Annotated in this window: 736 protein-coding genes, 11 tRNA genes, 1 rRNA gene and 4 pseudogenes; 305 read left to right on the top strand and 447 right to left on the bottom strand. The window is 50.4% G+C overall.

From position 1 onward, the window contains the following. Positions 1 to 290 (top strand): caspase family protein (locus EHT25_RS30160; RefSeq protein ID WP_148095913.1); only part of this gene is annotated, 290 nt, incomplete at its 5' end. 726 nt (positions 291 to 1,016) lie between these two features. On the opposite strand, the gene EHT25_RS30155 is transcribed toward EHT25_RS30160, so the two are convergent. The 4 genes from EHT25_RS30155 to EHT25_RS30140 form a co-directional block, all read right to left on the bottom strand. Beyond that, positions 1,017 to 1,760 carry a DUF3800 domain-containing protein gene (locus EHT25_RS30155; RefSeq protein WP_185731536.1) on the bottom strand — a complete coding sequence of 248 codons (744 nt, stop codon included), beginning with the start codon at positions 1,758 to 1,760 and terminating at the stop codon, positions 1,017 to 1,019. Positions 1,761 to 2,331: 571 nt separating this feature from the next. Next, positions 2,332 to 6,663: a BACON domain-containing protein gene (locus EHT25_RS30150; RefSeq protein WP_185731535.1), complete on the bottom strand. Its 4,332-nt coding sequence runs from the start codon at positions 6,661 to 6,663 to the stop codon at positions 2,332 to 2,334. Positions 6,664 to 7,741: 1,078 nt separating this feature from the next. Continuing rightward, positions 7,742 to 8,515, bottom strand: a complete 774-nt coding sequence (locus tag EHT25_RS30145) for a hypothetical protein (RefSeq protein WP_124879132.1) — start codon at positions 8,513 to 8,515, stop codon at positions 7,742 to 7,744. 581 nt (positions 8,516 to 9,096) lie between these two features. Next, positions 9,097 to 9,357 carry a hypothetical protein gene (locus tag EHT25_RS30140; RefSeq protein ID WP_124879131.1) on the bottom strand — a complete coding sequence of 87 codons (261 nt, stop codon included), beginning with the start codon at positions 9,355 to 9,357 and terminating at the stop codon, positions 9,097 to 9,099. A 276-nt stretch (positions 9,358 to 9,633) separates the two neighbouring features. Here EHT25_RS30140 and EHT25_RS30135 point away from each other — a divergent pair. The 7 genes from EHT25_RS30135 to EHT25_RS30100 all read left to right on the top strand — a co-directional run bounded on the left by EHT25_RS30135 (position 9,634) and on the right by EHT25_RS30100 (position 12,081). Next, positions 9,634 to 9,706, top strand: a tRNA-Pro gene (locus tag EHT25_RS30135). A gap of 5 nt (positions 9,707 to 9,711) precedes the next feature. After that, a tRNA-Tyr gene (locus tag EHT25_RS30130) sits at positions 9,712 to 9,791 on the top strand. 41 nt (positions 9,792 to 9,832) lie between these two features. After that, positions 9,833 to 9,903, top strand: a tRNA-Cys gene (locus tag EHT25_RS30125). A gap of 10 nt (positions 9,904 to 9,913) precedes the next feature. Further along, positions 9,914 to 9,988, top strand: a tRNA-Trp gene (locus EHT25_RS30120). Positions 9,989 to 10,172: 184 nt separating this feature from the next. After that, complete coding sequence (locus EHT25_RS30110) at positions 10,173 to 10,367, top strand: DNA/RNA non-specific endonuclease (protein WP_229311845.1); 195 nt, start codon at positions 10,173 to 10,175, stop codon at positions 10,365 to 10,367. Positions 10,368 to 10,664: 297 nt separating this feature from the next. Next, the gene (locus tag EHT25_RS30105; RefSeq protein ID WP_124879130.1) at positions 10,665 to 10,982 is read left to right on the top strand and encodes a hypothetical protein; all 318 of its coding nucleotides are present in this window, start codon (positions 10,665 to 10,667) and stop codon (positions 10,980 to 10,982) included. Positions 10,983 to 10,986: 4 nt separating this feature from the next. Then, positions 10,987 to 12,081 (top strand): ImmA/IrrE family metallo-endopeptidase, encoded by a 1,095-nt coding sequence (locus tag EHT25_RS30100; protein ID WP_124879129.1) that lies wholly within the window; start codon positions 10,987 to 10,989, stop codon positions 12,079 to 12,081. 53 nt (positions 12,082 to 12,134) lie between these two features. Here EHT25_RS30100 and EHT25_RS30095 read toward each other — a convergent pair whose 3' ends face one another. The 7 genes from EHT25_RS30095 to EHT25_RS30065 all read right to left on the bottom strand — a co-directional run bounded on the left by EHT25_RS30095 (position 12,135) and on the right by EHT25_RS30065 (position 17,107). After that, positions 12,135 to 13,070, bottom strand: a complete 936-nt coding sequence (locus tag EHT25_RS30095) for an alpha-glutamyl/putrescinyl thymine pyrophosphorylase clade 3 protein (protein WP_124879128.1) — start codon at positions 13,068 to 13,070, stop codon at positions 12,135 to 12,137. Positions 13,071 to 13,094: 24 nt separating this feature from the next. After that, complete coding sequence (locus EHT25_RS30090) at positions 13,095 to 14,072, bottom strand: thymidylate synthase (RefSeq protein WP_124879127.1); 978 nt, start codon at positions 14,070 to 14,072, stop codon at positions 13,095 to 13,097. An 8-nt stretch (positions 14,073 to 14,080) separates the two neighbouring features. Continuing rightward, a complete protein-coding gene (locus EHT25_RS30085; protein ID WP_124879126.1) occupies positions 14,081 to 14,482 on the bottom strand; it encodes a (deoxy)nucleoside triphosphate pyrophosphohydrolase in 402 nt (133 codons plus the stop codon). A gap of 278 nt (positions 14,483 to 14,760) precedes the next feature. Further along, positions 14,761 to 14,834: transfer RNA gene (locus tag EHT25_RS30080), tRNA-Asn, on the bottom strand. A gap of 98 nt (positions 14,835 to 14,932) precedes the next feature. Further along, positions 14,933 to 15,232 carry a hypothetical protein gene (locus EHT25_RS30075; RefSeq protein WP_124879125.1) on the bottom strand — a complete coding sequence of 100 codons (300 nt, stop codon included), beginning with the start codon at positions 15,230 to 15,232 and terminating at the stop codon, positions 14,933 to 14,935. Between the two features lie 34 nt (positions 15,233 to 15,266). Beyond that, positions 15,267 to 15,887 carry a 16S rRNA (guanine(527)-N(7))-methyltransferase RsmG gene (gene rsmG, locus EHT25_RS30070; protein WP_124879124.1) on the bottom strand — a complete coding sequence of 207 codons (621 nt, stop codon included), beginning with the start codon at positions 15,885 to 15,887 and terminating at the stop codon, positions 15,267 to 15,269. 65 nt (positions 15,888 to 15,952) lie between these two features. Beyond that, positions 15,953 to 17,107, bottom strand: coding sequence for a glycosyltransferase (locus EHT25_RS30065; protein WP_124879123.1), 1,155 nt, complete (start codon positions 17,105 to 17,107; stop codon positions 15,953 to 15,955). Positions 17,108 to 17,306: 199 nt separating this feature from the next. Here EHT25_RS30065 and tgt point away from each other — a divergent pair, with 199 nt between their 5' ends. The 4 genes from tgt to EHT25_RS30045 all read left to right on the top strand — a co-directional run bounded on the left by tgt (position 17,307) and on the right by EHT25_RS30045 (position 22,526). After that, on the top strand, positions 17,307 to 18,437 hold the full coding sequence (tgt, locus tag EHT25_RS30060; protein WP_124879122.1) for a tRNA guanosine(34) transglycosylase Tgt: 1,131 nt from the start codon (positions 17,307 to 17,309) through the stop codon (positions 18,435 to 18,437). A 232-nt stretch (positions 18,438 to 18,669) separates the two neighbouring features. Then, the gene (locus tag EHT25_RS30055; protein ID WP_185731534.1) at positions 18,670 to 20,130 is read left to right on the top strand and encodes an OmpA family protein; all 1,461 of its coding nucleotides are present in this window, start codon (positions 18,670 to 18,672) and stop codon (positions 20,128 to 20,130) included. Positions 20,131 to 20,437: 307 nt separating this feature from the next. Next, the gene (locus EHT25_RS30050) at positions 20,438 to 21,742 is read left to right on the top strand and encodes a nucleotide sugar dehydrogenase (RefSeq protein ID WP_221622347.1); all 1,305 of its coding nucleotides are present in this window, start codon (positions 20,438 to 20,440) and stop codon (positions 21,740 to 21,742) included. 154 nt (positions 21,743 to 21,896) lie between these two features. Next, positions 21,897 to 22,526, top strand: coding sequence for a response regulator (locus tag EHT25_RS30045; protein ID WP_124879121.1), 630 nt, complete (start codon positions 21,897 to 21,899; stop codon positions 22,524 to 22,526). A gap of 89 nt (positions 22,527 to 22,615) precedes the next feature. On the opposite strand, the gene EHT25_RS30040 is transcribed toward EHT25_RS30045, so the two are convergent. Continuing rightward, entirely contained in the window at positions 22,616 to 23,140 is a 525-nt protein-coding gene (locus EHT25_RS30040) for a thioredoxin family protein (RefSeq protein WP_229311844.1), read from the bottom strand. Positions 23,141 to 23,372: 232 nt separating this feature from the next. Between EHT25_RS30040 and yihA the strand changes: the two genes are divergently transcribed. Together yihA and EHT25_RS30030 are read left to right on the top strand one after the other, a co-directional pair. Beyond that, the gene (gene yihA / locus EHT25_RS30035; protein WP_124879120.1) at positions 23,373 to 23,993 is read left to right on the top strand and encodes a ribosome biogenesis GTP-binding protein YihA/YsxC; all 621 of its coding nucleotides are present in this window, start codon (positions 23,373 to 23,375) and stop codon (positions 23,991 to 23,993) included. An 85-nt stretch (positions 23,994 to 24,078) separates the two neighbouring features. Then, on the top strand, positions 24,079 to 24,567 hold the full coding sequence (locus tag EHT25_RS30030; protein WP_124879119.1) for a DUF5606 family protein: 489 nt from the start codon (positions 24,079 to 24,081) through the stop codon (positions 24,565 to 24,567). Between the two features lie 134 nt (positions 24,568 to 24,701). Here EHT25_RS30030 and EHT25_RS30025 read toward each other — a convergent pair whose 3' ends face one another. The 4 genes from EHT25_RS30025 to hemA all read right to left on the bottom strand — a co-directional run bounded on the left by EHT25_RS30025 (position 24,702) and on the right by hemA (position 28,907). Next, positions 24,702 to 25,847, bottom strand: coding sequence for a TIGR03364 family FAD-dependent oxidoreductase (locus EHT25_RS30025; protein WP_185731533.1), 1,146 nt, complete (start codon positions 25,845 to 25,847; stop codon positions 24,702 to 24,704). Positions 25,848 to 25,865: 18 nt separating this feature from the next. After that, a complete protein-coding gene (locus tag EHT25_RS30020; RefSeq protein WP_124879117.1) occupies positions 25,866 to 26,621 on the bottom strand; it encodes an HAD family hydrolase in 756 nt (251 codons plus the stop codon). Positions 26,622 to 26,807: 186 nt separating this feature from the next. Further along, complete coding sequence (locus EHT25_RS30015; protein ID WP_124879116.1) at positions 26,808 to 27,425, bottom strand: DUF4230 domain-containing protein; 618 nt, start codon at positions 27,423 to 27,425, stop codon at positions 26,808 to 26,810. Between the two features lie 168 nt (positions 27,426 to 27,593). Next, positions 27,594 to 28,907, bottom strand: coding sequence for a glutamyl-tRNA reductase (gene hemA / locus EHT25_RS30010; RefSeq protein WP_124879115.1), 1,314 nt, complete (start codon positions 28,905 to 28,907; stop codon positions 27,594 to 27,596). A gap of 324 nt (positions 28,908 to 29,231) precedes the next feature. Here hemA and EHT25_RS30005 point away from each other — a divergent pair, with 324 nt between their 5' ends. After that, a complete protein-coding gene (locus tag EHT25_RS30005; protein ID WP_124879114.1) occupies positions 29,232 to 30,470 on the top strand; it encodes a sensor histidine kinase in 1,239 nt (412 codons plus the stop codon). 30 nt (positions 30,471 to 30,500) lie between these two features. Here EHT25_RS30005 and EHT25_RS30000 read toward each other — a convergent pair whose 3' ends face one another. Beyond that, positions 30,501 to 31,025, bottom strand: a complete 525-nt coding sequence (locus EHT25_RS30000) for a hypothetical protein (protein ID WP_124879113.1) — start codon at positions 31,023 to 31,025, stop codon at positions 30,501 to 30,503. Positions 31,026 to 31,099: 74 nt separating this feature from the next. On the opposite strand from EHT25_RS30000, the gene EHT25_RS29995 reads away from it, so the two are divergent. Beyond that, entirely contained in the window at positions 31,100 to 32,191 is a 1,092-nt protein-coding gene (locus EHT25_RS29995; protein ID WP_229311843.1) for a LuxE/PaaK family acyltransferase, read from the top strand. Here the strand turns inward: EHT25_RS29995 and EHT25_RS29990 are convergent. Further along, on the bottom strand, positions 32,188 to 33,339 hold the full coding sequence (locus EHT25_RS29990; protein ID WP_124879111.1) for a sigma-54-dependent transcriptional regulator: 1,152 nt from the start codon (positions 33,337 to 33,339) through the stop codon (positions 32,188 to 32,190). The two genes, EHT25_RS29995 and EHT25_RS29990, sit on opposite strands and share 4 nt — an antisense overlap. A 398-nt stretch (positions 33,340 to 33,737) precedes the next feature. Between EHT25_RS29990 and EHT25_RS29985 the strand changes: the two genes are divergently transcribed. Both EHT25_RS29985 and EHT25_RS29980 read left to right on the top strand, forming a co-directional pair. Further along, positions 33,738 to 36,917 (top strand): SusC/RagA family TonB-linked outer membrane protein, encoded by a 3,180-nt coding sequence (locus EHT25_RS29985; RefSeq protein WP_124879110.1) that lies wholly within the window; start codon positions 33,738 to 33,740, stop codon positions 36,915 to 36,917. 138 nt (positions 36,918 to 37,055) lie between these two features. Beyond that, positions 37,056 to 38,588: a SusD/RagB family nutrient-binding outer membrane lipoprotein gene (locus EHT25_RS29980; RefSeq protein WP_124879109.1), complete on the top strand. Its 1,533-nt coding sequence runs from the start codon at positions 37,056 to 37,058 to the stop codon at positions 38,586 to 38,588. A 58-nt stretch (positions 38,589 to 38,646) separates the two neighbouring features. On the opposite strand, the gene EHT25_RS29975 is transcribed toward EHT25_RS29980, so the two are convergent. Together EHT25_RS29975 and EHT25_RS29970 are read right to left on the bottom strand one after the other, a co-directional pair. Then, positions 38,647 to 39,645 carry a pyruvate dehydrogenase complex E1 component subunit beta gene (locus EHT25_RS29975; protein WP_262707861.1) on the bottom strand — a complete coding sequence of 333 codons (999 nt, stop codon included), beginning with the start codon at positions 39,643 to 39,645 and terminating at the stop codon, positions 38,647 to 38,649. A gap of 58 nt (positions 39,646 to 39,703) precedes the next feature. Then, positions 39,704 to 41,101, bottom strand: coding sequence for a cytochrome P450 (locus EHT25_RS29970; RefSeq protein WP_124879107.1), 1,398 nt, complete (start codon positions 41,099 to 41,101; stop codon positions 39,704 to 39,706). 201 nt (positions 41,102 to 41,302) lie between these two features. Between EHT25_RS29970 and purH the strand changes: the two genes are divergently transcribed. The 4 genes from purH to EHT25_RS29950 all read left to right on the top strand — a co-directional run bounded on the left by purH (position 41,303) and on the right by EHT25_RS29950 (position 44,472). Beyond that, positions 41,303 to 42,817 (top strand): bifunctional phosphoribosylaminoimidazolecarboxamide formyltransferase/IMP cyclohydrolase, encoded by a 1,515-nt coding sequence (gene purH, locus EHT25_RS29965; RefSeq protein ID WP_124879106.1) that lies wholly within the window; start codon positions 41,303 to 41,305, stop codon positions 42,815 to 42,817. A 1-nt stretch (position 42,818) separates the two neighbouring features. Further along, positions 42,819 to 43,553 (top strand): lysophospholipid acyltransferase family protein, encoded by a 735-nt coding sequence (locus EHT25_RS29960; RefSeq protein ID WP_124879105.1) that lies wholly within the window; start codon positions 42,819 to 42,821, stop codon positions 43,551 to 43,553. 3 nt (positions 43,554 to 43,556) lie between these two features. Further along, the gene (gene gatC / locus EHT25_RS29955; protein ID WP_124879104.1) at positions 43,557 to 43,844 is read left to right on the top strand and encodes an Asp-tRNA(Asn)/Glu-tRNA(Gln) amidotransferase subunit GatC; all 288 of its coding nucleotides are present in this window, start codon (positions 43,557 to 43,559) and stop codon (positions 43,842 to 43,844) included. Between the two features lie 100 nt (positions 43,845 to 43,944). Further along, positions 43,945 to 44,472, top strand: a complete 528-nt coding sequence (locus EHT25_RS29950; protein ID WP_124879103.1) for an SRPBCC family protein — start codon at positions 43,945 to 43,947, stop codon at positions 44,470 to 44,472. A gap of 24 nt (positions 44,473 to 44,496) precedes the next feature. Here the strand turns inward: EHT25_RS29950 and folK are convergent, their stop codons facing one another. The 3 genes from folK to EHT25_RS29935 form a co-directional block, all read right to left on the bottom strand. After that, entirely contained in the window at positions 44,497 to 44,982 is a 486-nt protein-coding gene (folK, locus tag EHT25_RS29945; RefSeq protein WP_124879102.1) for a 2-amino-4-hydroxy-6-hydroxymethyldihydropteridine diphosphokinase, read from the bottom strand. A 9-nt stretch (positions 44,983 to 44,991) separates the two neighbouring features. Continuing rightward, positions 44,992 to 46,038 carry an AAA family ATPase gene (locus EHT25_RS29940; protein ID WP_124879101.1) on the bottom strand — a complete coding sequence of 349 codons (1,047 nt, stop codon included), beginning with the start codon at positions 46,036 to 46,038 and terminating at the stop codon, positions 44,992 to 44,994. A gap of 93 nt (positions 46,039 to 46,131) precedes the next feature. Then, entirely contained in the window at positions 46,132 to 48,003 is a 1,872-nt protein-coding gene (locus EHT25_RS29935; protein WP_124879100.1) for a vWA domain-containing protein, read from the bottom strand. A gap of 111 nt (positions 48,004 to 48,114) precedes the next feature. Between EHT25_RS29935 and EHT25_RS29930 the strand changes: the two genes are divergently transcribed. The 4 genes from EHT25_RS29930 to EHT25_RS29915 all read left to right on the top strand — a co-directional run bounded on the left by EHT25_RS29930 (position 48,115) and on the right by EHT25_RS29915 (position 52,461). After that, positions 48,115 to 48,693, top strand: a complete 579-nt coding sequence (locus tag EHT25_RS29930) for an RNA polymerase sigma factor (protein ID WP_124879099.1) — start codon at positions 48,115 to 48,117, stop codon at positions 48,691 to 48,693. Then, positions 48,686 to 49,936 (top strand): energy transducer TonB, encoded by a 1,251-nt coding sequence (locus EHT25_RS29925; RefSeq protein WP_124879098.1) that lies wholly within the window; start codon positions 48,686 to 48,688, stop codon positions 49,934 to 49,936. The genes EHT25_RS29930 and EHT25_RS29925 overlap by 8 nt, the downstream gene beginning before the upstream one ends. 21 nt (positions 49,937 to 49,957) lie before the next feature. Beyond that, positions 49,958 to 51,553 carry a MutS-related protein gene (locus EHT25_RS29920; RefSeq protein WP_124879097.1) on the top strand — a complete coding sequence of 532 codons (1,596 nt, stop codon included), beginning with the start codon at positions 49,958 to 49,960 and terminating at the stop codon, positions 51,551 to 51,553. A gap of 266 nt (positions 51,554 to 51,819) precedes the next feature. Continuing rightward, positions 51,820 to 52,461 (top strand): porin family protein, encoded by a 642-nt coding sequence (locus EHT25_RS29915; protein ID WP_229311842.1) that lies wholly within the window; start codon positions 51,820 to 51,822, stop codon positions 52,459 to 52,461. A gap of 79 nt (positions 52,462 to 52,540) precedes the next feature. On the opposite strand, the gene EHT25_RS29910 is transcribed toward EHT25_RS29915, so the two are convergent. The 7 genes from EHT25_RS29910 to EHT25_RS29880 form a co-directional block, all read right to left on the bottom strand. Continuing rightward, positions 52,541 to 54,037: a M28 family peptidase gene (locus EHT25_RS29910; protein WP_124879096.1), complete on the bottom strand. Its 1,497-nt coding sequence runs from the start codon at positions 54,035 to 54,037 to the stop codon at positions 52,541 to 52,543. A 20-nt stretch (positions 54,038 to 54,057) separates the two neighbouring features. Further along, a complete protein-coding gene (locus EHT25_RS29905) occupies positions 54,058 to 56,220 on the bottom strand; it encodes a 3-hydroxyacyl-CoA dehydrogenase NAD-binding domain-containing protein (protein ID WP_124879095.1) in 2,163 nt (720 codons plus the stop codon). Between the two features lie 9 nt (positions 56,221 to 56,229). Beyond that, the gene (locus EHT25_RS29900; RefSeq protein WP_124879094.1) at positions 56,230 to 57,438 is read right to left on the bottom strand and encodes an acetyl-CoA C-acetyltransferase; all 1,209 of its coding nucleotides are present in this window, start codon (positions 57,436 to 57,438) and stop codon (positions 56,230 to 56,232) included. A 151-nt stretch (positions 57,439 to 57,589) separates the two neighbouring features. Beyond that, positions 57,590 to 59,536 (bottom strand): polysaccharide biosynthesis protein, encoded by a 1,947-nt coding sequence (locus tag EHT25_RS29895; protein WP_124879093.1) that lies wholly within the window; start codon positions 59,534 to 59,536, stop codon positions 57,590 to 57,592. A 120-nt stretch (positions 59,537 to 59,656) separates the two neighbouring features. Beyond that, positions 59,657 to 60,574, bottom strand: a complete 918-nt coding sequence (locus EHT25_RS29890) for a TIGR01777 family oxidoreductase (RefSeq protein ID WP_124879092.1) — start codon at positions 60,572 to 60,574, stop codon at positions 59,657 to 59,659. A gap of 57 nt (positions 60,575 to 60,631) precedes the next feature. After that, positions 60,632 to 62,791: a protein-disulfide reductase DsbD family protein gene (locus EHT25_RS29885; protein WP_124879091.1), complete on the bottom strand. Its 2,160-nt coding sequence runs from the start codon at positions 62,789 to 62,791 to the stop codon at positions 60,632 to 60,634. Between the two features lie 223 nt (positions 62,792 to 63,014). Then, positions 63,015 to 63,851, bottom strand: a complete 837-nt coding sequence (locus EHT25_RS29880) for a phytanoyl-CoA dioxygenase family protein (RefSeq protein WP_124879090.1) — start codon at positions 63,849 to 63,851, stop codon at positions 63,015 to 63,017. Between the two features lie 198 nt (positions 63,852 to 64,049). Between EHT25_RS29880 and EHT25_RS29875 the strand changes: the two genes are divergently transcribed. From EHT25_RS29875 to tatC, 3 genes are all read left to right on the top strand, one after another. Next, positions 64,050 to 64,865: a helix-turn-helix domain-containing protein gene (locus tag EHT25_RS29875; RefSeq protein ID WP_229311841.1), complete on the top strand. Its 816-nt coding sequence runs from the start codon at positions 64,050 to 64,052 to the stop codon at positions 64,863 to 64,865. Between the two features lie 164 nt (positions 64,866 to 65,029). After that, positions 65,030 to 66,322 carry a serine hydroxymethyltransferase gene (glyA, locus tag EHT25_RS29870; RefSeq protein WP_124879088.1) on the top strand — a complete coding sequence of 431 codons (1,293 nt, stop codon included), beginning with the start codon at positions 65,030 to 65,032 and terminating at the stop codon, positions 66,320 to 66,322. Positions 66,323 to 66,415: 93 nt separating this feature from the next. Further along, complete coding sequence (gene tatC, locus EHT25_RS29865) at positions 66,416 to 67,291, top strand: twin-arginine translocase subunit TatC (protein ID WP_124879087.1); 876 nt, start codon at positions 66,416 to 66,418, stop codon at positions 67,289 to 67,291. A 91-nt stretch (positions 67,292 to 67,382) separates the two neighbouring features. On the opposite strand, the gene EHT25_RS29860 is transcribed toward tatC, so the two are convergent. Both EHT25_RS29860 and EHT25_RS29855 read right to left on the bottom strand, forming a co-directional pair. After that, positions 67,383 to 67,907 carry a hypothetical protein gene (locus tag EHT25_RS29860; RefSeq protein ID WP_124879086.1) on the bottom strand — a complete coding sequence of 175 codons (525 nt, stop codon included), beginning with the start codon at positions 67,905 to 67,907 and terminating at the stop codon, positions 67,383 to 67,385. A 316-nt stretch (positions 67,908 to 68,223) separates the two neighbouring features. Further along, the gene (locus EHT25_RS29855; protein ID WP_124879085.1) at positions 68,224 to 69,720 is read right to left on the bottom strand and encodes a capsule assembly Wzi family protein; all 1,497 of its coding nucleotides are present in this window, start codon (positions 69,718 to 69,720) and stop codon (positions 68,224 to 68,226) included. 66 nt (positions 69,721 to 69,786) lie between these two features. Between EHT25_RS29855 and EHT25_RS29850 the strand changes: the two genes are divergently transcribed. The 4 genes from EHT25_RS29850 (at position 69,787) to EHT25_RS29835 (ending at position 77,283) form a co-directional block, all read left to right on the top strand. Next, positions 69,787 to 70,515 (top strand): peroxiredoxin family protein, encoded by a 729-nt coding sequence (locus EHT25_RS29850; RefSeq protein WP_124879084.1) that lies wholly within the window; start codon positions 69,787 to 69,789, stop codon positions 70,513 to 70,515. Between the two features lie 468 nt (positions 70,516 to 70,983). After that, a complete protein-coding gene (locus tag EHT25_RS29845; protein WP_124879083.1) occupies positions 70,984 to 74,829 on the top strand; it encodes a putative Ig domain-containing protein in 3,846 nt (1,281 codons plus the stop codon). 154 nt (positions 74,830 to 74,983) lie between these two features. Then, positions 74,984 to 76,168, top strand: coding sequence for a DUF418 domain-containing protein (locus tag EHT25_RS29840; RefSeq protein ID WP_221622346.1), 1,185 nt, complete (start codon positions 74,984 to 74,986; stop codon positions 76,166 to 76,168). Next, positions 76,165 to 77,283: a hypothetical protein gene (locus tag EHT25_RS29835; RefSeq protein ID WP_124879081.1), complete on the top strand. Its 1,119-nt coding sequence runs from the start codon at positions 76,165 to 76,167 to the stop codon at positions 77,281 to 77,283. Before EHT25_RS29840 ends, EHT25_RS29835 begins: the two co-directional genes overlap by 4 nt. Here EHT25_RS29835 and EHT25_RS29830 read toward each other — a convergent pair. Continuing rightward, positions 77,276 to 78,127: a pirin family protein gene (locus tag EHT25_RS29830; protein WP_124879080.1), complete on the bottom strand. Its 852-nt coding sequence runs from the start codon at positions 78,125 to 78,127 to the stop codon at positions 77,276 to 77,278. The genes EHT25_RS29835 and EHT25_RS29830 overlap by 8 nt on opposite strands. Positions 78,128 to 78,196: 69 nt before the next feature. Here EHT25_RS29830 and EHT25_RS29825 point away from each other — a divergent pair, with 69 nt between their 5' ends. Continuing rightward, entirely contained in the window at positions 78,197 to 80,110 is a 1,914-nt protein-coding gene (locus EHT25_RS29825) for an LTA synthase family protein (RefSeq protein ID WP_124879079.1), read from the top strand. Between the two features lie 3 nt (positions 80,111 to 80,113). Here the strand turns inward: EHT25_RS29825 and EHT25_RS29820 are convergent, their stop codons facing one another. Further along, complete coding sequence (locus EHT25_RS29820) at positions 80,114 to 82,144, bottom strand: glycosyl hydrolase (RefSeq protein WP_124879078.1); 2,031 nt, start codon at positions 82,142 to 82,144, stop codon at positions 80,114 to 80,116. A gap of 152 nt (positions 82,145 to 82,296) precedes the next feature. Between EHT25_RS29820 and EHT25_RS29815 the strand changes: the two genes are divergently transcribed. From EHT25_RS29815 to EHT25_RS29790, 6 genes are all read left to right on the top strand, one after another. Further along, entirely contained in the window at positions 82,297 to 83,247 is a 951-nt protein-coding gene (locus tag EHT25_RS29815; protein ID WP_124879077.1) for a sugar phosphate isomerase/epimerase family protein, read from the top strand. Between the two features lie 316 nt (positions 83,248 to 83,563). Continuing rightward, the gene (locus EHT25_RS29810; RefSeq protein ID WP_124879076.1) at positions 83,564 to 84,232 is read left to right on the top strand and encodes an RNA polymerase sigma factor; all 669 of its coding nucleotides are present in this window, start codon (positions 83,564 to 83,566) and stop codon (positions 84,230 to 84,232) included. 325 nt (positions 84,233 to 84,557) lie between these two features. Continuing rightward, positions 84,558 to 85,625, top strand: coding sequence for a FecR domain-containing protein (locus EHT25_RS29805; protein WP_124879075.1), 1,068 nt, complete (start codon positions 84,558 to 84,560; stop codon positions 85,623 to 85,625). A gap of 12 nt (positions 85,626 to 85,637) precedes the next feature. Then, positions 85,638 to 89,123: a SusC/RagA family TonB-linked outer membrane protein gene (locus EHT25_RS29800; protein WP_124879074.1), complete on the top strand. Its 3,486-nt coding sequence runs from the start codon at positions 85,638 to 85,640 to the stop codon at positions 89,121 to 89,123. 37 nt (positions 89,124 to 89,160) lie between these two features. Next, positions 89,161 to 90,633, top strand: coding sequence for a RagB/SusD family nutrient uptake outer membrane protein (locus tag EHT25_RS29795; RefSeq protein ID WP_124879073.1), 1,473 nt, complete (start codon positions 89,161 to 89,163; stop codon positions 90,631 to 90,633). Positions 90,634 to 90,744: 111 nt separating this feature from the next. Next, a complete protein-coding gene (locus EHT25_RS29790; RefSeq protein WP_124879072.1) occupies positions 90,745 to 94,287 on the top strand; it encodes a VCBS repeat-containing protein in 3,543 nt (1,180 codons plus the stop codon). Here the strand turns inward: EHT25_RS29790 and EHT25_RS29785 are convergent. The 7 genes from EHT25_RS29785 to EHT25_RS29755 form a co-directional block, all read right to left on the bottom strand. Beyond that, a complete protein-coding gene (locus EHT25_RS29785; RefSeq protein ID WP_124879071.1) occupies positions 94,274 to 95,152 on the bottom strand; it encodes an alpha/beta hydrolase in 879 nt (292 codons plus the stop codon). The two genes, EHT25_RS29790 and EHT25_RS29785, sit on opposite strands and share 14 nt — an antisense overlap. Before the next feature lie 212 nt (positions 95,153 to 95,364). Continuing rightward, entirely contained in the window at positions 95,365 to 96,885 is a 1,521-nt protein-coding gene (locus tag EHT25_RS29780) for an outer membrane protein assembly factor BamB family protein (protein WP_124879070.1), read from the bottom strand. Between the two features lie 66 nt (positions 96,886 to 96,951). After that, complete coding sequence (gene murI, locus EHT25_RS29775) at positions 96,952 to 97,806, bottom strand: glutamate racemase (RefSeq protein WP_229311840.1); 855 nt, start codon at positions 97,804 to 97,806, stop codon at positions 96,952 to 96,954. Next, positions 97,790 to 98,095, bottom strand: coding sequence for a DUF1330 domain-containing protein (locus EHT25_RS29770; protein WP_124879069.1), 306 nt, complete (start codon positions 98,093 to 98,095; stop codon positions 97,790 to 97,792). Before EHT25_RS29770 ends, murI begins: the two co-directional genes overlap by 17 nt. A gap of 45 nt (positions 98,096 to 98,140) precedes the next feature. After that, on the bottom strand, positions 98,141 to 99,190 hold the full coding sequence (locus EHT25_RS29765) for an MlaD family protein (RefSeq protein ID WP_124879068.1): 1,050 nt from the start codon (positions 99,188 to 99,190) through the stop codon (positions 98,141 to 98,143). Positions 99,191 to 99,245: 55 nt separating this feature from the next. Beyond that, positions 99,246 to 100,022: an ABC transporter ATP-binding protein gene (locus tag EHT25_RS29760; protein ID WP_124879067.1), complete on the bottom strand. Its 777-nt coding sequence runs from the start codon at positions 100,020 to 100,022 to the stop codon at positions 99,246 to 99,248. A 3-nt stretch (positions 100,023 to 100,025) separates the two neighbouring features. Continuing rightward, positions 100,026 to 100,841 carry an MlaE family ABC transporter permease gene (locus tag EHT25_RS29755; protein WP_124879066.1) on the bottom strand — a complete coding sequence of 272 codons (816 nt, stop codon included), beginning with the start codon at positions 100,839 to 100,841 and terminating at the stop codon, positions 100,026 to 100,028. Between the two features lie 212 nt (positions 100,842 to 101,053). On the opposite strand from EHT25_RS29755, the gene EHT25_RS29750 reads away from it, so the two are divergent. Next, positions 101,054 to 102,403: a neutral/alkaline non-lysosomal ceramidase N-terminal domain-containing protein gene (locus EHT25_RS29750; protein WP_124879065.1), complete on the top strand. Its 1,350-nt coding sequence runs from the start codon at positions 101,054 to 101,056 to the stop codon at positions 102,401 to 102,403. 1 nt (position 102,404) lies between these two features. On the opposite strand, the gene EHT25_RS29745 is transcribed toward EHT25_RS29750, so the two are convergent. From EHT25_RS29745 to EHT25_RS29735, 3 genes are all read right to left on the bottom strand, one after another. Then, positions 102,405 to 103,517 (bottom strand): MBL fold metallo-hydrolase, encoded by a 1,113-nt coding sequence (locus tag EHT25_RS29745; RefSeq protein WP_185731532.1) that lies wholly within the window; start codon positions 103,515 to 103,517, stop codon positions 102,405 to 102,407. 151 nt (positions 103,518 to 103,668) lie between these two features. After that, positions 103,669 to 104,691 carry a PDDEXK nuclease domain-containing protein gene (locus tag EHT25_RS29740; protein ID WP_229311839.1) on the bottom strand — a complete coding sequence of 341 codons (1,023 nt, stop codon included), beginning with the start codon at positions 104,689 to 104,691 and terminating at the stop codon, positions 103,669 to 103,671. Between the two features lie 76 nt (positions 104,692 to 104,767). Continuing rightward, positions 104,768 to 105,298, bottom strand: coding sequence for a DUF6265 family protein (locus EHT25_RS29735; RefSeq protein WP_221622345.1), 531 nt, complete (start codon positions 105,296 to 105,298; stop codon positions 104,768 to 104,770). 188 nt (positions 105,299 to 105,486) lie between these two features. Between EHT25_RS29735 and EHT25_RS29730 the strand changes: the two genes are divergently transcribed. Beyond that, complete coding sequence (locus EHT25_RS29730) at positions 105,487 to 105,909, top strand: VOC family protein (RefSeq protein ID WP_124879063.1); 423 nt, start codon at positions 105,487 to 105,489, stop codon at positions 105,907 to 105,909. 40 nt (positions 105,910 to 105,949) lie between these two features. Next, complete coding sequence (locus EHT25_RS29725; protein ID WP_185731531.1) at positions 105,950 to 108,247, top strand: glycosyl hydrolase family 95 catalytic domain-containing protein; 2,298 nt, start codon at positions 105,950 to 105,952, stop codon at positions 108,245 to 108,247. Positions 108,248 to 108,253: 6 nt separating this feature from the next. Here the strand turns inward: EHT25_RS29725 and EHT25_RS29720 are convergent, their stop codons facing one another. Further along, positions 108,254 to 108,562 carry a hypothetical protein gene (locus EHT25_RS29720; protein WP_124879062.1) on the bottom strand — a complete coding sequence of 103 codons (309 nt, stop codon included), beginning with the start codon at positions 108,560 to 108,562 and terminating at the stop codon, positions 108,254 to 108,256. Between the two features lie 116 nt (positions 108,563 to 108,678). On the opposite strand from EHT25_RS29720, the gene EHT25_RS29715 reads away from it, so the two are divergent. Next, complete coding sequence (locus EHT25_RS29715) at positions 108,679 to 109,710, top strand: aldo/keto reductase (RefSeq protein WP_124879061.1); 1,032 nt, start codon at positions 108,679 to 108,681, stop codon at positions 109,708 to 109,710. 67 nt (positions 109,711 to 109,777) lie between these two features. Here EHT25_RS29715 and EHT25_RS29710 read toward each other — a convergent pair whose 3' ends face one another. After that, the gene (locus EHT25_RS29710; RefSeq protein ID WP_229311838.1) at positions 109,778 to 110,152 is read right to left on the bottom strand and encodes a T9SS type A sorting domain-containing protein; all 375 of its coding nucleotides are present in this window, start codon (positions 110,150 to 110,152) and stop codon (positions 109,778 to 109,780) included. A gap of 296 nt (positions 110,153 to 110,448) precedes the next feature. On the opposite strand from EHT25_RS29710, the gene EHT25_RS29705 reads away from it, so the two are divergent. Then, on the top strand, positions 110,449 to 111,072 hold the full coding sequence (locus EHT25_RS29705; RefSeq protein ID WP_124879060.1) for a hypothetical protein: 624 nt from the start codon (positions 110,449 to 110,451) through the stop codon (positions 111,070 to 111,072). Between the two features lie 190 nt (positions 111,073 to 111,262). Here the strand turns inward: EHT25_RS29705 and EHT25_RS29700 are convergent, their stop codons facing one another. Beyond that, positions 111,263 to 111,952: a porin family protein gene (locus tag EHT25_RS29700; RefSeq protein WP_124879059.1), complete on the bottom strand. Its 690-nt coding sequence runs from the start codon at positions 111,950 to 111,952 to the stop codon at positions 111,263 to 111,265. A 235-nt stretch (positions 111,953 to 112,187) separates the two neighbouring features. Between EHT25_RS29700 and EHT25_RS29695 the strand changes: the two genes are divergently transcribed. Beyond that, on the top strand, positions 112,188 to 112,997 hold the full coding sequence (locus tag EHT25_RS29695; protein WP_124879058.1) for a lysophospholipid acyltransferase family protein: 810 nt from the start codon (positions 112,188 to 112,190) through the stop codon (positions 112,995 to 112,997). A gap of 6 nt (positions 112,998 to 113,003) precedes the next feature. Here the strand turns inward: EHT25_RS29695 and EHT25_RS29690 are convergent, their stop codons facing one another. The 4 genes from EHT25_RS29690 to EHT25_RS29675 all read right to left on the bottom strand — a co-directional run bounded on the left by EHT25_RS29690 (position 113,004) and on the right by EHT25_RS29675 (position 116,806). Further along, positions 113,004 to 114,419, bottom strand: a complete 1,416-nt coding sequence (locus tag EHT25_RS29690) for an inorganic phosphate transporter (RefSeq protein WP_124879057.1) — start codon at positions 114,417 to 114,419, stop codon at positions 113,004 to 113,006. 197 nt (positions 114,420 to 114,616) lie between these two features. Next, complete coding sequence (rlmN, locus tag EHT25_RS29685) at positions 114,617 to 115,672, bottom strand: dual-specificity RNA methyltransferase RlmN (RefSeq protein WP_124879056.1); 1,056 nt, start codon at positions 115,670 to 115,672, stop codon at positions 114,617 to 114,619. Continuing rightward, positions 115,669 to 116,253: a CvpA family protein gene (locus EHT25_RS29680; protein ID WP_185731530.1), complete on the bottom strand. Its 585-nt coding sequence runs from the start codon at positions 116,251 to 116,253 to the stop codon at positions 115,669 to 115,671. The genes rlmN and EHT25_RS29680 overlap by 4 nt, the downstream gene beginning before the upstream one ends. A 100-nt stretch (positions 116,254 to 116,353) precedes the next feature. Further along, a complete protein-coding gene (locus tag EHT25_RS29675; protein WP_124879055.1) occupies positions 116,354 to 116,806 on the bottom strand; it encodes a GatB/YqeY domain-containing protein in 453 nt (150 codons plus the stop codon). 160 nt (positions 116,807 to 116,966) lie between these two features. Between EHT25_RS29675 and EHT25_RS29670 the strand changes: the two genes are divergently transcribed. Both EHT25_RS29670 and EHT25_RS29665 read left to right on the top strand, forming a co-directional pair. Then, on the top strand, positions 116,967 to 117,680 hold the full coding sequence (locus tag EHT25_RS29670) for a pyridoxine 5'-phosphate synthase (RefSeq protein WP_124879054.1): 714 nt from the start codon (positions 116,967 to 116,969) through the stop codon (positions 117,678 to 117,680). A gap of 80 nt (positions 117,681 to 117,760) precedes the next feature. Then, positions 117,761 to 118,147 (top strand): RidA family protein, encoded by a 387-nt coding sequence (locus EHT25_RS29665; RefSeq protein ID WP_185731529.1) that lies wholly within the window; start codon positions 117,761 to 117,763, stop codon positions 118,145 to 118,147. A gap of 27 nt (positions 118,148 to 118,174) precedes the next feature. Here the strand turns inward: EHT25_RS29665 and EHT25_RS29660 are convergent, their stop codons facing one another. Both EHT25_RS29660 and EHT25_RS29655 read right to left on the bottom strand, forming a co-directional pair. Further along, entirely contained in the window at positions 118,175 to 119,617 is a 1,443-nt protein-coding gene (locus EHT25_RS29660; protein ID WP_124879053.1) for a Gfo/Idh/MocA family protein, read from the bottom strand. A gap of 49 nt (positions 119,618 to 119,666) precedes the next feature. Next, the gene (locus EHT25_RS29655; RefSeq protein ID WP_124879052.1) at positions 119,667 to 119,963 is read right to left on the bottom strand and encodes an SCP2 sterol-binding domain-containing protein; all 297 of its coding nucleotides are present in this window, start codon (positions 119,961 to 119,963) and stop codon (positions 119,667 to 119,669) included. A 435-nt stretch (positions 119,964 to 120,398) separates the two neighbouring features. Between EHT25_RS29655 and EHT25_RS29650 the strand changes: the two genes are divergently transcribed. Together EHT25_RS29650 and EHT25_RS29645 are read left to right on the top strand one after the other, a co-directional pair. Next, on the top strand, positions 120,399 to 120,941 hold the full coding sequence (locus tag EHT25_RS29650; protein ID WP_124879051.1) for an RNA polymerase sigma-70 factor: 543 nt from the start codon (positions 120,399 to 120,401) through the stop codon (positions 120,939 to 120,941). Positions 120,942 to 121,032: 91 nt separating this feature from the next. Further along, positions 121,033 to 121,812: a FecR family protein gene (locus EHT25_RS29645; protein WP_124879050.1), complete on the top strand. Its 780-nt coding sequence runs from the start codon at positions 121,033 to 121,035 to the stop codon at positions 121,810 to 121,812. 70 nt (positions 121,813 to 121,882) lie between these two features. Here the strand turns inward: EHT25_RS29645 and EHT25_RS29640 are convergent, their stop codons facing one another. From EHT25_RS29640 to EHT25_RS29615, 6 genes are all read right to left on the bottom strand, one after another. Next, a complete protein-coding gene (locus EHT25_RS29640; protein ID WP_124879049.1) occupies positions 121,883 to 122,308 on the bottom strand; it encodes a T9SS type A sorting domain-containing protein in 426 nt (141 codons plus the stop codon). Positions 122,309 to 122,581: 273 nt separating this feature from the next. After that, entirely contained in the window at positions 122,582 to 123,814 is a 1,233-nt protein-coding gene (locus EHT25_RS29635; RefSeq protein WP_124879048.1) for an MFS transporter, read from the bottom strand. An 83-nt stretch (positions 123,815 to 123,897) separates the two neighbouring features. Beyond that, positions 123,898 to 125,163 (bottom strand): MFS transporter, encoded by a 1,266-nt coding sequence (locus tag EHT25_RS29630; RefSeq protein ID WP_124879047.1) that lies wholly within the window; start codon positions 125,161 to 125,163, stop codon positions 123,898 to 123,900. A 93-nt stretch (positions 125,164 to 125,256) separates the two neighbouring features. Further along, entirely contained in the window at positions 125,257 to 126,144 is an 888-nt protein-coding gene (locus EHT25_RS29625) for a hypothetical protein (RefSeq protein ID WP_124879046.1), read from the bottom strand. A gap of 68 nt (positions 126,145 to 126,212) precedes the next feature. After that, positions 126,213 to 128,129: a M1 family metallopeptidase gene (locus EHT25_RS29620; protein ID WP_124879045.1), complete on the bottom strand. Its 1,917-nt coding sequence runs from the start codon at positions 128,127 to 128,129 to the stop codon at positions 126,213 to 126,215. 64 nt (positions 128,130 to 128,193) lie between these two features. Further along, complete coding sequence (locus tag EHT25_RS29615) at positions 128,194 to 128,730, bottom strand: DUF2911 domain-containing protein (protein WP_124879044.1); 537 nt, start codon at positions 128,728 to 128,730, stop codon at positions 128,194 to 128,196. A gap of 170 nt (positions 128,731 to 128,900) precedes the next feature. Between EHT25_RS29615 and EHT25_RS29610 the strand changes: the two genes are divergently transcribed. The 6 genes from EHT25_RS29610 (at position 128,901) to EHT25_RS29585 (ending at position 137,203) form a co-directional block, all read left to right on the top strand. Then, positions 128,901 to 130,085 carry a DUF4350 domain-containing protein gene (locus tag EHT25_RS29610; RefSeq protein WP_124879043.1) on the top strand — a complete coding sequence of 395 codons (1,185 nt, stop codon included), beginning with the start codon at positions 128,901 to 128,903 and terminating at the stop codon, positions 130,083 to 130,085. A 15-nt stretch (positions 130,086 to 130,100) separates the two neighbouring features. Next, positions 130,101 to 131,075 carry an AAA family ATPase gene (locus EHT25_RS29605; protein WP_124879042.1) on the top strand — a complete coding sequence of 325 codons (975 nt, stop codon included), beginning with the start codon at positions 130,101 to 130,103 and terminating at the stop codon, positions 131,073 to 131,075. Continuing rightward, a complete protein-coding gene (locus EHT25_RS29600) occupies positions 131,072 to 132,412 on the top strand; it encodes a DUF58 domain-containing protein (protein WP_124879041.1) in 1,341 nt (446 codons plus the stop codon). Before EHT25_RS29605 ends, EHT25_RS29600 begins: the two co-directional genes overlap by 4 nt. A gap of 5 nt (positions 132,413 to 132,417) precedes the next feature. Beyond that, positions 132,418 to 133,878: a M20 family peptidase gene (locus EHT25_RS29595; RefSeq protein ID WP_124879040.1), complete on the top strand. Its 1,461-nt coding sequence runs from the start codon at positions 132,418 to 132,420 to the stop codon at positions 133,876 to 133,878. 132 nt (positions 133,879 to 134,010) lie between these two features. After that, on the top strand, positions 134,011 to 136,824 hold the full coding sequence (locus EHT25_RS29590) for a T9SS type A sorting domain-containing protein (RefSeq protein ID WP_124879039.1): 2,814 nt from the start codon (positions 134,011 to 134,013) through the stop codon (positions 136,822 to 136,824). 49 nt (positions 136,825 to 136,873) lie between these two features. Next, positions 136,874 to 137,203 carry a DMT family transporter gene (locus tag EHT25_RS29585; protein ID WP_124879038.1) on the top strand — a complete coding sequence of 110 codons (330 nt, stop codon included), beginning with the start codon at positions 136,874 to 136,876 and terminating at the stop codon, positions 137,201 to 137,203. Between the two features lie 23 nt (positions 137,204 to 137,226). Here EHT25_RS29585 and EHT25_RS29580 read toward each other — a convergent pair whose 3' ends face one another. Next, a complete protein-coding gene (locus EHT25_RS29580) occupies positions 137,227 to 137,733 on the bottom strand; it encodes a VOC family protein (RefSeq protein ID WP_124879037.1) in 507 nt (168 codons plus the stop codon). A 155-nt stretch (positions 137,734 to 137,888) separates the two neighbouring features. Here EHT25_RS29580 and EHT25_RS29575 point away from each other — a divergent pair, with 155 nt between their 5' ends. Together EHT25_RS29575 and EHT25_RS29570 are read left to right on the top strand one after the other, a co-directional pair. Then, positions 137,889 to 138,683 carry a hypothetical protein gene (locus tag EHT25_RS29575; RefSeq protein WP_124879036.1) on the top strand — a complete coding sequence of 265 codons (795 nt, stop codon included), beginning with the start codon at positions 137,889 to 137,891 and terminating at the stop codon, positions 138,681 to 138,683. A 232-nt stretch (positions 138,684 to 138,915) separates the two neighbouring features. Then, positions 138,916 to 139,740: a class I SAM-dependent methyltransferase gene (locus EHT25_RS29570; protein WP_124879035.1), complete on the top strand. Its 825-nt coding sequence runs from the start codon at positions 138,916 to 138,918 to the stop codon at positions 139,738 to 139,740. 119 nt (positions 139,741 to 139,859) lie between these two features. Here the strand turns inward: EHT25_RS29570 and EHT25_RS29565 are convergent, their stop codons facing one another. Next, complete coding sequence (locus EHT25_RS29565; RefSeq protein ID WP_124879034.1) at positions 139,860 to 141,464, bottom strand: serine hydrolase domain-containing protein; 1,605 nt, start codon at positions 141,462 to 141,464, stop codon at positions 139,860 to 139,862. Positions 141,465 to 141,564: 100 nt separating this feature from the next. Here EHT25_RS29565 and EHT25_RS29560 point away from each other — a divergent pair, with 100 nt between their 5' ends. Then, positions 141,565 to 142,842, top strand: coding sequence for a PQQ-dependent sugar dehydrogenase (locus EHT25_RS29560; protein WP_124879033.1), 1,278 nt, complete (start codon positions 141,565 to 141,567; stop codon positions 142,840 to 142,842). A 95-nt stretch (positions 142,843 to 142,937) separates the two neighbouring features. Here the strand turns inward: EHT25_RS29560 and EHT25_RS29555 are convergent, their stop codons facing one another. Further along, a complete protein-coding gene (locus EHT25_RS29555; protein ID WP_124879032.1) occupies positions 142,938 to 143,948 on the bottom strand; it encodes an LLM class flavin-dependent oxidoreductase in 1,011 nt (336 codons plus the stop codon). 183 nt (positions 143,949 to 144,131) lie between these two features. Between EHT25_RS29555 and EHT25_RS29550 the strand changes: the two genes are divergently transcribed. After that, complete coding sequence (locus EHT25_RS29550; RefSeq protein ID WP_124879031.1) at positions 144,132 to 145,235, top strand: alpha/beta hydrolase; 1,104 nt, start codon at positions 144,132 to 144,134, stop codon at positions 145,233 to 145,235. A 32-nt stretch (positions 145,236 to 145,267) separates the two neighbouring features. On the opposite strand, the gene EHT25_RS29545 is transcribed toward EHT25_RS29550, so the two are convergent. The 7 genes from EHT25_RS29545 to EHT25_RS29515 all read right to left on the bottom strand — a co-directional run bounded on the left by EHT25_RS29545 (position 145,268) and on the right by EHT25_RS29515 (position 155,883). After that, complete coding sequence (locus EHT25_RS29545) at positions 145,268 to 146,272, bottom strand: FAD:protein FMN transferase (RefSeq protein WP_229311837.1); 1,005 nt, start codon at positions 146,270 to 146,272, stop codon at positions 145,268 to 145,270. Between the two features lie 12 nt (positions 146,273 to 146,284). Continuing rightward, on the bottom strand, positions 146,285 to 147,400 hold the full coding sequence (locus tag EHT25_RS29540; RefSeq protein WP_124879030.1) for a hypothetical protein: 1,116 nt from the start codon (positions 147,398 to 147,400) through the stop codon (positions 146,285 to 146,287). Positions 147,401 to 147,447: 47 nt separating this feature from the next. Next, complete coding sequence (locus EHT25_RS29535) at positions 147,448 to 148,830, bottom strand: FAD-dependent oxidoreductase (protein ID WP_124879029.1); 1,383 nt, start codon at positions 148,828 to 148,830, stop codon at positions 147,448 to 147,450. A 170-nt stretch (positions 148,831 to 149,000) separates the two neighbouring features. Next, positions 149,001 to 150,434: a RagB/SusD family nutrient uptake outer membrane protein gene (locus tag EHT25_RS29530; protein WP_124879028.1), complete on the bottom strand. Its 1,434-nt coding sequence runs from the start codon at positions 150,432 to 150,434 to the stop codon at positions 149,001 to 149,003. Between the two features lie 89 nt (positions 150,435 to 150,523). Continuing rightward, the gene (locus EHT25_RS29525; protein WP_229311836.1) at positions 150,524 to 153,874 is read right to left on the bottom strand and encodes a TonB-dependent receptor; all 3,351 of its coding nucleotides are present in this window, start codon (positions 153,872 to 153,874) and stop codon (positions 150,524 to 150,526) included. A gap of 299 nt (positions 153,875 to 154,173) precedes the next feature. Continuing rightward, positions 154,174 to 155,199 carry a FecR family protein gene (locus tag EHT25_RS29520; RefSeq protein ID WP_124879027.1) on the bottom strand — a complete coding sequence of 342 codons (1,026 nt, stop codon included), beginning with the start codon at positions 155,197 to 155,199 and terminating at the stop codon, positions 154,174 to 154,176. Positions 155,200 to 155,307: 108 nt separating this feature from the next. Further along, on the bottom strand, positions 155,308 to 155,883 hold the full coding sequence (locus tag EHT25_RS29515) for an RNA polymerase sigma factor (RefSeq protein WP_124879026.1): 576 nt from the start codon (positions 155,881 to 155,883) through the stop codon (positions 155,308 to 155,310). Positions 155,884 to 156,009: 126 nt separating this feature from the next. Between EHT25_RS29515 and EHT25_RS32835 the strand changes: the two genes are divergently transcribed. After that, positions 156,010 to 156,159, top strand: a complete 150-nt coding sequence (locus tag EHT25_RS32835; protein ID WP_185731528.1) for a hypothetical protein — start codon at positions 156,010 to 156,012, stop codon at positions 156,157 to 156,159. Here the strand turns inward: EHT25_RS32835 and EHT25_RS29510 are convergent. Continuing rightward, a complete protein-coding gene (locus EHT25_RS29510) occupies positions 156,143 to 156,745 on the bottom strand; it encodes a Fic/DOC family protein (RefSeq protein ID WP_124879025.1) in 603 nt (200 codons plus the stop codon). The two genes, EHT25_RS32835 and EHT25_RS29510, sit on opposite strands and share 17 nt — an antisense overlap. A 200-nt stretch (positions 156,746 to 156,945) precedes the next feature. Between EHT25_RS29510 and EHT25_RS29505 the strand changes: the two genes are divergently transcribed. From EHT25_RS29505 to EHT25_RS29495, 3 genes are read left to right on the top strand one after another with little or no spacing between them, the layout of a single operon-like run. Then, positions 156,946 to 157,317, top strand: coding sequence for a BlaI/MecI/CopY family transcriptional regulator (locus tag EHT25_RS29505; protein ID WP_124879024.1), 372 nt, complete (start codon positions 156,946 to 156,948; stop codon positions 157,315 to 157,317). Then, positions 157,314 to 159,311 (top strand): M56 family metallopeptidase, encoded by a 1,998-nt coding sequence (locus tag EHT25_RS29500; RefSeq protein ID WP_124879023.1) that lies wholly within the window; start codon positions 157,314 to 157,316, stop codon positions 159,309 to 159,311. Before EHT25_RS29505 ends, EHT25_RS29500 begins: the two co-directional genes overlap by 4 nt. Before the next feature lie 7 nt (positions 159,312 to 159,318). After that, positions 159,319 to 160,248 carry a TonB family protein gene (locus EHT25_RS29495; protein WP_124879022.1) on the top strand — a complete coding sequence of 310 codons (930 nt, stop codon included), beginning with the start codon at positions 159,319 to 159,321 and terminating at the stop codon, positions 160,246 to 160,248. A gap of 76 nt (positions 160,249 to 160,324) precedes the next feature. Here the strand turns inward: EHT25_RS29495 and EHT25_RS29490 are convergent, their stop codons facing one another. The 6 genes from EHT25_RS29490 to EHT25_RS29465 form a co-directional block, all read right to left on the bottom strand. Beyond that, positions 160,325 to 160,744 carry a hypothetical protein gene (locus EHT25_RS29490; protein ID WP_124879021.1) on the bottom strand — a complete coding sequence of 140 codons (420 nt, stop codon included), beginning with the start codon at positions 160,742 to 160,744 and terminating at the stop codon, positions 160,325 to 160,327. Positions 160,745 to 160,893: 149 nt separating this feature from the next. Beyond that, positions 160,894 to 161,406 carry a phosphoglycerate mutase family protein gene (locus EHT25_RS29485; RefSeq protein WP_229311834.1) on the bottom strand — a complete coding sequence of 171 codons (513 nt, stop codon included), beginning with the start codon at positions 161,404 to 161,406 and terminating at the stop codon, positions 160,894 to 160,896. Between the two features lie 18 nt (positions 161,407 to 161,424). Then, on the bottom strand, positions 161,425 to 162,624 hold the full coding sequence (locus tag EHT25_RS29480; RefSeq protein ID WP_185731526.1) for a M20 metallopeptidase family protein: 1,200 nt from the start codon (positions 162,622 to 162,624) through the stop codon (positions 161,425 to 161,427). A gap of 90 nt (positions 162,625 to 162,714) precedes the next feature. Continuing rightward, a complete protein-coding gene (locus EHT25_RS29475; RefSeq protein ID WP_124879019.1) occupies positions 162,715 to 163,410 on the bottom strand; it encodes an RDD family protein in 696 nt (231 codons plus the stop codon). A 58-nt stretch (positions 163,411 to 163,468) separates the two neighbouring features. Further along, complete coding sequence (locus tag EHT25_RS29470; protein WP_124879018.1) at positions 163,469 to 164,653, bottom strand: glycosyltransferase; 1,185 nt, start codon at positions 164,651 to 164,653, stop codon at positions 163,469 to 163,471. Further along, on the bottom strand, positions 164,654 to 165,757 hold the full coding sequence (locus EHT25_RS29465) for a glycosyltransferase family 4 protein (RefSeq protein ID WP_124879017.1): 1,104 nt from the start codon (positions 165,755 to 165,757) through the stop codon (positions 164,654 to 164,656). A gap of 174 nt (positions 165,758 to 165,931) precedes the next feature. On the opposite strand from EHT25_RS29465, the gene EHT25_RS29460 reads away from it, so the two are divergent. The 3 genes from EHT25_RS29460 to EHT25_RS29450 all read left to right on the top strand — a co-directional run bounded on the left by EHT25_RS29460 (position 165,932) and on the right by EHT25_RS29450 (position 168,600). Further along, positions 165,932 to 166,903, top strand: coding sequence for a stage II sporulation protein M (locus EHT25_RS29460; RefSeq protein WP_124879016.1), 972 nt, complete (start codon positions 165,932 to 165,934; stop codon positions 166,901 to 166,903). Positions 166,904 to 167,000: 97 nt separating this feature from the next. Then, positions 167,001 to 167,882 (top strand): hypothetical protein, encoded by an 882-nt coding sequence (locus EHT25_RS29455; protein WP_124879015.1) that lies wholly within the window; start codon positions 167,001 to 167,003, stop codon positions 167,880 to 167,882. Beyond that, positions 167,866 to 168,600, top strand: coding sequence for a DUF4129 domain-containing protein (locus tag EHT25_RS29450; RefSeq protein WP_124879014.1), 735 nt, complete (start codon positions 167,866 to 167,868; stop codon positions 168,598 to 168,600). Before EHT25_RS29455 ends, EHT25_RS29450 begins: the two co-directional genes overlap by 17 nt. 8 nt (positions 168,601 to 168,608) lie before the next feature. Here EHT25_RS29450 and EHT25_RS29445 read toward each other — a convergent pair whose 3' ends face one another. Continuing rightward, the gene (locus EHT25_RS29445) at positions 168,609 to 169,397 is read right to left on the bottom strand and encodes an SDR family oxidoreductase (protein WP_124879013.1); all 789 of its coding nucleotides are present in this window, start codon (positions 169,395 to 169,397) and stop codon (positions 168,609 to 168,611) included. 254 nt (positions 169,398 to 169,651) lie between these two features. Between EHT25_RS29445 and EHT25_RS29440 the strand changes: the two genes are divergently transcribed. From EHT25_RS29440 to EHT25_RS29430, 3 genes are all read left to right on the top strand, one after another. Next, on the top strand, positions 169,652 to 170,233 hold the full coding sequence (locus tag EHT25_RS29440) for a LemA family protein (protein ID WP_124879012.1): 582 nt from the start codon (positions 169,652 to 169,654) through the stop codon (positions 170,231 to 170,233). Between the two features lie 83 nt (positions 170,234 to 170,316). After that, positions 170,317 to 170,751, top strand: coding sequence for a TPM domain-containing protein (locus tag EHT25_RS29435; RefSeq protein ID WP_185731525.1), 435 nt, complete (start codon positions 170,317 to 170,319; stop codon positions 170,749 to 170,751). Then, a complete protein-coding gene (locus EHT25_RS29430) occupies positions 170,752 to 171,564 on the top strand; it encodes a TPM domain-containing protein (RefSeq protein ID WP_124879011.1) in 813 nt (270 codons plus the stop codon). An 11-nt stretch (positions 171,565 to 171,575) separates the two neighbouring features. On the opposite strand, the gene EHT25_RS29425 is transcribed toward EHT25_RS29430, so the two are convergent. The 9 genes from EHT25_RS29425 to eno form a co-directional block, all read right to left on the bottom strand. Beyond that, positions 171,576 to 171,980, bottom strand: coding sequence for a type II toxin-antitoxin system VapC family toxin (locus EHT25_RS29425; protein WP_124879010.1), 405 nt, complete (start codon positions 171,978 to 171,980; stop codon positions 171,576 to 171,578). A gap of 6 nt (positions 171,981 to 171,986) precedes the next feature. Then, a complete protein-coding gene (locus EHT25_RS29420; RefSeq protein WP_124879009.1) occupies positions 171,987 to 172,223 on the bottom strand; it encodes a hypothetical protein in 237 nt (78 codons plus the stop codon). Positions 172,224 to 172,236: 13 nt separating this feature from the next. Next, positions 172,237 to 172,815, bottom strand: coding sequence for a hypothetical protein (locus tag EHT25_RS29415; RefSeq protein WP_124879008.1), 579 nt, complete (start codon positions 172,813 to 172,815; stop codon positions 172,237 to 172,239). 194 nt (positions 172,816 to 173,009) lie between these two features. Further along, positions 173,010 to 174,545, bottom strand: coding sequence for a 2,3-bisphosphoglycerate-independent phosphoglycerate mutase (gene gpmI / locus EHT25_RS29410; protein WP_124879007.1), 1,536 nt, complete (start codon positions 174,543 to 174,545; stop codon positions 173,010 to 173,012). 158 nt (positions 174,546 to 174,703) lie between these two features. Further along, positions 174,704 to 178,039, bottom strand: coding sequence for a UTP--glucose-1-phosphate uridylyltransferase (locus tag EHT25_RS29405; protein ID WP_124879006.1), 3,336 nt, complete (start codon positions 178,037 to 178,039; stop codon positions 174,704 to 174,706). 3 nt (positions 178,040 to 178,042) lie between these two features. Further along, entirely contained in the window at positions 178,043 to 178,990 is a 948-nt protein-coding gene (locus EHT25_RS29400) for a UTP--glucose-1-phosphate uridylyltransferase (RefSeq protein ID WP_124879005.1), read from the bottom strand. Between the two features lie 184 nt (positions 178,991 to 179,174). Next, positions 179,175 to 179,702: a low molecular weight protein-tyrosine-phosphatase gene (locus tag EHT25_RS29395; RefSeq protein ID WP_124879004.1), complete on the bottom strand. Its 528-nt coding sequence runs from the start codon at positions 179,700 to 179,702 to the stop codon at positions 179,175 to 179,177. 29 nt (positions 179,703 to 179,731) lie between these two features. Next, a complete protein-coding gene (locus EHT25_RS29390) occupies positions 179,732 to 180,043 on the bottom strand; it encodes an FtsB family cell division protein (protein WP_124879003.1) in 312 nt (103 codons plus the stop codon). A gap of 52 nt (positions 180,044 to 180,095) precedes the next feature. Continuing rightward, positions 180,096 to 181,373, bottom strand: coding sequence for a phosphopyruvate hydratase (gene eno / locus EHT25_RS29385; protein WP_124879002.1), 1,278 nt, complete (start codon positions 181,371 to 181,373; stop codon positions 180,096 to 180,098). A gap of 380 nt (positions 181,374 to 181,753) precedes the next feature. Here eno and EHT25_RS29380 point away from each other — a divergent pair, with 380 nt between their 5' ends. Together EHT25_RS29380 and EHT25_RS29375 are read left to right on the top strand one after the other, a co-directional pair. Next, positions 181,754 to 184,549 (top strand): ATP-binding protein, encoded by a 2,796-nt coding sequence (locus tag EHT25_RS29380; protein ID WP_185731524.1) that lies wholly within the window; start codon positions 181,754 to 181,756, stop codon positions 184,547 to 184,549. A gap of 116 nt (positions 184,550 to 184,665) precedes the next feature. Next, positions 184,666 to 184,890 (top strand): hypothetical protein, encoded by a 225-nt coding sequence (locus EHT25_RS29375; RefSeq protein WP_124879000.1) that lies wholly within the window; start codon positions 184,666 to 184,668, stop codon positions 184,888 to 184,890. Here EHT25_RS29375 and EHT25_RS29370 read toward each other — a convergent pair. The 36 genes from EHT25_RS29370 to EHT25_RS33330 all read right to left on the bottom strand — a co-directional run bounded on the left by EHT25_RS29370 (position 184,887) and on the right by EHT25_RS33330 (position 213,656). Further along, positions 184,887 to 186,083, bottom strand: coding sequence for an acetyltransferase domain-containing protein (locus tag EHT25_RS29370; protein ID WP_124878999.1), 1,197 nt, complete (start codon positions 186,081 to 186,083; stop codon positions 184,887 to 184,889). The two genes, EHT25_RS29375 and EHT25_RS29370, sit on opposite strands and share 4 nt — an antisense overlap. Before the next feature lie 106 nt (positions 186,084 to 186,189). After that, a complete protein-coding gene (gene carA, locus EHT25_RS29365; protein ID WP_124878998.1) occupies positions 186,190 to 187,305 on the bottom strand; it encodes a glutamine-hydrolyzing carbamoyl-phosphate synthase small subunit in 1,116 nt (371 codons plus the stop codon). Positions 187,306 to 187,399: 94 nt separating this feature from the next. Next, on the bottom strand, positions 187,400 to 188,185 hold the full coding sequence (rplQ, locus tag EHT25_RS29360; protein WP_124878997.1) for a 50S ribosomal protein L17: 786 nt from the start codon (positions 188,183 to 188,185) through the stop codon (positions 187,400 to 187,402). Between the two features lie 9 nt (positions 188,186 to 188,194). After that, positions 188,195 to 189,184, bottom strand: a complete 990-nt coding sequence (locus EHT25_RS29355) for a DNA-directed RNA polymerase subunit alpha (RefSeq protein WP_124878996.1) — start codon at positions 189,182 to 189,184, stop codon at positions 188,195 to 188,197. A 96-nt stretch (positions 189,185 to 189,280) separates the two neighbouring features. Then, on the bottom strand, positions 189,281 to 189,886 hold the full coding sequence (gene rpsD / locus EHT25_RS29350; protein ID WP_124878995.1) for a 30S ribosomal protein S4: 606 nt from the start codon (positions 189,884 to 189,886) through the stop codon (positions 189,281 to 189,283). Between the two features lie 110 nt (positions 189,887 to 189,996). Continuing rightward, positions 189,997 to 190,392: a 30S ribosomal protein S11 gene (rpsK, locus tag EHT25_RS29345; RefSeq protein ID WP_114406367.1), complete on the bottom strand. Its 396-nt coding sequence runs from the start codon at positions 190,390 to 190,392 to the stop codon at positions 189,997 to 189,999. A 92-nt stretch (positions 190,393 to 190,484) separates the two neighbouring features. Continuing rightward, positions 190,485 to 190,862 (bottom strand): 30S ribosomal protein S13, encoded by a 378-nt coding sequence (gene rpsM / locus EHT25_RS29340; RefSeq protein ID WP_124878994.1) that lies wholly within the window; start codon positions 190,860 to 190,862, stop codon positions 190,485 to 190,487. Between the two features lie 9 nt (positions 190,863 to 190,871). Beyond that, positions 190,872 to 190,988, bottom strand: a complete 117-nt coding sequence (gene rpmJ / locus EHT25_RS29335) for a 50S ribosomal protein L36 (RefSeq protein WP_038119933.1) — start codon at positions 190,986 to 190,988, stop codon at positions 190,872 to 190,874. Between the two features lie 101 nt (positions 190,989 to 191,089). Next, entirely contained in the window at positions 191,090 to 191,308 is a 219-nt protein-coding gene (infA, locus tag EHT25_RS29330; RefSeq protein WP_114406369.1) for a translation initiation factor IF-1, read from the bottom strand. Between the two features lie 3 nt (positions 191,309 to 191,311). Next, positions 191,312 to 192,124 carry a type I methionyl aminopeptidase gene (gene map, locus EHT25_RS29325; protein WP_124878993.1) on the bottom strand — a complete coding sequence of 271 codons (813 nt, stop codon included), beginning with the start codon at positions 192,122 to 192,124 and terminating at the stop codon, positions 191,312 to 191,314. Between the two features lie 4 nt (positions 192,125 to 192,128). Next, on the bottom strand, positions 192,129 to 193,442 hold the full coding sequence (gene secY, locus EHT25_RS29320; protein ID WP_124878992.1) for a preprotein translocase subunit SecY: 1,314 nt from the start codon (positions 193,440 to 193,442) through the stop codon (positions 192,129 to 192,131). An 85-nt stretch (positions 193,443 to 193,527) separates the two neighbouring features. Next, positions 193,528 to 193,974 (bottom strand): 50S ribosomal protein L15, encoded by a 447-nt coding sequence (gene rplO / locus EHT25_RS29315; protein ID WP_124878991.1) that lies wholly within the window; start codon positions 193,972 to 193,974, stop codon positions 193,528 to 193,530. 4 nt (positions 193,975 to 193,978) lie between these two features. Beyond that, positions 193,979 to 194,158, bottom strand: a complete 180-nt coding sequence (gene rpmD, locus EHT25_RS29310; RefSeq protein ID WP_124878990.1) for a 50S ribosomal protein L30 — start codon at positions 194,156 to 194,158, stop codon at positions 193,979 to 193,981. Positions 194,159 to 194,181: 23 nt separating this feature from the next. After that, positions 194,182 to 194,697, bottom strand: coding sequence for a 30S ribosomal protein S5 (gene rpsE, locus EHT25_RS29305; RefSeq protein WP_124878989.1), 516 nt, complete (start codon positions 194,695 to 194,697; stop codon positions 194,182 to 194,184). Positions 194,698 to 194,705: 8 nt separating this feature from the next. Then, entirely contained in the window at positions 194,706 to 195,062 is a 357-nt protein-coding gene (rplR, locus tag EHT25_RS29300; RefSeq protein WP_124878988.1) for a 50S ribosomal protein L18, read from the bottom strand. Positions 195,063 to 195,093: 31 nt separating this feature from the next. Then, positions 195,094 to 195,651 carry a 50S ribosomal protein L6 gene (gene rplF, locus EHT25_RS29295; protein WP_124878987.1) on the bottom strand — a complete coding sequence of 186 codons (558 nt, stop codon included), beginning with the start codon at positions 195,649 to 195,651 and terminating at the stop codon, positions 195,094 to 195,096. A 9-nt stretch (positions 195,652 to 195,660) separates the two neighbouring features. Then, positions 195,661 to 196,059, bottom strand: a complete 399-nt coding sequence (gene rpsH / locus EHT25_RS29290) for a 30S ribosomal protein S8 (protein WP_124878986.1) — start codon at positions 196,057 to 196,059, stop codon at positions 195,661 to 195,663. 104 nt (positions 196,060 to 196,163) lie between these two features. After that, entirely contained in the window at positions 196,164 to 196,433 is a 270-nt protein-coding gene (gene rpsN, locus EHT25_RS29285) for a 30S ribosomal protein S14 (RefSeq protein WP_124878985.1), read from the bottom strand. A 20-nt stretch (positions 196,434 to 196,453) separates the two neighbouring features. Further along, positions 196,454 to 197,008 (bottom strand): 50S ribosomal protein L5, encoded by a 555-nt coding sequence (gene rplE, locus EHT25_RS29280; RefSeq protein WP_124878984.1) that lies wholly within the window; start codon positions 197,006 to 197,008, stop codon positions 196,454 to 196,456. Positions 197,009 to 197,046: 38 nt separating this feature from the next. Continuing rightward, complete coding sequence (gene rplX, locus EHT25_RS29275; protein ID WP_124878983.1) at positions 197,047 to 197,382, bottom strand: 50S ribosomal protein L24; 336 nt, start codon at positions 197,380 to 197,382, stop codon at positions 197,047 to 197,049. Between the two features lie 2 nt (positions 197,383 to 197,384). Beyond that, positions 197,385 to 197,753, bottom strand: a complete 369-nt coding sequence (rplN, locus tag EHT25_RS29270) for a 50S ribosomal protein L14 (protein WP_111626186.1) — start codon at positions 197,751 to 197,753, stop codon at positions 197,385 to 197,387. Positions 197,754 to 197,755: 2 nt separating this feature from the next. After that, positions 197,756 to 198,019 (bottom strand): 30S ribosomal protein S17, encoded by a 264-nt coding sequence (gene rpsQ, locus EHT25_RS29265; protein WP_038119974.1) that lies wholly within the window; start codon positions 198,017 to 198,019, stop codon positions 197,756 to 197,758. A gap of 17 nt (positions 198,020 to 198,036) precedes the next feature. Next, positions 198,037 to 198,231 carry a 50S ribosomal protein L29 gene (gene rpmC / locus EHT25_RS29260; protein WP_124878982.1) on the bottom strand — a complete coding sequence of 65 codons (195 nt, stop codon included), beginning with the start codon at positions 198,229 to 198,231 and terminating at the stop codon, positions 198,037 to 198,039. A gap of 75 nt (positions 198,232 to 198,306) precedes the next feature. Next, positions 198,307 to 198,735: a 50S ribosomal protein L16 gene (rplP, locus tag EHT25_RS29255; RefSeq protein WP_124878981.1), complete on the bottom strand. Its 429-nt coding sequence runs from the start codon at positions 198,733 to 198,735 to the stop codon at positions 198,307 to 198,309. Positions 198,736 to 198,784: 49 nt separating this feature from the next. Then, complete coding sequence (gene rpsC / locus EHT25_RS29250; RefSeq protein ID WP_124878980.1) at positions 198,785 to 199,675, bottom strand: 30S ribosomal protein S3; 891 nt, start codon at positions 199,673 to 199,675, stop codon at positions 198,785 to 198,787. A 12-nt stretch (positions 199,676 to 199,687) separates the two neighbouring features. Further along, positions 199,688 to 200,077, bottom strand: a complete 390-nt coding sequence (gene rplV, locus EHT25_RS29245) for a 50S ribosomal protein L22 (RefSeq protein ID WP_124878979.1) — start codon at positions 200,075 to 200,077, stop codon at positions 199,688 to 199,690. Between the two features lie 75 nt (positions 200,078 to 200,152). Further along, the gene (rpsS, locus tag EHT25_RS29240; RefSeq protein ID WP_124878978.1) at positions 200,153 to 200,431 is read right to left on the bottom strand and encodes a 30S ribosomal protein S19; all 279 of its coding nucleotides are present in this window, start codon (positions 200,429 to 200,431) and stop codon (positions 200,153 to 200,155) included. 7 nt (positions 200,432 to 200,438) lie between these two features. Further along, positions 200,439 to 201,263: a 50S ribosomal protein L2 gene (rplB, locus tag EHT25_RS29235; protein ID WP_124878977.1), complete on the bottom strand. Its 825-nt coding sequence runs from the start codon at positions 201,261 to 201,263 to the stop codon at positions 200,439 to 200,441. 38 nt (positions 201,264 to 201,301) lie between these two features. Then, positions 201,302 to 201,595 (bottom strand): 50S ribosomal protein L23, encoded by a 294-nt coding sequence (rplW, locus tag EHT25_RS29230; RefSeq protein WP_124878976.1) that lies wholly within the window; start codon positions 201,593 to 201,595, stop codon positions 201,302 to 201,304. 6 nt (positions 201,596 to 201,601) lie between these two features. After that, positions 201,602 to 202,228, bottom strand: a complete 627-nt coding sequence (rplD, locus tag EHT25_RS29225; RefSeq protein WP_124878975.1) for a 50S ribosomal protein L4 — start codon at positions 202,226 to 202,228, stop codon at positions 201,602 to 201,604. Between the two features lie 3 nt (positions 202,229 to 202,231). Beyond that, positions 202,232 to 202,852, bottom strand: coding sequence for a 50S ribosomal protein L3 (rplC, locus tag EHT25_RS29220; RefSeq protein ID WP_124878974.1), 621 nt, complete (start codon positions 202,850 to 202,852; stop codon positions 202,232 to 202,234). Positions 202,853 to 203,191: 339 nt separating this feature from the next. Continuing rightward, positions 203,192 to 203,497 carry a 30S ribosomal protein S10 gene (gene rpsJ, locus EHT25_RS29215; protein ID WP_111626176.1) on the bottom strand — a complete coding sequence of 102 codons (306 nt, stop codon included), beginning with the start codon at positions 203,495 to 203,497 and terminating at the stop codon, positions 203,192 to 203,194. Between the two features lie 177 nt (positions 203,498 to 203,674). Further along, entirely contained in the window at positions 203,675 to 205,777 is a 2,103-nt protein-coding gene (fusA, locus tag EHT25_RS29210; RefSeq protein WP_124878973.1) for an elongation factor G, read from the bottom strand. A gap of 183 nt (positions 205,778 to 205,960) precedes the next feature. After that, the gene (gene tamL / locus EHT25_RS29205) at positions 205,961 to 208,291 is read right to left on the bottom strand and encodes a translocation and assembly module lipoprotein TamL (protein WP_124878972.1); all 2,331 of its coding nucleotides are present in this window, start codon (positions 208,289 to 208,291) and stop codon (positions 205,961 to 205,963) included. Continuing rightward, complete coding sequence (locus EHT25_RS29200) at positions 208,288 to 213,312, bottom strand: translocation/assembly module TamB domain-containing protein (protein WP_229311832.1); 5,025 nt, start codon at positions 213,310 to 213,312, stop codon at positions 208,288 to 208,290. Before EHT25_RS29200 ends, tamL begins: the two co-directional genes overlap by 4 nt. 218 nt (positions 213,313 to 213,530) lie before the next feature. Beyond that, positions 213,531 to 213,656, bottom strand: coding sequence for a hypothetical protein (locus EHT25_RS33330; protein ID WP_262707858.1), 126 nt, complete (start codon positions 213,654 to 213,656; stop codon positions 213,531 to 213,533). A gap of 277 nt (positions 213,657 to 213,933) precedes the next feature. Here EHT25_RS33330 and EHT25_RS29195 point away from each other — a divergent pair, with 277 nt between their 5' ends. The 10 genes from EHT25_RS29195 to EHT25_RS29155 all read left to right on the top strand — a co-directional run bounded on the left by EHT25_RS29195 (position 213,934) and on the right by EHT25_RS29155 (position 228,838). Next, positions 213,934 to 214,548: an RNA polymerase sigma factor gene (locus tag EHT25_RS29195; protein ID WP_124878971.1), complete on the top strand. Its 615-nt coding sequence runs from the start codon at positions 213,934 to 213,936 to the stop codon at positions 214,546 to 214,548. A 92-nt stretch (positions 214,549 to 214,640) separates the two neighbouring features. Then, a complete protein-coding gene (locus EHT25_RS29190) occupies positions 214,641 to 215,765 on the top strand; it encodes a FecR family protein (protein ID WP_124878970.1) in 1,125 nt (374 codons plus the stop codon). A gap of 226 nt (positions 215,766 to 215,991) precedes the next feature. Beyond that, a complete protein-coding gene (locus EHT25_RS29185; protein WP_124878969.1) occupies positions 215,992 to 219,432 on the top strand; it encodes a TonB-dependent receptor in 3,441 nt (1,146 codons plus the stop codon). A gap of 21 nt (positions 219,433 to 219,453) precedes the next feature. Beyond that, positions 219,454 to 221,187, top strand: a complete 1,734-nt coding sequence (locus EHT25_RS29180) for a RagB/SusD family nutrient uptake outer membrane protein (protein ID WP_124878968.1) — start codon at positions 219,454 to 219,456, stop codon at positions 221,185 to 221,187. 63 nt (positions 221,188 to 221,250) lie between these two features. Continuing rightward, a complete protein-coding gene (locus EHT25_RS29175) occupies positions 221,251 to 222,237 on the top strand; it encodes a hypothetical protein (protein WP_124878967.1) in 987 nt (328 codons plus the stop codon). A 35-nt stretch (positions 222,238 to 222,272) separates the two neighbouring features. Next, positions 222,273 to 224,465 carry an outer membrane protein assembly factor BamB family protein gene (locus tag EHT25_RS29170; RefSeq protein WP_124878966.1) on the top strand — a complete coding sequence of 731 codons (2,193 nt, stop codon included), beginning with the start codon at positions 222,273 to 222,275 and terminating at the stop codon, positions 224,463 to 224,465. 396 nt (positions 224,466 to 224,861) lie between these two features. Continuing rightward, positions 224,862 to 226,238 carry an enolase C-terminal domain-like protein gene (locus EHT25_RS29165; RefSeq protein ID WP_124878965.1) on the top strand — a complete coding sequence of 459 codons (1,377 nt, stop codon included), beginning with the start codon at positions 224,862 to 224,864 and terminating at the stop codon, positions 226,236 to 226,238. A gap of 72 nt (positions 226,239 to 226,310) precedes the next feature. Beyond that, on the top strand, positions 226,311 to 228,218 hold the full coding sequence (locus EHT25_RS29160) for an SGNH/GDSL hydrolase family protein (protein ID WP_229311831.1): 1,908 nt from the start codon (positions 226,311 to 226,313) through the stop codon (positions 228,216 to 228,218). Beyond that, on the top strand, positions 228,218 to 228,367 hold the full coding sequence (locus tag EHT25_RS32830; protein ID WP_185731523.1) for a DUF5989 family protein: 150 nt from the start codon (positions 228,218 to 228,220) through the stop codon (positions 228,365 to 228,367). The genes EHT25_RS29160 and EHT25_RS32830 overlap by 1 nt, the downstream gene beginning before the upstream one ends. 24 nt (positions 228,368 to 228,391) lie before the next feature. Then, positions 228,392 to 228,838: a GNAT family N-acetyltransferase gene (locus EHT25_RS29155; protein WP_124878964.1), complete on the top strand. Its 447-nt coding sequence runs from the start codon at positions 228,392 to 228,394 to the stop codon at positions 228,836 to 228,838. Between the two features lie 16 nt (positions 228,839 to 228,854). Here the strand turns inward: EHT25_RS29155 and EHT25_RS29150 are convergent, their stop codons facing one another. From EHT25_RS29150 to EHT25_RS29120, 7 genes and pseudogenes are all read right to left on the bottom strand, one after another. After that, positions 228,855 to 230,558, bottom strand: coding sequence for a DUF3863 domain-containing protein (locus tag EHT25_RS29150; protein WP_185731522.1), 1,704 nt, complete (start codon positions 230,556 to 230,558; stop codon positions 228,855 to 228,857). Positions 230,559 to 230,897: 339 nt separating this feature from the next. Then, a pseudogene (locus tag EHT25_RS29145) lies at positions 230,898 to 231,035 on the bottom strand (fibronectin type III-like domain-contianing protein); the annotation flags it as partial. Between the two features lie 47 nt (positions 231,036 to 231,082). After that, complete coding sequence (locus tag EHT25_RS29140) at positions 231,083 to 232,687, bottom strand: glucoamylase family protein (protein ID WP_124878962.1); 1,605 nt, start codon at positions 232,685 to 232,687, stop codon at positions 231,083 to 231,085. A gap of 32 nt (positions 232,688 to 232,719) precedes the next feature. Beyond that, complete coding sequence (locus tag EHT25_RS29135; protein WP_124878961.1) at positions 232,720 to 234,378, bottom strand: glucoamylase family protein; 1,659 nt, start codon at positions 234,376 to 234,378, stop codon at positions 232,720 to 232,722. Positions 234,379 to 234,444: 66 nt separating this feature from the next. Further along, positions 234,445 to 235,332: a LamG domain-containing protein gene (locus tag EHT25_RS29130; RefSeq protein WP_124878960.1), complete on the bottom strand. Its 888-nt coding sequence runs from the start codon at positions 235,330 to 235,332 to the stop codon at positions 234,445 to 234,447. Between the two features lie 59 nt (positions 235,333 to 235,391). Continuing rightward, entirely contained in the window at positions 235,392 to 236,927 is a 1,536-nt protein-coding gene (locus EHT25_RS29125; protein ID WP_124878959.1) for a RagB/SusD family nutrient uptake outer membrane protein, read from the bottom strand. A gap of 34 nt (positions 236,928 to 236,961) precedes the next feature. Next, on the bottom strand, positions 236,962 to 240,027 hold the full coding sequence (locus EHT25_RS29120) for a SusC/RagA family TonB-linked outer membrane protein (RefSeq protein WP_124878958.1): 3,066 nt from the start codon (positions 240,025 to 240,027) through the stop codon (positions 236,962 to 236,964). A 356-nt stretch (positions 240,028 to 240,383) separates the two neighbouring features. Here EHT25_RS29120 and EHT25_RS29115 point away from each other — a divergent pair, with 356 nt between their 5' ends. Next, entirely contained in the window at positions 240,384 to 243,164 is a 2,781-nt protein-coding gene (locus EHT25_RS29115; RefSeq protein WP_124878957.1) for a triple tyrosine motif-containing protein, read from the top strand. 51 nt (positions 243,165 to 243,215) lie between these two features. On the opposite strand, the gene rpsG is transcribed toward EHT25_RS29115, so the two are convergent. The 43 genes from rpsG to EHT25_RS28900 all read right to left on the bottom strand — a co-directional run bounded on the left by rpsG (position 243,216) and on the right by EHT25_RS28900 (position 285,952). Next, positions 243,216 to 243,683, bottom strand: coding sequence for a 30S ribosomal protein S7 (rpsG, locus tag EHT25_RS29110; protein ID WP_114406408.1), 468 nt, complete (start codon positions 243,681 to 243,683; stop codon positions 243,216 to 243,218). 75 nt (positions 243,684 to 243,758) lie between these two features. Next, positions 243,759 to 244,181: a 30S ribosomal protein S12 gene (gene rpsL, locus EHT25_RS29105; RefSeq protein WP_114406409.1), complete on the bottom strand. Its 423-nt coding sequence runs from the start codon at positions 244,179 to 244,181 to the stop codon at positions 243,759 to 243,761. 121 nt (positions 244,182 to 244,302) lie between these two features. After that, positions 244,303 to 244,623, bottom strand: a complete 321-nt coding sequence (locus tag EHT25_RS29100) for a DUF3467 domain-containing protein (RefSeq protein WP_124878956.1) — start codon at positions 244,621 to 244,623, stop codon at positions 244,303 to 244,305. Positions 244,624 to 244,859: 236 nt separating this feature from the next. Beyond that, a complete protein-coding gene (rpoC, locus tag EHT25_RS29095; RefSeq protein WP_124878955.1) occupies positions 244,860 to 249,188 on the bottom strand; it encodes a DNA-directed RNA polymerase subunit beta' in 4,329 nt (1,442 codons plus the stop codon). Positions 249,189 to 249,514: 326 nt separating this feature from the next. Then, positions 249,515 to 253,378, bottom strand: a complete 3,864-nt coding sequence (rpoB, locus tag EHT25_RS29090) for a DNA-directed RNA polymerase subunit beta (RefSeq protein ID WP_124878954.1) — start codon at positions 253,376 to 253,378, stop codon at positions 249,515 to 249,517. Between the two features lie 200 nt (positions 253,379 to 253,578). After that, on the bottom strand, positions 253,579 to 253,959 hold the full coding sequence (gene rplL / locus EHT25_RS29085) for a 50S ribosomal protein L7/L12 (RefSeq protein ID WP_114406413.1): 381 nt from the start codon (positions 253,957 to 253,959) through the stop codon (positions 253,579 to 253,581). Positions 253,960 to 254,042: 83 nt separating this feature from the next. Beyond that, positions 254,043 to 254,579, bottom strand: coding sequence for a 50S ribosomal protein L10 (rplJ, locus tag EHT25_RS29080; RefSeq protein ID WP_124878953.1), 537 nt, complete (start codon positions 254,577 to 254,579; stop codon positions 254,043 to 254,045). 1 nt (position 254,580) lies between these two features. Next, the gene (rplA, locus tag EHT25_RS29075; RefSeq protein WP_124878952.1) at positions 254,581 to 255,279 is read right to left on the bottom strand and encodes a 50S ribosomal protein L1; all 699 of its coding nucleotides are present in this window, start codon (positions 255,277 to 255,279) and stop codon (positions 254,581 to 254,583) included. A 27-nt stretch (positions 255,280 to 255,306) separates the two neighbouring features. Next, positions 255,307 to 255,750, bottom strand: a complete 444-nt coding sequence (rplK, locus tag EHT25_RS29070) for a 50S ribosomal protein L11 (RefSeq protein ID WP_124878951.1) — start codon at positions 255,748 to 255,750, stop codon at positions 255,307 to 255,309. Between the two features lie 88 nt (positions 255,751 to 255,838). Further along, a complete protein-coding gene (gene nusG, locus EHT25_RS29065) occupies positions 255,839 to 256,396 on the bottom strand; it encodes a transcription termination/antitermination protein NusG (RefSeq protein ID WP_124878950.1) in 558 nt (185 codons plus the stop codon). A 78-nt stretch (positions 256,397 to 256,474) separates the two neighbouring features. Continuing rightward, positions 256,475 to 256,666 (bottom strand): preprotein translocase subunit SecE, encoded by a 192-nt coding sequence (secE, locus tag EHT25_RS29060; protein WP_124878949.1) that lies wholly within the window; start codon positions 256,664 to 256,666, stop codon positions 256,475 to 256,477. A gap of 12 nt (positions 256,667 to 256,678) precedes the next feature. After that, positions 256,679 to 256,752: transfer RNA gene (locus EHT25_RS29055), tRNA-Trp, on the bottom strand. A 175-nt stretch (positions 256,753 to 256,927) separates the two neighbouring features. Then, positions 256,928 to 258,115 (bottom strand): elongation factor Tu, encoded by a 1,188-nt coding sequence (tuf, locus tag EHT25_RS29050; RefSeq protein WP_124878948.1) that lies wholly within the window; start codon positions 258,113 to 258,115, stop codon positions 256,928 to 256,930. A 60-nt stretch (positions 258,116 to 258,175) separates the two neighbouring features. Then, positions 258,176 to 258,247, bottom strand: a tRNA-Thr gene (locus EHT25_RS29045). 84 nt (positions 258,248 to 258,331) lie between these two features. Further along, positions 258,332 to 258,407: transfer RNA gene (locus EHT25_RS29040), tRNA-Gly, on the bottom strand. A 74-nt stretch (positions 258,408 to 258,481) separates the two neighbouring features. After that, positions 258,482 to 258,564 (bottom strand) — tRNA-Tyr (locus tag EHT25_RS29035). A gap of 187 nt (positions 258,565 to 258,751) precedes the next feature. Continuing rightward, a complete protein-coding gene (locus EHT25_RS29030) occupies positions 258,752 to 259,774 on the bottom strand; it encodes an outer membrane beta-barrel protein (protein WP_124878947.1) in 1,023 nt (340 codons plus the stop codon). Positions 259,775 to 259,781: 7 nt separating this feature from the next. Further along, complete coding sequence (locus EHT25_RS29025) at positions 259,782 to 260,627, bottom strand: hypothetical protein (protein ID WP_124878946.1); 846 nt, start codon at positions 260,625 to 260,627, stop codon at positions 259,782 to 259,784. Then, a complete protein-coding gene (locus EHT25_RS29020) occupies positions 260,608 to 261,195 on the bottom strand; it encodes an RNA polymerase sigma factor (protein WP_124878945.1) in 588 nt (195 codons plus the stop codon). Before EHT25_RS29020 ends, EHT25_RS29025 begins: the two co-directional genes overlap by 20 nt. A gap of 116 nt (positions 261,196 to 261,311) precedes the next feature. Beyond that, positions 261,312 to 261,593 carry a DUF983 domain-containing protein gene (locus EHT25_RS29015; protein ID WP_229311830.1) on the bottom strand — a complete coding sequence of 94 codons (282 nt, stop codon included), beginning with the start codon at positions 261,591 to 261,593 and terminating at the stop codon, positions 261,312 to 261,314. 52 nt (positions 261,594 to 261,645) lie between these two features. Next, positions 261,646 to 261,930 (bottom strand): CAMCR motif-containing small membrane protein, encoded by a 285-nt coding sequence (locus EHT25_RS29010; RefSeq protein WP_124878943.1) that lies wholly within the window; start codon positions 261,928 to 261,930, stop codon positions 261,646 to 261,648. 13 nt (positions 261,931 to 261,943) lie between these two features. Further along, a complete protein-coding gene (locus tag EHT25_RS29005) occupies positions 261,944 to 262,486 on the bottom strand; it encodes a DUF420 domain-containing protein (protein WP_124878942.1) in 543 nt (180 codons plus the stop codon). 7 nt (positions 262,487 to 262,493) lie between these two features. Then, a complete protein-coding gene (locus EHT25_RS29000; protein WP_124878941.1) occupies positions 262,494 to 263,180 on the bottom strand; it encodes an SCO family protein in 687 nt (228 codons plus the stop codon). 1 nt (position 263,181) lies between these two features. Continuing rightward, entirely contained in the window at positions 263,182 to 263,511 is a 330-nt protein-coding gene (locus EHT25_RS28995) for a cytochrome C oxidase subunit IV family protein (protein ID WP_124878940.1), read from the bottom strand. 20 nt (positions 263,512 to 263,531) lie between these two features. Beyond that, on the bottom strand, positions 263,532 to 264,308 hold the full coding sequence (locus EHT25_RS28990; RefSeq protein WP_124878939.1) for a cytochrome c oxidase subunit 3: 777 nt from the start codon (positions 264,306 to 264,308) through the stop codon (positions 263,532 to 263,534). Positions 264,309 to 264,325: 17 nt separating this feature from the next. Beyond that, positions 264,326 to 264,859 carry a cytochrome c oxidase subunit 3 gene (locus EHT25_RS28985; RefSeq protein ID WP_374756174.1) on the bottom strand — a complete coding sequence of 178 codons (534 nt, stop codon included), beginning with the start codon at positions 264,857 to 264,859 and terminating at the stop codon, positions 264,326 to 264,328. A gap of 63 nt (positions 264,860 to 264,922) precedes the next feature. Continuing rightward, positions 264,923 to 265,810 carry a heme o synthase gene (cyoE, locus tag EHT25_RS28980; protein ID WP_124878937.1) on the bottom strand — a complete coding sequence of 296 codons (888 nt, stop codon included), beginning with the start codon at positions 265,808 to 265,810 and terminating at the stop codon, positions 264,923 to 264,925. Positions 265,811 to 265,817: 7 nt separating this feature from the next. Next, positions 265,818 to 266,834 carry a COX15/CtaA family protein gene (locus EHT25_RS28975; protein WP_124878936.1) on the bottom strand — a complete coding sequence of 339 codons (1,017 nt, stop codon included), beginning with the start codon at positions 266,832 to 266,834 and terminating at the stop codon, positions 265,818 to 265,820. Next, on the bottom strand, positions 266,809 to 268,659 hold the full coding sequence (locus tag EHT25_RS28970) for a cytochrome c oxidase subunit I (protein ID WP_124878935.1): 1,851 nt from the start codon (positions 268,657 to 268,659) through the stop codon (positions 266,809 to 266,811). Before EHT25_RS28970 ends, EHT25_RS28975 begins: the two co-directional genes overlap by 26 nt. A gap of 41 nt (positions 268,660 to 268,700) precedes the next feature. Beyond that, positions 268,701 to 269,828, bottom strand: coding sequence for a cytochrome c oxidase subunit II (gene coxB / locus EHT25_RS28965; RefSeq protein ID WP_124878934.1), 1,128 nt, complete (start codon positions 269,826 to 269,828; stop codon positions 268,701 to 268,703). Between the two features lie 40 nt (positions 269,829 to 269,868). Next, the gene (locus tag EHT25_RS28960; RefSeq protein WP_124878933.1) at positions 269,869 to 271,221 is read right to left on the bottom strand and encodes a quinol:cytochrome C oxidoreductase; all 1,353 of its coding nucleotides are present in this window, start codon (positions 271,219 to 271,221) and stop codon (positions 269,869 to 269,871) included. 43 nt (positions 271,222 to 271,264) lie between these two features. Continuing rightward, positions 271,265 to 271,876, bottom strand: a complete 612-nt coding sequence (locus tag EHT25_RS28955) for a c-type cytochrome (protein WP_124878932.1) — start codon at positions 271,874 to 271,876, stop codon at positions 271,265 to 271,267. A 15-nt stretch (positions 271,877 to 271,891) separates the two neighbouring features. Next, a complete protein-coding gene (locus EHT25_RS28950) occupies positions 271,892 to 272,425 on the bottom strand; it encodes a DUF3341 domain-containing protein (protein WP_124878931.1) in 534 nt (177 codons plus the stop codon). Positions 272,426 to 272,481: 56 nt separating this feature from the next. Then, positions 272,482 to 273,909 carry an NrfD/PsrC family molybdoenzyme membrane anchor subunit gene (gene nrfD, locus EHT25_RS28945; RefSeq protein ID WP_124878930.1) on the bottom strand — a complete coding sequence of 476 codons (1,428 nt, stop codon included), beginning with the start codon at positions 273,907 to 273,909 and terminating at the stop codon, positions 272,482 to 272,484. Positions 273,910 to 273,966: 57 nt separating this feature from the next. After that, positions 273,967 to 277,077 (bottom strand): TAT-variant-translocated molybdopterin oxidoreductase, encoded by a 3,111-nt coding sequence (locus EHT25_RS28940; protein ID WP_124878929.1) that lies wholly within the window; start codon positions 277,075 to 277,077, stop codon positions 273,967 to 273,969. Between the two features lie 45 nt (positions 277,078 to 277,122). Further along, positions 277,123 to 278,304 carry a cytochrome c3 family protein gene (locus EHT25_RS28935; RefSeq protein ID WP_229311829.1) on the bottom strand — a complete coding sequence of 394 codons (1,182 nt, stop codon included), beginning with the start codon at positions 278,302 to 278,304 and terminating at the stop codon, positions 277,123 to 277,125. 322 nt (positions 278,305 to 278,626) lie between these two features. Then, positions 278,627 to 278,697, bottom strand: a tRNA-Cys gene (locus EHT25_RS28930). A gap of 152 nt (positions 278,698 to 278,849) precedes the next feature. After that, the gene (gene rpsA / locus EHT25_RS28925) at positions 278,850 to 280,637 is read right to left on the bottom strand and encodes a 30S ribosomal protein S1 (RefSeq protein ID WP_124878927.1); all 1,788 of its coding nucleotides are present in this window, start codon (positions 280,635 to 280,637) and stop codon (positions 278,850 to 278,852) included. A gap of 183 nt (positions 280,638 to 280,820) precedes the next feature. After that, positions 280,821 to 281,333, bottom strand: a complete 513-nt coding sequence (locus EHT25_RS28920; protein WP_124878926.1) for an HNH endonuclease — start codon at positions 281,331 to 281,333, stop codon at positions 280,821 to 280,823. 131 nt (positions 281,334 to 281,464) lie between these two features. Then, a complete protein-coding gene (gene smpB / locus EHT25_RS28915) occupies positions 281,465 to 281,926 on the bottom strand; it encodes an SsrA-binding protein SmpB (RefSeq protein WP_124878925.1) in 462 nt (153 codons plus the stop codon). Between the two features lie 550 nt (positions 281,927 to 282,476). Further along, positions 282,477 to 283,073: an OmpH/Skp family outer membrane protein gene (locus EHT25_RS28910; RefSeq protein WP_124878924.1), complete on the bottom strand. Its 597-nt coding sequence runs from the start codon at positions 283,071 to 283,073 to the stop codon at positions 282,477 to 282,479. A 90-nt stretch (positions 283,074 to 283,163) separates the two neighbouring features. Beyond that, positions 283,164 to 283,511, bottom strand: a complete 348-nt coding sequence (locus EHT25_RS28905; RefSeq protein ID WP_124878923.1) for a hypothetical protein — start codon at positions 283,509 to 283,511, stop codon at positions 283,164 to 283,166. 5 nt (positions 283,512 to 283,516) lie between these two features. Next, on the bottom strand, positions 283,517 to 285,952 hold the full coding sequence (locus EHT25_RS28900) for a penicillin acylase family protein (RefSeq protein WP_124878922.1): 2,436 nt from the start codon (positions 285,950 to 285,952) through the stop codon (positions 283,517 to 283,519). A 194-nt stretch (positions 285,953 to 286,146) separates the two neighbouring features. On the opposite strand from EHT25_RS28900, the gene EHT25_RS28895 reads away from it, so the two are divergent. The 3 genes from EHT25_RS28895 to EHT25_RS28885 all read left to right on the top strand — a co-directional run bounded on the left by EHT25_RS28895 (position 286,147) and on the right by EHT25_RS28885 (position 289,977). Then, positions 286,147 to 287,673, top strand: coding sequence for a GH3 auxin-responsive promoter family protein (locus EHT25_RS28895; protein WP_124878921.1), 1,527 nt, complete (start codon positions 286,147 to 286,149; stop codon positions 287,671 to 287,673). Between the two features lie 70 nt (positions 287,674 to 287,743). Then, the gene (locus EHT25_RS28890; RefSeq protein ID WP_124878920.1) at positions 287,744 to 288,985 is read left to right on the top strand and encodes a 4-hydroxy-3-methylbut-2-enyl diphosphate reductase; all 1,242 of its coding nucleotides are present in this window, start codon (positions 287,744 to 287,746) and stop codon (positions 288,983 to 288,985) included. A 149-nt stretch (positions 288,986 to 289,134) separates the two neighbouring features. Next, complete coding sequence (locus tag EHT25_RS28885) at positions 289,135 to 289,977, top strand: sugar phosphate isomerase/epimerase family protein (protein ID WP_124878919.1); 843 nt, start codon at positions 289,135 to 289,137, stop codon at positions 289,975 to 289,977. Positions 289,978 to 290,059: 82 nt separating this feature from the next. On the opposite strand, the gene EHT25_RS28880 is transcribed toward EHT25_RS28885, so the two are convergent. Then, a complete protein-coding gene (locus EHT25_RS28880; RefSeq protein WP_229311828.1) occupies positions 290,060 to 291,535 on the bottom strand; it encodes a glycoside hydrolase family 10-like protein in 1,476 nt (491 codons plus the stop codon). Positions 291,536 to 292,016: 481 nt separating this feature from the next. Here EHT25_RS28880 and EHT25_RS28875 point away from each other — a divergent pair, with 481 nt between their 5' ends. Further along, complete coding sequence (locus EHT25_RS28875) at positions 292,017 to 292,487, top strand: Lrp/AsnC family transcriptional regulator (RefSeq protein ID WP_124878917.1); 471 nt, start codon at positions 292,017 to 292,019, stop codon at positions 292,485 to 292,487. A gap of 93 nt (positions 292,488 to 292,580) precedes the next feature. Here the strand turns inward: EHT25_RS28875 and EHT25_RS28870 are convergent, their stop codons facing one another. Continuing rightward, positions 292,581 to 293,801 carry a tetratricopeptide repeat protein gene (locus tag EHT25_RS28870; RefSeq protein WP_124878916.1) on the bottom strand — a complete coding sequence of 407 codons (1,221 nt, stop codon included), beginning with the start codon at positions 293,799 to 293,801 and terminating at the stop codon, positions 292,581 to 292,583. 123 nt (positions 293,802 to 293,924) lie between these two features. Between EHT25_RS28870 and hpt the strand changes: the two genes are divergently transcribed. Beyond that, a complete protein-coding gene (hpt, locus tag EHT25_RS28865) occupies positions 293,925 to 294,452 on the top strand; it encodes a hypoxanthine phosphoribosyltransferase (protein ID WP_124878915.1) in 528 nt (175 codons plus the stop codon). Here the strand turns inward: hpt and EHT25_RS28860 are convergent. Beyond that, positions 294,449 to 295,684, bottom strand: coding sequence for an NADH-quinone oxidoreductase subunit D (locus EHT25_RS28860; RefSeq protein WP_124878914.1), 1,236 nt, complete (start codon positions 295,682 to 295,684; stop codon positions 294,449 to 294,451). The genes hpt and EHT25_RS28860 overlap by 4 nt on opposite strands. A 226-nt stretch (positions 295,685 to 295,910) precedes the next feature. On the opposite strand from EHT25_RS28860, the gene rpmG reads away from it, so the two are divergent. From rpmG to EHT25_RS28825, 7 genes are all read left to right on the top strand, one after another. Further along, positions 295,911 to 296,093, top strand: a complete 183-nt coding sequence (gene rpmG / locus EHT25_RS28855; protein ID WP_038121932.1) for a 50S ribosomal protein L33 — start codon at positions 295,911 to 295,913, stop codon at positions 296,091 to 296,093. A 33-nt stretch (positions 296,094 to 296,126) separates the two neighbouring features. Beyond that, on the top strand, positions 296,127 to 296,282 hold the full coding sequence (locus tag EHT25_RS28850) for a DUF4295 domain-containing protein (RefSeq protein WP_111626371.1): 156 nt from the start codon (positions 296,127 to 296,129) through the stop codon (positions 296,280 to 296,282). A 136-nt stretch (positions 296,283 to 296,418) separates the two neighbouring features. Continuing rightward, entirely contained in the window at positions 296,419 to 297,378 is a 960-nt protein-coding gene (gene ftsY / locus EHT25_RS28845) for a signal recognition particle-docking protein FtsY (RefSeq protein ID WP_124878913.1), read from the top strand. 163 nt (positions 297,379 to 297,541) lie between these two features. Next, positions 297,542 to 298,015, top strand: coding sequence for a hypothetical protein (locus tag EHT25_RS28840; protein WP_124878912.1), 474 nt, complete (start codon positions 297,542 to 297,544; stop codon positions 298,013 to 298,015). A 6-nt stretch (positions 298,016 to 298,021) separates the two neighbouring features. Continuing rightward, entirely contained in the window at positions 298,022 to 298,663 is a 642-nt protein-coding gene (locus tag EHT25_RS28835; RefSeq protein WP_124878911.1) for a PH domain-containing protein, read from the top strand. Between the two features lie 165 nt (positions 298,664 to 298,828). Then, positions 298,829 to 300,145, top strand: coding sequence for a 30S ribosomal protein S12 methylthiotransferase RimO (rimO, locus tag EHT25_RS28830; protein WP_124878910.1), 1,317 nt, complete (start codon positions 298,829 to 298,831; stop codon positions 300,143 to 300,145). A 60-nt stretch (positions 300,146 to 300,205) separates the two neighbouring features. Continuing rightward, complete coding sequence (locus tag EHT25_RS28825; protein WP_124878909.1) at positions 300,206 to 302,158, top strand: sensor histidine kinase; 1,953 nt, start codon at positions 300,206 to 300,208, stop codon at positions 302,156 to 302,158. 104 nt (positions 302,159 to 302,262) lie between these two features. Here EHT25_RS28825 and EHT25_RS28820 read toward each other — a convergent pair whose 3' ends face one another. Both EHT25_RS28820 and EHT25_RS28815 read right to left on the bottom strand, forming a co-directional pair. Next, on the bottom strand, positions 302,263 to 303,201 hold the full coding sequence (locus tag EHT25_RS28820) for a sugar phosphate isomerase/epimerase family protein (RefSeq protein ID WP_124878908.1): 939 nt from the start codon (positions 303,199 to 303,201) through the stop codon (positions 302,263 to 302,265). Between the two features lie 5 nt (positions 303,202 to 303,206). Further along, positions 303,207 to 304,496, bottom strand: coding sequence for a Gfo/Idh/MocA family protein (locus EHT25_RS28815; RefSeq protein ID WP_229311827.1), 1,290 nt, complete (start codon positions 304,494 to 304,496; stop codon positions 303,207 to 303,209). A gap of 227 nt (positions 304,497 to 304,723) precedes the next feature. On the opposite strand from EHT25_RS28815, the gene EHT25_RS28810 reads away from it, so the two are divergent. After that, positions 304,724 to 305,149 carry a hypothetical protein gene (locus EHT25_RS28810; protein WP_124878907.1) on the top strand — a complete coding sequence of 142 codons (426 nt, stop codon included), beginning with the start codon at positions 304,724 to 304,726 and terminating at the stop codon, positions 305,147 to 305,149. Between the two features lie 148 nt (positions 305,150 to 305,297). Here EHT25_RS28810 and EHT25_RS28805 read toward each other — a convergent pair whose 3' ends face one another. After that, positions 305,298 to 306,401, bottom strand: a complete 1,104-nt coding sequence (locus EHT25_RS28805; RefSeq protein WP_124878906.1) for a chorismate mutase — start codon at positions 306,399 to 306,401, stop codon at positions 305,298 to 305,300. A 245-nt stretch (positions 306,402 to 306,646) separates the two neighbouring features. Here EHT25_RS28805 and EHT25_RS28800 point away from each other — a divergent pair, with 245 nt between their 5' ends. Then, on the top strand, positions 306,647 to 307,858 hold the full coding sequence (locus EHT25_RS28800) for a proline dehydrogenase family protein (protein WP_229311826.1): 1,212 nt from the start codon (positions 306,647 to 306,649) through the stop codon (positions 307,856 to 307,858). A gap of 92 nt (positions 307,859 to 307,950) precedes the next feature. Beyond that, positions 307,951 to 308,709 carry a lipoprotein signal peptidase gene (locus EHT25_RS28795; RefSeq protein ID WP_124878904.1) on the top strand — a complete coding sequence of 253 codons (759 nt, stop codon included), beginning with the start codon at positions 307,951 to 307,953 and terminating at the stop codon, positions 308,707 to 308,709. Between the two features lie 31 nt (positions 308,710 to 308,740). Here EHT25_RS28795 and EHT25_RS28790 read toward each other — a convergent pair whose 3' ends face one another. The 5 genes from EHT25_RS28790 to uppS all read right to left on the bottom strand — a co-directional run bounded on the left by EHT25_RS28790 (position 308,741) and on the right by uppS (position 315,407). After that, complete coding sequence (locus tag EHT25_RS28790; RefSeq protein ID WP_310588787.1) at positions 308,741 to 310,180, bottom strand: hypothetical protein; 1,440 nt, start codon at positions 310,178 to 310,180, stop codon at positions 308,741 to 308,743. Positions 310,181 to 310,602: 422 nt separating this feature from the next. Then, the gene (locus EHT25_RS28785) at positions 310,603 to 311,250 is read right to left on the bottom strand and encodes an OmpH/Skp family outer membrane protein (RefSeq protein WP_124878902.1); all 648 of its coding nucleotides are present in this window, start codon (positions 311,248 to 311,250) and stop codon (positions 310,603 to 310,605) included. Positions 311,251 to 311,259: 9 nt separating this feature from the next. Continuing rightward, entirely contained in the window at positions 311,260 to 311,901 is a 642-nt protein-coding gene (locus EHT25_RS28780) for an OmpH/Skp family outer membrane protein (RefSeq protein ID WP_124878901.1), read from the bottom strand. Positions 311,902 to 312,017: 116 nt separating this feature from the next. Beyond that, positions 312,018 to 314,663: an outer membrane protein assembly factor BamA gene (gene bamA, locus EHT25_RS28775; protein WP_229311825.1), complete on the bottom strand. Its 2,646-nt coding sequence runs from the start codon at positions 314,661 to 314,663 to the stop codon at positions 312,018 to 312,020. Between the two features lie 3 nt (positions 314,664 to 314,666). Continuing rightward, a complete protein-coding gene (uppS, locus tag EHT25_RS28770) occupies positions 314,667 to 315,407 on the bottom strand; it encodes an undecaprenyl pyrophosphate synthase (RefSeq protein WP_124878900.1) in 741 nt (246 codons plus the stop codon). Between the two features lie 751 nt (positions 315,408 to 316,158). Here uppS and EHT25_RS28765 point away from each other — a divergent pair. Further along, positions 316,159 to 320,493, top strand: a complete 4,335-nt coding sequence (locus EHT25_RS28765) for a hybrid sensor histidine kinase/response regulator transcription factor (RefSeq protein WP_185731520.1) — start codon at positions 316,159 to 316,161, stop codon at positions 320,491 to 320,493. On the opposite strand, the gene EHT25_RS28760 is transcribed toward EHT25_RS28765, so the two are convergent. The 6 genes from EHT25_RS28760 to EHT25_RS33070 form a co-directional block, all read right to left on the bottom strand. After that, complete coding sequence (locus EHT25_RS28760; RefSeq protein WP_124878898.1) at positions 320,488 to 321,255, bottom strand: LytR/AlgR family response regulator transcription factor; 768 nt, start codon at positions 321,253 to 321,255, stop codon at positions 320,488 to 320,490. The genes EHT25_RS28765 and EHT25_RS28760 overlap by 6 nt on opposite strands. Positions 321,256 to 321,258: 3 nt before the next feature. Further along, on the bottom strand, positions 321,259 to 321,525 hold the full coding sequence (locus EHT25_RS28755) for a hypothetical protein (protein ID WP_221622344.1): 267 nt from the start codon (positions 321,523 to 321,525) through the stop codon (positions 321,259 to 321,261). Beyond that, complete coding sequence (locus EHT25_RS28750) at positions 321,522 to 322,688, bottom strand: sensor histidine kinase (RefSeq protein WP_124878897.1); 1,167 nt, start codon at positions 322,686 to 322,688, stop codon at positions 321,522 to 321,524. Before EHT25_RS28750 ends, EHT25_RS28755 begins: the two co-directional genes overlap by 4 nt. A 24-nt stretch (positions 322,689 to 322,712) precedes the next feature. Continuing rightward, positions 322,713 to 323,357, bottom strand: coding sequence for a hypothetical protein (locus EHT25_RS28745; protein WP_124878896.1), 645 nt, complete (start codon positions 323,355 to 323,357; stop codon positions 322,713 to 322,715). 159 nt (positions 323,358 to 323,516) lie between these two features. Beyond that, complete coding sequence (locus tag EHT25_RS28740; RefSeq protein WP_124878895.1) at positions 323,517 to 325,679, bottom strand: TonB-dependent receptor; 2,163 nt, start codon at positions 325,677 to 325,679, stop codon at positions 323,517 to 323,519. Continuing rightward, entirely contained in the window at positions 325,603 to 325,809 is a 207-nt protein-coding gene (locus EHT25_RS33070) for a hypothetical protein (RefSeq protein ID WP_221622343.1), read from the bottom strand. Before EHT25_RS33070 ends, EHT25_RS28740 begins: the two co-directional genes overlap by 77 nt. A 514-nt stretch (positions 325,810 to 326,323) precedes the next feature. Here EHT25_RS33070 and EHT25_RS28735 point away from each other — a divergent pair. Together EHT25_RS28735 and EHT25_RS28730 are read left to right on the top strand one after the other, a co-directional pair. Then, on the top strand, positions 326,324 to 329,725 hold the full coding sequence (locus EHT25_RS28735) for a SusC/RagA family TonB-linked outer membrane protein (protein ID WP_229311824.1): 3,402 nt from the start codon (positions 326,324 to 326,326) through the stop codon (positions 329,723 to 329,725). Between the two features lie 18 nt (positions 329,726 to 329,743). Beyond that, positions 329,744 to 331,306 (top strand): SusD/RagB family nutrient-binding outer membrane lipoprotein, encoded by a 1,563-nt coding sequence (locus EHT25_RS28730; protein ID WP_124878893.1) that lies wholly within the window; start codon positions 329,744 to 329,746, stop codon positions 331,304 to 331,306. A gap of 104 nt (positions 331,307 to 331,410) precedes the next feature. On the opposite strand, the gene EHT25_RS28725 is transcribed toward EHT25_RS28730, so the two are convergent. The 5 genes from EHT25_RS28725 to EHT25_RS28705 form a co-directional block, all read right to left on the bottom strand. Then, complete coding sequence (locus EHT25_RS28725) at positions 331,411 to 333,183, bottom strand: RagB/SusD family nutrient uptake outer membrane protein (RefSeq protein ID WP_124878892.1); 1,773 nt, start codon at positions 333,181 to 333,183, stop codon at positions 331,411 to 331,413. A gap of 16 nt (positions 333,184 to 333,199) precedes the next feature. Continuing rightward, positions 333,200 to 336,808 carry a TonB-dependent receptor gene (locus tag EHT25_RS28720; RefSeq protein WP_124878891.1) on the bottom strand — a complete coding sequence of 1,203 codons (3,609 nt, stop codon included), beginning with the start codon at positions 336,806 to 336,808 and terminating at the stop codon, positions 333,200 to 333,202. 191 nt (positions 336,809 to 336,999) lie between these two features. Next, the gene (locus EHT25_RS28715) at positions 337,000 to 338,073 is read right to left on the bottom strand and encodes a FecR family protein (protein WP_124878890.1); all 1,074 of its coding nucleotides are present in this window, start codon (positions 338,071 to 338,073) and stop codon (positions 337,000 to 337,002) included. Positions 338,074 to 338,150: 77 nt separating this feature from the next. Continuing rightward, positions 338,151 to 338,771, bottom strand: coding sequence for an RNA polymerase sigma factor (locus EHT25_RS28710; protein WP_185731519.1), 621 nt, complete (start codon positions 338,769 to 338,771; stop codon positions 338,151 to 338,153). 381 nt (positions 338,772 to 339,152) lie between these two features. Further along, the gene (locus tag EHT25_RS28705; RefSeq protein ID WP_124878888.1) at positions 339,153 to 339,755 is read right to left on the bottom strand and encodes a 3-keto-disaccharide hydrolase; all 603 of its coding nucleotides are present in this window, start codon (positions 339,753 to 339,755) and stop codon (positions 339,153 to 339,155) included. A gap of 185 nt (positions 339,756 to 339,940) precedes the next feature. Between EHT25_RS28705 and EHT25_RS28700 the strand changes: the two genes are divergently transcribed. From EHT25_RS28700 to EHT25_RS28690, 3 genes are all read left to right on the top strand, one after another. Then, on the top strand, positions 339,941 to 340,924 hold the full coding sequence (locus tag EHT25_RS28700) for a fasciclin domain-containing protein (RefSeq protein WP_124878887.1): 984 nt from the start codon (positions 339,941 to 339,943) through the stop codon (positions 340,922 to 340,924). A 12-nt stretch (positions 340,925 to 340,936) separates the two neighbouring features. Further along, a complete protein-coding gene (locus tag EHT25_RS28695) occupies positions 340,937 to 341,995 on the top strand; it encodes an MBL fold metallo-hydrolase (RefSeq protein ID WP_124878886.1) in 1,059 nt (352 codons plus the stop codon). Between the two features lie 70 nt (positions 341,996 to 342,065). Then, complete coding sequence (locus EHT25_RS28690; protein WP_124878885.1) at positions 342,066 to 342,995, top strand: FKBP-type peptidyl-prolyl cis-trans isomerase; 930 nt, start codon at positions 342,066 to 342,068, stop codon at positions 342,993 to 342,995. An 80-nt stretch (positions 342,996 to 343,075) separates the two neighbouring features. On the opposite strand, the gene EHT25_RS28685 is transcribed toward EHT25_RS28690, so the two are convergent. Beyond that, a complete protein-coding gene (locus EHT25_RS28685) occupies positions 343,076 to 343,879 on the bottom strand; it encodes a class I SAM-dependent methyltransferase (protein ID WP_124878884.1) in 804 nt (267 codons plus the stop codon). Between the two features lie 120 nt (positions 343,880 to 343,999). Here EHT25_RS28685 and EHT25_RS28680 point away from each other — a divergent pair, with 120 nt between their 5' ends. Next, positions 344,000 to 344,479, top strand: a complete 480-nt coding sequence (locus EHT25_RS28680) for a Cif family virulence factor (RefSeq protein ID WP_124878883.1) — start codon at positions 344,000 to 344,002, stop codon at positions 344,477 to 344,479. 74 nt (positions 344,480 to 344,553) lie between these two features. Beyond that, positions 344,554 to 344,880, top strand: a complete 327-nt coding sequence (gene trxA / locus EHT25_RS28675) for a thioredoxin (RefSeq protein ID WP_124878882.1) — start codon at positions 344,554 to 344,556, stop codon at positions 344,878 to 344,880. Between the two features lie 26 nt (positions 344,881 to 344,906). Here trxA and EHT25_RS28670 read toward each other — a convergent pair whose 3' ends face one another. The 6 genes from EHT25_RS28670 to rsmH all read right to left on the bottom strand — a co-directional run bounded on the left by EHT25_RS28670 (position 344,907) and on the right by rsmH (position 352,248). Further along, positions 344,907 to 345,764, bottom strand: coding sequence for a DMT family transporter (locus EHT25_RS28670; protein ID WP_185731517.1), 858 nt, complete (start codon positions 345,762 to 345,764; stop codon positions 344,907 to 344,909). A gap of 104 nt (positions 345,765 to 345,868) precedes the next feature. After that, positions 345,869 to 347,086, bottom strand: coding sequence for a phospho-N-acetylmuramoyl-pentapeptide-transferase (gene mraY / locus EHT25_RS28665; protein WP_124878880.1), 1,218 nt, complete (start codon positions 347,084 to 347,086; stop codon positions 345,869 to 345,871). Between the two features lie 154 nt (positions 347,087 to 347,240). Then, the gene (locus EHT25_RS28660) at positions 347,241 to 348,695 is read right to left on the bottom strand and encodes a UDP-N-acetylmuramoyl-L-alanyl-D-glutamate--2,6-diaminopimelate ligase (RefSeq protein ID WP_124878879.1); all 1,455 of its coding nucleotides are present in this window, start codon (positions 348,693 to 348,695) and stop codon (positions 347,241 to 347,243) included. 30 nt (positions 348,696 to 348,725) lie between these two features. Continuing rightward, entirely contained in the window at positions 348,726 to 350,900 is a 2,175-nt protein-coding gene (locus tag EHT25_RS28655; protein WP_124878878.1) for a PASTA domain-containing penicillin-binding protein, read from the bottom strand. Then, positions 350,897 to 351,298 carry an FtsL-like putative cell division protein gene (locus tag EHT25_RS28650; RefSeq protein WP_124878877.1) on the bottom strand — a complete coding sequence of 134 codons (402 nt, stop codon included), beginning with the start codon at positions 351,296 to 351,298 and terminating at the stop codon, positions 350,897 to 350,899. Before EHT25_RS28650 ends, EHT25_RS28655 begins: the two co-directional genes overlap by 4 nt. 23 nt (positions 351,299 to 351,321) lie before the next feature. Then, positions 351,322 to 352,248, bottom strand: coding sequence for a 16S rRNA (cytosine(1402)-N(4))-methyltransferase RsmH (gene rsmH / locus EHT25_RS28645; protein ID WP_124878876.1), 927 nt, complete (start codon positions 352,246 to 352,248; stop codon positions 351,322 to 351,324). A 200-nt stretch (positions 352,249 to 352,448) separates the two neighbouring features. On the opposite strand from rsmH, the gene EHT25_RS28640 reads away from it, so the two are divergent. The 7 genes from EHT25_RS28640 (at position 352,449) to EHT25_RS28605 (ending at position 362,540) form a co-directional block, all read left to right on the top strand. Beyond that, positions 352,449 to 353,678: a peroxiredoxin family protein gene (locus EHT25_RS28640; protein WP_124878875.1), complete on the top strand. Its 1,230-nt coding sequence runs from the start codon at positions 352,449 to 352,451 to the stop codon at positions 353,676 to 353,678. A 118-nt stretch (positions 353,679 to 353,796) separates the two neighbouring features. After that, positions 353,797 to 355,083 (top strand): MFS transporter, encoded by a 1,287-nt coding sequence (locus EHT25_RS28635; RefSeq protein WP_229311823.1) that lies wholly within the window; start codon positions 353,797 to 353,799, stop codon positions 355,081 to 355,083. A gap of 346 nt (positions 355,084 to 355,429) precedes the next feature. Continuing rightward, the gene (locus EHT25_RS28630) at positions 355,430 to 356,074 is read left to right on the top strand and encodes a redoxin domain-containing protein (protein WP_124878874.1); all 645 of its coding nucleotides are present in this window, start codon (positions 355,430 to 355,432) and stop codon (positions 356,072 to 356,074) included. 177 nt (positions 356,075 to 356,251) lie between these two features. Further along, complete coding sequence (locus EHT25_RS28625; RefSeq protein ID WP_124878873.1) at positions 356,252 to 358,525, top strand: ATP-dependent helicase; 2,274 nt, start codon at positions 356,252 to 356,254, stop codon at positions 358,523 to 358,525. Between the two features lie 115 nt (positions 358,526 to 358,640). Further along, positions 358,641 to 359,795 carry an acyltransferase family protein gene (locus EHT25_RS28620; protein WP_124878872.1) on the top strand — a complete coding sequence of 385 codons (1,155 nt, stop codon included), beginning with the start codon at positions 358,641 to 358,643 and terminating at the stop codon, positions 359,793 to 359,795. Positions 359,796 to 359,892: 97 nt separating this feature from the next. Further along, entirely contained in the window at positions 359,893 to 360,318 is a 426-nt protein-coding gene (gene ybeY / locus EHT25_RS28615; protein WP_124878871.1) for an rRNA maturation RNase YbeY, read from the top strand. A gap of 746 nt (positions 360,319 to 361,064) precedes the next feature. After that, positions 361,065 to 362,540 carry a DUF4301 family protein gene (locus EHT25_RS28605; RefSeq protein ID WP_124878870.1) on the top strand — a complete coding sequence of 492 codons (1,476 nt, stop codon included), beginning with the start codon at positions 361,065 to 361,067 and terminating at the stop codon, positions 362,538 to 362,540. A 116-nt stretch (positions 362,541 to 362,656) separates the two neighbouring features. Here the strand turns inward: EHT25_RS28605 and EHT25_RS28600 are convergent, their stop codons facing one another. The 3 genes from EHT25_RS28600 to EHT25_RS28590 all read right to left on the bottom strand — a co-directional run bounded on the left by EHT25_RS28600 (position 362,657) and on the right by EHT25_RS28590 (position 367,529). After that, complete coding sequence (locus EHT25_RS28600; protein ID WP_124878869.1) at positions 362,657 to 363,121, bottom strand: RrF2 family transcriptional regulator; 465 nt, start codon at positions 363,119 to 363,121, stop codon at positions 362,657 to 362,659. Between the two features lie 197 nt (positions 363,122 to 363,318). Further along, positions 363,319 to 364,668, bottom strand: a complete 1,350-nt coding sequence (locus tag EHT25_RS28595) for a beta-helix domain-containing protein (protein ID WP_221622342.1) — start codon at positions 364,666 to 364,668, stop codon at positions 363,319 to 363,321. 53 nt (positions 364,669 to 364,721) lie between these two features. Next, a complete protein-coding gene (locus EHT25_RS28590; RefSeq protein WP_124878868.1) occupies positions 364,722 to 367,529 on the bottom strand; it encodes a TonB-dependent receptor in 2,808 nt (935 codons plus the stop codon). 585 nt (positions 367,530 to 368,114) lie between these two features. Between EHT25_RS28590 and EHT25_RS33065 the strand changes: the two genes are divergently transcribed. From EHT25_RS33065 to EHT25_RS28505, 17 genes are all read left to right on the top strand, one after another. Further along, positions 368,115 to 368,513, top strand: a complete 399-nt coding sequence (locus EHT25_RS33065) for a hypothetical protein (protein WP_124878867.1) — start codon at positions 368,115 to 368,117, stop codon at positions 368,511 to 368,513. A gap of 229 nt (positions 368,514 to 368,742) precedes the next feature. Continuing rightward, positions 368,743 to 369,450 carry a DUF2071 domain-containing protein gene (locus EHT25_RS28580; RefSeq protein ID WP_124878866.1) on the top strand — a complete coding sequence of 236 codons (708 nt, stop codon included), beginning with the start codon at positions 368,743 to 368,745 and terminating at the stop codon, positions 369,448 to 369,450. Positions 369,451 to 369,788: 338 nt separating this feature from the next. Next, positions 369,789 to 370,580 carry an SDR family oxidoreductase gene (locus EHT25_RS28575; protein WP_124878865.1) on the top strand — a complete coding sequence of 264 codons (792 nt, stop codon included), beginning with the start codon at positions 369,789 to 369,791 and terminating at the stop codon, positions 370,578 to 370,580. A gap of 131 nt (positions 370,581 to 370,711) precedes the next feature. Beyond that, positions 370,712 to 371,056 (top strand): hypothetical protein, encoded by a 345-nt coding sequence (locus EHT25_RS28570; protein ID WP_124878864.1) that lies wholly within the window; start codon positions 370,712 to 370,714, stop codon positions 371,054 to 371,056. Between the two features lie 50 nt (positions 371,057 to 371,106). Continuing rightward, positions 371,107 to 372,015: a helix-turn-helix domain-containing protein gene (locus EHT25_RS28565; protein WP_124878863.1), complete on the top strand. Its 909-nt coding sequence runs from the start codon at positions 371,107 to 371,109 to the stop codon at positions 372,013 to 372,015. 291 nt (positions 372,016 to 372,306) lie between these two features. Beyond that, positions 372,307 to 372,672: a hypothetical protein gene (locus tag EHT25_RS28560; RefSeq protein ID WP_124878862.1), complete on the top strand. Its 366-nt coding sequence runs from the start codon at positions 372,307 to 372,309 to the stop codon at positions 372,670 to 372,672. Between the two features lie 422 nt (positions 372,673 to 373,094). Continuing rightward, positions 373,095 to 373,676, top strand: a complete 582-nt coding sequence (locus EHT25_RS28555; protein WP_124878861.1) for a Crp/Fnr family transcriptional regulator — start codon at positions 373,095 to 373,097, stop codon at positions 373,674 to 373,676. An 83-nt stretch (positions 373,677 to 373,759) separates the two neighbouring features. After that, positions 373,760 to 374,377 (top strand): hypothetical protein, encoded by a 618-nt coding sequence (locus tag EHT25_RS28550; RefSeq protein WP_124878860.1) that lies wholly within the window; start codon positions 373,760 to 373,762, stop codon positions 374,375 to 374,377. A gap of 175 nt (positions 374,378 to 374,552) precedes the next feature. Continuing rightward, complete coding sequence (locus EHT25_RS28545) at positions 374,553 to 374,924, top strand: DUF6567 family protein (RefSeq protein WP_124878859.1); 372 nt, start codon at positions 374,553 to 374,555, stop codon at positions 374,922 to 374,924. Between the two features lie 79 nt (positions 374,925 to 375,003). Further along, positions 375,004 to 375,630, top strand: a complete 627-nt coding sequence (locus EHT25_RS28540) for a hypothetical protein (RefSeq protein WP_124878858.1) — start codon at positions 375,004 to 375,006, stop codon at positions 375,628 to 375,630. A 10-nt stretch (positions 375,631 to 375,640) separates the two neighbouring features. Next, a complete protein-coding gene (locus EHT25_RS28535) occupies positions 375,641 to 376,072 on the top strand; it encodes a DUF6326 family protein (protein ID WP_124878857.1) in 432 nt (143 codons plus the stop codon). A gap of 321 nt (positions 376,073 to 376,393) precedes the next feature. Then, positions 376,394 to 376,732 carry an ArsR/SmtB family transcription factor gene (locus tag EHT25_RS28530; RefSeq protein WP_124879159.1) on the top strand — a complete coding sequence of 113 codons (339 nt, stop codon included), beginning with the start codon at positions 376,394 to 376,396 and terminating at the stop codon, positions 376,730 to 376,732. Then, entirely contained in the window at positions 376,710 to 377,222 is a 513-nt protein-coding gene (locus EHT25_RS28525; RefSeq protein WP_124878856.1) for an SRPBCC family protein, read from the top strand. Before EHT25_RS28530 ends, EHT25_RS28525 begins: the two co-directional genes overlap by 23 nt. 1,042 nt (positions 377,223 to 378,264) lie before the next feature. Then, positions 378,265 to 378,858, top strand: a complete 594-nt coding sequence (locus EHT25_RS28520; protein WP_124878855.1) for a dihydrofolate reductase family protein — start codon at positions 378,265 to 378,267, stop codon at positions 378,856 to 378,858. 112 nt (positions 378,859 to 378,970) lie between these two features. Then, positions 378,971 to 379,339 (top strand): DUF2200 domain-containing protein, encoded by a 369-nt coding sequence (locus EHT25_RS28515; RefSeq protein WP_124878854.1) that lies wholly within the window; start codon positions 378,971 to 378,973, stop codon positions 379,337 to 379,339. Between the two features lie 63 nt (positions 379,340 to 379,402). Further along, complete coding sequence (locus EHT25_RS28510; RefSeq protein WP_124878853.1) at positions 379,403 to 379,969, top strand: dihydrofolate reductase family protein; 567 nt, start codon at positions 379,403 to 379,405, stop codon at positions 379,967 to 379,969. A 70-nt stretch (positions 379,970 to 380,039) separates the two neighbouring features. Next, on the top strand, positions 380,040 to 380,597 hold the full coding sequence (locus tag EHT25_RS28505; RefSeq protein WP_124879158.1) for a dihydrofolate reductase family protein: 558 nt from the start codon (positions 380,040 to 380,042) through the stop codon (positions 380,595 to 380,597). Positions 380,598 to 381,159: 562 nt separating this feature from the next. Here the strand turns inward: EHT25_RS28505 and EHT25_RS28500 are convergent. Beyond that, positions 381,160 to 381,606 (bottom strand): PaaI family thioesterase, encoded by a 447-nt coding sequence (locus tag EHT25_RS28500; RefSeq protein WP_124878852.1) that lies wholly within the window; start codon positions 381,604 to 381,606, stop codon positions 381,160 to 381,162. A gap of 140 nt (positions 381,607 to 381,746) precedes the next feature. On the opposite strand from EHT25_RS28500, the gene EHT25_RS28495 reads away from it, so the two are divergent. Beyond that, positions 381,747 to 382,523, top strand: a complete 777-nt coding sequence (locus EHT25_RS28495) for a phosphosulfolactate synthase (protein WP_124878851.1) — start codon at positions 381,747 to 381,749, stop codon at positions 382,521 to 382,523. A 17-nt stretch (positions 382,524 to 382,540) separates the two neighbouring features. Next, on the top strand, positions 382,541 to 383,191 hold the full coding sequence (locus tag EHT25_RS28490) for a DedA family protein (RefSeq protein ID WP_124878850.1): 651 nt from the start codon (positions 382,541 to 382,543) through the stop codon (positions 383,189 to 383,191). Positions 383,192 to 383,301: 110 nt separating this feature from the next. Here the strand turns inward: EHT25_RS28490 and EHT25_RS28485 are convergent, their stop codons facing one another. Next, positions 383,302 to 383,985 carry an outer membrane beta-barrel protein gene (locus tag EHT25_RS28485; RefSeq protein WP_124878849.1) on the bottom strand — a complete coding sequence of 228 codons (684 nt, stop codon included), beginning with the start codon at positions 383,983 to 383,985 and terminating at the stop codon, positions 383,302 to 383,304. 174 nt (positions 383,986 to 384,159) lie between these two features. Here EHT25_RS28485 and EHT25_RS28480 point away from each other — a divergent pair, with 174 nt between their 5' ends. Next, on the top strand, positions 384,160 to 384,741 hold the full coding sequence (locus EHT25_RS28480) for a peptidylprolyl isomerase (RefSeq protein WP_124878848.1): 582 nt from the start codon (positions 384,160 to 384,162) through the stop codon (positions 384,739 to 384,741). A 209-nt stretch (positions 384,742 to 384,950) separates the two neighbouring features. Here EHT25_RS28480 and EHT25_RS28475 read toward each other — a convergent pair whose 3' ends face one another. From EHT25_RS28475 to EHT25_RS28450, 6 genes are all read right to left on the bottom strand, one after another. After that, on the bottom strand, positions 384,951 to 385,145 hold the full coding sequence (locus EHT25_RS28475; protein ID WP_124878847.1) for a cold-shock protein: 195 nt from the start codon (positions 385,143 to 385,145) through the stop codon (positions 384,951 to 384,953). Between the two features lie 160 nt (positions 385,146 to 385,305). Then, entirely contained in the window at positions 385,306 to 386,574 is a 1,269-nt protein-coding gene (preA, locus tag EHT25_RS28470) for an NAD-dependent dihydropyrimidine dehydrogenase subunit PreA (protein WP_124878846.1), read from the bottom strand. Between the two features lie 127 nt (positions 386,575 to 386,701). Continuing rightward, the gene (locus EHT25_RS28465; RefSeq protein WP_124878845.1) at positions 386,702 to 388,039 is read right to left on the bottom strand and encodes an NAD(P)-dependent oxidoreductase; all 1,338 of its coding nucleotides are present in this window, start codon (positions 388,037 to 388,039) and stop codon (positions 386,702 to 386,704) included. Positions 388,040 to 388,135: 96 nt separating this feature from the next. Beyond that, positions 388,136 to 389,002, bottom strand: a complete 867-nt coding sequence (locus EHT25_RS28460; protein ID WP_185731516.1) for a nitrilase-related carbon-nitrogen hydrolase — start codon at positions 389,000 to 389,002, stop codon at positions 388,136 to 388,138. An 11-nt stretch (positions 389,003 to 389,013) separates the two neighbouring features. Then, a complete protein-coding gene (gene hydA, locus EHT25_RS28455) occupies positions 389,014 to 390,396 on the bottom strand; it encodes a dihydropyrimidinase (protein WP_124878844.1) in 1,383 nt (460 codons plus the stop codon). Next, positions 390,380 to 391,888, bottom strand: a complete 1,509-nt coding sequence (locus tag EHT25_RS28450) for an NCS1 family nucleobase:cation symporter-1 (protein ID WP_124878843.1) — start codon at positions 391,886 to 391,888, stop codon at positions 390,380 to 390,382. Before EHT25_RS28450 ends, hydA begins: the two co-directional genes overlap by 17 nt. A 228-nt stretch (positions 391,889 to 392,116) precedes the next feature. Between EHT25_RS28450 and EHT25_RS28445 the strand changes: the two genes are divergently transcribed. Next, on the top strand, positions 392,117 to 392,707 hold the full coding sequence (locus EHT25_RS28445) for an RNA polymerase sigma factor (RefSeq protein ID WP_124878842.1): 591 nt from the start codon (positions 392,117 to 392,119) through the stop codon (positions 392,705 to 392,707). Between the two features lie 34 nt (positions 392,708 to 392,741). Here the strand turns inward: EHT25_RS28445 and EHT25_RS28440 are convergent, their stop codons facing one another. After that, positions 392,742 to 393,512 (bottom strand): metallophosphoesterase family protein, encoded by a 771-nt coding sequence (locus tag EHT25_RS28440; RefSeq protein ID WP_124878841.1) that lies wholly within the window; start codon positions 393,510 to 393,512, stop codon positions 392,742 to 392,744. A 210-nt stretch (positions 393,513 to 393,722) separates the two neighbouring features. On the opposite strand from EHT25_RS28440, the gene EHT25_RS28435 reads away from it, so the two are divergent. The 17 genes from EHT25_RS28435 (at position 393,723) to EHT25_RS28355 (ending at position 419,852) form a co-directional block, all read left to right on the top strand. Then, a complete protein-coding gene (locus tag EHT25_RS28435; RefSeq protein ID WP_124878840.1) occupies positions 393,723 to 394,730 on the top strand; it encodes a FecR family protein in 1,008 nt (335 codons plus the stop codon). Positions 394,731 to 394,781: 51 nt separating this feature from the next. Further along, positions 394,782 to 398,225 (top strand): SusC/RagA family TonB-linked outer membrane protein, encoded by a 3,444-nt coding sequence (locus EHT25_RS28430; protein WP_229311822.1) that lies wholly within the window; start codon positions 394,782 to 394,784, stop codon positions 398,223 to 398,225. 70 nt (positions 398,226 to 398,295) lie between these two features. Beyond that, positions 398,296 to 399,813 (top strand): RagB/SusD family nutrient uptake outer membrane protein, encoded by a 1,518-nt coding sequence (locus tag EHT25_RS28425; RefSeq protein WP_124878839.1) that lies wholly within the window; start codon positions 398,296 to 398,298, stop codon positions 399,811 to 399,813. 138 nt (positions 399,814 to 399,951) lie between these two features. Further along, a complete protein-coding gene (locus EHT25_RS28420) occupies positions 399,952 to 400,992 on the top strand; it encodes an alpha/beta hydrolase family protein (RefSeq protein ID WP_124878838.1) in 1,041 nt (346 codons plus the stop codon). Positions 400,993 to 401,179: 187 nt separating this feature from the next. After that, positions 401,180 to 401,818, top strand: coding sequence for a GntR family transcriptional regulator (locus tag EHT25_RS28415; protein ID WP_124878837.1), 639 nt, complete (start codon positions 401,180 to 401,182; stop codon positions 401,816 to 401,818). 577 nt (positions 401,819 to 402,395) lie between these two features. Then, a complete protein-coding gene (locus EHT25_RS28410) occupies positions 402,396 to 405,569 on the top strand; it encodes a SusC/RagA family TonB-linked outer membrane protein (RefSeq protein ID WP_124878836.1) in 3,174 nt (1,057 codons plus the stop codon). A gap of 26 nt (positions 405,570 to 405,595) precedes the next feature. Further along, positions 405,596 to 407,374, top strand: a complete 1,779-nt coding sequence (locus EHT25_RS28405; protein WP_124878835.1) for a RagB/SusD family nutrient uptake outer membrane protein — start codon at positions 405,596 to 405,598, stop codon at positions 407,372 to 407,374. Between the two features lie 24 nt (positions 407,375 to 407,398). Then, on the top strand, positions 407,399 to 408,685 hold the full coding sequence (locus EHT25_RS28400) for a Gfo/Idh/MocA family protein (protein WP_124878834.1): 1,287 nt from the start codon (positions 407,399 to 407,401) through the stop codon (positions 408,683 to 408,685). 48 nt (positions 408,686 to 408,733) lie between these two features. Then, positions 408,734 to 409,960: a Gfo/Idh/MocA family protein gene (locus EHT25_RS28395; RefSeq protein ID WP_124878833.1), complete on the top strand. Its 1,227-nt coding sequence runs from the start codon at positions 408,734 to 408,736 to the stop codon at positions 409,958 to 409,960. 159 nt (positions 409,961 to 410,119) lie between these two features. After that, positions 410,120 to 411,472 (top strand): aspartate aminotransferase family protein, encoded by a 1,353-nt coding sequence (locus EHT25_RS28390; protein ID WP_124878832.1) that lies wholly within the window; start codon positions 410,120 to 410,122, stop codon positions 411,470 to 411,472. A gap of 17 nt (positions 411,473 to 411,489) precedes the next feature. Continuing rightward, the gene (gene dgoD, locus EHT25_RS28385) at positions 411,490 to 412,668 is read left to right on the top strand and encodes a galactonate dehydratase (RefSeq protein ID WP_124878831.1); all 1,179 of its coding nucleotides are present in this window, start codon (positions 411,490 to 411,492) and stop codon (positions 412,666 to 412,668) included. 40 nt (positions 412,669 to 412,708) lie between these two features. Beyond that, positions 412,709 to 413,476 (top strand): SDR family NAD(P)-dependent oxidoreductase, encoded by a 768-nt coding sequence (locus EHT25_RS28380; RefSeq protein WP_124878830.1) that lies wholly within the window; start codon positions 412,709 to 412,711, stop codon positions 413,474 to 413,476. Positions 413,477 to 413,487: 11 nt separating this feature from the next. Further along, complete coding sequence (locus EHT25_RS28375; RefSeq protein ID WP_124878829.1) at positions 413,488 to 414,315, top strand: phytanoyl-CoA dioxygenase family protein; 828 nt, start codon at positions 413,488 to 413,490, stop codon at positions 414,313 to 414,315. 24 nt (positions 414,316 to 414,339) lie between these two features. Next, complete coding sequence (locus EHT25_RS28370) at positions 414,340 to 415,716, top strand: sugar porter family MFS transporter (protein ID WP_124878828.1); 1,377 nt, start codon at positions 414,340 to 414,342, stop codon at positions 415,714 to 415,716. A 210-nt stretch (positions 415,717 to 415,926) separates the two neighbouring features. Then, positions 415,927 to 417,327, top strand: coding sequence for a neutral/alkaline non-lysosomal ceramidase N-terminal domain-containing protein (locus EHT25_RS28365; RefSeq protein WP_124878827.1), 1,401 nt, complete (start codon positions 415,927 to 415,929; stop codon positions 417,325 to 417,327). Then, positions 417,308 to 418,873 carry an SLC5 family protein gene (locus EHT25_RS28360; RefSeq protein WP_124878826.1) on the top strand — a complete coding sequence of 522 codons (1,566 nt, stop codon included), beginning with the start codon at positions 417,308 to 417,310 and terminating at the stop codon, positions 418,871 to 418,873. The genes EHT25_RS28365 and EHT25_RS28360 overlap by 20 nt, the downstream gene beginning before the upstream one ends. Positions 418,874 to 418,973: 100 nt before the next feature. Next, positions 418,974 to 419,852, top strand: coding sequence for an SMP-30/gluconolactonase/LRE family protein (locus EHT25_RS28355; protein WP_124878825.1), 879 nt, complete (start codon positions 418,974 to 418,976; stop codon positions 419,850 to 419,852). Between the two features lie 68 nt (positions 419,853 to 419,920). Here the strand turns inward: EHT25_RS28355 and EHT25_RS28350 are convergent, their stop codons facing one another. Together EHT25_RS28350 and EHT25_RS28345 are read right to left on the bottom strand one after the other, a co-directional pair. Then, positions 419,921 to 420,577: an NAD(P)-dependent oxidoreductase gene (locus EHT25_RS28350; protein WP_185731515.1), complete on the bottom strand. Its 657-nt coding sequence runs from the start codon at positions 420,575 to 420,577 to the stop codon at positions 419,921 to 419,923. 85 nt (positions 420,578 to 420,662) lie between these two features. Beyond that, on the bottom strand, positions 420,663 to 420,905 hold the full coding sequence (locus tag EHT25_RS28345; RefSeq protein WP_124878823.1) for a type B 50S ribosomal protein L31: 243 nt from the start codon (positions 420,903 to 420,905) through the stop codon (positions 420,663 to 420,665). 484 nt (positions 420,906 to 421,389) lie between these two features. Between EHT25_RS28345 and EHT25_RS28340 the strand changes: the two genes are divergently transcribed. Further along, on the top strand, positions 421,390 to 423,849 hold the full coding sequence (locus EHT25_RS28340; RefSeq protein ID WP_124878822.1) for a ribonucleoside-diphosphate reductase subunit alpha: 2,460 nt from the start codon (positions 421,390 to 421,392) through the stop codon (positions 423,847 to 423,849). Between the two features lie 510 nt (positions 423,850 to 424,359). Beyond that, positions 424,360 to 424,596, top strand: a complete 237-nt coding sequence (locus EHT25_RS32825) for a hypothetical protein (RefSeq protein ID WP_124878821.1) — start codon at positions 424,360 to 424,362, stop codon at positions 424,594 to 424,596. 32 nt (positions 424,597 to 424,628) lie between these two features. Here the strand turns inward: EHT25_RS32825 and EHT25_RS28330 are convergent, their stop codons facing one another. The 4 genes from EHT25_RS28330 to EHT25_RS28315 form a co-directional block, all read right to left on the bottom strand. Then, a complete protein-coding gene (locus EHT25_RS28330) occupies positions 424,629 to 424,844 on the bottom strand; it encodes a DUF4926 domain-containing protein (protein ID WP_124878820.1) in 216 nt (71 codons plus the stop codon). A gap of 11 nt (positions 424,845 to 424,855) precedes the next feature. Then, positions 424,856 to 425,191: a DUF6883 domain-containing protein gene (locus EHT25_RS28325; protein WP_124878819.1), complete on the bottom strand. Its 336-nt coding sequence runs from the start codon at positions 425,189 to 425,191 to the stop codon at positions 424,856 to 424,858. A gap of 160 nt (positions 425,192 to 425,351) precedes the next feature. After that, positions 425,352 to 425,678: a nucleotidyltransferase domain-containing protein gene (locus EHT25_RS28320; RefSeq protein WP_124878818.1), complete on the bottom strand. Its 327-nt coding sequence runs from the start codon at positions 425,676 to 425,678 to the stop codon at positions 425,352 to 425,354. A 79-nt stretch (positions 425,679 to 425,757) separates the two neighbouring features. Next, the gene (locus EHT25_RS28315; protein WP_124878817.1) at positions 425,758 to 426,837 is read right to left on the bottom strand and encodes a hypothetical protein; all 1,080 of its coding nucleotides are present in this window, start codon (positions 426,835 to 426,837) and stop codon (positions 425,758 to 425,760) included. 787 nt (positions 426,838 to 427,624) lie between these two features. Here EHT25_RS28315 and EHT25_RS28310 point away from each other — a divergent pair. The 6 genes from EHT25_RS28310 to EHT25_RS28285 all read left to right on the top strand — a co-directional run bounded on the left by EHT25_RS28310 (position 427,625) and on the right by EHT25_RS28285 (position 438,199). Continuing rightward, entirely contained in the window at positions 427,625 to 430,615 is a 2,991-nt protein-coding gene (locus tag EHT25_RS28310; RefSeq protein ID WP_124878816.1) for a SusC/RagA family TonB-linked outer membrane protein, read from the top strand. A gap of 14 nt (positions 430,616 to 430,629) precedes the next feature. Next, positions 430,630 to 432,105: a RagB/SusD family nutrient uptake outer membrane protein gene (locus EHT25_RS28305; protein ID WP_124878815.1), complete on the top strand. Its 1,476-nt coding sequence runs from the start codon at positions 430,630 to 430,632 to the stop codon at positions 432,103 to 432,105. A gap of 180 nt (positions 432,106 to 432,285) precedes the next feature. Beyond that, complete coding sequence (gene nuoL, locus EHT25_RS28300) at positions 432,286 to 434,190, top strand: NADH-quinone oxidoreductase subunit L (RefSeq protein WP_124878814.1); 1,905 nt, start codon at positions 432,286 to 432,288, stop codon at positions 434,188 to 434,190. 36 nt (positions 434,191 to 434,226) lie between these two features. Next, positions 434,227 to 435,888 carry a complex I subunit 4 family protein gene (locus EHT25_RS28295; protein ID WP_124878813.1) on the top strand — a complete coding sequence of 554 codons (1,662 nt, stop codon included), beginning with the start codon at positions 434,227 to 434,229 and terminating at the stop codon, positions 435,886 to 435,888. A gap of 169 nt (positions 435,889 to 436,057) precedes the next feature. Continuing rightward, entirely contained in the window at positions 436,058 to 436,963 is a 906-nt protein-coding gene (locus tag EHT25_RS28290) for a prohibitin family protein (RefSeq protein WP_124878812.1), read from the top strand. Between the two features lie 81 nt (positions 436,964 to 437,044). Next, a complete protein-coding gene (locus EHT25_RS28285) occupies positions 437,045 to 438,199 on the top strand; it encodes an acyltransferase family protein (protein WP_124878811.1) in 1,155 nt (384 codons plus the stop codon). 111 nt (positions 438,200 to 438,310) lie between these two features. Here EHT25_RS28285 and EHT25_RS28280 read toward each other — a convergent pair whose 3' ends face one another. From EHT25_RS28280 to EHT25_RS28265, 4 genes are read right to left on the bottom strand one after another with little or no spacing between them, the layout of a single operon-like run. Continuing rightward, a complete protein-coding gene (locus tag EHT25_RS28280; protein ID WP_124878810.1) occupies positions 438,311 to 439,240 on the bottom strand; it encodes an alpha/beta hydrolase in 930 nt (309 codons plus the stop codon). Between the two features lie 45 nt (positions 439,241 to 439,285). Continuing rightward, positions 439,286 to 439,915: a uridine kinase family protein gene (locus EHT25_RS28275; protein ID WP_124878809.1), complete on the bottom strand. Its 630-nt coding sequence runs from the start codon at positions 439,913 to 439,915 to the stop codon at positions 439,286 to 439,288. 29 nt (positions 439,916 to 439,944) lie between these two features. After that, positions 439,945 to 442,257, bottom strand: coding sequence for a type IX secretion system anionic LPS delivery protein PorZ (porZ, locus tag EHT25_RS28270; RefSeq protein WP_124878808.1), 2,313 nt, complete (start codon positions 442,255 to 442,257; stop codon positions 439,945 to 439,947). A 6-nt stretch (positions 442,258 to 442,263) separates the two neighbouring features. Beyond that, a complete protein-coding gene (locus tag EHT25_RS28265; protein ID WP_124878807.1) occupies positions 442,264 to 442,893 on the bottom strand; it encodes a thymidine kinase in 630 nt (209 codons plus the stop codon). A 208-nt stretch (positions 442,894 to 443,101) separates the two neighbouring features. On the opposite strand from EHT25_RS28265, the gene EHT25_RS28260 reads away from it, so the two are divergent. Beyond that, the gene (locus EHT25_RS28260) at positions 443,102 to 444,304 is read left to right on the top strand and encodes a DUF8457 domain-containing protein (RefSeq protein WP_124878806.1); all 1,203 of its coding nucleotides are present in this window, start codon (positions 443,102 to 443,104) and stop codon (positions 444,302 to 444,304) included. Here the strand turns inward: EHT25_RS28260 and EHT25_RS28255 are convergent, their stop codons facing one another. Next, positions 444,305 to 445,159, bottom strand: a complete 855-nt coding sequence (locus EHT25_RS28255; RefSeq protein ID WP_124878805.1) for a TraB/GumN family protein — start codon at positions 445,157 to 445,159, stop codon at positions 444,305 to 444,307. 18 nt (positions 445,160 to 445,177) lie between these two features. Beyond that, positions 445,178 to 445,603 carry an ABA4-like family protein gene (locus EHT25_RS28250; RefSeq protein WP_124878804.1) on the bottom strand — a complete coding sequence of 142 codons (426 nt, stop codon included), beginning with the start codon at positions 445,601 to 445,603 and terminating at the stop codon, positions 445,178 to 445,180. 215 nt (positions 445,604 to 445,818) lie between these two features. Between EHT25_RS28250 and EHT25_RS28245 the strand changes: the two genes are divergently transcribed. Both EHT25_RS28245 and EHT25_RS28240 read left to right on the top strand, forming a co-directional pair. Further along, positions 445,819 to 448,866: a SusC/RagA family TonB-linked outer membrane protein gene (locus EHT25_RS28245; protein WP_124878803.1), complete on the top strand. Its 3,048-nt coding sequence runs from the start codon at positions 445,819 to 445,821 to the stop codon at positions 448,864 to 448,866. Between the two features lie 61 nt (positions 448,867 to 448,927). After that, positions 448,928 to 450,229, top strand: a complete 1,302-nt coding sequence (locus tag EHT25_RS28240; protein WP_124878802.1) for a RagB/SusD family nutrient uptake outer membrane protein — start codon at positions 448,928 to 448,930, stop codon at positions 450,227 to 450,229. Between the two features lie 64 nt (positions 450,230 to 450,293). On the opposite strand, the gene EHT25_RS28235 is transcribed toward EHT25_RS28240, so the two are convergent. From EHT25_RS28235 to EHT25_RS28205, 7 genes are all read right to left on the bottom strand, one after another. Further along, positions 450,294 to 451,058 carry a hypothetical protein gene (locus tag EHT25_RS28235; protein ID WP_124878801.1) on the bottom strand — a complete coding sequence of 255 codons (765 nt, stop codon included), beginning with the start codon at positions 451,056 to 451,058 and terminating at the stop codon, positions 450,294 to 450,296. Between the two features lie 9 nt (positions 451,059 to 451,067). Then, a complete protein-coding gene (locus EHT25_RS28230; RefSeq protein ID WP_124878799.1) occupies positions 451,068 to 452,237 on the bottom strand; it encodes an outer membrane beta-barrel protein in 1,170 nt (389 codons plus the stop codon). 6 nt (positions 452,238 to 452,243) lie between these two features. Continuing rightward, entirely contained in the window at positions 452,244 to 453,533 is a 1,290-nt protein-coding gene (locus EHT25_RS28225; protein ID WP_124878797.1) for a hypothetical protein, read from the bottom strand. Between the two features lie 9 nt (positions 453,534 to 453,542). Then, positions 453,543 to 454,445 (bottom strand): DUF4097 family beta strand repeat-containing protein, encoded by a 903-nt coding sequence (locus tag EHT25_RS28220; protein WP_124878795.1) that lies wholly within the window; start codon positions 454,443 to 454,445, stop codon positions 453,543 to 453,545. Further along, positions 454,442 to 455,041: a hypothetical protein gene (locus tag EHT25_RS28215; RefSeq protein WP_124878793.1), complete on the bottom strand. Its 600-nt coding sequence runs from the start codon at positions 455,039 to 455,041 to the stop codon at positions 454,442 to 454,444. Before EHT25_RS28215 ends, EHT25_RS28220 begins: the two co-directional genes overlap by 4 nt. A gap of 8 nt (positions 455,042 to 455,049) precedes the next feature. Beyond that, positions 455,050 to 455,613 carry an RNA polymerase sigma factor gene (locus EHT25_RS28210; RefSeq protein ID WP_229311821.1) on the bottom strand — a complete coding sequence of 188 codons (564 nt, stop codon included), beginning with the start codon at positions 455,611 to 455,613 and terminating at the stop codon, positions 455,050 to 455,052. 99 nt (positions 455,614 to 455,712) lie between these two features. After that, complete coding sequence (locus EHT25_RS28205) at positions 455,713 to 456,516, bottom strand: SMP-30/gluconolactonase/LRE family protein (protein WP_124878791.1); 804 nt, start codon at positions 456,514 to 456,516, stop codon at positions 455,713 to 455,715. A gap of 122 nt (positions 456,517 to 456,638) precedes the next feature. Between EHT25_RS28205 and EHT25_RS28200 the strand changes: the two genes are divergently transcribed. Then, positions 456,639 to 457,097, top strand: coding sequence for a hypothetical protein (locus tag EHT25_RS28200; protein WP_124878789.1), 459 nt, complete (start codon positions 456,639 to 456,641; stop codon positions 457,095 to 457,097). Here EHT25_RS28200 and EHT25_RS28195 read toward each other — a convergent pair. The 8 genes from EHT25_RS28195 to EHT25_RS28160 form a co-directional block, all read right to left on the bottom strand. Further along, positions 457,092 to 458,300 (bottom strand): exo-alpha-sialidase, encoded by a 1,209-nt coding sequence (locus EHT25_RS28195; RefSeq protein WP_229311820.1) that lies wholly within the window; start codon positions 458,298 to 458,300, stop codon positions 457,092 to 457,094. The two genes, EHT25_RS28200 and EHT25_RS28195, sit on opposite strands and share 6 nt — an antisense overlap. A 28-nt stretch (positions 458,301 to 458,328) precedes the next feature. Then, entirely contained in the window at positions 458,329 to 459,969 is a 1,641-nt protein-coding gene (locus tag EHT25_RS28190) for an FAD-dependent oxidoreductase (RefSeq protein WP_124878787.1), read from the bottom strand. A 220-nt stretch (positions 459,970 to 460,189) separates the two neighbouring features. Next, positions 460,190 to 461,668 (bottom strand): RagB/SusD family nutrient uptake outer membrane protein, encoded by a 1,479-nt coding sequence (locus EHT25_RS28185; protein WP_124878785.1) that lies wholly within the window; start codon positions 461,666 to 461,668, stop codon positions 460,190 to 460,192. A gap of 11 nt (positions 461,669 to 461,679) precedes the next feature. Beyond that, on the bottom strand, positions 461,680 to 465,036 hold the full coding sequence (locus tag EHT25_RS28180; protein ID WP_124878783.1) for a TonB-dependent receptor: 3,357 nt from the start codon (positions 465,034 to 465,036) through the stop codon (positions 461,680 to 461,682). Between the two features lie 326 nt (positions 465,037 to 465,362). Then, on the bottom strand, positions 465,363 to 466,505 hold the full coding sequence (locus EHT25_RS28175; RefSeq protein ID WP_124878781.1) for a FecR family protein: 1,143 nt from the start codon (positions 466,503 to 466,505) through the stop codon (positions 465,363 to 465,365). 185 nt (positions 466,506 to 466,690) lie between these two features. Next, positions 466,691 to 467,293, bottom strand: coding sequence for an RNA polymerase sigma factor (locus EHT25_RS28170; protein WP_185731514.1), 603 nt, complete (start codon positions 467,291 to 467,293; stop codon positions 466,691 to 466,693). Positions 467,294 to 467,457: 164 nt separating this feature from the next. Next, the gene (locus tag EHT25_RS28165; RefSeq protein ID WP_124878777.1) at positions 467,458 to 468,093 is read right to left on the bottom strand and encodes a hypothetical protein; all 636 of its coding nucleotides are present in this window, start codon (positions 468,091 to 468,093) and stop codon (positions 467,458 to 467,460) included. A gap of 74 nt (positions 468,094 to 468,167) precedes the next feature. Further along, positions 468,168 to 468,797, bottom strand: coding sequence for an MgtC/SapB family protein (locus EHT25_RS28160; RefSeq protein WP_124878775.1), 630 nt, complete (start codon positions 468,795 to 468,797; stop codon positions 468,168 to 468,170). Between the two features lie 127 nt (positions 468,798 to 468,924). On the opposite strand from EHT25_RS28160, the gene uvrA reads away from it, so the two are divergent. The 3 genes from uvrA (at position 468,925) to EHT25_RS28145 (ending at position 473,214) form a co-directional block, all read left to right on the top strand. Continuing rightward, complete coding sequence (gene uvrA, locus EHT25_RS28155) at positions 468,925 to 471,927, top strand: excinuclease ABC subunit UvrA (protein WP_124878773.1); 3,003 nt, start codon at positions 468,925 to 468,927, stop codon at positions 471,925 to 471,927. Between the two features lie 185 nt (positions 471,928 to 472,112). Then, positions 472,113 to 472,307 carry a hypothetical protein gene (locus EHT25_RS33060; RefSeq protein WP_124878771.1) on the top strand — a complete coding sequence of 65 codons (195 nt, stop codon included), beginning with the start codon at positions 472,113 to 472,115 and terminating at the stop codon, positions 472,305 to 472,307. Positions 472,308 to 472,482: 175 nt separating this feature from the next. Beyond that, positions 472,483 to 473,214, top strand: a complete 732-nt coding sequence (locus EHT25_RS28145) for a YoaK family protein (RefSeq protein WP_124878769.1) — start codon at positions 472,483 to 472,485, stop codon at positions 473,212 to 473,214. A gap of 193 nt (positions 473,215 to 473,407) precedes the next feature. Here the strand turns inward: EHT25_RS28145 and EHT25_RS28140 are convergent, their stop codons facing one another. Both EHT25_RS28140 and EHT25_RS28135 read right to left on the bottom strand, forming a co-directional pair. Further along, positions 473,408 to 473,776 carry a DUF5991 domain-containing protein gene (locus EHT25_RS28140; protein ID WP_124878767.1) on the bottom strand — a complete coding sequence of 123 codons (369 nt, stop codon included), beginning with the start codon at positions 473,774 to 473,776 and terminating at the stop codon, positions 473,408 to 473,410. A 57-nt stretch (positions 473,777 to 473,833) separates the two neighbouring features. Continuing rightward, positions 473,834 to 474,103, bottom strand: coding sequence for a hypothetical protein (locus EHT25_RS28135; protein WP_124878765.1), 270 nt, complete (start codon positions 474,101 to 474,103; stop codon positions 473,834 to 473,836). A 240-nt stretch (positions 474,104 to 474,343) separates the two neighbouring features. Between EHT25_RS28135 and EHT25_RS28130 the strand changes: the two genes are divergently transcribed. The 4 genes from EHT25_RS28130 (at position 474,344) to EHT25_RS28115 (ending at position 477,718) form a co-directional block, all read left to right on the top strand. Beyond that, entirely contained in the window at positions 474,344 to 474,790 is a 447-nt protein-coding gene (locus EHT25_RS28130) for a hypothetical protein (protein WP_124878763.1), read from the top strand. Positions 474,791 to 474,993: 203 nt separating this feature from the next. Further along, positions 474,994 to 475,602, top strand: a complete 609-nt coding sequence (locus EHT25_RS28125; protein WP_124878761.1) for a CbrC family protein — start codon at positions 474,994 to 474,996, stop codon at positions 475,600 to 475,602. A gap of 4 nt (positions 475,603 to 475,606) precedes the next feature. Continuing rightward, on the top strand, positions 475,607 to 477,193 hold the full coding sequence (locus EHT25_RS28120) for an N-acyl-D-amino-acid deacylase family protein (RefSeq protein ID WP_124878759.1): 1,587 nt from the start codon (positions 475,607 to 475,609) through the stop codon (positions 477,191 to 477,193). A gap of 39 nt (positions 477,194 to 477,232) precedes the next feature. Beyond that, positions 477,233 to 477,718 carry a hypothetical protein gene (locus EHT25_RS28115; protein WP_124878757.1) on the top strand — a complete coding sequence of 162 codons (486 nt, stop codon included), beginning with the start codon at positions 477,233 to 477,235 and terminating at the stop codon, positions 477,716 to 477,718. 61 nt (positions 477,719 to 477,779) lie between these two features. Here the strand turns inward: EHT25_RS28115 and EHT25_RS28110 are convergent, their stop codons facing one another. The 4 genes from EHT25_RS28110 to EHT25_RS28095 form a co-directional block, all read right to left on the bottom strand. After that, entirely contained in the window at positions 477,780 to 479,180 is a 1,401-nt protein-coding gene (locus EHT25_RS28110) for a sulfatase (protein WP_124878755.1), read from the bottom strand. A gap of 3 nt (positions 479,181 to 479,183) precedes the next feature. Beyond that, on the bottom strand, positions 479,184 to 480,578 hold the full coding sequence (locus tag EHT25_RS28105; protein WP_124878753.1) for a sulfatase family protein: 1,395 nt from the start codon (positions 480,576 to 480,578) through the stop codon (positions 479,184 to 479,186). A gap of 90 nt (positions 480,579 to 480,668) precedes the next feature. Then, a complete protein-coding gene (locus EHT25_RS28100; RefSeq protein WP_229311819.1) occupies positions 480,669 to 482,531 on the bottom strand; it encodes a sulfatase-like hydrolase/transferase in 1,863 nt (620 codons plus the stop codon). Between the two features lie 25 nt (positions 482,532 to 482,556). Beyond that, positions 482,557 to 482,913, bottom strand: a complete 357-nt coding sequence (locus EHT25_RS28095) for a sulfatase/phosphatase domain-containing protein (protein ID WP_124878751.1) — start codon at positions 482,911 to 482,913, stop codon at positions 482,557 to 482,559. A 47-nt stretch (positions 482,914 to 482,960) separates the two neighbouring features. On the opposite strand from EHT25_RS28095, the gene EHT25_RS28090 reads away from it, so the two are divergent. The 5 genes from EHT25_RS28090 (at position 482,961) to nadD (ending at position 486,034) form a co-directional block, all read left to right on the top strand. Next, the gene (locus EHT25_RS28090; RefSeq protein WP_124878749.1) at positions 482,961 to 483,341 is read left to right on the top strand and encodes a LytS family sensor histidine kinase; all 381 of its coding nucleotides are present in this window, start codon (positions 482,961 to 482,963) and stop codon (positions 483,339 to 483,341) included. Positions 483,342 to 483,826: 485 nt separating this feature from the next. Beyond that, on the top strand, positions 483,827 to 484,441 hold the full coding sequence (locus tag EHT25_RS28085) for a sigma-70 family RNA polymerase sigma factor (protein ID WP_114404520.1): 615 nt from the start codon (positions 483,827 to 483,829) through the stop codon (positions 484,439 to 484,441). A 120-nt stretch (positions 484,442 to 484,561) separates the two neighbouring features. Then, positions 484,562 to 484,825, top strand: coding sequence for a hypothetical protein (locus EHT25_RS28080; protein ID WP_124878747.1), 264 nt, complete (start codon positions 484,562 to 484,564; stop codon positions 484,823 to 484,825). A gap of 6 nt (positions 484,826 to 484,831) precedes the next feature. Next, positions 484,832 to 485,431, top strand: coding sequence for a guanylate kinase (gmk, locus tag EHT25_RS28075; protein WP_124878746.1), 600 nt, complete (start codon positions 484,832 to 484,834; stop codon positions 485,429 to 485,431). Between the two features lie 30 nt (positions 485,432 to 485,461). Beyond that, positions 485,462 to 486,034 (top strand): nicotinate (nicotinamide) nucleotide adenylyltransferase, encoded by a 573-nt coding sequence (gene nadD / locus EHT25_RS28070; protein ID WP_124878744.1) that lies wholly within the window; start codon positions 485,462 to 485,464, stop codon positions 486,032 to 486,034. A 20-nt stretch (positions 486,035 to 486,054) separates the two neighbouring features. On the opposite strand, the gene EHT25_RS28065 is transcribed toward nadD, so the two are convergent. Continuing rightward, entirely contained in the window at positions 486,055 to 486,903 is an 849-nt protein-coding gene (locus EHT25_RS28065) for an alpha/beta hydrolase family protein (protein WP_124878742.1), read from the bottom strand. Between the two features lie 328 nt (positions 486,904 to 487,231). Here EHT25_RS28065 and EHT25_RS28060 point away from each other — a divergent pair, with 328 nt between their 5' ends. After that, entirely contained in the window at positions 487,232 to 488,827 is a 1,596-nt protein-coding gene (locus tag EHT25_RS28060; protein WP_124878740.1) for a M28 family peptidase, read from the top strand. A 186-nt stretch (positions 488,828 to 489,013) separates the two neighbouring features. On the opposite strand, the gene EHT25_RS28055 is transcribed toward EHT25_RS28060, so the two are convergent. After that, positions 489,014 to 490,639: an amidohydrolase family protein gene (locus tag EHT25_RS28055; RefSeq protein ID WP_124878738.1), complete on the bottom strand. Its 1,626-nt coding sequence runs from the start codon at positions 490,637 to 490,639 to the stop codon at positions 489,014 to 489,016. Between the two features lie 247 nt (positions 490,640 to 490,886). On the opposite strand from EHT25_RS28055, the gene EHT25_RS28050 reads away from it, so the two are divergent. Further along, the gene (locus EHT25_RS28050; RefSeq protein WP_124878736.1) at positions 490,887 to 491,663 is read left to right on the top strand and encodes a hypothetical protein; all 777 of its coding nucleotides are present in this window, start codon (positions 490,887 to 490,889) and stop codon (positions 491,661 to 491,663) included. Positions 491,664 to 491,665: 2 nt separating this feature from the next. Here the strand turns inward: EHT25_RS28050 and EHT25_RS28045 are convergent, their stop codons facing one another. The 5 genes from EHT25_RS28045 to EHT25_RS28025 are packed head-to-tail and all read right to left on the bottom strand — an operon-like array spanning position 491,666 to position 498,688. Beyond that, positions 491,666 to 492,256: a chemotaxis protein CheB gene (locus tag EHT25_RS28045; protein WP_124878734.1), complete on the bottom strand. Its 591-nt coding sequence runs from the start codon at positions 492,254 to 492,256 to the stop codon at positions 491,666 to 491,668. Beyond that, positions 492,238 to 493,047 (bottom strand): CheR family methyltransferase, encoded by an 810-nt coding sequence (locus EHT25_RS28040; RefSeq protein ID WP_124878732.1) that lies wholly within the window; start codon positions 493,045 to 493,047, stop codon positions 492,238 to 492,240. Before EHT25_RS28040 ends, EHT25_RS28045 begins: the two co-directional genes overlap by 19 nt. A gap of 10 nt (positions 493,048 to 493,057) precedes the next feature. Then, positions 493,058 to 493,423 carry a response regulator gene (locus EHT25_RS28035; protein WP_124878730.1) on the bottom strand — a complete coding sequence of 122 codons (366 nt, stop codon included), beginning with the start codon at positions 493,421 to 493,423 and terminating at the stop codon, positions 493,058 to 493,060. Positions 493,424 to 493,480: 57 nt separating this feature from the next. Then, the gene (locus EHT25_RS28030; RefSeq protein WP_124878728.1) at positions 493,481 to 497,086 is read right to left on the bottom strand and encodes a response regulator; all 3,606 of its coding nucleotides are present in this window, start codon (positions 497,084 to 497,086) and stop codon (positions 493,481 to 493,483) included. Between the two features lie 27 nt (positions 497,087 to 497,113). Then, positions 497,114 to 498,688 carry a hybrid sensor histidine kinase/response regulator gene (locus tag EHT25_RS28025; protein WP_124878726.1) on the bottom strand — a complete coding sequence of 525 codons (1,575 nt, stop codon included), beginning with the start codon at positions 498,686 to 498,688 and terminating at the stop codon, positions 497,114 to 497,116. Positions 498,689 to 498,941: 253 nt separating this feature from the next. Here EHT25_RS28025 and EHT25_RS28020 point away from each other — a divergent pair, with 253 nt between their 5' ends. Next, a complete protein-coding gene (locus EHT25_RS28020; protein ID WP_124878725.1) occupies positions 498,942 to 500,228 on the top strand; it encodes an amidohydrolase family protein in 1,287 nt (428 codons plus the stop codon). A gap of 33 nt (positions 500,229 to 500,261) precedes the next feature. On the opposite strand, the pseudogene EHT25_RS28015 reads toward EHT25_RS28020, so the two are convergent. The 3 genes and pseudogenes from EHT25_RS28015 to EHT25_RS28005 form a co-directional block, all read right to left on the bottom strand. Next, a pseudogene (locus tag EHT25_RS28015) lies at positions 500,262 to 500,611 on the bottom strand (DUF5618 family protein). 71 nt (positions 500,612 to 500,682) lie between these two features. Beyond that, a complete protein-coding gene (locus EHT25_RS28010) occupies positions 500,683 to 501,342 on the bottom strand; it encodes a phosphatidylserine decarboxylase family protein (RefSeq protein WP_124878723.1) in 660 nt (219 codons plus the stop codon). 181 nt (positions 501,343 to 501,523) lie between these two features. Further along, positions 501,524 to 502,798, bottom strand: coding sequence for a Glu/Leu/Phe/Val family dehydrogenase (locus EHT25_RS28005; RefSeq protein ID WP_185731513.1), 1,275 nt, complete (start codon positions 502,796 to 502,798; stop codon positions 501,524 to 501,526). A gap of 334 nt (positions 502,799 to 503,132) precedes the next feature. Between EHT25_RS28005 and EHT25_RS28000 the strand changes: the two genes are divergently transcribed. From EHT25_RS28000 to EHT25_RS27985, 4 genes are all read left to right on the top strand, one after another. Then, positions 503,133 to 503,516 (top strand): TraR/DksA family transcriptional regulator, encoded by a 384-nt coding sequence (locus EHT25_RS28000; protein ID WP_124878721.1) that lies wholly within the window; start codon positions 503,133 to 503,135, stop codon positions 503,514 to 503,516. 211 nt (positions 503,517 to 503,727) lie between these two features. Further along, the gene (locus EHT25_RS27995) at positions 503,728 to 504,153 is read left to right on the top strand and encodes a phage holin family protein (RefSeq protein WP_124878719.1); all 426 of its coding nucleotides are present in this window, start codon (positions 503,728 to 503,730) and stop codon (positions 504,151 to 504,153) included. A gap of 89 nt (positions 504,154 to 504,242) precedes the next feature. Further along, a complete protein-coding gene (locus tag EHT25_RS27990; protein ID WP_124878717.1) occupies positions 504,243 to 504,689 on the top strand; it encodes a hypothetical protein in 447 nt (148 codons plus the stop codon). Further along, positions 504,652 to 505,440, top strand: a complete 789-nt coding sequence (locus EHT25_RS27985) for a phosphoglycerol geranylgeranyltransferase (protein ID WP_124878715.1) — start codon at positions 504,652 to 504,654, stop codon at positions 505,438 to 505,440. The genes EHT25_RS27990 and EHT25_RS27985 overlap by 38 nt, the downstream gene beginning before the upstream one ends. Positions 505,441 to 505,516: 76 nt before the next feature. On the opposite strand, the gene EHT25_RS27980 is transcribed toward EHT25_RS27985, so the two are convergent. The 6 genes from EHT25_RS27980 to EHT25_RS27955 all read right to left on the bottom strand — a co-directional run bounded on the left by EHT25_RS27980 (position 505,517) and on the right by EHT25_RS27955 (position 512,121). Next, the gene (locus EHT25_RS27980) at positions 505,517 to 506,443 is read right to left on the bottom strand and encodes an AraC family transcriptional regulator (protein ID WP_124878713.1); all 927 of its coding nucleotides are present in this window, start codon (positions 506,441 to 506,443) and stop codon (positions 505,517 to 505,519) included. Between the two features lie 171 nt (positions 506,444 to 506,614). Continuing rightward, complete coding sequence (locus EHT25_RS27975) at positions 506,615 to 507,754, bottom strand: acyl-CoA dehydrogenase (protein WP_185731538.1); 1,140 nt, start codon at positions 507,752 to 507,754, stop codon at positions 506,615 to 506,617. Between the two features lie 201 nt (positions 507,755 to 507,955). Continuing rightward, a complete protein-coding gene (locus tag EHT25_RS27970; protein ID WP_124878709.1) occupies positions 507,956 to 508,930 on the bottom strand; it encodes an NADPH:quinone oxidoreductase family protein in 975 nt (324 codons plus the stop codon). 3 nt (positions 508,931 to 508,933) lie between these two features. Then, positions 508,934 to 510,010: a phosphotransferase family protein gene (locus EHT25_RS27965; protein ID WP_124878707.1), complete on the bottom strand. Its 1,077-nt coding sequence runs from the start codon at positions 510,008 to 510,010 to the stop codon at positions 508,934 to 508,936. After that, positions 510,003 to 511,223 (bottom strand): acyl-CoA dehydrogenase family protein, encoded by a 1,221-nt coding sequence (locus EHT25_RS27960; RefSeq protein ID WP_124878705.1) that lies wholly within the window; start codon positions 511,221 to 511,223, stop codon positions 510,003 to 510,005. Before EHT25_RS27960 ends, EHT25_RS27965 begins: the two co-directional genes overlap by 8 nt. Before the next feature lie 4 nt (positions 511,224 to 511,227). Next, entirely contained in the window at positions 511,228 to 512,121 is an 894-nt protein-coding gene (locus tag EHT25_RS27955; RefSeq protein ID WP_124878703.1) for an EamA family transporter, read from the bottom strand. A 121-nt stretch (positions 512,122 to 512,242) separates the two neighbouring features. On the opposite strand from EHT25_RS27955, the gene EHT25_RS27950 reads away from it, so the two are divergent. Next, positions 512,243 to 513,181, top strand: coding sequence for a polysaccharide deacetylase family protein (locus EHT25_RS27950; protein ID WP_124878701.1), 939 nt, complete (start codon positions 512,243 to 512,245; stop codon positions 513,179 to 513,181). Positions 513,182 to 513,211: 30 nt separating this feature from the next. On the opposite strand, the gene EHT25_RS27945 is transcribed toward EHT25_RS27950, so the two are convergent. Next, positions 513,212 to 513,970, bottom strand: a complete 759-nt coding sequence (locus tag EHT25_RS27945) for an SDR family NAD(P)-dependent oxidoreductase (RefSeq protein ID WP_124878699.1) — start codon at positions 513,968 to 513,970, stop codon at positions 513,212 to 513,214. Positions 513,971 to 514,096: 126 nt separating this feature from the next. Here EHT25_RS27945 and EHT25_RS27940 point away from each other — a divergent pair, with 126 nt between their 5' ends. Both EHT25_RS27940 and EHT25_RS27935 read left to right on the top strand, forming a co-directional pair. Then, the gene (locus EHT25_RS27940; RefSeq protein WP_124878697.1) at positions 514,097 to 515,035 is read left to right on the top strand and encodes a CPBP family intramembrane glutamic endopeptidase; all 939 of its coding nucleotides are present in this window, start codon (positions 514,097 to 514,099) and stop codon (positions 515,033 to 515,035) included. 121 nt (positions 515,036 to 515,156) lie between these two features. Then, positions 515,157 to 516,047, top strand: a complete 891-nt coding sequence (locus tag EHT25_RS27935) for an alpha/beta fold hydrolase (RefSeq protein WP_124878695.1) — start codon at positions 515,157 to 515,159, stop codon at positions 516,045 to 516,047. A 7-nt stretch (positions 516,048 to 516,054) separates the two neighbouring features. On the opposite strand, the gene EHT25_RS27930 is transcribed toward EHT25_RS27935, so the two are convergent. Continuing rightward, positions 516,055 to 517,704, bottom strand: coding sequence for an ArnT family glycosyltransferase (locus tag EHT25_RS27930; RefSeq protein WP_124878693.1), 1,650 nt, complete (start codon positions 517,702 to 517,704; stop codon positions 516,055 to 516,057). A gap of 91 nt (positions 517,705 to 517,795) precedes the next feature. On the opposite strand from EHT25_RS27930, the gene mog reads away from it, so the two are divergent. Beyond that, on the top strand, positions 517,796 to 518,332 hold the full coding sequence (mog, locus tag EHT25_RS27925; protein WP_124878691.1) for a molybdopterin adenylyltransferase: 537 nt from the start codon (positions 517,796 to 517,798) through the stop codon (positions 518,330 to 518,332). A 1-nt stretch (position 518,333) separates the two neighbouring features. On the opposite strand, the gene EHT25_RS27920 is transcribed toward mog, so the two are convergent. Together EHT25_RS27920 and EHT25_RS27915 are read right to left on the bottom strand one after the other, a co-directional pair. After that, on the bottom strand, positions 518,334 to 519,620 hold the full coding sequence (locus EHT25_RS27920) for an anthranilate phosphoribosyltransferase (RefSeq protein ID WP_124878689.1): 1,287 nt from the start codon (positions 519,618 to 519,620) through the stop codon (positions 518,334 to 518,336). Between the two features lie 295 nt (positions 519,621 to 519,915). Further along, positions 519,916 to 520,491 carry a phosphatase PAP2 family protein gene (locus EHT25_RS27915; RefSeq protein ID WP_229311818.1) on the bottom strand — a complete coding sequence of 192 codons (576 nt, stop codon included), beginning with the start codon at positions 520,489 to 520,491 and terminating at the stop codon, positions 519,916 to 519,918. Between the two features lie 166 nt (positions 520,492 to 520,657). Here EHT25_RS27915 and EHT25_RS27910 point away from each other — a divergent pair, with 166 nt between their 5' ends. The 8 genes from EHT25_RS27910 to accC all read left to right on the top strand — a co-directional run bounded on the left by EHT25_RS27910 (position 520,658) and on the right by accC (position 527,954). Continuing rightward, positions 520,658 to 522,205, top strand: a complete 1,548-nt coding sequence (locus tag EHT25_RS27910) for an ArnT family glycosyltransferase (RefSeq protein WP_124878686.1) — start codon at positions 520,658 to 520,660, stop codon at positions 522,203 to 522,205. Between the two features lie 65 nt (positions 522,206 to 522,270). Continuing rightward, a complete protein-coding gene (locus EHT25_RS27905; RefSeq protein WP_124878684.1) occupies positions 522,271 to 522,816 on the top strand; it encodes a YceD family protein in 546 nt (181 codons plus the stop codon). A gap of 78 nt (positions 522,817 to 522,894) precedes the next feature. Further along, positions 522,895 to 523,089 carry a 50S ribosomal protein L32 gene (rpmF, locus tag EHT25_RS27900; RefSeq protein WP_038121838.1) on the top strand — a complete coding sequence of 65 codons (195 nt, stop codon included), beginning with the start codon at positions 522,895 to 522,897 and terminating at the stop codon, positions 523,087 to 523,089. A gap of 183 nt (positions 523,090 to 523,272) precedes the next feature. Further along, the gene (gene plsX, locus EHT25_RS27895) at positions 523,273 to 524,211 is read left to right on the top strand and encodes a phosphate acyltransferase PlsX (protein WP_124878682.1); all 939 of its coding nucleotides are present in this window, start codon (positions 523,273 to 523,275) and stop codon (positions 524,209 to 524,211) included. Positions 524,212 to 524,325: 114 nt separating this feature from the next. Then, a complete protein-coding gene (locus EHT25_RS27890) occupies positions 524,326 to 525,312 on the top strand; it encodes a beta-ketoacyl-ACP synthase III (protein WP_124878680.1) in 987 nt (328 codons plus the stop codon). Positions 525,313 to 525,423: 111 nt separating this feature from the next. Next, positions 525,424 to 525,987: an elongation factor P gene (gene efp / locus EHT25_RS27885; protein ID WP_124878678.1), complete on the top strand. Its 564-nt coding sequence runs from the start codon at positions 525,424 to 525,426 to the stop codon at positions 525,985 to 525,987. Positions 525,988 to 526,062: 75 nt separating this feature from the next. Beyond that, the gene (accB, locus tag EHT25_RS27880; RefSeq protein ID WP_124878676.1) at positions 526,063 to 526,533 is read left to right on the top strand and encodes an acetyl-CoA carboxylase biotin carboxyl carrier protein; all 471 of its coding nucleotides are present in this window, start codon (positions 526,063 to 526,065) and stop codon (positions 526,531 to 526,533) included. A 77-nt stretch (positions 526,534 to 526,610) separates the two neighbouring features. Then, positions 526,611 to 527,954: an acetyl-CoA carboxylase biotin carboxylase subunit gene (accC, locus tag EHT25_RS27875; RefSeq protein ID WP_124878674.1), complete on the top strand. Its 1,344-nt coding sequence runs from the start codon at positions 526,611 to 526,613 to the stop codon at positions 527,952 to 527,954. Positions 527,955 to 528,119: 165 nt separating this feature from the next. Here accC and EHT25_RS27870 read toward each other — a convergent pair whose 3' ends face one another. Then, positions 528,120 to 529,829, bottom strand: coding sequence for a tetratricopeptide repeat protein (locus tag EHT25_RS27870; RefSeq protein WP_124878672.1), 1,710 nt, complete (start codon positions 529,827 to 529,829; stop codon positions 528,120 to 528,122). 283 nt (positions 529,830 to 530,112) lie between these two features. On the opposite strand from EHT25_RS27870, the gene EHT25_RS27865 reads away from it, so the two are divergent. Continuing rightward, positions 530,113 to 531,513, top strand: a complete 1,401-nt coding sequence (locus EHT25_RS27865) for a chloride channel protein (RefSeq protein ID WP_124878670.1) — start codon at positions 530,113 to 530,115, stop codon at positions 531,511 to 531,513. Positions 531,514 to 531,524: 11 nt separating this feature from the next. Here EHT25_RS27865 and EHT25_RS27860 read toward each other — a convergent pair whose 3' ends face one another. Continuing rightward, positions 531,525 to 532,775 (bottom strand): cation:proton antiporter, encoded by a 1,251-nt coding sequence (locus tag EHT25_RS27860; protein ID WP_124878668.1) that lies wholly within the window; start codon positions 532,773 to 532,775, stop codon positions 531,525 to 531,527. Between the two features lie 85 nt (positions 532,776 to 532,860). Between EHT25_RS27860 and EHT25_RS27855 the strand changes: the two genes are divergently transcribed. The 3 genes from EHT25_RS27855 (at position 532,861) to EHT25_RS27845 (ending at position 536,400) form a co-directional block, all read left to right on the top strand. Continuing rightward, positions 532,861 to 534,255, top strand: coding sequence for a TIGR00341 family protein (locus tag EHT25_RS27855; protein WP_124878666.1), 1,395 nt, complete (start codon positions 532,861 to 532,863; stop codon positions 534,253 to 534,255). A 266-nt stretch (positions 534,256 to 534,521) separates the two neighbouring features. Continuing rightward, the gene (gene xylA / locus EHT25_RS27850) at positions 534,522 to 535,862 is read left to right on the top strand and encodes a xylose isomerase (protein ID WP_124878664.1); all 1,341 of its coding nucleotides are present in this window, start codon (positions 534,522 to 534,524) and stop codon (positions 535,860 to 535,862) included. A 79-nt stretch (positions 535,863 to 535,941) separates the two neighbouring features. Further along, positions 535,942 to 536,400, top strand: a complete 459-nt coding sequence (locus EHT25_RS27845) for a nuclear transport factor 2 family protein (RefSeq protein WP_124878662.1) — start codon at positions 535,942 to 535,944, stop codon at positions 536,398 to 536,400. A gap of 18 nt (positions 536,401 to 536,418) precedes the next feature. Here the strand turns inward: EHT25_RS27845 and EHT25_RS27840 are convergent, their stop codons facing one another. Both EHT25_RS27840 and EHT25_RS27835 read right to left on the bottom strand, forming a co-directional pair. Beyond that, the gene (locus EHT25_RS27840; RefSeq protein WP_124878661.1) at positions 536,419 to 536,796 is read right to left on the bottom strand and encodes a DUF5618 family protein; all 378 of its coding nucleotides are present in this window, start codon (positions 536,794 to 536,796) and stop codon (positions 536,419 to 536,421) included. A gap of 73 nt (positions 536,797 to 536,869) precedes the next feature. Further along, positions 536,870 to 537,688 (bottom strand): enoyl-CoA hydratase-related protein, encoded by an 819-nt coding sequence (locus EHT25_RS27835; RefSeq protein WP_124878659.1) that lies wholly within the window; start codon positions 537,686 to 537,688, stop codon positions 536,870 to 536,872. Between the two features lie 122 nt (positions 537,689 to 537,810). Here EHT25_RS27835 and EHT25_RS27830 point away from each other — a divergent pair, with 122 nt between their 5' ends. Further along, the gene (locus EHT25_RS27830; protein WP_124878657.1) at positions 537,811 to 538,923 is read left to right on the top strand and encodes a T9SS type A sorting domain-containing protein; all 1,113 of its coding nucleotides are present in this window, start codon (positions 537,811 to 537,813) and stop codon (positions 538,921 to 538,923) included. A 6-nt stretch (positions 538,924 to 538,929) separates the two neighbouring features. Here EHT25_RS27830 and EHT25_RS27825 read toward each other — a convergent pair whose 3' ends face one another. From EHT25_RS27825 to EHT25_RS27805, 5 genes are all read right to left on the bottom strand, one after another. Then, the gene (locus tag EHT25_RS27825; protein WP_124878655.1) at positions 538,930 to 539,907 is read right to left on the bottom strand and encodes a radical SAM protein; all 978 of its coding nucleotides are present in this window, start codon (positions 539,905 to 539,907) and stop codon (positions 538,930 to 538,932) included. A gap of 4 nt (positions 539,908 to 539,911) precedes the next feature. After that, complete coding sequence (locus EHT25_RS27820; protein ID WP_124878653.1) at positions 539,912 to 540,169, bottom strand: DUF2442 domain-containing protein; 258 nt, start codon at positions 540,167 to 540,169, stop codon at positions 539,912 to 539,914. A 7-nt stretch (positions 540,170 to 540,176) separates the two neighbouring features. After that, on the bottom strand, positions 540,177 to 540,407 hold the full coding sequence (locus EHT25_RS33535; protein ID WP_124878651.1) for a DUF4160 domain-containing protein: 231 nt from the start codon (positions 540,405 to 540,407) through the stop codon (positions 540,177 to 540,179). An 8-nt stretch (positions 540,408 to 540,415) separates the two neighbouring features. Then, on the bottom strand, positions 540,416 to 541,258 hold the full coding sequence (accD, locus tag EHT25_RS27810) for an acetyl-CoA carboxylase, carboxyltransferase subunit beta (RefSeq protein WP_124878649.1): 843 nt from the start codon (positions 541,256 to 541,258) through the stop codon (positions 540,416 to 540,418). Between the two features lie 88 nt (positions 541,259 to 541,346). Then, positions 541,347 to 542,045, bottom strand: coding sequence for a DNA alkylation repair protein (locus tag EHT25_RS27805; RefSeq protein ID WP_124878647.1), 699 nt, complete (start codon positions 542,043 to 542,045; stop codon positions 541,347 to 541,349). 77 nt (positions 542,046 to 542,122) lie between these two features. On the opposite strand from EHT25_RS27805, the gene EHT25_RS27800 reads away from it, so the two are divergent. Then, positions 542,123 to 542,683, top strand: coding sequence for an NADPH-dependent FMN reductase (locus EHT25_RS27800; protein ID WP_124878645.1), 561 nt, complete (start codon positions 542,123 to 542,125; stop codon positions 542,681 to 542,683). Positions 542,684 to 542,766: 83 nt separating this feature from the next. On the opposite strand, the gene ftsZ is transcribed toward EHT25_RS27800, so the two are convergent. The 11 genes from ftsZ to EHT25_RS27745 form a co-directional block, all read right to left on the bottom strand. Continuing rightward, the gene (ftsZ, locus tag EHT25_RS27795) at positions 542,767 to 544,191 is read right to left on the bottom strand and encodes a cell division protein FtsZ (protein ID WP_124878643.1); all 1,425 of its coding nucleotides are present in this window, start codon (positions 544,189 to 544,191) and stop codon (positions 542,767 to 542,769) included. A gap of 85 nt (positions 544,192 to 544,276) precedes the next feature. Further along, on the bottom strand, positions 544,277 to 545,686 hold the full coding sequence (gene ftsA / locus EHT25_RS27790; RefSeq protein WP_124878641.1) for a cell division protein FtsA: 1,410 nt from the start codon (positions 545,684 to 545,686) through the stop codon (positions 544,277 to 544,279). Next, positions 545,683 to 546,459 carry a cell division protein FtsQ/DivIB gene (locus EHT25_RS27785; RefSeq protein WP_124878640.1) on the bottom strand — a complete coding sequence of 259 codons (777 nt, stop codon included), beginning with the start codon at positions 546,457 to 546,459 and terminating at the stop codon, positions 545,683 to 545,685. Before EHT25_RS27785 ends, ftsA begins: the two co-directional genes overlap by 4 nt. Positions 546,460 to 546,491: 32 nt before the next feature. Continuing rightward, positions 546,492 to 547,874, bottom strand: coding sequence for a UDP-N-acetylmuramate--L-alanine ligase (gene murC, locus EHT25_RS27780; protein WP_124878638.1), 1,383 nt, complete (start codon positions 547,872 to 547,874; stop codon positions 546,492 to 546,494). Between the two features lie 130 nt (positions 547,875 to 548,004). Then, positions 548,005 to 549,102 (bottom strand): undecaprenyldiphospho-muramoylpentapeptide beta-N-acetylglucosaminyltransferase, encoded by a 1,098-nt coding sequence (gene murG / locus EHT25_RS27775; RefSeq protein ID WP_124878636.1) that lies wholly within the window; start codon positions 549,100 to 549,102, stop codon positions 548,005 to 548,007. A gap of 15 nt (positions 549,103 to 549,117) precedes the next feature. Then, complete coding sequence (locus EHT25_RS27770; RefSeq protein ID WP_154174574.1) at positions 549,118 to 550,260, bottom strand: FtsW/RodA/SpoVE family cell cycle protein; 1,143 nt, start codon at positions 550,258 to 550,260, stop codon at positions 549,118 to 549,120. 82 nt (positions 550,261 to 550,342) lie between these two features. Beyond that, positions 550,343 to 551,704 (bottom strand): UDP-N-acetylmuramoyl-L-alanine--D-glutamate ligase, encoded by a 1,362-nt coding sequence (gene murD / locus EHT25_RS27765; RefSeq protein WP_124878634.1) that lies wholly within the window; start codon positions 551,702 to 551,704, stop codon positions 550,343 to 550,345. Between the two features lie 129 nt (positions 551,705 to 551,833). After that, complete coding sequence (gene mscL / locus EHT25_RS27760; protein ID WP_124878632.1) at positions 551,834 to 552,163, bottom strand: large-conductance mechanosensitive channel protein MscL; 330 nt, start codon at positions 552,161 to 552,163, stop codon at positions 551,834 to 551,836. 113 nt (positions 552,164 to 552,276) lie between these two features. Beyond that, complete coding sequence (locus tag EHT25_RS27755; protein ID WP_124878630.1) at positions 552,277 to 553,059, bottom strand: transglutaminase family protein; 783 nt, start codon at positions 553,057 to 553,059, stop codon at positions 552,277 to 552,279. Positions 553,060 to 553,234: 175 nt separating this feature from the next. Next, the gene (locus EHT25_RS27750; protein WP_124878628.1) at positions 553,235 to 553,798 is read right to left on the bottom strand and encodes a thioredoxin family protein; all 564 of its coding nucleotides are present in this window, start codon (positions 553,796 to 553,798) and stop codon (positions 553,235 to 553,237) included. A 179-nt stretch (positions 553,799 to 553,977) separates the two neighbouring features. Continuing rightward, positions 553,978 to 555,255, bottom strand: a complete 1,278-nt coding sequence (locus EHT25_RS27745) for a DNA polymerase Y family protein (protein WP_124878627.1) — start codon at positions 555,253 to 555,255, stop codon at positions 553,978 to 553,980. Between the two features lie 118 nt (positions 555,256 to 555,373). Between EHT25_RS27745 and EHT25_RS27740 the strand changes: the two genes are divergently transcribed. Next, a complete protein-coding gene (locus EHT25_RS27740; protein ID WP_124878625.1) occupies positions 555,374 to 556,090 on the top strand; it encodes a LexA family transcriptional regulator in 717 nt (238 codons plus the stop codon). 88 nt (positions 556,091 to 556,178) lie between these two features. Here EHT25_RS27740 and katG read toward each other — a convergent pair whose 3' ends face one another. Further along, positions 556,179 to 558,455, bottom strand: a complete 2,277-nt coding sequence (katG, locus tag EHT25_RS27735; RefSeq protein ID WP_124878623.1) for a catalase/peroxidase HPI — start codon at positions 558,453 to 558,455, stop codon at positions 556,179 to 556,181. 248 nt (positions 558,456 to 558,703) lie between these two features. Here katG and EHT25_RS27730 point away from each other — a divergent pair, with 248 nt between their 5' ends. The 20 genes and pseudogenes from EHT25_RS27730 to EHT25_RS27630 all read left to right on the top strand — a co-directional run bounded on the left by EHT25_RS27730 (position 558,704) and on the right by EHT25_RS27630 (position 581,543). Continuing rightward, on the top strand, positions 558,704 to 559,282 hold the full coding sequence (locus EHT25_RS27730) for a Crp/Fnr family transcriptional regulator (protein WP_124878621.1): 579 nt from the start codon (positions 558,704 to 558,706) through the stop codon (positions 559,280 to 559,282). A gap of 85 nt (positions 559,283 to 559,367) precedes the next feature. After that, positions 559,368 to 561,512, top strand: a complete 2,145-nt coding sequence (locus EHT25_RS27725; protein WP_124878619.1) for a DAPG hydrolase family protein — start codon at positions 559,368 to 559,370, stop codon at positions 561,510 to 561,512. Between the two features lie 163 nt (positions 561,513 to 561,675). After that, a complete protein-coding gene (locus EHT25_RS27720; RefSeq protein ID WP_124878618.1) occupies positions 561,676 to 562,548 on the top strand; it encodes a nucleotidyltransferase domain-containing protein in 873 nt (290 codons plus the stop codon). A 31-nt stretch (positions 562,549 to 562,579) separates the two neighbouring features. Then, entirely contained in the window at positions 562,580 to 563,212 is a 633-nt protein-coding gene (locus EHT25_RS27715) for an ankyrin repeat domain-containing protein (protein WP_124878617.1), read from the top strand. Between the two features lie 36 nt (positions 563,213 to 563,248). Beyond that, a complete protein-coding gene (locus EHT25_RS27710; RefSeq protein WP_124878616.1) occupies positions 563,249 to 563,629 on the top strand; it encodes a hypothetical protein in 381 nt (126 codons plus the stop codon). A gap of 54 nt (positions 563,630 to 563,683) precedes the next feature. Continuing rightward, positions 563,684 to 566,920, top strand: coding sequence for a histidine kinase dimerization/phosphoacceptor domain -containing protein (locus tag EHT25_RS27705; RefSeq protein WP_124878615.1), 3,237 nt, complete (start codon positions 563,684 to 563,686; stop codon positions 566,918 to 566,920). A gap of 5 nt (positions 566,921 to 566,925) precedes the next feature. Then, positions 566,926 to 567,663 (top strand): LytR/AlgR family response regulator transcription factor, encoded by a 738-nt coding sequence (locus EHT25_RS27700; protein ID WP_124878614.1) that lies wholly within the window; start codon positions 566,926 to 566,928, stop codon positions 567,661 to 567,663. Positions 567,664 to 567,799: 136 nt separating this feature from the next. Continuing rightward, a pseudogene (locus EHT25_RS33270) lies at positions 567,800 to 568,156 on the top strand (four helix bundle protein). Between the two features lie 172 nt (positions 568,157 to 568,328). Then, positions 568,329 to 568,541 carry a hypothetical protein gene (locus EHT25_RS27685; protein WP_124878612.1) on the top strand — a complete coding sequence of 71 codons (213 nt, stop codon included), beginning with the start codon at positions 568,329 to 568,331 and terminating at the stop codon, positions 568,539 to 568,541. Positions 568,542 to 568,590: 49 nt separating this feature from the next. After that, positions 568,591 to 569,253, top strand: a complete 663-nt coding sequence (locus EHT25_RS27680; protein ID WP_124878611.1) for a peroxiredoxin — start codon at positions 568,591 to 568,593, stop codon at positions 569,251 to 569,253. Between the two features lie 92 nt (positions 569,254 to 569,345). Continuing rightward, positions 569,346 to 569,570 (top strand): hypothetical protein, encoded by a 225-nt coding sequence (locus EHT25_RS27675; RefSeq protein ID WP_124878610.1) that lies wholly within the window; start codon positions 569,346 to 569,348, stop codon positions 569,568 to 569,570. Positions 569,571 to 569,580: 10 nt separating this feature from the next. Continuing rightward, positions 569,581 to 570,714, top strand: coding sequence for an NAD(P)/FAD-dependent oxidoreductase (locus EHT25_RS27670; RefSeq protein ID WP_124878609.1), 1,134 nt, complete (start codon positions 569,581 to 569,583; stop codon positions 570,712 to 570,714). A gap of 44 nt (positions 570,715 to 570,758) precedes the next feature. Then, a complete protein-coding gene (locus EHT25_RS27665; RefSeq protein WP_124878608.1) occupies positions 570,759 to 571,028 on the top strand; it encodes a hypothetical protein in 270 nt (89 codons plus the stop codon). Between the two features lie 259 nt (positions 571,029 to 571,287). Continuing rightward, positions 571,288 to 576,285 carry a putative Ig domain-containing protein gene (locus EHT25_RS27660; protein WP_185731511.1) on the top strand — a complete coding sequence of 1,666 codons (4,998 nt, stop codon included), beginning with the start codon at positions 571,288 to 571,290 and terminating at the stop codon, positions 576,283 to 576,285. 287 nt (positions 576,286 to 576,572) lie between these two features. Continuing rightward, positions 576,573 to 578,165, top strand: a complete 1,593-nt coding sequence (abc-f, locus tag EHT25_RS27655; protein WP_124878606.1) for a ribosomal protection-like ABC-F family protein — start codon at positions 576,573 to 576,575, stop codon at positions 578,163 to 578,165. A 302-nt stretch (positions 578,166 to 578,467) separates the two neighbouring features. Then, entirely contained in the window at positions 578,468 to 578,794 is a 327-nt protein-coding gene (locus tag EHT25_RS27650; protein ID WP_124878605.1) for an ArsR/SmtB family transcription factor, read from the top strand. After that, a complete protein-coding gene (locus EHT25_RS27645) occupies positions 578,784 to 579,278 on the top strand; it encodes an SRPBCC family protein (protein ID WP_124878604.1) in 495 nt (164 codons plus the stop codon). Before EHT25_RS27650 ends, EHT25_RS27645 begins: the two co-directional genes overlap by 11 nt. A gap of 145 nt (positions 579,279 to 579,423) precedes the next feature. Next, positions 579,424 to 580,272 (top strand): alpha/beta hydrolase, encoded by an 849-nt coding sequence (locus tag EHT25_RS27640; RefSeq protein WP_124878603.1) that lies wholly within the window; start codon positions 579,424 to 579,426, stop codon positions 580,270 to 580,272. An 84-nt stretch (positions 580,273 to 580,356) separates the two neighbouring features. Next, positions 580,357 to 580,866 (top strand): RNA polymerase sigma factor, encoded by a 510-nt coding sequence (locus tag EHT25_RS27635; RefSeq protein ID WP_124878602.1) that lies wholly within the window; start codon positions 580,357 to 580,359, stop codon positions 580,864 to 580,866. 5 nt (positions 580,867 to 580,871) lie between these two features. Further along, positions 580,872 to 581,543, top strand: a complete 672-nt coding sequence (locus tag EHT25_RS27630; protein WP_124878601.1) for a hypothetical protein — start codon at positions 580,872 to 580,874, stop codon at positions 581,541 to 581,543. Between the two features lie 3 nt (positions 581,544 to 581,546). Here EHT25_RS27630 and EHT25_RS27625 read toward each other — a convergent pair whose 3' ends face one another. Next, positions 581,547 to 582,968 (bottom strand): M14 family metallopeptidase, encoded by a 1,422-nt coding sequence (locus EHT25_RS27625; protein ID WP_124878600.1) that lies wholly within the window; start codon positions 582,966 to 582,968, stop codon positions 581,547 to 581,549. Between the two features lie 89 nt (positions 582,969 to 583,057). Next, positions 583,058 to 583,435, bottom strand: a complete 378-nt coding sequence (gene crcB / locus EHT25_RS27620) for a fluoride efflux transporter CrcB (protein WP_229311817.1) — start codon at positions 583,433 to 583,435, stop codon at positions 583,058 to 583,060. Positions 583,436 to 583,495: 60 nt separating this feature from the next. Between crcB and EHT25_RS27615 the strand changes: the two genes are divergently transcribed. Further along, a complete protein-coding gene (locus EHT25_RS27615; RefSeq protein WP_124878599.1) occupies positions 583,496 to 584,824 on the top strand; it encodes an APC family permease in 1,329 nt (442 codons plus the stop codon). Between the two features lie 57 nt (positions 584,825 to 584,881). On the opposite strand, the gene EHT25_RS27610 is transcribed toward EHT25_RS27615, so the two are convergent. Beyond that, on the bottom strand, positions 584,882 to 585,523 hold the full coding sequence (locus EHT25_RS27610) for a response regulator (RefSeq protein ID WP_124878598.1): 642 nt from the start codon (positions 585,521 to 585,523) through the stop codon (positions 584,882 to 584,884). A gap of 4 nt (positions 585,524 to 585,527) precedes the next feature. Next, positions 585,528 to 588,644 (bottom strand): sensor histidine kinase, encoded by a 3,117-nt coding sequence (locus tag EHT25_RS27605; protein ID WP_124878597.1) that lies wholly within the window; start codon positions 588,642 to 588,644, stop codon positions 585,528 to 585,530. Positions 588,645 to 588,809: 165 nt separating this feature from the next. Here EHT25_RS27605 and EHT25_RS27600 point away from each other — a divergent pair, with 165 nt between their 5' ends. Both EHT25_RS27600 and EHT25_RS27595 read left to right on the top strand, forming a co-directional pair. Continuing rightward, positions 588,810 to 589,187, top strand: coding sequence for a hypothetical protein (locus EHT25_RS27600; protein WP_124878596.1), 378 nt, complete (start codon positions 588,810 to 588,812; stop codon positions 589,185 to 589,187). Between the two features lie 123 nt (positions 589,188 to 589,310). Beyond that, positions 589,311 to 590,186 carry a hypothetical protein gene (locus tag EHT25_RS27595; RefSeq protein ID WP_124878595.1) on the top strand — a complete coding sequence of 292 codons (876 nt, stop codon included), beginning with the start codon at positions 589,311 to 589,313 and terminating at the stop codon, positions 590,184 to 590,186. A 17-nt stretch (positions 590,187 to 590,203) separates the two neighbouring features. On the opposite strand, the gene EHT25_RS27590 is transcribed toward EHT25_RS27595, so the two are convergent. Beyond that, the gene (locus EHT25_RS27590; RefSeq protein ID WP_124878594.1) at positions 590,204 to 590,797 is read right to left on the bottom strand and encodes a cupin domain-containing protein; all 594 of its coding nucleotides are present in this window, start codon (positions 590,795 to 590,797) and stop codon (positions 590,204 to 590,206) included. A 107-nt stretch (positions 590,798 to 590,904) separates the two neighbouring features. Between EHT25_RS27590 and EHT25_RS27585 the strand changes: the two genes are divergently transcribed. Beyond that, positions 590,905 to 591,963 carry a class I SAM-dependent methyltransferase gene (locus tag EHT25_RS27585; RefSeq protein ID WP_124878593.1) on the top strand — a complete coding sequence of 353 codons (1,059 nt, stop codon included), beginning with the start codon at positions 590,905 to 590,907 and terminating at the stop codon, positions 591,961 to 591,963. 31 nt (positions 591,964 to 591,994) lie between these two features. Here the strand turns inward: EHT25_RS27585 and EHT25_RS27580 are convergent, their stop codons facing one another. The 3 genes from EHT25_RS27580 to EHT25_RS27570 all read right to left on the bottom strand — a co-directional run bounded on the left by EHT25_RS27580 (position 591,995) and on the right by EHT25_RS27570 (position 597,187). After that, positions 591,995 to 594,847, bottom strand: a complete 2,853-nt coding sequence (locus EHT25_RS27580; protein WP_124878592.1) for an AsmA family protein — start codon at positions 594,845 to 594,847, stop codon at positions 591,995 to 591,997. A 72-nt stretch (positions 594,848 to 594,919) separates the two neighbouring features. Further along, the gene (gene lpcA, locus EHT25_RS27575; protein WP_124878591.1) at positions 594,920 to 595,498 is read right to left on the bottom strand and encodes a D-sedoheptulose 7-phosphate isomerase; all 579 of its coding nucleotides are present in this window, start codon (positions 595,496 to 595,498) and stop codon (positions 594,920 to 594,922) included. A gap of 81 nt (positions 595,499 to 595,579) precedes the next feature. Continuing rightward, the gene (locus EHT25_RS27570; protein ID WP_229311816.1) at positions 595,580 to 597,187 is read right to left on the bottom strand and encodes a hypothetical protein; all 1,608 of its coding nucleotides are present in this window, start codon (positions 597,185 to 597,187) and stop codon (positions 595,580 to 595,582) included. Positions 597,188 to 597,500: 313 nt separating this feature from the next. Here EHT25_RS27570 and upp point away from each other — a divergent pair, with 313 nt between their 5' ends. Next, complete coding sequence (gene upp, locus EHT25_RS27565) at positions 597,501 to 598,145, top strand: uracil phosphoribosyltransferase (RefSeq protein ID WP_124878589.1); 645 nt, start codon at positions 597,501 to 597,503, stop codon at positions 598,143 to 598,145. Here the strand turns inward: upp and EHT25_RS27560 are convergent, their stop codons facing one another. The 16 genes from EHT25_RS27560 to ilvD all read right to left on the bottom strand — a co-directional run bounded on the left by EHT25_RS27560 (position 598,146) and on the right by ilvD (position 617,325). After that, positions 598,146 to 602,939, bottom strand: a complete 4,794-nt coding sequence (locus EHT25_RS27560) for a hypothetical protein (protein ID WP_124878588.1) — start codon at positions 602,937 to 602,939, stop codon at positions 598,146 to 598,148. A 79-nt stretch (positions 602,940 to 603,018) separates the two neighbouring features. Next, a complete protein-coding gene (prmA, locus tag EHT25_RS27555) occupies positions 603,019 to 603,861 on the bottom strand; it encodes a 50S ribosomal protein L11 methyltransferase (RefSeq protein WP_124878587.1) in 843 nt (280 codons plus the stop codon). 65 nt (positions 603,862 to 603,926) lie between these two features. After that, positions 603,927 to 605,066: a 2-isopropylmalate synthase gene (locus EHT25_RS27550; protein ID WP_124878586.1), complete on the bottom strand. Its 1,140-nt coding sequence runs from the start codon at positions 605,064 to 605,066 to the stop codon at positions 603,927 to 603,929. 40 nt (positions 605,067 to 605,106) lie between these two features. Continuing rightward, positions 605,107 to 606,177, bottom strand: coding sequence for a 3-isopropylmalate dehydrogenase (gene leuB, locus EHT25_RS27545; protein ID WP_124878585.1), 1,071 nt, complete (start codon positions 606,175 to 606,177; stop codon positions 605,107 to 605,109). A gap of 86 nt (positions 606,178 to 606,263) precedes the next feature. Then, positions 606,264 to 606,863, bottom strand: a complete 600-nt coding sequence (leuD, locus tag EHT25_RS27540) for a 3-isopropylmalate dehydratase small subunit (RefSeq protein WP_124878584.1) — start codon at positions 606,861 to 606,863, stop codon at positions 606,264 to 606,266. Then, complete coding sequence (locus tag EHT25_RS27535) at positions 606,860 to 607,222, bottom strand: DUF5615 family PIN-like protein (protein ID WP_124878583.1); 363 nt, start codon at positions 607,220 to 607,222, stop codon at positions 606,860 to 606,862. The genes leuD and EHT25_RS27535 overlap by 4 nt, the downstream gene beginning before the upstream one ends. After that, positions 607,222 to 607,467, bottom strand: a complete 246-nt coding sequence (locus EHT25_RS27530) for a DUF433 domain-containing protein (protein WP_124878582.1) — start codon at positions 607,465 to 607,467, stop codon at positions 607,222 to 607,224. Before EHT25_RS27530 ends, EHT25_RS27535 begins: the two co-directional genes overlap by 1 nt. Before the next feature lie 12 nt (positions 607,468 to 607,479). After that, a complete protein-coding gene (gene leuC, locus EHT25_RS27525; protein ID WP_124878581.1) occupies positions 607,480 to 608,883 on the bottom strand; it encodes a 3-isopropylmalate dehydratase large subunit in 1,404 nt (467 codons plus the stop codon). Next, positions 608,880 to 609,230, bottom strand: coding sequence for a HepT-like ribonuclease domain-containing protein (locus EHT25_RS27520; RefSeq protein ID WP_124878580.1), 351 nt, complete (start codon positions 609,228 to 609,230; stop codon positions 608,880 to 608,882). The genes leuC and EHT25_RS27520 overlap by 4 nt, the downstream gene beginning before the upstream one ends. Beyond that, positions 609,211 to 609,528, bottom strand: a complete 318-nt coding sequence (locus EHT25_RS27515; protein WP_124878579.1) for a nucleotidyltransferase family protein — start codon at positions 609,526 to 609,528, stop codon at positions 609,211 to 609,213. Before EHT25_RS27515 ends, EHT25_RS27520 begins: the two co-directional genes overlap by 20 nt. Positions 609,529 to 609,540: 12 nt before the next feature. Beyond that, positions 609,541 to 610,809 (bottom strand): threonine ammonia-lyase IlvA, encoded by a 1,269-nt coding sequence (gene ilvA / locus EHT25_RS27510; protein ID WP_124878578.1) that lies wholly within the window; start codon positions 610,807 to 610,809, stop codon positions 609,541 to 609,543. Positions 610,810 to 610,926: 117 nt separating this feature from the next. Beyond that, positions 610,927 to 611,970 carry a ketol-acid reductoisomerase gene (ilvC, locus tag EHT25_RS27505; protein ID WP_124878577.1) on the bottom strand — a complete coding sequence of 348 codons (1,044 nt, stop codon included), beginning with the start codon at positions 611,968 to 611,970 and terminating at the stop codon, positions 610,927 to 610,929. 38 nt (positions 611,971 to 612,008) lie between these two features. Then, the gene (locus EHT25_RS27500; RefSeq protein ID WP_124878576.1) at positions 612,009 to 613,148 is read right to left on the bottom strand and encodes a hypothetical protein; all 1,140 of its coding nucleotides are present in this window, start codon (positions 613,146 to 613,148) and stop codon (positions 612,009 to 612,011) included. 34 nt (positions 613,149 to 613,182) lie between these two features. Next, positions 613,183 to 613,716, bottom strand: a complete 534-nt coding sequence (gene ilvN, locus EHT25_RS27495) for an acetolactate synthase small subunit (protein ID WP_124878575.1) — start codon at positions 613,714 to 613,716, stop codon at positions 613,183 to 613,185. A gap of 95 nt (positions 613,717 to 613,811) precedes the next feature. Beyond that, positions 613,812 to 615,563, bottom strand: coding sequence for a biosynthetic-type acetolactate synthase large subunit (ilvB, locus tag EHT25_RS27490; protein ID WP_124878574.1), 1,752 nt, complete (start codon positions 615,561 to 615,563; stop codon positions 613,812 to 613,814). 52 nt (positions 615,564 to 615,615) lie between these two features. After that, the gene (ilvD, locus tag EHT25_RS27485) at positions 615,616 to 617,325 is read right to left on the bottom strand and encodes a dihydroxy-acid dehydratase (protein WP_124878573.1); all 1,710 of its coding nucleotides are present in this window, start codon (positions 617,323 to 617,325) and stop codon (positions 615,616 to 615,618) included. A 165-nt stretch (positions 617,326 to 617,490) separates the two neighbouring features. On the opposite strand from ilvD, the gene murQ reads away from it, so the two are divergent. From murQ to bioA, 7 genes are all read left to right on the top strand, one after another. Beyond that, positions 617,491 to 618,294, top strand: a complete 804-nt coding sequence (gene murQ, locus EHT25_RS27480) for an N-acetylmuramic acid 6-phosphate etherase (protein WP_124878572.1) — start codon at positions 617,491 to 617,493, stop codon at positions 618,292 to 618,294. A 5-nt stretch (positions 618,295 to 618,299) separates the two neighbouring features. Then, positions 618,300 to 619,319, top strand: a complete 1,020-nt coding sequence (locus tag EHT25_RS27475; protein WP_124878571.1) for a zinc-binding dehydrogenase — start codon at positions 618,300 to 618,302, stop codon at positions 619,317 to 619,319. Positions 619,320 to 619,334: 15 nt separating this feature from the next. Beyond that, positions 619,335 to 620,726 carry a Gfo/Idh/MocA family protein gene (locus EHT25_RS27470; protein WP_124878570.1) on the top strand — a complete coding sequence of 464 codons (1,392 nt, stop codon included), beginning with the start codon at positions 619,335 to 619,337 and terminating at the stop codon, positions 620,724 to 620,726. A 12-nt stretch (positions 620,727 to 620,738) separates the two neighbouring features. Then, positions 620,739 to 621,494 (top strand): glucosamine-6-phosphate deaminase, encoded by a 756-nt coding sequence (locus tag EHT25_RS27465; protein ID WP_124878569.1) that lies wholly within the window; start codon positions 620,739 to 620,741, stop codon positions 621,492 to 621,494. A gap of 272 nt (positions 621,495 to 621,766) precedes the next feature. Continuing rightward, a complete protein-coding gene (locus EHT25_RS27460) occupies positions 621,767 to 622,870 on the top strand; it encodes an aminotransferase class I/II-fold pyridoxal phosphate-dependent enzyme (protein ID WP_310588784.1) in 1,104 nt (367 codons plus the stop codon). Between the two features lie 122 nt (positions 622,871 to 622,992). After that, positions 622,993 to 623,625: a dethiobiotin synthase gene (gene bioD, locus EHT25_RS27455; protein ID WP_124878567.1), complete on the top strand. Its 633-nt coding sequence runs from the start codon at positions 622,993 to 622,995 to the stop codon at positions 623,623 to 623,625. After that, entirely contained in the window at positions 623,615 to 624,934 is a 1,320-nt protein-coding gene (gene bioA / locus EHT25_RS27450) for an adenosylmethionine--8-amino-7-oxononanoate transaminase (protein ID WP_124878566.1), read from the top strand. The genes bioD and bioA overlap by 11 nt, the downstream gene beginning before the upstream one ends. A gap of 8 nt (positions 624,935 to 624,942) precedes the next feature. On the opposite strand, the gene EHT25_RS27445 is transcribed toward bioA, so the two are convergent. Beyond that, positions 624,943 to 625,668, bottom strand: a complete 726-nt coding sequence (locus tag EHT25_RS27445; RefSeq protein ID WP_124878565.1) for an MIP/aquaporin family protein — start codon at positions 625,666 to 625,668, stop codon at positions 624,943 to 624,945. 154 nt (positions 625,669 to 625,822) lie between these two features. Between EHT25_RS27445 and purB the strand changes: the two genes are divergently transcribed. After that, on the top strand, positions 625,823 to 627,163 hold the full coding sequence (purB, locus tag EHT25_RS27440) for an adenylosuccinate lyase (RefSeq protein WP_124878564.1): 1,341 nt from the start codon (positions 625,823 to 625,825) through the stop codon (positions 627,161 to 627,163). Positions 627,164 to 627,239: 76 nt separating this feature from the next. Here purB and proC read toward each other — a convergent pair whose 3' ends face one another. The 3 genes from proC to gatB all read right to left on the bottom strand — a co-directional run bounded on the left by proC (position 627,240) and on the right by gatB (position 630,811). Beyond that, positions 627,240 to 628,043: a pyrroline-5-carboxylate reductase gene (gene proC / locus EHT25_RS27435; protein ID WP_124878563.1), complete on the bottom strand. Its 804-nt coding sequence runs from the start codon at positions 628,041 to 628,043 to the stop codon at positions 627,240 to 627,242. Positions 628,044 to 628,150: 107 nt separating this feature from the next. Then, the gene (locus tag EHT25_RS27430; RefSeq protein WP_185731510.1) at positions 628,151 to 629,239 is read right to left on the bottom strand and encodes a TlpA disulfide reductase family protein; all 1,089 of its coding nucleotides are present in this window, start codon (positions 629,237 to 629,239) and stop codon (positions 628,151 to 628,153) included. A gap of 72 nt (positions 629,240 to 629,311) precedes the next feature. Next, entirely contained in the window at positions 629,312 to 630,811 is a 1,500-nt protein-coding gene (gatB, locus tag EHT25_RS27425; RefSeq protein WP_124878561.1) for an Asp-tRNA(Asn)/Glu-tRNA(Gln) amidotransferase subunit GatB, read from the bottom strand. Positions 630,812 to 631,193: 382 nt separating this feature from the next. On the opposite strand from gatB, the gene EHT25_RS27420 reads away from it, so the two are divergent. Further along, the gene (locus EHT25_RS27420; RefSeq protein WP_124878560.1) at positions 631,194 to 631,616 is read left to right on the top strand and encodes a hypothetical protein; all 423 of its coding nucleotides are present in this window, start codon (positions 631,194 to 631,196) and stop codon (positions 631,614 to 631,616) included. Positions 631,617 to 631,668: 52 nt separating this feature from the next. On the opposite strand, the gene EHT25_RS27415 is transcribed toward EHT25_RS27420, so the two are convergent. The 3 genes from EHT25_RS27415 to EHT25_RS27405 all read right to left on the bottom strand — a co-directional run bounded on the left by EHT25_RS27415 (position 631,669) and on the right by EHT25_RS27405 (position 634,823). After that, entirely contained in the window at positions 631,669 to 632,505 is an 837-nt protein-coding gene (locus EHT25_RS27415; protein ID WP_124878559.1) for a phytoene/squalene synthase family protein, read from the bottom strand. A gap of 78 nt (positions 632,506 to 632,583) precedes the next feature. Next, positions 632,584 to 634,056 (bottom strand): bifunctional phytoene desaturase/3,4-desaturase, encoded by a 1,473-nt coding sequence (gene crtID / locus EHT25_RS27410; RefSeq protein WP_124878558.1) that lies wholly within the window; start codon positions 634,054 to 634,056, stop codon positions 632,584 to 632,586. A 254-nt stretch (positions 634,057 to 634,310) separates the two neighbouring features. Then, the gene (locus tag EHT25_RS27405) at positions 634,311 to 634,823 is read right to left on the bottom strand and encodes an RNA polymerase sigma factor (protein WP_124878557.1); all 513 of its coding nucleotides are present in this window, start codon (positions 634,821 to 634,823) and stop codon (positions 634,311 to 634,313) included. Positions 634,824 to 635,336: 513 nt separating this feature from the next. On the opposite strand from EHT25_RS27405, the gene EHT25_RS27400 reads away from it, so the two are divergent. Further along, positions 635,337 to 637,568 (top strand): TonB-dependent receptor, encoded by a 2,232-nt coding sequence (locus tag EHT25_RS27400; RefSeq protein ID WP_229311815.1) that lies wholly within the window; start codon positions 635,337 to 635,339, stop codon positions 637,566 to 637,568. Between the two features lie 85 nt (positions 637,569 to 637,653). Here the strand turns inward: EHT25_RS27400 and gcvP are convergent, their stop codons facing one another. Then, positions 637,654 to 640,542, bottom strand: coding sequence for an aminomethyl-transferring glycine dehydrogenase (gene gcvP / locus EHT25_RS27395; protein WP_124878556.1), 2,889 nt, complete (start codon positions 640,540 to 640,542; stop codon positions 637,654 to 637,656). 240 nt (positions 640,543 to 640,782) lie between these two features. Here gcvP and EHT25_RS27390 point away from each other — a divergent pair, with 240 nt between their 5' ends. Beyond that, entirely contained in the window at positions 640,783 to 641,520 is a 738-nt protein-coding gene (locus EHT25_RS27390; RefSeq protein WP_124878555.1) for a hypothetical protein, read from the top strand. A 2-nt stretch (positions 641,521 to 641,522) separates the two neighbouring features. Here the strand turns inward: EHT25_RS27390 and EHT25_RS27385 are convergent, their stop codons facing one another. Beyond that, on the bottom strand, positions 641,523 to 642,737 hold the full coding sequence (locus tag EHT25_RS27385) for a glycosyltransferase family 9 protein (protein WP_124878554.1): 1,215 nt from the start codon (positions 642,735 to 642,737) through the stop codon (positions 641,523 to 641,525). 115 nt (positions 642,738 to 642,852) lie between these two features. On the opposite strand from EHT25_RS27385, the gene EHT25_RS27380 reads away from it, so the two are divergent. Beyond that, positions 642,853 to 644,658, top strand: a complete 1,806-nt coding sequence (locus EHT25_RS27380; protein ID WP_124878553.1) for a hypothetical protein — start codon at positions 642,853 to 642,855, stop codon at positions 644,656 to 644,658. Here EHT25_RS27380 and EHT25_RS27375 read toward each other — a convergent pair. The 4 genes from EHT25_RS27375 to EHT25_RS27360 are packed head-to-tail and all read right to left on the bottom strand — an operon-like array spanning position 644,635 to position 648,963. Beyond that, on the bottom strand, positions 644,635 to 645,744 hold the full coding sequence (locus EHT25_RS27375; protein ID WP_229311814.1) for a glycosyltransferase family 2 protein: 1,110 nt from the start codon (positions 645,742 to 645,744) through the stop codon (positions 644,635 to 644,637). The genes EHT25_RS27380 and EHT25_RS27375 overlap by 24 nt on opposite strands. Then, a complete protein-coding gene (locus EHT25_RS27370; protein ID WP_124878552.1) occupies positions 645,741 to 646,145 on the bottom strand; it encodes a DUF2304 domain-containing protein in 405 nt (134 codons plus the stop codon). The genes EHT25_RS27375 and EHT25_RS27370 overlap by 4 nt, the downstream gene beginning before the upstream one ends. Continuing rightward, positions 646,126 to 646,872, bottom strand: coding sequence for a glycosyltransferase family 2 protein (locus tag EHT25_RS27365; protein WP_124878551.1), 747 nt, complete (start codon positions 646,870 to 646,872; stop codon positions 646,126 to 646,128). Before EHT25_RS27365 ends, EHT25_RS27370 begins: the two co-directional genes overlap by 20 nt. Positions 646,873 to 646,875: 3 nt before the next feature. Beyond that, the gene (locus EHT25_RS27360; protein ID WP_229311813.1) at positions 646,876 to 648,963 is read right to left on the bottom strand and encodes a DUF7657 domain-containing protein; all 2,088 of its coding nucleotides are present in this window, start codon (positions 648,961 to 648,963) and stop codon (positions 646,876 to 646,878) included. A 148-nt stretch (positions 648,964 to 649,111) separates the two neighbouring features. Here EHT25_RS27360 and EHT25_RS27355 point away from each other — a divergent pair, with 148 nt between their 5' ends. Continuing rightward, on the top strand, positions 649,112 to 650,104 hold the full coding sequence (locus tag EHT25_RS27355) for a lysylphosphatidylglycerol synthase transmembrane domain-containing protein (protein ID WP_124878550.1): 993 nt from the start codon (positions 649,112 to 649,114) through the stop codon (positions 650,102 to 650,104). 46 nt (positions 650,105 to 650,150) lie between these two features. On the opposite strand, the gene EHT25_RS33530 is transcribed toward EHT25_RS27355, so the two are convergent. The 4 genes from EHT25_RS33530 to EHT25_RS27335 all read right to left on the bottom strand — a co-directional run bounded on the left by EHT25_RS33530 (position 650,151) and on the right by EHT25_RS27335 (position 653,487). Next, complete coding sequence (locus EHT25_RS33530; RefSeq protein ID WP_374756175.1) at positions 650,151 to 650,252, bottom strand: MBL fold metallo-hydrolase; 102 nt, start codon at positions 650,250 to 650,252, stop codon at positions 650,151 to 650,153. A gap of 172 nt (positions 650,253 to 650,424) precedes the next feature. Beyond that, complete coding sequence (locus EHT25_RS27345; RefSeq protein ID WP_124878549.1) at positions 650,425 to 650,988, bottom strand: Crp/Fnr family transcriptional regulator; 564 nt, start codon at positions 650,986 to 650,988, stop codon at positions 650,425 to 650,427. Between the two features lie 11 nt (positions 650,989 to 650,999). Beyond that, a complete protein-coding gene (locus EHT25_RS27340) occupies positions 651,000 to 651,398 on the bottom strand; it encodes a TfoX/Sxy family protein (protein ID WP_124878548.1) in 399 nt (132 codons plus the stop codon). A gap of 430 nt (positions 651,399 to 651,828) precedes the next feature. Next, positions 651,829 to 653,487 carry a carboxylesterase/lipase family protein gene (locus tag EHT25_RS27335; RefSeq protein WP_124878547.1) on the bottom strand — a complete coding sequence of 553 codons (1,659 nt, stop codon included), beginning with the start codon at positions 653,485 to 653,487 and terminating at the stop codon, positions 651,829 to 651,831. 152 nt (positions 653,488 to 653,639) lie between these two features. Here EHT25_RS27335 and EHT25_RS27330 point away from each other — a divergent pair, with 152 nt between their 5' ends. Beyond that, positions 653,640 to 654,548 (top strand): LysR family transcriptional regulator, encoded by a 909-nt coding sequence (locus EHT25_RS27330; RefSeq protein ID WP_124878546.1) that lies wholly within the window; start codon positions 653,640 to 653,642, stop codon positions 654,546 to 654,548. Positions 654,549 to 654,736: 188 nt separating this feature from the next. Further along, a complete protein-coding gene (locus EHT25_RS27325; RefSeq protein ID WP_124878545.1) occupies positions 654,737 to 655,054 on the top strand; it encodes a putative quinol monooxygenase in 318 nt (105 codons plus the stop codon). Positions 655,055 to 655,091: 37 nt separating this feature from the next. Here the strand turns inward: EHT25_RS27325 and EHT25_RS27320 are convergent, their stop codons facing one another. From EHT25_RS27320 to cysS, 3 genes are read right to left on the bottom strand one after another with little or no spacing between them, the layout of a single operon-like run. Then, positions 655,092 to 655,562: a hypothetical protein gene (locus EHT25_RS27320; RefSeq protein WP_310588783.1), complete on the bottom strand. Its 471-nt coding sequence runs from the start codon at positions 655,560 to 655,562 to the stop codon at positions 655,092 to 655,094. Next, a complete protein-coding gene (locus EHT25_RS27315) occupies positions 655,552 to 656,550 on the bottom strand; it encodes a M28 family peptidase (RefSeq protein WP_124878544.1) in 999 nt (332 codons plus the stop codon). The genes EHT25_RS27320 and EHT25_RS27315 overlap by 11 nt, the downstream gene beginning before the upstream one ends. Before the next feature lie 18 nt (positions 656,551 to 656,568). Then, positions 656,569 to 658,068: a cysteine--tRNA ligase gene (gene cysS / locus EHT25_RS27310; protein ID WP_124878543.1), complete on the bottom strand. Its 1,500-nt coding sequence runs from the start codon at positions 658,066 to 658,068 to the stop codon at positions 656,569 to 656,571. A 215-nt stretch (positions 658,069 to 658,283) separates the two neighbouring features. Here cysS and EHT25_RS27305 point away from each other — a divergent pair, with 215 nt between their 5' ends. Together EHT25_RS27305 and EHT25_RS27300 are read left to right on the top strand one after the other, a co-directional pair. Continuing rightward, a complete protein-coding gene (locus tag EHT25_RS27305; protein WP_124878542.1) occupies positions 658,284 to 659,201 on the top strand; it encodes a PfkB family carbohydrate kinase in 918 nt (305 codons plus the stop codon). A 150-nt stretch (positions 659,202 to 659,351) separates the two neighbouring features. Continuing rightward, complete coding sequence (locus EHT25_RS27300; protein WP_124878541.1) at positions 659,352 to 660,263, top strand: metallophosphoesterase; 912 nt, start codon at positions 659,352 to 659,354, stop codon at positions 660,261 to 660,263. Positions 660,264 to 660,274: 11 nt separating this feature from the next. On the opposite strand, the gene EHT25_RS27295 is transcribed toward EHT25_RS27300, so the two are convergent. The 17 genes from EHT25_RS27295 to EHT25_RS27215 all read right to left on the bottom strand — a co-directional run bounded on the left by EHT25_RS27295 (position 660,275) and on the right by EHT25_RS27215 (position 679,218). Continuing rightward, on the bottom strand, positions 660,275 to 661,558 hold the full coding sequence (locus EHT25_RS27295) for a M16 family metallopeptidase (protein ID WP_124878540.1): 1,284 nt from the start codon (positions 661,556 to 661,558) through the stop codon (positions 660,275 to 660,277). Positions 661,559 to 661,634: 76 nt separating this feature from the next. Further along, positions 661,635 to 662,888: a type IX secretion system outer membrane channel protein PorV gene (gene porV / locus EHT25_RS27290; protein WP_124878539.1), complete on the bottom strand. Its 1,254-nt coding sequence runs from the start codon at positions 662,886 to 662,888 to the stop codon at positions 661,635 to 661,637. A 116-nt stretch (positions 662,889 to 663,004) separates the two neighbouring features. Next, positions 663,005 to 666,433 carry a type IX secretion system sortase PorU gene (gene porU / locus EHT25_RS27285; RefSeq protein ID WP_124878538.1) on the bottom strand — a complete coding sequence of 1,143 codons (3,429 nt, stop codon included), beginning with the start codon at positions 666,431 to 666,433 and terminating at the stop codon, positions 663,005 to 663,007. Next, a complete protein-coding gene (locus EHT25_RS27280) occupies positions 666,408 to 667,010 on the bottom strand; it encodes a SprT-like domain-containing protein (RefSeq protein ID WP_124878537.1) in 603 nt (200 codons plus the stop codon). Before EHT25_RS27280 ends, porU begins: the two co-directional genes overlap by 26 nt. 76 nt (positions 667,011 to 667,086) lie before the next feature. Further along, the gene (locus EHT25_RS27275) at positions 667,087 to 667,278 is read right to left on the bottom strand and encodes a hypothetical protein (RefSeq protein ID WP_124878536.1); all 192 of its coding nucleotides are present in this window, start codon (positions 667,276 to 667,278) and stop codon (positions 667,087 to 667,089) included. A 126-nt stretch (positions 667,279 to 667,404) separates the two neighbouring features. Then, complete coding sequence (locus tag EHT25_RS27270) at positions 667,405 to 667,887, bottom strand: GtrA family protein (protein ID WP_124878535.1); 483 nt, start codon at positions 667,885 to 667,887, stop codon at positions 667,405 to 667,407. Positions 667,888 to 667,998: 111 nt separating this feature from the next. Further along, positions 667,999 to 669,390 carry an NADH-quinone oxidoreductase subunit N gene (locus tag EHT25_RS27265; protein ID WP_124878534.1) on the bottom strand — a complete coding sequence of 464 codons (1,392 nt, stop codon included), beginning with the start codon at positions 669,388 to 669,390 and terminating at the stop codon, positions 667,999 to 668,001. A gap of 82 nt (positions 669,391 to 669,472) precedes the next feature. After that, positions 669,473 to 670,927: a complex I subunit 4 family protein gene (locus EHT25_RS27260; RefSeq protein WP_124878533.1), complete on the bottom strand. Its 1,455-nt coding sequence runs from the start codon at positions 670,925 to 670,927 to the stop codon at positions 669,473 to 669,475. Positions 670,928 to 670,971: 44 nt separating this feature from the next. After that, the gene (gene nuoL / locus EHT25_RS27255) at positions 670,972 to 672,909 is read right to left on the bottom strand and encodes an NADH-quinone oxidoreductase subunit L (RefSeq protein WP_124878532.1); all 1,938 of its coding nucleotides are present in this window, start codon (positions 672,907 to 672,909) and stop codon (positions 670,972 to 670,974) included. A 107-nt stretch (positions 672,910 to 673,016) separates the two neighbouring features. Further along, a complete protein-coding gene (gene nuoK / locus EHT25_RS27250; protein ID WP_124878531.1) occupies positions 673,017 to 673,364 on the bottom strand; it encodes an NADH-quinone oxidoreductase subunit NuoK in 348 nt (115 codons plus the stop codon). Between the two features lie 155 nt (positions 673,365 to 673,519). Further along, the gene (locus EHT25_RS27245; protein ID WP_124878530.1) at positions 673,520 to 674,329 is read right to left on the bottom strand and encodes a 3'-5' exonuclease; all 810 of its coding nucleotides are present in this window, start codon (positions 674,327 to 674,329) and stop codon (positions 673,520 to 673,522) included. Between the two features lie 100 nt (positions 674,330 to 674,429). Continuing rightward, positions 674,430 to 675,929, bottom strand: a complete 1,500-nt coding sequence (glpK, locus tag EHT25_RS27240) for a glycerol kinase GlpK (protein ID WP_124878529.1) — start codon at positions 675,927 to 675,929, stop codon at positions 674,430 to 674,432. Between the two features lie 160 nt (positions 675,930 to 676,089). Next, entirely contained in the window at positions 676,090 to 676,440 is a 351-nt protein-coding gene (locus tag EHT25_RS27235) for a DUF5615 family PIN-like protein (RefSeq protein ID WP_124878528.1), read from the bottom strand. Further along, entirely contained in the window at positions 676,437 to 676,670 is a 234-nt protein-coding gene (locus tag EHT25_RS27230; protein WP_124878527.1) for a DUF433 domain-containing protein, read from the bottom strand. Before EHT25_RS27230 ends, EHT25_RS27235 begins: the two co-directional genes overlap by 4 nt. 96 nt (positions 676,671 to 676,766) lie before the next feature. After that, a complete protein-coding gene (locus EHT25_RS27225; RefSeq protein ID WP_124878526.1) occupies positions 676,767 to 677,273 on the bottom strand; it encodes a hypothetical protein in 507 nt (168 codons plus the stop codon). A gap of 15 nt (positions 677,274 to 677,288) precedes the next feature. After that, entirely contained in the window at positions 677,289 to 678,128 is an 840-nt protein-coding gene (gene mreC, locus EHT25_RS27220; RefSeq protein WP_124878525.1) for a rod shape-determining protein MreC, read from the bottom strand. Between the two features lie 64 nt (positions 678,129 to 678,192). Then, the gene (locus EHT25_RS27215) at positions 678,193 to 679,218 is read right to left on the bottom strand and encodes a rod shape-determining protein (RefSeq protein WP_038120003.1); all 1,026 of its coding nucleotides are present in this window, start codon (positions 679,216 to 679,218) and stop codon (positions 678,193 to 678,195) included. A gap of 215 nt (positions 679,219 to 679,433) precedes the next feature. Between EHT25_RS27215 and EHT25_RS27210 the strand changes: the two genes are divergently transcribed. The 7 genes from EHT25_RS27210 to lon all read left to right on the top strand — a co-directional run bounded on the left by EHT25_RS27210 (position 679,434) and on the right by lon (position 687,753). Further along, entirely contained in the window at positions 679,434 to 680,936 is a 1,503-nt protein-coding gene (locus EHT25_RS27210) for a GH3 auxin-responsive promoter family protein (RefSeq protein ID WP_124878524.1), read from the top strand. A 3-nt stretch (positions 680,937 to 680,939) separates the two neighbouring features. Then, on the top strand, positions 680,940 to 681,302 hold the full coding sequence (locus tag EHT25_RS27205) for a nucleotidyltransferase domain-containing protein (RefSeq protein WP_124878523.1): 363 nt from the start codon (positions 680,940 to 680,942) through the stop codon (positions 681,300 to 681,302). Next, positions 681,299 to 681,694 carry a HEPN domain-containing protein gene (locus EHT25_RS27200; RefSeq protein WP_124878522.1) on the top strand — a complete coding sequence of 132 codons (396 nt, stop codon included), beginning with the start codon at positions 681,299 to 681,301 and terminating at the stop codon, positions 681,692 to 681,694. The genes EHT25_RS27205 and EHT25_RS27200 overlap by 4 nt, the downstream gene beginning before the upstream one ends. Then, positions 681,687 to 682,856, top strand: coding sequence for a 1-deoxy-D-xylulose-5-phosphate reductoisomerase (locus tag EHT25_RS27195; RefSeq protein WP_124878521.1), 1,170 nt, complete (start codon positions 681,687 to 681,689; stop codon positions 682,854 to 682,856). Before EHT25_RS27200 ends, EHT25_RS27195 begins: the two co-directional genes overlap by 8 nt. A gap of 219 nt (positions 682,857 to 683,075) precedes the next feature. Beyond that, a complete protein-coding gene (rseP, locus tag EHT25_RS27190; protein WP_229311812.1) occupies positions 683,076 to 684,431 on the top strand; it encodes an RIP metalloprotease RseP in 1,356 nt (451 codons plus the stop codon). Then, entirely contained in the window at positions 684,406 to 685,038 is a 633-nt protein-coding gene (locus EHT25_RS27185; protein WP_310588782.1) for a DUF6702 family protein, read from the top strand. The genes rseP and EHT25_RS27185 overlap by 26 nt, the downstream gene beginning before the upstream one ends. 195 nt (positions 685,039 to 685,233) lie before the next feature. Continuing rightward, on the top strand, positions 685,234 to 687,753 hold the full coding sequence (lon, locus tag EHT25_RS27180; RefSeq protein ID WP_124878519.1) for an endopeptidase La: 2,520 nt from the start codon (positions 685,234 to 685,236) through the stop codon (positions 687,751 to 687,753). Between the two features lie 71 nt (positions 687,754 to 687,824). Here the strand turns inward: lon and EHT25_RS27175 are convergent, their stop codons facing one another. From EHT25_RS27175 to EHT25_RS27160, 4 genes are all read right to left on the bottom strand, one after another. Then, a complete protein-coding gene (locus EHT25_RS27175; protein WP_124878518.1) occupies positions 687,825 to 689,372 on the bottom strand; it encodes a SusD/RagB family nutrient-binding outer membrane lipoprotein in 1,548 nt (515 codons plus the stop codon). A 22-nt stretch (positions 689,373 to 689,394) separates the two neighbouring features. Further along, complete coding sequence (locus tag EHT25_RS27170; protein ID WP_124878517.1) at positions 689,395 to 692,631, bottom strand: SusC/RagA family TonB-linked outer membrane protein; 3,237 nt, start codon at positions 692,629 to 692,631, stop codon at positions 689,395 to 689,397. 628 nt (positions 692,632 to 693,259) lie between these two features. Then, on the bottom strand, positions 693,260 to 694,711 hold the full coding sequence (locus EHT25_RS27165; RefSeq protein ID WP_124878516.1) for a SusD/RagB family nutrient-binding outer membrane lipoprotein: 1,452 nt from the start codon (positions 694,709 to 694,711) through the stop codon (positions 693,260 to 693,262). Between the two features lie 22 nt (positions 694,712 to 694,733). Further along, a complete protein-coding gene (locus EHT25_RS27160) occupies positions 694,734 to 697,943 on the bottom strand; it encodes a SusC/RagA family TonB-linked outer membrane protein (RefSeq protein ID WP_124878515.1) in 3,210 nt (1,069 codons plus the stop codon). 268 nt (positions 697,944 to 698,211) lie between these two features. Between EHT25_RS27160 and EHT25_RS27155 the strand changes: the two genes are divergently transcribed. Beyond that, positions 698,212 to 699,585: an RsmB/NOP family class I SAM-dependent RNA methyltransferase gene (locus tag EHT25_RS27155; RefSeq protein WP_229311811.1), complete on the top strand. Its 1,374-nt coding sequence runs from the start codon at positions 698,212 to 698,214 to the stop codon at positions 699,583 to 699,585. Between the two features lie 110 nt (positions 699,586 to 699,695). Further along, a complete protein-coding gene (locus EHT25_RS27150; protein ID WP_124878514.1) occupies positions 699,696 to 700,526 on the top strand; it encodes an enoyl-ACP reductase FabI in 831 nt (276 codons plus the stop codon). Positions 700,527 to 700,610: 84 nt separating this feature from the next. Here EHT25_RS27150 and EHT25_RS27145 read toward each other — a convergent pair whose 3' ends face one another. The 3 genes from EHT25_RS27145 to EHT25_RS27135 form a co-directional block, all read right to left on the bottom strand. Then, the gene (locus EHT25_RS27145; RefSeq protein ID WP_124878513.1) at positions 700,611 to 703,691 is read right to left on the bottom strand and encodes an AAA family ATPase; all 3,081 of its coding nucleotides are present in this window, start codon (positions 703,689 to 703,691) and stop codon (positions 700,611 to 700,613) included. Then, the gene (locus EHT25_RS27140) at positions 703,663 to 704,925 is read right to left on the bottom strand and encodes an exonuclease SbcCD subunit D C-terminal domain-containing protein (protein ID WP_124878512.1); all 1,263 of its coding nucleotides are present in this window, start codon (positions 704,923 to 704,925) and stop codon (positions 703,663 to 703,665) included. The genes EHT25_RS27145 and EHT25_RS27140 overlap by 29 nt, the downstream gene beginning before the upstream one ends. 77 nt (positions 704,926 to 705,002) lie before the next feature. Then, the gene (locus tag EHT25_RS27135) at positions 705,003 to 705,788 is read right to left on the bottom strand and encodes a UDP-2,3-diacylglucosamine diphosphatase (RefSeq protein WP_124878511.1); all 786 of its coding nucleotides are present in this window, start codon (positions 705,786 to 705,788) and stop codon (positions 705,003 to 705,005) included. A 114-nt stretch (positions 705,789 to 705,902) separates the two neighbouring features. On the opposite strand from EHT25_RS27135, the gene EHT25_RS27130 reads away from it, so the two are divergent. Continuing rightward, the gene (locus tag EHT25_RS27130; RefSeq protein ID WP_124878510.1) at positions 705,903 to 706,538 is read left to right on the top strand and encodes an acetyltransferase; all 636 of its coding nucleotides are present in this window, start codon (positions 705,903 to 705,905) and stop codon (positions 706,536 to 706,538) included. Between the two features lie 118 nt (positions 706,539 to 706,656). On the opposite strand, the gene fcl is transcribed toward EHT25_RS27130, so the two are convergent. Then, the gene (gene fcl / locus EHT25_RS27125; RefSeq protein ID WP_124878509.1) at positions 706,657 to 707,598 is read right to left on the bottom strand and encodes a GDP-L-fucose synthase; all 942 of its coding nucleotides are present in this window, start codon (positions 707,596 to 707,598) and stop codon (positions 706,657 to 706,659) included. A 114-nt stretch (positions 707,599 to 707,712) separates the two neighbouring features. On the opposite strand from fcl, the gene EHT25_RS27120 reads away from it, so the two are divergent. Next, positions 707,713 to 708,654: a toxin-antitoxin system YwqK family antitoxin gene (locus tag EHT25_RS27120; RefSeq protein WP_229311810.1), complete on the top strand. Its 942-nt coding sequence runs from the start codon at positions 707,713 to 707,715 to the stop codon at positions 708,652 to 708,654. Here EHT25_RS27120 and EHT25_RS27115 read toward each other — a convergent pair whose 3' ends face one another. The 5 genes from EHT25_RS27115 to EHT25_RS27095 form a co-directional block, all read right to left on the bottom strand. Further along, on the bottom strand, positions 708,655 to 709,266 hold the full coding sequence (locus EHT25_RS27115; RefSeq protein WP_124878508.1) for an SGNH/GDSL hydrolase family protein: 612 nt from the start codon (positions 709,264 to 709,266) through the stop codon (positions 708,655 to 708,657). Between the two features lie 79 nt (positions 709,267 to 709,345). Continuing rightward, entirely contained in the window at positions 709,346 to 710,320 is a 975-nt protein-coding gene (locus EHT25_RS27110) for a hypothetical protein (RefSeq protein WP_124878507.1), read from the bottom strand. A 31-nt stretch (positions 710,321 to 710,351) separates the two neighbouring features. Then, on the bottom strand, positions 710,352 to 711,473 hold the full coding sequence (locus EHT25_RS27105) for a hypothetical protein (RefSeq protein WP_124878506.1): 1,122 nt from the start codon (positions 711,471 to 711,473) through the stop codon (positions 710,352 to 710,354). 21 nt (positions 711,474 to 711,494) lie between these two features. Next, positions 711,495 to 713,204, bottom strand: a complete 1,710-nt coding sequence (locus EHT25_RS27100; protein ID WP_124878505.1) for a M56 family metallopeptidase — start codon at positions 713,202 to 713,204, stop codon at positions 711,495 to 711,497. 2 nt (positions 713,205 to 713,206) lie between these two features. Beyond that, on the bottom strand, positions 713,207 to 713,569 hold the full coding sequence (locus EHT25_RS27095; protein WP_124878504.1) for a BlaI/MecI/CopY family transcriptional regulator: 363 nt from the start codon (positions 713,567 to 713,569) through the stop codon (positions 713,207 to 713,209). Between the two features lie 197 nt (positions 713,570 to 713,766). On the opposite strand from EHT25_RS27095, the gene EHT25_RS27090 reads away from it, so the two are divergent. Continuing rightward, a complete protein-coding gene (locus EHT25_RS27090) occupies positions 713,767 to 714,240 on the top strand; it encodes a gliding motility lipoprotein GldH (protein WP_124878503.1) in 474 nt (157 codons plus the stop codon). Between the two features lies 1 nt (position 714,241). Beyond that, positions 714,242 to 714,871: an LON peptidase substrate-binding domain-containing protein gene (locus EHT25_RS27085; protein ID WP_124878502.1), complete on the top strand. Its 630-nt coding sequence runs from the start codon at positions 714,242 to 714,244 to the stop codon at positions 714,869 to 714,871. Position 714,872: 1 nt separating this feature from the next. On the opposite strand, the gene EHT25_RS27080 is transcribed toward EHT25_RS27085, so the two are convergent. The 3 genes from EHT25_RS27080 to EHT25_RS27075 all read right to left on the bottom strand — a co-directional run bounded on the left by EHT25_RS27080 (position 714,873) and on the right by EHT25_RS27075 (position 716,819). Next, positions 714,873 to 715,421 carry a hypothetical protein gene (locus EHT25_RS27080; RefSeq protein ID WP_124878501.1) on the bottom strand — a complete coding sequence of 183 codons (549 nt, stop codon included), beginning with the start codon at positions 715,419 to 715,421 and terminating at the stop codon, positions 714,873 to 714,875. Beyond that, entirely contained in the window at positions 715,418 to 715,591 is a 174-nt protein-coding gene (locus EHT25_RS32535) for a hypothetical protein (protein ID WP_221622341.1), read from the bottom strand. The genes EHT25_RS27080 and EHT25_RS32535 overlap by 4 nt, the downstream gene beginning before the upstream one ends. A 91-nt stretch (positions 715,592 to 715,682) precedes the next feature. Continuing rightward, a complete protein-coding gene (locus EHT25_RS27075) occupies positions 715,683 to 716,819 on the bottom strand; it encodes an AI-2E family transporter (RefSeq protein WP_124878500.1) in 1,137 nt (378 codons plus the stop codon). Between the two features lie 67 nt (positions 716,820 to 716,886). On the opposite strand from EHT25_RS27075, the gene EHT25_RS27070 reads away from it, so the two are divergent. The 4 genes from EHT25_RS27070 (at position 716,887) to EHT25_RS27055 (ending at position 720,451) form a co-directional block, all read left to right on the top strand. Further along, on the top strand, positions 716,887 to 717,732 hold the full coding sequence (locus EHT25_RS27070) for an SdiA-regulated domain-containing protein (RefSeq protein WP_185731509.1): 846 nt from the start codon (positions 716,887 to 716,889) through the stop codon (positions 717,730 to 717,732). Positions 717,733 to 717,890: 158 nt separating this feature from the next. Next, a complete protein-coding gene (locus EHT25_RS27065; RefSeq protein WP_124878498.1) occupies positions 717,891 to 718,493 on the top strand; it encodes a hypothetical protein in 603 nt (200 codons plus the stop codon). Positions 718,494 to 718,695: 202 nt separating this feature from the next. Then, positions 718,696 to 719,400 carry a response regulator transcription factor gene (locus EHT25_RS27060; RefSeq protein ID WP_124878497.1) on the top strand — a complete coding sequence of 235 codons (705 nt, stop codon included), beginning with the start codon at positions 718,696 to 718,698 and terminating at the stop codon, positions 719,398 to 719,400. Between the two features lie 16 nt (positions 719,401 to 719,416). Then, positions 719,417 to 720,451, top strand: a complete 1,035-nt coding sequence (locus EHT25_RS27055) for a sensor histidine kinase (RefSeq protein WP_124878496.1) — start codon at positions 719,417 to 719,419, stop codon at positions 720,449 to 720,451. A gap of 3 nt (positions 720,452 to 720,454) precedes the next feature. Here the strand turns inward: EHT25_RS27055 and EHT25_RS27050 are convergent, their stop codons facing one another. Further along, positions 720,455 to 721,006 carry a DNA-3-methyladenine glycosylase I gene (locus EHT25_RS27050; protein WP_124878495.1) on the bottom strand — a complete coding sequence of 184 codons (552 nt, stop codon included), beginning with the start codon at positions 721,004 to 721,006 and terminating at the stop codon, positions 720,455 to 720,457. A gap of 192 nt (positions 721,007 to 721,198) precedes the next feature. On the opposite strand from EHT25_RS27050, the gene EHT25_RS27045 reads away from it, so the two are divergent. Then, positions 721,199 to 721,918: an RluA family pseudouridine synthase gene (locus tag EHT25_RS27045; protein ID WP_124878494.1), complete on the top strand. Its 720-nt coding sequence runs from the start codon at positions 721,199 to 721,201 to the stop codon at positions 721,916 to 721,918. Positions 721,919 to 721,978: 60 nt separating this feature from the next. Then, positions 721,979 to 722,278 carry a Dabb family protein gene (locus EHT25_RS27040; protein WP_124878493.1) on the top strand — a complete coding sequence of 100 codons (300 nt, stop codon included), beginning with the start codon at positions 721,979 to 721,981 and terminating at the stop codon, positions 722,276 to 722,278. A 52-nt stretch (positions 722,279 to 722,330) separates the two neighbouring features. Here EHT25_RS27040 and EHT25_RS27035 read toward each other — a convergent pair whose 3' ends face one another. The 3 genes from EHT25_RS27035 to recQ form a co-directional block, all read right to left on the bottom strand. Further along, entirely contained in the window at positions 722,331 to 723,548 is a 1,218-nt protein-coding gene (locus EHT25_RS27035) for a PSP1 domain-containing protein (RefSeq protein ID WP_124878492.1), read from the bottom strand. Positions 723,549 to 723,659: 111 nt separating this feature from the next. Beyond that, positions 723,660 to 724,949 carry a phosphoribosylamine--glycine ligase gene (gene purD, locus EHT25_RS27030; protein WP_124878491.1) on the bottom strand — a complete coding sequence of 430 codons (1,290 nt, stop codon included), beginning with the start codon at positions 724,947 to 724,949 and terminating at the stop codon, positions 723,660 to 723,662. Between the two features lie 105 nt (positions 724,950 to 725,054). Continuing rightward, a complete protein-coding gene (gene recQ, locus EHT25_RS27025) occupies positions 725,055 to 727,265 on the bottom strand; it encodes a DNA helicase RecQ (protein ID WP_124878490.1) in 2,211 nt (736 codons plus the stop codon). An 87-nt stretch (positions 727,266 to 727,352) separates the two neighbouring features. Between recQ and EHT25_RS27020 the strand changes: the two genes are divergently transcribed. After that, complete coding sequence (locus EHT25_RS27020) at positions 727,353 to 728,330, top strand: KpsF/GutQ family sugar-phosphate isomerase (RefSeq protein WP_124878489.1); 978 nt, start codon at positions 727,353 to 727,355, stop codon at positions 728,328 to 728,330. A 111-nt stretch (positions 728,331 to 728,441) separates the two neighbouring features. On the opposite strand, the gene EHT25_RS27015 is transcribed toward EHT25_RS27020, so the two are convergent. Further along, positions 728,442 to 728,915: a DUF4293 domain-containing protein gene (locus tag EHT25_RS27015; RefSeq protein WP_124878488.1), complete on the bottom strand. Its 474-nt coding sequence runs from the start codon at positions 728,913 to 728,915 to the stop codon at positions 728,442 to 728,444. Between the two features lie 30 nt (positions 728,916 to 728,945). Between EHT25_RS27015 and mnmC2 the strand changes: the two genes are divergently transcribed. Further along, positions 728,946 to 729,623 (top strand): tRNA (5-methylaminomethyl-2-thiouridine)(34)-methyltransferase MnmC2, encoded by a 678-nt coding sequence (gene mnmC2 / locus EHT25_RS27010; RefSeq protein WP_124878487.1) that lies wholly within the window; start codon positions 728,946 to 728,948, stop codon positions 729,621 to 729,623. Positions 729,624 to 729,652: 29 nt separating this feature from the next. On the opposite strand, the gene msrC is transcribed toward mnmC2, so the two are convergent. The 5 genes from msrC to EHT25_RS26985 form a co-directional block, all read right to left on the bottom strand. Then, entirely contained in the window at positions 729,653 to 730,138 is a 486-nt protein-coding gene (gene msrC, locus EHT25_RS27005) for a free L-methionine (R)-S-oxide reductase MsrC (protein ID WP_124878486.1), read from the bottom strand. A gap of 6 nt (positions 730,139 to 730,144) precedes the next feature. Then, positions 730,145 to 730,642: a hypothetical protein gene (locus EHT25_RS27000; RefSeq protein ID WP_124878485.1), complete on the bottom strand. Its 498-nt coding sequence runs from the start codon at positions 730,640 to 730,642 to the stop codon at positions 730,145 to 730,147. 69 nt (positions 730,643 to 730,711) lie between these two features. Further along, positions 730,712 to 731,512, bottom strand: coding sequence for a (Fe-S)-binding protein (locus tag EHT25_RS26995; RefSeq protein ID WP_124878484.1), 801 nt, complete (start codon positions 731,510 to 731,512; stop codon positions 730,712 to 730,714). Positions 731,513 to 731,515: 3 nt separating this feature from the next. Next, on the bottom strand, positions 731,516 to 732,796 hold the full coding sequence (locus EHT25_RS26990) for a hypothetical protein (protein WP_185731508.1): 1,281 nt from the start codon (positions 732,794 to 732,796) through the stop codon (positions 731,516 to 731,518). Positions 732,797 to 732,929: 133 nt separating this feature from the next. Then, positions 732,930 to 734,270, bottom strand: coding sequence for a 4Fe-4S dicluster domain-containing protein (locus tag EHT25_RS26985; RefSeq protein WP_124878483.1), 1,341 nt, complete (start codon positions 734,268 to 734,270; stop codon positions 732,930 to 732,932). 65 nt (positions 734,271 to 734,335) lie between these two features. On the opposite strand from EHT25_RS26985, the gene EHT25_RS26980 reads away from it, so the two are divergent. From EHT25_RS26980 to EHT25_RS26960, 5 genes are all read left to right on the top strand, one after another. After that, positions 734,336 to 734,408, top strand: a tRNA-Phe gene (locus EHT25_RS26980). Positions 734,409 to 735,036: 628 nt separating this feature from the next. Then, the gene (locus EHT25_RS26975; protein WP_124878482.1) at positions 735,037 to 736,548 is read left to right on the top strand and encodes a type IV secretory system conjugative DNA transfer family protein; all 1,512 of its coding nucleotides are present in this window, start codon (positions 735,037 to 735,039) and stop codon (positions 736,546 to 736,548) included. Between the two features lie 25 nt (positions 736,549 to 736,573). Further along, entirely contained in the window at positions 736,574 to 737,362 is a 789-nt protein-coding gene (locus EHT25_RS26970) for a hypothetical protein (RefSeq protein WP_124878481.1), read from the top strand. 162 nt (positions 737,363 to 737,524) lie between these two features. Beyond that, positions 737,525 to 740,275: a MobF family relaxase gene (gene mobF, locus EHT25_RS26965; RefSeq protein WP_229311809.1), complete on the top strand. Its 2,751-nt coding sequence runs from the start codon at positions 737,525 to 737,527 to the stop codon at positions 740,273 to 740,275. Next, positions 740,259 to 740,651: a hypothetical protein gene (locus EHT25_RS26960; RefSeq protein ID WP_124878480.1), complete on the top strand. Its 393-nt coding sequence runs from the start codon at positions 740,259 to 740,261 to the stop codon at positions 740,649 to 740,651. The genes mobF and EHT25_RS26960 overlap by 17 nt, the downstream gene beginning before the upstream one ends. Positions 740,652 to 740,706: 55 nt before the next feature. Here the strand turns inward: EHT25_RS26960 and EHT25_RS26955 are convergent, their stop codons facing one another. From EHT25_RS26955 to EHT25_RS26925, 6 genes are all read right to left on the bottom strand, one after another. Next, a complete protein-coding gene (locus tag EHT25_RS26955) occupies positions 740,707 to 740,940 on the bottom strand; it encodes a hypothetical protein (protein ID WP_124878479.1) in 234 nt (77 codons plus the stop codon). A gap of 276 nt (positions 740,941 to 741,216) precedes the next feature. Continuing rightward, positions 741,217 to 742,170: an ArdC family protein gene (locus tag EHT25_RS26950; RefSeq protein WP_124878478.1), complete on the bottom strand. Its 954-nt coding sequence runs from the start codon at positions 742,168 to 742,170 to the stop codon at positions 741,217 to 741,219. A gap of 190 nt (positions 742,171 to 742,360) precedes the next feature. Beyond that, entirely contained in the window at positions 742,361 to 742,861 is a 501-nt protein-coding gene (locus tag EHT25_RS26945; protein ID WP_229311808.1) for a JAB domain-containing protein, read from the bottom strand. Beyond that, positions 742,843 to 743,751: a DUF8464 domain-containing protein gene (locus tag EHT25_RS26940; RefSeq protein WP_124878477.1), complete on the bottom strand. Its 909-nt coding sequence runs from the start codon at positions 743,749 to 743,751 to the stop codon at positions 742,843 to 742,845. Before EHT25_RS26940 ends, EHT25_RS26945 begins: the two co-directional genes overlap by 19 nt. Before the next feature lie 607 nt (positions 743,752 to 744,358). Further along, complete coding sequence (locus EHT25_RS26930; RefSeq protein WP_124878475.1) at positions 744,359 to 746,170, bottom strand: sensor histidine kinase; 1,812 nt, start codon at positions 746,168 to 746,170, stop codon at positions 744,359 to 744,361. Between the two features lie 44 nt (positions 746,171 to 746,214). Then, complete coding sequence (locus EHT25_RS26925) at positions 746,215 to 746,976, bottom strand: response regulator (RefSeq protein WP_124878474.1); 762 nt, start codon at positions 746,974 to 746,976, stop codon at positions 746,215 to 746,217. 226 nt (positions 746,977 to 747,202) lie between these two features. On the opposite strand from EHT25_RS26925, the gene EHT25_RS26920 reads away from it, so the two are divergent. Together EHT25_RS26920 and EHT25_RS26915 are read left to right on the top strand one after the other, a co-directional pair. After that, entirely contained in the window at positions 747,203 to 748,123 is a 921-nt protein-coding gene (locus EHT25_RS26920) for a hypothetical protein (RefSeq protein WP_221622340.1), read from the top strand. Between the two features lie 47 nt (positions 748,124 to 748,170). Continuing rightward, a complete protein-coding gene (locus EHT25_RS26915) occupies positions 748,171 to 748,713 on the top strand; it encodes an NADPH-dependent FMN reductase (protein WP_124878473.1) in 543 nt (180 codons plus the stop codon). Positions 748,714 to 748,849: 136 nt separating this feature from the next. Here the strand turns inward: EHT25_RS26915 and EHT25_RS26910 are convergent, their stop codons facing one another. Then, on the bottom strand, positions 748,850 to 749,404 hold the full coding sequence (locus tag EHT25_RS26910; protein WP_124878472.1) for a GNAT family N-acetyltransferase: 555 nt from the start codon (positions 749,402 to 749,404) through the stop codon (positions 748,850 to 748,852). A 421-nt stretch (positions 749,405 to 749,825) separates the two neighbouring features. On the opposite strand from EHT25_RS26910, the gene EHT25_RS26905 reads away from it, so the two are divergent. Continuing rightward, the gene (locus tag EHT25_RS26905; RefSeq protein ID WP_124878470.1) at positions 749,826 to 750,803 is read left to right on the top strand and encodes an IS481 family transposase; all 978 of its coding nucleotides are present in this window, start codon (positions 749,826 to 749,828) and stop codon (positions 750,801 to 750,803) included. A 126-nt stretch (positions 750,804 to 750,929) separates the two neighbouring features. On the opposite strand, the gene EHT25_RS26900 is transcribed toward EHT25_RS26905, so the two are convergent. Further along, a complete protein-coding gene (locus EHT25_RS26900) occupies positions 750,930 to 752,108 on the bottom strand; it encodes a tyrosine-type recombinase/integrase (RefSeq protein WP_229311806.1) in 1,179 nt (392 codons plus the stop codon). Positions 752,109 to 752,676: 568 nt separating this feature from the next. Here EHT25_RS26900 and EHT25_RS26895 point away from each other — a divergent pair. After that, positions 752,677 to 752,880 (top strand): transposase, encoded by a 204-nt coding sequence (locus EHT25_RS26895; RefSeq protein WP_124878466.1) that lies wholly within the window; start codon positions 752,677 to 752,679, stop codon positions 752,878 to 752,880. Positions 752,881 to 753,328: 448 nt separating this feature from the next. Here EHT25_RS26895 and EHT25_RS26890 read toward each other — a convergent pair whose 3' ends face one another. The 8 genes from EHT25_RS26890 to EHT25_RS33260 all read right to left on the bottom strand — a co-directional run bounded on the left by EHT25_RS26890 (position 753,329) and on the right by EHT25_RS33260 (position 763,430). After that, positions 753,329 to 754,414 (bottom strand): HNH endonuclease, encoded by a 1,086-nt coding sequence (locus tag EHT25_RS26890; RefSeq protein ID WP_124878464.1) that lies wholly within the window; start codon positions 754,412 to 754,414, stop codon positions 753,329 to 753,331. After that, the gene (locus EHT25_RS26885; RefSeq protein ID WP_124878462.1) at positions 754,414 to 756,045 is read right to left on the bottom strand and encodes a restriction system-associated AAA family ATPase; all 1,632 of its coding nucleotides are present in this window, start codon (positions 756,043 to 756,045) and stop codon (positions 754,414 to 754,416) included. Before EHT25_RS26885 ends, EHT25_RS26890 begins: the two co-directional genes overlap by 1 nt. Then, entirely contained in the window at positions 756,026 to 757,795 is a 1,770-nt protein-coding gene (locus tag EHT25_RS26880) for a restriction endonuclease subunit S (protein ID WP_124878460.1), read from the bottom strand. Before EHT25_RS26880 ends, EHT25_RS26885 begins: the two co-directional genes overlap by 20 nt. Next, positions 757,795 to 759,363, bottom strand: coding sequence for a type I restriction-modification system subunit M (locus tag EHT25_RS26875; protein ID WP_124878458.1), 1,569 nt, complete (start codon positions 759,361 to 759,363; stop codon positions 757,795 to 757,797). Before EHT25_RS26875 ends, EHT25_RS26880 begins: the two co-directional genes overlap by 1 nt. Positions 759,364 to 759,372: 9 nt before the next feature. Beyond that, on the bottom strand, positions 759,373 to 762,162 hold the full coding sequence (locus tag EHT25_RS26870) for a type I restriction endonuclease subunit R (protein ID WP_124878456.1): 2,790 nt from the start codon (positions 762,160 to 762,162) through the stop codon (positions 759,373 to 759,375). An 11-nt stretch (positions 762,163 to 762,173) separates the two neighbouring features. Continuing rightward, the gene (locus EHT25_RS26865; RefSeq protein WP_124878454.1) at positions 762,174 to 762,473 is read right to left on the bottom strand and encodes a helix-turn-helix domain-containing protein; all 300 of its coding nucleotides are present in this window, start codon (positions 762,471 to 762,473) and stop codon (positions 762,174 to 762,176) included. A gap of 180 nt (positions 762,474 to 762,653) precedes the next feature. Further along, entirely contained in the window at positions 762,654 to 763,145 is a 492-nt protein-coding gene (locus tag EHT25_RS33265; RefSeq protein ID WP_262707860.1) for a transposase, read from the bottom strand. A 147-nt stretch (positions 763,146 to 763,292) separates the two neighbouring features. Continuing rightward, the gene (locus tag EHT25_RS33260) at positions 763,293 to 763,430 is read right to left on the bottom strand and encodes a transposase (protein WP_229311804.1); all 138 of its coding nucleotides are present in this window, start codon (positions 763,428 to 763,430) and stop codon (positions 763,293 to 763,295) included. A gap of 77 nt (positions 763,431 to 763,507) precedes the next feature. Here EHT25_RS33260 and EHT25_RS26855 point away from each other — a divergent pair. Beyond that, positions 763,508 to 763,774: pseudogene (locus tag EHT25_RS26855) on the top strand (integrase core domain-containing protein); the annotation flags it as partial. Positions 763,775 to 763,977: 203 nt separating this feature from the next. Here EHT25_RS26855 and EHT25_RS26850 read toward each other — a convergent pair. The 6 genes from EHT25_RS26850 to EHT25_RS26825 form a co-directional block, all read right to left on the bottom strand. Further along, positions 763,978 to 765,441 (bottom strand): putative PEP-binding protein, encoded by a 1,464-nt coding sequence (locus tag EHT25_RS26850; RefSeq protein WP_124878452.1) that lies wholly within the window; start codon positions 765,439 to 765,441, stop codon positions 763,978 to 763,980. Positions 765,442 to 765,458: 17 nt separating this feature from the next. Further along, positions 765,459 to 766,733 carry a TIR domain-containing protein gene (locus EHT25_RS26845; RefSeq protein WP_124878450.1) on the bottom strand — a complete coding sequence of 425 codons (1,275 nt, stop codon included), beginning with the start codon at positions 766,731 to 766,733 and terminating at the stop codon, positions 765,459 to 765,461. 147 nt (positions 766,734 to 766,880) lie between these two features. Beyond that, on the bottom strand, positions 766,881 to 767,534 hold the full coding sequence (locus EHT25_RS26840; protein ID WP_124878448.1) for an Nmad2 family putative nucleotide modification protein: 654 nt from the start codon (positions 767,532 to 767,534) through the stop codon (positions 766,881 to 766,883). A 6-nt stretch (positions 767,535 to 767,540) separates the two neighbouring features. Next, entirely contained in the window at positions 767,541 to 768,038 is a 498-nt protein-coding gene (locus tag EHT25_RS26835; protein WP_124878446.1) for a TIR domain-containing protein, read from the bottom strand. Next, entirely contained in the window at positions 768,002 to 769,015 is a 1,014-nt protein-coding gene (locus EHT25_RS26830; protein WP_124878445.1) for a nucleotide kinase domain-containing protein, read from the bottom strand. The genes EHT25_RS26835 and EHT25_RS26830 overlap by 37 nt, the downstream gene beginning before the upstream one ends. Before the next feature lie 43 nt (positions 769,016 to 769,058). After that, complete coding sequence (locus EHT25_RS26825; RefSeq protein WP_124878443.1) at positions 769,059 to 769,946, bottom strand: nucleoside triphosphate pyrophosphohydrolase family protein; 888 nt, start codon at positions 769,944 to 769,946, stop codon at positions 769,059 to 769,061. A 352-nt stretch (positions 769,947 to 770,298) separates the two neighbouring features. Here EHT25_RS26825 and EHT25_RS26820 point away from each other — a divergent pair, with 352 nt between their 5' ends. Then, a complete protein-coding gene (locus EHT25_RS26820; RefSeq protein ID WP_124878441.1) occupies positions 770,299 to 770,799 on the top strand; it encodes a TIR domain-containing protein in 501 nt (166 codons plus the stop codon). Between the two features lie 30 nt (positions 770,800 to 770,829). On the opposite strand, the gene EHT25_RS26815 is transcribed toward EHT25_RS26820, so the two are convergent. From EHT25_RS26815 to EHT25_RS26790, 6 genes are all read right to left on the bottom strand, one after another. Beyond that, positions 770,830 to 772,272, bottom strand: a complete 1,443-nt coding sequence (locus EHT25_RS26815) for an SIR2 family protein (RefSeq protein ID WP_124878440.1) — start codon at positions 772,270 to 772,272, stop codon at positions 770,830 to 770,832. Between the two features lie 243 nt (positions 772,273 to 772,515). Then, entirely contained in the window at positions 772,516 to 773,496 is a 981-nt protein-coding gene (locus tag EHT25_RS26810; protein WP_124878438.1) for a nucleotidyl transferase AbiEii/AbiGii toxin family protein, read from the bottom strand. Beyond that, positions 773,493 to 774,221: a DUF6088 family protein gene (locus EHT25_RS26805; protein ID WP_124878436.1), complete on the bottom strand. Its 729-nt coding sequence runs from the start codon at positions 774,219 to 774,221 to the stop codon at positions 773,493 to 773,495. The genes EHT25_RS26810 and EHT25_RS26805 overlap by 4 nt, the downstream gene beginning before the upstream one ends. Positions 774,222 to 774,376: 155 nt before the next feature. Continuing rightward, positions 774,377 to 774,877 (bottom strand): hypothetical protein, encoded by a 501-nt coding sequence (locus tag EHT25_RS26800; protein ID WP_229311803.1) that lies wholly within the window; start codon positions 774,875 to 774,877, stop codon positions 774,377 to 774,379. Between the two features lie 36 nt (positions 774,878 to 774,913). Then, positions 774,914 to 776,248: a radical SAM/SPASM domain-containing protein gene (locus tag EHT25_RS26795; protein WP_124878434.1), complete on the bottom strand. Its 1,335-nt coding sequence runs from the start codon at positions 776,246 to 776,248 to the stop codon at positions 774,914 to 774,916. Then, positions 776,226 to 776,456 (bottom strand): hypothetical protein, encoded by a 231-nt coding sequence (locus tag EHT25_RS26790; protein ID WP_124878432.1) that lies wholly within the window; start codon positions 776,454 to 776,456, stop codon positions 776,226 to 776,228. The genes EHT25_RS26795 and EHT25_RS26790 overlap by 23 nt, the downstream gene beginning before the upstream one ends. A 128-nt stretch (positions 776,457 to 776,584) precedes the next feature. On the opposite strand from EHT25_RS26790, the gene EHT25_RS26785 reads away from it, so the two are divergent. Next, positions 776,585 to 776,992 (top strand): helix-turn-helix domain-containing protein, encoded by a 408-nt coding sequence (locus EHT25_RS26785; protein WP_124878430.1) that lies wholly within the window; start codon positions 776,585 to 776,587, stop codon positions 776,990 to 776,992. A 37-nt stretch (positions 776,993 to 777,029) separates the two neighbouring features. Here EHT25_RS26785 and EHT25_RS26780 read toward each other — a convergent pair whose 3' ends face one another. Further along, complete coding sequence (locus EHT25_RS26780) at positions 777,030 to 777,677, bottom strand: hypothetical protein (RefSeq protein ID WP_124878429.1); 648 nt, start codon at positions 777,675 to 777,677, stop codon at positions 777,030 to 777,032. Positions 777,678 to 777,778: 101 nt separating this feature from the next. Here EHT25_RS26780 and EHT25_RS26775 point away from each other — a divergent pair, with 101 nt between their 5' ends. Next, positions 777,779 to 778,411, top strand: a complete 633-nt coding sequence (locus tag EHT25_RS26775; RefSeq protein ID WP_124878427.1) for a hypothetical protein — start codon at positions 777,779 to 777,781, stop codon at positions 778,409 to 778,411. A gap of 5 nt (positions 778,412 to 778,416) precedes the next feature. On the opposite strand, the gene EHT25_RS26770 is transcribed toward EHT25_RS26775, so the two are convergent. The 7 genes from EHT25_RS26770 to EHT25_RS26740 form a co-directional block, all read right to left on the bottom strand. Beyond that, positions 778,417 to 778,698, bottom strand: coding sequence for a hypothetical protein (locus EHT25_RS26770; protein ID WP_124878425.1), 282 nt, complete (start codon positions 778,696 to 778,698; stop codon positions 778,417 to 778,419). A 2-nt stretch (positions 778,699 to 778,700) separates the two neighbouring features. After that, positions 778,701 to 778,970, bottom strand: a complete 270-nt coding sequence (locus tag EHT25_RS26765) for a helix-turn-helix domain-containing protein (protein ID WP_124878423.1) — start codon at positions 778,968 to 778,970, stop codon at positions 778,701 to 778,703. 56 nt (positions 778,971 to 779,026) lie between these two features. Further along, positions 779,027 to 780,256, bottom strand: coding sequence for a site-specific integrase (locus EHT25_RS26760; RefSeq protein WP_124878414.1), 1,230 nt, complete (start codon positions 780,254 to 780,256; stop codon positions 779,027 to 779,029). A gap of 472 nt (positions 780,257 to 780,728) precedes the next feature. Then, positions 780,729 to 782,093 carry an aldehyde dehydrogenase family protein gene (locus EHT25_RS26755; protein ID WP_124878412.1) on the bottom strand — a complete coding sequence of 455 codons (1,365 nt, stop codon included), beginning with the start codon at positions 782,091 to 782,093 and terminating at the stop codon, positions 780,729 to 780,731. Positions 782,094 to 782,132: 39 nt separating this feature from the next. After that, positions 782,133 to 782,843 (bottom strand): gamma-glutamyl-gamma-aminobutyrate hydrolase family protein, encoded by a 711-nt coding sequence (locus EHT25_RS26750; protein ID WP_124878410.1) that lies wholly within the window; start codon positions 782,841 to 782,843, stop codon positions 782,133 to 782,135. Positions 782,844 to 782,903: 60 nt separating this feature from the next. Further along, positions 782,904 to 784,055, bottom strand: coding sequence for an iron-containing alcohol dehydrogenase (locus tag EHT25_RS26745; protein WP_229311802.1), 1,152 nt, complete (start codon positions 784,053 to 784,055; stop codon positions 782,904 to 782,906). Positions 784,056 to 784,144: 89 nt separating this feature from the next. After that, positions 784,145 to 785,497, bottom strand: a complete 1,353-nt coding sequence (locus EHT25_RS26740) for a glutamine synthetase family protein (protein ID WP_124878408.1) — start codon at positions 785,495 to 785,497, stop codon at positions 784,145 to 784,147. 277 nt (positions 785,498 to 785,774) lie between these two features. On the opposite strand from EHT25_RS26740, the gene EHT25_RS26735 reads away from it, so the two are divergent. Together EHT25_RS26735 and EHT25_RS26730 are read left to right on the top strand one after the other, a co-directional pair. Continuing rightward, positions 785,775 to 786,281: a DinB family protein gene (locus EHT25_RS26735; RefSeq protein ID WP_124878406.1), complete on the top strand. Its 507-nt coding sequence runs from the start codon at positions 785,775 to 785,777 to the stop codon at positions 786,279 to 786,281. A gap of 138 nt (positions 786,282 to 786,419) precedes the next feature. Then, positions 786,420 to 787,136 (top strand): hypothetical protein, encoded by a 717-nt coding sequence (locus tag EHT25_RS26730; RefSeq protein ID WP_124878405.1) that lies wholly within the window; start codon positions 786,420 to 786,422, stop codon positions 787,134 to 787,136. Between the two features lie 54 nt (positions 787,137 to 787,190). Here EHT25_RS26730 and EHT25_RS26725 read toward each other — a convergent pair whose 3' ends face one another. Continuing rightward, entirely contained in the window at positions 787,191 to 788,234 is a 1,044-nt protein-coding gene (locus EHT25_RS26725; protein ID WP_124878403.1) for an NAD(P)-dependent alcohol dehydrogenase, read from the bottom strand. Positions 788,235 to 788,881: 647 nt separating this feature from the next. Here EHT25_RS26725 and EHT25_RS26720 point away from each other — a divergent pair. Continuing rightward, positions 788,882 to 789,298, top strand: a complete 417-nt coding sequence (locus EHT25_RS26720) for a helix-turn-helix domain-containing protein (protein ID WP_124878401.1) — start codon at positions 788,882 to 788,884, stop codon at positions 789,296 to 789,298. A 99-nt stretch (positions 789,299 to 789,397) separates the two neighbouring features. Here EHT25_RS26720 and EHT25_RS26715 read toward each other — a convergent pair whose 3' ends face one another. From EHT25_RS26715 to EHT25_RS26690, 6 genes are all read right to left on the bottom strand, one after another. After that, a complete protein-coding gene (locus EHT25_RS26715) occupies positions 789,398 to 791,014 on the bottom strand; it encodes a M28 family metallopeptidase (RefSeq protein ID WP_124878400.1) in 1,617 nt (538 codons plus the stop codon). A 119-nt stretch (positions 791,015 to 791,133) separates the two neighbouring features. Then, a complete protein-coding gene (locus EHT25_RS26710; protein WP_124878398.1) occupies positions 791,134 to 793,839 on the bottom strand; it encodes a TonB-dependent receptor in 2,706 nt (901 codons plus the stop codon). A gap of 237 nt (positions 793,840 to 794,076) precedes the next feature. Continuing rightward, complete coding sequence (locus EHT25_RS26705; protein ID WP_124878396.1) at positions 794,077 to 795,069, bottom strand: aspartate-semialdehyde dehydrogenase; 993 nt, start codon at positions 795,067 to 795,069, stop codon at positions 794,077 to 794,079. Positions 795,070 to 795,182: 113 nt separating this feature from the next. Next, positions 795,183 to 795,827, bottom strand: a complete 645-nt coding sequence (locus tag EHT25_RS26700; protein ID WP_124878394.1) for a hypothetical protein — start codon at positions 795,825 to 795,827, stop codon at positions 795,183 to 795,185. Between the two features lie 263 nt (positions 795,828 to 796,090). After that, positions 796,091 to 797,725, bottom strand: a complete 1,635-nt coding sequence (locus EHT25_RS26695) for a sodium:solute symporter family transporter (RefSeq protein WP_124878392.1) — start codon at positions 797,723 to 797,725, stop codon at positions 796,091 to 796,093. Between the two features lie 152 nt (positions 797,726 to 797,877). Continuing rightward, complete coding sequence (locus tag EHT25_RS26690; RefSeq protein WP_124878390.1) at positions 797,878 to 799,353, bottom strand: TonB-dependent receptor; 1,476 nt, start codon at positions 799,351 to 799,353, stop codon at positions 797,878 to 797,880. 89 nt (positions 799,354 to 799,442) lie between these two features. Between EHT25_RS26690 and EHT25_RS26685 the strand changes: the two genes are divergently transcribed. Beyond that, a complete protein-coding gene (locus EHT25_RS26685) occupies positions 799,443 to 799,838 on the top strand; it encodes a gamma-glutamylcyclotransferase family protein (protein WP_124878388.1) in 396 nt (131 codons plus the stop codon). 71 nt (positions 799,839 to 799,909) lie between these two features. Here the strand turns inward: EHT25_RS26685 and EHT25_RS26680 are convergent, their stop codons facing one another. Continuing rightward, a complete protein-coding gene (locus EHT25_RS26680; protein WP_124878386.1) occupies positions 799,910 to 801,352 on the bottom strand; it encodes a S41 family peptidase in 1,443 nt (480 codons plus the stop codon). A gap of 481 nt (positions 801,353 to 801,833) precedes the next feature. Beyond that, entirely contained in the window at positions 801,834 to 802,496 is a 663-nt protein-coding gene (locus EHT25_RS26675; protein ID WP_124878384.1) for a hypothetical protein, read from the bottom strand. Positions 802,497 to 802,672: 176 nt separating this feature from the next. Here EHT25_RS26675 and EHT25_RS26670 point away from each other — a divergent pair, with 176 nt between their 5' ends. The 5 genes from EHT25_RS26670 (at position 802,673) to EHT25_RS26650 (ending at position 808,565) form a co-directional block, all read left to right on the top strand. Next, the gene (locus EHT25_RS26670; protein WP_124878383.1) at positions 802,673 to 803,710 is read left to right on the top strand and encodes a beta propeller repeat protein; all 1,038 of its coding nucleotides are present in this window, start codon (positions 802,673 to 802,675) and stop codon (positions 803,708 to 803,710) included. 132 nt (positions 803,711 to 803,842) lie between these two features. Continuing rightward, complete coding sequence (locus tag EHT25_RS26665; protein WP_124878381.1) at positions 803,843 to 804,319, top strand: MarR family winged helix-turn-helix transcriptional regulator; 477 nt, start codon at positions 803,843 to 803,845, stop codon at positions 804,317 to 804,319. A 128-nt stretch (positions 804,320 to 804,447) separates the two neighbouring features. Next, the gene (locus tag EHT25_RS26660) at positions 804,448 to 806,901 is read left to right on the top strand and encodes a 3-hydroxyacyl-CoA dehydrogenase/enoyl-CoA hydratase family protein (RefSeq protein WP_124878379.1); all 2,454 of its coding nucleotides are present in this window, start codon (positions 804,448 to 804,450) and stop codon (positions 806,899 to 806,901) included. A 65-nt stretch (positions 806,902 to 806,966) separates the two neighbouring features. After that, complete coding sequence (locus tag EHT25_RS26655) at positions 806,967 to 807,338, top strand: four helix bundle protein (RefSeq protein ID WP_124878377.1); 372 nt, start codon at positions 806,967 to 806,969, stop codon at positions 807,336 to 807,338. Positions 807,339 to 807,389: 51 nt separating this feature from the next. Further along, complete coding sequence (locus EHT25_RS26650; protein WP_124878375.1) at positions 807,390 to 808,565, top strand: acetyl-CoA C-acyltransferase; 1,176 nt, start codon at positions 807,390 to 807,392, stop codon at positions 808,563 to 808,565. A 49-nt stretch (positions 808,566 to 808,614) separates the two neighbouring features. Here EHT25_RS26650 and EHT25_RS26645 read toward each other — a convergent pair whose 3' ends face one another. Beyond that, positions 808,615 to 810,729 (bottom strand): LysM peptidoglycan-binding domain-containing protein, encoded by a 2,115-nt coding sequence (locus tag EHT25_RS26645; RefSeq protein WP_124878373.1) that lies wholly within the window; start codon positions 810,727 to 810,729, stop codon positions 808,615 to 808,617. Positions 810,730 to 810,985: 256 nt separating this feature from the next. On the opposite strand from EHT25_RS26645, the gene EHT25_RS26640 reads away from it, so the two are divergent. The 4 genes from EHT25_RS26640 to EHT25_RS26625 all read left to right on the top strand — a co-directional run bounded on the left by EHT25_RS26640 (position 810,986) and on the right by EHT25_RS26625 (position 821,159). Further along, positions 810,986 to 812,785: an acyl-CoA dehydrogenase FadE gene (locus EHT25_RS26640; RefSeq protein WP_124878371.1), complete on the top strand. Its 1,800-nt coding sequence runs from the start codon at positions 810,986 to 810,988 to the stop codon at positions 812,783 to 812,785. Positions 812,786 to 813,188: 403 nt separating this feature from the next. Beyond that, positions 813,189 to 818,648, top strand: a complete 5,460-nt coding sequence (locus EHT25_RS26635) for an alpha-2-macroglobulin family protein (RefSeq protein WP_124878369.1) — start codon at positions 813,189 to 813,191, stop codon at positions 818,646 to 818,648. A gap of 212 nt (positions 818,649 to 818,860) precedes the next feature. Beyond that, complete coding sequence (locus tag EHT25_RS26630) at positions 818,861 to 819,061, top strand: hypothetical protein (protein WP_124878367.1); 201 nt, start codon at positions 818,861 to 818,863, stop codon at positions 819,059 to 819,061. Between the two features lie 136 nt (positions 819,062 to 819,197). Further along, positions 819,198 to 821,159 (top strand): glycoside hydrolase family 9 protein, encoded by a 1,962-nt coding sequence (locus tag EHT25_RS26625; protein ID WP_124878366.1) that lies wholly within the window; start codon positions 819,198 to 819,200, stop codon positions 821,157 to 821,159. 11 nt (positions 821,160 to 821,170) lie between these two features. Here EHT25_RS26625 and EHT25_RS26620 read toward each other — a convergent pair whose 3' ends face one another. Further along, positions 821,171 to 821,467 carry a hypothetical protein gene (locus tag EHT25_RS26620; RefSeq protein ID WP_124878364.1) on the bottom strand — a complete coding sequence of 99 codons (297 nt, stop codon included), beginning with the start codon at positions 821,465 to 821,467 and terminating at the stop codon, positions 821,171 to 821,173. 71 nt (positions 821,468 to 821,538) lie between these two features. On the opposite strand from EHT25_RS26620, the gene EHT25_RS26615 reads away from it, so the two are divergent. From EHT25_RS26615 to EHT25_RS26605, 3 genes are all read left to right on the top strand, one after another. Continuing rightward, entirely contained in the window at positions 821,539 to 822,366 is an 828-nt protein-coding gene (locus tag EHT25_RS26615; protein WP_124878362.1) for a polysaccharide deacetylase family protein, read from the top strand. A 248-nt stretch (positions 822,367 to 822,614) separates the two neighbouring features. Then, positions 822,615 to 825,443, top strand: a complete 2,829-nt coding sequence (locus tag EHT25_RS26610; RefSeq protein ID WP_124878360.1) for an outer membrane beta-barrel family protein — start codon at positions 822,615 to 822,617, stop codon at positions 825,441 to 825,443. A 22-nt stretch (positions 825,444 to 825,465) separates the two neighbouring features. Then, positions 825,466 to 826,212 (top strand): GLPGLI family protein, encoded by a 747-nt coding sequence (locus tag EHT25_RS26605; protein ID WP_124878358.1) that lies wholly within the window; start codon positions 825,466 to 825,468, stop codon positions 826,210 to 826,212. Between the two features lie 75 nt (positions 826,213 to 826,287). On the opposite strand, the gene EHT25_RS26600 is transcribed toward EHT25_RS26605, so the two are convergent. After that, positions 826,288 to 828,000, bottom strand: coding sequence for a GMC oxidoreductase (locus tag EHT25_RS26600; RefSeq protein ID WP_124878356.1), 1,713 nt, complete (start codon positions 827,998 to 828,000; stop codon positions 826,288 to 826,290). Between the two features lie 197 nt (positions 828,001 to 828,197). Here EHT25_RS26600 and EHT25_RS26595 point away from each other — a divergent pair, with 197 nt between their 5' ends. Further along, positions 828,198 to 828,815 carry a DinB family protein gene (locus EHT25_RS26595; protein WP_124878354.1) on the top strand — a complete coding sequence of 206 codons (618 nt, stop codon included), beginning with the start codon at positions 828,198 to 828,200 and terminating at the stop codon, positions 828,813 to 828,815. A 117-nt stretch (positions 828,816 to 828,932) separates the two neighbouring features. On the opposite strand, the gene EHT25_RS26590 is transcribed toward EHT25_RS26595, so the two are convergent. The 10 genes from EHT25_RS26590 to EHT25_RS26545 all read right to left on the bottom strand — a co-directional run bounded on the left by EHT25_RS26590 (position 828,933) and on the right by EHT25_RS26545 (position 837,675). Continuing rightward, positions 828,933 to 830,486, bottom strand: a complete 1,554-nt coding sequence (locus EHT25_RS26590) for an OmpA family protein (protein WP_229311846.1) — start codon at positions 830,484 to 830,486, stop codon at positions 828,933 to 828,935. A gap of 441 nt (positions 830,487 to 830,927) precedes the next feature. Continuing rightward, positions 830,928 to 831,482, bottom strand: a complete 555-nt coding sequence (locus EHT25_RS26585) for an LOG family protein (protein ID WP_124878350.1) — start codon at positions 831,480 to 831,482, stop codon at positions 830,928 to 830,930. A 51-nt stretch (positions 831,483 to 831,533) separates the two neighbouring features. After that, positions 831,534 to 832,313, bottom strand: a complete 780-nt coding sequence (locus EHT25_RS26580) for a hypothetical protein (RefSeq protein WP_124878348.1) — start codon at positions 832,311 to 832,313, stop codon at positions 831,534 to 831,536. A gap of 209 nt (positions 832,314 to 832,522) precedes the next feature. Next, positions 832,523 to 832,858: a phage holin family protein gene (locus EHT25_RS26575; RefSeq protein WP_124878346.1), complete on the bottom strand. Its 336-nt coding sequence runs from the start codon at positions 832,856 to 832,858 to the stop codon at positions 832,523 to 832,525. 97 nt (positions 832,859 to 832,955) lie between these two features. Beyond that, on the bottom strand, positions 832,956 to 833,561 hold the full coding sequence (gene hisIE / locus EHT25_RS26570) for a bifunctional phosphoribosyl-AMP cyclohydrolase/phosphoribosyl-ATP diphosphatase HisIE (RefSeq protein ID WP_124878344.1): 606 nt from the start codon (positions 833,559 to 833,561) through the stop codon (positions 832,956 to 832,958). Between the two features lie 2 nt (positions 833,562 to 833,563). Continuing rightward, positions 833,564 to 834,325 carry an imidazole glycerol phosphate synthase subunit HisF gene (gene hisF, locus EHT25_RS26565; RefSeq protein ID WP_124878342.1) on the bottom strand — a complete coding sequence of 254 codons (762 nt, stop codon included), beginning with the start codon at positions 834,323 to 834,325 and terminating at the stop codon, positions 833,564 to 833,566. Positions 834,326 to 834,432: 107 nt separating this feature from the next. After that, a complete protein-coding gene (gene hisA, locus EHT25_RS26560; protein WP_124878341.1) occupies positions 834,433 to 835,152 on the bottom strand; it encodes a 1-(5-phosphoribosyl)-5-[(5-phosphoribosylamino)methylideneamino]imidazole-4-carboxamide isomerase in 720 nt (239 codons plus the stop codon). A 68-nt stretch (positions 835,153 to 835,220) separates the two neighbouring features. Next, complete coding sequence (gene hisH, locus EHT25_RS26555) at positions 835,221 to 835,808, bottom strand: imidazole glycerol phosphate synthase subunit HisH (protein WP_124878339.1); 588 nt, start codon at positions 835,806 to 835,808, stop codon at positions 835,221 to 835,223. Positions 835,809 to 835,925: 117 nt separating this feature from the next. Next, positions 835,926 to 836,498, bottom strand: a complete 573-nt coding sequence (locus tag EHT25_RS26550) for a transposase (RefSeq protein ID WP_124878337.1) — start codon at positions 836,496 to 836,498, stop codon at positions 835,926 to 835,928. 250 nt (positions 836,499 to 836,748) lie between these two features. Next, positions 836,749 to 837,675, bottom strand: coding sequence for a DUF72 domain-containing protein (locus EHT25_RS26545; protein ID WP_124878335.1), 927 nt, complete (start codon positions 837,673 to 837,675; stop codon positions 836,749 to 836,751). A 190-nt stretch (positions 837,676 to 837,865) separates the two neighbouring features. Here EHT25_RS26545 and EHT25_RS26540 point away from each other — a divergent pair, with 190 nt between their 5' ends. Then, entirely contained in the window at positions 837,866 to 840,541 is a 2,676-nt protein-coding gene (locus tag EHT25_RS26540) for a valine--tRNA ligase (protein ID WP_124878334.1), read from the top strand. Between the two features lie 78 nt (positions 840,542 to 840,619). Here EHT25_RS26540 and EHT25_RS26535 read toward each other — a convergent pair whose 3' ends face one another. After that, positions 840,620 to 841,753, bottom strand: a complete 1,134-nt coding sequence (locus EHT25_RS26535) for an OmpA family protein (protein ID WP_124878332.1) — start codon at positions 841,751 to 841,753, stop codon at positions 840,620 to 840,622. A gap of 179 nt (positions 841,754 to 841,932) precedes the next feature. On the opposite strand from EHT25_RS26535, the gene EHT25_RS26530 reads away from it, so the two are divergent. Further along, on the top strand, positions 841,933 to 842,454 hold the full coding sequence (locus tag EHT25_RS26530; protein WP_124878330.1) for a D-glycero-alpha-D-manno-heptose-1,7-bisphosphate 7-phosphatase: 522 nt from the start codon (positions 841,933 to 841,935) through the stop codon (positions 842,452 to 842,454). Positions 842,455 to 842,456: 2 nt separating this feature from the next. On the opposite strand, the gene EHT25_RS33325 is transcribed toward EHT25_RS26530, so the two are convergent. Continuing rightward, positions 842,457 to 842,588 (bottom strand): hypothetical protein, encoded by a 132-nt coding sequence (locus EHT25_RS33325; protein WP_262707856.1) that lies wholly within the window; start codon positions 842,586 to 842,588, stop codon positions 842,457 to 842,459. A gap of 67 nt (positions 842,589 to 842,655) precedes the next feature. Next, complete coding sequence (locus EHT25_RS26525) at positions 842,656 to 844,146, bottom strand: type III PLP-dependent enzyme domain-containing protein (protein WP_124878328.1); 1,491 nt, start codon at positions 844,144 to 844,146, stop codon at positions 842,656 to 842,658. 330 nt (positions 844,147 to 844,476) lie between these two features. Here EHT25_RS26525 and EHT25_RS26520 point away from each other — a divergent pair, with 330 nt between their 5' ends. Continuing rightward, positions 844,477 to 845,832, top strand: a complete 1,356-nt coding sequence (locus tag EHT25_RS26520; protein ID WP_124878326.1) for a UDP-N-acetylmuramate--L-alanine ligase — start codon at positions 844,477 to 844,479, stop codon at positions 845,830 to 845,832. Positions 845,833 to 845,927: 95 nt separating this feature from the next. Here EHT25_RS26520 and EHT25_RS26515 read toward each other — a convergent pair whose 3' ends face one another. Then, the gene (locus EHT25_RS26515) at positions 845,928 to 848,861 is read right to left on the bottom strand and encodes a PVC-type heme-binding CxxCH protein (RefSeq protein WP_124878325.1); all 2,934 of its coding nucleotides are present in this window, start codon (positions 848,859 to 848,861) and stop codon (positions 845,928 to 845,930) included. Between the two features lie 111 nt (positions 848,862 to 848,972). Beyond that, positions 848,973 to 849,851: a sugar phosphate isomerase/epimerase family protein gene (locus EHT25_RS26510; RefSeq protein ID WP_124878323.1), complete on the bottom strand. Its 879-nt coding sequence runs from the start codon at positions 849,849 to 849,851 to the stop codon at positions 848,973 to 848,975. Positions 849,852 to 849,988: 137 nt separating this feature from the next. On the opposite strand from EHT25_RS26510, the gene EHT25_RS26505 reads away from it, so the two are divergent. The 8 genes from EHT25_RS26505 to EHT25_RS26470 all read left to right on the top strand — a co-directional run bounded on the left by EHT25_RS26505 (position 849,989) and on the right by EHT25_RS26470 (position 857,722). Continuing rightward, positions 849,989 to 850,534 (top strand): RNA polymerase sigma factor, encoded by a 546-nt coding sequence (locus EHT25_RS26505; RefSeq protein ID WP_124878321.1) that lies wholly within the window; start codon positions 849,989 to 849,991, stop codon positions 850,532 to 850,534. Then, positions 850,531 to 852,342: a tetratricopeptide repeat protein gene (locus tag EHT25_RS26500; RefSeq protein WP_124878319.1), complete on the top strand. Its 1,812-nt coding sequence runs from the start codon at positions 850,531 to 850,533 to the stop codon at positions 852,340 to 852,342. Before EHT25_RS26505 ends, EHT25_RS26500 begins: the two co-directional genes overlap by 4 nt. Before the next feature lie 154 nt (positions 852,343 to 852,496). Next, positions 852,497 to 853,744 carry a serpin family protein gene (locus EHT25_RS26495; RefSeq protein WP_124878317.1) on the top strand — a complete coding sequence of 416 codons (1,248 nt, stop codon included), beginning with the start codon at positions 852,497 to 852,499 and terminating at the stop codon, positions 853,742 to 853,744. Beyond that, on the top strand, positions 853,741 to 854,199 hold the full coding sequence (locus tag EHT25_RS26490; RefSeq protein WP_124878315.1) for an META domain-containing protein: 459 nt from the start codon (positions 853,741 to 853,743) through the stop codon (positions 854,197 to 854,199). Before EHT25_RS26495 ends, EHT25_RS26490 begins: the two co-directional genes overlap by 4 nt. Before the next feature lie 67 nt (positions 854,200 to 854,266). Beyond that, entirely contained in the window at positions 854,267 to 854,695 is a 429-nt protein-coding gene (locus tag EHT25_RS26485; protein WP_124878313.1) for a hypothetical protein, read from the top strand. Between the two features lie 128 nt (positions 854,696 to 854,823). Next, positions 854,824 to 856,128 (top strand): LVIVD repeat-containing protein, encoded by a 1,305-nt coding sequence (locus EHT25_RS26480; RefSeq protein WP_124878311.1) that lies wholly within the window; start codon positions 854,824 to 854,826, stop codon positions 856,126 to 856,128. 13 nt (positions 856,129 to 856,141) lie between these two features. Then, complete coding sequence (locus EHT25_RS26475; protein WP_124878309.1) at positions 856,142 to 856,732, top strand: hypothetical protein; 591 nt, start codon at positions 856,142 to 856,144, stop codon at positions 856,730 to 856,732. Positions 856,733 to 856,750: 18 nt separating this feature from the next. Continuing rightward, positions 856,751 to 857,722 carry a hypothetical protein gene (locus EHT25_RS26470; protein WP_124878308.1) on the top strand — a complete coding sequence of 324 codons (972 nt, stop codon included), beginning with the start codon at positions 856,751 to 856,753 and terminating at the stop codon, positions 857,720 to 857,722. A 107-nt stretch (positions 857,723 to 857,829) separates the two neighbouring features. Here the strand turns inward: EHT25_RS26470 and typA are convergent, their stop codons facing one another. From typA to rrf, 10 genes are all read right to left on the bottom strand, one after another. Beyond that, entirely contained in the window at positions 857,830 to 859,644 is a 1,815-nt protein-coding gene (gene typA, locus EHT25_RS26465; RefSeq protein WP_124878306.1) for a translational GTPase TypA, read from the bottom strand. Between the two features lie 216 nt (positions 859,645 to 859,860). Then, positions 859,861 to 860,070, bottom strand: coding sequence for a hypothetical protein (locus EHT25_RS26460; protein WP_124878304.1), 210 nt, complete (start codon positions 860,068 to 860,070; stop codon positions 859,861 to 859,863). 130 nt (positions 860,071 to 860,200) lie between these two features. Further along, positions 860,201 to 860,482, bottom strand: a complete 282-nt coding sequence (locus EHT25_RS26455; protein ID WP_124878302.1) for a hypothetical protein — start codon at positions 860,480 to 860,482, stop codon at positions 860,201 to 860,203. A gap of 111 nt (positions 860,483 to 860,593) precedes the next feature. Further along, positions 860,594 to 861,439: a dienelactone hydrolase family protein gene (locus EHT25_RS26450; RefSeq protein ID WP_124878300.1), complete on the bottom strand. Its 846-nt coding sequence runs from the start codon at positions 861,437 to 861,439 to the stop codon at positions 860,594 to 860,596. Positions 861,440 to 861,573: 134 nt separating this feature from the next. Then, positions 861,574 to 862,851, bottom strand: a complete 1,278-nt coding sequence (locus EHT25_RS26445) for a metallophosphoesterase (protein WP_124878298.1) — start codon at positions 862,849 to 862,851, stop codon at positions 861,574 to 861,576. A 64-nt stretch (positions 862,852 to 862,915) separates the two neighbouring features. After that, positions 862,916 to 866,341 (bottom strand): efflux RND transporter permease subunit, encoded by a 3,426-nt coding sequence (locus EHT25_RS26440; protein ID WP_124878296.1) that lies wholly within the window; start codon positions 866,339 to 866,341, stop codon positions 862,916 to 862,918. 7 nt (positions 866,342 to 866,348) lie between these two features. Further along, positions 866,349 to 867,482, bottom strand: a complete 1,134-nt coding sequence (locus EHT25_RS26435) for an efflux RND transporter periplasmic adaptor subunit (protein ID WP_124878294.1) — start codon at positions 867,480 to 867,482, stop codon at positions 866,349 to 866,351. 54 nt (positions 867,483 to 867,536) lie between these two features. Further along, complete coding sequence (locus tag EHT25_RS26430; protein WP_124878292.1) at positions 867,537 to 868,856, bottom strand: TolC family protein; 1,320 nt, start codon at positions 868,854 to 868,856, stop codon at positions 867,537 to 867,539. Between the two features lie 46 nt (positions 868,857 to 868,902). Next, positions 868,903 to 869,535 (bottom strand): TetR/AcrR family transcriptional regulator, encoded by a 633-nt coding sequence (locus EHT25_RS26425; protein ID WP_124878290.1) that lies wholly within the window; start codon positions 869,533 to 869,535, stop codon positions 868,903 to 868,905. 361 nt (positions 869,536 to 869,896) lie between these two features. Continuing rightward, a 5S ribosomal RNA gene (gene rrf, locus EHT25_RS26420) occupies positions 869,897 to 870,008 on the bottom strand. Positions 870,009 to 870,016: the final 8 nt, after the last annotated feature.

The raw sequence follows: 870,016 nt of genomic DNA, 5'->3' as shown, positions 1-870,016 counted from the left end.
GGCCGGGTAGTCGACGTGATCTTGGCGATCGGGGATTCAAGACGATTACGAATATAGCTGGTCTGGGTAACATGTATCTGGCAATGGCCACAGGCTGGAACAATGTGGCCAAGAACGGTACGGGTCGTAATGGAGTTTATACCGACGCTCTGCTCCGGTACCTAAAGCCTGGTGAAACGCTGGAAACTGTTTTTCAGCGGGCATCCGTATTGGTGAAGCAGCATACTCAATATGCCCAGAATCCGCAATTGCTCACCGAATATGCGACCGATAATAAGATGACCTTTTAGTGTACGTCGTCAAATGAAAGTGGACAAAATGGGTAAGAAAGGGAAGAGTCCGTCGATGGCTGCCCTTATTTTTGGAGCACAGTTCAGTGTGACCTTCTGCTGAAATTCCGTCTAAGCAGTATGAAAACACTGCTACTCTATTCTGCCCTGTCTCTCGCCAGGCCCGACACCATTCCCCCAGTGGACACCGCCCAGGATTACGCTCCAGCACCGGTTAAGCCGCAGAAAGGACAATTTATCCCTACAACGCGGTTTGGTCGCCGGTATCGACGGGTGGTCCTGGGATTCGTTGGCGTGGTCGGTGTGATGACAACAGTGGTGGGAATTAGGAGCCTGTGAGGTGGTTAAGAAAAAGCCCGCCGATAAAGCTTGAAACCAAACTAATTGACAGGATCAGTCACTGGCCTGCCCTGTGTGAAGTGTGCGAGGTCGATCCTTTCAAGCCGGCCGGATTCGATTGGGAGTTGAAGGTTATGGTTCGCGATTTCTTCCTGGTAGTTAAGCGCTGGGAGTGGGACTCGGCCAGTTGGATGTATGATGAGATTATAAAAGAAAGAAGCTGTATACCAGAAGGAAAGAATATGTACTTGGCATTCAATTAGTTATTTTTAATCTATATATTTTGGATATATTAATATTCGTACTAATATTTGTGCGACCTTTTTAGGCTTGGACCGGGGGATCCCGATCGGCAGAGAGTCAGCTTAATAGCTGACTTTTTGTTTTTTATGGGAATATTTTTAATCCATAACCCTGCATTTTCCCCTCATTATCTTGATAAAACTTCTTTTTCATTAAATCAAAATTTACGCTGGGGTCGAAACTATTTATGACATACCTGGCGATTGGATAGGCTAACATATCTGCAAACTGCAAGCCATTTATATTAAAACTTTTCTTGAGGAATGCATAATTAAAGCCGTAGTTGTTAATCCGATAAGCAGATACGTAGCCTGTACCGTGAATTTTTAGGTATTCAATATGCCGCATTATATCAAGATCATTTGAGTTTCCGCGACTTTCAGCTACTATTTTAACTTGTGGAACATCCATTCGGCGCTCGTCAAGTGAAAACACTGTTCTCTCAATGATAAAAGAAAGTGCCTTTTGATAAACCCCCGTAAAGGGGTTATGATATCTATCTTTGTAGGCCTCTTTACGGATTGCGGTGGAAATAATCCGGTAGTTACATTCGGACACTATACTGTTAAATCCTTCAATAAAACGCATCATTACCTCTCTATCCTTAAACAACGAGAAATCATTCTCTCGCTTTCGGATTTCCTTTGAATGAAAAACAATCCCCTTGTTGCCCCAGATCTGAATCTTCAACTCATTTATTCTCGCTCTTAATACCCTATAGTTTCCACCAGAAATTAGTATACCACACAATACAAGCACTGGAAAGTCCGGATTTATCTTAGTTAAACCGTGATCCCCGCTTTCATCAAGGAATAAGTAATAATCCATCTTATAACAATACGTCCCTTCCTCCAACCTACGCAATCCCCGCAGCTTTCGCAAATGTAACTTCCTGAATGGCAGTAGATCATAATAAGACATTCCTATTCAAATAGAAGCCGGGATCGTATACCATTTTACCTCCTCCGCTTTCGGCCATTCCTTGTCTGCGCCGTTGGGGAAAGTGCAATCGTCAGCCAGTGGATCAGATCCCGCTGACGGGACTTCCCATTGGCATCAATCACCAGCCAGCCTTTCATTATTTCCCATTGAACAGGTGCTGGATTATGTCCGAAAACAGCCACCGTTTATAAAAAAACGACCCGGTTCCAATATATTGGAACCGGGTGTTATTAAAGGGTAGAATGCTCACCCTAAATTAAGCCAATTAAGGCTAAATGCGAACATTGTTTCTTTGCTCTGCTTATCTAACTTCCATACCGAAAATTGATGGATCGCTTCAATATACGGTTAAAAGAGTCAATACCTAATCAATAGCAGTGTGGTTTGAAAACGTTAGATATCGGATTAGGTACTGACTCCTTCACTTAAATTAACCGAATGTTATGCATCTTGCTCCTTAGTTGTACTCGGTCAAGCTTTGAAAATTAATCCGAACGTCCTGATTTAAATAATTAAAGGAGCCTGTTTTCATTTGGCTTTCCAGATTATATCCTTCAACCAACATCGGTCGAACGCCGGTGGTCAGGACATTGGATGAACAGTTGCCGTCATAACAGAATGAATAAGGAGCTGTGGCTCGGTTTGTTTTTTGTAAGTACGCCTGAGCAACCGCTCTTCCTCCGCCTACAGCTTCCCAGGAATTACCATCCAAAAACGTAATACTGGCATTTCCCCCGGAATACCGCTGAAATTGATAAATATTATCCACAACATCACTTAAAGGTCGACCCTCGATATTCGTTCCATTCCAGTGGCCGGAACCATAGTCCAATTCAGTGATCACGAACGAATAGCCTAAATTTTGCTGGCAAATCTGCCGGAGAGCGGTCGCATGATAACTTAGATTGTCCCAAGCTGCTCCATTCAGTTTAACGACGATCTTACCCGTGGCTCCCATGCTAATCTGGAGTGCTTTCAATCGTTGAAGGAGATAAGCAATGTCACAGGTGCCTGTTGCCATTGCCTGCCCGCCGAATATTTGACCAATGTCCAATACCATGTGAATGCCAGGGCATTGGGTCCACCAGGCCTTGGCCATCAGACACATCATATCGGCAACGGACTTCATCCGGTAGGCAAGTATTTCTCTGCCTTTCGGAGTATCGTTGAACGAATTGAGTAAAGGCATATAGGTACTGTAGCTAATCTGCACTTCGCTCCAATTTTGGTAATTTGTACCCCACCGCCCATTCAATGTTTGTAACTTTTGCGCATCGTTACTTCCCGACAGTTTCCCTTTTAACCAGGTCCGCAAGCCTTCATGAGCCACTTCATGATAATCGCCAAAAATACTCTCTGCTCCTCCTCTTAGGTCATAGCCAATTTCGTGCGTACGGCGCATGCCTAACGTGGCATAGGTGAGGACACCCGATTCATGGAAACTTTTAATTTCGGTAATAGCATCGTAAAAGTCCCAGTACATCCGGACGGCCGGGTTACTAAAATCATTTAGATTGGTCAAGGCAGCAGTAGCATACTCCATATGCATCACGGGGCCATCCTGGTTGGTCAAATCGCCCGTAGGTTGAGCATATTGACTTTCAGTAGTCGTCAAAAAGCCGGTCGTTTTGGACTGTTCCCGGTAGGGAACTAACATCAACCCCAACTTGAGGTTATTTTGCTGACAATACGTGAGCTGGTTGCGGATCTGGTTGGTCCAATAGGGATTAATGTGGCCGCGTTGCCAGACACTGCCCCCATTCTGACCGGCAGGATCAGGTTTCATTTTCGTCCAGGTAGCCCAGCCATGACCACCCATAGTACGTCCATTTAAGGCCGTTGCGCCATTTCGTAGCTGGACCATCCAGGGTAAAATGGGTACACGGCGATCTTCATTCGTATATTGATAATCAACGACCCCAAATTGTTTATTGTCATCGGAATAGAAACTGCCGCTACTATTCTGTAGCGGATTTTCCATATCAAATGCCATTTCGGGTATCGCCAGCCGAAGGTCACTGATCACCGATGAGGTACAGGAGCTAACCGTCAATGAAACCACGGCTGTCGTTGTACTGCAACCACTTTTACTCATCGTAACGGTGTAGCTATAAAAACCGTTGGTGCTGGGAGCCGCCAGTGCCACCGTTTGCCCGTTTTGGTTCAAACCATTCCCGTTCCAGGTATAGCTTACGCCACTGCAATCGGTTCCACTACAGCCGGCACTCAAACTAACGGAGGTGCCGCAGTTTGGGGTAGGATTGCTCACCGATGCGGTCGGTGTTTGGGGACAGTTGCCATTTCCACCACTTCCACTCAGGCAAATTTTATCAAAGCAAATGTAACCGCCATCAGCTCCGCTACTTAAACCAATCACGTGATTGCCGGCCGTCAACACGACATTACTCACCGTTTTATCCAGATAGGTGCTGGTCTGAGGATACGTTACGGACTGAGCGATGCCATCGATGAGCAAATTACTCGTCACCGCTTTTTCTGATGATTTATAATGAATCAGCATCGTGTAAGTGCCACCCGTAGCGACGGTAATCGTTTGATTACGGATTTCGGACTGGTTACCCGAGCATACCTCTGTAAAAGGCGTACATTGCGTACTTCCACCGCTGGCCGGAGATTGAGAAACGGTAATGGTTTGGGTAATTCCACCCCCGGTTACAGTAATGGACCCACTGCGGGTATTACTCGTGGTATTGGCGGTGATATTGATCATAAAGCTCCCGTTATTGCTCCCGGAGGATGCATTTAAGCTGAGCCAATCCAGATTCTCACTGGCCGTCCAGGCTACGTTGGAAGTGATGGTGATGGTGGGCGTACTCGAAGCGGATGACGCACTGACCGTTGTCGGGCTTACTACCAGGTTGTTGGTCGTACCTCCTCCCGCACAATTCGTTAGCTCCAGGCCAACATAGCCACCACTGCTCGTATTGGACTCGAAATGGGTGTTGACATTGCCATCAAAGGCTTTGTCAAAATTGTTTCCTGCCCCTTCCGAAGAGGTTGAACCAAAGGTTGTTCCCGTGAATTTGGTGGTACCTGAATAGAATTCCAACTCGCCCACATTTCCGTAACTGGCATTGGGGGCTAAATAACGAATCGCTTTGTACGCACCCGTCTGCCCCGTGAGGGTGAATTCATTCCAACCCGTCGCTTCAGTAGGAATGGTTAGTACGGTGGTCCAGGGGCCGTCTTTACCCACGGTGGATACCTGAACCTGACCTCCGATGGTGCGACCGCTGCAGCAGCTCGCCCGGGGATGAATTCGGATCAGGGTGAGACTACAGCCCGTGGTACTGGCCTGGGCTTGCGAAACATTGATCGTCTGCGTAATACCTCCCCCGGAAACCGTTACCGATCCACTCCGGACGCTAGTGGTCGTGTTTGCGGTGATATTGATCGTAAAGCTCCCGTTATTGCTCCCGGAAGAAGAACTGACACTCAGCCAATCCAAACTCTCACTGACCGTCCAGGCCACGTTGGCAGTAACGCTGATGGTAGGTGTACTGGCAGGAGCGGAGGCATTTATTGAAAGGGGACTTACGACCAGATTGTTGGTCGTGCCCCCACCCGAACAACTGATCAACTCCAGACCCACATACCCTCCGGTGGGATTCAGCGCGTCGTAATAGGTACTCGTATTGCCATCAAAGGCTTTGTCCGCACTTACGGACTGATTCCCCTGATGGGGGCCACCTGCGTCGGCAAATACCGTTCCCGTCAGCTTGGTGGTACTTGCATAAAATTCCAGTTCAGCCACATTGCAGTTGGCCGCGGTTGGCGATACATACCGGATGGCTTTATAATTTCCCGTGCCCCCACTCACCGGAAATTCCCGCCAACTGGTGGTCTCCCCACTGGGAATAGTTAAAATCGTCGTCCAGGGCCCGTCTTTGCCAACGGTTGATACCTGAATCTGTGCACCCACCGTGCGCCCTACACAAGCCGGGCAATCGGTACGGGGATAGACCCGAACCATCGTTAGATTGCAGCCACTAGTTTGGCTATCTTCCAGACATAGCTTGTCCTGGCGGAAGGTCCCCCCGCCCGTAGTAATGCGGATCGTATTCGAGCCGGAATTCAGCGAAGCGGTGAAGGTTTTGGTTTGAAAGACATTCCAGCTGCCGGTGCTGGTCAGCGCCAGATCCGGCTGGACGACCCCATTGATGGTGATTTTCGCGGTAGGTGTTTCGGAGGTTGCATAACTGAAGGTCAAGGTAGCGGTGCCGCTACTGGCGGCTGTCAGCGTGTAATCGACGAACTCGGATGAATTACCCGAACTAACGAACTGACCACCCGAAGCAGCAGGCTCATTCGAAGCGGCAGAAGGCTTCGCAGCCTCCGATTCCTGGCAAATCGTACTCATCGCCCGGGCTGATGAGTGGTGAGCGATCTGGTCGTAGGAAAGCACCGAAAACGTTACCTGTGCTTTCTCAACGAAAAGACTGTGTTGATCGGCTGACCCATTACCTCGTAATAATCGAAAATCATTGATGGAGCCGATTTTGGTAAAATAGCCTTTTAACGTGTATTGAACCGTCGGATTAGCCCGGGTAAGCTCTTGTCCGACCAGATCAGTGTAAGTCCCTCCAGTCGTTACAAATCCATCAGGAATAAGCAATTTGAGCCGGAACGAATTAGAACCTTCGAAGGTAAAAAGCAGGGAAGGTGAAATAGACAGCAAATGGGCTTTAATTGTAATTTCGATTTCCTCACCCAGTACAACTTCCTTTTTTGAGCTGCTAATCTGGAATCGAACGGGGTCGTTATCCACCCACTTAGGCTTTGATACTGTGCTAATAAGCGGGGTAGGTTTGCCATTGCCTGGTAGACCATAGTAACTGGCCAAATTTATGGGAGGAGGTAATTTGGGGGTAGGCTTTTTGGGCAAGTCGGCCTGCAAGGAGTTTGAAAATGAAGTCAACCCGATTAGACTCGCAAGAAGCCATTTCTTGACCGGATTTTTTTTGACTACCGTTGGTAACGTTGTTTTCATAAGATGATGTGATTAAGGAAAGATGGTAAAAGTCAGTAAAATTTGATTTTTTAAATTTTACATATGAATAATGTATGAAATGGATAAATATTGAAAATACTATTTATGTTAAGATTGTCATTAGACTTTAGAGCCAACTCCTTATTAAAGTCTGTCGACTAAAATTAGAATAGTGAAAACTGGCGTCGGCAATAGTATACCGCAACACGGCGGGTAATTAGTGATAAGATGTTGATCGAGAGATCGATAATTTTAATAAGGCGACTTTAGGAAGATTTGACTTTCCACTAAAACGACTCAGATAATTATCGAACAATTACTTTAGCCTCAAGGTCATGGCTGTCCTAATCACGCAGTCAATATTTTCTCAAAATGGGAGTTGTTGCCTTGCTATAGTTGATTTAAGGCCTTCTTTTTATTGTGTTTTTCTAGTATTAACTATAAATAATTATGAAAGGGATTTAAGGATTATGCTTAGAGAATACAGAGTTATGGAGAACATATGTGATCATTCGTCCGCAATTATAAGACAAAATCCGCCATTTGTGCAACTAATTGTCAGAAATTATTTTCCCATTTTGTTATATTTAATATTGATAAAATTATATTATTAATATCAAATATAGTCAGATTGAATTAGGGGCATGATTGTTTAAATACCTTAATCAGTTAACATCGGATAGAAACGGTTAGGGCATTGCTGAAAGTGTAGAATTGTAGATAGGAATAATGGGTTACCCTCTGCCATTTTCCCAAGAGTACAAATAGAAAGGGGAGCGTCATGCATCCGCATTTTAATCGCAAGGTTGAATTTGAAAACAGATTACCCGCACCTAGCCCTCAACCTAATATCCCATCATCGACAGGTAATGGTATAGTCGTAAACTACGTAATAGCCATTCGATAATTTCTGGTATTTGCGGGTTAGTCCTTTGGATTCATCGAAGAGATACGAGTACGAATAGGAGCCTGTCATGTTGGTACCATCGGTTGTGGTGACTTTAACCAGCAGGTTTTTACTGACTTTGCCACTATACGGATGCGAATTGGGTAAATTCGGTTTCGTGAGATCATATTCGTAAAGACTCACATAGGTGCGTGCAACAGGAAGCGTCGTCTTCCTTTCTTCCCGGACAATATTGCCATTTTCAATTGTGTAGGTGATCGTGTCGTTGCCTTCTACTTTTTCGATCAGAAACCCTTCTGCATCGTATTTTAGTCCATCCCAAAGCAGCAGCCCTTGTTTATTCAGAGGTAAAGGATGTACTCCATTATCCATCCCCAGGTGGGTAGAGGTAATGATTACCTGGTCGGCGGTGTATTCAAACTTTTCCTTACCGCCGTTGCCACCGTAGTTGTAGGTGGCCCAACTACTTTCAATGATCCGGTTTTGCTCATCAAATTTGTAAACATCGGTGGCCGTTTTTCCAATCTTTATGGTCTGGCCATCCAGCATCACCGTTTCGTCCCGACTATACGCATCCGGTCCGGAAGTTTTGCTATCTACCGTAAGCATCAGGACCTGGCAGGCGGGTTTTTGGATAGATGGCTGATGGTCTTGCCGGATACAACCATCGAGTAATATAAACAAACTGGTGCAGGCTGCAATTGAGCGTAGAATGGATTTCATAACTATGAAATAGATGTTAAAAATACCGACTAAAACTAGACTGAGAACTGGGCATTCTCAACTGACATCATGCGAATTGATGAAAAATGGGTTTGAATTGTCGAAATTAATAGAAGAAAAAGGTAGCTCTATTAGATGATGGGAGGAAAACACTATACTTCTTTCGCCAAGATCCTGCCGTTGGATCTTGGGAACTTTCAATCAATTAAAGACCAACCTGGTTTGATCAATCGTTACAGGAAGAAACCCGCTATAAAAATATCACCCGTAAGAGCTGGCCATGGATGAAACCGGAAATAAGTGTCTGCCCCAGCTTCAGCGGTGGATCGATTTGACCATCGCAACCCGGTTCCTGGATGAATGGCTTAAAAGCATCAGCTCGGATGAGGTGTAATGCCTGCTTTCGGGCATAGGACTAGTTGGCCGAGAGGTAAACGCCGTCTTTCAGGCTCATCCCATAAACGTAGTAGATCGCCCAGTTACTACCAGATATGGGTGCCGTCATTGGTAAGAAATCGATACAGTAATTCATAAGGAGAGAGATGGTAGTGGGAGCGGAAGTTACCACTTTTGCCGATAAGTCATATATACGGCTGATCAATGATTATTCGAATTGCCTCCTTAACTGGTATGACATCCACACAGTTGGCAGGAATGACACCCGATAAAATCCAGTCCTCGACAACCTGGGGAGTAATTTGATATTTCTCGGCATATCTTTTTATGGTAAGCCACTGCCACTGATCCAGTCCGTGTGATTTCTGAAACAAACGCTTGCGTTCCTCATATAGCTTTTGATCTTCAGATACTTTTCCTATCTCAGTGTTTTTGCCTTCATCCATAGCAGAAGCCCGTTTCTGGATTAATACCCTCACTGCGAAGATAATCACCCGGTGGCATAATGGGTAGCTAGTTTCTGCGACAGAAACGACTTCGAATTTGGAGTATTTGAAAAAGTCCGTACATTTACTGCATGAACAAGCGCAATCAATATCAACCCTGTCAACCACAAAGCCAATACTGGCCTGGTAGGGGTATGACTATTGAATAAGGTTCAAAGACTTTTCCATAGGAAGCCCCTGCTGAAATCAATCGGTAGGGGCTTTTTCTTTTAACTCAGGGTAGTAGCGCAGTCGGTAGCGCGCGGCATTTGGGATGCTAAGGTCGTCGGTTCGAGCCCGGCTCACCCTACACATAGGAGTATCGTATAGCGGCAATTACGGCGGACTGTAAATCCGCTGCTTCGGCTTCACAGGTTCGAGTCCTGTTACTCCTACAATGAGTTCCGTCCAGTGTGAGTGGACGGAATTAAATAATGGTCCGTTGGCCAAGTGGTAAGGCGCAGCTCTGCAAAAGCTATACCCTCGGTTCGAATCCGGGACGGACCTCAAGTAACATACATCTGTCGTCCAGTGGCTAGGATAGCGGTCTCCAAAACCGTTGACGGGCGTTCGAATCGCTCCAGGTGTGCCAGTACCGTCCATTCACAGTGGACGGAATTACTGTCCTGTAGCTCAATTGGTAGAGCGTCTGATTTTGGTTCAGAAGGTTTCAGGTTCGATTCCTGACATAATAACAATTATCAGCATTACAAATTTCAATAATATACAGAGAGGCCAACAGCATCGCGGGCGGTAAAGTAACCGTTCCGGTGGCTATGTGGAAGGTGATCGTTGTGCTACCGGTAGGAAGTGACGACATCAGCCGGATCACCGCGCAGACGCGGGTTATTGCGGTCTGGATTTCCAATACCAACACGGCCGGTGAGCAGCCTTGGAGTAGCTACCGGGTCAGCGTTGATGAGATCGAAAGCAAAACCGGTTTTGATCTGCAATGTTCCGGATGCGGTTGAGCGGGTGATTGTAGGGCAGGCTGATAAGTTGGAAGAAAACGGCATGTACCTGTATCTGAATTGGTAAGATATGTCGTAGGTGGTATAGGAAAACCCGAGCCTGGTTTAGAAGAGAGTTTGATATGCTATAAAACCTATTACTAAATACTTTGTTGTAAAATTAGCTAACATCAAAGCTTTGATTGCGTAAACAATTAAAAATTCAAAAAGTATAGGGGTTTTATTGTCTGAGAAAATAATTATCTTATTATTGTTCAATAATTTATTTACGTGTTTATCTTTTATTAACCTTTTTCGGTGGAGTTAGCATTCGGCGATAGAGATATACGACAAATTTGCGAAGACGAAGATACGGCAATTGAAAAATACGGTACTTTTGTCGCCGAGGCATTGCAGAACCGTTTGGCTGATTTATGGGCTGCGACATCGCCCAAGGACCTAATTGTCGGCGAACCAACATTACTGCCCGATTCTACTTTTAAGGTCAACTTGAATAACGTTTACCGTCTCATTTTCTCAGCAAATGATAGGAAAATAAAGAACGATTCGCAGGGGGATTTAGATTGGTTGTCTGTCAGTCGCATCAAGATATTGAGAATCGAACGCTGGATTTAAAATCATGAGCTCATTCCAACCAAATTGGGTTTCTAAACCCGGAAATACAATTTTAGATATTCTTAAAGAAAGAAATATCACCACAGAATCTTTTGTGGAACAAATGCGCCAACCCGCCGACTGCATTCATCGGCTGATTTATGGAGAGGCCGCTATTACCAGTACAACGGCTTCTCAACTGACAAAAGTCTTGGGAGCTTCAGAGCAATTTTGGTTAAACAGGCAACTGCAGTACCAAGAATCACTTGTAGCTGTCAATAAACTTGATGAAGAAAAATGGTTGAAAGCCATCCCCTTCAAAGAGATGGTGAATTTAGGTTGGATAAAAGATACATCCAATAAATTGGAAGCTTGTTTAAAGTTTTTTGGAATCCAAACCATTGATGATTGGATAAGGGAATATAAATTAGGTATAGCAGGATCGGTTTCTTTCAGAACCTCTCCAACATTTAAATCCCAACTCGGTCCTCTTACATGTTGGTTGAGACAAGGTGAAATTATTGGAAACGCTATAGATTGCAAACTTTGGGATTCTAGTTCCTTCAGGGCTTCTTTAAGCCAGATCCGCCAACTGACAAAAGAAAAAAATCCTAGGAGATTTATTCCAAAACTAATTTCACTTTGTGCTGATTCCGGAGTCGCCGTAGCAATTGTTCGAGCCCCCCAAGGCTGTAAAGCTAGTGGCGCAACTAAATTCCTTTCTAATGGTAGGGCTCTATTGATGCTGAGTTTTAGGTACCTTTCTGATGATCAGTTTTGGTTTACTTTTTTTCATGAAGCAGGACATTTATTATTGCATGAGGGTAAGGGTATTTTCGTTGAAGGGCTAGAATCTGAAGCCGGGGTTTCGGAAATCAATGTTCAGGAACGAGAATCTGAAGCCAACGATTTTGCTGTTGAGACTCTTATACCGCCACATCTACGTGGTCGTCTGAGTAAGCTAAAAGGGAATAAACGCGATATTATATCTTTTGCAATAGAGGCTGGAATATCATCTGGTATTGTAGTGGGCCAGATGCAGCATTACGGGTACATAAGTAGAAGTTATCTAAATGTGTTCAAAAGAAGGTACAATTGGGAGGATATTTTATCAGTTTGAAGCCAGCCTGTCAGATCGTACTATATGCTCTTTGTGATTGATCTGACAGGATGCTACCCTTTAAAATGGATGTATTGACCAGGACTTTTTTGCCAGTTACAGAGTGAGTCTTCTAATACTTGCCATCCAAAATACAAATTGAGAAACTCATTCAATTCTCCTAGATTCGTTTCAAGTTCATTTGCTGTAATGCTGGCATTTGTATTACCTCCAAATAATAAACGTGCCCCTCTTCGAGGGCCTGTAGCTTCACTTAGGTACGCGGAGCCGGGCTCTATTCTTTCAAGTTCCATTTTACCGACCATAGTTAGATAATCAAATTTGGCAGTTCTGCCAAATCTAAGAACATTATTCATTGACCTATAGAGGTAATTAAAGAGTATTTTAGGATCATCTCCAGCGATGTTTTTTGCCACCTGCATCATCTGGGAGTGCGTTTGAAACTGATCGATCCAATTGATATAGCTACGGAGAATGGCGGCAGTTCCCCAAGGGTGATCAGCTTTTAAATTCTCATATTTTCGATGGTTACCGAAACGCCCCGTTTGCTGTAATTTCAGTTGGTTTTGTGAAAGCCATAGCCTAAAAGCCTCTGGATCAGAACGGGTTGTTTCCCAATTCCATACTTGTCCCGATTCTAAACCACCATATACATTTCGAATCAATGACCAATTATTTATAAAGTGTTTTCCAAAATGTACAAAAAGAAAAATGAGCCAAAATGCTTCATCAATATTTCCGTTCGCTTTATGCCAAATAGAGGCTTTTAAGGGATTGAAAGTAGGTTCAGATGGGTCGGTAACGATTGGGGAAAAAGTAAAATCCCTGATCGTAGTTACGTATCTAATTCGACGCGTACTATCAATAATCTGCTCAACTAAGCAGTCCAAATTCTTAGAATCAGAAATACCAGGCAGAGGTATGTGAAAACTAAAATCAATCAACTTTTGTGTAACCTCGGAAGCCAAAGCTAAATCACCCTTCCTCATAATTTTTGAGATTTTCTTTGTAGGCTATTTTTTCCTTTTTGTAATATAAGTTTTATATACATCGGCAGATAGACTTTTCTTAATAGCGTTTAATTGGTTTATATTATCCTCTTTTAACTTGTTTTTTTTAAAAATTGAATAAGCCTGAAGTAAGCGAGCGAAATCAGCCCAATATGGGGTGAGTCTCTCTTGCAAAGGAATATCTATAGGCCGCCCATTACGTAAGTCATACTCAATGTCTAATAGTATTTGAATTGCCTCCCATGGTTGCCCGACAGGCATTTCAGGCATTGGGAATGTAGTAGGTTGAAATCCAGCATTTATATATTCCTCAGCTTTATTTTTGTCCTTTTCATATAAATGCAAACTTCCTACTGCATGATGGTATTCCCCTATTTCTATATTTAACGATCGAGCCATGATTTCTTGAATCATGGTAAAAGCAAATATATCATGAGGAAGACCCCTGTATGCATCATTGGAGCGCATTGAAGTAAACATGTGTAGCCTGTCTTCACGAATGAAGAACTGGAGTGTACATGTGCACGGTATCTCCTTATGAGTCTCGGCCAGATCTTCCGCATCAAAAAGTTGAATGACGGCCTTGCGTGATGTAGCTTTCTTTGTCAAAAGATTTATGACATTTTCTATCTGATTGAGTTTACCTCTGAAATTAAATATACGTGGCCCGTAGCCTCCGTATACTGTTTTCATATCATCCGATTCGTTTTCGTATGCTTTAATATAATAGGTAATAAATTCAAGCTCATTCTTTTTAGATAAGTACCATAATAATTCGCCCAATGCGCTGAAGACTGTACCTTTAGCTTCATCTCTACTCAATCTGTACCTAGGGTTTTGAAGATGAAGCATAACACCTAGCATTTCACTGGTAGGCCCCAGTTTACTGGAACGAGAGGAAATTAGATTACACGGCCTATTGATTAGTTCTGTAAGAACCTTATGCATCAAATCATCCAGTGTAGGCTCGGAAATAAACATACGATTTCTTAGTTGATATCCTTATAACCGAATTTTTGCATCAACTTATAAACCAGGGGAATATCAGCTTCAGCAAAATCATATTTTAGTAAATCTTGTATCTCGACCCATTCAATTTTATCATGATCTGAAAGGCAAATCTCTCCTGAGATGTAAGCGGAGTTGTATGCTTGCAGCTTTATAGAAACAGAAGAATAATGATGAATATTCAAGTCGAAGAAATCTTCTGTTCTTGTCTGTATACTTAATTCTTCTTTTAACTCTCTCTCTAGTGCAATCTCGGCCGACTCCCCTAGTTCAATCTTCCCTCCAGGAAATTCCCATTTCCCAGCTAAATGCTTTTGTTTACCTCGTCTGGCAAGTAAAATCCGCCCGTCCTTCCAAATAATACCTGCTACAACGTCAATCATCAGAGATTTGCTTTAACTGAATACGTGTAGGGTTTCGTAATAGTGTTACAAGATATTAAATATTTTCATTGATTAAAGGTAGATCATTTATCAATGAATCTTAATGCAGCAGTGCGCTTGTGTAACACCCCTCAGTTTAAACGGTGCAGTTAACAACTACTTTTTTCCACGCCCCCAAATTTCCCGATTGAGCCCTGATCCAGCAAAAGTGTAAACCATTGTGTAAACCAAAACAAAAAGAGGTTACAACTTCCGTCGTAACCTCTTGATATTCAAAGCTCCCGAAGCTGGGCTCGAACCAGCGACCCTCTGATTAACAGTCAGATGCTCTAACCGACTGAGCTATTCGGGAGTGACAACCCGTTGTAGCGGGTTATTGTGGGTGCAAAAGTAATCGTCCGATCGAACTCTTGCAAACATTTTCTTCAAAATCCATCAAAAATCGTCCCGTTACACCGTGGGAGAACCCAGCGTAGGGACCCGTTCCAGAATTAACTGCTTGATCTGGCGGGCGTCACCCCGCGTAAAATTTTTGATGATAATTTCAGGACGCGCGCGGGGAATGATGCGAATCGTAGAGAAAAATAGCCCATTATCAATCTCTACGCCGGAAATATCGCCGTAAAAGACGAAACTGTCCGTGCCGCCGATTAATTTGTTGACGCGGAACGTCACCCCTTTCTCGTTGAATTCGACAACGTCGCGGTTGATTGGGTCCTTGAAACCGCTGGATTTGAAAACCTCTGCCATAACATTTACGTCGGGAGCTTCCCAACTTTAAAACTTATTTTGGAATATGAATGACCTTCTTGGTTTCGAAAAACGGTTCGTCAAAATAAGCGGATAAATCATAAATCCGGTATTTATCCTGAATTTCAGCCAGTTCTTCGCTTACATCTCCCCCTTTCAGATACAAAACCCCGTTCCGAAGTTTATTGTTGCCGGTTTTCAGAATCTTGTAGCGCACCCAGCCCAGAAAAGGTTGAAGGCGCGTAACCGCCCGGCTGACTACAAAATCATACGTTGTGTTCAGGTGCTCCACGCGGGCCTGCTCCGCTTTGACGTTGGTTAGCTCCAATGCCGCGCTGATTTCGGCAACAACCTTGATTTTTTTACCAATGCTGTCGACCAGGTGGAAATCAGCCTGCGGAAACAGAATGGCCAGCGGAATTCCCGGAAAACCGCCCCCCGTACCTACATCCAGAATTTCCGTACCTGGTACAAACTGGATGATTTTAGCAATACCAAGCGAATGCAAAACGTGTTTCTCGTACAGTGAATCAATGTCCTGCCGCGAAATAACGTTGATTTGGGCGTTCCAGTGGCGATACAATTCCTCCAAAGCCGCAAACTGCTCCAGTTGCCGCTTCGTCAAGCCCGGAAAATATTTTTTAATCAGATCCACTAGTTAAAATGATGAATGATGAGCGATGAATGATGGAAGCGTCGTCCAATTCATCGTTCTATTTCCTATTTCCACGTCATCCGACGGTTTTTGCTACGTGGTTTCAGGGTAATCACCCCCATGATGGCATAATAAACTCCCATCACCAGATCCAGCGCCGGAATCGTTATCCAGTTGACCGTATGCCCCAACCGGTGACTAATTCGTCCAACAATCACCCAGAAGGCGAGCAGCCGAAACAGAAATAAACCGGTAACCGCCAGCAAAAACTGACCGTCAGGCTGGTTCATCAAAACCGGTAATCCGGCGTTTATCAACCGAATCGTGGTAATCAGAACGACTACCGGGCCCGTTAGCCAGGTCAGGACATGCGACATCGACAAAAGCCCCAGCCAGATTTTGTTGCGGGTTTTGTAATATTTCCCCACCGACAAATGGCGTCGCTTCTGGTGCCACCATTCCGCAAACGTTTCTTTGGGCTTTGAATACGTAAAGGTAGCCGGATGCGCACTAATTGCAACGTTTCGGGCCGTGGCAACTTCGTTGATAAACAAATCGTCGTCGCCCCCCAAAACGCGAATGTGCGAATAAAATCCTTTGTTGTCCAGAAACAGTTTCCGACGATACATCAGATTTCGCCCAACCCCCATATACGGACGTCCGGCCAGCGCCATTGAAAAATACTGAACTGCCGTGAATAGGGTTTCGTAGCGAATCAATCGGTTGATCCAGCCGTGATCGCGTCGCCGTTCGTACGGGCCAAAACCCAGCACGATTTGCTTTTGGGAATCGGCCAGGTGGGCCACCATACCCGCCAGCCAGCATTCGCCGACCGGCTGACAGTCGGCGTCGGTCAATAAGATAATGTCATGGGTCGCATTTCGGATACCGGTCGTCAATGCATATTTTTTGGGCGTAACGTGGTCGTGTTCCCGATCAATCCGAATAAACCGGACGTGTTCAAACTGCTCGACGGCTTGTTCCAGAAACGCCCGGCTTCCGTCACTCGACCGGTCGTCCATGATTAGGATTTCAAAAGTCGGATAAACCTGTTCGTTGAGCAGGGGGAGCAGTGTTTGCAGATTTCCCAGTTCGTTCCAGGCACAAACAATGATACTGACCGGGGGATGATGAGCAGCGGATGACGTGGATAACAGCGGTTTCTGAGAATCGGCACACTCCGGCGACCAGTCTCCGATCGGATCGGCATAAAACGCCATTCTTGAAAAAATACCCAGAATATAAAAAAGTTGTATGCCAGTAAACAAAAAGCACACAATCAATACGATAGATACCACGAAATGAGGAAGATGATAAAGCGACAGCCTGAATTAAAATGCGTGGCAAATATACATATTTTGATTTTCGCCGTTGGACTTTCCACCTTTGCAGAATTATAATGTAAACAGAAAAAAAGAAATGCAGTTTACCATCCAATCAGCCGATTCCCAATCCAAGGCACGTACGGGATTGATCACAACCGACCACGGTTTGATTGAAACGCCCATATTTATGCCGGTTGGAACGGCCGGAACGGTGAAGGCGGTCCATCAGCGCGAATTGGTGTCGGATGTAAAAGCGGAAATTATTCTGGGAAATACGTACCACCTCTATTTACGACCCGGACTCGACGTGCTGGAAAAAGCGGGCGGTTTGCACCGGTTTAATGGCTGGGAACGCCCCATTCTGACCGATAGTGGCGGTTATCAGGTTTATTCCTTATCAAATACCCGGAAAATTAAGGAAGAAGGCGTCACGTTTAAATCCCACATTGACGGCTCCAAACATGTCTTTACGCCGGAAGGCGTCATGGACATCCAGCGCATCATCGGTGCCGACATCATCATGGCGTTCGATGAATGCACCCCGTATCCGTGTGAGTACGGGTACGCCCGCGCTTCCATGGAAATGACGCACCGCTGGCTAACCCGCTGCATCGACCGGTTTGACGCAACCGAAGGGAAATATGGCTATCAGCAAACCTTATTTCCTATCGTTCAGGGCAGTACGTACAAAGACCTCCGGCAGCAATCGGCCGAATTTGTGGCCCGGCAAGAGCGGGATGGAAACGCCATCGGCGGCCTGGCGGTGGGCGAACCGGCGGAAGAAATGTACGGGATGATCGACCATGTAAATGCCATTCTTCCGTCTGATAAACCCCGCTATCTGATGGGTGTCGGCACGCCCGAAAACATACTGGAAGCCATTGCGCTGGGCATCGATATGTTCGATTGCGTGATGCCTACCCGCAACGCGCGGCACGGTCTGCTGTTTACTTCGCAGGGAATCATCAATATTAAAAACGAAAAGTGGAAAGAAGACTTCAGTCCCATCGATGAAGAACTGGGCGGATACGTTGGCCTATGTTACTCAAAAGCTTATCTAAGACACTTAATTAGGTCCGAAGAAATTTTAGGCGCACAAATTGCAAGTCTTCAAAACCTTACTTTCTATTTGTGGTTAGTGAAAGAAGCCCGGCGGCAGATCAATGCCGGAAATTTTAGTAGCTGGAAGCGTATAATGACAAAAAAACTGATGCAACGTCTTTGATGGTAGTCAAATCCTGTTTTTCTTGTGTCGGGAAAACGAATAAGCCCGGAATGAACAAAGTAGACGCTAACTTGTTTGTAAACTACCATAGTCTTGTTTGTAAACTAACCGAAAATCTATAGTTTTGCGGCAAAGCGTTGAAAGTTGCATAAAACGACCGGCTAAGCTAACCGACACAAGTTGTTTCACCACATCAATGGTTTATTAACTGTCAAACAATAACCTGATAAGTATGAAAAAAGTATCCCTGTTCGTAAGGGCAATGGGACTGGCTCTTCTGGCAGCGACAGGTGCCAGTGCCCAGTATAACCCGAAAGCCTCGTATGAAGGTCCCGCCAAACTGAACACCTGGTCAGTTTCTGTCATGGGCGGACCCACTCAATTCTTTGGAGACTTGAGGGAATATGACTTCTACCCGGTTTCGAAAACCAGTTCCGACAGCTACAGCGAACGTAAGTCGGGCTTTTTTGGAGTCGCCGTCGGAAAGCAGTTGTCTCACCTGTTCGGCCTTCAGTTAGATGGACAAGTTGGTAATCTGGTCGGTATGAAACGCCGGTTGTATTACTCTTATTTTCGTTCAAACTACATCCAAACTGATTTGACGGGAAGTGTCAACCTGAAAAGTCTGCTGTTTGGGATCAATAAAATGAAGCGCTGGAAGATTGATGCCTACACCGGTTTGGGTGTGGTGTTTTTCAAATCGACCGCGTATGAGTTAGGAACCGGCCGCGTTCGTCGCTGGACTAAAACAAACAATGGCGACGGTATTCTGCGTGACGCTAAATACGAAAAAGACTGGGCGATTCCCGTCGGTCTGGCCGTTAATTACGAACTTAGCTCCCGCTTCGACCTGGGTCTGGACTTCCGTATGACGAATGTCAATACCGATCGTCTGGACGCTACCATTGGTGGAAACAGCTCAAGTTATTTCGATGGCTACGGTACGCGTGGTCAATTCGATAACTCGTTCGAGCGGAAAGGTGAGTCGAACCTCGACAAACTGGGTTATGTAGCCGTGGCCGTTACCTATAAACTGGGTAAAAACGCCATCAAGGTTCAGAAAGTGAACGGCAAATACGAATACGATACGACCAAAGGAACGTATCACCTCCGTTGGACCGATCCGAAAAACCTGATCAAACCGCCAGTCATCCTGACGCTGGAGCAAATCGACTCTGTTGCAAAAGCCAACCGTCCCAAAGACATCGATCCACGCCTGCTGATGGATACGGATAACGATGGGGTTTCTGATTACTTCGACCGTCAGCCCAACACGCCAGCGGGTAGCATTGTTTCCGGTGCGGGTGAAGCCATCGACTTCGATAAATACGTGAGTGCGGCTCTGCCGGGTATTGCCTGTGCCGAAATCCTGACCAACGTAGCATTCGATACCGACAAGAACATCATCAAGCCGGAATATTACGACATGCTGAATAAGGTTGTTGAGCTGCTGAACAAAACGCAGTGCCGTCTGCAACTGTCGGGCCATGCCGACCGTCGTGCTTCGGATCGCTACAACATTGCACTGTCGCGTCGTCGGGTGGAAGCCGTTAAGAACTACCTGGTTAAACAAGGTCTGAATGATCCGAACCGGATTATTATCGACTACTTCGGTTCCTTCAAGCCCATCGGCGACAACTCGCGCGCTGGTCTGACGAAAAACCGTCGGGTTGAATTGAAACTGGTTCCGTAATAAATAGCATTTTAATAAAAAGCCCCGGAGGTGTAACCTACCGGGGTTTTTTGCGTCTAAAGAGTACTGTTTCGCATAGCGACCATCCCAATGACCGATTTATCAGTCGTTTGGGACCCCATTCCGGCTTTCCATTCCAGGAGCAGTCGAACGATCACTACCCCAGATTGGGCTAAAAAACGACGATGGTATTGCTTTACGAAATGGTTGGATTTGTAATTGGTAGTTTATATTTGTGACCAAAGGTTTCGGCGAATCGTGCGACTTCGCCGAACGAAACCGCTGGAAAGCTACCCATTGATTTTTAATGCGTCAGACTGTGTACGAAGAATTAATTCAAAAAAAGGGACAGATCGCCGTCATTGGTCTGGGATACGTTGGATTACCCATTGCCCTCGAATTTGCCCGCCAGTTCAAAGTGATCGGTTTCGATATTAATGCGGAACGGGTAGCGATGATGCGCCGGGGTGAAGATCCGTCGCACGAAATGGCACCGGAGGAATTTGACGGGCGGGACATCACGTTTACCGACGATCTGGAAGTGCTGCGGGAAGCCACTTTCTTTGTGGTTGCCGTTCCAACACCGGTCGACGATTACAAGGTGCCAGACCTGAAACCGCTGCAACGGGCTTCCGAAACTGTCGGGAAAGTATTGAAAAAAGGGGATTATGTGGTGTATGAATCGACGGTTTATCCCGGTTGTACGGAGGAAGATTGCCTGCCGATTCTGGAACAGCTCTCCGGTTTGAAACTGGGTGATGATTTCAAAATTGGCTACTCGCCCGAACGCATCAATCCCGGTGATAAGGAACGGACGTTGACCACAATTCTGAAAATCGTTTCCGGCAGCGATGCCGACGCACTGGACGAAATTGCTGCGGTTTATGGGAGTATTATCCGGGCTGGAATCTATAAAGCGCCAACGATCAAAGTGGCCGAAGCCGCCAAAGTCATTGAAAATACGCAGCGCGACCTCAATATCTCGCTGATGAATGAGTTGTCGATCATTTTTGACAAAATGGACATTGATACGCAGGAGGTGATCAAAGCCGCCGGCACAAAATGGAATTTTTTAAAGTTTACCCCGGGGCTGGTCGGCGGTCACTGCATCGGCGTTGATCCGTATTACCTGCTGTACAAGGCCCGGCAGTTGGGCTACGACCCCCAGGTGATCCACAGCGGTCGGCGGATCAACGACGGAATGCCCGCTTACATTGCGACGAAACTGGTGCAAATGCTGATCAAAAAGGGGAAAGCTCCCCAGCAGACGAAGGTGCTGGTAATGGGCATTACGTTCAAGGAGAATGTATCCGACATCCGGAATTCGAAGGTGGCTGATCTGGTGCGGGAGTTGATGAAGTACTCGGTCAATGTGCACATCGTTGACATGCATGCTTCACCGAACGAAGTGGCCCACGAATACAACCTGACCCTGATGGACACGCCATCGAGCCAATACGACGCCGTGGTGCTGGCGGTTGGCCACGATGAGTACCGAAAACTGGATATTTCGTACTTCCGTTCCATCATGAATGCAGACCCGGTTTTGCTGGATTTGAAAGGATTGTACGCCAAAGACCATACGGAAGGCATCGCGTACTGGCGGATGTAAAAAGAGTTAATTTCCTGAAACCGTTTTTTTAGGATCGCTGTTCGAATCTCTTCGAATACGATTGATTACCGTTGTTTGGGCATTAAAAGCATACAAATATTGCTTGTACACAATAATTTAGACACAAAAAGCAATCGATTAAACCAGAGTAACTATGCATAAGGTTTTATTAGTGGACGATCATTCCATTGTACGTTCGGGTATCCGGTTGCTATTGAAGGACTACTACGGGGCGGTTTCGGTGGATGAGGCTAGAAATGGCAATGCAGCTTTTAGTCTGATCATGAATAACCGTTATGATTTAGTAATTATGGACATCAACATGCCTCAGACCGATACCTTCAGTCTGCTCCAAAACATCCAAACCGTTGTACCCGACCTGCCAATTATGATTTTCACAATCATGACCGAATATGCATTTGCCAAACGGTATTTGCAACTGGGTGTGAAGGGCTACGTCAGTAAACAGGCTGAAGACCCGGAAATCCTGAAAGCAGTGAATACGATCCTCTGCGGAAAACGCTTCATCTGCGATGAATTGAAGGATCAAATGGCCGAAGACAATCACTTCAACAAGGAACTGGATCCATTTGGCTTGTTGTCGAACCGGGAAATGGAAATCGCTTACCACCTGGTAAAAGGCAAATCCGTCAGCCACATTGCCGACGCCTTAAACATTCATACCTCGACCGTCGGCACCCATAAAGCCCGGATTTTTGATAAACTGAAAGTAGATAATCTATTTGTAATGAGGGAGCTGGCGAGTCACTACCGACTGATTTAAGCGGTTTTTGTTGAACAAAAACCGCCTGCCAAAACAAAAGCCGCAAACGGAATCCGCTGCGGCTCATTCTACGGGTAATCCGTTTTATCTTAAAGGGCTGTTCCGCCTTTTACATCTTTACCAATGGCCAGCAGTTGCTCCGGCGATTGATACCCAAGGACTTTCTTGACCACCTTGCCATCGCCATCAATGAACAACAACGTCGGATAACCTTCCAGCGGGTATTGCAGCGCTAGCTCGGGCCCCTCGCCTTTTTCCATGTCTATTTTCACATTAATGAACTCTTTATTAAAGAAATCACCAACGGCTTGCTGCGTAAACACGTTTTTTTGCAACATCTTGCAGGGCCCGCACCAGCTCGTGTAAGCATCCAGAAAAACGAGTTTGTTTTCTGCTTTGGCTTTATCCAGTTGGGCCTTCCAGGCAGCCTCCGAAAATTGGATGCCCGGTTCGGCCGGAGTGGCGCTGGCTTCCGGCTTTGCTTCAGCCGAAGCGGTTTTTTCTGCTTCTGCGGCCACCGGTTTTTCTCCTTCGGATTGAGTGGTAGTGGTATTGCAGCCGTTAAAAACCAGCGCCAGCACCACCATCAATGACATTAAACTTGTATTCTTCATAATACGGGATACAGTTCGTTTGAATAAAACCACAACAACGAATCAATTCAAAAATGTTTCCTGACACCGTCCGGTTTTTCGAATAAAAGACGGTATAGTAGTACAATTTTAAGCAAAAATATCGATTTATAAGCGGTTATTGCGTTCTCATTTCAGCATAGAATAGTACTCTTCTCAATTCTTTACGAACTTTGCGTCCGGAACAGGGTTTTTAGCCCTCTCCGGAACAACTATGGAAGTAAAACAAGCTGAGTTTGTGATGAGCAACTCCGATCCGAGGCTTTGCCCAAAGCCGGACAAACCGGAATACGCGTTCATCGGTCGCTCAAACGTCGGAAAGTCGTCGCTGATCAACATGCTAACCACCCGGCACAAACTGGCGAAAACCTCGCAAACGCCGGGCAAAACCCAGTTGATCAACCATTTTCTCATCAATACCGACTGGTATCTGGTCGATTTACCGGGTTACGGTTTTGCGAAGGCGCCCCAGCGCGAGCGTGAAAAATGGGAAGTCATGATCGACTCGTACCTCTCGGAACGCCCGAATCTGATCTGCACCTTCGTGCTGGTCGATGGCCGGATTGAGCCGCAGCGCATCGACCTGGAGTTTATGGAACGGATGGGCGAACGCGGTCTGCCATTTGTGATCATCTTCACGAAAACCGAAAAAAGCAGTTCGAACGCTATTCATCAGATGGTGAAAAAATACGGGCAAACGCTGCAAAAAACCTGGTCTGAACTGCCGCCAATGTTTGTTTCATCGGCCGTCAATAGCCGGGGAAAAGACGAAATTCTGGCCTATATCGACCAACTGAATAAGGAGTTTTACGAGGAGATGAAGGCAAAAAAGTAAGATTAGCCTTATCTTTGCCGTTCAGTTTTTAGAAAATTTTGGCAATAACCCAATCAAATAGACCGTTACCCATTAAACAAGCAGCATGGAAGCGCTGAAAGAAATTGCAAATATTGCCGGAAAAAGCGGCCTGTACCGAATCATGAAACCCAGCCGTACTGGCGTGATTGTGGAGTCGCTCGACGAGCGGAAAGAAAAATCAATGATTGGGCCCACGGCGCGCGTATCGGTCTTGAAAGACATTTCGATTTATACGGACGATGACGAGCAGTCAAAACCGCTCGCCGATGTGTTTCTGGCCATCTACGAAAAATACGAAGACAATCTGCCCATAGCTCCCAAATCGGCTTCAAACGCCGAATTGGCCGATTTCATTGCTGAAGTGGTGCCGGAATACGACCGCGATCGGGTTCACATGTCGGATGTGAAGAAAATGATCGGCTGGTATAGCATCCTGCGGAAAAACCTGCCAGAAGCTTTTGAGAAAAAACCGGTCGAAGCCGCCGAAACAACCGAAACGATACAGGAAGAGGCCCCCTCCGCAACTGCCGAAACGGAGGAGAAAGCCGCCTAACGATTTTCATTTTCAGTAATCGAAAAAGCAGGAAATGGCCCTTGGCTTCCTGCTTTTTTTTGTTTCCGTAGACAAGAGCAATGAGACGATAGACAAGAGATTTTTCACACAGCCAGGTCTCTTGTCTTACTTCTCTACTCTACCAAAAAACTCATTTTTTCTTCCGAAAAACCGGCGCTGGAAGTCATGCCTTTGCCGCCGATGCCGGTAATAATATGGATGTTCTCCAGATCGGCTTCAAAAATTTCCTGCGGAGTCTGGGCGTAAAAACCGGCCCACGTACGTTGAATACGATAAACAGGGAAGGTGACAATCCGGCTGGCTTCCTGAATCATTAGCTGATTGATGTACTCGTTGATGTCGAAACCCAGGTCATCGGTTTGGGCCGCCGTGGCATATTCGTGCGAATCGCCGAGGATAATGGACCCGTCGGGGGCCTGTTTGAACAGGATGTGAATACCCCATTTTTTGAGCTCCGCCAGGTGTTCGGGCGTTTGAAGGTTCGCAAACGACGGACAATCCGCAAACGACTCGTACCGCCGGATGGTCAGGCCTGTCAGGATATTTCCCGGCAGCGCCACTTCCGGCAACGGAATCGTCTGCATCATCTGCAATTTACTGACCACCAAACCGCTCTGGGCAAAAAGCTCGGGATACAGCAACCGAAATTCACTGCCGTTACAGATCAGCACTTTATGCGCCTGAAACCGCTCGCCATTCGCCAGCCAGACCGTTGCCCCGCTCGAAGTCGATTCGCAACCAATCACTGCCGTGTTGTTACGGTACGTTACGTTTGGAAATTTAGTGGTGACATACGTAATCAGCCGGTGAATCATTAGCGCCGGTTCAACGCTCACTTCTTCGGGAAACACCAGCGCACCCTGCACATAATCAGGTTGCAAAACCGGGTACTTCGCCAGCGTTTGGGCTTTTGACCACAATTCGCAGGGGTAATCGTCGGCGCGTCGCTGGTCGTACAGCTCATTCGCCAGTTGCCATTCGTCGGCATCCGACGCAATGTAAACCGAGCCATTTTGCCGAACCGTAATATCGTATTCCTGCTGAATTTCCCGGTATAGTTCCAGACTGCGACGCCCGTAGTGATACCAGCGTCCGCTCAAACCGGACGGCACCACCTGCCCGAAATTCCGAACGGTGGCACCAACGGGCCGGTTGTCTTTTTCAAGAATCAGAACGCGCTTTCCGGCGCGGGCTGCGTGGAGGGCGTGAAACGTTCCCAGAGCGCCCGAACCGATGATGATGAAATCGAAAGAAGCCAAAAGAATGCGGTTTTTTGATTACAAACTAAGCCCGCTCGCCGTGGACTGAAAAGATAAGGTAGACAACACCGCCGGCAGATCAGTGAGCGATTCCAGCAATTGATCGCTGGGATAGGCTTCCAACTGGCTGCGGGTATGCGTTCCGTTGACCAGGCCGAGATTCAATCCTACACTGGCTGCCTGTCCCGACAACAAATCCGAAGGCGTATCACCAATATTCACCACCCGTTTCGGATCGGAACAATTCAATAACCGCATGGCTTTTTGGATCATCAACGGCTGCGGACGACCGTGTTCCACCTCATCGCTCGCAATCGATGCCTGAATAATCGTTTGATCATTTCCGACATAATTTTCGTCCAAACCGGCTAGCCAGCCTAATTTTTCCAGAATAATGTCGGTGACAACGCGGTAAAAACCGGTCGTCAGCGCAATTTTGATCCCGTTTTCCTTCAAAAACGCAAAGGTTTCCAAACAGCCCTCCGTCGGAACTACGGCTTGGGTCCGGTAGTGATTTTCCAGAATTTCGGTAAATAGCTGATAGGAAGTATCCACCTTCGTTTTCAAAGCCGAGTCCGTTGGATTGCCGAGCTGTTCGGTCCACAAGGTTTCAAAAACAAACCGCTTCGACAGGCCCTGCATGGCCAGAATCCGCTCGTCGCTGACCACCAGATCAGTTTGGGCAGCGGCTTGCGCAAAACAGTGTTCTACTTCGTGCTGGTCGCGAACAGTCGTACCAGCCATATCAAATACCACAAGTTGAAAGGAGGCCATTTTTTGCAAAATCGGATAGAATACGAATCGCCAAACATACAAAAGACCCGCCTATAAACCGTTATCGGTTTATTAAATTCCTGTAATCCTTGGGGTTATCCGGGCTGTTGTATTGACTGAACTGAAAAACCGCCGGTTGTCGGGCGTTCAGTTGAAAAACGAGTTTGACGATAATTGATTGACGGGCTAACGAAGTGGTGGCAATGTGGCCTTCATGCGCGTAGTCAGAAAGACCCGTTTGCCCGAAATTCGCTCCAGCATCGGTTTAAGAATCTTATCGGCGTTCTGGCGGGTTTGTTCCAAAATCCCGCTGTTCAGCGCCGACTGCCGGATTTGCGTTTCGGCCCGGCGGTAGGCTTCATTGACCAGGTGGCCTTCTTCCAGAAACGCATATTCCGTATTGAAAACCCGCGAGCGGTCGTGGTTAATTTTGTAGGAGCAGATTTCCGGATCGGGCAAATGCACGATCAGGCTGTCGCCCTGCGTTGTAATATCTTCGGCTTTTATTTTCGTCAGATCGAGGCAGCCAATGGCTTCGCCTTCCACAATCAGCACGGCTTTCGGATTGGGCAACCACTCCCGAACAAACTGATGTTCAACAATATCCTTGAAACGGTATTGAACCAACTCAAGCTTTCCTAGTTCAGTTACTTCCTGTAAAACAACGGTTTGGGTTGTCGCTTCTGTTTTTGTCAATCCACTGAACAGCGACCAGCCGCGCAGTTGTTCCCACAAAACGATTAAACCGATGACCAGCAGAACGATAAGAAACAGGCGGAGAATGGAATTGATCAGGCGGGTCATAAGTAGATTGGTTTACTATGTACCCACGGACTTTAGTCCGTGTTTTTTACTCTACAGTTAGAGTTTAACAACATAAAACACGGACTAAAGTCCGTGGGTACGTACCTGTAAACGAAAAATCCCAAACCAATTGCTTAGTCTGGGACTCTGTGAACTATTCATCATAGGTTAGTGAAAATTCTGGGATGCGTCGGTCGGCTGTTTTTCCAGATCGAACAAATCCGTTAAGACATCAATCAGCGTATCGGCTTCACCGCGTTTGCAGGCTGCCTTAAGTTGCAAAACCGGTGCTTTCATAATTTTCTGCATGATGCTGCGCGTGATTTTTTCCACTTTTTCGGATTCTTCGGCAGTCATATTTTTCAAATGGCGGGCAATTTCTTCTTTCCGAATCTGCTCCAGCGCATTTTTAAATTTATTAATCGTGGGCGACACGATCATCTCCCGCGACCAGTCGTTGAAATCGTCGATGGACTGATCGATGATTGCTTCCACCTGCGGAATCGACGCCATCCGGCGGCTCAGTGCTTCGTCGGCGCGCGTCCGGATGTGGTCGATGTTATACAGCAGCACGCCCGGAACCTGCTCGACGTTGGTGTCAACGCTCCGGGGAACCGATAAATCAAAGAAATACTTGAACGTCAGGGAGTTTAAGCCCGACAGTAAGTCGGCCGTAATGAGTGGTTTCTCCACCAGTACCGACGAAATAATGACATCGGCTTTCGCAATTTCCTCCGTCAGATTGGCAAAATCAGCGACCCGGAACGCGTGTTTTTCCGCCAGCGCATCGGCTTTCGAGCGGGTGCGGTTACAAAGTGTAATCCGGTTTAGCTTACGGGCAGCCAGGTTTTCGCAGATATCCGCGCCAATTTCCCCCAAACCAATTACCAAAACCGACGGACTGGATGAACCCGCTGCCGCCATGTAGGGGCAACCACTGGAGCCAACCAGTTCTTCGATCAACTCAACGGCGGCATACGAAACCGAAGCGGCTCCGTCACGGAAACTGGTTTCCTGAGCAACCCGTTTGTTGGTAAAGAAAATGGTGTGCATCAGGCGGTGCAGAAATGGCCCCGCCATATCGAGGTCAGCCGACCATTGATAAGCCTGTTTTACCTGATTCGGAATCTGCATGTCGCCCACCACCTGGGAGTGCAAACCGGTGCATACTTCGAATAAATGCCGAACCGAATCGGCCTGCGTATCAAAAAAGTGAAAATAAGGAAGATAATCTTCCGTGGAAGTAATTCCTTTTTCGGCGAGCAACAAACGGGCAATTTCCCGGTTCAGATTCTGTGGAGACGAATAATAAACCTCCGTGCGGTTGCAGGTAGAAATAACCAGCGATTCCGAAGCTCCGAAAAACTCCCGGAGTTTGATCAGCAATTGCCTGGACTCGTCTTCGTTTAATGCAATTAGCTCGCGAACCGCCAGTGGAGCGGTTTTGTGGGAAAGGCTAATTGATTTAAAGAACTCGTGCATTGTTACTATTCAAAATATGCCCAAAATTACGATACAATTCTCTTACAGAAAACACTGTTGACGCAGATTCAGTTTACTACGTACTTATTTAGAACCGCTATAAACTATTGCAAAGTTCTCTTCTTAATATCCTATTTACAATATTATTCCGTTGAGACGGGAAATTAGGACATTGAATTGCCGAAATCGAGCGTTATGACGTAAATTAGATGCTAAGTTACCACAGTAAACGGTCGTAACCTGATGATGATTCTCAGCTCCTAACCTGATTATTTTCAGTCGATACGCGAAAAACCGTCGTTGGGTTGCTTCAAACCGGAGTCTATGCTAAAATCACTGGATATATATGGTCAGCGGAATACGCTGAAGATTGTCGTTGCGCTGAATCTGTTGCTGGTCGGAACGGCTTCGTTGCTGTATACTAATCGGCTGGTGGAAAAGCTGGAAGCGCGCGAAGAAAGCAGTGTAAAATTGTACGCAAAGGCCTTGTTTAATGTCTATGAAGTCAATGTCAACGACGACATGACCTTCATGACGGACGAAATTATTTTCGCCAACAAAAAGCATAATGTTCCGGCGATTGTTCTGGATCAGAACAACAAAATAGTCTTCAGTAATATTGAATTTCCGAAGGGCACGCCCGATGACGAAATCAAGCGGGCAGAAGAACTGGAACTGGCCGAAATGAAAAAAGAACACCAACCGATTGTGGTTGAGAAAGATGGCAAAATTCAGGGTTATGTTTATTACCACAATTCATCCATTCTGCTGCAGTTGCGATTTTTCCCTTACGTTCAATTGGCGGTGATGTTTACCCTCGGTTTTCTGGCCTATCTGGCGTTCAGTTCGGCGCGTCGGGCGGAGCAAAACCGGGTCTGGGTGGGGCTGGCGAAAGAAACCGCACACCAGTTGGGAACGCCCCTGTCGTCGTTGATGGCCTGGGTGGAGTATTTCCGCACCGATCCGGCCATCGATCAGTCCATTGCCGACGAAATTGAGAAAGACGTAAACCGCCTGGAGACCATTGCCACGCGGTTTTCGAGCATCGGTTCTATCCCAACCCTGAAGAATGAAGACTTGGCCGAAACCGTTCACCATTTCGTTTCCTACCTGGAAAAGCGAATTTCGACCAAAGTCAGCATGCAGTTTGAAAGTCTCATACCGGACGGGAAACAAGTGATGATCAACAAATTGCTGTTTGAATGGGTGATTGAGAATATCTGTAAAAATGCAGTCGATGCGATGAAAGGAGTGGGAAAATTAACCATCCGCATCCTGCCGCTTCCGCGCAATGAAATCGCAATCGACATCACCGATACGGGCAAAGGCATTGGCAAAGCAAATCTCCAGCAGGTGTTTAATCCCGGCTACAGTACGAAAAAACGGGGTTGGGGCCTGGGCCTGACGCTGGCAAAGCGGATTATTGAAGAATACCACAACGGCCGACTCTTTGTCAAAAGCTCTGAAGTGGGTAAGGGAACCACGTTCCGGATTTTGCTGCGGGACAGCGTTGTCAGTGAAGAACCGGTTTTGGAAGGCAATAAAACGGCAAAAAGTGCCTGATCGGCTCCAACCAGGCACTTTTTACGACGATTAGTTCAGCGGTATTGAAATGGTATCGGTTTCGACCACATTGCTAACATTCAATTTACGGTCGCGGATCCGAACCGCGAATTTAACCGGAACCAATTTGGTATTGCGTGAACGCAGAAAGCTCTGGGAAAAATCCAGCGTTCCCTCCAGCGGACTATTCTTGTTGTCAGGTTTCAGACGCGGAAAGAAGAGTTTATTTAAAACCACCAAATCCACAAATTCGAATTTACCATTGACAAATTTGTAAGTCTTCAACTCATAATTCCCCCATTGGCGATAATTTGCCGAGTCTTTCGTTCGTTCTTCGACCGATAAACCCAGATCGCCGTCGCCGTCCTGAAACCGCACCGAAATGACGACCGAGTCCTTCGGAATCTGGGAAAAATCGTCAAAAGCCGGATAAGACGTAACCGTGGGCGAACTGATGGCGGGCGTATTGTTAAAATCGGGCGGTTCGATACACCCAATGACGAGGGCCGCAATCCCGAAAAAAAACAAACCCTGCTGAATAAATCGCGTAGACATTGTGTTAACAGACTATCGTTACTAAGTATTTACAAGGCTTACGTTCATTAATAAGCCCATTTCCTGAATCAGATTTGTCGCCTTCAACTAGTCGTAATGACCTCCGGAACCAAATTCTCCGGCTTCAGTCAGCAAACCGCTCCACGTTCGATTCGGTGGCACTGGACGTTTTCCGGTATCAGGCGAATTTCAATCCGCTTTACCGTACCTACCTGCAACATCGGAAGGTTGAGCCGGAAAAGATACGAACCATCGATCAAATTCCGTTTCTCCCGATCGGTTTTTTCAAACAACATCCGGTTTTGACGCATTCGGAAGAAATGAAAGAACCGCTTACCGACAAGCTGTTAACGTTTGAAAGCAGCGGGACCACCGGGGCCGTCACCAGTCGCCATTATGTTCCGGATCCGGCCTGGTACGACACCGTCAGTCAGCAGATTTTTGAGCAGGTTTATGGCCCGCTCAACCGCTTCCACATTCTGGCGCTCTTACCGTCTTACCTTGAACGAAATAACTCGTCGTTGGTGTATATGGTTCAGCGGTTTATTGAAAAATCAGACTCCGATTCATCTGGTTTTTTTCTGCGCAATACGGACGATCTGACGGCTACGCTGCAACAACTGGCCGCCAGTCCGGAACCGAACCGCAAGGTGTTACTCATCGGCGTGACGTTTGGGCTGCTCGACTGGGCCGAATCCGACACCGACTTTTCATTTCTGAAACAGATCCCGGAATTGATCATCATGGAAACCGGCGGTATGAAAGGCCGGCGGCAGGAGTTACTGCGCGAAGAAGTTCACGATTTGTTGAAAAACCGGTTAGGCGTTGCGGCCATTCATTCCGAATACGGCATGACTGAACTGCTTTCGCAGGCTTATTCGACCGGTGCCGGAATTTTCCGGGCCCCTCCTACCCTGCGCATTCTGCTCCGTGACGTGAACGATCCGTTTTGTATTTATCCGTTTCCCGACCAAACCGCAGCTTCCGGTCGGCGGGTGCGGTTAACGGGTGGAATCAACGTGATCGACCTCGCTAATCTGGATTCCTGTAGTTTCATTGAAACACAGGATTTGGGGCAATACGAAAAAGGAACGCCCGATGCGTTTCGGGTCATCGGGCGGTTTGATAATTCCGATATTCGGGGTTGTAATCTGATGGTGCTTTAAGCGTACATTTCGACATCATTCCGATTGATTTCGTCACCACAGAGAATAACCAGCCGCTCAACCACATTCCGAAGTTCCCGGACATTTCCGGTCCAGGGCAACAACTGAAGGTACGCCATCGCATCCGGTGTAATTTCTTTGGACTGTGCCCCGTATTCTTCCGCGATGTCGTGCAGGAACTTCTCGGCCAGCAGCGGAATATCTTCGCGCCGGTCGGCCAGTGGTGGCACATGGATCCGGATCACACTCAGCCGGTGGAATAAATCCTCCCGAAAATTACCGTCCTGAATCTCTTTTCGCAGATCTTTATTGGTTGCGGCAATAACCCGCACGTTTATTTTTATTTCCTTGTCACCGCCCACGCGGGTAATTTTACTTTCCTGCAACGCCCGCAGTACTTTGGCCTGGGCCGACAAACTCATGTCGCCGATTTCGTCCAGAAAAAGCGTGCCGCCGTCGGCCTGTTCAAATTTGCCGGAACGTTTGGCGGAGGCTCCGGTAAAGGCGCCTTTTTCGTGACCGAACAACTCACTTTCAATCAATTCGCTCGGAATAGCGGCACAGTTCACTTCGATCAGCGAATTCTGGGCACGGCTTCCTTTTTCGTGGATCTGCTTGGCGACCATCTCTTTTCCGGAACCATTGGCACCCGTGATCAGCACCCGGGCTTCGGTGGGTGCGACCCGGTCGATGGTGTCTTTTACGCGACGGATCGCATCGGAATCACCCACGATTTCGTTGAGTTTATAAATCCGCCGTTTCAGGGTCTTGGTTTCCATGACCAGCTTGGCCTTGTCGATGGCGTTGCGCACCGTGACCAGCAGGCGGTTCAGATCGGGCGGTTTTATGATGAAATCAAACGCCCCCCGTTTGGTGGCTTCCACGGCATTTTCAATATTGCCGTAGGCCGAAATCATGATAAACTGGGTACCTTTCCCTAACTCGGCTGCTTTTAAAAGCAACTCAAGACCGTCCATCTTGGGCATTTTAATGTCACAAAGCGCCACATCATAACTGTTCTGTTTGACCAGTTCCAGTCCCTCCTCTCCATCCTTGGCTTCATCGACTTCGTAGCCTTCGTATTCCAGAATATCGCGAAGTGCATCCCGTATACTTTTTTCATCGTCAATGATGATTAATCTCGCCATAAAGCAGTGTTACTTAAATAATAACCTGGGTAACTTGTCCGAAAAATAACCGATACAAACCTGAATTTATGTGGAAAGTAATAGAAAGACACTTCAATAAGCAAGGGTACGTCTATTTTTTTACATGAATTAATCTATGATGTATTGAAACGAATAAATGGTCCGGCAACGGTTCCATTCGCATGGAATTAACAGGTGGCTATATTGCATTTAACCGATTATTAAAATCATAAAAAAAATATTCCGATAAAATATATCTAAAAATTGCCTTGTTATATCCTAAAAATTGCTGCATATTAGAAAAGTCTATGATCCGGAAGCAATTCCGGGTATATTCTATATAATCTTGCTCTTTTACCATTTTACTCTTTTACCATCTTTATTAATCCATTTCCTCTATGCAGTATTCTACTTTCCTACGTAGTTTCCTGGCCGTGTGGTTTGTCGCCTTTTTGGTTCCAGGGGCTCAGGCACAAGACCGAAAGGTTACCGGAACCGTTCTTTCCGGTAAAGACCAAATACCCATTGCTGGTGCCTCCGTCCTGATCAAAAACACCACGTTGGGAACCAACACCGATGCGAATGGTAAATTTAGCATCAACGCTCCGGCTAATGCCACCCTGGTTTTTAGCTCCATCGGTTTTCAGGGTCGGGAGGTCCCGATTGGCAACCAAACCGTCCTGAACGTCACGCTCGACGAAGGCTCTCAAAGCCTGAATGAAGTAGTTGTAACCGCACTTGGAATTAAGAAAGAAGCGAAACGGCTGGGTTATGCCACGGCCAACGTCAGCTCCGAGCAAATCACAACCAACCGAACCGTCAATTTTGTAAATGCCTTGCAGGGTAAAATTGCCGGGGTAAACATCACAAGTCTGGGTACGGGAGCCGCCGGAACGAGTAAAATCCGGATTCGCGGGCAATCCTCCTTTTCCGGACAGAACAACCCGCTGATCGTGGTCAATGGCGTCCCGATCGACAACACCAACTTTGGTCAGAACAACGGAAATACCGGCAGCGATGGTGCTATTGCCAACCGGGGTTCCAACTATTCCGACGGTGGTGACGGCCTGTCGTCCATTAATCCGGACGACATTGAAGGCATGACGGTTTTAAAAGGGGGAACGGCAGCCGCGCTTTACGGCTCACGGGCCAAAGACGGCGTCATCATGATTACGACCAAGACCAAGGGCAGCGGCCAGGGCATTGGCGTGGTCTACAACACCAACTTCACGACCGATTCACCGTTGGATTTTACGGATTATCAGTACGAATACGGTCAGGGCGAATACGGCGTTCGGCCCACGGCTCCCAACCCAACGTCGGGCGTGTGGAGTTTTGGTGAGAAGTTCCAGCCGGGCATGACACAGGTCCTTTTCGGCGGTGTAACGGTTCCGTACCAGGCCGTTCGCAACCGGATCAAAGGGTTTTACCGCACCGGCTCGACCTGGACCAACTCCGTTTCGATGTCGTCGGGAAGCGATAAAGGCGGTTTTAACCTGTCGGTTTCCAACACGGATAACAAAGGCATTACGCCCAATAACAGCTTCAACCGGAAAACCATCAACCTCGGTTTTAGCTACAATCTTTCGTCCAAGCTGACGGTAACGGGAACCCTCAATTACTCCAACGAATTCAACAAAAACCCGCCCCAGATTGCGCAGCAGGACAACAGTACGCCAACGGTTATCTACACCCTGGCGAACTCCATGCCGCTCGATGTGCTGGAAGCCAACCAGATCAATCCGGCCACCGGCAACGAGTTTTTGTGGTCACGGTTCCAAAACCGGACGAATCCGTACTTCGTCATGTCACAGAAATTTGAAAATATCCGGCGCGACCGGCTGTTTGGCAACCTGACCGCCCGCTACAATTTTACGGATTGGCTGTACCTCCAGGGCCGGGTTGGGCAGGATTTCTGGGCGCGTGATCAGGATTACAACTTCCCGACGGGTCAGGCGTCGCTGGCAGCGGCTCCGGCCGGTTTTGTCAACGGGAACTACGTGCAGGAAGCCCGCCGTTTCCGCGAGCTCAACACCGATTTCCTGATTGGAGCAAACCGGACGTTTGGTAAATTTGGTATCGATGTAACCGTCGGGGGAAATCAGCTGTATCGCCGGAGCGACCTGAACAGCGTCCTGGTGACGGACTTCATCGTGCGCGGGCTTTACATTCCGCAAAATGGCCGCGTGAAAGATCCGACCTACGGATTGAGCGAACGGAAAGTGAACTCGCTCTACGGAGCCGCCGAATTTTCGTACAACAATTTTCTGTTCCTGAACGTGACGGCCCGCAATGACTGGTTCTCGACCCTGGCACCAGGCAACCGCAGCGTGGTTTATCCGTCCATTACGGGTAGCTTCGTTTTCTCACAAGCCTTCGAAAATCTTCCCAACTGGCTGAATTTTGGTAAACTGCGTGGCGCCTACGCCGAAGTGGGGAGCGATGGCGACGTAGCGCCCTATTCCAACAACCTGTTCTACAGTGTCGGTGCCAACCTGTTCCCGAACCCCGCGGGTCTGGGTCAGCCGGTGGGTAACATCACGTCGAATACCGTTCCCAGTGCGACGCTGAAACCCAGCCGGACGGCGGAAGCCGAAGTAGGTCTGGAATTGAAGATGTTCAATAACCGGGTGGGTCTGGATCTGGCATTCTACAACAAAATAACCAGCGACCAGATTGTGGCCGCCCAGTCGTCTGACGCTTCCGGTTACACAAACACGCTGATTAACAGCGGCCAAAGCCGAAACCGGGGTTTTGAAGCGTTGCTCAATGTGTCCCCTTTCCGCACGAAAGACTTCTCTTGGGACATTACCCTGAATGGCTCATATAACCAGACCAAGCTGCTCCGGCTTCTGACTGATGTAGCGGGCGAACAGATTGTGGTTGGGAACGGGATTTACGTTGGTGACCTCCGTCATGTGGTTGGCCAGCCGCTGGCCCAATTGTATACCTTCGGGTACGTCAGGGATGCACAGGGTCGGATGGTTCATGGGGGTGATGGACTACCGGTCCGGACACCAGCCCCCGTAGCTTTCGGCTCCGCATTGCCGAAATACATGGGCGGTATTACCAATTCGTTCACCTACAAAGGCATCAATGTATCGTTCCTGATCGACTTTAAACTGGGTGGCAAGATGATTTCGGGTACGAACCTCAACGCATTCCGCCACGGCTTGCAGAAAGAAACGCTGGTGGGCCGGGGTGAAGCCGACAACAAAATGGTGGGCGTGGGTGTGAATGAAAAAGGCGAAGTCAACACGGTCCGGGCTTTTGTGCAGGATTACTACTCGGTGGGACGTTCCAAGAGTCTGGGGGAACAGGTCGTTTACGATGCCGGTTTCTGGAAACTGCGTCAGATCTCGATTGGCTACGATTTTACGAAAATGCTCCCGGGCAATCTGTTTATCAAAGGCATTCGGCTGAACGCAGTGGCAAACAACGTCGCTATTCTTAAAAAATGGGTACCCAACATCGATCCTGAACAATTCGGATTTAGCTCCGACAACCTGGTTGGTCTGGAATCGACGGGTTTACCCACGACCCGTAGTATTGGTTTTAACCTCAATGTCCGATTCTAAAAACCGTATTCGGTTTACGGTTTTCAGTTCACAGTTTTCGGGTGGCTGACGCATTACATTCATTGTTAATTGTTCATTTGCAATGCGTCAGCCGCCGAAAACCGAATACCGAAAACCGAATACCATAAACTGAAATTCATGAAAAAGATTCTTTTTTATATACCATTCATTGCCTTGCTGGTCGGTGTCAGCAGTTGCGAAAAAGGGTTCGACGAGATTAACATCAACCCCACGGCAGCGACCTCGCTCAATCCGCTTTTTACGTTCAATAACGCGATGATCAATACCACCTTCCCCGGTTCGACGATGGTATTCGAGCATCCGATTGTGCAGCAGGTATTTTCGCCGAACTCCGGGGTACTGGCGGGCGGAAACTTTAACGTCGACAACCGGGGGCCCACCGGCCCCAACACGGGAATCTGGCAACGGTATTACCGGGATGCCATCCGGTACCTGGTCGATGTGGTGGCCAAGACGAAAGACGATCCCAACCGCACCAACCTGTACCACATGGCCCGGATCTGGAAAGCCTATGCGTTCATGGTGCTGACCGACACCTACGGCGACATTCCGTATAAAGAAGCGGGGCAGGGTTTTCTGTCCGCCAATGTGACGCCCAAATACGACACCCAGCAGAGCATTTACGATGACATCATCAAGGAATTGACGGAAGCATCGGCGGCTCTGGATGCCAACAAACCGACCGAAGCCGGAGATATCATCTATGGCGGTAACATCGCGAAATGGAAGAAATTTGGCTACTCTATTTTGTTACGGGCCGGTATGCGGCTGACCAAAGTAAATCCGACCCTGGCGCAGGCTACGGTGGTGAAAGCCATCGCGGGTGGGGTGATTACCACGAATGCCGACAATGGAATGGTTCGCAACAACGCCAATTTCCAGAACCCGGTCGGAACGATGCTGAACTCGACGGAAGCGGCCAACTTATACCTCACCCGGTATTTTGTGAACTATCTCGCGACGAATGCCGATCCCCGGCTGGCGTCGATCGCGGTCCGGTATGTGGGAGCCAAAAGCGGGGCCGAGCAAACGGCCGCCAAAGCCAACCGCGATCCGGCCGTTCAGATCGGAATGCCGATGGGCTTCGACAACGGCACCATTCCGGCGCAGGCCATTGCCGATAAACTGGCAAGCTTCTACGATTATTCCCAACTGGACCGGACGCGTCTGGCGAAACTGGATGCGCCAACGTTTATGGTGACGGCCGCTCAGACCAATCTGCTGCTGGCCGAAGCGGTACAACGGGGCTGGACGACGGGTAGCGCGGCTGACTATTACGCAGCGGGCGTAACGGCCCACATGCAGCAATTGGGCGATGTCGACGCTGCGTCGGCAGTTCCGGCGGCCGCGATCACGGCCTATCTGCAGAAAAACCCTTATGTGGCGGCAAATGGACTGGAAATGATCAATACGCAGTACTGGGTAGCGTCGTTGCTGAATGGGCCGGAGGTTTTCGCCAATTTCCGGCGGAGCGGTTTTCCGAAACTGACGCCGAATCCGTATCCCGGCAAAGAAATCAAGGGGAATTTTATCAACCGGATTACTTACCCGGATTCCGAGCTATCGGTCAATAAAGCCAACCAGGCGGAAGCACTCAGCCGACAAGGCCCTGACAATCAGGACACCCGTGTCTGGTGGGATAAACAGTAAATTCCATAAAAAAACCGGGAGGAAGCTCCCGGTTTTTTTATGTCACAGTAAGCTGAACTTATTTTTTGTACATCACCGTATCCACAGCCTGCAACGTCCGTTTAACATTCGGCAGAATGACTTCGATCAGCGTTGGCGCGTAGGGCAGCGGCAAATCCAGGCTGTTGACCCGAATGACCGGGGCATCGAGGTAATCGAACGCGTTGCGCTGAATGTTGTACGTCAGTTCCGACGAAATAGCCGCCAGCGGCCAGGCTTCTTCAACCACCACACAGCGATTGGTTTTCTTAACGGAATTGATGATCGTTGCATAATCGATCGGGCGAACCGAACGCAGGTCGATCACCTCCGCCGAAATACCTTTCTGAGCCAGTTCATCGGCGGCTTGCAAAGCCACTTTCATGAATTTACCAAACGATACAATCGTTACATCGTTGCCTTCGCGCTTGATGTCGGCTTTGCCAATCGGAATCAAATATTCTTCTTCCGGAACCTGGCCTTTGTCGCCGTACATCAATTCCGATTCCATAAAAATAACCGGGTCGTTGTCCCGAATCGCCGATTTCAGCAAGCCTTTGGCATCGTACGGATTCGATGGAACGACGACTTTCAAACCGGACGTATTGGCAAACCAGTTTTCGAAGTTTTGCGAATGTTGCGAAGACAACATCCCGGCGTTTCCCGTCGGTCCCCGGAACACGATCGGGTTGGAATATTGCCCGCCCGACATCGACATGATTTTGGCCGAACCATTGATAATCTGGTCAATGGCAACCAGCGAAAAGTTAAACGTCATGAATTCGACGATGGGCCGCAAACCGTTCATGGCCGCACCCACGCCAATACCGCCAAAACCCAATTCGGCAATGGGCGTATCGATCACCCGCTCCGGGCCAAACTCGTCGAGCATGCCCTGACTGACTTTGTACGCTCCATTGTATTCAGCCACTTCTTCGCCCATCAGAAAGACCTTCTCATCCCGGCGCATTTCTTCAACCATGGCTTCGCGTAGGGCTTCGCGGAATTGTATTTCTCTCATCGTGTGTGAGTTAGTTATTGTCTGCTTATAAAAACGGTCAAAAATAGGGAAAACAGGCTAAAAGTACAATTCGATCTCACGACACGGGCGATCCGGCCTTATGGCGTGCCCGAACCCGCAACCGCAAACCACCTTTTGGCCGCAGTGTAATGCCCGGTTCTGCTTCCACCTTTTTTGAGTCAGCGGGCAGAAAATCAAATTCCCGGATCAGCAACGTCAGCACAATCTGCATTTCCATCATCGCAAAATTATTTCCGATACACAGCCTCGGCCCGCCCCCAAACGGCAGATAGGCGTAGGTCGGCCGGTTTTTAACCCGCTCAGGCAGAAAATGTTCGGGCTCGAACGTCTCCGGTTTTTCCCAGTAACGCGGGTCGCGGTGCAGCAAATACGGACAAATCAACATGCCATCGGCTTTGGGAACCTCAACGCGGTAGTCGCCAAACTGGTCGGAATGCAGCGGCTGGCGACCAAAAATCCACGCGGGTGGATACAGCCGCATCGTCTCCTGAATCACCTGGGTCGCATACGTCAGTTCGCGCAAGGTCTCCATCGTCGGCAGATCGGTCGGGCCCAGCACCATGTTTATTTCTTCCCTGAGCTTTTCGGTAACATCCGGATGATTGGCCAGCAGGTAAAACGCCCACGACAGTGCGTTGGCGGTGGTTTCGTGGCCCGCCATAAAAATGGTCGTTACTTCGTCGCGCAGTTGCTGATTGGTCATCTGCTCACCGGTTTCGTCGTCGCGGGTTTCCATCAGCATGCCCAGCAAATCGTCGTGCCGGGTTTCGGGCGGTTCGCGCCGGCGGTTTTCGATAATTTCGTATATAATCGCTTCCGTTTTCCGAACTGCCCGGCGGTAGCGGATCGTGCGGGGCGTGGGCCAGTTTCGCGTCGCCGGAAAAAAATTAAAAATCTCCTTGTAAGCGGTTTGAATGATGGTCGTAATGGCCTCCGAAACGTTTTCCAGGTGGTTTTTTACGTCCGAACTGAACAACGAGCGCGTCACAATGGCCAGCGCCAGTTGCATCATTTCTTCCGAAATCAGGAGCGGTTTGCTTAGATCCCGGTTTTTCCAGCTGGCCATTAACCCGGCGGTTTCGCGGTTCATGCCATCTACCAGCAGTGCCAGCCGTTGTTTATGAAAAGCCGGTTGGGCCAGCCGCCGTTGGCGTCGCCAGAAATCGCCCTCGCTGTTGAGCAATCCGTTGCCCAGAAACATCTTCAATACATCGTAAGCCGCGCTTTTGACGTAATTCTTGTTGTTTTCCTGGAGAATGTATCTGGCATCTTCGGGCGTCAATGTCAGCGTGATCAACCGGCCCACGGCGTCGAACTGCACCAGCCGGTCGTACTTTTGCTGCAAACCGGTCAGAAACGCCAGCGGATCGCGGGCGAAATCGAGCGTGCTGCCGAGAAACGGAAGTCCTTTCAGTTTCGGAATGGGTTTCGTGGGTTTTTCGTCCGTAACCATACCTCGTTTTTGGAAAGAATTTTATAAAGTTACAAACTGATTCCCAATCAAAACTCTCCGTTCCGAACCTTTCGGTTATCTTTGCGGCTTAATCCTCCGCTGAACTCCTTTTTCTCCGCTTAGCTCCGCGAAACAGTTTGAAAGCTATTTCGCGGAGCTAAGCGGAGAAAAAGGAGTTCAGCGGAGAAAATCTTGCTTTTCATGTCGAAGACCATTCAATCTGCGCTTATTTCAGTTTATTACAAAGACGGGCTGGAGCCGCTGGTTCGTCTCCTGCACCAGAACGGTGTTTTGTTGTATTCAACGGGCGGAACCCAGACGTTTATCGAGCAATTAGGCATCCCGGTGACGGCCGTGGAAGACATTACCGGTTATCCTTCCATTTTTGGCGGGCGGGTTAAAACGCTCCATCCCGTGGTGTTTGGCGGTATTCTCTACCGCCGGAATCTGGCCGAAGACGTGGCCCAGGCCAGCCGCCACGACATCAACCCGATCGACCTGGTGGTGGTTGATTTATATCCGTTTGAAGAAACCGTAGCCTCGGGTGCGTCGGACGAAGACATTATCGAGAAAATTGACATTGGCGGTATTTCGCTGATTCGGGCGGCAGCCAAGAATTACGAAGACGTGCTGATCGTTTCGTCGCGCGGCCAATACGCCGATGTAGTGGATTTGCTGACGGAAAAGGAAGGCGCTACGGACCTGGAAGACCGTCGCCGGTTTGCCAAGGAAGCCTTTGCCATGACGTCGTCTTATGACACGGCCATTCATAACTATTTTGCGGGCTCGACGGCGACCGATGACTTCCGTAAGCTTCCGGCCCAATCGCTGCGGTACGGCGAAAATCCGCACCAGAAAGCGACGTTCTACGGTGATCTGAACGCCCTGTTCGATCAGTTAAACGGCAAGGAATTATCCTACAATAATTTGGTCGATGTCGACGCCTGCGTCAGCCTGATCGACGAATTTACCGACACGACGTTCGCCATCATCAAACACACGAATGCCTGCGGAGTTGCCACGGCCCCGACCGCGAAGGAAGCGTACCTGAACGCGCTGGCCTGCGACCCGGTTTCGGCGTTCGGCGGGGTGATCATCACCAACGCAACGGTTGATCTGGCGACGGCGGAGGAGTTGAATAAACTGTTCATGGAAATCCTGATTGCACCGGCTTTTGAGGAGGATGCGCTGAGCTTACTCAGCTCCAAGAAAAACCGGATCCTGCTGAAACGCAAACCGGTCGAATTCAGTCCGAAAATGTTCAAGACACTGCTCAACGGCGTTTTGGAACAGGATAAAGACAGCCAGGTTGAAACCGTCGATCAGTTCAAAACCGTAACGGAAAAAGCGCCAACGGAAAACGAGCTAAAAGCACTGGAATTTGCGCTCAAGATCTGTAAACACACCAAATCGAACACGATTGTGCTGGCCAACGATGGCCAATTGCTGGCGAGCGGTGTCGGACAAACCAGCCGCGTCGATGCGCTCAAGCAGGCCATCGAAAAAGCGCATACGTTCGGCTTCGAGCTGAAAGGTGCGGTGATGGCGTCAGATGCGTTCTTCCCGTTTTCCGACTGCGTGGAAATCGCGGGCGAAGCGGGCATTTCGGCGGTCGTCCAACCCGGCGGTTCGATCCGCGACAAAGATAGTATCGACGCGTGTAATCAGCGCGGCATGGCCATGGTGACCACGGGCGTCCGGCATTTCAAACATTAAGATGTTATACACAATCTGGTGCGGTTTCTGGTTTCTGGCACTTTTCATTGTGCTGTTTCCATTGATGTTCATTTTTCTACAGCGGGAAGAATGGAAACCCTACGCGCACAAAGTCAACTACGTTTGGGGGCGGTTATTTTTCTGGGTCATCGGGATGCCGATTCACGTCGATTACCGGTTTCGCCCCGATCCAAAGCAGACCTATGTGTTTTGCGCCAACCACTTTTCGTACCTGGATATTGCCGTAATGGGCGTCATTATCCGGAACTACTACGCTTTTGTGGGCAAAAGTGAGGTGAAACGCGCTCCACTGTTCGGGTATATGTTTGCCAAACTGCACATTCAGGTGGACCGGAGCCAGGCCAACAGCCGGGCCTATTCGCTGTCGAAAGGAATCCGGACGCTGAAAGGCGGACGGAGCATCATGATTTTCCCGGAGGGCGGCATCAAGGCCAAAGAACCGCCCAAAATGTTTCACCCGTTTAAGGATGGCGCTTTTACGATGGCGGTTCAGCAGCAGGTGCCGATTGTGCCGATTTCACTGCTGAATAATTATCAGATTTTTCCGGACAAGAAAAAACTTCGGATGTACTATCGTCCCATTCGGGCGGTGGTGCATCCGCCCATCGAAACGAAAGGATTGACCCAGGCCGACATCGAACGGTTGAAAGAAGAAACGTACCGCATCATTGACGAGTCGCTGATGAACCAGCCGACCCGTGTTGCCATGAACTAGCCTATGAAAGTCGATCACGAAACCCTGCATAAAATTGCGCACCTCGCCCGGCTCGAAGTCCGGCCCGACGAAGAGCAACCGCTGATTGAGAGCCTGAACGACGTGCTGACGTGGATGGAGCAACTCAACGAAATCGACACGTCCGGCGTGGAACCGCTGACGCATATTTCGGCGGAACTCAACGCCCTGCGCGAAGACGTTGTCGGGCATCAGCTCCCGCGCGATCAGGCGCTGGAAAACGCTCCCGAGAAAACCGATGCGTATTTTCAGGTACCCAAAGTCATCGAGTAAATCTGCAAAACTGTTGCCGAAAATTTAAGTCGGAGATTGTCTTTTCCTACGGACTAATGCTTACATTAGGTACCGAATCTCACCTCTCTTTTTGGCAATTATGAAAATCCTCAAAATCATCGGTATCGTCCTGGTGGCGCTGATACTGATCGTCTTAGGCCTTGGCCTCGTCATGTCCAAAGAGTACGCCGTCGAACGTTCGGTGGTCATCAACAAGCCCCGCAGCGAGGTCTTCACGCTGGTCAGCACGCTCCGCAATCAGGAAAAATGGTCGCCCTGGCTCGACTACGATCCGCAGGCCAAGGTGACGTATGCCGGTACCGACGGCGCGGTGGGTTCGACGTATGCCTGGGACGGTAATGACGACATTGGCAAGGGCGAACAGGAAATCAAAGAGATTCAGCCGGGCGAACTGGTGCACAACGAAGTTCGTTTTGAAAAACCGTTTGCGTCGGTCGGGCAGGTTTATTTTACGCTGGCGGACGAAGGCAACGCAACGAAAGTTACCTGGAAAATGACGGGCGAGCAGGTTTATCCGATGAATGTGATGTCGCCAATGATGGACGGCATGCTCGGCAAAGAGTTCGACAAAGGGCTGAACAAGCTGAAGGCGCTGGCCGAAAAATAAGCTGGGCAGCCCGGCCAAACCCGCCTAAGGAACCCATTTTCTGACGTCGCTCTTGTCCGGGCATTCGGCTAATAATTGCCGGTTGGTTTTGTGAAAAACCGGATGCTCGAATGCCGGCGCAATCTCTGACAGCGGCACCAGCGTAAACCGCCGTTCGTGGAGAAATGGATGCGGCACCGTCAGTTTTTCGCTGTTCAACACGGTTTCGTCGACGTAAAGCAGGTCGATGTCGATCACGCGGCTGCCCCACTTTTCGCGCCGAACGCGACCCAGGCGGTTTTCAATGGCCTGGGTTTTTTCCAGCATTTCTTCCGCCGGAAAAACACTCAGTACTTTCAGCACCTGATTCAGAAAAGCCGGTTGCTCCGTTACCCCCCAGGCTGCGGTTTCGTAGAGCGACGATTGCAGTAAAACCGGTCCCAGATCGATCTGAATCGCTTCGAGCGCGCGTTGCAGCGTAGCCGCCCGATCGCCCAGATTGGCCCCGAGCAAGAAATAAACCGTGTGCATCGTTAGGGGCTAGAAACCAATCGTACGGTTTTCTTTTTTGGCAAAATGAACCTCTTCTTCCAGGTGGTAAATGTCGGCCAGCGTCATCGGCTTGTCGGTACGGAATTCGAGTTGGCGTTCGTTGAGCAGACGGTTGGCTTTTTCGGCGGCCAGTTCGCCAAACTCGTAGCGGGCAATGAGCCGCCCTTTTCGGAGCAACGCCGGATCGAGTCGTTTGATATCCGTATTAAATGTGCAGAGGATCTGAATGGCCAGACAATCGGCCAGCAACCCATCGGTCAGGTTCAGCAGATTCGAAACGGCCGCGTTCCGAACATCGGTTTCGCGGTCCATCAAGACCTGTTCGGCTTCCTCAATGACCAGAATCGAGTTGCGCTGTTCGAGCAGAAACGGAATAAAACCGGGCTGCGTCATGACTTCCACCAACTGGGGCGGCAACACCAGCACCTGCTTGGAAAGCTGCGTGGTCAGGTGGCGAATGAGGTTGGTTTTGCCCGTTCCCGGTTTTCCGTGCAGAATGATCAGCCCTTTTTCGCCGTTGGTATTCAGGCGGTCAATTAATTTGTCATAGACCGGCAGCAGATCGTCGTTGTAGTGTTTTTCCAGTTCGAGCGGCAGCAACTTCAACTGGGTTTCTTCCACCACCAGCTCGTTATACTGCTGCGTAATGAGCCCAACCTTACCCATCGAACTGTCGGGATCGGGAATTTTGTAGGCATTGAGTCCCGTCAAAACCCGGTCAAGGACATCGCGGCTGGAATACCCTCCCACGACCGAATATGCCTTCATGGCGGGCAGGTAATGCAGCCGGAACAGAATTCCCTCCGGATGCGACCAGAACGAGTGTTCTTCCTGTTTGGTAAACAATTCCGTGCGTTCGTGAACCTTGACAAATTGTTGCTGAATCAGGAAATCAGGTAACGTTAATTCAAACTGGCTACGGCAGATAAGTTGATTCGGGAAGACGCCAAACTGTTGAACGAAGTAATAAACGTTGGGAAAATCGTCGTCGTCGGGCGAAAATTTAAAGAGGTCGGCTGGCAGTTTCCAAGACATTTCGTAAAAATCGTTGAATGCCCGCAAACGAACAAAAAAACCGGCACGATTGTCGAAAATTGTGCCGGTTTTGTAAGCGAATGCGGTTTATTCCTACTCCTCTTTTTTGGCTACCGCCGAGCCATTCGACAGGGAATCAGCCAGTTTTACGAGCCGGACAAACTCACCACGGTAGCCTTCCGGATCGCGGCCCAGTGCCTGCTTCGCCAGGGTGACAATTTGTTTGTAGCTCGCACTGCCTTTAAATTCCGAGTCGCGGAGCAACAGGCCGAATTCGGCCACCGAAGCCGAAAACCGGAAGTCGGCGGAGGTGTTGTCCCACTTTTGCGACTGGTCATTCACCACGTGCTTCATCAACTGACTGGTTTCGCTATCCGGTTTTTTGTAGCGGATTTTCAACGTCAGCAACTCACTTTCGTTACCAGTCGGAATGGCCTGCCGCTGGTATTTCAACGAATCAACTTTTTGCAAATACTTGCTTTCCACACCCGCCGGAATGATTTCGTACAAGGCCGTCACCGTATGTCCTGAGCCCATCTCACCGGCATCTTTCTTGTCGTCGTGGAAATCTTCGTTGTTTAGCATCCGGTTTTCGTAGCCAATCAGCCGGTAGCCTTTCACCCGCGCCGGATTGAATTCCAGTTGCAGTTTCACATCTTTCGCGACCGTGAACAGCGTTCCGCCAAATTCTTTTCCGAACACCTTCTGCGCTTCCTGCAAGTTGTCAATATAGGCGTAATTGCCGTTTCCTTTGTCCGATAAGGTTTCAAGTTTGTTGTCTTTGTAATTGCCCATCCCAAAACCAAGTACGCTCAGGAAAACGCCCGATTTGCGTTTTTCCTCCACCAGCCGCTGCATGTCACCATCGCTCGAAGCGCCCACGTTGAAATCGCCGTCGGTCGCCAGAATGACGCGGTTGTTGCCGTCTTTGCGGAAGTTTTCCTGCGCGACTTTATAGGCCAGCAGAATGCCTTCGCCCCCCGCCGTCGAACCGCCCGCCGACAGTTGACTGATCGCATCCTTGATTTTTTGCGGCTCATTGCCCGGCGTCGAAGGCAGCACCAAACCGGCAGCACCGGCGTAAACTACAATCGCCACGCGGTCCTGCGGGCGGAGCTGATCGACCAGCAAACCCAGAGCGGTTTTGACCAACGGTAATTTATTGTCGGCGTCCATCGAGCCCGATACATCGATCAGAAAAACCAGGTTTGAAGCGGGCAGGTTGCCCGTCGGAATGCTTTTGGCCTGCAAACCAATGCGGAGCAGTTGCAAACCCGGATTCCAGGGCGATTCGGATAACTCGGTTTTCACGGCAACGGGATCGTTTCCGGTTGGCTGCGGATCGTCGTACTCAAAATAATTCACCATTTCCTCAATCCGAACGGCATCTTTGGGGGGCAGATTTCCGCCGTTCAAAAACCGCCGGATGTTGCCGTAAGCCGCCCGGTCCACATCGACCGAAAACGTCGTAACCGGCTGGTGTTGTGCATTTTTAAAACCGTTTTCTTCCACTTTGGTATAGTCTTCGGTATTCGGGCGGGGTACCGACATCCGTTGAAAGGTAGGCACCGCTGCGGCTCTCCGGCCCGGATACATGGCCCCAACTGTGCCCGACAGGCTCCGCTTCGACTGCGTTCCATAGCCGACTACAATGGTTTCTTCCAGCGCCCGGACATCGGCGTTGAGTTTAACATCGACCACAGTTTGGGTGGTCACTTTTACTTCGGCTTTCAGAAAACCGATCGAGTTGAAAATGAGCGTTTGCGGTCCGTCGGGAATGGCAATGGTGTAACGGCCGTCGGCGTTTGTAGTGGTGTTGGCCAGAGCGCCTTTAAATCCAACGGAAACGCCCGGCAGCGGCAGGTTGGAAACGGCGTCGGTAACGCGGCCCGTAATGGTGCGGTTGGTCCGAATCGTCGATACGAATAAGAGTCCGAGAATCAGAATTGAAAAAATGGTACGCATGGCTGTATGGAATGAAGGAGTCTTTTTTCTCCTATTGATGCAGCCTCGTTTCGAATTCCATACGGCACCGAAACTTTTTTTTGTAAGTTGCGGGGAAGCTGTTTCAACTGTATGTTTTTTAAGCGATTCCGTAAACCCAAACCCGTTACCGACGCCGAGTATATCGCGGACTATAAGGCTACGGGCGATCTGGAGTTGCTCGGCGCGTTGTATGAGCGGTATATGGATCTGGTCTATGCGGTTTGTTACAAGTATTTGCGCGATGAGGAAGAAAGCAAAGACGCGGTGATGCAGTTATTCGAACAACTGATTACGGATGTGCGTAAATACGAAATTCAGCATTTTAAGAGCTGGCTGCATTCGACCGCCCGCAATTATTGCCTGATGCAGTTGCGGCAACGAAAAACCGTTGCGGGCAAAGTGGGTGACGAAGCCGAAGTAATTGAAATGCCGCTGACGGTCTGGCCGGAAACCGACGGGCTGGATCTGGAAACAAAGCTGAGCCAGCTGGACGATTGCCTGAAAACGCTATCGGAGGAACAACGCACCAGCATTTCGCTGTTTTACCTGAACCAGAAAACCTACGCCGACATTGTCGAACTGACGGGCTACGATCTTAAACACGTCAAAAGCCTGCTGCAAAACGGCCGACGGAATCTGAAAATCTGCATGGAAAAAACCCGTGACTGAACCGAATCAACATAACGACCACCTGACCGCCGAGGACCTGCGCAACTACCGCGACAAGGCACTTTCCGCTGCCGAACAGCACCGGGTGGAACGTCTGTTGCTGGAAAATCCGCTGTATGCCGAGGCACTGGAAGGTCTGGAAGCCAGCGGGCAGAACCCCGCCGAGCTAAATCGGATTTCGGGTGAATTGCACGAGCGGTTGCAAAACCGGGTTGCCGATAAAAAAGTGAAGCGCTTGCCCATCTGGATACCCGCAGCCGCAGCTTCGGTCGTGCTGGTGTTAAGCATCGGTTTGTATGTAAAGATGCAGGAACGATCGGAACAACCGGAGCGTATGGTCAGTGCGCCCGCGCCCCAGATTTCGGCGCAAAAAGATGCGGTTTTAGCCGAAAAACCGGTCGAAAACCCGATTGTTGAGGAAGCGCTTCCGGCCCAACCGGCGAAACCCCAACCTCCGCTCTTAGCCCGAAGCGCCGAGCCTGTTTTGCCCAACAACAAACCCGTCCCGGCCAGAGACAGCCTGATTATACCCAAAGATAATCTGCTGGCGGTTTCACCCGCCCCGGCTCCGGCTGCATCCCATCCGCAGTCTTTTGAAGTTCCAGGGGATAGAATGCGTTCCGTAAAAATCGTCGATCAACCGGTGCGCGGACGGGTTTTTGACGAAGAAAAACGCCCCCTGCCGGGTGTTTTGGTACGAGCCAAAAATACTGATCAGCAAGTTGTCACGGATTCATCAGGTCGTTTCCGGCTAAACCGGGTTCGAAAAACCGATACGTTGCAACTCGTTTCCATTGGATACCTCCAACAGGAAATTCTGGCTGGTCATTCCCGTACTGATTCAATCCAATTAAAACCCGATACGCAGGCATTATCCGAAGTTGTTGTCGTGGGGTATGGCGCTCAGGCGAAGAAATACGCAGCGGGCAGTCGGACCCGAATGGCTCCGGCAAAAACCGCCCTGACTTCGGCGCCCTCGGCTCCCGCGAACTTTAAATCGTATCTGGATGAAAACCGCCGGATGCCGCCCGAAGCGAAAGAAAAAGGCATTTCCGGCACCGTCCGCGTCCGGTTTCTGGTGGCGCCCGATGGTTCAGTCAGTCAGTTTTCCATTATCAAATCGCTGGGATATGGCTGCGACGAGGAAGCTATCCGGCTGATTCGCGAAGGCCCGCGCTGGAAACCGCTCATTCGCAATGGCCAGCCCGTTGCGCAGTTTGCCGAACAGGATATGGTGTTTTAAGGTGCGTGAAAATCAAATCGAATGTTTCAATCCACAGATAAACTAAAGGCCGCGCTGAAAGCGAGTTACGGCAAACCCAAATCAGAGTCTTTCGATTTTTCCCGGATTGAGCAATTCTTCGCAAACCGCACCCCCAAAAGCAGCGATCATAGTATTTCCGACAAAACCTGCCAGGATCTGGATTTCGACGAAGTATTTATGTTCGTCGACCGGACGGTTTCCAGAGTAGGTCAGCAGTATTTATACGCCCGGCTGCGAACCATTGATTTTAACGAAGCCAAAACCCGGTTTCTGGAAAAAATAACCACCGTTTTTTCGAACGATTCCAGTCTCCGGGAAGAGATCGGCGTGTCCCTTTCCGGTCTTTCGCACCCGAATGCCTATTATATACCTTCCCTGTTTTTAAAACCGCATCTGGAACCGCCCCACTGGTTTTGGGCCGTGAAGCTCCTCCCCATTCTAAGCCTGTTTTTCCTCGTACTGCTTCCCTTTTATCCGCCCGCTTTTCTGTGGCTGTTTGGAATTTTGATCATCAATTACAGTATTCATTACTGGAACAAGAATAATCTGTTCCAATACATTGCCTCTTTTCCCCAACTGCTTCGCTTAAACCAGGTTGCGCAGGAACTGCTCAAACACGAACCGCTCAAGCCGGAAACCGACGACCTGAATCAGTCCGTCCGGATTCTGGATGAAGTGAGTTCGTCTATGTCTTTTTTCAAACTGGAATCCAAACTGCAGAGTGAAGTGGGCATGTTGCTGGAAGTCATCACGGAGCTTTTCAAGGCGTTATTTTTAATCGAACCCTTAATCCTTTTTCACGTCCTGAAAAAGCTGGATTCCAAACGGACGGATATAGACCGGGTTTTTCAATACGTTGGCCTGATCGATACCGCCCTTTCAATCAGTTCGTTGCGGGCAGGTTTGGTCTATTCCTGCCAGCCCCAATTCAGCAAAGGCCAAAAGACACTGATCGTTCGCGATGTTTACCATCCGCTCATTCCCAATCCCGTCTCCAACTCCATGACGCTGGCCGATAAATCGGTTTTGCTAACCGGCTCCAATATGTCGGGCAAAACCACCTTTATTCGCACCATCGGAATCAACGTCATCCTGGCCCAAAGCCTGAACACTTGTCTGGCAACCGAATTTACCATGCCTTTCCTGCGCGTTTTTTCGACGATTCGGGTGACGGATGATTTGCTGAACGAGAAAAGTTATTACCTCGAAGAAGTCCAGTTAATCAAAGCCCTGATTGACGAATCCCGGTCGGAAATCCAAACCCTTTTTTTACTGGATGAGCTTTTCAAAGGCACCAATACCGTGGAGCGGATTTCGGCCGGAAAAGCCGTGCTGACGTTCCTGAACAAAGGCCCGCACCTTGTTTTTGTATCCACGCACGATGTCGAACTGACCGGTTATTTGAAAGACACGTTTGATTTATATCATTTTACCGAAATTGTAGAGGATGATCAGATCGTGTTCGATTACAAACTCAAAGAAGGTGATCTTCAAACCCGAAACGCCATTCGCATTCTGGAATTGAACGGATATCCGCCGGAAGTGATCCGGGAAGCCAACCGATTATCCGAACAATTAACCAGAGCGAAAAGCTAAAAAATCAGCGCATTTCATCTGAATTAGCGATCCCCCCCTTTTATTATCGAGAAGGAAAATAGGATTTTGAAAGCCTGGACTCCGTTCGACTCTCCGATACACCGCGAATGTATTTCCGATTGTGCGGGCGTTTTAAAGCTTCGTGGTTTTGGTGAAACCGTTATCTTTGCGCCTTTTAGCGCATTAAAAAACATTTAACGACAAGCGCAGTTGTATCTAGTGCTAATCAACCCCACTATACGCAAATGGCTCAACTAAATTGCACAATGAAAAGAGGATTATTATTTGGTATGTTTTTTCTGCTGACCAGTGCCTCCACCCTGCTGGCGCAGCAACGCTGGAGTGCCGGCCCACGGCTTGGCGTCAATGTCTCGAGTCTGTACGGCAGTAATGATAATTATTATAATGCAAAGGTCGGTTTAGTGGCGGGCGGTTTTGTCAGTTACAGTTCGATCAACCACTTCGGTATTTCAGCGGACGTTCTGTATTCGCAACGGGGCGCCAAATACGATAATCCCGGCGATCGGAGCAGCCACGTTCAGCACCTGAATTACCTGGAAATCCCGGTCGTGGCCCGTTACTACCTGAATTTGAGCGGAAATTTCCGTCCCAATTTCTTCATCGGACCTTCTTTAGGAGTTTTGATGGGTGCCAAACGAACCAAATCCATCAACCAGGGTACGGCTTATCCTGATTCGGATACAAAAGACGAGTTCGAAACCGTCGATTTAGGTGGAACGGCCGGTTTTCAGGCCAATTTCAAAGTTAAAAGCCGCCAGCGGTTTCTGATCGATGCCCGGTATACACTCGGTCTGACCAACGTTAGCAAAAATGCAACCCCCTGGTTCGGGAATTCAACCTTTAGCTTCACCCTAGGCTATAGCTTCGGCGTAGGCCGGAATTATTAAACAAACGTATCGATGGACTTTAGTCCGTAGCATACTTTCCAAATTCGGATGCTGCTACGGACTAAAGCTCATCGATACGTTAATTTCCGTACAGCGCTTTCGCGGCAGCTTCGTATTTGTCACCGGCGATCCACTGCGGACGCGTCGGTTTATTGGCAATCAGTCGGGCCGTATACGCATAAGCCTGACAGAATTTGAGCAGATAGCCGTAATCGATTGTATCCGGATTATCAGCTGCCTGGTGATAATATTTGAATAAATCCGCATCAAACTTCTTAAAACCGGCCGAATACGTGGGCGCCGGAATTCCCTTGATCGCAAAATTGACATTATCGGAGCGATCGAACAGGTTTTGTTCGGGAGCCGGTTCGGCAAAAACACCCAGCCCAAACGCTTTGCTGCCGGTTTCGATTTCGGTTTTGGCACCCGTACGCTCCAATCCCATCACCGAAACGATGGTGGTATCGCTGTACCCCGCCCCATCGCTGTTCAGGTTAAAAACTGTTTGTTTCAGCGGTACCAGCGGATGTTCGGCGTAATACCGACTGCCCAGCAAACCGAGTTCTTCACCCGTCAAGGCCAGAATCAATACCGACCGCTTCGGCCGTTGGGCCTGTAATGCTTTGGCCGACGCCAGCAACGCCACCGTTCCGAAGGCATTGTCGCGCGCGCCGTTGAAGATGCTGTCTTCCGACGTATACGGCTGGCCGCCCTGTTTGCCAACACCTACATGATCGAAATGGGCCGACAATAAAACGTACTCATTTTTCAATTTCGGATCGGTTCCTTCCACCACAGCCGCCACATTAACCGCATCGACAATCCGCTGCGACCGGCCCGAAGTCTGGATCGAAACCGTCTGGCTGGCGTCTTTCAGCTTGGCCAACTGGTTTTTCCCATTATCGACCCAAAGGTGCAGCAGCGTCGGCAGTTCCGTGGAAGCCGCCAGCGACAGTTGTTCGCCCTGAAAAGCGCGGGTCACCACAGGCCACGGATAGGTTCCGCTCGTGTAGAGCTCAAGTAACCCCACCGCTCCTTTTTCAGCGGCCAATTTTCGTTTCTGCTCCGATGCCGCCAGCAAGCCCCGGTTGGTCGTGGCCTCCGGCGAACCTACCTGCGCTACGACAAGTTTCCCCCGAACATCGCGCCCATTGTACCCATCGGCGGCTTCGGTCAGTCCATAACCCACGTAAACGGTTTCGGCAGTCAGGTGAGTTTCTTTGCCGCTAACGACCACGAACTCCTTCCCAGCCTGTAGCGAATCAGCCCCAATTTTCAGTCGGGCATACATAACCGATTTCGTTTGCAGGAAAGGCACTTTCTGGTAATAATCGGTTTGACCAGCTACCGGTTTCAGACCCAGCGCCCGGAATTGCTCGGCAATGTACCGGGCCGCCACCAGATTACCGGGTTCGCCCGTCCGCCGACCCTGAAGTTCGTCGGACGCCAGAAACCGCATGGGTGCTTCGACTTCCGTCCGGGTTAGTTTTGATTCAGGAAGTTTGGCAACGGGCTGTGCAGAGGCAACTGCCGACAGTAAAAAACCGCTTAACAAAAAGCCGTAAGATTTCTGCATGGTTATGAAGTGTAAGATTGTCAGTTTGTTTGTTTAAAATAGCTCACGCCCTGCTTGGCCATTTCGCGCAGCCGGGGGGTTGGGCGAAAACGTTCGCCGTAGGCGTCGGCCAGCCGGTCAGCTTCCTGCACGAAGTTCGCGATTCCTACATAATCCACGAACGACAAGGCTCCGCCCGTGTAGGCCGGAAATCCCCAGGCCAGAATGGAACCGATGTCGGCATCGAGTTGGGTTTGAATCACGCCCTCTTCAAAACAACGCACGGTTTCGAGCACCTGCCGGTAAAAAAGCCGCTTTTTAATTTCGTCAACCGAAGGCTGGGTTTCGGCCAGCGGGAAAAGTTCGGCCAAACCGGGCCAGAGAAATTTCTTTCCGTCTGGCGGATATTCGTAAAAACCGGCTTTTGATTTTTTGCCCAACCGGCCCAGTTCAACAAATTTTCCACCGATTTGATACGCCGTATCGTCTTCGCTCAAAACGCCGTCTTTAATACTCTGACCCGAAATTTTATGAATCAGATCCAGCGACACTTCGTCGGTAACCGCCAGCGGTCCCACTGGCATTCCGGCTGCTTTTCCGGCGTTTTCGATCAGCACCGGATTTATGCCCTCTTTCAACAATTCCATGCTTTCCGCCGTGTACATCGTAAAGACCCGCGACGTGTAAAAACCGCGTGAATCGTTGACGACAATCGGCGTCTTTCGAATCTTTTTAACGAAATCCAGCGCAAAAGCCAGTGCGTAGGCCGACGTTTGTTTTCCCCGAATCACTTCGACCAGCTGCATCTTATCGACCGGTGAAAAGAAGTGCAAACCGATGAAATTCGCCGGTTTTGCCGATGCCAGGGCCAGTCCACTAATCGGCAATGTGGACGTATTTGATGCAAAAATTCCCTGTTCCGCGAGCATTGGTTCAGCTTCCTGGGTCACCTGCGCTTTCAATGCCCGGTTTTCAAAAACCGCTTCGATGATCAGGTCGCAACCCCGCAGATCTTCGGCGTCGGCGGTGGGCTTGATCAGGTTGAGAGCGGCTTCGGCTTTTTCCTGCGTTGCCTTCCCGCGCTCGATGGCTTTTTTGAAAACCGTCCGCGAATAATCTTTGCCTTTTTCGGCCGCTTCAAGCGATACGTCTTTTAAAACCACGTCGATTCCAACGCTGGCGGCTGCGTACGCGATGCCCGAGCCCATCATGCCCGCTCCCAGAATGCCCACTTTTTTGACATCCGTTGCCGGAATATCTTTGGGGCGACGAATGCCTTTATTAGCCTCGTTCAGGCCCAGAAACATCGTCTGAATCAGCCCTTTCGCCACTTTCGACCTCGCGACCTGCACAAAATACCGCGCTTCGATCACCAGCGCCCGGTCGATATTGACCTGTAACCCTTCATAAACACAGGACATGATCGCCAGCGGAGCCGGGTAATTCCCGTGCGTTTTTTCCATCAGCATCGCCGTTCCGGCACTGAAAACCCGGGCACCGGTCGTACTTTGCACCCCACCGCCCGGTACCTTGAAATTCTCTTTTCCGACGATTTGGCCCGTTTTCCGATCGCGCTCGTCCCACGGTTGCAGCGGTTCGGGATGGGCGTCAATCCAGGCGAATGCTTTTTCCATCAGTTCCTCCCGCGAAACCGCCAGTTCATCAACCAGGCCCAGGGCCAGCGCTTCTGCCGGGCTCACGCGCTTACCCTCGAGCAACAACGGCAAAGCCGCTTCCATCCCGAGCATCCGGGGCAACCGCTGGGTTCCGCCCCCGCCGGGTAGTAAACCCAGCGTTACTTCGGGCAAGCCGATGATTGCTTTCGGATGATCGAGCGCGATGCGGTGGTGACAGGCCAGACAGGCTTCGTAGCCTCCGCCCAAAGCCGTGCCGTTGATGGCAGCCACCGCCGGTTTTCCGGACGTTTCAATGGCGCGAAAAATCCGATTCAGCTCCGCCGAAATTTTCAGCATTTCGGCCGGGTCTTTTTCGTTGTTGCGGAGAATCATTTTCAAATCCGCACCCGCAATAAATTCGTTTTTTTCCGATGTAACAATAATTCCCTTGACGTCCACATCGTCGTAAGCCCGTTGCAGCGCAGCCGCAAACGCCGGAGTCGAATCGTCGTTCATGACGTTCATCGGACTGCTGGTCATGTTCCAGCTCAGAATGGCGACGTGGCGGTTTATGGTGTAATTAATCATGTGAATGATTTAGTTAATACGTTCAAAAACCGTTGCAACACCCATTCCTCCGCCCACGCAGAGCGTCGCCAGGCCAACCTGTTTATCGGTTCGTTCCAATTCGTCCAGCAATGTTGCCGAAATCATGGCGCCCGTCGCACCCAGCGGATGGCCCAGCGCAATCGCTCCTCCGTTGACATTCAGCCGACTACGATCAACGCCCAATTGATCCATAAAAAACAGCGGAACGGCGGCAAAGGCTTCGTTCACTTCGAACAGATCAATATCGCTGAGTTGCATGCCCGCTTTTTTCAACACCTTTTGCGTCGCCGGAACAACGCCGGTGAGCATAATGGTTGGTTCGGTGCCGACGACGGCAAAAGCTTTAATGACGGCGCGGGGTTTCAGACCGGTTTTTTCACCAAACTCTTTCGAACCAATCAACACGCCAGCGGCTCCATCGACAATCTGGGAGGAATTTCCGGCGTGGTGAATGTGGTTAATCTGGGCCTGATCGGCATATTTCAGCAACGCCAGTGCGTCAAAACCCATTTGGCCGATGGCTTCGAACGCCGGTTTCAATTTCGATAAACTTTCGGCGGTGGTATCCGGTCGAACACCTTCGTCCCGATCAAGCAACGTGACGCCCAGTTCATCTTTGATGGGAATGAGTGTTCGGGCAAAGCGGTTTTCCTGCTGCGAAACCGTCGCCCGGCGGTAGGATTCGGCGGCAAAAGCGTCGGCGTCGGCCCGACTAAAACCGTATTTGGTCGCAATTAAATCGGCCGAAATTCCCTGTGGAACAATGTGATGGCGGGCTACAATCTGCGGACTCATGAACAGGGCACCACCGTCCGAACCAATGGGTATGCGCGACATCGATTCTACCCCGCCGGCCACCACGGCCCCAAACTGCCCCGACATAACGTAAGCAGCCGCCATATTGATGGCTTCCAGTCCGGATGAGCAAAACCGGTTGAGTTGCACTCCGGCGACGGTTTCGGCATAACCGGCTTCGAGAACGGCGGTGCGGGCAATGTCGGCGCCCTGTTCACCAATGGGCGTTACGCAACCCATGATTACATCGTCGAGGAGAGCCGTATCGAGTTGATTCCGTTTTTTGAGTTCACGCAGAACGCTGGTCAGCAGTTGAATCGGCTGCACGTCGTGAAGAGAGCCGTCGCTTTTACCCCGGCCACGGGGTGTTCGGACAGCGTCATAAATGAATGCCTGGGCCATACGGGTTTGCTAATTTTACCGACAACTGTATGCGAACATACGGTCATTGAAAAACAAACTTACCGGTATGGCAAATAGGCCGCAAGTGGTTGGTCCAAAATCGAACGGCTGAATGAATTATTTTCCCGAATTGAGATGGCGGTTACGGAAATTACACGTCAACCGTTTCGGTTACCGAACGATCCAGCGAGGTGAAGATCGAATTTTTACTGATGTACTCGGGCAATACCAGTTTCATAATCTGCACGAGTTTGCTCGCATCGCCTTCCACCAGCCGATAGCGTAATTCCTCAAACACGGCTCTTATTTCATTTATTTCCGGCGAATTAACGCGGGCAATCATAATTTTAGGATGGTGCGTCGGCAACGTTTGTTCGTCGTCATTCAATAATTCTTCGAACAATTTCTCGCCCGGTCGCAAACCGGTATACACCATCTGAATTTCCTTTCCGACCGTATAACCGGACAGGTGAACCATTTTTTTGGCCAATTCGGCAATGCGTACCGGTTCGCCCATATCGAAGACGAACACTTCACCGCCTTTGCCCATGGTTCCGGCTTCCAAAACCAGCTGACAGGCTTCCGGGATGGTCATGAAGTAGCGAATAATGTCGGGATGGGTCACCGTTACCGGGCCGCCAGCCTGGATTTGCTGCCGAAAAACCGTCACCACGGAGCCATTTGATCCCAACACATTCCCGAACCGGGTGGCAATAAACCGGGTTTGGCGCGGGTTTCCGCCCTGATTGTTGAGACTCTGCACGTACATTTCAGCCAGCCGTTTGGTAGCGCCCATCACATTGGTCGGATTAACGGCCTTGTCGGTTGAAATCATGACAAATTTCCGGATCCCGAATTTAACTGATAAATCCGCCACAATCTGCGTGCCGAGCACATTGACCCGAACAGCCTCGTAGGGGTGTTCTTCCATCAGCGGAACGTGTTTGTAAGCAGCCGCATGGAAGACGAAATCCGGTTTTACATCCCGAAAAATATGATGCATCCGAACTTCATCGGCGACGTCGGCAATTTTCAGAACCAGCTTCGTGTAATCCAACGCGGTTGCATATTCCCGTCGCAGATTGAATTCCAGATCAAACAACGCCGACTCGGCCTGATCGAGCAGCACGATCACCTGGGGCCGGTGACGGATCACCTGCCGAACCAACTCACTGCCAATGGAACCGGCAGCTCCCGTAACGAGTATTACCTGGTGAAACAGTTGCGCCCCGATAACCGGATTGGTCACCTGAATGGGCGCCCGGCCCAGCAAATCTTCGATCCGAATGTCCCGAATTTGGGACGGTTTTAAGCCGCCGTCGATCCACTGCCCGATGGTTGGAACGGTTTTGACGGTGACATGGTGATGCAGAAAAAACTCGGTTATTTCATTTTTCTGACGCGAGTCGATCGTACCCATCGCCAGAATTACCTGTGGAAGAATGCTCTGATTCCGGATGTAGCGTTCATAAGCCTCCTGCCGCGAAATCACGTTTATGCCCTGAATGACCTTCTGAATCTTATACGGATTGTCGTCAATAAAGGCCAGAATAGCGTAACGCTGCCCCGAATCCTTTACCAGTACCTTACGGGTTAACAGACCGGTTTCGCCCGCGCCGTAGATCAAAACCGGTTGACGGGTTCCTCCGTTTCCGGCGCGTAGTGTCCAGTAGAAGGCTTTGGCCATAAACCGGCTCACCGATAAAATGACCAGACAACAGAAATAATCGATCAGTAAAATGGAAACCGGTATATAAAAATGAACGTCACCTGACAATTGCCAGATGATGAGTGAGCCCACGGCGGTTACAGTTCCGCTCATTGTAATGGCGTATACCAGCAACATGACATCTTCCAGACTCGTATGCCGGATGATTCCCTGATAGGAGCGAAATAACAGGAAAAACAGAAAGCGAACACTGACCGCGACGGTCAGACAGTATAAAAAGTCCGCTCCGTTAAAACCATTGATCTCGAAATTAAACCGTAAAAGGTAGGCAACTGAAAACGATATAATGCAATTGATCACATCAATACTCAGTACGAGATAACCAGACACGAACCGTGTCGCGCTCGTTTTTAGTAGTCTTTCAATCATCTGATTACAGGTAAATTACGGTTGTCTTTCACGCTGGATTGACGAAAATAATACATTTATTGCTTATACAAGCAACTTATTTAATTCGTGAAATTTATCGCGCTGTTGAGTAATAAAGTACTAATTCAGTAAGTCCCGCAGTGCGGCTATCAAATCCGGGAACAGGTATTCAAAGCCGGTTTCTTCCCGTATCCGTTTATTTAACACGTAGTTACCGCCCAATACCACAATCGCCATTTCGCCAAAAAGCAACCGAATGGCAAAGGCCGGAACACGTGGTAAAAAATGCGGTTTGTCGAGCAGTTCTATTATAAGACGTGTGAATGTCTCATTAGTCACAGGTTTGTCCGCAACTGCGTTATAAATCCCCTGCCAATGGTCGTCGATGACTGCCTGAAGGTACATCCGGCACAGGTCGTCGATGTGAATCCAGGACATGTATTGCTGCCCCGAACCCAGCGGAGCGCCCGCACCCAACCGAACCGGCTGCACGAGTTTAGGCAAGGCTCCGCCCTCCATGGTCAGCACAATGCCGGTACGGAGTTTGACCGTCCGAATGCCTAATCCGGCGATTTCATCCACGGATCGTTCCCAGGCCCGAACCACCTGCGCCAGAAAATCACTGCCACCTTCGCTGGATTCCGTCAGCGGACGATCGCCGGTATCGCCCCCGTAATACCCAATAGCAGAAGAAGATACGAATGATTTTACGTGGTGTTTTCCGGAACGCAGGGCGCTGGCCAGTAAGTGAGTCGATTGCGTCCGGCTTTCAATGATTTGCTGTTTGCGCGCGTCGGTCCAGCGTTCATCGGCAATACCGGTTCCGGCCAGATGAATGATGTGGTCGGCTGTCAGAATGGCCTGCGGATCGATATGCCCTTTTTCAACGTCCCACTGATAAACCGTGACGTTGGGATTGTCTTTTTTAGCCGCTGAACGGCTGAGAAGCGACACGCGAAATCCCTGTTCAAGGAGCCGTTGGGTCAACCGGCGGCCAATGGTGCCGGTGCCGCCGGTAATCAGAATCGTTTTTGCCATGACGGATGAGGGTATTCATGGAGTAACGAAGCGTTTCAGAAAATTGTTACCCGGTTTTTATTTCATCACCGACCGCTCGGACCGATTAGATGCTGACAAACCGGCTGTTCTGGCTGCCGACAGCGAATACATTTTTTTGCCTTCGTCCAGAAAACCGGCGAATTTCGTCACGTCAAGGTCGTAATTTTTGGGCTGAATCAGCAACTTTCCAGTGTGATCGACCAGGCAATAATGGGGCTGGGCGTTGTTGTTGTAACGGACAATCTGCAAATCCGCATTCTGCGCGCCGATCGTCTTTTTCTGCTTTTTATCGTACGTCGAAGTATACCAGTCGGATTCCGGCAGTTCGGTTTTGTCATCGACGTACAGCGCCAGCATGACGTAATCGTTTTGCAACCGGCGCAAAACCGGCTCTTCGGACCAGACCCGGGCTTCCATTTCCCGGCAATTCACACAGCCATGGCCGGTGAAATCGATAAAAACCGGTTTATTCACTTTGGCCGCGTAGGCCAACGCCTGCTTATAATCAAAAAAGCCCTGAAGACCGTGCGGCAACCGGAACAATTCGCTGTATTTCGGCTTTTCACCCAACGTATTTTCTTCCGTTGCCGAAACGCTGGTTCCGCGAAAACCGAAGTCCTGCGTGGTTTCGGGAGGCAGATAACCGGCCAGGGCTTTCAGGGGTGCTCCCCACAAACCGGGGATCATGTAAACGACAAAGGCGAAGGTGACAATCGCCAGCAGCAAACGCGGCACGCTGACGGTTTTGGTTTCGCTGTCGTGCGGCAGCCGGACTTTCCCGAGCAGATAAAAGCCGATCAACGCAAAAATGACGATCCAGAACGCCAGATACACTTCGCGGTCGAGCAGGTTCCAATGGTAAACCTGATCGGCAATGCTCAGGAATTTCAGCGCCAGCGCCAATTCCAGAAAACCGAGAACCACTTTTACCGCATTCAGCCAGCCACCCGATTTGGGCAAACTTTTGAGCCACTGCGGAAAAGCGGCAAACAGCGTGAACGGAATGGCAAAAGCCGCCGAAAAAGCCGCCATACCGACAATCGGTTTCAACACCTCGCCCCCCGCCGATGCGACCAGCAGGCTCCCAACAATCGGCCCCGTGCAGGAAAATGACACCAGCACCAGCGTGAATGCCATAAACAGAATACCCGCCACCCCGCCTTTTTCGGCTTTGGCATCCATCGAATTCACCAGCGAATTGGGCAGCACGATCTCGAATAAACCGAGAAATGATAAGCCAAAAATGAAGAAAATAGCGAAAAACAGAACGTTGGGCAGCCAGTGTGTACTGACAAAATTGGCGAAAGCCGGGCCGTTAATCCGCGAAACCACCGTTCCAACCAGCACGTAAATGCCGATGATCGACAGGCCGTACAAAACCGCCTTCCACAAGCCGTGATCCTGCTTGGTGAAGTAGCTGACCGTCATCGGGATGATCGGGAAAACGCAGGGCGTCAGCAACGCCAGCAGGCCCGACAGAAAAGCCGCAATCATAAAACCAAGCAGCGATTCGGGCTTTTGGGGCTGATCATTTTCGAGTTGTGACGGAACAACCGGTGCCGCTGATGCAACGGTTTCGGAGTCGGTTTTTACGGCTTCAGTCGAAGGCGCAACGGCCACTTTCGAAACCGTATCTTTCGTCGCGGAAACTGACGTGGGTTCGCCGGTTGCGACGGCTTCCGAGGTTGGAGCAACTGTTGTTGGAACGGCTGCAACGCCAGCGGTTTTTATCGAAACGTTAAACTCCTGTTCGGTGGGTGGCAGGCAGGTCGTGCCGGAGCAGGTCTGGTATTCGATGGAGCCTTCGATCACCGGATTCGGTTTCAGGATTTTAACCTTCTGAACCAGCGCGGCTTTGTTTTCAAAAAACCGCACTTTGCCGTTCCATACTTCTTCAAATTCTTCTTTCGGGGAAAGTGAGATAAACGCACCGACTTTCTCAAAACTGCCGTTTTCCTTCAATTTCAGCGTGGTTGGAATCGGACCCAAATCCGGATCCAGATCCGAAGAGTAGACGTGCCAGCTTTTGTCGATCGTGGCATTCATCCGAATCTCCACCACATCACCCACTTTGGCTTCGGCTTTCGAGGTGGTAAATGTCCAGTGCGTTGGGTCCGGCTGAATTTGCGCCGAAGCGGTCGTCAGCGTTACAAGAAAAACCGCTAGAAAAGAGAAAAAAATGCCAACTTGTTTCATATCAATGGCTTACTAAATTGCCCAACCCTACAACACGAATTCTGCAAAAATATCTCCAATCCACCTACAAATCATGCAAGAACCAAAAAAAACACCCTGCCGGAGTTCCAGCGGGGTGTTCTGCACAACCAACCTATATTTAATTTACTTAATTAGATAAGAGAATTGAGACAAGAGAATAAAGACAAAATTTTTCTGGTCTTTACTCTCTTGTCTATCCTCTTTACTCTCTTACAAACAAAAGCGGATTCAGCGAGCTTTCGGGTTTGCTCCCGATGGGGTAACTTTCCAGCCACGTCGTCCAGTCAGCTTCCTGATAAGAGTTTAAGGGTTTAGTAATTGTCTGATCCTGATCCATGTAAATCATCGTCATCACTTTGCGCGGGGTGCCGGAGGTGTTCGGTCCGGCGCGGTGGAACGTCCATCCGGCGTGGTAACTTACCTCACCCAGTTCAAAAGGCGTGTCGTTGATGTTAAAATTCAGCTTGGTCAATTCGTCGGCCAATAACCGCTCGCTTTCGTCGCTGATTTCGATATTACGCCCAATTTCCACGCCCTGACTCTGTTCGGCAAACGCCAGCGGTCCCATTTCCATCGGTGTGTCCTGCAGCGGAATCCAGACGGTAACGGTTTTGGGCGATGACAACGGCCAGTAAAACTGGTCGGCGTGCCAGGGCGTAAAACCGCCCGATGGTTCTTTGTAAAGCGCCTGGTCGTGGTAAAGTCGAACGCCATCGACGCCCATCAGATCAGCCGCGATTTTGGCCAGGCGACGCGAAAAAACGAACTCTCTGGCGGTTTTGTCTTCCCGCCAGAGGTTCATGATCTGGAGAAAGGCCCGCTCATACGTCGTCCGTTCCTCCATCGATTTGGTCAGCGTGTTCAGCTTCAAAACCAGTCCGGTAATGATGTCCCCGTAATAGTGGAGCACTTCCGGGCTGAGCACGTCTTTTAACTTCACGTAACCGTTCTCCCGATAAAAGGCAATCGCTTCCGGGCTGACGGCATACTCCTCATCCAACTGTTTCAGCAAAGAAGGGTTATCGACGGTTACTTGCATAAAATTTAACGGGTTTAGGAATAATTAGTGTTACAAAATTGGTTCAATATTATCTTGTAAAAATTTCATTATTATGCCAATAAGTGTATAATTTTGACTTTTTGTTCCCCTAATTACTCCTTGAGAGTAAAAATACTGCATGTTGTGAAAGCATTATTTGAAAAAATTGAACTTGGAGATCACAATTCTCTAAGAGTGATGCACGTAGAGTTACCGTTTTTCGACGCCCCCTGGCATTTTCATCCCGAATACGAATTGACGTATATTGTCAGCAGTCATGGCAAACGGTTTGTCGGCGATCATGTCGAACCTTTCGACGCGGGGGACCTGGTGCTTTTGGGGCCGGGATTGCCGCACTTCTGGCGCAACGACGACGACTATTACCAGCCGGGTTCGGAGCTGAAAGCCGAAGCCATCGTCGTGCAGTTTGCGCAGTCATTAGGCGACACCTTACTACCTCAACTCCCTGAAACACAACCACTCATGGCCTTGCTAAACCGCGCCCGTTACGGTTTGCATTTCGGGTGCGACAAAGTGGAGGGCGTCAAAGCCGCCGTTGAAGGTCTGCTACACTGCGATGGCCTGGTGCGGCTGCTCCGGCTGCTCTACCTGCTTCAGCAACTGGCCGACGACCCAAATGCGGTCATGCTGGCTAGCGATAACTACGAACTGAAAGCCAGCGAAGCCGAAACCGAGCGGATGAAACGGGTGCTGGATTTTATGCTTGCTCATTTCCGGGAAGAAATCCGGGTCGACGACATGGCGTCGGTGGCCGGGATGGCTCCGGCGGCTTTTTGCCGGTATTTCCGGAAAAGAACCCGCAAATCGTTTATCGAATACCTGAACGAGCTGAGAATCAGCCACGCCCGGAAATTGCTGATGCAGTCGGATCTGAGCATCAGCCAGGTGGGGCTGGAATGCGGTTTCAATAATATTTCGCATTTTCACCGCCAATTTAAACTGCACAACGGCACCACACCGCTGAAATACCAGTCGCTTCAACATAATAAGTAGAAGACAACCAGAATGCTATTTTTCTCCGTACTTTTGTACTACGTACCTACGGATTAAAGTCCGTATTGCTATCAAAATTAAAGAGATACGGACTTTAGTCCGTAGGTACGTAAACTGTTATCCTATTACGAAAATAACCAATCGCTTCGGCAACCCGTTTATTTATGTCGACTACAGCCACCTCCATTACCCGTGACACACAGGTATTTGAGCTTATCGCCAAAGAACAACACCGTCAGGAATCCGGTCTGGAACTGATCGCTTCCGAAAACTTCGTTTCCAAGCAGGTACTGGAAGCGGCCGGAACCGTATTGACGAACAAATACGCCGAAGGGCTCCCCGGCAAACGGTATTATGGCGGCTGCGAAATCGTTGACGAAATCGAACAGATTGCCATCGACCGCGTAAAAGAATTGTTCGGCGCTTCGTGGGCCAACGTGCAACCCCATTCGGGCGCGCAGGCCAACACGGCGGTTTTTGTAGCCTGCCTGAAACCGGGTGATACGATTCTGGGTTTCGACCTGTCGCACGGCGGTCACCTGACGCACGGTTCGGCGGTAAATATTTCCGGAAAATATTTTCGGCCGACTTTTTACGGCGTCGAGAAAGAAACCGGGGTGATCAATTACGACAAAGTAGAAGAAACCGCCCAGCGCGAACGTCCGAAACTGCTGATTTGCGGTGCTTCGGCCTACAGCCGCGACTGGGATTACGCCCGGTTACGTGCCATTGCTGATTCGGTAGGTGCCCTACTGCTGGCCGATATTTCGCACCCGGCGGGTCTGATTGCCAAAGGATTACTAAATGATCCGATGGATCATTGCCACATTGTGACCACGACAACGCACAAAACGCTGCGCGGTCCCCGGGGTGGTATGATCATGCTGCGGAATGATTTTGAAAACCCCTTTGGCATCAAAACGCCAAAAGGCGAGCTGCGGCTGATGTCGTCACTGCTGGATTCGGGCGTATTCCCGGGTACGCAGGGCGGTCCGCTGGAACATATTATTGCGGCCAAAGCCGTTGCATTCGGCGAAGCTTTGTCCGACGATTTCGGGGATTACGCCAACCAGATTCAGCGCAACGCGCAGGCGATGGCGGCCGCTTTTGTTTCGAAAGGTTACCAGATCATTTCGGGCGGCACCGACAACCACCTGATGCTGATCGACTTGCGCTCAAAAGGTCTGTCGGGTAAACTGGCCGAAAACACGCTGATCAAAGCCGATATCACGATCAACAAAAATATGGTTCCGTTCGACGACAAATCGCCGATGGTGACTTCCGGGATGCGGGTTGGTACGGCGGCCGTTACCACGCGCGGCATGAAAGAATCCGATATGGAACAAATCGTCGTATATATCGACGAGGTTCTGATGAATCACGATAACGAAGCTAAACTCCAGGCAGTGAAAGAAGAGATCAACTCCTGGATGAAAGCATTTCCACTTTATAGTTAATTTTGAATGATAGAATGAGTGAATAGCTTCGCAGGAAGCAAAGAACTGGCGAAGCTATTCACTCATTCTATCATTCACTCATTAAAAAGTTAAATGAAGCCCATAGACCAGGAATTTGATAGCGAGAACGAGGTGGAGGAAGGTGAAATGACCTTTCTTGAGCATTTAGAGGAGCTTCGGTGGCACATTGTCCGGGCCATTGGCTCGATTGCCATCTTTGCGGTACTCGCCTTTATTTTTATCCGGGAAATTTACGATTCCGTTATTCTGGCGCCTTCCAAAACGGATTTCTGGACCTACCGCATGATGTGCATCCTGTCGAAAAAAACCGGTTTTGCCGATTTGTGCATCGAAAAACTGAATTTCACTCTGCAGAGCCGCGAGATGGCCGGTCAGTTCACAACGGCCCTGACGTCCTCGCTGATGGTCGGTTTACTGTTTGCATTTCCGTATGCCTTCTGGGAACTCTGGCGGTTTATTATGCCGGGGCTGAAACTCTCCGAGCGCCGGGCCGCACGGGGAGCGGTTTTTTACGTCACCACGCTCTTCATGCTGGGCGTCCTGTTCGGCTATTACATCGTTTCGCCACTGGCGATCAACTTCCTGGCAAATTACCAACTCGATCCGAGCATTGTGAACGAGTTCGATATTACGTCGTACATCTCGACGCTGGCCACGCTGACGCTCGGTTGCGCCCTGACGTTCCAGATGCCGATTGTGGCGTTTGTGTTGTCGAAAGTCGGTATTCTAACGCCCAAGTTCATGCGGGAATACCGCCGTCATGCGCTGGTCGTTATTCTGGTGGTTGCTGCGATTATCACGCCTTCGCCGGATGTGTACAGCCAGATTCTGGTCGCCATTCCACTGGTTTTGCTCTACGAAGTCAGTATCTGGGTTTCGGGCTACGTTCAGCGGCTGCGGCTGAAAGAAGAACAGGCGTTGATGAAAACCGACGGTTACGAAGATTAAACGTACCCACGGACTTTAGTCCGTAAGATCTAGCCTATAAGGGCTACTATAAATCATCCAAGATTTCACGGACTAAAGTCCGTGGGTACGATTAAAACTTACCGGTTATTCCCATCCGGAGGATGGCAATGCCCCAGCCCAGTTCGGCAAACCCGCCGATTTTCTGGCTGAAATGGTAAAAACCGCCCATATGCACGCCCGGAAAAAAACCGCGGGCGTGGAGCTTTGAATATGGATTCTGGTCCAGCCGTTCCCGGCGAATGACCGTGCGGGTTCCCACCGACAGCCCCGCATACGGGTCAAATTTATTACTTCCGATTCCCAGCGCACTGGCCAGATGATAGGAACCCCGGACGCCGTAGTTGACAAACTGCGCCTTCCAGCGGTGGTCGCCAAACTTGGTGCCAGTCAGGGCATAATCAAAATAACCCCCAGCGCTGATTTTATCGGTAAATCCCAGTTCAAAAGAAGCTCCGTTGCACAATCCGCCCACCGAATACGATTGCACTCCCAACCCCATGTTGAGCATAACAGTAATTTTTCGATCGATCTGCGAAAAACCGGGGGCTACGGCAAGGATGACAAATAGGGCAGAACAGTATATTGTTTTCTTCACAATATCTTGATTGTTACTCGCTTATTGTTGTTTACTGTTCGAAAGGGAGGTTGTTACGCCCGTCCTTCGCGACGATACAAAAGTGGTAACCAATTCAGGGGAATCCAATCGGTAAAACACTCAACTGGGAAAACCATAAACTGAAACGTGCAAAAAGGTGCTTAAGTGGTAAACACCCGTTCCATTCTGGTAAGCAATCCTACAACGGAAAATCCGGGATTAAATTTTGTTGGGAGACAAAAGAGGTCAGACAAGAGAAAAAAGATTTTAACCGGATGAGTTTCATTTCTCCTGTCTCACGTCTATTCTCTCTTGTCTATTTCTGCCAGATCGTTTTGCTCAATCCGATCAAACCGCCTGCCGCATTGTCGTAGAGTTGACCTGCATCGACAGACAGAGCGGCTGTCAGGTAGGACCCGCCGAGCCAGCGGAGCGGAAATCCGACCTGCACCCAGGTCGACAGTTGTTTGGGCGTTCCTGCCAGAAAAACTTCCGGAATACCGTAGTTCCGGCTGTAAGATACTTTGACCCGTAGGTCCATTTGCTTCGCCACCGTTGCCCGCAGGGCGGCATGAAAAACCTGAACCCGGTTATTGACGATGGCCCAATCGCTGGAGTTTTGGTAGGCGGCCTGAATATCCTGTCGACGGGTCAGAAACGGCGTGCCGATGACCCGGTCCTGATACGTCCAGCCTTCGCGGTATTGCGAATTGTTGAAGTAATTATCGGCCCCTTTCCAGGGTTTGTTGGTTTGGTACAAAGTGGGACCGCTCTGGCTCAACGTAGTCAGAAATTCCAGCAAAACTTCATGCAATTGAAAACCGGCAGCACCCGGACGATTGTTCCGCAATCGGATACCGCTCAGGCCATCGGGAAGATTTTTGAAAAACATCCCCGTCACATCATCAAAAGCGTGCTGGTGATAAAGAAAGACATTGACGGCCGGAAACCGCAGTTCCCCCCCGAAGTCGATGCTACCGAGGTGATTTCCGTATAAATTGACGTAATCGAACGACGTCAGACGATCATTGTTCAGGCCGTTGGTCCGGATGGCAAACAACACATTTGGGAAATCGGCCAGGCGACCGGGCAGTTTGCCATTTACCGCAAATTTGGGATCGATGTAATCGGATTGGCCGCCCCACTGCACATTGTGGTTGATTCCGGCGTAGAACCGAAGCGTCGCGGTCGGCTTTCCAATCCGGAAAAGCAGCGATTTCTGGTGCAGAAACGAATGCCGCAAATACCAGGTTTTGGCGTACCAGCCGTGCGCGATAAAACCGTTGATCGACAGCCAGCCCCGGCGTCCGAGCGGCACAAATCCCCGCGTCCCAAACTGGACTTTTGGAATGGGCAGTGCGTTGCCCGACCAGGCATATGAGCCCGACGAAAGCGTTGAATCCACCAGACCGATTACCTCGCGCCGACGTCCCGCAACCAGTTCAATCCCGCGATGCATCACTTTTACGTAGCCTTCCGGCAGCAGCAACTGGCTCGACTTTCCGGCGTTCCCAACCGCTTCGGCCTGGTATTGCAACGTCCAGGCACGCTGGGGCCGGGTGCGATAACGCCCCGTGGTCGTATCGCTGATCAGCACCGTTCCGGCCAGCCCAACCCGGAGCGTTCCGAACGGAGCCGATAACGGTATACTACCATACTGGTTGGCCCGGAGCCAGAAAGGCGTCCGGTCGGTGGAAGAAGCCAAAGCACCCACTTCTGCGTATAACCGGCTTTGATGCCGGGCGGGCGATTGGGCAAAAACCGCGGGCGAGGAAAGAAAACCGGTCAGAATAATCAGGTAGAGTTGCTTCATAGAGGCACAATTGCTCCGCGTTCGACGAATTTTTAGTAGTATTATTCCAGATTAAATATAACGGTTATGCGCTACCCTTTTTTGTTTATTTTATCAATTTGCATCTATCACGCATCCCTTGCCCAGCCCATTACCATAGAGCAGACCGGGATCAGGCAGGAAATGCGTATAAATGAGAACACCGTAATCTTTGATAAAGCCACTGGGAAACGGATTTCCGATCAGCAATACCGCCGGTTAACAAAGGACGATCCATTTGGGTATCACCTGGAGCGGGTTTACGACGAATATGGGCAGACCAGCGCGTACAAAATCCGCCCCGCAACGCCCGAGGAGCGGGAAACGCACTCTTTCCGGCCCACTGCGGAAGGAAGACCTAAAGTTGGCGAAACCATTCCGCTCTTTGTCATGAAAGGATTGGATGGCAAAGTCTACCGGTCAACCGATTTACAGGGGCGCGTTGTGGTACTTAGTTTCTGGATTAGTCTGAAAAAACCGTTCTGGGGCGTCAATCAGGCCAAATCCTATGCCGATATTCTGAAACCCTATCAGTCAGACACCGGCCCCGTGTCGTTAGGCATTTTCGCGGAATCGAAGGAGAGTTTGGACGAATTTATGGCCCGGGAATCCCTTCCTTTTATCCCGATCCCTGATTCGTACGGTTTTAATGGCAAATTTCACGTTACCAATATGCCCGCATTTATCGTCATTGACCGGACCGGAAAAGTTGCCGCCTACATGGATGGCCCTGATTATGAAGAATTAAAAAACGTCTTACAAAAAATCAGTAAATAAGAATATCGTTGAGTAAACCGGACTGTACTCGCAACTGCTTGAAAAACAAAACCCCGGCAAACACCGGGGCATGTAATTCTAACCTTTTTATCTATACTTGAAAGTACGCAAGATGTCGAAAAAGTGTTGCAGTTAGTTATTCTAAGGCAACTACTTTACTCTCCTGAGCTAATGCCCTGCTTCCCATACGTATTCCGAAGCCTCAAACGGGTCAGAACGGCGATTGAGTTCAACCGATTCCATTTCCTTTCCGGTCGATACGCGACCGGTTTTTAACGCTCTTTTCTTTTTGGGATGCAAAAGCCCGATCAGGAATGCATCAAAAAAGCCCGGAATCTTCCCGGAAACCGCTATTGACCGACGAATGTAACGTCAGTTATAGCATTGGAAACGTCGCTTATAGCCTCCTTAATTGCCTTGACCAACCTTTGCAGCTGAATCTATCCATTTTTTAATTCCAATTCAGCAATGCAAACACGTGTATGTTTTTATGGCAGACCCAACTTCCTCCGATGGATGGGTTTATGCGGATTCATCCTGCTCCTGGCGGGTAGTCTGGCCGATGTTCAGGCACAACAGACCCGATATGTGAAAACCAACGGCTCGGGTGATGGCACAGCCAACTGGGCCAATGCCTCGAATGATTTACAGGCCGTTATCAATGCTTCGTCGTCAGGCGACCAGATTTGGGTCGCGGCTGGCACGTATAAACCCACAACCGGTACCGACCGTACAATTGCGTACGCTATGAAAGAGGGCGTAGCTATCTATGGCGGTTTTAAGGGAACCGAAACCCAGTTTAGTGACCGTCCAACGATCAATTTAACAACACCTTCATCAACGACCTTAAGTGGTGACATTGGCCAGGCAGGTAATTCGGACGACAATTCGTACCATATTATCTATAACAACAACAACGGTTTGTCAGCCGCTGCTGTATTGGACGGATTTGTTATGAAAGGGGGGAAAACGGAAGAAAACATTTTCAGCGCTAGTGGTACAGCCCTCCACAATTTTTACAGTAGCCCCACCATCCGCAATTGTACGTTCACCAATAACCAGGCAGCATCAACAGATGGTGGAGCGGTGCTAAACAGCTCTTCAAATTCTACGTTCACGAATTGCAATTTTGTTGGCAACATGGCGGTACGCGGGGGAGCTTTAGCAATCAATTTTGGAAATATTACACTCACGAACTGTAGTTTTAGCCATAATTCGGCTTCTCAATCCGGGGCAGCGCTGGAAGTCATCATTGGCGGCACGCTTACGGTGATCAATTGCAGCTTTAGCGGAAACTCAGCAACCAATACTGCGGGCGTCCTTTACAATGAATCAACGGCTATTTTTAAAAATTGCATTCTCTGGGGCAACTCTCCGAATGACCTTTATGCGCCATCCTATAATTCCCCAACGACAACAGTCACCAATTCGATCATTGCGCAGAGTGGTTACGCCGGGCAGAATGGAAATAGCAGCCAGGACCCGCTCTTTGTCGATGCAACGAATGACAATTTGCGTTTACTGCCCTGTTCTCCGGCTCTTAATGTAGGTGATAATGCCGCCAACACGACGCCCAAGGATCTGGACGATAATACCCGCATCTATGGAAGTACGATTGATTTGGGTGCTTTTGAAGTACAACGTCAGCCGATCATTCCTACCGTCATTACCACACAGCCGGCCACTAGTTCAGCCGTTTGTGCAGGAAGTAACCTGATCGTTTCCGTGGTCGCTTCAGGCCCTAATCTAGTATATACCTGGAAGAAAAACGGTCAGGTTATTGGTACCAATAGCCCCAATTTACAATTATCGAATGTCAGTGCGGCAGATGCGAGCACCTATACAGTAGATGTGACCGGCGATTGCAACACGGTTACCTCCCGAGTATTCACGTTAGCTGTTAATACCAACCCAGAAAGCAGCTTATCTAAAAATGGCGACATCAGTTGTAGCAACCCCTTAGTCACGTTAACGGCTCCTGCTAGTAATGGCGCAACATACCATTTTAGTAATGGCGCTACTCAGATCAGCAGCGGCAACACCGCCACCGTTTCCGAGGCCGGAACCTACTCAGTGGTCGTTACCAACCCTAGCGGCTGTACCGCTAGCGCTTCAATCGAGGTGACGAGTGACAAAACCGCCCCTTCGTCGGTCAGCCTCACCGCCAGCGGAGCCATCAGCTGCACCAACCCCACCGTAACGCTGACGGCCAGCCCGGCCACCGGCGTCACGTATGCCTTCAGCACCGGGACGACACCGGGTACCAGCGAAAATACCGCTGCGGTTTCGCAAGCCGGAACCTATTCGGTGGTCGTCACTTCGCCCAACGGCTGTACGGCGGTAGCCAGTGTGGAAGTAACCGGAAATAAAACCCCGCCGACAGCGGGTATTACCCCCACAGCCACGGCACTAAATTGTACGCTTCCTTCGGCCACGCTAACCGCCAAGGGCGGAGGCACTTACCAGTGGAGCACCGGGGCCAACACAACGGAAATCACCGTTTCCGAGGCCGGAACCTACTCAGTGGTCGTTACCAACCCTAGCGGCTGTACCGCTAGCGCTTCAATCGAGGTGACGAGTGACAAAACCGCCCCTTCGTCGGTCAGCCTCACCGCCAGCGGAGCCATCAGCTGCACCAACCCCACCGTAACGCTGACGGCCAGCCCGGCCACCGGCGTCACGTATGCCTTCAGCACCGGGACGACACCGGGTACCAGCGAAAATACCGCTGCGGTTTCGCAAGCCGGAACCTATTCGGTGGTCGTCACTTCGCCCAACGGCTGTACGGCGGTAGCCAATGTAGAAGTAACCGGAAATAAAACCCCGCCCGCTGCCCCAACGCTGGCTTTAACCGCCGGCACGACCCTGCCCATTCTGCAAAATACCCCGGCCGTTAGCCTGACCATCAGCGGTTGTGCGAGCGGTTTGCTGACCTGGTCGGGGTCGAATCAGACCCAGGGCACGTCCAGCGAAATTTCGATCCCGACTTCCGCCACCGGCACGCTGATTTATTCAGCCACCTGCACCAGCGGAGTCTGTACCAGCGCACCCGGCCAGCTCAGTGTCGTTATTGAGGCTTCGTTAGTCAGCGGTTCGTTTGACGGTTTTATCAACGGAGCCGACTGCAGCAGTTTCCGCGGCTGGGCCTGGGATCGGAACAAGGGCAATACTGCTGTATCAGTCGATATTCTCGATGGTTCCCGCGTTATCCAGACGCTGCTGGCCGACCAGTTTCGTCAGGACCTAGCCGATGCGGGGAAAGGCAATGGCAAACATGGTTTTCGGTTCACCATTCCTGACCAGCTCAAAGACGGCAACCCCCATTTGCTTTCCGCCCGTGTAGCCGGCAGTAATTTCATCCTGAAAGATTCGCCCAAAGCCCTCATTTGCCAGGGCAACCCAACGCCTTCTGCCAACAAACCGCCCCAGCCGCCCACGCCGACGGTGCTGATCGCTCCGCTGGTGGCGCAGGTAGGGGTGCCGTTTTCGGGTACACTGGTCGCCTTTACCGATCCCGAGAATGGCAGTTTGACCTACACCCTGACTAATTTGCCCGATGGCCTGAGCTTGAATTCGGCGACTCGTGTCATTAGCGGAACACCCACGGTTGCCAACACGTTTGTGCTGATTTATGCGGCCACCGACGAAGAGGGCGCCACCAACAGTGTGAGCTTCAACCTGACCGTCAATCCGGCGGCTACAACCAGCGTAACCGGCAATTTCGAAGGCTACCTGGATAAACTCGATTGTGGAGGCATCCGGGGCTGGGTCTGGGATCGCAGCAAACCCAATACGCCCTTTACCGTCGAGTTTTACACCGAAACCAGTCCGGGGCAGGTAACGGTTTTGGGCAGTACGCTGGCCAATATCTACCGTTCCGACCTGAAAGACGCGGGGAAAGGGAACGGTGCGCATGCCTATAACTTTACTGCCCCGGCCAGTCTGGCCAACGGAACACTGGTGAATGCCCGCGTGCTGGGCAGCAATTACGTCCTGAAAGGATCGCCCAAAGCGTATCAGTGCGCCAACGCCCGACTGGCGGCCGAAACCGCCCCCGAGCTGGAGGTAGTTATTTTCGGGAATCCGGTGCGAACCGATGCGGTGCAGTTTGCGATTCAGGGAGCTGCGAATCAAGCGGTTCGCCTGCTGCTAACCAATCTGCAAGGACATATCGTTCAGGAAAAACAGATTCCGGCCGGCGAAGCAAACGCATCCCATCAGCTTTCGCTGGGTGGTGAGCCAGCCGGGGTGTTACTGCTGCGGGTCAGCACACCCGGGCGGTTTAAAACCGTCAAAATCATCAAAGCCAACTAAACCAGCGGTTGCCGTCTGTCGCATCTTCGTGTGCGACAGACGGCAACTTTTATGCGCTTCAACGCAAACAATGAACCAACAAACGCCCTTAAACGACCGACGTTTCCACTTTATTGACATCATCCGAGGTATCGCTCTGTTGGGAATTCTGATCATGAATAGTCAGACATACTCCCTGTTTGCTTTTCTTCGTCCGGAGCAGGTGTACGAACGGCATTTAGGTCAGCCGGATGCCTACGTTCCCACCCAGTTTTTTGTCCACCTTTTCTTCCGGGGGCAATTTTATACCCTTTACAGTTTCCTGTTTGGCCTGAGTTTTTACCTGATGTGGTCAAAAAACAACCAGGCTGGGCTCGATGCCAACCGGATTTTCAGACGCCGATTATGGCTTCTGCTGCTGATGGGCCTTATTCATGCCTTCATTTTCTGGTTTGGGGATATTCTGCACAAATACGCACTCCTCGGGTTTACTCTCTTGTACTTCAATACCAAATCGGTGGCAACCGTTCTGAACTGGATGGTTGCGCTCCTGCTGCTCGGTATTGGTAGCCAAGTGGTCACTATTGTCCTTTTTCCAGACACGCCGGAGTCACTCGCCCGGAGTCAACAGTCGTTCGAACTGGTCGTGACGCAAGTGGTATCTACCTGGCAATACGGCTCGGTTTGGGACGTCATCCGTCTTCAGAAACTCGGTGTCATGCTGTTACACATCGCGGCCATCCGGAATGGACTGGTGAATTATCTCCACTATGAACTACTGTTTCTGCTGGGTCTGGTGACGGGAAAATTGCAGCTTTTCCGTCGGATCAACGCCATCAAAATTCAGCTCCTGAAACTCGTTTTCTGGATTTTCCCCTTCGCTTTATTGCTAAAAGGTCTTTCCTGTCTGCCGCTTTTTGACATCCACCTGCTGCCAGCGACCCAATTGCCCTGTGAAAAACTGATCTTTTCGCTTGCCGAATTTATGGGCACTCCGCTGCTGACCATCGTTTATCTTATTGAGCTATCCTTGTTTCTTCAACAAAAACCGCCCCGCTTTTTCCGCTGGATTGGGAATGCCGGCCGCCTGGGCTTAACCAACTACCTGATGCAAACCCTCCTTTGCATGGCCTTTTTTTACGGCTACGCATTCGGATTTTCGGGCCACCTGACGCTTCTGCAATCGTTTTTTGCCGTAATTTGCCTCTATATCTTTCAGGTTTGGTACAGCACGCAGTGGTTAAAATACCACCGATCGGGTCCACTCGAAACCGTGTGGCGAAATTGGGCGTATAAAAACGAAGTGATTCGCCCCTCAGCGTCCGTCCCCAAACCAGAATCATCAAAAGCGATTCAATGAGAAACCATTACGCCTTGGTCAGCCTGGTGCTGCTATCCCTTTCGCTGACCGAATGTAAAACCGGTCGGAACCTAACCGGAAAAAACGCTTCGGTATTGACGGCTTCGGTTGAAACTGAAAACCGGCTTTCCTGCTGCGATTTCGGCACGAAAATGCCCGATGGCAACCCGGTCTGGTGCGAAGCCTCGGCGGTTTTGTTCGACAACGGCACGGTTTTCGTCGCCAACGACAAGGACATGCCCGCCGGATTGAGCCCGGTTTTTACGAAGCCCTGGAAAACCTTGGCCGACACCACCGTCCGGCCCACGCCCCTGCTCGCGGAAACCTTTCGGACCACGCGCAAATACGAAGATTTTGCCACCAACGGCGACTATGTTTTCCTGACCACGGCGTTCGACCGCGTCAAACCAGGTTCGACGGACTGGGATAGTTACAACACCATTTTATACTGGAAAAAGGGCCAGGAAGCCAATCCTCAGGTGCTGGCTCCGCAGCCGGGCGCGAAAAATTCCGTGGCGCTCCGCGAACAACTCGGCAAAGTCTTATCGCAAAACCGCCCGGCCTACCCCAACGGAATGCCGTATTTCAAGGTGGAAGGACTGGCCGTCATGGATTCGCTGCTGCTGTTCGGGATTCGGGAAGAAGGCGAAAAATACGATAAATTCGACTACCGGGTTCGGATTGTAAGCGTGCCGTTTTTCGTGGAAAAAACCGCTACTGGCGAGCGGCTGGCGTTGCGCGACAACTGGCGCGTAGTGGCCGATTTTGACCCGGCCACCGTTCCCGATCTGCCCAAACCGCTGGCGTTGTCGAGCATCGAATACGACCGAACCCGCAAGCTGTTCTGGCTCCTGACCTCCATCGAAGTCAATGGCCAACTGGACGCCTATCTCTGGACGGCCACGCCCGATGCCGTTCTGAACAACCGACCGTTTAGTGTCGTGCGCGACGCGGCTGGCCAGCCGGTTCATTTCAACCACAAAGCCGAAGACCTGACGTTCATCGACGCCAATCATTTGCTGGTCATTCACGACGACGACCGCACCGCCACGAAAGTGGGGCCCCAAACCCGCCAGCCCCATCAGGCGGCTTATACCGTTTTGAAAATCAACTGAGGTGTCCCATCCGCCCGCTTTGGTAATCGGAAATGGCCTGCCGGATTTCCTGTTCGGTATTCATCACAAACGGGCCGTGCGACACCACCGGTTCGTTAATCGGCTGGGCCGAACCCAGCAAAATGCGCGATTCGTCGGTGGCACGAACGTCGATTTCGTCACCGTCATTTTCAAAAATGACCAGCGAACGGCCACTGATTTTCTGACCGTTAACGACAATTGCGCCATTTAACAGATAAAACAGAACAGTACGCGAAGCCTCGATCCGGCGCGTAAACGAACCGCCCGCCAACAGCGAAACGTTTGCCAGCTCCACATCGTAAACCGGCTGAACCGGCCCGGCAACACCATTCCAGACGCCGGACGTAACGGCCACCGTTCCTTTTCCGTCCGCCAGCGTCACCGCCGGAATGTCATTTTTCTGCAAACCGACGTAATGCGGTTTTACCATCTTCAGCCGCCCCGGTAAATTGGTCCAGAGCTGAATAAGCTCGACCATGCCACCGGTCTCTTTAAATGCCTCCGACGAACTTTCCGAATGCACCAGTCCGCTGCCGGTGGTCATCCACTGAATGCCTCCGGTTTCGATGGTACTGGCAAAACCGCTGCTGTCGCGGTGCTGCACGTCGCCCTGGTAAATAAACGTCACGGTTTCGAAACCCCGGTGCGGGTGTGGCCCAAAGGGTAAACCGCTGTTGCGGGCCGGAAACCGGGTCGGGCCGTGGTGGTGCAGCAGCAAAAAAGGGTCGAGTTGGTCGACGCCATTGGCGGGCAACGGCTGGTGCATCGTCAGCGGCCCCAATTGCTGGCCCTGCGGCTTGATAACTGTCTGAATCGTTCGCATGCTGTAAAATTATCAGTATCCATCTACTTTTGCTACATTTGCCGATTATTGCGACACCTCTATAAATTCATGAAAAAATGCTATAGCCTGTGGCTTCAACGGCTCGGGCTGCTGTGGCTTGCCTACACGGTTTGCCGATTCTTCTTCTGGTATTTTAATCGTGACACCTTTCAACAGGCTTCATTTCAGGAAATTGGCCGGTCGTTTCTCCTGGGCATCCGTTTCGACTGGTCGATCATCGCCCTCAGCAACATTCTCTTCACGCTCCTTTCCCTCCTGCCGCTCCGGTGGGTGGCCACAACGACCTGGCAACGCGTGCTGAAAACGGTGTATCTGGCGGTCAACCTGCCGCTGTTGCTGTTGAATCTCATCGATGCTGAATATTACCCGTTTACCGGCCGCCGGACGATCATCAGCCTCCTCGACCTGGGGGGCGACATCACCGATCAACTGCCTTCGCTGGTTGTCCATTTCTGGTATTTGCTCCTGATTTTTGCGGGAATAACGTACGTTCTGGTCCGGTTTTATCCCAACCGAAAACCCGTCGAAACCTCGAGTCGCGTGGCTTGGTGGCCGGGCTGGGCCGGGTTGGCGTTCGCGCTGGCGCTGAGTATTCTCCTCTTTCGGGGCGGTTTCCAGGAAAAACCGTTGCGTGCCAATCAGGCTTTCCGACAGAATGACGCGGGTTTGGGCAATCTCACATTGAATTCGTCCTTCACTTTTCTGACCTCCATCGACGCGGTCGGCACCGAACGGCTGGCGTTTTTTACCGATCAGAAAACCGCCTGGTCGCTCATCTGTCATCCGTCACCAACTCCGCTCCACTTGCCCGTTCAGCCCCCGCAGAATGTCGTTGTGATTATCCTGGAAAGTTTTGCGAAAGAGTACATGGGCTACGGGAATCCGTACCGGGGTTACACGCCTTTTCTGGATTCGCTGGCGCGGCAAAGCGTTTTTTTTACCAACGGTTTTGCCAACGGCCGGGAGTCGATCATGGCGGTTCCGGCCGTCACGGCGTCCATTCCGCAGCTCATGGACGAACCCTTTATTACCTCAACCTACCAGTCGAACCGGTTTTCGGGACTCGGCACGCTGCTGCATCGGCACGGTTTTCAAACCCACTTTTTCCACGCAGCCCGCAACGGCTCGATGGGCTTCGAAGGATTTTCACAACAGGCCGGTTTTCAAAACTATTACGGCCTGAACGAATACCCGGATTCGCTCCGCGAACGGGATTTTGACGGCAACTGGGGCATTTTCGACGAGCCGTATCTGCAATATGTTTCCGGGCAGCTGAGCCAGTCGAAACAGCCGTTCGGCGCGGTCCTTTTTACGCTCAGTTCGCACATGCCCTACACGATTCCGGCGCAATACAAAAACCGCTTTCCGAAAGGCAAGGTGGAAGTTCACGAAAGCATTGGTTACGCAGATTATGCGCTGCGGGAATTTTTCAAAACCGCCCAAAAACAGCCGTGGTTCCGGCAAACCTTGTTTGTCATTACTGCCGATCATACGCAGGAAACCACCGAACCGGGTTATGCCAATCCGCTGGGGGCCTATCGCGTCCCAATCCTGCTTTTCCACGCTGATCCTCAGGTTGTTCAGGCGCTTAAACAGCAAACGGACACCGACCGGATTTGTCAGCATACGGACCTGATGCCCACGGTTTTGCATTACCTCAACCTGAACGAAAACCCGGTATTGCCGTTCGGGCAATCGGTTTTCGATACCGAACCCGGCCAGGCCGTTCAGTATGCCGCCGGGCGGTTTCGGCTGGTCGAAAAAGACGTTTACCTGGAAATGCCGCTCGACGGAACCGGCGTTCTTTACGACTCCCGAACCGATCAGCCGATCCGGAATGAAGTCCGTCGGCACCAATTGCAGCAACGCTTGCAAGCCACGCTGCAAGCCTATCGGAATGGCCTGATCGACAACCGGTTTCTGGACCCCAACGCCGGTGAAAAACCGCTCGCAGTCCGGTGATCGTCACGGCATTTTATTGACTTTCAGGAAAGCTGGTCGCTCCGAAACCGCCACCCGAACGGTTCCCGCCGTGGGCGACAGTTTTTGGGAAACGCCGTGTTTCTGCCCGTTCCGGAGCGTTACCAGCGTCGCCGTCGTGGGTGAACCTTCCAGTTTTAGTGAATAATCCGGCACTTCTGTTCCGTCCGACGTAGGGCACCAGAACGCATAAATTCCCTCGTTCGTCGTCGGATTTTTGAATTTAAAAACCGTCACTTTTTCGTTCCCGGTCGCGGTTTCGCCATAAAATACAAAGCCCGAAAGCTGTTCCCGCAGCGTATGAACGTAATACCACGACGGTTTGACGGTCGGGTCACCGGTCGCACCAATCAACCCGCTGTTGTCGAACTGGGTGGTGCCGGTTGTTCGCACATCGCGCAGCATAAACATCGCGACACGGTCCATTCCGCCCGCAAAACACGCCAGAAACGCCCGCACCAGCCATTGTCCCTGAATTTCCGGCGTCGGCGCGGCCTGTTTTGTCACCGGGTTGGTGTCCCAGCCAAACTCGGTCATCCAGACTTCTTTTTCGGGCGCGTAGCGGTTTCTGAAATCCGTTACGCGCTGCATCACACCCCGCAAATTGTCCTGTTCGGGGCTCACGCCTTTGGTCATCACGGCCTGCCCGCCCCCAGCGTTGCAATAGTGGTGAACCGTCAGCACGTCGAAAACGAATTTGTGGTCTTTCCGGTTGTGTTCAAACCAGAACTGCATGGCCCGCAGATACTCCACACTCGGAATGGCAATACCGCTCATGACCAGTTTGGCGGTCGGATCGGCATTTTTGATGCCCTTGTTTTTGCCCATCGTCGATTCGTGCCCGTCGTAATCCGCGCTCGATAGGGCCGCGTATTCATATGGACTAAAATAATCGCTGCGCCCGCCCCACCAGCCGTCGGGCTCGTTCCAGTTTTCGTAATAATCCAGATACCCCAAACCGGACTTTCGGGGCTGGTTGGGCGCCAGTTTCAGCTGATCGTCAGATACTTTCGTATGACCGTAGCGGGCGGCAAACTGGAACATCAGATCGGCATGAGCCGCGTACGACGCCGGATTGGTGGGGTCGGCACCCGGTTTTGCCACAGGCTTGTGTCGCGAGTGTTTGTCGGGCGCGCCGTTCAGCCACGGAACCGTGCCCTGAATGCAGGGAAAAACCGTAATGCCGGCGGCTTTCATTTTCTGATAATAGACATCAAAATCGACCCCCGTTTTCAGATTCGGATTCCAGTCGGGAATTACCCCGGCGGCTTTTTTGACCGTATCACTTTTCAATGTACTCGGATTCCACTGCGTGGCGTTGTTCGGATAACCGGGATAACCGCGCGTAAAACCGCCTTCGTGGTAATGCCAGCTGTGGTATTCGCGCACAAAATCAGCCACTTCGACCTTGTCCATCGGATCACCACAATGCGAATTGATACCGATGGTATTTTTCAAAACCGGGCCAATTCGCGCCGGGGCGGCTGCCTTTGAGGCTGTCGGAGCAGGGCCAACCGGATAACCGTAAATCACAATTTCGCGCATGTCGGCGTCGGTTTCCTTCGAAATCTGCAAATACCGTGTCCGATTATTCGCCACCGAATGAACATTCCAGACGTTGCTGTTGGTCAGCGGATCGGTCAGCAAAGGTGTCCAGCGAAAGGGAATGCCGTAGTTGATCCGGCAATTTCCGACCATGCCATCGCCGTCGTACAGGTAGATTTTGGTAATGACGTAGTCCCGGCCCAGATCGATCACCGCGTTGGCGGGCAAATACCACGACAATTCGCCTTCGGCCACGTTCACCGACCAGTTTGTGGTGCATTTTTCGACCGGAATTCGGTCTTTCGGCCCTTGTTCATCCGCCAGAAAACCGGCATTTCCTTTAGCACCTTCGTTAATGATCATTTCCGCCGACAAGCTTATTTTCTGACTTTTATCGGGCGGAAAATGGGCGGTTGTCCGAAACGCACCAAACAGAAAAAGCAGCAGGGAACTCAGGCGGTATGGTTTCATAAAAATGGGGAAAAGTTCGCGGTTATCTGCAAGACAGCGTACCTGCGCTATTCATACTCACTTTTTCTTTTCGCGCCAAAAATCCGGTTTTATCCGAGTATAATTTTCCCCTTGCGCCCCTTACGGCTTCCAATACCTTACCCGATCCCGCTATGGCTGCCAACTACTCCCGCCGATCGTTCATCCAGAAAACCGCATTGGTCACCGGTGCACTCTCGCTGCTCCAGCCCGACCGGCTGCAAAGTCAACCGACGCAGGAACTTGCGATTCCCAAAATGCACCTGTTTTCGAAGCATTTGCAGTTTCTGAATTACACCGATCTGGCCGAAAAGGCCGCCGAACTCGGATTCGATGGCGTCGATCTGACCGTTCGACCGAATGGCCACGTGCGGCCCGAGCGCGTCGAAACCGATTTGCCCAAAGCCGTTGAAGCCTTGAAAAAAGTCGGTTTTTCGCCCTCGCTGATGACCACCGCCGTCGAAGATGCGGCCAATCCGGTGGACCACCGGGTGTTGGAAACGGCGGCCCAGCTCGGCATCCGGCACTACCGCATGAACTGGTACTGGTACCCCGCCGACCGCAGTTTGCCCGAATCGCTGCGGCAGTATCAACAGAAAGTAAAGGGCCTCAGCGAGTTGAACCAAAAGCTAAACCTTACGGGCGGGTATCAGAATCATTCGGGGAGTCTGGTGGGCGCGTCGGCCTGGGAGGTCTGGGAAATGCTGAAAACCGCCGATCCGGAGACGATGGGCGTTCAATACGACATCCGGCACGCGACGGTCGAGGGCGGTTTATCGTGGCAAAACGGCCTGCGGTTGCTGCAATCGCATATCAAAACGCTGGTGTTTCAGGACTTTGCGTGGGAAAACCGCGCGGGGAAATGGGTGGTGAAAAACGTGCCGATCGGCGAAGGCATGTCCGACTACAAAAATTATTTTCAGCTGTTGAAACAGTATAAAATTCAGGTTTCGGCGTCATTTCATTCGGAGCATACGCCGGGTGGAGACGGCGCGACCAAACTGCCGCTCAGCGATCAGAAGGTGGCTTTTGAATCCCTGAAAAAGGAGTTGAAAAGGGTCAAAGAACTGTGGCAACAGGCCTAATCAGCTCCCGAAAAACCGCCTGTTATCTATTCTAGTCATCTGGCTTGAATAACCAAATAGTACAATATTTCGGGAGTTCCTTCTAAGCTGGTTTTTGATTTTACCTGAGATAATAAATGTATTTTTTACATCTATTCAAAAAAATCGGATACGGTCTGGAAACCACGAAAGCAGTTTTTATCTTTTTTTTTGGAAAAAATAGAAATTTCTTTATCTCTTTGTAAACCAATTGCGTTTTTCAGCGATCCAACCGGGCAAGCATTTCCTACAATAGTACAATTCAGCAAAGTAATTTCAAGGTATTGATTTTAGCGTAATGGAAACCCCTAGTGAACATACGGCGGAAAATGCGGTTTGGAGAAATTTCCGAAATGGAGACTCCAACGCCCTGGCGCATATTTTCAGGGAGCATTACGACAGCCTGTATTACTACGGAATGAAGCTCGTCCGGGATGAAGATTTGGTGCAGGATTGCATCCAGAATGTGTTTCTGAAACTCTGGACCCGGCGCGAACAATTGGGTGAAATCCGGTTTGTCCGAGCCTATTTGCTTAAAGCGCTGCAACGGCACATCAGCGACGAAGCCGTGTCGGCCAATAAAAAGAAGAGCATTCAGGCCGATTACCTCTATGAATTTGACATCACATTTTCACACGAAGATTTCCTGATTGCCGCCCAGATTTCCAAAGAACAGGGCGAAGCACTGGCGCATTGCCTGAACCAGCTCTCCAAACGGCAGCGGGAAGCGCTTTTTCTGAAGTTTTACGAAGGGCTCGATTACGAAAAAATTGCGGATGTGATGGCGCTCAACGTCCAGTCGGTCCGGAATCTGATTCATCAGAGTCTAAAAAGTCTGAAAGAACACAAAACCGCCCTGGTTCCGCCCTCATCGACCGCGCTCCGCCCGGTGCTCGACAGCGCCTATTTCGACGGCAAATACGCCAGCCCGCTCGCGTTGCTGATTGTCTATTTCTTTGCTTCCTGATTTTCAATCAATTATTTCCCAGGGATTTATCAGCCCACGGTTTTAACCGTGGAAAACGGAAAATCTGGCTCCCATCCAGAAACCGTTTAAACGGTTTTTATTGGCGGAAAATTGCCGTCTGATGGTCCCACGGTTCAAACCGTGGGCTGATAAAATGCTTTCGAAATGGCTCCATTTATTTCCTAAAAACCGGTGTAAAACTGCCGGACAATTTGCCCAAAAATATTTTGAGTATATAACTGCAAACCCGCTGTCCTATTAGCAAAAGAGGACGAAACCCGGTTTGTCATTCTTCATCTTTTCGCTCGTTCTAAGCGCTTTCGTTATGCATCCATCCCATTACATACACTACACCAGCGAGGATTTTGCCACCGATGAATCATTTCAGGCCTTCGTGTCCGGCACGAATGCCGAAGCGGTTCAGTTTTGGGAGCATTTCATCCGGGAACATCCCGAAAAACAACGCGAAATCGACGAAGCAAGGGCGCTGATTTCGCTGCTTACTCCGCAAAAACCGGTTGTTTCGGAGGAGCAGAAAAACCGGGAGCTGGAACGGCTGCTGGTGTCCATCGGTGCAAATGAATCATCCGTAAAACCTTTATGGTCAGATAGTACCCAAACAACCTGGTGGAACCGCTGGCCGGGATGGGTGGCGGCTTCGCTGGCGGGTTTGCTGGTGCTGGCGGGAGGCACCTATTTCTACTTGAACCGCACTGCGAAGGAGCTTATTAGTTACCAAACCGCTTACGGTGAAAACCGCACGTTTACACTCCCCGACAGTTCGGTGGTAACACTGAATGGCAACACCAAATTACGGCACGCACCCAACTGGGGCGGGAAACACGATCGCGAGGTCTGGATTGACGGCGAAGCGTTTTTCGATGTCAGGCACAAGGTAAACAACGCCCGGTTTGTGGTGCACACGTCCGACCTGGACGTCGAGGTGCTGGGAACGCGGTTTAACGTTTTTAACCGCAACGACAAAACCAACGTGGTGCTCAATTCCGGCAAGGTCAAAGTCAACATCATGTCGGAGAAAGATACTAACCGGGTGATGATGGTGCCCGGCGAGACGGTGGAATATTTCCGGAAAGACAAAAAAGTCGTCAAGAATCAGGTGAACGCCGAAGCGCTGACGTCCTGGCGCAATAAAGTGCTGGTTTTTGAAAATACGCCCCTTTACAAAGTCGGCGAAATGATCGAAGACACCTACGGCGTCGATGTGATTTTCAAAGATAATGTGAAAGCCAACCAGAAACTGGTCGGCACCATTCCGAGCGATAACCTGGATGTACTGTTGACGGTTCTGGCCAAATCGTCGAATCTGCGCATCATCCGGACTGATAATCAGGTAGTTATTGAGAATAGCATTCCTTTATCCGATCACCCTTAAGAATTTCACCTCATGAATAAGAACCGATACTCATTGCGCAAGCTATCGTTCTGTCTGTTCCTCCAGGCGGTTATAAGCTGGCAGGGATACGCCCAGGTAACGGCTTCGATTGACAAATCGCCGGTCGAGAAAAAAGTATTGACGGAATTACACAAACCGCTCAAACAGGCTCTGAATGAGTTGGGTACGCGGTATAATGCGTCGGTGATCTACAATCTCCAGACCGTCGATAACAAGTTTGTAACCCGGCAGGCCAACGCGCCCGCCCGGATCGAGGACGCGCTCCAGAATTTGCTGGAACCGCTGAATCTCCAATTTGAAAAGGTGAAAGACCATGTTTACGTGGTGGTTCCGCCCAAAGAAAACCGGAAAGAAAACCGCCCGGAGAGCATCGAAGCCGCGCGGTCTACGACGATTCCCCTGCTGGACAACGCCCTTTTCAACCCCTTGCAGGCCCGCGTCAACCTGGATTTGATGGCCCGGCTGGAGCGAAAAACCGCCATCAACGTGCGGGGCCGCGTAACGTCCGACAACGGCGACGGGCTGGTGGGTGTCAACGTCATCATCAAAGGTTCGACGAGTGGCGTCACGACCGACGCCGAAGGCAATTACGTCATCAACGTGCCGAATCCGAACGGAACGCTCATTTTCTCGTACATCGGGTTCCTGTCCAAAGAAGTTCCGGTCAATAACCGCTCGGTGATCAACGTGCAGCTCGCGACGGATGAACGACTTTTGAGCGAAGTGCAGGTGGTCGGTTACGGAACGCAGACGAAAGCTGAAGTTACCAGCGCCATTGCAACGGTAACGGCGAAAGAGATCAAAGACATGCCGCTGGTCGGTCTGGATCAGGCGCTTCAGGGCCGGGCTTCGGGCGTGCAGGTCACGAATAATACCGGCGCACCGGGCGGGGGCGTTTCCATCCGGATTCGTGGCACCTCGTCGCTGGGCGCGGGCAACGAGCCGTTGTATGTCGTGGACGGGATTCCGATTAACAACACGCAGACGTTCAACCAGCAAACCGGCGAAGAACGGATCAACGGGATGTCGAACATCAATCCGGCGGACATTGAGTCGATTGAAATCCTGAAAGATGCCGCGTCGACCTCTATTTACGGGGCGCGGGCGGCCAACGGCGTGGTGCTGGTGACGACCAAACGCGGCAAAGCTGGCAAGCAACAGATCGATTTGACGAGCTACTACGGTTTTTCGCAATCGACCAGCCGCTACAAAGTGCTGGGCGCGTCCGACTTCGCGACCCTGTCGAACGAAGGTCTGGCGTCCATCAAAGCCGCACCGGTTTTTACGCAGGAATTTATCCGCAATCCCACCATCAACACCGACTGGCAGGATGCGGTTTTGCGCAGCGCACCCACCGCCAACATCAACCTTTCGACCCGGGGCGGCACCGAAAAAACGCAGTATATGCTGAGCGCGGGTTACATGGACCAGCAAGGCGTTCTGATCGATTCGCGGTTTAAGCGCTACACGCTCCGTGTCAATCTGGATCAGAAAATCAATAACAAGATCAAAATCGGGAATAGCCTGATGGTCAGTTTTACCGACAACAACCGGCTCCGCAACAACGGAACGCCCCGCTCGGATGCGGGTGGTAATCACCTCTACGGTTCGCCGGTGTTGACAACAGCGCTGACGCGTAGCCCGGCCACGCCCATCTACCTGCCCAACGGCGAATATTCGTTCGATCCGCTGGCTCCGCTGATCGCCAATCCGGTAGCGATGGCGCTGGCACAACACCTTGATAACAAGACGCTTCGATTAATTGGTAATCTGTTTGCCGAATGGGAAATCATCAAAGGGCTGCGCTTCCGGACGCAGGTCGGAACGGACGTTCGCTTCGAGAACGAAGACTTTTTCTACGAACCATTTCAGGCCGCTGTGCAGGGGAATGGTACCGGATCGGGCAGTGTTCGGAATTTCAATGAAGTGTTGTGGTTGACGGAAAATTATTTTACCTACGATTTTAATTTAGGAAAAGACCACAAATTCCAGGCCTTGCTGGGGACCAGTTTTCAGGAATCCCGCCTGGAAGAAGCGTTTTCGTACGTCGGCGGTTTTGTCAGCAAAAACATCACGACGCTGAATGGCGGTTCTACCATTTTGAGCTCGACCTCCGGCGCGGAATCCTGGGGAATTGCCTCCTACTTCGGCCGGTTGAACTACAATTACAAGAGCAAATACCTGTTGTCGGTCAATGCCCGGATCGACGGTTCGTCGCGGTTTGGGGCCAACAACAAATACGGTTTTTTCCCTTCGGCCTCGGTCGGCTGGAATTTGACGGAAGAAGAGTTTATGAAATCGTCGACGACCGTCAGCAACCTGAAACTGCGGACGAGCTACGGAATTACGGGAAATCAGGAAATCGGAAACTACTCCTACATCGGCACCTTTGGCGTCGGCGGGGGTGCCAATACCGGTCGCAACTACCTGAACCGCTTGGGCGCGGTGGCCAACAACATTCCCAATGCTGATTTTTCCTGGGAACAAACCGCCCAGTTTAACGTCGGTGCCGACGTCGGTTTTTTGAATAACCGCCTGAATCTGACCGCCGATTATTACATCAAAACCACCAAGGATCTGTTGCTCGATATTCCGCTGCCCCGCACCTCCGGTTTTGGCTCCACGCTGACCAACATCGGAAGAATGGAAAACAAAGGGTTCGAACTGGGTATCAATACGGTCAACCTGACCGGCGATTTTACCTGGAATACCAGCCTGAATTTCAGCATGAACCGCAACAAAGTACTGTCGCTGGTAGCCGGGCAGGACATTGCGGTGAACGAAGCCACGCTGATTCGCGTCGGTCAACCCATTTCGTTCTGGGTGTATGAACGGGAGAAAAACGTGAATCCCGAAAACGGCACGGTCGTCATTGTCGATCAGGATAAATCGGGCGGAGCCGTCAACAGCCTCGACCGCGTGATCATGGGAAGTCCGCTGCCGAAACACATCGGCGGCTTGACCAACTCATTCGGTTACAAGGGGTTTGACCTAAGCATCTTCTTTCAATGGTCGTATGGCAATAAGATTTACAACCAGACGCGGAAGTGGATGGAAGGCCTGAACCGCGACCTGAATTCGACGATTGGCTACAACACCACGCAGGTTTCGTTCGACAAACGGTGGCAAAAACCGGGTGATGTCACGGAATATCCGGGCGTTTTCTACGACAACCGGAGCGCCAACAACCTGCTGCCCCACAACGGCTGGCTCGAAGACGGTTCGTACCTGCGCCTGAAAACGCTGACACTGGGTTACAACCTGCCCCGCACTTTTACGAACCGGCTTAAAATTGCGTCGGCGCGGATTTACTTCTCGTCGAATAACCTGCTGACGTTCACCAACTACACAGGTTATGATCCCGAAGTGAGCCATTTCACCGGTTCGGGCATCGGCGGCAACGTGGCCATGGGCTACGACTACGGGACGTTCCCGCAGCCAAAAAGCTACACGCTGGGCCTGAACATTTCATTTTAAGATCAAGATTCGTCATTCTCCTTTTTCATTCGTACTCATGAAAAAACTAAACAACAAAATGCTTCGGCTGGCGGCTCTTTTTCTGATCGGTTTTGCCGTAAATGGCTGTAACACATTGGATCAGAAGCCCGAATCGGCACTGGCGCAGGACGGTTTTTATTCAAACGGCACTGATGCCGAACTGGGGCTGATCGGAACCTATAACCGCTTATTTACCGAAAATCACATCGTGGGTACGTACATGCTGCTGGACATGAATTCCGACGATTTGACCACCGGCGCCGGGAAATTCGGTTACCTGATGGAAACCCGGACCGATATGTCCAGCGTCAACAACGGCACAACGGACACGTATTTTAATGCGCCCTGGGTAACGATCGCCAACGCCAATCTTTTTCTGGAGAAAGTAAAAGACATTGCACCAACGGCATTCGTCGGAGCCACCACCGCCAACGACAAACGCAAGGATGAAGTGCTGGGCGAAGCGCATTTTATTCGTGGACTTTCGTATTACTACCTGGCGATGTTGTGGCGCAACGTGCCGCTGATTCTGGACTTTCCGTCGGGCGCGTTGCCGGAAGAAAACCAGAAACCGAGCGTTCCGCAGTCGGAAGTGCTGGCGCAGGTGGTGAAAGATTTGCAGGTGGCCGAAACCAACCTTCCGAATTCGCTGACGCAGTTTTCGGCCAACGAACGCCGGGGCCGGGCCAGCAAATGGGCGGCCAAAGGCTTCCTGTCGCGGATTCGGTTGCAGGAAAAAAACTGGGCGGAAGTCGTCAAACTGTCCGATGAAATCATCAACAGCAACCAGTTTACGCTGACCAATCCGTGGACGACCATGTTTCTGGGCGATCAGAACAGCGCCGAAGCTATTCTTGAAATTCAGGCCGAAGCCGGACCCGGTTTTTTCAACATGGGGATTCACGGCTGGTATTACGGCAACGGCGAGTTCCGGGCGACCGACGACGCCGTGGCGCAGTACGAAAAACCGCGCAAGGATGTTCGCTACGAAAACGTGATCAAGGACGACAAAGTCTCGAACAAGTTTCTGCCCCAGCCGCTTTGGGCCAACGAAGGCATTGCGCGCGCCAATCTGGTGATGCTGCGGTTGGGCGAAATTTATTTCAACAAAGCCGAAGCCCTCAACGAACTCAGCTACGAAACCAACAAACAGGCGGTTTTGGCCATTCTGAATACGTTCCGGGCGCGGGCGCAGGACCCCAACTTTGCCAACCGGTTCCGCCCCACGCTGCCCGTGGGCACCACCGGTATTCCGTTGCTGACGCTGGCCGACGTCGATACGCAGGAAAAAATGCGGCAGGCGATTCGCGCCGAAAAACGCCGGGAGCTGATGTTTGAAGGCGTTCGCTGGCTGGATCTGCTGCGCTGGGACCCAACCTATGCCGCCCAGATCGTGAAAGCCAGCAGCCCCGACCGCCTGTATTTCCCGATTCCGGAAAACGAAATCCTGCTCAACAAAGGAGTCTTGAAGCAAAACCCGGGCTGGTAAATTACATCAACCCCCTGAGGGGATTTGGGGGTAATTCTAATTCGTCAGTAGCCGGGCAACTACTGACGAATTTTCATTTCTAAGGACAAACTTTGCCGTCATTGTAAGTCTATGCGTCGCTTGCTTGTTACCGGTTTTTACCTGCTGAATTTACTGTTCCTTTTTTCCTGCCGGAACCGGGAAGAAGAGCCGCCGGTTTTTGAGCGGATTCCCGCTGAAAAAAGCGGTATTCAGTTCGCCAACATGATCACTGAGAACGATTCCGTCAACCTGCTGGATTACGAATACGTGTACAACGGCGGGGGCGTGGCGGTGCTGGACGTCAACCTCGACGGGCTGCCGGATTTGTTTTTCAGTGGAAATCAGGTGCCCAGCCGGCTGTACCTCAATCTGGGAAATTTACAATTCAAAGATATCACCGAATCGGCGGGCATCCGGGGTGATAACTGGGCGACGGGCGTGGCCGTGGCGGATGTCAACGGCGACGGTTTCCCGGATTTGTACGTGTGCTCGGCGCGCGTATACGGCGACGCGCGCCGGACCAACCGGCTCTACATCAACAATCGAAAAGGCGGTTTTACCGAATCCGCAGCGGCTTACGGACTGGCGTACACCGGTTTTTCCACGATGGCGGCTTTTCTGGATTACGACCGCGACGGCGATCTGGACCTGTTCATTGCGACCTACGCCAACGAAACCTGGGACACCAGCGTGATTCATCCCAAAATAACGGACGGTTCCGGGAAGAGCGCGGATAAACTATTTCAGAACAACGGCAACGGAACGTTCACGGATGTGTCGAAAAAAGCCGGGATGCTGATCGACGGCTACGGGTTGGGGCTGGCCATCTGCGACATCAACAACGACAACTGGCCCGACATTTACGTCTCGAACGATTACGTCGATGACGACTTTATTTACCTCAACAACCAGAACGGAACCTTCACCGAATGCGCAGCTAAGTACCTGAAACACACCAGCAATTTTGCGATGGGCAACGACATCGCCGACATCAACAACGACGGTTTGCCCGACATCATGGCCGTCGATATGCTGCCCGAAGACAACGAGCGGCAGAAATTGTTCAGCGGGGCCAAAAACTACGACAAGTTCATGATGACGCTGGCGCAGGGCTATTTGCCGTCGTACATGCGCAACACGCTGCAACTCAACAACGGTAACGGTACGTTCAGCGAGATCGGACAACTCGCCGGGGTTCACGCCACTGACTGGAGCTGGGCACCCCTGCTGGCCGATTTCGACAACGACGGCTTTAAAGACCTGTTTATCAGCAACGGCTATCCGAAAGACATCACGAACCGCGATTTTTCGGTCTATAACAAATATGCCGCTTCGCCCGACGCGCCCAATCGCTTACCCGAAAATTTAAGCGAACAGCACCGCATCATGCTCCGCGCGGTTGAAGAATTACAGGGTTCCAAATTGCAGAATTACGTTTTTCGGAATAACGGTGGCGACCGACCGGGCGATCTCACGTTCACCAAAAAATCCGACGCCTGGGGCCTGCGCGAGTTGAGTTTTTCGAACGGGGCTGCCTACGCCGATCTGGACAACGATGGCGATCTGGATCTGGTGGTCAACAACATCAACGACCCGGTTTTTCTTTACAAAAACCGCTCCAACGAGCTGAAAACAAATCATTACCTCCGACTGAAACTCGTCGGCGACTCCCTCAACACCGCCGGTTTGGGCGCGAAGGTGAGTTTGTACGCTGGAAAAAATGACGTTCAATACCTGGAAAATTCGCCCTATCGTGGTTTTCAGTCGAGCGTCGAATCGGTGCTACATTTTGGATTGGGAAAAACCGCTACCGCCGATAGCCTTCTCATTCAATGGCCCGACGGCAAGCGTACGATTCTCCGCAACGTCAAAGCCAATCAGGTTATTACGGTTCGACACAAAGACGCTGTTCGGGGGCCGGTTTTACCCGAAAAACCAAAACCGGTTTTGTTTGCGGAAGTGGCGGCTCGGTTGAGCATCGATTTCAGGCATCAGGAAAACGAATACGCCGATTTCAAGGTCGAGCATTTGTTGCCGCACAAATATTCGCAGAGCGGGCCCGGCATCGCCGTCGGCGACGTCAACGGCGACGGTCGGGAGGATTTTTTTGTGGGTAACTCTTCCGGTTACCCCGGCAAACTGTTTCTACAAACCGCCGATGGGCGTTTTACGGGAAAAGAGTTCAATCTGGACCAGCCACTTGAAGACCTGGGCGTTTTGCTGTTCGACGCCGACGGTGACAACGATCTCGATTTGTTTATCGTGAGCGGCAGCAACGAGCAGATGGCCGAAACGAGTTATTACCAGCCCCGGCTGTATCGCAACGACGGCCAGGGCAATTTCAGTCGTGATCCGTCGGCTTTGCCCCGGATTACCGACAGCGGTTCGTGCGTCGTTGCGGCTGATTACGATCGCGACGGCGACCTCGATCTGTTCGTGGGTGGGCGGGTTTATCCTGGCAAATATCCGCTGCCCGCCAGAAGTTACATCCTGCGAAATGACGGCGGCAAGTTTAGCAACGTGACCGACGAAGTAGGCGGAAAAGCGCTTAGTCGCGTGGGTTTGGTAACATCAGCGTTATGGACCGATTTTGACAACGACGGGCAAATCGATCTGATGGTGGCCGGGGAATGGATGCCCGTTACAGTTTTCAAAAACGACCAAGGCCGGTTTACGAACGTCTCCGAATCGCTCGGCTTGCAGCACACCCGCGGCTGGTGGAACAGCCTTGCCAGTGGCGATTTCGACAACGACGGCGATATGGATTACGTGCTGGGCAACTGCGGGCAAAACAGCCGCTACAAACCGACTGCCGACGAACCGATTGCGGTTTATGCCAAGGATTTCGACCAGAATGGCACACTAGACCCGGTTTTGACGTATTACCTGCAAGGCCAGCAACAGGCCACGCACGCCCGCGACGAGCTGATCGGTCAGATGAATTTCATGCGCCGGCGGTTTTTGAAGTACGCCGATTACGCCAAAAGTTCGTTTGCTGACCTGTTCATGGAGGAAGAACTCAAGGGCGCTTATGTGCTGACCTGCGACCGGTTTGAGAGCGTGTACCTGCAAAACGAAGGAAACGGGAAATTTACGCTGAAACCGCTGCCGGTACAGGTGCAGTTTGCCCCGCTCTACGGCATGACCAGTCTGGACGTCGATCAGGACGGTTTTCTGGACTTGCTCACAGTTGGTAATTCCTACGCAACGGAAGTGACGATCGGGCGGTATGATGCGAGTATCGGTCTGTATCTGAAAGGCGATGGAAAAGGGAATTTCCAGCCAACTCCGGTAACCGAAAGCGGTTTTACCACGACCGGTGACGCCAAAGGATTGGCAACGCTGCACACCAAAACCGGTCAGCATCTGGTGTTGGTGACGCAAAATTCCGGCCCGTTGCTGGCGTTTTCGCAACCCAATCAAAAACCGCAACGGGTTTTGGCCTTGCAAAGAACCGACGCCTGGGCCGAAATTACGCTGGCGAATGGCCAGAAACGGAGGCAGGAATTGGCGTACGGATCGACGTATCTGTCGCAGTCGGCGCGAACGTTGGTGCTACCGGTCGGGGTGGTTTCAGTAACAATTTATTCGTTTGCGGGGAAAGCGCGACGGGTTGCGCTTACGGTTTCATAAACCCAAACCGGCGCAGAAAATCGTCGGTTTCCTTTAAAATTCCTTCGTCGAACAAGCGGGCGTAAAACGGATCCGGATCGCCCAAATAGTGCTGTCGGCCTTCGTATTTGTGGATTTCGAAGTGGTTGCCCAGCGCCCGCATGTCGTCGGCGAAAAAACTGACGGTCCATAGATCGACCATCGTGTCTTTGGTTCCGTGAAACGCAATGACGGGCGGTAGGCCCCGCTTCAGGTTGTGAGCCGGTGAAATATGCCAGATTTGAGCTCGTTTGTTGCCCAGCAACCGGTCGCACCAGGGTTCAAGTGTGTTGACCGTTCCCGACCACGAAATGATGGCGTTCGGTACCGGGCTGATTTTCAGATTATCCTGCGGATCATTCGGCGTATCGATCATCGCCGTGCACAGAACCAACTGGCCCCCAACCGATTGCCCGCCCGCAACGATCTTGTTCGGGTCGACACCAAAGTCGCTGGCGTGTTCGCGCAACCAGCGCATCGCCGACCGCACATCGATCACGCACTCGACGGGCGTAATGGTTTTTTCCGGATTATTTCCGGTGTCCGTCACCAGCCGGTATTGAAACGAAATCGCCACCAAACCGAGCTTTGCGTAGCGTTTACTGGCGTTAAAAAACTCGTTCGGGTCGCCAAATGCCCAGCCCCCGCCGTGGAAAAAAGCCAGCGCCGTATTGCCTTTTTTCACGATCGTCGACGGTTTATAAAAAATATGCGCCGTCAGTTGAACCGTGTCGACGGTTTTGTAGATTTTCCGGACGTAGACCACCGAGTCGTTTACGGATTGTCCATGGCAAAAAATCGTGCTGAGAAGCAAGGCAATCACCACGGTTGCAAAATATGTTTTCATGTGAATAATGAATTATCGAATCTATCAGCCCATGGTTTCAACCGTGGATTCGCATCACGTGGAAAATTGAGGTTTGGAAACCGTTTTAACGGTTTTGTGATCCGGAATTTCAAACCGTTAAAACGGTTTTTATGGGTGCTAGATTTTCCGTAAATCCACGGTTAAAACCGTGGGCTGGGATATAAATTCTGGTCCGAATTTATGTATAAATCTCAACTCGACGGTTTTCGTTTTCCCCGAAAAATTCCATCGTGATCGCTGCCCATGTAAGCCCCCCAGACCCGGTTTTTCGATGTCGGAACCGCTAGCTTCAGCTTATTGATTTTCAGTCCTTTTTTCTGACTGATCGACAGCAAATCGACCGGATTGGTTTCGTGGCAATACACCAGATCCAGTAAACCGTCGGCATCCAGATCACCAAGCCAGGGCGTGCTGGCGACGTTTGCACCGAATTGCCGTTTCCCGATCTGGTACGTGGTATCATTGTGGAAATCGATCACCAGCAACTGATTGCTGATCGTAGACAACCGATTGTAATTCAGGCTAAAAAGCGCGTCGTCAAAACCGTCCTGATTGTGATCGAACGCCAGTGGGGTGCTTTCCTGGAAACTCCCGAGCGAATCCTGAAACGCGATCTGACCGGTTTTTCCGTCCACCATCAACTGCACCGAGCGGTTTAGCTGCGGCCAGGTACCGATTCCGTAATTCGTGAAAAAATCCGGCACATCGTCGTCCGTAAAAAAACCAACAGCTAGCGAGCAGTATGCTTCCGTTTTGGGAACATTGACCCGCCAGAGCACCTGCTCCGTTGCGCCATCGATGGCAACCATCCGACCGTTGACCGAGTTAGCGATAATGTCCAGAATACCGTCCTGCGTGATGTCGGCCAAAACCGGGGGCGCCACAAATCCTTTCTCGTATCCCGGCTCCAATAGCGTCGCTTTCGACAAATCGTTTTTCAGTAAATCGCTCAGCGAAGCTTTGTACAGACTACCGCTCAGGGTTTCGCCCCCGGTTCCAAAAATGATTGACAAATGGCTATCGCGCTTGAAATCAGCAACAACCACCGAGGTATACGTCTCTTTCCCGTCGGGCATCACCGCCGAAGCCAGCCTTTTTCCGGTAGCGCTACTCAGCACCAGCAACCGCCCCGCCGGACGCCGGGGATCGTGCGGAGCGGCTTTCACGTAACCGCCCGCTGCAACGACCAAATCCGCCAAACCGTCGGCATCCTGATCGGGAATAAACTGCGGGCTGAAGAAATTATACGTGCCGGAATCGCTGGGTGTGCGATTGTCCGAATTCGTGAAATAATCCCAAATGACGCTGCCGGATTTGCCGTCGATGGCTTTGAACTCGGCGGCCCGTCCCCCAATAAAAACGTCGAAAATACCGTCGCCGGTGATGTCGAGAAAGAGCGGTGAACCAAAAATCTGATCGCGCGCCCGGACGTTCCAGAGCAACTGCCCGTTGGCCCCGTTGACCGCAATGATCGCCGAGTCGCTGGTGCGGAATTCGACACTCCCCGCCCCCATGACGATGTCCAGAATACCGTCGTTATTGAGGTCGGCCAGCCGGGGTGATGAAAGCGTCCCCAGCTCCCTGAAAACCGTCGCCCACTCGTCCTGTTTCTGTACCGGTTTAGGCTTAATCAACTGATAACCAACCAGTATAACCGTCGACACGACGACTAGAGCCAGCAGCAGGTAAAGCGGTTTGGGGTTGGCGGTCATAGAAATCCGTTCCGAAAAGCAGCGGTTTTACTAAAGACCAGCAAAGGCGGTTTTTATACTCATTCGTTACAACGCCAACCGTTCGGCCCGCACCGGATCGCCCCAGAACAAACCGGCTTTTTGCTCGAATTCTTCGGCCGAATCGGTCGTGTAAAATTTCAGGCTCTGGCCTTTGCTGCACTGAGCGTCGATTTCAGGATGTCGGTGGAGGTAATCGTCCAGGCTATTGGCGACAATCTCGCCCTGTCCCAGAATGGTGCGATTGCCGGGCAGGAATTGCCGGATTTTGGGCAGCAGCAGTGGATAATGCGTACAGGCCAGCAAAACCGTATCGATCTCCGGCGACTGATTCAGCAGCCGGTCGAGGTGTTTTTTTACAAAATAATCCGCGCCGGGGTCGTTGTGTTCGCCATTTTCGACCAGCGGCACCCACATCGGACACGCTTCCTGGTATACGTTCAGGTCCGGGAAAAACTTTTCGATTTCAACCACATACGATTCTGAGGTAACCGTTCCGCGCGTCGCCAGAATCCCGATATGACCGGTTTTGGAGTAGTTGCCAATCACTTCCGTCGTGGGCCGGATGACGCCCAAAACTCTTCGATCGGGCGCGATACGCGGCAAATCGAGTTGCTGAATATTCCGTAATGCCTTGGCCGAAGCTGTGTTACAGGCCAGCACTACCAACCGGCAGCCCATCGCGAACAGGTGCTGAACGCACTCCAGGGTGTAGTGATACACCGTATCGAACGAACGCGTGCCGTAGGGTGTGCGGGCGTTGTCGCCCAGATACACGTAATCGTACTGGGGCAATTGCCGGACAATGGACTTCAAAACAGTCAGACCGCCGTACCCGGAATCGAAGACACCAATGGGCTGGTAACTACTGGCTTCGCGGTTCACGTCAGGATAGCTGTTCACCCATGATTAACAACACTTTAGCAATAGACTGGTTTTTCAGGGGCATATGCTGCAATCGCGCCGGGTCGTCGCGATACGCTTCAAAATCCGCCAGCGCCGGAAAAGTGACCAGATGAACTTCGTACGGATACCCCATGGCCGTAGCTACCACGGCGGGTTTGGGCGGGCGAACCCGGTACAGCAACTCGCCCCGATGGCGTTGCAAAAGCGGCAAAACGTGATCTTCAAACGAATGAAAAACCGCTTCCTGCCCTTCGTTTACAAATAAAATCTGCGTGAAATACAACATAGTACGTCCGTCAAAATCCGGGCGTAAAGATAAGAGTTGATCCGGTTACTTCTGCACGCTGGTGTCGGTCGTAGCCGTTGCCGTGGTGGTAGCGGCTTCTTTTTGCTTGGCCTGCTCTTTGGCCCGGCGCCGGAAAAAACCGCGCAGCAGGAAGTTGTGCTGCAAGGCTTCCAGGTTTTCGTCGAGCTTGTAGCTGCTGCTTTCCACGTTCCGAATCGTGTTTTTCAGGTTTTTGTTCACGGCCTGATCGTTGAGCAGAATGCCGATGGCGTTATCGCTGCTGTTGAGCTTGTCGCTCGCCTTTTTGATATTTTCGGTGGCGTCGACTGCCGTACTCGATACCTGCCGCAGCCGCGCCGACGATACGCGCAGATCGTGAAAAATAACCGTGTCGGACACCAGATCATTTGCCAGCGTTCCTTTGTTGTTCAGTTTACCCGCAAATTGATTCAGGGAAGTCGAAACCTGACTTAGCGATTTCGTGGCCTGAGCCGCCCCGCTCGAAGCCGCCTGTAGATTCGCAACGGTATTTTTGAAGCGATCGGCCAGCGTCGAATCCCGCAAAACCGCCCCCGCAACGCCCTTTCCTTTCAGGACTTCATCCAGAATATTCTTGGCGTCGGTGGTTACCCGGAGCAGGTTATTGTTGTTTTTCTGCAAGGTCGCCATGATTTCGTCGGTATTCAAAGCCGCTTTGGCGTGCAGAATATCGCCGTCTTCCACGGTTCCGGCCTGCACACTTCCGCCGACGATTTCCACAATTTTATTCCCGATCAATCCGTCGGTGCTCAGCGCGGCCAGTGCATCCTTGCGGATGTACTGCTGCACCGACTCCTCGATGTTCATGGTGACCTCGACCTGCGAGTTGCCGTAGAACTGGATTTTACGAACGGTACCGATTTTCACCCCGGAAAACCAGACATTCGCCCCGGCCTGTAAACCGCCTACGTTATTGAAAATGGCATTTACGCGGATGCTCTTCACAAACCGTTTCTGTTGTCCGCCCAACACCATAATTCCGGTTACCAGAATCACAATGCCGAGAAACACAAAAATACCGACGGTGATGGCTCGTTTATTTTCAGCAGCTTTCATTTAATTAATGGCTAGTTTGAGGTATGGATACCCGATCTATTGGTTAGCTAAATCCTTAATTCACAAAGTTGTACTCATAAAACTGTTTTGCGCGCTCATCGTTCGAATCTTCGAAAACTTCGTCGAATGTGCCCTGCCGTTCAAACCGCCCGTCGAGCAGCATCGCGATGCGGTCGCCGACGGCTTTGGCGCAGGTGAGGTCGTGCGTAATGATGATCGATGACGTGTTGTGGCGCTCCTGAACCTCGTTGATGAGGTGATTGATTTCGTTCGACGTGATCGGGTCCAGACCGGCCGTTGGCTCATCATAGAGCATGATTTCCGGTTTCAGGATCAGCGTTCGGGCAATCCCGATCCGCTTGCGTTGCCCGCCCGACAGTTCCGACGGCATCTGGTTGATGGTCTGGCTAAGTCCCACATCGGCCAGGGCTTCTTCAACCGCTTTGTTGATGTCGGCGCGGCTTAGATTCCGGACATTGCGGATGAGCGGAAATTCCAGATTTTCCCGCACGGTCATGCTGTCGTACAGGGCGCTGTTCTGAAATGAAAAGCCCAGTTTCAGGCGCAATGCATCTAACTCCCGTTTATTCAGCTTCCCAACATCTTCGCCCAATACATTTACCGAGCCCTGATCCGGCTCCAGCAAACCGGCAATGATTTTAATCAATACGGATTTTCCCGTTCCCGAACGACCCAGCACCACCAGGTTTTCGCCCTGGTACAGGTCCAGATCGACGCCCCGCAACACGTGCAGATCGCCAAACGAAATTTTCAGGTTACGGATGGTGATAACGGCTTCTTTCTGGTGATTGACCGGTTTTTTCGGATTCATACGTTAGGCCGCGCGAATGGCATTTATGACTTGGAGGAAGAGAAGTTCTTCGATAAAAACCAGAAACATTGAGGTTACTACCGAAGCATTGGCCGCTTTGCCGACCCCTTCGGTTCCTTTCGACGAATTATAGCCTTTATAACAGCCGACAATCCCAATCGTAAACCCGAAAATGAGCGATTTAATAATTGTCGAGTTAATATCCAGAAAAGTGATCGAACTGAAAAACGTCTCGATAAACGACATGAAACTGGTCTTTTCGTTCTGGGCGACGTTGACGTATGAACCCATAACACCCAGAAAAACGAAAAACATCGCCAGCGTTGGAATCATGAATGTGGTCGCAATGACACGGGTAACGACCAGAAACTTGAACGGATTGGTACCTGAAACTTCCATCGCTTCGATCTGCTCCGTCACGCGCATGGACCCCAACTCAGCGCCAATATTGGAGCCTACCCGGCCGGACGCAATCAGGGCCGTAACGAGCGGAGCCAGCGCCCGAACCAGCGCAATCGAAATCAGCGACGGCAGCCAGGACGTGGCCCCAAACGTAGCCAGCGACGGCCGTGACTGGTTGGTAAATACAATGCCCGTGATAAAACCGGTCAGCGAAATCAGCGGCAGCGAGCGAACACCCACTTCATAACATTGCCGGATGATTTCCTTCCCTTCATAAGGTGGAGCGAAAACTTCTTTAAAAAACTGCCCGACAAACGACGCGACATCGCTTAAGGCCAGAAACATGCGGTCGAGCCGCCGGGTAACGACCGGTTTTTCGGCCGTTTCAGTAGAGGAGGAGGTTTGGCTGGCTTGCATCAGTAAAGATGAATGGAATCAGGCAAAATGGGTTTTCGGTTTCGTTTATGATTTATGGTTTCAATCGTACGAATCTCGTAATCAGGCCGATACATCTGTTGTAATGATAGACTGAAAACCATAAACGCTAAACTGTAAACGATAAACTAATACTATTAACTTGATTTGACGATACAAGGTTAGATTTTGTTAGTTTTGGTCAACGAAAAATCATGAAATTCCTCCGTATCTTCTTCAAAGTAGTGCTGGGACTGGTTGCAGCCATTCTCCTTTTTCTGGCCGTTAGCCTGGCTCCGGTCGATGATCAGCCGTACCGAAAAACCGAGTATTACCGTTATACGCGGCAACAACTGCTCGATCTGGCTCCACCGCCAAATCCGACGGCCGGATTGCGGGCGGGTTGGGCCAGGGTCAATCTGACGCCTTCGTTCACCACGCCCACCGGCGGTTATGGCGCCCGAAAAGGCAAACACTGGACCACCGTCAGCGACTCCATTTACGTTCGGACGATTGTTTTGAACAACGGTAACACCAAAGTGGCCGTTGTTGCGCTCGATTTGCTGATTACTCCTCCCACCGTAACAGAACAACTTAAAAAAAGATTACCGGAAATCGGTTTTCAGTGGGAGAATGTGTTCACGGGCGCCATTCACAGCCACAATACGCTGGGCGGCTGGGCTCCGGGGCTGGTTGGCGAGTTGTTTGCGGGCGATTTTGACCAGCGGGTTGTCGATCACATTACCGATGCGGTTTTGAAATCCATCGTGCTGGCCGAAAAACAACTGGCACCGGTAGAAATTGGGTTTTCCGAAATTGACGCACCTGACCTGGTTTATAACCGCATGAACGATGAAGGGAAAGTTGACGGCGAAATACGGCTATTGAAATTTAAGAAAAAAACCGGTGAATCGGCGTTGCTCTGCACATTCGGAGCCCACGCGACAATTTTCCGGGCGGCTGATTATCAGTATTTAAGCCGGGATTATCCGGGCGCGCTGGTTGATCGGCTGGAAAAACAATCAGGCGGTTTTGTGGCTTTCATGGCCGGATCGGTCGGGAGCACCGGTTCGAAAACGAAACCGGGAAAAGATGAATTTGCGACCATTCGGACGTACGCCGATACACTGACGGCGCGGATTTCGCCTGCCTTGCCCCAATTCAAAACAAAACCGGACAGCACGCTCGAACTGCTGACCTTACCCCTGCAACTCCGCGAACCCCAGGCCCGCGTCACCGACGACTGGCGGGTGCGTGGCTGGCTGTTTCACACGGTTTACGGCGATTATCCTTCGGATTTGAAAGCGTTGCGCATTGGCCAGACGGTTTTGCTCGGCACGCCCTGCGATTTTTCGGGTGAGTTGGTCGCCGAACTCCGGCAGCAGGCCGGCCGGAAAGGGTTGAATTTAATGGTAACGAGCTTTAATGGCGGGTATGTCGGTTACATTACGCCCGACAAATACTACCACAAGGAAGCCTACGAGACGATGACGATGAACTGGTTTGGGCCGGAAAACGGCGCGTATTTTGTCGAAATGATGAAAGGTTTGCTGGATCGGATGTAGGTTACGGCATGCTTTCCCACCAAGCTGCGGTCGGAAGGGCTGCACCCAAAACCGTTACTTCGCCAATGCGGGGTGTAGCAATTTTGGTCCCCAGTTCCGCCGACTTTTTCATAAGCCGCCGGATCGGGTCGCGCCAGGTGTGCAGCGCCAGATTGAATTTTCCCCAGTGAATGGGAATCAGCAGATCGGCTTTCACATCCAGTTGAGCCTGAGCGGTTTGTTCGGGCATCATGTGGATATCGATCCAGTCTTCATTGTAAGCGCCACATTCCAGCAGCGCAATATCGAACGGGCCATACTTCTCCCCCACCATTTTCAGGCCGGGGTAATAACCGGTATCGCCCCCGTAATACACCCGCTTTTGCGTTCCCAGCAACGCCCACGAACACCACAGCGTTCCGTTTCGGTTGGTCAATCCGCGGCCGGAGAAATGGCGGGCGGGCGCACAAACCAGCGTCAGATCGCCCAATTTGGCGGATTCATGCCAGTCGAGTTCCGTGATCTGAGCCGGTGCAACGCCCCATTTTTCCAGGTGAGCGCCGACGCCGAGCGGCACAAAAAACCGGTCGACTTTGTCTTTCAATCGCGTGAACGTTCCGTAATCCAGGTGATCGTAATGGTCGTGCGATAGCACGACGGCGTCCACGTGCGGCAGTTCATCCACATCCATGTAATGGTCGAACGGAAACCGCTTGGGGCCCGAAAACGAGGCAAACGATGCCCGTTCGCTGAAAACCGGGTCGGTCAGCAAGGTTTTTCCCTGAATCCGGATCAGCAGCGACGAATGCCCGAACCAACTGACGGCAACCTGTTCCGGCCCGCCGTTGCCTTCAAACAGTTTCACGTCGAACGGGACGGTTTTGATGGTATCGGTTGGTTCGGCACCCGGCACACCCGTGAGCATTTTCCAGGTCGCGGATACCATTTTCCCCGCCGACATATCGAGGCTCGTCGGCACCAGGTTCTGGAATGTTCCGTCCTTAAATTGGGGCGAATTCTGAATGCGTTTCAGCCGTTCACCGGTGGGTGTTGCGCCGAATTGCGGAGAAAGGTTCACAAACGCAACAACGGCAATGACAAGGATGAGAAGCAGCGAAACGATTACGAGGGCCATTCTTTTCAGGATTTTTTTCATTCGTGCAAACGGGGTGGGGTGTCGCCCGGTATGCGGGCTTCCCGTCAGCAACACGCTGGGTCTGGTCGTAGTTCCGATTGGAAAAAAATCCCGGATTACATTAGATACTGGCAATCAGGGATAAGACCGGCTAATTATCTTCGGAATCCGCTTGATTGAGTTGATAGAACTCTGCTAATTTAGCTTCGAGCAAGTGTTTATCGGGTAACTGTCGTGTATAATCGGCCACCAGCGTTGGCGAGAGCGTCCGGCTTAGCGCATACTCTACAACGGCCTGATCGGTGCTCGCACACAGCAATATTCCAATACTAGGATTCTCATGTGGTTTACGTACATCGCGATCAAGCGCTTCCAGATAAAAGTTGAGTTTACCAAGATACTCTGGTTCAAACGGTCCTGCTTTTAATTCAAAAGCCACCAGACATCGCAAATCGCGGTGGTAGAACAGTAAGTCGAGTCGGAAATCGCGCATACCAACCTGTACGGGGTATTCTTCGCCCATAAATGTAAAATCACGGCCCAGTTCAAGCAAAAACCGCTTCATGTTTTGAATCAATGCCCTTTGGAGATCACGTTCGGAATGCCGTTCGGGTAAATTAAGGAATTCAAATACATATTGGTCCCGAAAAATGCCATCACTAATTAGGTTATGGCCTTTTTCTTGTAATTGAGTACGTACGGTTTCCACATTTGGTGAAAGCATTACCCGTTCGTAGATTCCTGATGCAATCTGGCGTTCTAATTCACGCGTACTATATCGCTCTTTCGTTGTTAGTAACAGATAGAATTGTCGCTCTTCCGGCGTTTTGCACTGAGCCAGAATGATAAGATGGTTTGTCCAGCTTATTTTTGACAGCAGTGCTGTCAAAAATTCTGGGGCATCACGATAGGTTTCGTAAAATCTACGCATCCGGTATAAACCTCTGTAACTGAAGCCCTTCCAATCAGGGTGCTGTTGCTGTAAATAGTCGGCTAGTTGCATGACGGTACCATCACCCCATTCGCTAATCTCTACTTTTTGACTAATATACGTCCCGACGTTCCAATACAATTCAATAAGTTCCCGATTTATACTGGCCACCGCCCGTTGTCTCGCTTGCTGTATCAGCGTAATTACTTCCGTAAAATGGTGAGCCGGATTCATCATCAGCATTTTTTAAAGTTAAACGCAAATGAGCCCACTTGACGAGTGGGCTCATTTAATTATTGTTAACGCTTCTACAAAACCGTCACTTCACCCGGTCAAACACGAACAGATCGGCGAAAACCCATTTACCGTCTTTCTGATTGCCGCGCTGAATTACCAGCTGGTTGTCCGACCGTTTTTCGTAGATAATCCGGATCTGGCCATCCGCTTTTTCAAACAGCGCCTGGTTCTTTTTGGCTTCAATAAACGAATAGCGGTCCGAAACGTCTTTTTCCTCTGACCCGATCAGGCCCGGTTTGAAGTGTTTCACCAACACAATGGGGCCTTTTTCGGTTTGTTCAAAGATGAGCAGTTCGTACATTGTCACTTTGCCGTCTTTCATCATGCGCATGAAACCGGCCAGGTTGTCGCCCTGCGGAGCGGCCCAGGCGGCATCGATCGGACCGCCGTTGAAGGTTCCTTTCCAGCGGCCTTCCATAAAGCTGACATCGGCCAGCGTGCCTTTGGACTGGGCATGCCCCGCCAGGTTGACCAATAAATAGAGCGCAAGAAGAATGGAAAAAGGAGCGGAATCGCGCAGGTTGCCGAGACGGAATTTGCTGAAAAGGTTCATGGGAAAAGGTTTTAAGGGGAGCAAGATACTAAAATCTCGCAGATGAGATGCAATGATTATTTTGGCCGTTCATCTAATTATTCTTTGTTTTCAGACATTTTTTCCTGCTATTCTTTATTTGATTTGTGCTTCTACGCACGAAATTTCACAGATTTACCGAAAAATAACCCACTATTATTGAACAAACGATGAAACCCCGCATCTCCATTTTGACATTGGGCGTAAGCGATCTGGAAAAATCTGTCCGGTTTTATCAGGATGGTTTGGGGCTTCCGACGGAAGGGATCATCGGAACAGAATTTGAAAATGGAGCCGTTGCGTTTTTTGATCTCCAGAGCGGTTTGAAACTGGCCCTCTGGCCCCGGAGAAGCATTTCGGCGGATACGAAACTCCCGCAACAACCCCCTTCGGCCACCGAATTTACGATCGGTCATAATGTGCGAAGCAAAGAAGAGGTGGTAGCGGTGATGGAACTGGCCGCAAAAGCCGGGGCAACCATCGTCAAACCCCCGGCCGATACGTTCTGGGGAGGTTACTCGGGTTATTTCCAGGACCCCGACGGACACCTCTGGGAAGTGGCCTGGAACCCTCAGTTTGAACCCGTCGATTAATCACCCGCTTTTTATAACTTCCTAACTACTCAAAAACCCAATGACCCGACGCTACCTCTTTTTACTGGGAATGGTTGGCGGCTTTTTGCTGCTCAATCCGCCCCTAACCGCCCAACCGCTCCAGCCAGGTCCACATGACCTCCGGTTTGCTCAATTACCCACCCGCTGGGACGAAGCCCTGCCGCTGGGAAACGGCGTTCTGGGCGCATTGATCTGGCAGAAAAATCAGCACGTGCGGTTTTCGCTGGATCGCGTCGATTTGTGGGATTTACGCCCCATGCGCGGGCTCGACCGACCTGAATTCAGCTATCAATGGGTGCAGGGACAGGTCCGAAAAAAAGAATACAAAATTGTTCAGGATTATTTCGATAAACCGTACGACACGGAGCCGGGTCCGACCAAGATTCCGGGCGCGGCTCTGGAATTCAATACGGCGGCCTGGGGACCGGTGCAGTCGGCCCGGCTGCTGATCCAAAACGCCGTTGCGGAAGTAAAATGGCAGAATGGGGCGGTTTTGCGTTCGTTTGTCCACGCGACCGAACCGGTTGGCTGGTTCCGCTTTGAACAGATTCCCGCCGGTTTTGCCCCCGAACTCCTGCCGCCCGCGTACGGAAAAGCCATTGAGGAAAAGGCCGAAAATGCCGTTGTCGATGGTGACGATCTGGTGCGACTCGGGTATACGCAGGGAAATGTGGTGCGGCAGAAAAACAAAATTACGTATCACCAGAACGGCTGGGGCGGTTTTTCCTACGACGTTACGATTCAGTGGACGCAGAAGGGAACCACGCTGGAAGGGACCTGGACGATCGCTTCGCACTTTCCCGAAAAGAAGAAAAACGCCGTTTCGGTCAAAACCGCTCCCCGAACCTATGCCGCCGATCTGGCTTCGCACCGCACCTGGTGGCAGCGGTTTTGGGCCAAATCCGCCGTTCAGGTGCCGGATTCGTTGCTGCAAAAACAGTGGTACCTCGAAACCTACAAGTTCGGTGCCACCGCCCGTGCCGACGCTCCCCCAATCTCCCTGCAAGCCGTCTGGACCGCCGACAACGGCCGGATTCCGCCCTGGAAGGGTGATTATCACCATGATTTGAACACGCAACTCAGTTACTGGCCGAGCTACAGCGGCAATCATCTCGACGAAAGCATCGGGTACCTCAATCACCTGGAAGAAAACCGGCCGGTTTACCGCGATTATACAAAGCGGTATTTTGGAACTGAGGGTCTTGCTGTGCCCGGCGTTACCACACTGACGGGCAAGGAAATGGGCGGCTGGATTCAGTATTCGCTCTCGCCCACGGTTTCGGCCTGGCTCGCGCACCACTATTATTTGCAGTGGAAATACAGTCAGGATGCGGTTTTTCTGCGTCAGAAAGCCTATCCGTGGCTAAAAGGCGTTGCTCAGCATCTGGAACAGCTAACGGTTCTGGACGAAACCGGCAAACGGAAACTGCCCATCAGCTCAAGTCCTGAAATCAAAAATAATAGCCTGGAAGCCTGGTTTCCGACCAACACCAACTACGATCTTTCGCTGATGAAGTTTGTCTTCAAAGCGGCTTCAGAAATGGCAACGGTTTTGGGCAACAACGCCGACGCCAGTCACTGGCAAACGATTCAAAATCAATTCGGTGATTATGCGTTAAGCGAACAGAAAGAACTGATGTTTGCCGCCAGTCTTCCTTATAATGAGTCGCACCGGCATTTTTCACACCTCATGGCGATTCATCCGCTGGGGCTCATCCGGTGGGAAGACGGCGAAAATTCGCAGCAGATTATTAAGAATTCGCTGACGCTGCTCGACCGCGTCGGGCCGGACTGGTGGTGCGGGTATTCCTACGCCTGGCTGGGCAGTCTGAAAGCACGGGCCAAAGACGGATCGGGAGCGGCCGAGGCCCTGCAGACTTTTGCCTCTGCGTTTTGTTCGGTCAATTCCTTTCATCTGAACGGCGATCAGACCAAGTCGGGGAAATCGAAGTTTACGTACCGGCCGTTTACACTGGAAGGGAATTTTGCCTTTGCCGCCGGTTTGCAGGAAATGCTGATTCAGAGTTATGCCGGTTTTATCGAGGTATTTCCGGCCATTCCCGCAAGCTGGACTGAGGTCGGTTTTACGGACTTACGAACCGAAGGAGCATTTTTGGTCAGTGCCAAACGAACCGCAGGAAAACCGGATGGCGTCACGATCAAATCGGAGAAAGGCGGTACGGCCCGATTAAAATTACCGTTTAAAAACTACCTCGTTAAAGCATCGCAACGGGCGTCGGTCGAAAAAAACGAAACCGGTTTTGCCACGGTTAAACTACAACCGGGCGGTTCCGTAACGTTCAACGGGCAGGACTAATCATAATCAGTTGTCTTTTCGCCGGGTGGTGTCTTTCTTTTCCAGCGAAACCCCAACCCCGAACGCGTTCGGATCGCTCGGTGGCATCACCCGCACTTTGCGTTTGCCCCGGTTTTCGCGCGGATTGATCACTTTTCCGGGCGTTGTCACCGGATCGACGGCCGGAGTTGTCAACGGCGCACTGTTCGAGGGCGTCACAATGGGCGAAATAGTGGTCGGTAACTGTTGTGGTTTTTGCCGTACGGTATCGCTCTGGCTATAACCAAAAACGGCCGAAAAGCAGCAAATAAGGAGTATTAAAACCGGGCGCTTCATAAAAAGATCATTTGTTCAATGAAACGAATTAGGCCCGGTTTTGTTAGAATCAACGGTATTGCGCTTCCGAAAACCGCACGAAGCGTAAACCGATAAACCCAAAATCATTACACCTCATGAAGTACAACCTATTGGGAAACACCGGATTACTGGTTTCCGAACTCTGCTTAGGCACCATGACGTTTGGGGGCAGCGGAGGAGGAATGTGGGGGGCAATTGGTCAACTGGATCAGGAACCGGTCGATCAGCTTCTCAAACGCTCGGTCGATGCGGGCATCAATTTTATCGACACGGCCAATGTCTACGCCGAAGGGAAATCCGAACAACTAACGGGTCAGGCCATCCGAAATCTCGGCTTGAAACGCGACGATCTCGTGCTTGCCACCAAAGTGCGGGGAAAAATGGGCGAAGGCCCGAACCAGATTGGGCTGAGCCGGAAACACATTATTCAACAGGCCGAAGAAAGCCTGCGCCGACTGAACACCGACTACATCGACCTGTACCAGATTCACGGTTTTGATTTTCTGACGCCACTCGAAGAAACGCTCCGCGCGCTCGACGATCTGGTGAAAAGCGGCAAAGTTCGCTACATCGGTTGCAGCAACCTCGCAGCCTGGCACCTGATGAAAGCCCTGGCGTATTCCGAGCACAAGGACCTGGCCCGGTTTGTATCGCTACAGGCGTATTACACCATTGCCGGACGGGATCTGGAGCGCGAAGTGGTGCCGCTGTTGCTCGACCAGAAAGTGGGTTTGATGGTGTGGAGCCCACTGGCGGGCGGTTTCCTGAGTGGCAAATACGGTCGGAACAAACAGCCGGACGATGCACGCCGGGTGAATTTTGATTTCCCGCCGGTCAATAAGGAAAAAGCGTACGACATCATCGATGTGATGGAGCCGATAGCCGCCGAAAAAGGCGTTTCGGTTGCGCAGATTGCGCTGGCCTGGCTGCTGCACCAACCCGCCGTTACGACGGTTATCATCGGTGCCAAAAAACCGGAACAACTCGACGACAACCTGAAAGCCGTCGACGTGGTGCTGAGTGCCGACGACCTGAAAAAACTGGATGAGGTCAGCCAGCTGACGCCCGAATATCCGGGCTGGATGGTGAACCGCCAGGCCAATGACCGGAAAAAATACGTTCGTTAAAATTTGATAAACAAAAAAGGCCAGGATTACCCTGGCCTTTTTTCATTTTCAGAAACCCGAAATTTCCTTATTTCATCACGACCAGCCGCGTGGGGGCTTCAACCGGAGCCGAGCCCAGATTCACTTCTTTGCGGATGCTGCCGTCATTCGATTTTACTTCCAGTTCATACTTTCCGTCGGGCAATTCGGCCACGTTCAGTTTAACCGCATACTTCTGTTCTTTTTTGCCTACGTATTGCTGAAACATCACCCGGTTGTTGGCGTCGCGCAGCAGAATCTGCACGGGCTCCAGGGCTGATTTTTCGACCGCAACCCGAATCTGGCTGTTGACGGTTACGTAGGCGCTGGCGTCGAACGAAAGGGTTTTGGGAGCGTTGCCATTGTCGACGGGCGTGGTGCTCAAAATGGCGGTGCAGATCAGGTTACTCAGTAAGTTCATCATGGTATTTGTTGTTTAGAATGTGTTGTTATGTCTTAGAGTTGTTGTTTACATGTTCGATTATCTACTATGCCAACGCCGTGCCAACGAAACTGAAATTTTGTAACTAATTGATAATCAAAAGGTAAATAAAATAGGCCAAACTTTTAAGTGTACGCAGCCGGACAGTTACTGTTCAGTTGCGGACAAAACCGTACACATCCTGTAAAACTAACTTCCTTTTAATGGCATTGATGTTTGTAAAAACATTAACTTTCTGCCTGCTTACTAAATCACCTTGAAAACCATAGGAATACACCATGAAAAAAATCGTTCTCGGCCTGGCTGTCTCGATCGCGACTGCCGGTTTTGTCTCAACTGCAGTAGCCGCATCGCCTTCCTTCACGCCCACTGCCATCGTTCTGATCGATGCTGACTCAACGGCTGCCCTGCTCGACAAAGCCGTAACGGCCTACGCCAAAGGGGCTAAAGCCGAAACCGTGCAGGCTTTACAAGCCGGAACCGCGGCTCTCGAAACCGAAGCGAAAAGCAGTACGGGCAGTTTCAAAGACAAATTGCTGGCGCAGGTTGCCAATCTGAAGAAATTGTTGCCCCTGGCACAGAGCGGTTTGTTGAAAGGCGATGTATTGCAAAAAGCCGTTAGTCTGGCCAAAACCGCCCTCGGTGCCGGTCAAATCGAAAAACTGATGGGGGGCGGCAATCTGGTCTCGAAAGTGGCTGGTCTGACCAGCAACCTGAATCTGGTCAAAACCGGTCTTTCTGTATTGGGCGGCAGCAATGCCAGCACCGGCAACTCCCTCGTCACAACGGCGCTGGGTGGCCTCTCGAAACTGAGCAAAGGGGGCGTAGTGGCCAAAGCCGCCGAACCCGCCGTGAAAGGCCAGCTCGACAGTGTTTTGGGCTTTGTAAAAGGCATTTTGTAAAACCGCATTCGTCCGCAACCAGCAAAAAAGCCCGGTGCAAATGCCCCGGGCTTTTCCAGTTCAACTCTAACCCTTAAACACACACAAACTTTCTTTTTAAATATTAATGAACAATTAACAATGAATAATGAACAGCATATACTGATTTGTGTATTATCATGGCTCGTGGTTCATTGTTAATTATTCATTGTTAATTTATTGCAAACGCATACCCAATCGAGGCACTTAGCCCGCGGTTGCGGATGGGAAGCTGAATGAACGGAAGATCATACTGGCGCGAAAAACCGTGTTCGTAGCGCGTTTCGACGAAGAATTTTCCCGGCCCAACTTCGGCGCTCAAACCGAGGCCGCCAATGGCGCTAAAATCCCAGCGGTTATAACCCATTGTATTCAGATTCATGTCCATATCGAAGGGTTGGCTCCGGAAAATACCACTGGTTCGGGTGCGAATGCGGCCGTTCATGGCGTAACCGGCCGCAGCACCTGCCAGCATATAGACCTGAACCGGACCGTCGTTCAGGTTGATTTTGGCCAAAACCGGTAATTCCAGATACCGTGTCTGGTAGGCTACCCGCGCTCCCAGTGGCAAATCCCAGTTGCCAATCGGCAGTTTAAAGCCTTCATCAATCACGAACCCTTTCTGAACATACGACACCTCGGTGCGGATACTGACGCGGTTGCTGACCGGAGCTTCCAGAAAAACCGCCCCCGTTGGGCCAGCCGACAGGCGGAAAGTTGGCGAGAACTTGTCTAGAAATTCGGGTTTGGAAACTGCCCCCCAATTGGCTCCGGCCCGGAAGCCGACCTGCACCTGAGCCGATGCGGTTTGAATGATAAAAAAGGCCAGCGCGGCTATTCCTGCCAGTGTAAATCGTTTCATGATTGTAAAATATAGGTTGGTTGGTCGATCGCAAACGGCTAGCCTTCGTGCTGATCTTCGTCGTATTGGCTGGTTGTGCAATCTGGCTCTTGGACAGGCGCCGGTGGCAATGGATTAATGGGGCGGTTTATTTTATTCGCATTTAGTTACAATTCCGTATCCATATAGTACTTTTTATCGAAAACATTGTATTGCTTTTGTAGCTTTATGAATGGATAGCCCGACTTACCTTCGCATGACGTACAAGAAACCAACCCGGTATAGCTTTTTGCCAAAACCGCTTGATAAACTGGATTTCATGGGCCTTTTTGAGCTGGACCCTTTCGGTAATTCGCTGTTTATTAAACGTATTCTGATGTCCATTGTGGGCTGGATTACCTATTTTCGGTATACACTTTACAACAAATTAACGATTGAGGGAACCGAGCATCTGGAGAATCTGCCCGTCAACAATGTCGTTTTTCTGTCGAATCACCAGACCTATTTTGCCGATGTCATTGCGTTTTACCACATTTTTTGCAGTGTCAAATGGGGTTTCAGAAATTCAATCGTTCTGCCGGTTTACCTGTTTTCACCCCGTGCCCGGAGTTATTATGTGGCAGCCAGCGAGACGATGAAAGGCGGGTTTGTGCCCCGGATGTTTGCCCTGGGCGGGGCTATTCAGATTGAACGCTCCTGGCGGGCGAAGGGGCAGGATGTCAAACGGGAGGTGGATAACACGGCCAACGACCGGATTGCGATGGCGCTCGAACACGGCTGGGTCATCAGTTTTCCGCAGGGAACGACCAGCCCTTACGCGCCGATCCGGAAAGGCACCGCGCACATTTTGAAAAACAACAATCCAATTGTTATCCCGGTGGTGATCAACGGTTTCCGGCGGGCATTCGATAAGAAGGGCTTGCGGTTTAAAAAACGGAATACGCAGCTGAGCGTGCGTTTCAAACCGCCACTGGAATACAGCGTCGATGAATCAGTCGAATCGCTGATCGATAAAGTACGGCAAGCCATTGAGCAGGACGTCCCAAAAGAAATGACGTGGCTCTAACGAATGTTAGTCAAAAATCCAGCGGAAGAGCAGGTACAGCGTAAACGACAGCGTAATCGAAACCGGCAACGTCATCAGCCAGGCGAGGGCGATGTTCCGAACCGTTCCGCCCTGGAGGTTTTTGATCCCTTTGCTGGCCACCATGCTCCCGGCAATCCCCGACGACAGCATGTGCGTCGTACTGACCGGCGCTTTGTAGAGCGTTGCCAGCGCGATGGTGGTGGCCGCCACCAATTCCGCCGAAGCACCCTGGGCGTAGGTTAAATGCTGCTTTCCGATTTTTTCACCAATCGTCACCACAATCCGTTTCCAGCCCACCATCGTTCCCAAACCGAGCGACAACGCAATCATCAGAATGACCCAAAGTGGCGCATAATCCGTAAACCGGCGCAGACCCACTTTCTCATTCAGGTTGGTTGTCAGCGTAGCGATATCCGTCGCACTCAGGTCGACGTCTTCGCTTTCGATCAACTTCTTTACGTTGTTGTTGATCAGCAGCAAATCCCGGCGAATCTGCAAACGCTCGTCAGCTTTGAACTTACCATCTACGAGTGGAAGCGAAATAACCTGCTGCAAATCAGCAATCTCGGTTTTTGTACGAACTAACCGGCCCCGATCCGTGTCGGACAAACCGGTGGTATCGATTTTATTGACGATCTGCGAAATCTGCACCAGATTTCCGCGCATCGTGGTCGGATCTATGGTGTTATTCAGCGCAAAATAAGCGGGTGTAATACCGATCAGAATCAGCATGATCAGGCCGACGCCTTTCTGTCCGTCGTTCGAACCGTGGAAAAAGCTAACGCCCGTACAGGTTAAAATCAGGATGGAGCGAATCCAGGTCGGCGGGGGCGTATTTTTCTTCGGCTCTTTAAAAAGGTCTTTATTACCGACCAGTTTCCGCAGCAAATACATCAAAATAATGGCGAGACTAAACCCGATCAACGGAGAAAGCAACAGCGCTTTCCCGATTTTTTCGGCTTCTTCCCAGTTGACACCACCCCGTTCGCCAGCCGCACCCATCGTCGAAAACGCCAGGCCCACGCCCAGGATCGAACCGATCAGCGTGTGGGAACTGGAGCTGGGCAATCCGAAATACCAGGTTCCCAAATTCCAGATAATCGCACTGAACAACAACGCCAGCACCATCGCAATGCTGTGGTAAACATTCTGATCGACAAGCAGTTCGACCGGCAACAGATTGACAATTCCCATGGCGACGCCAATACCACCCAGCAATACACCCACAAAATTGCAGATGCCCGACCAGACGACGGCAATGTTGGGCTTCAGGGAGTTGGTATAAATAACCGTCGCAACGGCGTTAGCTGTATCGTGAAAACCGTTGACAAATTCAAATGCGCAGGCAGCGAAGAGACAAAGAGCGAGGAGGATAAAAATATCCGTTTCTAATCCGAACATGCAGATACAAGTCTGTGAAACTGAGTCTTAGTAAAAACTCAACAACTAATTATGGCTCAAAAGTACGGTAAACTTTCGAGGGCAATGTTAACTAAATGTTAAGCAATGACCCAGTACTTTGTACAAAATCATGCTGGTTTGGATTCTTTTTTGATTGATTTGAAGTCCGCCCGGTTTTGGCAAACCGCCCTAAAACATTACTGCTTGCCAGCCAGTTGTCCGCAAGCCGCGTCGATGTCTTTGCCCCGGCTCCGGCGAATGTTCACGATAACACCCCGGTTTTCCAGAAAACCGGCAAACTGGTCGAGCTTGTCGGCATCCGTATTGGTAAAATCCGCTTCCGCAATCGGGTTATATTCGATGATGTTGACTTTGGCGGGCACTTTTTTGGTAAACTGCCACAACTCTTTGGCGTCCTGCAAGGTGTCGTTGAAATTGTTGAACACAATGTATTCGAACGTCACCCGCGTACCGGTTTTTTGATAGAAGTAATTCAAAGCTTCGGCCAGCGCAGGCAGCGAATTACTCTCGTTGATGGGCATAATCTGGTTCCGCTTGTCGTCGTTGGCGGCATGCAGCGACAACGCCAGGTTGAATTTCACCTGATCGTCGCCCAGTTTCTTGATCATTTTGGCAATCCCGGCGGTCGAAACCGTAATCCGTTTGGCCGCCATGCCCAAACCGTTCGGCGACGTAATCCGCTCGACGGATTCCAGCATGTTCTGGTAATTCAGCAGCGGTTCGCCCATGCCCATGTATACGATGTTGGTCAAACCGCTTCCGTACGCTTCTTTAGCCTGCTGATCGATGGCCACCACCTGATCCACCATTTCGCTGGCTTCCAGGTTGCGTTTGCGGTCCATGTAGCCCGTGGCGCAGAATTTACAGGTCAGCGAGCAACCCACCTGTGACGAAATACAGGCCGTCATGCGGTTGTCCTCATCTTTCCGCAAGGCCGGAATCAGGACACCTTCCACCAGATTACCGTCATAGAGCCGAAACGACGATTTGATGGTTCCGTCGGAACTTTGTTGTTGTTTCGAAACCGCCAGCGTGCGCACTTCAAAATGTTCCGCCAGCAATTGCCGCGTTTTCAGCGAGAGGTTGGTCATCTCGTCAAACGTCCGCACCGAGCGTTTCCAGAGCCATTCCTGAATTTGTTTCGACCGAAAACCCTGCTCACCGTGGCCGGTCAGCCAGGTTTTGAGTTGGTCTTCGTTGAGTTTTCGTATATCCTGCTTCGTTGGTATCATCCTTCTTTTTCTGCTTCTTCGCTGGCATTTTCGGTATCCGGATCATCGAAATTGCGTGAGAATTCTTCCTTTTGTTTGCGAATCCAGTTCGTACCAATGGGAATCCAGCCCGAGGTTACGTCCATCACTTTCGGCGCAACCGGTTTAATCACCGGATACAGGTAAGTTTCCTGCGTGTGTTTGACGGGCATACGTACGCCCATCCAGGTTAACAACCAGAGCATTACACTAATTCCGAAAACCCAGGTAAAAATTCCGACGGCCGCCCCCGCCAGGCTGTCAAACGTTCCCAAAAGGGTGTATTTCAACGATTGACGCAGGGAAAAACCGATGCGGTTGATCAGAAAAACGGTCGGAAAAAAAATGATCGAAAAACCCAGCCACGGTAACAACCGTCGGGCCACATCCATGCTGATGTATGGCGCCAGCAAATCAATCCCGAACCCCAGAAATTTGAATCCGACGATCATAGCCACAATGAACGCAACAATGGCTACAATTTCCACCAGCAACCCCTTGCGGTAGCCGTTGAAAGCACCATACAGCAGCGTGATCAGAATGACAATGTCGAGAATTTTCATTTTTCTCAAGGAGGAAAGGAAGAGAGTAGGAACGGAGGAAAGAAGAGAAATACTCCCTTTATTCCTTTTCTCCTCTCTTCCTTTCCTCCGTTCTTTTCCTTTAACTCAGCAAATTCTTTACCAAAGCGGAAATGGCTTTCCCTTCGGCTTGTCCCGCCAGTTCTTTCGTTGCCACGCCCATTACTTTTCCCAGATCCTGCGGACCCTTGGCGCCCACTTTTTCAATGATAGCCTGTACGCGGGTTTTCAGTTCGTCTTCCGAAAGTTGTTTCGGCAAATAATGTTCGATAACGGCAATTTCGGCCAGTTCAGCCTGCAAAAGGTCTTCGCGGCCCTGCGTACGGTAAATATCGGCCGAATCCCGGCGCTGTTTGACGGCTTTGGTCAGTAACTTCAGTTCATCTTCGGGTTTGATGTCGCCCCCGGCCGATCCGTCTTTGGTTTCTTCCAGCAAAATCAGCGATTTAATCGCCCGCAAAGCCCGCAACCGATCCTGTTCCCGGGCTTTCATGGCCTCCTTGATATCGGTATCGATTTGTTGTTTCAGCGCCATAATTTCATATTTTAGTTAAAAATTAAAACGGGGCCGCCCGTGCGGTTATTAGTTAAAAGTAACTTTACTCCCGGAACCATTGAAAGGTTGGCAAAGTTACGAAAACAGGATGGGCTTATTCATAACTCATCACGCTTAACTCATAACTCTTCACTGAAAAATGACTCGTCTGAGCGTTAATATCAATAAAATTGCCACGCTGCGGAATTCGCGGGGAGGGAATAATCCGGATGTGGTCAAAGTGGCCCTCGATTGCGAACGGTTCGGCGCGGAAGGAATTACGGTTCATCCGCGCCCCGACGAGCGGCACATCCGCTACAACGACGTGCTGCATCTCAAAAAAGTGGTATCCACCGAGTTCAACATTGAAGGCAATCCCGACGAGCGGTTTATTGAACTGGTGACGCGCACCCGGCCCGAACAGGTGACGCTCGTGCCCGATGCCGTGGATGCCATTACGTCGAACGCGGGCTGGGATACGATCAAACACCGGGTTCACCTGACGAACCTGGTCAATCATTTTCAGCGATTGGGCATTCGCGTTTCGATTTTTGTCGATGCCGACGAAGCGATGGTACGGGGCGCCAAAGAAACCGGCACCGACCGGATCGAACTCTACACCGAACCGTATGCCGCCCACTACGCCGAAAACCGGGAAGCCGCCATTGCGCCGTTTGTTCAGGCCGCCAACGTAGCCAATGATTTAGGAATTGGTCTTAATGCCGGTCACGATTTAAGTCTGGAAAATCTGCGGTATTTTCACCAGAATATCCCCGGTTTGCTCGAAGTATCGATCGGTCACGCGCTGATCAGCGATGCCTTGTACCTGGGCCTGGAAAACACGATTCAACTGTATCTGAAAGAATTAGAATAAAGAGGTTAGACAAGAGAAGTGAGACAGAAGTCTTTATTCCCCGTCTCACTTCTCTTGTCTAACCTCTCTTGTCTGAACTCATGATTCAAACCGTCGAAACGCCCAACGCTCCGCTGGCAGCCGGGCATTATGCGCAGGCCACCGTCTGGAACGACCTCATTTTTGTGTCCGGCCAGTTACCGATTGATCCCGTCACCAAAGAAAAATTGACCGGTTCGATCGATGAGCAAACCCGGCAGGTGCTGGAGAACGTTAAGGCCATTCTGGATGCCGCCGGCAGCGACCTCGCCCACGTCCTGAAAACGACGGTTTACATCGCCGACATCGCGCTCTGGGATCAGGTCAATGCGGCTTATGCCGGCTTTTTCGGTGAGCACAAACCCGCCCGTGCTGTGGTTCCTACCAACCAATTGCACTACGGTTTTCTGATCGAAATCGAAGCAATTGCGGTTCGGAAAGCACCCTGACAGCGGCCCACGGCCCTGGCAGCGGTATTACAACGAATAATTCCCGCGATACTGCCGTTTTACAAACTGGTTGGCGTAATCAAAATTGGTGATTTTCATATTCGCGCCGTCCCAGAGCAGTTTCTTCCGACCGGGAAAATTAAAACCGCCCCCGGTTTTTGCTTCCCGCGCCAGGTAACTGCGTGTCGCCAGGTTGCCCATCAGGACGGTTTCGGTCAGCGGCCCGGATTCCTCGAACGACGAGCTGGTGTAGGCTCCGTAGCCCTGTTTACAGGCCTTCACCCACTGTTGCTGATGACCTTCGGTTTTGCCCTCGACGAACGGTTTTTCGGCATCAGGCAGCTTTTTGTCACCAAATTTTTCTTCGGGAAACAGACGCGGGTTGTTGCCGAATAATTCCGCGACCAGAATGCCTTTGCTGCCGATGAACATCATTCCGCCGTCGATGTTCGTAAATACTTTTTCGTAGGGAAGTCCTTCGGGAAGCTGCGGGCGAATGCCACCGTCGTACCACGAAAACTTGATTTCCTTCACCTTGTGATCGTCCGATGGAAACGTCAGGTGAATCGCCGAGGAAGGCGGGCAAACGTCGTCGTAAAACGCTTCCTTGAAGAAGTCGGCATAAACCGACCCAACGCTGCACTCCACCGAAGTCGGGTATTTCAGCTTCAATGCCCGGAACGGCACGTCCATGAAGTGGCAGCCCATGTCGCCCAGTGCGCCGGTTCCGAAATCCCAATACCCCCGCCAGCGGGTCGGCATGTAAGCTTCGTGGTAATCGCGGAGCGGAGCCGTTCCGAGCCACAGATCCCAGTCCACTTCCGACGGCACCGGCTGCGACTCGCCTTTGTCTTTCGGCGAGCGGACGCCCTGTGGCCAAACCGGGCGGTTGGTCCAGCAATTGACGGTATGGACGTGTCCGATAACGCCTTTCTGAATCCAGGTTTCTATTTTCCGGGTATCGTCACCGCTGCTGCCCTGATTGCCCATTTGGGTAACGACTTTGTATTTGCGGGCGGCTTCGGTCAGCATCCGGGCTTCGTAGATGTCGTGCGTGAGCGGTTTTTCGCAGTAAACGTGCTTGCCTAACTGCATGGCCGCCATCGCAATGGGCGCGTGCATGTGGTCGGGTGTCGAGACGATCACCGCATCGAAATTCTTCGATTCCTTGTCGAATAGCTGGCGGTAATCTTTGAAATACGGCGCGTTGGGAAATTGGGCGCGAAACTTCTTCGCCTGCCGGTCGTCGACGTCACACAGCGCGACAAAATTGTCCGAACCTTTGTTATAGGCCAACCGAATGTTCACATCCGCCTTTCCACCACAACCGACAGCGGCTATATTGAGTTTATCGCTGGGGGCGGTAAAACCGGGACCGCCCAGCACATGACGCGGCACAATCGTAAAACCGGCGGCTGCCAGAGCGCTGCCCTGCAAAAATTTCCGGCGGGAAAGAGCGGTGAGTTTCATGAGGAATTTCGGAATTTAAGGGTTAGGAAAGGGGGTAACCACCCGGAGATTAGCTCAATTTCTGCCCGATTTTCATCGCAAGCGCCATATCTCCCTGAACTTTGAGTTTACCAAACATAAAAGCCGTCATCGGGTTCAGTTCGCCGGTACCCAGTTTTTGCAAATCGCTCAGCGAAACCTTGATGGTGCAGTCAGCTTCGTTATCTTCATTGGAAACAACCGGTGGATTTTCCCGCCCGTCGATAAAAATACTGCCCTGATCCGTAGCTAATTTAACGGTTGCATTGAAACCGCTTTCGGTGCCGATCCGCTGGCGAATCTGGTCTGTGAAATCCTGTAAATTCATGCGTGTGGTTTATTGTAGACCCAAAATAGGACAATTACCGATAAAACTAGGCGGTTTTTTTGGTAAAAGTATGCAGGATACCGAAAAAATTAGTAAGTTCAAACCGGTAATTACCTCCTGAACTAATCTGAACTTTTCTTTACTGATGGAACGGTCCTCCACCGCGTTAGTTTACTTAACGGTAAACCAAATCCCTGCATTTCTGACAATTCTGTGTATATTTACCCTCACATTCAGTCCGATCAGCATAGCTAATTTGCTTCCAACGTCTTCAAAGACGATGGTCACTCTTTTCGTCTACCGGGAGGTTCTGAAAATTACACAGGAGCAAATCCCGAACCGGGATATTCGGAATTTGTCCACTGAGTTTGGAGAGCTCTGTGTCTGATAATCAACAAACAACGATCAGACCAAAATCAAAAAAACGCGTAAAGAATGCAAGCTGAACAAACACTTCTCCGACAACTACGGAACGCCGACCCAACCGCTTTTCGGCGGGTCTACGACCGGTATGTTCAACGGATTTATTATTTCACCGTCAGCTTTCTTAAATCCCCGGAAACCGCTCAGCAAATCGTAAGCGATGTATTTACCACCCTTTGGGAACGCCGGAGTACACTTGATGAAGATATTCCCCTGAATGGGTATTTATTTACGATGACCTATGGGTTGGTCCTGGCGGCCTTCCGCGAACGGCACAGCCAGTGTCAGCCACAGGAAATTCTTCAACGTTTAACCACCCAATCGGGCACCGATACCGAGGAACAGGTGCTGTATCAGGAGCTGGAATTGCTGTATCAACAGGCGGTTTCGCAACTGCCCCCGCGCCGTCGGGAAATTTATCTGCTCAGCCGCCACGAGGGCTATACATCCCAACAAATCGCGGATCGCATGAACCTCTCTACGCGAACCATCGAAGATCACCTGGATCAATCCTACGACACCTTAGGCACTTATTTTCAACGACATACGTATTAATTTTGAATGAGTGAATGATAGAATGAGTGAATAAAAATAGAATCCGGTAGGCTTTTCACTCATTCTATCATTCACTCATCAACTCATTGTAATGGAAGAGTTGTTGGTTAAATATGTCCGGAACGAGTGCAGCCCCGAAGAAGAACAGTGGGTGATTGGCTGGTTGCAGAACCCGGACAATGAATCGCGGTTGCGCGGGCTGATGCGGAAGCAATGGAGCAATCCGTCGGTTGCTGGTGTCGAATCGCCCGATTGGCAGCGCATGTGGGCGGGCATTGCCCGACAAACCAAAGATCTCCCCCTGGAGCCTGAGCCGCCCCTCTACCGAACGGTATGGCGACAGATTGCCCGGATTGCCATCTGGGTCGGCTGTATCATTATTTTTGGCCTCAGCATCCGGTTTTTGCGCGAAGCGCAATTGCCCGCCGATGTCATCTACCAATCCGGAGCCGATCAGTACATGCGGGTTGAATTAACCGACCATTCGGCGGTTATACTGAATAAAAATTCAAAGTTGAGGGTTTCGTCCGACTGGTCGGGACCAAACCGCAGCATCTGGCTCGACGGTGAGGCCGTTGTCCTGGTCGCTGAGCAACCCATCGGATATCGGTTGCAGATTCACACCGCCGATCATGTGGTAACCGAAGCCCAGAAAGCCCGGATTTATGTCAATTACCAACACAATAAGGTGCGGGTGGTGGTCGAACAGGGACAGGCTAATTTCGTCATCTATTTTTCCGGAATGCTCGGCGAAATGAAGAAGTATGCGCTGAAACCGGGCGGAATGGCGGAATATGACGAAAAATCAACCCAACTCGTCCGGCGTCAGGTCAAGCCGCAGCTTTACACGTTCTGGGCAAGAAACGAGTGAAGGAATGAATAGGTTACGGTTTCGCCGGTAACCCTTTATTCACTCCTCCGTTCTCTCATTCCTTTGTGGCTTACATTCCCGACTGTGGATCCGTAACCGGCACCACAGTGAGCAGTCGTTGCGTGGTACGTTGCTGAACACCCGATGATTTTAGCTGGAATGATTTTTCGACGGTTTCCTTGCCATTCGTGATCTGGAAGGTATACGCGCCATCGGCCATTTCGCTCATATCGAATCGTTGGCGGTATTTATCAAGCTGCCGGGGCATGGTTTCGGCAAAGACGATCCGGTTTTCCTGATCGCGCAACCGAACAACGATTTTACTGCCGGGATCATTTTTCTGGATGTTCACCCACACTTTCAGGGGATTTGCCGATGGATAGGTGACAACTTGAAAGGGTTTGTCTTCAGGGGCTGTCTGCGCAAATGAGGTCGTTCCGACCAAGAGAAGGGCACCCAGCAACAGACCGCTGGCGGTGCGGATAATCGTTTTCATGGTGTTTAACAGGTTTGTTGTCTACTGTTCAGATTCACCAGAAAGATGTAGGAAGCCCACCGACAAAACGGCGAATTAGGAGAAAAGGCAGAAAAGAAGGATGAACGGGACTATGATTACAGTGATGGTTATAATAGCCTATGATTATGGTGAAAGACTATGATTACAGTGATGTTTGTGATGGACTTTAAGATCAATTTTTTAAAATCATCATTAACATCACCGCAATCACATTCTATCATAAACATCATAGTTCATCACCGTAATCATAGTTTAGTGTTCCGTGTAATTGAGGTCTTTCCCGTACGTTTCGTCCAATGTTACCAGCGACCAGAAACTGATGACGAAACAAATCGCGCCGACCATGGCGGCTGCATTGATGACCCCAAAAGATACTTTGAGGGTTTGAAAAAGCGGAATGGTTAACAAGGTGGTAGCCCGAACGTTGTTGGCAATGGACGTGGTGGCCGTGGCCCGCAGGTTGGTGCCAAAGTGTTCGGCCGAAACCGTCAGAAACAGGGCGATGTAGCCAATGGAAAAACCGAGTCCCACGCAGACCGCGTAGAAAACCGGCATTGTCGAAATACCGGCAAACAAATAAACCGCCACAAAAAGCAGATTCATTGTCATCAGCGCACCGATTGCTTGCCGACGGGAATGAAACCACTGGCTGAGCGGGCCGCTGATCAGGTCACCGACGGCCATACCAATATACGTAAACATGACGACCCGGCCCGGTGCTATCGGTTCGGCAATGCCCAGTGCTTTTCCGAATTCATTGCTGAAGGTAGCCAGAATGCCAATGACAAAATACGTTGGAACGGCCAGCCCCATGCAGCGGAGGTACGTCAGAAAGCGTTTCCCGTTGGAAAACAGCGACCAGAAATTACCGCGCTGAACGGTTTGCTCCTTGATTTTCAGAAACATCCCTGATTCAAAAACCGATACACGCAACAGCAGCAGCAGCAATCCCAAACCGCCACCGATGAAATACGTTGTCCGCCAGTTGAACAGCACCACCGTAAAATAGGCCACAACGGCCCCAAACAGACCCACGCCCGCGATCAGGGAGGTTCCGTAGCCACGCAGTTCTTTCGGCAGAATTTCGGAGACGAGCGTAATGCCCGCGCCCAGTTCGCCCGCCAGCCCCAGGCCTGCGACGAAACGCAAAACCGCATAGGTGTTGGCGTCCTGCACAAAACCGCAGGCAATGTTAGCCACGGAATACGTAATAATGGAGCCGAACAGCACCGAAAGCCGCCCGCGTTTATCGCCCAGAATACCCCACAAAATACCGCCCAGCAGCAACCCAGCCTGTTGCCAGTTTAAAACCGTACCACCAATCACCGACACCTGTTTTTCGTCGAGACCCAAATCTTTCAGGCTCGGAACGCGAACAATGTTGAACAGCAGCAGATCGTAGACATCCACGAAATAGCCCAAAGCCGCCACAATAACCGGTAAAGTAAATAACGGGCGGTAGGTTACGGAAGGAGAAGTCGTCATAAGAGGAAGAGAAAAATAAGGGAGAAAAGGCAAAAGGAAGAAAGCAGATGGTAACTCCTCTCCCTCCTTCCTCCGTTCCTGCTTTACTCCTCTAAGTAATTAAGGTCTTTGCCGTGCGTTTCGGGGATAGTCAGAATGGAGTAAAAACCGATGGCGAAGCAGATCAAACCAACGGCCACTCCGGCGTTGATCACCGCCAGCGAAGGTTTAAAATACGCATACAGGCTCGTCATCAGAATAACCGTTCCGCGCACCATATTCGGAACGGTGGTAGCGGCAGTGGCCCGCAGGTTCGTTCCAAACTGTTCGGCGCCGATGGTAACAAACATGGCCCAGTAACCAATGCCAAAGCCCATCGCCAGGAAATACATGTACAGGCTCATAACGGTTTTTGGCGTCACATAGACGTAGATCAGACTGACCAGCAAGGTAAAACCCATCAGCAAAGCGACTGCTTTTTTGCGCGATTCCAGGCCCTGACTGATCAAACCACTCGCCAGATCACCGATGGCCAGCCCGATGTAACACCACATGATGGTCAGTCCCGGTTTGACAGGCTCGGCAATCCCAAACGCTTTCCCGAATTCGTTGCTGAACGTCGCCAGAATTCCAATGATGAACCAGGTGGGGAGCCCGATTCCGATGCACTTCATGTAGCGTGAAAACCGTTCCCAGTTCGTAAAAAAGGCAAAGAAGTTTCCTTTCTGCACGTGTTTCTGCTCCGACACCTCCGTAAACATTCCGGATTCGATAACGCCAATCCGGAGCAGCAATAAGCCAATTCCCATCGCTCCGCCGATCAGAAAAGCGTTTTGCCAATTGAATAATTCAACGGTGAAATAGGCCACAACGGCCCCAAACAGGCCGATTCCGGCGACGAGCGAGGTTCCGATGGCCCGCAGTTGTTTCGGCAATACTTCGGAAACGAGCGTGATGCCCGCGCCCAGTTCGCCCGCCAGTCCGACACCGGCGACAAACCGCATGGCCGCGTAGTAATCGACGGGATTCATGAACGTGACACGATCAATAAAACCGCAGGCAATGTTGGCAATGGAATAAGTAATGATGGAACCGAACAACACCGAAAGTCGTCCGCGTTTGTCGCCCAGAACGCCCCACAAAATACCGCCGATGAGCAAACCGCCCATCTGCCAATTCAGAATATTAGCCCCAACGTTGGAAATTTGCTCGTCGTTCAGCCCCAGATCTTTCAAACTGGGAACGCGAACGATACCAAAAAGGAGCAGATCGTAGATGTCGACAAAGTAGCCCAAAGCGGCCACAATGACGGGCAAGCCAAATAAAGATTTATACGAAAGTTTCGGCGGGGGAGGAATAGTTGACTGCATTCGTTTGGTAAAAGGATGTTAGGAAAAAATATTACATGGCAAGTTACCGATTTAGCCACATTTGACCAAGTCAATGTGGATTGTCACAGGTATTTAAATCGGTTGGAACAATGTTGACTGAGCGGTTTTCCGGTCAAAAACCGCCATCGCGGTGGCCAGCATCCAGACTCTCAGAAATACTCTCGAAAAAATCAGGAGTTGCTGAAAAATGAACAACAGCCCAATCGGGAGCCAGCCGCTGGTTACGATCAACGATTCAATCAGGAAGTAAATAGTAAAACCAACCGCTCCCATACTCAGTAGCAGCAGGTATAATCCAAAAGTGAGTCGAAAATGGGCGAATACAAACCGCACGGCTTGTATAAATGCTGGAAGCGCCCGGTTTTCGTCCCGGCGAAACAGCAGAACTTTGGCGTAATCTCCGGCACAAAGCATCAGTAACCCCAGAAAACCAAAGACCAAAACGCAGCCTACTGCGAAATAAATAACCGATTCTTCGTTCGACACCTCACTCAGGCTGTAACCGGCTAACGCCCCAACGAATATCCCGAAAAAGGCAATTACCAGAAGAATACTTAAGACGTAGAGAAACAGCCGGAAAAACCGCCCAAAAAAGTGAACACAGGCGGAAAGAAACCGGCTCAGCCGAAACGGTTGCCGGATTTGCGAAGCGGGTGAAACTTCCAGCAGAATACCGCCCGAAAAAAATATGCTGACAATCAGATACAAACCGCCAAGCCACCGCCCAACCGCCAGCAACGAGTCGATTGCCGGGCCGCTGGTGTGCCGGAAATCGGTGTAAACCGTGTAGTCGAAATGGTTCAGTAACTTCAGGTATTCCAGCGAAGAACCGGTTTCGCTCCGAATCACCGAATAAGCCGGTAACAACACCAGCAAACCCAGCCCCGCATTCACCAGATACAACCACAAAACCATCCGCCACGATCGAAGAACCAATCGAAAAGCACTAAAAATCAGCATGGTACATCAATAAAACCGCACAAAAAGCCACCGTTCATTATTCATTGTTAATTTTTCATTCCAAAAGATCAAGCCAGCCACACCAGCCATTGCATCCAGTTCTGCACCCAGAACATCAATTTAGCGGCATATTTAGCCGCCGGGCTGCGGGAAGGATGCACCGCAAAGCTGTTGTTGTTCAGATTGATATCGATGTATATTTTCTGTTGCGGATCAATCCGGGCCCACTCGACGCGGGTCTGCTGCATGACGGTAAAGGTGTGAAAGCGCGCCTTGCCATCCCAGTGCAGCAGCTGTTCTTTGCCATCCTCAAAATGCACCAGTACCTCGACCGGCAGTTGGGCATCGCCCTTGCGATACACCGTAATGCCCGACTGATAGCCACTCCCCTGCCGGACGCTGGTGACCGAATGCAGTTCATAATCGCAAACCTGATTGCCGTACAATACCTGATCGAAAAACCAGTTCATGTTCGGGCCAAACCGGTTGCCGTGCCGTTTGGTAACCACCTCATTCACAACCGAAATGAAATTAGTGGCGTTAGGATGTTTGAATTTCCAGCGTTCAAAATACGTCCGCATGATTTCATCCATCACCGGGCGACCGACCAAGCCGTCGAGCGTCCGCATCCAGGTGGCCGGTTTGAAATAAACCAGTTCGCCGTAATAATCCTCGGGCAGTTGCCAGACCTTATTGAACGAAGGCGCAATCGCCGGAAAATCGAGGTGGACGTAAAAACCGCGTGACAGTTCCAGGTTGCCGACCCGGTAGCCAAACAAGTCCACAATCGACGATTTCGGGCCGTAGGTTTCGTCCATGATCCGGCCTTCGTAATACTGGTTGAACCCCTCGTCCATCCAGGCTTCTTCAAACTCGTTGGTCGCCAGCAACTGCATAAAGTACTGATGACCAAACTCATGGATGGTCACCTGCTCCGGTAATCGCAAGGTTGCGGGCATTCCCCAGCTCGTTCCGGCGGTGATGAAGGTCGGGTATTCCATGCCCGCTGCGCCCATCGCCCACACGGGTGGATCGACAATCGTGAGCGTCGAAAACGGATACCGGCCCACATGTTTATCAAAATAGGCCAGAGCGGTTTTGGCGGCTTCGATGTGTCGCTGCGCCTGACTCGCGTGTTCGGGCTGCATCAGCGCGCGAATGGCAACGTGTCGCCAGCGATCATCGAAAATCTCGAAATCCGGGGAGGCCGTCCAGGCAAAATCGACTACATCCTCGGCGTGCCAGCGGAGGGTTTTGGTTCCATCCCGGTTTTGTCGCTCGCTTTTCAGTAAACCGGTGGCTCCGATCCGGAAGTTTTTGGGCGTCGTTATAGCGACATCATAGACGCCATAATCCGCGTAAAACTCCGAATGAGCGTGAAACTGGTGGCAGTTCCATTGGCCAACAGTCGCATACCGCGTTCCGGCCGGTTCGTACACCCCAATTTTGGGAAACCACTGCGCCACCAGAAAAAAGTCGCGGCTGTAGCCCGTGCGGGCGAAAATCTGGGGAAGTTTGGCTTGAAAGGAAATGTCCAGTGTAAGGCGCTGGCCGGGCGCCAGGGGCTGGCTGAGCGGCACGCGAATGACGGTTCGATCGTCGGCATTGGCATCGTCGGGCTGAAAAAACCGGTAGTTGCCCGTCAGGTTTTCCGCTGCGTTCGCTGGTCCGGCGCGGGTCTTGATCGACAGAATATCAATCTGGCCGTACGATTCCGGATTGTCCCGATCGATAAAATCGCCCCGCAACTGTCCGCCCGACTCCCGCATGAACGTAGACTGGTCGTTCCGGAACGCATTCAGGTATAAATGAAACTGCAACTCCCGAATGACGTCATTCGACGGGTTTTCCCAAACCAGCGTCTCCTTCCCCTCCAGCCGCTTGGTTTCCGTATTCAACTGAACATCAATTTGATAATTCGCAATCCGCGGACTCAGCGGCACCGTCTGTGCGGACGCGATCCGGGCGAAAAGGAGTAATAGCATTGGGCCGAGGGCGCGGGGCAGCGGGTAAAATAATGGTCCAATGCCCTCTCCCCAATGCAAACTCCTACTCATTTTCCCGCAGCCGAATCGGCACAACGGCTTCAGTTTGGTCCCAGGCCAGAACCATGTCACTGCCGCCCGATTGCGGGGCAAAACTGATGTAGAACTGCTCGGCAACGGCATTGCGTTTCCGAGCGATGACCGGAACCCGCAACACATCCTTGGTCTGGTCATAACTGGTGCCCCACTGACCGGTTTCTTTGTTGAAAATAACGATCCAATTGCCCTCCGACGGAATCGTCCAGAGCGAATAATCGCCTTCGTCGAGCGGTTGTCCGGCTACCGTAACGTTTTGATCAAAGGAAATCACGGTTGCTTCGTTCGCACCCGTCCGCCAGACTTCGCCGTAAGGCACCAAACCGCCAAAAATCTTGCGCCCTTTTTTATACGGCTGGCAATATTCCACTTTCACCTGAACCCCATTCTGGTCAATTTGAGCCGTTGCCTCCGGGCTGGATGATTTGGTGTAGGTACGTAACCCAAAAAAACCGATGAGCAGTACAACCGCGAGAATGCCGATGATCCACAGGACTTTTTTCATAAAACGGACGTTTTGTAAGGAAAGCGGGAAAGATATAAAAATTTGTTTGGTTACGGGTTTCCAACTTATTATAACTTGCAACTCCGGCAGCGAGTCATTGAACGATTGCAAACCGCACGGATGCCAACGCGACCCGTTGTGTCATCCGGCAAAACATAAATTAATCCCTTTTGAAACCGAATAAATACCTGCTTTTCCTGCTCACAACCGTCGTTGCCTACGGGCTGTTTGAATATTACCGCCCCAAACCCATCAACTGGAATCCGACCTACATCAACAAGGACAAGATTCCGTTCGGCACGAAGGTAGTGTTCGATCTGTTGCCGGATGTCATGAACCAGAAACCGGTGAAGAGTCTGCGGCTGCCGGTTTACAACCACCTGTCGGATAGCACCTTGCCTGCCCGCAGCAATTACATATTTGTTTGCCACACCCTGAATCTCACGACCGCTGATCGCCAGAAACTCCTGGCCTACGTTCAACGCGGCAATACGGTTTTTGTTTCGGCCTACGAATTTCCGGATACCCTGACCGCGTTGCTGGGTTTTCGCGCGGATCTGAAAACGCCTACTCTCCGCGATACGACTTTGGGTGTCAACTTCACCAATCCGGCGCTGAAAGCCCGAACCGATTACCATTTCCGGCATGACGATGGACGAAATTTTCTGATCACGAAGAAGGCCAATGCCACCACGGTTTTGGGCCGAAACGCCCGAAACGAACCAATTTTCCTGAAAATCCACTACGGAAAGGGCGATTTTTACATCCATAATTTGCCACTGGCGTTCACAAACTTTTACGTTCTCGACTCATTGACAAGCGATTACGCCTACAAAGCCCTGTCGTATCTGCCTCCGCAGCCGACCTACTGGGACGAATACCAGAAACAGGGCCGCTTCGACGAAGATGAACAGTCGCTCCTGCGCTACGTCCTGACGCAGCCGCCCCTGACCTGGGCCTATTACCTCAGCGTTGCGGGGCTGTTGCTGTACCTGATTTTTGCGGGCAAACGAACGCAGCGGGTTATTCCGGTGATCGAGCCGCTCAAAAACACCTCGCTGGCGTTTGTGCAGAACGTCGGTCGGCTGTATTTCCAGCGGGCCGATCACGGGAACCTGGCCCAGAAAAAAATTCAGTATTTCCTGGCGTACGTCCGCGAGCAGTTTGGGCTGAACACCGCAGTGCCGGATGAGGAATTCAAGCAGGCGCTGGCCCGAAAAAGTGGCGTTCCGGAGCAGGATATTCACGATTTATTTCGCCAAATTGCTTTTTCGCAGCAACAGGTCATGGCCGAATACGACCTGCTGCGGTTGAATGAGCTGATCGAAAATTTTTATACCACTGCGAAAGCGTAATCCCGATTGCACACCATGTCCCCCTACGAAAACCGCCTGGATTTAACCGAATTAAAAACCACCGTTGATGCCATCCGGGCCGAAATCGGGAAGGTCATTGTCGGACAGCAGCAAACCATCGATCTGCTCCTGACGGCCTTGCTGGCCGATGGCCACGTGCTGATCGAGGGCGTTCCGGGGGTGGCCAAAACGCTGATTGCCAAGCTGCTGGCCAAAACCATTTCGGTCGATTTCAGCCGGATTCAGTTTACGCCCGACCTCATGCCGTCCGACGTGCTGGGAACGTCCATTTTTAATCCGAAAACCACCGAATTCGAATACCGCCGGGGGCCGATTTTCTCCAACATTGTGCTGATCGACGAAATCAACCGCGCTCCGGCCAAAACGCAGGCGGCTTTGTTTGAAGTGATGGAAGAACGGCAGGCTACCAATGACGGCATTACCTACCTGCTGGCCGACCCGTTTCTGGTGCTCGCGACACAAAATCCTGTCGAACAGGAAGGAACCTATCGGCTGCCCGAAGCCCAGCTCGACCGGTTTTTGTTCAAGGTTGTGGTGGGGTATCCCAACATGATCGAGGAAATCAACATCCTGAAAGGCCACCACGAACGCCGGAATTTGTCAGACGCCATTGAGGCCATTCAGCCCACCCTGACGGCGGACCAACTGCAGGCGCTTCGGACGCAGGTTCACCGCGTGCACATCGAAGACAAACTGCTCGAATACATCGCTCAAATTGTGCAAAGTACACGCACCAATAAGTCGCTGTTTCTGGGCGCATCGCCCCGGGCATCAGTCGCATTGCTGAACAGTTCCAAAGCCCTTGCCACGCTCCGGGGCCGCGATTTCGTAACGCCCGAAGACGTACAGGAACTGGCCGCCCCGGTTTTGCGCCACCGCGTGTTGCTCACGCCCGAACGGGAAATGGAAGGCGGAACGGCCGACGAAGTCATCGGTCAGGTGGTACAGAAGATTGAGGTGCCGCGATGAAACTATTCCGCGCGCTCTACGTATCCACCCGCGTCTGGCTGCTGCTGATCGCGTTCGTTTTGCTGTTCGTGCTGGCGTACGTATTCCCGGTCTTATTCCCTTTTGTCAAACTGACACTGGCGGTTTTTGTGGCTCTCTGCGTGCTGGATGCGGTTTTGCTGTTCCGAAACCGGTCCCAACGGGCGGCTTTTTTTGCCCGGCGCGACGTGCCCGACCGTCTGTCGAACGGTGACGAAAATCCCATCACAATTTACCTGGAAAACCGCTATCCGTTTCAGACGCAGGTAGAAGTGATCGATGAAATACCGTTCCAGTTTCAGAAACGCGATGTGCTGTTTACGGCGACTCTGAAATCGAATGAAACGAAAACACTGCGCTACGAACTGCGGCCCACCAAACGCGGAGAATACAACTTCGGCGCGGTCAATGTTTACGCGATGACGTCGTTGCGGTTGCTGAAACGGCGGTTTCAGTTTTCGCAGGACAAACTAGTAGCGGTTTTTCCGTCGTATTTGCAAATGCGGCAGTATGAACTGCTGGCGATTTCCAATCGGCTGACCGAAATTGGTATTAAGAAAGTCCGCCGGATCGGGCACAGCATGGAGTTTGAACAGGTCCGGGCTTATAACCGGGGCGACGACGTCCGGACGATCAACTGGAAAGCCACCGCCCGGCGTAGTGACCTGATGGTGAATGCGTTCCGTGACGAACGCTCGCAGGCCATTTACTGTATTATCGACAAAGGCCGCGTCATGAAATCGCCGTTTGAAGGACTGACGTTGCTCGATTACGCCGTCAATGCGTCGCTGGTGTTGAGTAACATCGCACTACTCAAACAGGACCGCGCCGGCATTCTGACGTTCTCCGACCAGATCGGCCAGATGGTGGTCGCCGAGCGTCGGCCGGGGCATATCCAGAAAATTCTGGAAGTGTTGTACCGCCAGAAAACCCGGTTTCTGGAATCGGACTATGAGGCTTTGTATACGAACGTTCGCCAGCAGATTCGCCAACGGAGTCTGTTGCTGCTTTTCACGAACTTCGAGACGGTCAACGGTCTCCATCGGCAGCTTTCCTACTTGCGTCGGTTGGCCAAAGAGCATTTGCTGATTGTTGTTTTTTTTGAAAATACAGAGTTAAAAAGTTTACTGAGCAATCCGGCCGGCACAACCGAGGAAATCTACCAGAAAACCATTGCCGAGAAGTTTTATTACGAGAAGAAACAGATTGTCAAGGAATTAAAACAATATGGCATTCAGACGATCCTGACTGCTCCGCAGAATCTGACCGCCGATACCGTCAACAAATACCTCGAACTGAAAGCCCGGGGAATGATTTAAATCCCATGAAACGACTCCGCTGGTTACTGATTGGCCTGGTTATACTGGTTGCAGTTCTGCTGGTGAACATGCTCCGGTTTTCGTCGAAACAACTGACCGAGGTTGCGCCCCCGGCCACTATTTCGGTCGGCGATTCGGCCGTTCACCGGCTGGTCAAAGCCCTGCAACTGCGGACGGTTTCGTATTCCGATTATGCGCTGACGGACACGACGCAGTTCGAGCAGTTTTTAAGGTTGCTGGAGCAATCATTTCCCCGGATTCACCGCCAGCTCAAACTTGAGACGTTTAACCAGTACGGTTTACTGTACGCATGGAAGGGCCGCGATCCGGCGCTGAAACCGGTGCTGCTCACGGGTCATTACGACGTTGTTCCCGTGATTCAGGGCACGCAGAAAATGTGGAAACGCCCGCCGTTTGGCGGTTTATCCGAAGGCGGTTTTCTGTATGGCCGGGGCACGCTCGACGACAAGAGCAGCGTGCTGGCGCAGCTCGAAGCCGTCGAATGGCTGCTTAGCACCGGTTTTCAACCCGAACGAACCATTATGTTGGCCTACGGACAGGACGAAGAAGTGACCGGTTTTCGGGGCGCGCAGACCATCGCAGCCGCCCTCGAACAACGGAAGATCACGCTCGAATACGTGTTGGACGAAGGCGGAATCATTAAAACCGACGGCATTCCGGGCCTGCCCAAACCGGTTGCGCTCATTGGCATTGGCGAAAAAGGGTACGCCAGTATCGAGTTGACGACCGTCAGCAAGGGCGGGCATTCGTCGATGCCGCCGAAGCAAACCAGCATCGGGCTGGTGGCCGATGCGGTGAGTAAACTGGAAAAGCATCCGTTTCCGGCGCGGCTGGATGCCGGTCTGGATCAGATGTTTACGTACATCGGTCCCGAAATGCCGTTCGGCCAGCGGATTGTGTTCGCCAACCAGTGGTTGTTTGCGCCCATTATCCGCCGGATCATGGCGCAGTCGAATTCCGGAAACGCGACGCTGCGGACGACCACCGCGCCCACCATTTTTCAGGCCGGAGTGAAAGACAATGTGTTGCCGATTGAAGCCACGGCCACGATCAACTTCCGGATTTTGCCGGGCGAAACTGTTGAATCGGTGGTTGAACACGTAAAGGAAGTCATTGACGATGAACGCATTCAGGTCAACGTGCTGAAAAAATTCATCAGCCAGCCGTCGCCCATGTCCGATCCGGCGGCTCTTGGTTTCGAGCGCATTCACCAAACGATCAAAGGCGTTTTTCCCGGAACCATTGTCACGCCGTATTTAACGCTGGGCGGGACGGATTCGCGGTTTTACGCCCGCGTTTGCCCGCAGATTTACCGGTTTTCGCCCACGCCCATGAACGACGAAGACACGCAGCGCATTCACGGCACCAACGAACGCATCAGCCTGAACGATTACCGGAACATGATCCGGTTTTATGCCACGCTGATCAAAAACAGCCAGCCGTGATGGGCGGTATCCAGCTTCCGGTTTTCGAGGGAATGGCCTCCGGTTTTTGAGGAATACATGATGGAAATATACGGTTATTCGTAACTTTAGTGACGAATCCAACCCTTCACTAAAAACCGGAATCCTGTCTCTATGGCAACTCTACCATTCAACCGGCGCAGGATGTTTTACGCGGCAACGAAGCTTCTTCTTTGCTTTATTATCCTACTGAATACCAGCTGTTTCCTATTTGCGCAGTCGTATTCAGCGCAGCTTGATGCAAACGGTTTTTATCACATTCAGCAAACCGCTCCCTCCACTTCGGCAACTGCCCGAAAAGCGCAGCAAGCTACCATTTCCATCACCGACGATTCGAGACGACCAACCAATGCCGTGATGCTGACCGTGTCGTTCGGTCCCGAAATCAATCTGAACACCATCACTTCGTTTTTCCTGCTGGTGAAAACTTCGCCCGAGTTTCTGGATTTTGGGGAGACCGTCTATATTTCAAGCAAGGCTGTTGACAAAACCGCCCGAACGATGCAAATACCGGTGGGAGGACTTAAAGAAAATACCGATTACTATTTCACTCTTAGCCAGTTTAGCGGCTGCGACGGGGAAGAGACGGCACAGGTTCACTATAAAACCGGTACAGCTCCGAAAAAACCAAAGAAAGTGCTGCTGGTTATGGACAACCAGTATGAAAACGATCCCGAAATTCAGCAGGCGCTGACGGTGTATAAAGCCGATGTTACCCGTACTGATCCCAATCTTGTTTTCGAACAAACGTACCTATCTGCTGCCCCGGCCGAGAAAGGGCAACTCTACGAAAAAATCAAGGCCCGGTTTTACGATTCCGAAGCCCCGCTTCATTATTTGTTTTTTATTGGGCGAATTCCCAGCGCCAGCATCCGATCCGACGTTCTCGACCACAAAACCAATCAGCCGCTGCCGGGAAGGCAAAATTGGTTCTCCAGCCTGGGCGTCTACGCAAAAATTCTGACGCAGGACTTTCCCTTTAATACGCAGGAAAACCTATTCATCAGCCGACGATACGACTGTCAATTAGCGGGAAAAGAACCCATATCCAACGATATAACGCCCGTTTTTTTCCAGTCTTCCATCACCGACATTTCTTACGGTGCCGTCGTACCGACCCGCCCGGAAGAAGGAAAAGCGTATATTCTGCGGTATTTTGAAAAGCTGCACCAGTTCAAAACCGGTAAACTGAAGTTTGACAAAAAGGTGTTGCTCGCCGATACATTTTACAACGACGGCACCTACCCGAAAAAAATTGAACAGCTGACCGGGCGCTGGACCCATAACGACACCATCAATGTACCTCAGAAATACGGCCCGAGCTTCAACGGTTTCGATCCGGTCTGGAAGGCCGATTACCTCAAAAAATTAGGCAGTAATTCGTACGAAATCGTTTCCTATTCGGGGCATGGTGAACCGACCCAGCATTACTACGGAATTACGCCGACCGAAATTAATAACATTGAAAAACTCAATACACTACTCTTTGACTTCACGTCCTGCTCGGTTGGAAACGTTGATTATCAGGATTATCTGGCAGGCACCTATCTTGATAAAGGCAATACGCTTTTTGTCAATTCCTATTCGACTCCAATTAATGTCGCTGTGATTGAAAATCAGTCTCCGTTATTATACAAATTCAAGGAAAAGGAAACTTTTAATGCGTTTTCCAAAGGCACCTATGTCAGCGATGCCTACCGCCACGGGCATACCTCCAACATTGTCCAGTACCTGCTGGGCGACCCACTACTCTCGCTTACGACGGCCTGCGTCCCGGAACCGCTGGTCATTTCATCGGTCGGATCGCTCTCGCTTTGCCCCGGCGATACCGCAACACTCCGTGTTTCCGGCAATTTCACCAACCTCCGCTGGTTTCGCAACGGAACGGAAATCAGCCAGGCCACCGGAACTACCTTAAAAGTGGGGCAGGGCGGTTTGTATACCGCCAAAGCCCGGCAATGCGAGCAGGAAATCACGAGCGATCAGGGTGTTACGGTAACCGATAAACCGGGGCCGGTGATGCCGGTTCTGACGGTGGAAACGCTTCCCGATCGCTTTCGGCTGCGCGTCACTCCGGCGGGGGCTTTTTCCGGCGGTTTTAACTGGTTCATCAATGGCTCCCGCTGGCAGGAAACCACCCAGGATACGGTAAAAGCAACGTTGCTGGGTGCCAATTATACGGTAAAAGTGTTTCAAAACGAGTGTTCGGCGACCTCAAAACCGGTTACGATCCGGATCGACCAGCCGGTTTTGACGGTAACCGGTGCCAATCCGGCCTGTTCGGGCGACAGCATCGTGGTGAAAGCACCCGAAAATTTCAGTTCGTATGCCTGGCTAACGCAGGGCGGAGCGACGGTGGTGACCACCAGCAATACGCGGATTTACAAGCAAAATGCCGTGGTCGCCGTTACGCCCAGCCGGGGCACGCTGGAAGGGCCAACATCGGCGTATGTCACGCTGACCTTCAAACCCAAACCGCCCAAACCAACCATTACGCTGGAAAGTGCCGGATTTCGTTCAAGCAGTCCGGTGAATAATCAGTGGTATCTGAACGGCAATCCGCTGCCGGATTCGACGCGGCAACTGTTGCGCAATCCGGGGGCCGGAACTTACCGTGTCCGCGTAACGGATCAGGGCTGTTTCAGCGATTCGGACCCGATGATCATTACTGCCGTAGAACCGGCCTTGAGTAGTTTGAAGGTGTACCCGAATCCCTCCAACGGCACTTTCCGGGTCGAATGGCCCGACTCCTTCCGGTCTGGCAATCTGGACGTTGTGGACAATCTGGGTCGCAAGGTCTACAGCCGCTTCTACGCCGGAAAACCGGCCGAACCGGTATTGGTTCCGCTGAAAACCGCCCCCGGTTTGTACCTGCTGCAGCTTTCCACCGACGGACAAACGAAAACCGTCAAGCTGCTGGTGAAATGAGGTAATCCAGCTGAGCGCAATCCGTCGCATTTTAGAACCGCAGACTACCATGAAATACCTGTTTATTACCATTGCGATTGTTACCGAAGTGATTGCCACCTCTGCCCTGAACGCATCCCAGCAGTTCAGCAAATGGCTGCCCAGCGTCATCACGGTGGCAGGTTATCTGACGTCCTTCTACTTTCTAAGTCTGGCGCTGCGCACCATGCCCATCGGCATTGCGTACGCAATCTGGTCCGGGGTAGGCATTGTGTTAACGGCGCTGGCCGGGATTTTTCTGTTTAAACAGACTCCCGACCTTCCGGCGCTGGTCGGGATGGCGCTGATCATCGCCGGGGTGCTGGTGATGAATCTGCTTTCCAAATCGAGTGTCCATTAAGCGGGACCGAAGGGACGGTCCCGCTATTTCTTCTCCATTTGTTTGACGGCAATCCATCCTTCCGGTGTGATGCCCATAATTTCGGTGGCAACGCCCAGGGTTTGGTAGGTATCGAAGAATGCCATCCGCGCAATGGGGTGGTCGACTTCGCTGATGATTGCATACCCTTGTTCGCGCAATTCAGTGGTAATTCGGTCGAAATCACTAACCGGCAACCGAAAAGCCAGATGCTGCGTGCCGCCCGCCGGATACCGGGCGAGGTAATCATGGAACATACTCTGGCCGGAAAGGGGCTGGATGAGTTCGATGAAGGAACCGCCGTTGTAGGTCTGCGTGGTCAGCCAGTCGCCGTCCACGACCTGGCCTTTATAGCTCATACCCAAATCCTGGGCGCGGATATATTCCGGTTCGGGAAAACCGGTGATGCCCAACGCGTTCGCCAGGAATTTTACGGAAGCGTGAATATCCGGAACCACCCAGCCAATCTGGGCAAATTCAAGTCCGGCCACGGTGTTAGTGATCTTGTTCATGTTTGTTTACCGTTAGGTTCGTAACAGAACAAAATTACAGTGAGCGGATTTGTCGAGCCGGGGGCATTCGCGCCAATTTAAGGGCGGTTTGCGACGAATTCCAACCTTTTCGAACCGGTGAGAATCCTGCCTGAAACCTTACCTATCAATCAACCATGAAGTTATCTACACCGGTGGCTCTCCTGACGGCCAGTTTTTTGATTTGCCTGGATGCCTGCAAACCCCACCTCCCCGCTCAGGAAAGCCCGCCTTGCGCCCTGTTGAATTTCCGGGTTATCAACAAAACAACCGACCCTCTTTTGGCCAACGTTCGCGAAGAACCCCTTGTAATCGACGGAAAATCGTTAAAAGTTGGGGAGTCAACCCGGGCCACGTTCACCTTTGATTCGCAAAACCGCCCGATTAGCTCTACGTTCACGGCCTACGGCTACAGTGATTACAATCGTTCCGAAACGTTTGACTATAGCCCTGCCAAGCTGACGGTGAAAACCAGCTATCCTTCGGGTGGCGCTAGTGAAGCAACCTTTCCGCTCAACGATAAGGGATTAGTAGCCGACGTAAAATACAATGCGGACGGGTTTGCCGTCGAAGAAAATACGGATTCGTACCGCACCACCACCACCATTGAAAACGGGAATATTGTCCGCAGGGAAACCCGGAAGGTAGCGGACAATTCACTCTTCAGCGTTGTCCGCTACGAATACGATTTAAACCGACAGAATCTCCCCAATGTAGCTCCACACAAAGGCAAAAACAGCCGAAATCTGCCGATTAAGGAAACGTACCTATCGTACTCCGGCGCTACCGGAACCCCGGTGCCAACGACCACGGTTTATGACTATTCCTACCTTTTTGACAGCAACGGTCGGCCAAGCCGTCGGTATAATAAATTGGGCGATGGCACGGGGACGTATGAGGTTTCGGAATATGAGTACATCTGTCGGCAGTGAAGACCGCAGGGAATTTTTGAGAGATTGTTCGTCATTAAAAAAGTAAGTAATTTAGACTTCCCAAAAATCACGGAATTCAGGGACAGAGAATCACTGATTTCGGTGATTTTTCCGGCCACCGTAACTGCTACCTTTGTGCTGTTTTAACGGGTGTTCCCAACTACCCTCTGATGACTTCTTACCCGTCGAACGAGCGTAGCATGTATTTCATCTCACTTTTCCTGAACAACAAATGACAACTCCGGTGAATCCAAACAAGGCATTGTGGGAAAAAGGCGATTTTACCCGCCTGGCCGAAACGATGCGGGAAAGCGGAGCCGATCTGATCGGCAAATTGGCGATTACCAAAGGTTTAGACGTTCTGGACCTGGGCTGTGGCGATGGCACAACAGCCATTCCTGCGGCCCGATCAGGTGCCCGGGTTTTGGGCGTCGACATCGCCCGGAACCTGGTCGAAGCCGGTAACAAACGCGCCCAGCGCGAAGGACTCACCAACATCACGTTTCAGGAAGGCGACGCCACAAACCTGAGCGAGCTGAAGGATCAGTCTTTTGACCTGGTCGTCAGCATATTCGGAGCCATGTTTGCCCCAAAACCGTTCGACGTAGCCAGCGAAATGGTGCGTGTAACCCGACCGGGTGGACGCATTGTCATGGGCAACTGGATTCCGAGTGACCCCACTCTCGTAGCCCAGATTTTGAGAATCAGCTCGGCTTACACGCCCGCGCCACCGGAGGGCTTCATCAGCCCTATGCTGTGGGGAGTAGAAAGTCAGGTGCTGGAACGCTTTGGGCAGGCTGGCATACCACAAGGAAATATTTCCTTTGAACGGGATACGTACACCTTCAACGCGCCCTTCCCACCGGCCGAATTCCTGGATCGGTTCAGGAATTACTACGGCCCCACCATGAATGCGTTTGAAGCTGCAGAAAAGAACGGAAAGGCCGAAGATCTGAAGCGCGAGTTAGTCGATTTATTTGCCAGCCAGAATAAAAGTACCACCCCGGACACGACTTCGATTCCCGCAACGTACCTGCGGGTAACCGTTAATCGGTAACGTATATAGGCCCCGCCAGGATGATTTCTGCAAAAAATCATCCTGTTTACCGCCTTCAAACGTGACTGGCGCAACAATCTAATCTGTTGCGCCAGTCACGTTTGAAGGCATTTTAATTTTTACTTTCCCTGCGAAACCGCTGCCTGTTGTTTGCCTTCCAAAACCGGTCGGTTGTCTTTGGAGTTGGTCAACACCGCGAGGCTTTTCTGGAATTCCAGTTTCAGATCGTCGCCCGAAAACCGGCAGATGACGTTTTCGTAATGGGCGGTTTCGATAAACCGCCAGGTCATCGTGAAGGTATTTTCGTCGCTCCAGGCTCCGCTGCCCGCAATTTTGGTCCTGGTTTCTTTCGGAACGGAGGTCGGCACGAGTTTCAGCGGAACGGTCGACAAATCGGTGTTTCCCTCTGCCCAGCGCCCTATGCCACAAACCACGCGGTGTTCGCCCTGATCATCCTGCAACGTACAGACGCAGGAACCGTTCTGGAACGCCAGCGATACCTTTTTGATATTCAGATTATTATCGGCAATCTGGTACGGTTTTCCGGTCACCTTGGCGACGGTCGGCGAGCTGGCCTGTCCGGTGGGCAGCGGCAATGCCAGCGAAGCTAGTTTTTGTTTCAAGGGCACCGACGATTGGGCGGCAACGCCTTCCGATTGAATAGCCGGTAAAATATGGTTCCAGACTTCATCCAGAATGCCCTGCATGTTGCTGGTTTCGCTCGTAATCGCGATGACCGTGTCTTTTTCCGGCAGCACAATGCAATACTGACCGTAAGCGCCATCGCCCCGGAACGCCCCGTTGCGGCAGCGCCAGAACTGGTAGCCGTAGCCCTGCAGCCAGTCGTTCTCTTCCTTCGGACGTGATCCGCCTTTCGACTGGATCTGGAATTTCGTCGCGTCGGCAATCCAGGCAGCGGGTAGCAATTGCTTGCCGTTCCACATCCCTTTCTGGAGGTATAACTGGCCGAATTTGGCAATGTCTTCGGTTCGTACGCGCAGGCCCCAGCCGCCGGTGTCGATGCCCTTCGGATCGGTTTCCCAGTCGGCACCTTCAATACCCAGCGGGTCGAACAGCCGCGGTTTCAGGTAATCCAGCACGGTTTGGCCGGTCAGTTTCTGCACAATTGCCGACAGCATATACGTCGCCCCGCTGTTGTAGACGAAGAACGTGCCGGGCTCGTGTTCGACCGGCAAGGCCAGAAACGCTTTCACCCAGTTACCGTCCGGATCGTTCCGCAGCGAGGGCGTCGAATCTTTGTCGTGGCCGGTCGACATCGTCAGTAAATCCTTCACCCGCATGGCCGCCAGATTGGCGCTCACCGTGGCCGGAACGTCTTTCGGGAAAAACGAAACCACTTTATCATCCACCGTCAGTCGTTTTTCGGCGACCGCCAGGCCAATGGCCGAGGACGTAAAACTCTTGCTGAGCGAGTACAGCGTATGTTTCAGCGCGGGCGTGTACGGTGCCCACCAGCCCTCCGCAACGACCTTGCCGTGCCGAACCACCATCAAACTATGCAGATTGAGCTTCCCGGTTTCGATGGCATTGACAAAATCCAGCAAACCGGCCGACGAAATACCCTGCGCTTCGGGCAGGCTGCGGGGCAACTGGAAGGAACGAAGCGGAGCCGCCTGTAACGGGCCTGGCAGCGAACTCATCAGGCCAACACCGGCCACACCCAGCCCGAGCTGATGAAGGAAATTTCGGCGATTCAGGGTCATGTTTTTAGGAATAATATGATTTTCTCAAGCGTTTCTGCCAAAATACGGAGAAAATAGCAATCTTTAGATTTCGGTTCCCTAATTACTCACTAAACCCTCCATGAAACGAATTTACTTTCGGACCATCGGTCTGATGAGTGCGCTGGCAGTCGCCAATATCGTTTGGGCCAATAACGGCAATGCGCCTGCTTCCGCCCCTAAAAAGGCAACGGTCGATGCGGCCGCCATTAAACTTCCTGCCGGTTTTTCGGCCAGCATCCTGACCACCGACCTGGGCGCGGCCCGGCATATGGCCGTCAGTAAAAACGGCGATATCTACGTCAAACTGTCGAAACTGAAAGACGGAAAAGGCATTTACCGGCTGCGGGACGCCAACAAAGACGGAAAAATTGATGAAATAACCGGTTTTGGTGACTACCCCGGAACGGGCATTTTTATCAAAAACAACTACTTATACGCGTCATCAAACAGCGATGTATTCCGGTATGAACTGAACGACAAAGGCGAAGTGATTCAGCCCGATCAGCCGGAGAAAATCGTGTCCGGTTTACGGGTGAAAGAACGCGACCAGTCTAAGTCGATTGCGGTGGATAACCAGTCGATGATTTACGTGAACATCGCTTCCGACAACGACGCCTGCCGCCAGGCCGGAACCGGGAAAGGGCTGATGCCGTGTCCGCTGCTCGATTCAGCCGCCGGAATCTGGCAGTTCCATACGAACCGGCTCAACCAGACCTACACCGACGGTGTGCGGTTTGCGACCGGTTTGAAAAACGTGGTCGGGCTGGACTGGAACACCAAAACCAATTCGCTGTTTGTCATGCAACACGGGCGGGGCAAGTTCCACGATTTCTATCCGGAATATTATACGCCCAAACAAAGTGCTGAATTACCGGCGGAAACCATGTACGAAGTAAAAAAAGGTGCGGACGCGGGCTGGCCGTACATCTATTACGACCATATTCAGAAGAAGAAAATTCTGGCACCGGAATACGGCGGTGATGGCAAAAAAACCGGTGGTGAAAAAGCCCTGAACCCGGTTGTCGCCTTTCCGGCGCACATGGCTCCCAACGGTTTGTTGTTTTATACCGGAACGATGTTCCCCGAGAAATACCGGAACGGCGCGTTCATCGCGTTCCACAGTAAGTCGGACGAATTGCAGAAAGGCTACCTGGTGGCGTTTGTGCCGTTCAAAAACGGAAAACCGTCGGGGGCGTGGGAGATTTTTGGCGACAACTTTGCCGGAATCGATCTGGCCAAACCAACGGGTCCCGTTCAACACCGCCCCTGCGGACTGGCTCAGGGCACCGATGGCTCCCTGTACGTTTCGGACGACCTGAACGGCACCATTTTCCGGATTGCTTATAAGAAAAAGTAGGTTTACGTACCCACGGACTTTAGTCCGTGAAATCTGGCTATTTTTAGCGCCAACTTTTATAGGGGATTTCACGGACTAAAGTCCGTGGGTACGTATCAGGCGATAACACTCTTTAGTTCAAACACCTCGGCCAGCAGTCGATACGATTCCAGTCGTTCTTCAAATTCGGAGGCTATATTGACCAGCATCAGCTCATCGACTTCGTACTGATCGGCATACCTCAGCAACTGCTGTTTGACGTCCTCCGCATTTCCCATGATCATCCGCTGGCGGTTGTGCTGAATCCGCGCTTCTTCGGCGGGTGAATACTCAACGGTTTTGATATCCTCATAAGTGAAGGGGTTCACCCTTCCACGGAGTTCATACTGCAAAAACCGGTAGTCGACCATCGCCCGTTGCCGGTGCACGACGTCAGGGTCATTGGAGCAAAACACGAAGAAAGCCACGTTAGCCTCCGGTTCTTCCCGGTTTTCGGAAGGCTGAAACCGCGTCCGGTAATGCGCCACGGCTTCGGGTCCGCCGTGCGGATTGATGAAGTGGGCAAACGAAAAACCCATGCCGAAATGAGCCGCCAGCAAACCGCTGTGGCCCGTCGAACTGAGCATCCACTGCTCCGGTACCGAAGGAGGAACCGGCATCGCCCGCACCTGGGCCTGAACGGTGCCCGGTGCGTAACGATCGTTCAGATAATTCTGTAAATCAAACAGTTGCTGAACCAAATCCTGTTCACTAAACGTATTGGTTGGATTGAGCAAACTCGCCGTTACGCGATCACCGCCCGGGGCGCGGCCCATGCCAAGGTCGATGCGACCGGGAAAGAGCGTTTCCAGCATCCGGAAATTTTCGGCCACTTTCAGGGCGCTGTAATGCGGCAACATCACCCCACCCGAGCCCACGCGAATCGAGTTCGTTTGTCCGGCTAAATGGGCAATCAAGATCTCCGGCGTCGTTCCCGCCAGACTGGTCACATTATGGTGTTCGGCCACCCAAAACCGGGTGTAGCCTAATTCTTCCGTCCATTTCGCCAGCGCGACGGTTTCCTGCAACGCTTCGCGGGCGGTGCTGCCCTTCCGAATCGGCGACTGATCTAACACACTTAACTTCATTTCTGATTCCGGTTATCACGCACTAGTTCTATTGTTATAGAACAACAATAAAACCCGGAAAAGGTGCCGACCCGATTGGAATAAAACGGTGTGATGCGGTACGGTTTTTCGAAAAATGCATTAGGTTTTTTCAATCTATTGCGCTAACTCGGCTTTGTATTTTGCTTATTCTCAGCCTAAACCATGATCAAATACGTCTTGTTCTTTGCCTTTCTCTGCCCAACGCTGCTGGCGTTGGGCCAGTCGTCGCCGGTGGCGAGTGTCGATACCGGAATCATTGGCCAGGCCCGCTACCGGATTGATTTTCCCGCCAATTGGGGCCAGTCTGGCGGCTCAAAGCGGTTATTGCTCTACGCGCACGGCTATGAAACGATGAGCAGTCGGCGGGGGAAATTGAGTGGCGGCTGGATGGCTCCTTTCCTGAAAAAAGGTTTTGCCGTGGCGCAATCGGCCTACCGGAAGCAGGGCTGGGCGGTTTCCGAAGGCGTTGATGACACCGAAGCCCTGCGCCAGTATTTCGTTAAAAAATACGGTCAACCGGATACGACATTCATTACCGGCCATTCGATGGGTGGCATGATCACGCTGGCGACCATCGAAAAATATCCGCAGCATTACCAGGGTGCCTTACCGATGTGCCCCATATCCGATCACATTTACCAATCGCTGCAGAAACACCTGTTTACGGTTCTGGTTACGTTCGACGCCCTTTATCCCAACACGCTGGCGCTGGAAAAACTGGCCAACGGAACCGCCCAACCCACATCGGGAGAACTAATTGCGCAAAAACTGAACGCGGATTCGCTAACGGGTCAGCAATTTGGCCGGCGGTTTGCCATCAAATACAAGGATTTGCCGGGCGTGCTCTGGTTTTTTCAGGAAATCTACCGCGACATCAGTCAGCAAGCGGGCGGCAATCCGTTCGATAATACGAATACCTTATACGGCGGTTTTTCGGACGACGCCCTCGTCAACCGAAAAACGGTTCGGCTAGCAGCTCAACCCAAATCGCGTTCATTTTTAGGCGCTTATACTTCTTACAGTGGTAAAATCAGCGACCCGGTTTTGCTGGTTCACACGACGTACGATGAACTGATTCCGCCCGAAATCGGAACGGGCTACGATGCCATTGTCCGGCAAGCAGGCAACGATCCGCTTTTTGTCATGAAGTTTACGGACGGACAGGGGCATTGTCGGTTTACACCCGGCCAGACCGAAGCGGTTTTTGATCAACTGCGGAACTGGGTGAAAGCAGGCAAAAAACCGGTCGCGGGGGAAGTAAAATAGATAACTCGTAACGGAACGGTTCGACTCACTTTCTACTCCATAAACGCTTTGATGCCATCCGTTGCGACGGTTTTGAGTTCGTTCTTTTCGTTTCGATAAATCAGAAAAGCGTCCAGCTCGCGGTGGCTGGTCAGAAACCGCTTTGTTTCGTCGAGACCCATCACCAGAAAGGCCGTTGCAAAGGCATCGGCGGTCATGGCGTCGTTGGCAAAAACCGTGGCACTCAGCAGGGCGTCAGGTCGGGAAAAACCGGTTTTCGGATTAATGATGTGGCCAAACGTCTCGCCGTTTTGCCGGTAATAATTGCGGTAATTGCCCGAGGTCGCCATCGCCCGGTTCGCGATGCGGGCGGTCGTTTGCAGGCCACCGGGTTTCGCCGGGTTTTCAATCCCGACTTTCCACCACTGGCCTACGCTGCGCTCTCCCCGGCAACGCAGTTCCCCGCCCACTTCCACCATATAACTCGTGAGTCCCTGCTTTTCCAGATAGTCCGCCAGAACATCGACGGTATAGCCCTGCGCCAGGGCGTTGAAATCCAGGCGAACGTTCTTTTTTGTCTTTGTGACCGAAACCGCATCAAACTGAATGTACTGAAAGCCAACATAGTCCAGCAAGGAATCCACATTGGTTTGCCAAGGATCGCGGGATTTCTTCCCCAACTCGTAGGCTTCGACCAGCGGTTTCACGGTCGGGTCGAAAGCACCGTTAGTGGCTTGATAAATTTCCGCTGATTTTTGCAGAACTGGATAGAAGTACGGTCGTTCAAACCGGTGGGATTCCGCGCGGTTAAACCGCGAAATCTCCGAATCGGCCCGGTACGTAGACAGGCATTCGTCGATCGTGACCAGAATGGAATCGATCGGACGTTTGAAATTCCGCTGCCAGGCGTCGGGGTATTTGATGTGGTAAGTCGTGCCCTGCGCTTCACCTTCCAGACTGACCATCGGCACTTCCGCCAACCGTTGCGGAGGAGTTTGCTTTCCCCAAAATGAAATGAAAACCGGCACTAAACCGATCAGCAACACGGCCCCTTTCATGAATTTCCTGCGCTACAAATTGTGTTTTAGGCGGTACGCGTTGAGCTGTTTCTCAACGATCCGGTCCTCAATTTTCACATTTTTCAGGTAGGTAAACGCTTTTCGGGCCAGGAAATTATTGTCGTTCTGCAACAGCCCGGCAATGATCCGGCCGGTTTCGGGATCGGCCACGCGGTGGTGTTGGAAAAGATCCAGCGTGTTGCTCAGCAGTTCTCCATTAGCCGAAGCCAGCGATCGGGCCAGAGCGGTTTTCAGCTGATCGTTCAAGCGGGGGGCTTCTTTGAGCTTCAAAATGAGCTGATTTTTCAGGGCGTAGTTGACGCGGACGTATTTTTCCAGCAAGGCGAGTTGTAATGTATCCGACCGCAAAGCCTTTGGCTCCAGGGCGTTGATGGCCCGTTCGGCCCGATTGAACTGGTTATTATCGATAAACGATAGCACGGTTTTTCGCAATTCCGGCGTCAGGTCAACGTAGCCCCGGATGTGGTTGAGCGCCCAGATTTTGTCACTGGCGTCCGGGCTTTCCAGAATTTTCAGCAAAAAACCGGGCGACAACCGCTGTTCGGTCAGGCTCACCACTTCCTGCCGCGCCGGGCCGTAAATCAGATGCCATAACTTATAGGTTGTATACACCGCCCCTTCGACCACGTATTCCAGCACGTTTTTGGCCGTGGCCGACGAAACCGCATCCACACCCGCCCCGGCCGAAGCCGATTTGGGCACCAGTTCTTCGTACGAAAAATTGGCCAGCGGGGAGAACGGATCGGCCAGCAACTCGTTCAGCCGAGCGTATTCGACGGGGGTAAACGGCTCGTGTTCGGTTTTACTCAGAAATTCGCCTTTCGGCAGTTCAAAGCCCAGATACCGCCCGGTGACGTTCCAATACAGCGTAATATCGACCAACCGGCATTTGTTATCGAAGCAGACGCTCGTCTTGATGCGCCGGAAATACGAAACCGGGTAGCCTTCCTTCGAGCGGTTTTGAAAGAGCGTGTCGTTATCCACATCGTCTTTAAAATCAACGGTATACGCCAGAACTGTATCCGGTTTGAGCGAAAGCGCCGGTGCCTGGAAATAGCGAATCGGCTCCTGCGTTACCCAAGCGGGTAAAAGGAGTATTCCGATCAAAAGAACGTTGAGTAAAGCGCGTCTGTGGATGCCCGGCATACCGAAAATCAGCCTTTTTGCGAGGAGCCCGGCACAATTCCGCCGTGTTCTTCAATGAGTTTTCGCAGGTCGCCGAACGGCACATCCAGCGGGGTTTTGTTCTGCATACTGGCCAAAGCCGCAGCGGCCCCGGCGGCCTGTCCCATGCCCATGCACGACGCCTGCACCCGCAGCGCCGAATTCGCCAGCCGATCGCTGCTCACCGAACGACCCGCAATCAGAAAATTCCGGCTGTTTTTCGGCACCAGTGCCCGCAACGGCACCGTCGGCACCACGCCTTCTTTCAAATGGTCGGGCAACACGCCGTTTTCATCGTGGACATCGATCGGGTAATACGAATACGAAACCGAATCGTCGAACACCTTGCCGGTCACGTAATCCTGGTGCGTGATTTTATAATGACCGTCGATGCGGTAGGTTTCGCGCACCCCGGTTTCGTTCTGCACATCAATGATTCGGGTTTTCTCACAACCGGGCAGCGTCCGCAAAAACCGCAGCGTTTTCAGCAGCGACGCCCGGCCGTAAATATTCGCCTGCGTATGGCTTTCCGAGGTGGTAGAATCCGCCCCCAGCACGTGCTGGATGTTATCCCCGGCGCTTTTCAGCAACCCGACGATGTTGTTCCGAAAGTCGGATTTGACCAGCGTACCTTTCTTGATTTCTTCCTGGTACCTCGCTTGTATCAGCTTCAGATCCAGCGACTTAAAGTCATATCCGCCAATCTGGAACATCAGCGTTCCGGGCTGCGTCACCGCTTCGCGCAACAACGTAAAACCGGCCAGCGAAGCCGCGTAGGCGTTGCCCGTGCAGTCGATCACCTGATTCGCAATAATTTCCGTATTGGTGCCTTTCCCGACGGTCTGCACCACCCAATTGCCTTTCTGAAAAACCGCACTGGTGGGTGTTTCGTAAAACCGGATTTGCACGCCCGCTTCCACGGCTTTTTCTTCAATCAGCATAGCGTACAACTGCCCATTCAGCCGCACCTGGTGTCGGGGATGCTGTTTTCCGTGCGGAATCGAGAAATCCGGCAGCCTATCGTCGTTCAGCGCCACGGCTTCCTGCACCATTTCCCAGCCGATGCCGCCGATGACCTGTTTGCCCCAGGCAAAGAAAATGCCCGGAAACGCCACGCCCCCGGTGGTGGTGGTGCCGCCCAACTGGCTGCCGTTTTCCACCAGGATGGTTTTGCGACCGGCCCGAGCCGCCTGAATAGCCGCGACCACGCCCGCCGTGCCGCCCCCAATCACCAGAATGTCGGTTTTCAGGGTTTGTTTCTGTACTTTATACGGTTCGGCTACCACCTCGCCTTTTGACAAGGTCGGTGCTGCCATGCCCAGCGACAATACGCCCAGCGCTGATAAAGCCGATCTTCTTTTGACTTTTTCCATTAGTTGTTCAGTTTACGGTTTACAGTATCCGGTATACGGTGGGCTGACACGTACCCACGGACTTTAGTCCGTGAGATTCTCACTATCCATTTCATAAGAATCATCTGGAATGATCAGGTTTCACGGACTAAAGTCCGTGGGTACGTTCACCATAAACCGGCTCCCCTATTTTAATACCCCGGATTTTGATCTTTCGCCGGGTCGAGTCCTTTGTTGTAGTTCATTTCGGAAACCGGGATAGGCCACAGCAGGTGTTTATCCACGACGTTTTTGCCTTTGGCCGCCAGAATAACCGCTTTGGCTTTGCCGGTGCGTTTCAGGTCGAGCCAGCGTTTGCCGCTGAGCTGGAATTCGTACGCCCGTTCGCGCAACACCAGATCCCAGAAAGTCGCGGCATTGTAGTCGGCTAGTTTGAAATCCACGGTCGAAGCACTGGTAGCCGGTTTTCCGTACGCCCGGCGGTGAACCTGATTCAGGGCTTCCACTGCGGCTGCGGTGGGTCCATTGCCCGCCCAGCTGGCGGCTTCGGCATAGATCAGCAACACGTCCGAATAGCCATAAACCGGGTCATCGTTGCCCGCGCCGTTTTGCGAAACCGCCAGTTGGTCCGTGAATTTGGAACTAACGAGCGTGGTCGCGCCCAGCCCGAAATCGACAATATCCCAGAGTTTTTTCCGCAAATCGTTGTCATCCCAGGCTTTGTAAACCGCATTGGAGGCATCCCCATAGACCGCATACGCCCCGCCGAAGTTGAACAGTTTGGTGTTGGGATGATTCGAAATCCAGAGCATGTAATTCCCCTGGTTGATCTGCCGGGCGTATTTCAGGTAAAAGATTTCTTCCGAGGTTGAAACCAGATCCGGCCCCCAGACTTTGGCCTGAAAATCCGCCTTGGCAGAAACCGGCACCAGCGAGAACTTGTTGCTTTTCATCACTTCGTCGGCTTTATCGCGGGCTTCGGCAAACTGACCCAGCTGCAAATACACATCGGCCAGCAGGGTTTTGGCCGCCCACTTCGTCGGCCGACCGGCCACCGCCGGGTTGTCGGGCAGGTTGGTTTCGGCTTCTTTCAGATCGGCCACAATCAGGGCGTAAACTTCCTCGGCGGTATTTCGTTTGACGTCGATAGCATCCATGTTGGCTTCCGTCCGGATGGGAACGCCCGCCCAGTTGCGCACCAGTTGGAAGTAGTTGAACGCCCGCATGAATTTGGCTTCGCCGACGTATTTGGCGACGTCTGCACTGCTGATGGCGCTGCCTTTGGGTGCGTTCCGAATCACCAGATTGGCGTTGCGGATGCTCAGGTAAAACGTATTCCACAAACCGGCTACCCGCGTAATATTGGCATCGTTAAAGCCTTGGAAATCACTGAGTGGCGCCCAGCTTCCGCGCCCAAACGCGTAGTCCGTCTGCGATTCCAGCGTGGCTTCATACACGCTCATGTTTGTGTTGCGCAGGGGCGAATAAATGGCATTGGCCGCCGTTTCGACTTCCGCAGCCGTGTTGAAAAACGTTTCAACCACCAACGATTTCGGTTCTTCTTTCAGGGCATCCTCGCAAGCCAGCAAGCCCAAAACCGGGAGAAGGAATAGTATCTTTTTCATATCTATTTGTGATTGAGCGAATGAGTGATTGAGTGAATCAGCCATGCGACAGCCACTCAATCGCTCATTCACTGATTCGCTCAATAAATTTAAAACCCGACCCGCAGGCCGAAGGTGATGGATTTGGCGGTGGGATAGCTGTAAAAGTCGATGCCCTGGGCCGTGGAGTTATCACTGCCGCGCGAGTTCACGTCCGGGTCCCACCACGAATAGTTGGTGAACGTCAGCAGGTTCTGGCCGCTGGCGTAGAGTTGAACACTCCGCACCCAGTTGACACCCCAAGTCTGCAACGGGAAGTTGTAGGCCAGTTGAATGTTTTTCAGCCGCAGAAACGAACCGTCCTCGATGTAGCGATCCGACGCCCGGGCGTTCACGGTGTTGCTGATGATCGGGTATTTGGCGTTCGGATTCGTCGGCGACCAGTGATTCAGGAAAACTTCGCGGGGCATGTTCAGCCCAAAACCGTAGTCAATCGTACTGCCCATCGCGCTGGCATTGAACAGGTTATTCCCCTGAACGCCCTGCAAAAACAAGGTCAGGTCGAAATTTTTGTACGACATCGACGAGTTGAACCCGTAAATAAATTTCGGATTCGGATTGCCGATGTACGACTTGTCTTTCACCGTGACAGCGCCATCGCCGTCGGTATCTTTGTATTTGATTTTGCCCTTGTCGTCGTACCCATCTTCGACGTAGCCCCAGAACTGACCGATGGGCCGCCCTTCGCGCAAAATGCTGGTCACGTCGTTGATCACCACCACGCCAATCTGTCCGCCCAGAATATCCTGACCACCATACAGTTTCACGACTTTATTCCGGTTAAAAGCGATATTGGCGTTGACATTCCATTTGAAATCACCGGTTAGAATCCGGCTGTCGACGCCCAGTTCCAGCCCCCGGTTTTGCACCTCGCCCACGTTCTGAATGGTGCTGGTGTAGCCGAGTGACGAAGGCAGCGCGACGGTATTGAGCAGATCGCGGGTGTTTTTGATGTAGTAATCCGCCGTCAGCAAAATCCGGTCGCGGAACAGGCCAAGGTCAACGCCGAAATCCTTCTGCTCGGTCGTCTCCCATTTCAGGTTGCCCGGCAAAACCGTTCCCGGCGCGAAGGTGTTGTAGAGCGCGTCGCCGAAAATGGTTTTCCCGGAATTCAACTGATTCAGCGTAGCATACGGGCCAATGGCCTGGCTCCCCGTTAACCCCCAGCTCGCCCGCACTTTCAGGTCGGAGATGTAGGGATGGTTTTCCAGAAACGATTCGTTCGACACCCGCCAGGCCAGAGCCGCCGACGGAAAATAGCCCCATTTGTTGCCTTCGCTGTATTTCGAAGAACCGTCCCGGCGCAAACTAACCGTCGCTAAATACTTGCTGTCGTAACCGTAATTGATCCGCGCGAGGTATGATAGTAAGGTATACTTGGAATAACTGGAAGTCGGAATACCTGGCGTAATGGCCGCCGACAGGTCGTACGTTCCGAAGGCGTCACTCAAAAAACCGTTGCCGCTCCCCGAGAGCGACGTGCTCAGAAAATCCTGGTACGTAAAACCCGCGACGGCGGCTACGCTGTGTCTCAGCGCGAAGGTTTTGTTGTAACTGATCGTGTTTTCGCTCAACAGACTCGTAAACTGGTTGGTGCCGACCGTGGCCGAACCCTGGGAGTTGACAAATTTGCGGGTGGTGTAATTATCGCTGCGGTCGTCGCGGTTTTCGATCCCGCCCGAAATTTTGATCGTAATGTCTTCGATGGGCTTGAACAGCAGCGACGCGTTGAGCAGGGCCACGTTGGCCTTGGTCTGGTTGTTCTGTTCGTTAATGAAATTGAGCGGGTTGATCATGTCCGTGGCCACAAACGGGTAGGCCGTCGCCAGCACCCGGTAGCTGCCGTCGTCATTGTAGGGCGTCAGCGTGGGCGGGGCCGACAAACCGCCCGCAATCATCGAATTGCCCCGGCTGCCTCCCCCGCTGTCCTTCCGGTTGGTGTTCAAGCGCGATAAGGTTCCCGAAAAATTGACGCTGAATTTCTTACTAACCGCGTGATTGATGTTGGTCCGCAAGGAATACCGGTTGTAATCACTGCCTTTCACGATCCCGTCCTGATTGAAGACGCTGCCCGAGACCGAAAACTGCGTTTTTTCGTTTCCCCCGCTGACGTTCAGAGCTGTATTTTGCATCGGCGCGTTCTGAAACACTAAATCCTGCCAGTCGAAACCTTCGCCAAAACCGTCGATCTGGGCCTGTGTGAAATACGGTTTTAACTTGTCGTTGGTGGCTTGCTCGTTGTAGAATTGGGCATATTCTTTGGCATTCATCAGGTCCAGCTTTTTGCGGAGCGTCTGGACGCTGTAGCTGGTTTCAAAATCGACGCGGGTTTTGCCCGATTTGCCCTGTTTTGTCGTAATAATGACCACGCCGTTGGCGCCCCGCGAGCCGTAAATGGCCGTAGCCGAGGCATCTTTCAGGATTTCCATGCTCTCGATGTCGGCGTTGTTCAGGATCGTCGGGTTGCTGCCCGACATCGGAAAACCGTCCACGACATACAGCGGTTCGTTGCTGCCCTGAACGGAGTTGGTACCGCGAATCCGGACGCTCATTGGTGCACCCGGGGCACCGGTGTTTTGCAGTACCTGTACGCCCGGCGCCCGGCCCGTCAGGGCCTGCAACACGTTCGTGGCCGGATAGGCATTCAATTCTTTGGATTTCACCTGCGCCAGCGAACCCGTCAAATCACTCTTTTTCACAGTTCCGTAGCCCACCACCACCACTTCTTCCAGACTTTTGGTATCGACTTTCAGGCTCACATCAACCGACGAGCGGTTGCCGACCGGCACTTCCTGATTCAGATACCCCACGAACGAAAAAACCAGCGTGGCGTCGCCGTCCGGAATGTTGAGTCGGTACTTGCCGTCGCCGTCGGTGGAGGTTCCCCGCGTGGTGTTCTTGACCACTACACTCACACCCGGCAGGCCGTCGCCTTTCTCGTCGGTCACGGTTCCGGCAATGACGCGGTCAACGGGTTGTTCGGGCGTGAGTTGGGACGTTTTCGGGGCAATACCGGGTAAAGCGGGCGGAAACGTCGGCGGTTTGCTGAGCAGAATCTGTTTTTTACCGACGACTTCGTAACTGACGGCTGCGTTTTTAAATAGCTGATCCAGCACCGTTGATAGCGGCTGATTGACGACGTTGAGCGACACGCGCCGGTCGGCCTGAATTTGCTGGGGAATGTACGAAAACGTGACTTTAGCCACCTTTTCGATTTTTAGCAAAACAAAGCTAAGCTCCTGATTGGCAACCGTCAGCGTGACGGGTTGTTCCAGCAGGGCCTGTGCCGTTGCGGTTTTGGCGTGGGTCAATCCCACAAACAGCAGGGCACAAAGCAGTTGGGTAAACGTGATCCGCATAAGGGTAAGAGCGAATGCGTGATTGAGTCGAGGTAATTTCATACCTTTGATCGTTTTTGTTTAAGGGTTTAAGCAAAGACAAAAAGCCCCTGTACTCATCTGCCAGGATGCGTCGACTTGGAAACCGTCGTAGGGGCAAAATCCGGTCGGTGATGCTTGGACCCATCGCCGACCTTTCTTTTTAGTGTTGGGTTTACGGTTTTCGGTATACGGTTTTCTGTTTATACTGCATAATTGGATGTGTTAGTAAATTCTGCCAAATTAAACCATCTATTAATCAGCGCACTGAGCGGTGTAAACCATTACGGTAAACCGAAAACTGAATACCGAAAACCGCCAACCTACAAACACCCCGGACCGGTGATGACAATCTGGGCGTCGATCACTTTGTAGGAAGCCCCCAGTAGTTTGCAGAGAATGTTCAGTTTGTCGTATAGATTTTCCTGATCCAGCGAGGTGGTAATGAAACAGTTAGCCATTACTTCTTCGTCGTATACCACATCAACCCCGTACGTTTTTTCGATGGCCGTCATGAGCTTCGACAAGGGAGCGTTCTGAAACGTGAAGGAAGGCAACTCCTTCGGCTGCACGAGCACCGCCGGTTTTTCAACCAGCGTTTTCACCAACCGATGTTCCTGATCCAGATACGTAACCTGCTGGTTGGGCGTCAGCACGACGCCGATGGTTTCGGGATCGGATTTGGCGCGGGTCGGTGTCACCAGTTTCGGCGAATACACCGAAACGCGGCCCGTCCGAACGGCCACCTGTACGTTCCGATCCGTCGGATAGGCCTTAATGCGGAAACTGGTTCCCAACACTTTCGTAATCAGGTCGTGCGAATAAACCAGAAACGGCTGGTGCGGATTTTTTTCAATCTCAAAAAAGGCCTCCCCTACCAAGGTGACTTCGCGCTTCTGCCGGTCGAACACCGCCGGATACCGCAGCTTACTGCCGGGTTGCAGGGTGACCACGCTCCGGTCGCTCAGCACGATGCGTTCGGGTTGATCCGACGCATTCAGACGTTCCAGAAAGGCCGGTTGTTCCGCGACGGTTTTCGGTGATGCTACTGGCTCCGTCGTGGCTGATCGGAAGAAATACCAGCTCAACCCACTGACCAGCAACACCATAGCTGCGGCCGCCCAGTACGGCTGAAACCGGAATCGCCGAACCACCGGGGCGGTTTTGACGGTTCGCTCCGCCAGCGACTGCCAGTTGCGGGCCAGAAGCCGCTGCTTCTCGTCCTCCGAAGGCAACTCCACTTCCGCATCCAGCGACGCATACCACTGGTCGAGCAGCGCCCGTTCTTCGTCCGTGCAGTCTCCTTTCAGGTATTTGGCGAGCAGTTCCTGGTATTTGGCGCGGTCCATTGGGTTGAGTCGTTCGTTCAAAAAGCATAGACGAACGATGCCAAAAATTCCCTAAGACGAAATAGCCTTTTTTTGCGATTTTTTTTCAGGCGACTCAGAATCAGTCGGTCAGGAGAGCAGAAACAGCACCCAAACCGCCACAAAATCACGGAGATTCCGGCGCAGAAAGGTCGTTGAACGGGCGAGGTGGTACTCGATGGTTTTTTCGGAGAGGTTCAGCCGCTGGGCAATTTCCCGGATCGTCAGGTGCTCGAACCGGTTCAGAATGAAGATTTCACGGGTTTTCTCGGGCAATTGCGCCAGGGCGGTTTGAATGGCGTCGGTCAGCTCGTTCAACTGCACGGCTTCGGTGGTGGCAAAGGTTTCGGCCGGGAAAAACAACCGGAGCTGGTCGAGGTAATGCTCTTCCTGCATGTTCCGGCGGATGTAATCGATCATCAGATTTTTGAGTGACACCCCCAGAAAGGCCGGTAAATTGATAATCCGCAGCGCATCCCGTTTCTGCCAGAGCATCACGAACAGTTCCTGCGCCAGTTCCTCGGCCACTTCTTTCCGCCGGAGCTTGCGGTGGGCCGTCACGTACATTTTATACCAGTAACGGTCGTACAACTCCCTGAAAGCCTGCTCGTCATCGTTGCGGAGCAGGCCCAACAATTCGGCGTCGGTGAGCGATTGCAGGGACATTGTTCGGAGGTTTATCAACAAAGTTGTAATAAACCCCAAAATATTTCAAAAAATTCCGGTTTTTTAATTTTGGAGATTACGCTCTTTTAAGACGGTTTTTTGGTTGAAAAACCGTAAATTCGTTTTATGAAACGAGCCTTGAAGAACATCTCATCTGAAGTTCGAGCTGATATTTTGCGCTCGGCAGTGGCTTCTTTCCGGATCGAGAAAATCCAGATTTCGCCAGAGCAGGCAGTCGCCACTCTACAGAAAATTGAAACTACGCAGGCCAAATAGCTTGGATGATGGTTTTCATGGGTTCATAATTTTGCCCGGCCGCTTGCTGAACGGCGTGGATATAACTGGTAAACGAGATCTCAGCCCCTTCATTCGGTTCAATTTTCTCCCAACGCAACGAGTTTAGTCCCTGCTTCCGACACATTAAATTGGCCAGCAATCGCGCTGTTCGGCCATTTCCTTCGCGAAACGGATGAATAAAAAGCAGTTCGGCATGTACGACGGCTAGATCGTGAACCAACTGTTCATGAGTAGCGTACCGATTTGGAAGGCTGGCTAAAACCGCTGTTTCAAGCGATTGCATACTGTTTGGCAAAAAATGAGCAGCCGCAAACACAAAACCGCCCTTCGATAAATTGACATCACGCCATTTTCCGGCAAATCCGTATAGATGTCCCAGCGCCAATTTGTGCATTTTGCGAATATACTGACACGTAAACCGGGTCCGGCTGGTTAACTGCTCGGTTAACCTAATTTCCGCGCTCAGAAACCCCTCAAATTCAGCTAGTCCAATCGCTTCGGTACTTTTTAAGTTGAGCCGATTAGGAAGTTGTTCATTTTGGTCATACGGAATCTGGTACTTCATATAATCGAGTGGATTAGTTACTTATTACGGTGCCCTGCGCAAAACCTCAATCAACAAGCTGCATTCACAAATGACGGATTATCTTCCGATAGGCCAACAAAAACATTTTTTCAAACAAAAAACTAATACATTAGTTGTAAAACTAAACCATTAGTCATACATTTGATTTCACCATTTCAGCCATTCCATTTTATCCAGATATGCAAGTTCGCGAACTGACCAATGCCGAAGAGGAAATCATGAAAGTATTGTGGAAAATCGAAAAGGGGTTTGTTAAGGATGTGCTCACCGAGCTTCCCGAACCAAAGCCGGCCTACAATACGGTTTCAACGATTATCCGCATTCTCGAAAAGAAAGGCCTGGTGGGCTACCGCGCCTACGGCAAAACGCACGAGTATTACCCGCTGATCACGGAGGAAGAATACAAACGATTCGAAATGGAACAGCTTATGTCCGGTTATTTCGACAATTCGCTGAAAAAACTGGTGTCGTTTTTCGTCAAGGACCGCAACCTGAGCCTGAAAGAAACCGACGAAATCATCGAACTCCTAAACCGTAAAAAAGAATCATGAACCCGGCCCTCGAATACCTGCTAAAAGCCAATCTTTTCCTGGTGCTGTTTTACGCCTGTTACTGGATCTGGCTCCGAAAACATACCTTTTTTCGGCTTAATCGGGCGTATTTGCTCGGATCGGTTTTGCTGTCGTTAGCCCTGCCGCTGGTGGAATTGCCCGCCGAAGCCGTGGAAACGATGCCAGTTCCGGTGGTGGCTTTCACACTTCCGGTTACGGTTCTGACCACCGAGCAGCCCACCGGTCTGGACTGGGAAACCGTCGGGGTCTATGGGTACGGTTTTGTTGCTGCGGTTTTATTGCTGCGCTTACTCCTGCAGGTAACCGGAGTCGGCCGTCTGATAAAACGCTCTGAACGGCATCCCATTGACGATTACACCCTGGTGTTGCCCGCCGATGAACGCGTGCCGACATTTTCGTTCTTCCGGTATCTGGTGCTCTGCCGCCGGGATGCGCAAACCGCCAATACGCCGATCGTAGCGCATGAACTGGTGCATATCCGGCAAGGACACAGTTTCGATGTGTTGCTGCTCGAAATGGTCCAGTTGTTCTTCTGGATGAACCCGGTGTTGATTCTGTACAAGCGCTCGATTCAGCAGGTGCACGAGTTTCTGGCCGATGCCCAGGCCGAAGACAAACACGAATATGCCACCTTCCTGGTCAATTATGCCTTTGGTGTTCAGCCCAATACGCTGACCAACGGTTTTTTCAAACCGTCGCTGATCAAGGAACGGATTCTGATGCTGCACCGCCGGGCTACCAGTCGCTGGGCGTTCGGTAAATACATGCTGGTCTTGCCGTTATCGCTGGGTTTGCTGGCGATGACGACCGCCCGCGAAGAGATTCGGGAAGAAATCACGCACCTGGTAACACCGGTTGTGGACGAGAAGATTACGGTTTCGGGAAAAGTGACCGATAGCGACGGGCAGCCGCTACCGGGTGCAACGCTCATTATTCGCAACACGACGAGTGGTGCGCAAACCGATGCACAGGGCCGCTATGAGTTAAAAAATGTTCCTTCCGATGCCAAAATCGTAGCGAGCTTCGTCGGCTATGTATCGCAGGTGAAGAATGTCTCCGGCAAAAAAGTTATTGATTTTACGCTGTCCCCTAAAGTCGATTCCCTGGACCGCGTTGTGATTGTCGGCTATGGTTCCTCGCCAAAATCCGTCCCCTCCGCAAACCCGGCCACCACCACGCCCCCGGCGACGCAATCGGTGCCCCGATCCGGGTTTACGGTGGTGGAACAAGTTCCGGAATTTCCGGGCGGAAAAGACGCCTTAGGCCAGTACCTGACCAGAAATCTGCGATATCCGTCCGAAGCCCGGCAAAATAATACCCAGGGAATTGTACTGGTGCAGTTTACGGTCGACAAGAGCGGTAGCATTCAGGATTTGCGGGTGAAGAAAAGTATCGGTTCCGGCTGCGACGAGGAGGCTGTGCGGGTGGTTAGTCAGATGCCGCCCTGGAAACCGGGTTTGCAGAATGACCGACCCGTCAGGACGCAGTACGTTTTACCCATTTATTTTCAGTTAGAAGGCAAGGAAGACAAACGAAGTGGTCAGGTTATGGACGACAAATCAAGTCCGGCGAATGTCATCATTCGCGATCCATTAAGTAATGATCCGGCAACCAAACCGCTGTATGTGGTAGATGGCAAAAAACTGACGTCAGCAGAAACGTTAACTTCTGCGGTTGAACAGAAGAATGGTATTAAGTCCATCAACATTTTAAAGGGCGCTTCAGCAACCTCAATCTACGGTAACGAAGGGCAAAATGGCGTCATTGAGGTGAAGACCAAACAGACCGCGATGGGTGAAACCATCCAGCAGGTTACGCAACCGGGCTTCGGTGATCAACCCATTGAATACACACTGGATGGCAAAACGGTCACGCGGGAAGAGTTTCAGAAACTGAATCCCAGTAGTCTGGATCGGGTCGAAGTCGATCACACCAAGACGACGTATACCATCAAAGCCACTTCCAAAAACTAACCCTGTCATGAAACCGTCCAAACCCTTTTCCGCCCGGTTGCGCTTCTGCCAACGGCGGCTCGATAACCGGCTTATTTCCTACACGTTCGGCCCAAAACCGTCGGCATTCGTAACTCCTTTCTTCCAATCGTCCACTCTAAAACAGCGTATCATCATGTTACAGAAATCCGAAACCAGCCGTTGGGCGGTCGCCAAATACGGTTTTGCCATCCTGTTGATTTGCAGCCTGTTCGTTTTCGTAGCCGCCTGCGAAGACCAGTCGAAAAAGGATGTAGTTAGCAACCAGGAAATAACCGTTTCGGGGCAGATTCTCTCCGCTGATGGAAAACCGCTCCCCGGAGCAACCATCGAATTGAAAGGTATTGAAAGAGGCACGACGACCAATGCGGAAGGTCGTTATACAATCAGCGCACCCGCTAATGCAGACTTGCTAATTAGCTTTGTTGGTCATCGGAGTCAGAAGATTTCAATCGGAGGACAAACTTCCATAAACACAAAGCTAGTTCCAGGGCCTGACCATAAGGTATCCGGTTTTTTAGGGGAAGTTACAACACCTGGTTATACTGTTGAGATTCCAGCTGAGGCTGATAACGACAGTCGCATTTTTACAGTCGTTGAAAAGCATCCGGAATTTCCGGGCGGGATGGAAGGTTTGGGCAACTATATCACTAAAAACTTGAAATACCCGGAAGCGGCCCTCCGCGCGCACGTGAGCGGTCGGGTCTATCTTTCGTTTGTTGTCAACACAGACGGCAGTATGCAGGATATCCAGATTCTGAAAGGGATCGGTTTCGGGGCCGACGAAGAAGCGATTCGGATGATCAAAGCCATGCCCCGCTGGAAACCGGGTACGCAGGATGGAAAACCGGTGCGGGTGAAATACAATCTGCCGATCAAATTTGATCTGGAAAACCGGTCAACGACGCCAGCTCCCTAATCAAATCCCTATCTTTAGTTGATAATTTTATACCAAAAAGGCCCGAAACTGTGCAGTTTCGGGCCTTTTTGGTTAGTTATTTCTTTTTGGTCTTCGGAAAGAACGACATGAATTTTTCGTAAAACCGCTCGTACACTTCGGGTGCATTGCGCTTTTCCCAACCGACGGCGAACTCGGTTTTGGCCCGTTTCCAGGTGATAGTCACATCCGGTTTTTCCGGTTTGTCCAGTTTGGTGGTTTTGATCTTACATTCCTGCTCCAGGGTCGCAAATGCCCGTTGCGTCGTATCCTTCTTCTGTTGGCCCAATTGCGTAAAACCGCCTTCGGCACCTTCCCGGTAGTACATCAATCCGTTGTCCAGCAGTCGGTATTCCGGCCGGTCGGTCTCACTCCCCACTTCCACGACAATCTGCCGACCGGTATACCGATTCGGGAACGTCGACCCCGTTGTGGCCGTTTCCTGCGCACACACACTACCGGTTTTAACCAGCCACATCAAACAAAAAACAAAGAACAATCTCACAATTCGCAAACTCATTACTCGGTTTCAATTTGGGTATACACTAATTTATTAACTCCCGAAACGGCAAAAAATTGTCCGGTTTGGCCACACTGCCTGCTAATCCGATGCAGCAATGGCGTTTTTCAAGGTGGAGTCGGTTTTCCGTACGTTTCTTCCTGCAACCGCACCGATTTACCAAAAAGTCCTTTTTTCAGGGTTACAATCAGCAGGTTATCAAAATCTTCCGACTCGATGTTAGCCTTCGACGGTTTGGCACCCAGTCCCTGCGCAATTTCCAGAATCGTGTTGCTGTGGCCGACCACCAGGATATTTTTCCCCTTCGTTTGCTGCACCAGTTCCACCACCGCATCGACCGGTTTGGGCGGATACGATTCAATGGGCAGGTTGAGGTGTTGGGATAACGGCCCGGCGGTTTGCTGCGTCCGGCGAGTCGGCGTGGTCAGAATCCGGCTGATTCGCTCATCCTCCAGCCGGTCGGCCAGCGCCTGAGCACGTTCGAAACCGACGGCAGACAAACTGGTCGTATCGGCTTCGCTCACCTTCTCGCCGTGCCGAACAATATAAACCGTCGACGTCGAACAAGCCGTCAACCCCGCCAGCAGCAAAACCGGCAAAAATTTATATTTTGTCATCATGCAGAAATGGTAAAACTCTCAATTCTTAACTCGTAACTCCTCCACCGCCAGCCAGCTCATCAAACCAGCACCAATTTCGAGCGCCGACTCGTCGATGTCGAACGTGGGCGTGTGAACGCCGGAAATGATGCCACGCTCTTCGTTGCGGGTGCCAAGGCGGTAGAAACACGAATCGACCACCTGCGAATAGAAGGCAAAATCCTCGCCCGCCATCCACAAATCGAGGTTTACGATGTTTTCGGGGCCCATGTATTCCGTTGCCGACGAGCGCATCCGGCGGGTCAGTTCGGGGTGGTTTTTCAGGAACGGGTACCCGCGCACGACGGTAAATTCGCAAACCGCGCCCATCGCTTCGGCCATGCCTTCGGCCATTTTTTTCATCCGGCGCAGGCCGTCTTCCCGCCACTCTTCGTCCATGCAGCGAAACGTTCCTTCGATCTTGACTTCGTTGGGAATCACGTTCGTCACGCCGTCGGCAATAAACCGCCCGAACGACAACACCGACGGATTGGCCGGTTTGCGGTTACGGCTGATAATTTGCTGCAAAGCCACAATGATGTGCGACGCGATCAAAACCGGGTCGATGAGCTGATCAGGCATGGCGCCGTGGCCGCCTTTTCCGATCACGGTCAGATACAGTTCGTCGGTGCTGGCCATGTACATGCCTTCCCGAAAACCGATCTTCCCGACCGGAACATTCGGCGCCACGTGCTGACCGAGCATACTGGCCGGCGCCGGATTTTCCAAAACGCCATCCTTGATCATCAGCGATGCACCACCGGGCGCTTTCTCCTCCGCTGGCTGAAAAACCAGCTTGACGGTTCCCTCGAACTGGTCGCGGAGCTCCTGCAAAATGCGCGCCGTTCCGAGCAAGGACGAGGTATGCACATCGTGTCCGCACGCGTGCATCACGCCCTCGACGGTCGATTTATAGGGCACATCGTTGGCTTCGTGAATCGGCAGTGCGTCCATGTCGGCGCGCAGACCCACGACCCGGTTTTCCGACGAAGCGGTTTTCCGCCCTTCGATCAGCGCCACCAGACCGGTGTTGGCCACGCCCTCCTGCGGAGTCAGGCCGATGGCTTTGAGTTGTTCGGCCACAAACCGGGCCGTGTTGTATTCATTGAACGACAATTCCGGATTGGCGTGCAGGTGTCGCCGGTTGGCAACGATATCGGCCGCGTATTGCCGGGCCAGTGTTTTGATTTGATCTTTCATCGTACCCACGGACTTTAGTCCGTGTTTTTTTGATTATAAAATCTCGTTTAACACCTATCCGATGCTCACGGACTAAAGTCCGTGGGTACGTTAGGCTAAAAACTGGTAATCGTTGATCAGCGTCCGGAGGAACGTGGTATCATCCAGGTCCGAACGAACGCCGATGACTTGTTTTACTTTGTCGGCGGCCAAACCGCTGATTTCGGGGTTGTTTTGACGTAAAGCTTCCCGGATGATGTTCAGATCGCGGTCGGTCAGCTGGGTTACTTCGGGAAAACGAACCTGGTAATCCTCGGGTAATGCGCGGTACGTCACCTGAGCAAGCGAGACGGGCCGGGTCAGTTTCACGACCGTGGTTCCGGCGGCAATGTCGCCAACCCGCTGTCCTTTTCCATTAACCGCAATCGTAATAACCGCCACCATACCGCCCAGAAAAAACGGCGATTCGATGAGTCGGAGCAACCAGCGCAGCAGATACGCCCCCAAACCGGGTTGCGACCCATCCAGCATCACCACCCGGATTTTCATTGCAATCTTGCCCAGACTTTGTCCGTTCAGAAACACTTCACACAACAGATCATAGAGCATGAACGGCAGCAGCAAAAACAACCCGGTCCAGAAGTTACTCCGAAACACATTGGGCACTTGTGCCACCAGAATCATATAAAAAATCAACCACCCAAAAAAGATCAGGTAATCGAGCAGCAACGCCAGGATACGGTCGCCCAGACTGGCGGGTTCGTACTCCAGTGTAACGTTTTGGGATGTCAGAATCGAAACCGTCATACGATTAGCAAACCTTGTCAGGGTTTCTGACCGTATCGACGGCCCGGCACTGACAGGGTTACAGATGATTAAAAATAGTCTCTGCAAAATAAACGTCCGAATTTCGTTCCGCTAACTTTTGCAGGTTGGCCTCCGAATACGGAATTCCGGTCGTCAACACCCGTTCCAGCAGCGATCGAATAGCATCCGGCGAGGTAGCATCCGTCACTGCGCCGAGTTGTTCGGTTTGCACCAGTTGACCCAGGTAACCGAAATCCGACGCCAGCACCGGTTTTCGGGAAACCGCGGCCCGCACCACCACCGACGCCATGCCGATGTGATGCTGGTATAACGCCAGAACGTAGTCCGACAACTCAAAATGAACCTGAATTTCCCGCCCTTTAATTTCTTTAAATGACCGGACAATCTGAACTTCGTCACCAACTTCCGCCATTTTTCGTTCAATGAGCTGCTGAAAATCGGGTTGAATTGGCCCGGCCAGCACCAGACAAAGGCGGTTTTTCTGCTCCGCCGACAAGCGTTTCATCGCTTCGAGCAACGGTTCGATGCCCTTCCGGTCGTCCAGATGCCCAAACAGCAGCAGAATCCGGCGATTGGGTTCAATTTGCAGTTTTATTCGCAATTCTTCGCCTTCGGCGGGCTGAATAGCGTACGATTCGACCGGGTCGGCCAGGGGCCAGATTTTGACGTGTGGACTCAATTGCCGCAAACCGTCCACCGCCGAATGATCCAGGCAAAACAGATTGGTCAATCCCCGGCCATTCAGAGCCCCGTTCAGGGTGATTTTCTTCCGGGCGCCATTCAGTCGGGCTTTGATACCGGGCCGAACCTTGTAATGAAAATCCGGCCGGAAATAAATCCCGGAAACGGCACAGGGCGCCGACCGGCCCAGCCAGCTTGCCAGCATAAACAGGTCAAAATACATGAGCAGCACGTGATCAGGTTGATGCGTTTCGATGTATTTCAGCATCAGATTCCATTCCTTGAACGAACGCGTGGCCATCGATGCCCCGTGAACGGTTTCAATGTCCGACGACGAAATCGACACAAACCGGACGTTTGCAGCACCCGGTTTTTGTTTCGTTAACGCATCGTACTGCTTCTGAAACGCTTGCTGTGTCACGACGATCAATTCTCCTTCGAGCCGATGCGCGATCCAGTATGTAATCAAATGCGTCAGATAATCAGCGTGATGACCGTCGATGATTGTATCAAAAAGCAGAATTTTCTTCGCTCTGTTCACTTATGCAATACGTTGATAAACCTGTAGTGTTTGACTCGCCGTTTTTTCCAGCGAAAAGTATTGGCCGCGCTCGTACCCTTTCCGGATCAACGACTGACGCAGCGTATCATCGGCAATGATTTTTTCGACCTGCTGCCGCAGATCCGCTTCCGATTTCGGATCAAAATACAAAGCCGCGTCCTGCGCCACTTCCGGAAAACAGGACGCCCGACTCAAGATCACCGGGCAACCGGCCGCGAAAGCCTCCAGAATCGGAATACCGAAACCTTCGTAGAGCGACGGATAGACAAACGCCAGCGCGTTCTGATAAAACCGAAACAAAGCAACGTCGCTGTCGATGCCGCGCTGACCAACCTGGTTTGTCAGTCCGAGCTGCTGAATCAACTGCGTTTCTTCGGGATTAAACGCCCCGCCCCCTGCGCAAATCAGGTGAATCCGGCGGTTTTTAGTGAGCGTCGGCGCAATGGCTTTCAGGAATGGGGCGAAATTCTTGTAATCGTTGCGCGTGCCGACGTACAGCAAATACATTTCCGGAACCTGAATCTGAAACGTTTCGGGCACGTTCAGGTTCTGAAAAGCCGTTGCGTGGTGCACAACAGTGATTTTTTCCGGTTTGATTCGGAACAGCTCGATCAGGTCCTGTTTGGTATTTTCCGAAACCGCAATCACCTGCGCCGAACGGTCGAAAAGGGTCTGTTTCAGTTCCTTCGACGCGTTGTCGATGTGCCCGAATTCGGCACCAAACTTGTCCTTGATGGCGTCGTGGTACGTCAGGACGAACGGTTTTTTCGTGTGGTTCAGAAAGTACGGATGAAAGAATGTCGGGTGAAAAACGTCGTATTGATTCCGCTTCAACTGAGCGATGCTCCACAACCGGTTCACCTGCGAAAACAGCATGTTGGTGGGCATAAAACCCAGAAAATACGAAAAAGACTGCACCCGAAACGCGTCACTTTCCAGCAAATAGGCATTGTTGGAAAACAAAAGTGAGAGCTGGGTTTCAACGCCTTTCTGCTGAAGCGATACCATCAGGTCGTAAAAATACCGGGACACTCCTCCATAGCGCACCCCGGTAAAGGCCTGATGGTCAAACAAGATTTTCATACCTGATTCAAATACACTCCGAAACTGCAAACTTACGGAGAAACCCTTTGACAACGACTATTTATGAGCGAAATCGACGGTATCGCCCCGGTTTTGATGAGCGGTTTTGAAATATGGGATTTGCTTTGCAACTTATCCGACCCAATGGGTTTCGGCCCATAACCCGGTTTTTTCATGCGTGAAGCTGTTTTTATTAAAAAAAATACGGAAAAGTGGAAGGAAATCGAAAGCGAGCCGATTACCGCCAACGATCGCACCGACCCTGACGTGCTGACCGAACGGTTCATTGAACTGACCGACGATCTGTCGTATGCGCGGACGTTTTATCCGACTTCGCCCGTCACGCGCTACCTCAACGGGCTGGCGGCCACCATGCACCGGCGGCTGATGCTCAACAAACGCGAAGACCGCAGCCGGTTTGTGCAGTTCTGGAAAACCGAACTGCCGTTGCTCTTCCGGAAATCGCACCGGCTGTTACTGGTGTCGTTCCTTGTGTTTCTGGTCGCGGCCGCGCTGGGCTGGGTGTCGGCGGCTAATGATGAAACCTTCGTCCGGCTGATTCTGGGCGACGATTACGTCAACATGACGCTCGAAAACATTCGGAAAGGCGATCCGCTGGCGGTTTACAAAAGCAGTGGCCAGGCCGATATGTTTCTGGGCATTACCGTCAACAACATCCGGGTTTCGTTCATTGCGTTCATTCTGGGCCTGTTTGCGTCGTTTGGCACCATTGCGGTGATGTTTCAGAACGGCGTCATGCTGGGTGCGTTTCAGTATTTTTTTTACGAACGGGGCTTGCTGCTGCCGTCGGTGCTGACTATCTGGATTCACGGAACGCTCGAAATTTCGGCAATTGTGATTGCGGGAAGCGCCGGTCTGACGCTTGGCAACAGTTTGTTGTTTCCGGGAACCTGGTCGCGGCTGGAGTCGTTCAAACGCGGGGCCAAACAGGGGCTGAAAATCGTGATCGGGCTGGTACCGGTTTTCATCACCGCCGGTTTTCTGGAAAGTTTCGTCACGCGCCTGCCGCTGCCCCCAGTGATCAGTTCGATCATTATCCTGGCGTCGGCTGCGTTCATTACCTGGTATTTTATTCTGTATCCGATTCAATTGGAGAAGCGGTTTAACGATAGGAACGCGGATTGAACGGATTAAGCGGATCTCAACAGATTATCCGTTCTAATCCGCTTAATCCGTTCAATCTGTGTTCCTATCAAAGCAAGAATCATAAACGAATCAACTAATGAATCTCTACCAAACGCGCGATTTCGGCGAAAAAATCAACGCTACGATTCAGTACGCGGTCAAGCAAATCCGCAGTCTCGGCATGGCGCTATTGTACATTGCCGGGGCTCCGGCCCTGATTGCGGGCATTGCCTCCGGGATCGCGTCGGCGTCGATGTGGTCGGTTCAGCCCACCATCGGCAGTAAGACCCAAATGAATTCCTGGATGTTCCAGCAAATTTCGAGTCCGTATTACATCGTGGCGATTGTGCTGGCGCTGTTCATTCCGTTGCTGGTGAATCTGACGGTATATGGCCACCTGAAGGTGTATAACCGCAACCCGGACGAGCCGGTCACCGTTGAAGCGGTTTGGGCCGAAGTTCAGGACGCTCTGGGGCGAGCCCTTCTCACCTGGTTTGTGGTCGGGATTCTCGTCGTTGTTGCCACGCTGTTTCTGCTGGTTCCGGGCATCTATCTGGGCGTGGCCTTTTCGCTGGCGCTTCCCATTGTTGTCTTTGAAGAAGGTTCGATTGGTAATGTGCTGAGTCGTTGTTTCGATTTAATTCGCGACAAATGGTGGTCGACGTTCGGTTTGATCCTTATCATCAGCTTCATCGCTTACATTCTCAGCTTTGCTTTCAACGTTCCGGCAGCCGGAGTCAGCATGATGGTTGCGCTGAAACTGGCCCCAAACATACCGGTTTACGTCACCATTCTGACCAGCATTCTGAGCACGGTCGGTGGGGTGGTGGTTTCGTCGCTTATCGCATTAGGCATTGCTTTTCAGTATTTTAACCTGGTTGAATTGCGGGATGGCCGCAGCATTCTGTCGGCCATCGACAGCATTGGCTCGCCGTTGCCTCCGCCTATTCCCCGTTCCAACAATGAAGGTGATTATTAAACGGCTGGTTTTTGGCTTGTTATTACTGATACTCAGCGGTTTTCCGGTTTGGGCGCAGTTGCCCGTTCCCCAGCCGAAAGATACGGTTCAGGCGCAACCCGCGCCCGACGATCGCAGTCCGGTATTGGTTCGGAAACCGAAAACCGCCCGTCTCGACGACTACCGCACCGACCGCGACTACCAGTACGGCCAGGATCAGAAACCGGCCAACAGCTTGTGGGCCAAATTCTGGAGCTGGTTCTGGCGGAAAGTAAACGAGTTTATGCGGAGTCGTTCCTACCAGAATTTCTGGCAGTATGTTATTCTGGCGATGGCCGCCGGGGTGGTGATCTGGCTGTTGATCAAAGCCGAAATTCTGGGATTCATTTTTAGTAAGGGAACCAGTCGTGCCGCTTTGGAATACGAAACCCTGACGGAAAACATCCACGAAATCGATTTTGAGCAACAAATTGAAGCGGCCATTGAGCAACGGAATTACCGGCTGGCGGTGCGGCTGCTTTACCTCCAAACGCTCAAACACCTGAGCAACCACAACCTGATCGATTGGAAACCGAACAAAACCAACCGCAGTTACGTCTATGAACTGGCGCAGTCGCCCCGGCAGCCGGAATTCGAATCCCTGACGACGCAATTCGAATACATCTGGTACGGCGATTTTCCGATTACCGAAGAACGGTTCAAGCCTTTGCAGGAATCGTTTGAGCGGTTTCGACGGTAGTTGTCAACTTACAACCCACCGGTTTTACCGCCATCCACCGGCACGTTAATCCCGCTGATCGCAGCCGCTGCGGGTGTGCAGAGAAAAGCCACGGCGGCTCCCACTTCTTCCGGTTCGACAAACCGCCCCATCGGGATCTCAGCCTGCATTTGCGCTTCGATTTCAGCCCGCGATTTCTGTTGCGCCTTCGCCCGGTTGTCGAGGGTAGCATTCAGACGGGCAGTTTTTGTATAACCGGGTAACACATTGTTCACGGTGATGCCAAATTGCGCCAGTTCCAGCGACAGCGTTTTGGCCCATTGCGCCACCGCCCCACGAATGGTATTGGAAACACCCAGACCGACAATCGGCTGTTTGACGGACGTGGAAATGATGTTGACAATCCGGCCATAACCCGCTTTTTTCATCGACGGCACCACAGCCTGCGCCAGAAGCTGGTTATTCAGCAGATGAGCCGCAAAGGTTTTGGTGAATTCCTCCAGTTTGGCCTCGATAATCGGGCCACCCGCCGGACCGCCGGTGTTGTTGATCAGCAGGTGAACTTCCGGAAATTCCGCCAGGTACGCATCGACAACGGTTTTAACATCGTCCGGATTCGCAAAATCGGCTACCCGGTACTGGTGCTTTTGGCCCAATTGCGTATCCAGCGAGGCCACGGCGGTTTTCAGTTTTTCTTCATTTCGGGCCAGCAGCGTAACGTTGGCGCCCAACAAGGCCAGTTCAACGGCAGAAGCGTAGCCAATACCCTGCGTGCTGCCGCAGACAATAGCGGTTTTTCCGGTAAGCGAAAGATCCATAGTTCCGGGGATTAAAGTCAATGACTTGCGTTAAAACGCTAACTAACGGCGATACAACAAGATTTTTACTAATTTACCAATCAATTCGTGGATGTTATCAGTTATTCACCCAAACCGCTTTTCACAGAACCGTACCGTTTCCAATCATCAACCCCGGCGAATGAATTTCGGTCAAAAGCGTCCGATCCTGTAAATTTTCGCGATACCGATCCGGTTTTGATGACCTTTGCTAACCAATTAACCTACACACAACCATGTCAAAAGGTCTTATTATTGTCATTGTCATTGCGCTGATTTTTGGTTTCTTCGGATGCAGCACATATAACGGTATCGTCGGCAAAGACGCGAATGTCGGCGAAAAATGGGCGCAGGTCCAAACTCAGTACCAACGCCGGGCCGATCTGGTGCCGAACCTGGTCAATACCGTCAAGGGAGCCGCCAATTTTGAAAAAAGTACGTTAACGGCGGTGATGGAAGCCCGTTCGAAAGCCACCAGCGTGCAGTTAAACGCGGATCAATTAACGCCCGAAAACGTGCAGAAATTCCAGGCCGCTCAGGATCAGTTGAGTGGAACGTTGTCGCGTCTGCTGGCCGTATCCGAAAACTACCCACAGTTGAAAGCCACCCAGAATTTCTCGGAACTTCAGTCGCAACTGGAAGGAACGGAAAACCGCATCAGCGTCTCACGGAACGATTTTAACGCGGCTGTAAAAGACTATAACGTCGCCGTCCGCACGTTCCCGGCCAACATTTTCGCGGGTATTTTCGGTTTCTCGCCCAAAGGGTTCTTTGAAGCCTCGCAAGCCGCTCAAAACGCCCCAACCGTCCAATTTTAAGTTAAAAGTGAAGAGTTAAAAATTAAACGTATTAATGCGTCAGCCTACTTTTAATTTTTAACTCTTAATTCTTAACTCCCTTTATGTCCGCCATCAATCTTTTCACAGCCGAAGAGCAGCAGCAGATCATTCAGGCGATTCGGTCGGCTGAACTGGAAACTTCGGGCGAAATCCGAGTGCATCTCGAACTGCTTTGCCCGACTCCCGACGTCATCGAACGGGCGGTGCAGGTTTTCCGGCAACTGAACATGGATCAAACCGCTCAGCGAAACGGCGTGCTGTTTTACCTGGCTACCGACGATCGGAAGTTTGCCGTGTTGGGCGATGAAGGCATCAATCGGGTTGTTCCCAAGGATTTTTGGGAAACGACCAAAGAAGTCATGCGCGACAATTTCCGCAATGGCCGGTTTACGACCGGTTTTTGTCTGGGAATTGAGCGGGCAGGCCAGCAATTACGGCAGTATTTTCCTCGGTTGGAGAATGATACCAACGAGCTTTCCGACGAAATTTCACACTAAATGAATCTTTCCTTCGTCACATATCGCATTGCCCTACCGGTTCGGATTCTGTTGATTCTTCTTTTTGCGGTTTTCGCTATTCAGACGTACGGACAGGATGATGTCATTCCGGACAAACCCAATCCGCAACGGCTGGTGAACGATTACGTCGGCATTCTGAAGCCGGATGAGCGGGCGAGACTGGAGGAAAAATTACGGGTTTATAACGACTCGACCTCCACCCAGATCGTCATTCTGATCGTCAAATCGACCGAGCCCTACCCGATCGGTGATTTCAGTTTTCAGGTGGGTCGAAAGTGGGGTGTGGGGCAGAAAGGCCAAAATAACGGTCTGGTGCTGACCTGGGTACCTTCAACCCGCAAAGTATTTATTGCGACAGGCTACGGACTCGAAGGTGCCATTACCGATGCCATTTCCAAGCGGATTGTCAGTCAGATCATCGCTCCGCACTTCAAAAAGGAAGAGTGGTACGCCGGTTTGGACGAGGCAACCACCGAAATCATCCAGCGGGCTCGTGGTGAATACAAAGCCGACGCGTCCGACGATAGCGATGCCGGGGATGGAATCATCTTTTTCCTCATCATTTTTGTGATCATCATCGTCATCATCTGGATCAGCCGGAACCGGGGCGGTGGCGGCAGTAACCGAAACCGAGGTGGCGGATTCTTTCCGGTTCCCTTCCCGACGTCAACTTTTTCCGGCTGGGGCAGCTCGTCCGGTAATTGGGGCGGAGGAGGTGGTGGCGGAGGCAGCAGCTTCGGCGGTTTTGGGGGTGGTAGCTTCGGCGGAGGTGGTGCTGGTGGGGATTATTAGGTTTCTAACTCCTAAAATACCGTTATTTTAACGTTGGTGTATTTCTGGATTTTCCTGAAATCCGATTGGTTGAATGTGTACAATTCCTGGCAATAGATTTCAGCAATTGCCGTATGGATGCAGTCGTTGATGTTTTGAAAGCCAACTTTCTTTGCCAGTTCGATGCCTCTCTTGTAGATTGTCGCGTTATAATTAATCGTTTCGGAAGTCAGCAATCCATCAATCATTGATTCAATATCTTTAGCTGATACCTTCAGACGTGACAGTACAAAAGCGGTTTCCTGCAAGCAAAGCAGAGAACAAAAGAATAGACTAGTTTTTGAAGCTTCCTGATAAAGTTGTATGGCTTTCTGATTTTTAGCAAAATCTTGCTCAATGAGATAATTTATCAAAACATCAGTATCGAAGTAAATCATTCTGAGCTATAGGTTTACTTCGTTAGCTAATGCAGAAAGATCCAGATTCGGATCTATTTTGACTTTTTTTAGCTTTTTGCGTAATTTCTCCATTTTGCGAAAAGCTTCCATCTGGCTGACGGGCGTATCACTCTCCACATCTTTTATGGTTATTTCAACTTCCTTTTTCCCAAATCGTTCTTTAATAGCCTCCAGAAAACCGCTATTCAAAGAATCCGCCGTCACTTTGTAGGTCATTTGCATAAAAATGCGACTTTTATTTTTTCCAAATTAACGTTTTTTCACTGAACTGCGTTACTTCCCCATCAATCAAAAACCGCTTGGCATCCAGCCACGCCAGTTGCTGAAATCCTTCGATGTGATAGTGTTTGATGGTTCCTTTGTCGCTTTCCAGCCAGACGTTTCGCTCCGATTCGTAGAGGGAATTCCTCGTTCGTAACGTCGCTTTCACCAGCCGGGGCTGGCGGGTGGCCGAATCCAGTTCGACGCGCAACTGCTTAACCGGCAGGTTTTCACCCGGTTTCAGGCTGTACTCATACGTCAGCGAATCCGGGCGGTTTTTCTGGTAACTGGACTGATAGGCCTGTTTGTTGATATCCGCCTGGAGAAACAAATCGAGCTCGCGACTCCAGTCGATGGTTTTCGTCGTTTGCTGCTCCTTGTCATTACCAAAACCGGACTGTTTCACAACCGTAGGCTGTTGTTTCTGCAACTGACTGATTTGCTGTTCAATATACGACTTCAGATCGTAATACGTCCCGGCGGGCGCTTCCTTGGTTGGATTGGAACAGGCCGCCAATCCCAGAACAATGACAATTTCGTAACTAAATTTCATCCTGATAAAAAATAACCCCTGACTTTCCAATCAGGGGGCGTACACTGCTTGTTACCCAGTTGGCGAACACCAACCCGAGTCGAAAAGTTTGTCTTTTAAGACAAGAGAGGTGAGACAAGAGAATAAAGACCGTTGGAATAATCAGGAGTCTCTACTCTCTTGTCTCACTTCTCATCTCTTTACTCTATTCTACTCTATTCCGCAATCAAACTGTGGCCCGTCATCACGGCGGGTTGTTCGATGCCCATTAGTTGCAGAATCGTCGGGGCGATGTCGGCCAGAACGCCGTTGTTCAGCTTCGGATGGAAATTATCATCGACCAGAATACACGGCACCGGGTTGGTCGTGTGGGCGGTATTGGGCGAACCATCTTCGTTGATCATGTAGTCGGCATTGCCGTGATCGGCAATCACAATGGTCGAATAACCGTGGGCCAGCGCCGTGGTAATGACGGCCTGCGCGCATTGGTCAACGGTTTCGGCGGCTTTCACGACTGCCGAAAAAACGCCCGTGTGCCCCACCATGTCGGTATTGGCAAAGTTCAGACAGACGAAATCAACCTGTTCGCGTTCCAGTTCCGGGATAATGGCGTCGCGGATGTCGAACGCACTCATTTCCGGTTTCAGGTCGTACGTAGCCACTTTGGGCGACGGACACAGCAGGCGGCTTTCGCCCTCGAACACGTCTTCGCGACCGCCGGAAAAGAAGAACGTCACGTGCGGATACTTTTCGGTTTCGGCAATCCGAATCTGTTTTTTACCCGCTTTCGAAACCACTTCGCCAAGCGTACTCGTCAGATTATCCTTATCGTAAATGACTTTTACGCCCACAAACTCGTTGTCGTAATTGGTTAACGTGACGTAATATAAGTTCAATTTCTTCATGTCCTGCTCCGGATAATCGCGTTGGCTGAGCGCCAGCGTAATTTCCCGGCCCCGGTCGGTGCGGAAATTGAAACAAAGCACCACGTCGCCATCCTGAATCGTTGCCAGCGGACTGCCATCGGGATTCGTTACAATAATGGGTTTAATAAACTCGTCGGTTACGCCTTCTTCGTACGATTTATGAACGGCCGACAGCTCACCGCCCACTTCGCATTTGTCATGACCAACGCCTTTCACCATGGCATCGTACGCCAGTTTGACGCGCTCCCAGCGGTTGTCGCGGTCCATGGCGTAATACCGCCCGGTGATGGTAGCAATCCGGCCCGTGGTGGCTTTCAGGTGATTGTCGAGATCGGCCAGAAAACCGTAGCCGCTTTTGGGGTCGGTATCGCGGCCGTCGGTAAACGCGTGGATGAACACATCCGTCAGGCCCTGCTCGTGCGCCACCGTGCACAATCCTTTCAGGTGTTCGATGTGGGAATGCACCCCGCCATCGGACACCAGCCCTATAAAATGGACTTTTTTGCCGTTGGTTTTAGCATAATTCAGCGCATCGAGCAAAACCGGTTCTGTATCGAGCGTGTGTTGCTCAACCGCCAGGTTGATTTTCACTAAATCCTGATACACAATTCGCCCCGCGCCGAGGTTCATGTGTCCTACTTCGGAATTACCCATCTGACCCGCCGGTAAACCAACGGCCAGACCCGAGGCTTCGAGCTGGCTGTGTGAATACTTCGTGTACAGCGAGTCCACAAAGGGCGTATTAGCGGCATCAATGGCCGATACATCGATCTTTCGGGCAATTCCCCAGCCGTCCAGAATCATCAAAATGACTTTCTTGTTCATGCTTCGAAATTAACAACATTAACGGCAAAAGACATTATTTTATAGTTAAAGATGATTTCGATAGGAACGCGGATTGAACGAATCTAACGGATCAGAACTGATTTTTATCCGAGAAAATCCGCTCTATCTGTTCAATCCGTGTTCCCACCAAAAATCATCTACTCAAACGTCCCCAAACCGGCAATGTAATCTTTACTACCGTCGGTGACCCAGGCATCGAGTTGAGCCGGATCTTTGAGTTGCTGCCCGCGCATCCGCGAAACCGCAACATAACCGCATTGAACGTCCGTCAGCGCCGACATGTCGCTCCAGAGTTTTTCAATCTGTGCCACCGGATAAATATCTTCCTGACCGTGTCCCCAGCGGTATTTTACGTCTTTGATCGTCACATAGGTCGGAATGCGGTGAGCCACGCTCCGGACGGCTTTTGCCAGTCGGGCTTCGTCGCCGTCCTGCAAATCCTGCCGCGTCAGGCCGAACAACGCCAGCAGCGGATCGATCTGAATCCAGGTCGTGTTGGAGCTGTAATAACTCAGGTTCAGTTCGTCCTCTTCACGCGGTTGCGCGAGTCCTTCCAGCATCCGAAGGTGACCGTTCACGCGCGTCAACCCGCCCCCCCGATCTTCGATTCGACGAGGCACCACCTCAAACGTCAGCATGTTACCCGATTCCAGGTGATGCCCCAAAACCGCCGGGTCTACGTCCATGCCGAGGGTATCGATATTGTGCAACACAATCGTCTCGACCTGCGGCTGATCGGCCAGCAATTGCGCCAGAACACCGTTACGGAGCAGATTGGAAACTTCATACCAGTGGCCCAACGGCGAAAACCGCTGAGCAGCAATGTTATCGACGTAGTCCGACCCTTCGCCTTTCGACTTCGCCCAGCCAATCATCGTCTGGCGAACGGCGTCGCGCACTTTTTGCTTGTTTTCATCGAGCGTTTCCTGCGGCATTTCTTCCCACATAAACCGCAGATCGCGTTCCATCGGCACATACCGCTGCCCAATCGAACGGCCCGGCGAAAGATACGTCGCGCCCGAATACCCAAAATTACCGGTTTCTTCCAGCGTCCGCCGGATCGGTTCGTGCGTCAAATAACTGGTTGCGACCAGATGCGGAATCATCCCGCCGTACGTTTCCGACACTTTCCGGGTTTTCGCCAGGTGGATTTCCAGAAAACTGCGGTGTTTGCCGTCAATTTCCACAAACGGGTTCAGGGCTTTGATCACGCCCGCGCCTTTGGTCCAGCGACTCCCAACGCCGGCTGCCAGACTCAAAACCGCCACTTTTCCGGCCCGAATGGCCGCTTCACCGGTTTTTGCAGCCGTTGTTATTTCATCAAACTGAACTAGATCGCCCGGCTGCACATCTTCGATGCTGGTTTCGGCCGGTAAGCGGTTGCGCGACAGCCCAATACGTCCTTTCTGCAAATCTTCCCGAATTTCTTCGTGCTGGATGTAATCGAACCCGTTCTCTTTCTTGATCCGATCCGCTTTTTCATTTTCAACGCTGCGGTTGCTTTGCGAAGCTGGATCCGAGACTTTGAACAGGTTGCTGATGATCGTTCGCAGGAGCGGATATGCCAGGTTATTTTTCTCGCAGTAGGTCGTAAACAAATCGATTTCAGCGCGCCGGATGTACGAAATCGAAGCCGGATCTTTGCGAACCAGTTCCGACACGTGAATCCCGTAATATTGTTCCGGCATCAGCGCATCGGTGCCTTTTTTCAGATTGGCCCAGGTACCTTTGTAATTGATGCTCCAGTTATAAACGACCGGTTCCATCGCAAACGGTAACGACGCCGACAGTTCCGCCTTGGTTTTCCGCAGAATGTCCAGCACCTTCATTTTATACTCCTCATAACCCGCCGGGTTGACAAACATGCCCATTCCGCCCCCAGACATCCCGCCCAGCATCAGAAAACCGTAGTAATCGTCGCCAAAGGCAGTTTTTGCCTTCGAAATGATTTGTTCGGTAAAGTACGTGGACGCCCACGGGATGATCGTTTTAATGGGGCCTTCCCAATTTCGGGCCGTGTTGGCTCCCAATTTCTGAATATCGCCTTCCTGGATGGCCGCCAGAATATTGTCAAAAACCTGATTGGTTTGCTGCCGGGCAATCCACTCTTTATCGCCCCGGAGCAGGTATTTCTCGGTGACCATTTCCAGGATCGGGCCGACGTTAGACGCCATGCCACCGTGCATCAACACCAGCGAATTCATGATTTTTTCGCCCATTTCCGGATGAATGTCCTCGCCCTGTAACACCCGGTGACGCGGCAGTAACGTTCCGCGACTGATGCCGGATTCGGGATCGCCTTCCTGCGCAAACGTGCCCTGAATGGCTTTGATCCCGGGCCAGACGCCACCCGAATCCTGCCAGCCACCGCCCGAACCGCCGATCCACTCGCCGAGAATGGCCCGCGAAGCCACCAGCCGCCGTTCGCTTTCCTGTAAACCGCCTTCCAGCTTTTGCGTCTGACTGGTCGCCCGCATGAGCAAGCTGATAATCGAACCCAGTAGGTTGGTCGAAACCGCAAACCGGGAGCCTTTCGGAATGTCGTTGACTTTGGTCACCAGTTCAATGCCCATGCCCGGCGCGACAATCCGCGACAGAATATCCGGCAAGGACTGGTTCGTGTTTTCGAACGAGGGCGGAATGAGTCCCGAGGCAATCACACCCGCTTTGACCAGACTCAGATAATCATTTCCGAAATTGAACAAATCGGCTAAATCATCAATGTCTTTCGTGGTGTTCAGGTCGATGCTGGTCAGGCGCAAAACCGGGTCGGGAATGACGCGGACGTAGCAGTTCAACGGCGGCCGAATGTCGGCATCGCGCCCAAAAACGCCCAGATCGATGGAAATATTGACCACGCGCGCCCCTTCGGGATAATCCATTCCGAGGAAGAAAATATCCGACCAGCCACTGTGGGTCAAGTCCATCCGCACCGACGTCTGTTCGTGCAGAATTGGATAAAAGAGCGAATTTTCCGGTCGTTTCAGCAAGGCCGGATGAATCCGGATCGGGTGTTCTTCGCGGTGCCCTACCCGAAACATCCACTGATTTCCTTTGCTCGACCGCACACTTTTCCGCACCTGATCGGCCAGAATCTGAAACGAGAGATGGTGGTAACTTTCGGCCAGCGCACTGAACAGGGCCGCATCCGGGCCGTGTTTCTCCAGTTCGTGCAAAAACGTGGCGATGGCGTGTTCGAAACGGCGGGCCAGCAAATCTTCAAAACCGGCATACGGTATTTTCCCGGTCCGGGGCGTTTCCGCCGACTCCATCAGGAAAAACCGGAAACCCGCATACAGGAAAAGAATGGCTCTGACTTTATCGTATAAATTGGGCGTCGACTTCCGAAACTCGTCCAGTTCGCGCAGCATTCCCAGCAACTCTTTCGCCGAAAGTCGCTGACTTATCTCGTAGAACGAACGGTTGCGTCTGGCGGGATCTGTCGAGATAATGGTTTCTATCAAAACATTCATATATCAGACAGTTCGGCTGTTTGCTTCGGCCAATAATTCCACCATTGTCGACAGGATTTCATCGTGGGCATCGCCCGCTAATCCGAGGGCAATCTGGGCGCGTAACAGCCCGTGTTTGCGGCTTAAATCGTAGCGGTTTCCTTTGACTTCCAGCGCCAGGTAATTTTCGGTTTCGGCCAGTTCCTGCAGAGCCGGTGTCAGTAAAATGTTGGTGCTGCTTTGGTCGATGTACTTCTGTAAAATACCAAAAATAGAAGGCGTAAACACGTGCATCCCGAAGAAGCAGAGGTAATAACCGGCCCGCAAACCGGGCGTCTGAAGTTCGAGTTCGGCGACGCTCAGCGTGGGTTTCTCAATGATTTTTTCGATCTGATACACGCCCGAACGATTCGGCACCTGTTTTCCGGTCACGGTACCGTAGCGCCCAATCTGGTGTTCGATGGTCGGGTTTACCGCCGAAACCGAGCAGTTTTCCTGCGAAGCCAATTCGAGCAATTGAGCCGCACAGCTTTTCAGTTTCAGGTTGGAAACATAGAGATAATCGCCTAACAGCAGTAAAAATGGCTCATCGTTTACAAAATCTTTCGCGCAAAAAACCGCGTGCCCATAACCAAGTGGTTCCTGCTGTTCGGCAAACTGAATCCGGCTCAGCAGATGATCGATCTTCTCGGCTTCCTTCTTCGCCCAGTCAACGCCTTTAAAGGAATTGAAAAGATTATCCCGTAACGATGCAAAGGCGGTCAGGTAGCGGTCGCCGTCGCCGGGGGCGCAAACGACGCAGAGTTCTTCGATTCCGCTGGCAAACGCTTCTTCGGCAATAATCTGGATCACCGGTTTGTGTAACCCATCGGTATCGATCACCGGAAGCATGGCTTTTTGAATGGTATCAGCAACCGGATATAAGCGTTCCCCTCGCGCAGCAGCCGTAATAACGGCTTTCTTAATTCTCATAACTTAACTAGCTTATTGTTAGAGTATATCGTTTCATAATCTGATCAAAACAACTGCCAAACTCTCCGAATCTAAAGGAAATTACCAGACTAAAATAATAATTCGGAATCAATCAGATAGCTTATTGAAATAGTGAACAGAGTTGTAAGAAAGTGCCTATTTTTCGGCAGAGACTGATGCCCATTTAGCCGTTGGCCCGGTGTTCCGATTGCGGTTGTAGCTGGTGTTGTTCGACCAGATAATTCAGCAAATTGTCGCAACAGCGGTTTACAATCTGGTAGACCTGTTCAAAAACCGCAGCGTCTTCGTAATAAGGATCGGGCACGCTCAAACCGCCGGGATTAGTGTCGGGCTGCGGATCAAATTCGCGCAGCAAAACCGTATTCTCTTCGCTGTAGAGGCCGGTACTGCGGTGACTGAAATACTGAATGGCGTCGTAATTGGCTTCATCCATCGCCACGAGATAATCGAATTGCGATAAATCTTCGCCCGACAGTTTGCGGGCGCGGTGCGTGAGCGTAATGCCGTGTTCGAGGGCATTTTCGCGGGTCCGGCGATCGGGCAGGTCACCAATGTGGTAGGAAGATGTTCCGGCGGAGTCGCACCGGATAGCCGTTTCCAGGCCGCGTTCTTTTACCAACTGCCAAAATACACCTTCCGCCACCGGCGACCGGCAAATATTTCCCAGACAGACGAACAGAACGTTGATCATAGTGTGAATGATGAATGATGAAAGAGAATTTATTTCTCGATCGGTTCATTTTTTTCGTTGACCAGCACGTAGACGTCCTCATTGGGCTTTTTCATGAGGTAGTTTTCCCGGGCGTATTTTTCCTGCAGGCGCGGATTGCCCAGAATAGACTGGCGTTGAATTTCGACTTCCTTGATTTTTTCGTCGTAATAAACCAGATCCGTTTCCAGATCGCCCAGCTTCAAGCTATTGTTGAATTGCGAAATGATGTCGTTCGCATCAAAAAAACCGATCCAGATCAGCAACCCGACGCCGGTTGCAAAATAGAAGTTTTTGGCGAGCCGAAGAATCTTGTTTACCATAGCATTGGAAATAAATACCCCCAACCTGGCAACAGGTTGGGGGCCAATTCAATTACATTTTTATACCCGGGAAATAGGCAATTTCGCCCAGTTCCTCTTCGATGCGCAGCAATTGGTTGTATTTCGCCATCCGATCCGAGCGCGAAGCTGAACCGGTTTTGATCTGACCCGTATTCAGAGCCACCGCCAAATCCGCAATCGTTGCGTCTTCGGTTTCGCCCGAACGGTGCGACATGATGTTTTTGTACGAATTGCGTTTCGCCAGGTTCACCGTGTTGATTGTCTCGGTCAGCGAACCAATCTGGTTCACTTTCACCAGAACCGCATTGGCAATTCCCTGGTCGATGCCTTGCTGTAAACGCGTTACGTTGGTCACAAACAGGTCATCACCAACCAGTTGGGTTTTCTTGCCGATCAGTTCAGTTTGTTCTTTCCAGCCACTCCAGTCGTCTTCGGCCATCCCGTCTTCGATGGAGATGATCGGGTATTTTTCCACCCACTCTTTCCAGTAATTCGCCATTTCGGACGAGCTGAGTTTGTCGCCGGTCGATTTTTTGAAATGGTATGTTCCGGTTTCGGCTTCATAGAATTCGGAAGCAGCCGCGTCCATCGCGATGTAAATATCCTGACCAGCCCGGTAACCGGCTTTGTCGATGGCTTGCAAAATGATCTGGATAGCCTCTTCGTTCGACGGAATGTTCGGCGCAAAACCGCCTTCGTCGCCTACATTGGTCGACATGCCTTTGCCTTTCAGTACTTTTTTCAGCGAATGGAATACTTCGGTTCCCCACCGCAGGGCTTCCGAGAAGCTCGGCGCGCCAACGGGCATCACCATGAATTCCTGGAAGTCAATCGAGTTATCCGCGTGGCTTCCTCCGTTCAGGATGTTCATCATCGGCACCGGCAGCGTATTGGCGTTCACCCCACCGATGTAGCGATACAAGGGCAAACCGGCTTCCTGCGCAGCGGCTTTGGCAATGGCCAGCGAAACGCCCAAAATGGCGTTGGCACCCAGACGGCCTTTGTTGGAAGTACCATCCAGTTCAATCATAATCCGGTCGATCATGCTCTGATCGAAAACCGACGATCCGACCAGTTCCGGAAAAATCAGTTCATTTACGTTCTGAACCGCTCTCAATACGCCTTTGCCGACGTACCGTTTCGGATCATCGTCGCGCAATTCGACGGCTTCGTGCGAACCGGTTGAGGCTCCTGATGGAACAGCCGCCCGGCCCAGAAAACCGTTTTCGGTACGAACATCTACTTCAACGGTCGGGTTGCCTCTCGAATCCAGAATCTGTCTGGCATGAATGGACTGAATAATACTCATTGTGTCTGAAAAAGTTGGTTAATATTCTGTAAATTAAAGCGATGGACGGGCCCACGGTTTTCGGATACCTGATCGGATGATCTACCCGGCATCTATCAAGGAATCGGTTGTAGCACGATTTTTGCCCTACAAAGTAAGCGATTTTTTCGGTTTGTAGGGAATGCCTTTTTAATTAAGCCGTTCGGTATTACGCAATTATTACCCAACGACGATTTAACCATCTGGCACCATTCGGTGGTGTCTTACGTGGGAAATAGCCTATGATGATTGTTACAACTTCTCAACGAACGAGACTTTTTTTACTAATAGCGTTTTTTTTTAGCCTGCCGATCCCCGTTTTGCTGGCTCAAAAAAACCAGTCTGCCGTTGTTCAAAACGGCGTGATTGACCTTTCTGCTTATTCGTATCATTCTACGGAACCCGTACTGCTCACGGGTGACTGGTTTTTTAAATGGAATCGATTCACGGACTCAACCGGCGTTGTAACCAGCCCGAATTACCTTCCTGTGCCCGGTGACTGGCATACATACACCCATAGCGCCACTTTATTTCCACAAGATCTGGGGCACGGCACGTATGGATTACGGATTATCCTTCCCGATTCGGGCAAAATCTGGTCGCTGCGGATCCCGCCCATCCGAACGGCGTATAAGCTGTCCGTTAACGGAAAAGTAGTGACGCAGGCTGGTAACGTGGCAACGGATCCTTCCATGAAACCGGGGACCGAATCGAAGGTCGTTTCATTTCTGATTCCCGGCAACGAGGCTTTTGTGCTTATCCACGTTTCCAACTATCATTTTGCTTACGGCGGAATCTGGAAGAGCTTACAATTTGGTAACCCGGCCACCATCTCGCTGAGTCGTGAAAAAGCACTGCTGACTTCGGCCTTCATGATTGGGGCATTGCTCATCATCGGCGTTTATCACTTTGTTCTTTACGCGCTTCGCCGGAAAGACCGGGCACCCCTCCTATTCGGAATCCTTTGTCTAACGGCCGGTTTTCGGGAGCTTTTCAATTCAGGAGGTATGTTTTTTCTGGTTTTTCCCGAAACTGACTGGTTTCTGGCCAACAAAGCGCTGTATTTCGTCTTTCCGGTTGGCGTTGTCAGCATTACGCTGTACCTGGAATGCCTGTTTCCTGACCTGTTCTCGAAGCCGGTCAAGAAATGTATTCTTGCGTTAAATATTACTTTTTTCGTGGTGGTTCTGGTGACTCCGGCAACCATCTATTCGGCCGTGGGTACCCTCATCAGCCCGCTGGCCACGCTCGAATGCGGTTATTTTTTCTGGGTTTCGTTTCGGGCCAACCGCCTACGGAAAAACGGTGGATTCATTCTTTTTTGTGATATGATCCTGTTGACCCTGTGCGTGATCAACGATACCCTTTATCAGGCTGGCATCATTCACACGTATTACCTGCTTCCGGTTGCCGTCGTTGTTTTCGCCCTGTGTCAGTCGCTGCTGCTGGCAATGCGTTTCTCGTTTGCTTTTTCCAAAACGGAAGCGCTAACGGTGGAATTACAAACCGCCAATCACGCCATTGAGCAGATGGCGCTCCGGCGTCAGGAAGCCGAACGGCGCAAGGGCATTGAAGAGGTAAAAAACCGCTTCTTTGCGAACATTACCCACGAATTCCGCACTCCGCTCACGCTGATTATTTCGCCTATTGAGCATTTGCTCCAGACGGCCGAAAGCGGGGCCAACATTGAGAGTTCCGTTCTGCATCACACCATGGCGACCATTCACCGAAATGCGCGCCAGTTGTTACACCTGATCAATCAGTTACTTGATCTGTCCAAACTGGAATCCGGTAGCCTCAAAGTCCGGGAATCGCAGGGCAATATGGTCAATTTTATGAGTGAGGTGGTCGATTCGTTTCGCATCACGGCCGAATCAAAAGGGATTCGGCTTCTTTTTCAACCCGATCGACTTCCCGAGCAGTTGCTGTTTGATGACGATAAATGGGGAAAAATCAGCTATAACCTGATTTCAAACGCGGTGAAATATACGGCAACCGGCGGTTCGGTTGTCGTCAAACTAGCGACCTGTCCGCTTCAGGCTGATGGACAAATGCTGCTGCGCCTGTCGGTTACAGATACCGGAACCGGTATTCCGCAGGAAAACATTCCGCATATTTTTGACCGGTTTTACCAGATCGATGATTCCCGAACCCGTTCGTTCGGCGGAACCGGCATCGGTTTGGCGCTGGTTAAAGAACTAACCGATTTGCTAAAAGGTCAGATAACGGTAGAGAGTCAGCTTGAAAAAGGGACGACCATCTCGGTGGAATGCCCGGTTCATCAAGCCTATTCCGATCATCCGGTGCTTCAGGTTTCCAGTTCCCAATCGCTTTGGCCGGAGGTAGTGTCAATGCCCCATGAGCAAGCGCCGGTCCTGAAAACGGCATCCAGTGATCCATTACCTGCCATTCTCGTCGTGGAGGACAATCACGAGCTGCGCCAGTTAATTGCCAGTGGACTTTCCCGTTTTTACCGGATCATTACTGCAGCCAACGGCCGGGAAGGCTGGGAGATCTGTCAGAACGAACTGCCCGATCTGGTGCTGAGCGACATCATGATGCCGATTATGGATGGTTACCAGCTCTGCCGGACGATTAAACAAACACCCCAGACAAATCACATTGCGGTTATTTTGTTAACGGCAAAAACCGCTTCCGAAAGTAAAGTGGAAGGACTTGCCGTTGGTGCGAACGACTATTTGACCAAACCGTTCAATCAGCGGGAGTTGCAGCTGCGGATTTCCAATTTGCTGCACTATCAGCTAACGCTCCGTAAATTTTATAATCATCAGTTCAACAAACCCGAAACGAACCCACTTCCAGCCTACGAAAATGCCTTCCTTAATCAGCTTTATCAAGCCCTGGAAAAGCACATCGACGATACGAAATTATCCGTCGAAGATCTGGCGGTTACCGTTGCCATGAGTTCCCGCACGCTGAACCGGAAGTTATCCACCATGCTCGGTATGACCGTTAGTGAGTTTATCCGCAATTACCGTCTCCGGAAAGCCGCCGGGTTGTTAAAAGCCGGGTATCCAGTTTCCGAAACCGCCTATCTGGTTGGTTTTGACAGCCCTTCTTATTTTGGTCAGTGTTTCAAGGAGCTATTCGCTTTGTCCCCTTCCGAGTATGTGAGAAGTGTATTGTCTGAAAATTGAGTGTAATTGTCCAAAAATTGCGAGTCATTTTGGGGCAAATTCATGAATATTGCAGACTATTATTTTCTCTGTCTGGTCATGCACTCATGTATGGGTTACCCAATCGTAGCCCATACATGGTATTTCACTTAACCGAATTTATGGCCTATTCATTTTCGCAACCAAACGCGACCTGGGATCTGTGTACACCTCCCGTCGATATTCCTACTGAGGAAACCTTCCAGCTTTATCTGCTCACCCTTCATTATCGAACGTTGGAATATGAGAACTACTCTGCCCGGTTTTCGCCGAAGCAGACGACTAAAATTCAATGGTTTGCAACCGATATGGCCAAGGCTTAGAGGTAGCTCCAGATTTGACTGCGGCTCTGGTTTTTAATACGGCCATATCCTTTACAAAGTGGATACATGATCAGAACAACCAGCACCCAGACGCCGTATACCATTCCCAGCGATAAACCGTGATTCGGCATCACGCCCCCTGTCCGGTTTTGAAAGTTGATCTGTGCCCACGAGACGCCATCTGCCAGCAGGAGTAAAATCGAAAGCAGGTGAACCAGAAAGAAGTGGACAACAAAGTAAAAGAGCGGCACCCGCCCGTAGACGATAAAGAATTGCGTCCAGTTACTCCGCTGGCCGTCCAGCCAACTTAAAAGCAGCATGGCCGGGCCCAGCGTGACCAGTGTAAAAAGCAGCGAGGGTGGGTATTTAATCAGGTTGATAAAGGATAAAAACGTAAACAGGGGTGTTTTCTGCACAGACCAGGGCGCAGGATCGCCGTATACATTCAACGCCCGAATCAGAACGAAACCCGCCATTGCGCTGATTCCAATCCATTTAAGCATTCTTCGACGTTTTGCAGCGTCGAAGTCCCGGCTAAATAATTCTCCCAAACAATAGCCCAGAATCATAATCCCGATCCAGGGCAGCACAGGGTACATAACGATAACGATCCGGGTTGGTGTAATTAGGATCGGCCCAGGGCGGTGCAGGATCGACCAGAAAATATCCATCGCGGTACCCTTCTCAAAAGAAACCCCATCCAATGCATTGTGGCCAGCTAAAATCAGCAGACCAATCGCCAGAATCAGACGTTGGGGTAAAAACAACAAAGCGGCTAAAACCACCATACCGACGCCCGTTGCCCAAATAACCTCCAATGCGATCAATGAATACGTTAGGTCGAACCAGAAAACGAATCCGACAACCGTTAATTCCAGGAAGATTAGCCATAACCCGCGCGTCATCAGAAAAACGCCGAGTTGCGGTTTTGTCATTTTTCGGCCCATCAAATACGCCGATGTTCCTGCCAGAAAAACGAAGGTCGGAGCGCAGAAATGCGTTACCCAGCGAGTCAGGAACAAGGCCGGCGTGGTTGTGTTTAAATCCGTGGCATTGTAGAAAAAACCGTTGTAATGGATAAAATCGCGCGTATGATCGAGCGCCATGATCACCATAACGATGCCCCGCAGCACATCGATGCTCTGGATACGGCTGGCAATGCGATTCAGCGGGAGGGTTGCGGTTGCGGTCATTACGTTCTGATTTCGTTCCAGTTGCAAGTTAGCTTTACGCTTAAAATCAGCAACATAACGTCCGCATTATCCATAAAAAAAACCGGTCTGTTGACCGGTTTTTGATTTATTTCACTTCGACTTCGATCAGTTTCACAAAGTCATCGAACAGATACCGCGAATCGTGCGGCCCCGGCGATGCTTCGGGGTGGTATTGCACCGAGAACGCCGGGCGGTCTTTCCGCCGGATACCTTCGATCGTTTTATCGTTCAGGTTGACGTGTGTCAACTCGACATCCCGGTTTTCCATCACTTCATCGGCAATGACGGCAAAGCCGTGGTTCTGCGACGTTACCTCACAGCGGCCGGTGATCAGGTTCTTCACCGGATGGTTCAACCCCCGGTGGCCGTTGTGCATTTTGTACGTATTGATACCGCTGGCGAGCGACAGAATCTGGTGACCGAGGCAAATTCCAAACAGCGGTTTATCGGTTTCCAGCGCCTGCTTGACGGTTTCTACGGCATATGGCATAGCCGCCGGATCGCCGGGACCGTTGGAAATGAAATAACCGTCCGGACTCCAGGCGTTAATTTCCTCAAAAGGCGTTTTAGCCGGAAAAACGCGGCAATGTGCCCCCCGGTTGGCCAGGTTGTTCAGAATGCTTTTCTTGATGCCCAAATCCAGAACCGCCACCTTAAAATCGGACCGGTTGGCATCGCCTACTTCGTATATTTTCTGGGTACAGACTTCCGACGAAAGCTCCAGGCCTTCCATATCGGGGATCTGGTTCAACCGATCCAGTAAAACCGCCGGGTCCAGAATTTCGGACGAAATAATGCAGTTCATCACGCCTTTGTCCCGAATATGCCGCACTACCTGCCGGGTGTCGATGCCGCTAATGCCAACGATGTTCGCCTTCTCAAAATAGTCCTGCAACGACTCATCCGCCGTGTGCCGTGAGTGGATCTGGGAAAAGAAATTACAGACCATTCCCCGGATTTTGACGCTGCCCGATTCTTCTTCATCCCGGTATTGAATACCGTAATTACCGATGTGGGAGGTCGTGTTTACGATTACCTGTCCGTAATACGAAGGATCCGTGTAGATCTCCTGATAGCCGGTCATGCCCGTGTTGAAGCATATTTCACCACCCGCCGTTCCGATTTTACCAAGGGCTGTTCCTCTGAACACGGACCCATCTTTCAAAACCAGTAAAGCCTCTGGTTGCTGAACCTGTTTCATGAATTACGCTGGATTTATTCAGTTAAAAAAAAGGGTCAACCCGTTACGGTCAACCCTCTATTTATTATTTGAGTTCGTTCTTCACAAGGATTAATTAACTGGGTCGGCCACCGTTTAATTCATCCTGCAACGTTTTCAACTCATCGAATTTGCCATCGCGGGCCAGAGCAGCCTGTTGCGGCCAGGTTCCGGGGTCGTGCGAAGCAAACTGTGAACCGGCGTTATCCAGAATTTCGCGGATGGACTCCGGTGTCGCGTCGGCCAGTTGAGCGAAGGTGGAGATACCGGCTTCGGTGAGTACTTCGGCAATTTTCGGGCCGATGCCTTCAACCAGTGCCAGATCGTCTCCCGCTGCGGCCGGAGCTTCTTCCGTCACGACTTCAGCCGCTGGAACATCTTCTACTTTTGCTTCGGCAACCGGTGTAGCTTCAACGGTTTCGTCGGCTTTGCGGGTTCCGCTCCGACGACCGCGACGGGTCCGGGTTGCTTTTTGCTCTTCAGATGCGGCTGTCAACAAGGTCTCGTTGAAGTCAACCAGCTCGATGATGCAAGTTTCGGCGTTGTCACCAATCCGGTTTCCCAGTTTGATGATCCGGGTGTAACCACCGGGGCGGCTCGAAATTTTGTCGGAGACAACGTTGAACAGTTCTTTCATCGTCTCCTTGTTCTGGAGGTACGAGAAAAGGACCCGGCGATTCTGATACGTATCGTCTTTTGCGCGGGTCAGCAGGGGTTCAACGTATTTCCGCAGTTCTTTCGCTTTGGCAACCGTTGTTTCGATGCGCTTGCTCAGAATCAGCGAGGATGCCATGTTCGACAACATTGCCGCCCTATGGGAATGGGTCCTGCTAAGGTGATTATGTTTTTTACCGTGTCTCATGGTAGTGTACTAGTCCTCGTCTAATCTGTATTTAGTAATATCCATGCCGAAAGTCAAATTCTTTTCGGCCACCAACTGTTCCAACTCAGTCAGCGACTTCTTACCGAAGTTTCTAAATTTCATCATGTCTGAAATCTCCAGCCGCACCAGGTCGCCCAGGGATTTTACGTCAGCGGATTTCAAGCAGTTGTAAGCCCGTACCGACAGATCGAGATCCGCCAGTGGCGTTTTCAACAGCTTCCGCATGTGCAGCATTTCCTCATCAACCACGTTATCTTCTTCGGCTTTCGCGGTTTCAAACGTCATCGTTTGATCGGAGAACAGCATGAAGTGTTGAATCAGAATGGTGGCTGCACCTTTCAGCGCTTCTTCCGGGTGAATGGAACCGTCGGTTTCGATGTCCAGCAACAACCGCTCGTAGTCGGTTTTTTGCTCAACCCGCGTGTTTTCAACGCTGTAACGAACGTTCTTGATCGGCGTGTAAATCGCGTCGATCGGAATGTGTCCGAAAGGCAGTTCGTTGGCACGTGGTTCGTCGGCAGGAACATACCCCCGACCTTTTTCAACGTGAATTTCCATTTCCAACTCACGCGTGTCGTCGATGTGGCAGATCTCCAGTTCCGGATTCAGCACTTCAAAAGACGCCGTGAATTTTGATATATCACCGGCTTTTAAAACCGACTGATTCTTAATGGTAACAGTAATTTTGTTGTCAACCATGTCCGAAACTTTCTTAAACCGAACCATTTTCAGGTTCAGGATAATTTCGGTCACGTCTTCAACGACGCCTTCTATTGACGAGAATTCATGCAGTACGCCAGGGAATCGTACGCTGGCAATGGCATAGCCTTCCAGCGACGACAGCAGAATTCTCCGCAACGCATTCCCTATGGTCACGCCATAGCCCTTTTCGAGTGGCTTGAACTCAAACAACCCGTGAAAGTCGTCAGCTCGCTCCATGACAACTTTATCGGGCATTTGGAACGCTAATATTGACATACGATTATGTTGTTAACAGTTCAAAAAAAGTAGTTCATGGTTTTGGGTTTATAGTCTAAGGTCACCCGTAAACGATAAACCGCAAACGATAAACTGTTATTTAGAATATAATTCGACAACCAACTGCTCGTTTACATTCTCCGGAATCTGATCGCGTTCCGGGTAGTTTGTAAACACACCCTGCAATTGTTGTTGATCCCATTCCAACCAATTGTAGCGCTTCGCATTGCGGGCCGACAGGCTGGTTGTAACGGCTTCTAGTGACTTCGATTTCTCACGGATGCTAACCAGTTGACCCGGTTTTAGTGAGTACGAAGCTATGTTTACCACTTCGCCGTCAACGGCAATGTGTTTGTGGGAGACTAACTGGCGGGCCGCCCGACGGGTCGGGGCAATGCCTAAACGGTAAACCGTATTATCCAGACGAGCTTCGCAGAGTTTGAGCAGGTTTTCACCCGTAATGCCTTGCTTAACTACTGCGCGGTGGAACAATCCCCGGAACTGACGCTCCAGAATACCGTAGATGTATTTTACTTTCTGTTTTTCCTGCAACTGAACCGCGTATTCCGACTGTTTCCGTTTCCGACCACGACCGTGTTGACCGGGCGCATGAGGTTTTTTTTGCAGTGCTTTGCTGGGGCCGAGGATCGGCTCACCAAACTTGCGGGAGATTTTGGCCTTGGGGCCTGTGTATCTTGCCATTGTAAGCTGAGAATGAATAAAAATGAACAGACACAACTCAATGTCACCTGTCCGTATTCATCGGATGAAGCGGTTTCTCTACAGTGAACCGCATAACTGAGAATGAACGATTAAACGCGACGGCGTTTTGGAGGGCGGCAGCCATTGTGTGGCAGTGGCGTAATATCTTTGATCGACATCACTTCAATACCGGTATTCTGAATGGTCCGAATGGCCGATTCACGACCGGAACCGGGACCTTTCACAAATACTTCCGCTTTCCGCATGCCCAGGTCATGGGCTACGGTAGCGCAGTTCTGAGCGGCAGTCTGAGCGGCATACGGCGTGTTTTTCTTGGAACCTTTGAAGCCCATTTTACCAGCCGATGCCCACGAGATTACTTGCCCTGAGCTGTTCGTAATTGAAATGATGATGTTATTGAACGAAGCCCGGATGTGAACCTGTCCAACGGGTTCGACCACCACTACCCGCTTTTTCGCTTTATCTTTGCGTTTTGCCTGAGCCATTTTTCAGTTGATCAGTTTAACGTCTGAAGTTTAAGGTTTAAAGGCCATTTTCCTGGTCGCTTTAAACCTTAAACCGCAAACTTTAAACCCTATTATTTAGTTGCTTTCTTCTTATTTGCTACCGTCTTACGCTTACCTTTCCGCGTACGGGAATTGTTTTTCGTGTGCTGTCCACGAACCGGCAGACCTTTCCGGTGGCGCAGTCCGCGGTAGCAACCAATGTCCATCAAGCGTTTGATGTTCAGTTGGACTTCCGATTTCAGCGCTCCTTCGACTTTGTGTTCTGAGCTAATAATGGTACGAATGGCGTTCGACTCTTCGTCGTTCCACTCGCTCACCTTCTTATCCCGAGAAACCCCTGCTTTGTTCAGAATTCTCTGCGCTGAGCTACGGCCAATGCCAAAAATGTAAGTCAACGAAATTTCACCGCGTTTCCGGTCGGGAATATCAACCCCTGCAATACGTGCCATATTCAGTGATTATCCTTGTCTTTGTTTATACCTTGGATTCTTCTTGTTAATAACGTAAAGCTTGCCCTTCCGGCGAATCACTTTACATTCAGCGCTGCGCTTCTTGATAGACGCCTTGACTTTCATGAGTTCAACTCCGTTTATGATCTTCAGTTTTTGGTTTTCGATTCCCGGTTTTTCTGGATCAAATCAGCAAACCGTAAACCATAAACCGCAAACTTTAAACCTTATTTATACCGATAAACAATTCTTGCTTTACTGAGATCATACGGAGACATTTCCAATTTTACGCGGTCGCCCGGTAAAATCTTAATGTAATTCATCCGCATTTTTCCGGAAATGTGAGCAACCACTTCATGCTTATTTTCGAGCTGTACCCGAAACATGGCATTGGAGAGTGCTTCTACAATGGTACCGTCTTGTTCGATGGATGTCTGTTTTGCCATTCGTTACGCTATGGTCACTTCGTTGACTTCAATCATTAAGCTGGTATTCGCCGTTACTTCTTCAATGTATTGAAACGTTGTCAGAATTTCGGCCTGGCCTTTCCGGATGGCAACCGAATGCTCGTAATGAGCGGATTGCTTCCGATCGGCGGTGCGAATCGTCCAACCATCGCGTTCCTGAACAATGTTCTTCTTGCCGAGGTTCACCATGGGTTCGATGGCGATTACCATGCCTTCTTTCAGTTTGACGCCCTGGCCACGCTTTCCGTAGTTAGGTACTTCAGGACTTTCGTGGAGGCTTTTTCCGACACCGTGTCCCACTAATTCCCGAACCACGGAATAGCCAAACTTCTCCACGTGACTCTGCACGGCGTATCCGATATCACCAATCCGGTTTCCTTCGATTGCCTTTTCAATGCCGCAATAGAGCGATTGTTTGGTACGAATCAGCAGATCCCGAACTTCCTGGCTAATTTCCCCAACCGGATAGGTATAAGCACTATCACTATGGTATCCGTTCAGTTTTACACCACAATCGATCGAAATAATGTCGCCTTCCTTCAATTCGTACTTGCTCGGAAAACCATGTACAACCGTCTCATTGACTGAAATACACAAGGCCGCCGGAAAATTATTGAACCCTTTGAAAGAAGGAATACCGCCGTTATCACGGATGTATTCTTCGGCCACCCGATCCAGTTCTTTCGTCGTAACCCCCGGACGAATCCGTTTGGCTACTTCGGCATGTGCTTTACCAAGAACCTGGCCGCTGATTTTCATCAGCTCTATTTCGGCGTCCGATTTCAGGTAAATCATTTCGTTAAGCAGTTATGCTCTCTGTGCGTCCCGTTACCCGCCCTGATTGCATCAGACCTTCGTAACGACGCATGAGCAAGTAGCTTTCAATTTGCTGCAACGTATCCAGAACCACACCCACCATAATCAACAGGGATGTACCTCCGAAGAACTGCGAGAAATTACGGGTCATTCCCAGGAGCGATGCAATGGCGGGCAGAATAGCCACAATTGCCAGCATCAGCGCACCGGGTAAGGTAATCCGATCCAATACCTGCCCAATGTATTCGGAGGTCATAAAACCGGGTTTCACACCGGGAATAAAGCCCCCGCTCCGTCTCATATCATCCGCAATCTGATTTGGGTTCACCGAAATCGCCGTGTAGAAAAAGGTAAAGACGATAATCAGAAACGCAAATAAAAAGTTATACTGCCAGGAGGTGTAATCGGCAAAAACCGTCTGAACCGATCCGGCGAAATCGCTTTTCTCTGCAAATAAAGACGCCACCAGCGATGGAACAAACATCAGAGCCTGTGCGAAAATAATGGGCATTACACCCGCTGCATTCAACTTCAATGGCAAATACTGGCGCTGACCACCTACTACTTTGTTGCCAACCACTTGTTTCGCGTACTGAATCGGAATCCGGCGAACCGCCTGCGTCAGTACTACTGCTCCCATCACAACGAAGAACAAACCGACGATTTCAAGAACGAACAACAAAGCCCCTCCTGATCCGCGCGACAAAGCTTCTCCGTAAACGGCGCCGGGGAATCGTGATACGATCCCGATCATAATCAGCATGGATATCCCGTTTCCAATTCCTTTGTCGGTAATGCGTTCACCCAGCCACATACAAAAGATCGTACCGGCAGTCAGGATAAAAACGGAAACAATCCGAAACGTAGCCGGGCTAATTATTACGGCTTCATTCGGAATGGTTGTGGTTAAATACGTGATTGCCTGTGCTGCCGTAACGAAAATAGTCAACACCCGGGTGATTTGATTCAACCGTTTACGACCTGATTCGCCTTCTTTCTGCATTTTCTGAAAGTAAGGCAGTGCCAGGGTTAATAGCTGAATGGCAATCGACGCCGAGATGTACGGCATGATACCCAACGCAAAAATCGAAGCTTTGCTATACGCGCCACCCAAAAAGGTATCGAGTAATCCCAGCAACCCTTGCGGAGTCAGATTCAGTTTGCTCGGATCAACACCGGGCAGAACGATTTGAGAACCAAACCGGAAAACCGTCACAAACAACAACGTGTTGAGAATGCGGGTCCTTAGCTCCTCGATCGAAAAAATATTCTGAAGGGTCGTGATGAATCGTTTCATTAGTGTATCAAGCTGCTCGTCCGAAAAAAGTCACCAAATTTACGAAAAAATATTGGCTAAATCTAGTGCTGAACGAGCCTACTGATTAGAGCGTGATTGCTTTTCCTCCTGCTTTTTCAATTGCCTCAATTGCCTTCTGCGAAAAGCCATGTGCTTTCACTTCCACCACTGAGGAAATTTCACCCCGGCTCAGAATTTTAATTTTATCATTTTTGCCCGCTAAACCGTGTTGCATCAGCACATCGATATCGATCGATGTAACCCCTGCTTTTTCGATTAACTGCTGAAGCGTATCCAGGTTAATCGGCTTGTATTCAACCCGATTGATATTTTTGAAGCCGAATTTCGGTACCCGGCGCTGCAGTGGCATCTGGCCACCTTCGAAGTTTTTCTTAGCGCTGTAACCGGAACGCGACTGGGCACCTTTATGGCCACGGGTAGATGTTCCACCCATCCCAGAACCCGTACCCCGACCTACTCGCTTGCGCTTCTGGACTGATCCTTCCGCAGGTTTAAGTGTATTCAGATTCATGATCTTAAATTTCTTCTACTGTAATTAAATGTTGAACTTTACGGATAATCCCACCGATAGCGTCGTTGTATTCCAGTGAAACGCTGCGGTTGATTTTGCCCAGACCCAGCGATTGAATCGCCAGCTTCTGCGTTTTTGGCCGCTTGATGATGCTGCGAACCTGTGTAATTTTAACCCGTCCCATTTCGATTGCGGTTTTAAGGATGATTATCCGTTAAAAACTTTACTCAGTTTCACCCCGCGCTGGAAGGCTACCTGGTGCGGAGCCCGCATTTTCAGCAGCGCGTCGATGGTGGCCTTCACCACGTTGTGCGGATTGGACGAACCTTTCGATTTCGCCAATACATCGCGGATACCGGCGCTTTCCAGTACGGCACGCATAGCACCACCGGCAATAACACCCGTACCGGCCGAAGCGGGTTTCAGCAGGATAAAACCACCACTGAATTTACCTTCCATTTCGTGCGGAACCGTATGTTTCAACAAAGGAATCTGAACCAGATTTTTCTTGGCATCTTCAATTCCTTTGGCAATTGCATCCGTTACTTCGTTGGCTTTGCCCAGGCCGTAGCCAACCACACCGTTGCCGTCGCCGACTACGATAATGGCCGCAAAGCTAAAACGCCGACCACCTTTCACTACCTTGGCAACGCGGTTGATCGCAACAACGCGTTCTTTCAGTTCAGACTCGTTAACTTTAGCAGGTCTTGTATTGGTTACCATTGTGTTGCTTAGAATTTAAGGCCTCCTTCTCTGGCACCGTCGGCCAAAGCTTTCACCTTTCCATGATACAAATAACCGTTGCGATCGAAAACTACCTTGGTAATACCGTTGGTAGTTGCTTTCTCAGCCAGAGCCTGTCCAACTTGCTTAGCAAGCTCGACGTTAACACCTTTCTTATCTTTCCCGTTGATATCAATTGATGACGCACTGACCAGCGTGTGGCCTCTTTCATCATCAATGATTTGGGCATAAATTCGGGCATTTGACCGAAAAACCGACAGCCGGGGCTGATCAGCCGTTCCGGAAACCTTATTCCGGATATGATTCTTAATACGCAGTCTTCTGCTTGCTTTCGTGACAGCCATTTTCGCCTGTGCTTATTATATGGTTCACCTATTACTTCTTGGAAGCAGATTTACCAGCTTTCCGACGAATTTTCTCGCCCACAAACCGGATACCTTTTCCTTTGTACGGTTCTACTTTACGCAATGAACGGATTTTAGCCGCAACATCACCAATCAGCTGCTTGTCAATTCCTTCCAGAATCACTTTCGGGTTTTGACCTTTTTCCGTTACCGTAGTAACTTTCAGCTCTGCCGGAATCGCCACGTAAATATCGTGTGAATAGCCCAGCGTCAATTGCAGAATGTTACCCGTCGCAACCGCTTTATAACCCACCCCAACGATTTCGAGGTCAAGACGGTAGCCCGTACTAACACCGGTTACCATGTTGTTGACCAATGCGCGATACAGACCGTGAAGGGCTTTAAAGCGTTTCTGATCGTTCGGCCGAACTACTTTCAGTTCGCCATCGGCGATTTCTAATTTAATATCCGGATTGATGCTCTGCGACAGTTCCCCTTTCGGGCCTTTTACCGTAACGATGTTACCGTTCTCGACCGAAACTGACACTTTCTCGGGCAGTGCAATGGATTTATTACCTACGCGTGACATAGTTTCTGATTAATATACGTAACACAACACTTCACCGCCTACGTTTAGCGTCCGGGCTTCCTTGTCCGTCATCACACCTTTTGAGGTCGAGACGATGGCGACACCCAAGCCGTTCAGAATGCGCGGAATATCCGTGGCACCTTTGTATTGGCGCAGACCCGGGCGGCTTACGCGCTGCAGATCGACGATCGCAGGTTGCTTCGTAACCGGATTGTATTTCAACGCAATCTTGATACTTCCTTGGGGGCCGTTTTCATCGAACTTGTAGTTCTGGATGAAGCCTTTATCAAAGAGTACCTTAGTGATCTCCTTCTTTATATTGGAAGCAGGAATTTCCACGACCCGGTGCTTGGCGCGGATCGCATTTCTGATGCGAGTCAGATAATCTGCTATGGGATCAGTATTCATTTCCTCCTGATTAGTAACTGCAAACCTCGCTGACGGAGTAGCCGTTTTGAACGGGCCTGCAAAATTAGGGAATTGTTTCGATAATCGCTAAGATGATAAGAAAGTTACCAGCTTGCCTTGGTTACACCCGGAATTTTACCGGCTGATGCCATTTCACGGAATGTTACGCGGGAGATACCAAATTTCCGCATATAACCACGTGGGCGTCCCGTTAACTTACACCGATTGTGCAGACGTACCGGCGAAGCATTCTTCGGCAGTTTGTCTAACCCGAGGTAGTCTCCGGCAGCTTTCAGTGCGGTACGCTTGGCAGCGTATTTCGCAACTAAGGCAATCCGCTTACGCTCTCTTGCTTTGATGGATTCTTTTGCCATGTTTTTATTCGCTTTATGCGTTATTTTTTACCACCGGCGAAGGGCATTCCCAACGCTTTCAGCAATGCAAAGCTTTCTTCATCGGTGTTCGCCGTCGTGACGAACGTGATATCCATTCCGGAGATCCGACTCACTTTGTCGATCGTGATTTCCGGGAAAATGATCTGTTCCTGAACACCGAACGTGTAGTTCCCGTTACCATCGAAGCCTTTGTCGCTGATTCCTTTAAAGTCACGAACGCGTGGCAGAGCAACAGCGGTCAGACGATCCAGAAATTCGTACATCTTTTCTCCGCGCAGGGTCACTTTCGCACCGATCGGCATGCCTTCACGAAGCTTAAAGTTAGAAACCGCTTTCTTCGCAATCGTAGCCATTGCTTTCTGGCCGGTGATCATCGTCAATTCTTCGACGCCCACGTCAACCAGTTTCTTATCAGCGACGGCGGCTCCAATCCCTTTGTTGACAACAATCTTGGTCAGTTTCGGTACCTGCATGACGCTTTTGTACTGAAACTTTTCCTTCAGCTGGGCCACAATCTCGTTTGTATATTTCTCTTTCAGTCTCGGTGTTGCCACTGTCGTATCTGTTTAATACGTTCCTGATTTCTAATCAATTAGACGAAGTTTCCCGATTTTTTCGAAAACCGTTGCAACTTGCCTTTGTCATTCAGTTTGCGGCCGGTCCGGGAAGGTTCGTTCGTTTTTGGATCAACCACCATCAGGTTACTGATGTGGATCGTTCCTTCACGTTTTTCCAAACTTCCCTGAGGATTGGCTGCGGATGGTTTCACATGCTTGGTGATCATGTTTACTCCTTCAACCACAGCGCGTTGTTTATCGACCAAAACGCGCAGGATTGTACCGGTTTGGCCCTTCGAGTTACCGGAGAGAACTTTAACAGAATCTCCCTTCTTGATGTGTAACTTCGTAGGCGTGTCTGCTTTCTTCATGGTTACAATACTTCTGGAGCCAGGGAAACGATTTTCATAAATTGCTTCTCGCGCAATTCGCGGGCAACGGGTCCGAATATGCGGGTTCCGCGCGGCTCGTCATTGTTATTCAGCAGTACAGCCGCGTTGTCTTCAAACCGGATATACGATCCGTCTTTCCGGCGTATTTCCTTCTTTGTCCGAACGACTACTGCTTTCGATACAGTTCCTTTCTTCATATTGCTCGAAGAAAGTGCCTGCTTAACCGTCACTACAATTTTATCTCCAACCGTAGCGAAACGTTTGCCGGTACCACCCAGTACCCGAATGCAAAGTACTTCTTTGGCACCGCTGTTATCGGCTACGCCTAAACGTGATTCTTGCTGGATCATGATTACTTCGCCTTTTCAATGATTTCGACTAATCGCCAACATTTGTTCTTGCTCAACGGACGGGTTTCCATAATGCGGACGGTGTCGCCGATTCCACATTCATTTTTCTCGTCGTGGGCCATGAACTTCTTCGTCCGGTGCATGAATTTCCCGTAAATCGGGTGCTGCACTTTCCGATCGACCGCAACCGTGATGGATTTTTCCATCTTGTTGCTTACCACCTTACCAATTCTTTCTTTTCTCAGATTTCTTTCTTGCTGCTCCATGAGTCGATACCGTTTAATTAGCTGGCGTTTTGTTTAACAGTCAGCTCGGTCAGTAATTGAGCAATCAATTTACGCGTTGTGCGAATCCGCATCGGGTTTTCGATGGGCGAAATAGCGTGCGCAAACTTCAACTTTTGCAAGCGATCTTTTTCAGCCGCTACCTGCTCATTCAATTGGTCAACCGTCAGCGACTTGATCTCGTTCTTTTTCATGACTGAATTTTGTTGGTAGCTGTCTGCTGATGGGTGTGTTACTCAAACCCGCAACCGACAACCGATTTTCCCGAGTTAGTCTTCTGTTTCCTGATAATCCCGGCGAACAACGAATCTTGTTTTGAGCGGTAATTTCTGGGCCGCTAAACGAAGGGCTTCATTGGCCACGTCTAAGGGTACACCGGTTGCTTCAAACAAGATGGTTCCCGGTCGTACGGCAGCTACCCAGTATTCGGGAGCTCCTTTTCCTTTACCCATCCGAACTTCGGCCGGTTTTTTCGTGATGACCTTATCCGGAAAAATACGGATCCAGACTTGACCTTCACGTTTCATGGCACGGGTTACGGAAATACGGGCCGCTTCGATCTGGCGGGCTGTGATCCAACCGGGTTCCAGCGACTTGATGGCAAACGATCCGAAAGCGATTTCGTGACCCCGTCCGGCAATGCCTTTGACACGGCCTTTTTGCTGCTTGCGAAACTTGGTTCTTTTTGGTTGTAACATCTTTAGTCGTATCTAAAGGACGTGCCTGGTATGACGTCCGATGTTCTTACTATCTTTTGCGTGGACCTCCGCCCTGGCCACCACCGCCCGGACGCTGACCACCTCCGCCTTGTCCACCGCGCTGACCGCCACGTTGACCTCCGCCCTGGCCACCGCCACGGTTTTGGTCATTCCGACCCCGGCGACGATCGCCCCGGTCGCCTTCGCCACCGCGTTCACCCCGGCGATCTCCGCGATCATTCCGGCGTTCACCCCGATCATTACCGCGATCCGATTGAGCGGCAGTAATTTGAGCGGCTGGTGACAAATCACGTTTGCCGTACAGTTCACCTTTGAAGACCCAAACTTTAATACCGATTTTTCCGTAAATCGTTTGAGCTTCCGATATAGCGTAATCGATATCGGCGCGAAGCGTGTGCAGGGGTACGCGTCCTTCTTTGTATTCTTCCGTACGGGCCATTTCAGCACCGCCCAGACGACCCGATACGCGAACTTTGATTCCCTGAGCGCCAACCCGAATGGCCGAGCTAATCGCCTGCTTCATGGCACGACGATAAGAAATACGCGCCTGAAGTTGTTGAGCAATCGTTTCGCCAACCAGTTTGGCATCGATTTCCGGACGTTTGATCTCGAAAATATTGATCTGAACGTCTTTGCCGGTAATTTTCTTTAGCTCTTCCTTGATTTTATCGACCTCGCCACCGCCTTTACCGATCACAATACCCGGACGGGCTGTGTGAATGGTTAAAGTGATCCGCTTCAGAGTCCGCTCGATAACAACCCGGGCTATTGATCCTTTCGGAATACGTGCCTGAATATATTTTCTAATTCTTTCGTCTTCAACCAGCTTATCAGGAAACTCTTTGCCGCCATACCAGCTTGAGTCCCATCCTTTGACGATACCAAGCCGAAAACCAACGGGGTTTACTTTTTGTCCCATTTTATTGTCTTGTTATTCTGCGTTTTCTGTTGAAACTACGGGTGCAAGCGTCAGCGATTCGGCCGCACTTTCAATCACGACAGTGACGTGGTTGGAGCGCTTACGAATCCGGTGGCCACGACCTTGTGGTGCAGGACGCAGACGTTTCAGCATCCGACCACCATCGACGAAAATCGTCTTTACGTACAGGTCAGCGTCTTCAGCGCGTTCGTCTCCGTTTTTTTGCTGCCAGTTAGCAACCGCCGAGAGCACCAGCTTTTCCAGCAGAGCGGCACCGGCCTGGGGTTGATAACGCAGAATACCCAATGCTTTGCTAACCTTCTGGCCCCGGATCATATCGGCTACAAGCCGCATTTTGCGAGGAGACGAAGGCACATTTTTTAGCTTTGCTACTGCTTCCATTTTCTTATGGTTTGTAGTTTAGGTTCCTAATCTGTTAAAAGCTAAAAACCGTAAACCAAAAACTGTAAACTGTTTCTACCGTTTGCCTTTGTCTTTTTTCGCAACGTGCCCCCGGAAGTTACGGGTTGGCGAAAATTCACCTAACTTATGACCAACCATGTTTTCGGTGACGTACACCGGAATAAACTTGTTGCCATTGTGCACCGCGAACGTGTGGCCAACGAAATCCGGAGAAATCATTGATCGGCGGGACCAGGTTTTGATTACAGACTTCCGGCCTGAATCGTTCATGGTGTCCACCTTCTTTTCCAGACGAAAATCTATGTAGGGACCCTTTTTGAGTGAGCGTGCCATCTACTTCTTATTTTTTCCGTTTACTAATGATCAGACGATCTGAATACTTGTTCACCGGGCGGGTTTTCTTGCCTTTCGCGTACAGACCCGTACGTGAACGTGGGTGACCACCGGATGCCCGTCCTTCACCACCACCCATCGGGTGATCGACCGGGTTCATGGCAACACCACGAACGCGGGGACGAATACCCAACCAGCGGTTCCGGCCAGCCTTACCCATGCTCACGTTCATGTGATCCGGGTTCGAAACCGAGCCTACCGTGGCAATACAGGCTCCCAGAACCATCCGTTGTTCGCCCGAAGGCATCCGCAGAATAGCGTATTTGTCTTCGCGGGCAACCAGCTGAGCGTAAGTACCGGCGCTCCGAACCATCGCGGCTCCTTTACCAGGCTTCAACTCAACGTTATGAACAATGGTACCGATTGGCATGGCCGACAATGGCAGCGCATTCCCAACTTCCGGAGGAACAGACGGGCCTGAAATGACCTGTTGACCAACCGTAATACCTTGCGGAGCAATGATGTAACGCTTCTCGCCATCTACATAAAACAACAGGGCAATCCGGGCCGAACGGTTGGGATCATACTCAATTGTTTTCACCGTCGCCGGTACACCGGTTTTATCGCGTTTGAAGTCGATAACCCGGTATTGTTTTTTGTGACCGCCACCGATGTAGCGCATCGAACGGTGTCCCTGATTGTTCCGGCCACCGGTTCTTTTTATCGTAACCAGCAGGCTCCGTTCCGGTTTGTCCGTTGTGATATCGGCAAAATCCGGGGCCACGCGGAAGCGCTGGCTCGGGGTTGTTGGTTTCAGTTTCTTAACTCCCATGATTCCTAACTACTTCGTTTAGTCGTTCGTGGTTGCGCTTATGCTTCAGCGTAAATATCGATGATCTCTCCGTCGGCAACTGTAACAATTGCTTTCTTCCAGGTTGACGTACGGCCTGCCGTTACAGCACCTTTCTTCGTGCTTTTCGACTTCATGTGCCCATAGCACCGCATCGTATTCACTTCCGTCACCGTAACACCGTACAATTTTTCGACAGCCTTTTTGATTTCGATTTTGTTGGCATTCATCGACACCTCAAAACCGTATTGTCCCTTCTTATTCTGGGCCGTCACTTTTTCGGTAATGATCGGTCTTTTCAGTACGTTTTCCATAATCAATTACTGGAGAAGAGATTCAAGTTTTGACAAAGCCCCTTCAGCAATCAGCAGTCGGTCGGCGTGCATCAGATCATACGTGTTAACCGTGTCAACCGTAGTCACTTTTGCTTTTTGCAGGTTGCGGCTGGAAAGAACCACATTCGTATCTACCTCGGGCAGAATCAACAGGGTTTTCGTATTCAGCGCGTCAAAACCGGTCAAAAATTCAATGTATGACTTCGTGCGGGGACCTTCCAGCGTGAAGTTTTCCAGGATGGAAACGCTGTTTCCCTGCGCTTTGGCAGCAAGAGCCGATTTACGGGCCAGTTGCTTTACCTTTTTGTTCAGTTTGAACGAATAATCGCGGGGACGAGGACCGAAGATGGTTCCACCACCGACAAAAACCGGTGATTTGATGGAACCGGCGCGGGCACCGCCCGTACCTTTTTGCTTCTTGATTTTACGGGTCGAGTGCGCATTCTCAGCGCGTTCTTTCACTTTGTGCGTTCCCTGACGTTGGTTAGCCAGATACTGTTTCACGTCCAAGTAGATCGCGTGCTCGCTTGGCTCAATTCCGAAGATATCGTCCGACAAAGTAACTTTTTTGCCCGTATCTTCTCCTTTCGAGTTATAAAGTGCTGCCTCCATGATTTACTTATCTAAAATGAGGAACGAATTTTTTGCGCCCGGAACCGAGCCGCTCACAACGATCAGATTTTGCTCTGCCAGCACTTTCAGAACGCGCAGGTTCTGAACTTTTACCCGGTTGCCACCCATCCGACCGGCCATCCGGATCCCTTTGAAAACCCGTGACGGGAAGGAGCAGGCACCGATAGAACCCGGGTGACGTCCGCGGTTGTGCTGACCGTGGGTTTGACCACCGACACCACCGAATCCGTGACGTTTCACAACGCCCTGAAAACCGCGACCTTTAACCGTTCCGACGACATCGATAAAGTCGCCTTCGACAAAAACATCCGCAGCCTGCAGGGTATCGCCCAGACTCAGCTCTTTTTCGAATGTTTTGAACTCAACTAACTTGCGTTTCGGCGTCGTACCGGCCTTTTTGAAATGGCCTTGCAGCGGTTTGCTCGTACGTTTTTCTTTTTTCTCGCCGTAACCTAACTGAACAGCTTTGTAGCCGTCATTTTCCTGCGTTTTTACGTGTGTAACAACGCAGGGACCAGCCTCAATAACTGTACATGCCAGAGCCTGCCCGTCAGCATTGTACAGACTGGTCATCCCAATCTTCTTTCCAATTAAACCAGACATAAATAAGTGGTTGTAAAGCAGGAATTTATAAGTATGAACCCGAAAAAATCGGAGTGCAAAGGTAGGAATTACTTCCTTTTATTCCAAACCGTAGTTTATTTATTCTCAACTATTTCCGAATCGGCTAAAACAAAAAAGGCCAGGCGTGTTCCACCTGACCTTTCGCTCGGTTGACACAAATGCATGTGTTACCGGACTAAAATAGTCAGATGCGGTTTCCGTGTGGGGACCTTCACCCGAGGTATGTCGTTGCTTTTACTTCTGATTCGGACTGCAAAGGTAAGCTATTTTTTTTCTTCAGAAAACTTTTTTCAGGAAAGTTACTAAAGAATTTAAGCTTTATACTTTGATTTCAACATCAACCCCACTCGGTAACTCCAGTTTCATCAATGCATCGACGGTTTTGGCGCTGGTTGAATAGATATCTACCAAACGCTTGTAGGTGCAAAGCTGGAATTGCTCCCGTGATTTTTTGTTGACGTGCGGAGAACGCAGTACCGTAAACTTCTCTTTTTCGGTCGGCAATGGAATCGGGCCGCTCACAATAGCACCCGTCGATTTAACGGCTTTAACAATCTTTTCAGCCGACTTGTCGACCAGCATGTGGTCGAAGGACTTCAGTTTAATCCGAATTTTTTGATTCATGACAAGTTGTGGTTCTGAGAGAATAAAACCGGTTTTAAACCGGTGGTTGATCCGCTGCCGAAAGAACCATTTACTCCAGCAGCGCGACTTTTATTTTAATTAACAATGAACAATTAAAAATGAAGTACTCACGTTCAACCGTTCATTGTTAATTATCAATTGTTCATTTATTAAAACTTAAGCTCTTACCGTCCCTTTGGCTTTCGCTACGATTCCTTCCGCCAGGTTGGTCGGCACCTGCTCGTAGTGAGAGAACGTCAGGTTGGCGGTTGCACGTCCGGACGACATCGTACGCAGGTCGGTAACGTAACCGAACAGTTCCGATAGCGGAACATCGGCTTTGATTACCTGCGAACCCGCGCGGGAGTCCATTCCCTTCATGATACCACGACGACGGTTCAGGTCACCCGTGATCGGACCGGTGTATTCTTCCGGCGTCAGAACTTCAACGGCCATGATGGGCTCGAGCAGTTTCGGACCGGCGTTTTTAGCCGCTTCCCGGAAGCCCAGACGAGCGGCCAATTCGAACGACAGTGAGTCGGAGTCAACGTCGTGGAAAGAACCGTGGAACAACCGTACTTTCATCGAATCCAGCGGATAACCGGCCAACGGACCCGTTGACATCGCTTCGCGGAATCCTTTTTCGACCGATGGAATAAATTCGCGCGGAATTACCCCACCCACAATACCGTTGATAAATTCCAGACCGGTTTTGCCTTCTTCGCCCGGCATGATTTCGAACACGATATCGGCAAATTTACCGCGACCACCCGTTTGCTTTTTGTACAGCTCGCGGTGTTCGAAGTTCTTCGTCAGCGTTTCTTTGTAAGCAACCTGCGGAGCACCCTGGTTTACTTCCACTTTGAATTCACGACGCATCCGGTCGATGATGATCTCCAGGTGAAGTTCACCCATACCCCGGATAATGGTCTGACCGGTTTCTTCGTCGGTTTCCACTTTCAGGGTCGGATCTTCTTCGATCAGCTTACCAATCGCTTTCGAGAAGTTGTCCTGATCGGCGGTTTTCTTCGGTTCGATGGCGTACCCGATAACCGGATCCGGGAAGATCATGGATTCCAGCACGATCGGGTTTTTCTCATCACAAAGCGTATCGCCCGTTTTGATGTCTTTGAACCCGACAACCGCACCAATATCACCAGCCCGCAGTTTATCGATCTGGTTTTGTTTGTTGGCGTGCATCTGGAAAATCCGTGAAATCCGCTCCTTGTTGCCTGAACGGGTGTTCAGAACGTACGAACCGGAATCCAGAATACCCGAATAAACCCGCACAAAACACAGGCGACCTACGTAGGGGTCAGTTGCAATTTTAAAACCTAAAGCCGTAAACGGATCGCTTTCCGTCGGATGACGAACCACTTCCTGATCGGTATTTGGGTTTGTTCCTTTGATCTCCGGTTTGTCGAGTGGCGAAGGCAGCAACGACATCACGTAGTCGAGCATCGTCTGAACACCTTTGTTCTTGAACGATGAACCACACAACATCGGCACGATTTTCATTTCGATCGTAGCCTGACGCAAAGCCGTCAGAATTTCATCTTCCGTAATCGACTCCGGATCTTCGAAGTATTTCTCCATCAGCGACTCGTCGTAATCAGCGACGGCTTCGAGAAGTTTTTCGCGCCATTCCGTTGCTTCTTCCAGCATGTCAGCCGGAATGGGCACTTCCTGGAAGGTCATACCTTTATCGTGCTCGTTCCACTGGATACCGCGGAAGTTGACCAGATCGACCACCCCTTTGAAGTTATCTTCGGCGCCAATCGGCAATTGCAGCGGCACGGCATTGCTGCCGAGCATGTCTTTCACCTGCTGACAGACGTTCAGGAAGTCGGCACCGGCACGGTCCATTTTATTCACGAAGCCCAGACGAGCGACGTTGTAGTTATTGGCCAGACGCCAGTTGGTTTCCGACTGTGGTTCCACACCGTCTACCGCACTGAACAGGAACACCAGACCGTCCAGAACGCGCAACGAGCGGTTTACCTCCACCGTGAAGTCAACGTGGCCCGGCGTATCGATGATATTGACATGGTAGTTCTGGTCCCGGTATTTCCAGTTGACGGTTGTCGCAGCGGACGTGATGGTAATCCCACGTTCCTGTTCCTGCTCCATCCAGTCCATGGTAGCGGCCCCTTCGTGTACCTCGCCAATTTTGTGGCTAACCCCGGAGTAATAAAGAATCCGCTCGGTGGTCGTCGTTTTACCGGCGTCGATGTGGGCAGCGATACCAATGTTTCGCAGGTATCGAAGATCAGTTGCCATAATGAAGTATAATTCAGAAGTTAATTTACAATTGCAGGCAGACCAAAAAGCACATTAATTTTATTAAAAAGGCACTTTTTGCGAATCAGAGCGCAAAGATAGGGAATTGGGTGGCTAAAAGCAAAACTATTGTGAAGTCTCTTGCAAAAGTTAATGATCAGGTAATGAAAACGATACCGGTTTTTAGAACGGATAGCCCACCGCTACGTTCAGAATCAAATTGTCGCGTCGCCAGGCCCGGCTGCCGGGGTCGATCTGGTCGAACACCCACTGCTGACCTTCGGGCAGCCACGGTTTACGCAGTGGAAAGGCCAGATCAAACCGTACCACGAAATACGAAACGTCGATGCGCAAACCGACACCCGTACCTACCGCCAGTTGCTTGTAAAAATCGGATTTAAACTGGGTGCCGAAACCGTAGGAACTCTCACTGGAATACATCCAGACGTTGCCAACGTCTACGAACAGCGCACCCTGGAGGTATTTATTAAATTTGGGCCGGAGTTCGGTATTGAATTCCAGTTTGATATCGCCCCCGCCGTCCTGAAGCTGCACACTCCCGTCCTGATTGCGGGTAAAAATTCCCGGGCCGACTGCTCGGGGTCGGAATGCCCGCAGGCTGTTAGCGCCCCCCACGAAATACTGTTTCACAAACGGCAACTGATCGGAATTGCCGTAGGGAACCCCAAAACCGCCAAAAAACCGGTTGGCCCAGGTCATTCCCGGCGATAATTTAAAGAAATGCCGGCTGTCGACATCCATCCGGATAAACTGTGAATACGGAACGCCAAAAATAACTCCCTCCCCCAATTCATTGGTTTTCTTAACGAATAACGACGCCAGATTACCGGCAGGTTCGACGTTTACACTCAGGCGATGCGTATAAGCGGAGGTGGTCCGGGGCGATGAGCTTACGTTATACGTATACAATGTACTGAGAATAAGCTGCTCGGATTTCAGAATGTTAATGTACTGCTGGCGCGTATTGGGGTCATCTTCCAGTGCGAAGAATTTCTCCGTAAAATTCGACGGCAACACGTAATTGATGCTGATCGGCTGAAAAATATGCTCCGTCTGCGGACTGCTGCGCCAGGTATAACCGAACGTAGTCAGGAAGGAATTCAGGTGGTATAGCTCTCCCCGCACGATCAGGTCATAGCCCAGCGAAACAATGGTTTGGGGCAGCGTTTGCCCCCGCTCGTAATGCTTGATTGGAATCGGAGACACCAGTCGGGGAAATGTCAGACTGGTCTGGATGCCGTATCGATAGTTGGCTACGCCCTGTCCGCGTGCGCCAACCTGAAATTCAATTCCGGCATTCGCATTGACGGTGAACAGTTCCGACCGCCCCAGCACGTTGCGGTTTCGCCAGTTCAGCGAAAGTTGTGAACCGACGAGGTTGTTGGAACGGCTCGTTCCGGCCAGCTCAAACCGGGCGGACTTTTTCGGGTACGGCGTCAGGTAATAGTGAACGTCCAGAACTGCCGAGTCGCCCACTTCATCCGGCTCAAACCGGTTCCGGACGAACTTAAACGAACCCACGTTGATAAACCGCGACAAGGTCTGGTCCTGTGCCCGGCTGTTATACCGTTTTCCGGGCTGTAAGGCGATGATATCCCGAAACAACTTAGGATTGTACGTCCCGGCCGGATCAACAATTTTCAGTTTGCCAAACTCAACGGCCCGGTTTTGCGCGGTGTCGGTCCGGGTGGAGTTGGACGAAAGGCTGTAGTTTGGATAAACGTAAATATCACGGATCGAATACGGCAGCAAAGCCGCTGCGGGTGTTTCGGGTTTAATGGCCAGGTAGAGCCGGGTGCGGTGTTTCCCCTGAGCGGTATCGGCCAGAACGGCTATGTAATCGGGCTGGAAATAGAAAAACCCCTGCCGTTGCAAAGCCTGCGTAATGCGCTCCCGTTCCAGCTTGATGACGTCAAACCGGTAGGGATTGTCTTTCCGCAACAACGTCCGCTTTTTAACCTCAACCATCGATTTTCGCAGGGAGGTCGAATCCATCAGAAACGCTACGGAATCAATGTAATAACGCGGTTGAACCTGTACCTGATAAACGCCGGTGGTCTGGTAGTTTTTCGAGCTGTCGGGGTTATCGCGCAGGCTCCCGGAAACCGTCGAACGGAAATACCCTTCGTTTTCCAGAAAAGCCATCCAGATCAGCGAGTTGGACGATAAGGCTTTGGCGCTCGCAAAAACCGGTGCTTCGCCAAATTTCCGGCGGAACCAGGCCCGAAACCCCTTCTCCTTTTTGGGTTCACCCATCAGGTAATACAAACCGACTTTATAAGGATAGCCAAACAGCAGCTTGTTGGGTTTGGGACGCGCCATGTCGGCCAGCACGGTTTCAATATCGCCTTTCTCCGTTTTGGAAACCGTTGAATCGACCTGCACATTGATTTTCGTGCCGACGTACAATTTTTCACCGGGCGGAATGTGCCGGGCTACGTGGCATCCGGTCAGGATCAGGAAAAAAGATATATATAGTAGACCCCTTCTCATTGATTCGTTTTTTCCTCCGACTTATGAAATAATTCACTTAACAGGTTGTAATCCACGGTAATGACAAACCCAATCCCGGTTTCAATGACATACCCTTCCAAAACCGCCTGATAATCACTTTTGCGATACCCGCGCATCATGTATCGACCGTCACGGGTGAGATTATAGTTCAACGACAGGTTATCAAATACTTCGTTCGGATTACGAGTGATGTTGCTGTCATTCTTTTCCAGCAAAAAATTACGCCCCACAGAAACCGTCAATCGTCCCTGCAGAAAACTCTTGGAAACGCCTACGTTGAGATCGGTTCGGGAACCCACCGTATTATTTGGCCGTGCAGCCTGGGTCGTTGAAAGCAGATCAAAATTGACATCGACTCCTTTGATCAAACTGGAGGCAAAACGCTCCAATTGATCCGAAAGGATCTTGCTCACGCTGCTTCGGGCGAGTTCTTCCGTATTAATAAGGCTACCACCTGACGAACTGGAAGATGTTTCGGCAATAAAACTGCCCAATACCATCAAACCAAAAACTTGTTTGTTCAACTGCGACGGGTCCTGGCGTAACTGAGACAACTTTGTATTGACGGCATCGATCACCAGACGGGACGCCAGAAAATCCTCATCCGGCATCGCAATGTCAAAAGTAATGTCCGGGGCCGATAACCGTCCTTTCATTTTTAGCAAAACGTTGAACGGAATTTTCTGCTTCGACGCAATCCGGAGTTGTTCGCTGGTTTCGTTGGCAATCAGGTTGGACGGCACGGCGTTGGTTTGGTAAATAGCCGTAATGTCCAACTGTGCCCGGAGCGGGTCACCTGTCCAGGTCAGGTTGCTGCCTTTCTGGATCGAGAATTTGCGTTTCAGAACCTGATACGTGAGCGAATAGTCTCCCTCGGTAACATCGTAACGGCCCAGCAAGGTAATGTTTCCGCTTTTGGTAATGCCCACATTCAAACGGGCGTTGCCCTTAATTCGCAGATTATCACCGTTCAATTCATCGACAACGACGGTAATTTCCGATTTATCATTGACTTCCAGACTCAGGTCAATCTGGGCGTTGCTCAGTTCTTTGAAAGCTCTCCGGCGCGTTGCCGTATCCACTTTCGCCACGGTCAGGTATTTCCGTAACGCTAATGTATCGTTGTGATCAATGAAGGTAACAATCTCACGGGCTTCGTTCACAGTCGAACTCTGGTCGGGCAACACCATCGTAATTTTGCTGTCGTCTTCCAGTTTAATCGAACCATTGATTGTCGGGCTGGTTCCGCTCCCGCGAATGTTCAGATTGGCACTAATGGCCGCATTTCCATACGCCAAGTCATTGTCTTTCCGGGTGGCATTCAGCACCTGAAACTTGTCAGCCTTGATGTTCAGGTTATAGGCTACGTCCGGCAACTTCCGAAGCGTAATCGTCCCGTTGGTAGTCAGCGTGCGGTTTAAGGCGTCGCGAACGCTGAAATCCTGAAACGTGATGGTCTTTTCGTTGAACCGGATGGTTTCTTCGTCGATTTTATACGTGGCATTGAGATACGCGACGTTGAACGCCAGTGAATCGAACGACATCGATCCGTTCATCCGTGGCTGCTCAACCGAACCCTTCACATCGACCTGCCCCCGCAGCCGCCCGCTGGTTTGCCGTAACTGACCAAAGCTGAAGGCTTCGATGGTCCGGGCACTCAACGAATCCAGTATAATCTTGAAATCCAGCGCATTGGCCGGATCGGAGGCTTTGTAAAAACCCGTTACCCGCGCCTGGTTTCCCGAACCCACCAGCGTTACATCCGTCGAAATCCGTTGTTCGGTCGTGTTTTCAAATTTGGCTGCCAGATTGCCCAGCGGTTTTGCCATTACGTTCAAACTATCGACGTTGATGTTTCCGGTAAACGACAGATTGGTCAGGACGTTTCGCAGCATCACGTCGCCGTTCAGTGTCCCTCCTACCAGCGTCGTATCCTGATTGGCCAGCTTCGACATATTCGTCAGGTCGATGTTTTCAACATTGACGTGCAAAGGCGCATTCGGTTGCGGTACGATGCTGTTGATCAGAATCTTCTGTTTACCGGTTTGAAGCAAAAACTTCTCCGCAACAATCCCGTCTTCGCTATATTGGATATACCCCGTCGTATCGCTGGACCAGCGCTGGTAATTGGTCAGCAACCCGTCGGGGTTAAACCGGAACTGATACGCCCGGTCGGCAACCGCCAGATTTCCGGACAAACCATACCACGCCCGGCCCGTCGAGTCGTCCGATTCAATCTCGAACCACAGGCGGTTTTTGATCGCTTCCGCATTCAGTTTGGTAACGTTCACCTGTATGCCACTCGCATTGGCCGAATTCATCTGACCGGTTATCCCCAGACGACCATTGAGTCCTGCCAGATTCATGGTCACGCCCTGAATCTGCATGGTGTCGTATTCAACCAGACCGGTTTTCAACGAAGCCGCAAAGGTTGTATCCCGCACATTATCCACGTAGGCTTTGAGCGTAACCGGATCCATTTTGGTCAGGGCGGGCAGAAAAGCCGTCAGCAACGGATGCTGATTGACAGTCATATCCAGGTTAAAACTATACGGCGGATTGACCGGTTTGTACGTCAGATCGGGCAGTTGGATGTACTTGCTGAATTCGCCAATGGCAATGTCGCCCAGCCGGGTGTAGTCGAACTGACCATTGAGCGTCATCGTAGCAAAAGGCAGTTTGGCTTCCACGATTTTCCGAGCGCCGTCTACGTCGGTTTTGACGTAAAATGAATCCAGCGGGTACGTTTTGCCGTCATACCGCACCACGGTTTCGCGGGCCACCAGAATACCGACCGGTTTGGCCGGATCGGTGGACGCAAAATCAAACCGCATTTTTCCTTCGAGGCTCAGCGGATCTTTGTATAGTTTTAGTTGCGTCAGATCCAGTTTATCAATGGCTATTCCACCGCGAACACTGGGAAAATCCTGCAGCAGACCGACCTGCGTGTTCAGCGCCAATTTGGCATTCGGGTCGTCCAGCGAGCCTTTTACATTCAACAAGCCCTGATTCAAGTTTCCCTCCGCATCCAAATTCTGGTAGTTATACCCGTTCAATTCCGCCTGACGAACGTTGAGGTGAAAGGCGGTTTGCATGGTTTTAACATCGATTCCCTGCCCATCGACGGTTGCATCGGCGGTAATACTGCCGATGGTTCCCTGCTGGCCCAGCCAGCGCCCAGCTTCAAATCGCGCCAGCTCTACTTTCCCTTTATAAGCCTGATTTTTTCCGGCCACAAAACCGCGTATGTTGCCGTTAAAATCGACATTTCCCCAATCGGTTTGCAGCAACGAATTGATATTCAGGTTATCAAGCGCTCCCTGAAACCGCCCCGTCAACCGGAGTTTCGGCGGAATGTTGAACGAATCCGGCAGCGTCCCTTTCGGAACCAGTTGCTGAATATCCCGCAGCTGGGTCGAGCCTTCGGTCAGGTTAATGTCCATCGCCAGGCGGTTTACATCCGTCACGTTCCGGAGCCGTCCGCTGGCCCGCAGCCGGGTTCCCGACAGCATATCCACTTCAAAAGTTGGAATGCTCAGATTCGCCAGCGTGCCGCGCATCAGCGTGTTCACCCGAATCACGCCCTGACGGTTTCCGGTAAACGGTGGTGTGGTGGCCAGAAACGGCGCCAGTTGCAAAATATCGGCAAACGCCACCCGGCTTTGTTTCAGATTGACGCGAATACCAACCCGGTTTGCTTCGCGCGGTCGGCTGAGTTGCCCGATGGAATCATACCGCAAAATCAACTGATCACGCAGCAGCGTCTGGGGTGTCTGCACATAAAGCCGCGTTACCGAGGTCAGGGTGTCGCTGTATAAAACATCGGCATCGAGTCGCTGAAGCGTAAAACCGCTTTGATCCCGGAAGCGCCCCCCGCGAAATTTGCCAAAAATGTATTGCGGGGTGTATTGCAGCGCTTGGGCAGACAATGAAAAATCCTGCAAATCGAGGTGTCCGTAATCCAGACCGGTTTTCTGTTTCGGCTGCGTCTGATCCTCAAACCGGATGCGGTTTTTGGCCAGCGCAATTCGGCCGATGTTGGCCCGCCAGCCACCCGATTCGTCGGTGGTCGAAGCGGTTTTGGTTGCTGGTAAAGACGTCGGTTCTGCGGTTTTGGTCGGTTTGGTCAGAATGGCGGCAATGTCCGAATTTTCGAGTTCCAGCGATTTGATTCCGATTCGTTCCCCGTTCAGATATAGATAATCGGCGTCCATTGCGAGTCGTCCGACGGTGCCTTTGGTTTGGAAATTGGCTTCTTCGACGGTAACGTCCCAGCGCGCCCGGTTCAGTTTCCAGCTACCCAGTTTCAGATCAAGCGTGTCGCCCGGTGCCGACGTATCGGGCGTTTCCGGCGTGTCGATTCCTTTGTAAAGCCGCGTAGTGGCAATTAATCCGTCGACGCTGACATCCTTCAGATGATATTGAGATTTATCAACGTTTGTTTTGTCGAAATTGGCGTTCAGGCTATCGACGTACGCGCCCACATCGGCTCCGGCCACATCGTCTTTGTACCGGATCCGAACATCTTTCATCAAAATCCGGGACAAACTGATATCCAGCGGAGTAGCTGTCGTATCGACCGGTTCGGCGGGGCCGCCGGTGTCGAACGCGTCGATGATGTATTGAAAATTGAAGACCGTATCGGGCAGGGTGCGATTCAGGTTGACACTTATTTTTTCCAGTTCGATCTGATTCAGCGCGAGCCGGTTTTGCAACAGACCCATCATGTCGAGATCGACGCGGAGTTTTTGACCGGTCAGCAACGTGTCGCCTTTGGGCGTAATAAACAGCACATCTTCCAGCCCAACGTAATCCGGAATTTCGTACGTAATCTTGCCGATCCGGAAGGGACTTTTCAGTTTTCCGGCTAAATAATTATTGACCTGACGGGTCACAAACTCCTGGCCCCAGGTGGTTGTTGCAACGACGCCGAGGAAGCCAATGACCAGAAATATCAGCGCCAGAATGGCCAGAAAAAAAACCGTCAGAAATTTTTTCACGTTACTTCAATAAGTCCCCGAATAGTCTTTCACAAACTCCCATTCGGTCCTGGGTATGTTACGTAATACGTACTTTAGACGATGAATGTTGAATACCGGATCATCTTTTAATCAAAAAAATTATCCAGACGGCACCAATAATCAAGCCGGATAAAAGGTATTCAATAAACCGCACAAAAAGTGATTATGTTATAGTGATATTCCTTCTTACCTGATTTCTATTTCGAAAAAACGCCTTTCGCAATCAGATAAGGAATAATCAGCCAGAGCAGGCCTTTGATGAGGAAGAAGAGAAAGCCCAGCCAACCGACGCGCTTGAGCCATGTTTTAAACCGGTCATTCATGGTGTGGCTATTCGTTTAGTTCAGAAGTTGTATCGGCATGGAGGATTCTTAAACGAAAATAATTATCAAAGTTAGCCAACTGCCCGTTTATTTAAAGCTGTCTTCCAATTTTTGATTAGAACCCCATTTTTTCCGTCTTTTAGAATCGATTAATCACTCATCCGCATCGTTATATATTAAATTATTTTAATTATAGAATTACGCAGGAAAATACCATCTGTGTTAAATTAACCTTACATTTGGTATAAGTAAAGTCAGTATTTGACGATCTCATCGATTGGAACACGTTACTGCCGCTGAATATAAAAATCTGACACCTCAGGAATTATGGCAACGCTTCAAAGCCGGCGACGAACTGGCTTTCGGCGAGCTGGCCCAGGTGCATTACCGTAGTTTGTATAATTACGGTTTGCGGTTGACTACGGATTCGGAACGGGTTTGGGATGCCATCCAGGATTTGCTGCTGGATTTGTGGGACCACCGAACAACCGTCGGCGATGCGGTTTTTGTGAAAGCCTACCTCCTGAAATCCCTGCGCTATAAATTATTGAAAACCCGGTCGGGGCCAACTGCCGTCGATATCGATGAATCGACACCGGCGCAGTTGCCGTTTGCCGATTCCATCGAACAGCAGATTATCGACAGCGAAAGCCAGACCGAGCAAACCCGGTTGCTCCACCAGCTCATGGCGTCGCTCTCCAAACGCCAGCAGGAGGTTCTGTACCTGCGGTTTTACCAGAATCTCGACAACCACGAAATTGCCCAGATTATGGGCCTGGAGCGGCAAAGCGTCGCCAATCTTCTCCACCGAACCTTCAAGGAACTCCGCAGCCAGTGGTCGTCCAGCCTGTTGCTGTTGCTGCTGGAAATGATTCGCTCCGGAGCGAATTGAAATCTTCTCCATAATAATTTTACTTTTTTTTGAGTATTGCGCTCCTGCGTCCGACACTATGGAAATAGAAGCCATAGAATGCAATTCACTCAATGATTAATTATAGAACGTACGAAGCCGAAGACTTCCTGTTCGATGAATCGTTCCGGCAGTGGACTACGGAGACAACTCCGCAAACCGCCCGTTTTTGGGAACAATGGCTCGTCCAGAATCCCGACCGTGCGGAGGTGGTGCGGCAGGCCCAGGAACTGGTTCGTGCGTTGAATGCGCATTACCGCGACGATGCCACTGACGAACGGCTGGCGCAGGAACTGGCGCAACTGGTGGGTAAAGCCGCCGAACGTCGGGATTCCGAAACCGAAGAGACGCCCGTTGTGCCACTGAGTCAACGGACCTGGTGGCGATGGGCCGTGGCGGCTTCGGTGGTGGTGCTGTTGGGGCTTGTCGCCCGGATTTACGTAAACCGTACCGCAAAACCGGCTGCCTACTCCTACGAATACCTGACCAAAAACGTACCGAAGGCTCCGCTGGAGGAAAAAGTCAATACCGGCACCAAAGCGATCAATGTACTGCTGAGTGACGGCAGTGTGGTCACGCTGAACCCAAAAAGCCGATTGAGCTATCCCCATCGGTTCAGCGCCACGACGCGTACGGTTTACCTAAGCGGAGAAGCCTTTTTCGACGTGGTGAAAAATCCGGCCAAACCGTTTTTGATCTACGCCAACCAAACCGTCACGAAAGTACTGGGAACCAGCTTTTTGGTCCGTGCCTATACCGAAGAAAAAGACGTAACCGTAATGGTGAAAACCGGGCGGGTCTCGGTGTATTCGCTGAAGGATTACGAAAAAGCCCAGCAGTCGGGTCTCCGGCGCGTCGAAGGGGTGGTACTGACGCCCAACCAGCAAATGACGTACAATCTGGAAGAAAACCGCCTGATCAAGGCCGTGGTGGAAAAGCCAGCGGCTTTGGTCGTCAACCGGCCCAGCCGCGAACAGGAGTTTGAGGATGCGCCTGTGGCCAGGGTTTTCGCCAGTCTGGAACGGACGTACGGTGTGAAATTACGTTTCGACGAAGACGCGATGGCGGCCTGTCTGGTCAATGTCTCGTTTAATGAAGAAAATCTGATGGAGCGCCTGGACGTCATCTGCCAAACCATTGGTGCATCGTATGAAGTGCTCGACGGACAGATTGTGATCACCAGCAAAGGCTGTCATTAACCCGATACACTATTCCTAAACCCATAAATTAATTCCGTATCCGAACCATCTCGAGCCCTAATCCCGTCTGCCTATGACCCAGTAACCCACTGCCAACAAAAAAGGCCAATGATGGTACCAGCATCATTGACCCTACAAAGCCCCTTTGATAATCAACCTCTCCAGGATGAAGAAGGGTATTTTTTGTCTATTCGTAATCCCAAACAGCCAAAAAACAAGTAAAAGTATGGAAAAACTTCGACAACCGCTTAGCCTGTTGCGTAGCTTTATGAAATTGACTTTCTATCAGTTACTACTGGCAGCGATCTTCACTGGCCTGGCCCTGGCCCGCCCGGTCGAAGCGCAGCGAGTGATGGACCAGCGCGTCACGATTCAAGTGACGAACCAATCGGTTAAAACCGTTCTGCACCAGTTGTGCAAACAGGCCGACGTTCGTTTTGCCTACCGCTCGGCGCTGATTCAATTGAATGACCGCGTCTCGCTTAACGCTACGAATCAGCCGTTGGGCGCAGTACTGACCAATCTGCTAAAACCGCTCCAGGTCTCTTACCTGATCAAAGGCCGCCAGATTATTCTGACGCAGGAAGTTGTGTTGCCCATGACCCCGCAGGAATTGTTGCGCCTGACCATCGAAAATGCCGCCGACCGAACCGTCACCGGCTCGGTTTCTGACGAATCCGGAGCCAGTTTGCCGGGGGTGAGCATCGTGGTAAAAGGCACCACGCGTGGCACCACCACCGACGCCAACGGCCAGTTTCGGATGTCGCTGCTGACCGGCGATGACGTGCTGGTTTTTAGCTTCGTAGGCTATCTGACGCAGGAAGTAACCGTCGGCGCGCAAAGCACGCTCAATATTCGGCTGGCGACGGATACCAAAAACCTGAGCGAGGTCGTCGTTGTCGGGTACGGTACGCAGAAACGCTCGGATTTAACGGGCTCGGTTTCGTCGGTCAAGGCAGAAGATGTGAAGAGCCTGCCGGTTCGCAGCGTGAACGAAGCCCTGCAAGGCCGGGCCGCGGGGGTCCAGGTGACGCGGAACGACGGTTCGCCGGGCGCTAGCGCCGACATTGTGATTCGGGGCGTCGGTTCCATTGGGGGTATGGCTCCGCTCTACATCGTCGATGGAATCCGGATGTCGTCGGGCAACAACTTCAACCTCCAGGACGTCGAATCCATTGAAATTCTGAAAGATGCAAGTGCCGCTGCGATTTACGGCGCGCAGGCTGCGGGTGGTGTTGTGCTGGTGACGACCAAGCGCGGAACCAGCATGGACAAGATGAACATCAATTTCAACGCCTATTACGGGGTTCGTCAACCGCTGAATTTATTCAAACTGCTCAATACCGCCGATTACTACAAAGCCAAAACCGCCTTTGGTGTCGCTACCAACAGCTGGGGAGATCCGAATACGCTGCCGAACAACGACTGGGTCGATGATTTATTCACTTCGGGCGGGGAACAGAGTTATTCACTTTCGCTATCCGGCGCGTCGGCCAAAAGCAACTATTACCTGTCGGTCAATTACCAGCGTGAGGGCGGAACGATCATCGACAACTGGTTCAAGCGCTACGGGATTCGGTCGAACGCCGATTTTAAAATCAACCGCCGGTTTAAGGTGGGCGAAACGCTGTACGGCTGGATGACCGGTACGAATCCGACGGTCAGCACGACCTTTCCTTTCCGCTCTGCACCGGTTATTCCGGTTTACGATCCGACCAACATTTACGGCGGCTGGGCTAAAACCGGTAACTATTTCGGTGGTCCGAACCTCGTCGGTAACGAATTCATCAACCACCAGTTGAACCAGACGTACGCCCTGGAAGGCAACGTATATGCCGATTGGGAAATTACGAACGGTTTGAACTTCCGGACCACGTTCGGCGCGTCGATCTACAACGTCAAGAACTACAAATTCGTGGAAGCCTACGATTTCGGGATCGTCGCCAACCGCGTTGCTTCACTGGCCCGCGACGGCAACAACCAGCGGAACCTGACGGCCAACCTCGTATTAACCTACGCCAAAACCTTCGGTCAACATGATCTGAAAGCGATGGCCGGATACGAAGCCTACCAATCCGACCTGAGTTCGCTCAGTGCTTCGGCGCAGGGTTTTCCGTACGTGACCTACAACCTGGGCTTGACGACCAACCCCAGCAGCTACGTGGCCAGCGGAGGTGAATTTCCGCAGACCCGGCTGCTTTCGCAGTTTGGCCGGATCAACTACGTTTACGCCAATAAATACCTGCTGACGGCCAACATCCGCCGGGACGGTTCCGACCGGTTTGGCCCCACGAACAAATTCGGGGTGTTTCCCTCGGCTTCCATCGGCTGGAAACTGACCGAAGAACCCTTTATCCGCGACAACCTGACCTATGTTTCCAACCTGAAAGTCCGGGCGAGTTACGGAAAACTGGGTAGCACCAGTAACATTCCTCAGTATACGTACCAGGCCTCCTACGGCGGAACGAATGGGACGAACAGCATGGGTCTGGCCGACGGAAGCACGCGCGCCAAAGGGTATGCGCTGACCGCCCAGCTCGCTAACGAAAACATTCGCTGGGAAGCCGTTAACCAGACCGACGTGGGGCTGGATATCGGTTTACTGAAAAATGCGCTGAATGTCACCGTCGATTGGTACAGTCGCCAGACGCAGGGGATGATTTACCAGGTTCCGGTGGCGCAATCGGCCGGTTTTGGGAATACGTCCGTGTATACCAACATTGGTCAGATGAGCAACAAAGGGCTCGAACTGGCGGTGGATTACCGGGGCAAAACCGGTGCGTTCACCTACGCCATTGCGGCCAATGCTTCTTTCAACCGAAATCTGGTGAAGAAACTCGACGGCGTTAACAACAACCCGATCAGCGACGGACAGGCCGGGCTGGATCTCGACGGCAACGCCGGACGCACCGAAGTTGGGCACCCGATGAGCCAGTTTTACGGGTATATCGTGGAAGGCATTTTCCAGTCGGACGCCGATGTAAAATCGCTGAACGAAAAAGCGCAGCAGGCGGCTGGTTCCACCAGTGTGTATTACCAGAATGCCGGAACGGCTGCGGGTGACCTGCGGTACAAGGACACCAACGGCGACGGACGCATCACGGTGGCCGATAAAACCTTCATCGGGAATCCCTGGCCCAAACTCACCTACGGTCTGACCCTCAACCTGGGCTGGAAGGGCTTCGACCTGACGGCCTTGTTCCAGGGTATTCAGGGCGTTGATGTGTACAACGGGAACAAATACTTCACGGAGTTCATGTACGGCGATTACAACACCACGAAGGACATTTTCAACGCGTCGTTTTTTAACGGCAATGGCCTGACGAGTTCGCCACGCGTGGGGGTAACCAATGCCGCCGGAGCATTTTCGCGGGACCCGAACGCCAATTACGGCCGGATTTCGAGCTATTTCGTGGAAGACGGTTCGTTCCTGAAACTGCGGAATCTGCAAATCGGTTACACGCTGCCGAATGCCCTGACGAGAGCCATTCGGGTGCAGGACCTGAAAATCTACGCCCAGGCCCAAAACCTGCTGACATTCACGAAATACAGCGGTCTTGACCCGGAAGTGCTGGGACGCAACGGCACCACCGCCCGGGGTATCGACACGATTTTCTCGTACCCGCGCACGCTATTGCTGTCGATGGGTATCAACCTGAGTTTCTAACCGCCAAAGCCATTTCAAACCATGAAAATATTCTTCAAGTTATCGTTCCTTGCTTTGCTGGTGGTGGGTATGGGCTCCTGCAAAGAGGACTTTGTTGACGTCAACAACCCCACCGCCATTTCGACCGCCAGCTATCCGGCCACCGTATCCGACCTGGAACAACTTCTGACGGGCGTGTACGGCACCCAGCACGCCGTTGGCATTTTCGGACGCGCCATTGGCCCGTATAGCACCTACCTCTGGGATCACACCACGGATTTGAGCTGGCAGGGATCGCCCAACTGGATTCAGATGGGGCAAAACAACGCCCTGCCCAGCGACGCTTTTCTGCTACAAATCTGGCCGGATTTGTGGCGGGGTGTCCAACGCTGCAACACGCTGCTGGCCGGGGTGGAGCGGGTTTTGCCGACGGCTTCGACCGCAGACGCGGCTTCGATCAACCTGATCAAAGGACAGGCGCTTTTCCTGCGGGCGTGGTATTATTTCTATTTGACCACATTCTGGGGCGAAACCTTCATCGTGAATGGGGCGGGCGGTGATAAAATGGGGGTTCCGATTGTGACCACCGTCGCCAACAACCTGTCCGAGACGCAGATTTCCCGTTCAACGGTCAAACAAAGCTGGGATTTCATCATCAACGACCTGAAACAGGCCGAAACCCTGCTGAATGGAAAAACCTGGACCGCCGTTGCCGACAAGCACAAAGTGGACCAATGGGGGGTGAAAGGGTTTCTGGCCAAAGCCTACGTCTTTACCGAAGACTGGAACAACGCCAAAACCTACCTGAGCAATATTGTCACCACCAGCAACAAATCGCTGGTTTCGTTCGATGTGTACAAAACCATGTTCAACGGGCAGAACGAATTCAATTCCGAATCGCTGTTTGAACTCAATCTGAACGTCGACATGACCTACTCCGGGGTCGATCTGTCGATGGGTTCCATGATGGGGACCCTGATTGCGCCTTCGTACGTGAGCCCAACGACCGGAACGCCCATTGCCTCGGCCTGGACGAACGTTTTCCCGCACGCCAAAAACATCGCCCGGTTTGGCTTTAACCTGGGCCACTACTTCCCGAACGGAACCACCTCGGCCAGCATCGCGAACGTCGATAAGTCGTACATCACCAAATCCATTACGGCCCGCGCGAACAAAACCGTTGACCCCCGGCTTTGGGTGGCCTGTCTGCAACCGTACGTCGATTCGATGGTGGTTGCCGGGGTAAAACGGCCCATTTCGCACTACCTCGACATTACCGAACTGGACATGGAAGCCTGGAGTTTCCGGAAATACATCAACCTGAACGGAACGGAACTGGAGATAAACCGCGCCAACCCGTCCAACATTCTCTGGTTGCGGCTGGCCGATATTTACCTGCTCTACGCCGAAACCTTGATGAAAACCGGCGACAACGCTACGGCGCTGGAATACATCAACAAGGTGAAACGGCGCGCTTATAATTATCCGGTCAATACGGCTTCGCCGGTCGATTACAAAAGCCTGACCGACCAGACGATGGCACCCGACAACGTGCTGAAAAACGATCCGCTCAAGTACGAACGCTGGGCCGAGTTCTTCGGCGAGTTCAACTGGTGGTTCGACGTCTGCCGCTGGAAAATCGGGGATAAGGAAGCCGCTTATTACCAGAAAATCCGGGGTGGGGCCATTCAGTTCGACCCGACGGATTACGCGCAACCCATCCCGATCAACGAGATCACCGCGAACGTCAATATGAAACAAAACCCGGGTTATTGACCTCTTTCTCCCGGTTTGGAGCGGTTTTCCAAGAATCGCTCCAAACCGGGAGTTCTTTTTTCCATGAAGACAATCGCTCTTTTCATCGGTATTCTCCTGGGTTTCGCCAGTGTTACCCTGCTTCCGCCGTTTCCGGAAGTGGCTATTTCCAACGGATTGATTCGGGCCCGATTGTACCTGCCGGATTCCGTTAGCGGTTATTACCAGGGCACACGGTTCGACTGGTCGGGCGTCATTGCCAGCCTGACGTACAAGGAGCATTCGTATTTCGGGCAGTGGTTCGAGAAATACGATCCGAAGCTGCACGACGCCATCAGCGGCCCGGTCGAAGAGTTTACACCCATGGGCTACGAAGACGCCAAACCGGGGGAGGATTTCCTGAAAATCGGTGTCGGTTCACTCCGCAAAGCCAAAGACGCGCCGTATCGGTTTGCTTCGCCGTACGCCATCGTCAATCCCGGAAAATGGACCGTCAAAACCGGGAAAGATCAGGCGGTTTTCACGCACGACCTGACCGATGCCGCCGGGTATTCGTATCGGTACGAAAAAACCGTCAAACTCCTGAAGGGAAAACCGGTGCTGGTGCTGGAACATCGTCTGAAAAACACCGGTCGGAAACCGATCGAAACCACCGTGTACGACCACAATTTCTTCATGCTGGATCAACAGCAGACCGGGCCGGATATTTCAGTAACCTTTCCGTTTGCGTTGCAGGTCAAGCCAACGCGCGGCATCGGCACGTTTGCCGACATCCGGGAAAACCGGTTTGTGTATCTGAAAGAACTGCCCAAGGGGGAAAGCACGCATTGCTACCTGAGCGGTTTTGGCGATACCGCGAAAGACTACGATTTCCGGATCGAAAACCGCAAAACCGGGGCGGGTGTCCGCGTCGTGGGCGATCAGCCCATTGTGCAACTGGCGTTCTGGTCCATTCACACAACGGTCTGCCCCGAACCGTACATCAAAATCAAAGCCGAACCGGGACAGACGTTTACGTGGAAAATTTCGTATGAATATTACACGCTGCCCGACACCGCGTCGGCCCGCTGATTAATTCCTGAATCCGTACCGTTTCCCTTACAACCATGAAATTGGCGCTATCAATCCCCGCGTTTGGGCTGCTGGTTCTGGGTCTGGCTGCGATCACGTCCAGCCACCCCGCTGACGAAACCGGTCAGGACTGGCCGTATTACGGCGGCAATAAGGCCGGAAACCGGTATTCTCCGCTGAAACAGATCAACCTTCAGAACGTCAAAAATCTCCGGGTCGCCTGGACCTACAATGCCGCCGAAGCCGATGGCAAAACCGGTCAACCGCTTGAAATTCAATGCCAGCCCATCGTGATCAACGGAATTTTGTACGGTACCACGCCGATGCTGAAAGTCTTCGCGCTGGACGCCAAAACCGGTCAGCAGCGCTGGCTGTTCGATCCGTTCAACGATAAATCCCCGCGCTTCAGCCAGAACCGGGGCGTCATGTACTGGCAAAGTGACACCGACAAACGCATTCTGTTTACCGCCGGATCAACGCTTTACGCCCTGAATGCGCTGACGGGCGAACCCGTCGCCGGTTTTGGAAAAAATGGCGAAATGGATTTGCGCGAAGGACTGGGCGATGACTCCAAGCGGGATCTCAGCAAACTGTCGGTCAGTTCCACCACGCCGGGGGCCATTTACAAAAACACGCTGGTGCTGGGTTCAACGGTTTCGGAGCAGGGCGACGCGGCACCGGGTCACATTCGCGGTTTTGATATCCGCACCGGGAAAGTGTTGTGGGTTTTCCACACCATTCCGCAGCCGGGCGAACCGGGTTACGAAACCTGGCCGAAAGACGCCTACAAACGCATCGGGGGTGCCAACAACTGGGCCGGCATGGTGCTCGATGAAAAACGGGGTACGGTTTACCTCGGAACCGGTTCACCCTCCGTCGATTTCTACGGCGGTATTCGCGCTGGTCAAAACCTGTACTCCGATTGCATTCTGGCGCTGAATGCCGAAACCGGCAAAATGCAGTGGTATTTCCAGACCATTCACCACGACCTCTGGGACCGCGATCTGCCGTGCCCGCCCAATCTGGTGACGGTGAAACACAACGGCAAAATCGTTGATGCGGTGGCGCAGACGACGAAAGATGGTCTGGTATACGTCCTGAACCGCGACACCGGCGAGTCGTTGTTTCCGGTGGAAGAACGGAAAGTTCCGACCTCACCCGCATTACCCGGCGAGACTCCGTGGCCAACGCAGAAGTTTCCACTCAAACCGGCTCCCTTTGCCCGGCAGGTGTTTACCGAAGCCGATATTACCACTCGTACACCCGAAGCCCATGCGTTCGTCAAAGAGCGGTTTTTGAAAACCCGCGCCGGTAACAAGTTCATGCCACCGAGCCTGGAAGGAACCTTGTTTTTTGGCATCGGCGGGGGTGCCGAATGGGGCGGCAATGCCGCCGATCCGGAAGGAATTCTCTACCAGAATTCGAACGAAATGGCCTGGGATTTGAAAATGGCCGATCTGGCCGCCCGGAACGCCGAAATTGCCTCGAAAGGGAAAACGTTGTACCTGGCCAATTGTGTCGCCTGTCATGGTCCCGACCGCAAGGGCAGCGGCCAGGAATACCCCAGTCTGGTCGAGATTGGCAAGCGGCTTTCGGGTCAGGAAATCAACGCGGTTTTACGCTCGGGGCGCGGCCGGATGCCGTCGTTTCAGCACCTTTCGGATCAGGACCGGTTTACGTTAGTCCGGTATCTGCTGAACGCGGACAACCAAAAGCCGGAACCCAAACCCGCGGAAAGCCAGGATCAGCACAACGCCCCGGTTTTGACGGAGACGGACAAAAAAGTAGAATTCCCCTACATTCCGCCTTACATCAATAATGGCTACACCCGGTTTTTCGACCCGGACGGTTATCCGGCCGTCAAACCGCCCTGGGGAACGCTGAACGCCATCGATCTGAATACGGGTGAGTATTTGTGGAAGGTCCCGCTAGGCGAATTTCCGGAGTTAACCAAAAAGGGAATTCCAATTACCGGGACGGAAAATTACGGCGGTCCCATCGTTACGGCGGGTGGATTGATTTTTATTGCCGCAACGAAAGACGAACGCATCCGGGCTTTCGACAAAAAAACCGGGAAGGTTGTCTGGGAATACCAGCTTCCGGCAGGCGGTTTTGCAACGCCGATTACGTATCTGGCGGGCGGGAAACAGTACGTCGTGATTGCGGCCGGGGGCGTCAAAAATGGGCATAAACCGGGCGGTTCGTATATTGCTTTTGCCTTGCCGTAAGACAGTTTATGGGTTTTCATTACATGTAAACTATGCTATTTGATGGTTGATTGTGAGCCGATTAAGTGCCATAGGCACGACATATTTGTAGCAAGGTTCTCTACCAATAGCTCTCGCGTGCCTTTAGGTACGCAATTGGCGGGGTGGTTGCGTACCTAAAGGCACGTTCAGTAGTTCAAGCGGTCATTTTTCTATCGCACCGGCGACCCGGAACTATTCAATGGCAACGGCCGACCGTCGCTACGTGGTCAACAATCTCTCAGTTCACGTCAGTGTATTTTTCTGCGAAAATCACTGTCGGATTGTATCGGACTTCACCAATAATTCATAAACTTAAACGATTAAACACCTATCCATTCAAAGCACGTCCTAAAACCCCTTCTTATTTAATTAACCATGAAAAAAGACGAAAACGTTGCTGAATTGAACAGCCGTCGCGAGACGCTGAAAAAAATAGGTTTGGGCTCCGGAGCCGGTTTGCTCGGTTTGTTCGGCGGCATATCCACCGCCGAAGCCCGCGAACGTCAGGGCACACCCTCGTACGCGAAAGCAATGGCTCCCGTCAAAATCAAATCCGTCAAAGCCATTGCGACGGCTCCGCAGGGCTCCAACCTCATCGTCGTGAAGGTCGAAACGACCGAACCTGATTTGTACGGGCTGGGCTGCGCGACCTTCACGCAGCGGGCCGCGGTGGTCATTGTCGCCATCAATACTTACCTCAACGAATTCTGCGTCGGCAAGGATGTGGATAACATCGAGGACATGTGGCAGGCGGCTTATGTGAGTTCCTACTGGCGGAACGGACCGGTTTTGAACAACGCGCTTTCCGGGCTGGATCAGGCGTTGTGGGACATCAAAGGCAAACGGGCCAATATGCCGGTGTATCAGTTGCTGGGCGGCAAGGCCCGGTTTGCGATTCCCTGCTACACCCACGCGGGTGGCAATACGCCCGAAGCGGCCGCCGAGAGCGTCAAAAAGTTCATGGAGGAGGGCTACAAGCACATCCGGATTCAGCAGGGTGGCTACGGGGCCGTGGGTGCGAATGCCGCAAACGCCCAGCCTGACTTTAAAACCGCCAATTTCGGGGGCGCAACCGACAATTACATGAACGAGCGGATGTACCTGAAATCCGTTCCGAAAATGTTCGAAGTGGTTCGGAAACAGTGCGGTGACGAAGTGGAATTGTTGCACGATATTCACGAGCGGGTGCAGCCCATCGACGCCATCAACATGATCAAGCGGGTGGAAGAATACCGTCCGTTCTTTATCGAAGATCCGTTCTCGCCCGAAAACATGAAGTGGTTTGCGCAACTCCGTCAGGCCACCTCGGTGCCGATTGCGATGGGCGAACTGTTCAACAACATCAACGAGTTCAAGGAACCGATGGTGAATCAGTGGTTCGATTTCATCCGGATTCACGTTTCGCAGATTGGCGGTATTACACCCGCCATGAAAGTGGCGCGGCTGGGCGAGTGGTTCAACGTTCGCACAGCCTGGCACGGCCCCGGCGACGTTTCACCGGTGGGTCACGCGGCCCACGCACACATCGATCTGGCCGTCTGGAACTTCGGGATTCAGGAAGCGGTGCAGTTTTCGGACAAAATGAAGGAAGTCTTCAGCGGTTGCCCGACAATGAACAAAGGCTACATGTCGGTCAACGAGGTGCCGGGCCTGGGTGTGGACATCAACGAAAAAGAAGCGGCCAAATACCCGATCGGCACCAAATCGAATTGGCAGGTTCGGAAAGCCGACGGAACGATCATCCGCCCATAAAAATTTTTCTATTGCAAAAAGACCCGTCTGGATTTCTTAAAAGATATTTAGGCGGGTCTGCTGATTTTAATTATGAAGAAACGGTTGTGGCTGTTTAAAGGATTGGCGTTAATGCTGCCGCTGTTGCTGTTGGCACTCGTGGAGGTATTGCTGCGGGCATTTGGCTACGGCCATGATTACCGGCTGTTCGTGGACGATCCGGAACGTAAAGGCTACTGGATTGTGAATCAGCACGCATCGGAGCGGTATTTTACCGAAACCGACAACGCTACCGTCGGCAACTTCGAGCCTTTCCTGAAAAAAAAGCCCGACGGCACCTTTCGAATCTTTGTCCTGGGCGAATCGACGACGATTGGCTATCCGTATTTCCACAACGGCTCTTTCCACCGCTGGCTGCAGTACCGCCTGATGCACACGTTTCCGAACCGGAATTTTGAAGTCATCAACCTGTCGATGACGGCGGTCAACTCGTATACGGTTTTTGGTTTTGGAAAACAGTTGGTTGATTATGAGCCGGATGCGGTGTTGATTTATACCGGTCATAACGAATACTACGGCGCAATGGGTGTCGGTTCCACCAGTTCGCTGGGCAGCCAGCCCGGTTTGGTACGGCTGGTCTTGAAGCTAAGAGAGTTCCGGCTCGTTCAATGGCTGAACCGAACCTGGAGCCGGATTCGCCAAACTGCGTCAGGTCAGAAAGTGGATTTACGCGAGGGAATGATGAAGCGCATGGCCGCCGATCAGCAGATTCCGCTCGGATCAGAAAAGTATCAGAACGGAATCGAGCAGTTCAGAACCAACCTGACGGACCTCTGCCAGGCACTTTCCGGGCAACACATTCCGGTTTTCATCAGCACCCTGGTCAGCAACGAAAAGGACCTGAAACCATTCATCAGCGCGCCGGGAACCGCATCCGCCGAACAGCAATTCCAGTTGGCCAAACAGGCTTACCAAAAAGGAAACATTCGGGAAGCCAGGCAAAAATTCGTGCAGGCCAAGGAACTGGATTTGCTGCGGTTTCGGGCACCCGAAGCCCTCAATCAGGTGATTCGGGAATTGGGCAACCGGTTTTCAAACGTAACCGTGGTAGACAGCCGGGCGGTTTTTGAAACCCATTCGCCCAACGGCATTCTGGGCAACGAAACCCTGCTGGAACACGTTCACCCGAATCTGTACGGGTACGCCCTGCTTTCCGATGCGTTTTACGAAGCCCTGAAAAAGAAAAAACGGCTCGTTGCCGACGGTCCGAACGAAATGTCCTTCGACCAGTTGCGCCAGCAAATGCCCATCACGCCGGTGGATTCGCTGAAAGGCGCGTACGAGGTGATGATTCTGAAGGAAAGCTGGCCGTTCAACGAACCGATGCCGCCGGAGGAAAACCGCCCCAAAACCGTCGAGGAAAAACTGGCGGGCGGGCTGGTGGTAAAGCAGATTGCCTGGCGCGACGCGATGAGGGAATTGCTGGCTCACTACCTGAAAACCCAGAATCAGCGGGGCGCCTTGCAGGTCAGCGAAGCCCTGGTGCTGGAATATCCGTATGATCCGGCATATTATGGGCAAACCGGTAAACTGTACTTCAGCGCGAACCAGCCGGAACGAGCCGTTTGGTACCTGAAAAAAGCGTTTCAGTTGGAAGAAACGTTTGCAACCGCCCAGAGTCTGTTCATTACGTTGCTGAAACTGGACCGCCCGGACGAAGCCCTGCCGTATCTCCGCTACGCAGCTGCCCATAATGAAACCGCGTTCAGCCTGAACGAGTTGCAAGCCTTTGTTGAGCAATTGGTTACGACCAAAAAACAATACCTGACCGACACGACAAACGTGGCCCTGAGCAACCAGTTGGCGGCCGGTTATCTGAAATTTGCCAATGCCACCGGAGCGGCTAAGTACGTGGCCAAATCGCTCCGGATCGATCCGCGCAATGCCGCAGCGCTGCAACTACAGGCGCAACTCCAGACCCTCAAAACGGCCCCTCACTGATGGAATTTCTCCGAGACTTCTGGCTTTTCATGCGAACCCGCAAACGGTACTGGCTGTATCCGCTGCTGGTTCTGCTCCTGCTCCTGAGCGCGCTGACGGTTTTGACGACCGGTTCGGCACTGGCGCCATTTATTTATTCGCTTTTCTAGCAGCTATTTTCTCTTAGCGTATTCATGATTTATCAGGCACAACCAAATCAGGAAATCCCCAGGCACTTGTTGTTGTTGGCAGATGAAAATCCACAGCTGATTGATCGGTATTTGCCGCTTAGCCAGGTTTATCTGTTCACAGACGAAGACCAGATTCTGGGCATATGTTTGTTGCAAATTACCGGTCAGGCTGGCGAGATTGTCAACATTGCCGTTGAGCCCGCTCATCAGGGCCAGGGAATTGGTAAGGCGTTGTTAAACCACATGAAGGAGATTGCGCATCAGCAGGGTTTGCAGCGGCTGGTGATCAAAACCGGTAATTCCGAAATCAGCCAAATGGCACTTTATCAACAACAAGGGTTTGATCTGGTGGCGGTTAATTACAATTACTTTCTGGAAAATTACCCCGAACCCATCTGGGCAAACCGGATTCAGTGCAAACACCAGCTCGTTTTTGAGTTCATTCTCTAACTGACTCTTTTGCTTTCTATTTACTGTTTGAGAGGTCCAGCTCGATTTTGTTTCCGGCCGGTGTCACGACGAAGCGGTTTTTATCCGTACCGGCCGAGAACGTTCCGGTCGTAGCTTTCACATTGTATGTCATGCCTTCAAATTCGCAGTCCATCCGGTTTTGACGGATCGTTTTGAACGGCAGACCGTCCGTTTTAGCCGCGTCGAAACCCAGAAACCACTTCGGCAGTTCATCGCCTTTCATCGAAATCTGGATGGTCTTTTCGTCAATATCCATTTCCAAAACACCTTTCCCATCCGTTAATGGCCAGGAAATGTGGAGTTTATTCGCTGCCGAACTCCTAACGACCGGGTCGCCACCTTTTAGCCATTCTTCTTTGCCGTCGACCAGCGTTTTAAACCGCAAACCCGCTAACAGTCCCTGTTTTTCACTCCAGAGGTAACCGTCCACCACAGGCAGCGTAAAAAAGGAACATTCGTTCGAAGTCGCTTTTTGAGTCGTATAAATCGACGGAAAATTTTCGTCGAACAGGTGAATATCCCGAATGCGCAGGCTGTTGTCTTCCCACAACAGATTCAGGCGGTAAAACCGGCTGTTGAACCACACGGTTTTCCGGTTTTCGCCGGGCAAATCGTGTTCCGCCGTGAACGCCGTCGCCGGTGTTGTTCTGAAGTTCTTTTTAAACCAGTTTCCGGACGCTTCCAGGGTTTCGACCCGGATTTTTCCTTCATCCCGCAAGCGGGCAATCAACGGCATCTGAAGCGTGAATCCCTTCGCCATTGCGTCCCAGGTAAACGAATTTTCCTGCCCGGCCTGCGCGTAGTTGAACGCCAGCGATTCGCCACTGACAAATTCCTGAAAAAACCAGTTGACCCAGGTGCTGTCGCCACCCGCTTTGGGATAAACCGGTTCGAGCGTAATGACGCCCTGCCGACTGGACCCAAGCCCCGTATCATACTGCCGGATGGGGTCGCTGCCCAGCATCCGAAAAACCGGGACCGGAAGCTGATTCTTCTCATTTTGCGCCGGCATGTAGGAATTCATCCGACTCGGGTAATACGCCTGATTCCAGTATCCGCCCCAGAGCGTGTAGCCATCCGTGCCATACTGGTCTTTGCAATTGCTGGAAGCCACAATTTTGTATTTGTCGTACAGGTAATTCAACGTGTGTGTGTCGATGAACCACGACCCGACCGACTTGGGATAATAGCCAAAAATTGCCTTGAAATCCGCCATGTAGACGTCGACAATCTTCTCGCGCTCGGCGGGCGTATAACCGGTCGAAAAACCGACGTCCGCGTGCCAATCCCACGGAAACCGGCCGCGCCATTTCAGCCCGGTTTTTTCGATGAGCGGTTGGGGCAATTCCCACCACGCCCCGATTTCGTAGGTTTCGGTCGGTAAGCTTTTCAACAGTTTCTGGTAGCGCGGGTCCATCAGAGCATCGTACTGCAGCAAAAACGTACCGCCCAGTTTGTACTTCTTCATCATTTCTACCTGCTTCACCACCGTTTGATACAGTACCTCTTCCGTAATTTTCGGATCGCGGGGTTCCAGCAGCCGGATGAAATTGACAATGTTGACGATTTTGGGTTCCGGTTTTTCAGTCGTCGAATCCGAACGGGTTTTACATCCGACCAAAACGCACACCAAAGCGATGTTCAGACAACTAAGCAGGAGAATAGCAAGCGGTTTTCTTCCGGTAAAAGGAGAGGACATGGCGTTGTTTTAAAATCGAGCGGGATTGGAATAGCGAATTTCTGGCCGTAATAGTACCGCAAACCGCCCTGTTTTGCAAACGTGTTTTGCGGTATCGAACGCTTGCCTATTTTTTACCGCTGCCGCCTGTTCGCAATTTTTTATGTCGAGTTTTTCAGCCGCGTAGCGTCGAAATGTTTGTAGCAAAAATGATCATGGGATATTATTTGGGGGTCGCGTAGCGATCTAACGGCGTGTGATGTTCGGTCACTACGCGACCACATGAACGGAATTAGCTGGATTTTGCTACAACCAGTGGGTCGCCATGCGACCTAAACGCTACTGGCCGGAAAAAAGCTCTTACCGCACCAGTTTAAAACCGGCTTCTTTGACCTCCTGCGAATTCGTTCCGACGAACACCTTGCAATCAACCGGCTCGGAGGTCCATTTCATGGACGCATCGTAAAACCGCAAATCGGCTTCGGTCAGCGTGAAGGTGACGTTCCGGCTTCAACATAATTTTCTACCCCCTGCTTTTTCATGACTTACTGGTTATCAACGCTTTGATGAAGTGAAATCTTAACACGCTGCTTCTCGCTGCCCTGTGCGAGTTCAAATTCGTATTTCCCCTGCGGAAGCTGGAATAGCAACTGCTGCGTACCTTCGGAATACGACTTGTTGTCAATCAATTTCTGAATGTCCCGCCCGGTTTCGTCCCGAACCACCAAGGTTACCGCCGACGAGCCTTTGACGGCAAAATCCAGCACGTAAGCGCCCCGGTCGGGGTGTTTCCAGAGGTCAATGTAACCACTGCGAAAATCGGGTGCATAACTGTAAAAACCGGTCGGATACGACGGTTTTTTGATGCCCATTTTAGTCAGTCCGGTCCAGAGTTCCGGCGTTTTTTCGCCCAATTTCCAGAGCAAACCGGAGCGGTAATTTTCCATCATGACCACAATCGGCCCCTGGTCGATCGCCAGATACTGATTGGAATACCAATTCAGCCCCTTGTTGTAGGCATCGTAAAAACCGTAGGGTCCAAAAAACCGGTTGCCTTCCCGCAGATACAGATTCCGCAGCACTTGCATCGAGTAATACGGCGTGTAGGGCATCGATGCCAAAGCCGCCGTCGGACTGATCGTGCCGTTGTCGTTCGTGGGCGAATGGGCGTCGTAAAAATTATAATCGTCGCTGGCGGTCAGTCCCCAGTTGCCGGGGCCGTAACCAAACATCGCCTGACGCGGTTCCAGGCAATGCGCCCGGTTGATGAGTGCATGGTTCCGGTTTTGCTCCCAGTAGTTGGTTTGCTCGTCCTGCATCAGACGTGGATCGAGGCTCAGGTACGAATAATGCGTGAAAAACAGTGGTCCGCCCATCGGAAAACCGAGCGGTAGTTTATACCCATAATACGTCCGGTTGTTGACGTAATGATCACTTTGTTTGTAGGTATTCTGGTAAACGTCCGGCTTGATGGCGTGCGTCGGCGAACCCAGCGCCAGAACATACGTAATAAACGTTTCGTCGTGGCCGCGAATCGCGTGGTTCATTTTCCACTCGTGGTTTGGCGACCAGTGCCAGTACAATTTGCCGTCGCGGACATACCAATCCCATTCGACTTCCCGCCAGAGTTTATCAATGCGCTGCCGCAGGTCTTTTTCGGGGGCGGTATTCCCGTCGAAATACGCGCGGGCGCTTAGCAAACCGTTGACCAGAAAAGCCGTTTCGACCAGATCACCACCGTTGTCGTGGTCGGAAAACGGAACGACTTTTCCCGAATTCCCATCGAGCCAGTGGGGCCAGGCACCGTGAAACCGGTCGGCTTTTTCCAGAAAACCGGTCATCTTCTGCAATTGCTGCACGGCTTCGGCCCGCGTCACCCACCGACGGTCGGCCGCCGTTACAATGGCCATGATGCCAAAACCGGTGCCGCCGGTCGTGACGATGTTGGGCGTGGCCGTGCGTTCGGGAGCCAGCCCCGAAACCGGGTGGGCAAAATCCCAGAAGTACCGGAACGTCGCTTTCTGAACGGTTTCCAGGTACTCGCTGTACTCGTTGGCAACCGGGGCTGCTGCGGTTTTTTCCGACTGCGCCAGACCGGAAAACCAGCCGAATAGCGAGAGAAAAAGATATAGTTTTGTCAAAGACTGCATACGAAAATCAGCATAAACCGGGAAATTTTTGCTTATAAGTTCGGGCTTTGGAAACCCAGATTCTTCATTCCTTTTTTCACTTCGGGCGCACTCATGAACAGTTTCCAGAGCAGTTGCGAACGCTGGTTTTCAATCATAATGATGATCGGCCCCTGATCGATCGCCAGAAACGAATCGGCAAACCAGATCGTGGAGAGGTTGAATGCATCGACAAAACCGTAGTTCTTCCAGATTTTATCGCCGAGTTTGTAATAGAAAAACCGCATCGCCTGCATCGACTCCTTGGGCGTGTAGGGCATCGACGACAAAGCCGCCGTCGGGCTGATCGTGCCGTTGTCGTTGTTCGGTTCGTGGGCCGAATACCCGTTTTGTTCATCGCTGGCGGTCAGCCCCCAGCCGTTTTCGCCGTAGCCGCTGAAATTCTTCGGATTGGCTTTGCAGTAGTTGTAGTTAATCAGTGAATGGGCGGTATTCTGTTCCCAGTAATTGGCGTAGGCATCGGTCAGATCGTGCGGATTGATTCCTAAAAACGAGTACTGCGAAAAGAACAGCGGGCCGCCGTTGGCCGGACCCAGCGGTAGTTTGATGCCGTAGTAGCTATTCCCGTTTTTCATTTTGCCGTTTTGCGCCCATGAGTTGTCATAGACGGTTTTGGCAATCGGCGATTTGTTCGACGAAGCGGCCATCACGTACGTAATCAGGGCTTCGTTCCAGCCACGGATCGGCATGTTCATGTCCCAGTTGTAGGTGGGCGACCAGTGCCAGTAGAGATTTGTTTCGGCTCCGTTTTTTGTAAACCAGTTCCATTCGACAGCGTCCCAGAGGTCGTTGATGGTTTTCCGCAGAGCGGTTTCGTCCGCATTTTGCCCGTTGAAATACTGCCGGGCGGTCAGCAGACCCTGCATCAGGTACGAGGTTTCCACCAGATCGGCACCGTTGTCTTTCTGGCTAAACGGCACGGTTTCGCCGGTAGCCCCGTTGAGCCAGTGCGGAAAAGCGCCGTGGTGCGTTTTGGTTTTATTCTTCAGGAAATCCGTGATTTTGACGAGCCGATCCAGCCCTTCCTGACGCGTAATGAATTTTCGATCAACGGCCACGACAATCGCCATAATCCCAAATCCCGAACCGCCCGAGGTGACGACATCGCCCGACGAATTGCGTTCACGCGCCAGCCCCGAAACCGGGTGACCAAAATCCCAGAAGTATTTAAACGTTTGCTTCTGAACCAAATCCAGCAGAAGTGAATCGCTGATGCGCGGAAATTTGTCGGTGCTGTCGAGGGCGGTGACCAGGTTGGCCGTAATCGTGGCATTCAATGCGGTTTTTTGCTGCGAATTGAGTGCCGGATCAACGCTAAGGGTGTAAGCTGTCAAAGCGGCCAGGTTGCTCTGGGGCATAACGGTAACGGTGGTATCGTTGCCCACAAAACCGTAAGTAAGCGGAATGGATTTCGAGGTTGCTTTCTCCGTTAATTTGATGCTACTCTGAGCGGATTCACGGTTTAAAGGTGCCGAAAAGGTAATTTCAATAACCGGTTTAGCATTGACGTTCGCATAATTCATTCGATCGGAAGTGACCTTATCGACCCGAATCGATTTGTAATAAAACGTTTCCGGAACGACCACGCCTTCTTCCTTTGATTGACAGGAAAAGAAGCTGATTAACAGAAATATGGCTATTGAATACCGCATTGGAAATAAAGAAAAGGGGTAAAAAACCGGGGCATAAATAAGCCCCGGTTTTGTGGGTTGCCGGAATTAACGGCCTGCCTGTTCGAGTTGATAGAGTGAGCCAATGTCACCGACTGAAAGTGCTTTGTTATACACCCGAACTTCGTCGATCTGGCCCGTCATTGGTACTTGCCATGCTTCAGCCGTGCCTCCAGGTAAATTAGTAGCCCAAGCTCCAATAATCGCTTTGGCAGGTGTCGAAATGTTCAGGTTTCCTGTGGTTCCTCGTTTTTCCCATTCAGGATTGCTGATTTTCTTACCATTTGCATAGACCTGAAATGTTGAAGTAGCTCCGTCATAGGTAATAGCCACATGCGACCAAGCGCCGGCCCCTTTAAAGCCCTGATCACCACCTTTAGTAGGATCATTCAGACTATCTTCGAACTGAGACCCATTCTGAACCAATAACCCTTTTACTTTCAATGTGTCTCTTTCAGCTGTATACTGACCCGTTTCTGCCATCAAATTGATACTTCCAGCCCACTCCTTCGGTCGTGAAAGAGAGAAAAATGCGGTTGCAGGACTACCTGCACTTCCTTTTCTATTTTTGACATTTACCCAAGCGCTCACTGTAAAACTTGACAAGCTATTAGCCGATCCGATTGCAGCAATGGTAGGATAAACCAAATAACCGGAAGCCAGATCCAACGCTTGTCGTTGACCACTTGCACCTGTGACGAATTTAGCGTTTACAGCTGATTCTGGTGCTGTACTCGAAATCCGTTCGTTGTTGCTACCATCGAAAGGCCAGTGAGCCACTAAATTGCTGGCAGCTACCTCATTTGACGAATTAAATCCACCAATCGGCGGTAATGTCGCCGTATCGTCATCATCCTTGCTACACGACGTAAAAACTGCACTGCTTGCCAATAGGCCAACCGCTGCTATCCAGGCACTGATTTGTCTTGTTTTCATACGAATTGTGTGTTAATTAAACTGGTTTTGATATAGTGAGAAATCGTTATCGGGTGTGATCAGTACCCATTGTTCTGATCGAGTTTTCCGCCACTTAACGCAATCTGTAAGCTCGGAACCGGCAATAATTCGTTTTTACCCGCTACAAAATTCTTCCCGGCAGCCTGCATCACCTGAGCCGCCCGACCCGTGCGCACCAGATCGAAAAACCGGTCGTGCTCCATCGCCAGTTCCACCCGCCGTTCTTTCCAGATCGCGTTGCGCACATCCGCTTGTGAGGTGGCCGTGGTGGCTGCCAATCCGGCGCGGGTGCGGATTCGATTGAGGTTGGCAATGGCAACCCCGGTCTGACCCAGTTCGTTGGCGGCTTCGGCGTTCATCAGCAGGACATCGGCATAGCGCAGCAGGTGCAGGTTTTTCTGCTTTCGATCGCGGTTTCCCGAAAATGATTCGACGTTGCGGTTTTCGCTGTGGTAGGCTTTGTAATTGTAATAGAGGTTCTGAACGGAATCAGAACTGGGAATTCGGAAACCGTCGAACAGCGTCGTTCCGACGTATTTGCCGCTGTTGTCGATGGCAATGATCGTCGCGGCTTTCCGTTTGTCGCCGGGTTCGTAGGCATTGACCAGATTAACCGTCGGGTTATTGAAGCCGAAGCCCAGATCCGTCCAGCCGCCTTTGCCCCCCACGCGCGGCCCCTGCCAGACCGCGTAGCCGTCGACCCCAAAATCCGAGTTGTTGAACTGCCCGGTTTTGACTTCAAAAATGGCTTCCGAATTGTTGTCACCCGCCTGCCGCCAGATGATCGAGTAATCCGGTACCAGCGTGTATTGACCGGAATTGATGACATCCTGGGTCAGCGTCAGGACCTGCTGCCAGTTTTTGCGGTAGAGATATACCTTCGCCAGCATCGACTCCGCCGTGCCTTTCGTGATGTGTCCCGCACTTGCTTTGGCTTTCAGCGGCAGATTTTCAAAGGCGTACTGCAAATCCTGCATAATGACGTTGTAGATCGTATCGACCGGAGCGCGGGTCTGAAAAGCCGGGTCGGTGTTGGCATCCTGCGCATCTTTTGGCACCCGAAGCACTTTGGGCACTTTCCCGAAAAACCGCACCAGATTGAAGTAATAATACCCGCGAATAAACCGCACTTCACCCATCAGTTGCGCCTTCGTTGTGGCATCCAATGACGCCGTCGACAACGCGGTCAGCGCCTGATTCGCCCGGGCAATGCCGTTGTAATAGCCGTTCCAGAGCGCAGCCACAAAGGTATTGGTCGGCGTGGTGGCGAAATTGTCAAGGTCTTTGATACCCTGCTGATCGCTGTCCGTACTGCCTTTGTCGCCATCATCCGAAATAATGTTCGTCGCTGCGACAAAGCTAATTCCGTGAATATCACCTTCTCCCCCAAACGCACTTCCGTTCAATAGGCTGTTGTAGACGCCCGTTACCAGGTTGACGGCCAAATTCGGGTCCGTGGCCGTGGTGGCCTGACCCTGCACCGGAACATCCAGAAAACTCTTCTGGCACGAAACGATCAGAAGTGACAGCATCACGCCCGCGCCCACTATTTTTATGGATTGATTGAATTTCATACCCTCACCAATTTGTATTTCGTTCTTCAACTTTTTAAAAACCGACATTCAACCCGACGGCAATCGTCCGGGCGGTTGGATACGCGTTCAGCTCGATACCCGCCGTGGTTGGACTACCGGTCGTTACGACACCCGCGTTGTTGGTGGAGCTAAAACCGGGTAGTTCCGCCGTAAAACCGGAGTATTTTTTGAACGTGATGACGTTTTGGGCCGTCGCAAAGATGCGTACAGTGCTGATTTTCAATTTCCTGATCATGCTATCCGGTACGCGATAGCCAAGCGTCACGTTATTGATCCGGACAAAGGAACCGGACTCGACGAAGTAGGTCGACGCCAGCAGGTTACCGCTGTTGGCCGCCGGTTCGGTTTGCGATTTATTGGCCGACGTCCAGCGGTTATACGCCATTGCCGACTCGACGTTATCCTGCGCCAGTTGCCGGAACGCTTTTTTTCCGTTATACACCTGATTGCCCACGTTGCCGTACGCATCGATGCTGAAGTCAAAACCGGCGTAGGAAATTCCGGCATTCAGGCCGAAGTAGGCTTTGGGCTGGTAGGCGCCCACAAAAACCCGGTCGAGATCATCGATCTTGCCGTCGCCGTTGGTGTCCTGGTATTTGAAATCACCCGGCGAAGCCGACGGCTGAATCGTCGTTCCCTGGCTGTTTTTGTAATTATTGACTTCTTCCTGCGTCTGAAAAACGCCCAGCGTCTGAAGCACGTAAAAACTACCGACCGGCTGCCCGTTGTCGGTTCGGGTGGTGTAGGGCTGATTTCCGCCAACTCCACCGTCCAGAATGGGTTGCCCGCCATTCAGACCAATCACCCGGTTTTTGTTGAGGGTCAAATTACCGCCGACGTTGTAGGAAATGTCCTGCGTAATTTTACCCCGCCAGTTCAAAACCACTTCCAGACCCTGGTTCTGAATCGATGCGGCATTGGTCAGCACCTGTCCGTCGGCATCGCCCGTTACCGATGGCACTTTGACGTTGATGAGCAGATCGCGGGCTTTTTTGTTATAGTAGCCAATTTCGCCGGTCAGCTTTCCGCCAATCGCACTGAATTCCAGCGCGACGTCGGTTTCTTCCGTAGTTTCCCACTTCAGGTTCGGATCTTTGATCTGCGTAATGGCGCTACCGGGCGTGGCAACCCCGCCCCCGTACGGATACGCCAGATTGGGCGTCACCGTTACGGTATAGGCATCCGACGGAATCCGGTCGTTTCCAACCCGCCCCCAACTGGCGCGCAGTTTGAGCAGATCAAAAATCAACTGACTTTTCATGAACGTTTCGTTGGTAATGACCCATCCCACGCCCACAGACGGAAAATAGCCCCAGCGGTTTTGACTCGGAAACCGGGAGCTGCCGTCGGCGCGAATCGTAGCCGTCAGCAAATAGGTGCCGTCGTAATTGTAATTGACGCGGCCGATGTAGGAGTTGCGCGCCCATTTGTCGCCACTGCCGTCGTTGGTCGAGGTATTGGCGTTACCCGTGCCGATGTACCACAGATTTTCGGCGGCTGGCACGTCTTTCCGGTATGACTGAAACCAGGTTTGGGTATACTGCTCCGCCGTTGTTCCGGCCAAAACGGTTAAGGTGTGTTTGTCGAATGTTTTGTTGAACGTGACGGTATTATCCCAGGTCCAGTGCGAGGTTTTGGTATTGCGGAACGCCAGGTTGCTGTTGGCATTCCGCTGGTTTCCGCCCGGAGCCAGAAACGTAATCGTGTCATTATTAAACTGATAGTTATACACCCGGCTTACCTGATTGCCCCAATCATCGCCGATGTTACTGCGGAACGTCAGCCATTCGACCGGTTTGTATTCGATGAAAGCCGCTCCCTGCAAGCGGTTGTCCAGCACCCGGTCTTTGTTGTTTTCAATGTCCAGAATCGGGTTACCGACGTTCTGATAAACCGACGTGTTTCCGTATTTTCCATTTTCTTTTCCGGGAATGATCGGAGCTGCCCGGTAGGCGTTGTTATACGCCGAACCCAGGTTCACCCGCCGGTCGATGGCGCTGGCGTAGGAAGCAATGATCCCGGTTTTGAGTTTGTCGTTGATCTTGAACTCGTTGGTGGTCCGAATCGTAAACCGGTCATACTGGTTCCGAATCACAATGCCCTGATCGGTGAAATAGCCGAGACTTAAGAAGTGCGTCGCCTTTTCCGTTCCGCCCGAAAGCGAAACGTTGTGCGTTTGCGTAAAGCCCTGACGCAGAATTTTGCTGTACCAGTCCGTGGAGGTGTTTCCGGCATTGACAAGCGTACCACTTGCCGCGCTGACGTAGTTGGCGTATTCAACCGCATTGGCCATATCGACCAGATTGGCAGCATTCCGAATACCCACGTTTCCGCTGTAGTTGATCTGCAGCTTTCCCGCTTTCCCCCGCTTCGTAGTAATGATAATCACGCCGTTGGCACCCCGGGAACCGTAAATCGCCGTGGCCGATGCATCCTTCAGGACGTCTACATTGACGATGTCGGAGGTGTTGATATTGGTAATATCATCCGTTAACACGCCATCGACCACAAACAGTGCGGCCGTTCCGCCCAGGGCCGTGCCCGTTCCCCGAATTCGCACCACGGGAGAAGCGCCCGGTTGGCCGCTGTTAATAATCTGGACACCAGCGGCTTTCCCCTGTAGTGCCTGGGTGGCTGTCAGCACCGGCTGTTTTGCCAGTTCGTCGCCCTTAACGGTTACCGTTGCGCCCGTCACGTCTACTTTCCGCTGGGTTCCGTAGCCTACTACCACGACTTCCTGAAGCTGGCTGGTTGACGGTTTTAAGGTAATGGTCAGTTCCGTGCGTCCATTGACAACAACTTCTGTACTCTCATAACCAATGGAACTGATTTCGAGCGTTGCATTATCCGGCACGGTCAGAGCAAATTTTCCACTAACATCTGTCGTCGTTCCGGTTGTTGTTCCCTTTACCCGGATGGTAGCGCCGATAACCGCATCGTTATTGGACGCATCCGTAATGGTTCCAGCTACCCGGAGATCGATCGCCGAAGCCGAAAGCACCTGCACAAAGATTCCAAACAGCAAAAACAAGCTTCGTAAAACCGGTTTTCGTAAACAAATGGTATTCGTCGTATTCATATAAGTTAGGCAGTATTAAATGCAAACTTTTGACTTCAGAAAGGTTTTAGGTCACTCATTGCCAGTCGTCTGGCCGTTTTGGTCTGCTGTTTATTCGGCTATTGTTTTGAAAATGATAGCCGAAACCAGTGAATTCACACCATAATTTTTCCGATAAAATATTTTATTTTTTGTAGCTCAAATATAAACGAACCATCTACGGTTTGTGTTTAAACAGGGTACATCACTACTACATCACTTTAACTATATAATTAGTTTATCACCTATTTTTACGCATTTTCTTTGATATTACTTATTGATTATTAGATAGTTATATCAATGATAAATTATTTCATTGATTCGGCATACCCATCATTATGAATCATTACCCCACCATTAACAGGTTTGTAGTTACGATTTTCTGGTTACAATGGGCGTCAACCTTACTGGGAGCTCCAACCTCTCAAAATCTGTTTTTCGCCCCCTACATCCGTAATTTTTCCAAACAGAATTATCAGGCATATAACCAGAATTGGTCGATCTGTCAGGACCACAGTACCGGTTTTCTATACGTTGGCAACTCCAAAGGCTTGCTGGAGTTCGACGGTACCCGCTGGCAAACCTACCGATTGCCCAAGCGGCAGATTGTCCGATCGGTCGCCATCGATCAGCAGGGGAAAATCTTCACCGGCGGTTTGGGCGAGATTGGTTACTGGCAGGCGAATTCGACAGGTCGGCTTCACTATCATTCGCTCAGTCGACAGATTTCGAACAAGCTTTTCCCGAAAGAAGAAATCTGGAATATTGTTGCGGGGCCGGATTTTATATTTTTTCAATCTTTTTCGACCGGTTTTCTGTATCAGCAGGGCCGGGTTCGCGAACTCCGTTTACCCGGAAATGTCCTTTTTCTGTATGCCGCCCACAATCGCTATTATCTTCAGGCCATCGGAAAAGGGCTTTATGAACTGGTAAATGGCCAGTTTAAAGCTTTGCCCAATACCGGGCAACTGGCTTCGACCGCCGTTCACGCCATTTTGCCGTACGGTGGCGAAGGTTTGCTCATCGGCACCCGCGATCACGGTTTGTTTACCTACGAAAAGGGGCAGCTTTCCCGTTCGAATCACGCAGCCAGTCGGTTTTTGCAGCGTTATCAGTGTAACAAAGCGCTATCGCTGCCCGATGGGCGGTTTGCGTTTGGCACGATCCTGAACGGCCTGATGATCACCGATACCAGCGGAGCCGTTTTGTACTCGCTCAATCAACGGGAAGGTCTTCAGAATAATACCGTGCTTTCGCTGACGCTCGATGCCCAGGGAAGCGTTTGGGCCGGGCTCGACGATGGCATCGACGCTGTGGCTTTCGGCTATCCGTTGAAATACTTCACCGATCCGAACGGCCAGTTGGGTACACCATACGATGCGGTTCTTTATAATCGAAAGCTATACTTAGGCACTAATCACGGCGTCTACTGGTGTGATTTTCCAACTTCTGGTCTACCGGTTTATCATTTCATTGAAGGGTCGCAGGGCCAGGTCTGGGATTTAACCGTAGTCGATCATCAACTGCTTTGCGGACACAATGCCGGCACGTTTCGGATTACACCGTCGGGCGGCTGGGAACAACTTTCTGATCAGGCGGGTGGCTGGAGTTTGCAGCCACTATCGTCGCATCCCGGTTTTGCGCTTCAGGGAGTCTATAGCGGTTTGTGTATTTACCGGCGTAACCAAACCGGGCAGTGGCAATTCAGCCATCGTGTCGAAGGATTCGGTGAACCTATTCAGGAAGTCTGGGAGGATTCTGAAGGGCAAATCTGGCTGCGTCATGCCCACACCGGCGTGTATCTGGTTCAATTATCGCCGGATTTGCGAAAGCTCACGAAAATAAAATGGGCACCGGTTTATTCGAAAGACGAAGATCTTAAACGGAGTTTGGGGATTTCTGGTGCCATTCGCCGGGTTTTTACCGGTTGGAATGACGAACATCTGTTTTTGAGGCAGAACGGTAATTTATTGGTAGCAAAACCGGGCGGTTTGAAAGCCGAATTTTCGATCAGCAACTTCGCCTGGATGGATGATTACGAAAATATTATACCGCTGGACTCAGCCTATTACCTGCTCTGTTTCGAGAAAGGTTACGCCCTTTTGCCCCGCCAGGAGCTTTCGACAGTTAGCAGTCAGCAACTGGCCAGCAAACCGCTGATTCGGCAACTAGCGGTTTTGAACACTACGAACAACCGTTATTTCACCTTTCGCAACGAAACTGCATCACGGCGGTTTTCGCCGGTTTTAAAAGCCAGGGAGAACCACCTTATCTTTCAGTTCAGTTTGCCCGAATCCATTCAGGAACCCTTGTTTAGCTACCGTTTGGTGGGGTTGGATGAACAATGGTCGGATTTTAGTAAACAGGCGGAGAAGGAATACGCCAGTTTGATGCCGGGAACCTACCGGTTTGAGGTTCGGTCAACGTCGGATGGCTCCATCGCCACGCTCTCGTTTGAAATTCTGCCGCCCTGGTACCAAAGTTTCTGGGCCTATGTCGTCTACCTTTTGATTTTGTGCGGTTTGGTGGGAATGAGCTTTTACATCCACCGGTGGCAGGTGAAAACGCATCAGGCGAAAGTCCGGCAGCAAATGGAAGAAAAGCTGCAACGGGAACAGGAACACCTCCGTCAGCAACTGGTTCAGGTTCAGAAAGAAAAACTGGAACAGGACGTGATCAGTAAATCGGAGGAACTGGCCAACACGACCATGAACCTGATTCACAAAAACGATCTATTGCTGAAATTAAAAGGAGAAGTCGAAAAACTGAAAGATGAAGTACGGCAGCGGCAAACCGTCGATCAGGCCACCGGGCATATCAATCAGCTCGTCAAACTGATTGATTCCAACATTTCAAGTCGGCAGGACTGGAAGATTTTTGAGAAGAACTTCAACAAGGTTCACGAACAGTTTTTCAAACGGTTATTGAATCAATACACCGGTTTAACTCCCGACGATTTGCGGCTGGCGGCTTATTTGCGGATGAATCTGTCGAGCAAGGAAGTGGCGAAGCTGCTTAATATTACGGTGCGTGGAGTCGAATTAAAGCGTTACCGGTTACGAAAGCGTCTGAATCTGGAGCCTGAATCGAATCTGAATGAATTTATGATGGCGTTTTAACAAAAAAGACCTCCTGTTGGGGAGGTCTTTTCAAAACTAAATTCGGTCGGATTAGAACCGGAAGTGGGAGAAAGCCTTGTTGGCTTCGGCCATCCGGTGGGTGTCATCCTTTTTCTTGACGGCAGCGCCTTCACCTTTTGCTGCTGCTACGATTTCCGCTGCCAAACGATCGACCATGGTTTTTTCACCACGTGAACGGGCATACTTGATCAGCCATTTCATGCCTACTGATACTTTACGATCAGGACGTACTTCCGTCGGAACCTGGAATGTGGCACCACCTACCCGGCGGCTTTTTACCTCAACAGAAGGCATTACGTTGTTCAACGCCTTTTTCCACACATCCAGACCGTTGTCGTTGGTTTTTTTCTCAACCAGCGCCAGTGCGTCGTAGAAGATGGAGTACGAAAGGCTCTTTTTACCTTCGTACATGAGGTTATTTACAAATTTCGTTACCAGCGTCTCCTTGTATTTAGGATCGGGTAATACGTATCTTTTCTTTGGTTTTGCCTTTCTCATGATCTTCAGATGATTAATCTTACTCTAAGCGCTGTGCATCGTTGGCAACGCTCAGTCAACTTAATTTAGGAGCGATTACTTTTTCTTTTTAGCGGGTGCTCCCTTCGTTGGTGCAGCTACCTGACCCGGTTTCGGACGTTTCGTACCGTATTTCGAGCGAGCCTGTTTCCGACCGCTTACGCCAGCCGTATCGAGTGCTCCCCGAACGATGTGATAACGTACTCCCGGAAGGTCTTTCACCCGACCACCCCGTACCAGAACGATGGAGTGTTCCTGCAGGTTGTGGCCTTCGCCCGGAATGTAGGCGTTAACTTCTTTGCCATGTGACAAGCGCACACGGGCTACTTTACGCAAAGCCGAGTTTGGCTTTTTTGGGGTGGTCGTGTACACACGCGTACACACACCACGGCGTTGTGGGCAAGAGTCCAATGCCGGAGACTTTGATTTAAAAGTCAGCTTCTCACGGCCCTTGCGTACTAATTGTTGTATCGTAGGCATTGTATCAGAATGGGTATTACTACAGTCCTCTGGAAAAATAGGAGTGCAAAATTAGCTAAATCGGCTGGAAAACCAAAGTGACTGACGAATTAATTTCAGTAAATTCTTGTCCACTACCCAATTAGGCTTCGCCGATGGGGCCACCAAACTGGGTCGGAAACCGGAACGCATCATCGGCGCCGTTGATGTCGCCGTAGGTATCTTCAAACTTGCGGATGTTATCTTTCAGGGCCGTCAGTAAGCGTTTGGCGTGTTCGGGCGTCAGAATAATCCGGGATTTTACTTTGGCTTTCGGCACACCGGGCATCAGTCGGATAAAATCAATGATAAACTCACTGTTTGAGTGAGCGATCATCGCCAGATTGGCATAAATTCCTTCGGCGATTTCTTCCGTTAGTTCGATATTGATCTGGCCCTCCTGATCAGGTAGTTGGTTTTCCATCTTTCTTGTGTATTGACATCAAAGATACAGAACTCTCGGCGGTTTGCCGTAGTTTCAGTAAACGGAGATAAATTATTAAACGAACGGTCGGTTACTTGTCCATCAAAGCGAAAGAAATAGACCGAACGTTAACTGCCAATCGCTTTGTTTTGTCTGAAAAAATAAAACCGCCCCATACTAAAACAGGGCCAGACCTTCCGGTCTGACCCTGTTTCAATTTTAATCAGCTATCGAAACTAAACCGTTTCGCGCTTTTTACTCCGGGTGAATTTCTCACGCGTTTCAACAAACGATTCGTATTCTTCTTTCGAGTTGACGATGATGTTGGCATACCGGCGCGTTCCCGTACCAGCCGGGATCAGGTGGCCTACCAACACGTTTTCCTTCAACCCTTCGAGGTAATCGGCTTTGCCGCGAATCGACGCTTCGCTCAACACTTTCGTCGTTTCCTGGAACGATGCCGCCGACAGGAAGCTTTCAGTACCTAGTGAAGCCTGCGTGATCCCTTGCAACGTCGGTTGCGAAACCGCCGGCATGGCATCGCGAACATCAACCAGTTTCATATCCCGGCGTTTCAGGCTCGAATTTTCATCGCGCAGACGACGTACGGAGATGATCTGACCAGCTTTCAGGGTTTCCGAATCACCCGGATCCATGACCACTTTCATGTTCATGATTTTGTCGTTCTCGATCCGGAAACTCCACTTGTCAACCGATTGCATATCCAGGAAGATTGTGTCACCGGCGTCCATGATCTCCACTTTCTGCATCATCTGGCGAACAATCGCTTCAATGTGCTTATCGTTGATCTTCACACCCTGCAGACGGTATACTTCCTGAATTTCGTTCACCAGGTATTCCTGAACCGCCGTTGGCCCCTTGATTGACAGAATATCCGACGGGGTAATGGCGCCATCCGACAGCGGATCCCCCGCCCGAACGAAGTCATTGTCCTGCACCAGAATGTGTTTCGACAGCGGTACGAGGTATTTTTTCTTCGTTCCGTCTTTCGATTCGATATAAATTTCGCGGTTACCGCGTTTGATCGTACCGTAGGTTACAACACCATCGATCTCGCTCACAACCGCCGGGTTCGACGGGTTCCGCGCTTCGAACAATTCCGTTACCCGCGGCAGACCACCCGTAATATCACGGGTTTTACCCACGTTACGCGGAATTTTCGCGACTGGCTGACCGGCTTTGATCGACTGACCGTTTTTCACCACCAGACGGGCACTTACCGGCAGGTTATACCCTTTTTCGGTCGTGTCGTCCAGCAAGACGCTGGTTCCTTTCACAACGATCGCCGGGTTTTTGGTTTTGTCCCGACTTTCGATGATCACCATTTCCTGGAAACCGGTTTGTTCGTCAAACTCTTCACGGTAGGTAATGGCTTCTTCGATCGCTTCGAATTCCACTTTACCGGTCAGTTCTGACAAAATCACCGCGTTGTAAGGATCCCAGGCGCAAAGCTCATCGCCTTTCTTCACCGGCTGATTTTCTTTAACCCGCAGGAAAGCACCGTAAGGCACGTTATTGCTGATCAAAACCAGGTTCGGGTTCGTCGGATCAACGATTTTGACTTCACCCGAACGACCCATGACAACCGTAATCGGATTGCCTTCGTTATCGACTGATTCAACCGTCCGCATTTCTTCGAACTGTACCAACCCGTCAAATTTCGCCCGAATCGAAGCATCAACCGCGATGTTCGAAGCCGTACCACCCACGTGGAAGGTACGAAGCGTCAACTGCGTCCCCGGTTCACCGATGGACTGCGAAGCAATTACGCCCACCGCTTCACCGATGTCTACCATCCGACCCGTAGCCAGGTTCCGACCGTAGCATTTCGCGCAAACCCCTTTCTTGGCTTCGCACGTCAACACCGACCGGATTTCGACCGTTTCAATGCTGGTTTCGTCAATGGCAGCCGCAATCTCTTCGTTGATTTCACTACCACCGGCAACGATCAGTTCTTTCGTCAACGGATTGTAAATATCGTGTACCGTCACCCGGCCCAGAATCCGTTCCGACAGCGGTTCAACGATATCTTCGTTATCTTTCAAGGCCGAGATCTGCAAACCACGCAGCGTTCCGCAATCGTCTTCCGTGATGATCACATCCTGCGCTACATCGTGCAGACGGCGGGTCAGGTAACCGGCATCAGCGGTTTTCAACGCCGTATCCGCCAAACCTTTCCGCGCACCGTGCGTCGAGATGAAGTACTCCAATACGTCCAGACCTTCTTTGAAGTTCGACAGGATCGGGTTTTCGATGATTTCACCGACCGACCCTTGCAGGTTCTTCTGTGGTTTGGCCATCAAACCCCGCATACCGCCCAACTGACGAATCTGTTCGCGAGAACCGCGTGCACCGGAGTGCATCATCATGAAGATCGAGTTGAACCCTTGCTGATCGGCTTCCAGCTGCTTCATCAGGGTTTCCGTAATCCGGCTATTCACGCGCGTCCAGATGTCGATCACCTGGTTGTAACGTTCGTTTTCCGTAATCAGACCCATCAAATAGTTGTTCCAAACGGATTCAACTTCCTGCTTGGCTTCGTCAATCAGTTTTTCCTTCGCATCCGGCACTTTCACATCGCTCAAACCGATCGACAAACCACCCTTGAAGGCCATCTGAAAACCGAGTTCTTTGATGTCGTCCAGGAACTGAGCGGTTTTTGAACCACCCGAGATCTTGAAGATATACGAAATGATCTGCTGAAGTTTTTTCTTCGTCAGCAGTTCGTTGATATAACCAACTTCTTCCGGAACCGACTGGTTGAACAGAACGCGACCGGCAACGGTTTCGATGATTTTCGTATCCAGTTCGCCTTTTTCGTTCCGAACTCTTGTCCGAACCTTGATATTGGCGTGCTTCGAAACTTTCTTTTCGTTGATGGCGATAATTACCTCTTCCGCACCGTAGAACGTCATGCCTTCGCCAACAATCGGATATTCGGGTGTGCTCTTGCGACCTTTGGTTACGTAGTACAGACCCAAAACCATGTCCTGCGACGGTACGGTAATTGGCGCACCGTTGGCCGGGTTCAGGATGTTGTGCGACGCCAGCATCAGCATCGAAGCTTCCAGAATCGCTTCCTGTCCCAGCGGAACGTGAACGGCCATCTGGTCACCGTCAAAGTCAGCGTTGAATGCCGTACAGACGAGGGGGTGCAACTGAATTGCTTTTCCCTCGATCAGTTTCGGCTGGAACGCCTGAATACCCAGACGGTGCAGCGTTGGAGCCCGGTTCAGCAGAACGGGGTGTCCTTTCAACACGTTTTCCAGAATATCCCAGATAATGGGGTCTTTCCGGTCAACGATTTTCTTCGCCGATTTTACGGTTTTTACAATACCGCGCTCGATCAGCTTCCGAATAATGAACGGTTTGAACAACTCAGCCGCCATGTCTTTCGGCAAACCGCACTCGTGCAGTTTCAATTCCGGACCGACTACGATAACCGAACGACCCGAATAGTCGACCCGTTTCCCGAGCAGGTTCTGACGGAACCGGCCTTGTTTCCCTTTCAGCATATCCGAAAGCGACTTCAGAGCCCGGTTTCCTTCCGAACGAACAGCGTTCACTTTCCGCGAGTTGTCGAATAACGAGTCAACCGCTTCCTGCAACATCCGTTTTTCGTTCCGCAGAATGACTTCCGGCGCCTTGATTTCGATCAGGCGTTTCAGACGGTTGTTCCGAATGATTACCCGGCGATACAAATCGTTCAAATCCGACGTTGCAAACCGGCCACCGTCCAGGGGAACGAGTGGGCGCAGTTCCGGCGGAATCACCGGCACCATGCGAATCACCATCCACTCGGGGCGGTTTTCCACACGGGTATTGGCATCCCGGAACGCTTCAACGACTTTCAGACGTTTCAAGGCTTCTGCTTTCCGTTGCTGCGACGTATCGGTTGCCGCAGCGTGGCGTAAGTTGTACGATAATTCGTCCAACTTCACCCGTGACAGCAGCATTTCGAGAGCCTCAGCTCCCATTTTGGCAATAAACTTCTGCGGATCAGAATCCGGCAAAAGCTGGTTGCCGCTCGGCAGTTTGTCAACGATGTCCAGATACTCGTCTTCCGTTAAGAAATCCAGTTCCTGAATACCATCTTCTCCTTTAATACCGGTTTGAACGACAACATAGCGTTCGTAATAAATAATCTGATCGAGTTTCTTGGTCGAAAGCCCGAGCAGGTATCCAATTTTATTCGGAAGGCTCCGGAAATACCAGATGTGCGCCACCGGAACTACCAGTTCGATGTGTCCCATGCGCTCCCGGCGAACCTTTTTCTCCGTCACTTCCACTCCACAGCGGTCGCAAATGATGCCCTTGTAGCGAATCCGTTTGTACTTACCGCAATGGCATTCCCAGTCTTTGACCGGCCCGAAGATCCGCTCACAGAACAAACCGCCCATCTCAGGCTTGTAAGTCCGGTAGTTGATCGTCTCAGGTTGAGTCACTTCCCCGTACGAACTCTCCAGAATGGACTCAGGCGAAGCCAGGCTTATCAGCACCCTGGAAAAGTCGCTGTTGAGTTTTTTGTTCTTCTTAAAGGACATACTTTTATGGATTTATTAAAAAGCTAACCACCAACAGATTATACAAATTCGACGCACCTAACATTCACTGGTGTGATTCCCCACCGCACTAAACACTTTTTGTAGCTGACCATTAATCACCATGCGCCCGTCAGGAAGAAAAAGAAAACCGGTTTTGGTATTGTAAAGGCGCATATGCATAAAAAACAAGCACGTAGATTGAGCGCGTCAATCGTGTACTTGCATCTTTCAGAAACGTACGAGTAATTAGTATCACGCAGAAATCCGTTCAGCAACTGGTTATTCCCGACCGATTCCGCTGAACCGGTCGGGAAAACCGTATTTTATTAATCCATCGTTACCTCAAGCGCCAGACCGCGTAACTCGTGTACTAACACGTTAAACGATTCCGGAATATTGGGTTTCGGCAGATTTTCGCCTTTCACAATGGCTTCGTACGCTTTGGCACGGCCCACGACGTCATCGGATTTAACGGTCAGGATTTCCTGAAGAATGTGCGATGCCCCGAAAGCTTCGAGCGCCCAAACCTCCATTTCACCAAACCGCTGACCTCCGAACTGCGCCTTACCACCCAACGGCTGTTGCGTAATGAGTGAGTAGGGCCCAATGGAACGGGCGTGCATTTTATCATCCACCAAGTGGCCCAGTTTCAGCATGTAAATCACACCGACGGTAACCGGCTGATCGAAACGTTCGCCCGACAGACCGTCGTGCAGATACGTCCGACCAAACGATGGCAAACCGGCATCATTCAATTCCGCTACCACCTGGTCTTCGGTTGCGCCGTCGAAAATCGGCGTCGCGTATTTGCGACCCAACTTCAAACCGGCCCAGCCCAATACGGTTTCGTAAATCTGACCGAGGTTCATCCGCGAAGGTACCCCCAACGGGTTCAGTACGATATCGACCGGGGTTCCGTCTGCCAGGAACGGCATGTCTTCATCCCGTACGATCCGCGCCACAACCCCTTTGTTACCGTGACGACCGGCCATCTTGTCACCCACTTTCAGCTTGCGCTTTTTGGCCACATAGACTTTCGCCAGTTTCACGATACCAGCCGGCAGTTCATCACCCACTTCCAGCGTAAAACGTTCCCGCTTGAAGCGACCGGTGATTTCGTTCCGGCGGTTGTTGTAGTTTTTGACCATCTGGGTCAGCAACTTGTTCGCGTGCGGATCGTCTGTCCAGCCTTCAATCAAGAGGTCACTCAACAGGTTGACTTCTTCCGGAACCGAATAGCTGCTTTCGTCACGATACGGGTTTTTGTCGGGGAACAGGTTATCCACAATGTTCTTGCGGGTAAACTTAACGCCCTTGCTCGTGATGTTATCGCCGAATTTATGATTGATTCCCTGTGACGTTTTGCCTTCCAGCAAGGTCGACATCTTGTTAATCATCCGCTCACGTACACCGATCAACTCCCGGCTATACCGTTTCATCAACGCCTTGATCTCATCCTTGTGTTTCGACCGTTCGTCTTTGTTCGGACGGGAAAACAGCTTCGTATCGATCACGACACCTTTCAATGATGGCGGTGCTTTCTTGGAAGCATCTTTCACGTCACCGGCTTTGTCGCCAAAAATGGCCCGGAGCAGTTTTTCTTCCGGTGTCGGATCGCTCTCTCCTTTCGGTGTAATTTTACCGATCAGAATGTCGCCTTCCTTCACTTCCGTACCGACGCGAACAATACCATTCTCGTCGAGGTTTTTCACGGTTTCTTCCGACACGTTCGGAATTTCCGCCGTTAACTCCTCTTCACCGCGTTTGGTATCCCGTACTTCGAGTTCGAATTCTTCGATGTGGATCGACGTAAAGATATCTTCGCGAACAACACGCTCCGAAATCACAATCGCATCCTCGAAGTTATATCCCTGCCACGGCATGAAAGCAACCTTCATGTTCCGTCCCAGCGCCAGTTCACCGCCTTCCGTTGCGTATCCTTCGCAAAGCGGCTCGCCTTTTTTCACTTTCTGACCTTTCAAGACCATCGGCCGCAGGTTGATACAGGTATCCTGGTTGGTCCGGCGGAATTTAATCAGGTTATAGGTCTTCAGATCGTCGTCGAAACTAATCAACCGCTGATCGTCGGCCAGATCGTAGCGAACCACGATTTTGGTGGAATCCACGAAATCGATCACTCCGTTTTCTTCGGCAATCACCAGAGCCCGCGAGTCAATCGCCACACGCCCTTCCAAACCGGTTCCGACAATCGGAGCCTGTGGACGAAGCAGGGGAACCGCCTGACGTTGCATGTTCGAGCCCATCAACGCCCGGTTGGCATCATCGTGTTCCAGGAACGGAATCATCGAAGCCGCCACCGAAACGATCTGGTTCGGTGCAATATCCATGTAGGTGACGCTCGACGGTTCTGACATCGGAAAGTCACCTTCAAAACGCGACTTGATCCGATCACCCGTCAATGTACCTTTCGTATCGACCTGCGTATTCGCCTGAGCGATGTAATGCGTATCTTCTTCTTCCGCCGTCAGGTATTTTACCGGGGTATCGGGTACCACTTTACCGCTATCAATGATCCGGTAAGGCGTTTCGATAAAGCCCATGCTATTAACCTTCGCATACACGCAAAGCGACGAAATCAAACCGATGTTCGGGCCTTCCGGCGTTTCAATCGTACACAAACGACCGTAGTGCGTGTAGTGAACGTCACGAACCTCAAAACCGGCCCGCTCGCGCGACAGACCACCGGGTCCGAGTGCCGACATCCGACGCTTGTGCGTTACTTCGGCCAACGGATTCGTCTGGTCCATGAACTGCGACAACTGGTTGGTTCCGAAGAACGAGTTGATCACCGAAGACAGCGTCCGGGCGTTAATCAAATCGACCGGTTTGAAATCTTCGTTATCCCGAACGTTCATCCGTTCTTTGATCGTCCGCGCCATCCGCGCCAGACCGACACCAAACTGCGCGTACAATTGCTCCCCAACCGTCCGGACACGCCGGTTGCTCAGGTGGTCAATATCATCGACAACGGCTTTGGAGTTGATCAGACCAATCAGGTATTTTACGATGGAAACGATATCTTCCGTCGTCAATACTTTCGTGTCAGGCGCCACATCCAGACCCAGTTTTTTATTGATCCGGTAGCGGCCAACATCGCCCAAGTCATAGCGTTTGTCCGAGAAGAACAAACTCTGAATGATTTCGCGGGCGGTTTGCTCATCCGGCGCTTCCGTGTTCCGGAGTTGCCGATAGATTTGCTCAACGGCTTCCTTCTCCGAATTGGAGCTATCTTTTTGCAGCGTGTTGTATATGATGTTGTAATCAGCGACATTCATATCCTCCTTGTGCAGGATGATCGATTTCTGTCCTGAATCGGTAATGGTATCGATATGATCAGCGGCAATCACTGAATCACGTTCCATCAACACCTCATTCCGGCTGATCGATACCACTTCACCGGTATCTTCATCCACAAAATCTTCCGTCCACGTCCGCAAAACCCGCGCAGCCAGCCGACGGCCCACTACTTTTTTCAGGTTCGCCGGCGTAGCCGGTATTTCTTCAGATAATCCGAACAGGTCCAGGATTTCTTTATCTGACCCAAAACCAATGGCACGCAGCAACGTCGTTACCGGGAATTTCTTTTTCCGGTCGATGTAGGCATACATGACGTTATTGACGTCGGTCGAGAATTCAATCCACGATCCTTTGAACGGAATAATCCGTGCTGAATACAATTTAGTCCCGTTGGTGTGCTTGCTCATGGAGAAGAACACGCCCGGTGAACGGTGCAATTGCGAAACAATTACCCGCTCGGCTCCGTTAATGACAAACGAACCTTTCGCCGTCATGTACGGAATATTTCCTAAGAATACCTCCTGCTCGATGGTCTCGAAATCTTCGTTGTCCGCGTCATTACACGAAAGCCGCAACTTCGCTTTCAGCGGCACCGAATACGTCAACCCCCGATCGATACACTCATCGACGGAGTATTTCGGAGGATCAACCGAATAATCGATAAACTCCAGTACGAAATTTTCGCGGGAGTCGGAAATCGGAAAATTTTCTTGAAAAACTTTAAACAAACCTTCTTTCGAACGATTATCAGAAGGGGTGTCTAACTGAAAAAAATCTTGGAAAGATTGTATCTGAACATCCAAAAAATCCGGATATTCGATCACTGGTTTGATTTTCGCAAAGCTTATACGCGTGGTTGTTTTCGTAGCCAAGACTTCGTTGCGTTTAGTTGTAGTGATCGAGACTAATTCGTCCGTACACTTCTAATCTATAAAAGGGTGTAAACGGACAACATAATATACAGGAAAATAGTTTGCTTTTCCTTATGTACAGCGCAAAACTCCCCAAACAGGAAAAGACCTGACTAATGCCAGGCCTATTCCCGGGGGAGAATGTGATTCCCTAAGCAGGGTTATTTCACTTCAACTTCTGCTCCGGCTTCTTCCAGTTGCTTGCGCAGCGCTTCGGCTTCGTCTTTCGCAACACCTTCTTTCACCGGTTTCGGAGCTGTATCAACCAATTCTTTGGCTTCTTTCAGGCCCAGACCCGTCAGGTCTTTTACCAGTTTCACAACGGCCAGTTTGCTGGCGCCGGCTGCTTTCAGGATCACGTCAAAAGACGTTTTCTCAGGAGCGGCTGCCACTTCTTCACCGCCACCACCACCAGCTACCATTACCGGTGCTGCTGCTGCTGGTTCGATGCCGTATTCGTCTTTCAGAATAGCAGCCAGTTCGTTAACTTCTTTTACCGTCAGGTTGACAAGCTGCTCCGCGAACGCTTTCAAATCTGCCATTTTCGTATTCTTGATTAGATTGTTACAAAATTGATTAAAAATATACTTACGGTTTTAGCCGCATTTCTTCGAATTCGCGGGCATTAAGCTGCTTCGCGCTCCGAGAGTGTTTTAAGTAAACCGGCCAGAATATTGCCACCACTTTGCAAGCCAGAAATAACATTTTTGGCAGGCGATTGCAGCAATCCAATAACGTCACCGATCAGTTCGTTCTTGGTTTTCAGCGTCAACAGCGTCTCCAATTGGTCGTGACCAATGAACAGGCTGTAGTCGACCGATGCCCCTTTCAGCTTCAGCTTATCGTTACCGGCTTCTTTACGGTATTGTTTGATCAGTTTCGCCGGTACTTTACCCGACTCAGCGTGGAACATGACACCGGAGAATCCCGCCAATACCGTTCCGTCGAAGGAGGTATAGTCAGTATCCAGAGTTTCCAGTGCTTTTCTGATCAGCGTGTTTTTAATAACCTTGTACTCGATGCCCTGTTCAAAGCACATCCGACGCAGTTTGTTTACTTCGGCAACCGACATGCCACTGGCATCGGTGATATAGAAGTAGGGAACCGTCTTGAACTTCTCGCTCAGTTCCTCAATAATTGCTCCTTTTTCTTCCCGTGTCATGTTACAGTCCTGATACCGTCGTTTTATCAATTACCACACTCGGACTCATCGTGCTTGACAAATGAATCGTTCTTACATACGTACCTTTCGAAGACGAAGGCTTCAACCGCAGCAGGGTTGCAATAATTTCCTGTGCATTTTCGGCCAGCTTATCCGGGTCGAACGATACTTTACCAATACCGGCGTGAATGATTCCGAATTTATCGACTTTGAAGTCAATTTTACCGGCTTTCACTTCACGAACCGCCTTGCCCACTTCCGGCGTTACCGTACCCGACTTGGGGTTTGGCATCAATCCGCGCGGACCCAGCACCCGGCCCAGTTTACCAACTTTGGCCATCACGTTCGGCATCGTGATGATCACGTCGACGTCCGTCCAGCCTTGTTCGATTTTCGTAATGTAATCGTCCAAACCAACGAAATCAGCACCGGCTTCTTTCGCTTCGGCTTCTTTATCCGGTGTGCACAATACCAGCACGCGAACGGTTTTACCCGTACCGTGTGGCAACGTAGCTACACCCCGTACCATTTGATCTGCTTTCCGGGGATCAACGCCCAACCGAACGTCGATGTCCACTGAAGCATCAAACTTCGTATACGAGATTGTCTTTAAAATCTCGGCAGCCTGCGCCAATGAGTACTCTTTCGCAGCTTCGTATTTGCTCAGAGCATCCTTTTGTTTTTTAGTCAATTTTCCCATTATCTTCTCTGAATTTGACTGCTGAAATTAATTGTCCCAGGGAGCTTTCCCCGATACCGTAATACCCATACTCCGGGCGGTACCGGCAATCATCTTCATCGCTGATTCGATGGTAAAGGCGTTCAGATCCGGCATTTTCGTTTCAGCAATCTGCCGAACTTGATCCCAGGTTACTGAGCCAACTTTGTTCCGGTTCGGCTGAGCCGATGCGGTTTTTACTTTGGCAGCCTCCATCAACAGGATGGGTGCAGGCGGTGTTTTGATGACAAATTCAAACGATTTGTCTTTGTAGTACGTAATCAGTACCGGCAGAATCATGCCCGCTTTGTCCTGCGTCCGTCCGTTGAACTGCTTGCAGAATTCCATGATATTTAAACCTTTGGAACCCAGCGCTGGTCCGATCGGAGGAGAGGGATTGGCCGCAGCACCCTTCACCTGCAATTTTACGTAGCCAACTACTTCTTTTGCCATTGCTTCTGGTTTGTTACGCTAAGCCCTGCGAATGACTGTCCGTCCAGTGGGAAGCATACGACGGCATTGTCTCGGGCATAGCCAGTTTTTAATTTTCCTTTTCTACTTGTGCGTAACTCAGCTCTACAGGGGTATTTCTACCGAAAATTTTGACTACCACATTCAGTTTCTTCCGTTCGTCGAACACTTCTTCGACGGTTCCGATAAAACCACTGAACGGGCCATCAACCACTTTGACCGACTCTCCTTTCAGGAAGGACACCGTGGGCGCAGCCACTTCCTGGGTAATTTCATCAACTTTACCTAAAATCCGGTTCACCTCGGCCTGCCGCAACGGAACCGGTATTTTGGTCGGACCGTTGGCGTTTCCCAGAAAACCCAGAACACCGGGCATGCTGGTAATTAAGTGCGAGACTTCCCCATTGGAGAGATCGGCGGAAATTAAAATGTAGCCCGGAAAGAACGTTTTCTCACGAACCCGCTTTTTGCCATTCCGCATTTCGTATACTTTCTCGGATGGAATCAGAATCTGTGGAACAAAGTCACCCAACCCTTGTCTGGTAATTTCGTTTTCCAGATAAGACTTGACCTTCTTCTCCTGACCTGAAATGGCCCGGACGACATACCATTTTATTCCGCTTTCCATCGTGATTTCGTTACGATTTGTAATTGCTACTCTATGATTACTACGATTGAATCACACAGCGACAATTATGACCAGGCATCAGAACGACTGATAAAAGAGATTCAGCGCGTTCTCAAACAAAAAATCGATGCCACCTACCAGTAGTGCAAAAATCAGCGATGCAATCAAGACCAGTGACGAGCTGGATTGCAGATCGCCAAACTTTGGCCATGTAACATTGTGCTGAACCTCCTCCCAGGAGTCCTTCAGAAATGAGGTAACCTTGTCCATCTGTGATGTGATTGGCACGGGTGGAGAGATTCGAACTCCCATCAACGGTTTTGGAGACCGCTATTCTACCCTTGAACTACACCCGTTTTTAATTAGTAGAAAGAGAAAAGACGTAAGACAAAAGATTAGAACAGGTCTTTTATCTTATCTCTTTTCTCTTTCTACTGGTTTGCCCGCCGAAACGGACTGCAAAGTTACTAAATATTCAGAAAAAACAAGTGCATTCCCCGAAAGAAATGCACTTGTCAGAATTGCCTTGTATTAGTCGAGGATTTCCGTTACCTGACCTGCACCAACTGTCCGGCCACCTTCGCGAATAGCGAAACGCAGACCTTTCTCCATGGCGATCTTGTTGATCAGCTGAACTTCAATCGTGATGTTATCACCGGGCATTACCATCTCAACGTTGGCGGGCAGTGAAATTTCACCCGTTACGTCCGTGGTACGGAAGTAGAACTGCGGACGGTATTTATTAAAGAATGGCGTGTGACGACCACCTTCTTCTTTCGACAGAACATAAACTTCAGCTTTGAATTTGGCATGCGGTTTTACGGAACCGGGCTTGCAAATAACCATACCACGACGGATATCGGTTTTTTCAATACCCCGCAACAGCAGACCTACGTTGTCACCGGCTTCGCCACGGTCCAGAATTTTCCGGAACATTTCAACACCCGTTACAACGGATTTCAGGTTTTCTGCACCCATACCCAGAATTTCAACCTGCTCGCCAGAGTTGATGATTCCGCGCTCGATACGGCCCGTAGCAACCGTACCACGACCAGTGATCGAGAATACGTCTTCTACCGGCATCAGGAACGGAAGTTCCGTCTGACGTGGAGGCAGTGGGATGTAGCTATCAACGTTGGCCATCAAATCTTCGATGGTTGCAACCCATTTGGCGTCGCCGTTCAGACCACCCAAAGCAGAACCCTGGATAACCGGAATGTTGTCACCATCATATTCATAGAAGCTCAGCAGTTCGCGGATTTCCATTTCAACGAGTTCCAGAAGTTCCGGATCGTCGACCATATCCACTTTGTTCATGAAAACAACCAGCTGAGGTACACCTACCTGACGGGCCAGCAGGATGTGCTCGCGAGTCTGGGGCATTGGGCCGTCAGTAGCAGCTACAACCAGAATGGCACCGTCCATCTGAGCCGCACCCGTAACCATGTTTTTCACATAGTCAGCGTGGCCTGGGCAGTCAACGTGTGCATAGTGACGGTTGGTCGTCTGATATTCTACGTGCGAAGTATTGATCGTAATACCACGCTCTCTTTCTTCCGGTGCGTTGTCAATTGACGAGAAGTCGCGTTTTTCGGCCAAACCTTTTTCTGACAACACTTTCGTGATGGCAGCGGTCAGGGTCGTCTTACCGTGGTCAACGTGACCAATCGTACCAATATTGACGTGCGGCTTGGAACGGTCAAAATTTTCTTTAGCCATTGTTGGATAAGCTTAAATTGAACTGGTTAATTATTATTGTTTAAAATTTAGCCGTTTCAGAGCCGTTGAGGGGATTTGAACCCCTGACCTCTTCCTTACCAAGGAAGTGCTCTACCCCTGAGCTACAACGGCTTTTTTTACTGACTACTACGACAAATGAATAATGTAAAATGAAAATGATTGACTCGTCATATCCATCGTACACTATTCATTATCTGGAGCGGGAGACCGGGCTCGAACCGGCCACCTGAAGCTTGGAAGGCTACCGCTCTACCAAATGAGCTACTCCCGCTTTTGTTAGTCTCAAGTTTATTATTTCTGATTAAACGATAAACTTAAAACTATAAACTATTTATTAACTGTTTGTGGGGAGTGGAGGATTCGAACCTCCGAAGGCGTACGCCAGCAGATTTACAGTCTGATCCATTTGGCCACTCTGGAAACTCCCCTTTCAGCCCTTAAAAAGCACTTTTTGACGTCTCTCAATCAGCACTTCTGCCAATGGAGTTGCAAAATTACATGCTTTTTTTGCTAAGTCAACTATTCACTTAAAATAAATTTAGGCCGGTTCAGTTAGCAGCAAACAAAAACCGCCACCTGATTGCATCAAGGGCGGTTTTTTCACGGAAAGATTATTTATAAACCGATGCCAAAACTCAGTGCCCGAACGTCCGGACCCTTATCCGTTTTGAACATGGAGTTGAGGTCATACTTGATAAAAAAGTTGGTTCGGGCCACGCCAATGTGCGCAATCACCCCGTAGCGGAAATCATTCAGGTGAAAATCCGAGTGCTGCCGCTCCTTGTTGCTATCCGTTTCCTTGATCTTCGTATAACTGTCGACCCGGTAACCGACGTAGCCGCCAAAGCCCAGATGTCCCACTTTGCGACCGTTGTTGTTGTAAAAACTGAGCCGCGGCACAACCGGCAGATTCACCGAGCAGACCGTCAGCTTGCTCTTTTTCAAATCCCGTCCAGCATCCGCGAAGATAACCCCGTTTGGGTTTTTCTGAGCAATCACATCATTCTGAAACATATAATTATTCCATGAGACCTCCAACCCGTAAAAGAGCTTGAACGCAACATGCTGGCTACGGGCAATGGTTGGCATCTGGCTCAATGCCAGACTGATGTAGCGCGAACCCAACGGCCGTAACTGGTAGCTCTCCTTGGGATAATTCGGATTTGCACTTTTCTCTACCAGCGTGTTCAGTCCAATACCGCCCCCATCGGCGCCAATATCCCAATTGTCATTTTTCCGACGGCGGTTTTTGTTGCGGCTCGACCAGTCCGACTCGTGGTTATTATCGGAGCTATCATAGCGTCGACCTTCGGACTCCTTGATGGTTACCTGCACTTCGCCGTCGCGTTGGGTTACGACCAAAACCGTGTCCTGCAAATACCGCTGCACCCGATTTTCGTCGATGACAACGAACGTTTCGCCCGCTTTGGCAGAATCCAGTTTCATGCCCATGTCGCGGATAATTTTGTTGATGTCGTAATTGGACAGCTGTCGGATTCCTGCCTTGTCGTTGGAGTGAATCACCAGACGGGTTTTGTTCCCGAATAAAATAACTAATGAATCAGCTTTCGAACGTTCGGGAGCGGCCCATGCCAGGCTAGCGAACAGCATCAGGAGAGTGGTGAATACGTACTTCATGGTTGTTCTATTTGTTGTTTGGATTTTTCTTGAATGCATTGTACCGGAGGTTTTCGTAGGAATCGGCCAGTTTCTCTTTACCTTCATGCACTTTTTCAGAAGCACGGGCCAATAAAGCACCCGGCTGAACGCCCACTTCATCCCACTCGACGGATTCTCCGGCTTTTAGCTTATTGATTTGACGCAACACCCGCCCCAGCCGAAACCGCTTCCTCCTGGGCTGATCGTTGGTGTTTTCCGCATTTTCTTCGGACAGGGCCGTTTCGGTTGAGGCCATTAAAGACGCCGATTTGATCTCCGGCGCGGCAATCTGCACCACCAGCGTCCGTTCCGGCTCTTTTGAAGGCACTTCGGCAAGGAGCGTTTGCGGTTTTTGCACTTCTTCCATCAAAACCGGCGTGGCTGGTTTTTCAATAACCGCCGGTTCCTGAACCGTTTCCGGTGCAGCGATGTCGGTTTGACGATCGACGTGTGTTTTACTTTCCTGTTTCAGACGAGCGGTTTTCTCAAAAGCGAGGACCGTCTCTTCAGTACTTTCAATCGGTTTCAACTCTTCGGTTTGCCGAACAGTCGATTGCGGATTTGTCGGTGCGGTTTTCTTCGGAATTTGCTGCGCAATCCGGTTTGTTTCCAAATTCGGTTTTCCGGTTTCATCACCCGACCACAGCCACCACGAAGCCAGCAGAATGACGGCCACACTGGCGGCAGACGCATACCACCAGATGAAGGGCGATTTACGCTCTTCTTTTTCATTCATTCGGCGCTGCAGCTCGTCCCACGTAGCCCGCTGCGGTTTTACTCCGTGATCTCTTAACTGCCTGGCAAACAGATCATCAATAGGATGCTGGCTCATAACTTATCGATTTTTTTTTTACATCCAATTGCGCCACCAGCCGTTGCAGGAGCGCCCTGGCGCGGTGCAGTTGCGATTTGGATGTACTTTCGGTGATTCCTAATGATTCGGCTATTTCGGCGTGACTGTACCCTTCGATGGCGTAAAGATTAAATACCGTTTTATAACCGGATGGTAACTGTTCGAGCAGATTCAGGAGATCTTCGGCCATCAGATCCTGATCGGCGACGGACGTGTCGGCTTCCGGCAGCGCATCTTCCAACGCGATTTCGGCCTTCCATTGTTTGTTCCGTCGCAGGTACATCAAGGATTCATTGACCATAATCCGCCGAATCCAGCCTTCAAAACTCCCTTCACTTTTGTACTGCCCGATTTTTTCAAAAACCCGCATAAAACCGTCCATCAGAATTTCCTCCGCTTCGTAGCGGTTGGAGACGTAGCGGACGCAGATTGTCAGCATTTTCGACGAATACCGCTCAAATAATGCCTTCTGCGCCCGGCTGTCGGCCCGTTGCAGTGCAGTTATCAGTTGCGCTTCCGTTGAATATCCGAGTAATCGTCGAATCATGCAGGTTAAGAATCGTTTTCAGTAGCAAGATGCAAACCGGGTTGGCAGAGGTTGCACGCCTGATTGAAATTATTAAAAAAAAGAAGCCCGATCCAAAGGAACGGGCTCGAAAAGCTTTAGAATTCCGACCTTTTGTCGGGTTCGTAGTAAATTCCGGATACAAAGTGAAGCCAGAGAATGCGGGAAATTCGGAAATTGACGGGCGTAATGAGGATCAGCGCCGGGCAGATGATCAGAACGTACGTCCAGCCACCGGGATCATTCAGGACGTAGAAAACCAGAAATCCCAGAATTAAAGCAACTCCTCCCGACAGGACGTAACTGACAAACATGGCACCCCAGAAATAACCGGGTTCGATTTCGTAGCGAAGACCGCAATGCGGACAGTGCTCATACATTTCATCAAACCGCCGAAGGTTATAAACCGGGTATTTAAAAATCTTTCCCTGTCTACATCTGGGACATAGCCCCGCGGACACGGCTTGCAATTGCGAGACGTTTGCCATGTTCTTTTTTACTGGTTCTTATCCAAAGAAAGATCACGATCGCTACCAGCACATAAGGTGTTGCCAACAAATACAGAATACCGGTATTGAGTCCTACCGCCACGTGGTTACGTCCGTTACTCATGGTACTTTCCACCGTTCCACGGCACATCGCACATTGTGCGAAGGTATTCGCTAAGGTCAGTATATATAGAACTCCGAGTGCTAAAATGGTTTTCCAGATTTTCATGATGAACGCGGAATTAATGACGATAATAAGGAGCAATCAGGAAATAAACGATTACGCCGGTGATGCTGACATATAACCAGATCGGATACGCCCACTTCACAACGGCTTTATGTTTGGCAATCTGGCCACTTAAGGCAAAGTAAACCGCCCGTAGCACAAACCAAACTACGACAATCGATAAACTAATGTGACTAATGAGCAGAAAGTAATAAACCGGCCGGATCAGGCCCTGTCCGCCAAACGGTGTCGATTCGTTCGACAGGTGGTATAAGACGTAGCTAACCAGAAAAACAAAGCCGAGTGTAAAGGCCGTGAGCATGGTTCCCCGGTGCGCGGCAATATTCTTCTGCTTAATAAAGTACAAACCCACGACGAGTAAAACCGCCGTAGCCGAATTGATGACGGCATTAATATGCGGCAGGAAAGTTGTCCAGCTGCCTAGATCGACTTTCTGGCGAATGCCCAACAAAACCGCAACAACAACCGGGATTGCAATCGCCAGTATATTAATCAGCCGACTGTATTTCTTACTCTGGTCAATTTGTAAGCTTACCATATGCTTATTAATTAGCATAAATGTCCATCAAAACCCGGGCTTCCAGTACCAAACGATCCACATCGGTTTTATCCGTTCCATTGTAAAAGCCCCGGATATGGCCATTGTGGTCTATTAATACCAACCCCTCATATAAGGTAAAAGTTTCGTTCTTCCGGCCGGTCATCGGGCGCTGTTTGACCCGGTAGTACTGTTCGGCAATAAAGGTCGTTTCGAGCGTATCAGGTTTGGCAATGAGCCACCGGTCGGGCTGCACCTCGAATGATTTCATAAGTTGAGCAGCTACTGAATCTTTGTCCACGTACGAAACCAGCACGACCTCCGGTTTCTGGGTAAAGATATCCTGAACGCGATTGAGTTGCCCGGCTACTTTAGTGCAGGTTGTATCGCAATTCAAACCGAAAAAGGACGCGATATAAATTCGGTCTTTTAGTCCGGTGGTGGAAAACGGTTTTTTATCCGGCAAAGTCCCTACTATTTGGGGTAAGGTGTAGAAAACCGTATCCCGGGTATTATCACCCAAAACGGGATTGCGTGCAGACTCGGTTTCAATTTTTCCGGTTTTGGCATCGATAACCGGGAAAAACGTCTGGAGCTGAAACTGATTTTGGCCGAATAGCTTAAGAAAAATAAAAATAAAAGCCGGAACCACCAACAGGAGCAGGAGGATTCCGGCTTTTAAAAAGCGCGCCATGTTACCGTGCGATGAAGATGAAGCCGCCCTCCATCAGCAAAGCCAGCAACAACCAGACAACAAAGATACAGGGCAGAATAATGGCCCAGATCAATGATTTTACTTCATGTTTTAAGTGCATGAATTCGCCGACAATGTAGAAGGCTTTCACGATGGTCATCAAAACGAAAATTGATGTTTTCAGAAAACCGTGGTGCAGCGTGAACGCAATCAAAAATTCGAATGCTGTTAGAACCGACAGAATGACGAACGTCCGCCAGATGGCTTTGGTTTGCGGTTCGGCAATAACGCCGGGTTCAGTATCGTGGTGATGTGAGCTATGATCTGACATATTGGTATCTCCGAAAGTTATTAAACCAGATAAAAGAACGTAAAGACGAATACCCAAACCAGGTCGACAAAGTGCCAGTACAGACCGACTTTCTCCACCATTTCGTAATGGCCCCGGCGCTGGTATAAACCGAATGAAGTCCGGTAAAATATCAGGATGTTCAGGACTACCCCGCTAAGAACGTGGGTTCCGTGGAAACCGGTGATGAAAAAGAATAGATCGGCGAAGGCCGGAGGCCCGTATTGGTTCTCGGTCAGGTTGGCCCCAAAAATCGTCCGCTCTACCCATTGCCCGTTAACGATTTCCCGAATTACAGATCCTTCGTCGGTTCCGTGGATAAAGTGCGTCCACTCCCAGGCCTGGCTTCCCAAAAACGTCAGACCGCCCAGAATGGTCCACAGCATGTATTTTTCCACGGCGGCTTTGTCCATCCGGTGACCGGCTTCTACCGCCAGTACCATCGTTACCGACGAGAAAATGAGGATAAAGGTCATGATACCAACAAACACCAGCGGCAACTGAATACCGTGGAGGAACGGTACGGCTTCGTAAACCCGTTCGGGAATCGGCCAATACAGATTCGAGAAATGGAATTCGCCGTGAATCGCCGGATCATATGCCTGAAAGCTGAACCGGATTAACCCGTAGGTTACCAGCAATGCAGAAAAAGTGAAGGTATCGGAAATGAGGAAAAACCACATCATGAGCTTTCCATAGCTCACTTTCATTGGTTCTACGCCACCCATCCAGGTTTTCTTGTCAAACACTGGTGCTTCGGTTGTTGCAGTAGCAGACATACTTTACGGAAATTGAATCAATTAAAATACAATAAAAAGCCAAACAAATAGACCCACAAAATATCTAAAAAATGCCAGTAGGTCATGCAAACTTCAATCTGGGTCAGGTTTTTGGCGTGGATTTTCAACTTAAAAGCCGCCCGCAGTGCAAATAGCAGCACCAATAAACCGCTAATCAGGTGGAACGCGTGCAAACCGGTGAAAACGTACATAAACGAGCCGGATGGATTACCGACAAAATACACGTTTTGCGCGACCAGATCTTTCCAGCCCAGGAACTGCATCACCAAAAAGGCTAGCCCGAACGCAAAAGTAATGGAAATTGCTGTTCGCAAGACCCCAAAATCATCTTTTTTTGCCGCCCGATACGCCCAATGCATGGAGGCACTGCTGACAAGCAAAACCACCGTGCTGTACATAAAAATAGCCGGCATTTTGAATTCCAGCCAGTTTCCCTCGGCCCGACGAACCAGATAGGCACTCGTCATTGCCGCAAACAACATCACAATACTAACCACGAACATCCATAAGATGAACTTTTTAGGGTTCATCGATAGGGTTTCTTCGGGTTCTTCTGCCACTGGCAAAAAATTAACTGTCTCGCTCATCCTTTGTTACAATTTGTCTAATAAGAAGGCAATCTGAACAATCGGCAAATACAGAAATGATCCAAACATAATCTGCAAAGCCGCTTTGTCCGTCCGTTTTCTCATTAAGTAAAACGTCTGAGTCAGAAATAGAATTCCACAAACCATTGCCACTATGGCCGAATTGATTCCGGTCATGCCCAACTCGTAGGGCAACCAACCAACCGGCAATAGAAACAAGGTATAAATCATAATTTGCAAAGCCGTTTTATCATCCTTGCCGCCGGTCGAAGGCAACAGCTTGAAACCGGCTTTCGTATAGTCGTTATCTGCAACCCAGGCGATCGCCCAGAAGTGCGGAAACTGCCAGAAAAACTGAATTGCAAACAGAATACCGGGCTCCAGACCGTAGTGATTGGTAGCAGCCACCCAGCCGATCATCGGCGGAAATGCCCCCGGTAAGGCGCCCACAAAAACCGCAATGGGTCCAACGCGTTTTAATGGCGTATAAACAAAACCGTAGAGCAACAGGGAAAGCACCGAGAGTGCACACGCCCGCAGGTTAAAAAAGACAATAAATAAATAACAGGCAATGATGAAGAGAACGAACGCAAAGATGGCGGCTTCCTGAACGCTCAACCGGCCAGTCGGCAAGGGCCGGCCTGCCGTGCGCTTCATCAATTTGTCGTACTCTTTTTCAATAATCTGGTTGATGATATTCGCAGCACCCGTCATCGCTAACGAAGCGAGGAACAACACACCCAGTTTCAGCCAGTCAATCCGGCTGACAGCCAGACTAAAGCCAAACATGCCGGATAGGGCGACGAACGCTGACAACCGAAATTTCAGTAAATCGAAGTACGCTTTACTTTTTAATGCGAACGTACTGGCACCAATGGTTTTGGTTTGTTGCATTCGATAATTATGAGTAATAGAGCTGCTCAACAGCCCGATTTTTTAACAACTGATCGGCATTGAGCATCAGTAACGCCGTAAACTGTGCGCCCAGAATAACAACAGCCAGCGTCAAATGAATGGGTTGGGCTGCCGCCGGAACTGAAAAGTAGGCCAAAATGAGGCCCGTCAGAATCTCAATGACTACCAAAGCAACCAGAGCCGTAGTCAATTGAGAAAGAATCCCTTTGGTCGTTGTGTGTTTCCGCAGTTGATAAATAACCGCCAGATGAAACGCTAATATGACCAAAGAGAATGTGCGGTGGATATAAAACCGGTAATCCAGATGCTCGATCCAACGATACCGTTCACTATATCCGATTTGCTGAATCACTTCGTCGATTGCCTCACGAACCTGGGTTCCAATTAAAACCTGAATGGAAGACAAAACCACGGTCCAGATCAAAATCCGGTTCACAATGGTCTTATTTCCAGTAACCGGTTCGATTGGTAGCCGCCCCGAAAACGAAACCGTCATGACGTAGAGCAGGACAAAAACCACCAGGATGGCCAGCAACATGTGTAGCGTTACCAGATACGGAGCTAATTCCGTTGCCACGACCCGGGAGCCCAGCCAGCCGTTTAAGCCAATCAGTATGAAGGATAGCAAGCTCCCGTAAAAAACCCGTTTGTCTCTCCGTAAATAAGGAATGGACACAACGAGCAGTGCAAAAACCAGCAAACCTGCAAAAGCACCTAATAAGCGATTGACATACTCAATCCAGGTTTTAACCGCATTGAACTCAACTTCTCCCTTTAATTTGGCTCCGTAAATTGCCTGGTAACCAGGAGGCAGTTGCGAGGCTTCGGTGGGGGGAATCCATCGCCCGAAACACCGCGGCCAATCCGGACAACCCATTCCGGAACCCGTACTTCTGACAATCCCACCTGCAACAATCAGCAGATAAATCGTGATGACCGTCAGTAGTGCCAGTCGCCGGAACAGTTGTTCGCGCTTATCAATGAGGTTGTTTGAACTGGTCATTATAGTTCTGTGCCTCAATCTCTTTCTCGAGGGCAATCAGCGCATTTTCGTGCGGCAGATTCGACTCTGGAGTCTGGGAGTAAGGAACATTCTGCGGGATGAAGTCGTCGTTTGCCCCCGGTTTGCTGTAATCATACGCCCAGCGATAGACCGGCGGAATTTCGCCCGGCCAGTTGCCATGTCCTGGATGCAGCGGAGTCGTCCACTCCAGTGTGTTGGATTTCCACGGATTCAACGGCGCTTTTTTACCTTTGAAAATGCTGTAGAAGAAGTTCCAGAGGAAGAGGAATTGAGCGCTGAAAGTCATGATAGCGGCAAGGCTTACAAACATGTTCAGGTCACCGAAAGTCCGGAATGCTTCATACGTCGTAAAAGAATAATACCGACGCGGGAAACCGGCGATACCAATGTAGTGCATTGGGAAGAACACCAGATAAATTCCGACGAAAGTGAACCAGAAGTGGATATAACCCAGGGTCTTGTTCATCATCCGGCCGAAAAATTTCGGGAACCAGTGATATACCCCCGCCAGAAAACCAAAAGCCGAAGCTGCCCCCATCACGAGGTGAAAGTGAGCAACAACGAAATAGGTGTCGTGCAACTGAATATCCAGGGCACTGTTTCCAAGGATAATACCCGTCAAACCGCCGGAGATAAAGAATGATACCAGACCAATCGAGAACAACATGGCCGGGGTAAACACAATATTACCGCGCCACAGGGTCGTGATGTAGTTGAACGCTTTTACCGCAGACGGTACCGCGATAATCAGCGTGAGGAACATAAAGATTGAACCCAGGAACGGATTCATACCTGTTACGAACATATGGTGCGCCCATACGATAAAGGCCAGGAAGGCAATACCGATCATAGAAGCAATCATGGCCCGGTAACCAAAGATCGGTTTACGCGAGTTTGTAGCAATAATTTCGGAGGTGATCCCCAAAGCCGGGAGAAGTACAATGTATACTTCCGGGTGACCCAGGAACCAGAATAAGTGCTGGAACAGAATTGGGCTACCACCGACGTTCGGCAGGGCTTCGCCACCGATGTAAATTTCGGAGAGGTAGAAGCTGGTGCCCATGCTCCGGTCGAAAATCAGTAGCAGAGCCGCCGACAACAAAACCGGGAAAGAAATCAGACCTAAGATCGCCGTCAGCAGGAACGCCCAGATGGTCAGTGGCAATTTACTAAAGGACATACCACGCGTCCGCAGGTTGATTACCGTCGTGATGTAGTTAATCCCACCGAGCAACTGCGAAACAATGAAAATAGCCATACTCAATAACCAGAGCGTCATCCCCAGCCCCGAGCCCGACATAGCTTGTGGCAGCGCACTCAATGGTGGATAAATAACCCAGCCACCGGAAGCTGGTCCCGTTTCGATGAACAGCGAGAAGAACATCAACAAGCTGGACACGAAGAAGAACCAGTACGAAAGCATGTTCAGGAAACCGGATGCCATATCGCGGGCACCTACCTGCAAGGGAATCAGGAAGTTACTAAACGTACCACTCAAACCGGCGGTCAACACGAAGAATACCATGATAGTACCGTGCATGGTGACCAATGCGAGGTAGAATTCAGGGTCGAGTCTTCCGGACTCATCGATCCAGCCGCCCAGAATTGGACGCAGCCATTCCAGTTTCATATCCGGGAAACCCAGTTGTAACCGGAAGAGAATAGACAATGATGCACCAATAATCGCCCAGAAGATCCCGGAAAACATGTACTGTTTTGCGATTACCTTGTGATCTTCTGAGAAGATATACTTCCGCCAGAAAGGGAGTTCTTCGTGGTGATCATGTTCTTCAACATGTGCCATAATCTAATAGGTATTAAGGTCTCTTAACTTGAGTTAATTGGTTATCGCAATGAAGCACTAGGTGCTCCTCCGGCGCCTTCCTGGGCCGGTGCCGCCGTGCTGTCAGCCGGTGTTGCGGCCGAATCGGTCGGTATATACTTTGCGGCTTTCGCTTTCAGTTTTTCCGGTACGCGGGCCAGATAATCCGGGTTATTGGTCAACCACGGTTTCTGTTTGGCAACCCACTCTTTGTACGAGTCTTCATCGTCGACAACCAGTGTAGTCCGCATCGAAAAGTGACCTTTGCCACAAACCTCCGTACAGGCAATTTCATACTTGAAACTCTGATTGCCCGTTTCGTTCCGCATATCGTTCGTTGTTTTATCGGCAATGAACCAGAAGCGGGTCGGCATGCCAGGTACCGCATCCATTTTCACCCGCATGTGCGGAATGAATACGCTGTGCAACACATCTTTCGCGCGAATTTTCAACAATACCGGCCGATTAACGGGAATGTGCATTTCCGATGAAACCGTAAAATCATCGAACGATGCTTCGTCTTCCAGATCAATTCCGAGGCTATTGTTAGCGTCGATCAGCTTATAATTGTAATTGCCCAGTTTATTGTTATCCACACCCGGATACCGCATTTCCCAGTTAAACTGCTTTCCGACGATCTCGATAGCCAGCGCATTTTCGGGGGCGTCTTTTGTAATATCCCGCCAGGCTCTCCAACCCGTGAATACCAGAACAGCCATTACTACCGCCGGTATAACCGTCCAGATCAGCTCCAGTTTGTGGTTTTCCGGATAGTACGTTGCCTTGTGGTTTTTACGGTATTGATACTTGTACGCGAAGAAAAACAACAGGGCATTCGTTACAACAAAGGCAATGGTAATAATTGCCATGACCAACCAAAAAAGGCCGTCTGTATGTCGTCCATGCGGAGAAGAAGCTTCCGGCAGGAAGAATTTCGATGCATGAATAAATGACCAGGCTGCGGCAATTGCACCAGTTATGAAGAACACCATGAACAGCATCGCATTAACCCGGTTTCCCGATCCGATCTGCTCAATATCTTCCGTAGTATCACCACCATTGACGCCTTTTAACACAGAGGTCAATCGCGTCAGTACCAGAATAGCCAGTACCAGAAATACCAACGACAAAAGTCCTACAACGTAAACCATAACAAGCTGAGAATAATATGAATATAAAACGTACTGGTTCTTAAATATCGTGATGCAACGATTCTTCCAACATCGGGTGATTTTTCGGAATCAGATTTGCTTTCGTTAACTGGATTGAAACCGACCAGATAAAAGCACAGGCAAAGATCAGAATCATGCCAAACTCCATGGGTCCCCAACCGCCGTGTTCACCAACCGTTCCCGGCATGATATTATTGTAAAAGTCAAAATAGTGACCAATGAGAATTCCCCAACAGGCTATTTTCAGAATAATTGGTGTCCGTTTTGCATCCCGGGTCATCAGAACGAGGAAGGGAAACACAAAACACAAAAACAAATTAACCCAAAAAGGCACCTTATAGATTCCACCATACCCGCTAAAACGCTCCCGGTAGTAAATGGTTTCTTCCGGTAAGTTGGCATAGTAAATCAGCATGAACTGCGCAAACCAGACGTACGCCCAAAAAATGGTGAACGCAAACATAAATTTGCCTAAATCGTGCAGATGGCTGTCGTTTACAGCTTTGAGATACCCTTGTTCTTTTAAACTGACAACGATCAGCGTAATGATGGCCAGACCCGTTACGTGCCAGCTGGCCAGTGTATACCAACCAAACATGGTGCTGAACCAGTGCGTATCAATCGACATAATCAGATCCCAGGCCGATGTTGAAGAAGTTACGGCGAAAACGACCAGAAAAGCCGTCGAGTATTTGATGCTTTTTTCGTAGTACTCCGTTCCACCTTCCAGGTCTTCCTGTAACGAGTATTTGCGAACGACCCGCCATAATAAGTACCAGGAAGCAAAATAGAACACCACCCGAATCAGGAAAAAAGGCGTATTCAAAAATCCGCTTTTTCCGGCAATGATCGGATCATATTCCGGCCCTCCAACTTCGTATAAACCCTCGTGCGTCCAGTGAAACAGATCATGTCCGGCCACAAAAAAGGTAATCAGCGCAATCACGCCAGCGATTGGCAGAAAAGCAGGCAGTGCTTCCGGAATACGTTTGAAAACCGCCGACCAGCCAGCCTGAGCCAGGTAGTTATAGGCAATAAAAAACATTCCGATTACGGCCGCCCCGGTAAAATAGATGGTATTTACCCAAACGTTCGCCCATAAGCGGGTTGTCCATTTGTATTCGTGATGACCTCCGGCCGCGTGAGCGGCTTCGCCGTGGGCAGCTGCAGCCCCATGAGCGGCCTCGCCATGGGCAGCTGCTCCGTGAGCGGCTTCGGCATGTTCGTGTCCACCAATACCTTTTGCAGCCAGATAAGCACCGATGCCAACCAACACAACTCCAGCAACAATACCGATGGTCAATCGACGTTTGCTTTCGGCTGTAAATTCAAATTGTTCGTCAAGCGACGGGATTGAATGTGTATGAGCCATTCTTTTTTGAACTATAATGATTCTTCAATTGACTTGCCTGGAATTAACCGCCCGTTTGCAGTTTCCGAACATAATGCACAATTTTCCAACGGTCTTCGGGTGTAATCTGAGAACCGTGCGGCCACATGCGGTTTCTGCCGTTCGTGATCACGTGGAAAATATGGCCTTCCTTCATGCCGGACATCGAGGAATAGTTTGGTACCCCTTTGTACTGGGCAGCTACCAACCCATCGCCTTTACCGGTTTCGCCGTGGCAATGCTGGCAAAAACGGGCATAGTATTCTTTTCCTTCAGCCAGCGTTTTTTCGGTTAAAGGAATCGGATTTACCAGAACGCGTTCCGCAATTTCAATGCTATCTGCCGGAATGTTGTAAATCATTAGATCACGGGCAGAACTATCACTAAATTTCGTATTGTAATTCCGACGGGATACAGTTCCTTTAACGGGCAGCCATAGAGCCGTACCCTTAGTTCCTTTTTCTGTAAAAGGGGTTTTGAACCCTTCTTCCTGTTTGTATGGCTCGTAACCAACGGGCTCGTACATATTCGGGGCATAGGTTGTCCCCGGATTGTCGTGACCCCGCTTGCAGGCGGTTATCGTTAGCATGGCGGCTGCCATCACCAGAAGAGAGCGGTTCAGTCGCGTAAACTTCATGTGTCGTCAGTCGGATTAAAATTGTTTTACATTTACTTCTGCCGCTCCGGAAGCCCGCAAAACCGTCGCAATCTCTGCTTCTGATTTCTTGTTCTTACCTAAGTCGATGGCCATTACAAACTTATTATCCGTGCTGCGCAAATCGAACATCAACGGTTTTGTTGTGGGGCCTAATCCATTGGATACCAGAAAAGTACCCACCATTCCGAGCGCCGTAAAAAGTACGGTCAACTCAAACATAACCGGGACGTAAGCCGGATAAGCGTAGTTATCTTTGCCACCGATCACCATCGGCCAGTCCGATCCCATCGTGTAATACGTCAGGGAGACCATGCAAAGAAAACCGGTCAAACCAAATAGAAAGGCTGCAATACCGATGCGGGTACGCGGATGACCCAGGGCAACATCAAGCCCGTGAATAGGAAAAGGGGTGTATACTTCGTGAATCCGCACACCCGCGCTTTTCACTTCGGTGACGGCTTTCAGAACGACTTCATCGTCGTCGTAAACGCCTACCAGAAATTTTGCGCTATCGTTATGATGAGACATGCTATAATGAAATTATGAACCGGTTACTGTTGAGTAATTAATCCCGGAAGATCCGCTTACTCGGCGTTTTTATTAAATGATGGACTGGTAACACGCTCTCCTTTGGCAACACCCGATACCGAAGCCGGTAATTTTTCGGACGCCGACCGGATGATCGCTTTCACCTCGAACATGTTGATAACCGGCAGGAATTTGGCAAACAACAGGAACAGGGTAAAGAACAAACCGAATGAGAAAATATAGTCACCAATATCAAACATAGTCGGGGTGAACATCGCCCAGCTCGAAGGCAGGTAATCGCGGTGCAGGGAAGTCACGATAATGACAAACCGCTCGAACCACATCCCGATGTTTACGACAACGGACAGCACAAACGTCCACGTCACACTCCGGCGGATTTTCCGTGACCAGAACAACTGCGGAGAAATTACGTTACAGGTCATCATTGCCCAGTAAGCCCACCAGTATGGACCTAACATCCGGTTCAGGAATGCATACCGTTCGTACTCAACGCCGGAGTACCAGGCAATAAAGAATTCCGTGATATAAGCAACCCCCACAATCGAACCCGTCAGTGTGATGATTTTATTCATCGACTCAATGTGTTCGAACGTGATGTAATCTTCCAGTTTGAAAACCACCCGCGTGATCAGCATCAGGTTCTGCACCATCGCAAAACCGGAGAAAATGGCACCAGCCACGAAGTAGGGCGGGAAGATCGTCGTGTGCCAGCCCGGAATCACCGAAGTAGCAAAGTCCATACTTACAATTGTGTGAACCGATAACACAAGTGGTGTAGAGATACCGGCCAGAATCAAGCTGATGTATTCGTAGCGAGCCCAGGTTTTGGCACCGCCATTCCAGCCCAGTGAGAAGGCTCCGTAGATGTAACGGGATACTTTGCTCGTAGCGCGGTCGCGGATCGTGGCCAGGTCAGGTACCAGACCCATGTACCAGAAAACCAGCGAAACCGTGAAGTAGGTACTGATGGCAAATACGTCCCAAACCAGTGGCGAGTTGAAGTTTACCCACAACGAACCAAAGGCGTTCGGCAGCGGCAATGCCCAATAGGCCAGCCAGGGACGGCCCATGTGCATCAGAATGAAGCTGGCGGCACAGATAACGGCGAAGATTGTCATGGCTTCAGCCGCACGGTTGATCGACGTCCGGTATTTCATCCGGAACAACAACAGAATGGCGGAGATCAGCGTACCGGCGTGACCGATACCAACCCACCAAACGAAGTTGGTAATATCCCAGGCCCAGCCAACGGTTTTATTCAAACCCCAGACTCCCAGGCCTTCCCACCAGGTCCAGAAGACGCAGCAGGTACCGTAAATCAGGACGACGAAAGAAATGACAAAAGCGATGGTCCACGCGCGGGTCGGTTTCCCTTCCACCTGCTTGCAGATGTCTTCCGTCACGTCGGCATATGTCTTACCCCCGGTTACCAGTGGGGTTCTCACGGGTGATGTAACGTGCATGGTTAGTTATTTAAATGCTAATAGTTAACGAACTGGAAATACACTACTGGGAATGAATTACTCGGCGTGGTGTTCAGCATGCGCTGCGGCTGCCACAGGTTTCGCTTCTTCATCCTTATTCCGGATCTTGGTGAGGTACGAAATCTGCGGTCTCACGTTGATTTCTTCCAGCACCTGAAAAGCGCGTGCCTCATTTTCTTCTTTCAACAGCTTCGAGATCGTGCTTTCCGGATCGTTCATGTCACCAAAAATGATACCACCGGTGGGGCAAGCCTGTGCGCAGGCAACCTGAATCTCATCCGGTTTCGGTCTTCTGCGTTCTTTTTTGGCTGTCAGTTTACCTTCCTGAATCCGTTGTACGCAGAATGAGCATTTTTCGATTACACCCCGTGAACGAACCGTTACATCCGGGTTGATCACCATCTTACCGAGGTCGTTATTGTAGTGGTAATCGAAATTGTCGTTATCAAAATATTTAAACCAGTTGAACCGGCGAACTTTATACGGACAGTTATTCGCGCAGTAACGCGTTCCCACGCAACGGTTGTACGCCATCTGATTCAGCCCTTCCGTACTGTGCGTTGTTGCCAAAACCGGGCAAACCGTTTCGCAGGGGGCATTTGAACAGTGCTGGCATAACATCGGCTGGAACACAACTTCCGGATTGGAAGAAGCAATTTCGAGTCCTTTGCGATCTTCCGGTTCGGCGTCGCTGCTGTAATAGCGGTCGATCCGAATCCAGTGCATTTCCCGGCGATTGATTACTTCCTGACGACCAACCACCGGGATGTTGTTTTCAGCCTGGCAACCAATCACACAGGCAGCACAACCCGTACAGGAGTTCAGATCGATGATCATTCCCCACGAATGGTTCGGTTTTTCGTATCCTTTCCAGAGGGAAATATCGTTCGGCGCAACCGGCCCCTCAGACGTAACGACTTTCGGGAAGTACCGGCCCGCTTTGGGGTCTTTTTTGTAAGCCGCTAAAACCGTTTCCTGGATAACAGCCCGGCGGCCCATGACCGTATCGTGCGTCTGCGTCTGCGCAATCGTCCGTGAACCACTGGCTTTCGTAATTTTCACGTCCATCGCAGTGAACAACAGCGCGTTGGCCGAAACCGTAGCCAATGGATAAACGTTTTTACCAACGCCGTTGGCCGACTTACCCGCTTTTTCACGACCGTAACCAATGGCGATCGAAACCGTACCGTCAGCCTGACCTGGTTGAACCAGTACCGGCAATTCAACAGCCGGTTTTCCAGCCACTTCAACCGTTACCAGGTCAAATTGCTGAACACCCAGCTCGCTGGCGGTTTTCTGCGACAGACAGGCGTAGTTGTCCCAGCAGGCTTTGGAAACCGGATCGGGCAATTCCTGCAACCAGGGGTTATTTGCCATGGCGCCTGTACCAACGCCAATTTTTTCGTAAAGAGCTAATTCAAAACCGCTCGCATTGGGTTTATAGCGTTGGGCAATACCCGCGGCTGCCGTTGCAACAGCTCCGGCGTTGAATGTGCCGGCGGCAGCAGCAGGTGCATTTTTGAGTTCGATAACACCGTCGTGCAGCGACTGAATCCAGAACTGATCGAAAGCCAATCCGTTTCCGGCCTGCGGATAAATCGTCGTCCGCCAGTAGCTCTTGATAAACGCGTCGTAATTTGGATTCAAACCGGCCCACTTCAGCAGGGAAGATTGCGGCTGACGGGTTTTGAAAATCGTATTAATCGTCGGCTGCGTCAGGCTGTAGTACCCTGCTTTCGGCGACGCATCATCCCAGGACTCCAGGTAGTGAGAAGCCGGGCAGATGTATTTACAGAGCGAAGCGGTTTCGTCAGAACGGTCGGCAAATGAAACGGACAGGCCAACTTTTGGCAAGGCTTCTTTCAGTTCGGCACCACGCGGATGATCATAAACCGGATTGGCTGCGTAGAAAATAACGCTCTGTACACGTCCCGCCTTGGCGTCGTTGATGAATTCGTTCATGGCAGCATCGCTACCCTGGCGGTAATTAACCGGACGAGTCAAATCGATGGTAACACCGTAGCTACCCAACAGGTTATTCAGCGCGTTGACAATCACCTGAACGTTTGGATCGTTTGATCCGGAAACAACAAGTGCCGCACCCCGTGAAGCAGCCAGTTCGTTGGCGGCTTTATCCAGATACGGAACGTCAATGGAAGCGGTGCTAATGGGCGATCCACCCAATTTAGCGGCAACCTTATTATAGAGCGCCCCAACGACCAACCCTTCCTGCGACGGTTTGATTGGCGTCCGGTAATCGGCGTTGGAACCCGTCATCGACAATCCCGTCTCAAACTGGTAATGCCGCGACATTTCTTTCTTATTCCCGGCGTTGGCTCCAACTTTCCGGGTTGTGATGTATTGGTCCGTGTATTCCAGCGGAGCAATCCAGCTACCCAGGAAATCGGCACCGATACTGACTATTGTTTTGGCTTTGCTGAAGTCGTAAGAAGGAATAACCGCCTGGCCGAACGACGTCTGGTTGGCCTGCACCAAACCGGATACCGAATTGGCATCGTATTGGATGTGCGTAGCCGTCGGGTATTTAGCTATAAAGGCAGCAATAACCGATTTGGTCGATGGGCTCAACAGCGTGGATGAAACGATGCGGATGGCACCACCGCGCTGCAATTGCGCCTGAATTTCCTGATCGATAGTACCCCATTCGCTGTCGGCTTCTCCTTTTTTCGGGCCTTTCAGCTTATCATTGTCGTATAATGACAAAACCGATGCCTGAACCCGGGCCGACGTACCGCCTTTGGTCAGACTCGATGAGGAGTTTCCTTCAATTTTAATGGGCCGACCTTCGCGGGTTTTTACCAAAACCGGGATATAATCTCCTCCTTCGCTGTAGGTCGATGCATAGTAATCGGCAATACCCGGAAAAGTGCTTTCCGGCTTATTAAGATAAGGTATCGCCTTATGAACCGGCGTTTCGCAGGCAGCCAGAGTAACGGCCGCCATACCAAAACCCAATACTTTCAAGAAATCCCGGCGGTCACTGCCAATACCGTCGACAATGCTACCTGATTCGGTCGATTTATTAATATCGGTGTCGGAGAACTCTTTGTACGCATTTTTAACAAATGATTCGTCGTTCCGTAGTTCTTCCAGTCCCCTCCAATACCGTTTATTTGTACTTTCCATACAGTCCTTATGATTCGTTCAACTGTTTCGTGGGATTCGATGTGATTAATAATGGCACTTTGAACACTCGAGACCACCAATATTAGCCACACGCAACGGTTCTTTGCTTCCCTTTTTGTGGAGGGCAACTAATTTATCGTAGTAGGCATTGTCCTTCGTAGCAACTTCGGTTTTCCGGTGGCAGTCAATACACCAACCCATCGTCAGCGACGAACGCTGTTCAACCACTTCCATTTTCTCGATCTCTCCGTGGCAGGTCTGGCATTGCACCTGACCGACGTTGGTATGCTGAGCGTGGTTGAAATACGCCAGATCCGGCAGGTTGTGAACCCGTACCCACTCGATCGGCGTATCGGTTTCGATCGCTTTGTAGATTTTCTGAATTTCCGGTGATTCCCGTTTGATCTCACCGTGGCAGTTCATACAGATATTTGCCGAAGGAATGGTGGCAATTTTTCCTTTATAAACACTGGTGTGGCAGTAGTTGCAATTAACCTGGTATTGACCGGCGTGCAGCTTGTGGGAAAACGCGATGGGTTGTTTCGGAGCATACCCCTGCGAAACACCGACACTATACAGTCCATCGAAGGTTTGCTTGGCTACGACGAAAACGAAGAGCCACAAGACAATAGAGCGCACAATATTATTACTGGCAGCTGCGGAAAGACTAGTTTTCAGTCGGTCGGAGAACGACTTCGTCTGACCACCGTCTTCACCCGTTGGCCCAACGGCTTTCGACAGAATCGTTACCAGCGTCAGCAGCACTACCAAAACCAGCACCATTACAATCAGCAAAGCAACCAAAACCGCCGTGAATAATCCGGACGGACTATCGCTGGCTGGAGCGGCTACTGCCGGAGCCCCGGCGGGTCCTGCAGCAGCAGCGGGTGCTGGAGCTGCCGATGCTTCAACGTGCGCAATGATGTTTTTGATGTCATCGTCTGACAAATCCGGAAAGCTCTGCATGACCAGCGGCTGGAACTTCGCGTACAGGGCGGTGGCGTAAGCGTCGCCACTGGAGATAACTGCCTGCGGGTTCTTCACCCATTTGATAATCCAGGCTTCGTCGCGCCGGCCTTTGATACCTTTCAGACCCGGACCAATCACTTTTTCGTCCGTTACGGAGTGACATTGCTGACACAAAGTCGAGAATAACTCCTTTCCTTTAGCCGCGTCCTGGGCGACAGACTGATAACTACTGAACAGCGCTATCAGTACAATTAACAAGGCCTTTATTACACTTCGTGAGTACATTTTAATCAATGAGAAACCGATAAAATCAGTATGCATACCTACTAATTATTTTCCATTAACGCACAAAAGTAGCACAGGAACGGTTTTAATCAAACATATGCGGTTTGATATTTTGCGGTACGATTTTATTTATACTTTGTCTAAGTAACTGGCTTTTTCAGAACTATTTTCATCGTTCCGGACTCATTTCAAACAAAAATTAAATCTAAAAAAAATACCATCTGATCGACATTTCTGCTTTTCAGATGGTATTTCGTATTTAAAAAGTACGAATAGGAAATCGATACTTTGGAAGAGGTCCCGAGCGGATTCGAACCGCTGTAAAAGGTTTTGCAGACCTCTGCCTAGCCACTCGGCCACAGGACCCTGGTTTCGGAATCAGGGAAATTAAGAGGTGGTGAGATTTACTTAAAACCGTGCCCGAATCCTTAACTTCCCTAACTCCTCGACTACTTATTCTGCCGCAAACTTACTACAATATTCATTCCAGTCCGCGCGGCATTTCAAAAAAATCTAACTTATTCTCCTTTCGACGAACGGCCTTCCATTTGTTCCTTCAATGCTGCCAGCGCATCGAGGTCGCCCAGCGTTGCACGCTCAGGTTCTTTGCTGGAAGTCGGCGTTTTGGCAACCGTAGCCGCTCTCTTCTCCGGTTTCCGATCTTCGCCTTTTTCCTGCCACGTTTTCGAGTGTGACAGCATAATGCGTTTTTCGTCCTTCGAGAATTCAATGACTTTGAAGTCGACCGTTTCGCCAACATCCGCCCATGAACCGTCTTCTTTCTGCAGGTTTTTCAGAGCCGCAAAACCTTCGATGCCGTACGGCAATTCCAGCGTTGCCACTTTATCGTTTTTCGACAGGATCGTACAACGGTGAACGGAGCCCGGTGTGAATACGGTTTCGAACGTATCCCACGGATTTTCTTCCAGTTGTTTGTGACCCAGCGCCAGACGACGGTTTTCAACGTCGAGTTCCAGAACGATTACTTCCAGTTCCTCCCCTACTTTAATGAAGTCGGACGGATGTTTGATTTTCTTCGTCCAGGACAGATCCGATACGTGTACCAGACCGTCGATGCCTTCTTCCAGTTCGAGGAACAAACCGAAGTTGGTCAGGTTCCGAACCACGCCTTTGTGTTTGGTACCGATGGCGTATTTCTCCACCAGCTCCGGACGTGACCAGGGGTCAGCCGTCAATTGCTTGATACCGAGTGACATCTTGCGATCGTTCCGATCCAGCGTCAACACAACGGCTTCCACTTCGTCGCCCACTTTCAGGAAGTCCTGTGGGTTACGCAGGTGTTGCGACCACGACATTTCGGATACGTGGATCAGACCTTCGACACCCGGCATGATTTCCAGGAACGCGCCGTAATCGGCCACGTTGACAATCCGGCCTTTCACCTTCGAGCCAATCTGCATGCCTTCCTGCAGCGAATCCCACGGATGCGCCTGGAGTTGCTTCATACCCAATGAAATCCGTTTTTTGTCTTCGTCGAAGTCCAGTACAACCACGTTGACTTTCTGATCGAGGTGCAACAGTTCCGACGGATGGCTGATGCGGCCCCACGAAATATCCGTGATGTGCAGCAGACCATCGACACCACCGAGGTCGATAAACACCCCGAAGTTGGTCATGTTTTTGATCACACCTTCCAGCACCTGACCTTTTTGCAGGTTGTTCAGGATTTGCTGACGCTGTGCTTCGAGATCTTTCTCGATCAGTACTTTGTGCGAAACAACTACGTTATCGTTAGCGTAATTGATTTTCACCACTTTCACTTCCATTTTCTTGCCGACAAACACGTCGAAGTCACGGATCGGCTTCACGTCGATCTGCGAACCGGGCAAGAAAGCTTCAATGCTATAAATATCGACAATCAGACCACCTTTGGTCCGGCGTTTTACGAAGCCTTCGATCACCAAATCTTCGTCCAGTGCGCGCTGAATTTTCTGCCATGCGGTGATGACTTTCGCTTTCTTGCGCGACAACACCAGTTGACCGTTGGGGTCTTCCTGATTTTCTACGTAAACTTCTACTTCGTCACCGATTTTCATATCGGGCAGATCGCGGAATTCCGACGCCGGAACCAGACCATCCGATTTGAAACCAATGTTTAGAATAACTTCCCGGTCGGTAATACCGACAACGGTTCCGATCACTACTTCTTTCTCATTTACTTGCGCCAGGGTGTTATCGTACAGCTCAGACAGACGATTACGTTCTTCTGTCGAATAGCCGCTGCCAAAACCCCGGTTGTCTGCCTTATCCCAATCAAAATCAGGCAGTGTTTGCGTTTTGCTCATAAAAGTTTGGTTGTAGCCCATTTATACATCAGCCCCCGGGCCTTCCTGGCTGACTTTTAGTTGATCGAGGAGACACTGCCCCAAAAATGAGGTGCAAAAATAGGAAGATTTTCTGGAAAAATACCAGTTACGCACAAAAAAATGTCTTTTTGTGTCAAACAGGTGTCAATAACCGGAGATTGGTCAGTACATTTTTTCACGCTTCGCCAGAAAAGGCATCCACGTTTCTTCGACCGAACCGGAAAAATCGCGCAGGAATACGAGAAAAGAAGGTTTAAAGGGCCTTTGATAGAGTTTCATTCCGGCTTCCTCGGGCGTCAGGTCGCCTTTTTGGGAATTGCAGCGTTTACAGGCCGTAATGAGATTATCCCAGTTGGTTTTGCCACCCCGCGATTTGGGCATTACGTGGTCGAGTGTCAGGTCTTCGTGTTTGCCGCAATACTGGCAGCGGTTTCCATCCCGTTTGAAGATATTCTGACGATTGAGCATGACGCCTTTGTAGGGCAGGTGAATGTAGCGGTGAAGGCGGATGACGGTAGGAGACGGGTATTCGTCGTCGACCGTTCGCAGGACAAACCCCTGAGATTTGGCAACCAGTTCCGCTTTGTTCAGGTAGACCAACAAGAACGCTTTCGGTACAGAACAGATGCCTAATGCGCTATAGTCTTGATTAAGTACCAGGACTTTCCTACCCATAAACAATGTATCTGGCTCCTTATTTTTTCAAGCAAGTTAATGATATTTCATTATAAATAACAGGTTCGCCACTGATTCATACGTATTTTTTTAAAAGCCTCCGATTGGCGTGATAACCAGCTAAATAGCGTCTAAAACTGCTCCCGGCTCATTTCGCGCGAAATATCCCGGTCTTTAATCGTATCCCGTTTGTCGTACAACTTCTTCCCTTTGGCCAGTGCAATTTCCAGTTTGGCAAACCCCCGGTCGTTGATAAAAAACCGGGTTGGAATGATGGTCAACCCCTGATCCGTCAGTTTATTGACCAGGCGTTTCAGTTCTTTCTTTTGCAACAGCAGTTTCCGGTCGCGGAGGGGTTCGTGGTTGTTGTACGTTCCTTCCGTATACTGCGAAATGTGCATTTGCCGGACATATAATTCTTCGTTCAGAAACAGGCAATACGCATCACCCAGATTCACTTTTCCCTGCCGCACGGATTTGATTTCCGTGCCCGTCAGCATGATTCCGGCGATAAATGTTTCCAGAAAGAAGTATTCGAACGAAGCCCGGCGATTCCGGATTTCAATGTGTTTAGCGAGTGTTTTATCAGACATGATTATTTAATGGTGTGTCGCACGATCAGTAAGCGGTTTACTCATCTACCGAATGGATAATTGGCCGCTGACCAATGAATGAACGATCTGCTTTTAAATTTTAGTCCAAAATTACCTTTTTGTAAATAAAAATACCCCGAAGTGTCCTTCGGGGTACCAAATGATCGATAATTTTATCAATCCAACTAAATCCCTGGTGAAGCCGGTGTTTAACCTTACCGGTAAGGCGTACAGCCGAATCACAGCCTCAAGACCCTTCTGTACCCACCGGCATTCCCCAGGATATTTTCATTCTTACACATCATGTGTCAGTAAGAATTGAATAACATATACGGGTTACCACACACGTTTCCATTTCAAAGTCTAACGGACTTTATCATTGCAATGATTGTCAATACATACAATCTTACCCTTGGCTTTACAAATTTTATGCCGTATTCCAGTTGGCATTCTAAAAAACCGGTTTGATTCCTTTTTATTTTTTTAACGGTATAAAAAAAGCTCCACCCGTCTTCCCGGTGGAGCCTTGATTCCAGTAAGGATCAGTGCGTTATTTCTTGGTCTGTTTTTCCTGGTATTCTTTGTTCAAACCAGCAATAATGGTTTTGGTCGCATCCAGTGAGTTATCCGCATAGAGAATTCCGCCCCCTCTTGAGTACCCCATCACAAAATCATACTGATTCTGTTTGTTCACTTTTTTCAGGTAATCGTAAATCTGGTTGTACAGCTCTTCGTTTTTTTTCTGCTCCTCCAGACTCAATTGCTGAATGATCCGATCGCGGTAGGCCACCAGATCCTGCTGTTTCTTTTGCAAAGCGGCTTCCGTTGCCCGTCCCTGTTCCATCGTCATCGTTTGGGCGCGTTGCTGGAAAAAAGCCACTTCGTTCTGCAGCGAACGTCCTTTGTTGTTCAGTTCGTTGTCGAGTTGAAACCGTTTGCTTTCCAGAACTTTCCGGGTGTCTTTAAAATATTCGTAATTCGTCAGCAGCGAATCGACATTGACATAAACCGTCTTGCGAACGGGCGCCGATGGGGTTGACGTGGCAGAAACAGGTTCTGTGGTCTTATTTTCTGAAAAGTGCAGGTAATACAAAACGGCTACGGCTGCCGCCAGTACGGCGTTTAAAACAAGAGATGCGTTTTTCACAAGAAACAGTTAATTAATGGATTAATGATTTTACAAAGGTACGATTTACAAGTTATGCAGCAATTAGAATACAGGTTCGTGAAAGGTTGCCTACGGTTTTGCGGCAAAAACCGCCCGGACCTGCCGCCCCGCCAATCCGGCAAAACCGCCCACCAAACCGCCCATCAGGGGTGTAACCAGAAGTAAGAGAACGGGCATTTTAGTCTTGAAAAGCAAATCCGCCATCCGGCCGGTCAGAATCCCGTCGGTTTGCACGTGAATAAGCAGGGCGTAGACAAACCAGACCACCGCAATCCCTGAAAAACCGTTGCCAAATGCCCGCCAGCCAGTTCGGCTTCGCCAGAAACAGACGCCAAACGTCACCACGGCGATGCTCCACCACGGCAAAAAGAGCTGCGCGACCGCGCTCAATACAGCAATCACTAAAAAAGGCAGCATGGTTTTCAATGGCTTAAGGTCAGAATGGATTTGATTCGCGGATTTTTTTCGGTTACCGACTTCAGATAAAGCAATTCGTACAAGTCACCTTTTCGCCAGGTTTCGAGCATATTCAGGTAATACGGACTGCCGGGATTGCCGGATTGGCCACCGGGAAAAACGCCAAAGGCGCTCACCTCCGGACCGGTTTGCACCACCATCCGCCACGAGGGGCCCGCCCTACGACCAGCCGCATTGACGATTCTCGGACCACCGCCAATCTGCACATTCAGCGCACTGAACGCATCCAGGCCCGGAATCAAATGTCGGATGCCGGTACCTTTGTGATCCGCCCACGCCCAGGTTTTACCCAGCGCGCCGTGCCGTTTGGCCAGCGAATCGACGGTCGCCTGAAAACTGACGGTGACGATTTCTCCGATGGTTTCCGTGCGGTTTTTCGTCGTGACGTTGTCGAACCAGCGGGCGTTGGGTTCTTCGGTGACGAGTTGCAGGGTTCGGTCGGAATTCGGAAATCGCATGGGCTGGTCGTCTTTTTCCGGGAAATCGTCGGCCCAGATGTCGTGTTCCAGGCGGCTGATCCAGTCCATAAAAATCGTTCCGGCAATCGACGCTGTGTCCTGCTGGTAATTCCATTGCTGCACGGTTTTTAACGCCTGTTTCTGTTGCTCCGTCAAACCGGTTTCCTGAACGCGCGGTAGCAAAACCGGCAGAAATTTCGATGCCTGATGGTTAAAAACATCGTTCTGGAGCCGACGCATACTGTCTATCGTTACCTTCTGCATGCCCGAAAGCCGGTTGTTGATCCGCATGCCCCGGTCGGTGGTTTCAAACTCCCAATTGATGTAATACGGATAGGTCGGGTCGGTCGACGATTGATTGGCCGAACTGACAAATCCCCTCGGCGGGTTTTTCACGCGCGGGTTTTGGGCCGCCGGAATCCAGCCCTGCCAGTCGTTGGCGGGATGGGTGCCATCCAGCAAAAACTTGCCCTGATCGTGCCATTTCAGCGGAAACCGCCCATTGGGCGAAATGGCAATGTCTTTGGCGGCATTAGCGAACACGAAATTCTGGGCCGGAGCCGAATAATACGACAGCGCCCTGACGTAATCATCGTAGGTTTTAGCCCGATTCAACAGATAAAATGTCTGTATGCCATTGTCGGCTTCGTGCGCAATCCAGCGAACCGCGTAGCCAGTGGGAATATTGTTCCGAAATGGTTTTTCGTCGGGCAAATAAATAACCGGGCCGTGGTGCGTATATAATACAGTGTCGGAAAGCGCCGGTTTTCCTTTCACTTTAATAATTTCCACGCGCCGACGAACCGGTTTCCATTTGCCATCGTGCCAGTATTCCAGCCGCCGGTTATCGCGGAACCGAATTTTGTAGAAATCCAGCACATCGGCACCGACATTGGTAACTCCCCAGGCCACATCCTTATTGAAACCGATAATGACACCCGGCGCACCAGGAAGCGATACCCCATACACATTCATCGTAGGTGTTACCAGCTGAATCTGATACCAGATCGACGGTAAGCTCAAATTCAGGTGCGGATCATTCGCCAGAATCGGATAACCGTTGGCGGTTTTCTGCCCGCCAACGGCCCAGTTATTACTGCCAATAGCCGGATCGTGGGGCTGCCAGTTTAGCGCAACGCTACTGTCAGTTTCAGAATTTGTAGGCGGAGTCGGTACTTTAAGCGGTGTAAAATCCCACTTCGTCCCGGCCGGAATAATCGGATCTTCTTTAAAAGGATAATCCGGAAATAAATTGGCCGTCAGAGCCGGGCCCAGGTGCCGCCGAACGTTGGTCATCATCAGATCATCGGCCCCGGCGGCCAGCGTCTGCGTCATTTGTTTGAGGAGAAACGCGACTTTAATCGGCGTCCACGGTTCGGGCGCATACCCCAGCAGTTTGTATTCGATGGGATACGTGGCCGGTTTTAACTGATCGATGTACGAATTAATTCCGGCGGAATAAGCCTCCAGTACCGATTTCGAAACCGGGTTCTGCGACATCCCTTCCAGCGATTTTTCGGCTCCGTAGGTCATGCCCAGCCGCCGGTTGTAGCGGTCGAGTTCCAAAGCGCGGTCGCCGATCAGCTCCGAGATTCGCCCGGCAGCCGCGTGGGTTTGGAACTCCATCTGCCACAGCCGGTCGCGGGCGGTGATGTAGCCCTGCGCAAAATAGGCGTCGTAGTCATTTTTGGCAAAAACGTGCGGAACGTGCAGGTCGTCGTATAAAACCGTGACTTCCTCCCGTGTGCCTTTCACCGATGATTTTTCTTCGGATGCTGCATCAGCGGCTTCGGCATTTTGCCAAAAACCTTCAAACGGACTCAGCAATCGGCCGAATGCCGGAACCGTCCCCCACTGCTGATTGAATGCAACTGTCAAACTGATCGAAATAAGCAGACAAAAAAGGGCTTTTGCGATGTTCATACGAGGGGAATAGGAATCGGCGTCTGTTACAAAGGAAATTTATTCTCTCTTTTATACCAAAAAAAGTACCGTAACTTCTGGTTTTAACGAATGTAAGCTCAAAAGAACAATAAACCGCCAAATCAGGTTATGAAGCTAAGTTCTACTAAGTACAACATTTTTAGTAAGTTTACTTCCGAATTACCGCTCCGCGTATGACCCTGCTGAATACGACCTTGAAATGGCTGCTGCTCCGGCGTGTGCCACGCATTGAAGCGATGATGGCGCGCCCCGGCGAAGTACAGCAGGCGGTTTTTCGTCAGCTCATCAGCAAGGGGCGACACACCGAATGGGGCAAGAAACACCAGTACGATTCCATTCGAACCGTCCGGGATTTTCAGGAACGCGTACCGGTTTCGTCCTATGAAGATCTTTTTCCGTACATCGAGCGGACCATGCGCGGGGAACAGAAACTGCTCTGGCCCTCCCGCATTCACTGGTTTTCCAAATCATCGGGAACGACCAACGCCCGTAGCAAATTCATCCCGGTTTCGCAGGAATCGCTCGATGAGAGCCATTTCAGAGGTGGCAAGGACATGATGGCGCTCTACGTCGCCAACAATCCCGAAAGCAAAGCCTTTGAAGGCAAAGGACTGTCGATCGGCGGTAGCTTACACGAAAATCCATACGGCCAACACGGTTACGCGGGCGACGTTTCGGCCGTCGTCATGAAAAACCTGCCACCCTGGGCCCAATACATCCGGACGCCCCAGATCGAGGTGGCGCTGATGGATCGCTGGGAAGAGAAGATCGACCGGATGGCCGAAATCACGGCCCGCGAAAACGTCACGAGTATTCTGGGGGTCCCGACCTGGGCGCTGGTTTTGCTGGAAAGAGTCCTGGCCTTAACCGGTAAACAGAATATTCTGGAAGTCTGGCCGAATTTCGAGGTGTTCATCCACGGAGCTGTCGCTTTCCAGCCGTACCGTGAATTGTTTGCCAACGAAGTGTTTCCATCCAACGAGATTCGGTATCTTGAAATTTACAATGCGTCGGAAGGCTTTTTTGCCATTCAGGACGATCTAAAGCGGGTTGGCGAAATGCTGATCATGCTGGATTACGGTATTTTTTATGAGTTTGTGCCGATGGAAGAAGCCGATAAACTTTTTCCGAAAGCCCTGACCATTGAAGAAGTCGAGCTGAATAAAAATTACGCACTGGTGATTTCGACCAACGGCGGCCTCTGGCGCTACCGCGTCGGCGATACCGTCCGGTTTACGTCGCGCCATCCGTTCCGGCTGAAAGTCAGCGGACGAACCAAGCATTTTATCAATGCGTTCGGGGAGGAAGTCATCATTGAAAACGCCGAAACCGCCATTACGCGGGCCTGTGCGGCCACTGGCGCCACGGTGAGTGACTATACCGCCGGACCGGTTTACATGAGTAGCGGCACCCACGGTCGGCACGAATGGGTGATCGAGTTTTCGAGCGAACCGAACAATTTCGACGTTTTTTGCCACGTTCTTGACCAAACGCTTCGGCAGGTCAATTCCGACTACGACGCCAAGCGGTACAACGATATGGTGTTACATGCGCCCATTGTTCATGCGGTTCCGCGGGGGACTTTTTATGACTGGATGAAAACCCGGGGCAAGCTCGGCGGTCAGCATAAAGTGCCACGGCTGAGCAACAGTCGGGAGTACCTGGATGATATTCTGGGCCGCCTGACCACCCTTTCCTAATCAACCGGTTTTGCGAACGAAGCACTTCCGCCCTGTGTTCTTCTGACGATGTCCGTCTAATTTTAAGTGAATGAAAGCCTTCAATATCCCGGAATATTACCGCAGCCACATCATCAGTCCCCTGAAAGAACTTCGGCGGAAACGCGACAAACTCAAACGCGATTTCACGCCCACGGTGCTGGATTTTGGCCCGGTACGGTTTTTGGTGGCCCGGCATTTTGGCTTTTGTTACGGCGTCGAAAATGCGATTGAAATTTCGTACAAAGCCATTGCTGAAAATGCCGGTAAACGTATTTTTCTGCTGAGTGAAATGATTCACAATCCGGATGTCAACCGGGATTTGCAGAAACGTGGGGTACAATTTATCATGGAAACGTCCGGGAAACAGATCGTTCCCTGGGAGGAATTACATAACGACGACGTGGTGGTGATTCCGGCTTTCGGAACAACGATCGAAATTCAGCAGAAGCTAACCGACATTGGCCTGGACGTCGAGCAATACGATACAACCTGTCCATTTGTCGAGAAAGTGTGGAACAAAGCCACTCAAATCGGGCAGAAAGATTATACGGTGGTGGTTCACGGAAAACCGTCGCACGAAGAAACCCGGGCCACGTTTTCCCACAGCAAGGAATCGGCACCGACAGTGGTCGTCAAAGACATGACGCAGGCGCAGCGACTGGCGACGTACATCACCGGCGAATCGCCCAAAGAGCAGTTTTACAGTGAATTCGCGGGGCAGTATTCCGACGGTTTTGATCCGGAGCGGGATTTGCAGCGCATTGGTGTCGTGAACCAGACGACCATGCTGGCGTCGGACACGCAACACATTGCTGATTTCCTGAAAACCGTCATGATCCATCACCACCGGCTGATGCCGGAGGACGTCGATAACCGCTTCGCCAACACCCGGGACACGCTTTGCTACGCCACCAACGACAACCAGGATTCGACCTACAACTTGCTCACCAACCCGGCGCATTTTGCTGTGGTTGCGGGCGGTTACAACAGCTCCAATACCCAGCACATTGTCGAGTTATGCGACGAAAAGCTTCCGACCTATTTCATTGAAACGGAACAAAAAATACTGTCGCGGGACTTAATCCGGCATTTTGATCTCCATACGAAACAGGAGGTGGTCACGGAGAATTTTCTTACGGATCAAAAACCAGTCACGGTTCTGCTGACCTGCGGAGCGTCCTGCCCCGACGCCGTTGTGGAAGGTATCCTTCTGAAAATCGTTTCTTTTTTTGCCGATGCTCGTCCGGTAGACGACGTCATGGCGGAGGTTAATCGCCAGTTTGCCTTCTGAAATTCGTCGGCTAATCGATATAAATACAGTAAAAACCGGGCTGGCATTCCTTTGCTTTCTAAGAAAAACAACGGCCACAAGCAGCTTACGGCGCAGTTTCTAAACCTGAGAAACCGCTATAAAAAACCGAATCCTAACAAATCAATCGCATGTACACCATTGGTATCAACACGTTTTTATTTACGTCACCCTTCACGAATGAGAGCTTGAAGTGGTTTGCACAATTTGCTGAATGGGGTTTCGATACCGTCGAAATCGGACTGGAAGATCCCGCCAACGTCGATCCGCAACTGGTTAAACAAGCCCTTATCGATGCCAAGCTGGGTTGCAAGACGGTTTGCGCAGCGATGGGTCCCGAGCGGGATTTTCGCGGGGATGAAGAACAGCAGCAAAATGCGATGACGTATTTGAAAGGGCTGCTGGATGTCATGGAAATCATCGGCGCCGAAATGCTGGTAGGACCGCTGTACTCGAGCGTGGGCCGGGCCGAAGCTACGCCCAAAGACGTATACGCCGAGCAGCAAAAAGCCGTTGTTAAAAACCTGAAAGAACTGGCTGGATATGCCCAAAGTAAAGGCCTGAAAATCGCGCTCGAACCGTTAAACCGCTTCGAAACCGACTTTATCAACACGGCCGATCAGGCTATTGAACTCGCCGATCTGGTGGGCAACGACGCCGTGCGGCTGCACCTCGACACCTTCCACATGAACATTGAGGAAAAATTCCAGGCCGACGCCATTCGCAAAGCCGGATCGCGGCTGGAACTGCTCCACAGCTGCGGCTGCGACCGCGGGATTCCCGGCAACGATCACATCGACTGGAATTCGATCCGTCAGGCGCTGAAAGACATTGATTTCAAAGGGCAACTGGTCATCGAATCGTTCACGCCCGAAGTGAAAGCGATCGCCAAAGCAGCTGCCATCTGGCGCGACATCGAACCCTCCGGCGAAGACATTGCCGTCAAAGGGTTGGCGTTTTTGAAAACGGTTTAAAAACGATTTGTAGAGACGCGATGAATCGCGTCTTTTTTTCTTTCGATCAATACAGGATTATGAGACGCGATGAATCGCGTCTCTACGGTTCTGGGACGCGGACGTTGACTTGCACCGGAACGCTTTCGTTGTGCAGGCGATCCAGCGCCGTTACCACGTATACATACCGGTTATCTCGGGCTGCGGTTCGGTCGATGAAGCGCGTGGTTTGCTCGCCGACACAAATCGCTACAATGTGGGTGGGGTCTTCGGTATCGATTTTATCCTTCCGGTCAAACCGGTACACGACGTAATAGCTGGCTTTGTCGCCGTCGGGAGCCGGGCCGGGTTGCTGCCAGAACAATTCGACGCCTTCAGCCGTCGGATTCGCCTTTAAGTCTTTTGGCGAAAGGGGCGGCTCGGGGTCTTTCCAGGGCATGGTCGGGATGAGCGCGGGAAACCGGTAAAAGTTCGTCAGCAGCGTATCCCGAACGCCATTCAGGTTGTCAGTCAATGACTTGGAACTGAAGTAAATACTGCCGTGAATCTGCGGAAACTGGCGGTTGTAATTCAGTTGGGTCGTCATCTCGTTCGGATCGTTCCAGGCGCGGTCGCGGGGCGTCGAGCGGTTGATTCGAAACGCACCCTGACCAATGTACAGATGCCGGTTATAGCCGTTTTTGATCCACCAATCGACCAATAAGCGATACGGCACTTTCTGGAAATCCGTGCTGAAATACACCTGCGGAGCAATGTAATCAACCCAGCCTTCACGAACCCACTTGCGCGTATCGGCGTACAGATCAAAATACGACGTCAAACCGCCCGTGGTCTGCGAACCTTCGGGGTCCTGAGCGCGGTTTTTCCAGACGCCAAACGGGCTGACGCCAAATTTTACATACGGTTTGATGGCGCGAATTGAATCCCGAAGTTGCAGAATCAGGCTATTGATGTTTTCCCGGCGCCAATTCGCCAGGTTCATCCCGTTAAAATAGGTTTTGTAAGCGACTTCGTCGTGTACCACTTGCCCTGGTTCGCCGTACGGATAAAAATAGTCGTCGAAGTGAATGCCGTCCACATCGTAGTTCCGAACAATATTGGTCACAATGCCAGTTACGTAATTCCGTACTTCGGGCAAGCCCAGGTTGAATAGTTTCCGGCCGCCGTATTGCAGTATCCATTCCGGTTTTCGCAGGCTGATATGATCGGGAGTCACGCGGGACAATTTGCTGAACGTGGCGCGGTCGAGGTTAAACCAGGCGTGAAACTCCATTCCACGGTCGTGGGTTTCCCGAATCATGAATTCGAGCGGATCGTAGAACGGCACCGGTGCGCGCCCCTGCTGTCCCGTCAGCCAGAACGACCACGGCTCCGTACTTTTGGCGTAAAAGGCATCCGCAGCCGCCCGGATCTGAACCACTACCGCGTTGATGCCCGCCCGCTGATGGTGGTCCAGCAGGTTGATGAACTCCGCCCGCTGGCTATCGGCGGGCATTCCCCGCACGCTCGGCCAGTCAATGTTATCGACCGTTGCCACCCAAACGGCGCGAAATTCGCGTTTGGGCGGTTTTTGTGCCATCACTACCTCCGTTTCCCCAAGAAGACATAAACACAAGACGAAGAAAAACCGGTACTGAACGCGCATGCACAAAGTTGGTCAAAAAATGATCGTCAAAGATACGGAAGACTCCATCCCCTTTTCAAACTTTGTTACCGACCGGTTTATTGCGTTGCTGCCAGATACGGTCAGCACTGAACGGGCAGGTTATTTTGTATTTTAAGAAGAAGACTTTTTTGTCCGGCGACTCCGTTTATGGAAACCGGCGGTTTCCATACAAAATAATATTTGGAAAAAAATTAAGAACGGCCGATAATCATGTTGAACAGTATTTGGTATAACTATTGTATACAGTAATTTTGAGCGGAAAATTGGGGCGCAAAACCAATCATTATTTTACGTTTTAGTAAAAAATCCATATTTTTTTATAAAAATAAAAGGATTGTGTTTAGTTTTGTATGATCTCATATTGGTTGGATAAAGTTTTAAGTTAATCACTATCATGTCAGGAATCAAACTCGATCAGATTGATCGGAAAGTATTAGAAATTCTACAGACAAACGCTAAAATTACCAATGCTCAGTTGTCGAAAGAAATCGGTTTATCCCCTGCACCAACGCTTGAGCGTGTCAAAAAATTAGAAACTTCGGGCATCATTCAGAGCTACCACGCTCAATTGAATCGGGATCGGGTGGGCCTGGGCGTCACGACGTTTGTGCAGGTTTCACTGGTCGGTCACAAGAAGATGGTAACCGAATCGTTTGTCAATGCCGTGAAGAACATTCCGGAGATTATCGAATGCCACCACATCACCGGTTCCGGCGATTTTCTGCTGAAAGTCATTGCCAAAGATATTGCTTCGTATCAGGTGCTGATGCTGGAGAAAATCAACGAAATCGAAGAAGTCGCCAGCACCCAAACGATGGTGATTCTTTCGACTTTCAAAGAAAGCAAAGTGCTTCCGATTCCCTGAAGGAGTTAAGAGTGATGAGTGATGAATTAAGAGTCATGAATGCATCAGCCAACCGCCGGACGGCCGATGCCGCCCCGTCTTAATTCATCACTCTTAATTTTTCCTCGCTTTCCTCCGCTCCTCTCTCCGCAGTTTCTTCAGGTTATCCAAACCGTCTTTGGCTTCTTTGTGCTGGCTGGATTTGCGGTCGGCTTTGTCGATTACTTCCTTATAATAAGTCTGCGCCTGCTCGTAATTTTTTTCAGAAGCCGCAATTTTCCCCAGGCTCAACACCGACGCCCAGTAATAAGCCGCATCGTAGGAATTAGTCTGTTTGGCAAAATCAATGGTTTTCTGATAATATTCCTTCGCTTTGGCCAGGTCGTGGGTGTAGTGCTGGTTGTGATAGGCCAGAATGTAAGCCGCTGTCCGTCCGCCAACCCCTTCGTAGCCGTCCATTCCCCGCTCAATTTTGCTTAGAATATTGAGCGAAGCCGCCGATGCCTCATTGGAATAGCCGCGCACGAAAGCCGTTCGGGCATAATACCGCTCGAAATAGGGATTGTCCGGGTATTGCTGCCACATGTATTTCGCCAGATCATACGCTTTTCCGTATTCATTTTCCATGCTGTAGATCTGAAGCAGAAAATACCGGGCTTCGGTCCGCGTATAAAAAGCGTTATTGGCCGTTAGCTCCAGTTGCCGAATGCCTTCCGTTTTGTTGCCTTTCGGGAAAAACATCAGAATCGGTTTCAGCGCCGGATAGTTTTTGGGAATCCACTGGGCGTAGTAATTGAACAACCCATCGCCAAAGAGCAATTCGGGCGTCAGATCGCCGTTGCCTTTGCATTTGTCGAAATATTTCAGGGCATTTTTACCGGCCCAGGTCGCCTTCGCCCACTTCTTGCGTTCGGAATACAGGCGGCCTTTAAAACCGTAGGCAGCTGCCAGGAAAAATGACGGTTCGACCTTGTTCTCTTTGTCATCGTAGAGCTTCTCGGCCTTGGTGATGGTGGTGTCCAGGTAGGCAATACACTTGTCGTCGAAGTCGGTATTTTCGGTATTCGGAACAATCTTCCACCACTCGGCCAGCGCCATCAGAAAGTAGGGCATCGGATGATCGGGATACCGCAGTTTTAGCCAGCGAAACTCTTTGTCGGCCTCGTAGAATTTGTAATTATACAAGTTGTTGATAGCCTCCGCCGACTCGATCTGAACATCGGGGCGCTTCAGCAGCATATCGTATTTTTTGTCAAAATCAGCCAGTGAATACACCTGGGCGTGGGCTGCGAAGGTCAGTAACAGGCCAATTAGAACAAGACTATATTTTTTCATTTTTAAAGGATACTGGTATCGTCTTCTATCAACGAAGTTTTTGAATTTCCAGTTTACGCCACCAAAAGTTTTTACGAACCCATCGGATGCCTTACCTTTGACGTTCGCGTCAACGGGCTTCCTATGCTGACTATCAAAGACAAACGTTTTGTTCCCTTCATTGATCAAAACAAGTTAAAAAACCGCATTGTTCAACTGGCCGACCAAATCAATCAGGACTATCAGGGAAAGCAGCCTCTGCTCGTGGTGGTACTGAATGGCGCGTTTATTTTCGCGGCCGAACTGATGACGCACCTGACCATTCCGTGCCGGGTTACGTTCATTCGGGTCAGCTCGTACCAACAGACGGCTTCGACAGGCGTGGTGAAACAGGTACTGGGTTTGACCGAATCGCTGGAAGGTCAGGATGTGATTCTGATTGAAGACATCATCGACACCGGTTTGACGATTCAGGATGTTTCCCGACATCTGCGGGAACAAAAACCAGCTTCGCTCGAAATCGCGACGATGTTGTTCAAACCGGAAGCGTTGCAAATGGAGGTTGCCATTAAATACGTCGGCTTTGAAATTCAAAACCAGTTTGTGGTTGGCTTTGGGCTGGATTACGACGGTTTTGGCCGGAACGCGAAAGAAATTCTGATCCTGGCCTAACGGTCTACCTCACCCATCACGACATCGATCGACCCGATGATAGCCACCAGATCGGCAATCATCGCCCCTTTCGAAATTTCGCTGATCATCGACAGGTTGTGGTACGAACACGACCGCGCCCGACACCGAAACGGAATGTCCGACCGACCGTCGGCCCGGAAAAAGAAGCCCAGCTCGCCTTTTGGGATTTCGCCCCGGATATAAAACTCCTGCGCCTTGGGCCGGATTTTCTTGGGTGCCATCGCCTGCGGATCAAAGTCGCGGGTTCGTTTCAGGTCGCCCGTCAGTTGCTTCAGGCACTGTTCGGCAATTTTCACCGATTCCCAGCACTCCAGCACGCGTACGTAATTTCGGTCCCAGCAGTCGCCCAGCGTTCCCATTTTTCCTTCACCAATCGGAATATCGAAATCCAGTTCGGGATAAACGGAATACGCATCGACCCGGCGCAAATCATACCGCAAACCTGATCCGCGCAAAACCGGTCCCGTACAGCCGTAATTGATCGCAACCGGCAATGGCAACACGCCCACGTTGGTGGTTCGTTTCACAAAAATTTTGTTTTCGGTCACCAATTGCTGCATTTCCAGCAATTTCGGTTTCAGATACGTCAGAAACTCCTGACACCGCTCTTCAAAACCGACCGGCAGATCGTAATACAAACCGCCAATCCAGATGTAATTATAGAGCATCCGCGCCCCGCTGATCCATTCCAGAAGCCGCTGCAGGTGCTCGCGGTCGCGCATCATCCACAGAAACGGTGTATAAGCACCAATATCCAGCGCATACGTCCCGATAGCGACAAAGTGGGACGCCAGGCGGTTTAATTCCGCAACCAGCACCCGAATGTATTCGATCCGGCGACCGTCGGGGCGGCTCAGCAGTTCCTGGTCGATGCCCAGCATCCGTTCGACGCCCATGCAGAAAACATGTTCGTTGTTCATCGCGGCCACGTAATCCAGCCGATCGACAAACGGCAGCGTCTGGTTAAACGGCATGGATTCGGCATGCTTCTCAAAACAACGGTGCAGGTAGCCCAGATGCGGCACAACGTCGACAATAATCTCGCCATCGGTGACGATTTCCAGCCTCAAAACGCCGTGCGTCGACGGGTGTTGTGGCCCCATATTGAGAATCATCTCACCGGAACTGAGGTCGTCGAGTGTGTATTTATTCGGTTCCGAAGCCTGAAACAAGCCGGGTTGGTAGTCGTATTGGATGGTTTGTGTGGTCATCGTGCATCAAAGGTCGCCAGTCAGCACTCAAAAATCAAAAATTGGTATCCGGTTTTCAGTTTACGGTATCCGGTGGCTGACGCAAGCTTAGGATGAATGCGTCAGCCGCCGAATACCGTAAACTGAAAACCGGATACCTACTTAGCAATTATTTCGCAATTAACCGTTGTGGTTTTTAAGACTTTATCTTACCTTTGCGTTCCTGTTTGAGAAAATATTTACTGCAATGGCTAAGAAAGGCAATAGAATTCAGGTTATTTTGGAGTGTACGGAGCAGAAGGACACGAATGTACCGGGCACCTCACGCTACATCACGACCAAAAACCGTAAGAATACGCCGAGCCGGATCGAACTGAAAAAGTACAATCCGAACTTGAAACGCGTAACCGTACACAAAGAAATTAAATAATTGTAACTGCGGGATAGCTCCCGCCGATCCAAGATGGCAAAGAAAGTTGTTGCAACCCTGAAGAAAGAAGGTGGCGGTAAAAACTTCGCAAAAATTATCAAAGCCGTAAAGTCGCCAAAAACCGGCGCTTACACCTTCAGAGAAGAAATGGTCCCGCTGGAAGAAGTACAAGCCGCGTTGAAAGGCTAGTTCTTCCGGTTGTATAGTACATGGAAAGTCCCCTCGGTGGGACTTTTTTGTTTTTATCTTTGTTCGAACAAAGATTGGACGCGGTTTTTGCCGTACTTGTCGGTTATCTGCCATCAAAAGTTCTAACATTACGGAAATGGGTCTGTTTGATTTTTTCTCGAAGGAAAAAAAAGAATCACTCGATAAAGGACTGGAGAAGTCCAAAGAAAGTTTTTTCTCGAAACTCAACCGCGCCGTCGTCGGGAAATCGACCGTCGACGAAGAAGTGCTCGACGAACTGGAAGAGGTATTGATTACGTCGGATGTCGGCGTGGGAACAACCGTTAAAATCATCCGGCGCATTGAAGACCGTGTCTCGCGTGATAAATACGTCAGTACCACCGAACTGGATAACATTCTGCGGGAAGAAATTGCCGCACTGCTGGCCGAAAACAAATCCCTCGATGTTGATAACGAGTTTGCATTACCTACCGACAAAAAACCGTATGTGATCATGGTCGTGGGGGTCAATGGCGTCGGTAAAACCACAACCATCGGCAAACTGGCCGCGCAATTTCACAATCGGGGCTACAAAGTGGTGCTGGGCGCTGGCGACACGTTCCGGGCGGCCGCCGTGACGCAGTTGAAACTCTGGGGACAACGCGTGGGCGTTCCGGTCATCGAACACGGCATGAACACCGACCCCTCGGCGGTCGCTTTCGACGCGGTCAAAAAAGCGGTGGATATGAACGCTGATGTGGTGATTATCGATACCGCGGGCCGTCTGCACACGAAAGTGAACCTGATGAACGAACTGTCGAAAATCAAGCGGGTGGTCCAGAAATTCCTGCCCGAAGCGCCCCACGAAGTACTGCTGGTGCTGGACGGATCAACAGGACAGAATGCGTTTATTCAAGCCACGGAGTTCACCAAAGCGACGGATGTAACAGCGCTGGCCATTACGAAACTGGACGGAACCGCCAAAGGTGGAGTCGTGATCGGCATTTCGGATCAGTTCAAGATTCCGGTCAAGTACATCGGTGTTGGCGAAAAAATTGAAGATTTGCAGACGTTCAACAAGATGGAGTTTGTGGATTCGTTTTTCAAGAAGATATAAGTGCCAGAGGCACGCGATATTTGTAGAAACTGCCAAATTAGCAATTCTCCAGCGTGCCATCGGTACGCAATCTGAGGGTTGCGTACCGATGGCACGCGAATCTGCCCAGGCCAGCGTTCTGCTACAAACATCTGTCCCCAACGGGGCCGTAATTTCTAGCGTTATGTCTGAAAACCGCCTTTCCATCATCCTAAAACCGGCTTTCCTTCTCCTGGCGTTATCCCTTTTCACCGCCTGCAAAACCGGTGAGCGGAATAAATCATTTCAGGGAATCTGCGGTACAGTTATTTTCAAATCCGGGAATCATATGCCCGGCCCCAGTCGTCCGCAGCCCAAAGGCCAGCCGGTTGTTCGGGATGTTCTGATCTACGAATTGACCAAAATAGATCAGACGGAAGCCACAGACGACGGTTTTTATTCCAAAATCAAGACCAAACTCGTCAAACAGGTCAAATCCGGCAAAGACGGTCAGTTTTGCGTCAGTTTACCGCCGGGCAGTTATTCCGTCTTTGTCCGGGAAGAAAAGGGGTTCTACGCCAACCTGTCCGATGGCCAAAACAACATTTATCCGGTGACGGTGGAGAAAGACCGCCGGTCAACAATCACGGTCGACATTACGTATCAGGCGGTATTTTAATCGTTTATGAACGTTTTCCTCACCTTTGCTTTCGTTTTCCTGCCCGTCGGCTGGTTCATCTACAAGATGCTCCGGTTCACGGCCAAAACCGTCGGGAATGAATCGCCCTTAGCGATTGTTGTGAGCTACGAAATCGACGAATGGGAATATTTCACCCAGTTTAATTATCTTTTGAATGTATTCTTCACATTGATTTCAGTATTGCTTCTTTACATAACCGTATTTTTCGCTATACCTGCTGCTAAAGCATATTGGCATTGGATCATCGGTTTAAGTTTATTAGCGACAACGCTCTACTCCTTGTGGTTTATGACCCTCGTTTTCCGACTGGACTGGCAATACTGGCTCATCACCCGAAATAAAACCGTTACGCTCGACCCCACCGACAAAAGCCTGGAAATTGCGACTTGGCAAGAAACCATCCGGTTTACAGCCACCGACTTGCAGGAAATTGAAAAACATGGGCCAGGCCTGAAGTCAAGTAGAATGGTCGCAGGTTATAGTTATCTGGTTTTCAAATTAAAAACCGGACGGTCTTTCTGCCTCAATTTTAATAAAAGTTACCTCGATTTCGCGCTGGAAGACTATTTCAAAACCGTCCCGATTCGCTACGTCCCGCATAAAATTCCCTGGATAAAAGCGGTTTGACTTTCATCAGAATTGTACTTTTCCGAACTTTGCCCAAAATACCGGTGTTCTGCCAACACGCTTACCACGTTAGCTTTATCATTTAATCCGGTCTGGCTGCAAAACCGTCTTTAGAATCCGGATAATCCTGTTAATCAGGAAAAATCTTTTTAATCCTGGTCTGTTTTGAAAACAAAAGGAGTACGCACGAATAAAATCAATATCGTTACGCTGGGTTGTTCCAAAAACCTGGTGGATTCGGAAGTCTTATATACGCAACTGAAGGGCAACGGGTATAACGTTTCGCACGAATCAAAGAAAGACGATGCCAATATTGTAGTAATCAATACCTGCGGTTTTATCGATAATGCCAAAGAAGAATCGATCAACACCATTCTGCGCTATGTCGACGCTAAAGACGCCGGTGTGGTCGATAAAGTGTACGTAACTGGTTGTTTGTCACACCGCTACAAGGACGAGCTGGAAGTTGAAATCCCGACCGTCGATGCGTGGTTTGGTACCAATGAACTCCCACGACTGCTCAAAACGCTGAAAGCCGACTACAAACACGAACTCGTGGGCGAACGGCTTTTGACGACGCCCGCCCATTTTGCGTACCTGAAAATTGCCGAAGGCTGCGACCGTCCGTGTTCGTTCTGCGCCATTCCGTTGATGCGGGGTCATCACGTTTCGCGCCCGGCGGAAGAACTGGTGAAAGAAGCGCAGTCGCTGGCCCGACGCGGCACCAAAGAACTGATTCTGATTGCGCAGGATTTGACCTATTACGGGTTGGACATTTACAAAAAACGCACGCTGGCCGACCTGATCAACCGACTGGCCGACGTCGAAGGCATCGACTGGATCCGGTTGCAGTATGCCTACCCGTCCGGTTTTCCGATGGACGTGCTGGACGTCATGCGCGAACGGTCGAACGTGTGTAAATACCTGGACATGCCGCTGCAAACCGGCTCGACCGAACTGCTCAAAACCATGCGTCGGGGTATTACCCGCGAGAAAACCGAAGCCCTGATCGATACCATTCGCGAGAAAGTGCCGGGCATTGCGCTCCGGACCACGCTCATCGTGGGACACCCCGGCGAAACGGAAGCGATGTTCGACGAAACGTACAATTTTGTGGAAAAAATGCGGTTTGACCGGCTGGGTGCGTTCACGTACTCCCACGAAGACAATACGCATTCGTACACCATGCCCGACGATATTCCGGCCGAGATCAAGCAGGAACGCGCCGACGCCATCATGGATCTTCAGCAGGGCATTTCTTCGGAACTGAATCAGGAAAAACTAGGCAATACATACAAGGTTTTGTTCGACCGGAAAGAAGGCGGTTTTTTCATTGGCCGAACCGAATTTGATTCTCCTGAAGTCGATAATGAAGTGCTGGTTCCGGCTAGCCAGTACGTGCGGCAGGGCGATTTTGCCAACGTCCGCATCACCGAGGCTCACGAGTTCGACCTGTACGGCGTAGTTTCCGAACAAAAATAGCTAACTATCTCGCACCCAAGCCGGTTTTTGAGTATATTTGGAACCGAACCCACCGTCGGTATGGCTCCTCTTTACCGGTTTATTGCTTTTCTGTGGCTCCTGTCCCCGGTTTTTGCCCGGGCAGATCAACCGGTTATACCCCTTTCGTCTGGCAACTCTACGGTCCTGATCGATCACGACCTCTGGTTTGCGCAGGATACTTCCAATCGGCTGACCATCGACCAGGTGCAGCGTCCGGAAATGGCCGTCCAATTCCAGCCCAATTTATCGCCCATTCCCAATTTTGGATACATCAGCAGCAGTCAGCATGCGCATCCGGTCTGGCTGCGTTTCAAGTTAAAAAATACCACAACTCAGGTTCAGGCGCTGTTCTGCGAAGTTGATTTCTGGGCTTTCGACGAATTGCAACTGTTTATCACCGACGGCCAGCAAACGCTCTACAACTCGCCCGTATACGGCTGGAAAACGCCCTTAACCAACAAGATGGTGTATCACCGTAATTACTGGTTTCCGTTTACACTCCCCGCCGGTAGGGAAGTCACCTGTTACGTTCGGGCGTTCAAAAGCCGAGGGGTGCAGGTTATCCCGATCACCATCCGGCCGCAGAGTGCGCTCGATACGTTTGTGTTGAGCGATTATGCGTTCTGGGGTGGTATTTTCGCCATCTTTCTGTTTGTGATCGTCATTAGCCTTTTCTTTTACCTCACCACTTTCGACCGGATTTACGCGAAATACGTTCTGTGCGTTATCGGCCTGGCCGGTTATTTTTTCATCAACGACGGTTTCCTGTATCAGTTTTTCTTCGACAGTCAGTTTCGGTTGCCAAACCGAAACATCTATTTCGTGTTTCCACTGTTGCTTTTTTTCTTCCAACTGCTGTTTGTCCGGTCATTTCTGTCGCTGGAAAAAACGCCCAGCCGCCTGTGGCACCGCATTGCGACGGTCGCGCTGGTGGGCGGCATTTTCTGTCTGGTTTCGCTCATGGCCGAGTGGGTGCTCTACGTCTCTCCCACCGTTGAGTTGATTTTGATGCGGCTGTTTATCGTTTTTTACTGGCTGCCCATGCCGCTGATCTGGGTCTTTATCGTCATCAATTTAATTCAGCGGTATCGCACGCAGGAAGCCTGGCTGTATCTGGTGGCGGTTAGTCCGTTTTATACCCTGAATTTCCTGATCATTCTCTGCAATTTCCGGGTTTTGCCCACCTACGCTTTTCTGGAAAGTTACGAGAATTATGCGCTGGCGGCTTTGTTCGAAGTGGTGGTTTTGACATTTGGGCTGGCGTATCGTTATAAACTCATCCGCGACCGCAACGAACAGCTCAATGAAGAACGAAATCACCAGTTACGGCTGGTTTACGAAGCGCACGTTCAGGGATTGCAACTCAAAAATGAATCGTTTCACGAAAAAGAACGCATCGCCCGTGATCTACACGACAACGTAGGAGCGCAATTGTCGTTCATTGTCAACAGTTTACAGCAAATCGGGCGTCAGGCCGAGAAACAGGTGGTTGCCAATACCCACCATCTGTCGTCGCAGTTACGGTCGGTTGTCGATTACACGCGTGAAGCCATCAAGATGCTCCGCGATACCATCTGGGCTATTAATCAGGAAAGTTTTACGCTCGAAGAGTTTGAGGAACGAATTAATCATTACGTCGGTCGGTATTTTCAGCAGATGGAACCGCTTCAGGTGAACATCCACACGGAAGGCACGCTCACCCAGCCCCTCACCTCCGTTCAGGCGCTGAATATGTTCCGGATTATGCAGGAAGCCCTGCACAACGTGGTTAAACACGCTCAGGCCACGGAAGTAACGGTTTTGCTCAGCGCCAAAGACGACGGCTCATTCCAGTTGAGCGTCAGCGATAACGGCAACGGTTTATCCTGGAATCAGGACGAATCGCTGGAAAACCACTACGGTTTGCAAAATATGAAGAAACGGGCCGAAGAACTCGGCGGCCATTTCCGGATTTACTCCGACCGCGGAACCGTAGTGGAAGTGGCGGTTTAAAACTTATTCTCTCAAAATTCAGAACCTTCTTCATCAAAATAGCCCAGCCCGGACATATCGGGCTGGGCTACTTTTACAACCATAAACGCGATTTCTTGCTACCGTTAGGCCTTGTAAATAGCATCCATTTTTTCCCGAATCGTCAGCAATCGCGTGCGGTCGCCCCCGTTAACTTCGGCCGAGGCCCAGCCCGAATAACCGATTTTCTGGAGGGCGCTGTTCACCGCCGGCCAATTGCAGTCGCCTTCCAGCAACTCCACATCGAAGCCTTTCCAAAGTCCTTCATCCTGCTGTTTTTTCAGGCTGAATTCCTTGATATCCAGTTTCAGGATCCGCTTGCCGAGGGTTTCGATCCAATGCACCGGCCAGCCATAACGCAGAATATTGCCGATGTCGAAATACCACCCCACCATCGGGTGTTTGAATTCATCGACAAACCGGGCGGCTTCCAGCGGGCTGATCAAAAAGCTGTTCCAGACGTTTTCAAAAGCGATTTTAACCCCGGTTTTTTCGGCCACCGGCAGCAGCTTTTTGATTTCTTCCCGGCAGCGCTTGTAGGCATCTTCGTACCCAATATCCGCTTTCACCACACCCGGAACCAGCAAAACCGTGGTACCGCCATACTGTTTGGTGTCTTGCAGCGATTTTTTCATGGCTTCCACGCAAACCGCCCGAACTTTCGGGTCCGGATCTGACAGGGGCGATTTCCAGTGCACCGAGTTCACCGTGCCGGGTAATTCCAGGCCGGTTTTGTCGCGGGCGTTCAACACCTCTTTCATGTCGAGATCGTTCGGCGTATCCAGTTCCACCCCGTCGAAACCCAGGTCTTTCAGCAATTTGAATTTATCGAGTATCGACAAGTCTTCTTTTACCATGCCCCATTTGAGGCTTTTCTTCACCATCGGCTGGGCAGCGACCGGTTTTTTCGCCGGATTTACAAACGTGCCAGAAACCGATTCAATGACTTTCGGCAGGTTTTCGGTAACCGCAAAACCGCTTACTGCGGCCAGCGAGCCGTTTTTCAGAAATTCTCTACGTTGCATGGTTTTCAGGAAAAGAGGGTAAAACCGGGTCGGGCGACTTCCACAACCGGGGGCGTCATGTCAAAACTATAGGTGTCCGGGCCCAACTTTTCGGTCGAGTTCATGGCTTCATCCCAGGTAATCCGGCGTCCGGTATAGGCCGCCATGCGTCCCATAATCCCTAACAGCGTGCTGTTGGCCATGTACTCGCCCTGGTTGATCGGCTCTCCTTTCCGAATGGCCGCAAACAGTTCATCGTGTTCGGTCTGGTACATGTCGTTGGCAACGCCGTTGTACTTCCATTTTTTTCGTCCCGTGATTTCGTGCACGTTTCGGGATACGTTGGCGACCGCCCGGCCCTTGGTTCCCAGCGCTTCGCACATATAGCTCCCTTCGCAGTTGACTTGCTGACGGCTGAAATGGAATCCTTTAGCGCCGTCTTCGTATTCGTAGGTAATGGCAAAATGGTCGTAAATATTCCCGTAAATCGGTTCGACCCGCACTTGCCGGCCACCGGTTCCGGCTGCCGACAGCGGCAATTTGTCGCCAAACGCCCACGACATCATATCAACGCTGTGAATGGCTTGTTCGACCAGGTGGTCGCCCGACAACCAGGTGTAATAATACCAGTTGCGGAACACGTATTCGGCATCCGTCCAGCCCGGTTTGCGGGGATGCGACCAAACCGTACCCGTGTTGTAGGTATTATAAACCGTCAGCACGTCGCCAATTGCGCCGTCCTGAATTTTCTCAAACGTGGCTCGTTTCGGTTCGTGAAACCGCCAGCAGAAGCCCGACAGCAGCGAGATTTTCTTTTCCTTTGCCAGTTTGGCGGCTTCCAGCACTTTTCGGACACCGGGAGCATCGACAGCCATCGGTTTTTCGCAGAAAATATGTTTCCCCGCCTGAACAGCCGCCATCAGATGTTCGGGCCGGAAATGGGGTGGTGTTGCCAGAATAACTACATCAACACCAGAATCCAGCACTTTTTTGTAGGCATCAAATCCCAGGAATTTATGTTCTTCGTCGACTTTCACTTTGTCGCCGTGGACTTTCGTCAGGTTAGCCAGCGAATCATCCATTTTGTCCTTGAAAATGTCGCCAACCGCATGAAGCACCACGTTTGGATCGGCTTTCAGGGCCTGGGCGGCTGCCCCCGATCCCCGGCCACCACAGCCGATCAGCCCCACTTTCAGGGTGTCGCTGTTGATTCCGGCAAATGAACGTTGGGGATGCAAAATGGTTACGGCGGGTAAAACGCTGCTGGCGAGGGCCATGCCGGTCATTTTCAAAATGTCTCGACGGGAAGTACTCATAACTCAGGGTGATTTAGGATGCAAATAAAAACCGGTAAAGATTCAATCTGAAAGATACCAGTCAAACCGGGAAAGTCAAAATCTGAATGATTTCCAGATTCATAAAGTCCGTTTATCCCATCATCCAACCTTTTATCGAATATTGTGCAATAAAAGGTACTATGTTTTGCACAGTAATAAATAACGCGTGTATCTTTGGTAGGTACTTACTAAACCAACAACTTGCTATGAAAACACTCCTGACAGCTTTCCTATTGATTTTCAGCGCAGTAATTACGTTCGCGCAATGCGATAAGGACGTTCAGCTAACGACCACAAAAACCGAATACCTGGACGGAACCGGGACGGTTCAGCGAACCGTTGATGAACAAAGTACCATTGAAATTGGAAAAACTGAGATCCTGATTCGGCCGGGGAATGCGGATCGTAAAATGAATGGGACGATCCAATCCACGACCTGCAACTGGAGCGTGCCCTACAAGGATGGTAAAACCGTTCTGAAAGCACTATTTAAAGAACCCTCCGGCGAAGAACGTCATGTGACCCTGACGATTGAAGGGAAAGAAGGCAAAGTAACCTTTCTGATGGAAGTGCAGGAAATGGCGGATCGGAAGATTCTGGTTACCGTTGATTCGTTTAGTGAAAAGAAGTAATTCTCCGGCTTCTGCCCGGATTAAACATAAAAAACCTTCCGGTTAGTTGTCGGTACGGCACCAGCCGCCCGGCACTGAGCCCGGAAGGTTTTTAGGTTGAAAATCACCCATGCAGGATGACTCGCATCCTATTATGACGATCAAACGCTTAGGCGCTCTGCTCGTTGCTGTTCATCACTTCGGTTTGCTTCCGGATGGATTCCACGTGAATGATCTTGAAAATTTCTTCCACCAGTTCCGGATAAAGCCCCATTTTCTGACCTTGTTTTGCGCGCGTCTCGTGCACTTCTTTCCAGCGATCGGGCTGGAAAATGGTTACGTCATTTTCGCGTTTGTACTCGGCCAGTTTCTCGACCAACGTCATCCGGGCGGCCAGTATCTCCACCAATTGCCGGTCAACATTGTCAATTTTGCTCCGGATTTGCTCCATGGCGCTCTGGAACTCAATGTTCTGCGAATCCACTTTCCGGATGTGCAGGTGTTCCAGCATTTCGCCGAAAGCCGCCGGAGTCAACTGCTGAGCGGCATCGCTCCAGGCTTTGTCCGGATCGATGTGCGACTCGACGATTAAACCGTCGTAGTTCAGATCCATCTGCATTTGCGCCAATTCCTGCAGGTACGCCCGTTTGCCCGCCATGTGGCTCGGATCGCCAATGATCGGCAGGTTTGGGAACGTCGACTTCAGTTCGATGGCAATTTGCCACAGGGGAATATTGCGGTATTTTGAAGCCTCACCCGTTGAAAATCCACGGTGGATAGCACCCAGTTTGGTAATGCCAGCTCCGGCAATCCGCTCAAAAGCACCAATCCAGAGGGCCAGATCCGGGTTAATCGGATTTTTGATCAAAACCGGTACGTCAACACCCCGCAGGGCATCCGCAATTTCCTGAACATTAAAAGGGTTTACCGTGGTGCGGGCCCCAACCCACAGAACGTCAACGCCGTATTTCAATGCCAATTCGATGTGCTCGGGCGTGGCCACTTCCACGGCAAACGGCAAGCCGGTTTCGGCTTTGGCGCGCTGAATCCAGGGCAAAGCCTCTTTTCCCATGCCTTCAAAGCTACCGGGGCGCGTACGGGGTTTCCATACACCGGCACGGATGACATGAACTGCTCCCAATTGTGCCAACTGGCGTGCAGTTTCCACTAATTGCTCTTCGGTTTCGGCGCTGCAGGGCCCCGAAATAATGAGCGGTTTTCCGTTCGTCTCTACCCAGCTACTGAGCGGCAGGACTTCTAAACTTGGCTTCATTCTCGTACTCAATCGTTTAATTACTCCTATTACTCTATCGGAAACTTTTATTAAAAAAATTTAGTATATTAGCTGTAGATACAACCTATTTTTCAACTAACTTTACATCCCTTTTGCGCTGACAACAAAACGACGGTAAAACAAGTTTACAGTTCAGTGTTAGGAAAACCGAAAACAAGTTTTAACTTTCGGCTCACAAGTTGGTGCATCAGACAGTGATTATGTCAAACCGAAGTTCATCTTCTATGCCAACGATGGTTCAACGGATCAATACAACCAAATCCGTCTCGTTTGAAGACACATCGATTGCCTTCTCTTCCCAGTCTAATGGGAAACTTCTTAAAACGTATTGGTTATTTGCGTTGATGAATCAAGGATGGCTGGTAAATTTAGGCACTTTTTTTATCAAACTGGCATTCAAACTCCAACTTCCCGTAAAAAAACTCATAAAGAGTACGATTTTCGAGCAGTTTTGCGGGGGCGAAACCATCCAGGATTGCGAAAAAACCATCCAGAAACTGCATGACGGCCACGTAGGAACAATTTTGGATTATTCCGTTGAAGGCGAGGGCAATGAAGCATCTTTCGACGAAACGACTCTTGAAATTTTACGAACCATTGAACGGGCCAGTGAATCGGATGCCATCCCGTTCTCCGTGTTTAAAGTGACCGGGATTGGCTCTACTTATCTGCTGGAAAAAGTACAGGCCGGTGACCCCCTGACCGACGCAGAGCTGGATTCCTATGAGCGCGTCCACCAGCGAGTCGATTTGCTTTGCAAGCGGGCCAGTGAGCTTAACATCCGGATTTTTATCGACGCCGAAGAAACCTGGATTCAGGATACGATCGATAAACTGGCCTACGAAATGATGGATCGCTACAACCACCAGCAATGCATCGTTTACAATACATACCAGTTATACCGCTCCGATAGTTTCGAAAACCTGCGTAAAAGTACCGAAACCGCCCGCTCAAAAGGGTATTTTCTGGGTGCGAAACTGGTTCGGGGGGCTTATATCGAAAAAGAACGCATTCAGGCTCACGAAGGTGAGTACCTCGATCCCATTCATCATACCAAAGAAGAAACCGACCGTGACTTCAACGAAGCGGTTGAATTTTGCCTGGTAAACCGGGATACGGTTTCAATATGTCTGGGTACGCACAATGAATACAGCTGCCACAACTGCATCAGTCGCATGCAGGAGTTAGGCATTGCACCGGATGACCGGCACATCTGGTTCGCCCAGCTGCTCGGGATGAGTGATAATATCTCGTATAACCTGGCGGATGCGGGCTACAATGTAGCAAAGTACGTACCGTATGGTCCCGTTGAAGCCGTGATGCCGTATTTGTTCCGTCGGGCGGCCGAAAACAAGTCGATTGCCGGACAAAGCAGTCGGGAATACCTGCTCGTGAAAAACGAGCTACAGCGCCGAAAAAGCTGTCAAAATAAGTAGATTGACCAATTTTAGGAGCTTTACACTCCAAAACCGTCACCCGGCTGGCCGCTGACCAAGTCTGCCCAACCGGGTGATTTATATTATAAGTCATGGTAAAGAAAAGTCCACTGAAGTTTTTTGTTTTAAGTCTGTTGCTGATTGCGCTGGATCAGGGTGTTAAATTGCTGGTTCATTTCAATATGGAACCGGGGTTTGCAGGGCAGATCCGGGTCATTGGCGACTGGCTTAAACTGCATTATGTGTTAAATCCGGGCATGGCATTTGGCATGCAGCTTGGTCATGAATACGGCAAATTGTTATTGAGTTTGTTTCGGCTGGTGGCAATGGCCGGTATCGGATGGTATTTGGTGCATCTGGCGCACCGGGGGGCACCCAACGGACTTTTATGGGCAATGGCTATGATTCTGGCCGGAGCTGTGGGCAACGTAATCGACAGCACCTTTTACGGCGTATTTCTCGACAATGCACCTTACGGTTCAACGACTCCGTGGTTTCACGGGCAGGTAATCGATATGGTTTTTGTGGATGTCTGGGAAGGGTTCCTGCCCGATTGGGTACCGATCTGGGGTGGACAGTATTATTCGACGCCTATCTTTAACATTGCCGATTCCTGCATCTTCGTCGGCGTCTGTATTATCCTGTTTTTTCAGCGCCGGTTTTTCCGCGAGCAGCATGAGGAAGACGGTTTGCTGCCCGATGATCTCTCTCCCGATACCGCTGCGGTTTTGCCCGCCAGCGAATTTGAAGATACAACCTCAACGGATACTGACTCGCCGGAAACGGATGCGGTTTCGTCCGATGAGCCACAAGCCGACTTGCAGCGCCCCCGGAATTCGCCGGAAGAATAACAAAGAAGTAGATCGCCCGTGTGGTTATTGATTATTGACGGCTGTTTGATTGGCGGCTGCTCGTCTGCCCTTCTTCCATGGGCGTAAAGTCCTTAAACATACGTTTCAAAGCTTTATCGGTCGCTTCGGTTTTGCTCTGCCAGGCAGCGTCCAGTTCGAGCGCCACCAGTCCCGAGAGGCTCATGGCGGCCCGGAAATCATCCAGTTTCCTGACAAAATCCTGATTCCGGCGAGTGGCTTTCAGGGCAAATTCACGCGCAAAGACCTCACCTTTGTTCTGCAATTCGCTCTTTTTACTCATGACGTAGTTGAAACGGTCGAGCAGGTCCTTCATCGATTTCCCGATTACTTCTGTTGCTTCCAGTGTTCCCATTGTCAATACCGCCGTTCCACCTACTGCCGATACATACCGCATATTGGTCTGAACCTTGGTATTTTGGTTATTCGCTACCACGGCTGGCGTTACGCCCGTAACAGCCCCCAGACCGGCATTGGCCACCGAGCGGTTTCGCTTACCGGTTTTCGCTCTTCGGTAACTCCGCTTGAGTTCTTCTTCTTTTTCGCCCAGCTGTTCCAGAATGTTCCAGGCCGTTACCAGCGCCTGCCGGTATTGCGCGTAGTAATAACGATCTTTTTCGTCTTCATTGATCGCATTATACACGGTAAAGTTGATCTTGCGTTCGGCCCGGTTCTGGCCTTTATCCAGCGCAAAAAAGACAATTTGAAACGTTAGCGAATCATACGGATCTTTGACAAATTCGTAACCCGGTTTCCAGATGAATTCGTAATTGGTTTCGGTATTTTTCCGCAGTGCACTCTTCGGCACATCCTGGCTTTCCGACAGAAAATCGAAAGTTGTAATGTCGTCATCGCCATTGGGATCGCCCAGATAGAACTTCAGGTTGACCGTCGCATTTTCCTTGATCCGTACGCGCGGATCTTCTGGTATTAACGTAATCTCCGGCGGCACGTCCATCTGGGTCACTTCCACCTTCAAACGTCCCTTGGTGCGTGATTTGGCGGGTTGGTCTTCCACCCAGAACTCGATATACTGCGCTTTATTCGCTCGTAACTGATTGAACTGATTGAGGGACAGATGCCACGTCAGTTCGCCCTGTGCCGTCAACTTCGACCCTTCCGGCATCTGGTCGGGAATCGGAATAAAAACCACCGGGTCGTTGTCTTCGTCACGAACGGCGGTGGCATCAATTTTATAAACATTCTGCGTTTTATTGCGAACGTAAAAAGGTCGCAAATCGCCAATGATGGGTGGCCGATTCACGTGTTGCACTTTCAAATCGACAGACTGGCTGGCAGTTTCGCCCTGTTTATTCCGAATTTCGAAAACGAGGGGAATGCTTTTAGTGGTATTGATCCGATCGGCAATATCAAAACCCGGAGTCCAGCGGAAATGGCCCAACGAATCGAGCGTCATTCCCTCCATTTGGCCCTGCTTGATCGAATACGTCAATGAATCCGATTTACTACCTGCAGCCCTGATCTGGACATGGATCGTTTGGCCTTCCGCTACGACATTCCAATTCGCGTTTTGTCGATCCGACTGGTTAGGTAGGATTATTTGAAGAGGCTTAGCATCTTGTGCTAAACCTGTCAGTTTGGTTAAGATTACGAATAAAGTAACTAAACTCCCAATTTTTTGAAACATGAGAAATCGTCACCGATGGTTTATTAGTGTAACGTAAAAATAATAGATAGATTTCATGCAATCCGTAAACTGAACGTATAATTGATTCAACGCTTTTTTTGCATCTATTCGTTTTGTATTTATTTAAGAAAAACTTCGACACAATTCTCTTTTTATTGCAAGTTTCGGGCACCGGATAAACAAAAAGCCGCCCATTTCGGGGCGGCTTTCCGTCAATTGGGTAAATCTTACTTATTTTTTTTCGGAGCCGGAGCCGTAGTGGTTGGTTTCGCCGGCGTCGTAGCGGCTGGTTGTGCAACCGGTTGTTTTGATGGCAGTGGTACACCCATCTTTTTAAACACCAGTTCGGTTACATCGTTCTCTTCGGGTGCGTACAGCAGTACGGGAATGGTGCCTGAACCAGCGTCGAGGTTAAAGATGAACGTAAAACCGCTCTCTTTGGCAACCGCGTCAATGTTCTTCTGGATTTTCTGCATCACCGGATTCACCAGCTGATTGTATTTCGTCTGCAATTGCGTCGAAGAGTTACTTTGGAACTCCTGGATGCGTTGTTGCAACCCCTGCAATTCTTTCTCTTTATCCGCTTTGATCAGATCAGACATCTGAGCCTGGCCTTTTTCGTAAGCCGCCAGTTTGTCCTGAAACTCTTTGGACATTTCCTGGTAATTTTTCTCCAGCTGCGTCCGCTGAATGGTAATCTGGTTCTGAATATCTTTGCTTTCCGGCATGTTCTGCAGGATATATTCCATATTCGTATAACCAATCTTCACAGAAGCCACTGGGGCCGCTGTCGTGGCCGGTTGTTGCGCCTGTGCCCACACCTGGCTACCTCCTAACAGCAGAGTTACTGCCAGTGCAATGAGTTTGTTTTTCATTCTAACTTGTTATTTTGGTTGTTTTGTAGGTTTACTTGTATTTGATTTAGAATTGCTCCCTGGGTTTAACTCCCTGTCCGTCGGATTAATACTGGCGGGCTCGGGAGCAGCGGTCGTTTTGACTTTTTGATCGGCCGTCAACCCCAACTCTTCCATGACATAATCCGTATAATCGTGCTTCGGATTGGTATACAGCATCACCACGCCTTCGCTGGCTTTATCCAGCACCATGTCCAATCGTTTCTGAGCCGCTACTTTGTCGATGGCCCGCATGACGGTTTCGGTCACGGGTTTCATCAACTCTTTTTTCTTCGAAAATAACAGCCCTTCGTAACCAAACACTTTGTTATTATACTCCCGTGCCTCGCGCTCCTTGTCACTGATAATCCGCAACCGGTCCCGCTTCATGTCTTCCGTCAGCAGGATTTCTTCGGCCTGATAGGTCTTCTGCAATTTGTCGATCTCCGAATATTTATCCTGAATATCCTTCGACCATTTTTCGGCGAACTTATCGATCTCCGTCAGGGCTTTCTGATACGCGGGCATTTTGCTGGTGATATACTCCGAGTCAACGTACCCCAATTTCTGCGCCTGAACCGACCCAAAAGCCGAAAAGGAGAGCAAAGTTACAAAAATTAGTCCTTTTTTCATGACATTTTTTGAAACAAAACCGGAGAGTCCCGACATTATTTTATTCTGCATGAACCAATTACAGTCAACATGCCCCTGATTTTGTGTTTATCCATAACGTCTTCAGGAACGATTTCTTATCTGATCTGCTGCCCAATTGTAAAGTGAAACTGGCCTCCCGGACCGGGCCGGGTTGGTGAGCCCGGCATCCGGTCGAAACCGTACCCGTAGTCAATCCCGATCAATCCAAAGGCGGGCATAAAGATCCGGGCACCGGCCCCCGCCGACCGTTTCAGATCGAACGGATTGTAGCTCTTGAAGTTTCCCCAGTTGTTCCCGGCTTCCAGGAACGTCAGGACGAAAATCGTAGCCGAGGGGTTCAGCGATACCGGATAGCGGAGTTCCATCACGTATTTGCTGTACGTCAAACCGCCTTGCGAACGTTCCAGAGGTGTCGGCGAGATACCGTTGACGCCCGTATAGACGTCCCGGTCGTTGTAACCGCGTAAACCAATAATATCCTGCGCGAGGGCAAACTGGCCCGTACCGGCCAGACCCGATCCTCCTAACACAAATCGCTCGAAGGGGCTATAAAGTGTCCGGGAATTATACCGGCCTAAAAAGCCCATGTGCGCGCGGGCGTTCAACACCAGTTTACCCGTAACGGTGGCGAACCAGCTAGCGTCGAACATCCATTTGTGGTATTCGACCCACTTATACCGGTCTTTGATATCGACGTTGGCATTCGTGGTTTTGTTCGAGAAGGCCGAGTAAGGAGGAGTGAATGTGGCCAACAGCGAAATCGACGAACCGGAACGCGGGAACTGTGGGTTGTCGATGCTGTTTCGGGCCAAAGTCGTGTTGAACGTGATGCTGTTCGACGTACCGTTCCGCAGACCAATCCCAAAAATATCGTAGTTGTTCAGCTCATACCGCTGATACGTCAGCGAGTTGCTCAACTGGAAAAAGTCATCCGGGAAGCGCAACCGACGGCCCAAACCCAGCGAAATCATCGTGTTTCCGTACGAACCCAGGAAGTTTTTTCCGTAGCTGCTTGGATTTGTATAGTAAGAACTGGGGTCCGAAATCCGGTAGATTGTCCGCGACAAACTGACGGAGAACGAATTCGGTTTTTTACCTCCCAGCCAGGGTTCGGTAAACGTCAGCGAATACGTCTGGTATTGGCGCCCGTTGGCCTGAAACCGCAGGGCCAGTTTCTGTCCGTCACCGGCGGGCAGCGGCCGCCAGGCTTTCATGTTCGTAATGTTCCGGGCCGAGAAGTTGTTGAACACCAATCCCAACGTTCCAACAAAGCCGACGTACCCGCCCCAACCACCCGATAATTCGATCTGGTCACTCGGTTTTTCTTCCACCGTGTATTCAATATCCACCGTTCCATCGGGTTGCGGAACGGGGTTGATTCCAATCTTTTCCGGGTCAAAATACCCCAACGTCGACAATTCACGCTGCGTCCGGATGATGTCGGTTTTGCTGAATTTCTGACCGGGCAAGGTCCGGATTTCCCGCAACACCACGTGGTCACTGGTTTTCGTATTTCCGTTCAGGATGATCCGGTTGATGGTGGCTTGTTTGCCTTCAAAAATCCGGAATTCCAGATCCAGGGAATCACCCTCAACGCTTTTGATGACGTCTTCCGCGTTGAAATACAAATACCCTTTGTCCATGTAAGCCGAACTCAGGTCACTGCCGGGAATCCCGTTTTTCTTCTTCTCGATGTCTTCCTTACTGTATACGTCGCCTTTTTTTACGCCCAGCACCTGCGTCAGAACCTCATCGGTGTAGAGGTAGTTACCTTCCCAGGTAATGTTGCGAACGTAGTATTTCTGCCCCTCATCGATATTCATGATGATGTTTACCGTCCGGCTATCGTGGGCGTAAACCGAGTCGAACGTAACGCTGGCATCGCGATACCCCTGCTTGTTGTAAAACTCGACAACCTTCTGCTTGTCTTCTTCAAATTTCTTGGGAACGAACTTGGAAGGGGTAAACAAACGGCCAAACCGCATCTGTTTGGTGCCTTTCATCTTCATCCGGATTTTCGACTCGTCGACCAACTCCCGTCCGCGAATTTCGATGTTATTGATCTTGACTTTGCTGCCTTTCTCGATCGACACGCGCATGGTGGCCTGGTTGCGGGTACTGTCCGTCGGAACCGACAGAATTTTGACTTTGGTGTTCAGGTATCCCTTCTCAACGAAATATTTCTTGACACTGAGTTGGGTATTTTTAACCAATGTGTTGGAAATCAAGCGCCCCAGGTTGAGTTTTATCTTATCCTTAAGTGCATCCTGTTCTGATTTTTTGATACCCACAAACGTAACCTTGTACAAACGGGGCTGTTCTTTTATGGATACATTGAGGGTTACATTGGTACCTTCAACCTTTGTAGCCAGGATCTCGACGTCTTCCAGCAATCCCTGCGCCATCAGGCGTTTGATCGCTCCGTTAATGCTTTCGCCCGGAATCCGGACTTTATCGCCCACTTTCAAACCGGTCAGCGACAACAGCGAATTCGGATCGAGGTATTTGTTCCCCGTGACGGTCAATCCGGCAATTTCGTATTCTTTCGGATCAGCGTAATTGAGTTCAATCGGAGAAGTGGACGCTCCAATGGGTGCCGGTCCTGTGGTGATGCGTCCGCCCCCAAATCCCGGCCGAACCTGCGCCCGACCCGGCATTGCCATAAACAGCACCAGCACGACGATTCCGGCCAGAACGGTTTTATTGTTTAAAAATACCACCGTGGTAGGAGTTAATTTCATAGTTTACTTCACGAGTTGTTCACTGATCTTTCCAAAACGCCGTTCACGGTTCTGATACGTCAGAATAGCTTCCCACAGGTGCGGTTTACGAAAATCGGGCCACAACACGTCGTTCATGATATAAAGTTCTGCGTAAGCCAGTTGCCAAAGCATAAAATTACTGATGCGGTGATCGCCCCCCGTCCGGATCATCAGATCGACCTCGTCGATGCCTTCCGTGGCCAGCGCCTGCCCAAACACCTCGTCATTGATCTGGTCGGGCTGCAGGGTACCTTCCTGAATTTGCCGGGCCAGTTTTTTGGTGGCTTCTACAATATCCCATTTGCCACTGTAACTCAACGCCAGAATCAGGTTGAGTCCGTTGTTATTTTCGGTTAGTCGAATGGCTTCGGTCAATTCCTGGCGGCAATCCCCCGGCAATGTATCGATGCTTCCAATAGCCATCAACCGGACGTTATTTTCCATCAGCGTTGGAACTTCCCCCCGGATGGTGTGCACCAGCAAATGCATCAGTGCATCGATTTCCAGTTTGGGGCGGTTCCAGTTTTCCGTCGAAAATGTATAGAGTGTCAGGTATTTCACCCCCAATTCCGCACATCCCTCGGTGGCCTCCCTAACGGCCTTGATTGCATTTCGGTGGCCGAACACCCGCGCAGCTCCCTGCTTTTTGGCCCAACGTCCATTTCCGTCCATAATAACGGCAATGTGTCGGGGCAGATTGCTCAGGTCAATGAGTTCTTTCATTCAGCCGAATAGGATTTAACAAACTTTAACAAATAGACGGCCCGCCGAGGTGGGCCGTTCAAAATTAGACTGCAAGTTACTAAAAAGCATACGGTTTTAAAAGAAATGAAATGGGAAGACCGGATGTCCGGATTATATTTTTAATCCAAGCTCACATCCCTTAATGCGAGGTTATTTGAAGGCAGGTCGCCGGCAAAAGAAGCGCCACGAACGCAGCTTACTGAAACCGGTTTTTCTCCGGCAGGTAATTATTGCCGGTTAGACTGCGCCCATTGCTGGCTCAAGAGTCTCTGAAAACGGCAGATTGATCCCTTTTCTCCCCGCATTGGCGGCTCATCAGTAGGGCGAAGCGGCACTTGCCTTTTCATCGTCGTACCCGCGTTTTCTTTGAAAACAAGCATGCTGCAAAGCACTGGTTTATAGGCAGACAAGCGAAGTAAGAGACTAGAAAAACGACTGACTGATAAAAACCAACGCCATGCTGTTTCATTTTTTCCCTCTTATCTGCCTATCTATTTTGGTCGAATCCATTTGGCTGGCAGAATCGGAATCGCTCTAAGTATACTGCCACCGTCATACGGGTAGTGGTTTCAAAAACGGCATGTTTCATGGCCGGATGATCACGACAATAGCGGTTTTGAGCGGAAAATCGAAATTTTCGCGTATATTTAGGTACGTGTATGGTAAAATGTTTTTCCACTGCATCCGGAGACACAGTGGAAAAACAGGTAATATTGTCGGAGCAATACTGATGCAGACGAACGGGAAAGATTCAGAAATACGATGTCGGCTTTCCATTGCGCTACGAACGGTTTCGCTTCTGATCGGTAGTTTTCTGGTGGTATTTTCATCCATCGGCGCCAACTCGCCTTACATTGTCAAAGTACAGCATTATTCGCTCGGCGAAGGGCTCCCCCAGCGGGGTATATTGAGCATTGGGCAAGACCCACAGGGGTATGTCTGGATCGGTACTCTCAATAATGCCTATCGATTCGACGGCCATGTTTTTAAATCGTTTCCGGTAGAGCAGGCTTCAAATCCGGTAACAAAGTCATCTCAACTAACCGCGTTAGGTTCTGTGAGTTCGATTCGTACCGATCTGGATGGAAACCTGTGGTTATTCAAATTTGGGTCGCAAGCACATAGTCAGATTGATATACTAGTTCCGGGCCAACAGAAACTGATTTCTTTTGAAAAGCGATTTCATCAAAAACTGCCTTTCGATCTGTCAGGCTCATTGCTGGGATTTCCCCAATTACTGGCTTCAGCCCGGCCAACCGATCCCATTATAATCCCTGATTTAAATGGAGCCGTGTTTCTCTATAAAGGTCAGGGGAAATTTAAGCAGATCTACCAGCACCCCTACCCCGAAAAAATCAGAAAATACTATAAAAGATCGTATGAAGATAAGACGCCTTTGAAGTTGAAAAATTTTATTGTTACCCCAGCCGGTACCACTTTAATTACCTATGCTTCAGAGAACCCCCTTGAAAATGAACTGACTGAAATCTGGCCAAACGGAAAAATTCGTCGGCAGCTACACGTTCCCGCCCAACTTCATCCGGTTTCGGTTGACTCGCAGGGCACTATTTATTTAGCTTATTACAAGTACGTCTACGACGAGCCCGCTAATCTGCCCAGCCAGCTCCCCAGGCTGATGCCGCATCAGATCGATGCCTTGTTATACCAGTTGAGTCCGGACGGGAAATTGACCAATGTCCCGGTTCTTTTTCAGAAAAATCCCTTCCCGAACCCGTCCCAATACAGCTTTGTCAATGATAAAGTCGTGTACGATGCCAAACACGGCCTATATTGGTTTCTGGGTAAAAACGTCCTGTTTGCCTGGCACCCGAAACGTGGCATTGTATTCGACTTAGCCGCATCGGGCTTCCCCGTTGCCAGCCTGATTGATATTAATCAGCTGTTTGTCGATCGAACGGGTGCCATCTGGGTCGCTACTCAAAACGGCGTTCTCCTTCTTACCCTAGAACCCAATCATTTTCAACGATATTTGTACGTGCCGGATGAAGAAACCGCCATACCAAAACTAAGCACACGGGGTATTGTAAAAACCGGTGACTGGCTCTGGGTGAATGCGTTGCACGGCATGATCCATCTAAAAACCGGGGAAGTACGAAAAGCGATTTCCGGTGAACACGGTCCTGCGATTTTAAGCCGGGATAAAAAGAAGATTTGGGCGATCTCGGAATCTCTGGTACAAATTGATCCGATCACTTTGTCCATTCAGAAATTTTCCCTTCAACCAAATCCTAAGAAATATTGCTGGGTTATTTGGGAAGACGGCAAACGCAACTTTTGGTTGGGATACGACGAAGGAATGTCCTATTTCGATACCCAACAGAAACAAAATCACCCCTTTACCCGATACAACCAGTACCCGGAACTGGCCACCAGCCGGATCAACGACTTTTTCCCGGATTCCACCCAGAATGGGCTTTGGGTTGCTTCGTCGTCCGGGCTTTATGTGCTGGATACCCTGCGGGGCATCACCGCCCGCTATAGTTCGAGGGATGCCGCTCCCCATCACCTGCCTTTCGACCACATTACCTTTCTTCACCACGACCGCACCCAACCGGGCATTTACTGGCTGGCCACCCGAGGAGGTGGGTTGATTCGCTGGGAACAAAAAACCGGCCGCTGGCAACAATTCACCCAGGAACAGGGCCTTTCCAACAACGACATCTATTCCGTACACGAAGACCGGAACGGTTATCTTTGGCTGCCCAGTAATTATGGCTTGATGCGGTTTCACAAACAGACGCACCAGGTGCAGGTTTTCCTGCCAAAAGACGGCATTACGCATGAAGAATTCAACCTGAAATCCTATTACCAGAGCCCCGACGGTGAGCTTTTTCTCGGCGGTCTGAACGGGATTACGGCGTTTCGGCCCAATGATCTGATAAAAGAAAAACCGGTGATTGTTCCGCTGCGGGTGACCAATTATGAGCAATTCAACGCCAGTACGGGTCAACGAACCGATCACTTGCCGGAGTTTCAACAAAACCAGGAAATTACGATTCCTCCCCAAAACCGGACGGTTTCGCTTTCGTTTGCCTTGCTCGATTACCGGTATGGGCGGCAGTTCCGGCTTTTATACCGAATTGTCGGCTGGCAGAACTACTGGACCGCCCAGTTTCGGCGCGATGTTTCCATCAATGGCTTACTTCCCGGCACCTACCAGCTTCAGGTGCGGGCCCAGAACCCCAACGGACAATGGGCTTCCCGAACGCTGACCATCCCGATTCGGGTTTTAAAGCCCTTTTATCTCCAGACCTGGTTTCTAACCTTAATTTTTCTCACCCTGATCGGCTTAACCATTGGCTTTTTCCAATGGCGAAACTACCGGCTCCGGCAGGAAACCCGGCGGCTGGAAGAAGAAGTGAACCGGCGAACGGCTCAGATTGCTCAGGATAAGGCCGTTATTGAACAGCAGGCGGCCGACCTGCAGGCCAGCGCTACCCTGAAGTCCCGTTTTTTTGCCAATGTTTCGCATGAATTCCGAACCCCCCTCACCCTGTTGCTGGGCCCCTTAACGCATTTGTCGAAGCAGCTTTCCGATCCGTCGCTGACCCGACTCGTCAACACCATGGACCGAAACGCGCGGCAGTTGCTGACGATGGTGAGCGACCTGCTCGATCTGTCCAAACTCGATGCCAGCCAGATGCAATTGGCCAACCAGCCTGCCGACTTGGCGCAGGTTACCAACCAAACGGTGTCTAAATTTATGTCCCAGGCCGACTATACGGGCATCAAACTGACGGTGGAAGGCACCGGCCAACCCATCTGGATGCTGCTCGACACCGTCAAGATCGAAACCGTATTAACCAATTTGCTCGCCAATGCCCTGAAATTTACCCCGGCGGGTGGTGTGGTTTCGGTTCAGGTGCTGAAGCAGGACAAGGCTGTTCGGGTGGCAGTGCAGGATACCGGAAGCGGCATTCATCCCGACGATCTTCCCCACATCTTTGAACGGTATTACCAGTCGCAACAACCGGATGCACCATTGCGGGGCGGTACGGGCATCGGGCTTGCGTTATCGCACGAATACTGCCACCTTTGGGGCGGACAGCTAACCGTAGCCAGCCAACTCGGAAAAGGCAGTACGTTTAGCTTTACCTACCCCTACGAACCGGTTTCTCCGCTCCAAACTGCCCCAGCCCCCCCATCGCCAGCTCAACTCGAGCCGGTTGCGGATTCGCCGGAGCCGGAAGCGAATCCAGTACGTTCCCGGATTCTGCTGGTAGAAGACAATCCGGATATGACGGAATACCTGAGCACGATTCTAGCGCCTGCTCACCTGCTGCACACGACCCGCAACGGGCGCGAAGCCTGGGATTGGCTGAATACCTTAACCAATACTGATTATCCGCAGCTGATTCTGACGGACCTGATGATGCCCGATATGGACGGACTGGCGCTGGTGAACGAAATCCGGCAGCACCCCGACTTGCGCGATATTCCGGTTTTGATGTTAACGGCGCGTACCAGCCAGGATGTGAAGTTGCAGGCCCTGCGGCTCGGCGTTGCTGATTACATGACCAAACCATTCGATGAAGACGAACTGCTCACGCGCATCAGCAACCTGTTCGAACGGTCGCAGGAACGGACGGTCTGGCAACAACACCTTCCCGGCGAAACCGCTCTGGCGTCCCCGCCTTCGGTGGAAGATGAATGGCTGATCCAGCTGCAACAGGTTACCCTGAAAAACCTGACCAACCGGTATTTTCAGGTGAACACCCTGGCCGATGCCGTCCACAGCAGCGAACGGCAGTTGTATCGGCGCTTGAAAAAGCTGACCGGTTTTTCGCCCAACCAGTTTATCCAGGAAATCCGGCTGCAAACCGCCCGCGAATGGCTGGAAAATCAACGATTTACCACCGTCAAAGAAGTTTGTTACGCTGTGGGTTTTCAGGATACCGTGTATTTTTCACGCCTGTTTTTACAACGTTTTGGGAAATATCCTATGGCGCTCCTCCGTACGACCGACGAGCTTACACCCCCGGAACAGCCCGACGATTACCCGCCCATTACGGATAAACGACCCGTCCACCAGCGCGTGTTATAACTCCATCAGACTTTTCAGATTGTCGTGAAAACTGCTGCCTGTCATCAGTTGAGTGGCCTTTTTATCCCGCATGATGATGACAAATTTCCCGTTGAAATGCCGCTGAATTTCCCGAATATGGTGGGAATTCAATAACGTTGAGCGGCTGATTCGGGTGAAGGTGTCGGGTAGTTTTTCTTCGAGTGTAGAAATCGTATAATTGGTTAGAAACTGCTCACCGTCGATGGTATGCAGAAAAACGTACTTGTCTTCGGCTTCGAACCAGGCAATGCTGGTCAACGGAATCAGCAGAATACGGTCCCCGGTTTTAACGGAAATGGAATGCAGTTCTTTCTTCGGTTTCAGCATTTCCAGCACGTGCCGCAAATCCGGCCCGGGGCCAACCGGCGTCGCCTGGGATTTCCGGATGCGTTCGACGGTTTTTTCCAGACGTTCCGGCTCAATCGGTTTCAGCAGGTAATCGATCGAGTTTTCTTCGAAAGCGCGAACGGCGTAATCGTCGTAGGCCGTGGCAAAAACCACAATCGGCAGATAGGGCAGTTTGGCCAGCATTTCAAACCCGTTCAGTCCCGGCATTTCAATATCCAGAAAAATCAGCTCCGGTTCCAGCGCTTCCACGGCTTTGAGCCCTTCCAGCCCGTTCACCGCTTCGCCCACAATTTCGAAGGTGTCGGCATACCGGCCCAACAGACGCCGGAGTCGGTTGATGGCCAGTGGTTCGTCGTCGACTAACAGAGTTCGGAGGGGAAATTGATTGGCCATGATTCACGCGTTAAGTTTCAGCGATGGTGGACCCGGTTTTCGGCGTCCCGGCGTCGGCCCATTCTTTGGTTGACTGCCAAAAAGTTTTTTAACCCAATGGCCTTTCCAGAGCCAGAAACCGGACAGCACAACGAGCGGCACAATCCCGGCTTTGACCATCAAAGCGGCTTCGGGAATTTGGGAAACCGGCCCGTAAATGTAGCCGATGATGGGAATGCTGGCAATGATGTGAATCCAGCGGATCAATTTGCGTTCAGTAGCGGCTTTCATCGATTGTTTACTGTTGTTTCAGGAGACAGCGACTGCCGGATCACCTCGGGCGAACGGCTCAGCCGCTCTTTTTTAACCTGCACAATCACTTCTTTAACGGGCTTGTTTTCAACCAGTAATCGGGCGTCGTAGCCATACAGCAGCTTCAGTTTATCCTGAATGCTTTGCAGGCCGTAGCCCGCTACGAGTTCTTCCGGAAAAACCGGTCCGTTGTCGTGAATCCGGCAGTTCAGCCAGCCATTTTCCTCCGTAATCCGGAGAATGATCGCTCCCGGCCCGGCGACTTTCGAAATACCGTGTTTGATGGCGTTTTCGACCAGCGGTTGCAGCAGAAACTGCGGAATCTGCACTTCATTCAGGGTTTTATCCGTGAGGTCGATGCGGTACGTCAGCCGATCGCCAAACCGCACCTGCTCCACGTCCAGGTACGTCCGCACCATTTCCAGTTCATCGGCAATGGAGTTGAAATAGCGGTTTTTCATCCCGGTCGAATACCGGAACAATTTGGACAGCAACACCACCATTCGTTCGGCGCGGTCGGGTTCGTCATGCACCAAACTGGCAATGGAGTTCAGGGCATTATACAGAAAATGCGGGTTGATTTTGGCTTGCAGCGCTTCCAGTTCGGCCCGGGTTTTCTGCTGTTCCAGGTGCAGCAGCTGGTATTCCTGCTCCGTTATTTTTCGGGTAAACGTGCGGGCGCGCTGCTGAAAATAGAAAAACAGGTTTCCTACCACAATGGGGCACAACAGGTAAAGCTGCGACAAATTATTGCCGCTATTCCGATACACCGCGATTTTCGATGGGTCAAAATAGCGGATCATCAGGCCTCTCCAGATCAGGTAATTGAGTGCACCAACCACCACCAAAAAGATCAGGGATAAAATCAGGTGCTGCACCCAGGCTGATGGAAACCGGTGTGCCACCAGCCCGAACAGTGAACAGATTAACAGCACACCAGCCGCATTGACCAGGTTACTGACACAGATCATCACCGTGATTCCGATGTATTCGCCAGTTGGGTTAGCCAGTTCCAGTGTAAAATAAATGATACCGCTCAGCCCGTAAACCATCATGGCGCAAACCGCAATTGAAATCAGCCAGTCGCGCAAGCTGCTCTGAATGAACAGTTTTCTACCTTTCAATTTCTGAAATAAACTCATAAATGACGAACGGGCTAGTGGCACTTACTGACCGCACTGACTCAGCAGATACTGATCCGTGTCGGCTCCCCAACTGGGGTGAATGGTTGATGCCGGTTTGAATTTAGCGAATTTTTCCCCGGCTTGTTTCAACACCGGACAGGCCACGGTTTTTCCCCCGCCATACTGCTCCGGCGTGTAAAACAACGACTGTCCCTGCAACAGATAAATCCGCGGATTTTCGGGATTCTTCTGTTTGGCCTTGTCGAGATTGGTCTGAAAAATCTGGCCGTATTCCTGCCAGCGGTTTTCGGGATCGACGGATAAGCGGGCGCTCGCCAACGCAGCCGCCAACACCATCAGTTCGTCGTTATCAGCCTGCTGACCGGCAATTTTTTTGTAAAACGCATCGGCTTTGTCGAGCAACGCGTCTTTTTTGCCCTTATCGGTTTCTTTGAAAGAAAGCACGGCGTTGGCGTAAGCCGCCCAATAATTGGGCAACCATTCGGCGGTTTCGGCACTGCCGATGCGCTCAAGCTGCCCGGCGGCTTGCTGGAGTTCGGGCGTTGGCGTCGTGAATTTCACTTTGGCAATGGCTTCTTCCATCGCTTTCGTGTATTTTTCATTTTGGGCAAATGTGCTGGTAAAAACCGCCAGCGCAAGAGTTACTGAAAAAAGGAGTCGTTTCATGGTTTTGATGGTTAAATGGTTAAAAATGTTAAACGTACCCACGGTCCGGCGGGCGGCCCCGTTTAGTCCGCGAGATCAGACGATTTAGGATAGTATTATTTATAAAATTGCAAATAATCGCACGGATTAAACGGGGCCGCCCGCCGGTCCGTGGGTACGTTAATTACTAATCAATTCAGGATCAATGGGCTTTCGGGTCAGACTCAAAACGGCTCCGACAAAGAAAAACCGGTAGAACGGCGGCACCACGGCAAACTTCTGGCGGCCGTCGGGCGTGTAGCGATACCCGTAACTATTCTTCGTTCCCAGCAGGTTTTCGGCCGACGCGTAGAGGACCAGAAACTTTCGGGGCAGGATTTTGATGTAACTCATGTTCACACTCAGGCTACTGTAGGGGCGGGTTTTATCGCCCAGAAACCGGTCGCTGCCCGGATTGTAATACGGACGTCCGCTGGCGAGCGAATACGTCGCGCCAGTATTGATGCCCAGCGCCGGAAAGTATTTCTTGAAAACGAGATTCAACGTATGCGTGGCCGCGAAAGTCGGCATGGCTTCGGTCGGGTAATTGCGGAAAAGCCGTTTGGTATCCAGAAACGAGTACGACACCCAGTAATCGACATTTTTCATCGATTGCTTATCGCGCCAGAACAGGTCGAATCCTTTCGCGTAACCAAAACCGCTGTTGTTGGTCCGGTTGGTTGGAAACCGGTAGATGTTCGGATCGTAATAACCGTTCGTATTTTCCCGAACCAGATTCCGGTAGTCTTTGTAAAAGGTCTCGACGCGAAACGTGCGGTTTTCCCGAATCCGCTGGTAATTCAGAATCAAGTGGTTGGCCTGCTCGAAGTTCAGCTTCGGGTTGGTCAGCAGGTAGGTCTGGTCGGGGCTCTGGTAAAACTGACCGGCCGCCAGCGACACCTGCCCGTAGGGATCGGTTTTATACGCCATCGACAACCTGGGTGACACATTCGCCCGGTTGATGACCGACGTCCGTTCCCCGCGCAAACCCGCCCGCACGGCCAGTTTTCGGGTAAAAAATACTTCCGTTTCGACAAAAACCGCCGAATACCAGTCCGTCAGTGAGCCACCCCAGATGCCATAGTGGTTTTGGTAGGTATACCGATGCAATTCGGCCCCGGTCAGCAACGAGACTTTGCTGCTCAGCGAGCGCGTCAAAACCGCCCGGCCCTGAATGCGTTGTTCCTGCGTTCGGGCCGAAACCGTATCGATGCCCAGCCGGTCGCGGTTAAAATTATAACTCACCCCGGTTTGAAGCCCCCAGCGGCCCTCGTCCCAGGTGGTTTGAAAGGTCGTCATCGAAAACGCATTCCGGTTCCGGACAGTGAACGGCGACGCCCGGAAGTCGCCGGTAAAATTCCGGAATTCAATACCCTGATACGCCATCGAAAGGTCGGTGTAATGTTTCAGCAAACCCCGCTTACCGATGGGTTGCGTCAAGATGATCGACGTGCCGCCCGCTTCCGGCGCATGAATCCAGTTAATATTCGATTTCAGGACGTTAAACAACGGATTCAGGTTGGTATAATTCACCGAAAAGGTAATCCGCTCTTTTTTGAAAGCCGAAAGTGTAATCCCGGCGGCATTGAAACCGACGCTGATGCCGTCGTTATCTTCGGCGCGGTCTTTCGTGTTCAGCGACAAAACCGACGAAAGCGCCTGCCCGTACTGGGCCGAATAACCACCCGTGCTGAACGCCGTTCCTTTGAACAGAAAAGGCGAAAACCGGCTCCGCTGGGCCACATCCGGCGCTCCGCTCGAGAACGGATTCTGTACTGCCAGCCCGTCGATGATGGTGCGGGTTTCGGAAGCCGCCCCACCCCGCACGAACAAGCCGGTCTGGTCGCCGACGCGCTGCGCACCGGGCAGTAGTTGCATCACTGCCGGAATGTCGGCGCCCCCGCTGGCGGTCGTCACGATGTCGAGCGGTTTCAAAACCGTCTGCCGTTTTTCATCGCTGGCTTCAAAAGCCCCCGCCGTAATGACAACGGTATTGAGAATGGTCGCAGTTTCCTCCAGTTTGCGGGTAAACTGAACCGTTGGCTGATCGAGTTTGATCTTTTGCTGAACTGGTTCGTAGCCGACAAAGCTCACCGCGAGGGTGGCCGTATCTTTCTGGCTGGTTTGAAAGCTGAACGTGCCGTCGGTATCGGTATTGACGCCGTCGTAAGAGCCCTTGATGAAGACGTTCGCACCCGGCAAACCTTCGCCTTTGCGGTCGGTGATTTTACCGGTTATGGTCGTTTGCGCCCCGGCCAGCGCAGGCAAAAACAGGACGCAAAAGAAAAGTAGCTGTTGTTTCATGGCGGATGGCTTCGAATTCGGATTCAAAGCTATTCGCCCCGGTGGCGGAAGGGAAGCGGTTTCCGACAGACAACAATTTTGTCGGAATAAACGGGGGAAAATCGCGGATGATCGGGTTGGTAAATTTCATTTTGTAAAAAATTTTAAGAATAAATCCGCCTTATTTCCGCTTCTACCATAGATTATTTCAGGTTTCGAAAAATTCCTTAAAAAAAATTTCACCAAAAAGAGTATTGCTTCCCGATTCCTGCATCTTTCCCCCATATCGCAATACTAATGCGGTTTTCGGTTTACAGTATTCAATGTTCGGTGGCTGACGCATTCCTGTTGCTGCTTACCCAGCTTCGGTGAAAACGACTCCGGCCGCCCCACCGAATACCATAAACAGAAAACCGTAAACCAACTTAACCGACCTAACACTAATCTCTATTAACATTTTTTGCCGCCTATGAATAAAGTTCACCGCTGATTGTTCACAAGCCCATAATGGTGCAACATTATCGGCCCGCTGATCTCCTGAATTTTTACGTCTGTTTCGCTACATCCCAAAAAGGGTGGACTGGGAATCATTACGCCGAATTTTAACCGTCAAAACCAAAATTATGTCGAGAACTGTACAATTTCATGCTGCTTTACGGACAATCATGCGCGTTGCTCTGTATCAAGCTCTCCTGTCCATTGCATTAACCACGCTGACCTATGCTCATCACGACGGGCGTGGACCAAAAGTTCTGGAGCAAAAAGTAACCCTGCATTTGACTAATGTCGACGTTGAGAAAGCACTGGAAAAGCTTGAAAATGTGGCGAAGGTCAAATTCATGTACAATCCCCAGGTTTTCGGCAACCAGAAATACAGCTTCAAATTTCGGGACGAAGCCCTTTCCGATGTACTCGAAAAAATACTGGCACCCCACCAGGTTAGCTACGAAGTCGTGCAGGACCGGATTATCCTGAAACGCGTTCAGACGCCGGTGGAAATCGTGCCCATTAAGGCCAGAGAAGCACCCAAACGCAATATTACCGGAAAAGTGACGGACGAAAACGGTGCCGGACTTCCCGGCGTCAGCATTCTGCTGAAAGGAACCACACGCGGTACATCCTCGGATGCGGAAGGAAGCTACCGGCTGGAGGTTCCGGATGCGGAAGTAACGAATGCGGTTCTGATTTTCAGCTTCGTAGGCTACGTATCGCAGGAAGTCACGGTGGGCAACCAGACGGCGGTTTCCGTTCAGATGGCCCCCGAAGCCAAATCGCTGGCCGAAGTGGTCGTCACTGCCCTCGGGATTGCGCGGGAGAAAAAAGCGCTGGCGTATGCCGTAACGGAAGTGAAAGGAAGTGAGTTTACGCAGGCCCGGGAAAATAACGTAGCCAACGCCCTGACCGGTAAAATTGCCGGAGTAAACGCTACCGGTATGGCGACCGGCCCCGGTGGTTCGAGCCGCATTATTATTCGGGGAAATGGCTCTTTGAACGGCAACAACCAGCCCTTGTACGTGATCAACGGGATGCCGATGGACAACAGCATTCCGGGTGGCGGAACGGCCTCGGACGGTAACGGGATGAACGTCGACCGTGGTGACGGGATTGGCGGGATCAACCCCGACGACATCGAGTCGATCAGTGTCCTGAAAGGCGGTCCGGCTGCGGCACTTTACGGGGCGCGGGCTTCCAACGGGGTTATTCTGATCACGACCAAAAAAGGACGCGGTCAGAAGGGCGTTGGGGTGGAAATCAACAGCACGACCTCTTTCGAGAACATCGCCGTGATTCCGAACTGGCAATATGAATACGGCCAGGGACTGGATGGCAAAAAACCGACGACCCTGACGGAAGCCAAAAGTACGGGACGGCTTTCGTACGGCGCGCGCATGGACGGCCAGCCCACGATTCAGGTCGATGGACAGTTGCACCCGTATTCGCCCCAGAAAGACAACCTGAAAAACTTCTACCGGACGGGCAGCAATTACATCAATTCGGTGGCTTTTACGGGCGGAAATGAGTCGGTCAACTTCCGGCTGGGTCTGAACAACACCAATTCCAACAGCATTGTACCGAACTCGTCGTTCACGCGGAAAATCGCCAACCTCAACCTGAACGCCTTTCTGGGCAAAAAGCTGAGCATCGAAACCGTATTCCAGTACAACTACGAAGCCGGAACGAACCGCCCGAAAGTCGGCTATGCCGACATGAACCCGCACTGGGCGACCTATTTGGTCGCCAACGTAGTCGACATTCGGAGCCTGGCACCCGGTTATGATCCGGCAACGGGCAAGGAAATGGAATGGAACCCGGTTCCGGCCGCGCCAAACCCCTATTTCGTAGTTAATAAATTCAAAAACGACGACACCAAACACCGGTTTTTGAGTCAGGGAAGTATCCGTTACGACATTCTGGACAACCTGTTCCTGAAAGGAAGCGTGAGTCAGGATTATTACAGCTTCCAGTCGGAATACGTCCAGCCGACCAACAACGCCTTCGCACCGCTGGGAACGTACGAAGGACGGAAAACAACTTCGTCGGAAACCAACGGCATGTTGACGCTGAACTACAACACCACCTTTTTCAAGGACCTGACTTTTTCGGCCATGCTTGGTGCCAACGCACAACGCAGTATTTACGACCAGACGGTGATCGCGGGTAGCGAATTTACGGTGCCTTATTTCTACAGCTACACCAACCTGGCGGCTTCGACAACGACGCCGACATACCTGAAAAGCGCCATCAACTCGGTTTTCGGTTCAGTGGATTTTGGGTACAAAGGGCTGGCTTACCTGACGGTTTCGGGTCGGCAGGACTGGTTTTCGGTCCTGAATCCGAAGAGCAACAGCATTTTCTACCCGTCCGTGGGGGGGTCGCTGATTCTGTCGGATGCCATCCGGATGCCGAAAGCGATCAGCTTTGCCAAGTTGCGAGCTTCATGGGCGCAGGTGGGTGGTGCCACGGTAAATGCCTACCAGATTTACCAGTATTACTCGATGCAGCAGGGCGGTCACAACGGTCGGCCGGTACAGGTTCTGTCCTCGTCGCAGGTGCCGAATCCGGATCTGAAACCACTGACCTCGACCACGGCCGAAGCCGGTGTTGAAGCCAAATTCCTGAATAACCGTTTGGGCATCGACCTGACGTTTTACAACCGGAAAACCACGAACGACATCGTCACGTCCAACATTGCGCTTTCGTCGGGTTATACCTCTGCGCTGCTGAACGTGGGTGAGCTGAGCAACAAAGGGATCGAGTTGCTGTTGACCGGAACGCCGGTTCAGAACGGTAGTTTCAACTGGGATGTCAGCTACAACATGGCGTACAACAAAAGCAAAATCGAACGGCTGGCCGAAGGTTTGACCGGGATCGACGTCGGTAGCGGTGTGGGTGGTGGTCTGGTGCGGAACGTACTAAACCGGCCTTACGGTACGGTTTGGGGTTACCAGAAAAAAACCGATGCCAACGGCAATGTGGTTTTCAACACCGCCAGCGGGTACGCCGTTCGGGGTGATTTGCAGGAAATCGGACAGGGAACGCCCCCGTTGACAATGGGGATTACCAATAACTTCCGGTATAAAAACTTCTCGCTGAACTTCCTGATCGACGGCAAATTCGGCAGCATTGTGTACTCGAACCTGTACCAGTATGCCTACCGGTTTGGTCTGCCGCAGGAAACGCTGCCGGGTCGCGAAACCGGGGTAACCGTTACGGGTGTCACGCCGGAAGGCAATCCGTTCACCAAAACCTGGAAGAAAGAGGAGGTCGATACGTATTACGACAACGACAAGAATTACACCGCGATGTTCATGTTTAACAACGATTTTGTGAAGCTGCGTCAGGTGGTTTTCAGTTACAACCTGCCCGTCAGCAAGCTACCGTTCCTGAAACTGCAATCGGCGTCGATTTCGCTGGTGGCCCGGAACCTCGCCATTCTGTACAAGGACAAAAAGAACCAGTATTTCGATCCGGAGTCGGGTTACACCAGCACCAATGCCCAGGGCCTGGAAGCGTTCGGTGTGCCCAGAACCAAGAGTCTCGGGGTGAATTTAATGGTGAAATTTTAACAACATAGCTTTCTGACCATGAAGAACATCATTCATAAAATCCTACTCGCGGCTCCGTTTCTCTTCCTGCTGTCGGCCTGTGACAAAGGCTTTGAGGAAATGAACGTGGACCCGAATAAATATTCCGAGGTTATCCCCGAATATCTGTTTACCCGCGCCCAGCTCGACGGTGTCAGCACCAACTTTACGGGAGCGGCCTACCTAACCATCGGCCAGTCGATGCAGCATTTTGCCACCTACAAAGAAGTTCCGGCGGCTGGTGACAAGTACTTTAACTACAGCTATTCGACCGGCAACTGGAACGCCTACGCCGGAACTGCTGCGGGACAGGGTGCGATCATTTCCATTCGGCAGGTGATCGATGCCGTTTCGGCCAATCCGGCGAATGTCAATAAACTGTCGGCGGCCCGCATCTGGAAAGCGTATATTTTTCACCGCATGACCGACCTCTACGGCGACATTCCGTATTTCGACGCCGGCAAAGCGCTTTCCGACAAGAATTACGGGCCTAAATACGATACGCAGCAGGCCATTTACGCCGACTTGCTGAAAGAACTCGATGCCTCCATTGCGGCTTTCGATGCCACCAAAGCAACTTTCGGAACGGCTGATTTGATGTTCAACGGCGACGTCGTGAAGTGGAAGAAATTCGCCTATTCGCTGATGCTCCGGCTGGGCATGCGGTTGACGGAAGTGGATCCGGCTACGGCCAAAACCTGGGTGGAGAAAGCCATTGCGGGCGGGGTCATTCTGGACGATGCCGACCGGGCCATCATTGCTTACGTAGACGGTTCGCAAACCGCCAGCCGGAATTTCATCGCCAATGGTTTATTGAGCACCGACTACATTACGCCCGGTGGCGACAACGTGGAAGGCGGCAAGTTTGCCAAAACGCTGATCGACTATCTGAAAAATACCAAAGATCCCCGTCTGAACGTGATTTCGATTGTCTGGACTTCGGCGGATGGCAAAACGTTTACGGCCGACACCACGACGGCCCTGCAGAGCGGTATGCCCAACGCAGCGTTTAACAACCTGCCCGCCAATTTCAATTCCTTTTCGGAACCCAACCCGAATACGCTGCTGAAATACAGCGCGCCCCTGATCGTGTTTGGCAATGCGGAAACCAACCTGCTGCTGGCCGAAGCTTCGGTCCGGGGTTGGAAAAGCATTGGTACGGCAGCCTCCGCGTATACCGACGCGGTCAAAGCCGGGATGCGGCAATGGGCGCTGTTCGGCTCGGGCGGAACGATTTCGGAGGCAAAAATCAATGCCTATCTGAACCTGAATCCGTACAAAACCGCCGGAACCGTTGCGCAGCAAATGGAGCAGATTCAGACGCAGAAATGGGTTTCGCTCTTTCTGGAAGACGAATACGAAATCTTCGCCAACTGGCGACGCACCGGCTACCCGGTTTTGACCCCGACCAACTATCCGGGCAACCTCACCGGTGGCAAAGTACCGACCCGGTTTGTGATTCCGGATTCGGAAGAGACGTACAACAAAACCAACTTCATCGAAGCGCGCACCCGTCAGGGCGGAGCTAACACCCTGTCCAGCGTGGTTTGGTGGGATAAATAAATAATAACGTTCGAGAATGACTAAATAGCACCGGGACCTTCCTGGTGCTATTTTTTTGAATGGGAATGGTGGAGGTCGATAGAACGGGAGATTCTATTTATCACTCAATAGCCCGGATTCTGCTTCAAGGTTGGTTGTCCATTTACAAAACTCTGGGTAATCGCATAGTCTGGAATGGGCTGGTATTCGCTCTTGTTTTTAGTAAACTTCACCCCATTGCCCAGGGCCAGCGAACGGCGAAGGCTTTCTTTGGGTAAGTATTCCGTGTTAATAACCTGATCGGCGATTCCCCAGCGGACCAGATCGAAGAAGCGGTGACCTTCCATTCCTAATTCGATTCTTCGCTCAAAACGAACTGCCTGGCGGGCAATCGCCTGGCTCGTCCAGGCTGTTGTATAGGAATTCACCACATACCGGGCGGCATTGGTTCCGTCTAGTGTTTTAATCGGTGAGGCCGCGGCCCGGGCCCGAACCCGATTGACGTATTCACGCGCTTTATCCAGGCTACCCACCTCCACTTCGCATTCGGCCGCCATCAGCAGGACATCGGCAAAACGCATCAGGGCATAATTCAGCGCGCTGGCAATGCCAAAACTAGCCCGAGCCACCTGTCCCGAACTGTATTCAGCCGATGAAAAAACGTGTTTCTTACCCGTAAATGGCCCACCATTGGTGATCGACTCACCCGGAGGAGCCGTGAAGGCTAAACCGCTCATCAGGCCCCAATCCAAGTAAGGAATGCCCCGACGTCCGACGGTGTGATCTAAACGAGGGTCCAGATTGCCCGCATAAGGTGTAAATGGGCTGGCATCTGGCACCGTCTCATTCGAAGTAACATCCACATCGTTATAGGTATTGAGCAAGGGCAGGCCATTCTCGTCGGTGCGAAACGCGTTGACCAGGTTTTGCGATGGCCGATAAAACCACGAGTTTGTGCCCCCAGCAATCCCGTTGGGATAACACAGAATCGCTTCCCGAAAACCGTTCGTATTGTCGCCGGCACCATCGCCAATCGCGCTTTGCACCTCAAACATCGCTTCTTTACTATTCTGGGTTGCGATGCGGAAATTCTCGCCAAAATTCGCGGTCAGGTCCAGCTTCACGCCCTGGCTGGTTTTGCCCTGCCCGATAATCAGGTCGAAAAGCGCTTTGGCCTCGGCGAATTTATTCTGGTACAAATAAGCCTTTGCTAGGTAAGCTCCGGCCGTCCACTTGTTGACCCGACCTTTGCCCGGTTTCACTTCGTCCAGATTGTCGTAAGCGAATTTGAAGTCCGTTTCCAGTTGGGGCCAGCTATTGATGTAATTGCCACTCGCATCTTTATTCGGGATTTTGTAATCCGTGGCTTTTTCATCGACAAACGGAATGTTGCCAAAAATTTTCTTCCCCTCAAAATGGTGGAAGGCCCGCAGGAAACGAGCTTCTGCGGCCACTTGTTTCTTCAAGGCATCGGTCAGGGCCGGATCGGTTGTTTTGGCCAATGCCTGCAACACCCTATTGGCCCGGCCAATGCCATCGAAAATACCGTTCCAGCGGGCGAGCAACTGTGAGTTTGTGGAGGGCGTTGCGTATTGCATCACCTGGTTAATTTCGCTTTGGTCGGTAAAGTTGGTACCCCCCTTATACGCATCGCCCCCGGTTATGCTTCCCCATATCCAGTTGTATGACCCACTGAAGCCCAGGAAATTAGCGGCCTGTGAACCGTCGAGCGTAGCGTAGGCATCGATCAAAAAACCGTCGACCCCCTTTTTGCTCAGTAAATCGCTTTCGCTATAAACGCCCTGGGGACCCAGGTCAAGGAATTGTTGCTGACAGGCAGAAAGCGTAACGACCGAAAGCAGCAAGGAGAATACTGTATATTTCAGAATCAGTTTCATAACAAAATTGCGGGGGTTAGAAGGATACGTTTAGGCCCAGTAAAAACTGACGTGGATTCGGATAGCCTGAATAATCGACGCCCAGATTCTGGTCGCTGCTGGCCGTTTGTTCAATCGATGCGCCCGATACCAGTCCTAAATCGGGGTCGGCTCCGGTGTATTTCGTGATGGTGAAGAAGTTCTGCGCCTGTGCATAAACCCGCAGGTTGCTCATTTTAATCGTTTTCAGCCAGGTCTTCGGAAAGGAATAGCCCAGTTGAATGGTTTTGCCCCGCAAATAGGACCCGTTCTCCACGTAAAACGAACTCGAATTGCCCGTTACAAAAGCCGTATAGCCATTGGCGGCACCCACACCCAATTGCGGTGTTTTGGCAGTAGCCGCCGTGGCGGGTGTCCAGGCATCGTTTAGCTTGCCGGAAGCAACCGAGCCGCCTAAAACACCCATGTACGTAAAGTACTTGGTGTAATTATAGAGCTGATTGCCCTGATTCCAGAACACAAAACTACTCAGGTCGAACCCCTTCCAGCTGAAGCCGAGGTTCACCCCCATCTGGAATTTGGGATGGGGCGACCCCAGCACGGTTCGATCGGCCGTCGTGATATTTCCATCACCGTTAAGGTCTTTGTATTTCCAGGACCCAACGACACCCGAGGCTCCGTTTATTTTAGGGCCCGCATCGACCTCAGCCTGGCTGTTGTAAAACCCGTCAATCTGATACCCATAAAACGACGAGACGGCCTGTCCCTGAGTGGTAATCAGGGCGTTGGTGATCCGGCTTGCCGCTACCAGTTGCGCCGTATTCTCGTTATTTAGTTTGGTCAGCCGGTTTTTGTAGTGGGTAACGGTCAGGGTGGCATCGTATTTCAAATCGGACGTGATGTGGCCCTGGTTGGTGATTTGCAGGTCAATACCGGTGTTACGCATCGTTCCCAGATTGACCAACGGTTTGGTTACCAGCATTTCCAGCCCATTCCGCAGGCTGGGGACCAGCAAATCCCGGGTGTTTTTGGTATATACATCAACGGCGATACTCCATTTTCCCCGCAAAATGCTGGCATCCAATCCAATATTGGTCGATTCGGTGGTTTCCCATTTGGTTTGCAGATTCCCCTGTGAGCTCGCGCCATACCCCTGCGTAGAGCCAATATTGGCTCCATTGATATCGTAGAAATTATTGCCCGGTGCAGCGCTATAGGTTGAATACTGATTGAAGGCCGGCACATTGGAAATACTGCCCATTTTCCCCCAGCCAGCGCGTAGTTTCAGGTCATCCAGCCAGCCGAACGATTTCATAAACGCTTCGTCGGAAATGCGCCAGCCCACACCCAAAGAAGGGAAATTAGCATACCGCACATCGGGGCCGAAGAGTGATGAGCCATCCCGGCGGAACGTAGCGTTAAACAAATACCGGTCTTTCAGGCTATAATCGAGCCGACCGAAATACGAAAACATCGAACTGCGCGACAGCAGTGAATTGCGGTTGATGTCGGCATCGTTGGCGCTGATGTCGCCCAGCGACTGGGGCAGGCCCGTGTTGAGCGACAGAAAATTGGTTGACTCAAAGTCATAATTACTCTTGGCACCAAACAACCCCCGCCCGGCATTTTTAATGGCTTCGGTACCCACCAGCACCTTTACATCGTGAATCTGCGCCAGCTTTTTCTGGTACGTCAGCGTATTGCTCCACGTCCAGCTCAGGAAATTGTTCGTGGCCTCGGTCAACTGAGTAACGCGCCGGGATTGGCTGGCTTCGTATTCTTTCAGGAAAGCCCGCTGAAGGGTTCCGTTGCGGGTATCCACCCCAAATGATGTGCGGAAGGCCAGCGCGGAATTGAAATCCACCTGCGCAAATACATTCCCAAAAGCCCGCAGATTTTGATTGAACCAGTCTTTCCGGCGATCCAGATACGATACCGGATTATACCCAACTCCGGCCGTACCCCCAATCAAGGAACCGCCGTAGCCGCCTTTTAGGTCATAAACCGGTATAAACGTCGCGCTGCGTATCGCGTATCCCCAGGCGCTGGTTTCGCCAATCACGGTAGCATCTCCCCGCCGGTTGTCGTACGAAACCTGAAGATTTTCACCCACGGTCAGGAAATCGGTGGCTTTAAACGAAGAGTTCAGCCTCATCGAATACCGGTCATACCCCGTGTTTTTGAAGGTGCCCTGCTGGTTAAAATAATTCAGCCCCAGCGAAAACGTAGAGCGGTCGTTGCCTCCGCTGGCCGATAACTGATGGCTCTGGATAATGCCCTTTTGCGACATCGCATCGAACCAGTTGGTGCCCGGACTGGTCTGAAAAATCTGGTACGGATTGGTGTAGTCGGCAATCGTATATAAATCGGGATTGGCACGGGGATCGTTCGCCGACACGCCCCCCTTGAACGCATTGCTGACCACGTACCGGTCCGGAATAGCAAACGAACCATGCTGGCCAAAAACCGGGTCGACAAACGTGGTTGCCGTTGTTTTATCCAGATAGGTCAGCAACTCCCCCGTATTCAACAGTTTGGGTATCCGGTTCAGGGGCGTTGCCTGAATGCCGTAATAGGTATCGTACGACAGGGTTGTTTTACCCGTTTTGCCCCTTTTGGTTGTGATAATAATGACACCATTGGCGGCTCTGGCTCCGTAAATCGAGGCCGAAGAAGCATCTTTCAGGACCTGAATCGACTCGACATCCTGTGGATTAATGCGGGACGCATCGGTGGTCGGAACGCCATCGATGACGTAGAGCGGATTGTTGTTGCCATACGATGCAAACCCCCGAATCCGGATGGATGCCGAACTGCCGGGGTCGCCCGTGCTGCTCACCGTAACACCCGCTGCCCGGCCCTGTAACTGGGCTACCAGGTTCGCCGAAGGCGTAGCGGTTAGATCGCTGGCTTTCACGACGGAAACCGCCCCGATGATGTCTTTTTTCTGCTGCGTGGTGTAGCCGGTTACCACAACCTCGCTCAGTTGATTCGTCGTCGCTTCCAGTTGAACATTGATTTCTGTTCGATTGCCGACGATCACATCCTTCGCCGTATAACCGACAAAACTGAACGTTAAAACCGTGTTCGCATCCGGAACACCAATTCGGTATATACCCTGCGCGTCAGTAGTCGTACCCCGACTGGTTCCTTTTACGATAATGGTAACACCCGGTAGCGCTCCTCCTTTTTCATCCGTAACGGTCCCGGAAACGACTAGCTCGGAATGTTCTTCAACCGGGATACGCGGTTCATTTTGAATGCTTAGGTGATCAGCTTTCGGCATCAGGGGGGATAAAATAATCTGATTTCGGATGACTTTGTATTTGAGTTGTAAGGGCTGGAGCAAGCGGTCGAGCACCTGTCCCAGGGATTCGTTGACAATCGTGACCGTTATTCGCTGGGTAGCGGTCAGGAGTTGGGGCCGGTAGGTAAACTTTACGTCGGCCTGGGTTTCTATACCCGTCAGGACATGGATAAAATCCTGGTCCGATACCTGAATGCTAATTTTTCGGTCCAGGAGTGTTTGGGCTGTTACCTCCCGGGCCAAAGATACCCCCGCGAAAATGATCGCTATCGAAAGATGCAGGAGCGATAGTTTCATGAGGAGAATCAGTTCTTTTTGGAATCGTACTGTTTTTTTCATTGATTTGACAGTTTTTGTAAGTAGAAGACACAAAAACGACCTTCACACCCGCTGGAACGGGATACTGTTTATGAGAGCAGCGAAGGTCACGTAGAGGCCGGTAACGCTGGAACCGTTACCGGTTTTTTAGTGAGTAACCGGTTTAACTATACGAGCATAGGCAGATAGGTTTGGAGGTTATCAGAATAGGGTTAGTCGCAGCCTTTACTGTCGACAACAATCCGGGCATCGACCAGTTTATAGCTAGCTCCGACAGCTTCACAGATGATATCCATTTTTTCAAACAGATTTTCGCTGCCCAATGACGTGGTCAGTCGGCAATTGCTCAGTTGTTCCTCATCGAAAATGATCTCAACCCCGTAGGTTTTTTCAATGGCCTGTAAAATTTCAGCCAGGGGGGCATTCCGAAATGAAAAAAGCTTTACCTCGGCCGGAGGCAGAATGGGGGCCGGCTTTTCAACAAGGGTGCGGGTGATGTGGGCGTCCGCTTTCGTAAAAGTAGCCTGTTGATTGGGCGTCAAAATCAACCCATCCTTCTCCGGATCCTGGTGTTTAGTGCTTTGAGTTGGAAAAACAGATACCCGACCGGTTTTCACCATGACCTGGATCTGCTGATCCCGGTCATACGCTCTGACCCGAAAACTGGTTCCCAGTACCTTCGTAGTGATCGCATTCGCGTGGACCAGAAAGGGCTTATCCGGATTTTTTTGCACCTCAAAAAAAGCTTCCCCTTCCAGAAAAACCTCCCGGATGGTATCGGCAAATGCTTTTCGATACTGGAGTTGCGTACGCGGCTCTAACGATGCCTGGCTTCCGTCCGGAAGGTTTACGATCAGTACGGAGGAGGTATTGTTACGGACTTGTTCGAGTCGGTCGGAAACAATCTGACCCATTGGCTCATCAGGGCTAATCCGGTGGTTATTTTTCCGACTGAACCACCAGCCGCCCAATCCAAGTATTAAGCTAATGGAGGCAGCTGCCAGCCAGACGGGCCATTGCCGCCAGGGGCGCACCGATGTTTCCTGCGCGCTTTTCCAAATACGCTTGTAAAGCGTATTCACTTGCTGTTCCGATGGAAAATCAGTCTCGACGCGCTCATGCAACGTAAGCAGCAACTCCCGCGCCTGCCTGATGGTAGCCCGTTGGTTCGGGTGGTTTAGCAGGACATCCGCCCAGAAAGCATCGTCACTGGCCTCTCCCTGCAGTACCCACTTGCGGAAAGCGGTATCCTGCAAAAAGTCATCGGTCGTATAATGCGGGTACAACAGTACAGTCCTTTTTAGTGGGAAACTTGTATTATTTCAATTCACTAAGCAAGAGACTGCATGTAGCTTTTTTAAACCTATTTACCTGAAAAAAATTTCAGCAACCAGCCAAGGCCTAAAAAGCAGAGCGTGAGAACCAGAGCCAGTCGGCGGAGGGTCTGCAGTGCCTTTTGGGTCATGTTACGCGCGCCCTGTTCACTTATATTCATGATTGCAGCGATTTCAGCATAGCTGAATTCCTGGTAATAGCGCAGGATTAATGCCTCGTATTGCCGGGCAGGTAAATAGGTTAACCAGGCTTTTAACCGGGCAGACTGTAACGCGATTTCTTCATCGGAAATCATATTGGCTTCCACGGAAGCCAGCGTGGGCTGCCAATGGTCTGTTTCTGCAGTAAAAGGTTGGGGATATTCAGCCTCGGGGCGAAGCGATCGATGAATTTTACGGCGTAACGAACGAAATAGGTAAAATCGAACGGACTCCGCTTCGGCCAATTGAGAACGGGTACGCCACAAATCGGTGAACATATCGTGGATGGCATCTTCCACCAGATTCGAATCGCGGTTAATTTTCATTCCATAACTATACAACACGCGGACATAGCGTTGATAGAGCCAGGAAAAAGCGGCCTCTTCGCCATTCCTGAAACGATTCCAATAGCGTTGATCTTCCTGATCGGTTGCCCCAATAGCTTTCACGGAACAAAATAATGCGATTTTTCCCTAATATACTTCTACTTAGTCGGTCGTGCAGCGAATTTGAAGCCATGAATAATCGTTCAGCAGACCCGTATGACTAACGAATGGATGGACTAACTGAGGATAAGCTGTGATGCCCGGTGCCGAAATGTATACCACTTTGCCTGGCAAATGACCTAATCAATGAATTGGGTTTGGCAAATGGAATTGTGCCGGCATAACTACAACTCCGTTAAACACCTGAGTGGCTGAGACACGCCCAGAATCTTCAAACGCCCGCCACAATGGACGACGAGTGGGGCAGCCCCAAAATAAACGCTGGACGATGAATAGCGCTGCGGCAGGCCATTCATCGTCCAGCGTTTCCCAGTCCTTATGGAATTACAACGGCTGTAGCTCCATATTTTTCCAGCGAACTTTGATACCGCCCCCATCGTGAATCTGGAGGGCAATACCGCCTTCGCCTTTCCCGATTTTCTCATCTTTGTAATCGACCATTTCTTTGCCGTTGAGCCAGGTCTGTACGCGATCGCCCTCGGCGCGGATACGAAGCTTGTTCCACTGCTCCGGTTTCAGAATCGTTTCTTTTTCGTCCGGAATCTGAATCAGCCAACCGCGTCCGTAGGATTCGTAAATACCGCCCGTATCGTGGTTTGGCGGAGCCACTTCAACCTGCCAGCCACTCACTTTCGTTCCTTCTACCGTCGAGCGGATGAAAACCCCGCTGTTGCCGTTGGCTTCCTGCTTAAACTCCAGCGACAGATCGAAATTCTTGTAAAATTTATCCGTTGCCAGATAACCGTATCCTTTGTCGGGGCCGCTTTCGCAGACCAGCTCTCCATCAGCCACATACCACTTTTCGGTACCGTAGATTTTCCAGCCCGTCAAATCTTTTCCGTTGAAGAGTTTGACTTTTTTGGTTGGTGCCATAAAACCGACGGCAACCACGACCAGGAGAACCAATACGAGCAATTTTTCTTTCATGGGTTTGTCAAAAAAGTAAGTTTAACAAAGGATTTGGTAATTTTGTAACGTAATTGTAACCATTCATTCTGTTCAATAAACCGAATACCGGATTCGTTCTGAACTGTGTTCGGCATAAAGATAACAGGCTGAACCGTCTGTCCGACCTGATAAAGCACTTAATCTTACTTATTGATCGCTTTTACATGAAAAAAACGCGCTTTTCCCCTTTCCAGTCCCGCACCGTGCTGCTGGCGGTTTTCGTCACTCTTTTTACATTCGCGACCAGTTGCGACAACGAAAAAGAAGACGCTCCCGCCCAACCCAAAACCGTTGCCGATTATGTTTCTGAGAACAGTGACTTCAGCATTCTGAAAGCGGCCATGTTGCAGGCTGGTCAGCTCGATGCCTTCAAAAATCCGAACCTGACGGTTTTTGCGCCCAACGATGCCGCCTTCCGGGCATCCGGCGTAACCGACGCCACCTCGCTAACGGCCCTGACCAAAGAGCAGTTGACCGGTATTTTGCAATACCACGTCTTAAAAGCTGCGGTGGCCTCGTCTGGTTTTCCAATGGAAAAAAACAAAGCCGTCCAAACTTCCTTAAGCATTAATAATCAGGCGGTTTTAGCGTACATTACCAATGGAACGAGCGGGTTATTCATCAACGGCGCGAAAGTCACCAAACCGGATGTCCAGGTCGCCAATGGGGTGATTCACGTCATCGATCACATTTTGTTACCTCCGCCAACCGGTAGCGGTGGAAGTCTGGTGGGCGTCGTTCAGGCGGATACCAGCCTGTCGTTGCTGGGAGCAGCTGCCCTGCGGATTGCCACCGTAAACCCGACCCTGGCGGGAGTGCTGACGGGCACTTCGCCGTATACCACCTTTGCGCCCACGAACAGTGCGTTCCGCGCGTTGAAACTGAGCACCGCCGACACGATCAATAAAGTGCCGGTGGCTATGCTGACCGCCATTCTGGCCAACCACGTGGTGTCGGGACGCTTGTATTCCAACGACCTGACAACGGGCGATGTAACGGCGTACAGTACCGGTAAACTGACCGTCAATTCGACCGGAAGTGCGGTTACCGTCAAGAGCAACGGCATTGCCGCACCCGCTACGGTGACCCGCGCCAACGTGACCGCAACCAACGGCGTGGTTCACAAGATCGATAAGGTGCTGTTGTAAACCGGTCACCTTATGTTTCCGAAAATTCTGCTGGGTCTTTTGATCTTTATTGTTGTCGCGGTGATTGTTATCCTGACCATTGGATACCTCATTTCTGCGCCCGGTTACAAAGGCCCGGTAAGCGACCATTTCGACGGCAAGCAATTTCATAATTACAACGGCGCGCAGGCCAAAGGCCTGAAAGAAGCCCTCGAATGGATGCTGTCGGGTCGGGATAAAAAACCGTGGGGTGCTTTCCATAACGAGCCGCCCGGCCCTCCCCCGCCCGGCCGCGTTGCGGGTGCTGAGGTTCGCATCACGTTTGTCAACCACTCCACGGTTTTGCTCCAATTCGACAGCCTGAACGTGATGACCGACCCGGTTTGGTACGAGCGAACCAGTCCGTTTCAGTGGGCGGGTCCGGCGCGGAATCGCCCGCCCGGTATTCGGTTCGACGATATTCCCAAAATCGATATTCTCTTGCTGAGTCACAACCACTGGGACCACCTGGACATTGAAACCGTCAAGAAACTCTGCCAACGCGATCAGCCGCAAGTCTATTGCCCGCTGGGGGTAAAGGCGTTTTTGGAAGACCAAGGCTGCCAGCGGGTTACGGAAATGGATTGGAACCATTCACTCGCTTTTAACGACAGCACCAGGATCCATTGCGTGCCAGCGCAGCATTTCTCCGGACGCGGCATGTTCGACCGGGATGCCACACTCTGGTGCGGTTTTTTGATCGACAGTAAAGCCGCCGGAAAATTGTATTTTGTCGGGGATACAGGTTACGGCCCCTTCTTCAAAAAAATTGGCGAGCAGTTCGGGCCGATCCGGCTTTCGTTGGTTCCGATTGGAGCTTTTCGACCGGCGTGGTTCATGTCGCCCATTCACTGTTCACCCGCCCAAGCCGTTCAGATTCACGAAGATATCCGTTCACAGCAGAGCGTGGCGATTCACTACGGCACCTTTCCGCTGGCCGACGATGGCGAGTACGAACCCGTCGAAGAATTGCGGAAAGCGTTAAAAAACCAACCCCAGTTCGCAGATCGTTTTTGGACATTAAAGGAAGGTGAAGGCCGATTAATCCCGTAATTTTATCGTTTATTGCAACGCTTTCTCAGACTATGGGGTCATTAGTAGAGTTACACCTTATCTATTCTATATGAATTTAATTGCGAGCATGAATTCCAAGCATCTAAGTGTATTTATTGCCTTGTTGCTGATGGTCGGGCTGACTTCCTGTTTCAATAACGATCTCACCGATCCGAATGCAGGCCAGGCGGCTTTGAACGATCAGCAAATTAAAGATTACCTCACGGCCAACCAGTTACAGGACAAAGTAACCCTCTCCCCTTCGGGATTATACTATCTGATCAGTGGTGTTTCAGCCTCCGGCAAAGCAGCCACCCCAGCCAATGAACTGGAGTTTACCTATACCTTGTCGTATATCGATCCAACGACGAAAAAAGCGGTTTTGGTCGATAGCGCCAACGCCACGAAATCGGCCTATATTCCGTTTTTATCGGGTGTAGTCGTTCAGGGCCTGGAAGAAGGTTTCCTGTTGCTGAAAGAAGGTCAAACCGGACGGTTTTTCATGCCTTCCAGCATTGGATTCGGGAACGATACCCGCAAAGACAAAATGCCCGCTTATAGTGCTGTCATCTTCGATGTGAAATTAATTCGGTCACGGACAGAAGAACAGCAAATAGACGATTACGTCACTATCAAAAATTTGTCTGCTCCAATTGACACTGCCAATAGTATCCGGGTATATCGAATTACGCCTGGAACTGGTTCGACCATAGCTGCGGGGAATACCGTTACCGTTGCCTATACGGCCAATTCACTTCGCGGAACAACGCCTTTCGATAAGAGTGACTCGCTAACCTTCGTCGCTGGGTCCGGACAATACATTGAAGGGTTCAGTATGGGTGTCACCAAACTGAAAGTGGGCGACAAAGCCTTGCTGGTGTTTCCATCGTTGCGGGGCTATGGCGTGCAGGGCAGTTATGACCAGTCGAAAGGCTATTACGTCGTTCCGCCTTACACACCACTGGCGTTCGAAATAACCGTCAAATCGGTTAAGAAGTAGGTTTTACGGTATTCGGTTGGCTGACGCGTTCTTTTTATCATGCGTCAGCCAACCGCATCCGGAAAACCGTAAACCGAATACTATTTCTTCGCTTCCACTGCCAGTAAATACAACTGCATGGATTCGCCGGTCGTGGCAATCCACTGATCGTAGGCTTCAATAGCCGCCAGCCGGTCTTCTTCCGAAACATAGCCGTCCCTCACCAACTGCGGACCACGGAGTTCGGCCACTTCCGACCAAATGCGACTGGCGACGGCAAAGGTCGGTTCGGTCTTCACACTGCTTTCAAACTGCGGCTCAATCGTTATTTCCGTAAAACCGAGTTGCTCAAAGTGGGCTTTCAGGTTATCGGCAATCGCATTGTCGAAACCGGCTTCCTGCCGCCATTTCAGAAACGCTCCGTAGAATTTTCGCATAGCCTCGGGAGGCTCGGGCGTCCATTCCACTTTCTCGTGATTGTAGTCCAGCACGGCCAGAAAACCGCCCGGCTTTACCAGATTAGCCATTCGAGCCAGGGCTTCTTCCGGTTTTGCCAGCCATTGCAGCACGCGCGCACAGGTCACGATATCGAACCGTTCGGCGGTCTCGTAGCTGTAAATATCCGCCTGTTGAAAAGCCAGTTGCGGAAGGGATTCGGAATGTGAGCGGGCCTGAACAATCAGGTTCTCGCTGGGATCGATCCCCAGTACACGGCCTTGCGGGCCGACCCGTTCGGCAATGCCGCGCGTGATGGCGCCGGAACCACAGCCCACATCCAGCACCGACAGGCCCGGTTTCAGGTGTTTCAACAAATTACGGTTGCTGTTTTCAACGGTTCTGCGTTCCAGAATCGGATTGGCGGCTTTGGGCATTTCTGCCCGGCTGGTGGCGGTTTGGTCAGACATCGTCCCGAAAGTAAATAGCGGTTGTTACATTATACGTATAAACAGTTAAAATACAAAATATTATTTGATTATTACAATAAAATAAACTATCTTCATACTACACCATTCCCTGATACGATCATGAAAAAGCTTCTTATTTTATGCGTCGTCCTGGTTGGCCCGGTTCTATCCGGCTTTGGGCAAACTGATCATGCCGCCATCAAAAATGTACTCTACAATGAAACGGTGGGTTTCTTTAAGCGCGACAAGGCCAAGTGGGCAGATTGCTGGGCCCACACGCCTTATATTTCGTTTGCCGCCAATCTCTACGGTGGCGATTTTACCCTGATCAAAGGGTGGGGAAATATGGAAAAGCAGTTCCGGAACCAGTTCAAAAGCGGACGACCGGCCGACAATGTAACGGTCAAAAACGCAAACTATACGATTCACCAGAACGGAAATATGGCTTTTGTGTGGTACGACCAAACGCTGCTGGATAGCCATGGCAAAACCGATTCAAAAGAATCGCGCGTGGTGGAAAAGATCGACGGAAAGTGGAAAATTATTCACGTGACGGCGCTCACCAATCTGAACACCATGACGGCTCAGGCCAGTAAATAGTTTCTATGGCTAAAACTTCCTGCCGGATGCCGTTGTTATGAACGTGCCGGTGTCTATTTTGCCCGGTAATCCTTATGAGCAACGCAACAAACACGGCCCAAAACGAATCGTTTCACGATATTATCCGGGGAGACAAACCCGTACTGGTCGACTTTTACGCCGACTGGTGCGGGCCCTGTAAAGTGCTGGCTCCCACACTGAAACAACTCGCCGAACGAACGGGCGACAAGCTCCGGATCATCAAAGTCGACGTCGACAAAAGCCGCTGGGCTTCCGGCACCTACCAGATCCAGAGCGTACCGACGATGATTTTGTTCCACAAGGGCAAAATTGTCTGGCGGCAGTCGGGTGTGCTGCCGCTTCAGAAACTCGAAGCCATGGTTCGACAGGTAACCGGTTAACGAACCTACGGGCGTACGGCCGCTCTTTAGGCTGTGGATACGGTACGTTTAAACGTGACGGCAATGCCCAGCAGAATAATGATTCCGCCCAGAATCATTTGAAACGTGATTTTCTCGTCGATGAACACCCAGGCGATAAAACCGGTTACAACGGCCTGACTGAGTAAGCTCAGCGAAACCCGTTGCGCGTCGATCTTCTGAAGCGCGTAACTGACCGAAAACCAGCCCAGCAGCTGGCAAATCAGCGCCTGAATGAGCAATGAACCCCAGATTCGGCGTTCAAAACCCCAGAGTGGTTCGTGCAGAAGCCCGCAAACGGTCAGCAGAAAAAGACTCGAAACCGTTGTGCTGCAAGCCATAAAATTCAGGATCGATACGCGTTTCAAAACCGTTTTGCTCACCACGATGTAACCGGCGTATAACAGGCCCGATAGTACTGCCAATAAAAAACCGAGGTCGAATTTCATTTGAACAAAGGTCTCAACGCCCATCAGCAACACCAGGCCGACCACTGCGAGGGCCGTTCCCAGCCAGAAGAATTTATTCGGTTTTTCGGGGAAAAACAAAAAGGTGCTGATTCCCACCCAGATGGGCGACAGGTTAGTCAGCAAACTGGCTTGTGTGGCGGTTGAATAGTGAATCGATAGATTCCAAACCGCAATATCGGTTGCAAAAAAGACTCTGCAAATGATGATCGGTTTCCAGTAATGAAGCGTTTTCGGCTCCCATTTCCGGCTAATGACCACATAAGGCCAGAGCAGAACGGTGGCGATACTCATGCGGTAAAACGCATCACTGATGCCGGAAATGGGCGTTGATTTTACCAAAACCGGGAAGATACTGATGCACAGAACGCCAATGAGCAGACTTAGGCGGGAAGACATTGCCAAAGGTACTTATCCCGTTCTGTTCTGCCAACTGCCGCTGGCTGTTCCGAACCGGAATCTTGCACCGAATGCCCGGTGCCGACGGTGAATGGCAACCTCCATCAGCGCAATTTCAGCGTCACCAGACTAATAACCGCCAAAATGATGGCGACAATCCAGAACCGGGTGACGATTTTGGCTTCGTGGTAGCCTTTTTTCTGAAAATGGTGGTGTAAGGGCGACATCAGAAAGATTCGCCGTCCTTCGCCGTACCTTCGCTTGGTGTACCGGAAATAACTGACCTGCATGATAACCGACACGAGTTCGACCAGAAAAATACCGCAGACAATCGGAATCAGCAGTTCCTTGCGGGTGGCCAGCGCCAGAACGGCGATGATACTTCCCAGCATCAAACTCCCGGTATCACCCATGAAAACCTGCGCCGGGTAAGAATTGTACCATAAAAAACCGATGCAGGCTCCCACAAAAGCCGCGCAGAAAATCACCATTTCGCCCGAATTGGGGATGTACATGATGTTCAGGTATTGCGAAAACGGTTTGTTGTTCGACAGATAGGCAAATACGCCCAGCGTCAGGCCGATGATCACGGATGTTCCGGCAGCTAAACCGTCGATGCCGTCGGTAATGTTGGCGCCGTTGGAAACCGCCGTGACAATGAAGATGACAATGGCGACGTACAGAATCCAGGTGTATTCGTCGGGGATGAAATCGGGCAGCAACGACGTGTAATTGAAGTCATTATTCTTCAGGAACGGAACCGTGGTCGACATCGATTTAATATCCTGATACGCACCGTTTTCCACCTGACCGATCGACGTATTGATCAGACCCGGTTTATACACCCGGATTTTGACGTGCTCGTTGAAATAGAGCGTCAAGCCAACAATCAGCCCCAGCCCAACCTGCCCGACAACCTTGAACTTGCCCTGTAAACCCTCCTTATTTTTCTTGAAAACCTTGATGTAGTCGTCGATAAAACCGATCATTCCCGTCCAGATCGTCGAAACCAGCAGCAGAACGATGTACACGTTGGTCAATTTGGCGAACAACAAGGTTGGGAAAACCAGCGACGCCAGGATGATAAAACCGCCCATCGTCGGCGTACCGCGTTTCTGCATTTGTCCTTCCAGCCCCAGATCCCGGATTTCCTCGCCAATCTGCAAACTCCGGAGCCGGTCGATGATCTCCCGTCCGTAAACGGCGGCAATCAGCAGCGACAGCGTAATGGCCGCGCCCGCCCGAAATGATAAATACTGAAAAACCCCAGCACCGGGAAAGTCAAATTGCTGATCGAGGTACGTAAAAAGGTAATAGAGCATAAAGTCAGTATGTTGAATTACTTTAGGACGGTTTTGACGGCCAAAAAGGTTGGATGGCTTTAAGGGTTAAATGGCTAAAACGGTTCGCATGCATCTAGTAACCAGTTAACAATCTAAACCATTTAACCCTTTTTAGCCATTAAAACCATCAAACTCATGATTGTTGAAAGGCGGCACGGAGCACTTTGCGGTCGTCGAAATCATGTTTGACGCCCTTGATTTCCTGATAGGTTTCGTGGCCTTTTCCGGCGATTAAAATGACATCGTTGGGTTGGGCCAGTTCAACGGCCCGGTAAATGGCTTCGTGCCGATCCTCGATCGTTTGGGTTTTCTTGAAATGAATCGGCGGCACACCGGCCTGCATCTGTTCCAGAATCGCCATCGGATCTTCGTTCCGTGGATTGTCGGACGTCAGAATCACCCGATCGCTGAATTTACAGGCAATTTCGGCCATGATCGGACGCTTGGCCGCATCACGGTTTCCTCCGCAACCCACCACCGTAATGACCCGCTCATTGCCCTGCCGCAAACCGGCAATCGTTTCCAGCACGTTTTGCAGCGCATCGGGCGTGTGCGCGTAATCGACAATCCCGACAATCTTACTGTCCGAAATCACCATCTCAAACCGGCCCGGCGGACTCGGCAAGTCGGAAAGCTGCGTCAGCGATTCTTCGGGATCTTCGCCCAGCAAAACCGCTGCGCCGTAAACCGCCAGCAGGTTATAGGCGTTGAACCGACCCGTCAGTTTGAACCACACTTCCCGCCCATCGACGTCCATCTGCATGCCAAACAAACCTTCCGACAAAATCCGCCCCTTGAACGACCCCAGCGTTTGCAGCGAGTAGCTTTCTTTGCGGGCCGCGGTATTTTGCAGCATCACCAGCCCGCGTTTATCGTCCAGGTTGGTGAGCGCAAAGGCCGACGCGGGCAGTTGATCAAAAAAGCTTTTTTTGGCCTTGATGTAATTATCAAACGTGTGATGAAAATCGAGGTGATCGTGGGTGATGTTCGTAAAAATCCCACCGGCAAACTGCAAACCGGCTACCCGCTGCTGCACCATTGCATGCGAACTCACTTCCATAAAACAGTGCGTACAGCCGCGCTGGACCATTTGTTCCAGCAACTCGTTCAGCGCAATGGTGTCGGGTGTGGTGTGGGTCGCCGGAATAACCGTCTCGTCGATCTGGTTCTGCACCGTCGACAGCAGACCCGACCGGTAGCCCATGCGCTGGAAAAGCCGGAAGAGTAAGGTTGCCGTCGAGGTTTTGCCGTTGGTACCCGTTACGCCCACCAGTTTTAATTTGCGGGACGGATGGTTGTAGAAATTGGCCGCAATCAGCCCCAGCGCATAACTGCTGTCCTGAACCTGGACGTAAGTCACCTGTTCCGAGCGGTTTTCGGGCAATTCTTCACACAAGATAACGGCAGCGCCCTGCTCAACGGCTTTGCCGATAAACTGATGGCCGTCGGTTTGCGTGCCGCGAATGGCCGCAAATAAACCGCCGGGAGCCGCCTGCCGCGAATCCATGGTTAATTTCCCGACCTCGACGTTCATATCACCGGACGTCGATTGCAACGGTACTTTATATAAAAGACTGGTTAACTGCATAATACGATGGGAAGACGGTCAAGTTGACGGTTATCTTCCGGATTGGTTTTTTTTGTTTAGAGCCACCACCAGCGTATCCGGTTTGGCGGCCTGTCGTAGGGTAAGTGTGATTTTGCGCGGACTCGGCAGCGGATCGCCCGGCGGAACCGACTGGTCGATCACCTTCCCGTAGCCTTCAAACCGCACCCGAAAGCCCCGGTTTTCGAGCAGGTGTAAGGCATCGCGCAGCGTCATACCGCGCAGATCGGGAACTTTTTCGCGGGCGGTTTGACTCACCCACTGCGTTTTGGAACCCTGTTTTTCGGGCGTTACCCAGCCCTCGGCATTGGGTTGGGCATCCATGTTCAGCTCCGTGCTGATGGTCCGGATGTCGTCGGCAAAACCGGCTTTGATGCCATCGCCGGACTGACGGGCGGGTTTGGACGCAATGGCGACGGGCCGGTGCATCCGAACATCATACGCAAAAATCCGGTCGGCAATTTCGCGAAAAACCGGGGCCGATACACTGCCGCCGTACAACAGATCGATGTTGGCGCCATGAGGTGAATCGACTACTACGCAAATGCTGTATTTCGGTTTTTCGGCGGGGAAATAGCCAATGAACGACGTATAATATTTCCCGACCTGATACCGGCCGTTGATCAGTTTCTGGGCCGTACCGGTTTTTCCGGCAAACCGGTAATACGGACTTTTGCTTTTCTTGGCCGTTCCGCGTTCCACGACGCCTTCCAGCATATTTTTCACGATCCGAATGGTTTTCTGGCTGCAAAGCGGTTCCTGCGATACAAACGGTTCGTATTCTTTCACCACTTCGTTGGCGCGCCGAACCTGTTTGACCAGCATCGGCTGCACCCACTTGCCATCGTTGGCAATAGCGTTGTAAAACGTCAGCATCTGCAAGGGCGTCAGTTTCAGTTCATACCCAATTGCCATCGAGTTCAGCGACAGTCGGCTCCAGCCCGGCGACTGCGGATTGGGAACCACCGGTTTTGTTTCGCCATTGAGCCGCAGGCCGATCGGTTTATCCAGTTTGAAACGGCGCATGTACCGGCAATAGGTGTCCGGGCGGTTATAAAAACCGCTCATCAGCATGTGAACACCCACGTTCGACGATTTTTCGAAAACCTGCTGCGCCGTAATGCTGCCGTGACCGCCCCGTTTGGCGTCGGAAATCCGGCGACCGTAGTACGACACCACTCCGCCCCCCGTGTGCACCATCTGTTCGGGCCGGATCATTTTTTCTTCCAGCAGCGCCACCATCGTCGGCAGTTTGAAGGTCGAGCCGGGGTCGGTGCCGCCCGCCAGCGCATGGTTGAAGTTTTCAACGTATTTGCCATTGCGGAATGTCAGGTTTGCCATCGCCCGGATTTCGCCGGTTTCTACTTCCATCACGACCAGGCAACCTTGTTCCGCTTCGTATTTTTCCAACCCGTGCAGCAAAGCGGTTTCGGCCATATCCTGAAAATTGACGTCGATGGTCGTGTAAATATCCAGCCCCGGCTCCGGTTTGATGTCGGAACCGTCCTCGATCGGCATGCGCACACCACCCGACAGCGCTTCTACCAGACCGACCCCGTTCTTACCCGCTAATTCCTTCTGAAAACTGGACTCCAGCCCGACGAATCCTTTGGCGGTTTCGGGATTCAGGTAGCCAACTGTCCGCAGCGCCATTCGCCCGTATGGATGGTAACGTTGATAGACCGCGTCGAACTTGCCTCCCCCCAAACCGCTTTTTGAGCGATCGCGACGAAAAAAAGGCCATTTCTGCATTTCCATCCGTTCCTGGTACGTAATTTTTTTCCGGTTGAGCAACAGGTACTGGCGTTCGTTTTCCCGCGCCTTCCGAATCATATACGCGTATTCGTCCCGCGAACGATCGCCAAATTTCTGCGCCAGCAAGAGGCCAAGCGAGTCGATTTTCTTGTTAAACGAATCGGTTTTGGCAATGAGCGGGTCAATCCCGACGTAATAATAGGGCAGCGACGTGGCCAGAAAGCTGCCATTGCTCGAATAAATATTACCGCGTGTGGCTCGCAACGTATCGCGCCGGATGTGCGACTGCGTAATGCGTTCTTTCCACAAAGTTCCGTCCTGACTCCGAAAAAACTGCACTTTCACCAGTTGCCCGATGATCGCAATGGCAAACACACAAATGGCCACAGAGGCAATGGTAGCCCGGCGCAGAATGGCTTTTTTAACGTTCATGGCTGTGTTTCTTCCGGTTTAACGACGATTTTCAGGGGCGGAGTCACGGGCTCTGTCAATCCCGTTGCCAGGACTTGTTTACTGATTTCCGATTGTTTGCCGCTCTTCATGAAGTCGGCCTGCAAGGTGGTGTATTTCGCCCGTTTTTCATCAACGGCGGCTTTTACCCGCTGGATATTCCGAACCAGTCGTTCGGCGTTGTGGTTGAAGCCAATGTAAAAAATCAGCAGAAACGAGATCCACATAATGCGGTCGAAATGCTTGATGGGCCAGGCGTTGTCTTCCCCGAAAAGCCGCTCAAAACCAATGGTGTGGTTCAGGTAATTCATAAGCCGGTTTTCCTTTTTCTTCTTCACCACCGGGGCTTTGGGCTGTGATTTGTACGTGTTTTGTGCCATCTCGTTACTGGGAATCAGGTATGCTACAACTTCTCGGCAATCCGGAGTTTCGCGCTTCTCGCCCGCGGATTCCGAGCCACTTCTTCAGCCGAGGCTTCAATCGGTTTGCGCGTGACGGACTGGAGCGGTTTGATCTCGTTTCCGTATAAATCCTTTTCAATATCACCCCGAAAATTACCCGACTTGATGAAGTTTTTCACCAGCCGGTCTTCCAGCGAATGATACGCCATCACCACCAGCCGACCGCCGGGAGCCAGCACCTCCGGCACCTGCGTCAGAAACTCTTCCAAGGTAACCAACTCCTGATTCACCTCGATGCGCAGCGCCTGAAAAACCTGGGCAAAATATTTATACTCCCGTCCCCGTGGCGCGTAGCGTTGCAAAACCGCCTTCAGATCGTTGATCGTTTCGAAGGGACGATTTACGCGGCTGGCCGCAATGACCCCGGCCAGTGTTCGGGCGTTGGTCACTTCGCCATACATCCCAAAGATTTTATGCAACTGATCTTCCGGGTAGTCATTGATCACTTTCCGGGCCGTCAGCTCGCCCGACTGGCTCATGCGCATGTCCAGATCGGCATCGAAACGGGTGGAAAACCCGCGTTCGGGCGTGTCGATCTGGTGCGACGAAATGCCCAGATCGGCCAGAATACCATCCACCTGATCGATTTTATACAAGCGTAAATACCGCTTCAAATGCCGGAAATTGGCCGCCACAAACGTCAAACGCGGGTCGTCGATGGCGTCGGCATTGGCGCGGGCGTCGGGGTCCTGATCAAACACAATGAGCCGCCCCGCCGAATCCGGTCCTGGTGCCAGCTGCCGTAAAATCGCGCGCGAATGACCACCGCCCCCAAACGTCACGTCAACGTAGGTGCCGCCGGGTTTGAGGTTCAATCCTTCAACGCAAGCCTGAAGTAATACCGGTTCGTGGTAACTGGTCGCTGTCATTGTCCGTAGTAAATACCGTGTAAACCAGCCTTAAGGCGCAGGGCGCAGAAGATTTCCGGTTTATTTCGAAGAATTTCCAATTTCAGACTCGTTTCAAAAATCCTTTTCGGAACTAAAACAAAATCTTCATCCGTTACAAACTTAACAAAACCGCCCCTATTTCTACCCCGAAGAGAACTGGATCTGCTATTTTTTATTGTATGAAAAAAAACGTTGCGTTGTTGCTGGCGATTCTGTTTTGGGCTCCCTTCGCCGGCGTAGCCCAATCGGGTTCAACGCTTAAAACCGGGGTTTGGCGGGCGGTTTTAAAAAACAAGGGTGGCGAATTACCCTTCGGCCTGGAAGTGACGCAAACCGGCTCGACCTACACTGCTTTCGCGCTCAATGGCGCGGAACGGCTGCGGTTCGATTCGGTAACGCTAAAAGGCGATTCCGTGCGGTTTGCGATCGATATTTTTGAGGCTGAAATCCGGGCCAAAGTGGACGGGAACACGCTGCGGGGCTTCTGGCGCCGACGCCGGACCGGGACCAACTATACTTCGTTACCGTTTGAAGCGCAACACGGCGTCACGTACCGGTTTACAGGAAGCACCGAAACGCCGAAAATCAACGTGACCGGTACCTGGGCTACGACGTTCCGTTCCGAAACGGACTCAACGGTTTCGGTGGGCATTTTCGAGCAGAAAGGCAACAAACTGACGGGCACGTTTCTGACCACCACCGGCGATTACCGCTACCTGGAAGGTAATGTGGTGGGCGACAGCCTGCTGCTTTCGACTTTCGACGGCACGCATTTGTATCTGTTCAAGGCCCGGCGCAAGCCCGATAATACGCTGGTCGGCGGTTATTGGTCGGGCGAAAGCGGGTATGAAAGCTGGACGGCGCGTTTCGATCCGAAGGCCAAACTTCCGGATGCAACGAGCCTGACCTATCTGAAACCGGGTTACAAAACCATTGCGTTCACGTTTCCGGACCTGAAAGGCAAACCGGTTTCGCTGACGGATGCGCGGTTTAAAAATAAAGTGGTCGTGGTTCAGATTCTGGGCTCCTGGTGTCCAAATTGCATGGACGAAACCAATTTTCTGAGTCCGTGGTATAAAAAGAATAAAAACCGGGGCGTTGAAATTGTGGGGTTGGCCTACGAAAAATCGGCAGAGTTGGCCGAGTCGGCACCTAAAATCCAGCGGATGATCGACCGGTTCAAGATCGATTATCCCGTGGTGCTGGCCGGAACGAACGTCAAATCCGAAGCGTCGAAAACCCTGCCGATGCTCAATCAGGTGGTCGGTTTTCCAACGATGATCGTGATCGATAAAAAAGGAACGGTTCGCCAGATTCACACCGGTTTTACCGGACCGGGAACCGGTAACTACTATGACGCGTTCGTAGAAGAGTACAACCGATTGATTGATAAGTTAGTAAAGGAGTAAAGCATAACAACTAGTAAACAACAAATCCACATCAGAGAGTAAAGATGTCAGAGTAAAGACAAGAGAATCAGTTGGTTTTCCGGGTCTTTAATCTCTTGTCTATTCTCTCACATCTTTAATGAACATGTCCCGCCAGGAAAAACTATTGCTCTTCATTCTCGCGTGCATCAACTTCACGCACATTGTCGATTTCATCATTATGATGCCGATGGGGCCGCAATTGATGCGGTATTTCCAGCTTAATCCGCAGGAATTCAGCTTCATTGTGTCGGCGTATAGCTTAAGCGCCGGGATTTCCGGTTTTCTGGCCGCGTTCTTCGTCGACCGTTTCGACCGCAAAAAAGTGGTTTTAACGGCCTACATCGGTTTTGTCCTCGGCACGATTGCCTGCGGTTTAGCGCCCACGTTTGGGTGGCTGATCGTGGCCCGCACCACCGCCGGTTTGTTCGGTGGCGTTTTGGGCGCGCAGGTGTTTTCCATCGTGGCCGACGTGGTTCCCTACGAACGACGCGCCACGGCGATGTCGATCATCACGACGGCGTTTTCGGTGGCTTCGGTCGCGGGCGTCCCGATGGGTTTGTACCTGGCGACCGAAATCAGCTGGCACGCGCCGTTTCTCGCCATCGGCGGGCTGGGCATTGTCGTAACCGGCCTGATCATCCGGTTTGTACCGCGTCTGGACGGCCATTTGCTAAAAACCGGTGCGAAATACAATCCGCTGGAAGTCATTACGTCAATTGTAAAAAGCCCCGGCCAGCTCCGTGCGCTCTGGCTGACGACCACCATCATGCTGGGCCATTTTAGTATCATTCCGTTGCTGTCGCCTTTTCTGGTGGCCAACGTCGGTTTGGCCGAAAGTCAGTTGTATCTGATTTATTTCGTGGGCGGTCTGGTGACGATTTTTACGGCACCCCTTGTCGGGCGTCTCGCCGACAAACGCGGAAAATACCCGGTTTTTGTGGTTTTCGCGCTGCTGTCGATGATTCCGATGTTTCTGCTGACGACCATGAATCCGTCGGGTCTGACGTACATTCTGTCGGTCAATGCGCTGTTTTTCATCTTCGCCAACGCCCGTTTCATTCCCACTCAGGCGATGGTTTCGTCGGTGGTGTTACCACAAAACCGGGGCGGTTTTATGAGTATGAACTCGTCCGTTCAGCTGCTGGCTCAGGCGCTGGCGACCTACGGCGCGGGTTTGCTCGTGACCAAAACCCAGGGCGGCCAGTTGATCCACTATTCGTGGGTGGGCTATCTGGCAATGGCGGCTATTTTCGCGAGCGTTTTCATTGCCCGAAACCTCCGGCCGGTGGATGAAAAACCGGTTTTGTTGGAGCCGGATCACGCTGAGTCTGAACAAGCTGACGCCGTTCATCCGAAACTGGCCCGCCCGGTAGAAGCACTATAACCGTTCACTAAAAAATCAACGCTAAAATTTTGGAGGGAATCGATTCTGTTACTTATATTTGCACATATTCTATTGACAAAGTATAGTAATGATCATTTCAGCACAGCACATCGTTACCCGCCGTACCAAATCGGCCGTCACGTCACCAGTCTTCCACATGGCTGGTTGTTGTTGTCAGAAAATCAGGATGTGCTACTAGCGTATCTCCCTTCACCCTGAATACCAATACCCTGCTCGACGGTGTCATTCAAGACCGGATTCATTCCAGCTTGATCAATTTCAGCATCAACGTCGAAACACCCTGTTTGATTTAAAAAACTAGATAGTCTATAAACTTACTACCATCATGATTGCCTTTTTTGATACCGTACACGAAGACACCGATCTGTATTCCGCTCCACAGGTATTTCGTAAATTGACTCCCATCGCTCCCTTGCAGGCTGGTGAAAAAGCGCCCTTGTTTGCCGTTCACCGCCAGCGGACCATCGGGCAATACAGCATCTGGCAATCCGATTATTCAAAAACCGTTCACGTCCACGACTGGCTCCAAACCGGTCCGCTGGTGATTGCTTTTTTTAGCGCGGGCTGGAATGGCTACGGCAAAACATACCTGCAGAAATTAACCCGGCTTTACGCCAGGATTCGGGAAACGGGCGGCAATTTGCTGGTTGTATCACCGGATTCGCTTGATTCGATACAAACACTGGTGAATCAGCACGACCTGCCTTTCACAATCGCCCAGGATGTTGATAACCAGATTGCTGCAAAATTTGGCGTTTATTCGACTGACGATCCGGTCTGGAATCTGATTGCCGGTATTACCGAAGATGTGCCCTATCCGGCGTTGTTCGCCGTATCGACCGACCGCCGGATTCAATTCAGCTACGTCGATAAGAACTTTACGGAAGAATTTCCCGCCAATGAGCTGCTCAACAGTATTGACGAGCAACAGGCTGTCGAACTCGCGTTTTACGGCCGGAAAGCCGCCTAACGTATCCACGACCGGGCCGCGCAGGTTTTCGCCCGTGCGATTCTGATAATTTCAGATTTCAACTCTTGATGAGAATCGCACGGACGAAAGTCCGTGGCTACTATCTCCGGTCATCCGCAACTTTTTTAGTAGTTTTGAATGTTATATCAAAACGATTAAACACTGAAGCGGAGCGCTGTGACGGATTATATTTCAACCTTAAATGACCCTCAGCGGCAGGCCGTGCTCTATGGCGACGGCCCGCTGATTATAATAGCCGGTGCGGGATCGGGAAAAACCCGCGTGCTGACCTATCGGATTGCCCATTTGATTGAACGGGGCATCGATCCGTTCCGGATTTTATCCCTGACGTTTACCAACAAAGCCGCCGGTGAAATGCGTCACCGGATCGAGAGTGTGGTCGGAACGGAAGCCCGCAACATCTGGATGGGCACGTTCCACTCCGTTTTCGCCAAAATTCTGCGGATCGAAGCTAAAGCCCTCGGCTACACCAGCAATTTTTCCATTTACGATACCGACGATTCCAAGTCGCTGCTGCGGAGCATCATCAAGGAATTTGCGCTGGACGATAAGATTTACCGCCCTAATGTGGTTTTCTCACGGATTTCGGGCGCTAAAAACCGGCTCGTCGGTCCGGCCGATTATTTGGCGAATCCATTGATCCAGACGGACGATGCGGCCGCCCGTATGCCCGAAATTGGCCGGATTTACAAGGCCTATGCCCTGCGTTGTTTTCAGGCCAACGCGATGGATTTCGACGATCTGCTCTACAATACCAACGTCCTTTTTCGCGATCACCTCGATATTCTGAACAAATACCAGCACAAATTCAAACACGTGCTGGTCGATGAGTTTCAGGATACGAACGTGTCGCAGTACCTCATTACCCGGAAATTATCGGCGGTTCACCAGAATATCTGCGTCGTTGGCGACGATGCGCAGAGTATTTACGCGTTCCGGGGGGCTAACATTGAGAACATTCTGAATTTCGAGAAAGACTTTCCGGACGTTCACACGATCAAGCTGGAGCAGAATTACCGCTCGACCAAAACGATCGTCAATGCGGCTAATTCGATTATTGCCCGAAACCGGGCGCAGTTGCGGAAAAGCGTTTTTACTGACAACGAAGACGGCACGCTGATCGACGTGATCAAAGCCGCTTCCGACAACGAAGAAGGCCGGTTGATTGCGACTTCGCTCTTCGAAGCCAAGATGCAGGAAGGGCTGCGCAACACGGATTTTGCCATTCTGTACCGCACCAACGCCCAGTCGCGGGCGTTTGAAGAAGCGCTTCGGCGATTGAGTATCAAATATCGCATCATCGGCGGTTTGTCGTTTTACCAGCGGAAAGAGATCAAGGATTTGCTGGCGTATCTGCGGTTTACGGTCAACCAGAGCGATGAAGAAGCGTTCAAGCGGATCATTAACCTGCCCAAACGCGGCATTGGCGACACGACGGTCGCTAAAATTTCGGTGGTGGCGTCCGAAAACCAGGTGTCGATCTGGGAAGTGGTCAGCAATGTGACCCGATACGTAGCCGGTCGGGCCGGAACCGCCATTGAAGCGTTTTCCGATCTGATCAAAAGCTACCAGTTACTACTCGATAAGAAAGATGCCTACGAAGTGGCCGCGCACGTCGCCAAAACGTCCGGCATTCTGAAAGAGCTGTACGACGATAAAACCGTCGAAGGGCTGTCGCGGTATGAAAACGTGCAGGCTTTGCTCAACTCGATCAAGGAATTTGTCGATAATCCGGACAACGACGACAAGAGCCTGAGCGCCTTTTTGCAGGTGGTTTCGCTGCTGACGAGCGCCGACGAAAAAGACGACGACGGCGATAACGACAAAGTGACGCTGATGACCATCCACGGCGCAAAAGGGCTGGAATTTCGGAATGTCTACATCGTTGGGTTGGAGGAAGACCTCTTTCCGTCGCAGATGATGCTCGAAAGCCGGGCGGATCTGGAAGAAGAACGCCGGTTGTTTTACGTGGCCATCACCCGCGCCGAAAAGAAACTGACGGTTTCGTACGCCGAATCACGGTATCATTACGGCCGGTTGAAAGTCTGCGAACCCAGCCGGTTTTTGCTGGAAATCAATCCGGACTTCCTGAAAATGGCCAAAATGCGGAAGTCGGAACGGGAAGATACGCCGGAGCCCAAGCGGGAAACCCCGTCCGGTGGTTCGATGAGTTTTGTGCGGAGCCTGGCCCAGAAAACCGCGCAACAACAGGCTCCCCAACCAACCGTTGCCCACGTTCCTTCTTCGGATTTTGCGCCCAGCGACACGTCCAAACTAGCCGAAGGCATGCGTGTCGAGCACATGAAGTTCGGGTTTGGGCTGGTGCAGAAAATCGACCAGAATGGCAACGACCGCAAAGCCGTCATCAAGTTTGAAACCGCCGGTGAAAAGACATTATTGCTGAGTTTTGCTAAATTGAAGATTGTTTAAGACAACTTTCTAACCAGCTATTGCGAAGAAAATCCCCTGATTCTCTTCGCAATAGCTGGTTTTCAATAAGTATACCGGCCCGACTCTGGTCTTTTGGTTCAAACGACCTTACCGTATGGTTTCCGATGTCAATGCCGGTTCCGCACCGGTTCTTACCCAATCCGTGGACACCGTCAAGTCCCGCCGACTTTCCTCCATCGACGCCCTGCGTGGTTTTGATATGTTACTGATTGCGGGCGGAGGGGCCTTTATCGAACGGCTCAACGGAAAAACCGGGTTAGCCTGGGTCGACTGGATTGCCAGCCAGCTGACGCACCCGCAGTGGAACGGTTTTACGTTTTACGATTTTATTTTCCCACTTTTCCTGTTTATCGCCGGAGTTTCGCTGTCGTTTTCCCTACAGGCTGGTCTTGAAAAAGGCATGGAAAAGCCGGTTTTATACCGCAAAGTGTTTCGCCGGATGATCATTCTGATTCTCCTCGGCATCATTGATAAAAATGTTCCGCTGGACATTTTCAATCCCGGCCAGATCCGCTATGGTTCGGTGCTGGGCCGCATCGGTCTGGCGTCGTTTGTGGCCACGTTGTTGTTCCTGAATTTCTCCTGGAAACAGCGGCTGTACTGGGTAGGCGGTATTTTGCTGGGCTATTATGCAGCCCTGTTTCTCATTCCGGTTCCGGGCTATGGTGCTGGCGATCTTTCCTTCGAAGGCAATCTGGTGGGTTGGGTCGACCGGACGATGATGCCGGGACGACTCCTTCAGAAAACGTATGACGAACTCGCGATACTCACCCAGTTTCCGGCCGTTTGTCTGACGATCATCGGGACCATTGCCGGGGAATTGCTGCAATCGAATCGCTCCGAGCGAACCAAGTTAACGTACCTGGTTGCCCCCGGTTTTTACAGCATCGGAGCCGCTGTGCTCTGGGGCCTGCATTTTCCGATCAACAAACACCTGTGGAGCAGTTCGTTCATTCTGTTGACGGCCGGAATGGCCTTTTTATTCCTGGCGTTTTTCTACGGAATTATCGACGTGCTGGGCTACCGGAAATGGACTTTTTTCTTTAAAGTAATCGGGTTGAACTCGTTGGTTGTTTACCTGGCTTATCGGTTTATCGATTTTAATCATACATCGAAACTACTTTTTGAGGGGTTTTACCGGCATACCGGCGAACAATGGCACGAATCACTTAATGCGCTGGGCGCGCTGGCGCTGGTCTGGACGTTTCTGTATGTGCTCTACCGACACAAGATTTTCGTCAAAATATAGACTTTGATGGGAACGCGGATGGAACGGATTTACACGGATGATCCGTTTAATCCGTTCCACCCGCGTTCCTATCAAGTAGATTGGCTACCTTTGCGGCATGATTCGATTTTTCACGGAAGACATCAAATTTACCCTTTCTCAGAAAATTCTGACCCGTCAGTGGCTCACCAAACTGGCAACCCGCGAAGGGTTTAGTGTCGGCGAACTGAATTATATTTTCTGCTCCGACGAGTATCTGCTTCAGGTCAATCGCGAATACCTGGAACACGATTATTACACCGACATCATTACGTTTGACAATTCGGAAGAGGAAAACCGGCTGGAAGGCGACATTTTTGTCAGCATCGACCGCGTCCGCGACAACGCCCTACAACTACAGATTGCCGAAGAACAGGAACTCCGCCGGGTGCTGGCCCACGGTTTATTGCACCTTTGCGGTTTTGGCGACAAGACGGACGACGAAATTGCCCTGATGCGGAAGAAAGAGGAAGAAAGCCTGGCGAGTTGGGGACTTGTAAATTAAACCGGCACGGAGTTTTCAAACAGAACATCTGGACAAAAATCGGCTCCATTGTCCCATGACAACGTTCCATAACTGTCCAACGAGACTTTTTGAAAGTAAGAAGTATCCCAAAGTTGCTACATTTCCGGTGTTTTATCCAGCCTTTACTGGAAAGGCTTTAACTGGATTTTCCGCTTTTCGCCCTCGTTGAAACGACAGATTAAGCTGTAATCATCGGCCACGCTGCCTATTTTCGTTATATAATGAAGCATCTCATTCCAGCGGTTTAATTTTCTGCCAGGTTGCCGGATTAGCACGCAGGTTCTCGAAATTAGTTACTAGTTCATTTTCATGCAAAATCACCCAGGCTTGAATTAATTTCAGTGTAGATAATGAAATCATTAAGTGCCATAGGCACAACATGTTTGTAGCGATGATAATTACCTAACCTCTACCAGCGTGCCTTTAGGTACGCAATTAGCGATGAGGTTGCGTACCTAAAGGCACGCTGAGTAGTTCAACACAATTGTTCTACAATCATTCAACCGCTACGCGGCCAATAATCTCATAAAGCGCATGAATCTTGCTGCTTTTGTTGGCATGAGTTCCTACTTTACTTTAAGCCTTAGACACAACCTCCACTAATTAGGAACGATACAATCCATTTACTAACAGTCTCATTTTTTACATTCCTACGGCTTGATTGAAACCCGCAAATTTTCGTATTTGCCAATTGTACAACAACCGCATCTCTTACCGAATTTTCTATGCAATTCACCGAAATAGATCAGCATCAGATTCTGGCGCAAGGCGCTACCCTCGAGCAGGTTGATGAACAGATCCAGCATTTCGTCGATAACTTTCCGTATCTGCCCGTGATCAAAGCGGCCACGGTGGGCGACGGGCTGATCCGCGTTAATGAACAGGAATTAACCACAATCACGGCGAGTTTCGATCGGAAAGCCCCCGCGCTGTCGTTGCTGAAATTCGTTCCGGCATCGGGCGCGGCCACACGGATGTTTAAATCGCTGTTTGCCGCGCTGGAAGGCAAAACCGATAAATCGGTGGAGGAGTTTTTCACCCGCTTGTCCGACTTTGCCTTTTACGATGCTTTGAAAGGGGTTTCCGGGGAGACGAATCACCACGTTCTGAGCGCTTTATTAACCGAAGAAGGGCTTGATTATGGGAACCTGCCCAAAGGGTTGCTGCTGTTTCACCGGTATCCGGAAGGGCCGCGCACGCCCGTGGAAGAACACCTGATCGAAGGGGCGGTTTATGCCAATTCGAACGGCCGCGTGCGGATTCACTTCACGGTTTCGCCCGAACACCGCAGCCGGTTTGAAGCCCTGATCGAAAGCGTTCAGCCGGACTACGAAGCCAAACTGGGCGTGACGTTTGAAATTACGTTCTCCGAACAGAAAAAATCGACGGACACCATTTCGGTGAATCCCGACAATACGCCGTTCCGCAACGCCGACGGTTCGCTGCTGTTCCGCCCGGCGGGCCACGGGGCATTGATCGAAAACCTGAACGACATCGACGCCGACGTGGTGTTTATCAAAAACATCGACAACGTGGTGCCGGACGCTCTGAAAGAGCAGACGTTCATCTATAAAAAAGTGCTGGGCGCGATTCTGCTCGATATTCAGCAGCAGATTTTCCGGTTTCAGGAAATGCTGGGCGACGATCTGATCAGCGAAGGTTACCTGGCCGAACTCGATGAATTTTTACGGGCCACGCTTTGCGTGCTGCCGCCCGACGGTTTTGACAATTGGTCGCAGGACGAAAAAATCGACTATTTCCGCCGGAAACTCGACCGCCCGCTGCGGGCCTGCGGCATGGTGAAAAACGTGGGCGAACCCGGCGGAGGACCGTTCTGGGCCAAAAATGCCGACGGTTCGGTTTCACTGCAAATCGTGGAATCGGCGCAAATCGATCTGGGGAATGCCGAACAGAAGCAGATTTTCGATCAGGCTACGCACTTCAATCCGGTCGATCTGGTGTGTGCGCTGAAAAACCGGGAAGGTGAAAAATACAATCTACCCGCTTACCGCGATCCGCAGACCGGTTTTATTACCTCAAAATCGAAAGACGGAAAGGAACTCAAGGCGCAGGAACTGCCGGGACTGTGGAACGGCGCGATGGCCGACTGGAATACGGTTTTTGTCGAAGTTCCGCTGATTACCTTCAATCCGGTGAAAACCGTTAATGATCTGTTGCGGAAGGAGCACCAGCCGGCGTAGAGGGTTTACGGTAGCTGACGCACGTACCCACGGACTTTAGTCCGTGAATCATCCTCAATTCTCAAAACACGGACTAAAGTCCGTGGGTACGTGCGTCAGCCACCGTAAACCGTAAACTAGTTATTCTCCGTATCAATCAGATTTACTTCCACGACCTGGTGTTCGGCTTCCCGGCGGGTGAAGGCGGATAAGGTGGTTTTTTCGTAAACCGCCAGATTGGCGTCGCGAACGCGCTCCATGATGGGGCGGATGGCGCAGGTGACTTCGTCGTTGCAATCGTCGCAGCGGACGTAAAAATTATGCGAAACACAGGGCGTTGGCGCAATTGGCCCGTCGATGACGCGCAACACCTGAGCCAGATTGACCCGCTCGGGATCAACGCGCAGCAAATAACCGCCCCCTTTTCCCTTCTGGCTTTGCAAAATACCGTGGTTACGCAGTTCAAGCAGAATCGCTTCCAGAAATTTTTTTGGGATGTTTTCCTTCGCCGAAATATAAGAAATCAGTATCGGTCCTTTTCCAAACTCTTCGGTGAGCACTTTTAAGGCTTTGATGGCATACTTGGCTTTCTTCGAAATCATTGTGCTTATAGGTAGTAAACAGGTTCAGGTGTCGGTTTTAGGTTATTGTGTCAAGGTATTAACTTATTAGTCTATAGACAAGTTCCTCAATAGATTTTGTAGTGATACCTCTCCCCGCAGTAAATGGTAAAAATAAGAAAAAAGCCGGAGCAAAGCCCCGGCCTTTTCGTGCGACACCAAATATAAAGAATTGACGTTTATTTGAGCGTATAATCGGTATTCTGGGGATCGAAGTTGGTCCAGGTTTCCGTCCAGTCGGTCGCACCAAACGCCCCAACGTAGGTCGTCGCTTCCAGACCGGCCGGCAGCGTAGCACCGCCGGTCAGCAACGGAGATCCGGTTTGCAGCAGGATACCCGGTTTACCGGTCAGTACGTTGAAGTTAGCTGCAAGTTTCAGGTTGGCTTCAACCGCGCCGAAGGTGTTCTTGCGGGAAGCCGCTTTGATCATCGTCGTATCGGCACCCACCAGCGGCAAAACCGCATTGGCAATCGACACGCCCTGGTAATCGCTCTTCCCGGTTTTGAAATTGTTCTGCGAATCAGCCGCTTCCAGTTCCAGGCCTTTCGGATAAGCCGCCGACACCACCGTATTGTAAATGCTGATGGCTGAGTTCCGGCGAATCCGGAATGCTGAACGGTATTTACTGTTTACGGCGCCAGGTCCCAGAAAGAGGCTCACGTTGGCAAATTTGGCCGATGTTTGCGGCAGATCCTGCGAACCGGTTCCGTCGTTGTCCGATTCAAAACCGTTCGAATCCGAGCAGGTACACTGATCGGCTACCGCCGGATCGCGCAGAATCATCCCGTACTGAACCGTTCCGGCATACCCATAGTCCGTATCGAAATCGTCGTCCAGCGTCCGGTAAGCCACTAAATGGCGGGCGTTAACCGTACCACCAAACCATTCGATGGCGTCGTCACCGCTGTACGAAACCTGTACGTAGTCGATCACGGTTCCATTACCGACACCCGCCAGCGTCAGACCGTTGATTTCTTTATCCGTCTGGAAGGCAATGCCACCAAACTCGATGCGGACGTACCGCAGGATACCCGAATTGTCAGCCGCGTCGCCCGTCGCACCGCCCGGTACGATCGAAACTTCTTCCCCTTCAATTTTGAAATCCTTTTTGTTGGCGGGGGCTTTTCCCATAATTACGACACCACCCCAGTCGCCCGCCCGGCGCTGACCGATGGCCTGATTCGACGTAAAAACGATCGGTTTTGCTTTCGTTCCGTCGGCGATGATTTTCGCACCCGGCAAAATGAACAGCGACGCTTTCGAAGCCTGATCCCCTTTGATCACCGTACCCGGTTCGATCGTCAGCGTAACGCCCGGTTGTACATATACAAATCCTTTCAGTAAATACTGATTTTTCGCAGCCCAGGTTGTATTCGTCGTAATGTTTCCACTTACCTCCGTCATGGTTCCCGGCGTTGGTGCAGGACCCAGATCGTCGTCATCGCTACTATTGTTACAGGAAACCATTATGCCCAGTGTTACTACGCTCAGCAGCAACGCCAACATCCAGGTTGTTAACTTTTTCATACTGTTTTAAATTGGGTGATTGTTAAGTTGTATAGTGGTATTGTCTTGAAAATTTAGAATTTGTAGGTGATCCCTACTGTTGAATACGAGCCGCGTTTAAACCGCTGGTATACATCGTCGCTGGCCGTAATTTTCTTGTCCAGATTCGAATCCTGAATCAGGCGGAATGGCTGGTTCAGCAGATCCTGAATACCGGCGCGAACTTCGATGTGATCACCGATTTTCTTGGTGACCGTCAAGTCGATGACGTTGCGCGGCATTTCGTAAATCGTCGGTTGCACCGACCGATCACCCACCGCGAAAATCCGGCGGCCAATCACGTTGTAGAGTACGTTCACCTGCCAGCCCTGTTTCGGATCGGTGTAGTAAATCCCGGCGTTGACCAGATACGGCGACTGCCCCTGCAGCGAGCGGTTATTTTCCTGACCCACAAACGAGTTGATCACCGAACTTTTGATCAGGGCCGCATTCAGCAAAACCGTCAGATTGTCCAGAAAACCGGAGGCACTCACCCCCCGCAGCGACTTGCGCGCTTCGAGTTCGACCCCCATGCTGTAGGCGTTGTTGGCGTTATCGACGGTGTAGGAAACTCCGCTACCCGAGTAGTTGATTTTGGCTTCGATCGGGTTGATGAAGTACTTGTAAAAACCGGCCACCGAAATCAGCTCGCCCTCGCCCGGATAAAACTCGTAGCGTACGTCGGCGTTGTGAATCTTGGCAATTTTCAGGTTCGGATTTCCAACCCGCGACACGTCGTAGTTAAAGTCATAGTAGGCAAACTGCGCCAGCTCGCGGAATTCCGGCCGGTTGACCGACATGCTGTAGGCCACGCGGAACAGCGATTTGTCCGACAGGTTATACGAGGCATTGACCGACGGCAGCGGGCTGAAAATCGGGTTATCGACCTTGATCGGTTGAACGCCATTCACGACACTTTGCAGTTGCTGGCGGTTGTATTCGCCCCGGAAACCGACCGTTGCGTTAAACCGGGCCGACAGCGGAATGTAGGCACCGACGTAACCCGACACCAGCATGTTCTGGGCGTCGTAATGGTCCTGCGTGTTGGTACCTTCGTTGTAATACAAACCGTTCGGCGACAGGTTGCTGGCCCGGAAAAATTGCGACGGACTCTGCGACAGAATCTCGGCACTCACATTATTCGGGTTGACAATCCCGAAATACCGTGCCTTAAACGCCCGGTCTTTGTATTCGGCGTAAGCCCCGGCGCGCAGTTTCAGAATCTGCTTGTCGTCGGTATCGGCCGGAGCGGCTTTTTTGTATTCGTAATCGACGCGGCCCGTGGTCACGTATTCGTTCAGGTTCGAGTAAAACCGGGCGGCATTCTGGAACGTCGGGCTGGGTTGCTGCGGAACGTCGATGCGGAACGGTTCGCTGCTGCCCTGCGGACGGCTCGACGTGAACCGGCGGTAATCCGGCTCCTGGCGGTTCGTGAAACCAAAACCGCCCGTCCAGCGCAAGCGGCTCTGGCCGTTCAGTTCGTGCGTACCGTTCAACTGGCCGGTGTAAATGCTTTTCTGTTCGTAGCGGAAGGCGTAGTTGTTCAGTTCCAGGTTGTTATCGTTGTAACCGTTCCGGATCGTCGTTTCTTTCGTGCCCAACTGGTTGAACAGGTTCCGAAACTCGATTTTCGTCCGTGGATTCAGAATCAATGCCCAGTTGCTCAGTACGCCCAGCCGCGTGTTTTCCGTCAGCAACTGGTCTTTGTAGGCGTATTGAATGTCGCTCTTGCCGGTGGTGGGGTCGGCGGCAAAATACCGGTATTGCTCCACGTTCGAGAACGTGTGGGCGTTGGTGTAGTTGATGTTCGTGAAGGTGGTCAGTTCCTTGCTGCCAATGTAAAACCGGCGGCTGAAACCCAGTTGCGCCCGCAAATCCGGCGAAACCGCTTTTTTGTTCAGGTCGAAATACGGCGACAGCGCTTTAAACTTGTTGATGACCGGTTCTGACGACGCGCCGAAGACGTTGATCCGGCGTTGCGACGGGAAATTGGCCGGTAACCGGCGCGTTCCGTCGTCGAAACCGAGCCAGTCGGTTTTGCCGCCCTGGTACGTATTCAGGTTCTGGAAGGTCGTGTTGGCGCGGTAGGAAGTCGAAATACCGGCGTAGAAGCTGTTGGCGTCCGGGATGGTTTTGGTGTAGATTTTGATGATCCCGCCCCCGAAGTCGCCCGGCAGCTCGGCGGCTCCCGATTTGAAGATCAGCATCCGGTCGATGGCCGAACTCGGAATCAGATCGAACGAGAACGCCTTGATATCCACCTCGGTCGAGGGCGTAATGACGTCGTTCAGCATCACGGTATTGTAGCGTTCGTTCAGCCCGCGGACGATGATAAACCGGTCGTCCTGGATGGAAACGCCCGGCACCCGGCGGATGACCTGCGACGCGTCGCGGTCCTGGCTGCGGGAAATCTGCTGCGCCGAAATCCCGACGGCTACCTGCTCGATCTGCTTGATTTCGGTGATGACGGCCACTTCGGTGTTGGTGCCGCGCTGACCTTTTACGACGACTTCTGCGAGGGTTTTGTTGTCTTCGGTGAGTGCCGAGTTGATCAGCGTGGTTTTTCCGGCTTCCACCCGCACGTTGTCGATGGTTTTGGTGGCGTAGGAAATGTAGCTGATTTGCAGTTGGTGAACCCCGGCGGGGACTTTGGCGATTTCGAAGTTTCCTTCGATGTCGGTGACGGAACCGATCACCGGGTTAGCCCCGACGACCTGGATGGTGGCGCCAATGATGGCTTCGTTGTTTTTGGCGTCTTTGATTGTCCCTTTGAGGGAGCCGCTCTGGGCAAAGACGGAAATTTGGAGTACTAAAAGGGAAATCGCAGTTAGAAGAAATTTCATGGTTTGGTGTCGTTTTTTGACGACCCAAAGGTAGAGCGGCTATATTACCTCAGTGTTACGGGAAGGTTATGGGAGAGTTGTGATTTCTTGGACCCGACAGCGAAGTCCAGAAAACAAAATTTAGCTGAACAAAAGCTGAGCTAACTTCCTGCAAAGCAGAACAACGAGGTCTGAAAATTAAATTTTCTTAATGCCTATTTGCGCCCCACAATCTGAGAAAAACTACTTAAATCATACGGCCAGTCTAAGTAGTTCACCGCCCGGAGAGAGGGGCAGTGAACACCGTGACCATACGATAAACTCTAATTTTCTTTTATAACTTCACGTCCGAGGAAAAGAGGGCAATATCTCCGTTGTCGCTCGCGTGCCGCGAGTGACTCCTATCCACAGAGCCTCTGGCCAGTCCTGGCAATGAGCTAAAAACCGGCTTCGGGCTGGAAGCCCTTCCTTGTATTGCTCACTCGCGACACGCGAGCGAGTACGGAGTTGAAATTGGCGGTATTTGTTTAATTTATAGTGTATTACACCATCCATGACTAATTCCTACTCCGGTGTGAGAACGCTTACACCGGAGTAGTTAATTATATGATTAATTTTTTAACTACTATCCGTGAAGGATATTTTTTCTTTCTTAAAAGAATGAGAGGGGTATATCCAACATTGAAGCAAATTAATGAAGGTTTGCGTTATGTATACTTTGGCTATTTTATTGCTATATTATCACTAATCGTTGTACTATTTACTAGTGGAAATTTGCAAACGATTGCATTAACTCTACCAAGCAAATTAATCCTGGCCGGACTCATTTTTTTTATCTACAATTTAATCTTCAAGAATCTTCATAGGGATATATTCGATAGACCTATTGATGCCAATCAAGACCCAGAACATATTAAAGCTCTCATTTATAATTTTATTTTTGTATTTTTAGGATCGTTTTTTAGTATTTTAATTGTATTTTTTATTTCATACCTATTAAATTAAAGGAGTTTTTATAGTTCATTTTATATAATGATAGATATAACCTTTGAGGTGGTCCGATTTAGCGGCACACTCCGTTGTCGCTCGCGTGCCGCGAGTGACTCCTATCCACAGGGCCTTCGGCCCGTCCTCGCAATGAGCTAAAAGTTTACGTTAAAAACCGGCCTCGGGCTGGAAGCCCTTACAATACTCCTCATTCGCGACACGCGAGCGGAAGAAATTCAACAAGAAAATGAAGATCCCGACACTACACGGATATATCGACAGAAGAATTTTAATCAACTTTACAGCTGACCCAAAAGCTGTTGAAAGAATTATTCCATTTCCGTTTAGACCCAAACTTTATAAAGACAAAGCAATCGTCGGAATTTGTTTAATCAGACTAAAAAAGATAAAACCAAAAGGACTTCCTGAGTTTATTGGAGTGAACTCTGAAAATGGTGCTCACAGAATTGCAGTTGAGTGGGACGAAAACGGAGAAATTAAATCTGGCGTTTACATCCCTCGTAGAGATACTTCACTTAAACTAAACGCTCTTGTTGGCGGAAGAATATTTCCTGGAAAACATTACTACGCAAAATTTAATGTAAATGAAAATGACGGAAATTACCATATTGACTTTAAAAGTTTAGACGGAACTGAACTTTTAATTGACGCTTCCGAAACGAAGTTATTTAACGACAAATCAATTTTTGAAACATTAAATAACGCTTCTGATTTTTTTGAAAATGGCGACCTTGGTTACTCGCCAAATAAAAACAAATTTGATGGAATAAGATTGAAAGCGTATAAATGGGAAGTTAAACCACTTGAAGTATTGAAAGTAAAATCAAGTTTTTTTGAAAACGAAGAGATTTTCCCAAAAGGTTCTGTGACTTTTGACAATGCATTACTTTTGACAGACATTGAACACGAATGGAAAAGCGAAAAGAGTAAATAACCGCTCCGTTGTCACTCGCGTGCCGCGAGTGACTTCTATCCACAGGACCTCCGGCCCGTCCACGCACCTATCTAAAATGTACGCTAAAACCGGCTTCGGGCTGGAAGCCCTTCCTTTTATTGCTCACTCGCGACACGCGAGCGAGAACGGAGTTCTCTTTATTTTATACCTTGAAAAACCACCATCGCCCGGCGGTGGAATCGCAGCGGAAGCAAAATCGCGTGAGTGCCCATCTCCCCATCGCTCCAATTCTTCCCTTTCGGCTACAACATAGCGACTTTTGACTACATCCGTTTTCTGACGACTGCTGAACTTTGCCGTACCAAACGATCAGATCCATGAACGTACAAAACAACACCATTTTAGTGACCGGCGGCACCGGCGGTTTCGGCTTTGAGTTTGCCTCGAAATTGATTGCGCTGGGCAACACGGTTATTATCACCGGTCGCAATACCGAAAAATTGCAGGAAATAAAAGGCAAACTTCCGCAGGTGCACACCATTCAGAGTGACGTGAGCAACGCAGACGACATCGTCCGGCTGTACCAGCAGGTTACGCAACAGTTTCCGCACCTGAATATTCTCATCAACAATGCCGGCGAAATGCGTAAATTAAGTCTGCATCACCACCACGCCCTGGCCGACATCACCCGCGAAGTTGAAATCAACCTGATGGGGCCGATCCGGATGGTGCAGCAATTTTTGCCACACCTGAAAAAACAAAAAAATGCGGCTATTCTGAACGTAACCTCGGGCATTGCCCTGCTGCCATTTGCGATATCGCCGGTTTACAGTGCCAGCAAGTCAGGGCTTCGTTCCTACACGCAGGCCTTACGGGTCCAGCTCAAAAATACCAGCATTAAAGTGATGGAATTAGTAGCGCCCGGAAGCTCTACCCCGCTGAATGATAAATTTAAAAATGAAGAGGGCTTTAGCACGAATCTGTTAATGGCTCCGGAAAAAATCGTAGCGGATGCCATCAAAGGAATGGCGAACGACAAGGATGAAATTTATCCCGGTATTGCCAAAGTGATGCGGATTTTGAGTAGACTGGTACCCAATTTTCTGATTTCGCAATCCGGCAAAATGGGCGCATCCTACATGTACGGAACGAATGATCGTAGACAGTAAACCGCACGATTAAAACCACTTCAATAAGCTAGATGCAGATGAAAGAGAATAGACAAGCGACTAACCAGCTAAAAATCAGCTAAATACTATTTCATCTTTTCTCTTTTGTCTAACTGTCTCCTATACATCCCATGAAAATTCTGAGCATTATCCTCCTTTTAGTATCCGCCTTTCTGGGTCTCAAACACGGCTGGGATGCTTTTCAGCCCGGCAATGCCGAACAGGCCAAAATGATGGCCACCTTAGGAATTTCCAAAGCCGCTTTGCCGGTTTTCGGCGTGGTTTCCATCCTGGCCGGATTGATGCTGCTTTTTCCGCAAACCTTTTTTATCGCTAACCTGCTGAATGCCGTTTCAATTGTGTTGATCATGGCCTTGGCGTTACGGGCAGGGGATGTCAAAATGGCGTTACTTGAAATTCCGTTTCTCGCCATTCCGTTGCTGCTGATCTGGTTGAAGTATCCGTTTAAATTTTAACAGCCGAAACGCTGGAAAACCGAAACGATTGAATACAATTTTTGGTAAAAATGGCACATTCAAAACCGTACCGGATCAAATCCATCCCGGAAATCCATCGGTTGATGGGGCTTCCCAAACCGCATCATCCGCTCATTGGCCTGATTGACCTGAAAGGACTGAAAGATGATCCGGATATCAAGGCCGTTATCACTGATTTGTATGTTGTATCGCTCAAAAGAGGGTGCGATAAGTTGTTTTATGGTCAGCAGAAATACGATTTTGACGACGGGTTGATGGCTTTTATAGCCCCCGGGCAGATTCTGCGGGGTGAAGCGAACGGTGTCCCGCACAATCTGGAAGGCTGGATGCTGTTCATTCATCCCGATTTTCTGTGGAATACGTCACTCGCCAAAAAAATCAAGCAGTACGAATACTTTGGGTATTCCACCAACGAAGCGCTCTTTCTTTCCGAAAAAGAAGAAAGTTTAATCAATACCCTGATCGAAAACATTCAACAGGAATATCATTCCAACATTGATAAGTTTAGTCAGGATGTTATTATTGCCCAGCTGGAATTGCTGTTTACGTACGCCCAGCGGTTTTACGAACGCCAGTTTATCACGCGGAAAATAACCAACAGCCAGATTTTAAACCGCCTGGAAGCGGTGTTAAGCGATTATTTTAATAACGAAGAGTTACTCGCAACCGGGCTACCAAGCGTTCAGTATATTGCCGATACGTTAACCATTTCAAGCAAGTACTTAAGCAGTCTGCTCAAACAGTTAACGGGACAGACCACGCAACAGCACATCCACGAAAAACTGGTTGAAAAAGCCAAAGAAAAGCTATCCACCACCGAGTTATCCGTCAGCGAAATCGCCTATAAACTGGGCTTTGAACATTCACAATCGTTCAGTAAATTCTTCCGGACAAAAACAAAACAAAGCCCGTTGGAATTCAGGGCAGCTTTTAACTGACCGATCATAAGCGCTGCGGTTAACTCGGTGTCTCCGTTCTCGCTCGCGTGCCGCGAGTGACTCCTGTCCACAAATCCTCCGGCCCGTCCTCGCAATGAGCTGAAAATGTACGCTAAAACCGGATTTGGGCTGGGAGCCCTTCTTACTCTCAATCACGACAACAGAGATACGAAAAAAACAAGGATACAAGCAAATCCTTTGCGGTAATGTGGTGAAGGTCCGAAAAATGACTTAGTTTAAAGCCGTAAGACGTAACAACGGAAATAAAATACAACAAAAACAATAAAATGTATGGCAACAACGGCGAAACTCCTGGAAGACAGCTTACTTGTCATTTGGAATGACCGAAATGCAGACAATCGGTTGAAGGCCATGCAGGAAATTTATGCACCTGACATTCACTTTTACGAAAGCAATACCGGGGAAGCCATTGTTGGACACACAGCGATTAACGAACTGATAGCAAAATTGCAGACAGAATGGGCAATTGAATTTCAATTCGAATTGAACAAGCCATCCCAAATAAACCATGCAACACAGATTGTTTCCTGGAACCTTGGACCAAAAGGGGCGACACCAATTGCCACAGGAATGGACGTTGCTTTTATTGACAATGACTTGATAAAATCGCTGTATCTGTTTTTGGACATTAAATAAATAAGCGATAGCGAAGCAAATAGCAAACCTACTACCGCTAAAATCGCATCGGCAATAGGGGGCAGACGGTTTTCAAATGCCCCACCATTTCTCCGTTCTCGCTCGCGTGCCGCGAGTGACTCCTATCCACAAATCCTCCGGCCCGTCCTCGCAATAAGCTGAAAATGTATGCTAAAACCGGCTTCGGGCGGGAAGCCCTTACGACTAGTCCGCACTCGCGACACGCGAACGGAGATCATCGGCAGTGCCTATCCAGGCTGTCGTTTCGGCGGACGGAATTCTGTTCGGTATTCGTTCTAAACTTCAACTTTTGTTTGTTAATTTAGCTTCGTTTCCGGGCGGCCGGTTGGTCAATTCCCCAACGGCACAAAGCCCGAATGGTGGTGGCCCATATAACAGACGACAGTAACAACAGCAAAACAATGCAGGACATCCTATTTGACTTCATAGCAAAATACATTTCTCTGACGGAAGAGGAGAAGAACGTACTCCTTTCGTTAGACCTGTTCCGCTCGGTTAAGAAGGGGACTATTTTACTCAAAGAAGGACAGAAATCGCGCGATGAGTATTTTGTCCTGAAAGGATGCCTGCGAAAATATTACATCATCGATGGGGAAGAAAAAACAACCGCCTTTTTTACAGAAATGGACGCATTGACACCCCATTGTGTAAAAAATAATGATCCGTCTGAGTATTTCATCAGTTGTGTAGAGAATACCATATTGATAGTTACAAACCCGGATATGGGCGTTGAAGTAAATGCCAAGTTTCCAAAATTTGACCTGATGTGTCGACTAATGGCCGAAGAACTGTTGGCCCGGCAACAAATCAATTTTGACGAGTTCAAGACTTCTTCCCCTGAACAGCGCTACCTGAACTTACTGCAAAATAGACCCGACCTTATTCAACGTGTGCCACAACACCAATTATCAAGTTACCTGGGTATCAAACCACAATCCCTGAGTCGATTAAGAGCACGGATTTTGGAAAAAAGCAAAGGGTAACTTCATTTCTTAACTTAAGTGAACGATTTCAAGCCGATTGCCAATCCATCTTTGCCATATCGTTTAAGATCAATTAAAAAGATATGCAAAAGAAGATTGTATGGATTGGACTTGCCCTCGTGTTGGCAAGCCGTTTACAGGTGAATGCCCAATATGCCAACCAAGATAGTACGTATAAACGGTGGTTCGTTGGAAGTTCACTCTATATGTTGGGAAATTTTGCCAAAGTAAATAACCCGGAGTATGTGCAATTAAATTTGGGTTATCGAATCACACCGAAAGATGTACTTTCCCTTGATTTTAAAAGATCCATTTATTCCTGGCCCATCGGTATCCCTTTTGGACCCTCTTTTGATAAACCGGGGCTAAACTATCCCGGACATGCCCGCATACTTGCCCCGACAATAGGATACCAGCGTTTCTGGTGGAAAGGAGTCTTTACATCCGTTCATGCATTGAATGCTTTTGAAAAATACCTGGACGAGAATAAAAGAAAGATTGGTAATGGATACACGTTATATCTGAACTTCCATTTGGGTTACCAGCTTAAATTTTTCAAAAACCGCTTCTTTTTTGAACCAGCGATTGGATGTAGTTATTGGCCTGTAAGAACCCATGTTCCGGAATCTTTTAAATCAGTAGAGAAAAAATGGAACAACTACTTTATTCAACCGGGTTTTAATTTCGGGTTTAACATTTAGCATCCTTCGCCGGAAATTAACCGGATCCCTTTCAACATACTAAATCCCCCAACAACAGTCTCTCCTGTTCAGGAATCGGTTTTTTATAGAACCTTCCATCGCGGCTACTTTCCGTCCCGTGTGCATCAATAGGCCGGAAATTTTAACACCTGTATAACCATAATTACTTACTACAATGAAAAAGATCGGCATTTATTCCGTGTTGGTATTGTTCGCGGCATTCCTTAGTTCATGTGGCATCGGCCACGCCCTTGTTACCAACCACAATCAAAACGCCACCGAGGTACACTTAAGTGGCAACAACTTCAACGTAATTGATCAGGTAAGCGGAAGTTCGGAGGTCTCTTATGTATTGGCCATTGGAGGGATGAACAAAAGGCAGTTGTACGAAAATGCGTATTCAGCGATGATGAAGAAAGCCAACTTGTTGAATGGTTCCAAAGCCATCATCAACGTAATGACGGAGGAACACGTCAGTGGTTTTGCCCCTTTCTTTGTCAGAAGAACCATAACGGTGAGTGCTCAGGTAGTTGAATTTACGAGGTAAGTTTAATTACGTTGGCAGTGGATTTAGTATCTCTCACTTATCTCCTTTTTCAGCATCGTTTAACAGGAAATAAAAAGACATGCAAAAGAAAATTTTATTCATTGGTTTTGTCTTACTAATGACGAGTACGCTTCCCCTCAAAGCCCAATATGCTAAGACAGACAGCACGTATAAACGGTGGTTCGTTGGGAGCACCATATTTTTATTGGGTAATTTGGCAACGACAAACCCACCCGACTTTTTTCAACTCAATGTAGGCTATCGTATTACCGGGAAAGATGTCATTGCACTAGAACCAAAAACCTGGAAATATGCCTGGCCGAATGGTATTCACCCCTTTTTAAACAACTCATACGGAAAGCCGGAAGAAAAATTTCCGGGGTATATTCGTGAGTATGGCTTCTCCGTGGCTTACCAACGATTTTTTTGGAAAGGTCTATATACCGAATTGAATGTCATGCCTACCTGGCAAACTTTTGTGAATGCTGACGGTAAAAAAATTGACAATGGATTTCAGTTTTTCAATACGTACCGCGTTGGTTATCACATCAAACTTTTTAAGGACCGGTTTTTTATTCAACCCTCCATTGCCATTACCCACCGTCCTTATCACACCAAAATGCCGGATGGATTTAAACAGTTAGACGATAAATGGTCGAAATTTGTCTTCGGAGAACCGGGATTTCATTTTGGGTTTAACTTTTAGGTGATCATTTATGGATACACAAAAAATACCCCAAAATGCACTGGAAGACATCAAGGTTAATTTGAAACTGAAATTGGCAGCGTTGTGGGCGAGTTTTATGTTTCTCTACCTCTATGTCGATTATTTTCACTTATTTATGCCGGGTGCACTGGAAGATCTGTTAGCAGGCAAGGCATTTGTGTTTGAAATTACGCAAGCATTTCTTTTGATCGTACTCGCTGCTGTGACGATTCCGGCGCTCATGATTTTTCTCTCTGTCGCCTTACCGGCTAACGTAAATCGCTGGACAAACCTCATCGTGGCCGCGATTCACATTCCTTATATGTTGTTTAATCTGGCAGGCGAAGCCTGGATGCATATGGTGTTTGGCGCTGTTGTAGAAGTGATTCTTCTTGGTCTAATTATCCGCTATGCCTGGAAATGGCCTCGTATTGAAACATGAAAAACCGCTGATCGAACAATTTTAGGAAAATTATCTTCGCATGTTTTTCCTAAAATTGTTCGATCAGCGGTTTTGGTGGGTGCAATTCCTCGCACCTTCGGCATTATATATACACATCTTTTGGGGTCGCCCAGCGACCGAATGTTTGTAGGAAAAGCAGCCGAGTTTGCCTCTTTTGCCGGGCCGCCGGGCGGCAGCACCACCCTGCGCCTTTGCATTTCCCCACCTTTATTCCTCAAAAAAAATTGAAAATAAATTTGCGAAACCAATTAGTTGCGCGTATATATGCAACCGATTGATTTCATTAATACAGGTAGACAAATGCGTAGAGATATTTTTCAGGCCGTGGCTGACCCCACAAGACGAGCAATCATCGTCTTACTTGCAGTACAGGCAATGACACCCAACGCCATTGCCGACAACTTCCATACAACACGGCAAGCAGTGTCAAAACATTTACGCATTTTGACCGAATGCGAAATCGTAAAACAGGAACACAAAGGAAGAGAGATTTTTTACTCTCTCGAAATGGACAAAATGAAAGAAATCGACAAGTGGTTAGAACAATTCAAAACGGTTTGGGAAAGCCGGTTCAATCAACTTGACGATGTATTAGTAACCATTAAAACAAGAAAAGATGAAAACCAGTCTGCTAGTTGATTTTACCGTTGACAAAACAACAAAAACGGTATTTGTAACCAGAGAATTTGCAGCCGAACTTCCATTGGTTTGGGATGCATTTACAAAACAGGAAATCCTCGACCAGTGGTGGGCTCCAAAGCCTTTTACATCCAAAACTAAATCAATGGACTTTAAAGTTGGTGGAAGACGGTTTTATGCGATGGTAAGCCCCGAAGGGCAGGAGATGTGGGCCATTCACAAATACACTTCCATTACGCCAAAAACCAATTTCAAATACCTGAATGCGTTTGCGGACAAAGATGAAAACCCGTATTTGCCTGGTTCTGATTGGGATTTTAATTTCAGTGAACAAAACGGAAAAACCAAAGTCAGCATTACTATTTACAATGATTCCCTTGAACGCATGGAGAAAATGATTGAAATGGGATTCAAAGAAGGATTCACCGTAACATTAAATGAACTGGAAGAATTATTAGAACGGACGAAAACCGCCCCGGAAGAACAATAGCAATTTCTCAAACACCCCCGCTAACACCTTGCTAATCTTCCGACCTTACCCCTTCATCAGCACAATCCTCTTCATCACTGAAGTTTTAATCGTTCTATTTGTCCACGATGAAATCATCCGGCCCTACCTGGGGATTTCATCGTGGTTATTTTAATTGATCGCTTTCTCCACTCCCTCCTGAACACAGCAGTTTCGGCGTTTTACTGTTTTCTTATACGCTGGAAGTTCTGCAATACGTCAATCGGGTCTGGGAACGTATATACTCGGCGTTCTTTTCATTTTATACGTTGAAAAGACAAAAACCGCCCGGCGGTTGAATCGTACTATAATTTCTTAATTTGCTTCCAGATACGGTTTTTCATTGGCGATCATATGCCTACCAGAAACCCGGAATGAAGATATGAATTGGTATCATTTAACGATAGAACTTTCAAGCAAACAGAAGATGGGGAATCGTAAGATGATAATAGAGAACGGAGATACGAATTAACTAATTTGCCAACGATTGATACTAAAAAATTTGACAGCAGCACGCCCGGAGACGAAACAAAACAAGTCGATTTACTCAAATTACTTTATGCCGAAGTAAATTCAAATTATAAGAACCTGGCCGATATACGGTTTAAACTGTTGGGGATTGTATCAGCTGTTTCGGTACTCGCCTGGGCAACACGTTTTATAAGACATTGAAATAGGCAGCATTTCCAGCTGTATTCCAGGCACCATTAAGGGAGACTAAAACCTAATAAAGTTGACAAATTTGGAAAAATCATTAATCATGACCGGTCATTAGATCTTTTTTATTCAAGTGTCTATGCCGGTTGGTTTCTTTATTTAAACTTATTTGAAACCCATACATTGCTGAACTCATTGCCGCGGGTGGCTCCTATTCACAGAGCTTCCGGCCCATCCCCGCACTTGACTAAACTACGCTGGACGGCTCCCCACTTGTCGCATTCAGCCACCCGAATTGTCGCATTTACACTGCCATGAAATCCGGTTTGTTGGCGAGCTTTGTATCGTACCAAAACAGCCCAATGTCATGAGAAAAATAATTGTTATCTCCATGATTACCTTAGATGGTGTATTGCAGGGACCCGGTGGAGCGCAAGAAGATACCTCCGGCGGTTTCGAATTCGGTGGGTGGAGCGCGCCCTACGGGGATGAGGTGATGGGCAAGGTCATGGGAAAACTGATGCAACCATCCGATCTTTTGTTAGGCCGAAAAACATTTGATATCTGGGCGGGCTACTGGCCGCAACACACCGACTTTTGGCCCAGTATCAACGATGTCACCAAATACGTCGTATCCACGACCCTGACAACCTCCGACTGGCAAAACTCCGTTTTCCTCGACAGCCTGGCCGAAATCGAAAAGCTCAAAAATTCGGAAGGTTCCGATCTTACCGTCTGGGGCAGTGGTAACCTGATTCAATCGCTCCTGAAGCATGATCTGGTGGACGAACTCTGGCTCCAGATTCACCCCCTGACGCTTGGTCAGGGCAAAAAGTTGTTTGACAATGGCCCGATTCCGGCCGCATTTACCGTAGCCGAAAGCGTTGTGACGCCAACCGGGGTGTTTATTGCCAATTACAAACGGGCTGGCGATGTGAAAACCGGCGATGTTATCGCTTAAAAACAGAAGCAGACAAAAGAAGAAAGCGCATCGATAAACGGGTATTGTATTGATTTTTAACCAATTTGTCGTTCATCGACGCGCTTTTGTTTAACTATCTATCCCAAAAGGCATGAAAGCAACTCCCGAACACGATGAGCGAATGGCGAAAATGACGTTCGCGTCGGTGTATCCGCTCTACATCACCAAAGTAGAACGAAAAGGCCGGACCAAAGCCGAACTGGATCAGGTCATCGAATGGCTGACCGGTTTTGATGAGCAAAAACGGCAGGAACTGATTGACGGGAAAGTGACCTTTGAAACCTTCTTTCAGCAGGCCCGGCTACATCCGAATGCCTCCCTCATCACGGGCGTAATATGCGGCTACCGGGTCGAAGAAATCGAAAACCCGTTAACGAAACAGGTACGGTATTTAGACAAGCTGGTCGACGAACTGGCGAAAGGCAAAAAGATGGAGAAGGTATTGCGGAATACGGATTAAATCCCAAAAACCGGTAATCCATCTGCACTAATTTCAGGACGAAAAGCAGTAAACGAACAAACGATGAGAAAGCTAATTGCCGCCATCAACATGACACTGGATGGTTTTTGCGATCACACGGCCGGGATTGCGAATGACGAAACCCATCAACATTACAATCAGCTGCTACGGGACGCCGGTGCCCTTCTCTACGGAAGGGTAACCTACCAGCTCATGGAACATTATTGGCCAGCTGTCGTAAAAAACCCCACCGGCAACCAGCCAACGGATGAATTTGCCGTACTGATCGACAACATTCCAAAGATTGTTTTTTCCCGCACGCTTCAAGAGGTTGACTGGAAAAATACACTATTGAAAAAGGAAATTACGGCAGAAGAAATTTTAGCGCTCAAGCAACAAGCGGGTAAGCATCTTTTTGTGGGCAGCCCCGGTTTAATCGGCGCCTTCACGCAACTGGGCTTGATTGATGAATACCAGCTGGCCATTCACCCAGTGGTTGTAGGAAGTGGCTTACCCTTATTCAAAAACATCAGGGAAAGAATTGATCTTAAACTCCTGAAAACCAAACCATTCGAATGCGGTGTCGTCATTCATTATTACGAGCCGGCCAGGTTGGGTGTGGATCAGTAACAACCCATAAGTTGGGGTGTTCTTTTTCACCAATCGGTTTCTCCAACGCCCGAAAAATCAAATGAGATCAATGACAACGGACGCCTTTAACGTAACGATCCACATGGTTTCGAGTCTGGACGGTATTATTGCCAAAAAAGACAATAGCGTTGCGTGGTTTGATACACCCGACCATTACGAGAAAGGCGTTACCGGACAGGACCCGGAAGAGTTTCTGAAAACCATCGATTGCTACCTCATGGGCGCCCGCACCTACGAGCACGCCCTGGCGCTTTCAAAATCGTACGGCTGGGCCTATGGCGACACGCCAACCTTTGTCGTCACGAACCGAAAGCTGCCGGTTGAAAGACCAAACATCGCGTTTTACGCGGGCGACCTGCGCTACCTGGTGGAACGGCTAAAACCGCGCTACACGAATGTCTGGGTGGTCGGAGGTGCCGTGCTGGCCCGCGAGTTCATCCGTTTAAAATTGGCGGACGACATTCGGTTATCCATTTTGCCGATTCTTTTAGGAGAAGGAACCCGGTTTTTTGACCAGATCGTCCCGGAACAAATCTTACACTTAAGAGACGTAACCGCCTACAAAACCGGTATGGTGGAGTTGTGGTACGAAATCAGAAAATCATAGCCAATAGGCCCGCTTCCAGACAGAAACAGGCCGTTTAGCAATCGGGTGGCCGACGGATAAAGACTTCATTTTTCGGCCGCTTCGACCCTCCAACCCGTTCATCAGCCGAATAACCCCAAACGGCCGAATGAATCAGAAGCTTTTGTATCTTTACTTCGCCCCGGTTCCTCTTTTATTTTACCCTCTACTTATATGGCGCAGGAAGTTTGGATTTATTAGCCATTATGCAGAAAGTATTCTTTATCTATTCCATCTTATTGGTTTTAGGAATCGAGTATTTTACCAGCTCTGACGATTTTAAACACATTACATCCGGCAAACAAAAAATTCAGCCTACCAACCGCTAACCGGCCCTTCAGCAACAGGGCGGTTTTTCCCATTTCCGCCGGTTGGAACAACACGCTGCCTCGGTTGATCATTTTCCGGTACGGCGGTGATGCATCGGTTTCGTCAGGATGAAGAGCGGTTCCGGTAGTTGGTGGTGGTTGACGTATTCAGCCATTAGCACGCGTTAACCACCGTAGCGACGGCCCGGCGTAAACCATATACTGAAAACCGCAGACTAATGCTTGATTGAAGTCTGAATCAAGTTCGAAGCGGCTTTGGCGATAATTTTGCCATCGGCGGCTGTGATGACGCATTCGGCGTGAACGATATTTTTGCCGGCCCGCACCACCCGCGTCCGGGCCGTGACGGTTTCGCCCAGTTTGGCGCTGTGCAGAAAATCGACGTTCAGGTTCACGGAGGTGTAAATATGCTCCCGACCCAGCGCGTAAACCGTCGTCCCAATCAATTCGTCGGCAATGGCGGCTGCGGCTCCGCCGTGCAGAATCCGCATCGGGTTGGTCATGTCTTCCTTTACCTCATAGGCCACCGTCAGTGAGCCCGCTTCAGCTGCCAGCACGGTGCCGTTAAGCCAGCGACCGAGGGGCGACGGACTCTGGCGCATATCCTGGCCGATCATGGATTGGAAAAAAAGCAGCCGGGCGTTGGTTTCGGGGGTAGACATACACTAAATTTTTCCACAAAAATAGCATTTAACCAAGTGAAAAACGGTTTAATCAAGTATAATCTGTGGATTTTCTTGGGAGGTAGCCCGACTTGTGTTACTTTTGGGCGTTTTTTGCGCAAATCCGCTTTCCCCTCAAAATGAATTACACGCTTTCCCACATCCCGGAACGGACCGTAAAACCCCGGCAGCACGGCCTGACGATGGTTATGGACAAGGGGCTTAGTATCAGACAGGTTGAAGATTTTCTGTCTACATCGGCTGAATATACTGATATTGTGAAGCTAGGCTGGGCAACGTCATTCGTTACGCCCCACTTGAAAGAGAAACTGAAAGTTTATAAAGACGCCGGTATTCCGGCCTATTTCGGTGGTACGCTGTTTGAAGCTTTTGTGGTTCGAGGCCAATTCGATGACTACCGGCGACTGCTCGACACCTTCGATCTGCAATATGCCGAAGTGTCGGATGGTTCCATCGAAATGAATCTCGACGACAAATGTCACTATATCAGCGAATTAGCTAAACAAGTGACGGTTTTATCGGAAGTAGGTTCCAAAGACGAAGCCAAGATTATCCCACCTTACAAGTGGATTCAGCTCATGAAAGCCGAGCTGGAAGCCGGTGCCTGGAAAGTCATTGGCGAAGCGCGTGAAGGCGGAACCGTCGGCCTGTTCCGGGCCAGTGGCGAAGTTCGGCAGGGGCTGGTGGAAGAAATTCTGACGCAAATTCCCTCCGAAAAAATCATCTGGGAGGCTCCCCAGAAAGAACAGCAAGTCTGGTTTGTTAAACTGCTCGGTGCCAATGTCAACCTGGGCAATATTTCACCCAATGAAGCGATCCCGCTGGAAACCATTCGGTTAGGGCTGCGCGGTGATACATTTTCTCATTTTCTGAACGGCCTTGGGCTATCCCACTAATCAACCTATTCACACCTATGGAAGTTATTCAGTCGATTCTCGACTTCTTTTTGCACCTGGACAAGCATCTGGCCGACATCATCAATGAATACGGCACGCTAACCTACGCCATTCTGTTTCTGATCATTTTCGTAGAAACCGGTCTGATCGTCATGCCGTTGCTGCCGGGTGACTCGCTGCTGTTTGCCGCCGGAGCACTCGCGGCTTCAACCGGCGCACTGGATATGAAAATCATGATTCCATTGTTGATTATTGCGGCTTTGCTGGGCGATAACGTTAATTATTTCGTTGGTAAATTTCTCGGCGGGCAGATCAAAATGCGGGAGCGAATCCTATTCTTTAAACGGGAATACATTACCGAAACGGAGAACTTTTACCACAAACACGGCGGCAAAACCGTCATCATGGCCCGGTTTATTCCCATCGTCCGCACAATTGCGCCTTTCGTTGCCGGTGCGGGTAGTATGAACTATTCCAAGTACATCGGCTACTGCGTGGCCGGGGCCATTCTGTGGGTGGTTGGTGTTAGTATGTTAGGCTATCTATTTGGTAATCTGCCGATTATCAAAAATAATTTTGAACTGGTAATTTTCGGAATCATCGGTTTGTCAGTGGCACCGATTATTTTTCAATTCATCAAGTCGAAACTGACTCGGGCCACCGCCTGATTCATTTTGACTTGAGTCCAAGCAATCGGTCGGTTGATCGGGGAAATTAATTTTCCGATTAGCCGACCGGTTTTTTTATATAATGATTGGGGAGTTGGTCAGAAAATAAGCTAGCGCGAAACAGGATAATAAACGTTCAAACTATATGCTCTGGTTTTGTGAGTAAATCCGGGATTTTTGCTCCGGGAATGTATAATATCTGCAAGACCAGGCTCGTAGGAAAGAGCAACCCAAACCGGTCTCTTTCGTTTTCCTGAATGAATTTTAAATCCCAAGTCAAGATTTACGCCATAGTTTAGCCGATAAAAACCGCGCGTTTGGACAGTTGTGCTGATTAATTGACCATCTCCGGTATAAGAAAAACCTTTTGACTTTATTAAATACCCAGCAAATAAACCAAATCCAATAAAAGGCTTAATCTTTCCGAATTTTAACGGATAATACCTTAATTGAGGATGGAAATTAAGGTATGTAAAATATTCTTCCGACATATTATAAAAAGTTGTATCGAAATGGGGCGGGGAAATAACTCTTGTTGTTAAATAAGTTCTTGCACCATAACGTGATACATTGAGCGCAAAGGCCAGTTCATAATTAGTATTGATGGCTTTCATTCCATATATCCCGATTTTAAAACCGGTTATGGAATTGCGGGAAAATGGGTTGATATAGCCAACATTGGTATTGGAAATCCCCGCCGTTATACCCCAACTAGTATTCCTGAAAATTTGAGCTTTTGAGGATATAGCATATAGCCATAAGCCGACCAGCAAAAAGGGTTGAAACGTTTTCATCTTCGGTTTATGATTGTATTTTGATCACTCGGATTCGCTAATGCAATTTTCAGCAATAAATGTTCTTATTTGTATATTTTATAAAAATTTAACAATTGATGATTCTGTATTGCAACCGTCTTTTTAGCCCTATCAGTAAGTTTACCGATCTCCGGTGATTGACCCCGTAACGCGATGAAGCATCTTCTACTTTTTCTCCTCCTTTTTCTGACCGCCTGGAACGCTCTTGCCCAGCGCGTCCGGCTGGAAACCGAAGCGGGCCCGATCACGCTTGAGTTATACGCCGATAAAGCGCCCGGTACCGTAGCCAATTTTCTGCGGTATGTCGATGAAAAACGCTTTGATGGAAGCCGATTTTACCGCGTGGTCCGGCTGGATAATCAGGCAAGCAGTCCGGTAAAAATTGAAGTGATTCAGGGCGGATTACAGGATGATTCGACCCGGCGTCTGCCACCCATTTTGCAGGAAACGACGCAAAAAACCGGTCTGAAACATTTGAATGGCACACTTTCGATGGCGCGGACTCAGCCCAACAGCGAGACCTCGGAGTTTTTTATCTGCCTCAACGATCAGCCCGAACTGGATTTTGGCGGAAAACGAAATCCGGACGGGCAGGGGTTTGCGGCTTTTGGACGCGTGGTAGCGGGCATGGAAGTGGTCCGCCAGATTCAAAAAGGCGAAACCGGATCGGAAGCCAATCTGGCGCAGACATTGAAAAAACCGGTTATGATTCGAACCGCCCGGCGAGTGCCGTAAATTTACCCGTTGTTAGCTCAACCTTAGGACCATATTTGTCTACCCAATGCCGGAGAAGCAACAGTTTTCTTGACAACCAGAAAAGTTTCGGCGGGTGAGGTCACAAAAAATACGCCCTACAACCGGCGTTTGTGACGTTGAAAGGAAGAAAAAAGAAAGCCGGTTAGTTTTGAACAATCGCAATTCTTCGAAAGCTAACCGGCCGTTGGTTACCGGGCGCGTTTTACGTTCGTTGCATTCAACCCTTTTGGGCCGCGCTCTACTTCGAAAGTAACTTTGTCATGCTCCCGTAATTGATCTTGGCAGGCAGATACATGGACGAAAATGTCTCCACTTGCATCATCGGGTACGATAAACCCGAATCCTTTGTTTTCATTAAAAAACTTAACTGTACCCGTTGGCATGATTTTCAGGAATAAAATGGAGATGTAAAGTAACGGTTTCTTCCCGGTAGTTCGTCACATCGGGGCAAAAAATTATGCTAAGTGCAAAAAAAAGCCCAAAATTCTCGAATAATTACCTGTCTGTCAGGCGATTTTTACCCCGAAACTGTCTTTTTATTCGTCAATGATCGTTCAACGGCAACCCTCTGCGCTGAAATTCTTTCCAGTTGAGGTAGTCGTCACCCTTGCGCTGCTCCACCATCGTGATGCAGTTATCCACCGGGCAAACCAGTTTACAGAGGTTACAGCCGACGCATTTGTCCTCGATAATCGAATAGGTATTGTACGGTTTTCCGTAGGCAAGGTTGATCGATTGATGCGACGCATCTTCGCAGGCGATGTAACAGAGGCCGCAGCGAATGCACTTGTCGGGGTTGATGTGGGCCACAATGTGGTAATTGATGTCCAGATCTTCCCAGTGCGTGATGGTCGGGACGGACTTTCCGATAAAGTCATCGGTGGTCTGGAAGCCCTTGTCGTCCATCCAGTTGCTGAGCCCTTCGCACAAGTCTTCGATGATCCGAAAACCGTGTTTCATCACCGCCGTACAAACCTGCACGGTCGTCGCACCCAGCAGCATAAACTCAGCCGCATCTTTCCAGGTGCTGATGCCACCAATTCCGGAAATCGGCACCCGCGACGTAACCGGGTCCTGGCTCAAGGTTGTCAGCATTTTCAACGCGACCGGTTTGACCGCCGGACCGCAATACCCGCCAAAAACGGATTTTCCGGCTACGTACGGATTGGGTACCAAGGTATCGAGATCGACGCCCGTAATCGACTGAATGGTATTGATCAGTGACAAACCGTTGGTGCCGCCTTCCACCGACGCCCGGCCCGACGGCACCACGGAATGCACATTGGGGGTCAGTTTGGTAATCACCGGAATCGTGGCTTTTTCCATAACCCATTCCACCACCATCCGTGCAATGTCGGGGTCCTGCCCCACGGCCGCGCCCATGCCGCGCTCGGTCATACCGTGCGGACAGCCAAAATTGAGCTCCAGGCCGTGGGCACCCGTGTCTTCCACCTGCGCAATCAGCTCGTGCCATTTCTCGCGGCTGTTGTCGGCCATGAGCGAAACCACCATTGCACGGTCTGGAAACAGACGGACACATTCGGCAATTTCGCGGAGGTTAATGTCCAGCGGTCGGTCCGAAATCAGTTCAATGTTGTTGAAACCCATCATGCGGTTTCCGTTGTAATTGACGGACGAATAGCGCGATGAGACATTTTTGATCTGACTTCCCAGTGTTTTCCAGACCACGCCCCCCCAGCCTGCTTCAAAGGCCCGCAGGACGTTGTATTGCTTGTCCGTCGGCGGAGCACTCGCCAGCCAGTACGGATTAGGGGATTTGATGCCCAGAAAATTTGCCGATAAATCCGCCATGAGACGAGTTAGTTTATGGGTTTGGGTTTACGGTTTTCAGTATACGGTTTTCGGTGGCTGACGCGCGCTTTCTGACAAGTTTATACATTGCGGTAGCTGGAACGCATCAGCCACCGAAAACCGTATATTATTTTAAAAACGCCAGAATCGCCTTCGCACCGTCTTTCCCGGCCTGAACCGCGTCAACGACTTCCTTGCCGCCGTTGACGCAGTCGCCACCGGCGAAAACACCGTTGAGGTTCGTTGAACACGCCCCGTCAATCGTAATTTTTCCTTTCCGGTTTTCCAGTTGATTGATGCTGACCAGCTCTTCAAACGGCATTTGCCCGGCGGCTTTGATCACCATATCGACGTCCAGCGTGATCGTCTCTCCGGTTTCGACCGGCGACCGGCGACCGCTGGCGTCGGGTTCGCCCAGGCGCATCCGATTGCAAATCAGTTGCGTAACCTGCCCGTTTTGACCGACTATTTCCTGCGGAGCCGCCAGCCAGACGATTCGGCAGCCGTCCAGCTTCGCCAGATCCAATTCAACTTCGGTGCAGGGCATTTCGTCCTGTGTTCGGCGGTAAATGATGGTTACTTCGCTGGCTCCCAGCCGTTTGGCCTGCGTAGCCGCGTCGATGGCCGTCATGCCCAGACCAATTACTGCGACTCTATCGCCGACGGGTATGGACGGAAAACCGCTGGTTCGGATGTCGTAAATAAACCGGATCGCGTCTTCAACGCCCCTGAGATTTTCTCCTGGGATGTCCAATTGTCGCGCCAGCCCAACACCAACGCTCAAATAAACCGCATCGTAATTTTGTTGCAAGTCACTGAGTGAGACGGTTTTTCCCAATTCCTGATTGTACTGAATGACAATGCCGCCCAATGAGGTGATGAAATTGACTTCGTCTTCGCAAAACTGGGGTGTCACTTTGTAAGCCGCAATCCCGTACGTCATCAAGCCCCCCCCTTTGCTTTCTTTCTCGAAAACCGTCACGTCGATGCCTTCGCGACTCAGCGTGTGGGCGCAGCTCAACCCCGCCGGACCGGCTCCAACAACCGCCACGTTCTTATTTTGTGACGGTTTTCGCTGAAACAACGGCCACTTTTCGGCAATCGCTTTTTCGGTCGACAACCGTTGCAGTTTAGCAATCGGAATCGGCGGTTCGTCCATCAGAGTATAGACGCAGGAACCCTCGCATAATTTCTCGACCGGACAGACTTTCGAGCAGCCGCCCCCCATGATATTGGCGCTGAAAATCGTATGCGCCGACCCCTTCAGATTATCAGTGGTAATCTGCCGGATAAACTTCGGAATATCGATACTTGTCGGACAGCTTTTAACGCAGGGTGCATCGTAACAAAACAGGCAGCGATTGGCTTCCACCAAAGCCGCATTCCGCGTTTCAAACGGCGGGTGAATGTCGCTGAAATTCGCTTCGTATTGCTCAGCCGTTAACCGATTATTGACGATTGCCATAGTGTAAGTGTTCAGAATTAAGAGTGAAGAGGTAAAAATTAGCGTGCGTCAGCCAACCGCCGGACGGCCCCGTCATAACTCTTAATTCTTAACTCATTAGAGTTCCACCAATTTATGATACGTTTCCGGTCTGCGGTCGCGGAAAAACTGCCAGACGCTGCGGACTTCTTCGATCAGATCGAGGTCAAATTCGGCGATCAGCAGCTCGTCTTTATCTTCCGAAGCTGTGGCAAAAATTTGCCCGCGCGGATCGACGAAATACGACGAACCATAAAACCGCCCCAGGTTCCAGGGTTTTTCTTCGCCCACCCGGTTGATGCACCCCATAAAATACCCATTGGCCGCTGCATGGGCGGGTTGTTCCAGCTTCCAGAGGTATTGGGACAAACCGGCCACCGTCGCCGAAGGATTGTATACAATTTCTGCGCCATTTAATCCCAGACACCGCGCCCCATCCGGAAAATGACGGTCGTAGCAGATGTAAACCCCAATTTTGGCGTAGCGGGTCTGGAAAACCGGGTAACCCAGGTTGCCGGGCTTAAAGAAGAATTTCTCCCAAAAACCGGACGTATGCGGAATGTGGTTCTTGCGGTATTTCCCCAGATACGTTCCGTCTGCGTCGATCACAGCCGCCGTATTGTACAGCACGCCAGCCTGCTCTTTTTCGAAGATCGGAACGATCATCACCATGCTGTATTTTTTGGCATATTCCGCCATCTGATCGATCGTTGGGCCGGGAATGGTTTCCGCCGATTTGTACCATTCGCGGTCTTGTCCCGGGCAGAAATAGGGCGTATTGAATATTTCCTGCAAGCACAGAATCTGCACGCCTTTTTGCCCGGCTTCGTCGATGAGCGGCAGGTGTTTTTGCACCATCGCTTCTTTAATTTCCGCAATCGTACCTTCGCCTTCGGTCAGCGGCAGACTCATTTGGATCAATCCCGATTTGATAATTCGTGGCATAAGGCTGTGGATTAAATCGTACCGCTTACTTTATTTCGTTTGATAAACTGGCCATATCCTTTTTCGGCCAGACAGGTTCCGTCGTCAATAACAACCTTTCCGCGCAACAATACGGTTTTTACTTTTCCGGTTATTTCCCAGCCTTCATATGCCGAATAATCGACATTCATGTGGTGTGTTTCCGCCGAAAGACGATGCTTTGTAGTGGGGTCAAAAATGACTAAATCCGCATCGCTGCCCACGGCAATGGTCCCTTTTCGCGGAAACATGCCGAAGATCTTTGCCGGATTCGTACACGCCACTTCGACGAATTTATTCAGTGATATTTTTCCGCTATGAACGCCCTCGCTATAGAGCAATTCCAGGCGGTTTTCGATGGCGGGATGGCCGTTGGGAATCTTGGAAAAATCGTCTTTGCCCATCAATTTCTGTTCCCACTTAAACGGACAATGATCGGTGGCTACGACCTGCACCAGCCCCTGATTGATCCCGGCCCAGAGCGTCGTCTGGTCTTTTTTCTCGCGCAGGGGCGGACTCATCACCCACTTGGCGCCTTCCGCAGCGTTTTCGTAGAGCGACGCGTCCAGAATCAGATACTGAATGCAGGTTTCTACAAATACTTTCTGGTTGCGCCGAGTCGCGTTCCGAACGGCATTCAGCGCGCCCTCGCAGGTCATGTGGACGATGTAACCGGGGCAGCCCGTGTAGTCGGCCATGTCGGCAAACCGGCCGCTGGCTTCGGCTTCGGTCATTTCCGGCTGCGAAAGGTAGTGGTAAAGTGGGGTTAGTTTCCCTTCGGCGCGGTGTTTGGCCGTGAGGTAATCGATGACGTCGCCGTTGGTGGCATGAACCGTCACCAGGCCGCCCTGTTTTTTCACTTCCTGCATCAGCGCTACCATCTGCCGGTCGTCAATCATCAGCGCACCCTTGTACGCCATGAAGGTCTTAAACGAAGTAATACCTTCATTATCAATCATCTCCCGGATTTCGTCGCGCGTGTTTTCGTTGAAATCCGTGACGGCCATGTGGAAACTGTAGTCACCCACGGCGGTTCCACGGGCCCGGGAGTTCCACTCAGCTAACGCTTCTTTTAACGAATGTCCCTGTTTTTGCAGGACAAAATCGATGACGGTGGTGGTGCCGCCGTGCAACGCTGCGCGGGTGCCGGTTTCGTGCGTATCGCTCGAGAACGTACCCATGAACGGCATATCGAGGTGAACGTGCGGATCCACACCGCCGGGAAACACCAGCAATCCGGTGGCATCGATCACATTGTTGGCCCGAAACGGCAGGTCTTTTCCGATGGCCTGAACGGTTTCGCCCTCCACCCAAATGTCGGCCACATAATCATCCGTCGCCGTGACGATCCGTCCATTTTTAATCAAAAGCGACATGCGGCAGTTCGGTTGACGTTGTGGGTTGATACGATCGCATCATGACCAGATAAACCAGTCCGCTGACCAGAAAACCGACAAACCAGGCGTAATGATACAGGTGTGAAATCCAGGCCGGAACGCTGTCCGAAGGGATCAGTTGAATAGTCGTCAGAAATCCGGGAACGTTGGGCAGAATACCGGCCAGCAGCGCAACAATAGCCGCCGGATTAAAACCGGTTTTAAAGCTGTAAATCCCGTTCGACCGGTATAATTCACTAGTGATTAATTGCTGTTTCCGAACGAAGAAATAATCCGCAATCATAATGCCGCCAACCGGCCCGAGCAGACTCGAATAACCGACCAGCCACGTAAAGATATAGCCACTCGGATCGGCAATAAGTTTCCACGGAAAAATCAGAATTCCGATGACGCCGGTGATGTAACCGCCTTTCCGAAAGTCGATTTTGGAAGGCGCCAGGTTGGCGAAATCGTTGGCCGGACTCACCATATTGGCCGCAATGTTGGTAGCCAGGGTCGAAATGGCGACGGCGATCATGGCGATGCTGACGATGAGTTTATTCTCGAATTTTCCGGCCAGCACCAGCGGGTCCCAGATCGTGGTGCCGTAAATAATCGTCGTGGCTGAAGTGACCACCACACCAATGAAGGAGAACAAAGTCATCGACGGAGGCAGTCCGATAATCTGGCCATTGATCTGCGCTTTCTGGCTTTTGGCGTAACGCGTAAAGTCAGGAATGTTCAGCGATAACGTCGCCCAGAAACCGACCATTCCGGTTAAGGCCGGGAAGAAAAATGCGAAAAAATCGGCTGTCGTTACAAATTTAGACGGTTGTTCCAGAATCGGGCCTAGACCGTTTCCGGCCGAAATGGCCCAGAATAATAAGGCAAACGCGGCTACGGGCAGAAAGAACGCTTTGAAAACCAGCAGTTTTTTGATGCTTTCGACACCCAGGTAAATGACGTACATATTCAGTAACCAAAAGAAAAAGAAGCAGATAGCCGGACCGGTTTGTAAACCGAATGAATCCGGAAAAACCGCAGGTAGGGTTTCCAACACCGGAAACCAGAGCCGGAACATCTGGTACAACGCAAAACCGCCAATCCAGGTCTGAATGCCGAACCAGCCGCAGGCAACAATGGCCCTCAGCAGGGCGGGAATGTTCGCTCCGCTGGTGCCGAAACTGGCGCGGGCCAGCACCGGGAATGGAATACCGTATTTCGCTCCCGCGTGTCCGTTTAATACCATCGGAATCAGCACAATCGTGTTGCCGATGAAGATGGTCAGAATGGCCTGCCACCAGTTCATCCCGCCTTCAATAAGCGAACTGGCGAGCATGTAGGTTGGAATGCACAGACTCATGCTGATCCACAGGGCTGCGTAATTCCAGGTGGTCCAGGTGCGTTTGTCAACCGGAATCGGCGCGAGGTCTTCGCTGTAAAGAGCGGAAGAAGGAAGCGGGTTTTGAATTTCTGCGGTATTTGTGGGCATATCGAATCGGCAAGGTTAGGAATTGATAACGGGCGGAAATCAGGATGGGTAAGTTAAAAATAAAGCCCGGATTATCAACTACCGATTAATCACCTGAAATGGGGGAAGCGGTTTTTTATTTTGGTCTGATTACTGTCATTTTCTTATTTAAACGGTAGTAGGATTACTAAAAAAAATGATATTTTAGGACCGGTTTTTACCACGCCAGTCTCTATTAAAAACGTGACAATGAAACGATATTACCAGCAGGAAGAGGATATTGGGTTGTTTCAGCGAATGCAGCAGGACGACCCTCTGGCCTTTGAAGAAATTTACAACCGGTATTTTCTGAAACTGTCCAATACGGCTTTTAAACGGCTTCAGGATCGGGAAATGACCGAGGAAATCGTGCAGGAATTATTTGTCAATCTCTGGCTGAAACGCCACCGGCTCCCGGAGCTGAAACAGCCCGAAAGTTACCTCCAGACGCTGCTTCGGAATTCGGTGATCGACTGGTTTCGGGCGCGGGCCCGGCAGGACGGTTTTGCCGCCGAGATGCTGGCTCAGCCGGATCGCCAGATTGTCAACGCCACCGAACAACATATCTTATACGCTGATTTACAGCAAGCTTACGAATCGACGATCGGTCAACTGCCGGACAAATGCCGTCAGGTTTACGCGCTCCACCAGCAGGGCCGGTCGGTGGCCGACATTGCCGATCAGCTTCAGATTGCCCCCAAAACCGTTGAAAGCCATTTACTGAAAGCGCATCAAACGCTGCGGCACGTGCTGAAAGACTATTCGGCGGTGGCTGTCGCGTTGTTCAACTTCGTTTTTTAATCCGCCGGTTCTCCATTTGGGGGATATTTCGCTTTTACTTCACGACCTCACCGACTGACAAAAAATCCGCGTAGAAGTCCGGAATCGGGCTTTGGCGAATGGCTCCGATCGTTTCTTCGATTTTGTAATCAACCTTAATTAACTCGAATTGCAGGGAATCGGGGCGAAAGGCGGTTTTCGAATCGGCAACGGTGATGAGCAAATACGTCGCCAGCCGATCGGCTTCTTTGGACCGGCCCACCGACCCGCAATTGATAGCGGTTTTCACGGTCGGCCCCGGAATAGCGCGAATGTACGACTGGTGCGTATGGCCCATCACCAGTACATCGGCGTTTTTTTCGGCCATCATCGACGCTACCTCTTCCCCGTCGTGATCCACATAAATGTATTCGTCGATGGAACGCGGACTGGCGTGTACCAGCAGTAAACGAACATCCCGGTCCGAAAAACCGAACGTCAATTGAATGTGACGGGGCAGCGTCGCCAGAAAAGCTTTATTTTCTTTGGTGATGGCATTCCGGGTGAAGTCGATGGCGGCCATCCGGCACTGCGTTTCGAAGGGGCCGTGTTTGAGCAGCGGAACAACCGGCAGATCGAATGCAATGCGTTCGTCGTGGTTGCCCATCAGGGTCGGAATGCGGTTTTGGCGAATCAGATCGATCACTTCATTGGGCCAGGGTGCAAAGTCAACCAGATCGCCCAGGCAATACACTTGATCAGCCCGCCGGTTTTCGATGTCGTTTAAAACGGTTTTCAAAGCCGGGAGATTCGCATGAATGTCACTAATAACCGCAATTTTCAACATAAAAGGGAATAAACGGTACGGACAAAGATACCAGCCGATTGGGTTTGTGAAAAAGATAAAGTCGGGCTTGTGTGGTACAAATCAATGATGGATCGGGAATGCTGACTTTTTTTCAAAATTGTCCGCAACTGACTAAGGTTTTTGCGCGGTTTGTTCGTCTTAAGGGAAATGGATTGGATTTTACCATCTTAATCTATCAATCTGACGAGAATGGACGACAACTACCCTTCACCTGAATTACTGGAAAAATACCTCTCCGGCCGTTGCTCCCCCGACGAAGCTCAGCGGGTCGAACGTTGGTACGATTCGTTTGAAAACCGCCCGGATTTAGCCGAAAAGCACCCCCAGACGCAGGAATCGGCCTATTCCCGGAGAATCCTGCAACAAATCCGTCAGCGCATCGAGAACGCCGAACCGAATCCGGTGCGTCCGCTGCGGTTTGGCCGAAATTGGTTCTGGGCGCTCGGTGGTGTGGCGGCAGCCTTACTTGTCCTGACGTTGGGGTTCTGGCAATTTCAACGCATCGAAACCACGGAAAAACCGGTATCAGTTAGCCCGAAAATGGCGGAACGAACGCTGGAGAATAAAACCAGAACGATTCTACGGCGTGAACTGCCGGACGGCAGTGTGGTCTGGCTGAGTCCCGCGACGAAATTGCATTTCCCGGAGCGGTTTGCGGCCTCGCAACGGATTGTGCAACTGGAAGGGGAAGCTTTTTTTGAAGTTCACCGGGATACGACCCGCCCGTTTGTCATTCAGACCGGGAAGCTCAAAACCGAAGTGCTGGGCACGACTTTCAACGTCCGCGCCTACCGCAACAGCGCCCGGTTCGAGGTATCGGTTGTCACCGGAAAAGTGGCCGTGAGTGTCGCCAACCAACAACCGGTTTTACTGACGGCCCGCCAGCAGGCGGTTTTTAACCCGAAAGCCGAGTCGCTCGCCAAAACGAAACTGCCGCGTTTTGCCAAACCCAAACCGTGGGAACCGGCCACGATTGCCTTCGAATGGGCGTCGCTCCGGCAGGTAGCCGATGCGCTGGAAGAAACGTTCGGCGTCCGGATTCAATTTCGGAATCCGGCGCTCCAGAATTGCAAACTGCGAGCCGATTTTACAAACATGCGCTTGCCCGTTATCCTGAATTTACTCTGTAAAACGACCGACGCGTCGTATACACTTGATGGCCAGAACATCGAACTCGATGGCCTGGGTTGCCCTTAATTACGCGCTTTTTTTATCTATCCACTTTTAAACCTGTTTCACTATACTGCTATGAGCAATCAATTTTACGCTCCACCAGGCGGCATGGCATTTTCCTTCCGGCAGACGCTTGTCCACCTGTTTTTGGTGGTTGTTTTATCATCCGCGTCGTTTGCCGGAAACCGGCCCGGCCTGGATAGGCCGGGCCAGGATGAACTCAGCCGAAAAGTAGTTTTGAAAGTTGAAAACGTGACGCTGCGGGATGCCCTGCTGCAAATCGAACGAAAGACGCACATCAAGTTTGTGTACAGCAGCCGGATTATTCAGGAACAGCGGGTCAGTTTCCACACCCAGGGTGGTCGGTTGGCCGATGTGCTGGATAAACTGCTGATGCCACTCAATATTTCGTATGAACTGGTTGATAACCAGATTGTATTGTCGAAAAAAGAAACATCGGCAACCGAAACCGCGCCAACGACACCCGTCGAAAACACCGCCGAAGTGAAGCCAGCGCAGGCTGTCGTTTTTACGGTAAAAGGGGTGGTGAAAGAAGCCGCCGGGAATCCGCTGCCGGGCGTTAACGTGGTGGAAAAAGGCACCAGCCGGGGCACGAATACCGATGCGAACGGCGCCTTTCAACTGGACGTTACGGACGGTAATGCCACGCTGGTATTCAGTTCGATTGGTTACCTCAAACAGGAAGTGGCCGTTGGAAACCAGAGCACTATGACCGTGAGCATGGCGATCGATAACCGCAACCTCGACGAAGTGGTGGTGATCGGCTACGGAACGGTTCGGAAAAGTGACCTGACTGGTTCGGTAGCGGCTATTAAAGGCGATAAACTGCTGGATCGGCAGGCCAATAACGTGGCGCAGTCGCTTCAGGGCCGGATTCCGGGCGTCGATGTTATGGTGAATTCCTCCGCGCCGGGGTATCAACCCCGCGTTCGGATTCGGGGGGTTGGCTCCATCAACTCGAGTCTCGAACCGCTGTATGTAGTCGATGGAATCATTGGGGTAACAAATGCCAACCTGCTGAATCCCAACGATATCGAATCGCTGGAAGTATTGAAAGACGCATCGGCGACGGCCATTTATGGCGCGCGCGGTGCCAACGGCGTGATTATCATTTCGACCAAACGCGGAAAATCGGGGGCCACGCAGGTTTCCTACGACACCTGGGCGTCGTTGATTACGCCCGCCCGGTATCTGGGTACGTTGAGCGCCGACGAATTCATGTACGTCTACAACAAAGCGTTCGATAACGCGGCCAAGTACGATCCGGCCGGTTTTGCCAGCGGCAAATTCGTGCGCAACGATCCGAAAAGCTTCCCGAATCTGTTCGATTCCAACGGAAAACCGCTCTATAACACCGACTGGGAACGCGAAGTGTATAAACCGACGGGTTCGCAAAACCATGAGCTGGGCGTTCGGGGCGGCACCGATAAAACGTCGTACAGCATTTCGCTGGGCTACACCGATCAGGGCGGTTTGATGATCAATTCGTGGTATAAACGCTATTCGGCCAAGTTTACGCTGGACAACCAGGTGAACAAATGGCTGAAGTTTGGCGGCAGTATTTTCCTGAACAAATCGAGCCAGAAAGAAGCCGACGACGCATCCGGCGGTTTGAACGTGCCGCGAATGGTGATGGAAGCCATTCCCATTTTGCCGATCAATTACCCCGACGGAAGCTGGGGCCGCAACAAAGACTGGCCCGGCATGGAAGGGGGCGAAAACCCGGTTCGGATTACGCTCCAACGCCAGCGGTTTAACTACAACACGCAGGTGTTGGGGCAGGTGTATTCGTTGATCAATTTCGCGCCGAATCTGACGCTGCGTTCCAGTCTGGGATATGACCTGCTGTTTTACAAACGCAATTTCTACTCCGGCCGTGATCTGAACGCGCTGTCGGCGGACCAGAAAGGGGTGGCCGAAATCAACTCGAACCAGGAAACCTACTGGCAGTTTGAGAATTACCTGAACTGGAACAAAACCTACGGCGACCACACGGTAACGGCGCTGGCGGGTTTGTCGTGGCAGGAACGGCACTACGAAAACTACACGGCTTCGTCGCAGAACTTCATCGACGATTTCTGGGGGTATCACAACCTTGGCGTTGGAACGAGTTTGCAAACGCCGTCGTCGGGCGATGGCGAATGGTCGCTGAACTCGTATTTCGGTCGGTTAAACTACAACTTTAAAGACAAATACCTGGTGACCTTCACGGGTCGTTACGATGGTTCGTCCAAGTTCGGGGTCAACAACAAATACGCCTTTTTCCCGTCGGCGGCCGTGGCCTGGAACGTTTCGCAGGAGGAATTTCTGAAATCGGCCACCTGGCTGTCGAACCTGAAAATCCGCGCCAGTTACGGAAAAACCGGTAACCAGGAAATCGGGCAGTACGCGTCGCAGCAGTTCCTCGGCACAGGAACCATTCTGCTGGGCGGTGCGCGCTCGACCGGAATCTGGCGGAGTTCGTTCGGGAACCCGGATTTGCGCTGGGAGTTTACCAATCAGCTGGACATTGGTGCTGACATCGGTCTGTTCAATAACCGGGTCGATCTGACGCTGGACTATTACCACAAGATCACGAAAGACCTGCTGCTGAACGCGCCCATTCCGTGGTCGACCGGTTTGAGCACCGTGACGCAAAACATCGGTTCGGTCGAAAACAAAGGGTTTGAACTGGGCATTAATACGCGCAACATCAGTACCAGCAAGTTCAACTGGTCGACGAACATTGCGTTTTCGACCAACAAGAACAAAATCCTGAAGCTGGGTGCGAACGGCGACGACATTTTCCCCGGCCCGAATTTCCTGGGTAACACCAATATCCTGCGCATCGGTTATCCGATCGGTACGATCTGGGGTTACAAACGACTGGGTGTTTTCGGGACGAGCGAAGCCGATCTGGCGGCCAAATACAACAAGCGGCCGGGTGATTTGAAATGGGCGGATTTGAACAACGACGGCAAAATCGACGCACAGGACGAGGGCATTATTGGCCGGTCGTATCCGAAATGGACGATGAATATTGGCAACTCGTTCCAGTTTGGCAAGTTCGATCTGTCGTTCGACATCCGGTTTGTGATGGGCGTCAATACCGTAAATGCCACAAAGCACTCGGTGGAAGACCGGCAGGCCATCGCCAGTAGCTCCCGGACGGTTTTAGGTGCGTGGACGCCTGAAAACCAGAACAGTATGATTGCCGAGATTCGCCAGTACAACGCCGGTTATTCGACGCACATGGACGACTGGTGGATGGAAGATGGCTCGTTCATTCGCGGACAGAATGCGGTTTTAGGCTACTCGCTACCGACCAAATTCGGCAAAGTGAATTTCCAGCGGTTACGGGTATACGCCAGCGCGCAGAATTTCTTCCTGAGCGACAACTACTCGGGCTACGACCCCGAAGCGCTGACCGGTTTTGGCGGACAGCTGGTGGCCAACATGGAATTTTTCCAGTACCCGCGCCCGCGTACGTTTAGCCTGGGTTTGAATGTGACATTCTAACGTTTACGGTTCACGGTTTTCAGTTTACAGTAAACCGAAAACCGTAAGCCGAGAACTATAAACTTTGATCATGAAAAAACACCTTATTTTACCCATACTGGCCGCCGGTTTAACGCTGGCTTCCTGCGAGGATTTCCTGAAAGAACATCCAACCGGCTCCCTGACGACCGGTTCGTCGGTTTCCAGCCCGGAAATTGCCCGCGCCTTTGCGGACGGCGCTTACTCGAACATCACCACCTGGAACAACGGCGGTGGTGGCTGGGGCGGCAACAATGCGTCGCTGCTCGAATACATGACGGGGAAAGCCGACGGCAATTCGCAGACCGAAGCCTTCAAGTTTTACAACCTGGAATACACCTCCAACGCGTTTTACATCGACAACTGGTGGTCGGGCATGTTCTCGGGCATTGCCCGCGCCAACCTCGCGATTCAGAAAATTGGCGAAATCGCGACCTTGCCCGCAGCGACCAAAACCAATATGATTGCCGAGGTAAAAACCATGCGGGCGCTTTATTATTTCCAGTTGGTGCGGATGTTTGGCGACGTTCCGAAATTGACGACGTTGGTGACGGAACTGGGGCAGGTGGCCACCAAACGGTCGCCGGTGAAGGAAATCTACGACGAAATCATCATTCCCGACCTGCTGGAAGCCGAGAAATCGACTTTGCCCTGGCGTGATGCGGGGGGGCGGATTTCGATGGGGGCGATTAAGTCGATTCTGGCGGACGTGTATTTGACCTATGCCGGTTTTCCGGTAAAAGCGGGTGTCCCGGCGTATACCGAATCGGCCAAGCGTTCGAAAGAACTCCTCGACAACGGCACGTACACGCTGTTCCCGGAATATACGGACATGATCAATCCCGCTAACCGCAACACGAAGGAATTCATTTTGCAGGTGCAACACGAAAAGGACATTCGGAACAACGGGATGACGCCGGTTATTTTGCCCACGCTGCGCGGTATTGCTTCGTATTCAGACGAATACGGTGGTCTGATTCCGCGCAAGGAGTTTGTGGAGAGCTACGAAAAAGGGGACAAACGCACGCAGGAAAAGCAGTTCTACTATACGTTCTACAAAGGCCACCCGTCGGATTATCCGCTGGGCGACCCGCGCCGGGAGCGGCTGGATCTGGGCGGTTATTACATCTACAAATATTTTGATGTGCAGGCCGTTGACAACGACGCCAAAGCCAATATCAACTTCACGATCTACCGGTTGGCAGACGTGATGCTGATGTATGCCGAAGCGTCGAACCGGGCAGAGGGTAAACCGAATGCGCAGGCCGCCAAAGCACTCAACGACATTCGGGCGCGGGCCAAACTGGCTCCGGTAACCACCACCAACGTCGACGAATTTGAGCAGGCGGTTTGGGCGGAACGGTATTTTGAACTGGCTTACGAAGACAAGATGTGGTTCGACATGATCCGGACGCGGAAAGTGCGCAACGACATTACCAAGCAATGGGACGATTTTGTCGGTCACAAGACGGTTTATGGTAAAACATTTACAGCCAATCAGTTGCTGCTACCGATTCCGTTGCGCGAAATCAATAACAACCGCAACCTGGTGCAGAATCCCGGTTTTTGATCTTTTTCCTGCCTAATCTAAATCGAACGTTCACCCCGCCGGAGCCATCCGGCGGGGTTCGTTGTTTAACAAATCTTAACTTGGACGGAGCGGACAACGCCATCTATCTTTAACAACGTACCACAACCGACTTTGGCCGTGAAATACCTTCTCGCCCTTTTATTCAGTACCGCGCTTCTCCGTCCGGCTTTTTGTCAGCACCGCCAGCAGGACGTTGGCGATTGCACGGTTTTCACCATTCCATCCAAGGGTGATTCCATCACGTTCGCCGTGGTCGCTAAAAGAGGAGAACTGAGCAAAAAGAAACCCATTTTTCTATTTCGACAAGGTTCCTTGCCGATTCCGTTGTTTACGATCAATCCCAAGACTAACCGACCAGCCTTAACGGAACTGCCCACAATCTGTTACGACCATGGAGCAGAATACTATAGCATCATGATTGCCAAACCCGGTTTGCCGTTGGTTGTCAAGGATTCCTACCTGGATACATTGTTCAGCTCCCGAAGTACCCCAAAGTCAACGATGTATCCACCTGTTTATCAGTCAAGTAACTACCTTGATTATTACGTTGATCAGACCAATGCCGTTCTGCAGTTTGTCCTCAGCCAGCCCTGGGCTGATCCAAAACGCGTTGTTTTAACGGGCGGTTCGGAAGGGTATCATGTAGCGATTAAAACCGCTTTTACGAACAGAAAGGTAACTCATTTAATTGCTTTTTCGGGTGGTCTGGAGGGCCGCCAGCAATCCATCATACGTCAGGAACGAATGAAAGGATACACGGGCGAATCTACCCAGGAAGAAGCCCAGCGCAGCGTTGAGGCTTGGCAACAGCAGTGGGCAGCTATTTGCCAGGATTCATTGAATGCAACCGCAACGCTCGGCGATCCAAACCGGACGACGTATTCGTTCTCTCACGGGCACAACAAAGACTTTTTGCTGGCATTGACTATTCCGATTTGTATCGCTTATGGTACTGCCGATATCGGTTCTACGTCCAACGATATTTTACCGATGGAATTTGCGCGTCGCGGCAAGACCAATCTTACGCTGAAGGTCTATCCCAACCACGATCACACATTCCATAAACTAATTTATAGCCCTGAAGGTAAGGTGGTTAACAAAGTGTATAATGGGACAGCGGTGGCAAAAGATTATTTCGAGTGGCTAAAACGGCACTAAGTATCAAACCGCTTCCCAACTAAAACCAGCCTGCCTGAGCGTATAGCCTGCAAATACGTTACCTCAAAATAACTGTCAAATCGCATCCGGCATCTTCTTTGCTCCACTCAAACTTATTGACTATTTTTACAAGAAAACTATTTTTCGTTTACTTTAGTATTTATATATTGTTTACAAAAATAAGATAATGAAAGAAGATTCGCTGGCCAATAAAGCATATACTGAATTACGGAAAAAGATATTGTCAAACCAGGTTGTATCCGGCACCCGGCTGAAAGAAGACATTTGGGCGACCCGACTGGATGTCAACCGCATGGCCATTCGCGAAGCCCTCACCCGACTGCTGGGCGAACAGTTGGTCGTTTTGGGTGAAAAAGGCGGTTTTTTCGTCAAATCGCTGGTGGCGGCTGATATTCAACAGATTCGGGAGTTACGGGAAATTCTGGAGCTCGGTGCAATCCGGCTGGCGATTCAGAAAATTGACAATGAGCATATCGATGAACTGGAGCGCATCTGCGATGATTTTACGTCCATGATTCAGCGTGGTTATTTCGGCGGAGCCTGCGAAGCCGACGTGAAATTTCACGAAACGCTGATTGACAGTGCCGACAACGAAAAACTGAGAAATCTCTACCAATCCGGCAACATTCCCCTTTTCCACCAGAAACTCGGGCAAACTCAGACCCATATGGACGATTACGAATTAACCGATATGGAACACCGGCAAATTCTGAAAGCCCTCAAGGAAAAGGACCTCAAATTAGCCGAAGAAACGCTTACCCGACACCTGATCCGGGGCGAAGTATCCTCGCTCGACCTCGATTAAAAACCGGTTATTTCCTGCTTCCACTTCAGCTACCCAGCTTTCAGCACGGATTTTAAACGAGTCCGTCCTCCCCTGTTTTCTTTCTGGCAAGAAAAATAAACTCTTTTTTACTGCCGTACCTATAAATTCGGTATCCCAACATGCTTCGCCGAAGCTGCTTGCTTCGGTATTATTTGCCATATCCTCACTTGTGAAAGTCGATCTTCTTTCAAACTGAAAAAAAATAATAGATAATATTTTTTGTAAACAAATTTGCAATATATTTGTAAGCATAATTTGATTTTAAAATATCCGCCTGCGTTTACAAATCCAATTACAGTACAGCGTATGAAAGGCTTTTATCGGTGCGATCTTCCCGAAATATGGTGATTACTGCAGGAATCGAAAAGCCATTTGGTACCATAAACTCCCTAACAAACCTGGATCTAGCGATTCAGGATTTGTTTACGATTTCTTTCTGATTAGACTGTATCCATAGCCAATTCCTGAAACCGGGAATCAAAGAAATAGTGTGCTGAGTACGAATTGCGAATCAGTTAGTCAATATTCCTTAATCAACCTCAAAACGTATTGGTCTATGAAACGAAGAAAATTTTACCAGATAGGGCCGTGCTATGTCCTGTTGCTTGCCTTTTTTCTCTGTACGTACGGGCAACTGGCCGCTCAGGATGCCCAAATACAGGGAGTTGTGCTGGACAATGCGGGTCAGACTCCGCTACCCGGTGTCAACGTCGTCATAAAAGGAACGAGCAGAGGTACTGCAACGGGCGCCAGCGGGCAGTATACGATTAATGCCAAACCGAGTGACGTGTTGATTTTTTCGTTTATCGGTTACGTCACCAAAGAAGTAACGGTAAACAACCAAACGACTATTAATATTGATTTATCCGCTGATGTACAGTCGCTTAACGAAGTCGTCGTAACGGGTTATTCCAGTCAGCGCAAGAAAGATATTACCGGTTCCGTCGCGGTTGTCGACATGAAGGGTGTGAAATCCTTTCCGGCGGGTTCGGCGGTTCAGGCCCTTCAGGGACAGGCTTCCGGGGTCAATGTAATCACGTCCGGAGTACCGGGCGCCAGTAGTAACATCTTCGTGCGTGGGGTCACTTCCTTCGGAAATACGCAGCCGCTGGTTCTGGTAGACGGAATTCAGGCTGATCTGAATAACATCAGCGCCGACGATATTGAATCGATCCAGGTGTTGAAAGACGCCGGAGCGGCCGCCATTTACGGGGTTCGGGGCTCGAATGGGGTACTGATCGTTACCACCAAAAAAGGAAAATCCGGCAAACCGACCATCACCTACGACGCCTATTACGGCATGCAAATGCCCCTGCCCGGCAACCCGTTCGATCTGCTGAATTCCGAGGATTTTATGAAAGTGGTGAAAATCGCCACGCCGAATAACATCCTTTTTGCTAACGGAATGCCGGATTATTTGTATGCAGGACCAGGGGTTGCCGGCGTCGCAAAAACCGGTGATCCCGCCGTCGATCCGGCGAAATACAGTTACGATCCGATCAATACCGCCAATAATTATTTGATTCAGCAAGTCAATAAAACCGGAACAAACTGGTTTCAGGAACTCTTTAACCCGGCTCCCATGACCAGTCATAACCTGACGGCCAGCGGTGGAACCGATAAGTCCAATTACCTGCTCTCTCTCGGCTATATCAACCAGCAGGGAACGTTGATGGAAACGTATTTAAAACGGTATTCAGCCCGGGTCAATACCGCTTTTAAAATTGGCAAAAATGCCCGGATTGGACAGAATGCAAACGTTTTTTATAAAGATGCGCCCGGTTTTGGAAATCAGGCCGAATTTGGAACGCTTTCGGCCGTTTATAAAATGATGCCGATCATTCCGGTTTACGACATCAAAGGTAATTACGGTGGAACCTTTGCCGGTCCCGGTTTAGGGAGTAACCAAAACCCGGTAGCGATGCAGAAACGGAACATCAATAACCGCACATATTCCTGGAATATTGTCGGGAATGCGTACGCTGAAGTTGACTTCCTGAAAAACTTTACGGCCCGTACCAGCTTTGGCGCCACGATCGATAATAATTACGCCCAGAGTTTTAACTTCACCCAATACGAAAATAAACAGGGCAACAGCAGTCCCAACAGTTATTCGGAAAGCGCCAGTTTTAACAGTGTCTTGACGTGGACCAATACCCTGAAATACGGCACGCAGCTTGGCAAACATTCGATTCAGGCGCTGGTTGGCTCGGAAGCCATTAAAAGTTCGGGGCGGGGCCTCGCGGGTGGTTCGCAACGGTTCTTCTCCACCAATTACAACTACCTGATTCTGGGCAACGGAACCACGGGCGTTACGAACTCCAGCAATGGCTATATCAACAGCTTATTTTCGCTCTTTGGCCGGGTTGATTACGCCTACGATGACAAATATCTGATCGGTGCCACCATTCGCCGGGACGGTTCATCCCGCTTCGGGAGTGAAAGCCGATATGGCGTCTTTCCATCGGTTTCGGTGGGCTGGCGGGTTTCCAACGAAGCTTTCATGAAAGATGTTAGTTGGGTCAATGACCTGAAAATCAGAGGCAGTTACGGCATTTTAGGGTCTCAGAACAACGTTGCGCCGGAAAATGCGTTCAGCCTGTACGGTGGCGGTTATGGCACGGCCTACTACGACATTGCCGGAACCAGCAACACGGTTCAACAAGGATTTATCCAAACCCGGATTGGCAACCCAAAGGCGGGTTGGGAAGAAAATATCGTTTCCAATTTTGGACTTGACGCGACTATTCTTAATAACAAATTGGACGTTTCGGTCGAATACTACAAGAAATCGATCAACGGTTTATTGTTCACGCAGCCGCTGCCAGCTACAGTTGGGGGGGCTACTGCGCCGGTCGTCAATATCGGAGATATCCAAAATAAAGGGGTTGACGCTTCAGTAACCTATCGCGGCACGATCACCGACGGCTTGCAATTCTCGATCGGAGCCAACATCACGACGTATAAAAACCTGGTGGTCGACATTCCGAATCCCGGTTATTTTGAAACCTCAAGCTTGCAGGGCATGGGCAATTTGGTTCGGAATCAGGAAGGTCAGGCCGTCAGTTCGTTCTTCGGGTATGACATCCTCGGACTTTTCAATTCAGCCGCCGAAGTGGCCGAATCACCGGCCCAAAGTGGTGCCGCACCGGGTCGTTTTAAATACCGGGATGTGAACGGTGACGGTGTGATTACGCCCGACGACCGCACGTTTTTGGGTAGCCCGAATCCGGATTTTACCTACGGGATAAACCTCGGCTTTAACTACAAAGGCTTTGATTTATCAACCATTCTGTACGGATCACAAGGCAATGAAATCGTTAATACCATCCGTTCGTATACGCATTTTTACGCCGGATACGTCGGGAATAAAAGCAACGTGTTACTGAATGCGTGGACTCCTCAAAATACGAATACGACGGTTCCCATTATCGAAACCGGTGCTTCGTTAAGTACATCCGGTGCATTAAACTCATACTTTATTGAAGACGGCTCGTATCTGCGAATGCGGTCGTTAATTCTCGGATATACGTTTCCTTCAAGCGTTTTACAAAAAATAGGTGTCGGAAAACTGCGGGTGTATGCACAGGCTGCCAACTTGTTTACCATCACAAAATACACCGGTTTAGATCCGGAGTTAGGCGGCAGCAGCTCGGCTTTTGGGGTTGATTTTGGTAACTATCCAAACAACCAGCGGAATTTTCTTCTCGGCGTTAACCTCTCCTTCTAAAACAAATCCTGTTAAAAATTAAAATCATGAAAAGCATTTATTTAAAACCGGTTTTAACAGGCTGTTTCGTCACCCTTTTATCTTTATCAGCCTGTAAAGAAGAATTTCTGGAAAAGGAGCCGATCGGTTCCATCAGCGAAAGTACGTTAGCCACTAAATCCGGGATCAAAGGCGTATTGATTGGCGCGTATTCACTGCTGGATGGCGTTGGCGCAGTAGGCGGAAGTTTCTGGAGCAGCCCGACGGTTTTGTCGAGTATGGCGTCCAGCGATGCACACGTCGGAACGGAACCGAATGGCTTGCTGGCATCATACGAAGCCTATACGCACGATCCGACGAGTTCGTCGACCAATGAGCGGTGGCAGTTTCTATATGCGGCTGTTCAGCGGACCAATGATGTCTTGCGTTTAATACCCAAGGTTACCGAGTTGACCGCCGATGAAGCGGCTCAGACGAAAGCCGAAGCCATTTTTCTGCGCGCTGTGTATCATTTCGAAGCGGCCAAACTCTGGCGGAATGTGCCTTTTCTGGATGAATCAGTTACGTATGATGCCGGAAACTTCAACGTTTCTAATACCGATCCGATCTGGCCGAAAATTGAAGCGGATTTCAAGTATGCCGCCGATAATCTGACGCCGACCAAATCCGACGTGGGCCGGGCGAACAAATGGGCCGCCAAAGCTTTCCTGGCGAAGGTCTACATGTTTCAGCAAAAATTCACGGAAGCAAAACCGCTGCTGGCCGAAATTATTGCCAGTGGGGTTACGTCAAACGGGAAGAAATATGCGCTGGCCGAGCAGTATATCGACAACTTTAAAACCGACAAGAAACACGGCCCGGAAGCGGTTTTTACCGTCCAGATGTCGGTTTACGACGGCGCGAACGGGGGTAATGGGAATGCCGCCGATATGTACAACGGCCCGTTTGGCGGTCCGCCGTCGTGTTGCTACGGCTGGTTACAACCTTCGTTCGATCTGGTCAATTCCTACCAGACCGACGCCAACGGCTTGCCGATGATCGATACCTACAATAATAACCTGGTAACCAACGACCAAGGATTGCAGTCGTCGGCGCCGTTTACGCCCTACGCCGGTAACCTGGATGCGCGTCTGGACTGGGTGGTGGGTCGCCGGGGTATTCCGTATCTGGATTGGGGCATTCACCCGGGCATGGCCTGGATTCGGCAGCAAAATACCGGTGGACCGTACAGCGTCATCAAAAACATTGCCTGGCAGGCCCGGATTGCCACCGACCGCGAAAATGCGAACACCAACAACCCGTACAGCCTGATCCGGTTTGCGGACGTGCTGCTCTGGGCGGCTGAGGTTGAAGTGGAAATTGGTAGTCTGGCGCAGGCCGAAACGTACGTGAACATGATTCGGGCGCGGGCCGCCAATCCGGCCGGTTTTGTCAAGAAATACATCGACAACTCCGCCCCGCTGAAAGGATTTACGAACGAACCGGCGGCCAATTACAAAGTTGGTTTGTATACGGGTCAATTTGTGCAGAAAGGCAAGGAGTTCGCCCGCGAATCCGTCCGGTTTGAGCGGAAACTCGAACTGGCCCTCGAACACCACCGGTTTTTCGACCTGCAACGCTACGACAACGGAAGCGGTTACATGGCGACGTATCTGAACAAGTATTTAAAGTACGAAGCTGCGGTTCCGAAGTATTTCAATCAGGATTACATGAAGGGCGCATTCTTTACGAAGGGCAAAAACGAAATCTACCCGATTCCGCAGGCTCAGATCGATTTGAGTACAAAAGATGGAAAACCGACTTTAAAACAAAACCCAGGTTATTAATCTGATTTTCTGACTATTTCCGCCATGATCAACGATCAAATTAACCCTCAGGCTTCGTCCGGCGGATCGGACAAAGCACCAAAAGAAACCAGTCCGTTCAACCGGCGTTCGTTTCTGCATTCGCTGGGGCTGGGCGTAACGGCGCTGAGCGTTCTGCCGGGCTGTTCGACCGGAAAGAAAACCGCTCAGGCGGCAACCGCCAAACCGGCCATTCAGGGATTTGAGAAAACCGAGGAAGCCGCCAGTGCCAAAAAGTGGGTGGCGGTTTCGAATCGGAAAATCCGCGTCGGTATCATTGGTTACGGCCTCTGCAAATTCGGCTCAGCCTTCGGTTTCCAGAACCACCCGAACGTCGAAGTAGTGGCCGTCAGCGATCTGTTTCCAGATCGGTGCGCCGAACTGGCGAAGGCGTGTAACTGCTCCAAAACGTATCCGTCGATCGAAGAACTCGTTAAAGACGACAACATTGAAGCGGTTTTTATCGCAACCGATGCCCCGAGTCACGCCAAACACGCCATACTGGCGCTGAAGCACGGCAAGCATGTTGCCACGGCGGTTCCGGCGGTTTTCGGGTCGCTGGAAGATGCCGATGCGCTGTACGAAGCGGTGAAATCCAGCGGCAAAAAATACATGATGTTCGAAACGTCGTGCTTTCACGAGGATTTGTACGCCATGCGCCAGATTTACAATGCGGGCGGTTTGGGCAAACTCATTTATTCGGAAGGTGAATATTACCACTACATGGACGATCCACTGCCGTCCTACAAAGAATGGCGGGTCGGTTTGCCACCCCAATTCTATCCGACGCACTCCAACGCCTATTACGTGGGCGTGACCGGCGGCAGTTTTACGGAAGTTTCCTGCCAGGGAATGCCGAGTATCATCAAGCAAATGCAACCCGGTAATAACCGCTACAACAACATTTTCGGCTCTGAAATCGCCATGTTCCGCACCAGCGAAGGCGGTACGTCGCGGATGGCCGTCAGTTGGGACACGCCCGGCGACCACGGCGAACGGGGCCGGATTCGCGGGCAGAAAGGCTCGTTTTACGGTAAATACGAAGGACTGGTGAAAACACTGCCCGATCTGGCTCGTCCGGCGTTGCCGCCCGGTGTCGAATCCGGTGGTCACGGTGGATCGCACGGACGGCTGACCGACGAATTCATTACGGCAATCCTGCAGGATCGTCACCCGCTCGTTAACATCGCGATGGCGCTGAACCTGACCGTTTCGGGAATTGTCGCCCACCAGTCGGCGGTGAAAGATGGCGAAACGCTGAAGATTCCGCAGTACAAACTTTGGAATGTGTAAGGCTGATTTTATTCCTAAACCCGATTTTTCTGATTGAATCTCAATGGTATGACTAACAACGGAACGAAGCCTTCACTCAATCGTCGCCAATTTCTGAGTATCGCCGGGACATCGGCGGCCGCATTGTCGGTGTCCTCCCGGTTTGCGTTTGCCGGAAACCGCTCGGCGGATCGGAAAGTGCGGATTGGCATTATCGGTGGCCGGTTTGGCCTCGGTTTTTATTTCCACGAACATCCAAATTGCATTGTCGAAGCCGTCAGCGATTTGCGTCCCGAGCGCCGGGATGCGCTGATGAAAACGTACAAGTGTACGAAAAGCTACGAATCGCTGGAGAAACTGCTGCAGGATCCCAAAATCGAAGCGGTTTTTCTGGCAACACCCGCACCCGACCACGCGAATCACGTACTGGCCAGTTTAAAAGCCGGAAAACACGTGTTGTGCGCGGTTCCGGCGGCTCTGAATCTGGAGGACTGCGCCAAACTGCGGGATGCCGTCAAAAAAAGCGGGTTAACCTACATGATGGCCGAAACCAGCGCCTTCATGCAGACGACCTTGTCGGTTCGGAAAATGTATAAGGCCGGTGAATTCGGAAAGCTGTTCAGCGCGGCTGCGGAATACAACCACCCCGGTTTGGAAGTGCTTTATTTTGAGGACAAAAAACCGACCTGGCGACACGGTTTGCCACCCATGCTGTACCCGACGCACTGCACCTCGTTCCTGATTTCGGTCACGGGCGAGCGACTGACGAGCGTCAGCGGGGTCGGCTGGGGCGACGACAGCCCGGTTTTGAAAGGCAATCCCTACAAAAATCCGTTCTGGAACGAAACTGCTTTTTTCCAGACCAATAAGAACACGCCGTTTCGGGTGGAAGTCAACTGGCGCGGGGCGCTGCGCAACGTGGAGCGGGGCGAATGGCGGGGCGAGAAAATGAGCTTTTTTATGCCGCAGTCCGAACCGGGCGAATCAACGATTGTCCGGTCTGAAGCGAAAGAAGGACTGGATCACGGCGGTTTTCAGGTGGCCAAAAATGTCGTGGAAACCTACAAACAGCCCATGTGGTGGGAAACCGATCTGATGCCCGCCCCTCTGCGTCACAACAGCGGCCACGGCGGATCGCACACGTTCATCACCCACGAATTCATCGACGCGATCGTCAACAACCGTCAGCCGCTGGTCAACATTCACGAAGCGCTGGCTTATACCGCGCCGGGTATCGTGGCTCACCAGTCGGCCCTGAAAGACGGCGAATATTTGAAAATCCCCAGTTTTGATTAACGGTAACCGGTTTCGGTGACTGACGTACCCACGGACTTTAGCCCGTGAGATCCTGCTAACTCATTGAGTGAATAAAAACACGGACTAAAGTCCGTGGGTACGTTAACCACGTGAATACCGTCAACATAAAAACATCAACTGAATAAACCTGAATTAACAATGAATAAGTGGCCGAAATCAGAGGAAGTTCTCAAAACCAACGAGCAATGGATACCGGGCGGAGTTGTATCTCTGAACCGGAAATCGGACCCTAATATCTGTTTTACGCGAGGAAACGGGAGCCGGGTGTGGGATATTGAAGGAAATGAATACATTGATTATCAGGCTGGTTTTGCGGCTACTTTCCTGGGGCACAACGATCCGGATATCAACGAAGCCGTTCGGCAGGCGCTGAGCTCCGATACGGTTTTGATGGGGGCTGGCCCGACGAATCTGGAAGGACGGTTCGCGGAGTTGTTTTGTAAAAACGTGCCGACCGTCGAAAGCCTCCAGATCACGTCCACCGGTTCGGAAGCTACATACCACGCCATGCGGATCGCCCGCGCCGTGACGGGCCGCGATCACGTGATTATTATTCAGGGCGGTTACAACGGCTGGCACAACGATGTGGCCGGCAACGTCATCAGTAGCCTGGCCGATGTGGGACCACGGGTGAGCCCCGGAGAATACCCGTTCGATGCCATGTCGGCCGGGATTCCGGAGGTGCATAAATCGCTGGTTCACGTCATCAACTACAACGACCTCGACTCCGTTCGGTATATTCTGAAGCGGTTTCCGGTCGCCTGTCTGATCATCGAGCCCATTTTGCAGAATATCGGCATCGTCAAACCGCAACCCGGTTATTTGGAAGGCCTGCGGAAACTGGCCGACGAGGCCGGTTTTCTGCTCATTTTCGACGAAGTAAAAACCGGTTTTCGCCACGCCATCGGCGGTTACCAAAGCATTTGTGGCATACAACCTGATTTAAGTACGTTTGGAAAAGCGGTCGCCAATGGGTATCCGCTGGGCGTCATTGGCGGCAAAAAAGAATACCTGGACTATTTCGTCCATCCCGATAAGGCCAAACGCGTGTTGATTGCGGGAACGTACAACGCCTTTCCGCTAACCACCGTGGCCGCCATTGCAACCCTGCAAAAACTGACGTCGCCGGTTCATAACGTCTACGAACACGTCAACACGCTCGGTCAGATGCTGGAAGATGGCCTGAACACGATCTTTTCGGCAACCGGACGACCGTTCCACCTGGCCCGGCAGGGTTCGGCGTATTGCCTCTATTTTATGGACCACGCGCCCGTCGATTTTCACGATATTGCCGAACACCACGATTTTGCGCTGGATAAAACCTACCGCGTGAAGCTGATCGAAAAAGGAATTTTTAACTTCCCGCTTCCGATCAAACAGGGCAGCATTTCGTTCGCCCACAGCGTGCAGGATATTGAAGAAACGCTCGAACGAACCGAGGATGTTGTCAGTCACCTGTTCAAAAAAACGCTGTCCACCCAAATCGCCTGATTAACAGTAAACTACGAATGAAGATTACGGCCATTGAAACCCAGGTTTGCCATGCCCGGATGCGGAATTGGATTTTTGTGAAAGTAATAACCGATCAACCCGGTTTATGGGGCTGGGGCGAAGCGACGCTCGAATGGCACACGCGGGCGGTGGTTGGGGCAATCGAAGACCTGTCGCAACTGCTGATCGGCGAAGATCCCCGGCGCATCGAACACCTCTGGCAGATGATGTACCGCCAGCATTTCTGGCACGGCAACGGCATTGTGCGCGGCACCGCCATCAGCGGTATTGACATTGCGTTGTGGGATATTCTCGGGAAAATCCACGGCGTTCCCTGCCACGAGTTGTGGGGCGGTCGGGTTCGGGATTACATCCGGCTGTACTGCCATTTGGGGGGCGGCAAAATGGAAGATTTTTACCAGACCAAACCCGACGATGCCAACCGCTTTGGCGAACTGGCCCAACAAGCCGTCGCCGACGGTTTTACGGCCTTCAAATCGATGGCCGTTCCCGAAACGATGTCGCTGGAAGGACTGCAACCGGTTCATTACGCCGAAGCCTGCGTGAAAGCGATGCGCGAAGCCGTCGGCGACAGTATCGACATCATGGTCGATTGCCACGCCCGCCCGTCCCCGCGCATGGGCATGCAGTTTGCCAAAGCCCTGGAACCGTACGGTTTATACTTTTTCGAAGAACCGTGCTGGCCCGAAACGATGGACGACATTGCCCTGATTCAGCGGGCCGTCAAAACGCCGATTGCCAGCGGGGAGCGACTGATTGGCGTTCATGCCTTCCGCGAAATGCTGGAAAAACGGGCCGTCAGCGTCATTCAGCCGGATATTACGCACTGCGGTGGCCTGACCGAAGTCCGCCGGATTGCGGCTCTGGCCGAAGCCTACCGGGTATCCATTGCACCACACAATCCACAGGGGCCCGTCAGCACGGCCGCGTCGATTGAATTTGGCTTTTCCTCTCCCTCCTACATCATTTGCGAAAGTGTCCACAACGACGTTCCCTGGCGGACCGATGTGGTGAGCGAAGGATTTACGGTTGAGGAAAAAGGCCGGATTGTCCGTCCAAATCAACGGCCGGGGCTGGGCATCGAAATCAACGAAGACGAAGTCAAAAAACATCCTTTCGAGCAGGAAGTGCTGCAACGGACTTTCTACAAAGACGGAAGCGTGGGCGATTGGTAGCAGCGGCTCAAATTTACAAGAAGGGAAAACCGTACGAATAGTGGACAACTTATTTACGAAACGAATCGTCCTGATTAGTGGTGGACTGGGTGACATCGGCCGGGCCACCGCGCTGGAATTTGCCCGGCAAGGAGCCGCCATCGCCCTCGGCGACATCAGCCCACCGGCGAAAGCCGCAGCGTTTCTCGACGAATTGGAGCAACTCGGAATAGCCACCCATTACACCCAGGTCGATGTGTCGGACGCAAAAGCCGTACAGAACTGGGTATCGGAGGTGGAAAATAGCCTTGGAGTTGCGGACATCATCATCGCCAATGCCGCCACCGTCACCGTGGGTGGGATTCACGAAATCACGGCGGAGCAGTGGACAAACGAACTCAACGTCAATCTGAACGGTGCTTTTTTCCTAACCCAAAGTGCCACCGCCCGGCTGCTGGCCCACCAGCTTCCGGGGCGGGTGGTGTTCATCGGGAGTTGGGCAGCCCACTCGGTTCATACCCACATTCCGGCCTACAGCGTTTCCAAAGCCGGTTTGCGGATGCTCTGCCAGTGTCTGGCGCTGGAACTGGCCCCGCACCAGATTCTGGTCAACGAAATTGCGCCCGGTTACGTGAATGCCGGTTTAAGCGCCCGGTTTTGGGAAAAAGACCCCGAACTGAGCGAGGAGGCCCGAAACCGGGTTCCGATCAAAAAACTGATCAGTGCCGAAGCGGTGGCCGGACAGGTCGTGCAGCTTTGTCACCCGGCGAACGAACACATGACCGGCAGCACCCTGCTGATGGATGGCGGACTTTCCTTACTGACTTAACCCGTACTGATATGGCCTTTATGCTGACCGACGAACAAGTTGAATCTTTTCAGGAAAATGGGTATTTAATTATTCCCGGTTTTTTAAACGAAACCGAAGTTGCGAAGCTGTACCGGGTCGCGATTGAAGACAAAGCGATTCAGAAAAACAGTTTTGATCTGGACGATAAAGCCGGTAAAAAAACGAAACTAGCGTTGTGGTTTACGCCGGGCGATGACGTATACGGTTTACTGACCCGCAGCGAACGCATGGTCGATTCGGTAAATAAACTGCTGGATGGAAAGGCTCCGGTTTGTCATTTTCATTCCAAATTGATGCAGAAAGAACCGAAGGTTGGCGGGGCTTGGGAGTGGCATCAGGATTACGGATATTGGTATAAAAACGGCTATTTATTTCCGGATCAGCTGATTTCGGTGATGGTGGCTATTACCGAAGCGACGCAAGAAAACGGCTGTTTGCAGGTCATTAAAAAGTCGCACAAAATGGGCCGGGTCGAACACGGTTTTTCCGGCGAGCAGGTCGGCGCGTCGATGCAGTATGTCGAGTTTGCCCTGCAAACGATGGAGCTGGTTTACGTCGAATTAAAACCGGGTGATCTGCTCTTCTTTCACAGCAATATTTTACACCGTTCCGAAGCGAATCTCTCCGATACGCCCCGTTGGTCGCTCATTTCGGCGTATAACCGCCAGTCGAATCCACCTTACATTACGGAAACACCCTCCAGTATTACCCCTTTGCAAACCGTGCCGGATGATGCTTTATTCCTTCACGACGATGCGTCCGGTATTCTGGAAAATACGACTCAATTTCTGAGTGTAGAAAAGGCAAAAGCGAAGTAGAATGCCCACCTAACTGTACGTAAAATGGCTTTGGTACTGGTGACAACCGAGACCGCTTCTTCCGGCAATTTTCTTTATAACAAAGGATTTATTTATCGGATCAATGCGATAGCCGCGTTGGGTGGCATTCTGTTCGGTTTCGACACGGCCATTATTTCGGGAACGATTCACTTTTTCAGCCAGCATTTTCAGCTCGACGACCTGCAAACCGGCTGGGCGGTCGGCTCCATCAGCATCGGAGCCGCCATCGGAGCACTGGGTTCCGGTCGGCTGAGCGATCGGGTGGGCCGGAAGAAAATGCTGTTAATCAGTGCTTTTCTGTTTGCGATTACCGGTGTTGGTACGGGTTGGGCAACCACTTTTTCGTTGTTTGTGGCTTTTCGGGTTTTAAGCGGTATGGCCATCGGCTGTGCGGCTCTGGTCTGCCCGATCTACATCGCCGAAATGGCCCCGGCCTACCTGCGCGGACGGCTGGTTTCGTTCTACCAACTGGCCGTTACGATCGGTGTTTTGCTGGCTTATCTTTCCAATTATCTGCTTTTATACACCGGCGATAACAACTGGCGATGGATGTTTTCGTCGCAGTCGGTCCCGGCTTTATTGTTCTTTTTCGGTTTGTTTTTTGTTTCGGAAAGCCCACGCTGGTTAATCAGTAAAAAGAAAGAAACTGAAGCCCGAACCGTGCTGGATCAAATCGGTGGGATAGCGTACGCCGAAACCGAAAGTGCCGCCATTCGTGCCAGTTTTTCGACCAGTATAAAAGAAAATATCGGTCAGGTATTTCGGAAAGATGTTTTCCATATCGTCCTGACCGGGATGGTCATTGCGTTTGCTTCCCAATTGGGCGGCCCACTCGTTGCCTACGCGCCTGAGATCTTTAAACAGGTCGGTATTGCGGAAGATTCGGCTTTTCTGCAATCGGTTATTCTGGGCGTTATACTCTGCATATTTACGTTTGTCGCCATTGCCACCATCGACAAAGCGGGCCGAAAAAAGCTTTTGTTATTTGGATCGGCACTGCTGGCGGCCGATATTCTGGCGTTGTCGCTCGCCTTTTCCTTCCAGCTTTCCGGTTACTGGGCTTTGTTTTTTATCCTGGTTTTTATTGCCGGTTATGCCGCCACCATTGGCCCGGTTACGTGGGTTATTCTCTCCGAAGTTTTTCCCAATCGCATTCGGGGAAGTGCCATGTCGCTGGCAACTTTGTCGTTGTGGCTGGCGAATTTTCTGGTAATTGGCTCGTTTCCCGTTATGAAATCGCAGTTCGGAATGCCGGTTACCTTCGGAATTTATGCGGTTTTGCTGCTGGTTTATTTCGTATTTATTGCCATCACCGTTCCCGAAACGAAAGGAAAATCATTGGAAGAAATTGAACGGTTGTTAACCCGAAAAACCGAATAGTAATGTGGAATATGGATGATTGTGTGAAAAATAACAGCCCACGATTTTAATCGTGGGTTCACAAATCGAAATCGTAGGATGCTAACCGTTTTAACGGTTTTAGAATTTTCAAACCGTTAAAACGGTTTATGTCTATTTGATAAAATTGGCGTTGGTCCCACGGTTAAAACCGTGGGCTGATAAGTATAAAATGAATTAAATTTTTGTTGAATGGAATCGCAAAAATACCCCGATTATAAACAATCCTCCTTCACCGGTTTGATCGGTGTGGCACAGGAAGATATTACCCCGCCGGTGGGCATTTACGCCCGCAATTGGGGGGCTGCTACGCACGAAGCCGCCGAAGGCATTCATCGCCCGCTGATGCTCACCTGCGTGACATTTCAAACCGCCTATGAAGCGCAACCCCTGGTGTTGATCGGGGCCGATCTGGGCTGGTGGCGTAGTTCCGACGACGAGCGGTTTTTGCGCAACGGCATTCTGGAAGCGGTGTCGCTGGACGCATCACGCCTGCTGTTTTGTCTGTCGCACACCCACGCCGGGCCGAGCCTCAGCCGGGATGACGCCACGAAAACCGGTGGGCATCTGGTCGAACCGTATCTCCAATTGGTTCAGCAACGGGCGATTCAGGCCATTCAAACGGCGCTGGCCAAAACCGAACCGGCCACGCTGACCTGGAATTACGGCAAATGCAATCTGGCCAGCAACCGGGATTTACCAGACGTCGATAAAGACCGCTTCGTCTGCGGCTGGAATCCCGAAAAAAGTGCCGATGATACACTTCTTGTCGGACAAATCGTCAACAACGAGGGCAAAACGATGGGAACGTTGGTCAATTATGCCTGCCACCCGACGACGCTGGCGTGGCAAAACCGCCTGATTTCGCCCGACTACATCGGGGCCATGCGCGAGGTGGTGGAAACGGCCACCAGCGCACCCACCCTGTTTCTGCTGGGGGCTTGCGGAGAGCTGGCTCCACGGGAACAATACGTCGGGGATGTCAGCATTCCGGATGCGTACGGGCGGCAGTTGGGCTATGCGGTTTTGTCGACCCTGGAAGCGGTTTTGCCGCCGAAAAACCGCCTTGCTTTTGACGGGGTCGTCGAGTCGGGTGCACCGTTGGCAATCTGGAAGAAAACCGCTTATGAGCCTTCCCGTACGCTTTTGACCGAGCTGATTGAGGTTGAATTGCCGTTGAAAACGTTGCCATCACTGGCCGAAATTGAAGCGCAATGGGCCGCGTGTAATGACAATGTTTTGAAAGAGCGGCTGTGGCGGAAACGCGGCATCCGGAAAACCGTCGGCGATGGCGACACGACTAAAATGCCGCTCTGGGTCTGGCGAATTGGCGATGCGCTTCTGGTCGGTCAACCGAACGAAGCGTATTCCGAATTTCAGCAAATCCTGCGGGAAAAACTGGCTCCGAATGCGGTCGCGGTCATGAATATCGTGAATGGCTCGACCGGTTATTTACCCCCCACCGATTTATACGACACTGATATTTACCCTGTCTGGCAATCTCCCTTCGAAAAAGGTTCGTTGGAGCTACTCACCGAAACCGCTATCCGTATTACCCGCTCGCTGATCCAACATGAATCTATCCACGCTTGACCTGATTATTTTTGGCGTTTACATCCTGGGGGTTATTTCGTTAGGCATTTATGCGTCCCGCAAAGGCGAAAAAACCAAGCGGGATTATTTTCTGGCGGGTGACAAACTGCCGTGGTGGATGATCGGCGGCAGCATCATTGCCTCCAACATCAGCAGCCATCACCTGGTCGGGGCAATGGGCGTGGCCTACAGCCGGGGTTTTGTGGCCATTGCGATGGAGTGGGGGGCGATTCTGATCGGTTTTAACGCCCTGCTCTGGATTTTCCTGCCGTTTTATATCCGCAACGGTTTTTACACGATTCCCGAATTTTTACAAAAACGCTTCGGCGCAGCCGCCCGGACAACCTACGCATCACTGATTTTGTTGACCTACGTTTTCGTGGAAATTGCGGCAGTTTTGTACCTCGGCGCACTCTCGTTGCATTCGCTGTTGGGAATTCCGGTGGTTGCCAGCGTGCTGGTGTTGGCGGTTTTTACCGGTATTTACACCATTGCGGGCGGTTTGCGGGCGGTGATCTGGACCGAAATGCTGCAATTGATCGTGCTGGTGCTGGGAGGTGTGGCGCTGACGATCGCGACCGTCAATGCGGCTGGTGGCGTTGACGCCGTCATCGAAACGTCCAAAGACTGGGACCTGATTCTGCCCGCCAGCGACCCGGATTTTCCGTGGACGATGTACCTCGGCGGCACGCTCTGCATCAGCGTTTTCTACTGCGCGACGAACCAGTTTATCGTGCAGCGGGTGCTGGCAGCCAAAAACGAGTGGCATGCGCGGATGGGCGTCGTATTCGGTGATTACCTGAAGTTTTTGATTCCGGTTATTATCACGGTTCCGGCCCTGGTGGCTCCCAAATTATTCCCGAATCTGGACAAACCGGATTTGCTATTTTCCACGCTGGTCGAAAATCTGCTGCCAGCCGGTTTGGTCGGGCTGGTCATGGCCGGATTGATTTCGGCGGTGATGTCGCACCTTTCCGGGGCCATCAACTCCTGCACCACGATTCTGACCGTCGATGTCTACCTGACGTATTTCAAAAAAGACGCAACGGACGCGCAGGCGGTGCGGTTTGGGCGAATTGCCGGAGCCACGATCATTGTCGTCGGCATTTTGTGTACGGGTTTATTCATGACCCAATCCGACAAACCGGTTTTTCTGTACCTGATGAATGCCTACGGCCTGTTCACGCCCGGTATCGCTGTGATGTTCCTGCTCGGCATTCTCTGGAAACGCACCACCCACGCCGGCGCCCTGACTGCCGGAATCCTGACCATTCCGCTGTCGATTGCGCTCGAAATCCTGTTTCCGACGATGCCGTTTTTCAACCGCACCGGCATCGTATTCTGGACGTGCATGCTGCTCTGTGTTTTAGTGAGTCTGGTGACCAAACCCAAGCCCGAAGCCGAACTGGCTGACCTGATCTGGAACAAAGAAAGTCTCTCTCTTCTCCCCGCCGAACGCGACCAGCAGCGCGGTTTGCGAAATCCTTTTATCTGGTGGGCCCTAGTTACCGCGATGGTTCTGTACTTTTACATCCGGTATGCTTAGCGTACCCACGGACTAAAGTCCGTGTTTTTTAGTGATCCAATTGCAAAACACGGACTAAACGGGAGCGCCCGCCGGTCCGTGAGTACGTGAAAAGCGATTTATGAACAATACAACTTGGAAAGTCGTGCTGGACCATGCCTGCCAGTTGGGCGAAGGCCCGGTTTGGGATGCGGATCAGCAACGCATTTTATGGGTGGATATTCTGCCGGGCGAAATCCATTCGTTTTATCCGGCCAGCGGTGAACACCGCATTTTCAAAACCGGTCAGATGACGGGCGCGATTGCGCTCCTGCCTTCCGGAAACTTCATTGCCGCTCTGCAACACGGTTTTCACGAGATTTCGCTGGAAAACGAAACCGTCGTTCCGATTGCCGATCCGGAAGTTCATTTGCCCGAAAACCGGTTCAACGACGGGAAATGCGACCCCGCCGGGCGGTTTTGGGCGGGAACCATGTCAATCTCCGACGAACCCGGCGCCGGGGCGTTGTACATGCTCGACAATGATCAGTCGGTTTCCATCAAAGTCGAAAACGTAACCTGTTCCAACGGCCTGGCATGGAGCCTCGACCACCAGCTATTGTATTACATCGACTCACCAACCCGGCAGGTAGTCGCCTATGATTATGCTATAACCACTGGCACGATTGCCAATAAACGCGTGGTGATTCAGTTTGAGGAAGAAGACGGTTTTCCCGATGGCATGACGATCGATGAAAAAGGCATGCTCTGGATCGCTTTGTGGGATGGCTGGAAAGTCATTCGCTGCAACCCCAATACCGGCGAACGGCTTCAGCAGATTGACCTGCCAGCCGCCCGGATTACGTCCTGCACCTTCGGGGGCGAGTCACTGGAGGATTTGTACATCACCTCGGCCAAAACCGGGCTGAGTCAGCAGGAATCGCAGGAACAGCCGTTAGCCGGTTGTCTGTTTGTCGTCAGAAATACGGGAATTAAAGGTGTACGTACCCACGGACTTTAGTCCGTGAGTTTTTGGCATCGCTAATGACTAAAAAATAAGAATCACACGGACTAAAGTCCGTGGGTACGTCAGACCTCCGAAATCGTAACCGCTTCCTGCTTGTAATCACCGGTTTTGTAGATCTCAACCATGAATTTAGCGACGTTCGTCCGGCTGATGGTCAGACTCGGTTTCGGCTGGTTATCGAGTGTGAGCCTGATTTTTCGATTCTTCCGGGAATTGATCAGACCGACGGGCCGGACGATCGTCCAGTCAATGGGTGAGGCTCTCAGCAGGTTCTCCTGGATTTCATGATCACGATAGGCCGCGCCAACGTTGCTGTAGTCGATGAAAAACCGGAACCAGCCCGGAATGTCTTTTTTGGTTTCGTGAACACCCCAGGCCGTGGTGATGATGATGCGTTTGATGTGCAGTTCGTTCGCGATTTCGAGGACGTTGCGCAGCGTGTGCGACAGAAAATCTTTCGGGGATTTCAGGCCGCTCCACGGAAATTCGGATTTGCGGGAGATGCTTAACGTGCTCAAAACCGCATCACAGCCCTGCATGGCCAACCGAAGCGCGGTGCGGTCGAGCGTTTTGCTTTCGTAGAGTTTCAGATTTCGGTCGATCACCTTCACTTTGTCGGTATCCCTGACGAGCGCATGCACCGCAATACCGGCTTTCAACGCCTGTTCCAGGAGTAGTTTTCCCGTACGACCGGTGGCACCGAGTAACAGTATTTTCATAAAGGCCGGAAAGTGATCACGTAAAGAAAACAAAAAAACCGCCATCAGAACGATCTAATGGCGGTTTTTTCAGGGGTAGATAGGATTACTTCTTACCGTACCGCTTCAGGAACTTGTCAACACGACCAGCGGTGTCGAGCAGAACGTTCTTGCCGGTATAAAACGGGTGCGACTCAGAACTTACTTCGACTTTCACAACCGGATAGGTATTCCCTTCGTATTCGATTGTATCCTTCGTTTGAATGGTAGAGCGGGAAAGAAATTTGTGGTCGCTGGTCAGATCCCAGAACACCACTTCTCTATACTCCGGATGTATGCCTTTTTTCATGACAAAATATAGTATTACAAAAATAAACCAGTTCCTGAATGAATTGCTTTATCCGCCTAACCAATTGCGCTAGTGGATTTAAGGAGTGCAAAGGTACAGACTTTCTCACTGGATTCCAACCACTTCGATCGCTTTTGTTTTAATCAAAAAAAGTATGTTACTCTTGATTGATTTTTTATTGCTTTTTCGGCAATTTGGGTAACAATTCAGTAAGAATCAGTGTTTTAATGAAGGGCCAGTACCGTTAGCTAAATAATCCCTATCAAGTTTTTTAGACTGTTTTCCCGATAGGCTTTTCATAAGTAATTCTGCGTAAGCTCTTAACAGTTTCTTAACATGGCCCTAAGTTAGAACATTTCTAAGTTGTCCGGGTAAGCGTGAACATTCCTCGTTGCTTTGTTGTAATACTCCATAGTACCTTTAGGAACCAATCGAAAGAGTCCATCTATTCAACATATATTTACTACAACATTCCACATATATTATGTACGTACTCAAGCGCGACGGCCGCAGGGAATCGGTTAAACTCGACAAAATCACCGCCCGGATCGAGAAATTGTGCTACGGCCTGGACCCCGCCTACGTTCAACCGATCGAAGTATCGATGAAAGTAGTCAATGGAATCTACGACGGTGTCAAAACGACTGAACTGGACAATCTGGCGGCCGAGACAGCGGCTTCGATGACCACCCGCCACCCGGATTATGCGATTCTGGCCGCCCGCATGGCCATCTCCAACCTGCACAAAGAGACCAATAAATCCTTCTCGGGAACCATCAAGCGGCTGTACAACTACGTGGACCCCAAAACCGGGGAAAATGCCGCGCTGATCTCGAAGGAAGTCTATGATGTGGTGCGGAAAAATGCCGCCCTGCTTGATTCTACCATCATTTATGACCGGGATTACGGGTATGATTATTTCGGGTACAAAACGCTGGAGAAATCGTATCTGCTGAAGATGGAAGGCAAAATTGCCGAACGTCCCCAGCACATGCTGATGCGCGTCGCCGTCGGGATTCACATGAACGATGTCGAAGCGGCTGTTGAAACCTATAACCTGCTGTCGGAGAAGTGGTTTACCCATGCAACCCCGACGCTGTTCAACGCCGGAACGCCCAAACCGCAGATGTCGAGCTGTTTCCTGCTGACGATGAAAGACGACAGCATCGAAGGCATTTACGATACGCTGAAACAAACCGCCAAGATTTCGCAATCGGCGGGCGGTATTGGTCTGAGCATCCACAACATCCGCGCAACCGGTACGTACATCAAAGGAACCAACGGCACCTCGAACGGGATCATCCCAATGCTGCGCGTGTTCAACGACACGGCTCGTTATGTTGACCAAGGTGGTGGAAAACGCAAAGGTTCTTTTGCGGTTTATCTGGAACCCTGGCACGCCGATATTTTCGATTTCCTGCAACTGAAGAAAAACCACGGCAAAGAAGAAAACCGCGCCCGTGACCTGTTCTACGCCCTTTGGGTACCGGATTTGTTCATGAAACGCGTGGAAGACAACGACGTCTGGTCGCTGATGTGTCCGCACGAATGCCCCGGTCTGGCCGATACGCACGGAGAAGCCTTTGTCGAACTCTACGAGCAATACGAGCGCGAAGGCCGGTTCCGTCGGCAGGTGAAAGCGCAGGATTTGTGGTACGAAATTCTGGAATCGCAGACCGAAACCGGTACGCCGTACATGCTGTTCAAGGATGCGGCCAACTCAAAATCGAACCAGAAAAACCTGGGTACGATCAAGTCGTCAAACCTTTGCACGGAAATCATCGAGTATACTTCGGCCGATGAAGTGGCGGTTTGTAACCTGGCGTCGATTGCGCTGCCGAAATACATTGTGAGAGGGGCTGACGGCATTATGCGGTTCGATCACCAGAAGCTGTACGAGATCACGAAGGTTGCCACCAAGAACCTGAACAAGATCATCGACATCAACTACTATCCGGTGGAAGAGGCCCGGCGCTCGAACATGCGCCACCGCCCGATCGGTTTGGGAGTTCAGGGGCTGGCCGATGCGTTCATCATGCTGCGGATGCCGTTCGAATCGGACGAAGCGAAGCAGTTGAACAAGGATATTTTCGAGACGATTTACTTTGCCGCCATGACGGCGTCGATGGAACAGGCGCAACAATACGGTCCGTACGAAACCTGGAAAGGCTCGCCGATTTCGCAAGGCATCTTCCAGTTCGATATGTGGGGTGTTACGCCGGATTCGGGTCGCTGGGATTGGGAGTCGCTGCGGAAAGAAGTCGTTCAGCACGGCGTTCGGAACTCGCTGCTGCTGGCGCCGATGCCAACGGCTTCGACCAGCCAGATCCTGGGCAACAACGAGTGTTTCGAGCCATTTACGTCCAACATCTACGTCCGTCGCGTGTTGTCGGGTGAGTTTGTGGTCGTGAACAAATACCTGCTGAAAGACCTCGTGAAGCTCGGCATGTGGAACGACCGCATGAAAAACATGCTGATTGCCGCCAACGGCTCGGTGCAGAACATTCCGGGTATTCCGCAGAATATCAAGGATCTGTACAAAACCGTGTGGGAGATCAAGCAAAAAACCGTCATCGACATGGCCGCCGACCGGGGTGCGTACATCTGCCAGTCGCAGTCGCTGAACATTCACATGGTGGATGCCAACTTCGGCAAACTGACATCGATGCACTTCCACGCCTGGAAGCGCGGACTGAAAACCGGTATGTATTACCTCCGCACGAAAGCCGCTGCCGACGCCATCCAGTTCACGGTGGAAAAACAAGCCGAGTCTCAACTGCAGCCGGTGCTGGTCGAAACGATGGAAAAACCGCTGAATTACGAGAAATACGCCCAGGAAGGAGCTGCTGCGCACCCGGTGCAGGTCAGTGAAGCCGAAACCGCCTATGCCGCGATGGTCTGCTCGATTGACAACAAGGATGATTGTGAGGCTTGCGGGAGTTGAGGAGTTTCACTAGCATAATTACAAGCCCCTTTCTTGCTGGAAGGGGCTTTTTTATTGATGAGATAATTCTACGAAATTTGGGTTTAAGCGCTGAATTGATCTACTTTACCATTGTTTGACAACGCAAGAATGAGTTAGTTATGAACTGGATTTTAGGCTCAATAGGGATTTTTCTTATTCTGTCCGGGTTTGTTATTTGGCGGTTTCGACTTGTCAACCTGCTCAGTAATGTGGACGGAAGCCGGGTAATTGATAAAGAAAAGGCAACTCGCCTGACGTTCTATTATTTGTTGATTCTGGGAAGTTGCTTTTTAGTACTGAGCTGCGTAATCGAAGACATGAGTGAACGAAATTTGATTCTGACCCTAGCCTGCTTTATTCCGGTAAACATGGTAGTTGTGGTTTTCTACCTGGTTGCCCAAAGTCGTAATATGCGGTAGTTAGCTACAAAAACCTGGAAAGAGAGTCAGAGGCTTTCGGTTGAAGGGCAATGACCTATCGATACGTAAATTGATTGGTAGTGAAATCGATCTACTTTGTATAGAGAGCGTTAAGTCATCTCTTCGAGATGCAATTAACGGAAGTTTAATTTCATTAATTGGTCTTAAAGAACAAGTTACTAAACTGCCAGGAATGACATCAAAATCGATTAAAGCAAGAAAAGAAATAATTAGAACATTGAATAAACTAATCTCAGAATTTGAGTTTTTAATAAATTTTTTAGATGATATTGATAGCAAAGAATAAAGCCAATGTTTACAGTTTTGATAAAATCTAATTCAATCCACCAAATCAGCCTGCAAATAGACCCTCATAAGCCCATCAGCGGAAACCGTCGGCATAGCGTACGGGACGCCGTTCTTTCCCACAAACTCCACTAAATACCGGTTTTTCGGACCAATATCTACAATCACGCCAATTTCGCCCCGGCGCAGGTTGTGTTCGGGTAAGGCTGCGGTTAATGCCACCATATCGTGCAACTTTAAATCTTCCATTGGATTAAGTATTAACTAATTACATAACAACTGGTCAGACGCGGAAAGTTTTCATCCTCGTGAATAATCCAGGTTGAGCAGATTATGGCGTCCTTATTAGTGTAATTCATCTGAAAAATTACTGAATACAACTCACCATAGGAATTTTTGCCTTGATAAACCGCGGGATTCAAAAGAACTGCATCCAGAATTGTGTCTTTTAAGATTTCCCAATTGGTTAGGTTGATTCCCAATGCCGACTGAAATACTCTTGCTTTATGCTTGCCAACAGGATGCTCCGTGTTCAAACAGTAGTCTGTAAATTTAGAATCATCGGCAATGGCCCGTTCAGCAAAAGGTAATAGCATAAAAGCAAGTTAAGCAAAAATCGCTTTTCATTTTTCCAGTTTATAGTTTGTTCAAGAATCCGGGAAATAGCAGATTCATAACTTTTACGCTCGAAATAGAGGTATTGTGCATCCTCCAGAGCTCTGTCAGATTTCTCCAGCAAAAGAGTAATTAACTCATTCATAATACCGAGCCCTCCCGCTTGATAGTATGATACAAAGGACTGGCTAGCTTGTTAAACTGTTTTTTGGTAGTTGGAACAATCTGAATCGATTTTTCATAAGCCAGTTCCAATTCAAAAACAAAATCACCCATTGCGTCGAGTTCCTTAAAAGGCGAGATTGCTTTGTCATTCAATACAACCAGAATATCCACATCTGAATGCTCACCAGCGTCACCACGCGCATAGGACCCAAACAGATACAGAGCTGCCAGACGATCCTGATAAAGCCGCCGGGCTTCTTCTTTGAAGGAAATCAATAAAGGCTGAATAGTGATTTGGTCCATTATTGTCAAATAGCAAAGCTAAAATACAAGTTTACCTCGCAAGTACCACTTTGTCACCGTAAAACAAAACCGCCCTACCTCATTTCTTATGCCTAACCAGCCACTGATCCACAACCCCGGTGATCGAAAACCGGACGTCTTTAAACCGCTCGGGTTTGGGCGAATTCAGGGCTTTCCGGAGGTTGACAATGCTGGGGTAAAAATCAGCACTCCGGGTTGGGAATTGATCATCCAGTGCTCGCAGCAGCTGGTCGATGCCATACATATCGAAGCTCCAGTGCTGTAGGTTGTTGCTGTCGACGATATCCGCCCGGATGCGGGTCGACAGCTGGCCGATGCTCTGGTTCAAAGGCCCAACAAACCGGTCGGGATGCGCCACCGGGTTACCATCCAGGAAATAATAAACTTCTTTAGCCCCTCTTTCCGTCTGGAGCAACGCCATCAATTCGGCTTCCCGGTTTGGATGCGCGTTGATCTTGGCCAGAGCCGCCTGCCGAATGTCATCGGGTTGATTTCGGTTGGAATACGCCAGCAGCGCAATAAGGGGATCTTCGGGCTTCTGAGCCGCAATCGTCTCCAGATTTTCCCGGTGCCATCGGTCCTCGTCGGCAGCTCGCTGGGCCATTTCGGCCTCGGCAGCCTGGGCGGATTCCCGAAGGTATCCCACCAGCAATCCCAAGCTGAAGACGGCACCGAGACCCATCCCCACCCAAAAAGAACCCCTGATGAACGTGAGCGGAATGAGGGAGGGGCCAGCGGCCGGAAGCGAGAGAAAACACGGAATGAGCCAGAAAAGCGGTAACCAGAATTGCCCCTGACGAATGGCTATGCTGTGCAAAAAAGCCGGGTAGAGCGTATCTGTATGCCATTCCCACTTGAAAACCGCACAAAAAAACGTCGTTAACGCCACAGCCAGCCAGGCCGAAAAAACAAGCAGATTCCGTGTGCCGCTTCCCTGAACAAGCCAGTCGAATCCGCCCCGAACATGGAGTGCAATTGTCAATCCCAGACTGAAAAGGACAAAACCGGCGCCCCAAAAGAACAGACCCAGGCCGTAGCCCATGGTATTTTCGCCGACCAGCGAGGGTTTGGAAGCTGTGAACAACGTCAGGCCGATAAAGAATACGGTAGTAATGACGGCGAAAATATAGCCAACCATGTGGTTTGTGTTTACGGTAGGGAATCGGACTAAATATAGTGTTTCAGACGAGATTCCTGAAGAATCTTTTGTTTTCGGTGCCTTTGGGAGAAGCAGTTGATTGCCAACGCCGGGCATCCATCCTAAGCGGGCAGAATATGGCCGTGAAATAATTTTGCAGCTCAAAATCAATGTTCGGCACTAGCCCTTGTCCTTCTCCTGATCGCTTACCTCCCTCCTGACGAACAATAAGTTATCGCTCAAACGATTAAAACTCACTCCCACAAATCAGTAAAACTCCTCGCCTATTAAATTGATTTAGTCATTAAAAAAACAAAAAAAATGATAAAAACTTTTTTGTTTAAAGGATTAAGCATAGTTTTGAAGGCCATAATCTAATAAATGAGTACTACAAAAACTTCGTTAAAGAATATTGTAAAACCAACGGCCTAAAGCTGAACGAATTTTCGAGAGTCCTATCCTAAGCTACCAATCAACTTAATTTAAAAACGACCGGGAATCTACCACAAGATTCTAAAATCTTCGCCCGGTTTCTGAAAGCAGATTGGTTTTGAACTCCTGCAGAACCATAAAAATACGTGTAAAATAGTTTCTTTTGATCGATTGCTTAAACGATTAAGCTACCTAATGAACAGTTTCAACTAAAACAGTTACCCTATGAACAAAAACCACAATTCGGCGTACGCCACCTTACCGGAAAGCAAACGCCAGGTACAGTTGTGGGCCGCATCGAGCCCGCAGTACCCTTTACATTTCCTTTTTACCTACCAATAACCCATTTCCAACCATGAGAAAATCTGTAAAACTTTTCATTTTCCTGGTACTCCTGGGGCAGGTCCACGCGTTTGCCCAGAGCAATCGGGTGACGGGCAAAGTTACCGGCGTCGATAATCAGGGACTTCCCGGGGTCAACGTCCAGATCAGCGGCACCACGCTGGGAACGGCCACCGACGCGTCCGGTAATTTCGCGCTGAACGCTGCGAGCAATGCTTCGCTGGTTTTTTCCAATATTGGCTACGTCAGCCAAACCGTCCCGGTCAACGGGCAATCGGTGATTAACATTCAACTGATCGAAGATTTAAAAACCCTGAACGAAGTCGTGGTGGTTGGGTATGGTTCCCAGCGCAAAACCGACGTAACCGGCGCCCTGACGGCCATCTCTACGAAAGAATTTGCGCAACAACCCGTTACGCGTCTGGATCAGGTGCTGCAGGGCCGGGCGGCAGGGGTACAGGTGACGCAAACCAACGGCGCACCCGGTGGTGACGCCCGCATCCGGATTCGGGGAGCCAACTCGGTTTTGGGCAACAACAACCCGCTTTACATCGTCGATGGATACGTCGGCGCTGACTTTAACTTCGTGAATCCCAGCGACATTGAAACCATTCAGGTGCTGAAAGATGCGGCTTCGACCTCGATCTACGGAAGCCGGGGTGCGAATGGCGTGGTGATCATCACGACCAAAAAAGGGGCGCGTGGTCTGAAAGTCAATTACGAAGGTCAGTTCAGCGTGGCGCAGAACATCAAGCGCTACGACGTTTTACCGGCGGGTGAATTTGCCGAAATCGTGAACGCCCGAGCGACGGCCACCGGTTCGAATTTGCCCTTTACAGCCGCTCAGATCGCCGATTTTAAACAAAACGGCGGAACGGACTGGCAAGATCTCGTTTTCCGGAACGGCGGTGGACAGCAGCACCAGGTGACGGTTTCGGGCGGGGGCGACAAAACGACCTACCTGATTTCAGGTAACTTCCTGGATCAGAACGGGATTGTCAACAACAGCGGTTTTAAGCGGTACATCCTGCGGACGAACCTGAATACGAAGGTCAACGACAAGCTTTCGTTCCGCATCAATTTGTGGGGCACACAATCCAAAAACCACAATACGCTCGACGGTGGCGCCATCGTGCAGGCCCTGGCCTGGGCGCCGACGACGCCCGCTTACGGTACCGACGGTCAGCCGACGTTTACCGACCCGATCGGTTCGGTTTACCGGAACCCAATTGATTACCTCTACGATCAGTCGATCGACGCCAAACGCGCGAGCCTGAACGTCAACGGCGGTTTGAATTACAAACTGCCCATCAAAGGCTTGTCGATTGATTTGCAATATGCCGTCAATTACCTCGACATTCAGAACCTGAACTTTACGGGCAAACGCCTGTCCAACAACGTACCGAGCGCCAGCCGGTATTCGTCGGAACAGGTAACGTTGCAAAACACGAACACGCTGAATTACGATCTCAAAGTGGGCAACCATTCGCTGAACGCCGTGGCGGTTTTGGAAACGCAGCAGTTTACGGATCGGAACTTTACGGCGAGTGCGTCCGGGCTGCGGTTTCCGCAGTTGGGTTACGACAACATCGGCGGGAATACCGCAGCGACCGTCGGATCGGCTTACCAGAAATCGACCTTGCTTTCGTTGCTGGGTCGGGTAAATTACAGCTACAAAGAGAAATACCTGCTGACGGCGGCCGTTCGGCGGGATGGTTCGTCTAAATTCGGCGCCGACAACCGGTACAGTGTTTTCCCGTCGGTGGCACTCGGCTGGCGGTTATCGGAAGAAGATTTCATCAAAAATCTCGGCGTCTTCAGCAACCTGAAACTGCGGGGTAGCTGGGGGATGACGGGTAGCCAGGCCATTAACCCGTACGCAACCCTGTCGACCTACGGAACAACGGTGGTGGCTTTCAACAACAGCGCGGCCACGGCGGGAGTGATTTTGGGGAATCCGGGCAATCCGAACCTCAAGTGGGAAACAACCAAACAAACGGATGTGGGGCTGGAAATGGAATTCTGGAACGGTCGGCTGCGGATTGAAGCCGATTATTTCAAGAAAAACACCACCGATCTGCTGCTGAATGTCGCGATTCCGAGCTACGCCGGTGGCGGTACACAATACCGGAATTTAGGGGAAGTGGAGAACAAAGGGTTTGAATTTTCCATCGGAGGAACGCCGATTGATCAGGGCGGTTTTCGCTGGGAAACCAACCTGAACTTCTCGACGCTGCGCAACCAGGTGCTGAGTCTGGGCGGTTTGCCCCGGCTGGGAACCGGTACGGGCGTGGGCGCGGGGATGTCGACCACCAACGAGTTTATGCTGATGCCGGGCGAACCGCTGGGTTCGTACTGGGGCCTGAAATACCTAGGTACCTGGAAACCGAATGAAGCCGATCAGGCCGCCAAACAAGGCCGGGTGCCGGGCGATCCGCACTACCAGGATCTGAATGGCGATAACACGATTACGACCGACGACTTCCAGATCATTGGCCGGGCATTCCCGAAAGGAACCGGCGGCTGGAACAACACCTTTTCGTACAAAGGCCTGACGCTGAACGTGTTCTTTAATGGCGTATTTGGTGTCGATAAACTGAACTACACCCGGGCGGCTGCGCTGTCGGGCTCGGGCGATGCGCGGCAGTTCATCCTGTCGGAAATCCGCGATTACTACCGGCCAGGCAACGAAACTTCCGACGTGCCAGCGTTTACGAAAACGTATCAGCCCTTTACGCAGTCGAGCCGGTTTTTGGAAAATGGTAGCTTCGTACGGCTGAAAAACGTCAGCCTTTCCTACAACATCCCGAACGGTTTTATCCGCAACAAAGCCAACATCCGGGTTTTTGCCAGCGCGACCAACCTGCTGACGATCACGAAGTACAAAGGTCCCGATCCGGAATCAGCGCGGGTGGGTTCAAATACGGACACCGCCATCGGGATCGACTACGGTTCGTATCCGAATGCAAAAACGTACACATTCGGCATCAACCTGGGCTTCTAAAATTCTGACAATCCATGAAAAAGATACTCTTATTTGCTTTCGTAGCCGTGCTGGGAGCAGGCTGCAAAAATTACCTGGAAGAAGACACCACCGGTTTGCTCTACGGCCCGAACGTGCTCTCGACCCAGGACGGTCTGGAATCGGCCCTGACCGGGGCTTACCGGGGCTTTGCCAACCAGTGGGGCTACGGTTTTATCCACCCTTCGGCCAATGCCGCCACCATCGGCAGCGACGACGTGACGACCCACCCGGCCAGCAACAAGGCCGACTGGCGGGAATTCGATCAGTTTAACGTCTCGACGACCAACCAGCGGTCCGGAGCGGTTTACACGGGCTGTTACAAAGCCATTCAGGGCGCCAACAATGTCATTAATAACTACACAAAAACCGTTGGGACCAAAGCGACGATCGACATCATTGCGGGCGAAGCCTATTTCATTCGCGGTTTTTCGTACTACTGGCTGACCCGGTTTTACGGCAATATTCCGCTGGTGACGGCGGGTGAATACTCGGCCGACTTGCTGACGATCAAGAAATCGACGCCCGCCGAAGTCTACGCGCTGATTGTGGACGACCTGAAAAAAGCGGAAACCATGCTGCCCAACACCCGGCGCGATCCGGGTCGGCCCAACGCAGGTTCGGCGAAGGCGTTTCTGGCGGATGTCTACCTGACGATGGCGGGCTGGCCGCTGAAGCAAACCGACAAGTATGACCTGGCGGCTGCCAAAGCAAAAGAGGTGATTGACAACCGGGCGACCTACGGTTTTGCGATGATGCCGACGTTTGCGGAGGTTTTTGCGAACGATCCGGCGGTGGCGACGATTCCGGAGTCGGTCTTCCAGATCAGCGGTTTTACGGGTGGCAGCGGCACGGCTAACGCGACCTATGGTAACACGACGATGCCAGGCGAAGAAGGCGGCTGGGACGATATGTTTGCCGAGCTGAACTTCTTCAACAGTTTTCCGGCCGGCCCCCGCAAAACCGCCACGTTCCGGACGGAGTTTGGGTTGGGCGCTACGAAAATTCCCTGGCAGCAGAGTTTGACCAAACACCCGTATTACCAGAAATGGTACATCAAAGGCAACGTCGTGACCTCCAGCATTTCGCTGCCGTCGGTAATGATGCGGTATCCGCACGTCCTGACGATTTATGCCGAAGCCAAAGCGCGCGGAACCGGCGGTCCCGACCAACTGGCTTACGATGCCCTGAACCAGATTCGGCTGCGCGGCTGGGCCACCGGCACGAAAGCGTTGTCGCCTGCCGACGGATTGACAGCAACCCAGTTTGCCGACGAGGTGGTGCAGGAACGCGCCTGGGAATTCGCGTGTGAGCGCACCCGCTGGTTCGACCTGATCCGGCTCGAGCGCGTCGAAGCCGCCAATGCCGCCAAAAGTCCCGACGATCTGCAACCGATCAAACCCATTACGAAAGCCAATTACTGGTTTCCGCTGCCGTATACAGATACGTCGATCAACCCGAATCTAAATTAACAAAGGCGGTTTTTCGGCCCACATTTTCCTATCCATCCCAGGCGGTTCTGGTTTTCGGGTGATCGATTCGGTCACCCGAAAACCGGAACCGTTTTGTTTGCTGTTCGTTCAACTCGCATTTTTATACGCCCGTTTCGTACAGATATTTGTCCCGGCGAGCGTCCGGCGTTATCTTGCGCGATGTTCGACGAGAATACCATCCGAAATCTTTTCTGGCTCCTGTTGCTGCTGCCTTTTTTGAGCGGTAGTGTGTGGTTGCTGGCGGGTCGGCGAATCAATCATTGGGTCGGAATGGCTGCCGCTGTTCTAACACTGACCGGACTGGGGTTATCGGTTTTTCTGGCGAATCAAATCGGCACCGAAATCCTGACCTTACGCACGGAATGGCTCATCATGCCGGGTCGCGTCGTCCCCATTTCGTTCCGGATCGATGCCCTGACGCTGCTCATGCTAATTGTCGTCCATTTCATTGCGCTGCTGGTTCAGATTTACTCCATTTCCTATCTCCACGACGAACGCGATCGCTACCGGTATTTTGGTTTCCTGAGTCTGTTTATTGGTTCGATGCTCGGCATTGTGCTGGCCGGAAACCTGATTGTACTCTACGCCTTCTGGGAACTGGTCGGCCTGTCGTCGTATTTATTGATCGGTTTCTGGTTCCGAAAACCGCAGGCGGCTGCGGCTGCCAAAAAGGCATTTCTCATGAACCGCGTTGGCGATGCCGGTTTTCTGCTCGGTATTTTTCTGGTGCTTTTCCAGGCCGGAACCACCGAACTGGCCGCGCTCCCGACCGAATTCACCTCCAATGGCTGGCTGGCCACGCTGACCGGTTTTTGCCTGTTTTGCGGTTGCATCGGCAAGTCGGCCCAGTTTCCGCTTACCACCTGGCTGCCCGACGCGATGGAAGGCCCAACGCCGGTTTCGGCACTCATCCATGCCGCTACGATGGTGGCCGCCGGAATTTTTCTGCTGGCCCGCATCCACTTTTTACTGACGCCCGACGCTTTATTAATCATCACCATTGTTGGCACCATTACGATGCTGATGGCGGCTTACTCGGCGCTGTATCAAACCGATATTAAAAAAGTACTGGCCTATTCCACCGTTTCGCAACTGGGCCTGATGGTGATCGGTATGGGAACCGGCAACGGATCGGCCGCACTCTTTCACCTGACCACCCACGCGTTTTTCAAAGCCGGCCTGTTTCTGGCCGCCGGGTCGGTCATTCACGGCGTCGATACGCAGGACATGCGAAAAATGGGCGGTTTGCGAAAAGTCATGCCCGTTACATTCAGCGGCTGGGCGGTTTGTGCAGCCGCGCTTTCCGGTTTTCCGTTGTTCTCCGGTTTTTTATCGAAAGAAGCTATCCTGGCCGGCGCATTTGGTTGGGCCAGCCAGCAGGGCGGTTTTGCCTACATTATTCCGGTCGTGGCGGTTTTATCTTCCGGATTAACCGCCTGTTACATGGCACGTCAGGGAAAACTGGTTTTCTTCGGTGAATCCCGAAACCCGGATCATCATGCGCACGAATCCAGTCCGATTCTCACGGTTCCCATCCTGATGCTGGCGGTTTTGTCGATCGGTTTTGTGTTTGCCGTCAACCCATTCTCTGCCGAACATGGCTGGTTTTACCGGTTATTTCCCGCGGTAAGCGAAAGCGAAGAACACCTTTGGATTGCGGTTTTGTCCATTACCGTCGTGGCAATTGGCATTTGGCTCGGCTGGCGAATACCGGTTTTGACCAAATCAACGAGCCTAAGTCGCCTGTCGGAGCACAACTGGTACCTCGACGGTTTTTACAATCGCGTGATTGCGCGCCCGTTTGTGCGGCTGGCCCGGTTTTCGTTTGCGTTCGACCAACGCATCATCGACCGGCTGGTCGATTTTATTGGTATCGGCAACGTTGTGCTGGCGCACATGATCAGCTGGGTCGATCGCGCCATTGTCGATGGCCTGGTCAACGGCGCGTCGTGGCTCGCCCACCGACTGGGTAATCTGACGCGTTCGGTGCAAAATGGCCGGGTTCAATCGTACATTGCCAGTGCGGTGGTCGGTTTGTTAGTCATTCTTTGGTTTTTGATTTAGTCCACACCAGCCCATTGCTGTTGCCGACACCCTGCTATGCTGTCATTACTCATCTTTATTCCTTTGCTCGGTTCGCTGTTGGTCGTTCTTTTACCAGACAGTCAGAAAAACGTTTATAAGTGGATTACGCTGGCGGTTTGCAGCCTTGAGTTGCTGGTCTGCGGAGCCATTTACCTCGCTTTCGATCCGGCTTTGGCCGACTACCAACTTCTCGAACGCGTCGACTGGATTACCCTGCCACTGGGGTCGCTCGGCGTGGTTTCCATCGATTATCTGGTCGGCATCGACGGCATCAGCCTGCCGATGGTTTTGCTCTCGGGCGTAGTCATGCTCGTCGGCGCGATCTCGTCCTGGACCATCGACAAGCGGTTAAAAGCCTACCACGCTCTGTATCTGCTTCTGACGGCCACCATCATTGGCTGTTTCATTGCGCTCGACTTTTTCCTGTTCTTCCTCTTCTTCGAATTCATGCTGCTGCCGATGTATTTTCTCATCGGTCTATGGGGCGGTCCGCGCCGGGAATATGCCTCCATCAAGTTTTTTCTCTACACACTGGCGGGTTCGGTTTTGATTCTGCTGGTGATGATCAGTCTGTATTTATCAGTCATGGACCCGGTTGAAACGGCAATTAATATTGGGCTAATCGGCGACCGGTCAGAAGCCACCGACACCATCATCCGACAGGTTCAGTTTCTGCTCGCCGATTACAAAATTCAGTCGCAGCAACTGGTGCATACGTTCGATCTGCGCTACATGGCCCACGGTAGCAATTATTTGCCCAACTCCTTTCTGGGTCCAACCGGCGAACGTATTGTGTTCGGCATTCCGACGCGGATGCTGGCGTTTCTGTGTGTTTTCCTCGGATTTGCCATCAAATTGCCGGTCGTGCCGTTCCATACCTGGCTTCCCGATGCTCACGTGGAAGCTCCAACGCCGGTTTCGGTGGTGCTGGCGGGCGTCTTGCTCAAAATTGGCGGCTACGGTTTTCTGCGAATCGGCTGGGGCTTGTTCCCCGACGGGGCTGCCGAATACGCCCTGCTGCTGGCCGGTCTGGGTGTGATCTCGATTGTCTACGGCGGGTTTAATGCCCTGGCGCAGAGTGATCTCAAGAAAATGATCGCTTATTCTTCGGTATCGCACATGGGTTTTGTTCTGTTGGGGATTGCGTCACTGACGTCGGAAGGTGTCAACGGGGCCGTTTATCAAATGGCGAGCCACGGCGTGTTGTCGGCGATGCTGTTTTTGCTGACCGGCGTCATCTACGACCGCACCCACGACCGGCGCATCGACAATTACCGGGGGCTGGCCAGCGCCATGCCGAGCTACACCGCCCTGACCGCCATTGCGTTTTTTGCCTCGCTGGGATTGCCCGGTTTTTCCGGTTTTGTGGGCGAATTGTTTACGCTGATGGGCAGTTTTCAGTCGCTCTGGCTACCCGGCTGGATGACGGCTCTGGCCACGCTGGGCATCATTCTGGCGGCTGCGTATTTCCTCTGGACGCTCCAGCGTATGTTTTTCGGGCCCCTCTGGTCGCGCACCGAAACCGCCGGACAACTTACCGACCTCGACACCCGCGAACGGCTCATGCTGATTCCGCTGGCGGCTTTGGCCCTACTGCTCGGTTTGTTTCCCAATCTGCTTTTCAACCTCACCAACTCCACCGTCGCAGAATGGATTCAGCGGTTTAGTGTGGAATAAAATGATAGGAACGCGGCCGGGTCGCCGATGCGATTGGACGGATGCAACGGATTAAAACTGAGTTATCCGTGAAAATCCGTTCAATCCGTCAAATCTGTGTTCCTATCAAAGTTTCTGTGGATAAAAGTTTGTATCATTACTATGACTGTACTAAACTCACCACGGAAAAATGTTTTTCTTCATTTTGGGCATACTGGCCCTCATCGTCGGTTTTGCCGTTAATACGCCTTCGCTGGCCGTCGCCCGGTTTTCGCGGCCGCTCAAGGTTGTCGGAACGATTCTCGTTATCATCGGTTTTCTCTTGTCGTCGGTGCGCCAGATCGACGCCGGAACGGTGGGTGTTCAGAGCTTATTCGGCAGTGTGCAGGATCGTGTGCTGGAAAGTGGTCTGAATTTCGTCAATCCGCTGGTGACGGTTACCGAGTTCGACGTTAAGACCCAGAATTACACCATGTCCGGTGCGCACGACGAGAGCGGGCAACTGGGCGACGACGCCATCCGGGTGCTGACCGCCGACGGACTGGAAGTCGTCATTGACCTGACGGTTTTATTCCGCGTCAATCCGACCGAAGCCCCCAAAATTTACCGCAGCATCGGGGCCGACTATTCCAACAAAGTGGTACGTCCTATCACCCGCACCCGCATCCGCGACAATGCGGTTTATTACGATGCGGTGGCGCTTTATTCCACCAAACGGGATGAATTTCAAAACCGCATTTACAAAACCATCGAATCCGATCTGACCAAACGCGGGCTGATGCTGGAGCAGTTGCTGATTCGGAACATCAACCTGCCCGCGTCGGTTAAAGCGACCATCGAATCGAAAATCAATGCCGAGCAGGACGCGCAGAAAATGCAGTTTGTGTTGCAAAAAGAACGACAGGAGGCCGAGCGGAAACGCGTGGAAGCCCAGGGAATTGCCGACTATCAGAAAATTCTGGCAACGGGTCTGTCTGATAAACAGTTGCAGTATGAGCAGATCAAGGTGCAGCGCGAACTGGCCGCTTCACCCAATGCGAAAATCATTGTTCTGGGCAGTCGGGGCAATGTTCCATTGATCTTAAATGACAAATAAATCGGCGAACTGCTCTACTAACCTGATAGTCCGTTATCGGCCCAAAACAGTATTACCAACGGTTTTCTTATTCAAACTGCTATGCAACAAACTTCTACGGCTGCTTCAGAACCTGCACTGGCCCAACCGGCACCCGTCCGGCGTCTGAAATCACTGGATGCCCTGCGGGGTTTCGACATGTTCTGGATTGCCGGTGGAGAAGAGATTTTTTACGTGCTGGCCAAAACGACGGGCTGGGCCTGGGCCGCTTTTATGGCCCAACAGTTCACCCACGTCGAGTGGAACGGTTTTCGGCCTTACGACTGCATTTTTCCGCTGTTTCTGTTCATGGCGGGCGTCTCCACGCCCTTCGCTGTCGGCAGCCGGCTGGAACGGGGCGTTCCGAAAGGGGAATTGGCCCGTAAAATGATCACACGCGGCTTGATTCTCGTGCTGCTCGGCATCATTTACAACAACGGTATTCTCGTCAAAACCCTCAGCGAAACGCGGTTTGGGAGCGTACTAGGCCGAATTGGTCTGGCGGGTATGTGCGGGCAGTTAATCTACCTGTATTTCCCGAATCCGAAAGTCCAATATGCCTGGTTTGCCGGGTTGTTGCTGGCCTATTGGGCGATGATGAAATTGATTCCGGTGCCGGGTTGCGGAGCCGGGCTATTAACGATCGATTGCAGTCTGGCGGGTTACATCGACCGCTCCATTATGCCGGGTCGGCTGTACCTGAAAGTACATGATCCGGAAGGATTGTTCTCCACTCTTCCCGCGATCGGAACGGCGCTGCTCGGCATTTTCTCCGGCCAGTTGCTTAAGAGCGAAGGTCGGACGGCCAACCGCGGCCAGAAAACGCTGTGGCTTGTACTCGGCGGTCTTTCCTGTCTGGTACTGGGCTATAGTTGGGGACTGGTTTTTCCGATCAATAAAAACCTGTGGACCAGTTCATTCGTGTTGGTAGCCGGTGGCTGGAGCGTGCTGATGCTGGCGTTGTTTTACTGGATTATCGACGTCAAAAACGTAAGCGGATGGGCGTTTTTCTTCACCGTCATCGGTATGAATTCCATCCTGATTTACATTGCCGGGGAGTTCATCGACTTCGAATACGCAGCTAAATTCTTTTTTGAAGGCATTCTCAGTTTCTTCGCCGAACCCGTCCGGGCGGTTGGCGCCATCGTCGGGCTATTGGCCGTGAAGTGGGCGTTTCTGTATATCCTGTATACGAAGAAGGTGTTTTTGAGAGTTTAAGAGTAAGCGATAAGTTATTTCGCGGAGTTGAGCGGAGAAAAAGGAGTTAAGCGAAGAAAAGACTCTGCTTACCTCCTTTTTCTCCGCTCAACTCCGCGAAATAACTCTTTTTTACTTCTTCTCCAATAATCCCATCGATTTCAGCCAGCCTTCACACGCGGCAGGCCAGTTTTCAATGGAGCCTTTGCCTTTCACGCGGAGTGCATAGCCGTGGCCACCTTTCGGATAAATGTGCATTTCGGCCGGGACGTTGGCTTTGGTTAGCGCCAGGTAATAGTCAATGCTGTTTTCCACCGGCACACCCTTGTCGTCCTGCGCGTGCACCAGAAACGTCGGTGGGGTTTTGGCATCCACCTGTAACTCGTTGGAATAGTACGCAATCTGCTCCGGACTGGCATTTTTGCCAATCAGTTTTTCCCGCGAGCCAACGTGTGCTTTCGCGCCAAACGTCACCACCGGATACATCAGAATCGCAAAATTCGGCTTCGCTTCTTCGCTGGCGGCAGCGCCCCGGTGGTAATGCGTCGACAAGGTGGAAGCGAGGTGACCGCCCGCCGAAAAACCGATTACGCCCAGCCGATCAGCGTTTATGTTCCATTTGGCCGCATTTTGCCGAATCAGCTTCATGCCCTGCATGGCATCGGCCAGCGGAACTTCGTGGCGGTTGGTCTGCGTCCGGTCGTCGGGCAGGCGGTGTTTCAGCACAAAAGCCGCAATACCGCGCTCGTTGAACCACTGCGCCATTTCTTCGCCTTCGTGGCCGTAGGCCAGCAAGCTGTAACCACCACCCGGAATCACCATAATCGCGGCTCCGGTCGCTTTATCTTTGGGCGGCAGAAAAACCGCTATCGTCGGCACTTTGACGTCGCTGATTCGCAAAATACCGTCTTTCCCCAGCTCCGATTTCTCCTGAACGGCCTCGTTCGGAATCGCATTGGGAATTTGATTTTTGGGCCAGAGTTCGACGGTTTCCGGTTTTTGAGCCATAACGGAGGTTGCCAGCAACAGAGTCGCCGAGAGCAATTTGAGCGTAAAATTCATACGATTCAGGAATGAAAGGATGCCGAACCCGGCACCCGGTTTTGGTTATGTTGCCGCCAAATTAGCGACTTTCCCTTTCAAATACCCAACCACCACTTCCAGACCTTTCTGGTAATGGACGTTATTGGGAATGACAATATCCGCGATGGCTTTGTGGGGTTTGATGAATTCCTGGTAGGTTGGCTTGACGTGGTAATCCCACTGGTGTTTGATCATTTCCGGCGAAAGCGCCCGTTCGGCCTGATCGCGCACCATCCGGCGTTCGTATTTAATCTTGTTTTTAGCGTCGATGAAAATCTTCAAATCAAGTTGCCTGGCCACTTCTTCAAAATGAAAGGCAAATATTCCTTCCACAACCATGATGGGCGTTGGCTTGAAGGTCAGCATCTTAGGCACCACATGGGGGTTATTGAAGGTGTATTCCTTCATTTCAATGGTTTCGCCTTTGTGCAGTTGCCGGATGTGATCGGCAAACCGCAGGTGATCAATGGTCTGGGGCAAATCGAAATTGTGAACACCAATGTCGTCGCGGGGAATCTGATCGAGCGGTTTATAATACATATCCTGCGAAATCAGACAGATTTCATCCTCCGAAAAAGCAGAAATCAATCCTTTCAAAAACGAGGTTTTTCCGGAGGCACTCCCGCCCGTAATTCCGACGATGTATGGTTTCATGATACAAAAATAAAACTTTGCCCCCACAATCAACGTACGACGGCTAATTTCCCGGCCACGCCTTCCCGCCCATCGGGCGCCACAGCAAATACGAAGTAAACGCCGGTTTCGGCGGCCCGACCCCGGTAATCGCGCAGGTTCCAGGTGGCAGTTCCGCCCTGCGAACGGGTTTCGAAGACCAACTGGCCACCCGCGTCCATGATTTTGACAACCGTATTTTCGACCAGTCCCCGAATGCTGACCAAACCGCCGAAATCCGGCCGAACCGGGTTCGGAAAAACCGTAATTCCGGCAAAAACCGGGGCCGGTTCGCTCGCCGTTCCGCCGTACGAAACCAGCCCATTGGGCGTGGCAATGAAGACTTCGCCAGTCGTCGGTTCAATCGCAATGTCCGTAATCTGCGACGACGGCAGCGGGCTGTTGTCGGCGGTAAACGTGTTGATCAAAACCGTCCCATCTTCGTTGAACAGATACAGTCCGTTCATAGTCCCGATCCATTTTCGGTTTCCGCCGTCGACGACCAGCGCTGTCACCGACTCGCCACTCAACAACCGCCGACGATCGAAGACGGGCCGATAGGCGTTGACCGATCCGGTAAAAACCGCCGACGGATTATCAAAAACCGCCATGCCATTGTCGGTGCCGACCCAGATCAGCCCATCGCGGTCTTTCACCAGCGAGCGTACGTTTCGGTCCGGCAAATCGCCTTCACCCGACTGGTTGTACAGAAGCCGCGTTCGGTTGGTTTTGGGGTCGAAAACCTGCATCCCACCACCATTGTAGGCGCTTAACCGCATCCACAAAAAACCGCTGTCGTCGATAATCAATTGGTGAATATCACCCCGGCTGGGCGCAAATGACTGAAATGGGCCGGTTTTTCGCCGAACCTGAACCGTTGCCTGGCCTAACGCCAGCGAGGGCGTTGCCAGCCAGATTTCGCCATTTGGATCAACGGCCAGGCTGCTGATGGTAGCAACCGTCCGATTGACGACTTCCGGCAAATTCTGATTATCGAATGACCACAACCCGCCCCCGAAACTCCCCAGATACGTCCGCTGGTCGGTGGGATTGTAAGCCGCCGTAACGAAATCGGTCGGCAGGGATGACGCCAAAAAATTCTGCCAGCGGCCATTCCGAAACTGGTCAAAACCGCGCCGGCGACGCAACGGTTTGAGGTCGTCGGTAAAACCGCCCGGCAACGCCAGCACCTGGCCCGATTGACCGACCGCCAACCGCTGAAACACATCCGAAGCCGGGCCATCGGGACTGACGGCCTGCACAACTGTTCCGGTAATTCGCAGCAAACCAGACAGCGAATCGGCCACCCAGAAACTTCCGACCGCTTCGGTGATTTCTTTGGGCTCACCCAAAACCGCATTCTGCAGCAAAACGCCCGACGCCCGCTGGAGTTGATCGAGGGCGGTGGCAATCCATTCCGTTGCCGTTGCCAGTAAACCGGTGATAGTGGGCAGGGATTTGACCACGGCCCAACGCCCGCCCTGCCGCTCGGCAACCCCTTGCCCCGGAATGGCCGCGTACAAGCGGTTTGCTACGCCGACCACCGACTGCACGGACGTTCCGGGCGGCAGCGATACGGTTTTCCAGTTGCCAAAGAACGCCAGGTTGACCGTCGGCGCAAACCGGGCCGCCAGCAGCCCGCGCGAGGTGGATGCGTAGATGGAGTCGTTGGCCAGTGCGGTAGAAAAAACCGTCACCGGTGTACCGTTGGGTCCCAGATTGCGGTACGTATCCCGGACTTCGCCCCGGGCCACATCGAGCACCACAATGCCGAAATCGCAGGCCAGGTAGGCATCGTTCCCGGTGCGGGTCAGGTGGTTGATTCGCTTGCTCCCCTGAATCTGCGTAGCGTCGCGTATAAGGGTGATCGTCGTTATGTTTCCCGGTTCGCCGGAATCGGTTACAGATAGTAAATCAATGGTGCCTGATCGGTAACCAATCAGCAACCGTTTCTGGTCGGAAAGATAAAAAAGCTGGCTGATGCCGGATTCGCTGAAACCGTCGTCGTGACTCAGCCGCGTGGCTTCATTCGCCGTTGGATCGTAGTAGAAAAAACCGTTCTCCGATGCGCAGTAAATCTTGTTTTGAACAGCCGCAACGGTTTGCGTGGAAAGAAAACTGGGATGGGAATGCCAGACGCCGGGTTGCGCTTTTGCGAAATGAACAATGAAGAATGAACAATGAATAAAAAGGGCTAAATAGCGAATAGTGAATAACGAATAACGGATAACGGATGAATGCGCCGGGCAATGCACCGCTTTCACCACCATTCCCCCCTTCGCTATAGGATATTCACTATTTAGTACTTGATATTCATTGTTCATTTTTAATTATTCATTACTCGTATCCTCATACACCCATTCTTTGCTAACCACCTGATTACCCAGATTATAACACCGGCGGCAGCGGGCTTCGTAGCTATCGGTTTCGCCGAGGAGGACTTTCTCTTTGGATTTATTCAGGCGGTAGGAATAGCTGGCAATGTCGCCACAAACGACGCAGATGGCGTGGACTTTCGTAACGTATTCCGCAATGGCCATCAACTGCGGCATGCAGCCGAACGGTTTTCCCTCGAAATCCATGTCCAGACCGGCCAGAATAACCCGTTTGCCCTCGTTTGCCAATTGGTTGCAGACTTCGATCAGTTCTTTGTCGTCGAAAAACTGGGCTTCGTCGATGCCCACCACTTCGCTGTCTCCGGCCAGGGTCAGCATGTCGTGAGCCGTCTGAACGGGCTGCGAACGAACCGCGTTGGCGTTGTGCGAAACGATGTTTTCTTCGTGGTACCGCGTATCGATCAACGGCTTGAAAATGACGACCTTGAGTCGGGCGATAACGGCCCGGTTGATCCGACGAATGAGTTCCTCCGTTTTTCCGGAAAACATGGAACCGCAAATTACTTCAATCCAACCCGTGCGCAGGTGGGGCGGTTCACGTCGGCGGTTCGGTTCAATAAACATACTTTCCTGACGTTGAATAGAATGATTGAACAACCGTAAGGGCGAATGGATAAGTGTCGCTTGCATTCGACCCTTCAATCGTTCTGTTTTTCAATAATCTGGCACTCTTCTTGTTGTGGCAAAAACGGCTCCAACGAGAATTTCACCCATGTCTGAACGGAATATTCTAAGCGAAAACCATATCTTTACAAAGCAAAGATATTTTGATATGTCGAACAAGTTCAATGCCTCCTCCCTTACTGAATATTGCAAATCATACGCCCGAAAAGTGGCGGGTGATTTTTTTGCCCACCACACGGTTATCAGCGGTCAGGAACTCTTAAAGCTTAGTCCCGTCAGTCAGGTCAATTTATTTGTGATCAGTAGTTTATCCGACAAATGGCGGAGCGACGCGGAGCGGTTTCGCAGTCCTTTTTTTGATTTTGAACACCCGGATGTCCGGCAGGCGATGCAGGTTTTTATGAATACCGTATCGCAACATATTTCGGTGCGTCGCGAAAATCTGGAACCTTTGCTGGCCGACGCCACCCGCCGAACGCTGATTCTGCTGTTCGACCCACGCCATTATTTCGACGAAGCCCTGCGGAACCAGCCCGACTTCTCGCTCACGGCCGACGCAGCCCATTTGCTGACCCGGTATACGCAGATCAACAAGTTTGTTCCGGCAGCTCTGGAAGAGCGCATGAAGGGAAAAAGTGTCGTTTACGTCAATCAGGCCCTGAATTGGCTCGATGAGATTTTGATGCAGCGGGGCCGGGAACTGGAAAAACCGGAGAAATACATCCCGTTGTTTTCGGAAAAAGTATTGCTCGATCCGGGTATGTTACTGCGCAAGTCGTCGTACGATTCGTTGCCTGCGCAACCGCTTCCGGCGGCCACTAAATCATTTTTTGATACCGAAGTTGAAAATACCGTCATTCCGGCGGCTCCGCTGTCGCCACCGCCCGTCAATGGGTCGGGCACAACCGTCAACGGAACCCCGCCCGATCCGGATTTCACGGTTAAAACCCATTTTTTATCCGATACCGGTTCCGCCGAAGAGCCCGTTGCGCCGTCGATGCAACCCAGTCAGGCAACGGCGCACCTCAGCGACATTTCGACGCTGGAAGTTAATCCGGTCGTTAATGAGGAATCAAACGGGCCGGTCACCGTGGGCGAAACGTTTTACCGCGCACCGATCGAAAGCATCAGCAAAAGTATTTCGCTGAATCAGAAGTTCATGTTTATCAACCAGTTGTTCAATGGCAATGCGGCTTCGTACAATGAAGCGATTGAGGAACTGAACCGCGCGACGAGCTACGATCAGGCCCGCGACCTGGTTTCGTACCGCTATGCCGCCCAGTATTTGTGGGACATGAGCAGCGACGAAGTGGCGATGCTGATCGATATTCTGAAACGGCGGTTTGCCTGATTACTGCGGTTCGACGGTATAACCTTCCTTTTTCAGCAAGGCAATCAGGCCGTTGGGGCCCGGCAAATGCAGCGCGCCCACGGCCACAAAGGTGGGGCGGACGGCCATGAGCCCCGGCAACCGCTTCATCCAGCGCTGGTTGCGTTCATCGACGAGGTAAGTCATATCGCCAAACGTGCTACCACTTTTTTCGTTCAGTTTCCACATACCCTGTAAATCCTGCTTCAGGTACAGTTCGGTAACCGATTTGCCCATGTCGTGCATATCGTCTTTTCCCTTTACCATTTCTACCAGTTGCTGCGCCTGTTTTTCCACCGGGTCGTGATCGAATAGAAATGACATTTGTTCTCCCATTGTTTCGAGCGCACTGACGTTTTTTTTGCGTTTCCGACCATCGCTGGCAAAATACAGATCGATTGGCAAACCGGTGAAGGTGCTGAGCGTATCGGATTCTTTCTGGACGTACGCCAGGCTGAGCATCGTGGCCGTAACGATGGGTTTCATCTGGTTGAAAAGCCCCAGATCGTACCCCGTTCCCTTTTTAAATTCGTCGGCCACCAGTTTATAATCCGCTTCCGAAAGCAGTTTGTTGAGGCTATTGTCGAGCATCAATCCCCGCATCGCCATCGACAGCATGGCCGACGAGTCGATTTCGGTTTCGACCACCACGCCTTCTGCGCCCTCATACGCCGATTTGATTTTGGGGTTCTGGTTGAGATAGCTATCTTTCAGAATATGGTAAGTACCAAACAGATAGGACGGTTTTTTCAGCCCGTTGCCCGACACTTTCCACAGCAATGACTGCGAAAACGTCGTGGTCGAAACGAGAACCAGTAAAAAAGAAAGCGTTTTCATCGGCACAAAAGTAAGGTATCAATAAATTTTCTGCGACTTCGCCGATCGAACGCCGAGATACAGCAGCAATCCAACCGGCCCCAGCAGGAAACACAAAATCAGACACGGAATCAGCCAGCCGTGCGCCACTTTCCGGCGCTGGCCATGGCGCAGCATCCAGCTTCCCACCGTCAAATCGAACGCCAGGTAGTGAATCCAGCCAGCCAGCAGCCCGGTGTCCTGGCTGAATAACGTTTTTACACCCGCCAGCGTGCTGAACGATTGCAAATCGAGGGCACTATTTCCGAAAAAAAGGTAATAAATGTAAAAAACCGCCAGCAGCGCCGGAATCAGGAGCGATTTAGCCAGGAATTCGGTCGGTTTCCAGCGGGGAGCGACAATCATCAGCAGCCATTGGGGCAGAACAAGGGTATTGACGATTTGGAAAACGGTTTCTGTGTTCATGGCTTTAGAGTTGAGTCCGACAAATTACAGAAAGTAATTGACAGTCAGGAAAAACTACCCCAATCGTTGCGCTGTTCCGGAAAGTGTCCGCACTTTTCGGGCATTGAAGCTCCTTCCGCTCGTCAAAAACGGGTTTTTTCTTTCCCAAAAAATCAGTTACTTACTAGACGGACAATCGATCTTCGTGTTATTTACAGGTTTTTTATCAACATTCTATGAAATCAAAACGATTACAGGTGAGAAGTAGCTTTCACTGGCTACTACGGGTTCTTTTTCTGTTGGTTGGTTGGGAAATTCAGGCCCAAAGTACAACGTACACGTTTCAGGGGAAGGTGACGACGAAATCCGATGGCAAGCCCATGCCCGGCGCGTCGGTCGGTATCGTTGGCACCACCTCAGGTGGCATTTCCGACCAGACCGGTGCCTATCGCTTTACGGCTAGTCTGGCCCCCGGCACCTACACGCTCCAGTTCAGTTCCATCGGTTATCAAACCCAGCGGCAGAGCGTTACGTTGTCGCAGGCTACTACCGTGTCAACCAACAGCACGTTAGCGGATGACGCACTGGGCCTCGACGAAGTGGTCGTCACCGGAACCTCCGGTGCCACCAGCCGGAAACAGCTTGGCAATACCATTGCGACAGTCCAGGCCAAGGATCTGCAACTTTCAGCCGCTACGTCGATCGATCAGGCACTGGCGGGGAAAGTTTCCGGTGCCCAAATCACCCAGAACTCCGGCAACCCTGCCGGGGGGATCAGCGTCCGGCTGCGCGGGCCCAGCACCATCGTCGGCTCGTCCGATCCGCTGTACATTGTCGATGGCGTCATCGTCAACAACGACTCGCGGGAGTTGATCGATTTGGGGGGCTATTCGCAAAACCGCCTGGTCGACATCAACCCGAACGACATCGAGCGCATCGAAATCATCAAAGGCGCAGCCGCTGCGGCCATTTACGGATCGCGGGCCAACAACGGCGTGGTGCAGATTTTCACCAAGCGGGGTCAGGAAGGTCGCCCGACGATTACCTTTTCCACCCAGTTTCGGTTGAGCGATATTCGCAAAACGCTGCCCTACAACGAACAACCGACCAATTTTACCAACGCGACCGTGACGGATAACACGCAGACCCCGGTTACGCGTTACGATCTTCAGAAAGATATTTTCAGAACCGCCACCGGCCACGAGCAATACCTGTCGGTAGCGGGCGGAACGGCCAATACCCAGTATTTTTTCTCCGGTTCGCTGTTCGCCAATCAGGGCATTGTTCGCGGAGCGGATTTCAGCCGGGCGTCCAGCCGGATGCGGATTCAGCAGACGCTGACCAAATGGGCGACGCTAAGCATCGGTTCAGCGTATACCTACAGCAGCAGCCACGAAATTCCGAACGGCGGGATCAACGAAGCCTACGGCGCCCTGACCGGTTTTATTTTCAGCAACAACTTCATCAATCCGCAACCCGATCCGGCCACGGGCATTTACCCATCGACCGCTCCGGTTGCGGTGGTTCGGCGCACCAACCCGCTGGAAGCCATTGCCCGCTTCGACTTTCGCCAGCGCACCAGCCGGTACATTGGCGACGCCCAGCTAAATCTGACGCCCCTGCCCGGTCTGGGCATCGACTTCACGTTCGGCCTGGACACTTATTCCCAACTCGCCACGGGCTACATTCCGCCCAACAACACGACACCGTCGTACAACGCCGGTTATTCGCGCAAAAGCGAAGCGTCGGTTTTACAGTTGAACAACGACCTCAACATTCGCTACCAGGCCAGCCCGACCGACTGGCTGAAATCCACGACCGGCATCGGGGCGACGGTGCAATACGACCGCAGTTTTGGAACGGGCATTACGGCCCAGCAGTTGGGCGTTTTCGGCCAGACCATCAACAACGGAGCCAATATTGTGGCGGCTGAAACCCGGACCGAACGGAGTTTCTTCGGCGTCTTTGCGCAGCAAACCTTCGGGCTGTTCAACCGGTTTTTCGTGACAGCCGCCGGTCGGGTCGATGCCGCTTCGGTCTACGGTGTCGACAACCGCTGGCAGTTCTATCCCAAACTCAGCGGCTCGTACGTGGTGTCGGAAGAGCCGTTCTGGAAAGAGTCGTCGCTGGCGAACGTCTTACCGGATTTTAAAATCCGGGCCGCCTGGGGCCAGGCGGGTAACCTGACGGCCATCGGTCCCTACGACCGGTTTACCAATTATTCGCCGGTATCGGTGGGTGGTCTGGTGGGCTATGCAGCCCCCGCACAGTTAGGGAACTTCAGTGTGAAACCCGAACGGCAAACCGAACTCGAAATCGGCACGGATTTCAGCCTGGTCAAAAACCGCATCGGCGTCGAGTTCACCTATTACCACAAGGAGGTGAAGGATTTGATTCTAAACCGCACACTGTCGCCCAGCAGCGGCTACAACAATCGGTTTGTCAACATCGGAACCATGACCAACCGGGGTTTTGAAGCGCTGGTTCGGGCGATTCCGGTGGAGACGAAAAAGGTACGCTGGAACATCACCGCGACCTATACGCGCAACAAGAACATTACGAACGGGGTCGAAGGTAACGGCGTATTGCCTTTCGCGGGCGGTTTTGGTCAGGTAGCCGCCGTCAACGGGTATTCGCTGGGCGCGTTTTACGCCACGTTTTTTGCCCGCAATCCCGACGGAAGTCTGTTGCTGACACCCGGCGGTTTGCCCCAGCGCGAACGTGGCGTTCAGGGTGCCAACGGTACGTACACCGTTCAACGGGGCGCAGATGGCCAGCCGAGCGGCACGATTTTGAGCAAGGTCATTGGCAACCCCAACCCGACCGCGATTTACTCGCTGATCAACGAAGTGTCGGTAGGATCGCGCTGGTCGTTCCGGATGCAGTGGGACGCCATGCGGAATTTCGACGTCTTTAACTTCACCAAGCGCGTCGGCGACCGTGACCTGTACGGCGGCTTGAAAGGCTACGAACCCGAACTGCGCGGGGAAGTTCCGAAAGGCACGAGTGCGGCCCTGTTCAGCATTTTCGAGAACTGGATCGAAGACGGTTCGTTCGCCAAACTCCGGGAGCTTTCGGTGGCCTACACGGTAACGCCGAAGTTCTGGGGTTTCCGCAACGTGCGGTTTAGCGTAGCCGGTCGGAACCTGTTGTCGATCGACAACTACAGCGGGTATGATCCGGAAACGAACGCGGCTGGTCAATCCAACGCCGTCCGGGGCTTCGATTTTGTGGAGGTTCCCATTCCGCGCACATTGACCGCGGGCATCAACGCAACGTTTTAACGATTTTATCGGGTAAACCGGGAGCGGTTTCGACCAACTCCTGTTCTTTCCATTCATCCCTATGAAGCCAACACGATTTTTAATTTTCCTCACTTTTCTGCTGCTGGCGGGTTGTCAGCTCGATATCACCAACCCTAACGGCCCCACCGATGCGCAGGTTCTCAGCACCCGCGACGGCATGATTACGCTCAGCATCGGGATGCGGCAGTTTTATTCGACCTCCGCACTCGAATCGCTGCTGCTGGCCCCCGGCACCACCACGCGCGAAATCAAGGGCATTACGACCTTTACGAACATTCTGGAACTGGAAGCGGGCGGTACGGGCCTGCCGACGTTCAACGGGAATGTGCTGGGTCTCTGGCTGCGGATGCTGCGGGTGATGGGCATGGCGGAGGATATCATTGCCAATGCGCCAACGGTTTTAGCCAACGAACCCGCTTTGCGGAGCGGCATTGTCGCCCACGCCAATCTGTTCAAGGCGATGGCGCTCGGCGGACTCGCCACGGCGTTTGAACAACTGCCGCTGCAAACCAGCAAAACCGGTTCGGTGACGTTCTCCGACCGCAAAGCCGCCCTGACCGAAGCCATCCGGTTATTGGACGAAGCTGCTTCCCTTGTGGCCACCAATGCGCCCTCGGCGACGTTTACCAGTCAGGTGACGGGCCCGGATTTCGATCTGGTCAACACCATTCAGGCCTACCGGGCGCGGTATAATCTGGCGGCTGGCAATTACCCGGCGGCTCTCGCGGCTGCCAATGCGGTGAACCTGACGGCCCGCTCGCAGTTTGTGTACAACACGCAAAGCCCGAATCCGATTTATCAGCAGATTCAGATTTCGGCGAATTACGCGCCCCGCGCTAATCTGGGCTTACCCGCCACCCTGCTCGAAGCGGGCGACGGTCGGCTGGCGTTTTACCTGACCACGCCGGATAAAACCGTTAACGGCGAAGCTCTGAAAACGCTCAAAGGATTTTTCGACGCCATCGACCGGCCCATTCCGGTGTATATGCCCGACGAAGTGCGGTTGATTCGGGCGGAAGCGCTGGTGCGCAGCAACGGCGATCTGAATGCCGCCGTGAACGACATCAACGCCGTTCGGACGCAAAAAACCGGTGATCCATTTGGCGTTTACCCCGGCCTGGCGGCTTACGCCGGAGCGGTTACATCCGAAGCGTTATTAACGGAGATTTACAAGCAGCGCGGAACCGAACTGTTCCTGACCGGCCTGCGGCTCGAAGACAGCCGCCGGTTTGGCCGCCCCGCCCCGCCGACCAACCTGACCGAACGAAACCGGAATTTTTACCCGTATCCCGATCAGGAACGCTTAACAAACCCAAGTACTCCGGCCGATCCGGCGATTTGATGCAAAAAAGATTAATTCCGACCGGTTTTCAAATTGAAAACCGGTCGGAATTAAAATCACTCGATTACCAGCCCAAACCAATCAAAGCATTGAATTGAAAAGAGAACGTAGTGTATTTTTCGTTATTCACCGGTAAAGAACTTTCGCCGATAAAAGTAATTCTGGGGCCAGCACTCACATCAATATACCCCAATCGCCAGAGCCGTCGTTGTAAGCCCCAGTTGAGTTCCAAGGATGGCTGATCTAATCTGAACAGAGGAGTTTTGTGTTTGGATGCGGTAGGTTCTCCTGTTTGAGAATCGTAATCGTAACGAGTAAATTGATAAAGCACCGGGCGACTAACGTTTAATCCGACATAATTTCCTGAAAAATTATTAGCCGTCTTTCCGTCTCGGATACGCCTAGACATTGCATAGTAGTAACGAGTACCAAATCGGGCTTTTACGTCGTGGCTGATAAATCGCAAGGTTCGTTTTGAACCCGCTTGAGGAGAGGATGTATATCCTTTTATTGAGTTATAGAGAGGAACATAATCTATTCCGACCAAGATGGAAACCGACGGATGTATTTTATGCTCCACTACCATTTCTAAATTAAGGCCAAAATGAGAGTTTCTATCATCTTCGGAAAAAGGCGAAAGCGAATTGGGCCGAATACCGATCTTCAACAGCGTTTTCTCTTCCACATTGGCCCGCGTAATGTACCGATAAACCCGCTTTAATTCGCTGATTGTAACGGTACTATCTTCCTGTGAATAAGTAGTTTGCTGAGCGTGAATGGACAAAAAACCGGTTAGGAAGAAGAGAATGGTAGTGGATATAGTTTTCATGATGTTGGTTTAGTAGTTCAGTGAATAGCTCATGCCAAGCTGAAAGCCGTGCAGACCACCACCCTGATTCGTCGAAAAAGAAAGAATATCGCGTTGGTAACGCCCGTCGATCTGCAGCCGATCGGAGAGTTGAACCGATGTCCCGAAAACAACGCCACTGAAATGGCGGGGGCGAACCGGGGCCGGTTTGCCATCCAGTTCTTCCCGGCCATTCAGGAAGATCGCGAGTTGAGGTCCCATCAATAGCCGCCAGCGGTAGGCGATTTCGTGCGAGAACAGAATGGTCCAATCCAGAAAACTCTGGCTGGAAACGGCGGGCAAAAGCCGCATGTTCCCTCGTTTATATTCCCGAATCCGGTACCCCCGCTGGGCGTAGCTGATTTCGCCCCGTGCCGACCACGTCAGCGAGATCGGGAGCTCGGCCCAAAGCCCAGCAATCATGCGGGCTCGGTAGGAACCGTAGTTCGACTGGCCATTTCCGGCACTGTAGGTAGCGCCCAGCCGAACACCGATTTTCAGATCCTGCCAATTCAGTTTGGTAAGTCCCAGCGAATCCGCATTGAGATGAAACCGGTAAGCCGCCGTCAGCCCCAGTGTCGTAGCGGTTTTTCTGGCTCCGACCCGATACGCCCGGGCATCGACGCCCAACAACCAGCGGGGGGTTATATTCACCTGATAGCCCAACCCGATCTGAGGAATCAGCCGCCGGGAATCGACAAAGTCAGGCACAATTTCGGCCTGCTGCCAACGCGGACTGCTGGAAATCACGCTATCCACGTTCATCGCACGCAGCCGCCACATCGCCAGCCCCGCCGTCAAACGCAGCGTATGCCGACGCCCCCGGATCGGTGCCCACACGGCATTCAATTCCGTTGTATTGTATTGCCGGTAAAACAGTTTCAGCAGTTCCTTTTGATCCGTGATGGTCGTCAGGGGCGTCAGATTTTCCATCTTTCCCCAACCCGCTCCCGCCGAAATACCGATGTGTTTAAGCGGGAAATAGGTCACCTGCTGCCGAATGAGCCAGCCAGTTGACGACACTTCGGATGATTGCAAGGTATTTCCTCCCGCCGATATTTCCCAGCGGTATGATGCCGTCTTTTGTGCAAAAACCGCCTGTTGGCCGGTTACGATTAGCAGCACCATTGATAAAACAGAGCCAATGCGATTCATAGTCATGACAGATCAAAAACGGTATCCTATTTGAAAACCCATTGCGGCATACCTCAATACCTCACTCTTCTGGAATCGGAACCACGTACCGGCGGCCAGGTGATCCGTTGGCAAAAACTCGTAATCGACCTGAAACTGCACACCCCGGCCCTGTTTCTCAAATCGGTTGTTGGAAGTGACATTAATGGTTTGCAGATAGAGCTGACCATTGCGATTATATCCACTGCCATACGATGGTTTGAAACCCGAAACAAAGGTGAAAACCCGACCAGCCGAGAGTCCGAGATGATGACGTCGGGTGTAGAGCGGTAAACCCCGAATAAGGGTTGAAAGCTGATAACCCACTTGTGCCTGAGGCAGAAATTGGCTGTAATCTTCGAATGAGCGAACCAGTCCCGCAATCGCCGTGAGTCCAAACCGGCGGTGAACGTAGCGGGTATACCTGTTTTCGTAGATCCAGGCTCCACCGAAATCATCACTGGTGATGCCCAAGCCGGCACTGACTTCGTTGCGGTAATACGGAATTGTCTTTTTGATCCGTTCGTAGGTTCGTCTGTTTTTGCGGGGCTGAAGCAAAAACGTCTTCAACGGGAGAAGCCGGTATCCCGCACTGATCGACCAAAAACTGTAGTGTTGCCCAATTGTATACGGTTTTCCCTGGTAATAAATCCCGTCGACAATAGGACTCAGACTGCGATTGTAGGTTAGATCGAAGGTAAAACCACCGACGTCTGCTCCAACTCCCACCTGCCCTTCCGTGAGGGACAGTTGATAACTCGTTTGAACAGCCGCCAGGATTCGGGCTACTTCAAGATTATCTTTATAACTATCAATCCGATCCGGATACTGCAGGATTTGTTCTTGCAGGTATTTGATGTAAGAATCGTTGGAGAGCGGATATTGGTACCGATTGCGAACACCGACCACCCCCGCATTGACCCGGAGCCACGGCAGTGGTTTATAACCAATAATCAACCGGGCATCCTGCCGTTTAAACCTCATGTAGGTCCCGGACGAATAGGTCGGCGACGATGCGGTCAGGCCCGGCGGGCTGTATTGCCCTTTACTGGCTTCGATTTGCGCGTACCAGCGGGGAAAGTCATAGCGAACAAAAGGCCCCCAGGCACTGCCTTTCCCATCTCCGCTGTTTGATTCGAACACTTCATACCCGTTCACTTTTGCAAAAAAACGGGGCGACTTGATGCTCGTGATCAGTGTTCCTTTCAATCCAGCCGTAAATTGTCCATAGCTGCTAAAACTGATCGCAATCAGCAGCATTCCAAGTAGTTTATGGTGCTTCATACTGTCTTTCTATTTTGCCAGCGTCATGCCACTCGCCAGCAGTTGAATCACGACCGGGCTGTAGGAATTGGTGATCGAAATCATTGGTTTATGCCCGGATGGCTGGTAATCAAACCGTCGTTTGTTCATGAATTGCCCCAAATAATCGGCGTAATTTTCCGGCACCTGAACCGTCGAATAGCTCGTCTCCACCTCATACTGAAAATCATCCATCCGTTTGGGATACAGAAAAATTTCGGTGCGGGCGGCCTGAACGGTTAGGCTGGTCAGGCTGGCGTCGGGCTGGATGGACAGCTTGCCGTAGCGGCTCTGGATGGTTCCGCTGCCGCTCAGTTCGCGGAGCGTGATTTCGGCTTTTTCGGCTTTGATCGTAAAAAAACCGCTTAATTCGCTGGCGTCGATGTCGCCGTAGTCGGATACTATCGTTGTTTTTCCGCTCAGGTTCGCGATGGCTAGTTTGCCAAATTCCACCTTCAAACTCGTGTCACCGGCCAGATCGCTGAGGGTGACATCCCCGAATGTATTCTGAAGCGAAACCGGGCAGCGCATCGGCACCCAGATTTCATAAACCGCTTTCAGGTTGCCCTTGATGGCACCCGCCCGCTGCGGAATCGTGAAGCGGTTGGACAGGTCGATGGTATTGTTGCGGGTTTGAATGTCGTAGTTCAGGTATCCCAGTTCCCGTTCGGCCACCTCGCGCTCGGGGTGTTTGGCAATCAGTTTCAGCCGCACCAGAACCGTCGGTTTACTCCAGCCTTTGATCGTAATATCGGCTTTCTGGGCCGTCAGGTTCACGCGCTGGCCGACGCTGTAGGCCAGCTCTTTTTCCACGGTTTTCGTCACCACCTGCAGCCGGGTCTGGGCAGCAGCGGAGAGGGTCACGAACGTCAGTAGAAAAATCAGCGTTTTCATATCGTTAAAATCCGGACGAGTTCTTTGGTCACCTCCGCCCGTTCGTTTTCAAGTTTGATCTGCGCCTGTACCAGTGCCGGATCGTTGCCAAACACCAGCAATTCCTGCTCGACGGCTTCTTTGCGGCTGCTCAGTTCGTGCAATTGCTGCTTTAATTCCTTTACCTCCGGTTTCTGACAGACGACGGTTTGTTGCGCACATTGCTCGTTGATAAAGGTTTCCACTTTCTGATCGGCGGACGAAACCAACGACTCCGGCATCGTTCCCAATTCGCTTTCGACCGTTTCGGTCGCGTAGGCAATGGTTACTTTTTCATCCGAAACCGGTTGCAAAATCAGCCACAAACCCACGATCAACGTGGCAATGGCGGCTGCGGCTGTCCATGTAAATACCGGTGACCACCACGCCCGGACGAGCGGTTTTTCCAAACGCCCGGCAATCTGCTCCCAGGCATCGGCCTGAGGTTCAAAAACCGGCAGTTCGTCCAAAGTTCGGTCGATCACCGCATCCGCCCGCAAATCGGCCTCGACCCGATCCCACAGATCGGGCCGGGGTTCGTGTTCGGGCAATTGTTGTATCGCTTTCGAAAAATCCATTTGTCCTGTTAATCCCCTAATCCGTGTAATCCGAGTTCAGCCAATTTCTTTCGCAATAATTTCCGGGCGTAACTGACCTGCGATTTGGACGTTCCTTCCGAAATGTTCAGCATGACGGCAATCTCGTGGTGCTTGTATCCTTCAATTTCAGCCAGCACAAAAACCGCCCGCGCCCCGTCGGGCAACGACCGAATGGCCGCATCCAAAACCGCTCCGGTAATCGTGTCCGGCACCTCAACGGGCTGATCGTGAAGCTGTTCATTGATGGTTTCAAACCGCCACTCCAATCGCTGTTTCCGCAATGCCTGCCGGACCACGATCGTCTTGATCCAGGCCCCCAGCGTCGACTGAAACCGGAACGAATCCAGATGGCGGAAAACCTCCACAAAGGCGTCCTGCAACGCATCGTTGGCGTGGTCATAGTCGTTCAGAATGCGCAGCGCCACCGAAAACATCGCCCGTTTGTACCGCTCGAACAACAGCCGTTGCGCCATCCGCTGCTCCACGGGCCGATCCCGTCGCAGACAGAAGTCAACGAGTTCCGTTTCCGTGGTATCAGGCGTAAAAGTCAAGCGGGTTGCGGTATGGGTTGAACGTTCAACCTAAAGTGCAGAAAAGAAGAAGAAAGGTTGGAAAGGAAGGGAGAAATAAATGAACAATGATTTTAGCGTTCATTGTTCATTGACCCGCAACAACTGTCCTTTTTGCGCTTCCGTTACGACCAGCCCGAGTCGCCCGGTGGGATCGAAGGCGCAGTGCGTGGGATTTTCACCAGGAAGCTTGATGGAGTGGGATAAAACACCGGTCGGTTTGTAAACGTGCAGGCAACTGCCGCCGTAAATAGCTGCGTAAAGCAGATTATCCGGCCCCAGCGTTAGCCCATCCGGACCAAAACCGCCCGATCCGGTTTCGGCCCAAACCGTCGGATTGATCCAGTTCAACCCGACGGCATCCCAGCGCCCGGCCCAGATGCGTTTGCGGTGAGTTTCGGCAATTAACAAAGTCTTCTCATTCGGCAAAAAGGTGATGCCATTGGGGTAAAACAGCTTTTCGGAGATTTTCTTCACCTCGCCCACAGCGGTGCACACGCCGACAAAACCGGGTTCATCTTCATCGGGCGAACCGGGGCAGGTAAACAGCAGATTCCCTTCCGAATCGAAGGTCAGGTCGTTGGGCCAGTCGAGCGGTTCATCATGGATGTGATCGACAAGGGTTTCGGGCTCCTGATCGGGGTAATTGATGCACCGAATGGCGTGCATACCGGAATCGCAGAACCAAAGCCGATCCCGATCATCGATGTAAAGCCCATTCGGGCGGCTGCCAATCCCGACCTGAATCCGGCCCGTCGTTCCGTCCGGTTTCAGCCAGAATAAACTGGCTCCCTCCTGCTCCACGCACCAGAGCGTTCCATCGGAAGTAAACGCCGGTCCTTCCGGAAACCGCAAACCGTCGGCAAGGATGTCTATGTTTTTCATACTGTGTAAGCCCGTTGAAAGATTAAGTCTCTACTAAACCAAAAAACCGCTCAGCAGTTTACGGGCAAAAAGTATGTTCGTATCTTTATAGAAGTTGATCGAAACGTAAAACCGCCTTTTACATGCGTCGGATCGTCTTTATTCTCACCCTGATTGTGGCTGCCTGCTCGCCAAACACGCGCAAAGGCTTGAACATGGAACCCAACCAGCTGCTGCGCCAGAGCAGCGATCTGTACCGCGCCGAACCCACACCGCCCATTAAATCCGTCGGAACGGTTTTTCTGAACGCCCGGAATGTGCGGATCCGTTACCCCGACGGGCGGTTTGAAATCATACCGCGAAAGGAAGTCTGGGGTTACAGCAACAAAAAAGGGAAGATTTTCCGCCTGTACGGAAAAACAGAATATGAGGTTGTTACCGTCGGCGACGTCATTACCTACGAGCAACAAACAACCCGAAATGTCATGGCGGGGAACCATCCGACGGTCACCACCGTAATCGAAACCTATTACAGCAAAACGCTCGACAGCAAGATTTTCAGCAGCCGCAAAAAAGCCCTGAACGATCTGGCCCGTTTATAAACCGCCCACCGGTTTTTTCCGGAATTTCTTGATGCGGTGAAACGTCAGGAAGTTGGCGTCGTGGTTGTTGTGCGCTCCGCCCAATCCGTCATCGTAGGCCGTGCGCGACAGCAGGATGATATCATTGCCGTCGAACAACCAGTCGACGTACTGAAAACCGTGTTTGACCACGTCGGGATGTTGCAACACCACTTGCCGCAAATTCCAGATTTTCAGATCGCTGGAACTGCAAAGGGCCTGCGTATTCCGCAAACTGGCCGGATTTTTTCCGGCATTGGCCTGCTTGAATTCCTGCGGAATGTAATTCGTCAGCGTCCAGTACAGTTTGGATTTGGGATCATACCGAATCGTGAATTTCTTGCTGCCACCGGGGAACGGCACAAAACCGGTATTGACATCGAACGCAGCGGTTTTGCCATCCGGACTGATGCGCACAAATGCGGCTTTTTCGTCCAGCGATTTCTTGTGGTCCACGCGCAGAATGTCCAGCATCTCTCCCTCGGGGCTCAACACCGCATTGCCCTCGATCCAGCCGCCAAAACCGTTGTTCAGGTACGTCGAATCGTGCCGTAACACATTGCTGCTCGTCCAGCTGGCGGCTTTCATCGGATCGGCATCCAGTGGCATCGACAGCATGAACGCGCCGTATCGTTTGCCCCACTGCTTGATCGGCCCCATCGCATCTTCCATCGCCCGCCAGAGTCGCCCGTTGTGTTCGAGAAACGGCACCGGTGCGCAGTGGTATTCGCCCGCCAGGAGCAACCCGTTTTCGCCGTCGGTCGGGTTGGTCCAGGTCACGCCGTTGTCGGTCGACTGCCGGATGATCGTGTTGCCGTGGTGTTTGTCGGTTCCGAAAAAATACAAACCGTTGCGATGCACGTAAAGTTTCGACCAGAACTGGCCGTTGATTTCCGCGATCTGCGTCCAGGTTTTGCCCTTGTCGGTCGAGCGGTAGATGCGGGAATTCGGTTTGACAAACTCGTTGGATTGGGGTCCGAATAAGTCGTGCGAGGCTAAATAATCGCCGTTGGGCAGGATGCACAAGCTCGGCGAACCAATGTACAAACCGGACGAAGCCGGGCTGTGGGCGACGATATTCCCCGGCACTTGGGAGAAATCGGGCGTTTGCCCGACTCCGTTCCCAAGCGACGAAAGGAAAAGAAGGCTATAGAAAAGGAAGGTTTTGATGGGGTTCGCGGTCATGCCGGAGAAAGACCGGAAGAACGGTTTTTTACTTAGCCGCCGGTTCGGTTTTCTCCGCATCGATGAGCTGATGATCAGCCAATAAGCGTTCCTGCAAGGCCTTGTACGGCACTTTCTGTACCGTTTGTTTTGCATTGATGGCCAGCACAGCCGCCGTTCCGCAAGCCTGCCCCATCGCCATGAATGTGAATTCGATCCGGATGGCTCCGTAGGCCAGGTGACTCGACGACGGACAGGATGCCGTCAGCAGATTCGTACATTCGGCGGTTTTCGGCACCAAAGCCCGGTACGAAATCCCGAACGGCCGCCAGTCGATCTCACCAAAAACCGAGCCTTCGTTGGACGCAAAACCGTCTTTCACGATTCGGCGAACGCTGTGGAGATCGGGCGGCCAGAACGCCACGGCTACCGGGTCAGCCACCGGCGTGGGGTTGTTCCGACGCACGTGATGTTCCGTAATCACGTAATCCGACACCATCCGGCGGGCATCGCGGACGTAAAACTCCCGGGGCCAGCCGTCGTTGTCCGTAAATTCGTCTTTGCACAAGCCCCATTCGCTCCAGAGCTTTCGGGTTCGTTCGCTTACTTCCGGGTCATTGGCAAGAAAATAAAACAACCCCTGCGTAAAGGTTTTGTGCTGATTGAAAACACGCTGCCGGGTCTGGTAATCCCCGCCCGGATACGCGACGTTCAGGCCATACAGGTTGTGCGACAGATCGTGCCAGGCCCCCAGATCCGTTTTGCCATTCGGGATGTCGGCCTTTGGTGCGTACAGTTTCCCCCCGGCTTTTTCGTACCGCAGATAAAGTTCATACTGGCTGCGGTCGTACCCGGCGGGCTGGCGAAACGGAATCCGGTTTTCGGGATTTTTGGTCAGGCACATTCGAAAGCAATACGCCTGCAAGCGGTTATCGCCCGCGCCGGGTGTGCCCAGCGGTTCGTCCTGGACGGTCGGAAGGACACCACTTTGGGGGTCGCCGGGCGTTTTGTACGGATCGACTTTCACCAGAAACTGCGCGTGTTCGGTAACGGCCCGAATTCCGTTTTTCGTTTCGTTGTAGACCGCATTGGCTTCCCGCCCAATGGCGGTTTTGACCCCGGCCGCGTGCAGCAAATCGCCTTCCAGTGTTGCGTCGATAAACACCCTGGCGCGGTAAATATGCCCGTTTTCCAGTTGAATCTGCTGAATCTGCGCGCCGGTTTTCGATACGGCATTTTTCCGTTCGCTCAGTCGGGAATCGTAGAAAACCGCAATGGCATGTTCGGAAACCCACTTTTTCACGACCTCTTCGCCCACGTGTGGCTCAAACCTCCAGAGCATCGTTTTCTTGGTGCGGTTTTTCAGCATCGCTTCAAATTCGGCCGTGGTGCCGTACGCAGCCGCAATCCGCCGGTAAAACTCCAGCGCCAGCCCGCCAACGCCCGGGCTGTTCTGATATTCCTGATGATTGTCGACGTCCGTTCCGCCCAATCCGGACGTCATGATGCCGCCAAGGTGTTTCGACGGTTCGAGCAGGGCCACGGTTTTGCCCATTTTAGCCACCTGAATAGCCGCCGTGATGCCCGCCGGTGTCGCGCCGTAGACCACGACGTCGTAGGATTTTTGGGCAAAGAGGAAAACCGGTGAGAGCAGAAATATCCAGCAGTAAATGATTTTGTATCGGTTCATTTCCGTATGGTTATCAAAATAGAATCAATGGAGTTAGTTGTTTTTTTACCAGCCCACGGTTTCAACCGTGGGAAAACGAGACAAAACGGCATTTTTTTAACCGTTTTAACGGTTTTGAATTCACGAAACCGTTAAAACGGTTTTCATATATTGCCCAATATTCCGGCGACCCCACGGTTGAAACCGTGGGCTGGTACTTCCTGATGATTTGCCTTATGGTTCAATACCCTTCATTCTGTTTCAATGCCGGATTGGCGTCGATTTCCCGCTGCGGAATCGGCAGCAAGGTGTGGAATGCCTGAATGGTTGGGGCGCGGCCAAACGAGGTTTCGGCTTTGACGGCATCGACCAGTTTGCCCGTCCGCGCCAGATCGAACCAGCGATTTCCTTCGAAACAGAACTCCAGCCGCCGTTCGAGCAACACCGCATCTTTGAACTGCTGACGCGTCAACCCGCTCAGCGGTTCGAGCCCCGCCCGGTTTCGAACCCGGTTGATCGCCGTATAAGCCTCCGCGTTCGGCCCGTTGCTGGCTTCACTGAGGGCTTCGGCATAAATCAGTAATACATCCGAAAACCGCAGAATCGAGAAACTTTTGCCGCCATTTCCGCCGACGGTCGACGTCAAATCAACGAGTTTCCAGAAGGATACCGCTTTGGCGGGGTCCGCGTCATCGACCGAAAGGGGCACATTGGCTTTGGTGGTCGGATTGACGTAAGCAGTCAGAAACGTGACCGGTTTTCGTTTGTCTGCGGCCGGATAGCTGTCAAACAAGTTCTTGCTGACCCGGAAAATACCGCTACCGCCGTTCGGTACGATGGGGGCACCCCGGGGCGCATAACCGGTTGTGAAGTTGTTGCCCGCCAGATCGGTAATGTACATCACCTCGAAAAGTGACTCTTTGCCGCCCCGGTTTTTCAGTTCGAACACATCGGCGTAATTGGCCCACAAATCGTAGGTTCCAAGATCGATCACCTCTTTGGCTTTGGCAGCCGCCAGCGCCCAGTACGGCGAACTGGCATTTTTGCCCGCCCAGACCAGATACACTTTGGCAAGCAAGCCCTTGGCCGCGCCCGCCGTTGCCCGGCCAATATTGCTTCCTGTGTACGCTTTTGGCAAAACCGTCTCGGCTTCCTTCAGATCGCTTTCAATGAGTTTAAAGACTTCATCGACCGACGCCCGCGGCACTTCGACATTCTCCAGCGACGTGGTTTCCTTCGTCACGAGCGGCACGCCACCGAAAAACTGAACCAGCGTAAAATACTGCAGGGCGCGCAAAAACCGGGCTTCGCCGACGTAGCCTTTTTTCGTGGTTTCGTCCATTTGAATGGCCGGAACGCGTTCGATCACGATGTTCGACCGTTGAATGGCCGTATAGGCATTGCTCCAGATGTTGCCCACGAACGTGTTGGTCGGAACGGTTCCGTAGCGCCACAGCGCCACGCGGTCGGCATTCCCGGTCAGGAACGGAATGCCGTCATCAGCCGCTACGACGTTGGGCGTCACCAGATTTTCGTCGCGGTACATATTCCGCAGTTGGCCGTACATCGCAATGGTGGCCGCATCGGCATCGGCTGCGGTTTTGTAATACGTACTGACGGATTGCGACCCCAGTGGCGCCAGATCCAGATCAGGGGAGCAGGACGATAAACCAATCGCCAGCACGAAAGAAAATAGGAGGGTAATTTTCACGGATTTCATGGGGTTTCGGTTCAAAACTTGAGATTTAAGCCTACCAATACGGTTTTCGCAGCCGGATAACCGCCGTAATCCATGCCCTGGCTGATGGACGTAGAGCCAAACCGGCTGACTTCAGGGTCGTAGCCTTTGTAGTTCGTGAAGGTGATCAGGTTCTGAGCCGAAACATACACTTTGGCACTCTGAAAGGTCATGCGTTTGAGCAAAGCGACAGGCAGATTGTAGCCCAGCGACAGGTTTTTGACCCGCAGGTACGAGCCATCTTCGATGTGGAATGTCGAAAGAATCCGTTGTCCGCCCGTGGAGTTGGCGCGCGGAATGTCGTTGCTCGGATTGGTGGGCGTCCAGCGGTTCAGGACTTCCTTCGCCTGATTGCTGTTGCCGTTCAGACTGTATTGATCAAACCGCCCGTAGTTCATGATTTCGTTGCCCGAACTGCCTTGCAGGAAGATGTTCAGGTCAAATCCCCGGAAACTCAGCGTGTTATTGATGCCGCCGAAAAACGTCGGATAGCCGTTGCCGATCACCGTGCGGTCGTTGTCGTTGATCACGCCGTCGCCGTTAATATCGCGGTATTTCAGATCACCCGGCTTAGCGGTTTTCTGGGCAGAACCGTCGATTTCGGCCTGATTCTGGAAAATCCCTTCCACCACGCGACCGTAAAAATTGCCCAGTGGTTCGCCCACTTTCATCAAAACCGTATTCGAAACCTGGAGGTGTCCGCTGCCGTCGCCCGAAGTAAACTCGGGGCGTCCGTCGAGCGCCAGAATCTTATTTTTGTTGAACGCAATGTTGAATTCGGTGTTCCAGCGAAAACCGCCCCGGTCGATGTTGATCGTCGAAAGAGCCAGTTCGAGCCCCCGGTTTTCCACTTTGCCGATGTTCCGCAGCGAGGTGCTGTAGCCCGTTGTTTGCGGCACATTGACCGAAAACAGCAAATCCGAGGTCGTTTTGATGTAATAATCGGCGGTCAGTTGTACGCGGTTGTTAAACAGCGCCAGATCGACCCCGGCATCCAGCTGGGCGTTCTTTTCCCAGCGCAAATCGAGGTTGCTGATGATGCCCGGAATTCCGCCCGTCCGCAGGATCGTGGTGGCACCTCCCAAAGCCGCCGTGCTGACATTAATATTCGACAAATACCGGTAATCGCCGATTTCCTGATTTCCGGTTAAGCCGTAGCTGACCCGCAATTTGAGATCCGAAACCCACTTCCGATCCTGCATGAATTTCTCGTTGATCACCCGCCAGGCCAGCGCCCCCGACGGAAAAAAACCGTATTTGTTGTTCGGGCCAAACCGCGACGAACCATCGCGCCGGGCCGTGAGTGTCAGCAAAAACCGGCTGTCGTAGCCATAATTTACCCGCGCCAGGTACGAAATCAGTGCCCAGTCAGCCGCGCCCGAAGCCGGTGTTTGAAGGGTCGCGCCCCCGCTCAGGTTGTTGTAGAGCGCAAAATCGTCGTTGAAATTGATGGCGCTGGCCGTTACGCTTTCGTTGTGGTAGCCCTGCGTCGTGTAGCCCAGCAAGGCGGTCAGGTTGTGTTTTTCGGCCAGTGTACGCGCGTAAGTCAGGGTGTTCTCGTTCAACCAGCCCAGGCTTTGCGCATCCGTAATCGACGCACTGCCGTTGGTACTGGCCCCCAGCGCAATCAGCCGCGTGGCGTAATAATTTGACTTGGAGTTGAACAGATCGGCGCCCCAGCTGGTGCGAAACGTCAGCCCTTCCCACAATTTAATGTCGGCAAAGACATTGCTTAGTAACCGGATGGTATTATACCGGTCGGTCACCTCATTGGCAAGGCCGACGGGGTTATCCACCAGGCTGCCGTTGAGCGAACTCTGATCCCGGTAATACGTTCCATTGGCATTCAGAATCGGAAAAACCGGCGCGTAATTGATGGCGGCATTGGTCACACCCCCGGCAGCTCCGCCGTCGGTTTCCGTCCGCGAACTGTTCGAACGGGTATGCGCGCCCTGCATCGACAAACCGATTTTCAACCACTTTTTCACTTCGCGATCCAGGTTGGCGCGCAACGTAAATCGTTTGAAATAGGAATTCAGAATGATGCCCTGCTGGTCGTAATAACTTCCCGAAATGGCGTAGCGGGTTTTGGTTTCTCCTCCGGTAAAGCTCAGTTGGTAACTCTGAATCGGTGCCGACCGGAACACTTCATCCTGCCAGTTGGTGCCTTCGCCCAGCGTTTCAGGCAGCGGCTGGCTGGCCGTTGAGCCGTCGAAATATGGTTTTGCACCGCCATTGACGCGGGCTTCGTTGACAAATTCGGCGTATTCGCGGGCATTGAGCATCGGTATTTTCCGCCGGACCGACTGAACCCCGTAATAACTCTCAAACGCAATGCCCGACTGCCCTTCCTTGCCGCGTTTGGTCGTAATCATGACCACCCCGTTCGACCCGCGCGATCCGTAAATGGCCGTCGCCGAGGCATCCTTCAGGATTTCGAGGGACTCGATATCGTTCGGATTGATCGAGTTAAGGTTTCCCGTCGGAAAACCGTCGATAACATACAGCGGGTCATTTCCGGCATTGACCGAGCCCGTTCCCCGAATCCGGATCGTGGTTCCACCACCCGGTTTTGCCGAATTGGTAGTCACCAAAACCCCCGCAGCCCGGCCCTGCATGGCGCGGTCCAGCGCGACGATGGGCGTGGCTTTAATGCTCTCTTCCCCCACTTTCGCTACCGAACCGGTCAGGTCGGAGCGCTTCACCGTTCCGTAGCCAACCACCACGACTTCGTTCAGTGATTTTTCGTCTGCTTCCAGCCGAACCGTCAGCGTCGATTGCGAACCAACGGCAATTTCCTGACTCTGGTACCCGACAAAACTGAAGACCAAAACCGCCGAATTATCGGGTACTGCCAGCCGAAACGCGCCTTTGCTGTCGGTGGCTGTTCCGCGCTGCGTCCCTTTAAGCAACACGCTAACGCCCGGCAATCCTTCGCCTTTTTCGTCGGTTACGGTTCCAGCAACGGTTAGCTCAGCCAGCAAATCCGGGGCTTCCATCGGCTGCTCGTCGGGCAAAACCGCACTGGTCGGTTCTTTTTTGAGCACAATGTAATTTCCCGAAACCTGATAGGTAATGTTCAGCGGTTTCAGCAAGCGCGTCAGCACCACTTCCAGCCGGTCGTTTTCGGCCCGGAGCGAGACTTTATTTTGAGCGGAAATCAGTTGCGGAACGTACGTAAATTTGACGTTGGCGGCTTTCTCCAGTCGGTTCAAAACCGTCCGTAAGTCCCTGTTTTCCAGTTGGACAGAGATTGTCCGATTGAGCAACTCCTGCGCCATTCCGTTTCGGGCCAGGGTCAGGCCCGCAAAGACTACGGCCAGCACCAACTGTACGCAAGTAATCTTCATAATCAGGCAAAAGGTTGGGGAATAATCCCGCAGTTTTTTCATACTTTTAGCAGTGTTTTTGTTCGACAATTTCAGAAGTGGAGGCAAAAACAATCCCCGTCCCCGTTTTTCAGGGTAGTCGCAATACCGGTCAGGCAAGGGAGGGCACTGATTCGCCGGATCGATGAATCCGTACTGGTCGCAACAGTACGGTTTTCGGTTCGGCGATTTTTTTAACAGGCAGGTTGGTTTTTCGTCATTCAGTCCGGGATTTAGGAGTTTAGCTATGAGTTATTTTATCATAATTCTTTTATTTACAACAGCTTACCGACTCATGAACGTAAGATTTACTCCGTTGGCTGGCAGCCTTTGCCGGTGACCACAATTTTGGCATCCAGGACTTCGTAAGTAGCTCCGATGGTCTGGCAGATGATGTCGAGTTTGCGGAAAAGCGGTTCATCACCCAGTGGAGCCGTCAGGTTGCAGCTTTGCAGGGTCTTCGCATCGTAGGCAATCGTTACCCCATACGACGTTTCCAGCGTTTTGAATACCTCAGCCACCGGCGTGTCTTCAAAAATAAAATTCTGATTGTGTTCGGGGACTTTGATAAGCGCGGGCGTTTCCACCAGCTGGCGGGTCAGCCGGTCGCTGGTGGGTTCAAAAAACGCCTGTTGGTTGGGCGTCAGTAGTAGCGCGCCCGCTGGTTGTCCACTTGCCGACGTTTTTTGATCGAGCGATTTGATCGGGAAAACCGCCACTTTTCCGGTTCGTACGATCACCGTAACCCGGTTGGCTTTTTCCAGCGCCCGCACCATGAAACTGGTTCCGATCACTTTGGTAACCAGGCCATTGGCATACACCATAAACGGTCTTTCCGGGTTTTTGGATACTTCAAAAAAGCCTTCGCCCGACAGAAAAACGTCCCGTTTTTCAGCCGCAAACGTCGCCGGATAACTCACCCGGCTGTCGGGTTGTAACACCACCGAACTGCCTTCTTCAAACCGGACCGTCAGCGGTTTTGACGTATTATTTATTTTCTCGACCAGATCAATCCTGGATTGAGAAACCAGACCCGAATACGTCTCCGGTTGGTCAGATAGTTTTGATTTCAGGGAAAACCACCAGCCAATTCCTGCCAACAGAATCACCGCAGCCGCGAGTTGCCACCAGTTCGGGCGTTCGAGTTTTGGCCACATCCAGCGGTTTTCGGTTTCCAGTTCCGACGCATCCACTTGACCCGGCAAACCGGTGGTTCGTTGCTCGATAGCGGCCCACATCCGCTCGCCCTGGGCTTCGGTGGGCATGACCTGCACCTGTTCGATGGCACGCAACAGGGAACGGGCGGTTACCATCACCGTGTGTTTTTCGGGGTGCTGAACCAGAAATTCCTGCCAGAAAATCTCCGTTCCCGCGTCGGGCGATTGCACCCATCGGCGGAAGAAATCATCTTCGGCAAACTCTTCGGCTGTAAACTCCGCGTAGTGATTCATGGTATCCGACCCATAAAATAGATAACTATTCCAACTCTTATTTACCAAGAGCCGCTAAGTCGGGAAATGTCCCCTCCGGTTTTCGATTTTTTTCGTACGAACGTACCCACGGACCGCCGGGCGGCCCCGTTTAGTCCGTGTGATCTGGCAAAATCAAATCCTTTAATTATTGAGGATCACACAGACTAAAGTCCGTGGGTACGTAAAAGAAGCCACAACAATCCAAGAAACGGGGCGAGGTAGCGGGCGTTTTCGCGGAGGTGGGTCATGGCTTTGTGAAGGGTATTCCGGACCGACTTGTCGGTAATGCCCATAATGGCTGCAATTTCGCTGATTTTGAAGTTTTCGTAAAACCGCAGCGTGACCACTTCCAGTTGACGTTCGGGGAGTTGCTTGAGGGCCTGCGCCAGTTGCTGGGTCAATTGCTGTTCGTGTTCCTGATCGGTTAGCTGAAATTCCGGTGTGGTATCCCCCGGCAACTGGATCGATGAATTGTCGACGGACAGAAACCGGTTTTCTTTTGTGGCCAACCGGTGGATTTTTCGGCGCAGGGAACGAAACAGGTAGAATTTGACCGATTCGGCGTCGGAAAGATTTTGCTGAATCCGCCAGAGATCGACAAACAAATCCTGGATGGCATCTTCAACCAAAACCGCGTCGGGCAGGAGTTTGTGCCCGTAATTGTAGAGCGTACGGTAATACCGCTCGTAGAGTTCGGCAAATGCCCGCCGGTCGCCTTGTTTGAGGGCGGTCCAGAGAAAGTGGTCGGGTTGCCGTTCGGTAAGCAAGGTCTTAATCCGGTTTTGGAAAATCTACCCGAATTAAGTAGAAATTTTTATAATCTGGATGGCATTAGTGCTAAAAATGGAGAGAAAAGAAGAGAGAATAGAGAAGAAAGAAAATACATTCCTGTTATTGTCCTTCTTCTCTATTCTTTGCTCTTTATTCTCAATCAAAAGAACGACACCCGGATCACCCACGGACTGCCGCCGTAAACGAACGAGGAGAATGTCGGATTGGCGTTGTAACTCAGGTTGTATAGCGCCGTTAAATTGACGCCAAACCGCCGACTGATCGGCTGCGAATACGTCAGACCAACGAGTCCGGCACTTACCCAACGGCGCAGCGTCGAAAGACTCTGGCTGACGTTATAGCCCACATTCGTGTTTTCAAATTCACCATGAACGTAGAGATTTTTGACCACGTTCGGAATGATTTCGTACATTCCGAATGCCCGGCCGCCGTATTGGTTGGCGTGGTAGATTTCGGTGGCTCCACCCTGGTAATAATATTTAGCCCGGTAATACACGTAATTCACGCCAACGCCCAGGATAGCCCGCTCCGACGCCTGGTAGGCAATGACGGGCGAAACACCAATGCTGAACGGATTGCCAATGGAAACGTTGCTGATGCCTCCGCCAAAGCGCAGCCGCTGTGCAAACGGCAACGGATCGCCTTCGGGGGTTTTGGTTTTCAACGGATCTCTACCATCACTGCGCCGATCTTCCGGATCTTCGGTAATTTGCCCGAAGGCAACACTGCTGCTTATGAGCATAATTGCCAATAAGCCTTTCTGTATGAAGTTCATAGAGTTGATTAATGAACAAAAATGAATACTCAGTATGTAAACGAAAAAATAGTTGTTTTTAGTAAGTAGTTCCCTCAAAAGGCAAACTCTTTCACCTCCGGATCATTCAGCAACTGACTGATGCAGCGCTCGTGCGCTTTCTCCGATCCGTTGACCCGCCAGTTGCCAATCATGTCATTCCCAATGCGTTGCTGGCTCTGCAATTGATAACGTAAACCGCACGCTTCAAACTGCTTTTCGTACTGTTTCAATGTTTGATTTTTAAAGGTAGTCACAATCCGGTATTGCCGCGCCTGATTTGTATGGACAATGCGGGCCGCCAGCCAGGGCAACACCAGCAACGTCGCGCCAATAATGGAAAAACCGCCCACCGCAACGTCGTAAAAACCGCCCCCAACGGCCATTCCGATGGCCGCCACGGCCCAGATCGTGGCGGCAGTGGTCAGCCCTTTGACGCTCGTTTCCTGCCGGTAAATGATCCCCGCACCCAGAAAACCGATGCCGTTGACGATGTTGGCCGCAATCCGGTCGCCGGAGCCGAATCGCTGCGAAACGATCGTAAACAGCGCCGAGCCGACGCAGATCAGAATCGTGGTTCGCAACCCCGCCGATTTACTGCGGTATTCGCGCTCGGCACCGATCAAACCGCCCAGCAGCATGGCCAGCAGGAGTTTCAGAATATCTTCTTCCACAAAATCATTCATTCCATTTCTGTTATCTACCCGATTAAACCGGTTCCGGTTCCCTCCCACCGGATCATCTCCCAAAAAACGAAACCATCCTTTCAAAAAAACCGTTAGTCCAAAGATAGAGTTTTGCTAAATTTATAGAATGAATTTATCAGTTAGTCTGCCGCCCGACGGCTCCTTTCAGCAACCCGACGTTGAACACCTTGATCCGAAAGAATACATCATCATCAAGGGCGCGCGGGTTCATAATCTGAAAAGTATCGATGTTGCCATTCCCCGTAATAAACTGGTGGTGATTACCGGCCTTTCCGGCTCGGGCAAATCGTCGCTGGCATTCGATACCTTGTTTGCCGAAGGTCAGCGCATGTACGTCGAAAGTCTGAGCAGTTACGCCCGGCAGTTTCTGGGCCGGATGGAAAAACCGGAAGTCGACTACATCAAGGGCGTATCGCCGGCCATTGCCATCGAACAGAAGGTAACGACCCGCAATCCCCGCTCAACGGTTGGAACCACCACCGAAATTTATGATTACCTGAAACTGCTTTTTGCCCGCGTCGGCGTCACGTATTCGCCCGTTTCGGGCCGCGAAGTGCGCAAAGATACGGTGACCGATGTCGTCAATTACCTGTACAGTTACGAAGCGGGTCAGCGCGTGCTGATCATGGCTCCGCTGCACATCCGGACCGACCGCACACTGGCCGATGAGCTGAAAGTGCTGCTTCAAAAAGGCTATACCCGGATTGTGGCCAACGGCGAGGTGCTGTTTATCGAAGAAATTCTGGAGGGAGGAGGAAAGGAATTAAAGGAGGAAGGGAAGAAGGGGGAAAACCCAATTGCTTCCTCCTCCCTTTCTCTTTTCCTCCTTTCTTCCCTTCCTCCTTCCCTCGAAATTCTGATCGACCGGAGTACGGTTCAGTTCGATGCCGACGGGCAACCCGAAGAAGACAACCAATACCGGTTTTCGGATTCGATTCAGACGGCTTTCAACGAGGGGGAAGGCGTTTGCCGGGTCGATGTCGTCGGCAAGGAATCGCGCGTTTTCTCGGATAAGTTTGAGTTAGATGGGATTACGTTCGAAGAACCGACGGTTAACCTCTTCACGTTCAACAACCCATACGGCGCCTGCCGCCGGTGCGACGGTTTTGGCAAAGTGCTGGGCATCGATCCCGATCTGGTTATTCCCGACAAAAATCTCTCGGTTTTCGAAGGGGCCATCGCGCCCTGGCGGAGTGAGAAAATGAACGAGGAATTTCTGAAACCGCTGCTCAAAAACGGCATCCGGTTCGATTTCCCGATTCACCGCCCGTACAAAGACCTGACCCCGGAACAGAAAGAAGTGCTCTGGACCGGCAATAAATATTTCAAGGGCCTGAACGCGTTCTTCGATTTTGTGGAAAGTCAGACCTTTAAGGTTCAATACCGGGTGATGTTGTCGCGCTATCGCGGCAAAACCACCTGCCCCGAATGCCGGGGTTCGCGGTTGCGGAAGGATGCGGCTTACGTGAAAATTGCCGGCGGAAAATCCATTACCGATATTGTTCTGATGCCGATTGGCGAAGCGGCCGGCTTTTTCCGGGACCTGGAATTGCCCGCGCACCAGCAGGAAGTGGGCAAACGACTGCTAACCGAAATCCGCAACCGGCTGGATTACATGGAGCGCGTCGGCTTGCGGTATTTGAGCTTAAACCGCCTGACCAATTCGTTGTCGGGTGGTGAATATCAACGCATTAAACTGGCAACCTCGCTCGGTAGCGCGCTGGTGGGTTCGATGTATATTCTGGATGAACCCAGCATCGGGCTGCATCCGCGCGACACGAAACAGCTGGTGAGCGTGCTGGAAACGCTGCGCGATCTGGGCAATACCGTCATCGTGGTCGAACACGAAGAAGAAGTGATGCGGGCGGCCGATCAGCTCATCGACATCGGGCCCGACGCGGGCGTCAACGGTGGCCACCTGGTGTTTCAGGGGACGTGGGAGGAAATTGAGGAGGAAGGAAAAAAGGGAGGAAAGGAAAAGGGGAAAACCGAAAATCCTCTTCTCCCTTCCTCCACTCTTCCTTTTCTCCATTCCCACACCATCGCTTTTCTGACGGGTCAGGAAACCGTACCGGTGCCGAAGTTCCGGCGGAAGGGGACGCACTGGCTGGAAGTGAACGGTGCGCGGGAAAATAACCTGAAAGATCTGGATGTGCGGTTTCCGCTGAATACGCTGACGGTGGTGACGGGCGTGAGCGGTTCGGGTAAATCAACGCTGATTCGCAAGGTGTTGTACCCGGCCTTGACCCGCCTGAAAGGCGACGGTTCCGAAGAAGCGGGCAAGCACGACAGCCTCGGCGGCAGCACGGACCGCGTTACGTCGATTGAAATGATCGACCAGAATCCGATCGGGAAATCGTCGCGCTCCAATCCGGTGACGTACATCAAAGCCTACGATTACCTGCGGTCGGTGATGGCGGATCAGCCCGTGGCGAAGTCGCGCGGGTATAAACCGTCGCACTTTTCGTTCAACGTCGACGGCGGTCGCTGCGAGGTGTGCCAGGGCGAAGGCGAAGTGAAGATCGAGATGCAGTTCATGGCCGATATTTACCTGAAATGCGAAGGCTGTAACGGCAAGCGGTTTAAGCAGGAAATTCTGGAGGTGACGCTGAACGACAAAAACGTGGCCGATATTCTGGAAATGACCGTCGATGAAGCCATTGACTACTTCCGGAAAGCCGAACCCAAGATGGTCGATAAACTGATGCCGTTGCAGGATGTCGGTTTGGGTTACATCACGCTCGGGCAGTCGTCGAATACATTGTCGGGTGGGGAAGCTCAGCGGGTGAAACTGGCGTCGTTTCTCGGAAAAGGCAATCCGAACAAAGGCGGCACGCTGTTCATTTTTGACGAACCGACCACCGGTTTGCACTTCCACGACATCCGCAAGCTGCTGAAAGCCATCAATGCGCTGGTCGATCAGGGCGACAGTGTGATCATCATCGAGCACAACACCGAAATCATCAAATCCGCCGATTACCTCATCGACCTCGGCCCCGAAGGCGGGGATACGGGCGGTTATGTCACCTTCGCCGGAACGCCGGAAGAACTGGTGCAATTGCCGGAAGGCGAGAATTATACGGCGGATTTTCTGAGGGGGAAGGTATAAGCGGTTTTTATACGATCAGCATTGATAGCCGGGCTTTTTGTCCGGCTATTGTTGTATTTGGTGTATGTGCCACAAACCAGAGAAAAAAGGCGGCTAAAATCAGAACCATAAGCATTATTTATTTCGATAACAATGCAAGTAAACACTTTTAATCGACATTTTTTTACATTTAAAGATTGGTCAAAATGCTAAAAGAAATCAACAATGAACATACTAGAAAGAGTAGTATGAAAATATACGGCCATAAAGCATTCTGGCAACTTTCAGATTTATCAGGATTTTATAACGCTTTAACTCATACAACAATGAGATTTATGAGCCAAGAAATAAAAGTATCTTTGAACTTAATAGATCGTATTATTACTCTGAAAAAAGAATAATTTACTCAATTAAGGAAATGGTATCAAACGGACTAAATAAGTAATTCTTATACATTACTAAGAAAATATACGACTATTTAATAATTAATCCATATTTAAATATTTATTTCAACCTAGACAACTTTGATGTCAATTATATTGATAATTGGCGATAAAAACGACGGAAAAATATACCATGTTTAGACACCAGGGTAAGACACGAACATTAAGTCATAATTTAAAAATTGCTTCTTTATTATCTCTTGTTGCAGGTATTGTCAACGTTGCCGGTTTTTTTGCCGTTCAGCGGTTGACAACTAACGTAACAGGCCATTTCGCTTTTTTTGTAGAAGAAGTTTTTAAACTCAATTTTTGGCAAGGATTTGTGTATTTCCTTTACATATTTTTCTTTTTTTTAGGCTCTTTCATTTCCAGCTTACTCATTGAAATCATTTCACGGAAAGACGACCATTATATTTACGTATTTCCTGCTTCCATGGAATGTTTAATCCTATTTAGTATCGGATTCTGGGGAGAATATTTAGTAATTGGAAGTCCAAACGCAATCACATTTAGTTTGCTTTTTGCTATGGGCTTACAAAATTCATTGGTTACAACCATCTCAAATGCAAGCGTCAGGACAACTCATTTAACAGGTCTTTTCACAGATTTAGGAATTGAATTTTCACAATTATTCTTTTACAAGGAAAAAGAACAGAAGCACAAACTTATATCGTCAATAAAACTTCGGCTGACCATTATTAGCTTCTTTTTTATTGGTGGTATCATTGGCGGAATTCTATATTCAAAGTTTAGACTTCACTCGCTAATTTTTGCTGCAACCATCTTAGTTATAGGCTTAATTTATGACAACATAAAATTCAGACTTATTCAATTAAGACGAAAACTAAAAAGTACCCAAAACTAATCCAGAAACAAAAAGACGTATTTTTGAGTCATGAAGTAGGCCACTCTTTGTACCGAAAATGTCGCTGACTTAATGATAAGAGGAAAATACAAATAGTAGTCCAGGTATTAGCTTCATCTATATCAAGTCAAACGCGGTGAATACCGCTACTACTGACAAGAATAAAAGCATTGTTTCGTAAGTAGTAGAGGTATCACATTTTCCTCACCGCAATCTTCCCATCAAAAATCTGCTGCCACTGCCAACTGACTTTGCCTTTTTCGCGCCGTAAAACCACGAATAGATCGTTCAATTTGACCCGGTTTCCGGCGTAAAACGCGCCCTCTTTGGTGGAACGGTAATAGACTTTCAGCGTATTGGCGTCGCCCGTGGCCCAGCACTCCAGGGTATAAAAGGTCTGAATGCCTTCGGCGTGGATTTCACAGAGATTCATTCCCCGGTATTTGTCATTGACCTGAATGGTGTAGGTGACGCCTTCCGGGTGCTCCCCCGACCATTTTCCCATCCAGCCATCGGTTTGCTGAAAACCCAAAAGGCTCGAAACCGCAAACAGTAATGCCATGAAAATCAATCGCTTGTGCATAAAATTTCAGAACGGGTGAATAACTTTTGAACGGGTTCACCAGACATACATAAAAGCGTACCAAAAAAGCCCAACCAGAATAAATTCGATGGCCCAGACGTAGGCCGTCTTGTGATGGGTCAGGTGGCGAATCAGCATATGAACTCCGAATGCGCCCAGTGCCAGGGGAATGCCGAAGAAAAAATTCAGGACATTATTTTCCTGTTTCATGTGGGCAATGCCATTGACGACCATCAGAACGCCCATCAAAGCCATCAACGTCAGCGGGGTGACGATACTGATCAATTTGGAAATAACTCCCTGCATGATTCCACAAACGGTTTTATGCTGATACGTGGACCAAAGAAGAAAGAGAATCACTTAATCGACTAAAGATCAACGAGATTTTACTTTGTCTTTCCTCTGGCTGTCTACGCTATAAACCCGCTTCGTTGCATCTGGTTATTGTCAACCGGTTATTTCTGATTTTCCGGTTTATCCCGGAGCAAGAAAATCAAACAAAACGCGTTGTCTTTCAGAACCGCATTCCACTCTTTTGGCCTTCGTATGAAAATCGTCTTCGCACTGATTCTTTTGGTGGGCGTAATCGGGTCAGCGTCAGCCTTCCCGTTCGGCGTCTCCGCTCCCGTCTCAGCCTCAGATTCGTTATCTGCTCAACGGGTGGCCCGGTTTTCCAGACAAAAGTTTCAGCCGCAACTGGTTTCAGTTTCTTACGAGCCGATTTTACAGTTACCGCGTTTTTCGACATTAATCAGGCGTCATGCCATAAATCCGTCGGGCAAAGCTCCAGTCAAAAGTTACGAGATTTCGCTGCCAGTAGGAGTTATCGAAAAATCCATTGTTGTCAAGGCGGGCAACACTACGTTGGAAGCAGGCAAGGCATATCATTATCTCGCAAGTAATCGAATCCAGATCACCGATCCGCGCGTTTTACAATCCGCGGACCCGATCGAAATGACGTACGAAACGATGCGGTTTCGGCAGCAACGCTAATCCTGCGTTTTTAAACTCTTTCCTTCCAAAAGCAATCCTTTGCCAACCGGTTTGATTGGCAAATCCGGGATTTGTTCGTTAAGTTAGTGGTTGCCAACCAGAAGCCATTGGGCTGGTAATGGCCAAAGATTTGATTGGAATTTTTCCAGAAGCGTTACTTCCTGTTCCAAAAATAAAAACTGCCTTGCCCAAATTCACTGCCAATGATCTTCAAATACTTCGATAAACCGGAGATTTTTATTGGATTACGGGACAAAGAAACCCACTGCGATTTGTGCGATCAGCCGAAATTGTGTTTCGATGCGGGAGCGTTTTTGGGCGAGGACGAAATTGCGTCGATTTGCCCGGAATGCCTGGCGACCGGACGGCTGTATGAACTGGATTGTTACACCTGTCAGGGCGATGTAACCGAATTGAAACGGCAGTTACGGGAGCGACATCCATCGCTGACCAAAGCCGAGGTTGACGATCTGGCCGACCAGAAAACGCTCGAACTGGAAAAAACCACGCCACCACTCGTGACCTGGCAGGACTGGGAATGGCCTAGCGTCGACGGTGATTACGGGCGGTTTATTGGCTACGGTTCCAGGCCTTTTTATACGCAACTGGCCGGTGATATTGACGCGAAATCTTTGTTTGAAAAATCCATTTATTACGCGCAGGCCGACGACACCGACGCTGATGAATGGTGGCAGGATATGCCGCGAAAAACCGTCAACGATTACAAAGCCAGCAGCGATTACAGCACGCTTTTTTACGTTTTCAAAAGTCTTCATTCCGATCAAATCGTCACCATCTGGGACACTGAGTAAATCCATGAAACACCTGCTCTACTTACTCTTCATCAGCTCTTTAACGTACGGTCAATCGTTTGATCTGGTCATCAAAAACGGTCGCGTCGTCGATGGAACCGGAAACCCGTGGTACTACGCCGACGTCGCCATCCAGAACGGCAAAGTGGCCCGGATTGGCCAGATTCCGGCGACGGACGGCAAAACCGTGATCGACGCCAGAAACCAGATCGTGGCCCCCGGTTTTATCGACGTCCATACCCACGTGGAAGGCAGTTTGCAGGAACGCCCCGGTGCCGAGAATTTTATCTACGACGGCGTTACGACGCTCGTCACCGGCAACTGCGGAGCTTCGGCTACCAACCTGCGGCTTTTCTACGATTCGCTTCGCATTACTGGTTTTTCGCCCAATCTGGCGTCGATGATCGGGCACAATACCGTGCGCATGAAAGTGATGAAAATGGCGTTCCGCGAACCGACCGCTAAAGAGCAAACCGAGATGGAAGCCCTTGTCGAACAGGCCATGAAAGACGGCGCCGTCGGCATTTCGACCGGTTTGATTTACACGCCCGGCACCTACGCCCGCACGCCCGAAATCGTCAATCTGGCCAAAATGGCGTCGCGCTACGGGGGCGTTTATGCCTCGCACATGCGCAACGAAGGACAGGATGTCAAAAAAGCGATCGAAGAAGCGATTCAGATTGGCCGCGAAGCCGGGATTCCGGTCGAGATATCGCACTTTAAAGTCGCCAGCAAACCGATCTGGGGTTCCAGCACGGAAACCGTGGCAATGGTGGAAGCCGCCCGGCGCGCAGGCTACGATGTTACCGTCGATCAATATCCGTATACCGCTTCGAGCACCTCACTCGCCAGCATTGTGCCCTCCTGGGCACTGGCCGACGGCGATTCGGCCACGGTTGTTCGCTTTCGTGATCCGGCCACGCGCACTAAAATCCGGAAGGAAATGGTGGACGGTTTGAAGAAAAACGACCGCAAAAATTTCGACTACGCCGTGGTGGCGTATTACCCGGCCGACACAACATTTAACGGCTTAAGCATCACCAAAATCAATCAGAAACTGGGTCGAAAAAACAATGCCGAAACCGAAGCCGATCTGGTGCTGGAACTGATGGACAAAACCGCTATGAAACGCATTCAGATGGTGTATCACACGATGTCGGAGGAGGACGTGGCGACGATCATGCGCTACCCCAACACGATGATTGCATCGGACGCGGGCGTGGCACGGTTTCAGTCGGGCATGCCGCACCCGCGCGGCTACGGCACGAATGCCCGGGTGCTGGGCGTTTACGTTCGGGACAAAAAAGTGATCCCGGTGGAGGAAGCCGTCCGGCGGATGTCGTCGTTGCCCGCCCAGCGGTTTAAGCTCGACGATCGCGGTATTCTCAAACCCGGTTTTGCCGCCGACCTCGTGATTTTCGACGAAAAAACCGTATCCGACCAATCCACCTACGACGTACCACACGCGTATTCGACCGGTTTTTCGTACGTGCTCGTCAACGGGGTTCCGGTCGTTGAAAACGGCAAACACACCGGTAAACGCCCGGGGCAGGTGTTGATGGGAAAAGGATTTGCGGGGAAGGCGGAGTAATTTTTGAGGAACGTATCAGGGATTTAAACGGATTTTTGAATGGCCTTACGATTAATTGATTATGCCATCGTTTTCGTTGACGACGAAGAAGATCCCCTGGGTGGGCAATTGTGGATTACCACGCGCGCTGAAAATGAAGAAAATGGCGCGGATGCCACGGAGGAATTAGCCCACGCGATGTTCCTTCACCGAAAGGTTCAGGAGGAGGAGCGACTTGGCGGATTTGAAAGGGAAGAATGGCATAAAAATGGCGTATTCTGTGAATTTATGCTGAGTACCAGCGATTGGAAAGACATCCTGGTTCTTCGTGAGCGACGAAACCTTGTAAGAATATCCGGTACGCGTGAGCTCGAAATCTTAGCCATTATTCAAATTCTTCAATTCAAGGGTGTACTTTCACAGGCTTCCATTAGCGAGTTTATAGGCGTGATGAATCAATCGCCTGAAGTCATTGAACGGAATGAAGCCAACGTTGCCGCGAATCTGGCTTACATGAATAGACCATTCGTTTACCGGGGAAAATAAGGCTTATTTTCTTTCCAGGTCTGTATCTGCACAGACCTGGAAAGAGTGGTTTTAGGCGGCTTTACGGTTTTTTAAAATCCGGATTGGCCTGGGGCATGTTGGCCTTTACCTCCGACCGCCAGTTCCTGAGCAAAGCGGCCAGTTCCTTCGTTTTATCCGGCAAGGCAGCCGCGAGGTCTTTTTGCTCGGAAATATCCTGTTTCAGGTTATACAATTCGAGCTTTCCGGTTTCGTAGAGTTCCACCAGCTTGAAATCGCCCGAGCGCACGGCAGCCGCGGGCCGACCTTCCTGGTTGCTGAAATGTGGATAATGCCAGAAAATCGGTCCCCGGTCGACGGCCTGTTCGGGCGATTTCAACACCCGGGCGAAACTCCTCCCGTCCGGACTGGCGGGTTGGCCCGAAATTCCCAGCAGGTCCACAAACGTCGGCAGGAAATCGGTTCCGGTGATGTAATTTTTCGTCTCGGTTTGGGCAGAAATGCGGCCTTTCCACGAAAAGATCAGCGGCACGCGAATACCGCCTTCGTAGACATGCCCCTTCCAGGCCCGCAGCGGTTCCAGCGTCGTCGGGCGTTGGCCCAGTTCCGGCAGGCCCAAACCGCCGTTGTCGGAGGTGAAAACCACAATCGTGTTGTCGAGCAGGTTTAGTTTTGCCAACTGGTCGATGACACGCCCGACGCCATCGTCCATGCTCTCGATCATCGCAGCATAATTGGGGTCGTATTTTCCACCCGACTTTCCGTAATGATCAAAATAATACTTCAGCTTGTCGGCCCGCGGAACGAGCATCACGTGCGGGGCCGAATATGTCAGGTAAAGAAAAAACGGCTGGCTCTGGTGCTGATCGATAAACTCCACCGCGTAGTCCGTCAACTGGTCGGTCAGGTACTTCGTGCCCTTGTCTTCGAAGACGGTTTTGCCTTTCGAGGTAATGCTGTAGTTGTAGTAATCGAGCCCGTTTTTGGCGATCATGCGGTCGTACGCAAACCCTTGAGCCGCCGGGCTGGTGGAGTCGGCCGTGCCCAGGTGCCACTTCCCGACCATGCCCGTCGCATAGCCGTTCTTCTGCATTACTTCCGCCAGCGTCGTTTCCGACGACGGCAGGTATTTGGTCCACGGGGCGGGCAACAGGGGTGATTTGGGGTCTTTGCGATCCCCGGCAATGAAGTTGGTCAGGTGCAGCCGGGCCGGGTGCTTGCCGGTCATAATGGCCGCCCGCGAGGGTGAGCAAACCGGGCAGGCCGAATAGGCTTCGGTAAACCGCAGACCGGTTTTGGCCAGCTTGTCGATGTGGGGCGTTCGGATGTACGGATTACCGTAACAGCCCAGATCCGTGTAGCCCAGATCGTCGGCCATGATGAAAACGATGTTCGGTTTAGCCGGTGCTGACTGCCCCAAAACCGTACCTACAGCCAACAGAAAAGCCCCGACGAATGCGAAAAGATGACGGCGGTTTTGCATGAGTTATTCCGGTTTTTTGGCATAAGTGATGTCCAGCGCGGCTCCGGTGTCGCCCTGCTGTTTCATCCAGGCTTCCAGTTTCTGCCGGAGTTGCTGAATGCGGTTTTGCTGGGCGGGATCGTTCGCCAGATTGTGAAACTCCGAAGGGTCGGTTTGCGTATCGTAAAATTCGACGGCGGGCCGTTTCACAAACCGCTCCGTGATTTGCTTCGCCTTCGGATCATTGGCAGCCCGATCGGTCCAGGAAAACCAGACCGAGTTACCGTCCCGCTTTTCGGCGTTCATCATGAAGCGGTTGTAATAGTCGTCGTTTGGCGTCAGGTTCAGAATCAGCTTGTAACGCGTGTCGCGGATGCTGCGGATCGGGTACGGATTGCCTTCGGGAATGTTGTTGTGAATGCCGTATGCAACATCCCGCGCCTGCTGGCTTTGTCCGCGCAAAACCGGCAGGAAGCTTTTGCCGTCCAGACCGGCCACCGGTTTGCCACCCGCCAGATCGATGAGCGTCGGCGTAATGTCTTCGTACTGCACCAGCGCGTTGGTCTCGGTCCGGGGCTTGACGGTTCCGGGCCATTTGACCAGCATCGAGCTTTTCTGACCGGCATCCCACAAATTCCACTTGGCACCCGGAAACTGCGCACCCTGTTCACCCAGAAAAATCACGATCGTGTTTTTATCCTGCCCGGTTTCTTTCAACAAGCGCGTGATGTCGCCCACCTGGTTGTCCAGTCGCCGAACTTCCGCGAGGTACTTCACGAACTGTCGGCGCGTCAGTTTGGTATCGACGCAGTATGGCGGCAGGATCACTTTATCCGCATGGAATTCGGTCGTGTCGCCGACGGTCCAGGGGGTGTGCGGATTGATGCTCATTACGAACAAACAATACGGTTTTTTGTCGCGCGTGATGTACTCTTTTACGCCTTCCAGCGAATAATCGTCCGTCGCAGCCACACAATTGGGTTCAAAACCGGTCACGATCTCGAACGGAAACACGGTTTTCGGTTTGGTGCTGTGGTCTTTGCCCGTCAGCCCGACGCGGTAGCCCAGATCCGCCAGGTAATGGCCGACGCTTTTCAGGTTGTTATAAACCGGTTTGTGGTTCTGAAATGATCCGTGCCGCACGGGGTACAAACCCGTAAACAACGACGCCCGCGTAGGCACGCACATCGCTTCGGAGGCATAAATATGGTTGAATTTCAGCCCTTCAGACGCCAATGCATCGATGTGCCGGGTTTGCAGGTTTTTGCCGCCGTAACAACTCAACTGCCGACTGTCGAGGTCGTCGGCCATGATGATAATCACGTTAGGCTTCGTTGCGACTGGCGGTTGCTGAACAAATCCCACGAAGCTACCGCCCAGCAGCGAAAGCAAAAGTCCGGTCAGAAGAGTAAGACGCATGGCGATCAAGGGTTTTGGGGTTCGGCGGGCAAACCGGCGGTTTACCCGTCCACTATGTCGTAAAGAACGATTTTTTCCGGATTTCTCAAATCACTTTTCGAGCGTTTCCACCAGATTCTGAGCGGCCCGCACATCATACGCATCATTCACCGCATTCGGCGACGGATTTTTCGGGATCAACGCCCGGGCCGCTTCCAGCGCCGGAGCCGCAGCCGGCCCGAGTGTTAAGAGCGCATTCAAGGCCTGAAGCCGAACCGAACGGCTGGAACTCGCCAGCGCTTTTTTGAGAGCCGCCACGGCTTCGTCGGTTTCGCCGAGTTGGTACAGCGCTTCTGCAGCCGCCACCTGTACGGTTTCTTCGTCGTCCTGAAGGCGTTGCGTTAAGGCGGTTTTGGCCGACGTCCGTTTCAAAACCGTGCAGCCCGTTGCCGCCCAATACCGGACCACCGGATCGGAGTCGGTCAGGCGTTGGGTCAGTTCCGGGCCGTCGGTCGGGTTGCGCGACGACGCCAGCGTGGCGGTTTCGATGACCCGGTTCCGGTTATACCGGCCGCTTCGGGCGTAATCGTACAAAGGTGTTTTTTCGGCAATCCGGGTCAGCAGGGCTTCAGGAATAAACCCCACATCCTGGCTTTGCCGGAGCCATTGTCCGTTGGCTTTCCGCAGCCGGATCAATTCCCTGGCGTATTTCGGATCGGTCGCCAGGTTATGAACATTGTCGGGATCGGCGATCACGTCGTACAACTCCTCCGCCGGTTTGGTTTGCCAGAACCGGGCCTGTACCTCGTTCAGCCGACCGGCTTTGAACTCGGCTTCCCAGGATGGAATTGACGGCGCTCTCCACAGGTAGTCGAGGTGCTGGCCGTAAATCCGGTGCGGCAGGTAATTCCGGATGTAGCGGAATCTTTTGTCCCGCACCGACCGCGAGAGGTCGATGGCTTCGTCCATCCTGCCCCGAAAACCGTAGGCATACGCGCGCTCCGGTTTTTGCTGGGTTCCCAGAAACGCCTGCCCCTGCATGTAGTCGGGAATTTTGATCCCCACCAGACTCAGAATCGTCGGGGCAAAATCCACGAACGTCACCAACTGATCGGTTTGCGAACCGGGTTTTGCCTTTGCGAGATGCGCGTATTTTTTCGGCAAATGCACCACCAGCGGCACGTGCAGGCCCGACTCGTACATAAACCGCTTGCTGCGGCCCAGCACCCCGCCGTTGTCGGCGTAGTAGAAAACAATGGTGTTGTCGGCCAGACCGGCTTCCTGCAACTCGTTCAGGAGTTTATGAAACTGCCGGTCCATTTCCTCCACTTTGTCGTAATACTGCGCCCAGTCGTGCTTGAACTCAGCGGTTTTGGGGTGATACGGCGGAATCGGCGCTTTTTCCGGATCGTGTTGGAGCGAAGCGGCAGGCTCGTGCAGTGAACTTTCGTGCGAAACATTGAGGTTGAATACGGAGAAAAAAGGCTGCCCCGGCTTTCGGTTTTTGTAGGTTGCCTTTGCACTCGATTCGTCCCAGGCATCGACCTGATCGACGGTGTTGTAGTCCTTCTTGGCATTGTTCGTTGTATAATAGCCCGCTTCCCGCAAATACGCCGGAAAGAACTTCACGAATGAGGGCACCGGATTCGTGCTCCGCATGTGCTCGGTGCCGAGCGAGGGCGGATACATGCCCGTAATCAGCGTGTTACGGGAAGGGGCGCAAACCGGGGCCGTCGAAAACGCATTTTTGTACAGAATGCTTTCCTTCGCAAACCGGTCGATGTTGGGCGTCGTCGCGTACGGATTTCCGTAACAACCGATCAACGAAGTGTTGTTGTCTTCGCTGACGATCCAGAGAATGTTGGGCCGGTCGGTGGTATTCGGGGCTTTTGCCAAAACCGGGAATACCAGAACGATCAGACACAGGGTCATCTGTACAAACGGCATCCGGTTTTTCGACGGTTTTCTTCGCATACGTCAGGTCATTGTGATGGTTTTGTCAGGGTTGTGTACCCCCATTGGGTTTCCCAAAATTCAGAAAATCGTGGTACGTTTTCATTTCGCTGACCAGCCGCGTTTCCGACTGTTGCTTTTTCTGACGAAAAGCCGGGTCGTTGGCCAGGTTGCGGGTTTCGTACGGGTCTTTGTTGAGGTCGAACAACTGGGTGGTTTCCCACTGCTTCACGTTGTATTTGATCAGCTTCCAATTATCAGCCGTCCGCACGGCCCGCGGCAAATCGCGGTAGGCATCGCGTCCCTGCTTTTTGGTCCCTTTGATGTAAGGATACAGACTTTGGCTTTCTACTGTGGGCGCCCAGAAAATCCGCCCGACCTGCGCATCCAGCTCCGAAATCATGCCGTAGTAGGCGGCCAGTTCTTCTTTCGCCTGATCTCATTATCCTAGTGGGGATACTCCGTTCGCTGTTGTTAAACGGGCATCTTGCTTTTCCGTCCGGCGACAGCATTCTGTCGAGTGCGGTTTTGTTAACGGTTCTGATCGTGGGCGTTTACGAAGGCATCCCGAAACTGCGGGTCGAGAATGCCGTCAAACACAACATTATTTTGCCCGACCAACCCCTGATCATCGAGATTACGACCACGGCCGATGGCAGCGTTCAGGTGGCCAATAACCTCCAGCGAAAACCATCCCGCGTCATTTCCAATGGCGTCGGGATTACCAATATTCTCAGCACGTACCAGATGCTGAACCAGCCCCGGCCGATGGTTCACGAAGCCAACGGTCAGTTTCGGGTTGTTCTGTCTCTGATCAATCACGCTACCTGAGGCTGGCTACCAGTCCGGAACCTAAAGACGGTTTTAAATTCTGGAAATCTCCAAATTTTCCGTACGAACTGGAGATATCTGAAAATTTTTCGAAAAAATAATTGGTTGGGCAGGCGCTGACGGGAGGGCTGGAGGGGGATTCTGCCTGGCTAAAAACCGCTCACATCAGCGGTTCTGCCCGCTTGCCGATTTAAGGTTTCACTCTCCATTTCCGGCCTTCCATCCGCCTTAACCAACCATCCATCACCCCCGGCTTGCGTCCTGCCAAATTGTCCTGTTCCTTGCCATATGTAGGATCGAACCCGGCTAGGATTGATTTTTGCAGTAGACTTGAAACATTGGTGTTGATTTTTTTATTATCCGATTAACGATTCTTTTTAAGGGCTTAACTCCCTGATTCTATGAAACATCGCTACTCATACTACATCCGTATGTATTGAACCTGCGAAAAAAATGGATGCCATTTAATTTTCATTTGTAATTTTATGACGACGATGCCCGAAATTATGTCAGATACACAACTCCAAGGGTATACAGACGAACAAAAGTACCAGGTCTTCAACAAGGAGTTCATGCCCCACATCGACTCCATGTACAACTTTGCCTTTCGCCTGACGATGGACGAAGATGACGCGAACGATCTGGTGCAGGATACCTATTTAAAAGCTTTCCGCTTTATCTCATCATTCGAACAGGGAACTAACGCGAAAGCGTGGTTGTTCCGCATTCTGAAGAACAGCTTCATCAACGATTACCGCAAGAAAAGTAAGGAACCGGCGAAAGTTGATTACCAGGATGTAGAGACAACCTACAATTCCGATGAAGCATCAGAAACCGAGCACACCACGGATCTGAGGTTCGAAACAGTGCAGGATATGATTGGCGATGAGGTGGCCTCGGCTCTCAACTCGCTGCCGGTCGATTTCCGAACGGTTATTATTCTCTGTGACATCGAAGGATTCACGTATGAGGAAATGGCCAAGATTCTGGACATTCCAATCGGAACGGTTCGCTCACGGTTACACCGCGCCCGGAATCTGCTGAAAGACAAGCTGAAAGAATACGCAGCTTCGATGGGGTACAACAAAAATGATGACTAACTGAAACTTTTTGGGATAGATACTTGGTTAATAGATTAGTTTCTATATTGTATAACAATTTCTGGAATAAATTAAATTTTTCCAATGTCAGGCACATTGCATTCATCGACTACGGTTGGTATGGAGGGTAGGCAAGCGACTACCCCCAAGAAAGAAAGCTGCGATCAACAGGCTAAATGCCTGAAACGGATTCAGTCGATTCTGGACGGGGGAGCCACCGATGAAGAAAAACAGTATTTCAAGGATCATATTGAAGTTTGCCAACCGTGCATCGATATGTATAACCTTGAAAAGTGTATCAAGGAAGCCCTTCAGGGCAAAGTTGAAAAAAAGTGCTGCCCCGAGAAGATTGCAGCCGCTATTCAGGCAGAAATCACTAAATAAGCGGTTTTGGAAGGCAAACTGATCATTTTTTCGGCACCCTCCGGTTCAGGTAAAACCACCATCGTCAGGCATTTACTCGCCACCAATTCGAATCTGGGTTTTTCGATTTCCGCCTGCACCCGCGACCGCCGGGGCCGCGCTGAACAAAACGGCAAAGACTACTACTTTCTGACTCCCGAAGATTTTAAGGAAAAAATTGACAACGACGAATTCGTCGAGTGGGAAGAGGTGTATGTGGGTGCGTTCTACGGAACACTGAAATCGGAGATCGAGCGCGTCTGGCGCAGCGGCAAACACGTCTTGTTCGACGTGGATGTACAGGGTGGTTTGAAACTTAAAAAATACTACGGCGACAAAGCGCTGGCGGTTTTTGTGAAAGTACCGGACGAAGAAACCCTGCAACGTCGTTTGCTCGATCGTGGCACCGAAACCGAGGATAGTCTCTCGAAACGCTTATTCAAGGTTCACTTCGAAATGAGCTTTCAGGACCAGTTCGACGTTATTCTGGTCAACGACGAACTGGAAAGCACCCTGAAAAAAGCGCAGAAACTGACGGACGATTTCCTACAAAAGGACATCATTCCGACAAAGGCAACCGTCGTATAACCGGGTAGTTGGCCTGAAACCGTTGCGCTTATGAAAATCGGCTTGTTTTTTGGCTCCTTCAACCCGGTTCACGTTGGTCATCTGATTATTGCCAATACGATGGCTACCACCACCGATCTGGAGCAGGTCTGGTTTGTGGTTTCTCCGCAAAACCCGTTCAAAAAGAATAAAAGCCTGCTCCACGAGTTCGACCGGATCGATCTGGTGGAACGGGCCATTGCCGATAATTCAAAACTGAAAGCGACGGACATCGAGTTTTCGATGCCCCGCCCCAGTTATACGATCGATACGCTCACCCGCCTTCAGGAAAAATACCCGCAGCACCAGTTCAGGCTTATCATTGGCGGTGACAATCTGGCACAGTTTCCCAACTGGAAGAACTACGAAAAAATTCTGGAGTATTTCGGGCTTTACGTCTATCCGCGACCCAAAAGCGAACCCAGTCCGCTGGAGCAACACCCCAACGTCCGGTTCGTGGAGGCTCCTTTGCTGGATATTTCCGCGACATTTATCCGCGATTGTCTCAAAAATAACCGCTCCATTCGCTACCTCGTGCCGGATGTAGTTGGGGAGATCATTGAGCGGAAGAAATTTTATCTGTAAGCCCGTCAAACGCCCGCGGTTTACTTTTTGATTTCCTCAATCAGCACCGGCCAGAGGTTGTGCCGGAATTTCTTCCGAAACACGCCGGTGTGCCCCACCTTTTCCTGCGTGAATTCCCGGACCGCCAGCTTTCGGATCCGCTGCGGTGCATTCGGGAAAAATGTTAACATCAACGGCACGGTTTTGTCATTGGCGATAAAATCGTCGCTCATGTAGACGGATGTGATCGGTGTGGTAAACTGCGAAAACTGATCGGCTTGCAACGCCTGTTTTAACGACGCCCGAAAGTAGGTTTTGTTTAGGCACCAGGATCGCCATTCCTTCATCATATTACGCGGGAGGTTTTCGCCCCAGCCGATTTTCGTCATCACGCCATAGCCGTACAGTTTGACCATTAAGGGGCCAATAAAATACCAGAGTCCCCAGATCAGCCAGTTCATCGGAAACGGAAAATACCGCCAGTATCCCAACGCCGAATTGATTGAAATGACTTTTCTGATGTGGTGCGGTTTTTCCAGAAAACCGATCAACTGGGCGCCAACGCTGTGCCCCAGCCAGATAATATCCGTCAGGCCTTTTCCTTCCACCAGGTAATTAAGAACCGCATTCATGTCTTTGGTTCCCCATTCGTGCATATACGCATCCATTTTACGCAGGTCGTCCGGGGCCGATCCGCCGATTCCCCGGTAATCATACAGCAAAACCGTATACCCCTGACCAACGAGAAAAAACGCAAAATGCAGGTAGAATTCTTTTCGAACTCCGGTAGCCGAGCTGATGACAATAGTGCCCACGCTTTTAGTGGAAGGAGCGGCATAAAGCGCACTCAGTTGATAGCCATCGGAGGCTGTAATAACTATTTTTTCCATAAGTAGATGTTGTTGAATAGAACAGAATGTTAAATCCCGGCAAAGGTGGGATTTAGTGGCTCGCCCTGCTGAGACGCATGTTGCATTTTAGGATACTTTTGATGTATGGCGATTGCAGACCGGAGATGAGTTTGAAAAACCGGGATGAAACTTCAAAAGTCAGAAATAGAACTTATAAGCATTGCCCAAAATCCAGCCGGTGGCGATTGTGCAACAACCCTGATTTGGGTACTGAATTAACCCACATTTTCGTTTTATATTTGCACAAGCAGGGACGGATATTTTCGATTCCTGCTTTTTACTTTGTCATTTTCTTCACAACAACTCAATGAAATATTCGATTTGTAGTGCCGGTTTTCTGTTGCTTGCGCAGCTGGCCACGGCCCAAACCGCCACCGATTACGCCAATACCATTCAGGCAGCGGATCTCGAGAAGCACCTGCGCGTGCTGGCTGCGGACGATATGGAAGGTCGTGAAACCGGGAAAGCCGGCCAGCGAAAAGCCGCCGATTACATCGCCAAACAGTTCGCTGCCGAAAAGCTACAGCCCATTGTCAAAACCGAAGACGGCAAAACCGGGTATTTCCAGCCGTTCACGCTGTACCAGAAGACCTGGGGTGATTTTTACGTCAAAGCCGGGGACAAAACATACACCTATCCGAAGGATTTCATTGTCAACGGGTTGTTTGGCGTGATGCAGGAAGCATCGTTCGAAACCATTTTTGTGGGCTACGGTATTATGACCGACACTTACAATGACTACGCGAAGGTGAATGTACAGGGAAAAGCAGTGGTCATTCTGGAAGGTGAACCCAAAAAAGCCAATGGCAACTACCTGATTACCAACTCCGACAAGCCTTCGGAATGGAGCAGCGAAGAAAACCTGCGGAAAAAAGTGACGATTGCGAAAGACAAGGGCGCCGAGCAAATCTTTATTGTTTCGGCCGAATCGCCGGAAGCCTACCGCCGGTTGGTAGCCGAACGTACGGCCTTGATGGGGCGGTTTAACCGGCTGAGTCTCAAACCGGCAATGGAGAAAATCGGGGCCGTCGGTACGTTCCTGATTCCGCAGGAAATGGGCGCGGAACTGCTCAATACGACTCCCGCCAAATGGCAGGCTGCGGTTGCCAAAATCAGCAAAACCGGCAAGGCAAATTCGGGCGCGCTGAAAGGAAAAATCAGTCTGAAAGCCGAACGGAAAGATGTGTTGCTCGAAAGCAGCAACGTAGCCGGTTTTCTGGAAGGAACCGACAAAAAAGACGAAGTGATCGTGGTTTCGGCGCATTATGACCACATTGGCGTCAACCCGGATGGCCAGGTGAACAACGGCGCCAACGACGACGGCTCCGGAACGGTATCGGTGATTGAAATTGCACAGGCGTTTGCCAAAGCCAAAGCCGAAGGTCACGGCCCACGCCGGAGCCTGCTGTTCCTGACGGTTTCGGGGGAAGAAAAAGGCTTGCTGGGCTCGCAATATTACACCGACATGAGCCCGGTTTTGCCACTCGATAAAACCGTCTGCGACCTGAACATCGACATGGTGGGCCGCGTCGACGACCTGCACGAAGGGAAATCCGACAACTACATTTACGTCATTGGTTCCGATAAACTATCGTCGGAACTGCACCAGATCAGCGAAGACGCCAACCGGAAATACACGGCGCTGGAACTGGATTACAAGTACAACGAACCCAGCGATCCGCAGCGAATTTATTACCGCTCCGACCACTACAATTTCGCCAAGCATAAAATTCCCATCATTTTTTACTTCAATGGCCTCCACGCCGACTACCACCGGCCCGGCGACGACGTTGAGAAAATCAATTTCAAGCTGGCCGAAAAATCCGCCCGTCTGGTGTTTTACACCGCCTGGGAAATTGCGAACCGGGATAACAAGCTGGTCGTGGATAGTAACAAACCGTAATAACCGTCTTGAACCGGGATTCCGCGGATTAAAGGATTAACAGTCTTGAACCGCCGGGCGGCCCCGTGGGATTACGCAGATTAAGGGATTAACAGAATATATAGAGATTAAAAGATTGCGTAGCCTATCCTCTTAATCCTTTAATCTGTGAAATCCCGCGGGGCCGCCCGGCGGTTCAAGACGGTTTTAATTCCCCCCCGAAAGCTTGGCCGGTTTGGGCGGCATGCCCGGTTGGGTGATTTCGAAGTTTTCTTTCTGTTTGGCCTCGACGACAATCTTCCGGACGTCGGCCAGGAGTTGTTTGGCATCGTAGACAATACCGTCTTTCACGGTGTACTTCACCCCTCCTACCCGCGTCACTTCGTTCTTCTCGTTCAAGTGAATCGCGCCGGTGCCGTACAACACTTTCAGATTCGCCAGCGGATTTTCTTCCGTAATCACAAAATCAGCGAACTTCCCGACTTCCACTGAACCAATCTGATCGGCCATGCCGAGGGCTTCCGCGCCTTTCAGCGTGGCCGCCCGGATCACTTCCAGCGGGTGAAAACCGGCTTCGCGCAGCAGTTCCAGCTCGCGGATGTAGGCAAAACCATATAACTGGTAAATAAAGCCTGAGTCCGAACCCGTCGTGACGCGGCCACCCCGGTTTTTGTATTCGTTCACAAACGCCATCCAGAGCTGGTAATTGCGCTTCCAGGTCACTTCCTGTTCCGTGCCCCAGTTGTGCCAGTAGGAACCGTGCGAAATCCGGCTCGGTCCGTAAAACCGCCAGAGTGCCGGAAGCGTGTATTCATCGTGCCATTCCGACCGGCGGGCCAGCATCAGCTCGCGGTTGGCTTCGTAAATATTGAAGGTCGGATCGATCGTAAAATCCAGCGCAATCAGCTCGTCCATCACTTTATTCCACTTTTCTGTACCCGGTTTGGCGGCTTGCAGCCAGAGTTTTCCGGCTTCCTCGAAACGGTTTTGTTCGTTGTTGTAATTATAATCCGCCGGATACGACTGAATGGTTTTGTCTTCAAACAGCGCTTCGGGTAAACCGTACCAGTGTTCCATCGACGTCAGCCCGGCTTTGGCCGTCGCCAGTGCGTTCATGCGGGCTACTTCCAGTTGAGCATGGTGACAGGCCGAACGCAGGCCCAGTTTTTTGTTTTCGTCCAGAGCCGCCCGAAAAACCGCCGGTTCGGCCCCGAAAAACTTGATGCCGTCGGCGCCCTTCTTCGCATTTTCGCGCACCCAGGCCCGGGCCTGCTCCGGCGTTGTGATGGGTTCTTTTGCGCCCTGTCCGAACGAGGTATACGCTTTAATGCGGGGAGCGGTTATTTCGTTGCGTTCGCTTTTGCCCCGATGTTCCAGCACCCAATCCAGACCGTTGCCCGCCGACGGGTCGCGAATGGTGGTAATACCGTGACCCAGCCAGAGTTTAAAAACGTATTCCGAGGGCGTTCCCTGTGCTTTGCCACCGATGTGGCCGTGCATATCAACAAAACCGGGCATCAGATACATGCCTTCGCAGTTCAGTTCCTTGTCACCAGGATTCAGTGGGGGGCGGTTTTTGGCATCGATCGGAACGCCGGGATGACCGACCTGCCGGATCTGGGCGATGCGGTTTTTCTCCACCACAATGTCTACCGGCCCGATCGGGGGCGCTCCGGTGCTGTTGATGAGCGTAACGCCCCGGATAATAAGTCGTTTGTGCGGGCCGTCGCCTTCGTTGCGCGCGGGAGCGTTCGTGATCTGGGCCGACACCCGGACCGCAAACGAAATAACGACAAGAACGAGGATACTAAACCGGGTAAAAACAAGGTTCATACCGTAAGAGAAGGTTTGTTGATCAGCATATTAAGCAAGATACAGAGTTTGTTGGTACATTTGATTTTCCGGAATACGGTTTTAAATCGAGATCGATAAAAGCACTGATTCGGATAATTATTGAAAGAGAAAATACAAATTATTCCGGATCGACACGCCAGCGCCAAACAACTCACTGTGGGGAAAGTTTTACAAATACCGCTGTCGTCGTTTCGGCAACCGGAAATCTGATGATTATTAAGCAACTATGAGAAAAATAGTTTTTAGCTGCGTTCTGCTCCTGACTCTCGCGGCCTGTTCGTCTGATTCGGGAAAAGAAGGCGATCCGAAAACGGCCAAAACCGAGCCCATCTATACGCTGATTTTTTTGGATAAATCCGTCAGCGTCAATGCCAACAAAGCATTTGTTGCGCAGAAATACCAGGGAGCGGTCAACGAGATTATCGAACAGAATGTCAAGAACAAAGGCGATAAACTGGACGTTTATTTCATCCACGAAAATACGTCAAAGGCCCGCGCGCTCTCAGTAACGACGCGCTCGGAAATGGAAGACATCAGCAGCGCCAACGCCACCGACCGCGAAGCCGCCCAAACCAGTTTCGATTTATCGCTGGGCCGCGAAAAAACCGCCATCCGTCAGCGCGTGTTGCAGCAACTGGCAGCTCCCAATCCGTCGTCGTCGAGCAAGGAAACCGATATCTGGGCCAGTTTGCCGGTAATTGCCAAAGCCAACGAAACCGGTGCGACGGTGAAGGTGTATTACCTGAGCGACATGGTGGAAAGTGTCTACCGCGCCGGGCGCCGGGATTTCCATAAAACACCCCCCAAAGACAACGCACAGGCGGAGGAATGGGCCAAAGCCGACGCCGGTCAGTTGAAGCAGTACACCATTGGCAGCCCCGATATTTCGATGATTTTACCGTTTGCGCCCAATGCATCGGTCAAAGAAAACAATCCGGCGGTGACGCAATACTGGCAGACGTTATTTCAGGAATTGGGAGCGGGAAATGTGGAGGAACAGTAACATCAGGCTTTGGTATTGAACGAATTGACAAAAACCGCTATTTCATCGACATCAAATATAAAGTCAATCGGGGCATTTAAAATGGCTTGCTGGGGCATAAAACTGGATTGAGCGGTTTCCGGTTTTTGGGCAACAATAATTCCACCGTTTTTTTTGACGGCATTCAATCCCGCCGTTCCGTCGGCATTCGCGCCCGACAACAGAATTCCGACCAGGGAAGAACCGTAGACATCGGCCGCCGATTCGAAGGTAACGTCGAGGGAAGGTCGGCTATAATTGATTTTTTCCGAATCGTCCAGCGCAAACACTTCTTCTTTTTCGATTAACAGATGGTAATCGGCGGGGGCCAGGTAAATTGCTCCCGGTTTGGCCGCATCTTTGTCTTCCACCTCCCGAATCGGCAGGCTGGTTTTAAGCGCCAGCAGATTAACCAGCGATGAATCGGTCGAATTTTTTCGGTGCAGGACAATAATTACCGCAAACGACAAAGGCGAAGATAAAGCCGGAAGTAGTTTTAACAACACTTCAATACTACCCGCAGAACCGCCAATAACGACAGCTTTACAAGTATTTTTCAGCTTATTTTCCGCCATATTTTTTCCTTATTTAATTGCTTATACCCGGGTTTAATGGAGGAGAAATTCAGTGTTTCTTTTGAGCCCAATGCCAGATAACCGAGTGTACCGATACTTTCATCGAATAAATTCAGGACTCGTTCCTGTAAATATTTATCGAAATAGATCAAGACATTCCGGCACAAAATAAGATCGAACTCGTTGAAAGAGCGATCAGAAACTAAATTATGGGTCGAAAAAATCATGCGTTCGGCCAATAGTTCTTCAAATTTAGCCTGTCCGTATTGGGCGGTATAATACGCCGAAAAATCATTCTTTCCCCCCGATTCAATATAGTTCTCTGAATATTGTTTCATCTGCAGCAATGGAAAGATTCCTTTCCGCGCTTTTTCAAGTACTTCCGGATTTAAATCGGTGGCATACAGCAAGGATTTATGGAGTAGCCCCGCTTCTTTCAGCAGGATCGCCATTGAAAACACTTCCTCGCCAGTTGAACATCCGGCATGCCAGATTCGAATGAAAGGTTTGGCCGATAGCGTCGGAATTACTTCGGTTCGTAAAGCTTTGTAAAATTGCGGGTCGCGGTACATTTCCGTAACGGTTACGGTAAGCCCTTCAATGACCCGTTTGATGTAGTTTGCGTCCGATTTAAGCCGGTACCGAAACTCGGCAAAACTTGGAAATTTATCCAGAATAAATAATCGGCTAATTCGTCGCTTCAACGACGCTTTCGCGTAATTGGTGAAGTCATACCCGTATAATTCAAACAGGTCGTTTAATACCAGGTCGACCTCCGTATCTTCTATCATCACCAATGCATTAAATACGCGATAGCAACTGCAACAGACGATCGACATCGACCGGTTTTGAAATATAATCCGTCGCACCGGCCTGCAAACATTTTTCCCGGTCGCCGACCATCGCCTGTGCCGTCACGGCAAAAATTGGCGTATGAACACGCTTTGTAATGTTTTTTATGTGCGGAATGGCCCCATACCCGTCCATTTCGGGCATCATCATGTCGATCAGAACGGCATCTACCACCTCATCGGTTTTCAGTAACTCCAGCGCATCCCGCGCGCTCGTGCACGAAATACATTCGAACGACCGCGCCCGTAAGGTAGCGCTCAGGGCAAAAATATTACGGGCATCGTCGTCAATAATCAAAATTCTTTTTTTACCCATTGTGCTGGTTTAATTGCGTTGATCAGATTGGTTATATGTACGAATTAAACGCAAAAATCAGGAACGTTCATAGAGCCAGACCCGCAATAAAGACATCAGTTGATCAATGTCAACAGGCTTGGTAATGTAATCGGATGCGCCCGCCTGAATGCATTTTTCCCGGTCGCCCGTCATCGCTTTTGCGGTAACGGCAATAACCGGCAAATTCCTCCATTGGTGATTTTCCCGGATTTTTTTAGCAGTTTCGTAGCCATCCATCTGCGGCATCATCATGTCCAGTAAAACCACATCGATATTCGGATTTTCCTGAAGTTTCTGATATGCTTCTTTCCCATCCAAGGCCGTAACGACGTTCATTTTATACGTTTCCAGGGCCTTCGAAAGTGAGAAAATATTCCGAACGTCGTCATCGGCAACCAACACGGTTTTATTCGCCAGTACCTGACTCAAGGCGCCCAGTTTTTTGAAATCATTGCTGGTCGTACCGGTTTTCTTGTTGTCTTCGACCAAATGGAGGAAAAGCGACACTTCATCCAACATACGCTGGTAGGAATGAGCGGTTTTGATAATGATCGAATCGGCGTATTTCTTAATTTTTAATTCTTCGGCCAGCGAAAGACTTTTGCCGGTAAAAATGATAATCGGCAGGTTTTCCAGACCCGGATTTTTTTTGGCTTCTTCCAGTATTTCGTAGGCTTTGGGATCCGGAATACCCATGTCTAAAATAACGCAATCGATTTCCTCTTTCTGCAATGCATTCACCCCTTCCGGCACGTTGCTTTTCAGTTCGGAATGAATGTTGAACGTCTCCAGAAAATACGCCAGGGCTTTGGCGTGTTTGGGATTATCTTCAATAATCAGCACTTTCTTACTCGTCCGATTCAAAACGTATTCAATCTTTTTAAAGACTTCCTGCATCTGCTCGAATGCGACCGGTTTATCCACGAAATCGACCGCTCCTTTCAGCAAACTTTCATTTTTTAATTTGTGCGACGACATAATGTGTACCGGAATAGGCCGGGTTTGCGGATCGGCTTTTAGGGCGTCCATCACCTGCCATCCACTCATGATTGGTAATTGAATGTCCAGTAAAATCCCGAGCGGTTTATAGATTCCGGCCAGTTTGAGCCCTTCATCACCCCGAACGGCAACAATGCCTTTGTACCCTTTCTGCCGGGAATAATCCAGCAGCGATTTGGCAAAATTGGTGTCGTCTTCAATAATCAGGATCGTTTTGTCGCGCTCCGTAATCGCATTCCGGTCGTCCGGAATACTTTCCGGAATGGTTGTGCTGATGTATTGATCCGGTCCGGTAACCTCGGTGACAGCTGCGGGCTCGGGGCTCCGGTTCACATATTGAGTGGTTTTCCCCGGCAAATTAGCCGCGGGCAAACTGCTCGTGGGAATGGTTACCGTAAACTCGCTCCCTTCGTTGACTTTGCTAAAAAGTACAATTTCGCCACCCAGCAGCTTTGTCAATTCCCGGCTAATGGACAAGCCTAAACCGGTGCCGCCATACTTCCGTTTGGTTGAGCCGTCGGCCTGCTGAAAAGCCTCAAAAATAAGTTGCTGTTTTTCCGGCGGTATGCCAATGCCGGTATCTTTCACGATAAAGCTGAGCATTGAATCCGCATTTTCGGGCCGTTTTATGGTCAATGTTACGCTCCCTTTCGACGTGAATTTCAATGCATTGGAAATCAAATTCTTCAAAACTTGTCCCAACCGCATCTTATCGGTTTCAATCACTGCCGGCACGTCCTTCTCAACAATTACGTTAAAATCCAGCCCTTTATCTTTCGCCAGTGGCGCAAACAAAGACTGAACCTCATCGGTTATTTCGGGAAGTGCTACGTCCAGGTACTCCAGCTTCATCTGACCGGCTTCAATCTTGGAAAGATCCAGAATTTCATCAATCAACCCGAGCAAGCCGTTCCCGGACGACTGAATCACTTTGGCGTAATCGATCTGATCGCCCGACAGATTTTCTTCGTTGTTTTCGGCCAGCAACCGGCTCAGCAACAGAATCGAATTGAGGGGCGTCCGCAATTCGTGTGACATATTAGCCAGAAATTCGGATTTATACCGGGTCGTCAGTTCCAGTTCTTCCGCTTTCCGTTGAATTTCCTCGTTCTTTTCTTCCAGCAAAACGCTGCGTTCTTCGAGTTCCGAATTGGTTTGCTGCAATTCTTCCTGCTGCACCCGCAACTCTTCCTCTGACGCCTGTAGTTTCAGCGACTGCGCTTCCAGCTCCGCATTCACATTTTCCAGCTCGTTGTGCTGGGCCTGCAACTCTTCCGATTGCGCCTGGGTTTCTTCCAGGAAATTCTGAAGTTTCACGTAATCCAAAGCAGCATTGACGCCAATGGCAATGGTTTCGAGGTTGGCTTCCAGAAACTCGATTTCCAGCGGTTCGGGTTTCTTCAAAAAACCGATTTCAATGACTCCAATGCACGTGCGGGCATACACCAGCGGCACAATAATCAGGGCTACGGGCGGAGTATGTCCTAACGACGAATTGACGTTCAGGTAATTGGCGGGCAGGTTATCAACCAGAAGCGGCTTTCTGCTTTTAATAACCTCGCCAACCAGTCCTTCGCCGATTTTAACCGTAGTCGGTGCGTCGGTTGCTGCATAACTTCCCGCCAGTTTAAAACTCGAATCGCTATCGATAATGTAAACCGTTCCCAAAGGCGCATTGATGTAACTGGTTAACGTCTCAATCAGGTTGTCGGCGAGTTTTTCCAGATCCCGCTCCCCCCGAATGGCTTCGTTTAAGTTAACCGTGCCGGTTTGCAGCCAGTTTTTATTATTTAAATCGGTAAAAGTGGTTTCCAGCGACGTCGCCATCGTGTTCAATGCCCGGGCAATTCGACCCAGTTCATCGTCTTTGTTATCTTCACTTCGGATGGCGTAATTTCCTTCGGCAATGTCGGACGTTATGTCCTCCATGACGGTAATTCTTGCAGCGGTTTCGCGGTATTTTTCTTCGGCTAATTTTTGCTTGGCAAGTCGATCGTCGAGGTCTTTTTTAATCCGTAAATAAGCGCTGGCGGTAATCAATACCGATATAAATGCTGCTATAACGAGCAGATAGGGCGTATACGTAATGTAAATTTGCTGCTGCTCAATCCGCCTGTTCAGTAAGGCATTTTCATCCATTTTAATTTGGTTGATCAAGGATCGAAGATCGTCCATAATCTTCTTTCCCCGTATCATTTCACTCTGCCGCGAAATCGTATCATTGACAAAGTACTTATTTCGTTTTGCCATGTCGATAATGCGTTGCATCTGGACAAACTTCGCATCAAATAATGTCTTGGCTTCCGAAAGGCTCTTTTGCTGAATGCGATTATCAGCTGTCATATTTCTGACGGAATTATAACTGGCCTGTACTTTTTCATAGGCCCCATTATAAGGCTGTAGGAAAAGCGGATCGAGCGTAATGATAAATCCACGCTGGCCGGTTTCTGCATCTTTGACATACGATATAATGTTCTCCGCTTCGATCAATACCTGATTGGTATGATTTACTAACTGAGAATTGCTGATCAGTTTCTGGGTGCTGTAAAAAGAAGCCACCAAACTGAGCAACAGCAACAATATGGAAAAGGAAAAGACAATCTGTAATTGTCGGATAACGGAATTATTAGTCGATTGCGGCATACCTTCGCGCTTATGAACCCGGTCTTTTTATTCGTTTATCTGGTGAATCGGCAAAATCAATATAAATTGGCTACCTTCATTGACCTGACTTCTGGCAGAAATAATTCCATTGTGTTTATCCATATTTTTCTTGGCAATAGCCAGACCAATGCCGGTCCCTTCGTAACTCGCCCGGTCGGTTAAACGCTGGAAGATGACAAAAATACGATCCATGAATTTTTCGTCGAATCCAATCCCGTTGTCACTCACCACAATACGATAAAAACCGCCATCCGGATTCCGTTCGCTATCCACGTTTTTTTCGGCAATACGCTCAGACGTGATGCGAATAACGGGTGGGATATCTTTTTTAGAAAACTTCAGTGCATTGCTGAGCAGGTTCTGAAAAACCTGCCGGATGCGCCCGGGTACGGTATCGATCACCGGCAATTGGTCGATCGTAACTACGGCTTTTTTGGCATGAATAATTTCGTCAAAATCAACCAGAATTTCGTTGAGCAAATGGCTCAAATTAGTCGGCTGAAATAAAGCCGGGGTCGATAACTGGGCATACGACAACAAATCATTGATCAAACCGGACATCCTGGCCGATGAATTAATGGACCGATCGAGGTAGCTTATTGCTTCTGAATTTCCGGATAAATACTTTTCTTTAATCAGGTCATTCAAAATCTGTATTTTCCGAAGCGGTTCTTTTAAATCGTGCGAAACAACCCAGGTAAATTGCTGAAGCTCATGGTTGCTTCGTTCCAGTTCCAGGTTTTTAACCAGGAGTTCTTTCGTTCGTAATTCAACTTTTTGCTCCAGCAGTTCGGCGGCTAATTTCTGCGGATGGATGTCCGTAAACGTACCAACCCAGCGCGCCGGTTTTCCCTGTTGAAAAATGGGTAATATGCGCAATAAATGGTATTTATAATCGCCCGTAGCGAGTTCTTTCAGCCGGATTTCCCGCGTAAACTCGATTCCATTTTTTAAATAAATATCCCAGTCTTCGCATACTTTTTTATCGTCGGGATGAGTTTGGGGAAAGGCGGTTTGGTCGCTGGAATAAAGAAACCAGTGTTCGTTGACATATTCGAGACCGCCATCCGGGCCGATGGTAAAGGCCATTTGCGGCAGCGACGCCAAAACCGACCGGAGTTCCTGCATGCGTCCGGCAATCTCTTCCTGCGCCTGTTTCCGCACTTCAATTTCTTTTTCGAGCGATTTCTGGGTTTCTTTTAATTCCTGCTGCTGCCGATATAACCGGTGCAGATTTTTTATTTTTAAAACCAGAATATCGGGATCGACCGGTTTGGTTAGATAATCAACTCCGCCCGACGTATAGCCTTTGGCAATGAATTTTTTCTCGGTATTAACCGCCGAAAGAAACATGATGGACGTGTCTTTGGCTTTGCTAAAACCGGCAATGGCATTGGCGACTTCAAAACCATCCATTCCGGGCATTTGCACATCCAGAATGATCACGGCATAGTTGGCTTTCAGGACTTTTTTTAAGGCCTCTTCGCCCGATTCGGCCGTATCAACCGTAAAATTATGTAACTCAAGGATTTTCTTTAGAGGAAGAATATTTTCCGGCCTGTCATCAACAATTAAAATCATACGCAATGCAGGTGTTTAAGGCTCCGAAAATGGCCGTTTGGGTGTTTCCGATCTTCTTTTCTAACGAAAATGTGAAGATAGGGCTACGAAGTGGGTGGTTCCAAATATCGAAGGGTCAGTAAATAAGTAATTATGAAATAAACGATCTCCGCAAACCCGAGTTTCAGGCTTTATCCGTAAAAATTCAGTAGAAATGCCATTTTTCCCCTCTTTCCCGGCAAAGCGGATCAATGTTTTTAAACCACTCCATTTCATGCAACACGTAATCCTTCTGCTCCTGTGCATTTCTTCTTTTGCCCTTGCTCAACAGCCGAATGAAACTCTTTTGCTTCGTACCGGCAAAATCTACGATTCGGAGAAACAGATTTTCCGACAAAACCAGGACATATTGATTGAAAATGGCGTCATCACGCAGGTTGGCAACAAGTTACGTAAACCGTCCGGTGCCCGGGTGATCGACCTCGGCCGTTGCACGGTAACACCCGGTTTGATGGACGCCCACACGCACCTGCTGATTCACCAGAAACAAACCCAAAACGGCCTGGCCGACGCGTCGAAAGTCCCCGCCGACGAACGCATCCGGCAGGGGTTGGGATTTGCGAAAGAAAACCTGGAAGCGGGTTTTACGACCGTGCGCGATGTGGGTAATTCGGGACAATACCTGGATGTCCGGCTGCAAAAGCTGCTCAACAGCGGGCAGGAACCCGGGCCGGATCTGCATGTTTCGGGGCCGATCATTAGTCCGCCGGGCGGTCAGTTTGGCAAACTTTTCCCCGCCGACAGTTTTGTGATCAATCAGGAATACCGGGTTGTCAGGGGCGTTCAAGATGCCGAAGCGGCTGTTATGGAACACGTTGCGCACGGCGTCAATGTCATTAAAGTGGCGATGAATACCGATAAACGCGTACTGGCTCCCGACGAAATTGCCGTAATTGTGAAAACCGCTCACCGCAACCAGCTTCCGGTAACGGCCCATGCCACCACCGACGAGTCGGCCCGTGATGCGGTGCTGGCGGGTGTGGATGGCATTGAACACGGCTACAGCCTTTCCGACAGCACATTAGCGTTGATGAGTCAGCGCGGAACGTATCTGGTTCCGACCGATATGTCCCGGCAAAACGCCCTGAAAATGGTGATTGGCATTGGTATGAAGGGCAAAGAAGGTGAGGAGTATGCGAACGGTTTTCTCAACAGCGTGCACGACCGGCTCAAACGGGCGGAGCAAAAGGGCGTTATGATTGTGGCAGGAGCCGATTTTTATACGGATATCACCACCATTGCGCGGGGCGCGGGTGCCGTCGACGTTTTGCTGGCTTATTTCGAAGCGGGAATGTCAGCTGCCAGGGTCCTGCAATATGCCACAGTCCATGCGGCCAAAGCGTTGAGAATCAGCGACCGCGTGGGAACCATCAAGAAAGGGATGAAAGCCGACTTAGCGGTTTTCAACGGGGATCTGGAAACCGATTTCGCCCGGAGTCTTTTTGATGTAAAACTGGTGATTAAGAATGGGAAGGTGTACGAACCGAAAGCCGGGAAGTAAGTCCGGTTATGCTCCACTCACCCGGTTTTCAACCTACTTGATGATCTTTTCTGCCTCGGTCAACCCGGCAGCCGCTACATCTGGGCTAGGGTTTCCAGTATGTGACATGGATAAATATACTGTGTAATAAGCTCCAATGAATGCATTCAGCAGCTGTTTATCCAGGGGAGAAAGCTGCTGTTTATACCAGTCAACGTCTTTCCGGTCTTTCCTTTTTTACCCAGAAAACCGTCTAAAGCGACCAGAACGCCCGCGTAAGCGGTATGGCCCGCCATCTTGACGTATTTCGTATCCTGATAATAACCGTCTTCTTTCCTGGCTTTCTCGCGCAGGATTTCTCTCGCATTATCAAGGTAATGTCGGGCTTCATATACGGTTTTCATAAGCAGGTAACGTTTAGCAGCGGGTTTGATTCATTTAACGAATCAAACCGTAATTAGTCACTGGCTACCAGTTACAAATCCGCGATCACCGTAATGCCGCCCTGCGTTTTCTCGCCAATCTTTACTTTCACTTCTGCATCCAGTGGCAGGAACAGGTCGACCCGCGAACCGAATTTGATGAAGCCCAACTCGTGGCCCTGCTGCACCTGCTGGCCTTCTTTGGCGTACCACACAATCCGGCGGGCGAGCGCCCCGGCAATCTGGCGGAGGAGAATTTCGGCTCCGGTTTTGGCCTTGACCACCACGGAAGTCCGTTCGTTTTCGGTGCTCGATTTCGGATGCCAGGCAACCAGGTATTTTCCGGGATAGTATTTGACGTAGTTGACGGTGCCGGTGACGGGATAAAAATTAATGTGGACGTTCAACGGCGACATGAAAATGGACACCTGCCGGCGCGGAGCTTTGAAATATTCCGGTTCGTTTACTTCCTCAATCACGACCACCGTGCCATCGCAGGGCGAAATGACGTGCTGATCGTTCAACGGCGTAGTTCGGCGCGGTTTCCGGAAAAATTGCAGAACCAAAAAGAACAGCACCAGACTGACAACGAGAATGAGCGTACTGGCCGTTTGGTTACCGGTGAACAGATAGAAGATGGATAAAAGATTGACTGCTAACAGAATAAGGGCTGTCCAGAACAAAATTTGATATCCTTCCTTGTGGATAGTCATACGAATGGAAAATCAGTTGCTTCTTCTAAAGATGGGTAGAGCGGTGAAGGTACGAAACAAAGTACATTGGCTCCAATTCGCGGGCGACATTCACTACGCCTAAAAACAAAGATTTCAGTCCACATTGGAAGAAAACCGCCTGAGTTTTCTCCTTTGTAGACTGAAATCCGTGCATTTTTACTCAATAACCGCCCCGGAATTTATAGGTGCTGGCCACTTTGTCGATGGCGACGATGTAAGCCGCCAGTCGCATCGAAACCTTGTATTTCTGGGACGTTTCGAAGACGCGGTCGAACGCGTCTTTCATGTTGCGGTCGGCCCGGCGATTGATCCGGTCGAGCGTCCATTTATACCCGATGCGGTTTTGAACCCACTCAAAATACGAAACCGTTACGCCCCCGGCGTTGGCCAGAATGTCCGGCACTACCATAATTCCTTTTTCGTTGATGATATCGTCGGCGCTGGCCGAAGTAGGGCCGTTGGCACCTTCCACGATCATTTTCGCCTGAATGGAATCGGCGTTTTCGGCCGTAATAACGTCTTCCTTAGCCGCCGGAACCAGCACATCGACCGGCAATGCCAGCAGTTCTTCGTTTGAAATGCGCTCGGCACCGTTGAAACCTTCCAGTGTCCCTTTGTTGGCGTTCCGGTAGGCCAGAGCCGCGCTGATGTCGATACCCCGATCGTTGTAATAACCGCCCGTCACGTCGCTGATCGCCATAACCGTAACACCGCGTTCGTGCAGCAGTTCAGCCGCAAACGAACCGACGTTGCCAAAACCCTGCACAGCCGCCGACGAGCGATACGGATTCATGCGGAGTTTGTCCATCGCCGACAGTGCCGCGACGGTAACACCCCGCCCCGTGGCCTCGGTGCGGCCCAGCGAACCACCCAGAACGAGCGGTTTTCCGGTCACGACGCCGTTGATGGTCATGCCCCGCGATTTCGAATATTCGTCCATGAGCCACGCCATCTCGCGCGGGCCGGTTCCCATATCCGGGGCCGGAATGTCGCGATCGGGGCCGAAAACGTCGAGCATGGCTACGGTATACGCCCGAATCAGGCGCTCAATTTCGCCGGCCGACATCTCGCGCGGGTTGCAGGCAATACCACCTTTGGCCCCGCCGTACGGAATGTCGACAACGGCGCATTTCCAGGTCATCCAGGCAGCTAAGGCCCGTACTTCGTCGAGCGTAACGGCCGGGTCGAGCCGGATGCCGCCTTTCGACGGCCCCAGAATGGTGGAGTGAATAACGCGGTGACCTTCAAAAACTTTGATCGATCCATTGTCCATCGTGATGGGCAAACCAACCATCACCTGCCGCGCCGGAACCTTCAGGATGTAGTACATTTCCTCGGTTACGCCCAGAAGCTGGGCTGCGGCATCGAACCGCGACATCATGGATTCAAGCGGATTCTCTTTATCTTTTATGGGGGCTGGTTCTATATAAGCCATAATACTATTTTTTTAGTTGGCAATCTGATGAAGCGCCATCGCAAAATTACCAAAAAAGACAACGATACTACTTATGAACTATTTTTTCGGGGATTAGTATAATTTCCGGTTTCAAAATCATGTATTACATCCGGTTTTTTATACCAAACAACGTCACAAACAAGCACTTATAACACCAAATAATGATTGGCATTTCCGGGTATTTGCCAACAACTATTTTTTGAACTTTTTTTTAAACGGTAGGTCTTATTGATTGAAAAAGAATCAATAGAGTTGTAATTTTGTTATTTCATCGACGGAAAATATTCACCCACTTAACTAGCTGATCAGTACTATGGTTCAGGAAGACAAGAAAAGGTACTCAGAGGAGGAGCTAAAGGAGTTCGAGGTGCTGATTAGCCAGAAGTTAGAAGCATCCCGGAACGAACTTAATTACATCAAGGAAACGCTTAGCAAGCGGAATGATAGCGGTACCGATAATACGTCGGGTACATCCAAACTGCTGGAAGATGGCGCCGATACCAGCGAGCGCGAAAACTTCAGTCAGCTGGCGGCCCGTCAGCAGAAGTTTATTCAGCAATTGGAAGCCGCTTTGGTTCGAATTAAAAATGGGACATACGGTATTTGTATCGATACCGGCAAGTTAATTCCGAAAGAACGGCTGCGGGCAGTTCCGCACACGCAGCAAACGATCGAAGCCAAACTCAAACGATCGTAAGGCGACACCTAGTCGTTTCCGGAAAATAGGCTTTTTTAATCTCCCGCTTCATCCATGAAGCGGGATTTTTTTTAGTATTGCGATGACTATTGGGTAGTTTCTCGTCCAATAAGATAAATAGAAGTAAAAAACTGGTTTGGTTAATAAACATTTTCCAAACAAAATGGGTCGTAATTGGTACTACTACAGCAGTCTTTACCGACAAACCGCTATGTTAGAACGACTAGAAGAAATCAGGGAAAGCATCTTCAAATACCTTGAAGCACGGATTGAATTATTTAAACTGGAAACCCGCAGCCAGGTTGAAAACATTGCGCTGAATGCCGTACACGGAATTGTGCTCGGATTTCTGGTAACCATCACGACCATCTTTTTATTTTCGTTGTTAGCCGCCTATCTCAACGAAGTGCTGGACAGCCGTTACCTGGGCTTCCTGATCGTGGCCGGTTTTTTCCTATTGCTGACCCTGATTTGGGCCTTCGCAAAAGGGCCGGTAGAAGGCATGCTTCGGAGGATGACCTACAACATACTGAAACATGCCCAGGAGAAGAAAGCCGAAGAACGGGCCGAAGCCATTCAGGATTTGATGACCCAAACGCGCGAGTCGTTGAACGAGAGTGGATCAATAAAGGAATAAATACCATAATTTTCCCTAGAATACGAACTAAGTAGTTCGCTTTATCATAAGTCAATCCATTTTTTTACTAATTTTAGAACGCTCATTTTATGGATACGAATGTGCCCTTTTCAGATACATCGGCCCGAAGGGCTGAGTTGATGGAAGCCACCGAGCAGTATAAAAGTTCGATTGAGACCAACGTCAAAGCCTTGAAAGAGGATGCCGCAGAAGTCGGTAAAACTGTGGCGTTGGTGGCGGGAGTTTGTTTAGCCGTCTACGTTGTTGCCAGTATTGTGATACCTAAGTCTGATAAATCGGACAGCAACTACGATGAAGACGACTATGAAGAGGTTGGTGAAAGCACCCGGGCGCACGCGCGACGGGCGGCTAAAGCCGCTGAAGAAGCTCCCGCACGGTCGGCAATCGGTGGTGCAATTACCGGGATCGTGACGTCAATTCTGACCAATCTGGCCCGGCAGCAGGTAACTGATTTTATTTCGCGTTTACGTCAGGATAATGCAACCACACACACACAGCCAGGACAATACCCGTAACCTGTTACTGAATACCCTGTATAACCGCAAGGAAACAGGGCGAAAATCATTTGCCGTCTTGCTCGATCCGGATAAAATCGAGCAAGAATCGTTTAAAGACCTGCTGATTCGGAGTGTTGAAAACCGGGTTGATTTCTTTTTCGTGGGCGGAAGTCTGATTACCAACTTCATTCTGCGGGAAGTCATTGAAACCATTCGGACGTATACGAATATTCCGACGATCCTTTTTCCCGGAAATAGTCTTCACATCGAGCCCAGCGCCGATGCAATTCTGTTGCTTTCCCTCATTTCGGGCCGGAATCCGGAGTTTTTGATCGGGCAGCACGTTATTGCCGCTCCGCTTTTAAAGAAAAGTGGGTTGGAGATTCTGCCGACGGGCTACATGCTCGTCGATAGCGGTGTACAAACAACGGTTTCATACATCAGCAATACCACCCCCCTTCCGTATGATAAACCGGGTGTGGCAGCCTGTACGGCCATGGCGGGCGAGATGCTCGGACTCAAATTGATTTACATGGATGCGGGCAGCGGAGCCCGGCGACCGGTTTCGCCGGAAATGATTGCCGCCGTTCGTTCGTGTGTCGATACGCCCATTGTGGTTGGCGGAGGTATTAATTCCGTGGAGCGGGCGCAAGCCGCCTTGCAGGCCGGTGCCGATGTCATTGTGGTTGGGAACGGAATCGAGAAAAATCCGGAATTATTACCCGAAATTGCCGCCGTTGTGCAGGAAGTAAACCGGCAACTGGCGTAACCGATACGGTATAACGAAAAAAGGCCGGACGAAAAGGGGCAATCCTTTCGTCCGGCCTTTTGTGTGGGTATGGGTTTTATACATTCATTAGCGACTCCCGACGGCGCATTTTACCGGCCGGAATTCCGAACATCATCTTGAACCGGCGGCAGAAATACGCCGTGTCTTTGTAACCGACTTCGGCACCGATGGCCCGGATGCTTTTCTTCGACGTCCGGAGCAGCCCGACAGCGGCTTCCATCTGCTGGTATTCGATGTAATCCTGCGGGTTGATACCCGTCAGCATTTTGAAATACTGCCCGACGTAATCTTCCGACACGTTCGCGACGTTCGCCAGCACTTTGTTCGACAAATCACCGCCGAGGTTATCTTTGATGTAGGCAAAAATATCGATCAGACGCGGATCCTTGAAGTACGTGCTGTTGGTCACCAGCTGCTCAACGAACAGGCGGTTTTTCAAGATGTACCGAATGACCTCGATCACGATTTCTTCGGTTTTGATCTTGATAATCCGACCTTTACCGGCGGTATCCAGCATTTCTTCGGCCAGAATCTGGTTGATCGTCTGCACCAGCGAATCTTCCCGCTTGATGATAAACGGCGGAACATCCAGCGAGTTGAAGAAGTTTACCGAGTCGAACACCTTCGCTTCAAACGACACATACCCGAAGGAGTTCGGCATGTTGGCGATTTTCTGCGGATCGCGGTTGGCTTCAAAATACAATTCCCGGTGAATCATAAATTCTTCATTCGAGACGGTTTTCGGTTGCGACGCGTCGCCGTAGGTGACGGTGATGTGCTTACCACCCGGAATAAATAACATATCACCGGTTTCCACCTTTACTTTTTCTTCGCCGAACGATACTTCACCGTTGTAGAGAACGGTCAATGTATTTTCAACATCGTAATAGTTTTTGATGGTTATGGGCTGTAAAATACGGATGTTTCGGGCCTTGATGAACTTCACACCCAGCGATTCGATAATTTTATTATAGTCTTCCATAGGGGGAAAGTGATGTATCTACATTGATCATATTGCAAAGTTGCACAAAACTAATAAATTGTACAAATCTAATACAACATTCGTTCTTGCGAAAAGATAAAAAAAATAGCGCGATACCAATAAAGTAGCGCGCCTGTTTTTTAAAAAAATTGTGCTAACGGTAAAATAGTTCTATTTGAGCAGCTCCCGGGCGATTACTAATTTTTGGATTTCGGACGTACCCTCGTAAATCTGCGTAATCTTGGCGTCCCGCATAAACCGCTCGACGTGATACTCTTTGACGTAGCCATAGCCGCCGTGAATCTGAACGGCTTCCGTCGCAGCCCACATCGCAACCTCCGATGCAAATAATTTGGCCATCGCGGCCGCCTGCACGTAATCCTTGTGTTCGTCTTTCAGTCGGGCGGCTTTGTAAACCAGCAATCGGGCAGCTTCAATTTTTGTCACCATTTCGGCCAGCTTGAACTGAATTGCCTGGTGATCAAAGATTTTTTTACCGAACGACTGCCGCTCCTGAGCATATTTCAACGCCAGTTCGTAGGCCCCGGCCGCAATGCCCAGCGCCTGGGCGGCAATTCCGATCCGGCCACCGTTCAGCGTTGACATCGCAAATTTGAAGCCAAAACCGTCGTCGCCGATGCGGTTTTCTTTCGGGACTTTTACGTCGGTAAACATCAGCGAATGCGTGTCCGACGCTCGAATGCCCATTTTATCCTCTTTTTTTCCGACTACAAAACCGTCCTGCCCTTTTTCAACAATCAGGCAATTGATGCCCCGGTGTTGTTTCTCGGCGTGGGTTTGCGCCATCACGAGGTAGGTGCTCGCCGATCCGCCGTTCGTAATCCAGTTTTTGGTGCCGTTCAGCAAATAATAATCGCCGTGGTCGATGGCCGAGGTGTGTTGCGAAGTCGCATCCGAACCCGCTTCCGGTTCCGATAAACAAAACGCTCCGATGACCTCGCCGGTCGCCAGTCTGGTCAGGTATTTCTGTTTTTGTTCTTCCGTACCAAAGGCTTCCAGGCCCCAGCAAACCAGCGAGTTATTGACCGACATGACGACGGAGCACGAGGCATCAACTTTGGAAATCTCCTCCATCGCGATCACGTACGAAACCGTATCCATGCCGCCCCCGCCGTAGTCGGGTGATACCATCATACCCAGAAAACCGAGTTCGCCCATACGCCGAACCTGCTCAGTCGGAAATTTGGCCGCATTGTCACGTTCGATAACACCGGGCAACAGTTCGGTCTGTGCAAAATCCCGCGCGGCTTCCTGCACGGCCTGGTGTTCTTCGGTCAGGTTAAAATTCAGACCGGATAATTCAAGTGTGGAAGTTGACATGTCGTCGTGAAGTGTTTTGAATTCGTACTGAATATGTTAACGGAATTTGTCATTGTCACCCCTAAATCCCCACTCCGGCGGCCCGGTTAAAGGACGGTCGGCCGCTGCCGGACTTTCAAATCCGGAGTATTTCCTTCCAAGTCCCTTCTGGGAATTTAGGGGTGACAGCCTTCAGGGCGTAATCACCAGCTTTCCCATCACCTGCCGGTGCATCATTTCGGTCAGGGCCTGGGGCACTTTTTCGAGCGGATATTCCGCCTGAATGTGCGGTTTCATCTCGCCCTTCTGATAGAACGTCAAGAGCGCCTGAACATTTTTAAAATTATCTTTTGGTTGTTTTTCGGCAAATGCCCCCCAGAAAACCCCAACCACCGAACAACCCTTCAGCAGCGGCAAATTCAGCGGAATGCTCGGAATCGATCCGGCCGCAAAACCGACCACCAGATACCGCCCCCGCCAGCTAATCGAACGCAGAGCCGCTTCGCTCAGGTCGCCACCGACCGGGTCATAAATAACATCGACACCGGAGCCGCCGGTTATTTCCCTAATCCGTTCGCGGAGGTCTTCGCGGCTGTAATTAATGGTTTCGCCCGCGCCGGTTTGTTGGCAGAGTGCCAGTTTTTCGTCGGTCGAAGCAGCCGCAACGACCTTTGCGCCCATGATTCTCCCTAATTCAACAGCGGCTAATCCAACACCGCCAGCGGCTCCCAATACCAGCAACGTTTCGCCGGGTTGCAGATTGGCACGGTCTTTCAGCGCGTGGTACGAGGTGCCGTAGGTGTACATGAGCGATGCCGCCGTCACGGAATCCATGCCGTCTGGAATCGGAAAAGTCTTGGAACCGTCGGCCAGCACTTCCTCGGCAAAACCGCCCCAGCCCGTCAGCGCAAAAACCGCATCGCCCGGTTTTAGGTGCGTAATGCCTTCACCGACCTCTTTCACCACCCCGGCGACTTCGCCACCGGGTGAAAACGGAAATGGCGGTTTGAACTGGTATTTGCCCTGAATCATCAGCGTGTCGGGGAAATTGACTCCGCAGGCTTTCACCTGAATCACCAGCTTGCCCTTCGTGGCTTTCGGCGATTCGGTTTCTTCCACGGTCAGGGTTTCGGGCGGGCCATACTGGCGGCAGAGAACGGCTTTCATGGGTTACCTCATTTTGTTGTGTTCAATGGATTTCGTGCCTTTCCGGGCCAGCGCCTGCACGCCCGTCAGCAATTCGGCAAAGCGCGGGTCCTGCGTCAGCCCTTTTTGATAACGGCTGTAAATTTGCTGAATCACAACCGAATTCTTGAACAAACCAAATATATAGTAGTATAAAATAGCTGACAAATCGCGACCGCTGCGTTCGGCGTACCGATCGGCAAACTCCTGTCGGGTCAGATTGCCGGGCAGCCAGGTCAGATTGAACGACTTTTCGAACACGCCGTCGGCGACTTCGGCCCAATAGGAGAGCACGGTTCCGACGTCCATCATAGGATCGCCCACGGTACACATTTCCCAATCCAAAACCGCCCGAATGTCGGTCAGGTCGGCCGGATTCAGCACTACATTGTCGTATTTATAGTCATTATGGAGCAGGGTCGGTGGATTTTCGGGCGGCAAATGTTCCGTCAGCCAACGGGCCAGTGTGTCCATGTCGGGTAAATCGTCGGTTTGGGCATTCAGGTAACGCCGGTGCCAGCCCTCCACCTGCCGACGCACGTAACCTTCCGGTTTTCCCAATTGAACCAGACCGGTTTTCTGAATGTCGATGTCGTGGAGCTGCACTAGATTATCGACCAATGACTCCGATATCCGACGCATCGTTTCCGCCGAAATCGCCATTTTGGGAGCCGTATGCGCCCGCAGAATGACGCCCGCGACCCGCTTCATGACGTAAAACGGGCAACCCAGTACGGTTTCATCGTCACAGAAAATCACCGGCTCCGGAATTTTCGGGTAACCCGCCGATCGGAGCAACGACAAAACCCGAAATTCCCGCCCCATATCGTGTCCGCCTTTGATAGTGGCACCAAACGGCGGTCGGCGGAGCACAAACTCCTGCGTTCCCGCGTCGGTTTTGAGCAAATACGTCAGATTGGAATAGCCTCCGGGAAACTGCCTGCATTCCGTGATGTTTCCAAAACCGGGAACGGCATCGTTCAAAAACGGATTCAAAACCGCCAGATCCAGCTCTTCGCCAGGGCGGACTGTGGTGGCGGAATCGGGTTTCAGCTCAGCCATTTTTCTTTTTTACGTCCAAACCGTAGTTTTTCAAAATACTTCGGGCCAAAGCGGATTTATGCACTTCGTCGGCGCCGTCGTAAATCCGCGCACCCCGTTCGTGCCGGTAATACCAGGCCAGCAGCAGGTCGTCGGTAATGCCCATCGCACCAAACGTCTGAATGGCGCGATCCACGACTTTCAGCATGACGTTGGCCACGAAAAATTTGATGGCCGAGATTTCGTTGCGCACGCTGGCGGCTCCAAACCGGTCGATGTTGTGGGCGGTTCGCAAGACCATCAGCCGGGCTGCATCGATTTCGGCGCGGCTTTCGGCAATAAATCCCTGAATAAACTGCTTTTCGCCCAGCCGCACGCCCGGTTCGATTTCGCGTGCGACCGCCCGGCGACACATCAGGTCAAAGCTGCGTTCGCTGATGCCGATCCAGCGCATGCAGTGGTGAATCCGGCCCGGCCCCAGCCGTTCCTGCGCCAGCGTAAAACCAAGCCCTTCGCCCCCAATCAGATTAGAAACCGGTACCCGCACGTTGTCGTAAACCACTTCCGAATGACTGCCCCAGTGGTCGCCGGAATCGCCCATGATGGAGATGTTGCGGACCAGACGAAAACCGGGCGTGTCGGTTGGCACCAGAATCATGCTGGCCCGGCGGTGGGGCGCGGCATCGGGATTGGTGACGGCCATAACAATGGCAAATGCCGCGCCATCGGCGGAAGATGTAAACCACTTATGACCGTTGATAACGTATTCGTTTCCTTCGCGAGCAGCGATGGTTCCCAGTTGCGTGGGATTCGAACCTGCAAATTCGGGCTCGGTCATCGAAAAACAGGAACGAATCCGACCGGTTTTGAGGGCTTCCAGAAACCGCTCTTTGAGTTCGTCCGACGCGTGTTTGTGTAGCAACTCCATGTTCCCAATATCGGGAGCCTGGCAATTAAAGGTGTAATGACCAAACGGACTGGTCGCCAGCACTTCGCTGATTTGCCCGAATTCGCACAAGGTCAGGCCCAAACCGCCTTCGTCGGTACCGAATTGCAGTCCCCACAACCCAAGTTTTTTCACCAATTCCCGTTTTTGATCCAGCATGTTGGCTACGTTGGAAAAAGGGCCGGTGAGGTAATCGGCGGTTTCGAGCGGAATGAGTTCGGTTTCAATAAAATCCCGGATGCGGGGAATCAGGGGGCGGGTGCGGTCGGTCGCGAAAAGGTCTTCCATTTGCTTATTTATAAACGACGATTAAAACCGCCCCGGTCACCATAATGGCCGCACCGATGAGTTTCTGAACAATATTTTTCTCCTTAAAGAACTGATACCCAAACAGGACGTTCAGCAAAACCGAGGTCTGGAATAATGCCAGAACATAGCCCACCTGCATCCCGCCAAAGGCCGTGTTAGTCGAAAACTGCATCAAACCAACCGAAATGAACAGGGCTGCGTACGTTCCTTTTTGGGCGGAAAGCACCCGAATTTGTTCCTTCCAGCGACTGCGGAGCGTCAGGACGACCCAGCCGAACGAGAACAGAAAACCCAGCGCGCACCAGAGCACAAAGGTGGTCATGGGTGTCGAAAGCAGCATGGCCCGCTTGAGAAAAACCGCTTCGATGGCCGAGCAGACCAGCGCAATCAGCCGAAGCTGAATTTCCGGCTTTTTCAGAATATCAAAGGAAAACCGGCCTCCTTTCTGCCCCGACCCCAAAACGAAGTAACTCCCGGCGATGATCAGAACGACTCCGAATGCGCCCATCCAGCTCGGTATTTCGTTCAGCAAAACAATCCCGAACAGAATACTGACCACGGATTTATAAGCGTTGACCGGGCCGAGAACCGACAACTCACCGGTCCGTATCGCCTTGATCAACAACACATTACCCAATACACCAATTGAATTAAAGATGAGCACCGCCCACCAGAAATCCGCAGGCAAACCGGATAAATTCAAGTCCGGCCAGAACGTGATTGTTAATAGGGCCAAAAAACCGTAGGTTGCGGAACTGACAAATAAAGGCTCGGCGGCCCGTTGGGTGAGTTGTTTCTGGAAAACGTTCGATAAGGGACTCGATACAATGCGGACGACGATGGCGACGGTGGTGAGGGTAAGGATAAGGACTAACATACGTGCGTAAACCGGAAAGCCGTCCGGTGCAATTCATGAAATAAGTCAAAGTTTAGTAAAAATTTTGTAGATAAGCGTTTTTCATTGTTCATAATCTTTGTTGAATAAGCTGATTTCTGGTATGCGCTTCCGGCTGTTTCTGCTCTGTCTTGTTTTCTCCCACCAACTCTGGGCTCAGAAAAAAATCGTTATCACGGTCGATGATCTGCCGGGTGTGACCAACTTTTACCGGACACCCGATGGCCGACTGATCATGAATCAAAAACTGATCCGGCATTTTCAGACGCACCGCGTTCCCGCCATCGGGTTTGTGATTTCGCAGTGGCTTTACCAGAACGGCAAAGGCGCTCCCGACCCCAATCAGGTGAATGTGCTGAAAGCCTGGCTCGATGCCGGGCTGGAACTGGGCAATCACACGTTTTCGCACAAAGACTTTACGGTTATTTCCATTCAGGACTATTTCGACGAAGTGACTGGTGGTGAAAAGATTACGAAAAAACTGGTGGAAGAACGCGGAAAACCGTTCCGGTTTTTTCGGCATCCGTACCTCCGCAAAGGCGAAACGCCCGCCAAAAAAGATTCGCTCGAGCGGTTTTTAGTGAAGCACAACTACCGCGAAGCGCCGGTGACGGTCGATAATTACGATTTTCTGTTTTCCCACGCCTACGATAATGCACTGCTGAAAGGCGACAGCGCGTCGGCGGTTGAGATTGGCCGACAATACCTGGATTACATGACGGCCTATGTCCGCTACTACGAAGCGCAGTCGGATTCGCTGTTTAAGCGGCAGATTCCGCAGTCGTTGCTGACGCACGCCAACACGATTAATGCGGTTTACATGGGCGACTTACTGAAACGGCTGACGCAAAGCGGGTACACATTTATCTCGCTGGAAGAAGCCCTGAAAGATCCGGCCTATCGTTCGAAAGATGGCTACATCGGCAAAGGCGGGATTTCGTGGATGCACCGCTGGGCGCTGACGCAGGGCAAAAAGGGCGGTTTTTTTAAAGGCGAACCGGAGGTTCCGGCGATGGTCACCAAATGGGCCGAAAATCCGTAGAGACGCGATTAATCGCGTCTCTACCCGTCGTCAACCGGCCGTTAACCCGCCATCCATCTGAATCGCCTGGCCCGTGCAAAACGCGTTTTCGTCCGAACACAACCACAAAATGGCCTGGGCAATCTCTTCCGGCTGGCCAAACCGCCCAATCGGAATCGCCCGGCGCAGGCGGTTTTCCATATCGGGTGAACTATTGATCAATTCGTCGACCATCGCCGAATGCGTATAAACCGGGCAAACCGCATTGACGCGAATGTTATGCCGGACGTATTCCAGTGCTGCAGTTTTGGTCAGGCCAATTACGCCGTGTTTAGCCGCCGTATAGGGCGCGGCTTTCACCAGTCCCCGAACACCCGCAATCGATGAGAGGTTGACGATTTTGCCCCCACCCTGCACCAGCATCTGCCGGATTTCGGACTGCATGCAGTAAAAAACACCGCTCAGGTTGACGGCCAGCATCCGGTTCCAGTCGTCGAACGTCTGATCGACCAGCCGGGCGTATTTGCCACCAATTCCGGCGTTGTTAATGCCAATGTCCAGCCGCCCAAACTGCTCGATGGTATACTTCACCGCCTTTTCAACATCGTCCGGATTGGCTACATCGCAGGCAATAAACCGGGCTTCGCGGCCCAACTGAAGGATTTCGGCAACGGTTTGCTGCCCGTTCGTTTCGTTGACATCGGCCACTACGACCTGCGCTCCGGCCTGCGCGAAAGCCAGAGCCGTCGCCCGCCCGATGCCGGAACCCGCTCCGGTGATGAAGGTAACCTGATTGGAAAAGTCGGCCATGAGGGAAGGATTTAGGTAAAAGCGAATCAATTCAGTATCCATAAGTTCCATTTCACCCTAACTTACTGACTTTGCGACCCGAACGGTTTTGGTTTGCTGGCGGCTTTCCACCAACTTTGGTCCACCATGCGTAACCTGATCCGCTACCTCCGCGAGCACCTGAAAGCCGACTTTCGCGCCGATTTATACGGTTTTGCCGCCCTGTTTCTGGCGGTTTGCCTCAGCATCAATTATTACCTGGATTTCGAAGACAGTTACATCGATGCGTATCGGGGCCAAAACATCCGGATTCTTTTCTACTTTTTGCTGTACGCCTTTGCTTACTATTCCGGCGTGTTTTTGTGGACGCGGTTTCACCAGCGCATGGACATCTGGCAACGGCGCGATTTCTGGGTTTATAGCCTGTCGGGGTTGGCGATTTTCAGTTGGTATGCCGGTTTTTACGGATTTAACGAATGGAGTTATGCGGTTTTCGATGGGCAGATTTATCAGTTTGCGTTCTATTGCCTGCGGAATTTGCAATCGCTGCTGACAGTTATTCTGCCCTTATTGCTTTTTTACCGGTTCATCGAAAAGGAACCGAACGGTTTTTACGGCATGCGGCCGAAGTGGAAAGGGCTGCGAATCTATTTCATTCTGCTGCTGTGCATGTTGCCGCTGATCACCTACGCATCCTTCCAGCCGTCGTTTCTGGAGTCATACCCAACCTACAAAGACACCAATGCCAACGAGTTTTTCAACGTCCCGGAATGGGTAACGGCGCTGATTTATGAATTGTCGTACGGTTGGGATTTTGTGCCCACGGAGTTGATGTTTCGCGGTTTTCTGGTCATCGGCATGGCGCGGATTCTGGGCCGGGGAGCGGTTTTCCCGATGGTGATTACCTACTGCTTCATTCACTTCGGGAAACCGGCAGGTGAAGCGATCAGTTCGATTTTCGGGGGCTACATTCTGGGCGTCATCGCGCTCCAGACCCGGAGCATCTGGGGCGGGGTCATCATTCACCTCGGTGTGGCCTGGCTAATGGAACTGACGGCGTTTTTGCAGCTGGGATTGGGAAAATAGCGGTACACAATCGTTCAGAAATAATAACTATATTTATAGTTATTATCCGCAAATTTGGTGATGTTTGCTAAAATTCGCCGGTGCTGATTTCTGGATAATGGCGTCTTAAACTGCTGAATCAATGAAAACCGCTCTTCTCGTATGCCTGTTATTCATATCGTTACCGGTTTTTTGCCAGGAAAAACTGGTGGACGTAAACGGACATCAGTTCCATGTTTACGTGAAAGGGTTTGAAAATCGAAAACCGAATGATCCGGTGCTCATTTTTGAAAACGGGCTGGGAATGGGCTTGGGTAACTGGAATACGGTGATCGATGAATTAGCGAAAACCACCCCGGTTTTTGCCTACGACCGGGCTGGGGTCGAAAAATCGGAGAAGGTCTATCAAACGCCAACGGTTCAGGTGGTGGCCGAAAATCTGAAAGCCATCCTGAAAACGTTGAAAATTTCACCGCCATACATTCTGGTGGGGCATTCGATGGGCGGGATTTATACGCGCGGTTTTGCCGGTTTTTACCCCGACGACATGGCCGGTTTGGTTTTTATCGATCCCGCCGATTTTACGGAAACCAAAGACGACTGGAATGCCATTTTCCGACGGATTGGCGTTCCCGAAAAGAAGATCGACGAAATGCTGTACGACCGGCTGTATAAAACCGTACCGGTCGATTCGGCCCGTTTTGGTCCCTCGAGCGAACTGCGATACCTGACGGCGTTGCGACGCACCGACTTTGCCGAAATCACGCGCTTACCGGTTCCCAACGTCCCGATTTATTTCTTTATCGGCGGTAAGTTTGAAGTTCCTGCCGACCGCAGAAGCAGCGATTATAATCACGATGCGTTTTTCGAAGTACGGACGAACGTCAATATCGAACGCTGGAAAAAGTTTATCTATTTGTCCAGTAAAGGGGGTGCCCTGATCTATCTGTCAAACAGTGGGCACTATTTGCACCGGGACGATGCGGATTTTGTCATCGGTACGCTAAAAATGATGCTAAAACGTAGTGAGTAGCTTTCAATCACTTAAACACCGGTTTTCTCCGTAAAAAAACAAAACCGGCTTCTTCGCGGATGATCTCCAGATTCGGGTTGTAGCGGTATTGATCGAGGTTGAAATTCCGGGTGACGAAAAAAGCCGGTTTGTCGACCGGACCGTTGATGAGCCAGTCTTCGTTGTAGCTGTTCGGATTGGTCGGCGGTGGTTTTCGAAAATAAAACAGGTGGGCGTAACTCTTGTAACCGATCGGCTCGATGTAAATGTCCTGGCCCTGTTTCGCTTCGTAAAAATCGATGACCGCACCCTGCGTGTAGCGTTCAATTTTGGGGATGATCGCCGGTAAAACAAACCACAGTAAAACCGGTGTAGCCAGAAACAAGGTTACCATACTCCCGACGGGGCGGTTTTTCCGAACTACCAACAGTGCCAGAATCACCAGGCCGTAAGCCGTTCCGATGGCCCATTCCCAGCCCTGCCACTCGACGGGCGCGCTCAGGTTGGCGACGGCAAACGGGTCTTTGATGTAGGGCGTCAGTTCAGCGGCATGCATGCCGACCAGCGGCAACGCGGTAATGAGCAACCCCAAAACGCCCCCAATGATACCAATCCCGACGGTCAGCCAGCGGTTCCATTTCAACGGGCCGTTCAGATAACTGTACAAAACCGTCGCGGCCAGGTACGAAACCGGAAACCACGCCATCGACGAATAATGAACAATTTTGGTTTTGACGATCGAAAACAGAATCATTACTACCCAGAACAGAATGACCATCCAGCGCCGAAACGAAACCGCATTTGACGTTGAGTTGTCGGTTGTTCCCGCAAAAAAACCGCGAATCGCCAGCAACGACATCGGAAAACAGCCCAGCAGAACCACCACAAAATGGTAATAAAACGGTTGCTGGTGGCCCGCATCGGGCGTCGAGAACAGGCGAATCTGGTAGCGGAAAAATTCTTCGAAAAACCAGAAACCGTTCTTGATTAACTCCAGACCGAACCAGACCGACGCAACCGCCAGCGCGCAGCCGAAAAACAGCAAACCGTTCCGGAAACTTAGCATCGGGCGAAACTGCTGAAAACCCCAGTAAACGAGAAACGTCAGGCCGAGCAGCAGACCGCCGACCGGCCCCTTGGTCAAAACCGCCAGCCCAACGAACAGGCCCGAAAAAACCGCCTGCCGGGTTGCGCCGGAGGTACCGTAAGCCGAAACCGCCCGTGCCATGAACCAGACACTCAGGAAGATAAACAGGTTAAATGTTGGGTCAATGATGCCGGATTTGAAATAAAGATGGGGCGTTAAGGAACCGAAATACGCCAGCGCCCACAAAAGCCCGAAGCGTTCGTCGACGGCTTTTTTACCGATCGAATACAACACCAGCAGCGTGGCAATGCCGACGACGGCGTTGGGAAACCGGGCGGCAAATTCGCCAATGCCGAACAGCTTCATCGACAGCACCTGAAGCCAGAAAAACAGGGGCGGTTTTTCCCAAAATGGCTGAAAGTTGATCTGAACCCGCGTGTAATTGCCCGTCACGATCATTTCCCGCGCCGACTCGGCGAAGTTGATTTCGTCCCAGTCGAAGAGGTGAACGCGGCCCAGAAACGGGAAATAAAACAACGCTCCGGCCAGAACAATCAACAGAGGAATAAAGCGCGACGGGATTCGGGGCATGGCGTTGGGGTTGATGGCACAAAAGTACGCAAACTACCCAATCCGTAGTACGGCAGCGTGTATCTTTGCCGGATCATCTAAAACTCTGTCGATGGCAACACCCATTCGCATTGGCGTTATTAATGTTTCGGACCGGGCCAGCGCGGGCATTTACGAAGACATTCCCGGCAAGGCCGTGGTGAATTTATTGACCAGCTACCTGAGCTGCGACTGGGAACCGATTTACCGCGTCATTCCCGACGAACAACCGCAACTGGAAGCGACACTCATCGAACTGGCCGATGTGGAAGGCTGCTGTCTGGTGGTGACAACGGGCGGAACCGGCCCGGCCCGGCGCGACGTGACCCCCGAAGCCACCGAAGCGGTTTGCCAGAAAATGCTACCCGGTTTTGGTGAACTGATGCGGCAGGAAAGCCTGAAATACGTGCCAACGGCCATTTTATCCCGCCAGACCGCCGGAATTCGGAATCAGACGCTGATTCTGAACCTGCCCGGAAAACCAACGGCCATCGGGCAATGCCTGTCGGTGGTTTTTCCGGCCATTCCGTATTGCATTGATCTGATTGGTGGGCCGTATCTGACGACGCACGAAGAAGTGATGACGATTTTTCGGCCCAAATCAAGCTGATTTACAGCTTATTATTACGACCGTCGAGTTGCCCCTCGATCCAGTCCATACCCCGGCTTAATAAGGCCTGCGTGAAACGGACGCGATTATCGAAGTCATCGCTGGTAGTTTCGCCGTCTTTCATGAACTCGCGGATAAGCCGGACGTTTTCGTTGACCTGGAGATTGGTCACGATTTCGTCGCTGGCGGTGCGGTATTCGGCAAACGCGGGCAGATCGATGTCGAAATGCTGGTAGAACAAATGCCCGCGGGCCGTCCGAACGGCGCACAGAATGCCGCTGCTCCGGCTGGTGGAGGGCGACAGGCTTCCTTCCAGACCACGTTTCATGACAATAACCGCGTCAAAACCGGCCATGAGCGCCAGTTCGGCCATTTTCATCTGGAAAGGAACCTGAAAAACCGGCGTCACCAGAACGCGGGCGCTGCAGGGATTCATGATTTTTTCGAGCGTCGCCAGGAACGGCCGGTTGATGATGACGCGCCGACGGTCGACCCAGCGGTTCAGCGCGGGCGAAAGCGCTTTCTGGTCGAGTACCCAACCGAAAGGCTCCGGGGGCGTGTTGATTTCGTGATTGCTCTGCAACATCTGGCAACCCAGATACAGGTACAGATCGTGGGCGTTGAGGGTGTATTTCGGCCCGGGCGTCCGGCCCACGACCGACAGCGAACCATAGCCGCGTTGCTCGAAAAAATGGGCCAGTAAAGGCGTAATCAGGTACGTATGCTCCACACCGTCGAAGGGTTCGGCCAGCTGAACCAGCGGCCGGTCAACGCAGCTCAGTTGCCGAAAACCGGGCGTGATGGTTTCCATCGCGGCATTGTAGAATCCTTTGTATTCGTCGTTGGATTCGATTCGGATTCGTAAGATGCTGGTGGCCATGCCTTTGAACGTCTCACAATCGTCTTCCAAAAACAGAAAGTTACCCAGCTGATGTGCTTCGCTGGGGCGCAGGTTGTGACCTTTCAGGAGTTTGGTGGCAATGGGAAACAGATTTGTCGGTAAATCCGGACATACTTTATTGATAAAAAACGCAGGGTTCAAAAAAGCGCCTTTTCCGAAAACCACTTCCAGTGGTTGCTCCTCCGGCACGGGACCTTTGGCCAGTAAAGCCCCTAAAAATGCCCCTTTCTGCAACGGATCGGCATGGCCCGACAGCAATACCTGTTTGCACTCTTCCAGCAAAGCGGGCGACAGGGGTCGGCGGCCCTGCTTCCCAAAACCGATGTGTTGAATACCCCGACCTAAGGCCGTTGCGGTCGGATCAGCGATGGGTTGCGGTTGCGACATAATGAATGGGAACCTTGGAATTTACCATCAAATTACAAAAAGAGATAGGCTTTGTTGATAAGTACGATTTATTTTATGCTGCTTTTTTGATAAATACCAAATAATTATTGATATAAACCCATTTTTGCAACCTATTTTTTGGGCAATATACAATTTTACCAAATAGCGTGTATGGCTTTGCAGCACATTCAGGAAAACCGCTCAGACAGGCCTATACGTGAAAGGAAAGCCAACAGCCAATTTACCGATCTGATGTAATTATTTTAAGAATCTTTTGGATGATAATCTCGGAAACCTAAAACCGCAGACGCCGGTTGTGCCAGTCTTTCGGGTTTCGGTCCCAATAGCGGCTGAAAAGCAGAAAAACCACAACGGACGAAACCGTACCGATGATGGAGCCGACGTAAATATCTTCGACAAAATGCTGGAAAAGATACACGCGCGAATAGGCCGTAACGACGGCCAGCAGTGCCCAGAACCAGCCCCGGTTTTTGCGTTCGTCCAGCAATGCCAGCAGGCTGAAAACCGCAAAGGCCGTCGTGGAATGGCCGGACGGGAAACTATTGTAACTGTGAATATCCAGTCCGTCAATGATGCGGTATTGCCACTCGGAATGTTCAAAGTATTTCAGAGGCCGCAGCGAACCGGTAAAAACCACTTCTTTCAGTACGCGGACAATCAGGGTCGATAACAGAAACGCAGCTACGCCCATCAGCGCAGCCCGGAACGAACGGAACAGCAGCACAACGATGACAATCACCGCAAAGGCACCGTCGCCCAGGTTGGTCACATACTGAAAAAACAGGTCGCCGGTCGGCCAGTTGTGCGCATTTACCCACTGCATCAGTTCGGTTTTGGTATAGAGCAGCATTAGTACCCCAACCAGTATAAAGAAAAAAAGATAGACTATAAAAAAGGAACGATTCTTGGTCAGGACTTCCATATATAGGGGGCATGAAGGCGCAGAAATAAAGAATATTGCGTAAAAAAAAGGAATAAGCCGGTATATTGATACGGTTTTTATGAATCTGTCCACAATGAGGTCAATTTCATCGCCCGGTTTTTTACCGGTGCTGCCTGCCACTGTCGCTTATCGGCGCATTGGCTGGCTGTTCACCATTGCCTGGGGCGCGTTTATTATTTTCCGACGGTTGTTGCGCGAAGGCATGTGGTCCGACGGACTCATCTACGCATCCATTGCCCGCAACATGGCCATTGGAAAAGGCTCATTCTGGTCACCGGTTTTTGCCCATTCGTTCTATTTACCCTACAATCAGACGGAGGTGTTCTACGAACATCCGCCCCTGCAGTTCTACCTCCAGTCCTGGTTTTTCCGGTTTTTGGGCGACAGTTATGCAACCGAACGCATCTATTGTTTTGTCGTCATTCTCCTGATTATCACCCTGATGGTTCAGTTATGGTGGCGAATGGTTCCGGCCGATCACCCGCTGCACCGGTTTGAATGGCTACCGGTTTTGATTTTGTTTACCTGCCGGCTTACGGAGTGGACGTACGCCCAGAATTACCTGGATGCAACGATGAGCCTGTTCTGTTTGCTGACTGTCAACTATACGATTGCGGGTTGGCAAACCCCCAAACGGTCGTTGTTGAAGGCTTCCGGAGCGGTTTTGGCGCTGTTTGCGGCTTTTCTAACCAAAGGGCCGGTTGCCCTGCACGTGCTGGCGGTTCCGGGTCTGCTCGGTCTGGCGTATTACTGGCCGGTAAAAATAGGTCCGGCCTTTCGGTGGACCTTCCTGCTGGTCGGCGGTTTTGGTTTGCTCCTAACGCTGGTGCTGTTGTATGATCCCGCCCGGCTGTTCCTACAAAGCTATTTTAATCAGCAGGTGTTGGCAGCATTGAGCAACAAGCGCGAAGTAATCCCCACGACAGCCGGTTTCTTCGGGCGGGCTTTTATCCTGAAAATAGTAGTCATCAACAGCGCTCCCGCCCTGGTTTTAATGGGTATTTTATGGGTTCTAAACCGGTTTGGGTTCAAGACCAAAGCGTCCGTTAGCCCGCTTTCGGGCATGATCCGGTTTTATGCAGCCTTGTGTCTGACCAGTACCCTGCCCATCATGGCCACCACCAAACAGTTCGATTACTACGTCGTACCGGCTCTCCCCTATCTGTCGTTGGGATTAGCCGCCTGGATTGGGCCCCAACTCCTGACCGCGATTCAGGCGATGAAACTGAGTCTGCGCAGGTTGCGGGTGATAAGGACGGTTGGCGGTCTGGCGTGCGTCACCACGGTTTTGTACGGCATCGCAATTGCCGGAACTCCCTACCACAGCTATCGGGCTATTTTATCGGATGTGACCAAAATCGGATCGATTGTCTCCCCCGGCTTGCAGCTCGGCGTTTGTCCGGAAATCATGGCCGATCCGTTGCTACACGGCTACATGCAGCGCTATCACCAACTGGAGCTGACCACTCTGAACACAAAACCGGTTTTTTTCCTGACCAATGAGCGATGCGAACCTTCCCGGCAGTTGGCCCAATCCGGCTATCAGCCGATGGCGGTTCCGTTAAAGAGGTACTCCCTCTACCGGCGCTCAACGCCGGTTAGCCCAACAAAACGGCAGTAAATTGAACACTAATCTTTTAGGATTCAGAAATAGTTCGTAACTTTGCGGACTATTTTGAGAAGAGCGTGAAGGAGTTGCAAAAATACACCATCTCCATCAGCAGTCTGGAAGACAAATCGTACGAGTTCCATTTTGAATCGGGCGATGCATTTTTCGAGGCTCTGGACCAGGATTTGATTCAGCGCGGATCATTCAAAACCCATTTGGTTCTGACCAAATCGTCATCGATGATTCAACTGAATTTCCATATTCTGGGTTCGGTGGAACTCGTCTGCGACCGTAGTCTGGATGCCTTTGACGAACCGATCGACATTGAAGAACAGTTGTTTCTGAAATATTCGGACCACGTCGAGGAGCTGACCGACGAAATCGAACTGATTCTGTGGGATACGCAGCAAATTAACATTGCGCGTTACCTATTCGATTTTATCGCGCTGTCGTTGCCGATGAAAAAATTACATCCCCGCTTTCGTCAGGAAGAAACCGACGAAGACGAGGAACTGGAGGGCAAGGTTGTGTATCGGTCGGAGCCACTGGGGCCGGATGACGAAACCGCCGAACCGCCGGTTGACCCCCGCTGGGAAGCATTACGAAAACTGAATAATAATTAATATCCTTTGTTATCACTCCAGCGCCGTTCCGGTTGTGGGAGAATGGCAAGCTAGACTGACAATTGACAAGATACAATTATGGCACATCCCAAACGCAGACATTCAAGCACCCGGCGGGACAAGCGTAGAACGCACGACAAACTGACCGCCAAGGCATTGTCCTTTGATGCGACAACGGGTGAAATTCACGTTCGTCACAAAGCGCACGTATTCGAAGGCAACCTGTATTACAAAGGCAAAGTGGTTATTGAAAATTACGCACCGACAGCCTGACATTTTAGCCCCCAACCCCACGCAAGGGCTTTTTTCAGATGATCGAAAACCTCTTTCGGGCGGTTGGGGGTAAGAAGTATTTCACAGGAATCTGACCGGATGAACGTGAAATACTTTTTTATTGCCGGGCAACTAGTATTTTTACACTTCGTTTACCAATTCAGCGCACCCAAACCTGGTTCAATGAGAATCGCAGTCGACGCTATGGGTGGCGATTTCGCTCCGGACGCTATTGTGGAGGGAGTCGTAATGGCCACTAAAGAATTACCAAGTGACGTCACCATCGTATTGGTGGGCAAACAGCGGGTAATTGAAGACCTTCTTCAAAAATATACTTACACGGGCTCCAGTGTAGAAATAGTCCATGCGGAAGATGTGGTCGAAATGGGAGAGCACCCCACCAAGGCGCTTTCACAGAAACCCAATTCCAGCATCGGAGTTGGGTTTAAACTTTTACGTGACAAGTCGGTCGATGCCTTTTGCAGCGCGGGCAATACCGGTGCCATGCACGTTGGCGCGCTGTTTAGCATCAAGGCTATCGAAGGCGTGATGCGCCCCGCCATTGCCGGTTTTGTACCGCAGTTGAGTGGCGGTTTTGCCGTTATCGTCGACATTGGTGCCAATGCCGACTGCAAACCGGAAATGTTACTGCAATTCGGCGAAATCGGTTCTATTTACGCCCAATATACGTTCGGAATCGAAAAACCGCGGGTCGCGCTGATGAACATCGGCGAAGAAGAGCAGAAAGGGTCCGTCGTTGCCCAGGCCGCCTACCAGTTGTTGAAGGATAGCCGGAAAATTAATTTTATTGGTAATATGGAAGGAGGAGATTTCTTCCGCGATAAAGCTGATGTGATCGTAACCGACGGTTTTACGGGCAATATCCTGTTCAAAATGGGCGAGTCGATTTACGAAATGACCAAAGACCTGGGACTCAAACACGAATTTACCGATAAAACCAATTACGAATCCGTCGGCGGAAGTCCGATTGTGGGCGTAAATGGAAATGTCATTATTGCCCACGGTATTTCGTCGCCGTTGGCCATCAAAAATATGCTTAGTCTGGCAAAACGGCAGGTTGAATCCAATGCGTATACCAAAATTGCTCAGGCGTTAAGTTAAAATGAGACAAAAGAGAAGAGACATGAGACAAAAGACACCAGCACAAGTGCGATCGATTTCTCTTGTCTCCTGTCTCTCTTCTCTTGTCTATAAAATCGATTGCACCTCCCGAGTATGAACAGTAAAGCGGCAATTACAGGCGTATACGGATATGTACCCGACTACATCCTGACCAACGCGGAGTTGGAAAAAATGGTGGATACCAGTGACGAATGGATCACCAGCCGCACCGGTATTAAAGAACGACATATTCTGAAAGGCGAAGGCCTAGGCACCTCGCACATGGCGGCCAGGGCAGTGGAAGGTTTGCTGGCTAAAACCGGTACAGCACCGGCGGATGTTGAACTGCTGATTTGCGCCACCACCACGCCCGATTACGTTTTTCCGTCGACGGCTAATCTGATATGCGACATGACCGGTATCCGGGCCGTCGGAAGTTTTGATATTCAGGCAGCCTGTTCGGGTTTTTTATACGCATTAACGATTGGTACTCAGTTTATTGAAACCGGGAAATACAAAAAAGTAGTCGTAGTCGGTGCCGATAAAATGTCGGCCATTGTCGACTATACCGACCGGACCACCTGCGTGCTGTTTGGCGACGGAGCCGGAGCGGTTTTACTGGAACCCACTACGGACGGAAACGGCATCATCGATTCCATCATTCGCTCCGACGGTTCGGGGCAAAACCACCTGGTTCAGAAAGCGGGCGGTAGCCGTTACCCACCCACCCACGAAACGATCGATAAACGCTGGCACTACGTCTACCAGGACGGCCCGTCGGTGTTTAAATTTGCGGTCAAGAACATGGCCGATGTCTCCGCCGAAATCATGGAGCGCAATCACCTGACCGGCAGTGACGTTGCCTGGCTGGTGCCGCACCAGGCCAACAAACGGATCATCGAAGCCACCGCCAACCGCATGGGCCTCGGCATGGACCGGGTCATGCTCAACATCCATAAATACGGCAATACCACCGCAGCAACCATCCCGCTCTGCCTGTTCGACTACGAGTCGCAGTTGAACAAAGGCGATAACCTGGTTCTGGCCGCCTTTGGGGGCGGTTTTACCTGGGGAGCGGTTTATCTGAAGTGGGCACTATGATTACAGTGATTTTGATGATGAATATGATTTGACCAAAGAATCATCATTAATCATCCCAGTCATAGTATCATAGTCAATCAATTTAATCACTGTAATCATAGTTCAGACATAATGGCAACGACCGCAGACATTCGGAACGGACTCGTTATTCAATTCAATCACGATCTGTTTCAAATTACTGAATTCCAACACGTTAAGCCCGGAAAGGGCGGAGCTTTCGTTCGGACGAAACTGAAAAGTTTGACATCGGGTAAAGTACTCGACAACACGTTCAACGCCGGGGTAACGATTTACCCGGTGCGCGTAGAACGCCGGAAATTTCAGTTCCTGTACAAAGACGAGGCAGGCTATAATTTCATGGACAATGAAACGTTCGATCAGATCAATCTGACGGATAAAATTGTCGAAGGATCTGACTTGATGAAAGAAGGTCAGGAAGTTGAAATTCTGATCAACGCCGAAACCGATACGCCGTTGACCTGCGAATTACCGCCTTTTGTGGAACTGGAAGTGACGTATTCAGAACCGGGTATTCGGGGCGATACAGCCAACAGTGCCAAAAAGAAAGTAGATGTATCGACCGGTGCCACCATTATGGTACCGCTGTTTATCGAACAGGGCGACAAAATTCGGGTCGACACCCGCACCCGCGATTACGTAGAACGAGTTAAATAAGTTTAGAAATTATGAATGATGGACGATGGATTGGAATTCATCCTTCATAACGCATCATTTATAACTCAAAAAGAGATGGACACGAAAGACATTCAGAAACTTATTGATTTCATCGCGCAGTCGGGCCTGGATGAAGTCAGTATCGAAACCAATGAACTGAAACTGAGCGTAAAGCGCTTCGGACAAGCTCCGGTTCTGGCGGCACAGCCCGTTGCACAACCGACCGTTCAGGCAGCTTTACCGGCAGCGCAGCCAGCGGTTTCCGCAGCGACGCCACCCTCGGCTCCCAAGGCGGATACGTCGAACTACCTGACCATCAAATCCCCGATGATCGGAACGTTCTACCGCTCGGCGGGCCCCGACGCCGAATCATTTGTGGAAATCGGCGATGAAGTAAAGCCGGGTAAAACCGTCTGCATCATCGAAGCCATGAAACTCTTCAATGAAATTGAATCGGAAGTGGCCGGTCGGATCGTCAAAGTCCTGGTCGAAAACGCCACTCCGGTCGAATACGATCAGCCGTTATTCCTCGTCGAACCTATTTAAGTTTACGGTTTACAGTTTACGGTCTATAGTTATCCTGTAAACCGTAAACCATAAACCGTAAACCGTAAACTGATATTATGTTCAAGAAAATTCTCATCGCCAATCGGGGCGAAATCGCGTTGCGGATCATCCGGACGTGCCGCGAGATGGGCATTAAGACGGTGGCAGTTTATTCGACTGCCGACCGGGATAGCCTGCACGTACGGTTTGCCGACGAGGCCGTTTGCATCGGCCCACCGCCGAGCCGCCAGTCGTACCTGAATATTCCTAATATTATTTCGGCCGCCGAAGTAACCAGCGCCGACGCTATTCACCCCGGCTACGGTTTTCTGTCCGAAAACGCGGAATTCTCGCAAATCTGCGCCGATTACGGCATTAAATTCATTGGAGCTACGGCCGAGCAGATCAACGCGATGGGCGACAAAGCGACCGCCAAAGCCACGATGCGGGCCGCCGGAGTTCCGGTGATTCCGGGTTCGGAAGGCCTGCTCGAATCAGTAGAAGAAGGCAAGCGGCTGGCCGTCGAGATCGGTTATCCGGTTATTATCAAAGCAACTGCCGGGGGCGGTGGTCGCGGCATGCGGATCATCAAAAGCGAGCTCGAATTTGAAAAAGCCTGGCTCGACGCCAAGATGGAATCCGGCGCGGCTTTTGGCAACGACGGTTTGTACCTGGAAAAATACGTGGAAGAACCGCGCCACATCGAAATTCAGATTGTGGGCGATCAATACGGCAAAGTTTGCCACCTGTCGGAGCGCGATTGCTCCATTCAGCGTCGGCACCAGAAGCTGGTGGAAGAAACCCCTTCGCCCGTGGTCAGTTCCGAATTGCGGGAACGGATGGGGGAAGCCGCCATCAAAGGGGCCTCGGCCATCGGGTACGAAGGGGCAGGAACCGTGGAGTTTCTGGTCGACAAACACGGTGACTTCTACTTCATGGAAATGAACACCCGGATTCAGGTGGAACACCCGATTACGGAAGAAGTGACTGATTTTGACCTGATTAAAGAACAAATCAAGGTAGCGGCCGGAACGCCGATTTCGGGGAAAAACTACACCCCGAAAATCTACGCGATGGAATGCCGCATCAACGCGGAAGATCCCGCCAACGGTTTTCGTCCTTCACCGGGTAAGATCACCAACTTACACTTTCCCGGCGGCCACGGCATCCGGATCGATAGCCACGTTTACAGCGGGTATACCATTCCACCGAACTACGACTCGATGATCGCCAAACTGATCGTGTCGGGGCAGTCGCGCGAGGAAGTGATCACGCGGATGAAACGGGCGTTGCAGGAAGTGGTCATCGAGGGCATCAAAACCACGATTCCGTTCCACATCAAGCTGATGGACGACGCCAAATTCCAGTCGGGTGCGTTCACAACGGCGTTTCTGGAAGGGTTTGACTTCAGTACACTTTAGTACCCACGGACCGGGCCTTTAGTCCGTGTTTTATTCCCTGGTATAAACCAACATCGGGTCATTAGATAGCTGCCCTTTTTCAACCTTAGGGCTTGTAATCAAAAACCGCTACCGGAATGTTACTTTTCGGTAGCGGTTGGGTTACACATCCCTGGCTATAAAAATTTATTGCTCATCGGCAGCAGGGGCTGCAATTTTGGTTAGTTCCTGATTGTCAGGAAATAATGCATTTGCTTTGTTGAGCCATTCTTTACGGGCCTCTGCATTTCTGGTAACCAGTTCTTCGTAAGAAATCAGGTATTTAAAAGCCAGCAACAGATCTTTTTTATACCGATTCCGTTCGGCTTCTTTATCCGCTATCATCCCAATAAACTGCTCAAAATACGGTTTGGCTTTCCCATTGCGAACGGCTTCTTCGGGAGTGTAGGCATAGTAATTGGCTTTCGCCCGGTAAAGCAAGGTCGGTGCATAGTCTGGCGAGCTTTTTTGGGCCAGTGCCAGCGCGGAATCGGCCATTGCAAAACGAATCGTATCCCGAACCAGCTTTCCTACACTATCGCGTTGGAAACCGAGCGTATAATTGCTCATTCCGTAACGGAATAAGTCCTGGACATCCGCCTTGAAACCGTGCCTGGCCGCCGAATCCAGAGCGGCTACCGCTTCAGAATGTTTCTTCGCCCGGTAATAATACTTGGCCATATCGCTGTATAGATTCTCCGTCGTATCGAACGGAGCCGCTTTGCCAAGGTAAGTCACTCCAATGGAATCGTTAACAGCTTTCAGGGAATCACTGCCGGGGTTTTCCATCCCCATGTAGGCCATTCCGAGGTATTTATAATCATCGGGCATCACCTTTTCGGGTGCTTTTTCCAAAAACGTAGTGATATTCTGAATTGCTTTCTGAGGTTCTTTCAGAGCCGAGTAGGCCCAGCCTTCCATCCGATACACAATAGGATTCGACGCTAAAACCGTACGGTTACTGTCGATCAGGTTTACGGTTCGCTGGTAGTTTTTGGCCAGAAAATGGAACTGAGCCTGCCGCAAGAGCGTCTCCTGCCGATGGTCTTGCGAAACGTTGACATACCGGTCAATATAACTGGCAGCGTTCTTGTATTGATTAACCAGAAAGTACAATTCGGCCAACTGGTTATAAGCCGGAGCATAGCTGGAATTGGCCTCAATGGCCTTTTTATAATTTTCAACCGCCAGATTCAGGTTCCTTCCCTGCCAGTAAATATCACCGATCCGCTGATAAACCCGCGCCGGATTCATTCCCAGTTCCAGCGCATTTTCGTAGCGGGTCACGGCGGTGCCAGCGTCCCGATTCAGGTAATAGGCGTCGCCGAGGGCCAGTTGAATGGCAGCATTTTTCTTGTCACGGTCGGCGGCCCGGTTTAGATACTCAATGGCTTTAGCCGGATTGACCACGTTGGCATACAACGGTTTGATGGAGCCATTGCCTGGAGTCAGATAACCCGTGAGAGCTTCACCAATGCGGAACAAGATTTCCGCATTTTTCCCTTTACTTCTGCTGATGACTTCCTCCAGCTTCAGATTCGCCTTGGTGTTATCGTTCTGAATCAAGGTGATAATGGCCAAACCGGTTTGGTTGAGCGGAAATCGTTTTTCATCCATCAAAATACCTTTTTCAAACCAGATTTGGGCCGAATCAGGTTTTCCGGAACGGAGATAACCGTATCCGGCATCGAAGTTGGTTTGCAAGGATGGATTTTGCCGGGCGTTTTGCCGGAGAAGTTGGGTGGCTTCCTGAAACCGGCCCAGACTCAGCAGTTCGGTTGCATTTGGGGATTGTGCCTGTGCTAAAGCACTGACGACCGGGCTGAAAACTAATAGAAATGATAGGTAGATTTTCATAGCGCGTAGGATTTTCCTTCAGCAAATGAGAAACGTTTACTTTGCTGAAGACAGTAGCAAATTACCGCCGGGAACTAAAAGAGAGCTTAAAGACTGCTTAGAAATGGCTTAGAGAAGACAATGACCAACTCGCCAGGTGTTGCAATTGGTTACCGATGCGCTTTGGGAATGCTCACGTCCAGCCTGAATCAAAACTTAAAATTTGCTTATAATTCACCGGATTAGTAACCAGATTCCGAATCTACCCGTTACAGGTATAGAACCGATCGTATTTTGCTCACCCATGACCAATAGACCTTCCCGATATGCCCAGGTGCTGGCCTGGCTGGATCGACATGTGATCAGGCGGTTATACACCGAGCGGGTCCGCCGGGTTATTCTCCAGAGTTTGCCCTTTTGGGTCGCTTCCATCCTAACCGGTCTGGTGGCGGTTGGCTATGAAGAGCTTTTTGTGTGGGCCGAGCAAACCAGTTTTGCCTGGATTCGAACGCAGCCCCTGCTGGTATTCATGCTGACGCCAACAGCTTTCGTAGTTGCCTGGTGGATCGTGGCCAAACTGGCCCCTGCTGCCCGGGGAAGTGGCATTCCGCAGGTCATGGCCGGTATTGAACTGTCCAGTCCGACTACGCATGGACGGATTGCCCATCTGCTCAGTCTGCGGGTAGCGATTGTGAAAGTCCTGAGTAGTGTCGTCTTGCTGATGGGTGGTGGCGTCATTGGCCGGGAAGGACCAACCATCCAGATTTCGGCGGCCATTTTCCGGGCCATTAACCGGCTCCAACCGGCTGGCTGGCCCCAACTGTCGCGCCAGATTGCCCTCGTCACCGGCGGGGCGGCTGGTTTGGCTGCTGCGTTCAACACCCCGCTGGGAGGAATCGTCTTTGTCGTTGAAGAGCTTACTCAAACCCATATTACCCGTTTTCGAACCGCCGTTTTCACCGCCGTGATCATTGCCGGAATGACGGCCCAAGCTCTTTTGGGGCCCTATTTGTACCTCGGTTTTCCGAAGGTTACGGCTTCGACCGGCTGGTTTTTGGGTGTGATTGCCCTGGTGGCGATCCTCTGCGGTTTTGCGGGTGCGGTTTTTGCCAAAACGTTATTGTGGGTCAATGCCTACCGCCGACGATTCCGTACCGTTGCTACGCAGGCAGGATGGGTATTCGGGTGTGGATTATTATTGGGTGGTCTGACTTTTCTGGTTGGAACCGACGCGGTCGGAACGGGCAAGCCCATCATCAATCGGCTCTTGTTTCAGAACGATCACCTGACGCCCTGGTACCTCTTTCCGGTGCGGTTTGCCGGTATGGCTCTCAGTTACAGCAGCGGGGCAGCGGGCGGTATTTTCGCTACTTCGTTAAGCGCCGGTGCCATTCTCGGCGATGGCCTTTCCCGATTGCTGAATGTTGCTCCAACTAACACCAACCTGCTCATTCTGGTCAGCATGGTTAGTTTCCTGACGGGGGTGGTTCGTTCGCCGTTTACAGCGGCTATTCTGGTCCTGGAAATGACGGACCGGCATTCGGCCATCTTCCAGTTACTGTTGGGGGGCTTAATGGCGCAGGGAGCAGCCTCGCTGGTGGATCCGGTTTCCTTCTATGAACACTTAAAAACCGGCTTTGTCCGTGAAACCTTGATCCATTCATCTACGGATGACCCTGCTTCAAAACCGACAGGTACTAATTAACCCGTTGGCGCTCATTCTTTCTTCGGTGGGTAGAGCCGTCGAATAAGCCGTTCCATGGTCAGGCCCTGGCCAATCACCGAGAACAGCACAACGGCATAGGTAATTGTAACCAACAGATCTTTATTTGGTAATGTCGCTGGAATTGACAGGGCCATGGCAATGGATAACCCACCCCGTAAGCCACCCCAGGTCAGCATAATCGGCGCTTTATCGTCCAGATCGAGCCACTTCCGGGCTAACCTGAAAGGGAACCAAATCGAGATGAATCGGGCAAACAAAACTAAAAAGACAACAGCCAGACAAATCGGCCAGTACCGCGACTGAAAGTCGATGAGTAACAATTCGAGGCCAATCAACACAAAAAGTAGCGCATTCAGGATTCCATCGATCAATTCCCAAAACTTATCGACGTACTCTTCAGTCGTATGGCTCATGGCTCCCTTCCGGGCATACCCACCTACGAACAGACCCGCCACCACCATGGCCAGTGGTCCGGAAATGTGCAGTGTTTGTGCCAGCAGGTAGCCCCCCATTACCCCTGCTACGGTAATGATTACTTCCGTTTGGTAGTGGTTGATGGAACGCAGAAGCCAGAACATTCCATAGCCCAAAGCCAGTCCAAACACGATTCCACCTCCGGCTTCTTCTAAAAATAGCAAGCCGATTTCTCCTGCACTAATGCTGTCGGAGCCGTTGACAACGATGCGATAAATGGAAGCAAATACGACTACTCCAACGCCATCGTTGAACAAAGACTCGCCCACGATGTTGAGTTTGACATTCTCGGGCAACTTGAATTTGGCTAAGATACCCAGCACAGCAATAGGGTCGGTGGGCGAAATCAAAGCACCGAACAGCAAACAAACCGGATATGACAAGGTGAGTCCGAACCATCCGGACAATAGATAAAGCCCGGTTCCAACCAGAGCTGTGCTTAACAGTACGCCGATTAAGGCAAACAGCATGACCGACCGTCGCTCCAGTTTCAATTGGGCGGAATCCGTATGAAAGGCTCCGGCAAACAGTAGGAAACTGAGCATGACATCGAACAAAACACGACCAAAATCGATTTGTTCCAATGCCTGGCGGATTAGCGCAAACCAGGCGGAATGAATGGCATTCAATCCGATTAGCAACACCGAAAAAAGGAGCGACAACACCATAATACCAATGGCATCGGGTAGTTTCAGCCAGCGGGTATTGAGATAGGCGAATGCGGCCGAAATAACAATCAGAAGTGTAACGAGTGTAAATAAGTCCATTCAGATAAAGAATTACACAAGATTGCCTTAAATTTCTATTGAATAAATCAAATCGACCGTAATTAGATCATTTTTTTTGACAGGCATGATCATTAACGACCCCAATCTGCCCCATTCCAAACGACCTGATGTGCTGGCCCGCTTCGGCACGTTTTTGCGGGATCGCTTCAGCTTAGAAGAAGATAAAGAAGAAGAAGCGGCTATCATTCAGTCCATTAGCCGGGGAATTGAGTTTCGGGGAATCAATTTATGGACACTGATTTTTGCCATTTTTATCGCTTCCATTGGCCTGAATGTGAACTCGACAGCGGTTATCATCGGAGCCATGCTCATTTCGCCCCTGATGGGCCCCATCATGGGGATCGGACTTGGAATTGGTATCAATGACCTGACCATGATTCAGCAGGCTTTGAAGAATTTAAGTATTGCGGTTTTTATCAGCTTGCTGACATCGACCATTTACTTTTTTATTAGTCCCCTTCACATTGCCCAATCGGAGCTCCTGGCACGTACCTCCCCGACCGTTTGGGATGCGTTTATTGCCTTTTTTGGTGGACTGGCTGGGATAGTAGCTGGCTCGCGTCGGGACAAGATCACCAACGTGGTTCCGGGTGTTGCTATTGCCACGGCGCTGATGCCACCGATTTGTACAGCCGGCTATGGTCTGGCATCAGGCAACCTGTATTACTTTGCCGGTGCGTTTTATCTGTTTCTCATCAACAGCGTCTGCATTAGTCTGGCCACTTTTTTAATTGTCCGTTTTTTGGGTTACCATCAGAAACAATATCCAACGCCCGATACTGAACGCCGGGTGCGCAACACCATTTGGATAGCGGTTTTAATTGTGGTCGTACCCAGCAGCTACCTAGGCTATCAAATTGTTCGTAAAACCATATTTGAGCAAAACACAAAGCGGTTTGTGACGAATGAATGTAATTTTCAATACCGGCAAGTAGTCAACTATATGGCCCATTTTAACCGGAAGCAAAGTTCCGTTGAACTCACGCTGGTTGGAGAACCATTTCCAAAAGATTCCATTACTTTTCTCCGGGCAAAAATGCCTGCTTACGGTCTGGGCGATGCATCGCTGGTGGTTAAGCAAGGTAGTTTTAAAGATACAGAAATTGACGTGGATGCGCTCAAGAATTCGTTGACCGATCAGGTTATCAAATACAGCCAGTCGTCTATCGCCCGCAAAGACCACACCATCGACTCATTGCGCCGGTATATCGACCTCACCCAATCTACACACTTACCAGTAGCGGATCTGCGCAATGAACTGAAGACGCTACTGCCCGATGTACAAACCTTTACCGCTGCCCGGTCACTGGTAATGAATGCCAATAAGGCGACACCGGATACCGTTATGCTGGTTTATGCGACGTTTTCCCGCAGGCATACAAAGTCTGAGCGGCAGCGCATTGAGAAATGGCTCCAGAGTCGCACAAAAAGCAAACGAATTAAACTGCTTATCGAGTAAGCGTTCAGGAAATCAATAGCTCCGAAGACCTATGCAGCCTCTCTGCGAAATGATCCGTTTTTTCGCCAATTCTCACACATGGTATCCGGTAGATCATCGATGGCACTGATGCCTCGCTGCCCATTTTACTGCGTCGATTCGATGAAATGCAAGGTAAGAAAAGGAGAGCATAGAGGATATTTTCCGTAATAGCTCCTTTTACTACTTGGTATCTTCTCCAGAGAAGCAGACTTTTAAAGAATTATTCGTTTCAATCCCAATTTACCATGTCAAAACTGAACCTCACGCTGGGCGACAAAACGTATTTTCCGTTCGTCACCGCCCCCATTCCGTATGAAGGGCGCGAATCGGATAATCCGCTGGCGTTTAAATGGTACGATCAAAACCGCACGATTCTGGGCAAACCGATGAATGAACTGTTCCGGTTTGCGGTCGCTTACTGGCACACCTTCTGCGGCACGGGCGCCGATCCGTTCGGGCCGGGCGTCAAATTGTTTCCCTGGAGCACGAATGCCGATCCGCTGGGCGCAGCTTTCGACAAGATGGATGCCGCTTTTGAGTTCATTACCAAAATGGGCATGGAGTACTACTGTTTTCACGACACAGATGTGGCGCCCGAAGGCAGTTCCAACGCCGAATTTGAGCGCAATTTCCGCAAGATTGTCGATTACGCGAAGCAGAAACAGCAGGCCAGCGGTGTTCAACTGCTGTGGGGAACGGCCAATCTTTTCTCGCACGCACGCTACATGAATGGTGCATCGACCAATCCGGATTTCCACGTGCTGGCCCACGGCGGCTGGCAGGTGAAAAATGCCATTGATGCCACGATTGAGCTGGGCGGTTCGGGCTACACCTTCTGGGGAGGTCGCGAAGGCTATATGTCGCTGCTGAATACGAACATGAAACGCGAGCAGGAGCACCTTGCCCGGTTTTTGACGATGTCGCGCGATTATGCCCGCAAGCAGGGCTTCAAAGGCGCGTTCTACATCGAACCGAAACCGATGGAACCGAGCAAACACCAGTACGATTTCGACGCGGCTACGGTGGCCGGTTTTCTGAATAAATACGGTTTGCAGGACGATTTTGAATTGAACGTCGAAACCAACCACGCCACGCTCGCCAGCCACACCTTCGCCCACGAGTTGCAGGTTGCGGCCGACAACAACATGCTCGGCAGCATCGACGCCAACCGGGGCGATTACCAGAATGGCTGGGATACCGATCAGTTTCCGATGGATCTGTACGAACTCACGGAAGCCATGCTGGTGATTCTGGAAGCGGGCGGCTTGAAATCGGGCGGGGTCAACTTCGATGCCAAAACCCGCCGGAACTCGACCGATCTGGACGATATTTTTATCGCCCACATTGGCGGGATGGATGCGTTTGCCCGGGCCGCCATCGTTGCCGAAGCGATTCTGAGTAAATCGCAGTACAAGAAATTGCGGGCTGATCGCTACGCCAGTTATGACAGTGGCGAAGGCGCGCGTTTTGAAAAAGGCGAACTGACGTTGGAAGATCTGCGCGAATACGCCCTGACTAATGGCGAACCGAAACAAATCAGCGGCAAGCAGGAATTGTACGAAATGATTCTGAATCAGTATATTTAGGTTGAGGATTGACCCTGTCAGCGGTTAAAAACCCTGACAGGGTATTGCTACTCTTCAAATCCTGAAACTTCATCAACCTATGAAAACAGTTCTCCTCCTTCTCTTTGGCCTGATCTCAGTCTCCGCCTTCGCCCAATCCGACGACGAAAAAGCCGTTCGGGCCGCCATTACCCAGATGTTCGAAGGCATGCGGAAAGCGGATACGACGCTTTTTAAGGCGGTTTTTGCGCCGGGCGCATCACTGCAAAGCCTCGCTAAAAACAAAGACGGTGTGGTCAGTGTGCGGAATGAAGCCATTCCCAATTTTATAACGTCGGTTGGCAAACGAAAACCGGGCGAGCTCGACGAGCGGCTGTCAGCTTATGATGTAAAAATTGATGCAGAACTCGCCATTGCCTGGACGCCGTACGTTTTCTACTTCAACGGTCAGAAAAGCCACTGTGGCGTCAATGTTTTTACGCTGGTGAAACTGAATGGTAATTGGAAGATTCAGGCTATTATCGATACCCGGCGGAAAGAAGGCTGTCAGGATTTGTAGAATGATTAGGCTCCCTGCCTAAGCTCTGGCCGTACGTTGTTCAACCCAATGAATGATGTTTTCAGCGTCCTCTAAACCAGCGGTCGCTACCTTCGCATTCAGATTGCCGTCATAACCTAAAGCCAGGTGAAGCGTGTCGTATGCCGATACGAACGAATTCAAAATACTTTTATCCAGTCGCGCCAATTGGGTTTTATACCAAGTTACTTCTTTACGACCTTTTGTCTTTTCTTCCAGCAAACCATCCAAAGCCACTAAAATGCCGCTGTAAGCCGTATTGCCCGCCATTCTGACGTATTTGCGATCCTGATAATACCCGTTTTCTTTCAGCGCTTTTTCACTTAAAATCTGGCGGGCATTGTCTAAGTAGCGTTTTGCTTCCTGTACGGTATTCATTTCTGGTAAATCGGGTGTGTTAAAACACTAAAATAACAAATCAAATTTTAGTGTACAATCATAGATTCGATTTTCATTCTCCTCCCCACTTCGGCGCTCGTTTCTCCAGAAAAGCCGTCATGCCTTCCTTCGCATCGGCGGTTTGCTGAATCTGCTGGAATTGGTCGTGTAAAAATGCCTGCTGCTGATCTTGAGGAATTGCCTTTAGTTGCTGATAAGTCCGCAAGCCGAACTGCATCGCCGTTGGTGAATACTGTTTCAATTCATCCACTAATTTTTGAACGGTTTCGTCCAGATGGTCAGTTGAGACAACTTCCGTCACCAACCCAATCGCCTGAGCGTTATGAGCCGATAGCGTTCGGGCGCGGAGACACAAATCCAAAACCGTACGGGCGGGCATGATGTCGAGCAAAACCGCCATCACCTGAAACGGAAACAAGCCGCGTTTTACTTCCGGCAAGCTGAACGTAGCGGTTTCCGCAGCTATTACGTGTGTACAACCGCCAATCAGCAAAAAACCGCCCGCAAAAACCGCTCCCTGAACCCTGGCCAGACACGGTTTATGCAGCCCGGCCAACAATTCGCCCAGCCGCACGGGGCCGGAGGGTGGAGGCACGGTCTGTTCGTTTTGCTCATCCGAAGTCAGGCTTTTTAAATCCATTCCGGCACAGAAAACATCGCCCGCAGCGGCCAGCACCACCAGCCAGATATCCTTTTCGTGATGCGCGTAGGTTAGCGCAAACGCCAGCTCATTCAGCAACGTGGGGTTCAGCGCGTTCTTTTTTTCGGGTCGGTTCAATGTCAGCGTTAGAACATGATCCGTCTGGTTCGTCAGCAAATGCCGAAATGAGTATGTTGAAAAACCGGCGGTTTGCTGGGATGAGTAAAGCATTTGTTTTCAGACACGAAACGGGCGAATAATTGTCGGCTGTAATACTACAAAATTGTACCTTTCGTTTCAACAATACGTATGATCAACAGTTGGTATTACTTCACCCTTCCAACCTCCTTCTCATGAAAAAGATCATTACTTTCCTGTTGATTCTGAGTGCTTTTCCCGCCTGGGCAACCCACCTGCTCGGAGGCTATATTCAGGTAAAACGGGTTGCTACGTCGCTCACGTTTGAAATTACAGTTAATCTGTATATGAATGATATTGCCGGGCAATCTTCGGCCGAGCAAACCGACCCGATTCCGCTTTGTATGGGCGACGGTTCAGGTATTCGACAGGTTCGCAGAGTAGCCAAGATACGGATTACAAACGAGATCAGTTTAAATACGTACCAAGTACAGCATACATACAACGGGACCGGTTCCGGATCCTATACGGTATCCATGCAATTACCGAACCGATCTCTGGTTAACAATTTACCCAATGCCATCCAGACACCGCTTTATTTGGAAACTACGTTTTCTTCTACTGCTACAAATGACCTTCCGGTTTTTCAGGGACCAGATTTCAGTAACTTGACAGTGCCCGTTAATCAAAAAGCCGTATATAACTTCCAGACAACGGATATTGAAGGTGACAGCATTGCCCATTATCTGATCCGACTCCGAAATGGGGAATGCCAGAAAAATAGCCAGCAACTGTCCGACTATGTTTTCCCAAACGATGTAACTCGTAAAGGAACCTTCAAAATTGATATGAAAACCGGCCAATTGACCTGGGACGCTCCCACGCAGGTTGGGACTTACGATTTTGCGATTGTAGCCGAAGAGTGGCGAAATGGCCAGCGCATCAGTGCAACACTCTTCGATCTGGTGACGCGTGTCCGTGATGAACCGGGGAGCAATCCCGGGCTTATCCCGCCCTACGAACCCGTTCTGGAACGCGGTTTACTGACAGCTCTGGAAAACCGCATCGACGAGCTAAATTTGTCCGTTACCGTGGCTCCAAATCCTTCGTCGAGCCGGTTTCAGGTTGTGCTGAAAAGCCATAAACCGACAACGGCGACGTTTCAATTGCTGAACAGCCAGGGAAAAATAATTCAGGAAGTAATGACCAGTAAAGCGGCTCTTGAGCATGAGCAGGCGATTGGTAGCGAACAACTGGCACCCGGTTTGTACCTGATCCGAACGTCGGCGCTTGGGCGGAGCTACACGAATAAGGTAGTCAAAAAGTAAAACCGGTCAGAACAACTGCTTCCAGGTGCCTTTGATGCGATTGTATTTCAGCGTGCTGGGGAGCGCTTTCCACCAGTACCGGTTCATCTCAACGGCAAAAGACGGCTGCATGTAGCAATTGATGGCGCACCCCTCGCACGCGGGCAGACGGCCTTCCAGCGCCACCAGTTTCTGTACTTCGTCGGAGCGATACAGGTCATACAGCTTGCCTTCGATCGGGAAGTCTTTCAGGCCGAGGTGGTAGCAGGGCAACACCAGTTTGTTTTCCGGAGAGATTACGAGCGTGGTACTTCCGGCCAGACAAACCGGGTCTTCGACGTGGTTGCCGCCATCGCGCCGGAGTTGAATGAAAGCATCGTTGATGTAAACATTTTTCTGCTTCCCCCACCAGGTCATTTCCTGCAGGGTTTTCTCCGAGAAACCGCCCCCGGTTTCAACGTCGTTGTATTCAAAAACCGGGTTGAGAATCAGCACCAGATTATTCGGCAGGCAAATCTCTTCGTACATCTGCCTGATCTGGTGAACGTTGTGTTCAAAAACCGTGAACAGAATATCCGGCCGTTCGCCCAGCTGTTTCGCGATGGCGATGGATTCCATCACCTTATCGAAACACTTGACGCCCCGCGATTTGTCGTGTTCTTCGGCAATCGGCGAATCGAGCGAGAAGTGCAGCATGTCGATCAAACCGTGCAGCTTCTCGGCGTTTTTGGGATACAATAAACCGTTGGTGGTTACCGTAGTAATCAGTCCCCGGTTTTTCGCTTCGCGCAACAGTTCGTCCAGTTGACGATGCAGCAGCGGTTCTCCGCCCGTAAAATCGATCACTCTCACGCCCAGCCGTTTCAAATCCCGCAGGTTATCCGCCACATTTTCCGGCGTTACGTAGGGCGAAGGCCGCTCCCAGATGTCGCAAAAACTACAGGTCGCATTGCAGCGATAGGTAATGTAGTAATTGCAGAGGACGGGATGAGAAACCAGGCGCATGTACTTATGACTTTTGGGAAGGATTATAAAGCAGCATTCCTTCCGCAGACAAATCTTCGTCAATTTCTTCCCAATGCACGCCATAGCCACCAGCGACTAAACGCCAATTCTGACGTTGACTATCGCTGGCTTTGTTGAGTCTGGGAAACCAGCTAAGTGGACTACCGATCGTTTTGCCATCTGTAAGGTCGAAATATACCTTTTCGGTATCAAACCAGACGGCGGTTACTTTCAAGCTCTTTAACAATGTTGCGGTGTCCATGATTGCTTCAATTAAAGTAGCTTCTCCATTTAGCAATAAACTCCTGCTGGTTCTCAACAATGATTGTTTCGGCTCTTCTCAAATCCTTATTTTTCATTCCTTCATTCTTTACGAGAGAAACCGGAATCAAATTGAACTTTGCCGCCGAGTCGCCCTTTTCCACATGAACGTGTAAAGGCTCGTGCTCATTGCTAAAGAAGAAAAACCGAAAACCATCCTGTATCCAGATAGTGGGCATTGGGAGGGCTACTGCAACAATTTAAACAGCCCCGTCAGCTTTTCTTTCAGATCTTTCCGATCGACGATGAAATCCAGAAAACCGTGTTCGAGCACGAATTCGGCACTTTGAAAACCTTCGGGCAGGTTTTTTCCGATGGTTTCGCGAATGACCCGCGGGCCGGCAAAACCGATCAGCGTACCCGGTTCGGCGATGTTGAAATCACCCAGCATGGCGAACGAAGCCGTGACACCGCCGGTGGTCGGATCGGTTAGCAACGAAACGTACGGGATTTTCTCTTTCGATAACAGCGCCAGTTTGGCGGAGGTTTTGGCCATTTGCATCAGCGAATAACCGGCTTCCATCATCCGCGCTCCGCCCGACTTCGAGATCATCAGAAACGGCGTCCGGGTTTGGATCGAATGATCGATGGCCCGCGCAATTTTTTCCCCCACAACCGATCCCATCGAACCGCCGATGAAGTTGAAATCCATACAGGCAATCGTGATATCCAGTTCGTTGATCTTTCCGTAGGCCGACCGAACCGCATCTTTGAGATGTGTTTTCGAAATGGTCGCTTTCACGCGTTCCGGATACGGTTTGGTATCGACAAATTTCAGTGGATCACCGGAAGTCATATTGGCGTCCAGTTCGGTAAACACACCGTCGTCGAACAGGATGGAGAAATAGGCATCCGAACCAATGCGTTCGTGGTAGTTGCAGTGTACGCAGGTATACGCGTTGAGTTTGTGTTCCCGCGTATGCATTATTTTCTTGCAGTTCGGGCATTGGTACCACAAGCCGTCCGGCGCTTCGCGCTTCTCTTCGGTTGGCGTATTGATACCTTTTTCTTTACGGATAAACCACGACATAGGGTGTCAGTCTCCAGTTAACAGTTCGCAATCAATCGTTTGCTTTGGAAAGCAGGGGGCAAAGATAGTAAGAAAACAGCAGGCGTGGTCATAGATCGAGGTAGTACTTTCGCCGAGCGGGTTCAAACCGCTCGATCGCATACCGCAAGGCCGTCCTGGGCAACCGTCCCGCATGGTCGTGCAGAAACTCTTCGAGCGCGTCCGGATTTTTCTTTCCCACTTCCCGCAACATCCAGCCAACCGCTTTATGAATCAGATCGTGCCGGTGATTCAGCAACAGTTCTGCGATCTGAAAAGTGTCCTGAAATTGATTTTTGCGAATAAAAGCCAGCGTCGACACCATCGCGATCCGCTGCGACCACAGGTGGTTCTCCTGCGCGAGTTCGTAAAGAATGCTGCGGTCTTTGGTAAGCAAATAATTACCGACGATTCCCGGGCAACTCGTATCCACCAGATCCCAATTGTTAACGTACGTCTTATTTCGCAGGTAATAATCAAAAATGAGCCTGCGGTTTTCTTCACCCGGCCGTTTGGCCTGGTTGGTCCAGATGATCAGGGCCGTCAGGCGGCATTCGTGGAATGGTTCGTGCAGAAGCTTTTCGGTTTCGCTGGGCGATAACAAGTGGTATTTCCGGGCAACGATGCGTTGCTGCGGCACCGATAACCCCAGAAATTCGTCACCCTCGCCGTATTGCCCCGGCCCGGTTTTGAAAAAACGTTTGAAAAAGACGGCTTTTTCGGGATCACCCAAAGCGATAAGCTTATTTTTAACGTCCTGATGCGTCATTGGTTTCCTGAACTAAAAGAAGAAGGAGTTGTTATTGCTGCAACCGTGTGTATCTTCGGTCGAACGAAAATAAGGGTATGAATGCAAATCCTACCGATCCGGTAAGCGAAAATCCAATTATTATCATTGTCGGCACCAACCGGAAAGGCTCCATGTCGCGCCATATTGCGGATTATTACTACAACATCCTGCAACGGCTTGGTAAGCAGAGTGATATTCTTGATTTAAGCGGTTTGCCTCCCGATTTTATGACCACGGCCCTGTACGAAAATACGGGAAAAAACCCCGAATTCAACCGGTATAAGGAAGTGGTCGAGCAGGCGAAGAAGATGGTGTTTATCGTCCCGGAATACAACAACTCCTATCCCGGCGTTTTGAAGGCGTTTATCGACGGCATGAGCTACCCGAGCGGGTTGTCAAACAAAAAAGTGGCGCTGGTTGGTCTCTCAGCCAATCACCAGGGCGGTGCATTGGCGCTCAGCCACTTAAATGATATTTTTAGTTATCTCGGGACCAATACGCTGGCGTTGCGGGTGAAGCTGGCGCAGATTCGGAATTACTGGAAAGAAGGCGTATTGCACAACGACCTGTATAACCTGCTCTTGCAGCAACAGGCCCAGCAGTTGATCGACTTTTAATTTATTGAGTGATTGAGCGGGTTCGTGATTGAGTGAAGGTTCAAAAACCGGGTTCTCACTCAATCACGAACTCGCTAAACCGCTCAATCATTTAAGCGGGTTCGAATAATATCCCGCTCATCCAGCAGCGGTATTTCGTAAAGAACCACTTTCTGGCGCGTAAAAGCCGGTGTTTCCAGTTCGCGCTCCCGCTCCGTATAACGGCTCTGAGAAAACCCTTCGATCATTTTCTGGATTTGCAGCAAATCATCTTCGCGTTTTTCATCCACCAGAATATCTTCGAGTTTCGTACCATTGGTGCGGGTTGGCGGATCAGCAATCGGGCCACCGCTAATTTCGGCACCGTTTCCGCTGCCGCGCGTCAGCGTATCCGCACCCTGTGGCTGGCCTTCCGTGACCAGTTCCTTATCCTCTTCTCCGTCATCGGGCAGTTCATCCTCCGGTAGTTCATCTTTTTTCAATTCCGGTTCGGGCTGTTTCCAGTTCGTCGGCGGAAAATCCGGTCGGTCGGTCGGCAAATCAAAACCGGCGGCAATTACCGTTACACGCAGGTTTTTACCGAGACTCTTATCCTTGATCGTACCGTATTTGAACAGGTGAGCCTGCTTATCCTTCCCGATTTTTTCCTTAATGTAACCGGTAATAATCTGCAATTCTTTCATGGTGGTACGGGCTTCAGGTCCCGACGCCATCGTGAGCAGAATCCGTTTCGCACCCCGAATATCGCGGTCATTGAGCAACGGCGAGTTGAGCGCATCCGTAATGGCAGTCAACGCGCGGGTTTCGCCTTCGGAATCGGCCGAGCCCATAACGGCCTGACCGGCACCTTCGAGCACCCGCTTTACGTCCATGAAATCGACGTTGATTTCGCCCTGGACAGTAATGATTTCCGCGATACTTTTCACGGCATTCGCCAAGACGTCATCTGCTTTGGCAAACGCCTGATCCATCGGAAAATCCTCGAAAATCTCCGCCAGTTTATCGTTCAGAATAACCAGAACCGTATCGCAGTACTCCTTCAGCTCGTCGATACCGCGCATGGCCTGATCCAGCTTCTCGATGCCTTCGAAGTCGAACGGCGCTGTTACGACGGCAATCGTGAGCAGCCCCATTTCCCGGGCAATCTGCGCAATAACGGGTGCGGCTCCGGTACCGGTTCCGCCCCCCATCCCCGCCGTGATGAAAACCATCTTGGTGGGTTCGCCGAGTAATTGCCGGATATCCTCCGTATTTTCCAGAGCAGCCTGACGACCTACCTCCGGATTTGTTCCGGCGCCCAGTCCGGAAGTCAAAAGCGCACCCAGTTGAATTTTAGTCTTTACCGGACTGTTGGTCAACGACTGACGATCGGTGTTACAGACGATGAAATCCACGTCTTTCACACCCATTCTAAACATGTGGTTGACGGCATTGCTTCCGCCCCCGCCGACGCCTATTACTTTAATGATTGGGTCATCTTCCTCGTCGGGGAATTCAAACCTCATGCCGTACTCCAATGCCTCTGGCATACCTGCTAATGTTTGGTGCGCGATTGTTAACTATATGGTTGGGAACGCCGGATTGCCAATGCGTTGTGCCGTCAAAATTAAGTACTTACTGATTGTACCGGTCATCGGGACCCAGTTCTTTCCCGATGTCGTCGTTCAGAAACTTCTGGAGCCAGGTCATGATTCCGCCCCCTTTTTCTTTCTTTTTTTCCGGTTCTTTGCTTCCGCTGGTGCCGTTTCCATTCCCGGTGCCGTGACCATAGCCACTTGCGCCGTTTCCGCCGACCAGATGAAGCGGGGCGTGTTGCAGCGGAATCCGATCGTCCAGCCGCTTGAAACCGGCCCACACCAACCCAACCGCCGTCGCAAAAGCCGGGTCGCTCACCAGGTCGGCCTTCACGTTATGCTCCAGTTGATCCGGAAAACCGATCCGAACATCCAAACCGGTCACACGTTCAAAAATCCGTTCGATGCCTGAAATAGAAGCCGTTCCGCCCGTCAGCACCACTCCGCCCACCAGTTTTTCCCGGTAGCCGGAACGAATAATTTCGGCCTGAACCATGGCCGCAATCTCTTTCAGACGGGCTTCGATGACGAGCGCCACGTTTTTCAGCAGGATATCCTTCGGTGGCCGACCGCTCAGATTTGGTACCGCAACCACTTCGTTCAGCCGGAAATCGGTCGGATCGGCACTGCCAAACTTCGTTTTCAGAAGCTCGGCCTGCGTCGGTAACACCCGGCAACCCACTTCCAGATCGGACGTTAGGCTATTTCCGGCGTATGGGATAACCGCAACGTGCCGGAGTACGTTTTTGTGGTAAATCGCAATTTCAGTGGTACCGCCACCAATATCGACCAGCGCCACACCGGCGTGTTTTTCTTCCTCGGTTAAAACGGCTAAAGCCGACGCGAGGGGCGCCAGCAGGAACTTGTCGTTTTCCAGCGGTTCTTTCTGAAGCGAAACCGCCCGGGCTCGCTGAATACATTTCCGGGTGTAGGACGCCGAACTGGTTTGGGCGGTAATAACCTGAAAGTCAGCCTCCAGCTTCACGCCAATCCGCCCGACGGGATAATCGATGTTTGATTCACTGTCGACCGTAAAATCCATCGGCAGGACATGAACGATTTCGGCCCCGGCGGGGAGTACCGACCGGTACATATCGTTCACCAGGTGGTCGATGTCGTCGGCAACGACTTCATCGCCGGGAGAGGTGCGCGTAATGCTGCCGTGTTGCCGGCGAGCCATCACATTCTGACCGGAAAAACTAACGTTGACCACGTGAATGTCAATGTTAGCCTGTCCGGCGGCTTCTTCAACGGCCCGGTTAATGGCTTCAACAGTTTGGCCAATATTGACAACGGAACCTTTGGTAACTCCTTTTGAAACGGCTTTCCCCACGCCCAGAACATCCAGACGAGCGTGATCGTTACTGCGGACAAGGCGACCGGCCACGGCGCACACTTTGGTGCTGCCAATGTCCAATCCAACTATAATTTCTTCCTGCTTAGGTATCATTCGCACACAATCTGGTTACGGTACTGCACACTTACCCTCCGGTATCCATCTCCCTTTTTTAAAGGTAAGATATGTTTGTAAAATAATTTAATCTTTTCCAACTTCGGCTCCAAATCAACGGGTTGTCCAATCTCTATCAGACAATCACCCACCTGTGGAATCAGCGTAACCTCCCGGTTTTTGTCAACCATTACCTGCGCAACCTGTGCTTTCCAGAACGGATCGGCCTCAATCTGCTTCAGCAACGTGAGCAACGGCTGGTTTTTCTCCGTCGTCAGCGATTTTCGTTCACTGAAATAGGGGCCGGAGATTAACACAACCCGCGCCGTATAATTCATTGAAAGCGGAAACCACTGGCCTTCCTCCGTCAAATAATACCCGGCAAACGCCGATTTGTCCTCCGTTCCGTCCGGAACCAGCCGGGCCAACGGGCGTTGTTGCTTGATATCCGCGATCAGAATACCTTTCAGATCCCGATACAACTGACAACTTTTGATCAGGCCATTCTGTTTCAGGCGGTTTTCCAAACGCTTCAAATCCATGGTGGCGTAATCGTCGTCCACGAGTGGATCCGCTCCGTCATTGGTCAGCGTTCGGAGTACGTCGTTCCGGTTCAGAAACCGGTGCCCGTCCACTTCGTCCATCCGAATGTCGATGCCTTCACACTTCCGGTGGTTTTGCTTGTGTTCTGTGAAGGCAATCAGCCCCACCAAAACCGCTAAACCGACGACGGTCAGAATGAAGGTTCTATTTAAGGGAAAAATAGAAAACATTCGTCTTTATTAAGTTTAAAAGGTGCGAATTTTTATTGATTGGTCTGAAATATGTTTTTTAGTACCGGAATCATCTGGTCAATGTCTCCTGCACCGATAGTTGCGACCAATTCCGGCGGGTCGTTTCGCAAAATGTCGGCTAGCTCAGCTTTGGAACATTGAATTTTGGTTTCGGACTGAATCGATTTAAAAATCAGATCAGCCGTTACCCCTTCGATCGGTAATTCACGCGCCGGGTAAATGTCGAGCAAAATAACCCGATCCGCGAGCGAAAGGCTTTTGGCGAATTCATCGGCGAAGTCACGCGTCCGGCTGAAGAGGTGCGGTTGAAAAATGGCCGTTACCTTCCGTTCCGGATACAATGCTTTTAGCGATGACAAAAAGGCAAAAACTTCAGCGGGATGATGAGCGTAATCGTCGATAAATATAACATTTTTTGATTTGAGTATGTATTCGAACCGACGTTTTACTCCCTTATAATTTCCGAGCGCCAGCCGGATTGCTTCCGGTTTTACGCCCACCTGAAGCGCAGCCGCAGCCGCAGCTACCGCATTTTCAACGTTGTGAAAACCGGGCATCTGCAAGGCCACGTTCCCGATAATTCCCTCAGGATAAACGATATCGAAAACGAAACAGGCGTTTTCGATCCGTAGATTCCGGCTGTGGTAAGCGCCTTTGTCCAGCGAATAATCGTAAACGGTAGCCGGTGTACGATCCGCCAGCGCGAGGCCCCGTCTCATAAATAAAGTGCCACCGGTTTTGATCTGTCCGACAAACGCGCTGAACGAATCCAGAACCGCCGTGTGATCGCCGTAGATATCGAGGTGATCGGCGTCGGTCGAAGTGACGATGGCGACCTGCGGAAACAACGTCAGAAACGAGCGGTCGAACTCATCGGCTTCCACGACACAAATCACTTTCGACAGGTCGTCGGTCGGTTCATTCAGCAGGAAGTTGGTGCCGTAGTTTTGGGTAATCCCACCCAGAAAAGCCGCGCAGTTCATGCCGGAGTCTTTCAGGATGTGCGCCACCATCGACGAGGTCGTGGTTTTTCCGTGGGTACCGGCAATGGCGACGGTTGTCATCCGGCCCGCCAGAAAACCCAGCACCTGCGACCGCTTCTGCAACGTAAAACCGTGCTCGGTCAGGTAGACGTATTCCTGGTGGTTTTTGGGTACGGCGGGCGTATAGATCACCAGCGTCTCGTCCCGGTTTTCCCGAAAATGCGCCGGAATCTGCTCGACATCTTCCTCAAAATGGATCACCATGCCTTCCTGCTGCAGGGCGTCAGTCAGAGCCGTGGACGTTTTGTCGTAACCCGCCACTTCGTATCCGTTTACCAGAAACCAGCGCGCCAGTGCGCTCATACCAATACCGCCAATCCCCAGAAAATAAACGTACCGGATGTTATTCATTTTTAAATTATGACTGGATGGTTTGAATGGTCAAAGGTTTTGATGGTTAAAAATGGTTAAGGGGCTTAAAAAACCGCCCGAATCGTTTTAACCTTTCGAAGCATTCAAACCATCAGAACCATTTAACCATCTATTTTATCAATTTTAAAACTTCTTCCGCGATTTCACGGGCGGCTTTGGGCCGGGCCAGTTCGCGGATGTGCTGACTCAGGGTTTGTTGCTGCGCCGGATCGGCCAGCAGCCGCAGGGCCGCCGGAACCAGATCGGTAGACGCCACGCGATCATTGATCAGCAAAGCCGCCTGCCGGTTAACCAGACTCAGCGCATTTTTGGTCTGATGGTCTTCCGAAGCCGCCGGAAACGGCACCAGAATCGCCGGTTTTTCGACCAGACAAAGTTCCGAAACCGACAGCGCCCCCGCCCGCGACACCACCACATCGGCGGCTGCGTAGGCCAGGTCCATTTCGTAGATAAAATCAAACGCCTTAACCGAAACCGCTCCGGCGTCGGCAATGGCTTTGCAGGCGCGGTCGATGAACAACGGCCCGGTTTGCCAGACTACCTGATGGCCGGATTCGATCAGCAAAGGAAGGTCCTTCGCAATGCTTTCGTTGATGGTTCGCGCACCCTGACTACCGCCGATGATCAGCAACGTCTTGCGGTTCGGGTCCAGGCCAAAGAAGGTCAGTGCCTCCGCGCGTTTGCCCCCGGCTTGCATAATGTCCGTCCGAACGGGATTGCCGGTCAGCTTGATTTTCTGAGCCGGAAAAAACGCTTCCATGCCGGGATAGGCCACGCAAATGGTTCTGGCCCGGCGCGACAGAAGTTTATTCGTTAAACCAGCGTAGGAATTCTGTTCCTGAATCAGGGTTGGAATGCCCTTCAGCGAAGCCGCCAGCAAAACCGGTCCGCTGGCGTAACCGCCCACGCCTACGGCTACATCCGGAGCAAACTCGCGGACAACCTGCTGCGCCCGCAAAAAACTCCGCCCCAGTTTGAACGGAAAAGCCAGGTTTTCAATTGTCAATTGCCGTTTGATGCCCACCACCGGCAGTCCGATAATTCGGTAGCCCGCCCGCGGCACTTTCTCCATTTCCATCTTTCCCTCCGCACCAACAAAGAGGATTTCGGTGGTTGGATCGATGGTTTTCAGCTCATTGGCAATCGCAATCGCCGGGTAAATATGCCCGCCGGTTCCACCGCCACTGATGATGATGCGTCTTGGCATACGATTGACTCCCAATTAAATTTTACTCTCGTCGGCTTCTCCGCGACTCACACTAATGATGATGCCGATGGCCGTTCCGGTGAAAAGCAGCGACGTTCCGCCCATGCTCAGCAACGGCAGCGGTTGCCCCGTTACGGGAACCAACCCGACGGAAACCGCCATATTGATCATGGCCTGAATAACAATGCTGAACGTTAAACCGGCCGATAGCAACCCGCCAAACGCCCGGTTGGCTTTTCGAATGGCTCGCATGCCCCGCCAGAGCAGGTAGAGATAAGCCGCAATGACGACAATTCCACCAATCAGTCCGTATTCTTCGACAATCATGGCAAAAATAAAGTCGGAATACGAGTGGGGCAGGAAGTTGCGCTGGTGGCTGTTGCCCGGCCCTTGCCCATACACGCCACCATGGGCGAGCGCGATGTACGATTGTTCCACCTGAAATTCAGGCGGTCGCCGTCCCTGGAAGGTTTCCCAGTAATTTTTTAGTCGGCTAATCGAGGTTTTGGCCCGCTGTCCCACCAGCAAAGCCCCGCTGCCCATGATGAGGCAAACGACCACCATGATGGCCAGGTATTTGGTCGGAACCCGTCCGATAAACATCAGCAGAAAACAGGTTGCGGCCAGCAAAGCCGCCGTCGATGCGTTACTCAGCACGATACAGGCACAAATCAGCCCGATCCAGATGATCATGTTGGCCAGAATACTCGGATCGTATTGTTCCTTTTTGATGTGTTGCCGTTTGGCCAGCATGGCAGCCAGGTTGGAAATCAGCGCCAGCTTGGCCAAATCCGAGGGCTGAAAGGTCTGGTTGATCAACGGAATCGTAATCCAGCGCGACGCGTCGTTCAGGTTAACCCCTTTGAAATAGGCCCACAGCAGCAGCGGCACCGAAAGCCACATACCGAATCGCGACAGACGGGCGTAATAAATGTAGTTAAACCGGTGGGCGATCCACATACAGGCCAGCCCCAGCACCACCAGCGCACCGTGCTTGAAGAGGTAGTGTTCGGTTGACTGCAGCTTCTGGTACGCCATCGTCCCCGTCGCGCTGTAAACGACGGCAACACTCATGATGGAAAAAAATAACACGACTCCCCAGATGTGGTAGTCGCCCTTGATGTTGTTTTTTAGCCAGTCGGTTACGGAAATCGTCATCTTGCTGAATAATGAACAGTTAACAATGAACTATTAACAATGAATGGCTGACGCATGCTGTTAATTGTTCATTATTCATTGTTCATTGTTTAATATCCATCATTTTCTTTACCGCTTCTTTAAACTGATCGCCCCGGTCCAGGTAATTGCGGAACAGGTCGAAGCTCGCGCAGGCGGGGGATAACAAAACCGTATCGCCCGGATTGGCCAGTTCGAGCCCTTTGGTAACCGCTTCGTTGACGTCCTGGGTTTCGAACAAAACCGGAACCGTATCCGAAAAATAGCTGACCAGCTTGCGGTTGTCTTTTCCCAGACAAATTAACGCTTTTACTTTTTCCCGCACCAGCGACATCAGCTGATCGTATTCATTTCCTTTATCCTGACCGCCTGCAATCCAGATCACCGGCGTGGTCATACTTTCCAACGCGTAGTAAACCGAGTCGACGTTGGTCGCTTTGGAATCGTTGATAAAATGAACGCCCTTGACGTCGCCCGCCGGTTCGAGCCGGTGGGCGGCATTCTGAAACGTTTGTAACCCGGTTTGCAGCGCTTCCGGTTTCACACCAACCGACTGAGCTGCCAGGGTGGCCGCCAGCATATTGATGGCGTTGTGTTTGCCTTTCAGGGGCAAATCGGCCAGAGCGGTTTCAAATTCCTGAGCACCGTCGTTGACTACCAGAAAACCGTCTTTCAGATAAGCACCCGGTTGGGGCGTATCGACCAGCGAGACGGGCAATAACCGGGCGACCGGTTTTTTAACGGGCAGTTCCGCGCTGATCACCGGGCTTTCGTCGTAATAAATGAACGTGTCGTCCGGCGTCATGTTTTGCAGAACGCGGAATTTTGAGTTAACGTAGTTCTGAAACTGGTATTCGTAGCGGTCTAAATGATCGGGGGTGATATTCAGCAGAATAGCGACGTTCATCCGGGCCTGGTACATGTCGTCCAGCTGAAAACTGCTCAGTTCCAGCACGTAATAATCGAAGGAATGTTCCAGTACCTGCCGGGCGAAGCTGTCGCCGATGTTACCCGCCAGCCCGACGTTCAAACCGGCGGTTTTTAGCAGATGATAAACCAGTAGCGTCGTGGTGGTTTTTCCGTTGCTGCCCGTAATTCCAATCAGTTGGGCGTTGGTATAGCGCGAAGCCAGCTCAATTTCCGAAATAACCGGGATGTTCCGCTCGCGCAGTTTCTGAACAATGGGCGCTTTTTCGGGAATTCCGGGGCTTTTCACCACTTCAGTTGCCTGCAAAATCCGGTCTTCGGTATGCTGCCCTTCTTCAAACGGTATGTTGTTTTGCTGAAGAATCTGACGATACGCGTCCTGTAACCGGCTTTTATCCGACAAAAAAACCGCATAACCTTTTGCCTGCGCCAGCAATGCCGCGCCCACACCACTTTCACCTCCGCCCAAAATAACCATCAACGGCATTTCAACTTCCATAGATTCATGTGCAAACCGGGGACAAAAATAGAAGTTTCGCCGTAGTCTGTCCGCCCGTTCGTCAATCTTTTTACGAATAAAAAGAAACCCCGCCTGGGGCGGGGTCCATGGGTGGGTACAGTGGAAAGGTTACTCTTTCTTGAGCGACGACGACACCCGCATCCGGTTGGCGGCTTTCACAATGAGGAAGATAACCCAGGCTACAATGATGAACTGAATGACAATGTTGAGGAAATTACCATACCGAATCGCTACTTCCGGCGTTTCGCCGACGGCTTCTTTCAGGACAATTTTTAACTGGCTGAAATCGATTCCGCCAGTTACCAAGCCCAAAATCGGGTTGATGATATCTTCAACCAGCGACGTCGTGATTTTTCCGAAAGCCGCTCCGATGATAACACCGACGGCCAAATCCAGCACATTACCCTGAGCAATAAAGGTTCTGAATTCTTTTAGCATGGATTAAGAGGTTAAGTTGATGGGCAGGAAGTTAAGAAATGTAACTAATTCGTCAAATTTATATACAAAAAAATAACACCCTTAATACCCTCACTTTCTGGCAATTCGTCGGTTTACAACTTCTCTTCCACCCAAACTTGCATTTCCTGTAACTGCATTTCGCCATACTGCGTGGCCAGCGCCACATCGGCGGCATCACGCCCATAGGCCACCACGATCCGGTTGCCGCGCGGTTCTTTCTGGGTTGCATCGAAGGTGTACCAACGGCCATCGACGAAGGCTTCGAACCAGGCGTGTAAATCCATCGGCTTGAGGTCATACAGATAACCGACCACCATCCGGGCCGGAATGTTGAGGCTGCGGCAGAGCGAAATGCCCAAATGCGCAAAATCCCGGCAGACGCCAATGCGTTTTTCGGCGGTTTCGACGGCCGACGTACTCGCGTCGCTGGTGCCATATTGGTAGGTCACCCGGGTTTGAATCCAGCTTCGGATGGCTTCCACCTGATCATAACCGGGTATGGCATTGGCGGTAATGTCGGCAGCAAGCGGCCCCAGACGATCCGATTGGCAGTAGCGGCTCGGCAGCAAAAACTGCAACGAATCGTCGGGCAAATCCTGAACCGGCACAAATGGGGCGCCCGGCGCAATATCAATTTCATCGGCGGTTTCGACCACTAACGTAATTCGAATCCGAAACCGCCCTTCCGGCGTCATGAGCCGCTGGCATAAATTGCCGTACGGGTCGGTATACTCGATAACCGGCACGCCCGGTTCGATCTGGTATTCTTCAGAGATTACCCATTGCCCGGCGCCGGAGCGGGGGCGTAACATAAGCACAACGGGTGCTGGAGCCGGAACGTCGTAGACGAGTTCACAGCCGGCGAAAAGTTTCATAAATTGTCAGGAATTCGAGCGTCGGTTTTGAATGGCTCAAGTTGTCCTAACCGCATTTCTACCCAAATTGTTCTTGGTTTTTCGGGCAGGAAACAAATAAATAACCTGCTCTGAAAACACAAAGACAGCCCCAATCCGGATTGGGGCTGTCTTTTGGTTCAATCGGTTGTTTGGATTAAATCTTTACCGGGAATTTCTGCGGGTATGTCTTTGTTTTAAACTGTTCGAACGGTTCTTTACTGTAATAATCTCCGCCAATAAAGGTGATGATCTGGTGGAATTCCGGCGCTTTGATGTAACCGGGAATCGGCTGAATCGGCTGGAATTTTTCGTTCAGGAACACCACTGTCGGGTAGCTAAGCTGGTTTCTGAGGAGTGCAGCCGCCAGCTGGTGATAGCCCCGGCTTCCCTGCGCCACGTAGACGAATTTATCAGTTCCCAAAACGATGTCTTCCTTCTGTTCGGCATTCAGCTTGACGGCGTAATAATTTTTGCTGATGTAATCGGCAACGGCCGGGTTTGTGAACGTTTCCCGGTCCATGACCTTGCACCAGCCGCACCAGTCGGTATAGACGTCAATGAAAATCTTCTTCGGTTTTTTCTGATTCAGCGCAAACGCTTCTTCAATCGTCAGCCACTTGATTTTGCTTTCTTCCTTGATCTCCGGCCGCGATCGGAACGAAACCAGACCACCTGCGATGAGCAGCGTGGCGATGAGTACAGTGAATAATTTATTCATAAGTCGGATGATTTTTGCGAAACCGCTTCTGTGAATCGGCGTTCCGAATCAGATAACGAACGATACGTGGTAAACCATGCACCATCGTGCGAAGTTCATGCCAATAGTTTTGACTTCAAAAAAGGCAAAGAGTAACCGAATTTCAGGCAAAAAAAATAACAAAGGAACAGATCGGCTATTCAGAACGGATTTTGGTCGTCGTGGAGGTCTTTGATGGAGCCAAAACCGATGACGTCCCGGTAAATCGAATTGTCGCGGAGTTCGGTGGCCCGCATGAGCTTGTCGTTACCAAACCGATCTTTGACTTCATAGAGCGCTTTCCGAAGGCGGTTTTTGCGGGTATTGTCTTCAAACAGGCTGAATGACACCAGTTGGGCGGGCATAAACCGGTTTACGCTAACGCTCATGCTTCGAATAGATTGATTCAAAATCGGCTCGCACCGGTTGATTTCCTGAAACCGCTCAAAACGCTGCCGGATCAGGTGATAGAGTTCCATGCTGTCCTGCTTCGGTTCGGGCAGTTTGACTTCATCGCTGTAATTCCGACCGTTGTGGTACCGGCAATCGAATGTCACCACCTGACAAAATACGTCCTGGCGCACCATCCGCCGTTCGAGCGTCAGACAGAGCGATTGCAATAACTCATCGAGCTGCTCGGCCGATTGTCGTTGCGACTTCGAGAGGGTTCGCATGGCCTGCATGCTTTTGTAAGCGCTGGTTTCCAGATCCACCTCCCCGCCAAAGTTCAGTCGCAGGTGCCAGTGCCAGCCGATGATGCTCTTACAAACCGCCCGCAGCCGCTCGGGTGATGCATACCGGAGATTCAGCGGGGTCAGAATGCCCTGGTCTTCCAGCCGTTTTGCCATCCGGTCGCCAATACCAGGTAAGTCGGTCAGTTTCAGATTCGTTAAAACGTCGTCGATGGTTTCGGGCGTAATCATCACCAAACCATCGGGCTTCTGAATGTCGGAGGCCAGTTTGGCCAGAAAGGCGTTTGGAGCAATCCCGATGGAACAGTTGAGATAGTCACCCACTTTGGTCCGAATATCGCTTTTAATCCGGAGCGCTACTTCCCAAACATCCTGGTACATCAGCTGGCAATGGGTCAGGTCGACCACGGCTTCGTCGATACTTTTGGGCAACACGTCGGGCGTAAACTGGCGCAGCACATTAATGATGGCGACGTGAAATTCCCGGTATCGTCGGGAATTGGTTTCGACCGGAATCAACTCCGGGCAGATTTTTACAGCTTCATCGAGCCGCATTCCGAGTTTAATTCCCAGTTGTTTGGCTTCAATGGACGGAGCAATCACGCAGCCCTGTTTGCCGGTGTAAACACAAACCGCAATCGGTCGGTCGCGGAGGTAAAAATTCACCTGTTGCTCGCAACTGGCAAAAAAACTGTTCATATCGACGAACAGAATCGTCGGCTTTGTGAATTCCCCCAGCCTTTTCATGGTATTTCTCAGGTTGTGTATAATATTATTCTGGCAGCTTTCATCAGCTTTGTTGTTTTTTTTAGTAAATTTGATCACAATATATAATACTTGTATTATAAAAGTCAATAATTATATCATGTTTAACGAACCCGGAAAATCTTTTGAAGAGGGTTTAGAACCAATTCAGGAGCGGCTGCGGCAGGTTTTTGACGCGCTGGAAATCAGTATCTACCAGGCCGCCAAAGACCTGGGTGAGAACTCGTCTAAATTTTACAACATCCTGAACGGTCGTGCTAAACCGTCGTATGATACCATCATGCGGCTGCTGGAGCAATATCCGCAGGTACGGGCCGACTTTCTGCTGCGGGGCCAGAAACCCGTTTTAGACGAGCCGGAGCAAAATGGCAGGATTATCGAACTGGAGGTGCGTTACATGGATCTCCCGTTTGTACCGACGCGTTTCTACGCCAGTTTCATCGAAACCTACATCGAAGGAATCAGCATGGCGCAGATGGAAACGTACCGCGTTCCGGTTCACATGGTCGGAAGTCATAAAGAACCGGTCGTGATCGAAGTTTCCGGCAACAGCATGACGCCACAATTGGCCAACGGAGCGAAAGTACTGGCAATTCTGGTAGACCCCAACAACTGGGAATACCAGTCGGGCGGCATTTACGCCGTCATTTACCGCGATTTTTTTGTGGTAAAACGCATCAAAGACAATGAGTTATTGACCAAACAACGTTTAACCCTGCACTCCGACAATCCCAATGGCGGCAGCGTAACGGTTCCCTTGAAGGACATTCGGGGAATCTGGAAAATTGTACGGGTGATCGACTCACCGGTGGAATAAAACCGGTTAGAATAGAAAACCGGTCGGTTCCCCGCGAACCGACCGGTTTCTGTTTTTCAGGCAGTTAAAAAAACGGGCCTGTGTATATTCAGGCTACATCAAACCGGTCCAGATTCATCACTTTAGCCCAGGCTGCCACGAAGTCTTTCACAAATTTAGCCTGTGCGTCAGCGCTGCCGTATACTTCAGCAATCGCCCGCAGTTCGGAATTGGAGCCAAACACCAGATCGGCGCGGGTCGCCGTCCACTTGGGCTGACCGGTTTTCCGATCACTGCCCAAATACACTTCGCGGTCTTCCGACATGGCTTTCCAGGCCGTGTTCATATCGAGCAGATTGACAAAGAAATCGTTGCTCAGCTGGCCCGGACGTGCGGTGAAAACCCCATTTTTAGAACCGTCGAAATTGGTGTCCAATACGCGCAAACCACCCACCAATACTGTCAACTCGGGGCCTGTCAGGGTAAGCAACTGCGCCTTATCGATCAGCAACTCTTCGGTCGATACCGCCAATCGGGATTTGCGATAGTTCCGGAAACCGTCGGCAATGGGTTCCAGGTATCCCACTGACTCCACATCGGTTTGCTCCTGCGAAGCATCCATGCGGCCCGGTGTGAACGGAACACTGATCGGTTGTCCGGCATCGCTTGCGGCTTTTTCAACGCCCGCAGCACCCGCCAGCACGATCAAATCGGCCAGGGAAATCTTTTTGCCACCGAACTGCGTGCTGTTAAATTCATTCTGAATGCTTTCCAGCGTACCCAGTACTTTTTGCAGCCGCGTCGGGTTGTTCACCTTCCAGTCTTTTTGCGGAGCCAGACGGATGCGGGCGCCGTTGGCACCACCGCGCTTGTCGGAACCCCGGAAGGTGGAAGCCGAAGCCCAGGCCGTGGAAACCAGTTCCGACACACTCAAGCCCGATGCCAGGATGTTGGCCTTCAAACCGGCAATATCATTGTCATCGACCAACGCGTGGTCGACGGCGGGAATCGGATCCTGCCAAAGCAGGATTTCTTCCGGCACATCCGCGCCGAGGTAACGAGCCCGGGGGCCCATATCGCGGTGCGTCAGTTTAAACCAGGCGCGGGCAAACGCATCGGCAAAGGCGTCGGCATCTTCCAGAAACCGCCGGGAAATTTTTTCATACGCCGGATCCATCCGTAAAGCGAGGTCCGTCGTCAGCATGGTGGGCGCGTGCTTTTTGGAACTGTCATACGCATCCGGAATGATTCCCTCCGCATCTTTGGCCACCCACTGGTGCGCACCGCCCGGGCTTTTGGTTAACTCCCATTCAAAACCGAACAGGTTTTCAAAGAAATTATTACTCCATTGCGTTGGCGTTTTCGTCCAGATGACTTCCAGCCCGCTCGTAATGGTATCGGCCCCTTTGCCCGAACCGTAGCTGTTCGCCCAGCCGAAGCCCTGCAATTCCAGATCAGCGGCTTCGGGTTCTTTGCCCACGTGTTCGGAAGGAGCTGCTCCGTGCGTTTTACCAAAGCTGTGGCCACCGGCAATCAGGGCAACGGTTTCTTCGTCGTTCATCGCCATCCGGCCAAACGTCTCACGGATGTCCCGGGCGGCTGCCACCGGATCCGGGTTGCCGTCGGGCCCTTCGGGGTTTACGTAAATCAGGCCCATGTGGGCGGCACCGAGCGGTTTTTCCAGGTCGCGTGAATGGATGTTGCGCCCCGGATCTTCATCGGATGAAACCACCCCATCCCCGTCGACGCCTTCCGAACCACGCGAGTAGCGTTGATCATTGCCCAGCCAGGTCGTTTCCGAGCCCCAGTAGACATCTTCCTCCGGCTCCCAGACATCGGCCCGGCCACCGGCAAAGCCGAAGGTTTTGAAGCCCATCGATTCCAGGGCCACATTACCGGTCAGAATCATCAAATCGGCCCAGGAAATGTTGCGGCCATATTTTTGTTTGATGGGCCAAAGCAGCCGACGCGCTTTATCCAGACTCACGTTATCGGGCCAGCTGTTCAGGGGCGCAAACCGCTGCTGCCCGGCACCCGCTCCCCCCCGGCCATCGCCCACGCGGTAGGTCCCGGCACTGTGCCAGGCCATGCGGATGAACAGGGGGCCATAATGGCCGAAGTCGGCCGGCCACCAATCCTGTGAGTCGGTCATGAGCGCATGCAGGTCCTGTTTCAGGGCGGCCAGGTCAAGGCTTTTAAAGGCTTCGGCGTAGTTAAAACCGTCGTCCATCGGATTGGATAGGGACGAATGCTGACGCAGAATCGTTAACTTTAACTGGTTGGGCCACCAATCCCGGTTTCGGGTCCCGCCCCCGCCCACATTGTGGTTCATCGTGCCATTGTGAAACGGGCACTTACCGATGTCTTTTGATCCTTCCTTTTCCATGAATTTTTGTGTTAAAGCCATAATTAGCTGCACCTGATCGTGAGCCATGCGCTAAAATTAGGGTATTGGAAAAAATAATCACAATCGATTATTTCTATATTACAATAGTTAAAATCTATTACTTCTTATCTCGTCACCCTGAGCGGTATCATTCAGTCAAATTGACAATTTTATTATTTTTTCTTTGCTTTACCAAGCAATCAATTATCTCACACGAGGATTCACGCACGGGTCTGCATCGCTCAGCCATGATAATCAACAAATTCATAGACGAACTCAGCAAGGCCCATCTACCGCCGGAAGCGATTGGAAAAATAATCGGTTTGGGAAAGCGGATCGAAGTGAAAAACCAGGCCCGACTGATTGAACCCCAGCAAATTTGTGACAAGGCTTATTTTGTGTTAAAAGGCGGTTTTGTCTGCCGCTACTGCGATGAGGAGCTGGAAATCGAACGAACGATTAATTTCTTTCTGGATGATTTCCAGCCGTTCATGTCCTGCGTAGACAGCTTTTTTTCCGGCAGCAAAACCAGGTGTGAGCTTCGGGCCATCTGTCATTCCGAGGTAATTGCGTTTGAAAAGAAAGATATTGAAACACACATCCATCAGGATATTCACTTATTCCGGTTTTATCACTCGCTGGTTACCAAGGCTTTGCAGGGCGAGAATGATTTCAAACTGAAGATCATCTCCTATTCTTCCGAGCGGCTCTACGATTACCTGATTACCCATTGTCCGCGAATCATCCAGCGCGTTCCCTCCAGATTTGTCGCCGAATTTATGGGCATTTCGCCCGAATGGCTCAGCAAACTGAAACACCGCATCTGATTTCTTGAATTAATTCAAGGGATGCCCGTTTTAAAGCCCTCTACTTTTGCCAGAAAATTTCCCCACCGTAAACCGATTCGAATATATGGCAACTCCCTATCTCGGCTACACCGCCCCGGATTATTCCACCGACTATGCCTCCCACTACAACGAAACCATTCAGGAGGTCGCGGCCTACGTGGCCGATGCGCTGAAAAATTCGCCTTTTCCGGCGGGATCTCTGCCGCCTTTCTCCCGTGCGGCTTATCTGCAACAGCCGGGTTATACCAGTCTGGAAACCGGTTATACGCTCGAACCCGATGGATCGGCTCACGTCGCTGTGCTGACTCAGATGCCCCGCGTTACGCCCGAGATGTGGGACTGGTGGTTTGGCTGGCACGGTTGCCGGGATAACCGGTACAAACTGTGGCACCCGAAAGCGCACCTGAGCGCCCGCTGGAAAGACGGAGAGGACGAAGTGGCCTACATCGGTCGCCAGTCCATCATCGAAGAATACATTGGCGACGAACTGTCTACGGCGTCTATCCAGTTCAAGGCACCCACCGAGTTTGGCTTTTCCTACGAAGCCGTTAAAAATACGTCCGAAGCGGTTTACATCTGCGCCCGAATCGGGCATCCTTCGTTGCCGCTCGACTACGGTTACCTGGTGCATCAGGTCCGGGCGGTGGAAAGCGGTTCGGAAATGCGCTCCCGGTTTTGGATGGGCGGACAATACATTCAGGTGGGGAAAGACGGCATTTTTGCGGATTTGATGTCGGGTTTGGTGCGGAAAATGAAAACGATTTCGGAGCAGTTTGCGCGCGATTTGTTGACGCATTGCGCCGAAGAAATGACGCACCTGGCCGCTTTTCTACCCGAAATATACCAACAGAACAACCCGACATTCGATAAAATAAACGTGGAAGGCCGGGTCATCAACCGCAGCGACAGCGACTTCGATGCGGTTTTACTCGGGACCTTGTTCAATAAAATAGATCCGGGCCGCCGGCCCGACCGGATCGTGGAACCCAAAACCGTTCAGGATATTATCGCAACCGTCAAGTACGCCAAAGCGCACGGCAAAAAGGTGACGGTTTGTTCGGGCGGCCACAGCTGGAGCGCCAACCACCTGCGCGACAACAGCGTATTGATTCTGATGAAAGGATTTAACCAGTACGAAATCAATGCGCCGGAAATGACGGCAACGGCGGGGCCCGGTGTCGGCGGCAGTGTGCTGATGCGGGAATTATACAAACACAATCTGTTTTTCCCGGCCGGACACTGCAAGGGCGTTTGTATTGGCGGTTATCTGCTGCAGGGTGGCTACGGCTGGAACGGCCGAAAAACCGGTATGGCCTGCGAAAGTGTAACAGGACTGGATATTGTCACCGCCGATGGCGATTACGTCCACGCCAGCGCGACCGAAAATCCGGATTTATTTTGGGCGGCCCGGGGTTCAGGCGGTGGCTTTTTCGGGGTTGTGGTCTGCTTTCATTTAAAACTCTTTACGCTTCCCAAGTACCGGGCCATCATCGTCCACGATTTTTACATCAAGCATCTGGAAGACGTTTACCACTGGGCGTATGAAGTCGGGCCGTCGATTCCGAAAGCGGTGGAGTTTCAGATGCTGATGAGCAATAGAATGCTGAACATCCTGGGGCCGGGCATCGAAGCCGTTGCGCCCATCTTTGCCGATACCAAAGCGGAATACGAAGAAGCGATGGCTTTTATGGCCAACAGCCCCGTTAAAAAGAAAGCGGTTATTGCGACCCCGGCGTTTAATCCCGGCATTGATGCGCTGTACCAAACCGTGATGACGCATTATCCCGAAAACCATTATTGGGGCGTCGATAACATGTGGACCCACGCCCCCATCGATGCGTTAATGCCTTACCTCAAAGAAATTGCCCGGACGCTGCCGCCCCCGCCCTCGCATTTTTTGTGGCTGAACTGGCATCCTAATCCACAAATTCCCGATATGGCTTATTCGAACGAGGACAAGATTTACCTGGCTTTGTATGCCAACTGGAAAAATCCCGAAGATACGACGAAATACGGCGATTGGGCAGCTACGATGATGGCTAAAATGGCGCACCTATCCACCGGCATTCAACTGGCGGACGAAGGTTTACACAAACGGACCTCGCCGTTTTTATCGGAAAAGAACCTGAAAAAATTGCAGAGCATCCGGGCCGAACGCGATCCTGCCGGTCTTTTTCACGAATGGCACAGCAAACCGGACTTGAAATGACGACAAACGTCAAATCCGATAATTCTTCTTACTGAATCGTATATCCCGACGATAAGCTGGCGAAAAAATAGTAACTAGGGGTTCGAATTTGATTCCTTCTTTCGTATCCGTTTTCGGCCTGAAGGATTCTAAGTAAACCCCTGTTACGTAGCCTGTTATTGAAATGATTCTGCCAAAAGAAAAAGAAGAAACGCTGAATCAAATCGTTGCAGACTTGCAGCAAACGGATAACGTCCTCGCCATTGTGCTGGGCGGTTCGTATGCGACGGGAAAAGCTACTGCCATCTCCGACCTCGACATTGGCATTTACTACGCCGACCAAAATCCGTTCCGCATCGACGAGATTCGGACTATTGCCCAAAAATACGCCGTCAATGGCCAGCCGACGGTGACCGGTTTTTACGAGTGGGGGCCCTGGGTGAACGGTGGCGCCTGGATCGAAACCGCTTCAGGGCAGGTCGATTTTCTGTACAAAAATATCGAACAGATCACGGCAACGGTTGAGAAAGCGCAGAACGGAGAATGGGAAAAACACTTTGAGCAACAACCGCCGTACGGTTTTTCGTCCCTGATTTTTCTGGCCGAAACCATCAGTTGCATTCCCTTGTATGACCCCGATCACATCATTTCAGACCTGAAAGCAGCGGTTCAGTCGTATCCCCCTAAGCTCAAACAGGCGGTTATTCAGCAATCGTTGTGGTCGGCGGAGTTTAGCATCTGGCACGCTGATTCGTTTTGTAAGAAAAAAGACGTTTACAACGTCATGGGTTGTTTGACCCGAGCCGTCAAAAACCTGGTCGATGTCCTTTTTGCGGTCAACGAAATCTATCCGATGGGTGATAAAAGAGCCGTCGAAATTTTAGGGAACACGAATCAGATACCGCCAAACCTCAGCGGGAAGGTCGACAGTATTTTGTGCGCGGACAAGGATACGATGAGCAACAACATTGATGGCTTGAAACGGCTTTTTGACGAGACGGTCGCATTGACAAACGGAATTTACCAACCGTTTTACGCCTTAAAAGCGGGGCAATAATTTCTAAATAACAAAAAGTAATCGACTGAAAATGAGAAGATTAATTAACAACAACGATTTGGATGGCATTCGGCAGGCCCTTTCCGCAAACCCGGAGCTGGCCAATGAAGGCCTGCCTTACGATGCGCAGAATCCGACGAAGGCCCACCCGCTGCACCGGATTTGCGACGGCGTATTTGCGGGCTATTACACCGATGAAGAAGCTGTTGAGATCGCTACATTGTTTCTGGAATACGGCGCCCGGGTCGATGGTAATGGGTTGGTCGAAAAACAGGACAGCCCGCTGGTTGCCGCAGCAAGTCTGCACGCCGATCAGGTTGCCATTTTATACCTCGAAAACGGCGCTACAATCAATCATCCGGGTTGCCACGGCGGCACGGCCTTGCACTGGGCTGCGTGGTGCGGCCGGCCGAAATTGGTTAATAAACTACTGGAGGCTGGTGCCGAAATCAACCGGCGATGCATCGATTTCAACGCCACACCCCTCTTCTGGGCCGTTCACGGGTTGAAGCACGGCGGCACCACTCATTTGCCCGATTGCCTGGAATGCGTTACCTTATTACGCCAATCGGGAGCGGACAAAACGATTCCCAACGGTGACGGAACAACCGTTTTTGATCTGCTTACAGACAACGATGGCGAATTGAAGGAAGCCCTACGCTGAAATCCGATCAAACCGCCAAACCCTGATCTAACAAACATGCAGGACGTCCTTAAAAAGCTGAAATTCAAGGGCAACGGCCTTGTTATCAACGCACCGGCAACGCTGGAAGCGGAATTCGTAAACCTGGGTTTCAAAACCGCTTTCGACGAAACCGACAAAAGTGTCAATACGCTGGTTTTTATCCGTAACCAGCAGGAATACCTTGATTTTTTAAACCACCGCCTGAAAACCGTCGCACCCGACAGCGTTTTGTGGTTTGCATATCCCAAAGGCACTTCAAAAGTAAAAACCGACATCAACCGAGACAGCCTCCGGCTAACCGGCGAAACGTTTGGCATCACCACCGTAACCGCCATTTCCATCGACGACACCTGGAGCGCCCTGCGATTCCGGCCCATCGACAAAGTGGGAACCTAACAACCACTTTCGCAAGCTTCTATCGTATATTGGGGCGTTTTAAGGCTATTTAAAATGACCGGTTTTTCCCAGCTCGTAAACAGGAACGGGTTTTTCGCCTTTTACCGCTGCTCGCTCCTGCTGGTTTTCGCACTAACCGGTCATCTGCTGCTGGCGCAAAACGCGGCTGTGCCCGCGAATTCCAAATACACGATTACGAAGCGGATGCTGTCCATTGAAAATGGGCTGGCTTCCCACGAGGTTTTTTGCGGAGTGCAGGATTCCGCCGGTTTTTTGTGGTTTGGCACCCGCAACGGCCTGAACCGCTACGACGGCAAAAATTGCCTGCTCTTTACCCGGCAACGCCATCAATTGCAGGATAACAAGGTGGTGCAACTCGCCAAAGACGACGCCAACCACCTGTTCATCGAATACGGCAGCACCGGTTTTCAATTGACAACCAGCGGCAAAGTGGACGTGATGGATGCTACGACGCACAAAGTCAGAAGCCTGACCGAAGCGTTTCCCAATTTGCCTTTTAAAGAGCGGGATGTCTATTGGATCGCAAACGACGGCACCGATGAACTCAGTTTTCTAACCACCTCTCCCTTCCGATTTTGGAAATATTCGTCCAAAACCGGGTTTCGGCTTCGCTTCGAAATGAAAGGCTGGGATCAATCGAACGTCTCGCTCGACAACCGGATCAACTGGCAGCTTAGCACGTTCGGCAACGGGAAAGCCTTGCTGAAAATCAACAACCAGGCGCCCCAATACCTCGTTACGAACGATACGGTTTTTACTTTTACACAAACCGATGTATTGCGCTCGTTGCCCCTCGGTTTTACCCGAAACAACGAGCTTTTACTCACCTACAACACCCAGGCCGACATTCAACACTTTACGGTAAGCCGGGTCACCGCCAAAGGTCGGTTTGAATCCATACCGGATTTGGGGAAATACCAACTGAACGCCGTCGCCGGTCGATACTGGTATCAGATCGTAACCGCTACCAATACCCTGTCGTCCATGTTGTACATCGGCACCGACGGGCTGTACCTGTGGACTGAAAACGCTTTTTTGAAAGTGCTGTCGAAACCGGACCTCAAAGGCTTTGAAAATCTGTTTCTCTACAGCCTTTTTCCGGACAACCTGGGCAATTTGTGGCTCTGCACCTCGCTTGGGGTTTTGCAACTGAAAATCGAAAAAAACCGCTTCGAACCATATTTTTCCACCAACCAGCAAACGCTGCAGCCCAACAGCCAGGCCCGGGGCATTTACGCGGATGAGACCGGGCAGGTCATTGCCAACATCTGGTCCCATACCTTCCGGCAACAGAATGGTCAACTACAGGCCGTGACCGAGGCCACACAGCAGATCAAATACGCGGTTGTGAAGCATCGATCGGCCTTGTATATCGGTGGTTTCGGTTTGTACCGGTACGACGGTGCGACGAATACAATTACCCCTTATTCGGGCGGAGTTGGTTCAGAAATCTGGTCGATGTTTTCGGTAAACGACAGCCTGTTGCTGCTGGGACGAACCAACGGTTTTTCCCGGTTCAATTCCAATACGCAGCAATTTGATTCCATTCCGACACCCAACGCCCCCGAAGCCAAATTTGTGTACCGGTTTTTGCAAGATAAAACCGGCACGATCTGGGCTGTCGCCGAAAATGGGTTGTTTAAATTGACCATTGACCGCCGACCATCGACCGCTGACCATCGTCAATCGTCAATCGTCAATGGTCGATGGTCGGCCGTCAAAATTCACTCCCCGGCAATCAATGCGCTCAGCCTGCTCGATGCTTATCAGGATGCCGACGGAGTTTTCTGGCTGGCTACCAATGGCGAGGGGCTGTATCGCTGGGACCCCGGCACGAATGCCATCCGGCAGTTTACCATCACCGCCGGTTTTCCGTCCGATGTACTGTATCGCATTGAACCCGATGAATTTGACCACCTCTGGATCAGTTCCGATTACGGGTTGATTCGCTTCCACCGCAAGACGTTTTTAGTCAATACCTACACCTCTGTCGATGGCATTTCCCACAATGAGTTTAATCGCACCTCATCGTTCAGAGCCAGCGATGGGCGGTTATTTTTTGGCGGTCTGGACGGCATCAATGGCTTTTTCCCCCGGGATTTTCAGGCCGATACCAATTCGTTGCGGGTGCCGTTGCGGATCATTGCATTCAACCAGTTCGTCGGTTCGCAAAATGAGCTGGTCAACAAAACGATCGACTTGCTGAACACCTCAACGATCACATTAAACCCTGACGATCAGTTTTTTACGCTGGAATTTCAACTGCTGGATTTTACCAAAGAAGAAGGCCATCGATATGCCTATAAAATCGAAGGAATCGATCGGGACTGGAATTACCTGAACGAAAACTCCATCCGGATCAGCGGTTTGCCGTATGGCACCTTTACATTGCACCTCAAAGGCCAGAACGGCGAAGGAACGTGGAGCCTGAGTGAATTAACGATTCCGCTGACGGTTTTGAAACCCTTCTATTTGCAGTGGTGGTTCCTTGTCATCACCGTTTTGCTGTTTCTGCTGGCGGTTTATCTTTTCATCCGGCTGCGGATCAGACAGTTGGCGGAGGACAAACGAAAACTGGAACAGACGGTGAGCGAGCGAACGGCCCAGCTCAAACAGTCTGTGTCGGAGCAATCGGCCTTGTTGCAGGAAAAGGACGTTTTGATGAAGGAAATCCATCACCGCGTTAAGAACAATTTGCAGGTCATTTCGGGTTTGCTGGAGTTGCAGAGCAAGGGTCTGACGGACGAAACCGCCCGGGAAGCGTTGCGGGAAGGCCGAAACCGGGTTCGGAGTATTGCCCTGATTCACCAGAACCTCTACCAGTTCGAGAACCTCAGCACCATTGATCTGAAACGATTTGTCAACGACCTCTGCCGACAGGTACAAAGTGTCTATCAAAAAGCAAAACCGGTAACCGTCCACGTAAGCGTGCCCGAATTACATCTGGACATTGATTCGGCTGTTCCCTTAGGCCTGATTTTGAATGAATTACTGTCCAATTCGTTCAAATACGCTTTTTCGACGGTGGCCGCTGGTGAAATTACGCTGGAGATTCGCGTCCTATCCGCCGGAAGATACCAGTTGCTATACGCCGACAATGGCCCCGGTTTGCCGATCGATTTTGATCCAGCCAATACCAAAACACTCGGGTTACAACTGGTCAATGACCTGAGCCGGCAAATTGGCGGGAACGTGCACTATTCGACTCAGCGTGGAGCCGCTTACACCATCCAATTTACCAATCGTGAAACGCGTAAAAACGAAGATTAAAGCCCATGTCCGTTTTGAGAATAGGAGTTGTCGAAGATGAACTGGTGATTGCCCGAACGATTCTGAACACGCTCGAAGAATTAGGCTATTCATCCTGTGGTCCAGCCATCAACTATACCGAAGCCCTGGAGTTAATCGAGCACGACAAACCGGATTTGTTGCTGCTGGACATTCAGTTAGCTGGCCGAAAGGATGGGATCGATGTGGCACACAGGCTCAACGAAATCCACCCGATTCCGTTTATTTTCCTGACGGCCAACAGCGACGCCGAAACCATTGACCGGGCCAAAACCGTAAAACCGCACGCGTACATTGTCAAACCCTTTACGAAAGAAGAACTTTTTGCCGCCATCGAAATCGCGTTCAGCAACTTTACAGGAAATCAGTCGGAGGTAAAACCGGCGGTAGCGAATCCTGCCCGGAATTTTGTCTTTGTGAAAGAAGGCTACGTGTTTCGGAAAGTATTTTTCAATGAGTTGCTTTTTCTGGAGAGCGACGCCAATTACGTGACGCTGAACCTGAAATCCCACAGGAAAATCATGGTCCGCTCCACCATTCAGGATTTTGTGGAACAGCTGGACCCGGCTCAGTTCATCCGTATTCACCGGAGCTATTCCGTCAACCTCAGCCTGATTGAGGAAGTTTTCCCGACGGAAATTGTCGTTCAGGGAGTTAAGATACCCATTGGTAAATCGTACCGTGAAGATCTTTTTAAGGCATTGGGACTGAAAATTGACCATTGACGATTGACCGCCGACCATCGACCGCTGACCATTGACGATGTATTCTTGACCAATGATGAGTGACTATTGTTAGTAGTCGATCGTCAAAAATTAACCGTCAATCGTCTGCGGTCGATGGTCATTTAACATCCCCACCATGCCCTTTAAATTTGAAAAGCTGGAAATCTGGAAACTGGCCATCGAATTCGCGGACGAGGTGCATGTCGTAACCCGGAGATTTCCCAAAGAAGAACTCTTTTCCCTTACTTCCCAATTTAAACGTGCGGCCGACTCGATTTAACTGAACATTGCGGAAGGTGCCATTGGGCAATCGGATGCCGAACAACGGAAATTCATCGGATATGCCATTCGCTCCCTGGCCGAATGTGTGAATTGTCTTTACCTTTCTCAACGAAGGACGTACATTTCTCCCAACGAATTTACCCATTTCTATAAACGCTCCGAAGAACTCTTCGCAAAATTAAACCGGTTCAGGAGTAGCATTGATGGTTGAATTTTGACGATTGACGGCAGACGATTGACCATTGACAACGGTACATCGCCAGTCGTCAGCGGTCAATGGTCAATCGTCACCCCCAACTCCCCCTTCCTCCCCAACCTCCCCTCATTCATCCCATTCCGGCCCCATTCGTCCCTTTTTTTTGGCAAAGCCTTTAAACGGTAACATGTTTGGGTTCGCTATGGGCTTGCTGGATCTGGATAAAATCATCATCAAACGAACGATTCTGGGCATCCGCTGCAATTCCTGTGGTGGAAATCTGGTGCTGTCTTCGCAAAAAACAGTGAGTGCACGGATCATCAGGCTGGTATCGTTCGGGTCCGTCCATCCCAAATGCTACGAGTGCGAACAGTGCCAAAAGCGCTACCTGTTACTCTAACAACAACAGGCTCAATTTCAAATTATTAAACCTCCAACCAACAAAAATCATGAGTCTCAGATTAGGCGACATCGCCCCCGATTTTCAGGCAGATACGACCCAGGGTACCATCCGGTTTCACGAGTGGATGGGCGACGGCTGGGCCATTCTCTTCTCGCATCCGAAGGATTTCACCCCCGTCTGCACGACGGAACTGGGTTACATGGCAAAATTGTCCTCCGAGTTCGAAAAACGGAATTGCAAGGTCCTCGGCCTGAGCGTTGATCCGGTTGAGAACCACCTGAAATGGAAAGTAGACATCGAGGAGACGCAGAACTACCCGGTCAACTATCCCATGATCGGCGACTCCACCCTGGCCATTGCGAAACTGTACGATATGCTTCCGGCCGACGAACCCGGCACCTCGGAGGGCCGGACGGCGGCCACCAACCACACGGTCCGGACGGTTTTTGTGGTCGGCCCCGACAAGAAAATCAAACTGCACCTGACCTATCCGATGACCACCGGCCGCAATTTCAACGAAATTCTGCGCGTCCTGGATTCGATGCAACTCACGGCGGCCCACAAAGTGGCGACACCGGTTAACTGGGAGAATGGCGACGATGTGATCATCGTTCCGGCGGTGTCGGATGCGGAAGCCAAAGAAAAATACCCGAACGGCTGGAAAACCGTAAAACCGTATCTGCGGATTGTGGCTCAACCGGGCAATTAAACCGCATCCACCCTTCACCGGCTTCCCTACGCTTGGGCGGTTCCGTCTGAGCGTAGGGTTCTTCATTCCGACAATTTAACCCTGAAAAAACGATGGAAATCGCTCCAAAATCAATGCGGGCCTGGTTTGCACTGGTCAGCGCCATCATCTGGATTGGCATCTATCTGACCGGTTTTTCAACGGTTCACTGGTTTGCTTACGTTCCGGCAATCAGTTTCCTTTTTTCCGCCCTCACCGGTCTTTGCCTGCCGCTATCGGCCGTTCTGAAACTGTTTGGCGTTAAGCTAAAAATTACGCCCATTGGCTCATCCAACTAAAAACCGGACTATGAAACTACGTGTATTGGTGCTTGGAGCCGGTTTTGGTGGTCTGGAACTGAGCACCATCCTCTCCGAAGCGATTGGTACTGAACTGGATCTGACGTTGATCGACCAGCACGATTCCTTTTACTTCGGCTATTCCAAACTGGATGTGATGTTTGGCCGGAAGCAGCCCGATACGGTCAAGATTTCGTACCGAAATGTGGTCAAACCGGGGGTTCGGTTTCGGCAGGAAACCATCACGGCAATCGATCCGGTGGCCAAACGGGTTACCACCAGCGACGGAACTTACGAAGCTGATGTGCTGGTCGTCGCGCTCGGTGCCAATTACGACCTGGCTGCCACGCCCGGACTGGCCGAAGGCGGCAATGAATATTACTCTTTCGAAGGGGCCGAAAAACTGCGGGAAGTGCTTCCCCGGTTTTCGCAGGGTCATGCCGTGGTCGGCGTATGCAGTGCCCCGTTCAAATGCCCACCCGCGCCGAGTGAAGCAGCTTTGATGCTGCACGATTACCTGCTCAAACGCGGGGTTCGGGATGCTTGTACGATCAGCTTAATCATTCCGTTTGGTTTGCCCATTCCGCCCTCGCCCGATACGTCGAAAGCCCTGCTCAAGGCGTTTGAAGAACGGCACATCCAGTTCATTCCCCAGCGGAAAGTGCGGTCGCTCGATGCCAGCCGGAAAGTCGTGAGTCTGGACGACGGATCGGAACTGCCCTACAACTTATTCCTGGGCATTCCGAAGCACGTGGCGCCGGAGGTGGTTTTGCAAAGCGGTTTGGCCGAGAACGGCTGGATTCCGGTCGATAAAGCCAATCTGCTGACCAAGTTCCCGAATGTATACGCCATCGGGGATGTCACCAGTGTCGGCACACCGAAAGCCGGGGTGTTTGCGGAAGGAGCGGCCAAAACGGCAGCGGCTGCCATCATTGCGGCTTACAAAGGCAAAGAAAATACATCTGCTTATACAGGGGCCGGTTCCTGCTACATCGAATTTGGCGAAGGTAAAGTGGGGCGAGTGGATGTTGATTTTTTCTCGGGGCCAAAACCGTTTGGCATTCACCATGATCCCTCCGAAATGCTGGTCGTCGATAAAGACCATTTTGGATCAAGCCGGAAAGCCCGCTGGTTCGGACTTTAGTTCATTGAATTTTGAAGTATCTCTAACCGATAGACGCTAAAAAAATGCCAACATATCTGGTTGAAATTCCTCACTCTGAAAAAGTTTCGGAATGTAAAAAGGTCATTACCGTTTTTTTGAACTCCGGTTCGCACCTCATCTCCCACGCGCATTGGGGCTGTAAGGATGGCGTTCACAAGCTGTGGTTTATCTACGATTTTGAGAATAAAGAAAGTGTGCTCCGGGCCATTCCCCCGCTGATGCGGCCCGATGCCCAGATCATCGAGCTGGTTAAATTCCGGGTCGAAGACGTCCATCTATATGCCGAAGAGTAACCGGGACCGCACTTCCGCGTTCTCCTGCAGCCCACTCCAGGCGGTCAATCCTTTCGTGTGCGATTAGAAAACCGACGCTTCACAGCTCTGTCGAGGCACCGGTTTTCCTGCTAAGTCAGTATTAGCCCAACCGAGGCAGAATGAGTTGGGCAGGTTCGGTTTTGTGAAACAGGCTACTTCCATGAGAAAACAACTATTATTAATTAGAAATACCATCATATGTGCGATTAATGCAAGGCGATTTTGGCTTGTTTTCCCGATGCTGGTCCTGGTTGCGGGCAGCGCGGTCGCGCAGACCACCTGGACGGGTACGACCAGTACCGCCTGGAACGATCCGGGCAACTGGTCGGCCGGGGTGCCGGACGCGGCCGATGATGTCACCATCCCCGACGTAACGAACGATCCGGTTATTTCAACCACGGATGCCGTAGCCAGGTCGGTCTCCATCGAACCAAACGCTTTGCTGACCATCAACGCGTCCGGAAATCTTACCATCAACGGCTCAGCAGCCTACACCGCCCCGTTTGATTTCACGGCGGGGTTGAATAACCGGGGCACTGTCGACAACAGCGGGAACCTCACCCTGGGAGAAACCGCCAGTGTCGGAATGTTTGCAATCATCAACCAGGGAAGCTTTACCAACAAAACCGGGGGGCAAATTCACATTGACCGCTCGACCGACACCGGGATTTATAACGCCAGCGGCACGTTTACCAACGATGCGGACATTACGATCGGGGAACTGGCTGAAATCGGGCTGCATGGCATCTGGAACGACGCGACTTTCCACCACACCGGAGGAATCCTCCGCATCGATCGCTCCTCGCTTCGGGCAATGATGAACAACGCGGACGAATCCAAATCGATCACGGCGACTTTTACCAATTCGGCAACCATCACCATCGGAGCGTCGACCACGGTCGGAAGTGAAGGGATCGAAAACCGGGGGACTTTTACCAACAACGCCGGTGGAGCTATTACCATTGATCGCACCGGCGAAAATGGACTCTATCACGCTTCGGGCACCTTTACCAATGCAGCCGATATCACCATTGGCGCAACCGAAAGCGTTGGGGCGAATGGTCTCAGCAGTTGGGGCACCTTCAACAACAACACCAATAGCCACATCCGGATTGACCGCGCGACGGATTTTGGCCTTCTCCATGCTTCCGGAACGTTTACGAACGCGGCATCCATTGTTATCGGAGGAGTGGCTGGTGGCGGTGTTACGGGTTTGGAAAACCGGGCCACCTTCAACAACCAAACCGGTGGGGTGATCCAGATCGACCGTACCGGCAATCTGGGCTTCCATCATTTTTCCGGCACCTTTACCAACGACGCAGCCATCACCATCGGCGCGACCGAAAGTGTGGGGAGGTACGGTTTCTGGAACCGGGGAACGTTTAACAATAACGCGTCTGGCGATATTCGAATCGATCATGTAATACCCCAATCCGGCGAACGTCGGCCGACGGGATTTACGCACGCTTCCGGCGACTTCACGAATTCGGGAGACATCACCATCGGAGGAGTGGCAAACCCCGGAGAGGTTGGCCTTCTTTCCCAGGCTACCTTTACCAACAATTCGGGCAGTGACATCAAAATCGATCGCACCACGATGACTGCCTTAGAAACGTCGGGCGGTTCCTTTGTCAATGCCGCCAGCATCACGGTCGGAGCCGTAGCCGCAGTCGGCAAGTACGGCCTGGCTCTTAGCGGCCCGTTTAGCAACACCTTAGGTGGAAACATCCAGGTTGATCGTTCTACCGAGACTGCGGTTTATGCACAATCTCTCGTTAGCAACGCCGGTGTTATAACCATCGGGGCGTCAGAAACCGTTGGGAAGTATGGAATTGAGAACCTGAGTAGCTTCCGGAACAGCACCGGCGGAAAGATTGCCATCGATCGGTCCAGCTACATCGCCATCGTTAACTTAACTGGCACGTTTAACAACGATGCGGACATTATAATCGGAGGAGTGGCCAGTGTGGGGACCTACGGAGTTTCTAACCAAAAGGTCTTCAACAACAACGCGGGGGGAAAGATTACCATCGATCGCACCACCGATACCGGGATATATCAGCTGAAAGATACATTTACCAACTCGGCGACGATTACCATCGGGGCGTCGGAATCGGTAGGGGTTCACGGGATTTTCAATGAATCAACGTTCCTGAACAACGCGGGCGGGGCTATTCAAATTGACCGAACCACCACGGCAGGCCTTCGTAATTTTAAAGGCACCTTTACCAATGAAGCGGCCATTACGCTGGGGGCCGGAGCCAGTGTTGGAACCTACGGAGTCTATAATCAGGCGGTTTTCAACAACAACGCCGGGGGAACAATTCGGATCGACCGTTCTACCGATACCGGTTTGTTCAACCCGACCGGCGACGTGACGAATGCCGCCGACATCACCATCGGAGCGACGGCGAGTGTGGGAGCTTACGGTTTACAGAACAACGGCAATTTTAACAACCACACAGACGGGCACATCCGCATCGATCGTTCCACCGACACCGGGCTTTATCACGCAGGCGGTTCATTCACCAATACGGCTGGCATCACCATTGGCGCATCCGGAAATGTCGGCGGGCACGGTATTTTTAACGGATCGACGTTCAGCAATAACGCAGGTGGCAACCTCCAGATCGACCGCGCAACCTTGGCGGGCCTTCGGAATTTTACCGGTTCGTTCACCAATGCTGCGGGAGTTACCATCGGCGCAACGGCCAGCGTAGGGTCGTACGGTATTTACAATCAGACGGTTTTCACCAACCAGTCGGGCGGAGAAATTACGATCAACAACGCAGGGTCGGGGGTGTATCTGCAGGCGAATACATTTGCCAATGCCGGAACGGTTACCATCGGAGCATCCCAAAATGTCACCACCCTACTCACCCAGGAGGGGGCGGGAAATTTCAGCAATAATACCGCTGGAACGTTCAAAGGTACGGGCACGATCGCGGCATCGACCTTTACCAATGCCGGGGGGATGGTATCGCCGGGTTATTCGCCGGGGAAATTGACGTTTGACGAAAGCAAGGATTTTAGCAACAGCATTCTGGCCATCGAAGTAAATGGAACCGCCACCTCCGGTGTGAATTTCGATCAGATCGTGGTCAATGGAACCGCCACGCTCGGCGGAACGCTGTCGCTTTCGGTGGGCTACGCGCCTGCCAACGGCGATGAAGTCCCTATCCTGACGGCCCAGACCGTTTCGGGAACCTTCAATTCCGTGACCGGCCTTCCCGCCAACTGGACGGTCGTTTATACCGCCAACTCGGTCAAACTGACCTATGCAGGAGCCAATCCCGCGCCCGGTCTGAGCGGTTTTGCCGCCAGTTCGGAATCCGTCTGCGTCGGAAATCCGGTCACGTTCACGGCCACCGTTGGAAACGTGACAGGCAGTTATGCTTATACACTAACTAACGGTAGCAACCCGGTAACTGGAACCACCAGCGATAATCCGTTTAGTCAGACGCTGGCTGTCAGCGGTTCGGGTGCGCAAAGTTTTACGTTAACGATCAACGCGAATGGTCAATCCGCCACGGCCGTCAGCGGGCTAACTGTTCAAGCACTTCCCACGGCCACCATTTCCCCCAGTTCGGCAACCTTAACCTGCGCCAGTCCATCGGTAAGCTTAACGGCCAGTGGAGGAAACTCCTATCGGTGGGACGACAATTCAACCAATGCGATCCGTACGGTAACGAGTGCCACAACCTATTCCGTAACGGTCACCAACGGCAACGGCTGTTCAGCTTCCACAACGGTTCTGGTCAGTGGTAATGCGACGGCGCCACCGGTTCCCAACCTAACCAGCACCACGGTTGCGCAGGGCTCTCCCACCGTGACCTTAACCGCCAGCAATTGCACCGGGACACTTTCCTGGAATGGCCCGGGCAGCACATCAGGAACCGGAAGTATCATTGTCTCGACTGCAACGCCCGGAACTTTCGTGTTTCAGGCCACGTGCACCGCTAATTCCTGCACCAGCGAACCCGTCAGCGTAACGGTAGCAGTAACAGCGCCGACCGTCAGCGGTTCGTTCGACGGTTTTATCTACGGCGCCGATTGCTCGACGTTCCGGGGCTGGGTTTGGGATCGCAACAAACCCAATACCGCCATCACCGTGGACATCCTCGATGGCAGTACTGTCATTACCACCCTCCCTGCTGATCAGTTTCGGCAGGATCTGCTCGATGCGGGCAAGGGCAATGGAAAACACGCGTTTATCTGGTCGATACCGGATCATCTCAAAAATGGTGAACCGCATAGCCTTTCTGCCCGCGTGACCGGCAACGGTTTTGTGTTGAAAGATTCGCCCAAAGCGCTGATCTGCCAGGTCAACCCCTCGGGCGGAAACAAACCGCCGAAGGCCCCAACACCAACGGTGCTGATTGCTCCCGTGGTGGCGCAGGTTGGGGTTCCTTTTTCGGCTACGCTGGTGGCCTTTACCGATCCCGAAGGAGGTACCCTGAGTTACGGACTGACCGGTTTGCCCGACGATTTGGGCCTTCAAATGACAAACCGGGTGATCAGCGGAACGCCCACCCGGTCGGGCACCTTTGTATTAACGTACCGGGCCACCGACGATCAGGGTGCTTCGAACAGCGTGAGTTTTAACCTGACCGTGAATCCGGCGGAAACCACCGTGACGGGCAGTTTCGATGGGTATCTGGACAAACTGGACTGCGGAGGCATCCGGGGCTGGGTCTGGGATCGCAACAAACCCAACACCCCACTCACGGTCGAGTTTTACCTCGAGACCAGTCCGGGCACGGTGACGGTTCTGGGTAGCACACTGGCCAATATCTATCGCCCCGATTTGAAAGATGCGGGCAAGGGCAACGGTGCCCACGCCTATAATTTCAGCCCACCCGGCAGTGTCACCAACGGAATAATGGTGTATGCCCGCGTGCAAGGCTCCTCTTTCCAGCTGAAAGGATCGCCCAAAACGTACCAGTGCGCTCCGGCCCGGTTGTCGGCAGAAGAAAAACCGGCGCTTCAGGTCACGGTGCTGGGCAACCCAATTGTTCAGAATGAAGTTGAATTCGAAATCCGGGGGGCGGAAGGCCAACCCCTTCAGTTCCAGCTCACGGATGCGAGCGGCCGTTTGGTCAGCACCCGGCAAATCGATTCGGCTAAAAATATAGAACACCAGACGCTGTCTGTCGAAAACCAATCAGCGGGATTGTTTTTTCTTCGGGTGGAGAGCGGTCAAAAGCGGGTGACCCTCAAAATTCAGAAACCATAAGCGGTTTTTGGTCGATCATCAAACCGACACCAACGCGTCCGGTTTGATGATCGACCAAAAAAATCTCATCGGAATTACCATTTTGGCGAAAGTGGATCGTATGTCGGTTGAATGGCCAAGCTCATTAGCTTGAGTTAAAATAGATTCACAACTGAAAATTTTTCGTAAATTTGCAGACCTAATTACAAGCACCCCTTCATGTGAGATTCCATTTCTTTCGGTAAAAAACAGCCAGCGATTCCGCCAGTCGGTTCGCAGGTATTTTCTACGTCTTAAAGAAAGAAAGGATGCTTCTTCTTCAGAATCTCACGTATATACATCCCAACAAGGATTTATTGTTTGAAAACATAAATCTTGCCATTAGCCGAAATCACAAAGCCGCCCTGATTGGCAATAATGGTTCGGGCAAATCGACCTTGCTAAAAATCATTGCCGGTCTTTTACAGCCGTCGGAAGGTGTTGTAAAAACGGGTTCGGTGCCTTATTATATTCCGCAAATCTTCGGGCAGTTTAACGACTTAACCCTTGCGCAGGTCCTGCAGATTGAGGAGAAATTAACGGCATTACAGGAAATTCTCGGCGGTGTTGTAACCGAAGAAAACCTCGCCCGACTCGACGATGACTGGACCATTGAAGACCGCTGCCGCGACGCGCTGCATTTCTGGCAACTGGACGGTTTCGACCTGTCGCAAAAGATGGAAACCCTGAGCGGTGGTCAAAAAACCAGGGTGTTTCTGGCGGGAATTTCCATCCACCAGCCCGACCTCGTTTTACTGGATGAACCCAGCAACCATCTGGATACGGCCAGCCGGCAATTGCTGTATGAGTTCATTCAATCCACTTCTGCAACGTTGTTAGTTGTCAGCCACGACCGGAAACTGCTGAATTTGCTCGATACGGTTTTTGAGCTAAGCAAGCGCGGCATCGCGGTTTACGGCGGCAATTACGGTTTTTATCAGGAGCAGAAACGCATTGAAAGCCAGGCATTAAACGAGGATGTACGGAGCCGGGAAAAAGCGTTGCGTAAAGCCCGGGAGCTCGAACGCGAAACCGCCGAACGCCAGCAGAAACTGGATGCCCGCGGGCGTAAAAAGCAGGAAAAGGCAGGTGTGCCGACCATCTTGCTGAACACCTTACGGAACAATGCCGAGAAAAGTACAGCGCGCTTGAAAGGTGTTCACGCGGAGAAAGTTGGCGCTATTGCCCAGGAATTAACCGAGTTAAGGAAGGAATTGCCGGACGTGGATAAAATGAAGTTCGGTTTTGATCCGTCCCAACTTCACAAGGGCAAAGTGCTGGTGACGGCCAACGGCATCAATTACGGGTATAACGAACATTCATTTCTCTGGAAACAGTCCTTAACTTTTCAGATCACCATCGGTGAACGCATTTCGCTGAAAGGTCCGAACGGTTCGGGCAAAACGACCCTGATCCGGCTGTTGTTGGGTGACATAAAACCCACGACGGGAACCATTCGGATTGCCGATACGAAAGCGGTTTATATCGATCAGGAGTATTCGTTGATCGAAAACCGGCTCACGGTTTATGAACAGGCGCAACGGTTTAACGGGTCGGCCTTGCAGGAACACGAAGTCAAGATTCGGCTCAACCGGTTTTTGTTTACCAAAGACACCTGGGACAAGCCGTGCAGCGCGTTGAGCGGAGGAGAAAAAATGCGGCTCATGCTTTGCTGCCTCACCATTGGCAATCACGCGCCCGACCTGATTGTGCTCGACGAACCGACCAATAACCTGGACATTCAGAACATCGAAATTCTGACCCATGCCATCAACGACTATCAGGGAACGCTCCTTGTTGTCTCCCACGATCAGTATTTTCTGGAACAGGTAAACGTCGGGCGGACAATTGAGTTGGGGTAAATCTCAAAAATGGCCACAGGCAAATGGACGAAGGAAATCCGGAAACTCCGTTGTCGCTCGCCTGTCGCGAGTGACTTCTATTGAAAGGGCCTCTGGCCCGAGGCAGCTTTTTAAGCGGATAGCTATCGTTTCGGAGTGCAAATGGACGGGCCAGAGGCCCTTTGGATACAAATCACTCGCGACACGCGAGCGATAACGGAGATCTACTTCCTTTCGGTAAGAAAAACCAGCGAAAAACTTGCGCAACCGAAAAGTTGCGCTTATATTTGCAACCAATTAGTTGCACATTAGTCGTTCGATGAATGAGAAGAGATGTATTCCAGGCGATTGCCGATCCCACTCGTCGGGCCATTTTGAGCCTGATTGCGTTGCAGGCCATGACGCCCAACGCCCTGGCCGAGCATTTTGACACCAGCCGACAGGCGGTTTCGAAGCACATTAAGATACTGACAGAGTGTGAGTTAGTTAATCAGCAAGTAAATGGCCGGGAGATTTATTACCATTTTAACCCTAAAAAAATGGAGGAGATCGACCACTGGCTTCAGCCGTTCCGAAAGCTTTGGGAAGATCGGTTTAGCCAGTTAGACAACGTATTGCGTACCTTAAACACAAATAAAAATGAAAAGTAACGTCGTAATGAATTTTGTCGTTGACAAGGAAAACAGCAAAGTCTTAGTCGAACGGGAATTTGCCGCACCAGTCGCCAACGTTTGGTCGGCTTTTACCGAAAGTCAGATCCTCGACCAGTGGTGGGCACCCAAACCGTGGCAGGCCAAAACCAAATCGCAGGATTTTCAAGAAGGCGGCACCTGGCTTTATTCGATGGTTGGTCCGGACGGAACCGAACACTGGTCGCTGTTTAATTACGAATCCATCAACCCTCAAAAAAGTTTTGGCGGCCAGGACGCGTTTTGCGACGAAAATGGCGTTGTCAACCCGGACTTTCCGACCTCGAACTGGTCGAATACCTTCAGCGAATCAACCAACGGAACGACGGTTTCCATTGAAATAAATTACCCTAAAACGGCCGATCTGGAAAAGTTCCTCGAAATGGGCTTCAAAGAAGGCTTCACACTGGGTCTGGATCAGCTTGATGACTTGCTGGCTGCCTGAAAATAGCTTGACGAATACGAATTTCTGCCGATTCCCCCTAACTTCGAACATTCGAAGTTAGGGGGAATTTTTATAGAAATGATTGCCCATGTTTCTGACGAAACCGGTTTTTACATCGACAAACTTCACGTGAACAAATTGAAAAATGAAGGCAATCCTTCCCATTTTTATTCTGAACATCATTACGACGCTGGTTTTTGGACAGACTCGAAAACCGTTTGTCCTCGGCGTCATTGAGGAAATAAAATCCGTTGAATTAGCCGAAAACCGGATCCTGAATATCTACCTCCCGCCGGATTATAATCCGGCCGATACAACGAAATACCCGGTGGTTTATTTACTGGACGGCTCGGCCGACGAGGATTTTATTCACATTGTCGGCTTGTATCAATTCAACAATTTCCCGTGGATAAACCGGGTTCCAAAATCGATCATTGTCGGCATTGCAAACGTCGATCGGCGACGGGATTTTACGTTCCCGACCACGATTGAAAAAGACATCAGGAAATTTACCACAGCGGGTCAGTCGGCCCGGTTTATTCGCTTCCTGGAGAAGGAATTACAGCCCTATATTCAAACGAAATACAAAACCAGCACGGCCAGAACCCTCATTGGGCAATCGCTGGGCGGATTACTGGCTACGGAAATCCTGCTAAAAAAACCGACTTTATTTAACCGGTATATCATTATCAGTCCCAGTTTATGGTGGGACAATGGCTCGCTGTTAAACCAGCAATCGGACTTGCTGCAAAAAGCATTTACCCAAAAAACCGGTGTATATATCGGGGTCGGAAAAGAAGGATTGACGCCCGGCGATATTCCGCACGTGATGGAAGTTGATGCGAACCTGCTGGTCGAGAAATTAAACCGGACGGAAAGCAAAACCGTAAGTATTCATTTCGATTATCTGCCCCAGGAAGACCACGCCACCATTACGCACCAGGCGGTTTTTAATGCGTTGCGGCTTTTATATCCGCCCGCCCAGAACCGTTGAAAAACCGCTACATCTGAAAATAGTTGACCGCTTTTGTGCTTTTTGGGGACTTCAGACGAATAATTAAGGAAAAGAAGTTTTAAGGTGGATTCAACGGCCAAATCGGAATTATTTCTTTCGGTTATTCAGGCGAATAAGGGCATCATTTATAAGGTGGCCCATTCGTACTGCGCGGATGCGGAAGACCGGAAAGATCTGGTTCAGGAAATCACGGTGCAATTATGGAAATCATTTGACCGGTATTCCGATGCCTACCAATATTCAACCTGGATTTACCGGATTGCGTTGAACGTGGCCATTTCATTTTACCGAAAAGAAAACCGCCGAAAGCCAATTTCGGAGCCTTTATCAGACGGAATTTTATATTTTCCCGATGCCAGAATTACCGACGAACTGGACGAGAATATCGGTTTTCTACAGCAATTTATTTCAGAATTAAAAGAGCTGGATAAAGCCCTGATGCTGCTGTATCTCGAAGAAAAAAGCCAGAAAGAAATAGCCGAAATTGTTGGCATCACTGAAAGCAACGTTGCGACTAAAATAGGTCGAATTAAACAAGTACTCAAACAGCGGTTTTCAACTTTAAAAGCCTAATTCCGATGGAAGACACGGAAATTATCAATCTCTGGAAAACGTACGGCAACAAACTGGAAGAAAGCCTGTTGATGAACCGGAAAAACACCGCAGACATCACTAAACTGAAAGTACAGTCTTTTCTGGCATCCATGAAACCACTAAAAATTTTCACTATTCTGGTCGGCATCCTGTGGGTTGGTTTTGTGGACATGTTGGTTATCAAACTATGGTCGATTGCCAGCCCGTTTTTCCTCGTATCCGCCGGGATTCAGTCGCTGCTCACCACAATAGTTATCGGCGTTCATATCTATCAACTGGTTCTCATTTATCTGGTGGATATCAACGAGCCGATTGTGGCAACGCAGAACAAACTAGCGCGGTTGAAGTCATCGACGATTTGGGTTACCCGGCTACTTTTTCTCCAATTCCCGGTCTGGACAACGTTTTATTGGAGCGAAAACGCGTTCCGAAGCGGATCGCTTGCGTATCTGTACATCAATGGGCTGGTCACGTTTGCCTTTACCAGCCTTGCGGTTTGGCTCTTTGTCAACATCAAAGCTGAAAACAGGAATAAAAAGTGGTTCCGATTGATTTTTGAAGGAAAAGAATGGACGCCGGTGATTAAATCAATGGAGCTTTTGAGCCAGATTGAAGACTATCAGGTTGAGAATGAAACCGCTCGCAATGGCAAATAAAAATCACTCCACAACCCCGGTTCCTAAGTTGTTCGAACCGCTGCTGACATCCAGCCAGAAACCGTTGACAAACACGTACCGCAGCTGATTGCCCCGGCGCAACAGAAAGGTCGGAATCCGGCCGGTTTGCACGGGCCGAACGGCGGAGGTGGTGGGTTGAAGCAGGTGAACCGGCGCAAGATGAGTCGTCGCCCGCGACGAATTTGCCAGCCGAAACGTGGTGACGCCCTGCTGCAGCAGCGAATCCAGCTTGTATTTAGTCAGATCGGCCAGCGAACGCAGCGTATCGGTATGAATCAGGCCCGGCGAAACCGTCAAACCGGTTGCGTCGACTTCCTCAATTCCAAAAAAGGTGGACAAATCGCCAAAATCCTCGATGATGCTGCGATACCCGAACGTGGCCGCATTGCCGACATTGACTTCGTAGCGATTGATGCCAATATCGACCGTCACCGGTTTTCCACCCCGCATCATCTGCGCGTTTCGTACCAGTACATCGAACAGATACCGCTCATTTTCCGGAATGGTGTTGTATTCCGAACGGGATTCTGCCTGGTAAGAGTCCGTCGCGATGGCCTTCAGCGATGAAAGAATGGCCACGTAATTCAGTTTGCGAATAAACTGTTTTTCAGGATCGTTCGGATAACCGCCCGATTCGATCAGGACCAGCGTCGTTCCCCATTTCTGGATATTGTCGCCGAACGCCCGCGGCTCGAATTCGTCGGAAAACCGCCCGACGCCACCCGGAATAAACTGCTGCAAAACCCGGTTCATGCCCACGATCAACTGCATCGAACGCTCCCGCACAGGATTGATGCTCCGGGCTTGGTCGAAAGCCGTCGCCAGAAACGAAATAGTGGCCTGTTTGGGCGTTGGACCGGCGCTGTAACGGGTATTCTGGTCGTGCAGATTAAACCCAACGAGCGGTTTCAGCGATTGCTGCAGTCCTTTTAAAATCACTGACTCCGGCGATTGCAGCCGCAGCGCATCGCGATTCAGATCGATGTCCAGCGCATTCCGGCGCTGATACCGTTCGGCGCCGTCGGGGTTCAGCATCGGGACGAAATAAAGCGTCGTTTCGGCCAGCAGTTGCTTTTTGAAATCGTCAAACGAACCGTCGGCGCGGAGCAGATTGAAAATATCGAAAATTGCCATCGTGGCCGAAGGCTCGTCGCCGTGCATCTGCGACCACAGCAACACCTTGCGTGGGCCGTTTCCCACTTTGATCATCTGAATAGGCCGCTTTTCCACTGATTCGCCCACTTTCGTGACCTCAAACCGGCGATCGGTTTTCAGTTGATCGATCAGCGGCAGCATATCGGTTTGTTTAAACCGCCGGTGCGTCAGCGCGGTTTCGCGAAAGGTATCGTACGTATCGAATAAATCCCGGGAAAAAGCCAGATCCTGGCTGTATGCAGTGGTCATTAGCAACAAATTAAATGCAAAGATGGTGAGGGATGTAGAAGATTTCAACATGGTATGAAGGTGATGATCTTAAAAATCCCGGTTAAAAATCAGGGCCGACCGAGGTACAAACCCGCCAGTGAGGCCAGTAAACACAGCACCACATTCAGGACTACGTTCGAGGCTGCCGCCCACCAGCGACCGGTTTGCATCAGGAACAGGGTGTCGGTGCTAAAGGTCGAAAAGGTACTGAAACCGCCACAAAAACCGACGCCGATCAGAAGGCGGTAGGTCTCGCGACCGGAGGCCCGGGCCGTCAGCCAGCCGACCAGGAATCCCAGAATCAGGCTGGCAACGACGTTGACAATGAGCGTAGAGGTTGGATACGTCGTTTTCAACAACGGCTGCACGTACCGACTGACGCCATACCGCGCCACGCTGCCGAGCCCTCCGCCCAAAAAAACCAGCCAAAACGGATTCGTCATCATTTCTATCAAATCAGGCTGTAAAAATAGCCGGTTTTTGGCGAAAAAGTCTATTATTGTAGAATGACACCCACTGAATCCAACCGTTCCTCCCAACTTCTGCGCCTTTTGGGCGTCGGCTTCGGCGTTGCCGTCACCATTGGCGGCACCATCGGCACCGGCATTCTCCGCCGACCGGGGACGATCGCGCAGGAACTGGGACACCCTTCGCTCGCGCTGCTGGTCTGGGCGCTGGTGGGCGTTTACGCGCTGATTGGCTCGCTGCAAGTGATCGAACTGGGCACAATGATCCCGAAAGCCGGAGCCTGGTACGTGTTTGCGCGCCGGGCTTTCGGCGATTACGTCGGTTTTCTGATCGGCATTAGCAGCTGGCTGGGCAGCATTGCGGCCATGGCGTTCGGAGCGGCTGTCATGGGCGAATACATCGCGTTGCTGATCCCGAATCTTTCAGCCTATATCAAATGGATGGCGATTGGCATTCTGCTGGCTTTTACGGCGTTTCACCTGATTGGCGTCCGGCTTGCCAGCAAGGCGCAGGAAGTCATGAGTTTCATCAAAGCCCTTGGTTTACTGGCGTTTGTGATCGTTTGTTTTGTTTATACGCCCGACGAACCGCTGCAATTTTCTGCGGATAATACCCTGCCCATTCAGGGTTCGCTGCTGGTCGGGATTCTGGCGGCTTTGCAATCGGTTTTTTACACCTACGACGGCTGGCACACGGCGGCTTATTTCACCGAAGAAGACATTAATCCCAACAAAAACCTGCCACGCTCGATGATGATCGGCGTTTTGCTGATTATCGCCATTTACCTGCTGGTCAATCTGGCGTTGTTTCACGTGCTGCCCATCGAACAACTGGCGACATCGAAACTTCCGGCCGCCGACGCCATTCAGGCGCTGTATGGCCCCGCCAGTGCGAAGGTGGTGACGCTCCTGCTCATGATTTCGATCATGGGGATTATCAACGCCCAGATCATGTTCAACCCGCGCGTGTTGTTCGCCATCAGCCGCGACGGCCTGTTCTCCCGGTATTTTACCCGCGTCAACACCGGCGGAACGCCAGCCCCGGCCATGTTTCTGACCGTCGGCATGTCGATTCTGATGATTGTCACCGGCACCTACAACAAACTGTCGGATGTGGCTTCCTTCTTTTTTGTGCTCTGTTACGCAGCGGCTTTTGCCTCGCTGATTCGGCTGCGAAAAACCGCCCCGGATTTGACCCGCCCGGTTCTGGCCTGGGGCTATCCCGTGACGACCTGGCTGATGCTGGTGGCTTCGCTGGCTTTTCTGGTGGGTGTCATTTACAGCGACCTCTACAGCAGCGCCTACGCCGTCGGTTTTATCATCCTGAGTTATCCGCTGTTTCGGCTGGTCAGGCGATTGAATCGCTGAAATACCCACTATCAAAAAACCGCCTTTTCCAAAAACCGGTACCGACTCTGTTTTCGCTTACAATCCCTGCTCATTGGCAAACTGAATCAGTTCGGCCACGTTGCTAATGCCGAGTTTGAAATAGATATTCTTCCGGTGTGTTTTAACGGTTTCAACCGACAGGAAAACCCGTTCGGCGATTTCGGGTGTGGCCAGACCCTGTTTCATTAACACAATGATTTCCAGTTCGCGGGGAGACAGTTTAAATCGTTTGATAAATTCGTCGTCTTCGTGCAGGCTCCGGCGCTTCCCGTTCAGTTTCGGGTCGAAATACGGTTTTCCTTCCACCACACTTTTCAGGCAGGCAAGCAACTCCTCCCGCGAAGCACTTTTCAGCAGGTAGCCGGAAATGCCGATGTTTTTTAGCTCATCAACAAATTTCTGATAACTGTACATGGAAATGATCACGATCCGAATCTGCGGAAACTCCCGGACGACCTGCCGGGCAATCTCCAGACCATTGCGGTTGGGCAGATTAATGTCCAGCAAAACAAGCTCCGGGTTTACTTTGTGAATGGCCGGAATAACATCGTTTCCGGTATAAACCTGATCGACAACCTTAAACCGGGTTTCGTCCGACAGCAACAGTGTGCGCAAACCGTCGTTGAACAACTGATGATCGTCGGCAATCAGAATGGTAATTGGTTTGTCAGGAATCATACATTTACGAATGGATGGGCACTTCCAGGGTCACGGTGGTTCCCCGCTCGCCGGAATCGACCGCTAATTTCGACTTTAGATACGTCACGCGGGAGTCAATATTACGCAGCCCAATACCGGCGGGCTTATTTTGCCTGGCAGCCGCGTAGCCCCGGCCGTCGTCTTCGACTAATAAAGATACCTGTTCCGGGTAAAAAATCAACTGAATCGTAACCTGCCGCGCTTTGGCGTGTTTGATGGCATTCTGGATGAGTTCAACCGCAATCCGATAGATCGTCAACTCAATTTCGTTGTCGAACCGGCGCTGTTCCCCGTAGGTAATAAACAGAAAGTCAATTCCGGAATTGGCTTCGGCCCGGTTTACGGTTTCCGAAAGCGCTTCGGTCAGCCCAAGCCGGGCAAACTCCGGCGGCATCAGGTTGTGGGAGATGTGACGCAGGTCGCGCAGGGCTTTTTCCATCAGCCCGATCGGCTGGGATAACGCATCGGTACGTTGATGCACGATTTCCATCTGCCCTTTAATGGCGGACAAAGTAGCTCCCAGATCGTCGTGTAAATCAGCCGCCAGCCGATGCCGTTCGCCTTCCTGCGCCTGCAAAACCTGCTTCATCTCGTGCCGTTGTCGACGCAGTTTCGTCCTTGTGTACAGTTGGATACCCATACCGGCCAGCAGGAGCAGAAACAAAGCCGCCGTTAGTCGAAACCAGGTCGTTTGCCACCAGGGTGGATGAATAATGACATTGACCTGCGTTCCCGTTTCATTCCAGACGCCATCGTTGTTCGACCCTTTCACCCGAAAAACGTACGTTCCCGGATCAAGGCCGGTATAGCTGGCATACCGTCGCGAGCCACTGTAAACCCAATCTTTTTCCAACCCGACCAGCCGGTACGCATACTGATTTTTGGACGGAACCGCATAGTCCAGGGCTGCGAATTCAAAGGAGAAAAAGTTTTCATCGTACTTAAACTCCAGGGTTTTCGCATCCACTGCATCGGAGAGCGGTTTATCAACTAATTTGACCTGCGTAATGACGATGGGAGGACGATGGCGGTTGGTGGTTAGCAGCCGGGGATCGAACAGGGTGAATCCATTGACCCCGCCAAAGTACAACAATCCGCTTTTTCCCCGAAAATGGGCTTTTCGAAACCCGTCGTGAAGCAATCCATCACTGACATCGTAATTAACAATGCGCCGGTTTGCCAACGAAAACCGGGAAAGCCCTTTGGACGTACCCAACCACAATTGCCCTTCCCCATCTTCTTCCATCGAAAAAATGGAATTGTCGGCCAGTCCATCGGCTTGTGTAAAAGCCTGAAAATGTGCCGTTTCATAATCAAACCGGCACAAACCACCCCCCAAAGTCCCGAACCAGAGATTTCCTTTCGAATCCTGGAAAATGCTCTGAACCGCATCCGACGTAATGCTGCCTGGTTTGCGACGATCCGGGCGGTAATGCGTAAACTGCCCGGTTTTGCGATCCAACCGATTCAGCGCCACGCTGCCGGTGCCCACCCAAAAATTTCCCCGCTTATCTTCGAGCAACGCGATTGCCCAGGGATCGGCGATGCCTTGCGCGTTTTTCGGATCGTAGGCGTAGTGCGTAACCGCTCCCGTCTTTCTGTCGAAACTCTTAACTCCATTTGCCGTACCCAGCCAAATCAGGCCCTGTCGGTCTTCGTAAAGCGTGAAAATGGCAGTATTGCCGCCCAGCCCCGGATAGCGGACGGTGTCTTGCGAGACAAACTTGAATTCGCCGGTTTTCCGGTTGAACAAAGTTAAATCGCCCCGGCTGCCTACCCATAAATTACCATCCCGATCTTCGAGCAACGCATTGACGGGGGGCGGATTTTTAGGGTTGTCGGTTTTAAGTCGATAATGCGTAAAAAGACCCGTACTTCTGTCAAACCGGTCCAAACCCGCACCCGTACCGATCCAGACCGTTCCCGACTGATCCTCCAGAATGCCATCGACATACTTATTGCTCAGGGAAGACCGCGGAGGGGGTAGCGGTCGGTAATGCTGAAAAGGCTGCTGCCGGGGATTGGCCTTGTCGACGCCTTCGCCCCAAACGCTGGCCCACAACAAACCCGCCCGGTCGACCAGCAGGGCAATGACAAAATTACCGCTTAAACTCAGCGGATCAGTTGGGTCGTGCACGACCTGCGTGAATTCATTCCGCTCCGCGTTAAGCCGAAACAGGCCGTTGCTGTTGGTGCTTATCCAGAGATTTCCCTGCCGGTCTTCGGTCAAATGGCGGAAATCGCGGTTAATAGCCGCATTGACGGACGCCGATGGATTTACCTCGTACGAAAAAAGTTTAAACGTTCCGCTCTTTGGGTTGAACTGGCTCAACCCGCTTTCGGTACTCACCCAGAGCATGCCGACCCGGTCTTCGTAAATTTCCCGCACCCGATCATGACTGAGCCTTTGGGGATCGGCAGGGTCATGGCGATAAGTAGTAAAATTGACCTCGACCGGTTTTCCGGCCTGGGCCGGTTTTACGTTCATCCGGTGTAGGCCCTGTTGGCTGCCCACCCAAATGGTTCCCGTTTTATCGCGGCAGACGGCATTGATCTGTGCGGGTTTGTTCGCTTGCGCCAATAGCGTTGCATAATTAAACCGGGAGTACATGCCGGTCCGCTTGTCGAACCTTCGCAATTCGGCTCCCCCGTTCGCAATCCACAAATGCCCCGCCAGATCTTCGACCAGGGCGTGCACGGTTCCCTGGGTAAGATTCCGGGAATCAAGACCGTAACAGGTAAATTTTTCGGTGTGTTTGTCGAATTTACAAATGCCCTGCCCCATCATTCCCATCCAGATCAGCCCTTCTTTGTCCTCCATCAACTGAATTACGGCATTGCCCGCCAGTGAGGTGGAATCGCCCGGGACTTTCCGGTATGTCGTAAAGGCATAGCCATCGTATTTACTCAGGCCATTGTCGGTCGCGAACCACAGATAGCCCTGCCGGTCCTGAAGCATCGCATAAACCACATTGTTGGAAAGACCCTGATCAATGGTCAGGTGGTCGAACCGGAGCTGACGGATTGTCTGAGCCTGGCTCCATAAGCCCCCGCCCCCGGTGAGCAATAGTAACAACGCTATAAATCCCGCGCGATTCATGGTAGCGTTTTTTGAGCGTTAAAGGCCGTCGTTGCAATGAACACAGAAATACCTCTCTAAAATACCCCAAAAGGGGTATAGGCCCCCTGAGCATAGCGCCGGAAATTTACGGAAAAATAGGAGCAGATTCTACTCACCTGATTGATTGATAACCGACTTATAACGATGAAAAATAAAGCACTAACGGTTTTATCGGTGGATTTAAACAGTTACAAAACGCATCCACCCCTTTTGGTGATTAGCGCGTCCGCGGAAATGGCGCACGGCGGTTATCTGCGGGCCTACCTGGTGCCCTACGTTTACATCACTCCGCCCATCGACGGCATCTGGGATTTTGATTTCGTGGGCGAATACCCCGACAATGGCGTCAGGACGGATGTCATCACGATCGCCATCGCGGAACCCTTCTTGTGGAAAGATTATCCGCGCGGGGTGCGGGGCATACGGATTCATGGTTCGCTGAATAAACTGACGCGCTTGATTTCCCAAAAATCGGAAGTCCTGTTCTCGGTGGACGGCGGGGATTTGCCAAGGGGAATTTAAGCAGTCATCGCGATCGAAAAAACCGCTTTGCTACGCTTCTATCCTGAACATTTCAACCTGTCTGTCAGCCAATTGACTAAAATAGTTCATTAACATACCTGTCCCGGTTAAACATGTAAAATTGTGAAAAAGCGTACCTTAGTTGCCGTATTGATGTTGGTTGCTTCCGTTTCTTTCGGTCAGGAAGAAACGGAAAAAATTGTTGAACCACTCGATTTCTATTTATTCGGCGGAACAAACATCGATCCGCTGGGAGATAAAAAAGTAACCAGTGCTTCGTTCGAATTGATCAAACGGTTGAATTTCTCCGATAAAGTGAAAGGACGGTTTAGTCTGTACACCAATAAAAATGCCATTTCCGATTCGGTTATTTTCCAGACCCGCTACTTTTCACCGGATGTAAAAAATGGGTTAAAAGAAGGAGAAAGTACCATTTATACGCAAAAATACGACGTATCGGTCGCTCGAAACATTCGGGCCTGGGGCGGTTATTTTAATTTGATGCGGGAATTTGATCTTTCAAACCACACGTCAATCAGTCCGTTTTTTGGCATTGAATTCACCTATCGCGAGCAAACGGGAGCACCCCAAATCAAGAATTCAGCGGTTATTGATTCAACGGTTTATACCAAGGATTTTCCAAAGGATAAAGTCATCAGTACGTTGCCCATTACGTCTGACCGGACTATTATTCCTACCCGAAAGCTCTACCAGACGTTTTTCAACTTCGGGGTGGTTTTCGAAAGTTTTACAAAAAACTGCGAATTCTATTTACAGCCTTCGGTTGGCTTTGCCAGTGTTTTTGAAACGATTGGAAGTCCGGCCAACCGGGCCATTGACTATAAATCCCAACGATTCGTGTCGTTGCGGGGAATGATCCGAGCGGTTCCTTCCAATATTATTATTGCCGGCGATTTGAAGTCGTTCGGCCGTGGAAATCTGTTCTTTAACATGTCCATCGGTTTACCGATCGACATCGCGAGTCTGGTCAAAAAGTAGCTGGTTACCGACGAACTTCACACCAGTTTCACGCGCTGAATAAGGGCTTTCACCGGTTCGGGCGATAACACCCGGACCGTGTGTTCCACATCCAGCGGAATATCCACATAATCTCCCGCCGAAAGCCGGACGGTTTCGCCACCGATCCGGCATTCGCATTCGCCTTCCAGAATCAGAAAACTTTCGAGTTCGTCGTGGTGATCTTCGGGCTTTACTTCTACTTTTGTCCAGAGAATAAATTGGGTCACTTTCTCATTCTCCCGCAGCGGATGCACATAGAGGTTCCGGTAGTCGTGGGTTGGCTGAAAGGCCGCGATGGTGCGCTGCCACTGATCGGCGTCGGAATATACGTTGATGAGCGGCAGGTCATTTAAATCAAAAACCGGTGATTCGCCCAGCCCGGCCAGAATGCGGTTTTTCAGGTTTTTAGTTGGCGTAACCGTCTCGTGATCAGCACTCTGAAGCTCCTGTATCCGCTGATCAATCGCCCGCTGAACGACCGGATATAAACGCGCCATTCGTTCCACTTCCCGCCTTTCGTCGGGCAGAAGAAGTCCAAGACCGTATTCATCCAGTATTCCCGAGTTAATAAAATCCTGCACCTTACTCATGCCCTAAAAAAATAAAACCCGCTTTTTCCAGCGATTCACTGCGAAATCCGGTTATAAATGAAAACGAATATACGTTAAAATTATTAAGAATAAATTTTAGTCTCCGCATGCGACTAACCGTCACGCCCGAGAGCCTTCTGGAATGGATCGCTCTCAAAATCAACCTGGTACCCTTGCCACTGTTGCACGCCCAGATTTTCCCAATCGTTGGCAAAGCGGTTCTCGAAGCGGCCGATAAAGGTATTTTTGACGCGGTTCATGCCGGAAAGCAGACCGTTGAAGAAATCGCGGTGGAGTGTCAGCTACACCCGAAAGCCCTGCGGGAACTCATGGGGTTGCTAACGGTTCTGGGCTATTTCCGATGCCACGAAGGCCGGTATACGCTGACCCGCATCAGCCGACGCTGGCTGCTGAAAAACAACGAAGAGTCGGTTTTTGGGATGATGGTGTTCAATAACCGGGTGGTCTGGCCGTGGCTCGATCAGTTGGGAAAGTATCTGCAAACCGGGGAAGGCATTCAGTACCACGATCACCTGACGACCCAGCAATGGGCGTATTACCAGCAGGCCATGGTGGCAGCAACCAGCACGGAAGCGAAGGAGTTTGGCCGAAAAGCCCCCGTTCCGAAAACCGCCACGCACATGCTCGATATTGGGGGCTCGCACGGCCAGCATTCAGTGGCCTTATGCCGCAAAATGCCCCATCTCCAGGCGGTTATTCTGGATCTGCCCCAGGCCATCGAGCAGGCGGCTCCGTTGTTGGCGCGCGCAGGCATGGGCGATCGGGTCCGGCATCAGGCGGGTAACGCGCTGACGGACGATTTCGGAGAAAACCGCTATGACATTGTGTTGATGTCGAGTCTGGCACACCATTTTTCGGATAAACAAAACCGGGAGGTGGCCCGGAAAGTGGCAAAAGCGCTCAAACCGGGCGGTGTCTACATTGTCAACGAGTTTATCCGACCCGAGTCCGACGGAGAAGCGGGCGCAGTGGGCACCAATCTGGTGGGCAGCAGCATGGATCTGTTTTACGGATTAACCAGTACGGCGGGCAATTATTCCATCCGCGAGATTCAATCCTGGCAAACCGCTGCGGGACTGAAACCGTTCAAAGTAAAAACGTATCTATCGATTCCGGGCCGGGCAATGGTGGCCGCTAAAAAATAAAAACACCTGATTGTCAGGTGGTTTTCAAAGGCTACGTCGAATCTTTCGGGGTCTTGGCCAGCTTTTGCAGCCACTTCAGGCCCTGTTCTTTCAAATCATTCTTGGCGCGTTTCACTACGGCATCCTTCACCTCATTGACGGTTTGCCCACCGAGGAATTTGAACTGCGGTTTTTTGTAATTTCCGCCGAGGGCAAAATCGACTTTAGCCCGATCGACATTGCCCAGCGGCTGACCCGTCAGCGACGAAAACGCATTGGCAAACTGAACGCCCGCTTTTCCGGTCGGCACATCCAGTTTCAGCGTGTATTTCAGATCGCCTTCCAGCGAATTCGAGCCCGAAACCGTCACGATATTGTCTTTCACTTTTACGTCGAACGGCCGGATCGACACAAAACCGTTTTTCACTTCGACTTTCATTAACAGGTCTTTGAAATTCGGATTTCGAAGATCGGTCAGCTTCGTTTTCTCAAAAAGCCGCTCCAGAACAGGATTGTTTTTCAAGGTGGCCTGCACAATCTCGACCAGACCATTGCCTGTTAAACTGTTCAGATCCGGCATCATATCCGGTTCCAGCCGCCCGTCGACGGCAAATTTGCTTGAAAATCGCCCGATCACGTACTGCGCCAGCGGAAAAATGACTTTCGCCAGCGTCAGGTGTTTATAAGCTTGCGAAACCTCCGCGTTGGCAATATCGATATCGAATGCGAAACGCGGTTTTGCCAGATTTGTGGGGTCATACGTTCCGTTGGTAACAAACTGCCCACCCAGCGAATTGAACGTTACCTTTTTCATCTGCAACGCCCCATCGGCCAGTTCGAGCTGACCTTTGATGTTGTTCAACGGCATTTTGTCATACACCGCCTGATCGACGTTCGCATTCATCGTAAACCGGATATTTTTCGGAAGTTCAATCACCGATGGTTGGGCGGTTTTGGCCTGAGGTTGTGAATCATCGGTTATCCATTCGTTGATATTCAGGCGATTGGCCCGAACGTTCAGCGTGCCTTCCAGCGGCTGGTTGTCGTCCAGCAAAAAAGGCATGTAATTACTCAGAAAACCGTCGGCGGTGAACTGGCTCGTGCCGAGCAAGCCGTTGGCCTGTTCAACGGTCAGTTTTCCGGGCGACAGATGCAATCGGGCGGTGTTTAGCGTCAGTCCCTGCGGCAGGCTTTCGCCTTTATAACTGAGTTTGGTAATGGCCATCGTTCCACTCGTGGGCAGCCGGTCATACCGCTTCGCTTTGGCATCCGAAAGCTGGCCTTTCGTTTCAATGTTTGCATCGATCAAGCCGGCGAGTTTCGTTCCTTCTACCGGAAAAATCCGGGTTAAATTCGTCAGGTCCAGCCGTCCTTTGGCGGTAATATCGTACGAATAATCGTCGAAATTCTGCACCCAGCCTTTCGCCTGAAACGGATCACCGGCCAGCTTCAATTGCAGGTTGGCAATGTCGACGCGGGTATCAGTCAGGTTTCCCGTCCGGTTTGTCAAACTTGCCACGGCGTTAATCCCATTGATTGGTTCCGGAACCTTCATGGACTTGACAAACCCGTTCTGTAGCCGCATCAGTGCATCGACGACCGGGAATCGGTTGGCAGTTTTATCGTAAACGCCTTTGGCTTTCACATTCAAATCGGCCAGCCCCCGCAACGTCAGGCTGTCGATCGGGAACAACTGCGTCAATTCTTCCAGGTTCAGTTTGGCCGTTACGTCCGCATCGACCACCGATCGCGTCAGTCCTTTCAGCAAAACCCGGCCGCGAACCGGATTATGCCCCAGATCGGCCGCCAGTTTTTTCAGGTTAATAACCGTATTGGTCAGCTGGTCGGTCGAATTCGAGACGGTCAGATCCAACCCAATGTGTTCCACTGCCGACGCCAGATTCGGGTACTTAAACCGCCCGTCGTTCACCGCCAGATTCAGCAAAAAAGCCGGGATTTGTTTTCCGTTGTAACTACCTTTCACTTTTCCATCAAAGCGAACCGTTCCGTCGGCGTCGATGCCCTGAAACCGCTCGGAGTAGATGCCGGGCACGAGCGACAGCAGATTTTTGAAATCACTTTCGGGCGAACGATACGTCAGATCAAATCGCATCGACGTATCCGTCGGCATTGCACCAGTTGAAATCGAGCCGTTTAATTCGATGGGTAAATCGTTTAAACGGATGCGGTTTTCGGCAAATGTATAAACCGCCTTTTCAAAATCGGCCCGCAGTTTCATATCGGAATCCAGCTTTTTGTCGCTCAGGTATTCCATTCCATCGTACGAAACCGTGATCCGTTCCGCTTTTGTATTGAGCGCCAGATCCGCAATTTCAGCCGACAAACTGCCGCTGCCCGAATGGTTGACCGTTTCCAGCCGAACGGTTAGCGGCAGGCTCTGATCTTCGTACCGAATCAGGCCGTTTTTTATCTCCCATTCGTCGATATCGAGCGTAAAAGCCGTCTGACTCGTATCGGCCTTTTCCGGTCCATCGCTTTCAGCGGCTTTATAAATATCGTAATTGGCGCGCCCGTCGCGCAGGAGTTTGACCAGAATCCGGGGTTGATCGAGGTAAACGCCGTTCAGTTTCAGTTTATCACCCGAAACCGCACTCAGCAAATTGACCGACATTTCAAAAGCGCGGACGCTGAGCAAGGTGTCGCCCCGGAACGGCGACTGCCCGACAATGCTGAGCGAATCGGTTTGAAGCGTCAGGTTGGGAAAATGACGAAGCAGCGATAAACTGACCTTTTCCGGCCGAAAAGAGACGTGGGCATTTAGCCGGTTATTCAGTTCCTGCTGAAGCCGGGTTACAATTTTATCCCGAAAAAACATCGGCACAATCCAGGCCGTCAGGAGTAAAACGCCCAGCACCGATGCAGTGATGATCCCGGTTTTTTTCATGCTAATTGCTTGTGTTCTATTTATATAGGACAAACAAAAGCCAAAAAAGTTTGAATAATTTCCGGGGAGGTCTTACCCGATCACCAGTTTTTCGATGAGCAGAATAAACAAATGAATGACTTTGATGTGTACTTCCTGGATGCGGTCGGCGTAGCCAAAATGCGGCACCCGGATTTCAACGTCGGCGGTTCCGGCCAGCTTGCCGCCGTCTTTCCCCGTCAGCAAAACCACCTGCATGTTCCGTTGCCGGGCGGCTTCCACGGCCCGGATGATGTTGCCCGAATTACCGCTCGTGCTGATGCCCAGCAACACGTCGCCCGCGTTGCCCAACCCTTCGATAAACCGCGAAAACACAAAATCATAGCCGTAGTCATTGCCCACGCAGCTGAGGTGGCTGGAATCGGAAATGGCGATAGCCGCCAGCGCCCGCCGTTCGTCGCGGTACCGGCCCGAAAGCTCTTCGGCAAAGTGCATGGCGTCGCAATGCGAACCGCCGTTGCCGCAGGAAATGATTTTATGCCCTTTTTGCAGCGCTTCGGCCATCAGCCGGGCGGCTTTTTCGATGGCAGCAATCTGGTTGGGGTCGTTCAGAAAGGCATCGAGAACCGAGCGGGCTTCGGTCAGTTCCTGACGAATGGTTTGTTCAAGCATGGCATGCAAGTGGTTAACGCGTTGTTAGTGAGCCGGTTTGCAGAAAAATAAACCCTCAACTCAAAAACCGCTGCGCAATTTCTAGAGAACTAACGTCCGGTAGGGCAGGTTCCAGCGCAGCGCAAAAGAAGCAGATGACGTATTGTATTTCAGTCGTTCGAGCTGACTATCACTCTTGCGGACAATTTGCTGAAAGTCGATAAACAGGTTGTGTTTGAGCATGTATGAGACGCGCACATCGCCGTAGGAAACCAGCGTTTTACGCCCCTGACCAATGTGATGCCCCGCTCCCAGCGGCTGATCCGGCCATTCGATGCGGCTTTCGTAATTTTGCAGGAGATTGCCGCCGTAATTGCGATTAGGCGGATCGACGCCGTAACTCATCAGACCAAACGTACCGGTAATGGTAAACCGGTTGGCGGGTTGATACCGCACAATGGCCAGCCCTTCGATGAAATTCGCCCCAAGCGGGTGCGCCAGCGGCTGGTTGTAATTCACGTAATTGGTCTGGCCCGACCGGTGGGAATACGTATAGGGCCGGGCCAGATTCATTTCGCCCTGAATATCGAGATTGGGAATATCGAATGCGTCGATGTACTTAAAACCGGCCTGAATCGCGTATTTATTCGTCCATGACCCATTGGCGGCTTTCAATTCGCTGAACTTGAATTCATCAAACATCAGCTGGCTGTAAATCATATAATGCCGCGCAAAATTGGCTTTGAAATCAAAGCCCACCAGCGCATTGTCGGCACTGCCCCGGTACGATTCGATGAAGCGGTAAAAGATAACCGGATTAAAATAGTTCAATTCGAGCTGGCTGCGACTGAACACTTCGGCTTCAAATACACCCAGGTTGATGTGTTTACCAAGGTTCACACTCAGGTGGTGAATCGCGGCATATTTCTGCGGATTCAACTGCTCGTACGTACCGGGCGGAATTTGGCTGTTTTGAAATTCCGTCAGCAAATTCGTGTATTGAAACCGCCCCAGCTGGGTGCTGATTTTTAGAAATAAATAGGGTGAACTGTTATCCGATAACAACAGGGAACGGTAGCCATTACCAAAAAAATTACGGTCATGCCCAAACTGAACATTGATAATCTTCAACGCATTGAAGGTAATATACCCTCTGGCCGCCAGAAAATCCGCTCCCGGAAAAGCGGAACGTTTCGCTGCAATTTTCTTGACGAATCCTTCAAACGGCGCAAATCCCAGCTCTGAATTGGTGGTGTACTGAGCACCATATTCTCCAATAAACCGGGGGTACAGAATCTGATTATCGGACAGATACGTATAAAAGCTCAACCGTTTCCCAATACTCCCCCGGATTTCAAGACCGCGTGTATTGACGTAGGGATTGAACGAAGCTCCTTCTGCTCCGGTATTGTTTTCGGCGCCATAACCAAAGTTGATAACCGGGCTGACGTGAACGTCAAAATCCGCGTTTTCGTAGCTATAGAAGTCATTTTTCTTTTTATAAAATGTTCCTAAAGCACGTCGACTGTCGCCCACCTGTTTCTGGCTACCCCGTAATTCGGTCGTTAGTAACTGTAATAGAGGAAGAGAATCGGGATACGTTTTGGGAACCCACTCCCAGCTATCGTCGCGCAGGTAGCGAAGCGTAAAGCGATCGACGGGGGATAACCGGACATGCGAGTCGGCCAGAATACTGTCGGTGAGCTGCACGACGGCCTGGCGGGTATACGGTTTTATGGTACTGTGAAAACTGGTTGACCATTCGCCTTTTTTGATTTCAAGACGGTCAATCAGGTGGTAATAATCAGCATTTAAAGGTATCTTTTGACTTTGTGCCTGTATCGACCCCGACCTTAGCAAAACAAAAGCTATCCCGATTGTAAAAAAAGTCCTCATTGGAAGCTTCACACGGACAACACCTGGACCGTTGTCTAAATAACACATTCTGAATTCGATGCACAAATTAGGGAAAGGGTTTGGATTATCCGACACATTCCCTTTAAATTACGTTGAAAAAGCCCCTATGTTTGTTTTCGCCGACCATCCCTCAATTGCCGACCAGTTTATTGCCGAACTCCGTGATGTTACCATTCAGAAAGATCAGATGCGTTTTCGGCGAAATCTGGAGCGACTAGGTGAACTGATGGCCTACGAAATATCCAAATCGATGTCGTTTCAGATCGCGAAAGTAAAAACGCCACTAGGGGTTGCACCGACGCCCCTGATCAAGACGCCACCGGTTCTGGCCACCATTCTGCGGGCCAGCTTACCGTTCCACCAGGGCTTTCTGAATTATTTCGACCGGGCCGAAAATGCGTTTATTGGCGCTTATCGCGGTTATCTGCCGGTTGGTGAAGAGTTTGAAGTAGCGATGGATTACATTTCCAGCCCCGACCTGAGCGGAAAAACCGTTATTCTGATGGACCCAATGCTGGCCACGGGCCGGTCGCTGGAGAAGGTTTACCACGCCCTGCTGCGGTTTGGAACACCGGCTAAAACCCACATTGCCGCCGTTCTGGCCAGCCCGGAAGGCGTGCGGTACGTTCAGGAAAAAATGCCGCAATGTCACCTCTGGCTGGGAGCCATCGATGAGCGGCTGAATTCGCATTATTACATCGTTCCGGGTTTGGGCGACGCGGGCGATCTGGCATTTGGCGAGAAAATCTGATCAGAATCCCTCCTTTTTCTCGTCGGCTTTTTCCTTCTTCTTTTCAACTACTTTCTTCGGTGCGTCTTTCGTAGCCGCAGCTTTTGGTTGCGGTTTCGGTTTTTCCCGGGTTTTATATTGATCCATGTACCGGTCCGTAAACTGGGTTTTCTCGAAAACATCGGCTGGTACAATGGACAAGGCCGATTTGCCGCCATTTTTGCCACCTGCCATAATGCGATCGTTCAGCTCCTGATCGGAGGTCAGCAAGGCCAGCTGGGCCGTTGCGCCCCCGCCCGACTTATAATCCCAGTAAAACCAGATGTCCGGCGATGCTTCCAGGTAAATCGTCGCTTCGTCGCCCCCGTCGTGTTTTCTGATTTCGACAAAACCTTCCATTTCGGCGTTGATATCGACATTATCGATGTTCGATACGCCAATTGACCCGACGCTGTAGAGCGCGTTGTATTTTTCCGACCAACGCAGGTTGACGTTCGAGAGCACCAGCGAAGCCGCAAATTTGGGAGCTGCCTGCGTAATCGAAACGTGCTGGTTCTGCGCTTTTACGCGATAAACGTCCGTTGCTTTCTGCCCAATAAGAGCCGCTAGTTTCGCCGTTAAGCGGTCGAGGTCATCATCGGCAGGTTCGTCATTTTTTTCGTCCAAATTCGCCTTCACGATTTTGTCAGCAATGGCGGCATTGACCGGCTGCGGAATCGGCAGGGCAAAACCGACCAGCGCATTCAGCCGCATTGTCGAGCTGTCCACCTGCGCGCGGCCCGTTCCGGCGGCAAAAACCAGGTTGTTCGGCGTCGAACCGGTCATTCCGGTATTCATCAGATTCACCGGCCCCTGAAAATTCATAACACCCGAAGCATCGTTGAACGTAAAAGCACCTTCGACATCCTCCAGACCGGCGGCATCTTTCTTCACAATCCGGAAAACCTTCTCTTTTTCGTCGTAGGTCATCACGCCCGTCGCGCGGAACAGATCGTCATCCTTATCGCTTTCTTTGGTCGATAAAAACGTCGGATACAGTCCGGCGCTGCCGCCACCCCGGAAATGCAAACCGGCGGTTAATGGCTGATTACCGTCATTTTTCAGGGTTTGATCGACTTTAATACTGAATGTTTCGCCAATTTTTTCCTTCATCGGAATCCAGTCGCTCACCAGCTTGGGCCGTTTTTTCAGCGCAATTTTAATGGCTCCTTCCAGCTTCAGATCCTGTTCGGGTGCCATCATCGTAATGCTGCCTTTAAACGCTACTTTAGGGGCCAGCGTTACATTGTCCCGCTCGTCGACGTCGGCGCGGGCCACGGTATAATACGTTTTGGCCAGTTCACTACCGTTTTTACCTTTTCGTCCAGCCGTTCGCGAATTGGACGCCAGTGCCACCGGAGCGGCTTCCTTCAGCTCAAAACTCCCCATCTTGATGTTGGCCGTATCGCCTTTCGCAGCTGCAAACTGGTAAATGGCATCCCCCGCAAACCGGGTTCTTGATTGAATCTGAATGTTACCGCCTTTCAGTTTATGGAACAAACTGGTTGTATCCAATTCCAGCCGGGCGTTTTTGAGCGGCAACATCTCGCCGTTTCGTTTGATCGTAATTAACCCTTTTTCGGGATAAATCCGGGCGTCGGCCGAGGTTACATACGGTACTCCGCTGATGTTCAGCGTGGCTTTGTCTACGTCATAAACCGCCGAAGCGCCGTTGAACGTCAAGCCCTCCTGCTCTTCCGCCGTGGCCGTGAACGTTGACGTCTTGGCCGCTTTCATCGTAATGGTTTTGGCCGCAATGTTCCACTGCGCCTTGCTGATCGACGTTTTATAAGCCGCATTCGGGAATTCCAGGCTCGACATCAGCGTGTCGCTGAATGAATTGGCCGCCGAATTGTTGGTGGCAATGGTCACCACGCCTTTAACCTGGTTGAAATCCAGATCGACTTTCGTACCCAACAGCATCGGTTTGGTCGCCGTGCCCTGCTTATCTGCCATGACGCGGAACTGGGCGTTTCCGGCCGTAAAGCCTTCTTTGTTAAACTTGATGTTTTCAGACTGGGCTTCCGAATCCGTCCGTTTTACCGTCCCCTTTCCAAACAAACCGCTCGAACGCATGACCAGATCGCCCGCCAGATTCGTGGTGCCGTTGTAAAAACTAAAGTGATCGGCTTTGGTCGAAATTTTCATACTGTCGGCCTTCGGAAACCACTTCATGACGTAGTTTTTGAGGTTAACCGCCGGAAAATAAGCTTTTCCAACGAGCCCTTCCTTGATTTGCCCCGACTCGCCCGATGCCAGAACCGAGTCCGGCGTCATCAGAATATCTTTGGCGGGTAAGGATGCGTTTAAGTGCGAAATAACGCCTTCGGCACGCAATCCCTTCTTATCCATCACCAATTTGCCCGTAAACTTCAAGTTACCTTTTCCGCCGTAAATCGGATAGCCAGCCGCCGGAGCCGTGTGCTCAAAACCCAGCGAATTGTCGGGCATCGACTTCAATGTCGTTTTAATAGGCGGGAAAATACCGTCGGAAAAGAACGTTCCATCGAACGCAATGTCACCTTTGCCCAAACTGTCGTTATCCACCGCCGGGACTTTGAAGTATACTTTTTTGTTATAAACCAGACTTCCGCGATTGGGCTGGTTGAAATAAACCGTCATCCCTTCGGGCATTAAAAGACGCTGGGTCGTTTTCTTATCCTTCTGTCGTCCCGATTTATTGCCTTTATCGGCCAGGAAAACCGTCCCCGGTTTTTCGTATTGAATATCACCGCCAATCTCCTGATTCTTTCCCTGTGGGGTAAAGGTGATGGAGTCGATTTTGGTCATGTTCATCGAAAACTGGTCGTAATTGAAACCCAGGTCACGGCCCGTGTACCGCATGTTACCGGATTTCAATTGTCCCGTCAGCGTGAACGCCCGGTTTTTACCGATGCGCAGGGTTTTGTCCGTCGGAACGGCGGTAATTTTCAACGAATCACTGATGCTGAATTTCTCAACGCCCCGAATGGTCAGAAATTTATCCGTCAGATTGATGGTCGCGTTGGTTGTGCTGTCATTGGACGGATAGGTCGAGCGAATCAGAAAGTTGTCGTAATCTTTTTTGTGGGCGTTGGCCAAAACGTACAGTACGCCTTTCCGGCTCAGCCGCATTTCTTCCGATTTGGGGTCCATGTCGATGTAACCCAACGCCATCATCCGATTCAGGACGTTGCGCATGATTGACGGGTTCATTTTGGCGTAAATCGCCAGATCGTCCGCAAAAAACGTTTGTGTTTTCTTCGTTGTGATGTAATTGGCCGCTAGTTGCAAGGGATGAAAACCGAAGTCGGCGGACATGCCCGCGTAGCGTTCAGGATAGAAAAAATCAAACGACTCAAACCGGACCGGTACTTCTTTTTTCGCTCCAAGCTGGTAAAAATCAACCTTTTGGCGCGGTAAATCCCAGCGAACGATTTCGGGCTGGATGTAGAATTTATGGTAGCTGTCGCTGAAATACGTGTCGGAATACCCCGACTTTTCGGCCTTGCTCAGGCGGGCAATACCGGTTTCGCGGTCATACCGGAAGGCAACGCCCGGATGGTACAGCGTATCGGCGGCATCAATGTAACCGGTGAACGAAACCAATGGACTTGAAATTACCGAGTCAGCAAACTCAAACCGCTTGCTGCTGGCTTTAAACGCCGGTTTCCCTTTAAAACTGACTTGCAGCAACGAGGGTTGACCGTTGGCCGCCGAACCGAATAACTTGGTGCCGACCAGCGCAATACCGCCTTTGTACGTAATGCCATTGCCCAGATTACTGAGCACGACATCGTTCGACCACGACATAAACCGCGGATACGTCGGCGCCTGCCGGGCCACCCGTTTTTTACTGTCAAATTCAAACGTTCCCTTGATGGGTTTGGCGAGCGGCTTGAACGTCAGCAGGACGTCGTCGGCAGTAATTTTAGGATTGGCAACGGCAAACGCGTAGTCGGCCAGGGTGACGAACGTCTCCGGTTGGCCCGCCGACTCCCACGAAAACGAACCACCTTTCCCGACCCACATGCCGTCTTTCAACAATAACGCGCCATCGGTTTTCTTCACCACAACGGAATCGTTTGCTGTGGTCATGACTAAATCCACTCCTTTTATTTCCACCAACGGCCCGGCCAGCACCGGAATCGGTTTCCGATCGACGGACGACATCAAGGGAACGACTTTCCCGCTGGAATCAACGGGTAAATCCCAGCCATCCGAATCGCCTGGTTTGGAAACCGGCGTTTTTTTGGCGGCAAGCGTGTCGGCGTTTGAAGTGGGCGCAGGGGCGTTTGGATCGGCAAAACGAAGCGTAAAGGTGCCGCCGTTGGCGTAGAGCTTATTGTAATTGTTGGTGTACAAAAACCGCTTTTCGGCAAACACCCGAATGGTTTCCAGGACTTTTGACAGATTTTTTGGATCGTATTTTTCGAACGATTTTTCGGCAATGGTCAGGTAATTGTCCACTTCGGCCGGGCTCACCTGCTGCGTAACGAGCAATTGATACAAGGCTTCGTAAAACGGCGCAAACTGCTGCACCGGCTGGTAGCGCTTGGCGTTCAACTTCCGGCTCAGGGCAATGACACGCTCTTTCTGGGGAGCCGATAACCGGTTTTCGGTGAACAGCGTCTCCAGGTTTTTCTCGGCTTTCTGGGTATAAGCCCCGCCCGCGTTCATCAGTTTTTGCAAATCCGTCAGAAACTGCTCGGGACTCTCCGACAGCTTGACGGTTTGCGCCGTCGCCACCGTTGCCAGCAGCAGGATTACGGATAGAATGCTGTATACCTTGTTCATAATTTTGTACGTACCCACGGACTTTAGTCCGTGATATCTGTTCCGCAAAGTATCTTCGAAAATATCAAGATATCACGGACTAAAGTCCGTGGGTACGTTTATCAAATTTCAGTGAAACCCATTTATTTTGGGACAATTGCCCGGTTTTCGTCAGCCCTGCGGCCACACCTTTTTCCTCAATATCCGGAGCATCCTGTTCGTAAAAACCGCTCACCAGCAAGGTGCTGTCGGGCTTCATGAGTTGAACGTAAACCGGTATATCCTCCAACAACACATTCCGATTGATGTTGGCCAGCACGATGTCAAACCGCTCCGCCGGATTTACCTCATGAATCGTGCCCTGAAACACCTCAATCTGCGAACAGTCGTTTAGTTCAGCATTTTCGCGGGCGTTTTCAATGGCCCATTCTTCAATGTCAAACGCAACCACCCGTTCGGCGCCCTGCATGGCGGCCAGAATAGCCAGAATTCCGGTTCCGGAACCGACGTCCAGCACGGTTTTTCCGGCGGCATTGACGTTCAGTTGGTGTTCGAGCATCATGGCCGTCGTCTCGTGGTGGCCGGTTCCGAACGACATTTTTGGATTAATGACAATGTCGTACCGAAAACCGGCATCGGGTTCGTGAAACGAGGCCCGGACACGAATCTGATCCTGAACTTCGATGGGTTGGTAATTCCGTTCCCACTCTTCGTTCCAGTTCTTTTTTTCTAACGAATTGATCTGGTAGGCTATTGCGGTTTGATCGGCGTATTTATCGATAACCGACTGAACCGCAGTTTCGTCAAAATCGGGTTCCAAAATGTACCCGCTCAGCCCTTCATCGGTTTCTACGAAGGATTCGAAGCCCAGTTCGGACAGTTCAGCCATCAAAATATCGGTGTACTCGGCCGAAAGCGTTAGTTGTATTTCCGTATAATTCATGAGGTAAAGAAACTAAAAAAGGACAAGCTTTACTGCTCGTCCTTTTCAATCGGGTGTATTTCTGATTAGCGAACCAGTTCCATCAAATCCTTATCGTTTACTTCCTTCCGAATGTCGGCCATGTCGAGGAAACGCGTGTAAATCGTATCCAGCGTCGGTTTGTCATACCGGAAACCCAGCAGTTCCAGGCGGTGTTTCAGGGCGTGGCGACCGCTGCGGGCCGTCAGCACAATCGACGACTCGGGAACGCCAACTTCCTGCGGAGTCATGATTTCGTAATTTTCGGCGTGTTTCAGAAAACCGTCCTGGTGAATACCCGACGAATGCGCGAAGGCATTCCGGCCCACGATGGCTTTATTGGGCTGCACCGGCATGTTCATCATTTCCGACACCAACTGGCTGACCGGAAACAACCGCTTGGCGTCAATGTTCGTCTCAAAACCCAGTTCTTTGTGCACTTTCAACGCCATCACGATTTCTTCCAGAGACGTATTTCCGGCTCGTTCGCCAATACCGTTGATCGTAACTTCCACCTGACGCGCGCCGTGCTGAATACCGGCCAGCGTATTGGCCGTGGCCAGTCCGAGGTCGTTATGGCAATGAATCGAGATGGTAGCCTGGTGAACGTTCGAAACGTGTTCGTAGATGTACTTGATTTTATTCCCGTATTCGTCGGGCAAGCAATAACCGGTTGTATCCGGAATATTCACCACGGTTGCACCGGCGGCAATAACCGCCTGAGTCAACTGCGCCAGAAAGGCGAGATCGGCACGTCCGGCATCTTCGGCGTAAAATTCCACATCCTCCACATAACTGCGGGCGTGTTTAACAGCCGCAACGGCCTGTTCCAGAATCTGTTCGCGGGTGCTGTTGAATTTATTCCGGATGTGAATATCCGACGAACCGATTCCGGTGTGAATCCGCTTCCGTTTGGCGTATTTCAACGCTTCTCCGGCCGCATCGATGTCTTCCTTCTTCGCTCTTGAAAGCGCACAGATAACCGGTTCGGTAACCGCCTTTGAGATTTCGACGATGGACTGAAAATCGCCGGGACTCGAAACCGGAAAACCCGCTTCGATGATGTCGACGCCGAGACGTTCCAGTTCTTTCGCCACCACGATTTTTTCTTTTGTGGATAGCTGGCTACCCGGCACTTGCTCGCCGTCGCGCAGGGTGGTGTCGAAAATATAAATCCGTTGGCTCATGGTTCGTAAAAGAGTAAATTGGATAGAATTTCTCGCGTAATCAAAGTTTGGAAAGTAATTGCTTTCCCATTGCTTCCGTCCCTAAAATCAGGTCTTTCGGCGTGTTGGCATCCGCAATGTCGCGGGTGCGGAAACCGGCTTTCAATACCTGATCGACCGCATCGACCACGGCTTCAGCCTCGGCTTTCATCCCAAACGAAATGTCCAGCATCAGAGCCGCTGACAACACCGACGCCAGCGGATTGGCAACGCCTTTGCCCGTAATGTCGTGCGCCGACCCGTGAATGGGTTCGTACAAACCGGTGGTGTCGCCCACCGATGCCGACGCCAGCATGCCCATTGAACCGGCAATCTGCGAAGCTTCGTCCGTCAGAATATCGCCGAACAGGTTGCCCGTTACGACCACGTCGAACCGGCGCGGATCTTTGATCAGCAACATCGCAGCGGCATCGATAAACTGGTGCTCGACCTCGACTTCCGGATACCGTTTGGCCACTTCCTGCACCACTTCGCGCCACAACCGGGACGATTCCAGCACGTTGGCTTTATCGACCGAGCACAGTTTTTTCCGGCGGGTCATGGCCGCATCAAACGCCTTAACCGCAATTCGTTCGACTTCGTAGCGGCTGTAGATCATCAGGTCATAGGCGGTATTTCCATCGTCTTTACGGCCTTTTTCGCCAAAATACACATCGCCCGTCAACTCGCGAAAGAACAGAATGTCAGCTCCTTGCAGAAACTCCGGCTTGATGCTCGACGAATGCAACAACTCATCAAACAGCTTGATGGGCCGCAGATTGGCATACAGACCGAGAGCTTTCCGAATACCCAGCAAACCCTGTTCGGGCCGGACTTTGGCCGACGGATCGTTGTCGTATTTCGGGTGGCCGACCGCGCCAAACAGGATGGCATCCGACTGCTTCGATTTGGTAACGGTTTCTTCGGGCAGCGGATTCCCCGTGGCTTCGATGGCCGCGTGACCAATCAGCGCTTCGTCGTACGTGAACTCGTGGCCGAACTTTTCCGCAATCCGGTCCAAAACCTGTTTCCCAACGGTTGTTACTTCCTGACCAATGCCGTCGCCGGCGATGACTACAATGTGTTTCTTCATTCCTCTTTCAATGTGTGAATGAGCGGTTTAGTGATTTAGTGAACAGGGAGCTAAGAATCCGGCAGATTATTCACTCAATCGCTCAATCAAAAATTAGTATGGGCTAGATCGAATTTTTTAACTTCTTCACTTAAACTCAACAGGTAATCAATGTCGTCATACCCGTTCATCAGGCACTGTTTTTTATAGGCGTTGATGGCGAATGATTCTTTCAGACCGTTTTCCAGCACGATTTCCTGATTGACCAGATCGACGGTGATTTCGGTTTGCGAATCGGCTTCGATGGCTTTGAAGATTTCCGCCAGAAACGCATCTGAAACCTGGGCGGGTAACACGAAGTTATTGAGCGAATTATTCCGAAAAATATCGGCGAAAAAGCTGGAGATCACCACTTTAAAACCGTAGTCGTGCAGCGCCCAGGCCGCGTGTTCCCGGCTGGAACCCATGCCGAAATTCTTGCCTGCTACCAGAATTTTGGCTCCGGCGTAGGTTGGATTGTTCAGGACAAAATCGGTTTTGGGCGTATCGTCGCCGTTGTACCGCCAGTCGCGGAACAAGTTATCGCCAAAGCCTTCGCGCGTGGTGGCTTTCAGGAACCGCGCCGGGATGATCTGGTCCGTATCGATGTTCTCAATCGGCAGCGGAGCCGCCGTCGAGACGAGTTTATGCATGGTTTCTTTGCTCATACTTTTCTTATCATTCGAACTCTAATCGACTCCTCCGTGACTACGATAAAGTTTACATTATTTATCAAGTCTATATTCGTTTCAAAAAAGCGCGACAAGATCTCCACTTTATTGCCTGATGTTTCATCCTTCAACCGCATAAAAATGACACCTTTATGTGGCAGACCGGTTTTGAATATCAATTCGCCAAAATCCCGGTCGTTGGTTATTATTATTCGTTGTTCTTCGGTTGCCTTTTGTAAAATTTGTATGTCTTTCATTCCCCTTCCTTGTCTGAAAACGGAAAAAACGTCAAATCCTTTTTCGATTAACCAATCAGCGACACGCGGGCCAGTACACTCATCAACTATAAATTTCATTATGCCGATTTGGCTAACGGCATAAACATATTATCGTCTAACACCCGGTTTGCAAATAATAAACACGCTTGAATATCCTCGCGATTGATGTAATCGTATTCCTGCAGAATCGACTCGATACTCTCACCGTGTCCCAACAAATTAAGAATGAACTGCACAGACAAACGGGTGCCCCGAATAACCGGTTTGCCAACCAGCACTTCCGGATTCGTCTCAATACGTTGCAATATTTGTTCGTCCTGCATTGTGGTTTTCTTTTACACCAGTTCTCTCACATCCGTTACTTTCCCGGTCACTGCCGCGGCAGCCGCCATGATCGGGCTGGCGAGGAACGTCCGCGCGCCCTGGCCCTGACGACCTTCAAAGTTGCGATTGGAGGTCGAAATGCAGTATTTTCCCGCCGGGACCTTGTCCTCGTTCATCCCCAGACAGGCCGAACAACCCGGTTCGCGGAGTTCAAAACCGGCGCGGAGAAAGACCTGATCCAACCCTTCGGCTTTGGCCTGATTCGAAACCTGGACGGAGCCCGGCACAATCCAGACTTCCACCCCCTCGGCTTTTGTTTTGCCTTTCACAAACTCAGCCACCGTTCGCAAATCCTCAATTCTGGCGTTCGTACAGGAACCGATGAATACGTAATCGACCGGTTTTCCGATCAATTCCATACCCGGTTCCAAGCCCATATACGCCAGTGACTTCGTGTAGGAAGCCAGTTCACTCTGCGGTATTTCACTTAGATTCGGCACGTGACTGTCTACGGCAATGCCCATTCCAGGATTGGTTCCGTACGTAATCATCGGTCCGATGTCTTCGGCGTTGTAGTTCAATTCCAGATCAAACTCGGCACCTTCATCGGTTTTCAGCGTCCGCCAGTGTTCAACGGCCTGGTCGAACGCTTCGCCCTGGGGCGCAAACCGCCGTCCGCGAATGTACTCGAACGTGATTTCGTCAGGAGCAATCAGTCCTCCACGCGCCCCCATTTCGATGCTCATGTTGCAGATCGTCATCCGGGCTTCCATCGACAGGCCACGGATTGTATCGCCCGCGTATTCTACGAAATAACCGGTGGCTCCGCTTGCCGAAATTTGCGCGATTACGTATAAAATAATGTCTTTCGAGGTAACGCCTTTTCCCAATTGCCCATTGATGTTGATCCGCATCCGTTTGGGCTTGTATTGCAGAATGCACTGCGTCGCCAGAACCTGCTCCACTTCGCTGGTTCCGATCCCAAACGCTACGTTGCCCAAGGCACCGTGGGTGCTGGTGTGGCTGTCGCCACAAACGATGGTCATGCCCGGCAACGTCAGGCCCAGTTCAGGGCCGATAATGTGAACAATGCCCTGAAACGGATGCCCCAGATCGTATAATTCAATGCCAAATTCCGCGCAGTTCTTCCGTAAGGTTTCCACCTGGTGACGCGAAAGAGCCTCTTTGATGGGCAGATGCTGGTCTTTTGTCGGTACGTTGTGATCCGCGGTGGCCGTGGTGCGGCTAATGTTGAAGACCCCGATGCCCCGCTTCCGCAACCCGTCGAAAGCCTGGGGGCTGGTGACTTCGTGAATAAAATGCCGGTCGATAAAAACCGCATCCGGTCCGCCGTCCATCGCCTTGACGACGTGGGCGTCCCAGATTTTATCAAACAGTGTTGTGGGCTGATTCATAAATTACTTTCTTCTTGCTCGATAATAAAATCTATCCACGCTTTATTATCTGGAATTTCAGTTTGAATTGCATTCCAGATAATTTCATAATCAATTCCCCAGTAATGATGGATTAGTCGGTCTCTTAATTGAGCAAAACCTTTCCAATCAAATTGAAGATACGTGTACCGCACTTCATCGGGAATATTCTTACAGGCTTCGCCGACAATTTCAAGGCTTCGGACGAAGGCACGAGTCAGGTCAGCGTTTGTACTAAATTCTTCATAAGTCAGACTTTCAGACCGACTCAGAATGTAAGTCAATTCCTGCTGAATATGTCGTAGAAATTCAACTGTTGAACGGGACATATTCAACCTCTTTTTCTACTTCCTGTTTTACAAAATTGGCCATTCCTTCCCATGTCAATAAATCAATCTTTCGATGCATCAACAATTCCAGGTAATCAGCCAGTTTCATAAAATTTTTGAACGTCTTTTTCCCCTCCTGAAATTCAACCACCAAATCAATATCACTCTCTTCTTTCTGCTGGTCACGGACAAACGATCCAAATAACCCCAGGCGGGCGGCTCCAAACTGTTTCAAAGCAGATTGGTGGGACTCAATACGTTCCATCACTTGCTCCTTACTCTGAACAGCGGTTTTCATAGCAGCTGACGATCAAATCAAAAACTCAAACAAATCCGGTTTGTCGTTCAGGTATTCAAACTGGATTTTGGCGTCCTGCATGCGTTTTAGCAGGGGTTCAAAATCCGCTTTGTATTTCAGTTCAATTCCGACTAAGGCCGGGCCGCGTTCGCGGTTGGTTTTCTTGGAATATTCAAACAACGTAATGTCGTCGGTTTCGCCCAGAACGCCATCCAGAAACTCACGCATCGCACCAGCCCGCTGTGGAAACCGGATGATGAAATAATGCTTCAGACCTTCATACAGCAACGACCGCTCCTTGATTTCTTCCGTCCGCGTAATGTCGTTATTGCCCCCACTGACCAGACAAACCACGTTTTTACCTTTGATTTCGTCTTTCAGAAAATCCAGCGCGGCAATGGTCAATGCTCCGGCTGGTTCGGCAACAATCGCGTCTTCGTTGTATAATTGAAGAATGGTCGTGCAGACTTTTCCTTCCGGGATCAGAATAACCCGGTCGAGGTTTTGCCGGCAAATTTCAAACGTCGTATTGCCGGGGCGTTTCACCGCAGCTCCATCAACGAATTTGTCAATTTCATCCAGGGCAATGATATGGCCTTCGTCAATCGACACTTTCATCGACGGCGACCCCAGCGGTTCTACACCAATCAGTTTCGTTCTGGGGCTCAACTGCCGGAAAACCGTCGATACGCCGGAGGCCAAACCGCCCCCGCCAATGGCCATCAACAGGTAATCGATTTTGAAATTGGAGTCCTTGAAAATCTCCAGACCCACCGTTCCCTGTCCTTCCATGACCTGCAAATCGTCGAATGGATGCACAAACGTACTATCGTGCGCATTGACGTATTCCATGGCGGCATTGTAGGCGTCGTCATAGGTGTCGCCGGTCAGAACCACCTCCACAAACTCTTTTCCGAAAAGCTTGACCTGTTTTACTTTCTGGTTGGGCGTAGTCGTCGGCATGAAAATAATACCTTTGACGGCCATTTTGCGACAGGCGTAGGCCAGCCCCTGGGCATGATTTCCCGCACTGGCGCAAACGACGCCTTTCGCCAGCGCTTCGGCGGGTAGACTTGCCATTTTGTTGTAGGCCCCCCGAATCTTATAGGAACGCACAACCTGCAAATCTTCCCTCTTCAGAAAAATAGTGGCACCGTATTTATCCGACAGGTTCAGGTTTTCCTGCAAAGGCGTATGCACGGCCACGCCCCGCAACCGATCAGCCGCCAGATAGATGTTGTCTACGTCCGGAAAGGTTATTTTTTTCTCCGCTTCTACCACGTTTCAAAAGTTTTACTGTGTAAGGATTGGGGAGTTCAGGAGCTGGTATGGGACATTAAAGTTACTCAAATTGCCGAATACTTTAAAATATGCCCCCAACTCCCCAACCCGGGTGCTCTAGTTCCGCTCTGGCCGCAGGCTACGAACGGCAGTACCGGCCCGCCACATTTCCGACTCGCGCAGTTCCTTCAGTTCTTCTTCCAGTTTTTCGCGGTAATCCGGCTGTGAGTTGCGGGTGATCGAAATATTGGCTTGCTCGCCCGCTTTTACAGAATTGTACAATTGTTCAAAAACCGGTTTGGTCGCATCCCGGAACGGTTTCCACCAGTCCAGAGCGCCCCGCTGAGCGGTCGTCGAGCAGTTGGCGTACATCCAGTCCATGCCGTTTTCGGCCACGAGCGGCATCAGCGACTGCGTCAGTTCTTCAACGGTTTCGTTGAATGCTTCCGAAGGCGAGTGGCCGTTGGCACGCAGCACGTCGTACTGAGCGGCAAAAATACCCTGAATGGCGCCCATCAGCGTACCGCGTTCGCCGGTTAGATCAGAGGTTACTTCTTTATAGAAATTCGTTTCGAACAGGTAACCGGAACCAACACCAATCCCCATCGCAATCGCGCGTTGACGGGCGCGTCCGGTAGCATCCTGATAAATGGCGAAGCTGGAGTTCAAGCCTTTGCCTTCCACAAACATCCGGCGCAATGACGTTCCGGAACCTTTCGGAGCAACCAGGAATACATCGACATCGGCGGGCGGAACAATACCGGTTTGTTCTTTGTACGTAACGCCGAAACCGTGCGAGAAATACAGGGCTTTACCGGCAGTCAGGTGGCTTTTTACAGTCGGCCACAGCTCAATCTGAGCAGCATCCGACAGCAGAAAACAGATAATGGTTCCTTTTTCGAGGGCTTCTTCAATTTCAAACAAGGTTTCACCCGGCACCCATCCATCCCGAACGGCTTTGTCGTAGGTTTTGCCTTTGCGTTGGCCAACAATTACATTGAAACCATTGTCGCGCATATTCAGCGACTGGCCGGGGCCCTGAACACCGTAACCGATGACGGCGATGACTTCGTCTTTGAGGAATTCTCTGGCTTTTTCGAGAGGAAATTCTTCGCGGGTTACGACTTCTTCTTCAACTCCGCCGAAGTTAATTTTTGCCATTGTTTGACTGGTTTATTTGAATTGAAATTGATTACTGATTATGGAAAACTAATTGAATACATCAGCGAAATAACCGCACTGCTCAACAAAACGTACCGTAACTGATTGCGGGTCAGGTACCGGTGCAGAATCGCCAGCGCAAAAAAGAACGCCATGAACCCAAACGAAAGCGATCGCGTGCCGTCGGCTACCAAAACCGCAACGACCATTGTCAGCAGCCAGGCTCCGCCCAGCAACACCAGTTCGAGCCACTGCCGCCGAACCGCCAGCGCCCAGAAAGCCACCAGCAGAACGAGCCACATGCCTTCCAGCCCCCGCGCCATTTTATCGCCCACGTAACTCATGCTCCAGGCCAGCGTCCGGGCCGACCACGACGCATCGTGTCCGATTTTCATGCCGTATGTCAGTTCCAGCCATTTCCGAAGTCCGCCATAAATCAGAACGCTCACAACCAGCGCCACCAGCGGAGCCGGAATCTGCCGGAGGTCGAACTTCCGGGTTTTGATGACGGTTTTCAGAATCGGCAAGGCATACCACAAACCGATGTACGACGAGTTGATCAACGCCCGCTCGTCGCACCAGAACGCCAGCTGTGAGAACACAATCACCAGCAGCGGATTTCGGAAATACAGCGCTAAAGCCATGAAACAGAATACATATCCGTCGCAATGACCAAAGTAATTGATAAAAAAGGCGACACCGGCGTAAATACCGGTAAAGCCCGTCAGAAAATAAAACGTCAGGATTTTGTCCTGTAAAATTTTTTGAGCGATTCCGGTCACTGCCCACACAAAAACCAGCCCCAGCCCCAACTGTAGAATGTACAGCTTTGCCACGCCCAGCCGAAAAAAATGAACCAGCAGCGGAATGATCAGCCGGAACGTCTGGTTGGCTTCGTGCGTTCCCGGTTCGTAGGTATTCGGCTCAAACATATGACCGCTTTGCCGAATGATATCGTCCCAGAAAAAACCGTCCAGCAAACCCGGATGGCGTATTTCTTCGTATAAATAGCGAAACCCTCGGTCGATAAAAATACTGTTCAGCAACATCAGGCTCCCAATCGAAATCAAAAGCGTCAGGCTGATCAATCGAATTTTCCAGAACCGGTTATCGAAAAAAACAGCCAGTCGTTGTTCAAATTTGTCAATCGGTGCGGCTAAAGACGGTAATTGTTGCATGTAATTGAGTTATCCGGCCGCAAATATCGCATTTCTACAGATAATACTCCCACTCATATTCAGGCAAATACTCGACAAGTCCCTTCTCGGTTTTGCCAACCGCCACCCGCCCCGACCGCACAAACTCCAGAATGCCGTGGGGTTTGATGTAACTGAAAAACTCAAAAATCTCCTTCTCCGACCCGGTTTTTTCAATCACGACGTAATCCAGCTGCCAGTATACCACCCAGGCGTTGAAGTGCTTGTTGATGTACTCAATGTCCAGCGGCTTCGAGCCCAGCGGAGTTTCGATCTTGAACAGCGCGATTTCGTTCGAGACAATTTCGTCGTCCAGGTACCCAAAAACCGCCATCACTTCGATGATTTTGCGGATCTGGCGAACGAGCTTCTCAACGGCTTCCCGCGAATCGTGTTTGATGACGATGGTAAACCGCGAAACCCCCATCCGTTCGGTTTCCGACACCGTCAGGCTCTCGATGTTGATCCGCCGACGGGTGAAAATGATCGTAATCCGATTGAGCAGCCCAATCGTGTTTTCCGTGAATATGCAAATGGTGTATTTGTTCATCTCAGTACCCACGGACTAAAGTCCGTGAAATTCTAATAACTCACTCAGTGAATAAAACACGGACTAAAGCCTGCGCGGCCCGGTCCGTAGGTACGTTAAAACAGCCGAATATCGGCGACGCTGGTACCGGCGGGAACCATCGGGAAAACGTTTTCCTCTTTTTCAACAATGATTTCCAGCAGATACGGCACCTCCGACGCCAGCAGCGTATCGAGCGATGCCGACAGGTCTTCCCGTTTGGCGCAGGTATGCCCCGCAATGCCGAAGCCCTTGCCAATTGTGATGAAATCCGGATTCTGCAACTCCACGAAGGAATACCGGCGGTTGTGGAACAGCTGTTGCCACTGCCGAACCATCCCCAGGAAGTTGTTATTCAGGATGATGATCTTCACCGGAAGCTTGTTCTGTGCGATGGTGCCCAGTTCCTGAATCGTCATCTGGAAACAGCCGTCTCCGATGATCGCAATGACTTCGCGGCTCGGATCGCCCACTTTGGCCCCGAAAGCCGCCGGAAGCGCAAAACCCATTGTGCCCAAACCGCCCGAGGTAACCAGGCTATGCGGTTTTTTAAATTCGTAGTAAGCAGACGTCATCATCTGGTGCTGTCCTACGTCGGCCACCATCACGGCTTCGCCCCGGGTTTTTTTCGACAGCAGATTAATGGCTTCGGCCATCTTGATCTTTTCGGTCGTCGGCGCCAGCGCAGGCTGGGTTACTTTTTCGTCCTCAATGTCGTCGTATTTCCGGAATTCGTTGCGCCAGGCCGTGTGGTCGTTCTCGTTGACCAGCGGCATCAGGCGGGTCAGAATTTCTTTCGCATCGCCAATTACCGGTGCATCGGCTTTGATAATCTTGTCAATTTCGGCCGGATCGATCTCGAGGTGAACCACTTTGGCCTGCCGGGCAAACAGGGCCGGATTGCCCGTTACGCGGTCATCGAACCGCATGCCGACGCCAATCAGCAGATCGCATTGGTCGGTCATGACGTTCGGGCCGTAGTTGCCGTGCATCCCGAGCCAGCCGGTGTACAACGGATGTTCATCCGAAAGCGCGGATTGGCCGAGTAAGGTCGTCGCTACCGGAATACCGGTTTTTTCGACAAAAGCGAGCAGTTCCTGTTCGGCTTTGGAAATCAGCACGCCGTGTCCGACCAGCATGTACGGTTTTTTCGCCTTGTTAATCAGTTCGGCAGCTTTTTCCAGTTGATCCTGTTTCGGTACCAGACGCGGACGGTAGCTGATCACTTTCTCGCACTTTTGGTACGCGAACGGTTTGGTCATCAACTCCTGCTGCGCGTTTTTCGTAATATCGATCACCACCGGTCCCGGACGACCCGACTGCGCGAGGTAAAAGGCTTTTGCAACGATTTCCGGAATCTCATCGGCCCTGGTAATCTGGTAGTTCCATTTCGTAATCGGCATGGTGACGCCAATCACGTCGGTTTCCTGAAACGCGTCGGTTCCCAGCAATTTCATCGCCACCTGACCGATCAGACACACCATCGGCGTCGAATCGATCATCGCATCGGCAATCCCGGTCACCAGATTCGTCGCACCCGGTCCTGAAGTCACAAGACAAACGCCGGCCCGACCCGTGATGCGGGCGTACCCTTCGGCTGCGTGGGCCGCTCCCTGTTCGTGCCGCACCAGAATGTGGTTCAGACGATCCTGATAATCATACAAAGCATCGTAGACTGGCATAATGGCACCACCGGGGTAGCCAAAAATGGTTTCCACGCCCTCTTCCACCAGCGCCTGCATCAGGGCTTCGGAGCCCGTCAGGGGTTTGATCAATTTGGCTGCCGGTTGGGGTTCTTCGGCTGTTAATTCACTGACCGTTGTATTCATCGTATTGTCTGTTTAAAGAATAGTACCGCTGATGAAGACTCTCTTTTATTACTTACGCATCCGTTACGCAGCCTTCGCTCGCCGAACTCACCAGTTTCACGTATTTCCGCAGAATTCCGTGATCGGCGGCTTTTTCCAAAGTTGGAACCGTCCAGTTCGCCCGGCGTTCGGCGAGTTCCTCGTCCGACACATGCATGTGAATGACATTGTTGACGGCGTCGATGGTGATTTTGTCGCCATCGTGCACCAGCGCGATGTTGCCACCTTCCTGCGCTTCGGGCGTAATGTGTCCCACCACAAAACCGTGTGTTCCGCCCGAAAACCGCCCATCGGTAATCAACGCTACTTTATCGCCCAGACCGAGGCCCATAATGGCCGAAGTCGGTTTCAGCATTTCGGGCATACCCGGTCCGCCTTTGGGGCCTTCATACCGAATGACGACCACGTGGCCTTCTTCAATTTCCCGTTTCTGGATGAACTCCAGCAGTTGTTCTTCGCGATCACACACTTTGGCAATACCTTCAAACCGCTCGCCTTCTTTGCCGGTTATTTTAGCAACCGCGCCCTGTGTCGCCAGGTTGCCGTACAAAATCTGGATGTGACCGGTTTTCTTGATCGGGTTCGCCAGCGGACGGATGATGTTTTGCGTTTCAAAGTCCAGATCCGGCGCATCTTCCAGGTTTTCAGCAATGGTTTTTCCCGTAATCGTAATGCACTCACCGTGAATGTATCCTTGCTTATACAGGTATTTCATCACTGCCGGAACGCCACCGATCGCCAGGACGTCTTCCATGAAATACTTGCCGCTCGGTTTCAGATCACCCAGATACGGCGTCCGGTCGCTGATGTCCTGAATGTCTTTCAGCGTCAGTGAAACCCCGACGGATTTCGCAATGGCGAGGTAATGCAAAACCGCATTGGTCGAACCGCCGAGCGCCATCACCACCGTCATTGCGTTTTCAAACGCCTTTTTGGTCATGATATCGTGGGGGCGAATATTCTTTTCCAGCAGATTCATCATGGCTGCACCAATCTTCCGGCATTCGTCCTGTTTGCCTTCGTGCGTCGCCGGAAACGATGAGCTATAGGGAAGACTCAATCCCAACGCTTCCATCGACGATGCCATCGTATTGGCGGTATACATCCCTCCGCAGGCACCGGCACCCGGAATTGAATTCTGAATAACACCCTTATAATCTTCGTCGCTGATGTTCCCGGCCACTTTTTTGCCGTAGGCTTCAAACGCCGACACAATGTCCAGTTTCTGTCCTTTATAGCTTCCTGACCGAATCGTTCCGCCATACACCAGAATGGCCGGGCGGTTCAGCCGACCCACCGCCATCAACGCGCCGGGCATATTTTTATCGCAACCAACCACCGCAATCACGCCGTCGTACCACTGCGCATGAACCACGGTTTCGATGGAATCCGCAATCAGGTCGCGCGACGGCAACGAATACGACATGCCATCATTCCCGTTGGTCATCCCGTCGGAAACGCCAATGGTATTGAACACCAGCCCCACCAGACCGCTTTCGTTGACGCCTTTTTTGACGTAAGCCGCCAGCCCATTCAGGTGAATGTTGCACGGGTTGCCATCATAACCGGCACTGGCAATCCCGATCTGGGGTTTCTTCATGTCTTCCTCCGTCAGGCCGATGCCATAGAGCATTGCCTGAGCGGCTGGGTTACTAACTTCCTGGGTTAGGGTGGCGCTGTACCGGTTTAACTGGCCTTCTTTTTCGGGTGCTATAGTGCTCATAATCTCGATTAGCGAAAATTCGCTGGAAGCGTAATTTGTTTCAAAGGAAAAAAATTGAAATAATATTGTCAAGAAATTTAACCGGTTTTTTAGTATTTTTTTTTACTATGCATAGTTAGAATATAAATGATTGTACTTTTGATAGACATAAAATAGCATTATACGATGATTACCGAAAACGCATCCCACTACGACCATCTGGAGCAAATGTCCGTGCATGATTTGTTGACCAACATCAACAGGGAAGATAAAACCGTTCCTTTGGCTGTCGAAAAGGCCATTCCGCAAATGGAAGCACTGGTGACGGAAATCGTCAAGCGGATGAAGGAAGGTGGTCGATTGTTCTATATTGGCGCCGGAACGAGCGGTCGTCTGGGAATTGTCGATGCGTCGGAATGCCCGCCAACGTATGGTGTTTCGCCGGATTTGGTAGTCGGTATCATTGCCGGGGGCGACCGCGCCATTCGAAGTGCGGTTGAAAATGCGGAAGACGATTCCGAACAGGCCTGGAAAGATCTGGCGGTTTATCACATCGACCAACTGGATACGCTGATCGGTATTGCGGCATCGGGGCGGACTCCCTACGTCATCGGTGGGCTGGAACAAGCCCGCAAAGCTGGGATTCTGACGGGCTGCGTCGTGTGCAACCCCGGTTCGGCGGTCGCGCAGGCAGCTGAATTTCCGGTTGAAGTCGTCGTTGGGCCGGAGTTCGTGACGGGCAGTACGCGCATGAAATCCGGCACGGCGCAGAAGCTGGTTCTCAATATGATTTCGACCTCAGTGATGATTCAGCTGGGGCGCGTCAAAGGCAATAAAATGGTCGATATGCAACTGACCAACCATAAATTAAAAATCCGCGCTGCCAACATGGTCATGAGCGAAACGGGTGTTTCGCGGGAAAAAGCTGATGAATTACTGGCTAAATACGGTAGTGTCCGGAATGCGGTTTTGAACGCGGATCAACTTTAGAGTTTATGAAAGCAATTTTTCAATCCGGTCTTCACGAACCCGCGCAATACATCGATCTGGAAACCCCGGTGGCCGGGCCGGGCGAGGTCATCGTGCAAATTAAAGCCGCAGCGATCAACCACCGGGATGTTTACGTCCAGCACGGTTTGTACCCCAAAATGAAGCTTCCCGTCGTGCTGGGTTCCGACGGCGCGGGCGTGGTGGTCGAAACCGGCGAAGGCGTCGATCCGGCCTGGCTCACACAGGAGGTTATCATCAATCCGGCGCTGGACTGGGGATCGAATCCTCATTTCTACGGAGCCGATTTTCGGATTCTGGGAATGCCCGAAAACGGGACATTTGCCGAATACCTGAAAATCGACGCCCGGTATTTACACCCGAAACCGGCCCATCTTACTTTTGAACAGGCGGCCGCTTTTCCGCTGGCGGGATTAACCGTCTGGCGGGCGTTGATGACCCGCGCGAAACTTCGTACTGACCAACCGGAACGGGTTTTGATTACCGGTATCGGCGGGGGAGTAGCCCTGACGGCCTTGCAGTTCGCTGTAGCAACCGGCGCCGAAGTTTGGGTAACATCTGGTTCGGAAGATAAACTGCAACGCGCAAAGGATTTGGGCGCAACCGGTGGTGTAATCTACCGGGACGCCGATTGGGCCAAAACCCTTCTGGCGCAAGCCGGGGGCGGCAAAGGCGGTTATTTCGATGTCATCATCGACAGCGCGGCCGGGCCGGGATTTGCCAAACTGGTCGATGTAGCCGCGCCGGGCGGACGGATCGTTTTTTACGGCGGAACTACCGGTAACATCATGGATGTCGTTCCATCGAAAGTTTTCTTCAAACAATTGAATATATTCGGCACGACGATGGGAACTGAGTCCGAGTTTGCCGACATGATCCGCTTTGTGGAAGCAAATCAACTCGTTCCCGTACTGGACGAGGTGTTTCCGTTGGCAGAAGCCGAGCAGGCGCTCCGCAAAATGGAAAGCGGAAAACAATTTGGCAAGCTGGTTTTACAAGTTTCATAGCCCAACCCGATACCCATGAACAAAAAACGCCGGGATTTCCTAAAACTGACCGGTTTGGCCGGTGCCGGACTCACCACCGCTCCATTCAGCTACGGTTTGCCCCCTCTGCCTCCTGCCCCGCGCCCTCAGGTATTTAACATGAGCGGTTTTAGCGCGCCCAAAATCGATACGGTTCGGATTGGGTACATCGGCATCGGAAATCGGGGGACGGGCGCGCTGCAGCGAATTGTTCACCTGGACAATGTGGTTATTCAGGCCGTTTGTGACATCCGGCCGGAGCGCATTGAACAGGCCCGGAAGTCGCTGGAGAAAACCGCTCATCGGCCGACGTTCTACAGCGGAAAAGCCGACGCCTGGAAAACGCTCTGCGAACGAAAAGACATCGACCTGATTTACATTTGCACGCCCTGGAACCTGCACGCACCGATGGCCCTGTATGCCATGGAGCAGGGCAAACACGTGGCCTGCGAAATTCCGATTGCCACCACCGTCGAGGATTGCTGGAAACTCGTAGAAACCTCCGAGCGCACCAAAAAGCATTGCATGATGCTGGAAAACTGCTGCTACGATTTCTTCGAATTGTTGACGCTGAACATGGCGCGTCAGGGATTTTTCGGCGAAATCGTCCACGTCGAAGGCGCTTACATTCATGATATTTTTGATTCACTTTTCGATAAAAGCAAGCGCTACGATCTCTGGCGGTTGAAGGAAAACCAGCGCAACGGGAATCTGTACCCAACCCACGGTCTGGGGCCGATCGCCCAGGTGCTCGACATCAACCGGGGAGATCAGATGGATTACCTGATTTCAATGTCCAGCAATGATTTTATGCTGGCCAAAAAAGCGGATGAACTGGCCAAAACCGACGATTATTTCAAACAATACAAAGGAAAATCGTTCCGGGGAAACATGAATACGACCACCATCCGCACCAAAAAAGGCCGCACGATCATGCTCCAGCACGACGTCAGTTCGCCACGGCCGTATTCCCGGCTTCACCTCATCAGCGGTACCAAAGCATCCGCCCAGAAATACCCGCTGCCAGGTCGCATTTCGACAGGTCACGAATGGCTGTCGGAACAGGAGTACCAGGAACTGGAGAAAAAATACCAACCGGAAATTGTCAAACGCGTGGGTGAGCTGGCCAAACAGGTCGGCGGACATGGCGGGATGGATTTTCTGATGGACTGGCGACTGATCGACTGCCTGCGCAACGGGTTGCCGCTTGATCAGGATGTGTACGATGCCGCGCTCTGGAGCAGCATTGGCCCGCTCAGCGAATGGTCGGTAGCGCATCGCTCCAACTCCATCGACGTGCCGGATTTTACCGGCGGTTCCTGGAAAACCAATAAACCGGTCGACATCAGTCTGGCTTCCGGCGGAACCACGCGCATTAAAGATTTATAAGAACCCTCAAACATGACTATTCAGATTTTAAAAACCGGTGAGCAACTCGGCGAAGTGTCGGGTAAAGCGGCCGCAGACATCATCCGGCAAGCCATTGCCGACCGGGGCCAGGCCAACGTCATTCTGGCGACCGGCACCAGCCAGTTTGCCACCCTGCAACAATTGATTCGGGAAGACATTGACTGGAGCCGGGTCGTTATGTTTCACCTCGATGAATACATCGGTTTGCCGATTACCCATCCGGCCAGTTTCCGGAAGTATTTGCAGGAGCGGTTTCTGGACCAGGTTCCGGCGCTGAAAGCCAGTTACCTCATCAGCGGGGAAGGCAATGCTGAGGAAGAAATCGAGCGGTTGGGGACGCTTATTGAAGCGCATCCCATCGACGTGGCACTGGTTGGGATCGGCGAAAACGGTCATCTGGCGTTCAACGATCCGCCGGCCGACTTCGACACCGAAAAACCGTACATAATCGTTGAGCTGGATACGGCCTGTCGAAAACAACAGTTTGGTGAAGGCTGGTTTCCGACGCTGGCGGACGTTCCGACGCAGGCCATCAGTATGTCGGTGCGGCAGATCATGAAATCGCATCACATCATCTGTTCCGTTCCGGATGAGCGGAAGGCGCAGGCCGTTAAAGACTCGCTGGAACAACCCATTAGCAATCTTTTTCCGGCCAGTATTTTGCAATCGCACCCGAATTGCCAGCTGTATCTCGACGAAGCTGCCGCCAGTTTGCTCACGACTGAAATCCGTCAAACCGCCGAATAACTGCCGCTGCGAGTTGTTTAGGAAGAAGCAAAAGCAGAAAAACGGATACGTTGTACATTCAATTGTAAGCAACTGTTTATCAGGCAATAATGTTTCAGTAATTGATCATTTTTCTGAGAAAAAGATAACCGGAAAGGACTTATCCACATCCCTGTGTGGATAAGTCCTTATTTTATCCCATTTGTCCACATTTTTTTCGGCAAAGATGACCAAATTATCTTTGTGAATAAGCTGAGAATAAGGTGATAAGAGCGAAGGAAACCATACAAGATTTGCTGGAAAAACGCCGGTCGGCGGGCTTGTTGCGGTCGTTAAAAAAACCGGCCGGGCTGATTGATTTCTGTTCGAACGATTACCTGGGTCTGGCGCGGTCGGCGGTTTTGCGGCATACCATCGAACAAGCCGTTTTGACCCGGTCAAATTTGCTGAACGGTTCGACGGGTTCGCGATTGCTGGCTGGAAATTCGGCGCTGGCGGAAGAAATCGAAACCGAGATTGCCGATTTTCACGAAACCGAAGCTGCGTTGATTTTCAATTCCGGTTATGACGCGAACGTGGGCTTGCTGGCGAGCTTGCCACAACGCGGTGATACGTTGTTGACCGATGAACTGATTCACGCCAGCATGATCGACGGCGCCCGGCTGAGCGTTGCCAATCGCTTCAAGTTTAAACATAATGACCTGGCTGACCTGGAAAACCGCTTACAACGCGCCAGCGGCACGGTTTACGTCGCCATTGAATCGGTTTATTCGATGGACGGCGATCTGGCTCCGCTGCCCGAAATCGTTGACTTGTGCGAGCGGTACGAAGCCGCTTTGCTTGTCGACGAAGCCCACGCAACGGGCGTTTTTGGTCCAAAAGGGGGAGGATTAGTACAGGCGCTGGGTCTGCAAAACCGGGTATTTGCGCGGGTTCATACCTTCGGAAAGGCACTCGGCGTTCACGGGGCCGCCGTGGTGGGTTCGGCGGCATTGCACGATTTTCTGATTAATTTTGCGCGCCCGTTCGTGTATTCAACGGCCTTGCCTCCGCATAGTTTGCTGGCCATTCAGAGTGTCTACCGGTTTTTGCCGGAATGCGAAGCGTTGATTCAACGGTTGCAGAATTTACGGAGCTACTTCCAGCAGCAGATTGAGCAACAGTTGCCCGAAACGGAGTGGACTTCGGCCGAAAGTCCGATTCTGGGCTTGATCGTTCCGGGAAATGATGCGTGCCGGGCGGTGGCAACGCATCTCCAGCAGGCCGGTTTCGACATCCGGCCCATTGTCAGTCCGACAGTTCCGGCGGGGCGCGAACGACTTAGGATTTGTCTGCACGCGTATAATTCCGAAACCGAGATTGATACATTGGTGCGGGCATTACAAAAAATAAGATAGGAACGCGGCCGGGTCGCCGATGCGATTTGACGGATTGAACGGATTAAAAACGGATAAAATCAGTTTTAATCTGTTTAATCCGTTCAATCCGCGTTCCTATCCCCAACTTGTCAATAAAATACATGCGTAAATTAATCATTGCCGGAATTGGGACCGAAATCGGTAAAACCGTCGTTTCGTCCATCGTGGTGGAAGCCCTTCAGGCCGATTACTGGAAACCGGTGCAATCCGGTGCGCTGGAAGATAGCGATACCGAAACCGTCCGGCGGCTGATTTCCAATCCCGTTACCCGGTTTCATCCGGAAACGTACCGGTTGCGCGAACCATTGTCTCCCCACGCAGCAGCCGCCATCGACGGCATTGAAATTTCGCTGAATGCGTTCCAGTTACCCAAAACCGCCAACGCTCTGGTCGTCGAACTGGCGGGCGGTTTGCTGGTTCCGCTAAACGACCACGACCTGACGATTGATCTGGTTCAGCAACTGAATCTCCCGGTTTTGCTGGTTTCCAAACACTATCTGGGGAGTATCAATCATACCTTATTGTCGGTCGAAGCGTTGAAAAACCGGGGTATTCCGATTCTCGGATTGGTTTTTAACGGCCCGTCGACCCCGGCATCGGAAGAATTTATTGTCAATTATACCGGCTTACGTCGTTTCGGGCGGATTGATTGGGAAACCGGAATTAGTAAAGAATTTGTCAGTCGTTATGCCGCTGTTATGCGTGCTTTATTGGAAGAACACGATGGAAATTGATACGAATGAAAACCGGACCGGTCTGGCTCTGGAATGGGCCGAGCGCGACAAGGCCGTAATCTGGCATCCGTTCACGCAAATGCAAACCGCTCCGCTGCCGATTCCGATTGTTCGGGGTGAAGGCACGCTGTTGGTTGCCGAAGACGGAAAAACGTACATCGATGCGGTTTCGTCGTGGTGGGTTACTATTCACGGCCACAGCCATCCGTACATTGCCGAAAAAGTGGCCGAACAGCTTCAAACGCTCGAACACGTCATTTTTGCCGGTTTTACACACCAGCCTGCCATCGAACTGGCCGAGCGGTTAATCACGATTTTACCGAAAAATCAGGCCAGGGTTTTCTATTCCGATAACGGCTCGACGGCGGTGGAAGTGGCGCTCAAAATGGCGTTTCAATACTGGCACAACCTTGGAAAACCACGCCGGAAAGTGATTGCGCTGGACGATGCCTACCACGGCGATACGTTCGGGGCGATGGCGGTCAGCGGACGGAGTGCCTTTACGGCTCCGTTTGTGCCCTTTCTGTTTGATGTCGAATACATTCCGGCGCCTGTTCCGGGGCAGGAGCAGGTGGCGCTGGAGCGGTTACAGGCCTTATTGAGTGACGAGGTCGCGGCTTTTATCGTAGAACCGCTGGTGCAGGGATCGGGCGGCATGGTCATGTATGCGCCGGAGATTCTGAATCAGCTCATGAGTTTGGCCCGGAGCCACGGTGCGCTGATCATTACCGACGAGGTAATGACCGGTTTTGGCCGAACCGGCAAACTGTTTGCGTCGCACTACCTGAGCGAACAACCGGATTTGATGAGTTTATCGAAAGGATTGACCGGCGGAACCATGGCGCTGGGCGTCACGACCTGTACAAACGAAATTTACAACGCATTTCTATCCGGCGACAGGCACAAAACCCTTTTTCACGGGCACTCCTTCACGGCCAATCCGCTGGCCTGTACGGCGGCCCTTGCCAGTCTTGATCTGTTGCTTTCCGACGAAACACAGGCGGCTATTCAGCGCATCGTCCGGCGGCAGGCGGTTTTTGCGGGACAATTGAAGCAAAAACCGGGTGTGAAAAACGTTCGCCAGCAGGGCACGATTCTGGCGTTCGATCTGGATGTAGACGACTCGAACCGGGCTTACTTCAGCAATATCCGGGATATAGCTTATAACTTTCTGCTCAATGAGGGAGTTTTGATGCGGCCTTTAGGGAATGTCCTGTATATTTTTCCGCCGTACTGCATCACCGATGAGGAACTGAACACGGTTTATGCGGCCGTCGAGAAATTGCTCAGGCATCTGAATCAATCGTAAAACCGCCTTTACAAGGCGTACCAGCGAATCAGCAAACCGCCTAAAACCGCACCGATAATCGGGCCAACGATGGGCACCCAGGCGTAACCCCAGTCCGACGAACCTTTCCCGGGAATCGGCAGAATCGCATGGGCAATGCGCGGACCGAGGTCGCGGGCGGGATTGATGGCGTAACCGGTCGTTCCGCCCAATGAAAGGCCAATGCTCCAGACCAGAACCCCGACCAGGTACGGTCCCAGCCCAATCGCAATCGTTCCGAGGGCTTTGGCCGAAATTCCGGCAATGCCGATGATGAGCGCGATGGTTCCGATGGTTTCGCTGATCAGGTTACCCGTTGGGTGACGGATAGCCGGGTCGGTGGAAAAAACCGCCAGTTTTGCCCCCGGATCGGGCGTGGCGGCCCAATGCGGCAAATACTGGAGCCATACGAGGACTGCCCCTAAAAATGCCCCGATGAGTTGAGCGGGAATGTAGCTGGCCATTTTGCTGAAATCGCCGGTGGCAACGGCGAAAGCCACCGTGACAGCCGGATTCAGGTGGGCGTCGATACTTCCAAACACCTTGGCAACGAATATGCCCAACGTCACGGCAAATGCCCAGCCGGTGGTAATGACAATCCAGCCGGACGACTCTCCCTTGGTTTTCTTCAATACCACGTTTGCGACAACGCCATCGCCCAATAAAATCAATATCATGGTGCCAACCAGTTCACCGAGGAAGGGAGAAAGTTGCATAGAACTAAATGAGTGGGTTTAGGAAAAGCACAAAGCCTTATAAAGTCAATAAAATATTTGTTCTGTCATAAAGCCGCCAATATACAGGAATTTTAATTATTCTGGAGAATGGTTTCGAGTGGTTCCGTTAACTTTGCGGTTTCTTTTTTCGCCTATGCAACTTTCCGCGCTTTCCGCACTTTCTCCCATCGATGGCCGTTACCGGCGTCAGATTGAATCTTTGGCCCCATATTTTTCGGAATGGGGACTTATTCGTTACCGCATTCGGGTTGAAATCGAGTATTTTATCGAACTCTGCGAACTGCCGCTTCCTCAACTGAAAGACATCGACCCGGCGGTTTTTCCGAAATTACGCGCGCTGTATGAGAATTTTACGGAAGCCGATGCGCTGCGGGTGAAAGAGATTGAGCGCGAAACCAATCATGACGTCAAAGCCGTCGAATACTTCATCAAGGAGAAACTGGCCGATCTCAACATCGCCGACCACCTGGAATTCATTCACTTCGGACTGACGTCGCAGGACATCAACAACACCGCGACTCCGCTGTTGCTGAGCGATGCGCTGGAAACCGAGATTGAACCCCAATACCGGGAGGTCTTCATGAAATTGCAGAAACTGGCGGAAAAATGGAAAACCGTACCGATGCTGGCCCGCACCCACGGCCAACCGGCGTCGCCCACGCGGCTGGGGAAAGAAATCATGGTTTTTTGTGAACGGATTGAAAAACAGCTTTTTATGCTAACCGACATTCCGGCCGCAGCTAAATTTGGGGGTGCAACCGGCAATTTTAACGCCCATAACGTAGCCTATCCCGACATTGACTGGAAATCGTTCGGCGACGGTTTTGTCGAAAAACTGGGTCTGGAGCGCAGCCAGAACACCACCCAGATCGAGCATTACGACATGCTGGCGGCAACGCTCGACGCGTTTAAGCGGCTGAATACGATCCTGATCGATCTGAATCGTGACATGTGGGCCTACATTTCGATGAACTACTTCAAGCAGCAGATTAAAGCCGGGGAAGTCGGATCGTCGGCCATGCCGCACAAAGTCAATCCGATCGATTTCGAAAATTCGGAAGGAAATCTGGGCATTGCCAATGCACTGTTTGAGCACCTCTCAGCGAAATTGCCGATTTCGCGGCTGCAACGTGACTTGACCGACTCCACGGTGTTGCGGAATCTGGGCGTTCCGTTTGCGCATTCGGTCATCGCGCTGAAATCGCTTTTAAAAGGTTTGGGAAAACTGCAATTGAACGAAGCCGCAATTCAGGCCGATCTGGAGGATAATTGGGCCGTGGTCGCCGAAGGCATCCAGACCATTCTCCGGCGCGAAGGGTATCCTAAACCGTATGAAGCGCTAAAGGATTTGACCCGCACGAACGAAAAAATCACTGCCGAAACGATTGCCCGGTTTATCGATGGATTGAATGTTTCAGAGTCGGTAAAAACCGAACTGCGGGCAATTACACCGTATAGCTATACCGGAATCTAACCCTGACAGCGGCTGAATTTAGAGTTTGAAATAAATTACTAAACCGCTGTCAGGGTCTACGACCGTTGACAGGGTTTTACGATTTGCTCAGTTCCGTGGCCCGGGTTTGGGCGGCTTTAATCCCCGCAATCAATGTGTCGGATAAACCGCCTTCCTCAAAGCGTTTCAGCGCAGCTTCGGTCGTTCCACCTTTGGAAGCCACGGCTTTGATCAGGTCGTCCAGTGATTTGTCGGCATTGTTGATCAGGTGGAAAGCGCCCAGCATCGTTTGCTTCACCAGCAGCGAAGCCACCGAATCATCAAAGCCCATTTGCTTCCCGGCTTCGACCATCCCTTTGACGAGGTAGTAAAAGTAGGCCGGGCCGCTGCCGCTCAGCGCCGTGACGGCATCGAGCAGGGCTTCGTCTTCCAGAAAAATCGAACGGCCCGTCGCGTTGATCAGGTTTTCGACTTTCCGCAAATTGTTCAAATCCACTTCTTTTGCCGCCGTAAAACCGGTAATGCCCATTCCCAGCATAGCGGGCGTATTCGGCATCGCGCGGATCACCAGCCGATGGCTCAATTTCTCCTGAATGGCCGCAATCGGAATCCCGGCCATGATCGATAGAATGACCTGTTGCGGCTGGATTGCTTTTCGTAATTCTTCCTGTAAACTACTGAAATCCTGAGGCTTAACGGATAGGATAATCAAATCCGAATCTGAAATGCGGGCACTGATCGTATCGACCACGACCCCGGTTTTTTCGGCTTTTAACGCTTCGGAGCGGTCAGCGCTTTTTTCAATTAATAGCAGGTCGTCTTTTTTTACCAGATCATACTGCAAAAAGGACTTGGCAAAGGCCATGCCCATGTTGCCGCAACCGACAATAGCAATTTTCATTTTTAGTGGGTTTTCAGTTTATGGTTTTCAGTTTACGGTTTTCGGTAGGCTGACGCATTCTAAAAGCGTGCGCCAGCCACCGTAAACTGAAAACCGTAAACTTTTGCTTATTTATCCAGGATTTCGCCAAGCTTTTGCTCCAGCGCCGGGCCACGGAGATTTTTGGCGATGATTCGGCCTTCTTTATCCAGCAAAAAAGTAGTCGGAATGACTTGAATCGAGTACTGAATGGCTACGGGCGAAGCTCCGTTCTTTTTCCCCAGCACGTTGGTCCAGATCATGCCGTCGGTCTGAACGGCTTTCAGCCATTTGTCCCGGCTGTCGTCGAGCGAGATGCTATATACTTCAAATCCCTTTTCCTTGTATTTGTTATACATCCGGACCACATTCGGGTTTTCCTGCCGACACGGCCCGCACCACGATGCCCAGAAATCGATCAGCACGTATTTACCCCGTAACGACGACAGGCTAATGGCCTTGCCCTCCGCGTTTTCCAGCGTAACATCCGGTGCCGTTGCGCCTTCCACCACCGCAACCTGATTGGCTTGTGCGCTCTGCTCCGCCTTCATCGATTTCACAAACTCGATAAACGCCGTAGCCTGCTTCCCGGTTTTGTTGGCTGCCTGCATCTTTTGCGCCAGCGACTCATACAGGGCAAAATGGTCTTTCGGATCCAGGTATTTCAGGGCGATCATGGCCACACTCGCCGTACCCATCTGCGGAATCATCGTCTTGACGGTTTCGATCACTTTCTGATTTGCGGTGACGACCTCCTGGTCAATGGCCTGACCGGCTTTGAAATCGTCCTTCTGCGCAGCTGCCGCGGCCCGTTTCTGCCAAGCCTTGTGTTTTTCCCGCATTTCGGTGTCGATGGCCACAATTTTCGGGTAGAACTCCATATTGGTAGAACCCGTTATCTGCCATTTGCTTTTGTCGTTGGCATCGGCCGTAACCGTCAGATTTTCACCACCTTCCACCAACAGACTCGAAACCTGCCCGTTGCCCAGATTCAGTTTGTAGAAACTTCCGCCGTTCACTTCGCGGCCTTTCAGGGCGAACTTTCCCGAAGCGTCGATTTGGGCGGAGTCGATCTTTCTTGAAATCTGTTCGTTGGTTTCCAGATACGCTTTACTGCCCGGTTTGGCATTTTGCAGCGTACCGCTTACCGTAAATTCGTTGCCGGCAGTCTGGGCCAAAACAGCTGCTGGTAGGGCCAATCCCATTAAAACGACGAATCCAATCCGATTTGTTTTCATTTTCCCTGACTGTTATAACGGAGACGACAATGCTTTTTGGAGCAATTCATTGGTCAATTTCGGGTCGGCGCTGCCCTTCGATTTTTTCATTACTTCGCCGACAAACAGGCCCAGCAGTCCTTTTTTACCCTTTTTGTACTCTTTCACTTTATCGGGCCAGGCCGCCAGCACCTCATTTACCAACGTTTGCAATGCATCGGTATTGCTGTTTTGGAGTAAATTCTGTTCCTGCGCCACCTGTTCCGGCGACTTTTCCGGCTGCTCGATCAAAACCGGAAAAATCCGCTGGCTGGCCGTCGAGAAACTGACTTTTCCCGAATCTACTAAATTAATCAGTTCCGACAGTTTTCCGGCCGAAAGCGAAAACTGACCATCGCGCAGCGTTTTCTCGGTCAAATGCGCTTTCACCGGACCCATGATCCAGTTGGAAACTGCCTTGTAATTCGTCGTTTGCTGACAAACCGCTTCAAAATAATCCGCCAGCTCTTTTACATCGGCGATCAAAGTCGCGTCGTATTCCGGCAAACCGTAGTGATTCAGCAGCTTTTCAAACCGCTCTTTTGGCAACGCGGGCATTTGAGCGCGAATGGCGGCCAGCCACTCGTCCGAAATAATAACCGGGCTCAGATCCGGGTCCGGAAAATACCGGTAGTCGTTCATGGTTTCCTTCATCCGCATGCCGTGCGTCAGGCCGGTATTGGCGTCGAACATGCGGGTTTCCTGCACAATCGTTCCGCCGTTTTCAATTGTTTCGACCTGCCGCCGTAACTCGGTTTCGATCGCCCGCTGCACATTGCGGATGGAGTTCATGTTTTTGATCTCGACTTTCGTTCCAAACTCCTCTTCGCCCCACAAGCGCACCGAAATGTTAACGTCGCAACGCAGCGAGCCTTCTTCCATATTGCCATCGCAAATATCCAGGTACCGAACCAGCCGCCGGACTTCGGTCAGGTAGGCAGCCGCTTCTTCGGCGCTGCGAATCACCGGATCGGTCACCATCTCGATCAGGGGCGTTCCGGCGCGGTTGTAGTCCAGCGACGTATGCCAGTCGCCGTCGTGAATCGATTTTCCGGCGTCTTCTTCCAGGTGAATGTGGTGCAGAAAAACCGCTTTTTCGACCAACTGCCCGCTGGCGTCCTTGAATTTCACCGGCACCCGGCCCCCGACGCAAACCGGTGTTTTATCCTGCGACAACTGGTAGCCCTTCGGCAGATCGGGATAAAAATAGTTTTTGCGGGCAAAGACATTGTATTGCGTAATCGCTGATTGACAGGCTACTCCCATGCGAACCGCCAGTTCGACGGCCCTGCGGTTGAGTTTGGGCAAGGTGCCCGGATGCCCCAGCGTGATGACGCTGATGTTGGTATTCGGATCGCTGCCGAACTGGTTGGAATCGGCGGCAAAGATTTTTGTTGCCGTCAGGAGCTGACAGTGAACTTCCAGACCAATCACCAGTTCGTATTTCGCCAGTACCGCTGCGGATACCGCCTTTTCAGCCGTTTCAGAAACCATGAAGCAAAATCTTAAGTAAAAGCCTGGTTTACGGTTTTCAGTATACGGTTTTCGATAGCTGGCACACGCTGATCTATGAATGCGTTAGCCACTGAAAACCGTATACTGAAAACCGTAAACCCTATAAGGTAATTAATCCGCAAAGATACGGTTAAAATCTCATTTCACTATTCAGAGGAGTACTTGTAAAAAACCGGTTTTTATTGACTAATTCCGATATAAACGATGATTATAAAAACAACTTTTACAAACTGAATTTTTCGACAACACATTGTATTCAAATAAGTTATAAATTTATTTTCAATATTTTAAATATGTATTCTGAGCTATTTACCAAATTAACCAATTGTACTTTGTCCGTTTACCAAAACTTAATACAACCATGAAAAGGAAAATTTACATTCTGAAAAACCGGAAACCGGCCCTGTTGGTACTGGCGCTGACGGGTCTGTTTCTACTGAATTCTGCCCGTGCTCAAACCCCGGAAGCGATTAGCGAAAATGCGAAAACGGAGTCCGCGATGAAGTTGTCTTTTAAAGAAGTGGGAAACCTGCGATTCCGGCTCGAAGTTACGCAGCCGCTACTGGTCCTGCACGACGTCGTCGATGTGTTTATTGTCAGCAGCGATCGGCAGGTTTTATTTGCGAATACGTATTCCCACCACGCACTTCGCATCACCACATTCGACCTTTCAACTTTGCAGGACGGAACCTACGGTTTTGAAATCCGCTCGGGAGCAACCCGGATCGCGCAGAAGTTTGATATCAAGACCAAGTCCAACCGAGTCATTCTTGCCCGGAATTAAAAACCGGTATTCCAGCGAAACGGCCGGATGCGAAAGAGTCCGGCCGTTGTTTTTACATCCCGCTCCAGCGAAACCGCATGTAGGTCTGCGCCAGCAACGCGATCTTTTTCAGGTCCGGTACCCGCACCCGTTCCTCCTGAATCCGCGATGCCGGAACCTGTTTGATTTTGTTGAAAAGCGTCTGGTAATATGTATACGCCAGATAAACGCCCATTCGGGCCCCACGCGGAAGATTCAGAATACCGATATAGGCTTCATCAAAATCCCGCTGAATATCTTCTTCAATGAGTTGCTTGGTGTCTTTGGTAAAATCGTTAAAATCGACACCGGGGAAATAAATCCGGCCCCGATCGACATAATCGCTCTTGAGGTCGCGCAAAAAATTTACTTTCTGAAAAGCCGCTCCCAACTTGCGCGCGGGTTCTTTCAGCCGGTCAAACATCGCCAAATTGCCCTCGCAAAACACCCGCAGACACATCAGCCCCACTACTTCCGCCGAACCGTAAATGTATTCCTGGTAACTGTTGTCCGTGTATTCGTTACAATACAGATCCATTTCCATGCTTTTCAGGAACGCATCGATCAATTTCCGATCAATGCTGTAGGTTCTGACAACGCTCTGAAACGAATGCAGAATCGGGTTCAGACTGATTCCGGTTTCAATGGCTTCGTAGGTATCTTTTTTAAATTTGTCCAGCAGGTACTTCTGATCGTGGTCGTAAAACGTGTCCACAATCTCGTCAGCATACCGCACGAAACCGTAAACGGCATAAATCGGAAAATGAAATTTCCGATTCAAGGTCTTGATCCCCAGCGTAAATGAAGTACTGTACCGTTCCGTAATCAGCTTGCTACATTCTAACGCACTTCGATTAAATAACTCGATCATAAACGTTTTTTGCTGGGCTGAACCATCGCGCATTCATCGCCGGATCAGCTATTAGTAGTCTTGTTTGTCTAAAATCAATCACCCAAATTCCTTCGCCACCTCGTCGGCCACCACCAGCCCGGAAATTAACGACGGCGGTACGCCCGGCCCCGGAACCGTAAGCTGACCGGTGTAAAACAGGTTGTTGACCTTCCGGTTTTTCAGGCCCGGTTTTAAAATCGCCGTCTGGCGCAACGTATTCGCGAGCCCGTAGGCATTGCCCCGAAAGGCGTGGTAATCCGCCATGAAATTGCTATGGGCGTAACTTCGTTTAAAAATCACGTGATCGCGAATGCTTTCGCCCACATACGCTTCCAGCCGCTCCATCACAATGTTGTAATACCGTTCGCGCGTTTCGTCCGGGTCGTTCAGATCCGGAGCCACCGGAATCAGGATAAATAAATTCTCCATTCCCGCCGGAGCCACGCCCGGATCAGTTTTCGAGGGTGCCGAAACGTAAAACAGCGGTTTGGTCGGCCATTGCGGTTTTTCGTAAATTTCGAGCGCATGAAGCCCGAAATCTTCGTCGAAAAACAGATTGTGATGCTGCAAACGCGGCACCCGTTTGTCGATTCCCAGGTAAAACAGCAACGACGATGGCGCCAGCACCCGGCTGTTCCAGTACCGATCGTCGTAATTCCGGTATTCCGGCGTCAGCAACTGGCTATCGACGTGCTGGTAATCGGCTCCGGCCACCACCACATCGGCCTCGAACGTTCCCTGATAGGTTTCGACTTTGTTGGCAATACCATTTGTTACACTAATTTGTTTGACCGGATGGTTCAATAAAACCGTCACGCCTTTCTCCTCGGCCAGTTTCACCATTGCTTTCACAATCTCGTGCATGCCGCCCATCGGATACCAGGTGCCCATCGAAATTTCAGCATAGTTCATCAGACTATACATCGCCGGTGTGTTGGCAGGTGTGGCTCCGAGAAACAAAATCGGAAATTCCATCAACTGCAACAACCGTTCGTTGCTAAAGTATTTACGAACGTGGCTCGCAAACGATTGGAACACATCCAGCCGCAGTACGTCGCTGAGTAGTTGCAGGCTCATAAATTCCGAAACCCGCCGACTCGGTTTCCAGACAAACTGATTGATCCCGACATCGTATTTATAAGCCGCCTGTTTCAGAAAATCGAGCAACCGACGACCGGCGCCCGGCTCCATTTCGTCAAAAACCGCCTGCAACTTTTCAATTCCGGCGGGCAGACTCACGGCATCGTCGGGGCCAAAAATGACCGCATACGACGGGTCGAGCCGAACCAGGTTGTAATAATCCGCCGGTTTTTTGCCAAACCGGCCAAAATACGTTTCAAAGACATCAGGCATCCAATACCAGCTGGGGCCCATGTCGAACGTAAAACCGTTCTGCTCAAACACCCGGGCGCGCCCGCCCGCCTGCGTGTTTTTTTCCAGAACCGTTACTTCGAATCCTTTGTCGGCCAGGCTGGTAGCCGCCGATAAACCGGCAAACCCAGCCCCAATAACAATTGCTTTTTTAGACATATAGAACATTTTTGTCCCCAACCAAACTCCTAATTGCCGGGTAATAAACGCAAAAAAGACGGATTGAAAAATCCGTCTTCTCGCTAACCAAAAAAGTTAGACGGAAACCATCTAACTTTTCGGAACCTTCCTCTTTTTTAACCAAAAACTACTCAATCAATGTCTTTTTGAGAGGTTAGAAGTTAGACAAGAGAGTAAAGACAAGTACAAAATGAAGTAGTCTTTATTCTCTTGTCTATCCTCTTTTCTCTTGGTTATGCCTGATAGGCATACACTTTCAATTTATCTTTCAGCTCTTTGCGAGCAATGTGGATGCGGTTTTTAACGGTTCCAATGGGAATGTCCAGCCGGGCAGCAATTTCGTGGTATTTGAAACCCCGGAAGTGCATCATGAACGGCGTCCGGTAGGTGTCTTCCAGTGCATTGACGGCCCGATTGATATCGTCTTGTGCGAACGACGAATAAGCGGTATTGTCAGTGCTGCTGTCCATTGAATTGATGTAGTGCAAATTGTCCGTCGTATCGATGAACGTGTTTTTGCGCACCATCCGTTGGTAATTGGTAATGAACGTATTTTTCATGATGGTATACAACCAGGCTTTCAGGTTGGTACCATCGGTATATTTATCGCGGTTTGTAAACGCTTTCAATAAAGTGTCCTGCAATAAGTCATTTGCATCTTCAACATCTTTCGTCAAACGGAGAGCAAATGGCTTCAGCGACTTTGAAACTTTGCCGATGTTGTAGGTAAATTCAAGTGCTGTCATGATCTATAAGTCGTTAAGTCGTTTTTGTTGAACCTTGTCTGCCTAACAGATAGTCAACAATGTAACCAAACCCGCAAATCAATTTTACAAACCGGCAAAATCAAGATTTATCTAACTGAAATTCAATAACTTATAAATATTCAACCGAGCGAGCGGGACAAGTGTGCCAAACGGTGTCAAAGAACAAGTTGTGGAAAAAATACCACAGGGTGTGGAATCGTGCACCACACTTTGTTTAATCTTTTCCAAATTTAGTTAAACAAAATACACAAACAAGCTTTTCACGCACTTTCTATGAAGCGAAATTACTGACCGATCACACAATTAAATGGACAGATTTTGCAACTACGTTGCAAAAAATTTTATTTTTGCAATCGATTATATTTTGGTAATTACCTGAAAGTGAATACGAATAACCATATCCGTTTTGTTTATTTACATACCTTACTGCTGGTGTGCATTTTATGCCCCACTTTCGCGCAGGAGTCGTGTGACTGTTTTATTAAAGGCGTTGTGTTAGACAAAGAGAGTCGTCAGCCAATTCCCGGCGCGGCTGTTATTATAAAAGAATTGCAGAAAGGAGCCGTTACGGACGTCGACGGCCATTACCGAATCGATCAGTTGTGTCAGGGACAATATACGCTGATTAGTCGGATACTGGGGTATCGCGAAATTTCCCAGTCGGTGACGCTGGTACACACTTCGGAACAAAACGTGCTGCTAACCGAAGACGATATTCACCTGAAAGATGTGAACGTAACGGCGCAACGAGCGCAAGCCCTGAGCAGCCAGACGGTTTCACAACTGGAAGGAAAAACCCTCGATCAAACCCGCGGCCAATCGCTCGGCGACGCCCTGCGGACCATCACGGGCGTCACCACGCTACAAACCGGCTCATCGATTGCCAAACCGGTGATCCACGGCATGCACAGCAACCGCGTCCTGATTCTGAACAACGGCATCCGGCAGGAAGGCCAGCAGTGGGGCTCGGAACACGCGCCGGAAATCGATCCGTTTGTGGCAAACCGAATGACCGTCATCAAAGGCGCTGCGGGCGTTCGCTTTGGCTCGGATGCCATCGGCGGGGTGATTCTGGTGGAACCTGCTCCCCTACCCACCACCAAAACCGTACATGGCGAACTGAATCTGGTCGGGTTTACCAATGGTCGTCAGGGCGTGGCTTCGCTGCAAACCGAAGGCGGTTTTGGCAAAGGCTTCGGCTGGCGGGTGCAGGGAACGATCAAGCGGGGCGGAAATGTGCGCACGCCGAATTATTACCTCGACAATACCGGTATTTCCGAACAGAATTTCTCGGCGGCAATGGGCTACCGGGCCGCGCGGTTTCGGTCCGAAATCTATTACAGCCGTTTTAACAGCCAGATCGGCATCTTTTCCGGCTCGCACATCGGGAGTTTAACGGACTTGCAGGCGGTTTTGGAAAACGGCGAGCCCTTTGTCAAATCCGGTTTTTCGTATACCATCGGACGGCCCTATCAGCAAATCTCGCACGATTTATTGAAGTGGAAAACCGACTGGAAACCGGTTGCTGGCGGTGACCTGAGCCTGACGCTGGCCCGGCAGTTCGACGACCGGATGGAATATGACCTGCACCGACCCAAAAATGATTCGCTGGCGGCTCTGAACCGTCCCGAACTCCGGTTTCGGCTGACGACGTATACCGGCGATCTCGTTTTTGAACACAAACCCATTGCCGATAAACTGACCGGAAGCCTGGGCATCAGCGGTTTTTACCAATACAATATTATGAATGGCCGCCCATTGATTCCGAATTTCCGGACCTACAACGCCGGTATTTTCTGGATTGAAAAACTGAAGCAAAACCGCTGGGAATATGAAGCCGGGTTGCGCTACGATTACCGCCACATGCAGGTGTTCCGGTACGAAAACAAAGTGCTGCAAAAACCGCTTTACGTCTTTCAGAATTTTTCGGGAACCCTGGGAGCGACGTTTTCCGTGTCCGATCAGTGGTCGATGCGTTTCAATGCCGGAACGTCCTGGCGGGCGCCCAACGTGAGTGAATTGTTCAGCGACGGTGTTCACCACGGCGCGGCGGCTTACGAGCTTGGTGACTCAAATCTTCGGCCCGAAGTGGCTTATAACCTGAATCTTAGCACGAATTATTCCGGCAAGCGCGTCCAGACCGAAGTCGGTTTTTTCTACAATACAATTCAGAATTACATTTATCTGAAACCGCAGGCCGAACCGATCCTGACCATCCGGGGCGCTTTTCCGTCGTTTAAATACACCCAAACCGACGCGCTGTATGCGGGTATGGATGCGGGCATTCAGGCGGAATTGTTCCCGAAACTGAGCGGAACGTCCAAGCTGTCGCTGCTGTATGTTCAGGATACGCGGCTCAATCAGCCCATCGTGATGACGCCCCCCAACCGTTGGGAAAACGGGTTGCGGTATGATTTCGGCAAGGTGGGCAAATGGCGGGACGCTTACGCGGGCGTTGGCAATCTGTGGGTCGCGCGGCAAAACCGGGTGCCGGCCGGGCCGCGTTCGGCCAACAGCGATTTTCTGCCCCCTCCGCCCGCCTATTCACTCTGGAACCTGACCGCCGGTTTTGCAGTGCCGGTTGCCAAAAACCACCAGATCGACGTCGGGCTTACCGTCAATAACCTGTTCAATACGGTTTACCGCGACTACCTGAACCGTTTCCGGTATTACGCCGATGATCCGGGCCGGAACGTTTCGGTGCGGCTGAAATGGAAATTTTAGGGCGTAAATGAAAGGCTGATTTCAGGAGAACAAAAAACCGCGCCCATTTCCACAGGCACGGTTTTTTTGTTGACTTATTTTAAAACTACGAAGCAGTTTCTGTCTCCACCGCTTCCGTGGCATATTCTTCCACCGGCAAACACGCACAGACCAGATTCCGGTCACCGTAGGCGTTATCAATCCGGCTGACGCTCGGCCAGAATTTACGGGCTTTCACATACGGCAGCGGAAAAGCGGCTTTTTCGCGGCTGTAGGGGCGATCCCACTGGTCGGCGATGAACACACTAACGGTGTGTGGCGCATTTTTCAGAACATTGTTGGCTTTATCGGCCTGGCCTTCTTCTACTTCCCGAATTTCGGCCCGGATGCTGATCAGGGCGTCGCAAAACCGGTCGAGTTCGTCTTTCGATTCCGATTCCGTCGGCTCGATCATCATCGTTCCCGGCACCGGAAACGAAACCGTCGGGGCGTGAAAACCGTAGTCCATCAACCGCTTGGCAATGTCTTCCACTTCCACGCCAGCGGCTTTGAACGGTCGGCAATCAACGATCATTTCGTGGGCGCAACGGCCATTTTTTCCGGTGTATAAAATCGGATAATGTTCTTCCAGCTTCGCTTTCAGGTAATTGGCGTTCAGAATAGCGGTTTTGGTTGCATTGGTTAAACCGTCCCCCCCCATCATGGCAATGTACGCATACGAAATGGTCAGGATGCTCGCCGATCCGTAGGGAGCCGCCGAAACCGCGTGAATTGCCTGTTTGCCACCGGTTTCGACCACCGCATGACCCGGCAAAAACGGAATCAGGTGTTCAACGACACCAATCGGCCCCATGCCCGGCCCACCACCGCCGTGCGGAATACAGAACGTTTTGTGCAGGTTCAGGTGACAAACGTCGGCTCCGATGGTCGCCGGGCTGGTCAGACCGACCTGCGCGTTCATGTTGGCACCGTCCATGTACACCTGTCCACCGTGTTCGTGAATGATCTCGCAAATCTCCTTGATGGTTTCCTCAAAAACGCCGTGCGTCGATGGATACGTCACCATCAGACACGAGAGGTCGTTGCTGTATTGCTCGGCTTTCGCCCGCAGATCGGCGACGTCAATGTTGCCGCGTTCGTCGCATTTCACGATCACGACTTTCATTCCGGCCATGACGGCGCTGGCCGGATTGGTGCCGTGGGCCGACGACGGAATCAGCGACACATTCCGGTGGCCGTCGTTGCGGCTTTCGTGATACGCCCGGATCACCATTAAACCGGCGTATTCGCCCTGCGCGCCGGAGTTCGGTTGCAGCGAAATGCCCGCAAAACCGGTGATTTCACCCAGCCACTTGCTCAGGTCTTCGACCAGTTTATGATACCCCTGCACCTGATCTTTCGGCGCAAACGGGTGCAAATTGCCAAATTCCGGCCAGGTTACCGGAATCATTTCGGCGGTTGCATTTAGTTTCATCGTGCAACTACCGAGCGAAATCATCGAATGGACCAGCGAGAGGTCTTTTTCCTCCAGCGACTTCAAATACCGCAGCATTTGGTGCTCGGTGTGGTGCGTATTGAAAACCGGGTGGGTTAAATACGCCGATTGACGGATTAGTCGTTCCGGCCAGGTAATAGACAGTGTTTCGGCAGCCGCATCCAGATCGCCGGAAACCCCGAAAACATCTAATAGCTGCCTTACATCATCGATCGTTTTGGCTTCATCGAAGGAAACGCTCACCCGCTCATCGTCCAGATACCGCAGGTTGACACCCGCCGTCCGCGCCGATTTCCGCAGCGATTCCACGTCATCGGCTTCAATCGTAACCGTGTCGAAATAGTTGTGCGTCTGGATTTTATAGCCATTCCAGCGTAACAAAGTGGCAAATAATTTGGTCAGGCCATGCACTCGCTCAGCAATCGACCGCAACCGTTGCGGACCGTGATAAACCGCATAACTGCCCGCCATAACGGCCAACAGCACCTGCGCCGTGCAAATATTGGAAGTCGCTTTTTCCCGGCGAATGTGTTGCTCGCGGGTTTGCAGGGCCATCCGCAAGGCCGGATTTCCCTGCGCGTCCACCGAAACGCCGATGATCCGGCCCGGAATCTGCCGTTTGAAGGCTTCTTTGGTCGCGAAAAAAGCCGCGTGCGGACCACCGTAGCCCATCGGAACACCAAATCGCTGGGAAGAACCAACGACCACATCCGCTCCCATTTCGCCGGGCGAAGTCAGTAGCGTCAGGCTCAGCAAATCGGCGGCCACCGCTACAAAAATGTTCTGTTCGTGAGCGGCCGCAATCAGATCGGTGTAGTCGAACACCTCGCCATCGGAAGCCGGATACTGCACCAGCATCCCGAATAAATCGTCGCCGGTGATAGTTACCTGCTGGTGATCGCCTACCCGAACCTGGATTCCCAGGGGCGTAGCACGGGTTTTGATCACATCAATTGTCTGCGGATGGCATCGTTCCGACACGAAAAAAGTCATGGCGTTTTTCCTGGCCGCCGGACGCTGGGCAAACAGCACGTGCATGGCTTCGGCCGCAGCCGTGGCTTCGTCGAGCAGCGATGCATTGGCAATTTCCATACCGGTGAGGTCGATCACTACCGTCTGAAAATTCAGCAGGGCTTCCAGACGGCCCTGCGCGATTTCTGCCTGATAAGGCGTATAGGCAGTATACCAGGCCGGATTTTCCAGTATATTGCGCAAAATGACGTTCGGCGTGATGGTGTCGTAATAACCCGTGCCGATGTAGGATTTATTGATTTTATTGAGCTGAGCGAGTTTTTTGAAATCGGCCAGAAACTGGTGTTCCGATTTGGCAACTGGCAGATCGAGCGGTTTTTCAAGCCGGATAAGTTCCGGAACCGTTTGGTTGATGAGTTCATCCAACGACGCAACGCCGATGGTTTTCAGAATGGCATTCGTTTGGGAAACGTCGGCACCGTTGTGACGGTCTTCGAAACGTTCCTGATAGCTGAGATTGAGCTTCATTGATGAAAGTCGGTGCAATATGGGCAGAAGTAAATACAAATTTACACAATTCGACGGGGAATTATATTCTCTTGCCGGAATGACTTTTCTCAACTTCATTCATTCAGAATTAATTGACAATTCCTGATGTACCGAATAAAGTAAACGACCAGCCATTTTGGGCACGCCAATTGCACTATGCTTGTACCAGCACATATCATTGATCGAATCCGCTGACAAAATTCTTCCCTATCGTACCGTATGAAAAGGTATACCGAACACACGCACTTTTCGATTTCAATGTCAACGGATGAACGGTTCAAACAGACCCTGAGAAATTTATTCCGGCAGCACCGTATTTCGTATATTATTGAAAGTGGTACGTTTATCGGCACCGGTTCAACCCGGACCATTGCCCAGGCCATTCCGAAAAACCGCCCGCCCGAATCATACTTCACAGTAGAAGCGAATCTGGCTTTTCATACGCTCTCCCGCTTCAACCTGATGCGGTGGAATTTCATCAAACCGCTCTGGGGCAATACCATCGCCCGGCAGGATGCCGTCCGGTTTATTCAACAGGATGAAGCCCTGCACCACCACGAACGGTACCCTGATGTGTATATCGATACAACCGACAATCCCGTGCAGTTTTATACCGATGAAGTAGAAGGTCGTTTGGGCAACAATTTGATTATAAACCTGGTAGCCTGGTTCGGCAATACGTTTCTGACCCGCCGTGAAAATCTGTTGAAAGAACTGTTGCAGCAATACGGTCACGAAAAACCGCTTGTGATCCTGGATTCGGCGGGCGGAATGGGCTGGCTCGAATACCAAACCGTGCGCGACACCTTGCGGGGAAAACCGTACTGGCTTATTCTGGACGATATTCATCACCTCAAGCACTTCCGTTCGTTCGAAGATGTTAAAACCCGCGCCGATTTCCGGATCATCGACTCCAGCCTGCAACACGGCTGGCTTGTGGCTGAACACCTCGCCTGAATTCAGGACCGGTTCGGTTTTCGGATGTAACTGTCGATCAACGCAATCACCCGTTCTGCCGACACATCTGTGATGGAAAGCGGAGATTCAGGATTGAAATCCGGAGCAATGTCGGCAAACTGACCCCGGCGTTGTTCGAGGTACTCAGGATAAACGTGCCGGATGTGAGCGGCCAGTTCAGGGGCATACGGGTGCCAGCGCACCAGAGTTTTTCCCTGTGAAATGACCAGTGTCGGGGTACCCGTCGAAGCGGCAATGTGGACTATGCCGGTTTCGTTTGCAATCAGCAAAGACGCCTGCCTTACCACATAAATCAGTTCGGCCAGCGAGAGCTTCCCCGTCAGATCCAGCAAGTGGGGCGGGTTTGCTAAAACAGCCCGCAATGCCTCAGCATACGGTTTTTCGTTCGGAGCCCCGGTCAGTACCAGGATATGATCGGGATATTGCTGCAGGAGATGGCGCGCTGTCTGAGCAAATTGTGCCGTTGGCCAGATTCGAAAGTCCTGTCCGGCACCTAACGACAGAATGATGTACTGATCCGGAACGCTGACGGGAGAAATCCGCTTGCTATCCAGTGTTGGCGGAAGCGCCGGAACCGGTTCGCCCAGGAAGCCTTCCATGATGCGCCGGTTCCGTTCCATTTCGAATACGATGCCCGAACCTGAATCAATTAATCGGGTATATAACCGGTCGCCCAGCCAGCTTTCCCAGCGCTTCAGGTTAACGTAATCGGTTGCGCAACCAATTCGGGTGGCCGCGCCGGTTGCCCGGACGAGGAAATCGTCCAACACCAGAACACGGCTGTAGGTCGGGCAAAACGCCGTCGAGAAACGCCGTCGTCGCAGGTCCTGCACAAACCGGAAACGATAAACCGGCTGGGTTGAGAGTTTGTAAATATCCACCCAGATGAATTCATCGACGACATCGTGGTCGAACACTTCGGCAATGGGTTGGATGGCGGTGCTGGCGCAAAGCGTAATATGGTCATTTCGATACCGAGCGGAGGATCGCACCAACCGGAGGTAGTTGCGAAATAACAGGTAATCGCCCAGCACATCGACCCGAATGATGAGCAACCGGTTGGGGAGGTTTGCGGGTCGGCCACTGGTCCAGACGGCCAGCCGGTCAACGGCCCACAAAAACAGGTTGATCCCGGCCAGCAGGGGCGCTAGCCAGGGCGATGTTTTCAATAATCGAATAATAGTTTTTAAATTCATTTCATTATTTATACGGCACTCCCTTTTCTCGTTGATGGCCAGCAAAATTCGCATTATTATTGCTCATTAGACAGCATACCGGATTCGATCACAAAATCTTTACCGCTTTTTCTGTATGGCGAAACAAAAACCCAAACTGCGGGCCGATACGGCCAAACACCGGCCTGTTCTCCCCACCCCAACGGTTCTCCAGAAAGTTGAAAAAGCGGCTCCTGCTCCAGCGGCTCCCGAACCCGAAAATAAGGCTATTACGATCGGGAAGGCGGCTTTAGGTGCGGGTCTGCTTCTGATACCGGTTTTTATTTATTACCGAACCGTCTACAACAACGCCGTCAATGTTCCTTTTGAGGACGATTTCGATAGTGCACTTAAATTTCTGTCTTCCTATTTATTCAAGACGAATTCATTGGTCGACCGGGTAAAGCTCATTTTCTCGCAGCACAACGAACACCGGATCGTTTTTGACCGGCTGGTTTTCCTGCTGGATTATTACCTGACCGGTTTCCTGAACTTCCGGCATCTGATTCTGGTCGGCAATCTGTCGCTGGTTTTTCTGGCGTATCTGCTATTCCGTTCGTCCTTTCCCGGGATGCGGCTCGCTGATAAACTGTTGTATTTCGTACCGGTGGCTTTCGGGCTTTTTCAGCTCCATTTCTGGGAGCTGACCGTCTGGGGCATGGCTTCGCTGCAGAATTTATACGTCGTCGTCTTTGCACTGCTTGGTTTTTACGCCCTGAGTCAGACGCCCAAAAAAGCAAACTGGTTTGTCGTGGCCTGCGTGGCGGGCGTGGCAGCCGCTTTCACGAGTGGCAACGGCATGTTCACATTCCTGGTCGGTATTCCGGTTTTGTTAGTCCTGAAGCAGTACAAAAAGCTCGCCATCTGGACAAGCCTGACCGTTGTAACCTTTGCCCTTTACTTCTGGGGTTACGCCAAACCCGGCCACCATCCCGACATTTACGATTCGCTGGTGAACAATACGTCACGCGCTTTCGACTACTTTTTTACGCTCAGCGGCTCCGTCTTTTCGGCCAGGCCTGAACATCCGGCCCGCGCCGGAAAATTCTTCCTGGTTTTGTTTCTGGGCTTATTCGGCTGGCAGTTTTTCCGGAAAACCGCAACCCGCAACCCTACCATTCCGGCTCTGTTGTTATTTACGTACGTTACCTGTCTGTCGCTGATGGCAACGCGCTCGGGCTTTGGGGTCGTGCAGGCGTTTAGTCCCCGTTACGGCATTTTGTCGGTCGTGCTCTTTATCGGTCTGTACGTGATGAGTCTGGAAGCGGTGACGCAGCGGTACATCCGGCCCCTTGTGGGAGCGGTTTTTCTGTTCCTTTCCGTGTATCTGTTCCGAAATTCGCAGCAACAGGGTCTTTTAAAGGTGGAAGACCGCACCCGGCTTCTGCAATTGACCAGTGCTTTTTACAATGATAATAAAGACAACCTGATTCTCTACTGGTCCGATGCCAAACAGGCAAAGGTCATTTTTGAAGATGCGCTGAAGAAAAAAATATATCAGCTTCCACCCATCACGTTCGACCAGATCCGAAGCCTGCCCCAAACCACCGATGCCCAAAATCTGGCGGCCACGAATGATATCGTGAGCGAGGCCAAGCCCTACGCAACGCACGATTACCTCGTATTCTTCCAGTCGTGGGCGGTTTTGAACGGTACGCCATCCGAAAGGGTAACGACGCAGGTCATTGCACAATCTGGTGCGCAAAGTTATGCGTTTGAAACCGCTAAACACGTGCGGTACGATGTGGTCAATCAGCTCCAGTCGCTGCAATTTCTGGGAGCCGGTTTTTCCTGCGTCATCAAAAAAACGGATCTCAAACCGGGGCATTACACGTTGTGGCTGCACCTGACCAACGGCCGGACGCAAAGCTATCAACCGCTAAATCTCACCTTCGACGTGTAAAGGCGTTTTTGGCCCGGTTCCCTGCTGCGGGTTAAATGACGGTCGGAGCAGCCGGAAGAGTGGTTGGGTAAGCACATTTAAAAAACGCCCTAACGAAGGCCCCGCCAACTGCTCGAACGGCAGCGAGAGCAGCGAATCGTTCAGGATCGTTTGGTCCGGAAGCTGCCGGTTCTGCTGAATAGTCCGGCGGTTTTTAAGCCAGGAGGAGCGGTTTTTCCAAAGCCAGAAATAGCCCTGGAAACGCGCCCGAAAATAGGACCAGCCCCGCAGTGAATAAGCCCAGGTCATTGCTTCGGTTATCAGCAGGGCCGGAAGAAGCTGGAGCAGTGTTTTTCGGGAAAAGATTTTGAGAAACGTCAGCAAGCGGTTTCGTTCCAGATGGTAAAACTTGAGCGGATTCATGCCCAGTTTGTAATGATGGACGATACAGGCGCGGGCGTCGCACAGCAGCGAATAACCCGCCAGCCGGGCCCGGAGCGACAGGTCCGTATCTTCAAAATACATGAAATATGTTTCGTCAAATCCGCCTAATCGTTTGAGCGCCAGCGTGGGTGCCAGAAAAGCCGCCCCCGAAAGCAGCGGAACGGTTTCGAGATTCGTGTAGACATCCGACGGTTCATTGAGCCCACGGCAGGTCGTGATGCCGGTGTAATGCATGACGTTGCCACAGGCATTGACCGTACCATCCGAATGGAGCAGTTTCGGGGTAATGAACGCGTCTGGAAAGTCATAGGCGGTTTTTCGCAAGCGCTCCAGGCAATCGGGCAGCAATTCCGTATCCGGGTTCAGAAAGAGCGTCCAACGCCCGGATGCGTGTTTCAAACCGAGATTATTTCCCCCGGCATACCCGGAATTCGTTGTATTCTGGTAGTAAATAACCGCTGGCTCTGCGGTTTTGATCCAGTCCCGAACGCCATCATTGCCGTGGTTATCGACCACAATAATTTCGTACGAAAAACCGGTTTTCTGGGCGAGTAACGTGGGCAGGCACCGCTGGAGATCGGACAGGCTGTTGTACGAAACAAGAATAATACTGAGTTCCGGCACCAAAGCAGGCTGGGCATTGGAAGGGGCAGAAACCGTCATTTTTCGGCGGCCGGCGTTTCCATTTCGGCGGCCGATACGGTTTCATGCTGCCGGAGTTTTTCCACTTCTTTCCGAAGAAACGCCAGTTCGTGCGTTAAATCCTTGATGGACTCCTGCATCCGGGAATTGACGATGGAAAGGTGGACGAGAAACAGCGTAATGGCAAAAATAGCCGCCAAAAAAATCAGCGAAGGCGGGTAATAGACGCCCAGCAGCAGCGCAATCTGTTCCAATCCCCGGCGCCAGATCGAAAACACAATCAGGATGATGGTACAGATAATCCAGAGGATGGCATATTCTTCGCGCAACCGGCCTTTGATAATCAGCCGGGCGATCACAAACATGAATACCAGCGCACCGGCGATGCTCAGTATCTGAATCCTAATAGGCAGGGTTTCCATGTCGGTACGGATTATTGCGCAAACGAATATAAGCAAAAAGCGTACTGAGTGTCACTTTCCACATGTAATAGATGGATTTGGTAAAGGTAATGGACGACACGCCCCCCTGCCGGTCACGCATGGTAACGGGAACTTCCTGAATCCGGAGTTTATGCAGGCCAAATTGCACAATCGACTCTGGCTCAGGGTATTCGTCGGGATAATAATCGTTGACAATCCCGATGGTTTGCCGGTTGAATGCCCGAAAACCCGATGTACTATCAAAAATTGTTTGTCCGACCAATAACCGATTCAGCCAACGAAAGTAATTGATGCCCATTCGTCGCAAGGCGGTCGACTGAAAACCGGTATTGTCCAGAAACCGGGATCCGATCACGACGTCGGCCCGGCCCGCCCGAATGGGTTCCAGAATTTTCACCAGTTCGTCGGCCGGGTGCTGGCCGTCGCCGTCGATCTGAACGGCAATGTCGTACTGATGGCGGAACGCATATTTATACCCGGCGTGCATGGCCCCGCCAATTCCGAGATTGACCGGCAAATTCAGGTGGATACACGCCAGTTCCCGGATGACCTGCAGCGAATTATCCGTCGAACAGTCATTGACGACCAGCACATCGAGTTCTAAATCAACTAATTGTCTGATCTGATTGATTTCATTGACGACCGACGCAATGGCCGATTGTTCATTGTAACACGGTACGATGACCAGAATTCGTTCAGTCGGCATGGCTCAATCGTTGATTCGGTAAATCTGTAGGGAACCTAGGGTCGTTACGGGCTTCATACACCGGATTTCGGCGGCCTGTGGCTGCCGGTCGAAAACGATGTACTTGACGTTGAGCTGTTTAAATTTAGGAGAACAGGGGTCCATCAAAACCTGATAACCGTCCTCGAACGTATTCTGGATGATGACGGTGTCCCGGCCGTCGATGTAGCTATTGTATACGGTATGGGCATATCGGTTATAAGCCGAATCCCGTTTCATCTGCGGATCGAGCACTTTCAGAATCTTCCGGGGTGGAATGTATTTGACGCCACTTAACAGATCGACGCCAGTGGCCGTCACCAGATACGATACGTACTGACTGCCGTAAACCACCCATTTCGCCTGCGGCTCGCGCTGGTGAATATCCTGCACGGCGCGGTACAGCGCGTGTTGCGTAATGGGTGCCAGCCCTTTCGATACCGGATTCAGCTTGAAATTCGGCAGTAGAAAAACCACCATCGCTCCGCAGAAAATCAGATTGCGATACGGTGGTTGCCAGGTTACGAGCAGCAACGTTCCCAGCCCGGTAAAGAACAATACCGGCAGAAAGAGCTGATGCCACTTGAAAAAACCGTCCGAATCGTTGATGTTCAATTGGGCGGCAAAAATCATGAAAGCCAGCACACCAGCAATGCTCAGGGCCGTATACAACGAGCGCGTTCGAACCGTGTGCGTTCCCAGGTAGTGAAGGTAAAGGACGGTCAGCAAAACGTTGGCAATACCGAACGGAATCTGGGTGCGCCGGGTGGGACTCATGCTGAATAACGTGGCTTTGGCCAGCCATTCCGGAAAACCAACTTCGATCCACAAATAGCCGACGATCACGAACAAGCCCAAGAGCAACAACGCCCAGTCGATTTTTCGGGTAATGACAAAAGCTGCGATCATACCGGGAATGATAATCGGAGCGAAGGTAATGTAATGCGACAATTCGCAGTGATTGAGCCAGTTTTTCGGAAATTTGGTATCCTGAACCGCCCAGGAAAAATACTCCGAAAACCAGTTGGCGATAAAACCGGTTCCGCCCAGTTCACTCCGTCTCCCCGGATAAACGGTATTCATAATGGCGTCGAGCGTCGGCTTTACATCCTGGTAATAGAGGTAAAACGAACTTCCCAAAACCGCCAGGGCCAATACGCCACCAACCAGCTTAACGGGCCATTGGTTCAGTAACCGTTTCGGGTCATATTGATTGATGATATACCCCAAAAGCAAAGCCACCAGCACGTAGCCCATCGGAACCTCGTAGGGCGGATACAAAATCAGCGCGTAATACATCAGCAACCACGCCAGAGCGATGGCGGCTACGATAATTCTCAGGCGGTTTTGGCTGAACAACAGGTAAACCGCTGCCACAAAAATCAGGCTGGCACCGGCAATCATACTGGCAGGTATATACGTCCAGGATTGCGTACCGGACGAAAGCAGTAGCCAGAAACTACCGAAAACGGATAACCAGAAATTATTGCGGGTCAGTAGCAGTAACATGAGCGTAACGCCAATAACCGCCAGACAGATCCGAATATTCCAGACCCAGGCATAAGCTGATTCGGTATTGACCAGAAAGAACCCCCAGAGTTCCGGGCGGAACAGGGCGCTGAAATGGCGGGTAGGAACGGTTAAAATCGGGGCCTTTTCGCCCCCAATCGTCTCGTTTTCAACCGGAAAATCCCGGTTCACCTGGGATAAGATCCAGGGTGTTCCGACGGCGTAATCGTCCATGCGGATGGTTCGGGGCGTTCCGGAAATGAGGCCGCGTTTGGCATCGCTGCCATCGGGCAAAAGCTGGTTCCAGACCGAAAGGGAAATCGGGTGAATTTTGGCGAGGGTAAACAGCACAAACAAGCCAATGCAAACGCCCAGAAACCATTTCAGACGGGAATCAACCCGAATCAATTCGAAGCCGCCGACCGCCGGTTTGATGTCTGCCACCGGCGCATCCGGTTTTTTTCCGGCCAACTGAACCGGCCTGCTGGTTTCACTAACTGGAACATCGCCCGTTTTGGGCTTTAAGGAAATGGGTGTAGGCTTTTTTTTATTCGACTTTGACATGTTTGGTTAACCAAGTTGGCTTTGGGCAGAGTCAGGAATGTATCCGGCAAGGTACTTTTCAAAGGTAGCAGGACGCAGGATTCGGGTCAAATTATGTGCCATAAATTATCGATGTTTGCCTAACTTACAGCCGATTCGAAAAAACCGAATGAAGAAACAACTCCGAAATCTCCTTCCGCTTGGATTGGCGCTGGCCCTGTTAACGTATGCTCTGAAGGATATTTCGTTCGTCGATATCGGGCGGCAATTCCGGCAGGCGCGCTACGGCTGGATCATGCTGGTGGGTTTCGTAACGGTTCTGTATTATCTGGTGCGCGGAAAACGCTGGCAACAGCCTCTGCTCGCACTCGGGTATTTTCCAACGGCTTTTCGGGCGACGGTTGCCACCCTCGCGGGCGTGATTGCCAGCCTGATCGTACCAGGTTCGGGCGAATTGACCCGTTGCGCAACCTTACAGCGCACCGATCGGGTTCCGTTCGCGCAGGGTGTGGGTTCGGTGGTAGCCGAGCGGATCATCGATCTGTTCATGCTGGGCGCTGTTCTGCTGTTCACTTTTTTGCTTGAATTAAGCCGGATGCAATCGTATGTATCCGGTTTGTCGTTCCGAATTCCCGACCAAACCGGATGGGCGGTTCTCCTCGGCGGCCTGGTCATTTTAGTCCTGTTGGGATGGGCGGTTTTGCATTTGTTACGAAAATCGACCGTTCGGGAACATGCATTTGCACAAAAAATTGCTAACAGTGTTAAGGGGCTCTGGAAGGGTTTCAGTGCCATTAGCCAGCTACCCAATCCATTGTTGTTTGTACTTCTAACAGTGTTAAACCAGTTTTTCGCGTGGCTAAGTACCTACTGGTTGCTGATGGCGCTGGACAGTACACGTGCGCTGCCCCCCACGGCCGCCCTGACCATTCTGGCCGCCAGTTCCCTCGGTGGGCTGGCCGTTCCGACGCAGGGCGGCATCGGTACGTACCATTTTTTGGTGAGTCGGGTGCTGGTGCTGTATGGCTTTTCGCCCACCGAAGGAGCCGCCGTTGCGACCTTTCTGCATGCCGTTGGGTTCGGAATTAACTTAATTCTGAGCAGCCTGAGTTTTTTAATCGTGCCGTTTATTCTGGCCGAAAACCGGATGCGGCAATCTTAGCCGAATGAGCGGTTTTGCGGGCGTTATCGCTCCGAGGTTTTCAGAATTAATGAACGATCACCCTCGCTTTCCGGAACGAAGACAAACCGCCGGTATGATCTTCGTGCAGGTGTGAAATAATAACCGTCTTGATGGAGTCCGGCGAAATCCCATAATTAATCCGAATGAATACTGCAGGAAGTAATGACGAGCGGAAGACTAAGGAAGGCTGCCAGAACAGCTAAAGTGGTTTTCGGAAGAGTTGCATAGCGTCTTTTGTTTAGTAGACGATGCAAAGATCTCGGACCCAGTACGGTTTTTACTGGACAAATGGCTAAAAATCAGCGAATGGTGCTGCGGATGCGGCTGAGGTGACGGGGCGTAACCCCCAGAATAGAGGCCAGGTATTGCAGCGGAATCTGTTGTAAAAGATGGGGCTCTTTTTTGAGCATTTTCTCGTAACGTTGCTCGGCAGTCAGGGCAATCAGATCGTGGCGGCTGGCATCAATGCCGCAAATCGAATGCTCTAATAAATGGATGTAGAAATCCTTGAATTTCGGCATTTCGTTGACCAGCCTTTTCAGATTGGTTTTGCTGATCATGCTCATGCTTCCGTCCGTTAACGCCCGGACATTTTCGAGCGCCGGGGATTCACTGACAAAACTTAATACCGACGCAAAAAACGTATTTTCGATGGAAATATAAGTCGTTATTTCTTCGCCATCTTTCAGTACATAATACTGAAACATACCACTTTCAACAAACCCGATGTGCCGGCTCGTTTTGCCTTCTTCAACAACAAGATCGTTTTTTTTGAATACATGAAGTTTAAAAGCACCCAGAATAGTTACTAAATCGTCTCCCGAAAAACCCATTCTTTCAAAGTTCTTTTTCAGCTTTTCCATGAAACGGTTTTCTATTTCCTGCGCTTAGGCGGTTTTGTCTGACCGGTTAAATCGCCTGGCGTATACCGGTTATTTTTCTTTTTAGACGCTTTAGCGTGTTTATTAAAATCCAGTGACAGATTAATCCAATAGTCAAAATCCGCCTGGTTTTTCAAACCCGTATCATCCACCAAAACGTAGCCAATCATGGGCCGATTCGTAAAATCCATCGTTCGGGCACCGGTTTTTTCAACCAGCGTTTCGTGCAGAGCGGGATCGATCCGACACATGAGTTCGTCCTTGATGATTCCGACGCACATCTTGTCGTTATACATGATGACCAAACCGCCCATCATTTCTTTTTCTTCCACATTCGGCAACTCCGCAAACCGCTCCCGAATCCGGTTTGCTAACTTTTCATTGTAGGCCATAATTGGAATAACGTCGTAAAACCGTCGATAAAACAATAGCCAAAGCAAGTGCATAAACTTACTTGAAAAGCCTGAATGTAGTACCGGTTTTTACCTGATTACAGCAGATAAAAATCGATACCCGTTGTCTTTTGCTTTTGGCAGCAACCCAAAGGCCAGGAAACCCGTCGCCAGAACGGGGCCGGTAATCCACCGCGCTTTTCGGGGATTCTGCAACAGATCCGGGCGAATTTGCTGGGCCACCAGCAGCCGGGCCCCCGGAATAAAACCGTGATCAGCAACGCAGGGCCGGTTGATTAGTATTTAAGGACAATCAGGAAGGGCCGGATCGCTTCCAAACGACCCGGTTTTGAACATTCAAAAATAGAGATGGTAGTAAAACGAAGTGGGTAGTAATAGAGATGGTAATGACAGGCTGGTTGTGCACTTTTTACAATTTCCCGACAGATCGCCAGAGGGCCAGTTCCTCACCGAATCGGTTGTTGATGACCTCACAGTGCGCATCGATTCGCATCGTTGGGCGCTCTTTCAGGGTATAGGCGGGCCACTTCGGAACGTCTTTTGCCGCCGGTTTGCCGGTTCGGGCGAAGGTCGTCCACAATTCGGCAAAGTGCCGGGACGCCGTAAACCGTTCGGGTCGGTTGCCGCCGAAGAAACTTTCCCTGGGTTCAGAACCGTCGCGGGGCGGAATTTCATTGTTGAATTTAAACGAAATATCCATCGCGTGGGGCGTTCCCATTGCATAGTCCGTGCCGGGAATTTTCTTCTCGGACTTATAGCCAAAGTTATAGAGATAGACCGGTGCCCCGCCCTGTTTCACTTTTTTCTCAGCAATATCGACCGACCCCAGGCCCATTAGGGTAATGGACGAAACCGCTACGTAAATAGCCGGCGCCGTGGCATTGGGGTTGGCCTTTCGGTACGTATCCACGATTTTCGTGGCATCGGCCCCGTACTGCGGTTCCAGCTTTTTGGGCAGGCTCTCGAAATCCAGTTTGGCAAATTCGGTGTCTTTGCGCTCCCAGGCAAAGAAGGTATATTCATCCTCGTTCCAGCCCACCAACAGCGGTTTGTTGCGGGAAATTGCCGGGGCGGTTGGATCAAAGGGATGATGCGGTAACACCACTCCATCGACCACGGGGCCAAAACCGCCATAATTTCGACGCATCATACCCTGGTTGCGGTTTTTCTCCTGGAAAGGTGGAACAAAGGGCAGCTTGCCCTGCATGGCGAGTAAATCAGCCGCTGGCACGTCCAGGAGTTTCCGCCAGTCTTTGGGCGCAATATTGAGCTCTTTCAGCAGCATAGCGGTCGTTTCGGCCGCGACGTCTTTAGGCGTCATCCGCACCCCCGGACCACTTTCGATGGAGGCTTTATTGAAATACGGTGCCGCTTCCGGCATGGCATACAGGCAGGATGTTTTGGCTCCCCCGCCCGATTCTCCCCAGATCATCACATTGGTGGGATCACCCCCGAACCGGGCAATGTTGTCATGCACCCATTTCAGGCCCGCCGTGATGTCGAGCATTCCCATATTGCCCGACCCGGCGTAGTCAGGTCCAGCGAGCTCATCCAGATACAGAAAGCCGAGCAACCCCAGCCGGTGGTTGGTTTCAACGACGACAACATCGAAGTTACGGGCCAGATTGGAGCCATCCTGACTGGCCGACGCGCCCGAGCCGATCACAAAACCGCCCCCGTGGCTGTAGAACATAACCGGACGTTTGCGATTGTCATTGGCCGGGGTCCAGACGTTCAGAAAGAGACAATCTTCCGAGGGAGCGGGTTCATTCCGACGGGGTGGCTGAATCGCGGGCGGACCCACCTGCAAGGCATCCCGGACACCCGTCCAGGGATCGAGCGGGGCGGGCCGGCGAAACCGCCGATCACCGGAAGTCCGTCCGGCGTACGGAATTCCTTTGAACAGGTTGACGCCGTCTTTCCGAACTCCCCGAATACGGCCATAGGCGGTTTCCGTCTCAATGAATTCATCCGATCGACTTGCTGAATAAGCAGCGTGAGAAACAGAAATGGCTGCGGTGGCCAGCGATAATTGGGCTAGAAATTCTCGTCTCCCGATTGGGGTCATCTTGCTATGGACTACCGGTTTTAAAGCCCTGCGTTAAAATCTCACACAAAAAGACAGAAAAATAGCTGAATTGTCTAATCATACTTTCTTACCTTGTAATAAGTTTTCCTTATCAAGCCTGGTAATTAATTCAGGGCCGGTTCATATTGCATATGGAATTACGCCAGTTAAAATATTTTGTGGGCGTGGCAGAAGCCCTGCATTTTGGTAGAGCCGCCAAAACCCTTTTTGTATCTCAACCAGCTCTTAGCCAACAGATTAAGTTATTAGAAGGCGAATTGGGCGTCGAGCTGTTTGAAACCGGCCAGCGAAACCGCCACCACAAAGTGGCGCTAACCGAAGCCGGGAATTTCTTTCTGGCCGAAGCCAAACGAATTTTGCAGCTCAGCGAAAATGCCGTCCGAAACGTGCGGCAAGCCGGAGCGAACCAACTGACCGTTACTCTGGGTGTGTTCAAATTGATTCTTCCGGAACGGATCATGGGGATGTTTGAGCTTTTTACAGCCCATTTTCCCAGCATCGATATCCGATTGGTGGAGCTACCCAACCCGGTTTTCGTGCAGGATTCCGTGGCAAACGATCAGGTTGATCTGGGCATGACGGTGCTTCCGCTGGAGCGGAAAGGCTTGATTGCCACGCCCTATGCCGAAGCGGATTACGCCATTCTGCTGGATAAAAAACATTCGCTGGCGAACCAACCAGCCGTCCGGCTTTCGCAGTTGCAAACCGAGCGGTGGATCGACCACGGACCGGACGCGGGGCTTTATTTTGGGCAGTTGGAGGAAGCCTGTCGGCAAGCGGGCTTTAATCGCCAGAACAACATTGTGCATTATGTCCCTTCGTTCGATCTCCTGAAAAGTATGGTCCGCCTGGGGAAAGGAATTGCCTTTATTCCAGCCTCGCTGGATTTGCGCCAGGAGTCTGATTTGCTGGCGATGCCCCTCATCAATGCCGATGGCAGTGCGTTTAAACAGGTCGTCATTCAGCACGTCCTCATCCATAAAGCAGAACACGCTAAACCGCTGGTTCAGGCGTTAAGCGGTTTATGGCATCGGAGGTGAAATCAGCCTATGGTCCAAAACGGTTTCAATACGGTTTCAATACGAAAGATAACGCGAACTATGAATTCTTTCGATTGATTATCAGCTAATGAAGTGCCAGCGGCACAACATGTTTGTAGCCAAAAGGCGACCCGATTCCTTCCGCGTGCCTTTAGGTACGTAACAGGTGCAGGAGATTACGTACCTAAGTGCGCATTGCCAAAATTGAAATCGCAGCCGACTATCTGGACAATTACAAGGCGATCCTGAAAGAAGAAGCGGCTGCGTCGGTAACACTGGAGCCCGGGGTCATCGCCATTTTTCCGATGTATCAAAAAGAAAACCCAACCCAAATCAGGCTGGTCGAAATTTACGCCAGCCAGGCGGCTTATCAGTCGCATTTGAAATCACCGCATTTTCAGCATTACAAAACGGCAACTCTGAAAATGGTCAAGTCATTAAAGCTGGTTGAAATGGCGAGCCTGGACCCCGAAACGATGTCGGATTTATTTAAGAAAATGAAATGAGCATTTTTAATTCTTCCGTTGAAGGCGGAAAAAATGATTAAGGTCGCCCGCGCTGAAACGTAATTTCCGTCACCAAACCAATCGCGCTGATTCGCAACGCTACCGAGCGGCTTTCGGTTTTTACTTTGGGGTCCTGGCAATGAGCGCCGGGTTCGAGGAAATAAATGTAGAATTTCTGATTGCGGTCGTCCAGTTGTTCGCTGTCCGGACGACCGAGTATTTTGGCGACCTCATTCGCCGATTGACCCTTTAACTCCTGCCGAACCGACTTGAAATCATCGATCTGCGCCGTTCTGATGCCCTGACAACCACCCCGGTCGCCCCGCCATTTGACCAGATCCAGCTTTCCAATCCGATCCGGCGGAGGGGAGCAGCTTGAGGCAATGAACAATGAATAATGAACAATGAATAATGAAAGGAAAAACCGGCGGCTCCATCCTAACGCACGTGCTACGACCTGTTCAATGTGCATTATTAATTCGGGGCCGCCCGGCGGTTCATTGTTCATTATACAAAGTTTGCAGCAACACCTGCCCGACAGCTTTGAGTGTGCTGCGGTCGATGTTGTCCATGTCGTCGTGGGCCGTATGCCAGTCTTTGAAGAAGCTGCCGGATTCGACTTTCAGGTGAATAATGTCGATCATCGGAATTTTAGCGACTTTATTGACCGGCAAATGGTCGTCGGTGATGGCCGGACCCGATTGCCCCGTATCGACAAAATACTGATTATAGCCCATGCTGCTGGCGGTTTCCCAGACACGATTGGTGACGGTTGGGGCGTATTGCATCGAATTGCCTTCTTTCAGAAATGTCGCTCCTTTGGCACCGACCATGTCCAGCAAAATACCGTAATAAGCCGCATAACCCGGTTTGTGTTTGTTAGCCGCCCAGTATTGCGACCCCAGGCAAAAACCGCCGTATTCGTCTTTGGCCAGTTCGGAATTCCCCCAATCTTCGGCATCGAAGAAAATCAGATCGATACCAACTTCGGGCTTAACCCCGGATTTCTGGATCGTGCGGGCCATTTCGAGCAAAATGCCAACCCCGCTGGCACCATCGTTGGCTCCCAAAACCGGTTTGGTTTTCGTCACACTATCCTGATCGGAAAACGGGCGCGAATCCCAGTGCGAAGCCAGCACGATGCGCTTGGCGGCCTGCGGATTGATGCTGCCGATAATGTTTCGGGCGTTCAGTTTCAGGTTATCGTAGGTGGTCGCCGTGAAGTTTTGCACGGTCACTTCGCAACCGAATGCCTTCAGCGACGCGATCAGGTAGTCGCCACAACGGCGGTGCGCGTCGGTATTGGGTACGCGCGGGCCAAATGCGACTTGTTTTTCAACGTACGAATAAGCCGAATCGGCGTTAAAAGCCGGGGCCGTAACCGTTTTAACTTCGGTGGCCTGACTTTCCTGCTGATCCTTTTTTTTGCTCTTACAGGCACTGACGGTGATCACCGCAGCCAGCCAAAAGAGAATGATGGTCCTGTTTAGGCGCATATTCTACCGATAATTTGACTATTCTTCGTAAGCCCAGTCGATCCGGTGCTTCATATCTTTGATCGCCAGCCCCTGCGCCTTGAAATAGGAACGAACCTGATCGACCTTATTGTACTGTTTTTGCTCTTTATACTCCCGATACAACGTCAGCATCCCTTCTAAAACCGCATTGCTCTCCGTTTTTTCTTCGATCAACCCCAGAACGCTTTCCATAAACTGGATGAACGAGTCTTTTAACTGAGTAAAAACTTCCTCGCCCAGCGCGGCCGGCTGAAGCTGGTTCAGATACAGCATATTGACGTATTTCAGTAACGCAAATAACTGGGCAATTCCAACGGCCGTGTTCAAATCGTCATTCAGGGCGCTGTAGAAATCGTCGATGGCTTTCTGAATTTCCTGCTGCTTTTTTTCATCGACAGCAACGTCGTCCGCGGCTGTGTAGGTTAGCATTTTGGCAATCCGCAACCCGTTCGCCAACCGTTTGTACCCTTTGTGGGCCGCTTTCAGTGCTTCGTTCGAAAAATCGAGCGTGCTCCGGTAATGCGATTGCAGCATAAAAAACCGCACCGTCATCGGGCTGTACGGCTGTTCGAGCAGATGGTGGGTGCCCGCAACCAGCTCCGAAGGCAGGAAGGAATTTCCCAGCGATTTCGACATTTTCTGGCCGTTCACTGTCAGCATATTGGAATGCATCCAGTAGCGGGCCGGTTCTTTGCCGTACATGCTCTGCCCCTGCGCCACTTCGCATTCGTGGTGGGGAAATTTCAAATCCATTCCGCCCCCGTGAATATCGAATTGTTTTCCCAAATACTTGGTACTCATACAGGTACACTCCAGATGCCAGCCCGGAAAACCGTTGCTCCAGGGCGACGGCCACCGCATGAGGTGATCGGGAGCTGCTTTTTTCCAAAGGGCAAAATCCAGCGGATTTCGCTTTTCAGACTGACCATCCAGATCGCGGGTTTCGTTCAGTAAATCGTCCAGAATACGACCGGACAATTTTCCGTACTGGCCGCCTTCCCGGTTATACTGCATAATATCGAAATAAACCGATCCATTGGATTCATACGCCAACCCCTTGTCGATCAGCGTCCCGACTGCCTCAATCTGCTCCACCATGTGGCCGGTCGCGGTTGGCTCGATGCTGGGCGACAGCAGGTTGAATAGCTCGGTGACGGAGTGAAAATCGTTCGTATACCGCTGAACAATTTCCATCGGTTCGATTTTTTCCAGCTTCGCCATCCGCCCGATTTTGTCCTCGCCGTCGTCGCCGTCGCCCACGAGGTGGCCCACATCTGTGATATTGCGAACGTACCGAACTTTATAGCCGATGTGCGTTAAATACCGGAACAGGGTGTCGAAGGTCAGGAAAGTACGGACATTCCCTAAATGCACATAATTATAAACCGTTGGCCCACAAACATATAAGCCTACATAAGGCGAAATGAGGGGCACAAACAATTCTTTCCGGCGGGTAAGCGTATTGTATAATTTCAGCGGTTGTGTCGGTGTTGTCATCCTTCAAGCAGGCGATCCGCCCGTGCGGTCATTTTCGAGCCACAAATCTACACAATGTTCGTCGGAAGTCAGCGCATTGTTGACGAGTGGCAAATGCGGTACTTTTCCTATCTTCGCAACTTGATGCCAATAGTGTACCAACCCGCCAGGTTGGTAAAATGGTTCATTTTCCTTTAGTTTACTCTTTCAATTTACACTGTCTTTATCCCGTCAGCATGAGTTTGTTAACAGTTGGTTCAGTGGCTTTCGACGCGCTGGAAACGCCTTTTGGTAAAACCGATAAAATCATTGGCGGAGCCGCCACGTACATTACGCTCTCTGCCTCGTATTTTACGAATCAAAATAATCTGGTAGCCGTCGTCGGCGACGATTTCCCGCAGGAAATGATCGACATTCTCAAGGATCACGGCGTCGATACGGCGGGATTGGAAATCCGGAAAGGCGAGAAAACGTTTTTCTGGTCGGGAAAATACCACAATGACATGAATTCGCGGGACACGGTGGATGTTCAGTTGAATGTCATGGAGAATTTCAACCCGATTATCCCTGAACAATATAAAAACTGTGAGTTTCTGATGTTGGGCAATACCGCTCCGGCGATCCAGAAAATGGTGATCGAACGGCTGCCCAACCGCCCGAAACTGATCATGCTCGACACCATGAACTTCTGGATGGACATCGCCTGGGACGACCTGATGGAAGTGATTAAACTGGTAGACGTCCTGACAGTCAACGATGAAGAAGCACGTCAGTTATCCAAACAGTATTCGCTGGTGAAAGCCGCAGCCGCCATTCAGGCGATGGGCCCCCAAACCGTCATCATCAAGAAAGGGGAACACGGCGCGTTGCTTTTCCACGGCGACAGCATCTTTTTTGCCCCGGCATTGCCGCTGGAAGAAGTGTTTGACCCCACCGGCGCGGGCGACACGTTTGCGGGCGGTTTTATCGGCTATCTGGCCAGCACCAACGATGTGTCGTTCAACAACATGAAGCGCGGCATTATTTACGGTTCGGCAATGGCATCGTTCTGCGTCGAGAAATTCGGTGCCGAACGGCTCTTCAATCTGTCGACCGACGAAATCAACGAGCGCGTCGCGAAATTCGTGCAGCTGTCGGCGTTTGAAATCGTCTAAAACATCTTGAACTCGGATTACGCCGATTAAAGGATTAACTAGGATTGCTTCCGCTGTTATTTTAATCCAAAGGATAATTCCTCTTAATCCCTTAATCGGCGTAATCCCAGTTCAAGACGGTCAATTCCGGTTCATAAACCTCCCCAACCTATGCCGAAGCCATTCCTGTGGTTGCTCCTGTTTGGTTTATCGCTCACCGCAAACCGGGCGTTTTCCCAAACCACTAGCCCGCTGTTTACTTTCGGGCTGATGACCGACGTGCAGTATTGCGACTGTGAAAATGCCGGGACCCGCCACTATCGTTCGTCGCTTCGGAAGCTGACCGAAGCGGTGCAGACGTTCAATCAGCAGAACGTGGATTTTGTGGTGCACCTCGGCGATTTTATTGATCATGACGTATCGAGTTTTGACACGTTGAATGCGCTCATCAAACCGTTGAAAAGCCCGCTTTATCAGGTCTTGGGCAACCACGACTTTTCCGTGAAGCAGGAAGAAATTAAAAAAGTACCGGACATTCTGCGGCTCAAAAACCGGTATTACACGTTCGCGAGAAAACAATGGCGGTTCATTGTGCTGGATGGCAACGACCTCAGCGTGTATGGGCAGGTCAACAACAGTAAAAGCCATCAGGCGGCAACCCAAAAACTGGTCGATCTGAAGGCCCGGAACGCGCCGAATGCCCAGGTCTGGAACGGTGGTTTGGGCGAAAAACAAACCCGCTGGTTGAAAAAAGAACTGGATCTGGCCGCTAAACGGAACGAAAAAGTACTGATTCTGTGTCACTTCCCGCTGGTACCGGAAAAAGATCAGCATACGTTGTGGAATGATCAGGAAATTCGGACCCTGCTGGAAAATTATCCGAACGTGCTGGCTTACCTGAACGGGCATGTCCACGTCAGCAGCCATCTCACCCACAAGGGCATTCACTACGTCACATTCCGGGGTATGGTCGAACAGGAAGACAACGGTTTTGCCATTGTGGAAATCTATCCCGACTACGTAAAAATCAACGGCTATGCCGCCGAAACGAACCGGATTTTAAAAAAGGACGCAGGTAAGTAAACTCCCGGCCCTTATTTGCCCCCGACAACCACCTCGATCAACGAACCATCCGGCAAATAGCGGTTGGCCATTTCCTGCACCTGTGCGGCCGTTACCGCCCGAATCCGCGGGATGTAGGTGCTGATGTAGTCGGCGGGCAACCCTTCGAACAAAACCGTCTTATAGCGGTCAGCAATTTCGAACGGCGTATTCAGATTTCCCACGTACGAACCGGCCATGTAGTTTCGGACGGTTTCCAGTTCCGTCTCCGGTACCGGTTCGTCGCGCAGCCGACGGATTTCCTTCCAGATTTCATCGAGCGTTTCCTGCGTATTTTCCCGTTTTACGTCGGTTCCGATCAAAAACGATCCTTCGTTGGGGTGCATGGCGATATTCGACCAGATTCCGTATGTAAATCCTTTCTCTTCCCGAATATTTTTCATGAGCCGGGAGCCGAAATAACCGCCCAGTACTTCGTTCAGGACCAGCGCGGGGAAATAATCCGGATGGCTGCGGGTGAACAGCAAACGTCCCAGCCGAATCGACGATTGCAGGCTGTCTTCTTTGTCGACCAAAACCGGTCGCGGATCACTGAGTACGGTTTTATTCGCTTCGTTTACCGCCAGCGGTGCTTCGATGGTTTGACAGCCCAGGTATTGATTGATCAGCGCAATTTCCGTTTCCGTTAGTTGTCCGGAAACCACCACCCGGAACGGTTTTTGCCGAATCCGTTGCTGATAATAGGTTTCCACCTGTTCACGCCCAATCGCTTCCAGCGTTTCCGGATTCTGGCTATGACCGTACGGATGGCTTTTGCCGAACACTTTTTCCCGAATCAATCGGGTGGCCACGAAGTTATTTTTTTCCAGATTGACCCGCAGCGTTTGCAGGCTGATATTCTTCTGGTGGTTGAGTTCTTTTTCCGGAATAACCGACTCCAGCAGCATTTCCTGAACCATCGGCAAAATGGAAGGCAGGTGCTTGGTTAAGCTGTAAACCGTCAGGCTGGCGCGGTTGGTGCCGCTCTGCTGTTCCAGATAAGCCCCAAAACGGTCAAAATATTCGCTGATTTGGGCCGATGTGTGCGAGCGGGTTCCTTCCGTCAGCATTTTCATCGCCAGCGACGACAATCCCGGCAGCGGTTCATACCAGGCACCGGCTTCAAAGACAATTTCCAGACGACTAACGGGCTGTTGCCCGGCGTTGATCCAGTAAACCGGCTGTCCGTTGTCCAGCGTCTGCGTCGCTATGGCCGGAATGTTGACTTCTTCAATTCGTTTATATTCGGGTGCCTCCGTTCGATTTACGACTTCCATTGTGCCAATACTCAAGCGATAAAAAAATAATGGCACGCCCGAAGGGTGCCATTGTCACTCTAAAATCAATGTCTGTTTATTCCAGATTACCCCGGTCGTCGGTGTCATCCGATTCGGCCGACTTGGCTTTTTTATCGATGTCGATAATCAACGAAATCCGGAAGGTCTGCGCCAGCGGGCTTCCCTGCGCAACCGGAATCAGGTAGGCAAAGTCGATCCCGTATTTCTGTTGGAGCCGAATGCCTAAACCGGTCGTAAAATATTGCCGTCCGCCTTTCACACGGGGTTCGTGGTAATACCCTACCCGAGCCGCAAACTGCTCGTTATACCAATACTCGATCCCCGTGGCAATGTTGATCTCTTTCACTTCTTCCGAGAATCCGCCGGGCGCATCCGAGAACGAACCAAAAATGGAACTCAGCGTGGGACGATTGGGGTCTTTTCCCTGCGAAATAACCGGAGCACCGTTTTGATACTGAACGACCCCATTGACGGTTTTGTAAACCGGTGGCGTTGGCACCATCAACTTGTTCAGATCAAGAACGAAGTTGAATTTGTTGAATTTATCGGTGTAAAGCGTCAGGGCCGTTCCTAATTTCAGATTAGTTGGAATCGGCGCGGGCGACGTAGTTCCGTAGGTTACTTTACCGCCAATGTTGGAGATAATCCCGCCAAACGACCATTTGAAGCCTTTGCCGGTAATATCGTCGCGCACTTCGTTCTGGTAGAAAGCGCTGATGTCGAAAGCCGCCGTGGACGCCGGTTTCAACGATACGCCATTGACGGAATAGTTACCGGAAAGGTTCGAATTGATGTACCGCAGGTTCACCCCCATCGAGAAGTTCTGAAACAACCGGCGCGAATACGAAGCCGTCACGGCGTATTCCTTGGAGTTGAACGAACCGGCTGGCTGGCCCAGAATGGTCGTAAAATCAATCGTTCCCATATCAAAGTACATCAGCGAAAGACCGATCACGTCGTTCCGGCTCACTTTTTTGTAGCCCGATAAATAGGTAAAATACATATCGTCTACGCCAATACTTCGCAGCCAGGGCGTATAGGACAACGCAAGTCCCTGGTCTTTCTGGGCAAAAACCAGCTTCGCCGGATTCCAGAAAACCGCATTGGCGTCAGCACTCAGCGCAGCACCTGCATCACCCAACCCGGCACTCCGGGCGTCAGGAGTAAAGTTCAGGAACGGCAGCGCCATTTGGGGAATCCGGTACGCAACCGTGTCCTGCCCCAATAAACCCCCACTAATCTGGGCGTTTGAAAATAAAGGAAGTGTCAGGCAACCAAGTAAACAAATTGACGATAAGGTACGTGTCATAGAAGAGGTTAATTAACTCCCGAATTAGCGCGTTCGTTGGGTCACCATTGTAAGAACGCCAAATTTACGATGATTAAAATTGAATATAATAGTTAGTATGGAATATATTTTTATAACTACCTACTATAGAGCAACTTGCCCGAATGCGTTGCAGACGAGCCATCAGACTTTGAACGCAATAGTAGTCGGTAGACGTACAAACCGCGTAATACCGTTGCTCCGCTCGATAGGGTTCCACCCCAGTTTAACCCGGTGATGGACGCGTTGCAGTTAGAACATTGATAGACTCGTTCGTTTACGGTTCGGCCGCTCAGATCGGCGATTTGGAGCGTTGCTTCCAATTCATCACCGGGGCGGTTGTGCCGTATTTCGAAGTTTGCCTGTTCCTGAAATGGGTTGGGTGCTACGTCGACCGACTGAATGATCAACGCCGGTTGTTCGGAAACTACAAATTTCAACGTTGTTTCCGCTGGATTATTGTAAACATCCCACACTTTTACCTGAACTGTATACGTACCCGGCGGCAAGTTTTGCCAGGCATATTGCACGGTCCCGCTTCGGTAATCGTCAAGGTCGGCAACAAAATAGTCATTTGCAACAATCGGCGAATCGTTGTTCAACCGGATCATTATTTCGTGCCCAATACCACTACGGGCAATATTGATGCCATTTTCGTCATTTAATTTGGCAATCAGTGTAGTAATCGGTCCCAATACGGTTCCGCCATCCAAAAAACTCGGGTCGTTGATAAATAGACGCATCGTGGGCGGTTTTGTATCGGCGACCGGATTCGGGACGCTGTTACCGATTAATAAATTATCGTGACTTCCGGCAGCTTCCCCCAGACTATCCGCCTGAACGGCATACAGAAATAGTTTTCCCGGCCCAATCCGATAGTCCAGATCTTTCGGCATGACAAACTGGCCAACGAACTTACCGTTCTGCACCCGAACCTGACCGGTATACAACGGACTGCGGTATTCGGCGTAGCGCATCGGCGGGCTGTATTCCGTTCCGTTGGTCACCAGCGTATCGGCTTTGTCAAACAGCGTCACTTTTACGGAACCGTTAAATTGACTTAATAAGCTTTCGCCCTGCCGGATTTCACCTTCCAGCCGAACGGTTTCCAGCGCGCGGAGGGTATCGGCCTTTGTTCCCGTGGTTTTTCCGTTGATGCGGGTCAGTACGGCTTTGGCCGTTGGATAAGCTAATTGCATCGAAGGATCGCCCAGCAACGTAAAATTACGGTTCAGGCTACCGCTTAGACTGCCATTTTTGGTGAGCCGGATTAACTCGCCCAGCCGGGGAGCGCTTTCGGCGGTATGTTGGGCCAGCGCTTCGTAAAACGCGTTATTCAACAGGTAATTCGTGCTGGCATAAACCGGTCGGGCTGTGGTTAGCAACGCAATACTGCCGCCCTGTGGATTCAGCAAGGCCAGTTCAGCGCCGGAGGTCTGCGCCGGATCGTCGTAGCGCCCAAACTGGCAGGTAGCCGTCACAAAGATCGGTAGCCGCTGGTTGGTCCAGCCCAGAATATCCTGCAACGTCACGACCTGCTCCTCCGCCCATCCCGACTCGCCACCGTGTCCGGTATAGTTGACGATCAACCGACCGTCGTTCAGTGCTTTTGTTATAGCCTGATTCATGGCCGGAGCTTTTTGCCCGCCGGGGCTCGATTCCTGCGCGAAACTATCCAGATACAATTTTTCAATCCGAAACGGCGGTCGTGCGGCTGCAATTTTCTGAGCCAGCCGATCGGCGTCGGTCTGGTGAATATTCGGAAAATCCAGATCGCCGTCGTCGGCGACGAAGGCAATTTTCGTTTGCCAGTCGCCCGGTAAGTTGGACGTAGCCGCGTACCGGATCAATTTATCGACCACCGCCCGGGCTTCTTCAGTCGACTTGACAGGCAAGCGTCCCACGCCAATATCCAGCGTATGGTCGCCCGAAAAATCTTCCGTCCACTCGCCTTCGGCGGTTTCCAGAAATCCGAAATAATCGTCGGAACTGTAACTCAAAACCGGGTGCAGCGACTCCCGGCTTTCGTAGGTTGGCAGGGTTGCCGCCAACTGAGCCGGAGTCATCAGCTTCGTATAATTCTTGTAATCGTACGTGGCATCGCCGAAAAGCAGGAGGTATTTCAACTTGCCGGGCGTCTGATTATTCAACGATCGGGCCAAATCCCGGATGGCAGTTGGGTCAGGCTGGCCGGACGAAAATTCATTGTAAACCTCCTGCGAACTTACCACCAGCACATCCAGTCTATCGTTCTTCCGACGAAAATCCGCCAGCCGCTCCGCCTGTGCCCGCCAACTGGCCGATGTAACCACGAGCAGGTCGGGCGTCGGCCGGTTTTGCAAACTCTGATTGTTAACAACAGCAACTGTTTCGGGCGTAAATGCTTGATCCGGCGAAAAAACCAGGTATTCGCGCAGGCGGTTTCCGGCGGCTGTCAGGCTTCCTTCCTGCTTATCATTGATCGTAACGGGCAGCAAAACCGGTGTTTGCCGGTTGGTAACGTCCCATACCTGCATGGTAGCAGTAGCTTGTTGAATGACGTAACGAACTGTCGCCGACCGAACCGATTCCAGCGATCGGAACAGAAACGATTCGTCGTAACGGCGCAGCGTTCGCCGGGTCTGAATGGCCAGCGATTGCAAATAACCTTGCCCGGTTTTGTCATACGACAACGTCAATCGAACGGGGTTTTCCAGTGAAGCGGGCGTGACGGTAAATGTCTGGCGGTTTTGGCGCCCTTTCCGGTCATACGTATAATCCGTCACACTTTCAATAGCCTGTGTTCCAACCGCCTGCGTTCCCCATTTTACCTGAAATTGCGTATTGACCAGCGCCCGGCCCACGACGTCCGACGTAACCAGCGCGGTCGAATTAGGCACCAAACCCGATAAATTGAACGAAACGGTTTTATCCGTTCCAATGCCGAGATACTCCAGCCACTCCCGGCCCGAGCGAACCAGATTGGTTAGTTCACCCGCCGGTTTGTAAAACGCGTAATCGTCAAATTCGGTGATTACTGTACCCGACTGCGGCATCGTCGGCTGGGTCGCCATTCGTTTCCCGGTTTTCTGTCCGTAGGTCAGAAAATAGTACGTCGTGTCGGAGTAGGGATTGATCTGGTGCGAAAACCGCCGGGCAGTTGAGTCGTAGAAAACCGGGTGCGGGCTTTCGGCGAAAAAATACACGGCATCGCTGGCGTCGAAACGTCCGTCGGTTTCGCCGTTTACCCAGATGGCATTTTCGGTCAGATCGCGGGCGCGGAATTTTGCGTTAGCTTGTGGCAGTGCAGCTCCGCCGTTGCCAAAAAGCCGGATGGTGCGCGGATCGAGGGCGGAAACGCTAACGCCAGCCTTCGTCAGAAAAGCCGCATCGAGTTTGCAGACACCGGTTTTGGTGATTCCGATTTTCAGCCACGGGCCGTCGGCCAAAACCGATGGCAACGGTTGCGCCCGCGCGCTCAGGCCTAATCCGATGAGGATCAGCCCAATGGCAAGCCCGCATTTATTCCGTTTTTTCCACCCAAACATGCGCCCAAATCGACACTTTCAAACCTGTAGTCTTCTCCGTACAAACGACGCGGGTGCGCCGTTTCATGCCCCGGATGTATTCTTTCTGCAAAAAACGAAAGGTTTCGCCTTCCGGCATTTCAACCAGCAGTTGCTGTCCGTCTGGTTTTACGTCCAGTTGCCGCAAGGCACGGGTGAGCGTCGGGTGCGCTCCGGTCGAAGCCGCGGGATTGCTGAGGTAGCTCTTCAGAGGAGTTAAAACCGTAACCGGAAAAACCGCTTCGTGCAATACGGGCTGCATGACTTCCCGAAACATCTTTTTCCAGGCCGGGCCGTGTGGCCGCCCGAGCCGACGGTATCGCTGATAGACCAGCAAATGCGCCACTTCGTGCAGATACGTAATCAGGAAAGCGTACGGATTAAGGTCATTATTAACGGTAATCGTAAACTCGGTGCCCCGTTCGACCCGAAAATCGCCCAGCTTCGTCCGCCGGGGACTGGACGCGATAAACGCAAACGGATGGTTTTTCCACAAATCGTAACAATACGAAACGGCGTGGCCCGGCAGGTGTCTTTCCAAAATACGCAGTACTTCCATTCTCAACTGGCAACCAACAAAAAAGCCCTATCATAAAGATAAGGCTTTTTCCGTCAGTTCGATTCCGATGATCTGATTACTTCGTCGTGTCGGCAGCTGCGCTATCAGCCGGAGCAGCGGTTGCGCTGTCGGTCGACATCATGCTGCTGTCAGATGACATCGTAGCGGTGCTGTCTGTTGAAGTCGTTTCTTCTGTTTTAGGTTTGCTTTGGCAGGCAGCGAAAGTCAACATGCTTCCTACGAACAGAAGTGCTAATACTTTTTTCATTTTCGTCTCGGGGCGTTTAAGGTTTGAGCCGTAAATTTAACATAAAATCAAAAAATACAATAACATCCTGCCTTTCAACCGATAAATTATACTAGAGGCTTTTAAATATCACATTGCTTATGGTATTTATTCACTACCGCGCCCGGCACGGCCCGTGAATTTATCGTACATACCGGTGCTGCGAAAGGTCAATAGTTTATGACCGAAATAATTGGCCAGAAAGCTGAACCCCATACCAACGACGTGGGACGCTTTTTCGCGCCAGAACAGCGAAAACGCCGGGAAGTAGGGATTGGCCACCCATTTCAGCGTAGCGACTGCCATTCCGACCTGCACCCCCCAAGCAACGAGGGCAATGGCCAGGAATTTAACCGCTTCCCGCCCGGTATTACCGGTTTCTTTGGCCGAAAACGCGTAGTTTTTGGTGGGAATAAAGCTGACAACCGTTGCAGTCAGGTAACCCAGCAATACGCTGGTATCAAAATTGAAGAATTTCCGGTAGAAAATCTGGGAAACGAAGTTGACCGTAGCTCCTAGAAGCGCAGTTAGAAAGAAAGTAAAGAAACTTTTCTTCTTTACTTCTATAGTTTTAGGTTCGCTGCTATTCACACTGATCACCTTGGTGCATGAATTTTGATTATCTGAGAACTCAAAGGTAAAGAACTGTGCCTGTTACACCCTTATTCGTGAGATGTTTATGAGCCAATGGCTCTCCAACCACTAAATCAAATTCTGAAATAATCCCGGAATAAGTCCTAAAACGATAGTAAGTACGGTGGCGGCAATCAACACAAACCGATAGAATGGAGCCACCTGAATTTGAGTCGATGAACCTTCCCGGAAATACATGGCAATGACCACCCGGAAGTAATAGTAAATACCGACAGCCGACATCAAAACCGCCAGCACCAGAATCCAGACCATGCCTTTGTCGACAGCCGCCGAAAAGATCATGAATTTACCCCAAAACCCGGCCGTCAACGGAATACCGGCCAGTGACAACATGGAAACCGCCAGAATAAACGCCAGCAGCGGATTTTGGCGCGACAAACCATTGAAAGCCGTGTAGGTATCGCCGGGCTGACCGTTGGCGATTCGTTGTTTGGAAACCACCAGCAGAATTCCGAACGCAGCGATGGTGGCAACGGAGTAAGCCAGGGAGTAAAAAACCAGTGCCTGTTTGGATTGCTGACCTAAAGCCGCCAGGCCGATCAGCAGATAACCGGCGTGAGAAATGCTGGAATAGGCCATCATTCGTTTAAAGCTTTCCTGGTAGGCTGCCGTCAGGTTTCCGACCAGCAACGTCAGCCCGGTAATGACTGCCAGCGTGATCCACCAGAAACCGTATATCGCACTAAACGCAACGGATAACAATTGCAGCAGGGCCGCAAAACCGGCGGTTTTGACCACCGTCGACATGAATGCGGTAAATAAGGTTGGCGCTCCTTCGTACACGTCGGGCGTCCAGAAATGGAACGGAGCCGCCGACACTTTGAACAGCATCCCGATCAACACCATCAAAACTCCCAGGTAAAGCAACAGCGACGGACGACCGTGCGACAGGGCAATGTAGCCTTTAATATCCGTCAATGTGAACGAACCAGCCGCGCCATATAGCAACGCCATGCCAAACAGCATGATGCCCGTCGCAAAAGCACCCATCAGAAAGTATTTCAGAGCCGCTTCGTTGGAACGTAGATTCCGCTTGTCGCTGCCCGTCAGAATGTACATGGAAACCGACAGAATTTCGACGCCGACGAAAAGCATAATCAGGTTTTCGTAGGAAATCATCATGATGGCTCCCACGATCGAAAACAACAGAATAGCGTAATATTCAGCCGGTTGGGCGGATTCGTCAGTCAAAAAATCACCGGAAAGTGACACCACCATAAAGGCCGAAACCAGTACGATGCTCGTGAATAAAATGGCGACGTTGCTGATCAGCAGCATGTCGCCGAAATAGAGATATGATTTATTCCACTCCAGAAAACCGGCTCCCAGCGCAAGCAGGATGAATAATAGAGTAGCCGGTAACAGAACCGCCCGGGACTTCAGAAAGCCCAAATACAGGAGCACGATTCCAAAGACAGACAGGAGTACAATCGAAAGCATATTTTGTATCGTTTGAGGTATCCGATTTAAGGCCTGACGTCTACTGGATGGAATTGGTAAACGTTAAACCCTAAACTTCAAACTATTTTATAAACTGTAATAGGTTCGTAACTGCCGGTTCGGTCAGTTTCAAAAATGAGTTCGGTACAAGTCCAATCCAGAAAACCATAAAACAAAGCGGGATAAACACCCAGCTTTCGCTCCCGGAAACGTCGTTGAAACCGGTCGTCAAATCGGTGGTTTTACCAAACATGGCTTTCTGAAATAACCGCAGCATGTAAACGGCTCCGAAAATAATCGTCAGACCGGCCACACCGCCCAGTATATTATTGTGTTCGAACACGCCCGCCAGCAATAAAAACTCGCCGACAAAACCGTTGGTCAGCGGCAGCGCGACACTGCCGAGCAGCAGAATCATGAAGAATACCGTCAGCTTCGGCGTGTAGCGGGTGATACCGCCCATCTGGTCGAGCAGCCGGGTGTTGGTGCGCGACGCAATGATGTCGGCCACGAAAAACATTCCGACGACGTTGATGCCGTGCGCCAGCATCTGCACCAGGGCGCCCTGAATTCCGTACGACGTTTGCGAGAAAACTCCGGCGGCCATCAGGCCAACGTGCGAAAATGACGAATACGCAATCAGTCGCTTGATGTCGCGCTGGCGAATGGCGATGAGCGCTCCGTAGACAATTCCGATGACCGAAAGCACAATGGCCGTTGTGCCCCACCTATCGACGCCTTCGGGAACGATGGGCAGCAACAGACGAATGACGCCGTAAACCCCCATTTTCAGCATAATTCCGGCCAGCAGCATGGTGGCTGGTGTCGGCGATTCCACGTAGGTATCCGGTTGCCAGGTATGGAACGGGAAAACCGGCATTTTGATGGCAAAGGCAATGAAGAAGGCCCAGAAAATCCAGGTTTGTTCCGTGGCGCTGAGTTTCAGGTTATATAGATCGGTGATGGCCGACGAATGAATACCGGTTGCGGGCGACGTCTGGAAGTAAAGATAAACGAGCGCCACCAGCATGAACAAACTCCCGAAAATGGTGTAAACGAAGAACTTGAAGGTAACGGCAATGCGGTTTTCGCCACCCCAGGAAGCGGCCAGAAAATAGATCGGAATCAGCGCGGCTTCGAAATACAGGTAGAACAGAAAGGCGTCCCGCGCCGTGAAAACGCCCATCAGGGCGGCTTGCATGAACAGAATCAGCGAATAAAAAACCGCCGGACGTTCGTACGTATGGCGGAATGCCGAGAGAATAATGAGCGGAGTCAACAGGCCCGTCAGGACAACCAGCAGCAGACTGACGCCGTCGATACCGGCACTAAAGCGGATGCTGCCCGCGAAAATCCACGGATAATCGAAGCTGAATTGGGAAGTTGCGTCGGGAACGAAGTTCAGAAAAGCATAGCCCGATAAAGCCAGCTCGACCAGCGCGCCAGCGAAAGCGATTTGTTTGGCCTGTTTCCCCCCAACAGCCAGCACCAGCAGCGCGGCCAGAATCGGAAAGAGCAGAATAGAAAGTGTAAGCATCTACTAGTTGTATGATAAGTGACTGTTAACCAATCCGCCCATTTCTAAAGCTTGATAAAAAACCGCAACCACAGGATGACGGCAATGCTGGCGACCATCGCGAAAACGTAAAAGCCGATCGAGCCGGTTTGCAGTCTGCGCAACTGCCCCGACGTTTGTTTGACCGCCCAGCCCGTTCCGTTCACGACGCCATCGATGATGAATTCGCCGAAACTGTAGAACGCATCGGACAAGCCACGAGTCGGTTTGACAATGATGTTTTCGTACAGCTCGTCGATATAATATTTGTTGTACAGCACTTTTTCCACCACCGGCCGTTCCACTGTGTCTGCTTCCGGCAAGTTAACGCGCTGAATATACATCACGTAAGCAACCACCAGCGCCAGAATGGCGACGCCCGACGAAATGCCCATCAGCATGAATTCTTCGCTGTGTGTCAGCAGGGTTTCGTCAAACGAATGTGGGCTTACTTTCCGGGAAAGCTCAAAAATGGGGTCCAGGAATTCGGCCAGGCTCGCGCTGCCGCCCAGGGCTTCCGGCACATTGAAAAAACCGCCAATGACCGACAAAACCGCCAGCACCAGCAACGGAATGGTCATGCTGGCCGGTGATTCGTGCAGGTGTTCACGCGTGTGCTCCGTTCCGCGAAAACGGCCGAAGAAGGTCAGGAATAGCAGACGGAACATGTAGAAGGAGGTCATGGCCGAGCCAATCACACCCAGTACCCAGAGCAGTTTGTTGTGCTCGTAGACGTGCATCAGGATTTCGTCTTTCGAGAAAAAACCGGCAAAGGGCGGAATCCCGGAAATGGCAATGGTGGCAATCAGGAAGGTCCAGTAGGTAATGGGCAGGTATTTGCGCAAACCGCCCATTTTCCGGATGTCCTGCTCATCGGCCATCGCGTGGATGACGCTACCGGCGCCGAGGAACAACAACGCTTTAAAAAACGCGTGGGTCATGACGTGGAACATGCCGGAGGTGTAGCCCATTACGCTCAATCCCAGGAACATGTAACCGAGCTGGCTGACCGTCGAATAGGCCAGTACTTTCTTGATGTCGTTTTGAACCAGACCAATCGAAGCAGCCAGCAAAGCCGTGGCGATGGCAATACCGCCCATGATTTCGAGCGTAATGGGGGATAACGTATAGAGGACATTCGAGCGAACGACCATGTAAATACCCGCCGTTACCATCGTTGCCGCGTGGATCAGGGCCGAAACCGGGGTCGGGCCGGCCATCGCGTCGGGCAGCCAGGTGTACAGTGGAATCTGCGCGGATTTCCCCATCGCTCCGACGAAGAGCAGCATCGTAATAGCGACAACCGTTGGGTCGCCAATCGGAAAACCGGCGGCCTGTTCGAACACGTCGACGTATTCGACAGAGCCGAACGCGCCCATGATCATGAAAATACCGAGCAGAAAACCGAGGTCACCGATGCGGTTCATGACAAAGGCTTTCCGGGCTGCGTTGTTGTAACTCGTGTTTTTATTCCAGAAACCGATCAACAGGTACGAACAAAGTCCGACGCCTTCCCAGCCGATGAACATGACGACGTAGTTCGAGCCCATGACCAGCAGGAGCATGAAGAACAGAAACAGGTTCAGGAACGCCATGAACTTGCCGTAGCCGTCGTCGTGCTTCATGTAGCCGATCGAATAGATGTGAATCAGCGATCCAACGCCGGTCACAATCAGCAGCATGATCAGCGAAAGCTGGTCGATCTGGAACGAAAAAGGGATGTTGAAGTGGCCGACCGTGATCCAGTCGAACAAAACCGTTCGGACGGGAGCGGTTTTTCCAAGTTCCGAAATGGTCGTAAAACCGTCGAATACAAGCAAGACACACGCAAACGCGGCCAGTGGCCCGGCGGCTGCAATGATTCCGACCAGTCCGGTGGGTACTTTCCGGAAACCAATTCCATTAATAATGAATCCGATTAAAGGCAACAGCGGAATCAAAAGTATCAGTAAATCCGTCTGCATTTTTAGAGCTATAGCGTTGTAAAAAAAATGAACAATGAATAATTAATAATGAATAATGTTTGTGTTAACTCATTCATTTTTAATTGTTCATTATTAATTAATGGAACTTACCACTTGAGTTTATTGAGCAACCCGACGTCAATGGAACGGGTGTTTCGGTAAATCATCACAATGATGGCCAGCCCGACGGCTACTTCGGCTGCGGCAACGGCCATGATGAAAAAGACAAAAACCTGGCCGGTAGGGTCGGCGCGGTACGATGAGAAAGCAATCAACATCAGATTGACGGAATTGAGCATCAACTCAATCGACATGAAAATGATGATGGCGTTCCGGCGAGTGAGTACGCCGATGATTCCGATGACAAACAGCGCCGTGCTGATGATGAGGTAATATTTCAAGTCGATCAGTTGGATGACTTCGGGAACTTGAATCGGCACTTGGCTTGGCTGCATACGGCGCTGAGGTCTATATACTGGTGGTTAAGTTCTTGTTCGGCAATTTTCGGAACACCGGAAAAGACCCCGCAAAGTTAAGTAATATTCCCGCTTACTCAAACGGTTTGGGAATTTGGAATCAGTACAGGCAACCGGGCGGTTTTTTTGCGGTCTTACCGTTTGTTGAACATCCGCAGTTTGATCTCCGTCAGTTTCCGTTTGGTATCGAGCGGAAATTCGCTTTTCAGAATCCAGTCATAAAACGACGGCTCTTTCTGGAGCACATCGACCACCAGTGTGCCCTTGTGCTTGCCAAAATTCACGACTTCTTTTCCGTCTTTATTATACACCATGTGGCCCCGCAAGTCGACGTTGTTGTTCATCATCAGCTTGTTGAGAATATCCACGTCGTTGCCAATGATGATTTCGTTCCCTTTGTCATCGTTGGTAACCGCACCGTCGTAGCGCACAAGCATCGATTCCAGGACTTCAAAAGTCGCCAGGGTATCGGCTTCGGCGCTGTGGGCATTGATCAGGTCTTTGCCACAATAAAACTTATAGGCGGCTTTGAGCGTGCGCGGTTCCATCAGGTGAAAAATCCGTTGCACGTCGATGAGTCGGCGGTTTTTGAGGTCAAAATCGACATTGGCCCGCAAAAATTCTTCCACCAGAAGGGGAATATCGAAGCGGTTGCAGTTATATCCCGACAAATCGCAGCCGTCCAGAAACTGAGCCATTGTTCGGGCAACTGCCTTAAACGTAGGTTCATCTTTTACGTCCTCATCGTAAATGCCGTGAATCAGACTGGTTTCAATCGGAATTGGAATGGTAGGGTTAATGCGCTGGGTTTTAACCACCACTTCACCGTTGGGAAGTGCCTTGGCAATACTGATTTCAACGATTCGGTCCTTCATCGGTTCAACGCCCGTTGTTTCCAGATCGAAGAAAGCCAGTGGTTTTTTAAGAATAAGCGTATGCGTCATAGCCGGGTACGTACGTGTGTACGGCTACAAAAATACGCAGGAGTATGGTCTCCGCCCTCCTGTGGTCACCGAATTAATTCAGTGACCACAGGAAGCCGTTCTAATTTTCCCAGCCAAACGAGCGTTCAACCGCTTTTTGCCAGCCGCGATAAAGCCGTTGCCGATCATCTTCGGACATGTCAGGTTCAAACGTCCGGTCGACTCCCCAGTTCTGCCGCAAATCATCAAAACCGCTCCAGTAGCCTACCGCCAAACCGGCGGCATAAGCCGCGCCCAGCGCCGTGGTTTCGGTCATTTTCGGACGAATAACCGGCACACCCAGCATATCGGACTGAAACTGCATCAACAACTCGTTGATGGTCATCCCGCCATCGACGCGTAACGAACTCAGTTCGATATCGGCATCTTTTTCCATCGCCTGAACGACATCCAGCGTCTGGTAGGCCGTGGCTTCCAAAACCGCCCTTGCCAAATGGCCTTTAGTCACAAACCGCGTCAACCCGGCGATAACACCCCGCGCGTCGGCTTTCCAATACGGCGCGTATAAACCGGAAAACGCCGGCACAAAATACGCCCCGCCGTTGTCGGCCACGGTTCGGGCCAGCGTATCGACTTCGGCACTAGTCGAAATCAGGCCGAGGTTATCCCGCAACCACTGCACCAGCGCACCAGCAATGGCCACGCTGCCTTCCAGCGCATAATGAACGGGCTGATCGCCAAACCGGTAGGCCACCGTTGTCAATAACCCGTAGGTCGAATGCCGCAGTTCGGTTCCGGTATTCATGAGGAGAAAACAACCGGTTCCGTAGGTATTTTTCGCCTGACCCGGTTCAAAACACGTTTGCCCGACCAAAGCTGCCTGCTGGTCGCCCAGAATACCGGCAATGGGAACACCCGGCAACACCTCCGAGGTGACGGTTCCATACACCTCACTGCTGGAGCGGATTTGCGGCAACATCGCCCGCGGAATAGCGAAGGCTTCCAGCAGTGCATCGTCCCACTCCAGCGTTTCCAGGTTCATCAACTGGGTCCGGCTGGCGTTGGTGACGTCGGTGATGTGCAGACCGTTGTAGGTTCCACCCGTCAGGTTCCAGATTAGGAAGGTATCCATATTGCCGAATAACGCCAGACCGCGTTCGGCATCTTCGCGAACGCCCGGCACATTGTCCAGTATCCATTTGATTTTCAAACCGCTAAAATAAGTCGCCAGGGGCAGTCCGGTGGTGGCCCGGAAACGATCCTGACCGCCTTCTTCGGCAAATTGCGCGACAAGGCCGCCGGTGCGGGTGTCCTGCCAGACGAGGGCGTTGTAATACGGTTTTCCGGTTTTCCGGTTCCAGACCACGGTCGTTTCGCGCTGGTTGGTGATGCCAACGGCGGCAATGTCGCCGGCCTGAAGCTGGGCATTGATCCGCGCCCGCGCGATGACTTCCTGCGTATTGCGCCAGATTTCTTCGGGATCGTGTTCAACCCAGCCGGGCTGGGGATAAATCTGCGAATGTTCTTTTTGTCCGATGGAAACAATCGTTCCCTGACGATCAAAAACAATGCAACGCGTGCTGGTGGTGCCCTGGTCGATGGCGGCTATGTAGGTGGGCATAAAGGGTTCGGATTCGGCTGATTTTTATGGAGTATCTTCTAAAAAGGCCGTAATATATGAATTTATCGCTATTGAATAGGACTTGGATAAATTCGACATGGCAAAGGAGCCAAAGCGGTTTATAATTCCAAACGTAAAGTGGACGCGACCAGAAGAGTAGTTATTTCAATTTTCTTATTCGGATCTTGTGGGTAGTAATTGTAGTAAAGCAACCAACAAATTCGTTGAACCGCTCAACCAATAGCTTTACCAAAGTAGCGGTTATCTCCTGTGTATCTTTAAAATGATAACGCAAAAAAATGACGCTTATATCGTTTACCTGGTGAGAAAATACCCACTCGCCAAAATCTTTGTCTTCCGTTAAAATAATTCGGGGCGGATTGCGGGATGATTCGATCACGGCTTCGTCCCGAATGCCACGATTGGATTCATAAATGGAATAAATTTCAATTCCTGCTGAACGCAAGGACGCAATAATAGAATGGTCGATATTTTCATCGGCGATAATCATGCAGCCGACAAATCAATCATTTCTTCATTTGCCATTAAATCAGAGGCATACATTAATGCGGCTAATACATCGGCTTCCTGCAAATGAGGGTACATTCTGACCAAATCAGAAATGATTGCCCCCTCTGACATTTTCCGCAAGATGATTTCCACGGTAATGCGCGTTCCCTTGATTACCGGTTTTCCCAGCATAATCTGATGATCAGCTACTATTCTTTCGCGATAATTCATGTGATCTTTATCATGTTAGAATTACCAAAATAAATATGCTTGTAATTCTGGCATTTTCAAAAATAACAAAAAGATAGGAGCTAAAATCAGTTCTGATCAATTCCGCGAAAAATACTGGACCAGCATGATCGTGACGGAGGTGAAGAGCGTACTGGCGACAATTTTGATCAAAGCCGGGAGAAAAAGAAGAATATTATTGGCTTCGATCAGGAAGAGCGTGAAGTGGTGAATAAACGTCAGGATCACGACGTAATAGAAGAAATTGAGCGATCCCATTTCGTGAATTGAAAAGACAATCCGTCCGTCAAAACCGCCCCGGGCGGCCTGAAACCGCACCACCATTGGCCTTACATACGCCATCAAAACCGTAGCGGCCGCGTGCATGCCAAGTGTGTTGTAAAACGTATCGACAATGATTCCGACCACAAAAGCGACCAACAATGTAGCCGACAGGCTCATTTCGGCGGGCAGCAACAGAATACAGGCCACGTACATAAAACAAAACGCGACGTCGAACAGCACCAGATTCCGTACAATCAGGATCTGTAAGGACAGATACAGCACAAACAGGAAAATGATGTTCAGGATTTCGCGTAACGTCATGGGCGAGTATCGGCTTTATTTTCGTTCCGGTTCGGTGGTTTTTTCCAGTTTTTCCTGCTCGCCCTGCAATTTATTCTCAACCACGTAAACGAAAGACAGGTTGTTGAAATCGGTTCCGACGGACAGCGTCACATCATGAAACGTCTGGTTGGGCATTTCGCCGACGCGAATGACGCGCCCCACCAGAATGCCAGACGGAAAGATCGAATTGTATTCCGACGTCACCACCGAATCGCCCCGGTACATTTTCGTATTGCGCGAAATATCCAGCATTTTCATGCGGGTCGGGTCAACACCGTCCCATTTCGCCGTACCGATCACGCCCGATTTGACCAGTTTCGACGAAATCATGTAATCCGAATGCAGAATGGAGGTAACAATCGAAATGTGTTCGGAACAAATCTTGACTTTGCCCACGACCCCGGTTGGCGAAATCACGCCCATACCCGGTTGAATCCCATCGGCGGTACCTTTGTCGAGCGTAATGTAATTATTGGGGTGTTGCGTCGTGTTATTGATCACGCGGGCGACCGTAAACCGGAACCGGGTGGCAAAGATGGAGTCGGTTTTATAGTTGGTCGGTGCCTGCGGTTTAAACTGCTGCAATTGCGTGACCAGCGCATTGAGTCGCCGGTTTTCTTCGGCCAGATCGGTGTTGACCTGCCGCAGCCGGGCGTATTCCTGCGCTTTATTCGACCAGGCCATAATTTTGGCCGCGTAATAATTCGAGGTATTAAAGAACCGAATGCTCCAGTAATTATTGCTATTTATAATGAAATAAAAGCTCAACACCTCGAGCAGAACAAACAAGATGAAGTTCCGGCTGCGGACGATGAACTGGAATAACTCGAACATACGGGAGTTAAAAGTTAAGAGTTAAGAGTTAAAAGTCCGTCAGGCAACTCTTAACTCTTAATTTTTAACTGATTAGGACGGATTTATACATATCGAGGTTTTTGATCACCTCGCCGGTGCCCTTCACGACGGCTTTCAGCGGATCGTCGGCGACGTGGATCGGCAGCTTGGTTTTGGCACCAATCCGTTTGTCAAGACCGTGCAGCAATGCCCCCCCACCCGTCAGGTGAATCCCGTTCGTGTAAATATCGGCCGAAAGTTCCGGGGGCGAAATTTCCAGCGCCTTCATCACGGCTTCTTCAATCTTCGAAATGGACTTATCGAGCGCGTAAGCAATCTCGCTATACGTTACCTTAATTTCTTTCGGAATACCGGTCATCAAATCCCGTCCCCGAATTTCGTAATCGGCGGGCGGGCTGTCGAGTTCGGGCAGGGCCGACCCCACTTCCATTTTAATCTGCTCCGCCGAGCGTTCACCGATCAGCAGGTTGTGTTCCCGGCGCATGTAATCGACGATGTCGCGCGTGAAGACGTCACCGGCAATCCGGATCGACTGCTCGCAGACAATACCGGAAAGGGCAATAACCGCAATTTCCGTCGTTCCGCCACCGATATCGACAATCATCGTGCCATTTGGCTGGGTAATATCGATCCCGATTCCAATGGCGGCCGCAATCGGTTCGTGAACCATGTAGACTTCTTTGGCCCCGGCGTGTTCGGCGGAGTCCTTAACGGCCCGCTTTTCCACTTCCGTAATCCCCGACGGAATGCAGATCACCATGCGGTGCGAAGGGGAAAACAGCCGGTTGCCCGTATCGATCATCTTAATCAACCCGCGAATCATCAGTTCGGCGGCCGTAAAATCGGCGATCACACCGTCTTTCAGCGGGCGGATTGTCTTGATATTTTCGTTCGTTTTTTCATGCATTTGCATCGCCTTGTGACCAATCGCCAGGACTTTTCCATTGATTTTGTCCATCGCGATGATCGAAGGCTCGTCCACCACAATCCGGTCTTTGTGAATAATCAGCGTATTGGCGGTACCGAGGTCAATCGCAATATCGCTGGAGAGAAAGTTAAATAGTGCCATTCGTTATTTTCGTGCAAGCACGGTGTAGCCCCTGTTTTTGGAGGTGCAAAAATATAGATAATTCGAGAGAACTATCGCTACATAATTGCATTTTTATTATTTTTTATACCTGATGGTTCATTAATAAAACGTCAAAAAGGCCGATCTCCAATGGAACAGGCCGGAATCTTAATCCACCGGGATTGATTCACGTAAAACTGTTACCTTTGCACTGTATGGGAATCCGATCAGTTTTGAGCAAGCCACTGGCGAAATTTGTCGTACAGCGGCAGCAGGAGTGGATGCACCGGCCGGGCGAAACGCAGCAACGGTGGTTCCGGAACCTCCTCGATGGTGCAAAAAATACCGCCTTTGGCCGCGATCACCGGTTCAAAGATATCAACTCATACCCCGAATTTCGGCAGGCCGTACCCATCCGCGATTACGAAGACCTCAAACCGTATATCGAGCGGATTCTGGCTGGGGAGTCGGATGTGTTGTGGAAGGGAAAACCGGTTTATTTTGCCAAAACCTCCGGCACCACGTCCGGCACGAAATACATTCCGATCACGAAAGAGTCGATCCCCAACCACATCAACTCGGCCCGCGATGCCCTGCTGAACTACATTCACGAAACCGGCAAGGCGGATTTTCTGGATAAGAAGCTGATTTTTCTGTCGGGCAGCCCGGAACTGGTCGTCAAAAACGGCATCAACATCGGGCGGCTTTCGGGCATTTCGAATCACCACGTTCCGGCCTATCTGCGCACCAACCAGTTGCCGTCGTATGAAACCAATACCATCGAAGATTGGGAAACCAAACTGGAAAAGATCATCGACGAAACGCTGACGCAGCCCATGTCGCTGATTTCGGGCATTCCGCCCTGGGTGCAAATGTATTTCGACCGGATTCAGGCGCGGACGGGGAAGAAAATCAAAGATGTATTCCCCGACTTTTCGCTGTTCGTCTACGGCGGTGTCAATTTTGAACCCTACCGGGCGAAATTGTACGAATCCATTGGCAAGAAAGTCGACAGCATCGAAACCTATCCGGCTTCGGAGGGCTTTATTGCCTATCAGGATACGCAGACGGAAGAAGGTTTGCTGATGATGCTCAACAGCGGTATTTTCTTCGAGTTCATTCCGGCAGAAGATTATTTTTCCAAAAACCCGCGTCGGCTGACCATCGAGCAGGTTGAGTTGAATAAAAACTACGCGGTGGTGATTCATAACAACGCCGGTTTGTGGGGCTATTCGCTGGGCGACACCGTCAAATTCGTCTCGAATGATCCGTATCGGCTGTTGGTCACCGGTCGCATCAAGCATTTTATCTCGGCCTTCGGCGAACACGTCATTGGCGAGGAAGTGGAAAAAGCGTTGCAATACGCCATGGAACAACATCCGGAAACGGAAGTCGTCGAGTTTACCGTTGCGCCGATGGTTTCGCCCGTTGAAGGATTGCCGTATCACGAGTGGTTTGTTGAATTTGCGACGCCCCCGAACGACCCGGATGCCTTCGTCCGCGACCTTGACCGCCGATTGACCGAACTGAATGTGTATTACAAAGACCTGATTTCGGGCAGCATCCTGCGCCCCCTGAAGCTGACGGTTTTGCCTCGCGACACGTTCCGCAATTACATGAAAGCGCAGGGCAAACTCGGCGGGCAGAACAAAGTGCCGCGCTTATCGAATGATCGGGTGATTGGGGAAGGGTTGTTAGAGATTGTGCAAACGGTTTAGATCATGGAAACGTATCCTATTACTGCTGACCGTTTAGGGCATATTCCTGATCATATTCAGTCTTTACTGGGTACGTTAAAAGCAAGATTGGAATCCTGGTATGAAAACCGGCTTGACCGAATTATTTTATACGGTTCCTATGCCCGTGGTGATTACCATGAAGATTCAGATATCGATCTTCTCATCATCCTGAAGGACAGAAAAATAGCCAAATTGAAAGAGATCAATGCTCTCGTGTCCTTAAAATATGACTTGATGATCGCCAACAACATCCTGTTATCAATTAAGGCAATTACAGAGAGTGATTATGTAAACAAGACGAACGCGATCTATTATTTTATTAAACGCGAAGGCATTGTTTTATGAAAGATGCCATCCGATTACGAATAAAGAAAGCTGAAGAAAATCTTGCGGCAACAAAATCAAATTTGGAAGACGAATTTTTCGGCGTCGCTGTTAATCGGGCCTATTATGCGATGTTTTGTGCAACGCAAGCGCTGCTTCTCATTAACGGTTTCCACGTAAAAACGCACAAAGGAATGCATGTGAAGTTTGGAGAACTTTATATCCAGTCGAATATATTTCCAAAAGAGATGGCGACTTTATTGACTGCCACTGAGGATCTGCGAATAGAGGCCGATTATGATTTTGACGATGCAATAACGCATGAAGAAGCCGCTATAGGCTTACAGAACGCAACTTTTTTTGTTGACAAAATTAAAGAGTATCTACGTTCACAAGATTTATTAGATGACTAACCCCAAACGCCGTATCGCCATTCTCGGCTCGACCGGCTCCATCGGCACGCAGGCCATCGACGTGATTCGGGCGCATCCGGAGGCATTCGAAGTTGAGGTGCTCGTGGCAAATTCCAATGCCGAACTGCTGATCGAACAGGCCGCGCTGGTGCGGCCCAATGTAGTAGTGATCTGCAACGAAGACCGGTATGATGCGGTTTTTTCAGCCCTCGATCCGCTGGGCATCAAAGTGTATGCCGGAGCCAAAGCCGTGTCGTCGGTGGTGCAAATGGAAAGCATCGACATGGTGCTGACCGCAATGGTCGGTTACGCCGGTTTGCTGCCGACCATCAAAGCCATCGAAGCCGGAAAACACATCGCCCTGGCCAATAAAGAAACGCTGGTGGTGGCGGGTGAACTGATTACCAAACTCGCGCAGGAAAAAGGTGTGAATATTCTGCCGGTCGATTCGGAGCATTCGGCGATTTTTCAGTGTCTGGCGGGCGAATTTCATAATCCGATTGAAAAGATTATCCTGACGGCATCGGGTGGGCCGTTTCTCGGCAAATCGCGGGATTTTCTGAAAACCGTCACCAAAGCCCAGGCTCTGAAACACCCGAACTGGACGATGGGTGCCAAAATTACGATCGACTCGGCTACGTTGATGAACAAAGGGCTGGAAGTGATCGAAGCCAAGTGGTTGTTCGGGCTGGAACCGTCGCAGATCGAGGTGGTGGTGCATCCGCAGAGCATCATTCATTCGATGGTGCAGTTTCAGGATGGCAGCATCAAGGCGCAGATGGGTTTGCCCGACATGCGCCTGCCGATTCAGTGTGCGCTGGCCTATCCCCACCGTCTGCCCTCCGATTTTCCGCGCTTCGACTTCGCAAAATACCCGTCGCTCACATTCGAACAGGCTGATCTTGAAACATTTCGTAACTTGCAACTCGCGTTCGATGCGCTCGGCCGGGGCGGCAACGTTCCCTGCATCGTCAATGCGGCCAATGAAGTGGCGGTAGCGGCTTTTTTGCACGACGAAATCGGCTTCCTGGAAATTTCGGATATCATCGAAGAAGGTATGCAGAAAGTGGCCTACGTCGCCCAGCCAACCTACGACGATTACGTCCGAACCGACGAAGAAACCCGGCGCATTGCCACCGCCCGAATTAAAAGTTTCGTTTAATTGTTTCCCGATAAACCACAATAAAATTCGGGGAGTAGTGGACGGTTTTCAATCGCTGTTCGTTAAAAGTAAAATCCGCCGTTAAAATGCTTTTGTTTAATCAGGCTTTGTGGGCGGTTTTCGGTCTGTAGTACGTGTATAAATTCATGAAACAGCAACGCAACAAATCATAATCAATTAAATAAGTCGCCGGGTCGCCGGCGCAATCAGTTTAAACGAATGGAACTAGCAAGAGTAGCGGAAATAGCAATCATGGCCGGACAGCTCATTTTGGGTCTGTCTATTTTGGTGGGGTTGCATGAGTTGGGACACTTATTAGCCGCAAAAGCCTTTGGCATGCGGGTGGAGCAATATTTTATCGGTTTTCCACCGAAAGTCTGGAGTATCAAACGGGGCGGAACCGAATACGGTCTGGGTGCGATTCCGCTGGGCGGTTTTGTCAAGATCTCCGGAATGATCGATGAGTCGCTTGATACAAAGTCGATGCAACACGAACCGCAACCCTGGGAATTCCGCTCAAAACCGGCCTGGCAGCGGTTAATCGTCATGTTGGGTGGTATCATCATCAACGTCATTACCGGTATTGTCATTTTTGTGGCGCTGACCTACCAGAACGGCGAAACCTACACCTCGGCCCGCGACGCGAAATACGGGATTGTGGCTTACGATCTGGCCAAAGGAATCGGCCTGAAAACCGGCGATAAGATTGTTAAAATCAACGGGAAGGAATTCGAGGATTTCAGCGACATCCGCAGCTCCGAGGTTTTTCTGGGCTCCGATAGCTATTATACCGTGGAACGGAAAGGTGCCGACGGAAAAGTGGAAGAAATTACCATTGATATCCCCAACGACTTTATCGATAAATTATCCGACAAGAAAAATGCCGGGATGTTTGTGGAAGCCATTCAGCCATTTCGGGTTGGCGAAATCGTTCCGGGAATGCCGGCCGAAAAGTCAGGATTACAAAAAGGCGACGTTATTACGGCCGTCAACGGAAAACCGACCCCGTTCTACCACGAATTTCAGGAGATCGTGAAGGCTAATGCCAACAAAGCGATTACGATGACGGTAAAACGCCCGAACAGTCCCCAGCTCATTACGCTCAACTCCGCGGTTACCGACAAAGGCCAGATCGGTTTTGGCGCGGAGTCGCTGCTGAAAAAAACACACATCGATTATACGTTTGGTCAGGCGCTGGGCAAAGGGACGGAGCAAGCCTTCAGTGTGGTGTACGACAACATCAAAGGATTCGGCAAAATTTTCCGGGGTGATGTTTCGGCTTCCAAAGCCCTGAGCGGCCCCATCGGTATTGCCCAGAATCTGTTCGGCGGTGTCTGGATGTGGGAGCGGTTTTGGTTCGTAACCGGTTTGCTGTCGATGGCGCTGGCGTTCATGAACGCCCTGCCGATTCCGGCACTCGACGGCGGTCACTCGACGCTGTTGCTTTACGAAATCGTGTCGGGACGCAAACCGTCGGACCGGTTTCTGGAAGGAGCGCAGCGGGTTGGTATGGTGATTCTGCTGGGATTGATGGCGTTTGCAATCTTCAATGATGTATTCAAAGCGGTTTTCTGAGTTTAAGAAGGAGTTATTTCGCGGAGATAAGCGGAGTAAATTAGAGCTAAGCAGAGTTTTAATTAATAAAAATAAACTCCGCTTAACTCTGTTAAACTCCGCTCAACCGCCGGGCGGCCCCGTCCGCGAAATAATTTTTTGCTTATTCTCACTCCTGTTCTTCACAGGTGCGCATCCGGTGCATACGAGCATTACGCAGATGCAGTACAATGCGGCTGAAAAGACATTTGAAGTGAGTCTTCGGGTATTTACGGATGATTTCGAAGAAGCCCTGACCAAAGAAAACAACAACCAACGGGTGCGGCTCAGCGATAAAGACGCCAATGGGCCGTTGGTGGAACGCTACCTCCGCAAGCATTTTGGCTTGACAAACCCCAGTCGGCAACGCAAACCGTTTCGGTATATTGGCAAGGAACAGGAAGTGGATGCGACCTGGATTTATATCGAAATACCATATGCGGAATCCGTTCAGGGCAGCACGTTGCAACAGTCGTTGCTGATGGAAGTATTTGACGATCAGATCAATTTAGTCAATGTGGCTTATCTGGCCGAAAAAAAAACCGTACTGTTCCGGAAAAACAGCCCGCAGCAGGTATTGAACTGGTAAGTAGCGGAGCCATTCGAGCATAGATTCTCAGTTCGTTTTGAGTTTCATCGCCTTTTTCGTTACTTGTATCGATACAGACAAATCCGCCTGTTTTTTAGTTTGGCATACCCCTTGTGCTATATACCAATCTTTCTTTTCAGTACATATCAAGCCTGTGTGATACACTAAGTCTGTCAGTTTGGCAGACATCTAACTATGAGTGTAACTAGTAAATACGATACTCAATTATGGTTGGCGGATTCGGATCTGGACAATCTTGAAATTGTTCCGCTGGGATCAGCCGATGATGCCGATGACGACTATATTGTACCCAACGACCTCTCTATTCTGCCCGTTCGAAATACCGTACTCTTTCCGGGAATGGTGATTCCGGTAACAGTCGGGCGACAGAAGTCGATTAAATTAGTAAAAAAGGCTTACAAAGGAAACCGCATCATTGGTGTGGTGGCCCAGTCGAACCAACAGAAAGACGAACCCACCGCCGACGACCTCTACCGCCTGGGAACGGTCGCGTACATCATCAAAATGATTACGCTGCCCGACGGAAATATCACGATCATTATTCAGGGGAAAAAGCGGTTTGAAATTGTCAACTTCCTTCAGGAAGAACCGTATCTGACGGCCAATGTCCGGCAGATCGACGATCATTTTCCGAATCCCAACCGCAAGGAATCGAAAGCGCTCATTCAATCCCTGAAAGAATCAGCGTATAAAATCCTGCGTTTAAATCCGGAAATTCCGCAGGAAGCCCGGATCGCGCTCGACAACATCGAAAGTCCCATGTTTTTGATGCACTTTCTGTCGTCGAACATCAACGCCGAAGTGGCGGATAAACAGAAATTGCTGGAAACCACCGAAGGTGCCCAACAGGCGACCCTGTTGCTGGAATACATGCTGCGCGAAATCCAGTTGCTGGAACTGAAACGCGAAATTCAGACCAAAGCCAGCTCGGATATCGATCAGCAGCAACGCGATTATTTCCTGCGTCAGCAGATCAAAGTATTGCAGGATGAACTGGGCATGGACAGCCCCGACCGCGACCTGGAAGAAATTCGGATGCGGGCGGCCCGCAAAAAATGGACGCCTTCCGTTCATGCTCATTTTGACAAGGAACTGAACAAACTCCAGCGGATCAACCCGATGGCACCCGAATATCCGGTGACGATGAATTACATCGAGTTGATGGTCGATTTGCCCTGGAATGAGTATTCGAAAGATAATTTTGACCTCCGCCGGGCGCAGAAAGTGCTGGATAGCGACCATTTCGGACTCGAGAAAGTAAAGGAACGGATGATTGAATACCTGGCCGTTCTGAAACTGAAAAACGACCGGGCCTATGATGGCATGAAAGCGCCGATTCTGTGTTTATACGGCCCTCCGGGTGTCGGAAAAACCTCGTTGGGTCGCTCGGTTGCCAAAGCATTGGGGCGGAAATACATCCGGATGGCATTGGGGGGTGTTCACGATGAAGCCGAAATCCGGGGACACCGGAAAACCTACATCGGCGCCATGCCGGGCAAAATCATTCAGAACATCAAAAAAGCGGATTCGTCGAACCCGGTTTTTATTCTGGACGAAATTGACAAGGTAAGTTCCGATTTTCGCGGAGATCCGTCGTCGGCGCTGCTCGAAGTGCTCGATCCGGAGCAGAATTCGACCTTTATCGACAACTACCTCGAAGTTGAATACGACCTGTCGAAGGTGCTGTTCATTGCGACTGCCAATTCACTCGACACGATTCACCCGGCCCTGCGCGACCGGATGGAAATCATCGAACTGACCGGTTATACGGTTGAGGAAAAAATCCAGATTGCCAAAAAATACCTGATTCCGAAGCAGCGGAAAGAACATGGTTTGAAACCGAAAGATTTGATGGTGGACGATAAGGCCATCCAACGGATCATCGAAAGCTACACCCGCGAGTCCGGCGTTCGGAATCTGGAGCAGAAAATTGGGGCTCTCGTTCGCAAAATTGCCAAGTCAATTGCCCTCGAAGAAGGCTATCCGAAAACCATTAAACCGGCGGATGTTCAGAAAATGCTGGGGGCCGAAATCTTCGACCGCGATCTGTATTCGGACGACGACATTGCCGGTATTGTGACCGGTTTAGCCTGGACGCAGGTAGGGGGCGAAATCCTGTTCATCGAATCGAGCCTGAGCCGTGGAAAAGGCAACCTGACGCTGTCGGGCCAGTTGGGCGATGTCATGAAGGAATCGGCGGTAACGGCCTTGTCGTACCTGAAAGCCCATTCCGACCAGATCGGGCTCGATTACAACGTTTTCAATCACTACGACTTACACGTTCACGTGCCGGCCGGGGCGGTTCCGAAAGACGGGCCGTCGGCGGGGATTACGATGCTAACGTCAATGGCGTCGATTTTCACCCAGCGAAAAGTGCGGCCCTTTCTGGCCATGACGGGCGAGATTACGTTGCGCGGCAAAGTATTGCCGGTCGGCGGGATCAAAGAGAAGATTCTGGCGGCCAACCGGGCGGGAGTTCGGGAAATTATGCTCTGCTCGAAAAACCGCAAGGACGTGGAAGAAATCAACCCGAATTACATCCAGGATCTGACCATTCACTACGTCGATACGGTCGATCAGGTGCTGGAAACGGCGCTTTTGCCGCAACAGGTTTCCAAACCAATGAAGTTTATTCTTCCGAAAGAAAAAGAGAAAGATCCCGATCCCGTTCCAGCCTCAGTGACGGTTTTGTGATCATGAGTAAAAAAAGAAGGCCACCAATTTGGTGGCCTTCTAACATTATAACCTAACTAATTGATTACCAGTTAATCGACATCCCAGAACAGCTTGGTGCTGAAGGCATCGATTGTTCCCTGGGCGGTTACATTGGCTCCGTTTGAACCCGATTCGGTATTCGGGTAATAAAACCGCACCGGACGTTTGGCATCCGCAACCTGAACACTTTGCGGCAGAACCGGCAGGTTCGTACGGCGGTATTCCGTCCAGGCTTCCAAACCGCTGAAGTTGGTCAGGGCAATCCATTTCTGAATAGCAATGGCCGTCAGTTTGTTCGACGAGGCATCGAAATCGTAGTTTTCGATTTTACTACCTTTAAATGCTTCGGCACCGGCGACATTGGCCCCCAACACGCGAAACGATTGTACGATACCGGCTTCAAAGTAGGCTTTTGCCGTCAGCGGCAGGGTTACATCCGAATACCGTTGTTTGGCTTCGGCCAGCAGAAACTGAACTTCCGACGCGGTCATCAGAATCGCCGGACGGTTGTATTCGCCTTTTACAATCAGACTGGGTCCCAGCGAGGTCGTGTTGGCGGGCAGGTAACCCGAGCTAACCCCAAACGGCGTTCCCGTATAGTTAGCCGACACTTCTTTCAGAATACTGGTTCCCGGTACCGAACCGTTTTCGCCACTGTTGGCGTAGGCAATCCGCTTCATCCGGAGCGTATCACCGGCGGCTTTCAGGCTATTGATTAAAAACTGCGTCGGACGCGGGAAGTTGTTCAGTGCACGTTTGGCGCCGTTGGCATCATACCCCCAGCGGTCGTAAACACCATTTAGTTTTCCGGCGGTTGCCAGGAAGAAAGAAGGCCCACCCACTCCGACATCTTCGCCCGTGATGAAACCGGAGCCTTCGGTCACGATCTTGTTGATTTCCGTCTTGATGTAGGTCTCTTTTCCGGCTACTTTCGACTGGCGAATCAGAATTTTCATCTTCAGTGAGTTGGCAAACTGCGCCCATTTCGTAACACTGCCTTTAAAGACGATATCGGACCCCGTAAAGGCGCTGGCAAACGGATTGGCCTTCAAATCGGCAATGGCTTCATCCAGCAGCGTAATCAGTGATTCGTAAACCGCCTTCTGATCATCAAATTTCGGAGCCAGCACTTCGCCACCTTTCAAGGCATCCGTATACGGAATGTTGCCGTACATATCCACCAGCTGCTGATACAACATGGCTTTCATCACTTTGGCCGGGCCTTTCAGGTACTTCTGGTTGTTGGCATCGGCGTTGTTGATGACAAACTGGTAATCCTGTAGGTTGTCGTAGTAGGCATCCCAGTAGGTGAAATCACCGTTGGTGAAGTTGTAGGCAAAAATGGTCGTGTTAATAATATACCCATTTCCCTGCGACCACTGGCCTGCCCAGTAATAACCAAGTTCGTTGGGCTGCGTGCCGGTTGCACTATTCCCGATCAGGTTCGTTGCCGTGGTATTCAGGGCATTCGTGAATACAAAACTCGGCGATGCCGTCGGCAAAACGTTCGGATTGGTATTGATGTCCAGAAAGGATTCTTTACAGGAACTACCAATGAGCGCCACAAAGGCAATTATGAAAAACGATTTTAATTTCATGTCAAAACGATTTCAGTGATTACTAAAATGTAAGGTTGATGTTCACACCGTACTGACGCACTGGCGGAGTTTGGCCGGTCGTGTTGATACCCACACTGTTGGCCGTGGTCATACCGGGAATGGCCGTTGCACCCGGAGCCTGGTTGCCGACGTTGCTGAATTCGGGGTCCGTGTAATAATTCAGTTTATCCACGATCGTGAACACATTCCGTCCGTAGATGGAAATGCTGGCGCCGGACAGGAATTTCGTTTTTGTCATCAGCTCCTGCGGTAAGCGGTACGACAGGTTGATGTCCCGGAGTTTGATGAACCAGGCCGGTGCCACGAAGTTTTCGGAGATCAGGCGGTAGTTGTCAACCCACAAACCATATTCGGCTTCCCGTACATTAACCGTGGTATTGTTCACCACGGTTTTACCGTCCGTATCCAGGTAGGCTGAGTTCGGGAAGACGTGCGGAGTGCGGTCTTCGGTCCATTTACCCGTTCCGGTGAAGGTCATCTGACGGCCCAGATCGCTGAACATCACGTTGCCACCCCGGTATTCGAAGTTAAACGTAAAGCCAAAGTTGCCGTATTCCATTTTCGAGCCCAGACCGGCAATGTGCCGTGGCAATACACCACCCCGGGTCGACAGAGCCGCGTTCCGCAGCGGATAACCCGTCGTTGAATTCACCAGCACGCGGCCAGAACCGTCCGGAGCGTACTGATACCCATCGGTTTTCAGCATCGGGAAACGCGAACCCTTAATGACGTTGGTATTGGCATAGGCAAACGTGTTGTTGAGCTGGAATTCATCGACGCCCGGATAAAGGTCATTCACTTTGTTATCATTGAAGGAATAGCGAACGCTGGCATCCCAGGAGAACTTACCCCCTCTGGCAATCAAATACTTCAGTTCGGCTTCATAACCCCAGTTTTTGGTCTCGCCGACGTTGATCAGCAGGTTATTAAAACCGGTCGAATTCGGAACCTTCACCGTAATTACCTGACCTTTCGATCGTTGCGAATACGCCGATACATCGATATTGACCCGGTTGTTGAACAACTGGAATTCGCCCCCGATTTCGGTCGAATAAACAATTTCCGGTTTCAGGTTGGCATCAGGCAAGACGTTACCGACCGACAGACCGACCGTGTTGCCGTAGGGGAAGTTCGCACCGTTGGTATAGGCCAGATCCAGGCCGTACAATGGAATGTTGTCGTTGGCATTTTTATTGGCGTTCAACCGGATTTTGGCGTAGTTCAGGATGTTGTTCTTCAGCGACGGAAACGCGTCGGTCGGAATGAACGAGAGTGCGGCACCGTAATACGGATACGACCAGGTGTTGGCCGGACGATCGGGTTTGTAGAACCGGGAGGTTGCATCGAACCGGAACGTACCGTTCAGAATCAGCCAGTTCTTGTAATTCGTGGTCAAGTCAGCGTAGTAACCAAACCGGCGTTCCTGCGAACTGATCTCACCACCCGTCAATTCGCCCTGGCGGTTGGCTACGTTGTAGACATCCGGCACCACGATGGAGCTGGATCCTACGGCAATGGCTTTGGTCGTTTTCTGGTAAACGCTGTTTCCCAAAATCAACTTGTTTGAAAGCGGGCCAAAGTCCTTCGTCAATTGAATCAGGAATTCGTTGTTGATGACGTTTTCCGTACCTGAGTAATCCAGCACTGAACCAAGCTGGTCGGTAATGGCCCGGTAGATTCCCGTTCCGTCACCGTCGCGGAAAAAGGGCGCCGGAATAAAGGATTTGGTTTTGGCCCAGTCGGAATACAGGAACTTACCGACGGTGTTTTTACCCGTCCGTGAGTTGTTCATCACCCCCAAACGCTCGGTAAACATCAACCAGGGCGTGGCCTTGAAGTTCAGGCTCAGGTTTCCGTTCAGGTTGGAATCCTTGTATTTCATCCGGCCATTATCGGCATTGAAATACGGGTTGTTATAATAGTCATTGTAAAAACCGTTCGGATTGGCAAACTGATTGGTCTGCCAGTCGCGCAGGTCACTCAGGGGCAGGTTGGCCGGTTGGTTGAGCACGTCGTTGTAGAAATCCGACGAGGTCCGGTCATACGACGCCTGCGTGTAGGCTGCATTGAAACCCGCCGTCAGTTTGCCGTATTCTTTCGTTGCCGACAGCCGGGCCCCCGTCCGGTTGCTTTTGTCATGCGGTACAATTCCGTGAATGCTCTGGTTTTCGAGCGACATGTAGAACGAACTCGTTTCGTCACCACCCGAGAAATTCACCTGGTTGTTCATTGAAATACCGGTATCGAATGCTTTGCGACGCGCGTTTGGAATGGCCGAGTAGGGCAGCATATACTGGCCGCCACTTTCCGTGGTCCGGCCCTGCATCCGGATCGAACCATCGAAGCGATCGCCGTACTGCTGGTTTTCGTACGAGCGCCAGTTGTCTTTCATCCGCTCCAGGTAGTCGGTTTTGTAACCTGCTCCGCCAAAGGAGGTTGCGTAGTGTGATCCGGACCCAAACTGATCCTGGAGTTGGGGCAGGAAGCTGATTTGCTCAAAGTTCGTACTGTTCGAATACGAGACTTTCAGTTTTCCTTTCGCGCCTTTTTTGGTCGTAATAATCAACGCGCCGTTGATTCCGGCCGATCCGTACAGCGTAGCCGCCTGGCCACCTTTCAGAATCGAGATGCTTTCGATGTCATTCGGGTTGATGATCGCCAAAACCGTTGAAGTCGTTTGCATACCGTCCAAAACAACCAGGGCTTCGTTGTTCCCGGTCAAGGAACGATACCCGCGCAATACCACTTTTACTGCCGGGTCAACGCTGTTGTTGACGTTGTAAACTGCTAAGCCCGTTACTTTTCCGGAGAGAGCCTGCGCCAATTGTGGCGAACGACCCACGGTAACGTCTTCGGTGGATACTTTTGAATACGCGTACCCAATTTCCCGCTGGTTTTTCCGGATACCCTGGGCGGTTACCACAATTTCCTGTAGTTGTGAAGCGTCTGATTTCATGACAACGTCCAGCTTGGTCTGCGTGTTGACCGTAACGCTCTGGGTCACAAAACCAATAAAACTGAATTGCAAAACCGTGCCTTTGCTGACACTAATCTGGTATGTCCCCTGATCGCTGGAGGTGGTTCCGCGGGTACTTCCTTTGATAACAACGTTTACGCCCGGAAGAGGACTGCCGTCTTCCGAGGCCGTAATTCGGCCGGATACTGTAATGTCCTGCGCCAATAGGGGTAAACAGAACACCATCGACAGTAGCCAGCTACTGAGTAGACATCTTTTCATAATTCAATTGTATTTAGTTTGGTTAATTCAAGAATAAGGTGGTAACTTTTTTCATAGCGCGTTTATCCACCGCGTTTGCCGCCGTACAAATACGCATACGGGGACACAAACCCGGGAGAAGGTTGTCTCACGACTTGTTGACAATGGTCAGCCAAAAATCAGACTGCTGGTTTCCTAAACAGGTAATGCCAGACTTACCCGATCCAGGGAAAGTCGAACTGTTTACAAAAACCGTCAGGGAGTTGAGAATCGGTCGTTCCGGGGATGAAGGTTGCCCGAATAGATCTCAATTGGGGGGGAGAGTCGGCCACTGTACCGGAAAGGTACAGTGAGTTAATCAGTAAATTTTCTTTCATGTTTTAGCCTAGGTTAATGAATAATACCCAAAGTAACGAAATATAATATTACATAGTTGATAGTTCATAATATTTTATTCTATCATATTTGGTTTTATACTAGATAAAAGTGGCAAATATCAAAAATCTCAACCTTTTTAGGTACGACTCATTTAAAACCTAGTTTCGGTAAAACCGGGAATTGTATTTTCGTTTAGGCTAAAAACGCAACATCCCATCCGGGATTCCGGACGGGATGTTGTCAAATTAGGTGTATTTGGTAACTTCTTACCTTACTGCTTATCCCACCAGATCCGCGTATACGGATCGTCTTTGCCCTGGCTGGCGATAACGGCATTGTAATTCGTTGTATTCAAAGTTCCTTCGGTTGCCACCGGGTAGGCCAGACGACGCGGAATGGCCGTGCCACCGTTAAGGGGTGAAGCCGCCGGTTTCAAAACCGGGAAGCCCGTCCGGCGCCACGAATTCCAGGCCGAATTTCCCTGATTGAACAGGGCAATCCAGCGTTGGGTTGCAATTTGCTCGATTCCTTTGGCATCGGCATACGCCACATCCGGCTGAGCAATATAGGCCGTGTAAGCAGCATCCGTATAGGCCGTACCCATCCATTGCTGCAACGAGGCTTTAATGGCCGATTCATACAGCGTTTTGGCGTCGCCGGTTATCCAGCCCAATTTAGCCGCTTCGGCCTGTGCAAACAGTACTTCCGCATACACGACGATATTGGCGGGCGCAGCCTGGGCCGCAACCGTTGAAGCCGCGAGCGAGAAATTCTGGGCCGGGCCTGCCGCCGGGAAAACCGCATAGGGCGCACCTACATATTCGCCTTTCTGGTTGGTAGCCGCCATATACGTCAAACGCGGATCGCTTACTTTTTTCAGGTAATCGACAAACGTGCTGCTCACCGCAAAATCTTTCCGGTTGCTCCGCACATAGTTGGTATACAACGGATTTTCGTTGTTGGCATCGGCCAGAAATGTGTATCGCACATTATCCGCATTCGACGCCAGCGGGCCATCGGCCAGTGCAGCCGTAAACTCAGCTTTGCCTTTCGTCGGGTCAACTTTGGAGAGCTGCAAAGCGGCCAGCAGGCGTTGGGTAGCCGCAAACTTTTTCCAGCGGGCCGCATTACCACTCAGCAAAATATCCCCTTTCACGGCGGCTCCGGCGTCAAACTGAGCCGCAGCTTCTTTGTATTGCTTAAACAGATCGGTATAAATGTCCTGCTGTTTATCGAAAGCTGGCGAAAAGTTCTGATCACCTTTCAGCGCCTGCGTATATGGAATATCACCCCAGCGGTCGGTCATCCACTGGAAAATATAGGTTTTCAGAATCCGGGCAATCGCAAGCTGGTTGTTGTTCGACCCGTAGATCGCTACACTGGCTTTCGTAGCCGCATTGGTATTCTGATCGATAATGGCCTGCAGATTGACCAGCGGTCCGGCATACAAACCGTTGTAGCTGAAATTGATCGTTTTATACCGCGAATCTTCGATATACGTTACGTCACTGAACTGCTGCACGTACAGCGCCGGTGTAATGTTAAAACCGCCCGGCCCCACCTGGCTGTTCATGGTTCCGACCGACCGGATCGCCCCCGTAAACAAGCTGGATGTGTTGGGCAGCAACGGACTGTTCGGGTTGACGTTCATTTCTTCGAAATCCTTACAAGCGAAAGTCGAAAGCAGCAGACCCGTAAAAAGAATGGACTTATGTAATTTCATGATGTCTGTTTTTGAAGTTTAATTAAAGACCTAAACGCAGGTTTACACCGAACGACCGCACCGGCGGCAATTGGCCACCTTCATACCACAGCGTTTCTGATTCTGAAATGTCGATACCGCCACCAATGGCGCTGTAAATCAATAGTGGATTGCGGGCAATCAACGAAACGTTGGCCGACTTGATGAATTTGCCCAGCATATTTTTGGGGAAATTGTAACCGACCGAAATCTCCCGCAGTTTAATGTAGGATTTGCTGTAAATCCACCGCTCGTTCAGGGCGAACAGCCAGCCTTCATACAGATTTTGGGCATCAACGCGGGTTGTATTGGGTTGGCCGTCTTCCGTTACACCATCCAGCAAAATACCACCACCCGTTGCCGGATCGTCCCGCTTCGGTTTACCGAGTTCATTCAAACCCGCCGTTTCTTCGGAAAGTCCGGAACCCGCATTGAACATTTTGGTCGTTGAGAAGAATTTGCCACCGGCAATAAAGTCGGCGTTGACCCGTAACGTTACTCCCTTATACGAAAGTGTATTCAGAAAACCGCCTTTGAATTTCGGCAGAACCGAACCTAGCGGCACGTTATCTTCTTTGATATACAACCCCTCGTTCGGCGTACCTTTGGCATAGACCAGTTTGTTACCGTTGGCGTCTTTCTTGATTCCCTGACCCACCAGTAAACCCCAGTCCTGGCTTTCACGGGCGTTGAGAGTCAAGGTGCGCCACTGCGGGCCGTCGATCTGGTAGTTAGTCAAGCCTTCCCGCAGTTTAACCACTTTCGAGCGGTTGCGGTCGAGGTTGATGTCGAATTCCCAGGTGAAACCGGAGGCCGACCGGACCGGCGTGGCGTTGATGTGCAATTCCAGACCGCTGGTTTGAATCAGACCGGCGTTGATAACGGCGTTGGTATAACCGCTGGTTGGCGTAACCGGAACCGGAATAATCTGATTCTTATTGTCGTTGCGGTACGCCGTAAATTCAAAACCCAACCGGTTGTTCAGGAAACGCAGGTCGATCCCGCCTTCATACGACGACGACAAACCGGGTTGCAGATTGGAGTTCGGTAGCGTCGTAGGCAGGAACAAGGTTGCGTTGCTCGAATAAGACGTTCCGGATGTATACGATAACGCGGTTTGGTAAGGCCCAACGTCGGTACCAACCTGCGCATAACCGGCGCGGATTTTACCATACGACAGGATGCGGTTTTGCGGAATCAGTTCCGAGAACACCAAACCGGCCGAAAGGGATGGATACAGGTACGAATTGTTCGCTTTGGGCAGGGTTGACGACCAGTCGTTCCGAATCGATGCTTCTACAAAAACGAAATCCTTGTAGCCAACGCTCACGTTTCCGAAAACGCTGTTAACCTGCCGCTCATACAAATAGTTGTTGGCGGCTGGCCGGTCGATCGAAGCGGCAATATTGTAGAAATTTGGAGCCGAAAGCCCTCCTACCGTTGCCAGGAACTGACCTTCAATCCGGTTGTAGCGGATGTTACCACCGGCGTTAGCCACCAGTGAGATGTTTGAAAATTCCTGGTTATAGCTGGCCAGAAATTCATAGTTGTTCTCACGCGAACTCGCGCCCAGAGTGGCATAGGCGCCCAATCCTCCGGCGTTCAGCGTTCCCTGGGCTACGCGGGATTCCTGCGAAAAGTAATTCTGATCGCGACGGACGGTGGCCGAAGCTTTCAGGAAAGGCGTAAACTGGTAGGTCAGACCAAGATCACCGAAAAGCCGGTCGCTTCGGTTGCTGTTTGTGTTTTCGTACACCGACGTGAAAGGGCTGTCCCAGTATTTCGGGCGCGGATCAGTTGGGCTGCCGATGTTCCAGCTCCGGAACGTTCCGTCCGGGTTTTTGTAATTCCGCAGGTCATCCATATTAAGCTGGCGCTGGAACCACTGGTTGAACGAACCGATCGTCTGGTTGTAACCATTCAGTGTAGCATTCGAAATACCGATCGGGCTGTTGGTTGGCGTTGTTCCCCCGGATGAACCGTAACGGTCGGCGGGAAGGTTCGTCGTCTTGAAAGCCGTGTAGTTGATGTTCAGGTTAGCCGACAGCTTGCTGCCAAACTTGATCGTATTTTTGGCACTCACAAAGTCGCGGGTCTGGGATGAATTCGGAATAATCCCGTTGTTGATGATGTGCGTATACGAGATCCGGCTCTGGAACGCGTCGGTACCCCGTGAAAAAGCAATGTTCGTGTTGTTGCTGATGGGTTTGGCGAAGAAATCCCGCACGTTGTTGGGATGTGGCGAGAACGGCGTCAACTGACCAAATTCCGGCCCCTGCTGCCAGGAGAACGCCGAGCGGTGGGGCGTACCATCCATTCGGGGTCCCCAGCTTTCGTCAGCCGAGTAATCCAGGATTTTCTGTCCGTTGAACGAAGCCCAGTCGGCCGGGTGAATCTTCGGATCAAACTGGAAGGTATCCCAGGCCTGCGAGTAGCCACCACCGTATTCATTCTGGTATTTGGGCAGCATCCCCACCATGTCGATGGTTGTACTGTGGTTGAAGTCCAGCCGGGTTTCGCCCGCTTTGGCGCGTTTGGTCGTAATGACAATAACGCCCGCCGAAGCCCGGTTTCCGTACAGGGCTGTTGCCGAAGGTCCTTTCAGTACCGAGAGGTTTTCAACATCGTCCATATTCACCTGGCTCACGTCAGTGGGTGTGCCATCCACCACATACAGCGGATCGCCACCGGTCAGGGAGTTGACCCCCCGAATCCGGATGCTGGGGCTACCGAACTTCGCGGCCGATTGGCCCAACACCTGTACACCGGCAATTTTACCCGCCAGCGCATTGGCGACGTTCGGGTCGCGGGCGATGTTCAGTTTTTCCTGCTTCAATTCCTGAACTGAGTAGTTGAGTGCTTTCTTGTCGCGCGAAATACCGAGGGCCGTTACCACAATTTCCTGAAGTGTCGATGCATCGGGTTGTAACGTAAGATCAACCGTCGAGCGATTTCCGATGGAAACGTCGGTCGTCTTGAATCCGATAAAGGAGAAAGTTAGTGTTTCGGCGTTGTCAGGGACACTGAGGGAGTATTCACCGGTGGCGTTGGTAGTGGCCCCGCGAGAGGTCCCTTTGACCACAATGTTAACGCCGGGGAGTGGAGAACTATCTTCTGCGGAAGTCACTTTGCCCGAAATCGTACGGGTTTGAGCAAAGGAGGTGCTTACTGTGCCGGCAAGGCACAATAAGGCAATAAGTAAACGCTTTAACATGTTTTTAGTTAGGTTAATGAAAGTATTCAACTAATACTGATAGTGAAATTAGTACAAAATTTTCTATTGGCAATAGCCCGAAAGACAACAAATTCAGTAATGCCATTTTGTTATAGACTTCTTAATGAAATGTAAACGAAAAATATTTTTGTTAATAAATTGTAAATCAATACGTTGAGCCTATTCACAATTCCCTAACAATACGGTAAAATCTTATCCAATGAGCGTTGGATCAGTGGATTACAGATTGATGAATTATATTTGTTCAATGAGTAATTCTCCATTACCCGAAAATTTCCGGCAGCAGATGCTGCTGCAGTTAGGTACTGATTACCCGGCGTTCATTGCGGCTTTCCAGCAGCCCGCTCCCGTGAGCGTTCGGGTCAATCCGAAAAAAGCGGTTTTGAAAACGGCCGATCTGGAGCCGGTTTTGTGGTGTAACGAAGGCTTTTATTTGCCGGAACGCCCGGTTTTTACGCTCGATCCGCTGTTCCAGGCCGGGGCGTTTTATGTGCAGGAAGCGTCGTCGATGCTCATCGCCGAAGCACTGCGGCAAACTGCCCGCTTGCAACGCCCCTTGCGGATGTTGGATTTGTGCGCGGCCCCCGGTGGCAAAAGCACGCTGCTGGCTTCCCTCCTGACGCCCGACGGTCTGCTGGTTTGCAATGAAGTGATTCGCAGCCGGATACCGGTTTTGAAGGAAAATCTGGAAAAATGGGGCATCCCGAACGTAGCCATTAGCAACCACGATCCGGAAGATTTTAAATCACTGAGCGGTTTTTTCGACATCGTGCTGGTCGATGCGCCCTGTTCGGGCGAAGGGCTGTTTCGGAAAGATCCGGAAGCCATGCTCGAATGGTCGGCCGACAGTGTGGTGTTCTGCACCACCCGACAGCAACGGATTCTGACGGCGGCCGCTCCCCTGCTCTGCGACGACGGCTTACTTCTATATAGTACGTGTACGTATAATGATAGCGAAAATAGCCGGAATGCCGACTGGCTCAGTGAACACGGTTTTGAAAACCAGACGTTGGACCTGCCCGAATCCTGGGGAATTGTGGGAAAGACGTTGAATAACACGACAGGCTACCAATGTTATCCGCATCGCGTCAAAGGCGAAGGTTTTTTCCTGAGCATTTTCAAAAAGAAACAGCGGTCGAGCCCGGAAACGGGCATTCCACGGACCTTTCGCTCGTTAAAACCGGTGCGGAACTGGCAGGTAAAATCCTTGCAATCTTTCCTGAAAAACCCCGAAGCGTATTCGTTTTATGTCAAACCGAACAACGACGTTTTTGCCATTCCCGAATCGTTGTCGGCCGAGTTGCGCACGCTGGACTGGGCGTTACATAACAAAGGCTTTGGCCTGGAAATGGGCACGTTCAAAGGCGATGATTTTATTCCTTCGCACGCGCTGGCTTTGAGCACAGCCATTGCTGAAACTCTTCCCGGTATTGATTTAACGAAGGAAGAAGCCATGCGGTTTTTCAAAAAAGAAAATCTGGTACTGAACGAACCGGTGAAAGGCTGGTTGCTGGCGCGCTACGAAGGACTGAACCTGGGCTGGCTCAAGGGCGTCGGTAACCGGGTCAATAATTACCTGCCGAAAGAGTGGCGCATTCGCATGGACATCAAAGAATATTGAGTTCCAACTGCTTTTCGCCGAAACGGCGGTATTGGCATTCCAGCAAAAAAAGTAGTTACTTTGCCGACTTCTGAATCGACACGATCACCGAATAAAAAGCAACTCAATTCATGGCTTACGGATTATTGAAAGGCAAGCGAGGCATTATCACCGGAGCATTGGATGAAAAATCCATTGCCTGGAAAATAGCACTGAAAGCAAAGGAAGAAGGCGCGACGTTCACACTTTCGAACGCACCGCTGGCCATGCGAATGGGGGCTATCAAGCAACTGGCGGAACAATGTGAAGCCGAAATCATTCCCGCCGATGCAACCTCGGTGGAAGACATCGAGAACCTGTATACCAAATCGATGGATGTATTGGGCGGTAAAATCGACTTCGTGCTGCACTCCATCGGCATGAGTCCGAACATTCGTAAAAACCGCCCCTACGGCGACATGAATTACGAATGGTACCAGAAAAGCCTGGACATTTCGGCCCTTTCTTTCCATAAAATGATGCAAACCGCCGAAAAACTCGACGCCCTGAACGAATGGGCTTCGGTGGTCGGCCTGAGCTATATTGCCGCCCAGCGGACGTTTGCGTTTTACACCGACATGGCCGACGCCAAAGCCATGCTCGAATCCATCGCGCGCGGTTTTGGATACCGTTACGGTAAACTGAAAAATGTTCGCGTCAATACCGTATCGCAATCGCCAACGGTGACGACAGCCGGTGCCGGCATTGGCGGTTTTGATGTGTTCTACGAATACGCCCAACTGATGTCGCCCCTCGGCAACGCCACCGCCGACGATTGTGCCAATTACGTCATCACGCTTTTCAGCGATCTGACCCGCATGGTGACGATGCAAAACCTCTTCCACGACGGTGGTTTCTCCAGCGTCGGCGTTTCAGAAGATCTGGCCCTGAAACTGATGCAGGCGCATCAGCAGCAACAATAGACTATGATGGGTGTGATTGATGATGATGAAAAAGGATTTTACCGATTAGTAGACATCCTTTTTCATCATCATTAATCACACCCATTATAGTTCAAGAATCTTGATTTTACTATTCCCGTCCATTCCTTTTTCCACCTGAATCTGCACGCTGATCCGCTCCTTGATTTCGTGGCGGTGGGAAATAATTCCGATGGTTTTCTGACTGTCGTGCTGCAGTTTTTCCAGCATCGCAACAGCCGTGTCGAGCGTGTCGGGATCGAGCGTTCCGAACCCTTCGTCGATAAACAGGCTTTCGATCTGAACATTCTGGGAAGCCAGATCGGACAGCGCCAGCGCGAGTGCCAGACTGAGCGTGAATGTTTCGCCCCCCGACAAACTGGAAACCGACCGCTCCGTGCTGCCCTGATACAAGTCCACCACGTAGAGTTCGTCCTGCCCGTCGCGCGGTTTCAGCAGCAGATACCGATCCGTTAAGTCTTTCAACCGCCGGTTGGCCAAACCGATCAACTGCGCCAGCGTCAGTCCCTGCGCAAATTTGCTGTAATCGTCGCCTTTCGCGCTGCCGATCAGCCGGTCGAGTTCGCGCCAGGGCCGGGCTTCGGTTTCGAGCTTTTCGAGGTCTTTGGTCAGTTGTCTGTGCTTCCGGCGTTTTTCCTTATCCTCTTCCAGCTGCCGTTTGTAATACCCAATATTTTCCCGCTCTTTGGCTTCTTCTTTTTTCGTTTCCCGCAGCTGGGTCGTTGTTGCTTCCAGCGTCATGTCCGTCTGACACGCAACAGCGGCTTCCTGCCGTTTCGCCGTCTCCTCCTTTTCTTTGCGAATAATCTCTTCGGCTTCCTTTTCCAAGGCGGTTTTTAATTCCTGTAAGTACCGGACCTGCGAGCTTTCGAGCAGACAGGCGCGGGCGTCGGCCAGATCATTAAAACCGCGTTCGATCAAAACCGGCTGTAAGTCAGCGGTCAGCGTTTGGTAATTTCGGTCCGAATCAGCATAGCTGGAAGTCGCTTTTTCGAGCAATCCTTTTTCCGTACTAATTTTTAGCTGGACCGCATTAAACTGATTGACAAGCTGTTCGCTTTGAAACCGCACGTCATCACCTGCATATAATTGTTCCTTTTGCGCTTTTAACAATTCCGCCTGTTTCTTGCTTTGCTGCACGGTTTCCAAATCATCCGAAAGTCGTCGCAACAGATTTTCCTGCTCCCAAAGCGTCTGAATTTCATTCAGTTCTTTCCGCTCATTCTGAATCTCCTGCTGGGCATCCTTGATCTGTTCCGGCGACAGCGTCGGGTCGAGCGCGAGGGTAGAAAGCCGGTTGGAGATAATCGTTTTCTTTTCGGAATAAGCCTTTCGAAGCACATTCCGCTGTTCCGAATACGTTTCCAGTTCCGACTGTATTTTCAGCAGCTTACCCTGTAATGTGTCCCAGGCTTTGCGCTTTTGCTCCAAATCCTGCGTAGCCAGCCGTAACTCCAGTTCCAGCTTACCCGTTTGATTGATGTAATGCTGCGCGTACGGATGGTCCAGCGAACCGCACAAAGGGCAAGGATCGCCATCCTGCAATGCCTTGCGCAATTCGTCCAGATCGGCTTCTTCAGCAAACCGCCGTTTGGCAATATGAATCTGGTCAATTTTGAGCTGAAGCGTCTCAACTTCCGCCTTTAACTGCTCGAGCGGTTTTTGATGCTCATTCAGAAAAGCCGTGTGGTCATTGATTTTCCCGTTCAGTGTCGTTCCGTCGAGCAGCCGTTCCTGTTGCTGAATCAGGAGCGCGCGCAGTTCCGTCAAATTTTCGTCCTGCTCCAACAGGCGGTTGAGTTCGTTCTGAATCGACGCGGGTGTTAACTCGGCATAATCCTTCTCAATTTGCACCAGTTGAACATTCAGTTCGTGCAATCGCTCCCTGACCAACTCTGCCATCTGGTCAACATCCCGCACATCGAGCGTTTTGAACCACTCCAGTTTGGTATTTTCCAATTCCTTCTTGATCGACCCAAACGCCGGTTTGGCTTTATCGCGTTCCGCCTGGTATTGATTGGTCAACGCCAGCACTTTTTCCCGAAAATCGTTCAGGTCTTTCTCAAACGTTTTCTCGGTCAGTTGGGGCTGTTGCGTAAGGGTTTGTGCTTTCCGAATCAGAATCGCCTGCTGGTCAGCCAATTCATTCAGGCGGTTTCGGGCGGTTTGCTGATCCTGCCCGGCGGTTTTTCGGTTACGCTCGGCATTCGCAATATCGGAGAAACTAGCGGCTAAATCGGCAACCTGCTCGTGGCGTTGCAACCGCAGGCCATCCGGCACAAACGCCTGTTTTTTTTCATCCGACACGTTCCGCCGTTTCGTCAAAACCGCAAGCTGCTGATCGGCATCGGCAATCTGACGCCGGAATTTTTCTTCATTCGTATAAAAGACAACGTCTTTGGCGATTTCGGTCAGGCGATTACCGATGGTTTTCTGGCGGTCTTTCAGCTCACCCACCTGTTCATCCGTCAGTACTTTGATCAGATCAACTTCCTGCCGTTTTTCCCTGATCTGCTCTTCGAACGTTTTATTGACCACGTGCGCCCGCTGACCCAGTTGCCGGTAAATCTCGGTTCCGGTGATCCGTTCCAGCATTTTGCTGCGCTCGGCCGCCCGCGATTTCAGAAACTGGTCGAACGCCCCCTGCGCCAATACAATGGATCGAATAAACTGGTCGTACGTTAGTCCAATGAGTTCTTCGTTCTTTTTCGGAAATTCACTTAAGCCCTTGATGGGCAGCAACTGACCTTCGGATTGCCCTTCGGGGAGAAAGGCAATTTCCATTTCGTAATTGTTCCAGTTGTCGTTGCGGTTTTTCTTGATCGACCAGCGCGAGCGGTACGCTTTCCCGCCGACTTCGTATTCAATCTCGGCATAAGCCGCCGTTCCCGGCTCGCGGGCCGCCTGTTGATTAACCAGAATGCCTTCGTCGATGATGCTGGTATTCGAAATCGTACCCGAAATCCGGGGCACGCGGTTGAACAACGCCAGCGTAATCACATCCAGCAAGGTCGATTTTCCGGCGCCGGTTGGTCCCGAAATCACAAACAAACCGGTGCTGCCCAGCAACCCGCCGTTGAACTGGATCGGCGGGTGTTCGCCGTAAAAGGAATTGATGTTACGAAAGCGTATTTGTCTGATTTTCATGCAGTAGTACGGGATGGGCCGCTTGTTCCGTCACCAAACGATACAATTCTTTATATGCTTCCAACAGCGCCGTCCGCTCGTCGCCCTCCACCTGTGACGCATCCAGCCGACGGCCAAACACATCGAGGTATGACAGATCCTGTAACTGCGTATCGGCCACGTACAACGAATCGAGTCCTTTTAGTTTGTTCCGAAAAACCAGCCGGGATTTGGCCATCAGAAACGGGGCTTCGGCGTAATCACGCTGCAACTGCTCGAAATGCTGCCGAACCGTCAGGCTTTCGTTTTCTTCTTCCACCAGAATTTCCACCAGCGTCGATAACGCGTCGGTTTCTTCCAGCTTTTCCAGCCTTTCCCGAACCGCGTCCAGCGTTCCGGCAACTTGCAGCAACGACCGGAAATGCGGCACCGGAACGGATTCGATGGTCGTAATCCTGCCGTTTTCCAGCGTTAATTCCAGCACCTGGTGGCGGTTGTCGCGTTCGGCAAAACTCAGCGGCAGCGGTGCTCCACTGTAGCGAACGGTTTCGACGCCCCCGATCTGCTGCGGAACATGAATATGCCCCAGGGCAACGTAATCAAAACCGGGTGGAAAATGCTCGGACGAAAAAGCCGCCTGGCCGCCCACGGCGTGGATTTCCCGTTCGCTTTCGGGCGAAACCGTCGCGCCGTTCACGTACAAATGCCCCATTGCCAAAACCGGCACATCGCGAAATTCGGTCTGGCAATGATCGACAATGCGTTCGTAATGATTCCGAATGCCCATCCGGACGGCCTCGATGCGCTCTTCGTAGGTTTGGCCCGAAATCGACTGGCGCAAATCGCTGTCACGTAGGTACGGAACCGCAGCCACGAGCAAATCCGTCGACCCGGTTTTCAGCCGGATGACTTCTTCGATGCAATCGCCAGTCGTACAACCGATAACGTGGATATTCAGGTGGCGGAGGAGTTCGCGGGGCGCGTTGAGCTTGGTCGGCGAATCGTGGTTGCCGCCGGTGATGATAATTTTGCGTTGCAGCGGCAGCATCCGGGTCAGAAACTGGTAATACAGCTGCATCGACCCGTCGTTGGGGTTGGTGGTATCGAACACATCGCCCGAAATAATCAGCACGTCGATCTCCCGGCTTTCGACGGTTTCGGCCAGCCAGTCGAGAAACTGGACGTGGTCATCCCGGAGTTCGTGTTTGTAAAGTCGTTTCCCTAAATGCCAGTCCGCGGTGTGCAGAATTTTCATACGCGCCAGTGCTTCTAAACCGGAAGTTAGCTAAAATTACCGGAAGCCGACGACAATAAAAAGCGGAAAATACGGAATCAGGAATGATACAGGGCGGGTTGCGATTCGGCTTTTTCGAGTTCGGTGCTATAATACAGCAAGTTCCAGTTGCCGTCATGATCTTCGACCAGCGCGCTGAGCGATTCGACCCAGTCGCCGGAGTTCATGTAGATCAACTCGCCGAACTGGCGGATGGCGGGCTGGTGAATGTGGCCGCAAATCACGCCGTCGCAATTCCGGGCTTTGGCGAGTTCGGTCAGTTTTTCTTCGTAATCCGAAATGTAACTCACGGCCTGTTTCACCCGCAACTTGATTTGCTGCGACAGGGAATAATACGACAAACCCCGCCAGGCGCGGTAATTGTTATAAAACTTGTTGATCCAGAGCAGGAAGGTGTAGCCAATATCGCCCAGGTACGCCAGCCATTTCATCTGCGTCGTGATGGTATCGAATACGTCGCCGTGGGTAATGTAAAACCGCTTTTCGTTGGAATTCAGGACGTAGTCTTTCCGGATGGAAAAGAATTTACCGAGTTTTAGCGGCATAATCTGATCCAGAAAATCATCGTGATTGCCACGCAGGTAGATTACCCGGGTGTCGTAACGGTCCATGGCCTTTAAAACTGCCCGCCAGAACGCCGTGTGTTTCTTTTTCCACTCGCCCCCCCGGCGCAGTTGCCAGCCGTCGATGATGTCGCCGTTGAGAATTAATTTCTGACAACTGTAGTACTTCAAAAAATCAGTCACTTCCTTTGCCTTCGAACCGCTCGTTCCCAAATGCACATCCGAAATGACGATTGTTCGGAAATGAGTGTTGTGTTTCATGTCCGAAAATACCATTCGATTGTGAGGTGGGTATTTCCGCAATTTTATCGGATTGCAAACTTTTTCGGACAATAATGCGGTTTAGTAATATTACAATAATGTAATTCATTTAACATGGAGAATCCGGTACTCATCCTGGGAGCAGGCAGTTTAGGCGTCACGGCATTGGATATTTTCCAGCGCAACGGCGTGGTCGTTTACGGTTTGCTGGATGACGATAAAAAATTACACGGCAAAGAGTTCGGGGACGTAACGGTATTGGGCGAAACCGACGACGACGGTTTTCTGAAACTGATCGGCCATAAATGCGAAGCTTTCGTGGCCCTGGGCGACACGCGTGTCCGGAAAAAGCTGGTCAAAATGCTCAACGACCGGCGGCACGTGCAACCCGTCAACGCCATTCACGAAACCGCCACTATTTCCAAATTAGCGACCATCGGCCACGGCAACCTGATTGCGGCCCGCGTGGTGATCAATCCATTTGCTACCGTCGGGCAGCATTGCATCATTCAGTCGGGCTCGGTCATCGATTCGCAGGCGAAACTGGGCGATTTTGTGCACATCGGAACGGGAAGTTTCATCAACCCGGCGGTAACGATTGAAGAAGGGGCGTTTATCGGCACGGGCGTCACGGTTGTGGCTGGGGTGACGATTGGCAAAAATGCCCGGATCGGTGCCGGTTCCGTCGTCATCGAAAACGTGGCCGCTAATACGACGGTTTTCGGGAATCCGGCGGTGAAAGTCGGATAAGAGAGTTGTTTCGCGGAGTTGAGCGGAGAAAAGGGAGTTAAGCAGAGTTTATTTTTCTCCGCTTAACTCCCTTTTCCTCCGCTCAACTCCGCGAAACAACCTTTTTACTCCTTAACTCTTACTCCACATACAACTCCTCATTCGCCAGGAAATCCTGATACGTCAGTTCCAGGCCGTCTTTGAGTGAGGTCGTGTGTTTCCAACCCATCGCGTGCAGCCGCGAGACATCCATTAGCTTGCGGGGTGTTCCGTCGGGCTTGTCGGTATTCCAGCGCACTTCGCCTTCGTAGCCCACCACCTGCTGCACCTGTTCGACCAGTTCGCGGATCGTTTCGTCCTCGCCGGTGCCGATGTTGACGAACAACTCTTCGTCGTAGTTTTCCATCAGGAAGAAACACGCATCGGCCAGATCGTCGGCGTGCAGGAATTCCCGGCGCGGTGAACCCGTTCCCCAAACCTCCACAAACGGCTGGTCATTGACTTTGGCTTCGTGAAACTTGCGGATCAGCGCGGGCAATACGTGCGAATTCTGCAGATCATAATTGTCGTTCGGGCCGTACAGATTGGTCGGCATGGCCGAAATGAAATTGCAGCCGTATTGACGCCGGTACGATTCGCACAGCTTGATCCCGGTAATTTTGGCGATGGCGTACGGTTCGTTGGTTTGTTCCAGAAAACCGCTCAGCAAATATTCCTCCTTCAACGGCTGCGGAGCCAGTTTCGGATAAATGCAGGAGGAGCCCAGAAACAGCAGTTTCTTGACGTCCGTCTTGTAGGCCTGGTGAATGATATTAGCTTCGATTAGCAGATTATCGTACAGGAAATCCGCCCGGTAGGTGTTATTGGCCACAATACCGCCCACTTTGGCGGCCGCCAGAATCACATAATCCGGTTTTTCGGTGGCAAAAAAATCTTCCACAGCGGCCTGGTTGCGCAAATCCAGTTCGGAAGAGGTCCGGAACAAGAGGTTTTCAAAGCCTTCGGATTGCAATTTTCGGACAATGGCCGAACCCACCATCCCCCGGTGACCGGCTACGTATATTTTAGCGTCTTTTTCCACAATTCGTTAATTTTGAACGAAGTTAGGCACGGTTTTCGACAAAATAAAACCAGATCAAAACCGTTTCTATAAAGGATTGATCCCCTCCGGCCAAACCGGCTGATTTACTGTTGCATGAAACGTATTACATTACTTGGGTTAGTATTGGGCCTCTGGCAGGTAGTATCGGCGCAGACGACGACCTCGCCGGTGGAAAACTCGTTTACAACCGCGCAGGCACCGATTACCAAAAAGTCGGGCAAAGGTGACAAAACCGGGCCGTCGCTGGTGCCGTCGGGTGTCGAAAATCTGGTGAGCGAAACGCTGCCGGATCTGGGGCTGAAAGTAAAGCAATTCAAGAAAGAACAGCAGGACAAAGCCGAACGCCGGAAAAAACAAAAACTCTCGCGGACGGAATACGAAGGCATTCCGATTGTCGAACAATACACCAAGTTTGGCAGTGGCGACCGGACGATCATCGAGAAATTTACGGTTTTGAAACAGTACCGTCAGCCGAATGCATACGTCCGCGAAACCTACTGGTTCGACCCCAAAGCCCAGCGGGTTTCGTCGTCGCTGATCAAAGACAAGGATAAGGTCATGATCCTGCACGGGCCGTATAAACGCTACCAGAACGGTATTCTGCTCGAAGAAGGCTATTATTACATCGGTGCCAAAGACGGTCGCTGGGAAAAATACGACGCCAATTACATGCTCCTCGATAAGCAGAAATGGAACCGCGGTTTTCCGGCCGAATCACAGATTGTCTATTACGATTCGTCGCATACCAAAGTAAAAGAGGTGCTGCCGAAGGAGTTTGGCAAAGTCAACGGGCAGTACATGGCGTTCTACGAAGGCGGGCAGTTGATGGCGGAAGGCAAGTATGACCAGGGCGTAAAAGTCGGGCGCTGGATCGAGTATTACCAGTTTCGCCGGCAGCGTAAAAAAATCACCCAATACGGCCGCGACCGCTGGACCGAAGATTTCGAGCCGTATGTCATCAGCGAGTGGGACGACAAAGGAAAAGTTGTTTACGAGCGGCCCAAAGAAAAAGAAGTGGCCGAAGACGATCAGTAGTTACAGCAGCTTCTTCACGTCCGGCAATGCTTTTTCGGCCCACTGACGGTATTGCTTCCCCGAAAAATGCAGTTGGTCGTCCGCAATCTGCGACGGATCGTTAGCTGCCGTGCGGGATATCGGCGTAATATCGACGTAAAGAATACCGGCTTTTTTGCATTCTTCCTGCGCAATGGCATTGAAAGCGTCGATTTCCTGCGCAATCTGCTGGCTGTTTCGCCCAGCCGCGTACGGCGTAACGCCCCAATCGGGAGTCGAAACCACAAAAACCCGCTTCGGTTTATCGCCCGCAAACCGCACCGCCGTTTGCAGCAAGTCCCGGAATTCGGTCCGGTACGTTTCCGTGCTTTGCCCCCGGTACTGGTTATTAACGCCAATCAGCAGCGAAACCAGGCTGTACGTTTTCTGATTTCCGCTCTTTTTGATGGCGTCATGTAACTCGCTGGTGGTCCAGCCCGTCCGGGCAATAATATCGGGGTCGGTAATACTCAAACCGTCTTTTCGCAGCAAACCGGCCAGTTGAACGCACCAGCGGTCGGCGGCCGAAACGCTCTCGCCAATGGTGTAGGAATCGCCGAGGGCGAGGTAGTTAGCATTGGGAGTGGTTGTCATAAGGCCGTCTTCTGAGCCGGATTGGGCGCAGGCGAAGAGAAGAAAAAGAAAGATTAGATGCACGGAATGTCGCAAAGCGTTAAAAATCACCGGAATAAAACGGACTGAACACGTAGTAACTGCTGTCGCGCTGGGCTCGTTTAGGTGCGGTTTTGATAAAAAGCAGATATCGGCTTTCGCGTTTTTCAGTCCGCAGCCACTTCGTATACGGTCGTTCGCTGGTATAGAGTTTGTCGACCTCGCGGACATGCACGGTTTCCACCTCTTTGGTGTCCACCGGAATGCCGTTGATGTAAACCGTTATATCGTTCATAAACTCATCCTGAACTTTCAGATGCTGGTTTTTCAGCCGTTTCACAAATACGTCCTTGTAACCGAAAAAGGTGGCTTCGAGTACATTATTCATTGAATACGTGTGCGAAATACCCAACGGATGGTCAGAAATAGCCGAAGCTTCCAACAGCGCGACGAATTGGGAACGGCCCGGCAACCGGTCGATGGCTTTTTCGCTGATCTGTATTAATATACGATACGGTTTGGGATCCGGATTGTCAATTCCGTCAAATTGGTGCAGCACAAAAAATTCCTCGATGTAGTCGACGTTGAGTTTAGCCAGCAGAGCCGCCGACGTTTCTTTGCCGTTTATGTAAATCAGCGTTTGTTCTTTGTAGGGCTCACCCAGCGTCAGAACCTCGTTTTTTAGTCCGACGATAAACGGTTCTCCGTATTCGAGTACGGATTCGGATCGGCCCTGGCTTTTCTTTTGGTGATACGTCAGCAACCGGCCCCAGGCGGCACCGGTTTCTATCTGATCGACCAATACGCGTGTTGGATTAACGAGTGGGAAACCGCGTCGGCTGGTCACGACTGGCTCATCTGTTTTCTCCCAATTCTGGCAAGCCATCATCACCAAAACCGTTGCTACCCAAAGCAAGGCATACCGCCACCAGGCTTCGTCGGAACGGGCCTGATTCATCATCAAAATCCGGGTTTTCAACCCGCCGGATTCAAACCGGTTGGTGAACGAGTAGCGATACGGTTTTGTGGTTTTCATGGCCAACTCATTACAAAACGGACTTGATTTCTTACCACTGATTCAGAAAAAGCTGGACGTAGCGTTTTTTCCGGCCCGGTCCGGCGGCATTGTCCGGCAAATCCGTCACAATAACCGTATGCAATTGCTTCGGATTGAGATAGGTAGCTTCCTCAGCTTTTACTTCTTTTCCGTCGATCATCACGGTTACATTTTCCGGATGATAGAGTTGAACGCGGTTTTCCGGCGTAACAAAAACGCCAAGGCCCTCATTTCGGCGACCGGGATTATCACGCAGCCATTGGCCTTCTACGTTTGTGCTGCTGCTACCCACTCCGGTCTTCTTCGTTTTCAGAATCAAATACTCGATCCGTTTTGCTTCAACCAGTTTCGCAATAATTTCTTCATCTTCTTTCACAAGCCGTTCCAAAGCCTCCGGCATTCCGAAATTATTTCCACTCGCTCTGCCAATTCCCAGCGAACCTTTATCGGTTAAATAGCCGCCAATCGACTTGATTGGTTCGTCACTCTCGGCTCCTCCGCCGGTGGAACCTGCGCTGCCTTTTTCCTTATGAACATTGACACCAATGATATCGATATAGACCTGAAAAGGATCAAACTTGATTTGTGTAAAATCAAACGTAAATAACGTTTCACTTTCAATCGTTTTCTTCAGTTCGTTGAGTTCATTAAACGACATTCTGGGTGTAATGACCCAATACAGCATATTGTCTTTCCGGATTACATACCGGCTTTGCAGTTTGGTTTCAGGAACCGCTACTTCATCCACAATCGGGGCGTTATCAGGCAAAACGGTGGGCGTTTCCGCCGGTTTTTCTACCAATTCTGCAACCGGTTTTTCCGGGATTTTGGGATCACCGACCGGAACAGTTTTCTCCACAACCGGCGCAGGACTAATGACTGATTGGAGAGTCGGTGTTGAAACCGATTTTTTCTTTACCCAGGTCAGCGGCTGTTTTTTCTGTTTCTCCACCGCAGCCATCGTCGTGACCAAACCGGTCACCGCAAACAAAAGGACATAAACCGCCCACGACCGGCGGGATTTGGCCGCGTTGTTCATCATCTGAATGCGGTTTTTCAGAAAATGAGCACCGAACCGATTGACGAAACGGAACTGCTCCGGGCGTTGCGGAGATCGCATTTTCGGTTTCATAAGGTGTGTTCGGGAAAAGGTTTATTCGGCCAGCAATTGCCGTTTGGTCGTCACCACCACCAGCCCTTTGGTCGTAAAAGCGGGTTTGACGCTCCCCGCCGAATTTTTATCAAAAACCGCTACCGAAATCTTGTCGTCGGCCCGCAGTTCCCGAAACTCCCGGTACGAACCCGGTTTTCCGTCGACCAGAAATGTAAACTGCGTGAGTTGCTCGGGGGCCAGCGTTTTTTTATACAGCAGCTGGCGGCCCATCGCCATGACGTCCGGGTTGGCGGCAAAAACCGCATCCAGAATTTTCCCGTCAATCGTCGTGGCACCGTATTGCCCGGTTTTGCCAAACCGTTTGGTAGCTTCCTGCGCCGTCAGCACAGTTCGCTTGTAATCCGCCACCGACCCAAACCCGAACGGCTGGCCCGGCCGCAGATTCAGAACGCGGCCGTTGAGCACCACCACCGGTTTTTCGTGTTCCCAGATCGAGAACAGGGTGTCGGGCAATTGCATCACCCGGCGCGTGGTCTGCACCACGAACGGCTTCGACGGATTCGGCTGAACCGCCGTGATCACGAACGGCGGAATCTGATTCAGCGCCCGCGCCACCACCTGATTGCCGTTTTTTACTTCGACCGAAATGTGATCGATCTGGCCCGACGGATTGATATCGGCCTGATAGCGCATGCCAAAGCCTTTATCCGCAAAAACCGCCTTCATCACTTCCAGATCCTGCACCGTCGTCACCGCCGTAATCAGCCCGAAAACGCCGTACCGATTGTCGACCACATAGCGCGAAACAATTTTGGGAACCGTAAACGCCGAGCAGGAAAGGGTGACGACGACGCAAAAAAACAGGTACAGTTGCCAGCCACCGTTCGACCGGGGCCGGTTCATCATCGAAATCCGGTTTTTCAACTGCGGCTGATTAAACGAGTTGGTCGCGGGGCGAACCGGAATTGGACTTTCGCCGGAAAGACTGGCTTTCAGCAGGTAATATTGATACGCTTTTTTTTCGACACCTTCCGCCAGTACTTCCCGATCGACCAGGTACTCCAGATTTTCCTGAACCAGTTGCTGGTGCCACCACGCAAACGGGTTGAACCAGAAGACAATCCGCAGCCATTCGGCCAGCAGCATATCCAGGCTGTGCCACTGCCGGCAGTGGACGCGTTCGTGCGCCAGAATCTGATTGAACTCGTCGGGCTCGTACAAATCCGGGTTCAGAATCACCCAGTGAAAAAACGAAAACGGGGCACTCACGTCCGCATTCACCACCAGCCAGACGTTTTCCTGCCACGTTCGTTCCGACCGAATTATCAGACGAACAAGTGACGCAATTTGAATAAATAGCCGCCCTCCCAGAAAGATTACCCCCGCCAAATAAGCCCACAGCACCATCTGCCGCCAGTTGAGCGAAACTGCTTCCGGCGAGGCAATCAGAAACGCATCAGGTGCCTGTTTTTGCGGTTTTTGAACCACCGGATTAGCCGGAGCTGCTTTCAGCTTTGACCAGTCCAGGACCCGAAAATTCGGCACGGTTTGCTGAACCAGATTGCGCACGGGTGCGGGCCGGAAATCGGGTAATTCGACCAACGGCAGCACCAGCGCCAGTATAACGTTCAATCCGAGTAAATAGCGGTTCAGCCCAAACCAGGTAGCCCGGCGGAGCAAAAGCCGGTAGCAGAGCGTTAGCACCGCCAGAATCAGGCCCGCTTGCAGGAGGTAAATCAGGAGGCTCATGGCTACTGCCCTTTCTCGATCATTGTAATGATTTCTTTCAACTCATCCACCGAAATTTTGTCCTTTTTGGCAAAGTAGCTCACCAGATTTTTGTAGGAATCATCGAAATAATCAGACACAACCTTCTTCAAAACAAAGCGGTTTTGGTAGTCTTCTTTCGTAATGATCGGGTAATATTCGTGCGTGTTGCCGTAGGCCTGATGGCCCACATACCCTTTTTCTTCCAGGTTTCGGATGATGGTCGAAACGGTATTGTAGTGGAGGGGCGGGTCGGTAAAATAGGCCAGCATGTCTTTCACAAAAGACTGTTCCACTTTCCACAATACCTGCATGATCTCTTCTTCCTTGGCAGTTAACTTTTCCATCGCGCTTGTTTTAGGTTAATACTTGACCCGGCAAAACCGGGGGGCTGACCGTGCCCAACGCATTAATAACGAATATAAAACGAATCGCGTAGTTTGCAAACTATTTTCATAGTTTTTTATTCTGGCGAATCCGCATTCGGTTTGATTTGAATCTACGCGCGCCGGTCGTAGTTTTGTACAAAGACGGGTTACGCTACATGAAGAAATTACAGGTGGGATTACTGGCCGGTTTGTGGCTGCTGCTCGCTGGCTGCGACGAAAATGCGGTTTATAAAGGCATCGACGACATCAAAGATGGCACGTGGTATATCAACAATACACCGGAGTTCACGTTTGAGATCGCAGATACGACGGCCACGTATTCCATTTATTACAACATCCGCAACAGCGTTTCGTATCCGTACTACAACCTGTACATTCGTCGTTATTTGTTGGATGAAACCGGAAAAATGCTGGAATCGAAACAGGATGAATTGACGTTGCTGGACCCGAAAACCGGAAAACCGTATGGCGACGGCCTGGGCGATCTGTTCGATCACCGGATCAGCATGATGAAAAAATACCGGTTTTCCCGCAGCGGAAAATACACCATCCGGTTGCGGCAATACATGCGCCAGAACCCCCTGCCGGAGATTTACAGCGTGGGTGTGACGGTGGAAAAAGATTTGTAGTATGGAAATTTACCTGCCTCTGTTCCCGCTCAATCTGGTGGTTTATCCCAACGAAGACCTGAATCTGCACATCTTCGAAGAACGCTACCGGCAACTGATCAATGAATGCCTGGAAAAAGAGTGCACCTTTGGCATTCCGGCGTTTATCAACAACAAATTGCCCGGTTATGGCACCGAAATGAGCGTGACGACTTTGCACAAGCGCTACGAAGACGGCCGGATGGACATTAAAACGAAAGGCTTGCGGGTATTCCGGATTGTCAATTTCGAAAATCCGTCGCCGGGTAAGCTGTATTCAGGAGGTAAGGTTCAGGTGGTGGAAATTGATCCCGAAATGGGCGATCATCTCGATGAATTAACCGTCAAGCTGGTCCGGCTGTACCATTTGCTCCAGACCAAATCGGAAATCGACGAGGAGTCTCCCCTCCTGTCGTTTCGGGAGGCCCACAAAATCGGGTTATCGGTTGAGGAAGAATACGAATTGCTCACGCTGGCTACCGAAAACGAGCGCCAGCGCATGCTGATCCGTCACCTTAACCGTGTATTGCCTGTGGTTTCGGAAATGGAACGCACCAAAGACCGCATTAAAATGAATGGTCATTTCAAAAATCTGGATCCGTTGAAGTTTTAACTTAAAGGTAAATCTGAAATCCATTCATTACGATCCAATCCGGGAGATCAGAACGATTTGCCGTGTGCTCGATAATTGCCGAATCACTCACGTCCAGCAATCGTATACCGTGAAACAGCGATTTGTTTTCTTTAAACAACGGGATAGTACTGGCATACATTTCTTCAATGATTTCCTGTTTAACTTCATGTCCTCCACTTAAATGACGAATTTTAGCCCGGTCGATACACAGGTTCAGATCATCGGTGAAAAACAATAGCAGATTGATCTGGTTTGACCAGTCAAAGGCGGCAATGGACTTCAAATAAGCATAATGTGACGGAAAGCCTAAATTCAGTTCCAGCGCGAAATCTTCTTTATTGATAAGAAATTCCCGTGTTTTTTGATTAGTAGTTAAAGACGCAATATCCTGATAATCGGTAAAACCCCTCTTTTTGTATTGGTAAGCGGCCAGATCCTGATCGATGATTGGTATTCCAACTGGAATGAATTCTTTGGCATTGGTGCTTTTCCCAATACCGGGCGGACCGGCAATGAGATAAATCGTCATCGAACAACCAGAATCTGCCCATTCTGGTATTCAGCAACCGTGTGGCCATCCGGGCGCTTATACACCAGCGGTTGACCAATGGAAAAGAGATAGTTACGTGCGTTTTCCGCACATTGAATTTGCCATTGATCCAGTTCCTTCTCGCTCATGTGACGTGGATCTTTATTCATCTTCCCAACCTGAAATTGCACATCGTTTGGCATACTTTCACTTTTTTTACAAAAAGATAAAAAAACAAGACATTAAATTAGCTGCCTTTCTTCAATCCACCAAATCCTTGACTTTCTTCGGCAGTTTATCGGTGAACTCCTTCACGTTCAGTGGCCTGGTTTTCTGGCGTTCGGCTTCACCGATCAGGAAACCGTACGGTTTCAGCGGTTCGATGGCGTCGAAAATCACTTTCAGGATCGCGGTCATCGGCAGCGCCAGAATCAGGCCGGTAACCCCCCAGAGCTGTCCCCAGAGTAACAACACGATAATGGCGGCCAGCGGATTGATACTGACTTTCGAGCCGACAATGTAAGGCGTGATGAAGTTACCTTCCAGAATCTGCACGAACGAAAAGACACCGATCACACCTAAAGCCACCAGCGGATTTTCGTGGGTCAGCAGCGTAAACAAAGCCGGCAACAGCGACCCGATCAGAATCCCGATGTACGGAATCAGGATCATGAATGCGCCCAGAAAACCAAAGAAAACCGCATAATCGATGCCTAAAATCAGCAGCCCGACAGTGTTCAAAACGCCGACAATGACAATAACCAGCACCAGCCCAACCAGATAATCTTTGACGACGGTGTAAATCCGGCCAAAAACGACGTCGATTTTCGCCCGCTTCGTGCTGGTAAATACTTTGTAAAAAAACGACCGGAAAAAATCGCGGTACAGCATCAAAAAGAAAATGTACAGCGGCACAATCGAGATCGTTGAGAGCGTATTCGTGGTCGCCAGCAAGGTTGACGTCAAAAAGGAACCGCTTTCGCGAATCAGGTTGTTAACATAGCTCCGGGCTTCGGAAACCATTTTCGACCGTTCGATGTGAAACCGGTCTTCCCCGAAGGTCTGCAGTTTATCCAGAATTTGATTGCCACGCTCCAGCAGCTTGGGTGCTTCACTCGTAAAACTGGAAATTTGCAGGGAAACCAGGTAAAAAAGCAGGTAAAAAAAGCCAATCAGAATCACCAGACAGATCAGAATGGCGGCCACGCGCGGCACCCGCCAGCGCTCGAGCCGGTGGTTGATTGGGTACAGAATCATGGCAAACAGAATTGAAAAAACCAGCGGCACGATCAGTTCCTGCATGGCCGACAGCCAGTAAACCAGAATCGTCAGCACGATCATGATGCAGGCAAACCGAACGTACGATGGCAAATTGACTTCGGGTACTTTGTTTTCCATATTTTTGGCGCGGTATATGGTTTTCGGTATACGGTTTTCGCCGGGCCGAAAACCGAAATCTATTAGAATGAACTCCTTTCTTCTCTTCTTGTTTTCGCTCAAGGTGGCACTATGTACGTGTCATACCGAGAACAAACGCAGCGGTTTTCGCAGCGGACGTTCCCACTATAAAGTCTCGCGGATTGGGCGGCTGGCTGCCGTCGTCAACGAAAGCTCGGGGTTGACGTATCGTGCCGGTCGCAACACGTTCTGGACGCACAACGACAGCGGAGGCCGCCCCACACTTTACGAAGTCGCCCGCAACGGTTCGCTCGTCGATTCGTTGCCGCTGCCCAAGCTGAAAAACCGGGATTGGGAAGCGCTGGCTAATCAGGACTCAACGGTTTTGTTCATCGGCGACATCGGCAATAATTCTAACGCGCGACGCCAGCTTGAGATTTACCGGATTGACCCTACTCACCCTAACGATTTTCAGCAGATTACGTTTCATTACGCCAATCAGAAAACGTTCCCGGCATCGAAAGATACGCGTAATTTCGACAGTGAAGCCCTTTTTGCGACAAAAGACAGTTTGTTCCTCGTATCGAAAAACCGGTCGGAACCCCAGCGGTTTGTCAACTTATATCGTCTTCCGGCCCAAGCCGGTGACTACGCCCTGCTGCCTCTTGACAGCGTTTTCCTGAAAACGATGGTGACGGATGCGGCCCTCAGCCCCGACGGCCGGACGCTGGCGGTGTTGACCTACGGCAAGATTTTCCTGTTTGAGCAGCAAACCGGTCGGATCAATTTTCAACACCCGACGCGCTGCCTGCGAGTTCCACGCGGGCAAACCGAAGGGCTGACCTTTGTGAACAACACAGATTTGGTCATGACGAATGAACGGGGGAAAATGTATTCGATTCGGAAAAAGTGACGAAAACTGGCTACATAAACCCATGCCTTTTGTATCCAAACTTTAGGCCGACTTGCTACTATCCATACTGCATTTTTTATAGTTGGATAACTATAACCCCCGTTTACAGTTAAATACTCGAAAAGTTTTTGTGAGTCTTCCCTTAAGATGTTGATATCATGAAAAAAACCTTCCTCTTTTTTCTGACAACCGTTGGCTTATTTTGCAGCGAATGCACGCGAAAGGATATTACAATACCCAAACCGGTTGTCTCTAAAGTTGATTATGATCAGGTTAGTATTGAGCTTATGCAGGATTTGGCTCCTCAGATCGTAGGCACCTGGACACTCCAAAAAGTGTTGGTAAAGCATAACCCCAGGCTCTACACCCGTACGTATGTTAAACTCACCGGAGACAGTACTTTCCTGAACTTAGCCAAACTGACCATTCAACCGGCGGCTGTTCCCCGGAGTATTCCCAGAGATCTTCGAAGAGGAGAATACGATGGCACGCTTGAATACGGCGGGAAAACATACCCGGTTCAGTTCGATTTGCGGGCTGATTTTAGCTGGCTGGTCAATAGAAAAGGACCTCAGGGAATCTTTCTTTTTCAGTATCGCTTTCCCAATGGCTCGCATATCGTGGAGCCTGAAGAAGCCTTCCTAAAAGACCTTGGTTTAATTGACGATAATTTTTCATTGGAAATTAGTGCTGGAAAACCGGCGATGGTTTGGCACGGCTTTAACCGGGGTGTTGAGCGAATTGACCTCGTAAAACAGTAATCCGCAAAATGGTTTAAGCTCACATCCTCAGTCTGTCAGTGGCTATGGGATTGGCTTCATTTTTGTACCGCTTTTTCCAATCTACTAACCCCCATTTTTTAACCTCATTCCGTGTTATCTTTTTGTTAACAATCGAGTTAACTTCGTAAAATTGCTGACACAGCGCGTAACTTCGGGTCAAATTACACAACAAACCTGCCGAATGAGTGCCGCAAAAACTGCTCAACAACTTCACCGTGTGCTGGTTGTCGACGACGATCCGGACATTGTCGAGCTATTGCAATACAATCTGGAAAAAGAAGGCTACGACGTTCGCACCGCTCCCGATGGCCGCAAAGCCCTCGATACGGCCCGCGCGTTCGTTCCGGAACTGGTGCTGCTCGATATCATGATGCCGCAACTCGACGGCATCGAAACCGGCCGCCAACTCCGCAATCTGCCCGATCTGCGCCAAACGTTTATTCTCTATCTGACCGCCCGCTCCGAAGAATATTCGGAAGTAGCCGCTTTTGAAATCGGGGCCGACGACTACATTACGAAGCCCATCAAACCGCGGGCGCTGATGAGCCGCATCAACGCCCTCTTCCGGCGCGAAGCCCAGAAAGCCGATCCGGGCGATAAAATTGAAATCGGCGGTCTGACCATCAACCGACTAAACTACACCGTGACAACCGGCGACAAAACCGTCGTGTTGCCCAAAAAGGAGTTTGAACTCCTGTTTTTCCTGGCCTTGTCACCCAACAAAGTGTTTGGTCGCGAGGAGCTTCTTCAAAAAATCTGGGGCGTCGATATCTACGTTCTCGAACGCACGGTCGATGTACACATCCGCAAACTGCGGGAGAAAATCGGTGAAACCTACATCAAAACGCTGAAAGGCGTCGGGTACATGTTCAATGATGAGGTTTAGTTCCTAACTTTACTTCATGTCGCTTAGCCCCCGTGTTATTGCGTTTCTGCTGGCCGGTCTGATTTCGGCCCTGACTGCCGTATTTCTGACGTTTGTGGAGGGCGTCACGCGCAGTATGCTGTTTGTGGTAGCCATTTCTTCCCTGATCGTCTCGTTCTTCCTGATTCTCTACACGATCGAAATCCTGGTCTATCGCGAGGTAAACAAAATGTATAAAACCATCCACAAACTGCGCATCAAGGATTTTACGATTTCGCGAAGTACGCTCATCAAAAACAACAATCCGTTCAAGAAACTGAACGACGAGATTTTTGTCTACGTCGCCCGCAAACAGAAGGAAATCGAAGAACTCCGGCGGCTCGAGCAGTTCCGGCGCGAGTTTCTGGCCGATGTATCCCACGAATTGAAAACCCCGGTTTTTGCCGCGCAGGGCTTCATTCATACGCTCATCGACGGCGCCGTTGACGATGAAAAAGTCCGGGATAAATTTCTGGCCAAAGCCGCTAAAAGCCTCGACGGGCTGGATGCGCTGGTGAAAGATCTGGTCGCGCTGTCGCAACTGGAAACCGGTGAAGTGAAGATGCATTTTGAGCCGGTGGATCTGTATCAGATTACGCTGGAAGTATTTGAACAACTGGAAAATACGGCCCTCGCCCGCCAGACATCCCTGAAAATCAAAACCGATCAGCCCGGTGCGGTTTTGGTGAAAGCCGATCCGCAACGCATCACGCAGGTGTTGACGAATCTGATCGAAAACGCGATTAAATACGGGAACGACGGCGGCAAAGTGCTGGTGAGTTTTGAAACGGAAAAAAAGCATTACAACGTTCTGGTGCGCGACAATGGCCCCGGTATTCCGCCCGAACACCTCAACCGCATTTTTGAGCGGTTTTACCGCGTCGACAAAAGTCGTTCGAAGGAACGGGGCGGCACCGGTTTGGGACTTGCCATCGTGAAGCACATCCTGAACGCCCACAAATCGAAAATCACGGTGATGAGCAAACCGGATAAAGGCACGACGTTCAGTTTCAAACTCGACAAAGCGGAGTGATCGCTAAACCCGGTTAGCCCACAACGGTTTCGCTTCCAGCACGTTCCGATACACTGCACAGTCGGCGGTGTGGGCGCCGGGCAAATAGCCGATGCTCATCAAAAACTCATTCACGATTTCGCCACCCGTGAACCGGAACGTCTTTTTGAACAGCTTCACCCACTCTTCTTTGGTTTTAGGATGGTGCCATTCCAGCCATTTTTCAAATGATCCGTGGTCTTTTTGCAGTTGCTGAATGGTTCGGGCGTTTTCGATGGCGGCATTGACTTTCAGCCGGTTGCGAATGATTCCGGAATCGCCCAGCAGTCGTTCGCGGTCGGCATCGGTATAGGCCGCTACTTTCTGAATGTCGAAATTATCGTACGCGTTTCGAAAACCGGTTTCCTTTTTCAGAATGGTTTCCCAGCTCAACCCGGCCTGGTTGATTTCCAGCACCAATCGACAAAAAAGCTCGTTGTCGTCGTGGATCGGAAAACCGTACAGGTGATCGTGATACGCTTTGTGGAGCGCTTTTCGGTCGGCGGTCATGGTTTCAATGGCGCGGCAGTAGGACATGGTTTCGGATCGGTTTACGACGTAAATTGTGGCAGGTTTTTAATTAGTTTTAACTTTCAAACGTTGGGTTAAGTTCTTTCCGACTCAGCTTTGCTCCCAACAACATTTGTTGGACAACGGCCACAAGTCCGGTTTTTATACTTTGAACTCTTTCGGCTTGGATCGCATTCTGTAGTTCAGGACATTTGCAGCATGAAATTGAATTTTGAAGATCTGATTGTTTTTGAGAACGACGATTATATTTTAATCAATAAACCAGCCAACATTGCCTCGCTCGACGAACGGAACGCCGATAAGTCGCAGAGTATTTTGCGGTTAGCCAAAGCCTACCATGCCGACGCGCAACTCGGCCACCGGCTCGACAAAGGCACGTCCGGCATTCTGGCGATCGCGAAAAACCCGGCCGCTTACCGCCACCTGGCCATGCAGTTCGAACACCGGGAAGTGACCAAACGCTACCATGCTGTCGTGGACGGTATTCACGATTTTGAAGGCATTTCGGTCTATTTGCCCATTTCGCCCATCAAAGACGGCACGGCGGTGAGAATCGACCGACAGAAAGGCAAAGACGCCGAAACCATTTTCAATACGCTGCAAGTGTACCGGATGCACACGCTGGTGGAATGCCTGCCGATTACGGGACGGATGCACCAGATTCGGGTACACCTGATGTGCCTGAAAGCCCCGATTGCCAACGATCCGACTTATGGCGGGAAACCGGTTTTTCTGTCGGATCTGAAACGCAAGTTCAATCTGAAAAAAGACACCGAAGAACAGTCGCTGATTCAGCGCGTCGCGCTGCACGCCCGCTCGCTGACGTTTACGCTGCTTAACGGGGAACGCACGGTTTTTGAAGCCCCTTATCCGAAAGATTTCGACGTACTGGTGAAGCAGTTGGAGAAAAATAGTTAGTTTTCAGGCTCAATTGGAGTTACCACAAAACCGTACCGGCGAACCGGTCGAAATAGAAACATGTTGGTTCATACCGTTTATTTCTGGCTCACGAATCCCGACAGCGACGACGATCGCCAGGCCCTCCGTGCCGGACTCGAAACCCTCAAAAGCATCACGCATTTTGAAGCCCTGTACATTGGAAAACCGGCCGAAACGCGCCGTCCCGTGATCGATCATTCGTACGATTGGTCGCTGACGTACATTTTTAAGGACCTGGCGGCTCATGATGCGTATCAGGAAGATCCGATTCACGTGAAATTTGTGGAAGACTGCGCCCGGTACTGGAACCGGGTTCAGATTTATGATGCGGAGGAATAAAATCCGGATCGTATAAAACGAGAAAACCCGGTGCTTGACCGGGTTTTCTCGTTTAGGATTTCTCCTTATTCTGATTCTGACGGCCATTCGAAGCCGCCGGATCACCGCCCGATGACGGTTTTTTCTTTTTCCGTTTCTTCTTCCGATCGCTGCGGTCACTGAATTTTTTGTCCAGTTTTTCCAAATCGCTGTTCAGCGATGTAAGCCCTTTGGCAGCTTCTTTATCTTTCCGTTCGGCCACTGGTTCCAGCAAATCGAACGATTCGGGAATAACTCCTTTTTTGTTCAACTCCTGAATTTCCATGACGCGCGCGATGGGCAGCGGATACCACGTACTTTCCGTACTATAACCAAACCACATGATCCGCCGGAAGATGTCGGTTTTTTGAAGCGACGCGCGGCCTTTCTGGGTTTCGAGCGGTTTTTCAACCTGCGGAATATCGCGCAATGCGTCCACGTAGGTTTCCAGTTCGTAGTTCAGACAGCATTTTAACCGGCCGCATTGCCCTGATAACTTGCTGGGGTTCAGGGAAAGATTCTGATAACGGGCTGCCGAGGTCGTGATGTTTTTGAAATCCGTCAGCCAGGTCGAGCAGCACAATTCGCGGCCACAGGAGCCAATACCGCCCAGCCGTCCGGCTTCCTGCCGCAGACTAATCTGCCGCATTTCGATCCGGATTTTAAACTCGGCCGCCAGAATCTTGATCAGTTCCCGGAAATCGACCCGCTCGTCGGAGGAATAATAGAAGGTCGCTTTGGTATTATCGGACTGATACTCCACATCCGACAGTTTCATGTTCAGCTTCAGTTCCTTCACCACTTCGCGGGTGCGGTACATCGTCGTCAGGTCGCGGGCGATGGCCTGTTCGTGTTTTTCCAGGTCTTTCTGCGAAGCAACCCGGTGAATGACCTTCAGATCGTCGGAAAACGGAATGTTTTTCTTCATCATCTGCAAGCGAACCAGTTCGCCCTGGAGCGACACACAGCCGATGTGGTAACCGGTTTGCATTTCGCAAACGACGAAATCGCCCGTAGTCAGGTCGATCTGGTGCGGGTTGCGGTAATATTCCTTCCGTCCCCCCTTGAATTTCACTTCGACAGCGGCATCGTACCGGCGCGTGGAGGGCGTCTCCATGTTGCTCAGCCAGTCGAACACATTCATTTTATTGCAACCACCGGTGCCACAGGCCCCATTATTTTTACATCCGCCCACGGTTCCGGCTGCGGTTTTCGTCCCGCACCCCCCGGTCGTACATGATTTGCATCCCATAACCCTTATATAGTTAAGAGTTAGGAGTTAAGAGTTAAGAATTAAAAAATAAGAGCCATAGCGTGCGTCCGCGAACTCTTACCTTTTAACTCTTACCTTTTAACTCTCAACTCAGTCCTGGTACCGGAGGAGATCGAGGCCGATGTCCTTCCGGTAATATTTACCCTCGAATTGCACCGCACGGGCCGCTTTCTGCGACTTCATGACCGCGTTTTCGAGTGAATTGGCAATGGCCGTTAATGCCAATACCCGGCCCCCGTCGGTCAGCACGTGACCGTTAAAGCCCGGTTTGGTTCCGGCATGAAAGGCCGTCACATCCTCCAGAATGGAGAGTTCCGTAATCGACTTGCCTTTCTCGTACGTGTCCGGGTAGCCTCCCGACACGACGACGGTGGTAACAGCGGTTTGCGGTGAAATCTGTAGCTGTATTTTATCCAGTTCACCATCGGCCGTCGCCATCATTAATTCAACAAAATCATTTTGAATCCGCGGCAGAACGACTTCCGTTTCCGGGTCGCCCATGCGGGCATTATACTCAATAACGTACGGTTCGTCCTTGACATTGATCAGGCCGATAAATATAAAGCCCTGGTACCGAATGCCTTCCTTCTGGAGCCCCGCCAACGTCGGTTTTACTATTTTCTCTTCAACCTTGTTCAAAAACTTAGCCGTGGCAAATTTCACGGGCGAAACCGCCCCCATCCCACCTGTATTCGGGCCCGTATCGCCCTCGCCGATGCGTTTGTAATCTTTAGCTTCGGGCAGAATCTTGTAGTTCACGCCGTCGGTCAATACAAAAACCGATAACTCTATCCCTTTGAGAAATTGCTCGATGACAACTTTATTCCCCGCTTCGCCAAACCGGCCACCGGTTAGCATGTCGGTCAGGGTGGAGCGGGCTTCGGCAACGGTTTCGGCAATAATGACGCCTTTCCCAGCCGCCAAACCGTCGGCTTTTAAAACAATAGGCAATTGGTGACTCTCCAGGTAGGCCAGGCCCTCTTCCAGCGTTTCGGCGGTAAACGTCCGCGAAGCGGCCGTTGGAATGCCGTACCGCTGCATGAATTGTTTGGAAAAATCCTTGCTGCCTTCGAGTTGAGCGCCCTGCTGATCCGGGCCAACAATCCGCAACTTGGCTAGTTTTTTCTTGGCTCGCAGGCTGTCGACCAGTCCCTTGACCAGCGGTTCTTCGGGTCCGATTACCAGTAAATCGATTTCATGTTGTTGAATGGCCTGCGCAACCGCTTCCGTATCGTTGAACGCAAAAGGCAGGTTCGTGGCGACTAAGGAGGTACCGGCATTACCAGGTGCAACAAACAGTTTGCTACACAGCGGACTTTGCGCTAGTTTCCAGGCAAATGCATGTTCTCTTCCGCCCGAACCAAGGATTAGTATATTCATAAAAGTTTCGAACGATGATTCCGGTGATTAAAATGATGAACGATGATGAATCACGTTCGTAAAATCATTTTTTATCATTTTAATCACTGAAATCATCGTTCAGAATTAATTAGCTACTTCTGATAAGAACTTAATACGCATTAACCGCAACTCTTCTTCCGAATAATCATCATTAGAAAATTCCCGCATGGCCACGCCGATGTTATCGGTTTCGGCCCGCATGAAATAATCGTAAATATCATCCTGCCGGTCGTTGTCCATGATCTGGTTGATGTAATAATCCAGATTCAGGCGCGTACCGGAATAACAGATGTGTTCGATTTCTTCAATCAAATCTTCCATCGTCAGGCCTTTCGACTCCGAAATCTCTTCCAGATCGACCTTCCGGTCAATCTGCTGAATGATGAAAATCTTGACCTTCGACTTATTGACCATCGACTTCACCACGACGTCTTTTGCCGTCTCGATGTCGTTTTCCTCGACGTATTTGGCAATCAGGTCAATGAACGGTTTTCCAAACTTGACCACCTTGCCCATTCCGACCCCGTTGATCTGGGCCATTTCTTCCCGGGTGGTCGGATACGTTGTGGCCATTTCCTCCATCGACGGATCCTGGAAAATGACGTACGGCGGCAGGTTTTTCTCCTTGGCGATCTTTTTACGAAGTGCCTTAAGCAGCCCTAGCAGGGCTTCATCGTAGGCACTGCCCGACGATAGATTGCTCTCCTTGTCCTCATCTTCGGCCTTTTCTTCGTCGACTTCGTAGTTATGATCTTTTGAAAGTGTGATGGAATACGGGTCATTGATGTAATTCTGGCCTTTCTTCGAAAGTTTCAGAACGCCGTAATTATCGACATCTTTATCCAGATAACCATAAATTGTTATTTGCCGGATGAGCGAACACCAGAATTCGACGGTTTCGTTAAACTCCAGCCCTTTGCCATAAACCGGTAGGTTGTGGTGTTCGTAACTGGTAATGTATTGATTTTCAGTACCGGTTAGCACGTCGGCCAGGTGCGCGGTGTCAAAACGCTGTTCGGTTTGCTCCACGGCCTGAAGTGCCAGCACGATTTCGTCCTGGGCTTTAAACTTTTCGGTCGGTTTCATGCAATTATCGCAAAAACCGCAATCCTTTTCCTGATATTCCCCGAAATAGCTCAACAACTGCCGGCGACGGCAAACCCCCAGATTCGCGTACGACACCATTTCCATTAACAGGTGTTTGGCGTTGTCGCGCTCGGTAACCGACTTGTCTTTGTTGAACTTCTCCAGTTTGACAATATCGTCGATGCTGTAGAACATCAGGCAGTTTCCTTCCAGCCCATCGCGGCCCGCCCGACCGGTTTCCTGGTAATAGCCTTCCAGCGACTTCGGCGCGTCGTAGTGAATCACAAACCGCACATCCGGTTTATCGATGCCCATTCCGAAGGCAATCGTTGCCACCACCACGTCGACGTCTTCGTTCAGGAACGCGTCCTGGTTGTGCATCCGCGTCTGCGCATCCAGCCCGGCATGGTACGGCAGCGCCTTGATGTCGTTGACATTCAGCAACTCCGCAATTTCTTCCACCATTTTCCGGCTCAGGCAATAGACAATTCCGGATTTCCCCTTGTTGTTTTTGATGTACCGGATCAGTTGCTTTTTGGCATCGGCTTTCGGGCGGATTTCGTAGTAGAGATTCTTGCGATTGAAAGAGGTTTTATAAATGTGGGCATCCTCCATTTGCAGGTTTTTCTGGATGTCCATTTGTACTTTGGGCGTGGCGGTGGCCGTCAGGGCAATCACCGGCAGATTGCCGATGTTGTCGATAATGCCCCGGATTTTGCGGTATTCCGGGCGGAAATCGTGTCCCCATTCCGAAATACAGTGCGCTTCGTCGATGGCGACGAATGAGATATTGGCTTTTTTCAGAAAATCCAGATTTTCCTCTTTCGTCAGCGATTCGGGCGCGATGTAGAGCAACTTCAGCGAACCATTGAGGGTATCTTTTTTGACTTTCGTCATTTCGGCCTTGCTCAGCGTCGAATTCAGGAACTGGGCGTTAATGCCAAAGGCATTCATTTGATCGACCTGGTTTTTCATCAGGGCAATCAGGGGGGAAATAACAATGGCCGTTCCCTCCGACGAAATGGCCGGAAGCTGGTAGCACAAGGATTTGCCGGCACCCGTAGGCATAATCACAAAGGAATTCACACCCGCCAGAATATTATGAATAATGGCCTCCTGGTCACCCCGGAATTGGCTGAATCCAAATATATCTTTCAGCTTCTCTTTTAGAGATACCTGTACCGATGGGTCTAACTGCGTCGTCGTCATCTCAAAATTGCGGAAGGTTACTACACATTATTTGGTTGTATCTTTGCCTTTATAAAATTAGTTAAAAACCGATTGACAAAAGCAACATTGAAATTAGTAAAAAAAAATATTCAATCGACGGCCCGAAACGTTCTGCTGGCAGAATCGGAAGCAATCCGGCTCGCCATCGACGGTATTGACGACCAGTTTGAACAGATTGTCGATACAATTCTACAAACTTCCGGCCGGGTTGTCGTTACCGGCATCGGAAAGAGTGCAATAATTGGACAAAAAATTGTTGCAACCCTCAACTCGACCGGAACTCCCGCCCTTTATATGCATGCTGCCGACGCCATTCACGGCGATTTGGGCATGATTCAGTCCAATGATGTGGTCATCTGCATCTCTAAAAGTGGCAATACGCCCGAAATCAAAGTGCTTGTTCCACTCCTGAAACGCACCGGTATACCCCTGATCGCGCTCGTGTCCCAAACGAATTCCTATCTCAGCGTTCAGGCCGATTTTGTACTGAAAGCCTACGCCGAACACGAAGCCGACCCGCTCAACCTGGTTCCGACCACCAGCACCACCGTTGCCCTGGCGCTCGGCGACGCGCTGGCGGTTAGTCTGCTCAACGCCCGGGGTTTTACCAGTCAGGATTTTGCCCGCTTTCACCCCGGTGGTTCGTTGGGGAAAAAGTTGTACCTAAAAGTTAGTGATATTTATCCACATCACGAAATTCCAACCGTTTCGCCCGGCGCGACCATCCACGAGGTCATTCTGGAAATGACTTCCAAACGGCTGGGAGCCACGGCGGTTGCCGATGAAAACGGCCAATTGGTCGGGATTATCACCGACGGGGATCTGCGACGGATGCTCAAGCGTTTCAACTCCCTGCAACTCGATCACCTGCGGGCCTGCGACATTATGACCCCCTCGCCCCTGTGCATCAATCCCGACGAATACGCCACCCACGCTCTCAAAATCATGCAGGAACGCAGCATTACCCAACTCATTGTCGCCCTCGATAACCAGATCAAAGGCTTCATCCACCTGCACGATTTGCTGAAAGAAGGACTGGTTTGAGCTGCATACGCAGCAATTAACAATGAATAATTAATAATGAAGTGCTTGCGCCAGCCTGTTAATTGTTCATTCGGGGCCGCCCGCGCGGTTCATTGTTAATTAAAATTCAAACTAGCGCAAACGATTCGACTCCTGGACCAGTTTTTCGTCCCGGCGGATGAAACGATTGGCTAACATATTGAAAATCAGAGCCGCAACAATGGCAAAAAAACCAAACAGGAAATTACCCTGATCATCCGGATTGAAGAAATCCTTGCCTTTGTAGAGCGTCAGATAGAGAATAAAACCCATAATGGCAGTCAGTAAAATGGCGTTGACGGCACAAAGACCCATTTGCAACAACCGGTTTCGGAATTTGAAAACGGTAAACAGCGAAACGCCCGCAACCACCAGCGCCATCAGGGCGAGGTAGTAAACCGGTGTAATCTGCGACTGGGTTCCCTGCGTATACACCAGTTGGAAAGCGGTCAATCGTGCGGTTTCGGTTGGGCCAACACCGGCTTTTTCCCAAATGGGGAAACCGAGAACGACGCCCATGGAAATGACGATCAGTAACAGAAATATAGTCTGGATGCGTTGAAGCATAGTATCATTTTTTTGAGTTTGCGAAGATACATGAGGAATCCTGAAAAGAAAACAGAAATTCGCATCGTTCTAACCTCCGACGGTTCTAGTTCGGTCTTCAATCCGGAATTTAACCAGCATTACCATTCCGTATTTGGCGCCTTGCAGGAGTCTCAGCGGATTTTTTTGGAACTGGGCCTCTATGCGGCTTTTGAGCGGTTCGAACAGATCAACGTCTTCGAAATGGGATTTGGCACCGGTTTGAATGCCTTACTGACGTTACTGGAAGCCGAGAAAAACCAGCGCACTGTCACCTATACGGCGGTGGAAACACACCCGCTTTCGATGGAACAGGCCCGCGAACTTAATTTTGACACATTACTGAATTGCCACTACCTAAAGCCTTTACACGAAGCGCCCTGGAACCGCCCGGTGTCGATTACGCCGGTTTTCGATTTGGTAAAATACGAAGGTCGTTTGCAGGATTTCCAAACCACAAACCGCTATAATCTGGTGTATTTCGACGCCTTTGCGCCGGAAGCGCAACCCGAACTCTGGACCCAGGAAATTTTCGAACAACTGGCCGCAATGATGCAACAGGGTGGTTTGCTGACGACATACTGCTCGAAAAGTTCGGTGAAGTGGAATCTGAGAGCCGCCGGTTTTCTGGTCGAAAAACACCGGGGGCCGGCCCACAAGCGGGATGTCCTGCGGGCCATTCGACTGTAACGGACGGTTTTAAACGCTTACGACCGGTTTTATAAAAAGGAAGTAATCAGCGCGGCAACTTTCTCCAGTTCCTGCACGTCCAGTTCGCTGAAATCATTCAACTGGTCGCTGTCGACGTCCAGCACCATCGCAACTTCGCCGGTTTTGTCAAAAACCGGTACGACAATTTCCGACTTCGAATCGGAGCTACACGCAATATGTCCCGGAAACTGCTCGACGTCGGGCACCAGAATGGTTTTTTTTCGCGAATAGCTCGCACCACAAACGCCTTTGCCAAAATCGATCCGGGTGCAGGCAATGGGGCCCTGAAACGGGCCTAAAACCAGTTGATTGTCTTTTTTGAGGTAAAAACCGATCCAGAAAAAGCCAAACGCTTCTTTTAAAGCTGCCGAAATATTCGCCAGATTGGCCACCAGATCCGGTTCGCCCTCGGTCAGAGCCTGAAGTTGGGGTAACAGACTTTCGTAGATTTCCTGCCGTTGAGCGGTTTTTGGAAGAACAAGCGTTTCAGCCATTCGAAATCAAACCGTTACGTTCTTGAAATACCGCTTCAGCCACGAATCGCTGGCTTTGATCTGCCAGTTGGCGAGTAAATCGGCTTTCGTAGCGACGAGATTATTGAATACCGTCGTTTCGGGTGTCAGACGTCCTTCGGCCACGGCGGCTTTGATTTGCGGCAATGCAACGGTTTCAATCGCTCCATCAGCCGTTACAAAAGCCGCCGAACGATCGAAAAAATCCGTATTCAACGCCCGGGCGAATTCGCGCACCCAGCCCACAGACGAATCGATCGAGCAACCGCTCGGTTGGTGGTGGCCTTCGTCGACGGCAACAATTAAAAACCGGTTATTTATCAATTTTGCCGACCCGAGTAAGGGCGTTCCGTGCGCGGCCCAGCCATCGACGGCGGGCTGTAAATCGGTTTCAATGGCCGACACTTCGGCGTCGGTCAGCGGGCGGGCCGACTGGTAAACCCAGACGCGGGCCGTATCCGGAAGTTGGTTGAAAGAAATCCACATGTTGTGTTATTGCTTTGGGCCGAGGGATAAGGGCATGGGGTAAAACGGCCCTCTGCCCCATGCTCTCCCCTACAAACTCTGCGCCTGGGCAACGAGTTCCGCAAGGTCATAGACTTTAACGGAATCTTCGCGGTCTTTGTTCTTGATGCCATCAGTCATCATCGTCATGCAAAACGGGCAGGCCACGGCAATGGTGTTTGCGCCGGTCGCCAGAGCCTCTTCCGTGCGTTCGACGTTGATATCCTTCCGGCCGGGTTCCGGCTCTTTAAAATACTGAGCCCCACCGGCTCCGCAACACAGTCCTTTGGTTCGAGAGCGTTTCATCTCGACCAGATCGGCATCCAGCGCCAGCAACACCTCGCGCGGGGCTTCGTAAACCTTGTTGGCCCGACCGAGGTAACACGAATCGTGGTACGTAATCCGGCGACCTTTAAACTCTCCACCGCCTTTCAGCATCACTTTGCCTTCATTGATCAGCTGCTGCAAAAACTGCGAATGGTGAATGACTTCGTAGTTTCCACCCAGTTCGGGGTACTCGTTTTTAAGCGTATTGAAGCAATGCGGACAAGCGGTTACAATCTTTTTTACGCCGTACCCATCCAGTACCTGAATATTGGCGACGGCCTGCATCTGGAACAGAAACTCGTTTCCGGCCCGTCGGGCCGGGTCGCCGGTACAGGTTTCTTCCGTCCCCAAAACCGCAAACCGAATGCCAACCTGATTCAGGATTTTAACAAACGCGATGGTGACTTTCTTGTACCGGTCGTCGAACGAACCGGCGCACCCGACCCAGAACAAGACCTCCGGCGTTTCGCCCTTAGCGGCCAGATCGGCCATCGTCGGTACCTGGTAGTTAGTTTCCTCTGTCATGGTTCATCGTAAATCACTGGAATCCAATTTAATAAGCCGATCCGTTTGCATGTGCTGACCGTGACTAATGATGCGGTACAACAGCGTTAGAAAGTAGGCCAAACAGCCCACCAGCGTCACTTCCATCAGGTAGTCAACCAGATTGTCCGTCGAAACCAGTTGGCTCCAGCTCGTAAAAATCGGCGTTTTGAGTCCCCACCAGTACGTCGGATGCACCACCACCACGGCATTGAAGAGGATCAAGGCTACGACGTGCCGCCCATTTTTTAAGTCGATGACATTGACCAGCATCGGCATCAGAAAAATGAATGCATAATTTCCAAACGAACTTTTATGGATAAACATCATAAAACAGAAGCACAAACTCCACAAAATAGGCAGGGCTTTTGAATAACTCATCCGCTGTTTGAGAACGGCTGCGCCCAGTGACGAAACCACGACCGTCAGGCCAACGCCCACCCAACTCAGGATTTTGGCATAAGGCTGAAAATCACCAATCAACGGGCTAAGCACAGTCCATACATTGGGTGCAAAAGGCATATCGGCAAACGCCAGGGGTGTCAGGAATTTATCGCCCACCAGCAGTATCAAAATGCCCAGGGCGGGCAGTCCCGTCAAAGCCAAACCGGCTACATACCGTACCGGTTTTTCGACCAGAAACAACATGGGGAAGACAATGAGAATGGCCAATGCTTTGGTCGTAATGAGTGCCAGCGCCATTACCACGCCAATCCACAGGCTGTCGCGCGTGCGGTTCCAGACCAGGGCGGAAATAACGCCAAACAGCCACATCCAGATATCTTCCTGACCGCCCAAAACGCAGAGAACCAACGGCCCGGGCAAAACCAGGTAGGTGAGTAACCGTACGAAACTATCCCGAATTTCGGTACGGTATAGTTTCCAGGTAAGCCAGAGCGCAAGCCCTTCCATCAAAATCATCTGAAAAATCACAGCCTCGGCACTGTTCCAAAACCAGAGCAGGAGCGTTGTTGCATACGGAAATAAGGGACTGTAGGGCGTCCAGAAATCGCGGTAAACAATCTTCCCATTCATGGCATCGACAGCTGCGCTATAAAAAATGGGGACATCAGACCGGGCTTTCAGTTGCAGAACGACATAAACAATCAGGAACGGAACAATGCGGAATAATACATAAAACAGCACCAGTACCGACGTTTGTTGCCGGGAATTGATTCGGTCGAGCAGATTTTGAAAACGTAACAGTCCGCCGGTAACAACCGACCCTAAAAACGCAATCGCGATCTTAAAAAGAAGTACTGACATACGAATGGGGAAACGCCCGCGAGACTCTCAAATATTCCCGGCCGGTATTTAATTGGCTATCTGTTGGTAAAAGTAGGCAGTTTTTTCAGTAAGTAAATAAAATTCCAGCCGGTGGGATTGTTTACCAGACAGCTCATTTATTCACCTGATCGGCCCAGTTAAACCGGTCGCCGGGCGAAAACTTCCACGGTGCCATATTATTCTCGATATTGCTGAACATGGCGTTCCAGGAAGCCGGTGCCTGCGCTTCTTCCATAATTTTGTACCGCCGGAGTTGCAGAATGATTTCCAGCGGATTGATATTCACCGGACATTCCTGCACACAAGCCTGGCAGGTCGTACAGGCGTTGATTTCTTCGGCCGTAATGTAATCGCCCAGCAGGGTCTTACCGTCGTCGTAGTCAGCCCCATGCTGGTGCCACCCATGCTGAATGTCTTCCAATCGGTCGCGCGTATCCATCATAATTTTGCGCGGAGATAGTTTTTTGCCGGTGATGTTGGCCGGGCAAGCCGACGTACAGCGACCGCACTCGGTGCAACTATAGGCATCCATCAGGTTTTTCCACGTCAGATCCCGCACGTCTTTGGCCCCAAACCGGCCCGGTTCGGCCGGGGTTTCGTTCGGGTCAGCCTGACTAATCCCGAGCGCCAGTTGGACCTCTTTCGTGATTTCCGGCATGTTTTTGATCTCGCCTTTGGGTTTTAGGTCGGAGAAATACGTGTTGGGGAAAGCCAGGACAATATGCAGGTGTTTCGAGTAGGTCAGGTAAACCGCAAAGAACAGAATACCCAGAATGTGAAACCACCACGCAAACCGCTCGCAAACGACTAGAGCCGCGTCACTCCAGTTGGCAAACAGCGGCATCAAAAACTGGCTGATGACAAAATTGCCAACGCTCTTCAACTCGCCGTAATGCCCCACTCCCCGCTCACGCAGGACGCTTTCTGACGCGTTCCAGGTCAGGAAAGCCGTCATCAACAGGATTTCAAAGGTCAGGATCAAAGCCGCATCGGTGCGGGGCCAGCGGGTCATTTCAGGGTGTCGTTCGGATTGAAAACGCGGCACTTTGATTACGAACCGCCGGATCAGAAAAACCGCACAGACGACCCAGACGCCCAGCGCCAGGATTTCGAACGTGTTGATTAAAAACGGATAAATCACGCCGGTGAAGGGCGCAAAAAGCCGGTGGGTTCCCAGGATACCGTCGAGCACAATTTCCAGTACTTCGATATTGACAATAATAAACCCGACATAAATGACAAAATGCATGAGACCGACGGTTATGTTCGTCATCATTTTTTTCTGCCCAAATGCCACGCGCAACATGATGTTAAAGCGCTCATTAGGCCTGTCTGTGCGGTTTTCGGGCCGACCCAGTTGGATGGCGCGCCGAATGAGACCAATGCGTCGGGTCAGGAACCTGGCCATGACAGCCAGTGCGGCTACAAATAAAATCTGCTGAAGAATTACCATAGTATTTGGTGTAAACGAAAAAACTACTACCTTTGCACCCACAAAAATTACTACCGGCAGTACCTGGTGATGTAGCTCAGTCGGTAGAGCAAAGGACTGAAAATCCTTGTGTCGGCGGTTCGATTCCGTCCATCACCACCCTCGAAATCAGGCAGTTACGACCAAAAGTTGTAACTGCCTTTTTATTTGGTACAACAATGGTACAACAAATATCTTTTTGAGAGCTCTTCATAATTCGCTGATTAATAAGGCGTAACATTAATATATCCTCTCTTTGCTCTCTTATTTCTGATTAAACAAACATTGAGCTATAAAGGCATTTTCTATCGGCTTTTACGGCAGATGCCGCGAATATAATAATTTCATTTATATTAGTATGCATGCATACTAATATTCGAAATTAATTCTTGAGATTCTAATTTACAGGAATCCAAAACCAGAGATTGCAGCATCCTCTTCTCAAGAGCTAAGTGCAACTGATCACTTTTACTTCAATTTATATCACGTCACATAATCCCGCTTGATCAAGTTTGTGGGGAAGTTAATCATCTCATTTCGACAAAAGTGCAATTAAATTCTACAACTAAAGTCAGCCCGATAACTCTACCTTTATGTCGGATTGGTCAAACTAGCCATTGGGGAAATTAAAACCCGTACTAAGCCAATTCTAGCATCGATGATCATTTCCATTAGCTATACTTATGCTGAATAAAGAAACGTAAAAACTTATAGATCAGCCAGTAACAGTTACCTTGATTATCTACTCATGGATGCTTTCGATCTAGATCTGCCCTTACTGGATCTTGTTTCTAAATATGAACGAAATAGCTGGACGGCTAGGCACGCAGTGGAAGGCGTGCAGATATTTGGTGGCATTGGGTCGGGCAAAACATCTGGTTCAGGAAGGCTACTGGCTCAAAAATATTTGCTCAATGGCTTTGGGGGTCTTGTACTCACCGTCAAGCCCGATGAGAAAGCTGCTTGGGAGCATTTTTGTCAACTTACCGGGCGCACCCATGATCTACTTATTCTTGAACCCGGTGGCGAGCACAGCTTTAACTTTCTTGAGTATGAATCTGCTGCTGATACTAACGAAAGGCCACTAACCGATAATATTGTTGAGGTCCTTAAAACAGTTATGCGAGCTGGCCAAGAACAAGCAGGTGGACACTCGGATGATCCATTTTGGGAGTCAGCACTTGATATGTTGATGTTCAATGTAATGGATTTGTGTAAGCTCGCCTATGGGCAAGTAACCGTAACTAGGATGTTCGACATTGTTCAAACCATTCCGAAGGCAGATGAACCGATCAAAACTGATACCAATAAGTCGAAAGCATTTGCGCAAGCCTTTGAACAGGCCCGTCAGAACGTTAATGACCAAATCGATCAGTGGGCAAGGACACTTTCAGATAGCGAACGAGCCGCACTTGCTGATGATATTCTTTTTGAAATTAAGCTGCTTGAAACCTTGCCAGATGCCAGACTACTCAAAGATGTGGATCAATTTTTCATTGATAATTTCATCACGCTATCAGATAAAACTCGGTCTATAATCGAGTTTTCATTTGCCGCTTTTTTGTTCCGCTTACTCCGCGAACCAATCTATTCGCTATTCTGCCATCGCCCCTCGACACTAACACCAGAAGATAGCCTGGATGGGAAAATCATTCTGCTCAATTTACCCATTAAACTCTACCACAAAGTGGGCCGAGATATACAAGTACTCTTCAAGTACATCTGGCAACGGGCAATGGAAAAACGGAATCTCACTCAAAACAGCTGGCCTGTTTTTTTGTGGGCTGATGAAGCACAGCACTTTATTCACGAAAAAGATGCTGAATTCCAAGCCACTGCTCGCAGTAGCCGGGTGGCAACGGTCTATATCTCACAAAACTTACCCAATTATTATGCCTGCATGGGAGGAGCTAAAAGTGAGTACCGGGTCAAAAGTTTCTTAGGTACGTTGGCCACTAAAATTTTCCATGCAAATGCGGATCTAGAAACCAACCGTTATGCATCCGAGTTGATAGGCGACATTTACTTTGAAGAAGAATCCCAAAGTACAACGGTCGCTGAGAATTTTTCCAAAACCAAGTCTCAATCGCTTAAACTGGAGCGTCTGGTTCGCCCTGAAGAGTTTGTCCAGCTTAAAACAGGTGGACCCTTGAACAATTTTCTGGTGGAAGGTTATCTCCACCGTCAGGGTGATCGGGTCCTAAAAGGCTTCAACCACGTCAAAATGACATTCTCTCAGCAATACCAACCTCCACAATAATCACTTAATATCCCTCCCTACGACCATGCAAAAAAATCTCTATTATCGTACCGTTTTTAAACGGACCAATGCCATCAAAGAAGCGATGCTCAGTTTCTTTATGGCTCTTAGCTCTTACCCCCGCTTGCTGCTGGAAGTCTTCATCCGGCGTAATTTTGGAGAGCGTTATTTTTCGTTTTCTGGATCAATTTTTCTCGCCTTATTACTTGGGCTCTACCCCCTCTTAAAAATTGGAGGCTTGAGCTTATTGCGCCCATCTTATGGGTATTACGGATCTAGTTTTAGTTTCGGTAATTTCATGCTCCACTATGCCAGTTGGTATGGTTTTTTACTGGCGTTCTTAGTCATGGCAGTTCGTCGGAATGAAGAGGTTAAACGGCTTCCATCTGTCTTTGATTTTGCTCGCTTTAGCTTGTCGAGTGGTCGGCTCCACCCTCGTTTTTTAGAGTTTAAAATCGGCGATCGGCGACTCGGTCTTCGAACGATTGAAACTCTATTGGAACCCGCTTTCTTCTTTTTAATTGGCTTAGTGCTTTGGATGTTTGGGCAAGGTATCGGTCTCGTTCTTATCCTATGCAGCATCATTTATTCGCTTAGCTATCAAGCCGCTTATTATCAGGGCGATCAGTTTATCATGGATAAGATTGATGAGATGATCTGTAACGAAGAGTTGGTTAAATCATTTGTAGAAGAACGCGATCCCAGTCAAACACGTGGTTTCAATTTTTATGGACGTAGACCTGTTAATCCTGAGACCCGACGCAAAGTTGCCGAAACCTTTCTGGAAACAGAAGAAACGGTAATCGCTTTATAGTCAACTCTAAGCTGTGCTTAGGGAAGATGTCTGATGAAATTTTTAGACATAACAGAAAAGCCGTATCGCACAGCTCAGACCACTGATTGCTGTTGATATACGTAGCTTAAGCAAACGCAAAATTCGTCTGCTCTTTGGCTTAACGCTTGTATCCTCACCTCAATGATCCGGATGATCCAAAGCAAGTCAGCCGCTCACGCCAAAGCCTATTTTACCGAGGCTTTGGCGAAGCCTGATTATTATCTATCCGGAAATGACCAAGAAACAAAAGGATATGTACAAGGCAAATTAGCAAAGCGCTTAGGTATCGACGGCCCCATCACGCAATCTGTGTTTTATCAATTGTGCGACAATGTTCATCCAGGGACAGGTGGCTCATTAACACCTCGCACGAAAGAGGAACGAACGACGGGCTACGACATTAATTTTCATTGTCCGAAATCCGTTAGCATCCTCCATGCGCTGAGCCAAGATAATCACATCCAGAAAGCTTTTGAAGAGGCCGTCCGAGCTACCATGCTTGACTTGGAAACTGACAGTAAAACGCGTGTGCGCAAGGGGAATGTTTATGGCGATCGACTGACGGGCGAGCTGGTCTGGACAGATTTTATCCACCAGACCGCCAGACCCGTAGATGGGCATGTGCCTGACCCCCATTTGCATGCACATTGCTTTGTGTTTAACGCCACCTGGGACGAAACGGAAAAAGAATGTAAAGCCGCTCAATTCCGCGACACCAAACGTGACATGCCATACTATCAAGCCCGTTTTCACAAACGCTTGTCAGACCAATTGATCCAACAAGGCTATCAGATTAGGCGGACTGCGAAGTCGTTTGAGATCGAAGGTGTACCACAGAATGTGATTGATTTGTTTTCCAAGCGCACCGATGAAATCGGTCGTATCGCGAAAGAAAAAGGAATTACCAGCGCCAAAGAGTTGGATGAGTTAGGTGCACGCACAAGATCCAAAAAACAGCAGGGCTTATCTATGAGCGAGCTGAAATCGGAGTGGCGTCGGCAAATTGGCGAATTGGGATCACAGGATGAACGTGAGGGCAAGCGACCAATCCGCTTTTCGTCCACCCAAGAAAAACAATCGCTTCAACCACAAAATTGCGTCGATCACGCAATCTGCCATGATTTCGAGCGCGCATCAGTGATACAAGATCGTCGATTACTAGCCACAGCATACCGCCATAGCATCGGCCATCAGTCGGTTTCGATTGATACAATTACGGATTGCTTGCAGGCCGATGAGAGACTAATCCAGATTGAAGAAAAAGGCCAAATGCTCTGTACCACCAAGCAGGTTCTGTTGGAAGAGCAACACATGGTCCAATTGGCAAGACTGGGTCAGGGCAAGCTTAAGCCTTTGTATCAGAAAACACCAGAGCTAAGTGTCAGTGGCCAGCAAGCTGATGCTATTCGACATGTACTGACCACACCACATCGGGTATCAATTATTCGGGGCGCTGCGGGCTCGGGCAAAACGACGTTAATGCGCGAAGCGGTCAACAAGATTGAACAGGCTGGCAAGCATGTGACGGTGGTAGCCCCCTCTTCGCAAGCCTCACGAGGTGTATTGCGAGAAGAAGGCTTTGAGCATGCCCAAACAGTGGCACAACTCTTAACGGATCATAAACTCCAACAAGCATTACGCGATCAAGTCCTCTGGGTTGATGAAGCTGGCTTATTGGGTACGCAGGACATGAGTGCGCTACTGAAGTTATCCAACGAGCAAAACACGCGATTGATCTTAGGGGGCGATACCCGCCAACACGCCAGTGTGGTGCGGGGCGACGCCTTGCGTATCCTCAACACCGTTGGCGGTATCCAAACTGCCGAGGTCAATAAAATTTATCGCCAGCAGCGTGAAGCGTACCGACAGGTGGTAGAAGATCTTTCAAAAGGTGATGTCAAAAACGCTTTTGCTTTATTGGATCAAATAGGGTTCATTCAAGAAGTCGATCCACTGAAACCCAATGATGTGCTCGTAGAAGATTATGTGTCGACCCTGCGGGAAGGTAAATCCGCTCTGATTGTTTCCCCAACTCATCAGCAGAGTGATGAGGTGACTATAGCCATTCGGGAAAAACTTAAAACAGAGGACAGACTAGGTAAAAAAGAGATTACGGTTTCACGTCTAACAAACACGAATTTCACCCAAGCCCAGAAAAGTGATTGGCGAAATTTTCAGGTGGATCAGAAAATCCAGTTCAATCAAAACCGACCGGGAATCAAGCGAGGCAGTGTATGGACGGTCAAAAGCTGTTCGGAAGCCGGTGTGGCGATTGAGAGTGAACAGCAGGAAACAAGATATCTCCCGATAGATAAGCCGATCGATTATGATGTATTCCAACTAAGTGAGATGCCCCTATCTCAAGGCGATCAGGTACGTATCACTCGCAATGGATTTGATCTGAATAAGACCCGATTGGATAATGGGCAACTCTTGGATGTGATCAAGGTATACAAATCGGGTGAACTGGTTTTGCGTAATCGGTTGAGTCAAGCCGAATATCGACTGGATGCAAACTATGGTCATTTGACCTATGCCTATTGCATTACCTCTCATGCAGCGCAAGGCAAAACTGTTGATGAGGTGTTTATTTCGCAACCAGCTAATACCTTTCCGGGGACCGATGCCAAGCAGTTTTATGTATCGGTTTCCAGAGGTCGTCATCGTGCACGCATCTATACCGATAAGAAAGTGGAGCTACTGGAACATGTTATACGCGACGGCGATCGAAAGTCAGCCATTGAATTGACAGGACATGTCGATCCCACTTTAAGCATGATGCATCAACATCTTCGGGAAACTCAGCATCTACAGCAAAAGAGTCCGACCAAAGAGAGCAAGTCGTCTACCCCACCTCGTTCTAAAGACCGTGATTATGAACCAGGGCTTTAAGCTCCGATTTGATCAGATGCAGGAAAACAATCCGGCTGATCCAGCAGAACCCTTAACGACGAGTGAACTGGATATATATCCTCAGCCAGGTTACGGTCGCCAGTTGTGTCTGATTTGGCCGGATGGTCGGCGGATGTTTTTCAACTATGCCTATTTAGTAACAGGCGAGTTCGACCCTAATGCGGAGAAAAACAACATTAAATTAAGCTTTTCCTCGCATGTGGTCTTACTACAAGGCTATGGATTAGAGCGCTTATTTATGGCCTTACTCGATCAATTACCACGGCAACTGATAGCGATTGATCCCCGATACATACTGGATGATGAACTCACTAACACATCAATTACAGATATAATCGTGGAGAAAAAGGACTAAAAGCGATTGCTTTAAAAGAAGCCGGACAGCGAGTGGCTGTCCGGCTGAGCTAAGTTTAGTCTTGTGATTTATTGCGCCGGATGGTGATACTAGCCTCCTGCCCTTTGGTATACAGGTAAGTAGCTCCCAGCATATTAATGGATAAATTCATGCCTTCTTTATCGCTGTGCTCCCAGGCTGCGCCAATTTTTTGCCAATCGGCTTTGTTATTTCCCTCTTTGCCTTCAACGACATAGATGGTGTGGGTTGGGGTTTTGGTATTGGTTTCGTTTTGGGTAGTCATCATCATATCTCCTTTGGTTTGTTGTTGATGATGGAATCGCCCATCGTTCGAGCGACGGAGAAAGCTCCCCGAAAGGAAAAAATCGATACGTAGCTAGCGTAGTGTCTATTTTTTCCTGAAGTCGTCAGAGCCTTTTGGGAAGATCCTAAAAGGAGGGATAAGCGCCATCAACGACGATTGAATGAAGCTGCCAGCATTTATCAACGACAGACAAAAGAGGGTTTTTAATGACGGTAGACAAACGAATTCAAATTCACTCCCTACTCTCACGCTCAATATCATCTAATCAAAACGAGGTTGCAAACGATGAATGTAATCTACGGCTTTCTGCGCTTGGGAAGCAGCTTGAAAAATGAAGCGTTTATCGTCTTTCAATACGTGCAACCAAGACTGCATATAAGCCGCATGATGCTGTTCAGGTACCGGCTCAAAGCCTAAATCAGCCGCTAGAAAACAAGCGCCGAGTTCAGCTACGAGCTCTTCTTTAGCATAGCCTTCATCACCATAAGCTTTACGACCCAAATCACGGTTCAGTCGATCCGGGTGTTTCGTCCAGTGGGTGAGTTCATGGGCTAATACGCCATAATAGCGTGTTGGAGTTTCAAAGCTTTCGAACGGTGGCATTTGAATTCGATCCGTACTTTGCGTGTAACATGCCTGGGAACCTATATAAACATCGGCTTTTGTTTGAGCAAAAAACTGCTCAAGTTTCAGATCGCGTGTTTGTTGGTGACATCCAACGGATTCCTCCGAACTTTTATAAAAACCATCGGCTAACCCATCAATTTGTCCAGCGTTGAATACGGTGTACGTTTTGAGAAACGGAATTTGGTTGTACTTGCGATCACCATTAACATCCTCCTCTTCTTTAGTGAATGTATCGGCATACACAATTTGAGTGCCTTTTTCGCCTTTGCGAATCGTGGCTTTAAGGCTCGTAGCCTGTTTGAAGGTCATCCAGTAGGGCGAAGAGAAGCTTTGATCACTGGCCGCATTCCAGAGAATGAGTGTATTAATACCCGTATAGGGGACAGCGTTCCCGCGTAGCGGACGCATGACTTGACCAGCCAAATGGCCCGCATGCCAAGGCTTACGCCACAGCAGATTTCCAGCTTCCAAATCGGCTAGGATTTTGGCTGTAACTCGTGAATAAATATCCTCAGAAGAAGACGTAATTGAAATAGATGTTTTATGCGGTTTAGACTGTTGAGCTTTGTAGCTAATCGGGTTTGGCATGTATACAGCTCCAGAGGTTCCTAGTTATCAAGTCAAATCTGATCGTCTAGTGAGTGAAAATGTGTCTATCATCCGACCAGAACTGGGGTGGCTTATCCACTGCCCAAGCCACAATTTTGGTCGTTAAAGGCCTATCATTAATTAGACACCTTTGCTTTTTATGCTGAATAGCCCTGTTGAATCCACTCATTTAGCACGGCATACAACCCTCATCGACAAAGGAGTAATAGCCGCGATCGGTGACGATTAGATGATCCAAAACAGCAATATCAAGCAGTTTACCAGACAAGAAGAGTTTACGGGTCAAAGCCAAATCTTGTGGACTGGGTTGGAGGTTGGCACTGGGATGGTTGTGAGCGAGAATAATCCCAGCAGCATTGGCTTTGAGAGCAGTGACAAAAACTACTTTCGGATCAACGATACAGGCGGCCATACCACCAGTAGCAATATCAGAAATCGCCAAACAGTGATTTTGGCGATCCAGGAGTAAAATTTTGAATTGCTCCAGCAGTTCCAACTTAGTCTCATCCCAGGTCGCCCGCAGAATTCGGTAAGCGGTGGCGGAATGGGTCACTGGTATTCGCTCTTGGTATGGTATTTTGTTGCGATAGCTGATTTCGATTTCATTGACCGTTAAGAGAGGCAGGAGATTATGTTGTTCCATAAAACCCCTTAATCCAATCGATGCCATGTCTGCCGATGCCAATCGATCACCTGCTCGTGAGGTGCGAACACATCTGTCATTGGAACATGACGTAATCTGTCTTGGCTCTGACAGAATTGAGTCAAAGCGTGTCGAGCCTGTTCGCCGATTGGATTACTGGTGAGCCAACTGTATAGAGTGCGATACCCGTAATCCTGGAGATAGGCTGTGACTTGCGGAAGTAGTGAAATCTCATGAACAATGATCACATCGGCCTGTAATCCTCGATCACTTAACTGACCTAAAACGGCTAGATAATCTAGGCAGGTCTGAAAAATATGGATAGCCTTAGGCAAACACGTTTGCGCTCGCACAAAAGAGATGGCTCGTGGACCAACGAACCCACTAAAAAACGGGTTTTTGAGGGCAAAGCCATTCTGTTCATTTTTGAAGCCCAACGCCAAGAAACTTCTTCGACTGACCAAATTTTGCACCTGAATTTCCTGTAGGTGTCGTCGGGCAATAGATAAGGGAATTCTCAATTGATCCAAGTAATGGATCAACCCCACATACCCAATTGGCTTTTGAGACTTGAGTTGAAGCGATGCAAGATCACCAATTAAGTCTGACGATTGTGGTATGGCCTTAATAAGACGCTGGCTAGATAGGTTAGTAATCCAGCGATTAGCGTCTACGAGGGTATGGTTTTCGTTGGTGAATTTAAGATAGTACTGGGCCAGATTGGTAAGATCGCCACCAATGCCAAGTGAATAATCATACCAGCGGTTGGTTTTCAAATAGACCCAAAAACTCAACGATCTTCCAGACTGTAAGGGAGATTGATAGAGTGCTTTCGTGTGATTAATCCAATGTGGCCGATAATTCAGCTTGTCCAGGATTTCGGAAATAGGTATAGTCTTCGCATGGTCCTTGTCCATGACATTCCCTCCAGGAAAACGATTGTGATACAGGGCACAGGAGCCGAAACGTTTTCGTAGAACGTTTCGGCTCTGCTCTTAGACGCGTAAGTGTCGGTCAATGAATTCGTCTAGATCTGTTTTGAGATAACGAACTAAGCGACCAATCTTACGAACTTTTAGGTCCGGGTGTCGTTTAGTCGAATGCCAAACAGCGAGAGTGCCAGCTGTCACTTGCAAATATTCTGCTGCCTTTTTCCGATCCATGAGATGGGGATATACAGGCTTGCCTTGGGGCATTGTTGACTCCTTAGTCGACAAACAAAAATCAGTTAATCTGAACAGAGGCAGTTAATGCTTTCTCTACATGAATGTCAATTCAACGTTGAATTGTTACACTCCAATAAACTAGATTAATAAGCCGATGAGCAATAAACCGATTGGCATACACATGAATTTCGTTTTCAAGATTTGGTTACGATTGCATGTCCTTTGCCAACTTTAATGCACCGCAAAACACCCGCTTGCATAAGTCCAGATATAAAAAATGCCATCATTGCCCTAGCTCGACTTCATAAGGACCGTTTGTTCAAACTTGCGACATCGCTTCAGATCCAATTAGATTAGTCTAATTATCTAAGGTAAAGATTAACTCAAATCGTGTACCGTTATCGCATCTGAATGTGTACTCTCCATGAAGCTGCTGCGCCTGTATTTTTATAAGTTTAAGTCCATAAGTTGTTTCTTCCTCTTGTGGCAAGTTAAATCCAGGCCCGTTATCCTGTACAATCAATCGAACTGTGGCCGCTGTTTTCTGCGCTTGTATAGTTAATCTAGGAGTATCATGGCTGAGAAAAGCATATTTACAAGAATTGGTGACCGTCTCGGTCAAAATGAGACCCAATGGCAGCATTTGATCCGCCGATAGCCAGATGCTGTCAATCTGATAAACTGAATCAATATAATTTAGACCGTACGTTTCAAGAATATAGGTAACGAGTTCATGAATGTAGCGATTCAGTTCGACAGCCACCAAGCGCTCAGCGTTATCATAAAGTCGTTTATGCAGTAGCTCAATGGATTGGATGCGCAACTGGCTTTCTGTAATGGCTTCATGGGCGACTTTATCTGTTAGTTGAAATTTCTGTAATGTGAGCAAATCAGATACTGCTTGTAGGTTATTTTTAACTCGGTGGTTTTGCTCTTTTACTAGCGCAGCATTATGCTCACTGATCCGTCGATTTTTTTGGTTTAGGCGATAAAAGGCGATGCCTACACCAATGGCCATGAGTAAACCACCAGACAAACCATACATGACCTTTCGTTCAGCAGCGAGCCGAGTATCTCTAACTTGAATGAGTTTTTGTTGATTTTTGATTTCAGCATCTCGCTTTTCAGCATCGTATTCAACACCTAGCCGTTCAATCGCTCCATTGCGATCTTCACTGACCATTTTTAATTGATGCCCATACGATAGGTCTTGGTAAGTAATAGCTTTGCTGTAGTTCTTTGTTAGTCTATATAAATGAAAATAGTTGTGATAAATAGGTATAAGTAGTGGAGCCGAGTTAAGTTGATATTGATTATATTTTTTTAGAGCGTCATCTAACAAGTATTGTGCTTGTTTGGGTTTTTTAATGGAAATATAGAGTTGTGCTAAATTGGCCTGTGTTATTATCGTTGCCCCAGTTTGCTTTAAGCGGATTTGATCTACCCAAAGAGATTTATAGTATCGAATAGCTTGTAATGTATCTCCTTTAAGCAAGCAAATAGTGGCTAAGTTATCCTTTATCGCATTAAAATCTTTTAGGACTCGAAGTTTCTGACGGGCTAAGCGGTAGTAATAAAAACAGCTGTCACAGGCCTCTTCCTTATTCAAATTACTAGGCGAGATAGATAGAAGTGTATTCGTTTGTTTATCGCTATAGGCAACGAGTTTTTTTGACGACTGACGGCAAGCCTCCATATGAAGCCTGCCCATCATGGCATATGCACTCTCTAAAGCTTTTGTTGAGTCAGGTGTATGAATATTTTGAGCGGTTTTTAAAGCTAATCGTATATAGTGATTGCGTTTTTCAATCCCAGACGTTTGGTAAGAACTACCAGACAATTGAACATAAAGCTTAACTAAATCGGCAGATGGACCTCGAGGCTCACGAATGCGCAAAGATTGCAAGAACCAATAACGGCCAGTCTTATAGTAAGCAACACCTGTATAGAATTTCCCAAGCCGATAGCAAACTTCACCCAGTTCAGCTATATCATGATTTACTTGAGCTTGATGTAAAGACGCTCTCAACTCCATGAATTTCTCAGACTTACTAATAGCAGGCAAGTAAGCGAGTGAGTCCGATAAAGCTGAGAGCCCTTCTGATTGAGCTGGTAGTTGACGATCAAACCCTATTAGCAAGAGTAACAATATAATGTAAAAACGATCCATGATAGTAAGGCATGTATGGAAATAGGCGTAGATGTGAAATACATTTATTGGCGATTTTTTATCGTATTTACTTGTTCCAATAATTTTTTATACTTCCCGTCTGGCATTGGAACTTGATATATACCTAAATAGATAACCTCGTTATCAATACGATTTATATGGGCTAAATTAATGAGTATTGAATTGGAAAGACGATAGAAGTTAGCAGACAGAGAGTTTGATAAATAACCTAGATTAAAGGTTACAACCAACGGTAAATGTTTTCTTTTATCGCCGTATACACGCTGGTAGCCATCTGAGGTCAGATAGAGAGTGGAGTAATTCCGTTGAGCCTCGATGTAAATAATATCACTTTTATCTATTCGCACATGAGATTTGTCGAATGGAATAAATAATCGATCATCAATGCCCGAATTATCAGTGGCTGAGGTTGAATAAAAATTATGAATCGCCAATTCAACCTGATTGATCAGTTCACTTTCCCGGTAAGGCTTATATAAAAAAGAGGCCGGATTCGTGATTTTTGCGCGCTTAAACGTTTCCTCTTCCGAATTGCTTGTCAAATATATAACTGGTATATCTTTTTGACGCAGCAAAGCGAGTGCTGTTGCAATGCCATCAAGCGGACCTTCTAGAATTATATCAATTAACGCTAAATCAGGATCTTCCGAGATGAGGAGTTTCATAGCCTCACCATAGTTTGAAGCAATCCCACAAACGTTATAGCCTTGCTTGAGCAAATGCTCTTTAAGCACGTGGGCTGTCAATAACTGATCTTCCACGATCAAAATTCGATGTGGTTCCATTAGGTGTAAGGTTTAAGGAAGGATAGAATAGTAATTCATGACAAATTTAAGCCAAACCCTACAAGAACATGTGGGTTTTGATTTGTCAAACCGGCATTCGGGGAAATCAAATCTAAGATTGGGGTATTTTATAAACCGGATGGCTTTATGGATATCTATATTGGATGTATAGTTCAAAAGCAAAAACTCTCAAGGAATACTTTAACATAAAACAAACTATAATTTTATGATTTCTCAATTAAAAAGTTCGTGTTCGTTAGAGCAAACATCAAAGGAGAATATATTCTACAAGTTACAAAGTGTAGAACCACACGCAACAGGTCTTGCGTTACCGAGCCACATGGCAGTTTTAGACGATGATTCCGTATTAGTTAGCGAATTTGCGAGAGGAGTTATTCGTGATGTAACTAAAGGTGGCGATTATTCTGATACAAATAAAGATGTTTTTGTTTCAGGCATGAAGCATCCCGGTGGGATAACACAGTTAAAAAATAAGAGAATAATTGCTGCTGACTCTGGTACAGGAAAAGTATATGATATCTCAGCAGGTGGCAATGCAGGCGATTATACAAAAATTTTTGAAGGTATTTCTCACCCTTATGGCGTAATAGAATTTCGGAATAAACTTTATACGTCTTTTTCTAATAATGAAATGTCTGGAATTGCACAGATAGAAGAAGGCCAGATATTTGATTTCAAAACACATGCATATGTCTTTGGGTTTCCTGTGGTTTTAACTCTTGAGCCTTATCGTTCATTAGCAGGATGCGGAGGAAGCTGGTCTACTGCGGTTTTAGATGATAAATTGATGTTTTCTCATGCGGCACTTGGGGCTATTTATGACGTTTCTGAAGGAGGCTCTTATGATCAATATAGAAATTCATTGTACGCTTGGGGGTTAAATTTGCCTCTTGGAATGACAATTGATCCTATTAATAGGCAATTATTTGTTTGTGAACGCGGCAATGGGGACATAAAAATAATTAATATTCATGGTGGTTACTCACGCTTTGCTCAACCGCTTGTAACGGGCTTTAAAGATTGCAGTTGCATTCGTTTTATAAAAGATGGTAGTATAGCCTATGTATGCGATCGAGCAGTTGGAACAGTTTATAAACTTACTTTCGACTTGCATAAAATATCATAATTCAATAAAATGATCAAGTGATTTTTCGTACTAGTATAGGTTTTATAATGACTACTCGTATTCATCTGCTTTCACTTTCAGCAAGTGCTCACTCGGTAAGCAGAGCATGCTTAGAGCCCGTTCAATCAGTCCTTGAAAAAGCAGGCCATTCTACAGCGAAAATGGACATTAGAGACTATCCACCCGTCTGGGTGGATAGTTCTTCTCCAGAGAATTACCCATCAGAATATTCTATCTTATCAGAGGACTTAAAGAAAAGTGATGGATATATATTATTTATGCCTGTTCATTGTTACACAGTGCCCAGCACAGCTAAAATTATAACTGAGATATTATTTACTCCATTACGTAAGAAACCCATAGGTTTTGTAACTGCGGCTTCAGGAAAGAATAGCTTTCTCGCAGTTAGAGATATAATGGGAAGCCTTATTTTTGACAGTCACGCCTTAATATATCCAATTCATGTTTACCTTAATCAAGAAGATTTAAATGACGAATTCTTACCAAAGGATTCATTAATTACAAGAATAGAAAAATTCTCAAATGGATTTAGCGAATTTACCAACCTTTTGAAAGACATTTCAAGGTAGATAAATATCTCACAATTTATACACAAGAAGTATCCGTATATAATACAAAAACTCTATTTAATAATAATTATTAAGAAAATTGCATTTATTATTGAATCTCCGATAACAAACATATTAAATCAAACTATATATAAAATTACGACGTCGTAATTTTATATATAGTTTGATTTAATATTGAATACAAAAACACATCTATACTGTTTCCGTCTATTTTATTGTAGTTTTCAATAGTTTTTTCTTTTTTTAATCCAGCTTTTAATAAGGCTTTTTCAGATCTAACATTTCCTACTACAGTTATTGCCTCTATTCTTTCTATTTGTATACTTAAGAATAAGAAATCTATTATAGCTTTTATTATTTCAGTAGCGTACCCATTATACCAATATTTAGGCAATATATTGAACCCTATTTCAACCTTATTAATTTTCTCATCAAAGAGTAACAATCCTGCTTCACCAATATAAGTTCTGCTGTCGTTTAATTTTAACGCAAACATTGAACATTTTCCATCCGAGTATCTTTGAAGCATTTTTTGTAAATATATTCTTTCTGGATATATACCGGAACTAAATTGTTCAGACGAAAATTCCCAGACTAATGGTTCAGATAATAACAATTTAATATTATCTAAATCAGCCTCTGTATATTTATTCAAAATCAATCTTTCTGTTTGGATTTTGGGTAGCAGCATATTATTTCATAAATTTCAACAAATCACAAAAATTATAACATCAAAAATTTACAAAAAAATCTCGCAAAAGACAATATAATTAAGGTAATATTTCCAACACTAACATGATTATTATATTAATTCATCTGAAATCACCCATATATATATATATTTACAAGCGCTAAAATTTAAAAAGTATGAAATATTTCATAGCTTTATTTCAAAGTTCGAACGCCCTAATTAATCATATTAAAAACAATAGTAACTTAACCTTTAATTGTCCTACTAATGCAGAACAATGACACCTATTTAAGTTTAATGTTTTCTACAGGAAACTCGGCTGTACTTTAGCCTAAAGTGTGATGGCTCGATAGATGCGCTACACTAGGGCCTTATGGGATTTCTTGGTAATGTACTATATTGAGGACAAAAACTTCTCCTCATGGCACCTGACTCTGCATCAGCTCAGACTCGACAAAAGTGGCTGGCTGTTTATTATCAAGTAGGCTCAATTAGTGTGGCCGCCCGACGATGTGGCATTGCCCGATCCACGCTCCAGCGATGGATTAAACGAAAAGAGCTAGAAGGGTTGGAAGATCGTTCGCGTCGGCCTCACCATTTAGCCCGTCAGCAGTTCGACGATGAAGTGGAAAATCTAGTCTTGCAAATTCGGCAGACTCAAAACATCGGTAAGATTCGTATCTGCTCTTTTTTATTTCAACAGCACTCCATTCAAGTATCCGTGGCCACTGTAGGACGCATTCTAAAAAAATACGATTGCCCACCCATTAAACGCTTTCACAAACAGCAGCCCTTTATCCGTTATTCCCGACCAATACCCGGTGACCGAGTTCAAATGGATGTCTGTAAAATTACCACAGGTATCTATCAGTATACCGCTATTGATGATTGCAGCCGTTTTCGAGTCATGTATACTTATAAACGTCGAACGGCGGCTAATACCATTGACTTCTTAGATCGCTTAATTGAGCAGATGCCGTTTCCCATTCAACGGATTCAAACTGATCGAGGCCGAGAGTTTTTCGCCTATTGCTTTCAGGAGCGGTTAATGGAGTATCACATCAAATTTCGCCCTATCAAACCTCGCTCCCCTCACCTCAATGGCAAAGTCGAGCGTAGCCAACAGACCGATCTTCAAGAGTTTTATCGTACTGCTGACCTGAAGGATGCTCACCTAAACGACCGCTTAGAAGAGTGGCAGTTTTACTATAATTATCAGCGTTCTCACAGTTCATTGAATGGAAAGACGCCTGCTTTGGCCGTAGCTGAAAAAGGGCCCGAAACGCCGTTCTGGGATGATGTAATTGCTCGTTATTATCCCAGTAAAGAACGGATTCGCGAGCAACATTATGTTCGCGACAAACAAGTGGCTAGTCGTAAACGGAAATCTTCAACTTAGAAAAGTACCAAGACTAGACAATAGCTAACTGTAGCGTATCTATCGAACCATCACACCTAAAGACGACTTTGCACTTCTCAATACTTTGTGAATAATTACGCGGAAAAATCAGGAACTGCTAAAGGTTTACAGCCATGCTTTACGATACACCTCATCCAAATAATCGGCATATTGTTGCATCATCACTATACGTTGGGGTAAAAACTTCGCACGGTCATATGCTCGGTCTGTGCTGCTTTTAGGCGCATGCGCTAATTGCCTATCAGCAATCTCATGCGAAAAGTTTAGCTTCTCTTTCAAAATTCCTAACGCTAGCGCACGAAATCCATGGCCTGTCATTTGGTTACAATATCCCATGCGCTTTAAGGCCACTAATATTGTTCCTTTACTCATCGGCTTTCGGGGTCTGGGCAGGCTAGGAAATATATACTCACGATGTCTATTTAATTCTTTTAATTCCATTAGAATCTCAAGTGATTGTCTAGAAAGAGGAACTAGGTGTGGGGATCGCATTTTCATTCGTTCGGCAGGAATAGTCCAAAGCCCCTTTTCTAAATCGACTTCAGACCATTTAGCTTCAACCAATTCACTCGTACGCACAAACGTTAGAAACAATAAGCGAACAGCTAAATAGGTCTGACGATATAAACGTGCTTTGTGACCGTGTAAAGCCACCAAAAATTGAGGTAGCTCATCTAGGTCAATCGAAGCAAAATGCCCTTTATTATACTTTTTCAAAGCCATTTCTAAGCCTATCGTCAAATCTCGATCCAAACGATCTGTCACAATTGCATAGCGACACACATGACTAATTAGCTGTTTAATACGTCGCGCCATGTCAGGAGCGGTCTTCTCAATTTTTTGCAAGCAAGCCAAAATAACAATAGGCTTCAAGCTGGTCAGAGGAAATTGGCCGATTTCATGAAATGTGTATTTCTCCAATCGATGCAAAACAGTTTGAGCGTAACGCGGGGACCAGCTTTCCAAGCCTTTACTATGCCATTCGCGTGCAATGGTTTCGAAGGTTTGTTGGCTATTGAATACAGCTGTATGCTTTCGTTCTAACTTGACAAAAACTGGGTCAAAGCCGCCTTTCAATTCGGTTTTAATGCGTTCTCGTTCTTTACGTGCTTCCAATAACGAGATTTTGGGATAGCCACCAATTGAAATTCGCTTTTCCTTATTGTGGATGCGATATTTCAGACGCCAACTTCGATTACCAGATGGCCTTACCTCTAAGTAGAGTCCTTCCCCATCGGAAAGTTTGTAAATCTTGTCCTTGGGTTTAGCAGTTCGGCACTGCATGTCGGTCAATGGCACGGTGTTCTATCCCTTCTATTCCATAGATTGTTTATGAGAAAATGGTGGGGGACCTTAACTATGTAAATAGTAAAAAAGCCCCCAAAAGGTCCCCCAAATTGTCTTAATGTGGCGATATGTGGGTAAAGTTTGGTAAAAGAAATAATACGCTGAAAGCCTTGAAAAATCGGCGTTTTTTCAAGCGGATTAAGATCAAACAATGTCGGATAAAGAGAGTTTTGGCTCCTCGAGCAGGATACCATTTTGACCACCTATGTTCCTTAAACTATTCTGTTTTTAGGGTTTCTATTCTTTGCCAGATCCCCCATTTAGTCCCCAAAGACTATTTAAAGTATAAATCAATCCACTTCTCAATTCAACTATTAATCTTCATTTATCTGCGTACAGCCTAATTCATTCAAATTTAAAATGAATGCTTTATTCTTCAAATAAGATTATTTCGCTAGTAGGAAATCTCTAAAAACGATCATTTATGGTGTCCTAAACCCATAAAAGTGAGCCATTGAATTATAGAGTAAAAAACACTTTAATTTCATTGGTAAACAAAGGGGTAATGAAACAAGCTCGATTCCCTGAATCGCAAATCGCGGCGATTCTTAAGCAGCAGGACAGCGGTCAAACCGTTACTCAGATCACTCACGAACATAGCATTAGAGAAGCCATATTTTATAATTGGCGAGCCAAATATGGCGGCATACAAATCGCTGAAGTCAAGCGGATAGAAGAACTGGAAGACGAAAATCGCCGGCTAAAATAGACCTACGCCGAACTAAGTTTGCAAAACAAAATTATCAAAGAGGCACTGGCAAAAAAGTGACGCTCCGCCGTTGCGGTAAGGCCTGTAGATGCTGATTGATTAGAAACAGATTAGTCAGTGCAAAGCTTGTCGTTGCGTGGGCCTGAGCCAGAATGCCCTTAGTAAGCCCGTGGCTATCAAAGACAAGGATAAAGCGATGGCAAGCCGGATCGAGCAGTTGGCTTGCCAGCATAAGCAGTGGGGTTTACTAAAGATCTATCGCCGGTTGCGCAAACAGGGCGAGTTGATGAATCATAAGCGGATCAGGCATTTGTACGGACGTTTAGATGGCTCACCAAACGAGGTAAGGACAGGAGGATCTCTACTTTCAATCGTGAGAAAACTAAGGTGGGGCTCACGATTATCAAATAGCTTATTATCTTATAAATCTGTTTTGGCATGTATACCTTTACACCCCCAGCACCTTTTTGAGTTTGTCTTCTATATCGGCTATGCTGAAAACAAAATTGAAATAGATTAATCTTAGTATGGCTTTATCATCGTCAAACATGCTTTTTTTAGAGCCATTAATCAGTTTAAATTTATAACGGTCAAAAGTTAAACCGTCCTCCATCACATCCTCCCGATATTTGCCTAATACAAAATCACGTACCCAAGTATCCTCATAGTCTATTATATATTCCTTATATCGCGTTTTAATTTTGAAAATATCATCCCAGGCGTCATAAATATCCATCGTACCAGCCTCAATGGAAAAGGCAATGTCCCAGTTTATACTACTAAGCAATGTACTTAGGCTTGCGGCATCAAAAACTTCTTTCGGATCAATGTAGATAGTTAAATTGTCAATGGTATAAGTGGTATCGAAAGGAAACAGTATTTTTTGGCGAACCCCATTTCTGTAAGGTGTATCATAGCTGCTTTTCTCATCCGAATTACATTCATGGCAGGCAGGAAAAAGGTTTTTAAAATTGATGGACACAAAGGGATAAGTAGCCTTTGGAATGTAATGATCATAAGCATTTCTTCGCTTCCTGTCTGTAGGCGGTTTCAAACCCTGAATTCCACAAAAGGGACAAACTTTTCCTTTTTGCTGTTTTTTAAAAGCACTGAAATGATCCTGTAAATCTCCGTATTCATCTCGTAGAGCTTGAGGCAGTTTATCATAGCCCTCCCACAACCAGGTTAGAAATTCTTTTAATAGTTCCCTGAAAGCCTCATTAACAACTTCGGCGTATTTCACTACTGTCACAGCAGTATTATTACAAAGCTGTTCAATATTGGAATGATGCGCATAAGCCTGTTTTACAAGATCTTTTTCATCATCGGGCAATGCTACATAACTCACTGCAATGCCTTCCAGGTAATTTTTAAATTTATTGGAAGAGTCAATAAACTCAATAAACTCTGGCCTGAGTACCAGCTCGATATCATAAGGATTGGGCTCCAAATCAAAGAGCCGCTCAAAGTAGTAACTAATCTGGTTCTGCAAATGCTGAATGGGATGATCAATCTCACGGTAGGTGTACAACATTATTCTTCCGAATTTAACTGGCTTAAATAGTTGTACAAATCAAACTTCTCCACGCTTTCGCCAAAGTCCAGCAGGCGTTCCTTTATCTCATCAATCCGTTCTTTCCGCCCTATAATTTTACTTTTAAGTCCTTCTTTAAACCCTTCCAATTCTTTATAGGCAAAATCAGAAATGGTAATATCCCGCTCGAATATTTCTTTCATTAAAAAGGTAATGGAAGCACCATAGGTTTCGTGCCTGGGATTTTCCAATACCACCTCTTCGCCCTGACGGATGAATTTATATACATCCTCTTTTTGATTATCGCTGATGACAAAGGGCGAGTGCGTGGTCATGATCACCTCGTGCCGGCGAATGTTCTCGGGATTGCCTTCAGCGTCGTAAGCCTGGCCGGAAACCTTGTTGAGCATTAACACCATTTTGGCCCGCCATTTGGGATTAAAATGGGTATCGGGCTCATCCATCAGGAACAGGCTGCCTTCCTCTTCCATCATCATTACGGAGCCAATAATCTCGTTGAACTGGTGCTCGCCGTCCGAAAAGGACTTATAGTAGATAACAGGTCCTTCTGTATCTTCTCCGGCTGGTTTTTTTTTAATGCGGATTTTTTCAATGCGGAATACCCAATCCGATGGTTCGGGCCGGGATAACTCATCCGTGATATTGATGTTTTTCGAAGCGTTGGTCACAAAATGGCGCACCTCTTGTTTTTCCACCAACAGGTTCAGGCTTTGCAATTCATACAAGGTTTGGAACAGGCGAAAGGCCGTACCAAAATAGTAAGTAAAGGCCTCGTGTGTAGCTTGGTTTACTACAAAATCTAGGACTAAACATTTCTTTTTTTCATCGTCCTTCCAACAGGTGGCGCAGGCCTTAAGTGGTGTTAGTAAGGACCTTTTGCTTTTAAAAATTTGCGCAGCCTCCTGGGTGGTATGTTTATAATTAAAGGTAAGCCGGAAGGCATGAAGGTCTTCTACTTTGAAGATTGATCTAATATATTGCAGAGGTACCGCGGGGCCCAGTAGCATATTGGCGATGAAAATGGCATAATTACTTTCGGAATCCAGGAAATACAAGCGATGGTTGCTATCCCCTTCCCCGCTCTTCAGCATTTCCTTAAAGTAATGGTAACGCAGGCGGATAAAGGGGTTGCTCAGCAATTCGTTTTGACCGGAAGTGTAGGCGATAATTTTATTGGGCAACAGTTGTTCCACATTTTTATCTTGGCGTACAAAATCCGCACTTCCTGCTGCCGCATAAGAAAACTCCGGCAGCTCATCCAACTGCTTCATGATTTTTACATGAATGTCCCCTGTAATCGTATCATCAACGACGCTTATTGATTTGTGCCGGGTTTCAATATTTTTCTGCGGTAAAATGTATTCTATTTCAAAACCGATATTTTTGTTCTTCTTATATGCCTGTGTAGTAGCCGGTAAATGGCAAAGCTCCAGGTAATAAAATATCTCTGCCAGCAATTCTAGGAAATTGGACTTACCGCTGCCATTCAACCCGGCAAATACCTTAGTGGACAGCTTGTTTTCTGAAACCGTCCAATTGAACTCGAAGTCTTTATTAGCAGGCAGACTCCGGAAGCGATCGCCTAGTATTTTAACCCGGAGTAACTTCATCTTTTATACGGAAATAAATGCCCGAGCGCTCCTTTTTGGTTTTGCTGGCAAGGGTTTCTAAATCGTTAATTGTAAAGCTTATGCCGGGAATGTTTTCTGTTTCGGCATTGTAAAAAACCTGTTCCAGTTGCAGGAAGGTATGTTGCCCAGTTAAGGCGCCCGACACAAAGCTTAAAAAATCATCAGCCTGTTCATATTGCGGACTTTTCTTTTGCTCTGCCGAAGTAAAATAATGTACGAAGATGCCCCGCTCTTCTTCCAAGTAACGCAGCAGCATTTCGGTATTGAAATAGTGCTGGCCAAAATGCTGGCCGATATAGGTAGATACTTCTTTATAGCTAACAGTATTCCAGCTGACTGGGGAGCTACGTTTAGAATCTTTTACTATACTAGACTTAGGGGCTTCTTTTGGCCCTTCTGCTTGGCCTGCTTTACCCTTTTGAGGCTGTGGCACATATTCTTCTTTTATAATTGGCGAAGCATCTTCTTCTTTTCCCGCGTCTTCTACAATCGCTGATTGATTAATGATTATTTCTTTTGGCAGTAAAGCTTCATCAATCGGAATTCTGGAAAGTTCTAGCCCACCTGCAAATACTTTTTGGCTGATAGAAGCATATAATTCTTCCATCACCATCACCTGCGTTTCCTGCTCATTTTTGATGGCTTCTATTTTTTGCGCAATGCTGGCAAATTGGTCTTGGAGGTCGAGAGGTGGAATAAATATTTCAATATTACCTACTATAGATAAATTCAAATTTTCTTGATTTCCTCCTCTTCCCAGGCTTCTTATGGCTAAATAAGAATTCCTTAAAAAATGGAAAGAAAATAATTCATTCAACGAAGAACTTGGTAAAATGGCAGCACATGCCTGATTTGTGGCGGCTTCAATTTTTAATAGCCCTACATTGCCTCTCGTTTTACCTTGGCCATACATTGCCAATAAAATAGTATTAATAGGATATACACGACAATTAGTATCATTTAATGCCCTTTCTGTTATTTTTTCCTCAGTATTAAAAATGTATTTCCCGTTGACTTCAGTTGTTTTAACCCATGGGGTATCACCATTATAATATTCACTTTCATTGGCTCGACTTGGGGTACCACCTGTTCCTATCTTAGTAATATTATTCAACCTCTCCTTCTTCCACCCTTTCTCATTTTTTACCGGATCGCCAAAGAGCTGATAAAAAGCGGCTTTTACTAGTTCTTCCAGCAATTCAATGCTCCTTTTTCGGTCAGCGATTAGAACTTCTATCTTTTCTAAAAGATGGGCAATGCGTATTTGATCGGCATAGGAAGGCAGTGGGATTTCAATTTCTTTAAGATCTGAAATATTGAAACTTGCCTGATTTACTGATTTTTTCGTAATGGGAATTAATTTTCGTTTAAAATCAGTGGTAGTAAAATAATAATAGAGATATTTTGGAAAAGCGCGCTTTGAATCTGCTTTTAAAAGTAAAAGATTCATTCCGTGTATTACATCGGTATCGATATCTTCGACAATTCCGACTTTCCCTAAATGTGTAACGCTATTAATATGGGACATTAAAATATCCCCCTCTGCTAAATAATAAACTTCATATCGATCATCAATAATATCTGCAAAGCCTACTCTTGAAAAATCCAGCCTATTATCAATAATGGTTTCAATCCTTGTAATAGGAATGCCAGATTTACCAGGGGTCTGACTTATGCTTGCTCCATTTCTAATAACACTAAAAACAGCCCCTATTTTAATCATCTCCATTATAATATATTTTCCAGTTGATCCATTAATTCCGAAATACGGCTTTGCTTTTCTTTTAGCTCGTTTATAATTTCGGGCGTGGGTCGGTACACTATTTCTTCATACACATCCTCCCGGTAGCGGTTAAAGCTCAAGTCATAGCCTTTATTTGCCAGCTCCTGCTTGGGCACATAAAAATAACGCTGGCCCCGGTCGCTTGGGTTTTCTGCTTCCCGGTTATTAAAGCGTTCAATAATTTTGTGCACATCGCCATAGTCACGGTTACCGGCTTTGTCAAAACGATCGTTGCGTTTATCATCCAGGGTTTTGCCATCGTGATCCATATTATAAAACCACACTTTTTCTGTTTCCCCGCCCTTGGTAAAAATCAAGATGGCCGTGGCTACTCCAGCATAAGGCTTAAACACACCTGAAGGTAAGTTGATCACCGCTTTCAACTCGCATTTGTCTATCAATATGCTACGCACGTTTTGAAAAGCCTTACCTGAACCAAACAGTACGCCTTGCGGAATTATGACCCCCGCCGTGCCACCCATGCGCAGCATTTTGTAAATGCGCTCCAAGAACAGTAATTCGGTCTTCTTAGTATCAGTGGTAAAGCTTTCGTTGATTTCTGCTTTGTCCAGGCTGCCCGTAAAAGGCGGGTTAGCCAATACAACATGGTAGGCATTGTCCTCGTTGTAAAACTTGCTGAGGGTATCGGTATAGTCAATATTGGGATGCTCAATGCCGTGCATCATCAGGTTCATCAACCCGATGCGGATCATGTTCTGGTCAATGTCAAAACCATAAAAAGTATGTTTGTTTAGCTGATCCTTGGCGGCATCTTCTACTAACCTGTCAGCCAGGGTGCCCCGGGTAAAGCCATAATTATCCACCTCCAGGTGCTCGAACGAGGTATATTGGGTGAGGATGTATTGATAGGCGGATAGTAAGAAGCCCGCAGTACCACAGGCAGGATCGGCTATTTTATGGCCCAGTTGCGGTTTTACCAGCTCCACGATCATTTCTATAATATGCGTGGGGGTACGAAACTGCCCGTTTTTACCCGCAGTGCTTAGCTGCTGCAAGAGATATTCGTAAATATCTCCCTGCGCATCTGTAAACCGCGCCTGAGCATTCAGCACTTCCCATATTTCGTTGATCTTTTTAACAGCCTCTGTCAGCAAACTGGGTTTGGGAATGATGAAAACCGCATTGTCCATATGTTTGGCAAAGGGCGATTCTTTTTCTCCCAAGGTTTTTATAAAAGGGAATACCCGGGTTTGCACTAACTGGTACATTTCCTCCGAAGGTTTGCGCGAAAAATTTTTCCAGCGCAGTTCTTCTTTTTCTATGCCTTTATCGGATTCTTCGCCGGGCAAATAAAATTTCCCACTAAAGATGGATTGGTATTCCGTCTGCAAAAAATCAGCATCACCCTGCCGTTTCTGATCATTCTCGTCTAACTGCTTCATAAACAGCAAATAGGTAATTTGCTGAATGGCATCGATAGGATTGGTTAGCCCGCCCGACCAGAATTTGTCCCAGAGCTCGTTTACCTTACTCTTAATCTCTTTATTGTCCATGATATATGTTTATGCGGCAATTTTTTCAATAAATGCTAGAATGGTTTCCATCATCGGCCTGCTGAAAACACCCCGGATGCCATTGGGGTGAATGCGGATAAAGGGCGCGGATACCAGGTCTTTGCGCTCCACGCTTCCTTTCTCGATAATATATGTTTGCAATAGCTGTAAAAAATCTAGCTGCTTGTTGTTGAGGTCGCTGTGCTGCTGTATAAAGGAATCAAAAGTGCGGGCAACCATAGTGGGATAATCTTCCAATATTTCCAGTCCCAGGATGTGTCTGATAAACTGGATGAGTGCAACAGTTTTATTGTTGTATACCCGCCGGAGCAGGTCCACGGTAATGTGCGGACTCTCGTGCGATAACAGCCAGGCTAGCTCTTCTATCTCTATATCGGTAATCGGTTCTTTGTTTTTTATTTTTTGTAAAACCGGCAGTTCTGCCAACAGGATCCTGATTTTCTCTTCCACCATTTCCTTGTAGCGCTGTATGCTTACGGCTTCATTTTGCGGGCCGAACAGCACTTTTTCCTTTTCGGCGACTATATCTTTAAAATTGAAAGATGATGGAGCAATGGACGTAGTACCCGCTCTGTAAATCATTAAAGAAGCCAGACGCTCTTTGAGCAATTCCAGCTTTTCTTCCGTCAGGGTGTTCCAGAAGTAATCGGTCTGTGCCAGTTGTATCAGTTCTTTTTCCCTCGCTACCGTATTTACACTTAAAGGCAGTTCCGATATTTCCTCTATTAGGGCATCTTTTAAGGCTTTCACCTTGTCTTCGTCCTTGGTCCAATGGGCAATGGAAGTTTCTACAATGTCTTTTTCAAAACGCATGGCTTTGAAATCGGCCCCGCTAATGGTACGAAACAAGGGCTGGATATGATTGCGTAAAAAGTCGATCTTATCGCCGGTTACATCTTCAAAAAATAGGTCTTTTTTTACCTCCTCCAATTCTTGTTGGGCATCCCGAACCACGATGGACTGGGCGGGCAATGTCTGTATATTGGCTTTGATCTTTGAGATGGTTTGCTGTATTAAGCCAGCCTCGCCCAAATCCAGTGCTATGGCCAATTTGTCGGTATATAAACCGAATAAACGTACCGGCAAAGGCACCTGGTTATTCAAGCCTTTTCCTTTGGGATTGAGCTTAAAATATTCAAAATTGTCCCAGCAGTCCAGTATTAAAAAGCGATCCTTTTCGGTGCACCAGGAATGTTTTTTCCATTCGTCTAGTAAACGGGTGCCCCTGCCGATCATTTGCCAGAATTTGGTATAGGAATATACGGGCTTGGCAAATACCAAGTTGGTAATTTCACGAACATCAATACCGGTGTCCAACATATCCACGCTGATGGCTACGCGGGGAAAGTCCTGATTTTTAAATTGGTCCAATAGACCACCTTTGCCATATATCCGAGGATCGTCGGATACGATGACTTTGGCCAACTCTCCCTTGTATTCGGGATACAGGGAGTTGAAGATGTCTTCTACACGCCTTGCATGGGCTTTGCTGATGCAGAAAAAAATGGTTTTGCCGGGCAGTACGCCGTTATGGTCTTTGATGGATTCTTCCATAAACTCGCGCACAATAAGCGTGTTGGTGCCTTTGTTAATGACCCTACGCTCCAGGTCAGTGCCTTCATAATTGATCTCTGAAATTTCTTTCCCTTCCAGTATCAGCTTTTTCTGATCTTCTAAAGAAACGGTTCTTTTATTAATGCCTTCTACCTGAAATTTGGTTTTGATTTTCATTACTTGGAAGTCGCATAGGTAAGGCGGTATATGGTTTACGGCTTCCTCGTAAGAATAGGCAAATGTGGGCAGGCCATCTTCGCAATCGAAGAGTTTGAAGGTATTGTGATCGATAACATCGGTAGGTGTAGCGGTAAGTCCCAGGGTAGTGGTATTAAAGTACTGTAATACTTCCTGGTAGGTATTGTAAATGCTGCGATGGCTTTCATCTACCACCACTAGGTCGAAGAAATGTGGACTTAATGACTGAGCCTTATCCCTTATGATATTGAGCATAGTTGGATAAGTGGACACGTAAATTCTACGGTCAGCTACAAAATTCGTTTCCTGGTAATGAGGCCAACGCGGTTCGTTGGGCAAATACTCTTTAAAGTCGTCCAATGCCTGTCCCTGTAAGGCAATGCGATCCACTAAAAATAATACTTTTTCTATCCATCCGCCACGCATTAGGGCGTCGATCAAAGCAATTACCGTACGGGTCTTGCCGGTACCAGTGGCCATTACCAGCAAAAATTTAGTGCGCTTTTTTTCCAGAGCTTCCATCACAGAGCGGATGGCACGTACCTGGTATTCGCGCCCAGCAATTTTGGTATTGATGAACTCCTGCGATAGGCTTTTGCGATGTTTTCTTAAATAAGCATAACGCTCCAGGTCGTCTCGTGTAGGAAATCCATACACTTTTTTAGGAGGATATTGTTCCAGGTCCCAAAAATAAATATCCTGCCCGTTGGTATAAAAGCAGAAGGGCAGCTCGCCATCCTGCTGTTCTTTGATACGGTAACAGTATTGCTTAGCTTGCTCTCTTCCAATATTCGCGTCTACCGTTGATTTCTTAGCCTCCACAAGGGCTAAGGGTTTGCCATCTTTGCCTAATAAAATATAATCACAGAATTGCGTATGATAGTGCACTTCCGGCTCGTTCAGTTTAAGGGTATTGATGGGTACGAAAAACTCCTCGACCACCTGGGTGCGATCGGCTACATTCCAGCCCGCTTCTTGTAAGCGGTGGTCGATGAGCTGCTGCCGGGTTTGTTTTTCGTTGTTCACCTATGCTGTATTTATTTCCAGGTTTTACAGTTTGGGTACAGGTCTCTGCCAGCTATCAGGAGGCCGCTTTGACCGTGTTTTTCTTCTTTTAATAGGTCAACAATCTGATCAGCCAGCCAGATAGAAACCAATACTTCTTCCTTTATGCTAAAGAATGCTGCTAGTTGTATCACTTGCTGTTTTTTTGCCCTTCTGGTTCCTCGTTCAATCTTACTATACATGGGCGTATCTATTTTAAGCTCGGCTGCCAGTTCCCTTTGCAGGAGTCCTTTTTGCTCTCTTAATAATTTTAGTTGCTTTCCTAGTCGCATAGTTTCCACTTTTTGACTTGTCTATTTTTGACAATATTATATATTTTATTTTAGAATCGAAATGCTTTTAGCGGATAGGTACGATCATGGTTCCGCCGATTAATGTAACCAGCAGAGATTGACGCAGATCTTTGAACTTCTCGGAAATGTAAGCTATTGCATTCCAGAGCGTGTTGGGGATTATATTTTAGACTTACGATCAATGCGTTGCAGCATTATTTGAGTGTTGCCTAGAAGCAACCAAGCTACGGATGAGGACAACGTGAACTCATAATCCTTGACAATGCGTCGGAAAAAGTTAGTCCAAGCGATACTGCGTTCGACTACCCTTCGTTTGGCAACTGGTACAAGACCATGAGTTGACTCAGGGCGGGAAACCCGCTCAAAGTCGACGCCCCAATTGGCTAACTCTTTGGCAAACTCACCCCCATAACCCCCATCACCAAATACCGTTTCCACTCGTTCGCCATACCACAAAATATCACTTACGAGTGGCTTGGCTACTGGCCCATCACTTGCGTTGGCTGCGTGTACTTGGGCTGCCCAAAGCCGCCCGCCCGTGTCAACCAGCAACTGCCGTTTGCGTCCGTTAACAAGTTTATGGGCATCAAGTTCCCGATATTCCCAAATCATAGGAGACAGTTTAACACTGTGACTATCAACATAGAACACAGATAAGTACTCCTCCCTCCCTTCATTTTGCCGATCTAATTGATTCAATTTTCGATTAATCTGCTCGAAGATGCCCTTGGTTTTCTATTGGTTAAAATAACAATACACCGCCTGCTAATGGGGATAATTTTCAGGTAGATTGCGCCATTAGCAACCGGTCCGCAAAAGCCATAAAATGGCGTTCACAACGTCACGCAAGTCTAGTTTTCGCTTGCGTTTAATGAGTAAAAAGGGCGAAACTGTAGCCCACTGGTAGTCAGTCAGTTTAGTGAACTGCGAAGTCATCCTTTTGTAGCTTGGTCGCCACAAAGATGACCTGACTACCAGCGTTTTTCAATTCCCCAACACGCTCTAAGCAATGGGGTAAGCCTCGGATTTTTAATACCGATCAAGGCAGCCAATTCACAAGCCCTCGTTTTTTAACGCCCCTAAAAGCGGCTGAAATACAAATCAGTATGGATGGCAAAGGTAGGGCCATCGACAATATTTTTATCGAGCGACTGTGGCGAACCGTGAAATACGAGCATATATATTTACATGCTTATCCAGACAGTTTAGATCTAGAGCGTGGTTTGGCCAAGTATTTTCATTTTTATAACTATGGCCGCAAACTCCAGTCGCTGGATTAGCAAACTCCAGCCCAATGATATATTGATGGTACAATAGGGAAGAAAAATACAATTTCCTAGTCGGCTGGAATCATTTTAAATTGACCCACTAACTGTCCAACAGTTAGAGAGCACCATCAAGAGAAGTAATAGCTATTTATGTTTAAAATATTTTATTTCTATTCAACTCTAGAGCCACATAATAATTATCAATAAATTATAATTTATTGATCTAAATACGACAGACTTTGTAGCCAAAATTTTAAATCTTTTTTTATAAAATCTTTTTCTCTTAAAGAAACAACCTCATTATCAATAATATCATTCAGCGCTTCTTCAAAAGAAACATCAAAATGTCTTAATTTGCGAAATGAATTAAATACATCATTTAATTTTAAAACAGTAACAGAAGGATATATCTTTAAAAAATTCAACAGCCTTGCAATACGATTATCAGCAGCTAGTTCGCCATGTATTATTACTATAGTGTTTTTATTAGCAACACTTCTGGAAATAAGTATAAGTTGTTTAATTATAGCAAAATCAAATTCATTGTATAAATTATCTATATATTTTCTAACTACACTAGTTTCTACAGTGAAGGGAATATATCTTCCTACACCAAGCGTAAATTGAGTTAGGTCATTAGTACCTATTCCCAAATAATGCGGAAAAACATCAAAATCTAAAAAAAACGTATTCAACCAAATATTAGTATTTAAAGCTGAAGATGGTTGTTCAATTTTCCAACCAATTTTAATATAATTCCTTAAAGAGCTATTTGAAATTTGCAAGCCACTATCAAGTACCATATTTGTTGCAATTGATATTTGACTGTATTCTGAAACTAAAGGAAATATAAGAGAAATATTTTTATGATTAGTTTCCAAAGAAATCTCTTTCAATGCCTGGATTATTATTTTCAATACTCCTCCATTCTCAGCTATGCATCTTCTTATACCTCTATAACCAAGGCTATCTCTTTCATCTCTTTCAATATCGATAGATCTAATTATTATTGATTTCTCTGGAAAATAACGCAGTGCTAATCTTATTACTTTAATAAATGCCTCTTTTAAATATATCTGCAATTGAGAATGATTAGCAACAAGATAAATCGCGTCAGCTTCTGAATTCTCTATAATATAATTCTCTAAAGTATAGTTTGGCTTAAGAAGGTAATTGAGGTGTTCCGCTAACATTCTAACAGCAGTAAACTCAGTTCTAAATATACCTATACCTGCTGCACCTATTTTATATGATATTTCAATAGCTTCTTCTGATCCTATATTTGCAAATACTTCTTCATTATCAGTATCAATCACTTCGTATATATTATTTTTCTTTTGATCATCTATTATTGAGTGGCTATATATAATTCCTTTTTTACAGCTCATGAATACATAGGATGGTAGCGGATCTATAAGACCAGTACCAGCTATACACGGAATTAGCAAATCTTTGAAAAATATAAGCGGATGGTAATTTCGGTTACCTATCGCCAGTATAACACCAGCTGGTTTATATTTGGCTATTAATGCAGCTTGATATAAGGGCAAGCTACTACCTACATAAACTATTTTACCTTCTAAAATAGTTAAGTTAGTTCGATTCCAGACTACTAATTCTCCTCCAGTAGACAAATCTAGTCCACCATAACCTGTAGCAATAATATTATTATCAACCATATTTATCGTAGGATTATTTATTTAATTATTTGATTTTTTAAAATTTTACTTAATAACTCTTTGTCAAGAATTTTGCTTTCTTTCCAAGCATAATTGAAATCATTTTCAGCTGAAATAAATTCGGCCTGATTTTCTCCACTTTCTATCGTACTTTTATTCTTTTCAGTATTTCCTTTCTTTTCAATGTCTCTTTTCTTTTCCCAATAAGTGAGAATTGTTTCTTTTAAAGGGTTAGACTCTTCTTTCAATTCATAGGATGGTTTAAACATCATGCGCTGATCTTTTTTATACCATAGAGCCATGTTTCCAAATCTATCAATTGACCGATTATCTTCGACATACGATATTTTTAGCTCTAATTTTCCTTTATATTGGGCGTTATCTTTAGCTGCACCAAAATGGCGATTCAATAATTCTTTTGCAAATTTTTCCTCATTAGGGCGATAAATTATCTCTCCTTTTTCATTAATAGGTACTCTAAATATTCTCTGAAGTAATGTTCCTTTTTTAACGGCCTCTATATTCTTATCAAAGTAAGACCAATCTTGTCCGTTCCTAGTTATAAAGTTCCAAAAATTGAAATGCGTAATTGTCAGAAATTTACAATCTTCGTTATCGAGTTGTGACAAATAAAAGGCGTAATATTTTATTACATCTTTGCTAGGTTTTCTATTCCTTAAGTCAAAAACTCCTTTTTGTAAATTTGAAATCCGATTACCTAATCGTTGTAATTCTCCTTTTGCTAAATTTTTCAATAGAGAATCATTTTTAATTTTTTTCAATCCAGATTTTATATTATTTAAATAATCTTCAACATCTTTGTCTTTATATAATGTTTCTTTTTTTGCGATAATTTTGGGAATAGTTGATTTTAGCTTAGATTCAATATCAGCCTCAAAGTTCTTTAAGCCTTCAACACTAAACTTATAATTAATTCTTTCCCTACCACTCAAGTTCAATGGAAATATTTTCTTAAATTTTCTTATGTTTTTTTGATAGTTTTTATCATAAAGAATAAATATATCTTTTTCGATACCTTCTGCAAAACCTAACTCCCAACAAACGTTCGGCCTGAAGGTGGTTAAATCAAATAAGGCAATATCACATTCTCTAATCAACTCTTTGATTTTATCGATTGCTAAACTATCGGTCACATATTCATCATCTGCTCTAAAAAAAGTAAAATATATTGTTGTCTCTTTATAAACAATAGGCTTTACTTTATTCAACGCGTCAAAAACAAAAGTAAAACGATCACTAAATGGCAAAAAAACTGAACATTTAATTTCCATATTCTTGACAATTAAAAAGTATTAGATATAATGGTGTAGGAATATTCTTTGGGTGATCATTTAGTTTCTTAGCCTAAATGACAAAGCTATTTCAATTATTGCTAAATTAATCTAGCAGATTTATTTAGCGCTACCAATTTATCAGTCTTACTTTATGACTGTGATACGGTTATTCTCCACAGAATAATGAGTTATACCTTTATCAAAATTAAATGGGTTAGCTATTAATTGGTTCTGCTGATATAGAAACTCTTGATCTAACCATGAAAGCATTTCTCTTGCTTCTGCAAGGGGAAAGGTCCTATGTCCTATAGCATTTCTAAAGCCAAGTCGAGCAAGTAGTAGATCAGGGACAATCGGAGCCGCTCTACCGAAATAATAGAAGTGCTTAGAGATAAGAACTTTATTAGATTTTGTATCTCTAGTTAAATTGTGAATGTTTGTTGAGCCATCAGGGTAACTGTGGTGAGAATGAGCTTGTTTCCATTGGTTGTTCTCTTGCTGAGAATAAATGTTATCACCTAACATTATGCGTTTACTTCCATTTGGAATAGGCTTTTTATCATTATAATCAGGGTTAGTCCAATACTCATTGTAAGTTACTACATGGGTAACCTTCATAGCGAAAACACACCTTCCGGTAGCTTTAAGCTTCTTTCCACCCATACCGATAACCCAATCATCAGGTGCTGCTACATTTCTTATTCTAGGTTTACAAGTAGCTAGCGTACAGAAACCATGAAATGGGTTTGGCGCGAAGCCAAAGTCTCGGTCTACTACATACATATAGACTTTAGCCATCAGACATTAGCAAGTTGATGATTTCATTTCATATGGTGCTGGACGAGAAGCGCCTTCAGGAGTTTTGAATACATTCTCTCCACTAATAGCACTTTGAATGCTATCCGTATTCCAATTAACTATTGAAGTAGCATGGTCTTTTAAACTTTCAGGTACATCAGCTTCCGTACCACCACGCAGATATACTCCTACTATCCGCTTCCCTTGTCTATTTGCTTCTTCGATTTCCCAGTTTACCCAAGGTCGTGTATGAGTGTCCTTACCAATTAAAACAACAACTGTTCCAGCCCAGGAAATTTTTCGTCGAAGATAACGTCTAATAACCTCATCGCTAACACGCTTGTCCTTAATACGCTCTTGGTTTTCCGGTTTAAGTTGACGCCATGAGCTATTTCTTATATCATCTCCTTTTTTATGGAGTAGGTTTGTAACACTATCAACATGCACATCATCCTTATGATGATGGCTTATAAAAACATGTCGGCGTTTGCCTTCGTTAAGCATAGCGGTGTGAGTTTATGATTAATGTTCCATTTTGGTGGGAAAAATAACGAGATTGCCCCTTTAGAAAAAGTGTATTTCTGTTTTATTCTGGTTCGGCCTGTCGATCCATTTAATTCAGGACAAATAACTCTCAAATATTTGTCTACCTCGCAAAACAGGTTCTGGCAATCAATTAATTGTAGCCGTCTTCCCCAAAGTGTAGGCAGTTCTAACTCTAAGCGTTCACACTCTTCTTCCTGGCTTTCTACCATTAATTTTATGACGTCTTCATAGGTGTAATCACCAAGATGATCAAAGCACTTATTGATCCCACTCTTTGCCCCTGGGCCAGCTACCACAAAGTCCATTTCGGAGAAGTTAATTATGGAGCTATAGTTTAAATCAATGGTATATTGAAATGCTAAAAAGTTACCAAACGATGGGTAGGAAAGTAAAATCTTGTAGACTTCCTCTAAACTTTTTGTTTCGACAATTTTATTATACGCTTTATCTTTCATCATTTTGGCTAACAGCGCCAAATGATTAGTGTGTTTGAATTTGTATCCGAATACGCGTCCAGCAGATGGCATGATATAGGCCGCTGAATAAATCGGGCGCTGACTCGCCATTCGTAGTGTCAATAATTCATCGTACTTCTCCAGAGAGAATGATATAGAATCTACTTTACCGAGCTCACGTTCCAGATAGCGATATGTTTCAATCTTATTGAAAATTTTGAAAAGAATCGTTTTAAAAAATATCTGAGCTATTTCTTGTTCATTATACTGTAAATCAATCAGATACTGACTTACTCGATCAGAAGCTCTAAAAATATTCGTGAAGCGGTTGTCGCGAATAGCCGGATCATCCGTCCAAGGGCCATATGGATCGGTCAGACGTTTAACGAAAACGTTGTGACGCTTAACCGCAAAACGCCAATAAGAGCTGTAGGCTAAAGATTTTTTAGGTTTTGTCAGTTTTGTGAAATGAATAGACATGATGTAATCTTTTATACAGGTGATTAACGGTTCAGTTTGGTCGTTATTTACCAATATACTGTAATTGTCTATTCTTAGGTGAGACTAATACTTTTCCGCCCTTATTTTCAACAATTTGATGAAATACCCTATAGGACTCTATGATTGTCTTTTCCCATTGATACAAAGTCACCGACGAAACTTCAAGGTCAACAACCAGTTGTTTAATGATTTTAAGCAACTCGGTGTCAATTCGGTCACTTGCACGCAACATTTTGTTGCCTTTAGCATAGTTATAAACAATCAATGTAATAGCTTCCTCTGCCACTTGAGGTCTCCCTCTATCTTCTGCATCTAAAGCAATAGGATCACTTTTACGTTTAAGCTTCATTAGTTGTCTAAGCACAGGAGACCAACCTAGGAATGCAACATGGCCTAAATGGAAGACATCGTGATATCTGTAATCGTTAGGCTTCCACGAATTATCTGTCAATGGATCACCTAACTCAATTGATTGGCCAGTGGTTTCATTCTCCCAAACCATCTTGACGGTTAAAAAGTATTCCCCTTGTTCTTCAACGAATCTGATGACAAATGAGTCCGGAAACTTCTCCTCATAATTTTCATCAAAGCGCGGAATACTCAATAAATTGAGTTCCTCATAGCGATCGTAGGTTTTTGATAGATTCTGCTGTGCAATCTCTTCTAAAGAACATCCGTAATGCGACGCGATGGCAGATACATACCATAGTACATCTCCCAGTTCCTCTTTCAGCGCTTTCTCAAAGCTGCCAAACCCCTCGCCGTCTCGGATTAATTTCTTTAGTGTGGTCAAAACCGATCCAGCTTCACCAGCAAGACCCAAATAACCCATGAAGAAGTTTTTCTGGTCGGCTGAATTGTAGCTTTGTATTGTGGTTTTTGTCTTCGATTGGTATTCGTCTAAGGTCATGTTACGATGGTGAGATATTTATACAAGATGATAATATAAAGGTGTTATTCAAAGGTCCTTACCCTACCGATTAATAAAAGCATATAGTTATATCTTTATGTATAAATCCATCATATATTGTAATAAGAATATATGGATCTATTTCTTTGATCACGATTTTACTTGTATCTTTATTTCTGTTTAAAATAAGAATATTCCCTTTAAGGAAAACATCGTTCTTCACGACTTTGTTTTCAGTATAATATACATGTTATATTAGCCAATATTAAGATTATTGCCGATATGATTTGTATAAAAATGTAAATAATAGTTATACATTAAACTAGTAATTTTCCCGCTAACTAATAGTTGTATGGCCAAGAAAAGTGTTTTTTATAGCTTTCATTTTAATAACGACGTAATGCGAGTTCAACAAATTCGTAACATGGGGATCTTAGATGGTGATGAACCTGTTTCTTTTAATAAATGGGAAGAAATTAAACGTAGTGGTGATCAGGCCATAAAGAACTGGATTCAAGAAAACATGAATTATCGTAAGGCCGTAGTGGTCTTAATAGGCGAAGAAACACATAAGCGGCCTTGGGTACAATATGAGATAAAAAAAGGCTGGAATGATGGTCGGGCTGTTGTTGGGATTTATATCCACAATTTGAACTGCCCTAATAACGGCAAGTGTAGTCAAGGAAAAAATCCATTTGATCAATTCAACGTTGGGTATTGGAACATGGGATCTATTGTACCCGTTTACAATCCCACACCCACAGATGCCTACAATTCAATTAAAAATAATATTGATAGCTGGATCGACGAAGCGATCAGAGTTAGAGGTATTTACAAGGGTACAGCCATATAAATAAAAGAAGTGACCATTAGTATATTTCTTTTATTTTTTATTGATTGTATCGATAATTGAAACGATTAACGGAATGCATTGTTTGAGACTTTTGCCTGGAGCATTCAGGGCTAGAAATGACGATTTTACATTTTCGAAGCCGGCATAATATTGCCCGAATTCTCTTTCAACCTCTACCCATAACTCTGCGGCCATACTACCAGTTATCCCAATAGGAATTGGGATAACTCCTTGTTTTATAGCTATATCAAATTCTTTTTTAACTCCTGTAGCAAGAGATTCAAACTTACCAGTTTCTTTATTTATTTTATTACCAAAAATAAATACTGCTATTCCTGCAAACGATATCATTCTTTCTCGGTATTCTTGCCATAGCTCACCGAGCTCTTTAATTCCTGTTTTCTTTTGCGGAAATGGGCGCATTATTAATTGTTCTTCGTTTAATTTCTTAGGAGAGCTATATATAGCTTCTAATGCTCCATTTATAATGGCATCGCCTACACCTAGACCAAAGCCATTTACAACAGAATATTTTTCTTGTACGAGTTTTTTGCTTAAACTATGAATGAAATCTAATGAATCGTCTTCTGAATGTGGTGCATAATCTGCAGCACTGCCGGAAATAAAAATTGTATTACGTTTAAAACGGTTTTGGATTTCTCTTAACAAATTAGTTATTTCAGAATAATCTTCGATCATAATTGCTTCAATTTGAAAACGTCGAAGATCCGAAATTAATAATTGTTGCCTACGCTTACTATAATCAAAATCAGCATCTGTTGGGTAGTCTTTCCGACTAACACGCCTAATGATACAATAATGCGGGCGAGCGTTTTCGCCTAATACCAACCTCACTCTGCTAAGAACATAATCCAGGTTAGGATCTGTGAAGCTAAATCCCAGAAAGAGAAACGTTTTAGAAACGAGGTCAGAGCTTAGCGTCGTAATGAATCCTTCGTTATTCTTGTGATATTTCTCGTAGTCATCTTTTGTAATTGTAGCTTTAGAAGGGTGCTTAGCATCCCCATGCATTTTGTAGACAACCGCATCTCGCTTATATGTAGTATCGGGTAGCTGATCTACCGTGTGTTTTACATCAACACGTTTCGACGTCTCTTCTAAAGCATCCTCTATTAAAGAATCATAGTTCGTTGTCCAAAACGTCCGAATTGGTAATCTAGCTAGAATTCTATGATTTTCGGAAACCTCAGTTTCCTCTGTAAATTCTTCTATTATCTTTCGATTAAGCTTCCCTCGTCCACCTTTTTCATTCACATGAAATTGAGCAAGAGATATTAAATCCGTTTCTTTATCAATCTCAAGGCCAATATCTGTTGCTATATCTCGAAGCAGTCCACGCCAATCAACATAACCTACGCCAACAGAGAGACCTGCTCCAGCAAAAATCGCAGCCTCTCCATTTATAATTAATTTCAGATAGTCCCGAATAAAACTTTCTTGCTCTTGCGTCATAAGGTGTGGTATTTTTCAATGGTTGAATATAGTTTATTTATTACTACTACAAGCTATCATGAACAATTCACCACCAAAATTCTCAACTTTTCACAGTAATTTATAGCAAAATAAGAATGAGCCTGTACTCATAAAACAGTACAAAGGATACAATCATATATATGCGAAAATCGTCCTGATAGCTCTTTGAATGTATCAAAATCAGCTTTTTGGGTTTTGCTTCAAAGCATCGTTCATAGTGAGTTATTTAGTTTTCAGAACCCAATTTATTCTAGACAATCGCTTCGCAATACGCTTCAGAGTTTGTAAGACTAGCTTATCAGCCGGTAATTTTCCAAAAACCAGACTTTTGAATGGCCCATTATAGGTATGCTGTAATTCTGGCCAAATGCGATTCAATTCGGAGAAAATCAACGCTTGGGACGGATGGATATACAACCAGTCCTTGTTGTTTCTAAAGCTTATTTCATCGTCTTGCCCCACTTTATGCAGCATCATATCAAAGCTGTCGGAATCGAAAAAATCAGAAATATCCTTTTGCTCTAAAAGCTGATGCAAATCATAGACATGACGAATCTTATTCCGTAAATCAATAAGCGGTTTTTCGCTATAGGAAAAGCGAACCAGGCTCATGATCTTCTCGCAAAGTGTTCGTGTGGGTGCTAATAGCGTTACCTCAAATGGCAAAAGATGGTATTGGCTCGCTAACTCGCCCTGCCCTCTTGATTGCATCATCTCATAAACGAATGAACTGATTTGGCCCTTGATAACGGGTTCTGGTGAGCCTAGCCAAGTGGACTCTAGAATAATGAGGTCTCGTACCTGCCCAAATTCCCCATTAAATACTCTCGAATACGAATGCGCCGTCTTTCTGATCATACCCTTTTTGTTGGTAATGCCTGGGACTTCGATTTCAGGTAGAACTTCAGAAACGGTATTGCTTATACGTTTTAGGCGTTCTTTTAATTGGTTGGCCGAAAGACCAGGTTCTTTTAACAGTACCAGATCTACATCTTCTGAAAAGCGATTGATAAACGAAAAGCACTTTGATAATGCCGTTCCCCCTTTAAAGATGGTGAATTCGGCAAGTGGCCCCGTGAAAATACGTTGCAGTGCAAGTGTTACCCAATAATCCTTCTCGACATAAATCTCAGGCAAATTCATCTGCTGGGCGGTGATCGTCACTGCGTCGGCGAAAAGATTCTGATCTTCATGTAACTTCATTGGATGTTCCAGTCTGTAGCACTCGTCAATAGCTGATTGGGGAGTGCTAATTTAAACGTTGTCAGTGGATTAATGCTATTGCGCAGATCATCTACACCATCTTGTTGATCTAGATCCGTCAATATAGCACCAAGCAGTGCTCTAACGCGTGGTGGATATGCCAGGGCATATTGGATCATAGCTTGCCGTTGTTGCTTATCCAACGCCCCTACTCTGTCCTTAAAGATGGTAATTGCATTCTCAATGTCGACATCGGCTATTTGTTTTAGGTCTTTCATAGCATCCAGAAATCCCAATAGTTGATAGTTATCTTCTGTGACATCTACATAGCTTTTGATAGCCGTTGCTTTGATGGCACCTGTGTTGATAAAAATTCTTCGATGCCTGCTCGCTATTTTAATCACGGCAGGCAACTGAGTTGTCAAACCCAACTGATTATAGAGATAATCCCCAGTAATATAGGCTGTTCGCTGCCCATTTTGATAGAGATAAGGTTTCAGTAACTGCTGTTCATCCGGTCTTTTCTCACCAAAAACAGTTTTTTTGGGTTTGTAGAAAATGCCTTTAGAGAGTTTTTTAATCTCTCCCTTTTTCTGAAGGCGTTCCAACACCTTAGCAGCCGTTGAATATTCCTCTCTGGTAATATCAAGCTGCTCGTACCCGAAGCTGATGTCTTCGGGCAAGCCTTGAATCCGTTGTGCTATTTTTTGGGCAATACTTGGCATTTGCCAAGTATACAAGTAGAAACAAGTAATGTCAAGTTTATTGATCAATAAACTTGACATTACTTGCAGTTATCTTTTACCTTTTAGCCTAAGCCATTGAATTAGTTTGATAAAACTCACTGAGTCCACTTTTGGTATTTTTCCAATTCTAGTATTTATTGGTTCGTAGTATCTTTCAAAATATATCGGGAGAACCATTGAAAGCTGCGCTCCAGACCGATTTTATTGTCGTAAATGTCACGACAGTTAACGTTCAAGCTTATAGCACTTAGTTCTAATCTGACTCGATCCATGTAGGCGTCACAGTCAGAATCTTCAAATATGGTTTCAAAAATTGTCAGATGTGAGTTGGGTAAAATAACCCTTTGCACTGAGTCATTGGCCGAAATCCGCCTGTAGGAAGTTGGATCAAGATCAACGCAGTCTTCAATGCGCAAATAGGAAATACCACTCTTATTGAATGTGAGTTGGTCAATAATCAACGGACCTAACCCATTATTGACGACGCGAACCGCAATAGTTTTATCGCGATCCCAAAAATAAACCTGGCCTAACGGCTTCACTGACTTTTCGTTATGAACGCGTTGCAAATGCCACTGTCCTACAGTAACCAGAAAGGCTAAGACCGAAATAATGATTGAGATCGCAGCTAACAAGATAAACCACCACTGCCTGAAACGAGGAAAAGGACGCTATATCATCTGATAATCCCGCAGTAATTTCAACCGTTCTTTGGCCTGAAGCTCGTAAATCAGGGGAATAAACTTGTGGTAAAGGCTACATTGCGGGTCTTTCCCTTCAATCCGGTACACCGGACAGCCGCTGGTACAGACTGATTTATAACGGCAGGATTGGCAATCTTGCGACTTCATACCCTCGTAGTGGCTGGTTTGTTCGACCATATCCACTAAATCTCGCTGATCGTCAAAAATGGAATGAGCTTGTTTTGTGGTATCGCCAAAGTGAACATGACAGTAATTAACGGTGCCATCCACGTAAACGGCTCCTCCTGAAAACCCAGAAGCACAAGTCTGAAAGCCTAACTCACTTGGTTTGAGATCGCAAAACTGGTGCCGCGTCGAAAAGCGCCAGCCAGTTTGGAGGGCTTCCTTCATCAGCAAATATGATTGGGATAAGTACCGATCCAAGAGTTCACCATCAATCCCCTCGCCTTTAACAATTGAATATCGAAATGGAAGATCCAGGTCGATCAAATATCTAGTTAAGTCTGGTAATCCCTCCAGATTAACATTGCTAACAACCGTGCTAGTCGACACCGGAATATTATGAGCTAGGAGTTTTCGAAGGTTTGCATCAACCGTTTTAAAGCTCCCTACACCCGACCGAAAAGCGCGTGTTGTATTATGATGCCGTTCGACACCGTCAATTGAAACGCCGTAGCTAATGTTATTCGCTTTCGAAAATTGGATGATCTCATCGGTTAAAATGGTCAGATTGGTAATGAACGAGCATTGCAGTTCACAATCCAATTCGTTCAATGCTTGCTTTACTTCAGTAATAAAGCTTTTCCATGATTTGAATTGCGTCAATGGCTCCCCCCCAGCCAGCCTAAACTTAATGTTGGTGAGCTTTCGCTTCTTAACCGTTTCAACCAGCTTCTGTAATAGTTTTTTCTTTGTAGCCTCCTGCATTCCACCCGTCGTATTCAGCGTGGATATGTAGCAGTATCCACAAGTCAAATTGCAACTGTTGGTGGTGTGAATCCAAAAATTCAGGGATTTCGTACTAGCTGGCTTCTGCGGTTTGCTGAAGTGGTTATCAAACCGGATAATCTCGGTTTTCGATAGAAGCTCTATGAATTGCTCTAAAGCGATAAGCGGCATAGATAGCCTGTCGGCAAGAGTTACTATGTTGGCCTGATTGTCAATCGCGCTAATAATTTCATGTTGTGTCTGATTTAAAATCCGCAATGAATGGGGATAGGCGCAATTAACAACATAAAAATGCTTATCATCAATCGGTCTGATCAACAGATTGGGCGATTTAATAGGGATCGCGGAAACCATGACGTAACGTTGAAAGATAGTTTATAGAATCACTGTCGCTAGTCGGAAAAACATAGTCCATACGATCCCCGTCGGTGCTGCGGGCGGGTGAACTATCACAATCGCAATTGGCATTAACTGATGTAGCAATCAGTTGCTGACGACCTATGCGTTGTTCTAGTAAAGCAAAATCATCAAAGAGAATATCTAAGGCAGTAATTGAAGTCATGGAAACAAGTGTCTAGCGTTGTGTAGTTAAAAATACGGGTTGATGTTGGGTTCTAAGCAACGAGAACCCTTGTATCGCACAACGCAACTGCTTGTTTTTTACCAGTGTGTTTTCACTTAGATTTGTGCATGGACACGCACACAATACACCACGGGCGCAACGTCAAACGCATTCGGGAAATGCTGGGTATCAAGCAAGACACCCTAGCTACAGCTTTAGGGCTTAGTCAGCAGGCTATCTCTCAATTAGAACACAAAGAAGTCCTTGAAGCTCCTATTCTTGAGAAAGTATCTAAAGCGTTAGGTGTTTCTGAAGAAGCAATAAAAAACTTCTCTGATGATGCTGCTGTCAACATTATTTCAAGTACTCTCCATCACACCAATGGGATTGTTAACTACTTTCCATCATTCAATCTGGCCGATAAATGGTTAGAGGCAATTGAAGAAAATAAAAAACTATATGAACGGCTGCTTCAGGCTGAACGAGAGAAAAACGAATTGCTGCAAAAGCTTTTAAAATCAAAAGAAGAATCCTAATTAGGTAACCGCTATCTACCTAATTAAGGGTAAGTCGTTATAGCTGCTGCGATACAGTTAACCGAAATAATGGTGATGAGTCAGCTATAGCCCGACCGCTTTCCAGTAAAATCTCTCGGTATTTAATCATTGCAGCCGCTTTTTGATCTATAGACGTCATCGCATCCGGCAAATCAATAGTATCATTCGCTATCATATGGCGCAGCCACATCTCAGCCACAACTGAATGTTCTAATTTAGGCTCGTAGCCCAAAAACCCCATAAGTCTACTTTTCGCAACCTGACCAAAGGGAATAAAGGTTTCCTCGTAATTTTTGTAAATTGTTTTATCATCGGTTACATACGTATTGTAAGTAGACTCCATATCCTTATTGCGAATAAGTTTGATATGTTCTTCAAGCTGATGGCAGTAATCATACTGCGTCAACTGGCTTTGACGATAACTTTGGATCAGCGCTCGTAGATAAGGTTCAAAAGGGAGAATGGCAGTGTCAGATGGCAGATACCCAAGATAATGCTCTATCAGCCTATGGGCTTCCTTTTTCAAATGAGTTAATGTCGTAGCATCAAGCAATAAGTCATTCCAGCTTATTGCATGCAATCGGCCTAACTGGACATCAATAGCAAAATCAGTTTCAAAACGAGCTACATCTCCAGTATGTTTTTCATCAGTCACTTTTGCCACCAATCCATTTTAATCTCCGCTGCAATTTTGATCTAGCTTATTTATATTAGCATAATATAACTGATTGTCAATCTATAAGCTAGACTATTCCCAGGGTTAATATGGATCAGAACGAACGAGAACTTCATGCTCAGCAACATAAAGAGCGGGTGGATATAACTGTCCAACACGCTAAGGCATGGGATAAATTTCAGAAACGCCGGGGAGAGTATTCCCAAAAATATGGAGCAACCTATGCAGACATATTGCTTCAACAGGAAAAAGAAGCTTTAGAGGCTCAGTTTAATCAAGAGCTAATAGAGCTATCCCAAGGACATAATCAACAATGGGAAGTCTATCACGAAGCTCCATCTTCAATGGAAAAACCGATTCAACTTCCTTTCTACTTACGAGAAACTGAGCCCATCTTGAGCCAAAACGAAAAGGAAACAAAAGAGAATGATACGCCAACAGTTCAATCCTCTCGAACTGTTTTCTCCAATCCATTCAAACAAACGGATCACGGACAGAAACAGATACCAGACAACAACACAAAGGATATGAACCAATCTCAAGATTACATGAAGGCGATGCTTTCAGCACAAAAAGCGAATTTGATCCAAGAAAAAGCAGGTGAACCCGATAAGAAACCAGTTTCCATGTCTACTCGCTTTTCACAAGGGCTAAGCTACACGCAGGCGGCTGAACAATCCGGCCGATCTCCAGAAAGACATAAAGATTTAGAGCGGGATTGATAGGGTCAGTCTTTGTCTAACTCGTTATCGCGATCTTTCGATTTGGCCGTAGAATCTTGGCCTTTAGTTAAACGATCACCTTTTAACCAGCTAGGCAGATGGGTCTTAAGTTGCTCAATCTGTTCTTTATTATATTGTTCACGGCCAGCTTTAAGGCCATTAAGCCGCATACTGTCGCTCTTAACATTTGCTAAGACCTCAGCTAACTCTGGCATATTCTGAGCAATTATATAACCCTCATTAAATCCCTTAAGGTAAACTGAATCAACTTTATCCTCTTTTTCCATCCTCAAAATGTGTTTCTAGAGTTCTGTTCAAGATAGCTGTTGATTGAATCCCGATCATAGAGAATGATTTTCTTTTGCGGTTGGGAAAATCGAATTTTTCCTTCGTCACGCAGTTTCTGTAATGTTGTCTTAGATTTGATGTTAAGAAGCTTCATAGCTTCTTCATCGGACACCCATTTCTCTTTTTGTTGACCATTTTTCTCTTTTATCCGAGCAACAACCTGCTCAATCAGAATATAAAAGGCCTCATCGTGTAGACAGATAACTTCCATTATGTTTTACCGGAAATAAGCACTAAACATACAAAGCACTGAAAACGATAGAGTTACTATTTTTCCAGCTTAGGCTTCTGCTCCATGTTCAAAACAGCATCAAGTGCGTCGTCGGTTTGCTGAGTGGTAAAGTTAGACTGGTAGCCCATTGTCGTCAAAATGCTGCTATGCCGATAGAGCTTTTGCAAAATTTGCACGGGTATTTTATCACTAGCAACTTGGGCAAAAGAATGACGTGCCAAGTGCATGGTCAATTTCTTCTCGATTTTTGCAGCTGTTGCTACCTGCGTTTTAAGTTGCTTGTCGATAGCACTGGTTTTAAAAGCGATTGTACGCTGAGTGATAAACTTGTCACTTAGGTCAACGCCCTTTAACTCTGGGAACACCATATCGTCCTTGTTTTGCTGGAACGTCTTATAATGTTTAATAATCTTGACTGCTTTATCCGGTATTTTAAGAGAACCGCTTTTACTGTTCTTACCCATTTCATAATGTAGCCGATCATCCTGGAAATCGCTCCATTTCAGGCGTAAAAGGTCGCTTATACGCATACCAGCGAAGTAATAAGAGAATAGCCAAAGATTACGGACGTGATCGAGCGTGCCTTCCAAGGGAACGTTTTCTAATCGTGTAATTTCGTCTTGGGTCAGGCCAATCTTGCTAGATTCAGGAAATTTGATTTTCATCTTACCCTTCCCAAACGGGTAATACTTTGGATCAATCACCTCTTCCTTGATGGCATGGCTAAAAACTGACCGGATCATCACAATGTGATTGACAGCGGATCTCTCGGAATGACCGTGTTTCGTTTGGAGATAAGCCTTAAACCGTTCTAGCATGGCAACCGTAATGTCAGCAAAGGCAATATCCTGTTTCAGGAACTCTTTAAAGTGCTTGATGCGCGGCTTGTCGGCAGTGTACTGATTGTATTTACCAGCCTCTTTCAAACGTTGTTGCCAGACCTCAGCCTGCGCAAAAAATGTACTTCCAGCGGCTGGTTTGACTTTTTGTTTAACAGCTGTTGCTGAGACATAGGACTTTTGTGTCTCAAGCTCAATTGAATGGTCGTTAGCTTCAGATAACTTTTTACGGATAAGGTTGTTGAGCCGCGCACTGTTGGGATGAGACTTCTTGACACGCTGGTTTTTATCATCCCATTCATCTTCGTGAAGATGATACCCAAGATGAATAAACGAAGATTTCCTATCTTTGGTAATGCGTAGCGTAAGTGGAAGCTTACCTTCCCTATTCGGCTTCTTACGTAGAACGAGCTTAAATTCAGCCATTTAACCTCCAAAGTTGGTACAACATAGGTACAACAAACTGCGGTTTTACTTGGTTTCTGGCGTCGCGATATGATTTACAAATTATTGATATTCAGACATTTGACTTCATATTGAACCATATCAAACCAGTATCATTAGAACTGAAAATCCTTGTGTCGGTGGTTCAATTTCACCTATCACTACTTTAAAATTGTAGTTACCTTTTTCATTGATACAACACCCGGTTTCATTATATGGGTGAAAAAATTGTGGCGAGTAATAGCCTGCTCTAAATCAAGGACTGAAAGATTTTTTGTTGGGATACTGTACGTCGTCAAATAAAAGTGGACAAAGTGGGTTTAAAAAATTCAGTAATCGCACAGGTGACCCCGCTCCCCTAAATCACCCTGGTTATGCCTTATTTTATTTGACGACGGGCAGATCTTGCCTAATGATTCGTTGACGGCCTTTCTGAAGAAAAGTTGGTAGCCTACTATCGGCGCAGGTGCCAGCCTTTCGGCTGTGCAAAGGCCCGGATTCCCAGGTGCGATAGGGTTGTTCCCAATCCCGAATGCTGGCGGCCACTCCAAGGCAAGGCGGCCGATACCCGGTCGCAGCAGTTCCAGTAGGCGGTGCCTGAGTTAATTTGCTGTAAAATGGCTTCGGCCCGTGGCTGGTTGCTGGTAAATACACCGGCCGTAAGCCCGTAGCTTGTATCGTTCATCAGCTCGATGGCTTCTTCGTCGCTGCTTACTTTCATAATGCCAATAATGGGCCCGAACGATTCTTCCTGCATCAGGTCCATCTGGTTGGTTACATTGAGCAGCACCGTAGGTTCAAAATAGTTACCCTCCCGATTGATTCGTTTGCCACCCGTAGCCAGTTCAGCGCCTTTGGCGAGGGCATCTTCTATCTGCTGCTCCAGCACGGTGATTTGAGCAGGCCGGGTGAGGGCGCCTATGTACACGCCTTCGTCGGTAGGCAAGCCGGTTTTCCAGCTTTTTACCTCCTTTACAAAAGCCTGCACATACTGGTCGTAGATAGTTTCGTGCACATAAATCCGTTCTACACTGCAGCAGCTTTGGCCATTGTTGTAAAAAGCGCCATCGGCTGTACCGGCAGCTACCCCGCTAATGTCGGCAATATCGTCCGCGATGTAGAGGGGGTCTTTGCCACCCAACTCCAACTGACAGGGCACCAGCTTGTGAGCCACTTTTTGAGCAATGTATTTACCGGTATTGTAGCTGCCGGTGAAAAAATAGCCATTGAGCGGCAATTCCAGAATGGCTTCACCGGCAGCGGCAGCCCCAATGGCTACGTCAAATGCCTGTGGTGGCACACCAGCCTTGTAGAGCAGCCGCTGGATGTGCAGACCGGTCAGCAGGGTATATTCCGATGGCTTGTACAGCACGGCATTACCGGCAATCAGCGCCGGTACAAATACATTGGTTCCCACCAGGTAAGGATAGTTCCAGGCCGAAATATTGGCGATTACGCCCAGGGGGTCGTAGCTTATTTTTTCCTGCGTGCCGCCTTCGGTGGTGATCCATTCTTCGGCCAGGTATTTTTCGGAGTTGGTTATAAAAAAAAGGATGCGGGCCCGGGCACCGTTTATTTCATTGTACGATTGCTGCAGCGGTTTTCCCATTTCAGCCGTCAGGGTTTGCGCCAGTTCATCCTTTTCGGCATCCAGCAGTTGGTAAAACGTTTCAATGATGGCGACCCGCTCGGCTACGGTTTTGGCCGCCCAGGCTGGCTGCCCTTTTTTCAGGCTCACGTACTTTTCCTTTATCGCAGCAGCGTTATCTTCCTGTACGGTGGTCATTAAGGCTCCTGTAGCGGGATTGATGATGTCCATTTCTTTGTATGAATGAATTGTGAATGAGTACTTTTCTCCCTATTGGCATTGTTGAATAAAAAGGTCCCGTAACCCCAGCGATAGCGGTGCTTGTTGCAGGTCAAACTCGTACATCCGCTCGGGATGCCACTGCACACAAAGCAAAAATGGCCGGTTTGTTTTGTGTTTCCATTCCAGCCCTTCCGGTACACCATCGTCGGAAAAGCAGGTAACCATCAGCTCATCGGCAATTACATCTGCACATTGGTGGTGTGCACTGTTTACCACCGCCCGATCGTGGCCGGTAAGCTGATGCAGGTACGTATCGGGATTAATATGTAGTCCGTGGACCTTATCAAATTGCCGGTGGGTTTGCGGATGCACCACGGCCTTGTGGATAACATTGGCGGCAGCAAGGTCTTGCCGCAAGGTGCCGCCTAAAATACAGTTGATCAACTGCAACCCCCGGCAAATCCCCAGCACGGGCAGTTGCCGCTGCTGGGCCCGGTAAAAGGCAGCGGTTTCAAAGGCATCCCTTTCGGGCTCAAAAACCTCGGGGCGTTCGGCATAATTGGCGTCCATATGATAGGCCGTTGGTGCTATATCGACTCCACCTGATACTACCAGTCCACTGCATGCATCCAGCAAATCCAGGTTGTTGTTTTCCGAACTCAGGGTAACAATTTCGATTGTTTGGTCGTGCTGCTGCAGCCAGGTACAGTAATTAACATGCTTATGCGGATGTCCGGTATAGGTAAGTGCCAATTTCATGGTAGCGGATCGTATTCACGAGGCTGTTTTACGGCTATCGAGGGGTTGTTTGCGCGGCTTTTACAAGGCCTCTTCATACAATGCCCTAAAGTCTTCTTTGCTGACGGGGCGGGGGTTGGAAGGGTGGCAAAAGTCGGCCAGTGCCAGCTCGCTCAGGGTGTCAAGGTGCTCTGCCTTTACGCCTACGTCCGAAAGCTTCAGCGGTAGTTTCAGCGTATTGTTCAACTCGAACAAATGGTTGACTACCGCTTCGGCACGGGTGTCGTTCAGGTTCATGGCGTGCGCTATTTTCACAAATTTGTCGTTGCTGACGCTGCTGTTAAAGCGCATGCCATACGGCAGATTTACGGCATTCGCCAAACCGTGGTGGGTATCCAGCAGACTGCTCATGGGATGGGCCAGCGAGTGGACCACGCCCAGCCCTTTCTGAAAAGCCACCGCCCCCATCATCGAAGCCATCAGCATTTTGCTGCGGCTTTCCAGATCGGGCCGGTGTACTGCCTTTTCGATCGATTCGTTGATCAGCCGAATGCCTTCCAGCGCAATGCCATCGCACATGGGGTGAAAGCTGTTGACCAGAAAGGCTTCGAGATTGTGCGTCAGTGCATCCATACCGGTAGCGGCCGTTATAAAAGGCGGCAGTTCCATGGTCAGCATGGGGTCGGCAAACACGATTTTAGCCATTAATTTCGGCGAAAACAGTATTTTTTTCTGGTGGGTAACATCGTCGGCAATGATGGCACTGCGGCCCACCTCGCTGCCGGTACCGCTGGTCGTCGGTACGGTGATAAAGTAGGGTACGTCTTCGGTTACGTATTTATCGCCACCAATCAGGTCGTCGTAGTCAAACAGATCCCGGCGGTGGTGAATGCGCAGCACAATCGCACGGGCCACATCCAGCGCAGCGCCACCCCCAATGCCCACAATGCAGTCCCGTTCGGCCGCAGCAAAGGCGTCGCCACCCTTCAGAACATCCTGCTTGATCGGGTTTTTATGAATATCGCTGAACACCTCAACCGATAGGTTTTTTGTTTCCAGCAAGGCTACTATTTTTTTGAAAAAATCCAGCCCGGCAATGGTGGGATCGGTCACCAGCAGTGGTTTTGTAAAGCCATGCGAAAGAAGATGGTCGGGCAATTCGTTGATAACACCCGCCCCAAAGCGGATAACGGTTGGAAAATTAAACTGACGGATGGTGGAGAAATCAATCATGGAATGTAGTACAAGTTGAAAACGATGGAGTGCAAAATTGAACAGAAACTTACGTTCAGGCCAGTATTGGATTGAAATTTACGTTGACCTCATATGATTTCAAAATACCGCTTTACCTCCCAGTCGGTAACGGCTTTGGCGTATTGGCGGCATTCCCATTCCCGGGTGGCTACAAAGTGATTGACAAATTCATCGCCAAACAATTCCCGGGAAAGGGGCGACTGTTTCATGGCGCTGGTAGCAGCCGCCAGATTGCCGGGCAAAATACCGTTGTCCAAATTGGTGTAACCATTGCCTTTGGTGGCAGCCACGGTGAGCGGCAGTTTGTTCTTGATACCGTACAACCCAGCCGCCAGACAGGCCGCAATGGCCAGGTAGGGGTTTACATCGCTGCCCACCACCCTGGTTTCCAGGCGGGTAGCAGTGCTGCTTCCAGGCAGGGCTCGTAAAGCCACCGTGCGATTATCCACCGCCCAGGTCAGCGTGGTTGGTGCCCAGGCACCTTCGACCAGCCGCTTGTAGCTGTTGATGGTAGGCGCAACCATGGGCAGGATATACGGCAGGCAATGCAGCTGTCCGGCTATGTATTGCTGCATGGTTTCACTGATGGCATCGGGCTTCGAAGCATCGTAAAACCGGTTTTTCTTGCCCTCAGCGTCCCAAAGGCTCTGGTGTACGTGGCCGCTGCAGCCGGGTAGACTTTCGTGGTATTTGGCCATAAAAGTGGGAATTACCCCATGCCGGTGGCCAATTTCTTTGACACTGCTCTTAAACAGGACGGCCCGGTCGGCAGCTTCCAGCGCCGTGCTGTAGGTAATGGCGGCTTCGTACACGCCGGGTCCGGTTTCGGTATGGATGCCTTCGAGCGGCACGTTAAACTTTTTCAGCAAATCAAACAGGTCGTTGAAGAAAGCGCTGTTTTGCGATGCTCTCAGCACCGAATAGCCAAACATCCCACTGGTCAGCGGTACATGGCCGTGCATGTCTTTTTCGCCACCATTGTCGGCCTTGAAATTGAACCATTCAAACTCTTCGGAAAAAAAAGGCAGAAAACCGGCAGCTTCAGCCTCGGCAATTATTTTTTTCAATAAACTCCGGGGACAAACGGGCAGATCGGCGCCTTTTTCATCGCTGAAACCGGCGAGGAAAAAAGGCATATCCTGCTCCCAGGGAATTTGCCGGAAGGTCGTAAGGTCTATTTTGGCCTGTGCATCGGGGTAGCCGGTATGCCAGCCGGTGTAGGTGGCATTATCGTAAGCGGTATCACCGCTATCCCAGCCAAATACCACATCACAAAAGCCAAACCCTTTTTCGGCAATGGAGGCAAATTTTTCAAAGCTGACCACTTTGCCCCGCAGGATGCCATCAATGTCGGTCACAGCCAGCTTTACTTTCTGCGCATTCAGCTGGCCCAGCTTTGCCAATGCTTGTTGTACGGTCATTTTATACCAGTTTAAATCGCAAATAACAAAATGCAGGAATGCAAAAGAAGCTAATCGCCAACTCGGTATTCTAAACATTTACGGTCAACAGCCCTACCAATGCGATACCCGGCATAATCCTTTGCAAACCAACTACATACAAGTAGCGAATTGTTCCGGGCAAAAGTAGCGTCCAGCAAATCATTTTCCAGAATACGTTCGTTTGTGGATGAACGGAACTTCCGCTGCTTAAAATTACTTCACCTGTTTACAACCCCGGTTTTAAACGAAATTTACTATGGAAAATCAATTGAAAACGCCTGCGATTCCGTCCGAAGAAGTATTTGTTAAAATGGCCATTGCGGCCTGGGATACGCAGACCAAACGCATTACTACCCTCCTCGATAAACTTTCCGATGAAGCGCTATTAGCGGAAGTGGCACCGGGCCGAAACCGGGGTATTTATCTGCTGGGCCATTTGATTGCGGTAAACGACGGAATGCTGCCGCTCCTCGGTTTTGGAGACAAACTATACCCGCAATTAGCGACCGGTTTTATCACGACACCCGACAAATCCGGGATTGAATTTCCTACGGTCAGTGAATTGAGGAGTTACTGGCATACGTTGAATGCAACGCTCAGCCAACATATTGAGGCATTACAACCCGAAGACTGGTTTGCCAAACACACCGCCGTGACCGACGAAGATTTCGCCAGAGATCCGATCCGGAATAAACTCAACGTGCTCATCAACCGAACCAACCACCAGAGCTATCACCTGGGTCAACTCGTATTTCTGCTTTAAAACGCCGGAGTAGCGATTTTCAATTTAATCAGTTTCAGTACCCGTTGACTACGGGTTTTGGTCAATTCAGTCAGGTTAGGCATGGTTTACGGGGTATTGTCCGCCAATTTTGGGCAACAACTCTGATGAACACCTGACATGAAATCATTTTTTATTTATTTTTTGGGTTTGTGCCTGTTTCTGAGTGCCTGTAAATCGGCTAACCCGGAACCACTGCCGCAATCCCAACCGGGCGATCCGGGCAAAACTCCAACGCAAACGGATCCGACGGTACCGGCCAAATCGGCCGCGCCCGGTTTGGGAACGTCCAAACAAAAACCGGGTGGCAAGCTTTTTTCCTTTCCTCCGGGCGTAACGGTCGTCGGTCGGCCGACGATGCGGCAGGAAGATCTGAGCCTTTCAAAAATGCTGGGCAGTGGCGAACTTGTCCGGTTTTGCCTCGATTTGGCCAACGGCACGGCGAACCCCATTAAGGTCGAATTCCCGGCAGGATTGGTCTGGATTTCGGATGATTTAACGGTGCAGAATGGGCTGGAAGTCAAACCGGTACAGTTTGAACTTCCCGCAAAAGCCACCACCCGCGTTCGGCTGGGGACGTATTGCCTAAATTCCGATCGGCACGAAGCGTCTCACGGCGATAGCTACGACCCGCAACCGATTATTCTGGATCTGGCGAGCATGAACAGCCTTTTTCAGTTGGTGTCCGACAAGAAAATCAACCACGGCGAAACCGCCGATGAATTGACGTACTACCAACAGCAACACGTCGTTCAGGAAGGCGTTTGGGAAGTGACCGAAACTGGCAAACTACTCCCCGAAACACTCCAAAAATTGCAAAAACTGCCAACCAAATAGAACGGGAACGAAAGAAAAACCGTCAATCAACCGGAACGATTGACGGTTTTTCAGTTACAACGACTTCATATCAATGACAAACCGGTAACGGACATCGCCTTGCAGCATCCGATCGTACGCCGTGTGAATGTCTTTGATATCAATCAATTCAATGTCCGAAACGATGTGGTGTTCGGCGCAGAAATCCAGCATTTCCTGGGTTTCGGGAATCCCGCCGATTCCCGAACCGGCAATACTCTTCCGGCCACCAATCAGGCTGAAACCCCGGATTTCGGCCGGCGTTGGGGGCGCACCCACGCAAATGTGTACGCCGTTGGTTCTGAGTAACGACAGGTACAGATTGTAATCGTGCGGAGCCGAAACCGTGTCGATGATAAAATCGAAAGAGCCTTTGACTGCTCTAACCTGATCGCGGTCGCTGGTCAGCACAAAGTGATGAGCACCCAGCCGTTTGGCGTCCTCTTCCTTGGAGGGCGACGTGCTCAGCATGGTTACTTCGGCCCCGAACGCAACGGCAAATTTGACCGCCATGTGTCCCAAACCGCCCAGGCCCAACACGGCAACTTTATGGCCTTTACCCACTTTCCAATGCCGCAGGGGCGAATACGTCGTGATTCCGGCGCACAGCAACGGAGCCACGGCGGCCAGATCCAGCGTTTCGGAAATGTGCAGCGCAAAATCCTCGTGAACCACAATCAGGTTGGAATAACCGCCGTAGGTGGGCGTTTTACCGTCCTGCTCCCGGCCGTTGTAGGTTTGCGAATTCCCGTTCAGGCAATATTGCTCCAGGCCTTCCCGGCAGTTTTCGCACTGGCGGCACGAATCGACCATACAACCCACCCCGGCCAGATCGCCTACGTTGAATTTGGTCACGTGGGAGCCGACCCGTGTCACCCGCCCCACAATTTCGTGGCCTGGCACCATCGGAAAAATCGACCCGCCCCATTCGTCGCGAATCTGGTGCAAATCCGAGTGACAAACTCCGCAATAGAGAATGTCGAACTGAACATCATGCGGTTTAACCTCCCGCCGTTCGAACTGAAACGGCGCTAAATTTGAATGGGCATCCTGTGCCGCGTAGCCTTTCGCTGCAATCATAAAATGGATGAATAAATTAGGTCGTTAAAAGCAGGTCATTTAACCGTAACCAATTGGCCTACGAATATAAGGCCATTCGTTCTTTTCAACCTCTTTCTCCCGAATTGGTTTCAACACCACCCCGGTTTATTGGACGGGATGCGTATTTAATTCGTTGCAATAGAGCATAATCCAGGGAGAATCCGATTTTGTTACCTATCTAAACGGTTTTTTGGGATTATTTTTAGAAGTGATTATTTGGTATGGAAACGCTTATTAAAAAAGAACTCATTTATGATCATTTCTATTAGTATTTAAGTAACCAACTATATACACGAATAATCTAATAACCGAAGCTCAATCTTGTAATAGTTAAATCACTTTTCAGTTTTTTAAATAAAAAATAATGCATTATTAAAATTTTATAAAAACGCCCCTGTTGCTTCAATTCATTCTAAATAAGTATAAAGACTTTCATTTTTACCAGGATATAATCTTTCCGATAAAAACTAACGGTTAGTTGTAACGTACTGTTTATCACCTTATTTTGCACTAGTATCTTTGTAACCGAAACGTGTACAGCAAACGATTATGCTAAGGAATCAGATTTATAAATCTGAATTTATCGTATCCCTTATCCGTAGTCTGGTTGCCCAAATTTGAAAACGATGAGAAATATTAAAACACTAACACCTGAAGAAATGCAGGAGCTTCGCCATGTAATTAATACCAGTAAAAATGAGGCACTTAGACGGCGATGCCAGTGTATTCTCTACAGTTTCCAGGGTATGCTGGTCAATGATCTTATGCAAATGTTCAATGTGGATCGGCGCAGTATTTACAACTGGATGAACCGCTGGAACGAAGGAGGTCTTGAAGCACTTATGGATAAACCGGGTCGTGGCCTGAAACCCAAATTGAGTTTATTGAGCCGGGACCATGTAAAGGAGGTAAAACAGGCTTTTCAGATGTACTCCGGGAATTATTACCAGGTTTTGGAACACGTTAATAAGCGAATTCCCACGCCCGTCAGTCAGCATACATTGCGTCGATTTGTAAAAAAACTAGGGGCCACCGACATTTAGCCGCTCAAATTTTAATCTTCAAAAATTAGTGTAACCCAACAATCTGTACCTACCGATCAGGGTCCTGTATGACTTGAAATAATGTCATGCAGGACCTGCTCATTTCTTGCCGACTCCCTTTTCCCGAATCGCCTTAAACTCAGAACCGGTTTTCCAGCCGGGAAAGGTGGATTCGTTGCTCAGCTGATACCCCACCGCGAACAACAGATTCATGTCTTCGATGATACCGGACAGATCCCACGATGACGAATATTCGTCCGACGGTGCGTGGTAGCGGTTTAGGTTGTGATCTTCGAGTTGGGCTTTGCCCCAGGCTTCGCCGTTTTTAACGGAATTAACCCCGGTTTTGAGGTACAGCGCCGGAACACCCACTTTGGCAAAATTGAAGTGATCGGACCGGAAATAACTCCCCGCCGACGGATTGAAATCGCCCCGAATCGTGCGGCCCTGTCTGGACGCAATAGCTGCGGCATAATCTTCCAGATCCGACTGCCCTTTCCCGACCAGCACCACGTCTTTCGTGCGGCCCAGCGGAATAAATGCGTCCATGTTGATGTTGGCAACGGTTTTGTCGAGCGGAAAAACCGGGTGCGTCGCGTAGTATTCACTCCCCAAAAGCCCCTGCTCCTCCGCCGTGACGGCCAGAAACAGAATGGAGCGTGCCGGTTTCTTTTTCAGTTTGGCAAAAACTTCCGCCATTTCCAGCAAAGCCGCCGTTCCCGATGCATTGTCGGACGCACCGTTGTAAATCGAATCGCCTTTGATGGCTTCGCTTTTGCCCAAATGATCCCAGTGCGACGTATAAATGATGTATTCGTTCCGGCGCGTTGTACCGGGAAGTAACGCCAGCACATTCTGCGAGGTCGATTTGGTAATCTGGTTGTCGATCACCAGCGAGGTCGTAACGCCCAGTTTAACCGGTTTGAATCCCCGAACGCCCGCTTCCCGGAACAATTCCGGCGACACGCCCGCGAGTTTGAACAGGTTTTTGGCCGCATCCTGCGTGATCCAGCCTTCCAAAACCGCCCGCGATTTATTGTTGTCGGCCGTTTGCAGGTGCATTTTTGATTTCGAAAAACTGCTCCGAATCACCGACCAGCCGTAACTGGCGGCTTTCGATTCATGGACGATCAAGACACCAGCCGCTCCCTGCCGGGCGGCTTCTTCGTATTTATACGTCCAGCGACCGTAATACGTCATGATATTCCCCTTGAACAAGGTGCTGTCGATCATTCCCGGATCGTTCACCATCACCACTACGGTTTTACCCTTCACATCCAGCCCCGCGTAATCGTTCCAGTTGTATTCGGGCGCCACAATGCCATAGCCGACAAACACCAGTTCCGAGTCGTTCAATTTGACCTGATTCTGTACGTGGGGCGAGGTAGCCACAAAATCCGTCAGATTTGCCAGCGAAACCGTACCGGTTTTTCCTTTCAACACCAGCGGGCCCGCTGGTGTTGAGGCAATATTCACCATTGGAACGTCCTGAAAATAGCTTTTCCCGTTCCCCGGCTGCAAACCGGCTTTTTGAAATTCGGCTTTCAGGTAAGCAACGGTTTTCTTCTCCCCTTCCGTGAACGGTTTTCGGCCTTCGAAGGCATCCGAAGCCAGAATCTGAATGTGTTTGGTAAACGCTTTGCCGTCAATGGCAACGCTGTCGGCGGCCGCGAAAGCGTAGTTTCCTATAAAAAGGAAGAAGATAAGAAGGCGCATAATTCGTACCCACGGACTTTAGTCCGTGTTTTTGATCCAATAATTACCGCTAATTTAATGTAAACTAGCTGTAAAAAAACACGGACTAAAGCGGTATCGACCGTCCGACCGCGAATACGTTAGAAATCGTTTTCGGTTGGCGTGTCATCCCGTTCTTTCTCCTGATCGCGGTCCTTTTCGCGAGTAACTTCCCGGCTCAGGCGGTAGCTGAAACCGATAAAACCGATGCGGCTTTCGCGCTTGTTGCGGCTGGTCGAGTTGAAGTTCGGGCCAAAACTCTCGTTCCGGAACTGCATCGTATTGAAAATATCACTCACCCGGAGGCTCACGGTTCCGCGTCCTTTCAGAATGCTTTGTTTAACCCCCAGATCGACGTTGGTCATGGCCTTGATGGTCCCCTGCGCCACAATGAACGGCGACCGGTAGTTGAGCGCCACCTGAATATCGGTGCCCTTTCTCGGGTTCATGTTGGACGTTACGCGCGTGGTCCAGCTTCGGTTGGTACGCGTCAGAATACCGGGAATGTCGGCACTGGCCTGAATGTTTCGCTGGAAAAACGAGAAGTTACCGTTCACTTTCCACCAGCGCGTAATTTCCTGACTCAGCACAATTTCTAACCCGTAGTTCTGCGAACGATTCAGGTTGAGCGACGTTTGCTCCGTAATTCCATCGGGGCGCAATGTCCGGTAATTGGTGATTTCGTTGTTCGTCTGCCGGAAGAAAAGCGTAGACGTCAGCGTCGTGTTTTTACCGTACAGCAAATGGCTCAGTTCAAACGAATTGATCAGTTCAGGGTTCAGATTCGGGTTCCCAAACCGGATGTTCAGCGGATCGGACAAATCGATGAACGGATTCAGCGACCAGGTCGACGGCCGGTTGATCCGTCGGCTGTAATTGATCTGCATCTTCTGCGCCTGGCTGGCGTTGTAGTTCAGAAAAACACTGGGAAACAGGTAAATATAATCGCGCTGGCTTTTTACATTCGTCGTTCGCTGATCGGTTTCGATGGCGGTGTATTCCGTCCGTAAACCCACCTGATAACTGACTTTTTTGATTTCATCACCAAAATTGACATAAGCCGCGCTCGTTCGTTCATCGTAAATAAAGTTATTGCTGATGGCCGGGTTGACGGTCCAGGCTTCGTTCAGCAAATTCTCGAAAACATAGTCGGAAGCAAGTCGGCGATAGGTGTGTTTCAAACCGGTTTCGAGCTTTTTCTTGTCTTTTAATGGCTCCGTAAAATCCAGTTGTAAAACCGCCACCCGGTTTTGCCGGTTGTTGTCGGCGCGCTGCTGACCAATCAGAAAATTGGGCGTTAGCAGGTTTACGGGCAAGGTCGTTGTGTTGCTGAAGTTCTGAAATTCGTTGCTTTTGTTGTTCGACATCGTGGCGTCAAACGTCAGTTCCCGGCCTTTTTTGTCAAACGTTCGGCGATACCCAAAGGCGTAATCCAGCCCGCGTTCCGGTTCGGTTTCTTCGGTGGTCCGAACGGTTTGGCCCAATGAAATCCGATTCGCATCCAGCGTATTGAAATTCTCCACTTCCGAATCATAACTGTATTGCGGACGGTACAGAATCGACGCTGTCACGTTATTTCGGGGCGAAAGCGCGTAATCGAAGCCAAACCGGAGGTTGTTGTTCACACTCCGGCGGATGGCGTCGTTGCGCTGCGCCAGGTAACTCGTCGAATCCTCGAACAAATTCTGGCGTTCTGAAATCCGGTATTGAAACCGCCGGTTTTGCCGAAAATTATAACTGCTGAACAGGTTCAGTTTCTTGAACCGCGAATTCAGATTGATCGACGCATTGTATTTGTCCCGCGTTCCGACGTTCACCTGCACGTTGCCATTAAAACCGGGGCCGCGTTCTTTTTTCAGGACAATATTGATAATCCCGGCGGCTCCATCGGCATCGTAGCGCGACGACGGGTTGGTAATCATCTCGATCCGGTCAATGCTGCTGGCCGGAATCTGGTCCAGAATCGCCTGCCGATCCAACCCGGTCAAACCCGACGGTTTTCCATCAACCAGTACAATCACGTTGCTACTGCCGCGCAAACTCAGCGTACCGTCCACATCCACCGTCACCGACGGCACGTTTTGCAAAATATCGATGGCCGAGCCGCCCTGCGCAATCGGCAACTGATCGACGTTCACAATTTTGCGGTCGAGCGAATATTCATACGCCTGTTTCTGCCCCTGCACCACCACTTCCTGAAGCTGTTTAGCGGTTTCGGTCATCAGAATGTTGCCCAGATCGACGGTCGGTTTGTCGGCACTGATCACGATTCGCGGCAATCGTTTGTTCGCAAAACCGAGGCTTTGAATCATCAGGTAATACGCATCCGGCGCCAGATTGGCCATTTGAAAAAAGCCTCTCTCATCGGTCAGCGCGCCCGTCACCGAACTCGAATCCCGCGAGCGAAACAGGCCGATGCTGGCAAATTCGACGGGCTGGTTTTTTCCGCCCTGCGGAGCTACCAGTTTCCCGCTGATTTTTCCGGCACCCACCACCGGCTCGGGTCCATTTGCAGTTGCCCGGCGTCCCGCTGGCGCGTTGGTACCATCGGTTTGCGGGGACGTCGTCGGTGTGGTAGCCGGAACGGCCGGTTGCGTGGTCAGGGAACGAACGGTATCCGGGCGGTCAGCCACATTCCGCAGCGTGGTGTCCGGGCGCGTCGGCGCTGCGGGCTGGGTCGTATCCGGTTCCAGGCCGATGGCCTCCATTATGACATTGGAAACCGGGGCCGGTTGCTGTGCAAAGGCAGTTTCAGACCTGAATCCGACCAGACAACTTATCAAAAAAATAACCGCAGATTCTTTCATGGTGTGCAAAAAGAAATTGTATCTATCGAATAATGATTTTGTATTTCCCGAAATGGCATAAAAAAGCAGTATTCCCGAATAAACCGGAATTACAGTCCTTTGTCCGAAAATTTAGAGGAATTAGGTACGGTTTTTCAGTTCTGAGGCCGCGTACGGGCGGTTTTTGAACGCATCGGGCTATAAATAAAAAAGCCTGTCAGCATTACACCGACAGGCTTATAATTGTATAACAGGCTGTTAGACCAAATTGTTTTCGGCTAGATACTCCGCAATCTGAACGGCGTTGGTGGCGGCACCTTTCCGCAGGTTATCGGCAACGATCCAGAGGTTCAGTGTATTTTCCTGGCTTTCGTCGCGCCGAATCCGGCCAACAAATACCTCATCTTTTCCGTGGGCCGTCAGCGGCATGGGGTACAGATTTTTTTTCGGCTCATCCTGAACAATCACACTTTCCGATTCGCTCAGGATTTTCGTGACATCCGCCACATCGAAATCGTTCTCAAACTCGATGTTTACGGCTTCGGAGTGACCGCCGATGGTCGGAATCCGCACGGTTGTGGCCGTTACCTGAATGGTGTCGTCGCCCATGATTTTTTTGGTTTCGTTCACCATCTTCATCTCCTCTTTCGTGTAGCCGTTATCCAGAAACACGTCGATGTGCGGCAACACGTTGAGGTCGATGGGGTGCGGATACACTTTCGGATTGGAATAATCGCCCGCACGCTCGGCATACAACTGATCGACGGCGGCTTTTCCGGTTCCGGTGACCGATTGATACGTTGAAACCACGACGCGTTTCACGCCGTACCGTTTGTGCAACGGGTTCAGTACGACTACCATCTGAATCGTCGAGCAGTTCGGATTGGCGATGATTTTATCTTCTTTCGTCAGCGTGTGGGCGTTGATTTCCGGCACGACCAGTTTTTTGGTCGGGTCCATCCGCCAGGCCGACGAGTTATCGACGACCGTAATCCCGGCTTCGGCAAACAACGGAGCCAGTTTGAGTGATGTGCCGCCACCCGCTGAAAAAATCGCAATAGCCGGTTTGGCCGCAATAGCATCCTCAAAGCTCACGACCGTAACCTGTTTACCCTTGAACGTAATCTGTTTACCCACCGAGCGTTCTGACGCGACAGGAATCAGTTCCGTTACCGGGAAGTTACGCTCTTCGAGCACTTTCAGGATTTCGCCACCGACCAGGCCGGTGGAGCCTACTACTGCAATTTTCATTTTTGTACCAATCAATTAAGTGAAAGTATTCTTAAAAATTGGGTGCAAAAATACGGAGAAATGCTGAGAGAACGGGGAAAGAATTCGAAAATTTCCGGATAATTCGCTCGTTATCAAAACCGCGCGACCAAACCCAGTCCGGAATTGCTGGATTCCCAATGCGGTTCGAGCCGCAGCGAAACGTCTTTGGTTTGCAACGATTTGTTGTAATACTGAATGGAACGGCGGAAATGAAAACCGGGTGTCCGGATCAATGTACCGATTAGGGCAGCGCCAAAACCGACCCCGAACGTAACCATACCGCCTTTTCTGGGTTCTTTTTTCGTTTCGGTATTCGCGTACGGGTTACCGAGGTAAACCATCCCGTTGCCGTACCAGGCGCCATTGTAGTACGTCAGCCCAGGCGGAACACCGTTTAGATTTTGGGTCTCTTTTGGGGTGGCCGCAATGATGAGTCCGACAATGGAGGCAATTCCACCCGTCACCATCAGTGTGGTGCCAATGCTGCGCCCGGTTTTGAACTGCCGGTATTCATTGATCGCGTTGGGATCGCCGGAAGCCAGAATGTATTTGCCCAGTTCCGTCGATCTTCGAACTTCGACACCGTCATATAGGTAGCGGGAGGTGTAACCCTGTCGGTAACCGTACCGGGTATATTGGGGCACTGAATACGTAGTGGTTTCAATGGGTTTTAGCGGCTCTTGTTGCGCCCATACTCCGACGGGCCACATCAGTAACAGAACGTATAGCGTTTTCATCGTCGAGATTTTTTAAGAAATCTACAGAAAAACACCATATATATGATTAAAAGTTGATTATAATTTTAGCAGAATGGATTTGATTATATTGGGATCAAATAGAAAATAGTAAGCAGGAAATGAATTTCCAGCCCATGACTTTGACTTTAGTCGTGGGGTCAATCGGGGTGATTGCAGGCATAAAACCGTTTAAACGGTTTTCTTTTAGTAGGCACTTATTCGTTGACCCACGGATTAATCCGTGGGCTGGATTTAAAATACAATCACCAGAAATTCGTATACAAAACCGCCAGAATCGTCAGAATCACCACTGAGCCAAAAATGAACGATGGTGTTACCTTGAACATCTTTTGGTCGATTTCCAGCCCTTTGGCGTTGTGGTGACTGGCCGGATCAGTGAGCGTAACGACGACCATCAGGGCGATGTCAAGGCAGAAAACCCACATCGTGCGGTGCAAAAACGGAATTTCGGCAGCTTTGACTCCGAACAGATTCATCACCTCCGGCCAAAATTTGAGCAAAACTGACAGCGGAATGCTCAGAATCGCAGCCGTTAAAGCCGCCCGCGTGGTGGTGCGTTTCCAGAAAAAACCGAGCAGAAAAATGGCGAAAACGCCCGGCGAAACGAAGTTGGTGTATTCCTGAATGTATTGGTACACCTGATCGAACGACCGCAGCATCGGCGCAATGATGATCGCGATGATGAACGCCACTACCACCGCATAACGCCCCACCCGCACCAGTTTCTGCTCCGACGCGTCTTTGTCGAAGAATTTCTTGTAAATATCGAGTGTAAAAATGGTGGAAATGCTGTTGCATTTGCCCGCCAGCGAGGCCACTACAGCGGCCGTCAGCGCGGCAAACGCCAAGCCTTTCATGCCCACCGGCAGCAGATTCATCAAAACCGGATAGGCATTATCGGGCCGAACGGCCCCGTTACTGGTCATTTCGGTCTGAAACGTGCCGTTCTGGTACAGGACGTAAGCCGCAATGCCCGGAATCACGACAATCAGCGGAATCAGCAATTTCAGAAAAGCCGCGAAGAGAATTCCGCTGCGGGCGGTTTTCAGATCGGCACCCAACGCCCGCTGCACAATGTACTGATTGCAACCCCAATACGACAAATTATTCACCCACATCCCGCCCGTGACCAGCGCCATACCGGGCAACACACTGTAGTGCGGATGGCCTTCGGGAAAATACATGTGGAAGTGCGAATCGGCATTTGTGCGCAGAGACAGTAACCCATTCCAGACACCGGAAACCCCGATTTTATTGGCCACCAGATCCAGCGCCAGATACGTAACGACCAAACCGCCGGTGATCAATACAACCACCTGAATTACATCGGTATAACCGATTACTTTCATACCGCCCAGGGTAATGAAAATAGCAAAAACCGCTAAGCCAATCGTACAGGTCGTGAACGAAATGCCGGCCAGCGACTCGATGGCAATGGCACCCAGATACAAAATGGAAGTCAGGTTGACCAGCACGTAAACCACCAGCCAGAAAATCGCGAGAATTGTACTCACCGTATCGTTATACCGCTGCGCCAAAAACTGCGGCATCGTGTAAATGCGGTTTTTGAGGTAAATCGGGATGAAAAAAACCGCCACGACGATCAATACGGCAGCCGCAAACCACTCATAGGACGAAATGGCCAGCCCCATTGCAAAACCGGAGCCCGCCATGCCGATGAAGTGTTCGGCAGAAATGTTCGACGCAATCAGCGAGGCTCCAATGGCCCACCAGGTCAGCGACCCTTCAGCCAGAAAAAAATCTTTGGTGTTGGTTTCAGCGGCTTTCCGACGGCGGTAAATCCAGTAGCCATAGCTGGATACAATGACAAAATAAAGCAGGAACACCGCATAATCGGCGGTCTGAAGGTGGTTCATTCCTCAGTAGGTCTATGTCAAAAGAACGGCAAAATAGAACTATTTCCATTTGTTTTCAACTTTCCGGGTGGTATAGGCCGGAATATCGGCAAACAAAAACCGCAGCCGGGTCGGGCTGCGGTTTTTAATAGGAATCAGATTCCAAGGACGGTTTATGATGAAGGTGCTTCGGTGGCCGTTTGCAATTGCTGGGCAATGGGTACAGACGGATAAATAACCTCACACGGATAACCAAACAGGCAATTGTCTTTGATGATCTTGGCAACGCCCTCGGGCACCATCGTCTCCCAACCGTCTTCCCCGGCTTTTACCATTTGCAGGACGCGATCGGTTGAAATGTGCAGGTTTTCCTCGTTGTAATCGGTAATGTCTTCAATTTTGTCGTTGGCGATCAGGTATTGGTACAATGGCTGCAAGTGGGGCGGCAATTGAAAATCCTGACACCGGTAAATTACACCATCGGACAGCAGCGTCGGATACACGAACAGCTTCACTTTCCGGCTGAACAGCGTCGCGAAAGATTCCAGAATCCCGCCCGGCAGGTTTTTGTAGTGTTGCTCTTCGAAAATATATTCCATGTTTGGAATACCCAGAATCAGGCCGATTTTCAGACGCGTCAACCGCGACAAATAAGCCACCAGACGGTAATATTCCAGAAAACTCGAAATCATCACGGTTTGCCCGAGCGAACACAGAATATCGACCCGGTCGAGAAAATCCTTTTCATCGATGCCGTGATCGACGTTGGCGGCCAGGTTGTGCAGCGTCAATTCGGCCACGGTCACCACCCGGGTTGGATCGATTTCCGGTTCTTCCAGAAACTGCTTCAAGCCGTTGCTGAGCATGTCGATGTGGACATTCGTAACGGGGCGCAATCGCCCGCGCAACAGCACGATATGGCGTTTATAAAGCGCTTCGGAAGGCTGCAGCACCTTTCCGTCCGGCCCAAACAAAGCCGCATTGGTAAAACCGTTCCGCACTAGATACAAGCTCATCAGCCGGTTATCGACGTTCGGGAAATCCGGGCCATCGAACCGGATCATATCAATTTCGATGCGTTCCGGCGACAGGTCGTCCATCAACGACAGCAGCAGCGTTTCCGGCGATTTGTAGTAATAATAACAGCCGTAAATCAGATTGACGCCAATCACGCCCAGTGCCTGTTGCTGCAACACGTTCTCGTTATCGAGCATCCGGACGTGGATAATCACGTCGTTATACGGTGCCTGGGGTTCCAGCTGAAACCGCAGACCAATCCAGCCATGTGACTCGTTGGTTTTCTGATAGTTAAGTGCTACGACGGTATTCGCAAATGCAAAGAACGTGGTGGTTTCACCCCGTTGTTCGGCCAGCCGTTTTTCCATCAGGCTGTATTCTTTGCTCAGCATTTTGATCAGCCGCGATTCGACCACGTAGCGACCGCTTTCTTCATGGCCGTAAATAGAGTCGCTAAAGGTCATGTCGTAAGCCGACATGGTTTTGGCAATGGTTCCCGACGCGCCCCCGGCTTTAAAAAACATGGCTGCGGTTTCCTGACCGGCCCCGATTTCGGCAAAAGAGCCGTAAATACGTCGGTCAAGGTTTATTCGCAGCCCTTTTTGTTTGGTTCCAATGGTTTTATCGTACATACGGTTGGCGAGTATACTGGTTCAGATGCGACGGGCCAGACTACTTTTGGTTTAAATTTACACATATCATTCCGAATATCGCCTATCGAATGTCCACTTCTACAACGTCCTTTCGGCATCTTTTTGTTTACGGAACGCTGCTCAGTGTCTCCAAACACCCTATAGCGGAGTTTTTACGTCGTAATACTCAGCTCGTCGGACCCGGTTTTTTCCCCGGCCGATTATACGATCTTGGCACGTATCCCGGCGCGGTTTTCAATCCTGAAGCCGACAGTTTTGTTCACGGCGAAATCTATTTTTTCCCGGAACCGGCCCTTAAAAATCAAAAGTTACTGCGAACGCTCGACGACTACGAAGGCGATGAATACGACCGAATCCTGGTCCCGGTTCAAACCGCCAACGGTTTTATCCAGTGCTGGACGTATGTGTTCAATCAGCCGACCGAATCATTCCCGCGCATTTTCTCCGGGCGTTTTTTTCGTTGACTTCAAATACAAAAACCCGCCTTTGCTGACGGGTTTTTGCTGCAAATTTACGCGCTTACAAAGCAACACCGTCAGAAATGCAACGGATTTCGGTCGTCAAACATATTGCTGCCACCCGCCCGGCGTTCCACCGACGAACCGATAGCGGGCAATTTCGGGCCCTGGTCTGCTGAAATCCGGGCGTTGCTGCCCGTAATTTGCGCCAGAGCCGTGCTCAGATACGTTTCTTCGATATCCCCCAATTGTTTCACGTCAAGCGGTTCGCTTTTGGCGATCGTCGGCACAAATCCGGTCGAATAATTTGACTCATTCTGCGCGTTAAACGACTTGAACACAATGGGTTGCATTCCCCACTTGATCTTACCGGTTTCATCCGAGATCGTGATCGAACCGACATTTTTGCCATAGGTGGTTTCGCCAATCGTAATCACCGGCATGAACGGTTTTAAGCCATTAATAATCAACTCACTGGCCGAGGCCGTTCCACCCGTTGTCAGGACATAAACCCGCGACAGATTGGCACCGATGTTTTGCGACTTGGCCTGAAACCGGGTCGTCAGCTCATCGGTTTTGTTTTGCGTTTTGAGTTCCGCCATGACGTCTTTGTTGTATTCCATCCGGTAATACGTTTTGGTATTATCGACGCCTTTGGCAATCATACTCGCCAGCTTCACCGACGACGATACGTAACCGCCCGGATTGTAGCGCAAATCAAGTACTAACTCGTTGACCCCCTGCGCTTTGAACTTACTGAAAACCTGTTCCAGTTTCTGATCGTAGGTGGTCGCCGTGCTGCCATTCGGGCCGGGAATAAACTGATTATAAACCAGGTAGCCGATCTTTTTGCTGCCAATGGTGTAAACCGAATCCAGATAAACCGGGTTTTGCTGGAACACTTCGGCAGTAACCGTTTTCACAGCGTCGGTATCAACAATTTTACCGCTTTCCACTTTGGCTAACCCGTAGTTAAATGTAGTCGGGTCATTGACTAACGACGCATAATTGCTGGTTGTCAACTTCTGGCCGTTCACAGAGGTAATAATATTCCCCCGTTTCAGACCGGCTTTGGCTGCGGGCGAACCGGGCAGCACGTACAACACCTTCATAATCACGTCGGTCGAACCCGATGCCCGCAAATAATATTTCACTTCCAGACCGGTCGTTTTTTCTTCTCCACTCAGCGACGATTTCAGTTCGTCGGCGCTTTCCTGAATCCACGAAAACCGGTCGCGTTCGGTATTGGCCTTGTTCGTATAATCGTAAAGCAGCGAATAAAAAAAATCTTCAGGTGCCAGAGTCGTGTCCGGCTTGGCCGGAATTTTGTCATTCCAGTAATAAACCGCCCGCATATTCTCCAGAATCCAGCCGTCCACTGACTGCGTAGCCGTCGAAGGGGAACTGCTGATGGGTGATTGTGGTGTAACTGAAGGATCTTTCGTACAGGCTGTCATCCAAAAACCGGCGCCCACCGCTACAATCGAACCCCACTGCCGTGCATTCCAGGAAAGTCTCATTAATGTTTTTTGTTGTTGAAGGTTTTAGAAAACTTATATTATCTAACGCACTATCGATCACTATATTTTAAACACAGCACGCACTCTATTTGTTCGGTAGACTGCACGCATTAATTGTATTTTAATCAGCGAAAGTCGTTATTTGTCGCCTTCAAATGTAACATTATCAAGTATCCAGTAACTTTAAGTCACTTTAGAATTGCTAGAAAACCGGCCTTCTCAGCGTGTACAAAGAAGGGAATATCAGCCCACGGTTTCAAGCGCAGGCCAATGGCAAATAGTTGTGAGTTTGGGAACCGTTGAAACGGTTCAGCATAAATTTTCATTTTATCCGGCCCCACGGACGGTTCGCCGTTGCGATCAAACCGTAGGCTGATAACCCTTTTCTGGCTTACAAAAAACCAAAACGTCCTGCGGTTTTCACAAGAGCATGAGCCCGGTGCAAAACCGCAGGACGTGGTACTTCAGAAATAGGGTAGCGCTATTTTTTGGCGGAATCCTTGCCCCAGCTCACCTTAAATTTTCCGTCGGTGATGGTGATTTCGCCACTGCCTTCGGTGCGCTTGGTATTGTCGTGGTCGTGCGGCCCCGACTTGGTCAGCATACCACCACCGGCTGCCGTAACGGCTTTGTCTTCCAGATTCTGCCGGAGGCCAAAACCGGAAATGGTAGCCAGCGCCCGTTTTTTATACGTCGTTTCTTTTAAGGTTGCTTCAAAGGTTCCTTCAATGCTGTTGTCAGTTACGCTGGTGATGGTTACCGTGCCTTTCCACGACTCGCCATCGCGGAACGCGTGGCCTAATCCTTTCGATTCTTCCGTATAATCGACCCAGGCCCAGATTACCCCCCCGTTCGAGTCTTTGTATTTCTTCTCCATTTCGCGGTCATTTTCCGCAATAACCGGATAGGTGCCCGGTTTCAACTGATCGACATACACGAAGCGAATCCAGGTCTGCACATCCGGACTTACATTCATGCCGGCAATGGCCAGGTATTTGACACCGGTAAACGGGAGATTTAAGCGCTGCGCTTTGGCCTGCCACTCTTTCCCGTTAATTTTGGCAGAAACCGTATTTTCCGGCGCTTGTCCGTAGGTCAATACGCTCCATCCGAAAGTCAGAATAAGGGCGAAAAACTTTTTCATAAGTATGTGTATTAGTTCCTGTTAGCAATAATTCAAAACAAACATACGTGAAACGGTAACAAATTGACTTACCATTCACGAAAAGACGTTTACAAAAATAACCGGCCTGATTCGCTCCGAAAATGACAACCGGATTGTATTGCCATTTAACCCCGTTAAAACCGCTCTTTTGTCGTATGAAACTGCTTTTGTTCGTTCTCTTTCCCTCCATTTTATTCGCGCAGTGGCAACCCCAAACCAGCGGAACCGATGCCAATTTCCGGGCTGTCAGCGCCGTGAGCAAAAAAGTGGTTTGGGTGGGCGGCAGCAAAGGAACGTTTGTTCGAACAACGGATGGCGGCAAAACCTGGAAAGCCGGAACGGTGCCGGGCGCCGAAACCTGCGATTTCCGCGATGTCCAGGCGTTCAGTGCGAACGAAGCCATTCTGATGGCCGCCGGACCCGCCGAAAAAGGCCAGGCCCGGCTCTACCGAACCAGCAACGGCGGTAAAACCTGGCAATTGATCTACCAAACCGCACAGGCTGGCGTCTTTTTCGACTCGATGGATTTCTGGAACCGCTGGGAAGGCCTGGTTTTCAGCGACCCGATCGGCGGGAAATGGTTTGTGATGCTTACAACCAACGGCGGCAAAAACTGGAAACGGGTTCCGCCCGAAAATTTACCGCCCCTGCAAGCAGGTGAAGCCGCCTTTGCGGCCAGTGGAACGAGCCTGATTACGCGGGGTTACAAATGGAAAACCTACAATTACCAACGCGCCTGGATCGCTTCGGGTGGAGCGGGTAAAGGACGGCTGTATTCGGCGCAAACCCCGACCTCAAACTGGGAAGTGACCGAAACACCGATTCCGGCCGGACCAACCGCCGGAATTTTTGGGTTGTGGTTCGATGCACAGGGCGAAAATGGCATGGCCATTGGCGGGGATTACAAAAACGAAAAAGCCGAATGGCAAAATGTAGCCGTTACCGCCGATCGCGGCAAAACCTGGACCGCCGGAGCGCCCACCGATCCGCCCGGCTTGAAGGAAGCCGTCGGGCGACTGTCGGGAAACCGGCTCATCGCCGTTGGCCCGTCCGGCACCTGCTACACAACCGACTTCGGAAAATCCTGGACCAAAATCGACGACTCAGCTTTCCATTCCATTGATTGCGAGGGCAGCAAATGCTGGGCCGTTGGTGCGAAAGGTGCCATTGCAACGATCGAAAATCTGAAGTAACATTTTGTCAGTTCTTCCCTGCTTTATCGGTTTTCTCCCGATTTCTTCGATAGTATGCTTGCATAATACCTACTAAAAATAGTAGCTTTACAATTCATGGCCAACATAGCGCACGAGCAACCGATACTGAACATGAAAAAAGAGAAAACCGTCGATTATCACATCAAAACGGGTTGGCATGCTATTTCGCGGATGTATAATGCCTATGCCGCCCGCTACGATATGACGATGGCAATCGGTTTTGTTTTGCTAAACATCGACATCGATCAGGGAACGCCCGCTACCAAAATCGGTCCGTTGCTGGGTATGGAACCCCGCAGCCTCGTCCGGATGCTGAAAAGCCTCGAAGAACGCGGCTGGATTCGGCGGGTGATCGACGAAAACGACAAGCGGTTTGTCCGCATTCTGCTGACGGATGCGGGAAAAGAAAAACGCGAAATTGCCCGCGAAGGCGTCATTCAGTTCAATAACGCCATCCGGGAAACCATTCCGCTGGAAAAACTGGTGGTTTTCTTCGAAGTAATGAAGGACATCAACCGACTGGTGGATGAAGAAAATACCAAAATCAAAGCCAGCGGCATCGTCCTGAACTCGGATTACGCGGATTAAGAGATTAACTAAGATGTCTTGAACTGGGATTACGCAGATTAAAGGATTAACTAGGATTAGCTTCCGCAATCTTTCGTATCCTGTTAATCCTTTAATCTGCGTAATCCCAGTTCAGAATTATGAATAGTATGCAAACAACCCTTCCAAAACCACAATCTGAAGGCTGGATTCCGGCCGCTAAAAACCGCAGCATTCGCCGGGTGGCCGTTTTAGGCTCCGGTATTATGGGTTCCCGCATTGCGGCCCATTTCGCCAACATTGGCGTGGAGGTGTTGCTGATGGACATGGTTCCCAATGCGCTGACGCCCGCCGAAGAAGCCAAAGGTCTGACGCTTGAGAAACCCGCCGTTCGCAACCGGATTGTGAACGATGCGTTTCAGAATCTACTGAAAGCCAGCCCGGCCGCGTTGTATAGTCCGAAATTTGCCCAACGCATTACACTGGGGAACTTCGACGACAACCTGAAAGAAATCGGCAAACACGACTGGGTGATCGAAGTGGTGGTGGAGCGGCTGGACATCAAGAAATCACTGTACGAGCGCGTCGAGCAATACCGAAAACCGGGCACGCTGATTACGTCAAACACCTCCGGCATTCCGATGCATCTGCTCACCGAAGGCCGGAGCGAGGATTTCCGGCGGAATTTCTGCGGAACCCACTTTTTCAATCCGCCCCGGTATCTGCGGCTGCTCGAGATCATTCCCGGCCCCGACACCGACCCGGCGATCATCGATTTTCTGATGAAGTACGGCGATCTGTATCTGGGAAAAACAACGGTTTTGTGTAAAGATACGCCCGCATTCATCGCCAACCGTCTGGGCATCTATGCCATGATTCAAACCATTCGCGTGGCGGAAGAAATGGGGCTGACGGTCGAGGAGGTCGATAAACTGACGGGGCCGGTGGTAGGTCGGCCGAAATCGGGAACGTTCCGCCTGTCGGATGTCGTCGGTTTGGATACGACGGCCAATGTCGCGGGCAATTTGCTGAACGTGCTGACCAACGACGAGTCGAAGGACACGTTCCAGTTGCCGCCCGTCATGCAGAAACTGATGGAAAACCGGTGGCTGGGTGACAAAACCGGTCAGGGATTTTATAAAAAGATCAAGGACGAAAAAGGTCAGTCGGTGATTCTGGCGCTCGATCCGAAAACGTTCGAGTACAAACCGTCAGAGAAAGTAAAATTTGCGACGCTGGAAAGTACGAAAAGCATTAACGACCTCAAAAAGCGGTTTTCGGTTTTGCTGGCGGGTCAGGACAAAGCCGGGGAGTTTTACCGCAAAACCTTCGCCGATCTGTTCCGGTACGCGAGTTTGCGCATTCCCGAAATTTCGGATGAATTGTACCGCATCGATGCCGCCATCACTGCCGGTTTTGGCTGGCAGTTGGGTCTGTTCGAAACCTGGGATGCCATCGGCGTTCGCAAAGGAATCGAGCTGATCGAATCACAAGGGCCGAAACCGGCGCAGTGGGTGTATGACATGCTCGAGGCCGGTTTTGAAAGTTTCTACAAAGTCGAAGGTGGTATTCGAAAATACTACGACATTCCGACGAAAAGCTATAAAGCCATTCCGGGAACAGAGCAGTTCATTTTACTGGAGAGTTTGTCTAATAATATCGTCTGGAAAAATGCCGGTTCGGCCCTTTACGATCTGGGCGACGGTATTCTGAACCTGGAATTCCGCAGCAAAATGAACACGATGGGTGCCGAGGTAATCGAAGGCATTCAAAAAGCCATCAGTCTGGCGGAGAAAGATTTTCGCGGTTTGGTGATCGGCAATGAATCGTCGGAAGCGTATACGGCGGGAGCCAATCTGGCGACGCTCTTTATGTTTGCCATCGAACAGGAATTTGACGAGATCAACCTCATGATTGCGCAATTCCAGCAAACGATGATGCGCGCACGGTATTCGTCCATTCCGGTCGTCGGCGCTCCGCATTCGCTGGCGCTCGGCGGGGGCTGTGAACTGAATCTGCACGTCGACCGCGTGGTGGCGCATTCAGAACTGTACATGGGTCTGGTGGAAGTGGGCGTCGGCCTGATTCCGGCAGGGGGAGGAACCAAGGAAATGGCCGCCCGCGCCAGCGATCTTTACCAAACCGGTGATCCCGAACTGAACATTCTGCAAAGCATTTTCATGAACATTGCCACGGCGAAGGTTTCGACCTCGGCGCAGGAAGCCCGCGAGATGAACTACCTGCTGCCCTCGGCGCAGGTAGTGCTGAACCGAAACCGCCTGATTGCCGAAGCGAAACAAGTCGCCATCGAGCTGGCTGAAAACGGGTATACGCAACCCAAACCACGCAACGACATCAAAGTACAGGGCAAAACCGGAATTGCGTTGTTCAAAGCCGGGATAACGGCCATGCGCATGGGTCGCTACATTTCCGACCACGATCAAAAAATCGCCGAAAAGCTGGCGTACGTCATTTGTGGAGGTGATCTGAGCACACCGCAAACCGTATCCGAACAGTATTTGATCGATCTGGAGCGCGAAGCTTTTCTATCCTTAACCGGTGAGAAAAAGACGCTGGAGCGGCTTCAGGGGTTATTGAACGGAGGAAAACCGCCGAGAAACTGATTTTTTAGAAGCGAGATGTGAGACAAGAGAATAAAGACCTTGCACAGTAACCTCACATTTAGAAAATGGAAACACACAATTTTAGAAACCTGAAAGTTTGGCAGTTATCGGTAGATTTTGTGACCAGTGTTTACCTATTAACTACCCAGTTTCCAAATGAAGAGAAATTCGGTTTGATTTCTCAAATCAAGCGGTCGGCGATTTCTATTCCTTCCAATATTGCGGAAGGCTCCGGACGCGGAAGCAATAAAGAATTCGCTCGTTTCTTATCTATTTCGCTCGCTTCGTCTTACGAATTAGAAACACAGCTAATCGTGGCAAATCGTCTCAATTTTCTAACAGAAACTATTGTTCTAGAAATAACCCAGAGATTACATGAGATCCAGAAAATGATATTCTCACTGCATAAGAAGTTTGAAAGTCCGATTTCTTCCTAAATGTGAGAATATCTCTTGTCTCTTGTCTACCCTCTTTAATCTCAATAAAACATGGACGCATACATCGTAGCTGGATATAGAACCGCCGTCGGGAAAGCTCCCCGGGGCGGATTGCGACTCACCCGACCGGACGACCTGGCGGCTGAAGTCATCAACCATTTGCTGGCGCAGCTTCCGAATTTCGATCCCGCCCGCGTGGAAGACCTGATTGTCGGTAATGCCGTGCCGGAAGCCGAACAGGGCATGCAAATCGCCCGGTATATTGCCTTGCTGTCGCTGCCCAAAAGTGTGCCGGGGATGACCATCAACCGGTATTGCGGCTCGGGACTCGAAGCCATTGCCATTGCCTCGGCCAAAATCCACGCGGGGCTAGCCGATTGCATCATTGCCGGAGGAACGGAATCAATGTCGCTGGTGCCGGTAATGGGCTGGAAAACCGCTCTGAACTTCGAAATCGCGCAGAAACACCCGGATTATTACATCGGCATGGGGCTAACCGCCGAGCAGGTAGCCGAGCAATTTAAAATTGACCGGGAAGCGCAGGACCAGTTTGCCTACGAATCGCATCAGAAAGCGCTGGCGGCTCAGGCTGCCGGAAAGTTCGACGGTGAGATTGTGCCGATTTCGGTGAAAGAAACCTATTTCGACGCCGATTCGGGCAAAAAGAAAACCCGCGAGTGGACGGTTGGCAAAGACGAAGGCCCGCGCGCCGACACCAGCTTTGAAGCCCTGAATAAACTAAAACCGGTTTTTGCCGCGGGCGGATCGGTCACCGCCGGGAACTCGTCGCAAACCTCCGACGGAGCGGCCTTTGTCATTGTCATGTCGGAAAAACTGGTGAACGAACTGGGTTTGAAACCGAAAGCGCGCATGATGTCGTACGCAGCCGCGGGCGTGGAGCCCCGAATCATGGGAATCGGGCCGGTCAACGCGATTCCGCTGGCACTGAAAAAAGCCGGTCTCAAGCAGGACGACATTGACCAGATCGAACTAAACGAAGCCTTTGCGGCCCAATCGCTGGCGGTTATTCAGGAACTTGGACTGGATCGCGGCAAGATCAATCCGAACGGGGGCGCCATTGCACTCGGTCATGCGCTCGGTTCAACGGGAGCCCGGTTATCGGTGCAACTCCTGAATGAAATGGAACGGCAAAACCAGAAATACGGCATGGTTTCGGCCTGTGTCGGCGGAGGTCAGGGCGTCGCCGGAATTTTTGAACGGCTTTAAAAACAGAACTTTTTGAATGATTTGAACAGAAGGGAGCCAACGGTTCCCTTTATTTTTTGTGGATCACCAACCGGGCACCAACAACCGCTGTCAGATCCGGTAAATTATTCCATTGCCGAACCTGCTCCGGTTTTACTTTATAGCGCAGACCAATCCGGTACATATTTTCACCAGCCTGCACAATATGAATGAGTTCATCGCCCGAACCGGCCACTGGTGGTGCGGTTGGTACACCAACCGCCGACTTAATTGCTGCGGGCTTGGAAGCAGGTACCGAAGCCGGTTTTGCCACGGCTGGGTTTACCGGACTGGGTTTTGCAGCTAGCGGAACTAACCCTTTTTGGGTAGGCGATTTTGACTGGTCAACCAACAATGCCTGACCGGGACGCAGCGGTTTTTGGGCTGATAGATTATTCCAGATGTACAGTTGCTGAACTGTTACATTGTATTTCCGGGCAATCGTCGCATACGTATCGGTTTTTTCGGCAATGTGCATCACCAACGGGCCGCTTACTTCTTCCGGTTCTTCCTCGACCGGTTTTGCGGGCATCACCTTCTCATTCAGGCTGGCAGGCACAATCATTTTTGCCGCACTGGAGCGAATGAGCGGCATTTGCGGTTCGTTCAACATCGCAATCATACTATCCAACGCAGCCAGCGTACTTCGCGCCGGAACCGAGGCTGGCGGTTTTTCGGTTGCTATTCGTTCCGAAGACCCGGCCAGCTCGGGCACCGTTTTTTTATCAGCAGAATCCGGTTGTGCAACCGCCAGAACCGGCTCCGGTTTCGGGGTGGGATCGGTTGTACCCGGTTTTACCGGGCCGCGGTAATACTCAACCGGCAGATTGGCCGGCCGTTTCTTCTGAAGCCATAAAATCCGGGCCACGGCGGGCTGCTGCTCCGGGTTTACATCATTGTATTCAATCAGTTTATCAAGCAGAATCCCGTACTGCTGCGCGATGGCCCACAGCGATTGCCCTTTTCTGACAATGTGAAACGGTACATTCGCCCGTTTGCTTTTTTTCCGTAAATAATAAATTTCACCGGCTACAATCGGTCGGTCACTGCGCAAATCATTGTATTTCTGAAACTTATCGATTTTTAATTTACCCTGATAAGCCAGCGTAATCCGGTTATCAAACAACTGCGCCTGAATGCCTTTTTTACCGTTGATCCGGTAAAACACTCCTCCCCGATCGCCCGGTTCAGCCGTACTTTTCTGCAACAGCGGAAATCCGGCATCCTGTAAAACCGCCTGGTTTTCTTCCGAAGAACTGACTTGCTGCTTCAATTCCGCATAGTGTTCCAGCGTGGTCGGCACGTAAACCGTATAATCTTCATGATCGGGAACCCGGGAAGATTTTAGCCATGTATTGTGCTGATCAACAGCGGTTTGGCTGGCCTGACACAGTGTGGCAATCTGCCGTAGATTTTTCCCCCTTGATTCTTCATAGGGGAACAGAACCAGCTGTTTTTGAGGATGATAAACCGACAGCGCTCGTTCCAGAACAATTTTAGACGCCAGCAACCGGATCAGAAACGTGTCGCGCGGATCATTCAGTGCGTAGATTTTCGAATCGACGGGCTCCTGCGACCAAAGCCGGGTGGTATCGGCCCGCAGCAGTTGATCGTAGCGATGCACCACCGACACCCAGTTGGGTTTTCGGCTATAAAGCTGTTTCAATCGGGGAATAACTGCCAGCGTCGAGCGAATGGGGTGCCGACGTTCGTCAACAAAAACATCGTTTCGGAGTTCATGCAGGCTGGTTTTATCCAATGCCCAGAATTCGGGGAAAACGTCATCAGAACCGGCTATCTGGCTGTGCAGTGCGAGGAACAAAAAATCGTCGGATAAGGAGTTCTGAGCCAGTAAAGGCTTGATAATGGGAAAGTAAAAGTTCATTCGTTCCAGCCGGGACGTCACCAAAGCCCGGTTCACGTACAGCAATTCCGCTTCCTGCTGGACCAGATGTTGCGTTGCCGACGTTAAAAGAATCGTCACTCCGGCAAACTCCAGGCGGTTACCAATCCGGGGAACACCCTGCGCCCGGGCCGTTCCACCCTGAAGCAAAATACCCAAAATCAATCCAAACAGCCATTTAACTGGCACCGGATTCAGAAATTGTCCGAAAACCGCTTGTTTGAATTTACTTCCTTGTTTCATAACTACAAATCAAATCGCAGACGAAAGATATACTAAAATAATATATGTACAACCAATAAAAAAATTATTTTATACCCTTTAGATACTAAATCGCGAAAACCGGTTAATTAAAAAGGTTTACTGAAACCGTTCGATCGGGATTGAACTACCATTTTGTAGTTTTTTCGTATGCTTGCATACTATTTTTGCTTTTTATACCTTTGTATTTTAAAGGTATGTCTGCATACCTGCCCTACAACCTATCGACCTATACGTCATGATTGCCACAGACCCTAAAGCATCAATTAAAGGCGGTGAGTTTCTAATTAAAGAAACCGATGCGTCGCAGGTGTTCATTCCGGAGGAGTTTTCGGAAGAACAACAGATGATTGCCGCTACCTGCCGCGAGTTTCTGGAGCGCGAAATCTGGACCCGGCTGGACGAAATCGACCAGGCCAAGTCACCGGAGCTGATTGCGTCGTTGATGGACAAAGCCGGTGAACTGGGTTTACTTGGAACCTCGGTGCCGGAAGAATACGGCGGTTTTGGGATGAGCTTCAACACGTCGATGCTGGTCACGGAAATAACCGGCGCCGGGCATTCGTTTTCGGTGGCGCTATCGGCCCATACCGGCATCGGCACTTTACCGATTGTGTATTACGGCAACGACGATCAAAAATCAAAATACCTGCCCAAACTCGCTACCGGTGAGTGGAAAGCCGCTTATTGCCTGACCGAACCGGATTCGGGCTCGGATGCGAATTCGGGCAAAACGAAAGCGAACCTGTCGGAAGATGGCAAGCATTACGTCATCAATGGCCAGAAAATGTGGATTACGAACGGCGGTTTTGCCGACCTGTTCATTGTTTTTGCCAAAATCGATGATGACAAGAATCTAAGTGCTTTTATCGTTGAAAAGAGTTTCGGCGGAATTACAATGAACGAGCCGGAACACAAAATGGGTATCAAAGGCTCCGACACACGCCAGATTTTCTTCAACGATTGTCAGGTTCCGGTCGAAAATCTGCTTTCGACGCGCGGCAACGGTTTTAAAATCGCCGTCAATATTCTCAACGTTGGCCGGATTAAACTGGGCGTGGCCGCCGTTGGCGGTGCGAAAGAAGTGATCAATAACGCCATTCGGTACGCGAACGAACGCAAACAGTTTGGCACACTGATTTCTGGTTTTGGAGCCATCAGGCACAAACTGGCCGAAATGGCGGTGAAGGTATATGCCTGCGAAACCGCCTGTTACCGCGCCGGGCAAAACATTGACGATTTGATCGAAAGCCTGAAAGCCAGTGGCACGACCGATGCGGAAGCGAAACTGAAAGCGCTGGAGCAGTTCGCCATCGAGTGCGCGATGATGAAAGTGCACGGTTCGGAAGTTCTGGATTATGTCGTCGACGAGGGGGTTCAGGTTTACGGCGGCATGGGCTATTCGGCCGACGCACCCATGGACCGGGCCTACCGCGACGCCCGCATCAACCGGATTTTTGAAGGCACGAACGAAATCAACCGCATGCTGACGGTCGATATGACGTTGAAGCGGACGATGAAAGGTGAACTCGATCTGATGGGTCCGGCGATGGCGGTTTCCAAAGAAATTATGTCGATTCCCGATTTCAGTACCGAAGAAGAAGAAGTGCTGTTCGCAGCCGAGAAAAAAGTGTTGCGGAACCTGAAAAAAGCCGTTCTGATGGTGGCCGGTGCGGCCGTTCAGAAGCTGATGATGAAGCTGTCGGAGGAGCAGGAAATCCTGATGAATCTGGCCGATATGATGATTGAGGTTTACGTGGCCGAGTCGGTATTGCTGCGGGTTGAGAAACAAATCGCCGTCAAGGGTGAATCGGCCATGGCCTTGCAAAAAGATCTGGCGCTGGTGTATTTACACGAAGCCGTCGAGAAAATCAACAACGCGGGGCGGTCGGCGATTTCGTCCTTTGCCGAGAGTGATGAAATGCGCGTGATGCTGATGGGCCTGAAACGTTTTACGAAAATCGACCCCCTGAATCTGAAAGATACCCGCCGTCGCATTGCCGATGCGATGATTGCGGAAAACAAATATATTTTCTAAGAAATGCAGGCCGACCGGTTTCAGAAACCGGTCGACCGAACGATTAACTTCACAACTAAAAACCAAAACTGTATAAGCCGACTGCGGATTCGCGGTCGGCTTTATTGTTTTATTTCAGAACGTGCAAAGCCGTCGGAAATTATACTGATAGCTCACCTTCTACTCCATCGTCTTGCCCATCACCAGCGAAGCAGCAATCTTGATGAGCGCAACTAATCGTGTGTGGGAGATTGCCTGATTACGTTGAGAAAGAGTGAGTATTAAAAACCGCCGTTATTCTCTCCTATCATTTCCTTAAGAGCCCTGATTACCAGCCGAAAACCGCCAATTATAAACTCGCTTGGTAAAATTTCAACTATTTTTAAGACCTTACGCCGTTCTTTACCGCAACAATTCCCGAACCATGAAGACGTTTCTGCGTCCGTTGGCAGCCCTGGCTGCGCTCTTTCTGTTAACCACCTGTTCACACCTTAGCAATTCGGTCCGGCTGATCAACCAAAACTTCGGAGATGAAGTCACCCGGAACCAGAATCTGGTCTTTACATTCAGCAAGGATCTGGTGCCGGAGGGGCGGCTGAACGAATGGGATTCAACGCAATATGTGGTTTTTGAACCGGCGGTAGCGGGTAACTTCCGGTGGACCGCGCCCAACGAACTGGTTTTTTCTCCGGCAGTAGCCTTCAAACCGGCCACGGAATACAAGGCCGAACTCAACAATGCCCTGGTTCGCCAGCAGAAAGACGAGCAGTTGTCGCTGGATAACGAAACCATCGCCTTTCATACGCCCTATCTCCAGTTGAACGACACCGAATTCTGGTGGACGCGCGGAGAAACCGGTCGCCCGGTGGCCAAAGCGAAACTGAATTTTAATTACCCGGTGAGCGGAGCCGAACTGGCCGGGTTGCTGAAAATCAACGCCGAAACCGACAAGGCGCTGACGACGCAGGTGTTACAAACCTCGCTGAATGAGACGATTCCGGTGGCACTTTCCAACGCGCCCTCGGCCCGCAACGAAACTCCGCTGACCATTCAGATCGGGAAAGGCCTGAAAGTCCCGAACACGGCTTTCAGCACCAAAGAAGATTTTGAACAGAAAACCGTGCTGCCCTCCCAGTATACGCTCGATGTAGTGGACGTGAAAACCGGTTTTGAGAACAACGAAGGTATCATTCGGGTCATTACGACGCAGGAGTTGCAGGCCAGCCAACTGAGCACGTATTACACACTGGCACCGGAAGCCGAAACCCGCGCCGAACCCACCGAGAACGGTTTTATCATTCGCGGCAACTTCAGCGAAACCGACACCTACGTCCTGACGCTGACCGATCAGATGAAGGGCGTTCTGGGTGCCAGACTGGACGAAGCGGTTTCGAAAGACGTGTTTTTCGGGAAAATGCCCGCCGGGATTTCCTTCGTCAACAAGCGGGCGGTATATCTCTCGTCGAAAGGGGCAAAAAACGTGGGCGTCAACATCGTCAACGTGCCGAAAGTGGATGTGACCATTGCGAAGATTTACGAGAATAATATTCTGCATTACCTCCGCTCGGGCCGCTACGAAGAATCCGGTGAAATCGACGGGGAATGGCAGCCGCTGGGAACGCATTATTATTACAGCGACGAGCAGGAGAACTACAGTGACGTCCTCGTGCACAAAACCGTTGAAACCGCCAACCTGCCCAAAGCCAAAGGCGTTTCAGCGCTGAACCTGTCGCTTCCCGACCAAACCACCACCAGCCCAAATCCGCCCCGCGGGATTTACCTCGTCACGGTCAGTTCGAAAGACGATGCCTACGTGAGCGCGACCAAGCTGATTTCGGTGTCGGACGTCGGCTTGATTACCAAACAGGGCGCCGATGAAGTCTGGGTGTTTGCCAATTCCATCAAAACCGCCGAGCCGCTGGCAAATGTCGATATCTCGCTGATTAGCAGCAACAACCAGGTCATTGCGACGGTGCAGACCAACGGCAAGGGCCTGGCGCATTTTGAAAAAATAACCGCCAAAAATCCCGGTTCCAAACTGGCGATGGTGCTGGCCAAAACCGAAGACGACTTCAATTATTTGCTGTTGCAGGATGCGAAAGTAGAGACCTCACGCTTTGAAGTGGAAGGCAAACGCGACAATCCGACCGGTTTTGACGCCTTTGTCTACGGCGACCGCAACATTTACCGCCCCGGCGAAACGATTCACTTCAACACGATCATTCGCAACCCGGTTTGGGAGAGCGTCGGCGAGATTCCACTGAAAATCAAAGTGTTGTCGCCCAATGGGAAAGAATACCGCGTGCTGCGCCAGACGACCAACGAACAGGGCGCCGTTGCCACCGACGTGCCCATCGATCCGGCGGCCGTGACGGGAACCTACATCACCGAAATTTACAACGCCAACGACGTGCTGCTGGCGTCGCGCAACATCAGCATCGAAGAATTTATTCCGGATCGAATTCGGGTAGAGGCCCGCACCGAGCGCGATGCCTACCGAACCGGCGAAACCGTAACGATGACCGCGACTGCCACCAATCTGTTCGGTCCACCGGCCACCGGGCGCACCTACGAAATGGATCTGCAACTAAAACAGCGGGCGTTTACAGCCAAGCAGTTCCCGGATTATACGTTTGCCATCGAGAGCAATACATCGTTTGAGAAAAACCTGCGGCAGGGTGTTACCGACGGCAACGGACAAGCCATCGAGCGGTTTCCGATCTCGGCGAGCTACCACGACATCGGCGTGCTGGAAGGCAAATTATTCGTGACGGTTTTTGACGAAAACAGCCGCCCGGTCAATCGCTTGAAGCAACTCGATGTATTTACGCAGGAAACGTTTTACGGGATTCGGCTGGCCGATTCCTACGTTGGCACCAACGCGCCACTGCCCGTTGAAGTCGTGGCCGTGGATCGAAACGGCAATTTGCAGAAAGGCGCGACGGCCCAGGCCGAAGTGGTCCGGTTTGAATACCAGACGGTGATCGAAAAACAGTACGAGCAGTTGCGGTACGTTTCGAAAAAACGCGAGAAGGTCGTTTACACCAATAACCTGACGTTCGGCGACGGCCGGGCCAAATTCAGTTACGTACCGACGGTTTCGGGTGAATACGAAGTGCGCGTCCGGCGGTCGGGCAAATCCGGCGAGGTGGCGGCAGCTTACACGGCGGTTTCGTATTACGCTTACGGTTTTGGCACCACGCAAAGCTCGTCGTTCGAAGTCAGCACGGAAGGACAAGTGTTGATGGAGTTTGACAAAGAACAGTACAAAGTCGGCGACAAAGCGAAAGTGTTGTTTAAAACACCCTTTGAAGGCAAGTTGCTGGTCACGCTGGAACGGAATAAAGTGCTGGAAACGCAGGTGCTGGAAACCGACAAGAAAGCCGCTGAACTAACATTTAATCTGTCCGGAGAACACTTGCCGACGGTTTATGTGACGGCCACGCTGATCCGGCCCATCGACGGGTCCAATCTGCCGCTGATGGTTGCCCACGGTTTTGCCCCGATCCTGGTGGAAGACCCGGACACGCAATTACCGGTCGAGATCGCGGTGGCAAGTCAGTCGCGTTCCAAAACAAAGCAGCACATTTCGGTCAAAACCAAACCGAATGCCGAGCTGACGGTAGCTGTGGTCGATGAGGGAATCCTGCAACTGAAGAATTTTCAGACGCCTGATATTCACGGCTATTTTTACCAGAAACGCGCCCTGGAAGTCAACAGTCACGATTTGTATTCGTTTCTGTTTCCCGAATTAAACATCGCCGGAAGTTCGTCGTTCGGCGGTGACGGCTATAATCTGGGCAAACGCATCAATCCGCTGAGCAACGGGCGGGTGAAATTAGTCGCTTTGTGGAGTGGCGTTCTGAAAGCCGACGGCAGCGGAGAAGCCAGTTTCGACATCGCGATTCCGCAGTTTTCGGGCGATTTACGCGTGATGGCCGTCGCGTACAAGGATAAGGCGTTTGGTTCAGCGACGAAAAATATGAAAGTGGCCGATCCGCTCGTGATCAGCACTGGAGCCTCCCGGTTTTTGAGTCCGGACGACGAGTTGAGTTTACCGGTCACGATCAGCAATACGACCAAAAAACCGGCGAATGTTTCGGCTTCGCTGAAACTGACCGGCGCTCTGCTGGCGAACGGCCCGGCCACGCAGCAATTGACCATCCAGCCGGGGCAGGAAGCTCGCGCGATATTTAGCGTAAAAGCGAAAACCGCCATCGGAACCGGCAACATCACGGTTTTGGTGAAAGGGCTTAACGAAACGTTCAGCGAAAGCATCGACCTGACAGTTCGGCCGGTAACTTCATTGCTGAAAACCGCCCAATCGGGCGTAGTGGCCGCCAACCAATCGCAAACCATCGACCTGACGAATCAATTTATTCCCGGCACGGTGCGCAGTCAGTTGACCGTCAGCCGGTCGCCGATGATTCAGTTGAGCAAGGAACTGTCGTATCTGCTGGGTTATCCGTACGGGTGCATGGAACAAACGATTTCCAAGGCGTTTCCGCAGTTGTATTTTGCCGAAGTGCTCAAAACGATGGGAAAACCGGGGACGTATTTCGTGCGTTCCGGCGAAAGCGATCTGAATCCGACCTACACTGTTCAGGAAGCCATCCGGCGCGTGGAGTCGATGCAACTGGCCGACGGCGGTTTCAGCATGTGGCCCGGTTTGCCGACCGAAGACGGCTGGGCGTCGGCCTATGCCGTTCATTTCCTGACCGAAGCCCGGCGCGCTGGGTTTGAAATCAGTCCATCGGTGTATAGCAAAGCCCTCGACCGGCTGAATACCCGCACGAGCAGCCCCGCGCTGGAAGACGAAATGACGTTCAGCGAAAGCGGAAACTCGGTTCGTAAAATCATCAGTCGGCAAAATTTGTACGGATTATATGCACTGGCGTTGGGTGGCCAACCCAACCGTCCGGCGATGAATTACTACAAAACCGCAGCCCTGCGCCCGAACGAAACGATGTTGACCCCGGACAGCCGGTATCTGCTGGCGGCTACGTTTTACCTGACCGGCGACACCCGCAGTTACGAGGCCTTGTTGCCAAAAAAATTCACAAACACGACCAACCGGCGGCAATCGGGCGGCAGCTATGCCTCCCCCATTCGCAACCTGGCCTTGGTGTTGAACACCTTACTGGAAACCGAGCCGGATAATCTGCAGATTCCGACGCTGGCGCGGCAATTGTCGCAGGCTTTGAACACCAGTTCGTATTTGAACACGCAGGAATCGGTTTTTGCGGTGCTGGCGCTGGGGAAATTTGCCAAAAAAGCCGCCACGTCGACGGCTACGGCCACGCTTTCGGCGGATGGAAAAACCGTCGGTGCGTTTACCGGAAAAACCCTGAATCTGACGACTGGGATTGCCAACCGCAAACTGAAGCTGGCGACCCAGGGCAGCGGCAGTCTGTACTGGTTTGCCCAGACGGAAGGCCTGAGTGCAACGGGCAACTACACGGAAGAAGATGCCGGTTTGCGGGTTCGCCGGGAGTTTCTGAACCGCGATGGCGCACCGATGTCGTCGTTCAAACAGAATGACCTGGTGGTGGTGCGGCTTTCGTTAGCGAGCGATAACGGTATTCCGGTTACTAATGTGGTTGTGACGGACATGTTGCCCGCCGGTTTTGAGATCGAAAATCCACGGCTGAATGAACCCCGCGAAATGCCCTGGATCAAGGGTGCTTCAACGCCCGACCATTTCGACGTTCGCGACGACCGGATTCACTTTTTTACCTCGGCCGGAACAACCGAAAAAACATTTTATTACCTCGTCCGCGTCGTGTCGAAGGGGCGGTTTTCACTGGGGCCGGTATCGGCAGATGCCATGTATGACGGCAGTTTGCGGAGTTATTCGGGGGGAGGAAGTATAACCACAAACTAACAAAAGAAAATCGAAAAGTGACTTTTAGAACTAAGTTGCGTCTATTAAGTATATCTCACCAATTTAGCGGGTGGCACGAACGTCCCGCAAGTCGGTTAAATACCCCGTTTTCTCCTGATTAGGAGCAGGTTGATTTGAATAAACTGTTTGAACGGGTTGGAGAAAGTACTTTTGTAGCCTAACTTTGTGTCACCGTAAAAGTAAGTAATCTTATGCAGTACAATAGCTACTACCTCTTATCCAGCATGATGGGCGATGAGCTTTATCGTAAGCATTCTTCAAAAAAAGATCAACCCATTGAAGAAAGCCTGGAAAAGCGTTTTAATCTTCTTTCTGAAATACCGCTGGATCAATTTATCCGCAGTGGCATGCCCTGGTTGCGCATTCTCGAAATGCTCGAACGGCGCTATTGATTTTTTCCGGTAGAGATACAATACTATATCCATACATACACCCATTCCCGATTTTGGTTGAAAGTCGCCGGGGATGGGTGTATTTCATTTATTCGGATTTTCCGTCGCAACCGGTAAAAGTTGTAACTTGCCTACGATGAGGAAATTATTTTTGCTGATTGGTTTAGTTGTATGGATTGCCGCATTTAAATCCACCGGAGAGGAGCAAGCCTGGATACGAATCAACTTTCTGGGCTACCGGCCCACCGGCCCGAAAGTGGCCATCTGGGCCGGAAAAACGGCGGAAACGCTCGAACAACCCTTCCAGGTTGTCGACGCCGTGACGGGGAAAGTGGTCTATGAAAATCCTGTAGGAAAAGATTTTGGTACATACGGTCCGTTCTCCCAAACCTACCGGCTTGATTTTTCGGCCGTTCGAAAACCGGGCAGATATTACTTAAAAACCGGTTCGGTTCAATCACCGGAGTTCCGGATTGCCGACGACGTATACAATGGAGCGGCCGATTTTTGCCTGCGGTACATGCGCCAGCAACGCAGCGGCTACAATCCTTTCCTGAAAGATTCCTGCCATACGCACGACGGCTACACGATGTACGGCCCCATGCCCGACAGCACGCACATCGACGTTTCGGGCGGCTGGCACGATGCTTCCGATTACCTGCAATACGTTCCGACCTCCGCCAACGCGACCTATCATTTATTAGCGGCTTACCGCGATTTTCCCAAAGTTTTTGGGGATTTGCACCAGGCCAATGGGTTGGAAGGCCCAAATAATCAGGCCGACGTGCTGGACGAAGCGCGCTGGGGACTCGACTGGTTGTTGAAAATGCACCCGAAAGACGACTGGATGTTCAATCAACTGGCCGACGACCGCGATCATTCCGGGCTACGGATTCCCAAACAGGATGACTTCTACGGAAAAGGCTTCGAGCGACCGGTTTATTTTGCCACCGGAAAACCGCAGGGGCTTTTTAAATACAAAAACCGCGCAACGGGCGTCGCTTCGACGGCCGGAAAGTTCAGCAGTGCGTTTGCGTTAGGGTTTCAGGTTCTCCGGAAACGCGATCTGGATTATGCCGATAAATTGTGGGAACGAGCGCAATCCGCCTACATGCTCGGGTTACAAAAACCGGGGGTTTGTCAGACGGCTCCGGGTCGGTCACCTTATTTTTACGAGGAAGATAATTACGTCGATGACATGGAACTGGCGGCTGCAGAAATGTACAATGCCGCCCGCATTCAGGGCTACAAAGCCGCCGATTACCTCAACAGCGCCTATGCCTACGGTTTGATCGAACCGGAAACGCCCTGGCTGGGTGCCGACACCGCCCGGCATTATCAGTGGTATCCGTTCATCAATATCGGACATTATGAAGTAGCCAAACGGGTGGCCGATACGCGTCGGCAGCACATCGTCGGTTTTTACCGGAGCGGCATTGAGAAAATCTGGCAGAAAGCGCAAACGAATGCGTTTTATCGGGGCATTCCGTTTATCTGGTGCAGCAACAACCTGACAACGTCGTTTGCTATTCAGTGTTATTGGTACCGCAAACTGACCGGCGATAATCGCTATCTCCAGCTCGAACAGGCGTGTTTCGACTGGCTGTTTGGTTGTAATCCGTGGGGAACGAGCTTCGTATACGGTTTGCCCGCCGGTGCCGACACGCCCGCCGATCCACACTCGGCCTTTACGCACCTCGGCAAGTTCCCTATTGACGGCGGTTTGGTCGACGGGCCGGTGTACGGCCGGATTTACAAAAACCTGATCGGGATTGAATTGAAAGAACCGGACGAATATGCGGAGTTTCAGAGCGATCTGGTGGTTTACCACGACGATTACGGCGACTATAGCACCAACGAACCGACGATGGACGGTACGGCGTCGCTGATTTACCTGCTGGCGGCCAAACAGGGCGAAACGACAGCGGCAGCAACCGTCGCAGACGCTCCGGCTAAAGCGAAAAGTGTTAAAGGGAAAAAAGTAGTCAAAGGGAAAAAGAAAAGTTCATCCCGGAAAACCGTTCGGAAGAAATCGTCCGGCCGGAAAAAGGCTTCGGCAAGCCGTTCGTCGGGGAAGAAAAAGAAAAGACGGCGGTAGGAATCGTTTTCTCAAAACATTACCTCAATTCCAAATTCATTAATTTGCACCATCGACGGCGCCTGCTGATTGCGGAGTTCTGAGGCAATGCGGTGGATAATTTCGGTTCGGCGGGGGGTAGCGGTCTTGGCTCCGGCACTCCGGCAGTAAGCCGCCCATTGCTCGTCGCCCGGAACGAAAACGTAGATCGATGTCAGCATGCGTTCATAGGAAAACCGTAGCGTCAGCATCGATTCGCGGTAGCTGATCCAACCGGATAAACCGGTGTGTTCCATGTCAACGGTGTAAGTGTTCAATGGAGTCGCCATAGGGGTCCGGGTAGCCCAAGAGTTCATCAAATTCATGATACGGTGTTTTTTGAGTGTAATGGTGTCCCGCTATGCTGATCGTTTGGTTGTGTTTTCTGTGCTGGTTTATCGTTCCTGAGATCGATAATTGTGTGAAAGATGCAATTCCCCCTGGTTGCGTTGCACCTGAACGGAAAAATCATCAAAAATATATTCCGGACGGAAAAACGAGGATTCGCGGAGCCATCATTCGGGGCGATTCGACAGTCCGTCGGCTGGCTATTGTTTTTACCGGTGATGAATACGCCGACGGTGGCAAATCGATCCGGCAAACGTTGGCAAAAAACCGGGTTCCGGCGTCATTCTTTCTGACGGGCCGGTTTTACCGCAATCCGGATTTCCGAACGCTGATTCGCAACCTGAAAAAAGACGGTCATTACCTTGGTGCTCATTCCGATCAGCATTTGTTGTATTGCGACTGGCGTAAGCGGGACAGTTTATTGGTGGATCAAACCCGGTTTCGGACTGATCTGGATCGGAATTATGTGGAAATGCGGCAGTATGGAATTTCGAAAAAAGACGCCCGGTTTTTTCTGCCTCCCTACGAATGGTATAACGACACGATTGCCGCCTGGACTCACCAAGCGGGTTTACAACTCATTTCGTATACGCCCGGAACCCTCAGCCACGCTGATTACACCACCCCCGATCTGCCGAATTACCGCAGCAGCGCAATCATTCTGAAGTCTATTTATGAGTATGAACAGCATCGTCCGGCTGGACTGAACGGTTTTGTTCTGTTGCTGCACATCGGTACGCATCCCGATCGTACTGATAAGCTCTATGCGCACCTCGACGAACTACTCAGGTATCTTCAGACTAAAAACTACAATCTGGTTCGGGTCAACGAATTATTGTGATGAACGGTATATCATAAATCGTTTTTTGCGCGTTCTGCGGTAAATCCGTGCAACATTTCGTTGTAAAATACCCTCTTTGCCCTATTCAAGATTCCTATTCGCCGGGTTTCCTGTCCGGAGTTTTACCTATAAAATTATTTTTTTAACTATATTTGTAGTTGTAACTATTAAAAATTGTTAACTTTCAGCAATGAATGTTAATTCTTTCCAATTTGCCGACTCATCGCTGTTAACTGTTTCCTATCCCCATGAAAAAAATTTTCCTGCTGCTGTTCCTGACGGTTTGTTGTAGTGCGGTTTTTGCTCAACAGTCGGGTCGTATTTCTATCCGGGGTTCCATTACTGATACCTCCAAAGCCTTGATGCCCGGCGCCACGGTTATGCTCCTGACTCCGAAAGATTCGGCCCTGGTCAATTTCGGACGCACGAACGACAAAGGCGCTTTCGAATTCCGGAACGTAAGACGCGCTCCCTATATTCTGAAAGTGTCGTATGTCGGTTTTTTGCCGCTGCAGGTGGAAGTCAATCCCGAAGCCGGCGATGCAACCGATCTGGGTGCCTTATCCATCAAACCCATTCAGAAAGAGTTGCTTGAGGTGGTCATTAAAACCGCTAAAGCGCCCCTGAGCATTCGGGGCGATACGGTGGAATACAACGCCAGCTCGTTTAAAGTACCGCCCGGATCGACGGTGGAAGAACTGTTGCGGAAACTCCCGGGGATGCAGGTCGATCAGGATGGCAACATCAAAGCGCAGGGCGAGGATGTCAAGAAAGTGACCGTAGATGGTAAGACTTTTTTTGGCTCAGATCCGAAATTAGCCACTAAAAACCTCCCCGCCGACGCCATTTCGAAAGTGCAGGTGTTCAACGATAAAACCGAAGCGGCCAAAACGACCGGCATCGACGACGGGAAGCGGGAAAAAGCCGTTAACCTCGAACTGAAAGAAAGTCACCGCAAGGGCGGTTTTGGGAAAGTAACCGCGGGAATTGGGAATAAAGACCGGTTTCAGCTCCGGGGAAATTACAATCGCTTCAATACCAAGGAACAAATGTCGGTGATTGGTCTGGGCAACAACATCAACCAGACCGGTTTATCTTTCGATGATTACCAGGATTTTCGGGGGAGCCAATCCTTCAACTGGGAAGATCAGGGCGATTTTGGGTTTTATAGCGGAGGGGTTTACTTCTTTGGGGGTGATGATGGCATGGGCGTTCCAATCACGGGTGGAGGGAGCAACAACCGGGGCTTTTCCCGGAACTATGCCGGTGGTGCCAACTATAATTACGATACGAAAAAAACCAAACTCAGTTCCAATTATTTCTACAACCAGAGCGGTTTGACGCTTGGTTCGGACCTGGAAAAAGAAACGTTCCTGCCCAATAGCTCTTTTTTGAATACCGATCAAAAAAGCCAGGGGAGCCTGACGCGGAATCACCGCGGAAGCGCCCGGTTTGAGCAAAAACTCGACTCGCTGAATACACTGGTTCTGATTGGTAACCTGCGCGCCAACAACGGCAACACGGCCCTGTTCAGCGATCAGAATTTCTTTCAGGGGGTCAATCAGACCACGCGCACCAGCCAGACGCAATTCGATAACCGCAACCAGTTCAACGGATTTCAGCTGGCGACAACGGCCATTTTCCGGCATTCGTTCCGGAAGAAAGGGCGCAACTTCGCGGCCAGTGTCGCTTACAACGTAAACGATACCGACGGTTCGGCCCAGCAACGCTCGACCAACACCTATTTCAATGACACCACTGCTACCGGTGCCCCAACCATTTTCCGTATCAACCAGGACAACGTCACCAATAGCCTACGAACCGAAATCAAGTCGAGTCTGGATTACATCGAGCCGCTGTCGAAAACCACGTTTTGGGAGACGTTTTACAATTTTAGTCTGCGGAACGACAAGGTCGATCGCGATGTATTCGATGTTGGCGACCAGGGATCCGTCCGGAACAATACGCTGAGCCGGTATTACACCAATGATTTCACCTACAACCGGGTGGGTTCCCTGATTCGCTATTCCGACAAAGGATTCAACGTGTCGGGCGGTTTGGCGGCCCTGTGGTTCCACCAGGCCGGGAAATTTGCGTCGGATCAGGCTTCTTCAAGCTTTACCAAGGTCGACCGCAGTTATTTCTCCCTGGTTCCGAACGTCAGCCTGAATTTTAACCGGAAAAACAAGCGCTTCAATGCCGGTTACAATGTAAACGTCAACCAGCCCCAAACCAGTGATTTACAACCGGTGGTCGATAACAGCAACCCACGCTTCATTCGGGAAGGAAACCCCGATTTGTTGCCCGCGCTCACGCACCGGGTCAGTGGCGGTTTTGGCGTCTTTAATCCCGGTAGTTTCGTCAACGTGTTTGTCAACCTGAACTACGGTTATAACATCAACCAAATTGTTTATAATCAAACGATTGACACATTGCTGGTAACCACAACCAAGCCGGTAAACATCAGCGGAGGAACGACAAAGGGCGGAAGTATTTATTTTAGTTTTCCGTTGAAAAAAACGAAAGCGGTTTTAAATACGAACTTTTACACCAACTTGAACAAATTTCCGACGTACATCAATAATGCGCTGAACCAGACCAACAGCAATAGTTACAACATGTACGCCAGCCTGGATTTGACGCCCAGTGAGAAGTTTACATTCTATCCGACGTTTAACTTCAGCATCACGGATACGAAGTACTCCGTCAATAAGGCGCAGAATCTGACGATTTACAATTACAACTACGGCGGAAATATGAACGTCATGCTGCCAAAGGGTGTGTTCTTCAACGCACGGATGAGCTACATGATTTACAAAAATCCCAAATTTGATTTTCGGCAGGAATTACCGATTTTGAACCTATCGGTTTACAAACTTTTCCTGAAAGATAACAAAGCGGAGGTGCGGTTGACGGCCTATGACGTTTTCAACAAAAACCGGGGCATTTCACAACAGGCTTACCAGAATTACGTTCAAACGGAGCGGATTCAGACGCTGGCGCGGTATTTCATGCTCTCGTTTTCGTATAACCTGCGTGGCCTGAAGTCGCAGATGCGGCAGAATAATTACTTTTAATCACGATGATATTTCTAATAGAATGAAAAAGCTTCTGGTATTTCTTTTTGCAATCACCGGCATCCAGGCAATTGCCCAGAAAATGGAAGGCATGGTTACGTATGACCGCACGCAGGATTATGTTAAAATTATGTCCCGGATGACGTTTCTGAGCCTGGATCAGAAAGAACGGATGAAGGCCACCAACAAGAACTACAGCAGCAAGCCGACTCAAATGGTGTTGTATTTCAACGAGGACCAGAGCCTATATACCAACGCAGACGAATACTGGCGGAGTGAAAACGGGCAGTGGTCGTACCGGAACAGCGATTACATCATCCGTCGGGATTTCAAGCAGGAAACCCAATCGGATGTTATTGAAATGTTGGGGAGAACGTACCTCATCGATGATTCACTAAAAACACCGAAGTGGAAGATTCTGAATCAGTTGAAAGACATTGCTGGCCATATCTGTATGAAGGCTGAAACAGAAGATCCGATTAAGCAACAGAAAATAGTGGCCTGGTTTGCGCAGGATATTCCGATTCCGGCGGGTCCGGAGCAGTATTCGGGTTTACCAGGTCTGATCCTGGAATTGGATCTGAACGACGGCGATGTGGTAGTTACTGCCAGTAAAATCGACTTACGGGATGTCTCGAAAGAATTAACCGCCAATAAGAAAATCAAAGGCAGAAAAATTAAATCGGCGGATTACGATAAAATCATCAAAGACCATATCCAAACCAGTATGAAAGCCCAGGAAAATCCGTATTGGACGATACGGTATTGATTTTTTGAATGAATAATGCCCAATTAACAATGAATAGCGAAAGGCGGTTTTCATTGTTAACTGGGCATTATTCGTTTACAACGCCCCTTTCTTCAACTCCGAAACCGCATGATTGGCGGCCCGGGCGGTCAGAGCCATGAACGTAATCGATGGGTTTTGGTTGCCGACAGAGGTCATGCAGGCACCATCGGTCACGAAGACGTTTTTCACGTTGTGAAACTGATTCCACTTATTCAGCAAGGAGGTTTTGGGGTCTTTGCCCATCCGAACACCGCCCATTTCGTGAATGTCCAGACCGGGATTCCGGTTGTCGTCGTGCGAAGAGATGTTTTTGCAACCCGACTTTTCGAGCATTTCGGCGCCCTGCATCAGAAAATCCTTCAGGATTTTGACGTCGTTATCGTCGTAACCGATGGACGTAATCAATTGCGGAATCCCAAACGGATCTTTCTGATCCGGACTTAACCGGACGTGGTTTTCGTGTTTGGGCAGGGTTTCGGCCTGCATCATCATGTACACACTCCAGTCGCCGGGCGTCAATAAACTTTCCTTGAATTCAGCGCCGAAACCAGTCTGCGAACTGCCCCGTTGCCAACCCGCCCGACTGGCGCTAAACGCCACCATGTAACCCCGCTGAAAGTCGGTTTCCTGTTTTTTTACATTCCGAAACGAGGGCATGAACGCCGTTGTTGGGCGACGGCCGTAGAAATACTGGTTCTGAAAACCGTCGAACGAAGCGTTCAAACTACCCCGGTAATTGTGAAACGCCACGTAACGACCCAGCAACCCGTTGTCGTTGCCCAACCCGTTTGGAAAGCGTTTCGAGGTGGAATTCAGCAGAACCAGATTGGAATTCAGGCAGGCAGCATTCACGAAAATGATTTTAGCAAAATACTCCGTCGATTGCTTCGTATGGGCGTCGATCACGCGCACGCCCGTTGCTTTGCCTTTTTGTTCGTCGTAAATAATGGAATGCACCACCGAATCGGGCCGGATCGTCAGGTTACCGGTTTTAGCCGCCCAGGGCAATGTCGCCGAATTGGAACTGAAATAACCACCAAACGGACACCCCCGATAGCACAAATGCCGGGCCTGACATTGCCCCCGCCCCTGCTGTAAATGAATCGGTTGCGGTTTGGTCAGGTGCGCACAGCGGCCGATGATCACGTGCCGGTCGGTATAATTGTTTTTAACGGTTGTCTGGATTTGTTTCTCGACGCAGTTCAGTTCGAACGGTGGCAGAAATTCGCCATCAGGTAGCGTATCAATCCCGTCTTTATTTCCGCTGATGCCGACAAACTTCTCGACGTGACTGTACCAGGGCGCGAGATCGGCGTAGCGAATCGGCCAGTCGACGGCAAAACCGTCGCGGGCGGGCGCCTGAAATTCGTAATCACTCCAGCGTTGCGTTTGCCGCGCCCAGATCAGCGATTTCCCGCCCACCTGATAGCCCCGAATCCAGTCGAACGGTTTTTCCTGAATGTACGGATGGTCGGCATCTTTCACGAAAAACTGCTGGGTAGCCTCGTCCAGTGCATAACATTTGGTGGCAATCGGGTTTTCCACGTCAAATGCGTCGGGCATCCGGTTTCGGTGGGGCAAATCCCACGGATTCGCCATGGCGGTCGGGTAATCGGCCACGTGTTTTACCATGCGCCCGCGCTCCAATACCAGCGTTTTCAACCCTTTTTCGCACAATTCCTTGGCTGCCCAGCCTCCACTGATCCCTGACCCGATGACAATGGCATCGTAACTTGCTTGTTCTTTGGCCTTTCCGTTAAGATACATCGATTTGAAAAGTGTTAAAAACGCCTGAATCAAAGATACTGAAATCCCAATTCTGACGAAAACCGCAAAACCGCTCTTCTTTAAACCAACGCATAAATTCTCACCAATCACTGCGTTTACAATGTCGCAATTTTACAATACCGGTTTTCCTAGGGGTTGTAATTTTGAAGCATAAACCAAAAACATTCATTCACACCATGAAATACGTTGTAATTACCTGCCTTCTTCTGATGAGCCTTCCGGCTTTAGCTCAATCTCAATCCCGGCTCTGGACCGACGCCGACCAGAAATATACCGTCGAAAACCTGAAACGAACCCGCGACGAGCTCGTTCGTGAAACCGAAAACCTGAGCGATGCCCAATGGCACTTTCACGAATCGCCCGACCGCTGGTCGATTGCCGAAGTCGTTGAACACCTGGCCCTTTGGGAGATTATCTGGGCGCGGGAAATTAGCGTCGGAACCCGTAATAAACCGCAGCCGGAACTCAACCAGACCAGTCGGCCCGACAGCTATTACCAGAATTTTATCATGGAAGATACGCCCCACAAGGCGTCGGACCTGTCGAAACCGACCGGTTTTATTCGGGGGAAAGATAACCTGACTTTTTTCCTGCGGCTCCGCGAACAGGCTATCGCTTTTGCCGAAAAAACCAACGTCGATATGCGGGCGCAATTCGAATTCACAGCGGCTGGCGACAACCCGCGCAACATGCACCAGGTGTACATCTACCAATGGGGCCACGTCGACCGGCATCTGCGGCAAATCCGGAAAATAAAAGCCCACGCGAATTATCCGAAGGGTGGGAAAATTTAAAGAGGTTATTTCGCGGAGTTGAGCGGAGAAAAAAGGAGTTACGCGGAGGTTCTATTAAAATTCTCTGCTTAACTCTTCTTTTTCTCCGCTCAACTCCGCGAAATAACTCATCAAACTCTATTTCTTCTTGATCACAAACTCCACCCGCCGGTTGGTTTGTTTGCCTTCCTCGGTGTCGTTACTGGCGACCGGTTTGGCTTCGCCGTAGCCTTTACTGGCCACACGGTCGGGTTCGATGCCTTTGCCGATGAAGTATTCACGCACGGCATCGGCCCGATCCTGCGAGAGTTTCAGGTTGATTTCGTTGGAACCGGTGTTGTCGGTATGCCCGCCCACCTCCACCGCCATTTTCGGATTTTCGTTGAACGTCGTCACCATCCGGTCCAGTTCCGGGAACGATTCGTCGCGGAGCGTGGCTTTGCCCACGTCGAAGAAAATGTTGTTCAACCGGACGGCGCGGCCAACTTCAATCGGGATCAGTTTCAACTCTTTGCCGCTGATTTCCTGAAAGCCTTTGGCTTCTTTCAGATCGATATTTCCCCCCTCGGCAATAAAATTGGGCGCAATGGCCCGCATGCTGTATATTTTCCCGTAGGGCAACACAATTTTGTATTCGCCCGTCACCGGGTCGGAGGTCGCTTCACCGGCTTCGGCACCGTCGGGCAAGGTCTGGTAAACGACCCGGGCTTCAATGGGCTTACCGGTTTTTTGGTCAATCACTTTTCCACTGACCAGCGCCACCGGATCAGGGCGCGTTTCCTGCGGAACGGTTTTGTCGTTCGGGTTGGCGGTGTCGATGAGTTTAATCCGGACAATATCACCTTTGCCCAGCGTATTTTTAAAACTCGTCATGTAGGCATACTCGCCCGAAGCGGCCACGGAATAATACGCATCGTAACCGTCGGTGTTGATCGTTGGGCCCAGATTGACCGGTTTTGACCAATGTTTCCAGGTTTTATCGACGCGTTTGCAAACGTAAATGTCGTTACTGCCCGAACCGCCGGGCCGATCGCTGGAAAAATACAGCGTAGCGCCGTCGGCCGCCAGAAACGGCGTGGTTTCGGTTCCGTCGGTATTAATTTCCGGGCCCAGATTTAACGGTTTGCTCCACGAACCGTCTTTCTGCCGAAAACTGACGTAGATATCGTCTTCCTTGCTGTTCTTTTTCTCACTGAACGCCATCACCAGCACTTTGCCGTCGGTCGAAAGATACCCACAATCGTATTGCCCTTTGCTGATTCGTTCGTAGCCCGGAATATTGAGTTTTTGTGGGGCCGACCAGCCCGTAGCGGTTTTCTTACTGGTCGAAAAACCGCGCGTTTCGTAATTGCCGTTGGTGTAAGCGCCCTTAATAAGCATGGTGTTACCATCGGGCGTGATGCTGTATGCGCAGTTATACTCATCTTTGTTGAGCGGAGAAGCCACCCGCCGGGCCGGCCCCCAGGTGTTCCCCTGATTCAACTCCGAATACCAGATGTCCTGACTGCCTTTGTTGCCGTGGGTATTTTGCGGATGACTGATGCGGGCAAAAAATAAGGTTCGCCCATCGGGAGAAATGACCGGATTGACCTCATTGTATTCCGAATTGACCTGATTTCCCAGATTTTCCGCTTTCGATGGTGTAGTCTGCTGGGCAGTCGCTAAAGATGTTAATACCACAAAAAGCCCCATCAGTACATGCTCCCGAAATTTCATTGGCTACGGCGTAGAAGTTAGTAGAATAAGAACGAAGAACTAATTCAGATTAGTTTACCAGGAGTTGAAGTCAAACCCAATGCCAGAAAAATTTATCGGCTCAATTTTTGCTACGAATTTTTATAAAATAGGCAACGTAAATCGAGGAAATATAAATATTTTTTCAAACTTTATACCCGTAGTTATATCTAGTGAGATGGATCCCTTTCGAAAAAGAAAAAAGAAGTACACGCCTTTCCACGCGGTATCGTCTCAGCGCGAACTCTGGCGTCTGTTAATTAACGTTACGCTGTGCCTGATTGGGCTGGTATTCGGATTTGTCTACCTGATGAATGGTCTGATAATTGGGTGGTTATTGATTGCCGCTTTCACCTTTTTTCTGCTCGTACAATTTTCAAACCCGACGGATTACGATATTTAAATCGCCTGTTCCCAGAATTCTTCAATTTTTAGCATTATATCCTCGATTGTTTCCGAAACAATGAGTAATTCCCGGTTTTCGGCTTTCAGGAAACCATCTGCCACCATGCGATCCAGTTGCAGCAACAGCAAATCATAAAAACCGTTCACGTTCAGGACCGCAACCGGGCCGTTATAGAGTTGAAGCTGACGCCAGGTCAGGATCTCGAACAATTCGTCAAATGTGCCGTATCCACCGGGTAAGGCGATAACGCCTTTCGCAAACTGCACCATCTTGAACTTGCGCTCGTGCATCGTTTCAACAAAATGCAATTCAGTCAGGGTTTCATGAGCGACCTCCAGTTCAGCCAGAAAGTTGGTAATAACGCCGGTTACCTGCCCGCCATTCTGCAAAACGCCGTCGGCAACCGCCCGCATCAGCCCAATGTTGCCCCCGCCGTAAATAAGCCGGATTTCTTTTTCCGCAAACTTCTGCCCTAACTCTTCAGCTACTTTTTGATAGAGGGGATTCGTACCGGGATTCGACCCGCAATAAACCACAATGCTTTTCATACCGCAAAAATACGATTGTGAATCGGTATTTCACGCGCCTGTTGCACGCGACTATTTCGTTAAGGTATTGCTTAGCGCCTGCCAGTCAATTTTCCTGACAATTTCATTGGCTACATCAACCGGCGCTTTGATGGTCACAATCAGGTTTTCGATCAACGTGCCCCCTTTTTTGTAGGAATAATGGTAGAGTTTATCGCCCCGCGGATTTTTCTGAAGATTATTTTTCCAGTTTCCCAACAGCACCACGGTTTCGGGCCGGGCTACAATGCCGGCATCGTTGGGTTTAAGTAGGATCTGAAGCGCCAATGGAGCGCCGTTGACGGGAATGACTTTATAAGATGCCGCAAACCGGTTGCTGATGGGTTCTTCGACCCGGTAATTTCCGGCATTCATTTCCACGTTGATGTCGACGGTCGATTGCGCCATGTCACTGGCCCGGTTGGGGTCCGATTCCTTATACACCGAATCCGTGCTCATCACGAAAGAACGCTGTTGCTGCGTGATCGTATCGCCAATGGCTTTGGCGCTGTCGGCGCGCGCTTTCTGCTGATTGGCCGCCGAAGTGCGCTGGAATGACAGGTCGTAGCGATCCCCACAAATGCGGAAAATCTTGCCGTATTCATCACTCAATTCCAGTTTACCGAGCGAACTCCGCTCGTCGAATATTTTCCAGTCGCCCGAAGGTGGATTTTTCCGAAACTGATTTTGTAACTCTTTCACTACCTTTTCGTAGGCGGCATTTTGCTGAGGTGTGGCCGGATCGCACTGCGCGTGCAGTTGCTGGAGGCTAACGATCTGTATAACAAGGAGTATGGGCAGTAGTTTTTTCATATGGCTGCAAAGCTAATCATTCATTCTTAACAACTGGCTTAATCCGGAAAAGTTATGTTTGTCGTTCAAAACTAGCTCTTTAGCCGATTAACCGGTTACGTTATTTCATTCCAAAACGGGTATTTTACATTGCGATTCCACCAAAAGAAACCGCCTGAGCAACAAAAAAGCCAGGTATTTAGCCTGGCTTTTCAAGGAATAAGATCGAATTAACCGACAATTGAATCGATTACCCAGGTTACGATGGATACCAGAATACTGAACAATAAGGCCGCAATAAAACCGCTCACCCGGAAACCGTCCACCAAATAATCGGTCAGGTACACCATCAGTACGTTAATGACCAGATAAAAAAGTCCCAACGTAATGATGGTAATGGGAATGGTCAGAAAAACCAGAATGGGTTTTAAAAAAGCATTCAGCAAACCCAGTACGATAGCGACGAGCAAAGCCGTGCCGAAACCGTCGACACCAACGCCCGGAATAAGATAACTGGCAACAATAACAGCGACTGCGCTGATCAGTATGCGTATGATAAGGCCCATAACACGTTTAAAGGTTAAAGTTTGACGGCTAAAGTTGTATGAAAAAATACCCAACTCCAACCATCAAACCGGAAACTTTAGCGCATTGTTTGCCGCCCTACTTCGTGTGTCGTTGCTGCAGAACCGCAATCACCTCGTCCAGATCAATGTTTTTCTGTTCGAGCAGGATCAAATAGTGGTAGAGCAGGTCGGCGGCTTCTCCTCTGAAAAGATCATCGTTGGTGTCTTTCGCTTCGATCACCAGCTCGACGGCTTCCTCGCCGACTTTCTGGGCAATTTTGTTCACGCCTTTTTTGAACAACGAAGCCGTATACGAACCTTCCGTCGGATTTTGTTTCCGATCACGAATGATTCCCTGTAAGTAATTGAGAAATAAACCTTTGCCCCGGTTATCTTCATTAAAACAGGTGTCGGCGCCGGTATGGCAGGTCGGGCCCGCGGGCCGGGCTTTGACGAGCAGCGTATCGCCATCGCAATCCACCCGGATTTCGCTGACGTGCAGGAAGTTATTGGAGGTTTCGCCTTTGGTCCAAAGCCGCTGTTTGCTGCGGCTAAAAAACGTCACGACGCCTTCGGCCCGGGTTTTTTCGTAGGCTTCCTGGTTCATATACCCCAGCATCAGCACTTTACCGGTTTCAGCATCCTGGATGACGGCGGGAACAAGATGATCCGGGTTTTTCGTAAAATCTATTTCTGTATTCATGGTTAATCCGTTAAACGAACTTCAATCCCTTTATTTCGTAAGTAGCCTTTCAAGGCTGGAATTTCAATTTCCTTGAAGTGAAAAATACTGGCGGCTAAACCGGCATCGGCTTTTCCGCTCGTGAACACATCCACAAAATGTTCCATCGAACCCGCTCCGCCCGACGCAATCACCGGAATGTTGGCCGAGCCTGAAATCTGCGCCGTTAGTTCAATCGCAAAACCGGCTTTGGTACCGTCGGTGTCCATCGACGTCAGCAGGATTTCGCCCGCGCCCCGGTTTTCGATTTCCTTTGCCCAGGGAATCGTCCGGAGTGCGGTCGGTTTCCGTCCCCCGTGCGTGTGCACGATATGTTCGTCGTCCATAAACCGCGTATCGATGGCCACTACAATACACTGACTACCAAACTCCTGCGCCAATTCGTCCACCAACCCGGGATTGCGAACGGCCGACGAGTTGATCGACACCTTATCCGCCCCGGCGTTAAGCAACGCAGACACATCGGCCTTCGACGAAATCCCCCCCCCGACCGTAAACGGAATATTAACGACGTGCGCCACCCGCCGAACGAGATCGATCAACGTCTTGCGCTCGTCGACCGTGGCCGTAATGTCCAGAAAAACCAGTTCGTCGGCGCCCTGCCGCGCGTAAATGGCCCCCAGTTCCACCGGGTCGCCCGCATCGCGCAGGTTGATAAAATTCGTTCCCTTCACGGTCCGGCCATCTTTGATGTCGAGGCAGGGAATAATGCGTTTGGTTAGCATATTTCGGAGAATTGTTTCGCGGGGTTGAGCGGAGAAATGCAGAGTTAAGCGGAGGTTATTTTTCTCTGCTTAATTCTGCATTTCTCCGCTCAACCCCGCGACATAACTCATTTTAAAAACTTCGATAACTCCTTCAGTGTCACCCGCCCTTCGTAAATCGCTTTGCCGACTATAACGCCGAACAGGTTCATATCCGCCAGCATTTCCAGGTCCTGCATGCCGCTGACGCCACCGCTGGCGATGAGGTTCAAATCCGGGAAACGATCCTGCAAATTCCGGTACAAATCGAACGACGGGCCTTGCAGCAAACCGTCTTTGGCGACATCGGTGCTGATGACGTATTTCACCCCTTTTTCGACGTAGTTTTCCACAAAATCATAGACCCAGACCTGCGTATCTTCTTCCCAGCCGCTGACCGCGATCTTCTCGTTTTTGGCATCTGCGCCCAAAATGATTGCTTCCGAACCAAATTGCGACAGCCACTTTTCAAAAACATCCGGTTTTTTAACGGCAATGCTTCCGCCCGTCACCTGTTTGGCGCCACATTCAAAAACCGTTCGCAAATCCTCATCGGATTGGACGCCCCCGCCAAAGTCGATGTGCAGCCCGGTTTTTCCGGCAATCAGTTCCAGTACTTTCCAGTTGACCACCCGTTTTGCCCTCGCGCCATCCAGATCGACGAGGTGCAGCCGTGTCAGGCCGGCGTCTTCAAACTGCTGCGCCACCTCAAGCGGGCGGGCGTTGTATTCTTTTTTCTGGTTATAATCGCCCTGCGTCAGCCGAACAGCTTTGCCTTCGATTAAGTCGATAGCGGGTATGATGTGCATATGCCGTACACCGGAGCGCTGCTCCGGTGATTAGTTAAAACGTTACCGGAGCAACGCTCCGGTGTATACTACAATTTCAAAAAATTTTCCAGAATGCGCTGCCCGATGTTGCCACTGATTTCGGCGTGAAACTGGGCCGCATAAAAGTTGTCTTTCTGCAACATCGCACTGAAGGACCGGACGTATTCGCAAACCGCCGTGGTTTCCGGGGAAATGTCGGCGCAGTAGCTGTGCACGAAATACACGTAGGGATTCTCCGGTAAGCCTCCGGTCAACGGACCTTTCAGATTGTTCAGGCTGTTCCAGCCCGTGTGCGGCACTTTAAATCCGGGCTGGGCCGGAAAACGCCGGACATCCACATCGAAAACGCCCATGCAGGTCGTATCGCCCTCTTCCGAATACCGACAAAGCAATTGCATACCGACACAAGTGCCCAAAACCGGCTGCTTCAGTGACGGAATTACCTTGTCCAGACCGCGTTGCCGCAAATAAGCCATCGCGGTACTGGCCTCGCCTACACCGGGGAAGATCACCTTATCAGCCGAACGGATTTCGGCTTCATCGTCGGTGAGCAGGTAACTGGCACCGATGCGCTCCAGGGCGTACATCACCGACTGCACATTTCCGGCGTTGTATTTGATAATGACGGTTTTCATAGTGTCCGCCGGAGCGGTGCTCCGGTGAATAGTTGTTTGCAAATTAATAATCACCGGAGCACCGCTCCGGCGGACTTACCAATACACTTCGTTGACATAGCTGTGCGGCCAGTCCTGTCAATCGGCGACCAGGCCTGCTTTTACCGGATTATTTAGGGTGTACAGAATAATCCGTTTCAACTCATCGCCATTCCGAACGATGTGGTCGTACGACTCGGGATGCCAGAAAGGCCCCTCCCGTTTCAAGAACTGGTTGGCCCTTCGCGCCGTGTAACTCTTGAACGACTGAAGCAGTCGGTATAAGAAGAAATCGGCTTTGGTATTCCCATACGTATGAATCACCAGATGTAAGTGATTCGACATCAGGCAAAAAGCGATCAGGCCGTATTCCATGCCCGCCCGGTGATGCAATGCTTCTTTCACAATCTCCGCAATCGCTGGCTCCGAGAGCCAGTAGGGTCCGTTATCCGGGCGGTCGAGGAACGAGTCAAACCGGGCAAAGTATCGTTTCTGGTGTTGATACAACTCGCTTTCCGTGTCCTCCGAAGCGGACAACCGATTCCGGACCACTTCCTGCTCTTCTTTGAGCAATTCAATTAAATGTTTTGGCATACTCCCATAAAGCCGCATCGTGATGAAATAAGCGGCCTCCAGCGGCTGAAAATGCGGCAGGTTACGGTAGTATTCCATTCTGTACGCCGGAGCGCTGCTCCGGTGAATAGTGGTTTGTTTTTAAACTTAAAAAATCACCGGAGCAGCGCTCCGGCGTACAAAAAAACCCGGCTCTGAAGCAGAACCGGGTTTGGTATCGGGAATTCGTTGTTTCTTTCTTCAACCCCAAAAACGCATCCGTTCTGCCGTGTTAACAGACAGAATGATGATGGTTGCGAACGGTTTTTGCGGCATTCATGGGACAAATGTAAACCGGCTGATGCTAAAATCAAAACAAACTTCCCTGAACGATTTCCGGGCGAATGGTCGGCTCCTGCAAATTTAGCCCGCAAACCGCATTCAGTTGCCGCACCCAATGACGGATGAGTTCGGGCGCGGTATCGTTATCGCCCCCGCCGTGAATGAACAGATAGGCTTTTTGCAGCCCGTTTGCAAACCAGGTTGCGAGTCGATTCACCCAGGCATCCGCGCGGCTGTAATCCGTCGGATGGCCTTCGTTGGCTACAAACCGCAACACCAGGGTTGGGCTCGTCAGGCTCATGTGCACCACATCGCGCCGACCAGCCACGTCAGTGATGACTAAATCGCGGTGGAGCGCCGATAATTTTTCGAGCGTTCGTTGCCAGATTACCGGTTTGCTGAACCAGTCGGGATGCCGGAACTCGACGGCAACTTCCAGATCGTCGGGCAGGTTTTTGAGGTAAGTTTCCAAAACCGGCCATTTATCCGGCCCAAACGTCGGCGGAAGTTGCAGAAAGGTTGTCCCCAGAAATTCCTCCAGACTCAAAACCGCATTGACAAATTCTTCCGTAATCAATTCAGCGGCCACCAACGCCCGGTCGTGGCTGATAGCCTGCGGAAATTTCGGGCAGTAAACAAACCGGGGATGAACCGGCGAGTCAGCGGCTTCGCTTTTCCATTTCTCGATCATGCCCGGCGTCGGACTGTGGTAATGCGTGCTGTTCAGTTCGATGGTATTAAATTGCCGGGTGTAGTAATGGAGAAAATCTTTCTCTTTGGCCTGGGAGGGATAAATACGACCCACGTAATTTTTGTTCGCCCAAACCGGCCCGCCAATGTATACCTCCGGAACAGCCGTCGGCTCCACCTTTTCCCAAACCGTTTGATTGAAGGCATGATCAGGCGGCAGCGTGAAGTTGACCTGATCCACGGAAGGCAATTTTCCAAAGTCCATATCCAAAAAGTGATGGTAGTGCGAACGTAAAACTACCAAACCCGGTATTTCGTTTTCGCGCCCGTTCTGAATTGACTAATTTTGGGGAAGAAATAGAAGAAATAGACAAGAGAAGTGAGACAAGAGCGTATAGACTTTGGGTTTCGATGGGTCTTTACTCTCTTGTCTCACCTCTCACTTCTCAGTTGACATGATTTCAAAGACGTATAATCCGAAAGACATCGAGGAAAAGTGGTACCAGTACTGGCTGGAAAACCGCTTTTTTCATTCCACTCCCGACGAGCGCGAACCGTATACCATCGTAATTCCACCTCCGAACGTCACGGGTGTATTGCACATGGGCCACATGCTGAACAACACGATTCAGGATGTGCTGATTCGGAAAGCACGGATGCAGGGCAAAAACGCCTGCTGGGTGCCCGGAACCGACCACGCATCCATCGCAACGGAAGCGAAGGTGGTGGCGATGCTGAAGGATCAGGGAATCCATAAAAAGGACATTGGCCGGGAGAAATTCATTGAGCATGCCTGGGAATGGACGCACAAATACGGCGGCATCATCCTGAAACAGCTGCGGAAACTCGGTGCGTCCTGCGACTGGGATCGGACGCGGTTTACGATGGAGCCGGTTTTGTACGATGCCGTCATTGATACCTTCGTTGATCTGTACAACAAAGGCCAGATTTACCGGGGTGTCCGGATGGTGAACTGGGACCCGCAGGGCCGGACGGCGGTTTCGGACGAGGAAGTTATCACGAAGGAAGTCCAGCAAAAGCTGGTTTACATCCGGTATGAAATTGCAGACAGCCGGGCGCACGGAGCCGAGGGCGACGAAAATCCTGACTACATCACGATTGCGACGGTTCGGCCGGAGACGATCATGGCGGATTCGGCCATCTGCGTCAATCCAAACGATGAGCGGTATACCCATTTGCACGGCAAAAAAGCCTTAATTCCGCTGATCAACCGCGAAATTCCGATCATTACGGATGAGTACGTCACGATGGATTTTGGGACAGGTTGCCTGAAAGTAACGCCCGCCCACGATCCGAATGACTACGAGCTCGGCATCAAGCATAAACTGCCGGTGATCGACATTTTGAACGAAGACGGGACGCTGAACGAAAAAGCGCAGATTTACGTCGGTCAGGACCGGTTTGCCGCCCGGAAAGCCATTATCAAGGACCTGGAAGAAAAGGGTTATCTGGTCAAAACCGAAGAGTATAAATCCAACGTCGGTTTTTCAGAACGGACCAACGCGGTGATCGAGCCCAAGCTGTCGCTGCAATGGTTTCTGAAAATGAAGGACATTTCAAAACCGGCGCTGGAAAACGTCATGAACGACACCATTCAGCTGCATCCGTCGAAATTCAAGAACATGTACCGTTCGTGGATGGAAAACGTGCACGACTGGTGCATCAGCCGCCAGCTGTGGTGGGGCCACCGGATTCCGGCGTTTTACATGAAAGATGGTACGATCATTGTCGCCAAAACCAAAAAAGACGCCCTTCGGATTGCCCGCGATAAATTCCAGTTGTTTGCCCTGAGTGAAACCGATCTGACCCAGGATGAGGACGTTCTGGATACCTGGTTTTCGTCCTGGCTCTGGCCGATGTCGGTTTTTCTGCCGTCGAACGACCCGAACGAACCCAAAGCTGCGCCGGGCGACCTGGATTATTATTACCCGACCAATGACCTCGTGACGGCCCCCGAAATCCTGTTTTTCTGGGTGGCCCGGATGATCATTGCCGGGTACGAATACAAAGGCCGCGAACCGTTCCAGAATGTGTACCTGACCGGGATTGTCCGTGACAAGCAGGGTCGCAAAATGTCGAAATCGCTCGGTAACTCGCCCGATCCGCTCGATCTGATTGAGCAGTTCGGAGCCGACGGCGTCCGGACGGGCATGTTGTTCAGCTCACCGGCGGGGAATGATTTGCTGTATGACGAGAAACTGGTGGAGCAGGGCCGCAATTTCTGCAATAAAATCTGGAATGCGTTTCGGTTGGTGAAAGGCTGGAAAGTCAGTCCGGAATCGTCGGTTACCGAAAAACCGTTAGCGGTTTTGTGGTTTGAGTCGAAACTGAACCAGACGCTGATCGAACTGGAAGATCATTTCAGCAAATACCGCATGTCGGATGCACTGCATACGGTTTACAAGCTGATTTGGGACGATTTCTGTTCGCAATACCTCGAAATGATCAAACCGGGGTATGAGCAACAGGATCAGGTTCGGCCCATCGATCAGGTGACATACGACGCCACCATCGACTTCTTCGAACGATTGATGAAGCTGGCGCATCCGTTCATGCCGTTCATTACGGAAGAAATCTGGCAGGAAGTCAGCGAACGGCAACCCGGCGAAAGCATCTGTGTGGCCGATTATCCGACTGCCGGCATTGTTGATAAAACCGTTCTGGCCGATTTTGACCTCCTGTTTGACATCATTTCATCCGTTCGGAATCTCCGCAACAGCAAGCTGATCAGCCCGAAAACCGCGCTGCCGCTGGCGATCAAAACCGACGATCCGGCCCGTTTCCAACCGTTGGAAGGTCTGATTCAGAAGCTGGCGATTGTTTCCGAGGTAAGTTACGTTGCCGAAAAAGCCGAAGGCGTTTCGTTTCTGATCAAAAGCACCGAATTTTTTGTCAATATAGCGGGCGAAATCGACGTGGAGCAGGAGCGCGCTAACATCGAAAAAGATCTGGCTTATACGAAAGGCTTTCTGGAATCGGTTTTGAAAAAACTCTCGAACGAGAAGTTTGTCGCCAATGCCAAACCGGAGATCATCGAACGTGAACGGCAGAAACTGGCCGACGCCGAAACCAAAATCAAGACGCTGGAAGAAAACCTGGCGGCATTGTAATCTGAACTATAATTTAACTGATTTTTCTGATTCAACTGATTTAATCATGTTCATCAGAAAAATCAGTTAAATCATAGTTCAAGACTTCAATATTCTCACCTCCACCCGCCGGTTCAGCCGCTTGGTTTCCTCACGGGAATTATCGGCGATAGGCCTGCTACCGCCATAAGCCTGGGTTTGAATCCGCGCGGGCTGAATTCCTTTGTTGGTTAAATAACTCTTGACGGCATCCACGCGCTTTTGCGATAACGCTACATTCAGCTTCGGATCGCCCACATTGTCGGTATGGCCCGCCAGTTCAATTTCCATTTCCGGATTGCGCTTCATGATCGCGACCAGCGAATCCAGTTCGGGATACGACGTCGGTTCCATTTCGTACGCCGATTGCTTGAACAGCAGGTTATTCAGGCGATAGGTCCGGCCCGCTTCGACTTTGGAGCCAAAGTTTTCCACTTTTTCAGCCGGTTTTGGTGATACTTTGGGCGGAACCTCAGCAATCACGGAATCTTTCGGCGCGGGTGTTGTCACCGGTTTTTTGGCAGGCGGAGCCGTGGGCTTGGGTTTAGCCGTTACCGGCGGTTTCCGGACGGGCGGAATCGTTGCATTAGGCTTCGGTTTTACAGACGATTTCCGGACGGGCGGTTTAGAATTCCGCATATCGTCTTTGTAAACCATAACACGAAGGTCATATACATTATACGGCTGCTGCGACCGATTTGGACTTCTGTAAAGCCGGACATCCTCCTCAATCAAATCAACCGAGCTAACATTTTTACCGGGTCGCTCAAAATGCGCTTCACAGGAAATTTTATCCGCAAAATCGAATTGGGCGGCTTCTGGCTTATCCAGTAAATCCACCTCCCGAATTTGCCCATCATCCAGTGTTGCCTTTATGTTTTTAATGTACAATAGTGCGTATTCCTTATTTCCGTTTTTATCGTATAACCGCCAGGCATTCGCATGTCCGGGGCCATAAACCGTCTGAGAACTTTGTACGAATTGCTGCCGCTTCCGTTGCCGGTTTTCCGATTCAAAATAAATAATCATCTTGTGATTGGTATATTCGACCTTCGTCACCATTCCGCCCCCTTCTATATCCCGCTGCGGTGGATTGAGATCGCGCTGGACAATTTTCGGCCCTTGGGCAGCCAGTCGAGTGGTCAGACCGACCAGCCATAGCATCAATAACCATCGTTTCATCATGTCATTCATCACATCTCGGTCGTTGTACTAAGATAACAGCGCTGCCAGGAACACTGTTTTAGATACCTTTTGTTAACAAAAAGTAAAAACTTATTCTTTTATTTCTATTTATTGAGATTAAAATTCAATTTGCACAGAATTACATGCGGTTTTACGATTATTGCCGCCAACTAACACATTTCCACACAATGAGCAAGTGTATTTTTCTGGATCGCGATGGTGTATTGAATGAAGACCGGACGGATTATGTCTACCGGATTGAAGATTTCATTATTCCGAAGGGAGTCGTCGAAGGTTTACAACTCCTGAAAAGCGCCGGTTATCTGTTAATCGTGGTGACCAACCAGGCCGGAATTGCGCGGGGCTTGTACTCCCGAACCGATGTCATGCGGTGTCACCAATACCTGCAGGAACAATGTGGCAACCTGATTGACGACATTTACTATTGTCCTCACCACCCCGATTTCGATTCGCAGTCGCTGCTACGAAAACCGGATTCATTGATGCTGGAAAAAGCCATTGCCAAATACAACATCGACGTCACCCAGTCGTGGATGATCGGCGACGCGCCACGGGACATTCTGGCGGGGAAGCGCGTGGGTGTTCATACGGTGCACATTACCCACCAAATACCGGAACAGCCTGTTGGGGATCAACAGGCGCCGAATTTGCTGGAAGCCTCGAAAATGGTCGTTAACGCGACGTTCTAACGTTACGCTACCTGTTCCGACGAAACCGGTTGTTTCTGCTGCAACTGGCTGTCGTAAGCCGGACACGCTCTGCGTGCACATGAACCAAGCGATACAAGGGCAATCAGGCCCAGAATAATACCTATCTTTTTCATTGGTTGTTTATTTTTCTGTTCCCAAAAACCGGGCGGTTTTTGGGAACAGGGCAAAAACTGTGCTATTTTAACTTTCCTGTTTTTCTAATTCTTCCACGGGCTGCTCTTCTTCCGCTTCGGCGGCTTTCGCGGCATCAATGTCCAGCGTTACTGGTGTGGCAGTTTGCTGGTAACCCAGAATCTTGAGCATCACCTCGCTGTCCTGCTCAGGAGCAAAAAGCCGGGTCGTCAGCTTGCCTTCGCTATCCCGGTCCACAATCACGTGTTGCGGAGCCGGAATCAGGCAGTGCTGAATGCCACCGTAGCCGCCCAGTGACTCCTGATACGCGCCCGTGTGGAAAAAGCCAATATACTGATCTTCCGTATCCCGTTCAAAAATCGGGAGGTACAAATCGGCGCTGTGGGCTTCCGTGTTATAAAAATCATGCGAGTCGCAGGTTAAACCGCCCAGATTGACTTTCTGGTACGGATTATCCCAGTTATTGACCGACAGCATGATGTATTTCTGCCCCAACCCCCACGAATCCGGTAATTGCGTAATGAACGAACCGTCGATCATGTACCACAACTCCTTATCATTCTGCAATTTCTGGTCGATCACTTTATATATAACGGCGCCACTCTCTCCTACCGTATAACTACCGAACTCGGTAAAGATGTGCGGCACCGGCACATTGCTCTTATTACAGATCCATTGAATACTTTCCACAATCTGATCGACCATCGCCTGGTAGTCGTACGTGAACTGAAAAGACGTCTGAATCGGCATACCGCCACCGATGTCGATCGAATCCAGATCGGGGCAGATTTTGCGCAGTTCGCAGTATTTATACATAAACCGGCTCAGTTCGCTCCAGTAATAGGCGCTGTCTTTGATACCGGTATTAATGAAAAAGTGCAGCATTTTCAGTTTGAACTTATCGCTGTTCTGAATTTTGGAGCGGTAGAGTTCATTGATGTCGCTGTAACGAATGCCCAGTCGGGACGTATAAAAAGCGAAGTTCGGTTCTTCATCCGTGGCAATCCGGATGCCCAGATTAACGGTTTCGGCGGTTACCGAATCTTCGTAGGCTTCAATCTCCTTCAGGTTATCCAAAACCGGTACCACGTTATAACCTTCGTTCAGCAGTTCGCTGATGTACTGCGTGTAGAGCGGGCGTTTGTAGCCGTTGCAAATGATGAACGTATTTTTATCAATCTTGCCGGTTTTATACAATTCCCGAATAATCGGAATGTCAAATGCCGACGAAGTCTCGATATGGATTTTATTTTTTAAAGCTTCTTCGAGTACAAAACGAAAATGCGACGACTTCGTACAATAGCAGTAAGTATACGTGCCTTTGTAATTATACCGCTTCATCGCGTTCTTGAACAACAGCCGGGCGTGTTCAATATGCTCCGTAATTTTGGGCAAATAGGTCAGCTTGAGCGGTGTTCCATACTGCTTGATGATATCCATCAAAGGAACATTGTTGAACAGCAGGTTATTGTTTTCTACTTTGAACTCGAGAGTCGGAAATTCAAAGGTCTGTTCGATCAGGTCGTTGTAGCTTTTCATCCTTTCGGCAGAAGCATAAAAGAGTTTTGTTGGTTTTGAAAAAAGACTGCGAAAATGGCATAAAAAGAGCAGCTTTGCAACGGAGCAGGAACCGGTTTACAAAAACAAACTGTAACGCAGTGCGCGCGCCTGATTGTCAAGCTGCTGAAGGAATGTTTATTCGCAGTAGTGAAAACGAAAAAACACGGTTTTTGATTCGGAATGTATGTTAAATTTTACACCTGTCTTGAAACAATCTGCCAAAACCGGGCGGTTTTCTCTACGTCGTTTTTCGACTTTTCGGTTTCAAACCAAAAGAACTTGTATTTTTAGCGCCACAAATTAGACAGAATGAAGCCACAGACCATTCATTTTATTTCCATCGGCGGCAGCGTCATGCATAATCTGGCCATTGCGTTGCACCAGCAGGGACACCACATCACCGGCTCCGACGACGACATTTACGAACCTTCGCGGACCCGACTTGAAAAATACGGTTTATTACCCGCTCAGATCGGTTGGAACGCCGATGCCATTCACGGCGGTCTCGATGCGGTAATTCTGGGCATGCACGCCCGGGCCGACAACCCCGAGCTACTGAAAGCGCAGGAACTGAATCTGCCGGTTTATTCGTACCCCGAATTTGTGTTCCGGCAAAGTCAGAACAAACAGCGCATCGTCATTGCCGGTAGCCACGGCAAAACCACGATCACCGCCATGATTCTGCACGTTCTGCAATTTCACCGTCGTCAGTTCGATTACCTGGTTGGCGCGCAGATCGAAGGATTCGATACAATGGTAAAATTGACCACCGACGCCCCGGTTATCGTCATCGAGGGCGATGAATACGGTACCTCACCCACCGACCCCCGCCCGAAATTTTTGCATTACCACCCACACATGGTGCTGATCAGCGGCATTGCCTGGGATCACGTCAATCTCTACCCGACCTACGATCAGTATGTCCACCAGTTTGAGTTGCTGGCCGATGCCATGTCAAAATCCGGCACGATTGTTTTCGACGACACGGACGACATGCTGGATGTGATTGCCCTGAAAGAACGGGAAGATGTGACCCGCCAGCCGTATGATGTGCATCCGTACCGGATCGAAAACGGCAAAACCGTTCTGGTTACGAAGAACCACGGCAACATACCGGTTTTGGTTTTTGGCGAACACAACATGAAAAACATCAGCGGGGCGCTGGCCATCTGTGATCACCTGGCGATTACGGAAGAGATGTTCTATGCCGCCATTCAAAGTTTCAAAGGGGCGCACAAACGGCTGGAAAAAGTAAAGGACGACGGCTCGACCCTGATCTTCCGGGATTTTGCCCACGCGCCCTCCAAAGTGGAAGCGACCACGGCCGCCGTGAAAGCGCAGTTTCCCAACCGGCGTCTGGTGGCCTGCGTCGAACTGCACACGTTCAGCAGCCTGAATAAAACCTTCCTGAACCAGTATCGCGACAAGCTGGACAAAGCCGATGTGGCCGTGGTTTTCTACAGCCCGCACACCTTGGAAGTGAAACACCTCGACCCGATCGACGCGGCTGACATTGCCACGGCTTTCGACCGACCCGATTTGCAGGTTTTTACGGATTCGTCGGAATTAGAGACTTTTCTAAAAAACCAGACCAACGGCCAGCCGACGGTTTTTCTGCTCATGAGTTCGGGGACTTTTGGCGGGTTGAAGCTACATGAATTATAATACGTACCCACGGACTAAAGTCCGTGTGATTTCATCCAATTTGTGACATTCTATATCATCACTCTGGATCACACGGACTTTAGTCCGTGGGTACGTTAATTTCCTTTCAATAAATACGCCACCAAATCCGCCAGTTGCTGTTCCGACAGACCTAATGAAGACGGATCAGGCATGAGGCTGGTGCTGTATTGTTTGCGGGAAACAACCTGGCCGGTTGCGATGGTGTGTTTCTGTCCGGCGGCATCCTTCACGACGATGGCATCCTGTCCGTCGCTGATCAGAAAACCGTAGTACGTCTGGCCGTTTTTGGTTGTAATCAGCCAGGGTTCGTAGCCGAACGCCAGACCCGCACTCGGATTCAGGATCGCATCCAGTAACCCGTTCCGGTCAAACTTCTGGTGAATCTTTGTCAGTTCCGGCCCGATGTCTTTGCCCTGTTTTCCGTGCCGGTGGCAGGTGGTACAGTTCGCTTTGAAAACCGCTAAACCGGCGGCTTCGTCACCTTTCAAAGCCGTAATGTTTTTCATGGACAAATTTCCCGATCCGCCGGGGCGCGTGAAATAGTCGCCCGCCATCGTCCGCACACTTTGATCCGGATTCGTAAAAATCACTTCGCTGATGACCGGTTTCAGGTTTTCGGGCAATTTTTTCTCCGCAGCCAGACCAACCAGCAGTTTTCCGCCTTCCGGATTCACTGCCATTTCTTTCGCCAGCTTCACTTTGTCCTCCGCACTGGTGTATTCCTCCATTAGTTTTTGCCGCATCGCCAGCGCCTGTTGCTCCGGTTTCGACAACTTGGATGGCATCACCTTCTCCCAATCCAGCAAATTGGCCCAGTCGTTCGCCCGGCGGAAATCGACCCAGTAGTCGGCCTGTTTTGCAATGGATTTATCGCCTTGTTTCGTCAGTTCCACCATTGCCTGGGCGGCCGCCGGATCTTTGATGAATCCAAGGGCCACAATGGCCTGTTTACGGGCATCGGCGGTCAGCGTTGAGGCCAGTGCCCGTTGTTTCATTAAGTCCGCCGTACTGGCCGGATGAAGCCGCCAAATCAGGTTAGCGGTTTTTTGATCCCATTGAATCGGGTTGGCCGGAATCGACGGCTTGAGGGCCGCATACAGAGCCTCTTCTTTTTTATCAGCCGCCATACCGACAGCTTCCAGGTAAAACCGGTCGGTTCCATCGTAACTGTTGGCCAGCTTCACCAGCAACTCCTTGCACTGTTCAAACGGTACATCACGCAGCGCAATCGCCACTTCCCGACGCACCGCCGGAGACGGATCATCGACCATTTGCCGCGCCAAAGCCACGACGTCGGGTTGCACCTGCTTCAACGCCCGAAAAGCCGTAATCCGCAAATCCACCTGATCCGACTTCAGCAAGTTTTCCACTTCTTTCCGGCCTTTGGGCCCGAGTTGCGAAAGCAGCCAGATGGCGCGAGCGCGGTGGAACGGATTGGAAGCCGTCAGAAGTTTGGCAACCGGTTTTACGGCCTTATCGCCCTGCGCTTTCAATTTCTCAAAACCCAATAAGCGAATGTTGGTAGACGGGTTGGTTAAGGCCAGAATCTGGCCTGCCGTTTTGTCGGTATTAATGACCGGCGCCTTCAGCTTTTTGCCTTTGGGTGTTATGCGGTAAATGCGACCGTACCCTTTTTTGTCTTTCATCTGGTGACCGCCCACCACCGGATCGAACCAGTCAGCGATGTACAGTGCGCCATCCGTTCCGACGGCCACATCACTGGGCCGAAACCATTTGCGGATGTCCTCCCGAATGTCGTTCCATTTGTAGTCTTCGTCTACTTTGGGAAACGTGCTGATAAAATCGGTACGGGGCATGCGGTACCCCGCACCCTGCGGTTCGGGGCGGTAGCTGAAGATGACATTCCGGCCCGCTTCGCAACTCAGCAGCAAACCCCGGTACTTGGCGCCTAGCTCATCGCCTTCGTAAAAAACCATGCCCGTTGGCGAACCGGCTCCGCTGATGTCGCCCACCGGAACCACGCCCGGGTCTTCCTGATGCCAGTGCGCGGTTGGAATGTCCTGATCCGGCCGTTGATCGCCCTGCCAAAACCGGGTGCCGTCCTGACTGAAATACCCCATGTTACCGCCTTCCATCAGCCAGCTCGTCCGACACGCCACGACCTGATCGTCATTGTCGTTCTGCCATAGGTTGCCGTAGGAATCGAGGGCGGTTTCGTAGTTGTTCCGAAAATTATGACCCATCACTTTCAGGCCGGTTCCGTCGGGGTTGATGCGCAGGGCTAAACCGCCCACCCAAATCCGGCCGTCGTCGCTGATCATGTTGCCTTTGTTGGTGGTATTATAGGGCGTTCCGCCGGTGTAAATACTACCTGCCCGAAGCGTCCAGCCCGCCTTATCTTTGACGACATGCGGACCTGCGTTTCCGGTATTGAAGTACCACTTTCCGTCCGGCCCGGCCACCAGCGCGTGCAGCGAATGGTCATGGTCCAGGCCGCCGAAACCGGTCAGGAAAACTTCCTTTTTATCGGGTTTGTCATCACCGTTTTCGTCGGTGTAGATGATCAGATTTGGAGCCGCCGAGACGATGGTTTTGTTGCCGATGACCGCAATACCCAGGGGCGAAACCAGGTCTTTGTCCTGGACGTACACCTTCGACTGATCGGCCTTTCCGTCGCCGTTGGTGTCCTCCAGAATCATCACCCGCTCGCCTTCCGGGTGGTCGAGCCGGGTTTCGGGTTTGTTGTTGAAGTTGCGGTAGTTGACCGCTTCCGTCACCCAGATCCGGCCGCGCGCGTCGACATCGATGTTGGTCGGGTTGTAGAACATCGGCGCTTCAGCCCAGACCGTAGCCTCCAGATCGTCGGGCAAATACAGCTTGTTGGAGTCGGCCGCGACGATAGAACCTCGTCGATTGGGACCGGCGATTTCCGGATCAGTACCGATCGAATGGCCTGATTGTTGTACCTTAATACTCCATCCAAGGAGACTTCCGAGTAGAATGGATGTACTTAAAAACCGGGTCGGGTTAGGAATAGCAATTTTCATATTCAAGTGTTCCACGTGGAATAATTACCTGAAAAACAACATTTAAGGACTAATAAACTTATTATAATAAGTGTCTATTGTAGAAAACCGTGGAACAGTTGCCAAATTGAGCTACGCCAGAATCTCCCTTACAAACTTATTATTATAAGTGTAACTTTCCAACATGTTTTTCCCCTCAGGCACAGCACCTTCGATATGAACCCAACCGGCGTACTGAATATCATCAATGGCCTTCCGAACCTCCGGATAGTTGACCTTCCCCTGCCCGAGCAGGAAGCTGTTCTCCTTAAAGTGGAATTCACAGATCTGTTTCTGCTTCCCGAGCCACCGGATTTCCTTTAAAATATCATATCCCATAACCGTGGAGTTACAAACATCGTAATATACTTTCACGGCGGGCGACGCCACCGCGTCGATGATCGCCATGTGCTCTTCGGCACTCAGCCACGATTCGATGGCCAGAACGACGCCCGCTTTTTCGGCTTTCGGAGCGACGGCTTTTAACCGCTCAATAACAACTTTGGTCCCCTGCGGATCGTTTTTCAAATCCCCTTTGTTGAAGAACGCCATCAGGACATTTTTGGCCCCAATGGCTTTGGCAACATCGACACTGTCCTGAACCCATTGCTCGGCCCGCGGATCGGATTTGTAGGGGATGTTATTCATCTCGCCCAGCGCCAGACCTCCGACTTTTACGCCGGTTCGTTTAGCCGCTTCGCGCCAGGCTTTTTGCAGGGGTTTCTGCCGCAGGTGCATGTCGTTTTTTTCGGAACCCATGTTGACCTGAATGCCGTCGAGGCCGATGGTTTTGGCGACATCGAAGGCTTCGATTTTGCTGGATTGCCCGATCGACCAATCGCAGGCCCCGATCTGGAAACGTTGGTTGTTTGGCTTTTCTAAATTAATTTTAGAGTTTAATGCGGACAGGGAAACACTGGTGCTTAAGCCAATGAAACCCATGGTTTGCCGAAGGGCAGTGCGTCGGTTCATGAGTATTTAGGAATAGATTTTGTTCAAAAGTACTGGCTAAAAGTCATATTCACTCTTTGCCAACGGGTTAGCCCCAAAAATATTTTAGACCCTTTCCAACCGTCGGGCCTGCACCGGGGTCAGTTGTTTGAATTAGTATGTTGGATGAACGAGCGTTAGTTGACGGCTGTCGACATAAGGACCGAACTGCTCAGCGAAAACTCTACGAGTTATTCGCCCGGAAGCTCTTTGTCGTTAGCCAGCGGTATACCAAAAACCGGGACGACGCCGAGGATGTGCTGCAGGATTCCTTCGTGAAAGCGTTCCAACATATTGATACATTCCGGTTTGAGTGTCCGTTAGAAGCCTGGCTGAAACGCATCGTGATTAACACGGCACTGAAGCACATCCGCAAGCAAAAGCCCTGGCAGAACCAGGCCGAGCTGGAGGATGTAACACCCAACGCACTGCCGCAGACGGAAGATAGCCTGTCGGGTCTCCACTACCAGCAATTACTGAAGATGGTGCAGGAACTCCCGCCGGGATGTCAGGCCGTATTTAACCTGTACGCGATTGAGGGGTATACGCATCCCGAAATTGCGGAATTATTAGATATTTCAGAAGGTACATCTAAATCGCAGTTTTCGCGTGCCCGCATGCTACTGCAACAAAAGATTCAGAACGAGCGTCCGATTCCGAAATGAGTCTCTCTAAAGAAGAACAGTTAAACGAAGAATGGCGAAGCATCTTCGAAAATGCTGAAGAAAGCCCCTCGGAGGGGCTTTGGGATAGCATTGCCCGTCGATTAGACGAGGAAGAAGCTGAACCGGTCATACCACTCTGGCCCCGCGCAAAACCCTGGGTGTACAGTGTGGCTGCGGCCATTATTACCCTTTTAGTCGGTTGGTGGGCAACGCAGTACATAGAAAGTACGGACACGAACCGGCCGGTGGCTGACAAAACCGTTCAATCCGGGCAATTGGCAAAAACGAAAAACCCGTCTTCCTTGCCAGCCAACACTTCATCCAACGAGAAATTAACGTCCGGTAATACCCCGGAAATGCTGGCAGCTACCCGCCGGACTGGAACTGGTAAAAATACGTCCGGTACGGTGCCGGAACTGGAACGTTCGGAAACCGCTACCACGATTGACCGGATCATTAAGGATCATTCGGTTTTGACCGGAAAAAGAAAATCTGCTAACACCGAACAGCGCCTGGCCCGGCGGTCGGTGAAACGGTTGCCGAAAACCGATGAACGACTGGCTCGTTTAGAGTCAAAACCGAATGACGACCAAACGGCGAAGCGGTTTCCAACTCGGGAGGAATCTGCTGCGAAACACCCGTTGCTGGCCAAATCGAGCTCCGGACGTCGATCGAAGCCCGCGTTTTCGAACGCACAACGGCCCGACGCGGTCCGGGTAGCGGAAAACCGCCGGACGAATCGGGCATCTAAACCCGATCAGCCGGTGCTCGCGCGGAACACAGTCCGGAGTTCTAAAACCGTACCTAATACGACAACGGCCGAGATTACCGCAGTTTCGGACGAAACCGCCAGTCAGGTAGCCGATACACGCCTGACGTATGAGGCTTCGTTTGTAAAGAGTAAATTACCGGTTTCCAAAAAACCGGCACCCATCAGCCGGATTATCTGGTATCGAGTTCCCGAAACGGCCGTTGCAGCCATCGAACCGCAGGGCAAAGGAAGTAAAAAAGAATACTGGGCGGCTTTAACGGCTACACCGATGTCGTTTAATCCGATGGCGGCTGTTCATTCGAGTCTTAATCAGGCCAGTGTTGCCTACAATTCCATTCAGGCCGCCAGTCGACTGCCTAGTACTACCCTGCTTCAGAATCAGGCCCAGATTTCGATGGCTTGGCAGGCGAGTTCCGGCGTTCAGTTCAGCAAACACTGGTCGGTTGAAGCCGGAATTCAGTATTTGAACGGTCGGTCGCAGACGCAGAACAACGCGTCGGTGACGAATATATTTACCAGCCAGACGGAAAATGTGCTTGTCAATGCGATCCGCAACAGTAATCCTCAGCTTCCATTGGCGGCTTCTCCGGCTCCGGCGAATAATCAGGGTGTTGGATCGTCGCTGGTAGCCGACAAAAACGGTTTATCCAATACGTCGAATCTGGTCGTTACTCCGGCCGATCAGGTTGTTTCCAACAACTTTCAGTACATGCAGATTCCGGTTCAGCTCGGTTATCACATTTTGCCCGATCACAAAATCAGTTACTCGATTCTGGGCGGTCTGATGGCGAATCTATTCCTGAAAAATACGATCAACGGTACACTGGAAGTCAATCCGGAGGACCAGATCTACCGCCCCCTGTCGATGGCTGGCACGGCGGGCTTACGGGTCAATTACCATCCCACCCATCATTGGTCAGGTTCGTTAACAGGCTCCTATCAGCAGGCACTCCAGAACGGCACGGAATCGAACGCCCAGTTGAATGTTCGCCCGCAAGCCATCGGCGTCGGGTTCGGATTGAATTATCACTTCTAAGGCGGTTTTTTATCCGGTGGACTTCCTTTATTAATGATATCATCCCCATTTTTTCATTTTTCTTCACTTTTTTTTCACTCTCTTCCAACCAATTCACTCCAGATCAGGTCTTTGTTAGTGAGCGCTCAACTTGGTGTAACAAAACCGATTTGTGATGAGACGATTAACCTATTTTTCCAGCCTGTTTATGGCAACAGCTTTGTGGGCGACCACAGCTGGTTGCCGGAACGATAGCGTCCCCGAAGCTCCGGGAACCGGCGGTTTAAAGCCAAATCCGGAAGCCCGGCTGTTCGCTCAAAAAACCAATGATTTTTCGTTCGACTTTCTAAAAACCGTCAACGAACAGCAAAAACCGAATGAGAACATTTTTGTTTCTCCGCTGAGTTTACACATGGCGCTCGGTATGTTGCTGAACGGAGCTGGCGGTTCGACGGCGGATGAAATGAAAAAGGCGATGCACCTAGACGGTGTTTCGCTGGCCGATGCCAACCAAACCTATGAGTTTTTAATGACAGGATTGCCTACCGCTGATCCGAAAGTAACAACAAAACTGGCCAATTCACTTTGGTACCGCAACGGTTTTTCCGTTGAGCCGTCGTACCTCGACGCGACGAAAAACACCTTCAATGCCCAGATTTCCGGCGAGGATTTTAGTAATCCGACGCCGGTTATCAACAAAATCAATCAATGGGCCAGCGACAATACCAACGCCAAAATCAAGAAGGTCATTACCGAAATAAAGGGCGAGCAGGTTCTGTTTTTGCTAAACGCGCTCTATTTCAAAGGCGACTGGAAATACCAGTTCGAAACGAAGAACACGTTCGATTCGCCTTTCAAACTGGTTTCGGGTTCCGAAAAGCAGGTCAAAATGATGACCATGACCGCCAACCTTCGTCACGCTTTCCGGCCCACATACGGAGCTTTTGAGCTGCCTTACGGCGATGGTACTTATTCGATGACGGTTTTGCTACCGACTGCAAACTCCTCGGCTGATGCCGTCATTAACACATTGAACGCAACGGAATGGGCCAGTTTACAGGAAACCATGCAGGAAAGTAAAGTGGCGGTGGGTTTGCCGAAGTTCACGCTGGAATACGAAAATACGCTCAACGACGAACTCGCTAAAATGGGCATGGCAACGGCTTTTATGGACGGAGCGGATTTTTCCGGGATCAGTAAAGGCCAGGGACTGAAAGTAAGTTACGTGAAGCAAAACACGTTTGTCGCCGTCGATGAGAAGGGAACCGAAGCCGCGGCTGTAACCAGTATCGGGTTTGAAGTAACGTCTGCGGGGCCTTCGCTCTTTTGCGACCGCCCGTTCGTCGTGCTGATTACTGAGAAAGGAACCGGCTCGGTGTTGTTTATGGGTAAAATTGTTAATCCGGAAACGACGCTGCCATGAAACTGATTCTCACGCTGGTTTCGGCGATTCTGTTCATGGCTGCTTCCTGTAACCGTCAATCCAGTTCGGATTCAACCATTAAGCCGTTGTCAGCAACCAATGCCGCCGGAGCCTATAAGCTGGTTCAACCAGCTTCCAACTACGAAGTGACCCTGCTGGTGACGCCCGATTCGGCCAACACCGAAGCACAAAACCGCATTGCTTACCAGATTAGCGGGCGCTCGTCGGTTAACCAGTACTTTGGAGCCATTATCGGTACTACGGCCTCCGATCAGGTGCAGGTGAGTGCGATTGGAAGTACGAAGATGGCCGGACCACCGGAAGCCATGCAGTTTGAAGCCGCTTATTTCAAGAAACTACAGGCAGTCAAACGGTACGAACTGACGGACAGCCAATTACGGCTTTTTGTTGAAGGGGAAACGCCGGGCGTTCTGGTTTACGAAAAAGAGAAATGATACAACCTGAAAAATAGCGAGTGAGGCCGGTACCTCCACACCAGCCGGTCTCCTCCACTCTTTAATCATGAAAAAGTTACGAAATGCGTTGTTCATTGTGGGCTTCACCTTCGGCGCGCTGGCCTGTAATCCATCGAAGGATGGTTCGCCATCGCCGGAGCGGGATACGCAGTTAAGCGGAAAATGGGAATTGACCCAAATCCGGTATGGGCTGACAGGCAAGGTTGCAACTCCGCAGGAAGCCGGTTATACCGAAACGCTGAATTACAACAACGACGGAACGTTCAATCGGCTGAGGAACGGAAAGGAAGAAGAGAAAGGATCGTTTACAACCGCCAACATTGAAAATATTGCCGGTTTTACCACTGCCATTTACTACCAGAATACGACGTATCAACCGTATCGGATTCAGGAAAACATACTACGATTATACGAACGCGCGCCCATTGGTGGTGTCCTGGCCGATGGCGCGACGTACGAATATCGAAAACTTTGACCTCTGATTCATTGTGCAAAACCGGATTGCCCGGCGGCTCTGCCTGCCGGGCAATTTTTTGTTGGTATATTCCAACTCTTTCGTAGCCGACAGGGTCTGTCAATTACATACCTAAACAACCTGTTACTATGAGACGTACACTCTACTTTCTGCTCGGTATTGTATTGGTGGGGCTGAATGGCTGCACCGACAAATGCAAGGAAACCCGCACTTTCCGACAATTCACACCCAGAACATTTACCATTGCCCAGGTTCGAATGGGCGTGCAGGCCGAACCGGCCCGAACGCTCGTTAATCCCGGTAAAATTTACACCAAAGACGGTTTTCTGCTGATCAACGAGATCAAGGAAGGGATTCACATAATTGATAACCGCAATCCGTCGTCCCCTAAAACCGTCGCTTTTCTGCGCATTCCGGGCAACGGCGATATGGCCATCCGCAACAACGTTCTCTACGCCGATAGCTTTATGGACCTGGTGGCCTTCGACATCAGTGATCCGCAAAATATCCGCGAACTAAACCGGGTTAAGGATGTTTTTCAGAACGGTCAGTTCGATGGCGGGTATTGGAGTTTGAATGCCCAGCAGGAATTGATTAACGACCAGAAGGTCGACTACGTTACCCAAACCGTTAGCACAGACTGTGAAAGTGGTGTTACCAACGGTGGATGCGCCAACTGTGCGGTTTTTGATAGCCGGGGCGGTTTTGTCCAAAATTTCAGCTCTACCATGAGCGGTTCTAATGCACCCGCGCCGAGTACGAACGGAACGGGCGGCTCGATGGCCCGGTTTACGCTGTACGACAATTATTTATATACTGTCAGCCAGTCCGACATGCAGTTGTTCGACATCAAAACCCCGGCTGATCCGAAAAAAGGCAACAAAATCAGCATGGGCTGGGGTATCGAAACGATTTTCCCGTACAAAGACAAGCTATTTATCGGTTCGCAAACGGGTATGCAGATTTTTGACAACAGCAATCCCGAAAAACCGGTGCGCATGTCCACTTTCGACCACGCCCGCGTCTGCGATCCGGTGGTGGTTTACGAAGACAAAGCCTACGTGACGCTGCGTTCAGGGACAACGTGTCAGGGTTTTACGAATCAACTGGATGTCGTGGATGTATCGAATCTGTATAGCCCACGCTTGCTGAAATCGTATCCGATGAAAAATCCGCACGGCTTGGGAATCGATTTTCCGAACCTGTTCATCTGTGAAGGCGCTTATGGGCTGAAGACATTCAACGCCAGCGATGCGATGAAAATCGACGAACTGGAGCATCTGGAAGGATTTAACGCCTACGATGTGATTCCGTTGGGTAAATCGCTGCTGCTGATCGGCCAGGACGGTTTTTACCAGTACGATTACAGCAATCCGCGCAAGCTGAAGCTGTTGAGCAAAATTCCCGTTCAACGTCCGTATCCGGCCAGCTAATCCTTGCAGTCGTATGAAAAAGCTCATTGGCAAAACCGCCTGGTTATGGTGTTTAATCGCCATCCCGGTTTACGCGCAAAAAACCGCTTTTAAGCCCGTTTTTACGAACATGACTGAATTTGGTGTTTTGCTGGGACAAGTTCGCTACAACGTCACAAATATCTCTGAAAACGTCAGCAAACGGCAGAACATCACTGCGCAGACCTTCAACGGCGTTCAGCTACGGCCCAAACTGGCGTTGGGTGCTACGGTGGGCGTCGACTGGTACAATTCGGCCTTGTTGATGCCGGTTTGTGCGGGCGTCCGCTATGATCTGGCGCAGCCCGGAAAGAAGAACCTGCGGGTGTTTACCAGCCTCGACACGGGCTACGGTTTTACGTGGCTGAACGAAGATCCGACGGGCTACGAAACCCGGGGCGGCTGGGTGATTGCGCCCGGCATTGGTTTTCGGATCGGCCGACCACAGAACGCCAATTTTATTCTGTCACTGAGCTATAAACGGCAGGAAGCCGAAGCCGATAAGCCACTGGCCTGGAACGAAATCTACAAGATTGAAAATCGGGTTTATAACCGACTTGCGTTTCGGCTCGGGCTCAGCTTTTAAAAACTCACTACTTTCCGTATGAAATCTTTCCTTTTGATTGCAATAGGCACTTTGCTGGCTTTCGCGGGGTTACGGTTCAATCAACTTTACTTTTCGACGACGGTCAATCCACTGATTGGCGACGAAAGTTTTGTGAAAAAGTTTGGACACAAGCCTGATGCACTGACGGATGATCACCTCCGGGTTCGGACGCACCTTGAATACGTGGAAGCTTTACTGCGGAAACGCCCAACGGATGAGATGAGCGGCAATCAGCAAAAGAAGCGGTTTTTCCTGCTGGATAAATTGCGGGAATACCGGCTGCGAGGTGTTTTCCCAAAAAACGAAGCGTATACGGACGAACGGAAACCGTGTTTTATCGATAAAGACGGAGCCATTTGCGCCGTTGGTTATCTCGTCGAAAAAACCGCCGGGCGGGAGGTTGCCGAAAAAATCAATACCCGCTATCAATACGCGACGATTTTTGAGATCGATGATCAAAACCTGCTGGACTGGATCGATCAATCCGGGCTGACCCGCGAAGAGTGTCAGTTGATTCAACCTTCGTATTCTCCGCCCACTCCTCAGGAAATTCCGGATAAATACAAGATCACCAATTCATACGCCATTTCGTCGGCGCTTTTGAACGGCACGAACGTCGCCTTAAGCGGAGCACAATTGATGAACCGGCCCGGCCTGAATGCGAAACGAATCGGTACGTGGGGAATTCTGACCGGGCTGGCCACCACAACGCTGGGTATTATAAACCTTGAGCGGTTTTCGTATGATCAAACGAATTATTACGGCAATCGCGGTGATTACAGCAATAAGTCGAAACGGACGCTTTCCATGGTAAACATCGGTGCTGGTGCGGCCACGACTTTGCTCAGTATTTTGAATGTGGCCGCCGACAAAAAGATGCAGCGTTTAAAAACCGTATCTGTCAATGTGTACAGTCCTGCCGTCGAAACCGGTTCTGCGATTGGTTTGCAGGTTATCAAGCAGCTCTAAACCGCTACACTGATACCCGGTTTATAATAGAAAAGGGTTGACTGAAAATCAGTCAACCCTTTTCTATTATAAACGAAACTAAAAAAGCATCGGCGATGTGCCGGTTTTTAGGCCATTTCAAATTTGCTCTGGTTCCGTTTCCGCTCGTTTTCATCAAGGAAAATCTTGCGAATCCGCATCGATTTTGGCGTTACTTCCAGGTATTCATCCTTCTGGATGTATTCCATCGACTCTTCCAGTGAGAACGAGATTTTCGGCGCAATCCGAACGTTGGTATCCGAACCGGACGCCCGCATGTTCGTCAACTGTTTGGCCGTTTGCACGTTCACCACAATATCATTCTGCCGGTTGTGTTCACCGATTACCTGACCGGTATAGATTTCGTCGCCCGGTTCGATGAAGAAAACACCCCGATCCTGCAATTTATCAATCGAATAGGCCGTCGCGGAGCCGCTGGTCATCGAAATCAATGAACCGTTAATCCGTTCCGGAATGGCTCCTTTATACGGTTCGAAGCTCTTGAAACGGTGGGTCATCACCGCTTCCCCAAAGGTTGCCGTCAGGACGTTGGAACGCAAACCGATCAATCCGCGCGACGGAATTTCGAATTCCAGGTGTTGCAAATCGCCTTTCGGCTCCATAATCAGCAACTCGCCTTTCCGCTGTGTCGCCAATTCAATCACTTTTCCGGCGGTTTCTTCCGGAACATCGACCACCAGCGTTTCGACCGGTTCCAGCCGATTTCCGTGGTCATCGTATTTATACAATACCCGTGGTTGACCAACCTGCAGTTCGTAGCCTTCACGACGCATGGTTTCGATCAATACCGACAAGTGGAGAATACCGCGTCCGTACACCAGAAACCGGTCTTCGCTGTCGGTATTTTCTACCCGCAAAGCGAGGTTTTTCTCAATTTCCTTGTATAACCGCTCCCGCAGGTGACGCGACGTTACAAACTTGCCTTCTTTGCCAAAAAACGGAGAGTTGTTGATCGTGAACAGCATGTTCATCGTCGGCTCATCCACCGCAATCCGCTCCAGCGCTTCCGGGTTCTCGGCGTCGGTCAGCGTATCGCCAATCTCGAAATCTTCCAGACCCGTTACCGCACAAATATCCCCGCACTGTACTTCCGAAACCTTTTGTTTGCCCAGCCCCTCGAACGTCTGCAGTTCTTTGATCCGTACTTTTTTAACCACATCACCGGTTTTTACCAGCGCCATGTTCGCGCCTTCTTTCAGCGTCCCACGCACCACCCGACCGATGGCAATCCGACCCACAAAGGCCGAATAATCGAGCGAGGTAATCTGCATCTGCGGTGTTCCTTCCACGACTGGCGCAGGCGGAATCGTTTCCACGATGGTATCCAGCAGGTACGTAATATTGTCAGTCGGCGTTTTCCAGTCCGGCCCCATCCAACCCTGTTTCGACGAACCGTAAACCGTCGGAAAATCCAGCTGTTCTTCGGTGGCGCCTAGGTTGAACATCAGGTCGAATACTTCTTCGTGAACTTCTTCCGGACGGCAGTTTTCCTTATCGACTTTGTTAATAACCAGAATTGGTTTCAGGCCCAGCTGGAGGGCTTTGCTCAACACAAACCGGGTTTGCGGCATGGCGCCTTCAAATGCATCGACCAACAGACAGACGCCGTCGGCCATTTTCAGTACCCGCTCCACTTCACCCCCGAAATCGGAGTGACCCGGTGTATCAATGATATTGATTTTAACATCATTGTAACGAACCGAAACGTTTTTGGAAACAATCGTGATACCGCGTTCCCGTTCCAGGTCGTTGTTGTCTAAGATCAGATCGCCAAACTCCTGGTTGTCCCGAAAGAGCTTGGATGCATGAATAATTTTGTCAACCAACGTAGTCTTACCGTGGTCAACGTGCGCTATGATAGCTATGTTGCGAATGGATTGCATACAATGTTAGAATAAAAGAGTCGAGACAAGAGATAATGGACCAGAGACAGCTGGATCGCAAAAAGGATTTATTCTATGGTTTCTGTTGTCCTCTCAATTAAACCGCAAAGATACGGAATTTTTAGCTGAATAGCAGTATTTTACAATTTATTAACCTACTGAAAAACAAAAAGCCGGGTTGCCCCGGCTATAAGTACAATTTACGATAAGTGAAACTTAATGTTTGGGGCAACTACAGGAGTTTTTTCCGCGGAATAAGCCCCACATAAAGCCCTTTTTCTTCCGATAACCGCGGGCTTTCTTCCGCTTAAAGATCAACTCACTTTTTAGTTCACTGGTGGCTGATTTTACAACGGCCGCTTCCACCGGTGCTTCCAGCGGAAGCATCATACTCACGGTTATACCCAGCACCAATAGCTTTTTCATGGTTGTTTTTGCTCTACTACACCTCTTTAAACGTGTAGTCACTCAAAAAGTACATAAAGATGCGAAAGTTTTTCTTTCATCACCATCCCTTTAACAAAAAACCGCCCCTTTCGAGACGGTTTTTCTATTTTTACCGGGGTCCACGTCCCCGATGCGAACGATAACTATATTGTTGCGGAGCCCGGTACTGATTCCGGTAATAATGACGCTTTGGATACGACCGGTAAACGACTCTTGGCGGGGGCGTTACAACAACCGGACGACGATACCCGTACCGATAGGGGCTGTATCCGTAACCATAACTGGGCCCATAGCCATAATCGGCCCTTACACCTACTGTGGGCGCACAACTGGTCAGAAAGAGACCAATCATCGCAACCAACAGCATTGAAATCAGATTATGCGTTTTCATGATGTTAACAGTCTACAGTTTCAAACTTCCAATGACCGTTAGACTGAGTTGGTTCACATAGGTTTAACGCATAAACCAAAAAAGTTGTTCGAATTTTCTGCGGAAAACCGCTTACACCTTCAGGTGCTTTTTCAGATAATCCAGCGTGATTTGGTACGCATCCGCGGTAGCCTCCTTGTTATATCCCGGATTACTCGGATTGGCGAACGCGTGAGGTGCGTCGTACATTTTGATGGACGTTTCTTTGCCCGCTTCCTTCATATTTTTCTCAAATTCGGAAACCGTAGCCGGTGAAATACCAGTATCTTTTGCACCAAAAATGCCCAAAACGTCGGTATTCAGGGTTTTCAGTCTTTCGATGTTCTTTTCCGGCTGTCCGTAATACATCACGCAGCCAACGGTTTGCTTACCGCCCAGAATCGCCGATTGCAGCGACATACCACCCCCGAAACACCAGCCCACATTGGCAATCTGCGCCTGTGGGCCAGCGTACGCAATGGCGCCCTGCATGATGGCACCCAGCCGTTCGCGCGGCACCTGAACCAGTTTTGAGGCTTCCTCGCGGGTGGTAGCCACTTTGCCGTCGTACATATCGACCGCCAGCACGTTCACATCCTTCAGATCATTGTAGAGTTTTTCGGCTTCCTGTTTGATGTAGTCGTTCAGGCCCCACCATTCCTGGTAGACAAAAAGCCATTTGTTGGATGCATTGGGGGCTTTTAACAGAAAACCGCTGGCTTCGGTGCCATCGGCGGTTTTGAATTTTACCATTTCGCCAGCCGCACTCTGGTACGTAAACGGCAGCGGTTCTTCATGCAACATCACAAAGGAATGGTTACTGGCCAGCAAAGCCATATCGTTTGAAACCTCGGCCACAGGCTGGTCACAGCAGGCGGCCTGACCAAAAGATGTCAGCGAGATGAATAGTCCGCTGGCAAGGAGTAAGAGCTTTTTCATACTATGATTACAGTGATTTTCTTGATTAAGTTGATTTTAATTTGCGGCTTCTGGGTTCGCAGAATTGACTATTTTCACTGCTCGTTGAATTGAACTATAATCTCTGTAATCAAGAAAATCACCGTAATCATAGTTCAGGCCTTCTTCAATTCAAAAATGGTGACTTCCGGCAGGATGCCAACCCGGCCCGGATATCCCAAATAACCGTATCCCCGGTTTACGTACAGGTATTGCTGACCTTCCTGATACAATCCTGCCCACTGTTTATAAGCATATTGCGACGGACTCCAGCGAATGCTGCCGATTTCGACGCCAAACTGCATGCCGTGGGTATGTCCCGCAAACTGCACATCGATATCCGGGAATTGCGGCCGTACCTGCGCATCCCAATGGCTGGGATCGTGGGATAACAAGAGCTTAACCGGGTAGTCTTCGGTGCCTTTCCGGGCTTTCGCCAGATCGCCGTATTTGGGCCAGCGGCCCGAGCCCCAGTTCTGAATACCAATTAAAGCGATTTTGTCGCCATTTTGTTCTAAAATGTGGTTTTCATCCATCATCAGGTTCCAGCCGAGCTGCTTGTGAGCGGCTTTCAGCGTCTCCAGATTCTTCCTTTTGGCCTCCGGACTCGACCAATTGACGTAATCGCCGTAATCGTGATTACCCAGCGTCGAAAAAACACCCATCGGCGCTTTTACTTTATTGAAAATATCGATGTAATCCTCCACCTCATCGGCGGTATTGTTGACTAGGTCGCCGGTAAAAAAAACCAAATCCGGTTTTTCGCGCAGCAACATTTCAATCCCGCCTTTCACCGCTACTTTATTGAAAAAACTCCCGGAGTGAATGTCCGATAGCTGGGCGATTTTCAAACCGTCGAAACCCGATGGCAGGTTTTTGAGGGGCAGTTTGATGCGCCGGATGCGGTAATCGTGCGCGCCGGAAACGATGCCGTACGTAAACGCAACCAGCGGAACCGTACCCGCAATGAGGGCGGTTTTCATCAGGAATTCGGAGCGCGGGATCACATTCGTCGCCGGAATGTTGGACTGGCTGGTGTCATTGACCGCAGCCCGAATGTCGGGGCTGTAGAACAGGGAAGCCACCCAGCGCACAAAACGGCCCAGATCATCCACAAAAATGAATAGAACGGCGAATACTTTTGAAAAATACGGAATCAGAATGGCCGACCAGATAAACCCACGAGCGACCCGGCCCACGGCATCGGGCGGCAGTAACTGCATGGTCAGATAGGTCAGAATGGTCACCGACGTAAAACCCCAGTAAATCAGCATGACAATCCGCTGCGTGGATTCGCTGGCCGAACGGGTTACGGTTTTAATGGCCTGGAAAACGTACCAGTCGATCAGCAGCAGGATAGCAGATACGATGAAGAAAAGAACAATCCGGTTCATATTGGTAGAAAAAGAAAACCCACAGCGTTAACAGACACTGTGGGTTTTTGGTTTACAGTTAGTTCTAATCGTTTACCAATTCCGGTTCACGTTCCTTCTTCGCTATTCTTTCCTTGAATTTATCCCGAATTCGCTCGTTCACCCAGTACATACAGGGCACGATCACGAGTGTTAAAACCGTCGAGAATGTCAACCCGTAGATGATGGTCCAGGCCAGGATGTTCCAGAAAACCGCACTGTCACCACCGATTACGATGTGGGGATCCAGATTCTGAAAAAGACCCACAAAGTCGACCGTCAGACCAACCGCCAGCGGAATCAGACCGAGAACGGCGGCTGAAGCAGTCAGCAAAACCGGTGTTAGCCGAATACCGCCCGCGTCGATAATGGCCTGACGCAACGGAATACCCCGGCCCCGAAGTTCTTCGATGAACTCGATGAGCAGAATACCGTTTTTCACCACAATCCCGGCCAGGGCAATAATTCCGACGCCGGACATAACCACGGAGAACGTTTTGCCCGTCACCATGAAGCCCAGCAATACCCCGATCAGCGATAGAATAATCGTGAAGAAGATAATCAGCGGTTTGACGGCCGAGTTAAATTGGGTAGCCAGAATCAGGTAAATCAGCAACATTGCCAGACCGAAAGCCGAGATCAGAAACGACATCGATTCCTGTTGATCTTCCTGCTCACCACCCATCCGAACAGTGTAGCCATTCGGTACTTCGGTATCGTTGACCAGCTCCTGAATTTGCTGAACAATTTCGTTGGCGTTGTACCCCGCTACCACATCCGAACTGAGCGTAATAACCCGTTCCTGATTGATCCGGTTGATCTGGCTGAAGGTGGTCGAGTAACTGATGTTGGCCACGGATTGAATGGGAACCTGACGGAGCTGACCGCCCGCATTCATATCGCGGTAAACGATATTCAGACTCAAAAGCCGCTCAATCTGGCTGCGGTCATCCTGCTTCAGACGTACCATAATCGGGTATTCGTCTTTCGCATCCCGGAATTTTGACACTTCCAGACCAAACAAGGCCGTCCGAACTGCCATGGCTACCTGCGACGACGAAATACCTTCGCGCTCGGCTTTATCGCGATCGATGTTGATGACAATTTCCGGTTTGTTGGTAATCAAATCCGATTTTAACTGGTCGATCCCCTTGATACCGGATGCCGTGATCCGCTGGCGGAGTTGTTTTTCCAGTTTCTGCAAGGTGGCAAATTCTTCCCCGGCAATCTCAATCGCGATCGGTTTACCGGTTGGTGGTCCATTGTTTTCGCGTTCAACCGAAACCTCCGTTCCCGGAATTCCCTGCATAGCGGCCCGAACCTTGTTCAGAATTTCCTGCGTAGAAAGCCCGTGCCGGTCTTCGCCTTTGACAAAAGCAACCGTCACTTTCGATTTGTGCGGAGTGGCCGAGCGGTCAGGGTTGAATGGATCGCCCGCATTTTTACCGACGTTCGCAATCACCGAATTGACAATATCCGTGGCTTTGTTGTCTTCCAGCACCTTGAATACGCGCTTTTCAATAACTTTGGTCACCGAGTCCGTCACGCGGGAATCCGTCCCAATGGGCATCACATTATACACGTACACGTAATCCGGCTCACCGCTGGGGAAGAAAATGACTTTTGGCGGAAAAACGCCCATCAGGAAAAAAGTCCCGATCAAGAGCATAAAAACCGCAATGATCGTCCAAACCGGTCGCCAGCCCGTCAATACCCACGAGATCAGGGAGCGATACCCGTGCTTTAGGGCCGGGAGCAATCGTTCCTGAAAGGGCACAATAATTCTGGGCGTCAACACATAATGGTTGAACACATACAGGATCAGCACAAACAGGAACAGGTTGCCAATACCGCGATCGATCACGTAACCCAAACCGGCCAAAACCGCTATGATCAGCAACGGCCGACGGATCGTATCAAATCCCTGATTGTCTTCGTGATGGTCGTCGTCGTGGCGTTTCATGAAGGTTACGGCAAAAACCGGGTTCATTACATACGCTACAAACAGCGAAGCAAACAGAGTCAGAATCAGCGTCAGCGGCAGGAATTTCATAAACTCCCCAACGATACCCGGCCAGAACAACAACGGGAAGAATGGCGCGATGGTCGTCAGTGTACCGGAAAAAACCGGTATGAACACTTCGCCAGCCGCCGATTTCACGGCCATTTTAATGTCCCAGTCTTTGTGTTCATTGAATAACCGGTGCGTGTTTTCAATGACCACAATGGCATCATCCACCACCAGACCCAAGCCGAGCAGAAACCCGAATAGTACGATCGTATTTAAGGTAAACAGGGTTCCAACCATCGGTCCAACGATTGGCATACAGACAAAGGCTACCAGGGCCGAAAGCGGTACCGACAAACCGACGAAAATGGCGTCGCGCACGCCCATGAAGAACATCAAAACCAGTACCACGAAAATGAAGCCCAACACAACGGTATTGATCAAATCGTGAATATCGGCCCGCGTACGTTCCGACTGGTCGGCCGTTACCCGAATGTCCAGACCCGCCGGAAACCGGTTTGCTTTGTATTCTTTGATGGTTTCTTCAATCTGGTCGGCGGCCGCAATCAGGTTGGCTCCCGACCGTTTGATGACGTTCAGCGTGACCACGGATTTGTTGTCCAGCCGGGCAAAATCCTGCTGTTCTTCAAAGCTGTCCTGCACCTGAGCCACATCGCCCAGACGAACCGTAGCGCCCGTTGACGTCCGGATCTGCAGGTTTTCCAACTGCTTCATTTCGCTGAACTCACCCTTCACCCGCAACGTCCGGCGAACACCCGCCACATTCAGTTCACCACCCGATACGTTGATGTTTTCGCCCTGAACGGCCTGCTGAATGTCAAAAAACGATAAACCGGCCGACTGCATGCGGGGCAGATCCACGTTGATCTGGATTTCGCGTTCCAGTGCGCCAACAATATCCACCCGGCTAATTTGCGGCATGGCTTCAATGGCGTCCTGCATGTCCTCGGCGTATTCTTTCAGCCGTTTGAGCGAAAAGTTGCCGGCGAGGTTGATGTTCATGATCGGAAACTCCGAAAAGTTGACGTCCTGCGCCGTTGGACCCGCATCCATTTTCTGGGGCAAATCCTGCTTGGCTTTGTCGATGGCATCCCGAACCCGCTGCAAAGCATCCGAAACCTGCACATCCGGGTTAAATTCGACCAGAATCACCGAAACGTCCTGCAACGCATTCGATTTGATCTTCTTAACGCCCGAAATGGATTTTAGCTGTTTCTCGATCGGTTTATTGATCGTGTTTTCAACGTCGGCCGGAGCCGTTCCCAGGTAGATCGTATTGACGTAGATCTGCGGTATTTTAATGTCCGGAAACTGCTCTTTCGGCAGGTTATTGTACACAAACAACCCGCCAATCGTAATGATAAACGTGAAGATGTAAATAGCCGTCCGGTTCTCTACGCACCAGTTGGTAAAGCCGAGGGTTTTATAGTGTTCAAATTTCATAGTTTGGTTAGAAATTTATCGGTTGTCCGTCAACTAACTCCTGATAGCCCTGGGTAATCAGTTGATCACCCGATTGCAAACCGGTGATGATTTCCACCTGTCCGCCGTAGCTCAGCCCGGTTTTTACCTGACGCGCTTTTGCCAGTTTCTTGCTGCCTTCGGCAACGGCTACGTAAACCAGTTGACCGTTTTCCGTACTCTGAACCAGATTCTGATCGATTACAATCGCTTTATTCTTCGAAATATCATTAATCTTAATCTGCGCCAGCATGTTTGGTTTCAAGTTGTTATCCGACGGCAGCGGAGCTTCGATGCTAAACGTACGGCTTAACGGATCAACGGTTGTCGACACAAAGCTGATGCGGGTCGTCAATTCTTTATTGATATCCGGAAACCGCACTACTACGGCGTCGCCTTTCCGAACGCTGCCCGCATACGTATCGGCCACTTTAGCGGCAACTTTCAGCTGCGACAGGTTTACCACGCGCACGATGCCCATGCCTGGCATTGCTGTTTCGCCGGTTTTGACGTTCACTTTGTCAACAATGCCCGAAATCGGCGAGGTTACGCTCGCTTGTGAGAGCTGGGCATTCAGGGTCGCCAGCCGTTTTTCCAGCCCTTCTTTGTTGTTTTTAGCCTGTAAATATTGAATTTCCGTTCCAATTTGCTGCTTCCACAGACTGGCCTGTTTTTCAAATACCGTATTGGCTAATGACAATTGATTGCGAACTTCTTCAACCGATTCGCGCAGAATCTGATCGTCGATTTTGGCCAGAACCGTACCGGCCTTAACCGCGTCGCCTTCTTTCACATAAACCGCCGTCACAGCTCCGCCCGATTTTGGCGTTACCTGCACGTTGTTTTTGGCGTCGATGGTCCCCTGTAACTCGACAAAATGTTTGAACGTTGTTGCCGCTAACGGGGCTACCACAACGTCCTTGATTTTAACCTGCTCAGCCTGAGTAGGATCAAGTTTGCCAACTTCGGCTTCCAGCGCCTTAATTTTGGTGGTCAATTCGGTTTGCTGGGTTTTCAGTTCTGCCAATTCCTGCTTTTTGGAGGCTAGATCCGTCTTCTTTTCTCCTGAAGAACAGGATGTTAACAAGGCCGTTGCCAATCCGATAACGTAGTATGTCTTCATTTTTGGTTAATCTATAATGATGCCTGAACAGCGTGAATGTGATGAAACTTGTGATTATTGACCGGTATATAATTTCCCCAATGCCTTATCCAGATCGACTTTCGTAATCATATAATCCAGTAAGGACGCAAAGTAATTGGTTTGGGCCTCGCGCGAAGACGTCTCGGCGTTCAACACCTCAATATTAGAACCGACACCTTCTTTATACTTGATTCGCGTAACCCGCACGATTTCCTGCGCCAGATCCATGTTCCGTTTCTGGTTTTGCAACGTTTGCAGGTTATTCGACAAAACCACCGTCGCCTGTTTGATTTGCAGATCGATGGAGTTTTTCAGTAATTCACCGCTTTGCCGCGCCTTGTCAACCGTTATTTTGCGTTGCTGGGCCGCGTACCGCTTCTGAAAACCGTCGAAAACCGGAATGTTAAGGTTCAGGGAAATCGCGGCCGAGTTAAACCACTGCGTCGTCCAGAAATCGCCAAAACTATTCCGACCGTTATTGTGGCCATACGTTCCGCTGGCGGTTACGCGCGGATAATATTGTTTTCCAATATTCTGGTAATCCAGATCGGCCAGCGTGACCTGAGTCTGTAAGGTGGAGAACTCAATCCGTTGCCCGTAATCAAAAGCGGCATCCGAAACCATTGCCTGATCTAAATCCTTCTGGCCATACGATTCTATTTTGTCTGTTAATTGAATCGTCGCATTGATTGGCAATCCCATCTGGAACTTCAGCAAATAATAGCTCAGATCGACCAGGTTTTTCACATTCTGGCGTTCGGTTTTCAAATTATTCAACTGAACTTCCAACCGATCGACATCAATCTTCTCAACAAATCCCTGACCGTTCATCGCTTTCGTTTCCCGCAGAAGGGTATCAACCCGGGATACGTTCAGATCCAGCAACTTGATCCTTTCTTCGCTCACCAGAACACCGTAATAGGCCTTCGCTACCTGTTCGGCTACCGTGATTTTTGACGCTGTGATGTTTTTCTGAGCCAGTTCACGGTAGGTAGAAGCAGCTTTCAAGCCAATCTTATAGGAAGCATCGAAAATCAATTGATTAACCGTTGCGGCCACATTTCCCTGAAGTTTGACCCCAAACGGAATCGCCGTTACCGCATTTTTATCACCGCCCCCGGTCGAATCCGCTGGTGCACCAAATCCACCGGCAGGGAAGATGAATTTCTGGATGATCGCGTTATAGGTAACCGTTCCGCCAACGTTTACCTGGGGCAATGCCAATCCTTTGAGCTCCTTGATGCGGGCTTCCGCACTTAGCGCATCTAATTGCGTATTCTTGACATTGATGTTTTGTTGAGTGGCAAAATTGATAGCTTCATTCAGCGAAAACGCACCTGGCGTTTGGGCCATCGCCGGGGCCAAAAAACCGATTGTCAGTAAGAAACTATAAATAGGCCTACAAGGTCGTAGTAGCTGGCTCATTCTGGTGTTTTTGAACATATTGGTTGTAGATAAATAATCCTTTTTCAGTAAGTATCCCTCGTACAAAATGATGAAGCAACTGAATCTGAACCTCGATCATTCCTGTCAATGCCCTGGGAAACACTTCAGTGTCAAAGGCCACGCGCATCATTTCGACACGCAGACGGGCCATTATCTCTACATCGATCTCAGGCCGGTATAATCCCTCCTCAATCCCTCTTTTCAAATTGGCCCGAATCGATTCAAGCAAGAATTTTTCTTTGAATTCGGTACATACCTCCCAGGCCCTCGGATAATGCCTTTGTAGATCGATTAATAAAGCCGGATTCATTTCGGCCAGGTGTTGGCGCATCATTTCTGAAGCGAGCAGTATTTCCTCAACCGGATCGTGAGCCGTTGCCATTTGACAACTTACATTCTCCCGGTTTTTATCCAGTCGATAAAGCATGACTTGGTAAACAATGTCATCCTTATCGGTAAAGTGCTGGTAAAGTGTTTTTTTGGAAATGCCGATATCACGGGAGATATCATCCATTGTAATACTTCGGGTACCGAATTTCCAAAACAAAGCTTCCGCCTTTACCAGAATTCGTTCTTTAAGTTCCAATGATATATGACTATTTTAAGTCGTAAACTCAGGAAACTAATTTTAAGTTCATAGTTTCCTGAGTTTTTCGATGGCTATTAGGGTGGATATAGCTTAGCAAAGGTGGGTGTAAATGCGTTTTTTACCAAGAATTAAGGCGCGAAGCGGCTGATTTTCCGGATGAACTAGCGGTTTTTCAAAGATGAAAGGTAAGCGCCTGTTTTTAGCAGTTTAGAATCTGAAAACCGACCGGAATTCAAAAGTCATTGCAAAGATGCATCAACATTATAAATCACGGATTAAATATAATTTTTTGAATATTTACTATTCCCTAATGCAAAAAAAAGTCCGCATCTGGTTTAGATGCGGACTCGGTATTCTGTGGTGGCGGCAACCTACTCTCCCGGAAGTGACTCCAGTACCATCGGCGTAACGGGGCTTAACGGCTCTGTTCGGTATGGGAAGAGGTGTTCCCCCGCACCCTTGCCACCATCCCAGCTCT

The organism is Larkinella rosea (assembly GCF_003858635.1).
In the GTDB taxonomy this organism is placed as follows: domain Bacteria; phylum Bacteroidota; class Bacteroidia; order Cytophagales; family Spirosomataceae; genus Larkinella; species Larkinella rosea.
The sequence above is the reverse complement of the archived record's forward strand: the minus strand, read 5'-3'. Positions and strand labels throughout refer to the sequence as shown.

Excerpts from the sequence above, each read along its gene's own strand:
- EHT25_RS28220 (WP_124878795.1), bottom strand. The coding sequence starts at position 454,445 with ATGAAAACGCTGATTTTTCTACTGACGTTCGTGACCCTCTCCGCTGCT.
- rpsH (WP_124878986.1), bottom strand. The coding sequence starts at position 196,059 with ATGAATACTGATCCCATAGCAGATTATCTGACTCGCATCAGAAATGCG.
- EHT25_RS27740 (WP_124878625.1), top strand. The coding sequence starts at position 555,374 with ATGTTTAACGAACCCGGAAAATCTTTTGAAGAGGGTTTAGAACCAATT.
- EHT25_RS28555 (WP_124878861.1), top strand. The coding sequence starts at position 373,095 with ATGCAGGACATCCTATTTGACTTCATAGCAAAATACATTTCTCTGACG.
- trxA (WP_124878882.1), top strand. The coding sequence starts at position 344,554 with ATGAGCAACGCAACAAACACGGCCCAAAACGAATCGTTTCACGATATT.
- EHT25_RS27465 (WP_124878569.1), top strand. The coding sequence starts at position 620,739 with ATGACTATTCAGATTTTAAAAACCGGTGAGCAACTCGGCGAAGTGTCG.
- purH (WP_124879106.1), top strand. The coding sequence starts at position 41,303 with ATGTCGAAGACCATTCAATCTGCGCTTATTTCAGTTTATTACAAAGAC.
- EHT25_RS29605 (WP_124879042.1), top strand. The coding sequence starts at position 130,101 with ATGTCCCCCTACGAAAACCGCCTGGATTTAACCGAATTAAAAACCACC.
- EHT25_RS28500 (WP_124878852.1), bottom strand. The coding sequence starts at position 381,606 with ATGTCTACCCCCGAAACCAACGCCCGGCTGCTTTTTTTCCAATCCATG.
- EHT25_RS26655 (WP_124878377.1), top strand. The coding sequence starts at position 806,967 with ATGGAAACACACAATTTTAGAAACCTGAAAGTTTGGCAGTTATCGGTA.
- EHT25_RS27820 (WP_124878653.1), bottom strand. The coding sequence starts at position 540,169 with ATGGACACCGCAACATTGTTAAAGAGCTTGAAAGTAACCGCCGTCTGG.
- mraY (WP_124878880.1), bottom strand. The coding sequence starts at position 347,086 with ATGCTCTATTACCTTTTTACGTACCTCGATCAGCAATTTGACTTTCCC.
- EHT25_RS27445 (WP_124878565.1), bottom strand. The coding sequence starts at position 625,668 with ATGCAACTTTCTCCCTTCCTCGGTGAACTGGTTGGCACCATGATATTG.
- EHT25_RS26830 (WP_124878445.1), bottom strand. The coding sequence starts at position 769,015 with ATGTCTATTCATTTCACAAAACTGACAAAACCTAAAAAATCTTTAGCC.
- EHT25_RS29950 (WP_124879103.1), top strand. The coding sequence starts at position 43,945 with ATGAAAATCCTCAAAATCATCGGTATCGTCCTGGTGGCGCTGATACTG.
- EHT25_RS27845 (WP_124878662.1), top strand. The coding sequence starts at position 535,942 with ATGAAAACAGTTCTCCTCCTTCTCTTTGGCCTGATCTCAGTCTCCGCC.
- hydA (WP_124878844.1), bottom strand. The coding sequence starts at position 390,396 with ATGTCGCTTTTGATTAAAAATGGACGGATCGTCACGGCGACGGATGAT.
- EHT25_RS28785 (WP_124878902.1), bottom strand. The coding sequence starts at position 311,250 with ATGAAAAACAAACTCATTGCACTGGCAGTAACTCTGCTGTTAGGAGGT.
- EHT25_RS26720 (WP_124878401.1), top strand. The coding sequence starts at position 788,882 with ATGAGAAATATTAAAACACTAACACCTGAAGAAATGCAGGAGCTTCGC.
- EHT25_RS28255 (WP_124878805.1), bottom strand. The coding sequence starts at position 445,159 with ATGAAAACGCTTTCTTTTTTACTGGTTCTCGTTTCGACCACGACGTTT.
- EHT25_RS27535 (WP_124878583.1), bottom strand. The coding sequence starts at position 607,222 with ATGAAATTTATAGTTGATGAGTGTACTGGCCCGCGTGTCGCTGATTGG.
- EHT25_RS29525 (WP_229311836.1), bottom strand. The coding sequence starts at position 153,874 with ATGAAATTACCTCGACTCAATCACGCATTCGCTCTTACCCTTATGCGG.
- EHT25_RS28840 (WP_124878912.1), top strand. The coding sequence starts at position 297,542 with ATGTCTGAAAACCGCCTTTCCATCATCCTAAAACCGGCTTTCCTTCTC.
- EHT25_RS29815 (WP_124879077.1), top strand. The coding sequence starts at position 82,297 with ATGGCTGCCAACTACTCCCGCCGATCGTTCATCCAGAAAACCGCATTG.
- EHT25_RS26865 (WP_124878454.1), bottom strand. The coding sequence starts at position 762,473 with ATGCGACTAGGAAAGCAACTAAAATTATTAAGAGAGCAAAAAGGACTC.
- rpsQ (WP_038119974.1), bottom strand. The coding sequence starts at position 198,019 with ATGGAGCAGCAAGAAAGAAATCTGAGAAAAGAAAGAATTGGTAAGGTG.
- EHT25_RS26905 (WP_124878470.1), top strand. The coding sequence starts at position 749,826 with ATGGCACCTGACTCTGCATCAGCTCAGACTCGACAAAAGTGGCTGGCT.
- EHT25_RS26550 (WP_124878337.1), bottom strand. The coding sequence starts at position 836,498 with ATGGAATACTACCGTAACCTGCCGCATTTTCAGCCGCTGGAGGCCGCT.
- rsmH (WP_124878876.1), bottom strand. The coding sequence starts at position 352,248 with ATGACAGCGACCAGTTACCACGAACCGGTATTACTTCAGGCTTGCGTT.
- plsX (WP_124878682.1), top strand. The coding sequence starts at position 523,273 with ATGAGAATCGCAGTCGACGCTATGGGTGGCGATTTCGCTCCGGACGCT.
- EHT25_RS27800 (WP_124878645.1), top strand. The coding sequence starts at position 542,123 with ATGAATGCAAATCCTACCGATCCGGTAAGCGAAAATCCAATTATTATC.
- ilvB (WP_124878574.1), bottom strand. The coding sequence starts at position 615,563 with ATGAATACAACGGTCAGTGAATTAACAGCCGAAGAACCCCAACCGGCA.
- EHT25_RS26915 (WP_124878473.1), top strand. The coding sequence starts at position 748,171 with ATGACTACTCGTATTCATCTGCTTTCACTTTCAGCAAGTGCTCACTCG.
- EHT25_RS26645 (WP_124878373.1), bottom strand. The coding sequence starts at position 810,729 with ATGAAACAAGGAAGTAAATTCAAACAAGCGGTTTTCGGACAATTTCTG.
- EHT25_RS26605 (WP_124878358.1), top strand. The coding sequence starts at position 825,466 with ATGAAAAAGCTTCTGGTATTTCTTTTTGCAATCACCGGCATCCAGGCA.
- EHT25_RS26745 (WP_229311802.1), bottom strand. The coding sequence starts at position 784,055 with ATGATTGATTTCTCCACCATCCGTCAGTTTAATTTTCCAACCGTTATC.
- murD (WP_124878634.1), bottom strand. The coding sequence starts at position 551,704 with ATGGAAGTTGAAATGCCGTTGATGGTTATTTTGGGCGGAGGTGAAAGT.
- EHT25_RS26725 (WP_124878403.1), bottom strand. The coding sequence starts at position 788,234 with ATGATTGCAGCGAAAGGCTACGCGGCACAGGATGCCCATTCAAATTTA.
- purD (WP_124878491.1), bottom strand. The coding sequence starts at position 724,949 with ATGAATATACTAATCCTTGGTTCGGGCGGAAGAGAACATGCATTTGCC.
- EHT25_RS26540 (WP_124878334.1), top strand. The coding sequence starts at position 837,866 with ATGATTTCAAAGACGTATAATCCGAAAGACATCGAGGAAAAGTGGTAC.
- EHT25_RS28875 (WP_124878917.1), top strand. The coding sequence starts at position 292,017 with ATGTCAGGAATCAAACTCGATCAGATTGATCGGAAAGTATTAGAAATT.
- EHT25_RS28235 (WP_124878801.1), bottom strand. The coding sequence starts at position 451,058 with ATGAAAACTATATCCACTACCATTCTCTTCTTCCTAACCGGTTTTTTG.
- secY (WP_124878992.1), bottom strand. The coding sequence starts at position 193,442 with ATGAAACGATTCATCACGACCCTTCAGAATATTTTTTCGATCGAGGAG.
- EHT25_RS29765 (WP_124879068.1), bottom strand. The coding sequence starts at position 99,190 with ATGAAAGCTGCTGAAAATAAACGAGCCATCACCGTCGGTATTTTTGTG.
- EHT25_RS28040 (WP_124878732.1), bottom strand. The coding sequence starts at position 493,047 with ATGATAGAAGATACGGAGGTCGACCTGGTATTAAACGACCTGTTTGAA.
- EHT25_RS29570 (WP_124879035.1), top strand. The coding sequence starts at position 138,916 with ATGACAACTCCGGTGAATCCAAACAAGGCATTGTGGGAAAAAGGCGAT.
- EHT25_RS26755 (WP_124878412.1), bottom strand. The coding sequence starts at position 782,093 with ATGGACATCATCAATCCCGCTACAGGAGCCTTAATGACCACCGTACAG.
- EHT25_RS27825 (WP_124878655.1), bottom strand. The coding sequence starts at position 539,907 with ATGCGCCTGGTTTCTCATCCCGTCCTCTGCAATTACTACATTACCTAT.
- EHT25_RS29010 (WP_124878943.1), bottom strand. The coding sequence starts at position 261,930 with ATGAAAATCTGGAAAACCATTTTAGCACTCGGAGTTCTATATATACTG.
- EHT25_RS27390 (WP_124878555.1), top strand. The coding sequence starts at position 640,783 with ATGAAAAGGTATACCGAACACACGCACTTTTCGATTTCAATGTCAACG.
- EHT25_RS29675 (WP_124879055.1), bottom strand. The coding sequence starts at position 116,806 with ATGGCGCTGAAACAACAAATCGATACCGATATCAAGGAGGCCATGAAA.
- EHT25_RS28760 (WP_124878898.1), bottom strand. The coding sequence starts at position 321,255 with ATGGCCAATCAATTTCCCCTCCGAACTCTGTTAGTCGACGACGAACCA.
- EHT25_RS28030 (WP_124878728.1), bottom strand. The coding sequence starts at position 497,086 with ATGCCGCAATCGACTAATAATTCCGTTATCCGACAATTACAGATTGTC.
- EHT25_RS28180 (WP_124878783.1), bottom strand. The coding sequence starts at position 465,036 with ATGAAGATTACTTGCGTACAGTTGGTGCTGGCCGTAGTCTTTGCGGGC.
- EHT25_RS29750 (WP_124879065.1), top strand. The coding sequence starts at position 101,054 with ATGAAATTCCTCCGTATCTTCTTCAAAGTAGTGCTGGGACTGGTTGCA.
- EHT25_RS28175 (WP_124878781.1), bottom strand. The coding sequence starts at position 466,505 with ATGAATCACTACGCGGAGTTTACAGCCGAAGAGTTTGCCGAAGATGAT.
- smpB (WP_124878925.1), bottom strand. The coding sequence starts at position 281,926 with ATGTCTGATAAAACACTCGCTAAACACATTGAAATCCGGAATCGCCGG.
- EHT25_RS27630 (WP_124878601.1), top strand. The coding sequence starts at position 580,872 with ATGGAAGACACGGAAATTATCAATCTCTGGAAAACGTACGGCAACAAA.
- EHT25_RS27835 (WP_124878659.1), bottom strand. The coding sequence starts at position 537,688 with ATGCTTTACTCATCCCAGCAAACCGCCGGTTTTTCAACATACTCATTT.
- EHT25_RS29800 (WP_124879074.1), top strand. The coding sequence starts at position 85,638 with ATGAATAAGAACCGATACTCATTGCGCAAGCTATCGTTCTGTCTGTTC.
- EHT25_RS29960 (WP_124879105.1), top strand. The coding sequence starts at position 42,819 with ATGTTATACACAATCTGGTGCGGTTTCTGGTTTCTGGCACTTTTCATT.
- EHT25_RS26440 (WP_124878296.1), bottom strand. The coding sequence starts at position 866,341 with ATGAAATTTGAACACTATAAAACCCTCGGCTTTACCAACTGGTGCGTA.
- EHT25_RS28085 (WP_114404520.1), top strand. The coding sequence starts at position 483,827 with ATGACGACGATGCCCGAAATTATGTCAGATACACAACTCCAAGGGTAT.
- rpsE (WP_124878989.1), bottom strand. The coding sequence starts at position 194,697 with ATGGTAACCAATACAAGACCTGCTAAAGTTAACGAGTCTGAACTGAAA.
- EHT25_RS28050 (WP_124878736.1), top strand. The coding sequence starts at position 490,887 with ATGAGAAAAATAGTTTTTAGCTGCGTTCTGCTCCTGACTCTCGCGGCC.
- EHT25_RS27200 (WP_124878522.1), top strand. The coding sequence starts at position 681,299 with ATGAAAGATGCCATCCGATTACGAATAAAGAAAGCTGAAGAAAATCTT.
- EHT25_RS27985 (WP_124878715.1), top strand. The coding sequence starts at position 504,652 with ATGCAACCACACACACACAGCCAGGACAATACCCGTAACCTGTTACTG.
- EHT25_RS29780 (WP_124879070.1), bottom strand. The coding sequence starts at position 96,885 with ATGACCGCCAACCCCAAACCGCTTTACCTGCTGCTGGCTCTAGTCGTC.
- EHT25_RS26765 (WP_124878423.1), bottom strand. The coding sequence starts at position 778,970 with ATGGAAGTTATCTGTCTACACGATGAGGCCTTTTATATTCTGATTGAG.
- EHT25_RS27530 (WP_124878582.1), bottom strand. The coding sequence starts at position 607,467 with ATGCAGGACGAACAAATATTGCAACGTATTGAGACGAATCCGGAAGTG.
- EHT25_RS28005 (WP_185731513.1), bottom strand. The coding sequence starts at position 502,798 with ATGGCTTATATAGAACCAGCCCCCATAAAAGATAAAGAGAATCCGCTT.
- EHT25_RS29395 (WP_124879004.1), bottom strand. The coding sequence starts at position 179,702 with ATGATCAACGTTCTGTTCGTCTGTCTGGGAAATATTTGCCGGTCGCCG.
- EHT25_RS29355 (WP_124878996.1), bottom strand. The coding sequence starts at position 189,184 with ATGTCAATATTAGCGTTCCAAATGCCCGATAAAGTTGTCATGGAGCGA.
- EHT25_RS28720 (WP_124878891.1), bottom strand. The coding sequence starts at position 336,808 with ATGAAAAAAACAGTACGATTCCAAAAAGAACTGATTCTCCTCATGAAA.
- rplO (WP_124878991.1), bottom strand. The coding sequence starts at position 193,974 with ATGAATCTGAATACACTTAAACCTGCGGAAGGATCAGTCCAGAAGCGC.
- EHT25_RS27145 (WP_124878513.1), bottom strand. The coding sequence starts at position 703,691 with ATGAAAATCAGACAAATACGCTTTCGTAACATCAATTCCTTTTACGGC.
- EHT25_RS29930 (WP_124879099.1), top strand. The coding sequence starts at position 48,115 with ATGTTTTTTAAGCGATTCCGTAAACCCAAACCCGTTACCGACGCCGAG.
- EHT25_RS30090 (WP_124879127.1), bottom strand. The coding sequence starts at position 14,072 with ATGTTTATTTCCGAGCCTACACTGGATGATTTGATGCATAAGGTTCTT.
- EHT25_RS26890 (WP_124878464.1), bottom strand. The coding sequence starts at position 754,414 with ATGTTGTACACCTACCGTGAGATTGATCATCCCATTCAGCATTTGCAG.
- EHT25_RS29545 (WP_229311837.1), bottom strand. The coding sequence starts at position 146,272 with ATGAAAGGGGCCGTGTTGCTGATCGGTTTAGTGCCGGTTTTCATTTCA.
- EHT25_RS28225 (WP_124878797.1), bottom strand. The coding sequence starts at position 453,533 with ATGAAGCACCATAAACTACTTGGAATGCTGCTGATTGCGATCAGTTTT.
- EHT25_RS27715 (WP_124878617.1), top strand. The coding sequence starts at position 562,580 with ATGAGAAGATTAATTAACAACAACGATTTGGATGGCATTCGGCAGGCC.
- EHT25_RS27700 (WP_124878614.1), top strand. The coding sequence starts at position 566,926 with ATGTCCGTTTTGAGAATAGGAGTTGTCGAAGATGAACTGGTGATTGCC.
- EHT25_RS29770 (WP_124879069.1), bottom strand. The coding sequence starts at position 98,095 with ATGTTGTATTTCACGCAGATTTTATTTGTAAACGAAGGGCAGGAAGCG.
- EHT25_RS26850 (WP_124878452.1), bottom strand. The coding sequence starts at position 765,441 with ATGGTTGATAATAATATTATTGCTACAGGTTATGGTGGACTAGATTTG.
- EHT25_RS33260 (WP_229311804.1), bottom strand. The coding sequence starts at position 763,430 with ATGACTTCGCAGTTCACTAAACTGACTGACTACCAGTGGGCTACAGTT.
- EHT25_RS28245 (WP_124878803.1), top strand. The coding sequence starts at position 445,819 with ATGAAATCAAAACGATTACAGGTGAGAAGTAGCTTTCACTGGCTACTA.
- EHT25_RS29825 (WP_124879079.1), top strand. The coding sequence starts at position 78,197 with ATGAAAAAATGCTATAGCCTGTGGCTTCAACGGCTCGGGCTGCTGTGG.
- tatC (WP_124879087.1), top strand. The coding sequence starts at position 66,416 with ATGAAGCCCATAGACCAGGAATTTGATAGCGAGAACGAGGTGGAGGAA.
- EHT25_RS26525 (WP_124878328.1), bottom strand. The coding sequence starts at position 844,146 with ATGAAAAGCTACAACGACCTGATCGAACAGACCTTTGAATTTCCGACT.
- EHT25_RS28230 (WP_124878799.1), bottom strand. The coding sequence starts at position 452,237 with ATGACTATGAATCGCATTGGCTCTGTTTTATCAATGGTGCTGCTAATC.
- EHT25_RS26660 (WP_124878379.1), top strand. The coding sequence starts at position 804,448 with ATGCAAACAACCCTTCCAAAACCACAATCTGAAGGCTGGATTCCGGCC.
- EHT25_RS28195 (WP_229311820.1), bottom strand. The coding sequence starts at position 458,300 with ATGACCGCGAACCCCATCAAAACCTTCCTTTTCTATAGCCTTCTTTTC.
- EHT25_RS33070 (WP_221622343.1), bottom strand. The coding sequence starts at position 325,809 with ATGAAATTTACCAACCCGATCATCCGCGATTTTCCCCCGTTTATTCCG.
- EHT25_RS27225 (WP_124878526.1), bottom strand. The coding sequence starts at position 677,273 with ATGACGTTACGCGAAATCCTGAACATCATTTTCCTGTTTGTGCTGTAT.
- ftsZ (WP_124878643.1), bottom strand. The coding sequence starts at position 544,191 with ATGCCAGAGGCATTGGAGTACGGCATGAGGTTTGAATTCCCCGACGAG.
- EHT25_RS26735 (WP_124878406.1), top strand. The coding sequence starts at position 785,775 with ATGGAAAATCAATTGAAAACGCCTGCGATTCCGTCCGAAGAAGTATTT.
- rpsK (WP_114406367.1), bottom strand. The coding sequence starts at position 190,392 with ATGGCTCAGGCAAAACGCAAAGATAAAGCGAAAAAGCGGGTAGTGGTG.
- EHT25_RS29440 (WP_124879012.1), top strand. The coding sequence starts at position 169,652 with ATGTCAAAAGGTCTTATTATTGTCATTGTCATTGCGCTGATTTTTGGT.
- EHT25_RS26630 (WP_124878367.1), top strand. The coding sequence starts at position 818,861 with ATGCAGTACAATAGCTACTACCTCTTATCCAGCATGATGGGCGATGAG.
- EHT25_RS27590 (WP_124878594.1), bottom strand. The coding sequence starts at position 590,797 with ATGAGTAAGGTGCAGGATTTTATTAACTCGGGAATACTGGATGAATAC.
- EHT25_RS28975 (WP_124878936.1), bottom strand. The coding sequence starts at position 266,834 with ATGACCAGTTCAAACAACCTCATTGATAAGCGCGAACAACTGTTCCGG.
- EHT25_RS28590 (WP_124878868.1), bottom strand. The coding sequence starts at position 367,529 with ATGAAATTTCTTCTAACTGCGATTTCCCTTTTAGTACTCCAAATTTCC.
- rplP (WP_124878981.1), bottom strand. The coding sequence starts at position 198,735 with ATGTTACAACCAAAAAGAACCAAGTTTCGCAAGCAGCAAAAAGGCCGT.
- rplD (WP_124878975.1), bottom strand. The coding sequence starts at position 202,228 with ATGGAGGCAGCACTTTATAACTCGAAAGGAGAAGATACGGGCAAAAAA.
- uppS (WP_124878900.1), bottom strand. The coding sequence starts at position 315,407 with ATGAAAGAACTCATTGACCTGAGCAATCTGCCCCGACACATTGCCGTT.
- EHT25_RS28970 (WP_124878935.1), bottom strand. The coding sequence starts at position 268,659 with ATGGCACATGTTGAAGAACATGATCACCACGAAGAACTCCCTTTCTGG.
- EHT25_RS27550 (WP_124878586.1), bottom strand. The coding sequence starts at position 605,066 with ATGAGCCAACGGATTTATATTTTCGACACCACCCTGCGCGACGGCGAG.
- EHT25_RS28475 (WP_124878847.1), bottom strand. The coding sequence starts at position 385,145 with ATGCCAACGGGTACAGTTAAGTTTTTTAATGAAAACAAAGGATTCGGG.
- xylA (WP_124878664.1), top strand. The coding sequence starts at position 534,522 with ATGTCAAAACTGAACCTCACGCTGGGCGACAAAACGTATTTTCCGTTC.
- EHT25_RS26955 (WP_124878479.1), bottom strand. The coding sequence starts at position 740,940 with ATGATGATGACTACCCAAAACGAAACCAATACCAAAACCCCAACCCAC.
- carA (WP_124878998.1), bottom strand. The coding sequence starts at position 187,305 with ATGAAACAGGTTCAGCAACCAGAGGCTTTACTGGTTTTGAAAGATGGG.
- EHT25_RS28485 (WP_124878849.1), bottom strand. The coding sequence starts at position 383,985 with ATGAAAACGTTTCAACCCTTTTTGCTGGTCGGCTTATGGCTATATGCT.
- EHT25_RS26900 (WP_229311806.1), bottom strand. The coding sequence starts at position 752,108 with ATGCAGTGCCGAACTGCTAAACCCAAGGACAAGATTTACAAACTTTCC.
- EHT25_RS26695 (WP_124878392.1), bottom strand. The coding sequence starts at position 797,725 with ATGAACCACCTTCAGACCGCCGATTATGCGGTGTTCCTGCTTTATTTT.
- EHT25_RS26685 (WP_124878388.1), top strand. The coding sequence starts at position 799,443 with ATGTCCACTTCTACAACGTCCTTTCGGCATCTTTTTGTTTACGGAACG.
- rplB (WP_124878977.1), bottom strand. The coding sequence starts at position 201,263 with ATGGGAGTTAAGAAACTGAAACCAACAACCCCGAGCCAGCGCTTCCGC.
- crtID (WP_124878558.1), bottom strand. The coding sequence starts at position 634,056 with ATGTCTAAAAAAGCAATTGTTATTGGGGCTGGGTTTGCCGGTTTATCG.
- EHT25_RS27660 (WP_185731511.1), top strand. The coding sequence starts at position 571,288 with ATGCTGGTCCTGGTTGCGGGCAGCGCGGTCGCGCAGACCACCTGGACG.
- EHT25_RS26495 (WP_124878317.1), top strand. The coding sequence starts at position 852,497 with ATGAGACGATTAACCTATTTTTCCAGCCTGTTTATGGCAACAGCTTTG.
- EHT25_RS28525 (WP_124878856.1), top strand. The coding sequence starts at position 376,710 with ATGAAAACCAGTCTGCTAGTTGATTTTACCGTTGACAAAACAACAAAA.
- EHT25_RS29600 (WP_124879041.1), top strand. The coding sequence starts at position 131,072 with ATGAAACTATTCCGCGCGCTCTACGTATCCACCCGCGTCTGGCTGCTG.
- EHT25_RS28985 (WP_374756174.1), bottom strand. The coding sequence starts at position 264,859 with ATGAACCCTAAAAAGTTCATCTTATGGATGTTCGTGGTTAGTATTGTG.
- EHT25_RS28755 (WP_221622344.1), bottom strand. The coding sequence starts at position 321,525 with ATGAAAGCCGCTACTGAACGCAAATTGATCCGCTGGATTCACATCATT.
- EHT25_RS29150 (WP_185731522.1), bottom strand. The coding sequence starts at position 230,558 with ATGTCCTCTCCTTTTACCGGAAGAAAACCGCTTGCTATTCTCCTGCTT.
- EHT25_RS28185 (WP_124878785.1), bottom strand. The coding sequence starts at position 461,668 with ATGAAATCCGTGAAAATTACCCTCCTATTTTCTTTCGTGCTGGCGATT.
- EHT25_RS26910 (WP_124878472.1), bottom strand. The coding sequence starts at position 749,404 with ATGCTGCTACCCAAAATCCAAACAGAAAGATTGATTTTGAATAAATAT.
- EHT25_RS28685 (WP_124878884.1), bottom strand. The coding sequence starts at position 343,879 with ATGTCTGACCAAACCGCCACCAGCCGGGCAGAAATGCCCAAAGCCGCC.
- EHT25_RS26430 (WP_124878292.1), bottom strand. The coding sequence starts at position 868,856 with ATGGCCCAAACGCCAGGTGCGTTTTCGCTGAATGAAGCTATCAATTTT.
- EHT25_RS29820 (WP_124879078.1), bottom strand. The coding sequence starts at position 82,144 with ATGAAACCATACCGCCTGAGTTCCCTGCTGCTTTTTCTGTTTGGTGCG.
- bioA (WP_124878566.1), top strand. The coding sequence starts at position 623,615 with ATGGAAATTGATACGAATGAAAACCGGACCGGTCTGGCTCTGGAATGG.
- EHT25_RS28860 (WP_124878914.1), bottom strand. The coding sequence starts at position 295,684 with ATGACCACACAAACCATCCAATACGACTACCAACCCGGCTTGTTTCAG.
- EHT25_RS28640 (WP_124878875.1), top strand. The coding sequence starts at position 352,449 with ATGAAAAAAAACGTTGCGTTGTTGCTGGCGATTCTGTTTTGGGCTCCC.
- EHT25_RS27475 (WP_124878571.1), top strand. The coding sequence starts at position 618,300 with ATGAAAGCAATTTTTCAATCCGGTCTTCACGAACCCGCGCAATACATC.
- EHT25_RS28885 (WP_124878919.1), top strand. The coding sequence starts at position 289,135 with ATGTACACCATTGGTATCAACACGTTTTTATTTACGTCACCCTTCACG.
- EHT25_RS26795 (WP_124878434.1), bottom strand. The coding sequence starts at position 776,248 with ATGGTTTCCGCGATCCCTATTAAATCGCCCAATCTGTTGATCAGACCG.
- EHT25_RS29455 (WP_124879015.1), top strand. The coding sequence starts at position 167,001 with ATGAATCTCTACCAAACGCGCGATTTCGGCGAAAAAATCAACGCTACG.
- EHT25_RS28105 (WP_124878753.1), bottom strand. The coding sequence starts at position 480,578 with ATGCGTCTTACTCTTCTGACCGGACTTTTGCTTTCGCTGCTGGGCGGT.
- EHT25_RS28620 (WP_124878872.1), top strand. The coding sequence starts at position 358,641 with ATGGTTTCCGATGTCAATGCCGGTTCCGCACCGGTTCTTACCCAATCC.
- EHT25_RS28260 (WP_124878806.1), top strand. The coding sequence starts at position 443,102 with ATGTCGAACAAGTTCAATGCCTCCTCCCTTACTGAATATTGCAAATCA.
- EHT25_RS29745 (WP_185731532.1), bottom strand. The coding sequence starts at position 103,517 with ATGGCCCTCGTAATCGTTTCGCTGCTTCTCATCCTTGTCATTGCCGTT.
- EHT25_RS27305 (WP_124878542.1), top strand. The coding sequence starts at position 658,284 with ATGAGTTTGTTAACAGTTGGTTCAGTGGCTTTCGACGCGCTGGAAACG.
- EHT25_RS28895 (WP_124878921.1), top strand. The coding sequence starts at position 286,147 with ATGACCCTGCTGAATACGACCTTGAAATGGCTGCTGCTCCGGCGTGTG.
- EHT25_RS27945 (WP_124878699.1), bottom strand. The coding sequence starts at position 513,970 with ATGGCCGACTTTTCCAATCAGGTTACCTTCATCACCGGAGCGGGTTCC.
- EHT25_RS28290 (WP_124878812.1), top strand. The coding sequence starts at position 436,058 with ATGTTTTTCTTCATTTTGGGCATACTGGCCCTCATCGTCGGTTTTGCC.
- EHT25_RS27965 (WP_124878707.1), bottom strand. The coding sequence starts at position 510,010 with ATGGCTGAGCTGAAACCCGATTCCGCCACCACAGTCCGCCCTGGCGAA.
- EHT25_RS29405 (WP_124879006.1), bottom strand. The coding sequence starts at position 178,039 with ATGAATGTTTTGATAGAAACCATTATCTCGACAGATCCCGCCAGACGC.
- map (WP_124878993.1), bottom strand. The coding sequence starts at position 192,124 with ATGATTTACCTGAAATCGGACGCCGAAATAGAGCTGATGAAAATCAGC.
- ilvC (WP_124878577.1), bottom strand. The coding sequence starts at position 611,970 with ATGGCAAAAATTAACTTCGGCGGAGTTGAAGAAGAAGTCGTAACCCGC.
- EHT25_RS28025 (WP_124878726.1), bottom strand. The coding sequence starts at position 498,688 with ATGATTTTAATTGTTGATGACAGGCCGGAAAATATTCTTCCTCTAAAG.
- EHT25_RS28920 (WP_124878926.1), bottom strand. The coding sequence starts at position 281,333 with ATGGGTAGGAAAGTCCTGGTACTTAATCAAGACTATAGCGCATTAGGC.
- EHT25_RS27670 (WP_124878609.1), top strand. The coding sequence starts at position 569,581 with ATGAAACTACGTGTATTGGTGCTTGGAGCCGGTTTTGGTGGTCTGGAA.
- EHT25_RS27130 (WP_124878510.1), top strand. The coding sequence starts at position 705,903 with ATGGAGAATCCGGTACTCATCCTGGGAGCAGGCAGTTTAGGCGTCACG.
- rplA (WP_124878952.1), bottom strand. The coding sequence starts at position 255,279 with ATGGGAAAATTGACTAAAAAACAAAAGGATGCTCTGAGCAAATACGAA.
- rpsC (WP_124878980.1), bottom strand. The coding sequence starts at position 199,675 with ATGGGACAAAAAGTAAACCCCGTTGGTTTTCGGCTTGGTATCGTCAAA.
- EHT25_RS27100 (WP_124878505.1), bottom strand. The coding sequence starts at position 713,204 with ATGAGCCTCCTGATTTACCTCCTGCAAGCGGGCCTGATTCTGGCGGTG.
- lon (WP_124878519.1), top strand. The coding sequence starts at position 685,234 with ATGAGTGTAACTAGTAAATACGATACTCAATTATGGTTGGCGGATTCG.
- nadD (WP_124878744.1), top strand. The coding sequence starts at position 485,462 with ATGAAAATCGGCTTGTTTTTTGGCTCCTTCAACCCGGTTCACGTTGGT.
- EHT25_RS28130 (WP_124878763.1), top strand. The coding sequence starts at position 474,344 with ATGAAAATCGTCTTCGCACTGATTCTTTTGGTGGGCGTAATCGGGTCA.
- EHT25_RS28390 (WP_124878832.1), top strand. The coding sequence starts at position 410,120 with ATGAATAAGTGGCCGAAATCAGAGGAAGTTCTCAAAACCAACGAGCAA.
- EHT25_RS26785 (WP_124878430.1), top strand. The coding sequence starts at position 776,585 with ATGGACACGCACACAATACACCACGGGCGCAACGTCAAACGCATTCGG.
- EHT25_RS26945 (WP_229311808.1), bottom strand. The coding sequence starts at position 742,861 with ATGGCATCGATTGGATTAAGGGGTTTTATGGAACAACATAATCTCCTG.
- EHT25_RS29505 (WP_124879024.1), top strand. The coding sequence starts at position 156,946 with ATGCAAGTTCGCGAACTGACCAATGCCGAAGAGGAAATCATGAAAGTA.
- EHT25_RS27500 (WP_124878576.1), bottom strand. The coding sequence starts at position 613,148 with ATGCAACAATTACCGTCTTTAGCCGCACCGATTGACAAATTTGAACAA.
- EHT25_RS26485 (WP_124878313.1), top strand. The coding sequence starts at position 854,267 with ATGAAAAAGTTACGAAATGCGTTGTTCATTGTGGGCTTCACCTTCGGC.
- gatB (WP_124878561.1), bottom strand. The coding sequence starts at position 630,811 with ATGGTTTCTGAAACGGCTGAAAAGGCGGTATCCGCAGCGGTACTGGCG.
- EHT25_RS29465 (WP_124879017.1), bottom strand. The coding sequence starts at position 165,757 with ATGAAAATCTTGTTTGACCATCAGGCCTTTACCGGGGTGCGCTATGGA.
- EHT25_RS30020 (WP_124879117.1), bottom strand. The coding sequence starts at position 26,621 with ATGGCCTCCTTTCAACTTGTGGTATTTGATATGGCTGGTACGACTGTT.
- EHT25_RS29490 (WP_124879021.1), bottom strand. The coding sequence starts at position 160,744 with ATGTGGCTGGTTAAAACCGGTAGTGTGTGTGCGCAGGAAACGGCCACA.
- EHT25_RS27980 (WP_124878713.1), bottom strand. The coding sequence starts at position 506,443 with ATGGAAGACTATAATAAAATTATCGAATCGCTGGGTGTGAAGTTCATC.
- EHT25_RS28320 (WP_124878818.1), bottom strand. The coding sequence starts at position 425,678 with ATGGACCAAATCACTATTCAGCCTTTATTGATTTCCTTCAAAGAAGAA.
- hisIE (WP_124878344.1), bottom strand. The coding sequence starts at position 833,561 with ATGAATACAGAAATAGATTTTACGAAAAACCCGGATCATCTTGTTCCC.
- EHT25_RS28440 (WP_124878841.1), bottom strand. The coding sequence starts at position 393,512 with ATGTTGAAAATTGCGGTTATTAGTGACATTCATGCGAATCTCCCGGCT.
- EHT25_RS29120 (WP_124878958.1), bottom strand. The coding sequence starts at position 240,027 with ATGAATACGACGAATACCATTTGTTTACGAAAACCGGTTTTACGAAGC.
- EHT25_RS26625 (WP_124878366.1), top strand. The coding sequence starts at position 819,198 with ATGAGGAAATTATTTTTGCTGATTGGTTTAGTTGTATGGATTGCCGCA.
- EHT25_RS29645 (WP_124879050.1), top strand. The coding sequence starts at position 121,033 with ATGGAAGAGTTGTTGGTTAAATATGTCCGGAACGAGTGCAGCCCCGAA.
- EHT25_RS27730 (WP_124878621.1), top strand. The coding sequence starts at position 558,704 with ATGATAATCAACAAATTCATAGACGAACTCAGCAAGGCCCATCTACCG.
- EHT25_RS28415 (WP_124878837.1), top strand. The coding sequence starts at position 401,180 with ATGAAAGAAGATTCGCTGGCCAATAAAGCATATACTGAATTACGGAAA.
- EHT25_RS30050 (WP_221622347.1), top strand. The coding sequence starts at position 20,438 with ATGCGTCAGACTGTGTACGAAGAATTAATTCAAAAAAAGGGACAGATC.
- EHT25_RS27515 (WP_124878579.1), bottom strand. The coding sequence starts at position 609,528 with ATGAAAACCGCTGTTCAGAGTAAGGAGCAAGTGATGGAACGTATTGAG.
- rpsL (WP_114406409.1), bottom strand. The coding sequence starts at position 244,181 with ATGCCTACGATACAACAATTAGTACGCAAGGGCCGTGAGAAGCTGACT.
- EHT25_RS29670 (WP_124879054.1), top strand. The coding sequence starts at position 116,967 with ATGACTCGTCTGAGCGTTAATATCAATAAAATTGCCACGCTGCGGAAT.
- EHT25_RS29905 (WP_124879095.1), bottom strand. The coding sequence starts at position 56,220 with ATGATTAATTACACCATAAACCGCCACGTCGCCATTCTGAGCTGGAAC.
- EHT25_RS26815 (WP_124878440.1), bottom strand. The coding sequence starts at position 772,272 with ATGACGCAAGAGCAAGAAAGTTTTATTCGGGACTATCTGAAATTAATT.
- EHT25_RS28400 (WP_124878834.1), top strand. The coding sequence starts at position 407,399 with ATGATCAACGATCAAATTAACCCTCAGGCTTCGTCCGGCGGATCGGAC.
- EHT25_RS29480 (WP_185731526.1), bottom strand. The coding sequence starts at position 162,624 with ATGAAAGATCAAATCAAAACACTGGCCCGGCAATACGCGGCCGATATC.
- EHT25_RS26595 (WP_124878354.1), top strand. The coding sequence starts at position 828,198 with ATGAAATACGTTGTAATTACCTGCCTTCTTCTGATGAGCCTTCCGGCT.
- EHT25_RS26575 (WP_124878346.1), bottom strand. The coding sequence starts at position 832,858 with ATGGGCCTTATCATACGCATACTGATCAGCGCAGTCGCTGTTATTGTT.
- EHT25_RS29845 (WP_124879083.1), top strand. The coding sequence starts at position 70,984 with ATGCAAACACGTGTATGTTTTTATGGCAGACCCAACTTCCTCCGATGG.
- EHT25_RS27405 (WP_124878557.1), bottom strand. The coding sequence starts at position 634,823 with ATGACAGCACTTGAATTTACCTACAACATCGGCAAAGTTTCAAAGTCG.
- crcB (WP_229311817.1), bottom strand. The coding sequence starts at position 583,435 with ATGATGACGAATCCGTTTTGGCTGGTTTTTTTGGGCGGAGGGCTCGGC.
- EHT25_RS26880 (WP_124878460.1), bottom strand. The coding sequence starts at position 757,795 with ATGGAGATGATTAAAATAGGGGCTGTTTTTAGTGTTATTAGAAATGGA.
- EHT25_RS28200 (WP_124878789.1), top strand. The coding sequence starts at position 456,639 with ATGCGTCGGATCGTCTTTATTCTCACCCTGATTGTGGCTGCCTGCTCG.
- EHT25_RS26530 (WP_124878330.1), top strand. The coding sequence starts at position 841,933 with ATGAGCAAGTGTATTTTTCTGGATCGCGATGGTGTATTGAATGAAGAC.
- EHT25_RS27120 (WP_229311810.1), top strand. The coding sequence starts at position 707,713 with ATGAAACGTATTACATTACTTGGGTTAGTATTGGGCCTCTGGCAGGTA.
- EHT25_RS27360 (WP_229311813.1), bottom strand. The coding sequence starts at position 648,963 with ATGTCAAAGTCGAATAAAAAAAAGCCTACACCCATTTCCTTAAAGCCC.
- EHT25_RS27160 (WP_124878515.1), bottom strand. The coding sequence starts at position 697,943 with ATGTTAAAGCGTTTACTTATTGCCTTATTGTGCCTTGCCGGCACAGTA.
- EHT25_RS29830 (WP_124879080.1), bottom strand. The coding sequence starts at position 78,127 with ATGCGAACGATTCAGACAGTTATCAAGCCGCAGGGCCAGCAATTGGGG.
- EHT25_RS26500 (WP_124878319.1), top strand. The coding sequence starts at position 850,531 with ATGAGTCTCTCTAAAGAAGAACAGTTAAACGAAGAATGGCGAAGCATC.
- EHT25_RS28055 (WP_124878738.1), bottom strand. The coding sequence starts at position 490,639 with ATGAACCTTGTTTTTACCCGGTTTAGTATCCTCGTTCTTGTCGTTATT.
- porV (WP_124878539.1), bottom strand. The coding sequence starts at position 662,888 with ATGACACGTACCTTATCGTCAATTTGTTTACTTGGTTGCCTGACACTT.
- EHT25_RS28250 (WP_124878804.1), bottom strand. The coding sequence starts at position 445,603 with ATGAACACAGAAACCGTTTTCCAAATCGTCAATACCCTTGTTCTGCCC.
- EHT25_RS28345 (WP_124878823.1), bottom strand. The coding sequence starts at position 420,905 with ATGAAAAAAGGCATACATCCGGAGTATAGAGAAGTGGTGTTCTGGGAT.
- eno (WP_124879002.1), bottom strand. The coding sequence starts at position 181,373 with ATGAGTATTATTCAGTCCATTCATGCCAGACAGATTCTGGATTCGAGA.
- EHT25_RS27840 (WP_124878661.1), bottom strand. The coding sequence starts at position 536,796 with ATGAATACCGTACAGGAAGCAAAACGCTACTTAGACAATGCCCGCCAG.
- uvrA (WP_124878773.1), top strand. The coding sequence starts at position 468,925 with ATGAATTTATCAGTTAGTCTGCCGCCCGACGGCTCCTTTCAGCAACCC.
- EHT25_RS29495 (WP_124879022.1), top strand. The coding sequence starts at position 159,319 with ATGAAACCGTCCAAACCCTTTTCCGCCCGGTTGCGCTTCTGCCAACGG.
- EHT25_RS28745 (WP_124878896.1), bottom strand. The coding sequence starts at position 323,357 with ATGAAACGACTCCTTTTTTCAGTAACTCTTGCGCTGGCGGTTTTTACC.
- EHT25_RS30155 (WP_185731536.1), bottom strand. The coding sequence starts at position 1,760 with ATGGATTATTACTTATTCCTTGATGAAAGCGGGGATCACGGTTTAACT.
- EHT25_RS28765 (WP_185731520.1), top strand. The coding sequence starts at position 316,159 with ATGCAGACGAACGGGAAAGATTCAGAAATACGATGTCGGCTTTCCATT.
- EHT25_RS27645 (WP_124878604.1), top strand. The coding sequence starts at position 578,784 with ATGAAAAGTAACGTCGTAATGAATTTTGTCGTTGACAAGGAAAACAGC.
- EHT25_RS28995 (WP_124878940.1), bottom strand. The coding sequence starts at position 263,511 with ATGTCAGATCATAGCTCACATCACCACGATACTGAACCCGGCGTTATT.
- EHT25_RS28530 (WP_124879159.1), top strand. The coding sequence starts at position 376,394 with ATGCGTAGAGATATTTTTCAGGCCGTGGCTGACCCCACAAGACGAGCA.
- yihA (WP_124879120.1), top strand. The coding sequence starts at position 23,373 with ATGGAAGTAAAACAAGCTGAGTTTGTGATGAGCAACTCCGATCCGAGG.
- dgoD (WP_124878831.1), top strand. The coding sequence starts at position 411,490 with ATGAAGATTACGGCCATTGAAACCCAGGTTTGCCATGCCCGGATGCGG.
- accB (WP_124878676.1), top strand. The coding sequence starts at position 526,063 with ATGGACACGAAAGACATTCAGAAACTTATTGATTTCATCGCGCAGTCG.
- EHT25_RS30040 (WP_229311844.1), bottom strand. The coding sequence starts at position 23,140 with ATGAAGAATACAAGTTTAATGTCATTGATGGTGGTGCTGGCGCTGGTT.
- EHT25_RS27890 (WP_124878680.1), top strand. The coding sequence starts at position 524,326 with ATGAACAGTAAAGCGGCAATTACAGGCGTATACGGATATGTACCCGAC.
- EHT25_RS29460 (WP_124879016.1), top strand. The coding sequence starts at position 165,932 with ATGCGTGAAGCTGTTTTTATTAAAAAAAATACGGAAAAGTGGAAGGAA.
- ftsA (WP_124878641.1), bottom strand. The coding sequence starts at position 545,686 with ATGATACCTAAGCAGGAAGAAATTATAGTTGGATTGGACATTGGCAGC.
- EHT25_RS26470 (WP_124878308.1), top strand. The coding sequence starts at position 856,751 with ATGAAATCTTTCCTTTTGATTGCAATAGGCACTTTGCTGGCTTTCGCG.
- EHT25_RS27640 (WP_124878603.1), top strand. The coding sequence starts at position 579,424 with ATGAAGGCAATCCTTCCCATTTTTATTCTGAACATCATTACGACGCTG.
- EHT25_RS28215 (WP_124878793.1), bottom strand. The coding sequence starts at position 455,041 with ATGGATTTTTCGAAAGCGATACAACAATTGCCCGAACACGAACCCCGG.
- nrfD (WP_124878930.1), bottom strand. The coding sequence starts at position 273,909 with ATGCACGTTACATCACCCGTGAGAACCCCACTGGTAACCGGGGGTAAG.
- lpcA (WP_124878591.1), bottom strand. The coding sequence starts at position 595,498 with ATGCTTGAACAAACCATTCGTCAGGAACTGACCGAAGCCCGCTCGGTT.
- EHT25_RS27520 (WP_124878580.1), bottom strand. The coding sequence starts at position 609,230 with ATGTCCCGTTCAACAGTTGAATTTCTACGACATATTCAGCAGGAATTG.
- EHT25_RS29175 (WP_124878967.1), top strand. The coding sequence starts at position 221,251 with ATGAAGACAATCGCTCTTTTCATCGGTATTCTCCTGGGTTTCGCCAGT.
- mreC (WP_124878525.1), bottom strand. The coding sequence starts at position 678,128 with ATGTTCGAGTTATTCCAGTTCATCGTCCGCAGCCGGAACTTCATCTTG.
- EHT25_RS30140 (WP_124879131.1), bottom strand. The coding sequence starts at position 9,357 with ATGGATGAAGGCAAAAACACTGAGATAGGAAAAGTATCTGAAGATCAA.
- EHT25_RS27245 (WP_124878530.1), bottom strand. The coding sequence starts at position 674,329 with ATGACGCATACGCTTATTCTTAAAAAACCACTGGCTTTCTTCGATCTG.
- EHT25_RS27095 (WP_124878504.1), bottom strand. The coding sequence starts at position 713,569 with ATGGAAAAGTTAACTGCCAAGGAAGAAGAGATCATGCAGGTATTGTGG.
- EHT25_RS27105 (WP_124878506.1), bottom strand. The coding sequence starts at position 711,473 with ATGAAACCGAAAATGCGATCTCCGCAACGCCCGGAGCAGTTCCGTTTC.
- EHT25_RS28730 (WP_124878893.1), top strand. The coding sequence starts at position 329,744 with ATGAAGAACATCATTCATAAAATCCTACTCGCGGCTCCGTTTCTCTTC.
- EHT25_RS27135 (WP_124878511.1), bottom strand. The coding sequence starts at position 705,788 with ATGAAACACAACACTCATTTCCGAACAATCGTCATTTCGGATGTGCAT.
- EHT25_RS27755 (WP_124878630.1), bottom strand. The coding sequence starts at position 553,059 with ATGAAACTTTTCGCCGGCTGTGAACTCGTCTACGACGTTCCGGCTCCA.
- EHT25_RS28000 (WP_124878721.1), top strand. The coding sequence starts at position 503,133 with ATGGTTCAGGAAGACAAGAAAAGGTACTCAGAGGAGGAGCTAAAGGAG.
- rpoC (WP_124878955.1), bottom strand. The coding sequence starts at position 249,188 with ATGTCCTTTAAGAAGAACAAAAAACTCAACAGCGACTTTTCCAGGGTG.
- abc-f (WP_124878606.1), top strand. The coding sequence starts at position 576,573 with ATGCTTCTTCTTCAGAATCTCACGTATATACATCCCAACAAGGATTTA.
- EHT25_RS28905 (WP_124878923.1), bottom strand. The coding sequence starts at position 283,511 with ATGCTGCCTTTTTTAGTGATTGCTGTATTGAGCGCGGTCGCGCAGCTC.
- EHT25_RS29575 (WP_124879036.1), top strand. The coding sequence starts at position 137,889 with ATGAAGTTATCTACACCGGTGGCTCTCCTGACGGCCAGTTTTTTGATT.
- EHT25_RS28705 (WP_124878888.1), bottom strand. The coding sequence starts at position 339,755 with ATGAAAGAAAAATTGCTCGTATTGGTTCTCCTGGTCGTGGTTGCCGTC.
- EHT25_RS28750 (WP_124878897.1), bottom strand. The coding sequence starts at position 322,688 with ATGAGTTTATTTCAGAAATTGAAAGGTAGAAAACTGTTCATTCAGAGC.
- EHT25_RS29920 (WP_124879097.1), top strand. The coding sequence starts at position 49,958 with ATGTTTCAATCCACAGATAAACTAAAGGCCGCGCTGAAAGCGAGTTAC.
- murC (WP_124878638.1), bottom strand. The coding sequence starts at position 547,874 with ATGAATAACATCCGGTACGTTTATTTTCTGGGGATTGGCGGTATTGGT.
- EHT25_RS28535 (WP_124878857.1), top strand. The coding sequence starts at position 375,641 with ATGGATACACAAAAAATACCCCAAAATGCACTGGAAGACATCAAGGTT.
- EHT25_RS30065 (WP_124879123.1), bottom strand. The coding sequence starts at position 17,107 with ATGGCGTTTTATGCCGATCCGATCGGAGACTGGTCGCCGGAGTGTGCC.
- EHT25_RS29510 (WP_124879025.1), bottom strand. The coding sequence starts at position 156,745 with ATGAAGTACCAGATTCCGTATGACCAAAATGAACAACTTCCTAATCGG.
- glpK (WP_124878529.1), bottom strand. The coding sequence starts at position 675,929 with ATGCCCACCTACATAGCCGCCATCGACCAGGGCACCACCAGCACGCGT.
- EHT25_RS29885 (WP_124879091.1), bottom strand. The coding sequence starts at position 62,791 with ATGAAACAAGTTGGCATTTTTTTCTCTTTTCTAGCGGTTTTTCTTGTA.
- EHT25_RS27015 (WP_124878488.1), bottom strand. The coding sequence starts at position 728,915 with ATGCTTCAACGCATCCAGACTATATTTCTGTTACTGATCGTCATTTCC.
- EHT25_RS26940 (WP_124878477.1), bottom strand. The coding sequence starts at position 743,751 with ATGGACAAGGACCATGCGAAGACTATACCTATTTCCGAAATCCTGGAC.
- EHT25_RS28045 (WP_124878734.1), bottom strand. The coding sequence starts at position 492,256 with ATGGCGGAAAATAAGCTGAAAAATACTTGTAAAGCTGTCGTTATTGGC.
- EHT25_RS27950 (WP_124878701.1), top strand. The coding sequence starts at position 512,243 with ATGCGCTTCCGGCTGTTTCTGCTCTGTCTTGTTTTCTCCCACCAACTC.
- EHT25_RS26450 (WP_124878300.1), bottom strand. The coding sequence starts at position 861,439 with ATGAAAAAGCTCTTACTCCTTGCCAGCGGACTATTCATCTCGCTGACA.
- EHT25_RS26960 (WP_124878480.1), top strand. The coding sequence starts at position 740,259 with ATGAACCAGGGCTTTAAGCTCCGATTTGATCAGATGCAGGAAAACAAT.
- EHT25_RS26545 (WP_124878335.1), bottom strand. The coding sequence starts at position 837,675 with ATGGACTTTGGAAAATTGCCTTCCGTGGATCAGGTCAACTTCACGCTG.
- EHT25_RS28445 (WP_124878842.1), top strand. The coding sequence starts at position 392,117 with ATGAAACGATATTACCAGCAGGAAGAGGATATTGGGTTGTTTCAGCGA.
- EHT25_RS28480 (WP_124878848.1), top strand. The coding sequence starts at position 384,160 with ATGAAGCATCTTCTACTTTTTCTCCTCCTTTTTCTGACCGCCTGGAAC.
- EHT25_RS29660 (WP_124879053.1), bottom strand. The coding sequence starts at position 119,617 with ATGAAACTCACCGCTCTTTCCCGCCGGAAATTTTTGCAGGGCAGCGCT.
- EHT25_RS29880 (WP_124879090.1), bottom strand. The coding sequence starts at position 63,851 with ATGCAAGTAACCGTCGATAACCCTTCTTTGCTGAAACAGTTGGATGAG.
- EHT25_RS27685 (WP_124878612.1), top strand. The coding sequence starts at position 568,329 with ATGTTTGGGTTCGCTATGGGCTTGCTGGATCTGGATAAAATCATCATC.
- EHT25_RS27355 (WP_124878550.1), top strand. The coding sequence starts at position 649,112 with ATGAAGAAACAACTCCGAAATCTCCTTCCGCTTGGATTGGCGCTGGCC.
- EHT25_RS29595 (WP_124879040.1), top strand. The coding sequence starts at position 132,418 with ATGAAACGACTCCGCTGGTTACTGATTGGCCTGGTTATACTGGTTGCA.
- EHT25_RS27195 (WP_124878521.1), top strand. The coding sequence starts at position 681,687 with ATGACTAACCCCAAACGCCGTATCGCCATTCTCGGCTCGACCGGCTCC.
- EHT25_RS28360 (WP_124878826.1), top strand. The coding sequence starts at position 417,308 with ATGAATCTATCCACGCTTGACCTGATTATTTTTGGCGTTTACATCCTG.
- EHT25_RS28405 (WP_124878835.1), top strand. The coding sequence starts at position 405,596 with ATGAAAAGCATTTATTTAAAACCGGTTTTAACAGGCTGTTTCGTCACC.
- EHT25_RS26750 (WP_124878410.1), bottom strand. The coding sequence starts at position 782,843 with ATGAAATTGGCACTTACCTATACCGGACATCCGCATAAGCATGTTAAT.
- EHT25_RS29500 (WP_124879023.1), top strand. The coding sequence starts at position 157,314 with ATGAACCCGGCCCTCGAATACCTGCTAAAAGCCAATCTTTTCCTGGTG.
- EHT25_RS26760 (WP_124878414.1), bottom strand. The coding sequence starts at position 780,256 with ATGGCTGAATTTAAGCTCGTTCTACGTAAGAAGCCGAATAGGGAAGGT.
- EHT25_RS26520 (WP_124878326.1), top strand. The coding sequence starts at position 844,477 with ATGAAGCCACAGACCATTCATTTTATTTCCATCGGCGGCAGCGTCATG.
- EHT25_RS28110 (WP_124878755.1), bottom strand. The coding sequence starts at position 479,180 with ATGCAAAACCGCCGTCATCTTTTCGCATTCGTCGGGGCTTTTCTGTTG.
- EHT25_RS29185 (WP_124878969.1), top strand. The coding sequence starts at position 215,992 with ATGGAAAAACTTCGACAACCGCTTAGCCTGTTGCGTAGCTTTATGAAA.
- EHT25_RS33330 (WP_262707858.1), bottom strand. The coding sequence starts at position 213,656 with ATGAATGACCGGTTTAAAACATGGCTCAAGCGCGTCGGTTGGCTGGGC.
- EHT25_RS28890 (WP_124878920.1), top strand. The coding sequence starts at position 287,744 with ATGAAAGCCTTCAATATCCCGGAATATTACCGCAGCCACATCATCAGT.
- hisH (WP_124878339.1), bottom strand. The coding sequence starts at position 835,808 with ATGAAAACCGTCATTATCAAATACAACGCCGGAAATGTGCAGTCGGTG.
- EHT25_RS27385 (WP_124878554.1), bottom strand. The coding sequence starts at position 642,737 with ATGAATTTAAAAACTATTATTCGATTATTGAAAACATCGCCCTGGCTA.
- EHT25_RS26475 (WP_124878309.1), top strand. The coding sequence starts at position 856,142 with ATGAAAAAGCTCATTGGCAAAACCGCCTGGTTATGGTGTTTAATCGCC.
- rplN (WP_111626186.1), bottom strand. The coding sequence starts at position 197,753 with ATGATCCAGCAAGAATCACGTTTAGGCGTAGCCGATAACAGCGGTGCC.
- EHT25_RS26710 (WP_124878398.1), bottom strand. The coding sequence starts at position 793,839 with ATGAAAGAATCTGCGGTTATTTTTTTGATAAGTTGTCTGGTCGGATTC.
- EHT25_RS27995 (WP_124878719.1), top strand. The coding sequence starts at position 503,728 with ATGTTAGAACGACTAGAAGAAATCAGGGAAAGCATCTTCAAATACCTT.
- EHT25_RS30085 (WP_124879126.1), bottom strand. The coding sequence starts at position 14,482 with ATGATTGACGTTGTAGCAGGTATTATTTGGAAGGACGGGCGGATTTTA.
- EHT25_RS28670 (WP_185731517.1), bottom strand. The coding sequence starts at position 345,764 with ATGTCTTCCCGCCTAAGTCTGCTCATTGGCGTTCTGTGCATCAGTATC.
- EHT25_RS28825 (WP_124878909.1), top strand. The coding sequence starts at position 300,206 with ATGGCTCCTCTTTACCGGTTTATTGCTTTTCTGTGGCTCCTGTCCCCG.
- EHT25_RS29810 (WP_124879076.1), top strand. The coding sequence starts at position 83,564 with ATGGAAACCCCTAGTGAACATACGGCGGAAAATGCGGTTTGGAGAAAT.
- EHT25_RS27140 (WP_124878512.1), bottom strand. The coding sequence starts at position 704,925 with ATGAAAATTCTGCACACCGCGGACTGGCATTTAGGGAAACGACTTTAC.
- msrC (WP_124878486.1), bottom strand. The coding sequence starts at position 730,138 with ATGGCTGAAACGCTTGTTCTTCCAAAAACCGCTCAACGGCAGGAAATC.
- EHT25_RS29555 (WP_124879032.1), bottom strand. The coding sequence starts at position 143,948 with ATGAAGTTAAGTGTGTTAGATCAGTCGCCGATTCGGAAGGGCAGCACC.
- EHT25_RS30030 (WP_124879119.1), top strand. The coding sequence starts at position 24,079 with ATGGAAGCGCTGAAAGAAATTGCAAATATTGCCGGAAAAAGCGGCCTG.
- EHT25_RS27870 (WP_124878672.1), bottom strand. The coding sequence starts at position 529,829 with ATGAAAATCTACCTATCATTTCTATTAGTTTTCAGCCCGGTCGTCAGT.
- EHT25_RS30095 (WP_124879128.1), bottom strand. The coding sequence starts at position 13,070 with ATGAGGAAGGGTGATTTAGCTTTGGCTTCCGAGGTTACACAAAAGTTG.
- EHT25_RS29855 (WP_124879085.1), bottom strand. The coding sequence starts at position 69,720 with ATGAAGCAACTCTACCTGATTATTCTGACCGGTTTTCTTTCCTCGCCC.
- EHT25_RS26600 (WP_124878356.1), bottom strand. The coding sequence starts at position 828,000 with ATGTATCTTAACGGAAAGGCCAAAGAACAAGCAAGTTACGATGCCATT.
- nuoL (WP_124878532.1), bottom strand. The coding sequence starts at position 672,909 with ATGCAGACGGATTTACTGATACTTTTGATTCCGCTGTTGCCTTTAATC.
- EHT25_RS29980 (WP_124879109.1), top strand. The coding sequence starts at position 37,056 with ATGAAAAAGATTCTTTTTTATATACCATTCATTGCCTTGCTGGTCGGT.
- EHT25_RS29125 (WP_124878959.1), bottom strand. The coding sequence starts at position 236,927 with ATGAAATTCAATCAATCCATAAAAATAGTGGGCGCGGGCGTGATGCTG.
- EHT25_RS29755 (WP_124879066.1), bottom strand. The coding sequence starts at position 100,841 with ATGCAAGCCAGCCAAACCTCCTCCTCTACTGAAACGGCCGAAAAACCG.
- EHT25_RS26845 (WP_124878450.1), bottom strand. The coding sequence starts at position 766,733 with ATGGAAATTAAATGTTCAGTTTTTTTGCCATTTAGTGATCGTTTTACT.
- EHT25_RS28145 (WP_124878769.1), top strand. The coding sequence starts at position 472,483 with ATGTTTAGACACCAGGGTAAGACACGAACATTAAGTCATAATTTAAAA.
- rplQ (WP_124878997.1), bottom strand. The coding sequence starts at position 188,185 with ATGAGACACGGTAAAAAACATAATCACCTTAGCAGGACCCATTCCCAT.
- EHT25_RS28560 (WP_124878862.1), top strand. The coding sequence starts at position 372,307 with ATGGCAACAACGGCGAAACTCCTGGAAGACAGCTTACTTGTCATTTGG.
- EHT25_RS29000 (WP_124878941.1), bottom strand. The coding sequence starts at position 263,180 with ATGGCGCGCTTTTTAAAAGCCGGAATCCTCCTGCTCCTGTTGGTGGTT.
- EHT25_RS29450 (WP_124879014.1), top strand. The coding sequence starts at position 167,866 with ATGAAGGTGATTATTAAACGGCTGGTTTTTGGCTTGTTATTACTGATA.
- EHT25_RS29520 (WP_124879027.1), bottom strand. The coding sequence starts at position 155,199 with ATGGACCGCGCCAAATACCAGGAACTGCTCGCCAAATACCTGAAAGGA.
- EHT25_RS29620 (WP_124879045.1), bottom strand. The coding sequence starts at position 128,129 with ATGCTATTACTCCTTTTCGCCCGGATCGCGTCCGCACAGACGGTGCCG.
- EHT25_RS27215 (WP_038120003.1), bottom strand. The coding sequence starts at position 679,218 with ATGGCACTATTTAACTTTCTCTCCAGCGATATTGCGATTGACCTCGGT.
- EHT25_RS27605 (WP_124878597.1), bottom strand. The coding sequence starts at position 588,644 with ATGAATCGCGCGGGATTTATAGCGTTGTTACTATTGCTCACCGGGGGC.
- EHT25_RS27725 (WP_124878619.1), top strand. The coding sequence starts at position 559,368 with ATGGCAACTCCCTATCTCGGCTACACCGCCCCGGATTATTCCACCGAC.
- EHT25_RS27415 (WP_124878559.1), bottom strand. The coding sequence starts at position 632,505 with ATGATCGAGTTATTTAATCGAAGTGCGTTAGAATGTAGCAAGCTGATT.
- EHT25_RS28450 (WP_124878843.1), bottom strand. The coding sequence starts at position 391,888 with ATGCCCACAAATACCGCAGAAATTCAAAACCCGCTTCCTTCTTCCGCT.
- EHT25_RS28410 (WP_124878836.1), top strand. The coding sequence starts at position 402,396 with ATGAAACGAAGAAAATTTTACCAGATAGGGCCGTGCTATGTCCTGTTG.
- EHT25_RS29375 (WP_124879000.1), top strand. The coding sequence starts at position 184,666 with ATGGTATTTCACTTAACCGAATTTATGGCCTATTCATTTTCGCAACCA.
- EHT25_RS27940 (WP_124878697.1), top strand. The coding sequence starts at position 514,097 with ATGCGTAACCTGATCCGCTACCTCCGCGAGCACCTGAAAGCCGACTTT.
- EHT25_RS26920 (WP_221622340.1), top strand. The coding sequence starts at position 747,203 with ATGATTTCTCAATTAAAAAGTTCGTGTTCGTTAGAGCAAACATCAAAG.
- EHT25_RS26885 (WP_124878462.1), bottom strand. The coding sequence starts at position 756,045 with ATGAAGTTACTCCGGGTTAAAATACTAGGCGATCGCTTCCGGAGTCTG.
- EHT25_RS26445 (WP_124878298.1), bottom strand. The coding sequence starts at position 862,851 with ATGAACCGGATTGTTCTTTTCTTCATCGTATCTGCTATCCTGCTGCTG.
- EHT25_RS28295 (WP_124878813.1), top strand. The coding sequence starts at position 434,227 with ATGCTGTCATTACTCATCTTTATTCCTTTGCTCGGTTCGCTGTTGGTC.
- hemA (WP_124879115.1), bottom strand. The coding sequence starts at position 28,907 with ATGCACGAGTTCTTTAAATCAATTAGCCTTTCCCACAAAACCGCTCCA.
- EHT25_RS29990 (WP_124879111.1), bottom strand. The coding sequence starts at position 33,339 with ATGGCGAGATTAATCATCATTGACGATGAAAAAAGTATACGGGATGCA.
- EHT25_RS29640 (WP_124879049.1), bottom strand. The coding sequence starts at position 122,308 with ATGAAAACGATTATCCGCACCGCCAGCGGTCTGTTGCTGGGTGCCCTT.
- EHT25_RS27265 (WP_124878534.1), bottom strand. The coding sequence starts at position 669,390 with ATGCTTTCGATTGTACTCCTGTCTGTCTTTGGAATCGTGCTCCTGTAT.
- EHT25_RS26480 (WP_124878311.1), top strand. The coding sequence starts at position 854,824 with ATGAGACGTACACTCTACTTTCTGCTCGGTATTGTATTGGTGGGGCTG.
- EHT25_RS28635 (WP_229311823.1), top strand. The coding sequence starts at position 353,797 with ATGAACATGTCCCGCCAGGAAAAACTATTGCTCTTCATTCTCGCGTGC.
- EHT25_RS28190 (WP_124878787.1), bottom strand. The coding sequence starts at position 459,969 with ATGAACCGATACAAAATCATTTACTGCTGGATATTTCTGCTCTCACCG.
- EHT25_RS29760 (WP_124879067.1), bottom strand. The coding sequence starts at position 100,022 with ATGAATCCGAAAAAACCGGTCAATCACCAGAAAGAAGCCGTTATCACC.
- EHT25_RS26585 (WP_124878350.1), bottom strand. The coding sequence starts at position 831,482 with ATGAAAAGCATTGTGGTTTATTGCGGGTCGAATCCCGGTACGAATCCC.
- EHT25_RS27055 (WP_124878496.1), top strand. The coding sequence starts at position 719,417 with ATGTCGCTTAGCCCCCGTGTTATTGCGTTTCTGCTGGCCGGTCTGATT.
- EHT25_RS26715 (WP_124878400.1), bottom strand. The coding sequence starts at position 791,014 with ATGCGCCTTCTTATCTTCTTCCTTTTTATAGGAAACTACGCTTTCGCG.
- EHT25_RS28515 (WP_124878854.1), top strand. The coding sequence starts at position 378,971 with ATGAAAGCAACTCCCGAACACGATGAGCGAATGGCGAAAATGACGTTC.
- EHT25_RS27830 (WP_124878657.1), top strand. The coding sequence starts at position 537,811 with ATGAAAAAGATCATTACTTTCCTGTTGATTCTGAGTGCTTTTCCCGCC.
- EHT25_RS26635 (WP_124878369.1), top strand. The coding sequence starts at position 813,189 with ATGAAGACGTTTCTGCGTCCGTTGGCAGCCCTGGCTGCGCTCTTTCTG.
- EHT25_RS29020 (WP_124878945.1), bottom strand. The coding sequence starts at position 261,195 with ATGATTCGACGATTACTCGGATATTCAACGGAAGCGCAACTGATAACT.
- EHT25_RS26455 (WP_124878302.1), bottom strand. The coding sequence starts at position 860,482 with ATGAAAACGCATAATCTGATTTCAATGCTGTTGGTTGCGATGATTGGT.
- EHT25_RS29170 (WP_124878966.1), top strand. The coding sequence starts at position 222,273 with ATGAAATTGGCGCTATCAATCCCCGCGTTTGGGCTGCTGGTTCTGGGT.
- tuf (WP_124878948.1), bottom strand. The coding sequence starts at position 258,115 with ATGGCTAAAGAAAATTTTGACCGTTCCAAGCCGCACGTCAATATTGGT.
- EHT25_RS29790 (WP_124879072.1), top strand. The coding sequence starts at position 90,745 with ATGCGTCGCTTGCTTGTTACCGGTTTTTACCTGCTGAATTTACTGTTC.
- EHT25_RS28735 (WP_229311824.1), top strand. The coding sequence starts at position 326,324 with ATGCGCGTTGCTCTGTATCAAGCTCTCCTGTCCATTGCATTAACCACG.
- EHT25_RS26835 (WP_124878446.1), bottom strand. The coding sequence starts at position 768,038 with ATGCTTAACGAAGGCAAACGCCGACATGTTTTTATAAGCCATCATCAT.
- EHT25_RS29190 (WP_124878970.1), top strand. The coding sequence starts at position 214,641 with ATGATTAATTATAGAACGTACGAAGCCGAAGACTTCCTGTTCGATGAA.
- EHT25_RS28810 (WP_124878907.1), top strand. The coding sequence starts at position 304,724 with ATGAAAACACTCCTGACAGCTTTCCTATTGATTTTCAGCGCAGTAATT.
- EHT25_RS27665 (WP_124878608.1), top strand. The coding sequence starts at position 570,759 with ATGCCAACATATCTGGTTGAAATTCCTCACTCTGAAAAAGTTTCGGAA.
- EHT25_RS28125 (WP_124878761.1), top strand. The coding sequence starts at position 474,994 with ATGATCTTCAAATACTTCGATAAACCGGAGATTTTTATTGGATTACGG.
- EHT25_RS29895 (WP_124879093.1), bottom strand. The coding sequence starts at position 59,536 with ATGATTGAAAGACTACTAAAAACGAGCGCGACACGGTTCGTGTCTGGT.
- EHT25_RS26950 (WP_124878478.1), bottom strand. The coding sequence starts at position 742,170 with ATGCCAAACCCGATTAGCTACAAAGCTCAACAGTCTAAACCGCATAAA.
- EHT25_RS29935 (WP_124879100.1), bottom strand. The coding sequence starts at position 48,003 with ATGCGTACCATTTTTTCAATTCTGATTCTCGGACTCTTATTCGTATCG.
- EHT25_RS29705 (WP_124879060.1), top strand. The coding sequence starts at position 110,449 with ATGAAAAAAATCGTTCTCGGCCTGGCTGTCTCGATCGCGACTGCCGGT.
- EHT25_RS29180 (WP_124878968.1), top strand. The coding sequence starts at position 219,454 with ATGAAAATATTCTTCAAGTTATCGTTCCTTGCTTTGCTGGTGGTGGGT.
- EHT25_RS28310 (WP_124878816.1), top strand. The coding sequence starts at position 427,625 with ATGAGAAAATCTGTAAAACTTTTCATTTTCCTGGTACTCCTGGGGCAG.
- EHT25_RS32830 (WP_185731523.1), top strand. The coding sequence starts at position 228,218 with ATGGAATTTCTCCGAGACTTCTGGCTTTTCATGCGAACCCGCAAACGG.
- EHT25_RS33065 (WP_124878867.1), top strand. The coding sequence starts at position 368,115 with ATGATTAATTTTTTAACTACTATCCGTGAAGGATATTTTTTCTTTCTT.
- EHT25_RS29585 (WP_124879038.1), top strand. The coding sequence starts at position 136,874 with ATGAAATACCTGTTTATTACCATTGCGATTGTTACCGAAGTGATTGCC.
- EHT25_RS26510 (WP_124878323.1), bottom strand. The coding sequence starts at position 849,851 with ATGAACCGACGCACTGCCCTTCGGCAAACCATGGGTTTCATTGGCTTA.
- mscL (WP_124878632.1), bottom strand. The coding sequence starts at position 552,163 with ATGCTAAAAGAATTCAGAACCTTTATTGCTCAGGGTAATGTGCTGGAT.
- leuC (WP_124878581.1), bottom strand. The coding sequence starts at position 608,883 with ATGAATCAGCCCACAACACTGTTTGATAAAATCTGGGACGCCCACGTC.
- EHT25_RS27150 (WP_124878514.1), top strand. The coding sequence starts at position 699,696 with ATGGCTTACGGATTATTGAAAGGCAAGCGAGGCATTATCACCGGAGCA.
- EHT25_RS28425 (WP_124878839.1), top strand. The coding sequence starts at position 398,296 with ATGAAAAAACACCTTATTTTACCCATACTGGCCGCCGGTTTAACGCTG.
- EHT25_RS28510 (WP_124878853.1), top strand. The coding sequence starts at position 379,403 with ATGAGAAAGCTAATTGCCGCCATCAACATGACACTGGATGGTTTTTGC.
- EHT25_RS30110 (WP_229311845.1), top strand. The coding sequence starts at position 10,173 with ATGTGGAAGGTGATCGTTGTGCTACCGGTAGGAAGTGACGACATCAGC.
- gcvP (WP_124878556.1), bottom strand. The coding sequence starts at position 640,542 with ATGAAGCTCAATCTCAGCTATCAGGAACGTTTCGAAGACCGTCACAAC.
- EHT25_RS26995 (WP_124878484.1), bottom strand. The coding sequence starts at position 731,512 with ATGACAGAGGAAACTAACTACCAGGTACCGACGATGGCCGATCTGGCC.
- EHT25_RS29535 (WP_124879029.1), bottom strand. The coding sequence starts at position 148,830 with ATGGAAAAAGTCAAAAGAAGATCGGCTTTATCAGCGCTGGGCGTATTG.
- EHT25_RS29720 (WP_124879062.1), bottom strand. The coding sequence starts at position 108,562 with ATGAAGCGCCCGGTTTTAATACTCCTTATTTGCTGCTTTTCGGCCGTT.
- EHT25_RS28120 (WP_124878759.1), top strand. The coding sequence starts at position 475,607 with ATGAAACACCTGCTCTACTTACTCTTCATCAGCTCTTTAACGTACGGT.
- EHT25_RS28080 (WP_124878747.1), top strand. The coding sequence starts at position 484,562 with ATGGAGGGTAGGCAAGCGACTACCCCCAAGAAAGAAAGCTGCGATCAA.
- EHT25_RS29985 (WP_124879110.1), top strand. The coding sequence starts at position 33,738 with ATGCAGTATTCTACTTTCCTACGTAGTTTCCTGGCCGTGTGGTTTGTC.
- EHT25_RS29890 (WP_124879092.1), bottom strand. The coding sequence starts at position 60,574 with ATGGCAAAAACGATTCTGATTACCGGCGGCACCGGCACCATTGGCCGC.
- EHT25_RS28465 (WP_124878845.1), bottom strand. The coding sequence starts at position 388,039 with ATGGCAATCGTCAATAATCGGTTAACGGCTGAGCAATACGAAGCGAAT.
- EHT25_RS27230 (WP_124878527.1), bottom strand. The coding sequence starts at position 676,670 with ATGAATTATCGCGAAAGAATAGTAGCTGATCATCAGATTATGCTGGGA.
- EHT25_RS26825 (WP_124878443.1), bottom strand. The coding sequence starts at position 769,946 with ATGACCTTAGACGAATACCAATCGAAGACAAAAACCACAATACAAAGC.
- EHT25_RS28395 (WP_124878833.1), top strand. The coding sequence starts at position 408,734 with ATGACTAACAACGGAACGAAGCCTTCACTCAATCGTCGCCAATTTCTG.
- EHT25_RS27560 (WP_124878588.1), bottom strand. The coding sequence starts at position 602,939 with ATGAACAAGGTATACAGCATTCTATCCGTAATCCTGCTGCTGGCAACG.
- mog (WP_124878691.1), top strand. The coding sequence starts at position 517,796 with ATGGCAACACCCATTCGCATTGGCGTTATTAATGTTTCGGACCGGGCC.
- EHT25_RS29655 (WP_124879052.1), bottom strand. The coding sequence starts at position 119,963 with ATGAATTTACAGGATTTCACAGACCAGATTCGCCAGCGGATCGGCACC.
- EHT25_RS28545 (WP_124878859.1), top strand. The coding sequence starts at position 374,553 with ATGAAAAAGATCGGCATTTATTCCGTGTTGGTATTGTTCGCGGCATTC.
- folK (WP_124879102.1), bottom strand. The coding sequence starts at position 44,982 with ATGCACACGGTTTATTTCTTGCTCGGGGCCAATCTGGGCGATCGGGCG.
- EHT25_RS26975 (WP_124878482.1), top strand. The coding sequence starts at position 735,037 with ATGGATGCTTTCGATCTAGATCTGCCCTTACTGGATCTTGTTTCTAAA.
- coxB (WP_124878934.1), bottom strand. The coding sequence starts at position 269,828 with ATGGTTTACGTTGTAGGACTTTTGTCGTTGGTATTTCTGGTACTGGCT.
- EHT25_RS29615 (WP_124879044.1), bottom strand. The coding sequence starts at position 128,730 with ATGAAAAAAGTCCTGTGGATCATCGGCATTCTCGCGGTTGTACTGCTC.
- EHT25_RS28605 (WP_124878870.1), top strand. The coding sequence starts at position 361,065 with ATGCAATTCACCGAAATAGATCAGCATCAGATTCTGGCGCAAGGCGCT.
- EHT25_RS26700 (WP_124878394.1), bottom strand. The coding sequence starts at position 795,827 with ATGAAAACGCTATACGTTCTGTTACTGATGTGGCCCGTCGGAGTATGG.
- EHT25_RS27050 (WP_124878495.1), bottom strand. The coding sequence starts at position 721,006 with ATGTCCTACTGCCGCGCCATTGAAACCATGACCGCCGACCGAAAAGCG.
- hisA (WP_124878341.1), bottom strand. The coding sequence starts at position 835,152 with ATGCACATCATACCCGCTATCGACTTAATCGAAGGCAAAGCTGTTCGG.
- EHT25_RS28165 (WP_124878777.1), bottom strand. The coding sequence starts at position 468,093 with ATGAACTTCATACAGAAAGGCTTATTGGCAATTATGCTCATAAGCAGC.
- EHT25_RS26895 (WP_124878466.1), top strand. The coding sequence starts at position 752,677 with ATGAAACAAGCTCGATTCCCTGAATCGCAAATCGCGGCGATTCTTAAG.
- EHT25_RS26985 (WP_124878483.1), bottom strand. The coding sequence starts at position 734,270 with ATGGTAATTCTTCAGCAGATTTTATTTGTAGCCGCACTGGCTGTCATG.
- EHT25_RS27060 (WP_124878497.1), top strand. The coding sequence starts at position 718,696 with ATGAGTGCCGCAAAAACTGCTCAACAACTTCACCGTGTGCTGGTTGTC.
- EHT25_RS28115 (WP_124878757.1), top strand. The coding sequence starts at position 477,233 with ATGGCCTTACGATTAATTGATTATGCCATCGTTTTCGTTGACGACGAA.
- EHT25_RS26535 (WP_124878332.1), bottom strand. The coding sequence starts at position 841,753 with ATGAATGACATGATGAAACGATGGTTATTGATGCTATGGCTGGTCGGT.
- glyA (WP_124879088.1), top strand. The coding sequence starts at position 65,030 with ATGTCGACTACAGCCACCTCCATTACCCGTGACACACAGGTATTTGAG.
- EHT25_RS26770 (WP_124878425.1), bottom strand. The coding sequence starts at position 778,698 with ATGGAAAAAGAGGATAAAGTTGATTCAGTTTACCTTAAGGGATTTAAT.
- purB (WP_124878564.1), top strand. The coding sequence starts at position 625,823 with ATGCAACTTTCCGCGCTTTCCGCACTTTCTCCCATCGATGGCCGTTAC.
- EHT25_RS26925 (WP_124878474.1), bottom strand. The coding sequence starts at position 746,976 with ATGGAACCACATCGAATTTTGATCGTGGAAGATCAGTTATTGACAGCC.
- EHT25_RS29795 (WP_124879073.1), top strand. The coding sequence starts at position 89,161 with ATGAAAAAACTAAACAACAAAATGCTTCGGCTGGCGGCTCTTTTTCTG.
- EHT25_RS28680 (WP_124878883.1), top strand. The coding sequence starts at position 344,000 with ATGAAAAAGCTTCTTATTTTATGCGTCGTCCTGGTTGGCCCGGTTCTA.
- EHT25_RS33325 (WP_262707856.1), bottom strand. The coding sequence starts at position 842,588 with ATGAAAAAGATAGGTATTATTCTGGGCCTGATTGCCCTTGTATCGCTT.
- EHT25_RS28990 (WP_124878939.1), bottom strand. The coding sequence starts at position 264,308 with ATGTCTGCTACTGCAACAACCGAAGCACCAGTGTTTGACAAGAAAACC.
- EHT25_RS29690 (WP_124879057.1), bottom strand. The coding sequence starts at position 114,419 with ATGTTCGGATTAGAAACGGATATTTTTATCCTCCTCGCTCTTTGTCTC.
- EHT25_RS27680 (WP_124878611.1), top strand. The coding sequence starts at position 568,591 with ATGAGTCTCAGATTAGGCGACATCGCCCCCGATTTTCAGGCAGATACG.
- EHT25_RS28960 (WP_124878933.1), bottom strand. The coding sequence starts at position 271,221 with ATGGCTCATACACATTCAATCCCGTCGCTTGACGAACAATTTGAATTT.
- EHT25_RS28695 (WP_124878886.1), top strand. The coding sequence starts at position 340,937 with ATGTTTCCGAAAATTCTGCTGGGTCTTTTGATCTTTATTGTTGTCGCG.
- gatC (WP_124879104.1), top strand. The coding sequence starts at position 43,557 with ATGAAAGTCGATCACGAAACCCTGCATAAAATTGCGCACCTCGCCCGG.
- ilvN (WP_124878575.1), bottom strand. The coding sequence starts at position 613,716 with ATGAACAAATACACCATTTGCATATTCACGGAAAACACGATTGGGCTG.
- EHT25_RS27420 (WP_124878560.1), top strand. The coding sequence starts at position 631,194 with ATGAAAAGGAAAATTTACATTCTGAAAAACCGGAAACCGGCCCTGTTG.
- EHT25_RS27910 (WP_124878686.1), top strand. The coding sequence starts at position 520,658 with ATGAGGTCAATTTCATCGCCCGGTTTTTTACCGGTGCTGCCTGCCACT.
- EHT25_RS27345 (WP_124878549.1), bottom strand. The coding sequence starts at position 650,988 with ATGGAAAAGCTGAAAAAGAACTTTGAAAGAATGGGTTTTTCGGGAGAC.
- accD (WP_124878649.1), bottom strand. The coding sequence starts at position 541,258 with ATGTCGTGGTTTATCCGTAAAGAAAAAGGTATCAATACGCCAACCGAA.
- EHT25_RS27750 (WP_124878628.1), bottom strand. The coding sequence starts at position 553,798 with ATGAATAAATTATTCACTGTACTCATCGCCACGCTGCTCATCGCAGGT.
- EHT25_RS29695 (WP_124879058.1), top strand. The coding sequence starts at position 112,188 with ATGACGTACAAGAAACCAACCCGGTATAGCTTTTTGCCAAAACCGCTT.
- EHT25_RS29940 (WP_124879101.1), bottom strand. The coding sequence starts at position 46,038 with ATGTCTTGGAAACTGCCAGCCGACCTCTTTAAATTTTCGCCCGACGAC.
- EHT25_RS27210 (WP_124878524.1), top strand. The coding sequence starts at position 679,434 with ATGGGAATCCGATCAGTTTTGAGCAAGCCACTGGCGAAATTTGTCGTA.
- EHT25_RS28740 (WP_124878895.1), bottom strand. The coding sequence starts at position 325,679 with ATGAAACAACAGCTACTTTTCTTTTGCGTCCTGTTTTTGCCTGCGCTG.
- EHT25_RS26580 (WP_124878348.1), bottom strand. The coding sequence starts at position 832,313 with ATGAAAAAACTACTGCCCATACTCCTTGTTATACAGATCGTTAGCCTC.
- EHT25_RS28095 (WP_124878751.1), bottom strand. The coding sequence starts at position 482,913 with ATGATTTCGGAGCTGGATGCGCAGGTCGGGCGGATTTTCTGGGCGCCC.
- EHT25_RS29160 (WP_229311831.1), top strand. The coding sequence starts at position 226,311 with ATGAAGAAACGGTTGTGGCTGTTTAAAGGATTGGCGTTAATGCTGCCG.
- EHT25_RS27330 (WP_124878546.1), top strand. The coding sequence starts at position 653,640 with ATGGAATTACGCCAGTTAAAATATTTTGTGGGCGTGGCAGAAGCCCTG.
- EHT25_RS28880 (WP_229311828.1), bottom strand. The coding sequence starts at position 291,535 with ATGGCACAAAAACCGCCCAAACGCGAATTTCGCGCCGTTTGGGTGGCA.
- EHT25_RS29530 (WP_124879028.1), bottom strand. The coding sequence starts at position 150,434 with ATGAAAAAGATACTATTCCTTCTCCCGGTTTTGGGCTTGCTGGCTTGC.
- EHT25_RS27770 (WP_154174574.1), bottom strand. The coding sequence starts at position 550,260 with ATGACGATTTCCGTAACCGACTGGCTAAAAAACAACATCAAGGGCGAC.
- EHT25_RS27600 (WP_124878596.1), top strand. The coding sequence starts at position 588,810 with ATGAAAAATAAAGCACTAACGGTTTTATCGGTGGATTTAAACAGTTAC.
- EHT25_RS28550 (WP_124878860.1), top strand. The coding sequence starts at position 373,760 with ATGCAAAAGAAGATTGTATGGATTGGACTTGCCCTCGTGTTGGCAAGC.
- infA (WP_114406369.1), bottom strand. The coding sequence starts at position 191,308 with ATGGCAAAACAGACATCCATCGAACAAGACGGTACCATTGTAGAAGCA.
- EHT25_RS26740 (WP_124878408.1), bottom strand. The coding sequence starts at position 785,497 with ATGACCGTACAACAAGCATTGGCAAAGCTGGGCCAGCTGAATGCGCAG.
- EHT25_RS27370 (WP_124878552.1), bottom strand. The coding sequence starts at position 646,145 with ATGGAAACCCTGCCTATTAGGATTCAGATACTGAGCATCGCCGGTGCG.
- EHT25_RS28540 (WP_124878858.1), top strand. The coding sequence starts at position 375,004 with ATGCAAAAGAAAATTTTATTCATTGGTTTTGTCTTACTAATGACGAGT.
- EHT25_RS27090 (WP_124878503.1), top strand. The coding sequence starts at position 713,767 with ATGAAGAAATTACAGGTGGGATTACTGGCCGGTTTGTGGCTGCTGCTC.
- EHT25_RS29485 (WP_229311834.1), bottom strand. The coding sequence starts at position 161,406 with ATGATGACAAAATATAAATTTTTGCCGGTTTTGCTGCTGGCGGGGTTG.
- bioD (WP_124878567.1), top strand. The coding sequence starts at position 622,993 with ATGCGTAAATTAATCATTGCCGGAATTGGGACCGAAATCGGTAAAACC.
- EHT25_RS26435 (WP_124878294.1), bottom strand. The coding sequence starts at position 867,482 with ATGAAGACATACTACGTTATCGGATTGGCAACGGCCTTGTTAACATCC.
- EHT25_RS29680 (WP_185731530.1), bottom strand. The coding sequence starts at position 116,253 with ATGAAAATTCTCGACATTGTCATTCTGATCACGCTGCTGTATGGTGCT.
- ilvD (WP_124878573.1), bottom strand. The coding sequence starts at position 617,325 with ATGAGCACTATAGCACCCGAAAAAGAAGGCCAGTTAAACCGGTACAGC.
- upp (WP_124878589.1), top strand. The coding sequence starts at position 597,501 with ATGTTTGTTTTCGCCGACCATCCCTCAATTGCCGACCAGTTTATTGCC.
- EHT25_RS26490 (WP_124878315.1), top strand. The coding sequence starts at position 853,741 with ATGAAACTGATTCTCACGCTGGTTTCGGCGATTCTGTTCATGGCTGCT.
- tgt (WP_124879122.1), top strand. The coding sequence starts at position 17,307 with ATGCAGTTTACCATCCAATCAGCCGATTCCCAATCCAAGGCACGTACG.
- ybeY (WP_124878871.1), top strand. The coding sequence starts at position 359,893 with ATGATTCGATTTTTCACGGAAGACATCAAATTTACCCTTTCTCAGAAA.
- katG (WP_124878623.1), bottom strand. The coding sequence starts at position 558,455 with ATGGAAAAGGAAGGATCAAAAGACATCGGTAAGTGCCCGTTTCACAAT.
- EHT25_RS27675 (WP_124878610.1), top strand. The coding sequence starts at position 569,346 with ATGGAAATCGCTCCAAAATCAATGCGGGCCTGGTTTGCACTGGTCAGC.
- rpmF (WP_038121838.1), top strand. The coding sequence starts at position 522,895 with ATGGCACATCCCAAACGCAGACATTCAAGCACCCGGCGGGACAAGCGT.
- EHT25_RS28430 (WP_229311822.1), top strand. The coding sequence starts at position 394,782 with ATGAGCAATCAATTTTACGCTCCACCAGGCGGCATGGCATTTTCCTTC.
- EHT25_RS26820 (WP_124878441.1), top strand. The coding sequence starts at position 770,299 with ATGGCCAAGAAAAGTGTTTTTTATAGCTTTCATTTTAATAACGACGTA.
- EHT25_RS28805 (WP_124878906.1), bottom strand. The coding sequence starts at position 306,401 with ATGAAGCCAAGTTTAGAAGTCCTGCCGCTCAGTAGCTGGGTAGAGACG.
- EHT25_RS30045 (WP_124879121.1), top strand. The coding sequence starts at position 21,897 with ATGCATAAGGTTTTATTAGTGGACGATCATTCCATTGTACGTTCGGGT.
- EHT25_RS27920 (WP_124878689.1), bottom strand. The coding sequence starts at position 519,620 with ATGTCGCAACCGCAACCCATCGCTGATCCGACCGCAACGGCCTTAGGT.
- EHT25_RS27960 (WP_124878705.1), bottom strand. The coding sequence starts at position 511,223 with ATGGAAGACCTTTTCGCGACCGACCGCACCCGCCCCCTGATTCCCCGC.
- EHT25_RS27585 (WP_124878593.1), top strand. The coding sequence starts at position 590,905 with ATGCGACTAACCGTCACGCCCGAGAGCCTTCTGGAATGGATCGCTCTC.
- EHT25_RS27380 (WP_124878553.1), top strand. The coding sequence starts at position 642,853 with ATGGCGAAACAAAAACCCAAACTGCGGGCCGATACGGCCAAACACCGG.
- EHT25_RS29650 (WP_124879051.1), top strand. The coding sequence starts at position 120,399 with ATGCAAGCTGAACAAACACTTCTCCGACAACTACGGAACGCCGACCCA.
- EHT25_RS29515 (WP_124879026.1), bottom strand. The coding sequence starts at position 155,883 with ATGTCCCTGCAATCGCTCACCGACGCCGAATTGTTGGGCCTGCTCCGC.
- EHT25_RS29835 (WP_124879081.1), top strand. The coding sequence starts at position 76,165 with ATGAGAAACCATTACGCCTTGGTCAGCCTGGTGCTGCTATCCCTTTCG.
- rpsS (WP_124878978.1), bottom strand. The coding sequence starts at position 200,431 with ATGGCACGCTCACTCAAAAAGGGTCCCTACATAGATTTTCGTCTGGAA.
- EHT25_RS29700 (WP_124879059.1), bottom strand. The coding sequence starts at position 111,952 with ATGAAACGATTTACACTGGCAGGAATAGCCGCGCTGGCCTTTTTTATC.
- EHT25_RS26515 (WP_124878325.1), bottom strand. The coding sequence starts at position 848,861 with ATGAAAATTGCTATTCCTAACCCGACCCGGTTTTTAAGTACATCCATT.
- EHT25_RS27295 (WP_124878540.1), bottom strand. The coding sequence starts at position 661,558 with ATGGAAGTCGTAAATCGAACGGAGGCACCCGAATATAAACGAATTGAA.
- EHT25_RS27110 (WP_124878507.1), bottom strand. The coding sequence starts at position 710,320 with ATGAAAACCACAAAACCGTATCGCTACTCGTTCACCAACCGGTTTGAA.
- EHT25_RS28835 (WP_124878911.1), top strand. The coding sequence starts at position 298,022 with ATGAACGTTTTCCTCACCTTTGCTTTCGTTTTCCTGCCCGTCGGCTGG.
- EHT25_RS27000 (WP_124878485.1), bottom strand. The coding sequence starts at position 730,642 with ATGTGGATTTCTTTCAACCAACTTCCGGATACGGCCCGCGTCTGGGTT.
- EHT25_RS26670 (WP_124878383.1), top strand. The coding sequence starts at position 802,673 with ATGAAACTGCTTTTGTTCGTTCTCTTTCCCTCCATTTTATTCGCGCAG.
- EHT25_RS29850 (WP_124879084.1), top strand. The coding sequence starts at position 69,787 with ATGCGCTACCCTTTTTTGTTTATTTTATCAATTTGCATCTATCACGCA.
- EHT25_RS28350 (WP_185731515.1), bottom strand. The coding sequence starts at position 420,577 with ATGAAAATACTGTTACTCGGTGCCACCGGTCGTACGGGAAAACTACTC.
- EHT25_RS27185 (WP_310588782.1), top strand. The coding sequence starts at position 684,406 with ATGATGTATTCAAAGCGGTTTTCTGAGTTTAAGAAGGAGTTATTTCGC.
- EHT25_RS28240 (WP_124878802.1), top strand. The coding sequence starts at position 448,928 with ATGAAGCCAACACGATTTTTAATTTTCCTCACTTTTCTGCTGCTGGCG.
- EHT25_RS26680 (WP_124878386.1), bottom strand. The coding sequence starts at position 801,352 with ATGAGACTTTCCTGGAATGCACGGCAGTGGGGTTCGATTGTAGCGGTG.
- EHT25_RS29115 (WP_124878957.1), top strand. The coding sequence starts at position 240,384 with ATGAATCATTACCCCACCATTAACAGGTTTGTAGTTACGATTTTCTGG.
- EHT25_RS27085 (WP_124878502.1), top strand. The coding sequence starts at position 714,242 with ATGGAAATTTACCTGCCTCTGTTCCCGCTCAATCTGGTGGTTTATCCC.
- EHT25_RS27080 (WP_124878501.1), bottom strand. The coding sequence starts at position 715,421 with ATGACGATTTATCTCATTGCCGGTCCGCCCGGTATTGGGAAAAGCACC.
- efp (WP_124878678.1), top strand. The coding sequence starts at position 525,424 with ATGGCAACGACCGCAGACATTCGGAACGGACTCGTTATTCAATTCAAT.
- EHT25_RS28630 (WP_124878874.1), top strand. The coding sequence starts at position 355,430 with ATGATTGCCTTTTTTGATACCGTACACGAAGACACCGATCTGTATTCC.
- murQ (WP_124878572.1), top strand. The coding sequence starts at position 617,491 with ATGATTACCGAAAACGCATCCCACTACGACCATCTGGAGCAAATGTCC.
- EHT25_RS28435 (WP_124878840.1), top strand. The coding sequence starts at position 393,723 with ATGGACGACAACTACCCTTCACCTGAATTACTGGAAAAATACCTCTCC.
- prmA (WP_124878587.1), bottom strand. The coding sequence starts at position 603,861 with ATGAATTATACGGAAATACAACTAACGCTTTCGGCCGAGTACACCGAT.
- EHT25_RS29155 (WP_124878964.1), top strand. The coding sequence starts at position 228,392 with ATGATTTATCAGGCACAACCAAATCAGGAAATCCCCAGGCACTTGTTG.
- EHT25_RS28850 (WP_111626371.1), top strand. The coding sequence starts at position 296,127 with ATGGCAAAGAAAGTTGTTGCAACCCTGAAGAAAGAAGGTGGCGGTAAA.
- EHT25_RS29445 (WP_124879013.1), bottom strand. The coding sequence starts at position 169,397 with ATGGATCTTTCGCTTACCGGAAAAACCGCTATTGTCTGCGGCAGCACG.
- EHT25_RS29665 (WP_185731529.1), top strand. The coding sequence starts at position 117,761 with ATGATTCAAACCGTCGAAACGCCCAACGCTCCGCTGGCAGCCGGGCAT.
- EHT25_RS27340 (WP_124878548.1), bottom strand. The coding sequence starts at position 651,398 with ATGGCCTACAATGAAAAGTTAGCAAACCGGATTCGGGAGCGGTTTGCG.
- EHT25_RS29370 (WP_124878999.1), bottom strand. The coding sequence starts at position 186,083 with ATGACCGCAACCGCAACCCTCCCGCTGAATCGCATTGCCAGCCGTATC.
- EHT25_RS29435 (WP_185731525.1), top strand. The coding sequence starts at position 170,317 with ATGTCCGCCATCAATCTTTTCACAGCCGAAGAGCAGCAGCAGATCATT.
- EHT25_RS29015 (WP_229311830.1), bottom strand. The coding sequence starts at position 261,593 with ATGTATGAGCACTGTCCGCATTGCGGTCTTCGCTACGAAATCGAACCC.
- EHT25_RS29475 (WP_124879019.1), bottom strand. The coding sequence starts at position 163,410 with ATGACGGTTTCGATTCTGACATCCCAAAACGTTACACTGGAGTACGAA.
- EHT25_RS28520 (WP_124878855.1), top strand. The coding sequence starts at position 378,265 with ATGAGAAAAATAATTGTTATCTCCATGATTACCTTAGATGGTGTATTG.
- EHT25_RS29030 (WP_124878947.1), bottom strand. The coding sequence starts at position 259,774 with ATGAAGTACGTATTCACCACTCTCCTGATGCTGTTCGCTAGCCTGGCA.
- EHT25_RS28375 (WP_124878829.1), top strand. The coding sequence starts at position 413,488 with ATGGCCTTTATGCTGACCGACGAACAAGTTGAATCTTTTCAGGAAAAT.
- EHT25_RS28815 (WP_229311827.1), bottom strand. The coding sequence starts at position 304,496 with ATGAGTACTTCCCGTCGAGACATTTTGAAAATGACCGGCATGGCCCTC.
- EHT25_RS28060 (WP_124878740.1), top strand. The coding sequence starts at position 487,232 with ATGAAATATTCGATTTGTAGTGCCGGTTTTCTGTTGCTTGCGCAGCTG.
- EHT25_RS29785 (WP_124879071.1), bottom strand. The coding sequence starts at position 95,152 with ATGAAAACATATTTTGCAACCGTGGTGATTGCCTTGCTTCTCAGCACG.
- EHT25_RS33535 (WP_124878651.1), bottom strand. The coding sequence starts at position 540,407 with ATGCCCACTATCTGGATACAGGATGGTTTTCGGTTTTTCTTCTTTAGC.
- EHT25_RS26640 (WP_124878371.1), top strand. The coding sequence starts at position 810,986 with ATGATTGCCACAGACCCTAAAGCATCAATTAAAGGCGGTGAGTTTCTA.
- EHT25_RS29400 (WP_124879005.1), bottom strand. The coding sequence starts at position 178,990 with ATGAGAATTAAGAAAGCCGTTATTACGGCTGCTGCGCGAGGGGAACGC.
- EHT25_RS28280 (WP_124878810.1), bottom strand. The coding sequence starts at position 439,240 with ATGAATTTTACGCTCAAATTGCTCTCGGCGACTCTGTTGCTGGCAACC.
- rpmJ (WP_038119933.1), bottom strand. The coding sequence starts at position 190,988 with ATGAAAGTCAAGGCGTCTATCAAGAAGCGCAGCGCTGAATGTAAAGTG.
- EHT25_RS28325 (WP_124878819.1), bottom strand. The coding sequence starts at position 425,191 with ATGCTATTACCTTTTGCTGAACGGGCCATTGCCGATGATTCTAAATTT.
- EHT25_RS28940 (WP_124878929.1), bottom strand. The coding sequence starts at position 277,077 with ATGGAAAGTACAAATAAACGGTATTGGAGGGGACTGGAAGAACTACGG.
- EHT25_RS28575 (WP_124878865.1), top strand. The coding sequence starts at position 369,789 with ATGAACGTACAAAACAACACCATTTTAGTGACCGGCGGCACCGGCGGT.
- fusA (WP_124878973.1), bottom strand. The coding sequence starts at position 205,777 with ATGGCAACTGATCTTCGATACCTGCGAAACATTGGTATCGCTGCCCAC.
- nuoL (WP_124878814.1), top strand. The coding sequence starts at position 432,286 with ATGTTCGACGAGAATACCATCCGAAATCTTTTCTGGCTCCTGTTGCTG.
- EHT25_RS28820 (WP_124878908.1), bottom strand. The coding sequence starts at position 303,201 with ATGCAACGTAGAGAATTTCTGAAAAACGGCTCGCTGGCCGCAGTAAGC.
- rpmG (WP_038121932.1), top strand. The coding sequence starts at position 295,911 with ATGGCTAAGAAAGGCAATAGAATTCAGGTTATTTTGGAGTGTACGGAG.
- rlmN (WP_124879056.1), bottom strand. The coding sequence starts at position 115,672 with ATGATACCAACGAAGCAGGATATACGAAAACTCAACGAAGACCAACTC.
- EHT25_RS32535 (WP_221622341.1), bottom strand. The coding sequence starts at position 715,591 with ATGAATAAAGATCCACGTCACATGAGCGAGAAGGAACTGGATCAATGG.
- EHT25_RS26610 (WP_124878360.1), top strand. The coding sequence starts at position 822,615 with ATGAAAAAAATTTTCCTGCTGCTGTTCCTGACGGTTTGTTGTAGTGCG.
- EHT25_RS30055 (WP_185731534.1), top strand. The coding sequence starts at position 18,670 with ATGAAAAAAGTATCCCTGTTCGTAAGGGCAATGGGACTGGCTCTTCTG.
- EHT25_RS27860 (WP_124878668.1), bottom strand. The coding sequence starts at position 532,775 with ATGGACTTATTTACACTCGTTACACTTCTGATTGTTATTTCGGCCGCA.
- EHT25_RS27580 (WP_124878592.1), bottom strand. The coding sequence starts at position 594,847 with ATGAAAAAAACCGGGATCATCACTGCATCGGTGCTGGGCGTTTTACTC.
- EHT25_RS30015 (WP_124879116.1), bottom strand. The coding sequence starts at position 27,425 with ATGACCCGCCTGATCAATTCCATTCTCCGCCTGTTTCTTATCGTTCTG.
- EHT25_RS28490 (WP_124878850.1), top strand. The coding sequence starts at position 382,541 with ATGGAAGTTATTCAGTCGATTCTCGACTTCTTTTTGCACCTGGACAAG.
- EHT25_RS27205 (WP_124878523.1), top strand. The coding sequence starts at position 680,940 with ATGGAAACGTATCCTATTACTGCTGACCGTTTAGGGCATATTCCTGAT.
- EHT25_RS27040 (WP_124878493.1), top strand. The coding sequence starts at position 721,979 with ATGTTGGTTCATACCGTTTATTTCTGGCTCACGAATCCCGACAGCGAC.
- EHT25_RS30005 (WP_124879114.1), top strand. The coding sequence starts at position 29,232 with ATGCTAAAATCACTGGATATATATGGTCAGCGGAATACGCTGAAGATT.
- EHT25_RS28870 (WP_124878916.1), bottom strand. The coding sequence starts at position 293,801 with ATGAAAAAATATAGTCTTGTTCTAATTGGCCTGTTACTGACCTTCGCA.
- EHT25_RS27650 (WP_124878605.1), top strand. The coding sequence starts at position 578,468 with ATGAGAAGAGATGTATTCCAGGCGATTGCCGATCCCACTCGTCGGGCC.
- EHT25_RS27710 (WP_124878616.1), top strand. The coding sequence starts at position 563,249 with ATGCAGGACGTCCTTAAAAAGCTGAAATTCAAGGGCAACGGCCTTGTT.
- rplX (WP_124878983.1), bottom strand. The coding sequence starts at position 197,382 with ATGAAGAAAGCAGACACGCCTACGAAGTTACACATCAAGAAGGGAGAT.
- EHT25_RS26930 (WP_124878475.1), bottom strand. The coding sequence starts at position 746,170 with ATGGATCGTTTTTACATTATATTGTTACTCTTGCTAATAGGGTTTGAT.
- EHT25_RS28460 (WP_185731516.1), bottom strand. The coding sequence starts at position 389,002 with ATGCCACGAATTATCAAATCGGGATTGATCCAAATGAGTCTGCCGCTG.
- EHT25_RS27955 (WP_124878703.1), bottom strand. The coding sequence starts at position 512,121 with ATGTTAGTCCTTATCCTTACCCTCACCACCGTCGCCATCGTCGTCCGC.
- EHT25_RS28010 (WP_124878723.1), bottom strand. The coding sequence starts at position 501,342 with ATGACTATCCACAAGGAAGGATATCAAATTTTGTTCTGGACAGCCCTT.
- EHT25_RS27705 (WP_124878615.1), top strand. The coding sequence starts at position 563,684 with ATGACCGGTTTTTCCCAGCTCGTAAACAGGAACGGGTTTTTCGCCTTT.
- EHT25_RS30145 (WP_124879132.1), bottom strand. The coding sequence starts at position 8,515 with ATGAAATCCATTCTACGCTCAATTGCAGCCTGCACCAGTTTGTTTATA.
- EHT25_RS27035 (WP_124878492.1), bottom strand. The coding sequence starts at position 723,548 with ATGGGATGCAAATCATGTACGACCGGGGGGTGCGGGACGAAAACCGCA.
- cyoE (WP_124878937.1), bottom strand. The coding sequence starts at position 265,810 with ATGCAACAAACCAAAACCATTGGTGCCAGTACGTTCGCATTAAAAAGT.
- EHT25_RS26840 (WP_124878448.1), bottom strand. The coding sequence starts at position 767,534 with ATGGCTAAAGTCTATATGTATGTAGTAGACCGAGACTTTGGCTTCGCG.
- proC (WP_124878563.1), bottom strand. The coding sequence starts at position 628,043 with ATGAAAATTGCTATTGTCGGTTGCGGCAACATGGGCATGGCCTTTGCC.
- EHT25_RS29875 (WP_229311841.1), top strand. The coding sequence starts at position 64,050 with ATGCACGTAGAGTTACCGTTTTTCGACGCCCCCTGGCATTTTCATCCC.
- EHT25_RS28570 (WP_124878864.1), top strand. The coding sequence starts at position 370,712 with ATGAAAATTCTGAGCATTATCCTCCTTTTAGTATCCGCCTTTCTGGGT.
- EHT25_RS26970 (WP_124878481.1), top strand. The coding sequence starts at position 736,574 with ATGCAAAAAAATCTCTATTATCGTACCGTTTTTAAACGGACCAATGCC.
- EHT25_RS28655 (WP_124878878.1), bottom strand. The coding sequence starts at position 350,900 with ATGAACGTTAAAAAAGCCATTCTGCGCCGGGCTACCATTGCCTCTGTG.
- EHT25_RS30075 (WP_124879125.1), bottom strand. The coding sequence starts at position 15,232 with ATGGCAGAGGTTTTCAAATCCAGCGGTTTCAAGGACCCAATCAACCGC.
- rplV (WP_124878979.1), bottom strand. The coding sequence starts at position 200,077 with ATGGAAGCAGTAGCAAAGCTAAAAAATGTGCCTTCGTCTCCTCGCAAA.
- EHT25_RS27175 (WP_124878518.1), bottom strand. The coding sequence starts at position 689,372 with ATGAAATTAAAATCGTTTTTCATAATTGCCTTTGTGGCGCTCATTGGT.
- EHT25_RS27320 (WP_310588783.1), bottom strand. The coding sequence starts at position 655,562 with ATGAACAATGAACCGCCGGGCGGCCCCGAATTAATAATGCACATTGAA.
- EHT25_RS27625 (WP_124878600.1), bottom strand. The coding sequence starts at position 582,968 with ATGACCACTGCATACAGCCAGGATCTGGCTTTTTCCCGGGATTTATTC.
- nusG (WP_124878950.1), bottom strand. The coding sequence starts at position 256,396 with ATGGAAAGCGGAATAAAATGGTATGTCGTCCGGGCCATTTCAGGTCAG.
- EHT25_RS29165 (WP_124878965.1), top strand. The coding sequence starts at position 224,862 with ATGAAAAAAGACGAAAACGTTGCTGAATTGAACAGCCGTCGCGAGACG.
- rpsA (WP_124878927.1), bottom strand. The coding sequence starts at position 280,637 with ATGAGCAAAACGCAAACACTGCCTGATTTTGATTGGGATAAGGCAGAC.
- EHT25_RS26505 (WP_124878321.1), top strand. The coding sequence starts at position 849,989 with ATGTTGGATGAACGAGCGTTAGTTGACGGCTGTCGACATAAGGACCGA.
- EHT25_RS29900 (WP_124879094.1), bottom strand. The coding sequence starts at position 57,438 with ATGGCCCAGGCATTCATTTATGACGCTGTCCGAACACCCCGTGGCCGG.
- rplK (WP_124878951.1), bottom strand. The coding sequence starts at position 255,750 with ATGGCAAAAGAAGTAGTTGGCTACGTAAAATTGCAGGTGAAGGGTGCT.
- EHT25_RS28135 (WP_124878765.1), bottom strand. The coding sequence starts at position 474,103 with ATGCAGGGAGTTATTTCCAAATTGATCAGTATCGTCACCCCGCTGACG.
- EHT25_RS27170 (WP_124878517.1), bottom strand. The coding sequence starts at position 692,631 with ATGAAAAGATGTCTACTCAGTAGCTGGCTACTGTCGATGGTGTTCTGT.
- preA (WP_124878846.1), bottom strand. The coding sequence starts at position 386,574 with ATGGCGGATTTATCGGCAAATTTTCTGGGCATCAAATCCCCTAATCCG.
- EHT25_RS28780 (WP_124878901.1), bottom strand. The coding sequence starts at position 311,901 with ATGAAAAAAGGACTAATTTTTGTAACTTTGCTCTCCTTTTCGGCTTTT.
- EHT25_RS28160 (WP_124878775.1), bottom strand. The coding sequence starts at position 468,797 with ATGAATGATTTTGTGGAAGAAGATATTCTGAAACTCCTGCTGGCCATG.
- EHT25_RS27935 (WP_124878695.1), top strand. The coding sequence starts at position 515,157 with ATGAAAACCGCTCTTCTCGTATGCCTGTTATTCATATCGTTACCGGTT.
- EHT25_RS27970 (WP_124878709.1), bottom strand. The coding sequence starts at position 508,930 with ATGAAAGCCGTTCTCTGCCGCCAGTATGGCCCGCCCGAAACCCTGACC.
- EHT25_RS27990 (WP_124878717.1), top strand. The coding sequence starts at position 504,243 with ATGGATACGAATGTGCCCTTTTCAGATACATCGGCCCGAAGGGCTGAG.
- EHT25_RS27070 (WP_185731509.1), top strand. The coding sequence starts at position 716,887 with ATGAACTCCTTTCTTCTCTTCTTGTTTTCGCTCAAGGTGGCACTATGT.
- EHT25_RS29630 (WP_124879047.1), bottom strand. The coding sequence starts at position 125,163 with ATGCAGTCAACTATTCCTCCCCCGCCGAAACTTTCGTATAAATCTTTA.
- EHT25_RS26730 (WP_124878405.1), top strand. The coding sequence starts at position 786,420 with ATGAAATCATTTTTTATTTATTTTTTGGGTTTGTGCCTGTTTCTGAGT.
- EHT25_RS28340 (WP_124878822.1), top strand. The coding sequence starts at position 421,390 with ATGTACGTACTCAAGCGCGACGGCCGCAGGGAATCGGTTAAACTCGAC.
- EHT25_RS26590 (WP_229311846.1), bottom strand. The coding sequence starts at position 830,486 with ATGGGGCTTTTTGTGGTATTAACATCTTTAGCGACTGCCCAGCAGACT.
- EHT25_RS29005 (WP_124878942.1), bottom strand. The coding sequence starts at position 262,486 with ATGGTAAGCTTACAAATTGACCAGAGTAAGAAATACAGTCGGCTGATT.
- EHT25_RS28505 (WP_124879158.1), top strand. The coding sequence starts at position 380,040 with ATGACAACGGACGCCTTTAACGTAACGATCCACATGGTTTCGAGTCTG.
- EHT25_RS26705 (WP_124878396.1), bottom strand. The coding sequence starts at position 795,069 with ATGAAAATTGCAGTAGTAGGCTCCACCGGCCTGGTCGGTGGCGAAATC.
- EHT25_RS29130 (WP_124878960.1), bottom strand. The coding sequence starts at position 235,332 with ATGAAAACAAGACAAATCAGTGCCTGGATAGCAGCGGTTGGCCTATTG.
- EHT25_RS27165 (WP_124878516.1), bottom strand. The coding sequence starts at position 694,711 with ATGAAATTACATAAGTCCATTCTTTTTACGGGTCTGCTGCTTTCGACT.
- EHT25_RS27155 (WP_229311811.1), top strand. The coding sequence starts at position 698,212 with ATGAGTAATTCTCCATTACCCGAAAATTTCCGGCAGCAGATGCTGCTG.
- leuB (WP_124878585.1), bottom strand. The coding sequence starts at position 606,177 with ATGAAGAAACACATTGTAGTCATCGCCGGCGACGGCATTGGTCAGGAA.
- EHT25_RS28285 (WP_124878811.1), top strand. The coding sequence starts at position 437,045 with ATGCAACAAACTTCTACGGCTGCTTCAGAACCTGCACTGGCCCAACCG.
- EHT25_RS29590 (WP_124879039.1), top strand. The coding sequence starts at position 134,011 with ATGGCAACTCTACCATTCAACCGGCGCAGGATGTTTTACGCGGCAACG.
- rplW (WP_124878976.1), bottom strand. The coding sequence starts at position 201,595 with ATGGAAAACGTACTGAAAAGACCGATCATTACCGAAAAAGTGACGGCC.
- rplR (WP_124878988.1), bottom strand. The coding sequence starts at position 195,062 with ATGGCTGTCACGAAAGCAAGCAGAAGACTGCGTATTAAGAATCATATC.
- EHT25_RS29715 (WP_124879061.1), top strand. The coding sequence starts at position 108,679 with ATGAAGTACAACCTATTGGGAAACACCGGATTACTGGTTTCCGAACTC.
- EHT25_RS27915 (WP_229311818.1), bottom strand. The coding sequence starts at position 520,491 with ATGCTGCTCTATACCAAAACCGAACTGATGCAGTGGGTAAATGCGCAC.
- EHT25_RS33060 (WP_124878771.1), top strand. The coding sequence starts at position 472,113 with ATGCTAAAAGAAATCAACAATGAACATACTAGAAAGAGTAGTATGAAA.
- EHT25_RS26460 (WP_124878304.1), bottom strand. The coding sequence starts at position 860,070 with ATGAAAAAGCTATTGGTGCTGGGTATAACCGTGAGTATGATGCTTCCG.
- rpsN (WP_124878985.1), bottom strand. The coding sequence starts at position 196,433 with ATGGCAAAAGAATCCATCAAAGCAAGAGAGCGTAAGCGGATTGCCTTA.
- EHT25_RS29840 (WP_221622346.1), top strand. The coding sequence starts at position 74,984 with ATGAATAGTCAGACATACTCCCTGTTTGCTTTTCTTCGTCCGGAGCAG.
- EHT25_RS28330 (WP_124878820.1), bottom strand. The coding sequence starts at position 424,844 with ATGGAAGATTTAAAGTTGCACGATATGGTGGCATTAACCGCAGCCTTA.
- rpsD (WP_124878995.1), bottom strand. The coding sequence starts at position 189,886 with ATGGCAAGATACACAGGCCCCAAGGCCAAAATCTCCCGCAAGTTTGGT.
- EHT25_RS27865 (WP_124878670.1), top strand. The coding sequence starts at position 530,113 with ATGACCAATAGACCTTCCCGATATGCCCAGGTGCTGGCCTGGCTGGAT.
- EHT25_RS27615 (WP_124878599.1), top strand. The coding sequence starts at position 583,496 with ATGACACCCACTGAATCCAACCGTTCCTCCCAACTTCTGCGCCTTTTG.
- EHT25_RS29135 (WP_124878961.1), bottom strand. The coding sequence starts at position 234,378 with ATGCGGTATTCAATAGCCATATTTCTGTTAATCAGCTTCTTTTCCTGT.
- EHT25_RS26615 (WP_124878362.1), top strand. The coding sequence starts at position 821,539 with ATGCTGATCGTTTGGTTGTGTTTTCTGTGCTGGTTTATCGTTCCTGAG.
- EHT25_RS28205 (WP_124878791.1), bottom strand. The coding sequence starts at position 456,516 with ATGAAAAACATAGACATCCTTGCCGACGGTTTGCGGTTTCCGGAAGGA.
- EHT25_RS29025 (WP_124878946.1), bottom strand. The coding sequence starts at position 260,627 with ATGAGCCAGCATCCTATTGATGATCTGTTTGCCAGGCAGTTAAGAGAT.
- secE (WP_124878949.1), bottom strand. The coding sequence starts at position 256,666 with ATGGACAAGGTTACCTCATTTCTGAAGGACTCCTGGGAGGAGGTTCAG.
- EHT25_RS27315 (WP_124878544.1), bottom strand. The coding sequence starts at position 656,550 with ATGCGCCTAAACAGGACCATCATTCTCTTTTGGCTGGCTGCGGTGATC.
- EHT25_RS29415 (WP_124879008.1), bottom strand. The coding sequence starts at position 172,815 with ATGAAATTTAGTTACGAAATTGTCATTGTTCTGGGATTGGCGGCCTGT.
- EHT25_RS28365 (WP_124878827.1), top strand. The coding sequence starts at position 415,927 with ATGGAATCGCAAAAATACCCCGATTATAAACAATCCTCCTTCACCGGT.
- typA (WP_124878306.1), bottom strand. The coding sequence starts at position 859,644 with ATGCAATCCATTCGCAACATAGCTATCATAGCGCACGTTGACCACGGT.
- EHT25_RS29580 (WP_124879037.1), bottom strand. The coding sequence starts at position 137,733 with ATGAACAAGATCACTAACACCGTGGCCGGACTTGAATTTGCCCAGATT.
- leuD (WP_124878584.1), bottom strand. The coding sequence starts at position 606,863 with ATGAGCAAAGAAACCATGCATAAACTCGTCTCGACGGCGGCTCCGCTG.
- EHT25_RS27785 (WP_124878640.1), bottom strand. The coding sequence starts at position 546,459 with ATGTTTTCTATTTTTCCCTTAAATAGAACCTTCATTCTGACCGTCGTC.
- EHT25_RS27065 (WP_124878498.1), top strand. The coding sequence starts at position 717,891 with ATGAAAAAAACCTTCCTCTTTTTTCTGACAACCGTTGGCTTATTTTGC.
- hpt (WP_124878915.1), top strand. The coding sequence starts at position 293,925 with ATGCTGACTATCAAAGACAAACGTTTTGTTCCCTTCATTGATCAAAAC.
- EHT25_RS30100 (WP_124879129.1), top strand. The coding sequence starts at position 10,987 with ATGAGCTCATTCCAACCAAATTGGGTTTCTAAACCCGGAAATACAATT.
- rplJ (WP_124878953.1), bottom strand. The coding sequence starts at position 254,579 with ATGACACGGGAAGAAAAAGGAGCAATTATTGAGGAACTGAGCGAGAAG.
- EHT25_RS28065 (WP_124878742.1), bottom strand. The coding sequence starts at position 486,903 with ATGGAAAAAATAGTTATTACAGCCTCCGATGGCTATCAACTGAGTGCG.
- EHT25_RS26810 (WP_124878438.1), bottom strand. The coding sequence starts at position 773,496 with ATGAAGTTACATGAAGATCAGAATCTTTTCGCCGACGCAGTGACGATC.
- EHT25_RS29560 (WP_124879033.1), top strand. The coding sequence starts at position 141,565 with ATGAAACGAATTTACTTTCGGACCATCGGTCTGATGAGTGCGCTGGCA.
- EHT25_RS28565 (WP_124878863.1), top strand. The coding sequence starts at position 371,107 with ATGGCACATTCAAAACCGTACCGGATCAAATCCATCCCGGAAATCCAT.
- EHT25_RS28020 (WP_124878725.1), top strand. The coding sequence starts at position 498,942 with ATGCAACACGTAATCCTTCTGCTCCTGTGCATTTCTTCTTTTGCCCTT.
- EHT25_RS29420 (WP_124879009.1), bottom strand. The coding sequence starts at position 172,223 with ATGCAAATGACCTACAAAGTGACGGCGGATTCTTTGAATAGCGGTTTT.
- EHT25_RS28955 (WP_124878932.1), bottom strand. The coding sequence starts at position 271,876 with ATGAAGTTTACGCGACTGAACCGCTCTCTTCTGGTGATGGCAGCCGCC.
- EHT25_RS28140 (WP_124878767.1), bottom strand. The coding sequence starts at position 473,776 with ATGGCATTACTGTTTGCGGTTTCGAGCCTTTTGGGTTTTCAGCAAACC.
- EHT25_RS32835 (WP_185731528.1), top strand. The coding sequence starts at position 156,010 with ATGAAACGAGCCTTGAAGAACATCTCATCTGAAGTTCGAGCTGATATT.
- EHT25_RS29425 (WP_124879010.1), bottom strand. The coding sequence starts at position 171,980 with ATGATTTACTTCGATACTGATGTTTTGATAAATTATCTCATTGAGCAA.
- cysS (WP_124878543.1), bottom strand. The coding sequence starts at position 658,068 with ATGACAACACCGACACAACCGCTGAAATTATACAATACGCTTACCCGC.
- EHT25_RS27235 (WP_124878528.1), bottom strand. The coding sequence starts at position 676,440 with ATGATTATCGCCGATGAAAATATCGACCATTCTATTATTGCGTCCTTG.
- EHT25_RS28700 (WP_124878887.1), top strand. The coding sequence starts at position 339,941 with ATGAAAAAAACGCGCTTTTCCCCTTTCCAGTCCCGCACCGTGCTGCTG.
- EHT25_RS27610 (WP_124878598.1), bottom strand. The coding sequence starts at position 585,523 with ATGATTCCTGACAAACCAATTACCATTCTGATTGCCGACGATCATCAG.
- EHT25_RS26875 (WP_124878458.1), bottom strand. The coding sequence starts at position 759,363 with ATGGACAATAAAGAGATTAAGAGTAAGGTAAACGAGCTCTGGGACAAA.
- EHT25_RS29740 (WP_229311839.1), bottom strand. The coding sequence starts at position 104,691 with ATGCTGATGATGAATCCGGCTCACCATTTTACGGAAGTAATTACGCTG.
- rseP (WP_229311812.1), top strand. The coding sequence starts at position 683,076 with ATGGAACTAGCAAGAGTAGCGGAAATAGCAATCATGGCCGGACAGCTC.
- EHT25_RS28275 (WP_124878809.1), bottom strand. The coding sequence starts at position 439,915 with ATGAAACCATACATCGTCGGAATTACGGGCGGGAGTGCCTCCGGAAAA.
- rpsJ (WP_111626176.1), bottom strand. The coding sequence starts at position 203,497 with ATGAATCAAAAAATTCGGATTAAACTGAAGTCCTTCGACCACATGCTG.
- EHT25_RS26775 (WP_124878427.1), top strand. The coding sequence starts at position 777,779 with ATGGATCAGAACGAACGAGAACTTCATGCTCAGCAACATAAAGAGCGG.
- rplF (WP_124878987.1), bottom strand. The coding sequence starts at position 195,651 with ATGTCACGCGTAGGTAATAAATCCATTGCACTGCCCGAGAAAGTGTCA.
- EHT25_RS28370 (WP_124878828.1), top strand. The coding sequence starts at position 414,340 with ATGGCTTTGGTACTGGTGACAACCGAGACCGCTTCTTCCGGCAATTTT.
- EHT25_RS26665 (WP_124878381.1), top strand. The coding sequence starts at position 803,843 with ATGAAAAAAGAGAAAACCGTCGATTATCACATCAAAACGGGTTGGCAT.
- EHT25_RS28580 (WP_124878866.1), top strand. The coding sequence starts at position 368,743 with ATGAAGATCCCGACACTACACGGATATATCGACAGAAGAATTTTAATC.
- rpsG (WP_114406408.1), bottom strand. The coding sequence starts at position 243,683 with ATGAGAAAGGCAAAACCAAAGAAAAGATACGTATTACCCGATCCTAAA.
- EHT25_RS26990 (WP_185731508.1), bottom strand. The coding sequence starts at position 732,796 with ATGTCAGTACTTCTTTTTAAGATCGCGATTGCGTTTTTAGGGTCGGTT.
- EHT25_RS29970 (WP_124879107.1), bottom strand. The coding sequence starts at position 41,101 with ATGGTTACGGACGAAAAACCCACGAAACCCATTCCGAAACTGAAAGGA.
- EHT25_RS27335 (WP_124878547.1), bottom strand. The coding sequence starts at position 653,487 with ATGACCCCAATCGGGAGACGAGAATTTCTAGCCCAATTATCGCTGGCC.
- EHT25_RS28900 (WP_124878922.1), bottom strand. The coding sequence starts at position 285,952 with ATGAACATCGCAAAAGCCCTTTTTTGTCTGCTTATTTCGATCAGTTTG.
- EHT25_RS27280 (WP_124878537.1), bottom strand. The coding sequence starts at position 667,010 with ATGGAAGTACTGCGTATTTTGGAAAGACACCTGCCGGGCCACGCCGTT.
- EHT25_RS26675 (WP_124878384.1), bottom strand. The coding sequence starts at position 802,496 with ATGAAAAAGTTTTTCGCCCTTATTCTGACTTTCGGATGGAGCGTATTG.
- EHT25_RS28595 (WP_221622342.1), bottom strand. The coding sequence starts at position 364,668 with ATGAAAAAGTTAACAACCTGGATGTTGGCGTTGCTGCTGAGCGTAGTA.
- EHT25_RS27855 (WP_124878666.1), top strand. The coding sequence starts at position 532,861 with ATGATCATTAACGACCCCAATCTGCCCCATTCCAAACGACCTGATGTG.
- EHT25_RS28650 (WP_124878877.1), bottom strand. The coding sequence starts at position 351,298 with ATGGCACAAAACACGTACAAATCACAGCCCAAAGCCCCGGTGGTGAAG.
- EHT25_RS27720 (WP_124878618.1), top strand. The coding sequence starts at position 561,676 with ATGATTCTGCCAAAAGAAAAAGAAGAAACGCTGAATCAAATCGTTGCA.
- EHT25_RS29725 (WP_185731531.1), top strand. The coding sequence starts at position 105,950 with ATGACCCGACGCTACCTCTTTTTACTGGGAATGGTTGGCGGCTTTTTG.
- EHT25_RS28305 (WP_124878815.1), top strand. The coding sequence starts at position 430,630 with ATGAAAAAGATACTCTTATTTGCTTTCGTAGCCGTGCTGGGAGCAGGC.
- EHT25_RS29430 (WP_124879011.1), top strand. The coding sequence starts at position 170,752 with ATGAATCTTTCCTTCGTCACATATCGCATTGCCCTACCGGTTCGGATT.
- EHT25_RS28100 (WP_229311819.1), bottom strand. The coding sequence starts at position 482,531 with ATGCGAAGAAAACCGTCGAAAAACCGGATGCCGTTTGTACAGATGACC.
- rplL (WP_114406413.1), bottom strand. The coding sequence starts at position 253,959 with ATGGCAGATTTGAAAGCGTTCGCGGAGCAGCTTGTCAACCTGACGGTA.
- EHT25_RS27075 (WP_124878500.1), bottom strand. The coding sequence starts at position 716,819 with ATGGAAAACAAAGTACCCGAAGTCAATTTGCCATCGTACGTTCGGTTT.
- EHT25_RS28795 (WP_124878904.1), top strand. The coding sequence starts at position 307,951 with ATGGTAAAGAAAAGTCCACTGAAGTTTTTTGTTTTAAGTCTGTTGCTG.
- EHT25_RS26790 (WP_124878432.1), bottom strand. The coding sequence starts at position 776,456 with ATGACTTCAATTACTGCCTTAGATATTCTCTTTGATGATTTTGCTTTA.
- EHT25_RS26650 (WP_124878375.1), top strand. The coding sequence starts at position 807,390 with ATGGACGCATACATCGTAGCTGGATATAGAACCGCCGTCGGGAAAGCT.
- EHT25_RS27365 (WP_124878551.1), bottom strand. The coding sequence starts at position 646,872 with ATGCCGACTGAACGAATTCTGGTCATCGTACCGTGTTACAATGAACAA.
- murG (WP_124878636.1), bottom strand. The coding sequence starts at position 549,102 with ATGCCAAGACGCATCATCATCAGTGGCGGTGGAACCGGCGGGCATATT.
- EHT25_RS29550 (WP_124879031.1), top strand. The coding sequence starts at position 144,132 with ATGATCAAATACGTCTTGTTCTTTGCCTTTCTCTGCCCAACGCTGCTG.
- EHT25_RS29735 (WP_221622345.1), bottom strand. The coding sequence starts at position 105,298 with ATGAACCTTTTCAGCAAATTCCGTCTCGGCAACCTGCGCGATTCCGCT.
- EHT25_RS27115 (WP_124878508.1), bottom strand. The coding sequence starts at position 709,266 with ATGACAACCACTCCCAATGCTAACTACCTCGCCCTCGGCGATTCCTAC.
- EHT25_RS28950 (WP_124878931.1), bottom strand. The coding sequence starts at position 272,425 with ATGTCTCATCATAACGATAGCGCAAAATTTCTGGTAGGCGTTTACGAC.
- EHT25_RS27805 (WP_124878647.1), bottom strand. The coding sequence starts at position 542,045 with ATGACGCATCAGGACGTTAAAAATAAGCTTATCGCTTTGGGTGATCCC.
- EHT25_RS29625 (WP_124879046.1), bottom strand. The coding sequence starts at position 126,144 with ATGCTGATTTTTAGTGCTTTTCGATTGGTTCTTCGATCGTGGCGGATG.
- EHT25_RS30000 (WP_124879113.1), bottom strand. The coding sequence starts at position 31,025 with ATGTCTACGCGATTTATTCAGCAGGGTTTGTTTTTTTTCGGGATTGCG.
- EHT25_RS28495 (WP_124878851.1), top strand. The coding sequence starts at position 381,747 with ATGAATTACACGCTTTCCCACATCCCGGAACGGACCGTAAAACCCCGG.
- EHT25_RS28660 (WP_124878879.1), bottom strand. The coding sequence starts at position 348,695 with ATGCAGTTAACCAGTCTTTTATATAAAGTACCGTTGCAATCGACGTCC.
- EHT25_RS26805 (WP_124878436.1), bottom strand. The coding sequence starts at position 774,221 with ATGCCAAGTATTGCCCAAAAAATAGCACAACGGATTCAAGGCTTGCCC.
- EHT25_RS27375 (WP_229311814.1), bottom strand. The coding sequence starts at position 645,744 with ATGACGGTTTCTGCCCCTTCCAATGCCCAGCCTGCTTTGGTGCCGGAA.
- bamA (WP_229311825.1), bottom strand. The coding sequence starts at position 314,663 with ATGAAATTAACTCCTACCACGGTGGTATTTTTAAACAATAAAACCGTT.
- EHT25_RS28690 (WP_124878885.1), top strand. The coding sequence starts at position 342,066 with ATGAATTTAATTGCGAGCATGAATTCCAAGCATCTAAGTGTATTTATT.
- hisF (WP_124878342.1), bottom strand. The coding sequence starts at position 834,325 with ATGCTAACCAAACGCATTATTCCCTGCCTCGACATCAAAGATGGCCGG.
- EHT25_RS29910 (WP_124879096.1), bottom strand. The coding sequence starts at position 54,037 with ATGCAGAAATCTTACGGCTTTTTGTTAAGCGGTTTTTTACTGTCGGCA.
- EHT25_RS27745 (WP_124878627.1), bottom strand. The coding sequence starts at position 555,255 with ATGAAAAGGCTGGGGGAATTCACAAAGCCGACGATTCTGTTCGTCGAT.
- EHT25_RS27300 (WP_124878541.1), top strand. The coding sequence starts at position 659,352 with ATGCCGAAGCCATTCCTGTGGTTGCTCCTGTTTGGTTTATCGCTCACC.
- rpsM (WP_124878994.1), bottom strand. The coding sequence starts at position 190,862 with ATGGCACGTATTGCAGGGGTTGATATTCCCGACCGGAAACGCGGTGAA.
- porZ (WP_124878808.1), bottom strand. The coding sequence starts at position 442,257 with ATGAACAATGAATATCAAGTACTAAATAGTGAATATCCTATAGCGAAG.
- EHT25_RS29710 (WP_229311838.1), bottom strand. The coding sequence starts at position 110,152 with ATGATGAACTTACTGAGTAACCTGATCTGCACCGCCATTTTGAGCACC.
- EHT25_RS29635 (WP_124879048.1), bottom strand. The coding sequence starts at position 123,814 with ATGACGACTTCTCCTTCCGTAACCTACCGCCCGTTATTTACTTTACCG.
- recQ (WP_124878490.1), bottom strand. The coding sequence starts at position 727,265 with ATGACGACGACGCAGTTAGACCCATCGGTACAGGTATCTCTAAAAGAG.
- EHT25_RS29730 (WP_124879063.1), top strand. The coding sequence starts at position 105,487 with ATGAAACCCCGCATCTCCATTTTGACATTGGGCGTAAGCGATCTGGAA.
- EHT25_RS28265 (WP_124878807.1), bottom strand. The coding sequence starts at position 442,893 with ATGTTTATTGAACCGAACCGCCGACGTGAACCGCCCCACCTGCGCACG.
- EHT25_RS29140 (WP_124878962.1), bottom strand. The coding sequence starts at position 232,687 with ATGCAGTCTTTGACAAAACTATATCTTTTTCTCTCGCTATTCGGCTGG.
- EHT25_RS27275 (WP_124878536.1), bottom strand. The coding sequence starts at position 667,278 with ATGAAAAAAGTATTAGCACTTCTGTTCGTAGGAAGCATGTTGACTTTC.
- EHT25_RS27045 (WP_124878494.1), top strand. The coding sequence starts at position 721,199 with ATGAAATTGAATTTTGAAGATCTGATTGTTTTTGAGAACGACGATTAT.
- porU (WP_124878538.1), bottom strand. The coding sequence starts at position 666,433 with ATGTTTGGGTGGAAAAAACGGAATAAATGCGGGCTTGCCATTGGGCTG.
- EHT25_RS28035 (WP_124878730.1), bottom strand. The coding sequence starts at position 493,423 with ATGGGTAAAAAAAGAATTTTGATTATTGACGACGATGCCCGTAATATT.
- EHT25_RS28600 (WP_124878869.1), bottom strand. The coding sequence starts at position 363,121 with ATGATTTCGAAGAAAGCCAAGTATGCCATCAAAGCCTTAAAAGTGCTC.
- EHT25_RS29390 (WP_124879003.1), bottom strand. The coding sequence starts at position 180,043 with ATGGTAAACAAGATTCTTCGGCTCGCCAAAAACTTCTATTTTGCAACC.
- mnmC2 (WP_124878487.1), top strand. The coding sequence starts at position 728,946 with ATGAGGAATCCTGAAAAGAAAACAGAAATTCGCATCGTTCTAACCTCC.
- ftsY (WP_124878913.1), top strand. The coding sequence starts at position 296,419 with ATGGGTCTGTTTGATTTTTTCTCGAAGGAAAAAAAAGAATCACTCGAT.
- EHT25_RS28355 (WP_124878825.1), top strand. The coding sequence starts at position 418,974 with ATGAACAATACAACTTGGAAAGTCGTGCTGGACCATGCCTGCCAGTTG.
- EHT25_RS29915 (WP_229311842.1), top strand. The coding sequence starts at position 51,820 with ATGAAAAGAGGATTATTATTTGGTATGTTTTTTCTGCTGACCAGTGCC.
- EHT25_RS27930 (WP_124878693.1), bottom strand. The coding sequence starts at position 517,704 with ATGCCCCGAATCCCGTCGCGCTTTATTCCTCTGTTGATTGTTCTGGCC.
- nuoK (WP_124878531.1), bottom strand. The coding sequence starts at position 673,364 with ATGCAGCCAAGCCAAGTGCCGATTCAAGTTCCCGAAGTCATCCAACTG.
- rpmD (WP_124878990.1), bottom strand. The coding sequence starts at position 194,158 with ATGGGACGGGTTAAAATTACACAGGTTCGCAGCATCATCAAGCGGCCA.
- rpmC (WP_124878982.1), bottom strand. The coding sequence starts at position 198,231 with ATGAAAAAGAACGAGATCAAGTCGCTGACGGTTGACCAATTGAATGAG.
- EHT25_RS28800 (WP_229311826.1), top strand. The coding sequence starts at position 306,647 with ATGCCAACGATGGTTCAACGGATCAATACAACCAAATCCGTCTCGTTT.
- EHT25_RS27470 (WP_124878570.1), top strand. The coding sequence starts at position 619,335 with ATGAACAAAAAACGCCGGGATTTCCTAAAACTGACCGGTTTGGCCGGT.
- EHT25_RS27260 (WP_124878533.1), bottom strand. The coding sequence starts at position 670,927 with ATGCTTACACTTTCTATTCTGCTCTTTCCGATTCTGGCCGCGCTGCTG.
- EHT25_RS29565 (WP_124879034.1), bottom strand. The coding sequence starts at position 141,464 with ATGACCCTGAATCGCCGAAATTTCCTTCATCAGCTCGGGCTGGGTGTG.
- rplC (WP_124878974.1), bottom strand. The coding sequence starts at position 202,852 with ATGTCTGGTTTAATTGGAAAGAAGATTGGGATGACCAGTCTGTACAAT.
- accC (WP_124878674.1), top strand. The coding sequence starts at position 526,611 with ATGTTCAAGAAAATTCTCATCGCCAATCGGGGCGAAATCGCGTTGCGG.
- EHT25_RS26690 (WP_124878390.1), bottom strand. The coding sequence starts at position 799,353 with ATGTACGATAAAACCATTGGAACCAAACAAAAAGGGCTGCGAATAAAC.
- EHT25_RS29100 (WP_124878956.1), bottom strand. The coding sequence starts at position 244,623 with ATGGAAAACCAACTACCTGATCAGGAGGGCCAGATCAATATCGAACTA.
- gpmI (WP_124879007.1), bottom strand. The coding sequence starts at position 174,545 with ATGAACAAGAAAGTCATTTTGATGATTCTGGACGGCTGGGGAATTGCC.
- EHT25_RS26620 (WP_124878364.1), bottom strand. The coding sequence starts at position 821,467 with ATGGCGACTCCATTGAACACTTACACCGTTGACATGGAACACACCGGT.
- EHT25_RS28725 (WP_124878892.1), bottom strand. The coding sequence starts at position 333,183 with ATGAAACTGATTCTGAAATATACAGTATTCTCCTTGCTGCTTTCGGTC.
- EHT25_RS28315 (WP_124878817.1), bottom strand. The coding sequence starts at position 426,837 with ATGGTTGGCTATATTTTCGCCGTCATTACTACCGTATTCTTTATCGGC.
- tamL (WP_124878972.1), bottom strand. The coding sequence starts at position 208,291 with ATGAGAAGGGGTCTACTATATATATCTTTTTTCCTGATCCTGACCGGA.
- EHT25_RS29805 (WP_124879075.1), top strand. The coding sequence starts at position 84,558 with ATGCATCCATCCCATTACATACACTACACCAGCGAGGATTTTGCCACC.
- mobF (WP_229311809.1), top strand. The coding sequence starts at position 737,525 with ATGATCCGGATGATCCAAAGCAAGTCAGCCGCTCACGCCAAAGCCTAT.